Origin of the sequence: Roseovarius sp. EC-HK134 (genome assembly GCF_902498815.1) — a bacterium.
GTDB lineage: Bacteria > Pseudomonadota > Alphaproteobacteria > Rhodobacterales > Rhodobacteraceae > Roseovarius > Roseovarius mucosus_A.
Genome location: NZ_LR701544.1, coordinates 2,824,735 through 3,743,120, shown reverse-complemented (window position 1 = coordinate 3,743,120; position 918,386 = coordinate 2,824,735). Strand labels below are relative to the sequence as shown.

At 60.9% G+C, this 918,386-nt stretch carries 846 protein-coding genes, 15 tRNA genes, 1 other RNA gene, 10 pseudogenes and 3 riboswitches (2 of these 875 only partly in view); of the genes and pseudogenes, 443 read left to right on the top strand and 429 right to left on the bottom strand.

The window, feature by feature from the left end; all coding sequences use genetic code 11:
- Both GC127_RS21895 and GC127_RS21890 read left to right on the top strand, forming a co-directional pair.
- A protein-coding gene (locus tag GC127_RS21895; RefSeq protein WP_151979563.1) for a malate synthase G crosses the window boundary here: on the top strand, positions 1-1,089 show its 3' portion. It extends 1,038 nt beyond the left edge of the window; 1,089 of the gene's 2,127 nt are visible here — the last part of the coding sequence; its start codon lies off the left edge, out of view; the stop codon is at positions 1,087-1,089.
- 12 nt (positions 1,090-1,101) lie between these two features.
- Positions 1,102-1,524 carry a heme-binding protein gene (locus GC127_RS21890; RefSeq protein ID WP_151979562.1) on the top strand — a complete coding sequence of 141 codons (423 nt, stop codon included), beginning with the start codon at positions 1,102-1,104 and terminating at the stop codon, positions 1,522-1,524.
- On the opposite strand, the gene GC127_RS21885 is transcribed toward GC127_RS21890, so the two are convergent.
- The 8 genes from GC127_RS21885 to miaA all read right to left on the bottom strand — a co-directional run bounded on the left by GC127_RS21885 (position 1,521) and on the right by miaA (position 9,688).
- Complete coding sequence (locus tag GC127_RS21885; protein ID WP_081506618.1) at positions 1,521-1,970, bottom strand: CoxG family protein; 450 nt, start codon at positions 1,968-1,970, stop codon at positions 1,521-1,523. The genes GC127_RS21890 and GC127_RS21885 overlap by 4 nt on opposite strands.
- Before the next feature lie 29 nt (positions 1,971-1,999).
- Positions 2,000-2,767: an XdhC family protein gene (locus tag GC127_RS21880; protein WP_151979561.1), complete on the bottom strand. Its 768-nt coding sequence runs from the start codon at positions 2,765-2,767 to the stop codon at positions 2,000-2,002.
- Positions 2,764-3,945 carry a VWA domain-containing protein gene (locus GC127_RS21875; RefSeq protein WP_151979560.1) on the bottom strand — a complete coding sequence of 394 codons (1,182 nt, stop codon included), beginning with the start codon at positions 3,943-3,945 and terminating at the stop codon, positions 2,764-2,766. The genes GC127_RS21880 and GC127_RS21875 overlap by 4 nt, the downstream gene beginning before the upstream one ends.
- Positions 3,942-4,820, bottom strand: a complete 879-nt coding sequence (locus tag GC127_RS21870) for a MoxR family ATPase (RefSeq protein WP_151979559.1) — start codon at positions 4,818-4,820, stop codon at positions 3,942-3,944. Before GC127_RS21870 ends, GC127_RS21875 begins: the two co-directional genes overlap by 4 nt.
- A gap of 67 nt (positions 4,821-4,887) precedes the next feature.
- A complete protein-coding gene (locus tag GC127_RS21865; protein ID WP_008280464.1) occupies positions 4,888-7,305 on the bottom strand; it encodes an aerobic carbon-monoxide dehydrogenase large subunit in 2,418 nt (805 codons plus the stop codon).
- Positions 7,302-7,796 carry a (2Fe-2S)-binding protein gene (locus GC127_RS21860; RefSeq protein WP_008280463.1) on the bottom strand — a complete coding sequence of 165 codons (495 nt, stop codon included), beginning with the start codon at positions 7,794-7,796 and terminating at the stop codon, positions 7,302-7,304. Before GC127_RS21860 ends, GC127_RS21865 begins: the two co-directional genes overlap by 4 nt.
- A 12-nt stretch (positions 7,797-7,808) precedes the next feature.
- Positions 7,809-8,663 carry a xanthine dehydrogenase family protein subunit M gene (locus GC127_RS21855; protein ID WP_008280462.1) on the bottom strand — a complete coding sequence of 285 codons (855 nt, stop codon included), beginning with the start codon at positions 8,661-8,663 and terminating at the stop codon, positions 7,809-7,811.
- Positions 8,664-8,800: 137 nt separating this feature from the next.
- Entirely contained in the window at positions 8,801-9,688 is an 888-nt protein-coding gene (gene miaA, locus GC127_RS21850; RefSeq protein WP_151979558.1) for a tRNA (adenosine(37)-N6)-dimethylallyltransferase MiaA, read from the bottom strand.
- Between the two features lie 141 nt (positions 9,689-9,829).
- Between miaA and pyrH the strand changes: the two genes are divergently transcribed.
- From pyrH to GC127_RS21810, 8 genes are all read left to right on the top strand, one after another.
- Positions 9,830-10,555: a UMP kinase gene (gene pyrH / locus GC127_RS21845; protein WP_198133578.1), complete on the top strand. Its 726-nt coding sequence runs from the start codon at positions 9,830-9,832 to the stop codon at positions 10,553-10,555.
- 48 nt (positions 10,556-10,603) lie between these two features.
- The gene (gene frr / locus GC127_RS21840) at positions 10,604-11,167 is read left to right on the top strand and encodes a ribosome recycling factor (RefSeq protein WP_008280458.1); all 564 of its coding nucleotides are present in this window, start codon (positions 10,604-10,606) and stop codon (positions 11,165-11,167) included.
- On the top strand, positions 11,167-11,910 hold the full coding sequence (locus tag GC127_RS21835) for an isoprenyl transferase (RefSeq protein ID WP_081506612.1): 744 nt from the start codon (positions 11,167-11,169) through the stop codon (positions 11,908-11,910). The genes frr and GC127_RS21835 overlap by 1 nt, the downstream gene beginning before the upstream one ends.
- Positions 11,907-12,686 carry a phosphatidate cytidylyltransferase gene (locus tag GC127_RS21830; RefSeq protein WP_151979557.1) on the top strand — a complete coding sequence of 260 codons (780 nt, stop codon included), beginning with the start codon at positions 11,907-11,909 and terminating at the stop codon, positions 12,684-12,686. The genes GC127_RS21835 and GC127_RS21830 overlap by 4 nt, the downstream gene beginning before the upstream one ends.
- Positions 12,683-13,861 carry a 1-deoxy-D-xylulose-5-phosphate reductoisomerase gene (gene dxr, locus GC127_RS21825; protein ID WP_008280455.1) on the top strand — a complete coding sequence of 393 codons (1,179 nt, stop codon included), beginning with the start codon at positions 12,683-12,685 and terminating at the stop codon, positions 13,859-13,861. The genes GC127_RS21830 and dxr overlap by 4 nt, the downstream gene beginning before the upstream one ends.
- A gap of 3 nt (positions 13,862-13,864) precedes the next feature.
- Entirely contained in the window at positions 13,865-15,214 is a 1,350-nt protein-coding gene (gene rseP, locus GC127_RS21820; RefSeq protein WP_008280454.1) for an RIP metalloprotease RseP, read from the top strand.
- An 18-nt stretch (positions 15,215-15,232) separates the two neighbouring features.
- On the top strand, positions 15,233-15,703 hold the full coding sequence (locus GC127_RS21815; RefSeq protein ID WP_151979556.1) for an OsmC family protein: 471 nt from the start codon (positions 15,233-15,235) through the stop codon (positions 15,701-15,703).
- 50 nt (positions 15,704-15,753) lie between these two features.
- Positions 15,754-15,954: riboswitch (cobalamin riboswitch) on the top strand.
- 101 nt (positions 15,955-16,055) lie between these two features.
- On the top strand, positions 16,056-16,325 hold the full coding sequence (locus tag GC127_RS21810; RefSeq protein WP_157667265.1) for a hypothetical protein: 270 nt from the start codon (positions 16,056-16,058) through the stop codon (positions 16,323-16,325).
- 285 nt (positions 16,326-16,610) lie between these two features.
- On the opposite strand, the gene GC127_RS21805 is transcribed toward GC127_RS21810, so the two are convergent.
- Positions 16,611-16,838, bottom strand: coding sequence for a DUF1127 domain-containing protein (locus GC127_RS21805; RefSeq protein WP_008280451.1), 228 nt, complete (start codon positions 16,836-16,838; stop codon positions 16,611-16,613).
- Positions 16,839-17,086: 248 nt separating this feature from the next.
- Between GC127_RS21805 and GC127_RS21800 the strand changes: the two genes are divergently transcribed.
- A complete protein-coding gene (locus GC127_RS21800; RefSeq protein WP_151979555.1) occupies positions 17,087-18,142 on the top strand; it encodes an Mrp/NBP35 family ATP-binding protein in 1,056 nt (351 codons plus the stop codon).
- Positions 18,143-18,188: 46 nt separating this feature from the next.
- Here the strand turns inward: GC127_RS21800 and GC127_RS21795 are convergent, their stop codons facing one another.
- The 7 genes from GC127_RS21795 to GC127_RS21765 form a co-directional block, all read right to left on the bottom strand.
- Positions 18,189-18,698 (bottom strand): peptidoglycan-binding domain-containing protein, encoded by a 510-nt coding sequence (locus GC127_RS21795; RefSeq protein WP_081506608.1) that lies wholly within the window; start codon positions 18,696-18,698, stop codon positions 18,189-18,191.
- Between the two features lie 35 nt (positions 18,699-18,733).
- Complete coding sequence (locus GC127_RS21790; protein WP_008280447.1) at positions 18,734-19,108, bottom strand: OB-fold nucleic acid binding domain-containing protein; 375 nt, start codon at positions 19,106-19,108, stop codon at positions 18,734-18,736.
- Positions 19,109-19,187: 79 nt separating this feature from the next.
- Positions 19,188-19,262 (bottom strand) — tRNA-Glu (locus GC127_RS21785).
- Between the two features lie 124 nt (positions 19,263-19,386).
- On the bottom strand, positions 19,387-21,135 hold the full coding sequence (gene recJ, locus GC127_RS21780; RefSeq protein ID WP_151978957.1) for a single-stranded-DNA-specific exonuclease RecJ: 1,749 nt from the start codon (positions 21,133-21,135) through the stop codon (positions 19,387-19,389).
- Positions 21,136-21,230: 95 nt separating this feature from the next.
- Positions 21,231-22,196: a class II fructose-bisphosphatase gene (gene glpX / locus GC127_RS21775; protein WP_008280445.1), complete on the bottom strand. Its 966-nt coding sequence runs from the start codon at positions 22,194-22,196 to the stop codon at positions 21,231-21,233.
- A gap of 79 nt (positions 22,197-22,275) precedes the next feature.
- Complete coding sequence (locus tag GC127_RS21770) at positions 22,276-23,562, bottom strand: homoserine dehydrogenase (RefSeq protein ID WP_151978958.1); 1,287 nt, start codon at positions 23,560-23,562, stop codon at positions 22,276-22,278.
- 96 nt (positions 23,563-23,658) lie between these two features.
- The gene (locus tag GC127_RS21765) at positions 23,659-23,964 is read right to left on the bottom strand and encodes a hypothetical protein (RefSeq protein WP_008280443.1); all 306 of its coding nucleotides are present in this window, start codon (positions 23,962-23,964) and stop codon (positions 23,659-23,661) included.
- A 108-nt stretch (positions 23,965-24,072) separates the two neighbouring features.
- On the opposite strand from GC127_RS21765, the gene GC127_RS21760 reads away from it, so the two are divergent.
- Entirely contained in the window at positions 24,073-24,660 is a 588-nt protein-coding gene (locus GC127_RS21760; RefSeq protein ID WP_151978959.1) for a TetR family transcriptional regulator, read from the top strand.
- A gap of 142 nt (positions 24,661-24,802) precedes the next feature.
- On the opposite strand, the gene GC127_RS21755 is transcribed toward GC127_RS21760, so the two are convergent.
- Entirely contained in the window at positions 24,803-25,705 is a 903-nt protein-coding gene (locus GC127_RS21755) for a pirin family protein (protein WP_151978960.1), read from the bottom strand.
- A 155-nt stretch (positions 25,706-25,860) separates the two neighbouring features.
- Between GC127_RS21755 and GC127_RS21750 the strand changes: the two genes are divergently transcribed.
- Positions 25,861-26,340 carry a hypothetical protein gene (locus tag GC127_RS21750; RefSeq protein WP_008280440.1) on the top strand — a complete coding sequence of 160 codons (480 nt, stop codon included), beginning with the start codon at positions 25,861-25,863 and terminating at the stop codon, positions 26,338-26,340.
- On the opposite strand, the gene GC127_RS21745 is transcribed toward GC127_RS21750, so the two are convergent.
- The 3 genes from GC127_RS21745 to GC127_RS21735 are packed head-to-tail and all read right to left on the bottom strand — an operon-like array spanning position 26,337 to position 29,256.
- The gene (locus tag GC127_RS21745) at positions 26,337-26,924 is read right to left on the bottom strand and encodes a TadE/TadG family type IV pilus assembly protein (RefSeq protein WP_008280439.1); all 588 of its coding nucleotides are present in this window, start codon (positions 26,922-26,924) and stop codon (positions 26,337-26,339) included. The two genes, GC127_RS21750 and GC127_RS21745, sit on opposite strands and share 4 nt — an antisense overlap.
- Positions 26,924-27,460 (bottom strand): TadE/TadG family type IV pilus assembly protein, encoded by a 537-nt coding sequence (locus tag GC127_RS21740; protein ID WP_008280437.1) that lies wholly within the window; start codon positions 27,458-27,460, stop codon positions 26,924-26,926. Before GC127_RS21740 ends, GC127_RS21745 begins: the two co-directional genes overlap by 1 nt.
- Positions 27,457-29,256, bottom strand: coding sequence for a Tad domain-containing protein (locus tag GC127_RS21735; protein WP_151978961.1), 1,800 nt, complete (start codon positions 29,254-29,256; stop codon positions 27,457-27,459). Before GC127_RS21735 ends, GC127_RS21740 begins: the two co-directional genes overlap by 4 nt.
- 315 nt (positions 29,257-29,571) lie before the next feature.
- Between GC127_RS21735 and GC127_RS21730 the strand changes: the two genes are divergently transcribed.
- The 11 genes from GC127_RS21730 to GC127_RS21680 all read left to right on the top strand — a co-directional run bounded on the left by GC127_RS21730 (position 29,572) and on the right by GC127_RS21680 (position 43,358).
- Positions 29,572-31,002, top strand: a complete 1,431-nt coding sequence (locus GC127_RS21730) for a Glu/Leu/Phe/Val dehydrogenase (protein WP_008280435.1) — start codon at positions 29,572-29,574, stop codon at positions 31,000-31,002.
- A gap of 132 nt (positions 31,003-31,134) precedes the next feature.
- Entirely contained in the window at positions 31,135-32,388 is a 1,254-nt protein-coding gene (locus GC127_RS21725; protein ID WP_008280434.1) for a sarcosine oxidase subunit beta family protein, read from the top strand.
- Between the two features lie 57 nt (positions 32,389-32,445).
- Positions 32,446-32,703, top strand: coding sequence for a sarcosine oxidase subunit delta (locus GC127_RS21720; RefSeq protein ID WP_151978962.1), 258 nt, complete (start codon positions 32,446-32,448; stop codon positions 32,701-32,703).
- Entirely contained in the window at positions 32,700-35,630 is a 2,931-nt protein-coding gene (locus GC127_RS21715; protein ID WP_151978963.1) for a sarcosine oxidase subunit alpha family protein, read from the top strand. The genes GC127_RS21720 and GC127_RS21715 overlap by 4 nt, the downstream gene beginning before the upstream one ends.
- Positions 35,623-36,180 carry a sarcosine oxidase subunit gamma gene (locus tag GC127_RS21710; protein WP_151978964.1) on the top strand — a complete coding sequence of 186 codons (558 nt, stop codon included), beginning with the start codon at positions 35,623-35,625 and terminating at the stop codon, positions 36,178-36,180. Before GC127_RS21715 ends, GC127_RS21710 begins: the two co-directional genes overlap by 8 nt.
- 60 nt (positions 36,181-36,240) lie before the next feature.
- A complete protein-coding gene (locus GC127_RS21705; protein WP_008280430.1) occupies positions 36,241-36,528 on the top strand; it encodes a hypothetical protein in 288 nt (95 codons plus the stop codon).
- Positions 36,529-36,575: 47 nt separating this feature from the next.
- Complete coding sequence (gene dnaG / locus GC127_RS21700) at positions 36,576-38,525, top strand: DNA primase (protein WP_151978965.1); 1,950 nt, start codon at positions 36,576-36,578, stop codon at positions 38,523-38,525.
- A 118-nt stretch (positions 38,526-38,643) separates the two neighbouring features.
- Positions 38,644-40,629 carry an RNA polymerase sigma factor RpoD gene (gene rpoD, locus GC127_RS21695; RefSeq protein WP_008280428.1) on the top strand — a complete coding sequence of 662 codons (1,986 nt, stop codon included), beginning with the start codon at positions 38,644-38,646 and terminating at the stop codon, positions 40,627-40,629.
- An 85-nt stretch (positions 40,630-40,714) separates the two neighbouring features.
- Positions 40,715-40,993: an HlyU family transcriptional regulator gene (locus GC127_RS21690; RefSeq protein ID WP_151978966.1), complete on the top strand. Its 279-nt coding sequence runs from the start codon at positions 40,715-40,717 to the stop codon at positions 40,991-40,993.
- Between the two features lie 337 nt (positions 40,994-41,330).
- Positions 41,331-42,560: a beta-ketoacyl-ACP synthase I gene (fabB, locus tag GC127_RS21685; protein WP_008280426.1), complete on the top strand. Its 1,230-nt coding sequence runs from the start codon at positions 41,331-41,333 to the stop codon at positions 42,558-42,560.
- A 6-nt stretch (positions 42,561-42,566) separates the two neighbouring features.
- Positions 42,567-43,358, top strand: coding sequence for an enoyl-ACP reductase (locus GC127_RS21680; protein WP_151978967.1), 792 nt, complete (start codon positions 42,567-42,569; stop codon positions 43,356-43,358).
- Between the two features lie 41 nt (positions 43,359-43,399).
- Here the strand turns inward: GC127_RS21680 and GC127_RS21675 are convergent, their stop codons facing one another.
- Entirely contained in the window at positions 43,400-44,191 is a 792-nt protein-coding gene (locus tag GC127_RS21675; protein ID WP_151978968.1) for a calcium-binding protein, read from the bottom strand.
- A 164-nt stretch (positions 44,192-44,355) separates the two neighbouring features.
- On the opposite strand from GC127_RS21675, the gene GC127_RS21670 reads away from it, so the two are divergent.
- Positions 44,356-44,667 carry a hypothetical protein gene (locus tag GC127_RS21670; protein WP_008280423.1) on the top strand — a complete coding sequence of 104 codons (312 nt, stop codon included), beginning with the start codon at positions 44,356-44,358 and terminating at the stop codon, positions 44,665-44,667.
- Positions 44,668-44,732: 65 nt separating this feature from the next.
- Here GC127_RS21670 and GC127_RS21665 read toward each other — a convergent pair whose 3' ends face one another.
- Positions 44,733-45,608, bottom strand: a complete 876-nt coding sequence (locus GC127_RS21665) for a glycosyltransferase family 2 protein (RefSeq protein ID WP_008280422.1) — start codon at positions 45,606-45,608, stop codon at positions 44,733-44,735.
- Between the two features lie 114 nt (positions 45,609-45,722).
- On the opposite strand from GC127_RS21665, the gene miaB reads away from it, so the two are divergent.
- The 9 genes from miaB (at position 45,723) to GC127_RS21620 (ending at position 54,238) form a co-directional block, all read left to right on the top strand.
- Complete coding sequence (gene miaB, locus GC127_RS21660; protein WP_151978969.1) at positions 45,723-47,045, top strand: tRNA (N6-isopentenyl adenosine(37)-C2)-methylthiotransferase MiaB; 1,323 nt, start codon at positions 45,723-45,725, stop codon at positions 47,043-47,045.
- Between the two features lie 262 nt (positions 47,046-47,307).
- Positions 47,308-47,808, top strand: coding sequence for an OmpA family protein (locus tag GC127_RS21655; RefSeq protein WP_232279185.1), 501 nt, complete (start codon positions 47,308-47,310; stop codon positions 47,806-47,808).
- A gap of 12 nt (positions 47,809-47,820) precedes the next feature.
- A complete protein-coding gene (locus GC127_RS21650; RefSeq protein WP_037297429.1) occupies positions 47,821-48,126 on the top strand; it encodes a hypothetical protein in 306 nt (101 codons plus the stop codon).
- 226 nt (positions 48,127-48,352) lie between these two features.
- A complete protein-coding gene (locus tag GC127_RS21645; protein WP_254700246.1) occupies positions 48,353-49,285 on the top strand; it encodes a PhoH family protein in 933 nt (310 codons plus the stop codon).
- 6 nt (positions 49,286-49,291) lie between these two features.
- Positions 49,292-49,780: an rRNA maturation RNase YbeY gene (gene ybeY, locus GC127_RS21640; RefSeq protein WP_151978971.1), complete on the top strand. Its 489-nt coding sequence runs from the start codon at positions 49,292-49,294 to the stop codon at positions 49,778-49,780.
- 41 nt (positions 49,781-49,821) lie between these two features.
- Positions 49,822-50,709, top strand: a complete 888-nt coding sequence (locus GC127_RS21635; RefSeq protein ID WP_008280415.1) for a hemolysin family protein — start codon at positions 49,822-49,824, stop codon at positions 50,707-50,709.
- Positions 50,702-52,222: an apolipoprotein N-acyltransferase gene (gene lnt / locus GC127_RS21630; protein ID WP_151978972.1), complete on the top strand. Its 1,521-nt coding sequence runs from the start codon at positions 50,702-50,704 to the stop codon at positions 52,220-52,222. The genes GC127_RS21635 and lnt overlap by 8 nt, the downstream gene beginning before the upstream one ends.
- 38 nt (positions 52,223-52,260) lie before the next feature.
- A riboswitch (SAM-SAH riboswitch) is annotated at positions 52,261-52,308 on the top strand.
- A gap of 5 nt (positions 52,309-52,313) precedes the next feature.
- On the top strand, positions 52,314-53,480 hold the full coding sequence (gene metK / locus GC127_RS21625) for a methionine adenosyltransferase (RefSeq protein ID WP_008280413.1): 1,167 nt from the start codon (positions 52,314-52,316) through the stop codon (positions 53,478-53,480).
- Between the two features lie 44 nt (positions 53,481-53,524).
- Positions 53,525-54,238: a tRNA (guanosine(46)-N(7))-methyltransferase TrmB gene (locus GC127_RS21620; protein WP_151978973.1), complete on the top strand. Its 714-nt coding sequence runs from the start codon at positions 53,525-53,527 to the stop codon at positions 54,236-54,238.
- Between the two features lie 36 nt (positions 54,239-54,274).
- Here the strand turns inward: GC127_RS21620 and argE are convergent, their stop codons facing one another.
- Positions 54,275-55,438: an acetylornithine deacetylase gene (gene argE / locus GC127_RS21615; RefSeq protein WP_151978974.1), complete on the bottom strand. Its 1,164-nt coding sequence runs from the start codon at positions 55,436-55,438 to the stop codon at positions 54,275-54,277.
- Between the two features lie 315 nt (positions 55,439-55,753).
- Between argE and GC127_RS22940 the strand changes: the two genes are divergently transcribed.
- From GC127_RS22940 to GC127_RS21575, 5 genes are all read left to right on the top strand, one after another.
- The gene (locus tag GC127_RS22940; protein ID WP_199861957.1) at positions 55,754-60,112 is read left to right on the top strand and encodes an Ig-like domain-containing protein; all 4,359 of its coding nucleotides are present in this window, start codon (positions 55,754-55,756) and stop codon (positions 60,110-60,112) included.
- 117 nt (positions 60,113-60,229) lie between these two features.
- A complete protein-coding gene (locus GC127_RS21595; RefSeq protein ID WP_087148896.1) occupies positions 60,230-61,495 on the top strand; it encodes a TolC family protein in 1,266 nt (421 codons plus the stop codon).
- On the top strand, positions 61,492-63,708 hold the full coding sequence (locus GC127_RS21590; RefSeq protein WP_151978975.1) for an ATP-binding cassette domain-containing protein: 2,217 nt from the start codon (positions 61,492-61,494) through the stop codon (positions 63,706-63,708). The genes GC127_RS21595 and GC127_RS21590 overlap by 4 nt, the downstream gene beginning before the upstream one ends.
- Position 63,709: 1 nt before the next feature.
- Positions 63,710-64,909, top strand: coding sequence for an HlyD family type I secretion periplasmic adaptor subunit (locus GC127_RS21585; protein WP_008280407.1), 1,200 nt, complete (start codon positions 63,710-63,712; stop codon positions 64,907-64,909).
- 1,218 nt (positions 64,910-66,127) lie between these two features.
- Positions 66,128-68,191 carry an AAA family ATPase gene (locus GC127_RS21575; RefSeq protein ID WP_199861303.1) on the top strand — a complete coding sequence of 688 codons (2,064 nt, stop codon included), beginning with the start codon at positions 66,128-66,130 and terminating at the stop codon, positions 68,189-68,191.
- Positions 68,192-69,280: 1,089 nt separating this feature from the next.
- Here GC127_RS21575 and GC127_RS21570 read toward each other — a convergent pair.
- The 5 genes from GC127_RS21570 to GC127_RS21550 all read right to left on the bottom strand — a co-directional run bounded on the left by GC127_RS21570 (position 69,281) and on the right by GC127_RS21550 (position 76,084).
- Positions 69,281-70,006 (bottom strand): hypothetical protein, encoded by a 726-nt coding sequence (locus GC127_RS21570; protein ID WP_151979551.1) that lies wholly within the window; start codon positions 70,004-70,006, stop codon positions 69,281-69,283.
- A gap of 144 nt (positions 70,007-70,150) precedes the next feature.
- Positions 70,151-71,275 (bottom strand): glycosyltransferase, encoded by a 1,125-nt coding sequence (locus GC127_RS21565; RefSeq protein ID WP_151979550.1) that lies wholly within the window; start codon positions 71,273-71,275, stop codon positions 70,151-70,153.
- Positions 71,276-71,523: 248 nt separating this feature from the next.
- Positions 71,524-72,762, bottom strand: a complete 1,239-nt coding sequence (locus tag GC127_RS21560) for an FAD-binding oxidoreductase (protein ID WP_151979549.1) — start codon at positions 72,760-72,762, stop codon at positions 71,524-71,526.
- 3 nt (positions 72,763-72,765) lie between these two features.
- Positions 72,766-74,970 (bottom strand): TRAP transporter fused permease subunit, encoded by a 2,205-nt coding sequence (locus GC127_RS21555; RefSeq protein WP_217522649.1) that lies wholly within the window; start codon positions 74,968-74,970, stop codon positions 72,766-72,768.
- A gap of 103 nt (positions 74,971-75,073) precedes the next feature.
- Entirely contained in the window at positions 75,074-76,084 is a 1,011-nt protein-coding gene (locus tag GC127_RS21550) for a TAXI family TRAP transporter solute-binding subunit (protein ID WP_037298807.1), read from the bottom strand.
- A 127-nt stretch (positions 76,085-76,211) separates the two neighbouring features.
- Between GC127_RS21550 and GC127_RS21545 the strand changes: the two genes are divergently transcribed.
- Positions 76,212-77,168 carry a LysR family transcriptional regulator gene (locus tag GC127_RS21545; protein ID WP_037298811.1) on the top strand — a complete coding sequence of 319 codons (957 nt, stop codon included), beginning with the start codon at positions 76,212-76,214 and terminating at the stop codon, positions 77,166-77,168.
- 219 nt (positions 77,169-77,387) lie between these two features.
- On the opposite strand, the gene GC127_RS21540 is transcribed toward GC127_RS21545, so the two are convergent.
- Positions 77,388-79,937, bottom strand: a complete 2,550-nt coding sequence (locus GC127_RS21540; protein ID WP_254700219.1) for a calcium-binding protein — start codon at positions 79,935-79,937, stop codon at positions 77,388-77,390.
- A 398-nt stretch (positions 79,938-80,335) separates the two neighbouring features.
- Positions 80,336-81,490: an alpha/beta hydrolase gene (locus GC127_RS21535; protein WP_151979547.1), complete on the bottom strand. Its 1,155-nt coding sequence runs from the start codon at positions 81,488-81,490 to the stop codon at positions 80,336-80,338.
- A 230-nt stretch (positions 81,491-81,720) separates the two neighbouring features.
- On the opposite strand from GC127_RS21535, the gene GC127_RS21530 reads away from it, so the two are divergent.
- The 3 genes from GC127_RS21530 (at position 81,721) to GC127_RS21520 (ending at position 86,647) form a co-directional block, all read left to right on the top strand.
- Entirely contained in the window at positions 81,721-82,242 is a 522-nt protein-coding gene (locus GC127_RS21530) for a helix-turn-helix domain-containing protein (RefSeq protein ID WP_254700218.1), read from the top strand.
- A gap of 251 nt (positions 82,243-82,493) precedes the next feature.
- Positions 82,494-83,591 (top strand): efflux RND transporter periplasmic adaptor subunit, encoded by a 1,098-nt coding sequence (locus GC127_RS21525; RefSeq protein ID WP_008283015.1) that lies wholly within the window; start codon positions 82,494-82,496, stop codon positions 83,589-83,591.
- Positions 83,588-86,647, top strand: a complete 3,060-nt coding sequence (locus tag GC127_RS21520; protein ID WP_151979545.1) for an efflux RND transporter permease subunit — start codon at positions 83,588-83,590, stop codon at positions 86,645-86,647. The genes GC127_RS21525 and GC127_RS21520 overlap by 4 nt, the downstream gene beginning before the upstream one ends.
- On the opposite strand, the gene GC127_RS21515 is transcribed toward GC127_RS21520, so the two are convergent.
- From GC127_RS21515 to GC127_RS21485, 7 genes are all read right to left on the bottom strand, one after another.
- On the bottom strand, positions 86,626-87,045 hold the full coding sequence (locus GC127_RS21515; protein ID WP_081506310.1) for an ion channel: 420 nt from the start codon (positions 87,043-87,045) through the stop codon (positions 86,626-86,628). The two genes, GC127_RS21520 and GC127_RS21515, sit on opposite strands and share 22 nt — an antisense overlap.
- A 178-nt stretch (positions 87,046-87,223) precedes the next feature.
- Complete coding sequence (locus GC127_RS21510; protein WP_151979544.1) at positions 87,224-88,822, bottom strand: GMC family oxidoreductase; 1,599 nt, start codon at positions 88,820-88,822, stop codon at positions 87,224-87,226.
- A gap of 111 nt (positions 88,823-88,933) precedes the next feature.
- Positions 88,934-89,932, bottom strand: a complete 999-nt coding sequence (locus tag GC127_RS21505; RefSeq protein WP_037298817.1) for a branched-chain amino acid ABC transporter permease — start codon at positions 89,930-89,932, stop codon at positions 88,934-88,936.
- A 1-nt stretch (position 89,933) separates the two neighbouring features.
- Entirely contained in the window at positions 89,934-90,821 is an 888-nt protein-coding gene (locus tag GC127_RS21500; RefSeq protein ID WP_008283020.1) for a branched-chain amino acid ABC transporter permease, read from the bottom strand.
- Position 90,822: 1 nt separating this feature from the next.
- A complete protein-coding gene (locus GC127_RS21495) occupies positions 90,823-91,527 on the bottom strand; it encodes an ABC transporter ATP-binding protein (RefSeq protein WP_008283022.1) in 705 nt (234 codons plus the stop codon).
- A complete protein-coding gene (locus GC127_RS21490; protein ID WP_008283023.1) occupies positions 91,524-92,303 on the bottom strand; it encodes an ABC transporter ATP-binding protein in 780 nt (259 codons plus the stop codon). Before GC127_RS21490 ends, GC127_RS21495 begins: the two co-directional genes overlap by 4 nt.
- A gap of 14 nt (positions 92,304-92,317) precedes the next feature.
- The gene (locus tag GC127_RS21485) at positions 92,318-93,520 is read right to left on the bottom strand and encodes an ABC transporter substrate-binding protein (protein ID WP_008283024.1); all 1,203 of its coding nucleotides are present in this window, start codon (positions 93,518-93,520) and stop codon (positions 92,318-92,320) included.
- Positions 93,521-93,721: 201 nt separating this feature from the next.
- On the opposite strand from GC127_RS21485, the gene GC127_RS21480 reads away from it, so the two are divergent.
- Positions 93,722-94,630 (top strand): LysR family transcriptional regulator, encoded by a 909-nt coding sequence (locus GC127_RS21480; protein ID WP_151979543.1) that lies wholly within the window; start codon positions 93,722-93,724, stop codon positions 94,628-94,630.
- A 158-nt stretch (positions 94,631-94,788) separates the two neighbouring features.
- Here GC127_RS21480 and GC127_RS21475 read toward each other — a convergent pair whose 3' ends face one another.
- From GC127_RS21475 to GC127_RS21450, 6 genes and pseudogenes are all read right to left on the bottom strand, one after another.
- The gene (locus GC127_RS21475) at positions 94,789-99,999 is read right to left on the bottom strand and encodes a calcium-binding protein (RefSeq protein WP_151979542.1); all 5,211 of its coding nucleotides are present in this window, start codon (positions 99,997-99,999) and stop codon (positions 94,789-94,791) included.
- 557 nt (positions 100,000-100,556) lie between these two features.
- Entirely contained in the window at positions 100,557-100,868 is a 312-nt protein-coding gene (locus GC127_RS21470; RefSeq protein WP_151979541.1) for a hypothetical protein, read from the bottom strand.
- A gap of 424 nt (positions 100,869-101,292) precedes the next feature.
- A pseudogene (locus GC127_RS21465) lies at positions 101,293-101,502 on the bottom strand (transposase domain-containing protein); the annotation flags it as partial.
- A gap of 411 nt (positions 101,503-101,913) precedes the next feature.
- Positions 101,914-104,124, bottom strand: a complete 2,211-nt coding sequence (locus tag GC127_RS21460) for an AAA family ATPase (RefSeq protein WP_151979540.1) — start codon at positions 104,122-104,124, stop codon at positions 101,914-101,916.
- On the bottom strand, positions 104,121-104,696 hold the full coding sequence (locus GC127_RS21455) for a hypothetical protein (protein WP_151979539.1): 576 nt from the start codon (positions 104,694-104,696) through the stop codon (positions 104,121-104,123). Before GC127_RS21455 ends, GC127_RS21460 begins: the two co-directional genes overlap by 4 nt.
- Positions 104,697-104,781: 85 nt before the next feature.
- On the bottom strand, positions 104,782-105,276 hold the full coding sequence (locus GC127_RS21450; protein WP_151979538.1) for a hypothetical protein: 495 nt from the start codon (positions 105,274-105,276) through the stop codon (positions 104,782-104,784).
- Positions 105,277-105,379: 103 nt separating this feature from the next.
- Between GC127_RS21450 and GC127_RS21445 the strand changes: the two genes are divergently transcribed.
- Complete coding sequence (locus GC127_RS21445; RefSeq protein WP_368074232.1) at positions 105,380-105,574, top strand: ribbon-helix-helix protein, CopG family; 195 nt, start codon at positions 105,380-105,382, stop codon at positions 105,572-105,574.
- Between the two features lie 303 nt (positions 105,575-105,877).
- Here GC127_RS21445 and GC127_RS21440 read toward each other — a convergent pair whose 3' ends face one another.
- Complete coding sequence (locus GC127_RS21440; protein WP_151979536.1) at positions 105,878-107,266, bottom strand: site-specific integrase; 1,389 nt, start codon at positions 107,264-107,266, stop codon at positions 105,878-105,880.
- A gap of 258 nt (positions 107,267-107,524) precedes the next feature.
- A complete protein-coding gene (locus tag GC127_RS21435; RefSeq protein ID WP_151979535.1) occupies positions 107,525-107,977 on the bottom strand; it encodes a hypothetical protein in 453 nt (150 codons plus the stop codon).
- A 28-nt stretch (positions 107,978-108,005) separates the two neighbouring features.
- Between GC127_RS21435 and GC127_RS22935 the strand changes: the two genes are divergently transcribed.
- From GC127_RS22935 to istB, 3 genes are all read left to right on the top strand, one after another.
- Positions 108,006-108,416: a DDE-type integrase/transposase/recombinase gene (locus GC127_RS22935; RefSeq protein WP_199861302.1), complete on the top strand. Its 411-nt coding sequence runs from the start codon at positions 108,006-108,008 to the stop codon at positions 108,414-108,416.
- Between the two features lie 9 nt (positions 108,417-108,425).
- Positions 108,426-109,049 carry a transposase gene (locus GC127_RS21430; RefSeq protein WP_199861301.1) on the top strand — a complete coding sequence of 208 codons (624 nt, stop codon included), beginning with the start codon at positions 108,426-108,428 and terminating at the stop codon, positions 109,047-109,049.
- A gap of 101 nt (positions 109,050-109,150) precedes the next feature.
- A complete protein-coding gene (gene istB, locus GC127_RS21425) occupies positions 109,151-109,888 on the top strand; it encodes an IS21-like element helper ATPase IstB (RefSeq protein ID WP_368074238.1) in 738 nt (245 codons plus the stop codon).
- 173 nt (positions 109,889-110,061) lie between these two features.
- On the opposite strand, the gene GC127_RS21420 is transcribed toward istB, so the two are convergent.
- Positions 110,062-110,813 (bottom strand): IS5 family transposase gene (locus GC127_RS21420; protein ID WP_199861300.1). Its coding sequence is split into 2 segments (ribosomal slippage): positions 110,062-110,483 and positions 110,483-110,813, totalling 753 coding nucleotides; the frame shifts between segments, so codons are not numbered across the junction.
- A gap of 85 nt (positions 110,814-110,898) precedes the next feature.
- Between GC127_RS21420 and GC127_RS23375 the strand changes: the two genes are divergently transcribed.
- Together GC127_RS23375 and GC127_RS21410 are read left to right on the top strand one after the other, a co-directional pair.
- Complete coding sequence (locus tag GC127_RS23375; RefSeq protein WP_151979534.1) at positions 110,899-111,099, top strand: transposase; 201 nt, start codon at positions 110,899-110,901, stop codon at positions 111,097-111,099.
- An 11-nt stretch (positions 111,100-111,110) separates the two neighbouring features.
- Positions 111,111-111,284 (top strand): annotated as a pseudogene (locus tag GC127_RS21410) (transposase); the annotation flags it as partial.
- Position 111,285: 1 nt separating this feature from the next.
- Here GC127_RS21410 and crtD read toward each other — a convergent pair.
- A partial coding sequence (gene crtD / locus GC127_RS23370; RefSeq protein ID WP_151992582.1) for a 1-hydroxycarotenoid 3,4-desaturase CrtD occupies positions 111,286-112,712 on the bottom strand: 1,427 nt, incomplete at its 3' end.
- A 93-nt stretch (positions 112,713-112,805) separates the two neighbouring features.
- On the opposite strand from crtD, the gene GC127_RS21400 reads away from it, so the two are divergent.
- The 14 genes from GC127_RS21400 (at position 112,806) to dxs (GC127_RS21340) (ending at position 125,784) form a co-directional block, all read left to right on the top strand.
- On the top strand, positions 112,806-113,675 hold the full coding sequence (locus GC127_RS21400) for a polyprenyl synthetase family protein (protein ID WP_081506585.1): 870 nt from the start codon (positions 112,806-112,808) through the stop codon (positions 113,673-113,675).
- A gap of 1 nt (position 113,676) precedes the next feature.
- Positions 113,677-114,810, top strand: a complete 1,134-nt coding sequence (locus GC127_RS21395) for a methyltransferase (RefSeq protein ID WP_151979533.1) — start codon at positions 113,677-113,679, stop codon at positions 114,808-114,810.
- A 114-nt stretch (positions 114,811-114,924) separates the two neighbouring features.
- Complete coding sequence (gene bchC, locus GC127_RS21390) at positions 114,925-115,866, top strand: chlorophyll synthesis pathway protein BchC (RefSeq protein ID WP_037297512.1); 942 nt, start codon at positions 114,925-114,927, stop codon at positions 115,864-115,866.
- A complete protein-coding gene (locus tag GC127_RS21385) occupies positions 115,863-116,867 on the top strand; it encodes a chlorophyllide a reductase iron protein subunit X (protein ID WP_008280392.1) in 1,005 nt (334 codons plus the stop codon). Before bchC ends, GC127_RS21385 begins: the two co-directional genes overlap by 4 nt.
- The gene (locus tag GC127_RS22930; RefSeq protein ID WP_157132400.1) at positions 116,854-117,018 is read left to right on the top strand and encodes a hypothetical protein; all 165 of its coding nucleotides are present in this window, start codon (positions 116,854-116,856) and stop codon (positions 117,016-117,018) included. The genes GC127_RS21385 and GC127_RS22930 overlap by 14 nt, the downstream gene beginning before the upstream one ends.
- Positions 117,015-118,565, top strand: a complete 1,551-nt coding sequence (gene bchY, locus GC127_RS21380; RefSeq protein ID WP_151979532.1) for a chlorophyllide a reductase subunit Y — start codon at positions 117,015-117,017, stop codon at positions 118,563-118,565. The genes GC127_RS22930 and bchY overlap by 4 nt, the downstream gene beginning before the upstream one ends.
- A complete protein-coding gene (gene bchZ, locus GC127_RS21375) occupies positions 118,565-120,040 on the top strand; it encodes a chlorophyllide a reductase subunit Z (protein WP_151979531.1) in 1,476 nt (491 codons plus the stop codon). Before bchY ends, bchZ begins: the two co-directional genes overlap by 1 nt.
- A 4-nt stretch (positions 120,041-120,044) precedes the next feature.
- On the top strand, positions 120,045-120,272 hold the full coding sequence (gene pufQ / locus GC127_RS21370; RefSeq protein WP_008280387.1) for a cytochrome PufQ: 228 nt from the start codon (positions 120,045-120,047) through the stop codon (positions 120,270-120,272).
- A 124-nt stretch (positions 120,273-120,396) separates the two neighbouring features.
- The gene (gene pufB, locus GC127_RS21365; RefSeq protein ID WP_008280386.1) at positions 120,397-120,546 is read left to right on the top strand and encodes a light-harvesting antenna LH1, beta subunit; all 150 of its coding nucleotides are present in this window, start codon (positions 120,397-120,399) and stop codon (positions 120,544-120,546) included.
- 15 nt (positions 120,547-120,561) lie between these two features.
- Positions 120,562-120,723 (top strand): light-harvesting antenna LH1, alpha subunit, encoded by a 162-nt coding sequence (gene pufA / locus GC127_RS21360; protein ID WP_008280385.1) that lies wholly within the window; start codon positions 120,562-120,564, stop codon positions 120,721-120,723.
- A gap of 113 nt (positions 120,724-120,836) precedes the next feature.
- Positions 120,837-121,676: a photosynthetic reaction center subunit L gene (gene pufL / locus GC127_RS21355; protein WP_008280384.1), complete on the top strand. Its 840-nt coding sequence runs from the start codon at positions 120,837-120,839 to the stop codon at positions 121,674-121,676.
- A gap of 3 nt (positions 121,677-121,679) precedes the next feature.
- Positions 121,680-122,669, top strand: a complete 990-nt coding sequence (gene pufM / locus GC127_RS21350) for a photosynthetic reaction center subunit M (protein WP_008280383.1) — start codon at positions 121,680-121,682, stop codon at positions 122,667-122,669.
- Between the two features lie 3 nt (positions 122,670-122,672).
- Positions 122,673-123,767, top strand: a complete 1,095-nt coding sequence (pufC, locus tag GC127_RS21345; protein ID WP_008280382.1) for a photosynthetic reaction center cytochrome PufC — start codon at positions 122,673-122,675, stop codon at positions 123,765-123,767.
- Between the two features lie 88 nt (positions 123,768-123,855).
- On the top strand, positions 123,856-125,784 hold the full coding sequence (dxs, locus tag GC127_RS21340) for a 1-deoxy-D-xylulose-5-phosphate synthase (RefSeq protein WP_151979530.1): 1,929 nt from the start codon (positions 123,856-123,858) through the stop codon (positions 125,782-125,784).
- Between the two features lie 2 nt (positions 125,785-125,786).
- Here the strand turns inward: dxs (GC127_RS21340) and GC127_RS21335 are convergent, their stop codons facing one another.
- The 15 genes from GC127_RS21335 to bchF all read right to left on the bottom strand — a co-directional run bounded on the left by GC127_RS21335 (position 125,787) and on the right by bchF (position 141,817).
- Positions 125,787-126,233 carry a cytochrome c family protein gene (locus GC127_RS21335; protein WP_008280380.1) on the bottom strand — a complete coding sequence of 149 codons (447 nt, stop codon included), beginning with the start codon at positions 126,231-126,233 and terminating at the stop codon, positions 125,787-125,789.
- A gap of 127 nt (positions 126,234-126,360) precedes the next feature.
- Positions 126,361-127,575, bottom strand: a complete 1,215-nt coding sequence (gene hemA / locus GC127_RS21330; protein ID WP_008280379.1) for a 5-aminolevulinate synthase — start codon at positions 127,573-127,575, stop codon at positions 126,361-126,363.
- Positions 127,565-128,377 (bottom strand): putative photosynthetic complex assembly protein PuhE, encoded by an 813-nt coding sequence (gene puhE / locus GC127_RS21325; protein WP_008280378.1) that lies wholly within the window; start codon positions 128,375-128,377, stop codon positions 127,565-127,567. The genes hemA (GC127_RS21330) and puhE overlap by 11 nt, the downstream gene beginning before the upstream one ends.
- 63 nt (positions 128,378-128,440) lie before the next feature.
- Positions 128,441-129,565, bottom strand: a complete 1,125-nt coding sequence (gene acsF, locus GC127_RS21320) for a magnesium-protoporphyrin IX monomethyl ester (oxidative) cyclase (RefSeq protein WP_008280377.1) — start codon at positions 129,563-129,565, stop codon at positions 128,441-128,443.
- Entirely contained in the window at positions 129,562-129,858 is a 297-nt protein-coding gene (locus GC127_RS21315) for a hypothetical protein (protein ID WP_008280376.1), read from the bottom strand. The genes acsF and GC127_RS21315 overlap by 4 nt, the downstream gene beginning before the upstream one ends.
- A 15-nt stretch (positions 129,859-129,873) precedes the next feature.
- Positions 129,874-130,341, bottom strand: a complete 468-nt coding sequence (gene puhC / locus GC127_RS21310) for a photosynthetic complex assembly protein PuhC (RefSeq protein WP_008280375.1) — start codon at positions 130,339-130,341, stop codon at positions 129,874-129,876.
- Positions 130,342-130,356: 15 nt separating this feature from the next.
- Positions 130,357-130,989, bottom strand: a complete 633-nt coding sequence (puhB, locus tag GC127_RS21305; protein ID WP_008280374.1) for a photosynthetic complex putative assembly protein PuhB — start codon at positions 130,987-130,989, stop codon at positions 130,357-130,359.
- Between the two features lie 15 nt (positions 130,990-131,004).
- Positions 131,005-131,778: a photosynthetic reaction center subunit H gene (gene puhA, locus GC127_RS21300; protein ID WP_008280373.1), complete on the bottom strand. Its 774-nt coding sequence runs from the start codon at positions 131,776-131,778 to the stop codon at positions 131,005-131,007.
- Between the two features lie 27 nt (positions 131,779-131,805).
- Positions 131,806-133,248, bottom strand: coding sequence for a PucC family protein (locus GC127_RS21295; RefSeq protein WP_151979529.1), 1,443 nt, complete (start codon positions 133,246-133,248; stop codon positions 131,806-131,808).
- Positions 133,245-133,967, bottom strand: coding sequence for a magnesium protoporphyrin IX methyltransferase (gene bchM, locus GC127_RS21290; RefSeq protein WP_151979528.1), 723 nt, complete (start codon positions 133,965-133,967; stop codon positions 133,245-133,247). The genes GC127_RS21295 and bchM overlap by 4 nt, the downstream gene beginning before the upstream one ends.
- Entirely contained in the window at positions 133,967-134,863 is an 897-nt protein-coding gene (gene bchL / locus GC127_RS21285; RefSeq protein ID WP_037297426.1) for a ferredoxin:protochlorophyllide reductase (ATP-dependent) iron-sulfur ATP-binding protein, read from the bottom strand. The genes bchM and bchL overlap by 1 nt, the downstream gene beginning before the upstream one ends.
- Positions 134,864-134,975: 112 nt before the next feature.
- On the bottom strand, positions 134,976-138,533 hold the full coding sequence (locus GC127_RS21280; protein WP_151979527.1) for a magnesium chelatase subunit H: 3,558 nt from the start codon (positions 138,531-138,533) through the stop codon (positions 134,976-134,978).
- Positions 138,523-140,055 carry a ferredoxin:protochlorophyllide reductase (ATP-dependent) subunit B gene (gene bchB / locus GC127_RS21275; RefSeq protein WP_151979526.1) on the bottom strand — a complete coding sequence of 511 codons (1,533 nt, stop codon included), beginning with the start codon at positions 140,053-140,055 and terminating at the stop codon, positions 138,523-138,525. The genes GC127_RS21280 and bchB overlap by 11 nt, the downstream gene beginning before the upstream one ends.
- Positions 140,052-141,332: a ferredoxin:protochlorophyllide reductase (ATP-dependent) subunit N gene (locus GC127_RS21270; protein ID WP_008280367.1), complete on the bottom strand. Its 1,281-nt coding sequence runs from the start codon at positions 141,330-141,332 to the stop codon at positions 140,052-140,054. The genes bchB and GC127_RS21270 overlap by 4 nt, the downstream gene beginning before the upstream one ends.
- A complete protein-coding gene (gene bchF, locus GC127_RS21265; RefSeq protein ID WP_151979525.1) occupies positions 141,329-141,817 on the bottom strand; it encodes a 2-vinyl bacteriochlorophyllide hydratase in 489 nt (162 codons plus the stop codon). The genes GC127_RS21270 and bchF overlap by 4 nt, the downstream gene beginning before the upstream one ends.
- A 397-nt stretch (positions 141,818-142,214) precedes the next feature.
- On the opposite strand from bchF, the gene GC127_RS21260 reads away from it, so the two are divergent.
- From GC127_RS21260 to idi, 6 genes are all read left to right on the top strand, one after another.
- On the top strand, positions 142,215-143,009 hold the full coding sequence (locus GC127_RS21260; RefSeq protein WP_232279176.1) for a B12-binding domain-containing protein: 795 nt from the start codon (positions 142,215-142,217) through the stop codon (positions 143,007-143,009).
- A 36-nt stretch (positions 143,010-143,045) separates the two neighbouring features.
- Positions 143,046-144,476, top strand: coding sequence for a transcriptional regulator PpsR (gene ppsR / locus GC127_RS21255; protein WP_237183535.1), 1,431 nt, complete (start codon positions 143,046-143,048; stop codon positions 144,474-144,476).
- Between the two features lie 68 nt (positions 144,477-144,544).
- Positions 144,545-145,456: a chlorophyll synthase ChlG gene (chlG, locus tag GC127_RS21250; RefSeq protein ID WP_151979524.1), complete on the top strand. Its 912-nt coding sequence runs from the start codon at positions 144,545-144,547 to the stop codon at positions 145,454-145,456.
- Entirely contained in the window at positions 145,453-146,745 is a 1,293-nt protein-coding gene (locus GC127_RS21245) for a BCD family MFS transporter (RefSeq protein ID WP_008280362.1), read from the top strand. Before chlG ends, GC127_RS21245 begins: the two co-directional genes overlap by 4 nt.
- A 2-nt stretch (positions 146,746-146,747) precedes the next feature.
- A complete protein-coding gene (locus GC127_RS21240) occupies positions 146,748-147,926 on the top strand; it encodes a geranylgeranyl diphosphate reductase (protein ID WP_237183534.1) in 1,179 nt (392 codons plus the stop codon).
- Positions 147,923-148,438, top strand: coding sequence for an isopentenyl-diphosphate Delta-isomerase (idi, locus tag GC127_RS21235; protein WP_008280360.1), 516 nt, complete (start codon positions 147,923-147,925; stop codon positions 148,436-148,438). Before GC127_RS21240 ends, idi begins: the two co-directional genes overlap by 4 nt.
- Positions 148,439-148,450: 12 nt before the next feature.
- Here the strand turns inward: idi and GC127_RS21230 are convergent, their stop codons facing one another.
- On the bottom strand, positions 148,451-148,783 hold the full coding sequence (locus GC127_RS21230) for an AzlD domain-containing protein (protein WP_008280359.1): 333 nt from the start codon (positions 148,781-148,783) through the stop codon (positions 148,451-148,453).
- Positions 148,780-149,502, bottom strand: coding sequence for an AzlC family ABC transporter permease (locus GC127_RS21225; RefSeq protein ID WP_008280358.1), 723 nt, complete (start codon positions 149,500-149,502; stop codon positions 148,780-148,782). The genes GC127_RS21230 and GC127_RS21225 overlap by 4 nt, the downstream gene beginning before the upstream one ends.
- Positions 149,503-149,560: 58 nt before the next feature.
- Between GC127_RS21225 and GC127_RS21220 the strand changes: the two genes are divergently transcribed.
- The 4 genes and pseudogenes from GC127_RS21220 (at position 149,561) to glp (ending at position 153,651) form a co-directional block, all read left to right on the top strand.
- Positions 149,561-150,451, top strand: a complete 891-nt coding sequence (locus GC127_RS21220; protein WP_151979523.1) for a formate dehydrogenase accessory sulfurtransferase FdhD — start codon at positions 149,561-149,563, stop codon at positions 150,449-150,451.
- Positions 150,448-151,083 (top strand): molybdenum cofactor guanylyltransferase MobA, encoded by a 636-nt coding sequence (gene mobA, locus GC127_RS21215; protein ID WP_151979522.1) that lies wholly within the window; start codon positions 150,448-150,450, stop codon positions 151,081-151,083. The genes GC127_RS21220 and mobA overlap by 4 nt, the downstream gene beginning before the upstream one ends.
- Complete coding sequence (gene mobB, locus GC127_RS21210; protein ID WP_151979521.1) at positions 151,080-151,571, top strand: molybdopterin-guanine dinucleotide biosynthesis protein B; 492 nt, start codon at positions 151,080-151,082, stop codon at positions 151,569-151,571. Before mobA ends, mobB begins: the two co-directional genes overlap by 4 nt.
- Positions 151,568-153,651 (top strand): annotated as a pseudogene (gene glp, locus GC127_RS21205) (gephyrin-like molybdotransferase Glp). Before mobB ends, glp begins: the two are co-directional and overlap by 4 nt.
- A 7-nt stretch (positions 153,652-153,658) precedes the next feature.
- Here the strand turns inward: glp and GC127_RS21200 are convergent.
- The gene (locus GC127_RS21200) at positions 153,659-154,642 is read right to left on the bottom strand and encodes an SIS domain-containing protein (RefSeq protein ID WP_008280353.1); all 984 of its coding nucleotides are present in this window, start codon (positions 154,640-154,642) and stop codon (positions 153,659-153,661) included.
- Between the two features lie 157 nt (positions 154,643-154,799).
- Between GC127_RS21200 and GC127_RS21195 the strand changes: the two genes are divergently transcribed.
- On the top strand, positions 154,800-156,023 hold the full coding sequence (locus GC127_RS21195; protein WP_151979910.1) for an MFS transporter: 1,224 nt from the start codon (positions 154,800-154,802) through the stop codon (positions 156,021-156,023).
- Between the two features lie 8 nt (positions 156,024-156,031).
- On the opposite strand, the gene GC127_RS21190 is transcribed toward GC127_RS21195, so the two are convergent.
- The 3 genes from GC127_RS21190 to GC127_RS21180 form a co-directional block, all read right to left on the bottom strand.
- Positions 156,032-157,402 (bottom strand): glutamate--cysteine ligase, encoded by a 1,371-nt coding sequence (locus GC127_RS21190; protein ID WP_008280351.1) that lies wholly within the window; start codon positions 157,400-157,402, stop codon positions 156,032-156,034.
- A 63-nt stretch (positions 157,403-157,465) separates the two neighbouring features.
- Positions 157,466-157,993, bottom strand: coding sequence for a hypothetical protein (locus tag GC127_RS21185; RefSeq protein ID WP_008280350.1), 528 nt, complete (start codon positions 157,991-157,993; stop codon positions 157,466-157,468).
- Complete coding sequence (locus GC127_RS21180; protein WP_151979520.1) at positions 157,990-158,721, bottom strand: 16S rRNA (uracil(1498)-N(3))-methyltransferase; 732 nt, start codon at positions 158,719-158,721, stop codon at positions 157,990-157,992. Before GC127_RS21180 ends, GC127_RS21185 begins: the two co-directional genes overlap by 4 nt.
- 11 nt (positions 158,722-158,732) lie before the next feature.
- Between GC127_RS21180 and ubiA the strand changes: the two genes are divergently transcribed.
- From ubiA to GC127_RS21165, 3 genes are all read left to right on the top strand, one after another.
- Entirely contained in the window at positions 158,733-159,698 is a 966-nt protein-coding gene (gene ubiA, locus GC127_RS21175) for a 4-hydroxybenzoate octaprenyltransferase (protein ID WP_151979519.1), read from the top strand.
- A 62-nt stretch (positions 159,699-159,760) separates the two neighbouring features.
- Positions 159,761-161,668: an OmpA family protein gene (locus GC127_RS21170; RefSeq protein WP_081506567.1), complete on the top strand. Its 1,908-nt coding sequence runs from the start codon at positions 159,761-159,763 to the stop codon at positions 161,666-161,668.
- Complete coding sequence (locus GC127_RS21165; protein ID WP_008280346.1) at positions 161,665-162,000, top strand: hypothetical protein; 336 nt, start codon at positions 161,665-161,667, stop codon at positions 161,998-162,000. The genes GC127_RS21170 and GC127_RS21165 overlap by 4 nt, the downstream gene beginning before the upstream one ends.
- Positions 162,001-162,127: 127 nt before the next feature.
- Here GC127_RS21165 and GC127_RS21160 read toward each other — a convergent pair whose 3' ends face one another.
- The 7 genes from GC127_RS21160 to GC127_RS21125 all read right to left on the bottom strand — a co-directional run bounded on the left by GC127_RS21160 (position 162,128) and on the right by GC127_RS21125 (position 167,484).
- A complete protein-coding gene (locus GC127_RS21160; protein ID WP_151979518.1) occupies positions 162,128-162,604 on the bottom strand; it encodes a copper chaperone PCu(A)C in 477 nt (158 codons plus the stop codon).
- Between the two features lie 43 nt (positions 162,605-162,647).
- The gene (locus tag GC127_RS21155) at positions 162,648-162,995 is read right to left on the bottom strand and encodes a hypothetical protein (protein ID WP_151979517.1); all 348 of its coding nucleotides are present in this window, start codon (positions 162,993-162,995) and stop codon (positions 162,648-162,650) included.
- Positions 162,996-163,097: 102 nt separating this feature from the next.
- The gene (gene rpmB / locus GC127_RS21150; protein ID WP_008280343.1) at positions 163,098-163,388 is read right to left on the bottom strand and encodes a 50S ribosomal protein L28; all 291 of its coding nucleotides are present in this window, start codon (positions 163,386-163,388) and stop codon (positions 163,098-163,100) included.
- A gap of 1,035 nt (positions 163,389-164,423) precedes the next feature.
- Positions 164,424-164,990, bottom strand: coding sequence for a recombinase family protein (locus GC127_RS21145; protein ID WP_151979516.1), 567 nt, complete (start codon positions 164,988-164,990; stop codon positions 164,424-164,426).
- Between the two features lie 119 nt (positions 164,991-165,109).
- A complete protein-coding gene (locus GC127_RS21140) occupies positions 165,110-165,655 on the bottom strand; it encodes a hypothetical protein (RefSeq protein WP_151979515.1) in 546 nt (181 codons plus the stop codon).
- Between the two features lie 104 nt (positions 165,656-165,759).
- On the bottom strand, positions 165,760-166,236 hold the full coding sequence (locus GC127_RS21135) for a hypothetical protein (protein WP_151979514.1): 477 nt from the start codon (positions 166,234-166,236) through the stop codon (positions 165,760-165,762).
- Positions 166,237-166,845: 609 nt separating this feature from the next.
- Positions 166,846-167,484: a hypothetical protein gene (locus GC127_RS21125; RefSeq protein WP_151979512.1), complete on the bottom strand. Its 639-nt coding sequence runs from the start codon at positions 167,482-167,484 to the stop codon at positions 166,846-166,848.
- 196 nt (positions 167,485-167,680) lie between these two features.
- Between GC127_RS21125 and GC127_RS21120 the strand changes: the two are divergent.
- A pseudogene (locus GC127_RS21120) lies at positions 167,681-167,868 on the top strand (IS3 family transposase); the annotation flags it as partial.
- A 546-nt stretch (positions 167,869-168,414) separates the two neighbouring features.
- Here GC127_RS21120 and GC127_RS21115 read toward each other — a convergent pair.
- Positions 168,415-168,490 (bottom strand) — tRNA-Ala (locus GC127_RS21115).
- A gap of 84 nt (positions 168,491-168,574) precedes the next feature.
- Positions 168,575-168,901, bottom strand: coding sequence for a TIGR02300 family protein (locus GC127_RS21110; protein ID WP_008280342.1), 327 nt, complete (start codon positions 168,899-168,901; stop codon positions 168,575-168,577).
- 113 nt (positions 168,902-169,014) lie between these two features.
- Here GC127_RS21110 and GC127_RS21105 point away from each other — a divergent pair, with 113 nt between their 5' ends.
- Positions 169,015-169,707, top strand: a complete 693-nt coding sequence (locus GC127_RS21105; RefSeq protein ID WP_151979511.1) for a M48 family metallopeptidase — start codon at positions 169,015-169,017, stop codon at positions 169,705-169,707.
- Positions 169,708-169,737: 30 nt separating this feature from the next.
- Positions 169,738-170,385 (top strand): GntR family transcriptional regulator, encoded by a 648-nt coding sequence (locus GC127_RS21100; RefSeq protein ID WP_008280340.1) that lies wholly within the window; start codon positions 169,738-169,740, stop codon positions 170,383-170,385.
- A 4-nt stretch (positions 170,386-170,389) separates the two neighbouring features.
- On the opposite strand, the gene cbiB is transcribed toward GC127_RS21100, so the two are convergent.
- Genes cbiB through GC127_RS21085 form a run of 3 tightly spaced genes read right to left on the bottom strand, consistent with a single transcriptional unit; the run spans position 170,390 to position 172,616 of the window.
- Complete coding sequence (gene cbiB, locus GC127_RS21095) at positions 170,390-171,271, bottom strand: adenosylcobinamide-phosphate synthase CbiB (protein WP_254700259.1); 882 nt, start codon at positions 171,269-171,271, stop codon at positions 170,390-170,392.
- Positions 171,272-171,285: 14 nt separating this feature from the next.
- Positions 171,286-172,230, bottom strand: coding sequence for a threonine-phosphate decarboxylase CobD (cobD, locus tag GC127_RS21090; protein WP_151979509.1), 945 nt, complete (start codon positions 172,228-172,230; stop codon positions 171,286-171,288).
- A gap of 5 nt (positions 172,231-172,235) precedes the next feature.
- On the bottom strand, positions 172,236-172,616 hold the full coding sequence (locus GC127_RS21085) for a DUF1636 domain-containing protein (protein WP_199861298.1): 381 nt from the start codon (positions 172,614-172,616) through the stop codon (positions 172,236-172,238).
- Between the two features lie 234 nt (positions 172,617-172,850).
- Between GC127_RS21085 and gpmI the strand changes: the two genes are divergently transcribed.
- From gpmI to GC127_RS21070, 3 genes are read left to right on the top strand one after another with little or no spacing between them, the layout of a single operon-like run.
- On the top strand, positions 172,851-174,365 hold the full coding sequence (gene gpmI / locus GC127_RS21080; protein WP_151992570.1) for a 2,3-bisphosphoglycerate-independent phosphoglycerate mutase: 1,515 nt from the start codon (positions 172,851-172,853) through the stop codon (positions 174,363-174,365).
- Positions 174,362-175,501, top strand: coding sequence for a murein hydrolase activator EnvC (locus tag GC127_RS21075; protein ID WP_008282591.1), 1,140 nt, complete (start codon positions 174,362-174,364; stop codon positions 175,499-175,501). Before gpmI ends, GC127_RS21075 begins: the two co-directional genes overlap by 4 nt.
- Before the next feature lie 3 nt (positions 175,502-175,504).
- The gene (locus GC127_RS21070) at positions 175,505-176,845 is read left to right on the top strand and encodes a S41 family peptidase (RefSeq protein ID WP_008282590.1); all 1,341 of its coding nucleotides are present in this window, start codon (positions 175,505-175,507) and stop codon (positions 176,843-176,845) included.
- Positions 176,846-177,117: 272 nt separating this feature from the next.
- Here the strand turns inward: GC127_RS21070 and GC127_RS21065 are convergent, their stop codons facing one another.
- From GC127_RS21065 to GC127_RS21045, 5 genes are all read right to left on the bottom strand, one after another.
- Positions 177,118-177,732 carry a hypothetical protein gene (locus GC127_RS21065; RefSeq protein WP_151979507.1) on the bottom strand — a complete coding sequence of 205 codons (615 nt, stop codon included), beginning with the start codon at positions 177,730-177,732 and terminating at the stop codon, positions 177,118-177,120.
- 34 nt (positions 177,733-177,766) lie between these two features.
- The gene (locus GC127_RS21060) at positions 177,767-177,901 is read right to left on the bottom strand and encodes an aa3-type cytochrome c oxidase subunit IV (protein ID WP_008282588.1); all 135 of its coding nucleotides are present in this window, start codon (positions 177,899-177,901) and stop codon (positions 177,767-177,769) included.
- Between the two features lie 90 nt (positions 177,902-177,991).
- Positions 177,992-178,444 (bottom strand): hypothetical protein, encoded by a 453-nt coding sequence (locus GC127_RS21055; protein WP_008282587.1) that lies wholly within the window; start codon positions 178,442-178,444, stop codon positions 177,992-177,994.
- Positions 178,445-178,458: 14 nt separating this feature from the next.
- The gene (locus tag GC127_RS21050) at positions 178,459-179,502 is read right to left on the bottom strand and encodes an MBL fold metallo-hydrolase (RefSeq protein WP_151979506.1); all 1,044 of its coding nucleotides are present in this window, start codon (positions 179,500-179,502) and stop codon (positions 178,459-178,461) included.
- On the bottom strand, positions 179,502-181,220 hold the full coding sequence (locus GC127_RS21045) for an acyl-CoA dehydrogenase (protein ID WP_151979505.1): 1,719 nt from the start codon (positions 181,218-181,220) through the stop codon (positions 179,502-179,504). Before GC127_RS21045 ends, GC127_RS21050 begins: the two co-directional genes overlap by 1 nt.
- 137 nt (positions 181,221-181,357) lie before the next feature.
- Here GC127_RS21045 and GC127_RS21040 point away from each other — a divergent pair, with 137 nt between their 5' ends.
- A complete protein-coding gene (locus tag GC127_RS21040; protein ID WP_151979504.1) occupies positions 181,358-182,305 on the top strand; it encodes an L-threonylcarbamoyladenylate synthase in 948 nt (315 codons plus the stop codon).
- Between the two features lie 19 nt (positions 182,306-182,324).
- Here the strand turns inward: GC127_RS21040 and GC127_RS21035 are convergent, their stop codons facing one another.
- Positions 182,325-182,651: a DUF1330 domain-containing protein gene (locus GC127_RS21035; protein ID WP_008282583.1), complete on the bottom strand. Its 327-nt coding sequence runs from the start codon at positions 182,649-182,651 to the stop codon at positions 182,325-182,327.
- Between the two features lie 211 nt (positions 182,652-182,862).
- On the opposite strand from GC127_RS21035, the gene GC127_RS21030 reads away from it, so the two are divergent.
- The 4 genes from GC127_RS21030 (at position 182,863) to GC127_RS21015 (ending at position 185,222) form a co-directional block, all read left to right on the top strand.
- Positions 182,863-182,937 (top strand) — tRNA-Gly (locus GC127_RS21030).
- 122 nt (positions 182,938-183,059) lie between these two features.
- A complete protein-coding gene (gene hisB / locus GC127_RS21025; protein ID WP_151979503.1) occupies positions 183,060-183,647 on the top strand; it encodes an imidazoleglycerol-phosphate dehydratase HisB in 588 nt (195 codons plus the stop codon).
- Between the two features lie 3 nt (positions 183,648-183,650).
- Positions 183,651-184,289 (top strand): imidazole glycerol phosphate synthase subunit HisH, encoded by a 639-nt coding sequence (gene hisH, locus GC127_RS21020; RefSeq protein WP_151979502.1) that lies wholly within the window; start codon positions 183,651-183,653, stop codon positions 184,287-184,289.
- Positions 184,290-185,222 (top strand): glutaminase, encoded by a 933-nt coding sequence (locus tag GC127_RS21015; RefSeq protein ID WP_151979501.1) that lies wholly within the window; start codon positions 184,290-184,292, stop codon positions 185,220-185,222. It begins immediately after the preceding gene.
- Between the two features lie 46 nt (positions 185,223-185,268).
- Here the strand turns inward: GC127_RS21015 and GC127_RS21010 are convergent, their stop codons facing one another.
- Positions 185,269-185,658, bottom strand: a complete 390-nt coding sequence (locus GC127_RS21010; protein ID WP_008282579.1) for a DUF2147 domain-containing protein — start codon at positions 185,656-185,658, stop codon at positions 185,269-185,271.
- A gap of 136 nt (positions 185,659-185,794) precedes the next feature.
- Here GC127_RS21010 and hisA point away from each other — a divergent pair, with 136 nt between their 5' ends.
- Complete coding sequence (hisA, locus tag GC127_RS21005; RefSeq protein ID WP_081506552.1) at positions 185,795-186,517, top strand: 1-(5-phosphoribosyl)-5-[(5-phosphoribosylamino)methylideneamino]imidazole-4-carboxamide isomerase; 723 nt, start codon at positions 185,795-185,797, stop codon at positions 186,515-186,517.
- 19 nt (positions 186,518-186,536) lie between these two features.
- Here hisA and GC127_RS21000 read toward each other — a convergent pair whose 3' ends face one another.
- On the bottom strand, positions 186,537-186,989 hold the full coding sequence (locus tag GC127_RS21000) for a DUF302 domain-containing protein (RefSeq protein ID WP_151979500.1): 453 nt from the start codon (positions 186,987-186,989) through the stop codon (positions 186,537-186,539).
- Positions 186,990-187,091: 102 nt separating this feature from the next.
- On the opposite strand from GC127_RS21000, the gene hisF reads away from it, so the two are divergent.
- From hisF to GC127_RS20985, 3 genes are read left to right on the top strand one after another with little or no spacing between them, the layout of a single operon-like run.
- The gene (gene hisF / locus GC127_RS20995; protein ID WP_151979499.1) at positions 187,092-187,856 is read left to right on the top strand and encodes an imidazole glycerol phosphate synthase subunit HisF; all 765 of its coding nucleotides are present in this window, start codon (positions 187,092-187,094) and stop codon (positions 187,854-187,856) included.
- The gene (locus GC127_RS20990) at positions 187,853-188,167 is read left to right on the top strand and encodes a phosphoribosyl-ATP diphosphatase (protein WP_151979498.1); all 315 of its coding nucleotides are present in this window, start codon (positions 187,853-187,855) and stop codon (positions 188,165-188,167) included. Before hisF ends, GC127_RS20990 begins: the two co-directional genes overlap by 4 nt.
- Positions 188,168-188,170: 3 nt before the next feature.
- Entirely contained in the window at positions 188,171-188,461 is a 291-nt protein-coding gene (locus tag GC127_RS20985) for a Dabb family protein (protein ID WP_008282574.1), read from the top strand.
- A gap of 72 nt (positions 188,462-188,533) precedes the next feature.
- Here the strand turns inward: GC127_RS20985 and GC127_RS20980 are convergent, their stop codons facing one another.
- The 8 genes from GC127_RS20980 to GC127_RS20945 all read right to left on the bottom strand — a co-directional run bounded on the left by GC127_RS20980 (position 188,534) and on the right by GC127_RS20945 (position 197,693).
- Positions 188,534-190,105 (bottom strand): GMC family oxidoreductase, encoded by a 1,572-nt coding sequence (locus tag GC127_RS20980; protein WP_008282573.1) that lies wholly within the window; start codon positions 190,103-190,105, stop codon positions 188,534-188,536.
- Positions 190,106-190,132: 27 nt separating this feature from the next.
- The gene (locus tag GC127_RS20975; RefSeq protein WP_081506547.1) at positions 190,133-190,657 is read right to left on the bottom strand and encodes a Twin-arginine translocation pathway signal; all 525 of its coding nucleotides are present in this window, start codon (positions 190,655-190,657) and stop codon (positions 190,133-190,135) included.
- Positions 190,658-190,713: 56 nt separating this feature from the next.
- Entirely contained in the window at positions 190,714-191,109 is a 396-nt protein-coding gene (locus GC127_RS20970; protein WP_008282571.1) for a VOC family protein, read from the bottom strand.
- 89 nt (positions 191,110-191,198) lie between these two features.
- A complete protein-coding gene (locus GC127_RS20965) occupies positions 191,199-191,492 on the bottom strand; it encodes a ribbon-helix-helix domain-containing protein (protein ID WP_199861333.1) in 294 nt (97 codons plus the stop codon).
- Between the two features lie 142 nt (positions 191,493-191,634).
- The gene (locus GC127_RS20960; RefSeq protein WP_008282569.1) at positions 191,635-192,024 is read right to left on the bottom strand and encodes an MAPEG family protein; all 390 of its coding nucleotides are present in this window, start codon (positions 192,022-192,024) and stop codon (positions 191,635-191,637) included.
- 15 nt (positions 192,025-192,039) lie between these two features.
- The gene (locus GC127_RS20955) at positions 192,040-192,840 is read right to left on the bottom strand and encodes a phosphodiesterase (protein ID WP_081506545.1); all 801 of its coding nucleotides are present in this window, start codon (positions 192,838-192,840) and stop codon (positions 192,040-192,042) included.
- A 120-nt stretch (positions 192,841-192,960) separates the two neighbouring features.
- Positions 192,961-196,401: a pyruvate carboxylase gene (pyc, locus tag GC127_RS20950; RefSeq protein WP_081508545.1), complete on the bottom strand. Its 3,441-nt coding sequence runs from the start codon at positions 196,399-196,401 to the stop codon at positions 192,961-192,963.
- A 152-nt stretch (positions 196,402-196,553) separates the two neighbouring features.
- Positions 196,554-197,693, bottom strand: coding sequence for an alpha-hydroxy acid oxidase (locus GC127_RS20945; RefSeq protein ID WP_254700215.1), 1,140 nt, complete (start codon positions 197,691-197,693; stop codon positions 196,554-196,556).
- A gap of 109 nt (positions 197,694-197,802) precedes the next feature.
- Here GC127_RS20945 and GC127_RS20940 point away from each other — a divergent pair, with 109 nt between their 5' ends.
- Complete coding sequence (locus tag GC127_RS20940; RefSeq protein WP_151979495.1) at positions 197,803-200,142, top strand: ATP-dependent helicase; 2,340 nt, start codon at positions 197,803-197,805, stop codon at positions 200,140-200,142.
- 99 nt (positions 200,143-200,241) lie between these two features.
- Here GC127_RS20940 and GC127_RS20935 read toward each other — a convergent pair whose 3' ends face one another.
- The 5 genes from GC127_RS20935 to GC127_RS20915 are packed head-to-tail and all read right to left on the bottom strand — an operon-like array spanning position 200,242 to position 203,996.
- The gene (locus GC127_RS20935; protein WP_151979494.1) at positions 200,242-201,384 is read right to left on the bottom strand and encodes a saccharopine dehydrogenase family protein; all 1,143 of its coding nucleotides are present in this window, start codon (positions 201,382-201,384) and stop codon (positions 200,242-200,244) included.
- A 13-nt stretch (positions 201,385-201,397) separates the two neighbouring features.
- Positions 201,398-201,646 carry a SemiSWEET family sugar transporter gene (locus GC127_RS20930; RefSeq protein ID WP_081506541.1) on the bottom strand — a complete coding sequence of 83 codons (249 nt, stop codon included), beginning with the start codon at positions 201,644-201,646 and terminating at the stop codon, positions 201,398-201,400.
- Entirely contained in the window at positions 201,647-202,702 is a 1,056-nt protein-coding gene (locus tag GC127_RS20925; protein WP_151979493.1) for a saccharopine dehydrogenase, read from the bottom strand. It abuts the gene before it with no gap.
- 9 nt (positions 202,703-202,711) lie between these two features.
- Positions 202,712-203,326, bottom strand: coding sequence for a glutathione S-transferase family protein (locus GC127_RS20920; protein WP_151979492.1), 615 nt, complete (start codon positions 203,324-203,326; stop codon positions 202,712-202,714).
- 19 nt (positions 203,327-203,345) lie between these two features.
- Entirely contained in the window at positions 203,346-203,996 is a 651-nt protein-coding gene (locus tag GC127_RS20915) for a histidine phosphatase family protein (protein WP_081506539.1), read from the bottom strand.
- Positions 203,997-204,228: 232 nt separating this feature from the next.
- On the opposite strand from GC127_RS20915, the gene fdhF (GC127_RS20910) reads away from it, so the two are divergent.
- The 6 genes from fdhF (GC127_RS20910) (at position 204,229) to xrtE (ending at position 211,841) form a co-directional block, all read left to right on the top strand.
- Positions 204,229-207,003 carry a formate dehydrogenase subunit alpha gene (fdhF, locus tag GC127_RS20910; RefSeq protein WP_151979491.1) on the top strand — a complete coding sequence of 925 codons (2,775 nt, stop codon included), beginning with the start codon at positions 204,229-204,231 and terminating at the stop codon, positions 207,001-207,003.
- A 104-nt stretch (positions 207,004-207,107) separates the two neighbouring features.
- The gene (locus GC127_RS20905) at positions 207,108-208,157 is read left to right on the top strand and encodes a cobalt-precorrin-5B (C(1))-methyltransferase (protein WP_081506538.1); all 1,050 of its coding nucleotides are present in this window, start codon (positions 207,108-207,110) and stop codon (positions 208,155-208,157) included.
- A complete protein-coding gene (locus GC127_RS20900) occupies positions 208,154-208,882 on the top strand; it encodes a cobalt-precorrin-6A reductase (RefSeq protein WP_151979490.1) in 729 nt (242 codons plus the stop codon). The genes GC127_RS20905 and GC127_RS20900 overlap by 4 nt, the downstream gene beginning before the upstream one ends.
- Positions 208,879-209,508, top strand: a complete 630-nt coding sequence (locus GC127_RS20895; RefSeq protein WP_008282553.1) for a DNA-3-methyladenine glycosylase — start codon at positions 208,879-208,881, stop codon at positions 209,506-209,508. Before GC127_RS20900 ends, GC127_RS20895 begins: the two co-directional genes overlap by 4 nt.
- Positions 209,505-210,170 (top strand): alpha/beta hydrolase, encoded by a 666-nt coding sequence (locus GC127_RS20890; protein ID WP_008282552.1) that lies wholly within the window; start codon positions 209,505-209,507, stop codon positions 210,168-210,170. Before GC127_RS20895 ends, GC127_RS20890 begins: the two co-directional genes overlap by 4 nt.
- 66 nt (positions 210,171-210,236) lie before the next feature.
- On the top strand, positions 210,237-211,841 hold the full coding sequence (gene xrtE / locus GC127_RS20885) for an exosortase E/protease, VPEID-CTERM system (RefSeq protein WP_151979489.1): 1,605 nt from the start codon (positions 210,237-210,239) through the stop codon (positions 211,839-211,841).
- Positions 211,842-211,850: 9 nt separating this feature from the next.
- Here the strand turns inward: xrtE and GC127_RS20880 are convergent, their stop codons facing one another.
- The 3 genes from GC127_RS20880 to GC127_RS20870 form a co-directional block, all read right to left on the bottom strand.
- A complete protein-coding gene (locus GC127_RS20880) occupies positions 211,851-212,024 on the bottom strand; it encodes a VPEID-CTERM sorting domain-containing protein (RefSeq protein ID WP_232279244.1) in 174 nt (57 codons plus the stop codon).
- A gap of 208 nt (positions 212,025-212,232) precedes the next feature.
- Positions 212,233-216,006, bottom strand: a complete 3,774-nt coding sequence (locus GC127_RS20875; RefSeq protein WP_151979488.1) for an efflux RND transporter permease subunit — start codon at positions 216,004-216,006, stop codon at positions 212,233-212,235.
- Positions 216,003-217,220 (bottom strand): efflux RND transporter periplasmic adaptor subunit, encoded by a 1,218-nt coding sequence (locus GC127_RS20870; RefSeq protein ID WP_008282549.1) that lies wholly within the window; start codon positions 217,218-217,220, stop codon positions 216,003-216,005. Before GC127_RS20870 ends, GC127_RS20875 begins: the two co-directional genes overlap by 4 nt.
- Before the next feature lie 221 nt (positions 217,221-217,441).
- On the opposite strand from GC127_RS20870, the gene GC127_RS20865 reads away from it, so the two are divergent.
- From GC127_RS20865 to GC127_RS20835, 7 genes are all read left to right on the top strand, one after another.
- Positions 217,442-218,131 carry a hypothetical protein gene (locus GC127_RS20865; protein WP_008282548.1) on the top strand — a complete coding sequence of 230 codons (690 nt, stop codon included), beginning with the start codon at positions 217,442-217,444 and terminating at the stop codon, positions 218,129-218,131.
- Between the two features lie 73 nt (positions 218,132-218,204).
- Positions 218,205-219,533: a PQQ-like beta-propeller repeat protein gene (locus tag GC127_RS20860; RefSeq protein ID WP_008282547.1), complete on the top strand. Its 1,329-nt coding sequence runs from the start codon at positions 218,205-218,207 to the stop codon at positions 219,531-219,533.
- 49 nt (positions 219,534-219,582) lie between these two features.
- Positions 219,583-221,049: a ribosome biogenesis GTPase Der gene (der, locus tag GC127_RS20855; protein ID WP_151979487.1), complete on the top strand. Its 1,467-nt coding sequence runs from the start codon at positions 219,583-219,585 to the stop codon at positions 221,047-221,049.
- Between the two features lie 109 nt (positions 221,050-221,158).
- The gene (locus GC127_RS20850) at positions 221,159-222,172 is read left to right on the top strand and encodes a fatty acid desaturase (RefSeq protein ID WP_254700214.1); all 1,014 of its coding nucleotides are present in this window, start codon (positions 221,159-221,161) and stop codon (positions 222,170-222,172) included.
- Positions 222,173-222,467: 295 nt separating this feature from the next.
- A complete protein-coding gene (locus GC127_RS20845; RefSeq protein ID WP_081506530.1) occupies positions 222,468-222,911 on the top strand; it encodes an Rrf2 family transcriptional regulator in 444 nt (147 codons plus the stop codon).
- A gap of 2 nt (positions 222,912-222,913) precedes the next feature.
- The gene (locus GC127_RS20840; protein ID WP_037298539.1) at positions 222,914-223,801 is read left to right on the top strand and encodes an NAD(P)/FAD-dependent oxidoreductase; all 888 of its coding nucleotides are present in this window, start codon (positions 222,914-222,916) and stop codon (positions 223,799-223,801) included.
- 25 nt (positions 223,802-223,826) lie between these two features.
- A complete protein-coding gene (locus tag GC127_RS20835; RefSeq protein ID WP_199861297.1) occupies positions 223,827-224,543 on the top strand; it encodes a glutathione S-transferase family protein in 717 nt (238 codons plus the stop codon).
- 417 nt (positions 224,544-224,960) lie between these two features.
- Here the strand turns inward: GC127_RS20835 and serS are convergent, their stop codons facing one another.
- Positions 224,961-226,253: a serine--tRNA ligase gene (gene serS / locus GC127_RS20830; RefSeq protein WP_008282541.1), complete on the bottom strand. Its 1,293-nt coding sequence runs from the start codon at positions 226,251-226,253 to the stop codon at positions 224,961-224,963.
- 160 nt (positions 226,254-226,413) lie between these two features.
- Here serS and yajC point away from each other — a divergent pair, with 160 nt between their 5' ends.
- From yajC to GC127_RS20785, 9 genes are read left to right on the top strand one after another with little or no spacing between them, the layout of a single operon-like run.
- Positions 226,414-226,695, top strand: a complete 282-nt coding sequence (yajC, locus tag GC127_RS20825) for a preprotein translocase subunit YajC (RefSeq protein WP_008282540.1) — start codon at positions 226,414-226,416, stop codon at positions 226,693-226,695.
- 41 nt (positions 226,696-226,736) lie between these two features.
- Positions 226,737-229,373 (top strand): protein translocase subunit SecD, encoded by a 2,637-nt coding sequence (gene secD / locus GC127_RS20820; RefSeq protein ID WP_151979485.1) that lies wholly within the window; start codon positions 226,737-226,739, stop codon positions 229,371-229,373.
- A complete protein-coding gene (locus GC127_RS20815; RefSeq protein ID WP_008282538.1) occupies positions 229,366-230,127 on the top strand; it encodes a sulfite exporter TauE/SafE family protein in 762 nt (253 codons plus the stop codon). The genes secD and GC127_RS20815 overlap by 8 nt, the downstream gene beginning before the upstream one ends.
- A 3-nt stretch (positions 230,128-230,130) precedes the next feature.
- Positions 230,131-230,484, top strand: coding sequence for an Mth938-like domain-containing protein (locus tag GC127_RS20810; protein ID WP_008282537.1), 354 nt, complete (start codon positions 230,131-230,133; stop codon positions 230,482-230,484).
- A gap of 56 nt (positions 230,485-230,540) precedes the next feature.
- On the top strand, positions 230,541-231,158 hold the full coding sequence (ccmA, locus tag GC127_RS20805; protein ID WP_151979484.1) for a heme ABC exporter ATP-binding protein CcmA: 618 nt from the start codon (positions 230,541-230,543) through the stop codon (positions 231,156-231,158).
- On the top strand, positions 231,155-231,811 hold the full coding sequence (gene ccmB / locus GC127_RS20800) for a heme exporter protein CcmB (RefSeq protein ID WP_008282535.1): 657 nt from the start codon (positions 231,155-231,157) through the stop codon (positions 231,809-231,811). Before ccmA ends, ccmB begins: the two co-directional genes overlap by 4 nt.
- A gap of 16 nt (positions 231,812-231,827) precedes the next feature.
- Positions 231,828-232,568, top strand: a complete 741-nt coding sequence (locus GC127_RS20795) for a heme ABC transporter permease (protein ID WP_151979483.1) — start codon at positions 231,828-231,830, stop codon at positions 232,566-232,568.
- Positions 232,565-232,723, top strand: a complete 159-nt coding sequence (gene ccmD, locus GC127_RS20790; RefSeq protein WP_151979482.1) for a heme exporter protein CcmD — start codon at positions 232,565-232,567, stop codon at positions 232,721-232,723. Before GC127_RS20795 ends, ccmD begins: the two co-directional genes overlap by 4 nt.
- A complete protein-coding gene (locus GC127_RS20785; RefSeq protein WP_081506522.1) occupies positions 232,716-233,249 on the top strand; it encodes a DsbE family thiol:disulfide interchange protein in 534 nt (177 codons plus the stop codon). Before ccmD ends, GC127_RS20785 begins: the two co-directional genes overlap by 8 nt.
- Before the next feature lie 78 nt (positions 233,250-233,327).
- On the opposite strand, the gene GC127_RS22925 is transcribed toward GC127_RS20785, so the two are convergent.
- On the bottom strand, positions 233,328-233,465 hold the full coding sequence (locus GC127_RS22925) for a hypothetical protein (protein WP_008282531.1): 138 nt from the start codon (positions 233,463-233,465) through the stop codon (positions 233,328-233,330).
- Positions 233,466-233,667: 202 nt separating this feature from the next.
- Positions 233,668-236,418, bottom strand: a complete 2,751-nt coding sequence (acnA, locus tag GC127_RS20780) for an aconitate hydratase AcnA (RefSeq protein ID WP_037298535.1) — start codon at positions 236,416-236,418, stop codon at positions 233,668-233,670.
- Between the two features lie 245 nt (positions 236,419-236,663).
- Here acnA and GC127_RS20775 point away from each other — a divergent pair, with 245 nt between their 5' ends.
- Entirely contained in the window at positions 236,664-237,368 is a 705-nt protein-coding gene (locus GC127_RS20775) for a thioredoxin family protein (RefSeq protein ID WP_199861296.1), read from the top strand.
- 82 nt (positions 237,369-237,450) lie between these two features.
- Here GC127_RS20775 and moaA read toward each other — a convergent pair whose 3' ends face one another.
- Positions 237,451-238,458, bottom strand: coding sequence for a GTP 3',8-cyclase MoaA (gene moaA / locus GC127_RS20770; RefSeq protein WP_151979481.1), 1,008 nt, complete (start codon positions 238,456-238,458; stop codon positions 237,451-237,453).
- 85 nt (positions 238,459-238,543) lie between these two features.
- Between moaA and GC127_RS20765 the strand changes: the two genes are divergently transcribed.
- The 3 genes from GC127_RS20765 (at position 238,544) to GC127_RS20755 (ending at position 241,015) form a co-directional block, all read left to right on the top strand.
- Complete coding sequence (locus GC127_RS20765; RefSeq protein WP_151979480.1) at positions 238,544-238,984, top strand: hypothetical protein; 441 nt, start codon at positions 238,544-238,546, stop codon at positions 238,982-238,984.
- 75 nt (positions 238,985-239,059) lie between these two features.
- On the top strand, positions 239,060-239,725 hold the full coding sequence (locus tag GC127_RS20760) for an HAD-IA family hydrolase (RefSeq protein ID WP_081506518.1): 666 nt from the start codon (positions 239,060-239,062) through the stop codon (positions 239,723-239,725).
- Between the two features lie 90 nt (positions 239,726-239,815).
- Complete coding sequence (locus tag GC127_RS20755; RefSeq protein WP_151979479.1) at positions 239,816-241,015, top strand: DegT/DnrJ/EryC1/StrS aminotransferase family protein; 1,200 nt, start codon at positions 239,816-239,818, stop codon at positions 241,013-241,015.
- A gap of 205 nt (positions 241,016-241,220) precedes the next feature.
- Here GC127_RS20755 and GC127_RS20750 read toward each other — a convergent pair whose 3' ends face one another.
- Positions 241,221-242,609 carry a M20/M25/M40 family metallo-hydrolase gene (locus GC127_RS20750; protein ID WP_151979478.1) on the bottom strand — a complete coding sequence of 463 codons (1,389 nt, stop codon included), beginning with the start codon at positions 242,607-242,609 and terminating at the stop codon, positions 241,221-241,223.
- A gap of 231 nt (positions 242,610-242,840) precedes the next feature.
- Between GC127_RS20750 and hemA (GC127_RS20745) the strand changes: the two genes are divergently transcribed.
- From hemA (GC127_RS20745) to GC127_RS20705, 9 genes and pseudogenes are all read left to right on the top strand, one after another.
- Positions 242,841-244,070: a 5-aminolevulinate synthase gene (hemA, locus tag GC127_RS20745; protein ID WP_081506515.1), complete on the top strand. Its 1,230-nt coding sequence runs from the start codon at positions 242,841-242,843 to the stop codon at positions 244,068-244,070.
- A gap of 114 nt (positions 244,071-244,184) precedes the next feature.
- Positions 244,185-245,423, top strand: a complete 1,239-nt coding sequence (locus GC127_RS20740) for a helix-turn-helix domain-containing protein (protein ID WP_008282521.1) — start codon at positions 244,185-244,187, stop codon at positions 245,421-245,423.
- 78 nt (positions 245,424-245,501) lie between these two features.
- On the top strand, positions 245,502-246,629 hold the full coding sequence (ispG, locus tag GC127_RS20735) for a flavodoxin-dependent (E)-4-hydroxy-3-methylbut-2-enyl-diphosphate synthase (protein ID WP_151979477.1): 1,128 nt from the start codon (positions 245,502-245,504) through the stop codon (positions 246,627-246,629).
- A gap of 90 nt (positions 246,630-246,719) precedes the next feature.
- Complete coding sequence (gene eno / locus GC127_RS20730) at positions 246,720-247,994, top strand: phosphopyruvate hydratase (protein ID WP_151979476.1); 1,275 nt, start codon at positions 246,720-246,722, stop codon at positions 247,992-247,994.
- A gap of 124 nt (positions 247,995-248,118) precedes the next feature.
- On the top strand, positions 248,119-249,432 hold the full coding sequence (locus GC127_RS20725; RefSeq protein WP_151979475.1) for a sensor histidine kinase: 1,314 nt from the start codon (positions 248,119-248,121) through the stop codon (positions 249,430-249,432).
- Positions 249,429-250,421, top strand: coding sequence for a HupU protein (locus tag GC127_RS20720; protein ID WP_151979474.1), 993 nt, complete (start codon positions 249,429-249,431; stop codon positions 250,419-250,421). The genes GC127_RS20725 and GC127_RS20720 overlap by 4 nt, the downstream gene beginning before the upstream one ends.
- Positions 250,418-251,848, top strand: a complete 1,431-nt coding sequence (locus tag GC127_RS20715) for a nickel-dependent hydrogenase large subunit (RefSeq protein ID WP_151979473.1) — start codon at positions 250,418-250,420, stop codon at positions 251,846-251,848. Before GC127_RS20720 ends, GC127_RS20715 begins: the two co-directional genes overlap by 4 nt.
- Before the next feature lie 81 nt (positions 251,849-251,929).
- Positions 251,930-252,529: pseudogene (locus GC127_RS20710) on the top strand (acylphosphatase); the annotation flags it as partial.
- Between the two features lie 49 nt (positions 252,530-252,578).
- A complete protein-coding gene (locus GC127_RS20705) occupies positions 252,579-252,770 on the top strand; it encodes a hypothetical protein (protein ID WP_151979470.1) in 192 nt (63 codons plus the stop codon).
- Positions 252,771-253,136: 366 nt separating this feature from the next.
- On the opposite strand, the gene GC127_RS20700 is transcribed toward GC127_RS20705, so the two are convergent.
- Together GC127_RS20700 and GC127_RS20695 are read right to left on the bottom strand one after the other, a co-directional pair.
- Positions 253,137-255,590, bottom strand: coding sequence for an SIR2 family protein (locus tag GC127_RS20700; RefSeq protein ID WP_151979469.1), 2,454 nt, complete (start codon positions 255,588-255,590; stop codon positions 253,137-253,139).
- 336 nt (positions 255,591-255,926) lie between these two features.
- Entirely contained in the window at positions 255,927-256,337 is a 411-nt protein-coding gene (locus GC127_RS20695) for a response regulator transcription factor (protein WP_199861295.1), read from the bottom strand.
- A 317-nt stretch (positions 256,338-256,654) separates the two neighbouring features.
- Between GC127_RS20695 and GC127_RS20690 the strand changes: the two genes are divergently transcribed.
- The 3 genes from GC127_RS20690 to GC127_RS20680 all read left to right on the top strand — a co-directional run bounded on the left by GC127_RS20690 (position 256,655) and on the right by GC127_RS20680 (position 259,438).
- The gene (locus GC127_RS20690) at positions 256,655-257,251 is read left to right on the top strand and encodes a hypothetical protein (protein ID WP_151979468.1); all 597 of its coding nucleotides are present in this window, start codon (positions 256,655-256,657) and stop codon (positions 257,249-257,251) included.
- 129 nt (positions 257,252-257,380) lie between these two features.
- Positions 257,381-257,950, top strand: a complete 570-nt coding sequence (locus GC127_RS20685) for a hypothetical protein (protein ID WP_151979467.1) — start codon at positions 257,381-257,383, stop codon at positions 257,948-257,950.
- A gap of 114 nt (positions 257,951-258,064) precedes the next feature.
- Positions 258,065-259,438, top strand: coding sequence for a hypothetical protein (locus GC127_RS20680; RefSeq protein WP_151979466.1), 1,374 nt, complete (start codon positions 258,065-258,067; stop codon positions 259,436-259,438).
- 72 nt (positions 259,439-259,510) lie between these two features.
- On the opposite strand, the gene GC127_RS20675 is transcribed toward GC127_RS20680, so the two are convergent.
- Positions 259,511-260,968 carry a hypothetical protein gene (locus GC127_RS20675; RefSeq protein WP_151979465.1) on the bottom strand — a complete coding sequence of 486 codons (1,458 nt, stop codon included), beginning with the start codon at positions 260,966-260,968 and terminating at the stop codon, positions 259,511-259,513.
- Positions 260,953-261,267 carry a hypothetical protein gene (locus GC127_RS20670; protein WP_151979464.1) on the bottom strand — a complete coding sequence of 105 codons (315 nt, stop codon included), beginning with the start codon at positions 261,265-261,267 and terminating at the stop codon, positions 260,953-260,955. The genes GC127_RS20675 and GC127_RS20670 overlap by 16 nt, the downstream gene beginning before the upstream one ends.
- A gap of 533 nt (positions 261,268-261,800) precedes the next feature.
- Between GC127_RS20670 and GC127_RS20665 the strand changes: the two genes are divergently transcribed.
- The 3 genes from GC127_RS20665 (at position 261,801) to GC127_RS20655 (ending at position 263,677) form a co-directional block, all read left to right on the top strand.
- Positions 261,801-262,196, top strand: coding sequence for a transposase (locus GC127_RS20665; protein ID WP_151979463.1), 396 nt, complete (start codon positions 261,801-261,803; stop codon positions 262,194-262,196).
- Complete coding sequence (gene tnpB / locus GC127_RS20660) at positions 262,193-262,540, top strand: IS66 family insertion sequence element accessory protein TnpB (protein ID WP_071675879.1); 348 nt, start codon at positions 262,193-262,195, stop codon at positions 262,538-262,540. The genes GC127_RS20665 and tnpB (GC127_RS20660) overlap by 4 nt, the downstream gene beginning before the upstream one ends.
- 141 nt (positions 262,541-262,681) lie before the next feature.
- Positions 262,682-263,677 carry an IS66 family transposase gene (locus tag GC127_RS20655; protein ID WP_254700213.1) on the top strand — a complete coding sequence of 332 codons (996 nt, stop codon included), beginning with the start codon at positions 262,682-262,684 and terminating at the stop codon, positions 263,675-263,677.
- On the opposite strand, the pseudogene GC127_RS20650 reads toward GC127_RS20655, so the two are convergent.
- The 3 genes and pseudogenes from GC127_RS20650 to GC127_RS20640 form a co-directional block, all read right to left on the bottom strand.
- Positions 263,604-265,241, bottom strand: a pseudogene (locus GC127_RS20650) (IS66 family transposase). The gene GC127_RS20655 and the pseudogene GC127_RS20650 overlap by 74 nt on opposite strands.
- 62 nt (positions 265,242-265,303) lie before the next feature.
- Positions 265,304-265,651, bottom strand: a complete 348-nt coding sequence (gene tnpB / locus GC127_RS20645; protein WP_151979462.1) for an IS66 family insertion sequence element accessory protein TnpB — start codon at positions 265,649-265,651, stop codon at positions 265,304-265,306.
- On the bottom strand, positions 265,648-266,028 hold the full coding sequence (locus GC127_RS20640) for a transposase (RefSeq protein WP_151979461.1): 381 nt from the start codon (positions 266,026-266,028) through the stop codon (positions 265,648-265,650). Before GC127_RS20640 ends, tnpB (GC127_RS20645) begins: the two co-directional genes overlap by 4 nt.
- 101 nt (positions 266,029-266,129) lie before the next feature.
- On the opposite strand from GC127_RS20640, the pseudogene GC127_RS20635 reads away from it, so the two are divergent.
- Positions 266,130-266,702, top strand: a pseudogene (locus GC127_RS20635) (IS66 family transposase); the annotation flags it as partial.
- A gap of 125 nt (positions 266,703-266,827) precedes the next feature.
- On the opposite strand, the gene GC127_RS20630 reads toward GC127_RS20635, so the two are convergent.
- From GC127_RS20630 to GC127_RS20610, 5 genes are read right to left on the bottom strand one after another with little or no spacing between them, the layout of a single operon-like run.
- A complete protein-coding gene (locus GC127_RS20630; RefSeq protein WP_151979460.1) occupies positions 266,828-268,300 on the bottom strand; it encodes a class I SAM-dependent DNA methyltransferase in 1,473 nt (490 codons plus the stop codon).
- Positions 268,297-270,141, bottom strand: a complete 1,845-nt coding sequence (locus GC127_RS20625; RefSeq protein WP_151979459.1) for a DUF262 domain-containing protein — start codon at positions 270,139-270,141, stop codon at positions 268,297-268,299. Before GC127_RS20625 ends, GC127_RS20630 begins: the two co-directional genes overlap by 4 nt.
- The gene (locus tag GC127_RS20620; protein ID WP_151979458.1) at positions 270,138-270,596 is read right to left on the bottom strand and encodes a hypothetical protein; all 459 of its coding nucleotides are present in this window, start codon (positions 270,594-270,596) and stop codon (positions 270,138-270,140) included. The genes GC127_RS20625 and GC127_RS20620 overlap by 4 nt, the downstream gene beginning before the upstream one ends.
- The gene (locus GC127_RS20615) at positions 270,589-272,097 is read right to left on the bottom strand and encodes a restriction endonuclease subunit S (RefSeq protein ID WP_199861294.1); all 1,509 of its coding nucleotides are present in this window, start codon (positions 272,095-272,097) and stop codon (positions 270,589-270,591) included. The genes GC127_RS20620 and GC127_RS20615 overlap by 8 nt, the downstream gene beginning before the upstream one ends.
- 11 nt (positions 272,098-272,108) lie before the next feature.
- Entirely contained in the window at positions 272,109-274,859 is a 2,751-nt protein-coding gene (locus GC127_RS20610; protein WP_151979456.1) for a DEAD/DEAH box helicase family protein, read from the bottom strand.
- A 415-nt stretch (positions 274,860-275,274) separates the two neighbouring features.
- On the opposite strand from GC127_RS20610, the gene GC127_RS20605 reads away from it, so the two are divergent.
- The 5 genes from GC127_RS20605 to GC127_RS20585 all read left to right on the top strand — a co-directional run bounded on the left by GC127_RS20605 (position 275,275) and on the right by GC127_RS20585 (position 285,866).
- Positions 275,275-278,448, top strand: coding sequence for an AAA domain-containing protein (locus GC127_RS20605; protein ID WP_151979455.1), 3,174 nt, complete (start codon positions 275,275-275,277; stop codon positions 278,446-278,448).
- Positions 278,420-279,979, top strand: coding sequence for a hypothetical protein (locus tag GC127_RS20600; RefSeq protein ID WP_151979454.1), 1,560 nt, complete (start codon positions 278,420-278,422; stop codon positions 279,977-279,979). The genes GC127_RS20605 and GC127_RS20600 overlap by 29 nt, the downstream gene beginning before the upstream one ends.
- Positions 279,980-279,985: 6 nt before the next feature.
- A complete protein-coding gene (locus GC127_RS20595) occupies positions 279,986-282,007 on the top strand; it encodes a chromosome segregation ATPase-like protein (RefSeq protein WP_151979453.1) in 2,022 nt (673 codons plus the stop codon).
- Between the two features lie 158 nt (positions 282,008-282,165).
- Positions 282,166-283,512, top strand: coding sequence for a hypothetical protein (locus tag GC127_RS20590; protein ID WP_254700212.1), 1,347 nt, complete (start codon positions 282,166-282,168; stop codon positions 283,510-283,512).
- The gene (locus GC127_RS20585) at positions 283,509-285,866 is read left to right on the top strand and encodes a hypothetical protein (RefSeq protein ID WP_151979451.1); all 2,358 of its coding nucleotides are present in this window, start codon (positions 283,509-283,511) and stop codon (positions 285,864-285,866) included. Before GC127_RS20590 ends, GC127_RS20585 begins: the two co-directional genes overlap by 4 nt.
- Positions 285,867-285,889: 23 nt before the next feature.
- Here GC127_RS20585 and GC127_RS20580 read toward each other — a convergent pair whose 3' ends face one another.
- From GC127_RS20580 to GC127_RS20550, 8 genes are all read right to left on the bottom strand, one after another.
- Complete coding sequence (locus tag GC127_RS20580) at positions 285,890-286,564, bottom strand: RES family NAD+ phosphorylase (protein ID WP_151979450.1); 675 nt, start codon at positions 286,562-286,564, stop codon at positions 285,890-285,892.
- The gene (locus GC127_RS20575; RefSeq protein WP_151979449.1) at positions 286,561-287,076 is read right to left on the bottom strand and encodes an antitoxin Xre/MbcA/ParS toxin-binding domain-containing protein; all 516 of its coding nucleotides are present in this window, start codon (positions 287,074-287,076) and stop codon (positions 286,561-286,563) included. Before GC127_RS20575 ends, GC127_RS20580 begins: the two co-directional genes overlap by 4 nt.
- Positions 287,077-287,159: 83 nt before the next feature.
- Positions 287,160-287,294: a hypothetical protein gene (locus GC127_RS23290; RefSeq protein ID WP_302848611.1), complete on the bottom strand. Its 135-nt coding sequence runs from the start codon at positions 287,292-287,294 to the stop codon at positions 287,160-287,162.
- A 422-nt stretch (positions 287,295-287,716) separates the two neighbouring features.
- Positions 287,717-289,009: a tyrosine-type recombinase/integrase gene (locus GC127_RS20570; RefSeq protein WP_151979448.1), complete on the bottom strand. Its 1,293-nt coding sequence runs from the start codon at positions 289,007-289,009 to the stop codon at positions 287,717-287,719.
- A 150-nt stretch (positions 289,010-289,159) separates the two neighbouring features.
- Positions 289,160-289,236 (bottom strand) — tRNA-Arg (locus tag GC127_RS20565).
- A gap of 56 nt (positions 289,237-289,292) precedes the next feature.
- Positions 289,293-290,684, bottom strand: coding sequence for a HAMP domain-containing sensor histidine kinase (locus GC127_RS20560; RefSeq protein WP_151979447.1), 1,392 nt, complete (start codon positions 290,682-290,684; stop codon positions 289,293-289,295).
- A gap of 27 nt (positions 290,685-290,711) precedes the next feature.
- Complete coding sequence (locus tag GC127_RS20555; RefSeq protein ID WP_151979446.1) at positions 290,712-292,130, bottom strand: NAD(P)/FAD-dependent oxidoreductase; 1,419 nt, start codon at positions 292,128-292,130, stop codon at positions 290,712-290,714.
- A gap of 2 nt (positions 292,131-292,132) precedes the next feature.
- Positions 292,133-292,873, bottom strand: a complete 741-nt coding sequence (locus GC127_RS20550) for a TVP38/TMEM64 family protein (RefSeq protein WP_081506197.1) — start codon at positions 292,871-292,873, stop codon at positions 292,133-292,135.
- A 294-nt stretch (positions 292,874-293,167) separates the two neighbouring features.
- Between GC127_RS20550 and rpmH the strand changes: the two genes are divergently transcribed.
- The 6 genes from rpmH to GC127_RS20520 all read left to right on the top strand — a co-directional run bounded on the left by rpmH (position 293,168) and on the right by GC127_RS20520 (position 299,137).
- Positions 293,168-293,302: a 50S ribosomal protein L34 gene (gene rpmH / locus GC127_RS20545; protein ID WP_008281032.1), complete on the top strand. Its 135-nt coding sequence runs from the start codon at positions 293,168-293,170 to the stop codon at positions 293,300-293,302.
- 23 nt (positions 293,303-293,325) lie between these two features.
- A complete protein-coding gene (rnpA, locus tag GC127_RS20540; protein WP_151979445.1) occupies positions 293,326-293,766 on the top strand; it encodes a ribonuclease P protein component in 441 nt (146 codons plus the stop codon).
- Positions 293,763-294,011: a membrane protein insertion efficiency factor YidD gene (gene yidD, locus GC127_RS20535; protein ID WP_008281030.1), complete on the top strand. Its 249-nt coding sequence runs from the start codon at positions 293,763-293,765 to the stop codon at positions 294,009-294,011. Before rnpA ends, yidD begins: the two co-directional genes overlap by 4 nt.
- A gap of 78 nt (positions 294,012-294,089) precedes the next feature.
- Complete coding sequence (gene guaB / locus GC127_RS20530; RefSeq protein ID WP_008281029.1) at positions 294,090-295,538, top strand: IMP dehydrogenase; 1,449 nt, start codon at positions 294,090-294,092, stop codon at positions 295,536-295,538.
- A 39-nt stretch (positions 295,539-295,577) separates the two neighbouring features.
- Positions 295,578-296,729 (top strand): RsmB/NOP family class I SAM-dependent RNA methyltransferase, encoded by a 1,152-nt coding sequence (locus GC127_RS20525; protein WP_151979444.1) that lies wholly within the window; start codon positions 295,578-295,580, stop codon positions 296,727-296,729.
- A 173-nt stretch (positions 296,730-296,902) separates the two neighbouring features.
- On the top strand, positions 296,903-299,137 hold the full coding sequence (locus GC127_RS20520) for an ATP-binding protein (RefSeq protein ID WP_254700257.1): 2,235 nt from the start codon (positions 296,903-296,905) through the stop codon (positions 299,135-299,137).
- Positions 299,138-299,164: 27 nt separating this feature from the next.
- Here the strand turns inward: GC127_RS20520 and GC127_RS20515 are convergent, their stop codons facing one another.
- Positions 299,165-299,818: a gamma-glutamyl kinase gene (locus tag GC127_RS20515; RefSeq protein ID WP_151992569.1), complete on the bottom strand. Its 654-nt coding sequence runs from the start codon at positions 299,816-299,818 to the stop codon at positions 299,165-299,167.
- A gap of 191 nt (positions 299,819-300,009) precedes the next feature.
- Between GC127_RS20515 and recA the strand changes: the two genes are divergently transcribed.
- The 5 genes from recA to GC127_RS20490 all read left to right on the top strand — a co-directional run bounded on the left by recA (position 300,010) and on the right by GC127_RS20490 (position 305,101).
- Positions 300,010-301,083, top strand: coding sequence for a recombinase RecA (gene recA / locus GC127_RS20510; RefSeq protein WP_008281025.1), 1,074 nt, complete (start codon positions 300,010-300,012; stop codon positions 301,081-301,083).
- Between the two features lie 137 nt (positions 301,084-301,220).
- Complete coding sequence (alaS, locus tag GC127_RS20505) at positions 301,221-303,896, top strand: alanine--tRNA ligase (RefSeq protein ID WP_151979443.1); 2,676 nt, start codon at positions 301,221-301,223, stop codon at positions 303,894-303,896.
- Positions 303,897-303,905: 9 nt separating this feature from the next.
- Positions 303,906-304,190, top strand: coding sequence for a DUF1330 domain-containing protein (locus GC127_RS20500; RefSeq protein ID WP_008281023.1), 285 nt, complete (start codon positions 303,906-303,908; stop codon positions 304,188-304,190).
- Between the two features lie 24 nt (positions 304,191-304,214).
- The gene (locus tag GC127_RS20495) at positions 304,215-304,502 is read left to right on the top strand and encodes a DUF1330 domain-containing protein (RefSeq protein WP_081506190.1); all 288 of its coding nucleotides are present in this window, start codon (positions 304,215-304,217) and stop codon (positions 304,500-304,502) included.
- A 53-nt stretch (positions 304,503-304,555) separates the two neighbouring features.
- Complete coding sequence (locus GC127_RS20490) at positions 304,556-305,101, top strand: histidine phosphatase family protein (RefSeq protein WP_151979442.1); 546 nt, start codon at positions 304,556-304,558, stop codon at positions 305,099-305,101.
- Positions 305,102-305,137: 36 nt separating this feature from the next.
- On the opposite strand, the gene typA is transcribed toward GC127_RS20490, so the two are convergent.
- From typA to GC127_RS20480, 3 genes are all read right to left on the bottom strand, one after another.
- A complete protein-coding gene (typA, locus tag GC127_RS20485) occupies positions 305,138-306,958 on the bottom strand; it encodes a translational GTPase TypA (protein ID WP_008281019.1) in 1,821 nt (606 codons plus the stop codon).
- Between the two features lie 86 nt (positions 306,959-307,044).
- On the bottom strand, positions 307,045-307,209 hold the full coding sequence (locus GC127_RS22920; protein WP_199861956.1) for a hypothetical protein: 165 nt from the start codon (positions 307,207-307,209) through the stop codon (positions 307,045-307,047).
- 66 nt (positions 307,210-307,275) lie between these two features.
- A complete protein-coding gene (locus GC127_RS20480) occupies positions 307,276-307,791 on the bottom strand; it encodes a single-stranded DNA-binding protein (RefSeq protein WP_151979441.1) in 516 nt (171 codons plus the stop codon).
- Positions 307,792-307,983: 192 nt separating this feature from the next.
- On the opposite strand from GC127_RS20480, the gene GC127_RS20475 reads away from it, so the two are divergent.
- Complete coding sequence (locus tag GC127_RS20475) at positions 307,984-308,574, top strand: lytic transglycosylase domain-containing protein (protein WP_151979440.1); 591 nt, start codon at positions 307,984-307,986, stop codon at positions 308,572-308,574.
- 12 nt (positions 308,575-308,586) lie between these two features.
- On the opposite strand, the gene GC127_RS20470 is transcribed toward GC127_RS20475, so the two are convergent.
- Positions 308,587-310,248, bottom strand: a complete 1,662-nt coding sequence (locus GC127_RS20470) for an ABC transporter substrate-binding protein (RefSeq protein ID WP_037297647.1) — start codon at positions 310,246-310,248, stop codon at positions 308,587-308,589.
- A gap of 93 nt (positions 310,249-310,341) precedes the next feature.
- Positions 310,342-311,148: an AraC family transcriptional regulator gene (locus GC127_RS20465; RefSeq protein ID WP_151979439.1), complete on the bottom strand. Its 807-nt coding sequence runs from the start codon at positions 311,146-311,148 to the stop codon at positions 310,342-310,344.
- Positions 311,149-311,354: 206 nt separating this feature from the next.
- Here GC127_RS20465 and GC127_RS20460 point away from each other — a divergent pair, with 206 nt between their 5' ends.
- From GC127_RS20460 to GC127_RS20445, 4 genes are read left to right on the top strand one after another with little or no spacing between them, the layout of a single operon-like run.
- A complete protein-coding gene (locus GC127_RS20460) occupies positions 311,355-312,518 on the top strand; it encodes an isovaleryl-CoA dehydrogenase (RefSeq protein ID WP_008281014.1) in 1,164 nt (387 codons plus the stop codon).
- Entirely contained in the window at positions 312,515-312,991 is a 477-nt protein-coding gene (locus GC127_RS20455) for a lysozyme inhibitor LprI family protein (RefSeq protein ID WP_151979438.1), read from the top strand. Before GC127_RS20460 ends, GC127_RS20455 begins: the two co-directional genes overlap by 4 nt.
- Before the next feature lie 4 nt (positions 312,992-312,995).
- Complete coding sequence (locus tag GC127_RS20450) at positions 312,996-313,286, top strand: hypothetical protein (protein WP_008281012.1); 291 nt, start codon at positions 312,996-312,998, stop codon at positions 313,284-313,286.
- 5 nt (positions 313,287-313,291) lie between these two features.
- A complete protein-coding gene (locus GC127_RS20445; RefSeq protein ID WP_151979894.1) occupies positions 313,292-314,860 on the top strand; it encodes an AMP-binding protein in 1,569 nt (522 codons plus the stop codon).
- A 71-nt stretch (positions 314,861-314,931) separates the two neighbouring features.
- Here GC127_RS20445 and GC127_RS20440 read toward each other — a convergent pair whose 3' ends face one another.
- Complete coding sequence (locus GC127_RS20440) at positions 314,932-315,543, bottom strand: OmpW family protein (RefSeq protein WP_008281010.1); 612 nt, start codon at positions 315,541-315,543, stop codon at positions 314,932-314,934.
- A gap of 137 nt (positions 315,544-315,680) precedes the next feature.
- Between GC127_RS20440 and GC127_RS20435 the strand changes: the two genes are divergently transcribed.
- From GC127_RS20435 to nuoN, 30 genes are all read left to right on the top strand, one after another.
- Positions 315,681-317,285, top strand: coding sequence for a carboxyl transferase domain-containing protein (locus GC127_RS20435; RefSeq protein ID WP_151979437.1), 1,605 nt, complete (start codon positions 315,681-315,683; stop codon positions 317,283-317,285).
- Positions 317,286-317,293: 8 nt separating this feature from the next.
- Entirely contained in the window at positions 317,294-317,890 is a 597-nt protein-coding gene (locus GC127_RS20430) for a thermonuclease family protein (RefSeq protein ID WP_151979436.1), read from the top strand.
- A gap of 69 nt (positions 317,891-317,959) precedes the next feature.
- Positions 317,960-319,900 (top strand): biotin carboxylase N-terminal domain-containing protein, encoded by a 1,941-nt coding sequence (locus tag GC127_RS20425; protein ID WP_151979435.1) that lies wholly within the window; start codon positions 317,960-317,962, stop codon positions 319,898-319,900.
- On the top strand, positions 319,897-320,556 hold the full coding sequence (locus GC127_RS20420) for a glutathione S-transferase family protein (RefSeq protein ID WP_151979434.1): 660 nt from the start codon (positions 319,897-319,899) through the stop codon (positions 320,554-320,556). The genes GC127_RS20425 and GC127_RS20420 overlap by 4 nt, the downstream gene beginning before the upstream one ends.
- Positions 320,556-321,422, top strand: coding sequence for a hydroxymethylglutaryl-CoA lyase (locus tag GC127_RS20415; RefSeq protein ID WP_151979892.1), 867 nt, complete (start codon positions 320,556-320,558; stop codon positions 321,420-321,422). Before GC127_RS20420 ends, GC127_RS20415 begins: the two co-directional genes overlap by 1 nt.
- A gap of 13 nt (positions 321,423-321,435) precedes the next feature.
- Positions 321,436-322,218, top strand: a complete 783-nt coding sequence (locus GC127_RS20410) for a crotonase/enoyl-CoA hydratase family protein (protein WP_151979433.1) — start codon at positions 321,436-321,438, stop codon at positions 322,216-322,218.
- 220 nt (positions 322,219-322,438) lie between these two features.
- Positions 322,439-322,804: an NADH-quinone oxidoreductase subunit A gene (locus GC127_RS20405; protein ID WP_037297635.1), complete on the top strand. Its 366-nt coding sequence runs from the start codon at positions 322,439-322,441 to the stop codon at positions 322,802-322,804.
- Positions 322,795-323,328, top strand: coding sequence for an NADH-quinone oxidoreductase subunit B family protein (locus GC127_RS20400; RefSeq protein ID WP_008281002.1), 534 nt, complete (start codon positions 322,795-322,797; stop codon positions 323,326-323,328). Before GC127_RS20405 ends, GC127_RS20400 begins: the two co-directional genes overlap by 10 nt.
- A complete protein-coding gene (locus GC127_RS20395; RefSeq protein ID WP_008281001.1) occupies positions 323,325-323,927 on the top strand; it encodes an NADH-quinone oxidoreductase subunit C in 603 nt (200 codons plus the stop codon). The genes GC127_RS20400 and GC127_RS20395 overlap by 4 nt, the downstream gene beginning before the upstream one ends.
- Positions 323,927-325,147 (top strand): NADH-quinone oxidoreductase subunit D, encoded by a 1,221-nt coding sequence (locus tag GC127_RS20390; protein WP_008281000.1) that lies wholly within the window; start codon positions 323,927-323,929, stop codon positions 325,145-325,147. Before GC127_RS20395 ends, GC127_RS20390 begins: the two co-directional genes overlap by 1 nt.
- Complete coding sequence (locus GC127_RS20385; protein ID WP_008280999.1) at positions 325,147-325,509, top strand: hypothetical protein; 363 nt, start codon at positions 325,147-325,149, stop codon at positions 325,507-325,509. The genes GC127_RS20390 and GC127_RS20385 overlap by 1 nt, the downstream gene beginning before the upstream one ends.
- Positions 325,506-325,739, top strand: coding sequence for a hypothetical protein (locus GC127_RS20380; protein ID WP_151979432.1), 234 nt, complete (start codon positions 325,506-325,508; stop codon positions 325,737-325,739). Before GC127_RS20385 ends, GC127_RS20380 begins: the two co-directional genes overlap by 4 nt.
- On the top strand, positions 325,736-326,017 hold the full coding sequence (locus tag GC127_RS20375) for a hypothetical protein (protein ID WP_008280997.1): 282 nt from the start codon (positions 325,736-325,738) through the stop codon (positions 326,015-326,017). The genes GC127_RS20380 and GC127_RS20375 overlap by 4 nt, the downstream gene beginning before the upstream one ends.
- A gap of 2 nt (positions 326,018-326,019) precedes the next feature.
- A complete protein-coding gene (locus GC127_RS20370; RefSeq protein WP_151979431.1) occupies positions 326,020-327,210 on the top strand; it encodes an NADH-quinone oxidoreductase subunit E in 1,191 nt (396 codons plus the stop codon).
- A 35-nt stretch (positions 327,211-327,245) separates the two neighbouring features.
- Entirely contained in the window at positions 327,246-327,929 is a 684-nt protein-coding gene (locus tag GC127_RS20365) for an NADH:ubiquinone oxidoreductase (RefSeq protein ID WP_151979430.1), read from the top strand.
- Entirely contained in the window at positions 327,926-328,165 is a 240-nt protein-coding gene (locus GC127_RS20360) for a DUF5337 domain-containing protein (protein WP_008280994.1), read from the top strand. Before GC127_RS20365 ends, GC127_RS20360 begins: the two co-directional genes overlap by 4 nt.
- A gap of 4 nt (positions 328,166-328,169) precedes the next feature.
- A complete protein-coding gene (gene nuoF, locus GC127_RS20355) occupies positions 328,170-329,465 on the top strand; it encodes an NADH-quinone oxidoreductase subunit NuoF (protein ID WP_008280993.1) in 1,296 nt (431 codons plus the stop codon).
- A complete protein-coding gene (locus GC127_RS20350; RefSeq protein ID WP_008280992.1) occupies positions 329,462-329,815 on the top strand; it encodes a hypothetical protein in 354 nt (117 codons plus the stop codon). Before nuoF ends, GC127_RS20350 begins: the two co-directional genes overlap by 4 nt.
- Positions 329,816-329,939: 124 nt before the next feature.
- A complete protein-coding gene (locus GC127_RS20345) occupies positions 329,940-330,350 on the top strand; it encodes a DUF5333 domain-containing protein (RefSeq protein ID WP_254700211.1) in 411 nt (136 codons plus the stop codon).
- Positions 330,351-330,356: 6 nt separating this feature from the next.
- Positions 330,357-332,345 carry an NADH-quinone oxidoreductase subunit NuoG gene (gene nuoG, locus GC127_RS20340; RefSeq protein WP_151979429.1) on the top strand — a complete coding sequence of 663 codons (1,989 nt, stop codon included), beginning with the start codon at positions 330,357-330,359 and terminating at the stop codon, positions 332,343-332,345.
- Positions 332,346-332,347: 2 nt separating this feature from the next.
- Positions 332,348-332,731 (top strand): hypothetical protein, encoded by a 384-nt coding sequence (locus tag GC127_RS20335; RefSeq protein ID WP_008280989.1) that lies wholly within the window; start codon positions 332,348-332,350, stop codon positions 332,729-332,731.
- A gap of 7 nt (positions 332,732-332,738) precedes the next feature.
- Complete coding sequence (nuoH, locus tag GC127_RS20330) at positions 332,739-333,776, top strand: NADH-quinone oxidoreductase subunit NuoH (RefSeq protein ID WP_008280988.1); 1,038 nt, start codon at positions 332,739-332,741, stop codon at positions 333,774-333,776.
- Between the two features lie 3 nt (positions 333,777-333,779).
- Entirely contained in the window at positions 333,780-334,274 is a 495-nt protein-coding gene (nuoI, locus tag GC127_RS20325; RefSeq protein ID WP_008280987.1) for an NADH-quinone oxidoreductase subunit NuoI, read from the top strand.
- Positions 334,271-334,684, top strand: a complete 414-nt coding sequence (locus GC127_RS20320; RefSeq protein WP_008280986.1) for a carboxymuconolactone decarboxylase family protein — start codon at positions 334,271-334,273, stop codon at positions 334,682-334,684. Before nuoI ends, GC127_RS20320 begins: the two co-directional genes overlap by 4 nt.
- Positions 334,681-335,289: an NADH-quinone oxidoreductase subunit J gene (locus GC127_RS20315; RefSeq protein ID WP_008280985.1), complete on the top strand. Its 609-nt coding sequence runs from the start codon at positions 334,681-334,683 to the stop codon at positions 335,287-335,289. The genes GC127_RS20320 and GC127_RS20315 overlap by 4 nt, the downstream gene beginning before the upstream one ends.
- A complete protein-coding gene (locus GC127_RS23285; RefSeq protein ID WP_008280984.1) occupies positions 335,289-335,423 on the top strand; it encodes a hypothetical protein in 135 nt (44 codons plus the stop codon). The genes GC127_RS20315 and GC127_RS23285 overlap by 1 nt, the downstream gene beginning before the upstream one ends.
- Positions 335,424-335,427: 4 nt before the next feature.
- Positions 335,428-335,733 (top strand): NADH-quinone oxidoreductase subunit NuoK, encoded by a 306-nt coding sequence (gene nuoK / locus GC127_RS20310; RefSeq protein WP_008280983.1) that lies wholly within the window; start codon positions 335,428-335,430, stop codon positions 335,731-335,733.
- Between the two features lie 4 nt (positions 335,734-335,737).
- A complete protein-coding gene (gene nuoL, locus GC127_RS20305) occupies positions 335,738-337,822 on the top strand; it encodes an NADH-quinone oxidoreductase subunit L (protein ID WP_151979428.1) in 2,085 nt (694 codons plus the stop codon).
- A complete protein-coding gene (locus tag GC127_RS20300) occupies positions 337,822-339,369 on the top strand; it encodes an NADH-quinone oxidoreductase subunit M (protein ID WP_037297629.1) in 1,548 nt (515 codons plus the stop codon). The genes nuoL and GC127_RS20300 overlap by 1 nt, the downstream gene beginning before the upstream one ends.
- Positions 339,370-339,386: 17 nt before the next feature.
- Positions 339,387-340,820: an NADH-quinone oxidoreductase subunit NuoN gene (gene nuoN / locus GC127_RS20295; protein WP_008280980.1), complete on the top strand. Its 1,434-nt coding sequence runs from the start codon at positions 339,387-339,389 to the stop codon at positions 340,818-340,820.
- 56 nt (positions 340,821-340,876) lie between these two features.
- Here the strand turns inward: nuoN and GC127_RS20290 are convergent, their stop codons facing one another.
- From GC127_RS20290 to GC127_RS20280, 3 genes are read right to left on the bottom strand one after another with little or no spacing between them, the layout of a single operon-like run.
- Positions 340,877-341,389 (bottom strand): hypothetical protein, encoded by a 513-nt coding sequence (locus GC127_RS20290; RefSeq protein ID WP_151979427.1) that lies wholly within the window; start codon positions 341,387-341,389, stop codon positions 340,877-340,879.
- A 2-nt stretch (positions 341,390-341,391) separates the two neighbouring features.
- A complete protein-coding gene (locus GC127_RS20285) occupies positions 341,392-342,156 on the bottom strand; it encodes a DsbA family protein (RefSeq protein ID WP_151979426.1) in 765 nt (254 codons plus the stop codon).
- Positions 342,153-343,475: a M48 family metalloprotease gene (locus tag GC127_RS20280; RefSeq protein WP_008280977.1), complete on the bottom strand. Its 1,323-nt coding sequence runs from the start codon at positions 343,473-343,475 to the stop codon at positions 342,153-342,155. The genes GC127_RS20285 and GC127_RS20280 overlap by 4 nt, the downstream gene beginning before the upstream one ends.
- A gap of 62 nt (positions 343,476-343,537) precedes the next feature.
- Here GC127_RS20280 and GC127_RS20275 point away from each other — a divergent pair, with 62 nt between their 5' ends.
- The 5 genes from GC127_RS20275 to fabZ all read left to right on the top strand — a co-directional run bounded on the left by GC127_RS20275 (position 343,538) and on the right by fabZ (position 348,523).
- Positions 343,538-344,704 (top strand): pyridoxal phosphate-dependent aminotransferase, encoded by a 1,167-nt coding sequence (locus GC127_RS20275; protein WP_151979425.1) that lies wholly within the window; start codon positions 343,538-343,540, stop codon positions 344,702-344,704.
- A gap of 115 nt (positions 344,705-344,819) precedes the next feature.
- Positions 344,820-344,945 carry a hypothetical protein gene (locus GC127_RS23280; protein ID WP_257788536.1) on the top strand — a complete coding sequence of 42 codons (126 nt, stop codon included), beginning with the start codon at positions 344,820-344,822 and terminating at the stop codon, positions 344,943-344,945.
- A gap of 94 nt (positions 344,946-345,039) precedes the next feature.
- On the top strand, positions 345,040-347,376 hold the full coding sequence (bamA, locus tag GC127_RS20270) for an outer membrane protein assembly factor BamA (RefSeq protein WP_008280974.1): 2,337 nt from the start codon (positions 345,040-345,042) through the stop codon (positions 347,374-347,376).
- A gap of 2 nt (positions 347,377-347,378) precedes the next feature.
- Entirely contained in the window at positions 347,379-347,984 is a 606-nt protein-coding gene (locus tag GC127_RS20265) for an OmpH family outer membrane protein (RefSeq protein WP_151979424.1), read from the top strand.
- A gap of 74 nt (positions 347,985-348,058) precedes the next feature.
- Positions 348,059-348,523, top strand: a complete 465-nt coding sequence (gene fabZ / locus GC127_RS20260; RefSeq protein ID WP_008280972.1) for a 3-hydroxyacyl-ACP dehydratase FabZ — start codon at positions 348,059-348,061, stop codon at positions 348,521-348,523.
- A 9-nt stretch (positions 348,524-348,532) separates the two neighbouring features.
- On the opposite strand, the gene GC127_RS20255 is transcribed toward fabZ, so the two are convergent.
- Complete coding sequence (locus GC127_RS20255) at positions 348,533-349,006, bottom strand: DUF2059 domain-containing protein (RefSeq protein WP_151979423.1); 474 nt, start codon at positions 349,004-349,006, stop codon at positions 348,533-348,535.
- A 158-nt stretch (positions 349,007-349,164) separates the two neighbouring features.
- Here GC127_RS20255 and GC127_RS20250 point away from each other — a divergent pair, with 158 nt between their 5' ends.
- A complete protein-coding gene (locus tag GC127_RS20250) occupies positions 349,165-350,250 on the top strand; it encodes an ABC transporter ATP-binding protein (protein ID WP_008280969.1) in 1,086 nt (361 codons plus the stop codon).
- 10 nt (positions 350,251-350,260) lie between these two features.
- Here the strand turns inward: GC127_RS20250 and GC127_RS20245 are convergent, their stop codons facing one another.
- Together GC127_RS20245 and secG are read right to left on the bottom strand one after the other, a co-directional pair.
- Entirely contained in the window at positions 350,261-351,904 is a 1,644-nt protein-coding gene (locus tag GC127_RS20245; RefSeq protein WP_081506167.1) for a CTP synthase, read from the bottom strand.
- A 169-nt stretch (positions 351,905-352,073) separates the two neighbouring features.
- On the bottom strand, positions 352,074-352,436 hold the full coding sequence (gene secG, locus GC127_RS20240; RefSeq protein WP_008280967.1) for a preprotein translocase subunit SecG: 363 nt from the start codon (positions 352,434-352,436) through the stop codon (positions 352,074-352,076).
- 203 nt (positions 352,437-352,639) lie between these two features.
- Here secG and GC127_RS20235 point away from each other — a divergent pair, with 203 nt between their 5' ends.
- Entirely contained in the window at positions 352,640-353,935 is a 1,296-nt protein-coding gene (locus GC127_RS20235; protein ID WP_008280966.1) for an adenylosuccinate synthase, read from the top strand.
- A gap of 9 nt (positions 353,936-353,944) precedes the next feature.
- A complete protein-coding gene (locus GC127_RS20230) occupies positions 353,945-354,169 on the top strand; it encodes a DUF2842 domain-containing protein (RefSeq protein WP_008280965.1) in 225 nt (74 codons plus the stop codon).
- A 72-nt stretch (positions 354,170-354,241) separates the two neighbouring features.
- On the opposite strand, the gene GC127_RS20225 is transcribed toward GC127_RS20230, so the two are convergent.
- Positions 354,242-356,650: an FAD-dependent oxidoreductase gene (locus tag GC127_RS20225; RefSeq protein ID WP_151979422.1), complete on the bottom strand. Its 2,409-nt coding sequence runs from the start codon at positions 356,648-356,650 to the stop codon at positions 354,242-354,244.
- Between the two features lie 253 nt (positions 356,651-356,903).
- On the opposite strand from GC127_RS20225, the gene GC127_RS20220 reads away from it, so the two are divergent.
- Positions 356,904-357,272: a hypothetical protein gene (locus GC127_RS20220; RefSeq protein ID WP_008280963.1), complete on the top strand. Its 369-nt coding sequence runs from the start codon at positions 356,904-356,906 to the stop codon at positions 357,270-357,272.
- 184 nt (positions 357,273-357,456) lie between these two features.
- Positions 357,457-359,883, top strand: a complete 2,427-nt coding sequence (locus tag GC127_RS20215; RefSeq protein ID WP_151979421.1) for an FAD-dependent oxidoreductase — start codon at positions 357,457-357,459, stop codon at positions 359,881-359,883.
- 4 nt (positions 359,884-359,887) lie between these two features.
- Here GC127_RS20215 and GC127_RS20210 read toward each other — a convergent pair whose 3' ends face one another.
- Both GC127_RS20210 and GC127_RS20205 read right to left on the bottom strand, forming a co-directional pair.
- Positions 359,888-360,151 carry a hypothetical protein gene (locus GC127_RS20210; protein WP_081506164.1) on the bottom strand — a complete coding sequence of 88 codons (264 nt, stop codon included), beginning with the start codon at positions 360,149-360,151 and terminating at the stop codon, positions 359,888-359,890.
- A 10-nt stretch (positions 360,152-360,161) separates the two neighbouring features.
- Complete coding sequence (locus GC127_RS20205; RefSeq protein ID WP_008280960.1) at positions 360,162-360,815, bottom strand: alpha/beta hydrolase; 654 nt, start codon at positions 360,813-360,815, stop codon at positions 360,162-360,164.
- 158 nt (positions 360,816-360,973) lie between these two features.
- Between GC127_RS20205 and GC127_RS20200 the strand changes: the two genes are divergently transcribed.
- From GC127_RS20200 to GC127_RS20150, 11 genes are all read left to right on the top strand, one after another.
- A complete protein-coding gene (locus tag GC127_RS20200; RefSeq protein WP_008280959.1) occupies positions 360,974-361,435 on the top strand; it encodes an Rrf2 family transcriptional regulator in 462 nt (153 codons plus the stop codon).
- 65 nt (positions 361,436-361,500) lie between these two features.
- Positions 361,501-362,544 carry a cysteine desulfurase family protein gene (locus GC127_RS20195; RefSeq protein WP_151979420.1) on the top strand — a complete coding sequence of 348 codons (1,044 nt, stop codon included), beginning with the start codon at positions 361,501-361,503 and terminating at the stop codon, positions 362,542-362,544.
- A gap of 17 nt (positions 362,545-362,561) precedes the next feature.
- Complete coding sequence (sufB, locus tag GC127_RS20190; protein ID WP_008280957.1) at positions 362,562-364,085, top strand: Fe-S cluster assembly protein SufB; 1,524 nt, start codon at positions 362,562-362,564, stop codon at positions 364,083-364,085.
- A gap of 23 nt (positions 364,086-364,108) precedes the next feature.
- Entirely contained in the window at positions 364,109-364,423 is a 315-nt protein-coding gene (locus GC127_RS20185; protein ID WP_037297626.1) for a heavy metal-binding domain-containing protein, read from the top strand.
- A 1-nt stretch (position 364,424) separates the two neighbouring features.
- Positions 364,425-365,030, top strand: coding sequence for a hypothetical protein (locus GC127_RS20180; RefSeq protein WP_151979419.1), 606 nt, complete (start codon positions 364,425-364,427; stop codon positions 365,028-365,030).
- A gap of 32 nt (positions 365,031-365,062) precedes the next feature.
- Positions 365,063-365,818, top strand: a complete 756-nt coding sequence (gene sufC, locus GC127_RS20175) for a Fe-S cluster assembly ATPase SufC (RefSeq protein WP_008280954.1) — start codon at positions 365,063-365,065, stop codon at positions 365,816-365,818.
- Positions 365,818-367,107, top strand: a complete 1,290-nt coding sequence (gene sufD / locus GC127_RS20170; RefSeq protein WP_151979418.1) for a Fe-S cluster assembly protein SufD — start codon at positions 365,818-365,820, stop codon at positions 367,105-367,107. The genes sufC and sufD overlap by 1 nt, the downstream gene beginning before the upstream one ends.
- On the top strand, positions 367,107-367,592 hold the full coding sequence (locus GC127_RS20165) for a hypothetical protein (protein WP_008280952.1): 486 nt from the start codon (positions 367,107-367,109) through the stop codon (positions 367,590-367,592). The genes sufD and GC127_RS20165 overlap by 1 nt, the downstream gene beginning before the upstream one ends.
- A complete protein-coding gene (locus GC127_RS20160; protein ID WP_254700208.1) occupies positions 367,589-368,185 on the top strand; it encodes a Yip1 family protein in 597 nt (198 codons plus the stop codon). The genes GC127_RS20165 and GC127_RS20160 overlap by 4 nt, the downstream gene beginning before the upstream one ends.
- A 1-nt stretch (position 368,186) precedes the next feature.
- Positions 368,187-369,407 (top strand): cysteine desulfurase, encoded by a 1,221-nt coding sequence (locus GC127_RS20155; RefSeq protein WP_151979416.1) that lies wholly within the window; start codon positions 368,187-368,189, stop codon positions 369,405-369,407.
- A 48-nt stretch (positions 369,408-369,455) separates the two neighbouring features.
- Positions 369,456-369,532 (top strand) — tRNA-Arg (locus GC127_RS20150).
- On the opposite strand, the gene hpt is transcribed toward GC127_RS20150, so the two are convergent.
- Positions 369,533-370,081: a hypoxanthine phosphoribosyltransferase gene (gene hpt / locus GC127_RS20145; protein ID WP_081506160.1), complete on the bottom strand. Its 549-nt coding sequence runs from the start codon at positions 370,079-370,081 to the stop codon at positions 369,533-369,535.
- A 71-nt stretch (positions 370,082-370,152) separates the two neighbouring features.
- On the opposite strand from hpt, the gene GC127_RS20140 reads away from it, so the two are divergent.
- The gene (locus tag GC127_RS20140) at positions 370,153-370,605 is read left to right on the top strand and encodes a type II toxin-antitoxin system RatA family toxin (protein ID WP_151979415.1); all 453 of its coding nucleotides are present in this window, start codon (positions 370,153-370,155) and stop codon (positions 370,603-370,605) included.
- A gap of 15 nt (positions 370,606-370,620) precedes the next feature.
- On the opposite strand, the gene GC127_RS20135 is transcribed toward GC127_RS20140, so the two are convergent.
- From GC127_RS20135 to GC127_RS20125, 3 genes are read right to left on the bottom strand one after another with little or no spacing between them, the layout of a single operon-like run.
- Entirely contained in the window at positions 370,621-371,091 is a 471-nt protein-coding gene (locus tag GC127_RS20135; RefSeq protein ID WP_151979414.1) for a CinA family protein, read from the bottom strand.
- Positions 371,088-371,585 (bottom strand): phosphatidylglycerophosphatase A, encoded by a 498-nt coding sequence (locus GC127_RS20130; RefSeq protein ID WP_151979413.1) that lies wholly within the window; start codon positions 371,583-371,585, stop codon positions 371,088-371,090. Before GC127_RS20130 ends, GC127_RS20135 begins: the two co-directional genes overlap by 4 nt.
- Entirely contained in the window at positions 371,576-372,718 is a 1,143-nt protein-coding gene (locus GC127_RS20125) for a bifunctional 2-C-methyl-D-erythritol 4-phosphate cytidylyltransferase/2-C-methyl-D-erythritol 2,4-cyclodiphosphate synthase (RefSeq protein ID WP_151979412.1), read from the bottom strand. Before GC127_RS20125 ends, GC127_RS20130 begins: the two co-directional genes overlap by 10 nt.
- A gap of 161 nt (positions 372,719-372,879) precedes the next feature.
- Here GC127_RS20125 and dusB point away from each other — a divergent pair, with 161 nt between their 5' ends.
- The 8 genes from dusB to GC127_RS22915 all read left to right on the top strand — a co-directional run bounded on the left by dusB (position 372,880) and on the right by GC127_RS22915 (position 382,556).
- Positions 372,880-373,881 (top strand): tRNA dihydrouridine synthase DusB, encoded by a 1,002-nt coding sequence (gene dusB, locus GC127_RS20120; protein WP_151979411.1) that lies wholly within the window; start codon positions 372,880-372,882, stop codon positions 373,879-373,881.
- Complete coding sequence (locus tag GC127_RS20115; protein ID WP_008280943.1) at positions 373,878-374,951, top strand: nitrogen regulation protein NR(II); 1,074 nt, start codon at positions 373,878-373,880, stop codon at positions 374,949-374,951. The genes dusB and GC127_RS20115 overlap by 4 nt, the downstream gene beginning before the upstream one ends.
- Before the next feature lie 2 nt (positions 374,952-374,953).
- Complete coding sequence (locus GC127_RS20110) at positions 374,954-376,315, top strand: response regulator (RefSeq protein ID WP_008280942.1); 1,362 nt, start codon at positions 374,954-374,956, stop codon at positions 376,313-376,315.
- A 151-nt stretch (positions 376,316-376,466) separates the two neighbouring features.
- Positions 376,467-378,683 (top strand): PAS domain-containing sensor histidine kinase, encoded by a 2,217-nt coding sequence (locus GC127_RS20105; protein ID WP_199861291.1) that lies wholly within the window; start codon positions 376,467-376,469, stop codon positions 378,681-378,683.
- 7 nt (positions 378,684-378,690) lie between these two features.
- Positions 378,691-380,100, top strand: a complete 1,410-nt coding sequence (locus GC127_RS20100) for a sigma-54 dependent transcriptional regulator (RefSeq protein ID WP_008280940.1) — start codon at positions 378,691-378,693, stop codon at positions 380,098-380,100.
- A gap of 195 nt (positions 380,101-380,295) precedes the next feature.
- Entirely contained in the window at positions 380,296-381,237 is a 942-nt protein-coding gene (locus tag GC127_RS20095; protein ID WP_037297623.1) for a sulfurtransferase, read from the top strand.
- Between the two features lie 48 nt (positions 381,238-381,285).
- Entirely contained in the window at positions 381,286-382,389 is a 1,104-nt protein-coding gene (locus GC127_RS20090) for a YeeE/YedE family protein (protein WP_081506152.1), read from the top strand.
- Positions 382,386-382,556, top strand: a complete 171-nt coding sequence (locus tag GC127_RS22915; protein ID WP_008280937.1) for a hypothetical protein — start codon at positions 382,386-382,388, stop codon at positions 382,554-382,556. The genes GC127_RS20090 and GC127_RS22915 overlap by 4 nt, the downstream gene beginning before the upstream one ends.
- A 12-nt stretch (positions 382,557-382,568) precedes the next feature.
- On the opposite strand, the gene GC127_RS20085 is transcribed toward GC127_RS22915, so the two are convergent.
- The 4 genes from GC127_RS20085 to GC127_RS20070 form a co-directional block, all read right to left on the bottom strand.
- Entirely contained in the window at positions 382,569-383,762 is a 1,194-nt protein-coding gene (locus GC127_RS20085; RefSeq protein ID WP_368372781.1) for a peptidoglycan DD-metalloendopeptidase family protein, read from the bottom strand.
- A gap of 113 nt (positions 383,763-383,875) precedes the next feature.
- Positions 383,876-384,535, bottom strand: a complete 660-nt coding sequence (locus GC127_RS20080; RefSeq protein WP_081506150.1) for a protein-L-isoaspartate(D-aspartate) O-methyltransferase — start codon at positions 384,533-384,535, stop codon at positions 383,876-383,878.
- Positions 384,532-385,314 carry a 5'/3'-nucleotidase SurE gene (gene surE / locus GC127_RS20075; RefSeq protein WP_008280934.1) on the bottom strand — a complete coding sequence of 261 codons (783 nt, stop codon included), beginning with the start codon at positions 385,312-385,314 and terminating at the stop codon, positions 384,532-384,534. The genes GC127_RS20080 and surE overlap by 4 nt, the downstream gene beginning before the upstream one ends.
- Before the next feature lie 73 nt (positions 385,315-385,387).
- Positions 385,388-386,041, bottom strand: coding sequence for an SDR family oxidoreductase (locus GC127_RS20070; protein ID WP_008280933.1), 654 nt, complete (start codon positions 386,039-386,041; stop codon positions 385,388-385,390).
- A gap of 107 nt (positions 386,042-386,148) precedes the next feature.
- Between GC127_RS20070 and GC127_RS20065 the strand changes: the two genes are divergently transcribed.
- Complete coding sequence (locus GC127_RS20065) at positions 386,149-386,718, top strand: biotin transporter BioY (protein WP_008280932.1); 570 nt, start codon at positions 386,149-386,151, stop codon at positions 386,716-386,718.
- A 77-nt stretch (positions 386,719-386,795) separates the two neighbouring features.
- Here GC127_RS20065 and GC127_RS20060 read toward each other — a convergent pair whose 3' ends face one another.
- The 12 genes from GC127_RS20060 to GC127_RS20005 form a co-directional block, all read right to left on the bottom strand.
- On the bottom strand, positions 386,796-387,056 hold the full coding sequence (locus GC127_RS20060) for a hypothetical protein (protein WP_008280931.1): 261 nt from the start codon (positions 387,054-387,056) through the stop codon (positions 386,796-386,798).
- A gap of 155 nt (positions 387,057-387,211) precedes the next feature.
- Positions 387,212-388,666, bottom strand: a complete 1,455-nt coding sequence (gene purF, locus GC127_RS20055; RefSeq protein WP_037297727.1) for an amidophosphoribosyltransferase — start codon at positions 388,664-388,666, stop codon at positions 387,212-387,214.
- A gap of 123 nt (positions 388,667-388,789) precedes the next feature.
- Complete coding sequence (locus GC127_RS20050) at positions 388,790-389,239, bottom strand: DMT family transporter (protein ID WP_008280929.1); 450 nt, start codon at positions 389,237-389,239, stop codon at positions 388,790-388,792.
- A 3-nt stretch (positions 389,240-389,242) separates the two neighbouring features.
- A complete protein-coding gene (locus GC127_RS20045) occupies positions 389,243-389,803 on the bottom strand; it encodes a CvpA family protein (RefSeq protein ID WP_008280928.1) in 561 nt (186 codons plus the stop codon).
- 26 nt (positions 389,804-389,829) lie between these two features.
- Complete coding sequence (radA, locus tag GC127_RS20040) at positions 389,830-391,194, bottom strand: DNA repair protein RadA (protein WP_008280927.1); 1,365 nt, start codon at positions 391,192-391,194, stop codon at positions 389,830-389,832.
- 55 nt (positions 391,195-391,249) lie between these two features.
- Positions 391,250-392,014, bottom strand: coding sequence for a DNA repair protein (locus tag GC127_RS20035; protein ID WP_199861282.1), 765 nt, complete (start codon positions 392,012-392,014; stop codon positions 391,250-391,252).
- A 135-nt stretch (positions 392,015-392,149) separates the two neighbouring features.
- Entirely contained in the window at positions 392,150-392,611 is a 462-nt protein-coding gene (locus GC127_RS20030) for a paraquat-inducible protein A (RefSeq protein WP_199861281.1), read from the bottom strand.
- A complete protein-coding gene (locus tag GC127_RS20025) occupies positions 392,608-393,354 on the bottom strand; it encodes an ABC transporter ATP-binding protein (RefSeq protein WP_008280924.1) in 747 nt (248 codons plus the stop codon). Before GC127_RS20025 ends, GC127_RS20030 begins: the two co-directional genes overlap by 4 nt.
- Positions 393,351-394,136 carry an ABC transporter permease gene (locus GC127_RS20020; protein ID WP_081506143.1) on the bottom strand — a complete coding sequence of 262 codons (786 nt, stop codon included), beginning with the start codon at positions 394,134-394,136 and terminating at the stop codon, positions 393,351-393,353. The genes GC127_RS20025 and GC127_RS20020 overlap by 4 nt, the downstream gene beginning before the upstream one ends.
- A complete protein-coding gene (gene alr, locus GC127_RS20015; RefSeq protein ID WP_151979314.1) occupies positions 394,133-395,170 on the bottom strand; it encodes an alanine racemase in 1,038 nt (345 codons plus the stop codon). The genes GC127_RS20020 and alr overlap by 4 nt, the downstream gene beginning before the upstream one ends.
- Before the next feature lie 132 nt (positions 395,171-395,302).
- Positions 395,303-395,416 (bottom strand): entericidin EcnA/B family protein, encoded by a 114-nt coding sequence (locus GC127_RS20010; RefSeq protein WP_112303172.1) that lies wholly within the window; start codon positions 395,414-395,416, stop codon positions 395,303-395,305.
- A gap of 44 nt (positions 395,417-395,460) precedes the next feature.
- Positions 395,461-397,284: an extracellular solute-binding protein gene (locus GC127_RS20005; protein WP_151979313.1), complete on the bottom strand. Its 1,824-nt coding sequence runs from the start codon at positions 397,282-397,284 to the stop codon at positions 395,461-395,463.
- A gap of 282 nt (positions 397,285-397,566) precedes the next feature.
- Here GC127_RS20005 and GC127_RS20000 point away from each other — a divergent pair, with 282 nt between their 5' ends.
- A complete protein-coding gene (locus GC127_RS20000; protein ID WP_037297722.1) occupies positions 397,567-398,340 on the top strand; it encodes a 3-hydroxybutyrate dehydrogenase in 774 nt (257 codons plus the stop codon).
- 129 nt (positions 398,341-398,469) lie between these two features.
- Here GC127_RS20000 and GC127_RS19995 read toward each other — a convergent pair whose 3' ends face one another.
- Positions 398,470-399,165: a DUF502 domain-containing protein gene (locus GC127_RS19995; RefSeq protein ID WP_008280918.1), complete on the bottom strand. Its 696-nt coding sequence runs from the start codon at positions 399,163-399,165 to the stop codon at positions 398,470-398,472.
- 257 nt (positions 399,166-399,422) lie between these two features.
- Between GC127_RS19995 and rpsB the strand changes: the two genes are divergently transcribed.
- Both rpsB and tsf read left to right on the top strand, forming a co-directional pair.
- Entirely contained in the window at positions 399,423-400,187 is a 765-nt protein-coding gene (gene rpsB, locus GC127_RS19990) for a 30S ribosomal protein S2 (protein WP_037297615.1), read from the top strand.
- Positions 400,188-400,264: 77 nt separating this feature from the next.
- Entirely contained in the window at positions 400,265-401,137 is an 873-nt protein-coding gene (gene tsf / locus GC127_RS19985; protein WP_151979312.1) for a translation elongation factor Ts, read from the top strand.
- Between the two features lie 379 nt (positions 401,138-401,516).
- Here tsf and GC127_RS19980 read toward each other — a convergent pair whose 3' ends face one another.
- From GC127_RS19980 to GC127_RS19960, 5 genes are all read right to left on the bottom strand, one after another.
- Positions 401,517-402,272, bottom strand: a complete 756-nt coding sequence (locus GC127_RS19980) for a LuxR family transcriptional regulator (protein ID WP_008280915.1) — start codon at positions 402,270-402,272, stop codon at positions 401,517-401,519.
- Positions 402,269-402,712, bottom strand: coding sequence for a type II 3-dehydroquinate dehydratase (gene aroQ, locus GC127_RS19975; protein ID WP_081506139.1), 444 nt, complete (start codon positions 402,710-402,712; stop codon positions 402,269-402,271). Before aroQ ends, GC127_RS19980 begins: the two co-directional genes overlap by 4 nt.
- Before the next feature lie 249 nt (positions 402,713-402,961).
- Positions 402,962-404,368, bottom strand: coding sequence for an MATE family efflux transporter (locus tag GC127_RS19970; protein WP_151979311.1), 1,407 nt, complete (start codon positions 404,366-404,368; stop codon positions 402,962-402,964).
- A 91-nt stretch (positions 404,369-404,459) separates the two neighbouring features.
- A complete protein-coding gene (locus tag GC127_RS19965) occupies positions 404,460-405,719 on the bottom strand; it encodes an FAD-binding oxidoreductase (RefSeq protein WP_151979310.1) in 1,260 nt (419 codons plus the stop codon).
- A gap of 3 nt (positions 405,720-405,722) precedes the next feature.
- Entirely contained in the window at positions 405,723-406,946 is a 1,224-nt protein-coding gene (locus GC127_RS19960; RefSeq protein WP_151979309.1) for an acyl-CoA dehydrogenase, read from the bottom strand.
- 103 nt (positions 406,947-407,049) lie between these two features.
- On the opposite strand from GC127_RS19960, the gene GC127_RS19955 reads away from it, so the two are divergent.
- Positions 407,050-407,961: a LysR substrate-binding domain-containing protein gene (locus GC127_RS19955; RefSeq protein WP_151979308.1), complete on the top strand. Its 912-nt coding sequence runs from the start codon at positions 407,050-407,052 to the stop codon at positions 407,959-407,961.
- 6 nt (positions 407,962-407,967) lie between these two features.
- Here the strand turns inward: GC127_RS19955 and phoB are convergent, their stop codons facing one another.
- The 10 genes from phoB to GC127_RS19905 form a co-directional block, all read right to left on the bottom strand.
- Positions 407,968-408,657 carry a phosphate regulon transcriptional regulator PhoB gene (gene phoB, locus GC127_RS19950; protein WP_008280909.1) on the bottom strand — a complete coding sequence of 230 codons (690 nt, stop codon included), beginning with the start codon at positions 408,655-408,657 and terminating at the stop codon, positions 407,968-407,970.
- 15 nt (positions 408,658-408,672) lie between these two features.
- Positions 408,673-409,401: a phosphate signaling complex protein PhoU gene (gene phoU, locus GC127_RS19945; protein ID WP_008280908.1), complete on the bottom strand. Its 729-nt coding sequence runs from the start codon at positions 409,399-409,401 to the stop codon at positions 408,673-408,675.
- 10 nt (positions 409,402-409,411) lie between these two features.
- A complete protein-coding gene (gene pstB, locus GC127_RS19940; protein WP_008280907.1) occupies positions 409,412-410,212 on the bottom strand; it encodes a phosphate ABC transporter ATP-binding protein PstB in 801 nt (266 codons plus the stop codon).
- Positions 410,213-410,228: 16 nt separating this feature from the next.
- On the bottom strand, positions 410,229-411,581 hold the full coding sequence (pstA, locus tag GC127_RS19935; RefSeq protein ID WP_151979307.1) for a phosphate ABC transporter permease PstA: 1,353 nt from the start codon (positions 411,579-411,581) through the stop codon (positions 410,229-410,231).
- Positions 411,578-413,038 carry a phosphate ABC transporter permease subunit PstC gene (gene pstC, locus GC127_RS19930; RefSeq protein ID WP_151979306.1) on the bottom strand — a complete coding sequence of 487 codons (1,461 nt, stop codon included), beginning with the start codon at positions 413,036-413,038 and terminating at the stop codon, positions 411,578-411,580. The genes pstA and pstC overlap by 4 nt, the downstream gene beginning before the upstream one ends.
- Positions 413,039-413,098: 60 nt before the next feature.
- A complete protein-coding gene (locus GC127_RS19925; protein WP_151979305.1) occupies positions 413,099-414,136 on the bottom strand; it encodes a substrate-binding domain-containing protein in 1,038 nt (345 codons plus the stop codon).
- A 165-nt stretch (positions 414,137-414,301) separates the two neighbouring features.
- On the bottom strand, positions 414,302-415,348 hold the full coding sequence (locus GC127_RS19920; protein ID WP_151979304.1) for an ATP-binding protein: 1,047 nt from the start codon (positions 415,346-415,348) through the stop codon (positions 414,302-414,304).
- Between the two features lie 6 nt (positions 415,349-415,354).
- Positions 415,355-415,876: a gamma carbonic anhydrase family protein gene (locus tag GC127_RS19915; protein ID WP_151979303.1), complete on the bottom strand. Its 522-nt coding sequence runs from the start codon at positions 415,874-415,876 to the stop codon at positions 415,355-415,357.
- On the bottom strand, positions 415,873-416,514 hold the full coding sequence (gene gmk / locus GC127_RS19910) for a guanylate kinase (protein ID WP_008280900.1): 642 nt from the start codon (positions 416,512-416,514) through the stop codon (positions 415,873-415,875). Before gmk ends, GC127_RS19915 begins: the two co-directional genes overlap by 4 nt.
- 60 nt (positions 416,515-416,574) lie before the next feature.
- Positions 416,575-417,465 (bottom strand): YicC/YloC family endoribonuclease, encoded by an 891-nt coding sequence (locus tag GC127_RS19905; RefSeq protein ID WP_151979302.1) that lies wholly within the window; start codon positions 417,463-417,465, stop codon positions 416,575-416,577.
- Between the two features lie 253 nt (positions 417,466-417,718).
- Here GC127_RS19905 and GC127_RS19900 point away from each other — a divergent pair, with 253 nt between their 5' ends.
- Entirely contained in the window at positions 417,719-418,369 is a 651-nt protein-coding gene (locus tag GC127_RS19900; RefSeq protein ID WP_151979301.1) for a PAS domain-containing protein, read from the top strand.
- A gap of 60 nt (positions 418,370-418,429) precedes the next feature.
- Here the strand turns inward: GC127_RS19900 and GC127_RS19895 are convergent, their stop codons facing one another.
- Positions 418,430-419,800 carry a class II 3-deoxy-7-phosphoheptulonate synthase gene (locus GC127_RS19895; protein ID WP_008280896.1) on the bottom strand — a complete coding sequence of 457 codons (1,371 nt, stop codon included), beginning with the start codon at positions 419,798-419,800 and terminating at the stop codon, positions 418,430-418,432.
- A gap of 174 nt (positions 419,801-419,974) precedes the next feature.
- Between GC127_RS19895 and GC127_RS19890 the strand changes: the two genes are divergently transcribed.
- Positions 419,975-420,976, top strand: a complete 1,002-nt coding sequence (locus GC127_RS19890) for a GlxA family transcriptional regulator (RefSeq protein ID WP_037297719.1) — start codon at positions 419,975-419,977, stop codon at positions 420,974-420,976.
- Positions 420,977-421,038: 62 nt separating this feature from the next.
- Here the strand turns inward: GC127_RS19890 and GC127_RS19885 are convergent, their stop codons facing one another.
- The 4 genes from GC127_RS19885 to GC127_RS19870 are packed head-to-tail and all read right to left on the bottom strand — an operon-like array spanning position 421,039 to position 425,232.
- Positions 421,039-422,127, bottom strand: a complete 1,089-nt coding sequence (locus GC127_RS19885) for a PQQ-dependent sugar dehydrogenase (protein ID WP_151979300.1) — start codon at positions 422,125-422,127, stop codon at positions 421,039-421,041.
- A 32-nt stretch (positions 422,128-422,159) separates the two neighbouring features.
- Positions 422,160-424,088, bottom strand: a complete 1,929-nt coding sequence (gene dxs, locus GC127_RS19880; RefSeq protein WP_151979299.1) for a 1-deoxy-D-xylulose-5-phosphate synthase — start codon at positions 424,086-424,088, stop codon at positions 422,160-422,162.
- Between the two features lie 32 nt (positions 424,089-424,120).
- Positions 424,121-424,984 (bottom strand): polyprenyl synthetase family protein, encoded by an 864-nt coding sequence (locus tag GC127_RS19875; RefSeq protein ID WP_151979298.1) that lies wholly within the window; start codon positions 424,982-424,984, stop codon positions 424,121-424,123.
- A 5-nt stretch (positions 424,985-424,989) separates the two neighbouring features.
- Positions 424,990-425,232, bottom strand: a complete 243-nt coding sequence (locus GC127_RS19870) for an exodeoxyribonuclease VII small subunit (protein ID WP_008280891.1) — start codon at positions 425,230-425,232, stop codon at positions 424,990-424,992.
- A gap of 102 nt (positions 425,233-425,334) precedes the next feature.
- Here GC127_RS19870 and GC127_RS19865 point away from each other — a divergent pair, with 102 nt between their 5' ends.
- On the top strand, positions 425,335-426,291 hold the full coding sequence (locus GC127_RS19865) for a phosphotransferase (RefSeq protein WP_151979297.1): 957 nt from the start codon (positions 425,335-425,337) through the stop codon (positions 426,289-426,291).
- A 12-nt stretch (positions 426,292-426,303) separates the two neighbouring features.
- Here GC127_RS19865 and GC127_RS19860 read toward each other — a convergent pair whose 3' ends face one another.
- Genes GC127_RS19860 through GC127_RS19850 form a run of 3 tightly spaced genes read right to left on the bottom strand, consistent with a single transcriptional unit; the run spans position 426,304 to position 427,991 of the window.
- A complete protein-coding gene (locus GC127_RS19860; protein WP_008280889.1) occupies positions 426,304-426,903 on the bottom strand; it encodes a pyridoxamine 5'-phosphate oxidase family protein in 600 nt (199 codons plus the stop codon).
- Between the two features lie 15 nt (positions 426,904-426,918).
- On the bottom strand, positions 426,919-427,392 hold the full coding sequence (locus GC127_RS19855) for a nuclear transport factor 2 family protein (RefSeq protein WP_081506126.1): 474 nt from the start codon (positions 427,390-427,392) through the stop codon (positions 426,919-426,921).
- Positions 427,389-427,991: a carboxymuconolactone decarboxylase family protein gene (locus tag GC127_RS19850; RefSeq protein ID WP_151979296.1), complete on the bottom strand. Its 603-nt coding sequence runs from the start codon at positions 427,989-427,991 to the stop codon at positions 427,389-427,391. Before GC127_RS19850 ends, GC127_RS19855 begins: the two co-directional genes overlap by 4 nt.
- A gap of 125 nt (positions 427,992-428,116) precedes the next feature.
- Here GC127_RS19850 and GC127_RS19845 point away from each other — a divergent pair, with 125 nt between their 5' ends.
- Positions 428,117-429,046: a LysR family transcriptional regulator gene (locus tag GC127_RS19845; protein ID WP_008280886.1), complete on the top strand. Its 930-nt coding sequence runs from the start codon at positions 428,117-428,119 to the stop codon at positions 429,044-429,046.
- Between the two features lie 3 nt (positions 429,047-429,049).
- On the opposite strand, the gene GC127_RS23275 is transcribed toward GC127_RS19845, so the two are convergent.
- Together GC127_RS23275 and GC127_RS23270 are read right to left on the bottom strand one after the other, a co-directional pair.
- On the bottom strand, positions 429,050-430,780 hold the full coding sequence (locus GC127_RS23275; protein WP_151979295.1) for a calcium-binding protein: 1,731 nt from the start codon (positions 430,778-430,780) through the stop codon (positions 429,050-429,052).
- Between the two features lie 149 nt (positions 430,781-430,929).
- Positions 430,930-433,842 (bottom strand): calcium-binding protein, encoded by a 2,913-nt coding sequence (locus GC127_RS23270; RefSeq protein ID WP_302848610.1) that lies wholly within the window; start codon positions 433,840-433,842, stop codon positions 430,930-430,932.
- 547 nt (positions 433,843-434,389) lie between these two features.
- Between GC127_RS23270 and GC127_RS19830 the strand changes: the two genes are divergently transcribed.
- The 7 genes from GC127_RS19830 to GC127_RS19800 all read left to right on the top strand — a co-directional run bounded on the left by GC127_RS19830 (position 434,390) and on the right by GC127_RS19800 (position 442,447).
- Positions 434,390-435,067, top strand: a complete 678-nt coding sequence (locus GC127_RS19830; protein ID WP_008280883.1) for a class I SAM-dependent methyltransferase — start codon at positions 434,390-434,392, stop codon at positions 435,065-435,067.
- Between the two features lie 47 nt (positions 435,068-435,114).
- Positions 435,115-437,064 carry an acyltransferase family protein gene (locus GC127_RS19825; RefSeq protein WP_151979294.1) on the top strand — a complete coding sequence of 650 codons (1,950 nt, stop codon included), beginning with the start codon at positions 435,115-435,117 and terminating at the stop codon, positions 437,062-437,064.
- 102 nt (positions 437,065-437,166) lie between these two features.
- Positions 437,167-438,150 (top strand): sulfotransferase domain-containing protein, encoded by a 984-nt coding sequence (locus tag GC127_RS19820; protein ID WP_151979293.1) that lies wholly within the window; start codon positions 437,167-437,169, stop codon positions 438,148-438,150.
- Entirely contained in the window at positions 438,147-439,298 is a 1,152-nt protein-coding gene (locus GC127_RS19815; RefSeq protein ID WP_151979292.1) for a mitochondrial fission ELM1 family protein, read from the top strand. The genes GC127_RS19820 and GC127_RS19815 overlap by 4 nt, the downstream gene beginning before the upstream one ends.
- Position 439,299: 1 nt before the next feature.
- Positions 439,300-440,286 (top strand): diacylglycerol kinase family protein, encoded by a 987-nt coding sequence (locus tag GC127_RS19810; protein ID WP_254700179.1) that lies wholly within the window; start codon positions 439,300-439,302, stop codon positions 440,284-440,286.
- Positions 440,287-440,360: 74 nt separating this feature from the next.
- The gene (locus GC127_RS19805; protein ID WP_151979291.1) at positions 440,361-441,308 is read left to right on the top strand and encodes a hypothetical protein; all 948 of its coding nucleotides are present in this window, start codon (positions 440,361-440,363) and stop codon (positions 441,306-441,308) included.
- Between the two features lie 188 nt (positions 441,309-441,496).
- On the top strand, positions 441,497-442,447 hold the full coding sequence (locus GC127_RS19800) for a hypothetical protein (RefSeq protein ID WP_008280877.1): 951 nt from the start codon (positions 441,497-441,499) through the stop codon (positions 442,445-442,447).
- A 12-nt stretch (positions 442,448-442,459) separates the two neighbouring features.
- Here the strand turns inward: GC127_RS19800 and GC127_RS19795 are convergent, their stop codons facing one another.
- A complete protein-coding gene (locus tag GC127_RS19795; RefSeq protein ID WP_254700177.1) occupies positions 442,460-443,557 on the bottom strand; it encodes a mitochondrial fission ELM1 family protein in 1,098 nt (365 codons plus the stop codon).
- A gap of 137 nt (positions 443,558-443,694) precedes the next feature.
- Between GC127_RS19795 and GC127_RS19790 the strand changes: the two genes are divergently transcribed.
- A complete protein-coding gene (locus GC127_RS19790; protein WP_254700175.1) occupies positions 443,695-444,624 on the top strand; it encodes a sulfotransferase domain-containing protein in 930 nt (309 codons plus the stop codon).
- 68 nt (positions 444,625-444,692) lie between these two features.
- On the opposite strand, the gene GC127_RS19785 is transcribed toward GC127_RS19790, so the two are convergent.
- Together GC127_RS19785 and GC127_RS19780 are read right to left on the bottom strand one after the other, a co-directional pair.
- Entirely contained in the window at positions 444,693-445,490 is a 798-nt protein-coding gene (locus GC127_RS19785; protein ID WP_151979289.1) for a nucleotidyltransferase family protein, read from the bottom strand.
- 41 nt (positions 445,491-445,531) lie between these two features.
- Positions 445,532-446,683, bottom strand: coding sequence for a GNAT family N-acetyltransferase (locus tag GC127_RS19780; protein ID WP_151979288.1), 1,152 nt, complete (start codon positions 446,681-446,683; stop codon positions 445,532-445,534).
- Between the two features lie 163 nt (positions 446,684-446,846).
- On the opposite strand from GC127_RS19780, the gene GC127_RS19775 reads away from it, so the two are divergent.
- Genes GC127_RS19775 through GC127_RS19760 form a run of 4 tightly spaced genes read left to right on the top strand, consistent with a single transcriptional unit; the run spans position 446,847 to position 450,608 of the window.
- On the top strand, positions 446,847-447,815 hold the full coding sequence (locus tag GC127_RS19775) for a lysophospholipid acyltransferase family protein (protein ID WP_008280872.1): 969 nt from the start codon (positions 446,847-446,849) through the stop codon (positions 447,813-447,815).
- A gap of 26 nt (positions 447,816-447,841) precedes the next feature.
- Complete coding sequence (locus GC127_RS19770; RefSeq protein WP_008280871.1) at positions 447,842-448,489, top strand: sterol desaturase family protein; 648 nt, start codon at positions 447,842-447,844, stop codon at positions 448,487-448,489.
- Between the two features lie 45 nt (positions 448,490-448,534).
- Positions 448,535-449,488 (top strand): lysophospholipid acyltransferase family protein, encoded by a 954-nt coding sequence (locus GC127_RS19765; RefSeq protein WP_151979287.1) that lies wholly within the window; start codon positions 448,535-448,537, stop codon positions 449,486-449,488.
- Entirely contained in the window at positions 449,481-450,608 is a 1,128-nt protein-coding gene (locus GC127_RS19760; RefSeq protein ID WP_151979286.1) for a mitochondrial fission ELM1 family protein, read from the top strand. The genes GC127_RS19765 and GC127_RS19760 overlap by 8 nt, the downstream gene beginning before the upstream one ends.
- Here GC127_RS19760 and GC127_RS19755 read toward each other — a convergent pair.
- From GC127_RS19755 to GC127_RS19730, 6 genes are all read right to left on the bottom strand, one after another.
- Positions 450,605-452,320, bottom strand: coding sequence for an ABC transporter ATP-binding protein (locus tag GC127_RS19755; protein WP_151979285.1), 1,716 nt, complete (start codon positions 452,318-452,320; stop codon positions 450,605-450,607). The two genes, GC127_RS19760 and GC127_RS19755, sit on opposite strands and share 4 nt — an antisense overlap.
- A gap of 108 nt (positions 452,321-452,428) precedes the next feature.
- Positions 452,429-453,388 (bottom strand): metallophosphoesterase, encoded by a 960-nt coding sequence (locus GC127_RS19750; RefSeq protein WP_151979284.1) that lies wholly within the window; start codon positions 453,386-453,388, stop codon positions 452,429-452,431.
- Between the two features lie 54 nt (positions 453,389-453,442).
- Positions 453,443-454,657: an aminotransferase class I/II-fold pyridoxal phosphate-dependent enzyme gene (locus GC127_RS19745; RefSeq protein ID WP_151979283.1), complete on the bottom strand. Its 1,215-nt coding sequence runs from the start codon at positions 454,655-454,657 to the stop codon at positions 453,443-453,445.
- Positions 454,654-454,920: an acyl carrier protein gene (locus GC127_RS19740; RefSeq protein ID WP_008280864.1), complete on the bottom strand. Its 267-nt coding sequence runs from the start codon at positions 454,918-454,920 to the stop codon at positions 454,654-454,656. The genes GC127_RS19745 and GC127_RS19740 overlap by 4 nt, the downstream gene beginning before the upstream one ends.
- Entirely contained in the window at positions 454,910-455,869 is a 960-nt protein-coding gene (locus tag GC127_RS19735) for an NAD(P)-dependent oxidoreductase (RefSeq protein ID WP_151979282.1), read from the bottom strand. The genes GC127_RS19740 and GC127_RS19735 overlap by 11 nt, the downstream gene beginning before the upstream one ends.
- Positions 455,866-457,671, bottom strand: a complete 1,806-nt coding sequence (locus GC127_RS19730) for a fatty acyl-AMP ligase (RefSeq protein ID WP_008280862.1) — start codon at positions 457,669-457,671, stop codon at positions 455,866-455,868. Before GC127_RS19730 ends, GC127_RS19735 begins: the two co-directional genes overlap by 4 nt.
- 853 nt (positions 457,672-458,524) lie before the next feature.
- Here GC127_RS19730 and GC127_RS19725 point away from each other — a divergent pair.
- Positions 458,525-459,220, top strand: coding sequence for an SGNH/GDSL hydrolase family protein (locus GC127_RS19725; protein ID WP_254700174.1), 696 nt, complete (start codon positions 458,525-458,527; stop codon positions 459,218-459,220).
- Positions 459,221-459,449: 229 nt separating this feature from the next.
- Here GC127_RS19725 and GC127_RS19720 read toward each other — a convergent pair whose 3' ends face one another.
- A complete protein-coding gene (locus GC127_RS19720; protein WP_081506106.1) occupies positions 459,450-459,782 on the bottom strand; it encodes an arsenate reductase family protein in 333 nt (110 codons plus the stop codon).
- Positions 459,783-459,928: 146 nt separating this feature from the next.
- Here GC127_RS19720 and rsgA point away from each other — a divergent pair, with 146 nt between their 5' ends.
- Positions 459,929-460,999: a ribosome small subunit-dependent GTPase A gene (rsgA, locus tag GC127_RS19715; RefSeq protein ID WP_008280859.1), complete on the top strand. Its 1,071-nt coding sequence runs from the start codon at positions 459,929-459,931 to the stop codon at positions 460,997-460,999.
- 157 nt (positions 461,000-461,156) lie between these two features.
- Positions 461,157-462,290: pseudogene (locus tag GC127_RS19710) on the top strand (benzoate/H(+) symporter BenE family transporter); the annotation flags it as partial.
- Here the strand turns inward: GC127_RS19710 and GC127_RS23265 are convergent.
- Positions 462,174-462,503 carry an Lrp/AsnC family transcriptional regulator gene (locus GC127_RS23265; protein ID WP_302848609.1) on the bottom strand — a complete coding sequence of 110 codons (330 nt, stop codon included), beginning with the start codon at positions 462,501-462,503 and terminating at the stop codon, positions 462,174-462,176. The pseudogene GC127_RS19710 and the gene GC127_RS23265 sit on opposite strands and share 117 nt — an antisense overlap.
- A gap of 170 nt (positions 462,504-462,673) precedes the next feature.
- Here GC127_RS23265 and GC127_RS19700 point away from each other — a divergent pair, with 170 nt between their 5' ends.
- A complete protein-coding gene (locus GC127_RS19700) occupies positions 462,674-463,141 on the top strand; it encodes an Rrf2 family transcriptional regulator (RefSeq protein WP_151979854.1) in 468 nt (155 codons plus the stop codon).
- Between the two features lie 85 nt (positions 463,142-463,226).
- Positions 463,227-463,593 (top strand): annotated as a pseudogene (locus tag GC127_RS23165) (substrate-binding domain-containing protein); the annotation flags it as partial.
- Between the two features lie 61 nt (positions 463,594-463,654).
- Here GC127_RS23165 and GC127_RS23365 read toward each other — a convergent pair.
- Positions 463,655-464,497, bottom strand: coding sequence for an SLC13 family permease (locus tag GC127_RS23365; protein ID WP_368074237.1), 843 nt, complete (start codon positions 464,495-464,497; stop codon positions 463,655-463,657).
- Between the two features lie 117 nt (positions 464,498-464,614).
- Positions 464,615-465,430: pseudogene (locus tag GC127_RS23360) on the bottom strand (SLC13 family permease); the annotation flags it as partial.
- Between the two features lie 133 nt (positions 465,431-465,563).
- Here GC127_RS23360 and murJ point away from each other — a divergent pair.
- The 3 genes from murJ to GC127_RS19675 all read left to right on the top strand — a co-directional run bounded on the left by murJ (position 465,564) and on the right by GC127_RS19675 (position 469,587).
- Positions 465,564-467,072 carry a murein biosynthesis integral membrane protein MurJ gene (gene murJ, locus GC127_RS19685; protein ID WP_151979280.1) on the top strand — a complete coding sequence of 503 codons (1,509 nt, stop codon included), beginning with the start codon at positions 465,564-465,566 and terminating at the stop codon, positions 467,070-467,072.
- Between the two features lie 259 nt (positions 467,073-467,331).
- Positions 467,332-467,655: a multidrug efflux SMR transporter gene (locus tag GC127_RS19680; RefSeq protein WP_008280854.1), complete on the top strand. Its 324-nt coding sequence runs from the start codon at positions 467,332-467,334 to the stop codon at positions 467,653-467,655.
- Positions 467,656-467,931: 276 nt separating this feature from the next.
- Positions 467,932-469,587 carry a calcium-binding protein gene (locus GC127_RS19675; protein WP_254700169.1) on the top strand — a complete coding sequence of 552 codons (1,656 nt, stop codon included), beginning with the start codon at positions 467,932-467,934 and terminating at the stop codon, positions 469,585-469,587.
- A 328-nt stretch (positions 469,588-469,915) separates the two neighbouring features.
- On the opposite strand, the gene GC127_RS19670 is transcribed toward GC127_RS19675, so the two are convergent.
- Both GC127_RS19670 and GC127_RS19665 read right to left on the bottom strand, forming a co-directional pair.
- Complete coding sequence (locus tag GC127_RS19670; protein WP_151979279.1) at positions 469,916-470,275, bottom strand: MGMT family protein; 360 nt, start codon at positions 470,273-470,275, stop codon at positions 469,916-469,918.
- Positions 470,276-470,297: 22 nt separating this feature from the next.
- Positions 470,298-470,726 carry an SRPBCC family protein gene (locus tag GC127_RS19665; RefSeq protein ID WP_151979278.1) on the bottom strand — a complete coding sequence of 143 codons (429 nt, stop codon included), beginning with the start codon at positions 470,724-470,726 and terminating at the stop codon, positions 470,298-470,300.
- A 342-nt stretch (positions 470,727-471,068) separates the two neighbouring features.
- On the opposite strand from GC127_RS19665, the gene GC127_RS19660 reads away from it, so the two are divergent.
- Positions 471,069-471,284, top strand: a complete 216-nt coding sequence (locus tag GC127_RS19660; RefSeq protein WP_151979277.1) for a hypothetical protein — start codon at positions 471,069-471,071, stop codon at positions 471,282-471,284.
- 120 nt (positions 471,285-471,404) lie between these two features.
- Positions 471,405-471,788: a MarR family winged helix-turn-helix transcriptional regulator gene (locus GC127_RS19655; protein WP_302848617.1), complete on the top strand. Its 384-nt coding sequence runs from the start codon at positions 471,405-471,407 to the stop codon at positions 471,786-471,788.
- 69 nt (positions 471,789-471,857) lie between these two features.
- Here GC127_RS19655 and GC127_RS19650 read toward each other — a convergent pair.
- Positions 471,858-471,947 (bottom strand) — tRNA-Ser (locus GC127_RS19650).
- Between the two features lie 201 nt (positions 471,948-472,148).
- Here GC127_RS19650 and GC127_RS19645 point away from each other — a divergent pair.
- From GC127_RS19645 to GC127_RS19630, 4 genes are all read left to right on the top strand, one after another.
- Complete coding sequence (locus GC127_RS19645) at positions 472,149-473,759, top strand: GMC family oxidoreductase (protein WP_151979850.1); 1,611 nt, start codon at positions 472,149-472,151, stop codon at positions 473,757-473,759.
- Positions 473,760-473,888: 129 nt separating this feature from the next.
- Positions 473,889-475,013 (top strand): AI-2E family transporter, encoded by a 1,125-nt coding sequence (locus tag GC127_RS19640; RefSeq protein ID WP_232279191.1) that lies wholly within the window; start codon positions 473,889-473,891, stop codon positions 475,011-475,013.
- A gap of 130 nt (positions 475,014-475,143) precedes the next feature.
- Positions 475,144-476,439 carry a histidinol dehydrogenase gene (hisD, locus tag GC127_RS19635; RefSeq protein WP_151979275.1) on the top strand — a complete coding sequence of 432 codons (1,296 nt, stop codon included), beginning with the start codon at positions 475,144-475,146 and terminating at the stop codon, positions 476,437-476,439.
- A 9-nt stretch (positions 476,440-476,448) separates the two neighbouring features.
- On the top strand, positions 476,449-477,129 hold the full coding sequence (locus GC127_RS19630) for an aspartate/glutamate racemase family protein (protein ID WP_151979274.1): 681 nt from the start codon (positions 476,449-476,451) through the stop codon (positions 477,127-477,129).
- A 6-nt stretch (positions 477,130-477,135) separates the two neighbouring features.
- Here the strand turns inward: GC127_RS19630 and GC127_RS19625 are convergent, their stop codons facing one another.
- From GC127_RS19625 to GC127_RS19585, 9 genes are all read right to left on the bottom strand, one after another.
- Complete coding sequence (locus GC127_RS19625) at positions 477,136-477,855, bottom strand: alanyl-tRNA editing protein (RefSeq protein ID WP_151979273.1); 720 nt, start codon at positions 477,853-477,855, stop codon at positions 477,136-477,138.
- Positions 477,852-480,263, bottom strand: coding sequence for a DUF3772 domain-containing protein (locus GC127_RS19620; protein ID WP_008280842.1), 2,412 nt, complete (start codon positions 480,261-480,263; stop codon positions 477,852-477,854). The genes GC127_RS19625 and GC127_RS19620 overlap by 4 nt, the downstream gene beginning before the upstream one ends.
- Positions 480,264-480,268: 5 nt before the next feature.
- Positions 480,269-481,300, bottom strand: a complete 1,032-nt coding sequence (locus tag GC127_RS19615) for a cysteine synthase A (RefSeq protein WP_151979272.1) — start codon at positions 481,298-481,300, stop codon at positions 480,269-480,271.
- 58 nt (positions 481,301-481,358) lie between these two features.
- Positions 481,359-482,480 carry an NUDIX domain-containing protein gene (locus tag GC127_RS19610; protein ID WP_151979271.1) on the bottom strand — a complete coding sequence of 374 codons (1,122 nt, stop codon included), beginning with the start codon at positions 482,478-482,480 and terminating at the stop codon, positions 481,359-481,361.
- Positions 482,456-482,914 carry a TrgA family protein gene (locus tag GC127_RS19605; RefSeq protein WP_008280839.1) on the bottom strand — a complete coding sequence of 153 codons (459 nt, stop codon included), beginning with the start codon at positions 482,912-482,914 and terminating at the stop codon, positions 482,456-482,458. Before GC127_RS19605 ends, GC127_RS19610 begins: the two co-directional genes overlap by 25 nt.
- Positions 482,915-484,123 carry a cyclopropane-fatty-acyl-phospholipid synthase family protein gene (locus GC127_RS19600; protein WP_151979848.1) on the bottom strand — a complete coding sequence of 403 codons (1,209 nt, stop codon included), beginning with the start codon at positions 484,121-484,123 and terminating at the stop codon, positions 482,915-482,917. It abuts the gene before it with no gap.
- Positions 484,124-484,189: 66 nt separating this feature from the next.
- Positions 484,190-485,611, bottom strand: a complete 1,422-nt coding sequence (locus GC127_RS19595) for a deoxyribodipyrimidine photo-lyase (protein ID WP_151979270.1) — start codon at positions 485,609-485,611, stop codon at positions 484,190-484,192.
- Between the two features lie 48 nt (positions 485,612-485,659).
- Positions 485,660-486,880, bottom strand: coding sequence for an aminotransferase class V-fold PLP-dependent enzyme (locus GC127_RS19590; protein WP_151979269.1), 1,221 nt, complete (start codon positions 486,878-486,880; stop codon positions 485,660-485,662).
- 95 nt (positions 486,881-486,975) lie between these two features.
- Complete coding sequence (locus GC127_RS19585) at positions 486,976-488,685, bottom strand: BCCT family transporter (protein ID WP_151979268.1); 1,710 nt, start codon at positions 488,683-488,685, stop codon at positions 486,976-486,978.
- A 505-nt stretch (positions 488,686-489,190) separates the two neighbouring features.
- On the opposite strand from GC127_RS19585, the gene GC127_RS19580 reads away from it, so the two are divergent.
- Positions 489,191-491,026, top strand: coding sequence for a BCCT family transporter (locus GC127_RS19580; protein WP_151979267.1), 1,836 nt, complete (start codon positions 489,191-489,193; stop codon positions 491,024-491,026).
- A 48-nt stretch (positions 491,027-491,074) separates the two neighbouring features.
- On the opposite strand, the gene GC127_RS19575 is transcribed toward GC127_RS19580, so the two are convergent.
- The 9 genes from GC127_RS19575 to GC127_RS19535 form a co-directional block, all read right to left on the bottom strand.
- Positions 491,075-491,311 carry a ribbon-helix-helix domain-containing protein gene (locus GC127_RS19575; RefSeq protein WP_151979266.1) on the bottom strand — a complete coding sequence of 79 codons (237 nt, stop codon included), beginning with the start codon at positions 491,309-491,311 and terminating at the stop codon, positions 491,075-491,077.
- Positions 491,312-491,393: 82 nt separating this feature from the next.
- Positions 491,394-491,576 carry a DUF4169 family protein gene (locus GC127_RS19570; protein ID WP_008280831.1) on the bottom strand — a complete coding sequence of 61 codons (183 nt, stop codon included), beginning with the start codon at positions 491,574-491,576 and terminating at the stop codon, positions 491,394-491,396.
- Complete coding sequence (gene fumC / locus GC127_RS19565) at positions 491,573-492,964, bottom strand: class II fumarate hydratase (RefSeq protein WP_008280830.1); 1,392 nt, start codon at positions 492,962-492,964, stop codon at positions 491,573-491,575. Before fumC ends, GC127_RS19570 begins: the two co-directional genes overlap by 4 nt.
- A gap of 107 nt (positions 492,965-493,071) precedes the next feature.
- A complete protein-coding gene (locus GC127_RS19560) occupies positions 493,072-493,527 on the bottom strand; it encodes an SspB family protein (protein ID WP_037297595.1) in 456 nt (151 codons plus the stop codon).
- Between the two features lie 74 nt (positions 493,528-493,601).
- Positions 493,602-494,855: a chromate efflux transporter gene (gene chrA / locus GC127_RS19555; protein ID WP_151979265.1), complete on the bottom strand. Its 1,254-nt coding sequence runs from the start codon at positions 494,853-494,855 to the stop codon at positions 493,602-493,604.
- An 87-nt stretch (positions 494,856-494,942) separates the two neighbouring features.
- Positions 494,943-495,295, bottom strand: a transfer-messenger RNA (tmRNA) gene (gene ssrA, locus GC127_RS19550).
- Between the two features lie 6 nt (positions 495,296-495,301).
- A complete protein-coding gene (locus tag GC127_RS19545; protein WP_151979264.1) occupies positions 495,302-496,663 on the bottom strand; it encodes a cytochrome P450 in 1,362 nt (453 codons plus the stop codon).
- Positions 496,660-497,862: a hypothetical protein gene (locus GC127_RS19540; RefSeq protein ID WP_151979263.1), complete on the bottom strand. Its 1,203-nt coding sequence runs from the start codon at positions 497,860-497,862 to the stop codon at positions 496,660-496,662. Before GC127_RS19540 ends, GC127_RS19545 begins: the two co-directional genes overlap by 4 nt.
- A 54-nt stretch (positions 497,863-497,916) precedes the next feature.
- Positions 497,917-498,669, bottom strand: a complete 753-nt coding sequence (locus tag GC127_RS19535; protein ID WP_151979846.1) for a cytochrome c biogenesis CcdA family protein — start codon at positions 498,667-498,669, stop codon at positions 497,917-497,919.
- A 93-nt stretch (positions 498,670-498,762) separates the two neighbouring features.
- Here GC127_RS19535 and GC127_RS19530 point away from each other — a divergent pair, with 93 nt between their 5' ends.
- Positions 498,763-498,993 (top strand): sulfurtransferase TusA family protein, encoded by a 231-nt coding sequence (locus GC127_RS19530; protein WP_081506085.1) that lies wholly within the window; start codon positions 498,763-498,765, stop codon positions 498,991-498,993.
- Positions 498,994-499,177: 184 nt separating this feature from the next.
- Here GC127_RS19530 and GC127_RS19525 read toward each other — a convergent pair whose 3' ends face one another.
- The 6 genes from GC127_RS19525 to purC form a co-directional block, all read right to left on the bottom strand.
- Positions 499,178-501,925, bottom strand: a complete 2,748-nt coding sequence (locus tag GC127_RS19525; protein ID WP_151979262.1) for a ribonuclease E/G — start codon at positions 501,923-501,925, stop codon at positions 499,178-499,180.
- A 403-nt stretch (positions 501,926-502,328) separates the two neighbouring features.
- Positions 502,329-503,663, bottom strand: a complete 1,335-nt coding sequence (locus tag GC127_RS19520) for a sigma-54 dependent transcriptional regulator (protein ID WP_037297593.1) — start codon at positions 503,661-503,663, stop codon at positions 502,329-502,331.
- A 6-nt stretch (positions 503,664-503,669) separates the two neighbouring features.
- The gene (locus GC127_RS19515; protein WP_198133587.1) at positions 503,670-505,394 is read right to left on the bottom strand and encodes an ATP-binding protein; all 1,725 of its coding nucleotides are present in this window, start codon (positions 505,392-505,394) and stop codon (positions 503,670-503,672) included.
- 81 nt (positions 505,395-505,475) lie between these two features.
- Complete coding sequence (gene purQ / locus GC127_RS19510; protein ID WP_151979261.1) at positions 505,476-506,144, bottom strand: phosphoribosylformylglycinamidine synthase subunit PurQ; 669 nt, start codon at positions 506,142-506,144, stop codon at positions 505,476-505,478.
- Positions 506,144-506,383, bottom strand: a complete 240-nt coding sequence (gene purS / locus GC127_RS19505; protein ID WP_151979260.1) for a phosphoribosylformylglycinamidine synthase subunit PurS — start codon at positions 506,381-506,383, stop codon at positions 506,144-506,146. Before purS ends, purQ begins: the two co-directional genes overlap by 1 nt.
- An 11-nt stretch (positions 506,384-506,394) precedes the next feature.
- On the bottom strand, positions 506,395-507,156 hold the full coding sequence (gene purC / locus GC127_RS19500) for a phosphoribosylaminoimidazolesuccinocarboxamide synthase (RefSeq protein WP_008280817.1): 762 nt from the start codon (positions 507,154-507,156) through the stop codon (positions 506,395-506,397).
- A gap of 162 nt (positions 507,157-507,318) precedes the next feature.
- Here purC and GC127_RS19495 point away from each other — a divergent pair, with 162 nt between their 5' ends.
- The 3 genes from GC127_RS19495 (at position 507,319) to GC127_RS19485 (ending at position 509,073) form a co-directional block, all read left to right on the top strand.
- Positions 507,319-507,633, top strand: a complete 315-nt coding sequence (locus tag GC127_RS19495; RefSeq protein ID WP_008280815.1) for a DUF1476 domain-containing protein — start codon at positions 507,319-507,321, stop codon at positions 507,631-507,633.
- A gap of 166 nt (positions 507,634-507,799) precedes the next feature.
- Positions 507,800-508,810, top strand: coding sequence for a betaine--homocysteine S-methyltransferase (bmt, locus tag GC127_RS19490; protein ID WP_081506081.1), 1,011 nt, complete (start codon positions 507,800-507,802; stop codon positions 508,808-508,810).
- A 17-nt stretch (positions 508,811-508,827) separates the two neighbouring features.
- Complete coding sequence (locus GC127_RS19485; RefSeq protein WP_151979844.1) at positions 508,828-509,073, top strand: methionine synthase; 246 nt, start codon at positions 508,828-508,830, stop codon at positions 509,071-509,073.
- On the opposite strand, the gene GC127_RS19480 is transcribed toward GC127_RS19485, so the two are convergent.
- A complete protein-coding gene (locus GC127_RS19480) occupies positions 509,055-510,152 on the bottom strand; it encodes a PA0069 family radical SAM protein (protein ID WP_151979259.1) in 1,098 nt (365 codons plus the stop codon). The two genes, GC127_RS19485 and GC127_RS19480, sit on opposite strands and share 19 nt — an antisense overlap.
- Before the next feature lie 191 nt (positions 510,153-510,343).
- Here GC127_RS19480 and GC127_RS19475 point away from each other — a divergent pair, with 191 nt between their 5' ends.
- Positions 510,344-511,048, top strand: coding sequence for a corrinoid protein (locus GC127_RS19475; protein ID WP_008280810.1), 705 nt, complete (start codon positions 510,344-510,346; stop codon positions 511,046-511,048).
- 64 nt (positions 511,049-511,112) lie between these two features.
- Positions 511,113-511,754 (top strand): DUF1638 domain-containing protein, encoded by a 642-nt coding sequence (locus tag GC127_RS19470; protein ID WP_151979258.1) that lies wholly within the window; start codon positions 511,113-511,115, stop codon positions 511,752-511,754.
- 64 nt (positions 511,755-511,818) lie between these two features.
- On the opposite strand, the gene GC127_RS19465 is transcribed toward GC127_RS19470, so the two are convergent.
- Positions 511,819-512,229, bottom strand: a complete 411-nt coding sequence (locus GC127_RS19465; RefSeq protein WP_151979257.1) for a SufE family protein — start codon at positions 512,227-512,229, stop codon at positions 511,819-511,821.
- Positions 512,230-512,355: 126 nt separating this feature from the next.
- On the opposite strand from GC127_RS19465, the gene GC127_RS19460 reads away from it, so the two are divergent.
- On the top strand, positions 512,356-512,874 hold the full coding sequence (locus GC127_RS19460; RefSeq protein WP_037297690.1) for a hypothetical protein: 519 nt from the start codon (positions 512,356-512,358) through the stop codon (positions 512,872-512,874).
- 41 nt (positions 512,875-512,915) lie between these two features.
- Here GC127_RS19460 and rnd read toward each other — a convergent pair whose 3' ends face one another.
- The 3 genes from rnd to purM all read right to left on the bottom strand — a co-directional run bounded on the left by rnd (position 512,916) and on the right by purM (position 515,786).
- Complete coding sequence (rnd, locus tag GC127_RS19455; protein ID WP_151979256.1) at positions 512,916-514,058, bottom strand: ribonuclease D; 1,143 nt, start codon at positions 514,056-514,058, stop codon at positions 512,916-512,918.
- A gap of 91 nt (positions 514,059-514,149) precedes the next feature.
- Positions 514,150-514,743 carry a phosphoribosylglycinamide formyltransferase gene (gene purN, locus GC127_RS19450; protein ID WP_151979255.1) on the bottom strand — a complete coding sequence of 198 codons (594 nt, stop codon included), beginning with the start codon at positions 514,741-514,743 and terminating at the stop codon, positions 514,150-514,152.
- On the bottom strand, positions 514,740-515,786 hold the full coding sequence (gene purM / locus GC127_RS19445) for a phosphoribosylformylglycinamidine cyclo-ligase (protein WP_151979254.1): 1,047 nt from the start codon (positions 515,784-515,786) through the stop codon (positions 514,740-514,742). The genes purN and purM overlap by 4 nt, the downstream gene beginning before the upstream one ends.
- A gap of 112 nt (positions 515,787-515,898) precedes the next feature.
- On the opposite strand from purM, the gene GC127_RS19440 reads away from it, so the two are divergent.
- A tRNA-Ile gene (locus tag GC127_RS19440) sits at positions 515,899-515,975 on the top strand.
- Positions 515,976-515,994: 19 nt separating this feature from the next.
- Positions 515,995-516,333: a TfoX/Sxy family protein gene (locus tag GC127_RS19435; protein WP_081506073.1), complete on the top strand. Its 339-nt coding sequence runs from the start codon at positions 515,995-515,997 to the stop codon at positions 516,331-516,333.
- Positions 516,334-516,450: 117 nt separating this feature from the next.
- Here GC127_RS19435 and GC127_RS19430 read toward each other — a convergent pair whose 3' ends face one another.
- Entirely contained in the window at positions 516,451-517,449 is a 999-nt protein-coding gene (locus GC127_RS19430) for a GlxA family transcriptional regulator (RefSeq protein ID WP_008280802.1), read from the bottom strand.
- Between the two features lie 146 nt (positions 517,450-517,595).
- On the opposite strand from GC127_RS19430, the gene GC127_RS19425 reads away from it, so the two are divergent.
- The gene (locus GC127_RS19425) at positions 517,596-518,243 is read left to right on the top strand and encodes a helix-turn-helix domain-containing protein (protein WP_008280801.1); all 648 of its coding nucleotides are present in this window, start codon (positions 517,596-517,598) and stop codon (positions 518,241-518,243) included.
- 125 nt (positions 518,244-518,368) lie between these two features.
- Here GC127_RS19425 and GC127_RS19420 read toward each other — a convergent pair whose 3' ends face one another.
- Genes GC127_RS19420 through GC127_RS19405 form a run of 4 tightly spaced genes read right to left on the bottom strand, consistent with a single transcriptional unit; the run spans position 518,369 to position 522,242 of the window.
- A complete protein-coding gene (locus GC127_RS19420; RefSeq protein WP_008280800.1) occupies positions 518,369-519,436 on the bottom strand; it encodes a DUF3445 domain-containing protein in 1,068 nt (355 codons plus the stop codon).
- Between the two features lie 13 nt (positions 519,437-519,449).
- Positions 519,450-520,436 carry a PDR/VanB family oxidoreductase gene (locus GC127_RS19415; protein ID WP_008280799.1) on the bottom strand — a complete coding sequence of 329 codons (987 nt, stop codon included), beginning with the start codon at positions 520,434-520,436 and terminating at the stop codon, positions 519,450-519,452.
- A complete protein-coding gene (gene dmmA, locus GC127_RS19410; protein WP_151979253.1) occupies positions 520,433-521,041 on the bottom strand; it encodes a dimethylamine monooxygenase subunit DmmA in 609 nt (202 codons plus the stop codon). The genes GC127_RS19415 and dmmA overlap by 4 nt, the downstream gene beginning before the upstream one ends.
- A 55-nt stretch (positions 521,042-521,096) precedes the next feature.
- Positions 521,097-522,242: an aminomethyltransferase family protein gene (locus GC127_RS19405; protein ID WP_008280797.1), complete on the bottom strand. Its 1,146-nt coding sequence runs from the start codon at positions 522,240-522,242 to the stop codon at positions 521,097-521,099.
- 248 nt (positions 522,243-522,490) lie between these two features.
- Here GC127_RS19405 and GC127_RS19400 point away from each other — a divergent pair, with 248 nt between their 5' ends.
- The 6 genes from GC127_RS19400 (at position 522,491) to glnT (ending at position 528,572) form a co-directional block, all read left to right on the top strand.
- A complete protein-coding gene (locus tag GC127_RS19400; RefSeq protein ID WP_008280796.1) occupies positions 522,491-523,864 on the top strand; it encodes an ammonium transporter in 1,374 nt (457 codons plus the stop codon).
- Between the two features lie 11 nt (positions 523,865-523,875).
- The gene (locus GC127_RS19395) at positions 523,876-524,091 is read left to right on the top strand and encodes a hypothetical protein (RefSeq protein ID WP_151979252.1); all 216 of its coding nucleotides are present in this window, start codon (positions 523,876-523,878) and stop codon (positions 524,089-524,091) included.
- Positions 524,092-524,239: 148 nt separating this feature from the next.
- Entirely contained in the window at positions 524,240-525,136 is an 897-nt protein-coding gene (locus GC127_RS19390; RefSeq protein ID WP_008280794.1) for a glutamine amidotransferase family protein, read from the top strand.
- 1 nt (position 525,137) lies between these two features.
- On the top strand, positions 525,138-525,815 hold the full coding sequence (locus GC127_RS19385) for a protein GlxC (RefSeq protein WP_081506069.1): 678 nt from the start codon (positions 525,138-525,140) through the stop codon (positions 525,813-525,815).
- A gap of 11 nt (positions 525,816-525,826) precedes the next feature.
- Positions 525,827-527,170, top strand: coding sequence for an FMN-binding glutamate synthase family protein (locus GC127_RS19380; protein ID WP_008280792.1), 1,344 nt, complete (start codon positions 525,827-525,829; stop codon positions 527,168-527,170).
- A gap of 73 nt (positions 527,171-527,243) precedes the next feature.
- A complete protein-coding gene (gene glnT, locus GC127_RS19375; protein ID WP_151979251.1) occupies positions 527,244-528,572 on the top strand; it encodes a type III glutamate--ammonia ligase in 1,329 nt (442 codons plus the stop codon).
- Between the two features lie 299 nt (positions 528,573-528,871).
- Here glnT and GC127_RS19370 read toward each other — a convergent pair whose 3' ends face one another.
- Both GC127_RS19370 and tdm read right to left on the bottom strand, forming a co-directional pair.
- Positions 528,872-529,312, bottom strand: a complete 441-nt coding sequence (locus GC127_RS19370) for a cyanoglobin (protein ID WP_151979250.1) — start codon at positions 529,310-529,312, stop codon at positions 528,872-528,874.
- A gap of 45 nt (positions 529,313-529,357) precedes the next feature.
- Positions 529,358-531,727, bottom strand: a complete 2,370-nt coding sequence (tdm, locus tag GC127_RS19365; RefSeq protein WP_151979249.1) for a trimethylamine-oxide aldolase Tdm — start codon at positions 531,725-531,727, stop codon at positions 529,358-529,360.
- Positions 531,728-531,872: 145 nt separating this feature from the next.
- On the opposite strand from tdm, the gene GC127_RS19360 reads away from it, so the two are divergent.
- Complete coding sequence (locus GC127_RS19360) at positions 531,873-532,724, top strand: DMT family transporter (RefSeq protein ID WP_008280788.1); 852 nt, start codon at positions 531,873-531,875, stop codon at positions 532,722-532,724.
- Between the two features lie 37 nt (positions 532,725-532,761).
- Here the strand turns inward: GC127_RS19360 and GC127_RS19355 are convergent, their stop codons facing one another.
- The 6 genes from GC127_RS19355 to GC127_RS19330 form a co-directional block, all read right to left on the bottom strand.
- The gene (locus tag GC127_RS19355) at positions 532,762-533,373 is read right to left on the bottom strand and encodes a tetratricopeptide repeat protein (RefSeq protein WP_254700167.1); all 612 of its coding nucleotides are present in this window, start codon (positions 533,371-533,373) and stop codon (positions 532,762-532,764) included.
- Positions 533,324-534,031, bottom strand: coding sequence for an ABC transporter ATP-binding protein (locus GC127_RS19350; RefSeq protein WP_008280786.1), 708 nt, complete (start codon positions 534,029-534,031; stop codon positions 533,324-533,326). The genes GC127_RS19355 and GC127_RS19350 overlap by 50 nt, the downstream gene beginning before the upstream one ends.
- The gene (locus tag GC127_RS19345) at positions 534,021-534,788 is read right to left on the bottom strand and encodes an ABC transporter ATP-binding protein (RefSeq protein ID WP_151979248.1); all 768 of its coding nucleotides are present in this window, start codon (positions 534,786-534,788) and stop codon (positions 534,021-534,023) included. Before GC127_RS19345 ends, GC127_RS19350 begins: the two co-directional genes overlap by 11 nt.
- Complete coding sequence (locus tag GC127_RS19340; protein ID WP_232279187.1) at positions 534,785-535,762, bottom strand: branched-chain amino acid ABC transporter permease; 978 nt, start codon at positions 535,760-535,762, stop codon at positions 534,785-534,787. The genes GC127_RS19345 and GC127_RS19340 overlap by 4 nt, the downstream gene beginning before the upstream one ends.
- Positions 535,755-536,624: a branched-chain amino acid ABC transporter permease gene (locus GC127_RS19335; RefSeq protein WP_008280783.1), complete on the bottom strand. Its 870-nt coding sequence runs from the start codon at positions 536,622-536,624 to the stop codon at positions 535,755-535,757. Before GC127_RS19335 ends, GC127_RS19340 begins: the two co-directional genes overlap by 8 nt.
- 68 nt (positions 536,625-536,692) lie before the next feature.
- Positions 536,693-537,982 (bottom strand): ABC transporter substrate-binding protein, encoded by a 1,290-nt coding sequence (locus tag GC127_RS19330; RefSeq protein ID WP_008280782.1) that lies wholly within the window; start codon positions 537,980-537,982, stop codon positions 536,693-536,695.
- 399 nt (positions 537,983-538,381) lie between these two features.
- Here GC127_RS19330 and GC127_RS19325 point away from each other — a divergent pair, with 399 nt between their 5' ends.
- Positions 538,382-539,104, top strand: coding sequence for a FadR/GntR family transcriptional regulator (locus GC127_RS19325; protein ID WP_008280781.1), 723 nt, complete (start codon positions 538,382-538,384; stop codon positions 539,102-539,104).
- A gap of 21 nt (positions 539,105-539,125) precedes the next feature.
- On the opposite strand, the gene GC127_RS19320 is transcribed toward GC127_RS19325, so the two are convergent.
- Positions 539,126-540,427, bottom strand: coding sequence for an ABC transporter substrate-binding protein (locus GC127_RS19320; protein ID WP_151979247.1), 1,302 nt, complete (start codon positions 540,425-540,427; stop codon positions 539,126-539,128).
- 162 nt (positions 540,428-540,589) lie between these two features.
- Between GC127_RS19320 and GC127_RS19315 the strand changes: the two genes are divergently transcribed.
- Both GC127_RS19315 and mnmH read left to right on the top strand, forming a co-directional pair.
- Positions 540,590-541,927, top strand: a complete 1,338-nt coding sequence (locus GC127_RS19315) for an NAD(P)/FAD-dependent oxidoreductase (RefSeq protein WP_151979246.1) — start codon at positions 540,590-540,592, stop codon at positions 541,925-541,927.
- Positions 541,928-542,061: 134 nt separating this feature from the next.
- Positions 542,062-543,096, top strand: coding sequence for a tRNA 2-selenouridine(34) synthase MnmH (mnmH, locus tag GC127_RS19310; RefSeq protein WP_151979245.1), 1,035 nt, complete (start codon positions 542,062-542,064; stop codon positions 543,094-543,096).
- Positions 543,097-543,348: 252 nt separating this feature from the next.
- Here mnmH and selD read toward each other — a convergent pair whose 3' ends face one another.
- The 5 genes from selD to GC127_RS19285 all read right to left on the bottom strand — a co-directional run bounded on the left by selD (position 543,349) and on the right by GC127_RS19285 (position 549,424).
- A complete protein-coding gene (selD, locus tag GC127_RS19305) occupies positions 543,349-545,520 on the bottom strand; it encodes a selenide, water dikinase SelD (RefSeq protein WP_151979244.1) in 2,172 nt (723 codons plus the stop codon).
- A 73-nt stretch (positions 545,521-545,593) separates the two neighbouring features.
- A complete protein-coding gene (locus GC127_RS19300) occupies positions 545,594-545,839 on the bottom strand; it encodes a MoaD/ThiS family protein (RefSeq protein ID WP_008280776.1) in 246 nt (81 codons plus the stop codon).
- Positions 545,839-548,085: a xanthine dehydrogenase family protein molybdopterin-binding subunit gene (locus GC127_RS19295; protein WP_151979243.1), complete on the bottom strand. Its 2,247-nt coding sequence runs from the start codon at positions 548,083-548,085 to the stop codon at positions 545,839-545,841. The genes GC127_RS19300 and GC127_RS19295 overlap by 1 nt, the downstream gene beginning before the upstream one ends.
- Positions 548,085-548,564, bottom strand: a complete 480-nt coding sequence (locus GC127_RS19290; RefSeq protein WP_008280774.1) for a (2Fe-2S)-binding protein — start codon at positions 548,562-548,564, stop codon at positions 548,085-548,087. Before GC127_RS19290 ends, GC127_RS19295 begins: the two co-directional genes overlap by 1 nt.
- A complete protein-coding gene (locus GC127_RS19285; RefSeq protein WP_151979242.1) occupies positions 548,561-549,424 on the bottom strand; it encodes a xanthine dehydrogenase family protein subunit M in 864 nt (287 codons plus the stop codon). Before GC127_RS19285 ends, GC127_RS19290 begins: the two co-directional genes overlap by 4 nt.
- 255 nt (positions 549,425-549,679) lie before the next feature.
- Between GC127_RS19285 and GC127_RS19280 the strand changes: the two genes are divergently transcribed.
- Positions 549,680-549,877 carry a hypothetical protein gene (locus GC127_RS19280; RefSeq protein WP_008280772.1) on the top strand — a complete coding sequence of 66 codons (198 nt, stop codon included), beginning with the start codon at positions 549,680-549,682 and terminating at the stop codon, positions 549,875-549,877.
- 4 nt (positions 549,878-549,881) lie between these two features.
- Here GC127_RS19280 and GC127_RS19275 read toward each other — a convergent pair whose 3' ends face one another.
- The 3 genes from GC127_RS19275 to GC127_RS19265 are packed head-to-tail and all read right to left on the bottom strand — an operon-like array spanning position 549,882 to position 552,180.
- Positions 549,882-550,598 carry an RlmE family RNA methyltransferase gene (locus GC127_RS19275; RefSeq protein WP_008280771.1) on the bottom strand — a complete coding sequence of 239 codons (717 nt, stop codon included), beginning with the start codon at positions 550,596-550,598 and terminating at the stop codon, positions 549,882-549,884.
- 10 nt (positions 550,599-550,608) lie between these two features.
- Positions 550,609-551,067 (bottom strand): phage tail protein, encoded by a 459-nt coding sequence (locus tag GC127_RS19270; protein ID WP_151979241.1) that lies wholly within the window; start codon positions 551,065-551,067, stop codon positions 550,609-550,611.
- Positions 551,068-552,180 carry a Ppx/GppA phosphatase family protein gene (locus tag GC127_RS19265; protein WP_008280769.1) on the bottom strand — a complete coding sequence of 371 codons (1,113 nt, stop codon included), beginning with the start codon at positions 552,178-552,180 and terminating at the stop codon, positions 551,068-551,070.
- Positions 552,181-552,416: 236 nt separating this feature from the next.
- Between GC127_RS19265 and GC127_RS19260 the strand changes: the two genes are divergently transcribed.
- From GC127_RS19260 to GC127_RS19240, 5 genes are all read left to right on the top strand, one after another.
- Positions 552,417-552,713, top strand: a complete 297-nt coding sequence (locus tag GC127_RS19260) for a virulence factor (protein WP_008280768.1) — start codon at positions 552,417-552,419, stop codon at positions 552,711-552,713.
- 30 nt (positions 552,714-552,743) lie between these two features.
- Complete coding sequence (locus tag GC127_RS19255; RefSeq protein ID WP_081508498.1) at positions 552,744-553,670, top strand: 5,10-methylenetetrahydrofolate reductase; 927 nt, start codon at positions 552,744-552,746, stop codon at positions 553,668-553,670.
- A 9-nt stretch (positions 553,671-553,679) separates the two neighbouring features.
- On the top strand, positions 553,680-554,741 hold the full coding sequence (locus GC127_RS19250; RefSeq protein WP_151979240.1) for a dihydropteroate synthase: 1,062 nt from the start codon (positions 553,680-553,682) through the stop codon (positions 554,739-554,741).
- The gene (locus tag GC127_RS19245) at positions 554,704-555,561 is read left to right on the top strand and encodes a GIY-YIG nuclease family protein (protein ID WP_151992567.1); all 858 of its coding nucleotides are present in this window, start codon (positions 554,704-554,706) and stop codon (positions 555,559-555,561) included. The genes GC127_RS19250 and GC127_RS19245 overlap by 38 nt, the downstream gene beginning before the upstream one ends.
- An 83-nt stretch (positions 555,562-555,644) precedes the next feature.
- Positions 555,645-557,708 carry an AAA family ATPase gene (locus GC127_RS19240; protein WP_199861290.1) on the top strand — a complete coding sequence of 688 codons (2,064 nt, stop codon included), beginning with the start codon at positions 555,645-555,647 and terminating at the stop codon, positions 557,706-557,708.
- Between the two features lie 690 nt (positions 557,709-558,398).
- Here GC127_RS19240 and GC127_RS19235 read toward each other — a convergent pair.
- The 3 genes from GC127_RS19235 to GC127_RS19220 all read right to left on the bottom strand — a co-directional run bounded on the left by GC127_RS19235 (position 558,399) and on the right by GC127_RS19220 (position 563,338).
- Positions 558,399-561,581, bottom strand: coding sequence for a Hint domain-containing protein (locus tag GC127_RS19235; protein WP_254700206.1), 3,183 nt, complete (start codon positions 561,579-561,581; stop codon positions 558,399-558,401).
- 728 nt (positions 561,582-562,309) lie between these two features.
- A tRNA-Thr gene (locus tag GC127_RS19225) sits at positions 562,310-562,385 on the bottom strand.
- A 53-nt stretch (positions 562,386-562,438) separates the two neighbouring features.
- Positions 562,439-563,338: a hypothetical protein gene (locus GC127_RS19220; RefSeq protein WP_081506204.1), complete on the bottom strand. Its 900-nt coding sequence runs from the start codon at positions 563,336-563,338 to the stop codon at positions 562,439-562,441.
- A gap of 112 nt (positions 563,339-563,450) precedes the next feature.
- On the opposite strand from GC127_RS19220, the gene GC127_RS19215 reads away from it, so the two are divergent.
- The 4 genes from GC127_RS19215 (at position 563,451) to GC127_RS19200 (ending at position 568,116) form a co-directional block, all read left to right on the top strand.
- Positions 563,451-563,912, top strand: a complete 462-nt coding sequence (locus GC127_RS19215) for a (2Fe-2S)-binding protein (RefSeq protein WP_151979407.1) — start codon at positions 563,451-563,453, stop codon at positions 563,910-563,912.
- 3 nt (positions 563,913-563,915) lie between these two features.
- Complete coding sequence (locus GC127_RS19210; protein ID WP_151979406.1) at positions 563,916-566,156, top strand: xanthine dehydrogenase family protein molybdopterin-binding subunit; 2,241 nt, start codon at positions 563,916-563,918, stop codon at positions 566,154-566,156.
- 43 nt (positions 566,157-566,199) lie between these two features.
- Positions 566,200-567,252: an AbrB family transcriptional regulator gene (locus GC127_RS19205; RefSeq protein ID WP_151979405.1), complete on the top strand. Its 1,053-nt coding sequence runs from the start codon at positions 566,200-566,202 to the stop codon at positions 567,250-567,252.
- Between the two features lie 108 nt (positions 567,253-567,360).
- Positions 567,361-568,116 (top strand): SDR family NAD(P)-dependent oxidoreductase, encoded by a 756-nt coding sequence (locus tag GC127_RS19200; RefSeq protein ID WP_151992566.1) that lies wholly within the window; start codon positions 567,361-567,363, stop codon positions 568,114-568,116.
- Positions 568,117-568,119: 3 nt separating this feature from the next.
- Here the strand turns inward: GC127_RS19200 and GC127_RS19195 are convergent, their stop codons facing one another.
- The 3 genes from GC127_RS19195 to GC127_RS19185 all read right to left on the bottom strand — a co-directional run bounded on the left by GC127_RS19195 (position 568,120) and on the right by GC127_RS19185 (position 571,253).
- A complete protein-coding gene (locus GC127_RS19195) occupies positions 568,120-569,937 on the bottom strand; it encodes an ABC-F family ATP-binding cassette domain-containing protein (protein ID WP_151979404.1) in 1,818 nt (605 codons plus the stop codon).
- Positions 569,938-569,978: 41 nt separating this feature from the next.
- The gene (locus GC127_RS19190; protein WP_151979403.1) at positions 569,979-570,716 is read right to left on the bottom strand and encodes a GNAT family N-acetyltransferase; all 738 of its coding nucleotides are present in this window, start codon (positions 570,714-570,716) and stop codon (positions 569,979-569,981) included.
- Positions 570,717-570,794: 78 nt separating this feature from the next.
- Positions 570,795-571,253, bottom strand: coding sequence for an outer membrane protein assembly factor BamE (locus GC127_RS19185; protein WP_081506209.1), 459 nt, complete (start codon positions 571,251-571,253; stop codon positions 570,795-570,797).
- Between the two features lie 88 nt (positions 571,254-571,341).
- On the opposite strand from GC127_RS19185, the gene GC127_RS19180 reads away from it, so the two are divergent.
- The 8 genes from GC127_RS19180 to GC127_RS19145 all read left to right on the top strand — a co-directional run bounded on the left by GC127_RS19180 (position 571,342) and on the right by GC127_RS19145 (position 576,982).
- Positions 571,342-571,905, top strand: coding sequence for a DUF177 domain-containing protein (locus GC127_RS19180; protein WP_151979402.1), 564 nt, complete (start codon positions 571,342-571,344; stop codon positions 571,903-571,905).
- A 159-nt stretch (positions 571,906-572,064) separates the two neighbouring features.
- Complete coding sequence (gene rpmF, locus GC127_RS19175) at positions 572,065-572,271, top strand: 50S ribosomal protein L32 (RefSeq protein ID WP_008281050.1); 207 nt, start codon at positions 572,065-572,067, stop codon at positions 572,269-572,271.
- A gap of 23 nt (positions 572,272-572,294) precedes the next feature.
- A complete protein-coding gene (gene plsX, locus GC127_RS19170; RefSeq protein ID WP_008281051.1) occupies positions 572,295-573,401 on the top strand; it encodes a phosphate acyltransferase PlsX in 1,107 nt (368 codons plus the stop codon).
- Positions 573,398-574,372: a beta-ketoacyl-ACP synthase III gene (locus GC127_RS19165; protein ID WP_008281052.1), complete on the top strand. Its 975-nt coding sequence runs from the start codon at positions 573,398-573,400 to the stop codon at positions 574,370-574,372. The genes plsX and GC127_RS19165 overlap by 4 nt, the downstream gene beginning before the upstream one ends.
- A 111-nt stretch (positions 574,373-574,483) precedes the next feature.
- Positions 574,484-574,786 (top strand): integration host factor subunit alpha, encoded by a 303-nt coding sequence (gene ihfA / locus GC127_RS19160; protein WP_008281053.1) that lies wholly within the window; start codon positions 574,484-574,486, stop codon positions 574,784-574,786.
- Positions 574,787-574,800: 14 nt separating this feature from the next.
- The gene (locus tag GC127_RS19155; protein WP_151979401.1) at positions 574,801-575,685 is read left to right on the top strand and encodes a MerR family transcriptional regulator; all 885 of its coding nucleotides are present in this window, start codon (positions 574,801-574,803) and stop codon (positions 575,683-575,685) included.
- Positions 575,686-575,752: 67 nt separating this feature from the next.
- A tRNA-Pro gene (locus GC127_RS19150) sits at positions 575,753-575,829 on the top strand.
- A 79-nt stretch (positions 575,830-575,908) separates the two neighbouring features.
- The gene (locus GC127_RS19145) at positions 575,909-576,982 is read left to right on the top strand and encodes a 2'-deoxycytidine 5'-triphosphate deaminase (RefSeq protein WP_151979400.1); all 1,074 of its coding nucleotides are present in this window, start codon (positions 575,909-575,911) and stop codon (positions 576,980-576,982) included.
- A gap of 4 nt (positions 576,983-576,986) precedes the next feature.
- On the opposite strand, the gene GC127_RS22910 is transcribed toward GC127_RS19145, so the two are convergent.
- Together GC127_RS22910 and GC127_RS19140 are read right to left on the bottom strand one after the other, a co-directional pair.
- Positions 576,987-577,163, bottom strand: coding sequence for a hypothetical protein (locus GC127_RS22910; protein WP_008281056.1), 177 nt, complete (start codon positions 577,161-577,163; stop codon positions 576,987-576,989).
- 237 nt (positions 577,164-577,400) lie between these two features.
- Positions 577,401-577,688 (bottom strand): acyl carrier protein, encoded by a 288-nt coding sequence (locus tag GC127_RS19140; protein ID WP_151979399.1) that lies wholly within the window; start codon positions 577,686-577,688, stop codon positions 577,401-577,403.
- 70 nt (positions 577,689-577,758) lie between these two features.
- Between GC127_RS19140 and GC127_RS19135 the strand changes: the two genes are divergently transcribed.
- Positions 577,759-578,538 (top strand): class I SAM-dependent methyltransferase, encoded by a 780-nt coding sequence (locus tag GC127_RS19135; protein ID WP_199861289.1) that lies wholly within the window; start codon positions 577,759-577,761, stop codon positions 578,536-578,538.
- On the opposite strand, the gene GC127_RS19130 is transcribed toward GC127_RS19135, so the two are convergent.
- Genes GC127_RS19130 through GC127_RS19120 form a run of 3 tightly spaced genes read right to left on the bottom strand, consistent with a single transcriptional unit; the run spans position 578,533 to position 583,926 of the window.
- Positions 578,533-580,029, bottom strand: a complete 1,497-nt coding sequence (locus GC127_RS19130; protein ID WP_199861288.1) for a class I adenylate-forming enzyme family protein — start codon at positions 580,027-580,029, stop codon at positions 578,533-578,535. The two genes, GC127_RS19135 and GC127_RS19130, sit on opposite strands and share 6 nt — an antisense overlap.
- A gap of 4 nt (positions 580,030-580,033) precedes the next feature.
- A complete protein-coding gene (locus GC127_RS19125) occupies positions 580,034-581,875 on the bottom strand; it encodes a polyketide synthase (RefSeq protein WP_151979396.1) in 1,842 nt (613 codons plus the stop codon).
- Positions 581,872-583,926 carry an AMP-binding protein gene (locus tag GC127_RS19120; protein ID WP_151979395.1) on the bottom strand — a complete coding sequence of 685 codons (2,055 nt, stop codon included), beginning with the start codon at positions 583,924-583,926 and terminating at the stop codon, positions 581,872-581,874. The genes GC127_RS19125 and GC127_RS19120 overlap by 4 nt, the downstream gene beginning before the upstream one ends.
- 104 nt (positions 583,927-584,030) lie before the next feature.
- On the opposite strand from GC127_RS19120, the gene GC127_RS19115 reads away from it, so the two are divergent.
- Positions 584,031-585,047 (top strand): hypothetical protein, encoded by a 1,017-nt coding sequence (locus GC127_RS19115; RefSeq protein ID WP_151979394.1) that lies wholly within the window; start codon positions 584,031-584,033, stop codon positions 585,045-585,047.
- Positions 585,048-585,084: 37 nt separating this feature from the next.
- Here the strand turns inward: GC127_RS19115 and GC127_RS19110 are convergent, their stop codons facing one another.
- The 8 genes from GC127_RS19110 to GC127_RS19075 form a co-directional block, all read right to left on the bottom strand.
- Complete coding sequence (locus GC127_RS19110) at positions 585,085-587,454, bottom strand: class I SAM-dependent methyltransferase (protein WP_254700202.1); 2,370 nt, start codon at positions 587,452-587,454, stop codon at positions 585,085-585,087.
- A 403-nt stretch (positions 587,455-587,857) separates the two neighbouring features.
- Positions 587,858-588,514, bottom strand: a complete 657-nt coding sequence (gene scpB / locus GC127_RS19105; RefSeq protein ID WP_081506218.1) for an SMC-Scp complex subunit ScpB — start codon at positions 588,512-588,514, stop codon at positions 587,858-587,860.
- 4 nt (positions 588,515-588,518) lie between these two features.
- Positions 588,519-589,307, bottom strand: coding sequence for a ScpA family protein (locus tag GC127_RS19100; RefSeq protein WP_081506219.1), 789 nt, complete (start codon positions 589,305-589,307; stop codon positions 588,519-588,521).
- A complete protein-coding gene (gene nagZ / locus GC127_RS19095; RefSeq protein WP_254700200.1) occupies positions 589,300-590,328 on the bottom strand; it encodes a beta-N-acetylhexosaminidase in 1,029 nt (342 codons plus the stop codon). Before nagZ ends, GC127_RS19100 begins: the two co-directional genes overlap by 8 nt.
- Positions 590,304-591,233 carry an SPOR domain-containing protein gene (locus GC127_RS19090; protein WP_151979393.1) on the bottom strand — a complete coding sequence of 310 codons (930 nt, stop codon included), beginning with the start codon at positions 591,231-591,233 and terminating at the stop codon, positions 590,304-590,306. The genes nagZ and GC127_RS19090 overlap by 25 nt, the downstream gene beginning before the upstream one ends.
- A 72-nt stretch (positions 591,234-591,305) precedes the next feature.
- On the bottom strand, positions 591,306-593,051 hold the full coding sequence (argS, locus tag GC127_RS19085) for an arginine--tRNA ligase (protein WP_008281070.1): 1,746 nt from the start codon (positions 593,049-593,051) through the stop codon (positions 591,306-591,308).
- Between the two features lie 51 nt (positions 593,052-593,102).
- On the bottom strand, positions 593,103-593,744 hold the full coding sequence (locus GC127_RS19080; protein ID WP_008281071.1) for a hypothetical protein: 642 nt from the start codon (positions 593,742-593,744) through the stop codon (positions 593,103-593,105).
- Between the two features lie 101 nt (positions 593,745-593,845).
- Positions 593,846-595,096, bottom strand: coding sequence for a deoxyguanosinetriphosphate triphosphohydrolase (locus GC127_RS19075; protein WP_151979392.1), 1,251 nt, complete (start codon positions 595,094-595,096; stop codon positions 593,846-593,848).
- 80 nt (positions 595,097-595,176) lie between these two features.
- On the opposite strand from GC127_RS19075, the gene GC127_RS19070 reads away from it, so the two are divergent.
- The 4 genes from GC127_RS19070 (at position 595,177) to GC127_RS19055 (ending at position 597,066) form a co-directional block, all read left to right on the top strand.
- Positions 595,177-595,500: an iron-sulfur cluster assembly accessory protein gene (locus GC127_RS19070; protein ID WP_008281073.1), complete on the top strand. Its 324-nt coding sequence runs from the start codon at positions 595,177-595,179 to the stop codon at positions 595,498-595,500.
- Between the two features lie 63 nt (positions 595,501-595,563).
- Complete coding sequence (gene xth / locus GC127_RS19065) at positions 595,564-596,346, top strand: exodeoxyribonuclease III (protein ID WP_151979391.1); 783 nt, start codon at positions 595,564-595,566, stop codon at positions 596,344-596,346.
- A gap of 111 nt (positions 596,347-596,457) precedes the next feature.
- Positions 596,458-596,661, top strand: a complete 204-nt coding sequence (locus tag GC127_RS19060) for a DUF2892 domain-containing protein (protein ID WP_151979390.1) — start codon at positions 596,458-596,460, stop codon at positions 596,659-596,661.
- Between the two features lie 87 nt (positions 596,662-596,748).
- Positions 596,749-597,066 (top strand): excinuclease ABC subunit A, encoded by a 318-nt coding sequence (locus GC127_RS19055; RefSeq protein ID WP_151979389.1) that lies wholly within the window; start codon positions 596,749-596,751, stop codon positions 597,064-597,066.
- A gap of 18 nt (positions 597,067-597,084) precedes the next feature.
- On the opposite strand, the gene GC127_RS19050 is transcribed toward GC127_RS19055, so the two are convergent.
- Together GC127_RS19050 and uvrA are read right to left on the bottom strand one after the other, a co-directional pair.
- Positions 597,085-598,083 carry a DUF4105 domain-containing protein gene (locus GC127_RS19050; protein ID WP_151979388.1) on the bottom strand — a complete coding sequence of 333 codons (999 nt, stop codon included), beginning with the start codon at positions 598,081-598,083 and terminating at the stop codon, positions 597,085-597,087.
- A 2-nt stretch (positions 598,084-598,085) separates the two neighbouring features.
- A complete protein-coding gene (uvrA, locus tag GC127_RS19045) occupies positions 598,086-600,944 on the bottom strand; it encodes an excinuclease ABC subunit UvrA (protein WP_151979387.1) in 2,859 nt (952 codons plus the stop codon).
- A 218-nt stretch (positions 600,945-601,162) separates the two neighbouring features.
- Here uvrA and GC127_RS19040 point away from each other — a divergent pair, with 218 nt between their 5' ends.
- Together GC127_RS19040 and GC127_RS19035 are read left to right on the top strand one after the other, a co-directional pair.
- Positions 601,163-601,531 carry a DUF6152 family protein gene (locus GC127_RS19040; RefSeq protein WP_008281079.1) on the top strand — a complete coding sequence of 123 codons (369 nt, stop codon included), beginning with the start codon at positions 601,163-601,165 and terminating at the stop codon, positions 601,529-601,531.
- Positions 601,531-601,962 carry a hypothetical protein gene (locus GC127_RS19035; protein WP_151979386.1) on the top strand — a complete coding sequence of 144 codons (432 nt, stop codon included), beginning with the start codon at positions 601,531-601,533 and terminating at the stop codon, positions 601,960-601,962. The genes GC127_RS19040 and GC127_RS19035 overlap by 1 nt, the downstream gene beginning before the upstream one ends.
- Before the next feature lie 26 nt (positions 601,963-601,988).
- Here GC127_RS19035 and GC127_RS19030 read toward each other — a convergent pair whose 3' ends face one another.
- The 7 genes from GC127_RS19030 to GC127_RS19000 all read right to left on the bottom strand — a co-directional run bounded on the left by GC127_RS19030 (position 601,989) and on the right by GC127_RS19000 (position 609,681).
- Complete coding sequence (locus tag GC127_RS19030; protein ID WP_151979385.1) at positions 601,989-602,828, bottom strand: ATP-binding protein; 840 nt, start codon at positions 602,826-602,828, stop codon at positions 601,989-601,991.
- Positions 602,829-603,758 carry a twin-arginine translocase subunit TatC gene (locus GC127_RS19025; RefSeq protein WP_081506229.1) on the bottom strand — a complete coding sequence of 310 codons (930 nt, stop codon included), beginning with the start codon at positions 603,756-603,758 and terminating at the stop codon, positions 602,829-602,831.
- Complete coding sequence (gene tatB, locus GC127_RS19020) at positions 603,755-604,237, bottom strand: Sec-independent protein translocase protein TatB (protein ID WP_151979384.1); 483 nt, start codon at positions 604,235-604,237, stop codon at positions 603,755-603,757. The genes GC127_RS19025 and tatB overlap by 4 nt, the downstream gene beginning before the upstream one ends.
- A gap of 7 nt (positions 604,238-604,244) precedes the next feature.
- Positions 604,245-604,469, bottom strand: a complete 225-nt coding sequence (locus tag GC127_RS19015) for a twin-arginine translocase TatA/TatE family subunit (protein ID WP_151979383.1) — start codon at positions 604,467-604,469, stop codon at positions 604,245-604,247.
- Positions 604,470-604,630: 161 nt separating this feature from the next.
- Positions 604,631-605,758, bottom strand: a complete 1,128-nt coding sequence (gene prfB, locus GC127_RS19010) for a peptide chain release factor 2 (RefSeq protein ID WP_081506231.1) — start codon at positions 605,756-605,758, stop codon at positions 604,631-604,633.
- 70 nt (positions 605,759-605,828) lie between these two features.
- The gene (locus GC127_RS19005; protein ID WP_037297660.1) at positions 605,829-608,333 is read right to left on the bottom strand and encodes a penicillin-binding protein 1A; all 2,505 of its coding nucleotides are present in this window, start codon (positions 608,331-608,333) and stop codon (positions 605,829-605,831) included.
- A 112-nt stretch (positions 608,334-608,445) separates the two neighbouring features.
- Positions 608,446-609,681 carry an N-acetylmuramoyl-L-alanine amidase gene (locus GC127_RS19000; protein WP_151979382.1) on the bottom strand — a complete coding sequence of 412 codons (1,236 nt, stop codon included), beginning with the start codon at positions 609,679-609,681 and terminating at the stop codon, positions 608,446-608,448.
- A gap of 148 nt (positions 609,682-609,829) precedes the next feature.
- Here GC127_RS19000 and GC127_RS18995 point away from each other — a divergent pair, with 148 nt between their 5' ends.
- Complete coding sequence (locus tag GC127_RS18995) at positions 609,830-610,837, top strand: GlxA family transcriptional regulator (RefSeq protein ID WP_008281088.1); 1,008 nt, start codon at positions 609,830-609,832, stop codon at positions 610,835-610,837.
- On the opposite strand, the gene GC127_RS18990 is transcribed toward GC127_RS18995, so the two are convergent.
- The 5 genes from GC127_RS18990 to GC127_RS18970 all read right to left on the bottom strand — a co-directional run bounded on the left by GC127_RS18990 (position 610,834) and on the right by GC127_RS18970 (position 614,946).
- Positions 610,834-611,886, bottom strand: coding sequence for a glycosyltransferase family 4 protein (locus tag GC127_RS18990; protein ID WP_151979381.1), 1,053 nt, complete (start codon positions 611,884-611,886; stop codon positions 610,834-610,836). The genes GC127_RS18995 and GC127_RS18990 overlap by 4 nt on opposite strands.
- Positions 611,876-612,841: a zinc-binding alcohol dehydrogenase gene (locus tag GC127_RS18985; protein ID WP_254700198.1), complete on the bottom strand. Its 966-nt coding sequence runs from the start codon at positions 612,839-612,841 to the stop codon at positions 611,876-611,878. The genes GC127_RS18990 and GC127_RS18985 overlap by 11 nt, the downstream gene beginning before the upstream one ends.
- A 5-nt stretch (positions 612,842-612,846) precedes the next feature.
- Complete coding sequence (locus GC127_RS18980) at positions 612,847-613,665, bottom strand: RibD family protein (protein ID WP_008281091.1); 819 nt, start codon at positions 613,663-613,665, stop codon at positions 612,847-612,849.
- A 110-nt stretch (positions 613,666-613,775) separates the two neighbouring features.
- On the bottom strand, positions 613,776-614,549 hold the full coding sequence (locus GC127_RS18975; protein ID WP_151979379.1) for a class I SAM-dependent methyltransferase: 774 nt from the start codon (positions 614,547-614,549) through the stop codon (positions 613,776-613,778).
- A gap of 1 nt (position 614,550) precedes the next feature.
- Positions 614,551-614,946 (bottom strand): 6-carboxytetrahydropterin synthase, encoded by a 396-nt coding sequence (locus GC127_RS18970; RefSeq protein ID WP_008281093.1) that lies wholly within the window; start codon positions 614,944-614,946, stop codon positions 614,551-614,553.
- Positions 614,947-615,110: 164 nt separating this feature from the next.
- On the opposite strand from GC127_RS18970, the gene mdoH reads away from it, so the two are divergent.
- The 6 genes from mdoH (at position 615,111) to GC127_RS18940 (ending at position 622,688) form a co-directional block, all read left to right on the top strand.
- The gene (gene mdoH / locus GC127_RS18965) at positions 615,111-616,901 is read left to right on the top strand and encodes a glucans biosynthesis glucosyltransferase MdoH (RefSeq protein ID WP_237183512.1); all 1,791 of its coding nucleotides are present in this window, start codon (positions 615,111-615,113) and stop codon (positions 616,899-616,901) included.
- Between the two features lie 15 nt (positions 616,902-616,916).
- On the top strand, positions 616,917-617,519 hold the full coding sequence (locus tag GC127_RS18960; RefSeq protein WP_008281095.1) for a YceI family protein: 603 nt from the start codon (positions 616,917-616,919) through the stop codon (positions 617,517-617,519).
- A gap of 113 nt (positions 617,520-617,632) precedes the next feature.
- A complete protein-coding gene (locus GC127_RS18955) occupies positions 617,633-618,883 on the top strand; it encodes a sarcosine oxidase subunit beta family protein (protein WP_008281096.1) in 1,251 nt (416 codons plus the stop codon).
- A gap of 13 nt (positions 618,884-618,896) precedes the next feature.
- A complete protein-coding gene (locus GC127_RS18950; RefSeq protein WP_008281097.1) occupies positions 618,897-619,184 on the top strand; it encodes a sarcosine oxidase subunit delta in 288 nt (95 codons plus the stop codon).
- Positions 619,181-622,135, top strand: coding sequence for a sarcosine oxidase subunit alpha family protein (locus tag GC127_RS18945; RefSeq protein WP_151979378.1), 2,955 nt, complete (start codon positions 619,181-619,183; stop codon positions 622,133-622,135). Before GC127_RS18950 ends, GC127_RS18945 begins: the two co-directional genes overlap by 4 nt.
- The gene (locus GC127_RS18940) at positions 622,128-622,688 is read left to right on the top strand and encodes a sarcosine oxidase subunit gamma (protein ID WP_151979377.1); all 561 of its coding nucleotides are present in this window, start codon (positions 622,128-622,130) and stop codon (positions 622,686-622,688) included. Before GC127_RS18945 ends, GC127_RS18940 begins: the two co-directional genes overlap by 8 nt.
- Positions 622,689-622,877: 189 nt before the next feature.
- Here the strand turns inward: GC127_RS18940 and GC127_RS18935 are convergent, their stop codons facing one another.
- The 3 genes from GC127_RS18935 to GC127_RS18925 are packed head-to-tail and all read right to left on the bottom strand — an operon-like array spanning position 622,878 to position 625,869.
- Positions 622,878-624,020: a PLP-dependent aspartate aminotransferase family protein gene (locus GC127_RS18935; protein ID WP_151979376.1), complete on the bottom strand. Its 1,143-nt coding sequence runs from the start codon at positions 624,018-624,020 to the stop codon at positions 622,878-622,880.
- The gene (locus tag GC127_RS18930; protein WP_081506241.1) at positions 624,017-624,769 is read right to left on the bottom strand and encodes an aspartate/glutamate racemase family protein; all 753 of its coding nucleotides are present in this window, start codon (positions 624,767-624,769) and stop codon (positions 624,017-624,019) included. Before GC127_RS18930 ends, GC127_RS18935 begins: the two co-directional genes overlap by 4 nt.
- The gene (locus GC127_RS18925) at positions 624,769-625,869 is read right to left on the bottom strand and encodes an anhydro-N-acetylmuramic acid kinase (protein ID WP_151979375.1); all 1,101 of its coding nucleotides are present in this window, start codon (positions 625,867-625,869) and stop codon (positions 624,769-624,771) included. The genes GC127_RS18930 and GC127_RS18925 overlap by 1 nt, the downstream gene beginning before the upstream one ends.
- 63 nt (positions 625,870-625,932) lie before the next feature.
- On the opposite strand from GC127_RS18925, the gene tyrS reads away from it, so the two are divergent.
- Entirely contained in the window at positions 625,933-627,186 is a 1,254-nt protein-coding gene (gene tyrS, locus GC127_RS18920; RefSeq protein ID WP_151979374.1) for a tyrosine--tRNA ligase, read from the top strand.
- Positions 627,187-627,247: 61 nt separating this feature from the next.
- Here the strand turns inward: tyrS and aroB are convergent, their stop codons facing one another.
- Both aroB and GC127_RS18910 read right to left on the bottom strand, forming a co-directional pair.
- On the bottom strand, positions 627,248-628,366 hold the full coding sequence (aroB, locus tag GC127_RS18915; RefSeq protein ID WP_151979373.1) for a 3-dehydroquinate synthase: 1,119 nt from the start codon (positions 628,364-628,366) through the stop codon (positions 627,248-627,250).
- Positions 628,363-628,944, bottom strand: a complete 582-nt coding sequence (locus tag GC127_RS18910) for a shikimate kinase (RefSeq protein WP_151979372.1) — start codon at positions 628,942-628,944, stop codon at positions 628,363-628,365. The genes aroB and GC127_RS18910 overlap by 4 nt, the downstream gene beginning before the upstream one ends.
- A gap of 90 nt (positions 628,945-629,034) precedes the next feature.
- Here GC127_RS18910 and GC127_RS22905 point away from each other — a divergent pair, with 90 nt between their 5' ends.
- The 3 genes from GC127_RS22905 to GC127_RS18900 are packed head-to-tail and all read left to right on the top strand — an operon-like array spanning position 629,035 to position 631,671.
- Complete coding sequence (locus GC127_RS22905; protein ID WP_008281106.1) at positions 629,035-629,184, top strand: hypothetical protein; 150 nt, start codon at positions 629,035-629,037, stop codon at positions 629,182-629,184.
- Positions 629,171-630,703 carry a hypothetical protein gene (locus GC127_RS18905; protein ID WP_254700196.1) on the top strand — a complete coding sequence of 511 codons (1,533 nt, stop codon included), beginning with the start codon at positions 629,171-629,173 and terminating at the stop codon, positions 630,701-630,703. Before GC127_RS22905 ends, GC127_RS18905 begins: the two co-directional genes overlap by 14 nt.
- Positions 630,700-631,671, top strand: a complete 972-nt coding sequence (locus GC127_RS18900) for a site-specific tyrosine recombinase XerD (protein ID WP_151979371.1) — start codon at positions 630,700-630,702, stop codon at positions 631,669-631,671. Before GC127_RS18905 ends, GC127_RS18900 begins: the two co-directional genes overlap by 4 nt.
- Here the strand turns inward: GC127_RS18900 and GC127_RS18895 are convergent.
- A complete protein-coding gene (locus GC127_RS18895; protein WP_199861287.1) occupies positions 631,608-632,423 on the bottom strand; it encodes a metallophosphoesterase in 816 nt (271 codons plus the stop codon). The genes GC127_RS18900 and GC127_RS18895 overlap by 64 nt on opposite strands.
- Positions 632,424-632,493: 70 nt before the next feature.
- Here GC127_RS18895 and GC127_RS18890 point away from each other — a divergent pair, with 70 nt between their 5' ends.
- On the top strand, positions 632,494-633,801 hold the full coding sequence (locus GC127_RS18890; RefSeq protein WP_008281110.1) for an HlyC/CorC family transporter: 1,308 nt from the start codon (positions 632,494-632,496) through the stop codon (positions 633,799-633,801).
- Between the two features lie 9 nt (positions 633,802-633,810).
- Here GC127_RS18890 and GC127_RS18885 read toward each other — a convergent pair whose 3' ends face one another.
- Positions 633,811-634,386 (bottom strand): hypothetical protein, encoded by a 576-nt coding sequence (locus tag GC127_RS18885; RefSeq protein WP_254700194.1) that lies wholly within the window; start codon positions 634,384-634,386, stop codon positions 633,811-633,813.
- A 144-nt stretch (positions 634,387-634,530) separates the two neighbouring features.
- Here GC127_RS18885 and GC127_RS18880 point away from each other — a divergent pair, with 144 nt between their 5' ends.
- From GC127_RS18880 to GC127_RS18845, 8 genes are all read left to right on the top strand, one after another.
- On the top strand, positions 634,531-634,968 hold the full coding sequence (locus tag GC127_RS18880; RefSeq protein ID WP_008281113.1) for a TerB family tellurite resistance protein: 438 nt from the start codon (positions 634,531-634,533) through the stop codon (positions 634,966-634,968).
- 42 nt (positions 634,969-635,010) lie between these two features.
- Entirely contained in the window at positions 635,011-635,451 is a 441-nt protein-coding gene (locus tag GC127_RS18875; RefSeq protein WP_151979876.1) for a TerB family tellurite resistance protein, read from the top strand.
- A complete protein-coding gene (locus tag GC127_RS18870; RefSeq protein ID WP_199861286.1) occupies positions 635,448-636,203 on the top strand; it encodes a phosphate/phosphite/phosphonate ABC transporter substrate-binding protein in 756 nt (251 codons plus the stop codon). Before GC127_RS18875 ends, GC127_RS18870 begins: the two co-directional genes overlap by 4 nt.
- 123 nt (positions 636,204-636,326) lie before the next feature.
- Positions 636,327-637,103: an ABC transporter ATP-binding protein gene (locus tag GC127_RS18865; protein WP_008281116.1), complete on the top strand. Its 777-nt coding sequence runs from the start codon at positions 636,327-636,329 to the stop codon at positions 637,101-637,103.
- Between the two features lie 30 nt (positions 637,104-637,133).
- Positions 637,134-637,847 carry a transporter substrate-binding domain-containing protein gene (locus GC127_RS18860; RefSeq protein WP_081506249.1) on the top strand — a complete coding sequence of 238 codons (714 nt, stop codon included), beginning with the start codon at positions 637,134-637,136 and terminating at the stop codon, positions 637,845-637,847.
- Positions 637,848-637,905: 58 nt separating this feature from the next.
- Positions 637,906-638,787, top strand: a complete 882-nt coding sequence (locus GC127_RS18855) for an ABC transporter permease (protein ID WP_081506250.1) — start codon at positions 637,906-637,908, stop codon at positions 638,785-638,787.
- Positions 638,784-639,590 carry an ABC transporter permease gene (locus tag GC127_RS18850; protein ID WP_008281120.1) on the top strand — a complete coding sequence of 269 codons (807 nt, stop codon included), beginning with the start codon at positions 638,784-638,786 and terminating at the stop codon, positions 639,588-639,590. Before GC127_RS18855 ends, GC127_RS18850 begins: the two co-directional genes overlap by 4 nt.
- Positions 639,590-640,177: an NTP transferase domain-containing protein gene (locus GC127_RS18845; RefSeq protein ID WP_151979369.1), complete on the top strand. Its 588-nt coding sequence runs from the start codon at positions 639,590-639,592 to the stop codon at positions 640,175-640,177. Before GC127_RS18850 ends, GC127_RS18845 begins: the two co-directional genes overlap by 1 nt.
- On the opposite strand, the gene GC127_RS18840 is transcribed toward GC127_RS18845, so the two are convergent.
- The 4 genes from GC127_RS18840 to GC127_RS18825 are packed head-to-tail and all read right to left on the bottom strand — an operon-like array spanning position 640,174 to position 645,688.
- A complete protein-coding gene (locus tag GC127_RS18840) occupies positions 640,174-642,831 on the bottom strand; it encodes a DUF2339 domain-containing protein (protein WP_151979368.1) in 2,658 nt (885 codons plus the stop codon). The genes GC127_RS18845 and GC127_RS18840 overlap by 4 nt on opposite strands.
- Positions 642,832-642,834: 3 nt before the next feature.
- A complete protein-coding gene (locus GC127_RS18835) occupies positions 642,835-643,836 on the bottom strand; it encodes a YcjF family protein (RefSeq protein WP_151979367.1) in 1,002 nt (333 codons plus the stop codon).
- Complete coding sequence (locus GC127_RS18830) at positions 643,833-644,279, bottom strand: GNAT family N-acetyltransferase (RefSeq protein ID WP_008281124.1); 447 nt, start codon at positions 644,277-644,279, stop codon at positions 643,833-643,835. The genes GC127_RS18835 and GC127_RS18830 overlap by 4 nt, the downstream gene beginning before the upstream one ends.
- Positions 644,276-645,688 (bottom strand): YcjX family protein, encoded by a 1,413-nt coding sequence (locus GC127_RS18825; protein ID WP_008281125.1) that lies wholly within the window; start codon positions 645,686-645,688, stop codon positions 644,276-644,278. The genes GC127_RS18830 and GC127_RS18825 overlap by 4 nt, the downstream gene beginning before the upstream one ends.
- 198 nt (positions 645,689-645,886) lie before the next feature.
- Between GC127_RS18825 and GC127_RS18820 the strand changes: the two genes are divergently transcribed.
- On the top strand, positions 645,887-646,507 hold the full coding sequence (locus tag GC127_RS18820; RefSeq protein WP_151979366.1) for a thiamine phosphate synthase: 621 nt from the start codon (positions 645,887-645,889) through the stop codon (positions 646,505-646,507).
- 9 nt (positions 646,508-646,516) lie between these two features.
- Here the strand turns inward: GC127_RS18820 and GC127_RS18815 are convergent, their stop codons facing one another.
- The 3 genes from GC127_RS18815 to GC127_RS18805 form a co-directional block, all read right to left on the bottom strand.
- On the bottom strand, positions 646,517-647,326 hold the full coding sequence (locus tag GC127_RS18815) for a lysophospholipid acyltransferase family protein (RefSeq protein WP_151979872.1): 810 nt from the start codon (positions 647,324-647,326) through the stop codon (positions 646,517-646,519).
- Positions 647,327-647,346: 20 nt separating this feature from the next.
- Positions 647,347-648,114 carry a GNAT family N-acetyltransferase gene (locus tag GC127_RS18810; protein ID WP_081506256.1) on the bottom strand — a complete coding sequence of 256 codons (768 nt, stop codon included), beginning with the start codon at positions 648,112-648,114 and terminating at the stop codon, positions 647,347-647,349.
- Between the two features lie 108 nt (positions 648,115-648,222).
- The gene (locus GC127_RS18805; RefSeq protein ID WP_040651557.1) at positions 648,223-648,405 is read right to left on the bottom strand and encodes a DUF3553 domain-containing protein; all 183 of its coding nucleotides are present in this window, start codon (positions 648,403-648,405) and stop codon (positions 648,223-648,225) included.
- A 26-nt stretch (positions 648,406-648,431) separates the two neighbouring features.
- Here GC127_RS18805 and GC127_RS18800 point away from each other — a divergent pair, with 26 nt between their 5' ends.
- Positions 648,432-649,031, top strand: coding sequence for a histidine phosphotransferase family protein (locus GC127_RS18800; protein WP_151979365.1), 600 nt, complete (start codon positions 648,432-648,434; stop codon positions 649,029-649,031).
- Here GC127_RS18800 and GC127_RS18795 read toward each other — a convergent pair.
- The 8 genes from GC127_RS18795 to GC127_RS18760 form a co-directional block, all read right to left on the bottom strand.
- Positions 649,021-650,286, bottom strand: a complete 1,266-nt coding sequence (locus tag GC127_RS18795) for a glutamate-5-semialdehyde dehydrogenase (protein ID WP_151979364.1) — start codon at positions 650,284-650,286, stop codon at positions 649,021-649,023. The two genes, GC127_RS18800 and GC127_RS18795, sit on opposite strands and share 11 nt — an antisense overlap.
- Positions 650,287-650,304: 18 nt before the next feature.
- On the bottom strand, positions 650,305-651,411 hold the full coding sequence (gene proB / locus GC127_RS18790) for a glutamate 5-kinase (protein WP_151979363.1): 1,107 nt from the start codon (positions 651,409-651,411) through the stop codon (positions 650,305-650,307).
- Positions 651,399-652,442, bottom strand: a complete 1,044-nt coding sequence (gene obgE, locus GC127_RS18785) for a GTPase ObgE (protein WP_151979362.1) — start codon at positions 652,440-652,442, stop codon at positions 651,399-651,401. Before obgE ends, proB begins: the two co-directional genes overlap by 13 nt.
- A gap of 35 nt (positions 652,443-652,477) precedes the next feature.
- Entirely contained in the window at positions 652,478-653,017 is a 540-nt protein-coding gene (locus GC127_RS18780) for a GNAT family N-acetyltransferase (RefSeq protein WP_008281134.1), read from the bottom strand.
- Between the two features lie 185 nt (positions 653,018-653,202).
- A complete protein-coding gene (rpmA, locus tag GC127_RS18775; protein WP_008281135.1) occupies positions 653,203-653,472 on the bottom strand; it encodes a 50S ribosomal protein L27 in 270 nt (89 codons plus the stop codon).
- An 11-nt stretch (positions 653,473-653,483) separates the two neighbouring features.
- Positions 653,484-654,098 carry a 50S ribosomal protein L21 gene (locus GC127_RS18770; RefSeq protein WP_151979361.1) on the bottom strand — a complete coding sequence of 205 codons (615 nt, stop codon included), beginning with the start codon at positions 654,096-654,098 and terminating at the stop codon, positions 653,484-653,486.
- A gap of 199 nt (positions 654,099-654,297) precedes the next feature.
- Positions 654,298-655,104 (bottom strand): hypothetical protein, encoded by an 807-nt coding sequence (locus tag GC127_RS18765; protein WP_037297677.1) that lies wholly within the window; start codon positions 655,102-655,104, stop codon positions 654,298-654,300.
- A 2-nt stretch (positions 655,105-655,106) separates the two neighbouring features.
- Positions 655,107-655,952, bottom strand: coding sequence for a DUF2059 domain-containing protein (locus GC127_RS18760; RefSeq protein ID WP_151979360.1), 846 nt, complete (start codon positions 655,950-655,952; stop codon positions 655,107-655,109).
- Positions 655,953-656,085: 133 nt separating this feature from the next.
- On the opposite strand from GC127_RS18760, the gene GC127_RS18755 reads away from it, so the two are divergent.
- The 3 genes from GC127_RS18755 (at position 656,086) to GC127_RS18745 (ending at position 661,722) form a co-directional block, all read left to right on the top strand.
- A tRNA-Ser gene (locus GC127_RS18755) sits at positions 656,086-656,175 on the top strand.
- A gap of 183 nt (positions 656,176-656,358) precedes the next feature.
- On the top strand, positions 656,359-657,294 hold the full coding sequence (locus GC127_RS18750) for a hypothetical protein (protein ID WP_151979359.1): 936 nt from the start codon (positions 656,359-656,361) through the stop codon (positions 657,292-657,294).
- Positions 657,295-657,450: 156 nt separating this feature from the next.
- Positions 657,451-661,722 carry a choice-of-anchor I family protein gene (locus GC127_RS18745; RefSeq protein WP_151979358.1) on the top strand — a complete coding sequence of 1,424 codons (4,272 nt, stop codon included), beginning with the start codon at positions 657,451-657,453 and terminating at the stop codon, positions 661,720-661,722.
- A 141-nt stretch (positions 661,723-661,863) separates the two neighbouring features.
- Here GC127_RS18745 and lon read toward each other — a convergent pair whose 3' ends face one another.
- The 4 genes from lon to tgt form a co-directional block, all read right to left on the bottom strand.
- Positions 661,864-664,275 carry an endopeptidase La gene (gene lon / locus GC127_RS18740; RefSeq protein ID WP_151979357.1) on the bottom strand — a complete coding sequence of 804 codons (2,412 nt, stop codon included), beginning with the start codon at positions 664,273-664,275 and terminating at the stop codon, positions 661,864-661,866.
- Between the two features lie 186 nt (positions 664,276-664,461).
- Positions 664,462-665,703: a PAS domain-containing protein gene (locus GC127_RS18735; protein WP_151979356.1), complete on the bottom strand. Its 1,242-nt coding sequence runs from the start codon at positions 665,701-665,703 to the stop codon at positions 664,462-664,464.
- 225 nt (positions 665,704-665,928) lie between these two features.
- Positions 665,929-667,005 (bottom strand): alkene reductase, encoded by a 1,077-nt coding sequence (locus GC127_RS18730; protein ID WP_151979355.1) that lies wholly within the window; start codon positions 667,003-667,005, stop codon positions 665,929-665,931.
- A 141-nt stretch (positions 667,006-667,146) separates the two neighbouring features.
- The gene (gene tgt, locus GC127_RS18725) at positions 667,147-668,271 is read right to left on the bottom strand and encodes a tRNA guanosine(34) transglycosylase Tgt (RefSeq protein WP_151979354.1); all 1,125 of its coding nucleotides are present in this window, start codon (positions 668,269-668,271) and stop codon (positions 667,147-667,149) included.
- 99 nt (positions 668,272-668,370) lie between these two features.
- Between tgt and GC127_RS18720 the strand changes: the two genes are divergently transcribed.
- The 6 genes from GC127_RS18720 (at position 668,371) to tpiA (ending at position 672,662) form a co-directional block, all read left to right on the top strand.
- Positions 668,371-669,261 (top strand): SPFH domain-containing protein, encoded by an 891-nt coding sequence (locus tag GC127_RS18720; RefSeq protein ID WP_151979353.1) that lies wholly within the window; start codon positions 668,371-668,373, stop codon positions 669,259-669,261.
- Positions 669,261-669,536: a hypothetical protein gene (locus GC127_RS18715; protein ID WP_008281147.1), complete on the top strand. Its 276-nt coding sequence runs from the start codon at positions 669,261-669,263 to the stop codon at positions 669,534-669,536. Before GC127_RS18720 ends, GC127_RS18715 begins: the two co-directional genes overlap by 1 nt.
- A gap of 94 nt (positions 669,537-669,630) precedes the next feature.
- Entirely contained in the window at positions 669,631-671,040 is a 1,410-nt protein-coding gene (gene rimK, locus GC127_RS18710; protein ID WP_081506273.1) for a 30S ribosomal protein S6--L-glutamate ligase, read from the top strand.
- Between the two features lie 87 nt (positions 671,041-671,127).
- Positions 671,128-671,490: an SUF system Fe-S cluster assembly protein gene (locus GC127_RS18705; protein WP_008281149.1), complete on the top strand. Its 363-nt coding sequence runs from the start codon at positions 671,128-671,130 to the stop codon at positions 671,488-671,490.
- A 29-nt stretch (positions 671,491-671,519) separates the two neighbouring features.
- Positions 671,520-671,870 (top strand): iron-sulfur cluster assembly accessory protein, encoded by a 351-nt coding sequence (locus GC127_RS18700; protein WP_008281150.1) that lies wholly within the window; start codon positions 671,520-671,522, stop codon positions 671,868-671,870.
- A 42-nt stretch (positions 671,871-671,912) separates the two neighbouring features.
- The gene (tpiA, locus tag GC127_RS18695; RefSeq protein ID WP_151979352.1) at positions 671,913-672,662 is read left to right on the top strand and encodes a triose-phosphate isomerase; all 750 of its coding nucleotides are present in this window, start codon (positions 671,913-671,915) and stop codon (positions 672,660-672,662) included.
- Between the two features lie 75 nt (positions 672,663-672,737).
- On the opposite strand, the gene GC127_RS18690 is transcribed toward tpiA, so the two are convergent.
- Entirely contained in the window at positions 672,738-673,199 is a 462-nt protein-coding gene (locus GC127_RS18690) for an Lrp/AsnC family transcriptional regulator (protein ID WP_037297758.1), read from the bottom strand.
- 146 nt (positions 673,200-673,345) lie between these two features.
- Here GC127_RS18690 and cysG point away from each other — a divergent pair, with 146 nt between their 5' ends.
- The 6 genes from cysG (at position 673,346) to GC127_RS18660 (ending at position 678,804) form a co-directional block, all read left to right on the top strand.
- Entirely contained in the window at positions 673,346-674,740 is a 1,395-nt protein-coding gene (gene cysG, locus GC127_RS18685) for a siroheme synthase CysG (RefSeq protein ID WP_151979351.1), read from the top strand.
- A 1-nt stretch (position 674,741) separates the two neighbouring features.
- Positions 674,742-675,053, top strand: a complete 312-nt coding sequence (locus GC127_RS18680; protein WP_008281154.1) for a DUF2849 domain-containing protein — start codon at positions 674,742-674,744, stop codon at positions 675,051-675,053.
- Between the two features lie 32 nt (positions 675,054-675,085).
- Positions 675,086-676,756 carry a nitrite/sulfite reductase gene (locus tag GC127_RS18675; RefSeq protein WP_151979350.1) on the top strand — a complete coding sequence of 557 codons (1,671 nt, stop codon included), beginning with the start codon at positions 675,086-675,088 and terminating at the stop codon, positions 676,754-676,756.
- The gene (locus tag GC127_RS18670; protein WP_008281156.1) at positions 676,743-677,477 is read left to right on the top strand and encodes a phosphoadenylyl-sulfate reductase; all 735 of its coding nucleotides are present in this window, start codon (positions 676,743-676,745) and stop codon (positions 677,475-677,477) included. The genes GC127_RS18675 and GC127_RS18670 overlap by 14 nt, the downstream gene beginning before the upstream one ends.
- Complete coding sequence (locus GC127_RS18665) at positions 677,474-677,881, top strand: DUF934 domain-containing protein (protein WP_151979349.1); 408 nt, start codon at positions 677,474-677,476, stop codon at positions 677,879-677,881. Before GC127_RS18670 ends, GC127_RS18665 begins: the two co-directional genes overlap by 4 nt.
- 71 nt (positions 677,882-677,952) lie before the next feature.
- Positions 677,953-678,804 carry a ferredoxin--NADP reductase gene (locus GC127_RS18660; protein ID WP_081506280.1) on the top strand — a complete coding sequence of 284 codons (852 nt, stop codon included), beginning with the start codon at positions 677,953-677,955 and terminating at the stop codon, positions 678,802-678,804.
- A 73-nt stretch (positions 678,805-678,877) separates the two neighbouring features.
- On the opposite strand, the gene GC127_RS18655 is transcribed toward GC127_RS18660, so the two are convergent.
- Positions 678,878-679,684 (bottom strand): translation initiation factor 3, encoded by an 807-nt coding sequence (locus tag GC127_RS18655; RefSeq protein ID WP_254700189.1) that lies wholly within the window; start codon positions 679,682-679,684, stop codon positions 678,878-678,880.
- A 213-nt stretch (positions 679,685-679,897) separates the two neighbouring features.
- Between GC127_RS18655 and infC the strand changes: the two genes are divergently transcribed.
- From infC to GC127_RS18640, 3 genes are all read left to right on the top strand, one after another.
- Complete coding sequence (gene infC / locus GC127_RS18650) at positions 679,898-680,443, top strand: translation initiation factor IF-3 (RefSeq protein ID WP_037297761.1); 546 nt, start codon at positions 679,898-679,900, stop codon at positions 680,441-680,443.
- 118 nt (positions 680,444-680,561) lie between these two features.
- Positions 680,562-680,876 carry a hypothetical protein gene (locus GC127_RS18645; protein ID WP_008281161.1) on the top strand — a complete coding sequence of 105 codons (315 nt, stop codon included), beginning with the start codon at positions 680,562-680,564 and terminating at the stop codon, positions 680,874-680,876.
- Between the two features lie 137 nt (positions 680,877-681,013).
- Entirely contained in the window at positions 681,014-681,637 is a 624-nt protein-coding gene (locus GC127_RS18640) for a J domain-containing protein (RefSeq protein ID WP_008281162.1), read from the top strand.
- A 33-nt stretch (positions 681,638-681,670) separates the two neighbouring features.
- On the opposite strand, the gene GC127_RS18635 is transcribed toward GC127_RS18640, so the two are convergent.
- A complete protein-coding gene (locus GC127_RS18635; protein WP_008281163.1) occupies positions 681,671-682,843 on the bottom strand; it encodes an FAD-dependent monooxygenase in 1,173 nt (390 codons plus the stop codon).
- An 82-nt stretch (positions 682,844-682,925) separates the two neighbouring features.
- Positions 682,926-683,381 (bottom strand): RNA polymerase-binding protein DksA, encoded by a 456-nt coding sequence (gene dksA / locus GC127_RS18630; protein ID WP_232279198.1) that lies wholly within the window; start codon positions 683,379-683,381, stop codon positions 682,926-682,928.
- A gap of 158 nt (positions 683,382-683,539) precedes the next feature.
- On the opposite strand from dksA, the gene GC127_RS18625 reads away from it, so the two are divergent.
- From GC127_RS18625 to GC127_RS18615, 4 genes are all read left to right on the top strand, one after another.
- Complete coding sequence (locus GC127_RS18625; RefSeq protein ID WP_008281165.1) at positions 683,540-684,379, top strand: MoxR family ATPase; 840 nt, start codon at positions 683,540-683,542, stop codon at positions 684,377-684,379.
- A gap of 278 nt (positions 684,380-684,657) precedes the next feature.
- Positions 684,658-686,031, top strand: coding sequence for a DUF2927 domain-containing protein (locus tag GC127_RS18620; RefSeq protein WP_008281166.1), 1,374 nt, complete (start codon positions 684,658-684,660; stop codon positions 686,029-686,031).
- A 3-nt stretch (positions 686,032-686,034) separates the two neighbouring features.
- Positions 686,035-686,202, top strand: a complete 168-nt coding sequence (locus GC127_RS22900; RefSeq protein WP_008281167.1) for a hypothetical protein — start codon at positions 686,035-686,037, stop codon at positions 686,200-686,202.
- Between the two features lie 6 nt (positions 686,203-686,208).
- Positions 686,209-687,393, top strand: coding sequence for a VWA domain-containing protein (locus tag GC127_RS18615; RefSeq protein ID WP_151979346.1), 1,185 nt, complete (start codon positions 686,209-686,211; stop codon positions 687,391-687,393).
- Here GC127_RS18615 and GC127_RS18610 read toward each other — a convergent pair.
- The 8 genes from GC127_RS18610 to GC127_RS18575 form a co-directional block, all read right to left on the bottom strand.
- Positions 687,390-688,646 carry a PqqD family peptide modification chaperone gene (locus GC127_RS18610; protein WP_151979345.1) on the bottom strand — a complete coding sequence of 419 codons (1,257 nt, stop codon included), beginning with the start codon at positions 688,644-688,646 and terminating at the stop codon, positions 687,390-687,392. The genes GC127_RS18615 and GC127_RS18610 overlap by 4 nt on opposite strands.
- A 1-nt stretch (position 688,647) precedes the next feature.
- Positions 688,648-688,986 carry a hypothetical protein gene (locus tag GC127_RS18605; protein ID WP_151979344.1) on the bottom strand — a complete coding sequence of 113 codons (339 nt, stop codon included), beginning with the start codon at positions 688,984-688,986 and terminating at the stop codon, positions 688,648-688,650.
- A 194-nt stretch (positions 688,987-689,180) separates the two neighbouring features.
- Complete coding sequence (locus tag GC127_RS22895) at positions 689,181-689,489, bottom strand: hypothetical protein (RefSeq protein WP_199861285.1); 309 nt, start codon at positions 689,487-689,489, stop codon at positions 689,181-689,183.
- 106 nt (positions 689,490-689,595) lie between these two features.
- Entirely contained in the window at positions 689,596-690,141 is a 546-nt protein-coding gene (locus GC127_RS18595) for an RSP_2648 family PIN domain-containing protein (RefSeq protein ID WP_151979342.1), read from the bottom strand.
- Positions 690,138-691,334, bottom strand: coding sequence for an RSP_2647 family RNA methyltransferase (locus tag GC127_RS18590; protein WP_151979341.1), 1,197 nt, complete (start codon positions 691,332-691,334; stop codon positions 690,138-690,140). The genes GC127_RS18595 and GC127_RS18590 overlap by 4 nt, the downstream gene beginning before the upstream one ends.
- A gap of 43 nt (positions 691,335-691,377) precedes the next feature.
- Positions 691,378-692,007, bottom strand: a complete 630-nt coding sequence (locus GC127_RS18585) for a DUF6778 family protein (RefSeq protein ID WP_254700187.1) — start codon at positions 692,005-692,007, stop codon at positions 691,378-691,380.
- Between the two features lie 136 nt (positions 692,008-692,143).
- Positions 692,144-692,428 (bottom strand): hypothetical protein, encoded by a 285-nt coding sequence (locus GC127_RS18580; RefSeq protein WP_008282986.1) that lies wholly within the window; start codon positions 692,426-692,428, stop codon positions 692,144-692,146.
- A 3-nt stretch (positions 692,429-692,431) separates the two neighbouring features.
- Positions 692,432-695,218, bottom strand: a complete 2,787-nt coding sequence (locus GC127_RS18575; protein WP_151979339.1) for a glutamine-synthetase adenylyltransferase — start codon at positions 695,216-695,218, stop codon at positions 692,432-692,434.
- A 78-nt stretch (positions 695,219-695,296) separates the two neighbouring features.
- On the opposite strand from GC127_RS18575, the gene GC127_RS18570 reads away from it, so the two are divergent.
- From GC127_RS18570 to GC127_RS18560, 3 genes are all read left to right on the top strand, one after another.
- A complete protein-coding gene (locus GC127_RS18570; protein WP_151979338.1) occupies positions 695,297-695,764 on the top strand; it encodes a YbaK/EbsC family protein in 468 nt (155 codons plus the stop codon).
- Positions 695,765-695,827: 63 nt separating this feature from the next.
- Positions 695,828-696,277: an RDD family protein gene (locus tag GC127_RS18565; RefSeq protein ID WP_151979337.1), complete on the top strand. Its 450-nt coding sequence runs from the start codon at positions 695,828-695,830 to the stop codon at positions 696,275-696,277.
- Positions 696,278-696,352: 75 nt separating this feature from the next.
- A complete protein-coding gene (locus GC127_RS18560; protein ID WP_008282990.1) occupies positions 696,353-697,183 on the top strand; it encodes an arginyltransferase in 831 nt (276 codons plus the stop codon).
- 69 nt (positions 697,184-697,252) lie between these two features.
- Here GC127_RS18560 and GC127_RS18555 read toward each other — a convergent pair whose 3' ends face one another.
- Positions 697,253-698,065, bottom strand: coding sequence for a protein-disulfide reductase DsbD domain-containing protein (locus GC127_RS18555; RefSeq protein ID WP_037298843.1), 813 nt, complete (start codon positions 698,063-698,065; stop codon positions 697,253-697,255).
- 156 nt (positions 698,066-698,221) lie between these two features.
- Between GC127_RS18555 and GC127_RS18550 the strand changes: the two genes are divergently transcribed.
- The 6 genes from GC127_RS18550 (at position 698,222) to GC127_RS18525 (ending at position 703,761) form a co-directional block, all read left to right on the top strand.
- Complete coding sequence (locus GC127_RS18550) at positions 698,222-698,776, top strand: YqgE/AlgH family protein (protein WP_151979870.1); 555 nt, start codon at positions 698,222-698,224, stop codon at positions 698,774-698,776.
- 236 nt (positions 698,777-699,012) lie between these two features.
- Positions 699,013-699,516, top strand: a complete 504-nt coding sequence (locus GC127_RS18545; RefSeq protein WP_081506294.1) for a flavin reductase family protein — start codon at positions 699,013-699,015, stop codon at positions 699,514-699,516.
- 100 nt (positions 699,517-699,616) lie between these two features.
- A complete protein-coding gene (locus GC127_RS18540) occupies positions 699,617-700,489 on the top strand; it encodes a TIGR01459 family HAD-type hydrolase (protein ID WP_151979336.1) in 873 nt (290 codons plus the stop codon).
- Between the two features lie 100 nt (positions 700,490-700,589).
- Positions 700,590-701,033, top strand: coding sequence for a MaoC family dehydratase (locus GC127_RS18535; RefSeq protein ID WP_008282995.1), 444 nt, complete (start codon positions 700,590-700,592; stop codon positions 701,031-701,033).
- Positions 701,034-701,074: 41 nt separating this feature from the next.
- Positions 701,075-702,043: a glycosyltransferase family 2 protein gene (locus tag GC127_RS18530; protein WP_151979335.1), complete on the top strand. Its 969-nt coding sequence runs from the start codon at positions 701,075-701,077 to the stop codon at positions 702,041-702,043.
- Positions 702,044-702,240: 197 nt separating this feature from the next.
- Entirely contained in the window at positions 702,241-703,761 is a 1,521-nt protein-coding gene (locus tag GC127_RS18525; RefSeq protein ID WP_151979334.1) for a DEAD/DEAH box helicase, read from the top strand.
- 51 nt (positions 703,762-703,812) lie between these two features.
- Here the strand turns inward: GC127_RS18525 and GC127_RS18520 are convergent, their stop codons facing one another.
- Positions 703,813-705,099, bottom strand: a complete 1,287-nt coding sequence (locus tag GC127_RS18520) for an ATP-binding protein (protein ID WP_008282998.1) — start codon at positions 705,097-705,099, stop codon at positions 703,813-703,815.
- 39 nt (positions 705,100-705,138) lie between these two features.
- On the opposite strand from GC127_RS18520, the gene GC127_RS18515 reads away from it, so the two are divergent.
- The 3 genes from GC127_RS18515 to GC127_RS18505 all read left to right on the top strand — a co-directional run bounded on the left by GC127_RS18515 (position 705,139) and on the right by GC127_RS18505 (position 708,177).
- Positions 705,139-706,071 carry an MBL fold metallo-hydrolase gene (locus tag GC127_RS18515; RefSeq protein ID WP_151979333.1) on the top strand — a complete coding sequence of 311 codons (933 nt, stop codon included), beginning with the start codon at positions 705,139-705,141 and terminating at the stop codon, positions 706,069-706,071.
- A gap of 58 nt (positions 706,072-706,129) precedes the next feature.
- Positions 706,130-706,204: transfer RNA gene (locus GC127_RS18510), tRNA-Asn, on the top strand.
- A 122-nt stretch (positions 706,205-706,326) separates the two neighbouring features.
- Positions 706,327-708,177, top strand: coding sequence for a site-specific integrase (locus tag GC127_RS18505; RefSeq protein ID WP_151979332.1), 1,851 nt, complete (start codon positions 706,327-706,329; stop codon positions 708,175-708,177).
- Between the two features lie 341 nt (positions 708,178-708,518).
- On the opposite strand, the gene GC127_RS18500 is transcribed toward GC127_RS18505, so the two are convergent.
- The 6 genes from GC127_RS18500 to GC127_RS18475 all read right to left on the bottom strand — a co-directional run bounded on the left by GC127_RS18500 (position 708,519) and on the right by GC127_RS18475 (position 717,140).
- Positions 708,519-710,102 carry an AAA family ATPase gene (locus tag GC127_RS18500; protein WP_217524495.1) on the bottom strand — a complete coding sequence of 528 codons (1,584 nt, stop codon included), beginning with the start codon at positions 710,100-710,102 and terminating at the stop codon, positions 708,519-708,521.
- Between the two features lie 493 nt (positions 710,103-710,595).
- The gene (locus GC127_RS18495; RefSeq protein ID WP_254700185.1) at positions 710,596-711,747 is read right to left on the bottom strand and encodes a GIY-YIG nuclease family protein; all 1,152 of its coding nucleotides are present in this window, start codon (positions 711,745-711,747) and stop codon (positions 710,596-710,598) included.
- 25 nt (positions 711,748-711,772) lie between these two features.
- Positions 711,773-713,818, bottom strand: a complete 2,046-nt coding sequence (locus GC127_RS18490) for a DEAD/DEAH box helicase (RefSeq protein WP_151979329.1) — start codon at positions 713,816-713,818, stop codon at positions 711,773-711,775.
- Positions 713,818-714,117 carry a CcdB family protein gene (locus GC127_RS18485; protein WP_151979328.1) on the bottom strand — a complete coding sequence of 100 codons (300 nt, stop codon included), beginning with the start codon at positions 714,115-714,117 and terminating at the stop codon, positions 713,818-713,820. The genes GC127_RS18490 and GC127_RS18485 overlap by 1 nt, the downstream gene beginning before the upstream one ends.
- Entirely contained in the window at positions 714,117-714,338 is a 222-nt protein-coding gene (locus tag GC127_RS18480) for a type II toxin-antitoxin system CcdA family antitoxin (protein ID WP_254700181.1), read from the bottom strand. The genes GC127_RS18485 and GC127_RS18480 overlap by 1 nt, the downstream gene beginning before the upstream one ends.
- 60 nt (positions 714,339-714,398) lie before the next feature.
- Positions 714,399-717,140 carry a DNA methyltransferase gene (locus GC127_RS18475; protein WP_151979326.1) on the bottom strand — a complete coding sequence of 914 codons (2,742 nt, stop codon included), beginning with the start codon at positions 717,138-717,140 and terminating at the stop codon, positions 714,399-714,401.
- A 477-nt stretch (positions 717,141-717,617) separates the two neighbouring features.
- Between GC127_RS18475 and GC127_RS18470 the strand changes: the two genes are divergently transcribed.
- The 4 genes from GC127_RS18470 to GC127_RS18450 all read left to right on the top strand — a co-directional run bounded on the left by GC127_RS18470 (position 717,618) and on the right by GC127_RS18450 (position 721,763).
- Positions 717,618-717,941, top strand: a complete 324-nt coding sequence (locus GC127_RS18470) for a hypothetical protein (RefSeq protein WP_151979325.1) — start codon at positions 717,618-717,620, stop codon at positions 717,939-717,941.
- A gap of 3 nt (positions 717,942-717,944) precedes the next feature.
- Entirely contained in the window at positions 717,945-719,465 is a 1,521-nt protein-coding gene (locus GC127_RS18465; RefSeq protein WP_151979324.1) for a hypothetical protein, read from the top strand.
- Between the two features lie 737 nt (positions 719,466-720,202).
- A complete protein-coding gene (locus GC127_RS18455) occupies positions 720,203-720,436 on the top strand; it encodes a hypothetical protein (RefSeq protein ID WP_199861283.1) in 234 nt (77 codons plus the stop codon).
- Positions 720,417-721,763 carry a reverse transcriptase domain-containing protein gene (locus GC127_RS18450; protein WP_151979321.1) on the top strand — a complete coding sequence of 449 codons (1,347 nt, stop codon included), beginning with the start codon at positions 720,417-720,419 and terminating at the stop codon, positions 721,761-721,763. The genes GC127_RS18455 and GC127_RS18450 overlap by 20 nt, the downstream gene beginning before the upstream one ends.
- A 375-nt stretch (positions 721,764-722,138) precedes the next feature.
- Here the strand turns inward: GC127_RS18450 and GC127_RS18445 are convergent, their stop codons facing one another.
- From GC127_RS18445 to GC127_RS18430, 4 genes are all read right to left on the bottom strand, one after another.
- Positions 722,139-722,954: a hypothetical protein gene (locus tag GC127_RS18445; RefSeq protein WP_151979320.1), complete on the bottom strand. Its 816-nt coding sequence runs from the start codon at positions 722,952-722,954 to the stop codon at positions 722,139-722,141.
- A gap of 95 nt (positions 722,955-723,049) precedes the next feature.
- Positions 723,050-723,634 carry a hypothetical protein gene (locus GC127_RS18440; protein ID WP_151979319.1) on the bottom strand — a complete coding sequence of 195 codons (585 nt, stop codon included), beginning with the start codon at positions 723,632-723,634 and terminating at the stop codon, positions 723,050-723,052.
- A gap of 153 nt (positions 723,635-723,787) precedes the next feature.
- Entirely contained in the window at positions 723,788-724,099 is a 312-nt protein-coding gene (locus GC127_RS18435) for a hypothetical protein (protein WP_151979318.1), read from the bottom strand.
- A 38-nt stretch (positions 724,100-724,137) separates the two neighbouring features.
- On the bottom strand, positions 724,138-724,479 hold the full coding sequence (locus GC127_RS18430) for a hypothetical protein (RefSeq protein WP_151979317.1): 342 nt from the start codon (positions 724,477-724,479) through the stop codon (positions 724,138-724,140).
- A 314-nt stretch (positions 724,480-724,793) separates the two neighbouring features.
- Here GC127_RS18430 and GC127_RS18425 point away from each other — a divergent pair, with 314 nt between their 5' ends.
- Positions 724,794-725,210, top strand: coding sequence for a response regulator transcription factor (locus GC127_RS18425; protein WP_151979316.1), 417 nt, complete (start codon positions 724,794-724,796; stop codon positions 725,208-725,210).
- A 424-nt stretch (positions 725,211-725,634) separates the two neighbouring features.
- On the opposite strand, the gene GC127_RS18420 is transcribed toward GC127_RS18425, so the two are convergent.
- From GC127_RS18420 to GC127_RS18380, 9 genes are all read right to left on the bottom strand, one after another.
- Complete coding sequence (locus GC127_RS18420; protein ID WP_151979315.1) at positions 725,635-726,768, bottom strand: hypothetical protein; 1,134 nt, start codon at positions 726,766-726,768, stop codon at positions 725,635-725,637.
- Between the two features lie 733 nt (positions 726,769-727,501).
- Entirely contained in the window at positions 727,502-728,989 is a 1,488-nt protein-coding gene (locus tag GC127_RS18415) for a hypothetical protein (protein WP_151979239.1), read from the bottom strand.
- 311 nt (positions 728,990-729,300) lie between these two features.
- Complete coding sequence (locus GC127_RS18410; RefSeq protein ID WP_151979238.1) at positions 729,301-730,584, bottom strand: MSMEG_0569 family flavin-dependent oxidoreductase; 1,284 nt, start codon at positions 730,582-730,584, stop codon at positions 729,301-729,303.
- On the bottom strand, positions 730,566-730,844 hold the full coding sequence (locus GC127_RS18405) for an MSMEG_0570 family nitrogen starvation response protein (RefSeq protein WP_081506053.1): 279 nt from the start codon (positions 730,842-730,844) through the stop codon (positions 730,566-730,568). The genes GC127_RS18410 and GC127_RS18405 overlap by 19 nt, the downstream gene beginning before the upstream one ends.
- Positions 730,837-731,811: a sll0787 family AIR synthase-like protein gene (locus GC127_RS18400; protein WP_151979237.1), complete on the bottom strand. Its 975-nt coding sequence runs from the start codon at positions 731,809-731,811 to the stop codon at positions 730,837-730,839. The genes GC127_RS18405 and GC127_RS18400 overlap by 8 nt, the downstream gene beginning before the upstream one ends.
- A complete protein-coding gene (locus GC127_RS18395) occupies positions 731,808-732,353 on the bottom strand; it encodes an MSMEG_0567/Sll0786 family nitrogen starvation N-acetyltransferase (protein ID WP_081506051.1) in 546 nt (181 codons plus the stop codon). Before GC127_RS18395 ends, GC127_RS18400 begins: the two co-directional genes overlap by 4 nt.
- Entirely contained in the window at positions 732,350-733,471 is a 1,122-nt protein-coding gene (locus GC127_RS18390; protein ID WP_151979236.1) for an MSMEG_0568 family radical SAM protein, read from the bottom strand. The genes GC127_RS18395 and GC127_RS18390 overlap by 4 nt, the downstream gene beginning before the upstream one ends.
- A gap of 1 nt (position 733,472) precedes the next feature.
- The gene (locus GC127_RS18385) at positions 733,473-734,438 is read right to left on the bottom strand and encodes a Nit6803 family nitrilase (RefSeq protein WP_151979235.1); all 966 of its coding nucleotides are present in this window, start codon (positions 734,436-734,438) and stop codon (positions 733,473-733,475) included.
- 54 nt (positions 734,439-734,492) lie between these two features.
- Positions 734,493-734,975 carry an MSMEG_0572/Sll0783 family nitrogen starvation response protein gene (locus tag GC127_RS18380; protein ID WP_081508496.1) on the bottom strand — a complete coding sequence of 161 codons (483 nt, stop codon included), beginning with the start codon at positions 734,973-734,975 and terminating at the stop codon, positions 734,493-734,495.
- A 249-nt stretch (positions 734,976-735,224) separates the two neighbouring features.
- Between GC127_RS18380 and GC127_RS18375 the strand changes: the two genes are divergently transcribed.
- On the top strand, positions 735,225-736,586 hold the full coding sequence (locus tag GC127_RS18375) for a PLP-dependent aminotransferase family protein (RefSeq protein ID WP_151979234.1): 1,362 nt from the start codon (positions 735,225-735,227) through the stop codon (positions 736,584-736,586).
- Positions 736,587-736,878: 292 nt separating this feature from the next.
- Here the strand turns inward: GC127_RS18375 and GC127_RS18370 are convergent, their stop codons facing one another.
- Together GC127_RS18370 and GC127_RS18365 are read right to left on the bottom strand one after the other, a co-directional pair.
- On the bottom strand, positions 736,879-737,301 hold the full coding sequence (locus GC127_RS18370; protein ID WP_081508494.1) for a hypothetical protein: 423 nt from the start codon (positions 737,299-737,301) through the stop codon (positions 736,879-736,881).
- The gene (locus GC127_RS18365; protein ID WP_151979233.1) at positions 737,302-737,784 is read right to left on the bottom strand and encodes a hypothetical protein; all 483 of its coding nucleotides are present in this window, start codon (positions 737,782-737,784) and stop codon (positions 737,302-737,304) included. It lies immediately after the preceding gene.
- 497 nt (positions 737,785-738,281) lie between these two features.
- Here GC127_RS18365 and GC127_RS18355 point away from each other — a divergent pair, with 497 nt between their 5' ends.
- The 3 genes from GC127_RS18355 to GC127_RS18345 all read left to right on the top strand — a co-directional run bounded on the left by GC127_RS18355 (position 738,282) and on the right by GC127_RS18345 (position 741,874).
- On the top strand, positions 738,282-739,256 hold the full coding sequence (locus GC127_RS18355) for a helix-turn-helix transcriptional regulator (protein WP_081508492.1): 975 nt from the start codon (positions 738,282-738,284) through the stop codon (positions 739,254-739,256).
- Positions 739,257-739,374: 118 nt separating this feature from the next.
- Positions 739,375-740,358 (top strand): MBL fold metallo-hydrolase, encoded by a 984-nt coding sequence (locus GC127_RS18350; protein WP_081508491.1) that lies wholly within the window; start codon positions 739,375-739,377, stop codon positions 740,356-740,358.
- A gap of 736 nt (positions 740,359-741,094) precedes the next feature.
- On the top strand, positions 741,095-741,874 hold the full coding sequence (locus tag GC127_RS18345; protein ID WP_151979232.1) for a class I SAM-dependent methyltransferase: 780 nt from the start codon (positions 741,095-741,097) through the stop codon (positions 741,872-741,874).
- Positions 741,875-742,228: 354 nt separating this feature from the next.
- Here GC127_RS18345 and GC127_RS18340 read toward each other — a convergent pair whose 3' ends face one another.
- Positions 742,229-742,837 carry a response regulator transcription factor gene (locus tag GC127_RS18340; RefSeq protein ID WP_008282245.1) on the bottom strand — a complete coding sequence of 203 codons (609 nt, stop codon included), beginning with the start codon at positions 742,835-742,837 and terminating at the stop codon, positions 742,229-742,231.
- A gap of 438 nt (positions 742,838-743,275) precedes the next feature.
- Here GC127_RS18340 and GC127_RS18335 point away from each other — a divergent pair, with 438 nt between their 5' ends.
- The 6 genes from GC127_RS18335 (at position 743,276) to GC127_RS18310 (ending at position 757,473) form a co-directional block, all read left to right on the top strand.
- Complete coding sequence (locus GC127_RS18335; RefSeq protein ID WP_254700165.1) at positions 743,276-745,792, top strand: ATP-binding protein; 2,517 nt, start codon at positions 743,276-743,278, stop codon at positions 745,790-745,792.
- A gap of 114 nt (positions 745,793-745,906) precedes the next feature.
- Positions 745,907-747,019, top strand: coding sequence for an efflux RND transporter periplasmic adaptor subunit (locus GC127_RS18330; RefSeq protein ID WP_254700163.1), 1,113 nt, complete (start codon positions 745,907-745,909; stop codon positions 747,017-747,019).
- Positions 747,016-750,114, top strand: coding sequence for an efflux RND transporter permease subunit (locus tag GC127_RS18325; RefSeq protein ID WP_151979230.1), 3,099 nt, complete (start codon positions 747,016-747,018; stop codon positions 750,112-750,114). Before GC127_RS18330 ends, GC127_RS18325 begins: the two co-directional genes overlap by 4 nt.
- A 106-nt stretch (positions 750,115-750,220) precedes the next feature.
- Complete coding sequence (locus GC127_RS18320) at positions 750,221-752,029, top strand: autotransporter assembly complex family protein (RefSeq protein ID WP_151979229.1); 1,809 nt, start codon at positions 750,221-750,223, stop codon at positions 752,027-752,029.
- Positions 752,029-755,769, top strand: a complete 3,741-nt coding sequence (locus tag GC127_RS18315; protein ID WP_151979228.1) for a translocation/assembly module TamB domain-containing protein — start codon at positions 752,029-752,031, stop codon at positions 755,767-755,769. Before GC127_RS18320 ends, GC127_RS18315 begins: the two co-directional genes overlap by 1 nt.
- Before the next feature lie 111 nt (positions 755,770-755,880).
- Positions 755,881-757,473 (top strand): FMN-binding glutamate synthase family protein, encoded by a 1,593-nt coding sequence (locus GC127_RS18310; RefSeq protein ID WP_151979227.1) that lies wholly within the window; start codon positions 755,881-755,883, stop codon positions 757,471-757,473.
- Positions 757,474-757,525: 52 nt separating this feature from the next.
- Here the strand turns inward: GC127_RS18310 and GC127_RS18305 are convergent.
- Positions 757,526-757,611, bottom strand: a tRNA-Leu gene (locus tag GC127_RS18305).
- A 144-nt stretch (positions 757,612-757,755) separates the two neighbouring features.
- Between GC127_RS18305 and GC127_RS18300 the strand changes: the two genes are divergently transcribed.
- Together GC127_RS18300 and GC127_RS18295 are read left to right on the top strand one after the other, a co-directional pair.
- Positions 757,756-758,334: a YqaA family protein gene (locus GC127_RS18300; protein ID WP_151979226.1), complete on the top strand. Its 579-nt coding sequence runs from the start codon at positions 757,756-757,758 to the stop codon at positions 758,332-758,334.
- Positions 758,334-758,798 carry a disulfide bond formation protein B gene (locus tag GC127_RS18295; RefSeq protein WP_151979225.1) on the top strand — a complete coding sequence of 155 codons (465 nt, stop codon included), beginning with the start codon at positions 758,334-758,336 and terminating at the stop codon, positions 758,796-758,798. Before GC127_RS18300 ends, GC127_RS18295 begins: the two co-directional genes overlap by 1 nt.
- 8 nt (positions 758,799-758,806) lie before the next feature.
- Here the strand turns inward: GC127_RS18295 and GC127_RS18290 are convergent, their stop codons facing one another.
- Positions 758,807-759,235 carry an Lrp/AsnC family transcriptional regulator gene (locus GC127_RS18290; RefSeq protein ID WP_037269691.1) on the bottom strand — a complete coding sequence of 143 codons (429 nt, stop codon included), beginning with the start codon at positions 759,233-759,235 and terminating at the stop codon, positions 758,807-758,809.
- Positions 759,236-759,353: 118 nt separating this feature from the next.
- Between GC127_RS18290 and rocF the strand changes: the two genes are divergently transcribed.
- A complete protein-coding gene (rocF, locus tag GC127_RS18285; protein WP_151979224.1) occupies positions 759,354-760,283 on the top strand; it encodes an arginase in 930 nt (309 codons plus the stop codon).
- Positions 760,284-760,293: 10 nt separating this feature from the next.
- Positions 760,294-761,346 carry an ornithine cyclodeaminase gene (locus tag GC127_RS18280; RefSeq protein ID WP_151979223.1) on the top strand — a complete coding sequence of 351 codons (1,053 nt, stop codon included), beginning with the start codon at positions 760,294-760,296 and terminating at the stop codon, positions 761,344-761,346.
- A gap of 10 nt (positions 761,347-761,356) precedes the next feature.
- On the opposite strand, the gene GC127_RS18275 is transcribed toward GC127_RS18280, so the two are convergent.
- On the bottom strand, positions 761,357-762,916 hold the full coding sequence (locus GC127_RS18275) for a helicase HerA-like domain-containing protein (RefSeq protein WP_151979222.1): 1,560 nt from the start codon (positions 762,914-762,916) through the stop codon (positions 761,357-761,359).
- Between the two features lie 416 nt (positions 762,917-763,332).
- Here GC127_RS18275 and GC127_RS18270 point away from each other — a divergent pair, with 416 nt between their 5' ends.
- A complete protein-coding gene (locus tag GC127_RS18270) occupies positions 763,333-763,956 on the top strand; it encodes an invasion associated locus B family protein (RefSeq protein WP_037298327.1) in 624 nt (207 codons plus the stop codon).
- A 59-nt stretch (positions 763,957-764,015) separates the two neighbouring features.
- On the opposite strand, the gene GC127_RS18265 is transcribed toward GC127_RS18270, so the two are convergent.
- The 3 genes from GC127_RS18265 to GC127_RS18255 form a co-directional block, all read right to left on the bottom strand.
- Positions 764,016-765,227 carry a beta-ketoacyl synthase gene (locus GC127_RS18265; RefSeq protein WP_008282231.1) on the bottom strand — a complete coding sequence of 404 codons (1,212 nt, stop codon included), beginning with the start codon at positions 765,225-765,227 and terminating at the stop codon, positions 764,016-764,018.
- A complete protein-coding gene (locus GC127_RS18260) occupies positions 765,224-765,484 on the bottom strand; it encodes an acyl carrier protein (RefSeq protein WP_037298430.1) in 261 nt (86 codons plus the stop codon). The genes GC127_RS18265 and GC127_RS18260 overlap by 4 nt, the downstream gene beginning before the upstream one ends.
- Positions 765,485-765,703: 219 nt before the next feature.
- Positions 765,704-767,272, bottom strand: a complete 1,569-nt coding sequence (locus GC127_RS18255) for a murein L,D-transpeptidase (protein WP_151979840.1) — start codon at positions 767,270-767,272, stop codon at positions 765,704-765,706.
- Positions 767,273-767,653: 381 nt separating this feature from the next.
- Here GC127_RS18255 and GC127_RS18250 point away from each other — a divergent pair, with 381 nt between their 5' ends.
- Positions 767,654-768,223, top strand: coding sequence for a DUF882 domain-containing protein (locus GC127_RS18250; RefSeq protein WP_008282228.1), 570 nt, complete (start codon positions 767,654-767,656; stop codon positions 768,221-768,223).
- 95 nt (positions 768,224-768,318) lie between these two features.
- On the opposite strand, the gene lipA is transcribed toward GC127_RS18250, so the two are convergent.
- From lipA to GC127_RS18235, 3 genes are all read right to left on the bottom strand, one after another.
- The gene (gene lipA / locus GC127_RS18245; protein ID WP_008282227.1) at positions 768,319-769,263 is read right to left on the bottom strand and encodes a lipoyl synthase; all 945 of its coding nucleotides are present in this window, start codon (positions 769,261-769,263) and stop codon (positions 768,319-768,321) included.
- Between the two features lie 122 nt (positions 769,264-769,385).
- Positions 769,386-770,384: a hydrogen peroxide-inducible genes activator gene (locus GC127_RS18240; RefSeq protein ID WP_254700161.1), complete on the bottom strand. Its 999-nt coding sequence runs from the start codon at positions 770,382-770,384 to the stop codon at positions 769,386-769,388.
- A gap of 72 nt (positions 770,385-770,456) precedes the next feature.
- Positions 770,457-771,572 (bottom strand): DUF6456 domain-containing protein, encoded by a 1,116-nt coding sequence (locus GC127_RS18235; protein ID WP_199861279.1) that lies wholly within the window; start codon positions 771,570-771,572, stop codon positions 770,457-770,459.
- Positions 771,573-771,810: 238 nt separating this feature from the next.
- Here GC127_RS18235 and GC127_RS18230 point away from each other — a divergent pair, with 238 nt between their 5' ends.
- Entirely contained in the window at positions 771,811-772,104 is a 294-nt protein-coding gene (locus GC127_RS18230; RefSeq protein ID WP_037298324.1) for a DUF6477 family protein, read from the top strand.
- Between the two features lie 62 nt (positions 772,105-772,166).
- Here the strand turns inward: GC127_RS18230 and GC127_RS18225 are convergent, their stop codons facing one another.
- Positions 772,167-773,714 (bottom strand): trimethylamine methyltransferase family protein, encoded by a 1,548-nt coding sequence (locus GC127_RS18225; protein ID WP_008282223.1) that lies wholly within the window; start codon positions 773,712-773,714, stop codon positions 772,167-772,169.
- Positions 773,715-774,058: 344 nt separating this feature from the next.
- Between GC127_RS18225 and GC127_RS18220 the strand changes: the two genes are divergently transcribed.
- From GC127_RS18220 to GC127_RS18170, 11 genes are all read left to right on the top strand, one after another.
- Positions 774,059-775,276, top strand: a complete 1,218-nt coding sequence (locus GC127_RS18220; protein ID WP_217524494.1) for an OmpP1/FadL family transporter — start codon at positions 774,059-774,061, stop codon at positions 775,274-775,276.
- Between the two features lie 52 nt (positions 775,277-775,328).
- Positions 775,329-776,897, top strand: coding sequence for a glutamine-hydrolyzing GMP synthase (gene guaA, locus GC127_RS18215; protein ID WP_151979219.1), 1,569 nt, complete (start codon positions 775,329-775,331; stop codon positions 776,895-776,897).
- On the top strand, positions 776,894-777,160 hold the full coding sequence (locus GC127_RS18210; protein WP_151979218.1) for a putative quinol monooxygenase: 267 nt from the start codon (positions 776,894-776,896) through the stop codon (positions 777,158-777,160). Before guaA ends, GC127_RS18210 begins: the two co-directional genes overlap by 4 nt.
- Positions 777,157-778,044 (top strand): DMT family transporter, encoded by an 888-nt coding sequence (locus GC127_RS18205; RefSeq protein ID WP_081508475.1) that lies wholly within the window; start codon positions 777,157-777,159, stop codon positions 778,042-778,044. The genes GC127_RS18210 and GC127_RS18205 overlap by 4 nt, the downstream gene beginning before the upstream one ends.
- A gap of 137 nt (positions 778,045-778,181) precedes the next feature.
- Positions 778,182-779,300 carry an OmpP1/FadL family transporter gene (locus tag GC127_RS18200; RefSeq protein WP_008282218.1) on the top strand — a complete coding sequence of 373 codons (1,119 nt, stop codon included), beginning with the start codon at positions 778,182-778,184 and terminating at the stop codon, positions 779,298-779,300.
- A 113-nt stretch (positions 779,301-779,413) separates the two neighbouring features.
- Complete coding sequence (locus tag GC127_RS18195) at positions 779,414-780,286, top strand: ATPase (protein ID WP_151979217.1); 873 nt, start codon at positions 779,414-779,416, stop codon at positions 780,284-780,286.
- 27 nt (positions 780,287-780,313) lie between these two features.
- A complete protein-coding gene (gene metA, locus GC127_RS18190; protein ID WP_008282216.1) occupies positions 780,314-781,237 on the top strand; it encodes a homoserine O-succinyltransferase in 924 nt (307 codons plus the stop codon).
- Positions 781,221-782,189, top strand: coding sequence for an alpha/beta fold hydrolase (locus GC127_RS18185; protein ID WP_151979216.1), 969 nt, complete (start codon positions 781,221-781,223; stop codon positions 782,187-782,189). Before metA ends, GC127_RS18185 begins: the two co-directional genes overlap by 17 nt.
- A 36-nt stretch (positions 782,190-782,225) precedes the next feature.
- Positions 782,226-783,095, top strand: coding sequence for a polyphosphate kinase 2 (gene ppk2, locus GC127_RS18180; RefSeq protein ID WP_081508472.1), 870 nt, complete (start codon positions 782,226-782,228; stop codon positions 783,093-783,095).
- Positions 783,088-783,711: a TetR/AcrR family transcriptional regulator gene (locus tag GC127_RS18175; protein WP_008282213.1), complete on the top strand. Its 624-nt coding sequence runs from the start codon at positions 783,088-783,090 to the stop codon at positions 783,709-783,711. Before ppk2 ends, GC127_RS18175 begins: the two co-directional genes overlap by 8 nt.
- A 91-nt stretch (positions 783,712-783,802) precedes the next feature.
- The gene (locus tag GC127_RS18170; RefSeq protein ID WP_151979215.1) at positions 783,803-784,180 is read left to right on the top strand and encodes a DUF2852 domain-containing protein; all 378 of its coding nucleotides are present in this window, start codon (positions 783,803-783,805) and stop codon (positions 784,178-784,180) included.
- Positions 784,181-784,246: 66 nt separating this feature from the next.
- On the opposite strand, the gene rpsI is transcribed toward GC127_RS18170, so the two are convergent.
- The 3 genes from rpsI to GC127_RS18155 all read right to left on the bottom strand — a co-directional run bounded on the left by rpsI (position 784,247) and on the right by GC127_RS18155 (position 785,868).
- Positions 784,247-784,738: a 30S ribosomal protein S9 gene (rpsI, locus tag GC127_RS18165; RefSeq protein ID WP_008282211.1), complete on the bottom strand. Its 492-nt coding sequence runs from the start codon at positions 784,736-784,738 to the stop codon at positions 784,247-784,249.
- Positions 784,738-785,202: a 50S ribosomal protein L13 gene (gene rplM, locus GC127_RS18160; protein ID WP_008282210.1), complete on the bottom strand. Its 465-nt coding sequence runs from the start codon at positions 785,200-785,202 to the stop codon at positions 784,738-784,740. Before rplM ends, rpsI begins: the two co-directional genes overlap by 1 nt.
- Positions 785,203-785,448: 246 nt before the next feature.
- Entirely contained in the window at positions 785,449-785,868 is a 420-nt protein-coding gene (locus GC127_RS18155) for a PaaI family thioesterase (RefSeq protein WP_151979214.1), read from the bottom strand.
- Positions 785,869-785,926: 58 nt separating this feature from the next.
- On the opposite strand from GC127_RS18155, the gene GC127_RS18150 reads away from it, so the two are divergent.
- From GC127_RS18150 to gluQRS, 3 genes are read left to right on the top strand one after another with little or no spacing between them, the layout of a single operon-like run.
- Positions 785,927-786,712, top strand: a complete 786-nt coding sequence (locus tag GC127_RS18150; protein ID WP_151979213.1) for an enoyl-CoA hydratase — start codon at positions 785,927-785,929, stop codon at positions 786,710-786,712.
- A gap of 42 nt (positions 786,713-786,754) precedes the next feature.
- Complete coding sequence (trmFO, locus tag GC127_RS18145; protein ID WP_151979212.1) at positions 786,755-788,131, top strand: methylenetetrahydrofolate--tRNA-(uracil(54)-C(5))-methyltransferase (FADH(2)-oxidizing) TrmFO; 1,377 nt, start codon at positions 786,755-786,757, stop codon at positions 788,129-788,131.
- A gap of 12 nt (positions 788,132-788,143) precedes the next feature.
- A complete protein-coding gene (gluQRS, locus tag GC127_RS18140) occupies positions 788,144-788,977 on the top strand; it encodes a tRNA glutamyl-Q(34) synthetase GluQRS (RefSeq protein WP_151979211.1) in 834 nt (277 codons plus the stop codon).
- A 22-nt stretch (positions 788,978-788,999) separates the two neighbouring features.
- Here gluQRS and hisI read toward each other — a convergent pair whose 3' ends face one another.
- Positions 789,000-789,368, bottom strand: coding sequence for a phosphoribosyl-AMP cyclohydrolase (hisI, locus tag GC127_RS18135; RefSeq protein WP_151979210.1), 369 nt, complete (start codon positions 789,366-789,368; stop codon positions 789,000-789,002).
- Positions 789,369-789,435: 67 nt separating this feature from the next.
- Between hisI and GC127_RS18130 the strand changes: the two genes are divergently transcribed.
- Both GC127_RS18130 and GC127_RS18125 read left to right on the top strand, forming a co-directional pair.
- Positions 789,436-789,891 carry an iron-sulfur cluster assembly scaffold protein gene (locus GC127_RS18130; RefSeq protein WP_151979209.1) on the top strand — a complete coding sequence of 152 codons (456 nt, stop codon included), beginning with the start codon at positions 789,436-789,438 and terminating at the stop codon, positions 789,889-789,891.
- 98 nt (positions 789,892-789,989) lie between these two features.
- Positions 789,990-791,207 carry a methyl-accepting chemotaxis protein gene (locus GC127_RS18125; RefSeq protein WP_151979208.1) on the top strand — a complete coding sequence of 406 codons (1,218 nt, stop codon included), beginning with the start codon at positions 789,990-789,992 and terminating at the stop codon, positions 791,205-791,207.
- Between the two features lie 190 nt (positions 791,208-791,397).
- On the opposite strand, the gene GC127_RS23260 is transcribed toward GC127_RS18125, so the two are convergent.
- From GC127_RS23260 to GC127_RS18105, 5 genes are all read right to left on the bottom strand, one after another.
- Positions 791,398-791,520, bottom strand: coding sequence for a hypothetical protein (locus GC127_RS23260; RefSeq protein ID WP_008282202.1), 123 nt, complete (start codon positions 791,518-791,520; stop codon positions 791,398-791,400).
- Between the two features lie 97 nt (positions 791,521-791,617).
- Positions 791,618-793,708 (bottom strand): ATP-dependent DNA helicase RecG, encoded by a 2,091-nt coding sequence (gene recG, locus GC127_RS18120; RefSeq protein WP_151979207.1) that lies wholly within the window; start codon positions 793,706-793,708, stop codon positions 791,618-791,620.
- Entirely contained in the window at positions 793,705-795,825 is a 2,121-nt protein-coding gene (gene ligA, locus GC127_RS18115) for an NAD-dependent DNA ligase LigA (RefSeq protein WP_151979836.1), read from the bottom strand. Before ligA ends, recG begins: the two co-directional genes overlap by 4 nt.
- A 103-nt stretch (positions 795,826-795,928) precedes the next feature.
- The gene (gene ctrA / locus GC127_RS18110) at positions 795,929-796,645 is read right to left on the bottom strand and encodes a response regulator transcription factor CtrA (protein ID WP_008282199.1); all 717 of its coding nucleotides are present in this window, start codon (positions 796,643-796,645) and stop codon (positions 795,929-795,931) included.
- A gap of 101 nt (positions 796,646-796,746) precedes the next feature.
- Positions 796,747-797,019 carry a DUF1153 domain-containing protein gene (locus GC127_RS18105; protein ID WP_081508463.1) on the bottom strand — a complete coding sequence of 91 codons (273 nt, stop codon included), beginning with the start codon at positions 797,017-797,019 and terminating at the stop codon, positions 796,747-796,749.
- Positions 797,020-797,142: 123 nt separating this feature from the next.
- Between GC127_RS18105 and mnmA the strand changes: the two genes are divergently transcribed.
- Positions 797,143-798,294 (top strand): tRNA 2-thiouridine(34) synthase MnmA, encoded by a 1,152-nt coding sequence (gene mnmA, locus GC127_RS18100; RefSeq protein ID WP_008282197.1) that lies wholly within the window; start codon positions 797,143-797,145, stop codon positions 798,292-798,294.
- A gap of 18 nt (positions 798,295-798,312) precedes the next feature.
- Here mnmA and ychF read toward each other — a convergent pair whose 3' ends face one another.
- The gene (gene ychF, locus GC127_RS18095) at positions 798,313-799,410 is read right to left on the bottom strand and encodes a redox-regulated ATPase YchF (protein WP_008282196.1); all 1,098 of its coding nucleotides are present in this window, start codon (positions 799,408-799,410) and stop codon (positions 798,313-798,315) included.
- 126 nt (positions 799,411-799,536) lie between these two features.
- Between ychF and trpA the strand changes: the two genes are divergently transcribed.
- The 7 genes from trpA (at position 799,537) to GC127_RS18060 (ending at position 806,117) form a co-directional block, all read left to right on the top strand.
- Positions 799,537-800,328: a tryptophan synthase subunit alpha gene (gene trpA, locus GC127_RS18090; protein WP_151979206.1), complete on the top strand. Its 792-nt coding sequence runs from the start codon at positions 799,537-799,539 to the stop codon at positions 800,326-800,328.
- 107 nt (positions 800,329-800,435) lie between these two features.
- Positions 800,436-800,897: a hypothetical protein gene (locus GC127_RS18085; RefSeq protein ID WP_151979205.1), complete on the top strand. Its 462-nt coding sequence runs from the start codon at positions 800,436-800,438 to the stop codon at positions 800,895-800,897.
- 10 nt (positions 800,898-800,907) lie between these two features.
- Complete coding sequence (locus GC127_RS18080) at positions 800,908-802,167, top strand: DNA-packaging protein (protein ID WP_081508462.1); 1,260 nt, start codon at positions 800,908-800,910, stop codon at positions 802,165-802,167.
- A 552-nt stretch (positions 802,168-802,719) separates the two neighbouring features.
- On the top strand, positions 802,720-803,397 hold the full coding sequence (locus GC127_RS18075) for an orotate phosphoribosyltransferase (protein ID WP_151979204.1): 678 nt from the start codon (positions 802,720-802,722) through the stop codon (positions 803,395-803,397).
- Positions 803,398-803,646: 249 nt separating this feature from the next.
- The gene (locus GC127_RS18070) at positions 803,647-805,134 is read left to right on the top strand and encodes a replicative DNA helicase (protein ID WP_008282191.1); all 1,488 of its coding nucleotides are present in this window, start codon (positions 803,647-803,649) and stop codon (positions 805,132-805,134) included.
- 87 nt (positions 805,135-805,221) lie between these two features.
- Positions 805,222-805,998 carry a tRNA pseudouridine(38-40) synthase TruA gene (truA, locus tag GC127_RS18065; protein ID WP_151979203.1) on the top strand — a complete coding sequence of 259 codons (777 nt, stop codon included), beginning with the start codon at positions 805,222-805,224 and terminating at the stop codon, positions 805,996-805,998.
- 42 nt (positions 805,999-806,040) lie between these two features.
- Positions 806,041-806,117, top strand: a tRNA-Arg gene (locus tag GC127_RS18060).
- 100 nt (positions 806,118-806,217) lie between these two features.
- On the opposite strand, the gene GC127_RS18055 is transcribed toward GC127_RS18060, so the two are convergent.
- Complete coding sequence (locus GC127_RS18055) at positions 806,218-807,231, bottom strand: Hint domain-containing protein (protein WP_151979202.1); 1,014 nt, start codon at positions 807,229-807,231, stop codon at positions 806,218-806,220.
- A 194-nt stretch (positions 807,232-807,425) separates the two neighbouring features.
- On the opposite strand from GC127_RS18055, the gene GC127_RS18050 reads away from it, so the two are divergent.
- On the top strand, positions 807,426-808,205 hold the full coding sequence (locus tag GC127_RS18050) for an SDR family oxidoreductase (protein ID WP_151979834.1): 780 nt from the start codon (positions 807,426-807,428) through the stop codon (positions 808,203-808,205).
- Positions 808,206-808,307: 102 nt separating this feature from the next.
- On the top strand, positions 808,308-809,675 hold the full coding sequence (locus tag GC127_RS18045; RefSeq protein WP_081508458.1) for a sodium:proline symporter: 1,368 nt from the start codon (positions 808,308-808,310) through the stop codon (positions 809,673-809,675).
- 78 nt (positions 809,676-809,753) lie between these two features.
- On the opposite strand, the gene efp is transcribed toward GC127_RS18045, so the two are convergent.
- The gene (gene efp, locus GC127_RS18040; protein WP_008282186.1) at positions 809,754-810,317 is read right to left on the bottom strand and encodes an elongation factor P; all 564 of its coding nucleotides are present in this window, start codon (positions 810,315-810,317) and stop codon (positions 809,754-809,756) included.
- A 217-nt stretch (positions 810,318-810,534) separates the two neighbouring features.
- Between efp and GC127_RS18035 the strand changes: the two genes are divergently transcribed.
- On the top strand, positions 810,535-810,855 hold the full coding sequence (locus GC127_RS18035; RefSeq protein ID WP_037271076.1) for a DUF6280 family protein: 321 nt from the start codon (positions 810,535-810,537) through the stop codon (positions 810,853-810,855).
- 149 nt (positions 810,856-811,004) lie between these two features.
- Positions 811,005-812,471: a cobyric acid synthase gene (locus GC127_RS18030; RefSeq protein WP_151979201.1), complete on the top strand. Its 1,467-nt coding sequence runs from the start codon at positions 811,005-811,007 to the stop codon at positions 812,469-812,471.
- Here the strand turns inward: GC127_RS18030 and GC127_RS18025 are convergent.
- The 3 genes from GC127_RS18025 to GC127_RS18015 form a co-directional block, all read right to left on the bottom strand.
- Positions 812,456-813,277 (bottom strand): hypothetical protein, encoded by an 822-nt coding sequence (locus tag GC127_RS18025; RefSeq protein WP_151979200.1) that lies wholly within the window; start codon positions 813,275-813,277, stop codon positions 812,456-812,458. The genes GC127_RS18030 and GC127_RS18025 overlap by 16 nt on opposite strands.
- Positions 813,278-813,349: 72 nt before the next feature.
- Positions 813,350-814,756 (bottom strand): TolC family outer membrane protein, encoded by a 1,407-nt coding sequence (locus GC127_RS18020; RefSeq protein WP_151979199.1) that lies wholly within the window; start codon positions 814,754-814,756, stop codon positions 813,350-813,352.
- Between the two features lie 35 nt (positions 814,757-814,791).
- The gene (locus GC127_RS18015; protein ID WP_008282181.1) at positions 814,792-815,445 is read right to left on the bottom strand and encodes a protein-L-isoaspartate O-methyltransferase; all 654 of its coding nucleotides are present in this window, start codon (positions 815,443-815,445) and stop codon (positions 814,792-814,794) included.
- Positions 815,446-815,629: 184 nt separating this feature from the next.
- Between GC127_RS18015 and GC127_RS18010 the strand changes: the two genes are divergently transcribed.
- The 5 genes from GC127_RS18010 (at position 815,630) to GC127_RS17995 (ending at position 819,933) form a co-directional block, all read left to right on the top strand.
- Positions 815,630-815,703 (top strand) — tRNA-Cys (locus tag GC127_RS18010).
- Between the two features lie 817 nt (positions 815,704-816,520).
- Positions 816,521-816,694 (top strand): hypothetical protein, encoded by a 174-nt coding sequence (locus GC127_RS22890; protein ID WP_199861278.1) that lies wholly within the window; start codon positions 816,521-816,523, stop codon positions 816,692-816,694.
- Positions 816,681-817,688 (top strand): tyrosine-type recombinase/integrase, encoded by a 1,008-nt coding sequence (locus GC127_RS18005; protein WP_151979198.1) that lies wholly within the window; start codon positions 816,681-816,683, stop codon positions 817,686-817,688. Before GC127_RS22890 ends, GC127_RS18005 begins: the two co-directional genes overlap by 14 nt.
- Before the next feature lie 291 nt (positions 817,689-817,979).
- The gene (locus GC127_RS18000; protein WP_151979197.1) at positions 817,980-819,272 is read left to right on the top strand and encodes an AAA family ATPase; all 1,293 of its coding nucleotides are present in this window, start codon (positions 817,980-817,982) and stop codon (positions 819,270-819,272) included.
- A gap of 1 nt (position 819,273) precedes the next feature.
- On the top strand, positions 819,274-819,933 hold the full coding sequence (locus GC127_RS17995; RefSeq protein WP_151979196.1) for a hypothetical protein: 660 nt from the start codon (positions 819,274-819,276) through the stop codon (positions 819,931-819,933).
- Between the two features lie 1,400 nt (positions 819,934-821,333).
- Here the strand turns inward: GC127_RS17995 and GC127_RS17990 are convergent.
- The 7 genes from GC127_RS17990 to GC127_RS17960 all read right to left on the bottom strand — a co-directional run bounded on the left by GC127_RS17990 (position 821,334) and on the right by GC127_RS17960 (position 830,608).
- On the bottom strand, positions 821,334-821,540 hold the full coding sequence (locus tag GC127_RS17990) for a formate dehydrogenase subunit delta (protein ID WP_008282178.1): 207 nt from the start codon (positions 821,538-821,540) through the stop codon (positions 821,334-821,336).
- Positions 821,530-822,351 (bottom strand): formate dehydrogenase accessory sulfurtransferase FdhD, encoded by an 822-nt coding sequence (gene fdhD, locus GC127_RS17985; RefSeq protein WP_151979195.1) that lies wholly within the window; start codon positions 822,349-822,351, stop codon positions 821,530-821,532. Before fdhD ends, GC127_RS17990 begins: the two co-directional genes overlap by 11 nt.
- A gap of 5 nt (positions 822,352-822,356) precedes the next feature.
- The gene (gene fdhF / locus GC127_RS17980) at positions 822,357-825,251 is read right to left on the bottom strand and encodes a formate dehydrogenase subunit alpha (protein WP_151979194.1); all 2,895 of its coding nucleotides are present in this window, start codon (positions 825,249-825,251) and stop codon (positions 822,357-822,359) included.
- The gene (locus GC127_RS17975) at positions 825,248-826,756 is read right to left on the bottom strand and encodes an NADH-quinone oxidoreductase subunit NuoF (RefSeq protein ID WP_151979193.1); all 1,509 of its coding nucleotides are present in this window, start codon (positions 826,754-826,756) and stop codon (positions 825,248-825,250) included. The genes fdhF (GC127_RS17980) and GC127_RS17975 overlap by 4 nt, the downstream gene beginning before the upstream one ends.
- Positions 826,753-827,217, bottom strand: coding sequence for a formate dehydrogenase subunit gamma (locus tag GC127_RS17970; RefSeq protein WP_008282174.1), 465 nt, complete (start codon positions 827,215-827,217; stop codon positions 826,753-826,755). The genes GC127_RS17975 and GC127_RS17970 overlap by 4 nt, the downstream gene beginning before the upstream one ends.
- A 91-nt stretch (positions 827,218-827,308) precedes the next feature.
- On the bottom strand, positions 827,309-828,196 hold the full coding sequence (locus GC127_RS17965; RefSeq protein ID WP_151979192.1) for a LysR family transcriptional regulator: 888 nt from the start codon (positions 828,194-828,196) through the stop codon (positions 827,309-827,311).
- Positions 828,197-828,412: 216 nt separating this feature from the next.
- A complete protein-coding gene (locus tag GC127_RS17960) occupies positions 828,413-830,608 on the bottom strand; it encodes a VWD domain-containing protein (protein WP_151979191.1) in 2,196 nt (731 codons plus the stop codon).
- 570 nt (positions 830,609-831,178) lie between these two features.
- Between GC127_RS17960 and GC127_RS17955 the strand changes: the two genes are divergently transcribed.
- Both GC127_RS17955 and GC127_RS17950 read left to right on the top strand, forming a co-directional pair.
- Entirely contained in the window at positions 831,179-832,405 is a 1,227-nt protein-coding gene (locus tag GC127_RS17955; protein ID WP_151979190.1) for an acetyl-CoA carboxylase biotin carboxylase subunit family protein, read from the top strand.
- 141 nt (positions 832,406-832,546) lie between these two features.
- Positions 832,547-834,568 (top strand): hypothetical protein, encoded by a 2,022-nt coding sequence (locus GC127_RS17950; RefSeq protein ID WP_151979189.1) that lies wholly within the window; start codon positions 832,547-832,549, stop codon positions 834,566-834,568.
- A gap of 426 nt (positions 834,569-834,994) precedes the next feature.
- Here GC127_RS17950 and GC127_RS17945 read toward each other — a convergent pair whose 3' ends face one another.
- The 9 genes from GC127_RS17945 to GC127_RS17905 form a co-directional block, all read right to left on the bottom strand.
- A complete protein-coding gene (locus tag GC127_RS17945) occupies positions 834,995-837,499 on the bottom strand; it encodes a calcium-binding protein (protein ID WP_151979188.1) in 2,505 nt (834 codons plus the stop codon).
- 836 nt (positions 837,500-838,335) lie between these two features.
- Entirely contained in the window at positions 838,336-839,628 is a 1,293-nt protein-coding gene (locus tag GC127_RS17940; protein ID WP_151979187.1) for an aspartate ammonia-lyase, read from the bottom strand.
- Positions 839,625-840,452 carry an asparaginase gene (locus GC127_RS17935; protein ID WP_151979186.1) on the bottom strand — a complete coding sequence of 276 codons (828 nt, stop codon included), beginning with the start codon at positions 840,450-840,452 and terminating at the stop codon, positions 839,625-839,627. Before GC127_RS17935 ends, GC127_RS17940 begins: the two co-directional genes overlap by 4 nt.
- Positions 840,452-841,156 carry an ABC transporter ATP-binding protein gene (locus GC127_RS17930; RefSeq protein WP_151979185.1) on the bottom strand — a complete coding sequence of 235 codons (705 nt, stop codon included), beginning with the start codon at positions 841,154-841,156 and terminating at the stop codon, positions 840,452-840,454. The genes GC127_RS17935 and GC127_RS17930 overlap by 1 nt, the downstream gene beginning before the upstream one ends.
- Positions 841,149-841,916 (bottom strand): ABC transporter ATP-binding protein, encoded by a 768-nt coding sequence (locus GC127_RS17925; protein ID WP_151979184.1) that lies wholly within the window; start codon positions 841,914-841,916, stop codon positions 841,149-841,151. Before GC127_RS17925 ends, GC127_RS17930 begins: the two co-directional genes overlap by 8 nt.
- On the bottom strand, positions 841,913-843,103 hold the full coding sequence (locus GC127_RS17920; RefSeq protein ID WP_151979183.1) for a branched-chain amino acid ABC transporter permease: 1,191 nt from the start codon (positions 843,101-843,103) through the stop codon (positions 841,913-841,915). The genes GC127_RS17925 and GC127_RS17920 overlap by 4 nt, the downstream gene beginning before the upstream one ends.
- Positions 843,100-844,338, bottom strand: coding sequence for a branched-chain amino acid ABC transporter permease (locus GC127_RS17915; protein WP_008282155.1), 1,239 nt, complete (start codon positions 844,336-844,338; stop codon positions 843,100-843,102). The genes GC127_RS17920 and GC127_RS17915 overlap by 4 nt, the downstream gene beginning before the upstream one ends.
- Before the next feature lie 13 nt (positions 844,339-844,351).
- The gene (locus GC127_RS17910; protein ID WP_151979182.1) at positions 844,352-845,590 is read right to left on the bottom strand and encodes an ABC transporter substrate-binding protein; all 1,239 of its coding nucleotides are present in this window, start codon (positions 845,588-845,590) and stop codon (positions 844,352-844,354) included.
- Positions 845,591-845,613: 23 nt separating this feature from the next.
- On the bottom strand, positions 845,614-846,351 hold the full coding sequence (locus GC127_RS17905; protein ID WP_008282153.1) for an aspartate/glutamate racemase family protein: 738 nt from the start codon (positions 846,349-846,351) through the stop codon (positions 845,614-845,616).
- 132 nt (positions 846,352-846,483) lie between these two features.
- Between GC127_RS17905 and GC127_RS17900 the strand changes: the two genes are divergently transcribed.
- The gene (locus GC127_RS17900; protein WP_037298396.1) at positions 846,484-847,296 is read left to right on the top strand and encodes a helix-turn-helix transcriptional regulator; all 813 of its coding nucleotides are present in this window, start codon (positions 846,484-846,486) and stop codon (positions 847,294-847,296) included.
- Between the two features lie 399 nt (positions 847,297-847,695).
- Complete coding sequence (locus GC127_RS17895) at positions 847,696-849,768, top strand: methyl-accepting chemotaxis protein (protein WP_151979181.1); 2,073 nt, start codon at positions 847,696-847,698, stop codon at positions 849,766-849,768.
- A 309-nt stretch (positions 849,769-850,077) separates the two neighbouring features.
- Here the strand turns inward: GC127_RS17895 and GC127_RS23155 are convergent, their stop codons facing one another.
- Positions 850,078-850,251, bottom strand: coding sequence for a helix-turn-helix transcriptional regulator (locus GC127_RS23155; RefSeq protein WP_257788538.1), 174 nt, complete (start codon positions 850,249-850,251; stop codon positions 850,078-850,080).
- 290 nt (positions 850,252-850,541) lie between these two features.
- Between GC127_RS23155 and GC127_RS17885 the strand changes: the two genes are divergently transcribed.
- From GC127_RS17885 to GC127_RS17875, 3 genes are all read left to right on the top strand, one after another.
- On the top strand, positions 850,542-850,997 hold the full coding sequence (locus GC127_RS17885) for a (2Fe-2S)-binding protein (RefSeq protein WP_151979179.1): 456 nt from the start codon (positions 850,542-850,544) through the stop codon (positions 850,995-850,997).
- On the top strand, positions 850,997-853,057 hold the full coding sequence (locus tag GC127_RS17880; RefSeq protein ID WP_151979178.1) for a xanthine dehydrogenase family protein molybdopterin-binding subunit: 2,061 nt from the start codon (positions 850,997-850,999) through the stop codon (positions 853,055-853,057). Before GC127_RS17885 ends, GC127_RS17880 begins: the two co-directional genes overlap by 1 nt.
- Before the next feature lie 130 nt (positions 853,058-853,187).
- On the top strand, positions 853,188-854,108 hold the full coding sequence (locus GC127_RS17875) for a helix-turn-helix transcriptional regulator (protein ID WP_151979177.1): 921 nt from the start codon (positions 853,188-853,190) through the stop codon (positions 854,106-854,108).
- A gap of 226 nt (positions 854,109-854,334) precedes the next feature.
- Here GC127_RS17875 and GC127_RS17870 read toward each other — a convergent pair whose 3' ends face one another.
- Complete coding sequence (locus GC127_RS17870) at positions 854,335-854,529, bottom strand: hypothetical protein (protein ID WP_151979176.1); 195 nt, start codon at positions 854,527-854,529, stop codon at positions 854,335-854,337.
- A gap of 190 nt (positions 854,530-854,719) precedes the next feature.
- Complete coding sequence (locus GC127_RS17865; protein ID WP_151979175.1) at positions 854,720-855,802, bottom strand: alpha/beta hydrolase; 1,083 nt, start codon at positions 855,800-855,802, stop codon at positions 854,720-854,722.
- A 327-nt stretch (positions 855,803-856,129) separates the two neighbouring features.
- Here GC127_RS17865 and GC127_RS17860 point away from each other — a divergent pair, with 327 nt between their 5' ends.
- Positions 856,130-857,806, top strand: coding sequence for an alpha/beta-hydrolase family protein (locus GC127_RS17860; RefSeq protein ID WP_151979174.1), 1,677 nt, complete (start codon positions 856,130-856,132; stop codon positions 857,804-857,806).
- A gap of 99 nt (positions 857,807-857,905) precedes the next feature.
- Here GC127_RS17860 and GC127_RS17855 read toward each other — a convergent pair whose 3' ends face one another.
- Positions 857,906-859,258: a HAMP domain-containing sensor histidine kinase gene (locus GC127_RS17855; protein WP_151979173.1), complete on the bottom strand. Its 1,353-nt coding sequence runs from the start codon at positions 859,256-859,258 to the stop codon at positions 857,906-857,908.
- Positions 859,255-859,926 carry a response regulator transcription factor gene (locus GC127_RS17850; protein ID WP_151979172.1) on the bottom strand — a complete coding sequence of 224 codons (672 nt, stop codon included), beginning with the start codon at positions 859,924-859,926 and terminating at the stop codon, positions 859,255-859,257. The genes GC127_RS17855 and GC127_RS17850 overlap by 4 nt, the downstream gene beginning before the upstream one ends.
- A 136-nt stretch (positions 859,927-860,062) precedes the next feature.
- On the opposite strand from GC127_RS17850, the gene GC127_RS17845 reads away from it, so the two are divergent.
- Positions 860,063-861,214, top strand: a complete 1,152-nt coding sequence (locus GC127_RS17845) for a Do family serine endopeptidase (protein ID WP_151979171.1) — start codon at positions 860,063-860,065, stop codon at positions 861,212-861,214.
- 91 nt (positions 861,215-861,305) lie between these two features.
- Here the strand turns inward: GC127_RS17845 and GC127_RS17840 are convergent, their stop codons facing one another.
- From GC127_RS17840 to GC127_RS17830, 3 genes are all read right to left on the bottom strand, one after another.
- Complete coding sequence (locus tag GC127_RS17840; protein WP_151979170.1) at positions 861,306-862,112, bottom strand: transporter; 807 nt, start codon at positions 862,110-862,112, stop codon at positions 861,306-861,308.
- A gap of 144 nt (positions 862,113-862,256) precedes the next feature.
- Positions 862,257-864,356, bottom strand: a complete 2,100-nt coding sequence (locus GC127_RS17835; RefSeq protein WP_151979169.1) for an alkyl/aryl-sulfatase — start codon at positions 864,354-864,356, stop codon at positions 862,257-862,259.
- Between the two features lie 31 nt (positions 864,357-864,387).
- Positions 864,388-865,134, bottom strand: a complete 747-nt coding sequence (locus tag GC127_RS17830) for a hypothetical protein (protein ID WP_151979168.1) — start codon at positions 865,132-865,134, stop codon at positions 864,388-864,390.
- 181 nt (positions 865,135-865,315) lie between these two features.
- Here GC127_RS17830 and GC127_RS17825 point away from each other — a divergent pair, with 181 nt between their 5' ends.
- Both GC127_RS17825 and GC127_RS17820 read left to right on the top strand, forming a co-directional pair.
- Positions 865,316-865,999 carry a Crp/Fnr family transcriptional regulator gene (locus GC127_RS17825; RefSeq protein WP_151979167.1) on the top strand — a complete coding sequence of 228 codons (684 nt, stop codon included), beginning with the start codon at positions 865,316-865,318 and terminating at the stop codon, positions 865,997-865,999.
- 47 nt (positions 866,000-866,046) lie between these two features.
- Complete coding sequence (locus GC127_RS17820) at positions 866,047-866,499, top strand: hypothetical protein (RefSeq protein WP_151979166.1); 453 nt, start codon at positions 866,047-866,049, stop codon at positions 866,497-866,499.
- A 100-nt stretch (positions 866,500-866,599) separates the two neighbouring features.
- On the opposite strand, the gene GC127_RS17815 is transcribed toward GC127_RS17820, so the two are convergent.
- The 4 genes from GC127_RS17815 to GC127_RS17800 all read right to left on the bottom strand — a co-directional run bounded on the left by GC127_RS17815 (position 866,600) and on the right by GC127_RS17800 (position 871,316).
- Positions 866,600-866,689, bottom strand: a tRNA-Ser gene (locus GC127_RS17815).
- 175 nt (positions 866,690-866,864) lie between these two features.
- Positions 866,865-869,222 (bottom strand): TRAP transporter large permease subunit, encoded by a 2,358-nt coding sequence (locus GC127_RS17810; RefSeq protein WP_151979165.1) that lies wholly within the window; start codon positions 869,220-869,222, stop codon positions 866,865-866,867.
- Positions 869,223-869,236: 14 nt separating this feature from the next.
- Positions 869,237-870,127: a TRAP transporter small permease subunit gene (locus GC127_RS17805; RefSeq protein WP_151979164.1), complete on the bottom strand. Its 891-nt coding sequence runs from the start codon at positions 870,125-870,127 to the stop codon at positions 869,237-869,239.
- Positions 870,128-870,230: 103 nt separating this feature from the next.
- A complete protein-coding gene (locus GC127_RS17800) occupies positions 870,231-871,316 on the bottom strand; it encodes a TRAP transporter substrate-binding protein (protein ID WP_008282133.1) in 1,086 nt (361 codons plus the stop codon).
- 245 nt (positions 871,317-871,561) lie between these two features.
- On the opposite strand from GC127_RS17800, the gene GC127_RS17795 reads away from it, so the two are divergent.
- The 7 genes from GC127_RS17795 (at position 871,562) to GC127_RS17765 (ending at position 879,233) form a co-directional block, all read left to right on the top strand.
- The gene (locus GC127_RS17795) at positions 871,562-872,824 is read left to right on the top strand and encodes a SulP family inorganic anion transporter (RefSeq protein ID WP_151979163.1); all 1,263 of its coding nucleotides are present in this window, start codon (positions 871,562-871,564) and stop codon (positions 872,822-872,824) included.
- 47 nt (positions 872,825-872,871) lie between these two features.
- Complete coding sequence (locus GC127_RS17790) at positions 872,872-874,299, top strand: cache domain-containing protein (protein ID WP_151979162.1); 1,428 nt, start codon at positions 872,872-872,874, stop codon at positions 874,297-874,299.
- Positions 874,296-874,943, top strand: coding sequence for a response regulator transcription factor (locus GC127_RS17785; RefSeq protein WP_081508408.1), 648 nt, complete (start codon positions 874,296-874,298; stop codon positions 874,941-874,943). The genes GC127_RS17790 and GC127_RS17785 overlap by 4 nt, the downstream gene beginning before the upstream one ends.
- A 408-nt stretch (positions 874,944-875,351) precedes the next feature.
- Positions 875,352-877,106, top strand: coding sequence for an acetolactate synthase 3 large subunit (locus tag GC127_RS17780; RefSeq protein WP_008282129.1), 1,755 nt, complete (start codon positions 875,352-875,354; stop codon positions 877,104-877,106).
- 85 nt (positions 877,107-877,191) lie between these two features.
- Positions 877,192-877,752, top strand: a complete 561-nt coding sequence (gene ilvN / locus GC127_RS17775; RefSeq protein ID WP_008282128.1) for an acetolactate synthase small subunit — start codon at positions 877,192-877,194, stop codon at positions 877,750-877,752.
- 114 nt (positions 877,753-877,866) lie between these two features.
- Positions 877,867-879,024 (top strand): aromatic ring-hydroxylating dioxygenase subunit alpha, encoded by a 1,158-nt coding sequence (locus GC127_RS17770; RefSeq protein ID WP_151979161.1) that lies wholly within the window; start codon positions 877,867-877,869, stop codon positions 879,022-879,024.
- The gene (locus tag GC127_RS17765) at positions 879,021-879,233 is read left to right on the top strand and encodes a hypothetical protein (protein ID WP_008282126.1); all 213 of its coding nucleotides are present in this window, start codon (positions 879,021-879,023) and stop codon (positions 879,231-879,233) included. Before GC127_RS17770 ends, GC127_RS17765 begins: the two co-directional genes overlap by 4 nt.
- A 25-nt stretch (positions 879,234-879,258) precedes the next feature.
- On the opposite strand, the gene GC127_RS17760 is transcribed toward GC127_RS17765, so the two are convergent.
- The 4 genes from GC127_RS17760 to GC127_RS17745 all read right to left on the bottom strand — a co-directional run bounded on the left by GC127_RS17760 (position 879,259) and on the right by GC127_RS17745 (position 883,226).
- Positions 879,259-880,068: a DUF2189 domain-containing protein gene (locus tag GC127_RS17760; RefSeq protein ID WP_151979160.1), complete on the bottom strand. Its 810-nt coding sequence runs from the start codon at positions 880,066-880,068 to the stop codon at positions 879,259-879,261.
- Positions 880,069-880,165: 97 nt separating this feature from the next.
- A complete protein-coding gene (locus GC127_RS17755) occupies positions 880,166-880,627 on the bottom strand; it encodes a TspO/MBR family protein (protein WP_008282124.1) in 462 nt (153 codons plus the stop codon).
- Positions 880,624-881,673: a 15-cis-phytoene synthase gene (crtB, locus tag GC127_RS17750; protein ID WP_151979159.1), complete on the bottom strand. Its 1,050-nt coding sequence runs from the start codon at positions 881,671-881,673 to the stop codon at positions 880,624-880,626. The genes GC127_RS17755 and crtB overlap by 4 nt, the downstream gene beginning before the upstream one ends.
- Entirely contained in the window at positions 881,670-883,226 is a 1,557-nt protein-coding gene (locus tag GC127_RS17745) for a phytoene desaturase (protein ID WP_151979158.1), read from the bottom strand. The genes crtB and GC127_RS17745 overlap by 4 nt, the downstream gene beginning before the upstream one ends.
- A gap of 70 nt (positions 883,227-883,296) precedes the next feature.
- On the opposite strand from GC127_RS17745, the gene crtA reads away from it, so the two are divergent.
- Genes crtA through bchO form a run of 4 tightly spaced genes read left to right on the top strand, consistent with a single transcriptional unit; the run spans position 883,297 to position 887,575 of the window.
- Positions 883,297-884,043 (top strand): spheroidene monooxygenase, encoded by a 747-nt coding sequence (gene crtA / locus GC127_RS17740; RefSeq protein WP_008282121.1) that lies wholly within the window; start codon positions 883,297-883,299, stop codon positions 884,041-884,043.
- Positions 884,040-885,044, top strand: coding sequence for a magnesium chelatase ATPase subunit I (gene bchI / locus GC127_RS17735; RefSeq protein WP_151979157.1), 1,005 nt, complete (start codon positions 884,040-884,042; stop codon positions 885,042-885,044). The genes crtA and bchI overlap by 4 nt, the downstream gene beginning before the upstream one ends.
- Positions 885,041-886,699 (top strand): magnesium chelatase subunit D, encoded by a 1,659-nt coding sequence (locus GC127_RS17730; protein WP_151979156.1) that lies wholly within the window; start codon positions 885,041-885,043, stop codon positions 886,697-886,699. Before bchI ends, GC127_RS17730 begins: the two co-directional genes overlap by 4 nt.
- A gap of 3 nt (positions 886,700-886,702) precedes the next feature.
- A complete protein-coding gene (gene bchO, locus GC127_RS17725) occupies positions 886,703-887,575 on the top strand; it encodes an alpha/beta fold hydrolase BchO (protein WP_151979155.1) in 873 nt (290 codons plus the stop codon).
- A 106-nt stretch (positions 887,576-887,681) separates the two neighbouring features.
- Here the strand turns inward: bchO and GC127_RS17720 are convergent, their stop codons facing one another.
- Both GC127_RS17720 and GC127_RS17715 read right to left on the bottom strand, forming a co-directional pair.
- Positions 887,682-888,692, bottom strand: coding sequence for a GGDEF domain-containing protein (locus GC127_RS17720; protein WP_151979154.1), 1,011 nt, complete (start codon positions 888,690-888,692; stop codon positions 887,682-887,684).
- Positions 888,689-889,291, bottom strand: coding sequence for a heme NO-binding domain-containing protein (locus tag GC127_RS17715; RefSeq protein ID WP_151979153.1), 603 nt, complete (start codon positions 889,289-889,291; stop codon positions 888,689-888,691). The genes GC127_RS17720 and GC127_RS17715 overlap by 4 nt, the downstream gene beginning before the upstream one ends.
- A gap of 127 nt (positions 889,292-889,418) precedes the next feature.
- Positions 889,419-889,518, top strand: a riboswitch (TPP riboswitch).
- Between the two features lie 45 nt (positions 889,519-889,563).
- On the opposite strand from GC127_RS17715, the gene GC127_RS17710 reads away from it, so the two are divergent.
- The 4 genes from GC127_RS17710 (at position 889,564) to GC127_RS17695 (ending at position 893,223) form a co-directional block, all read left to right on the top strand.
- Complete coding sequence (locus tag GC127_RS17710) at positions 889,564-890,289, top strand: ABC transporter ATP-binding protein (protein WP_151979152.1); 726 nt, start codon at positions 889,564-889,566, stop codon at positions 890,287-890,289.
- A 12-nt stretch (positions 890,290-890,301) separates the two neighbouring features.
- Positions 890,302-890,958: a TenA family protein gene (locus GC127_RS17705; RefSeq protein ID WP_008282113.1), complete on the top strand. Its 657-nt coding sequence runs from the start codon at positions 890,302-890,304 to the stop codon at positions 890,956-890,958.
- On the top strand, positions 890,955-891,698 hold the full coding sequence (locus GC127_RS17700; RefSeq protein ID WP_151979151.1) for an ABC transporter permease: 744 nt from the start codon (positions 890,955-890,957) through the stop codon (positions 891,696-891,698). Before GC127_RS17705 ends, GC127_RS17700 begins: the two co-directional genes overlap by 4 nt.
- 826 nt (positions 891,699-892,524) lie before the next feature.
- A complete protein-coding gene (locus tag GC127_RS17695; RefSeq protein ID WP_151979150.1) occupies positions 892,525-893,223 on the top strand; it encodes an NYN domain-containing protein in 699 nt (232 codons plus the stop codon).
- A gap of 211 nt (positions 893,224-893,434) precedes the next feature.
- Here GC127_RS17695 and GC127_RS17690 read toward each other — a convergent pair whose 3' ends face one another.
- The 4 genes from GC127_RS17690 to GC127_RS17675 all read right to left on the bottom strand — a co-directional run bounded on the left by GC127_RS17690 (position 893,435) and on the right by GC127_RS17675 (position 896,949).
- Positions 893,435-894,997, bottom strand: a complete 1,563-nt coding sequence (locus tag GC127_RS17690; protein WP_151979149.1) for a trimethylamine methyltransferase family protein — start codon at positions 894,995-894,997, stop codon at positions 893,435-893,437.
- 100 nt (positions 894,998-895,097) lie between these two features.
- A complete protein-coding gene (locus GC127_RS17685) occupies positions 895,098-895,985 on the bottom strand; it encodes a DMT family transporter (protein ID WP_151979148.1) in 888 nt (295 codons plus the stop codon).
- Complete coding sequence (locus GC127_RS17680) at positions 895,982-896,674, bottom strand: HAD family hydrolase (RefSeq protein WP_151979147.1); 693 nt, start codon at positions 896,672-896,674, stop codon at positions 895,982-895,984. Before GC127_RS17680 ends, GC127_RS17685 begins: the two co-directional genes overlap by 4 nt.
- Complete coding sequence (locus GC127_RS17675; protein WP_087148889.1) at positions 896,671-896,949, bottom strand: DUF3572 domain-containing protein; 279 nt, start codon at positions 896,947-896,949, stop codon at positions 896,671-896,673. The genes GC127_RS17680 and GC127_RS17675 overlap by 4 nt, the downstream gene beginning before the upstream one ends.
- Before the next feature lie 92 nt (positions 896,950-897,041).
- On the opposite strand from GC127_RS17675, the gene GC127_RS17670 reads away from it, so the two are divergent.
- Positions 897,042-898,433: a diguanylate cyclase gene (locus GC127_RS17670; protein ID WP_254700158.1), complete on the top strand. Its 1,392-nt coding sequence runs from the start codon at positions 897,042-897,044 to the stop codon at positions 898,431-898,433.
- Here GC127_RS17670 and GC127_RS17665 read toward each other — a convergent pair whose 3' ends face one another.
- Positions 898,434-899,348 (bottom strand): AraC family transcriptional regulator, encoded by a 915-nt coding sequence (locus GC127_RS17665; RefSeq protein WP_008282104.1) that lies wholly within the window; start codon positions 899,346-899,348, stop codon positions 898,434-898,436.
- Positions 899,349-899,478: 130 nt separating this feature from the next.
- Between GC127_RS17665 and GC127_RS17660 the strand changes: the two genes are divergently transcribed.
- Together GC127_RS17660 and GC127_RS17655 are read left to right on the top strand one after the other, a co-directional pair.
- Complete coding sequence (locus GC127_RS17660; protein ID WP_008282103.1) at positions 899,479-900,291, top strand: cysteine hydrolase; 813 nt, start codon at positions 899,479-899,481, stop codon at positions 900,289-900,291.
- Between the two features lie 138 nt (positions 900,292-900,429).
- Positions 900,430-901,305 carry an S-methyl-5'-thioadenosine phosphorylase gene (locus tag GC127_RS17655; RefSeq protein ID WP_008282102.1) on the top strand — a complete coding sequence of 292 codons (876 nt, stop codon included), beginning with the start codon at positions 900,430-900,432 and terminating at the stop codon, positions 901,303-901,305.
- Positions 901,306-901,315: 10 nt separating this feature from the next.
- Here GC127_RS17655 and GC127_RS22885 read toward each other — a convergent pair whose 3' ends face one another.
- Complete coding sequence (locus tag GC127_RS22885; protein WP_199861277.1) at positions 901,316-901,465, bottom strand: hypothetical protein; 150 nt, start codon at positions 901,463-901,465, stop codon at positions 901,316-901,318.
- An 86-nt stretch (positions 901,466-901,551) separates the two neighbouring features.
- Here GC127_RS22885 and GC127_RS17650 point away from each other — a divergent pair, with 86 nt between their 5' ends.
- Entirely contained in the window at positions 901,552-902,091 is a 540-nt protein-coding gene (locus tag GC127_RS17650) for an adenine phosphoribosyltransferase (RefSeq protein ID WP_008282101.1), read from the top strand.
- 31 nt (positions 902,092-902,122) lie between these two features.
- On the opposite strand, the gene GC127_RS17645 is transcribed toward GC127_RS17650, so the two are convergent.
- The 6 genes from GC127_RS17645 to ruvC all read right to left on the bottom strand — a co-directional run bounded on the left by GC127_RS17645 (position 902,123) and on the right by ruvC (position 907,269).
- Complete coding sequence (locus tag GC127_RS17645) at positions 902,123-903,145, bottom strand: transporter substrate-binding domain-containing protein (protein ID WP_151979145.1); 1,023 nt, start codon at positions 903,143-903,145, stop codon at positions 902,123-902,125.
- Between the two features lie 4 nt (positions 903,146-903,149).
- Positions 903,150-904,232, bottom strand: coding sequence for a transporter substrate-binding domain-containing protein (locus GC127_RS17640; RefSeq protein ID WP_151979144.1), 1,083 nt, complete (start codon positions 904,230-904,232; stop codon positions 903,150-903,152).
- Between the two features lie 87 nt (positions 904,233-904,319).
- Positions 904,320-904,991 carry a hypothetical protein gene (locus tag GC127_RS17635; protein ID WP_199861276.1) on the bottom strand — a complete coding sequence of 224 codons (672 nt, stop codon included), beginning with the start codon at positions 904,989-904,991 and terminating at the stop codon, positions 904,320-904,322.
- Positions 904,992-905,071: 80 nt separating this feature from the next.
- Complete coding sequence (gene ruvB, locus GC127_RS17630) at positions 905,072-906,100, bottom strand: Holliday junction branch migration DNA helicase RuvB (protein ID WP_081508385.1); 1,029 nt, start codon at positions 906,098-906,100, stop codon at positions 905,072-905,074.
- Positions 906,101-906,103: 3 nt separating this feature from the next.
- Positions 906,104-906,766, bottom strand: a complete 663-nt coding sequence (gene ruvA / locus GC127_RS17625) for a Holliday junction branch migration protein RuvA (protein WP_008282095.1) — start codon at positions 906,764-906,766, stop codon at positions 906,104-906,106.
- Positions 906,763-907,269, bottom strand: coding sequence for a crossover junction endodeoxyribonuclease RuvC (ruvC, locus tag GC127_RS17620; RefSeq protein ID WP_151979142.1), 507 nt, complete (start codon positions 907,267-907,269; stop codon positions 906,763-906,765). Before ruvC ends, ruvA begins: the two co-directional genes overlap by 4 nt.
- 310 nt (positions 907,270-907,579) lie before the next feature.
- Between ruvC and GC127_RS17615 the strand changes: the two genes are divergently transcribed.
- Positions 907,580-907,777 (top strand): DUF1127 domain-containing protein, encoded by a 198-nt coding sequence (locus GC127_RS17615; RefSeq protein WP_008282093.1) that lies wholly within the window; start codon positions 907,580-907,582, stop codon positions 907,775-907,777.
- Between the two features lie 77 nt (positions 907,778-907,854).
- Here the strand turns inward: GC127_RS17615 and GC127_RS17610 are convergent, their stop codons facing one another.
- The 4 genes from GC127_RS17610 to GC127_RS17595 form a co-directional block, all read right to left on the bottom strand.
- Positions 907,855-908,199, bottom strand: coding sequence for a hypothetical protein (locus GC127_RS17610; protein ID WP_037298290.1), 345 nt, complete (start codon positions 908,197-908,199; stop codon positions 907,855-907,857).
- 108 nt (positions 908,200-908,307) lie between these two features.
- Positions 908,308-909,180 (bottom strand): 50S ribosomal protein L11 methyltransferase, encoded by an 873-nt coding sequence (locus GC127_RS17605; RefSeq protein WP_151979141.1) that lies wholly within the window; start codon positions 909,178-909,180, stop codon positions 908,308-908,310.
- A 26-nt stretch (positions 909,181-909,206) separates the two neighbouring features.
- Positions 909,207-910,439 carry an MFS transporter gene (locus tag GC127_RS17600; RefSeq protein ID WP_037298287.1) on the bottom strand — a complete coding sequence of 411 codons (1,233 nt, stop codon included), beginning with the start codon at positions 910,437-910,439 and terminating at the stop codon, positions 909,207-909,209.
- 56 nt (positions 910,440-910,495) lie between these two features.
- Positions 910,496-912,697 (bottom strand): primosomal protein N', encoded by a 2,202-nt coding sequence (locus tag GC127_RS17595; RefSeq protein ID WP_151979140.1) that lies wholly within the window; start codon positions 912,695-912,697, stop codon positions 910,496-910,498.
- A gap of 94 nt (positions 912,698-912,791) precedes the next feature.
- On the opposite strand from GC127_RS17595, the gene fsa reads away from it, so the two are divergent.
- Both fsa and GC127_RS17585 read left to right on the top strand, forming a co-directional pair.
- Complete coding sequence (fsa, locus tag GC127_RS17590) at positions 912,792-913,445, top strand: fructose-6-phosphate aldolase (protein ID WP_081508381.1); 654 nt, start codon at positions 912,792-912,794, stop codon at positions 913,443-913,445.
- 167 nt (positions 913,446-913,612) lie between these two features.
- Positions 913,613-914,083, top strand: coding sequence for a copper chaperone PCu(A)C (locus tag GC127_RS17585; protein ID WP_151979139.1), 471 nt, complete (start codon positions 913,613-913,615; stop codon positions 914,081-914,083).
- Between the two features lie 648 nt (positions 914,084-914,731).
- Here the strand turns inward: GC127_RS17585 and GC127_RS17580 are convergent.
- Positions 914,732-918,386, bottom strand: partial view of a vitamin B12-dependent ribonucleotide reductase gene (locus GC127_RS17580; protein ID WP_151979138.1) — the 3' portion only. The gene runs 26 nt beyond the window's last position; the window shows 3,655 of its 3,681 coding nt (coding positions 27-3,681); its start codon lies off the right edge, out of view; its stop codon occupies positions 914,732-914,734.

Below are 918,386 nucleotides of genomic sequence, written 5' to 3'. Positions count from 1 at the left end.
ACGCCTGAGGTGATGCTGGATGCCGCCGTGACGGTTGCGGCGGCGATGCATGATCTGGCGCGCGGTGCAGAGGGCAATTCGCGGGCTGGATCGGTTTACGTCGTTATCCCCAAGCTGCATGGGCCGGAGGAATGCGCCTTTGTCGATACGCTCTATGGGCGGGTCGAAGAGGTGCTGGGCCTGCCGCAAAATACCGTCAAGCTGGGCGTGATGGATGAGGAGCGGCGGACCTCGGCGAACCTTATGGCCTGTATCAAGGCGGTCAAGGATCGCTGTGTGTTCATCAACACCGGGTTCCTTGATCGGACCGGCGACGAGATTCACACCTCGATGCAGGCGGGGCCGGTCATTCCCAAGGGCGAGATGCAAAAGGCCATCTGGCTTGCGGCCTATGAGGCCGGGAATGTCGATGCGGGCCTTGCAGCCGGCATGACCGGGCGCGGACAGATCGGCAAGGGCATGTGGGCCAAGCCCGATGCGATGGCCGATATGCTGGAGGTCAAGATCGGGCATCCCAAGGCTGGGGCGAATACGGCCTGGGTGCCGTCGCCCACGGCGGCGACGCTGCATGCCACGCATTACCATCAGGTGGATGTGGCCGGGCTGCAAGCGGCGCTCAAGGGCCGGGATCGCGCGGCGCGGGCTGATCTGCTGACACCGCCGCTGATGGTGGGGCGCAACCTATCGGGCGAAGAAGTGCGGCGCGAGCTGGACAATTCCTGTCAGTCGATTCTGGGCTATGTCGTGCGCTGGGTCGATCAGGGGATCGGCTGTTCCAAGGTGCCGGACATCAACGATGTGGCGCTGATGGAGGATCGCGCGACTTTGCGGATTTCGTCGCAATATCTGGCCAATTGGCTGATCCACGGGATATGCACGGCGGAAGAGATTGACGCCTCGTTGCGGCGTATGGCACCCAAGGTGGATGCGCAGAACGCGCAAGACCCGGCCTATCGCCCGATGGCCCCTGATTTCGATGGGGCGGCGTTCAAGGCGGCGCGGGATCTGATTTTTGAAGGGGCCAAGCAGCCCTCGGGCTATACAGAGCCGCTGTTGCATGCGGCGCGGCGCGGGGTCAAAGCGGCATAGGGGGAACGGTTTATGCTGACGGTAAAAAGGCTCGATCTGGCGGATGCCGGGGTGCTCTTGGCGGGTGCGCGCGCCAAGGCGGCGGAGATTGGCGTGCCGATGTGCATCGCCATCACCGACGAGGGCGGCAATCTGGTGGCGTTTGAGCGGATGGACGGGGGCAAGGTTACGTCGATCACCATTGCGATCGACAAGGCCTTTACCGCCGCCGGAGCCAAGAAAGCGACGCATGAGTATGGCGAGCTGAGCCAACCCGGCAAGCCCGCCTATGGCATCGCGGCGGCCATTGGCGGGCGGTTGATGGTGGTGGGCGGCGGCCTGCCCGTGGTTGTGGAGGGCGATGTTGTGGGCGGCATCGGCGTAAGTTCGGGCACGCCGATGCAGGACCGCGAGGTTGCGGAGGCTGGTATCGCGGCGTTTCTGGCGGGGCTCTAAACCTCTGCCGGGGCGACCACCTCTTGAAAATTGGTGAAAAACTGAGCGGCGAGCTTTTTCGCCGTGCTTTGAATGAGGCGGCTGCCCAATTGCGCGAGCTTGCCGCCGATGTCGGCGCGGGCATTATAGCGCAGGGTGGTGACGCCGTTTTCTTCGGTCAGCGTCACATCCGCGCCGCCCTTGGCATGGCCCGCAGCGCCGCCATTGCCTTGGCCCGTCAATGAAAACGCATCTGGCGCACCCGAGGTGTCGAGCGTGACCGTGCCGGTAAAGCGTGCCTTGACCGGGCCGATCTTGAGCACGACGCGGGCCTCTAATTCGGTATCGGAATGTTTGATCAGTTCCTCGCATCCCGGAATGCTCTGGCGCAGAATCTCGGGATCGTTCAGCGCGGCATAGACGCGGGATTTGGGCGCATTGAGCGTGATTTCATCGGCGAGGTCCATGGGGGTCTCCTTGATATTTATGGGGAATGTCAGGTCTGGCGCTGGCCCTGGCGGCGGTGCTGGACGATCTGGGCCAGAATTGAGAGCGCGATTTCCTCGGGGGTTACAGCGTTGATCGCAAGGCCCGCCGGGGAATGGACGCGCGCCAGCGTCTCTGGCGTGGCATCGAGCCGCGCGGCGAGGGTTGTGAATTTGCGGCGGCTGGCGACAAAGCCGATATAGTCGGCGTCAGAGGCCAGTGCCGTGCGCAGGGCGTCGAGATCGCCGGCCCCTTGGGTGGCGATGACCACCATCCGCGCATGGTTGGCGGCGGGCAGGGGGCCAGAATCGGGCTGGGTATCGGGTGTGGTGATGTCAAACCCGAAGGGCTGCGCGAGGGTGGCGAGGGCAAGCGCCACAGGCGAGGCACCAAGGATCACAAGTTCGGGGCGAGGCAGGACCGGTTCCACGAAAATCTCCATCGCGCCCTTGCTGGGACAGCCGTTGCGGGCGATGTCGCGGCCCTGATGGTGTTCGCCGGGGGTCAGGCCCTGCGCGGTCAGGTCTTCGTCAGGCTGAATGGAAATGAGGCGCGGCGTGCCTTCGGCGAGGGCGCTTTGGGCGGCGCGGGCCACCGCACCCCGCACGCAGCCGCCACCAATCCAGCCCTCTGATATGGTGCCATCGGCGAGGATCAGCGCCCGTGCGCCGGGTTTGGCGGCAGTGGCCCCCACGGTGCGGATGACCGTGGCAATGGCATAGGGGGTGCGGGCGGCGTTCAGGCGGTGGGTGGCGGTGTTGAGCGTGTCAGAGATCATGTCAGGCGCTCCAGCTGCGGGCCGAGGGCCGCCAGATCGTTCAGCGTCGTGGCGGCGGCAAAGAGATCGAGATGCGGCAGGGCGGCGGCCATGGCGGCGGTGACGGGTGCGTAATCTGCCCAACCTTTCAATGGGTTGAGCCAGATAATCCGCCCACCTCGTTTGCGCAGGCGGATGAGGGCCTCGGTCAGGGCTGCGGGCGCGTCAGTGTCATAGCCGTCCGACAGGATCACCACGACCGTGCGGGAATTGACGCCGTGCCGCGCGGGGCCACGGGCGAAATCTGCCAGCGATGCGCCAATCTTGGACCCGCCGCCAAAGCCATCGGCCAGAAGCGACAGGCGGTTGAGGGCGCGCAGTGGGTCAGGATCGCGCAGCGCGTCCGAAATGCGCACAAGGCGGGTATGAAAGAGCCAGGCATCCGTGGCGTCATCGGCGCGAACAAGGCCGGTGAGAAAGGCCAAAAACACCCGCGCATAGATCGTCATCGAGCCGGAGACATCGCAGAGGGCGACGATCCGCATCTGACGATCCGGGCGTTTCTTGCGCGGGAGTGTCAGGGGTTCGCCCCCGGTGGCAAGGCTGGCGCGGATGAGGCGGCGAAAGTGGATCTTATCGCCCCGATGGGCGGCCCGGCGGCGGCGGGACCGGCGGTAGGCGAGGGATTGCGCAAGGCGGCGGGCGATGGATTCAGCCTCGGCAATATCCTGCGGGCTGACCAGTTTGCGCATGTCGTGATGCATCAGGCTGGCGGTGCGGCTGGCGATGAGCGTGCCGGTGCCGTCGCCATGGGCCGCACCCCTGCCATCGTCGGGGGCGTGGATTTGCCCGCGCGCGGTGCTGTTTTCGCCGCTGGCATCGCGGCTGTTGCGGCTATTGGCATTGCCGCTGCGCTCTGACGGGGCGAATTTCTCGCGCACGCGGCCTGCGTTCAGCCAATAGCTGTCAAAGAGCGCGTCGAACTGGGCCACCTCATCGGCGGTGCTGGCGCAGACTGATTTGAGGGCGCGGCGGGTCTCGTCGGGGTTGGCCGCGTTGATATGGCTGAGGGCTGTAAGGGCTGTTTGTGTCTCGCCCACGCCCAACCGCAGGCCATTGGCGCGCAGATGGGCGATGAAGCCCGCGATACGTGCGGATGGCCCCGGATCGCGGGCGGCAAAGCGGGTGACGCGGCTCATGCGGCTTGCCCTGCGAGGCGTTGCGCCACTTCTGTGGTGATATTGGCGCGGTCCGCTTGGGTCTTGAGCAGGGTCGCAAGCGCGGCTTGCAAGATCACCGGATCATGGGTCAGATCGTTGATGCCAAGGCCCGCAAGAGCCGCGGCGAAATCGAGGGTTTCGGCGATGCCGGGAGTTTTCTCAAGGTCCTCGCGGCGGAGGGCCTGCACGAAGCTGACGATCTGGCGGGTGAGGTGCTGGTCGATCTGCGGACAGCGGCTTTGCAATATTGCAAGCTCTGCGGTGCGGTCCGGGTAGTCGACATGGGCATAAATGCAGCGCCTGCGCAGCGCATCCGAAAGGTCACGGGTGCCATTGGCGGTGAGGATCACCATCGGGCGCGCGGTGGCGGTGAGCGTGCCCATTTCGGGGATGGTGATCTGGAACTCGGACAGGATTTCAAGAAGATAGGCCTCGAATTCCTCGTCGGCGCGGTCGATCTCGTCGATCAGCAGGACCGGCGATTCTGCCTGCCGGATGGCCTGCAACAGGGGCCGCTCCAAGAGGTAATCATCAGAGAAAATCCGCGCTTCCACGCCTGCGCCGGTCTCGCCGCCCTCTGAGGCGGCGCGGATGGCGAGGAGTTGGCGGGGGTAGTTCCATTCATAGATGGCTTGGGCGGCGTCGAGCCCTTCGTAGCATTGCAGGCGGATCAGGCGCGCGGATTTCATCGCGGCCAGCACGCGCGCCACCTCAGTCTTGCCGACGCCTGCAGCCCCTTCCAGCAGGAGGGGCCGCTCCAGTGACAGGGCGATATGCAGCGCCATGGCCAAATCGTCACCTGCGATATAGCCATGATCTGTCATGCCCTGTTGCAGATCGCGCCAGCCTTGCATGCAGTCTCCCTGTTTCTTTTTGGTGCAAATACTCCGGGGGTCCGGGGGCTGGCCCCCGGTCCCGTCCTTAGCCATGCAGCCCGAGGTCATGGGCTGCGCGCCAGATGCGCCAATGATCATGCGGCATATGGCTTTGACGCAGGCCAAAGGGGCGCAGCGCATCATGCACGGCGTTTGAAAAGGCCGGAACACCGCCGACATTCGGGCTTTCACCCACGCCCTTGGCCCCGATGGGGTGGTGTGGCGAGGGGGTTTCCGTATGATCTGTGGTGTAATGCGGCGTTTCCCACGCGGTGGGGATAAAGAAATCCATCAGCGTGCCGGTTTTGACATTGCCCATCTCGTCATAGGCAATTTCCTGTCCCATGGCGATGGCGAGCGCCTCTGTCAGGCCGCCATGCACTTGGCCTTCGATCACCATCGGGTTGATGCGGGTGCCGCAATCGTCGAGCGCGTAGAACTGGCGGATTTGTGTTTCGCCGGTGTCGACGTCAATTTCCATCACGCAGATATAGGCCCCGAAGGGATAGGTCATGTTGGGCGGATCGTAGTAGCTGACCGCTTCGAGCCCCGGCTCGACGCCGGGAATGGCCTGATGATAAGCGGCATAGGCAATCTCGGCCATGGTCTTGAACCGTTCCGGCGCGCCTTTGACGGCGAAGCGGTCGATGTCGAATTCGACGTCATCGTCATGGACCTCTAGCAGATAGGCCGCGATCATCTGCGCCTTGGCGCGGATTTTGCGACCGGCGAGCGCGGTGGCGGCCCCTGCCACGGGGGTAGAGCGGCTGCCATAGGTGCCAAGGCCGTAGGGCGCGGTGTCGGTGTCGCCTTCTTCCACGGTGATCTTATCGGCCGGAATACCGATTTCGGTGGCGAGGATCTGGGCAAAGGTGGTGGCGTGGCCTTGACCCTGAGAGATGGTGCCAAGACGGGCGATGGCCGATCCGGTGGGGTGGATGCGGATTTCGCAGCTGTCGAACATGCCCATCCCAAGGATGTCGCAATTCTTGACCGGGCCGGCCCCCACGATTTCGGTGAAATGCGTCAGACCAATGCCGATCAGTTTGCGGGTTTCGCCGCGTTTGAAGGCCTCGATGCGTTCGGCCTGTTCGGCGCGCAGCCCGGCGTAATCCACAGCCTCGAGCGCCTTGTCCCAGGCGGTGTGGTAATCGCCGCTGTCATATTCCCAGCCAAGCGCTGAGTGATAGGGGAATTGGTCGGCGCGGATGAAGTTGATGCGGCGGAGTTCTGCCGCGTCCATGCCGAGTTCAATGGCCAGTATTTCGATCATGCGCTCGATGAAATAGGCGGCCTCGGTCACGCGGAAGGAGCAGCGATAGGCCACGCCGCCCGGAGCCTTGTTGGTATAGACGCCATCGACGCCCACGTAGGCCACGGGGATGTCATAGCTGCCTGTGCAGATATGAAAGAATCCGGCCGGGAATTTGGTGGGATCGGCGCAGGCGTCGAACGCGCCGTGATCGGCGGTGACATGGCACCAGAGGCCGGTGATCTTGCCCTCTTTGGTGGCCGCGATCTTGCCCTTCATCCAGTAGTCGCGGGCGAAGGCGGTGGCCATCAGGTTTTCCATCCGATCCTCGACCCATTTCACCGGCAGGCCGGTGACGATGGTGGCGACGATCGAGCAGACATAGCCGGGATAAACGCCCACCTTGTTGCCAAAGCCGCCGCCGATGTCGGGCGACACCACGCGGATGTTGTGTTCGTCGATGCCCGACAGCAAGGAGGCCACGGTGCGCACCACATGCGGGGCCTGAAAGGTTCCATAGAGCGTGAGCTTGCCATTCACCTTGTCCATGGAGGCGACGCAGCCGCAGGTTTCCAGTGGGCAGGGGTGGGTGCGGTGGTAATAGATCATTTCCTCGGCCACCACATCGGCGGAGGCTATCACCTCTTCGGTGGTGGATTTATCGCCCTGTTCCCACAGGAAAATATGGTTGGGGTGGCGGCGGGGGCCGTGGGCACCATCGGCACCGGGGACGAGATCCTCGCGCAGCACTGTGTCGGAGTTGAGCGCCTCGAACGGGTCGGTGATGACGGGGAGTTCTTCATACTCGACGTCGACCAGTTCCACAGCGTCGGCGGCAACGTAACGGTCGCGGGCGACGACAAAGGCCACTTCTTGTCCTTGAAAGAGCACCTTGCCATCGGCCAGCACCATCTGTTTGTCGCCCGCAAGGGTGGGCATCCAATGCAGGCCGAGCGGCTCGAGATCCTTGGCCGTCAGCACAGCCACCACGCCGTCAAGCGCCATGGCGGCGGAGGTGTCGATGGATTTCACGCGGGCATGGGCATAGGGCGAGCGCACGAAATCGCCAAAGAGCATGCCGGGCATCTTGATGTCATCGACATAATTGCCCTTGCCTTGGGTAAATCGCGCATCTTCGACGCGCTTGCGGGCGCAGCCGATGCCCTTGAGCTTGGCGGTGCGGTCGTCGCGGTCTGGCGTCAGATCGTTCATTCTGCGGCCTCCTTGGAGGAATTGAGTGTGGCAGCGGCGGCGAGCACCGATTTGACGATGTTTTGATAGCCGGTGCAGCGGCAGAGATTACCCGCCATGCCAAAGCGCACCTCTTCTTCGGTGGGGTCGGGGTTTTCCTTAAGCAGTTGTGCCGCGCGGGTGATCATACCCGGCGTGCAAAAGCCGCATTGCAACCCGTGATGCTCGCGAAACGCCTCTTGCAGTGGGTGGAGCGCATCGGGGCTTCCGAGCCCTTCGATGGTGGTGATGCTGGCCCCGTCTGCCTGAGCGGCAAAGACGGTGCAGGATTTGATCGACCGGTCGCCCATAATCACGGTGCAGGCGCCGCAATGCGAGGTTTCGCAGCCGATATGCGGGCCTGTGATATTGAGGCGTTCGCGCAGGACATGGATCAAAAGCTCGCGTGGTTCTGCCAGCAATTCATGGCGGGTGCCGTTCACGGTGAGGGTGATCTGCATTTTCTTGGACATGGGTGCGTTTCCTCAGGCGCGCGACCAAGCGCGGGCGATGGCGCGGGCAAGGATGATGCCTGCCGCGTGGCGTTTGAATTCGACCGGTCCGCGATTGTCCTCTGACGGGTCGATGGCGGTTTGCATCGCGGTGATTGCGGCGATGACGGCATCTTCGCCGCAGGCGGTGCCGATGAGGGCATTGCCTGCTGCCTCGGCCCAGATGGGCGTATCGGAGAGGTTGGTCATGGCGATGGACGCGGCGGTGCAGTGATCGCCCGAGCGGGTGAGGATCACGGCGGCGGCGGCGGTGGCGTAATCGCCGATCTTGCGTTTCTGTTTCTCATAGGCCTGCCCGCCGGTGGGCGCGTCAAAGCTGACTGCGGTGAGGATTTCGTCATCCTCGCGGGCGGTGAGATAGGCGCTCTCGTAAAATTCCCGTGCGGGGATGGTGCGGCTACCCTCGGGGCCGGTGACGTGGAATGTGGCGTTCAGGCATTGCATCAGGCCGGGCATGTCGTTGCCGGGATCGCCATTTGCGACGTTGCCGCCGACCGTGCCCATGGCGCGCACCTGCGGATCAGCAATCTGAAGCGCCGCCTCGCGCAGGATGGGCGCGTGGGTGGTCAGACCGGCATGAGCGATGATTTCGGCCTGCGTGACCATGGCCCCAAGGGTGATGCGGCTGCCATCCATGGTGATCCCGCGCAGCGCGTCGATGGCTTGCAAGTCGATGAGGTGCGGCACCTCGGCCATGCGCAGCTTCATCATCGGGATGAGGCTGTGACCGCCTGCGATAACACGGGCCTCGTCGCCGTGTTGTTGCAAGAGGGCGAGCGCGGCGGGCAGATCACCGGGGCGGTGATACTCGAATGCGGCTGGAATCATGTGGTCTCCTCCCAAAGACGGGGCCGGGCGGCCTTGGGCGGAATTGGAGAGGGCAGGGGCGATTTGTCGCCTCACAAGTCCTGAAAATCGTGGTTCGCTGCACGAAATGCGAAATGCTTGCACGAAATGCGAGCGTTTCAGGCGGTGAGCGTTTCGGCCTCTATCGGCTGCCATGCCCGCATCCGTGCGCGGAACCATGTGCGCTGGCGTTTGGCATATTGGCGGGTGGCGATGGTGGCGGCTTCGCGCGCCTGATCGAGCGTCATTTCGCCGCGTAAATGCGCGATGAGTTCGGGCGCGCCGATGGCCTTCATCGAGGGTAGGGCAGGGTTCCAGAGGGGCAGATTGGCGCGCACCTCGTCCAGCGCCCCGGCGGCGAGCATGGCGTCAAAGCGGCGGGCGATGCGGGCATTTAACCAATCCTTGTTGGCGGTGATCAAAAGCGGGGTGCAGGCGGTGAGTGGCAGAAGGGGCGGCGGCGTGTCATCCTGCCATGCGGCCAGTCCGTGACCTGTGGCGCGCTGCACCTCCCACGCGCGCTGGACGCGCATGGGATTGCGGGTGTCGATGCGCGCAAGGGTCGTGGGATCAAGGGCGGCAAGGAGTGTGGAAAGCCCGTGTGTGGCCATGAGGTGATCGGCCTCGGCGCGTAATGCGGGTGGGGTTGGGGGAATCTCGGCCAGACCTTCGGTCAACGCGCTGAAATAGAGGCCGGTACCGCCGATGATGATCGCGCGTGCCGGCGTCTGGAGGATTGCTGCCACCTCGCGCAGCCAATGGCCGGTGGAATAGTCGGCCTGCGCGCCGATATGCCCGTATAGGCGGTGGGGAACGGTTGCTGTGTCCTCGGCGCTGGGTCTTGCGCTGAGAATGCGCCAGTTTTCATAGACTTGTAGGGCGTCGGCGTTGACGATGACGCCGCCTTGGGTGCGCGCGATGTGCATCGCGAGCGCCGATTTGCCGCTGGCGGTGGGGCCAGCGATCAAGACGGGGCGGTCAGGGTGGATCTCAACGGGCAGGCTCATAGGCTCCGGTTAGCGCCAATCGCGCGGTTTGGCGAGGCGGTTTGCCGCCTTTTCCCCGCGAAACGGGGTGATCAGCGATTGCACATGGGCGGCATTTGCGACATTTTGCGCGAGATTGACACGACCGAACGGAGAATGCCGATGACCACCCCGGAGAGAGCCAAATTCACCCGTGTGATGCTCAAGATTTCCGGGGAGGCGCTGATGGGGGATCTGGGCTATGGGTTGCATCCCCCAACGGTTGAGCGGATCGCGCGCGAGGTCAAGATTGTGCATGATCTGGGGGTTGAGATCTGCATGGTGATTGGCGGCGGTAACATTTTTCGCGGCTTGCAAGGCAGCGCTCAGGGGATGGAGCGCACGACGGCGGATTACATGGGCATGCTGGCCACTGTGATGAACGCGCTGGCCATGCAGAGCGCGCTGGAGAAAATGGGCGTGTTTTGCCGGGTGATCAGCGCCATTCGCATGGATGAGGTGGCAGAGCCCTATATCCGTCGCCGTGCCGTGCGGCATCTGGAGAAAAAGCGCGTGTGCATTTTTGCCGCTGGAACCGGCAACCCCTATTTCACCACCGATACGGCGGCAACGCTGCGGGCCAATGAAATGGCCTGTGAGGCGATCTTTAAGGGGACCAAGGTGGATGGGGTCTATGACAAGGACCCGATCAAATATCCGGATGCCAAGCGGTTCGAGCGTGTGACCTATGACGAGGTGCTGGCGCAGCATCTGGGGGTGATGGATGCCTCGGCGATTGCGCTGGCGCGGGACAATAACTTGCCGATTATCGTCTTCTCGCTTGACGAACCGGGCGGGTTCAAGGGCATTCTGGCCGGTGAGGGCACCTATACAACCGTGCACGGTTGAGGCAAAACAAGGCTTAGACGCAAGAGCCGCAAGAAGGACCAAGACAATATGGCGGATGATATCGAAATCGACACAGGTGATCTGGAGCGCCGGATGGAGGGTGCGATTGGCGCGCTCAAAACCGAGTTTGCCTCGTTGCGCACCGGTCGCGCCTCGGCCTCGATGCTGGAGCCGATCATGGTCGATGCCTATGGCCAGAAAACCCCGATCAATCAGGTGGGCACGGTCAACGTGCCCGAACCGCGCATGGTGACGGTCAATGTTTGGGACAAGGGCCTTGTCGGTAAGGTGGAAAAAGCCATTCGCGAGAGTGGTTTGGGCATCAATCCGCAGCTTAACGGCACCATTATCATGCTGCCGATTCCTGAGCTGAACGAACAGCGCCGCAAAGAGCTGACCAAAGTGGCGGCGCAATATGCCGAGCATGCCCGGGTTGCTGTGCGCAATGTGCGCCGCGACGGGATGGATCAGATCAAGAAGGCCAAAGGCGATGGCATGTCGGAGGATGATCAGAAATTCTGGGAATCCGAGGTGCAATCTCTGACCGACCGTTTCATCAAGCATGTCGATGAATTGCTGGAGGGTAAGCAAGCGGAGATCATGCAGGTCTGATGGCAAAAAGCGCGCCCATGGCAGGAATATCCGCGCCGGCCGAGGGGCCGCGCCATGTGGCGATCATTATGGATGGCAACGGGCGTTGGGCGCAAAAGCGTGGGCGGCCGCGTCTCTTTGGTCATCATGCCGGTGCACGCCGGGTGCGCGAGATCGTGCAATCCTGCCCCGGTTTGGGCGTCAAGTATCTGACGATATTTGCCTTTTCCACCGAGAACTGGAAACGGACCCAGACCGAGGTGGCGGGGCTGATGAGCCTCTTTCGTCGCTATATCATGAAGGAAATGCAGGAATTCGTGCGCGAGAATGTGCAGGTGCGTTTCATCGGCGACCGGCCCCGGCTGGATGCCAAGCTGCGCGGGCTGATGGATGAGGCCGAGGCGATGACCGCGCATTGCACGGGCACCAACCTGACCATCGCGCTGAATTACGGGGGGCGCGATGAGGTGTCGCGCGCCACCAAGCGGTTGGCGATTGATGTGGCCGAAGGGCGGTTGCGCCCCGAGGATGTCGACGAGGAAACCTTGCCCCGCTACTTGGATACCTGCGTGCTGCCTGATCCTGATCTGGTGATCCGGACCAGCGGCGAGGCGCGGATTTCCAATTTCCTGCTGTGGCAATCGGCCTATGCGGAATATGAATTCATCGACACGCTCTGGCCAGATTTCACGCCGGATGTGTTCGCCCGGTTGCTGGCGCAATATGGCGCGCGGGATCGCCGCTTTGGGGCTGTGCCTGCATGAGCGGGGCGGCGCGCTGGGCGGACCTGTGGCCGCGCCTTGTGTCGGGTATCTTGCTGATCGTTGTGGGCGCAATTGAAATCTGGTTGGGCGGTCTGCCCTTTGCCGCGCTGGTCTGTGTGCTGGCGGGCGCGATGATCTGGGAAGCGGCGCGCATGTTCGCGGCCCCTGACGCGCTGCGCTCGGGCGTGCTGGCGGCTGTGGCGGTGGCACTGGCGCTGTGGTTGCCGGGGATCATGGTGTTGCCGATCCTTTTGGCTGCGGTCGTGGTTGCCGCAAGTTCGGTCGAGCGCGAGCGCGGGCCGTTCTTTGCGCTTGCGATTTGGGCCCTGTTGGGGTGCTACGCCATGGGCACGCTGCGCGCCGAGGCGGGGCTGATCTGGGTGTTATGGCTGGTGGCGGTGGTGGTCATCTCTGACGTTGCGGGCTATTTTGCCGGGCGCATGCTGGGTGGGCCCAAGTTCTGGCCGCGCATCAGCCCCAAGAAAACATGGTCAGGCACGATGGCGGGCTGGGTTGGTGCGGCGCTGATCGGGGCGATATTCGCCGCGCCGACCGGGGCGGGGCTTGCGCTGGTGCCGCTGTCGGTGCTGGTGGGGTTTGCCGGGCAGATGGGCGATATTGCAGAAAGTGCGGTCAAGCGGTTGCGCGGGATCAAGGACAGTTCCAACCTTATTCCCGGTCACGGCGGCGTGCTGGACCGGTTTGATGCGATGCTGGGCGCGGCGTTGGTCGTGGTGATCATGTGGGCGCTGGGCCTCTTGCCGGGGGTGGCATGAAACGAATTTCCATTTTAGGGGCGACCGGCTCTGTCGGGCAGAACACGATTGACCTGATCCGGCGCGCGCCGGGGGCCTATCAGGTGGTGGCGCTGACGGGGGGGCATCACATCGACAAGCTGGCGCGCGATGCCATAGACCTCGGGGCCGAGGTGGCGGTGACGGCGCATGACGATCTGCTGGTGTCGCTGCGCGAGGCGCTCAAGGGGAGCAAGGTTGAGGCGGCGGCGGGCAAGGCGGCGTTGAATGAGGCGGCCAGCCGACCGGCGCAATGGGTGATGTCGGCCATCGTGGGGGCCGCAGGGCTGGCGCCCGGTTTGGCGGCGCTGGAGCAGGGCGCGACGCTGGCCTTGGCCAACAAGGAATCGCTGGTGACGGCGGGGGCGCTGATGATGCGCACCGCGCGTGCCAACCGTGCCAATATTCTGCCCGTGGATAGCGAACATTCCGCGATATTTCAGGCGCTTGTGGGTGAGGATGCGGCCGCTGTCAGCCGGGTGATCATCACCGCTTCGGGCGGGGCCTTTCGCGATTGGCCGCTGGAGCGGCTGGCGGGGGCCACCGTGGCTGAGGCGTCGAGCCATCCCAATTGGGCCATGGGGCAGAGGATCACCATTGATTCCGCCTCGATGTTCAACAAGGCGATGGAGATGATCGAGGCGCGCGAGTTTTTTGGCTTTGCCCCCGATCAGATTGAGGTGCTCATTCATCCGCAATCGCTGGTGCATGCGTTGGTGGGGTTCTGCGATGGTGCGCTTATGGCGCATGTCGGGCCGCCGGATATGCGCCATGCCATTGGCTATGCGCTGAACTGGCCGCAGCGACAGGCGCTGCCGGTGGAGGCGCTGGATTTGGCGGCGATTGGCATGCTGGAATTTCGCCCGCCGGACCCTGAGCGCTATCCCGCGCTGCGGCTGGCGCGCGAGGTGATGCAGGCGCGGGGCCTTTCGGGGGCGGTGTTCAATGCGGCCAAGGAGCGGGCGCTGGATCACTTTATCGCGGGGCGGATCAGCTTTACCGATATGAACATCGTGGTTGAGGAGGTTTTGACCGCCTTGCAGGATGCGCCAGAGGCGCGGAATTCCGAGATGACCCTTGATGTGGTGGCGCATATGGACCATCTGGCTAGGAAGCAGGCCGATCTGGTCGTCTCTCAGCGAAGAACCCAAGGATAAAGCGTGGAAATTCTGACCTCTCTGCCGCAATTCGGCAATCTGTTCCTGACCCTGTTGGCCTTTGTTGTGGCGTTGTCCGTGATCGTGGCGGTGCATGAATATGGCCATTACATCGTTGGGCGCTGGTCAGGGATCAAGGCCGAAGTCTTCTCTTTGGGGTTTGGTCCGGTGCTGTTTTCGCGGATGGATCGGCATGGGACGCGCTGGCAGATCGCGGCTTTGCCCTTTGGCGGGTTCGTCAAGTTTCTGGGTGATGCCGATGCGGCGAGCGGCAAGGACGGCGCGGCGATGGCGGCGCTGCCGCCTGAACGGCTGCGCCAGACGATGCATGGTGCCCCACTTTGGGCGCGCACGGCGACCGTGGCGGCGGGGCCGGTGTTCAATTTCATTCTGTCGATCATCATTTTCAGCGCTGTGATGATGACCGGGGGCAAGACCGCCGACCCGCTGACCGTGGGCGCATTGAAGCCGCTGCCGGTTGAGGGGATCACGCTAGAGCCGGGCGACCGGGTGCTGAGCGTCGAGGGTATGCCCCTGCCTGATGTTGCGGCGGGCGAGGTCTATGATGATATGATCGACGCGCTGCCGCGCGAGGCGCTGTTGCGCTACACGGTTGAGCGCGCAGGACGCGAGATCGAGGCGATGGGCCCGCAGCTTATGCCGCCGTTGATCAGCGGGCTGGCACCGCAATCTGCGGCCTTTGCGGCGGATTTGGAAGCGGGTGATGTGATTACGGCGATCAATGGCACGCCGATTGTGGCCTTTGAAGAGCTGAAGGTAGTGGTCGAGGGGTCTAATGGGGCACCGCTGGCGCTGACGGTGTGGCGCGAGGGCGACGAAAGCCACGAGGTCACGATTACCCCGCGCCGAGTGGACGAACCGCAGCCTGAGGGCGGGTTTCGCACCGAATGGCGAATCGGGATCGCGGGCGGCATGGCGTTTGAGCCTGCGACCGAGCGGCTTGGGCTGATTGAGGCGGTGGGGGATGCGGTCGGCCAGACCGGCGACATCATCCAAAGTTCGCTGTCGGGCCTTTATCACATGATCACCGGGGCGATCAGCAGTTGCAACATGTCCGGGCCGATTGGCATCGCACAGGTTTCGGGGGCGATGGCCAGCCAAGGCGCGGAAAGCTTCATCTGGTTCATTGCGGTGCTGTCAACGGCGGTTGGTCTGCTTAATCTCTTTCCGGTGCCGGTGCTGGATGGCGGGCATCTGGTGTTTTACGCTTATGAGGCCGTTTCGGGCCGCCCGCCGAGCGAGCGGGCGTTGCGGGTGCTGATGACTGTTGGTCTGACGCTCATCTTGTCGCTGATGCTGTTCGCCCTCTTCAACGATATTTTCTGCCCCTAAGGCGCGGGAGGGGTCAAGGTGACGGAGCATGATTATACTGCCCGCGTCGTCTGGACCGGCAACCGGGGCGATGGGACGCGGCATTACAAGGGCTATGACCGGACCTGGAATGTCGAGACGCCGGGCAAGCCCGTGATCCACTGCTCGAACGACCCGCTGCTTGGCGGCAATCCCGGCCTGCATAATCCCGAGGATATGCTGATTGCCGCGCTCAGTGCCTGTCACATGCTGTGGTTTTTGCATCTGGCGAGCGATGCGGGCATTGCCGTGCAAGCCTATGAGGATGATCCGCTGGCGGTGGGTGAGACGGATAGCGCCGGGGCCAGCCGGTTTCTGCGCGCCACCCTGCGGCCCCGGATTGCGGTGCCGGCGGGAACCGATCTTGGGCGGGTTGATGCGTTGCATGGGCAGGTGCATGCGTACTGCTTTATTGCGCGGTCGGTGAATTTTCCTGTGAGCTACGCGGCGCGGTATCGCGTTCTGGCGTGAGCGGCGCGGGCGGCGTCGGTTTCAGACTTGCAGATCGGGGGCCTGCGCGGCTAGGTTAAACCAGTCAGGGTGCCGCCCTTTGGGGCGGAGAATTGGGAAGCCGGTGTAACTCCGGCGCTGCCCCCGCAACGGTAAGGGAGGGCATTTCGGCGATAGGCCACTGGGCAATTTGTCCGGGAAGGTGCCGAGATGCGAGGGCCATTTGGCCTGCCGCCCAAGCCCGGAAACCAGCCTTGGCGGATCGTCGAATCGCGGGGTGCGGTGCGGGCGTGCGCGCCTAATATCTGTCGTGCCATGGCCCCTGCTGCTCTCGCCCCATCCGACCCGGGGTGCGGTCGGGGAGAAGAGCAGAGTGAGTTTCCTAAGAATCATGAATGGGCTGGAGCGTGATCCGGCCATCGGACGTCAGGCCGAGCAAGTGGCGCGGATCGGGTTTTTGACCTGGGCGTGTTCGGTTGAAGGGCCCGTCACGGCGCAAGTGGCGCGGGCGGCGTTGGACTGCCCCGAAGCGGTGGCGGCAGAAAGCGACGCGGCGCGGGCCTTTGTCGGGATCTTGCAAGAGGCGAGCCGGGCGTATCTGGCAGGCACGATGCGGCGCGGGCGCGCGCGCGTGCAGCACTAAGCTTTGCCGTGCGGCTACCGGAGGGCTGAGCCGCGCGGGGCGTTTCGTGCGACTAGTGAAAAGTTTGCCCTGTCTTGCATCCGCGCAATAAAAAACGGCGGCACCAGGGAGGAGGAGGGGTGCCGCCGTTTCCTATACGTCCGGCCCAGGGAGGAGGAGAGGGCCATTCGCAAAACGAAGGGACTTGTTCAGTCCCGATTTGACGGCCCCGAGCATCAGGGAGGAGGAAAGATGCCCGTGACCGTAACAGATACCCCAGGGAGGAGGAGGGGGGTATCTGATCCTTTAGTACGACCGGTGGCCGTAAACTGTTTCATGCGCAACGCGGCGGATTTCGCTACGGTGCAGGCCCAGATCGGCGAGGTCATGCGCGCTCAGTTGCGACAGCTCATTGACCGTGCGGCGATAGGTGCGATAATTCACAAAGCGCTGCATTGCAGCATAGACAGCCGCGCTCAGGTCTTCGCCGAGGACGGCGGTGGCGGAGCGGCTGGTGTTAAGCGTCGTCGGCATTTTCGGGTCCTTGCGGATTTGATTGTATTCAGGTTCGGCGGGGTTCGTTTCGCCATTTGTTGAGAGTAAGATACGCCTTTGCTGCGCGTGCACAATACCCCTGATAAGCAATGCTGCTATGCAGCAAATGCATAAGCTAAAAGTGACCTAAGGTTAAGCAAATGCGGCATTTTTTAGGCGTTATGTGAAGACTTGCTGCTGTCGCCGTGATGGTGGCTGAGGACCAACCCAGGACCAAAGGACCGAAGATGAACGATTTTCGCAGCGAACTTGAAGCGCGGTTGCGGCATTTGGAATTGCCGGATGGCGGTGATCTCATCTCCCGAGACATGGTACGGGCACTGACCGAGGAAGCCGGTGAGGTGCGCTTTGTCATCGAGGCCCCAAGCCCCGAGATGGCGCGGATGATGGAACCCCTGCGCGCCGCCGCCGAGCGCGCGGCCCTGAGCCTGCCGGGAATCGTCCGGGCGCGGGTCGTGCTGACGGCGCAGGCGGCCCCGCCTGTGCTCAAGCTGGGGCAGCATCCCAAGGGCGGCAATGTCTCTATTAGGCCCGAGGGCATTGGCGCGTTGCTGGCGGTGGCAAGCGGCAAGGGTGGCGTGGGCAAATCGACCGTGGCGGCCAATCTGGCGGTAGCGCTGGCGCGACAGGGGCGGCGCGTGGGCCTGCTTGATGCCGATATTCATGGGCCAAGTCAGCCCCGCATGATGGGGCTGAGCGCGCGCCCCGCAAGCCCTGATGGCACGCGGATTACGCCGCTTGAGGCGCATGGCGTCAAAGTGATGTCGATCGGGCTGATGCTTGATCCGGCCAAGGCGGTGATCTGGCGGGGGCCGATGTTGATGGGGGCCTTGCAGCAGATGTTGGCGCAGGTTGATTGGGGCGATCTGGATGCGCTCATCGTCGATCTGCCGCCGGGCACGGGCGATGTGCAACTGACACTCAGCCAACGCGCGCGCCCTGATGGGGCGATCATCGTCTCGACACCACAGGATGTGGCGCTCCTTGATGCGCGCAAGGCGATGGATATGTTCCGCACGCTCGAGGTGCCGATATTGGGCATGATCGAGAATATGTCGTTCTTTACCTGCCCCGACTGCGGGCATGAGGCGCATGTCTTTGGTCATGGCGGGGTGAAGCACGAGGCGGAGGGGCTTGGCCTGCCGCTCTTGGCGGCTTTGCCGATTGATCTTGAGACGCGGCTCGCGGGGGATGCGGGATGCCCGGTGGCTGCGGGCGACAGCCCGGCGGCGCGGGCCTATGCCGAGCTTGCGCTCCGTCTGATCCGGGAGGGGCATGGGTGAGGGTCAATGCCGCAAGCGTGACCCCAATGCCAAAGGCGGAGCAGGATCAGTCGCTGATTGGCGTGGCCACCAACCCAAGGCGGCGGGCGCTGTCGAGCGAGAGCGTATCGCTCTCAAGGCCCAATGGCGCTTGATAGCGGGCGATGGCGGCGCGGGTGCGGGCGTCAAACCGCGCGGTGATCTGCCCGGTGTAGAGGCCGCGCGCCGCAAGGGCGCGCTGCACCGAGGCAATGAACTCGGGCGTCAAGAGATCGGCGCAGGGGGTTTCATACCAGGTCGTGACCCGTTCGCGCAGAATCGCCTGACGGGTCACGGTCGCATAGGCGGCGGGGCGCAGGGTCTGGCCGGATGCATCGGTTTCCGCCGGGGTAAGCTGCACCTGTTCGGTGACAGTTTCGATCACGGCGGGGGTGTCTTTTTTGCCCCAGCAGGTGCCCGGGGGCGCGCCCGGTGGCGCTTCGGCCCCGACGTTGGAGCGCTCTGGCCCAGAGGGCACGGGCTGACACGCGGCGAGGGCGAGGGCCAGCGCAAGGCAGAACAGGCGGGGCAGCAGCATGGGCGGGCGTCTCGCGGGCGATGATCGAGACGAGCCTAGCCTGTTTGATCCGGCGGGGAAAGCGGGGTTTCGGGATCGGCCAGAAGGTCAAGCAGCGCCGAGATATCCTCGATCTCTTCGGCGACGAGATGGGTCACGCCGGATTGCCGCTCGACGCGCCCGGTCACACGCAGCATGCGCCCGGCGATCACCGCACGGCGAAATCGGTCAAACACCTTGCGCCAGATCACGACATTGATGGTGCCGGTCTCATCCTCGAGCGTGACAAAGACCACGCCGCGCGCGGTGCCGGGGCGCTGACGCACCAGAACCAGCCCCGCAACCGTGACGCGCCGCCCCGGTGCCACCTCGGGGAGGGCCGCAGCGATCAGGGCAGAAGGGGGGCGGGGAATGGGGCGCGACGGGGGCATAAGGTCTTTCGGGTGGGAAGATCTCTGACAAGAGCGCACTGCGATGACGCATCACGACTTTAACAATTATCAGGAAAAGTGGCAGCCCGTAGGGGAGTCGAACCCCTCTTTTCAGGTTGAAAACCTGACGTCCTAACCGATAGACGAACGGGCCATGCCTTGGCGTGTCGCGTAACTAGGCAAAAGCGGCGGGGGGTGCAAGAGGGATTTTGCAAAAACTTTGCGCCCCATTCAGAAATTTATCCGCCGAGGGCCGGAACGGTCAGGCCTCGCGCGCCTCAGGCTGGGGCGGCGTCCTCCAGGCGCAGTTGCACGGTTTGCCGACCGCCCCAACTGTTGAGATCGAGCCGCCCGGCGAGGTGGAATCGCGCGCCGCCATGGTTCAGGAGCGCAGGCCCCAACGGGCCGTCAAGCGCCCCAAATGCGATGGCGTCAAGGCTTGCCCCCATGCCATCCCCGAAGCGCAACTTGAGATGTGCGCCGCTCAGCGCCTTGGCAAAGGTGATCTGGCAGTCGGGAAAGACATAACGGGGGCCGGGCGCGCCTGCGCCAAAGGGGCCTGCGGCCTCGATCTGTTCGATAAGCTCGACCGTTGCGGCACCGGGCATCAAGAGACCGTCGAGCCGCAGATCGGCGGCACCGCCCACGCCTGCGCCCTGTTTGGCGAGCAACTCTGAAAGACGCGCCATGGCCGCCTCTAGCCGCTCACGCGCGACGGTGAGACCCGCCGCCATCTTGTGCCCGCCGCCTTTGATCAAGAGGCCCTCGCTGGCCAGCCGCTGAATGGCGGCCCCCAGATCAACGCCCGAGACCGAGCGACCCGAGCCTTTGCCCTCGTCGCCGTCCAGCCCGATCACGATGGCGGGGCGGTTGGCGCGTTCCTTGAGGCGGCTGGCGACGATGCCCACGACACCGGGATGCCAACCCTCGCCTGCGGCCCAGACAAGGGGCGCATCCAGGCCTCGCGCCTCGGCTTGGGCGAGGGCGGCATCGCGCACCTGCGCCTCGACCTCGCGGCGTTCGGTGTTGAGCTGGTCAAGACGTTCGGCCATGGCGCGCGCCTCGGCGGGATTGTCACAGGCCAGAAGGCGCGCGCCCAAGTCCGCCTTGCCGATCCGCCCGCCTGCGTTGACGCGCGGCCCAAGCAGAAAGCCTAGGTGATAGGCATTGGGAGCGGTGTCCATCCGCGCCACATCTGCCAGCGCCACCAGACCGGGACGCGCGCGCGCAGCCATAACGCGCAGCCCTTGGCGCACAAAGGCGCGGTTGACGCCAATCAGAGGCGCTACATCGGCCACGGTGGCCAGCGCCACCAGATCGAGCATCGCCATCAGGTCCGGCCCTTGGGTGCCGCTGTCGCGCAATTGTCGCCCGGCCTCGACCAGCATCAGGAACACGACACTGGCGGCGCAAAGATGCGCCAGATCACCGCTCTCGTCCTGACGGTTGGGATTGACCACGGCATGGGCGGGCGGCAGGGTTTCCCCGCCCAAGTGGTGATCGAGCACCACCACATCCGCGCCTGTCGCTGCGGCAATCGCCTCATGGCTGAGGGTGCCGCAATCGACGCAGACAATAAGATCGTGGCGCGCGGCCAGATCGGACATGGCGGGCACGTTGGGCCCATATCCCTCGTCTATCCGGTCGGGGATATAGAGCGTGGGGCTGGGCGCGCGCATCTGGCGCAGCCAGTCGATCAGCAGAGCGGCAGAGGTGCCACCATCGACATCGTAATCGGCGAAGATGGCGATGCGTTCCCCGCCACGCAGCGCCTTGAGAAACCGCGCGGCGGCCTGTTCCATGTCGCGCAACGCGTGCGGGTCAGGCAGAAGATCCCGCAGGGTCGGGGCGAGATAGGCCTCGGCTGCGTCCTCTGGCACGCCAAGGCGCGCCAATGTCTGACACAGGGGGCGGGGCAGGGCGGTGGCCTGTGCCATGGCCTCGGCCAGTCGGTCGGCCTCGACGCCCGGACCGACCCATCGGCGACTTGTCAACGAGCTCTCAACTCCGAGAAAGGCCGATTGCATGCGCGCCTCCTCTTCCTCATCTGGCCCAAAATACCTCGGGGGAGTCCCGGACTTGGTCCGGGACGGGGGCAGCGCCCCCTTCCCCTGTGCCGCGCTTAGTCCCGCTTGCTGCGATAGGTCATGCGCCGCACGGATCCCGTGCGCGAGCGCATCAGCAGGGTTTCCGTTTCGACATAGCCGGGGCGGCGTTTGACGCCTGACAGGATCGAGCCGTCGGTGACGCCGGTGGCGGCAAATATCACGTCTGATGTCACCATCTCGTCGCGCGAATAGATGCGGTCGAAATCGGTGATCCCGGCCTTGGCGGCGCGGGCGCGTTCATCTTCGTTGCGGAACACAAGGCGTCCCCACATCTGCCCGCCCATGCATTTGAGCGCAGAGGCCGCGAGCACGCCCTCGGGTGCGCCGCCGGTGCCCATATACATATCAATGCCGGTGCGGTCAGCCTCGGCGCAATGGATCACGCCTGCGACATCGCCATCGGGGATCAGAAACACGGCAGCGCCGGTGCTGCGCAATTCGTCGATCATTTCCTGATGGCGGGGCCGTTCCAGCACGCAAACAGTGATTTCGGAGGGGCGGCAGCCACGCGCGGCGGCCAGCGCCTCGACGCGCTCCCGCGGGCTCATGGCGAGGGAGACGACATTCTCAGGATATCCCGGCCCGATGGCCAGCTTGTCCATATAGGTGTCGGGCGCATGCAGAAGCGTGCCGCGCGGGGCCATGGCGATGACGGTCAGGGCATTGGGCATGGCCTTGGCGGTCAGGGTGGTGCCTTCGAGCGGATCAAGGGCGATATCGACGCCGGGGCCGTCGCCGGTGCCCACTTCTTCGCCGATGAAAAGCATCGGGGCCTCGTCGCGCTCGCCCTCGCCGATGACCACGACACCCTTGATGGCAAGGATGTTGAGCTGTTCGCGCATGGCGTTCACGGCGGCCTGATCGGCGGCCTTTTCATCGCCGCGTCCGATCAGGTCGGCGCAGGCGAGGGCGGCCTGTTCGGCCACGCGCGCGAGGCCGAGCGAAAGCATGCGATCGTTGAAAGCGGTATCGGAGGTCATGGGATGGTCCTTGTAAATCAGGTCAAATCAGCATTAGCGCCGCGCGCTCTGGCGCACAAGTCTGGCGGGCGGGGCTATGTCAGACGGTTTCGATGCGCAGTGCGACCGGCTCTCCGTGGAGAACATCAAGACGGCTGATGCCGGTCAGGGCCGTGTCGAGCGCGTCGCGCGTCGTCTTGTGGGTGACGATCAGCACGGGCGCTGTGGTGGCATCGTGGCGATACTGGCGCATTCTGTCGATGGAAATACCGGCCTCGCCCAGAAGGGTCGCAACCTTGGCCAAGGCGCCCGGCTTGTCGATCAGCGACATGCGCATGTAATAGGGGGCGGGGGTGGCGCTGGTCGCGGTCTGGCACCGCGCAAGGCTGGCGGCGGGTTGGCCAAAGGTGGGCAGGCGGGCGCCGCGCGCGATGTCCATCACATCGCCCATCACCGCGCTCGCCGTGGGGCCCATGCCTGCACCGGGACCGCGCAGCACGATCTGCTCGACATTGTCGCCTTCCAGCACAACCATATTGGTGCCGCCTTCAAGCTGTCCAAGCGGGCTGGTATCGGGCACAAGGCAGGGCGACATGCGCTGTTCAAGGCCGCGCCCTGTCATCTGGGCCACGCCCAGCAGTTTGATGCGATAGCCCATATCGGCGGCGTGGCGGATATCCTCGATGGTGATCTTTTCGATCCCCTCCAGCGTGACACCGTCGAAATTCACCTGACAGCCAAAGGCGATGGACGCGAGCAGCGCCAGCTTGTGACCGGCGTCGATGCCGCCCACGTCGAGTGTCGGGTCGGCCTCGAGATAGCCCAGTTTGGCGGCCTCGTCGAAGACTTGGGCATAGGGCAGGCCTGCCGATTGCATGCGGGTCAGGATATAGTTGCAGGTGCCGTTCATCACGCCCATGACGCGGGTGATGTCATTGCCTGCCAGACCTTCGGTCAGCGCTTTGATGACAGGGATGCCACCGGCGACAGCCGCCTCGAACCGGATCACGCGGCCTGCTGCCTCTGCGGCCACTGCCAGTGCCTGACCGTGGAGGGCGAGCATGGCCTTGTTGGCGGTTACGATATCCTTGCCAGCAGCAATCGCCGCCTCGGTTGCGGCCTTGGCCGGGCCGTCAGAGCCGCCCATCAGTTCGACAAACACATCCACATCGGCACGTTTGGCCAAAGCGACGGGATCGTCTTCCCATGCGTAATCGCTAAGGGTGACGCCACGATCCTTGTCCCTTGTGCGGGCTGAGACAGCGGTGATCACCACGGGGCGGCCTGCGCGGGCGGCCAAAAGATTGGCCTTTTGCCGGATGATCCGCACGACACCCGTGCCAACCGTGCCCAATCCGGCGATGCCAAGGCGCAGGGGTGTGTTCATGGGGTTCTCCGATTGTCACTGTTCAGGGATTTTGCCGCGATGTAGCGGGTTCGGTGGTCCCTTGCAACGCGGCTTGCAGGGGATGGACGTTGGTTTTCACTCGCGCACGCCGGTTTGCAGGCGCTCTTGCGTGCCGGGATCGACCACGCCCCCCTTGAGCCGCGCCGCACGGGCGCGCAACCCGGCGCTGCGCTGATCGAGATTGTCGGCGGTGTCGGGCGTGATCTGAGGTGTGGTTGCCTTGGCGCGGATGTTTTCGGCCGGGATCAGATCGGGATAGGCCGCATCCCGTGTACGTTTATCTACAGAGCGGTCGAGCGGCAGGATATCGCTGCATCCCGTCACGAGGCCGGTGATCAGGATCAAAAGGGGCAAGCGCAGAGCCATGAGGGCCGGTGTCATCGGGGCCGGTGTCCTTTGTGCCGGAGGGTGTGCTTGTCTTGCCATTCTTTGGGGGCAAAGGGCAAGCCGGGCTTTGATTTGAACGCGTGTTCAGTTAAACCCGATGTCATGGCACGAACCCAAGGCTCTCATTCCGATATTACAGGCCCGCGTGTGCGCGAGGCGGCGTTGCGGCTTTTTGCGCGGCATGGCTATGCGGCGGTCTCGATGCGGCAGATCGCAGCGGCGGTGGGGGTGCAGGCGGGCGCGCTCTATAATTACACGCCCGACAAGCAGACGCTGCTGTTTGATCTGATGCGCGGGCATATGGAAGAGTTGCTGGCCGCTTGGGATCGTGCGGAGCCTCAGGGCGATGCGATGGCGGCGCTGGAGGCGTTCACGCGATTTCACATTCGTTTCAACACCAGCCGGGCGGATGCGGTCTTTGTGTCCTATATGGAATTGCGCAACCTTGAGCCTGCGAATTTTGCGGCGATCGAGGGGCTGCGGCGGGATTATGAGACGCGGCTTGAAGCGGTGTTGCGGCAAGGGGCGGAGGCGGGCACGATGGTTGTTGCCGAGCCACGGATCGCCAGCATGGCGTTGATTGCGATGCTGACCGGGGTCAACACCTGGTATCGCGCGCAGGGGCGTCTGTCGCTGGCAGAGGTGGAGGCGGTTTATTGGGATATGGTGCGGCGGTCGGTGGAAGGGTGAGGGGCAAAATTGGCCTCCGGGTGCCTTTTGCGAGAGATGAGCAGAGAGAGGACGTTTGCCCTAAACGTGGAGCCGCGCGGATGTTGGTTGATGCCCAGCAACAGGCCAGTCGCGCTCTTAAGTCCCTGCCTGCCCCGCTGCTTCACTTGATGAAACTGCCCTCTCGCAATTCGCGCATGGCTTGACGCAACTCGTCCTTGGTGTTCATCACGATCGGGCCGTGCCACGCGACCGGTTCTTGGATCGGGGCACCGGAAATGAGCAGGAACCGCACGCCTTTTTCGCCTGCCTGCACTGTCACGCTATCGCCGCTGCCAAAACGGATCAACGTACGGTCGCCAGAGAAGTCGCGGATGTGGATCTCTTGACCGGCAACTTCCTTTTCCAGCAAGACTCCGGTGGGTTTTGAGGCATCGGCAAAGGCACCGGCCCCCTCGAACACATAGGCAAAGCTGCGCCGGTACGTGTCGACCGGAAAGGTCTTTTTCACTCCTGCAGGGACCGAGATATCGAGGTATTGCGGATCGGCGGCGATGCCGTCCACAGGGCCGCGCCGCCCCCAGAACTCCCCCACGATCACGCGCACACGCGTGCCGTCATCGTCGATGATCTCGGGGATGTCCGCCGATTGCACGTCTTGGTAGCGGGGGGCGGTCATCTTTTGTGCGGCGGGCAGGTTGGCCCAGAGTTGGAAGCCGTGCATCTGACCCTGCGCGTTGCCGCGTGGCATTTCCTGATGCAGGATGCCCGATCCGGCAGTCATCCATTGCACGTCGCCTGCGCCCAAGCTGCCCTGATTGCCCAAGCTGTCACCATGCGCGACCTCGCCTGCAAGGACGTAGGTGATCGTTTCGATGCCGCGATGCGGATGCCAGGGAAAGCCCGCCGTATAGCGTGCGGGATCGTCATTGCGGAAGTCGTCGAACAAAAGGAACGGGTCAAGTTCGGTTGGGTCCTGAAAGCCGAACGCGCGGTGAAGGTCTACGCCCGCCCCCTCTCGTGTGGGAATGGCCTGACGTTGTTCCAAAACAGGTCTTATGGACATGGTAAATCTCCTTTGAGACAGCATATAGGCAGCGTAGGCGCTGGTGAAATGGTGCTGTCTGTTCATGGCTGAACGGCGCCTGTGCGTTTTGCGCGGTGCCCCTCTCGCCATGGGGGACGATCCGGGGTAAAGGCAGGCGCAAAGGGAGAGATCGCATGCAGGATGAAGAGGTTTTGGCGGCATTAGGGGCGTCGGCGGGGCGGCGGATTCTGGGTGTCGGTTCGGTTGCGGGCCTGGGGCTGACGCTGCTTTATCTGGCACTTGTCCAATCCCCGAGCCTTGGCTGGCAGGTGTTCATGGTCGGGTTCGGAGGCACGTGCGTTTTTCTGGCCGAGCGGATGTGGCGGGCGACGGCGCAATGGCTGGTGCTGACGCGCGACGGATTGCGCGACAACACGGGCCGGATGATCGCGCCAGCGGCACAGATTAGATCGGTGGATCGGGGCGTGTTTGCGTTCAAGCCGTCAAACGGCTTTCGCATCCTGCTGACGGAAAAAGCCCCGGCTGTCTGGCAACCGGGGCTTTGGTGGCGTGTTGGGCGCAGTGTTGGCGTGGGCGGAGTAACCGCTGGCACGCCAGCCAAGTACATGGCCGAGCAGATTCAAGAGTTGATCACCCGGCAGTCGCAGGATTAAGCGGCGGTACAGACACCCTCGAAGCACAGTTGCGACGCAAAGCGCAGCGGCACGAACATCCGTGTTTTGATATTGGTGCCATCGGTGAACCCGGTGGAGAAGACCGGGTCATAATCCGAGGAGGTCTCGACCAAGATGATTTCCTGGCCATTCAGCATTTGCGGCAGCGTCGCATGGGCGTTGCGCACATCATCCGCGCTCAGAGGGTTGAGATCGCCCGAGCCGCGCACTTCGGACCAGCGCAGTTCGAACTCGTCAATGTTGTTGGTGGCGTCGACGTGGTAGCGAACCACGGTGACACGCACCTGATTGTTTCCGTCATCATTGGTCATGATGTCGAACAGGACTTTGACGTTGTCGATATAGGCCTCGTTCACCTCAGAGGTTTCGCGCGAGAGCATGTCGGCAACTGTGTAGGTCGCCTTTTCTCGGACGCTCTGATAGCGGAACATGTCGAAATATTCGTAGCTGAAGGTGAGCCCCATGAACAGGAAGGGGAACATCACGACCGTTTCCATGGCGGCGGTTCCGGTTTCTTGTTTCCAAAACCGGCGCAGCAGTTTGAGAGCAGGGCGCAGGGTCATCAGATTGGCTCCTGAACAAAGGCAGTCGTGGCGACGAGGGACGCTTGGCTGTCGCCGTCTGGGACAAGGCGGCTGCCGAGCATCCCCGCAGGGAACAGCGGCCGGAACTTGAGGCAGGCGCGCAAGAGCATGAGCGCGTTTTGCTGGCCGGGCACGAATTCGCGCACCGGCTTGGCGGGCTCTGCCTGATCCGTGCAATCGGCCTCTGCATCTAGCCCATTGAAGTTGCGGATATCTGCGGGGCGCATTTCCAGGCGCAGGTTGTTTTCGCAATCGTTGATCATGATCGCGTTGGTGCAGATGATCTGTTTGATGTCATCATGCTGCGGTGCCGTTCCGGTGCCTAGGCGCACCTCGCGCACCGCCATATCCAGCCCGCGCTCGAGCAAGGTGGCGCGCATGGTCACAAACCCCATTTCGATCGAAAAGATCATGATGCCGATGAAGAACGGGGCCACCAGAACGAATTCGAGCGAAGCGGTGCCGGTATCGTCCTGCCGGAAACGGCGTAGGAAGTTTTTGAACACGCGGGTCATTGGGTCAACCTCAACTGTTTCACATTCGCCGCGATGGCGCTGAAGGCACTGGCAATATTGACGGTTGTCGCATTGTAGTGATGATTGACCGACGAGGCGCATTTCTTGATCTTGTCGGCCCCCGTTGGCTGATTGCCCATCTCAAAGGCGATGGTATAGATCACGATACCTTCGGATTTGGCCTCGCGGCAGATGTCGTCGAGACGTTCATCTTTCTTCGAGCGGTTAATCGTGTTGCTTAGGAAGTTGTTCCACGGTCCCCAGTTGCCAGTCGTGTTGCCATAAAAGCGCGGCGACATGAGGCCCCAAGCGGTTTCCCAGCTCAGACGCTCGCTGGAAATGAAGCCGGGCAGGGTGTTTGAGTTGTAGTTGTTAAAGGTGGACCACGTTACGGAACCGCCATCGGTGACGTTGAACATGCGGCTGTCCGAGGGGCGGCGCAGGAAATAAGCCACCTGTTCCTCGCCTGTCGGCTCATAGATGCATGTATAGCCGCTGTAGCTGCAGTATTGCTGATACTCTGACCCATACCAACGGCGATTGTCATAGTTCCGCTGGAGGTAAAGGAACTGCATTTGCTCGTACGTCAGCTTGAACAGGTCCGAGTTCGCCCCGCGATAGGTGTTGCTGAAGCTATATGAATTGTCATTCGCCCCGTCGCCCATGAGCACGATCACCTTGAGCGTTTCGCTTTCGTTGAAGACGGCGGGCATATCGCTGAGCGCGGGTTCAACCAAGGAATAGGTCAGGATGGTGCCGTCATCCTGAGGCACCTGGATCGGTTGCTGGAGGCTTGTGACAACGGGCTGGAAGGCCGGGTCCAGCAAAGCTGCGGCCCATTTCACGCCTTCGTCGTTCGAGGTACTGCCGCCCGCCTGTAGCCCATTGATCTTGTCGTGCAGCGCTGTTTTGGTGGTGGCGTAGGGCAGGATGTTGAAATAATCCTGCGTATAGCACGTCTGGTTATAGGTATCGAGGAAGTCGCCCAGTGGTGTTGTCGTGAGATCGCCAAAGGTTACGCCCTCGCGGGAGGTATAGATCAGCTGATTATAGGCTGTGTTCGGATCAATCGTGGTGTCGGTGAAATGCGAGTCATTCAACTCTAGGCACGATGAATACTTGTGAGTTTCGTTGACGGTCAGCGCCTCGTAGATTTCCTTGGACGGGGTCACGCCCCAGCTGAACGGGACCACTGAGATCACCGCATCATTCGGTTCTGTGCTGTCGAGAATGGAGTCGACAAATTCGATGGCGGCGGGTTTCAATGCGTCGATACGAGCGCCAATCATGGAGCCCGAGACGTCGAGCGCCATGGCGATTTCCAGCTTGGGGATCGTCACCTCTGCGGTAGAGTTGCCCGCTGAGGTCAGCGTGTCCACCCCGGCAAGGCGCATCAGGTAGGTGTCAAGCGTTTGGGTCGCCCGTGCCGTAACCTTGGACGAGTTGAGACGAATGTCGATATCGCCGGCTTCCTGCGCCGCGAGATAGTCGGACTGACCTGATTTGGCGAAGTAATCCTCGATCACGGCCCTGGCCGTGGCGTTGTTGACCGCTGTGGCCCCAGCCAGAACGGCCCGATCCAGCGTAGCCTGAAGGCTGGCGCGCGCCATTTCCTGACGCATCATATCAATGCCGATACCGCCCATGACGAGGAACATAACGAAAATCGCAAATGCGAGTACCGTTACGGTGCCCTCTTCATCCTTGGCGAACCGTTCCGCATATTCTGCTGCGCGCGTCGTCTCGCGCAAGTTCGACCGTGCCCCCCGACCCGACGTCTTGCCATTCCAAAGCATGTAAACACCTCATTGTGACGGAGCATTTCCCCAACCCCGCACTGCACCATCTGGCTTTATCCTTATTCTCTATGGCTGAATTGTGGCGGGTTTCGGACGAAAATGCAGAAGTTAATCAATCAAAATCAACAATGTAAAAGCTGGCGCTCGATTGTATGACCTTTGGCGACAAACACCCAAGTTGGCCCGAATCCGCCAAGGGGCGCGCTGGCGGCGGGTAGACAAACGGCTTTCATCGGGTAGCATACGACTGCACCGGGGCTGCGCGCTACTTGGGCCAGTCGACAGAGCCGGGCTGCAACAGGGAGAGGACGAATGAACGCCAGCAAGGAACCGAGCTTTCGCGAAAGTGTGGATCTGATGTTCAATCGCGCGGTGGCGCTGATGGATCTGCCGCCGGGGCTCGAGGAAAAGATCCGCGTTTGCAATGCCACATATACCGTGCGCTTTGGCGTGCGTTTGCGCGGACAAATCCACACCTTTACCGGCTATCGCAGCGTTCATTCCGAACATATGGAACCGGTCAAGGGCGGTATCCGCTATGCCATGGGCGTCAATCAGGACGAGGTCGAGGCGTTGGCTGCGCTGATGACCTATAAATGCGCGCTGGTAGAGGCCCCGTTTGGCGGCTCCAAAGGGGGATTGCGGCTTGATCCGCGCCAGTGGGAAGAGCATGAGTTGGAGTTGATCACCCGGCGCTTTGCCTATGAGCTGATCAAGCGCGACCTGATCAACCCGGCGCAAAACGTGCCTGCCCCCGACATGGGCACGGGCGAACGCGAGATGGCATGGATCGCGGATCAATATAAGCGCATGAATACCACGGACATCAATTACCGCGCCTGCGTGACCGGCAAGCCGATCAATGCGGGCGGGATTCAGGGCCGGGTCGAGGCGACGGGGCGGGGTGTGCAATATGCGCTGCACGAATTCTTTCGTCATCCCGAGGATATCGCGGCGGCGAAGCTGTCGGGCACGCTGGATGGCAAGCGGGTGGTCGTGCAGGGGCTTGGCAACGTGGGCTATCACGCGGCCAAGTTTCTGAGCGAAGAGGATGGTTGTCTGATCACCGGGATCATCGAGCGTGATGGTGCTTTGGTTGATGCGAAGGGGCTGAATGTCGAAGCGGTGCGCAACTGGATCGCGCGGCATGGCGGTGTCGAGGGCTATCCCGAGGGGCAATTTGTCAAGGAGGGTGCCAAGGTTCTGGAACAGGCCTGTGACATTCTGATCCCCGCAGCGATGGAAGGGGTGATCAACCTGAGCAATGCCGCACAGATCAAGGCATCCCTGATCATCGAGGCGGCGAATGGGCCGATCACGGCGGGGGCCGATGACATCCTGCGCCAGAAAGGCACGGTCATTATTCCGGATATGTACGCCAATGCAGGCGGTGTCACGGTGTCTTATTTCGAATGGGTCAAGAACCTGAGCCATATCCGCTTTGGCCGGATCGGGCGGCGACAGGAGGAAGCGCGGCATCAATTGCTGGTGACGGAATTGCAGCGGCTCAACCGGGGGCTGGGGGATGCTTGGGAAATGTCGCCCGATTTCAAGCAGAAATACCTCAAGGGTGCGGGCGAGTTGGAACTGGTGCGCTCGGGTCTCGATGACACGATGCGCACCGCGTATCAGTCGATGCGCGAGGTCTGGCACAGTCGTCAGGACGTGACGGACCTGCGCACGGCGGCCTATCTCGTGTCCATCGCCAAGGTCGCGGCGAGCTATCGCGCGATGGGGCTCTGACACGCTCGGGTCGCGCATGGGCCTGAAAATGGCGGGAAAGATGGCAGAGCTTCGGCTCTGCCATTGCTATTGATGGGTGAAGTTGGTTCAGTCGCGCCAGATTGGCGCAGAAAATGGCGCAAGGGGAGTGGCATGCGGTTTTCCGGCCTGCGGGTTTTGAAGGAAGGGCTGACCGGCAACAAGGGCTGGCAGGCGCATTGGCGCGATGCGACGCCCAAACCCGCGTATGACGTGGTGATCATCGGCGGCGGGGGGCATGGTCTGGCGACCGCCTATTATCTGGCCAAGCGGCATGGCATCACCAATGTGGCGGTGCTGGAAAAGGGCTATCTGGGCGGCGGCAGCGTGGGGCGCAACACCACCATCGTGCGCGCCAATTATTTCCTGCCGGGCAATTCGGAGTTCTACAGCCATTCCCTCAAGCTGTGGGAGGGTCTGGAAGAGGACCTGAATTACAACGTGATGCACAGCCAGCGCGGGCAGATCGTGCTGTTTCACTCGGACGGGCAGCGCGACGCCATTGCCCGGCGCGGCAATGCGATGATCAATCAGGGCGATGATGCCGAATTGCTGAGCGTGGCGCAGCTGAAACGCATGGTGCCGTATCTCGATTATGATCAGGCGCGGTTTCCGATCCATGGCGGCCTGTTGCAGCGGCGCGCAGGCACGGCACGGCATGATGCGGTGGCTTGGGGCTATGCACGGGGGGCCAGCACGCGGGGCGTGGACCTTATCCAGAATTGTGAAGTGACAGGCATCGACATCGAGAATGGTCAGGTGCGCGGCGTGCAGACGACACGCGGGGCTATTCGTGCCAAGAAGCTGGCGATTGTGGTGGCTGGACGATCCAGCCAAGTGGCGGCAATGGCGGGGATGCGCCTGCCCATCGAGAGCCATGTTCTTCAGGCCTTTGTCACAGAAGGGCTAAAGCCCTGCATCGACCATGTCATCAGCTTTGGCATGGGACATTTCTATATCAGCCAATCCGACAAGGGGGGGCTGGTCTTTGGCGGGGATCTGGACATGTATGCCTCTTACGCCGCGCGGGGCAATCTGCCGATTGTCGAGCATGTGATGGAGGCGGGCATGACCTTGATGCCGATGATCGGCAATGCAAGCCTGCTGCGCAGTTGGGGCGGGATCATGGATATGTCGCCCGATGGTTCACCCATCATTGATCACGCGGGGATCGAGGGGCTCTATCTCAATTGTGGGTGGTGCTATGGCGGGTTCAAGGCGGTTCCCGGTTCGGGGGATGCGATGGCGCATCTTATCGCAACCGACCGCCCACATCCGGCGGCTACCGGATTCAGGCTGGACCGGTTCCGCACGGGCCGGGGGCTGATGGACGAAGAAGGCACCGGGGCGCAGCACAACCTGCATTGAGCAGCGCAGAGAGGGCGAAATCTTGAGTATTCTTGGAACGATGAAAGCGCGCGCGAAATGAGGCTGGGCTGTCCAATCTGTGGCGAGCGGGATCGTCGCGAATTCTATTATCAAGGTGCCGCGCTCGTGCGCCCCGAGGATGAAGTCTGGAGCCCGGAGTGGGACGATTACATTCACAACCGCGACAATCCGGCGGGTGTGACGCGCGATCTGTGGCAGCATGAGCAGGGGTGCGGGGCCTGGCTGATCGTGACGCGCGACACGGTTTCGCATGCGGTGCTTGGCGTGGCGTTAGCGGCGGAGTTGGGCGCATGAGGATCGAGGACAAGGGCCTGATCGACCGCACGCGCCGGGTGCAATTTCAATTCGACGGGCACCGCTATGAAGGGTTCGCGGGGGATACGTTGGCCTCGGCGCTTTTGGCCAACGGGGTGCGGATGGTGGCGCGGTCCTTCAAGTATCACCGCCCGCGCGGGGTGATGACTGCTGGCAGCGAAGAACCCAATGCTCTTGTGACAGTTGGGCGGGGGGCGGCACAAAGGCCCAATTTGCGGGCGACCACGGTCGAGTTGCATGAGGGTCTAGAAGCGCGCAGCCAGAACCGTTGGCCGACGCTGGGGCTGGATGTGCTGGCCGCCAACGATCTTTTTGCGCCGTTCCTTGGGGCGGGGTTCTATTACAAGACATTCATGTGGCCGCGTGCGTTTTGGGAGCGGGTTTATGAGCCTGTGATCCGCCGTGCGGCGGGGCTTGGCGCGTTGTCGGGGGATGCGGCAGAAGACAGTTATGAGCGCGCCTACGCCCATTGTGACGTTCTGGTGATCGGCGGCGGTCCTGCGGGCCTGATGGCGGCGCGGGCTGCGGCAGAGGCGGGGGCGGATGTGATCCTTGCCGAAGAGGACACGCGGCTTGGTGGGCGTCTCTTGGCCGAGACGGAAGAGGTTGACGGGCTGCCCGCTGTGGATTGGGTAGAAGAGATCGCGGCAGAGCTTGCGGCCATGCCCAATGTGCGGATCATGACGCGTACGGCGGTCACCGGCGTGTATGATGGCGGCACCTATGGTGCGCTTGAGCGATTGGCGCCTGATCTGGCCACGCGGCCCCATGCGCCCAAGGGGTGTTTTTGGCGGATCGTGGCGCGGCGCGCGGTGTTGGCGGCGGGCGCATTGGAACGGGCCATTGCCTTTCCCAACAATGACCGGCCCGGTGTGATGATGGCAGGGGCGGTGCGCGCCTACGTCAACCGCTGGGGCGTGGCACCGGGCCAGAGCACTGTGGTCTTTGGCAACAATGACAGCGCGCATCGCACCGTCTCTGATTTGCAGGCGGCGGGGGTGCATGTGGCGGCATTGATCGACGCGCGGCCCTATGCGCGCTCTGCTCTGGACGTGCCGTTTTATCCCGGCGCGCAGGTCTGTGGCACGAGCGGGCGGCGTGGGCTTGAGGCGGTGACGATTTCCACGCAGCGGGGTGAGGACCGGATCGCTGCGGATTGTCTTGCGATTTCGGGCGGGTGGAACCCGACGGTGCATCTGGCCTGTCACATGGGCGCGCGGCCCGAGTGGGACGCGGCCCGACAGGCGTTTATGCCGCCTGCGAATGCCGTGCCGGGGCTGTGTGCGGCGGGGGCGGCAGCGGGGGCGTTTTCCACCCGCGCCTGTCTGGAGAGCGGATTGGCTGAGGGGGCGCGCGCCGCGCAGGATCTTGGATACAGCTTGCCGGATCTGGCCGCACCCATGGCGGGTGACGCGGCCTATGACATCTTTCCGCTCTGGCATGTGCCGGGAAAGGGGCGTGCCTGGCTTGATTTCCAGAATGATGTGACGGTCAAGGATGTGGTGCAGGCGGCGGCCGAAAATTTCCGCTCGGTCGAGCATATGAAGCGCTACACGACGCAGGGTATGGCCCCCGATCAGGGCAAAAACTCGAATGTGGCGGCTCTGGCGGTGCTGGCCGAGGCGACGGGGCGCGGTATTGCCGAGACTGGCACCACCACCTTTCGTCCGCCCTATGTGCCGGTTCCGATCGCGGCCTTGGGGGCAGGGGGGAAGGGCAAAGGCTTTGCCCCCGAACGGCGCACCACCTCGCATGCCGAAAGCGTGGCGCGCAATGCGCCGATGATAGAGGCGGGGCTCTGGTATCGGCCCAGCTATTTCCCGCAGAAAGGCGAGAATACCTGGCGGCAGTCCTGCGACCGCGAAGTGGCGATGGTGCGCAGCGCGGTCGGGATCTGCGATGTGTCCACCCTAGGCAAGATCGACGTGCAAGGCGCTGATGCGGCACGGTTTCTTGATTTCGTCTATACCAACATGTTCTCGACGCTGAAGGTGGGCCGTGTGCGTTATGGTCTCATGCTGCGCGAGGATGGGCATGTGATGGACGACGGCACCTGCGCGCGCATGGCAGAGACCCATTTCGTGATGACCACCACGACGGCTGCGGCGGGGCAGGTGATGCGGCATCTGGAATTCGTCTCGCAGGTGTTGCGGCCTGACTGGGATGTGCGCCTTGTTTCCGTGACAGAGCAATGGGCGCAATTCGCGGTGGCCGGGCCAAAATCGCGCGCTCTGCTGAATGGCATGCTGGACGCGCCGATTGACGAGGCGGGGTTTCCCTATATGGCCTGTGGGACGGCGCGGATTGGTGGGGTCGCGGCGCGGCTGTTTCGGATCTCGTTCTCGGGGGAGCATGCCTATGAAATCGCGGTGCCTGCGCGTTATGGGGCGGCGCTCTTTGCGGCCTTGGTGGCGCGCGCCGAAGAGATGGGCGGCGGGGCTTACGGGCTGGAGGCGCTTAATGTGTTGCGGATCGAGAAGGGGTTCATCACCCATGCCGAAATCCATGGCCGCGTCACCGCCTATGACATCGGGATGCAGGGGATGATCAGCGCCAAGAAGGATTTCATCGGCAAGGCGGCGGCCGCACGCCCCGGTCTGGTCACGGCTGACCGAGAGCGGATGGTGGGGTTGAAGCCGGTGGGCGCGGTCAAGGAATTGCTGGCCGGTGCGCATATTTTTGACGAGGGCGCCGAAGCGGTTCGCGCGCAGGATCAGGGCTATGTCACGAGCGCGTGCTATTCGCCCACGTTGGGGCATGTGATCGGCATCGGGTTTCTGCAGCGCGGACCAGAGCGGATGGGCGACCGGGTGCGCGTGGTGGACCATTTGCGCAAGTCCGAGACGATCTGCGAAGTGACGCCCCTCGTGGCGTTTGATCCAGAAGGAGGGCGGTTGCGTGGCTGACTTCAAGGTTCAGACCCCCTGCGCGGGGCTTTTGCCGGTGTCGGTGGGCGATCTGAGCCTGACCGAGATGGGGCCGGTGCGGATGACGTCGCTGGCACCCTTCCGGGGCTGCGTGGCGGCGCTGTCTGCGGCGATGCAGGCGGCGCATGGTGTTGCTTGGCCGGAACCGGGGCGTCTGACAGGGGATACGCAGGCGCGCGCCCTGTGGTTTGGGCGCGACATGGCGCTTTTGATCGGTCCGGAGCCTGAGGCCGGGTTGGCGGCGCATGCGGCGCTGACGGATCAGTCGGATGGCTGGGCGGTCGTGCAGTTGGAGGGGCGGCGGGCGGCCGAGGTTCTGGCGCGGCTCTGCCCGCTTGATCTGCGCGATGCGGTCTTTGCGCCGGGCCATACCGCGCGCACGGATGTGGCGCATATGGCCGGGTCGATTAGCCGGTTGGGGCCACAGCTTTGGCAGATTATGGTGTTCCGCTCGATGGCGGCGACACTGGTGCATGAGGCGGAAATCGCCATGCGCCGGGTCGCGGCGCGACAAAATTCCCCCATCTGAGGCGCTGACAGGGCCGAGAAACTGGCTTATGAGAGCGGGGTCTGAAAGAGAGGATCGCCAATGCGCCTGATGCTGAGTGCCGCCCTAAGCCTGATGCCTGCCATGGCCATGGCCGAAAACCCGATCTGTGCGCCCACGGGTGAAATCGTGGCGAGCGCCGTTGACGCGCGCAAAGCGGGTGAGGATGCCCCCGCTACGATCACCACGATCACAGCCGAAATGACGGGTGATATGGCCGTCTATGCGCCTGCGGTGCAGCCTTTGGTCGATTGGGTCTATTCGCTGGACGAAGCGCAATTGGCCGAGGATGTGGCGGGCAGCTATGTCACGCAATGCGAGGCACAGTAACGTCTCTGACCTCTGGACTCTGAGCGGCGCGCGCCCAATATAGGGGCATGAGCCTGCCCCCCGGATTTTTAGACGAGTTGCAAAACCGCCTGTCGCTCTCCCATGTGGTTGGGCGCAAAGTGACGTGGGACAATCGCAAGTCAAATCCCGGCAAGGGCGATATGTGGGCACCTTGCCCGTTCCACCAAGAAAAAACTGCGTCTTTTCATGTGGATGACCGCAAGGGGTTTTACTATTGCTTTGGCTGTCACGCCAAGGGTGATGCGATTGCCTTTGTCCGTGAGACCGAGAATGTCGATTTCATGGAAGCGGTGAAAATCCTTGCGGCAGAGGCGGGCATGCCGATGCCCGAGCGCGATCCGCAGGCGCAGGCCAAGGCGGATCGGCGCGGGCAGTTGATCGAGGTGATGGAGCAGGCGGTCAAATTTTTTGGCCTGCACCTGCGCAGCGGGGCCGGGGCGGCGGCGCGTGACTATCTCAAGGGTCGCAAGCTGGCTGAGGCGACGCAGGCGCAATTCGACATAGGCTTTGCGCCCGATGGCTGGCAGGGGCTGTGGGAGCATCTGACGGGCAAGGGCGTGCCGCCCGACTTGATCCTTGCCTGCGGTCTGGCCAAGGACAGCCAGAAGGGTGGCAAGCCCTATGACACGTTTCGCAACCGGATCATGTTTCCCATTCGCGATGCGCGCGGGCGCTGCATCGCCTTTGGCGGGCGGGCAATGGACCCAGATGACCCGGCCAAGTATCTGAATTCGCCGGAAACCGAGCTTTTTGACAAATCTCATACGCTCTACAATCACGGGCCTGCGCGGGAGGCATCGGGCAAGGGCCAAACGCTGATCGTGGCCGAGGGCTATATGGATGTGATCGCCCTTGTGGCGGCGGGATTTGGTGCGGCGGTGGCCCCCTTGGGCACGGCTGTGACCGAGCATCAGTTGCAGCTTATGTGGCGGATCAGCCCAGAGCCGGTGATTGCTCTTGATGGCGATACGGCGGGGCTGCGCGCGGCCTACCGGGTGATTGATCTGGCGCTTCCGCTGTTGGAGGCGGGCAAATCGCTGCGTTTTGCGTTGATGCCCGAGGGCAAAGACCCGGACGATCTCTTGCGGTCCGAGGGGGCTGGCGCGGTGCAGGGGCGGATTGATGCGGCGCTGCCGATGGTGCAGCTTTTGTGGCAGCGCGAGACCAAAGGGCGCGATTATGACAGCCCCGAGCGTAGGGCGGCGCTCGACAAGGTGCTGCGTGAAAAGATCATGTTGATTCGCGACCCGTCGATTCGCAGCCATTACGGGCAGGCGATCAAGGACCTGCGGTGGCAGTTGTTCAATCCGCGCCGGAGCACCGGTTTTACGCCCCGTGCCCGTGGCGGCAAATGGCCACCGCCGGAACCGGCGCGGGCGGCGACCAAATCCTCGCTCTTGGTGGCTGCGGGCGGGGATGGCACGGTGCATCTGCGCGAGGCGGTGGTTCTGGCGACGCTCATCTCTTGCCCGTCCGTGGCTGCGCGGTTCGAGGCAGGTCTTGAAAGGCTTGAGTGTCGAGACCCTGATTTGGCCCGGCTGCGGGACCTGATCCTGCGCCATGCGGTAAGCGGTGCCGAGGGCTTGCGCGCCCGGATTGAAGCCGAGATCGGATCGGCCCCCCTTGAAAAGCTGATGACTTTGCCCCATGTCGCGCTCATCCCGCCGGTGCGGCGCCCCGGAGATGAGGAGCTTGCCATCCTGACCCTGACCGAAGAATTTGCCAAACTGACGGCCCAACGTGGCTGGATGGCAGAGCTGTCCGAGGCGACCGAGGACATTGAGGGGCTTGTGGACGAGTCACTGACGTATCGTCTGGGGCAGGCTGCTGAGGCGCGAAATCGTGCTGTGCGCAGCCAGCAAGAGGACCGGGCGGAATATGATTTGGGCGAAAATGGCGCGCGGATCAAACGAGATGAGAAACAACAGTTCGACGCCTTGCTCGACAAGATAACCTTTTCTAAACCGGGACGATGATTGTTTTCGTAAGGAAGCGCCGAATAAATCAGGGTAGACGGGTGTGCGAATCAACAGAACACGCTATTGATTCGGGTCAACCGAATCACCCGCCCCGCCCATAGCCGAGGAGTCATTCATGGCCGCCAAAGATACCGACGACGATAAGCCAGAGGAAGCCGAAGCCGAGGTTTCGCTCGACATGAGCCAGGCGGCGGTCAAGCGGATGATCGCGGAGGCGCGGGAAAAGGGCTTTATCACCTATGACCAGCTGAATGAGGTTTTGCCCCCGGATCAGGTGTCGTCGGAACAGATCGAAGACGTGATGTCGATGCTCTCGGAAATGGGGATCAACATCATCGAGGCCGAGGATGCGGAAGAGGAAGAGGGGCGTTCGACCGCCGTTGCCGAGATCGGGCGACGGGGCGAGATCACCCTAGGCTCGGGCAAGGAAGAAAAGCTCGACCGTACAGATGACCCGGTGCGGATGTATCTGCGCGAGATGGGATCTGTCGAGCTTTTGAGCCGCGAGGGCGAGATTGCCATCGCCAAGCGGATCGAAGCCGGGCGCAACACAATGATCGCAGGTCTCTGCGAAAGCCCGCTGACCTTTCAGGCGATTACCATCTGGCGCGACGAACTTTTGGGTGAAGACATCCTGTTGCGCGATGTGATCGACCTTGAGGCCACGTTTGGCACGCAATTGGGCGACGAAGACGCCGAGCCGGTGGTGGGGGCTGCCAATGTGACCAGCGCCCCCGGCGGTATGGGGCGTGATGACAGCGAGCCTGATCTGGATGCCGATGGCAATCCGATCCATTCTGACGACGATGACGAGGACGACGAACAGGCCAATATGAGCCTTGCGGCGATGGAAGCTGCGCTCAAGCCGCGCGTTCTGGATACGCTGGACCGGATCGCGGCGGATTATGCCAAGCTGAGCGAGATGCAGGATAGCCGGATTTCGGCCACGCTGAACGAGGATGGATCGTTCAGCCGCGAGCAGGAAGCCACCTATCAGACCCTGCGCAGTGAGATTGTCGAGCTGGTCAATGAGCTGCATCTGCACAACAACCGGATCGAGGCGCTGATTGATCAGCTTTACGGCATCAACCGCCGGATCATGCAGATCGACAGTGCCATGGTCAAACTGGCCGATCAGGCGCGTATCAACCGTTCTGAATTCATTGAAGAATATCGCGGTCGCGAGCTTGATCCCAACTGGTTGGACGATATGGCCCGCAAGGCCGGGCGCGGCTGGCAGATGTTCATTGAGCGCAGCCCTGAAAAGGTGGCGGAACTGCGCGCCGACATGGCGCAGGTGGGGCAGTATGTAGGTTTGGACATTTCCGAATTCCGCCGCATCGTGCAGCAAGTGCAGAAGGGCGAGAAAGAGGCGCGCCAAGCCAAGAAGGAAATGGTCGAAGCCAACCTGCGTCTGGTGATTTCGATTGCCAAGAAATACACCAACCGTGGCCTGCAATTCCTTGATCTTATTCAGGAAGGCAATATTGGCCTGATGAAGGCGGTGGATAAGTTCGAGTATCGCCGGGGCTATAAATTCAGCACCTATGCGACCTGGTGGATCCGTCAGGCGATCACCCGCTCGATCGCGGATCAGGCGCGCACCATCCGGATTCCGGTGCATATGATCGAGACGATCAACAAGCTGGTGCGCACGGGTCGTCAGATGCTGCATGAGATTGGCCGCGAACCAACGCCCGAGGAACTGGCCGAAAAGCTGCAAATGCCGCTGGAAAAGGTCCGCAAGGTGATGAAAATCGCCAAGGAGCCGATTTCGCTCGAGACGCCGATTGGCGACGAGGAAGACAGCCAGCTTGGTGATTTCATTGAGGATAAAAACGTTATTCTTCCGTTGGATAGCGCTATTCAGGACAACCTCAAGGAAACCACGACACGGGTTCTGTCATCGCTCACACCGCGCGAAGAGCGGGTGTTGCGGATGCGGTTTGGTATCGGCATGAACACCGATCATACGCTGGAAGAGGTGGGGCAACAGTTCTCTGTCACCCGCGAACGTATCCGGCAGATCGAAGCCAAAGCGCTGCGCAAGCTGAAGCACCCGAGCCGGAGCCGCAAGCTGCGGAGTTTTCTGGATCAATGAGCTGGGTAAAAGACCACGTTTGAAAACAGGGGGTTATGGGGTGCGCAATGAATGCGCACCCTACGGTGCATAATCTGGAGGCCGTATGTCGATCCTGTCGCGATTGTTTGGGGGCAAGGCCAAGGCCGAACCCGAAGAGCAGGTGGAAATCTACAAGGATTTCCGTATCTTCCCCGCGCCACAGGCGGCAGATGGGGGATACCGCGTGGCGGCGCGGATTGAAAAGGACATCGCGGGCGAGGTGAAGGTTCACCAGCTTTTACGGGCCGATACCATTGCCAGCCTTGATGAGGCGCGGGCGTTTTGCGTGCGCAAGGCCAAGCAGGTTATCGACGAGCAGGGCGAGGCAGTTTTCCGCAAATAGGCGAATGCGCTGAATATGCGAGGCCCCGGATCAGGCTCGGATCAGGCCCTGTGCGGGCATCTGGCGCGTGTAATCTCTGTAAGGTTTGTCAGGGGATTTTGTAAGGTCGCGGCCTCGTGCTGCGTCATGTGCGATGCGCGGGCGGGCGGTTGTCGGAGGCTTAACCTTTGCGGGTGTGCGGGGCGTTAACCTATGAAGCCCGCGCTTGCATATCTGGCCGGGCTTCTGCGCAAAGGGTGACCAGTGCGCGCGGTGTTGCGCGGATCGTCCCGCTAACCGCTTGCCCCTCAAGTCACGCTGTCTTACAGAGGCTGTAACAAAGCAGAGGGAGGCACCCATGCGTCGTGTCGTCGTCACAGGTCTGGGGATCGTCTCCAGCATTGGCAACAACGCCCAAGAGGTTCTGGCATCGCTCCGAGAGGGGCGCTCGGGCATCACCGCGAATGAGGCTATGGCCGAGCATGGCTTTCGCAGCCGGGTGGCTGGGGCGATCAAGCTCGATGTGACCGAGCATGTGGACAAGCGCGCGTTGCGGTTCATGGGGGGCGGGGCGGCCTATGCGCATATCGCCATGGCGCAGGCCATTGCGGATGCGGGGCTTGAGGAAAAAGACGTGATCAACCCGCGCACCGGGGTTGTTGCGGGATCGGGCGGGCCATCGACCAGTGCCATGCTGGCGGCGCATCAGGTGGCGTTGGACACCGGATCGACCAAGCGGATCGGGCCGTTTGCTGTGCCCAAGACCATGTGTTCGACGATTTCGGCCAATCTGGCCACATCCTACAAGATCAAGGGTCTGAACTATTCGATCACCTCGGCCTGTTCCACAAGCCTGCATTGTATCGGCCATGCTGCAGAGCAGATCATGTTCGGCAAGCAGGATGTGATGTTTGCAGGTGGTGGAGAGGAATTGGATTGGTCGCTGTCGTGCCTCTTTGATGCGATGGGCGCGATGTCGTCCAAGTACAATGACACGCCCGAGACTGCGAGCCGGGCCTTTGACGTGGGGCGCGACGGGTTCGTGATCTCGGCGGGGGGCGGTATTGTCGTCCTGGAAGAGTTGGAGCGGGCGAAGGCGCGCGGGGCCAAGATCTATGCCGAAGTGACGGGCTATGGCGCGACGTCGGATGGGGCCGATATGGTGGCACCGTCGGGCGAGGGCGGCGAGCGCGCGATGCGGTTGGCGGTGGCGACACTGCCTGAGGGACGCCGCGTGAGCTATATCAACGCGCATGGCACCTCGACGCCTGTCGGCGATGTGGGCGAGGTTGAGGCGGTGCGCCGGGTCTTTGGGCAGGGCAGCACCCCGCCGATCAGTTCCACCAAGTCGATGACAGGGCATTCCCAAGGGGCCACCGGCGCGCAAGAGGCGATTTACTGCCTTTTGATGCTGGAAAACGATTTCATTGCCCCGTCGATCAATGTTGAGACGCTCGATCCGGCCCTTGATCCGGCCGAGATTGCCACGGTGCGGGTGGACAAGGCCGGACTGGATACGGTGATGACGAATTCCTTTGGTTTTGGCGGCACCAATGGCTCGATGTTGCTGAGCAAATTTCACGGGTGAGATGAGATGACGATTGCGATGCAGGGCAAGCGCGGCCTGATCATGGGGGTGGCCAATGACCGCTCTATCGCTTGGGGCATTGCACGGGCGATGCATGCGGCGGGGGCGGAGCTGGCCTTTTCCTATCAGGGCGAGAATTTCGCCAAGCGGGTGGAGCCCTTGGCGGCGAGCGTTGGCTCTGACCTGCTGCTCGATGTCGATGTGACCGATGATGCCTCGCTTGATGCGGCCTTTGGGGCGCTGGCGGGGCGGTGGCCGACGATTGATTTCGTGGTGCATGCGGTGGCTTATTCCGACAAGTCGGAATTGACCGGGCGGTTCCTGAACACCAGCCGCGCCAATTTCAAGCATTCGCTGGAAATCTCGGCCTATTCTCTTATCGAGGTGGCGCGGCGCGCCTATCCGATGATGAAGGACAACGGCGGCTGTCTGCTGACCCTGACCTATCAAGGGTCGAACAAGGTTGTGCCGAATTACAACGTGATGGGCGTGGCCAAGGCGGCGCTGGAATCGGCGACGCGCTATTTGGCGAATGATCTGGGGCCGGATGGTATCCGCGTCAACGCGATCAGCCCCGGCCCGATGAAGACGCTGGCGGGGGCCGCGATTGGCGGCGCGCGCAAGACGTTTCGCCACACCGAGCTGAATGCGCCGATGCGCGCCAATGCGACGCTCGAGGCTATTGGTGGCACAGCGGTTTATCTGGCGTCCGATGCGGGGGCCTGCACCAGCGGTGAGGTCATCCATGTCGATGGCGGCTATCACGTGCTGGGGATGCCGCAGGCCGAGAACCTTTGATCGGGGGCACGCCCCCGCCGGTGGCGGGAGCGCGCAAGACGTCACAGGATGAAATCATCCGAGTCGAGCTGTGACAGGCTGAAATTGCGCAGGGTGAGTTCATGCGCGCCGAAGTCGAGCACGACATCGCTGCCCGAGATGCGGGCGGCGCTGAGCACATCATCGAAATCGTTGAGGCCGCTGATGCCGCTGAGGTCGATCTGATCATCGCCGGGCTCAAAATCGGTGATGACATCGCGCCCGAATTTGAAGACGAAAGTATCGGCCCCCACGCCGCCGGTCATCAGGTCATTGCCGTGGCCACCGTCGATGAAATCATTGCCCTCGCCACCCGAGAGCACGTCACGGCCACCGCCGCCACGCATCACATCATTGCCTTCGCCGCCAAATAGGCGATCCGCGCCGGCCCCGGCGTTCATCACATCGTCGCCGGAACCGCCGTGCATCACGTCATTTCCGGTGCCACCGTTCATGGTGTCATTGCCTTCGCCGCCGAACATCCGGTCATTGCCGGTGCCGCCATCGAGGCGGTCGTTGCCCTCGCCTGCATCGAGCGTGTCGTCGCCATCCCCACCAAAGAGCCTGTCATCGCCGCTTTCATCGGTGAGGCGGTCATTGCCGAGGCCGCCCAAAAGCGTGTCTTCGCCCTTGCCGCCCGCGATGGTGTCATTGCCTGCACCACCGTCGAGGCGGTCGCCGTCGTCATTGCCATTGATGGCGTCATTGCCCCCGCCGCCAAAGATCGTATCGTTGCCGTCAAGGCCGGTGATTTGATCCGCAAAGGCGGTGCCGACCAAGCGGTCGGCGCTGTCGGTTCCTGTCAGTCGAGCCATGGTGCTGGTCCTTTTTCAAGCGCCGCTCATGGGCGCGGTTGCGTTCTTATTCCCGGATCGCAGTGATCCGGGATGTCAGGTGAACGCTGGGCTGCGGGGTTTATTCCCGGGTCTGGCCGAATTCTTGCCACAGTCTTGCCATGTGGATTTGGAAGGTAGCGGGCATGACACATATCCGCCATTTTGCCGATCCCGCCGAAAGCAAAACCGCCGCCCGTGCGCGCCGCGCGCGGCGCTGGACATGGGTGGCAGGGGTCTCCTTGGGGGTTTGTGGGCTGTTGGCGATATGGCAAGAGCGGGCGCTGGCACCGGGGGTGCATGACGGGATGCAGCGTCTGGTGGCGCAGGCGCAGGGCGTTATGGACGGCAACGAGGCCGTTCGTGCCCTGCTGGCCGGTGTAGATGGCGGCGTGGACGTGGCCAAGGATGCCGGGCTTGCGCCGCTCACCGCGCTGTTGCTGAGGGCGACGGAGTAAAGCGCTCTGGCGCATCGTTGAATGACCAGAACGCTTTGACTAGGTGCGTTCGCTTTCAGCCGTGCTTAGAACCATTGTCCCGGTTCCATCAGCCCCAGATCGAGCAATTGCCGCGAATGCCACTCGAACGGGATGGAGTTGCGCCATTTGAAGCTGTGGATGTCAAAGGTCGAGCCGGGGTTGCGCTTGAGCGCCTTGGCGGTACGAAAGGACACGATGGCGCTGGTAAGGTTGTGGTGCCACGGGCAGGCGTAGGTGTTGTATTCCTCGTCCGAGAAGGTGTGATCCTCGCGCAAGCTTAGTTCCGGTTTGGCGCGGAAAATCGCGATGCGGTCGATCTTGCGGCGTTTGGCGGGGATGTGTTCCTCGTAGCGCCACCGCAGGCCGCCGTAGAAATCAAGCTGCCGTTCTCTGGGGTGGTTGTGGTTCTCGGGGTCGGGACGGGCGAGGGCGTAATAGCCGGATTTGTCCATATGCGCGGCCTCAAGGGACACGGCATCGGGATAGCGATCCAGATCGCCGGCGTAGAGGTCGATCACATAGGTCAGCATCGCATCGCGGCGTTCTTCGGTGTGAAAGGCCAGCATTTCACCCACGGTGCGGGTCTCGCAGAAGGGGTAGAACAGGTATTCGGCGTTGTAGCAGTAATACATCCAAAGGCCGGGGGCGGCGGCGATGACCGCATTCACGGCCTCGGTCAGGGTATCGCCGGAGGACAGATCATGGCGAATCCGGCTGAGGCCGGGCGCCTCGGCCACGTCGCGGGCCAAGGCGAAATTGTCGGGGGCAAAGAGCAGCACGGCGGCAAAGCCGGTGTCGAGATGGTGACGCAAGGTGGAGTTGAGTTCGCTTTCATCCTCGGCAAAGACCATGGCGATGGGCCCCTTGGCCAGCGCCTTGCCGGGGTTGGCGAGAAAGGTCTTGAGATCGGGGGCGGTCATGCGCGGCTTTACCCTTGGTTTTGGATGCAGAATCCGCCAAACGCAGAGGCATTGCAAGTGCCCTCTCCCCTGATGTAGTCAGACATCTTGAACCCAAGGGCGGAGGCCGGGCGCATGGCGGATGTGAAAAAGCTCTATATCAAGACCTACGGCTGTCAGATGAATGTCTATGACAGCGAGCGTATGGCCGAGGCCATGGGCGGGTCTGGGTATGTCGAGACGCAAGATCCGGCTGAAGCCGATATGATCCTGCTCAACACCTGTCATATCCGCGAGAAGGCGGCGGAAAAGGTCTATTCCGAACTGGGGCGGATGAAGCAACTCAAGCTGGACAAGCCCGATTTGAAGATCGGGGTAACGGGCTGCGTCGCACAGGCCGAGGGTGAAGAGATCATGCGCCGTCAGCCGCTGGTCGATCTGGTGGTGGGGCCGCAGAGCTATCACCGTCTGCCCGAGATGGAGGCACGGGTGCGCGCGGGGGAAAAGGCGCTCGATACCGAGTTTCCGATTGAGGATAAGTTTGACACGTTGCGGCACCGGCCAAAGGCGCGGCGCGGGCCAACAGCGTTTTTGACGGTGCAGGAAGGTTGCGACAAGTTCTGCGCGTTTTGCGTGGTGCCGTATACGCGCGGGGCCGAGGTAAGCCGCCCGGCGAGCCGCGTGCTGGAGGAGGCGCGCGACCTGGTCGAGCGCGGCGTGCGCGAGATCACGCTTTTGGGTCAGAACGTCAATGCCTACCACGGGGCCGGTGAGGGGGGCGATTGGGGCCTTGCGCGGCTTGTCTGGGCCTTGAGCGAGATTGACGGGCTGGAGCGTATCCGATTCACGACAAGCCATCCCAATGACATGGATGATGATCTGATTGCCGCGCATGGGGAGTGCGCGAAGCTGATGCCCTATCTGCATTTGCCGGTACAATCCGGGTCTGACCGTATCCTTAAGCGGATGAACCGCAGCCATACCGCCGACAGCTATCTGCGGCTGATCGAGCGCATCCGCGCGGCGCGGCCGGATATCCTGTTATCGGGGGATTTCATCGTCGGGTTTCCCGAGGAAACGGATGCCGATTTTCAGGCGACGATGGAGTTGATCGAGGCGGTCAACTATGGGTCTGCGTTTTCGTTCAAATATTCCACCCGTCCCGGCACGCCCGCTGCCGAGCGTCCGCAGGTGCCCGAAGAGGTCAAGACCGAGAGGCTCTATCGTTTGCAAGAGCTCATCACCCGTCAGCAGCGCGCCGCACAAGATGCGATGGTCGGGCGCAGGGTTGGGGTGCTCTTTGAAAAGGCGGGGCGGATGCCGGGGCAAATGGTGGGCAAGTCGGATCATTTGCATGCGGTGCATGTCACGGGGGATGTCGCGATTGGCGATCTGCGTCAGGTCGAGATCATCGAGAGCGGCCCCAATTCATTGGCCGGGCGTTTGCTGTCCTCTTGATTCTTAGGCGATTTTCGTATGCTTTGGGTGAATTGTGGCCAGAGCGTGGCATTGTTTCCTTAAGGGACACAATATGTGGTGAAATTTGCTTCACTTTAAGCGAAGACTTGATACTATTTGACATGATTAAGTGGTTGGGGGCCTTTCTTTCGGCTTCTATCCGGGGGGCAATAAAAGGACTGGGGTCGTGACGAAAAGGATTTCGAATACGCTTCACGCGGTCATGCGGGGGGCGAGTGCCATTGCTCTTGGTGTCGCGGTGATGGCGAGTGGCGCATCCGCGCAGCAACAGCGGACTGTCGTCGGTGAACGGTATATTCCAACTATCTGGGTGGATCCCGATGGGTGCGAACATTGGGTGATGGATGACGGGGCTGAGGGCTATATGAGCCCGCATGTGACGCGCCAAGGTATTCCGGTGTGTCGCGAGGTCAATCTCTGCGGCGTTGTCAACACCGACCAGCTTTTTGCAACGGACAGCGCGCGTATCCACGCCTCTGGGCAGCAGCGCCTGCGAGAGTTTTTCCAGCAGGCCGGGGCGGTGTCCTATACCATCGTTGGCCATACCGACAGCCGCGCATCGGATGAGTACAACATGGACCTGTCGCTGCGGCGGGCGAATTCTGTTGCTGCGGTTGCCCGCAGCAGCGGCGCAAGCATCGCGGATGTCCGCGGCTATGGCGAGCGGGTGCCCAAGGCGTCGAACAACACCGCCGAGGGCATGGCGCAGAATCGCCGTGTCGAAATCCTGTGCTGGCGCTGAGGGGGCTGTGCAATGAAAACCTATAAATTAGCACTCGCCCTGCCTATCGTCGGGATGTTGGCTGCCTGTGACGCGGGGCCGGACAAGACGGTGGACCGCAATATCTTTGACCGGGGGCATCTGAGCCAGATGCAGGCCGGCATTTGGGTTGATCCCAACGGCTGTGACCATTGGATCATCGACGATGGCGTCGAGGGGTATCTGTCGCAGCGTTTGGACAAGTTCGGCAAGCCGGTCTGTTCGGGTGTCGCCCCGCCGACCGTGGCGACGGGCAATTTCAAAGGTGGCTCGACAAGCCTGATCGGCGATCCGATTTGATCGGGCTTGCCCCATATTCTGAACCAATGTGCGGGCCCGGTGTGGCCCGCATTTTTTTCGCCGGTTTTCACGGAATCGTGGCTGGCTGCTTGCGCAGGCGGCGGCATCTTGGCACTGTAAAGGGGAACCTCTGACCCCGTGGGAGATATGCTTGGGTAACAACGCGCCGCCCCCCGCCGCCGATCTGGGCACTTTGCAAGAGTCCGTGATCGAATTCCCCGACAACATGCTGCTGATTGACCTCTGCGGCGAATATGATCGAAACCTAGCCGAAATCGAGCGTAAGCTGGCGGTGCAGATTGTCCGGCGCGGCAATCACTTGTCGGTTTTGGGCGAGGATGGCCCGGTGCGTGAAGCCTCGGGCGTGTTGCAGGCGCTGTATTCCCGGCTGGAGAGTGGGCGTGCGGTTGAGAGCGGCGATGTGGACCGCGAATTGCGCATGGGCGGATCGGAGGTCGAGACGGGCGCACATTCGGGTGATCAGCTTGAGATGTTCAAAAGCGGCCCGGTCGAGATCAAGACCCGCAAGAAATATGTGGAGCCGCGCACCGAGGCGCAGAAATCTTATGTGCGGTCGTTGTTTGCGCATGAGCTGGCGTTTGGCATCGGGCCTGCGGGCACCGGCAAGACCTATCTTGCGGTGGCTGTGGGGGTCAATATGTTCATCGAGGGGCATGTGGACCGCATCATCCTGAGCCGCCCGGCGGTCGAGGCGGGTGAAAAGCTGGGTTATTTGCCAGGGGATATGAAGGACAAGGTCGATCCCTATATGCAGCCGCTTTATGATGCGCTGAACGATTTTCTGCCCGCCAAGCAGGTGCAAAAGCTGATCGAAGAGAAAAAGATCGAGATTGCGCCCTTGGCGTTCATGCGCGGGCGCACGCTTTCGAATGCCTTTGTGGTGCTGGATGAGGCGCAGAATGCGACCTCGATGCAGATGAAGATGTTCTTGACGCGCTTGGGCGAAGGCAGCCGGATGGTGATCACTGGCGACCGCACGCAGATCGACCTGCCGCGCGGTGTTCCCTCGGGGCTTGCCGATGCAGAGCGGCTGTTGACGCGGATTCCGCAGATCAGTTTCAATTACTTCACGTCCAAGGATGTGGTGCGGCATCCGCTGGTGGCCGCGATCATCGAGGCCTATGAGGCGGAAGGTTAAGACGCCATGCTGTGCGATGTGGTGATCGAGGACGACCGCTGGCAGGCGGCGGCGCTGGAGGATTTGGCCGAACGCGCCGCAAGAGCCACGCTGGAGCATCTGGCGATGGACCCCGAGGATTGGGAAATCAGCATTCTGGCCTGTGATGATGCGCGGATTGCAGTGCTGAACGAGGATTTCCGCGACAAGCCGCAGCCGACCAATGTGCTGAGTTGGCCCAGCGAAGAGAGGGCGGCGGAGGTGCCGGGGGTACGCCCTGCGCCCCCCATGCCTAGCCCCGATCCGGAGCTGGGGGATATTGCGATTGCCTGGGACACCTGTGTGCGTGAGGCGGCAGAGGGCGAAAAACCGCTGGCGGACCATGTGACGCATCTGATCGTTCATGCGGTGTTACATATACTAGGCTATGATCACGTGCGTGACCAAGATGCCACTCTCATGGAAACAACTGAAGTGGAGATACTTGGCAAACTTGGGGTCAGTGACCCATATTAACCGTGCTGGGGCCCTGTGCCCCGTCACCTGGAAAGAGATGGATGGGCGAGAGTATCGACGGATCGTCTATGGCAGCGCAGAGCGCGCAGCCTGACGATGACAAGGAAACAGAGGAATCAGGCGGGTTTTTTCGCCGGATCCTTGGGGTTTTTTCCACGACTGATGAGGCCGAAGCGGCTGAGGATGAGCATCCGGCGCAAGCCAACGGCGTGCCGGGCATGGGCAATCTGCGGCACATGGCGGTTGAAGATGTGGCCATTCCAAAGGCCGATATCGTGTCGGTGCCCAATTCGATTTCCAAAGAAGACCTTGTGCATGTGTTTCGTGACAGCGGCATGTCGCGTCTTCCGGTCTATGAGGGAACCTTGGATTCGCCCATCGGCATGCTGCATCTCAAGGATTTTGCGCTGAAGCATGGGTTCAACGGCGAGACTGAGGAATTCAAGCTCGAGGATATGCTGCGCCCTCTGCTTTTTGTGCCGCCGTCAATGCCGATTGGTGTGCTTTTGCAGAAAATGCAGGCCGAGCGGCGGCATATGGCGCTGGTGATCGACGAATATGGCGGGGTGGACGGACTTGTGACCATCGAGGACCTGATCGAACAGGTGGTGGGCGAGATCGAGGATGAGCACGACATCGACGAAGATCATTACTGGACGCAGGAAAAACCCGGCTGCTACGTGGCCCTTGCCAAGACCCCGCTTGAGGATTTCGAGGCCGAGATTGGGATATCTCTGACCGAGGCGGACGAAGTCGATGAGGAAGAAATCGACACGCTGGGTGGTTTGGTCTTTATGTTGCTGGGCCGGGTGCCGGTGCGTGGCGAGGTGATCGAGCATCCCGCCGGGCCGGTGATCGAGGTGATGGAGGCCGACCCGCGGCGCATCAAACGCGTGCGCGTGCGTCTGCCCGAGGCAAAGAATGCCTGAAACAGGCCGGGCCGCGGCCCTGATTGATCGGGTTGCGGGCCTGTCATGGCGCGGGCGTGTTCTGGTGTTGGGGGCGCTGGGGGCCGTGGCCGCTTTGGGGCAGGCGCCGGTCGGGGCATGGCCGCTGAGCATTCTGGCCTTTGCGCTGCTTTATGGGGTGTTTTTGCGCGCTGCGGGTGGACGGCAGGCGGCATGGATCGGCTGGGCCTTTGGCACCGGCTATTTTCTTGTTTCGCTCAATTGGATCATCGAGCCGTTTTTGGTCGATGTGGCGCGGCATGGCTGGATGGCCCCTTTTGCCCTGTTGGGATTATCCGGGGGGCTTGCGCTGTTTGCGGCGGCGGCCCTTGGGCTTGGGCGTTCCTTGGGCGGCGGTGCCTTGGGGTTTGTCGGGGGTCTTGGGCTGGTCGAACTGGCGCGGGGATATGTGCTGACGGGGTTTCCTTGGGCGCAGCCGGGGCATGTGTTGATCGACACGCCACTTTTGCATTGGGCCTCGTACCTTGGATCGCTTGGGTTGACGGCGCTGGTGCTGCTGGCGGCGGTGGCCTTGTGGATGGCACTGACGGGCGCGCGGGCAGGATTTGCTGCCTTGGGGGCCATGGCGCTTTTGTGGCCTCTCGGAGCGATGCTGACGCCTGACGCGGGGGCCGGGCCAGAGGCCGCGATAGTGCGGTTGATCCAGCCCAACGCGCCGCAGCATGAGAAATGGGACCCTGAAAAGATCCAAGGCTTCTTTGACCGCCAGTTGGCGTTTTCGGCGGCGGGCGAGGGGCGGCCCGATCTGATCGTGTGGCCGGAAACGGCGGTGCCGGTGATGCTCGAGAATGCCGCGCGCACACTCGAGGTGATCTCGGACGCGGCGGGGGGCGTGCCGGTGGTGGTTGGCCTGCAACGCCGCGAGGAGCTGCGTCTTTTCAACACGCTGGCGCTGGTTGAGGCCGGGGGCAGTGTGGCGGCGGTTTATGACAAGCATCATCTGGTGCCGTTTGGCGAATACATGCCCTATGGGGATGTCTTGGCGCAGTGGGGTATTCACGGGATGGCCTCTAAGGACGGGCAGGGGTTCTCGTCTGGTCCGGGGGCACAGGTGATCGAGATGGGCGCGCTGGGGCGCGCGCTGCCGCTGATCTGCTACGAGGGGGTTTTCGCGCAGGATTTGCGGGCGGCACCAGGGCGGGCAGATTTCATCCTGCTCATCACCAATGACGCGTGGTTTGGCAAGTTTTCTGGCCCCTATCAGCATCTTGCGCAGGCGCGGTTGCGCAGTGCGGAATTTGGCCTGCCGATGATCCGGGTGGCCAATACCGGCGTTTCGGCAATGATCGACGCAGCCGGGCGGGTGATTGAGTCTTTGCCCTTGGGCGAGGCGGGGTGGCGCGATGCGGCGCTGCCGCCACCTTTGCCGCCCACGGTTTATGCGCGGCTGGGCGATGCGCCGATGCTGGCAATTTTCCTTGTTTTGCTGGGGCTGTCGCGGTTGGATCACAGGCGCAGGGCCGCGCGCATATAGGCATTGACGCAGGTTCTAGAGGGGCGTAACCACACGCTAATCCCCCACAACGGCTTCCTGGCGTGGCGGTGACATCAAATGGAGCAACTTCATGTCAAGACAGAATTACCTTTTCACTTCCGAATCCGTTTCGGAGGGGCATCCGGATAAAGTGTGTGACCGGATTTCCGACGCTATTCTTGATGCATTTCTGACCGAAGAAGCCAATGCGCGGGTCGCCTGTGAGACCTTTGCCACGACCAATTGCGTGGTTGTGGGCGGTGAGGTCGGGCTGAGTGATCAGTCGCGGCTCAAGGATTTCATGGGCCGGATTGACGGGATCGTGCGCGATTGCGTGCGCGACATCGGCTATGAGCAGGATGCGTTTCATTGGAATACGCTGAAATTGCAGAACCTGCTGCATCCGCAATCGGCGCATATCGCGCAGGGTGTGGACCGGGACGGGGCCGGGGATCAGGGCATCATGTTTGGCTATGCCGTGGATGAAACACCGGAATTCATGCCGGCACCGATCCTTTATTCGCATGCGATCCTCAAGCGGTTGGCGGAGGTGCGGAAATCCGGTGCCGAGCCGACGCTCGGGCCGGATGCCAAATCGCAGCTGACGTTGCGCTATGAGGGGGGTCGCCCGGTGGCGGTGACGCAACTGGTGCTTTCGACGCAGCATGCGGATGAGAGCCAGACCAGCGATGACATCCGCGCGATTGTAGAGCCCTATATCCGTGAGGTTCTGCCCGCAGGTTGGCTGAGCGATGAGACCGAGTGGCATGTGAACCCCACCGGCACCTTTGTGATCGGCGGGCCGGATGGGGATGCGGGCCTGACGGGGCGCAAGATCATTGTGGATACCTATGGTGGCGCGGCCCCGCATGGTGGTGGTGCGTTTTCGGGCAAAGATCCGACCAAGGTGGACCGTTCGGCAGCCTATGCCGCGCGCTATCTGGCCAAGAACGTGGTCGCGGCCGGTCTGGCGCAGCGCTGCACGCTGCAACTGAGCTATGCCATTGGTGTGGCCAAGCCGCTGTCGATCTATGTCGATACGCATGGCACCGGCCAAGTGCATGAAAGTGCCATTGAAAAGGCCGTGGCACAGTGCATGGACCTGACGCCGCGCGGTATTCGTGAGCATCTGTCGCTGACACGGCCGATTTATGCGCGCACCGCAGCCTATGGCCATTTCGGGCGTGCGCCCGAGGCCGATGGCGGCTTTAGCTGGGAGCGGACCGATCTGGTTGACGCTCTGAAAAAAGCTGTTTGATCAGAGGGCTGGCGCGTGATCTTCACGCGCCAGTTTAAGTTTGCATGAGCCAAGACAGACATCCGACAGGCGCGCCTTGGCGCAATTTTTATGGCCGCTTCAAGGGTAAGACCCTGCGGCCAAGCCAAGAGACCTATCTGGACGAAGATCTAGCGAAATTGTCACCGGGTGCCGTCGATTGGGATGTGAACCCCGAGCGGCAAGAAATTGATTTGCCGTCGCTTTTCGGCGACCGCGAGATCTGGCTTGAGATCGGGTTTGGCGGCGGCGAGCATATGGTGCATCAGGCCGCGCAAAATCCGCAGGTCGGGATCATCGGCTGTGAGCCGTTCATCAACGGTGTGGCGATGCTCTTGGGGAAAATCCGGGCGGCAGAGACACAGAATGTCGCGGTATATCCCGGCGATGTCCGCAATATGTTTGATGTTTTGCCCGAGGCGTCGGTGTCACGGGCGTTTTTGCTTTATCCTGATCCCTGGCCCAAGGCGCGCCACCACAGGCGGCGCTTTGTGACGCAAGAACATCTGGAACCGCTGGCCAAGGTGTTGAAAAAGGGTGCGATTTTCCGTTTGGCCACGGATATTCCCGATTATGTGCGCCAGACCCTAGAGGAGGTGCCGCGCGCGGGCTTTGAGTGGCTGGCAGAGGGGCCTGCGGATTGGCGCAATCCTTGGGGGGATTGGATTTCGACGCGCTACGAGCAAAAGGCGCTGCGCGAAGGGCGCGTGCCGCATTACCTGACGTTTCGGCGGGTGTAAGCGCGGCGGCGCGCCGCGCAGATCAACGAGCGCCCCTCAGCGCCCAAGCCGATCGCCCAAGCGCCCCAACATGTCGAGACATTGCTGGAGTTGGTCGAGCGAGAGGTATTCGTCGGGCTTGTGCGCCTGATCAATCGAGCCGGGGCCGCAGACGACCGCCGACATGCCATAGCTTTGGAACAGCCCCGCCTCGGTGCCGAAGGGCACGAGATCTGCGCCATTGGCGCCGGTGAGTTCCATCATGATGTCGCGGGCTTCGTTCAGATCGGTGGGTTCGAGCCCGTCCACCTCGCCGATGATTTCGGTGACGACGCTGGCATCGGGGCAAATCTCGCGCATGCGGGGCAGCAGCATTTCTTCGCAATAGCGGCGCAGGTCCTCTTTGACGAAATTGGCATCGGCGGCCTGAACGGGGCGCATCTCCCATTCAATGGTGGCGTTGGAGGCGATGACGTTATGCGCCACGCCGCCCTTGAGCGAGCCGGTGTTGATTGTGGTCCAAGGCGGATCGAAGCGGCTGTCTTTGGGGGCGCGGGCGCGCAGCGCCTCTTTGAGTTCCAGAAGGCGGTTGACGTAGCGCACCGCGTATTCCACCGCGTTCACGCCCCGGTCCGGGGCAGAGCCGTGCCCGGCCAAACCGCAGAAATGGGTGGTGTATTCATAGCAGCCCTTGTGCCCTTCGATAACGCGCATCATCGTGGGTTCGCCGATGATGGCCACGCCGGGGCGCAGGTTGCGGGCACGCAGGCTTTCGACCAAGGCCTGCGCACCGAAACAGCCGACTTCCTCGTCATAGGTGAAGGCAAAGTGAATGGGACGGTCGCGCACCCGCCCTGCGAAATAGGGGGCCATGGCGGTGGCCGCCGCGATAAAGCCCTTCATGTCGCAGGTGCCGCGCCCATAGAGCCGTCCCTCGTGTTCGGTCAGTTCGAACGGGTCCGAGGCCCAATCCTGTTCGGCCACCGGCACCACATCGGAATGGCCTGACAGCACGATGCCGCCGTCCACTTCTGGCCCGATGGTGGCAAAGAGATTGGCCTTGTGGCCGATATCGTCGTGAAAGATGTCGACGCGCGCGCCTGCGGATTCGAGGCGGTGCCCGAGATAGGCGATCATGTCGAGATTGCTGAGTTCGGAGATCGTGGGAAACGCGATCAACTCGCGCAGGAGGCCAACGGTATCGGAAAGCTGAGTGGTCACGGGGAAGGGTCCTGTGATGGCAAAATGAACAACTGCCCGACAGTGTGGATCGCCGCGCGGCCCGTCAACCCCCCGTCTTGGAGCAGCCTGCGCTATGTCCGGTTTGATTGTGTTGTGGGGTATCTGATCGTCTCAGCCGTGTGGTGGAGCGTGCCCAAAGAGACTCAGTCTGTCCATATCTATGGAAAAGCGGCGTATTTTGGGGGGGCGGGATCAAAAACATCTAGCGATTGCGGCGGAAAAAAGATAATTAAGACACAATAAAACAAATCGGCACACCAAAGTGCCGAACCCTGAGGTCAGAGTGGTGGTGTTATGAAAGCGATTGATTTTGTCGCTCGCACAGATGCGGGCAATTCGCAGCGTGGGTCAATTCCGGGGCAAGATGGCGTAAGCATCATTCCGGCGGGCAACGGACAAGAAATTTCTCTTAATCTTCGGCAAATGGACATTCAGGGTTATGCCCGCGATGGCTCTAACCTTGTGATCAACCTGTCAGATGGCAGGGTGGTTGTGCTGGAGGGATATTATTCCGCAACCGGGGCGCCTGTGAGCCGGCTGTTCATCAGCGCCGACGGTTATCTCAATGAGGTGACGCTGAGCGAGGGCGGCGATGGGCCGGTCTATGCACAGTATGGCCCGACCGAAAATTGGGCCAAATGGAGCCCGGATGAAGAGCTGATCTTTTTGGGCGGCAACGAGGTGACGGGGCCGGTCGAGGATGACGAAGTGTCAATGCTGGGGGCGGCCTTTTTGGGGGGCGGCGGTCTCTTGGGGTTGGGCGGCGTCGGGGCTGCGGGGGCCGCAGCGGCGGTTGTCGCCGGTAGCGGTGGCGGCGATGGTGGCGGTGGCCGCGGTCGGATCGAGCCCACGGTCAATGAGGATGGCACGATCACGATTGGCGGGGATCAGGATGATCCCAAGATCACAATCACCGGCGATGCCGAACCGGGATCCGAGGTGGATGTGACCATCGGCGATCAGACGGTCACCACTGAGGCTGACGAAGACGGGAAATGGGAGGTCGTGTTCGAAGACGAGACCTTCCCCGAAGATGGCGAGCATGATGTGGTTGTCGTCGTCACAGAGCCTGACGGCACCGAGACCACGCTAGAAGGGCCGGTGGTGGTGATCGACACCACGCCGCCCGAGGTGGTGATCGAGGATGGTGTGGTGTCGACCGACGATATCGTCAATGCCGACGACTATGAGGACGGCATCGAGATCACCGGCAGCGGAGAACCGGGGGCCGAGATTTCCGTTGTGATCGAGGGCGTCACCGAAACCACGGTCATCGGTGAGGATGGTCAGTGGGAAGTGGTGTTTGATCCTGCTGATATTCCCGGTGGCGAGCGCGAGGTGGCGGTGGTGATCACCGCGACGGATGCGTTTGGCAATTCCACCGTGGTCACGGATGTTGTGGCCATTGATACGGTGCCGCATCCGATTGTGATCAACGCGTCTGAGGTTGGGGGCGATGGTGTTGTCAATCTGGTGGAAGAGGGGGCCGGTGTGGCAATCACCGGCAGTTCGACGCCGGGGGCCACTGTCACGGTGACGGTCGAGGGTGTGTCCCGCGATGTGCTCGTGGGCGAAGATGGCACCTGGCGAGCAGAATTTGATCCGGGCACCTTGCCCGGTGGGCAATATGAGACTGTGGTGACGGCAACCACTGTTGATGCGGCGGGCAATGCCAGCAGCACCACAGGGACATTCCGCGTTGACACTGAAGTGCGCGATTTCGGCATGACCGGTGCGCCCGGTGGGGCCGATGGTGTGATCAACGCCGCTGAGCAGGGCGATGGCTTTACGATGAGCGGCACGGTCGAGCCGGGCTCGACGGTGCGCCTGACCTTTGGCACGGCGGTGGTGGATGCCGTGGTGGCGGCGGATGGCCGCTGGACCGCGACATTCACCGGCGCGCAGATTGCGGGCGGCACTTATACCGGTGATATCGTGGCGGTTGCCACGGATGCCGCAGGCAATGTCAGCGAGTTGCGCCAAGCGGTGAGTGTGGATACCGAGGCCAATGATCTGAGCCTTGCGACCGATGGGGTCGGGGGCGACGGCACGGTGAACCTTGTCGAAACGGGCGGGCAGGTGGCGATCACCGGCACTGCCACGCCGGGGGCGACAGTGACCGTCACATTCGCAGGCGTGACACAGGATGTGGTTGCCAATGCGTCGGGCGCTTGGGTGGCCACTGTCGCGGGCAGCGCGCTGGCGGCGGGAACCTATGACGCCCCGGTCACGGCCGTATCCGTCGATGCAGCGGGCAATCGCGCCGATGTAAGCGGTTCGGTGCGTGTTGACACCGAAGTGCGCGATTTCGGCATGACCGGTGCGCCCGGTGGGGCCGATGGTGTGATCAACGCCGCTGAGCAGGGCGATGGCTTTACGATGAGCGGCACGGTCGAGCCGGGCTCGACGGTGCGCCTGACCTTTGGCACGGCGGTGGTGGATGCCGTGGTGGCGGCGGATGGCCGCTGGACCGCGACATTCACCGGCGCGCAGATTGCGGGCGGCACTTATACCGGTGATATCGTGGCGGTTGCCACGGATGCCGCAGGCAATGTCAGCGAGTTGCGCCAAGCGGTGAGTGTGGATACCGAGGCCAATGATCTGAGCCTTGCGACCGATGGGGTCGGGGGCGACGGCACGGTGAACCTTGTCGAAACGGGCGGGCAGGTGGCGATCACCGGCACTGCCACGCCGGGGGCGACAGTGACCGTCACATTCGCAGGCGTGACACAGGATGTGGTTGCCAATGCGTCGGGCGCTTGGGTGGCCACTGTCGCGGGCAGCGCGCTGGCGGCGGGAACCTATGACGCCCCGGTCACGGCCGTATCCGTCGATGCAGCGGGCAATCGCGCCGATGTAAGCGGTTCGGTGCGTGTTGACACCGAAGTGCGCGATTTCGGCATGACCGGTGCGCCCGGTGGGGCCGATGGTGTGATCAACGCCGCTGAGCAGGGCGATGGCTTTACGATGAGCGGCACGGTCGAGCCGGGCTCGACGGTGCGCCTGACCTTTGGCACGGCGGTGGTGGATGCCGTGGTGGCGGCGGATGGCCGCTGGACCGCGACATTCACCGGCGCGCAGATTGCGGGCGGCACCTATACTGGTGACATCGTGGCTGTGGCCACGGATGCCGCAGGCAATGTCAGCGAGTTGCGCCAAGCGGTGAGTGTGGATACCGAGGCCGGTCTTTTGACGCTGAACGCGGGGGCGATTGGTGGCGACGGCGTGATCAATGGGGCCGAGGCGGATGCTGGCGTGCTGGTCACCGGCACGGCTGATGCCGGGGCAACCGTTATTGTCAGCCTCGACGGGGTTGAGCACACGGTGCAGGCCGATGGCGCAGGTCGTTGGCAGAGCCGCTATGAAAGCGCCGAGATCACGCGTGGCACGCATGTGCCCGAGGTGAGCGCGCGCACGGTCGATGCGGCAGGCAATCCGACCGAAGTCGAGGCGACGGTGCGGGTGGATACGCAGGTCGACAACCTTAGCCTCAGCGATCTGAACCTTGCGATTGGGGCCGATGGGCGCGATGTCATCAATAATGACATTGCGACGGGTGGTTTCAACGTCACCGGCACGATCGAGCCGGGCAGCCGGGTATTTGTCACCATCGACGGGGTGCAGCACGAGGCGCAGGTGGCGGCCAATGGAAATTGGGTGGCACGCTTTGGCCCCAATGAGATTGCACCCGGCGAGCGCGACGTTGCGTTGCGGGTCGATGTGACCGATCCGGCGGGCAATATCGCGTTCCTCACCGATACGGTGCGGGTCGATACCTTGGTCAATGAGCTGAGCCAGGATGGGCCGGTCACGCCAGACAACATCATCAACATCTCTGAGGCGGCAGCAGGTGTCACCCTGACCGGGCAGGTGGAGCCGGGATCAAGCGCCGAGGTGCGGGTTTTTGGCCGGACCTATCAGGCGGTGGTCGATGCGGCAGGCAACTGGTCTGTGAGCTTGCCCACTGCGGATATTCCCCGGCAGGATGGTCAAGCCCCGATGGTGGTTTTTGCGACCGATGGGGCAGGCAATACGCATCAGATCACGAGCAGCCTGACGCTGGATATGGTCGCGCCCGAGACGCCGGGGATCGTGGGCTATTTCCGGCAGGGCGACGGCTATCGCAATGCCACGGTGGAAACGAGCGCGGACGATGTGAGCATTCATCAGGTCGATGCGGGCGGCAATGTGCGCGAATTGGCACTGGGTGAGCAGGCCAACCAATTCACCGGCGAGACGGATTACTTCTTTCTCAACGGGGCAGGCCAGTTGGCACCGGTATCGGATGGCTCGCAATTGGTGGTGACCAGCACAGATGCCGGGGGCAATACCGCAAGCACCTATGTTGTGCTGGATGAGACCAGCACATCGGTTGTGAACATCGCCAATCCCAATCTTAGCGCCTTTGACATCGAGACGATTGATCTGCGGTTTGGCGATCAGGCGCAATTGAGCCTGACCGAAGCACAGGTTCTGGCGCTTTCGGGCAATAGCGATACGGTTCTGGTTCAGGGGGGCGCGGATGACCGCGTGACGCTGACCGGGGCCGAGGCCGCAGGCCGCACACAGATCGACGGTCAGACCTATGACATCTACACGCTGGGCAATGATGCCACGGTCGTGGTGGATGAGGATATCCAGATCGTCACCTGATGCCGGACAGGGACGCGCGCCCGTGCCGGGGTGCGCGTCTCCAAAGACAAGGCCGGAACGGTCGGAGGACTATGTATGGGGACTGTAACGAGGGGTTTTTTGCTTGCGGGGGTCTGTTTGGCGCTTGCAGGGTGTTGGCGCGACGACGGTAGCGATGCCGAAGTGTCACGCGCCGCCGCAGGGCCAGACCTTCGCCCGGATGAGGTGGCGCGGGCCAAAGAGGCCGCAGGTTCCGAGATCATCCGCGATTTGCAGGCGCGCCGATCGGTTTTGGCACCGGGCAGCAGTTTTGATCAGGTGGCTGGATCGGTTTTGGCCGCCTATAGCCGCAGTGCCGAAGCGGATTTGCTGAGTGCGCGGTTGCGCGCCGAGGCGGCATCCAAGAACTGGTTGCCGCGCGTTGGGCCCAATATCAGCCTGACCAGTCTGAGCGATCTGGTCAGCCAGTTGATCGTTGAACAGGTGTTGTTCGACAACGGCCGCAAAAAGGCGGAGCGCGACTTTGCCAAGGCGGATGTCGAGGTGGCCGCCGTGACGCTGGCCGAGGATGTGAACGGGCGCGTGTTCGAGGCGCTCTCGCTCTATCTGGATGCGGCGCAGGCGCGTGAGCGGTTGGTGCTGGAACGGCGCACGCTGGAGGATATGAGCCATTTTGAATGGATCATGTCGGAGCGGGTCAAGGGCGGCGTATCGGATATGTCTGACCTCAATATCCTGCGCTCGCGTCTGGCGGAAATCCGCGAGGTGATGGCTGGGCAGCAAGAGGCCGAAGCCACGGCGCTGGCAGAATTGAACGCCATGGCGGCGCGGCCCCTTGGGGGGGTGACGGGCCTGTCGGAGGTGCCGGTTGACGCGGGGTCTGTGCAATCCTTGGACGTTCTGCGCGCCATGGCCGAGGCCGAACGCGACACCGCTGAGGCGGTGATGGCGCGGGCGGGTTTCTTGCCCGGATTGACGGCGGGGGGCACGGTTGGCAATGGCGACACGAGTTTTGGGCTGAACCTGCGGTCTGAACAATTGCTGGGTTTGGGCACCGGGGCGCAATTGAAGGCGGTGGACGCCGATAAAGAAGCCGCCAAGCGCCGCCGCGCGCAGGCGGATGAGGATAGCAACCGGGTTGTGCAGCGGCTGGAGGGGCAGTTGAGCGCCCTGTCGCGGCAGGTGGGCGAGGCAAGCACGCTGCGCGATACCGCCAAGGCCAATCTTGATCTTTTCCAAGCGCAATACGATGCCGGGCAGCGTGATGTCATGGATGTGGTTGGTGTCTATGAGACCTTTGCCCAGCGGCAAGCGCGCGCGCTGGCCCTGAAATACGAGCTGGCGCTGGCGCGGCTGGAACTGGCGCGGCATTTGGGCGTGCTGGCGGAGGGGAGCCGGATTTGACCAAGGCCCCCGTCGCCCTGACGATCACGACCGGCGCGCGCGGGGGTGAGGCAAGTGGCCCACAACCTGCGCCAGCGCGGTTTGGTGAGCGGGCTGTGGCGCGGGCGAAACTGGGGGTGGCCTATGCCGCGCTTTTGGGTATCGAAGCGGTCGAGCGCGATATTCTGGAGGCGATGATCGCCAGCAAGGCGGGGGGTGGCCCTACTGACCAGCCGCAACCGCGCGCCCTGGCCGATGGGTTGGAGGCGGCGGGGCTGATGGCGCGGGTCGAGCCGGTGGCGCATCCGCATCCCGATCAATGGCCGGCGCTGGCGCAGATGACGAGCGGGCAATTCGTGCTGGTGCTGTCACAGGCGGGCAGCGTGTTGACGATCCACGACACCACCTGCGCCGATCAGCGCGCCGAGGTGCCGCTGGCCGAGTTCGAGCCGTTCTTTACCGGCCTTGTGGTGCGGGCCGAGGCCCCGGTGCAAAGCCTGAGCCGCGCGCATGATGCGCCCGAGGCCGCGCCGCATTGGTTTTGGAGCCAGTTTGCCGGGTTCCGGCGGCATATCGCGGAGGTGGCGCTTGGCTCTTTCGTGGCCAATATTCTGGCGGTGGCGGTCGCGCTTTTTGCGCTTCAGGTTTACGACCGGGTGATCCCGCATCAATCCGAGGCGACGCTGTGGGTATTGGCGGCGGGGGCGGGTCTTGCGCTGGTGATGGAAGCCGCGCTGAAAATTGCGCGGGCGCAGTTGATGGACGGGGCCGGGCGGCAGATCGAACTCAATGTGCAGCGAATTCTGATGGACCGTATTCTTGGGATGCGGTCCGAGATTGCGAGCAAGAGCCCGTCGCAGATATTCTCGGCGATGCGGGAATTCGGATCGGTGCGTGAATTCTTTACCGCCTCGACCATTGGCACGCTGACGGATTTGCCGTTCATCGTGGTGTTTCTGGCGCTGGTGGCGTCGATTGCGGGCAATGTGGTTTGGGTCTTGATTCTGGGCGGGGTGATCATGGTTCTGCCCGGTTTCCTGCTGCAACGCCGGATGATGCGGCTGACGCAAGAGATGCAGGGGGCGAGCGCACGGGGGGCGCGGCTGTTGCATGAGGCGATATTCGAGTTGGATACGCTCAAGACGCAGCGGGCCGAGGACCGGTTTCGCCGGATTTGGGGCGAGTTGACGGCGCTTCAGGCGATCAAGTCGAGCGAGCAGCGGCGGCTGGGATCGGTGCTGAGTTTCTGGGCGCAGGCGGTGCAGCAGGCGACCTATATCGTGGCGGTGATCCTTGGCTCTTATCTGGTGTTCGCGGGCGAATTCACTGTGGGTTCGATCATCGCCGTGGGGATTTTGACCAGCCGCACACTGGGGCCGCTGACGCAGCTTTCGAGCACGCTGGCACGCTGGGGAAATGTGAAATCGGCGCTGGTGGGGTTGGATGCGATTGCGCTGGCGGATCAGGACGAGGGCGAGGGGCGCAGCTATTTGCGGCGCACGGCGTTGACCGGTGCCTATGAGCTGCGCGAGGTGCAGTTTGCCTATGACGCAGGCGGAGCGCCGGTGCTGGATATTCCGGGGTTGATCATTCAACCCGGTCAGGTGGTGGCGGTGCTGGGCACCAACGGGTCTGGAAAATCGACCTTTCTCAAGCTCTTGTCTGGGCTTTATGCCCCAAGCCGGGGGCGATTGATGCTGGATGGCACCGATATGGGGCAGATCGCGCCGCGCGATTTGCGGCGGATGATCGGCTATCTGGGACAGGATGTGCGGCTGTTCACCGGCAGCCTGCGCGAGAACCTGAACCTGACCTTGCTGGAGCGCGATGACGCGCGGCTGATGCAGGCGCTGGATTTTGCCGGTTTGGGGCCCTTTGTGCGCGGGCATCCCAAGGGACTGGACCTAGAGATACTGGACGGCGGTCAAGGGCTGAGCCAAGGGCAGCGGCAGAGCATTGGCTGGGCGCGGCTATGGTTGCAGGACCCGGCGGTGTGCCTGTTGGACGAGCCGACGGCGGCGCTGGATCAGACGCTGGAGCGCACGCTGGTCAGCCGGTTGGAGACATGGCTGAAGGGGCGCACGGCGGTGATCGCGACGCACCGGATGCCGATCCTGAGCCTGACAAGCCGGACACTTATTCTGCAAGCCGGGCGGATGGCGGTGGACGGGCCGCGCGATCAGGTGCTGGCGCATCTGGCGCAGGCGGCAGGCACCGGGCCGGGAGGGGCATGAGATGAGTGACGTTGGCGCGCGCAGCACGGCCAGCATTCTGGCGGAATTGAACGGGCGCTTGCGGGGGCCGAGCCTGATGGTTTGGCTTTGTGCGGCGAGCGTGTGGATTTTCATCCTCTGGGCGGCGTTTGCGTGGATCGACGAGATCGTGCGCGCGCCGGGCGAGTTTATTTCCACCTCGCGGCCGCAGATCATCCAGAATCTTGAAGGGGGTATTCTGGCGGAATTGCTGGTGCAGGAGGGGGATGTGGTGGCGCGCGGCGATGTTCTGGCGCGGCTGCACGATACGCGGTTCAATTCCGAAGTGGCGGATCTCCAGGACCAGATCGCGGGGCTTGAGGTGCGGCAACTGCGGCTTGAGGCGGAATTGGCGGGGCAGTTCGATTTTACGGTGCCCGACGGGCTGGCGGGGCAGGCGGGGGAAATGGTCGCCTCGGAGCGCGCGCTGTTGAAGGCGCGGCAAGAGGATTTCGTCAAGCGCAGCGAAGGGGCCAAGCGCGTGATGCAGCAATCCGCCGAGGAAAAGCGGTTGTTGGAAGGATTGCTGGAGAAAAAGATCGTGGCGCTGATTGAGGTTACGCGCGCCCGCAAGGCGCATGCGGATTCCGAGAAACGCTATGATGAGATCATCACCCAAGCCGAGTTGGAGCGGGCAGAGGCCTATTCCGAGACCCTCAAGGAATTGGCGACGCTGCGCCAGAATTTGCGGGCCAGTCAGGATCAGTTGAACCGGACGGTGCTGCTGAGCCCATTGCGCGGGGTGGTCAACAATCTGAGCGTGACGACGATTGGCGGTGTGGTGCGCCCCGGCGAAGAGATTCTGGAGATCATCCCGCTGGATGAAGAGATGTTTGTTGAGGCGCGGGTCGAGCCACGCAATATCGCCAATATCCGGCGCGGGCAGGAGGCGACGATCAAACTGACCGCCTATGACTATACGATTTATGGCACCCTAAAGGGCCGGGTGGATTTCATTTCAGCCGATACGTTCAAGGATGAGCGGGCGCGTGAGGCGGATGGTGATCCGCATTACAAAGTATCGCTGCGGGTGGATATGAGCGCGCTAACACCCCGTCAGGCGGGGATAGAGATCAGACCGGGTATGCAGGCCGAGGTGGAGTTGCACACCGGCGAAAAGACCGTGCTGCAGTACTTGCTGAAACCGCTCTACAAGAGCCAACAGGCGCTGCGCGAGCCGTAAGGCACGTTGCGTCTGATCGGGGTCATATCGCCCCGGTCCCCGAGCCGTGGCCACGACGTTACCTCGGAGAGGTCCCGGGGCAAGCCCGGGACGGGGGTGGTTTTGATGGGGCGCAACACGCTATAGAGGCAGGGCAATGGGCATGAAAAAGGCGGCTGTGGCACGGGGCCACGCCGCCTTTTTGGTTCTGTGCCTGGCTTAGCCTTCGGCGGGCTCGNCAATTTCTGGCACGCCCATTCCCATTTATCCAGGGCAACTGATGCCCCATTGGATCTCTTCTGCCAAAGCGAAGGGGTATGACATCGTAGCCCGCGTGATCGACCGTTTTCACCTCGCGCTGCGTTGTCGCCTTTGTGGCGCTGTAATCAAGGTCAGGCTGTTCACGCTCATGTCGGCGCAACCGCTGTGCCCCACCTGCGTGCAGACCGGTTGGATTTCAACGGCAGAGGCTGCGGGCCTGACATATCTTGGCCGCTGCCCTGAGGATCGGCACTATGCATTCTACGAAGCGCCTTGCGGGCACCAGCTCCGCCGGCAGATCGAAATCCTTGAACGTGTTGCGACAGGCGAAACCGGCGTCCGGTGCGACATTTGCCATAAAGAAAATGAACAAGATGAAGCGACGGCACAGGGTTGGCGGCTCATCGGCCGCGATCCCGACGGCAACGCAAATTACCGGAGCTACCAACACGGTGCCTGCGGGCATGTCCAGCGCATCGCGCGGGTAAACATGCAATCGGGCCGGGTCGGTTGCGGGGGCTGTGGAGAGAAATGGACCGCCGCCCCGAGTCACCTGTATGCGATGCAGTTCGTCATGCCGAACAGTCGTAGGCTGGTTAAAGTGGGCTATTCGAACAACCCCGCGAGCCGCCTTTATCATCAGCTTTCCCGCGATCCGAACATGCCCCGCAAACTCCTCAGGACGATTCCCGTCGCGTCGGGCCAGATGGCTATCACGTTGGAAAAGGCGCTGCACCGCAAACTGCGCGACGAGCATCCCGACGCTGTCGTCGATCCGGACGTCTACCACGGCCTGATCAAAGTGCAGTCGGAAATCTACGACGCCGCCCTGACTGCAAAAATTCTGGCTGAACTTGAAGCGATTGCCAGCCGCATTGCCCCGCCCGCCTCATAACCCGCGAAGAACAGCCATCACGTTTCTCCGGCCGAATACGGTCGGAAATCACCATTCACATATTCTATATGGAGGGCGCGATTATGCCCCTGAACACAGCACAAAAACCCGATTGGTCGACCTACGCCGACACGCTGATCACGCGTCTGCGCAAGGTCCACGGCGTCCATTTTCAGAGCGAGAAAGACGATCCGTCAGAACTGGATATTCTTTTTCAAAAATTCGAAGGGCCCGAACCGGCTGAGACGTTTTCAGATCGTGCTGACCTTCCCTCTCGCTACGTGCCTGCGCGGCAACTGCTGTCTGTCATCCGCCTCGCAGCGACGTTCGGTTCACCGGACGTCGAGTGTGCGGCGTATCACTGCGGCGCGATCACCGTCATCACTGGCATCGCTGTCGAGGATTTGGTGACCTTCAAAAACGTAACCAAAGATGTGTTCCCCTCGCATTGGGAAATCATTGCCCCCGAGGTGACCGACGGCGAGATCACAATGAGTTCCAGAGCTCGTGTCAGACGAATGGTGCGGGACAGTCTCGACAAAATGGAGCCAGTGCTCATCCTTCAGGCGGAGGGCCTCTTTTTGCCAAAGGCCTTGCTGATGACCACCCACACGCTCTTTCAGTTGGTCCCGGCGACTCATGACGTGATGATGACGTTCCTGGAAAATGGTCATCTCGCCGAACAAGTTGCCGGTGCGGGAAACCTTCGTGCCGCCTTGCCATCAGAGGCCAACCTTCAAACGCTCAGCACGATCGAAATCTGCGCCGCTCTACGCACGCCAGTATTGCATCAAGCCGTCGAACGCTTGGGGCAGATGGCACATCACGACGTCCATACGTCAGGGCCTCGTCTTGAGGACATGCGCGGCGACAGCACGGCTCTCACCGCTGCCAGGCGTATCGTCGCCGATCTGAAAGACTGGAAAAAAGGCAAGGCACAGTGGCACGAGATCAGCCGCTCCCTCCTGCTCTACGGCGCACCCGGCACAGGAAAAACATGGCTCGCCCGCGCGATGGCAAACAGCGCTGGCCTTAGTCTCGTGACGGGGACCTTTGGAGAGTGGCAAGCGGCAGGCCATCTGGGCGACATGCTGCGTGAGATGCGTGCGACATTTGCCAACGCGCGGCGCAAGGCTCCATGCGTGCTTGTGATCGACGAGATTGATGCGGTCGGATCACGCGATGCCCTTGATCGGCATTCCAGCAACTACCGCACTCAAGTGATCACAACCTTTCTTACCGAGCTGGACCAGATCGCCCGACAGGAAGGTGTGATCATCGTCGGCACGTGCAACTACATCGAAAGGATCGACCCCGCTGTCATTCGCGCCGGTCGGATGGACATCAAGATCGAAGTCCTTCCCCCTGATGCCGACGCCATTCTCGAGATCCTCCGTTTCCATCTGTCAGAGGATATCGCGGACCATGATCTGCGCCGCCTGTCACGCCGCGCTGTTGGCAAGACGGCTGCCGACATCGATGCCGCGATCCGTGCCGCGCGTTCCGACGCGAGGCACGCGCGCAGTATGTTGTCCCTTGGCATGCTTGAGACATATATGGATCTTGATCCGCGCCATGAAAACCGAAACCGGACCTGGCGGATCGCTGTTCATGAAGCGGGACATGCCGTGGTCGCCCGAGCGCTTCAAATCGGTGAAGTCAAGCGGATCATGATCACTGACCTCGGGGGTCGGATCGACTGCCTGATGCACACGAGTGAAAGCCGCTTATCTGACATCGAGGCCCAGATCGCCTACTCTATGGCAGGGCGCGCGGCCGAACGCCTGATCCTCGGTGAAATCTCCGCTGGCGCAGGCGGCCCCGCCTATTCCGACCTCGCACTTGCTACGCGGGCGGCCCTCAACATCGAAACCACCTACGGCATGGGCTTGCAGGGGCCGGTCTGGCACGAGAACCCCGACGCCGTCCATCTCACAACGCCCGCCATCCGAGACCGGGTCCTGCAGCGGATCACTCAAGCTGAAAGTCGCGCAGGGAAAATCCTTCAAGAGAATGCCCATTTTCTCGAGACATTGGCGCGCCATCTCGTCGAACACAGATCACTCAAGGCGGAAGCAATCAATCGCCTCCTCGATGGCGTTAACGCCCATAGCACGGCGCACCCACGCCAAGATATTTCTGCCTAAACCGACCCAAAACCTACCTCTATCCCGCCTACTCCACCGCCACCTTCCCTTCCACGAAAGCACAGAACTCTCACCCAACACCCACCCATATATATCTTAAAAGGACCCGCGGGGGCGCAGCCCCCGCATCCCGGAGGCGTGAAGACGCCGCCGTCAAGCGAAATTGCAAAATTTTGCCCTCACCGGCTGCCGCTTTCGGCAGGCCTCAATAACCGTCGATCTTGACAAACCTACCCGAATTCCACGAGCTGAAACCTTGCCCCACCTCCCCTTGCCAAGTCTCAAATAGTGGGGCAGAGTGCGGCATCACACTGTGGCATCGCCCGCAGACACGCTGAAGTTTAAGTCAATATTTACAATGACTTAAACACACAGATAAATGGCTCCGTTCCCTACCGCCGGAGCCAAAAATCCCCAAGAAAGCAACAACTTAGCTTAACCCGCTTCAAGCGGCCTTGGTGGATTTTGTTCAGGGGTAACGTATGGAGTAACGCGCTGCGGCGGGTTAATTCGGCTAGGAATCGCGTTGCGAATTTGACACTGTCCCTGCCAAGCTGCATCAGCACGAAAGGCCCGACGCCATGACCTATTCGACAGAGCTTAGGATTTGGATTGATGAGGTAATCGAATCCCTTGGCTATATCAAGCCAGAAGCCGCCTCTAAGATTGTGAAGCTGATAGAGTGCAACGAAAATCAGCACCCTAAACAAATATCCACTTCCTACAGGAAGGGTGACACGCAGCTTTCAAGAGAAGAAAAGAAAGCCTTAGGCTTACGTGCCAATGCACTTATGTCGAAAGAAGCTCTGAACGATTTAAGCGACAATGGCCTTACGATGCAGCTTGCTGCACATGAACAAACTATCCTCCGCGCCGAATTGGCATGGAGTCGTGCCAAGAGCATCGCCTCTGGCAAAGATGTGGGGTTGCGCAAATGGAAATGCCTAGCTCCTTTCCCCACAGAATGTCGGGGCTGCAAGCGTCTTGATGGTAAGATTGTGTCCGCTACTGAAGCCGTGCCCACAGGGCCGCGTGATTGCTATCGTGAGGAATGCGCCATTACTTATGCGCCTCAGGTCAATAAAGATTTCATGATACAAGCATCGCCCTTTCTAACAGCGCCTCGTAGACCATGCGAACTCCAGGCTCCATTGACTGCGCCATCCTTTCGTCCTCATCGCTTGTGCGCAGGCTCTGTTCGTAAAAAGGTGTCTCTGTCGGGGCATCCGTCGAGACACCGAAGCTATCGGCAATATAATCCACCGCCTTGTTATAAACATCGGCAGGCCAGTCAAAACTGACCAGCCGGATGTCATGGGCCGTGATATGCTGCAGCAGTCGAAGGTTATATTTCATCCACAAATCAATGGGGGCGATAACGGGGAGTAGGTTGGGGCCACGGCGCTGAAGTGAGCGAACCACGGCAAAGGGGTGACGAAAGGTGGCGACATAGTGCATATCGGGCACCGCCTCCTGCCAGAAAGACAATGTGAAAACGGTGCGTGGATCCTTGAATCCCCAAACCGGACGGCCGGCAAGGGATGCAATATGTGCGTCCCGACGCGCCCGAAGCTCATCGTTCCATCGCATCTCTTCGGGTGGATTGTCCCAAGTGCCGCCATTCAGCTTCAGAAGGTCATTGTTGATTTGCATGATCTCGGGGTTTTCCTTGTTGCCCCGTAGATTGAACTTGGCAAAATTGATCACATCACCAAGAAACAGACCGCGTTCCTCCAGACATCCAGCCAGACAGCTCGTTCCGCTCCGATGCATCCCAAGGATGCAAACAGTCTTTGCCGCGTAGGTATTTGCCATCTAAAGCCGCCCTGCTGTGCCGAAGAACCATCGCTGACGTTGGTCCGATTTGGTATGTAGTTAAATTCGTCAAGCCGGTCGATATCGTCTCTCTGCTCTTTGACACTAAAATGGTTACCCTGAAACACAGCTTGCAGAACAGGATCATCTGGTCAAATCGCATATGAGTGCAAAAAAGCTGTCCATCGTGTGCGAAAAAGAGGCTGGCTCGCGTGCCTCTGCCAGACGGTTTTGAATATCTAAATCCATGGTTACACTTTGAACAATGGCCGCGATGTCCTCGCATGGCTGGTCTTCGGCCATATGTGCGCCAAGCCCAAGCGCCGCAATTCGTCGGGCGTTTTCCAGCTGATCCCCGATAAATCCGGGGGCCACGATCATTGGAACGCCGTTTTGCAAACAGTGCCAGATCGTGCCGACACCACCCAAAAACAGAATCGACGATAGACCCGGCATTACCGTGTTGAATTCAATCCACTGGTGCAATTCGATATCCTTGCCACGACTGACCGAGTGGAAATGCGCGTGAAGGTCAGGATGATTGCCTAAAAAAAGGCTTACACCGTCGCCTTCGGGTATGCGTGCGATCAGCGCCTCTGTGAGGCGTAACAGATGTTCTGTGCAACCCTGATTTCCGAAGGACACCCCGATACGGCGGACATTGGGTGCGAGCGCGGGCGAGGTATGGTTGTGGATGCTAATGCTCGCCGGATCGTTCACATGCGCGTAGAACCGCATCGGCAGAAACTGCACGTTCAGATACGGTGATCGGAGCCATCCACTGTCCAGCCCGCCCTTCTGCCAGCCAAGCTCGTCCTTCAAGCGCTCACCAAGATCATGATACTCCTGAACCGGCTCCGGCCAAGGGTGAATGTTGAGGTGCCCTTGGGCCGGGTCTGGGAAGAAACGCCAATACCCACCCGGCGTTCCCATCGCCGCATAAGGCAGATCAAGCTTAGCGACAGCAAGTCCAGCTCCTACAAGCAGGCGGTCGATAAAGACCATGTCAGGCCGATGCTGCGCAATGCGCTCCATAACGCGCCGCAAACTTGCGACCCTACCGTCATGTCCTGCTGGGTTTTTCACTATATCGTCGATATGCGGCATGGGCATTAGGTGCAGCAGGTTCAGATCGCCCGCTTGCTCCACGTGGCAGCCATGTCCGCGTAACCGCGCGACTTGATCCCCATATGTGATCCACACGCTGCTGTGTCCTGCAGCCTCAATCTTCTGGCTAAGGCGCAAGAACCCCAGACCGCCGAAATCCATGTGCCCATAGGCGCTTGACACAAGAAACAGGACTTTGATGCCGTTACTCCCAAAGCTTCTTTAAGGCTGCACAACCTAAGCGTTTAGACTAGACCGCGATTGCGTATAATATCGCGAATGCAACCATCCGTAAAAAGTTATTTTCTCACAAATCATTCTACCATAGAGTGATTTAAACTATCCCCATGTTACTCTCGCAACTCGCAGAAGGCGTGAGGTGGCTATTCGCTGAGCTGAACAATACGGACCTAGAGAAACCGATCCATTTTGAGGGCATCAAGCGGGGCATTTGCGGGGCATCCTGATATGATATCCGCCAAAACTTCGCCGGTTTTGGGGGCCATCATCAGCCCATAATGGCTGTGGCCGAAAGCCGCAAAGAGACCATCCTGCCCCCGCACCGCGCCCAATGCGGGCAAGCTGTCGGGAAACGAAGGTCTGCGGCCCATCCAGAAGGACCCTTGCGCAGTGCTCAAATCAGGGCACATCGCCTTGGCTTGACGTGTCAGAATAGCTTGTTTCCGGGGATCAGGTGGCGCGTCAATGGACGCAAACTCTGCGGTACCAGCCAAACGCAATCCGCCAAGCATGGAACTGGCGACGGCCTTGCCATCGACATCCATCACCGAGTGATTGAGAGTGACACCGGGGGCAGCAAATTCCACATGATACCCGCGCTCGGCCACCAGAGGCAGGTTGATCCCAAGGGCCCGCAGCAAGTCTGCTGACCAAACCCCCGCAGCCAGGACAACGCGCGGTGCTGTGAAATTTTGGCCTTTGGCGAAAATCGTCCAGCTGCCATTTTGATGCGACAGACGGATCACTTCAGCTTGAACCACCTCTATCCCAAGCCCCCGCGCCTTCGCGGTCAGGACCTGACCAAGCTGACCGGGTGCGCGGGCACGCGCCTGACCTTTGATCACCACCGCAGCTTTGAAGTCAGACGAAAGTCCGGGCTCCAGCGTCCGCAATTCCCTTGGACCGATCAGGGCCAGATCCCCGCCCTTTTCCACACGGATGCGATAATCAAGGTTCTTCAGACTGGCTTTGTCCGCAGTGCGGAAAGCGTGGATGTAATAGCTCTCAGCAAGCAAATCCTCATGGCCGGTTCCGGCAAGAAGACGGCGATACAGGTCCACGGATGGACCGCACAGATACTCCATACAATCGGACGCGGCACGCGCCTTTTCCTCTGTTGCGTGTCGTAAGAAGCGCAGCCCCCAAGGGATCATACGCGGCCAAAAGCGGGGACGCACCGAAAGTGGGCTATCTCGGTCCAATAGCAATCCAGGCAGGGTCTTCCATATCCCTGGCATGGATTGCGGGATAATGGACCACGGTGAGATAACACCGGCATTCCCAAAAGAGGTTTCTTGTCCGGGTATGCCTCTGTCAATCAGGCGTACCGAAAAACCACGTTCACAAAGGGAAATCGCCGTGCAAATCCCGACAATACCGGCACCGATGATGGTTACATGACCGTCCATACCTCAGACCGCCGCAGGTGTTGAACGCCGTTTGAAAAGCTGGCTCAAGATGGCTGGAGCCGCAATCAAAGCGGCAATCAAATCGGCCTGCAGCGAGGGTGCAATGAACACTATGCCCGACACCGCCAGCAATACTCTCATGAAGGCACCCATCGGGGCCTTCCAGTATCCAACAACCGCCATTGAAAGCGCCAGAACCCCCAAAATGCAGCTCGTGGCGGTATAGGTGAACTCCCATAAATCAAATCCCGTTGAGGAAACGATAAGCAGGACAGGCGCGTACACAAAGGCCATTGGCGCGACGACTTTGCCCAAGCCCAAGGTAAAGGCTGACACACCTGTCCGGAAAGGATTGGAGTTGGCGATGGCCGCCGCCGCATAGGCCGAAGTACAAACGGGGGGCGTAATTTCCGATACGACACCATAGTAGAGCACAAACATATGGCTGGCGATCGGAGGCACGCCAAGCTGTGCCAGAGCAGGCTGAGCCACCGACGCAAGCATGATGTAAAGCGCTGTCGTCGGAACGCCTGCCCCCATCAAGATGCAAGAAATCGCGATGAACACCAGTGACAGGAACAATTGCAGATCTGGGGTTGAGATCATTTCCCAACCGCCAAAGGTGAACATATCATTCAAGCTCATGGCCATCGAACCCGCGCCTTGGGTCACCATAAAGCCCATGCGAAACCCAATACCCGTGGTATTGATGACACCGACGACAATGCCCACAGCCGCCGAGGCCGCCCCGACAGCCAGGGCATATTTTACACCCACTTCTAGCGACTCTGCCATTTGAGGCAGCCGAATACGCGCTTGCGGGTTCAAGGTGGCAACAACCGCACCGATCACAAGCAGCAGGGCCATTTGCCCCTCAAATCCTTGGCCCATCCATTTCCACAAAACAAAGGCAATGAAGGCCGCAGGATAGATCAAAGTGGTCGGTTCACGTAACCGCGCCATGCCCGCGATCACTGCCAGAGAGATGCCGCAAAACGCGGACATGTAAGGCGTGTAGCCAGAGAAAAGCACAACCAGCAGGCCGATCAAAGGAATGATATTCGCCCAGCCTTCCCGCCATACGGCCGCGAATTGGGGCAGGCTGTCCTTTGCCATGCCCTTCAAACCAAGTTTCAAGGCCATCAGATGCACCACAGCGAACACACCGACGTAATGCAATACCGCCGGGACAATCGCTGCAATCACGATTGTGGTGTAGGGTAGCTGTAGAAACTCTGCCATGATGAAGGCTGCGGCCCCCATGATCGGCGGCGTAATCTGACCACCCGCCGAAGCAGCGGCCTCAACGCCACCTGCAAAATGTCCGGGGTAGCCCAGCCGTTTCATATTCGGAATGGTAAGGGCCCCCGTCGACACCGTGTTCGCAACGGAAGAGCCGGAGATTGTCCCGAAAAATGCTGAGGATACGACCGACACCTTTGCCGGACCACCGACATAGCGCCCGGCAAGAATGGTTGCATTGTCTATGAATAATTGCCCCAAACCGGTGCGCTGCGCGATGACGCCAAACAGGACAAAGTGAAATACAATTGTTGAAACGACCCAAAGGGTGACACCGAAAATACCCTCTTGTGGGAAATACATCGACGAGACGAAAGTTTTGAAATTCACGCCGGGATGCTGCAACAAACCGGGAAAATAGGTCCCGAAAAGCGCGTAGGAAATGAATACGCAGATGATGAGCGGCAAAACCCAACCTAGGGTCCGCCGTGCAATATCCAAAACCAACAGGATTATAATGACACCAAAAAATACGTCATACCCGTTGGGATTACCCATTCGGAAGGTTTGTTCCTCGATGCCAAGCGCCGGAATGCCGCGCCACGCCAGGCCCACATACAGCGATGACGCCACGCCCAATGCCATGAAGACCAGATCATAAAGGGGAATATTCCCCAGCCGAAGGCGACTGACTTTCATTGCAAAGGCGCTGTCACTCTTAAAAATTGGAAAGAGCGCGTAGGTGAGAATGAATAATCCCGAAAGATGCCAGCCCATGTGCCAATGATCGGCCGGAAGACCAAACCCCGCAGTCACAAAGTGATAAAGCGCAAAGACCAGTGCCACCGCGCGCAAGACCATGCCAACGTTCGGGCCTACTGCGCGCGTCGCAGCGCCTTCGTCATACTTCCGTTCTATCTCGGCCAACTGCTCTGGGGTCAGCTTGGCCAGTTCTTCGGCGCTCAGGTCATTGCTGCTGTTGGTCACGGGCCTGCCTTGTCATTCATGAAAAGAGGTTGCGATGCCCCCTGGGGGCATCGCTTGGAATGTTTCCTAGAATGAAGACGGCTTATTTGAGCAGCCCTGCTTCGCGATAAAAGCGCTCTGCTCCGGGATGCAGCGGCACCCCAAGGCTATCCACCCCGTTCAACGCCGTTTCCGGCCGGATCAGCTTGCCTTTCGCGTGCCCATTGTCGAGCAAGTTGCGGGTATTGTCATTCCAGAGCGCCTTGGTGATCCCGTAAACAAGATCGTCCGAAAGATCCGAGGAGACAACAAGATATGCCGAAACCGCAGGGGTCATCGTATCGTTATCAATACCCTCATATACGCCACCGGGAATCTTTGAGGGAATGTAGGCAGGCACCACATCGTTGATTTTCTGCATTTCTTCGTCGCTGAAGGAATACAGCGTCATGCCCTTGGTCGAGGCAAGCTGAACCATCGCCGCCACAGGCCAACCCGCCGCATAAAAGAAGGCGTCCAATTGCCCATCCGCCAGACGTTCAGCAGATTGCGAATTGTTCAACTCGGCCTCTTCCATGTTGTCGCGGTTCACACCCCATTCTTCGAGCATTTTCAGAACAGCCACTTGGGTGCCAGACCCCGCCTGCGCAATGCCAACCCTTTTGCCTGCCAGATCACCCAACCCGTCCAAGGTTGCCCCGGCGGGCATCACGAGATGCAGGTCTTCTGGAAAGAGGTTGGCGACAAGTCGCAGCTTGTCATGCTTTTTGCCCTCAAATGTGCCAACACCAAGGTACATCTCACGCGTCACGTCGGCAGCAGCAAGGCCGGCTTCCAATTCGCCGTTCTGCACAGCCGCGTTGTTAAAAACTGAGGCGGTTGTAGATTGTGCAATCGCAATCAGTCCGGGAACGCCGCACTGTCCCCCCTCTTCGCAGGGTCGAGATCCGGGAGGAGAGGATATCCCATTGGCGATCGTTCCGCCAATCGGGAAATAAGTTCCGCCTGCACCGCCGGTTCCAATGCGAAAAAAAGTTGGGCTTTGGGCCATTGCCGTGCCGGCCATCAACGCCGTTGCCAAAGCTGCCACTGCCATTTTCTTCATCAATGCCATTCTAAACTCCCCGTTTTTATTGGCTTTACCTCCGCGATGCGAAGGCTTGTCGTGGTCGCGAGCTTAATGGTAGCGTTGATAAAGACAAATTTGTTATAACTCTAAAAAACAAGGAAAAACTTATATAGTGAAGCTCCAGCAACTCTCTGTTTTTCGTGAAGTCATGGCTACCGGCTCCGTCTCGCAGGCGGCGAGGCGTTTGGGGCGCACGCAGCCTGCGATCAGCCTTTCCTTGCGAGAGCTCGAAGCGTCGCTCGGTATCACTCTTTTTGAACGTGAGGGGCGCCGCCTTATCCCGGTGCCAGAGGCCTATTACCTGTTGGCAGAGGCGGATGAAGTGCTAGACCGACTGTCTACAGTGTCTCGCACCATGAAAAGCCTCGGGGATGCCGCGAGCGGCAATCTTAAGGTTGCCGCGATGCCCGGACCATCCAGTTATCTTTTCCCCGGATATATCAGTCGGGTTCTCGGCGATTTCAGGGATATCAAGCTGACATTGACGATGCGAAGTTCGCAACAGATCCTCGAGTTGGTGGCCACCCAAAGCATTGATTTCGGCTTTGCGGATCTGGATTTTCAGCTTGAAAAGCGCAAAGGTCTTTTGACGGCAGAAACCTTTTCTGCACGCTGCTTCTGCGCCTTGCCTCAGGCGCATCCCTTGGCTCAAAAAGCCGCGCTATCTTGGGAAGATTTGCATGATCAACCGATGGGCGGCTTGCACAGCGCGCATTGGCTTCAAAAACGTATTCACATGGCATTTCAGGGGCATGGCGCACGGTACAATCAAATCATCGAAAGCCAATTTTTCATCCCGCTTTTGCAATTTGTGTCCCAAGGGCAATGCTGCGCCATCGTCGATCCGATGACCGTGGCCAGCGAACAGCAATCAAGGCTGAACGGGGATGCGTTGGTATTTCGTCCGCTCGCTCAAGACCTTCGATATGATTGCGCTATTTTTGTCCCCAGATTGCGCCCGATGTCGCAGTTGGCAAGACGGGTAAAAGACGGATGGAAGGCCGAGGTGCTGCGCCTGATGACGGTGCTTGGCGCAGATCCGATGACGGATATTTACTCTAATGAGTGAACACGAGGTCGGAGCCGCGGCGCACCTCCTCGAGTCGTCCGAGGATGCCTTGCGACTGCGGATATCAGCCTAGGCCAAGGCGAGTGATCTGGTTCCACATAGAACCGAGATGATCTTAACACCACATCCATTTGTTTTCCGGCACCAAGGTGCGCTTTCCCGAAGACAGAATGTGTTGGGCCCCCCGCAGATGGCGAGGGGCCCTGCCCCATGTCCGGCTCAGCCGAAGATGAAGTCACCACCATCCAGCGTTGTCGCCTCTACATCGACCAGTATAATCGTGTGATCCAGATAGCTGACCTGTGTCGCACCAGAACCGTCAAAGGTTGTCGCAGCAATGCTCAGACTCTCAAAGCCGCCGATCACTCCACGCAGATCCAGCAGATCACCCGCAGTGTCGAAATCCGAGATCACATCAACCTCTCCGGCATTGAAGCTGTTGAAGACAAAGACATCCGCCCCGTCCCCGCCTTGCATCTGATCGTCCCCGTTGCCGCCATTGATGGTATCGTTACCCTCACCCCCAAGAAGCGTGTCGCGACCATTGCCGCCAGCAACAAAGTCATCGCCGACACCGCCATCCACCATGTCGTTGCCAAAACCGCCACCCATTTGATCGTTACCAGCGCCACCGCTCATGACGTCCATTCCGGTGCCGCCCCCCATCAGGTCGTCGCCATCGCCACCGCTCAGCGTATCTGCTCCTTGGCTGCCGCCCATACTGTCGTTTCCAGCCCCGCCCGTCAGAACATCGTCACCGCCACCGCCATTGACGAGATCATTCCCGTCGCCGCCATCTGCGGTGTCGTCACCAAGGCCTGCGCCAATGACATCGTCGCCCGCATCGCCAGACAGCTGGTCATTTCCAAGCCCCCCACCGATCCGATCATCCCCGTCGCCGCCCATGGCCACGTCATCACCATTCCCTGAGGAAATGATGTCATCGCCGCCATTGCCAGAGAGCACATCATTGCCGTCACCTCCAACGATGCTGTCCGCGCCGCCGCCGCCGCCAATGTCATCGTTCCCTGCCTCACCAGCTAGGAAATCATTGCCACCCGCACCACGCAGAATATCGTCACCCTCACCGCCAAAGGCCATATCCCCCATGACGCCGGTCGAGATATTGCTCAGACCCTCGTCACCGTCAGACCAACTGCCTGTGTGAATCTCGTCATTGCCCGCGCCGCCAAAGATCGTATCCGATCCGTCGGCACCTGCATCAAACACGCCCCCTGTGGCGGTCGAAACGCGGCTATCGTCATCGCCGGTGATGATGTCATCCCCCGCGCCACCTTCGATCAAGTCATCACCCGCACCGCCAGCGTAGCCATTGTCGTATTCCGACAAGGGAAGCGCCCCCGAAGCCCCAAAGCTGGCGGCATTGAACGGGTCTTCATCATCGCCCGGCCCAGCCCTCAGCGTGTCATTGCCCGTGCCGCCATCAAGCACATCTGCACCTGCATTGCCGAACAGCACATCATCGCCCGCACCGCCTGTGATGCTATCTGCACCGCCGCCACCACCGACATCGTCATTACCAGCATCGCCGTTGAGGATATCGTCGCCACCCGCACCGCGCAGGATGTCATCGCCGTCCCCGCCGTGGGCCACATCACCCATGAAGCCGGTCGAAATATTGCTCAGACCATCATCGCCATCCGACCAGCTTCCGGTGTGAATCTCGTCATTGCCCGCGCCGCCAAAGATCGTATCCGATCCGTCGGCACCCGCATCAAACACGCCCCCTGTGACGGTCGAAACACGGCTATCGTCATCGCCGGTGATGATGTCATCCCCCGCGCCCCCGATAATCAGGTCGTCTCCGTCACCTCCGGCATAGCCGTTGTCGTATTCCGTGCGCGGCAATGCACCCGAGGCCCCAGCATCAGCGCCATTCGGGATATTGGCATCGCTGCCTGCCATGATCACGTCATCCCCTTGGCCGCCGTCAATATCGTCACTGCCACCGTTGCCTGTCAGGGTGTCTTTGCCGCCAAGTCCGATGAGCACGTCATCGCCTGCCCCGCCGTTGATGACATCGTCGCCTTCCGTGCCTGCCACCGTCTCGCCCGCATCGCCCAACGCTAGGGTAACACCGCCCATCGCACGCTGATCGTCAAGAAGCGACAACGCTTGTTCCAGCGTGATCTCCTCGATCTCACCCGCCGCCGCAGGCAGAATAGGAACAAAACCATCCTGAAGGCCATTTACCTCGCCCGGTGTCCCTGCCCCAATGCCATTTGGCACCGACACCCCATGCAGAACGATTTCCCGCGAGGTTAGTGGAAGAATATCCGCGCCCACGTAATCATTCATTGTGACAGGGCTAAAGAAATTTGCGGGATCGTTCAGGTCAAAGGCCCGAATATAGGTGAAAGAACCATCCGCATTGGTCATGGGAGCAGCGCCGTCTTCGGTCAGAGTCAAGAGCACGTCGCCATATTGGCTTACCCCTTCCAGCACTTCCACCAATCCATCCCGGTCAGTATCACTGTTGATGTCCGGGGTTTGTGAGTTTGCAGGATTTCCCTCCAGATCAAAAAGACCGTGAATATGCTGCGGAACAGGTTGGTTCGGCTCCATGCCCTCTACGGTGATGGAGACGTTCAGATATTGTTCGCCGGTGCCTTCAGGCGCGCCAATCGCAAGGATCGCTGTTCCACTGACACCCGAGCCGTTGAGAGCAATGAAATCTACCGTATAGGTAGACTCAGCGCCCCGCAGAAAGGTTTCAAAAGAGGAATAGTTCGTCGCTAGATGTGCCATGGTTTGACCTCCCGTTTGCATGCATCACAGAGCAGTCACGGGGCACCGCCGCCCAAAGTTTCAGAAACGGCAGAAAAAACTTAAGGTCGCGTGCTTTTAAAGATGGATCAGGCTACCTTGGCGAAACCGGATCGCGCCCGCGTTTGGAAAAGAAGCCAACCTTAACAAGTATAGAGACGACAATCGTCACTGACCGTACCAGTGCCGCTTCTTTACCACCACCGCTGCAAAAATGGGCCCATCCCCGGCCCTCACACCCATCACTTGCCGCAAAGAATTGCTGTTGCGCATATCAAGGGGCGGCTTGCAGTTTTTGATCATTCTGACAGTCGCGCGGCAAACAAGTGGCAGATGGTCCAAGATTTCCGCGACCACGCAAATCGAACAACCCTTTGTTGTCAGTTGCCTGCGCGTTCCACCAATGCGACAGGCGCAAGCATGATCGCTGTGGCCTCTTGGGCCAGCAGCATTGTCCCCGGAAGAAGCCCCGCCCGCCCAGAGGGATCTGTCTCAAGGTTACGTCGCACGGCTTCGGTTTGCTTGAGAAAGCTGATAACTGAGGGCGATGTCAGCGCAGCAAGATGGTTCGAAGCCGCGTCTTGGGCGGACGACAGGTTGATGACTGTCACATTCAACCCGGCCACCTCCTCTACGCCCGTTATGTTTCCAAGACGTCTGGGCACGCCCGTCAACCGTGCGGACAGTCGCAAGGCGGGATCGTTCTGCGAGGTGAAAATGACAAACGGATCAGGCAAGTCACCGATGGCCTCTGCCTGAGCGCGAAACACCGACGGGGCAATGTCTGGCGAGAGCAGGACCACCGCAGACATCCGCGACAACATTGCCTCGTCCTTGCGGATCGCCATTTGGCGCAGCACCTCCATCGTCAACTGGGCTCCCATCGAATGCGCGACAAGGACAATGTCGCGTGCGCCCGCACGCCCAAGATCCTCGAGCATCTGTTCAAGCCCGTCCCGCGCAATTAGAACTGCATCCCGATCTGCGGCATAGCCCAGAGGCGCCCCCCGCGACGGCCAAGCATAGTGAACGGTCAACGCGTCGATATCAAAGTCGCGGATCATCTGCGCAGTTCGAAATACCCCATCCCCCAAGGTATTGTTGAACCCATGAATAGTGACCACCACTTCCTTGTCTGTGATCCGGTCCGACGCCAAGGCGCGCGCGACCTCCTCGCGGAATGCAGCCCGACCAGAGAAAGAGGCCACCTCGCGCGTCAAAAAATGCCTGTCAGGGTCCGGGTGCATACCCGGCAGCATCACAATCCCGGGCCTGCGCGTTTTTGGAACGCTGACGTCCACCCTTGCATAGGTCAGAGGCCCCGCAAACTTGGACGACCATCCCCCTGCCGCCTCTTGCGCGCGGGTGGTGCCGACATAGACCGGAACGATGATCTCTCCCGTCAGAGCGGCGGCATCGGGAACCATATCCGCACGCGGCGCGCATCCGGCAAGCCAGATCAAGACCACCCCGAAGCAAAGCCAGCGGTCCATCTTGTGGGCCTGAAAGATGGTAATGGCTGTGCGTGTGGGCATAAGGGCACTCTTCTTCCGACGACACCCAAAGGCCCTGACGGAACACACCTTTGGTTGAGGATTGACTTCGCAAGCTTCAGCCAGAAGGGTTATAGCAGGACCGAGACCACCGATAGCGGCGTCCTGCTCAAAACGAGCATGTCCTCAGGGGCAATGACAGAACCGAAGCGATTTTTTAGACCTTTGTAGCGTGGGAGCCGACAAAGCCGATGTCAGGAAAAGCGTTCACCATGGGCACATCGCCCGAACCCAAAGGCACAATCGGGGCGGCCACGGCAAAATCCAGACGCGCAACCGAGATACGTGATGTTTTCGCCGAGAATTACCTCGACTACCAGTATCGCTTTGTCGAGTTTTTCGTCGAACATCTAGAAGACGTTAGCCGCGCCTTTCGTGGGGACCTACAGCAGATGCTTATTCTGGCCATCATCGGTCAGGTCACGCTCAGGGCGGTCCGCGATGCGGGTATTCGCGACCAAGACCCGTCCCTGTCAAACCTCGAGCGGCCGGGCATCAGCGCGTCCCGTATCGCGGATGTGACAGCCATTCCCCGCCAGACCGTACGCCGCAAACTTGAACTTCTGCGGCAAAAGGGATGGATCACGCAGTTGCCAAACAACAGTTGGACAATGTGCAACCGGGACGGGATATCCGGGGCAAGGGTAGATCTGAATGAGGTGGATCAGCGCGCGATTGACCGGGTCGCGCGCCTCTTCACCGACCTTGAGGCGCTGGTGAATACGTGCCGCTGACGGGCACATTCCTGATGACCAGATGTTGAGGGAATAGAGCCGCGATGCGCCCGGGGTGGCTGACCATTTCGAGCGCCTCATCGCTTGCTCTAAATTCAAAGGGCACATAGCATTTTTGACACTGTCCCAAACGCGAGCGCCTGCAATGCCTTCCAGAGCCTCTTATTCCGCCACGCGCGCTTTCCGCGATGGGCCTTGCCGGTGCAAGGCTTGCGCCCTTTCCACTTTGGCCCCGTGACGGAGACCCGGCAATGAGCCTCCGCCTGATGGTTTTCTTGGCCGCTTTCTCGTTGACGACCTGCGACGATGATGAAGGCCCAGCAGACCCCAAGCCGCCACGCGCTGTCCGCACCATGATCGTCGCCCAAGGGGGCGAGGACGCGTATCGCACCCTACCCGGCGTGCTGACCGCAGCCGAGACGATGCGCCTTGCCTTTCCCGTGGCGGGTAGGTTGATCGACGTGCCGCTGCGCGCGGGCGATCGGATGACCCAAGGAGAAGCGGTCGCCCGCCTTGATCCCGCCGACATCGAGCGGGAAATCACGGCTGCTGAGGCAAAACTGGCGGCAGCGCTTGCGCGCCTTGATGCCACGGACGCCGAATTTCAGCGACAGCGCACGCTCTTTGAGCGCGGCCTTGTCGCACGCGCCGGGTTTGAACGCATCTCAGCGGATCTTTCCGCCGCCTTGGCCGACCGCCGTGTGGCAGAGACAGACCTTGCCGCCGCGCGCGACCGGCTGGACCGCATCACGCTGCGCGCCCCACGCGAGGGCGTGGTGACGGCCCTGCTGGCCAATCGGTTCGAGGAGCTTGCAGCGGGCCAGCCTGTCTATGAGGTTGCCGTGACGGCGGCGCTTCAGGCCGAGGTGCTCGCCCCCGAGGCGCTCTTGGCCGTGATTGCGCCGGGAACGCCGGTCGCAGTGCGGCTACCCGCTTTCCCCGACCAAAGCTTTGCCGCCGAAGTGACAGAAATCGCCGCTGACGCAGAGGCGGGTGTCGCTTACCGCGTCAAGGCGCGACTGGCTGATCCGCCCGAAGGCGCAAAGACCGGGTTTTCGGCGGCCGTCTCATTCACGCTGCCGCGCGCTGCCGGTGCCATCGACATACCCTTGTCCGCACTGATCTTTGCAGACACGCGATCCGAACCGACAGCGGGCGACAGCGCAACCGTCTACGTCTTTGACGAGGCCACCGGCACCGTGCGGGCGCGCCAAGTGCGCATCGACGGGGTGGTCGGCACTGACCTGCTGGTGACAGAGGGGCTATCGCCCGGCGAACACGTCGTGACCGCCGGAGTTGCTCTTTTGAGCGATGGTGAACCCGTGCGCCTCTGGAGCCTGCCGGAATGACAGGCTTGACCCGCGCCGCGCTGGATCGCTGGCGGCTGGTGCTTGCGGTGACGCTGGTGCTGGTTGTGACCGGGGTGATGACCTATTTCACCCATCCCAGCCAAGAAGACCCAGAAATCACCATTCGCACCGCGGTGGTGACGGCCCGCTTTCCCGGTATGTCAGCAGAGCGCGTCGAACAGGTTTTGGTCAAACCGATCGAAGAGGCCGCGCGCCAGATTGCCGAGGTCGACACCATCGAGAGTGCCGCACAGACCGGCTTTGCGACCGTCAAGGTCGAGCTGCGATCTGAGGTGACGCTGGTCAAGCCGGTCTGGACCACGCTGCGCAACCGGATGGACGATCTCGCCCCCTCTTTGCCAGAGGGGACGGTGGGCCCACTGGTCAATGATGACTATGGGCGCGTGGCCGTGACCACGCTCGCGCTGCATGGTGCGGATTTCTCTGCAGCTGAATTACGCGCAACGGCCCGCTGGCTGCGTGATCGTCTGGCGACGGTGCCCCTGATTGGGCGCATTGACCTTTACGGCGTGCAGGACGAGCGGATCTGGATCGAGTTCGACCGCGCCCGTCTCGATCAGGCCGGACTAACGGTTGAGCGAATGCTCGATGCTGTAGCAGATCAGAACCTCATCCTTTCGGCGGGCGCGCTTCAGACCGAGGCAGGGTTTCGCTATGCGCTGAGCACCGATGGGGCCTTTGAGGATTGGCGCGCCATTGGTGACGTGCCAGTGCCTCTGCCTTCAGGCGGCACCACAGTCTTGCGCGACCTTGCGCAGATTTCGCGCGGCTATATCGAGCCGGTGCGCAATCCGGTGTTCTTCAACGGCAATCCGGCGGTGACGCTTGGGGTCTCGATGGTGGAAGGTGGCGCAATCCAAACCTTCGGTGCGGGCCTTGATGCCGCGCTCACAGACCTGCGCAGCGCCCTGCCCCTTGGCCTTTCCCTGGATCTTGTGACCCATCAGCCGCCCATTGTGGCGGCCTCTGTTGCCGATGCAACTGAGAACCTGTTGCAAACCATCGCCACTGTGATGGCGGTGGTGATCCTCTTTCTGGGGATGCGCGCCGGGCTGATCGTCGGGGCAATCGTGCCGCTCAGTATCGTGCTGGCGCTGGTGGGCATGGCGCTTTGGGGTATTCCGCTGCACCGCATTTCGATTGCGGCGGTGATCATCGCGCTTGGCCTTTTGGTGGATAACGGCGTGGTCATGGCCGAGGATATAAAACGGCGCATCGACGGCGGCACCACACCGCGCGACGCCGCGCTCGAGGCCAGCCGCACGCTCGCGATTCCGCTTTTGACCTCGTCATTGACCACGATCCTTGCCTTTCTTCCTTTGATGCTGGCCAGCGACGCGACGGGCGAATTCCTGCGCGCCTTGGCACAAGTGCTGGCACTGACATTGATGGCAAGCTGGCTTTTGTCGGTGACGGTCACGCCCCTTTTATGCGTGCGCTTTTTGCGATCCACGCAGGGCCCAACAGAAACGGCGCCGGGTCGCGGTGCGCGGCTTTATCAGGCGGCGCTGCGCCGGGCCTTGGGGGCGCGGGCACTTGTGCTTCTTGCCACGCTTTTCGCCTTTGCCGTGGCGCTTGCGGCGCTAGGCCGTGTGCCCACCGGCCTTTTGCCCCCCTCGGAGCGGGCACAATTCGTGCTGAGCCTTGAATTGCCCGCTGGCATCTCCGAAGACGAAACCGCGCGTGTCGCACGCCGTCTCGCAGGCTTTCTTGGCGACACCACCGCCAACCCCGAAATCGTTGGCAATGTGGTCTATGTGGGGGCCGGCGGACCACGCTTCTTTCTCGCGCTCTCCCCCCTAGACCCTGCGCCACATATTGCCTTTGCCGTTGTGAACCTTGCTGATGCCACGTCCGTGTCTGTCGTGCGTGAACGTGTCGAGAACTGGATGGCCGCCAATCTACCCGAAGCGCGTGGCTGGACAGAGCTGCTATTCCTTGGAAAAACACCGCCCGGAACGGTCGAAATACGCCTTATCGGCGGCGATGCCGACGCCTTGTTCTCGACGGGTCGGGTGGTCGAGGGGGTCTTTCGCGACATGGACGGCACGCGGCAGATCCGTGGTGACTGGGCCAATCCCGTTCTGCAACTGACGGTCCTGATCGACGAGGCGCGTGCCCGGCGCGCGGGCGTCGCACCATCGGCCGTTGCCCGCACCCTTGCGGCGCGTTTTGACGGGGCGCATGTGACGGATTACCGCGAAGGCGACCGTGTAATTCCAGTGGTGATCCGCGCCGAACAAGAGGCGCGCAACAGTCTGGATGCGCTCGCCGATGTGACGGTGTTGTCAGGGGATGGCTTGGCGGTGCCCCTCATGCAGATCGCCGACTACGGCGGAGAGTTGCAGCCTTGGGTGATCCGACGTGTGCAACAAGAGCGCGCCCTGACCATCTCGGCCCTGCGCCCCGGCCTATCCGCCGCAGAGTTGCTCGCCGAGGTCGCGCCAAGGCTTGAGGCGCTGGACCTGCCACAGGGCATCCGCTGGGAGCCCGATGGCGAAGTCGTCGCAAAGGCGGACGCCAATGCCGCGCTTTTTGCGACACTGCCACAGTGCCTGCTGGGCATCGTTTTATTGTTGATCTGGCAGTTCGACAGCTTCCGCCGCCCGGCGATCATCTTTGCCACGATTCCGCTCGTGCTGGTGGGGGTGGCCCCCGGCATGTTGCTGATGAAGGGAACCTTGGATTTCAATGCGCTTCTTGGCGTGCTGTCACTTGCGGGGATCATCATCAATAACGGCATTGTCCTGATCGAGCGCATAGATGCCGAGCGGGCCCACAATGATGACCTTGGGCAAGCATTGGTCACGGCCTGTGCGGCGCGCCTGCGCCCTATCGTGATGACAACGCTCACCACCATCCTCGGACTGCTGCCGCTGCATCTCTTTGGTGGGGAACTATGGCGCGGCATGACCATCGTGATGATGTTCGGTCTGGGCGTGGGCACGCTCTTGACCCTTTTTGTCGTGCCTTGCCTCTATGCAACGATCTTTGCCGACCAGCGACGCAGTCGTCACCGGCCTGCGGTGCCATAGACCCGCTGGACCGCAACAAAGATCATTGCCGTCGTCCAACCAACGATAATCGTGCCATTGGTCGCCGCAAAGGCACCAAGCAATCGCCAATCCGGTCCCAGAACCATATCGCCATAGCCAAGCGTGGTGAATGTGACGGTTGTGAAATAAAGCGCCTCTTCGACACCGCCAAGAGCGCCCAATCCGATCAGCAACATGGCCCAGAACCAGCACTGCGCGCAGATGGACAGAAAGAACCACATCACAACAGAGATCACGGCCAAGGCCTTGGTCACGGCTCTCTTTGGCATACCCGACGCCCTGCGCCCGAACCGCGCCGCCACCACCATAAACCCTGCATGAATGGCGACAGTGACCGAAATCGCCAACATTCCAATCGCAAGTTGGGGCAAGATCATGCTTGGGTCCAGATACTATGGCAGTCGCAGACTGTGCCCCGCCGTGTCACAGGTTAGGGAGCACAGATTGCTTATGCGGCCCGCATCATAGGGCGGTCAATGCCCTTCTGGTCACAAGGCCTTAGCGCGCCAAAGCTGCCTTGAGCGTGGCGCGGCTGGCGTCCCACCCTTTGTGATGTCAGGCGCGGGCATCCTCGAGAATCATCTGTGCTGCCTTTTCGGCGATCATCACGGTCGGCGAATTTGTATTGCCAGAGGTGATGGTGGGCATGATCGACGCGTCGGCGATGCGCAGGCGCCTGAGCTGTTTCAGCCGCAGGCGTGGATCGACCACCGCCGCCTCATCCGCCCCCATCCGGCAGGTGCCGACCGGGTGAAAGATCGTGGTGCCGATCTCACCTGCGGCGCGGATTAGGTCATCGCGGCTCTGATACGTGGGGCCAGGCCGATATTCCTCGGGGTGATACTGCGCGAAGGCGGGTTGCGCGACAATCCTGCGCGTCAATTGGATGGCGCGGGCCGCGACATCGCGGTCTGCCTCTGCAGACAGGTAGTTTGGGCGAATGGAGGGGGAAGCACGGAAATCAGGGCCGGTCACATGCACACTGCCTCGGCTCTCGGGGCGCAGGTTGCAGACGCTGGCCGTCATCGCGGGAAAGGGGTGTACCGGATCGCCGAACTTATCAAGGCTGACGGGCTGCACATGGTATTGCAGGTCTGGCGTTTCTTTTTCCGGACCTGATCGGGTAAAGATACCCAATTGGCTGGGAGCCATCGACATTGGCCCCGAGCGGGACAGAAGATACTCCAACCCGATCCCCAGCTTGCCGCGCAGGCTGCTGGCCTTTTCATTCAAGGTCGGCACTCCGTGAACCTTGTAGACAAGACGCAATTGCAGATGGTCCTGCAGATTACCCCCCACCTGCGGCACCTCGACCACGGGCGCGATACCTGCGTTCTGCAGCACCGCACCATCACCGATGCCCGACAGCTCCAACAAGGCCGGAGAGCCGATAGCGCCCGCGCATAGCACGGTTTCGCGGGCGGCGTGGGCGGTGATGCGGCGGCCCTCGTGGTGATAGACCACGCCCTTGACCTCGCCCTCTGCAATGATCAGCCGTTCAGCCTGTGCGCCGGTTAAAATATGCAGGTTCTTGCGCGCCTTGGCCGGGCGTAGAAAGGCCTTGGACGTGTTCCAGCGAATGCCAGCCCGTTGATTGACCTCGAAATAGCCGCCGCCCTCATTATCGCCGGAATTGAAATCGTCGGTACGCGGGATGCCCGCCTGTTCGGCCGCCTCAAGGAAACTATCCAGCACCTGCCAACGCACGCGGGTCTTTTCTACCCGCCATTCGCCCCCTGCCCCGTGCAAATCGCTGTCACCTGCGTGATGATCCTCGGCGCAGCGAAAAAGCGGCAGCACATCGTCCCATCCCCAGCCGGTGCAGCCCATCTGCGCCCATTGGTCATAGTCGCGCGCCTGACCGCGCATGTAGATCATGCCGTTGATCGAAGAGCAGCCCCCCAACACTTTGCCGCGCGGATAGAGCAGCGAGCGGCCATTCAACCCCGGTTCTGGCTGAGTGCGAAACCGCCAGTCGGTGCGGGGATTGTCGATACAATAGAGGTATCCGACCGGGATGTGAATCCAGTGGTAATTGTCGCTCCCTCCTGCCTCGAGCAAGAGCACACGGGTTGCCGGGTCTGCCGATAGCCGGTTGGCAAGCACGCAGCCCGCACTGCCCGCCCCGATCACGATGTAATCATATTGATCCATACGCCTACTCCATTCCCTGCCGCATGACGACACGAGTCACCGAACCGGACATGACCGGTCGTTCTTAGATCAGAAATGGGCCGGGCTGTTCAACGCAGCCCGGCCAATGGGTCAGTTTTCAGGATTGAATCCCAGACGCCGCCCCAGACGCGAGGCGTAGAATTCACCCACAAGACCCCGGCGGAACAGCAGCACGCAGACCATGAACACGACGCCCGTGATGATCGTCACCGGAAAGTCAGAGGTGGCGAGATAGTTCTGCAAGGTGACGACAATGCCCGCGCCAAAGATCGGCCCGATCAGCGTGCCGATGCCGCCCAGCAAGGTCATCAGGATGACTTCGCCCGACATTTGCCATGTGACATCCGTCAGCGTGGCGAATTGAAACACCAGCGCCTTGATCCCACCCGCAAGGCCGGTTAATGCCGCTGACATCACAAAGGCCGCCAGTTTGTAACGCGCCACCGAATAGCCAAGCGAGGTTGCGCGGCTCTCATTCTCGCGGATCGACTTGAGGATCATGCCAAACGGTGAATTGACGATCCGCCAGATGATCAACATGCCCAAGAGGAACACACCCAACACAAAGTAATACATGTTGGTGGCCTCTGAGAGGTCGATGAAGCCAAACAGCACTCCGCGTGGTACGGATTGGATACCGTCCTCACCCTTGGTAAAGCCCGCCTGCAAGCAGAAGAAAAAGAACATCTGACTGAGGGCAAGCGTGATCATCGCGAAATAGATACCCTGACGGCGAATGGCGATGGCACCCATAATCAGCCCCAGAACCGCAGCCCCCACAACGCCCAAAAGGATGCCAAACTCTGGCGACCAGCCCCATTCCTTGACCGCATGGGCGGTGAAATACGCAGCCCCGCCGAAAAACGCGGAATGCCCAAAGCTGAGCAGCCCGGTGTAGCCCAAGAGCAGGTTGAAGGCGGCTGCGAAGAGAGCGAAACACAGGAGTTTCATCACGAAGATCGGGTAGAGATAAAACGGAGCCACCAGCAGAAAGGCCAAGGCAATCAAAAGCAGCACGATCCGCACCGTCCCCGCATTGGGCAAGGTGGCAATGGTTTCGCTTGCAACGGGTTCAGATTTGCCTGCCATGTCACGCATCCTTTCCGAACAGACCTGCGGGACGCAGGATAAGGACAATCGCCATGATGACGAAAACCACGATGTTTGAAGCCTCGGGGTAAAAGACCTTGGTCAAGCCCTCAGCGATGCCCAGCATATAGCCCGTCACAATTGCGCCCAGGATGGACCCCATACCGCCCACAACCACGACCGCAAAGACGATGATGATGATGTTGGATCCCATCAGCGGGCTGACCTGATAGATGGGCGCCGCCAGAACCCCGGCAAAAGCTGCAAGGCTCGCGCCCAGACCATAGGTGAAGGTCAGCAACAGCGGCACATTGACCCCAAAGCTCTGAACAAGCGTCGGATTCTCTGTCGCGGCCCTCAGGTAAGAGCCGAGTTTTGTCTTTTCTATCAAAAGCCAGACAGCGATACAGACGATCAGCGAGGCGACAACGACCCAGCCGCGATAGATCGGCAGGAACATGAACCCGAGGTTCACGCCACCCGAAAGGGCCGCCGGGGTTGCATAGGGCTGGCCCGCAGCCCCATAGAAATAGCGGAACGTGCCTTCGATCGTCAGGGCAAGGCCAAACGTAAAGAGCAGGCCATAAAGGTGATCCAGCTTGTAAAGGCGCGACAGCATCGTACGCTCGACCAGAGCCCCCAACAGGCCCACGATCACGGGGGCAAGGATCAGCGCCGACCAATAGCCCAGACCAAGCCAGAGCGACAGCAGATAGGCCGCAAAGGCACCCAGCATATATTGCGCCCCATGGGCAAAGTTGATCACCCGCAAGAGACCAAAGATCACCGCAAGGCCCAGGCTGAGCAGCGCGTAGAACGAGCCATTGATGAGCCCAACCAGAAGCTGCCCAAAGAGGGCGGCTGTGGGCACTCCGAATATCGTTATCATCTCACACTCCCAGAGCTTGGTTCAGGTCTTCACGACGCGCCTCAAGGTCGCCCACCGGGAATTCCATCGCCATCTGTCCGTGATCCATCAGGTAAAAACGGTCCGCGACCCGGCTGGCAAAGCGAAAATTCTGCTCGACCAGCACAACCGTCATACCCCGGCTCTTGAGTTCGGTCAGCACCTCGCCAATGGCGTCGATGATGACCGGGGCAAGGCCCTCTGTCGGCTCGTCCAAAAGCAGACAGCGCGCGCCGGTGCGCAGGATCCGGGCCATTGCCAACATCTGCTGTTCGCCACCCGAGAGTTTGGTGCCGGGGCTGTTGCGCCGCTCTTTGAGATTGGGGAAGAGGCGAAAGATCTCCTCGACCGACATGCCACCTTCGGCCACCTTTGGCGGTAGCATAAGGTTTTCCTCGACGTTCAGCGTCGCGAATATCCCACGTTCTTCGGGGACAAATCCCAATCCGGTATGCGCTGTGCGATGCAGGGGCATGGTCATCAGATCCTGCCCGGCAAACCGCATTTGGCCCGTGCGCTTGCGCAAGATACCCATGATGGTGCGCAGCGTCGTGGTCTTGCCCATGCCATTGCGGCCGAGAATACAGATGGTCTCGCCTTCGTTCACATGCAGGTTGACGCCATGCAGAATATGGCTTTCGCCATACCACGCATGCAGGTCCGTGACCTTCAAAAGCGGTTCGCTCATGCCTCGCTCCCCATATACGCGCTGCGCACGACCGGGTCTTTCGAGACGCTATCGTAATCGCCCTCAGCGATGATTTCGCCCCGTTGCAGCACGGTGACATGGTGGCAAATGTCGGCCACAACCGACAGGTTATGTTCAACCATCAGCACGGCGCGGTGTTGCGCGACATCGCGTATGATATTCGCCACAAGCTTCACATCCTCGCGCCCCATCCCCGCCATCGGCTCGTCCAGCAACAGGACTTCGGGGTCAAGGGCCAGCGTGGTTGCGATTTCCAGCACACGTTTGCGGCCATAAGACAGATCAGACGCGCGGGTATCGCGGTATTCGCGTAGCCCCAGATCATCAATCAAAACATCCGCCCGCGCATTCAGACGGTCCAGTGCCGACATCGGCAGCCAGAATTGGGTTGCCAGATTATTGGGCCGTTGCAGCGCAACGCGCACGTTTTCCAGCACCGTCAGATGCGGGAACACGGCGGAAATCTGAAAAGACCGGACAAGGCCCATCCGGGCGACACGGTCAGGCTTCATTTTCGTTATATCCGCCCCAAGCAAGGTGATCTTGCCCCGGGTGGGTTGCAGGAACTTGGTCAGCAGGTTGAACACCGTCGTCTTGCCCGCGCCATTCGGGCCGATCAGCGCGTGGATGCGCGCGTGCTGCACGTCAAGATCGACGTTGTTCACAGCGGTGAAACCCGAGAAGTCCTTACCAAGACCGCGGGCGGAAAGTACCACCCGCGGTTGGTCCTGCTTGCTCACAGGATGTGCGGTCATCAGCCTGCGATGCCTTACTGCGTCACGAGCGGGCAACCGCTCTCGGCAGGTTTGATATAGGCCACATCGCCGGGGATCGTGGAGAGGACGTTATAGTAATCCCACGGCTCGGTGATCTGATCGGGCGCTTTGACTTCCATCAGGTAGACGTCCTTGATCATGCGACCGTTCGCAGCGACAACACCGTTCTCAGCGAAAAGGTCCTGCACGGGCAGTTCTTTCAGCTTGGCGGCGACCGCTTCGGTCTCATCCGTACCGGCAGCTTCAATCGCCTTGAGATACGATGTCACGGCCGAATAGGTCGCGGCATGGATCATATTGGGCATCGCCTGCGTGCGCTCAAGGAAACGCTTGCCGAATTCGCGCGAAGCGTCGGTGCGGTTCCAGTAGAAGCTCTCGGTCAGGGTCAGGCCCTGTGCTGCCTCTGCACCCAGACCATTCACCTCGGACAGCGTGAACAACAGCGCCGCGAGACGCTGGCCCCCTTGCACGATCCCGAATTCAGCAGCTTGCTTGATGGCGTTCTGCGTATCGGCCCCGGCATTCGCCAGACCGATCACCTTGGCACCAGAAGCCTGCGCCTGAAGCAGGAAGGACGAGAAATCTGTAGACGCCAGCGGGTGGCGGACTGCGCCGACAACTTCACCGCCGTTCGCCTTGACGAAATTGCCGGTGTTCTCTTCCAGCGAATAGCCAAAGGCATAGTCAGCAGTCAGGAAATACCAGGTATCGCCGCCCTGCTCGACCAGTGCGCCGCCGGTCCCCACAGCCAGAGCGTGGGTGTCATAAGCCCAATGAAAGCCGTAAGGCGAACACTGAGCGCCGGTCAGTTCGGTGGTGGCAGCGCCAGTTGTGATGGTGATCTTGTTGGCCTCTTTCGAGAGCGCCTGAACAGCAAGAGCGACCGAAGAGGTGGTCAGCTCCATGATGCTGTCGACCTGCTCGGTGTCATACCACTGACGCGCGATGTTCGAGGCGATATCGGCCTTGTTCTGGTGGTCGGCGGTGGTCACTTCGACCGGCGCGCCCAAAACGGTGCCACCAAAATCCTCGACCGCCATCAGGGCGGCTTCATAGGAATAGCGGCCGCCAAAGTTCGCATAGACGCCGGACTGATCGTTCAGGATGCCGATCTTGACCTTGTCGTCGCTGACCTGTGCCAGTGCAGGCGCGGCCAAAAGGCCGATGGCCGCCACGGATGTAAGCAGTTTACGCATGAGTATCCTCCCAAACCAACCTTCGGCTGCAACTCCCGTTCAACGGGCGCCCAAAGGTTGTGTCATCATTTCAATTCTAGTCCCCGACCGCCTCCCCAGACGCATCGGTGCCCTAGTGATACAGGTTTTAAAGTTTGACACAACAGTTCACTTTTATCTAATTTCATACACTATCTGTACGAAAATGAACAGGCTGGCGGTATGGCGCATCTGACATGGGATGATCTGCAGTTCTTTTTGGCAGTCGCGCGCGAAGGTCAGCTCTCGCGCGCAGCGCGGCAATTGCAAACCAGCCATGTGACCGTTTCCCGCCGGATAGACCGGCTAGAGGCGGGTCTTGACCTGCGCCTCTTTGAACGAAATCCACGCGGTTATGAACTGACCAGCAATGGGCGGCGGCTGGTTGAAACCGCCGAGCGCATGGAGGAAGAAGCAGAGCGTCTTTTGCTGGATCTTACCGGAGACATCAGCGCGCAGCGGGGCCTGCTGCGTGTGGCCATGCCCGAAGGCTTCGCCAGCTTCTTCAGCGAAAGCCTGCTGCCGGGGTTCATGGACAAATTTCCCAACATCGCGCTAGAGCTGATCACACTTCCGCAGGTCATGTCCCTGTCGCGCCGCGAGGCTGATCTGTCGGTCACACTGGATCCGACAAAGGCGTCACCCTACCATTCCGAAAAGATCGTGGACTACGCGCTCAGGGTCTATGGCACCCGCCAGTATTTGGGCGACCACATCCCGATCACCGCGCCCGATCATCTGCTCGACCATCCCTTTGCCGGATATATCGAGGATATGATCTTTGCCCGCGGTCTCGATTATCTGGGGGATGTCCACCCCAAGATCAGGCCAGTGTTCAAAAGCTCTTCGATCTTCAATCAACTGGCGGCTGTGCGGGCGGGTCTCTGCCTCTGCGTGCTGCCCTGCTATATCGCGCGGCATTATGACGATCTGGTGCCAGTCCTGCCGTCAGAGATCACCATCCTGCGCAGCTATTGGCTGACCTGTCACCGGGATGTGCGCGCCATGCTGCGCGAGCGTGCGGTGATGGAGTTCATCAAGACGCATATGCAAATCCATCGCGATCATCTTATGCCATGGCCGGTAGTTTAACCGGGATTAGCCAAGCGAAACAATCAGATGCCCTCGGAGGCGCATAGCGTCGCGTGACCTGCCCATATCCAAGACGTCACGCCACGCGCGAGGTTGAGCCTTGCATCAAGCGCAAAGAACTTGCTTGTGAATGTCTGGGCCAATCCGCTTTTCAGCGCTCAGATAAAGGTGAAATCATCCACGGTAAGCTGCGCGGCGGTGATCCCCTCGACGAGGATCGTGTTGCCATTCACCGTCATCTGCGCGCCCGCGGCTGAATTGACGATATTCATCGCCACCACGAACCCGGCAAGCCCATTGCCACCGTTGTTGATATTCTCGACGCCAGTATCAGGATCAAAGCGGCGGATCAGGAAGCTGTCGATCCCATTTTCGAAATCTGTGATGACATCCGCCTCGCCGTCGAAGAAGGACGAAAAGACGAACTGATCTGCGCCGGTTCCGCCGGTGATCACGTCATTTCCTGCACCTGCGTTGATCGTGTCATTGCCCGCGCCGCCGTTGATGGTGTCGTTACGGCCGCCACCAGCAAGGAAATCATTGCCCTCGCCGCCAAGGATACTGTCATCACCTTCACCGCCGCCGACGCGGTCATCCCCCGCACCGGCATCAATTGTGTCGCGCCCGGTTCCGCCGCCGATGTCATCCGCGCCGTTGCCTGCGTCAATCAGGTCGTTGCCGAAACTGCCCGACATGCTGTCATTGCCATCGCCGCCGGACAGGGTGTCATTTCCTGCGCCACCAGCCACCACGTCATTGCCAGTGCCACCGGACACGGAGTCGTCTCCGAACCCGGCCCCGATGATGTCATCGCCTTCACCGCCGCGAAGCGTATCATTGCCCAGCCCACCGCCCATACTGTCATCACCGGGGCCGCCGCTTACGTCGTCGTCACCATCCGCACCGGCGAGCGTGTCATTGCCCTCACCCCCCGACAGAGTGTCGTTTCCATCTTCGCCAAAGACGCCGTCATTTCCGCCAAGTCCACTGATCGCGTCGTTGCCGCCCTGTGCGCTCAACGTATCGTCACCAGAGCTGCCGATGATCGTATCGTCACCCACTGTTCCTGTCTCTAGCCGTCCGGCGGGCGGTAAGGTTAACACTTGCGCAAGGGTGAGCGTGCCATCCGAAAAGCGGAACTGCTCGATGCCATCGACCGTGTCCCGGCCTTCGGACGAGACAAGCGACAAAGACGTGCCCTCTTGAGATATCCTGACCTCGGTTGAGGCGATTGTGAACACCGCCACATCAAAGCCCGCGCCCCCAATAAGGCGGTCATTGCCAAGGCCGCCCTCCAACGTATCATCACCCGCCCCTGCGCTCAGCGTATCATCGCCCTCTCCACCGCTCAGCACGTCGTTCCCGGCTAAACCTGAAAGGCTGTCACGCCCGGCCCCACCCAAGATTTGATCGCCTTCGGATGTGCCCGAAACGGTGTCGTTCCCATCCCCGCCGATCACGCGTTCAAACCCCGCAAAACTGCCCGATGTGGCAACCGCAACGTCCACCAAGGCGATCTGAAACGCCGCAAAGCTGCTGTCTTGCAGCGTGGGCAAGACCCTGCTCAGGTCATCGGCGCTATTGGCTTGGCTCGGGTTGGCCTCGAACACGTCCAAAGGCGTCAGGGCGACACCACCAAAGATACGGGCCTCGGTGCCATCGCTCTCGGCGATGCCATCGCCATTCGGGTCTAGCTCTACCCAACGTGGGGCGCGGTCAATCAGCGTGCCGCTATAGATACCGGTGGCGAGGTTCAGGTTGATCGCGCCGGATGATGTGCCAAAGTCCAGCGTGTCAAAGCCAGAACCCCCATCAAGGGTCTTGCTGCCAAGTCCAACGACGACCGTATCATCCCCTGCCCCTGCAACGACGGTATCATCCCCAGCACCCGTGATGAGAATATCGTCACCACCTCCGCCCTCAAGGCTGTCATGGCCCGCACCGCCCGACAGCATGTTGTTCAGCGCATTGCCGATCAGACGGTCATCCGCGCCGGTGCCGATCACATTCTCTATGGAAATCAAAACATCAGTGCCAAAGGCACCTGTTGCGCTGCCGGTTTCCAGATTGACCGTCACAGCCCCGAAACTATCCGCAATAATCGCGCCGTCCAGACCGCCGGGACGGGCCCATGTGTAAGACGCGGTGTCATTGCCTGCGCCCCCGTCAAGACGGTCATTCCCGGGACCGCCATGCAGCAAATCCTCGTCAGCGCCACCTTCGAGCGTGTCATTGCCCGCACCGCCATAAAGCTTGTCCCGGCCCTCTGCCCCGCGCAACGTGTCATTGCCGCCACGCCCGAGGATCTGCTCGGATCGGCTGCTGCCGTCTATCAGGTCGTTGAACTCTGTCGCGATGACCACCTCGAAGTTTTCCAAGGTCATATCGACCTGTTCCGAGTTGTTGACCACCAGACCATTGAACGAAACAACCGTGCCCGCTGCAAGATTGGCAACGATCCGCGAGTTGAAATTCACATCGAAGGCAATCGTGTCATAGCCCGTGCCACCGTCAGCAGTGCCGCGAAACCGCTCGATCCGGACCACATCGTTATCCGCGCCCATGATCGCCGCATTGTCCCTACCGGCGTCGTCAAACACGGCAAAGTCATCCCCCGCACCACCCCGGAAAATACCGCCACCACCAGTGTTGAAATTGCCAATGTCATTGCCAAGCCCGGCATGCACATCGGCAAAGCCATTTTGCCCGTCGAACCGATCGTTCCCGTCTTGCAAGAAGAAGAACGCCGTCGCACTGCCACCCGGGGCATAGATGGCGTGGTCGTCGAAATTACCGAGCGAGATTTCCTCAACCTCTCTGGGGCGCAGGGAAAAGAAAACATCCCCAGCATTGCGCAGGTCTTCGCCTTGAACGGTGGTTTTATGGGCCCGCAGGGTAAGGGAAATCGCGCTTTCCACGCGGTAGAACCAACGCGCATCACCAACACCATCAAGTTGCAAGCGGTCAAAACCACTGCCCCCCTTGACCTGAAGTGCCGTCGATCCGCCCTCAACCTCTTCGATCAGGATGAGGTCATCGCCTTCTCCGCCGTCGATGTTTTCCGTGCCCCCTGTGTGGATCACGTCATCGCCGCCCGCACCATGCAACAGACGGGCGGTCGGCGCGCCAAAGAGCGTATCGGCAAGATCCGACCCCATGAACCCTTCGACACCGTCAGTCGTATCCGTGGTGACCAGATTTCCCGCCAGGTCAAACCGGCTGATGCGACCGGTGCCCGCATCAATCCGCACCGGGCCGCTGGCCTCAATCCCATCCATGTAGCTGAGAAGTTGTTGAAGGATCGACGGATCATCAGTCTGATCATTGATATCGAAACGGATCGTATTCGACGAGCTGGTGTAGGACACCACGTCAAAGCCGTCGCCGCCTATATAGTGATCGCTGATCCCAGCCTGTGCCGCGCTGCCCGAAATCATCACATCGGTATTGCCTGCGCCAGCATTGATCACATCCGCACCGCGCCCACCGATGATGTAATCATCCTCGCCGCCAGCGTCGATCGTGTCATTGCCGTCCAGACCCGTGATCACGTCGATCCCATCGCCTGTGTAGATCACGTTTGCCCCATCGGTGCCGCGGATCTTGTGATCCTGATCCGGAGAGGCAATGACATTTTCCACCGAACTCAGCGTGTCCTGCCCCTGCCCAAACGAAGTCCCCGCAATAAGATCGACTGTCAGTCTGGAATTGGCCCCTCTGAGCACCTGAAACGTATCTGTGCCCGCGCCGCCATTGGCTTGGTCGTCGCCACGCCCCGGCACCAGCACATCGTCGCCCGAACCGCCGTTGAGCTGATCGTTCAGGGTCGAGCCAAAGATCCGATCATTGCCACCAAGGCCATTCGCCACATGAAATCCGTTTACCGGGGTTCCCGATGAATTGAGAAACAGAAGATCATCCTCGGCAAACCCATTTCGGTCACCATTCAGGACCGAACCACCGATGAGCGCATTATTAAGGTCGGCCCCGCTAAAGGAGATATCCGTAAACACCACGTGGTCGCCATCCTGAAGGGCGACAAGAACGTCGATGCCGGTGTTGACCGCAGTTTGCGGTGCAAGATGGCTTACGATGATATCGCCGGTATCGGGATCGCGGGCCAATTCATACTCGGTGAAACTTGCCCCGAAATAGAACAGATCGTTGCCCGCGCCCCCATCAAGCAGGTCAGAGCCAGCCCCGGCGATAAGCACGTCATTGCCGCCGCCGCCCAAGATCGTATCGCTTCCGTCGAGACCATCAAGGATGTCATCGCCGCTGTCTCCGGCGAGCAGGTTCGCAACATCATTGCCCCAGCCGGTTGGCCCCTGATCGGCATTCCCCACGACGCCACCAAAAAAGGCATCCTCGACCGTATCCAACAAGGGGATCGTGCCCAGCCCGTCAACGATGTATTCCAGCAGGAAATCCTGAAGAGGCTGGATCAGTTGTTCGAAGGCATCCAACAGGTTGATCGAGGGAATAAGCGCATCAATCGCCGCTTCGGTGGCTTCGAGGATGCTGTCGAGGTTCAGGGTTTCGATGACGAAATCAATGATCGGATTGACGATCAGCCCAACCAGAAAATCGACCGCGTTCAACAGCGGTTGAATGGGGGCGAGAAGGGTCTCGGCGGCGCTGAGAGGGGCCTTGAGGAAATCAAACACCTTTCCGATTTCTTCAAGATCGACAAGCTCGCCAAGAATGCTTTCAAAATCAATGTCCACCAAGACAGCAAGAAACGCGTCCACCTCGGCCTTGACGTTGGTGTAGAGGGTCTGGACACCTTGGATCAGGTCGTTCCGCGCGGCCATTTGTGCTTCGACTGCCGCGTTCAATGCCGTGAAATTACCGCTCCAGCCTTCGGAGCCACGGGTGGCCGCGTCGAGCGCGTCTGAAAAGCTTCCCGTCGCGGCAGAGGCGATTTCAAGTTGCCGCACGCGCAGGGTCAGCAAATCTGCCACGATGCTGAACGTGACCGCAGCACCTGTCAGCCCGGTCTCGATCGTCTCGACAAACTGGCCATCCGCTTCGGTCTCTGGGGTTGCAGTATTATCCTTGCCGCTGATTTGGTCAAATTTGTCGTCGACCCTGTCAACCACCGGTTCGATGCGATTCAGCACTGTTTTGAGGGCCGTCACCGGCGTTTTGAGCGGAGAAACGAACCCGGCGACGGTCAAAAGATTGTTCACCGTGAAAAGGGAATCGTCGATATTCTCTGCGGTCTTATCCGCAGTCTTGTATTTCGTGACGCCAAACTGGGCTGCGGATATCAGCGTGCCAATGCGGAACGTCACATCCTGAAGCGCTTGTAATCTTAGGATTGTCTGATCCGTACGCGCCTTATAGGCGTCAAGTTCCAAGCCCATGAAAACGATCCTTTTGTCTCAGAGCCGAGAGAAATTCATCCCGGCAGAAACTGATATCATTGAAGAAAGGCGCAGATAATAATGACTAAGAATAGCATTTTGCACCCTTTCGGGCAAGCAAACCCCTCAGGGATGCGGTCTGCTGATCGGAAATGGTCAGGGAGGCCGGCGTGGGGTGCCGTCGGTGCCTTGCCGCTCTGATTGTTGCCTCGAACCGAATTCATGTGACGTCCTTGCGACTAAGTGTCTGGACAGCTACGGCATAAATGTCGTGGCAACATGTCAACGGCAGAGCAAAAGTGGGCCAAAGGGCAGCGGAAAATGTTGCCACTTTTGGGCGTGCGAAATTGCGGCATAAGCGTGCGCCACCATCCGGGCGACCGCTCTTATCACAGAGCTGGTGGTTGCCCGGATGCTTTGGCCTGTCAGGGCCAATCTGTGCTAATTGAGGTTTGGTTTTGGGCGTTGCCTGACGCGCTTTGATTTGCCTAGGTGTCCGGTCAAAAAAGAGGCCAGTTCACCAAGGCGGTATCTTGTGCTATTCATAAATTTATAAATCAGGCGATTTCAAGTTGATCATAGAAATATTCTTCAATCACTGAATATTTTGCATGGCGCTCGAGCCATTCAACAACCTGGTTGCATGACATTGGGGTGAGTTTGCTACTTCCCTCTTTATTTCCATCGCCCAAATCAATCCCATAGTGTGATAGCGGTCCACCCTCGCCCGCTGTGAACCAAGCACCATTCTGGGAGCGATAAAGAACTTCGTGGTACCAAGAAATATTATTTTGTGAAGAATGACGAACGAAGGTGATTGCGTTTGACATTTCCGTGTCGTATATTTTCCTATTGAAAATAATTTTCATTACTGCCTTCCTCTTTAAGATTTATGTTATGTATTAAGCGTACAAAGGTTTAACTAATGTTAAATTTATACCATTTTCTAAGTAAGTTAATGAAATTAATCTTCTTTACGCAGACAGGGTCAGGGCATTAACCGCCGGAACTATTGGTAGAGTGGCGTCGCGCTAAGCCCCGATTGGGGTCATTCGTTCTTTCAGATGCCATTACCCGTCGACAGGTTCGATAATCCTGCTGTCATGGAGTTAACGGTCGATAAGCGCCGTGGTTATCTCAGCGCCCCCAAACGGCCGTGGGCTGCGCTAACATTCCTGCCTCTCCACTTCACGGAAACGTATATTCGATGGCTAAGGGTGAAGATCACCGACGCGGACTGCCGGACCGTCAAACAAAACGCCGTTCACGTAAGCGTCCGGTTGAGCTGCGGTTTCAGGCCTTTACGGGCTGCCAGTTCCACGGCATGAGTTCGTCGATGCGATTGATCTTGTGATCAGGCAGACGCTGGAGGACCCATGTGAGCCGTGCTTCGGGGTCGACGTCGTTCATCTTGGCGGTCTCGATAAGCGTGTAGGCGATGGCGGCTGCCTTTCCGCCGCCGATTGACCCCATGAACAGATAATTCTTCCTTCCAAGTGCAAGAGGCGGAACTCTATGCCTCTTGGGAGAATTGGGGCGGAAAATACGCCTTGATCGCTCCAACTTAGGGGCCGCCCAAGCAGGAGGCGGCCCCGTTCTTTAGCTGCTATTCGGCGATCCGCAAAATCATTTGCAAGACGAAGGCCTTCGAAAGCCTGGGATGATCCGGAACGCCTCCAGGACGCGGGGCTCCTTCCCGACCGACGAGATCGCAGCCAAGTCAATCTACTTCGCCATCCGCAACTGCGAAAAGGATAACCGAAGTGTCCGGGAATAGTTTGCAACGCGCAACCAGTCCGCCTTGAAGTTGAGCGCGCGCTTCAACGCTTGAGTGTCTGCAATTTAGGGGCCGGGCAGAATAAGTTCATGATACTTCCTTGCCTATGCGCAGCGCTTTCACCTTAAAGACATTCGTTAAGAGCCTTGCGAAGCATGGAAATAGTTGAAAAGCTCGACATCACGCGTGGTCATGTCCCTGACGCGTAGGAGATGCTTTGCTAACGTGATAAGCTGTGCCTTGTGCTCTTTCATCAGAGCAAGAGCGTTTCGTTCAGCTTCCATCAGATGCTGTTCTGCACGCCGTCTCACATACCCGGGTACGCTCCAGATATTTGTTGCAGCTTCTCCGTCCCAAAGCAGGCCTGTTTCCCCAAAGCCCCATTGCCGTTCTATGAACATTGCGACAGAAGTAGCTTTCGCCAAATCACTTTTCTCACCACTACCAGCGCCCGAGCTCGGTGCCCCAAGCACACATATTTCTGCCGCCCTCCCCGCCAAGAGGACGACCAATCGTTCTCGAGCTTTACAGGGCGTCAGGAAGCTAAACGGTTCGTGCTCAACTTTTCCCCCCTCGCCGGTCAGACACACACGTTTTGGCAAGGACCACCCAAGCTGCGTCATAGCAACCACATGTCCGGCCTCGTGTATTGCTGCCCGACGTAGAGTATCGGTGTCTGGCTTTGGCGAAACCCGATCTGTCGCAGCCTCAAGATGGTCTTGGTTGATTGGAATGCCATTCGCCCGCGCACGCCCCAAAGCATCACGAACAACCGCTTCCGCAACAGCGCCCGATTTACCTAAAAGCTGATCAGCTATCGTACACAGATCCAGCCCCCCAGCGTTGGTACTGCCAATCTTTGTCGTCAAAATTGCCTCGAGTCCCTTCTTGTCAGGGGGCGGCACATGCAATTTAAGATCGAACCGACCGCTGCGGATCACGGCAGAATCGACAGCTTCCAACGAATTTGTCGCCCCGAGCAGGACCAGCCCCTCAACATCCTTCGCTCGGTTGATCTGTTCGAGCAAGCCATTGACGACACCGCGCATATAGCCCCCGTTATAATCCCGCGTGTCTCGTTGGGTGAAGCTGTCCAACTCGTCGATGAATAACACTGCTGGCGCAGCCTCTTTCGCCGCAGCAAAGACTCCGTCCAAGGCGCGCAGCATATCGCCCTGATGGCCGTACTTTTGGCAGTCCGCGTAAGACGTGGAGATAATTGGGATACCAGCAGAGCCCGCAAAGGCGTTCGCAAGCGTTGTTTTGCCAGTCCCGGGTGGGCCATAAAATACTGCGCTGGATGTCACCTCATACCATGCAAGTTTTCCCTCACGCCATGCGTTAAGATCATTGAGAAGTCGGTTCAGATCCGTTCGAACCTCGCCTACGCCATGCACCGCATCGAGGGTCAGGTCTGGCTGCCCTTGCGTCATTTTCCGGGCGATTTCAGCGAGCCGATCTGCGACTTTCAACGTTGTTGATGCCGCAAAGGCTGCATCAATCTGCGCCGGTGTCATCCGTTTCAGAAGATGTTCAGACGGCAGACGTTTGCGAATTTCACTCTCCGCAAGCAGACCAGTTGTACTGTGGGTCAACCGCAGAGTCTCGATCACTATATCCGATGTGGGGCCCCGCCAGTCGACCCGGCGCTTAACGAGTGCGCGCGTTGCAGCAGACAGTTGAGTTTCCGCCGTCGTTACGAGCAAAACAGAGGCCCCCAAGGACATGCTGCGTTCGATCTTTGCGTCCAAAGGGCTAAGCTTTTGCCACGCGGATTTACCTGCTGTCCCTGCATCCGTGCCGACAGCGATACTTTCGAGCTGTGCCGTGTCGCCAGACGGCAGGAGACCGCGCCAATGTGTAGTGACGTTTGGTAGGATCTGTTCCATCACGTGGAGGAACGCCAGGGAATGACAGCAAAAGTGCGTGATTTGCCCCGGGCAGAAAAGAGCTTGGAGATCATCCTCGCTGTCAACGATTTGCGCCATGCCAAAAGCCGAGACGATGAGTGACGGCGGTGGGTTGCCGCTGCGCCATGAACGACCTTCATCCGAGGATGACCGGGCCCAAGGATCGACGCCATCCCGTATAGAGGCCGCGATTTCGGCGGCCCCCATACTGTCGGCCATCGGCGGTCGCGGCCCAACTTCTGACATCTGACGGGAAGGTGATGGCGCATCAATCACGACGCCTTCATCGAAATCCGGGGCGTCTGGCTCGTCATAGTCCTGACGGATTTCGATGGTCCAGTTCCAGATCGCGTCGAAGAGACGGCGGACCGTGGCGCTGGCGAGCGCAGCAGCAAAATCACGCGCACTAGGTGTCTTGAAGATTGGTTGTGAGCTCATCGGCAACCTCCTCCGCCCAACATCGGCGAAAGGCTGGAACCGGGGACTTTCCCCCCTGCAAAGCCCAGATCATCAATCGCCTGCTCAAGACTAGCGCACGGGTCTGCGCGCAAAGTTTCAATTTCGGAGATTGCAATCCTCTGCGACCCCTGCCGGTCCGCAGAGAACTTAACTGCGTTTTCGGACAATGCGACCAGCGCCACGAGATCGAAGTCGCTTTCCTGATAGCGTTTAACCCCCGCTGGGGAACGGTGGTAGCCTTTGGTCAAACTATAGTGAAAGTATCCGTCACGGGCCCGACAGCACGTCTTGATCTGCAGCCGCAAGTCTGCGGCTGGATGATAGACGATTCGATCTGCTGGCAGCATTTCAGGCAACTGCGATGTGTAGATACCAAAGCGCAATAAAATACTGTCGACCAGATACTCACCTGCGAGGCCAAACCATTTTGCGTTTCGGGTCATAGTGTCCCGCGACAGGTTCGGGAAATCGCGAATATCGTTGGTGTGGGTGCTGTCGATTTGAGACGCGCACAGCGTTTCAAATCCACTCAGAAGTGGTTGTTTACTCATGCTTTATTCCTTTGTGAGTTATGAGTTGAGCCAGCCGGCGCAGGCGCGCCGACAGGGGAAATGACGTTTCTGAAAATTCTGAAAATCAGGCTGCGAGCGGCAAGTGACGCGTCGACTTATTGTCGCCAGAACGAGCAGACGCATGCTCCAGCATTTGCTCAATACCGAGACGCCCTTCATCTGCGAGGTCAAGCACTGCCGGTGAAATGTCCTGCTGTGCTCGCATCACCCACCGCACTGCATGAGACCGCGCAGCCGCGAGTACCTTCATGCACTCTGCAGTGACGGCACATGACATGAGGACAGCCATACGATGCAGCAGCTTTTCATTTGCAGAGCGCGGTTTAAGGGCTGCGATCACATCGGCCTGAAGTGCGACCAGTTTCCAGGCCGCGTCGACTTCTGCACAATACGGCTGGTGGCAAATCATATGCCAACCTGCATTTGCAGCGAGTTCTTCTTCTTCAAGCGCGAGCAGCACCCGAAGCATCAGTTCGCAAAAGTGATCGAACAAATTGTCTTCTTGTTTTGCTGCGGCTTTCGCCGTCAGCGTGTGAGTGGTAGTAAAATTATTAGACATGATGATCTCCTTCATAGATCTTTGTGTTTAGAGCGAGGTAAGAGCGGCAACTCTTGTCTCGCTTGATATATTATGATATTATTTAATATATGTCAACGGGAAAATGGATATACTTGAAATGACACAACGTGGACGCCCCAAAACCGATTCTTCGGCAATTTTGGTTCGCCTAAATGGAAGTATGCTTGAAGCAATTGATGCAGAATGTGAAAAGCGTGCTGACCGGCCTTCAAGGCCTGAAATGATCCGCCGAATCCTTGCCGATTGGCTTGAGCAGAAGTCGCAATCCCAAAGATAGAAACGTTGCACCAATTGTTGAAACCAAGGGCAACATGTATTTGGAGCGAATGTTTCCCCTTGCCTGAATATTCGCGTGACTCCCAAGGGCTTGGAAACCAGATACTGCCCCTTGGCCCTTCGCGGATCATCTGTCCGCCCGCTTAGCGGTGACAACATGCCTTTGTCTGTCCTGCATCTGCGCTCTCCCGCTCGCACGTTAGCGGTCCGCAAGCCGATAGGTGCAATGTCAGCACAGCAGTGGCGGATCAATTTCTCCGTTGAACTTGCGCGATGACACCAGGTCTGAAGTCCCCCATTCGCCTTATGCCGGGCGCAGCCTTTCAGGCGCGCCCGGATGACCGTGTTCTGGTCTGCGCACCGGATTGAATGCTGACACCTGCACGATTTGCACTGCCCGGCTGCCCGCGAGACCGCGAGACGTGTTCACATTGCCGTAGTTGGATTGCGTACGCGTGCTTTGATGGCCGAGGGCGATCGCTATTTCCTCTTTGCTCCACCCAGCTCCCCCAGATCGCAGATCAGAAGAAAGCGCATGTCGAAATACGTAGGGCGATAATCGGTGTTGCAGTCGCGGAAACGCTACGCGGCCAAGCCTCTCCATCAGCTTCCCAAGCCTGTTCGTCACGCGACGCTGCCGCTCAGTCGGCATAAGCGCAATGCCCATCTGGCTGCGAACCGGCGCAGCCAAACTTATCAGCATTTGACCATCGCAGTGATGTGAGACATGCGCAAAGAGCCAGTGGGCTTCCGGGGTTTGACAGCAAACTTCGATCCTGCGCAGACCTTGCCCTTTTCCATGTCCCCCGGCATCCGCCTCGCCGAGTTTCGCGCCGGAAATCTCAAACCCAAGGTGGTCCAGACCCTCGCGCTCAAACGCCCGGATAACAACGCCCAGGTCATCGGCAAGCTCGGACGGGCGGCATCCCGTCAGCATAAGCACTGCAATGGCAGCACGTGCGTTATCATCTATATATCGGTCTGGCAGTACCGCCCTCGCCCACAGGTGACTGCGCCAGTCGTACCCCGGGCTCTCCTTGGCGCGGCGTCGTTGATGTTGATTGAGCGAGTAAAGCGTTTTTTTCTTTGAGTTTTCTGCTCGAGACGAATTAATTCGCGGGTTGGCAGAAACGTGTCGGACTGCTTTATGCTCAGGATCTGGCGGCACTTGAATCAAGAACTCGACAGCGCGCTCGAACGTCTTAAGCTCAGTAAACGAAAATAACTGAGTGGCGGAATTGATCTGAGACCACGTTTCTTCATCAAGATGACGAACAAGCTCCCCGTGAGCCTCAGTGTAGGTGGTCTTCGCGAGTATGTGCCACCAATACACTGGGGCCAGTTCGAGAACTCTTTGGGCGGCTAACCGCACGAGTGCTGAGCGATAACTTTGACGACTGTTTGCGCCGACCCAGCCGCCATGCTCGGTCCAAGATAGATACGCCCGAAAAGGATCTCGCGAGGGATGCTTGCGCGCTAAAGCTGCCGCCCGCTGCTCATATTTTTGCCAGCTGCCTGACCGATAAAGATCTGCAATTGAATACTTTATGCTAGAATGCAGGGCCAACTGATAGGCCGCGATACTCTTATTAAAGAAATCGTTTTCAAGCCATTTGTTATCAGATGCCGCTTGCAAGTCTGTGAATGGGTCGTCCTTCTTTGGTTTGAAAACATTGGCTTCAAAATATGTCATTTTAGAAATCTCCTTCTTTTTAAAAATTTGTATTCAGATACCGTTTGCGCCCAGCGGGTTCGAAATTGAACATCCCATAGGCCTCCGTAGTGTTCCCCCACTCCGTCGCGGGGAGGATGGTTAAGCCAAGCCTTTGAGCAGTCTTGAATTTGACCTGTCATGCGACCGCCAAAGATGGCGGCGCAGTAATGAAAGCCCAGAACCCAGTCGCAAAAATGTAAAAAGCAGTAACAGATTTGTTGAACCATCCTTGCACCTTTAACCAACAATTGAACCGTCACTTCGGACCAATTCGAGGTGACAGAAATAAATCTTACGCTCCCCAGTTGCGGTTGCCGGAAACACATTGATAACCAAGCGGTCGGATTGCAGCTCGACGATCCCTTGGAACCTGTCGCGAGTTTCGGGGATAGTGATCAAATCAAACGTCCGCTTCTCGAGCTTCAACGACAGACCCTGCAGCAGTCCAACGCGGCGGATATTGCCAGCCCTGTCGCGGGAACTCCATAACTTGACAAAAAGACTCCGCTGAAAGCCGTCCAACTTTAACTCTGCAAGCCAGGCAGGTCTGTCGCGGTCCTTGATTCTCTCAAACACGCCCGCGTAATGAGATTTTCGAAGTCCCGCGAGGGCGTAGTCCGTGAACTGCGTTTCAACCCTAGAGCGGTATACTTGTCGTTGCCTAAGTGCAAAATTCCTATGTTCGTTCATAATGCTCGCCTTTTAATAAAAGTTATTTATGGCTGGAGCCTTATGGAAAAATAAAAATTCGCGTAATTTTGCGTTTCAGCGCTTCTTTCCCGATCTCAGCGGGGCGCGCCTGCTGCGCGAGGTGCGCCCGCCCAGGCAGGTGCAGTTCGAGCGCCAGTTCGAAACCCCGCCGGGCCAGCAGGCCCAGGTCGATTTTGCCGAGTTCACAGTTGAGTTCACCGATAAGCCCGGGATCGTCCGCAAGGTCTGGCTGTTCTCGACGGTACTCGGGCAAAGCCGCTGGCTCTGGGGGCAGTTTTGCCCGAACCAGACGCTGGAAACAGTAATGCGCAGCCACATCGCCGCGTTCGATGTGATGGGCGGGGCCTGCACCGAGATCCTGTATGACCGCATGAAGACGGCGGTCATCGGCGAAGATGCGGCGTGTGTCGTGACCTAAAATGAATCGTTGGTCGCGCTACTGGCCCACTACGGGTCTGCTCCACGGGCATGCCAGCGGTATCGGGCTAAAATAAAAGGCAAAGTCGAGCGTCCGTTCCGCTACGTGCGGCAGGACTTCTTTCTTGGACATAGCTTCCACGATCTCGATGATCTGAATGCCCAGTTCGAAGAGTGGCGCACGACCATTGCCAACCCGCGTGTCCATGCCACGACGCAGCGGATCGTGGATGCACACTTTGCCGAGGAAAGGCCGCACCTTTTGACCCTACCAGCGCGGCCATATGAGGCCGTTCTGACCGTGGACCTGCGCATCAGTAAAGATTGGATGGTCGCCGTCAGCGGCAACCACTACAGTGTGCCCGACACAACACGACGGCGTATCGTCGAGGTGCAGAACCATCCGGCTGAGGTTCGGATCTTCGAGGATGGCAATCTGATTGCCATCCATCCGGTGCTTGAGGGCAAAAACCAGCGTCGGGTTAATCCCAGCCATCGCAAGCCCACCCCGTCCGCACGCAGGGCTGTCCAGCTTCCGTCATCGCCAGCCGATGCGCTGGTGGCCCGGCGCCCGATGGCATTCTATGACGCTGTCGGACGCCGCCTGGCCAGTGCTTCGGAGGCGCGCTCATGATCTCGGTCACAGAACGGATCCGCCAGAGCTTTGTCAGGCTGCACATGGCCCGGGCCATGGAAACACTCGATCAGACCCTCAGCCGCTTGGAGAAGGGCTAGATCAGTGCGATCGAAGCAATCGACGAGCTGCTGGCCGAGGAACTCAGCCTCCGAGAGGGGCGCAGGATCGGTGTCGCGCTACGCACTGCACGCCTGATGCCGATAAAGACCCTCGAAAGCTTCGACTTCTCCTTCCAGCCCTCGCTGGATCGCCACCGCATCATGGCGCTGGCGCAGCTTGAGTTCATCAGGCGCGCCGAAGTGCTGCACTTCCTCGGCCCGCCCGGGACCGGGAAAAGTCATCTGGCCACGGCCATTGGGGTTGCGGCGGTGAAAGCCGGCCGGAGCGTCTACCGCTGCACTTTGGCCGACATGATCGAGGCCCTGACCAAGGCTGAACGCGTGGGACGTCTTGCCGAGAAGATCCGGTTCTACGCCCGCGAATCGCTGCTCATCGTCGATGAAATCGGCTATCTGCCCATCACGCCTGGCGGAGCCAACCTGTTCTTCCAACTCGTCAACGCCCGTTATGAAAATGGCGCAATGATCCTCACCTCAAACCGCGGCTTTGCAGAATGGGGTGAGATCTTCGGCGATCCGGTCGTCGCCACCGCACTGCTCGACCGGCTCCTGCACCACACCGTGATCATCCAAATCGAGGGCGCCAGCTACTGGCTACGCAGCCATGCTGACCTCATCCCCGAGCATGTCCGCACTAACGCACCCATCACCCCGCCACCGCTGCCAAAGCGGCACGGGCGACCGCCCAAAACCAAAAACGGAGTCGCAGATCACTGAAACCGGGTGATCACCGGACCCGTGAAAGTGGGGAATTTCACTTCGGCACTTCTGGGGATTTTTGTAAGCGGCAAGGCGACCCCGTGGGTTAATGGCCGTTCCGTTTTGGGGTAAGCGTTTGGCGATGGTCTGATCGCCGAGGTTTCATGTCTACGACTAGGGGCTGTTGACGTTCATCTGAGTTGAATGATTGATGCGGCTAGTGCAATGAACGCCTTGAAGCTCTGGTCGGTCTTGCATGAGCGCATGGCGATGCCTCTGTTTTCCTTGAGGTTTCCGAAATGGTTTTCGATCAGATGCCGCCATTTGTAGGTTTCCTTGTCGAACTCGGCAGGAAAGCGGCGGTTGGATTTCGGCGGGATGACTGGTGTAATACTCTGTTCGGACAGCGCGGTTCGGAGCCAATCGGCATCGAAGGCGCGATCTGCTAGCAGGTGATCTGCGGCGAGCGTGTCGATCAGCTCCGGCACGCCGCGCAGGTCATGCGCTTGACCCGGCAACAGGCGGAAGTCGACAAGGTTGCCAAGCGCGTCGGTCAGGGCAACGATCTTCGTCGTCATGCCACCGCGCGAGGGTCCTATGGCCTGGCTCTGAGTCCCCCTTTTGCGCCCTGGCCGGAGCGGTGGACCTTGACGATGGAACCGTCGATCATCGCGTATTCGAAGTCGGCGTCCGCAGCCAATGTTCTGAACATGTTGTAGAAAGCATCAGCTTTCACCCACCGCCGGAAACGCTTGAAGACCGAATTCCACTTCCCGAACTCGACGGGCAGTTCCCGCCATTGCGCGCCGGTTCGCACAATCCACAACACAGCCTCCATGAACAGATGTGGATCGCGTCCGGTTTGGCCGGGATCTGTGGCCTTGCCAAGGCAGAAAGGTTCGATGATCGCCCATTGGGCGTCGGTCAAAACATGACGGGTCAAGGCTGCTCTCCTCTGTTTGCAACCTTGAATCAGAACTCAAAACAAATAGGAATCCTGAACGTCAACAGCCCCTAGTTCTACGCCTATGCCTGCGACTGGTAGCTTACAGTTGATTGAAGCAGTTGCAGAGCATTTCGACGGTGCGCCGATTGGTAAGCGACGGCGGTGGTCTGACGCGTTCAAGGAGAGAGTCGTCGCCGCGGCGCTGGAGCCCGGGGTGAATGTGTCACCTCTTGCCCGCAGTCTGAATCGCCCCGAGTTTGTCGGAGACCGTCAACTTAAGTAAGGATGATGGTTATGACAAAAAGCAAAATGGCAAATCGCTACTCGCCAGAGGTCCGCGCACGTGCGGTCCGGATGGTTTTTGAGCATCAAGGCTCTTATGAAACGCAGGCGGGCGCGATTGCGGCCATTGCACCCAAGATTGGCTGTATTCCTCAAACCTTGCGCGAATGGGTCAAGCAGTCCGAGNGGATGGGCCCCGCCCCCCGCGAGGTAGAGCCCCCGGATCGGCGTGCGCGCCGTGGGCCGTTTCAGGCCCGCCGTCATGCCGTGCGGGCTCTGCCCGTAGAGCGATCCGAGAGAGGCGGGAAACATCCGGTCGAAGCGCGCCGGTGTCGTCAGCGCTCCCTCGCCCGGCAAGGGACTGAAGCGCAGGCCAAAACCCGCGAGGGTCTGAAAGGTCCGGGTGTGACATGAGGCGAAATCCTCGGCTGTTTGGGTGAGGCCATCGAGTGGTGGCGCGTTGAGAATGATCTCGAACCGCTCGCGGTGGGGCGGGTGTTCCGAGAGGCCACGATCCTGTGCGCAGATATAGATCGTAGGGTCGCGCGGGCAGCGCCCGGCGTTCAAATCATCGAATTCGCTGCGGGCATCCGTGGCGAAGAACACGTTGTGATGTGCCAGATCAAGGCCCGAGGGCGTGGCGGCAAAGGCCCAGACCTGCGCCGACAGGCTGCGCGGCAGTTTCAGCGTTTGGGACGCAACCGAGGTTGTGGCGGGCCCAAGAGCACCAAGGGCAAGGGCGCGCGGATCGCCGTTGAACACGATGTAATCCGCCGCAAGTCGCGTGCCATCGCCAAGGGTAACACCGCGGACCTGTGCGCCCTCGGTCTCGATCCGCGCGACATGAGCGCCGTAGTGAAAATCTGCGCCATGGGCGCGGGCCAGCGCCTCGAGGCTTTGCGCAAGGCGGTGCATGCCGCCCCGCACCACCCAAACGCCAGCGGCCTCGGCCTGCCAGATGAGCGACAGCAGGGCGGGGGATTGGTAGGGCGAGCCGCCGACATAGGTGGCATAGCGGCCAAAGAGCTGTCTCAGGCGGGGATCATCGAACTGGCGCGCAAGGCTTTGTGCCAGGGTTGAGAGCGGGGACATGGCGTGAAGCAGGGCCGGTTGTCGGGCGACAGTTGCCGCGAGGGCCAGTGCAGAGGGTGCTGCCGCCTGCATCATCGGTGCGTCGAAGGCGGAAAAGAGGCGACGGGCACGGGCGCAAAACTGTGTGAACTGCCGGGCGGCTTTGTTGCCCGCGAAATCATGGATCGCGGCGCGGCTGCGGGTTTCGTCGGCGAAAAGGTCTAGGCGGCTGCCATCAGGCCAGAAATGCCGGGCGAGGACGTCTTGGCGTACGAGGTCAATGTGATCCTCAAGACGCGCGCCGACACTTGCAAAGAGCGCGTCGAACACCGCCCGCATCGTCAGAACGGTGGGTCCGGCATCGACGGGCCCCGCATCCGAGGGTAGGGCACGCATTTTGCCGCCGGGGCCTGCGTGGCGTTCCAGCACGGTGACGGCAAGCCCCGCATGCGCAAGGCGCAGCGCCGCAGCCAGCCCCGCGATCCCGGCGCCGACAATCACAACCCTGTCGCGCGTTTTCAGAGGGGGCGTGTCTGATTTCATAACGCGATTGTTGACTCGCGCGAGCAATGTGTCCAGTATGATTTACACATGGTGTGTCAGAATAATGATACATCCCTCGAAAAAGGAGCGGCCATGCCCATTGAGACCCGCATTGAAGCGGCCATAGCGCAGGCGATTGCGCGGGGGCAGGCGGGGCAGACCCCGGCCCGATTGGCGGATGCCCTCGATTATTCCACCAGCCCCGGCGGCGCGCGCATACGTCCGACGATTCTCATGTCTGTGGCGCTGGCCTGCGGCGATGATCGTCCCGAATTGAGCGATGCCGCCGCTGCCGCGCTGGAAATCATGCATTGTGCAAGCCTTGTGCATGACGATTTGCCCTGTTTCGATGATGCCGATTTGCGGCGCGGCAAGCCTTCGGTGCATCGCGCCTATTCCGAACCGCTGGCGGTGCTGGCGGGTGATGCGCTTATCATCATGTCGTTTGAAATTCTTGCCCGAGTGGCAGAGTGCGATGCGGCACGTGCCAATGCGCTGATTCTGGCGCTGGCGCGGCGCAGTGGCATGCCAAACGGCATTTGTGCCGGGCAGGGCTGGGAGAGTGAGCCGACCGTTGATCTGGAGGCCTATCACCGTTCCAAGACAGGCGCGCTCTTTATTGCCGCCACGCAGATGGGGGCCATCGCGGCGGGGCACGAGCCAGAGCCGTGGTATGAGCTGGGCGCGCGCATTGGCGCCGCGTTTCAGGTGGCGGATGATCTGCGTGACGCGCTTTTGGATGCCGAAACCTTGGGCAAGCCGGTGGGGCAGGATGATCTGCACGGGCGGCCCAATGCCGTATCGGAATTGGGTGTGGCCGGGGCTGTGACGCGGCTAAAGGATATTCTGGCAGGGGCGATTTCGTCGATTCCGTCCTGTCCCGGCGAGGCGCGGCTGGCCAAGATGGTGCAGATGCAGGCCGAGCGCATTATCTCGGTGCTGCCTGCGCGCATGCGGGCCTGACATGACCGTGGCGGGCGATTTGCCCGAGCGCCGAGAGCGGCGGCGCGGTGGTTGGGTGACACGGCTGATCGCCAATCCGCGCTTTCAGCAGTGGGCCAGCGGCTTTCCCCTGACGCGCGGCATTGCGCGGCGCGACGGGGCCGAGATTTTCGATATTGTCCAAGGCTTCGTGCAATCGCAGGTGCTCTCAGCGATCGTTGAGCTGGATCTATTGCATCATCTGGCCGACGGGCCGGAGGCACCAACTGTCCTTGCTCGACGGGCCGGCATGGCCGAAGACCGCATGGCGATTCTGCTTCAGGCGGGTGCTGCCTTGGAGCTTTTCAAGCGGCGGCGCGACGGGCGTTTTGCGCTGGCTCGCAAGGGCGCGGCGATTCTCGGGGTGCCGGGGCTGGAGGCGATGATTCGTCACCACAGCGCCTTTTACGCCGATATGGCCGATCCTGTGGCGCTGTTGCGTGGGCAGGGCGACACGGAATTGGCGCGGTTCTGGCCCTATGTGTTTGGCGCAGCGGCCGAGATGGAGCCAGAGGTCGCGCGGCGCTATTCCGATCTTATGGCGCAGTCTCAGGGGCTTGTGGCGCAGGATGTGCTGCGGATGGTGCCCTTTCGCGAGAGCAGGCATCTGCTGGATATTGGTGGCGGGAGCGGCGCGTTTCTGGCTGCGGTTGCCGCCCGCTATCCCGATCTGCGGCTCAGTCTTTTTGATCTGCCAGAGGTTATTCCTGCGGCGCAGGGGCGATTGACACAGGCTGGTCTAACTGGGCGGTTGACACTTTTTCCAGGCTCTTTTCGCAGTGATCCGTTGCCTGAGGGTGCTGATACCATCTCGCTCATCCGGGTTCTTTATGACCATGACGACGCCACGGTGACGGCGCTTTTGGCCAAGGTGCATGCTGCCTTGCCCCCCGGTGGGCGGCTGATTGTGGCAGAACCGATGGCCGGTGGTGCCAGCCCCGAGCGGGCGGGCGACGTCTATTTTGCCTTTTATACCATGGCGATGGGCACTGGGCGCGCGCGCTCTGCTGCGCGTATTGCCGAGCTGTGCCGCGCGGCGGGGTTTGCGGACATTCGCATCCCGCGCAGCCCGCGCCCCTTCGTCACCAGTGCTTTGAGCTGTGTAAAGAACGGCTGACGAAAATAATTCTGACAGTGTAAAGAAGAGTTGACACTTTAGCCTGTCCCGTTACACTTACAGGCAAGGGGAATCCAAAATCTGACAGTGTCAGACAACGGACAGGAGGCCACCATCGAAACCCGCGCCGTTCATCTCAGAGGACCAGAAGACCTCTCGGTTGATAGCCTGACGCTCAAAGCGCCGGGGGCCGGAGATCTGGTGGTTGACGTGACCCATTCGGGCATTTCCACCGGCACGGAAAAACTGTTCTGGTCCGGTCAGATGCCGCCGTTTCCCGGTATGGGCTATCCGCTGGTGCCCGGTTACGAGGCCGCCGGTGAGGTGGTCGAGGCCGCACCCGGCACCGGTTATAAGCCCGGCGATCATGTGTTTGTGCCCGGTGCTGATTGCTACGAGGGGGCCTTTGGTCTCTTTGGTGGTGCCTCTGCGCGGCTTGTGACCAAGGCGTCGCGGGTGTGCCGAATCGATGCGGGTTTCGGGGCCGAGGGCGCGCTTTTGGCGCTGGCGGCGACGGCGCGGCATGCGATGGCAGGGCTGGACAAGGCAGTGCCGGACCTCATCGTTGGGCACGGCGTTCTGGGGCGCTTGTTGGCGCGGTTGACCATTGCGGCGGGCGCACCTGCGCCGACCGTCTGGGAAACGCAGGCGGGGCGCAGCACCGGGGCGCAGGGCTATTCGGTGATCCATCCCGATACGGACACGCGCCGCGACTACCGCGCGATTTACGATGCCTCGGGCGATCCCGCGATCCTGAATACGCTGATCGGGCGTCTGGCCAAGGGTGGCGAGGTGGTGCTGGCGGGGTTCTATCCCCAGGCGCTCAGCTTTGCCTTTCCCATGGCGTTCATGAAGGAAGCGCGGCTGCGCGTTGCGGCGGAATGGGTCCATGACGACCTGACCGCGACCCGCGCGCTCGTCGAATCGGGTGTGCTTAGCCTGAGTGGGCTGATCACACATCAGGCATCGGCAAATGCCGCGCCGCAGGCCTATCGGACCGCGTTCAGCGATCCCGATTGCCTGAAAATGATACTCAACTGGAAGGACGCGGCATGAAGGACGAAGTACCGAATCTCAAGGATTTCGACCAGCGGCTGCGCGACGAGGCGCATGAAGAGCCCACCCTCGAAATTCCGCAAGGCGAACCCAAGTCCAAGACGCAGATCATCGCGATTTACGGCAAGGGCGGCATCGGCAAATCCTTTACCCTGGCCAATCTGAGCCACATGATGGCCGAGATGGGCAAGCGCGTGTTGCTGATCGGGTGCGATCCGAAATCCGATACCACCAGCCTGCTTTTTGGCGGCAAAGCTTGCCCCACGATCATCGAGACTTCGACCCGCAAGAATCTGGCGGGCGAGCCGGTCAAGATCGGCGATGTTTGTTTCAAGCGCGGCGGCGTGTTCGCGATGGAATTGGGCGGACCAGAAGTGGGCCGGGGCTGTGGCGGACGCGGGATCATTCACGGGTTTGAGCTTCTCGAAAAGCTCGGATTCCATGACTGGGATTTCGACTATGTCTTGTTGGATTTCCTTGGTGACGTGGTGTGTGGCGGGTTTGGTTTGCCGATTGCGCGGGACATGGCGCAAAAGGTCATTCTGGTGGCGTCAAACGATCTGCAGTCACTTTATGTGGCGAACAATGTCTGCTCGGCGGTGGAATACTTCCGCAAATTGGGCGGCAATGTTGGTGTGGCCGGGCTGGTTATCAACAAGGATGACCACTCTGGCGAGGCACAAGCCTTTGCCAAATCGGTGAATATCCCGGTGCTGGCCGCGATCCCGCAGGATGACGATCTGCGCAAGAAATCCGCGAATTATCAAATCGTTGGCACGGCGGCGAGCCAGTGGGGCGATCTATTTGCCGAGCTGGCCGATGCGGTCTCTGTTGCGCCGCCGGTGCGACCCAATCCGCTGGATCAGGACGGGCTTTTGGCGCTGTTCGACAGCAAGGACACGGGCGGCGACTATGTGCTGGAACCGGCGACAGATGAGGATATGCGCGGCAAATATGCAGCGCCCAAAGCCTCTTTGGAGGTGGTTTATGACGATGCGTGAGGAACCCCGCCGCGAGACATTGGCCGAGGTGCAGCGCCTTTTGGCGCGCGCGCGCCCCGATCAATTGCGCCGCCTCTTGGCCGATATTCAGGCCGTTCAGCAGATGACCAACCGGGATGAGCACGCATCCCCCCAAAGGCGGGTGTCATGAGCGATGAAGTCACATATGACGGGGCCGCAGAGGCCCGCGTGATCACCGGCACCGCCGTTGAGACCGCGCCTGACCTGGCGGGTGGCTGCCATTCCGGGGCAGAGATGGAAAAGGCTGCGCGTCTGGCGGGGCAATCGGATTTGCTGGATCAATACGCCCGCGATTATCCCAAAGGGCCGCATGACCAGCCGCAGAGCATGTGCCCGGCCTTTGGCAGCTTGCGCGTGGGCCTGCGGATGAAGCGGGTGGCGACGGTGCTGTCTGGCTCGGCCTGCTGCGTCTATGGTCTGACTTTCGTGTCGCATTTCTACGGCGCGCGCCGCTCGGTGGGCTATGTACCGTTCAATTCCGAGACACTTGTCACGGGCAAGCTATTCGAAGACATCCGCGAGAGCGTGCATGAAATGGCTGATCCGGAGCGGTTCGATGCCATTGTCGTGACCAACCTCTGTGTGCCGACGGCAAGCGGCGTGCCGCTGCGCCTGTTGCCCAGTGAAATCAACGGTGTGCGGATTGTGGGCATTGATGTGCCCGGGTTCGGTATCCCGACCCATGCCGAGGCCAAGGATGTGTTGGCGGGGGCGATGCTGAATTACGCCCGCAAAGAAGTGATGGCGGGGCCGGTTGCGGCCCCTGCGGGTGGCAAGTCTGACCGCCCGACCGTGACATTGCTGGGCGAGATGTTTCCGGCAGACCCGATGATGATCGGCGCGATGCTGGCGCCCATGGGCCTTGCCGCCGGGCCGGTCGTGCCCTGCCGCGAATGGCGCGAGCTTTATGCCGCGCTGGATTGCGGCGCGGTGGCGGCGATCCATCCGTTCTATACCGCTGCAATCCGCGAATTCGAGGCCGCAGGCCGCCCCATCGTGGGTTCGGCACCGGTGGGCCATGATGGCACCGCCGCATGGTTGGCCGGTATTGGCGATGCCTTTGGTCTCTCGTCAGAGAAGGTTGCGGCGGCGCAGAACGCCTTTTTGCCCGCGATCAAAGGGGCTCTGGCCAATGCGCCGATCAAGGGCACGATCACCCTTTCGGGTTATGAAGGCAGCGAATTGCTGGTGGCGCGGTTGTTGATCGAAAGCGGAGCGCATGTGCCTTATGTCGGCACGGCCTGCCCCAAAACACCGTGGTCGGCGGCGGATGCCGAATGGCTGGTGTCCAAGGGCGTCAAGGTCAAATTCCGCGCCTCGCTGGAAGATGACTGCGCGGCGATGGAAGCGGTTCAGCCTGATTTGGCGATTGGCACAACGCCCGTTGTGCAAAAGGCCAAGGCCAAGGGCATTCCGTCGCTTTATTTCACCAATCTTATCTCGGCGCGGCCCTTGATGGGCCCGGCGGGGGCGGGAAGCCTGGCCGAGGTGGTCAATGCCGCCATGGGCAACAAGGCCCGTATGGACAGCATGCGCGAGTTCTTTGCCGGGGTGGGCGAAGGCGACACCGCCGGTATCTGGGAAGGCAGCCCAAATCTGCGCCCCGATTTCCGCGCGCAGCATCAGAAAAAGCTCGATAAGCAGGCGCGTGCCGCCAAAGCGCAGGAGATGATCTGATGCTTATTCAGGATCATGATCGCGCGGGCGGGTATTGGGGGGCGGTCTATGCCTTCTGCGCCGTCAAGGGATTGCAAGTGGTGATCGACGGCCCCGTGGGCTGCGAGAACCTGCCGGTGACCTCTGTGCTGCATTACACCGACGCGCTGCCGCCGCATGAGTTGCCCATCGTGGTGACGGGCTTGGGCGAAGGCGAGATGGGGTCTGGCACCGAAGAGGCGATGAAGCGCGCCTGGGGCACGCTTGATCCGGCGCTGCCTGCGGTGGTTGTGACCGGCTCGATCGCCGAGATGATCGGCGGCGGTGTGACGCCGCAAGGCACGAATATTCAACGCTTTTTGCCGCGCACCATTGACGAGGATCAATGGCAGTCGGCGGATCGGGCGATGACGTGGATTTTCACCGAATTCGGCATGACCAAGGGGCGGATGCCCCCCGAAAAGCCGCGTGAGGAGGGGGCAGCCCCCCGCGTCAATATCCTTGGGCCGATGTATGGCACGTTCAACATGCCCTCGGACCTGCACGAAATCCGGCGTCTGGTCGAGGGGATCGGGGCCGAGGTGAATATGGTGATGCCCTTGGGCGCGCATCTGGCCGAGATGCGCAATCTGGTCAACGCCGACGTCAATGTCGTTATGTATCGCGAGTTTGGCCGGGGTTTGGCCGAGGTTCTGGGCAAGCCCTATCTGCAAGCGCCCATTGGCGTAGAGAGCACGACGCTGTTCCTGCGCAAGCTGGGCGAGATGCTGGGGCTTGACCCGGAACCATTCATCGAACGTGAGAAACATTCGACGCTAAAGCCGGTCTGGGATCTATGGCGCTCTGTGACGCAGGATTTCTTTGCCACCGCGAATTTCGGGATCGTGGCGAACGAGACCTATGCCCGCGGTATCCGGCTTTATCTTGAGGGCGATCTTGGCCTGCCCTGCGCCTTTGCGGTGGCGCGCTGTGCGGGCAAGAAGACCAACAACGAGGAAGTGCGCAGTCTGGTTCATACCAAGCGGCCGCTTATCCTGATGGGGTCGATCAACGAGAAGATCTATCTGGCCGAGACGCGCGCCGGATTTGGCCCGCAGCCGGTATTCCTGCCCATGAGCTTTCCGGGGGCGGCCATCCGGCGCGCCACAGGAACGCCAGTGATGGGCTATGCCGGGGCAACGTGGCTTTTGCAGGAAGTGTGCAACGGGCTTTTTGATGCGCTCTTTCACATCCTGCCGTTGGCCACCGAAATGGATGCTGTGCAGGCTACGCCCACACCGCTGCGCCGGGATTTCCCATGGGATGCCGATGCCGCCCGCGAGTTGGAGCGGATCGTGGCCGAACATCCGGTACTGACGCGGATTTCCGCAGCCAAGACATTGCGCGATGCCGCCGAGGACGCGGCGTTGCGGCAGGGCGACGAACGGGTCGTGTTGCAAACCGTTCAAGCGATTTCCCCCCGTATGACCGGGGTTCCAGTTCGAGAGGAGGACTGAGACGATGACTGACATGACATCAAACCCGCCCCGAGTGCGCAGCCGTCAGGCGCGCCGCCGTGGTCTGGAGTTTCAGCTCTATTTTGCTCTGATTTTTGCGTTGGCGCTGCCCTTCGCCACTCTGCGCTGGATGCGCGAAGTGGTGCAGTATCGCACGCTTGATCTGCGCGGACCCTTGGCGCGTGCCTGGGCCGAGGCGGATCGCACAACGCCACTGATTTTCTCGGCCTGATAGGCCGAGATCACGAGCTGCCTGCTCCATGATGGGGCGGACAGAACCCTGCGGGGCCATGCAGGCCCCGAAGGACCCGGTCGCGGGGCACGCGACGTCAGCATAACGTTCCGGAGGAAAGTTCATGGCTGATAAATCTGACCTGTCGTTCACAGGTCTCACCGACGAGCAGGCCCAGGAGCTGCATTCTGTGTACATGAGTGGCCTTTGGCTGTTCACGGCACTTGCAGTGGTTGCACACATTGCAACCTTCATCTGGTTCCCGTGGTTTTAAGGATAGGGGATAGACATGGCAAAGTTCTACAAGATCTGGCTCATTTTCGACCCCCGCCGCGTTTTCGTGGCGCAGGGCGCGTTCCTGTTCCTTCTGGCCGCGATGATCCATCTCGTGCTGCTCAGCACCGACGGTTTCAACTGGTTTGAAATCGCCGCTGCCAAGTATGGTCAGTGATTTCACTGTCCCAATGATCGCTGCGGGCGGGGCCAACGCCGCCCGCGGCTACCTAACGAAACGAAACGGCTGAGCGGGCACCCGCGACGGCCGGACAACGCGGGGACCACGAGATGGCTTTGCTCAGTTTTGAAAGAAAGTACCGTGTCCGCGGAGGAACGCTGATTGGCGGCGATCTGTTCGATTTTTGGGTCGGGCCCTTCTATGTCGGCTTCTTCGGGGTCACGACCGCATTTTTCGCAGCCCTTGGCACGATCCTGATTTTCTGGGGAGCGTCGCAACAGGGGACGTTCAACCCATGGCTCATCAACATCGCGCCACCTGACCTGAGCTACGGTCTTGGTCTGGCACCGCTGATGGAGGGAGGGTTGTGGCAAATCATCACCTTCTGCGCCACCGGGGCCTTTATCAGCTGGGCGCTGCGCGAGGTGGAAATCTGTCGCAAACTGGGGATGGGCTATCATGTGCCCTTTGCCTTTAGTTTCGCGATCCTGGCCTATGTGACGCTGGTGATCTTTCGCCCGCTTCTGATGGGGGCCTGGGGGCACGGGTTTCCATATGGGATCTTCAGTCACCTCGATTGGGTCTCGAATACCGGATATGCCTATCTGCACTTCCACTACAATCCGGCGCATATGCTGGCGGTGACGCTGTTCTTTACCACCACCTTTGCTCTGGCGCTGCATGGCGGCCTGATCCTGTCGGCGGCCAACCCCGAGAAGGGCGAAGAGATGAAGACGCCCGATCACGAGGACACCTTCTTTCGCGACTTCATTGGCTATTCTGTCGGCACGCTGGGCATCCACCGCGTTGGCTTTCTTCTGGCGATCAATGCGGTCTTCTTTTCGGCGGTCTGTATCATCATTTCCGGCCCGGTCTGGACCAAAGGCTGGCCCGAGTGGTGGAACTGGTGGCTCGACCTGCCGATCTGGCCCTCTCAGGTAGGGATGTGAACCATGATTGAATATCAGAACATTTTCACCCAAGTTCAGGTGCAGGGCACGCCCGAGATGGGCATGGACGACACCGGCGGGCGGCTGACGGCCGAACGCGCCGGCAAGCCCTTCTTCTCGACCCTCGTCGGTTGGCTTGGCAACGCGCAGATCGGGCCGATCAACCTCGGCATGCTGGGTGTGGTCAGCCTGATCAGCGGCTTCATGTGGTTCTTTATCGTCGGCCTCAATATGCTGGCGCAGGTGGGCTGGTCTTTGCCCGAGTTTCTGCGCCAACTCTTCTGGCTGGCGCTGGAGCCGCCGGGGCCGGAGCATGGGCTGTCGATGCCGCCGCTCAATGATGGCGGTTGGTATATCATCAGCTCGTTCTTTCTGCTGGTGGCGGTCTGTGCCTGGTGGTTGCGCACCTATCAACTGGCCGCAAGCCACAAGATGGGCAAACATGTCGCCTGGGCCTTTGCCTCTGCCATCTGGCTCTTTCTGGTGCTGGGCCTCTTCCGGCCGATCCTGATGGGGTCTTGGTCCGAGGCGGTGCCTTACGGTATCTTCCCGCACCTTGACTGGACCACGGCGTTCTCGATCCGCTACGGCAACCTCTACTACAACCCGTTCCACTGTCTCTCGATCGTGTTCCTCTATGGCTCGGTGCTGCTGTTTGCGATGCACGGGGCGACCATTCTGGCTGTGACCCGCTTTGGTGGCGACCGGGAGTTGGAACAGATCGTTGATCGCGGCACGGCGTCTGAGCGTGCCGCCCTCTTCTGGCGCTGGACCATGGGGTTCAACGCGACGATGGAGGGGATTCACCGCTGGGCCTGGTGGTTTGCGGTTCTCACCCCGATCACGGGTGGTATCGGCATCCTGCTGACCGGCACGGTCGTGGACAACTGGTTCATCTGGGCACAAGAGCACAACTTTGCGCCGATGTACGACGGGTCTTATGGCTACGAGGCTTATGGCTCTTACGAGGCCTTTATCGGAAAAGGAGAGTAAGCCATGTTTCCCAAATGGTTTGACAAATGGAACCGTGACAATCCGACCAATATCTTTGGTCCGGCGGTGGCCATCGGCACAGTGGGCGGCGCGGTCTTTGTGGCAGCTCTCTTGGTGACATGGGGCCAGCCCTATGCCACCGAGAGTATGCAGACCGGCCCACGCGGCACGGGCATGTCGGTGCCCGAGTTCAAGGTGGATCTGGCCAAGCCCGATCCCTCGATCGAGAGCTTCCTTGCCTCAACCTCGGCACCCGTTGTGCCACAAGGGGGCGAGCAGACCGCCGGTGAGGCCCGTGAGAACGTGCCGCCGGGGTTGGAAAACCTCACGGTTGAGAACTATGACCGCTTGCTGACCGCGATGCGTGTCTGGACCGGAATTCCCGATCTTTTCGAGAGCCCGGACAATTACCAGACCTCTGTGGGCCATGTCATGATCGGCATGACCCAGAACCTCAACGAGGAATGGTCCGGTCACGTCAACGCCAACAAGGAGGTGGGTGTGACCTGTTACACCTGTCACCGTGGTCAGCCGGTGCCCTCGGACATCTGGTACAAGATCAGCCCGGTCAATGAGGCCGTCGAGGGTTGGTCGGCCAATCAGAACCGGGTGACCGTGCAGTCGCAATACACCTCGTTGCCCTCGGACGCGCTGGAGAAATACCTGCTCGATGGCGAGAGCATCAAGGTGCATGATCTTGAATCCCGTGTGGCGGGTGTGCCGGGCACGGATGATTATCCGGGTATCCAGCAGGCCGAGCGGACCTATTCGCTGATGAATTATGTCAGCAATTCGCTTGGGGTGAACTGTGTGTTCTGCCACAATTCCCGCGCCTTCTATGACGGGGCGCAGGTCACACCGCAGTGGGGCACGGAAATCCTCGGGATCGAAATGGTGTTGGAGTTGAACAACACCTATCTCGTGCCGCTTGAGGGCCTCTTGCCCGAAAACCGGCTGGGACCTGTCTATGCTGACGCGCCCAAGGCCGCCTGCAAGACCTGTCACAAGGGATACCAGCAGCCTCTGCAAGGCACCAATGTGATCGGCGACTGGCCCGAGCTTGCCACGACAAGCGGCGAGCCGGATTACAGCAACTGACAAAGCACGGGGGCGCTATGATGCGCCCCCGTTGCCCTTTGCCGCCCCTCGCGCGGGTGGCATCAGCGCCACCGGGGAGGAGGCCGCCATGACCCACACCAGACCCAACACACCGCTTCTGGACCGTATCGCCGGGCCATCGGATTTGCGCCAGATGCCGGACCGGCAATTGGCCGCCCTTGCCGATGAATTGCGCGCCGAGGTGATTTCCGCCGTGTCGGAAACCGGCGGGCATCTGGGATCATCCCTGGGCGTGGTCGAATTGACAGTGGCCATTCACGCGGTGTTCAGCACGCCGATGGACAAGCTGATCTGGGACGTGGGCCATCAATGCTATCCCCACAAGATTTTGACCGGCCGCCGCGACCGTATCCGCACGCTGCGGCAAAAGGATGGGCTGTCGGGGTTCACCAAGCGCAGCGAGTCGATCTACGATCCGTTTGGCGCGGCGCATTCCTCGACCTCGATCAGTGCCGCGCTTGGCTTTGCTGTCGGGCGCGACATGGGGCAGGCGACGGGCGATGCGATTGCCGTGATTGGTGACGGATCAATCAGCGCCGGCATGGCCTATGAGGCGCTCAACAACGCTGGGGCCGAGGGCCGGCGGTTGTTTGTCATTCTCAACGACAACGAAATGAGTATCGCGCCGCCGGTTGGGGCGATGTCGTCCTATCTCAGCCGCATGTATGCCAGCGAGCCTCTGGCGCGTATGGCGTCTCTCGCCGAAGGGTTCGAGGCGGCGCTGCCGACGCCGTTGCGGGAAAGCGCCAAGCGCGCGCGGCAATTGGTGACGGGGCTTACGGGCTCTGGCACGCTGTTTGAAGAGCTGGGATTTCAATATGTCGGGCCGATTGATGGCCATGACATGGGGCAGCTTCTCTCGGTGCTGCGCGCTGCGCGCACGCGGGCGACGGGGCCGGTTCTGATCCATGTCTGCACCGTCAAGGGCAAGGGCTATGCCCCGGCTGAGGGGGCGGCGGACAAGGGCCACGGCGTGTCGAAATTTGACCCGGCCACCGGCGCTCAGGCGAAATCGAAACCCGGTGCGCCGTCCTACACGGGTGTATTCGGACAAGCGCTGGTCGATGAAGCGGCGCGCGATGATCGCATCGTTGCCGTGACCGCCGCGATGCCTGATGGCACCGGCCTGACCAAAATGGCCGAGCGGTTTCCGGCGCGGGTGTTCGATGTGGGCATTGCCGAGCAACACGCTGTGACCTTTGCCGCCGGGATGGCAGCAAGCGGATTGAAGCCGTTTTGCACGATCTACTCCACCTTCCTGCAACGCGCCTATGATCAGGTTGTGCATGATGTGGCGCTGCAAGGGCTGCCGGTGCGGTTTGCCATTGACCGCGCGGGGCTGGTGGGGGCCGATGGTGCCACCCATGCGGGCGCGTTCGACATCGGGTATCTGGGCAATCTGCCGGGCATGACCCTGATGGCGGCGGCCGATGAAGCGGAACTGGTCCATATGGTCGCCACTGCTGCCGCGCATGATGCAGGGCCGATTGCCTTTCGCTATCCGCGTGGATCCGGCACGGGCGTTGCGCTGCCAGAACGGGGCAAGCCGCTGGCCATTGGCAAGGGCCGCGTCATCGAGGAGGGCACCGATGTGGCGATCCTCAGCTTTGGCGCGCATCTTTTTGAATGTCAGGTCGCGGCCGATATGGTGGCGGATGACGGGATCACCGTGACCGTGGCCGATGCCCGCTTTGCCAAACCGCTCGACACAGACCTCTTGATGCAGCTTGTCAGTCATCACCGTGCGCTCATCACGGTGGAACAGGGGGCGATGGGGGGCTTTGGCAGCATGGTTCTGCACGAGTTGGCGCGGCGTGGCGCGTTTGACAAGGGGCTGATCCTGCGCACGCTCTGCTTGCCGGATCGGTTCATAGATCAGGCGGACCCTGCGGATATGTATGCCGATGCGGGCCTGTCGGCCACGGATATCGCCCATTCGATCCGGGCCGCTGTGGCAGGGCGGGCCGAAGTGGTGCCATTGCGGCAGGTGCGCTGAATCTACGGCGCAGGCGGGCGCGTGACAGTCTGAAGATAGGCCCAGACATCCTGTGCCATTTGCACATCGCGCAATTGATAGGCCATCTTGCCGCGTGCCTGCGGATCATCAAGGTAGGTGCGCAAAAATGCCGTGGCATCGCGGATGTAGCCCACGAAGCCCTCTTCGTTCCAGCGTAGGCCGGATGTACCCGCCGCCACCATCGAGCGGGAATAGTTGAAGCCCGGCACGCTGCCCGCGTGCCGCCCGATCACGCCATAGAGATTGGGGCCGGTGCGCCCACCGCGCACCACCGGCGTTTCTGTCTCGTCGATGATTGAATGGCAGGCCCGGCAATCCTTGAAAAGCGCCTCGCCCCGCTGTGCATCGGCGGCGAGCGTCGCGGTGCCAAGTCCCGACAGCCCAGGAATCAAAAGCCCAAGAATCAAAATCGCGCAAAGGTTGCGCATGCTGAGACCTCCTCGCCTCCGCTTTCCCGTTATTAGGTGGGCGGTCTTGAGGTCAGGTCAATCAGCGGGGCGGGCAGATCACGCGGTTGTCACACCGCGTGCGCTATGCGTTTGACGGCCAGAAATATCACGCCACGGCATGCGCGAGGGCGCATTGCTTCCAGAGCACGGTCAGGGCCCGCACGAGGTGGTCGAGATCGGCGTCGGTATGCAGCGGGCCGGGGGTAAAGCGCAGGCGTTCGGTTCCCTTGGGCACTGTGGGATAGTTGATGGGCTGCACATAGATGCCATAGTCGCGCATCAGGATGTCAGCCAGCATCCGGCATTTGACCGGGTCTTTGATCATCACCGGGATGATATGGCTGTCATTGTCCAGATGCGGAATGCCCACCCGGTCCAGCAAGCTGCGCAACCGCGCCACTTGCGCGCGCTGCGCCTGCCGCTCTGTTTGCGATTCCTTGAGGTGGCGGATGCTGGCCGTCGCCGCCGCAGCCACTGCCGGGGGCAGGGCCGTGGTAAAGATAAAGCCGCTGGCGAAAGAGCGGATAAAGTCGCACATCGCGGCAGAGCCGGTGACATAGCCGCCCATGCAGCCATAGGCCTTGCCCAGTGTGCCCTCGATCAGGGTGATCCGATGCGCAAGGCCGCGTTCCTCGGACACGCCACCACCGCGCGGGCCGTAGAGGCCGACGGCATGCACCTCGTCAAGATAGGTCATCGCGCCATGTTTCTCGGCCACTTCGACGATTTCTTCCATCGGGCTGATGTCACCATCCATGGAATAGACGCTCTCGAAGGCGACGATCTTGGGCGCATTGGCGGGCAGGGCGGCCAGTTTGCGATCCAGATCCTCGGGGTCGTTATGCCGCCAGATCACCTTTTTGGCGCGGCTGTGGCGGATGCCTTCGATCATGCTGGCGTGGTTCAGCTCGTCCGACAGGATCACCGCATCGGGCAGGCGCGCGCCAAGGGTCGAGAGTGCGGCCCAGTTCGAGACATAGCCAGAGGTGAACAGCAGCGCCGCCTCTTTGCCATGCAGATCGGCCAATTCGCGCTCCAGCACCAGATGGTGATGGGCTGTGCCCGAGATGTTGCGCGTGCCGCCCGCGCCGGTGCCGCAGGCGTCGATCGCGTCTTTCATCGCTTGGCGGACCACGGGATGCTGTCCCATGCCGAGATAGTCGTTGGAACACCAGACCGTGACCTCTTCGGGCGCATCTGCATCATGGCTCTTGGCCTTGGGAAAGGCGCCGCATTGCCGCTCCAGCTCTGCGAAAATGCGGTAATTGCCTTCCTTTTTCAGCGCGTCGAGTTGCGCCGTGAACATGGCATCAAAATCCATGATGTCCCTCCGGTCTTGATTTTTCAGGTGTGGGTTTGGGCGCGGGCAGCATCCAGCGCCAGAGTTTCGCATCCGGCAATGGCAGCACCATCAACCAGTGTTCGAGAAGGGCCAGCGCCGTGATCGCCGCCAGCAGGGCAAAGCCAACGGCTGTCTCGGGTGTGGGCGCAGACCACAGCCGCTCGAGCCAGCAGGCCACGGCAAAGCTAAGCGCCGAGACCGTGAGCGGAAAGAACCAGCCCACGGGGGCCATGCGGAAATGGCTGGCCAGATGCGCCAGTTGCGCAGGCAGAAATTCGGTATTGATCTTGGGCACGCCGAAATAGAGGTTCAGCTTGGCGCTGATCCGGGCGAAATAGAGGATGCTGAAGGTCCAGAGACCAACGGTGTTGACCGCATCGGTGGCATAGAGCCAAAGCAGGATCAGCACGCCCGTCAGCAGCATTTCGTGATAGGCGACCGTGCCCCAGGCGCGGATGAACCGCTCCCACCCGACGATATGCGCGGGGCAGGGGCGCTGGTTGGGTCCGGTGATCGCCCCGGTGAGAAAGCTGAGCTCGATCCAACCCCAGATCGCCAATGCCGCGAGGAATGCCCCACAGGCCGCGCCGGTGCCGGTTTGCCCCAAGGTCGTCTCGTAGCCCCAGATACCCAGTGCCAGTACGGGCAGCGCCATCAGCACCGCCCGCCGCCGTGCCGCAGCCCCCCGCCGTTCGCAGAGCCGCACGACAATGAGGATCGCCCCGGTGGCGAACCACCAGAGAAAAACCGCCATCAGCGCTGCGATCCAGGGGCTTGTCACGACTGTCCTTTCATCTGGCTTTAAATACCTCGGGGGGCATGGGGGGCTGGCCCCCCACTTGGGTCAATAGGCCGGTTCCATCCGGGTCGAAGCGGGCAAGGCGTGCTTTTTCGCCGGAATGGTGTAGAGCCCGACAAAGGCCGCCGCCGCGCGCATCTGTGCGCCTAGCGACCGCAAGCGCCCGCTCAGGCCGCCCTGCGTGCGGGCCACTGCCAGATCGGCATTGGCCTTTTGCAGCTTCACCAACCCGGTTTGCCAGCGCGGATGCTCGATATCGAGGGTGATCGGGAAGATCTGTTTGCTGATATCGGATGTCTTGGTGAAGACCTCATGCGCATACCAATCGGGATCAACGCCAAGCGCGTTATGAAACGCGGGCCGCTGATGGTCGCGCACATACATGGTGGCATAAACAGCCGTCAGGAAGAACTTGATCCACAGCACATTCTTGCCGGAGGTCAGTTTGGGGTCGGTCTTCATCAGAAGCGCAAAGGCCTCGCCATGGCTGAACTCGTCGTTGCACCATTCCTGAAACCATTTGAAAATCGGATGAAAGCGGTGTTCGGGATGCGCCTCGAGATGGCGAAAGATCGTGATATAGCGGGCATAGCCGATCTTTTCGCTCAGATAGGTGGCGTAATAGATGAACTTGGGCCGGAAATAGGTGTATTTCTTTTGCTGGGTCAGGAACCCGAGGTTCACCGCCACGCCCGCTTCGCGCAGCGCGTCGTTGATGAAGCCGGCATGCCGGGCCTCGTCGCGCGCCATGAGTTGAAAGAGCTGGGTGATGTCCTTGTTGTTGCCGCGCCGCTTCATCTCTTTGTAGAGCACGCAGCCCGAGAATTCGGCGGTGCAGCTTGAGACCAGAAAGTCGATGAATTCTTTCTTGAGCTTCGGCTCCATCCCGTCCCAATCGACATGGTCCCAATCTTCGTTTTTCTTGAAGTGGCCCTTGTTGGGGTCGGCCTCCATCTGATCAATCAGTTTGTCCCAGTCTTCGCGCACCGAAGAGACGTCGACCGCGTCAAGCTCATCGAAATCGGTGGTGTAAAAGCGCGGCGTGAGCAGGGTGTTCTGCATTGCCAGCTCTGTGGCGGCCTTGCTGTCGAACTTGGCATTCGCCTCTTGAATGGCCAGACCCTCTTCGACGGTGGTGGCGTCGGCGGAATGTTTGACGGCGATATTCATAGCGTCACCTCGTCGGAAAAGGAGAATTCACAGAGTTCCATCACTTCGAAATCGCCGGTCCAGCGGGTCCAGAGACGTTCGAGGGCGCTGGCGCGGATGATGGTGGCCTCGCGATCCTCACTCACGACCATGCCGTAGGGGGCCATGATTTCGGGGCCATGCACCTTGACGCTGTCGCCGGGATAGACGGTGGTGCCGTTGTTGAAACGCACATGCGCGTGCAAGCTATCGAAACAGTGGCTGATTTCGACCGTGCAGGGGGCGCGTTCAACTTCGCGTGTCAGAAGTCCCATTGTGGTGATCCTTTCCTAGCGGGTCAAAAGTTTGGTGAAAGCCATCGAATTGGTCTGGCCAAAGCCCATCAGATCGGCACCCCATCCGGTCGAGGGGTCGTAGACCGAGAGGCGGCCATCCTTGCGGGCGATGATGGTGACAGGGCCGGTGAGGGGCACGCCATGCTTGGCGCGCTCGCGGTCGAGAACGCGCGATACGCCGGCGATAAAGCCGCCCTCTTCGGGCGAGAGCGTGGCGATCAGTGCGCCATTGGCATCGAGAACCTTGGCGGCACCGCTCATATCGCCGCTGAGGAACACATGGCGCTCCAGCACGATTTCGCTGTCCGGCGGGGTGGCGACCAGCGGAGCATCGGTGAGGCGCGCATAAGTGACCAGCGCCAGCACCGCCAGCACCAGACCCAGCATCGCGCGGATCATCACGCGCGGCACAAGTTCGCGATCTGCTGGGGCCTTGTAACGGGGGGCGCTTGTATCGGTCATCTTATCCGCTCCTGTTCATTCTGCCGCGAGGGCGTGCTGCGGGGCGCTGCGGGCGATTTTGGGTGTGGCAACGCGGGTCTCTGCCGCCTCGGCCAGAAGATGCGCGACCTTGGCCGCCTCTGGGATGCAGCGCAGCGCAGGTTGGGTGCGGCGCATGACCCAAGGGCGCACATGCGGCCAGCACACGAGGTAGCTGAGGCGCGTGTCGCCCATGAGGTCAAGCACGATGGTGCCGGTTCCGCCCTTGGTCAGTTTGAGATCGGCGCGCCCGACTTGCGTATAGGGCAGGTTGAGCGTGACTGTGAGCGCCGCGCCGATGCGCATGGCCACGCGGCGGTTGGTGATCGTGTAGACAGTGGCGCGGGCCTGAATATAGCCGACCAGCATCAGCATAAGGCAGACCACGATCCCCATGATCACCAGCGGCAGGGCGGCCGCGATGGCTGTGACAAGTGGCATCTGGTCCATCATGGTGATGAACCGCCAGACCGCGAGCACGACGAAATAGCCTGCCACCCATGGCAGGCTGAGCGCCTCGACGCTCAACCGCCACCAATCGGGCGCTCCCTGCCAGAGGATACGCTCGCCCTCGGGCGGGGTTTCGGGCAGGCCCCTTACGGGTTCAACGGCAAAATCGTCGTGGCTCATGGTCTTGGCTCCTTCTTATCCCAGCAGTGGCTCTTGCCGCGCGGTGCTGGCATAGAGTGTGCCGCCGCCGTAATAGCCGCTGATCTTGTCTTCCTCGAGCAGGGTGACCTGTCGCGGTGAGGCATGTTGCGGAACGCCTGCGAAATGCGGGCCAAAGATCGAGCGGACGTTGACGCGGTCCGACTTGATCCGGGCAAAGGTGATCGGCACCAAACGCTTGCCCTCGCCATGCGGTGCGGCCAGCTCGATTTCCAGGTAACGGACCAGTTGCTCGGGCTCGTCGATCCACATGTCGCTGATCTTGCCGACGATCTCGCCATCACCGGCCATCACCGGCAGGCCACGCGGATCACGCCCTGCGGCCACCACGAAATGCTCGGTTGCGGCCATCGGCACGATTTTGGGATGGCCGTGGCCGTCCAGTTCCGGCACATCGCGGCGCGGTGCCCAAGAGGCGGGACCAACCCCATCAACCATCGGATTGCCGGTGGGCGCAAAGGGGAAGCCATTGCCAGCCGCGGTCTTTTCCAGCGCCAGATCGGTACGCTCGGGGTTTTGACCCGAGGGTACAGTCAATTCACCCCGGCCATGCGGCAGCTTGAAGGTCTTGTCGCTTGGCAGCGGAAACAGGCCCTGATTGGCCGACAGCTTGCCATCGTCATCCTCAAGCGGATAGCCCTCGCGCATGTTTTCGCGCTGAATGTAGAAAATCAGCAGGGCAAAGAATCCGTAAAACAGCCAGAGTGAGAGGCTTGCGAGATCAAAATTTCCAAAGAACGGCTCGGTCATATCAGACTCCTTTCGAGCGATCGCAGGTCATGTGGGGAAATCGGCCAGCCCGATGCGGCCGCCCCCGGAGTGAGTTGTGCTGCCGGCCTGTTTGAACCGCACCAGCGGGCCAAGGACGGCAAGGGTAATGAACAAAAGGGCAATTTCCCCGTGATAGACGATGGAATAGCCAGTGGCGGGCGTGCTGAGCGCCTCGCCCATCTGACCAGAAAGGGCGAGATGATTGACCACGTCGCGCACGCCGCCGCCGATGGCAATCGAGAGACCCGCCGCGGTGGCCTGTGCGGCCCCCCAAGCCCCAAGCGCCAGGCCATGCCCGGCAACGCCGCCTGCGGCCAGCGCCATGGCCGCCGTAAGCGTCGAGACTGCGAAAAGCCCGCCGCCAAGGCCAATCAGGCCAGCCCCGGCGAAAAACAGGGCAGGCGCCTGCATCGGCGCCGCAAAGATCACGGTTGAAAACGCGACGATCCCGACCAAAAGGCCCGTACCCGCCATCCGGTAGGCATTTGCCCCCCGCAAGAGCGCGCGGCCCGCAAGACCAAAGCCCAAGAGTGCGCCAATCGCCCAGACCGAGGTGAGCATCGTGGTGGAGGAGACCGACAGCCCCAGAACTTCGCCGCCATAGGGTTCGAGCAGCACGTCCTGCATGTTAAAGGCCATGGTGCCAAGGAACACGACCGCCAGCAGCCGCCCCGCTGTGCCCCCCGCCATAAGATCCGCCCAAGCAGCGCGGAATTCGGGGCGCGGGGCCTCGCGCTCTTCCCGGCTCATGGGATTGAGTTTTTCCTGTTTCCAGAGTGCCACAAGGTTGAGCAGGATGCCTGCCAAGGCCGCCCCCTGCACCACGCGCACCAGTGTGAAAGGTGCGAAATCCCGCAAGAGCCAGCCGATCACAATGGCCGAAATCGCCATGCCCAACAGGAACATGACGTAGAGCAGCGCCACGACGCGGGGCCGCGTTTCATCGGTTGCGCGGTCGCTGGCCAAGGCCAGACCGGCGGTCTGGGTCATATGCAGGCCAAGGCCGGTCATCAGGAACGCCAGCGCCGCCAGCACCTCGCCTGCCCATGTCGGCCCCACCTCTTGTTGGCCCGACAGAACCAAAAGCGCGAAGGGCATGACGGCAAGGCCGCCCATCTGCCAGAGCGAGCCGAACCAGAGATAGGGGATACGCTTCCACCCCAAGGCGGAGCGGTGTGTGTCTGACCGGAATCCCATCAGGGCCCGGAACGGCGCGATCAGCACCGGCAGGGCGATCATCGCCGCAACCACAAGGGCCGGCACGGAGAGTTCCACGATCATCACCCGGTTGAGGGTGCCCAACAGAAGCACCGTCGCCATCCCCACCGACACCTGAAAGAGCGACAGGCGCAACAGTTGCCCAAGTGGCAGACCCTCGCTTGCCGCATCGGCAAAGGGCAGCCAGCGCGTGGTCAACGCCATCAGGGGGGAGGGGCGGCGCGTGCTCATCTGTGAACCTCCATCGCCTGAGAGATGTAAAAGCCTGAGGTCACGCGGGTCAGCGGACGCAGGGTGGCGGTGCTGCCGGCATAGCGCAGCGCCCGTTGTAGCCGTTTGGCGGAATGGGGCACCATGCTGGGCGAGCGGTCGGCGCGCGGGAAAAGTTTGCCCATGCGCCACATCGCCATCAAAAGCGGCGTGCGCGGCGCTACGGTAAAGACCACCGTTGCGGTGGTGCGCGCGGCCAGCGCATCAAGCGCGCGCGCGAGGTCGGATTCGGTGTAGTAAATCAGGCTGTCCATCGCCATGACGTGATCAAACCGGCCAAGGGCAGGATCGAGCATGTCGCCTGCGTGAAAGCTGACCAGCGGTGCGAGCGCCTCTGGCAAGCGCCGCCGCGCCACGTCGATGAGGGCGGGGGAAATATCCACCGCCATCACCTCGGCCCCGCGCGCGGCCAACTCTGCTGTCATTTGTCCGGCACCACAGCCCGCATCGAGCACGCGCAGCCCGCGCATGTCTTGCGGCAGGCGCGCCAGCATCTGCGCGCGCATCCGGTCACGGCCCACGCGGACGGTCTGGCGGATCTTTGACACCGGCGCATCACTCGTCAGCCGTTCCCAGACCTGGGTCGCGGTACGGTCGAAATAGGTTTCGACCCGGTCGCGCGTCTGCGCCCAGTCATCTTGTGGGGTCCCAAGGGCCGGAGGTGCGCTGAAGTCTCGCATCAATCGAACCCTAGCAATTCAAAGATGTCCCGGTCTTCCATCGGCGCGGGGGCCAGCGGATCGGTGCCATTCCAAAGATGTTGTGCGAGCCCGGTGTAGATATCGCGGACCATCTGCACCTCTTCATCCAGCTCCATTTCGAACAGTGTCTTTTTCTTGAGGCGCGAGCGGCGGATGGCGTCGATATCGGGCATATGGGCAATCCGGTTAAAGCCCACCACGTCGCAATAGCGATCCACCTCATCGGTGTCCTTGGATCTGTTGGCGACGCAGCCCGCCAGCCGCACCTTGTAATTGGCGGATTTGGCCTGCACGGCCGCGATGATCCGGTTCATCGCATAGATGCTGTCGAAATCATTGGCGGTGACGATCAGCGCCCGGTCGGCATGTTGCAGCGGGGCGGCAAAGCCACCGCAGACCACATCCCCCAGCACGTCAAAGATCACCACATCGGCATCATCAAGCATGTGATGCTGCTTCAGAAGTTTGACCGTCTGGCCGACCACATAGCCACCACAGCCGGTGCCCGCAGGCGGGCCGCCAGCCTCGACGCATTTCACGCCGCCCCAGCCCACAGTCACGAAATCCTCGGGGCGCAATTCTTCGGCGTGGAAATCCACGCTTTTGAGAATGTCGATCACCGTGGGCTGCAACTGGCCTGTCAGGGTAAAGGTGCTGTCATGCTTGGGGTCACAGCCAATTTGCAACACCCGTTTGCCCATGGCGGCAAAGGCCGCCGAAAGGTTGGACGAGGTGGTCGATTTGCCGATCCCGCCTTTGCCATAGACCGAAAAGACCTTGGCGCCTTCGATTTTCATATCGGCGTCCTGATGCACTTGCACCGATCCCTCGCCGTCCTGTCCCCTCAAGTTGGGAATGTCGTCGCGCGGGCTCATATGGTCCTCCAATCGGCTTGCGCCGTGATGTTGTGTTTCATCGGTCCCGAAATACTCCGGGGGTGTGGGGGCAGGCCCCCACTCTGACACTGGTCATAGTCACAAACAGTCGTCATTCTGCGGCCACCCCTTCCATCCGGTCTTCCATCGCTGCGGCGGCTGATTGCAGCGCGGCGAGGGTTGCGGCGTCGGTCTGCCAATAGGCGCGGTCATGTGCCTCGAGCAGGCGGTTCGCCATCCGCGAGGAGGCCACCGGGTTGAGATCGCTCAACCGCTTGCGCATCACCTCATCCAGAACAAAGGTTTCGGAAATCCGCTGATAGATCCACGGCTCTACCTGTCCGGTGGTGGCGGACCAGCCCATCGTATTGGTGACATGCGCCTCGATCTGGCGCACACCCTCGGCCCCGTGGCGCAAAAGGCCCTCGTGGAATTTCGGATTGAGCGAGCGGGCGCGGGTTTCCAGTGCGACCTGATCGGCGAGCGTGCGCACGGTGCCGGTGCCGCGTGTGGTATCAGAGATGTAGATCGCCGCCTCTTTGCCACCGCGCGCGCGGCGCACGGCACGGGAAATCCCGCCCAGCGTGTCAAAGTAATGGTCGACCGTGGTGACACCCAGTTCGACTGACTCGAGGTTTTGATAGGCCACTTCGACCCGCTCCAGCGCCGCTTGCAACAGCGCGCCTTGCGCCTGTGCCTTGCCGTTGACGCCATACGCAAAGCCTTTGCGCGCCTGATAGGCATCGGCCAGCTCGTCTTCGTCGTCAAAGGCAGAGCTATCGACCAGTTGATTGACATTGGAGCCATAGGCGCCTTCGGCATTCGAGAAGACACGCAGCGCCGCCGTTTCCAGATCGCAGCCGGTCTTGGCCATCTGTGCGCGGGCATGGGCGCGGATATAGTTCATCTCGTCGGGTTCATCGGCCCCGGCCGCCACCAGCGCCGCCTCGGCCAGCATCCGCACCTGAAGCGGCAGCAGATCGCGGAAAATGCCAGAGAGTGTCATCATCACGTCGATGCGCGGGCGGCCCAGCACGTCAAGCGGGATGAGGTCTGCGCCCGAGAGGCGGCCAAAAGAGTCAAACCGCGGCTTGGCCCCCATCAGCGCCAAGGCTTGGGCCATGGGCGCGCCATCGGCCTTGATATTGTCTGATCCCCAGAGCACCAGCGCGATGGAGCGTGGCAGGCTCTTGTGCGTTTCCAGCAGACGTGCCGCTTGACGCGCGCCATCGCGGCAGGCGAATTCGGTCGGCATGCGGAAGGGATCGAAGGCGTGGATATTGCGACCCGTGGGCAGGATATCCGCCGAGCGGATCAGGTCGCCGCCGGGGACGGGCGGGGTAAAGTGCCCGCCAAGCGCCCGCAAGAGCGCCGCAATTTCGGTTTCCTGCTGCAAGAGCGCATCGACCCGCGCCCGTGTTTCGGCATCAGTGCCGTCCATGATCGCAAGATACCCGGCGCGCGCTTCGGCGCTCATGGGGCGGCCCAGCACGTGCAGGCCTTCGGGGATCAACGCGTCTTCGGTTTCGAGCAGTTTGAGCCAGAGCGTGTCGGGCTCGCGCCCGCCCATGTCGACGGTAACGGCTTGTTCGGCGATGAGGGCGCGCAATTCCTCGCGCTCGGGCGCGTCGCCCGCCATTTCACGCCAGCGCTTGAGGCTGTCCTTGAGTTCCGCAAGACCCTTGTAAAGGCCAGAGGTCGCCAGCGGCGGGGTCAGATGTGTGACGGTCACGGCCCCGGAGCGGCGCTTGGCAAGGCTGGCCTCAGACGGGTTGTTAGACGGGTAGAGGTAGACATTGGGCATGTCGCCAATCAGGCGGTCCGGCCAGCAGGCAGCGCCCGGTCCGGCCTGTTTGCCCGGCATGAATTCCAGCGCGCCATGCATGCCAAAATGCAAGAGAACATCGGCGTTAAAGCGGTTCTTGAGCCAGAGGTAGAATTGCGCGAAAGCATGTGTCGGGGCAAAGCCATGCTCGAACAGCAGGCGCATCGGGTCGCCCTCATAGCCAAAGGCCGGTTGCAGCCCGACAAAGACATTGCCGAATTCCGCCCCAAGGATGAACACCCCACGCCCGTCCGATTGCACCTTGCCGGGGGCAGCGCCCCATTGCGCCTCGATCTCGCGGAGCCAGGGTGTGCCGGCCACGATATCGTCGGCGCTGACATGGGCCGCGATATTGGCCTCTTGTCCATATTGGCGGGCGCTGCCCTCTAATACGGCACGGCGCAGCTCTTCGACCGTTGCGGGCGGGGTCAGGTCATAGCCGCGCGCGGCCATGGCGTGCAGCATGTTGTGCAGCGATTGAAAGACATCGAGATAGGCCGCCGTGCCTGCCGCACCGGCATTGGGCGGAAACCCAAAGAGCACGATGCCCACGCGGCGCGTTGCCACCTCTTGCCGGCGCAGATGCGCCAGCCGCGCGACCCGCGCCGCCAGAACCTCGATCCGTTCGGGGCAGGGGGCCATCGCCTTGGCCCCGTCACCGGTGCAGCGGCGCGCGCAGCCGTCGCAGGCCGTATCGCCATGGCGCCCGGCAAAGACAGTGGGATTTGTGGCACCGTCGATTTCGGGCAGGGCCACCAGCATCGTCGTCTCAATCGGGCCCAATCCGCCCGCCGATCCGGCCCATTGTGCAAGGGTCTGAAATTCGAGCGGATGGGCCGCGACATAAGGAACATCCAGACGGCTGAGCACATCAACCGCCGCGGCGCTATCATTATACGCGGGGCCGCCCACAAGGCTGAACCCGGTCAGAGACACAAGCGTATCGACACGCCCCTCGAAGAACCGTTCGACCGCCGGGCGGCCATCGAGACCCGAGGCAAAGGCCGGGATCACCTTGAGGCCGCGCGCCTCGAACGCGCGGATCACGGCGTCATAATGGGCGTGATCGCCCGACAGAACATAGCTGCGCATGACCAAGAGGCCGACAGTGCCGGTGGTTTCTTGCGGTGCGGGCAGGCGGGCGAGGTCGGTCGTGATCCGCTCTGGCAGGTCAGGATGGTAAAGGCCCACTTCGGGGTAATCCTGCGGGGCCGGGGCGCGGAGTGCGCGCCAACGTGCCTCGTGACCATAGCGCGACATCAGGAACCGCAGCATCGCTTCGATATTGTCGTCTGATGTTCCCAGCCAATATTGCATGACCAGAAACCACGCGCGCAGGTCCTGCGCCTTGCCGGGGATGTATTTCAGGATGCGCGGCAAGCGCCGCAGCATCTTCATCTTTTTCTCGCCCGATTCTGCCGACGGCTTGTCTGTGCCGCGCAGCCGCTTGATCAGCTTGCGTGCGCCGGTTTCGGGGGCGGCCATATCGAGCGTGCCCATGCGGGTCAGTTTCACGATCTGGGCATCGGCAATGATGCCGATCATTGCGTCACAGTGATCGCGCCGCGCCTGAAGGTCGGGCAGGATTGCCCGGATGTGATCTTCGAGAAACAGCAGGCTGATGAGGATCAGGTCGCCGCGCGCGATATCGGCACGGGCTGCCTCGAGTGCTGTGGGGTTTTCGCCCCATTCGGCAGCGGCATGCACCTTGAGCGTGAGGCCGGGGAATTCGGCCGCCATCCGTTCGGCCACGCGGGCGCATGCACCCGCCGCATGGGCATCCAGCGTCAGGATCACGACGCGGTAGGGGGCCGTTGCGGCCGGGGGGATCACGTCATCGCGCATAATGGGCCTTTGCCTCGTAAAGCGTGTCGATGCCGATTTCGTTCAGCCCCTTTTGCGAGGCGAAAATCTCGGTGTTGCGCCGGGCCTTGCCGCGCACGAAGAAGGGGATCTTCTTGAGTTCGCGTTCGGCGTCGGCCAGCCAGACCACCACGTCGGATGTTTTGGCAGGTGTGTCTGTCGGGGCCGGGGTCTCTGCCGGGGCTTTGGCTGTGTGCTGTCCGCCATGATGGCTGGCACCGGCGGCATCGTGGAACTCGAAATCGTCGCGGAACATATGCAAAAGATGCTCTTCCAGCCCCATCACCAGCGGATGCACCCAGGTATCAAAGATCACATTTGCGCCTTCGATCCCCATCTGGGGGGAATAGCGCGCCGGGAAATCCTGAACATGGACGGGGGCCGAGATCACGGCGCAGGGAATGCCCAACCGCTTGCCGATCATCCGCTCCATCTGGGTGCCGAGGATCATCTCGGGGGCGGCGGCCTCGATCGCGGCCTCAACCTCAAGATAGTCGTCCGTGATCAGCGCGGTCAGACCGTATTCTTTGGCCAGCGCGCGAATGGGCCGCGCCATTTCGCGGTTGTAGCAGCCAAGGCCCACCACCTCGAAACCCATTTCGTCGCGGGCGATGCGGGCGGCGGCGGCGGCATGGGTGCCATCGCCAAAGATGAACACGCGCTTGCCCGTAAGATAGGTGCTGTCGACGCTGGCCGAATACCAAGGCAGGCGCAAACGCTCTTCATCCATTGCCTGAGGAACATTGGCCAAGACGCTGACTTCGCGAATGAAATCGCGGGTGGCGCCAACGCCGATGGGAACGGTTTTGGTAAAGGGCAGGCCCAGTTCCCGCTCCATCCAGCGGCAGGCGCTCTCGCCCGTCTCTGGGTACATCAGCACGTTGAAATGCGCGGCCCCCAGCCGGGCGATGTCAGACGGCGTGGCCCCATAGGGCGCACAAACATTCACCGAAATGCCCATATCGGCCAGCATGCCGGTCAGTTCGGTGATGTCATCCCGGTGCCGAAATCCAAGGGCGGTCGGGCCGATCAGATTACAGCTGACCTGCGCGGTTTTCTCCACCGGCTTGGCCAAGGCGCGGGTGATCTGGAAAAAGGTTTCATCTGCGCCGAAGTTTTCCTTGCGCTGATAGCTGGGCAGTTCCAGCGCGATGACCGGGACGGGCAGGCCCATCATCTCGGCCATGCCGCCGGGATCGTCCTGAATCAATTCTGCGGTGCAGGACGCGCCGACAATCATCGCCTCGGGCTTGAACCGGTCATAGGCTGCCTGACAGGCGGTCTTGAAGAGATTGGCAGTATCGGCCCCAAGGTCGCGCGCCTGAAAGGTGGTGTAGGTGACGGGCGGGCGGTGATTGCGCCGCTCGATCATGGTAAAAAGCAGGTCGGCATAGGTATCGCCCTGCGGTGCGTGGAGCACGTAATGCAGCCCCTTCATCGCGGTGGCGACACGCATCGCGCCGACATGCGGCGGGCCTTCATAGGTCCAGAGGGTGAGCTTCATGATGCCGCCCCCAGTTTTAGGGCCGCACGGCGGCGCATCGGGCGCGAGAAGAGCCCCGCCAGATCGCCCGCCTGTTCGTAGAAATGCACCGGGGTAAAGACCAGTTCGATGGCCCATTTGGTGGCGAGCCCCTCGGCCTCGAGCGGGTTGGCAAGGCCCAGACCGCAGACGGTCAAATCGGGCTGTGCCGCGCGGCAGCGGTCAAGTTGCCGTTCCACATCCTGCCCTTCGGTCAGTTGCGGACCTGCCTCGAGCAGATCGAGATCGGGGCCGAGGATGTTCTTGTGCAGGAAGGGCGTGCCCACTTCGATGGCGCGCATGCCACATTCGCGGGTCAGGAACCGGGCCAGTGGGATTTCCAGCTGGCTGTCGGGAAAGAAGAAAATCGACTTGCCGCTCAGGCTCTCGGCGGCCTGGGCCACGGCGCGGGTTGCGCGGGCGCGGGGGGCGGCGGTGACACGCTCGAATGTGGCGTCATCGACGCCAAACTCATTGGCCACGGCGCGCAACCAGCCGGTCGTGCCCTCAGCGCCAAAGGGGAAAGGGGCGGGCAGGTGCCGCGCGCCACGCCGCTCTAATGCAGCCAGCGTATCGCCAAGGAACGGTTGCAACAGGGCAAAAACAGTGTTCGGCCCCACGCTAAGCGGATCATCCGCCCGGCGCGCGGGCAGGATTGCCACATCGGTGATCCCCATCTGTGCCAGCAGATCACGGGCCTGATCCTCGACCACATCGGGCAGGGCACCCACCAGCATCAACTGGCGTGCGTCGGTTTCGGGCAGGGAAGGCACCATGGAGGCCAGGCAGGCATCCTCGCCTTGGGTAAAGGTGGTCTCGATGCCTGAGCCGGAATAGTTGAGCACGCGCACATGTGGGGCGTGCTGCACGCTCAGCTTTTCGGCGGCGCGGGCGAGATCCAGCTTGATCACCTCGGAGGGGCAAGAGCCGACGAGGAAAAGTTGGCGAATGTCGGGACGCCGCGCGATGAGGCGGCCAACCTCGCGCTCAAGTTCGACCTGAGCATCGGCGAGACCGGCAAGATCGGTCTCTTCCAGAATGGCGGTGCCGAAACGTGGCTCGGCAAAGATCATCACGCCGGCGGCGGATTGCAGCAGATGCGCGCAGGTGCGCGAGCCGACCACCAGAAAAAAGGCATCCTGCATTTTGCGATGCAGCCAGATGATGCCGGTCAGACCACAAAACACCTCGTGCTGACCGCGTTCACGCAAAACAGGGGCTTCGCGACAGCCAGTGCTTGGGGGGGTGTCAAAGCTCATGCTGCCTCTCCTGCTTGAAGGCGCGCCATGCGCAGTTTCCACAGGAATTGTCCGGCGTTGATGACATAAGCCGCATAGGCCGCCAGTGCGAGACCCATCAGCGCGTGAGGGGGCAGGGCATGGGTCCAGAGCGCCCAGAGATAGGCGGTGTGTAGGGCGATGACGCCAAAGCTGAACACATCTTCCCAGAAGAACGCAGGCGCAAAGAGGTATTGGCCGAACACGACCTTTTCCCAGACGGCGCCCGTGACCATGATGAGATAAAGAACGCCGGTCTTGATTACGATTGACCAGGTGGCCGCGGCGAAACCGTCACCCGTGATGAGGTAACGCAGCACAAGGCCGAGCGAGATGAGAAAGACAAGAAATTGCACGGGTGCGAGAATGCCCTGCACAAGCGTCCAGACCGTGGCATCGCGGCGCGCGCGCTCTGCGGCGGTGTAGAGCGCTCCGGTCGCTTGTTGATGATGCGCCTGTCGCGCCATATCCCCTCCGGTCCCGTGTCTCTGGCCTGTCCTGATGCTACGACCTGAGGGCTAAATGTGTCAATTATAATTTACACTTTTGGGCGCGGTTAACTTGTAATGAAATCTGGACGCGTGTCGTGCGGCGGCTTTGCGGCGCGGCTTCAGCGGCTTTTTTAGGCGGTTGATCGCCCATTCTGCGTGTGGTTTGCCTAATTTTACCCCGATACGCATGGATTCCGCGCGCGGGGCAGATTTGTTGCCTTGGTCTGTCAGGATAATTTGACATTTGACCTCTGCGCCCGCACACTAGGTATACGGAGCAGAAAACGCGCCGCCCTTTTGTCCCGTGCGCGATTCGCAGTATAGTGAAACGCAGAGGATCGCGGGATAGTAGGGTCGCCTGGGAGGGCAACGCATGAGGGAACCCGACGACAGCGGGTCTGGTCCGCAAGCATCAGGAATACGGTTTCTTGTCGAATCCGCCTTGCGAAAGGTGGCGCTCGACAAGCAGGGCGGAGATATTCCCAAGAGCCGCGGTGAGTGGATTGCACGGCTGTGCGCCGCGCTTACGGACGAATCCGAAGCGGCGCATCAGCGGGTCATCGCCTCGATGGTGGCCAATGGGATTTCCTCAAACGAGATCTATCAGACTTATGTTCCCGACGCCGCGCGCTTTCTTGGAGAGATGTGGGTGCAGGACAAGGCAAGCTTTGTCGATGTAACGGTGGGGGCGGCCCGGCTTCAGGCGCTGTTCCGGTCGCGGGACGCGGCCGATCTGGGCGGCTGGATGGATCGCAGTATTCCGCTTGGTCAGTCGGTGTTGATGATTGTGCCAACCTTTGAGGATCACTCGATTGGCGCTTTTGTCGCGGCGGATCAGTTCCGCCGACATGGTATTTGGGTCCACATGGCCATCGGGCTGGAGGTTGAGGAGCTGAAACATCTGCTTGGGTCTGGCAGGTTCGCCATGGCCGGTATCACGGCGGGAAGTCTGAAAACGCTTGAACAATTGACGGAATTGATAGATTACCTACGTTCTAATTTGGACAGCTGTCCGCCCATCGTTATCGGAGGGCGGTTGGTGGACAAGCCGAGAGAAGTGGAAAAGCGGACTGGCGCGGATTTTGCAGTACGGACAGCACGAGAAGCAATTGAGCTGTGCGGTCTTGCATCCGTGGTTGATCCGTTATCAATCGACGCGAATACGTAATCCGCGCGCCCTGCGCGCGAGAGTTGGGATAGCAGCGTGACGAAGCAGAACAGGACGTCTGAGCGGCCCCTAACGGGTGGATTGCCCGGATCATCGAGCGTTGATCGCTTGATCGAGCAAGCCTCTGACATCGCGGTCATGCTTGACGACAAATCTCTTGTGGTCGCCATATCGGTTAGCCCGGACCTGCCTGAATTGGGCAGTCTGGAGCATTGGGTTGGGCGGGATTTCCGCAATTTCCTCACGGTTGAAAGCCGCACCAAGTTTGATGCCCGTCTGTTAGAGATGCGGGCTGATCCTGATGCCCTGCCGCGCCCGCTGGAGATGAATCACCGAGACAATGCCAATTGGGAATTCCCGGTGCGCTACACGTTGCACCGTGATCCGGACAGTGGTGGCGTTCTCTTGCTGGGGCGCGATATGCAGCCGCTGGCGGAAATTCAGCAGCGTCTGGTGCGCGAGCAGATGGCGCGCGAGCGGGAGCTGGAAAAGTTTCGCGGCATTGAGACCTGTTACCGGGTGGTGCTTGAGGCGTCCGAGACGCCGCTGGTTCTGGTCGAGCCGGATCAGGGGCGCATTCGTGACATCAATTCCGCCGGGGCGCTGTTGCTTGGGTCCAAGCGGGATGTGCTTGCGGGCAATGCTTTTGCGCAGGCCTTTGAAGGGCAGCGGCGGGGCGGGTTCATGGATCAGTTGCGCGCTGCGGCGGCCTCGGATGAAATCACCGGGGTAGAGGCTGTGGCGCGGCGCAATGGGCGGCTGGTGCAGCTGAGCCCGGATTTCTTTCGCGCCTCGGGCGAGGTGCTGATGCTGTGCCGCATGGCACCGGTCGAGGATGAAGAGGCGGCGCGCCCTGAATCGGCGCAATCGCTGACGGCGCTCTTTGAAGCGGCGAGCGATGCAATCGTGCTGCTGGATGCCAATGGTTTGGTTCGGGATGCGAACGAGGGCTTTTTGGTGCTGTCCGATGCCGCGCAATTGCGGGATGTGCAGGGCCGTTCGATGGCGGATTTCCTGTCGCGGGGCAGTGTCGATCTCAAGCTTATTCTGGATAACACCCGCAAAACCGGCCGGATGCGCAGCTATGCCGCACAGGTCCAGAGCATCGTTGGCACGCGCACGTCCGTGGATATTTCCGCCGCGCGCCTGCGTGGGCGCAATGCCGATCTGGGTGTTGGCCTGATCATTCGCGATACCAGCCCCCGCGATCTGCCCAATGTCGAAGAAGCCTCGGCCGTGGTCAGCGAAGAAGCGATGCGCAATGTGATGGACCTTGTCGGGACAGCCTCGCTCAAGGAATTGGTATCTGCCACCTCGGACGTGGTCGAAAAGATGTGCATCGAAACCGCTGTGCGCCTGACCAACAACAACCGGGTCGCAGCCGCCGAAATGCTGGGCCTGTCTCGGCAGAGCCTCTATGTCAAGCTGCGCAAGTTCGGGTTGATCAACGCACAGGATGATGAATAGGCCGATTTGCGCGCCTGCATTCGAGAATCCTCTTCCCTCTCGATGGATTGTATAGTTTAATTGACACTATGAGTGTCACAGAGTCCTTACACATCGTGCGCCGCCTGCCAGAGCCTCGGGCCCTGCTGACCTTGATCAAGCCGATCACATGGTTTCCGCCCATTTGGGCCTACCTGTGCGGTGTGATCTCTTCGGGCGTTTCTCCTTTGAATAACTGGGGTCTGGTGATCCTGGGCATGGTGCTGGCGGGGCCGGTTGTCTGTGGCATGAGCCAAGCGGCGAATGACTGGTGTGACCGGCATGTGGACGCGATCAACGAACCGCATCGCCCGATTCCCTCTGGCCGGGTGCCGGGGCGTTGGGGGCTGTGGGTGGCGCTGGCGATGTCGGCGCTGGCGCTGGGGATGGGGGCGTTCCTCGGGCCTTGGGGCTTTGGCGCGACGGTGTTTGGCGTGCTTGCGGCTTGGGCCTATTCGGCAGAGCCGGTGCGCCTCAAGCGGTCGGGTATCTGGGGGCCGGGCCTTGTCGGGCTGTGCTATGAGGGGCTGCCGTGGTTCACGGGCGCGGCGGTGTTGGCCGCAGGCGCGCCCAGCGGGCCGGTTATCGTGATTGCTGCGCTCTATGCCATTGGCGCGCATGGCATCATGACACTCAATGATTTCAAGGCATTGGAGGGCGACCGCCAGACGGGCGTCAATTCCTTGCCCGTCACACTTGGCCCGGAACGGGCGGCGCGCGTGGCCTGTATCGTGATGGCCCTGCCGCAACTGGCGGTGATCGGCCTTTTGCTGGCCTGGGGCCGCCCGTGGCATGCTGCCGCAATCGCCGTGCTTTTGCTTGGCCAGTTTTGGGCAATGCGTATTCTTCTCTCTGATCCCAAGGGCCGTGCGCCTTGGTATAACGGGACAGGCGTCATGGCCTATGTCACCGGTATGATGATCGCGGCCTTTGCCCTGCGCATGATCGGAGGCGCGCCATGACGCTGAGTTGGTTGCAGATTTTCCGCATGGGTCTGGTGCAGATGTGCCTTGGCGCGGTGGTGGTGCTGACCACCTCGACGCTCAACCGCCTGATGGTGGTTGAACTGGCGCTGCCTGCGGTGCTGCCGGGTCTTTTGGTGGCGCTGCATTACGGCATTCAGATCACGCGGCCCAATTGGGGGTATCTCTCGGATACGAGCGGGCATCGCACCCGCTGGATCATCGGGGGAATGGCGGTCCTGGCCTCGGGTGGGTATCTCGCGGCGCTTGCCGTGGTGATCATGGAAAGCCAATTCGGCCTTGGTCTGGGCCTGTCTATTCTTGCCTATGCCCTTATCGGGTTGGGTGTCGGTGCGTCGGGCACCTCGCTTTTGGCGCTTTTGGCCACGGCCACAGCCCCGCGGCGGCGGGCGGCGGCGGCCACGATCACCTGGCTGATGATGATCGGCGGCATCGCCGTAACCGCAACCACGGTGGGTGCCTTTCTCGACCCCTATACCCCGGCCTTGTTGCTGGAAATCGTGGGCGTTGTGGCACTGGGCGCGGTGGTGCTGACAGCGCTTGCCATTCACGGCATCGAGGCGCGCGTTGGGGCGCAGCCTGCCCGTGCTGATGCGCCGCTGCGGTTTCGTGAAGGTTTGGCCGAAATCTGGGCCGAGCGCGAGGCGCGGCTTTTTACGATTTTCGTCTTCCTGTCGATGACAGCTTATTTCATGCAGGAACTCATCTTGGAACCCTATGCCGGGTTGGTGTTTCATTTCACCCCCGGCCAATCCACGCAGCTCAGCGGTGCGCAGAATGGCGGGGTGTTCCTTGGCATGCTGACCGTCGGGGTTGCCGCCACGGGGCTTCGGCTTGGTTCGATCCGGCATTGGGTGGTGGGGGGCTGTTTGGGTTCGGCTTCGGCGCTTGCAGCGATTGCGCTGCTCGGGGCCTCGGGCGCGGCGGCGGCATTCGTCCCGATCGTCGTCGTGCTCGGGTTCTTCAACGGCATGTTCGCGGTGGGCGCGATTGGCGCGATGATGGCGCTGGCGGGGCAGGGGCGCGAGGCGCGCGAAGGCACGCGGATGGGTCTCTGGGGCGCGGCACAAGCGATGGCCGCAGGTTTCGGTGGGCTGATGGGCGCGGCCTCGGTCGATGTGATGCGCCTATTGTCTGATACGGATGCTACGGCGTTCGGCACGGTCTTTTTCTTTGAGGCCGGACTTTTCGTGCTCTCGGCGCTGATGGCGCTCAGGGTGATTGATCATGGCCGCGACCGCGGCGCGACGCTTGTTCCGGGGGAATGACCATGTTTGACGTAGTTGTAATCGGGGGCGGTCCGTCTGGGGCCACTGCAGCCGAGGATCTGGCCCGCTCGGGTTATAAGGTGGCGCTTTTGGACCGTGCCGGGCGGATCAAGCCCTGCGGCGGGGCGATCCCGCCGCGCCTGATTGCCGATTTCAACCTGCCTGACGCGCAGATCGTGGCCAAGATCACCACCGCGCGCATGATCTCGCCCACCGGGCGGCACGTGGATATTCCGATTGAAAACGGCTTTGTCGGCATGGTGGATCGCGAGCATTTCGACGAGTTCCTGCGTGTTCGTGCGGCACAGGCCGGGGCTGTGCGCGCCACGGGCACCTATCTGCGGATTGATCGCAGCGGGCCGACACCGGCGGTGATCTACCGCGACAAGGTTACGGGTAACGCACGCAGCCTACCCACGCGGCTGATCATCGGGGCCGATGGCGCGCGCTCCAGCGTGGCGCGGGACGAGGTGCCGGGGGCCGAGCGCATCCCCTATGTCATCGCCTATCACGAGATTATCGAGGCCCCGGAGGCCACCGCCGCCTATGATCCCAAGCGCTGTGATGTGATCTATGACGGGGCGATTTCGCCGGATTTCTACGGCTGGGTTTTTCCGCATGGCAAATCCGCGAGCGTTGGCATGGGCAGCATGATCAAGGATGTCGATTTGAAACAGGCCACCGCCGATTTGCGCGCGGCCTCTGGCCTTACGGACTGTCCGACAATCCGCCGCGAGGGCGCGCCGATTCCGCTCAAGCCGTTGGATTGCTGGGATAATGGCCGCGATGTGGTCTTGGCGGGCGATGCGGCGGGCGTGGTTGCGCCGTCTTCGGGTGAGGGGATTTACTATGCCATGGTCGGCGGTCGGGTGGCCGCGACGGCGGCGAGTGCTTGCCTTGCCTCGGGGCGGGTGCGCGATCTCAAACTTGCGCGACAGCTTTTCATGCGCGAGCATAAAACGGTGTTCCGGGTTCTGGCGTCGATGCAAAATGCCTATTATAGGTCCGACGAGCGGCGCGAGCGCTTTGTCTCGCTCTGCCATGACATCGACGTGCAGCGGCTGACATTCGAGGCCTATATGAACAAGAAACTGGTCAAGGCGCGACCCATGGCACATCTCAAGATCGGGTTGAAGAACCTCGCCCATCTGACGCGGCTGGTGTCCGCGACCCGAACATGACAGCGCTCATCCCGACATGGATCGGCGGTGATCTGGTTGCCGTGGACAAGCTCGAGGCGCATCAGCGCGGCTTGCGGCACAAGGCGGTGTCGGTCTTTGTCATGGCGGGTGAGGATCTTTTGATTCAGCGCCGCGCGCTTGGCAAATATCATACGCCCGGTCTGTGGGCCAATACCTGCTGCACCCATCCGCATTGGGGCGAAGATCCGCTGGCCTGCGCGCATCGCAGGCTGTCCGAGGAGTTGGGCATCACCGGCCTCTCGCTCACCCATCGTGATCAGGTCGAATACCGCGCCGATGTGGGCGGTGGTCTGACCGAGCATGAGGTGGTGGATATGTTCATGTGCCGCCTGCCTGCGCGCTGTGCGCTTGCCCCGAACCCGGATGAGGTGATGGAGACGCGCTGGATCTCGCTGAATGCGTTGAACGCCGCGATCCGCATGCATCCCACGCGCTATACGCCATGGTTGCGGATTTACATGGCAGAGCATGCGGCGCAGATTTTCGCCTGAGGGCGTTCGCCTTTACATCTGCCCCATCAGGGCAAGCCCGCCATAAAGCGTGACCGCGCCCAAGAGAATCGCCACGATCACGTTGCGCAGCAGATAGCCCGCGATCAGCGTCACCAGCGCCGCCGCCATGCGCGGGGCATCAAGCGTGCCACCCGTCGCCGCAGGCCAGACCACCAAGGGCGCCACCAGCCCCGGCAGAACCGCGACGGCGGTATAGCGCAGATGCCGGAGCAGCCACGCGGGCAGGGGCCGGTCGCCGATCAGCCCGGTAAAGACAAAGCGCAGCCCAAAGCTGCCCAGACCCAAAAGCACGATCACGATCCAGAGGCTAGTTTTGTCGATCATGGCAACCGCGCCTCCTTGCGCCGCTCAAGCATCAGCTCGACTTGCGCGCCGGTCATCATGCCCGCAACGCCGGCGACCAGAAGCCCGAGGTTATAGGGCAGGAACGCAAAGACCAGCGCCAGTGTGACGGATACAAAGGCAGCCGCAAGATGCGCCGGCGTGCGCAGCATTGGCGCGATCATCGCCAGAAAGGTGATCGGCAGCGCAAAATCAAGCGCCAGCCCCTCGGGGATCGAGGTGCCAACCAGCGCCCCCACCAGCGTGAAGATATACCAAAGCGGGCAAATCGGCGTGACAACGCCAAAGAAATACGCGAGCCTTTGGGGAATTGACCAACCGGGGTTTTTTTCAAAGGCGACGATGGCGCAGGTATAGCTTTGATCGACGGTGAAATAGGCGGCCAGCGCCCGCTGCCCCAAACTTGCCCCGCCGATATAGGGCGTGAGAGAGGCCGAATACATCGCCATCCGCAAATTGACCGCCAGTGCAGAAATGAGCGCAATCGCGGTGGGCGCGCCATCACTGAGCAGTTGCAACGCGGTGAATTGCGCCGCACCTGCGATCACCAGAACCGAAAAGCTGAGCGTTTCAAACACGTTCAATCCAGCCTCGGTCGCGACCACGCCAAAGAGCAACGAGAAGGGCACGATCACGAGAATGAAGGGCGCACCGTCGCGCACGCCTTGCCAATAGGTCGAATTGGTGGTTTGCCTATGCACCGCTTGCCCCCTAAGTTGCCCCCGTGCCCTGACACCGCCTATCCAATGCCAGAAGGAGATGCAATTGGCCACGACCGAGGACCTCCTGTCTTATCTCATCGCGCCCGATCCTGCCGCCCCGCGCCTTACGCGCGCGGTCGAGGGGATGGATCACGAGGGCAACCGCACGCAGATTTCGGTGGTCGAGGAGCGCCCCTTGACGATTTTCCTCAATGCGCAGGAAATCGTGACTGCCATGACGATTGGCGATTACCCTGAATATCTGGCGCTTGGGTTCCTGCGCAATCAAGGGATGCTGGGGCCGCAAGAGACGGTCTTGGGCGTGGATTACGACGAAGAGTTGGACACCGTCGTCGTGCGCACTGACGGCCAGACCAGTTACGAGGAAAAGCTCAAGAAAAAGACCCGCACCAGCGGCTGTGCCGTGGGCACGGTCTTTGGCGATATGATGGAGGGGCTCGAGGGCGTGACCCTGCCTGCCGTGACGGTCAAGACCTCGGATCTTTATGCCTTGGCCAGTGTGATCAACCGCACCCCCTCGCTTTACCTTGAGGCGGGGGCGATTCACGGCACCGTGCTTTGCCAAGGCAACCGCCCGCTGGTCTATATGGAGGATGTGGGCCGCCACAACGCCGTGGACAAGATCGCGGGCTGGATGCTGAGCGAGGGTGTCGAGGCGGGCGATAAACTGCTTTACACCACCGGGCGTTTGACCTCGGAAATGGTGATCAAGACCGCGATGATGGGCATTCCGGTGCTGGCCTCTCGCTCTGGCTTTACCGCGTGGGGCGTGGAAATCGCGCGCCAGGTGGGGCTGACGCTGATAGGCCGGATGCGCGGCAAGCGCTTTGTCTGTCTTGCGGGGGATGACCGCCTGTTGCGGGATGCGGACCCCGAAAGCGTGGGCGATGAGGAGAAAAAACACCGCCGCAAAGGGGCCGACGAATGACCGAGCCCCTTGGTGTCATCCTTGCCGGCGGGCAAGCCACGCGCATGGGCGGCGGCGACAAGGGGCTGTTGGCCCTTGATGATCGCCCGATCCTTGCGCATGTGATCGACCGTCTGGCCCCACAGGTGGGGGCGATGGCGCTGAATGCAAATGGCGAGCCCGCCCGCTTTGCGGCCTTTGGCCTGCCGGTGCTGCCCGATCCCATCCCCGGTTTCGCCGGGCCGCTGGTGGGCGTTCTGGCTGGTCTTGATTGGGCTGCGGGGCAGGGGGCCGACATAATCGTCACTGTCGCCGCCGATACGCCGTTTTTCCCGACCGATCTTGTGGCGCATCTGACAGGCGTGGCAGAGGGCATGACCCATCCCCTCGTTCTTGCCGCCACCCCGCGTGGTGACACCGAGACCAAATCCATGAGCGGCAGCGGTTTGATCCGCCATCCGACCTTTGGCCTCTGGCCGACGGCGCTGCGGCATGATCTGCGCGCGGCCCTGTTGGACGGGCTGCGCAAGGTGGTGCTCTGGACCGACAAACATGACGGGCGCGAGGCGGTATTTGACGACGCGCTCGATCCCTTTTTCAACGTCAATACGCCCGGGGATCTGGACGCGGCACGCAGGAGACTATCAGCATGAGGATTTATGGCGTCACCGGCTGGAAGAACGCGGGCAAGACCGGGCTGATGGAGCGGCTGGTGGCCGAGATCACGGGGCGCGGCTATACGGTTTCCACTGTGAAACACGCGCATCATACCTTTGACGTGGACCAACCGGGCAAGGACAGTCACCGCCACCGCGTGGCGGGCGCGACCGAGGTGCTCTTGGCCTCGCGTAACCGCTTTGCCCTGATGCATGAACTGCGCGAAGAGGGCGAACCGACGCTGGAAGCGCTTTTGCAGAAACTATCCCCCGTCGATCTGGTGTTGGTCGAGGGCTACAAGCGTGATCGCCATCCCAAGGTCGAGGCGTTTCGCGCCGAAACCGGCAATCCGCTGATTGCCACCGATGATCCCACCATCCGCGCCGTGGCGAGCGATACGGCGTTGACGATCGACCGGCCTCTGTTCGACCTTAACGACACCAAGGCAATTGCCGATTTCATCTTGGCGGAGGTGGCGTTGTGAACCGGTTTGACACGTTTGCGATGCTGGATTGGTCGGGCGGCAACGACACCGGGCCGCGCCCGTGTCGCGATGCGATCTGGCTGGGGGTGACACGCGACGGGGTGGATGAGGCCCCGATGTATCTGCGCAACCGGGCCGAGGCCGAGGCGGCGCTAATGGCCCTGATTGCGGCAGAGCTTGCGGCGGGGCGCAGGCTGCTCATCGGGGTGGATTTTCCCTTTGGCTTTCCGGCGGGGTTTGCCCGAGGTTTGACTGGCTGCGACAATCCCTTTGCCGTCTGGGACTGGCTGGAAACGGTGATTGAGGATGCACCGGGCGGCAATAACCGCTTTGATGTGGCGGGCGAGATCAACGGGCGCTTTCCCGGCGTGGGGCCATTCTGGTTCAACGGGTTGAAGCGCGAGATTGACGGGTTGCCGCGCAAGGATACGCGCGCAGGCCATGGCATGGCTGAGAAGCGCGCGGCTGAGGCGCGGGCACCGGGGGCCTTCACCGCGCGGGGGCCGTGGGTGGGCAGGTTCTGACCGGGCTGCCGGTGCTTAACCGGCTCAGACGCAGGTTTTACGGGCAAGTGTCTGTCTGGCCGTTCGAGGTGTTGGACAAGCCCGTGGCGCTGGTCGAAATCTGGCCGGGGCTGATCAATGCCGCTGTCAAACCCTTGGGCGAGATCCGGGATGCGCATCAGGTTCGGCTGATGGCGCGCGCATTGGCGCGTTTGCCTCAGGACCAACTGGCCGAAATGCTTGCTGTAGATGCGCCCGAAGAAGGCTGGATTCTGGGTTTGGGATATGAGGCGGCGTTGATTGCCGCATGTGACGACGTGCTCAAGCCGCCACCCCTGCGCAATGATTGTTTTGCACTGCCTGCGGGCGTGGATTGGACGCCGGTCGATGACGCATTGGCGCTTTTGCGAGATCGGCTGCGTCCCGTGGTGGGCCAGACCCGCGCGCCGCTCGCTCAGGCCTTGGGTCGCGTTCTGGCCGCACCCGTCACCGCGCTGCGCGCCAACCCGCCCGAGGCGAATACCGCCGTGGATGGCTATGGCTTTGCCCATGCCAGCCTGACCGCTGGCGATCAAACGCTGCCGCTGGTTGAGGGGCGCGCCGCCGCTGGTGTGCCCTATCCCGACAGCGTGCCCCCCGGCCATGCGGTGCGCGTGCTGACGGGGGCTGCGCTGCCTGAGGGCGTTGATACCGTGATCCTGCAAGAGGATGTGACCTTGGGCGCGGGGCGTATCGCGTTTCGTGCGGGGCTAAAGCCCGGTGCCAATACACGCCGCGCGGGCGAGGATGTGGCGGCAGATGCGCCGGTACTTGCGCCGGGCCGTGTGATTACCCCTGCCGATCTGGCGCTTTGCGCCGCTGTTGGCGTGGCGGATCTGCCAGTGCATGAACAGCTGCGCGTCGCGGTCATCTCCACTGGCGATGAACTGGTAGAGGCCGGTCATCCCGCCCGACCCGGCCAGATCTATGATGCGAACCGTCCTATGCTTTTGGGCCTTGTAGGGCAGATGGGCTATGCTCCGCTTGATCTGGGGCGTATTGCCGATGACCGCGCAGCGCTTCGCGCCGCGTTGGATCGTGCGGCGGAAGATTCGGATGCCATTCTCACCTCTGGCGGCGCGTCGTCGGGGGATGAGGATCACGTATCGGCCTTGTTGAATGAGGCGGGGGCCATGGCCGAATGGCGTATCGCCCTGAAACCGGGGCGGCCCTTGGCGCTTGGCCTCTGGCGCGGTGTGCCGGTCTTTGGCCTGCCGGGCAATCCGGTGGCGGCCCTTGTCTGTGCGCTGATCTTTGCGCGGCCTGCGTTGCGGCTCTTGTCCGGGGCGGGCTGGTCGCTGCCGCAGGGATTTCACGTGCCTGCCGGTTTTGAGAAGCGCAAGAAACCGGGCCGCCGTGAATATCTGCGCGCGCGGATCCGCGAGGGGCGGGCAGAGGTTTTCGCCTCGGAAGGCTCGGGGCGGATCAGTGGCCTAAGCTGGGCCGAAGGTCTGGTGGAATTGCCTGACGGTGCGGTGACCATTCAGCCGGGTGATCCGGTGCGCTATATCCCCTATGCGAGCTTTCTGAGCGCCTGATCCGGGATCAGGCGACCCCGGCGCGCAGGATGTCATGGATATGCACGAGGCCGCGCAATTGCCCGCTCTCATCCACGGCAAAGAGCGCGCTGATCTTGTGGGTGTTCATCACGCCCAAAGCCTCGGACAAGAGCGCCTCGGGCAGGATGCTGCGGGGGTTGCGGGTGGCTACCTCTCCGGCAGTGCGTGCCATGAGGTCCGACAGGTTGCGGCGCAAATCGCCATCGGTGATCACCGCCATTAGCCGACCTTCTTCGACCACAGCCGCCACGCCAAAGCCCTTGGCCGTCATCTCGATCAAGGTTTCGCCCATCGGGGTCTCGGCGCTGACCACGGGCAGCGCCGCGCCGCTGTGCATGACCGAAGAGACGCGCAAAAGCTGTGCGCCCAGCGTGCCGCCGGGGTGAAAGGCCAGAAAGTTCTCGCGCTCAAAGCCCCGTAGCCGCATCATCGCCACAGCCAGAGCATCGCCCAAGGCCAGCGTGCAGGTGGTGCTGGTGGTGGGGGCCATGCCGATGGCGCAGGCCTCGGGGGCATTGGGCAGGGTCAGACGGAAATCGGCCTGTTGTCCAAGGGTGCTGTCCGGCTTCTTGGTTATGGCGATGAGAGGGATCGCAAAGCGGCGGCTATGGGCAATGATATCGGCCAGTTCCCGGGTTTCGCCAGAGTTCGAGATCAGGATCAGCGCATCTTCCCGTGTGATCATGCCCAGATCGCCATGGCTTGCCTCGCCCGGATGAACATATTGCGCCGGCGTGCCGGTGCTGGCCATGGTTGCCGCGATCTTGGCGGCGATATGGCCAGATTTCCCCATGCCCGAGACGATGACCCGACCCTTGACCTCAAGAAGGCGCGTCACCACTGCATCGAAGTCGATGGGCAGGTCCGCGTGGAGGGCGCTGAGAGCCTCGGCCTCGATCCGGATGACGTCGCGGGCAATCTCGGTCGGGGTTTCGATCTGGGTCCCGGTTTGGGTCTTGGCGGTCGACATGGGCTGAGCCCTCCTTTTTGCGGCAAGTGTTAGCCTGTCGCGCGCGCCGGGCCAAGCACGGGATAGAGATTGCAGCAAAATGCCGCCCCATCACAACCCGTTGAAGGCCGCTCTTTTCCATCTGGTCAGTCTCTGCGCGCCGTCCTATCGTCGCGCCATGAACGCCGATACCGCCCTTCTCGACAGCCGCTATGCCTGGACACGCCTTGGCGTGTCTTTGGCCATTGCCATGATCGGCAATGCCGGTATGTGGTCCATCATCGTGGTCATGCCCGCCATGCAGGCCGAGTTTGGCGTCGACCGCGCGGCGGCCTCTATGCCCTATACGCTGACCATGGTGGGGTTTGCGCTGGGCAACCTTGGTATCGGGCGGGTGGTGGACCGTTTTGGTGTCACGGCGGCGCTGATCGGGTCAGCGCTTCTGATCTCCACTGCGACGGCCCTGGCTGCGATGAGCCCCACGGTTTTGTTGCTCTCGACGCTTCAATTCATGATCGGTTTCGGATCTGCCGCCAGTTTCGGGCCGCTGATTGCTGATGTCTCGCTCTGGTTTCTAAAGCGGCGCGGGATTGCTGTGGCGATCACCGCCAGCGGTAATTACCTGTCAGGGGCAATTTGGCCGGTGATCCTTGCCGGTATTCTGGCAGAGCAGGGGTGGCGGGCGGTCTATATGGTGCTGGCGGTCGTCACGGTGGCAGGGGTGATCCCACTTGCGCTGTTGTTGCGACGCCGGGTGCCTTTGGCGGCGCGCGCCCATGCTGACAGCCTGTCTTCGGCCCGTGCTGGGGCGACGGGGCTGTCGCCGCGCACTCTGGCCTTGCTTCTGGGCCTTGCCGGGGTGGGCTGCTGCGTGGCGATGTCGATGCCGCAGGTCCATATCGTAAGCTATTGCGTTGATCTGGGTTATGGCCCTGCCGTGGGGTCACAGATGCTGTCGCTCATGCTTTTGGGCGGGGTTGCATCGCGTCTGGTCTCAGGCCTGCTTGCGGATCGGTTGGGGGGCGTGCGCACGCTTTTGATCGGTTCGGCGCTGCAATGTCTGGCGCTTTTCCTCTACCTGCCCTCGGGCGGGCTGACCTCGCTTTATGTCGTCAGCCTTGTCTTTGGCTTGGCGCAGGGCGGCATTGTGCCCAGCTATGCGGTGATCGTGCGAGAGTATATGCCCAGTGCCGAGGCTGGGCGGCGCGTGGGATTTGTGATGATGGCAACCATCGCCGGCATGGCGATTGGCGGCTGGATGTCGGGCTGGATTTATGACCTGACCGGCAGCTATCACATGGCGTTTCTGAACGGCATTGCTTGGAATTTCCTCAACATCGGGATCATGGTTCTGATCCTGATGCGCACCCGGACCAGAACGGGCAACCCGCTGCCGGCCTGAACAGGCGGTTAATAGCTGTAGTCAGCGTAAATCCGGCTGAGATCACCCGCCCAATCGCTATTATACCGGTCCAGCAATTCATCCGCCGGGGCCTTGCCGGTCTCGACGCTTTCGCGCAGCGCATTGAGGAAATGCGTCTCGTCGGGGATCATGCCGCCGCCGCCCGACCGCGCGCGCGCCTTAAGGCCCGCCTCAGAGATGTTGAGAACCTCGCGGGCCAGTTCGTGCATGTGGATGTCGCCCACCCGCGCCTGAAGCCCGTCCACACTGGCCGCCACCCGCAGCGCATCGCGCGTCTCGGCATCCCAGCCCTTGCAGACGTCCCATGCCGCATCAAGTGCGGATTGGTCATACATCAACCCCACCCAGAAGGCAGGCAGCGCACAGAGCCTGCGCCACGGGCCACCATCGGCCCCGCGCATCTCCATGAATTTCTTGATCCGCGCCTCGGGGAAGGTGGTGGTCAGGTGATCCGCCCAATCGCTCAGCGTTGGTTTCTCGCCGGGCAGGGCAGGAAGTTCACCGCGCAGGAAATCGCGGAACGACTGCCCCAGAGCGTCGATATACTTGCCGTCGCGATAGACGAAATACATCGGCACATCGAGCGCGTAATCGGCATAGGCCTCAAACCCGAAACCCTCTTCGAACACAAAGGGCAACATGCCGGTGCGCGCGGGATCAAGATCGCGCCAGACGCGGGCGCGCCAGCTTTTGTGCCCATTGGGCTTGCCCTCGAAAAACGGCGAATTGGCGAAAAGGGCTGTTGCCACCGGCTGCAAGGCCAGCGCCACGCGCAGTTTCTGCACCATGTCGGGTTCTGAGGAGAAATCGAGATTGACCTGCACGGTGCAGGTGCGGCGCATCATGGTGCGCCCCATGGTGCCGACTTTCTGCATATAGCTGTCCATCAGCTTGTAGCGGCCCTTGGGCATGAGCGGCATATCGTCATGCATCCAGATCGGGGCAGCACCCAGGCCGATAAAGCCCACGCCCACCTTGTCGGCGATGTCTTTGACCTCGCGCAGGTGGTCGTTCACTTCGTCGCAGGTTTGGTGAATGGTCTCAATCGGCGCACCCGAAAGCTCTAATTGACCGCCCGGCTCGAGGCTGACATTCGCCCCGTCCTTTTCCAAGCCGATGAGCTTGCCGCCCTCTTCCACGGGCGACCAGCCATGCACATCGCGCAGCCCTTCAAGCACCGCCAATACGCTGCGCGGCCCCTCGTAGGGAATGGGGCGCAGCGTGTCCTTGCAATAGCCGAACTTTTCATGCTCGGTGCCAATGCGCCAATCTTGCTTGGGTTTGCAACCACTTGCCAGATATTCTGCAAGTTGCTCATGGCGTTCGATCGGCCCGCCGCCGGATTGTGGGATAGACATATTCGGGCCTCCTGATCAGGGCATTGTCTCGGGCGACACAGTTGGCGGCAAACACACGGACTGTCAATGCAGCCTAAGGTGCGAGACCGCGCTTTGCGGGTTCTGCCAAATCACGGTTGGGTGATCGGGTAGGCGGCGCATCTGCGCCAGCATATGTTCGGTGCGCAGGCCGGGCAGGGCGGCGAAGGCGTCAAAGAGCGCTTCGGCCCCTTCGGCGTTGAGCGGGATATGCAGCGCGGGCGCGCCATCTATGCTTAGCACCCAATGTGGCGGCTTGCCTGTGGGATCGAGCGTGAGCGCGTCAAGATCGCGAATGGCCACCACGCCCCCCGTCAGAGGCCCGAAATAGGCGACTTGCCCCTCGTCCACTTGCACCACGCCGGGGCCGCCCGCGCCTGCGCGAAATCGCGCGCGTTGCAGCCCCATCACCAGTACTGCCCCGGCAAGGATCAAAAGCGCGTAGCCCAGCCATTGCAAAAGGCCATAGCTGCCGATCCCCCACCAGAGCCCAAGTGCCGCCAACCCGACACCGCTGAGCACTTCGCGCCAGCGCCAGAGAGCAGCGCGCGCTTGCGGGCGAATAAAGCTCATGTCCAATCCCCCAAAGCGCGTTGCCAGAGCGTCATTGCCGCCACCGCCGCCGTATCGGCGCGCAGGATGCGAGGCCCAAGGCTGACGGCATGCGCCTGCGGCAGCGCCGCGAGGCGCGCGCGCTCGGCCTCTGAAAACCCGCCCTCGGGGCCGATCAGGATGGCCCAAGGCGCGCCGCGCGGCAAATCACCGGCAAGCGTTGCCGCGTGGCCCGCCAGCCCCTCATCGCAAAACATCAACTGCCGGTCCTTGGGCCAGTCCGCAAGCACCCGGTCAAGGCGGTGCAGATCGCCGACTTCGGGCACAAAGGTGCCGCCGCATTGCTCGGCGGCCTCGACGGCATGGGCCTGAAGGCGGTCCTGTCGGATGCGTTCGGCATTGGTGAACTCGGTCTGAACTGGGATGATCCGCGCTGCCCCCATCTCGGCGGCTTTCTCGACGATGAAATCGGTCCGCGCCTTTTTGATCGGGGCGAACAAGAGCCAAAGATCCGGCGGATCGTGCTGCGGGGCTGTCTGCTCTGCCACCTGCAACACCCCGCCGCGCTTGCCTGCCTCGATCACGTCGGCGCGCCATTCGCCGTGCCGCCCGTCAAAGAGCAGCACAGCATCACCGACGCCTTGTCGCATCACCCCAAAGAGGTAATGGGCCTGTGGTTGCGTCAGAGGAATGGTTTGCCCTTCCCCCAACGGGTGCTCTACATAAAGCCTGATCTTCGCTGCTTTCATGGGGCCAACATATGACCGCAAAGAACCAGACGCCAGAGGCCACGGGACAGGTGGCCGATGCCTATGCGGGCAATTGGGTGGACCGATTGGCCCCTGCGGCGACGCGCCCCTATTTGCGGCTGAGCCGAGCAGATCGACCGATTGGCACATGGCTATTGCTTTTGCCCTGCTGGTGGGGGCTGACGCTGGCGATGCTGTCAGATGGGCAGGCGGGGTGGCATGATCTGTGGATCTTCATCGGCTGTGGTCTTGGTGCCTTTCTTATGCGCGGGGCGGGCTGCACCTGGAATGACATCACCGACCGGCATATCGACGGCTCTGTCGCGCGCACGGCCTCGCGGCCTATTCCTTCGGGGCAGGTCACGGTGCGCGGCGCGCTGATCTGGATGGCGGTGCAGGCGCTGATTGCATTCGGGATTCTGCTGACGTTCAACACCGCCGCAATCGTGCTTGGCATACTCTCGCTCTTGCCCGTCGCCGTCTATCCCTTTGCCAAGCGGTTCACCTGGTGGCCGCAGGTCTTTCTGGGTCTTGCCTTTAACTGGGGCGCGCTTTTGGCCTGGACGGCCCATAGCGGACGCCTCGAGATACCTGCTGTGATCCTTTATCTCGCGGGTATCGCCTGGACGCTCTTTTATGACACGATCTATGCCCATCAGGACGCCGAGGATGACGCCCTTATCGGGGTGAAATCCACGGCGCGGCTCTTTGGCGACAATTCCCCGCGCTGGCTGCGGTGGTTTTTGGTGGCGACTGTCTCTTTGATGGCGTTGGCGGTTATTCTTGCGGTGCCGGACGCCCGGATGACGGCGCTTCTTGTGGCGCTCTGCGGACCGTGGATGATGGGCTGGCATATGCAAGGCCAGATGCGCCGCTTGCGGTTGGACGATACCGCGCGCTTGCTTCACCTTTTCCGGTCCAATCGCGATGCAGGTCTCTTGCCTGTGCCGTTTTTCGCCGTCGCTTGTCTGCTGTGATTGAACTCATGCCGCCGCACGCCTAAAGACGTGGGCAGCACTCATAAATTGGCTATTGCCCGATGCGTTTATCATCTGCCTTTACGATCGCCGGAACCTTTGTCGGGGCAGCGGTGCTTGCGGTTGTTGCCGCAGGCTTTGCTGTGAGCGCCATCGAAGACAGCTCTCGGCGGGCGGTGCGTGACACGTTGGACCGGGTTGGATTGGTCTGGGCCGATGTCGATACGGACGGGCTGCAACTCTTTCTGGCGGGCACCGCGCCCTCTGAGGCGTTGCGGTTCAAGGCGCTGTCGCTGGCGGGCACGGTGGTTGATGCAGCGCGGGTGATCGACCAGATGTTGGTGCAGGATGCGGCCGATATCGCGCCGCCGCGCTTTGCCATCGAAATCCTGCGCAACGATAGCGGCATTTCCTTGATCGGGCTGGTACCTGCCGCCACGGACCGAGATAAGCTTTTGGCGGATATCGCGTCTGTGACCGATGACGTCCCGGTGGCCGACCTACTTGATTCCGCAGATTACCCGTATCCAGAGACATGGCCCGCAGCGCTGCGTTATGCGGTGCGGTCGCTGGGAAAATTGCCGCGCGCCAAGATTTCGGTGAGCGCGGACAGGGTCGAGATCAAGGCCATGGTTGACAGCACAGAGGCACAGCGCCGGATCGAGACGGATCTGGCGCGCACGGCCCCGGACGATGTGCGCCTGGCGCTCGCAATCTCGGCACCGCGGCCAGTGATCACGCCGTTTACCCTGCGGTTCGTCATCGACGAAACAGGCGCGCGATTCGACTCCTGCTCTGCGGATACCGAAGAGGCGCGCGATGGTATTTTGCGCGCTGCGGGCAAGGCTGGCATCCAGACCAAGGCCGACTGTGTGGTCGGGATGGGTGTGCCCTCGCCCCAATGGTCGCGGGCGGCAGAACTGGCCATCGCGGCGGTCGCGGACCTTGGCGGCGGGACGGTTACGTTTTCGGATGCCGATGTAGCGCTTTTGGCGCCCGAAGGCACGGCGCAGAGCCTCTTTGACGATGTGGCGGGCAAACTTGAGGCCGATCTGCCCGAGGTTTTTGCCCTTACTGCCACGTTGCCGCCGCCGCCCGATGCCGCGCAGCCCGCAGCGCCAGAGTTTGTGGCCACTCTGTCGCCCGAAGGTCAGGTTCTGATTCGGGGCCGGGTGGGCAGCGAGACCAGCCGCGAGACGGTGCGTAGTTTTGCCAAGGCGCGGTTTTCGTCAGATTCGGTGCATCTGACGGCGCGGGTCGCCGAGGGTTTGCCGCGTGATTGGCCGATCCGCGTTCTGACCGGGCTTGAAGCCTTGTCCTATCTGTCGAACGGTGTCGTAACCGTCACGCCCGATAATATAGGCGTTAAGGGAAATACGGGCCGCAAGACTGCCAGTGCGGAAATCGCGCAGTTTCTTGCGGAAAAGCTGGGCGAGGCAGAACAATACTCTATCGACGTGACGTATAAAGAGGCCCTCGATCCTGTGGCCGGGCTTCCGACGCCAGAGGAATGCGAGGCGCAAATCGCTGGGATCCAAGCAGAGCGCAAGATCAACTTTGAGCCGGGATCGGCCAAGATTGATGCCCAAGGGGCGGCCATCATGGATGACATTGCCGATGTGCTGAAAAAATGCGGCGAGGTTCGGATGGAAATCGGCGGCCATACCGATAGCCAGGGTGGCGAGGATATGAACGCGCAACTCAGCCTCTCGCGTGCGCGCGCGGTTCTGGACGAATTGCGAATGCGCCGCGTGCTGACATCGAGCATTGACGCCAAGGGCTATGGCGAGAGCGTGCCCATCGCTGATAACGAGACCGAAGAGGGCCGCGAGACCAACCGCCGTATCGAATTTCGCCTGATCCGCCCCGAGCCACTGCCAGATGAGCAAACAGCGCTTGAAAGCCTTGAAGAACCGGGGGAAGAAGGTGCAGAGGCAGAAGAGACCACGCAGGATACGCCAACCGAATGAATAGAACCGAATTCATCATCGCAACCGCCATCGTTCTTTTCGTGGCGTTCTGCATGGGCTGGTTCGCCAATTGGCTGGTACATCGCTTTATCCGCGTGCCGGGATCGGATGTCGGGGAACTGGAGCGGTTGGCGCAAGAACTGCACGAGGCCGAAGAAACCCGCGATCAGGCGATCACCTATCTGCAACAGCGTGAGGCGGAGTTGACCAATCAGATCAGCCAGACCGAGGCAGAACTGGCCGCCACCATGGACGGTCTGCGCGAGGCGCGCTATGAGGCTGAACAACTGCGCGCGCATCTTGAAAAGATGGCTGGTCGCGCCGTCGGCTGATACTTTAGCGACGTTCGGCAGGGCCGCATCAAGCGAAAAAAGTGTTTCGGCGTTCCAATGAACAACCGAAACACTTTGAAGGCGATCAGAAATTTGCGTTGCGATGCCTTACGAGGGCCTAAACCGGTTAGTGTTTGGTCCCGTGCGCTTTGCCGTGGCCCTCTTCTGGTTTGCGCGCCAGATCGACGGGCACGTCGACCACGATCTCGCCGGATTTCTCGAACAGCAGCGTTATCGGTATGATCTTGCCTTGCTCAAAGCTCTCGGTGAGGCCCATCAGCATTACATGCGCGCCGCCGCGTTCCAACACCAGCGTCTGACCTGCTGTGATGGCAAACCCTTCTTCGACATGCACCATCTTCATCACGCCGCTCTCTTCGATGTGGGTGTGCAACTCGACCCGTTGCGCGGCGGGCGAGACCGCGCCGATCAGGCGGTCATCAGTATCGCCGATATTCTCGATCAGCATGAAGGCCGCGCCGGTCTTGGCCGTTGGGCTGGCGCTGCGGGCGTAGGTGTCAAGCACTTGGATTTCTTGGGCCAGTGCGGGCACGGCAAGGATGGTTGTGGCGAAGGCCGCCAGAAGGGTGGATTTGAAGGACATGGGTCGCTCCTTGAATGTCTGAGTTACGGTCTGAAATTGGCTGTCAGACCGCCACAGGCGGTGCCCGTGCGACATTCGGGGGCAAGCTGCGCATCGCAGCATGGCGTTCCACTGTAATCGTGCTGATCCGCCGCTCTGACGCCAGCCACAGGCCAAGGGCCAGGGGCGTGTCCAGCACAACGGCAAAACCGGGCAAGCAATCAGGGCAGAGGTGGGGCGTTGCAAGGGGCTGCCCCTCTGCGTCCACTGCGACTGTGATCGGCCCTGTGCCGGTGCAGAGCACGATCTGGCCTACGGGCTGTGCCATGCCGCGTGCCACGGCAAGGCTCTGGCTTGTAAGGGCCAGAACAAGGCAGAGGGCCAAGGCCAGGATCGGGTGCAGTGGTCTCATCGGCCAGAGGTATAGGCCTGCGCGCCCGGCATGGGCAAGCGACAAAAAAGCACAGCCCCGCCGGTTGGGCAGGGCTGTTCGCGAAACAGTTTACGCTTTGGTTCAGGCGGTTGCGGCCTGCGCCTTGGCAATCTCTTTCTTGACCTTCAGCGCGGAGGCCGACAGCTCGTCGTCCTTGGCCTTGGCAAGAAACGCATCCAGACCACCGCGATGGTCGACGCTGCGCAGGGCATGCGCCGAGATCCGCAGCTTGATGCCGCGATTCAGGGTCTCGGATTGCAGGGTCACGTCGTTGAGGTTCGGCAGATACCGACGACGTGTCTTGTTGTTGGCGTGGCTGGAGTTATTGCCAACCATCGGGCCTTTTCCGGTCAGTTCACAGCGGCGCGACATGAGATCATCCTCGTTCTTGCTGAGGGCGCGTGCTGGCCCTTCTTAACACAAACGGGCACCACCACAGGCAGCGCCCCGAATTCCGTTTGGCGTCTTTAGGCTCAAAGCACAGGCGCGTCAAGGGATTCTCGGGCCGAATTTGCCGCAATCAGGAAGCTTCCCCTAACGTTCTGGGTCTCGAGCCTGTGGTCGCCGTTGGCGAGGCTGTCCGGCCCAAAACCGAGACGGCGACTGCAAGGTCGGTCTTTTGGTCGAAGGCGGTCAACTATCAGTGTATGACGGGGAATTGGTGGAGCCTAGGGGGAGCCCGGACGAGTTCCTAAGTTGTTGATAAAGAACACTATTGAAGTGTGATGGTTTGTCTTGTGCCACACTATAGCGTCACACTCTAGCTAACTGCAACCTTTGTTCTCACGTGGTTAGCTATATCCCTAAAATAATTATTATAAATCAATATCTTAAATAGATGCAACCCGGGCTGACCCATAACAGATTGAGCATTGAGTTATGTAATCAACTAATCCAACCATTATATAACACAGTTATATCAGTCAGTTATATAACCTAGATACTAATTCGGGTTATAGATCAGTATATAATCAGAATATTATGTAGATATATCAATCAGCTATATAAGTATAATAGCCCTGCACCCTTATCCGAGCTTACTCTGATGTAATATAACCCTCGGTGAAAACAGATGCGGCACTCGCCACATTTGACCTGTCTATAGTATGAAGGGTTAAAGGGCGAACGGAGCCGGGTGTGATTTTTCTATCTATAGGATGGAGGGGTAGGTGCTAACCGGCTCGTAGGATTGCAGTCATCTCTTGCTAAGAGGCTTGGGCTGGGGCCACGTCAAGCATCGTCGGGGCAAACGATCCTGAATAAACCGGGCCGCAAAAGCAAATAGATGCGCCCCCATTCTATCGAATAGCCCCGGAGCCGCCTGCTAAGTGGCCTTCCTTTGTCGCCGCGCCCGGATGGTCGCCCAAGCGATGCAACGGGACTATATGGCCGAAAAACTCAGGTGCCTCAGGCGGCGCTCTCCGTGTCTCCAAGGATGCGGTAAACGGATGCACGGCCAATCCCCAATTCCGCAGCGATCTTCGATGCTCCGACGCCTTCCTGATGAAGCCGCAACACTTCCTCAGACTTCGCCCGCGCTGTCGGCTTGCGCCCTTTGTACTTCCCAGCAGCCTTAGCCTTCGCAATACCCTCACGTTGACGCTCTAGCATGATCTCGCGCTCGAATGCGGCAACGCTACCCAGCACGGTCAGCATTAACTTCCCTGTCGGAGTGTTTGTATCAATGCCCATGCCCAAAATACGTAGGCTGGCGCCTTTACCCTTTATCTCTTCAAGCACGTCCAATAGGTGAGGCACTGACCTTGCAAGCCGATCTAGTTTCGTGACCACAAGGGTGTCACCGTCTCTGACATACTCAACCGCCTCAGCGAGCTTTGCTCGTGCCGCTACATCGACGGAAGATACCTGCTCCTCGAACACTTTCTCACAGCCAGCGGCCTTCAAGTCACGTAGTTGCCCTTCTAACCCGGCAGTCTGGTCTAGGGTCGAGGTTCGCGCATATCCGATAAGCATAACAACACTCCTGTCTCATACGAGTTTAAGACACAGGGAGGCAATTTGTCTCAAAAGTCAAGAGTTACTTGTGTGAGACGATGTGTTGGGCGGTTAGTGCTGTCTCATAAGGGCAAGGTCTAATGAGATCGCATGACCAAACCCGCAAGTCTGCGCTTATAGATACAAAGAAAGTCTTCAGCTTGCGCTGGCGTCAACTTTCGCATTTCAAGTGGGAAGGCATCCAATGGTTGCTTTGTGCCCCGGACACCTAGGTGCCGTGCTCCCTCTTTTGCACCAGCATGCAGGTAAACATACTTGGGCTCTAGGTCTAAGTAACCTTCTGAAATCCTCAGTGCCGTGTCGTAAGCAAGCAATGGCCCTGCACCCTTGATGCGGTCGCAATGTCGAACAATGAGGTCGTGCAGTTCATCAAACTCACGAACGACGACCATCGTATCGGAGACGGCTAGAAGGGAGCGTGTGAGTTGAGCTAAGATGCTTGATGGAATTCGATACTGATGCGGATGCCGTTTTCCGCACACTCCTGTTGAACCGCATGCAATCTTGATGCTGTCGTCGATGGTGTGCATGTCGGAAAACTCAAAATCTATGCAATCCTCGTCACCTGAAAAGCAGGTCTGAGGATCGCTTAAGAACTCATCTACCAAGTCTGCCAGTCCCATTTCTCAACCTCACACGCCACCTGCCCATCACGTTAGGCAAGTCAGGGCGATAAGTCAGCCACGGTTGTGCATGTAACACCAGCCCGGCGCAGTTCAGATCATTGCTATTCGACTGCCTGCTCCGCTTCGCTTTGCACATCTGGAGACAAGACCACTTGCCCGTGATCCGCTTCCTCAGTCAGCAGTGTCACTTCATCGCAAAAGATGCTCTCAATCAATCCGTCATCGGGAATATGAAAGTCGGGAAAGTACTTCTTCGCGCCGTTAGTCGCCCATTTTTGGAGCATGACGCCATGACTTTTGTCATGGGCCGAACCATCCTTGTTAATGGCTGCGATGTTCGTGCCCTTAACTCGAAAATGAAGATGATCCTGAGTGTCCGGGATATGCGCTTTATGGTGCAGGATAGCCCGGCCTTTGCCCAATTCAACGTAAGGCTTCGACTCGTTCAACAGAAGACGGACTACAACCTCAGCCACTCGATCCGTGATCTCGAAGTGGTAAAAAACGGTATAGGTGCTCTTCCCCTCCGCCACATATTTCCTGAAAGGCTTGATGCGCTTGCCTCTTCCACTGGTCATTCTGTCTTCTCCTCAACCTCCGCCAAGTTCTTCGTTTCAACTCAGACCGTTCTCACCTGCTTGGAAGACATTCCGAAGGGGCCTATGGGGGAGATCGGGTCGCGGGACACAGTATATACCCCCTTGAAAAAATGTGCCGTAGTTCTCGGACAGTCATCCGCGGTAAATCCGTAGGCTGGTCTGCTAGTCTGCATCATCTCCGGCACTCTTAACCCAACTTGCGATACTGTCATGAAGCATCCACGCAGACGGTGCACTCAAGGTGCACTCCGAGGAGCCGCCAGCAGTGAACATGCTCCAGTCATCGTCCTCAGACATTGCCCATACGCCAATAACTTCGCCGTCCAACCGCACGACATCGCCCTCATTTGCTCCGTTGTGGTATCCGGTCATAACGATCCCGTGCCGAACTTGCCCGCCTCGATCTATGAGTTCACACACAGCCTGAAACTGATCAGAGATGCTATGTACATCAGGACCAACGAACTCACCGCTGACGAACGCCCGGTACTTAAGGGTGCCCGAAAACTGAGCGTCATCGCGGCTTGATACCTCACAGGATAGTTCGCCGTATACTAGCGTGTCGGTATGCATTGATCGAAGGCCAAGCTATCCAAGGGTTTCATTGATCCGCTTGAACAGTGCCTCAAAGGCGTCCAGCGTTTCATCGGAGAGGGCGGCAACGCGCTTCGCTCGCTCGCGAAGAAGGACCTCAGCCGGGGCGTTGTGGTCATAGCGGTCCACGCCCTCTTTGCGGGCGATCTGCCGCACAATGGGGTCGGTGCCCTTGAGGTCCGCTGCCCTGATCTTCTTGCCGAAGGCAGCGTTGTAGAGTGCCAGGTAGTCATCTTTGGCGAACAGGTCCTCAATGTCGGCCATCTTTCGGTCGGCAACCTTGCCAACGGTGATGATCCGTTTCCTCCCCAGAAATCCAGCCTTGGAGAGAGCGGTCAGCTTCTGGTGGCCCTCTTTTCGAGAGTCCACCACAACTGTCACGTCAAGGTGGTTGCCCAAGAGCGCGACAAATGCCGGGATCACGTCCGCTCCGCCCAGCGGCATGATTGACCAGCGCTTGTCGAGTCCCTCGCGCCCGTCCTCTATCAGCCGCTCTGAGATGGTCTGCATGAAGAGGAAGTCGGACGGCCCCTCTACCACGAGGTTGTCCTTTGCGATGAACAGGTGCTGGGCAATGTCATAGCCCAGAGCAGCCTGCAGCGGGAACAGCGTGTCGCTGTCGGTCGTCAGCACGTCAGAGGTGGTGACGGAGCCTGTCTCGCGACCCCGGTCCTCAACGAGGCGCGCGCGCTCAAGGTGGTCTGAATCGCCCCGAGTTTGTCGGAGACCGTCAACTTAAGTAAGGATGATGGTTATGACAAAAAGCAAAATGGCAAATCGCTACTCGCCAGAGGTCCGCGCACGTGCGGTCCGGATGGTTTTTGAGCANTTTACAAAACCGAACTTGTCCATCGCCAAGGCCCGTGGCGTAACATGCAGGATCTGGAAATGGCCACCCTCGGATGGGTCGATTGGTTCAACCACAGACGCCTGCTTGGCCCCATCGGAAACATCCCGCCAGCGGAGGCTGAGGAGAACTTCTATGCACAGCGCGACGTGCTCGATATGGTCGCGTGAAATGAAGCTATAGGTCTCCGGTGAAACCGGGACGATTCACAGTACTCGTGACGTGATAGCCCGGTGGCTTCAAAGAACCGGCCAAGCTCTTGTTCGGCGTGATCGCGCCCTAAGAGTTGCCAGAACTCGCTATTTGCCTGTTCGAGCATGCTAATGGTATTCACAACCTGTTCGCGTTCTGCTGGCGTTTGCGGCCCAAGAGACGCACGGCGTGCTCTCGCCTCGGCAAGTTGTTTGCTGAAGTAGTCAATGACTGCTGCCCGGAGTGTTGCGTGGTCCATGCGTACTTCTTGTAGTTGTTGCTTCAACACGAACCCGCAACTTGCGAGGTGTCGGGCCAACATGCCAGCCTCATGTGGGCATCGCGTCTTTAAAGACAGCCGAAAGGTCTTTCGGGTGGCATGATGGCCATATGGTGGCAGTGGCCAGCGGAAATAGAATATACCGTGTCGTGATTTGCTTAGATACGCATGTAGCTTCATTCTGTGTCACACCTGTGTGTTACACCACTCTAATGTTCAGCTATCATATTGAACTATAAGGAATTGGTGGAGCCTAGGGGGATCGAACCCCTGACCTCTTGCATGCCATGCAAGCGCTCTCCCAGCTGAGCTAAGGCCCCAATTCCATGGCCGCATTGGGCCGTGCGCCGCTCTCTAAGCAAAGCGGCGGGCGGGATCAAGTGGAAAATCCCGCCCTCCGATCATTAAAGATCGTTGTCGTCCGAGGCCACGTCGGCGATGTCGTCGAGCGACACATCCTCGTCCTCGTCATCCTCGAGCAGATCATCATCCAGCTCGACATCAACGTCATCATCATCCAGCAGATCCGCATCATCATCAAGGATGCTCCCTGCCTTCAGTTTCTTCGTTTCCGCATCTTCAGCGTCCGGAGCCATCGAGCGCGATTTGTGCGACGACAGTTCCACCACCTCGCCGGTGTAGGGACTGACGATCGGGTTCTTGTTCAGGTCGTAAAAGCGTTTGCCGGTTGTCGGGCAGATACGCTTGACGCCCCATTCTTCCTTGGGCATGGGTGATCCCCTTTGAATCTCTGGTCTTGTCGACGATCCGCGTCCCCTGCCATAACATTGAATGGCTGTCAAAGCCTTTGACGGTGACACCCGGACCCCGAGCAGGAGCGCATATGGGCCATCACACGCTGACGGGCAACCCCCCGGTTGCCCTGACTTTGCGCCACAGTGCGCGCGCGCGGCGCATTTCGCTGCGTGTGTCGGGGCTGGACGGGCGTGTGACCCTGACGATTCCGCGCGGTGTAAGCGAGGCAGAGGCTTTGGCCTTTGCCCGGTCGCGGGCTGATTGGCTGCGCGGTCATCTGGAGGGGCGACCGGGGCAGATGGCTGTGGGCATTGGCTGCGATCTTCCGGTTGAGGGCGAGATACTGCGAATCGTGCTGGGCAGTGGGCGGCGTGTTCAGCGCGCGCCGGGGCAACTTTGTGTGCCGGGGCCAGAAGAAAGCGCTGCGGCGCGTCTGGAAGGGTGGCTCAAAGCGCGGGCGCGGGATCGGCTGGCGGCGGCCTCGGATCATTACGCGGGCCTTTTGGGGCGGCGCTATACCCGGCTGACCCTGCGCGACACGCGGTCGCGGTGGGGGTCTTGTTCGGCCTCGGGGGCGCTGAGCTATTCTTGGCGGCTGATCCTCGCGCCGCCCGCTGTGTTGGATTATGTGGCGGCGCATGAGGTCGCGCATCTGGCGCAGATGAACCATTCGCCCGCGTTCTGGGCCGAAGTGGCGCGGCTGATGCCCGAGTATGAAACGCGGCGCGCCTGGCTTCGACGCGAAGGCGGGGCGTTGCACCGGTATCGTTTCGGCAATTGACCTAAGCGCAGTTTGTGATCACATGGGCGCATGCTTTTGCCGCCACGCCCCGATCCGTCTCCGTCTGCGCATGACCGCGTCTATCGCGGTCTGCGGTCGCGCATCATGCATGGCGAGATTGCTCCGGGGCAGGCACTGACCCTGCGGGGAATTGGCGCAGAGTTCGGCGTGTCGATGACGCCTGCGCGTGAGGCCGTGCGCCGTCTTTCGGCCGAGGGTGCGCTGACCATGTCCAGCTCTGGCCGCGTGTCTACGCCGGAACTCAACAGCGAACGGATCGAAGAGCTGGCGGCGCTGCGTGCGCTGATCGAGGTGGAACTGGCCAGTCGCGCGCTGCCGCGGGCGCATATCGCGCTGATTGACCGTCTCCAGAGCATCAACGCCCGCGTGTCTGAGGATATCGCCCGACAGGACGCGGTGGCCTATATCCGACGCAATCTGGAATTTCACCGCACGCTCTATCTGCGCGCCCAAGCGCCAGCCATGTTGGCGATGGCGGAAACCGTTTGGCTTCAGCTTGGTCCGACCATGCGGGCCCTCTATGGCCGCCTGCGGCGCAAAGACCCGCCGCATTATCACCGGTTGATCATCGCGGCCCTCAAGGCAGGGGATGAGCCGAGCCTGCGTCTCGCGGTGCGCTCGGATGTCACCCAAGGTCTGAAGATGCTGATCGGCTAAGGCGTCAGATCAGAAGCGTAGAGACCGCCACCAAAGCCAGAGCCGCGCCCCACGCCCGCCAGAGCGCGCCGCAGGCGGCTTCAATCTCTGCCGCGCCGATGTCACGTTGCCCGGTCGCGTTCACATAGGGAAACTCTTGGCGCGTGCCGTGGTAAGAGCGGGGGCCGGACAGGGCCACGCCCAAGGCCCGCGCCATCGCGGCCTCGGGCCATCCGGCATTGGGCGAGCGGTGTTGGCGCGCTTCGCGCGCGACCTGATCCCATTGCCACCAGAGCCCGTGAGTGGCGAGGATCAGCGCGGCCGTCAGGCGTGCGGGTGCCAGATTGAGCAGGTCGTCGAATCGCGCCGCCGCCCAGCCAAAGGCCTCATGTCGCGGTGTGCGATAGCCGATCATGCTGTCGGCGGTATTTGTGATCTTGTAGAGCATGAGCCCCGGCAGCCCCCCGATCAGCAACCAGAAGGCAGGTGCGATGACCCCGTCGCTGAGGTTTTCAGCGGCTGATTCGATGGCCCCGCGCGCCACATCCGAGGGCTGCATCGCCGCCGTGTCGCGCCCCACGATCTGTGCCACCGCGTGCCGCCCGTCGCCCAAAGAAATACGCAAGCCCCGCGCCACGGCTGCCACGTGATCCACAAGCGAGCGTTGCGCCAAAAGGATCGCGGCAACGATGACCTCGACCACAGGGCCAAGTTGCGCCAAGGCCCATCCGAGCCCTAGGGCCAAGACCCCGAGCCCGGTCATGGCCGCAATACCCCGCGCCCGCCGCGCCACGCCGCGGTTGAGCACCCGGTCGCACCAGCCCACCGCACGCCCCATCAGAACCGCCGGATGCGGCAGCCGATCCCAGAGCCAACGTGGTTCGCCCAAGGCTGCATCGAGCAGCATTGCCCATACAAGGATCACAGTGCCGCCTCGAGCCGTGCCCAGCCATCCGGCCCCGGCAGGCCCAGACGGATCAGATCCTCTGCATAGGGAAACACCCGGATGAGGATGCGGTGTTTCGCCAACCGCTCGTGCCACGCCTGCGCAGAGTTGACCCGGTATAGCCGGAACAGCGCACAGCCGCCGACCGCCTCGGCCCCGGCGCGCCACATCAGCGCGTCGAGGTGCGCGGCCTCTTCATTCAGGCGCACCCGCGTTTCGCGCGCCCAGTCGGGATCGTTGAGTGCCCTTGCCCCGATTTCCAGTGCCGGGCCAGAGATCGGCCATGGCCCAAGCATGTCGGCCAACTGATCCACCTCGGCGCGTGCGCCGATGGCGAAGCCAAGCCGCAGCCCCGCCAGACCCCAAAACTTGCCGAAGCTCTTGAGCACGATTGTGCCCGGTGTCGTCGCATGGCGCACCAGCGTGCGATCCGGGGCCACGTCGCAGAAACTCTCGTCGATCACCTTCAGGGGAGCGGTCAGATCTTGCGCCCCGTAGAACTGTCCCGTGGGATTGTTGGGATGCACGATCACCCGCGCGTCGATGGGCGCATCGGTTGTGCGGGTGTCGATCACCTGCCAGCCATGGGCGCGGAAACTCGCGGCATGTTCGTTATAGGTCGGGCCGGGGATATGCACCGAACCGGGCGCGCGCAGCCCCGGCAGGCGCGCGATCAGAGCAGAGGCACCGGGCGCGGCCAGCACCGCCGCCCCATCGGGCACCTGCCAAAATACCCGTGCGGCCGTGGTCAGCGCCTCTTGCGCGGCGCGGTCGGGCAGGGCGGTCCAAGCCTCGGGGGATGTGATCTCGACCGGGTAGGGCAGGGGGTTGATCCCTGTCGACAGGTCAAGCCAATCGGCCCGCGCCCCGCCATAGTCTGCCCGCGCCGCGTCAAGGCCGCCGCCATGATCCCGGTGCATGGTCCTCAGACCTCTGGTTCGGTGGGCAGAGGAGGGTGTCGGGTTACGAAATGCCCCTTTACCCCCTGCGGCCATTGTTTGTAGGGCACTTGACCTGTCGCGCTCTCGGCATGCAGCGCGGCATAAGCGACAATCGCTTCGGCGGCGTCACTTTCGGGGGTGAAATCGCCCAAGGTATAGGCCAGCTTGCCCGCGCTCTGAATGGCGACGTTACAGCCCTTGCCGCAGCCCATGAGACAGGCCACCCGGCGCGTGCGGACGTTGGGATGGCCTTCTGCCGCGCGCTCGACGAGGGCGGCAAGATCTTCGCCATGCGGGCGGCTGTGCGTGGCGGCGTCCCAATCCTCGCGTTTGCAGGTGTCGCAGATGGTGATCCAGGTTGTCATTTTGTGCCTTTCCTTGTCCGCTGGCCCGTTCAAGCGGAATTCCGCTGCCTTCGCAAGCATCCTGAGGGGGCCGCCTGCGTGACGTTGGACCGTCGCGCTCTGATAGAGCGCGGCACGAAGACGAACCGCGCGAGGCGCGACAGGTTTCCGCCGGATTGCGGCGCGACTGCAAAGCACCTTCACCCTGCGGTCCCGACAGGCTAGAAGGCGGCAACACGAAGGTCAGGAGAAAGCATGCCGAAACCCGTCGTCCTGTGCATCCTTGATGGTTGGGGGCTGAGCGACAGCCCCCATGCCAATGCGCCGCATCTGGCGCAGACGCCTGTTTTCGACCGGTTGATGGCCACGTGCCCCCATGCCACATTGATCACCCATGGCCCGGATGTGGGCCTGCCGCGCGGGCAGATGGGCAATTCCGAGGTGGGTCACACCAATATCGGCGCGGGGCGCGTTGTGGCGATGGATCTGGGCCAGATCGACCTGTCCATTGACGATGGATCCTTCTTTTCAAACACCGCCTTGCAGGGCTTTATTGCCAAGATGAAGGCGAGTGGCGGGCGCGCACATCTTCTGGGGCTGATGTCAGATGGCGGGGTGCATGGGCATCTCAATCACATCGCGGCGGCGGCGCGTGCCCTGACCGAAGCGGGCGTGCCGGTTCTGCTTCATGCCCTGACCGACGGGCGGGACGTGGCCCCGAAATCGGCGCGGGTGCAGTTGGAGGCCTTGCGCGACTTGATGCCGCCGGAGGTGCGTATCGCCACCGTCACGGGGCGCTACTTTGCCATGGACCGTGACAACCGTTGGTCGCGCGTTCAAGAAGCCTATGAGGCGATTGTTTCAGGGCGCGGCCTGCGCTGCCCCGATCCGCGGATGGCAATCACCAATGCCTATGCGCGGTCCGAGACCGACGAATTCATCACCGCGACGGTGATTGGCGATTACGCCGGCGCGCGAGATGGCGATGGTCTCTTTTGTCTCAACTTTCGCGCTGACCGCTCTCGCGAAATCCTGCAAGCTGTTGCCGATCCGGCCTTTGCCGCATTCGAGCGGGGAGAGTGTCCGCAGTGGGCGGCGCTGCTTGGGATGGTGGAATATTCCGAGGCGCATACTGCGTGGTTCGATACAGTTTTTCCCTCGCGCGACATCGTCAACACTCTTGCTGAATGGGTGGCGCAACACGGGCTTTGCCAGTTTCATCTGGCCGAGACCGAGAAGTATCCGCATGTGACCTTTTTCCTGAACGGGGGCAAAGAGCAACCGGAGCCGGGCGAGGATCGTTACATGGCCCCCTCGCCCAATGTCGCGACGTATGATCTCAAGCCCGAGATGTCCGCCGACGAGGTGACGACCCGGCTGGTCGCGGCGATCCGAGGGCGCTATGATCTGATCGTGGTGAACTACGCCAATCCCGATATGGTCGGCCATACCGGCGATCTCAAGGCGGCTATGGCAGCCTGCGAGGCTGTGGACCGAGGGCTTGGCAAAGTTGTCGCGGCGCTGGCAGAAGTGGGCGGCACGATGATTGTCACGGCGGATCACGGCAATTGCGAAGTGATGGTCGATCCTGAAACCGGCGGGCCGCATACCGCCCACACGCTCAACCCCGTTCCAGTGATCTTGTTGGGTGGGCCAGAGGGGGCGGGCCTGCGTGCGGGGGGGCGGTTGGCGGATCTCGCACCGACGGTGTTGCAGCTGATGGGGCTGCAACAACCGGTGGAAATGACCGGGGAGACCCTGCTGACATGAGGTTTTTGCCCACCTGTTGCGCTGTATTTCTGCTCTGTGGCACGCTTTCGCCCGCTTTGGCGCAGGACCCTGCGGCTGCAGCACGGGCGGCCAGTGAACAGCTCAGCCTAGCCGCCGAGGCCCTGGCTGAGGCAGAGGGCGCACAGAACCGGGTCAAGGCCCTGACCCAAGTGATTTCGGCCTATGAGGATGGGCTTGAGGCGATGCGCGACGGGCTGCGCCGGGCATCACTGCGCGAACAGTCACTTGGGGCCGAATTGCAGGCGCGCGAGGCCGAGATTGCGCAGTTGCTGGGCGTGCTCTCGGGCATGGGCAGTGCGCCGGTGCCGGTGCTGCTGATGCATCCATCGGGGCCGGTTGGCACGGCGCGGGCGGGTATGATCCTGTCCGAGGTTGCACCGGCGCTGGATGCGCGCGCGCTCGAACTGCGCGACAAGGTGCAGGAGTTGAGCGTGCTGCGTGTGCTTCAGCAAAGTGCGGCAGACAAGCTGCAAGAGGGGCTGGAAGGCGTGCAAGAGGCGCGCACCGCGCTCAGCACCGCCATGGCCGAGCGCACAGACCTGCCGCGCCGCTTCACCGAGGACCCGGTCAGGACCGCGTTGCTGATCGCCTCGACCGAGACGCTGGAGGGGTTCGCCAGTGGTCTCAGCGAGATTGCGGTAGATGAGGCACCCGGTAGCCTACCTGATATCACGGCGCGCAAAGGCGCGCTGCCGCTGCCTGCCGAAGGGGTGATCCTGCGCCGCGCGGGCGAGGCGGACGCCGCCGGGATTGCACGCCCCGGCATTCTATTGGCCACGCGCCCGCGCGCCCTTGTCACTTCGCCCAGTGCCGCGACCGTGCGCTATCGCGGTCCTTTGCTTGACTACGGAAATGTGATCATTCTGGAACCACAGGCGGGGATTTTGCTGGTGTTTGCGGGCCTTGATGTTGTTTATGGTCAGGCAGGGCAGGTCCTGCCGGGCGGTAGCCCAGTGGGGCTTATGGGGGGTGCGGGCACCGAAGGTGATCTGCTACTTGCCGCCAATGTGCAGGATACGGGTGCCAGACGCACGCAGACGCTCTATATTGAGGTGCGGCAAGACAATTCTCCAGTGGACCCGCTCACGTGGTTCAAGACCGATAAGGATGGTTGAGACATGAAAAAATTCCTGATGGCTGCCTCTGCCGGCATTTTGACCGGCGCCGTGGTAACGACACAGGTGGCCGCCCCGCTGTTGGCGCAGGAGGCCGAGACGACCAATAACGTCTACGAACAGCTTGATCTGTTTGGAGATATTTTTGAACGCATCCGCGCGCAATATGTCGAAGAGGTTGAAACCAAGGAGCTTATCGAGGCGGCGATCAACGGCATGTTGACCTCGCTTGATCCGCATTCCAGCTATCTCTCGCCCGATGATGCCGAGAACATGCAGGTGCAGACGCGTGGCGAATTCGGCGGTTTGGGGATCGAGGTCACGCAAGAGGATGGCTTCGTCAAGGTGGTCTCGCCCATGGATGGCACCCCGGCGGATCAGGCGGGTATCGAGGCGGGCGATTTTATCACCCATGTCGATGGGGCCAGCGTTTTGGGTCTGACGCTTGACGAGGCGGTGGATCTGATGCGCGGGCCGGTAGGTAGCGAGATCCTTATCACCGTGGTGCGCGAGGGGTCTCCGGAACCGTTTGACGTCTCGATCATCCGCGACACGATCAAACTGACGGCGGTGCGCGCGCGTGCCGAACAAGATGCGGTTGTTCTGCGCGTGACCACATTCAACGATCAAACCTATGCCAATCTTGCAAGTGGCCTTGCCGAAAAGATCGAGGAATTGGGTGGCGAAGATGAGGTGAGCGGCATCATCCTTGATCTGCGCAACAATCCGGGCGGCCTGCTTACGCAGGCGATCAAAGTTTCGGATGCGTTTCTGGACAAGGGCGAGATCGTAAGCACAAGAGGCCGCAACCCGCAGGACGGCGAGCGCTTTAATGCCACGCCCGGCGACCTGGCCAATGGCAAGCCGATCGTGGTTTTGATCAATGGCGGTTCTGCGAGCGCTTCAGAAATCGTGGCAGGTGCGTTGCAGGATCATCACCGGGCTATCGTTGTGGGCACCAAGAGCTTTGGCAAAGGCTCGGTGCAGACGGTCATGCCGCTGAGGGGGAACGGCGCAATGCGCTTGACCACGTCGCGGTATTACACGCCATCGGGCCGCTCTATTCAGGCGCTTGGTGTGAGCCCTGACATTCTTGTCGAGCAGCCGCCGCGCGCGCCGCAGACCGAGGAGGAAGAGACCACGAATCGTCCCGACCGCTCTGAGGCCGATCTTCGTGGACGACTGAACAATGACAGCTTGACCGAGGATGAGATCAAGCAGATCGAAGAAGATCGGGCACGGGCCGAACTGGCGGCCAAGCTGCGCGAAGATGATTATCAACTGGCCTATGCCATTGATATCCTGCGCGGTCTCTCGGTTATGGCTGGGGGCCAGCCGGAATAACCCCCTCGCTCAATTCCACGAAATCAAAGCCCCGTCCGCCCTGTGGGGGCGTGGTTTTCTGTTTGGGGGGGCGGCGGCTCTGCATCTGGCAGGGGGATAGTGCTGTCTTTTGCCCCAATCCCCACGGGCGGCGTTGCCACGAGATGGTGCCGAGAGCGCCACATCTCAGGCAAGCGGATTTGGCCCTACGACCACTCGTGCGAAGATCATCTAGCACACTTCAAGACGCATCGCATGGCGCGAGACGACTCAGGCCAAGTCTTTTGTTCGGATCACTGTGCCTTGGCGCGCTGCGGGTCCCAAGCGGCGAGGACATTGGAATTGTCGTCGCTGTCGTATTCGTACAGCGTCTGCTCGGTCACGCCGGGGATTTGGCCAAAGGCCTCGGCGGTTTTGCGCGGATACCAAGAGGTGGGAATCTGGCCGGGAAAAAGCTCTGCCAGAATGCGCGACGTGGCGAACGAGCATTGTGCCTGCGGCACCGGTCCGTTGGCCTTTACCAGTTGCAGCGCGCGTTCGGCCAATTCCGGCGAGACGTCGAGTTGCTGTATCTGCACCCGAAAGGTCTCGCGCGCATGGTAGCGGGTATAGACATCCTCGACCTGTGGATTGATCCCAAAGAGAACATCATTGCGCTCGGGTAGGTGCTTGGCCTTGTTGAAGGATCCCGCAGGATCAAAAATCACCCGCTGCGATCCGTTGACCATCAGCGAGGTATGCGCGCCAGAACCGTTACTATTGTTGATCATCGTATAAAGGGTCAGGCGCGGCGGGCCATCATGGCGATAGGCGGCGCGCGCCACCTCTTCATCCGGTGCCCAGACCGATTCCGCCGAACATCCCGCCAGCGTGAGAGAGGCGGCAAGCGCCAGAACCAATGACCGCATTACATACCCTCAGCGCGGGAGCCGAACCGCAAGATCAGCCGTTGACCGCAGCGATAAAGAGCAACAGGACGATGCAGGCGATGGCGACATATGTCACCCATTTGATGAACCCATCAAAGGTCTTTTCCTGAACGTCGATATTCATTTCACCATGCTTGTGCTCGGCCATGTTCTGCGTGTCCCTTGCTGACTTCCGTTCAAATTCCGCCGTTGGATAGCCCATTTGGCTGGGCCTGTCACCACCCAAGCTGTCGCGGTCTCAGGCTTTGTTAAGGTCTTGGGCGAGGCGGAATCCGATCCGGTTCGGCTCTGCTGTCTCGACCTGTTTCGGAAGGGCGCGCAGCATCACGCTAAGCTGTCCGACATGCTGGATCAGTTGCGTGCGCATACCCATCTGATCCTGTCCGTAAAACGTCAGGATGTCTGGCTCGAAATAGCCCATGCCTTCGATGCGGATCACGCCGCTATCGCTCCCGGCAAAGCCCATGGCCACCTCATGCGCCTCATCAAGTGTTTTCTCAAAGTTCTGGATATAGAGAATCAGGCGTTCATAGGCCCATTGCGCCGCGCTCTTGGTCTGGCCTGCGCCATTGGTCAGAGAGTTAGCGGCTGTTTCGATACAGGGCTGGTTCGGGTCGGAATGCACCTCATGCGCGCGGGGCATGGCGTCGGCCTCAACGGCGTCGGCGGTGGTGTGGATGGTCTGTTCCATGGGGCGGCCCCTTGTCAGAGATCCTTGATTTGCCAGAGCCACGCCTCGTCGGCGCGTCGCCAGCGGGTTACCTCACCAGCGTGCAGCAAGTGGTTGAGATGCGCAATGGCCTCGACCAGCGCCAGACCATAGGTGCCCCGGTCGATCTGGCGCTTGAAGAGCAGGGGGAAACACTCGGCGGCGGTGTGCGGCGTGCTGAGAAAATCGCGCAGCCGGTCGAGTGCGCCATGGTGATTGTCCCGCAATTGCCGCATGCGAAACGGCAGGCCGGTAAAGGGCAGTTTATGTCCGGGCAAGACGAGGTGATCGTCATGGGCATGGGCCGCCAGACGGTCGCAGGCTGCCAGCCAGTCGGCCAGCGGATCGGCCTCTGGCTCGGTCGGATAAACGCCGATATTGGGGCTGATACCGGGCAGGATTTGATCCCCGGCCAGAACCAGATTGCCGGTCCGCGACCACAGCGTGACATGTTCAGGGGCATGCCCCCCGCCCATCCGCACATCCCAATCATAGCCGCCTGCGCGGATCACACCCCCCTCTTGGATACGGGTATAGCCCACCGGGATGGGGGCGCAGATGTCTGAGAAATTATAGGGGCGCTCGGCCTTGCGGGCCTCGTATACGTCAGGGTCCATCCCGCCCGCCCGTGAAAAGGCGAGGGCCTGCGGCGTTGGGCTGTCCTCGACATCAAGGATCAGCATGCGCGCCATCAGCCAACTCGTGCGCGAGGCCCAAAGCTCTGCGCCGAAACGCTCCATCAACCAGCCCGCCATGCCGATATGGTCGGGATGATGATGGGTCAGGATCACGCGGCGCACCGGGCGGCCTTGGAGCGGACCGGCGAGCATATCCTCCCAAAGGGCCACGCTGCGCTTGGAATGAATGCCGGTGTCAACGATGGTCCAGCTTTCGCCCTCATCCAGCGCGTAGATATTGACGTGATCCAACACCATCGGCAACGGCAGGCGCAGCCAAAGGACACCGGGCGCCACTTCGGTCGCAGACCCACTTGGGGGGGGCGTGTCCCAGGGCGTAGCTATGACCGTTCCCCCATGCATCAGGCTGCGAAATCCTCGGGCGTGAGGGCGTAAAGATCGGTTGCTCCTTGGGTGGCATGGGCCAAGAGACCGGCGTGTTCCGGCAATAGCCGCGTGATATAGAAACGCGCCAGACGCGTGCGCGGGCCGTCGCCCGCTTCGGTCAAGGCGGCCTTGAGGTGGAAATGCCCGCCCAAGACCCTTGCAAAGCCGCGCAGGAACGGGGCCGCCCCGGCAAATCGCTGGTTCAGGTCTTGGTGACCAAGCATCCAGTCCACTGCCTCGCGCAGGCTCTCTGCGGCCTGCCAGACGGGTTCTGCCAGTTCGGGCAGGCTGGCGCGGGCGGCCTCGGCCTGTGCCTCGATCTCGTCGAGCAGGGCATAGGCCGCCTCGCCGCCATCCATCAGCTTGCGCGCCGCGAGGTCCATCGCCTGAATACCGTTGGTGCCCTCGTAGATCGCGGTGACGCGCACATCGCGGGAATATTGCGCGGCACCGGTTTCTTCGATGAAGCCCATGCCGCCATGCACCTGCACCCCCATTTCGGCAACTGCAATGCCGGTATCGGTGCCAAATGCCTTGGCAATCGGGGTAAGAAACGCTGCGCGTGCCGCCCAATGGGGCTTGTCTGTGGCGGTCTGCATGTCGATGGCCTGCGCGCAGGCAAGGGCAATGGCACGGGCGGCAAAAATGTCGGCCTTCATCGTGGCCAGCATCCGGCGCACATCGGCATGCTCGATAATGCTGCCCGACCCACCTTGAACCGGCGTGCGACCCTGTTTGCGATCCATCGCATAGGCGAGCGCGTGTTGATAGGCACCTTCGGCAACGCCGATGCCCTGACCACCCACCCCAAGTCGGGCGTTGTTCATCATGGTGAACATGGCGCGCATGCCGTCATGCGCTTCGCCCACCAACCATCCGATCGCGCCGTCATATTGCATCACCGCCGTCGGGCTGCCGTGCAGGCCCATCTTGTGCTCAAGGCTGACCACCTTGAGGCTGTTTTGCTTGCCCGGAGCGCCGTTTTCGTCTGGAATGAACTTGGGCACCAGAAAAAGGCTGATGCCTTTGGTTCCCGGCACGCCATCGGGCAGACGCGCAAGCACGAGGTGGCAGACGTTTTCGGTAAAGTCGTTGTCGCCCCACGAGATGTAAATCTTTTGCCCAGTCACGGCATAGGTGCCGTCGCCTATCGGTTCGGCCTTGGAGCGGAGCGCACCCACATCCGATCCGGCCTGCGGTTCGGTCAGGTTCATGGTTCCCGCCCACGCGCCGCTGACCAGCTTGGGCAGGTAGGTGGCCTTGAGATGGTCGGAGGCGTGATGTTCCAGCGCCTCGATCTGGCCTTGGGTCATCAGCGGGTTGAGTTGCAGCGAGAGGCAGGCAGAAGACATCATCTCGTTTACGGCGGTCGTCACCGTCAACGGCAGGCCCATGCCGCCATGATCGGGATGCGCGCTGATCGACACCCAGCCGCCATCGGCAATCGCGCGGTAGCCATCGGCGTAGCCGGGCGAGGTGCGCACCACCCCATTCTCCAGCTTGGCAGGATGCAGATCACCACTGCGTTGCAGGGGATAGAGCACTTCTTCGCACAGGCGCGCAGCCTCAGAGAGAATCGCGGCGGTCATGTCGGGCGTTGCTTCGGCGAAACGGTCGGTGTCGACGACATGGGAGAGACCAACAATGTGATCGAACAGAAAGCGATACTCATCAACCGGGGCGCGATAGGGCATGTTCCGTTTTCCTTTTCATCTCGTCGGCGTCGCTTGGCATCCGTCACGAAGGCCTGTAGTGATCCGGCCTTGATTGTCAGATTAGCCTAAGGTTCGGCGGCGGCAACCGAAACGCGGCGTCAGGTCAGGGGACGTATATGCCAAATGCAACCGAAATATTGCAAGCGGACCTCGCCGGATTTGCGACGGCCTCTGCGATTTGGTCTGCCGGTGGGCTTGTCGCCTTTCCGACCGAGACGGTCTATGGGTTGGGTGCCGATGCGCGCGACGATAGGGCTGTGGCGCGGATATTCGAGGCCAAGGGGCGCCCCCGGTTCAATCCGCTGATCGTGCATGTCGAAAGTGACGATGCGGCCCGGCGCTATGTCACTTGGTCGGATGCGGCGGAAATCCTTGCTTCGGCCTTCTGGCCCGGTCCGTTGACCCTTGTATTGCCGCTGCGCGCCGATGCCGGCCTTTCGCCTCTTGTGACGGCAGAGCTGCCGACATTGGCGATTCGCGTGCCTGAGCATCCCGTCGCGCGTGGCCTGCTGAGCACGTTCGGCGGTCCGGTCGCGGCACCCTCGGCCAATCCTTCGGGGCGGATCAGCCCGACCACGGCCGCGCATGTGCTGGCGGGGTTGTCTGGGCGGATCGAAGGGGTGATTGAGGGCGGTGCCTGTGCCGTTGGCGTGGAATCGACCATTGTGGGTCTTGCAGGCGAACCCTGCCTGTTGCGGCCCGGTGGCGTGCCGGTCGAGGCGATCGAGGCCGCGTTGGGTATGCCCTTGGCACGTCACGTTGCGGGTGATCCGCTGGTCGCACCGGGACAGCTGCAATCGCATTACGCGCCCGGTGCGCCGGTGCGCCTCAATGCCCAAGATCGGCGGGCGGGCGAGCTTTTACTTGGGTTTGGTGCGGTGGACGCCGACATGAACCTCTCGCCCTCGGGTGATCTGATCGAGGCGGCGGCCAATCTTTTTGGGCATCTTCACGCGCTTGATGCCCGAGACGCGCCGATTGCGGTTTCTCCGATTCCAGAGGTGGGACTGGGGCGCGCCATCAATGACCGCTTGCGCCGTGCGGCGGCCCCGCGCGGCGCGTGATCTCTAACGTGAGGTCAGATCAGCCCTTGGGCAGATAGGGAATCGAGCCTGCGGCATCGGTATCGTCGATCACCCAGAAATGCCCTTCGCTGCCCGCTTGCCGGGCCTTCGCCAGTGGTGCGTAATCGGGATCATGCGCAAAGGCGCGAGCGGCCTCAGCCGAGGGGAACGCGATCAGGGCGATCAGCGTGGTGTCTGGTGCCGCGCCTTCCAGCGTCTCGATATTGGCACTGCGTGACAGATAGCGCCCGCCATGTTTGGCAGCGATATCATGGGTGAGGGCCGCGTAGTCAGGGACCCAGGCGTCATCGGTGATTTTGACCTGCGCGATAAGATAGGCTGGCATGTGCTTTCTCCTGATGTGACGGGCCACCATCCCCCACGGCCCAAATGCCCGCAAACCCTAACACGCCCGGCGCGGGGGCAGGGCGTTTTGACGCTCCTACTTAGGTCGCAGCCGCGCCGGGCGGAGGCCATTGTAAAATTTTTCCGGGTGCCGCGAATTTTCCTCTTGCAGCCGCGCGCCAGAGTTTATAGATCACGCCTCACCCAAGGATGCGGGCGTAGCTCAGGGGTAGAGCATAACCTTGCCAAGGTTAGGGTCGGGCGTTCGAATCGCCTCGCCCGCTCCAAATTTCCTTAAAATTAAAGAAATTTGGAGCGATCCGCCGGGGGGATCGGGACAATCCGCGCTTGAGGCTTGGCCTGCGCCACGGGGCGCAGTATAGAGCCACCAAAGCTTGACGGAGGCCCCATGCGCAGCGCCACACTCACCCGGAAAACGGCCGAGACCGACATCAGCGTCGAGATCAATCTCGACGGCAGCGGTCGTTATGACAATCAGACCGGCGTGGGGTTCTTTGATCACATGCTGGATCAACTCGCGCGGCATTCGCTGGTCGACATGACCGTGCGATGTGCAGGCGATCTGCATATCGACGATCACCACACGGTCGAGGATGTGGGCATCGCCCTTGGACAGGCGCTGAGCCAAGCGCTTGGGGACAAGCGTGGCATCCGGCGCTACGGGGCCTGTCTCTTGCCGATGGATGATGCGCTCGTGCGGGCTGCGCTTGATTTGTCGGGGCGGCCCTATCTGGTATGGAACATGAACCTGCCCACGGCCAAAATCGGCACCTTCGACACTGAATTGGTGCGCGAATTCTTTCAGGCGCTCAGCACCCATGGCGGGATTACCCTGCATGTCGATGCGCTGCACGGGATCAACAGTCACCATATGGCCGAGGCGGCGTTCAAGGCGGTGGCCCGTGCCCTGCGCGAAGCGGTCGAGACCGACCCACGCAAGGCGGATGCGATTCCCTCGACCAAGGGCAGCCTGTAACCCATGACCACCGTCATTGTTGACTACGAGAGCGGCAATCTGCACTCGGCCCAAAAGGCGTTCGAGCGTATGGCGCAAGAGACAGGGGCCGGGGCCGTGATCGTGACCTCTGACCCTGATGTGATCCGCGCGGCGACGCGGATCGTGCTGCCGGGGGATGGGGCCTTTCCGGCCTGTCGGCGCGCGCTCTATGACCATCGCGGCGTGTTCGAGGCCATTGAAGAGGCGGTGATCACCCATGCGCGCCCCTTTATGGGGATTTGCATCGGTATGCAGATGCTGGCCACGCGCGGGCTTGAATATGAGGAAACCGCCGGCTTCGACTGGATCCGCGGAACGGTTGAGGCAATCGCCCCCTCAGACCCGGCGCTGAAGGTGCCGCATATGGGCTGGAATGATCTGGTCATCGACAACCCGCATCCGATTTTTGACGGGATCAGCACCGGCGATCATGCCTATTTCGTGCATTCCTATCAGTTCCGGGTCGAGGACCCCGCGCATTTGCTGGCGCATGTCGACTATGCCGGGGCCATCACGGCCGTGGTCGGGCGCGATACGATTGTGGGCACGCAGTTTCACCCAGAGAAAAGCCAGCGAACCGGCCTGCGCATGATTGCGAACTTCCTGCGCTGGAAACCTTGAATGGCGCAGGCATTGCCCCCGCTGCAACCGCTTCTGGACGAGATCACCGAAGTTGCCCGCGCCTTTGAGAACCGGGGCAAGGTGGCGGATTACATCCCGGAGTTGGCAGGCGTCGATCCAGACCAATTCGGCATCGCCATTGCGCGCCCCGGTCAGCCGACGGTGATGGCGGGCGATGCGCAGGTGCCATTTTCGATTCAGTCCGTGTCCAAGGTATTCATGCTGGCCTTGGCACTTGGCAAGCTGGGTGACCGGCTTTGGTCGCGCGTCGGGCGCGAGCCGTCGGGGCATTCGTTTGACTCGATGCTGCTTTTGGAGTTGGAAAAGGGTTATCCGCGCAATCCGTTCATCAACGCAGGCGCAATTGTGACCACCGATGCGGTGCTGCAAGGGGCAACCCCGCGCGAGACCCTTGGCGCGCTTTTGCGGTTCATTCGCGCGGCGGCGGGGGATGAGGCGATCCATATCAACGAGCGCGTCGCACGTTCTGAAATCGCCACGGGCCACCGCAATTTTGCCCTCGCGCATTACCTTCTGTCGCATGGCAATCTGAAAAATCCGCCAGAGTTGACACTTGGCACGTATTTCCATCAATGCGCGGTCGAGATGACTTGCGCGCAATTGGCCAATGCCGGACTTTTTCTGGTGGGCGGGGCAGGGGCACCACGGTTGGTGTCACAGGCCCGAATCCGCCGTATCAACGCGCTGATGATGACCTGCGGCCACTATGACGGATCGGGCGACTACGCCTTCCGCGCGGGGCTGCCGGGCAAGAGCGGGGTGGGGGGCGGTATTCTGTCCGTGGTGCCGGGTGTCGCGGCGATTGCGGTCTGGTCGCCGGGCCTTAATCACTATGGCAATTCCAAGCTGGGCACCGAGGCGATGGAGCAGCTGGCCGCACGCACGGGATGGTCGGTATTCGGGCCGACATGATCGGGACAGATGCGCCGCATCTGCCCCAAGTCGGGCCTTGTGGCCGTTACTTGACCTTTTGCCAGGTGCCGCCATCGCGGCAGATGCCCAGAACGCAGCCGCTGACCGAGAGCGTATCCCCCGAGAGTTGTAGCTTGGAATTATAGGTCTTGTCACGGTCGGGCGAATAGACCTTGCCCTTGTATTCCCCGCCGCCGGTGGGGGCCGTTTCGGAAATGATCTTGCGGCCGATATTCTTGCTCTGCATTTCCTTGCCGGCTTCATCGAAGGATTTGACCAGCGTGCCGCAGAGTTTTGCGCCGCAAGGGGCGACCTCGATCAGGCCAGAATGGCCGTTGTCATCCTTGGCGGTGCGCCATGTGCCCAAGAGCGGCTCTGCCATCGCCATTCCGGCACCCAACGTGAATACCGCTGTCATCATCACGAGTTTACGCATGTCTGATCCTCCCTGACATCCGCGAAAACCCTGTGCCACGGCTGCGGGACAAATCAAGTCTGACGTCGGGTCGCGTTGCATTTCCCGCCTGTGCATGCCAAATCGCACGAACATTACAGATGAAAGGCCCGGCGCAATGATCCTCTACCCTGCTATCGATCTCAAGGACGGCAAGGCCGTGCGTCTTTTGCGGGGCGATATGGGCGCTGCCACGGTGTTCAACGAAGATCCGGCGGCACAGGCGTTGGAATTTGTCGCGGCGGGCTGCGAGTGGCTGCATCTCGTGGACCTCAACGGCGCTTTTGCCGGGGTTCCGGTCAATGCGGCCCCGGTTGAGGCGATTCTTGCGCGGTGCAAGGTCCCTGCACAACTGGGCGGCGGAATTCGCGATATGGCCACCATCGAAGCCTGGCTCGACAAGGGGTTGGCGCGGGTCATTCTGGGGACTGTGGCGGTAGAGAACCCCACCCTCGTGCGCGAAGCGGCGCGCGCCTTTCCGGGGCATGTGGCGGTCGGCATCGACGCGCGGAATGGCCGGGTGGCAACCAAGGGATGGGCCACAGAGACCGATGTTGACGCAACAGATTTGGCGAAATCCTTTGAGGATGCCGGGGTGTCTGCACTCATTTACACGGACATCAACCGTGATGGGGCCATGCAGGGGCCCAATATCGAGGCGACAGCGGCCTTGGCCCGGGCGGTCAATATTCCGGTGATTGCTTCGGGGGGGGTGTCGTCGCTGGATGATCTGATCGCCTTGCGCGATTGCGGCGTTGCGCTTGATGGGGCGATTTCGGGCCGCGCGCTTTATGATGGGGCGCTCGACCTTGGGGCGGCCTTGGCCACGCTCAGGGGCTGAGCGCAGCCAGAGCGGTTGCCTACTGCCCTGCCGCTGCAGCCGTCAGCTTGCCAAGCGCGCCGGTCATCATCTTGATATACGCGGCGTCATCGTTGATGGTCGTGTCATCGAACGTATCCTCGGGGTCATGATAGGCGAGCCATGTCTCGCCTGCGGCGTTTTGATAAACCAGCACTTTCAGCGGCAGGAAAAGCCCTGCTACCGGGTCATCCTGCATCGCCGCCGTGCCCATTTTCGGGTTGCCGAAGATCAAGAGCTGAGAGGGATCAAGCGCGAGGTCCACAGAGGCCGCGCCCGCTGCGTGATCGACCCGGGCAAAGACCGTGGCCCCGGCCCCCGTTACAGCAGCCTCAAGCCGGTCCATGGTGGTGGCAACATCGCTGGTGGATTTCACCTTGATGATATCATCGTTACTGGCAAGGGCGGGCAGGGCGGTCAGGGTCATCGCGGCGGCGACAAGAAAACGCTTCATGGTAAACTCCTTCAATTGCAACGCTAATATGGGTCTTATCCTCTGGCATGTTAACTGATTTGCCCATAAACAACGGCGTGAAATTCCTGTAACAGCGGTAATATGCTCAAGACCCGTATCATCCCCTGTCTCGATGTCGCCGATGGCCGTGTGGTCAAGGGCGTAAACTTTGTCGATTTGCGGGATGCGGGCGACCCGGTCGATGCGGCGCGCGCCTATGATGCGGCGGGGGCGGATGAGCTGTGTTTCCTCGATATCCACGCCACGCATGAGAATCGCGGCACCATGTTCGACGTGGTGCGTCGCACCGCCGAGGCCTGTTATATCCCGCTGACCGTCGGCGGTGGTGTTCGGAGCGCGCAGGATGTGCGCGCGCTTTTGCTGGCGGGGGCGGACAAGGTCAGCTTCAATTCCGCCGCAGTGGCCGATCCTGATGTTGTGGCGCGCGCCGCCGATCAGTTTGGCAGCCAGTGCATTGTAGTGGCCATCGACGCCAAGACCGTAAGCCCCGGCAAATGGGAGATTTTCACCCATGGCGGGCGCAAACCTACAGGCATTGACGCTGTGGAATTTGCCCGTCTTGTCGCGGCCAAAGGGGCAGGGGAAATCTTGCTGACCTCAATGGACCGCGATGGCACGCGCGCCGGGTTCAACCTGCCGCTCACGCGGGCGATTGCCGATGCGGTGGATATTCCCGTGATCGCAAGTGGCGGTGTGGGCACGCTTGATCATCTGGTAGAGGGCGTCACAGAGGGGCATGCCTCGGCGGTGCTTGCCGCCTCGATCTTTCACTTCGGCACCTACACGATTGCCGAGGCCAAGGCACATATGGCTGCCGCAGGCATTCCCATGAGGCTGGCGGCATGACCCTCGACGATCTCGCCTGTATCATCGCCGCGCGCGCTGCCGCCGATCCCGAAAGCAGTTGGACCGCCAAACTCTTGGCCAAAGGCCCGGAAAAATGCGCCGAGAAATTCGGCGAAGAGGCCATTGAGGCGATCATTGAAGCGGTCAAAGGCGACCGCGCGCGTCTGACCTCTGAGGCGGCGGATGTGCTCTTTCACTTGCTGGTGATGCTGCAATCGCGCGACGTCGCCCTATCTGATGTCATGGCTGAACTTGCCCGTCGTCAGGGCACCTCTGGCCTTGCAGAAAAAGCCTCCCGCTCGAAAGACTGAGACATGATCCGCCATATTGTATTCTTTTCCGCCACCAACCCGGACGATATCGACCGTATTCGCACAGGCCTGATGATGCTGGCGCAGATACCGCATTCGTCGCATTTCGAAGTGGGGCGCAATCTTCAAAGCGATGTGATCGCGGGCGCTCAGGTGGATCTGGTGGTCTATGCAGAATTCGCGGATGAGGCGGCCCTTGCCGCGTATAAGGCCGATCCGATCTATGCCGATTGTATCGCCCTTGTCCGCCCCCTGCGCGAGTTGCGCATTGCTGCGGATTTCAAATCAGACTAACGGCCAAACTGGCCCATATCCCCCGGCACACTCGGGGAGAGTTGAGGTGCCGGGGGAGGGACGGGGCGTCCTTTAAAGGTTGCCGCGTGACATCTCACCTGCGATGTGATCCGCCTGCCGGATGGCCAATGCCACGATCGTCAGCGTCGGATTTTCTGCCGCGCCAGTGGTGAATTGCGAGCCATCCGAGACGAAGAGGTTGGGAATGTCATGGGTTTGACCCCATTTGTTCACCACCCCGTCGCGTGGATTTTCCGACATGCGGTTGGTCCCAAGATTATGGGTCGAGGGGTAAGGCGGCGTCGGGAAGGTGCGGGTGGCCCCGACCGCCTCATAGACCGCAGCACCTTGTTTGTAGGCGTGGTTGCGCATTGCGATGTCATTGGGGTGATCGGAGAAATGCACGTTTGCCACCGGCAAGCCCCATTGATCCTTGACGTCATGGTTGAGGGTGACGCGGTTGGTTTCCTGCGGCATATCCTCGCCGACGATCCACATCCCCGCCATGTTCTCGTATGCGTCGAGGGCGGTGGTGAATTCGCGGCCCCAAGATCCCGGATCGAGGAACGCTGCCATGAAGGGCAAGCCTAGGGCCAGCGTTTCCAGCTCGTAGCCACCGACGAAGCCACGCGAAGGATCGTGGCGCGATTCGTCCTGAATGATGCCTGCCATGGTCGTGCCGCGCCACATCTTCACCGGCTTGTCGAACACGCCGTAGACCGATCCTGTCATGTGGCGCATGTAGTTGCGCCCCACCTGACCCGAGGAATTGGCCAGCCCATCGGGGAACATCGACGAGGCGGAATTCAAGAGCAGGCGCGGAGATTCGAACGAGTTGCCTGCGACGCAAACGGCACGCGCCTTTTGCATCTGAAGATTGCCCGCTTCGTCGAAATACTCGACACCCGTCACCTTGCCGCTGTCATCATGCAGGATGCGCGCGACATGCGCCTTCGAGCGCACCTCGAGATTGCCAGTGGCCTCGCCGCGCGGAATATCGGTATAGGCTGCGGACCATTTCGCACCCCATTTGCAGCCCTGAAAGCAAAACCCTGTCTGCTGGCAGGCCATGCGCCCGTCATATTCCTCAGAGTTGATGGCCATGCGGCCGGTGTGCACTTCCTTATAGCCAAGCGCCTTGGCGCCTGCCTCGAACACTTTGTAGTTATTGTTGCCGGGCAGTCCGGCCAGATTGTTGGTTTGGGTCACGCCCAGCTTTTTTTCGGCCAGATCATACCAAGGTTCCATTTCGGCCCCGTCGATGGGCCAGTCGAGCAGGTTTGCCCCTTGCACCGGTCCGTAATTGGTCTTGGCCTTCCATTCATGGTCCTGAAAGCGGATCGAAGCCCCGGCCCAATGGGTCGTGGTGCCGCCAACGGCCTTGACGATCCAAGCGGGCAGGCCGGAAAAATCCTTGGCCACGCGCCAGTCGCCCGACGTCGTGCGGGGGTCAAGCCATGCCAGTTGGCCGAAACTTTCCCATTCGTCGTTGATGTAATCCTCGGGCAGATAGCGCCCGCCCGCCTCAAGCGCCACAACGGACACGCCGCGTTGCGCCAGTTCGTTGGACAGCACACCGCCGCCCGCGCCAGTGCCGATGACGACGATCACAGAGTCGTCGTTAAAATCAAAAGGTGCAGCCATAGTCTTTCCTCCCTAGATGGCTATGGCCTAAAGCCAGTTGATGTCGTCAAAGCCGCGGTTGATGTAACCGCCTTGGCTGAAGGACTCGCCCTCATAGCCAAAGAGCGGCCAAACCGCCTTTTGATTATACAAGCCTGTCACCAGCCCTCCCCGGATCTGTTGAAAGAACGCGCTGTCCTCAACGCTGCGCAGAATGTCGACGCGGTCGCGCTCCCAGCCGATGCTCAGGTAATCGGCGTGGCCTTTGCCCTGTGCCACCGCGTTGAGGCCCGCGATGCCAGCCTCAATGGCGTCGGCGGCCTCGGCCGTGTCATAGCCTTTGACCGCGATGGCATAGTATTCATCGGCGAGATGGTCATGCGGGTAGATATCGCGTGCCATCTGGATGAGGGTCGCCATTGTCTCGGGCTTGAGCGCCTGTGTTTCGAGTGCCCAGGCCGCGTCTGTGCTGGCGACAAAGCCAGCGCCCACGACAAAGCTTGCGCCCGCCGCGATCGAGCGCGACAGCAATTCGCGCCGGTTAAGCCCCTTGCGGGGTTTGGTCTCAGTCATTGGTTCTCCTCCCATATGATGAATGCGCGCGCCCCCGTGAGGACGCGCGCTTGTTGTCATTTGAAACGCCCGCCGCGTTCCAAAACTTCAATTTCATAGCCGTCAGGATCGGCGACAAAGAAGAACTTGCCCACAAGTTTTCCGTCGGGGGCGAATTCCACCATCTTGCGGGGGTTGAGCCCCTCGGCCTCGAAACGTGCATGCTCTGCGGCGAGGTCCTCGACCAGAACAGCCAGATGGCCATAGCCATCGCCGCGGTCATAGGGCTCTGTTCGGCCTTTGTTGATGGTCAGTTCCACCTCGAATGGGCTTTCGTCATTCGACATGTAGACGAGGGTGAATTTCTCGAAATCCAGCCGGTCGGCAACACTTAGGCCAAAGGCCCGGGAATAGAAATCGACCGACCGCGCCTCGTCGAGAACGCGAATCATGCTGTGAATGGCTTTGGCCATCATGCCCTCCGAATACTGTATTTGGTCTGGAAAAGTTACCAAAGCAGGGGGAGGGTAGGTAGTATGGGGATACTACGCCGAATTTTGTCTTATTCAGCCGCCATCTGCCGCGCTTCGCCTTCCAGCGGGTTCTCGCGGTGGACGAGGCAAGTGCAGCGCAGGAGCGAGGTGAAATTCGCAGGTTCACCGTGCAGTTCCAGCACTTCGGAATGCAATTTCGAGACAAATCCGGGCGTCGTCAGGCCTTCGCTTTCGGCGATTTCATCTAGGATGCCCCAGAAGGATTTTTCCAAGCGGATGCTTGTGCTTTGTCCATTCAGGCGCATGCGGCGCGTTATCAGGGCATAACGGTCGGGGTCTTGTCCGGCAAAAATTCGGCACATCATCAGGTCCTCCCTCATCCGGGTCGCTGCAGGGACGCTCGCGGCGCGGATCTCAGTACGTTTTAGAATGATGGACGATTTTTACCAGCAGGGGAAGCCTTCTGCGCCGCCCCAGCCCGCAGAGCTGATCGTCTGGATAGTGTCAGAGCAGCGCGTGGCCGATATTGGCCAGCGCGCTCAGGATCAGCATGGCAAAGGTCAGCACCATTCCGGCGCTGCGCATCGGCATGATTTCCGGTGTGCGGCCAAAGCCAGCAGCATGCAGAAGCCGCCCCAAGAGAAGCATCAGCCCCAGAACATGCACGACCCACCCCGGCGCGCCCTGAACCTCGGTCAGGGCCAAAAGGATCAGGCCGAGCGGCGCGTATTCCGCGCAATTTGCCTGCACCCGGATACGGCGGACCAACAATTCCTTGCCGCCATCGCCGATGGAAACATTTGTTTTGAACCGTGCGGTGATCACTAACACGCTGAGCAGCACAAAAAGCAGGCCGATAAGGCCCGCGTAGAGAGAGGTGATTGTAAGGGTCATTCGGATACCGTTCGGTCAGGAATAAGTTGCGGACAGGGTGGCGGGCAGGGTGAAATCCTCGGTGTGCACGATGACGCCCGTCTCGGTCAGCAGCAAGAGGCCATAGGCGCCCGGCTCGTCAATCGAGAGGCTCGTATCTTGGGCGTCAAGGCTCATGGGCATCTGGTGGCAGGGGCTCTTGAGGATGGCGGTGGGGATGCCGCCTGCCGACCCCTGCACTGTGCGGTGAATGTGGCCTGACATGATTTGTACCACGTTGTCCGCCGCCGAAAGGCGCGCAATCAACTCGTCGCGGTTGCGTAGGCCGATGGCATCCATCCCGGCAAAGCCCGTGTCGATGGGCGGGTGATGGGTGAAGACGATGACCGGGCGCGGGCCCGCCTCGTTTAAACGCTGGTCCAACCAGTCAAGCCGCGCGGGGCAGAGCCAGCCCGAGTGCAGGTCTGGCGCCGCTTCATCCAACGTGTCGAGACAGATCAGCCGATATGCACCGATGTCGGCGGTGTGCTGGATATGCCCGCTGTCCATCTGCGTTGTCTCGGGAAAGGCGGTTAGAAAAGCGGCGCGGCGGTCGTGATTGCCCAGCATCAGGCTGACGGGCAGGGGGCAGTCGGCCAATGCCTCGCGCAGGCGGGCGTATTCCTCGGGCGCGGCGCGGTGGGTCAGATCACCGCATAGCACGATGCGGGCGGCATCCGGGTGTCGCGTCAACGCATGCGCAAGCCCTTGGGTGAAACGCGCAAAGGGATCAAGGCCGATGATCGTCTGGCCCTGAGCGACGATATGAACATCGGTGAAAACGAGGATCTTGTGCATGGCGCGGCCTGTCATTTGGCTATGCCGCGCAGCATGGCCGAAATGATTGCGGTGCAAAAGGGCTATCTGTTTTGGGTATAGCCGTCACCCTCGGGACAAGCCCGAGGGTGACGGGGCGCTTCACTCCAATTCGACCAGCAGATCCTTGGCGTCGATCTGGCTGCCGGGCTGGACATGCACCGCCTTGACGGTCGCATCGCGTTCCGCATGCAGGCCGGTTTCCATCTTCATCGCCTCGATGGTCAACAAAAGGTCGCCTGCCTTGATCTTTTGCCCGGCCTTGACCGCAACTGTCGCAACAGCACCCGGCATCGGCGCGCCGATGTGGTTGGCGTTGCCCAGTTCTGCCTTGGGTCGGGCTGCGACCGTGCTCTTGATCCGCCGGTCGGGCACGCGCACCGTGCGCGGCTGGCCGTTCAGTTCAAAGAACACGCGCGCCTCGCCATCCTCTTGCGTTTCGCTTACCGCGACCAGCCGGATTTCCAGCGTCTTGCCGGGGTCGATTTCGGCGGTGATTTCCTCGCCTGTCTCCATCCCGTAAAAGAAGGTGCGCGTAGGCAGGGTACGGACGGGGCCGAATTGCGCGTGACGTTCCATGTAATCGGCGAAAACCTTGGGATACATCAGGCTGCCCATCAGATCCTCGTTGTCGATTTTTTTGCCAAAACGCTCTGTCAGTTCGGCAAACCGCGCGTCCAGATCTTCGGGCGGCAAGAGCGTGCCGGGGCGCACGGTGATCGGCTCTTCGCCCTTGAGCACCTTTTTGACGATCGCGGGGGGAAAGCCGCCGGGTGCCTGCCCCACATAGCCCTTCATCAGTGTGATGACCGAGTCGGGAAAGCTGACCTCGGTCGCGGGGTCGAGCACATCTTCGCAGGTCAGGCCCTGGCTCACCATCATCAACGCCAGATCGCCCACTGTCTTGGCAATCGGCGTCACCTTGATCACATCGCCGAACATCTGGTTCACATCGGCATAGGTGCGCGCGATGTCATGCCAGCGGTCTTCCATCCCCATCGAGCGCGCCTGCGCCTTGAGGTTGGTGAACTGTCCGCCGGGCATTTCGTGAAGATAGACCTCAGAGGTGGGCGATTGCATCCCGCTTTCAAACGCAGCGTAGTGGTTGCGCACCGATTCCCAGTAGTTCGAGATTTGCCGGATCGCCCCAATGTCGAGCCCGGTGTCGCGCGGCGTGTGGCGCAGCGCCTCGACAACGGTGCCGATCGTGGCTTGGCTGGTATTGCCAGAGAGCGAATCCATAGCACAATCGACCGCATCGACGCCCGCCTCTGAGGCCGCCAGAATGGTGGCTCCGGCAATGCCTGCTGTGTCATGGGTATGGAAATGCAGCGGCAACCCAACCTCTTCTTTGAGCGCCTTGAAAAGCACGCTCGCCGTGGCCGGTTTCATCAATCCGCCCATATCCTTGATACACAGGATATGCGTTCCCGCCTCTTTCAACTCTTTGGCCATCGAGAGGTAGTATTTGAGGTCATATTTGGAGCGTGCCGGATCGAGCATATCGCCCGTGTAGCAGATCGCCGCCTCCAGCACCTTGCCCGAGTCGAGCACGGCGTCCATGGAGACGCGCATATTCTCGGCCCAGTTCAGCGGGTCGAACACGCGGAAAATATCAACGCCGCTTTCGGCCGCCTGTTTGACAAAGGCCGCGACCACATTGTCGGGATAGTTGGTATAGCCTACCCCGTTCGAGCCGCGCAGCAGCATCTGCGTCAGCAGGTTGGGCATTCTTGCGCGAATGTCGCGCAAGCGCTGCCATGGGCATTCGTCAAGGAACCGGTAGGCCACGTCAAACGTCGCACCGCCCCAGCACTCGACCGAAAACAACCCCGGTAGATCGTGGGCGTAATTGGGCGCAATGCCGATCATGTCGATCGACCGCATGCGCGTAGCCAAAAGCGATTGATGGCTGTCGCGCATCGTGGTGTCGGTGATCAACAGCTGCTTTTGCGCGGCCATCCAATCCGCCACGGCCTGCGCGCCCTCGCGTTCAAGGATCTGCTTTGGCCCATCCTTGATCTCGGAGTTGGCGGGGCGCGGCGCGCGTGGCAGTTTGAGATCTGCAGGGGGGCGCGTGCGCCCCTCGACCTCGGGATGCCCGTTGACCGTGATGTCGGCGATATAGCTTAGAACGCGCGTACCACGATCCCGCCGCTTGGCGAATTTGAACAGTTCTGGCGTCGTGTCGATGAATTTGGTCGTATAGGTATTGTTGAGGAAGGTCGGGTGCTTGAGCAGGTTCTCGACAAAGGCAATGTTGGTGCTGACACCGCGAATACGGAATTCGCGCAGGGCGCGGTCCATCCGGGCAATCGCCTGTTCGGGGGTAGGTGCCCAAGCCGTGACCTTGGTCAGAAGGCTGTCATAATAGCGTGTGATCACACCCCCCGCATAGGCGGTGCCACCATCCAGACGAATGCCCATGCCGGTGGCCGAGCGATAGGCCGTGATCCGGCCATAATCGGGGATAAAGTTGTTGAGCGGATCTTCGGTGGTGATCCGGGTCTGGAGCGCGTGGCCATGCAGGGTGATGTCATACTGGCTGGCCTTGCCGGTGGCCTCCATCAGGCTCTTGCCCTCGGCAATCTTGATCTGCGCCTGCACGATGTCGATGCCGGTCACGGCCTCGGTCACGGTATGTTCGACCTGAACGCGCGGATTGACCTCGATGAAATAGAATTTGCCGGTGTCCATATCCATCAGGAATTCGACAGTGCCCGCGCATTCGTAATTCACATGCTTGCAAATCTTGTAGCCAAGCTGACAGATTTCCTCGCGCTGTGTCTCGGACAGGTAGGGGGCGGGGGCGCGTTCCACCACCTTTTGATTGCGGCGCTGCACCGAACAGTCCCGCTCGAACAAGTGGTACATATTGCCGTGCTTGTCGCCCAGGATCTGCACCTCGACATGGCGCGCGCGCAGGATCATCTTCTCGAGATAGCCCTCGCCATTGCCAAAGGCCGCCTCGGCCTCGCGCCGCCCTTCACGAACCTTATCCTCAAGCTCGCTTTCATCCTCGATTGGTCGCATGCCGCGCCCGCCGCCGCCCCAAGACGCCTTGAGCATCAAGGGATAGCCAATTGCCTTGGCCTCTTTGCGGATGGCCTTGATGTCGTCGCCCAGCACTTCGGTTGCCGGGATCACGGGAACGCCTGCCTCCATGGCCACACGGCGCGCGCTTGCCTTGTCGCCAAGGGCGCGCATGGTTTCCGCGCGCGGACCGATAAACGTGATGCCCGCCGCGTCGCAGGCATCAACAAAGGCCGGGTTTTCGGACAAGAGGCCGTAACCGGGGTGGATGGCATCCGCGCCCGATAGCTTGGCCACGCGGATGATCTCTTCGATGGACAGATAGGCCTGAACTGGCCCCATACCCTCGCCGATGCGATACGCCTCATCCGCCTTGAACCGGTGAAGCCCGAGCTTGTCCTCTTCTGCAAAGACAGCGACGGTTTTCTTGCCCATTTCATTGGCGGCCCGCATGATGCGGATGGCGATTTCGCCCCGGTTGGCGATGAGAATTTTCTTGAAGTCGGCCATGCCTGTCCCCCGGTTTATCAGTTCTGGCGGCGCGGCATTCCATGCCGCATTGCAGCGCTGCATCCTTGTAAGATTTGTGAAAGGTTTGTGCAATCCGGCAAACTGGGTATTCCCCGGCAAGGGAAATTTCCTGTCCCGACGGGTGGTCCACCCTACCCGTTAGGGATCAGGCGCGACCGTACGTCCCAAAGCGTGCGTGTGCCCAACTGGCCCATATTGGCGCGCAAATCCTCGGCCAGAATATCCGCCAGATGCGCCGGGCCACTCTCTCCAAGCGCGCCAAGCGCATAGTGCCAGCCGCGCCCCATCATCACGAAATCCGCGCCAAGGGCGATGGCACGCAGCACATCAAGCCCGCCCTCGATGCCACCATCCATGATCACCGGCAGGGTGGTTGCCGCGCGCACCTCTGGCAGGGCCTCGATGGTGGCGGGGGCGGCGTCGAACTGACGGCCTGCGTGGTTCGAAATCCAGATTGCGTCTGCGCCCTCTTTCTCAAGCATCGCAGCATCATCCCCGCGCAGCACACCTTTGACCACGAAAGGACCGTCCCATGCGTCGCGCAGCCATCGCAGATAATCCCAGTCGGGCGAGGTGCGCAGCAAGTAACCGGCGTGTTTGTTCGAGGGCAGGCCCTTGGTCTGGCCTGCGTAATCGTCAATCAGACGCATGCGCGGCATGCCCAGCCGCGCGGTGCCAAGCGCCCAAGCCGGGCAGCGGGCAACCTGCGCCATCAGGCGTGGGGTCAGCTTGGGCGGCTGTGTCAGGCCCGAGCGCACTTGCCGCTCGCGGCGGCTGCCCACGGGCACATCGACGGTCAGCACCAGCACCGTGAACCCGGCATTGCGGGCGCGGTTGAGCATGTCGGTGCGAATGCCGGTATCGCGCGGCGGATACATCTGGAACCAGCCATTGCCGTTCAGATGTGGCCCGATGTCCTCTGGTTTTTGGCTGGCCACAGTCGACAGGCCATAGGGAATGCCCACCTGCGTGGCCGCCCGCGCCAAGAGACGCTCGGCATCGGGCCAGATGAGGCCCGACATGCCCACGGGCGCGATGCCCACCGGCAAAGCGTGGGTCTGTCCCAAGAGGGTGGCCGAGATATCGGGTGTGAACTCACCATGCAGGATCGACGGGCTGAGCCGCACCTGATCGAGCATCAGGCGATTGCGCCCCTTGGTCGCCTCGGTCCCTGTGGCACTGTCAAGGTATTCCCAGACGAAATGCGGAATGCGCCGCGCGGCTCGGGCGCGCAGATCAGACAGGGCGGGATAGGTTGCATGCAGGTTCATGGCGCGCATTTGCGCGGGTTTTCAGGGGCTTGTCCAGAGGCCAGATGGGGGCGGAACAATCCCCGAACATCTCTTTATCTCTCGGCGCCTCCGCGCTATTGTCGGGGGCATGAACAGATTTGACGAATCCGACGCCTTTGAGGGGGCCAGCCTCTCGGCCCGTGCCATGGCGGCGCGGCCCGCGCCCTATCTTGATGATCTCAACGCCGAACAGCGCCGCGCGGCGGAAACGCTGGATGGTCCGGTGCTGATGCTGGCGGGCGCGGGCACGGGCAAGACCAAGGCGCTGACCACGCGCATCGTGCATCTGATGAACACCGGGCGCGCGGGGCCCGGCGATATCTTGGCTGTGACCTTTACCAACAAGGCCGCGCGCGAGATGAAAGAGCGTGTGGGCCGCCTTTTGGGTCAGCCGGCAGAGGGGATGCCGTGGCTGGGCACCTTTCATTCGATCTGCGTCAAACTTTTGCGTCGGCATGCCGAACTGGTTGATCTGAAATCGAATTTCACCATTCTTGATGCCGACGATCAACTGCGCCTACTCAAACAACTGGTGCAGGCGTCTGGCATCGACGACAAACGCTGGCCCGCGCGGATGCTGGCGGGAATCATCGACCAGTGGAAAAACCGCGCTTGGACGCCTGACAATCTGCCCGCGTCAGAGGGCAGCGCCTATGATGGCAAGGGTCCGGCGCTCTACCATCAGTATCAAGCGCGACTGAAGGAATTGAATGCGGTCGATTTTGGCGATCTGCTGCTGCATGTTGTGACAATATTCCAGCGCCACGATGACGTGCTCAGGCAATACCAACGCTGGTTCCGCTATATCCTCGTGGACGAGTATCAGGATACCAACGTCGCGCAATATCTCTGGCTGCGGCTTTTGGCGGGGGGGCACAAGAACATCTGCTGCGTGGGCGATGACGATCAGTCGATCTATGGCTGGCGCGGGGCCGAAGTGGGCAATATCCTGCGGTTCGAAAAGGATTTTCCCGGCGCGGCGGTGATCCGGCTTGAACAGAATTACCGCTCGACGCCGCATATTCTCGCCGCTGCTTCTGGTGTGATCGCGGGAAATCGCGACCGGCTTGGCAAAGAGTTGTGGACCGAGGCTGAAGAGGGAGAAAAGCTCCGCCTGATCGGCCATTGGGATGGCGAGGAAGAGGCGCGCTGGATTGGCGAAGAAATCGACGCGATGCAACGCGGCACGCGGGGCATGCGGCCCTATTCGCTTGACGCAATGGCAATCCTCGTGCGGGCCAGCCACCAGATGCGCGCCTTCGAGGATCGGTTTCTGACCATCGGTCTGCCCTACCGCGTGATCGGCGGCCCGCGCTTTTACGAGCGTTTGGAAATTCGCGATGCCATGGCCTATTTCCGCCTTGTGGTCTCGCCTGCGGATGATTTGGCCTTTGAGCGGATCGTCAACACGCCCAAGCGCGGGTTGGGTGACAAGGCGCAGCAGAAAATCCAGATGACCGCGCGCCAGCATGGTGTGCCGTTGGTCGAAGGCGCGCGCCTTTTGCTTGACGACAAGGGGATCACCGGCAAGGCGGCAGGCGAGCTGCGCCTTTTGATCGACGGGCTTGGCCGTTGGGGCCGGATGGTAGGCGATGCCGATATCAGCCATGTCGAACTGGCGGAGATGATCCTCGACGAGAGCGGCTATACTGGCATGTGGCAAAACGACAAGACGCCCGAGGCACCGGGGCGGCTTGAAAACCTCAAGGAACTGGTCAAGGCCCTCGAAGGGTTCGAGAACCTGCAAGGGTTTTTGGAACACGTGAGCCTCATCATGGATAATGAGGCGGGTGAAGAGGGCGAGAAGGTCACGCTGATGACCTTGCACGCGGCCAAAGGGCTCGAGTTTCCGGCCGTGTTCCTGCCGGGATGGGAGGATGGGCTTTTCCCCTCGCAACGCTCGATGGACGAAAGCGGCGTGCGGGGATTGGAAGAGGAGCGGCGGCTGGCCTATGTCGGCATCACCCGTGCCGAAGAGGTCTGTACGATTTCATTCGCGGGCAATCGCCGGGTCTATGGCCAGTGGCAGAGCCAGATGCCATCACGCTTCATTGATGAATTGCCTGAGGCTCATGTTGATGTGCTGACCCCTCCGGGCCTTTATGGCGGGGGCTATGGGGCGGCGGCCAGTTCAGGCATCGAGAGCCGCGCCGCCGAAGCCAATGTCTACAATAGCCCCGGTTGGCGACGGCTTCAGGCGCGGGGCGCGGAGCGGCCCCTGAGCCAACCCAGTGAAGCGCGCCACGGCGTGATCGACCTGCAGGCGATGAGCGCGCACACAGTGGGCGAGCGCGTCTTTCATCAAAAGTTTGGCTATGGCGCAATCATCGCCATCGAGGGCGACAAGCTCGAAATCGCGTTCGAGAAGGCGGGCACCAAAAAGGTTGTTGCCCGTTTCATCACGGGCGCGGATGACGTTCCGTTCTAGCCGGAGGATCGCGGCGTATTTGAGTATTTTTGCCAAGAAGAAACCTGGCTTGGCTTCTTCTTGGTGCAAATACTCCTGTACGACCTAGCGCCGAAACGCCTAGCTGAGGTGATCGACGACCGTCAGATGTTGCGCCAATTGGTTGACCTCGCCCAAGTAGCGCGCAACCAGTTTCGGATCATGCGGGGCTGCGCTGACGCCTGCCGCAATCTCGCGCGTCAGCACCGAGTCGACCGCCAGAGAAACCGGGATTGACACCAGCCGCGCCATCGCCGTGCCGCGCGCGTCGCCCCAGGCATCCATCACATAGATCTTGTGCCAGACGGGTTTCCCGGCGTTTTCGGCCCTGAGATCCACGCAGAGCACAACTCGATCCGGCTCGCCCTCCTCATAGGCGTTCTCTTGCCAGAACTGATCCGACATCTCTTTGAGGCGGCTATCGCCTGCGGTGCCTTCCAAGGTCTCGATTTCCGCAAAAATAGGCTTCCATGCCTCTGACCAGCCATTGAGCCGCAGCGTGCCACGCACGAAATCCTTGATCCGCCAGTCTGGATCAAAGCGGTAATCCGCGATGAAGGGGATCGAGTCCCGGTTGGGGTAAACCTCAAAGGTTTCGGGGGTCGGCAAGGGGGCGTCATAGCTGGAAATGGCATCCCAAGGCCGCGCCACCCGAAGTTCCGAGAAATTCCGGATTGACCGCGAGGGCGAGCGAAGCGCCTTGAGCACGCCCAAGGGCGACCAACTGAATTTGTAGCGGAACGGGTTGGGCTGTTTTGGCACGCCGCCGCAATAGGAGGTAAAGCTGAGATCATTGCCCGCGTCATAGGCCTTGGAGGCGCGATAGTCGGCCACCAGATGATGCGCCATGAGGTGGTCGATGCCGGGGTCGAGACCGATTTCGTTGACAAAGCACAGCCCCTTGTCGCGCGCAGCCTGATCGAGGGCGCGCATCTCTGGTGCGATGTAAGAGGATGAAACGAAATGCGCGCCCCTCTCAAGGCAAAGTTCGGCCAGGGGCACGTGCCAGTCGCCCGGCAGCATTGACACCACAACGTCACCGGGATTGAGCACCTTGGCCAATGCGTCCATGTCAAATGCGTGGATCGTGTCGGTGAGATCGCCGACCATTGCCCGCGCCTTGTCGGTCGAGCGGTTCCACACCGTCACATCACGCCCTGCCTCGATCAGCCGCCGTAGGCCGGGGATGGCCGATAGGCCGGTGCCGCACCAGTGGATTGTCATGTCGTTCTCTCCTTCATTTAAAGCGGAGTTTTGCCGCGACGATGCTGAGCATCGCGACCACGGCGCAGATATTCGCAAGGATGAGCGGCCAGTCGCCGATCATCACCCCATAGACCAGCCAGAGGGAAACGGTGGTCAAAAACAGCAGGTTCGAGGGCAGCGACAGGCCGGATGTGTCGCGCGTGGCCCAAGCCTTGACCGCTTGTGGAATCCAGCAGATCGTGCCCAGAAAGGCGGCCAGATATCCGACATAGGGGGCCATTCAGAGCGCTTTCATATGGGTGTGAAAGGTCTCTGCCGCGCGCCCCCAGACGCCTTGATCTGGCGTGTCGAGCGTCAGCAGGGAGGTTAGCAACTGTCCCGCATAGTCCTGAGAGGATTCCACCGGCAAGAGCGAGGGCAGGTTGTCTATGGCCATGACATCGAGCGGCGGAACATCGTGCACGCGCAGTACGGGCGCGGCCCAAGTGGTTGCCGCATCATAGACTGGCACCGGGTTATAGTCACTGTCAGGGTCGCAGGCGACATCGCCGATTACGGTCAGGTGGCGCGGCGCGGCCAAGGCGGATTTAGGCACGAAAACCGGCGTGCCGGGGCGGGCAAAGATGCAGTTGAGGAAGATGTCATGCGTTAGGATTTCGGGAAACGGCCCACCCGATGCGGTCTCGGCCATGTCCCAACGGGTGACGGGCACATCCATCGCTTCGCAGAGATCCGCCGCCCCTGTGCCCACGCGGCCCAAGGCCCCGATGACAATGGCGCGGGGGCGTGTGGCACCCGAAGCCTCAAGCCGCGCGCCAAGATCGGCCAAAAGTGCGTCGCGCCCCGGATAGGTATCGACGGTCGGGCAGAGGCCACCGCCCTGTTGTGTCGCCCATGCCATGAGCGATACCGCTGCCCCCGCATAGCCCGCCCAATAGCCAAACGCCGCGACGCGGCGGCCGGTCACATCGACCAGATACTCCAGATCGTAAAGCGTGCCGCCCCCAGCCTGAAACCGCTGCAAGAGTCGCCGTCCGGCATGTTGCCCCTTGAAGGCATGGCCGAACATGATGTGGCGATGCGGCAGGGGGGTGCCATCCTCGGGCAACTCCTTGAGGCCAAAGATGATTGCGTCCTGCGGTGCCGAGGGCCATGCGTTTTCCGGGGCGATTTCGCAGCCGGCGGCGCGGTAGCCGTCGATTGGGATGGCGCGGTTTTGGCTTTCTTCCACTGTGACGTGGATGCCTTTGGCGATCAGTTGCGCCGCGCCCTCGGGCGTCAGCCCCACGCGTTCCTCATTGGGCCGCTGTTCGGCCCTTACCCACAGATGTGTCATCTCAGCCTCTCAGATCATGTTATCCGCGATCACCCGTTCTACAGATGGGCGCGCGCGCATTGCCTGCACGAAGGCTGCGATTTTGGGGAACTTGGCCACATCCACCCCGTCGCCTTCCAGCCAGTTGCAGGCGACAAAGAGATAGGCATCGGCGAGAGAGAGTGTTTCTCCCAGCACAAAGGGGCCGGTCAGGATATGATTTTCGACGTAATCAGCGCTGTCGGTCATGGTCTGTACCGATTTGGCCTTCATGTCGTCGAAAGAGCTTTGCTGATCGGCCCACCGGTGCCCGCGCATTTTGTGTGCGTGGTTCACATGCATGGTGGAGGCGATGTAATACATGGCCTCGCGCATTTTGGCAGCCTTCAAGGGGTCTGTGGGGCGCAAACCTGCTTGGGGTGTGGTGTCCGCAATGAAATCGAGGATTGCACCGGTTTCGGTCAGGATACTGGTGTTGGTAACGAGAGTCGGGACACGCCCCTTGGGATTGATCGCAAGATATGCGGCGCTGGTTTGTTCCCCCGCCCGGAAATCAAGGCGCATCGGTTCAAAATCCAGACCCGCCTCGTGCAGCGCGATGGCCACCGCAATCGAGATGGTGCCTTTGGCATAGTATAACTTCATGGCGCGGTTCCTCTTGCTGTCAGATAAAGGTGCGGGCATGCGCCCGATCGGGAGTGTCGAGATGCGGCGTTGCGTTGAACGTGCCCAGCATCAGCATGTCATGCACATGCTCCAGCCGGTGGAGCGAGCTGTTCCTCACTTGCAACATGACTTTGGCCATGCCCGGAATATCCAGCCCGAGCACATGCCGCATGACCATGCCGATCACGCCGCCTGAGGTTACGATCAGAACACGCCCATGCTGCTGGCAGATGTCGTCGATCAAGCCGGTGATCCGGTTGGTAAAATGAGCAAAGGTTTCAGGTACATCCTCCAGATCGCCGCGCGCCCAGTGTTCGATCACCTGAGGCAGGTAGCGGGCGAATTCGGTGGCGTCCGCAGGGGCCGGAATGCCGTGCTGTGCCTCGATGGCGCGGGCGAGGGCGAAATAGCTTAACTCGTCAAGACGCGGGTCTTGTTCGGTGATCTGATAGCCCATGGCGCGGGCGGTGCCGATCTGACGGTTGAGCGTTCCGGTGATCACATGGTCAAAATGCGGATTCGTCCGCTCCAGATGTGCGCCCAGCCATTCGGCCTGCTGCACGCCCAGAGGCGATAGCCGGTCATAGCCTGCCTCATCGGTCGCATGGCTGTTGGCCTGCCCGTGCCGCACCAGAATAAGCTCTGCCAAGGTTTCCCTCCCCCGAATTCCGCGCGACGTTAGCGCCGGTTGCGGCGGGGTTAAAGGGAGCGCGTGAAATATTCCATCCCATCGCTGACAGGCGTGACGGTGCTGTCGATTTAAGACCTCTGCCGTGGCTCTTTGCCATTCGTGGCGCAAATGTGGGGTGAGGTGTCGGGATTGACGGCCTCTGGCATGCTGCTGCATGCTTTAAAAAGTCCCAAAGCAGGGAGGCACGCTGATGACCGACAAGATCACACTCGTATTGGATGGCCGCGAGGTCGAGGTAGAGGCTGGTCAGACGATCTGGGAAGTCGCCAATGGTCGTGGTCTGAAAATTCCGCACCTCTGCCACAAGCCTGCCCCAGGCTATCGCCCCGATGGCAATTGCCGCGCCTGTATGGTCGAGGTCCAAGGTGAGCGTACGCTTGTCGCCTCGTGCATCCGCGAGGCCAAGGCGGGCATGGTTGTGACAACCAACTCCGCCCGTGCAGAATCGGCGCGCAAATTGGTTGTTGAGATGCTCTTGGCCGATCAGCCCGAGCAGGCGCAGTCGCATGACCGCTCAAGCCACCTCTGGGATATGGCCGAAGCCAATGGCGTGACCCATAGCCGCTTTCCCAAACTGGAGCGCGACCGCATTCCGCTGCTCGATGACAGCCACATCGCGATGCGCGTCAATCTCGACGCCTGTATTCAATGTGGTCTCTGCGTGCGGGCGTGCCGCGAGGTTCAGGTGAATGACGTGATTGGCATGGCCGGGCGTGGGCATGACGCCTACCCGGTGTTCGATCTTGCGGATCCGATGGGCGATTCGACCTGTGTGGCCTGCGGCGAATGCGTGCAGGCCTGCCCGACCGGGGCCCTGATGCCTGCAACCGTGCTCGATGACGTACAGCAGGGCGACAGCGCCGATTTCGATGAAGAGGTCAAGAGCATCTGCCCGTTCTGTGGCGTGGGGTGTCAGGTTTCGCTCAAGGTCAAGAATGGCAAGGTCAAATATGTTGAGGGCATCAACGGGCCTGCCAACGAGGGGCGTCTGTGCGTCAAGGGGCGGTTCGGCTTTGACTATATCCACCATCCGCATCGCCTGACCAAGCCGCTCATCCGCCGCGATGATGCGCCGGCAAAGGGGCTGAATGTCGATCCCGGTAATTGGCAGGAAGTGTTCCGTGAAGCATCTTGGGACGAGGCGCTTGATCTTGCAGCAGGCGCACTCAAGGGGCTGAAGGACACCCATGGCGGCACCAGTGTTGCAGGATTTGGCAGCGCGAAATGCACCAATGAAGAAGCCTATCTCTTCCAGAAATTCATCCGTCAGGGATTTGGTCACAACAATGTGGATCACTGCACGCGGCTCTGCCATGCGTCGTCTGTGGCGGCGCTGATCGAGAATGTCGGCTCTGGTGCCGTGACGGCGACCTTCAACCAGATTGAAAACGCCGATGTGGCGATTATCATCGGGGCCAACCCGCTTGAAAACCACCCTGTCGCCGCGACCTATTTCAAGCAGTTCACCAAGCGTGGTGGCAAGCTGATAGTGATGGACCCGCGCGGGCAGGGGATGAAGCGTTTTGCCACGCATATGTTGCAATTCCGTCCCGGCGCAGATGTCTCGATGTTGAATGCGATCATGCATGTGATTGTCGAAGAGGGGCTCTACGACCAGCAATACATCGCGGCCTTCACCGAGAACTGGGAAGCCGAGAAAAAGCACCTGTCACAATTCCCGCCCGAAAAGATGGAGGGTATTTGCGGTGTTCCCGCCGAGACCCTGCGCGCTGTGGCGCGGGATTTCGCCACGGCCAAGGCCGGTATGATCTTTTGGGGGATGGGCGTCAGCCAGCATATCCACGGCACTGACAATTCGCGCTGCCTGATTTCTCTGGCCTTGATGTGCGGTCATGTGGGCCGTCCGGGCACAGGGTTGCATCCGCTGCGCGGCCAGAACAACGTGCAAGGCGCGTCTGACGCGGGCCTCGTGCCGATGTTCCTTCCAGACTATCAGACGGTGACAGATGACGGCGTGCGCCGCGCCTTTACCGAAGTCTGGCAATCGGGGGACTTCTCGAACCAGAAGGGCCTGACCGTGACCGAGATCATGGACGCGGTTCATGACGACAAGATCAAAGGCATGTATATCCTGGGCGAAAACCCGGCGATGTCTGATCCTGATGTCGAACACGCCCGCGATGCTTTGGCCAAGCTCGAGCATCTGGTGGTGCAGGACATTTTTATCACGGAAACAGCCAACTATGCCGATGTGATCCTACCCGCGAGCGCGTTCTACGAGAAATCGGGGACCGTGACCAATACCAACCGTCAGGTGCAGATGGGCCGACCCGCCGTTACCCCACCAGGCGAGGCGCGCGAGGATTGGGCGATCACCGTTGAGCTGGCTAATCGGATCGGGCTTGACTGGTCTTACGACAGCCCGGCAGATGTCTTCGCCGAGATGAAGGTCAACATGCGCTCGCTCGACAATATCACCTGGGAGCGGTTGGAGCGCGAAGGCGCTGTGACCTATCCTTGCAAAGGGCCTGATCAGCCGGGTGAGTCGGTCGTGTTCGGCGACGGTTTCCCGCGGCCTGAGGGACGCGCGAAATTCACCCCGGCGGCAATCATTCCGCCCGACGATGTGCCCGATGCCGAGTATCCGATGATCCTGACAACGGGGCGGCAGCTTGAGCATTGGCACACAGGGTCGATGACCCGCCGCGCCAGCGTGCTTGATGCGGTAGAGCCGGAGGCCAATTGTTCGATGCATCCTGCGACCCTGCGCAAGCTGGGCGTAGAGCCGGGCGGCATGGTGCGGCTGAGCACCAAGCGTGGTTCAATCCGGATCATGGCGCGGGCAGATCGCGCAGTGGCCCCTGATATGGTGTTCCTGCCCTTTGCCTATGTCGAAGCGGCGGCGAACATCCTGACCAATCCGGCGGTTGATCCCTATGGCAAGATCCCAGAGTTCAAATTCTCGGCAGTCAAGGTCGAGGCAGCGAATATCGCGGCAGAGTGAGGCCGCGTGCGCGCCCCGCAGGTTTTGCGGGGCGCGCACAGGGTCCGACCGTTAGATTTGGCATTTGGCCTCTGGCTGTGGCGCGCCTATAGTCCTGACTGGATATGACCCGCAAACCCGATACCCCCCTGCGCCGTGGCTGGACCACGGGCGCTTGCGCAACCGCCGCGACACGGGCGGCGCTCAGCCTGCTATGGGGCGAAGGGGCCGTGCCGCGTGTCTGCATCACCTTGCCAAGGGGTGAGACGCCAGAATTCGCCATTGCCCATCATGCCAGCGGCGAGGGGTGGGCCGAGGCTGGGGTGATCAAGGACGCGGGCGATGACCCGGATGTCACACATGGGGCGATGATCATCGCGCGGGTGGCCCGCTCAGAAGGGGGCGTGGTGTTTCGCGCAGGCGAGGGCGTGGGGCGTGTCACCATGCCGGGGCTGCCCATCCCGCCGGGTGAGCCTGCGATCAACCCCGTGCCACGTCAGATGATGCGAGAGACCGTGGAAGACATGGCCGAGCGGCTCTCTGAAAGCCCGGATATCGAAATCACGGTGTCGGTACCTGGGGGGGCTGCGCTTGCGCAAAAGACTTGGAACTCGAGGCTGGGCATAAAAGGCGGGTTGTCGATTCTGGGCACAACAGGGATCGTGCGCCCGTTTTCCTGCGCCGCTTGGATCGCCTCGATCCATCGCGGCATTGACGTGGCGCGCGAGGCGGGGCTGGATCATGTGGCAGGCTGCACCGGCGCCACGAGCGAGCAGGTGGTGCAGAGCCTTTATGACCTTCCGGATCACGCGATGTTGGATATGGGGGACTTTGCGGGTGGGATGCTCAAATATCTCGCCCGGCATCCGCTGCCGCGCCTGACGGTGGGGGGCGGTATCGGCAAGATGATCAAGCTGGCGCAGGGCGCGCGCGATTTGCATTCAGGCCGCAGCCAAGTGGATTTCGCAGGCCTCGCCGAGGCGCTTGCCATACCGGATCTGAAATACATGAACACGGCGTTGCAAGCCTATGACGTTGCTGGGGAAGTCTTGGCAGAATGGGTGGCACAGGAAAGCCGGTTGAAGGTGCTGTCAATGCTGCCCGAAGGCGTTGCGGTTGATACGGTTGTGATCGACAGGGCCGGTGTGGTGCTGGCACGGGCGGGGGCGGCATGACGCTCTTGCTGCTGGCGGGCACGGGAGAGGCGCAGCAGGTGGCACGACTTTTGGTTGCCGAGGGGCGTCCTGCCATTGCCTCGCTTGCCGGGGCCACGCGCGCGCCGCGCGCCATGGGCCTGCCCACGCGAATAGGTGGGTTTGGCGGCGAGGACGGCTTTTTGCGCTACCTCACCGAGGCCGGGATCACCGCAGTTCTTGATGCAACGCATCCTTTTGCCAGCCGGATATCCGAGCGCACGGCACGGCTCTGCGCTGACAAGGCCGTATCATATTGCCAGCTTTTGCGGCCGGAATGGGTGCCCGGGGCCGGTGACCGCTGGACCATTATCGCCGCAGAGGAAGAGGCGGTGGAGCATATTCCCGAGGGGGCGACGGTTTTCCTTGCCACCGGGCGGCAGGGCGTGACACGCTTTGCCAATCTCGACGGGCGGCGGCTGATTTGCCGCGTGGTCGATCCACCCGAGGCACCCTTTCCGATGGCAAATGGCACCTATCTTGTTGGCCGCCCACCGTTTTCCGTGGCGGAGGAGATCGCGCTTTTCACCCGGCTAGGTATCGATTGGCTGGTGGTCAAGAATGCGGGGGGGGCCGCGTCCGAGAGCAAGCTGGCGGCTGCGCGGGCGCTGAACCTGCCCGTGGCGATGATCGCGCGACCGCCACAGCCAAAGGCCCCGCGCGTGGCGACGGTGGCGGCGGCAATGGAGTGGGTGCGCAACATATGACGGGCCGGATCATCGAGTGCGACGCGGACGTTCAAGAAGGGGCAGCGCATTTGGCCGCCCTCTGCCCCCGCCTGCATCATGCCTATGCGCTGACGGGGCCGCTGCCGTTGCGGCGGAACCCGGACGGATTTGCGCGGCTACTCAGTGCGATTGTCAGCCAACAGGTCAGCGTTGCTTCGGCCAATGCGATTTGGTCAAGACTGGAACAGGCCGGCTTCACCGAACCTCAGCGCATCGTCGCGGTCACGGATGACGATCTGCGTGCCGTAGGCCTCAGCCGCCAAAAGGCGCGCTATGCCCGCGCGCTTGCCGAGGCAGGGATCGATTATGCCGCCTTGCGCAGCGCTCCGACGTCTGAGGTGATTGCCACGCTTACGCAAGTGTCTGGTATCGGTGTCTGGACGGCGGAAATCTATGCGATGTTCAGCTTGGGGCGTGCAGACGTGTTTGCGCCCGGTGATCTGGCCTTGCAAGAGGCGGTGCGCCTGCTCTACGACCTGCCCGAAAGGCCCAAGGAACGGGCGCTGCGGCAAATGGCCGAGGACTGGTCGCCATGGCGCGCCGTTGCGGCGCGACTTTTGTGGGCCTATTACCGGGTGGCCAAGGACAGGGAAGGGATCAGATGACACGGGTATTGCAAGCAGGCCGCAAGGCGCCTCTTTCGGGTGAGACACGTTCGGCTGTCGTCTTTCTGCATGGATACGGGGCCAATGGCGCGGATTTGCTGGGGCTGGCAGACCCGTTGGCGGAACACTTGCCAGATACGCTCTTTGTCGCGCCCGACGCGCCGGAGAGCATTCCGGGGATGCCCTTTGGTCTGCAATGGTTTCCTATCCCGTGGATCGACGGATCAAGCGAGGAAGAAGCGCACCGGGGCTTGATGACGGCCTCGGCGGATTTGAATGCCTTTCTTGATGCGCTGATGGTGGATGAGGATCTTTTGCCTGAACAGGTGGTGCTCTTTGGCTTTTCCCAAGGGTCAATGATGGCGTTGCATGTGGCACCCCGGCGCGAAGAAGCACTGGCTGGCGTCGTGGCCTTTTCCGGGCGGCTTCTTTCGCCGGACTTGTTGGAAGATGAGACGCAGAGCCGCCCTCCCGTTCTGCTGGTGCATGGCGATGCCGATGAGGTGGTGACGGTACAGTCGCTGCCGCAGGCGGCGGAGGCCTTGCAGGGGGCAGGCTGGCAGGATGTCTATGCCCATATCATGAAGGGTACAGGCCACGGAATTGCCCCTGACGGGCTGTCAGTGGCCCTGGCCTTTATGCGCGACAAACTTGGCCTCTAACGGTTTTCCACAAATCGCCTCAGGCTTGCCATATTGCGGCGGCGCTCTTGAGTTAGCGCAAGACGGATGAGTGAGGACACTGGCAAACTTATCCCGCATGGGCGGGCTCTATCCCTTGGCGGACTGTTTGTCGCCGAGATGGTGGTTCTCGTGCTTGGGTATCAGGTGTTGAGCGACCTAGAATGTCGCGCCACCGGGATCGAAGCTGCCTGTCGCGGATTGCGGTTTGTGGCGCTTTGGTTGCTTTGTGCGGGGTCGTTGGTTGGGATATACCTCTGGGCGCGCCCCGTAGCGCGCGCCGATTTTGGCATGGCGGCAAGCCGTGCGCCGGGCGGGTTAAGATGGGCCGTGATACATGGCCTTGGCATTCTGGCCATGCTCGCGCCGCTGATCGTGATCGCGCCTGAGGCGCTCAGCGCAGAATTTCAGTCTGTTTTCCCTCTGGCGGCCTTGGGCGCGCTGATGGCGGCCTTGGGTGGTCTGCTGTGGCTGATGCGGCCCGCAGCATGGTTGAGTTGGTTACAGGGGCGCAGTCTGTCCCTTTTGGCGATGGTGGTTTTTGCCGCCGCTCTTCCGGGGGCTGTGGTTTTGGCGGGGCCACTCTGGAGCGTGCAGGCTGTCACGGATGTGACATTCATTGCGGTCTTTCTCTTGTTGCGCCTCTTTGTCGAGGAGGTGGTCGTTGATCCCGCGACCTATGTGATCGGCACGCCAGAGTTTCAGGTTATGGTGGCCGATAGTTGTTCGGGGATCGAAGGGCTGGTGTTGATCACCGCCTTTCTTGCCCTTTACGGGGTGCTTTTCCGTGACGAATTGCGCTTGCGCCGCTTTGGCCTCGTGATTTGGCCCCTTGCGCTGTTGGTAAGCTGGCTGTTCAACGCGGTGCGGATCACGGGGTTGATCCTGATCGGTGTGCATGTCTCGCCGGAACTGGCGGTCAACGGGTTTCACAGCTTTGCCGGTTGGTTGATGTTCACAGCCCTGTCGATCGGCGTTTTGGTTGTTGTCGGGCGCAGTGGCTATGCGCTTCAGGCGGTGGTGGTGCCACAGGTGCGCAGCGTGGCCCCGCTGGCTCAGGATGATGTGGCTGGCCGCATCCTGCCCTTTATCGTCTTTGCCTTGTCGGGATTGATCGCACAGGCCTTTTGGAGCGAACCTGCCCTCGCTTATCCGGTGCAGGCCGGCATGATGCTGGCTGCGCTTTGGTGGGTGCGCGCCACTTTGTGGCAGCATTTAGCTTGGCCCTCGATGCTCTCGGTGGTCGCAGGCATCGCGGTTGGGGTGGTTTGGATCGCAACCGCGCCCGCGTCAGAGCCACCCTCTGACGCGCTCATGTCGCTTGGGGCCGGCGCTTTTGCCCTTTGGGCCAGCGTGCGCATCCTTGGCACCGTGGCGCTTGTGCCGGTGATCGAAGAGCTATTTTTTCGGGGTTATGTCCAAGCACGTCTGGACCGGGGCACTGTTTCAAGCCAGATCATCGCGATTGGTGTTTCTGCCGGCCTTTTCGCGCTTGTCCATGGCCGATGGATCGAAGCGGGGCTGGCTGGTGTTGTCTTTTCTCTGGTTTACATGCGCAATGGGCGGCTGGCTGATGCCATGGCCGCCCATGCTGTTGCCAATGCTGTTATCGCAGCCGTCGCCCTTTGGAGGGGGGATTGGGCGCTGATCTGACGGTAGAGGTCAGTTCCGCGCGCGACGGCGTTTGATTTCCCAAGCAAGGACAAGGGCCGCGAGAACCACTGCGATGGCCAATGTGCCACTTGCAGCGTCCATTTCCGGTACGGAGGACGTCGATGTCGAGCCACCGCTCGACGTGGTTCCACCATACCAGCCACTCCAGAACCAATCAAACATCAGTCGTCTCCGTATTACCATGCGTTCAAATTCTGACCTTAGATATGCCAGATTTCGGACACATTTCAAGCTTCGTGCCGGTCGAGTCCTATATTTGGAAACGAACCGGGTCTACAGGGCGCTTTGTTTCCGGATTATAGGCTGAGATGCTGAAACATCGGGCAATCTTCCTGCGGGATACAGGGGCGAACTCACATCTTCAACAGAATCACTCTGCCGCGCGTAGAGGCGAATCTTGGCCTATGGAATCCGGTGTTTTTGTACTTTTTTCAGCAGGTTGGGTTGGGTTTGCTGGCACGGTTTGATTTTCGTCGGGCCAGACAATTTCAGCGTGTGCGAGGCGGTTTGCGGTGTGGGCGAGGGCCCAATCCTGAGCGGCGCGGCTGGAGCGACCCATCGAAAGCTTGGCCAAGAGGCGCGCGCCCCAGAGCGCGTAGGTGCCCAGCCACACCCGCAACGCCAACATCGCGGGGGTAAAGACCAGCGTTAGCACGGTTGCGATTCCGAGGCCGAAAACCACGGCGGTGGCAAGCTGCTTCCACCACAAAGCTGTTGGACTATCAAAGGCATAGCCACCATTCACAAAGTCAAGGCTTAGCCCGAACATCATCGGCGCGAGGCCCGCCATGGTGGTGATCGTGGTCAAAAGAACGGGCCGGATGCGATCCTGCGCGGTGCGGGTGATGGCCTCGATCTGGGGCATGTAGCGGGCGTATTCCTGATAAGTATCAATCAAAACAATGTTGTTGTTCACCACGATCCCCGCGAGGGCCACGATGCCGGTGCCTGTCATGATGATCGAAAACGGCTGATCCATCACCAGCATCCCGATCAGCACGCCGGTTGTTGAAAGCACGACCGCCAAAAGCACGAGCACTGCGTTGTAAACACTGTTGAATTGCGCCAAGAGGATGATGAACATCAGGCCAAGCGCCCCGGCGAAGGCCTTTTGCAGGAACGCGCCGGATTCGGCCTCATCCTCGGCGTCGCCGGTCCATTCATAGCTGATTCCGGGGGGCAGAACGCCGGAATCGAGCCACTCAGTCAGGAGCGCGATGCGCTCGTTTGCGGTGATGGGCACCTTACGATCTGTAACATCTGTGGCCGATTCCTTACGAAATAACCCGTCCTCAACTGCCGCCTTGATGTCGAAAAAGCGGGTCTGATCGACACGGTCGATCTGGGCCAGCTGTTTGACCGGTTTGCGGCTGACGAAATTCGAAAGTGGAACCAGCCCGTCATCGGTGCGCACCTTGAGGCTGTCGAGGGTTGAGAGCACGCGGTCTTGGTCGGGCAGGCGGACGCGGATCTCGATTTCTTCGTCGCTGCTGTCCACGCGCATCGTGTCGAGCAGGATACCGCGTGTCACAAGCTGCACCATCGCCCCAACGGTTGCCACGTCGGCGCCAAAACGCCCGGCCTTTTCGACATCAACGTCGATCTGCCAATCAATGCCGGGCAGCGGCAAGGTATCTTCGATCTGGCGCAGGCCTTCGGTTTCGTCGAATTTCTGTCGCGCCACTTCGGTAAAGGCGATGAGATCGTCCCAATTGTCACTTTTGAGGCGCAGGTGCACCGGCTTGGCCGAAGCGGGGCCACGGGATTGGGCAAGAACCTCAAACTTGATGCCGGGAATTTGCTCCAGTTCGGCGCTCAGTTCCGCAATCACCGCATCGCCGTCAAAGTCTGCCGCCACCACGTCGCGCGATACGGCAAGGTTGATCAGGGGAATGGTGAACCATGTCTCGTGCGTCTGGGGGCGATCCTCCCAGGCGATGGTTTCGAATTGTATCTGACCGATCGTGTCGCGTGGGGGCTGTGCGCCACCGGTGTTGGTATCAAGCCCGCCATCCCCGGCAAAGGCAAAGGCGGTCTGGATGCCCGGATGGGCGCGGATGATATCCTCGACCTGCTGGACCAACTGATCCTTTTGATCAATCGAGAGATTGCCGCGCCCGCGCACATAAACGATGCCTTGCTCGGGTTCGCTATCGACAAAGAATTCGGTGCCATTGTTGTTGTTGATGTAGAACATGAGCACAGAGCCCACGAGCACAAAAATCGCGCCAAAGGCCACCAGAGGCATCACCGGATTGCCCGCGATGGCGTGGATCACCCAGCCAAAGGCCGAGCGGTGATAGCCGCCCCGGACCCGTTCGCGGCGCGGGGGCAGCCAGCGTTGCCGCGCGACGTGCAGGAGTTTGCCAAAACGGCGCGGAATGGCCAAAAGCGCCAGAAGCGTGGCGACCACCCCCGACAGCCCTACCGCCGCAAGAAGTGACACGCCAAGCAAGAGGCCAAAGACCGTGGTCAACACGGGTATGACTGAGCCAAGGATTTGCGTGCCGTCCATGGCTGAAAATTGCGCGCGCACTTCGTTCAGCAGGGTGGGGGCCAATTGGCCGGCCAGAAGCGCCGCACCGATTGCCAGCGGCAAGAGCAGCACATGCCAGAGCCAGAAACCGCCCGCAATCTGATCGGTGCGGGCGTTGAACCAGCGTTCCAGCCGCCCGGTCACGCCGCCCAGCACTGGCAAATAGACGAGCGCCACCAAGAGCGATGCAGAGAGCACGAAAATCAGTGTAACGGGCAGCATGCCCATGAATTGCCCCGGAATACCGGGCCAGAAGAGCATCGGCAGAAAAGCACAGAGCGTGGTCGCGGTTGAACTGACCACGGGCCAGAACATCCGCTTGGCGGCCCCCACATAGGCGTGCATAGGGCCTTCGCCATCGGCAATCCGCTTGTCTGCATATTCCACCACGACGATGGCACCATCCACAAGCATGCCAACCGCGAGGATGAGACCGAACATCACGATATTCGAGACCGCGACGCCCATGACGGCGAGAAGGGCAAAGCAGAGCAGAAAGGAGGTTGGTATCGCAAAGCCCACCAGCAGTGCAGGACGGATGCCCAAGGCCGCCAGCGTGACGATCATAACCAAGGCAATGGCGGTCAGAACCGAGCCCTCAAGCTGGCTGACCATCGAGGCGACCGTGCTGGATTGGTCGTTGGAGGTGCCAACGCTGACTGCGACCTGTAAATCCTCGGGCCATGTCTTTTCCGCCTCGGCGACGGCGGCGCGCACGAGGTCTGCGGTCTCGATGATGTTGAAACCTTTGCGCTTGACCACTTGGAGCGCGACGGTGGTCTCGCCATTGAACCGCGCGGTGCCTAGCCGATCCTCGAAGGTGAGGTTTATGGTGGCCAGATCGCCAAGCCGCACGATGCGGTCGCCATTGGTCTTGACCGGAAGGTTGTAGAAATCGCTGGTGTCTTCGAAGGACGAGGGGATTTTGACCGCGAAAGTGCCTTGGCTTGTGTCGACTTCACCGGCTGCGATCAATTGGTTGTTGTTCTGCACCACGTTGATCAGATCCAGCGCCGTGACGTTATATGCCTCAAGGCGGAGCGGGTCTATGATAACCTCGAGCATCTCTTCGCGATTGCCCGCGATCCCAGCCTCGAGCACGGGTTCCAGCCCTTCGAGCGTGTCTTGCAGGTCATTGGCAAGGCGCGACATTGTGCGTTCCGGCACCGGGCCGGAGAGGTTGACGATGATGATCGGGAATTCGCTGAAATTTACTTCGTTGAGGGTGTATTTTTCAGCGCCGTCGGGGAAATCGGCCTCGGCGGTGTCCATCGCGTCGCGCACATCGGCGAGGGTCTTGGTCTTGTCCCAGCCGAATTCGAATTCGAGCGCCACGCCGCCATAGTTTTCAGCAGCGGTGCCGGTCATTTTCTTCAGACCGTCCAGATCGCTCAGCTCGGTCTCCATCACTTTGACGAGCAGTTTTTCGCTATCCTCGGCGGAGATGCCGGGGAAGGGGACCGAGATGAAGAGGGCGGGCACCTCGATGTCAGGCTCGCCCTCTTTGGGCAGGCCGACATAGGCCAGCGTGCCTGCAAGGACCGAGAGCACGATGAAGGCCAAAACCATCCGGGCGCGGGTGGCGGCCCAATCGACGATTCCGGTCATTGGCCCAACTCCTGAAACACCGGGTCAACGGGCACGCCATCGGTCACAAAATCCTGTCCGATCACGATCACATCGGCGCTATCTGGCAGTCCGGTGAGCCAGACACCGGAGGGTGTATCGCGCAAGAGCTCGACCGGGACGAATTGGGCAAGGCTTTCGGGGTTGACGATGCGCAGGCCCAAGGCCCCCTCGTCATCAAGAGTGAGCGCGGATTGCGGCAGGAGATGCGCGCGTTTGCCTGCGGCACCGATCAGGATTTCGGCGGTTTCCCCGTCGCGCAGCGAGAGGTCCGGGTTGGGCACGGTCACTTCAACGCGAAAGGTGCGGGTGACGTCATCGGCGGAGCGGGCAACGAAGGTCACGCGCCCCTCGACCCTGCGGCCTGAGGCCATGCGAATTGTCGCAGGGGCATTCATTTCCACGCGGGCCACCTGCAATTCCGAAACAAAGCCGACCATGGTGATCGGGTCGAGTTGCAGCACCGTGGCGCAGAGCGCGCCGGGTTGCAGGAGGCTGCCGATTTCGGCGGTGTCGGTGTCGAGCACGCCGTCGAAGGGCGCGACGATGGCGAGGCGGGCGATCTCGGTTTCGGCGGCGGCGACGGCGGCGCGGGCGGATTCGATCCCGGCGCGCGCGGCCTCGAGGCCAGAGGTGGCCGACTGCACCGCTGCTTGCGCCGAGCTGACCGCGGCACGTGTGGCGGCGACGCGGGTTTGTGAGGCAAAGCCGCTTTCGACAAGGTTTTCGGCGGCGTTGGCATTGATTTCAGCCTCTTCGAGTTGGGCGCGGGCCTCGTTGGCGCGGGCCTCGGCCTCGGGGATGCGGGTTTGGGATTCGCTCAGCCGGGCTTGGGCTTCGGCCAGAGCGGCGTTGCGCGCGGCGGGATCGAGGCGGCAAAGAATATCGCCTTGGGTCACCATATGCCCTTTGCGCAGCGGGTCGTTGATGACAAGGCCCGAGGTTTCGGCGCGCAATTCGACGATGCGGTCAGCCTCGGATCTGCCGCGCACCACGACGGCGCTGTCGACCTCACGCGCTTGTGAGCGCAGGGCCACGACGCGCATGATCTGCGTCGTTTGGGGGGCGGTTTCTGGTGATGTGGTTTCGGTTTGCGGCTGAGTGGCGGGGGCTGGAAGAAATCTGTCATGCTCAAAGACAAGAACATAGACAAGGACAGAGACCACGAGGGCGATGAGAACAGGAAGCAACCGCATTTATCTACCTTCGGGCCATGAGGCGTGGCGTTGGGCCGGGCTTGGGCCTGCCTTGCGGGACATGCCCTTGACGCAACATCATTGGCTTACGCTAAACCAACCGGTTCAGATTAATCTTTTCCAATGCCTGCTGCAAGCACGCCCTTGCGTCGCGGGCGCGGTGCCCCTTGGCAGGGGCAGGGCTTCGGGGTAAGAGGGGCGAAATTCAAAGGGGGCGCGGCGTGAGCAACACCGACACTTTCATCGATGAAGTCACTGAAGAGGTGCGCCGCGACAGGCTATTCGCGTTGATGCGCCGATATGGCTGGATCGCGGTTCTGGCGATCCTGATGTTGGTGGGCGGTGCCGCGTGGAACGAATGGCGCAAGGCGCAGGATCAGGCCGCCGCCCAAGCGTTGGGCGATGCGGTGCTTGCGGCCCTGGCGACCGAAGACCGCAGCGCCCGCGCCGCAGCACTGGATGCAATCGAGGCGCCGGGGGCCCAAGCGGGATCGGTGATTGCCTTGCTCGCGGCGGCGGAAGAAGCGGCGGACACTCCCGAGGCAGCGGCGGCGCGGTTGCTGGCGCTTGCAGACAGGTCGGATGTGGATGCCGTCTATCGCAATATTGCAACGCTCAAGGCGGTGATGCTTCCGGGTTCGGGGCTGGATGCCGAGGCACGACGCGGGCGCTTGAACGGATTGGCGTTGAGCGGCGGGGTTTTGCGCCTCTTGGCCGAGGAACAATTGGCGCTGATTGATCTGGAAACGGGCAACCGGGATGCGGCTTTGGAGCGTCTTGGCGCGATTGCCAGCGATGCGGAGGCGACGATGGGCTTGCGTAGGCGCGTGACACAAGTGATTGTGGCCTTGGGCGAAGATATGCCCGACCTGCCGGAGCCTGTCACAGGGGCCGAGTCGCTAGGTGAATGACAGGGGCCGCTTCGGGCCACAGGCTCATGCGGGCCGGCAGGACGGCAAAAGGCGAAGAGTGAGGGCAAGAGCAGTGAAACCGAACGGATTGATCCTTGGGCTGATTGCAGTCCTTGCGCTGACGGCCTGCACCAAGAAGACACAGATTCTGAGCGGTGAGCGCGAGGGAATTCGCGAGGTTCTCCAGAGCGAGACTGCGCGCGCTCAGGCAAGTGTGACACCAACAAATCAAGTTCTGCCCGTTTCGCTGCCAGCGGCGACAGTTAATGCGGACTGGCGCCAGCGCATCGGAACGCCTGCAACGCGCACGGCCCATCCTGCGCTGTCGCGTGCACCGCAACTGGCGTGGTCGGTCAATATCGGCGCAGGTGACGGGCGGCGGGTGCGGATCACCGCTGACCCGGTAGTGGCCGAAGGGCGTATCTTTACACTGGATGCCGAGGCGACGGTGGCGGCTGTCTCGACCACGGGGCAATTGCTCTGGACGCGCGACCTTACGCCGGCCAATGACAGGTCGGACAATGCCAGCGGTGGCGGCTTGGCCTATGGCGATGGCAAGCTCTTTGTCTCGTCCGGGTTTGGCCTGCTCACGGCGGTTGACCCTGCGACAGGCGGCGTGATCTGGCAACAGGCGTTGGGATCGCCCGGCACCGGCACACCGGCGGTGTTTGACGGGCTGGTCTATGTGGTTGCGGGCGATGATGTGGCCTGGGCGATTGAGACGGATACCGGGCGGATTGCCTGGCAGTTGAGCGGCACGCCGGATATTCACAACGTCTTGGGCGGACCTGCCCCGGCCATCACCGACAAATACGTGGTCTTTGCCTTTGGTGCAGGGGAATTGCAGGGCGCATTCCGCCGAGGTGGTCTGCGCCTCTGGGATGCGCAGGTTGCGGGCGAGCGTTTGGGCGTAGCGAGTGCGCGGGTGGATGACATCACCGGCGATCCGGTGGTCGTCGGTGACCGCCTCTATACCGGCAGCCATTCGGGGCGCACCGTTGCGCTAAGCCTTGGCAGCGGCAACCGCCTCTGGACTGCCGAAGAAGGCCCGCTTAACCCTGTTTGGCCCGCCGGGGACTCGCTGTTCATGGTCACGGATCGCAACGAATTGGTGCGGCTTGCCACCGAGGACGGGACGCGCATCTGGGGGCATGAATTGCCGCTCTTTGCGGATCGCAAGCCCAAGCGGCAGGCGGAAATCGTGGGCCATTTTGGCCCCATTCTGGCCGGTGGTCAGCTGATCCTGGCTTCGGGCGACGGGCAATTGCGGTTCTTTGATCCGGCCTCGGGGCAGATGACGGGCGCGCGGGATTTGCCCGGTGGTGCCACGTCCAACCCGGTGGTTGCGGGCAATACGCTTTATGTCGTGTCGAAAAAGGGTCAATTGCTGGCTTTCCGTTGATCGTGCGATCCTGTATCAGGGCGACTTGATCCGTATCGGAGCCTGAGACATGACCTTTTCCGTAGCCATCGTGGGCCGTCCCAATGTTGGCAAATCGACGCTCTTCAACCGTCTGGTGGGCAAGCGCCTTGCGTTGGTTGACAACCAGCCCGGCGTTACCCGAGACCTGCGCGAAGGGGCCGCGCGATTGGGCGATCTGCGCTTTACGGTGATCGACACCGCAGGTCTGGAAGATGCCACCGACGAGAGCCTTCAGGGCCGGATGCGCAAGCTGACAGAGCGCGCAGTCGACATGGCGGATATTTGCCTCTTTGTGATCGACGCGCGCACCGGGGTCACGCCCACCGACGAAAGCCTTGCCGAGATTCTCCGCAAGCGTTCGGCGCATGTGATCCTTGCCGCCAACAAGGCCGAAGGATCGGCGGCGGATGCGGGCGTGATCGAGGCCTGGGGGCTGGGTCTGGGCGAGCCTATTCGCATGTCGGCAGAGCATGGCGAGGGGTTGAACGACCTCTATTCCCAGCTGATGCCACTGGCTGATGCCTTTGAGGCGCGCGCGGCGGCGGAAGCGCCAGAGGTGGATGTCTCGCTCGACGAGGATATCGAGGACGACGAGGATGTCAGCTATCGCAAGCCGACCGAGGCCCGTCCGATGCAGGTGGCGGTGGTGGGGCGGCCCAACGCCGGAAAATCGACCCTGATCAACAAGATCCTTGGGGAAGAGCGGCTCTTGACCGGGCCTGAGGCCGGGATCACGCGCGATGCGATCTCGCTGCGGATCGACTGGGACGGGATTCCGGTGCGGATTTTCGACACGGCAGGCATGCGCAAGAAGGCCAAGGTGCAGGACAAGTTGGAAAAGCTGTCGGTGTCGGACGGGCTGCGGGCGGTGAAATTTGCCGAAGTGGTGGTGGTTCTGCTTGATGCGGCGATTCCTTTTGAACAACAGGATTTGCGGATCGCCGATCTGGCTGAGCGCGAAGGGCGCGCGGTGGTCGTGGCGATCAACAAATGGGACATGGAGCCCGACAAGAGCGACAAGATCAGAGAGCTGCGCGAGGCGTTCGAGCGGCTTTTGCCGCAATTGCGCGGCGCGCCTCTGGTCACCGTCTCGGCCAAGACTGGCAAGGGGCTGGACCGCCTGCGTGATGCGGTGGCCAAGGCGCATGAGGTCTGGAACCGGCGCGTGACCACGGCGCAACTGAACCGTTGGCTGATCGGCATGTTGGAGCAGCACCCGCCGCCCGCGCCGGGCGGTCGTCGGGTCAAACTGCGCTACATGACGCAGGCCAAGACGCGGCCACCGGGATTCGTGGTGATGTGCAGCCATCCCGACAAATTGCCCGAGAGCTATTCGCGCTATCTGGTGAATGGGTTGCGGGCAGATTTTGACATGCCTGGCACGCCTATCCGCCTTTATTTCCGCAGTCAGGCGGATCGCAACCCCTACAAGAGCAAGAAAAAGGCCGGGCCGTCGAGCCTGCGCAAGCATTTGACGGGGCGATCAAGCGACTGAGCCGGGCAGGGGCGTGCAAATTCCTGTGCAGCCCCTCTTGCATTCGTGCGGGGCGAGGTCAAATCTCTGAGGCCAAAGAGTGTTACCCCTCTGTGGAATGGAGGCTGACATGACCGAGACCCCCGATCAGGCGGCGCTGCGCGCCTTTCTCAGACCCTATACCACCAAGAGCGATGGTCGCGGCGCGCTGTCGTTTGCGGGCACTCTTGTGGTCTATGGCGGCGCGCTGATCCTGGGTGTGGCCTTGGCAGAGGCGGGGCAGTGGGCTGGCGCGGTGGCGATGGTTGGCGTGCTCGCCTTTGCTTCGGTGCGGCTTTACGTGTTGCAGCACGATTGCGGGCATGCCGCGCTTTTTCGGCGCAAAGGGCTGAATGATGTGGTGGGCTATGCCCTGTCGGTGTTTTCGCTGACGCCATACCGGGTCATGCAATACAATCACAACCAGCATCACGCCTATCTGGGCAATCTCGATCACCGCGAGACGACCGAGGTTTATACCATGACGCTGGCGGAATGGCAGGCGGCACCATGGCACAGACGGCTGTGGTATCGGCTCTATCGCAATCCGGTGGTGATGCTGTCCTTGGGTGGGATATATGCCTATTTCATCGCCTATCGCTGGCCGCGCAATACGCGGGTGGTGGGCGTGTGGGGTGTGATTGCCCACAACCTGATGCTGGCGGGTTATCTGGCGCTGATCTGGGCCATGCTGGGGGGCGTGGGCCTAGCGGTCTGGGGCGTGAGCGCGGTGCTGGCGGGGGTGATCGGGGTGTTTCTGGTCTATCTCCAGCACAATTTCGAAGAGACCTATTGGGATCGCAAACCATCGCTCGATTTCCGCAAGGCGACGCTTGTGGGGTCAAGCTCGCTTGATCTGGGGTGGCTGTGGGATCTGGGGACGGGCAATATCGCCTATCACGATCTGCATCACTACAACCCCGGCATCCCGTCCTATAACCTGCGGCGCTGTCAGAGGGCGTTGCCGGAGGCGTTGCGCGCCCATGACGTGATCCGCTGGCCCGAGGCGATCCGCAGTTTCCGGTTGAAGCTCTGGGATGAGGCGGCGGGGCGGTTGGTGCCGTTTCCGAAGGCTGAGACGACGCGCATGGTGGCGGCGGAGTAGGGGGAGTTGGCAGGTTGTTTGACTTTCACGTTATACCGTTGGGCTAAAACCGTAATCGGACATTCTTGCTGTGTGTGGGCGAAGGTTTGGAAAGAGCCCGTCGTGTCGATATTCTGCTAAGCAGCGAATGGCGGCTCTCGGCAGTCCTTCCGAAAGGTTCGGTAACTGGCGGGTCTGAAAGGGATTAGGGGGGCGGCTATGGAAGCGGTCGCTGGTTCATTGGTGAAAAGAGGCATTCTTGGAATGATCGCCCTTTAACTTGACACACTGCACGAATCGTAACATATATTGTTACATGAAAAGAGATAGCCGCCTTTCCTCCGTCCTTCACGCGCTTCTGCACATGGCAGAGCACGAAGGGCCCATGACTTCGGAAGCCATCTCGCAGTGCATGGGCACCAATCCTGTTGTCGTCCGGCGCACCATGGCATTTCTGCGTGAAGCAGGGATCGTTTCGTCCGCTCGGGGCCACGCTGGGGGATGGCGCATCACCGCCGATCTTGAGGTCGTGACCTTGCACCAGTTGCACAAGGCACTTGGAGAACCAGCCATTTTCGCGATTGGCAATCGGACAGAGAACCCCTTCTGCCTGGTGGAGCAGTCGGTCAACGCCGCACTGGAACACACGTTTGAAGAAGCCGAAGCGTTGCTGCTTGAGCGTTTCGCTCATGTCACACTTGCCGATCTGGCTGCCGACTTCAAACGTCGCCACGCGGAAACGCTTAAACAGAAAGAATGAAAATGCAGGATGTTATCTTAGTCGGGGGTGGCTATGCAGGAATGGCAGCCGCCCTGCAGCTTCTGCGTGCGCGCAGGTCAGTGCTGATCATCGACGCCGGGATGCGACGCAACCGGTCAGCCAGCCACTCCTATGGCTTTCTGGGACAGGATGGTGTCGATCCGGCCGAACTGGCCGGCATTGCCCGAACCCAGCTCGAGGCGTATCCGACCCTGACCTGGAAAGAGGGCGAGGTTGCCAGCGCTGCTGGAGAGAACGACGCGTTCCAAGTGACCCTCACCACTGGCGAGCGCTTCGAAACGCGTCGCCTGCTGTTCGCCACCGGTGTGACGGATGGACTGCCCTCGGTGCCTGGACTGGCAGAGCGGTGGGGGCGTTCGGTGTTTCACTGCCCCTATTGCCATGGCTACGAGCTGGATCAGGGCCATATCGGCGTGATTGCAACCGGGCCCATGTCCGTGCATCAGGCGCAGTTGCTGACGGAGTGGGGCAAGGTCACATTCCTGACCAACGCCCTGATGCCACTCGACGATGAAACCCGTACCGATCTTCATCGCCGCGGTGCTACCATGGAGGAAACGCCAATCGATCGGATCGAGGGCAAGGCCGAAGTTTTTCTGACCGACGGTCGCCGCGTGGACTTTGCCGGTTTGTTCACGGCGCCCATCTGTTCGCCGGCCAGTGCGGTGGCCGAAACCATGGGCTGCGCCTTGATAGAAACGCCCATGGGGTCTCAGCTGCGGACGTCCGATGAGAAAGAGACATCTATCTGTGGCGTATTTGCGTGCGGTGATGTCGCACGCGCCCCGCACTCGGTGTCGCTTGCCGTGGCCGATGGCGCAACTGCCGGCGCACAAATTCACAGATCACTTGTTTGGCCCTCGCGCTGAGATCAAACTATTGGAAGGAACCTCCATGAAGCTTTACGAACTGAACTGGGCGCTCTTCCCACGTCGCATCGGAATCTACCTCTCCGAAAAAGGGATCACCGATATAGCCCGGATTGCCTTTGATGCGATGGACCCGGAAAGTCTCGGCCGCCTGAGGGCAGTGAGTTCGTTCGGAACAGTGCCAGTGTTGCAAACCGAAGATGGTCACAAGATCCGATCTTCGATCGCAATCTTGGAATATCTGGAGGATCGGTATCCGCAGCCGAACATGATCGGGTGGTCACCCGCCGCGCAGGCCCGAACGCGGGAAGCAATGAGCATCGCAGATGAGGCAGCGCTTCAGCTTGGGGTATGGGCCCATAAGGGCAGTCCGGTCTTCGCCGGCATGGAGGAGCAGCATCCAGCTACAGCGCGTTTTGCAGCGGCGGCCTATCTGAAGCAGCTGGAACGCCTCGATCTCGTACTGACTGAAAATCAAGGACCCTTCCTAACTGGCTCTGAGAACACCATTGCAGACTGTATCGCGATGGCGACCCTGCAATTTGCAGCGGACGTCTACGGTGTTCACTTGCCCGAGAGGCTCGAAAAACTGCGCGCTTGGTACGAGTTCTTCCGGCAAAGACCAAGTGCCATTTGCCCCCCTTACCCAAAGGGTTTTCTAGCGGTTGCTCATGGTCTTCCGGATCATGGTTTCGATTGGTCACTCGATGATGTTGGGTGGAATGCTGCTCTGGTGGGCTGATTCTGATCCGGTATGGAGACCGCTGCTTCGAGATAGTCGTTAGAGGCCAAGTTGGGTGGTTTCGTCGCCACCTTTGCCAGACGTGTCAAGAACGATGGCTGCTTGGTATGCTCCTGAAGCAGTCATCAGCGAAGCGGCAGCGAAAGCTCTCTTTGTCCGCTCTGTAGACTTTCGTGCGCTCGGGCTCGAAGGTCGGGCCTTGGTTGGACGGGCTTGGCCTTTGGCTAAAGAGTGACTGACCGCTCGACGTTTGCCCCCGCGAGGTGTCAAAGGTGAGCGGGAAGCCCTGCGTAGGGCAGGTTGCGCCCGATTGAAACCGCACCCGTCCCGGACTTGATCCGGGACCTCGCCCAAGCGGGAGGGGGAGGCCGCGGGTCAGGCCCGGGGCGATGTGAACGCGATCAGAGGTAAGCTGCTTTACCCAAGACTCCCATCGGCGTTGAGGATCGTCTTGCCGCGCAGGTAGGGGTGGAGCGCGTCGGGGATGCGGACGGAGCCGTCGGCCTGCTGGCCGTTTTCCAGCACCGCGATCAGGCAGCGGCCCACGGCGAGGCCCGAGCCGTTGAGCGTGTGCAGGAATTCGGGTTTGCCGCCGCCTTGTGGTTTGAAGCGGGCGTTCATGCGGCGCGCTTGAAAGTCGCCGCAGACCGAGACGGACGAGATTTCGCGGTAGGTGTTCTGCCCCGGTAGCCAAACCTCGATGTCATGGGTGCGGCGCGCGCCGAAGCCCATGTCGCCGGTGCAGAGCACGATGGTGCGATACGGCAGGCCAAGCCGTTCAAGGATACTTTGAGCGCAGGCGGTCATCCGGTCCAACTCGGCGCGGCTTTCGTCGGGGTGGGTGATCGAGACCATTTCGACCTTTTCGAACTGGTGCTGGCGCAGCATGCCGGCGGTGTCGCGCCCCGCGCTGCCGGCCTCGGAGCGGAAGCATTGGGTGTGGGCCACGTAGCGGCGCGGCAGGGTGGCGGCATCGACCGTCTCGCCATGCACGATATTGGTCAGCGTCACCTCGGCGGTAGGAACGAGCCACCAGCCATTGGTGGTCTCATAGCTGTCTTCGCCGAATTTCGGCAATTGCCCGGTGCCCAGCATCATTTCGGGGCGCACCAGAACGGGCGTCCAGGTTTCTTGGAGGCCATTTTCCTCGATATGGGTGTCGAGCATGAATTGGGCCAAGGCGCGGTGCAGGCGGGCGATGCTGCCCGACAGGACGACAAAGCGCGCGCCAGAGAGTTTCGCAGCTGTCTCAAAATCCATGCCCGGTTGCACGCCGGTGATGTCGTAATGCTCTTTCGGGGTGAAATCGAAACTTGCGGGCGTCCCCCAACGGCGCAACTCGACATTGCCGCTCTCGTCCGTGCCATCGGGCACATCGTCAAAGGGCAGGTTGGGCAGGGCCATCAGGAGGTCGGTGAGCTGGGTATCAAGCGCCTTGGCCTCGGCCTGCATGGCGGCCATTTCTTCCTTTTTGGCCGAGACCAGAGTGCGCAGACGTTCGAATTCTGCCTCGTCACCGCGCCCTTTGGCGGCGCCTGCCTCTTTGCTCGCGCGGTTCTGGTCGGCCTGTGCGCTCTCGGCCGCGTGGATGCGGGTGCGACGCGCCTCGTCGAGGGCCAGAATCTGGGGCGAGACCGGAGCCAGACCCCGCCGTGCGAGGGCGGCGTCAAAGGCATCGGGGGTCTCGCGGATGGCGCGGATATCGTGCATGGCGCTGGTCCTCAAAGCTGTCGGTGAATCGCTTGGGCGGCGTTATGCACCAGAAACCGGGCTTGCGCCATGCTTTCGCGCCTTGCAAATACCCGGCCCCGCGCCTAGGTTCCCCGGCAATTCGCGGCCCGCTGTCCGCGTCACAAAAAGAGGATACCCGATGGAAGCCTTTAGCCAGTTCATCCCGCTCATTCTGATCTTTGCGATCATGTATTTCCTGTTGATCCGCCCGCAACAGAAGAAGCTCAAAGAGCATAAGGCCATGATTGGTGCGCTGCGCCGGGGCGATCAGGTGGTGACGCAAGGCGGCCTGATCGGCAAGGTTTCCAAGGTCAAGGATGACAGCGAGATCGAGGTGGAACTTGCTGAGGGCATCAAGGTGCGTGTGGTGCGCGCCACCATCGCACAGGTTCTGTCCAAGACTGAGCCTGCCGAGGGCTAAGCCCCCGCTCCCCTGCGAAAAACCTCTGAAAGGGCAGGAACATGCTGCAAATCGACCTGTGGAAACGCCTCTGTATCTGGGGGACGGTGGCCCTTGGTCTGATGCTCGCCCTGCCCAATGGGTTTTACGGAAAGGTCGAGCGGCACAATGACGCCGTCGTCGCCGTTGAGGCGGGGGCTGATCCGGCGTCGGTGGCCGATGATCTGGCGCTTTGGCCCGATTGGATGCCCTCAAGCCTTGTCAATCTGGGGCTTGATCTGCGCGGGGGCGCGCATCTTTTGGCCGAGGTCAAGGTCGAAGATGTCTATCAGGCGCGGGTTGAGGGGATGTGGCCCGAGGTGCGCGATCTGTTGCGTGAAGAGCGTGACAGCGTGGGGCCCATCCGGCTGCAGCAGACCGATGCGCCCGAGTTGCGGGTGCGCCTTGTCGAGCGGCCCGAAATGGCCACAGAGGCCGCGGCGCTGGTGCGTGGGCTGGCGCGGCCCGTGACCGATGTGCTGACTGGCGTGGGTGGTAGCGATATCGAGGTGACAACGGACGGTGCGGATATCATCATCCGGCTGAGCGAGGCCGAGCAGCGCGCGACCGATGATCGCACCGTGCGGCAATCGCTGGAAATCATTCGCCGTCGGATCGACGAGGTGGGCACGCGCGAGCCGACCATCCAGCGCCAGGGCGCTGACCGCATCCTGATTCAGGTGCCGGGGATTGGCAGCGCAGCCGAGTTGAAGGCGCTGATCGGGACCACGGCCCAACTGACCTTCCAGCCGGTGATCAGCCGTGCCGCGAGCGCTGATGCGCCCGCGGGCGCAGGTAACGAGGTGCTGCCGTCACTGGACGAGGCGGGCGTTTACTACATTCTGGAGCGCGCGCCCGTTGTGACGGGCGAGGAATTGGTCGATGCACAGCCAGATTTCGACCAGAACGGTCGCCCGGCGGTGTCGTTCCGGTTCAATCCCACGGGTGCCCGCAAATTCGGCGATTACACGGCTGAGAATATCGGCAATCCCTTTGCCATCGTGCTTGATGGCGAGGTGATCAGCGCGCCGGTGATCCAAAGCCATATTGCCGGCGGGTCGGGCATCATCACCGGCAACTTTAATGTTGAGGACAGCACGCAACTGGCCGTGCTGTTGCGGGCTGGTGCGCTTCCGGCGGGGCTTGAGTTTCTGGAAGAGCGGACGGTCGGGCCGGAGCTTGGGGCCGATAGTATCGAGGCGGGCAAGCTGGCCTGTCTCGTGGCCTTTGCGCTTGTGCTCGTTTACATGATCGTGAGTTACGGCATTTTCGGCATCTTTGCGAATATTGCGCTGATTGTGAACGTTGGTCTGATTTTCGGCTTGCTCAGCCTAATCGGGTCTACGCTGACCTTGCCGGGGATCGCCGGGATCGTGCTGACCATCGGGATGGCGGTGGACGCCAATGTGCTGGTGTTTGAGCGTATCCGAGAAGAGATGAAATCGGCCAAGGGCGCGGCGCGGGCCATTGAATTGGGCTATGAGAAGGCGATGAGCGCGATTGTCGACGCCAACATCACCACCTTCATGACGGCGCTGATCCTCTATGTCATGGGGTCTGGTCCGGTGCGTGGCTTTGCCATAACGCTGGGGCTGGGGATTGTGACTTCGGTCTTTACCGCTCTGTTTGTGACGCGATTGATCACAGTGATGTGGTTTGAGCGCAAGCGGCCAAAAACGGTGTTGGTCGGGCGCGGTTTCCGGCTCGTGCCGGAAATCACCTCTTGGGATTTCTTTAGCCGGTGGAAGCTGTGGTTGGGCATTTCCGGGGTGATGATCCTTGTGGCGTTTGGCTCTTTTGCCGTGCAAGGGCTGAATTTCGGGATTGATTTCAAGGGTGGCACCACGATCCGGACGCTCAGCGCAGAACCTGTTGATATCGGGGCCTATCGCGCCGCGACTAGTGATATGGGGTTGGGTGATGTCAGCATCACAGAGGTGTTCGATCCAACCTTTGGCCCGGAAGAGAACGTGGCAATGCTCCGGATTCAGGCGCAGGACGAGACCGAGAGTGTCACCCCCGAAACGATCGCGGCGGTCGAAGCGGCCTTGCAGCAGGCTGTGCCGGATATACAGTTCACATCCGTGGAGAGCGTTGGCCCCAAAGTATCGGGCGAGTTGATCAAGACGGCGGTGCTTGCCGTCGCACTCGCCATCGGGGCGGTGCTGGTTTACATCTGGATGCGGTTCGAGTGGCAATTCGCGGTCGGGGCGGTGATTGCGCTGGTGCATGACGTGGCGCTAACCATCGGTGTGTTTTCGGAACTGCAAATCCAATTCGATCTCGCGATCATTGCGGCCCTTCTGACGCTTGTCGGCTATTCGCTTAACGATACGGTGGTGGTGTTTGACCGGGTCCGCGAGAACCTGCGCAAATACAAGCAAAGGCCGCTGCGAGAGGTGCTGAACCTGTCAATCAACGAGACGCTGAGCCGCACGATGGTAACGTCACTGACCACGTTGCTGGCGCTTTTGGCCTTGTATGTCTTGGGGGGTGACGTGATCCGGGGCTTTGTCTTTGCCATGATCTGGGGCGTGATTGTCGGCACCTATTCGTCAATCTTTGTGGCCAGTACGGTGCTGATGTGGCTGGGTATCAAACGCGACTGGTCTAAGCCGGATGCCAATGCGGGCACGCAATTCGCCAATATAGATGCCTGAGGCATTCAGCGCGGTCTGGGCGACGCCCGGCCTGGTCTGGCTATTGCTGGCGATTGGGCTGGCAGGGATCGTGCGGGGCTTTACCGGCTTTGGAACGGCGTTGATTTTCGTGCCCGTGGCGGGGATTTTTCTGCGGCCAGAGATCATCGTCGGGGTGATCACGCTGACGGGAATTGCCAGCACTTCGGCACTGTTGCCGCGCGCGTGGTCGCAGGCGGACCGGCGCGAAGTGGGTATCTTGGCGCTTGCGGCGCTTGTGACCGTGCCGATTGGTCTGTGGCTGATGGGGCGGCTTGACCCAGTCAGCATCCGGTGGGTGGTGGCCGCTGTGGGCGCAATCACATTGGCGGCGCTGATCACCGGGTGGCGGTTCTCGGGGCAGGTGGGCCGCCCCATGCTGGTCGCGATTGGGGCTGTGGCCGGCGTGATTGGAGGGCTGACAGGGTTGACCGGCCCGGTGGTGATCCTGTTCTATCTCGCGGGGCAGTCGGCGGCGCAATCAGTGCGCGCGAATACGATCCTGTTTCTGGCTGCGCTGGATGTGGTGATCGTGGCCAACCTCCTTTTACGCGGGGCGATCAATGGGCAGATTTTCCTTTTGGCGCTGCTACTTGCGGTGCCGTATTTCATTACCTCATTGATTGGGCAATCGCTCTTTGACCCGCGTCACGAGCGGCTTTATCGTTGGGCGGCTTATGCAGTGATCGGTCTTGCGGTGGTGAGCGGGCTGCCGATCTGGGGCAAGGAGGGGTAAGCCATGCGCATGACGGAAATCAGTTTTAGCGGGGCGACGCCGATTGATGGCTATGGGCCGGGATTCTTTCGGGTTGCCGGACAGGTTATGGAGGGCGCGATCCTTGTCACACCGACTGGGGCGCGCACCTGGGGCGGTTATGAAGACACCGCGGCACTGATGGCGCTTGCGACGGAGGTCGATGTGGTCTTTATCGGCACTGGCGCAGAGATATCGCATATTCCCAAAGGGTTGAGAGATGATCTTGAGGCGGTGGGGTTGGGTGTTGAGACCATGAATTCGCCCGCTGCTTGCCGGACCTATAACGTGCTTTTGTCCGAAGGGCGCCGGGTGGCCGTTGCGTTGCAACCGGTGTGACGATCCGCGCGCTGATGGTGCTTTTCCAAGGTCTCGCATTGGGTTAAGCACAGCGCATGATGATGCAAGTCTCTGATCTGACCATCGCGCGTGGCGGGATACCCGTGCTGGAAGGGGTGCGTTTCACGCTATCCCCCGGTCAGGCGCTTGTGGTGCGCGGGCCGAATGGCATCGGCAAGACCACGCTCTTGCGGACGATCGCGGGCTTGCAGCCGCCGGTTTCAGGCCGGATCGACGTGCCCCCCGAAAGCCTTGTCTATGCCGGGCATGCCGATGGGATCAAGGCCACTCTGACGGTTACAGAGAACCTGAAGTTTTGGGCGGAAGCCTTTGGTCGCAAAGACTATTCCCAGGCTATTGAGGCCTTCAGGCTGACCGCGCTCTCGGCCCGGCTGGCGGGGGCGCTATCGGCTGGCCAGAAGCGGCGCTTGGGGTTGGCGCGGCTTTTGGTGACAGGGCGGGCGATCTGGGTGCTGGATGAGCCGACCGTGTCATTGGATACTGAGGCGGTGGCGATGTTTGCCCATGCCGTGCGCGGGCATCTGGCGACGGGGGGCATGGCGCTTATGGCGACGCATATCGACATTGGGTTGAGTGAGGCGCAGGTGCTTGATGTCGGAAAATACAAAGCCAAGCCGTTGATGGATAATGATTTTGACGGGGCATTTCTGTGATCGCTCTCCTGTTACGTGATATTCGGCTGGCGATGCGTGCCGGTGGTGGCTTTGGTCTGGGGTTGTCATTTTTCCTGATTGTCGTGGTTCTGGTGCCCTTTGGGGTGGGGCCGCAAAGCGCGCTGCTGACGGTGATTGCCCCCGGTATCCTGTGGCTGGGTGCGTTGCTGGCGTGTTTGCTGTCGCTGGATCGCATTCTGGCGCTGGATTGGGAGGATGGCAGTCTTGACCTTCTGGCCACCTCGCCCTTGCCGATGGAGGGGATTGTGAGCGTCAAGGCGCTGGCGCATTGGCTAACCACGGGCCTGCCTTTGGTGGCGGCGGCACCGGTGCTGGGGCTGCTGCTCAATCTCTCAGAGTCGGGCTATAAGTGGTTGATAGTATCACTTTTATTGGGAACACCTGCGCTTAGCGTCATTGGCACTTTTGGGGCGGCGCTGACGGTCGGGCTTAAGCGTGGGGGGCTATTGCTGAGCCTGCTTGTGCTGCCGCTTTATGTACCTACATTGATTTTCGGCGCAGAGGTGGCGCGACGTGGCGCAGAGGGGTTTGACGTGACCACGCCGCTGTTGATGTTGGCGGGGATTACCTGCGGCACCATCGCACTTTTGCCTTTCGCCTCGGCTGCGGTATTGAGGGTGAACCTACGTTGATGACACAGGACATGCGATGAACCTGAACGCACTCTGGGAATATGCCAATCCCAAGAAATTCATCCAGACCACCGACCGGTTCTTGCCGTGGTTCGCGGGGCTGGCGGCGGTGACGTTGGTGGGGGGGCTGATCTGGGGCTTTTTCTTTACGCCCGAGGACTACCGCCAAGGATCGACGGTGAAAATCATTTATTTACATGTGCCTAGCGCGCTGATGGCGATCAATGCCTGGCTGATGATGCTGATCACATCGCTCATTTGGATCGTGCGGCGGCATCATGTGAGCGCGCTGGCGGCACGGGCAGCGGCACCTGTGGGAATGGTGATGACCGTGATCGCACTGGTGACTGGGGCCATCTGGGGACAACCGATGTGGGGCACCTGGTGGGCCTGGGACCCGAGGCTAACCAGCTTTCTTATCCTTTTTCTGTTTTATCTCGGATACATAGCCCTGTGGGAAGCCATCGAGAATGACGATACGGCAGCGGATCTGACCAGCATTTTATGCCTTGTCGGATCGGTCTTCGCGTTGCTCAGCCGCTATGCGGTAAATTTCTGGAACCAAGGCTTGCATCAGGGTGCCTCGCTCAGCCTCGATAAGGAAGAGAATGTGGCGGATGTATTCTGGTATCCGCTGCTGGTCTGCATGGCGGGATTTGTGTTTCTTTTCATAGCTTTGGTTTTGATGCGCACGCGCACCGAGATCCGCGCGCGGCGGATGCGGGCGCTTTTGGCGCGCGAGAGGATGGGGGCATGATGCCGGATCTGGGGAAATATGCGGAGGCGGTTTTATCGTCTTACGCGGTGACGATTGCGCTTATCGCGGTTTTGATCGTGCTCAGCGTTCGGCGGTCTAATCGTGTGAAGAAAGAGCTACAAGAAGTTGAAATTAAGGTGAAATCCAATGGCTAAGCTTTCTCCGATGATGGTCTTGCCGCTGGTTATCTTTGCCGGGTTTGCCGGGCTGGCCTTTGTTGGGTTGCAACGGGATAACCCCAATGAGCTGCCTTCGGCACTGGCTGGTAAGCCGGCGCCGGTGGTGGCAGTGACACCGCTTGGCGATGGAAAAACATTTGATGACAGTGACTTGCGCGATGGAACTGTGACGCTTGTAAACTATTGGGCGAGCTGGTGTGCGCCCTGTCGCGTGGAGCATCCCAATCTGGAGAAGCTGGCCAAGGATGGCATCACGATCTATGGGGTGAATTACAAAGATAAGGCTGATAACGCCTTGAATTTCCTGAAAGAACTTGGAAACCCCTATGCCGCGATGGGCGCGGATGCGACGGGGCGGATGGCGCTTGACTGGGGGGTTTACGGCGTGCCTGAAACCTATGTGATTGATGGCAAAGGCAATATCGTGCTGCGCTTTGCCGGGCCGATCACCGAGCGGGTGATGCAGAGCACGATCCTTCCTGCGATCGAGGCCGCGCGCTAGGCGCTATTGGCCCCGGGGCGCGCGACCTTACATTTTGTAAGGTTTGTAAGCTGATTTTGTAAGGTCTGGCTGCGCGCGTCATTTCGGGGCTGCGCAATCCTGCGTGGTCGCGTGCTGCGGGCAGGTGGGCTTTGCTGGGTTGTCGCCATAGGCACCGTAAACGGCGAGCAAGCTGATCAGCCCGGCCTGGGCGAGGATGAGTGCGGTGGTGCGCATGATTTACCCTTTCTCAATCTTCTGCCCTCAAGATTGGCGCTTGGCGATCACGAAAAAAGGGGAATCACCGCAGAATGACAGCAGGAGCAGCGCATCGGCGGCGAATGGCCGGAAATTGGGCAAGGGTGGCGGAACCCTGCGCAAGATACGAAAAAGGCGGCCCGGATGAGGGGCCGCCCTGTTGATGAAGCCGCGGGGTTTGTCAGGCCGCGGATTTGGCGAGGTTGCGCAGCACGTAATGCAGCACGCCGCCGTGTTCGATATATTCGATCTCGATCGCGGTATCGATCCGGCATTTGAGCGTGATCACCTTGGTCGTGCCATCGGCATAGGTGATGGTGCAGGGCACCTCGGCCAGTGGTTTGATCGTATCAAGACCCGAGATGGCCACGGTTTCTGCGCCGGTGAGGCCCAGCGTCTTGCGCGTGTCGTCGCCTGTGAACTCGAACGGGATCACGCCCATTCCGACGAGGTTGGAGCGGTGGATACGCTCAAAACTCTCGGCGATCACCGCCTTGACGCCCAGAAGCGCCGTGCCCTTGGCCGCCCAGTCGCGCGAAGAGCCCGCGCCATATTGCTCGCCGCCAAAGATCACAAGCGGCGTGCCCGCGTCCTGATAGGCCATGGAGGCGTCAAAGATCGAGGTCTGCGCGCCGTCCGGTCCCTGGGTATAGCCGCCCTCAACCCCATCGAGCATCTCGTTGCGGATGCGGATATTGGCGAAGGTGCCGCGCATCATCACCTCGTGGTTGCCGCGCCGCGAGCCGTAGGAGTTGAACTCGCGCACGGGCACCTGACGCTCTGTCAGGTATTTGCCAGCGGGCGTGGTTTCCTTGAAGGAGCCTGCGGGAGAGATGTGATCGGTTGTGACCATATCCCCCAGGAGCGCCAGAACGCGCGCGCCGGAGATGTTGGAGATGGTGCCCGGTTCCTTGGCCATGCCTTTGAAATAGGGCGGGTTTTGCACATAGGTCGATTGCGCGGGCCAATCATAGGTCTCGCCTTCGGAGGTTTCGACCGATTGCCACATCTCGTCGCCTTTGAAGACATCGGCATATTTCGACAAGAACGCCTCGCGCGTTACTGTGCGCTCGACCAGTTCGGCAATCTCTTTTTGGCTGGGCCAGATGTCCTTGAGGTAGACCGGGTTGCCATCCTTGTCGGTGCCCAAGGGCTCGGTTGTGAGGTCGATATTCATATCACCCGCGATGGCATAGGCCACGACGAGCGGCGGGGAGGCGAGGTAATTGGCGCGCACATCGGGGGAAATGCGCCCCTCGAAGTTGCGGTTGCCCGAAAGGACGGAGGTGGCCATCAAGTCGCCCTCGGCGATGGCCTCGGAGATTTCCTTTTGCAGTGGGCCCGAGTTGCCGATGCAGGTGGTGCAGCCATAGCCCACGAGGTTGAAGCCCACGGCATCGAGATCCTCTTGCAGCCCTGCGGCCTCGAGATAGGCGGAGACCACCTGCGAGCCGGGGGCGAGCGAGGTTTTGACCCATGGCTTGCGGTTGAGGCCAAGCGCGCGCGCCTTGCGGGCGACAAGGCCCGCGCCGATCATCACGTAAGGGTTGGAGGTATTGGTGCAGGAGGTGATCGAGGCGATCACGACCGAGCCATCCCGGATGCTATAGTCTTCGCCCTTGACCTTGACCGATTTGCGCGGGTCGGCGGCGACAGCGGTGGCCGGTCCCTCAGCGGCCATGTCGGCGGCGGCGGGGCTGGCATCCTTGCCGCGGTATTGCGACACGACGTCAAGGAAGGAGGTGGCGGATTTGTCGAGGGTGACGTAATCCTGCGGGCGTTTCGGGCCCGAGATGGCGGGCACGATGGTGCCCATGTCGAGATGCAGCGTGTCGGTATAGACCGGTGCGTAATCGGAGCCGCGCCAGAAGCCGTTTTGCTTGGCATAGGCCTCGACCAATTGCACGCGGGCCTCATCGCGGCCGGTGTTGCGCAGGTAGCGAAGCGTCTCGTCGTCAATCGGGAAGAAGCCGCAGGTGGCACCGTATTCGGGGGCCATATTGGCGATGGTGGCGCGATCCGCCAGCGGCAGGTGATCGAGACCGGCACCGTAGAATTCGACGAATTTGCCGACCACGCCTTTTTTGCGGAGGAGTTCCACGACTTTGAGCACGAGATCAGTGCCGGTCGTGCCCTCGACCATTCGGCCTGTGAGTTCAAAACCCACGACTTCGGGGATGAGCATGGAAATCGGTTGACCGAGCATCGCGGCCTCGGCCTCGATCCCGCCGACGCCCCAGCCCAGCACGGCCATGCCGTTGACCATGGTGGTGTGGCTGTCGGTGCCTACCAGCGTATCGGGATAGGCCACAGTCTCGCCGTTCTGGTCGGTGTCGGTCCAGACGGTTTGGGCGAGGTATTCGAGGTTGACCTGGTGGCAGATGCCAGTGCCCGGCGGCACGACACGGAAATTGTTAAAGGCGCCCTGGCCCCATTTCAGGAACTGGTAGCGCTCCATGTTGCGCTCATATTCGCGGTCCACGTTCATCTGGAAGGCGCGGGGATTGCCGAATTCGTCGATCATCACCGAGTGGTCGATGACGAGATCGACGGGATTGAGCGGGTTGATCTGTTGGGCGTCGCCGCCCAAGGCCACGATCCCGTCGCGCATGGCGGCAAGATCCACCACCGCCGGAACGCCGGTGAAATCCTGCATCAACACGCGCGCCGGGCGGTAGGCCAGTTCGCGGTTGGCGGTGCCGCCATTGGCCGCCCATTCTGAAAAGGCGCGAATATCGTCAAGCGAGACGGTTTTGCCATCCTCGAAGCGCAGCATGTTTTCCAGCACCACCTTGAGGGCAGCGGGAAGGCGCGAGAAATCGCCAAGACCGGCCTCTTCGGCGGCGGCGATCGAGTAATAGGCGACCGACTGGTCGCCGATGGTGAGGGTCTTGCGGGTCTTGGCGCTGTCTTGTCCGACGCTGATGGGCATGGGCCGTCCTTTCATGGTCGAGGCTGGATCACTTGCTTTTGCTTCTGACCGATTTGAAACGTCCGATCAAGAGGGGCGCGAGAATATTTGTATACTATTGCACACAATTGATCAATATTTCAGGAAATCACTTTGGACTCTCGAAACCTTGATTGGTTATTGCGATCCACGAGGCCTAGGTTCCATTGGGCGCGGATGTGGTATGATCCGCGGGCAAACAAGCACACCGAGTGGGAAGACACGATATGCGACACGTGGCGGCGAGCGTATTGGGGGGGATTTTATCCCTGTGGGCGGTGCAGGCAAGTGCCGGTGACCATCCTGTTGTGGTAGAGCTTTTCACGTCGCAGGGCTGTTCCTCTTGCCCGCCTGCGGATGCCTATTTTCTTGACCTTGTGACGCGCGATGATGTGATCGCTCTGTCGCTGCATGTCGATTACTGGGATTACATCGGCTGGGAGGACAGTTTTGGCAGTCCTCATAACAGCAACCGGCAGCGTGGGTATGCGCAGGCGAGCGGCCGCACGATGGTGTATACGCCGCAAATGATCATCAACGGGGCGGATCACGTGGTGGGCACGCGGTTCGGGGATGTTGAGGCCCTGATCGCGCAGCACCGCGCGCGGGAGCAAAGCGGCATCGCCGTCGAGGTGGTGCGGGACGCAGGCAAGGTGCGGATCAAGGCGCGGGCCGAGCCTGCGCGCAGGACGCCATTGATGGTGCAACTGGTGCGTTATGTTCCCGAGCAAACGGTGAAGATTGCCCGTGGCGAGAATGCTGGCAAGACCATCACCTATGCCAATATCGTCACGGATATAACGCAGGTTGCGGTCTGGGACAGTCGCAAGCCGCTTGATCTGGATGTGGCTTTGGCGCGCGAGGATAAGGCGATTGTGCTGTTGCAATATGTCGATTTCGGCACGATCGAGGCCGTGGCCTATTTGCACTGAGGGCACTGTTTTTCAAGCAGGCCAGTGATTTCGCGTATTTTTGGAAGGATGACAGCCGCGGGCGGGCGTGACGCGCGCAGGCTTAGCCGCCTGTATGGCTCATGTGGCGCGAGACGCGGCCATCGACGGTCTGGCGCGAGTAGTCGAAATCGTGGCCTTTGGGTTTGCGCGTGATGGCGGCGCGAATGGCGTCTTCGAGCATAGCGTCATGGCCGGGGTTGTTGCGCAGGGGGGCGCGCAGGTCTGCCATATCCTCTTGGCCGAGGCACATGTAGAGCTCGCCGGTGCAGGTGAGGCGCACGCGGTTGCAGCTTTCGCAGAAGTTATGGGTGAGCGGCGTGATGAAGCCGATTCTCTGGCCTGTTTCCTCGAGTCGCACGTAGCGGGCGGGGCCGCCGCTGCGCTCGGTCAATTCGGTGAGGGTGAAGCGGTCGCGCAGGCGGGCGCGCAGATCGGAGAGTTTCCAATACTGGCCCAAGCGGTCCTCGTTGCCGATATCGCCCATTGGCATGACCTCGATAAAGGTGAGGTCCATGTCGCGCGATGCGCACCATTCGGTAAGGGTAAACAACTCGTCTTCGTTGAACCCTTTGAGGGCCACAGTGTTGATCTTGACGCGCAGCCCGGCGTTTTGGGCGGCGTCGATGCCTTTGATCACCTGCGCCAAGCGGCCCCAACGGGTGATATCGGCGAATTTCTGATCATCGAGCGTATCGAGCGAGATGTTCACCCGGCGCACGCCGGCCGCATAGAGATCGGCGGCGAAGCGTTCCATCTGGCTGCCGTTGGTGGTGAGGGTCAGTTCCTTGAGGGTGCCGTCCTCTAAATGCCGGGTCATGGCGTCGAAAAACGTCATGATGCCTTTGCGCACCAGCGGTTCGCCGCCGGTAATGCGCAGTTTTTCGACGCCCATGCGGATGAAGGTCGAACAGAGGCGGTCGAGTTCCTCGAGCGTGAGCAATTCGCGCTTGGGCAGGAAGGTCATGTTTTCGGACATGCAATAGACGCAGCGGAAATCGCAGCGGTCTGTCACGGAGACACGCAGGTAAGAGATGGCGCGCTGGAACGGGTCTATCAGAGGTGCTGTCATGGCGTAAATCTAGGCGGGGGGGCGCGGCGGGGCAAGGGACAAGTTGGCCGTTGAAGGGGCAAGTTTCGGGGGGTAGGGTGGACAAATGAGATATTTGATCATGATCTTGGGTGTTGTGGGCGTGGCGGGCTGTGCGCAGGTGGAGCGGGTGTTCGCGCCGCGCGCAGAGCCCGCGCCCGAGGTGGTGGCACCGATGACACCGGACGATTTGGACGTGACAACGCCCGCCGAGCGCAAGGCGGCGCGCGTCGAGGCTGCCACGGCACGGGCCGGGGCGCTGGGACCCACTGTGGCGTCGCTTGGATCACCGGCTGAGCCGGGGCTTTGGCTGAAGACGCCGCTTGTGGATGCGCCCGCGCGGGGGCGGGTGGATTATGCCGTGACCGGGCAGTCGGTGGCGGTCGACCTTATTCCGCTCGACGCGGTGCCGGGGTCGGGCAGCCGATTGTCGCTGGCGGGGTTTCGGGCCGTTGGAGCACCCCTGACGGCGTTGCCGGAACTGCAGGTTTACCGGCTGGCAGACTAGGGCTGCGCGTCTTTTCCTTTGTGTTTCGGGCAGGGGCGCTCTATCCGCTGGCGAGAGGCGGCAAGAGGGCAGGGCATGCGCACGGTGGTTTTCGATCTGGATGGGACGCTGGCGGATACCAGCGGCGATTTGCTGGCGGCGGCAAATGCCTGTTTTCGCGATATGGGCGCGGGCGATCTTTTGCGGGCGGACACCGATTCGGGCGTTGCGCTGCGCGGCGGGCGGGCGATGCTGCGGCTGGGGATGGAGCGGCTGGGCCGCGCCGAGGATGAGGCCACGATTGACCGGTATTACCCGGTGCTGCTGGAGGCCTATGCCGAGGCGATTGATGTGCATACGGTGCTATATCCCGGCGCGATGGAGGCTGTGGCGCAGTTGAGCGAAGACGGCTACCGCGTGGCCATTTGCACGAACAAGCCGGAACGTCTGGCGCGAATTCTGTTGGAGCGGTTGGGCGTGCTTGGAGCGTTTCAGGCGTTGACCGGGGCGGATACGCTGGCGGTGCGCAAGCCCGATCCGGAACATCTGCGCGAGACCGTGCGGCGGGCGGGCGGTGATCCGGTTCGTGCGCTGATGGTGGGCGATACGGTGACGGATCACGATACGGCGCGGGCGGCGGGCGTGCCGTCGGTGCTTGTGGGGTTTGGCCCCGGTGGGGGCACGGTGGCGGCCTTGAAGCCTGAGGCGGTGATCGGGCATTATGACGAATTGCCGGGCGTGGTGCGGCGTCTTATCGGCTGAGCCGCAGGGCGGTTTCGGGTTTTCTGAAGGAAGGGGGGGCTGGCCTGCAAAACCATTGACGCAAGGCCAGACGCGCCCCAAAACAAGAGCATGACAGAGAGATTCACAGGCAATTTCACGCAACAGGAGCCGATCCCCGAAGAGGGGATCGCGGCGGCGCTCGATGTGCTGCGCTCGGGCCGGTTGCATCGGTATAACCTCGTGGGCGAGGAGGCGGGGGCGGTGGCCTCTCTCGAGCGGGAATTCGCGGAGTATACGGGGGCGCGCTATGCGCTGGCGGTGACGTCAGGCGGCTATGCGATGGCCACGGCGCTGCGGGCCTTGGGTGTGGGGCCGGGGGATAAGGTGCTGACCAATGCCTTTACGCTTGCGCCTGTGCCCGGTTCGATTGCCAGCGTGGGGGCGGTGCCGGTGTTCGTGGGTGTCACCGAGGCGTTGACGATTGATCTGGAGGATCTGGCGGCCAAGGTGGATCAGGCAAAGGTCCTGATGCTGAGCCATATGCGCGGGCATCTGGCGGATATGGATGCGCTGATGGCGATTTGTGACGCTGCCGGGGTGACGGTGGTCGAGGATTGCGCGCATACGATGGGGGCGGCGTGGCGCGGTATCCCTTCGGGGCGTTGGGGCAAGATCGGATGCTATTCCACCCAGACCTACAAGCATATGAATTCCGGCGAGGGCGGGTTTCTGATCACCGATGACGAGATGGTGATGGCGCGGGCGGTGATGCTGTCGGGGTCTTACATGCTCTATGGGCGGCATGGCACGGTGCCGCCGGCAGAGGTGTTCGAGCAGGTCAAATATGACACGCCCAATGTGTCGGGGCGGATGGATCATCTGCGCGCGGCCATTTTGCGGCCGCAGTTGCGGGCGCTGGATGCGCAATGTGAAAAATGGAACGCGCGGTACCGCGTTGTCGAGGAGGGATTGCGCGGCACGCCGGGGTTGACGGTGGTCGAGCGCGCCGAGGCAGAGCGCTATGTGGGATCGTCCATTCAGTTCCTGTTGCTGGACTGGGACGGGAGCCGGATTGCGGATGTGTTGAAGCGGTGTCTGGCGCGCGGGGTCGAGCTTAAGTGGTTTGGCGGGGCGGAGCCGGTGGGCTTTACCAGCCGCTATGACAGTTGGCGCTATGCGCCGTCATCGCCGATGCCTGCGAGCGACCGGATCTTGCGCGGGATTGTCGATATGCGGCTGCCGCTGACCTTTAGCCTAGAGGATTGCGCGCAGATTGCGCGGATCATCCGGGCAGAGGTGGGCGCGGTGTATCAGGCGCAGGGCGTTTAGGGGGCGTTGCCTGCGCATTGACGGGCCGCGGTGCGGCGATCCAACGGCAGTTTCGAGGCGCTTTATCGTGCCGAATCCGTAAAACACCACCGCATAGTGCATGTTGCGGCCAAATCGCCGTGCCGGGGGGCGGCCCGGCGATGCGCGGCGGCGCAAAGCGCCTTGATTCCGCGCATTCTTGCGTGAGGCCAACGCCTCCTTCTTGTCACCTGGCCAGCGCGTCGAGCACCCGTGCCCAGCTTCGGATGCCTTTGTGAAAGCTCTGGACGTTGTATTTTTCGTTGGGGGAGTGAATGGCGTCATCTTCCTGGGCAAAGCCGATGAGCATGGCGTCAAGGCCGAGCACCTCTTTGAAAAAGCCCGCGATGGGGATCGAGCCGCCCATGCCGGTAAAGACCGCTTCGCGCGCCCATTCGTCTGAAAGGGCCTGACGGGCGGCTTCGAACTCGGGGCGGCTGATGTTCATCACGGCCGCGGGCGAGCCGTCGAGATCCTGATTCCAGGTGATCTTGGCATCGGGCGAGAGGCGATCTTCGACATGTTTGCGGACCTTTTGGCGCAGGCTGTCGGGATCCATATCGCCGACAAGGCGGCAGGTCAGTTTGCAATGCGCCTCGGACGGGATCACGGTTTTTGTGCCGGCACCCTGATAGCCCCCCCAAAGCCCGTTGATTTCCAGCGTGGGCCGCGCCCATTGCTGGACAAGGGCGGAATAGCCCGCCTCGCCATGGGCACGGGTCATGCCAACGGAAGAGAGATATTCGTGTTCGTCAAAACCGCAGCTTTCCCATTGGCGCAGCAGGTCTGCGGGCACCTCATGGACGCCCTCGTAGAAGCCTTCGACGGCGACGCGACCCGTGTCATCGTGGAAAGACGCGATAAGGCGCGAGATTTCGCGCAAGGGGTTGAGGGCAGGACCGCCGTAGTGACCGGAATGCAGGTCGATTCGCGGGCCGGTGATGGTGAATTCATCCTTGAGCATGCCGCGCAGTTGCGAGGCGATGGAGGGCACGCCGGGGGCGACCATGGAGGTGTCGCAGATCAGTGCCAAGTCGGCGGAAAGCTCTGCGGCATTGTCGCGCATGAAGGGGATGAGCGAGGGCGAGCCTGATTCCTCTTCGCCCTCGAAAAAGAAGGTGATGCGGCAGGGGAGCGCGCCGGTCACGTCCTTGTAGGCGCGGCAAGCCTCGACAAAGGTCATCAATTGGCCCTTGTCGTCGGAGGCGCCGCGTGCGCGGATCACTTTGCCATGCGGCGTGTCCTGAAGTTCGGGGGCGAAGGGATCAGTGTGCCAGAGTGCCAAGGGATCAACCGGCTGTACGTCGTAATGCCCGTAAAAAAGCAGGTGCGGCCCAGAGCCATCCGCAGGCCCGTCAATATGGCCCACGACCATGGGGCGGCCCGGTGTGGCACGTTTTTCTGCTTTCACTCCAAGGCTTTGCAGGTCTGACACAAGCCAATCTGCGGCGGCTTCGCAATCGCCCGCATAGGCCTGATCGGTCGAGATGGAGGGGATTCGCAAGAGCCCGGTCAGCCGGTCGAGAGCGGCGGGCAATTGGTCGTCGATGCGGGAGAGAACGGCGGAAAGCGACATGGCGGGCCTTTGGGTTTGAGTATGATTGAGAATGAGGGTATCAGGCCGCGTGGCACTGTCCAGTCACTTGACCCAAGTCAAAGTGGGGGGCAGCGTCAATTTGTAACCTGTTGCGTGAGGGGAATGTATTTTATATCCATTCCAAATATTGAATAGGTGGCCCGGTTCGCCGCCCAAGACCCGAAGGACGGCTGGCCCCGTTTGCCGGTGACGATCAGGAAGGAAACGCCAGTGGATTACGAAGCCAAGCTGGATCAGGCGATCGACCGTTTGCATCAGGAAGGTCGCTATCGCACCTTTATCGACATCGAGCGGACGAAGGGCAATTTTCCCCATGCGGTGTGGCGCAAGCCCGATGGGGCCGAGCAGCCGATCACTGTGTGGTGTGGCAACGATTATCTGGGCATGGGTCAGCATCCGGTTGTCCTTGCGGCGATGCATGAGGCGATTGACGCCACGGGCGCAGGATCTGGCGGGACGCGCAATATTTCCGGCACGACGGTCTATCACAAGCGGCTTGAGGCGGAATTGGCCGATCTGCATGGCAAGGAAGCGGCGCTGCTTTTTACCTCTGCCTATATCGCCAATGACGCGACGCTGAGCACGCTGCCCAAGCTCTTTCCGGGGCTGATCATTTATTCCGATGCGCTGAATCATGCCAGCATGATCGAAGGCGTGCGCCGCAATGGCGGGGCCAAACGGATCTTCCGGCACAATGACGTGGCACATCTGCGCGAGCTGATGGCGGCGGATGATCCCGCCGCACCCAAGCTGATTGCCTTTGAGAGCGTCTATTCGATGGACGGCGATTTTGGCCCGATTGAAGCGATTTGCGATCTTGCGGATGAGTTTGGCGCGCTGACCTATATCGATGAGGTGCATGCGGTGGGCATGTATGGCGCGCGCGGGGCGGGGATTTGCGAGCGGGACCGGCTGATGCATCGGCTGGATATCATCAATGGCACCTTGGCCAAGGCCTATGGGGTGATGGGCGGCTATATCGCGGCAAGCGCCAAGATGTGCGACGCGGTTCGGTCCTATGCGCCGGGCTTCATTTTCTCGACCTCACTGGCGCCGGCATTGGCGGCGGGGGCCAGTGCCTCGGTTGCATTTCTGAAGACGGCCGAGGGCGCGGCGCTGCGGGCGCAGCATCAGACTCAGGCGAAAATCCTCAAGACGCGGCTCAAGGCGATGGGCCTGCCGATGATCGATCATGGCAGCCATATCGTGCCGGTGATCGTGGGCGATCCGGTGCATACCAAGAAATTGAGCGACATGCTGCTTGAAGGCTATGGCATTTATGTGCAGCCGATCAATTTCCCGACCGTGCCGCGCGGCACCGAACGGCTGAGGTTCACACCCTCGCCGGTGCATGGCCCCAAAGAGATGGATGCGCTGGTGCGCGCCATGGATGAGCTCTGGAGCCATTGTGCGCTGAATCGCGCCGAATTGGCGGGCTAACCTCTCTGCACGTGCATTATACCTTGCCTTGTGTTACGGTCTGAGAAAGAAAAGTTCAGAGCTCGAATCGGGACATTTGGGCAGCTGGGCAAGACACTCGAGAGGCAGGGGCGCATGATCGGGCGGCGATTTTCGCGGAAGGCCGAAGTAGAAGAGGTTGAAGCCCGAGGCTTTGACGCTTTTGAATTGCGCCTTGGCGATTTGATGCGCGGCGAGCGCGCGACGCTTGGAAAATCCCTGCTGGATGTGGAACGTGAGCTGCGGATCAAGGCCAATTACGTGGCCGCGATTGAAAATTGCGATCCGTCTGCCTTTGACACCCCCGGTTTCATTCCCGGCTATGTCCGGTCCTATGCGCGCTATCTGGGTATGGACCCAGATCAGGCGTTCAAGGTGTTTTGCGACGAATCCGGGTTTTCGATTGCCCATGGGATGTCGGCAGAGGCGTCTTCGATCCGCAAGGCTGGCCCTGTCAAGCAGCGCAAGGCGGCGCTGCAAGATCCGTTGGTGTCGCCCAATACGCCATTCCTGCCTGCCTCTGAGAGTTTCCTGTCGCGGATCGAGCCGGGGGCGATTGGATCGGCGCTGGTGCTGGTCGTGCTGATCGGGGCGATTGGGTATGGCGGGTGGAGCGTATTGCGGCAGGTGCAGCAGGTGCAGCTTGCGCCGGTAGAGAATACGCCGGTAGTCTTGGCCGATCTTGACCCGTTGAGCGGGGCTGCGGTGATTGCCGATGATCTGCCTCAGGGCGAGGAGGCCGCGTCGGGCGTGTTTCAGCCGCCGCGCGATGAACGGTTGAGCCGGCTGTACCGGCCCAAGGCGCTGGATGTGCCGGTTATGGTGGCGCGGGATGCGCCGATTTCCACGCTTGATCCGCGCGAAGTGGGCACGCTGAGCCCGGTCGCCCCAGAGGCGGATCGCGACAGTGGCATTGCGCTGGCCCTGCGCGAGGCACAAGACTTTGACGCGCCCGGCCCGAACCGGCCGCAGGTGGTGGCCGGAAATTTGGCAGAGGTGCAGGTGGTTGCGGTGCGCCCGGCCTGGGTGCGGGTGCGTGCCGCCGATGGCAGCGTGATCTTTGAGGGTATTCTGAACGCGGGTGATACCTACCCGGTGCCTGCGACGGAAGAGCCGCCGACGCTGCGTGTGGGCGAATCGGGCGCGATTTATTTCGCCGTGAACGGGCAGCACTATGGGCCTGCGGGCACACGAGGGGCGGTCACTTCGGGGTTGGCGCTGACGGCAGAGGGGCTGACCGGGCGCTATGCCTTGGCCGATATCACAGCAGATCAGGATTTGATGCGGTATGTGGCCGAGGCGCAGATCGCGCCTGAGGCTGTTCCGCAGCAATAAGCGACACGCGATTGCCCCTGACCCCGGCACGGTTTATCGTGTGGGAAAGTCACCTTTAGACGAACGGGGCCCGACGCGATGTCGCTCAATCATATCCGCCCGTGGCGCAATATCTACCGCCGCAAATCCCGTCAGATCATGGTGGGCAATGTCCCTGTTGGGGGCGATGCGCCGATCACCGTGCAGACGATGACCAACACCCTGACCACCGATGTGGCAGGCACGGTGGCACAGGTGCAGGCGGCCGCCGATGCGGGGGCGGATATTGTCCGGGTCTCGGTGCCGGATGAGGCATCGGCGAAGGCGCTGAAAGATATCGTGCGCGAAAGCCCGGTGCCCATCGTTGCGGACATTCATTTCCATTACAAACGCGGGATTGAGGCAGCCGAGGCGGGGGCCGCGTGCCTGCGGATCAATCCGGGCAATATTGGCGATGCGCGCCGCGTGCGCGAGGTGATCGCGGCAGCACGGGATCATGGCTGTTCGATGCGGATTGGCGTGAATGCCGGGTCGCTGGAAAAGCACCTTTTGGACAAATATGGCGAGCCGTGCCCCGATGCGATGGTCGAGAGCGGGTTGGAGCATATCCGTATTCTGCAAGACAATGATTTCCACGAGTTCAAGATCAGTGTGAAAGCGTCGGATGTGTTCATGGCCGCCGCCGCCTATCAGCAACTGGCCGAGGCCACGGACGCGCCCATTCACCTTGGCATCACCGAGGCGGGCGGCCTCATGTCGGGCACGATCAAGAGCGCGATTGGTCTGGGCAACCTGTTGTGGATGGGGATCGGCGATACGATCCGGGTTTCCCTGTCGGCTGATCCGGTGGAAGAGGTCAAAGTTGGCTATGAAATCCTGAAATCGCTGGGGCTGCGGCATCGCGGGGTCAATATCATCTCTTGCCCGTCCTGCGCGCGGCAGGGGTTTGACGTGATCAAGACGGTCGAGGCGCTGGAAAAGCGGCTGGAGCATATCAAGACGCCGATGAGCCTGAGCATCATCGGTTGCGTGGTCAATGGCCCCGGTGAGGCGCTGATGACCGATGTCGGTTTTACCGGCGGCGGGGCGGGCAATGGCATGGTCTATCTGGCGGGCAAGCAGAGCCACCGGATGGACAATGCCCAGATGATCGACCACATCGTCGAACAGGTCGAGCGACGGGCCGCCGAGATTGACGCAGAGACAGCGGCGCAGGCGGCGGAGTAGGGGCGGGGTTTGCGGCTCTGCTGCGTTTGCAAAGCGTGGAAAACTTGCTAAGGCAGGCGCGAGCCAATTCCAGCAAAGGATTCCCCGCCCATGAGCAGTATCATCGACATTCACGCCCGCGAAATTCTGGACAGCCGGGGCAATCCGACGGTTGAGGTCGATGTGACGCTTGAGGATGGCACCATGGGCCGCGCGGCGGTGCCCTCGGGGGCGTCGACAGGCGCGCATGAGGCGGTCGAGCGGCGCGATGGTGACAAGGCCCGCTATATGGGCAAGGGCGTGCTGGAGGCCGTGGCCGCCGTCAATGGTGAGATCGCCGAGGCGCTGGCGGGTATGGATGCAACCGAGCAGGTTTCGCTCGATATGGCGATGATCGAGTTGGATGGCACGCCCAACAAGGCGCGTCTGGGGGCCAATGCGATTCTGGGCGTGAGCCTTGCCTGTGCCAAGGCGGCGGCGGATTTTTCCGGCCAACCCCTCTATCGCTATGTGGGGGGCACCTCGGCGCGGGTGCTGCCGGTGCCTATGATGAATATCATCAACGGCGGTGAGCATGCCGACAATCCGATCGACATTCAGGAATTCATGATCCTGCCGGTGGCGGCGGAGAATATCCGCGATGCCGTGCGCATGGGTTCTGAGGTGTTCCACACGCTGAAGAAAGAGCTGTCGGCGGCGGGTCTGGCGACGGGTGTGGGCGATGAGGGCGGCTTTGCGCCCAACCTGTCCTCGACGCGCGATGCGCTGGATTTCATTCTCAAGTCGATTGAGAAGGCGGGTTACCGCCCCGGTGAGGAGATTTACCTTGGTCTCGATTGCGCCGCGACGGAATACTACAAAGGTGGCAAATATGAAATTTCTGGCGAGGGTTTGAGCCTGAGCAGCGCTGAAAATGTTGCATATCTGCAAGCGCTGGTGGCGGATTACCCGATCATTTCCATCGAAGACGGCATGGCCGAGGACGATTGGGAGGGCTGGCGCGCGCTGACCGAGGCGCTGGGCGACAAGGTGCAGCTGGTGGGCGATGATCTTTTTGTCACCAATCCCGCACGTCTGGCCATGGGGATCGAGCGCGGGTGCGGCAATTCGATGCTGGTCAAGGTGAACCAGATCGGCACGCTGACCGAGACGCTGCAAGCGGTCGATATGGCGCATCGCGCGCGCATGACCAATGTGATGTCGCACCGCTCGGGCGAAACCGAGGATGCCACCATCGCCGATCTGGCTGTGGCCACCAATTGCGGGCAGATCAAGACTGGCAGTCTGGCGCGGTCGGACCGGCTGGCGAAATACAACCAGTTGATCCGGATTGAGGAAATGCTGGGCGAGACGGCGATTTATGCGGGGCGTTCGATCCTGCAATAAGCGCGCGCGGGGGGGCGGATTGTAAAATTCCGTTCCCCTCTGCGTGGCGCTTTTGTTTTTCCCGGATTGGTTTTAGGCTTGGTCAAGGCGCGCTGAGGCGTCTTGGCCCGGAGGCTGGTCTGGCATGGGAATCGATGATCTGCGCAAGGATTTGGGCGACCAGACCTGGGTTGATGTCTTGCGCGCCATGGACCGGACCTATGCGGAGCTGGTGGATTATCAGGAGCAGTTGGAGAGCCGCAATGCGGAACTGACCAATCTGCGGCATTTCCTGTCCTCGATCATGGTGTCGATCAGTGATTATCTGGTGGTGGCTGACAAGCATGGCGCGATTGCCGATGCCAGCGCGTCATTTTGCAACCTTGTGGGGATCGAGGTGGCCGATCTGGTGGGGCGGCCCTTGCGCGACTTTGTGGCCGAGGCCGACACCGGGGGATTGAGTGCTGCGGTGGCCGAAACGGTCGCCCTGCGCCGCACCCATACCCAGAGCGCGGATCTGATCACGCCCGATGGTTTGGAGCCGGTGGAATTCAGCATCGCACCGCAGCTTGACCGCCGCCGCAAAAGCACCGGCGTTGTGCTGACTGGGCGGCCACTGGGGGCGCTGAAGCGGGCCTATGCAGAGCTTGAGCGCAGCCATGAGGCGCTGAAACAGACCCAAGGTCAGTTGGTGCGCAATGAAAAGATGGCCTCTCTGGGGCGGTTGCTGGCTGGCGTGGCGCATGAGCTGAACAACCCGATCAGTTTCGTCTATGCCAATACGCATACGCTGGAGAAGTACCTGTCGCAGTTCGAGACCTATTTCGAGCGGGTTCAGGCGGGGGCGAGCCGCGAGGAATTGGTGGCGCTGCGCGAGGCGTTGAAGCTGGATCGCAATCTCAAGAACCTTGCGCATGTGGTGCAGGGCGCGCGCGACGGGGCCGAACGGGTCCGCGATATTGTCGAGGATTTGCGCCGGCTGTCGGCGGATGGGGCGGGCGAAATGACCGATTTCGATCTGCTCGAGACAGCGCGCATCGCCGTCAACTGGATTGAGCGCGGCAGCAAATCCGATCTGCGGATCAGCTATGAGGGGCAGGCGCCCTGCATGGTGCGGGGGCGACCGGGGCATATCCAGCAGGTGTTGATGAACCTCGTGCAAAATGCGGTGGATGCGATGGAAGGCATGGAGGCACCCGCGCTGCGGCTTGACCTGCGTGACGAGGGCGCGCGCGCGGTGCTCGAGATATCCGACACGGGGCCGGGGATTGCGGCGGCGGATGCGCAGGCGATTTTCGATCCGTTCTATACCACCAAGGAGGTGGGCAAGGGCACGGGGCTTGGCCTGTCAATCTCGCATAAGATTGTCGAGGAACATGGCGGCACGTTGGAACTGGTCGAGCGGGCCGGGCCGGGGGCCTGTTTCCGCCTGAGCCTGCCACGGGGAGGGGCGGCATGAATATTCTTTGGCTGCAATCGGGGGGCTGTGGCGGCTGCACCATGTCGCTTCTCTGTGCCGAGGATCCCAATGTGCTGGCTTTGCTGGCGGGGGCGGGATTGGAATTTCTGTGGCATCCGACACTGAGCGAGGCCACCGGCGCGCCGGTGCGGCGCATGTTGGAGGATATTCGCGAGGAGCGTCAAACGCTCGATATTCTCTGTGTTGAGGGGTCTATTCTGCGGGGGCCGAATGGCACCGGGCGGTTTCATATGCTGGCAGGCACCGGGCGGTCGATGCTGGACTGGCTGCGGGATCTGGCACCGCGCGCGGGGCATGTGGTGGCGGTGGGCACCTGTGCCACCTATGGCGGCGTCACCTCGGCGGGTGAGAATCCCGCCGATGCGGTGGGCGTGCAATATGACGGGGCGCATGTGGGCGGCGCGCTGGCGGCGGAGTTTCGGTCACGCTCGGGCCTGCCGGTGATCAATGTGGCGGGCTGCCCCACCCATCCGGATTGGGTGACAGAGACGCTTTTGATGCTGGCAGCGGGCGAGATGCGGGCAGAGATGCTTGATGGTTATGGGCGGCCGCGTTTCTATGCGGATCACCTTGTGCATCATGCCTGTCCCAAGAATGAGTTTTATGAATACAAGGCCAGTGCGACGCATCTGTCGGAAATGGGCTGCATGATGGAGCATCTGGGCTGTGTCGGCACGCAGGCGGTGGGGGATTGCAATATTCGCGGCTGGAATGGAAAGGGCAGTTGCACGCGGGCGGGCTATCCGTGCATCAACTGCACCGCGCCGGAATTCGAGGAGCCGGGCCACGGCTTTGCCGAGACGCCGAAATTCGCAGGGATTCCGGTGGGCCTGCCGTCTGACATGCCAAAAGCCTGGTTCATGGCACTGGCGAGCCTGTCGAAGGCTGCGACCCCGCCGCGCATCGCGCGCAATGCGGTGGCCGACCGGATCACCGTGCCCCCCAGCCTCAAGAAACCCAAGCCATGAGCGACACGCAGCTTTTGGTTGGCCCGTTCAACCGGGTCGAGGGGGATCTGGAAATCCGGCTGGATGTGGCGGAGGGCCGGGTGCGGTCTGCGCAGGTGAATTCGCCGATGTTTCGCGGGTTCGAGCGGATGCTGTTGGGCAAGGGGGCAATGGATGCGCTGACCATCACGCCGCGCATTTGCGGGATCTGTTCCATCAGCCAATCGGCGGCGGCGGCACGGGCCTTGGCGCAGGCGGCGGGCGTGGTGCCGGCCCCTGAGGGCGAGAAGGTGGCGGCGCTTTTGCATATGGTCGAGAACCAGGCCGATCACATGACGCATTTCAACCTGTTCTTCATGCCCGATTTCGCGCGCAGCGTTTATGCGGGGCGGCGTTGGCATGCCCGCACCGTGGCGCGGTTCACGGCGATGCAAGGCTCGGCGCTGCATGGGGCGCTGGAGGCGCGGGCGCGGCTTTTGCATATCGTGGGCCTTTTGGGGGGCAAGTGGCCGCATACGCTGGCCATTCAGCCTGGAGGGGTCACGCGCGCGCCCTCCTTGCGCGACAAGCTGCGGATGCAGGCCAGTTTGCGGGCCTTTCGCGCCTATCTGGAAGCCGAGATGTTCGGCGCGCCGCTGGAGGCGTTCATCGCCTTGGAGAGTGTCGCTGCGCTGGAGGCGTGGGACACTGGGGATGTGGCGCTTTTCTTGGAGATTGCCGCCGACCTAGATTTGGCGGGGATGGGGCAGGGATCTGGGCGCTATCTGTCTTATGGCGCCTATCCGAGTGGTGAAGGGCCGGTTTTTGCGCGCGGTGTTTGGGCTGGGGGCGCGCTTGGGGTTCTGGAGACCGCGCAGATCACCGAGGACCTGAGCCATGCCTGGATGCTGGGTGAGGCGGTGCATCCGGAGGCGGGGCAGACTGTGCCCGACGAGGCGATGCGCGATCCCGGCTATAGCTGGTGCAAGGCCCCGCGACTGGGGGGCTTGGGCTATGAGACCGGCGCGCTGGCGCGGCAAGTGGTGGATGGGCATCCTTTGGCGCGGGCCATGGCGAGCGAGGGCGGGGTGCGGGCGCGGATCATCGGGCGGCTGTTGGAGATTGCGCGCACGCAGGTGGGGATGGAGGAGAGGCTGGCCGGGATTGATCCTGCATCAAGGTTCATGGCCGACTGGGCCCCGCCGCGTGACGGGGTGGGGGAAGGTTTGGTAGAGGCGGCGCGCGGCGCGCTGGGCCATTGGTGCCGGATTGAAAAGGGGCGCATTGCATCTTGGCAGATCATCGCGCCGACCACATGGAATTTCAGCCCGCGCGATGCGGGCGGCGTGCCGGGGCCGCTTGAGGCGGCACTGGTCGGCGCAGAGGTGCAGCCGGGCGAGGAGACGCCGATTGCCGTGCAGCATATTGTGCGCAGTTTTGATCCCTGCATGGTTTGCACGGTGCATTGAGCGGGGCGTGGGGGCGCTGCCCCCGTCGCGCCGATGGCGCGACCCCCCCGAGGTATTTGAGGCCAGATGAAAGGCCGGGCTATGGATGAAGGCTGGCGTATCCGGGTGCGGGGGCAGGTGCAGGGTGTGGGATTTCGCCCCTATATCTGGCAGTTGGCGCGGCAAATGGGGCTGCGTGGCCGCGTGTTCAACGATCCTGAGGGGGTGTTGATCGAGGCGGCGGGCGAAGGTCTGACGGCATTCGTGGCGGCTATTCCCGCGCGCGCGCCGGTTTTGGCGCGGGTCGATGCGGTTTTGCACGAGGTGGCGGTGTTCGATCTGCCCGACGGGTTCGAGATTGCGCCAAGCCGGGGCGTGGGGGCCGAAACGCGGGTGACCCCCGATGCGGCGACGTGTCCCGACTGTGTGGCGGAGGTTTTCGCGCCGGGACGCAGGCAGGGCTATGCCTTTACCAATTGCACCCATTGCGGGCCGCGTTTCACCCTATTGCAGGGGCTGCCCTATGATCGGGCGCGCACCACGATGGCGGCGTTTCCGATGTGCGACGCCTGTCGCGCCGAATATGAAGACCCCGCCGACCGGCGGTTTCATGCGCAGCCCGTAGCCTGTCCTGAATGTGGCCCGAGGGTTTGGCTGGAGCCGGGGGGTGGCGATGCCGTTGCGGGGGCGGTGGCCTGTGTCNATGTAATGTTGTAATCAAATAGTCAAGCAGATTTGAGGATGATTCGACATGCCTGAGCAAAAAAAGAAGATCGGTCGCCCGAAGACGGACACCAAGCCCGTGATGATCCGAATGGAACCCGAGATGATCAGTGAGATTGATGCTTATCGACGAACGTTAGATGATGTCCCGACCCGCCCGGAGGCGATGCGGCGGATATTGGCGGATTTTCTGGAAGCATGGAGAGACGGCAGAGATTGAAACCTGGCGGTTCTGGCATACCATGCGAGATGATAGGGGGAAAATTTGGCAGGGACACCGCCCAAAACCTCCGCAAACTGGTGCAAGACCTTTCTCATTCTAGCGCCGCAGAAAACGCGAAAGAGCCTTACAAGAAAGGTGCTCCCCGCGAATTCAGAACAGCTATTTATGCGCTTGCAAACGTTTGTTTTTCAAAAAATTTGGCGGGATGCGGGCCCTCGTTAAATCTGGCGCGAGGGTCCGCTTTTTGGAGGGGCTGGTTGTGGTCGGCCTTCAAGGCGAGCCAGTCCGAGACAGACGATCAGATCGCCGTGAGGCGGGCTTCAGTCACAGATGAATAAAATCCCATCACAGCTCACTTTCACCCTATGATGATCGTGCGCCAATATTGTCGAGCGCAGATTGGGCTTTGTCCCTTTGATATCCAGAAGGAAGCATGCCGATCCGTGTGCTGGCATAGATTGAGAGCTTCTCCAGCCACGTATCGATCACTCGCTTTTGCCCGTCATCCAAGTGATGACCCACCACGCCATAGTTTCGCACGATTTCCGCAAGAGTCTCGAACGGATAGTGCTGCGGGTCGTTCTGGCGCAGGATCTTGTCAGTAAGTTCGATAGCCTCTTTGAAATCCCTGAAAAGGTCGACCCCGGCGCGGTTGTTTTTTTCCGCCCGCAACATCAGAAACTTCGCACGCCGGTCGTTGAGTTGGCGCCGGTCGAAAGTCTTACTTGTGCGGCGTTCGAATTCCTTGGCTTCTCCATAGCCCTGTTCGAGAAGCTTCTCGGCGACGAGAAGGTCGCTGGCCGCGCATTTGGCCATGTGCCATTGTAGCCAAAAAAGCGGCATTCGCCTGATTTGCTGTTCCTGCTTGTTATGTTCGAAGAACCGGTCGATTTCATCCTGGTCGGTTACGACATCGGAGAGGATTGAAAACCGCATCATCTGATTGAACATGCGCTGTTCGAACGAGTTGCGATAGGTCGCCGCAAGATTCCTTAACAAAGGGACTATAGCTTCGACGATTTCATCATCTTTGAAAAGGTTTTGCAGGATGTTCTGGGCCCCGATCGAGGGGACAGTTTGGATGAACTCACCGGTCCGGCGCACGAGACGGAAGGTGTCATTTCCGGCCCGCGCATTCAGGTTGTCGATGATGGCGCCATAATCGGTCTCCATCGCATTGCTGAGAAAGGAGACCGGTGCATTCTCACCTATATGAGTGACATAGAGCGCGATGATGATCGCTTGGCGTTCAGTCTGGCTAAGTGATAGCTTGTTGAATTCTTCTCGATACCGACTGGCAACGTAATCTGACCGGAGCAACCTCATGAGGAAATGCGGCAAGCTTGCTTGGCAGGTGCTCTGAATGAAACGCAGCCGCGTGGCGGTATCAAGCGCGTGAAAATCACGCCACCCGGCGATTTGATCGGCGAGGTCGCTCAGGGCTTGCGCCTCGTTCTCGTCAAGACGGGCGAGGGGCATTTTCCGAAAACTTCCGAAGCCTTCGAGCGTTGCGAGGCCATTAGGGTTGGCATCGGTCGCCACGGCCCGGCTGGTGAAGATCAAGACGCCTTCCTGCCCATCAAACTGACGGGCGATGCTGGCAAGCCGTTCTGCTGGCAGATCAAAGCAGTTCTCGATGATCAGTGTGGCGTTCGGCGCATGGTGCAGAATGTCTGCGACCTCGTTCAGCACGGTTTCATAAGCTTGGCGCATTTGGTAGACAGGTCTTGCCCCCGACAGGCGATAGGCAAGATCGGCTGTAAGCAGAGTCTTGCCATCGCAGGGGTATCCCTCAAGAAGCACGATGCGGCCACCACCTGCGATGGCAGCCAGAGTTTCCTGTATGACGCTGCGCTGTATATGGTAGTCGGATACATCGTTGGACGCATCCCGCGCGAGTTGAGAGGGTTCGACCTTGCCGTAAAGAAACAGGTCTTCGATTTGAGCTTGCGTAGGAACGGTAGTCGCGGGGTCTGGAGGTGTGTATTTCGCGAAACTGGCGAGGCGCGGCTCTTTCAGCGCATCCTTGGCCAGAAGTTCCCTTAAAGTGGTGGCAAACCCAGCCCGGCCGGTGAATAGAGGCGTGCCAAGCCGATTTTGTGCCGCAGTGACATCGGGATCGGCTTGAGCGGTCGGGCGGTTGATGAAGAAGGCCTTTTCACGCAAGCCGGTCAGGTCGTTGATTGCTTGGTTGAGGTGGAAATCACCGGCATTAAACCCGACGAAGACCACAATCTGAGCCTGATCGATGTCGCGCCGAAAGCGGCTGAGCCACCTTTTTACGAAGGTAAGCTTTGAGTAGCTTTCGGCGCCAAGCACGCAGCTTTCACGTATGTTATGGATGTCCCATTTCTGCACATAGCCGTGCAGATGGATGATCGGGAGATTTGGTATGGCCGTTCCGGGATCGTCGGTGTTGTTGAGAGCCTCGGTCGGCTTATTCGTTGCCTGCGCCGCAATTTCGAGCGCATTGTCGTAATTTGTCGTGTAGACCGCTTGCCAAGGATAGCGTAACAGATCGGCCATGTCAGAAGTTACATTGGAAACGGTGAAACGATCTTTCAGGAGTTTCATCATGCCGTTGTCGGCAATCTTGTCCCACAAGGCATCGGCAGCGTTTTTAAGATCCCTGTATGGCGGCTCCTGCCTGAGTTCGGTATTGAATAGATTGAGGAGCTGTGCGCCCGTGCCGAGCGTTTCATCCGGCTTGAAATTCAGACAATCCGCAGAAAATCCGGCACCGCAAAATAGGATGCCACCGCCGTTGCGGGCCAGGTTTAAACGCCTTTGGAATTTCTCATGTGAATCGGTCGGCATGGATATGGACTCCTAAGTTGTATTTAATTTCGGACAAGTCGTGTCAGATTTTCACTGCGTTCCCTCGGATGTATCATTCTTTTTACATGTCTAGGAGCCACTTTCGACGCACCATTCAGCTTGCTGCGGCAAGCATTAATGACAGATTTAGTAACGCTACGCTGCTGAGTTATGGGGCTTGTTGAAAAAACGGCTTGGCTCTGGTTGTGTGGGAAAAGGTGGCCTTCGTTTTCAGCTGAACAACTGTGCAGCATCCTGACCGCATTTGTTTGTGATTGTCCAACTAGGCCCCTTGATACTCATCTCAGTGGTGCGGAGGCCGGTCGTCACGTGTCGTCAGATCCGGAAAAGCCCGGAACTGATGCAAACGGCAACGGCATGGATCTTGGATTTTACACCGAGACGTGAACATGCGCGGCGCACATAGAACGCGACTGTTGCTTCTGAAAGCCCGAGGAGTTTCGCTGTTTCCCATGTCGTTTTCCCTTGGGCGGCCCATCGAAGAACCTCGAGTTCGCGGGGAGCGAGATATAGCGCGGCCGGTTCCTGTCCTTCTTCAACCTGTTCGACTTGACGGTCCTGTTTTCCAGGGGGAGTGCCATCATCGGGACCGGCCATGTGGTGCCGGACAGGCGCTGTTGCGCAAGGTATGAATGACCAGCTGACAGAAGGTTTGGTATTTGTTCTCGTGTGGCGCCCATAGGCGCTTGGTGTGGCGGTATCTGTAAATCTGAAATCGTAAAACATCACGGCACCCCTTACTTGATGAAGAGGCCCCGGCTCAGCAGCCGGGTGTTGGAAACCTCGCACACGGCACGAGGCGCCGCCACCTTTGGGCAGAGCCTTGGACATACGTGACGGCCACCCGGCCAAGAGAACTTGACCGGCTCGTGTGTTGCGGAGTTTCCACGCCCCGAAGCACGGATTTTGCCGTGCTCTGGTTTCAATATCGCACGCGGCTGAGGAGGACGCAAACGCGATACCTCTTTTTGAAGGTATTTTCGGTCGGGCAAGGTGATGAAATATCGACGTTATTCAAAACGACATTCGCATGAGGTTCCGACATGAAATTCTATTCCGCTTTTTTATGCGCGGTGTCGGGGCTTGGCTTCGCCGCATCAGTGCTTCCCGCGTCTGCCGAACCCGCGACCTGTGTGCTTGAGGTCGGGGGGCAATCCTACATAGACGGACCTTGCTCTTTCGAGCGCCTGTCCAGTGACGACGGTAGCTTCAAGATCATGGACACCGCGGGCGACTATTTTGCCTATGTGTATGTTGAGGGCGGTGGGGCGACCGCGCACTGGAACGAGTTTGCCGGTGTGAACCGTGCCCACACGCCGCTCGGCGCGCTGCGGCGCGACGGGGCCTGTTGGACCAGTGACAGCGCGCGCATCTGTGCCATGGCGGCAGAACAGAGTGCCGATGTTTCGCCGATGGGCTCATGGGATTGCGAGATCATGGGGTTCACGCTGGATGATCGAACATACAAGAATTCCTCCGCTCCGGCTGCGGCTGTCCAAGGCATCGAACGGATTGCGGATGATGCATTCGGGGTCACGCTGGAAGATGGATATCGTTTCGCCCTTTTCGATGTGACGGCGGACCGGCTGGTCTGGCATTCACCGGCCAGCGGCGACACTTTTGAGTGCCGTCGGGAATAGATGGTTGCCGAAATCCAGGCCGTTCGGTTCCTCCGAGATGTCCCGATAATCCCAATTGCAGGTCTGACCGGTGGCGTGTTCCTGCGCGGCTGAGAAGCTTGAAATCCCTTTGCCAGTGGAGTTCCGCGTATGAAGAAAGCAACATTTACCCAAGGCTACGATCTCATTCCCGACGGCGACCAGTCGGTCGTTAGCTTTAGCGGCGATGGGGTGTCATGGGCCGCATATGTTGTCCTTCCGATCGTTTTGATCTGGCCCTCAATGCTTTTCTTTTCCCCTTTTTGGTTCATCCCGTTGGTGCTGATATCGGGGATTGGGTATCTGATTTACCTGACGTTCCAGCGCCAGACATTCACGCTGACGAAAGACGGTATCGTGAAGGGCGGAACCGAATATGACCGCGACAAGATTTCGGAGATACTGATCGATAACCCCTTGGACAGCGCGATCTCGGTCACCGGAAGCCCCTCAATGATTGTCGGCGGCACCGGCGTGGCGGGCGCTTCGATGGCGGCAATGGGCGTGATGGCGAATGCGACGACCTCGGCCGCTCTGGGTGCCAGCATGGCAATTTCCCGATCCTCGGCAAAACGCCGCTTCCGTGTCCGGATCCGATATGGGGCAAAGCTGATCACATTGGCTCGCAACCTCAAGCAAGACCGCGCCATCGCGATTTTTGACCTGCTGACAAAGGAATAAATCACGCGCGGCGTGGTGGTGCAGGAAACTTCTCGAAAATCCAAATGGCAAGGAAGGCACCGCGAACGCGGCGATTGCCGCCCTATTTCAATTTCCCGATGAGAGGATCGATCTATGAACAAGACATTCACACTGGCATTGGGGCTTGGCCTCGCCTTTTGGTCACCCGCGATGGCCGAGACTTACCTGAATCCCGACAGGCCCTGGTGGGGCACGTTCTTTCAGGCCGTCGACGGCGTGACGCCTGATTATGAGTCGCTTGCAAGACGAGACCCCGCCTATCTTTCTGCGGACGAGTTTGATCGAGCAGCGGTGCTTCAGGAGGTGATTGCCCGCTTGCAGGGAGAACAGGCGGATATCGACGTCGCAAATGCAGTGGTCACCATTTCGATCCGCGCGAATCTGGGCGATTATAGCGTCGAGAAAAGCGGATTTCCCGTGAGCATCTTCTCGCAGAACATGCACATGAAGTATGACTTCAATCAGTTGTTCTTTCGGAATTGGTCAGATTTCAACATTTTTCCGGCAACGACCGAGGAAGGCCGGGCGCTTCGCGAGCGGATCGGGCAGCAGGCAGTGGCGGCGGAAGTGACCATGTCCAACTTCCAGAAATCGACAACGCGGCCAAATGCCTACGACGGTTTTGTCACAAAGGTTGCCTATTTCGCCCAAGACGGCCTCCCACTCGCCGAATTTACCGCGACTGAAGATGCCCCGCTCTCCGATGAGGTTTCTGCGGATCTTGTGACAGCTGCACGTGCGCGGATAATCGAGGCTTCAGGTATACCCGCTTTGGGGACGTCGTGGATTGAGGCAAAGGACTTGTTGTCTGAGGCCTATCCATATGTCGCCAGCGATGATTTCGCCTATACTGCGAGGGGCAAGATGGTCGCCTATCGCTATGACGCCGGACAGGTTGTGACGGATGAGGCCCACATTGCTGATCGCCCGTTCCGTGTCTTCCTCCAGCAGGTCGACGGCCCCTGGAGGACAACCTCGGGATTCAGCAGTGATTCCGTGATGGCCGGCATGAACAGCGCGTATTCCGTTGATATCAAGGGCACCGGGCCGGGGCTTGCCTGCTATACACCTGAGACCCACGATCGCTGTGCCGTGCTCGAATTCTCGCCGTCGGATGGTGGCCATGTTCTGACCCGTGCCTATGGCATAATCGAGATGGAGCGCACGAATTCAGCTCAAGCGGCGGTCGAGGCTTTCATCGGTAGCGACGCAGCTGAGGCCTTGGACGGCTTCTCCGCGAAACTCGGATATGATCCTAAAGAGGTGAAACAAGGCATCGCTGTCCAGTTTGGCGGAAATGGCGGAGTCGAGGCGTATGCGGCGGGGGCAGGGGCAACGAAAGATGTCACCCCGTTCTACGACCCGCTCGAAAATACCAGGGGCGTGAATGCGATCAACCGAGAGATCGCGATCTTTGCAGTCGAGGGTGCCGAGGCACGGATGCCGATCATCTTCGTCCTTCAGTAGTTGCGTGTGTCACGAGTATCGCCCCGCCGACCTTCTGTCCGGCGGGGCATTTTTACGTTCGTGAACAAACCCCTAGAATTCGGGAGTGAAGCCCACGTCTTCTTCCGCGTCCTTTTCCTTTTCCTTTTCCCAGTCATTGTCCGGTGACACCACGACGGCCATATAAGCCGCCTCGAATTTCCGGGCTTCCTCTCCATCTTGCGTGATCTTGGTGGCCTGCTGGTCAATGACGACGCCACTGCGGTCCGCAAATTTGACCGCGACCCTCATAGATTTCGCCAGAAATTTCACGCGCCAGCCAGGTTTCCGTTCTGCCGCGACCCTGCAGACACGGCCAAGTAGCATCCCGACGGTCAATCCAGAGGCAGATTCAATAACTTGAGGATCCGGTCGAGCTTCACATTTTGCTTCTGCTGGTTCTCGTGCGTGATCCGCATTTCTTCCGTGATCTGTTTCTCCGTGCTTTCCATCTGGGCGGACAGCTTGGTCAGTTCCACCTGATACTGTGCCTGACGATCCGACAGGTCTTTCAGCAAGTTGGCGATCAGCTCGCCCAGCGATTCCCGTTGGTTGTCCGGTCGATCCAAAAGATCCAGCAGGGCGTGCAGAGCGAGGACGTGCCGGTCCATCGTATTTATCTGATCCCGAATGATCTGCAGGTTCGCAGGAAGTTCGAGGGGCGTCTTGTCTGTTGATGATGTTGGCAACGATCGTCTCCATGATTGGGGTTTTGAAAATTTGAAGCAATTGGTCGAGGTCGATACGGTCGCGCAGACGGCGAAGCTTGTCTGTGAACTGAAGGCGCTTTTGCAAGTGGCGCGGTTCCCAGGCCTTTCCGAGTAGGCCGCCGAAAATCGCACCTTCTGAATTGGTGAACTTGAATGCCGGGACGTCGTGCCGGTTGGCCACCATCTCAACCTGAAAACCGCCGGCCTGTGTTGCCAGTGCGTCATTCAAATCGGATAGCGTTGCGGGCTGTCGTTCACGGAAGATGTTCTGCAGATCACAATGCAGTGCCGCATGGTTGGCTTCCTGCAATCGGCGCTTTGGGGTAATAGGATCAAGTCGGGGTGGGGCCGTTTCGTCAAAATACTCAGGCGCAGGCAAGCCCAGCATTTCGCAAAGATACCGGTGGGCATCCTCTGCCTTTTTCTCTGATCCGGACACGTTCACAAGACGACCCGCGAAATCCCGGAGGACGATGGCCGTGTGAACATGGTCGCAATCGGTATCCCGATGCCTTTTTGAAAACCAGGGCGTCATCTCCGGATCAAGACCGATGACCTTCATGCCAGCCTTGATAATTTTAAGCCACGTGCTGCGTGTTACCCTGACGCTCTTGGGCAGAGACAAGGTCATATGCAAAACCGGCTCAGGCCGCGGATCGTCAACCATGAGCGCACGGAAACGTTGAAATAGATCGCGGCTTCCGAAGTTCGGGATCGTTCCGCCAATGGGTTCGGCATCCGCCTTGTTGATGTAGCGGTTCAGCTTGTCAGGATCGCCGTGCCAGTTCAGATATGGGCGCACGAGGTCATCTCCCGCAATTCTTGCGTGACCGCATCGCACGTCGCCATGATCTTCTTGATGACCTTCTTTTCTGCGGGCCCTGTCAGACGACGTTTGCGAAAGTTGTCTTCCTCCGCCTCGCACAGCACCTCATTGCATAGAAGTGACAGCTGACCGATACGAAGGGCGATTTCGGACAAATGCACTGGTGCGCCCAGCAGTGCGCAATCGCGCAAATAGGACGCTCGCGTGTTGTATCGCGCCAGTTCAGATTTGAGTTCGATCGTGGTCTTCTCGGTGTCGGACACCTTGAACTTCATGTCTTCTGTTCTTTTCGCCATTGGCTTTCTCCGCCCAAAGTGACGGTGAACTTCTTGCGCGTAGGATCAGCCTGATTATTGTTTCGTTTGTCCCGAACATCGCCTTGCTGAGCGTTTTCCCGTGTGCTTAACTTCCACCTTGATGCCTCTGACATAAGGAAAATGAAACGTATGTCATCGGGCGATATTGGAGTATCGCGGGGGACAGGTCGCTATTCTGTGGATAACCTCTGAGTCTTGACCTCCAGTCCGAGAGTCAGGGTCATCTCTGGAAGTTTCTGGCATTCCTGTCCGAGTGGGGCGGCAGATAGCAGTTACTTTTTACCAACTACCCTCAAATTGTCTTGCCGCGACAAGAACCTAAAGCGGGGGCCCGTTTTTTCAGTTTTTTGATTTTCGGAGTGACCGATTACGGGAAAATTAAAATGCGTTGGGCTTGCCTGAAACGTAAGCGTCCGGTGTCCCCGCTCTGACGGAGTGATGGAGTGCCTGCTAGATGTCCACCATCGATAGTGGACATCTTGAGGTTGGTTATGGCGGGCAAGAAGGGCCAGAAGAAGCGGGTTTGGTCGGACGAGGAGAAGCGCACGATTTGCGCTCAGGCGCGGGTTTCCGGGGTCTCGGTTGCGCAGGTTGCTCGGCGCTACGCAATGAACACCAACCTGATCCACAAGTGGCTCCGCGATCCTCGGTTTGTATCCGAGGAGCACGTTGCGGATTTGTCGGTGCCTGAGGATGCAACGTTTCTTCCAATCGAGATTGCGGGCATAGCCCCCGCTCCAACGGCACCCATTGCGCCCACCCCTTCGACAGGTTCCGTCACCGCGCAGCGCGTGGACATCACGTTGTCGGATGGTCGGCGGATATTGGTGGAGGGTCCGACTGCGCTGTCAGCGATCGTGGCGATGGTCTCGGGACTGGCGCGATGATCCCGGTGCCGAGCAACACGCGGGTATGGCTGGCGGCCGGCGTCACGGACATGCGACGCGGTTTCAATACGCTGGCGGCACAGGCCGAACAGGTTTTGGCCGAGGATCCATATTCGGGCCACATGTTCGTCTTCCGTGGTCGCCGGGGTGACCTTTTGAAGATCATCTGGTGGGATAGCCAAGGGGCCTGCCTGTTTACAAAGCGCTTGGAACGGGGCCGGTTTGTCTGGCCTGCTGCCAAGGAAGGCAAGATCAGCCTGAGCCCATCACAACTATCGATGCTACTGGAAGGGATCGACTGGCGGACCCCACAAAAAACCTGGCGACCGCTGGTCGCCGGGTGACATGAATCATCAATAAAACATGGGATTTAGCGCAGTTTTGCGTTCCCTCTTAAGAGGCGATCCGGTATAAATTATGCCATGCTGGAGGCCTTCAAATCCCTGCCCGAAGACCCTGATGAGCTGCGCTCTGTCAGCGCGCAAATGCTGCAGCATATCCAGTCCCAAGCCTATCAGATCGAGAAGCTGAAGGCCGAACTTCATGGCCATCGCAAGGCGCGCTTCGGGGCGAAGTCAGAGGCGATGGATCAGCTGGCGCTGGATCTGTCGGAAGACGATGAGATCGCGCAGGCCGCAAAGGATCAACACACCGGGCAGCCACCCAGTGACGATGAGGCCCCAAACAACAAACGCCAGCACAGCCGCAAGCCGCTGCCAGATCATCTGGATCGGGAAGATGAGGTCCTGTCGCCGGGCGAGGCATGCCACGACTGCGGCGGCGCCCTGCGCCAGGTGGGCGAGGACGTGACCGAAGAGCTCGATTACATCCCGGGGCACTTCGTGGTGCGCCGGTTCATCCGCCCCCGCATGGCCTGCACCTGCTGTGAAGCCTTCGCCCAGGCCCCGCTGCCGTCCCGCCTGATCGAGCGCGGACGGCCCGGTCCCGGCCTCGTGGCGCACATGCTGGTTGGCAAATATTGTGATCACCTGCCGCTTGAGCGGCAATCCAGGATCTACGCCCGTGAAGGGGTGGACTTGCACCGCTCCACGCTGAGCGATTGGGTCGGGCGCACAACCGCCTTGCTGGAGCCTCTGGGCGAGCATATTGGCAAACTGGTCCGGGCGGGACCCGCCCTGTTTGCGGACGACACCCCCGTAAAACTGCAGGTGCGCGCCAACACAACGAAGACCAAAACGGCCCGGCTCTGGAGTTATGTCCGGGACGAACGCCCGTGGTGCGGGGCAGCACCCCCCTGCGCCTGGTATCAGTTCAGCGTCGATCGGAAGGGCGAGCACCCCGCCAACCATCTTGCAGGCTATACCGGCACGGTCCATGCCGATGGCTTCGCCGGGTTCAATGGCCTGTTCGGCAAAGGCAAAGTAAGCGCCCCGTTGATACCGCAGGTTATGCGGCTTGACTGTCCGTCACAGATACCAGTGGTGCCCAATGCCAGGGCAGCAGTTCATCCAGCCGGTTGATCTTGTGATCATGGATGCGGTCGAGGATGTCAGCGAGATATGCCAGCGGGTCGAGGCCGTTAAGTTTAGCGGTCTCGATGATGGTCATGGCGCGGGACAGGGTTTCCGCACCGGTGTCGGCCCCTGCAAATAACCAATTTTTCCGTCCGATTCCAATCGGGCGCAGGGCGCGCTCGGCGGGGTTGTTGTCGATGGCCACGCGACCGTCGGTCAGGAACAGGCTGAAGGCCTCCTGCCGACTGAGGCCATAGCGGAAGGCTTTGGCCACATCGCTTTTGCCTGGAATGCGCAGGAGCTGCTGTTCGGACCAGGCAAAGAAGGCCTCGACCTTTGGTCGGCTCAGCTTTTGCCGCGCCGCATGGCGGAGGTCAGCAGACTGGCCGTTGATGTCGCGCTCGATGTCGTAGAGCTTGCCGATCCGGTCGAGCGCCTCGCGGGCGATCTCGGACTTGGTCGAGGTCCAGAAGTCATGGAAGTCGCGCCGCAGGTGGGCCCAACAGGCGGCCTCGCGCAAACGCGGCTAGCCATCGGGGTCAGGCTTATAAAGCTTGGCATAGCCCTTGTAGCCGTCCGCTTGGAGGATGCCACGGGCGTTGGCCAGATGGCTGAGGACATGCTCTTCCTTCCAGTCTGGCGCGAACCGGTAGACGGCACCCGGTGGCGATGCCCCCACCCAAGGGCGTTGATCGCGCACATAGGCCCAGATCCGGCCTTGTTTGACCCCGCGGCCAAGCCCCTTGTCGCGCAATGACCGGTCCAGCACCCGGATCGGCGTGTCATCTGCGTGCAACAAGTCGCTGGCCATGATGTCCGCCTCGATCCGTTCGATCAGTGGCGACAGGGTCTTCATGGCACGGCCACACCAACCGACAAGCGTGCTTTCGGGGATGTCGGCCCCCATACGCGCGAAGATCTCGTGCTGGCGATACAAAGGCAGGTGATCGTCAAATTTGGAGACCAGCACATGGGCCAGCAGGTTCGGCCCCGCCATGCTGCCCGGGATCGGACGACTGGGGGCCGACTCCTGCACCATCCGTTCGCAGCGGCGGCAGGATTTCTTGATCCGGGCGATCTGGATCACCTTCATTTGGGCGGCGATCATGTCCAGCAATTCGCTGACATCCTCGCCTACCACGCGCAGGTCGCCGCCGCAGTCAGGGCAGCATGTGCCGGGGTCCAGTTCACGCCGCTCGCGCGGGGTCGTATCCGAGACACGTGGGCGGCGGCGCAAAGCGGGTGCATCGGCAGCTTCCGGTGACGGTTCATCCCGCCCTTCGTCGATGGGCGCATCATCTTCCTCAGCCACCGCTACCAGCAGGTCTTCGAGTGCCAGTTCCAACTGCTCGATCTCGCGTTCGATCTTCTCCGAGGACTTGCCGAAGGCCAGTTTCTGGAGTTTGGCGATCCGCAAACGCAGCGCCTGAACCAGTTGGTCATGCACCCGCAACGCGGCCGATATCTTGACATTCTCAGCCTCGATCCGGGCATTTTCCGCCTGCAAAACTGCGATCATGGCCCTCAATTCGGCGGGATCATCAGGCAGATTTTCGACAATAATTGACATGCAACTGACTACCAAAAGTCAGGCCAAAGCACCATATAAATAACGCTAATGGGCGCGCAAAATCATCCGACACGCGCAGGCGGAACGCCCCAATCGGGACGCCGCCAATCGATCCCTTCCCACAGCATCGCAAGCTGCGCAGAGGTCAGCCGTATCGACCCATTCGCAGCACTCGGCCAAGGAAAGCGTCCGCGCTCAAGCACCTTGTAGTAGAGGCAAAACCCCTGGCCATCCCAATAGAGCAACTTGATCCGGTCCCCCCGGCGCCCACGGAATGCAAACACTGCGCCACTGGCGGGCTTCTGATGCAGGACGTCTTGCGCCAATGCCGCCAGCCCCGCGATCCCCTTGCGCATGTCCGTGACACCGCAGGCCAGATACACACGCACGCCAGTCCCAGGCCCGATCATGCGGCGTCCACCACGCGGATCAGGGAGGTCAGCGCTGCCGGGTCCACAGTGCTGTAAAAGTGCAAACTACGCCCACCCCGCAGGCGCAATTCAACCGCGGTCGCTGGAAGCGCCTCAGCAGCCGGTGGCTGCGCCACCGGCACTCCAGACGTCACTGGCATGTCCAACGGAAAGAAAAGCGCCCCGGTATCAGGCGACCACAGACCCTTCTTCTTCAGCTCATGCCGCCATTTGTAGATCTGCTGCCGCGTCACCTCATGGCGTTGCGCAACCTGCGTCACTGTCGCCCCGCCAATCCCAACCGACAGGACAATCTCGAGCTTGTCCTCATCACGCCAAAGTCGCCGCCGCTCAATCCCCAGAATTTCGCCCCGCATCGCTGATCCCCCATAAGACACGTCGCAAGCGACGTCGCTAAACACGTGTCTTAGAGCAGGACGCAAAGGTCAGGCAGGCGGTGCCAATGGCGCGGTTACAAGGCAAAGCCGATGAGCAAGCCTGCATCGTCCATGTGCGCCGCAAGTTCGCCGACGAGGTCGAGCGCACTGGCTCACCCATTGCCCAACAGGCGATCAAACAGATTGCGCAGCTTTACGCTGTGGAGAAGGAGGCACGGGGGAAATCCCCCGAAGAGCGCGTGGCCCTGCGGCAGGCCAAGGCCAAGCCCGTCTTCGACGCGTTGGAACTCTGGCTGCAGGCACAGCTGCGCAAGATCTCTGGCAAAACCAAACTGGCACAAGCCATCCGCTATGCCCTGAACCGCATGCCCAAGGCGCGCGGCTATCTCAGCGACGGGCATCTCGAGCTGGACAACAATACCTGCGAGCGGTCGATCAGACCTATTGCCCTTGGCCGCAAGAATTACCTGTTCATGGGGTCAATCGGGGGCGGAAAAGCGGCCGCCATCGCCTACACGCTCATCGAGACCGCCAAGATGAACGGCGTCGACCCCGAAGCGTGGCTCACATGGGTCCTCCAGCGCCTGCCTGATCACAAGATCAATCGCATCGACGAACTCATGCCCTGGAACTGGCAGGCCGAAAACGCCTGACAACGCGGCTCAACCGGACGCTTACCCTGAAACTCTGGCACGTTCAGAACGTTCCGCCGCCCGGATACAGATACGGATGGGCATCTTTTGTGCGTTCTCGAAAAACTCGGGAAATTGCCGCGGAATTAAACCCGATTTGCCGCGGAAAACTGTTCAATGGCGGCTTCAAGGTTTTCCATTATTTCTGACATCAGGACCTCTGGTTCAGGCAGGTTGTCGAGGTCGGTCATGGTTGCGTCCTTGAGCCAGAACAGGTCAAGGCTGGCCTTGTCACGCTCCAACAGCTCTTCGCGAGAGAACGCGCGCCAGCGTCCGTCGGGGGTCTCGTCGCTCCAGGTCGCTGTGCGCAGGTGCCGGTTCTCGGGATTGTAGCACCGGACGAAATCGTCAAGATGCGCATGGGTGAGCGGCTTTTGTTTCAGGGTATGGTGAATATTCGTGCGATAGTCATAGAACCAGACCTCAGCGGTCTGCGGATCGGGGCTGGCGGGGCGGTTGTCGAAAAAGATCACGTTCGCCTTGACGCCTTGGGCATAGAAAATTCCGGTCGGCAGCCGCAGGATCGTGTGCAGGTCGGTGTTCTGCAAAAGCTTGCGCCGGATCACCTCACCGGCGCCGCCTTCGAACAATACGTTGTCCGGCACGACCACCCCCGCGCGGCCCGTCGTCTTGAGCATGGCGCGAATGTGCTGGACGAAATTCAACTGTTTGTTCGAGGTCGTCGCCCAGAAATCCTGTCGGTTATAGGTCAGGTCCTCGGTCTCTTGCGCGCCTTCGGCATTGGTAAAGCTCATGGAACTTTTCTTGCCGAAGGGCGGGTTCGCCAGCACGATGTCGACGCCTCGTGACGGGGCCGAGATCAGCGCGTCGGCGGGCGACACAAGGCTGTCGCCGGTCATCTCGCCGATGCCATGCAAAAACATGTTCATCAGGCACAGGCGGCGCGTGCCCGCCACGATCTCGTTGCCAAAGAACGTCTGGTGCTTGAGAAAGGCTTTCTGATCCTTGTCGAGCGCATAGTGATCGGGATCGGTCAGATAGTCATTGGCGGCCAGAAAGAACCCGCCGGTGCCGCAGGCCGGATCGGCGATGGTCTGACCGGGGGCGGGGCGCATGCAGTCCACCATCGCACTGATCAGGGCGCGCGGGGTGAAATACTGGCCAGCGCCCGATTTCGTGTCCTCGGCATTCCGCTCCAGCAGGCCCTCGTAAATGTCACCTTTCACATCGGACCCGAGCTGCACCCATTTCGTGCTGTCCACCATGTCGATCAGCCGGAAGAGCTTGGCCGGATCGGTGATCTTGTTCTGGGATTTGGTAAAGATCTGCCCGAGCATCCCGCGCTGTTCGCCCAGCTTGCGCAGCAGGGCGACATAATGCGCCTCAAGGTCGGCCCCGCGCCGCGTGGTCAGCGAGGTCCAGTCGAACCCTTCCGGTATCCCGATATCACGATCATAGGGGGGCCGCGCGTATTCATCGGCCATCTTGAGGAAGATCAGATAGGTCAGCTGTTCCAGATAGTCGCCATATCCCACCCCGTCATCGCGCAGGGTGGTGCAGAAACTCCAGACCTTGGAGACGATGGGGGCGGTGCTCATGCTTCAACCTCGTAACTCGCGCCGGATTGATCTCGTTGGGCTGACTTGCCCATGACGCTTTCAACAATCTCGATCAGCTTGGCCTTACGGCCCTTGTAGAACGCATCGAAGTCATCGGCGCGAAGCATTTCGACCGGAATATAGTGACTGAGCAGGATAGCGTTCATCTCATCATCGGACAGTGAAACCTGCTTATGGTTTTGCAGGTCACTCAGATACGTCGACGGCGCCTTGCGACCGATCATCCTGTTGGCCTTGTATGAGATCGGCGTCTTGTTGACGATCGAGTTGTAGACGTTTTCCTTTATCTCTTGATCTTCGCACCAGGCGCGGGGAAAAATGTGGTGGATGTCGAGTGCTATATCTTCGTGATCCAGTTCCTGTATCGACGCTTTCCAAAAGAAATCATGCGCGCCCTGGCGCAGGACGAGCACGTTCAGCCCCTTGTAGGCTGCGCTGTTCCTGGACCTAAGGGTATCCAAACGGCTTTCCTGAAACGCGGCCTCGCCAATCGTGCGGGGCAAACCGTTCAGATTTTCGTATTCGTCATCGGCGTCATCACTCGTGATCCACGGCATCAGTTCTTCGAAATCGTTCGCAATGCGCGTCTCGACGGCACCGCCATACAGTTCACCCAGAACACCGCACCAGAACCACCTGGACAAACGGTCATAGACCCTCGGTTCCAACCAGCGTTCCTGGATCTGGGACATTACGGCTGCGAGGGGCACCAGCTGCGTGCGATACGGTAGCTCACGACCGCTAAAGAAGCATTGTTTGCGCATAAATTTTGCGACAAGCAAAAAGCCTTCTTCGACCTCTGGGGCCCATTTCTGGTAGTCGTCCAGCGTCAACGAAAGGACGGTTGCACGTTTTGCACTGACGGCGGACACGGCTTTCCCCTTCTTCCCGGCGGCGATGTCCACCTTGCGCATGGCCGAGCTTTTTAGGATTGAGATCGCTTGCAGGAAATCGGCGGCCGCAATGCCTTTCAGGATCGGCTCCTTGCTCAGACGCGACAAACGGCCTGTCACACCCCGCTGTTTGCTGCCGAACCAATCATCCCGAAGGTTGAAGCCATCAGCGGCGAACGTCGCGGTGACCAGTTCGAACACGGAGAGGGGAACGCCGCCAGTATTTACTTTTTCAAATACCAGGCAAACCGCTTCTTTCGACGTGGCCTTGCCCAATGTAATCGCGGGCAACTGGTAGCTTCGGAATGCCGTCAGGACCTTTTTGCGAAATGCCATGAAGTCGCTGAACTTCTCGGGCGCATGTTCGTGGAGAGCTTCCTCCCAGGAGTCTGAACTGAGTATTTCCGAACACGGGAAATGAAAATTCTTCACCTCAAGCTCGGTCGTCGAGAGGTCGAGGTCGATGTCACGGTCAAAGTTGCTTTTCTTCTTCTTGTCAGCCGGAACAGAGATGAACGCCTCTTCCAGACGGTCGTCTTCAAGCGCGGTCGCGATGTCAATGTAGTAGTGGCGGCTGATCGCCTTGCCTTTTTCGTTGAACGTCTGCACAGGTTTGTTCAGTGCCAGAACCTGCGTCAACGACGTCAGGCGCTGCTGTCCGTCGAGGATGAGGCGTTCGGGTTCCGGCACCTTGTCTTTGAAGGTCACGTTCTCGACGGGGCGGACCTGAAACCGCACCTCGCCGCCCGTGTCCAGCATCATGACTGCGCCCACGGGAAAGGACCGCGCGATACTAATCAGCAGGGATTTGACATGCTCGTCGTCCCAGACCCAGCCGCGCTGGAAATCCGGCAGCTGGATGACGCCCGACGTGATATCGGCCAGAACCTGCGGCAGGGGGAGTTTCGTGCTGTCAAATGTGCTCATGCTTGGTCCTCGGGTTTAACAATTGCGTCACTGTCACGCTCGAGTTCCCAGAACTCGACATCGTGGGGAATCATATGGGCCTGTGTGCGGCGAAAGTAGTCCAAAAGGCTCTCCGAATAGCCTGCACGAAGACTTCGCTCGACAAAGAAAATCTTCCTGTAGTCTGGGGGTGCCATATGGAAATAGAACATGGCTTCGGCCCAGTTTTTCATTTTGGCACTGGGGATATTGCCCCCGGACGTCCATGTTTGTGATTTGCATTCGACAATGATGCGCGGTGTGTCCGATCCGAGGTCAAAGGCGTGGTCTTTTTTCAGGTTTCCTAAGCCGCAGGGAACCTTGTGGTTGAGTTCCAGCGTAAGCCCATGTGCCGCCAGAATTCTCATGGCCCGCAATTCAAAGTCCCGTCCGACCTGGGTGTTGCTATTCGCGCCGCCGCGTTGAAAATTATTCATGCGCCACGTTCTGCTTTCTGGCCCTTGGGGCCTGTGCCCGCTCCGCCCTGATGCGGGCGAGGTGGGTGGCGGCGGGTTCATCCGTGGGGTCTTGGGGGACAAGCTTGCCGGCGAAGGCCTGTTTCAGGATGGATTGGCGCAGGGCATCGGCGCGGGTGAGGGTGGCGTCGATCTCGGCTTCCATCTTGTCGGCGGCGTCGAGGCGGGCGTCGAGGATGCGGGTGATTTCGGCTTGTTCGGCACGATCAAAGGGAAATGAAACGCGAACTGATCTCACTTTTCCATGATTCAAGGAAATCCCACTTTCTGAGATCCCCGCTTTCAAAGCGTCTATTTCCCTAAGAGTATCTGGCGAATTCAGCGCATACTCAAGCAATGGCGGATAAATCAGATGATCATCACAACGAAACCGATAGACAGTGTCGCAGAGCATTATTCGAGCGCGCGTCTTGCGGACGAGGCACACTACACCTGTGCGAACTCGTGGCCCTTTTCTTGTCATCAAGAAGTCGCCTGCTTGAATTTCGATTTCGGGCCTTGGCTTTAGATTTTTTGGAAGTCGCTTAAGCGCCGTATCGCTGTATTTTCGATGTTGCACTGCTGTTGTCTTGACGATGGTCCAATCTTCGGGGCCTATCGAGTCGTTGCCATTGCACTTCGGGCTCCAACCTTGGTTCATTTCGCTGATCAATACATCGAGGGGAAATTTTCCCCAGTTCCTTGCGTCAACTTCGCCATTCTCGAAACGAATTTCCGGCGCCCGCTTCGGCTTCGTGGGCTTCTTGCCTTTCTCGCCGCCGTCGCGCCATTCGGTGAGGGCGGTTTGCCAGTCCTCAAAGGCGGCTTTGTAGCGGGTGTCGCGTTCGTGTTGGATGCGGGCCAGCAGGGTTTTGGGGTCGTCGAGGCTGTCTGCGTTCTGCGCGCGCCAGTCGGCGGTCAGGCGGCCTTCAAAGGCGGATTTGAGCAGGGATTGGCGGTAAAGCGCCAGCGTGGCCTTGGCCGCGCGCAGGCTCTCGCCCCCCTTGTCGATCCTCTCGAACATCGCCTCGATCTTTTCAACGATGCGGCGTTGTTCGTTGAGAGGGGGAATAAGTAATTCGTAGTTCCCGAACTGATCGAAACTGACGCGAGGACGGTCGCCCTCGTTTAAGTGGTTCGCAAAATTAACGAAGTCTCTCGAATTGAGACGATAACGCAAGAAAGAAGCGTCAACCAATTCATTACCGCCAAAAACGATAAACTCAGCCGATGCTAGGCCATCAAATTTGGGCTGAGCGACTTTGTTCAAATACGGCCGGAGACGCCCATACAAAACATCATGTTTGTAAAAGCGGGCAGCGCTGCTTTTCATTTCCGATGCTGGCACCGAGCCAATGATGCGCATCGTGTGCGGTTCAACGTGGTCCATGCCGATGAACTTTAGGTCTGAATGGTCAGAAGGGGCTGCTTTTTCGCCTCTTGGCTGAATGAATTCAGAAAAAGGGCCTTTCACCCAACCCATTGGTAATTCCGTCATGCCGAAAGCGCCTCATTCATCTCGGTCATCACGGTCTCCATCTGATCGCCGAACAATTCATACATCTGCCCCATGCCGCCCTTGCCGTCAAAGGGGGCCATGTCCAGATCGTCGCGTTCGATGATGAAGGACGTGGCAAGGTGGTCGCGGATCATCCGCAGCCAGTCCATCTGTGCCTCGGTGAATTTCTCACCCTTGCCCGCGTGGCGGTTAAGCACCCAGTTCTGAAAGTTGCGGCGCACGCGGTCTGAATGGCGGGTCAGCGTGGCATCCAGCCCGGTCACCCGCCGCACAAGTGCCACCAGCGCCGTCAGATCGCTGGCCGGGTTGTCGCCCTTATACTGGTCCAGATGTGCATAGGCGCGCCAGACGGTCAGGGGCGCAAGGCGCGGGCGGTCGGCGGTGAGCCGCGCCAGCAGGTCCTTGACCATGGCATAGCTCACATCGGCCCGGCGCGCGGGTGTGTTGAAATAGATCGTGAGGGCGGCGACGCGATCACGGTTTTCGTGCAAGTATTCGGCGAACTCCGACGTGATCTTGGCCGCGTTCTCGGCCACATCGCCCGCGAAATCGGCATTGAGCAGCGTGTCCTTGCTGTCATGGTCGATGGTCTGGTCATAGTCGCGGCGGATGGTGTCGATCATGTTGATGAGCGTGCCGGTGAAGAGGGTCGAGACCTGCTTGATCCGCGCCTCCTGTGCGGTGTTCATTGCGGCGTCGTCAGGTTCGGGGTGGCCAGCGGCGCGTGCATCGGCCTCAACCTTGTCGGGGTCGATCGCGTCGAACAGATCACGCACGAGGTTGGACAGCGGTTGGCCGGCCTCGGCCGCGATCCTGTCCTTGTCGGCAGCGTTAAGTTTGGTGTCAAGCCGTGACAGGCGCGAGGCCAGCGAGCTTACGGTTTCCGCCGAGCGGTCACCCATCAGCAGGCCCATGGCCAGATCCTTGAACGGGATCGACGGTTTGCTGTCGAGCGGCTGGCTGGCGGTTTTGAGGGATTTGGTGACGCCCACGGCATCGACGATGACATAATGCGTCTTGGCCTGCGCCGACGGCGTCACCTTTTTCAGCGCATCGGCAGAGACGACACGGGTGCCGCGGCCCTTCATCTGTTCGAAATAGTTTTTCGATTTTACATCGCGCATGAAGATCAGGCATTCGAGGGCCTTCACGTCGGTGCCGGTGGCGATCATGTCCACCGTGACGGCGATGCGCGGGTAATATTCGTTGCGAAACGCAGTGAGGGTCGATTTCGGATTCTTCGCACCATTGGTGATCTTGCGGCAGAATTCGTTGCCTGTCCCGAATTCGGTGCGCACCATCTGGATGATGTCGTCAGCATGGCTGTCGGTCTTGGCGAAGATCAGAGTTTTCGGGACCTCCTTGCGCCCCGGAAAGATGGTGGGCCAGGCATCGCGGTAGGTCGCGATCACGGTGCGGATCTGATCGGGGGCGACGATGGAGCGGTCGAGCTGGCTGGCGGCATATGTCAGATCGTCGTCCTGCGTTTCCCATCGGCGGGCGCGGGTCTGGCGTTCGCGCTTTTCGACCAGTTGCCGGGCCTTCACGCTGCCGCCGCCCTTGGACATCTCGGTTTCGATCAGGAATACCTCATTGCCCACGTTCACCTTGTCGGCGACGGCATTCTCATGGGTGTATTCGCTGACCACGTTCTGTTGGAAAAACCCATATGTGCGGGCGTCCGGCGTGGCGGTCAGGCCGATGAGGAAGGCGTCGAAATACTCAATCACCTGACGCCACAGGTTGTAGATCGACCGGTGACATTCGTCGATCACGACAACATCGAACGTCTCGGGCGGGAGTTTGGGATTGTAGATTACGGGCAGGGGCTTTTTGCGCTGCCACTTTTGCTCCTCCGGATGATCCTCTTCGGCGGCCTCATCCAACGGCTCGCCCTTGAGCGTGGCATACATGCGCTGGATCGTGGAGATGACGACCTGCGTATCACCGGCCATGGAAGGTGAGGTCAGGCGCTGGACATTGTAAAGCTCGGTGAACTTGCGGTTGTCGTCATTGGGCAGGTAGGCCATGAACTCGCCCTCGGCCTGCTCGCCAAGGTTCTTGGTGTCGACCAGGAACAGGATCCGCCGCGCGCCTGCGTGTTTCAACAGGCGGTAAATCTGCGTGATCGCGGTGAAGGTCTTGCCCGAGCCGGTCGCCATCTGGACAAGCGCTCGGGGCTTGCCCATCTGGAGCGAGTTTTCCAGCTTGGTGATAGCCTTGATTTGGCAGTCGCGCAGGCCATCCGTGTTGAGATCGGGCAGGTTTTGCAGGCCAGCCCGCAGGGACAGCGGCGCGTTCACCCATGCCTTGAGGGTCTCGGGGCGGTGAAACGTGAACACCTCGCGCGAACGCGGAGCGGGATCGCGCCCGTCAGTGAACCGGGTGACGACAGATGTGCTTTCATAGACGAAGGGCAGGGGTTCGTTGTTGTTCACCCATTTCAGTCGGGCCGCGGCATATCCGGACGATTGTTCCTCGACCGTGGTCAGCCGCTCGCCCCAACTATCCGGTTTGGCCTCGACAACACCAACGGCGCGCCCATCGACAAAGAGAACGTAGTCAGCGGGTCCGGTATCCGTCGGGTATTCCCGCACTGCGACGCCGAGGGCCGCGTTGGGGTTCAGAGTCGCCTTGTCCTGCACCTGCCAGCCAGCGGCGATCAAGCGTTTGTCAATCTGATCGCGGGCGATCTGTTCTGGGTTCTGGTTGACAGGTTGGGACACGGGCACACAAAGTTATTTCGTTCGTGTCACCATGGCCTTACCAGACGCCAAGTGCAATCATGGAGAAGCGGTGCTTGTTGATGCCGGACAACTGGCAGGTCATCGCATTCACAGCTCTCGCAGGGCTTGTGTCCGCGAGTTCGGTTCGCCATACAGGTTGCGAAAAGGGGAGAGTGGTTTTCGTGTTCGTGGGGGAATAGGGGTTTCCGTTGGTGATCGCCAGTTTGGTGCGGAAATCCGGCTTTCGAGCGTGCCAATGTAAAATTGTTCATCATCCGGGGGCGTTCCTTTGAAGCCAATAAGAACAAATTGCCCATCTTCGATCATGGGGTTAAATTCGGAAATGCATTTAATACTGTGCGACAGTTGTTGGCTGCCAAATTGGAATAATCAGCTTAAGCATCAGGTTTAATTCGTGTCGTTGGTTTTGAAGATGGTGCGGGCTTTTCCGCGTGGTAGAACCACCGAAGAATTGCTCGTGCTCGTTGGCGCTGGGTTTTCACATGACAGACGCCTCGCTGCCATCGCCGAACTGGACCAGCTTCTGCACGATGGTCTCGTCGAAAAAGGACACGACGGGCGTTGGCGATCTAAACGCGAATCTCTCGTTGAACATGGGCGGAGCGCCGGGGGAGCGCAGCCAGTAAGAGGCATCACTTCTGAGGATATTATTCACGCAGCCGCTGCAACTTTCATCTTGGAACCGCTTGCGAGCGAGCAATTTGATGCGGATGATATTGGAGACGAACATCTCGATCCGCAAGCGCTCCTCAGATACTGGCGCTCTGCACTGCGTGCCGACCCACGTGGTGCGACGACACAAGTGCTTGATACGCATGGGATCGAGTGGTCGCTCATATCTGGACGAGGTCCTGTCAGTCCTGGAGAGAGCGGTTGCCTGCGGATTTCAATTGATCTGGCTACGATTGCCCCAGCTTTCCAAGAGGCCCTCATTCGCCGAGAAGGGAACGAGAACGCGCTCGCGATCGGCTGGCCAATGGCGGTGAATAGACGTGGGGGAGTGCCCATCTTTCAGCCGGTCGGTATGTTCGCCGCAGCGTGGAAGCGGGAGGGTGAAACTCTCGTCCTTACGGTGGATGCGGATGATGTCCTTGTTAATCCGGACTGGGTGAAAAGTGCGGCACGTGCAAGCGGATGGAATCGAGACGACCTCGCTGACCTGTTCTCGGTGGACGATGGTCTTGGACTTCGCGCGGATGACTTCGTTGAGAAAATCAGGGTTGCCGTTGCGAGCCAGATCCGTGGTCGCGTGGTAGGTGAAGACCTTGCATCTCAGCTCGATGGCTCTGCTCAAGGCATCTACGACAGCGCAGCGATTTTTCTGCCAACAGACTCTTCCTTTACGGCCGGGGCTGCGCGGGATCTTGACGCGATTGCGGCCTGGCCCCAGGAGAGGATCGCACGCACCGCACTTGCTGCCGTGCTCGGCATTGATAGTGCAAACAGTGCGGATCCTGTCGCGGCTATTGATGCGGTGCCATTGAACAAAGAGCAACTGCGGGCCGTCCGGGGCGCTTGTGAAGCGCCGCTCACGGTGGTCACTGGCCCACCCGGAACCGGGAAGAGCCAAGCGATCGTTTCAATGGCGGCCTCAATCCTTGCGGCGGGCGGCAGCGTGCTGGTTGCTTCTAAGAACCATCAGGCTCTGGACGCGGTGGAAGATCGCCTTGGTTCTCTCGCACCCGAGGTCCCGTTCTCGGTGCGCACCCTCAATCCCAGTGATGAGACGGACACGGGTTTCTCTGACGCGCTCAAGAAGCTTTTGGAGAATGAGAGCGGTTCGCGTCGTGCGTCCGTGGATGAATTCGCCTTGGGGCAGTTGGTCGAGGCAGCTTGGCGACGGAAAGACGCAGTTGATAACCATGACCGGATTGCCGAACTCCAATGCGAAATATCAGACGTCCTCGAGCGGATCGATGTTCGTGAGGCCCATGGCCGTGAGGCGAGCGCGGAAAGTCTGTCTCCAGTGGGTTCCCCAGGCATTCTGAAGCGTTTTCTTTCGTGGTTGCGGTCTATTTTCTCCCGCAGCGCCTCGCGAAGGGCGTTGCCGGTCTCGGCGGTCCCAGACCGTCGTGGCATGAGCCTTGCGGACCTTCGCGAGACCTTGGTGGCCCTACGTGCGACGAGAGAAAAGCTTGGCGATCCCGACGATCCAATCGAGATGGGCGAGCGGATTCGTGAGGCCACGGGGCGGCTCCTGCCCGCGATCTTGTCGGCCCGCACCCATTTGCCGGAAGATGAGCGGCGCGAAATATCGGAAATCTACGACGATTGGACGTTCGAAGGTGGCAAGAAACACCCTCCATCTGATTTGTCGAAGGCTTTGATGTCCTATCGGCCTCTATGGCTCGCGTCGATCTTGGGAACTCCTCGGCGCATTCCTCTCGACGACGGTTTGTTCGACCTCGTGATCTTTGACGAGGCGAGCCAGTGCGATATCGCCACGGCGATCCCGCTCTTCGCTCGCGCGAAACGGGCCGTGGTGGTTGGGGACGACCGGCAGTTGTCTTTCATCCCGCAACTCGGCCAGGCGCAGGACCGAAATCTCATGCAGGCCCAGGGCCTACCAGTTGCCAAAATGGGGCGCTTCGCGCAAAGCCGCCGGTCTCTGTTCGACTTCGCGTCGCGCGTCCCGGACGCTCAAAGGATCACGCTGCGCCATCAATACAGATCGGCCGGGCCAATTGTCGATTATATCAGTGAGAATTTTTACGGGGGCCAACTGCAAACCTCTTATGATCCGCGAGGGCTCGTGGTGCCGAAAGGTGCCAAAGCCGGGATTGCATGGGAGGATGTCACCGCGCCAGCGGTGCCACAGGCAGGAAATGTGAACCCGGCCGAAGTCTCCGCCATCGTGCGGCATCTGCGAAAGCTCCTCGTTGACGATGAATATGGTGGCAGCATCGGCGTGATCACCCCCTTCCGTGCGCAGGTTTTGGCCATTGAGAACGCGATTGCGACGGCGATCGAGGCACCAAAGCGGGTGGCTTGTGATTTGAAGGTTGGAACGGTCGACGGGTTTCAAGGCCAAGAACGTGATCTGATCTTGTTTTCCCCCTGCGTCGGGCCGCGCAGTCCGCAGTCTGGATTGACCTTCTTTCAGCGGGATACCCGCCGCCTGAATGTTGCCATTTCACGAGCGCGTGCCGTCGCAATGGTTTTCGGCGATTTAAACTTCGCGCGCTCTGGGCAGTCCAAGCCGTTGCGGCGACTGGCGGCAATGGCGACCGAACCACGCGGAAAGATTGGGGAAGGGGTTTTCGATAGTGACTGGGAGCGGAAGGTCTACCACGCCCTGAAAGCGCGGGGTCTGGATCCGCACCCACAACACGAGATCGCAGGCCGCCGCCTCGATTTCGCGCTTTTTGGCACGAACGGGGTCAAGCTTGATCTCGAGGTGGACGGGCGAAAATGGCACGAGAGCCCAGATGGCCGACGAAAAACGTCGGACCTCTGGCGTGATCATCAATTGAAGTCCCTCGGCTGGCGCGTGCGCCGGTTCTGGGTGGACGAACTTTCGAGAGATATGGAGAAATGCCTTGACCGAGTCGAACAAGACTTATCGTAAGTCGACCAGAAATACTTCGATCGCTTTGGGCCTCGGTGGCGCAGCGATCCTCGCGTCAGGTTTTCTTGTTCTGCAAGTCAACTCTCTAGACCGCAGATACGGACGTATTGAAGAGAACTTGGGCTACTACACGCAGGAATTGCAATCAGCGCAGCAACAGCTCGAAAGCGCCAGAACGCAATCGCGTGAATTGTCCGACCGCAATCAGAACTTGATGGCAGAGGTCGCAAGCGCGGAGAGTAGTCGCCAGAGCGCGGTCCAGCGTGAGTCTGACGCCGAGAAAAGGCTAGCGGCGAGGCAGGTGGAGCTGACATCGGTGCAGGAACGTTTGGCCGAGGCACAACAAACCATCTCCGAAGCCCAGCGGCTCGAAATTGAGAACATGCAAGCGTTGACGCGAAGGAATGATCTCGAAACTGAGGTGGCTAGCCTCGAAGGCGACGTGCGAGGCCTCGAGGAACAGAAGCAGAATTTGGCTGCTCAGACGGCAAAGGCCGAAACAGACATCGAGCGCCTCGAAGGCAAGCGTGACGAGTTGCAGCGCGAAGTGGACAGTCTCGCGCCAGAAGTCGAAAATCTTAAGGCTCAGGAACGGCGTGTCGAGCAACTTCGGGGCGTTGAATCGCGTCTTGAAGATAGCATTGGCGAACTCACAGCCAAAGAGGGTGATGCACAGAACAAACTGACGGCTTTGACCGAGCAGATCCAGGCGGACACCCAAAGGCTGAGCGAAAGTCGGAAAGAACTGACTGTGGCCAAAACACGTCTTGATGAACTCACATCCGATCTCGAAGGACTGCAAGAACGCAAATCTGAACAGGAAGCCAACATAGAAGGTGCTCAGGTGCGCCTTTCTCAATTGCAGAATGAGGCTGATATCGCACGGGATGCATTGGCCGCGATCCAAGAACGGCGCACCAAGGCCGAGGAAGCGTTGAAGCTTGCCGAAGAGCAGTTTTCGGCAGTTGATGCCCCGCTCAAGAGGCACGAGAGGCTGATCGTATTGGCAGAAGAAGAGTTGGCCGGGCTCAACCAACAGCGCGCAGAATTCAATAGCTTGAGGGCCGAAGTCGGTCGACTCCAAGAACAAAAGTTGGAATTGGAAAAAGCCTTGCCGGACCTCGAAGAGAGGGCTGAAGCGGCTCGTGCTGCATTGGCGTCGGCACAAGCGGATGCGATGGCAGAGCAGCAGCGTGTTGCGAAACTCACTGGGCGGGCTTCCAGCTTGGAGACAGACATTGAGCGTCTGCAGCCACGCCGCGATGCCTTAGAAGTTGCAACTAAGGCCGCGCGGGCAGAGGTCGAAGCAGCTGAAGAAACCCTGAAAAACCTGCGCGCTGATCAGGGTCAGATTGATGCAAGCGTGCAAGCACGAAATGCTGAGCTGTCACGTTTGAATGAGCGGCTTTCCGAAGGGCAAAAGCGACTGGCTGACCTGCAAGAGGAAATTGTTGCGGCAGAGGCAGCTGTATCCTCTGAAGCGGGGCCCGCTGAAGTGCCACAACAGAACGAAGACGGACAAGTGAGGTGATCGATAATGCTAACCGATAATACGATACTCGTGCTCGCCATTGCAGGTGTCCTCATATTGCTCGCCGTGGTTCAACTTTCTCTTGCTGCGCGCCATGACCGCGCGGTGACGGCCGCTGGCCCCATCGAAGAACTCGCTGTCTATGAGAAGCGCCTCGAGGAAAAACAGCGGCTTATGGATGATCTCGAAGACGAACTGGAAAAGCGGCGCCAAGCCATGTCTGTGGTAGCGGATATTCAAGCCGAGGTGGATGGATTGCGGCGCCAGAAGGAGGAACTTCTCGCAGAATGGGAGAGCTTGCGGGAGCGGCGGGACGAAGTCGCGGCGGTGCGGCAAGAGACGGAGGCGGCCGTTATAGAACGCCAGCAACTCGAATCCGAGATCGCTCCGCTGCGAGCGGAATATCTCGCGGTCAAGGAAAGGCTGGAAAGGGCAGAAGAGCTTTTGGCGCGTATTGACGCCCTGAAAAGAGAATATGAAGAAATTTCCGGCCAGGTTGACGACCTTCGTGACAAAAAGCGGGAACTTGAGGAGGCGGAAGAAAGAGTTTCACGCCTTGAGGCGCGCGCTAAAGACCTAGAGACAGACAACGCTCGACTGGAGGGGCGGAAATCCTCTCACGAAACCGAACTCGGTGAGTTGAACGCCCGAGTCGCATCTGAACGTGAGGTTTTGGCACAGACGCAGACTGAACTCGGGCGTATCGGTGCGGAGGTCGCAGCACAGGCGCTGGACGTGCGTCGTATAGCAGGCGAAATCGAAACCCTCAATGAAACGCGCAGCACCCTCGACGCGAGATTGGCGTATCTGAAAGCCGAGATCGCGCGCAATGAGGGTCGTTCTGTCGATGGTGAAACCGGCGAAGCCGATCCGCTGCGCGAACTCAAGGAAACGCCCCCGGTCATTACGGCGATGAGATCCTGGGATCCTGCGCCTCTTCAAAACGAGGCGGACGCGATCAAACGGGTGGAGCGTCGGCTTCGCGCGGAGGGTCTAGATTACCCCGCGCGGACGCTTCGCGCCTTCCATACCGCGATGAAGGTCAACGAGACCACGCAGATGGCCGTGCTCGCCGGTATTTCTGGCACCGGGAAAAGCCAGTTGCCACGGCAATACGCCGCGGGCATGGGGATCGGCTTCCTTCAGGTGCCAGTTCAGCCGCGTTGGGACAGCCCACAGGACCTCATGGGGTTCTATAACTACATCGAAGGCAAGTTCCGACCCACGGATATGGCGCGCGCTCTTTGGGCCATGGACGAGCTGAATAACAAAAAGGACGCGGAAGAGGATCGTATGATGATGATCCTACTGGACGAGATGAACCTCGCCCGGGTCGAATACTACTTTTCGGATTTCTTGAGCCGTTTGGAAAGTCGGCCACGCCCAAGCGACGTCGGCGATGAAAATAAACGCAAAGATGCCCAGATAGAGCTCGAAATTCCGAACATGGAGCACGCGCCGCGGATATTCCCAGGCTACAACCTTCTGTTCGCTGGCACGATGAACGAGGACGAAAGCACACAGTCGCTGTCCGACAAAGTCGTCGATCGCGCAAATATCCTTCGTTTCGCAGCCCCGAAGAAGATTATGGGCGGTCAGGCTAATGGTGAAGCTGAACCCACCAAGGCACTGTCGAGAAAAACATGGAACAGGTGGATCTGCTCGAGCGCCTCGGTTGAAGGGGATGCGCGGGTTACTGGCCGGGTCGAGGAAATGCTCGACCTGATGCGAGACTTCAAGCGTCCCTTTGGTCATCGCTTGGGACGAGCGATCATGGCCTATGCTGCGAATTATCCAGAGGTCGAAGGCGGTCGCGGCGTCGACGATGCCTTGGCCGACCAGGTCGAGATGCGCCTCCTGCCCAAGCTACGTGGCGTCGAAGTCGATATGGCGGGCCCGCAATTCTCCAAACTGAAAACCTTCGTTGAACGCGACCTTGGCGATGATGCTCTGGCCCAGGCGATCGACGATTCCATTACGCTTGCCGAGGCCACAGGACAGTTTGTCTGGAGTGGGGTGACGCGCTGATGCGGTTTATAACGCGCCCATGGTCATCGCGGTCCCTGCCGGAAGGTAGGGCGTTCGGGCCAAGGGATTGCTTGCTTGGTGAATTACACGGGAAGGCCCCGCGCGGCCTCGAATATACAACGCTCCTGAGTGGCATGGTGAGAGACACGGCCACAGGTTTGGCTCTCATTCCCTATCCGAAGCGCGATCATGCTTTTGCCCCTGAGCGCAAGGGGTTCCCGGTGCGGCCGCGTTCCGGGCATGACCCGGTGACCGAAGCCGAACACGAGGGGGCCGCAGCCCTTCAGCACATGAACGAAGTTCTTGCCCGGATCCAAGAGCTCGAGGAGGCGCTTGAAGACCCTAGCAACACCTGGGGTCGTTTGCGCGAGGCATGGCGGCGCGCTGAGGATGAAGCCGACCCCAAGATGGCCGAAATCGTCCGGCAGGCACGGCAAATGCAGCCCGTGCTTCGTGATTTGGAAAAGCGGGTGCGACGGGTGTTGCGCAGGCAACGGGAGCTTACCCCGCTCGACCGCGTCCAAGAAATGGATCGCGCTTCGATGGTCTGGCTCAGCCGACAACCCGGCCGGAACATTTCGGAGCGGGCAGGGGCATCTCAGCGGATCCTCGCGACTGTGCGACGCGAAAATTTCGACACGTTGGAAAACCGCGTTCTTCATGCATATGCGCGTCTGGCCACCGATGCGGCTCGGGAATGGATCCGGGAACACCCACGCGCCAAGTCCAGCGCTCGCTACGCACAGGTCGATGGTTTCCGGAAATCCTGCCGAACCTTAGCGAGAACGCTTGCAGATCTTGGGGTAATGATCGCGCCTGCCGGTATCACCCCCAACTACGTTCTGATGCAGGACCGCAGCTACCGAGAGGTCCACACGAGCTGGCTCAGGCTATTGTTACGGCGTAAGATCGAAGATGATCTGTGGGCGTGGCAGGCTGAAACCTGGACAGATTTTGCAGTTCTTGCGATCATTCTCGCCATTGATGAATTGGAGGAAGCAGAGCTGGTTGCCCAGTCTCCGATATCCTGGAATGCCGAGGCCGTCGGGGCGCGCTGGTTTGACCAGGATAGACCTATCGCGGTCTTTTGGCTCCGCGACACGAACCGGATCATAGAAGTCCAGGCGCGCCCAGAAAAACCGGGAGCGTTGTTGAGCGTCGCCCGCGCTCATGTAGCGCTTCGGATATCTGACCCGGCCCGAACGGATTTGCCTCGGCGTGTCGCGGTTTGGACGCCCCATGCGATGCGTCGAATCGATCTTGAGGATTGCGCCAAAGAGGCGGCTGCGCTTCTCCACCAGATGCAATCTCTTGCCCAGACCGAGGTGCTTCGGCACGGATTGATAATGACGCCCGCACGCGGTCAAGCGGGCGCAATCAGCGCTACCCAAGGACGGGTGACGGCAAAAGCCATAGCGCTTGGTCCTGCCGGGGATGATCTTGCAAAGGGATTCAACGCTGTTCGTGACTTCGTGCGGAGCGAAATTTACGAGGCCACGAAATGACGGCCAGAAAACTTTGTGGCTTTGACGTAAACGGTTGGCGCGATTTTGTTGCCAAGAACTGGCGCTCTGTGCCGGGCGAAGAAGAGGAGGTCGGTCCCGTTGAAATTGTGCCGAGCGGCCCCCTTACGTCGGTTGTCAACGTTGGAGATGGTGAAAGGACCCGATGGATTGGCGGCGCTCAGGCTGACACCGCCCCTCATGGTCTTGGCGGCGGTTGGGGTGATGTTGGGAAAGTGTGTCGTCGTGTCTCGGTTCGCACGCTCTTGGAAATGAAGGACGATGACGTAACCAAGCTGTCCTCCTGCTTTACCGGATCGGCACAAGGAGCCTCCTACAACATCTTGTCTATCGACGAAGGACCCGACGGGTCCGAGACCGCGCAGGAACATCTGCTCGAAGCGCTCTCTGTTGGTAAGTATCGGAACGGGGCGCTCGTTTGGCGCCCTGTTCTCGCTGCACTCTATGCGATTGAGCATGGTCTTGTGTTGGAGGGACAGCGTGTAGGCGTTATTTGCCAAGATCGGCGGGGCCTTGCAATTCAGCAACTCCTGATCAGGAGTGCAGGCGGCGTTCTGGCGCCTGAACGGCGCGAGGCCGCGAAGCATGCGCCAAGTGATATCGGATACGAAAGTCTAGTGCGTGCCGCGCGCTATGCTGCAATTGGTCCGGATGGCCTCAATTCAAGGACTGCCCACCGCGCCATCGCGCGTTCGGTCGGAAAGGCAGCGCTTGGCATTGAGTGTCCATCCGAGATGCTACGGGTTCAAAATGGCGATTGGGAGACTCTCGACCTCAGCGGATACCACGCCGCAGCGTCAGTGGTCGCTTTTAAAGAAGGCCTCGATCTGCGTGGCTGCGACGTGGTGCTTTTCGAGACCTTAACCGAAGGAAGGCTTAAAGACCGTATTGTCACAAACATTGAGAGCAAATCTCCAGTGGCATTAACAGCCCTACCTGCGCAAGCTGTGGCACTGGGTGCATTGTTCGCCGCGCATCGGGCCGGGGATGGAGCGCCGATATTCTTCGACTTTCTGCCAAGGTTGTCCACGATCGTCTATGGACCTGACGGTGCGGCGAATTTCGACCTCATTCGGCCCGAGGAAACGCTGGAGGCCGGGCGCACATATCGTAGCCCCGAGCCCGCCTCTCTTGCCATTCCGGCGGGGCAAAAGAATATCTCGGTGTATTTGCGCAAAGAAGCCGCGCCACCACCGCGAAAGGCGACGGTGGCGATCGGAACGCCATTGACGAAACAGGCGGCCGTGTCGCTCTGGGTCGAACAAAAACCGGCGGCAGGCCGGGCGAGAATTCTGCTGGAAGCGCAGAGTTTGGGACGGAACTTCACGGTTGAATGGGACGATGCGCACGAAGATACGCGATCTTGGGACGAGATTATTGAAAGCCTGAAAATAAACTTTTCAATTCCGCAGCGCTTGGTTCTTCCATGTGGCATGTCCCCGTGGGAAGACAGCGCGCGGTCAGACGGGATGCTCAGCCTGCTCCAGACAGAACCTCTCCATCAAAATCCTGATTGGGATACGCTCGCGGTTAAGTTGGCGCAGCGACCATTTGGTCGATACTGCATTTCCAGCGATGGACATTTACCTGCGGAGGTGAGTCAGGGGGATATAGAGCGCCTCGACATCCTGACGAAAAAAGCTTTGGAGGTCACACGCAGCCGTTTGGTAGGCGGAACGGGCCCGGGGACTGAAGACAACGCGGCCCTCAAGTTTCTGACCTGGCAATTCCGGCGATGCCCACCAGAGGTGGCATCATGGCTGATGGATTGTATCGAGAAGTCCGAACGTTCCCATCCATTCGTGCGCCATCAGGCGAGCTGGATACTTGTCTACCAGGGGCTGGGACGGATTGTGCAGGGCGATGATACCGAACGACGGGTCATGGAAATGCTCCTGTCGTCCGACATTGAGAGCTGGGTGTGGAACAGGCAAAGTGCGTGCATGGCGTTTCTGTTGTCTCGATCGGACACGGCGCCAACTCTGTTGTCTCGTGTAGATGTGGAAAGATTGGCGGGCCGTGCGATAGCAGATTTCCGGCGTAACATCGGTGAAGAATACACCATGTTCAACTACGCGCCGTTCTTACTTGCGGGGCTGCTGAGGTGGCGTATCGAGAATCCAACGGCCTTGGTGTCTGGGGTTGATCCGCTGGCGGCTGATTTCTTGGCGGTTATCGAGGAAGTAGAAGCGGATTTGGTTAACCGGCGCAGGCCGAGTGTCAACCTCCAGAGGCGACGTGACAAGATTCTGCCGATACTACACGATCTCAAAGCAGAATTGCTCGGCGAGGGGACAAACCCGGATCTTCTTTTGGACATCTACGGCGCGGGCTGAGGGTGAAAGACTGACATCACTGATCAGGAAAGTCGACGCACGACGACGCGCCCCGTTCGGGGGACTTCGAGCCTGAAATGGTCCGCCTGTATCACATTCAGGACGAGGGACGGTCGGAAGCAGACCCAGTTCTCATGGCCCGGGTGACGCACGCTTTCATAATGAATTCCGGCACGCGTATTTTCCTCTCGAACACGCCGTCCGAAGGCTTGGGCCACTGGATAGCTCGCATCGTCGGGATCATGATATTCGGGGTGCGCGCCAAAGATGTCGACATAGTCGTTCGCGAGGTCTGCCCGGTATTGCCGGTAGCTCTCGGATTTCTGCGTCAATGCGCTGAGCACGATCTCTTTGCGCAACCCGTTAGCCACCTCGAGCAGCGCGGTGTTGAGGTGGGTGGACCCATACCATGCCCCGAGACTTGCATCTGAAAACCGCAGCCCCCCGGGGGATCCATGCAGAAACGCCGCCATGACCACGCTGGCATTCGGGCGTCCAAACACCCACTCTGCACGGGGCAGGCGCGCGAGCCGAGGAGCTACCAGCCGATCGTTAGTCCAGCCTTCCAGCTCCATCACGGCATCCAGATCATCGGCGGTGGTGACCGCATCAAAGGCCGGGATTGGTGGAAATCGCGAAGGAATGAGGCGTGTGGTGCCTGCAGGAGCGGACACCACATCGTAATCGGTAATCCTCATGCAAAGACAAGGTCGTCTTCGGTGACAGCCTCGAAGCTGCCTTCCGGCGCGCCAAAGCCTGTGCTGCCGCCGCGCCAGGCATCGAGGTAACGGCGCACGGACATGAGCCCGTCGTGCCCGCCTTCGAGCATGTAGACCATAGGCGCGGCACCCGCGAAGAGCGTGCCCCGATGCGGTCCTTTCAGCCAGACCAGCGCTTGGTTCTCATCCTCGAACAGAATGGTCAACGCCTTGTAGATCCCGAGTATGGCTGAAATCCGCAGCAGCGTATCGAGTGGCAAGCTCAGGGGTTGGTGCTCGCGCGCCTTCTTCATCCACTGATGATAAGTTGATCGACCCGGATCCCCGAGGATAGCGATGCGTTCCGCCTCGCTCAGATCAAAGCGATCTGCAATTTCGCGAAAGGTCCTCAGACCTGGAGCGCTTGTCCGCTCGCGGTCCTCTCTGGAGATGGTGCGAAACTGCATGCCATCAGTCGAAGCCGACGCATTTGGAAAATTGGCAATCTGCATCGCTGGCCTCCTTTGTCTATTTGCAGACTTATAGTCTATATGTGGACAAGTCAATAGCAGAGAGACCTTTCATCCTGCGCGTGTCATTTTTTCCAGTTTCTTTGTTTCAGAGCAGGATGGAAAATACGGATTTTTGATCTTTTTAATTTTTCTTTTTTGCGGTTATCCCTTTGCCTCGTTTTCAAAGCAGAGTTTGCACCATAGGTTTTCCAACCCATTGGTTATCCACATTATTCGAACTCGCCCGCCGTTTTTCCCGCTCTTCTTGCCAGTCCAAGAGGCCCCCATGCTTTATAGTGATCACAGCACTGCCGGACAGAGTTCCGGCCCCTATCAGATCATTGTAACCCGCCTGATCCAGCCTCAGGACGGACAGGAGAGCTCGGCCGATGGCACGGGACCGGAAGAGACATGCGCAGGACGGGGAGGTGCCGACGGCACCGCCCGTTGCAGCCTCTTCCATTGCAGTTGCAAGTGTATCGCGCATTGAAGCCGCGATGTCCAAGATCGCGCGCGCTCTTCCGGCAAATCCTTCTGTTGGCTTGATCTGGGCACGGTTAGAGGACATGCACCAGCAAGCCACCACACGGCGGCACGAAGAGACAGAAGCCCAGGCCAGCGCCCGAGCATGGTTGGCGGCTCAGAACGAGATATCGGCCAACAAAGCGGCCGTATCAGCAAGCGACAAACCCGCTCCATAGCGCTCTCGGTTAATGTCGTGTCCCATTAGATCGGCTTTGACGCGCTCGGGAAAGTTCGCCTTCAACATGCGGTCCTCAAAAGCGTGACGCAGGCTGTAAACGACGTGATCGTCGGACTCCATAAGCCCGTTATTGCGTAGGAATTTGAGTTGTATTGCTGAAAGCGACGACGGTGTCTCACGGTAACGGGGAAAGCCGTTGGGAAATTCTCGCGCGGCCTCGAGTGCGACACCGACCAGCGGAATATCCCGGATCGCTCTTTTCGTCTTTACGATGCGGCCATCCGCCCGGATCTGGATGTGAGGGACATTTGCGTTCAACGCCATTCTAACTGGCGTGAGGGTTGCAACTTCCGACGGGCGCGCCCCGGTGTTGATACAGATCAGCAAGATCGCCTTGGCTTCCGGGTTGAGGCCGTCCAACACACCCGCAGCCAGGATGCGGTTCTTGATCCATTCCGAAGAAAACGGCGGTGGTGACACCGCATCAACTTTAGTCAACCGCCAGTTCCGCTTCGGAATCGGCGGGATAAAATCCAGACCCAAGGCATCAATCACCGTATGAAGCACGTTCGTCAACTTGTCGAAATCTTTGTTCGCGGTGTTGCTCGACCTGTCTTCCAGATCGATTTTTTCAACCCAGAACGAGCGAAATGACAAGAAGTCTTCACGCCGGATGGCCGTTAACGCCCCATCACCATTAACCGCAATCCATCGATTGAGTGCCCGTTTGAACGGATTCTCCCACTTCCTGATTTGATCACGGGATTTTCCCAAGCGTCGATCTGCCGTCAGCTTGTAAAATTCAGACCACAGTTCCGACATTAGCAGCGGTGGTGCTTCGGCAGTTCCCATCAAAGCGACGGTCTCATCTGCATCGACCTGATTATCTGTCACACTGATAGCTTCGATGCGATCAAGCAAAGCGTCGTCCGGCAGGGTTGCGACCTGTGTGACCGGCAGATAATTGAAGCCCCGTCCCTTTGCCACTTTTCGAACAGCCTCGAAAGCCGCGCGCGCGTCAGATGCGCGACCATCCAGCTTAGCCTGCCAATGTTCTAGCTGTGCCTCCCAAACATGAGGCGCCTTCTGCCAAGCCTGCCTGTGCGAGTCTGTCTCAAGCGAAATTGAGATTATTCGCTTACGCGCCTCAACCTGCTCATATCTCTTTGGAATGCGCCTCACGAGATACCATGTCTCGCCTCGCAAAGTCAGCTTTAGGGCTTTAGGCATGGCAGGCTCCTATACTCAAGAGCGGCCACTATATCCCTGCGTCATGCAAATTGACATGCAAATTGTCATGCAGGTCTGGCGTGTAAACGCCACCAATCACTAGATTATCGCTTCATAACAAGTGGTTAGGGAGTGGTAATTTTTTGTGTATGGCGGACCGAGGAGGATTCGAACCCCCGACCCCTTGATTCGTAGTCAAGTACTCTATCCAGCTGAGCTATCGGTCCGTGAGGGCAGCAATTAGACTCTGACGTCGGGCAATGCAAGGGCGTTTTGGAAGAAATTATGACGTCGCGCCGAAATTTCCCTTGGGCAGGGTGATACAGAAGGCGGTGCCCGTGGCGTCGCTGCGTTCGAGAATGAGCGTGCCGCCATGGCCGCGCACCAGTTCTGCGGCGATGGTCAGGCCAAGGCCGCTGCCGCCCTTGGTGGTGCCGCCCTGAAAGGGTTTGAAGAGATGTTCGCGCGCCCGTCGGGGCAGGCCTGGGCCGGTGTCCGCAACGCGGATCATCCATTCGGCGGCATCCTCATCGGCCATCACGCTGATCTCGCCGGGGCGGCCACTATTGACGATGGCTTGGCGGGCGTTGCGCACGAGGTTGCCGATGATGCGATAGAGCTGTTCGGCATCGGCCAGCACGACGAGGTCGCCGGGAACATCTTCGGCAAAGCTGACATCGGCATCGCCTGCGGCGAGACGCTCGCTGTCGATCACATCGGCCACGACATCCGCGAGATAGAGGCGGGCAAAGACGGGCCCCGGCTCTTCGGCCTTGCCATAGGCCAGCGTGGCTTCGCACAGATGCACGGCGCGGGTGAGGGCGTTGATGAGTTTGGGGGCGAGGCGTTTGACGGTGGGATCTTCGCTGGTTTCGATCCGGTCGGTGAAAAGCTGGGCGGAGGTGAGGATATTGCGCAGGTCATGATTAACCTTGGCCACGGCCCCGCCCAGCTGGGCGAGATGCTCTTTTTGCTTGAGGGCGCCGGTGAGTTGGGTTTGCAGAGATTGCAGGGTTTCCTCGGCCTCGCGCAGTTCCTTGACGCGGGCGGTGGGGCGCAGCACGCGGCGCACATCCTCGGGGGCGGCGGCATAGGTCTGCATGGCGGCAACCACGCGCTTGATCGGTTTGACTAGGGTCACGCGCACGGCGAGAAAGAGCAGCACAGCCGTGAAGATGGAAATCACCAGCGAAAGCCAGAGGATGCGCAGCCCGTAGTCGATCATCGCTGCGCGCAAGCCGGAGGAATCGAGCGTGATCTCGATCAACATCCCGCCCATGCGCACCGGCTCGCCGATGACACGGATGATCTGGCGCTCGGGTGTGACAAGCCGCATCATGGCATCGCGGATCAGGGTAATGGCGGGGGCGTCGCGCAGGTCGAAGGTTTGCGCCACGGGTTCGGGCACGGGGGAGGACAGGATCAACTGGCGGGCATCATCGCGCAGCAGCACGACGTTGAACACCTCGGCGTTGCGCAAGAGTTCTTCTTGCAGGTCAGGCGTCACCTCTTCATCGGCCAAAAGCACCAGCGAGGCGATTTGGGACCGTTCCAGCCGGGTCAGCAGGTAATCTTCGCGAAAGCGGGCGATGGAGGGGACAAAGATCAAAATCTCGGCCAGCATCACGAAAATGGCCGTCAGGATCAGGAAGCGCCCGGAAAGCGAATTCAGCAAAATGTCCCCTCCCGAGGATGGCTGCGATCAGGGTAGCCAGCGTTGCACAAAGCCAACGATACGCTTGACGCCTGCGCTGTCAAACAGGCGGGGCGAGAAATAGGCCCCGGCGGCGCGTTTGTTGATTTCGCCCATGGTGGGGTAGGGGGCAACCATATTGGCCACGTGTTTCATCTTGAGCCCGTTGGCGAGGACGAGCGCCCAGAGATTGATGAGTTCGCCCGCTTGCGCGCCCGCGATAGAGACACCGACGGGGCGGCCGCGCACCACCATGACCTTGATCAGACCGGCGGTTTTGCGGTCTGCAATGGCGCGGTCGTTGTGGGAATAATGGAAGCGGACGACTTCGAGATTGCCGCCGTGTTCCTGCCGCGCCTGAGCCTCGGTTAGCCCGACTTGGGCCAGTTCGGGATCGGTATAGGTGGCCCAAGGAATGTGATCGGTGCGATTTTTCGCGGGCAGGCCCAAGAGCGCCTGACGGATGATGAGGCCCGCGTGATAGCCCGCAACATGGGTGAATTGCAGCCCGCCCGCGACATCGCCAATGGCATAGACGCGGCGGTTGGTGGTGCGCATGGATGCATCGACCTTGATGCCGCGTTTGGTGGTTTCGATGCCTGCGGCGTCGAGATTGAGGCGATCTGTGTTGGACTTGCGGCCCACGGCCATGAGCAGGTGAGAGCCTTTGAAAATGCGCCCGTCTTTGGCCTCGATCTCGATGGCGCCCGCCTGTCCGCGAATTTCGGCGGCCAAGGCCCCTTCTTCGATCTCGATGCCCTCGGCGCGGAATTGGTCGATCACCACGGCGGCCATTTCGGGATCGTCATTGCCGAGCACCTTGGCCCCCTCGATCACCGTCACGGCGCAGCCCAAGCGGCGGTGCGCCTGCGCCATTTCCATGCCGATCGGGCCGCCGCCCACAACGAGCAGATGGTCGGGGCGTTCGCGCAGATCAAAGAGGGTTTCGTTGGTTTCATAAGGCACAGTGTCGAGCCCCGGAATGGGCGGGACAAAGGGGGATGAGCCGGTTGCAATGACGATGCGGCGGGCGGTGATGATGTGTTCGCCAGCCTTGACCTCGGTCGGTGAGAGGAATTCGCCGTAGTCACGGATCACGCGCACGCCCAAGCCTTCGAAACGCTCTTGGCTGTCGACGGGTTCGATCTGGGCGATGATATCTGCGACATGGTCCTTGGCGGCAGCGTAATCCACCTTGGGGCTTTGATCCGCGATGCCGAATTGGGCGGCGTGCGATTGGGCATAGGCCGCTTTGCCGCTGGCGATCAGCGCCTTGGAGGGCACGCAGCCAAAGTTGAGGCAGTCGCCGCCCATCTTGTGCCCTTCGAGCAGGATCACGCTTGCGCCCATTTGCACGGCGCCAGCGGCCAGCGACAGGCCGCCGGAGCCGGCCCCGATGACCAGAAGATCGGTCTTCAATCGTGTCATGTTCAGATTTCCTTTTTGCCACGCAGGGCCTTGAGGATCATCGGCATGGCGGCAAGCGCGCTGAGGCCCAGAATAGGCCCGATGATTTGGGGTTCCCAGAGCAGGGAAAGATCTGGGGTTCCACCCCGGTCAAACACCTCGCCCAAGCCCACGCCAATCCAAGTAAAGACGACGGCACCGGGAATGATGCCCAACACGGTGGTGAAGGCGAAGTTGAAAAAGCGCACGCCGACCAGAGCGGGCAAGAGATTGGCCACGAAAAACGGCACGGCTGGAACGAGGCGCATGAGAAAGAGCACGCTGATCTCGTTCTCATGCAGCCCTTCCTTGAGCCGCTTGAGCGTGCCATCGGAGGTTTCGAGCTTGGCGGCGAGGGTTTGGCCCAGCCCGGCGCGGGCCGCAAGAAAGATGGCGAAGGCCCCGAGTGAGGCGGCGATTACGTTAAAGCCCGTGCCCAGCACGAGGCCGAAGAGAAAGCCGCCCGTGACCGAAGCCACCGCCGCGCCGGGAAGCGAAAAGGCCACGATCACGAAATAGATTGCGATGAAGGCGAGCGCCATCAGGGTGATATTCGCGTCGCGATAGGCCAAGAGCGCCTCGCGGTTGTCGCGCAGCGTATCGAATGTGAGATAATCGCGGAGCGTGATGAACCCGACCACCGCTACGATCAGAATGATCGCCAGCGGCAGATGCCGTGCGACGGAGGGCTTTGCCCGTTTGCTGTTGCCTGTACTGTGATCCATGATCGCTATCGTCTCGCTTTGGGTTGGGCCTCTGACATCTAGTTGCATGCTGTGGGTGCCCTGCGCCAGTGGCCTCACGCGGGGGTGATCATGGGTGATGGGATGACGCGGTGTTGGGCCTGTGTTATGCAGAGTTTGTAACATTCATTGGCCCGGTTGGAGCATGTTTTTGTTGCAAATCTCTGGCCCGGGGTTTGACACGGGAAAATGGGCGCTCTATAGGACGGGCTTCGGATAGATATGATCGTTGCGCGATTCCTCAGACGCGTGGCCCAATAAGTCGGAGACGGAGCGATGAAACGCACCTTTCAACCCTCGAACCTCGTTCGCAAGCATCGCCACGGTTTCCGTGCGCGTATGGCAACCAAAGCTGGCCGCAAGATTCTGAATGCGCGCCGTGCACGGGGCCGCAAGTCGCTCTGCGCATAAGCGCGCGCGATAGTGAGACGAAAATGACACCGCCGGAGGCCCCCCGCAGTGATGCAGGGATAACGCCACCGGCGGTTTCGTCATGTTCACCGCGAGCCACTGAGCCGCAAGGCCATGTGCCGGAAAAATGGACAGTGCTGCGCAAGCGCGCTGATTTTCTGGCGGCGGCGCGGGCGCGGCGGCAGGGCACCGGATCAATGCTGGTGCAGGGGCGTGACCGGCGCGATGGTGATACGGCAATCCGGGTTGGGTTTACCTGTTCCAAGAAGGTTGGCAATGCCGTGGCGCGCAACCGTGCCAAGCGGCGGCTGCGCGCCTTGGCGCGCGAGCTTTTGCCCGCTCAGGGCCTGCCGGGATGGGACTATGTGCTGATCGGCAAGGCGGAAGAGACCGACGCGCGCCCCTATGAGGCGCTTAAGCGTGATCTGGCTTATGCGCTGCGCAAGCTGTCGGGGGGGGCATGAGCCCGCTTGCGCATGTGCTGGCGCTGCCTATTCGGGCCTATCGGCTGATCCTGAGCCCTTGGGTGGGCTGGCATTGCCGCTATCATCCGACGTGCAGCCAGTATGCGCTGGACGCGCTGGAAAAGCATGGCGCGTTGCGCGGGGGGCTGTTGGCGGGCTGGCGTATCCTGCGGTGCAACCCCTGGGGACAATGTGGCCATGACCCGGTGCCCGAGCCGCGCAAGAGGCGGGACGCTGCGGAATAAAAGGACGAATCGCCCTTTTACCTCATGCCTATCCATGCAATAGGGAAGCGCCAAACGAGCTGTCCATGGAGATATGCGATGGAGATTCGCGAGGCCCTCACCTTTGATGATGTTCTGCTGGTGCCGGCGGCATCGAGTGTGCTGCCCAACACGGCGGATACACGGACGCGCGTGACGCAATCCATCACGCTGAACATTCCACTTTTAAGCTCGGCCATGGATACCGTGACCGAGGCGCGCATGGCGATTTCCATGGCGCAATCGGGTGGCATGGGGGTGATCCATCGCAACCTGACCATCGAGGAACAGGCGCGCGAAGTGCGCCGCGTCAAGCGGTTCGAGAGCGGGATCGTCTATAATCCCATCACGCTCAGCCCTGATCAGACGCTGGCCGATGCCAAGGCGCTGCAGGACCGCTATAACGTCACCGGTTTTCCGGTGGTGGATGAGACCGGGCGCGTGGTGGGGATTGTGACCAATCGCGACATGCGCTTTGCCGAGGATGACCGCACTCCGGTGCGGGTGATGATGACGAGCAATGATCTGGCGATCCTGCAAGAGCCTGCGGATCGCGACGAGGCCAAGAGCCTGATGAAGGCGCGGCGGATCGAGAAACTGCTGGTGACAGACAAGGCGGGCAAGTTGACCGGCCTTTTGACGCTGCGTGACACAGAGCAAGCGGTGCTTAATCCGACGGCCTGCAAGGATGATCTGGGTCGGTTGCGGGTGGCGGCGGCGTCAACCGTCGGCGATGCCGGGTTCGAGCGGTCGCAGGCGTTGATTGATGCGGGCGTCGATATGGTGGTGATCGACACCGCGCATGGCCATTCCGAAGGCGTGGCGCGCGCCGTCGAGCGGATCAAGGCGCTGTCCAATGCCGTTCAGGTGGTGGCGGGCAATGTCGCCACAGCCGAGGCCACGCGCGCCCTGATCGGGGCCGGGGCTGATGCCGTCAAGGTGGGGATTGGCCCTGGCAGCATCTGCACCACGCGGATGGTGGCGGGTGTGGGCGTGCCACAGCTGACCGCTGTGATGGACAGCGCGCGCGCCGCAGGTGACGTGCCGGTGATCGCCGATGGCGGGATCAAGTTTTCGGGTGATTTCGCCAAGGCGATTGCGGCGGGTGCGTCTTGTGCCATGGTGGGCAGCATGCTGGCGGGCACCGATGAAAGCCCCGGTGAGGTCATTCTATATCAAGGGCGGTCGTTCAAGGCCTATCGCGGTATGGGGAGCCTTGGGGCCATGGCGCGCGGTTCGGCGGATCGCTATTTTCAAAAGGATGCCGCCAGTGACAAGCTGGTGCCCGAGGGTGTCGAGGGCCAGGTGCCCTACAAAGGCGCTGCGGGAAGCGTGATCCATCAGCTTGTGGGGGGGCTGCGGGCCGCGATGGGCTATACCGGCTGTGCCACGGTCGAAGAGATGCGCCATAACTGCCAATTCGTGCGGATCACCGGTGCGGGTCTCAAGGAAAGCCATGTGCATGATGTGCAGATCACCCGTGAGAGCCCGAACTATCGAATTGGCTAGGGTTTTCATTGTGTTGTGCGGTGTTCTTGAGGTGAAGCGGTGACGCCCGGCGCGCGCGTCGCCGCAGCCATCGAGGTTTTGGAGCGTATTCGCGGGGGCGAGCCTGCGGAAAAGGCGCTGACCAATTGGACGCGGACGGCGCGCTATGCTGGCTCCAAAGATCGCGCGGCGTTGCGCGACCATGTGTTTTCGGTGCTGCGCTGTTGGCGGTCTTGTGCTGCGTGGGGCGGCGGTGAGGATGGCCGCGCCCTCATGCTGGGCAGTTTGCGCCTGCAAGGGATTGATGCAGATACGATTTTCACAGGAGAGGGGCATGCGCCCGCGCCGCTGACGGAGGTTGAGCGCGTGTTGGCTGTGCCGGATGCGACGGCGGTGCGTGACTTGCCCGACTGGCTCTGGGAGCGGTTTGAGGCGTCTTTGGGGGCCAATGCAGAGGCTGCTGTTGAGGCTCTGCGCGTGCGGGCCCCGATCATGCTCCGGGTGAATGCAAGGCGTGCCACGCGCGCGGCGGCGCAGGCGCGGCTGGCCAGTGAGGGGATCGTGGCACAGCCGGTAGAAATTGCCAGACATGCGCTGCAAGTGATTGACGGCGAGAGGAAAATTACAACATCGCAGTGCTATGCCGAGGGCTGGGTCGAGCTTCAGGATGGCAGCAGTCAGGCGGCGATGGAGGCGCTTGAGCTGCCGGACGGGGCGCGGGTTCTGGATTATTGCGCAGGTGGCGGTGGGAAGGTGCTGGCCTTGGCCGCGCGCGTGACTGGCGCGTTCTTTGCCCATGATGTGGCCCCGCAACGGATGCGCGACCTGCCGGTTCGGGAGGCGCGAGCCGGGGTTGATGTGGGCCTTCTTACGCAGCCCGAGGGGGAATTTGACCTTGTTTTGTGCGATGCGCCCTGTTCGGGCAGCGGCACTTGGCGGCGCACCCCCGAGGCGAAATGGGCGTTGACACCGGAGCGGTTGGAAGAGTTGACGCGGCTGCAGCTGCGTATTCTGTCAGAGGCCGCGCCGTTGGTCGCCCCGGCCGGACGATTGGTCTATGCGACATGCTCTGTCTTAAAAGAAGAAAATCAAGACGTTATAGCGCGTTTTGCAAGTGAAAATCCCGAGTGGACGGTGCGCGAAATGCAGTACTGGCCGATTTCGGAAACGGGTGACGGGTTTTTTCTCTCTCAATTAGAGAGAGTATGTTAACAATCCATCAACCTTGACGGGTGGATTTGGCCACCGTTAAGTCTCGCTTAACTGTTCGTCCGTAAAACGGTGCAGGAATCGTGAAGCGAGGGCACGGCGTGGCGTTCATCCCGCAGGCAGGAGGACAATTTCAGCAAGCGGCGCTGCGGCTTGGGCCGCGTGCCGGTCTGTTGATGCTGGCGGCGGCGCTTTTTGCGGTTACGGCCTTCTTTGTGCCACCGGGTCAGGGGCAACGGCTTTTGGTGTTGGTCGCGGCGACGCTTGGCGGTGTCGCGCTCTGGGTTATGGTCATCACGAGGGGGATCAACCGGCGGTCCAAGGGAGGGCGGCAGGCGGTGGCGCATCTGGCACAAGACATGCTGGAGGCGGATCCGGTGCCGCTGGTTTTGACCGGGGGCGCGGGCCATCTGATCCATGCCAATGCCGCCGCGCGGCGCCTGTTGGCGGCGGATCGTGCAACGTCGCTTGTGGGTGCGCTGCGCGAAGTTCTGGCCAATCCCGAACCTATCCTGTTTCGGATGGAGGCGCGCGCGCTGGCCAAAGGGGCGGCGGTTGAGGATTTGGTGACGCGGGGCGGGCATCTGCGTATCGGTGTGCATCGGAGCGGCGACGAGCATTTCCTATGGCGGATCGAAAAATCTACTGAAAATGTGCCGCGCGAGGCCGAGGCGCAGGCCCTGCCGATGCTTACATTGGGCCGTCGCGACGCGGTTCTCTTTATGAATGCGGCGGCGCGGGATCTGGTGGGCGAGCGGGTACGGACGCTGGACCGGCTGTGCGTCACGCCGCCGCTGCGCCCCGGTGCGGTCAATGACATCGCGACCCCGGATGGCCCCATGCCCTGCCTTGTGGTGGTGCGCGAGGGGATGGCGGGGCGGCGTGAGATGTTTCTTTTGCCGGGGGTCGAGGGGGGCGCACGCGCGCCGGATGGCTGGGCGTTTTTCGATGCGCTGCCGGTCCCTCTGTTGAAGGTGTCGGCACGGGGGCTGATCCAGCTGTCAAACCGGCCTGCCCGCGAATTGCTGGGTGTTGAAAGCGTGACAGCCTTGAGTTTGGGAGATACGCTTGAGGGTCTGGGCCGGTCGATCACGGATTGGCTTGGGGATGCGGCGGCGGGGCGTGGCACGGTGCATGCCGAGTTTCTGCGCGTACGCCGCCAGGATCGCGAGGTTTTCGTGCAGGTCACGCTGAACCGTACAATGGAGGGGGACGAGCCGGTTTTGATCGCGGTGCTGAGCGATGCCACCGAACTCAAGACATTGGAGGCGCAATTTGTCCAAAGCCAGAAAATGCAGGCCATTGGGCAGCTTGCAGGAGGGGTTGCGCATGATTTCAACAACCTTTTGACGGCGATTTCAGGGCATTGCGACCTCTTGCTCTTGCGCCACGATCAGGGTGATCCCGACTACGGTGATCTCATGCAGATCAACCAGAATGCCAATCGCGCGGCGGCGCTGGTCAGCCAATTGCTGGCCTATTCGCGAAAACAGACGTTGCGCCCCGAGGTGATTGACCTGCGCGACACGCTTGCAGATCTCACGCATTTGCTAAACCGGCTGGTGGGAGAGAAGATTTCGCTCTCGCTCAGCCACGATCCAACGCTGGCCGCAATTCGTGCCGACAAGCGGCAGCTGGAACAGGTGCTGATGAACCTTGTGGTGAACTCGCGCGACGCCATGCCCGCGGGTGGGGAAATTCGGATTGTTACCCATAACCTGACCTTGACCGAGGCACTGTGTCGGGATCGGGCCGTGGTCCAGCCGGGGCGGTATGTTTCGGTGCAGGTGATCGATGCAGGAGCGGGGATCGCACCGGACAAATTGCAAAAAGTGTTCGAGCCCTTCTTTACCACCAAGCGCACGGGTGAGGGCACGGGCCTTGGCCTCTCGACGGCCTATGGCATTGTAAAACAGACTGGCGGTTTCATCTTTGTGGATAGTACTCTGGGCGAGGGCACCTGTTTTCAGTTGCTGTTTCCGGCCTATTTGGGCGAGCCGCAGAGCGTGCGCGAGGTGCCCCGCCTGGCGGTATCGGAAACGCGCGGCTGTGGCGTTGTACTGCTGGTGGAAGACGAGGCCCCTGTGCGCGCCTTTGCCAGCCGGGCGCTGCAATTGCGCGGCTTTACCGTGCTCGAGGCTGAATCGGCGGAAGATGCTCTGGAAATCCTCGAGGATCCGGATCTTCAGGTTGATGTGTTTGTGACCGATGTGGTCATGCCGGGGATCGACGGGCCCGGCTGGGTGCGGCGGGCGCTGACGACACGCCCTGCGGCACGGGTGGTGTTCATGTCGGGCTATGCCGAAGAGACCTTTGGCGACCGGCAGGCATGCATTCCGCAATCGGTTTTCCTGCCCAAGCCCTTTTCGCTCAATGAATTGACAGAGACGGTGCAGCGCCAGTTGAGGTAAGGGCAAGGCTTGCGAGGGCGCGGGCGATCAGGTCTGCGCGTCTGGCTCGGGCTTTGCTCGGGCGGGTTGGGGCGTATAGGCACCGCCTGCGCTGATCCCGGACCAGAGCGTGAAATCCTCGGCATATTTGCGCCGCAACCGGGTCTCGATCCGGGGCGAGAGGCTGAGGGGCAGGGCGGGGGAGCGGTTGAGCGGGGCAGGGTCGACCGCCACGCCAAGCCGGGCCGCGAGAAAGCTGCGCAACCCCGGCTGATCCTCGTAACGGAAAAGATGGGTAACCTGGGCCCCGTTGCGTTGGGGCTCTAGAAACTTGGCCTGACTGCCGACCCGGGCGTAAGCTGGTGGCTCGCCGGTGCAATAGGCGCTCACGAAATCATCAAAGCTGAGCCCTTGGGTGCTGTTGGCGTGGCCGGCAAGTTCCGGGCGCTGGCGGTAGCGATACCAACTCCCAAGCCAGTCGCGCGGTTCACGCATCACCGCAACGATATCAAACGGGCCGTCAAAGAAGCGCTCGATCATCGGTCGAAAGAATCGGTTGTAGCGAAACACTGGCGCATGTTTGAGCTCGGGCGGGGCCGAGACGGCAATCGCGGCCTGGGGGGCGAGGGCGGTCTCATAGGCGGTGCTGCCGGTCTTGGGGACCGACAAGAGCACCAGCCGCGCCTTGGAAAACACCAGCATTTGCGCCTCTCGCAGGGAAATTTCATCGGTTTCGGCTTGTGTAAACTACTTGTTAATCTTGCGCGCCGAAAGTGGGGGCATCAGAATTTTCTTGAAATGTTCACATTTTGTCCGCATAGAGATGAGAACAAGAGGTGAACGCAGGCAATGATTGCCGCCCGTGACAGGGTGTGGAATAAGGGACCGAACAAATGGCAACGGCAGATCTTCTCTCGATGGATAACAAGCGGAACGCGGACAAGCAAAAGGCGCTCGACAGCGCGCTGGCGCAGATCGAACGGCAGTTCGGTAAAGGCTCGATCATGAAGCTGGGCGGCGACAACGCCGTCAAGGATATCGAGGCCACGTCGACCGGCTCGCTCGGGCTCGACATCGCTCTGGGTATTGGCGGAATTCCAAAAGGCCGGATCGTTGAGATTTATGGCCCCGAAAGCTCTGGCAAGACCACGCTGACACTGCATTGCGTGGCCGAAGAACAAAAGAAGGGCGGGGTTTGCGCCTTTGTCGATGCTGAACACGCGCTCGACCCGGTCTATGCGCGGAAGCTGGGTGTTGATCTGGATGAACTGCTGATCTCGCAGCCCGATACTGGCGAACAGGCGCTCGAGATTGTCGATACGCTGGTGCGTTCGGGCGCAGTGAGCATGATCGTGGTCGATTCCGTCGCCGCCCTTACGCCCAAGTCGGAGCTTGAGGGGGAAATGGGTGATAGCAGCGTGGGCGTGCATGCTCGCCTGATGAGCCAAGCAATGCGCAAATTGACCGGCTCGATCAGCCGCACGAATTGCACGGTGATTTTCATCAATCAGATTCGCATGAAAATCGGTGTCATGTTTGGCAGCCCCGAGACCACGACTGGTGGGAATGCCCTGAAATTCTACAGTTCCGTGCGCCTCGATATTCGGCGCATCGGCTCGATCAAGGATCGGGACGAGGTGGTTGGCAACACAACCCGCGTCAAAGTGGTCAAGAACAAGGTGGCGCCCCCCTTCAAGCAGGTGGAATTCGACATCATGTTTGGGGAAGGGATCAGCAAGACTGGCGAGTTGATCGACATTGGCGTCAAGGCGGGCGTGGTCGAGAAATCCGGCAGTTGGTATAGCTATGGCGACCAGCGAATTGGACAGGGGCGCGAAAACACCAAGGGGTTTCTGCGCGACAATCCGGCCATGGCGATTGAGATCGAGGACAAGATTCGCGCCTCGCATGGGCTTGATTTTCACATGACCGAAAGCTCTGATGACGGCGATGTAATGGAGGCTTGAGGGCCGCTGAGGCGGAACTTGACCGACAGTAAGAGGCCCGTGCGCTGCGCGGGCCTTTTTCTTGCGGTGGACATGCCCGGACGGCCCCGTTAAATCAGCGGAACGCAGGCCCACACACGCCCCGGAAAGAGATGCCCATGCCCACGCTGAATGAAATCCGTTCCACCTTTCTGAGCTTTTTCGAGCGTAACGATCACCGCGTTGTCGACAGTTCACCGCTTGTGCCGCGCAATGATCCGACGCTGATGTTTACCAATTCCGGCATGGTGCAGTTCAAGAACTGTTTTACCGGGGTGGAGCATCGCGATTATGTGCGGGCGACCACCAGCCAGAAATGCGTGCGCGCGGGCGGCAAGCATAACGATCTGGATAATGTGGGCTATACGGCGCGGCATCACACGTTTTTCGAGATGCTGGGCAATTTCAGTTTCGGCGATTATTTCAAGGAACAAGCGATCCCCTATGCTTGGGATCTTTTGACCAAGGATTTTGGGATCGACAAATCCAAGCTTTTGGTCACGGTCTATCACACTGATGATGAGGCAGCGAATATCTGGAAGAAATACGCAGGCCTCAGCGATGACCGGATCATCCGGATAAAGACGGATGATAATTTCTGGTCGATGGGATCGACGGGCCCCTGCGGTCCTTGCACCGAGATTTTCTATGATCATGGCGACAGCATCTGGGGCGGCCCTCCGGGCAGTGCCGAGGAGGATGGCGACCGGTTCATCGAGATCTGGAACCTTGTCTTTATGCAGAATGAGCGGTTCGAGGATGGCTCGATGCGCGCGCTTGACATGCAGTCGATTGACACAGGCATGGGCCTTGAGCGGATTGGCGCGCTATTGCAGGGCAAGCATGACAATTACGACACGGATTTGATGCGCAGCCTGATTGAGGCGAGCGCGCATGCGACGAGCCAGGATCCGGATGGTCCGGGGCGGGTGCATCACCGGGTGATCGCGGATCACTTGCGGTCGACGTCGTTTTTGATGGCCGATGGCGTGATGCCGTCCAACGAGGGGCGCGGCTATGTGCTGCGCCGGATCATGCGGCGGGCGATGCGGCATGCGCATATGCTGGGGGCGAAGGACCCGGTAATGCACCGTTTGGTGCCTGCCTTGGTGGCGCAGATGGGGCAGGCCTTTCCGGAACTGGGCCGCGCACAGGCGATGATCGAAGAGACACTGAAGCTGGAAGAAACGCGGTTCAAGCAGACGTTGGAGCGCGGCTTGCGGCTGCTGGATGACGAGTTGAGCGATCTGGCCGAGGGCGCGGCCCTGCCGGGGGCGACGGCGTTCAAGCTTTATGATACCTATGGTTTCCCGCTTGACCTGACGCAGGATGCGCTGCGTGAAAAAGGGCGTGACGTGGATACCGCCGGGTTTGACGCGGCAATGGCCGAGCAAAAGGCCAAGGCGCGCGCGGCTTGGGCGGGTACGGGCGAGGCGGCGGATCAAGCGGTCTGGTTCGATATTGCCGAGGAAAAAGGCACGACGGATTTTCTGGGGTATGACACGGAGCGGGCCGAGGGGCAGATCGTGGCCTTGGTGCGTGACGGGGGCCGGGTCAGCGCGGCAACCATGGGCGAGAGCGTTCAGATCGTGCTGAACCAGACGCCGTTTTATGCGGAATCGGGGGGTCAGGTGGGCGATAGCGGCCTGCTCAAGACCGAAACAGGCCAGGTGCGTGTGGCCGACACGAAGAAGGTGGCGGGCGTTTTCGTGCATATCGCCGTGGTCGAAACCGGCGAGATCAAGGCGGGGCAGGCGGCACAGTTGGAGGTGTCGCATACCCGCCGCAGCGCGATCCGGGCCAACCATTCGGCGACGCATCTCTTGCATGAGGCGCTGCGCGGCGCGCTTGGCGAGCATGTGGCACAGCGTGGCTCGCTGAATGCGGAGGACCGGCTGCGGTTCGATTTCAGCCATGCCAAGGCGCTGAGTGCTGCGGAGTTGGAGCGGGTCGAGCGCGAGGTTAATGACTATATCCGCCAGAACGCGCCGGTTGAGACGCGGATCATGGCCCCCGATGACGCGCGTGCGCTTGGCGCACAGGCGCTTTTTGGTGAAAAATACGGCGATGAGGTGCGCGTCGTGTCTATGGGGCAGGCCGAGGGATCGGGCAAGGGCGCTGATGGTCGGACCTATTCGATCGAGCTGTGTGGCGGCACGCATGTGCGGCGTACGGGGGATATCGGTGTTTTCGTGGCGCTTGCGGAGTCGGCGTCGAGTGCTGGCGTGCGCCGGATCGAGGCGCTGACCGGTGCGGCGGCGTTCGATTATCTGAGCGGGCAGGCGGCGCGTTTGGGACAGGTGGCCTCGGACCTGAAGGCGCGGCCCGAGGATGTGGCGGAGCGCGTCAAAGTGCTGATGGAGGAGCGCCGCGCATTGGCCAATGAGGTGGCGCAGCTGCGCCGCGAATTGGCGATGTCAGGCGGGGCCGGGCAGGGAGGCGGCGCTGAGGCGCGCGAGGTGGGCGGTGTCAAGCTCATCGCGCAGGTGCTAACGGGCGTGCAGGGCAAGGATCTGCCGCCGCTTATCGACGAGCATAAGGCGCGGCTTGGCTCTGGTGCGGTCTTGCTTATTGCCGATACCGGCGGCAAGGTGGCTGTAGCGGCGGGTGTGACCGAGGATCTGACCGACAGGATATCGGCGGTGGAGATGGTGCGCGCGGCGGTGGCCGAACTGGGCGGCAAGGGCGGCGGTGGCCGTGCGGATATGGCGCAGGGCGGCGGTACGAGCATGGACGGGGCGGAGGCCGCGATTGCGGCGGCCACCGGGGTTATCGAGGGGGTCATGACCTCCTAGGGAGGATGGATGAGCGCCTATATCATTGCCCGGATCACGGTTACGAATCCGCTGGATTATCAATCCTATGCCAGTCAAACCGTGGCGACAGCCGAAAAGTTCGGCGGGCGGTTTCTGGTCAAGGGGGGCGCGCAGCAGGTGCTGGAGGGCAATTGCCCCGACCGGCATGTGATCATCGAATTCCCCGACCGGGCAAGGGCACTGGAGTGGTATGGCTCTGACGCCTATCGCCGCATTTTGCCACTGGCGCTGAACAGCAGTGAGCGTGATATCGTCCTTGTGGACGGTATCTAACTGAAACTACAGGAGAGTTCTACAATGCCTGCCCTCTGGATTGCCCATGTGACCGTGACCGACACCGAGGCCTATGGCCGGTATGCCGCCCTTGCCGGGCCTGCGATTGCCAAGCATGGCGGCGTGTTTATCGCGCGCGGCGGGCGGTTCGTGCAGTTGGAGGGCAAGGAGCGGCCGCGCAATGTGGTGGCGCGGTTCCCGAGCGTTGAGGATGCCGAGGCGTGTTACCACAGTCCGGAGTATCAAGCGGCGCTTGATCATGCGCGCGGGGCCTCTGAGCGGGAGTTGGTGATCGTCGAGATCACTGAATAGGCTGGACCGGCTGCCGCGTGGCCCTAGCTTTTGCGTCAAAGCAGGAGTGGGCGATGCGGTTTTTACTGACATTTTGGATGATCGTGGCGGGCAGTTTGGCCGGGGCTGCGGATCTGTCTGCACTCAAGGCACCGGGGGTGGTGGCGTTGATGCGGCATGCTTTGGCACCGGGAACGGGTGATCCGGCAGCGTTTCGGCTCAGAGACTGCGCAACGCAACGCAATCTGGATGCGCGGGGGCGGGCGCAGGCGCAAGAGACCGGAGCAGCCTTGCGGGCGGCGGGGGTGACATTTGATCACGTCTGGTCCAGCCGCTGGTGCCGCGCGCTCGACACAGCGGCGTTGATGGAGATGGGCACGGTGGTGGAACAACCGCCGCTCGATTCCTTTTACGCGGGGCAGGGTGACCCCGAGGGGCAGACCAAGGCGACGTTGGAGATGATCGAAACATTGCCCGAGGCGGCGCGGGTGCTGATCGTGACCCATCAGGTCAATATCACGGCGCTGACCGGCCTTGGTGTCGGATCGGGCGAGATTATCGTGACGCGGCGGGGGGCCAAGGGGCTGATCCCCGTCGGGCGTTATATGATCGCGCCTTGAAACAAAGTCCCCGGCGCGGGGCCGGGGACAATCGTTTTAGTCTTTCTTGGACATGCGCTTGCGCTCATGCGGATCGAGATAGCGTTTGCGCAGACGGATCGACTGCGGTGTCACCTCGACCAATTCGTCATCGTCGATATAGGCGATGGCCTCTTCCAGGCTCATGGTGATGGGCGTGGTCAGGCGTACGGCCTCATCGGTGCCCGAGGCGCGCACGTTGGTCAGCTTTTTGCCTTTGAGGGGGTTCACCTCGAGATCGTTGTCGCGGCTGTGCTCGCCGATGATCATGCCGGTATAGACCTTGGCCTGTGCGCCAAGGAACATGCGGCCACGCTCTTCGAGGTTCCAGAGGGCGTAGGCAACCGCCTCGCCATTCTCCATCGAAATGAGAACGCCCGCGCGGCGACCGGGGATCGGGCCGCGATGGGGGGCCCAAGAGTTGAACACACGGTTGAGCACGCCTGTACCGCGCGTGTCGGTCAGGAATTCGCCATGATAGCCGATGAGGCCGCGCGACGGCACATGGGCGATGATGCGCGTCTTGCCGGCACCCGAGGGCTTCATCTCGACCAGATCGCCACGACGCGGGCCGGTGATTTTCTCGATCACGGCGCCGGTGTATTCGTCGTCCACGTCAATCGTTACTTCTTCGATCGGTTCCAGACGTTCGCCCTTGTCACCTTCGCGCATCAGAACCTGCGGGCGCGAAATGCTGAGTTCAAAGCCTTCGCGGCGCATATTCTCGATCAGAACGCCCATCTGCAATTCGCCGCGCCCGGCCACCTCAAAGGCGTCACCGCCGGGGGTGTCGGTGACTTTGATGGCGACGTTTGATTCGGCCTCTTTCATCAGGCGTTCGCGGATCACCCGGCTTTGGACTTTTTTGCCTTCGCGCCCGGCGAGGGGGCTGTCGTTGATGCCGAAGGTCACGGTGATGGTGGGCGGATCAATCGGCTGTGCTTCGATCGGCTCTTCGACGGCGAGGGCGCAGATCGTATCGGCCACAGTTGCCTTGGACATGCCCGCGAGGCTGACGATATCGCCGGCTGTCGCCTCGTCGATGTCTTGGCTGGAAAGGCCGCGGAACGCTTGAATGCGGGTCACGCGGAACTGTTCGATTTTCTGGCCGATGCGGCTCAGGGCTTGGACGGTCTGGCCCACCTTGAGGCGGCCTGATTCGACGCGGCCCGTCAGCAGACGACCAACGAAGGGGTCGGCACCAAGCGTGGTGGCCAACATGCGGAAATCTTCGTCGATATGGGCGAGTTGTTTCGGCGCGGGCACGTGGTTGACGATCAGGTCAAAGAGCGCCGAAAGATCCTTGCGCGGGCCTTCAAGATCGTGATCGGCCCAACCGGCGCGGCCCGAGGCATACATATGCGGGAAATCGAGCTGATCGTCATTGGCATCGAGCGAAGCGAAAAGATCGAAACATTCGTTGAGCGCGCGGTCAGGCTCTGCATCGGGTTTGTCGACCTTGTTGAGCACGACAATGGGGCGCAGCCCGAGGCGCAGTGCCTTGGAGGTTACGAATTTCGTTTGCGGCATCGGGCCTTCGGCGGCATCGACAAGCAAAACGACACCATCGACCATGGACAGGATCCGCTCTACCTCGCCACCGAAATCGGCGTGGCCGGGGGTGTCGACGATGTTGATGCGGGTCTTTTTATAAAGAACGCTGGTGGGTTTGGCGAAGATGGTGATGCCGCGCTCGCGTTCCAGATCATTGCTGTCCATGGCGCGTTCATCGACGGCCTGATTGGCGCGAAAGGCACCGGATTGTTTCAGCAATTGGTCGACGAGCGTGGTCTTGCCGTGGTCGACGTGGGCGATGATGGCGATATTGCGCAGATCCATGGGGTGTAGCTGTCCTGACATTGTTCGCCTGCGCCCTATACGCCGCGACGCGGAAAGACCAGAGGCAAAGCATCCCTCGGGCCGGATCATGCCGCGTGGTTGTGTCGCTTTGGGAACAGGAGGGTGACACGGGGCAAGGCCAGCATACTCGGACCAAGGCGCTGTGCCAAGGCACCGTTGCCCAGTTTGAGGCGGGCAAGGCGGGGGGATTGCGCGGTGTCGGCGGGGCCGGGGCGGGTGCCGGGGATCACAGATGTGCCGGTTCCTGCGCCCAATCAGAGCGCAGGAACCGGCGAGGGCGCGTTAAAGGCAGCGCATCAGAACGGGATTTCGTCATCCATATCGCGCGCGGGGCGCGACCCACCGCCGCTTGATGCGGGGGCCGGGGAAGAGCCGTAGTCGCCGCCATAATCGCCGCCGTAGCCCTGATCCTGACCGCCGCCATAGCTGCCGCCGCCGCCACCACTGGCCCCGCCTTCGCCACGCCCATCAAGCATGACGAGGGTTGCATCAAAGCCTTGCAGCACGATTTCGGTGCTGTACTTGTCCTGACCGGACTGATCCTGCCATTTGCGGGTTTGCAGCTTGCCCTCCAAATAAACCTTGGAGCCTTTGCGCAGATACTGCTCGGCCACGCGCACCAACCCTTCGGAGAAGATGGCGACGGTGTGCCATTCGGTGCGCTCGCGGCGTTCGCCGCTGTTGCGATCCTTCCACGTTTCGGAGGTGGCGATGCGCAGGTTGCACACCTTGCCGCCGTTCTGAAAGGTCCGGACCTCGGGGTCGCGGCCCAGATTGCCGATGAGAATTACCTTGTTAACAGAGCCGGACATCGCGCCCTCCTTGAATCATGCCATGGTTCGCGTCTGACGGTTACACCACCGCATCGGCGTGAAGGAAAGGTTAAAATTGTCGGTAAATACGACGAAAGCTGCTGATCCGGGGCCAAGGGGCAAAAGAAGTCTCGAATTTTCGAAATTATTGCATATAGTGCGGCCAAAGTGGTGGATGAGGGCAGGACAGTAATGCGGTGGATCGCAAGCGCGCTTGTGGCCTTTGGGCTGATTTTTCCGGGTGTGTCAGAGGCGGATGTTCTCTCGAGCAAGAGCCGGGTCAGCCTGTTCAAATCTCAGACCAAGGTTCTCGATAACCGCGCGCGCCAGCAATACAACAATTCTGTGCGGCTTCAGCCAGAGCGGGTCAAGACGCCGACGATGTGGGATGATCTGTCCCCGACGTTCCGGGGGGCCTATCGCGGGCCATATCTTGATTTGGCCAAGCAGGCGGCGCGGCGGTATCAGGTGCCTGAGGATTTGTTTTTGCGGTTGGTGCAGCAGGAATCCGGCTGGCGGGCGGATGCACGCTCGCACAAGGGGGCGATTGGGCTTGCGCAGCTGATGCCTGATACGGCGCGCATTCTAGGTGTCAATCCACATGATCCGCGTGAAAACTTAGAAGGTGGCGCACGCTATCTAGCGGAGCAGTACCGCACGTTTGGGTCGTGGCGCCTGGCGCTTGCGGCCTATAACGCGGGGCCGGGGGCGGTGTCGAAATACGGCGGGGTGCCACCGTTTAAAGAGACGCGCAATTACGTCAAGGTGATCTTGGGCAGCTGATCCTGTGCGCAGTCAGGCGGCAAAACCGATCCGGTAGAGGTGAATCTCGTTGGCGGGATGTTTTTCGGCATTCACCACTTGGCCGTTGTGATGGTTGAAAAGCGCGCGCCAATAGGGCTGAATGATCACGCCCTCGTCGCGCAGGATGGTCTGTAGCTGTTCCATCACCGTGCGGCGGCGGTCGGCATCGCTCAGGCGGTTGGCCTCATCGAGCAGGGCATCGAATTTCTCATCCGCAAAGCCGCTTTCGTTCCAGGCGGCGTTAGAGCGATAGGCAAGGCTGAGCACCTGCACATCAAGCGGACGGTGGTTCCACTGTGTTGCGGAAAACGGAAATTCGCGCCAATTGGACCAAAATTCCGGGCCGGGCAGGATGCGGCGGCGCACGGTAAGGCCAGCGTCACGCAATTGCGCTGCGACCGCGTCGCCGGTGTTGCGCTGCCATTCGTCATCGACGGTGACAAGCTCGTGCTCAAAGCCCAAAAGCCCTGCCGCCTCGATGGTCGCGCGGGCCTGCGCGGGGTCATAGGGGGCTGGGCCGATATCGGCATAGGCGGGATGAATCGGGCTGACATGGTGATTGGCCGCTACCGTGCCGCGCCCGCCATAGCCCAGTTCAAGACAAATTTCGTTATCGACAGCGAGCGCCATGGCGCGGCGAATGTCGCGGTTGAGATAGGGGTTGGTGCCAACCATGCGCGCAGATTGTGAGGCGCGGATCACGGTTGTGGCGGCGGTTTCGGTGCGGGTGCTGGCCCAGCCAATCCCGTCCATCGCATCAATGAAATCGCCGACTGTTTCATAGAGAAGGTCAATCTCTCCGCGTTCCGCAGCGCCAAGCCAAGCCGAAGGGTTAAGGCCAAGGTCCACGAACTCTACCCGGTCAAGATAGGGCCCGCCAAACACTTCGGTGCCCCACCAGCGATGCTCGGGATGGCGTTCGAGAATGCACCGTTCGCCGGGAATAAGGCTGACGGGGCGGAACGGGCCGGTGCCGATGCCATTGAGGAACGGATCACCGCCGTCATAGCTTTCGTGCACAAGGGCGGCGGGATAATCGGCCATATTGGCGATGACCGAGATATCAGGTTGCGAGAGGCTGAGCACAAGGGTCAGATCATCAAGCACGGTGATGGCATCCTTGCGCGCCTGACCGGTATCGGGGTCGATCAGCCCTGCAAAGCGGCCAGCCATTGAATTGCGCTCGGCCGTGGTGTCGCACCAGCGGGCGATATTTCGGGCAACATCCCGCGCTGTAAAGGGATCGCCGTTGTTCCATGTCACATTGGCGCGCAGGTGCAGCAAATAGCGGGTGGCGTCCTCATTCACCTGCCAATTGTCGAGCAGCATGCCGGTAAAGGTGCCGTCGCTTTGGTATTCGACAAGATATTCCAGAAACCCGCGCGTTTGGTTGCCCAGTTCGCTCCAGTCATAGCTGCGCGGATCGCTCAGGGGCTTTACATTCTGCTGGATACGCAGGGTGCCGCCCTGAGCGATGGCGGGCTTTGCGTGCAAAGGTTGGCTGAGACCACCCAGCGCATAGGCTGCACCGGCGCTAAGACCCAAGGCCGTGGCGCGCGTCAGGAATTCGCGCCGCTGCATCCTGCCTGCGCGCAGGGCCTGCGCATCGCAAAGGGTGGCGGAGTGCGGAACGGGGGGGATTTGGCGCGGCATCAGGGGCTTTCGGTCTATGCGAGGCAGTCTGTTCTGCTTCATTAGATAATGCGCGTGCTCAAAGCGCAACCCGCTGCACGATATCGTGCACGCTCAGTGTGCTGCAGCCATTGGTTTGCGCGTGGTCGCGGCCTGACGCAGCGCCGATGGGCTAACGCCCGTGTGTTGCAGGATGAAGCGCGAGAAATAGGCGGCGCTGCCAAAGCCCAAGCTGGCAGCAATCTGGCCAATGGGCAGCTCGCCCGCTTCGAGCATGTCGCGGGCGGCGTGCAGGCTGCGTTCTGTCAGCAGGTCAGCGGCGGTCAGGCCTGAGGCCTGTTTGCACACGCGCGTCAGATGGGTTGGCGTGACGCCCAGCGCGCGCGCATAGACCGCCATGGCACGCCCGCTGGTGAAATCGCGGGCCACAAGGGCCGCATAGGCCTGCATGAGCCGGGTGCTGGAATTGGGCCGCTCTTGCGGTCCTTGGGCAATCATGGCGCGACGCAGCCAGACGGTCAGCATCCGCGCCTGTGCGTTAAGCGCCTCGTCCATGAACTCGCGGCGGGCGGATTGCTCGCGCTGCATCGCCTCGAGAATGGCGGTGAGTTCATTTTGGCTGGTAACATCGCGGATGCGCAGATGTTGCGCGTGATCCGGCATCAAGATGGGGCCGCCCGCAGGCAGGATGCAGACCAGACCAAAGCCGGTCTTGCCCAGATCGAGGGAAAACATCGACCCTGCGGGAATGGCCAGCGCATTATGCACGCCGATACCGCGCCGCACCCCATCGACAATGGCGATTCCCTGCCCACGGGTGATCCAGATGAGCGCGTGATCGGGGCATGTGTGCTGCAGCGTGAGGTGCCAATCGGTGCCCCGCGCCCATTGCGCCACGGTCTTGATCTCGGCATGTGGCATTCTGCGTGACCTCAAAAGTCGGGTTTTGGCAAGTATTGCACGTCAAATATGGCAAGTCAGGGGACAAAGTCTGAAAAATCTAAATAATGGGCCTGTTTCGGCGGTGCTATGCCCAAAGCCTGAGCAGGCTTGTGATTGACGGGTGACAGCATCTGTGTATAAAATGAACAAGTGTTCAATAAATCCGTTTCGAGGGAGGAAGCGCGATGTTCAATGCGGTCATGCAGTTTGATCTGGGCGAGGATGTGAACGCCCTGCGTGAGATGGTGCATCGCTGGGCGCAGGAGCGGGTCAAGCCGATGGCGGCTGAGGTGGACCGCAGCAACGCCTTTCCCAATGCGCTCTGGCAAGAGATGGGGGATCTGGGCCTTCTTGGGATCACCGTGCCCGAGGAATACGGCGGGGCTGGGATGAGCTATCTTGCGCATGTGATCGCGGTTGAGGAAATCGCGCGGGCCTCTGCCTCTGTTTCGCTGAGCTATGGCGCGCATTCCAACCTCTGTGTGAACCAGATCAAGCTGAACGGCACAGAAGCGCAGAAGCGGAAATATCTGCCCGGTCTGGTAAGTGGTGCGCATGTGGGCGCGCTGGCCATGTCGGAGGCGGGTGCGGGCAGCGACGTGGTGAGCATGAAGCTGCGCGCCGAAAAGCGCAATGATCGCTATGTTCTGAATGGCACGAAATACTGGATCACCAATGGGCCGGATGCCGATACCCTGGTGGTCTATGCCAAGACTGATCCAGAGGCGGGCAGCAAGGGGATTACCGCCTTTCTGATTGAGAAGACGATGACCGGGTTCAGCACATCGCCGCATTTCGACAAGCTGGGGATGCGGGGCAGCAATACGGCCGAGTTGATCTTTGACGATGTGGAGGTGCCGTTCGAGAATGTGCTGGGCGAAGAGGGGCGCGGCGTGCGCGTGCTCATGTCGGGCCTTGATTATGAGCGGGTCGTCTTGGCGGGGATCGGGACGGGCATCATGGCGGCCTGTCTGGACGAGATCATGCCCTATCTGGCGGAGCGCAAGCAGTTTGGCCAGCCGATCGGGAATTTTCAGCTCATGCAGGGCAAGATTGCGGATATGTACACGGCGATGAATTCGGCGCGCGCCTATGTCTATGAGGTGGCCAAGGCCTGTGACCGGGGCGATGTGACCCGGCAGGATGCGGCGGCCTGTTGTCTTTATGCCAGTGAGCAGGCGATGGTGCAGGCGCATCAGGCGGTTCAGGCGATGGGCGGGGCGGGGTTTTTGGCCGATGCGCCGGTGGCGCGCCTGTTCCGGGATGCCAAGCTGATGGAGATCGGGGCGGGCACGTCGGAGATCCGGCGCATGTTGGTGGGCCGCGAGTTGATGGGAGCGATGGCATGAGAGCGATCATCTTCGCCGCATTGATGCTGCCGGTTCCTGCCATGGCGCAGGACCTTATTTTTGATATCGCGCCGGTGGCGGCCTGTTTGCAATCGGGTGGTGGCGAGGAGTGCGTAGGCATCGCCGCAGAGGCTTGTATCAACGCTACTCCCGGCGGCTATTCCACTGTGGGCATGGGCGCCTGCACGGAGTACGAGCGGGCCGCTTGGGATGGCTGGCTGAATGAGTTGTATCAGGCGCTGTCCACGAAATTTGAGGCGCAGGATGCCGAAGCCCCACCCTATGCCCCAAAGCAGGCCGAGGCCTTGCGCGAGATGCAGCGGGCGTGGATCGGGTTTCGCGATGCGAAATGCAGCTATGTCGCGTCGCAATGGGGGGGCGGCACGGGGGCGGGACCGGCCTCGGTCAGTTGTCATCTACATGAGACCGCGCGCCAGATGCTCTATCTGCAATCGAGCCAATTGGGGGAATGATCCCATGCCGCGCCGTCTGTTCTTTGTGCCGGTGCTGGCGCTGATTGCGGCGGTGGCTGGCATCGGGCTTTTGCTCGGGGGGCGGGCGGTGTTGACGACCGAGACCGCGGTGATCGAGCGGGTCGCAGCCCGGTATCTGGAAGAGGCGGGGCAAGGGGCGTTGCGCAGCGATTGCGCGGCGCGCCCGGCAACCAGCGCCGATCTGTGGTTGGTGGTGGTGTGCGGTCGCTATGAATATTTCGTCGATGCCTATGGGCGGGTGGCGCATGTGAATGTGGCGGAGGTCACATCATGAGCGGGATGCGCCCTTTGCTGCGGTCTGCGCCCTATGCGCAGCTTTGTGATGGGTTTCGGTGGAGCATCCCGACGCGTCTGAACATGGCGGCGCAGGTCTGTGACAGTTGGGCCGAGGCAGAGCCTGCGCGTGTGGCGATCATTGATCTGTCGGGCGAGGGGCCGCGTGATGTGACGTATGGCGCGCTGCGCATCATGGCGGATGGGCTGGCGCATATTTTGGTGGCGCGCGGAGTGCAGCGCGGCGACCGGGTGGGCGTGCTGCGCAGTCAAGGCGGGTGGTGTGCGGCGGCGCATATTGCGATCTGGAAGATTGGCGCGATTTCGATCCCGCTCTTCAAGCTCTTCAAGGAGGATGCGCTGGTCAGCCGGGTGGGCGATGCGGGGGCAAAGGTGGTTGTGACCGATGTCGAAGGTGCCGCGATGCTGCGCGCCTTGCCGGGGGTAACACCGCTTATACCAGAGCATGAGGCACTGCCTGAGGGACGATTCGCAACCGTGGACACGGGGGCCGAAGAGCCCGCCGTGCTGATCTATACCAGCGGCACCACGGGCAGCCCCAAGGGTGCGCTGCATGCGCACCGCGTGCTGACCGGGCATTTGCCCGGCGTCGAGATGAGCCATGATTTTCTGGGTCAACCCGGCGATTGTCTTTGGACGCCTGCGGATTGGGCGTGGATCGGCGGGCTGTTTGATGTGCTGATGCCGGGCTTGGCGATTGGCGTGCCGGTGGTGGCGGCGCGGATGGCCAAGTTCTCGCCTGAAGACTGCGCGAGCATCATATCGCAAGGCTCTGTTAAAAATGTGTTTTTTCCGCCCACTGCGCTGCGGATGCTCAGGGCTGCCGAGGCGCGCATCGCGGGCCTGCGCAGTGTTGCCAGCGGCGGCGAGCCGCTCGGGGCAGAAATGCTGGAGTGGGGGCGCCGCGCCTTTGGCGTGACCATCAACGAATTTTACGGCCAGACCGAATGCAATATGGTGGGCACGTCTTGTGCGGCGCTCTATCCGGCAGTGCCGGGCAGTCTGGGGCGCGCGGTGCCGGGGCATGATGTGGCGGTGATTGATGCCAACGGCTGCGTCACAGAGGGCGAGGGCGAGATTGCGGTGCGGCGTGGTTCCGCCTCGATGATGCTGGAGTATTGGCAAAGACCGCGTGAGACAGCAGAGAAATTCCGTGGGGATTGGTTGCTGACCGGCGACCGAGGGGTGATCGAGGGCGGGCATATCCGCTTTGTGGGCCGCGAGGACGATGTGATCACGAGTGCGGGCTATCGGATCGGACCTGCGGAGATCGAAGATTGCCTGCTGACCCATCCGGCTGTGGCGACCGTGGGCGTGGTTGGCAAGCCCTGTGCCCTGCGCACCGAAATTGTCAAAGCCTATGTGGTCTTGAAACCCGGTCACGCACCGTCCGAGGCGCTGACGCGGGCGCTACAGGATCACGTCAAAGGGCGGTTGGCGGGCTATTCCTATCCGCGCGAGATTGCCTTTCTCGCCGCGCTGCCCATGACCGTGACCGGCAAGGTCATCCGCAAGGACCTGAAGGCGCGGGCCGTGGCGGAGGGGCAGACGTGATGCGCGTTGACCATGAAAAAAGGGCTGGCGTATGTGCCAGCCCTCAGTGTCCGATCCAATTTGGGAGGGGATCAGAATTTCATCACATAGGCGACGTTGAAGACCCACGGGTCGATCTTGACCTTGCCGATCTGCGCGCCGCCAACTTTGACGTCGGTTTCGATGTCGATGTAGCGCACATCAAGACGCACAGCGGATTTCTCGCTGATGGCGTAATCGGCACCTGCGTGCAGCGCGAGACCCCAAGAGTCGTCGAGGTCAAGCGAGACACCCGCCAGCGGACCTTTGCCTTTTTCATCGAAGAAGTAGGTGTAGTTGACGCCGACGCCGACGAAGGGGGTGAAGGCGCTGGAATTGGTGAAGTGGTATTGCAGCGAGAGGGTCGGCGGCAGGTGCTTGACCTCGCCAACCTGACCGGCACCGGCGAGGTCGACGTCATGCTCGAAGGGCAGCGAGGCCAAAAGCTCGATGCCAACATTCTTGGCAATGAAGTATTCCACCGTGATCGTCGGGCTGAGCGCGCCATCGGCGCTCACGCGGCCCACGGCAGTTGTCGTGGCGCTATCGGGTTCGATCCAGCCAAGACCGAGGCCGAGCAGGAAGTCGCCCTTTTCCTGGGCGAAGGCCGGAACTGCCGCAGAGGCAAGCAGAGCCGAAAGGGTGAGGGCGGTAAAATGTTTCATGGTCTGTCCACTCTTGTTCTTACAAGGGGCGGTATGCGCGCATTCGACTCGGAAAACTTTGATATGGGTCAAGTAGGCCCTTGGCCGCGAGGGCGCGGTATATTTGCAACAATCGTGCCAAGGCAGGGAGAGGCTCTATGCGTTTGACATCATCGGTTCTGACGGGGTCTGAGGCGTTCAAGGCCAATCGGGCCGGGCATCTGGAGGCGTTGCGCGTGGTGCGCGAGGCTGCCGAGTGGGCGGCGGCGGGGGGCGGTGCGCAGGCCCGCGAGCGGCATTTGTCACGCGGCAAGATGCTGCCCCGCGACCGGGTGGCGGGATTGCTTGATCCCGGCAGCCCGTTTCTAGAGGTGGGGGCCACGGCGGCGCATGGGCTTTATGAGGGCGCGGCACCCTGTGCGGGCGTGATTGCCGGCGTCGGGCGGGTCATGGGGCGCGAGGTGATGGTGGTGTGCAATGACGCCACTGTGAAGGGCGGCACCTATTATCCCATGACGGTCAAGAAGCACCTGCGCGCGCAGGAGATCGCCGAGGAATGCCATCTACCTTGCGTCTATCTGGTGGATAGTGGCGGTGCCAACCTGCCCAATCAGGATGAGGTTTTCCCGGACCGCGACCATTTCGGGCGGATTTTCTACAATCAGGCGCGGATGAGTGCCAAGGGGATCGCACAAATCGCGGTGGTGATGGGCAGTTGCACCGCCGGTGGTGCCTATGTGCCTGCGATGTCGGATGTCACCATCATCGTGCGCGATCAGGGCACGATCTTTTTGGCTGGACCGCCTTTGGTCAAGGCGGCAACCGGCGAGGTTGTCACCGCCGAGGATCTGGGCGGCGGTGATGTGCATACGCGCCTTTCGGGGGTGGCGGATTATCTGGCCGAGGATGATGGGCATGCGTTGGCATTGGCGCGGCAGGCGGTTGGATCGTTGGGCAAAGCGAATGCGCCGACCCTGCGTTGGGAGGCATCCGAAGAACCGGCCTATGACCCCGAGGACTTGCTGGGCGTCGTGCCTGCTGATCTGCGCACACCCTATGACATCCGCGAGGTGATCGCGCGCGTCGTCGATGGCTCGCGTCTGGATGAGTTCAAGGCGCGGTTCGGCGAGACGCTGGTCACGGGCTTTGCCCATATCAAGGGTTGTCCAGTGGGGATCATAGCCAATAATGGCGTCTTGTTCTCAGAGGCTGCCCAAAAGGGTGCGCATTTCGTAGAATTGTGCAGCCAGCGGCGTATACCCCTGATCTTTTTGCAAAATATCACCGGTTTCATGGTGGGACGCAAATATGAGAACGAGGGCATTGCGCGTCACGGGGCCAAGATGGTGACGGCTGTGGCGACGACCTCTGTGCCCAAGATCACCATGGTGGTGGGCGGCAGTTTTGGCGCGGGCAATTACGGCATGGCGGGGCGCGCCTATCAGCCACGCTTCATGTGGTCTTGGCCGAATTCCCGCATTTCGGTGATGGGCGGCGAGCAGGCGGCGGGGGTGCTGGCCACGGTCAAGCGGGACGCCATCGAGCGCAAGGGGGGCACGTGGTCGGCCGAGGACGAGGCCGAGTTCAAGCGCCCCACGGTCGAGATGTTCGAGCGGCAGGCGCATCCGCTTTATGCGTCGGCGCGGCTTTGGGATGATGGGATCGTGGACCCACGCAAAAGCCGCGATGTGCTGGCGCTGTCCTTGCGCGCGGCGCTCAACGCCCCGGTGGAAGAAACGCGCTTTGGCGTGTTTCGGATGTGAGGGGGCGTATGCGAAAAGGCAAGATCACCCGCCTTTACAAGGGCCCGCGCCGAGATCCAAAATGGGACGTTGGAACGCCGCCGAACCCGCGCGACCGCTCGCCGTTGCGCCCTGCGCGGTGTAGGTTGCGCGATCGGCTGCTTGATCCCGCGCTTTACAGGCGCGGTGTGATGGTGGCTGCAGCGGTCGCCTTGGTCATCCTGCCGCTTGGGGCGGATGCTGTTGCGACGGTGCGGATCGGTTTGATCGGGCTCACCGGGGCGCAGAGCACTGGGTGTCGTCTGGTGAGTGTGACCGATGGAGACACACTGCGCCTCTATTGCCCAAACAGAGGGTTGATCCAAGCGCGCTTGACCGGGCTCGACACGCCTGAGTTCTTTTCGCCAAAATGTGCGGCCGAGTTCAAGAACGCGCTTCGGGCGAAATGGGCGTTGCGATGGATGCTGATGACATCCAGAGATTTGAAATTTGTCCGCGAAGGGACCGATCATTATGGTCGCGCCTTGGTTTTTGCTTCGGCGGACGGGGTGCCAGTGGCACGCGCCATGATCTCGCGCGGATTGGCGCGACCCTATGATGGCGAGGCGCGGCTGGGATGGTGCTGAGAGGGATCAAAATGAGGCAAGCCGTGGAAATTGAGTATTTGAAGACCGATGAATGCGGGGGCGCGTGCCATGTTTGAACGTATCTTGATCGCGAACCGGGGAGAGATTGCCTGTCGGATCATGCGCACGGCGCGGGCGATGGGCGTCGAGGTGGTGGCGGTCTATTCCGACGCGGACCGGGATGCGGCGCATGTCGCGCTGGCGGACCGCGCGGTATGGATCGGCGGCGCGGCCCCGGCGGAGAGTTATTTGCGCGGTGAGGCACTCATTGCGGCGGCGCTGGAAGCTGGGGCTGAGGCCATTCATCCGGGCTATGGGTTTCTGAGTGAGAACCCCGATTTCGTCGAGGCGGTCGCGGCGGCGGGGCTGGTCTTTATCGGGCCGTCGGCGCGGGCCATTCGGGCGATGGGCCTCAAGGATGCCGCGAAAGTGTTGATGGAGCAGGCGGGCGTGCCGGTGGTGCCGGGCTATCACGGGGCCAATCAGGACCCTGAGCATCTGGCCGGGGCGGCGGAAACTATCGGCTATCCGGTGCTGATCAAGGCCGTGGCGGGCGGCGGCGGCAAGGGCATGCGTCTGGTCGAGCAACCCGAGCACTTTGCCGATGCTCTGGAAAGTGCGCAGGGCGAGGCGCGCACGGCCTTTGGCAATGCAGCCGTGCTGATCGAGAAATACATCCAGAAGCCCCGGCATATCGAGGTGCAGGTGTTTGGCGATGGCAGCCGCGCGGTGCATCTTTTTGAGCGGGACTGCTCGCTGCAACGGCGGCATCAGAAGGTGATCGAAGAGGCCCCCGCGCCGGGCATGACCGAGGCGATGCGCGCGGCGATGGGACAGGCGGCAGTGCGCGCGGCAGAGGCGATTGGCTATAGTGGGGCGGGCACGGTCGAGTTTATCGTCGATGGGTCTGACGGGCTGCGCGCCGACCGGTTCTGGTTCATGGAGATGAACACCCGCTTGCAGGTCGAGCATCCGGTTACCGAGGCGATCACCGGCGTCGATCTGGTCGAATGGCAATTGCGGGTGGCGGCCGGTGAGGGGCTGCCCGCGCAGCAAGAGGAACTGACGATCAACGGCCATGCCTTTGAGGCACGGCTTTATGCCGAGGATGTACCGAAGGGGTTTTTGCCCGCGACGGGGCGGCTCTCGCATCTGGAGTTTCCGGCGCTGGCCCGCGCCGATAGTGGCGTGCGAGCGGGCGATGAGATCAGCCCTTGGTATGATCCGATGATCGCCAAAGTGATCACCCATGGCCCGACGCGCGCTGTGGCGCTGCGGCGTCTATCCGCAGCACTGGAAGGCACAGAAGTGGCTGGCACGGTCACGAACCTTGGGTTTCTGGGGGCCTTGGCGCGGCATGCGGGCTTTGCCGGTGGGCAGGTTGATACCGGGCTGATCGCGCGCGATATCGAGACATTGGTGGTGGTGCCTGAGGCGGGGCCGCAGCATGTGGCCTTGGCCGCACTGGCGGGGCTGGGGCTGCTGGAGGGCGCGTCGTCTGATGCGGGCTTTGTTCTATGGGCCTCGCTGGAGCGTGAGGTGCGATTGATCCATGGCGGTGCAGAGATCGTGGTGCGGGTCGCCACGCAGGGCGCTGCGGCGCATGATCTGCAGGTGGCTGACGTGCGGGTCGAGGCGCGGCATCTGGGCGGCAGTTGGCGGCTCGATGGTCAGCCTGCGCCGTCAGTGGCGGTCGATGGCCACCGGATCACGGTATTCGCACGCTATGGGCTGGTCTTTGATCTGGTTGATCCCTTGGCGCGGGAGGGGGCCGCCGGGGGTGATGCCACGTTGATCGAGGCCCCGATGCCGGGGCTGGTCAAGGCGGTCTATGCCACGCCGGGGCAGGCGGTGGTGAAGGGCGACCGGCTGGCGGTGCTGGAGGCGATGAAGATGGAACACAGCCTTTTGGCCGCGCGCGATGGTGTGGTGGCCGAGGTGCTGGTTGCGCCCGGGGATCAAGTCAGCGCCGGGGCGGCGTTGGTGCGGCTGGAGGAGGAGGGCGCATGATCCGGCTTCATCATGTGCCGCTGGCGCGGTCGCTGCGGGTCATGTGGCTTTTGGAGGAGCTGGGGCTGGACTATCAGGTCGCGTATTATTCGATCCGCGACGGCTCTATGCGCAGCGCGGAGTTTCTGGCGCTGTCGCCTGCCGGTCGCGTGCCGGTGCTGGAGCATCAGGGCGCGGTCTGGTTCGAAAGTGGCGCGATTGTGCAGCTTTTGTGCGAGACCTATCCAGAGGCTGGCTTGATGCCTGCGCCGGGGAGTGCGGAGCGGGCGCGGTGTCTGGAGATTTTCGGCTATGCCGAAACGGTGGGGTGTCTTTTGGAAAACCTTAATCTCAATCAGGTCTTTTTGCGCCCGCCCGCGCAGCCCGCGCCGGTGGTGGTCAAGCTGCTGAATGCCCGCCTGCGCGCCAGCCTTGCGGCGATGGAGGCGCGGATGGAGGGGGAGTATCTGTTGCCTTCCGGCTTTTCGGCGGCGGATGTGATGTTTGCCTATGGGTTTGAATTGGCGCGATATTACGTTGATCTGGACGCTTATCCGCGCCTTATGGCCTATTGGGCACGATTGCGCGCGCGGCCTGCCTATGTGCGGGCCAAGGCGCGGGACGGGGTGCAGGATCTCTATACCCAAGAGTTTTATCCGGTGCCGGAGGGGGCATGATGGGCGCGCGTGTCGAGATTTTCGAGGTTGGTCCGCGAGACGGGTTGCAGAATGAGGCGCGGCACATTCCAACGCGAGACAAGATCGCGCTGGTGGATTGTCTGAGCGACGCGGGCTTTGCGCGGATCGAAGTGGCAAGTTTCGTCAGCCCCAAATGGGTGCCGCAGATGGCGGATTCGGGCGAGGTGCTGCGCGGTATTCGGCGCGCGCCGGGGGTGCGCTATGCAGCGCTTGCACCGAATATGCGCGGGCTTCACGATGCGCTCGAGGCGGGGGCAGATGAGGTGGCGATCTTTGGTTCTGCGTCAGAGGGGTTCTCGCGTGCTAATATCAACGCCACGATTGACGAGAGCCTTGCACGGTTCGCGCCGGTGATGGCGGCGGCGGGGGCCGAAGGGCTGCGGGTGCGGGGCTATGTGTCTTGTGTGGTCGAGTGCCCCTATGACGGGCCGGTGGTCCCTTCCGAAGTGGCGCGAGTGGCCGAGGCGCTGTGGGCGATGGGGTGTTACGAGATCAGCCTTGGCGACACCATCGGGCGCGGCAGCCCCGAGGCGGTTGCCGCGATGCTGGCGGCGGTTGCCGAGGTGGTGCCGGTGGAGCGTTTGGCGGGGCATTTCCACGATACGTCGGGCCGTGCCCTTGAGAATATCGAGGTGGCCTTGGCGCAGGGGGTGCGGGTGTTCGATGCGGCTGTGGGCGGTCTTGGGGGGTGTCCCTATGCGCCGGGGGCGGCGGGAAATGTGGCCACTGAAGCCGTTCATGCGCGGCTTGCGGCGCTTGGGTATGAGACTGGGCTGGATGCGGGCGTGTTGGCGCGGGCGGCAGATATGGCGCGGGCGATGCGCGGTGCGGGGCAAGACTCGTGACAAGGGGATGGCGATGAGCGAGACGATCAGCATCGAGAGAGACGCGCGGGGGGTGGCAACCCTTACGCTGGCGCGGGAAGACAAGCATAATGCCATGTCGGCGCAGATGATTGCGGAATTGCATGAGGCCGCCGAAGCACTGGGTGCGGATGACGGCGTGCGGGTTGTTGTTCTGGCGGCGCGCGGCAAGACATTTTGCGCGGGGGGCGATCTGGGCTGGATGCGCGATCAGTTCGACGCCGAACCCGTGCAGCGCGGGCGTGAGGCCGCCAAGCTGGCGCAGATGCTGCGCGCGCTCGATTCGATGCCCAAGCCATTGATTGGCCGGGTGCAGGGGAATGCCTTTGGCGGCGGTATCGGCCTGATGAGCGTTTGCGATGTGGCGATTGGGGCGGATCACGCGCTGATGGCGCTGGCCGAGACGCGTCTTGGGCTGATCCCGGCCACGATTGGCCCTTATGTGGTGGCGCGGATGGGGGCGGCCCGCGCGCGGCGCGTTTTCATGTCTGGCCGCCGGTTCGATGCCGCCGAGGCGGTGCAGCTTGGCCTATTGGCGCGGGCGGTGCCCGAGGCGGATCTAGAGGCCGCTGTTGAGGCGGAAGTTGCGCCCTATCTTGACTGCGCGCCGGGTGCTGTTGGGCAGGCCAAGGCGTTGGTGCGCGCGCTTGGTCCGCGCATTGACGAGGATACGATTGCCATGACGATCAGCGCGCTGACGGACTGCTGGGAAGGGGCGGAGGCGCGCGAAGGCATCGGGGCTTTTTTCGAGCGACGCAAACCGCACTGGCAGGGCTGAGTCGCGCGGATTTGCCGCGTTCCGGCATGTGAAAACGCTGCTCTGCGGGGTTTTCTGGGCTTATTCGGCATACCGTCGCATGCAAAACGCGAAAATCCGGCGTTTGGGGGGGGCAAACCTGCGCGCGCTCGGTTGACCCCTGACCGGGGCGGGTTTAAACCCGGCGTAGTCATGCAGCCATCTTGATGCGCCGATCCATGCGCATGAAAGGAGCCACCTCGTGGAAGAGATGCTGAGGGAATACCTTCCCATCCTCGTTTTCCTGGCCGTTGCCATTGGATTGGGCCTTGTTCTGATCCTCGCCGCCGTTGTTCTGGCCGTGCGCAACCCCGATCCCGAAAAGGTCAGCGCGTATGAATGCGGCTTTAACGCCTTTGACGATGCGCGGATGAAGTTCGACGTGCGATTCTACCTCGTGTCGATCCTGTTCATCATTTTCGACCTCGAAATTGCGCTGCTGTTTCCATGGGCTGTCGCGTTTCAGGATCTGAGCATGACGGCGTTCTGGTCGATGATGGTATTTCTGGCCGTGCTGACCGCCGGGTTTGCCTATGAATGGCGCAAAGGAGCGATGGAATGGCAGTGATGACGGGTGCCCATACCGCAGGGCCGGATCGCGAGGTTGCAACGCAAGCGCTGAATGCCGAGTTGCAGGACAAAGGGTTTTTGCTGACCTCGACCGAGGATATCATCAATTGGGCGCGCACCGGGTCGTTGCACTGGATGACCTTTGGTCTGGCCTGCTGCGCGGTCGAGATGATGCACACCGCCATGCCCCGCTATGACGTTGAGCGCTTTGGCTTTGCGCCGCGCGCCAGCCCACGTCAATCGGATGTGATGATCGTGGCGGGAACGCTGACCAACAAGATGGCCCCGGCGCTGCGCAAGGTCTATGACCAGATGCCCGAGCCGCGGTATGTGATCTCGATGGGTTCCTGTGCCAATGGCGGCGGCTATTACCACTACAGCTATAGCGTTGTGCGCGGCTGCGACCGCATCGTGCCGGTTGATATCTATGTGCCGGGTTGCCCGCCGACCGCCGAGGCGCTGGTTTACGGTATCCTGCAATTGCAACGCAAGATTCGCCGCACGGGGACAATTGTCAGATGAGCGCAACACTCAAGGAACTTGGCGGCTATATCGAGCATAAGCGCGGCGATTGTGTGCTGGGCTGGGATGTCGCCTTTGGCGAATTGACGGTGGATGTGGCGCTGAACCATATTGATGGGTTGGCGGAGTTTCTGAAAACCGACCAGAACTGTGCCTTTTCCACGCTGGTGGATATTACGGCGGTGGATTACCCCGACCGGGCCAAGCGGTTCGATGTCGTCTATCATTTCCTCAGCATGTATCAGAACCACCGCATCCGTCTGCGCGTGGCTGTGCGTGATGAAGATATGGTACCCTCGATCACCGAGGCCTATCCGGCGGCCAACTGGTTCGAGCGCGAAGTGTTTGATATGTTTGGGATCCTCTTTTCTGGCCACCCGGATTTGCGGCGTATCCTGACCGATTACGGGTTTCGCGGGCATCCGCTGCGCAAGGATTTCCCGACCACGGGCTATACCGAAGTGCGCTATGACGAGGTGCAAAAGCGCGTGGTTTATGAGCCTGTGAGCCTGGTGCAGGAATACCGGCAGTTCGATTTCATGAGCCCGTGGGAGGGTGCCGAATACATCCTGCCCGGTGATGAGAAGGGGGCGAAGTGATGGACGGCAGCAAAGGTTTCGATGACGCCCTGACCGGCGAGCAGAAGATCCGCAATTTCAACATCAACTTTGGCCCGCAACACCCTGCAGCACATGGCGTTTTGCGTCTGGTGTTGGAGCTGGACGGCGAGTTGGTGGAGCGCTGTGATCCGCATATCGGCCTGCTGCATCGCGGCACCGAGAAGCTGATGGAGAGCCGCACCTATCTGCAAAACCTGCCTTATTTTGACCGGCTGGATTATGTGGCGCCGATGAATCAGGAACATGCCTGGTGTCTGGCCATCGAAAAGCTGACCGGGGTCGAGGTGCCGCGCCGGGCGAGCCTTATTCGGGTGCTGTATTGCGAGATTGGGCGGGTTCTTAATCACCTGTTGAACGTCACCACGCAGGCGATGGACGTGGGCGCGCTGACGCCGCCGCTCTGGGGCTTTGAAGAGCGCGAAAAGCTGATGGTGTTCTATGAGCGGGCCTGCGGCGCGCGTTTGCACGCGGCCTATTTCCGCCCCGGTGGTGTGCATCAGGATCTGCCGCCGGCGTTGATCGACGATATCGAGACCTGGGCCAATGAATTCCCCCGAGTGCTGGATGATATCGACGGGCTTTTGACCGAAAACCGCATCTTCAAGCAACGCAATGCTGATATTGGCATTATCAGCCAGCAAGAGGCGCTTGATTGGGGCTTTAGCGGTGTGATGGTGCGCGGGTCTGGCATGGCGTGGGATTTGCGCCGCGCGCAGCCCTATGAGTGCTATGACGAGTTCGATTTCCTCATTCCGGTGGGCAAGAATGGCGACTGCTATGATCGCTATCTGTGCCGGATGGAAGAAATGCGCCAATCCCTGCGGATCATCCATCAGGCGATTGCCAAATTGCGCGCGCCCGAGGGGCAGGGCGATATTCTGGCGCGGGGCAAGATCACCCCGCCTGCGCGCGCTGAGATGAAGCGCTCGATGGAAGCGCTTATTCACCACTTCAAGCTCTATACCGAAGGCTTCCGCGTGCCTGAGGGCGAGGTTTATGCCGCTGTCGAGGCCCCCAAGGGTGAGTTTGGCGTGTATCTGGTCGCGGATGGCACCAACCGCCCCTACCGCGCCAAGCTGCGCGCGCCGGGCTTCTTGCATTTGCAGGCGATGGACCATGTCGCCAAAGGGCATCAACTGGCCGATGTGGCGGCGATCATCGGGACGATGGACGTCGTCTTTGGGGAGATCGACCGGTAATGAGCTGGGCGAGCCTTGCCATAGCGCTTTCGGGCGCGGGAGTGCTGGTGACGGGGGCGTTGGCGGCCCTGTTCCTGCGCGACCCGGTGGCAGGCATGGTGGCAACAAGCCATCGCGCCGAGCAACTGCCGCAGGTGATGGCCAATCGCTATGTGGCAATGCTGGTGCTGGCGGTCGGGGCGACTGTCTACGGGGATTTAAAGGTGATCGCGCTTCTTTTCGCGGCGTTCGCCTATATGGCGTTTCATGATTCCTGGATCTACGCCCGTGCGGGGCAGGCGGTGAGCAAACACATCGGCGCGGGAATCGCAGCTTTGATCGTGTTCGGTGTAACGGTTTTGGCGATTGGGCAGGGGTCATGAGCGGTTTTGATACGCTGACGGTTTGCGCGCCGGTCGCTGATTTCGCGGGTGCGCGTGGCGCGCGCGCCGGTCACCTATCGCCCTCTCAGCCCAGCAAGAGGGTACCAGAGGCCGGGTTGGCCGACACGGGGCTGCATCTGGTCATCGGCAGGATTTTCCAAGAGGGGGAGGTGGTGACGAACACCTACGATACCTCCGCCTCGCTTTCACAAGAGGTGTGTGCCCTATGATCATGGTGCGTCTTGCGGCACTGGCCGCGTTTGGAGTTCTGGCCGGATGTGCCCTGCCGCCAGAGGGTGTGGGCGCAGAGGGTATTGCCCGTTATGATGCGGCCGCAAAATCCTTGGGGTGCCGCCTTGTGACCGAGCCAGACTATCTGGCTGCTGAAATCCAGACCGGGTTGGAGCGGCAGCAACTGCTTGACATCACCGCCTATAAACTGTCCTCGGGCGGAGCCGTTCGGCTGCCTGATGGGGGCGTGAAACTGACTACAGGAGCCTGTGCCTGAGAATGCTACGTCGTCTCTATCATCAACAGCCCGAGAGTTTTGCCTTTAGCCCCGCCAATCAGGCCTGGGCCGAAGGGCAGATCAGCAAATATCCCGAGGGTCGTCAGGCCAGCGCGATCATCCCGCTTTTGTGGCGCGCGCAGGAGCAGGAGGGCTGGCTGAGCCGTCCGGCAATCGAGCATGTGGCTGACATGCTGGCGATGGATTACATCCGCGCCCTTGAGGTGGCGACGTTCTATTTCATGTTCCAGTTGCAGCCTGTGGGCAGCGTGGCACATTTCCAGATTTGCGGCACCACCACCTGTATGATCTGCGGTGCCGAGGATCTGATTGCCGTATGCAAAGACAAGATCGCGGCCAAGGCGTTTGATCTGTCGGCGGATGGCAAGTTTTCCTGGGAAGAGGTGGAATGCCTTGGGGCCTGTGCCAATGCGCCTATGGCCCAGATCGGCAAGGATTATTACGAGGATCTGACCGCCGCGCGCTTTGCCGAGATTATCGACGAATTGGCGGCAGGCAAGGTGCCTGTGCCGGGGCCGCAGAATGGCCGCTATGCCGCCGAGCCGAAATCGGGGCTGACCAGCCTCAAGGATTTTGACAGTGGCCGCGCACAGTATAATGCCAGCGTGCAAGCGGCGGTTGATATTGGCGATACGGTCAAGCGGATTGATGGGACTGAGGTGCCGCTGTTGACACCCTGGCGTGACAAGGGCGCGATGCACAAGCCCGCGCCATCAGCCGTCAAGCAGAATGCAGAGCCTGTGGCCATTGTGACCAAGGTTTCCCCTGCCACGCCTGCGGATGCAACCGGAGCCACAAAGGCCGAGGCACAGGCCACACCGACGGCGAAGCCAGCGGTTGAACCGGCGGCAAAGCCCGTGAAGGCCGGGGCCGAGCCCACGCCGGGCAAAAAGCCCAAAGTGCTGAGCGCACCCCGCAAGAGTGGCGCGGATAATCTGAAGATGATCAAAGGTGTCGGTCCCAAGCTGGAGCAGCTTTTGCACAGCATGGGTTTTTACCACTTTGACCAGATCGCAAAATGGACGGAGGAAGAGATCAGTTGGGTCGATCAGAACCTTGAGGGTTTCAAGGGGCGGGTCAGCCGGGACAACTGGGTTGAGCAGGCAAGATTGTTGGCTGACGGCAAGGAGACGGAGTTCTCTGCCCGGGCCAAGAAAGGTGGCGTCTACTGAATACGCCTGGCTGAACACAACAGGGGGTAACTGTCATGTCTGATACGTCGAAACTGAGCACTTGCCAGATCATAAGCTGGGGCCTCGCGCTCTTGTCTGGGGTTCTGGTGATCTGGTCCACATCCGGAGCGGTTGGGTTCTTTGCCGCGCTTTTGTTGGGGCTGGCCTTTGCGGTGTTCTTTGGTCTGGTCATCACCGGTCTGGTCTGCACCGGCTATAACGCTGGGGATCGCGGGATCGAGGTGCGGGATGTCGAGGCGACGTTGCGGGATATGACGGGGATTACCGGCTACAAGGCGCCGGATGTCGAGGAGGAGGCCCCAACACCTGCCGCCTCTCCGGTGGCCTCTCCGGCGCAATCGGCGTCTGTGAGTGTGGCGGCGGCACCGGTTGAGGTGGAAGCAGAGGCAGAGACAGAGGCAGAGGGCACGAAGCCTGCGGCGCTTGCGGCCCCGCGTGATGGTACGGCGGATGATCTCAAGCAGATCAAGGGCGTAGGGCCCAAACTTGAAGTGCTGTGTCACGAACTGGGCTTTTATCACTTTGACCAGATCGCGGGCTGGTCGGCAGCAGAGGTTGCGTGGGTCGATCAGAACCTTAAAGGGTTCAAGGGCCGGGTCAGCCGGGACAATTGGGTCGAACAGGCCAAGATTCTCGCCGCAGGAGGCGAGACAGAGTTTTCCAATCGCGTCGCACATGGCGGCGTTTACGAGGAATGATGCAAGCGATGCGCGGGCAAGACAGAGACAGGCAAATGGCACGCAAGGGCCGCACCGTGGGTGTGGTGATTGCGGCGACCATGCTGATCTGGATGGCGGCGCAATGGCTGGGCGCGCAGATGGGATGGCCGATCCGGTTCGTCTTTCTGTTCGATCTGGCCGCCATCGCCGCCTTTATCTGGGCGTTGGTGGTGACTTATCAAATCTGGCGCTTGCGCCGGGATAATCAGGGGTAGCGGAATGCTCAAGGACCAGGACCGTATCTTTACCAATCTCTACGGGATGCACGATCGCAGCCTCAAGGGGGCCTTGGCGCGTGGGCATTGGGATGGCACGGCCAAGATATTGCAGAACGGGCGTGATTGGATCGTGAACCAGATGAAGGCCAGCGGGCTGCGCGGGCGCGGCGGCGCGGGCTTTCCCACGGGCCTGAAATGGTCGTTCATGCCCAAGGAAAGCGACGGGCGGCCATCCTATCTGGTGGTGAATGCGGATGAATCCGAGCCTGGCACCTGCAAAGACCGCGAGATCATGCGCCATGATCCCCATACGCTGATCGAAGGCTGTTTGATCGCGTCCTTCGCGATGAATGCGCATGCCTGCTATATCTATATTCGCGGCGAATATATCCGCGAGAAAGAGGCGCTCCAGACCGCGATTGACGAGGCTTATGCCGCCGGTCTGGTGGGCAAGAACGCCTGCAAATCCGGCTGGGATTTCGACATCTACCTGCATCATGGCGCGGGCGCCTATATCTGTGGCGAGGAAACGGCCCTGCTTGAAAGCCTTGAGGGCAAGAAGGGCATGCCCCGGATGAAGCCGCCGTTCCCGGCAGGGGCTGGTCTTTATGGCTGTCCGACGACGGTGAACAATGTGGAATCGATTGCGGTGGTGCCCACCATTTTGCGGCGCGGGCCAGAGTGGTTTTCAGGCTTTGGCCGACCCAACAATTCAGGCACCAAGCTTTTTGCGATTTCGGGACATGTGAATAACCCCTGCGTGGTTGAAGAGGCCATGTCGATCACGTTCGAGGAATTGATCGAGAAACATTGCGGCGGCATTCGCGGCGGTTGGGACAACCTCAAGGCTGTTATTCCCGGCGGGTCGTCTGTGCCCTGTATTCGCGGCGAATTCATGCGCGAGGCGATCATGGATTTTGATTACCTGCGCGAGCAGCGGTCGGGCCTTGGCACCGCAGCGGTGATCGTGATGGATAAATCAACCGACATGATCAAGGCGATCTGGCGGCTCTCGAAATTCTACAAGCATGAAAGCTGTGGACAGTGCACGCCCTGCCGGGAGGGCACCGGCTGGATGATGCGGGTTATGGATCGACTGGTTCGGGGCGAGGCGGAGGTCGAGGAAATCGACATGCTGCTTGACGTGACCAAGCAGGTTGAGGGCCACACAATCTGCGCGCTAGGCGATGCGGCGGCGTGGCCCATTCAGGGCCTTATCCGCAACTTCCGCGACGAGATCGAAGACCGGATCAAGGCCAAACGTACCGGTCGCGTCAGCGCAGTGGCGGCGGAATGAGCGTGCTGCAGAAATACCGCCGGGGCGGGCTGTTTGTGATCGCGTTGGCTATGCTTGTCGGCTGTGCCCAGCGCGAAGAGCGTGTGCTGTTCAACGGCAACTATTACCCCGGCAAGGCGCGGGCCGAAAAGGAAGACCGACGCAATTTCACCGCCTTTGTGCGGCGGGCCGGTCGTGGGGTCGAAGGCGCACAGCAAGCGGCGCTTTATGAGGCGACGCGCTATTGTCTGGATAATTTCGGCACGTCCGAGATTGAATGGGTTGGCGTTCCTGCGGGTGCAGAAGGGCCTGTCTATGCGCGTTCCGGGGATACGGTATCGGTGAGGGGACGCTGTATCATATGGTCATAAACCGTTTCATATCAGGGGTTTGCCACGCTTGCTATTGCATAGCAGGCGGCATCGGACCCATCTGCGATGCAGATGGGCGTGCCGTGATGGCCTGCGCCTGCACTGATATGAAAGGAATGATCTGATGCGTATGATCCTGTCTTTTGTCCTAAGCCTTGGTCTGGGTGTTTCGAGCGGCGTGGCCGCTGTGCGTGCCGGATCGCTGGCGCAAGAGGCCGATATCAATCAGGGCCTGTTTTACATGGCGGTCGCCGATGAAATCCGCAAACGCTGTGGTGACATCTCGCCACGGGTTATGACCGCGATTTCTTATATGCGCGCGCTCAAAGCCGAGGCGCAGTCGCGCGGCTACACCGAGGCCGAGATTGACGCCTATATCTCGGACAAAGCCGAGAAGAGAAAGATACGCGGGCGCAGTGACGACTATATCCGGTCGATGGGGGCGATGCCCAATGACGGCCCGAGTCTGTGCGACCTTGGCCGAGCAGAAATCGCGAAACAGAGCCCGATCGGCAAGTTTCTGAAAGCAAAGTGAGATACCATGGCTGACCTACGCAAGATCATCATCGACGATCAAGAGATCGAGGTCGAGGGCGCAATGACCCTCATTCAGGCTTGTGAACAGGCCGGGGTCGAAGTGCCGCGTTTTTGCTATCACGAGCGTCTGTCGATTGCTGGGAATTGCCGGATGTGTCTGGTCGAGGTCGTGGGCGGGCCGCCGAAACCGGCCGCAAGCTGTGCCATGCAGGTCAAGGATCTGCGGCCCGGCCCGGATGGCACGCCGCCGGTAGTCAAGACCAACAGCCCCATGGTCAAGAAGGCCCGCGAGGGGGTGATGGAGTTTCTGCTGATCAACCACCCGCTGGATTGCCCGATCTGCGATCAGGGCGGCGAGTGCGACTTGCAGGATCAGGCCATGGCCTATGGCGTTGATTTCAGCCGCTACCGCGAGCCCAAGCGGGCGAGCGAGGATCTTGATCTTGGCCCGCTGGTCGAGACCCATATGACGCGCTGCATCTCTTGCACGCGCTGTGTGCGTTTCACCTCTGAGGTGGCCGGCATTATGCAGATGGGCCAGACCGGGCGCGGTGAAGATGCCGAGATCACCAGCTATCTGGGTCAAACGCTCGATAGCAATTTGCAGGGCAATATCATCGACCTGTGTCCGGTGGGGGCGCTTGTAAGCAAGCCTTATGCCTTTACCGCGCGCCCGTGGGAATTGACCAAGACCGAGACCATCGACGTGATGGACGCGCTTGGCAGCAATATCCGCGTTGATTGCAAGGGGCGCGAGGTGATGCGCATCCTGCCGCGCAATCATGACGGCGTGAACGAGGAATGGATTTCCGACAAGACACGGTTTGTCTGGGACGGGTTGCGGCGTCAGCGCCTGGACCGGCCCTATATCCGGGAGAATGGCAAGCTGCGGGTGGCCACATGGGCTGAGGCCTTGGCCAAGGTGGCAGGTGCCATCAAGGGGGCCAAGAAATTGGCCGGTTTGGTGGGCGATCTTGTGCCGGTCGAGGCGGCCTTTGCGCTCAAGGCGTTGATCGAGGGGCAGAGTGGCCATGTGGAATGCCGCACGGACACTGCCCGTCTGCCCGCAGGCAATCGCAGCGGCTATGTTGGGAATGTCCGTATCGAGGATCTTGATACGGCCAAGAATGTGGTGCTGATTGGCACCGATCCTCGGGTTGAAGCGCCGGTGCTGAATGCGCGTTTGCGCAAGGCGTGGATCAAGGGGGCCAATATCACGCTGGTTGGCCCCAAGGTTGATCTTACCTATGACTACACCCATGCGGGCACGGATCGTGCCGCGCTTGGCGGGCTGAGCGTGCCTGAGGATACGATTGTCATCGTCGGCATGGGCGCGCTGCGCGAGGCCGATGGCGCGGCGGTGCTGGCTGCGGCTATGGCGCTGTCTGGCCGGATGCTGGTGCTGCATACTGCGGCCGGGCGTGTTGGTGCGATGGATGTGGGCGCTGTGACCGAGGGTGGGCTAGAGGCCGCAATCGACGGGGCCGATGTGATCTATAACCTTGGGGCGGATGAGGTTGATATCGCGGCGGGGCCGTTGGTGATCTATCAGGGCAGCCATGGTGATCGCGGCGCGCATCGCGCCGATGTGATCCTGCCGGGCGCTGCCTATACCGAGGAGCAGGGGCTGTTCGTCAATACCGAAGGTCGCCCGCAATTGGCGTTGCGCGCCGGTTTTGCCCCCGGTGACGCCAAGGAAAACTGGGCCATTCTTCGGGCGCTGAGTGGCGAATTGGGCGCGGTTCTGCCCTATGACAGCATCGCGCAGTTGCGTCAGGCGCTGGTCAAGGCGGTGCCACATCTCAAGAAGGTGGATCAGGTGCCCGCGAATGACTGGCAACCTCTGGAAACAGCCGCGCTTGGCAAGGCTGATTTCCGACTCGCGATTGCGGATTTCTATCTGACCAACCCGATTGCCCGCGCGAGCGAGCTGATGGCGGAATTGAGTGCCAATGCCAAGGCGCGTGGCACGCAACCGATGGCGGCAGAGTGAGGATGGTCATGGCCCTCATATCGCCTGTGGCGCTTGGGCTGGCGGGCTGCGCAGAGAGTGCATCCCCTGTGCCCTTTGCGCCTGACTATCAGGGGATCGAGACGCGGCTCTTGGATGGGGATCTGGTGAATTTCCACGTGTCCATGCGTGGCGCTCGCGATCCACTGGACGTGGAACGCTATGCCGAATGCGCCGCTGCGCAATATGCGTTGATCCGGGGTTACGGCTTTGCGCGCCACCTGCGCACAAGCGTCTCGGAAGAGGCTGGCATCTGGCAGGGCGATGCGGTTTATACGATCTCGGCGGCGCTGCCCCGAGGACTACTGACAATCGACGCCGAAGTCGTCGCCGCCAATTGTGCGGAAAACGGAATACCGATGGTGTGAGGACCTGATGGCTGAATTCTTTACAACCCCGCTGGGAACCTTCGTGATCATCCTGGCACAATGCCTTGCGGTGGTGGGCTTTGTCATGGTCTCGCTCTTGTTCCTTGTCTATGGCGACCGCAAGATCTGGGCCGCCGTGCAGATGCGCCGGGGTCCGAACGTCGTGGGCACCTGGGGCCTGTTGCAGACGGTGGCGGATGCGCTGAAATACGTGGTCAAAGAGGTCGTGGTTCCGGCGGGGGCTGACAAGGCCGTGTTCATGCTGGCCCCTATGACGAGTTTCGTTCTGGCGGTGTTGGCTTGGGCCGTTATTCCGATGAACGAAGGCTGGGTGCTGTCGGATATCAACGTGGCGGTGCTCTTTGTTTTCGCGGTGTCCTCGCTTGAGGTTTATGGCGTGATCATGGGGGGCTGGGCGTCAAACTCCAAATACCCATTCCTCGGCTCTTTGCGCTCTGCTGCGCAGATGATTTCCTATGAGGTGTCGCTGGGCTTGATCATCATTGGTGTGATCATTTCGACCGGATCGCTCAACTTCAGTGCCATCGTGGGCGCGCAGGATACGGCCTATGGGTTCTTTGGCTGGTATTGGCTGCCGCATTTGCCGATGGTGTTCCTGTTCTTTATCAGCGCATTGGCCGAGACCAACCGCCCGCCGTTCGACCTGCCTGAGGCGGAATCCGAGTTGGTGGCTGGCTATCAGGTGGAATATTCCTCGACGCCGTTCCTTTTGTTCATGGCGGGGGAATATATCGCGATTTTCCTGATGTGCGCGTTGATGAGCCTGCTGTTTTTCGGCGGCTGGCTGTCGCCCATTCCGGGCCTGCCGGATGGCGTGCTGTGGATGATTGGCAAGATGGCGTTTTTCTTCTTCCTCTTCGCCATGGTCAAGGCGATCACGCCGCGCTACCGCTACGATCAGCTTATGCGGATCGGTTGGAAAGTGTTCCTGCCCATGTCCTTGGGCTGGGTGGTGATCGTGGCGTTTCTTGCGAAATTCGAAGTGCTGGGCGGTTTTTGGGCCCGCTGGGCGATTGGAGGCTGATCCATGACCAAGATAGATTACGGCCGTGCGGCGGGGTATTTCCTGCTCTCCGACTTCTTCAAAGGGTTCAAGCTGGGGCTGAAATACTTCTTCGCGCCCAAGGCCACGCTCAACTATCCGCATGAAAAGGGGCCGCTGTCGCCGCGCTTTCGCGGAGAGCATGCGTTGCGCCGCTATCCCAATGGGGAAGAGCGCTGTATCGCGTGCAAGCTGTGCGAGGCCATTTGCCCCGCACAGGCCATCACCATTGATGCAGAGCCGCGCGACGACGGCAGCCGCCGGACCACGCGCTATGACATCGACATGACGAAATGCATCTATTGCGGCTTCTGCCAAGAGGCCTGCCCGGTTGATGCTATCGTCGAAGGGCCGAATTTCGAGTTTGCCACCGAGACCCGCGAAGAGTTGTTCTATGACAAGGCGCGGCTCTTGGCGAACGGCGACCGTTGGGAGGCCGAGATTGCCCGCAACCTAGAGATGGATGCACCCTACCGATGAGCGATCCCAGCAACCCCTTCGAGATGATGATGCGTCAGGCTCAGGAAATGGCCAAGGCGCTCAATCCGGCGCTTGAATCCTTTTCGCCCAAAGGGTTCGAAACGCTGTGGCCAACCATGCCCAAGGATTTCATGGAAATGAGCTTTGGCAAGGGGTTGAACAAGGAGGGGCTGGATGCCAAGACGCGCCTGCTCTTGACCCTTGCCGGGCTGACGATGCTGGGGGCGCAGAGTGACACGCAAATCCGCATGACCGTGCGCCATGCGCTGGAGGCCGGGGCAACCCGTGACGAGATTGCCGAGACCATTGCGCAGATGGCGATGTTCGCCGGCATCCCCTCGATGACGCGCGCCATGGATTTCGCCCGCGAGGTCATGGACCAGGGCGATAAAGAAGGAAAAGACAAATGACGTTTGCGGCCATGGCCTTTTATCTCTTTGCGGTGTCGCTGCTGACCGGCGGGTTGATGACCGTGATCAGCCGCAACCCGGTGCATTCGGTGCTCTGGCTGATCCTGTCGTTCATCAGCGCTGCGGGGCTTTTCGTGCTTTTGGGGGCAGAGTTCGTGGCGATGCTGCTCATTATCGTCTACGTGGGCGCGGTCGCGGTGCTGTTCTTGTTCGTGGTGATGATGCTTGACGTCGATTTCGCCGAGTTGAAGGCGGAAATGGCGAAATACATGCCCTTGGCACTGCTGATCGGGGTGATCCTGCTCATGCAATTCGGGCTGGCGTTCGGCAATTGGGAAATGGCGGATGGGGCCGAGGCGGCGCGCCGCGCGGTGACACCCGAAGGGGTTGAGAATACCGCCGCTTTGGGCCTCTTGCTCTATGATACCTATTTCATCCTGTTCCAGCTTTCGGGTCTGATCCTGTTGGTGGCGATGATCGGGGCGATTGTGCTTACGCTGCGGCATCGCACGGATGTCAAACGGCAGGATGTGCTGGCGCAGATGTACCGTGATCCGGCCAAAGCCATGGAACTGCGGGATGTGAAACCGGGGCAGGGGCTGTAATGGCGGATCTGCTGCATCACGCGGTGTCAGCCCTCGGGCTGGCGGGGTTGGCCGCGATCTGGAGTGTAAAGATGGTGCTGGGATTTTTCATCCTGCGCATCATGAAAAGAAGAAGATTGAGGGTCAGAGGGTGAAACGATGATCGGACTTGAACATTATCTGACGGTGGCGGCAGCGCTGTTCGTCATCGGTATCTTTGGCCTTTTCCTGAACCGCAAGAATGTCATCATCCTGTTGATGTCTATCGAACTTATGCTGCTTTCGGTGAATATCAACCTTGTGGCGTTTTCGTCGCATCTGGGCGATATGGTGGGGCAGGTGTTCACGCTTTTCGTGTTGACCGTTGCCGCCGCAGAGGCCGCGATTGGCCTTGCGATCCTCGTTTGTTTCTTCCGCAATCGCGGCACGATTGCTGTCGAAGATGCCAATGTGATGAAAGGCTGAAGCCATGGAAACCATTCTCCTCTTCGCGCCTCTCGTGGGCGCGCTCCTTGCGGGTTTTGGCTGGCGCATCCTGGGTGACAAGGGCGCACAATGGCTGACGACGGGCCTGCTGTTTCTGTCCTGTATCCTGAGCTGGATCGTGTTTCTGGGGCATGACGGGGTCATGCATCAGGTACATCTGCTTGATTGGGTGCAATCGGGCACGCTGGATACGGCTTGGGCCATTCGGATGGACCGGCTGACCGCGATCATGTTGATCGTGATTACCACCGTCTCGGCGCTCGTGCATCTGTACTCCATGGGCTACATGGCGCATGACGAGAATTTCCGCGAGAACGAGAGCTATCGGCCCCGCTTTTTTGCGTATCTGTCGTTCTTTACATTCGCGATGCTGATGCTGGTCACGTCGGACAACCTGCTTCAGATGTTCTTTGGCTGGGAGGGTGTGGGCGTTGCCTCTTACCTGCTCATCGGCTTTTACTTTCGCAAGCCGAGCGCCAATGCCGCGGCGATCAAGGCGTTTGTGGTCAACCGGGTAGGTGATTTCGGCTTTGCCCTTGGGATCATGGCGATTTACTTTCTGACGGACTCGATCAAGTTCGATGATATCTTTGCCGCAGCGCCCATGCTGGCAGAGACGCAATTGACGTTCCTGTGGACAGAGTGGAATGCGGCCAATCTGATTGCCGTGTTGCTGTTCATCGGTGCAATGGGTAAATCGGCGCAGCTGTTCCTGCACACCTGGTTGCCGGACGCGATGGAAGGCCCGACCCCGGTGTCGGCCCTTATTCACGCGGCGACAATGGTGACGGCGGGGGTGTTCCTTGTGTGCCGCATGTCGCCGCTGATGGAATACGCGCCGGAAGCGATGACCTTTGTCGTCTTCCTTGGGGCCACCACCGCGTTTTTCGCGGCAACCGTGGGTCTGGTGCAGAATGACATCAAGCGCGTGATTGCGTATTCGACCTGCTCTCAGCTTGGATATATGTTTGTGGCGGCTGGTCTGGGCGTCTATTCGGTGGCGATGTTCCACCTTTTCACGCATGCGTTCTTCAAGGCGATGCTGTTCCTTGGGGCGGGGTCCGTGATCCACGGGATGCATCACGAACAGGACATGCGCAACTATGGCGGTCTGCGCAAGAAGTTGCCCTATACGTTCTGGGCGATGATGATCGGCACGCTGGCCATTACCGGCGTGGGTATTCCCCTGACACATATCGGCTTTGCCGGGTTCCTCAGCAAGGATGCGGTGATCGAGAGCGCGTGGGCGGGCACGGACGGCGGCTATGCGTTCTGGATGCTGGTGATCGCGGCGCTGTTCACGTCATTCTATAGCTGGCGTCTGATGTTCCTGACGTTCTTTGGCGAGGCGCGGGGCGACAAGCACACACATGAGCACGCCCATGAAAGCCCGATGGTCATGCTGGTGCCCCTCGGGGTGCTGGCGCTTGGCGCGGTCTTTGCCGGGATGATCTGGTTTAACAGTTTCTTTGGCAGCCATGAGAGTGTGAACAAGTTCTTTGGCATCCCGGCGCATCATGCTGAGGCGTCTGAGGGGCATGGCACAGAGGGTGCTGCGGATCACGCGGACGAAACGGCAGAGGCGCATGCCCCGGCCATAGGTCAGGGTGAGGCACCACAGGGGGCCATCTTCATGCATCCCGACAATACCGTGATGGATGACGCGCACCATGCCCCGAAATGGGTCAAGGTCAGCCCCTTTGTTGCGATGCTGACCGGGTTCCTGATGGCAGTTTGGTTCTATATCTGGGATCCGGCGATGCCACGCCGTGTCGCCGAGACAAATCGCCCGCTCTACCTCTTTCTGCTCAACAAGTGGTATTTCGACGAGATCTTTGATTTTCTCTTCGTGCGGCCCTCTAAGGCGCTTGGCCATCTGTTGTGGAAGCGCGGCGATGGCGATGTGATCGACGGGTCGATCAATGGCGTGGCAATGGGGATCATCCCATGGTTCACCCGCCTCGCCGGTCGGGCGCAATCCGGCTACATCTTTACCTATGCCTTTGCCATGGTGATCGGGATCGCGGTTCTGGTGACGTGGATGACGATCTTCGGGGGAGCCAACTGATGGACAACCTGCTTTCCATTGTGACCTTCATCCCGGCGGTCGCGGCGGCCATTCTTGCGGTGTTCCTGCGTGGTTCGGATGAGGCGGCACAGCGCAATGCCAAATGGGTGGCGTTGATTGCCACCACGCTGACATTTGTCGTGTCGCTGTTTATCCTGTTTGATTTCGACGCCTCCAATACCGGGTTTCAGTTCGTTGAAGAGCGCGAGTGGCTTTTGGGCCTGAAATACAAAATGGGCGTGGACGGGATCAGTGTTCTGTTCGTGATGCTGACAACCTTCATGATGCCTCTGACTATCGCGGCGTCCTGGGGTGTGACCACGCGCGTCAAGGAATACATGATCGCCTTCTTGCTTTTGGAAACGCTCATGCTGGGCGTGTTCATGGCGCTGGATCTGGTGCTCTTTTACCTCTTCTTTGAGGCGGGGCTGATCCCGATGTTCCTGATCATCGGGATCTGGGGCGGCAAGGAACGGATTTACGCCTCGTTCAAGTTCTTCCTCTACACCTTCCTTGGCTCTGTGCTGATGTTGGTGGCGATGGTGGCGATGTTCTCGGATGCGGGCACCACGGATATCGCGGCCTTGCTCAAGCATGAATTCGAGAGCGAGACATTCTCGATCCTCGGAGTTCAGGTGATTGGCGGGATGCAGACGCTGATGTTCCTGGCGTTCTTTGCCAGCTTTGCGGTCAAGATGCCGATGTGGCCGGTGCATACCTGGTTGCCGGATGCCCACGTGCAGGCGCCGACAGCCGGGTCGGTTGTGCTGGCGGCCATCCTCTTGAAGATGGGCGGCTATGGGTTCTTGCGCTTTAGCCTACCGATGTTCCCGATCGGGTCGGAGGTTCTGACGCCACTGGTGCTGTGGATGAGTGCCATTGCCATTGTCTATACCTCGCTGGTGGCGCTGGCGCAGTCCGATATGAAAAAGCTGATCGCCTATTCGTCGGTGGCGCATATGGGTTACGTGACTATGGGGATTTTCGCGGCCAATCAGCAGGGCGTGGATGGGGCGATTTTCCAGATGCTGAGCCACGGCTTTATCTCGGGCGCGCTCTTTCTTTGCGTCGGCGTGATTTATGACCGGATGCACACGCGCGAGATTGACGCCTATGGCGGTCTGGTGAACCGGATGCCGGCGTATGCGCTGATCTTCATGTTCTTCACCATGGCGAATGTGGGCCTGCCGGGCACCTCTGGCTTTGTGGGTGAATTCTTGACGCTTGTGGGTGTGTTTCAGGTCAATACTTGGGTTGCGGCGGTGGCCACATCGGGTGTGATCCTGTCGGCGGCCTATGCGCTCTGGCTTTATCGCCGGGTGGTGATGGGCGACCTGATCAAGGAGAGCCTGCGCACGATCACCGATATGACCAAACGCGAGCGGGCAATTTTTGCGCCGCTGGTGGTGATGACGCTGTTGCTTGGGGTCTATCCCCGGCTTGTGACCGATATCACCGGCCCCTCGGTTGAGGCGCTGATTTCCAACGTTGAGACGGCACAGGCGATGGCGCAGACCACGACGCAACTTGCCGAAACCTCGCATTGAACCGGAGGCCCTGAGACATGCAGGCTGATCTAACCATAATCCTGCCCGAGATCGTGCTCTCGGTCTATGCGATCTTGGCGCTGTTGGGCGTGGCCTATACCGGGCAAGACCGCATGGCGGGCATGTTGGTCTGGGTGACGGCGGGGCTGTTTGCCTTGTTGGCGATCTGGATCGGTGCGTCGGGCGAGGGCACTCGTACGGCCTTTGGCGGAATGTTCAACGACGATGGCTTTGCGCGCTTTGCCAAGGTTACGATCCTGTTGTCGGCAGCGGCGGTGCTGGTGCTGGGGCAGGATTACATGCAGCGGCGCGGTATCCTGCGGTTTGAGTATCCGCTCTTGGTGGCGCTTGCTGTGGTTGGCATGATGGTCATGGTCAGCGCGGGCGATCTTATGGCGCTTTATATGGGCCTCGAATTGCAATCCCTGTCGCTTTATGTCGTGGCGTCGCTGCGTCGGGACAGCGCCAAATCAACCGAAGCGGGCCTTAAGTATTTCGTTTTGGGCGCGTTGTCGTCGGGTCTCTTGCTCTATGGCGCGTCGCTGACCTATGGCTATGCGGGCACGACGCTGTTTTCCGGGATCATTGCGGCGGCTGAAGGTCAGGCGCCCGTGGGCCTTTTGATAGGTCTGGTGTTCGTCATCTCGGGTCTTGCGTTCAAGATTTCGGCGGTTCCGTTCCATATGTGGACCCCGGATGTCTATGAGGGCGCGCCGACACCCATTACCGCATTCTTCGCCACCGCCCCCAAGATGGCGGCAATGGGGCTATTTGCCCGTGTGGTCCATGATGCGTTCGGCGGTGTGGTCGCGGATTGGCAGCAGGTGCTGGCGCTTCTGGCACTGCTGTCGATGTTCCTTGGGGCCTTTGCGGCGATTGGCCAGACCGATATCAAGCGTCTGATGGCCTATTCGTCGATTGCACATATGGGCTATGCGCTGATGGGTCTGGCGGCAGGCACGGTCTTTGGCGTGCAGGCGATGCTGATCTATATGGCGATTTATGTCACGATGAATGTCGGCACCTTTGCCTTTATCCTTTCGATGGAGCGGGATGGGCAGCCGGTGACGGATATTCGCAGCCTTGCCATGTATTCGCGTGCAGAGCCGGGCCGGGCGCTTGCCATGCTGATCCTGTTGTTCAGCCTTGCCGGTGTGCCACCGCTCTTGGGTTTTTTCGGCAAGCTCTACGTGCTGCGCGCCGCCTATGAGGGCGGGTTGGCGTGGTTGGCGATTGCAGGTGTTATCGCCTCGGTGATTGGTGCCTTTTACTATCTGCGGATCGTGTTCTACATGTATTTTGGCGAAGAGGGCGCGGGGCTGCAAACCGGCCGTTCGGCGGTGCAATGGCTGTTCCTGATGGGATCAGCGGCGGTGATGCTGCTTGGTATCGTCAATATGTTCGGGATTGAGGCCATGGCACAGGCAGCGGCAGCGACGCTGGTCAACTAAGCTGTATCTGCCTTGCAAGAGACAGAAGGCGCGCCCCGGTGGCGCGCCTTTCCTGTTTATGGGGTGAGGTATTTTTCTAGCACGATAGCGGGCATGGCCCCGCGCAGCAGCATATCCGGCAGGACATAAGAGGGTGCCATATCAAGACCGAGTTCGGTGGCAAGGGCCGTGTCGTTGGCCATATCGAACGTGTTGATGCGCAGGCCAAGCCGGTCTGAAAGCGCTCGCAACTCGGCCTCGGCGCTGGCGCAATCGGCGCAATCCGCCTGCGTAAAGAACGCAAGTGCGGCGGTGGCACCCTTGGGGCCGAAACCGGGCAGTCCGGGTGCAAAGAGGCGCGGGGCAGCGCGTTTGAGCAGGTTCAGATCGCGCGCGGACTCGTCGCCATAAAGATCGGCGGCCGTCAGCGGAATGGGCTCTCGTAAAGGGGCAAGCAGCGAGGGTGTTTCGATCAAGACGTCACGGATCGCTGCGCCCAAGAGGGGGCGCGACTGATCCGGAAGGTCCTGCGCCCATGCAGGTCCAGCGGCCCCAAGAACAAGGGCCGCCCAAAGGGAACGTCGCAGCATGGTTATTGCGCGCGAATCTCATCGGCAATGCGCTGCATGGCGTCCTGTGGCAGATACCCACGCAGCATCTGATCGCCCATCACGAAAGAGGGCGTGCCGCTGATCTGCATCCGCTGGCCAAGGGCGTGATTGGCGGCGATCACTTGGGTCACCGCGTCACTGTTCATTTCGGCGATGATCGCCGGAGCATCAAGACCGAGTGAATCGGCCAGACGGGTAAAGCCCGTTTCGCTCATGCTGCCCGAATATGCCATCAGGGCGTCATGCACAGATGCATAGGCCTCATCACCTGCGACCTGACGCGTGGCAATGGCAAAGCGCGAGGCCATAACCGATTCTTCACCCAAGATCGGGAATTCCTTGATGATAAAGCGGATGTTGCCATCAGCGGCCAACAGACCCTTCACGTCTTCATGGGCGCGGCGGCAATAGCTGCAGCGATAGTCCATGAATTCCACAAGGGTCAGATCGCCGTCCAGATTGCCGCCGACCCAAGAGTTGGGATCATTGAACAGCGCCTCGGCATTGACCTTGACCAGATCGCTATCGGCCTCGGCCTGACCTTTGGCCTCGCGCTGTTCCAGCACGGCGACTGCTTCCATGATCACTTCGGGGTTTGCCAGCAGGTAGTCGCGAATTTCAGCGCGCAAAAGCGTGCGGTCTGCGTCGCTTAGGCTCTCAAGGTCGAGAGCTGCGGCAGGCTGTGCGAAGGCAAAGCAGAGGCCAAGGCTGGCGGCGGATAGGATCATACGTGGCATCAGGATCATTTTCTCCGTTTTTCTTCGGCTTCTGCAGCGAACAGTACATCCTGTGCTCTTTGCCATGCGGCGGAACCACGGGGCAAGAGGTTGGAGGCGCGTTCGGCGTGTATCTTAGCATCTTTGAGCCGCCCTGCGATGGCATATCGTTCAGCGGTCAGCACTGAGGCCATGCCATTGTTGCCCAGCTTGGCGTTGGCCTGCGCCAGATCACGAAGGATGCGGATATCACGGCCATCGCGGCTTCGTGCGGTTTCGAGGAATTGCACGGCTTTTTGCGTCTGATTGTCGGCCAAGAGGGCGCGCCCATAAGAGCCAAGGATAAGCGCATTGTTGGGGGCAAGGTTGGCCGCGCGGGCATAGGCGGCAACGGCGGGCTTGATCTGGCGGCTTTCCATGAGGATCTGACCGCGCAATTCGTGCAAATAGGGATCGTTGGGCCGCAGGGCCACAGCCCCGTCAATCGCGGCCAGCGCGCGGCGCAAATCTGCCTGCCGGTGATAGGCGATGGCCTGGCGCATCAGCTTGATGTCAGGATAGCCAAATTCCCCGGCGCGGGTCAGGGTCCATTTGGGAGAGCGTTGAAAGGCGGAAAGTTTGCTTTTGGCCCGGGCGAACCAATAGGTCGCCTCGGGATCGGGGGCGACGGTGCGGCCCTGTGCTTCGGCCAATTGGGTGATCCGGCGGAACCGGTCGCGCGACAAGGGGTGGGTGCGGGCATAGGCATCCTGTCGGTTCACCGAGAGCGCCTCTTGCCCGTTAAAGAGCTCCATCACCTGGACCGCCCCGCGCAGGTCAATTCCTGCGGCCATGAGAAAGCGCATGCCGCTGGCATCAGCGGCGTTTTCTTCGGCGCGGGTGTGGGAAAAGAAGCTGCGTAGTGCCGCGCCCTGAAGCCCGGCAGCGGCCCCTACTGCAAACTCTCCGCTGCCCGCCGCGGCCCCAGCAACCGCCGCAAGGGCCGTTCCGAGCGCTGCTGCTGTGCGGGCGTTGCGGGCATTGATCGGGCGGCGCATCAGGTGGCCATTGGCGATATGCGCGGCCTCATGCGCGATCACAGATTGCAGCATGGCCGGTGTATCCATCCGAAGGATCAAGCCGGAATGGATAAAGATGCTGTCAGCATCAATGACAAACGCATTCATGCTCGAATCGTCAATCACGAGGATATCCACCCGCGCGGGGCTAAGCCCCGCCGCCTGAAGCACTGGCGCGGCCAGCGCGCGCAAAGCCTGTTCGATGTCTGGGTCGCGCAAGAGCGTGACGGCACGCGCCGGCAGCGCCAGCGACAGGAGAAGCGAGAGAAGGGCAAGACGGAGAAGCAGCATTGACCTTGGCGGCCTTTTCCAGTGAGACGGGTCACATGTGGGGTCAGTCTAGGAGAAAACCAATGCGGAACTCAACCCGGAGCCAAATTGATCCCTTCATCGTGATGGATGTGATGGAGGCCGCCCGCCGCGCCGAAGCTGCGGGACGTGACATTATCCACATGGAAGTGGGGCAACCCGGCACATCCGCGCCAGAGGGTGCGCGCGCGGCGTTGGCCCGAACCATGGCGACAGAGCCCATGGGCTATACCGTGGCGCTTGGCCTGCCAGCGCTTCGGGCACGGATCGCGCAGCTTTATGGCGATTGGTATAATCTCGATTTGAACCCAGAACGTGTGGTGATTACGCCCGGTTCGTCCGGGGCCTTCATTCTGGCCTTTACAGCGCTTTTTGACGCGGGCGACCGTGTTGGGATCGGCGCGCCGGGCTATCCCAGCTATCGCCAGATCCTGCGCGCGCTTGATCTTGTGCCGGTGGATATCGAGACGGCGGCGGAAAACCGCCTGCAGCCGGTGCCGAGCGATTTGCATGGACAGGATTTGCAGGGGCTCTTGGTTGCCAGCCCGGCGAATCCTTCGGGTACGATGCTGGATCGCGCGGCGCTTGGCGGGTTGATTGCGGCGGCAGAGGGGCAGGGCGCGGCATTTATAAGTGACGAGATTTATCACGGCATCGAGTATGAGCGTCGTGCGGTCTCAGCGCTGGAAATCACTGACGATTGTTATGTGATCAATTCTTTCTCAAAGTATTTTTCGATGACGGGCTGGCGGATTGGCTGGATGGTGGTGCCCGAAGATCATGTGCGCGTCATCGAACGGCTGGCGCAGAACCTCTTTATCTGTCCGCCCCATGTCAGTCAGGTGGCGGCCCTTGCGGCGATGGACTGTTCTGAGGAGTTGGAGGCCAATATGGCCGTTTACCGGCGCAACCGCGCGCTGATGCTGGAGGGGCTGCCCAAGGCAGGGTTTGACCGTATCGCGCCGCCCGATGGCGCGTTTTACGTCTATGCCGATGTCAGCCACCTGACCCAAGACAGCCGTGCCTTTGCTGCCGAGATTCTGGAACACGCGGGGGTTGCGGTCACGCCGGGGCTTGATTTTGATCCCTTGCGCGGGGCGGAAACGCTGCGGTTTTCCTATGCCCGTGCCACGGCGGATATCGAGGAAGGTTTGACGCGGCTTCGACAGTTCATGGTCAGCCGGGGCATGGCAAGGGCGCAAGATATCTAAGGGCGGACCTTGTAAGGGCCGCTTGTCAGAAATTTGCCACATTCTGGGCATGTTGTTGCCGAACGGCTGTGTCACTTTCGTGCCGACTCTGAAACTTTCGATACCGGGGCATGACATGCAACAGATCAGAAATGGCTATCGCGGGGCACGCGTGCTTTTGCATGTGAACGCGGATTTCCTGCTCTATGTGGCGACCCTTGGGGCGGCACTCTTGGCGGCGGCCTATATCGGCACCCTATGAGCCCTGAGGTTGCGCGGCCCGCACTCGCATTTTGACAAGGCCAGACAGACGGGTTACTGACATCCTCAATGGGATGTCTGACTGGGTTTGAGCAATGAATAATCGCGACGTGGATCGGCCAAAGGGCCGCAACCTTTTTCTTGCGGCGCGGATAGGCGCAGGTGGCATCTTCGCGCTCTTCTTTGTTGTTTTTCTGCTTGGAACGGGCCAGCGGGCCGATGCGCAATCCTATCGCTTTTCTTCTGTGGCGATTGAAGGAAACCAACGGATCGAAACCGGAACGATTCTGTCCTATGCGGGCATTGCGCGCAACGAGACGGTCTCGGCGGGGCAGTTGAACGACGCTTACCAAAAAATCCTTGGATCGGGTCTTTTTGAAGATGTGGAGCTGGTGCCGCAGGGCAGCAATCTTTTGATCCGCGTGGTCGAGTTTCCGACGATCAACCAGATCGCCTTTGAGGGCAACGACAAGATCAAGGATGAAGACCTTGCCGGGTTCATCCAGAGCAAATCGCGTCAGGTGTTCAGCCCGACACAGGCCGAGCGGGACGCTGGCGTTATCTCTGAGGCCTATAGCCAGAACGGCCGCATCGCTGCGCGGGTGACACCCAAAGTGATCCGCCGGAGCGACAATCGCGTCGATCTGGTGTTTGAAATCTTTGAAGGGCGCAAGATCGAGGTTCAGCGCATCGGTTTTGTTGGCAACAAGGCCTTTTCCGATACGCGCCTGCGTCGTGTGGTTGAAAGCAAGCAGACAGGCCTTCTGCGCGCCCTGATCGAACGGGACACATTCGTCGAGGACCGCGTTAATTTTGATCGGCAGGTTCTGAGCGATTTCTACAATTCGCGCGGGTTTGTCGATTTTCGCGTCACCGGCACCAATGCCGAGCTTGCGCGCGAGCGGGATGCCTATTTCGTTACCTTCAACATTCAAGAAGGCCAACAGTTCCGGTTTGGGGAAATCACCACCGTTAGCGAAATTAACGGTGTCGAGGCCGAAATCTATGGCGACACACTCAAGATCAAACCCGGAGTGGTCTATTCACCGACGCTGGTCGAAAGCTCCATCGCCCGGATGGAGCGTTTGGCGCTCAAGAATGGTGTCGATTTCATGCGCGTCGAGCCACGGATCACGCGCAACGACCGGGATTTGACGCTGGATGTTGAATTTGTGATCCAACGCGGTCCGCGCGTATTTGTCGAGCGGATCGACATTGAAGGCAACACCACCACGCTTGACCGCGTGATCCGGCGCCAATTCGATCAGGCCGAGGGTGATCCCTTTAACCCGCGCTCGATCCAACAGGCTGCGGACCGTATCCGGGCTTTGGGCTATTTCGAGGACGTCGACGTGAACGCCCGCGAGGGATCACGCCCCGATCAGGTTGTGATCGAAACAGATGTCGAGGAAACCACAACCGGCACCGTTTCGGTCGGGGCGAGTTTCTCGACAAACTCGGGTCTTGGCGTTTCGCTTGGCTTTTCCGAGCGCAATTTCATCGGGCGCGGTCAGCAACTGACGGCTCAGATTCTCGCGACGGCTGACAACATTAACTACAACTTGGGGTTTGTTGAACCGGCCTTTCTTGGACGGGACGTGGCGCTTGGTCTCGATTTCTCTTTCCGGGAAACCGAAAGCGACAACAGTCTTTTTGATACGGCAATCGGGACGTTCCGGCCCAGTCTGACGTTTCCGACTGGCGAGAACACACGCCTGAATGTCTATTACAATACCAGCTACGAGGATATGACCGACTATCAGGGCACGTCCGGCATTCTTCAGAACGAGATCGCGCAAGGCGGGCTATGGACCAGTTCCGTGGGCTATAATTTCAGCTTTGACACGCGGGCCGGTGGACTAAACCCGAATGCCGGTGTGCTTTTGTCCTTTGGCCAGGAATTCGCTGGACTTGGTGGGGATAACGATTTCATCAAAACCACGGCGCGGCTTGTGGGACAGACCACGGTCTTGAACGAGGATGTGACGCTTCGCGCAATCCTTGAAGGGGGCGCGCTCAACTTCTCTGGAAGCAGGGATAGCCGGTTCCTCAATCGTTTTGGGTCTCAGGTCATTCGCGGGTTTGAGCCGAACGGCATGGGGCCGATCGAAGGCAACGAGCTTTTGGGCGGTGATTTTTTCGCAGCCCTCAAGTTTGAAGCAGAGTTCCCACTTGGTCTGCCGGATGAATATGGCATCACGGGCGGTGCCTTTTACGATATCGGCTCGATCTGGGGTATTGGAAACCGGGGATCGGTTGCGCCGGGCAATACACTGTCGTCGACAGGGTTCAAGGCGCGCCACGTGATTGGTGTTTCCTTGTTCTGGTCGTCGCCCTTTGGTCCGATCCGGATGAATTTTTCCAAGGCCCTCGAAAAGGAACCGGGCGATATCGAGCAGACCTTTGATCTGACCGTTCGCACGGAATTCTGATCATGCGTGCGGCGCTTGCCCGGTTGGGCCTGTGCCTTGGGGTCACTCTTGGCGCGGCCTTTCCTCTCTATGCGCAGCAGATCGGCGTCATCCAGAGCGATGTTTTGGTGATCGACCCCGAGCGCATGCTGCTCGAGTCCGAATATGGCAAGCGTTTGCAACAAGACATTCAGGCCGAGCGGGACCGGCTGATCGCGTATAATGAAACGATCGCGCAGGAGCTGGAAGCGGAAGAGCAGAGGCTGACCGCGCTGCGCGCGACCACGGCACCCAATGCGTTCCGGGACATGGCCGATGCATTTGACCAAAGGGTCGAAGAGCTGCGTCTTGAGAGCGAGCGGCGCTCTCGGGAGTTGGAACGGCGGCGCGAATTGATCCCGATTCAGTTCATGCGGGTCGTGCAGCCGGTGCTGTCGGACCTGCTGACCGAGGCCAATGCAATGGTGATGATTGATGCGCGCGCGGTGTTGTTGCACAGCGGCGCAGCAGATGTCACGGACTTGGCAGTGCTGCGGATCAATGAACAGATCGGTGTTGGGCCGCTGGCTCCAGACGCGGCGGTGCCCAGCGATCAGACGCCAAGCCAACCCGACCCGACGAACGATTAGGTAACGCAAGTCATCTTGCCCATAGTCCTGCGGATTGCTACGCACGCGGGGCACGGCACGTGAAAGGACAACCCATGACTGAGTCCCTCAAATCCGCAGATATTCATCTGATTCAGCGGATCATCCCGCATCGTTATCCGTTCTTGCTGGTGGATAAGGTGGTCGACATTGACGGTTATCAATCGGCGCGTGGGATCAAGAACGTGACCATGAACGAGCCGCATTTCCAAGGGCATTTTCCCGGCAAGCCGATCATGCCCGGCGTCACCATCATCGAGGCCATGGCGCAGACGGCTGCCGTAATGGTGGGCACCGCGCTTGAGATGCAGGATCGCAATATGCTGGTCTATTTCATGGCCATCGACAGCGCCAAGTTTCGCCGCATGGTGGTGCCGGGCGATGTGCTTGAAATGAAGCTGCACACGACGCGGGGCAAGCCGGGGGGCAAGGTCTGGAAATTCTCGGGGATTGCAGAGGTTGAGGGTGAACTCGCCGCAGAGGCCGAGTTCACTGCTATGATGGACCTGCCCAAAGCCTGAAGCGCAGAGTTATTGAGGCGTGGTGATCGCTTCGATCTTGGGCATGATATCTGGCATTGCGTCTTGAAGCGTGGCTGAAATCATCGGCTGCTGAATTTGTGCCAATTGCGGCATCTTGCGCATGACTGCGCCGCCGTGCTCGGAGGTGTAGAAATCACGCAGGGCGGTCAACTCCTCTAATGTCATGAGGTCGGCCATGACCTCATCTTGCTTGCGCATCACATCGGTCAGGGGCTGTGTCAGGTGATCGAGAAAAAGTTTGTCGATCTCGGCAAGCTGCTCTTCTGACAGTCTCTGACCGTTGGCCGCCATTTGCTGGATCATAGGCTGCCAGAGGCGGCGAATAAATTCCGCGATGTCCGCGTCGGTCACGGTGGCGTCGATATAGTCCTTGGCAATAGCGACACGGGTGGCGCGCTCATCCTGTGCATGCGCAGGTATGGCAAGGCAAAGCGCAACCAAAGCGCCGGTCAAAATCCGCATGGGGAGCAACTCCTGAGGGTGAAAGATCGTTGTAACCAAACAGCTCTGTGCCGGGCTGTCAACGGACGGCCGCCATATGGCTTGCACAGGTGGCGAGGGGTTGATATTTCCAGCGGACAAAACCCGATAGAATTGATCGGATAGACCAAGAGGCCCCGGTGCAGACCCCAATTCCCCGGCTGGAAATCAAGAACCTGATGCGCCGCTACGACGGCCGGCATGTGGTCAATAACGTCTCCTTGCGGGTGATGCCGGGGCATGTGACCTGCCTGCTGGGGCCGTCTGGGTGTGGCAAATCGACGACGCTGCGGATGATCGCAGGGGTCGAGATGCAGGATTCGGGCGAGATTTGGGTGGATGGCTCGCTGGTCTGTGACACGGTCTATCGCGTGCCCCCCGAGCGGCGTCATATCGGTCTGATGTTTCAGGATTTCGCGCTGTTCCCCCATCTGAGCGTGGCGCGGAATGTTGGCTTTGGCCTGAGCGGGGATAAGGCCGCCAAGCAACGTCGCATCGAGGAATTGCTCGATCGGGTTGGTCTTTCGCGATATCTTAACGCCTATCCCCATGAACTTTCCGGGGGCGAGCAGCAGCGCGTTGCCCTTGCGCGGGCGTTGGCACCCCGCCCCGGTATCATGCTGATGGACGAGCCTTTTTCCGGTCTTGATAACCGCCTGCGCGACGGTATCCGCGACGAGACGCTGGAAATTCTGCGCGAGCAGGATACGGCGGTGCTATTGGTGACGCATGAGCCCGAAGAGGCGATGCGCATGGCTGATGAGATTGCGCTGATGCGCGACGGGCGGATCGTGCAGCAGGGCGCGCCCTATAACGTCTACAACGCCCCTGTGGATCGCAGCGCCATGGCGTTCTTCTCAGAGGTCAATGTGATCCGGGGGCGGGTGCGCGGCTCGCTGGTTGATACCCCGTTTGGTCAGTTTCTCTCGCCCGGGGCCTATGAGGGCAGCGAAGTCGAGATTGTGATCCGGCCACAGCACATCAAGATCGACTTTGACCGGCACGGGCGCGGTCCCAATCCAACCCCACAGGATGGCACGCCCGCGCGCGGTGTGGTCGAGCGCGCGCGCTTCATGGGGTCCGAGAGCCTGGTCGAGTTTCGCATGGATCACGACGGGTCACTGCTCAAGGCCACCGTGCCCAACGTGTTCCTGCCCAGACCGGGCAAGGCGCTCTGGCTGATGATCCGGCGCGACCGCTGTTTCCTTTTTCCCGTTAAGGGCTGAGGCGCGCGTCTTAGACCAGACGCGAGGTTGCAAGCGCCGCGCGCACGAAATCTGCAAAGAGCGGATGCGGCGCGAATGGCTTGGATTTCAGTTCGGGGTGATATTGCACGCCGATGAACCACGGGTGATCCGACCATTCCACAATCTCGGGCAGGCGGCCATCGGGCGACATCCCCGAAAACGTCAGGCCGCAGCCCTCGAGCTTCTCGCGATACTTGGTGTCCACCTCATAGCGGTGGCGGTGACGCTCATCAATCGCGGTGGTGCCATAGATCGCCGCAACCCGCGTGCCGTCCTTGAGCACGGCATCATAGGCCCCAAGACGCATGGTGCCGCCCTTGTCATCGCTGACCTTGCGCTGAACCTTCTCGTTGCCCTGCACCCATTCCTTGAGGTGGTAGACGACCGGCTCGAACCGGCGCTTGCCAGCCTCATGATCGAATTCTTCTGATCCGGCGTCCTTCATGCCGGCCACATTGCGCGCGGCCTCAATCACCGCCATCTGCATGCCAAGGCAAATGCCAAGATAGGGGATTTTGCGGGTGCGGGCGAATTCTGCTGCCTTGATCTTGCCCTCGGTGCCACGTTCGCCAAAGCCGCCGGGCACAAGGATGGCGTGAAACCCCTCAAGGTGGGCGGCGGGGTCTTCCCGCTCGAAAATCTCGGCATCGACCCATTCCACGTTGACCTTGACCCGGTTGGCCATGCCACCATGGATCAGCGCCTCTTTGATCGACTTATAGGCATCCTCTAGCTGCACATATTTGCCGACGATGGCGATATTGACCGCCCCGTCGGTGTTTTGGATGCGGTCCACCACATCAAGCCAGACTGTCAGGTCGGGTTTGGGGGCGGGGCTGATTTGAAACACATCGAGCACGGCCTGATCCAGCCCTTCGCGGTGATATGCCAGCGGGGCCTCATAAATGGATTTGAGATCATAGGCCGCGACGACATGTTCTTTGCGGACATTGCAAAAGAGCGCGATCTTTTCGCGTTCCTTGTCCGGGATCGGCTGTTCCGAGCGACAGACAAGGATATCAGGCGCGATGCCGATGCTCTGCAATTCCTTGACGCTGTGTTGCGTCGGTTTGGTCTTTAGCTCGCCACTGGCGGCAAGATAGGGCAGGAGGGTTAGATGCATGAAAATGCACTGTCCGCGCGGGCGGTCATGGCTGAACTGGCGGATCGCCTCGAAGAAGGGCAACCCCTCGATATCGCCGACAGTACCGCCGATCTCGCAGAGCATGAAATCAACCTCATCCTCACCAATGCTCAGGAAGTCTTTGATTTCATTGGTGACATGCGGCACCACCTGAATGGTTTTGCCGAGGTAATCGCCGCGGCGTTCCTTTTCCAGCACATTGGAGTAGATGCGCCCGGAACTGACCGAGTCAGAAATCCGTGCTGGCACGCCGGTGAACCGTTCGTAATGGCCGAGATCAAGATCGGTTTCGGCACCATCATCGGTCACGAAGACTTCGCCATGCTCAAAAGGCGACATCGTGCCGGGATCGACATTGAGATAGGGATCAAGTTTGCGGAGCCGTACTGAGAACCCGCGCGCTTGCAACAGCGCCCCAAGTGCGGCCGAAGCAAGCCCTTTGCCGAGCGAAGACACAACGCCGCCGGTGATGAAAATATATCGTGCCATGCGCTGAGGCCCCCGTGATCTCGTGTTTTTTATGGTCGGTCAAAAAACCCAGAGGTGGCCCAAAAGACCACCCTGCCACGGGATTTAACCTCTACAGGATTCGCGAGGATTACGCAAGCCAACCGCTAGATGATGTTGCGTAATCCCGTCGTGCCCTCAAAGAATTGTGTCAGTCCGCTGTCGGTGTCAAAGGTGCCGTATCGCCTGCAGGCGGTGGCATCAATGCGTCAACATCGGGAAGCGCGGGCGTAGTCGTCTCTGCTGCGGGCGGCTGATCGGTCAGACGGTCCAGAACCGAGACCCCAGCGGCATTTTGCGCCGCGATGATGGTCAGCGTGATCGAGGTCACGATGAATGCCGCCGCGAGAATCCATGTCATCTTGCCCAGGGCCGTGGCCGCCGCGCGGCCTGTCATGGCCCCGCCACCACCGCCACCCATGCCAAGCCCGCCGCCCTCGGAGCGTTGCAGCAGCACCACGCCGATAAGGGCGAGCGCAAGAAGAAGATGGACGGTCAGAACGACATTTTCCATGGATCAGGGGGCCTGTGCTTATGTCTCGATCTGCCGCTATCTATGCAATTCCGCGCCCGCCCGCAACCCGGCAATCGGCTCTGGCGTGCCAAATCGGGGAATGTAACGGCGTCTCGGGGGGCTGTGGTGAATTAGATGTTTCACCCGGCGCATCCCCCCGTTATACCAGCGCGCGGTTTGGACCAAATGCCGAGGGGTAAATCATGGCAAATGTCGTCGTCGTCGGGGCCCAGTGGGGGGACGAGGGAAAAGGCAAGATCGTCGATTGGCTGAGTGAACGCGCCGATGTGATCGCGCGCTTTCAGGGTGGCCATAATGCGGGCCATACTCTTGTGATCGACGGCAAGGTCTACAAGCTCAACGCGCTGCCCTCTGGCGTGGTGCGGGGCGGCAAGCTGAGCGTCATCGGCAATGGCGTGGTGCTGGACCCTTGGCATCTGGTCAAAGAGATCGCCTCGATCCGCGAGCAGGGCGTGACGATCACACCCGAGACGTTGATGATCGCCGAAAACACCCCGCTCATTCTGCCGATTCACGGTGAATTGGACCGCGCCCGCGAAGAAGCGGCCAGCAAAGGCACCAAGATCGGCACCACAGGGCGCGGCATTGGGCCTGCCTATGAGGACAAGGTGGGGCGTCGTTCGGTCCGGGTGGCGGATCTCGCGGATGAGGCCACGTTGATCGCGCGCGTCGACCGCGCGCTTCAGCATCACGATCCGTTGCGGCGCGGTCTTGGCATCGCCCCGGTTGATCGTGAGGCCCTGATTGCTCAGCTGAAAGACATCGCGGCGCAGATCCTGCCCTATGCCGCTCCGGTCTGGAAGGTGCTGAATGAACAGCGCCGCGCGGGCAAGCGGATCCTGTTCGAAGGCGCGCAGGGCGCCCTTCTGGATATTGATTTTGGCACCTACCCGTTTGTGACCTCTTCCAATGTGATCGCCGGTCAGGCGGCCACCGGCGTTGGTCTTGGGCCGGGGGCGATTGACTATGTGTTGGGCATCGTTAAGGCCTATACCACGCGCGTGGGCGAGGGGCCGTTTCCAACCGAATTGCACGATGCGGATGGTCAACGCCTTGGCGAGCGCGGGCATGAGTTTGGTACGGTGACGGGGCGCAAGCGGCGCTGCGGCTGGTTTGATGCCTGTCTCGTGCGGCAAACCTGCGTGACCTCTGGCGTCACTGGCATCGCACTCACGAAACTTGATGTGCTTGATGGGTTCGAGACGCTGAAAATCTGCGTGGGCTATGATCTGGACGGCACGCGGTTGGATTATCTGCCGACCGCTGCCGATCAACAGGCGCGGTGCACGCCGATCTATGAAGAGCTGCCGGGTTGGTCGCAATCGACCGAGGGCGCGCGCAGTTGGGCCGATCTGCCCGCCGAGGCCATCAAATATGTGCGCCGCGTCGAAGAGTTGATCGACTGTCCCGTCGCCCTACTATCTACCTCACCCGAGCGCGAGGATACGATCCTCGTGACAGACCCTTTCGCAGATTGAGGAGGACCGATGCCGCTCAGTTACAAGGCCCGGAAACGCTGGTCATTGGTGGTGTTGCTGGTGGGCTTGCCTGCCTATGTGGTGGCGGCAGTGACCCTTGTGAACTGGATGGATCGGCCCTCGATCTGGGTGGAATTGCTGATTTACGTGGGGTTGGGATTCCTTTGGATCGTGCCGCTCAAGCGCGTGTTCCTTGGGGTGGGGCAACCTGACCCGGACGCGTCAAAAGATTAACTTAGCCGTTCATATCCCTGAAAATACGTAAAAAACCGGCGCTTGCCCATGAGCATGCGCCGGTTTTCTGTTTCAGCCGCGCATCCGCGCCCCGTCCACGTCAAAGAGTGTCTCGGTGAGGATCGTTGCCGCCCGCTTGTGGCCCAAGATTTCGATCTCGGCCTGCAGCCCCGCCTCGGCCAGATCTGCGGGGATCAGGGCGAGCGCGATGGATTTGCCCGCATGGTGCGAATAGCCGCCCGAGGTACAAAAGCCACGCACCTCGCCGTCGATCCAGACCGGTTCGTATCCGTTGACATCGGCGTCCAGCGCTTCGACCTCAAACGCCACCAGTTTACGCGCCGCACCTGTCGCACGCTCCGCCTCGGCCGCCGCGCGACCAAAGAAATCGGTGTTCTTGGTAAAGCTGATGAACCGGTCCATCCCGGTCTCGCCGGGCGTGTAGTCTGGCGAAAACTCGTTGAGCCAAGAGCCAAAGAACCGATCCAGCCGCAGTGACATCATCGCCCGCATCCCAAAGGGCTGCATCCCGTGCTTTTGCCCCGTCGACCAAAGCACATCCCAGAGCGCGCGTTGTGCCATCGGATCACAGAAAATCTCATAACCCAGATCACCGGTATAGCTGACACGCTGCACAAGGCAGTCAACCATCCCCACGGTGGCGCGGCGCACATCCATAAAGCGCATCTCGCCCAGCGGGTCACGGGTGCAGGCCATGAGCACCTCGCGCGCTTTTGGCCCGGCGATTTGAAATCCGTTAAGCCGGTCGGAAATATTCTCAACACGCACGCCTGTCGCCTCGTTCTGCGCGAACCAGCGCATATGGACAGCTTGCGCGCCATAAGAGGCGGTGAGTTGAAAGGTCGTGTCATTGAGACAGGAGACCGTGAAATCGCCCCAGAGCCGCCCCTTGGGCGAGAGCATCGGCGTGAGCGAGAGCCGCCCCGGCTTGGGAATGCGCCCGGCCATGATCCGGTCGAGCCAATCGCGGGCACTTGGCCCGGTGACAAGGTATTTGCCGAAATTATGCACCTCATTGATGCCCACGGCCTCGCGGACGGCTTTGACTTCGCGCGCGGTTGCATCCCATGCGTTGGAGCGGCGGAACGAGGGCGTCTCATAGCGCGGTTCGTCGGCTTTGGCAAAGTAGTTGACCACCTCCAAACCATATTGTGCGCCCCAGACTGCGCCCATACCGTCGAAGACCTCGTACATCGGTGTTTGGCGGAAAGGGCGTGCGGCGGGCAGTTCTTCGTTCGGGTAGCTGACGCTGAACCGTTTCTGATAGTTTTCAATCACTTTCGGGCGGGTGTAGCCCGGTGTGATCCAGTCACCAAAGCGCGCCACATCCATCGCCGTCACGTCGCGTTCGCATTCGCCGTGGATCATCCATTGCGCCAGCATGAGGCCGACGCCACCGCCCTGAGAAAAGCCCGCCATCACGCCGCAGGCCGACCAATAGCCGCGCAGTCCGGGAATGGGGCCGACCAGCGGGTTGCCATCGGGGGCAAAGGTAAAGGGGCCATGAATGACCGATTTGACGCCCGCGTCTTCCAGAACGGGAAAACGACGATAGGCGAATTCGATGCTGGCTTCGATCTTGTCGAGGTTGTCGGGCAAGAGCTCGTGGCCGAAATCCCACGGCGTGCCGTCAACCGCCCATGGCCTGCAAGGCTGTTCATAAAAGCCGATACACAGCCCGCGACCCTCTTGGCGCAGATAGCTTTCGCCGGCGGGGTCCATGACATGCGGATGTTCGGTTTCGCGGTTGTAGATGTCGGGAATTTCGTCGGTGACGATGTATTGATGTTCCATCGGATGCAGCGGCAGGTAGACGCCCGCCATTGCCCCTACCTCGCGCGCCCAGAGGCCGCCCGCGTTGACCACATGCTCGGTGTGGATGGTGCCCTTGTCGGTTATAACGTCCCAAGTGCCATCGGCGCGCTGTTTGGTTTCACGCACCATGCAATGCGTCTCGATGCTGGCCCCGCCCATGCGCGCAGCCTTTGCATAGGCATGGGTGGTGCCAGACGGGTCAAGATGCCCGTCCAGTGGATCGTAGAGACCGCCGATGATCCCCTCGATATTGGTCACCGGCGCGATCTTGGCGATTTCTTCGGGTGTTACGATATGGGTGTCGAGGCCCATGTAGCGGTGTTTGGCCCGCTCGGCCAAAAGCATGTCAAAGCGGTCCCGGTTGTCGGCAAGCGTCACACCGCCAACATGATGCAGCCCGCAGGACATGCCGGTGATCTCTTCAAGCTCCTTATAAAGGCGGATGGTATAGCCCTGAAGGGCCGCCATATTGGTATCACCGTTCAGCGTATGAAACCCGCCCGCAGCGTGCCAGGTAGAGCCGGAGGTTAATTCCGAACGCTCCAACAGCATGACATCTGACCAGCCCAGCTTGGTCAGGTGATAGAGCACGGAACAGCCGACGACACCGCCGCCAATCACGACCACACGGGTGCTGGTCTTCATTTTATAACTCCCTGAGATTTTGCCAGAGCCTGCCAGTGGCGCTGGAAAGATCATGTCTGTTAGCGACAGATTATGCCGTATTTGCCTAGGGCTTTGCGCGGTATGGCACAGAATCCACCAGAGATTGCTTTAACAAATCTTGCCAAAATACAATCATAGGGAGAATCATTGAAAAGATTATCCCTTTAAAGTATTAGTTAATTGCTCGCGTTATTGTGCGGGTAACATCAATTTAACCTAGGAGGCCTTTGAAATGGCACAAGATTTTTATGAATTTGATCAAAGCGCAGTTGATGCCGCCCTTGACGTCGCCCGCCGCAGGCATGAGGGCCATACCGCAGCCAAGAATCTGACCGCACAGTCCGCTCTTCCGGCGGGTGGCGGGCATGTTGCGGTCGCGGCTCAGTGCATCTCTGTCAGCGTGTCAAACCATCAAGTCTGTATCAACCTTCCACTCGGGCTTGGCAAACATTGCCTGCCTCTGCCCGTATCCATCCCCGATGGCACTGCTGCCGAAGCGTGTTTGGACATTTGCACCAAGTTCGGCATCCCGACCGGCGTCAAAGTGTCGGTCAAGGTTGCCGGAAGCACGGTGATCAGCGAGACCTTTGGCATTTGCTGAGGTAACGCAGCTCTGACTCTTCTGACCGATTTATTTGGTGTGCGGCCTGTCCCTGCGGGGGCAGGCCAATCTTTTGCTCATTGGCGCTGACTTGCATCACAGCGACAGAATATGTCGGGGATCGGCAATCGAATTGCGGTCCACCGCTTCAGGATATGGGCAGAAAATTCCAAAGGGACCCCCCATGAAAACCCATGCACAGGCTGTCGTGATCGGCGGCGGCGTTATCGGATGCTCGATTCTCTACCACCTGACCAAGCTTGGGTGGACCGATGTTGTCCTTTTGGAGCGCAATGAATTGACCAGCGGAAGCACATGGCATGCCGCTGCGAATATCCACGGGCTGCACGACAGTGCCAATATCAGCCGGCTGCAACATTACACGATGAACCTCTATAACGAGTTGGAGGCAGAGACCGGACAAAGCTGTGGCGTGTTCCAGCCCGGCAGTCTCTATCTGGCACAGACCGAGAATCGCGAGCATCAGTTGCGCCTGCAAGCTGCCAAGGCCAAGCTTTACGGCATGAATTTTCATGAAATTGGCCGGGACGAGGCAGAACGCCTGCATCCGCTGGTGAATTTCGACGGTATTCGCTGCATCATGTATGAGCCCGATGGCGGCAATGTCGATCCGTCTGGCGTGACCAATGCCTATGCGGTGGGCGCACGGCAGCGCGGTGCGGAAATCCACCGCTTCACCCCGGTTACGGCGACAGTGCAGCAGGCGGATGGGTCTTGGATCGTCGAGACGCCCAAGGGCAACATCCATACGCCTTGGGTGATCAACGCGGCAGGGCTTTGGGGGCGCGAGGTGGCCAAGCTGGCGGGGATCGAGCTGCCTTTGCAACCCACCGAACATCAGTATTTCGTCACCGAAATGATCGCCGAGATTGCGGGCCTGGATCGGCGTTTGCCGTCGGTGGCGGATCGCGACGGGGAATATTACCTGCGCCAAGAGGGCAAGGGCCTGCTGATCGGGGCCTATGAGCGCGATATGCGGTTCTGGGCCGAGGACGGCACGCCCCTTGATTTCGCGCATGACCTATTTCCCGATGATCTGGAGCGGATTGAAGAAAACATGCTGCGCGCGATAGACCGTGTGCCTGTGGTGGGCACGGCGGGGATCAAGCGGGTAATCAACGGCCCGATGATCTGGTCGCCCGACAGCAACGTGATTCTGGGGCCTGTGCCCGAGCTTAAGGGGTATTTCTGTTGTAATGGCATCATCCCCGGCTTTAGCCAGTCGGCGGGCATGGGCTGGATGGTCGCCGAATGGCTGATCAACGGCGAAATGAAATATGATATGTTTGCGTGGGACGTCGCGCGGTTTGGTCTCTGGGCCAATAATCGCGAATTCGTAAAGGCCAAGGTTCGCGATCAATACGCGCATCGCTTTTCGATCCATTTTCCGAATGAAGAGCGCAGCGCGGGGAGGCCTTTGCGGACACGGCCCGTCTATCAGATGCAAAAAGACATGGGTGCGGTGTTTGGCCTGAACTATGGCTGGGAGCATCCGCTGTGGTTCTCTGACGCGCCCGGCACGACTGACACCAACGGGTTTACCCGCCAGAATTGGTGGGGGCCGGTGGGTGAGGAATGCAAGATGCTGCGCGCGCGGGCCGGTATCATCGACATCTCGAATTTTGCCAAGTACCGGGTCAAGGGGCCGGGGGCAGAGGAGTGGCTGAACGCGGTCTTTGCGAACCGGATGCCCAAGGCGGTGGGACGGTCGTGCCTGACGCCGCTGATTGGCGTGCGGGGCGGCATCGCGGGCGATGCCACCGTAACGCGGCTGGCCGAAGACGAGTTCTGGGTGATCTCATCGGGCATGGCCGAGCGTTATCACAAGCGGTTCTTTGATGCCGTGCCGTTGCCGGAAGGGACCACTTTCGAGAGCCTGACCGATACAGTCTGTGGGTTCAACGTGGCCGGGCCTAAATCGCGCGAGATGCTGCAACGGCTGACCAATGCCTCGTTGGCGACAGAAGATTTCCCCTTTATGCGCTCGGCGCGGATTGAACTGGCTGGGGTCGATTGCGTTGCGATCCGTGTCAGTTTCACCGGCGATCTTGGCTGGGAATTGCACTGTCCCGCCGAGGATCAGGCGCAGCTTTACGCCGCCTTGTTGGCAGCGGGCCGCGAGATTGGGGCCGGGCCTGTGGGCAGCCGGGCGCTGATGAGCCTGCGCATCGAGAAGGGGTATGGATCGTGGAGCCGCGAATATAGCCCAGAATATTGGCCGCAAGAGGCGGGGCTTGCCGCGCTGTGCAAGATGGACAAGGATTTTCTCAATAAATCCGCGCTTGAGGCGGTGATCGGCCAAGAACCCCGTGAGCGGCTGGTGATCTTGCATCTGGAGGAGGTGGATGTAAGCGCATCCAATGCCGATGCCACGGGTGGCGAGCCGATTTTCAAGGATGGTTTGGGCGTAGGGCGCGTGTCTTCGGGGGCTTATGGCTATTCCGTCGGCATGAGTTTGGCGCTTGGCTATGTCAAGGGCGGGGCGATGCCGGGCGATGCGGTGGAAGTGATGGTGCTGGGTCGCCCGCACCGCGCGCATATTCTGCACGCGGCACCGTTCGACCCAGAGGGCGCACGCCTGCGCTCCTGAGGCTTCAGGCGTCGCCGCTGTCGTTTTTAGCGCCAGCGGCGGCCTCTTTTGCGGCCTTCATGCGTTTGAGCTTGTCCACGAGATAGGCCCGCGCCTTGATATTGGCGCGGCGCACACGCACAGCGGTCAAGAACGCCTCTTCGGCGGTTTGTGAGGTGGCCCCGAGGATTTTTTGCACATCGGTGATAATCATCTCATCGCCGGTCGCCTCGACCGCCTTGATCACGTCGCGGGCCAATTCGTCGGCCAAATCCTCGGTCACGCCCATGGGGTGCTCCTTAGCGTGTATTCTCGGTCAGGCGCCGTTTGACATAGGTGCTGACCGATCCGATCATCGTGTCCATATGCGGCTCTTTGAAGAAGTGATCCGCACCCTCGACCTCTTGATGGGTGATGGTGATGCCATGCTGTTCATGCAGCTTGTTCACCAAAGACTTGGTATCCGCAGGCGGGGCCACCCGATCATGGCTGCCGTTGATGATCAGGCCAGAGGCGGGGCAGGGTGCCAGAAAGCTGAAATCATACATATTGGCGGGGGGCGACACAGAGATGAAGCCGGTGATCTCGGGCCGCCGCATCAGAAGCTGCATGCCGATCCAAGCGCCAAAGGAAAAGCCTGCGACCCAGCAATGTTTGGAATTGTTGTTCATGGATTGCAGGTAATCAAGCGCCGAGGCTGCATCGGACAATTCACCGATGCCTTGATCGTATTCGCCTTGGCTGCGACCCACCCCGCGGAAGTTAAAGCGCAGCACGGTAAAGCCCATGTTGTAAAAGGCGTAGTGCAGGTTATACACGACCTTGTTGTTCATGGTCCCGCCGAATTGCGGATGCGGATGCAACACGATCGCGATGGGCGCGTCTTTTTCCTTTTGCGGGTGGTAGCGGCCTTCGAGCCGGCCTTCGGGGCCGGGAAAGATAACCTCGGGCATGGGTTCCCTGTGTCCTCTTCATGGGTGAGTGCGATAATCTTGACGACTTCGCTCGGGCACCTTAGAAATGTTCTAAATTGTGATCCGGGCCAGGATGGCTCAGAGCGAGATAAGCCTTGTGTCGCGCAAGGTCAATCTGTTCGCGTGGGGGGACGCCAATGAAACTGAGCACAAAAGGGCGCTATGCGATGGTTGCACTGGTCGATATCGCCTTGCAGCCGGCGGGATCGGTGGTGACTCTTGGCGATATTTCGAGGCGGCAGGATATTTCGCTGCCGTATCTGGAGCAGCTTTTCGTCAAATTGCGGCGGGCAGATCTGGTGAAATCGGTGCGCGGGCCCGGTGGGGGCTATCGTCTGATGCGCCCGGCGTCGGAAATCCGGGTCACGGATATTCTGGCGGCAGTGGATGAGACGATTGATGCGCTGCACAAGGGCGCGGGTGCCTCGGGGGCCGCGAGCGGATCGCGGGCGCAGTCGATGACCAACCGTTTGTGGGAGGGGCTGAGTGCGCATGTCTATGTGTTCTTGCACCAAACGCGGCTGAGCGATGTGGCGGGCAATTCGTTGGCACCCTGTCCGGCGGTGCCGCATCTCTTTGCCGTGGTGGATGACGAGTGATCAGGCCTTTCTAAGGGCTGTGCTGTCGCAGATCCTGCGTATTTCACTTGGAAGAACGGACAATCATGCAGAGAGTCTATCTCGATTATAACGCAACCGCCCCGCTGCGCGTTGAAGCGCGCGAGGCCATGCTGGACGCGATGGATCTGATCGGCAACCCCTCGAGCGTGCATGCCGAGGGGCGCGCCGCCAAAGGGCTGATCGAGCGGGCGCGGGCGCAAGTGGCGACGGCGCTTGGCGCGGATGGGGCTGATGTGATTTTCACCTCTGGGGCGACCGAAGCGGCGGCGCTCGCCTGTATTGGGCGACACCTCCATGGTGCTGCGGTCGAGCATGACGCGCTGACGTCTTGGATCACGCCCGATTTGCCGGCTGATGCCGACGGGCGGGTTGCGGTTGCGGATCCGGCGCAGGCTGTCTTGCAACTGGCCAATTCCGAAACCGGCGTGGTGCAAGCGCTGCCCAATGGGCTGGCCGTCAGCGATATGACCCAGGCCTTTGGCAAGCTGCCGCTGGCCTTTAACTGGTCCGGTGTCGAGATGGCGTTGATTTCGGCGCATAAACTTGGCGGACCGAAAGGGGTAGGGGCGCTGGTGATCAAGCGCGGCACCGATCTTGCGGCGCAGATCCGAGGGGGTGGGCAGGAAATGGGCCGCCGTGCGGGCACCGAGAATGTGGTTGGAATCGCCGGATTCGGGGCTGCGGCAGAGGCGGCCGGGCATGATTTGGCCGAGGGTATTTGGGACCCCATCGAAAAACTTAGAAACATTCTAGAAAATACCATTGCAGAGTTTTCAAATGAGACTATTTTTGTCGGGAAAGCTGCGCCGCGATTGCCGAACACCAGTTGTTTCATCACGCCCGGATGGAAGGGCGAAACACAGGTGATGGCGATGGACCTTGCCGGGTTTGCGATCTCTGCCGGGAGTGCGTGCTCCAGTGGCAAGGTCAAATCCAGTCGGGTGCTGCGCGCGATGGGGTTTGACGAGGCCATGGCGGGAAGCGCTATCCGCGTATCGCTGGGGCCGCAGACGACCGAGGACGACATTTTACGCTTTGCCGAGAGTTGGCTGAAGCGCTTGCAAAAACATCGTGGCCGTTTGGCCTGAGACGTAAGGAGAGGGGAATGGCTGCTGTGGACAAGGTTCAGGTCAAAGACGGGGTAGACCAGGAAACCGTCGATGCGGTCCGTCAAGTCGGCGAGGCGTATAAATACGGCTGGAATACCGATATTGAGATGGATTACGCGCCGCTTGGCCTGAATGAGGACATCGTGCGGCTGATCTCTTCCAAGAATGAAGAGCCGGAATGGATGACCGAGTGGCGGCTTGAAGCCTATCGCCGCTGGCTGACCAAGACCGAGCCCGAGTGGGCGATGGTCGATTACCCCAAGATCGATTTTCAGGCGCAGTATTACTATGCGCGCCCCAAGTCGATGGAGGTCAAGCCCAAGTCACTGGACGAGGTCGATCCCAAGCTGCTGGCAACCTATGAAAAGCTTGGTATTCCGCTCAAGGAGCAGTTGATCCTTGCCGGGGTTGAGGGGGCAGAGGATGCGCCCGCCGAAGGCCGTAAAGTGGCGGTCGATGCGGTGTTTGATTCGGTGTCCGTGGGCACCACCTTTCAAAAGGAACTGCGCCAGGCCGGGGTGATCTTTTGCTCCATCTCCGAGGCGATCCGCGAGCATCCTGAACTGGTCAAGAAATACCTCGGCTCTGTCGTGCCGGTCAGTGACAATTTCTATGCCACGCTGAATTCGGCTGTCTTTTCAGACGGGTCTTTTGTCTATGTGCCGCCCGGCGTGCGCTGCCCGATGGAATTGAGCACCTATTTCCGGATCAATGCCGAAAACACCGGCCAATTCGAGCGGACGTTGATCATCGCCGACAAGGGATCCTATGTCAGCTATCTTGAAGGCTGCACCGCGCCCAAGCGTGACACCAGCCAGTTGCATGCCGCTGTGGTCGAGATCATCATCGAGGAAGACGCCGAGGTGAAATATTCCACGGTGCAGAACTGGTATCCGGGCGATGAGAACGGCAAGGGTGGCATCTACAACTTTGTCACCAAGCGCGCCGATTGCCGGGGCGACCGGGCCAAGGTGATGTGGACGCAGGTGGAAACCGGCTCTGCCGTCACTTGGAAATACCCGTCCTGCATCCTGCGCGGCGATGACAGCCAAGGCGAGTTTTATTCCATCGCCATCGCCAACAACTACCAGCAGGCCGATACCGGCACCAAGATGATCCATCTGGGCAAGAATACCCGGTCACGCATCGTGTCCAAGGGGATCAGCGCGGGCCATGCACAGAACACCTATCGTGGGTTGGTCAGCATGCACCCCAAAGCCAAGAACAGCCGCAATTACACGCAATGCGACAGCTTGCTCATTGGTGACAAATGCGGCGCGCATACCGTGCCCTATATAGAGGTCAAGAACAACTCGAGCCGGGTCGAGCATGAGGCCACCACCTCCAAGGTGGATGACGATCAGATGTTCTATTGCCGCGCCCGTGGCATGGACGAGGAAGAGGCGGTGGCGCTTGTCGTCAACGGATTCTGCCGCGACGTGTTGCAGGCGCTGCCGATGGAGTTCGCCATGGAAGCGCAGCAGTTGGTGGCGATTTCATTGGAAGGGTCGGTGGGCTAACGTCCACCCTCGGGGAAAGTGCGATGATTGTAACCACAACTCCGAGTGTAGAAGGCCGCAAGATCGTGGATTATCGCGGCATCGTCGTGGGTGAGGCAATCATGGGGGCCAATATCGTGCGCGATTTCTTTGCGCAGATCACCGATGTGGTCGGAGGTCGGTCTGACTCTTATGAAAGCAAGCTGCGCGAAGCGCGTGAAGTCGCGTTAAGCGAGTTGGAAGAGCGCGCAGCAGAGCTTGGGGCCGATGCCGTGGTTGGGGTCGATCTCGATTACGAGGTGGTGGGCGATTCGATGCTCATGGTCTCGGCCAGCGGCACAGCGGTCGTACTGGACTGATATGGTTGGGTCAGACACCATAGACAGGCCGGTTCTTACCCTGCCCGATGCCGAAGCGGCGCACCTGCGCGAGGTGTATGCGCGAGCGGGGGTGATCCTTGAATATGGGTCTGGCGGTTCGACCGTTGTTGCCGCCGAGATGCAGGGCAAGCGGGTCTTTTCGGTCGAAAGCGATCAGGCCTGGGCCGAAATGATGCGTGGTTGGTTTGCACAAAATCCACCCGTGGCAGGCACAGAGGTGGACGTGATCTGGTCTGATGTCGGACCGACGAAGGATTGGGGATTCCCGCGCGATGCGAGTGGTTGGAAGACCTATGCGCAATATCCGCTCAAGATCTGGGATATGGCAGGTTTCGCGCAACCGGATGTGGTGTTGGTGGACGGGCGGTTTCGCACCGGCTGTGCCCTGGCGGCGGCGCTGCGCACTGAGCGACCTGTCACGGTTCTGTTCGACGATTACGCCCCGCGCAAGCATTACCACCGGATCGAGGATTTCATCGGCGCGCCCCGGCGGATGATCGGGCGGATGGCAGAATTCGAGGTGACCCCGCAGGATGTGAACCCTGCGCACCTCTTGACGATCATAGAGATGATGACGCGGCCCTGATGCCGCCAAGATATATAGAAGGATCATGGAAAATGTTGGAAATCAATAACCTGCACGTCGATCTTGAAGAAGAAGACAAGACCATTCTCAAAGGGGTCAACCTGAGTGTCGAGGCCGGCACCGTGCATGCGATCATGGGGCCCAACGGCTCTGGCAAGTCGACGTTGTCCTATGTGCTTTCGGGGCGCGACGGCTATAAGGTGACGGATGGCAGTGCCACTCTGGCTGGTGTTGATCTGCTCGACATGGACCCAGAAGAGCGCGCGGCGGCGGGGCTGTTTCTGGCGTTTCAATACCCGGTCGAAATTCCGGGCGTGGGTAACATGACCTTTCTGCGTACCGCCGTAAACGCGCAGCGCAAGGCGCGCGGCGAAGAGGAAATGAGTGCGGCAGAGTTCCTTAAGGTCGTCCGGGAAAAAGCGAAGACGCTCCAGATTGACGCCGATATGCTGAAGCGTCCGGTCAATGTGGGTTTCTCCGGGGGTGAGAAAAAGCGCAACGAAATCCTCCAGATGGCGATGCTGGAGCCCAAGATGTGCATTCTCGACGAGACCGATTCGGGCTTGGATGTGGACGCAATGAAACTGGTTTCGGACGGGGTGAATGCGCTGCGCGATGCGGGCCGCGCCTTTCTGGTGATCACGCATTACCAGCGGTTGCTTGACCATATCAAACCGGATGTCGTGCATATCATGTATGACGGGCGCATCATCAAGACCGGCGGGCCTGAACTTGCTCTCGAAGTCGAGCAGAACGGCTATGCCGATATTCTGGCGGAGGTGGCGTGATGGCGCAGCCGCAAGCAAAGCAAACCGCGCTTGAGGCGCGGCTGGAGGCCATGACATTGCCCAAAGGCGGGCTTTGGGCGACGGGCGCGCGAGAGGCGGCGCTGACGCGCTTGCAGGCTATGGGCCTGCCGGATCGGCGCGATGAATACTGGAAATTCACCCGCCCCGACACCCTGGTGCAAGCCGAGGCCCAGCATGCGGCGCTGTTTCTCAATGACGACGAGCCGGATAGCTTTGCAGCGGTTGATCGGCTCAAGCTGGTTTTCGTCGATGGCGTGTTCGATGCCGAGGCCAGCGATGATCCGACACTGGAAGGGGTGCGTATCGACCGGCTGAGCATGGCCGCGAAGAGCGATATCCATTGGGTGCGCGATCTCTACGGCGTGCTCGAAGAACGCGGGCAAACGCCTGTGGTGCGTCCGCTCGCCGCTCTGAACACCGCCTATGCCTCGGACGGGGTTCTGATCCATGTGACGGGCCGCCCGAGCAAGCCTATCAATCTGGTTTATGTCCATAAATCAGAGGTTTCTGATGCGATCCTGCATCATGTGATCAAGCTTGACCCCGAGGCCGAAGTTACCATTCTCGAGAATGGCCCCGCCGCCGCGCGGTTCAACAAGGTGATGGAAGTTGACGTCGGCGACGGCGCACGGTTTCACCATATCCGCACGCAGGGGCGTGATCACGAACGGCGCGCCGCGACCCATGTCTTTGCCCGGTTGGGAGCGGAGAGCCTCTTTAAATCCTTCACCCTGACGGCCAATGGGGTGATGACACGCAATGAATGTGTGATTGAGCTGTTGGGCGATGATGCGGTGGCGCATGTGGCAGGGGCCGCCATGGGTGATGGGGATTTCCATCAGGATGACACGGTCTTCGTGACCCATGATGCGCAGCGCTGCGAGAGCCGACAGGTGTTCAAAAAAGTGCTGCGCAACGGGGCGACGGGCGTGTTTCAAGGTAAGATCCTGGTGAAGCCCGGCGCACAAAAGACGGATGGCTATCAGATCAGCCAAGCGCTCTTGTTGGATGAGGACAGCCAGTTCCTGGCGAAGCCGGAACTGGAAATCTATGCCGATGACGTGGCCTGTTCGCATGGCTCGACCTCGGGGGCGATTGACGAGGATGCGCTCTATTACCTGCGGGCGCGGGGCATTCCGCGGCCGATCGCAACCGATCTGCTGACGCTCTCGTTTCTGGCCGAAGCCGTTGAGGAAATCGAGGATGAGGGCCTGCGCGAGGATATCAACAGCCAGCTTGCCGCTTGGCTGGAGCGCAGGCGCCGCTGATGCCGGTCACGACCGATCTTGTGGCCACCTATCGCGGTCCGCGCCGGGTGGTGCGGCGCTTGTTGGCCATGGGCCCGCGTGAAGACCGCGCGCTGGTGATGTTGATTGCGGCCTGTGTGGTGGTGTTTGTCGCGCAATGGCCACGCCTTGCGCGAGAGGCGCATTTGACGGGCCAAGAGCTTAATCCGCTGCTGGGGGCCTCGCTCTTAGCCTGGATTTTTATTGCGCCGTTGATCCTCTATGCACTGGCACTTATGAGCCATGGCATTGCACGGGTGTTGCGTGGCAAAGGAACCGCCTTTGGCGCGCGGATTGCCCTCTTCTGGGCGTTTCTGGCCGCTAGTCCGTTGATCTTGTTACATGGTCTTGTCGCTGGATTCGTTGGGCCTGGGCTAGAATTGCAGGGGGTGGGCCTTTTGTGGTTGCTGGTTTTCCTGTGGTTCTGGGTGTCGGGCTTGATCGAGGCAGAATGGGGCGGGGCATGACGCAGGCAGAGTTCAAGGCGCTGTTGCTGGAAACCTTGTTTCGCCCGCGAGAGGCGGCACGGGCGCTGATCGGGTTTGGCCTGCCGCAGCAGATACTGTGGATGGCACTGGCGCTGATGTCGGTGCTCAATGCGATCGTGTATTCTGTGTCATTGCGCCTTGCGCCGCCGATGGACCCGAGCGCGCCAACGCTGATGCCGCCGGCGTTTCATTCGCCGCTGCTTTTCACCCTGTTCTTGTTGGGGGCGCTTGTCATCACGGTCTATGCGCTCTTTTGGGTCGGCGGCATGCTGGGGGGCAAGGCGGCAGTGCAGGATGTTCTGGTGCTGATTTGCTGGTTGCAGGTCCTGCGCCTTATCCTGCAAGCGGCGGTTGCCGTGCTTGTTCTGGCCTTGCCAACGGTGGCAGCCCTGTTGATCTTTGTGTCGTCGGTCTGGGGGATTTATATCCTGACAGGATTCGTAGATACGGCGCACCGCTATGACAACATGCTGAAATCATTTGGAATTATCATCCTGTCCATTGCCGCAATGGCGGTCGGACTAAGCATTCTGCTAAACCTTGTCGGCGTGGCCGCAATGGGAGGGGCATAAGATGTTCGATGTCGAGAAAATTCGTGCCGATTTCCCAATCCTTGCACGAGAAGTGAACGGTAAACCCTTGGTTTATTTGGATAATGGGGCATCCGCACAAAAGCCGCAGGTGGTGATCGACGCAGTCACTCGGGCGTATTCGATGGAATATGCCAATGTGCATCGCGGGTTACATTACCTAAGCAACCTCGCCACCGAGAAATACGAGGCGGTGCGCGGGATCGTTGCGCGGTTTCTGGGGGTGGCCGATGAGGATCAGATCATCTTCAACTCTGGCACCACCGAGGGCATCAATATGGTCGCCTATGGCTGGGCGATGCCACGCATGGAGGCCGGTGACGAGATTATCCTGAGCATCATGGAGCATCACGCCAACATCGTGCCGTGGCACTTTCTGCGCGAGCGTCAGGGCGTCGCGCTGAAATGGGTGGATGTGGATGCGCGCGGTTCTCTTGACCCGCAAAAGGTGATTGATGCGATCACGCCCAAGACGAAACTGATTGCAATAACACATCTTTCCAATGTGTTGGGGACCAAAGTTGATGTGAAGGCGATCTGCGATGCCGCCCGGGCGCGCGGTGTGCCGGTGCTGGTTGATGGCTCTCAAGCGGCGGTGCATATGCCGCTCAACCTTGATGAAATGGGGTGTGATTTTTACGCAATCACTGGGCACAAGCTCTATGGGCCGTCAGGATCAGGGGCGATTTTCGTCCGAAAAGAGCGGATGGCCGAAATGCGCCCGTTCATGGGCGGCGGCGATATGATCCGCGAGGTGACGCGCGACGGGGTGACCTATAATGATCCGCCAATGAAGTTTGAGGCGGGCACGCCGGGCATCGTCCAAACGATTGGCCTAGGGGTCGCCTTGGAGTATATGATGGGCATTGGCATGGGGGCGATCAGCGCCCATGAGGATGATCTGAGCCACTATGCGCAAGAACGTTTGGCGGGGCTCAACTGGATCAATGTGCAAGGCACGGCACCGGATAAGGCGGCGATTTTCTCCTTTACCATGCAAGGTGCTGCGCATGCCCACGACATCTCGACCATTCTCGACAAAAAGGGCGTGGCGGTGCGGGCCGGGCAGCATTGCACCGGGCCGCTGATGGAGCATCTGGGGGTAAGTGCCACCTGCCGCGCGTCTTTTGCCATGTATAACACGCGCGAAGAAGTGGATGTGTTGGTCGAAGCTCTTGAGCTGGCGCATGAGCTTTTCGGCTGATTTTACGATTGCGGGGCCGGTCTGGCCCCGCTATACCACCGCAAAAGTGGACCCATAGCTCAGCTGGATAGAGCGCTGCCCTCCGAAGGCAGAGGCCAGAGGTTCGAATCCTCTTGGGTCCGCCATTAACGCTCCTCAGTGACAAATCTCACCTTGCCGATATAGGGCAGGTTACGATTGCGTTGGGCATAGTCGATGCCATAGCCCACGACAAACTCATCGGGGATCTCGAACCCGATCCAGTCGGCCCGAATATCCGCCTCGCGGCGCGAGGGTTTGTCGAGAAGGGCGATGGTTCGGAGCTTATGCGGCCTTCGGCTCTGGAGGAGGTGCAGCACGTGAAAAAGTGTATGACCTGTGTCCACGATATCTTCGACAACGAGCACGTCGCGCCCTTCAATATCGCCACGCAAGTCCTTGAGAATACGCACTTCTCGACTGCTTTCCATGGCGTTTCCATAAGAAGAGGTCTCAACAAAATCAACCTCGACCGGCAGGTCAAGCTCGCGCACGAGATCGGCGATAAAGATGAAAGAGCCGCGCAAGAGGCCCACCACCACCAATTTTTGGGTGCCTGCAAATTCGGCCTCGATCTCATGCGAAAGCGCCTCGATTCGCGCGGCTATGCTCTTGGCCGAGATCATTTTATCGATAACATAGGCGTGCTGCGGCATGTGACCCCCTTGAACATCCCTGGACAGTCTAGGAAAAAGCGACGCACTGTCACGCGGAAACCGGGGGGCGCATGCCAACACATTCAGAAACACGTGTTCTACGCTACACGGCTGAGCAGATGTATACGCTTGTCGCTGATGTGGCCAGCTACCCGCAATTCCTGCCGTGGACGGCGGCAGCGCGGGTGCGATCCTTGCGCCCGCAAGACGATGGGTCTGAAATCATGGAGGCGGATCTTGTGATTAGTTTCAAGGTGTTCCGTGAACGCTTTGGCAGTCGCGTTGTGCTCTGGCCCGAGATGCGGCGGATTGAGACCGAATATCTGGAGGGGCCATTTCACCACATGCGCTCGAACTGGGCGTTTCGCGATGTCGAAGGCGGGTGCGAGGTCAGCTTTGATGTGGATTTTGCGTTCAAAAACAGATTGTTGCAATCGGCAGCGGATCTGTTTTTCTACGAGGCGATGAAGCGGATTGTGCGGGCCTTTGAGCAGCGGGCACAAGAGCTGTATGGCGCGACATGAGCTATGGACGACAAGTTATTCATTTAAAGCGATAAAAAGCATTTTCAAAGCGTGGTCGCGCGCGTTTTCACGAACGGCGCTGCGGCCCAGAGGGCCAAACTCAACCGTTTCCGTTTTGGTCGGGTGGCCCGCCATCGCGAGGCCAAAGCAAACGCGACCTTCGGGTTTGTGCTCGGACCCGCCGGGGCCTGCGATGCCGGTGATGGATACGGCGAGATGGGCTGTGCTATGGCTGAGGGCCCCTTGCGCCATTTCCTGTGCCACCTGCTCTGAGACTGCGCCATAGGTGGCGAGCGTGTGCTCTGACACGCCTAGCATCTCGATTTTCGAGGTATTTGAATAGGTTACAAAGCCACGTTCAACCACAACTGAGGAGCCAGGAACATCGGTCAAGGCGGCGGCCACCATGCCGCCTGTGCAGCTTTCTGCGGTGGCGATCATGAGGCCGCGCGCACTGGCGAGTGTTAGAATTTCGTTTGTGATCATAGGCCTAGAACCCCGTGATAGAATCCTGCGGCCAGCAGCACACAGAGGGCTGCGGCAAGGCCGGCGAGGATATCATCAAGCATGACGCCAAGTGCGTCATTGCGGCGGTCAGCCCAGCCGATGGGGCCGAGTTTGGTAATGTCGAAGAACCGAAAGGCGACGAAGGAAAAAACAAAGCCTGGCCATAGGCTTAGGAGGTCAGCCCCGGCATGAGACGCCCCAATCGACACTGGCAAAAAGGCAAGCCATTGGCCGGCCACCTCGTCGATCACGATCTCTGACGGGTCGTGGTTATCTTTTCCTTTTGTTTCCACATGTGTAGCCCACCATCCTAAAGCGAAGGCGAGTACAATTCCCACGAGGAGGAGGGCGGGACCACCGGCCAGATGTAGCACCCATGCCACAGGCAGAGCCGCAAGAGACCCCCAAGTGCCCGGAGCTGGGCGCAGGTGGCCCACGTAAAAAAACGTGCAAATCAAATGGGTTAGGCGCATGTCTTGACCAATGTGACAACGGCCTGAGCGGCAATGCCTTCCTCTCGTCCGGTGAAGCCAAGGCGTTCGGAGGTGGTGGCTTTGACAGAAATCCGGTCCGGCGCAATGCCGGTGATCTCGGACAAAGCGGCCTGCATGGCGGGGGCATGGGGCGTTATCTTGGGCCGTTCACAGATTAGAGTGACATCTATATTATTGATTTTAAATCCTAACTCGGATGCCAATGCAACGGCATGACGCAAAAAGATGTGGCTTTCGGCCCCTTTCCATTGGGGATCGCTGGGGGGGAAGTGACGGCCAATGTCGCCCTGCGCCAAACCACCATATATTGCGTCTGCAAGAGCGTGAAGCCCTACATCTGCATCGGAATGGCCTTGCAGACCGCGATCATGCGGGACGGCCACACCGCAGAGCATGCAATGGTCGCCAGGGCCGAAGCGATGCACATCAAAACCTGAGCCGACACGTATATCCATCTGATTTCCAAGTATTTTCTCGGCACGCGCAAAGTCGTGCGGGTGGGTGATCTTGAGATTATCCTCATCGCCGTCGAGGATGGCAACCTTTATGCCTGCGGCGCGGGCCACGGCAACATCATCGGCGGCGTCGCCGTCATGCGCCTGATGAGCGGCAAGGATAGTTTTGAAATCAAAGGCTTGTGGCGTTTGGGCGCGGTAGAGGCCGGTGCGGTCGCGGGTGCCGGTTACCTGGCCTTCGGCCCCAGTCCAGAGCGCATCTGTGACGGGCAATGCCGGGGCCAGTGCGGGCAAGTCGGTGTTGGCGATTTTGTAAGCTATGTAAGCTATGTAAGCTGATTTTGTACAACAGCGCGCGACATCGTGGATAAGCACGTGATCGGGCGGGTCGCTTGCCAGCGCTTCGAGCCCATTTCGGACCGAAGAGGACCGGGTTGCACCGCCGGTTGTGACCGTGATCCGGGGATTAGGGGCGAGCTGACCGAGGTCGTCGGGATGGAGCACGACCAAAATGCGGTCGATGCCGTCGGCACCCAAAAAGGCGTCGAGCGTCCAGTCGATTACGCGGCGGCCCAGAAGGGGCTGCCATTGCTTGGGGCAGTCCCCGCCTGCGCGGGTGCCACGACCGGCGGCGACGATGAGGGCGGCGGTTGTCATGCCTCTTGATTAGGGCGGGTTTTATCCAAGCGCAATGGCTGAGCATCTGCCTATTTATTAGGCGTTACGTCGCGCTGCGACTGTTATTTGGGCCTGTGATCATTGTTTGACACAGGGTTCACGGGTAGAACCGAGGTTATGCACAAGGATTAGGCAGGGACATGCTCAGGATCGCGGACAAGGCTTTGGCGACACCGGTTCTTTTGGCGCCAATGGCGGGAATCACGGACCTGCCGTTTCGCAACGTGGTGGCGAGCTTTGGCGCGGGGCTTGTGGTAAGTGAAATGGTCGCCAGCCAAGAGATGGTGCAGGCCAAACCCTCGGCACGCGGCAAGGCGGAATTGGGCCTCGGGGCCGAAAGCACGGCGGTGCAACTGGCGGGCTGCGATGCGCAGTGGATGGCAGAGGCGGCGCGCGTCGTTGCGGATCAAGGCGCGCGGATCATCGACATCAACATGGGGTGCCCAGCGAAGAAGGTGGTGAGTGGCAGCGGATCTGGCGCATCGGGCTCGGCCTTGATGCGGGATCCGGATCATGCGCTGCGGCTGATTGAGGCGGTTGTTGGCGCAGTTGATGTGCCGGTGACGTTGAAAATGCGCCTAGGCTGGGATCACGATTGCCTGAACGCGCCGGAATTGGCGCGGCGGGCAGAGGCGGCGGGCGTGGCGATGGTTACGGTGCATGGGCGCACGCGCTGTCAGTTTTACACGGGAGCCGCCGATTGGGCGGCAATTTCGGACATTGTTGCGGCTGTTAACATTCCAGTCATCGCCAACGGCGATATTGTCGACACTGCCACGGCACGCAAGGCGGTGGCACAGTCGGGGGCGGCAGGTGTGATGATTGGCCGGGGCGCGCGTGGGCGGCCTTGGGTCTTGGCAGAGGTGGCGGCGGCGATGGGGCAGGGCACGGCCCCCTTGGTGCCGCAGGGGGCGGCCTTGGCCGATCTTGTGGCGGGGCATTACGAGGCGATGCTCGGCTTTTACGGGGGTGATCTGGGCCTGCGCGTCGCGCGTAAGCATCTGGGTTGGTATATGGATGCGGCGGGCACGGGTGATCGTCTGCGGCGGGCGGTGTTGACGGCGCGCACGCCCGCTGTGGTGCTGGAGCACTTGCCCGAAGCGATGGAGGCGCGGGCAATGGACGCGCGGGCAGCAGCATGAGCGGGGAGGATGCGATCTGGACCTCGCTGCCGGTGCCGGCGATCCTGCTTGATCCGCAGGACCGCATCGCGGGGATCAACCCGGCGGCGGAGGGGTTCATGATGTCGTCGTCACGGGCGCTGATGGGGCAGCCGGTGTGGGACAAGCTGGCGGTTAACGCGCCGCTGGAAGAGGCGTTCGAGCGGGCGCGGGCGAATGATGCCCCGCTCTTTGTCAATGATGTCGATGTGGGCACGGGCGAGCGCGCGCCGATGCAGTGTAATTTACAGGTGGCACCGCTGACGGGCTGTCCGGGGCATATGATCATGCTGATCAGTCCGCGCGAGTTGGCCGGGCGCATGGTGCAGAACAGCAATGTGAAATCGGCGGCGAAATCGGCGATCGGCATGGCGGAAATGCTGGCGCATGAAATCAAGAACCCGCTGGCGGGCATTACGGGTGCGGCGCAGCTTTTGTCGATGACTTTGGGGCCAGAGGATCTGGAACTGACCGATCTGATCGTGAGCGAGAGCCGCCGGATCGTGAGCCTGTTGGAGCGGGTCGAGCAGTTTGGCAATATCAGCGCGCCGGATATGCGGCCGGTCAATGTGCATGATGTGCTCGACCGTGCGCGGCGCTCTGCCATGCTGGGCTTTGCCGCGCATATGGCGCTGATCGAGGATTACGATCCATCGCTGCCTCTGGCGCTTGGCGATAGTGATCAATTGCTGCAGGTGGTGCTGAACCTCTTGAAGAACGCGGCAGAGGCGGCGCGGGGCAGACCCGGCACGATCCGCCTGCATACCTATTATGAACAGTCGCTCAGGGTGCGGCGGGGCGAAGGGCAGGGCAAGGCGCTCCCCCTTCAGATCGAGATCATCGACGATGGCCCCGGTCTGCCGCCAGAGATTGCCGATCAGGTGTTCGATCCCTTTGTTTCGGGGCGCGAGAATGGCACGGGGTTGGGCTTGGCCTTGGCGGCCAAGATCATTTCGGACCATGACGGCTGGATTTCGGTCAATTCCGTGCCGGGACGCACGGTGTTTCGGATTTCGTTGCAACGGGCAGCGGACGCAACCAAGGAGGCTTGAGGATGGATGGCACGGTACTGGTCGCCGATGACGACCGCACGATCCGCACGGTTCTGACGCAGGCGCTGACACGGGCGGGGTGCCGGGTGCATGCCACCTCGAGCCTGACCACGCTGATGCGGTGGGTGGGCGAGGGCAAGGGCGATGTTGTCATCTCGGATGTGATGATGCCCGATGGCAACGGCCTTGAGATGCTGCCCAAGATCGCGCAGGACCGGCCCGGTTTGCCGGTGATCGTGATTTCGGCGCAGAACACGATCATGACAGCGATCAAGGCGGCAGAGGCGGAGGCCTATGATTATCTGCCCAAGCCCTTTGACCTGCCGGACCTGATGAAGCGCACGGCGCGCGCGCTTGAAAGCCGGGCACGGCGGCCCATTCGCGAAGTCGAGGTGGAGCGGCCCGAGGAATTGCCGCTGATCGGGCGGACCACTGCGATGCAGGCGCTTTACCGGGTGGTGGCGCGGATCATGAATACCGATCTGCCGGTGATGATCTGTGGCGAGTCGGGCACGGGGAAATCGCTGATTGCCAAGGCGATCCATGATTTCTCAGACCGTCGCACGTTGCCTTTTGTCACGGTCACACCGGGGGATTTGCGCGAGCTGGATGGGCCGTCACGGATCATGGCGCGGGTCAAGGGGGGCACGATTGTGCTCGACGAGGTGACGGATCTGCCGCTTGAGGCGCAGGGCCGGGTGGTGCGGATGATGGATGCGCCGGGCGATCATGTGCCGCGGTTCATGGCCACAAGCCGGGTGCCGCCGGGGCAGGCGCTGGAAGAGGGGACCTTGCGCGAGGATCTTTATTATCGGCTGAGCGGGGCGGTGATCGACGTACCAAGTTTGCGGGCACGGGTTGAGGATATTCCGCTGTTGGCAGAGCATTTTCTGGCGCGCGACGAGCGGGATGGACAACCCGCGCGGCATCTGTCGGAACAGGCGGCCGAGCTGATGCGCGCCTATAGCTGGCCGGGCAATGTGCGGCAGTTGGAGAATGCCGTGCGGCGAATCGGGTTGACCGCGATGGCAGAGGAAATCAGCCGGACCGAGGTTGAGGCGGTGCTGGGCAATCAGCCGCGCGCCGAGCCGGTGATGCGCGAGGGGCGGGGCGAAAGCCTGACCGCGTCGGTTGCGGGGCATTTGCGGCGGTATTTCGATCTGCATGGCGATGCCTTGCCGCCTCCGGGGCTATATACTCGCGTTTTACGGGAAATTGAGCTGCCTTTGATCGAGATTGCCTTGGATGCTACGGCGGGCAATCAGGCGAAATGCGCCGATCTGCTTGGCATCAACCGCAATACGTTGCGCAAGAAGATCACCGATTTGGATATTAACGTGACACGCCGCCGCAAGTTGATGTAAAACTGCAACAGGGCTGTTGCTGAACGGGGGCTTGTGCCCTCTGACAGCCCATATGTTGCGGGGAAGCAGATGCAGCCCCACGAGGGAATGGGGGGTGTGCGTGGCAACGCAGACACGCGGGTTCAGGGGCAGACGGTTGTCGTGGGAGGGTGTGAGCCGCCTACGCAGGTTGCAGCGTCTTCAGAATGGGGCGACGCTGAGCCTTGTGCTGTTGGGTCCTGTGCTGGCGCTTGCGACCTATCTTATGATGGGGCCGCTTGATCAGGGGGCCACGTCGAACGGGCTGCGGCTGGTTCTGCTCTGCGACATGATCTATGTGTTGATGGTGGCCGGGCTGGTCATGCAGCGCGTGGCGCGGATGGTGGCGGCGCGGCGCAGTCGCTCGGCGGGATCACGGCTGCACCTGCGGTTGACGGGGGTGTTTGCGCTGATGGCGCTGTTGCCCACGATTACCGTGGCGGTCTTTGCGACATTGTCGGTGAATATGGGCCTAGAGGCTTGGTTTTCCGAACGTGTGGGCCGGGTGGTGGACAGTTCCGTTGCGGCGGCGCAGGCCTATGAAGAGGAACATCGCCGCGATCTGGAGACGGATATTCGCGTGCTGGCGCGGGTGATCAATGCCACCAAACGCGCCGCCGTATTCATGACGGATGGGGATATTCGACAAGTTCTGTCTTCGGGGCAGCGCGAGATTCAGCGGGGGCTGCGCGAGGCCTTTGTGATTGATGGCACGGGCGAGATCCGGGCCCGTGGTGAGCGGTCGTATCTGTTTGACTATGAGCGCCCGACGGCGGCGCAGATTGCCGAGGCGCAGGCCGAGGGCGTGGTGGTGATCCGGGATTGGGAGAATAACGAGTTTCGCGCGCTGATGCCGCTTGAGGCGTTGCCCGACCGGCTGCTTTACGTGAGCCGCACGGTGGATGGGGCCATTTTGAACCTGCTGGATGAGACCAAGGAAACCGCGAATTTCTACAAGCAGCGCGAGAGTGAGCGGGGGCGGGTTCTGTTTGAATTCGGGCTGCTCTATCTGGGGTTTGCCGTGATCCTGATTCTTGCGGCGATCTGGCTGGGCATGTGGTTTGCCGAGCGGCTGTCACAACCGGTTGGGCGGCTGACCTCTGCGGCGCAGCGTGTGGGCGAGGGGGATCTGGATACGCAGGTGCGCGAAGAGGAGGGCGACGACGAAATTGCGCAACTCAGCACCTATTTCAACCAGATGACGCGGCAATTGAAGGGGCAGCGTGAGGCGCTCTTGACCAATACGCAGCAGATCGAGCGACGGCGGCGGCTGTTTGACTCGGTGCTTGGGTCTGTGTCATCGGGCGTTGTGGGATTGGATGCGGAGGGGCGCGTGACCTTTGTCAACCGCGCTGCCGAGCGGTTGCTGGATTGGTCCGAGGATCAGCAATCGCTGGCGCTGAATGCGGTGGTGCCGGAATTTGGTGCGCTGTTTGATCGGCTGCGCACGGTGCCGGGCGGATTTGTGCAAGAAGAAATCAAGGTGATGCGCGCCACGCGGCAGGAAAATTTGCTGGTGCGGATGTCGACCCGGATCAGCGAGGCGGGCACGCGCGAGGGCTATGTGGTGGCGTTTGACGATGTGACCGATCTTGTGAGCGCGCAGCGCATGGCCGCATGGGGGGATGTGGCGCGCCGGATTGCGCATGAAATCAAGAACCCGCTGACGCCCATTCAATTGAGCGCTGAGCGGATCAAGCGCAAGTTTGCCAAGCAGTTGCCGCCCGAAGAGGCGCAGAGCCTGGAGCAATTGACCGATGTGGTGGTGCGCCAGACCAATGATCTGCGCCGGATTGTTGACGAGTTTTCCAAGTTTGCGCGGATGCCAGAGCCGGTGACGCAGCAGGAGAGCCTGAGTCAGGTGTTGCGCGAGGTCGTGCTATTGCAAGAGACTGGGCAGCCGGGGGTTGTGTTCGACCTGCGGTTGGATACGGCACCGCTTAGGGCAGATATTGACGCGGCGATGATCGGGCAGGCCCTAACAAATTTGGTGAAGAACGCCGGGGAAGCGATTGAAACGCTTCAAGAAAAAGGAGCGCCAGACGGGCATCGCCCAACGATTCGGATCGAGAGCGGAATCGAGGAAGACCGCGCCGTGATCCGCATTTCTGACAATGGGATCGGGTTGCCGCAGGACCGCGCGCGGCTGTTCGAGCCCTATGTGACGACGCGCGACAAGGGCACGGGACTTGGCCTGCCCATCGTGAAGAAGATCATCGAAGAGCATGGCGGAACGTTGGTGCTAGTCGATGCCGAACCGTTCGAGGCGGGGGCACATGCAGGGGCGATGGCCGTGGTCAGCCTGCCGTTGGTTGTGCAAGACACTGTAGAGGCCAAATTGGCTGTTTGAGGGACCGATGAGTGATATTCTGATTGTCGATGACGAGCGTGATATTCGAGAGTTGATCTCGGATATTCTGGAGGATGAAGGCTATGCCACCCGTCGGGCGGGCAATTCTGACGAGGCGATGGCAGCGATTGCCGCAGAACAGCCGGGCCTCTTGATCCTCGATATCTGGCTCAAGGATAGCCATATGGACGGGATCGATATCCTCAAAACGGTCAAACGCGAATATCCGGATGTGCCGGTGGTGATTATCTCGGGCCATGGCAATATCGAAATCGCCGTCGCGGCGATCAAGCAGGGCGCCTATGACTTTATCGAAAAACCGTTCAACATTGATCAGTTGATGGTGGTGATCCGGCGCGGCATGGAAACCAGCCGGTTGCGGCGGGAAAATCAGGCGTTGAAGCGGCGGGAAACGGCACCGTCGGAGATGTTGGGCGAGGCTTCGGCGTTTCGGGCGCTGATGGGGCAATTGGACAAGGTGACGAAATCCAACGGCCGCGTCATGCTGTCGGGCCCTGCGGGGGCCGGCAAGGAATTGGCGGCGCGCTATATTCATGCCAATTCGGCGCGCGCTTCGGCACCGTTTGTCACGGTTGGCTGTGCCTCGATCGCGCCGGAGCGGATGGAAGAGGTGCTCTTTGGTCGCGAATCTGACGAGAGTGGCGTGGTGCCGGGCCTGTTGGAAGAGGCCAATGGCGGGGTGATCTATTTTGACGAGGTTGCGGATATGCCGATGGGCACGCAATCCAAGATTTTGCGGGTATTGGTGGATCAGACGTTTTTGCGGGTGGGGGGCAGCAGCAAGATTCAGGTGGATTTGCGGGTGATCTCTTCGACCAGCCGGGATCTGGAAGCGGAGATTGCCGCCGAGCGATTCCGGCGGGAGCTGTTTCATCGGCTGAATGTCGTGCCGATTGCGGTGCCGAGCCTCGAAGAGCGGCGCGAGGATATTCCGGCGCTGGCTGAGCATTTCATTGCCATGTTCCACAAGACCCAAGGGCTCGCGCTGCGGTCCCTGAGCGAGGAGGCGGCGGCGCTGTTGCAGACGATGCGCTGGCCGGGGAATGTGCGGCAGTTGCGCAATGTGATCGAGCGGGTGTTGATCTTGGGCGAAGGCAGCGGGCCGATTGCGGCGCGCGAATTGCCCAGCGAGAGCAGCGGGCCGGTTGACGAGGGGCGTGTGGTGTTGTCGGGGGCGATTGCCACCATGGCCCTGCGTGAGGCGCGCGAAGCGTTCGAACGGGAATATCTGCTGACACAGATCAACCGCTTTGGCGGCAATATCAGCCGCACGGCGGAGTTTGTGGGCATGGAGCGCAGCGCCTTGCATCGCAAGCTGAAATCCTTGGGCATTGTGACCGGGGCCAAGGGTTCGGGGCGCGGGGACGAGAGTGAGGATTTTGAGGCATTCGGATAGAATGATCTGGGCGTTACGTATGAATTGGAAAAATATTCGTATTTGAGCGGCGTTGTAGTATCTTGATGGGATGACATCCCGCTGACCGGACGATGCGTCTTATTCGCGCGCGCGGCTGCGAAATAGGGGCGGATGTCTTGTTGTTACGCTATGCCGGGCCTAGGTACGGCGTCAGAACATCAAGGGGAGATCACCATGTTTGACAGCTTTAGAAAACTGGGACTGGCGGCGGCGCTGGCTGTAGCACCGCTCACCGCGATGGCGCAATTGGGGCCGCTCACTAACCCGGAGGAGGTGACGCAGGCGCAGGCCACACAAGAGGCGATCGTGCTCGATATTCGCCCCGGTGACGCCTATGAGGCCGGGCATATTCCGGGGGCGATCCCGGCACCTTATGGGCTGTTTCGCGGACCGGCCGACAATCCCGGACAAATCGTGCCCGAAGACAAGATGACCGAAGTTCTGCGCAGTCTGGGTGTGACGGCGGGACGGCCCATTGTGGTTGTGCATCAGGGTAGCGATCAGACCGATTTTGGCGCGGCAGCGCGGGTCTATTGGTCGCTCAAGTCGAGTGGGCTGACGGATCTGGCTATTCTCAACGGTGGTATGAACGCCTGGGAACAGGCGGGCAAACCGACCGCGACGGGTGCAGCAGGGGCAATCACCCCAAGCGATATAACTGTGACCTATGATCCGACCTGGACCGCCACGCGCGAGGATGTGAAGGCGATCATCGACGGCAAGGACAGCGCCGAATTGATCGACGCGCGCCCCGAAGCGTTCTGGAAGGGGGAAACCAAACATGCCGCGGCCACCCAACCGGGCACCTTGCCGCAATCGCGGTATTTCACGCATGACCGTTGGTTCGGGAATGATGAGCCGTCGCTGATCAAGCCGGACCTGATCCGCGAGTTGGCAACGAAAAACGGGTTTGAGGCGGGGGACCGGCTGGTTTCCTTCTGCAACACCGGGCATTGGGCCGCGACCAACTGGTTCGCCCTGAGCGAAGTGGCGGGCATTGAAGGGGTGCGGATGTATCCCGAATCTATGGTCGGCTGGTCGAATGCGGGCTATGACATGGCCAATGTGCCGGGGCTGTTCCAGAATCTGCTGAACAAGATCACCGGCAAATACTGAAATAACACCTGATAGGAGCCCCGCGTGAGCCAAGCCGCTTCTGCCGCGATGTCGTCCTCACCCGGCGCTCTGTCGCGCCTTTTGGCTCTGGCCGCTGTGGCGGCGGTGGTTCTGGCGGTGGCCCTGTTCGCAGGGCCCCGCTATGGTCTTTTGCTGCTGATCGGGCTTGGCTTTGGTCTGGCGCTTGAAGGGTTTCGCTTTGGCTTTACCGGGCCATGGCGGCGGATGATCCTTGAGCGGGATGCCTCGGGGTTATTGGCACAGCTTATTTGCATTGCCCTTGTGGCGAGCGTTGCCTTTCCGCTTTTGGCGGCGAATGGGGCAGAGCTGAAGGGTGCGCATGCGCCGATTGGTGTGGCGATGATCGGCGGTGCCTTTGTGTTCGGCGCGGCGATGCAGATCGTTCTGGGCTGTGGATCGGGCACGCTGGTCAATGCCGGGAGCGGCAATGCCATCGGCGCGGTGGCGCTGCCATTCTTTGCCATTGGCAGTTTTGCAGGCGCGTATCACCTGACTTGGTGGACCAATCTGGGCAGTCTACCGGTCGTAGCGCTGTCGGGCGGGCAGGGGTTGGCGATCACGCTGGTGGGTCTGGGCGCAGTCGCGGCCCTTGCCCTGATGGTGGGCAAGCCCGGCTCTTATCGCCTGCCTGCGCGGTATTGGGGGGCAATTCTGGCGCTCGCGGGGTTGGCGATCCTGCATCTGGTGGTGGCGGGGCAACCTTGGGGCGTGGTTTACGGCTTGGGTCTCTGGGTGGCCAAGGTGGTGGTGGCCGTGGGGGGCGATCTGTCGGGATCGGCGTTCTGGTCGGCACCGGGCAATCAGGGGCAGGTGGCGGCAAGTGTGCTTACGGATGTGACCTCGCTCACCGATTTCGGATTGATCGGGGGGGCGGCGCTGATGGCGTGGTGGCGGGCCGGTCTCGCCTCGCCGGTGGGTGTTCTGCCTGCGCGGGCCTGGGCTGCGGTGATCATCGCGGGGCTGGTGCTGGGCTATAGTTCGCGGCTGGCGTTTGGCTGCAACATCGGCGCGTTTTTCAGCGGTATCGGCACCGGATCGGCGCATGGCTGGGTGTGGTTCATCGCGGCCTTTGCCGGGTCTTGGGTGGGCGTGCGGTTGCGGCCCTCTTTGGGGCTGGAGGCGCGCAAATGATCCGGGCGCATGTGACAGGTGCCGTGCTGGTGCTGATCGTCGCGATTGTGGCGTTTGATGCCGGGACGGCAGAGCCGCTCAATCCCTATACCGCGCCGCCGATGCTGGCGCTTGGCTCTGGCATGGCGGCGGCGGGGGCGCATTGCGCCGCACCGCCGCCGAAATAACCCGCGAGACAGTTAGCCCCCGAGAAAGCCCATCGGATCGACGCTGTCGAACCCGTCGCGCACCTCGAAATGCAGGGCTGGGGTGCCGGTGCGACGGATCTCGGCCAGCTTTTGGCCGCGTGTCACGCTATCGCCTTTCTTGACGGTCAGGCCTTCGACATTGGAATAGACGGTCAAGAGTGAGCCTGCATGTTTGACCACGATGATCGGGATGCCGTTGGTATCCTCAGTGATGGCGGCGACGGTGCCCGCATCAGCGGCCACGACCGGCGCGCCCGGAGCGGCGGAGATGTCGATGCCATCATTGCGGCCCTTGGCATATTCACGGATGATATCGCCCTTGACCGGGAAGGTCATGCGCGCGCTCGTGGTCTTGGTTTCGGTCTTGCCCAGATCGGGGGCGGCGATTTTCTCGACCGGCGCGGCCTTGGGGGTTGTGACCTCGTCGGGCAGCGGTTTGGAGGCGCTCGGCGGGGTCGGGGTGGGCGTGCCTGCGCCGGGGGGCGTGACGGCGACCACATCCGCCTCGTCAAAGGGTTCGGTTTTCTCGCCCGGAAGCGCCACCGGGATCAGCAGGAATTGCCCCTCGCGCACCGCGAAATCCGGGCCTAGCCCGTTCCAATCGGCCAAGCTGCGGATCGAGACATTGTAGAGCCGGGCGATGGAAAAGGCGGTTTCGCCGCGCTCGACCTTGTGGCGCACGGGTTCTGCGCCGACCTGCGCCGGGGCTGTGGCGGTGCCGGGCGTTGCGGGGGGCAAGGCGGTGGCGGTCACAGTCTGGGAATCCGCGCGGCGGATCGCACCATCGGCGATGCTGCCGATGTCGACGCCCGAGGGCGATTGGATCGGGCCGCCCAAGGGTTCGGCGACGCGGCCGGGCAGGGCGATGATTTCGCCTTTGCGCAGGGGATCGCCGGTCTGCACGCCGTTGAAGCGGGCAATCTCTCCGGGGTCGGCCCCGATGCGGCGGGCAAGGCTGCCGACGGTATCGCCACGCTCGGCCACGGCGACCTGATAGCCGGGGTAAGAGATGATGCCGCGCGCATCCGGTTGTGGGCGCGGGGCGGTGGCATTACGTGCCGCCTCGGCGGTGCTGGGGGCATTGCCAAAAGCGCCGCGCATGTCGAGATCCAGCGGCTTGTCACAGGCCGCCAGAGCGAAGGCCATTGTCGCCAGAAGCGGTGCGGAGCGGGAAAATTTACGCATCTCGATCATCCTCTTGAGTGGTCCCTTGTTGGCCGGGGCCTTGGGTTTACTGTTACTTTACGACGCCGTGGGTCACCGTATTCAGTTGTCATTGTGTTCAGTTGTCACCGTGTTCACCCATCGCGCCCCAGCCCCTCGACCAGAGGGACAAAGCGCACGGGGCGCAATTCGTCATAGTCAAACCCGGATTCGTGCCGGGTTACGCGGATCAGCCGCTGCACGGCATCGGACTGGCCCACGGGCACAACCATGATACCCCCGATCTTGAGCTGGGCCAATAGGGGGCCGGGCGGGTCTTCGGCGGCAGCCGTAACGATTATTCGGTCAAAGGGGGCCTGATCGGGCAAGCCAAAGCTGCCATCGGCGGTAAGCGCGGTGATATTTGTCAGATCGAGGGCGCGAAAAATCTCGGATGCCTCTGTGACCAGACGTTTGTGACGGTCCACGGTATAGACACGGCGGGCCAACTGGCTGAGGATCGCGGCCTGATAGCCCGATCCGGTGCCCACTTCGAGCACCTTGTCGCGGTTCGTGACCTTGAGGGCCTGCGTCATCAGCCCCACCACTGAAGGTTGGCTGATGGTTTGGCCACAGGCGATGGGCAGCGGCATATCCTCATAGGCGCGCTCTGCGAAGTATCCCCGGATAAAGGGGCCACGGTCGATCTGCTCCATCGCGGTCAGAACCCGCGCATCGGTCACGCCCTTGGAGCGCAGGGCAAAGAGAAACTGCATCTTGCGTTCGGCGCTGCTGTGATCCTCGTCGTCGGTCATTCGATCGCCTTGAGCGCCTCCAGCGCGTCATGGGCGGTAAGATCCGCGCGCATCGGGGTGACGGATATATAGCCTTGCAGGTTCACATCGGCATCTGATCCGGGGCTGGTAGGCTCGTTCTGGGGCGCGCCCGTGACCCAGAGAAAGCGCCGACCGGATGGGGCGACATGCGGTTCGACGCCAAAGCCCATGTCCCGGCGGAACCCTTGGTGTGCGGCGCGGATGCCCTTGACCCCGGAGGCAGGAAAGGGCGGAAAGTTGATGTTGTAGAAGATGCCGTAATCGTCACGTGTCCAGACGCCCTTATCCAGCAGGCGTTTTAGCGTGGGCAGGCCGTGCACGCGCGCCGCCTCGAATGTGTCGTCAAGATCGCGATTGGCGGGGCCGTAATATTGGCTGAGGGCCACGGCGGGCACGCCTTGCAACGCGGCCTCCATCGCGGCACCGACGGTGCCAGAATAGACGGCGTTTTCTGCGGCGTTGTTGCCGCGATTGACGCCCGAGAGCACGAGATCGGGGCGAGCGTCCTTCATCACGTCATGCAGACCTGCGAGAACGCAATCAGCGGGGCTGCCTTCGGCGGCGTAGCGACGCTCTGCCATTTTCGAGATCATCATCGGGCGCGTATAAGAGATGCAATGCCCGACGCCCGATTGTTCAAAGGCGGGGGCCACTGTCCAGACTTCGCCATCTGGACCGGCGAGCGCGTTGGCGATTTCGTCAAGGACAGCCAGACCGGGGGCGTTGATGCCGTCGTCATTGGTGATGAGAATACGCATGTGCCTGCCCTTTGTTTTTGTCTGGTCTCTGTCTAACGGGCGCGGGCGCGGGCGGCAAGCATGGGACGCCGGATCAGGACAAGGCCGCCATCAGGCGCGCCGCCTCGTCCCGCGGAGAGGCGAGACCCTCGCGGTCTTCACCGGGGTGAAAGCGGGCGCGGGTGGCGGTTGGCATGGGGGCCGGTGCCAAGATATGCACGCGCGGGCCGGTTTTGGCGGTCTCGGCTTGCCAAGAGCGCGCGAGCGCGATTTGTGAGGCTTTTGTTGCGCCATAGGCGCCATAGAATTTTTCGCCTGCGCGGGGATCGTCAAAAAACACAGCCTGGCCGTCTGTGCCCAGAAGCGGCGCGATGAAAGGGATCAGGATGCCGGTGGCGGTGACGTTGCAGGCCACGGATTTGGCCCAATCCCCCTCAGAGAGATGCGCGACCGGGGTCAAGGGGGCGGCATGCACCGCCGCGTGAACCCATGTTGCAACAGCGCCCCAGCGGTCGTGGATCGAGCGGCACAGCTGCGCCATGGCCCCGGTATTGGTGATGTCCATCGGGGCCAGCGTCGCCTGACCGCCTGCGGCCTGAATGCGGTCATCCAGTTCCTCAAGCGCGCCAGTGGTGCGGGCGACCGCGACGACGTGATGGGTTTTGGCCAAGGCTTCGGCCATGGCGGCCCCAAGGCCGCGCGAGGCGCCGGTGACAAGGGCGATCGGGAGGGGTGTGCTTGTGTCCATATAAGGGAAATCCCACCAGTTGCGGGGCAATTCAAGGGCAATCGCTTGACTTTCTCGCGCATGCAGCGAAAAAGTCGTGCCAGAGACATAACAGAGGGACGCGAACCATGCGCGATACAGTTTTGACCAAGGCCGTGATCGGTCACGACACAGTGCTCCGGAAGGTGGGGCTGGTTCTAGGCGGCTCTTTCCTGATTGCTGTGGCGGCACAGATCAGTGTGCCGTTCTATCCGGTGCCGCTCACACTTCAGACGCTGGCGATCCTGATGGTCGGGTTGACCTTTGGCTCGCGTCTGGGTGCGCTGACGCTGCTGGCCTATCTGGCTGAGGGCGCGATGGGCCTGCCGGTGTTTGCAGGTGGCTTGAACGGTGTGGCGTTGATGGGGCCGACCGCCGGTTTCCTTTTTGGGTTTGTCGCCATGGCCTATCTGGCCGGTCTTGCGGTCGAGCGTGGTCTGGCGCGCGGCGTCGTATCCACGGCGCTCTGTGGCATGGGCATTTCGGCGCTGCTTTATATTCCGGGGCTTGCATGGCCTGCGGCGATGCTGGGCAAGAGCGCGGATGCGCTGTGGTCGGGGTGGATGGCACCCTTCCTGCTGGGCGATGCGGTCAAGGCTGTGATCGCGGCGATGATCGTGACCGGGGCAACCGTGCTGATCCGCGCTCGCAAGGGCTGAGCCGCGCGCCAAGCGTAAGACGTCAAAGAAACGCCGCCTCTGTAAAAGGGGCGGCGTTTTTCTTTGGGTGCATAGGATCAGGAGGCGGGCAGACTGAGGCGTTCGCTTCGGCCTGCGCGGGCGAGGATCACGACCCCTTCGCCAATGGCGGCGACGGTCGCGCTGCCAAGGTCTGTGCCGACCTCGACGGTGTGGACCGCGCCCTTTACGCGCAACAGCGCACGGGCATGGGACGGGCCGTGCAATGTGCCCAGCAGAACAAGCCCGGCATCGGGCAGAGCGCCGCGCAGGGTTGCGGCCTCTAATGTGGCGAGAGGAGTTTCTGTTTGATCTGTCACCCTGTGCCTCTTTCGTAAGATGCTTTGGGGGCATCTAGACAGGGCAGGGGGCAGGGAGAAGGGGGGCCTGCGCGCATCGGCAAGGATTTGCCGCAACGCAGCATTTCAGGCGCAATTATCCGCTCAGCCGGGTTTCAGGGCTGAGCGGAGCGGTGTTATTCGGCGGCTTTCAGCGCGAAGCCTTTTTCGATCATGTCGGAGGGGGCCACCGGGTATTCGCCCGAGAAGCAGGCATCGCAATATTGCGGGCATTTGGCATTACGCCCGCCGGCTTCGCCCACGGCGCGATAGAGACCGTCGAGCGAGATGAACTTGAGGCTGTCCACCTGCAAGTGATCGCGCATCTCATCCTCGGACATGGTGGCGGCGAGCAGTTTTTCCCGCTGCGGTGTGTCGACCCCGTAAAAGCACGGCCAAGCCGTGGGGGGCGACGCGATCCGGAAATGCACCTCGGCGGCACCGGCATCAAGGATCATCTCTTTGATCTTGCGGCTGGTGGTGCCGCGCACCACGCTGTCATCCACGAGGATGACGCGCTTGCCCTCGATCAGGGCGCGGTTGACGTTGAGTTTGAGGCGCACGCCCATGTTGCGGATCTGTTCGGTGGGTTCGATAAACGTCCGGCCCATGTACTGGTTTCGGATGATCCCCATTGCAAAGGGAATGCCCGATTCGTGGCTATAGCCGATGGCTGCAGGCGTGCCGCTATCGGGGACGGGGCAGACCAGATCGGCATCAACCGGGGCTTCACGCGCCAGTTCCACCCCGATCTGATGGCGGGTTTCATAGACTGAGCGGCCACCGATGATGGAATCGGGGCGCGAGAAATAGACATGCTCGAAGATACAGAAGCGCGAGGATTGGCGGCGGAAGGGAAAATGGCTTTCGACGCCGCTTTTGGCGGAAATCACCACCATTTCGCCGGGCTCGATCTCGCGTACAAAGGTGGCACCGATGATGTCGAGCGCGCAGGTTTCCGAGCTGAGCACCCAGCCTTCGCCCAATTGACCCAAGACCAGCGGGCGCACGCCCAAGGGATCGCGCACGCCGATCAGTTTGGAGCGGGTCATGGCGACCACGGAAAACGCCCCCTCGACCCGGCGCAGCGCATCTTCCATCCGTTCGGGGATGTTGCGTTGCAGCGAGCGGGCCATAAGGTGAATGATACATTCCGTGTCCGAACCGGACTGAAAGATCGAGCCGCGCTCGATCAGTTCCTTGCGCAGCGCGATGGCGTTGGTGATGTTGCCATTATGGGCAATCGCCGCCCCGCCCATGGAAAACTCGCCAAAGAAGGGCTGCACATCGCGGATGGCGGCCCCTTTGGCCCCGGCGGTGGAATAGCGCACATGGCCGATAGCCAGCGGGCCGGGCAGGGTTTCCATCAGCGATTGGCTGGTGAAGTTGTCGCGCACATAGCCAAAGCGGCGCACGGAATTGAAACCTTGGTCGGGGCAATGGCTGACAATGCCGCCAGCCTCTTGGCCACGATGTTGCAGGGCATGCAGGCCGAGGGCTACGAAATTGGCCGCGTCGGTCAGACCGATCACGCCAAATATTCCGCATTCCTCCTTCAGCTTGTCATCGTCGAAGGGGTGGGCGGGGGGCATATGTTTGGGCAAAGCGGGCAGCTCCGAATCCATGGATATCGCTTGGGCGTGTCATACGCGCTCAGGCGACGCATGTCACGAAACTATCACAGATAACGTGGGGATGCGATGGGGGCCGCCGCGTCAGAACCGGGAAAGAATAACGCCGGTTCCCACCAATAGGGCGGCGGTGAGCCGTGTCCAGGAGAGATCGCGCGCCGCGATGCCAAAGGCACCGATGTAATCGAGCACCATGGACCCAACCATTTGGCCAAGAATGAGCGCTGCCGTGGTGGTGAGCACGCCCAGAACCGGCACGCTCCAGAGGGAGGCCCAGACAAAGAAGGCCCCAAGCAGGCCCCCCAGCAAAAGCCAGCGTGGCGCTAGGGCCGCGCGGCCAAAAGCGGCGCTATCCCCCGAGAGCGCCACCAAGAGCACCAGTGCCACAAAGCCCACGCCAAAGGAGACAGCCGCCGCCGCGACCGAGCTTTCGATGCTGCGTCCGAGGGCCGAATTGAGCGGAGCCTGAATGGCCACGGCAAGCCCGGCCACGGCCATGAAGAAAAGGGCGAGAACGGGGCTCTGCGGGAGCATGGGTTACTGCGGTGCCTCGCATTTGGCGATCAGCTGTTCGTATTGCCGGGTGATCCAGCCCAAGGCCTCATCGGGGTTGCGGTCTTCGATCTTGCCGGTCAGTTGCGAGAAGACACGGGCCGAGCGGCTATCGTCGATGATCTGGATGGATTGCGAGGATATCACCGTCTGATAGACGAAATAGGCGATGGCAATCAGCAGTACGCCGCGCGCCACGCCAAAGACAAAGCCAAGCCCCTGATCCAAACCGCCCAGAACCGAGCGTTGCACCAGCGACGAAAAGAGCGGTGTGATCAGAGAGGCAATGATCAGCCCCACGGCAAAGACCACCGCGAAGGCCCCGATCATCGAAAGTTCGCAGCTATCGGCGATGAATTCGCCGATCACGGGGATTTCCTTGACCAGCGGTTCCACCTGCGGGGCGAAGATAAAGGCGAGAATGCCCGCCACAACCCAGCCTGCGATGGCCAGAGATTCGCGCACAAAGCCGCGCGAATAGGCGAGCAGTGCCGAGAGCACGATGAACAGCGCTACGACGCCGTCGATGATGGTGAAACCTTCCATATGCCTCTTCCTGTCTCGATAGACGCCTAACCCGCGCCGAAAATGTCACCCACGAATGTGGTCAGATCGCCCATATGGGTGAGTTTGAGACCACTGTCGCCCGTCGTCTTGCCACCCGACGGGGTAATCGCGGCTGTGAAACCAAGTTTTTGCGCTTCTTTCAACCTGTTTTCGGTCTGACCCACCGGGCGCAGCGCGCCAGAGAGGCTGATTTCGCCGAAAACTACGGTTTCTGCGGGGAGGGCGGTATCCTCACGCGCGCTCAAAAGAGCGGCGGCAACGGCCAAATCGGCGGCGGGTTCGCTGATCTTGAGGCCGCCGGCGACGTTGAGATAGACATCAAGCCCGGCAAAGGGGATGCCGCAGCGCGCCTCGAGCACGGCGAGAATCATCGCAAGCCGCGCGCCGTCCCATCCCACAACCGCGCGGCGCGGTTGGGCATGGGGGGTGGGGGCAACAAGCGCCTGCATCTCGACAAGCAGGGGGCGCGTGCCCTCGATGCCGGAAAACACGACCGAGCCGGGGGTGGGCGCGCCGCGCCCCGAGAGAAAGAGGGCAGAGGGGTTGGCCACCTCGGCCAGCCCTGCGCCCGTCATCTCGAACACGCCAATTTCATCAGCGGGGCCAAAGCGGTTCTTGACGGACCGCAGGATACGGAATTGATGGCCGCGCTCGCCCTCGAAATAGAGCACGCAATCGACCATGTGTTCGACCACACGGGGCCCAGCGATCTGGCCGTCCTTGGTGACATGGCCGACAAGGATCACGGAGGTGCCAAAGCGTTTGGCAAAGCTGGTCAGTTCATGGGCTGCGGCGCGCACCTGGCTGACGCTGCCGGGGGCGGCCTCGACCGTGTCGGACCAGACGGTCTGGATCGAGTCGATGATCACGAGATCCGGCTTTTCGGATTCCATCGTGGTCAAGATGTCGCGCAGCGATGTGGCGGCGGCAAGTTTGACAGGGGCCTCGCCCAAGCCCAAGCGCTGCGCCCGCATGCGGACCTGGGCGCTGGCCTCTTCGCCGGAGATGTAGAAGGTTTTGAGGCCCGCGCCCGCAAAGCGCGCGGCGGCCTGCAACAGGAGCGTGGATTTGCCGATGCCGGGATCGCCGCCCACCAGAATGGCACTGGAGGGTACAAGGCCGCCGCCCAAAACGCGGTCCAATTCGCCGATGCCAGAGAGGGTGCGGGGCGGCGGCGCCTCTTCGGTTGAAAGGTCGGTGAGGATGAGGGGCGTGCCGCGTTTGCCGCCCAAGGTTTTGCCCTTGGGGCCGGTCGAAAGCGGCGCTTCCTCGATAATGCTGTTCCATTCGCCGCAGGCGTCGCAACGCCCCGACCAGCGGTTGTGAACCGCGCCGCAGGCCGTGCAGGTGAAGGTGCCGGGTTTTGCCATACCCGCCTGATGCCCCAAGCGGCGGGCGCGGTCAAATGCGAAACCTCAGAGTTGGTTATTCGGCGGCCTTTTGGGTGATGTCGATCACGGTGCCGTCATGGCGCAACATATCCTCAAGCCCCAGTTCTGGCAGCACGTCGCGCAGGTCGTCGCGCAGGCGTTGCAATTGGCTTGCGGCGACGCTTTCCTCTAACTCGACCTCGTGGGACCAGTGTTTGAGTTCGCGGGTGATCTGCTTGGCCTGATCGAGCCGGGCATTGAAGGCCTCGACCTCTTGCTGGCGCTGCGTGAGGAAGTTTCGGGCGCGGGCGATGCGGTCGTCGGAATAGACTTGCGCCAATTCCCGGCTGATATGGGACATTTGCGCCGCGACCTCTAAAAGGTCCGGTTCCAGCGTGCCCAGATCAGGGTGGTCACGCAAGTAGGCGAGGCGTTCGCGCACCGCGTCGAATTCGGACGAGAGGCGGAATAGACCGGCGCGATCCGCCGCATGGGCCGCGTGATAGGCGCGGGCCACGTCCTGCATGCCGATGTTGAACCGCCGGTGCGAGGTTTCCAGCGCCATGATGCGGGCATTGGCAGGCAGAAAGACGCAGAGCAGCGCCGCCAGAACAGTCAGGCCGATCTGGGTGATCTGGCCAGCGTTATCGTAAAGCGTGCCGCCAAAGGCGACGCTGAACTGGAGCCAAGGCAAAGCCCCGATGCTGGCGGCGATGGTCGCGGCGCTGAGACAAAGAGCGCAGAGCAGAAAGGTGATAAAGGCCAGACGTTGCAAAATGGAATGGGTTAAGAGTGCAGCAGATTTCAAAGTGGCGGTCATGACTTCCCCCTGAAAGATCATATCCAATATCGGCAAGTTTACGCCGATTGCCCAAAAGGCATAGCGTTAAATCCATCACCCCGGAGTCAAGTTTAGCGGAGTGTGGCGTGACTGCCCCGCAATTGTTGCGTGAAATCAGACAGTATCCGGCGAGTTGGGGGGATTGTGGCGGTGCCTGAGGCTGATCGCGAGAGAGGCGAGGATGCAGGCGGTAAAGAGGTAGAGACCCCAGGCCACCTCGACCCGCGCGAGGCCGACACCTTTGACCACGATGATGTAGAGCGCGATGAGGAAAATATCGGCCATGGCGAGTTTGCCCAAGAGATGCAGCGCGGGTAGGGCGCGCGGCGAGAGAAGACCAAAATCGAGAAGGGCCAAGCCGATGGTCTTGAGATAGGGGGCGAAGAGGGCAAAGACCGTGACCAGAAGGGCCAAGTAGACATCGCTCTGCCAGAGCGCTTGCAGGCCGGAGATGATGCTGATTTCGGAGAGACCAAAGAGCGGCAGGTCAATCCCTGCGCGCAAGAGGGGCGCGAACCACGCGAGGGGGAAAAGCGCAAGAAGTGCAAGATTCCCGTATCGCAGGGCTGCGTTCACCGCACCGCCTCGATCGGTCCCTCGGCGCGGCCGTGGATGAACTGGTCAAGGTAGGGATCGCCGGAATGGTCCATCTCGGACACCGGGCCGGTCCATTTGATCACGCCGTCATGCAGCATGGCGACATTGTCGGCGATGGCGCGCACGGAGGTCATATCGTGGGTGATGGTCATGGCGGTAGCGCCCATTTCGGTGACGATTTCGCGGATCAGATCGTTGATCACGCCCGCCATGATGGGATCGAGGCCGGTGGTGGGCTCGTCAAAGAAGATGATTTCGGGTTCGGCGGCGATGGCGCGGGCGAGGCCCACACGCTTTTGCATGCCACCCGAAAGCTCGGCGGGGAATTTATCGGCGACGTCGGGTTTTAGGCCGACGCGGCGCAATTTCTCGATGGCGATTTCGCGGGCCTCGGACAGGGGCCGTTTGAGGGAGCCGCGCAGCAAACGGAAGGCGACGTTTTGCCAGACGGGCAGCGAGTCAAAGAGCGCGCCGCCCTGAAAGAGCATGCCGAAGCGGGCAAGAAAAGCGTCGCGGTCGCCCTTGGTCACGTCTTGGCCGTCGAGGGTGATGGTGCCGCTGTCGGGGCGGATGAGGCCGAGAATACATTTCAGCGCCACGGATTTGCCGGTGCCTGAGCCGCCGATGATGACAAGCGAGGTGGCAGAGGGAATAGTCAGATCAACGCCGCGCAGGACGCGGTTGGAACCAAAGGCTTTGTGGACGTTGTGAAGCTCTATCATGACGCGAAAAACAGTTCTGTCAGGAGGTAGTTGGAGGCGAGGATCAGCACGCTTGCTGCCACAACCGCCGATTTGGTGGCGCGGCCCACGCCCTGCGCGCCGCGGCCAGAGTTCATGCCATAGTAGCAGCCCATCAGCGCCACGATAAAGCCGAAGGCTGCGCCCTTGATCAGGCCCGAGACCACATCCCATGTTTCGAGAAAATCAATCGTGTTGTGCAGATAAGTGGCGGCGGAGAAATCGAGCCGCCCCACGCCCACGAGAAACCCGCCCATGATGCCCAGCACGTCGCCCACGCCCACAAGAACCGGAACGGCCAGCGTCGCGGCTAGAACGCGGGGCAGGGTGAGGTATTTCATCGGGTTGGTCGAAAGGGTGGTGAGCGCGTCGATCTGCTCTGTCACCTTCATCGTGCCAATCTCGGCGGCGATGGAGGAGGCGACGCGCGCCGCCACCATGAGGCCGCCCAGAACGGGGCCAAGTTCGCGGGTGAGGCCGATGGCGACAATCGAGGGCACCACGGTTTCAGCGTTGAAGCGCGCGCCTCCCGCGTAGATCTGAAGCGCCAGCGCGCCGCCGGTAAAGAGCGCGGTCATGCCCACCACCGGCAGCGAGAGCCAGCCGATCTGCACCAGCGCATGCAGGAATTCGCGAAAGTAGAAGGGTGGGCGCGCCAATTGGCTGATCGTATCGGCCGCAAAGAGCGCGATGCGCCCAATGGCGGCCAGACCTGCCAGCACGGTGCGGCCAATAGAGGCCAGAAAACCAAGAATAAAACTCATCCGCCGATATAGCGCCGCGTATAGCGCGCCCCCAGTGAGGTCAGGATTTCATAACCGATCGTGCCTGCGTTATCGGCCAGTGTGTCGATGGTCTGATGTGGCCCGAGAAGTTGCAGGCTGGCGGGATCGTGGCCGAGATCGGTGATGTCGACGCAGATCAGGTCCATGGAGATGCGGCCCGCGATGGGGCAGGGGGTGTCATCCGCCCAAAGGCTGGTCTTTGGCCCCATGGCGCGCAGGATGCCATCGGCATAGCCTGCCGCCACGGTGGCGATGCGGGTGGGGCGGGTGGCGGTGAAGCTGTTGGCATAGCCCACCGTTTCGCCGGGCAAAAGATCGCGGCACTGGATCACGGGGATCTCGAGAGTGACAACGGGGTGTGCTGCGTCGAACGGACGCCCGCCATAAACGCCGATGCCGGGACGGGCGAGATCAAAATGATAGGCTGCATCAAGCAGAATGCCGCCGGTATTGGCAAAGCTGCGCGGCACGTCGAGCCCATCTGTCATCTCGCGGAAGGTGGCAAGCTGTTGCGGATTCATGGCGTGATCGGGTTCATCGGCGCAGGCGAGGTGCGACATGATGAGGGTTGGATTTTGCGCGAGCGCAATCTGGCGCAGGGCGGCCCATTCGGCAGGCTCCATGCCCAGACGGTTCATGCCGCTATCAAGCTGGATGCCAAACGGGTGCCCCGGCAAAGCCTCTGCATGGCGGATCATCTGATCGAGGGAATTGATCATCGGAATGAGCTTATGCGCGCGGAGCATCTCGGCATCGCCGGGCATATGGCCGGAAAACACATAGATTGCTGGGACCGCGCCCAGCGTCTCGCGCAAGGGTGCCCCCTCTTCGGCGACGGCGACGAAGAAATGCCGCGCGCCGGCGCGCGCGAGGGTTGGGGCCACGCGGGCGGCGCCAAGGCCATAGGCGTCAGCCTTGACCACGGCAGCGGTTTCGCTGGTGTTCATAGCATCCAGCGCGCGCCAATTGGCCACGATGGCGTCTAGGTCGATGGTCAGGGTTGCGGTGCTCATGGGGCGGGTTTTGACAGGATGGGCGGGGGCGTCAAGGGGAAAGGCATGGACACCTCCGGATCACAGGAAAACCGGCCCGCACCCAAGAGGGAGCAGGCGATAAAACGCTTGGGGAAAGGCGCGCCGAGTGGATCAGAACCAGCTCTGAACGCCGCGTGCCGCCCCGGATATATCCCGTCCTACACCATCAATCGTGGCGCATCCGGCCAGCGACGCGAGAAGGGCGAGCGCAATCAGTTTTCGCATGGGTTTGCCTGTCATTTGCCTGTGTCTGCTGCGATTTTTTATTATTAGTCTTGTAACCACCATACCTCGGGGAGGAATCCAATGCCATCCCCATAGATCGGCAGCCGTTCCGAAGGGTATGTCAACTGTGACTTATGCGCAATACGACCCACGCTATATTGATGGATCGGGATCACGTAACGCCCTGCTGTCAGCACCCGGTCAAGCGCGCGGGTGGCGGCGACAAACTCGGTGCGGTCACGTGCCGTCAGCATGGCGCGGATCATCGCCTCGGCGGCGGGGGATTTCATGCCCATCAGGTTACGGCTGCCGGGTTGGTCGGCATACTCGGCCCCCCAATAGAAGGTCTGTTCATTGCCGGGGCTGAGCGAGAGCGAGCGGCGCATCATCGTGAGGTCAAAATCAAACTGGGCCTCACGCTCGGCATATTGCGCCTTATCGGTCATCTCGAGCTTGAGGGTGATGCCCAGCCGTTCAAGCGCGCGGGCGTAGATATCCATCATGGCGCTGGCCTGTGCCATAAGACCATCCTGTTGCAACAGCACGGTGAGGGTAAGCGGTTGGCCCGCTGCGTTGACAAGCTGCCCCCCCTCGACCCGCCAGCCCGCCTCTTGCAGGAGGTCGGCGGCGCGGCGCAGATTGCCACGGTTGCGCGCGGTGCCATCGCCGACCGGCAGACTGTACCCCTCTAGCGTGCCGGGCGGGAGCGTATCGGCGAAAGGGTCCAGCAGGGCGCGCACGCGGCCCGTCGCGGGGCCATGATCCATGCCGAGTTCAGAGCCCGAGAAATAAGAGGTGATGCGCGGCTGTCGCCCGCCAGTGAGGGTGTCGTTGATATATTCGAAGTTGAAGGCGGTGATCAGCGCCTCGCGCACGCGCCAATCATCCAGCGGCGCACGGCGGGTGTTCATCACAAAACCGGTCATGCCCGAAGGTTTGCCATGGGGAATTTCGCTTAAGGTAATGTCGCCGCGCTGAACGGCGGGGAAATCATATTGGCTGGCCCAGGCCTCGGCGTTGAATTCGCGCACATAGCTGACCAGCCCCGCCTTGAACGCCTCTTTCAGCACGGTGTCATCGCCGTAGAATTCGATGCGGATTTCGTCGAAATTATGGGTGCCGCGCCGCAGGGGTAGGGCGCGGCCCCAATAGTCTGGGTTGCGCTTCAGGGTGACGTGGCGATTGACCTCGTAATCGCTGACCACATAGGGGCCGGTGCCGAGGGGGATGTCCTCGATCCCGGCTTCTGTGATGTCGCGCCCCTGCCATTGCGATTTTTGCAGGATCGGGCGCAGGCCGGCCAGAAGCGCCAATTCGCGATCCTCTTCGGAGAAGGTCAGGCGCACAGAGCGCGGGCCGGTTTGCGCGATGCTGGCGACCTTGGTCCAGAAACCGCGATAGCGCGGGTGGCCTGCGGTGCCCAAAGTCTCGTAGGACCAGATCACATCCTCGATGGTCACGGGCGCGCCATCCGAGAATCGGGCCTCGGGGCGCAGAGTGAATTCGACCCATGTGCGGTCTTCATCCGTCTCGACCGATTCGGCCAAAAGGCCATAAAGTGTGAAGGGCTCATCCCAAGAGCGGCCCATCAGCGTCTCATGGGTGAGGTCAGCCAATTGCCAAGGCGGGGTGCCGCGCAGGATGAAGGGGTTGAGCGAATCAAAGCCGCCGACATTGCCGGTGACGACCCGGCCACCCTTGGGCGCGTCGGGGTTGGCATAGGGCAGGGACACAAAATCAGGTGGCAGCGCCGGGGCCCCATACATAGCTATGCCATGCGCGGGGGCGGCAAGCCCCGGACCACACGCCCAGACCAAGAGCATCGCGGTCAGTCCGGCCCGGATATGGCGGAATAAATCTGATCTCATTTCAGCGACAATCCCTTGATGCCCTTGTTTCCTTGGGTCGGACCCTAAAGAGGGATTCAAGGCTTTTCAAACTTTTAGCTTGGACTGCGGCGCAGGATTGCTTATAAAGGGGGCACTGCTCGATAGGTTTCTTGCCTGTATGAAACCTGCCTCAATAACTTAACGCCCGCTTCGTGCGGGCGTTTTTTTTGCGCCTGTCTGGCAGGCAGTATGGCTATTCCCCGTGCAATTTGCAGATGCAGCATATATGCTGCGCACGCAATGTTTATTGGGAGAAACCGCATGACTGTTAAAGGCAAGACCGCCGTCATTACCGGCTCGAATTCCGGCATCGGACTTGGCATCGCCGAAGAACTGGCCCGGGCCGGGGTCAATGTGGTGCTCAACTCTTTTACCGATTCGGAAGAGGATCATGCGCTGGCCGCAAGAATCGCCAAGGAGACGGGTGTTGAGGTGCGCTATATTCAGGCGGATATGTCCAAGGGCGATCAATGCCGGGCGCTGATCGAAAAGGCGGGGCGTTGCGATATTCTGGTCAACAACGCCGGTATTCAGCATGTCGCGCCGATTGACGCGTTTCCGAGCGAGAAATGGGACGCGATCATCGCGATCAATCTGAATTCCGCGTTTCACACCACGGCCGCTGCGCTGCCGATGATGCGCAAGGCGGGGTGGGGTCGGGTTATCAATATCGCAAGTGCCCATGGTCTGACCGCGAGCCCCTATAAATCTGCCTATGTGGCGGCCAAACATGGCATCGTGGGCCTGACCAAGGTTACGGCGCTGGAAACCGCGAAAGAGCCGATCACCGCCAATGCGATCTGTCCGGGCTATGTGCTGACCCCGCTGGTCGAGGCGCAGATCCCCGATACGATGGAGAAATACGGTATGGGGCGGGAAGAGGTGATCGAGAAGGTCATGTTGGAGCGGCAACCGTCCAAGGAATTCGCCACGACCGAACAGTTGGGCGGCACGGCGCTGTTTCTATGCTCGGATGCGGCGGCGCAGATCACCGGCACCACAATCAGTGTTGATGGGGGATGGACCGCGCTCTGAGAGGAGAGGCCGGGGGCGCGGCCCCCGGACCCCCGAGGTATTTCGGGCCAGATGAAACAAAGTCTGGCGCTCTGTTGCATGACAGGGCCGCATGAGATGGCGCGCGGGATGTCTGGGGCAAATGCCCCCCTAATCCTCTGATTTTTTGCGCATTTCCTCGGATTTCTTCTGATCCGGATAGACCAGACCGGCGGAAATCACCAGTTTGGCGGCGTCTTCGATGCTCATATCCAGTTCGATCACATCCTCGCGCGGGAAATAGAGCAGAAAGCCTGAGGTGGGGTTGGGCGTGGTCGGGACGAAGACACTGAGCACCGCGCCGTCGGTCCGGGCCTTTTGGTTGATCTCGCCGCGCGCCTCGGTCGAGATAAAGCCGATGGCCCAGATCCCCTTGCGCGGATATTCGACCAAGCAGGCCTTTTCGAAGCTGCGTTCGGATTGGGCAAAGACCGTTTCGGCAATCTGTTTGACGCCTGAATAGATCGAGCGCACCACCGGCATACGGTTGACAAGAGATTCCGCGAAGAGGATCAGGGACCGCCCGATCAGCCCCTTGGCCACCCAGCCCACAAGCACGGTGAAGATCAGAAAGATGATCACCCCGACGCCGCGCAGGTTGATGCCGATATATTGTTCGGGCTGATACTGTGCGGGGATGAGCGGCAGGACAAACCCATCGACCCAGCCGATCAATGTCCACATCAACCAGACGGTCAGGCCCACAGGGGCAATGACCACAAGCCCGGTGAGAAAGGACGCGCGCAGGCCGCCGAAGCGTTTTGGTTTGCGCGGCGGAGGGGGCAGATCGTCAAAGGGAGTGTTCATCACGGTTCCATCCTGCGGATCACGCGGATATCTAGGCACAATGGACCCCGCTCACAATGGGGCATCGGGCCCTGTTGGCGACGTCGCTCAAAATACCTGAGCGGGGCTTGTATAGGGGCCAGAGGGCAGGTATACGCGCGCCACTGTAACCCGCAGGCATGGGCGGGCTGTTGGGGGAGACATCCCCAACCGTCCACCGGTTGAAGCATCCGCTTCTCTTCCCGTGCCGAGGCGAAAACCGGAAAAGGAACTTTGTAATGGCTCTTCCCGAGTTCACGATGCGTCAGTTGTTGGAAGCTGGCGTTCACTTTGGTCACCAGACGCAGCGTTGGAATCCCCGCATGGGCGAATTCATTTATGGCGCGCGCAATGGCATCCATATCATGGACCTCACCCAGACCGTGCCGCTGCTTGATGCCGCGCTGCATGCCATCCGTGAGACCGTGGCCAAGAACGGCCGCATCCTGTTTGTCGGCACCAAGCGTCAGGCCGCACAGCCGATCGCCGAAGCCGCAGAGAAATGCGCCCAGTATTACATGAACCACCGTTGGTTGGGTGGCACGCTGACCAACTGGCAGACCGTGTCCAAGTCGATCCAGCGTCTGAAGCAGATCGACGAGATGATGGAGCATGGGGCAGAGGGCCTGACCAAGAAAGAGCGTCTGGGCATCGAGCGCGACCAGATCAAGCTTCAGGCAAGCCTGGGCGGGATCCGTGAAATGGGCGGCGTGCCGGACATGCTGTTCGTGATCGACGTCAAGAAAGAGGCGCTTGCCGTGGCCGAAGCCAACAAGCTGGGCATCCCGGTTGTGGGCATCGTGGACACCAATTGCTCGCCTGCGGGCATTGATTACATCATCCCCGGCAACGATGACGCCGCACGTGCCATTGCGCTTTATTGCGATCTGGTCAGCCGTGCCGCGCTTGACGGTATGTCGGCACAGTTGGGTGCTGCGGGCGTTGACATGGGCGCGTTGGAAAACCTGCCGGTCGAAGAAGCGCTGGCCGAAGCCGAGAGCTGAGGCACCGTCATCAAACTGACATGGGGGCAGGGGTATTCCCGCCCCCAATCCCGAGACCGAATTTGAGGAGAGCCGAGATGGCGATCACTGCTGCAATGGTAAAAGAACTGCGCGAGAGCACAGGCGCAGGCATGATGGACGCAAAGAAAGCGTTGACTGAGACAGATGGCGATATGGAAGCGGCGGTTGACTGGCTGCGCACCAAGGGTCTGGCCAAGGCCGCCAAGAAATCCGGACGCACCGCTGCCGAGGGTCTGGTCGCGGTCAAGGTTGCGAATGGCGTTGGTGTCGCGGTTGAGATCAATTCCGAAACCGATTTCGTCGCCAAGAACGCCGATTTCCAGGGCATGGTTGCCTCGATCGCGGAGGCTGCCGTTGGCGTGGCTGACGTGGAAGCGCTGAAGGCTGCGACCGTGAACGGTAAGGCTGTTGCCGATCTCGTGACCGACAAGATCGCCACCATTGGCGAGAACATGGCGCTGCGCCGCATGGCCCGCGTTGAGGGTGACGGCGTGGTGGCCTATGTCCACAATGCCGCCGCTGAGGGCATGGGCAAGATTGGCGTTCTCGTGGCGTTCAAGGGCGATGAGAGCTTTGCCCGTCAGGTGGCCATGCATGTTGCCGCGACCAACCCCGCCGCGTTGAACGAGGCGGTTCTGGACCCGGCGATTGTTGAAAAAGAGCGTCAGGTGCAGATCGACATCGCGCGCGAATCCGGCAAGCCGGACGCGGTGATCGAAAAGATGATCGTGGGCCGGATGGCCAAGTTCATGGCCGAAGTCACGTTGATGGGTCAGGCGTTTGTGATGAACCCCGATCTGACGGTCGAGGCTGCGGCCAAGGAAGCCGGCACCGAGATCTCCGCATTCGTGCGGTTGGAAGTCGGCGAAGGCATCGAGAAGAAAGAAGAGGACTTTGCCGCAGAGGTGGCCAAGGTCGCTCAGGGCTGATCCGCCCGACTGATCACCCAGACAGGGCGTCCCGGTGGGGCGCCCTTTTTTATTGTCTGCAACTTCGGGCCTGAGGCCTAAATGAAAAAAAACGGTGCCTTCCTTGCGGAGGGCACCGTTTCTTGACCGGCGCGTCTATTGGGGATGAAACACCGATCAGGTAGCGCCGACCGTCAGTCCCGATAAATAAGAACCAACGGCCGACATCCGGATTAGCCGGAGTGAGAAACACCGCCTGTCAATTGATCAAACGATCCTGCCCACATTTGTTCCCAGGCAAAATAGCCACCACTCACGGAACGATCTGATCATGCTACGTAACGTCAACTTGCGAAAGTAAGGAAATCCATACCATCGCTTACAGGCTTCATTTTATTGACTATTTTTCAATAAAAAAGATCTGGTTCTGGAAGGCCGCCTTGAGCACCGCCTGTGCCGTGGTTTCAACAGACAGCGCCTGTCGCGCGAGGCGCAGGTGCTTTTCAACGGTGGCCGGGGTCAGGCCCATGATGGTGGCGGTGTCTTGGATCGTCTTGCCGTCGCCAACCCAGCCCAACACTTGGCGCTGTCGTAGGGTCAGGGCGCGGCCCGGTGCGCAATAGGGCAGCGAGAGAATGCGCAGATGTGCGACATTGTTGAGGGCAAGGATCTGCTCGCCGCACCGTTCCCAGAGGTCGTCCACCTCTGACTGAGTGACGCCCTTTCGCGCCGTGAGGGCAATCGCGCCTTTGGTGCGTGGGCTGAACGATTTGAAACTGATGGAATAGCCTGCCGTCACACCATGGGCATGGTTGAACTCGACGACCCGGCGTTCCTGGGGGGTGAGGGTGCCGCTGTCGGTCATATGGCGCAGCACAGACCAAGAGCAGGCACCTTCATTTTCAAGCGCCCAACGCACCATGGGCGCGTTGAAATAGAGCCCTTCGCCCACAAAGACATTCGTGTAGCAGGGATCGTGATTTGTCAGCATCAGGAAATCGTCGGGATCGCCGAGCGATGTTGCGGTGCGATACCGTGTGTAGCCATAGATCAGCCGGTCAAAGCCATACTCTGCCATGAACTGGGTATGATGATCCCACAGTTCTTCAATCGTGGCGGCATTGAGCAGGGTGTTGACCCTCGCGGCTTCGATCATCCGGCGCGCTCCAGATGGCCGAGCATCGCATCAAGCGCCAGAACATAGCCCTGCGCGCCAAAGCCGCAGATCACCCCAACGGCGACGCGGGCAATGTAGGACTGATGGCGAAACGCCTCGCGCGCATGCACATTCGACAGATGCAGTTCGATGGTCGGAATGGCGACCGAACTGATAGCATCCATCAGCGCCACAGAGGTATGGGTATAGGCACCGGCGTTCAGAATGATGCCGTCATAGGTGCCACGTGCCGCGTGAATCTGATCGAGCAGCGCGCCTTCGTGATTGCTCTGGAAAAAGGCAAGAGTGACGCCGCGCCGACGGGCGGCATCCTGACACATGGTTTCGATATCAGCGAGGGTTGTGTGCCCGTAAACCTCGGGCTGCCGTGTGCCCAAAAGATTAAGATTGGGTCCGTTCAGAAAGAGAAGTGCGGTCATGGTAAAACTCCTGCAATCTTCTCTTAAACCGCGAATCCGTTCCGAGTCGAGGCCTGCGTGGTCGTACCGCGCGCATCTGCAGGGTGATGTGTATTCTGATCACTGTTGCTGCAAGGAGTCTCACATCAAGAGTAAGGTGTAAGATGTTGGTTTTAAGTGTTTTACGGCGAGCGTTGTATGCTGTGACGCGGTTTTCGTGATCTACATTAATTACATAATACTGATTATGCGAAATAAGGGTATAGACCTTCAGGACCGGCTGCACCGGTTCATCACCACCTGCATGCGTTGGTCGGGGCATGAGAAATGCCCCAACAAAGGATCCTTACACGGTGCTTCGATCACGCGCAGGCTGAGCCATGTGGCGACACCGGCAAAGACCACCCCACCAAGCGCCTGACCCAAAAGAACCCCCGGCGCGCCCCAGATCATCCCGAAGGCCACCGCAAAGGGCCAAATCCCCAGCGTGTTGCGCGCCCAGTTGATCCATGTCGAATAGCCAGGATGGCCAAGGTTGTTGAACGAGGCATTGGCAATGAAGATCGCCCCGTTGAAAAAGGACGCAAGCGCCAGCGGGCCTAGGTAGAGGTAGAGCAAGCTGCGCATCTGTCCTGTGGCGTCAAAAAGATCAGCAATCGGCCCGCGAAGCACAAAGAGCAGCGCCGACATCGTGAGAACGTAGAGAGCCAGAAACTTGAGCCCGTCAAAGAAGGTCTCTTGCACCCGGTCCAGCCGCCCTGCCCCAAAATTCTGGCCAAAAATCGGCCCAATGGCCCCAGAGAGCGCCAGAACCACCGAAAAAACAACGGGCACCAGCCGATTGATCACCGCCATGCCGGCCACAGCATCTGCGCCATATTTGGCCATTTCCCGCGTCACGATCGCGGCACCGACGGGGGTTGCGACGGTTGCCAGCATCGCGGGCGCGGCAATCTTGATCGCGCCGCCGCAATCGCGCGCCACGCAGGCGAAATGTGGTTTGGCAAAGGCCTGATAGCGCGAGATGGCATAGCCCAAGGCCAATGCCATGGTCGCGATACGCGCAAAAACCGTTGCCACTGCAGCCCCTTCGAGACCCATGTTGAGGCTGAAGATCAGGATGGGATCAAGCACAAGGTTAACGCCAGCTCCCAAGAGCGCGGGATACATCGCCCCGCGTGCATCGCCATAGGCACGCAACACCGCCACGGCAACCATCGAGAGGCCCGAAACAAAGGTAGAGGGCAGAATGATCCACAGATAGGTCGCCGCCATGTCGCGCATCGCGCCGTCTGCGCCCACCAATCCGAGGATTTCATTGATAAAAGGCAAGGCCAAAAGGGGCACAAGCAGACCCACCGCCACAGCAAATACCGCCGTTGCGCTGGCTGCTTCGCGCGCGGCGGCGCGATCCTTGCGCCCTTCAGCCTGTGCAACAAGCGCCCCTGCGGCGATGGAGAGGCCGATGTTGATGGCGCTTGCAAAGAACATGATCGTGCTGGCATAGCCCGCGGCGGCCGCCAATTCCTCGCGGCCGAGCATGGCAATGAACAAAATATCAATAAGATCAACGGCAAAGATAGCCATCAAGCCGATGCTTGAGGTGAAGGACATCACCGAGATATGCCGAAAAAGATTGCCTTGGGTAAAGCTGCCGCCGGTATCGGTGAGGGCCATGTTCCGCTCCTGTTAACTTACCGGTGACCACATATACCCTAAGCAAAGGGGTGCAATTGGCACGCGTTCAACACTTAGTGTGCAAATCTGCTCAGCCGCGGGCCGCCACCGCATGAACCAGCCGCGCGCCGGTCTCGTAATAGAGCGATTTGAGGGTGACGAACTGCTCTGCATGGCTTTCGACCACGGGAACAGGAAGGCCGCTGTGATCGCCAGACAAGAGCGCCAGCGCGGCGGCACGGCCAAAGACGGTGCCGGGGCCGATGCCCCGCCCGGAATAGCCAAAGATCGCCAGAGCGCCCGGCCCCATGCGCTGAATCCGGGGCAAATGGTCGTGGGTCATGGCGATGCGACCGGCCCATGCGTGTTGAATTTCCACACCAGACAGACGCGGGAAAAGCTGTGTCAGCTTGCGCCGCGCCCAATTGGCATGAACGGTCACATCCCCCCCCATGCCCCCCAGTATAACGCGCCCTGCCCCGTCGCGGCGCACGGACGTCATCACGAGGCCCGTATCCCAGCAGCCCTCGCCACCCGCCAGAATATCGCCCGCCAGATTGTCGCCGATGGGGGCTGTCGCCAGCTGGAAATACTCGACTATCGGCACATCGGGGCGCGAGACATGGGTGACGGGGCGGTGATAGGCATTGGTGGCGATCAGCAGATGCCGCGCCCGGAGTTTGCCGCCGGGGGTGGTGATGATCCACTGGCCGCTGCGATGTTCGGCGGCGGTGACAGGGGTTTGCTCGCAGATCAAGGCGCCTGCGTCATGGGCGGCGCGGGCCAAGCCGCGCGCATAGGAAAGCGGCTGAATCGTGCCCGCGCGCGCATCGTGCAATGCGCCATAAAACCTGTCCGTGCCCGTGCGTTGCGCGGTGGTATTCATGTCAATCAGGCGCACGGGCGCGCCGCGTGCGGCCAATTGCGCGTGGCGCGATTGCAGGTCTGCCATCGCCTTGGGCGCGTGGGCCAGATGCAGGGTGCCGTTGCGGGTGGCCTCGCAGGCGATGCCATGCTGTGCGATCAGGTCAAAGACCAGCGATGGGGCCTCGGCGAGAACCGCGTTAAGATGTTCGCCCGGCCCTGGCCCGAGGATTGTGCACACATCGTCAGGCGGCAGCCAAAGCCCGGCGTTGACAAGGCCCACGTTGCGGCCAGAGCCGCCCTCGCCCACGGTTTCGGCCTCGAGCACGGCGACATCAGCCCCCTGCCCGGCTGCATGCAGCGCCGCCGACAGGCCCGTAAACCCCGCGCCGATGATGGCCAGATCCACCATGCGTTCACCGCGCAGGGGCTGTGCGGTGAAGGTTTCAGCGGCACTTGCGCGCCAGAGGTTGCCAAGGCCCGGCATGGATCAAAAGAAGGCCTGAAGCCCGGTCTGTGCCCGGCCAAGGATCAGGGCATGCACATCATGCGTGCCCTCGTAGGTGTTGACCGTTTCAAGGTTGACCATGTGGCGGATGACCTGAAACTCTTCGGAAATGCCGTTGCCGCCGTGCATATCGCGGGCGTGACGGGCTATTTCGAGCGCCTTGCCGCAATTGTTGCGCTTGATCATCGAGATCATTTCGGGGGCGGCATTGGCCTCGTCCATCAGGCGACCGACGCGCAGCGCCGCTTGCAGGCCGAGGGTGATTTCGGTTTGCATATTGGCCAGTTTCAACTGAAAAAGCTGGGTTTGCGCCAAGGGGCGGTTGAACTGCTTGCGATCCAGCCCGTATTGCCGAGAGGCGTGCCAGCAGAATTCGGCGGACCCCATAACGCCCCATGCGATGCCATAGCGGGCGCGGTTGAGACATCCAAAGGGGCCTTTAAGCCCTTGAACATTCGGCAAAAGCGCGGATTCCGGCACCTCGACGTTATCCATCACGATCTCGCCGGTGACAGAGGCGCGCAAGGAGAGTTTGCCGCCCACTTTGGGCGCGCTGAGACCCTTCATGCCCTTTTCGAGGATGAAGCCACGGATTTTGCCGTCATGCGCCTCGGATTTGGCCCAGACAACAAAGACATCCGCGATGGGGCTGTTGGAAATCCACATCTTGCTGCCGGTCAGGCGATAGCCGCCCGTTGTGCGCACGGCGCGGGTTTTCATGCCGGCAGGATCGCTGCCTGCATCGGGCTCTGTCAGGCCGAAGCAGCCGATCAGATCACCACTGGCCAGACCGGGCAGATATTTGCGCCGCTGTTCCTCGGAGCCATAGGCATAGATCGGATACATCACGAGCGAGGATTGCACGCTCATCATCGACCGATAGCCCGAGTCCACCCGCTCGATTTCACGGGCGACAAGGCCATAGGTGACATAGTTGGCACCCAGCCCGCCGTATTCCTCGGGGATGGTGGCGCCCAAGAGGCCCATTTGGCCCATTTCCTTGAAGATATCGGGGTCAACGCGCTCTTCGCGGTAGGCGGCGATGACGTGCGGTTGCAAAACTTCCTGCGCAAAGGTGCGGGCGCTTGCCGCGATCATACGCTCTTCTTCGGAGAGTTGATCATTGAGGCGAAAGGGATCGGCCCAATCAAAACTGTTGAGATCTGGGGCATCCTTGGCGCGCAGGGTTGGAGTATTGGCGTTCATGGCGGGCTCCTGTCACTTAATTTGCGAGTTGGGCACAGGTTACACTGGCAAAACGCCGATGAATAACGATAAATTCACATGGACATATGAGTAAACCGCAAGAATGACCCTGCCCCGCCGCTTTCTTCCGTCGATTGCCTCGTTGCGTGCGCTAGAGGCGCTGGACCGTTTGGGCAGCGCCACAGCGGCGGCGGCGGAACTGTCGCAAACGCAAAGTGCGGTCAGCAGGCAATTGAAAACATTGGAGGATCAACTTGGCGTGGGGCTGGTCGTGCGGCAAGGGCGTGGCATTCACCTGACGCCGGAAGCTGCCGATTATGCCGATAAAATTCGAGGCGCGCTGCAACAGATTGCGCAAGCGTCGCTCAAGCTGACGACGGACCCGGCGGGCGGGAGTCTGAGCCTTGCGATTCTGCCGACATTCGGGATGCGCTGGCTGGTGCCGCGATTGGCCGAGTTTGCGCGGCTTTATCCCGAGGTGACGATCAACCTGTCAACACGGCTGAAGCCGTTTAACTTTGTCACGGAACCCTTTGATGCGGCCCTACATTTTGGCAAGCACGATTGGCTGGGCACCGAAGCGCTCCGGCTGCGGACCGAGCGTGTGGTGGCGGTGGCAACGCCAGAATTTTTGGCAGCGCATGCGCCAATCGAACGCGCGGCAGACCTGATGCGCCTGCCGCTCTTGCAGATTGAGACGCGCCCCGGTGCCTGGCCTGCGTGGTTCGAAGCGCAGGGCGTGACCGGGGCCAAGGTGAGCGGCACCATCTATGACCAATTTTCAACCATCACGCAGGCGGCGTTGCATGGATTGGGGGTCGCTCTTTTGCCGGATTATCTGGCAGAGCAGGATCTGGCGACGGGCCGATTTAGATCAGCTTGGGGGGACAAGACGCTGATTTCCGGGGCTTACTATCTTGTTTGGCCCGTCCAAAATGCGCGCGATCCGGCGCTCTGCAAGTTCCGCGATTGGCTGGCGGGACAGGCCGAGGATGAAGACCTGCTGCCGCGCTGACGGGGATCAGCCCAAGGCATAGCCCGCGCCGCGCACGGTGCGCAGCGGATCATCGCCGCCGTGCTGGCACAGCGCCTTGCGCAGCCGCCCGATATGGACATCGACGGTGCGGGTGTCGACATAGATGTCACGGCCCCAGACGCGATCAAGAAGTTGCTCGCGCGACCAGACGCGGCCCGGTTTTTCCATGAAGGTCGACAGCAGGCGAAATTCCGTAGGGCCGAGTTTCAGCGGCTTTTCACAGCGGGTCACACGGTGGGTTTCGGCATCAAGCACGATATCGAGATATTCCAGCCGTTCGCCCACGGTGGCAGGGCGGGTGCGGCGCAGTTGGGCGCGGACACGCGCCATCAGTTCGACCAGCGAATAGGGTTTGATCACATAGTCGTCGGCCCCGGTTTCCAATCCGCGCACGCGGTCCACCTCTTCGGAGCGGGCCGAGAGCATGATGATCGGGATGCCGCGCGTTTCCGAGCGGGTCTTGAGCTGGCGACAGACCTCGATGCCCGACACATTCGGCATCATCCAATCCAGAACGATGATGTCGGGGGGCATTTCCGCCACCATCAACAGCGCCTCTTCACCATTGCTGGCGGTCAGAACATGAAAGCCGTCGGCCTGGAGATTATAGCCCAACACTTCGCGCTGTGCCGGTTCATCCTCGACCAAGAGGACGGTGGGTTGATCAGCAGACATCGGCGGCTCCTCGTGTTAGTGGCTGCCCTTGGGCGCAAGGCTGGGGTCAACCGAGGTCGTATCGCTTTTGGGGCGCGGATCATCGGGGAACTGGCCCGAGACAAGGTAGATCACCTGTTCGGCGATAGAGGTGACAAGATCGCCCATGCGTTCGGTGTTCTTGGCGATGAAATGCAGATGCATGCAGGGCGTGATGTTGCGCGGATCTTCCATCATGAAGGTCAGGAATTCGCGGAAGATCGCGTTATACATCTGATCGACATCGAGGTCGCGGCGGATCACCTCATGGGCGAGGTCCATGTCGCGCTGGATATAAGCGTCGAGCACGTCTTTCAGCATTTCTTCGACCTCGCGGGCCATGCGGCGCAGGGCCGAGGGCGAGCCGTTGACAGCCGCCATCTGGCTGAGGACCGAGGTGCGTTTTGCCATGTTCTTGGCATAGTCACCGATGCGTTCAAGGCTGGCGGAAATCTTGATCACGGTCAAAACAACCCGCAGATCGCGCGCGGCGGGCGACCGCAGCGCCAGCACGCGGGCGGCCTCTTCGTTGATCTGCTCTTCGAGCGCGTCAATTGCCTTGTCGCGGCCGCGCACCTCTTCGGCCAGTTCGTCATCGCGGGTTTCAAGCGAGCGAGCGGCGTCGGAGATTGCGCGTTCGACCATACCGCCCATCTTCATGATATGGGCCTGAATGGTCTCGAGGTCGCGGTCGAAGGATGAGACGATGTGCTGATGGTCAGACATGGAGCGTTCCTTAGCCAATGCGCCCGGTGATGTAGCTTTCGGTGCGCTCATCCTTGGGGTTGGTGAAAATCTGGCCGGTATCGCCGAATTCGACGAGATGACCGAGGTGGAAGAAGGCCGTTTTCTGGCTGACGCGCGCGGCCTGCTGCATCGAGTGGGTGACGATCACCACAGAAAACTCTTGCCGCAATTCGTCGATCAATTCCTCGACCTGCGCCGTGGCGATGGGATCAAGCGCCGAGCAGGGTTCATCCATCAACAGAACCTCGGGCGAGGTGGCGACGGCACGGGCGATGCACAGACGCTGTTGCTGGCCGCCCGAAAGGCCGGTGCCGGGCTGATCGAGCCGGTCCTTGGCCTCGTTCCAGAGAGCGGCGCGGCGCAGGGATTTTTCGACAATTTCGTCGAGATCTGCCTTGGTGCGGGCAAGCCCGTGGATACGCGGGCCATACGCCACGTTGTCATAGATCGACTTGGGGAACGGGTTGGGTTTCTGAAACACCATGCCCACCTTGGCGCGCAATTGCACTGGATCGACCTTTTTGTCGTAGATGTCTTCGCCGTCGATGCGGATGTCCCCCTCGACGCGGCAGATGTCGATTGTGTCGTTCATCCGGTTGATGCAGCGCAGGAATGTGGACTTGCCACAGCCCGACGGGCCGATAAAGGCGGTCACAGTCTTGTCCAGGATATCGACATCCACGTCCTTGATGGCATGCGTCGCGCCATAATATACCTGCACCTTGCGCGCGGCGATCTTGATATCGTTATTGGTCACTGTCGTCTCCGCGAATTTTGGGGCGTCATACATGGGTCTATACCTTTGTTTACCAGCGGCGTTCAAACCGTCTGCGCAGCAGGATGGCGGCGATGTTCATGATCACGAGGAAGACGAGCAACACGATGATGGCCCCGGATGCGCGTTCCACAAAGGCCGGGTCGCCACGCTGCGTCCAGTTATAGACCTGCACGGGCAGTGCTGCGGCGGGGTCAAAGAAGCCTTCAGGCGGGCCTGCGGGATATTCGCGCACAAAGGCAACCATACCGATCAGCAGCAGGGGTGCTGTTTCGCCAAGCGCCTGCGCCAGACCGATGATCGCGCCGGTAAGGATGCCGGGCATGGCCAAGGGCAGGACATGGTGAAAGATCGCCTGCATCTTGGACGCGCCCACACCGAGGGCTGCATCGCGGATCGAGGGCGGCACCGATTTCAGCGCCGCACGGGTGGCGATGATGATTGTGGGCAGGGTCATCAGCGTGAGCACGAGACCGCCCACGATGGGGGCCGATTGCGGCAGGCCCACCATATTGATGAAGATCGCCAGACCCAGGATACCGAATACGATGGAGGGCACGGCGGCGAGGTTCGAGATATTCACCTCGATCAGGTCGGTCCAGCGGTTCTTGGGCGCGAATTCCTCAAGATAGATCGAGGCCGCGACACCCAAGGGCAGCGACAGAACCAGCACAATCAGCATCATATAGGCCGAGCCGATGATCGCCACGCCCAGACCGGCGGCCTCGGGGCGGGTGTCAGAGGCATCGGGCGCGGTGAAGAAGGCCCAGTTGAATTTGGTCGTAAGGATGCCTGCGTCTTTGAGCTGTTGGGCAAGCTGCAATTGCTCGGGCGAGACATTGCGGTCGAGTGCCGCGCTTTCCATGGTCACGCGGCCTTTGAAGAAGCCGTCGATGCGGCCTGCGGCCAGCAGATCGAAGGGCACGGTTTCGCCGATCTTGTCCGGGTTAGCCAAAACAAAGTCGCGCAAGGTGGCGGGGGCCTCTTTAGAGATCAACTCGCCGGCAGCCTTGGCATTCGCGACATCCGAGGCGACACCGGTCCGCTCGATCGCGGCGACCATTGCCGCCTCGATCAGCGGGGTATAGCCGAAGGTCGAGACTTTGGCGATGTCGTCGCGATTGCGGTTGCCGTTTTTGTCAAGTTTTGCGGGGTCTAGATAGACCTCAAGCTCGACATAGGTCTGCTGAAAAGACGACAGGCCACTGGCAAGGATCGAGGCCAGCAAGCCCACCAAGGAAAGAACACCGATGGTGACGGCGACAAGCCCCATCATGCGGAACCGCGCCTCTTTGGCATTGCGTTGCTTGGTGCGGGCATCCTGCGTCAGCAAAGACCCTTTGCGCGGTGCCGGAACAGCGTCTGAGGCGGTGAAATCGGTCATTCGTACTGCTCCCGGTATTTGCGCACGATCACAAGGGCGATGACGTTCAGCCCAAGCGTGAAGACAAAAAGCGTAAGGCCGAGGGCGAAGGCGACCAGCGTTTCAGGGCTGGCGAATTCGGTATCGCCGGTCAACTGGCTTACGATCTTGACGGTGATGGTTGTCATGGCCTCGAACGGGTTGAGGCCAAGTTTGGCGGCGGCCCCTGCCCCCATGACCACGATCATGGTCTCGCCGATAGCGCGGGAGGCGGCCAAGAGGATGGCCCCGACCACACCGGGCAATGCGGCGGGCAGGATCACCTGCTTGATGGTTTCGGACTTGGTAGCGCCAAGGCCATAAGAGCCATCGCGCATGGATTGCGGAACGGCGTTGATGATGTCATCCGAGAGCGACGACACGAAGGGGATGAGCATGATCCCCATGACCAGACCGGCCGTGAGCACCGAAGAGGACGAGGTGCCAAGGCCCAGTGGCGAGGCGATATAATCGCGCAGGAACGGGCCCACGGTAATCAGCGCAAAGAGGCCATAGACGATGGTCGGGATACCGGCGAGAACCTCGATGGCCGGTTTGGCAAAGGCGCGCAGCGGTTTGCTGGCATATTCCGCCAGATAGATCGCAATCATCAATCCCAGAGGCACCGCCACCAGCAGTGCCAGAAAACTGACATAGAGCGTGCCCCACAAGAGCGGCAGGATGCCCAGATCAGACCCGCCGCGGAATTGCGGGTTCCACACGGTCGAAAAGAAGAAATCGCGCGCCGGATACATTTTGAAAAAATTGATGGTCTCAAAGAGCAGCGATGCGACAATACCCGCAGTGGTGAGGATCGCCACAAGCGAGGCACCGATCAAAAGCGCCAGCACAAAGGTTTCAGAGGCGTTGCGCGCCCGTTGATCGGGATGCACCCGCGACCAAGACCACGCCAGCAGGCCAAGCGACAGCCCCAGCACCGCTAGGGTCATCAGAAAGTTCCCGGCATTCTGCGATTTGCGCAGCTCCTTGGCCGCCTCGAACACGGGCACCGGCACATCCGAGCCAAGCGCCACGCCGACAGTGCCAAGCCGGTTGCGAATGTCGGTGAAATCCGCGCGCATTGCGCCCAGATCGTCCTCGGACATCTCGCCTGCGGCCATCAGGTCATCAAGCCCGCCCGCAATCCGGCGGACATCGGCCATGACAAGGCTCTTGGCGCCGCCTTCGGGGATCACACTGTCGGGGATCATGCCCGCGACGCGCCCCTCAATCATCAGGGGCTGCAAAAAGAGCCACGCGAGCATCAGCAATAGCGCCGGGACTGCCGTATAGAGCGCGACCGCCTGACCATAATAGTTCGGCAGCGAGTGCAGTTTCTTGCCCGTGGTCTTGGAGGTTGCATAGGCGCGCGCGCGCCCCAAGAAAAAGCCCAGCCCACACAGGCCGAGCACGATCAGGGTGATATAGCCGGTACTCATCTGCTCTCCGCCAAAAAGGGAGGGATGGCGCGGATGCGCCACCCCTCAGAGGTCTTGGTCTTAGTTCAACACGCCCATGGGCACGCGGTTGGCAACCATTTCCTGCGTCTTGGCAAGCTCGGGGTCGGACACGAGGCCATAGGCCGAGAGCGGGCCATCGGGGCCTGAGATTTCGTCGGACACGAAGAACTCGATATATTCCTGCATGCCGGGGATCACATCGAGATGCGCGTTCTTGACGTAGAAGAACAGCGGACGCGACACCGGATATTCACCCGAAGCGATCGATTCGACCGAGGGAACAACGCCGCCCATGGTGGCAACCTGAAGTTTGTCGGTGTTGTTCTGGTAGAACGAGAGGCCAAAGACGCCGATACCGTTCTTGTTGGCATCCACACGGGCCAGCGTTTCGGTATAGTCGCCGTCGATGTCGATGGACACGCCATCGGTGCGCAGCGCCATACATGCCTTTTCAGCGGCTTTCTCGTCGCCGCCATTGGCCGCGAGGTGCAGATCATAGGTGCCGTTTTCTTCGCAACCGGCGATGATCACCTTTTCGTCGAACACTTCGCGGGTGCCGTGCTTGGTGCCGGGCACGAAGGCGAGGATTTCGTCGCCGGGCAGATCGACGCGAACATCGGACCATACCTTGTTGGTGTTGTCGGCCAGAGCGCCATCCTTGGACACCTGAGCCGCCAGAGCCGCGTGCCAATCGGCCGGGGTAAAGGCATAGGCCGGGCCGTTAATGTCAGAGGCAAACACGATGCCGTCATAACCGATGCGGACTTCCATGATCTCGGTCACGCCGTTCTGGGCGCAGAGGTCGATGTCGGATTGTTTGATGCGCGAAGAGGAGTTGGCGATGTCGATGGTGTTTTCACCCACGCCTTCGCACAACTTCTTGCGGCCAGCGCCCGAACCACCGGATTCCACGACCGGGGTTGGGAAATCAAAGTTTTCGCCAAACGCTTCGGCGACGATGGCGGCATAGGGCAGCACGGTCGAGGAGCCAGCGATCTGGATGTTGTCACGGGCCGCAGCAGTGCCAGCGGCGAGGGCCGTCAGGGCCAGGGCGGAAACGGTGGATTTGAACAGCATGAGTTGCTCCTGAGTTCGGTTTCACGGGACGCCCAGGCAGGGGCGACCTCGGGATCACCACTAGGTGAGAACCACAACGCTTTTGTTACACTTATGTAACGGTTTTATGACACGCGGAGAAGTTGGTGGTTCTGGGCGATTTTTTCGCGGTCGAGGCGGGCGTGCTCAGGCCTCTTGGCGATCCCATTGCGGCAGAATCACTGAAAATTCGGCACCCTCCCCAAGGGTCGAGGAGATTCGCAGCCGTCCACGGTGGCGATTGACGATATGTTTGACGATGGCGAGGCCAAGGCCCGTGCCCCCCATCTCGCGCGAGCGGTGGGTGTCGACGCGGTAGAAACGCTCGGTCAGCCGGGGAATATGCAGCGGCTCGATTCCGGGCCCCTGATCACGCACCCGCGCCAGAATGGCCGGCGCACGCAGGGTGGCATCGCGCGCAATACGTTCCAGCGTGATGGTGATATGGTTGCCCGTACCGCCATATTTGATCGCGTTTTCAATCAGGTTGGTAAAGACCTGCTGCAACTGGTCATCATTGCCGCGCACGATCATGCCGTCGGGCGCCTCAAAGGTAATCTCGCAGGCGCGATCACGCGCCAAGGGGCGCAAGGCATGCAGAACCGAGCCGATCACCTGACCCAAGTTGACCTCTTCGCGCGGGCGCACGCGCTCTTCGCTCTCTACCCGGCTGAGGGACAGAAGATCGCGCACTAGGCGCTCCATCCGGGCCGCTTCGGATTGCATGATCCCCAGGAACCGGTCGATGGCCGCCTGATCATGGCGCGCAGGCCCTTGCAGGGTCTCGATGAACCCCATGAGCGCGGTGAGCGGCGTGCGCAGTTCATGGCTGACATTGGCCACGAAATCGCGCCGCATCTGGGCGGCATGTTCGCGCTCGGTCAGGTCCTCGAAACACACAAGCGTGCCGCGCGCATCCAGCGTTTCGACATAGCCCACATGCACCTGAAAGCTGCTGTCACGCCCCGCCTCAGAGGTTTGATAGGTGATCTTGCGCGGCTGTCGGTCGCGCAGGCTGGCCTCTATTGCCTCGAGCACATCGGGCTGTCGGAGCGCGGTCAAGAGATGTCGCCCCTCAAGCCCCTGCCCCAAATGGTCACGCGCGCCTTGGTTGGCGGCGATGATGCGATCATCCGGCCCCACCAGAATGGCCGCCAGCGGAATACCTGCCAGAACCGTGGCCAGACCCTGCATCGCCTGTCAGAGCGCCACAAGCCCGGTGCGATACCGGCGCATATTCTGTTGGTAATGCAACGCTGTGGCGCGCAGCGTGGCAATCGCCGCCTCATCGAGACTGCGCACCACTCGGCCCGGCGCGCCCATCACAAGGCTGCCTTCGGGAATTTCTTTGCCTTCGGTGATCAAGGCCCCTGCGCCGATCAGGCTGTTGCGCCCGATGCGCGCACCATTGAGCACCGTGGCCCCCATGCCGATCAGCACGTTTTCTTCCAAAATACAGCCATGCAGCATCGCCTTGTGCCCGATGGTGCAGCCCGGCCCGATGACGAGCGGATAGCCCATATCGGTGTGCATCACGCAGTTTTCCTGCACATTGCTGCCCGCGCCCACGCGGATTTCCTCGTTATCACCGCGCAGGGTGCAGCCGAACCAGACCGAGGCCAAATCCTCGATCACCACTTTGCCAATCAGATTGGCATCGGGGGCGATCCAGCTGTCTTCGGCAATCTGCGGCGCGTGGCCGTCGAGCGTATAGATCGTCATTGCATCTCCTCGAATTCAGTTTGCAGCGCGCGCACATGTGCGGTTAGCCCCGGTTGCTGACTGCGGCGCAGGCGCGTGGCCTCGATGATCGTTTTGAGCCGCGCCTCGGTGGCGTCCAGATCTTCATTGACCAGCACGAAATCATAGCCGTCCCAATGGCTGATTTCGTCCCAGCTTTTCTCCATCCGCTTGGCGATAACATCGGGCGCATCCTGTCCGCGTGTTTCCAGCCTGCGGTGCAATTCGCGGATCGAGGGCGGCAAAAGAAAGATCGAGAGCGTATGCGCGCCCAAGGCCGAGTTACGGATTTGCTGCGCGCCCTGCCAATCAATATCAAACAGCACGTCACGCCCTGCGTCGATGGCGGCCTGAACCGGGCCCCTTGGGCTGCCGTAGAAATTGCCAAACACATGCGCATGTTCCAGCATGTCGCCGGCGGCCACATCCTGCTTGAACTGCGGCTGCGACATGAAGTGATAATCTTGCCCGTCCACCTCTCCGGGGCGCGGCGCGCGGGTCGTGGCCGAAACCGAAAAGGCAATCGTCGGGTCCCAGTCACGCAATCGCCGTGATAGCGTGGACTTGCCCGCGCCGGACGGCGAGGAAAGAATGATCAAGAGGCCCCTGCGGTTGCTCATGCTGTCCCTTGTCCTTCTTCTTGGTGCAAATACTCAAATCCTGCGCGGGCCGCGCGTGCCTCATTCGACATTTTGCACCTGTTCGCGCATCTGGTCGATCACCGTCTTGAGGCTGAGCCCGATCTCGGTCAGGCCGCTATGCTGCGCCTTGGAGCAGAGCGTATTGGCCTCTCGGTTGAACTCTTGGCTGAGAAAGTCGATCTTGCGTCCCACGGGCGCGCCGGACTCAAGCAGGGTGCGGGCGGCCTGCACATGGGCGCGCAGGCGGTCCAATTCTTCGGTCACGTCGAGCTTGACCGCGAGCAGTGCCAATTCCTGTGCCAGACGTGCGGGATCGAGATCGGTGGCGCTGTCCCGCAGGCGGGCCAAAGCTGTTTGGTGCGCGCGGGCGATGTCGGCGCTGCGTTGGGCAAGCAGATCTTGGGCCGCTTGCGTCAGGCGGGCGATCTCATCCAGTTGCGCGTGCAAAATCTGCGCCAGAGCCGCCCCTTCGGCGGCGCGCATGGCAAGAAAATCGGTGAGCAGCGGTTCGAAATCCGCAAGAAGGGCGGCGCAGAGCGCGGTGCTGTCACTCTCGCCGGTGCCAGCTTCGAGCACGCCGCGCAGCGTCAGGATGTCGGCGGCGGTTGCCGGGGCGAGCGACAGGCCAGAGGACATGGCGCGATCCTCGACGAGGGCCATGGCGCGCAGCACATCCTCGAGCCGGTCCGGGTTGACCGTCACTTGGCCGCTGGCATCCGCACTGTTGAGCCGCAGGGTGAGCGAGACATTGCCCCGCGCCAGCACCTGCCCCAGCCGCGCCCGGAGCGCGGGGTCCAATCCTTCGATCCAGTCGGGCACGCGCAGGCGCAGGTCGAGCCCTTTGCCATTCACGCTGCGCAAGTCCCATGTCCAGTCATGGCCCGGAATGGCCCCTTTGGCAGTGGCGAAAGCGGTCATCGACTGGATCATCGGCGGTCGTCCTTGGGGCTTGCGGCGTTGCCCCGTCCTAGTGCGTGACCCGGCGGCTGGCAAGTCCCCGGTGGCCTGCCCCACCGCCCCGAGAGGTTAACCAATCCCCGCGATTTTTAGATAAATTCCCAAAAACTTGTGGCAGTCTTGGTCCAACGTGCGGTGCCTCAGGCGCTGCGCAAGGTTCATCAGGCAGGCTGTCGTTGCAGGGCTTGATCGGCAGGGTGCAAGGCAGGGTGCAAAGGAGTGGGTCATGCAGGATGACAGAACCAGCTCGTGTTTTCCGGGGGTCACAGCCGTTGACCGGCTGCATGCCGCCGACTTGCAGGCGCTTCACAGCTATTGGGCGGGGCTTTGCGAGGGGGCCGAGGTGCCGCGCCGCTCAGACATCAACCCGCGCCATATTGGCGGGCTGCTGTCCAATGCCTTTATCGTCGAGCGCATCGCACCGGGGGTGACGCGGCTGCGGGTGGCGGGGCTGCATCTTAATGCGTTGATGGGGATGGAAGTGCGCGGCATGCCATTGTCGAGCTTGATCACGCCTGCGGCGCGCGAAACCTTTGCGCTGGCGCTGGTGGATCTTTTCGAGCGGCCTGCGCGATTGGACATAGACCTGCACGCCAAGGCGGGATTGGGACGGCCCGAGATGACGGGGCGTCTTTTGCTCTGGCCGTTGCGCAGTGATCTTGGGGATGTGTCGCGGGCGCTTGGCTGTTTGGTCACGCAGGGCGACATCGGCCGTGCCTCGCGCCGGTTCGAGATGACATCGGTTCGGGTGCTGCCCTTGGACGACTCAGCGGCACCGGCGGCAAAGCCGAATGAAGCCTTACACGGAGGTCTGCGCGGTGAATGGCCGGTGCGCGGTGCGGCGCGCAGGCGTGCGCATCTGCGGGTGGTCAAGTAAGCCGCGCGGAGGCACCAACCGCAACAGGGCCTTGCGCCCCGTTGCGGTCAGGCAGTTGCGTTATCCTGCTTCGGCCTGACGGCGATCATGGCGCAGGGATTTCAGTTCTTCCGCCACGAGGAAGGCCAGTTCGAGCGATTGGCTGGCATTGAGGCGCGGATCGCAGGCGGTGTGATAGCGCGCCGACAGGTTTTCTTCGGAGAGCGCCCGCATGCCGCCGGTGCATTCGGTCACATCCTGCCCGGTCATCTCGAAATGCACGCCGCCGGGGATGGTGCCCTCGGCCTTGTGGATGCCAAAGAATTCCTGAACCTCGCGCAGGACCAATTCAAACGGCCGGGTTTTATAGCCGGTCGCGGATTTGATCGTATTGCCATGCATCGGATCACAGACCCAGAGCACCGATGCCCCCTCTTCCTGCACCGTGCGGATCAGGCGCGGCAGGTTTTCCGCCACCTTGCCCGCACCAAAGCGCGCGATCAGTGTCAGACGCCCGGCCTCATTGCTGGGGTTGAGCGTGGCCAAGAGCCGCTTGAGATCGTCCGAGGTCATCGACGGGCCGCATTTGAGGCCAATGGGATTCTGCACGCCACGCAGGAATTCGACATGCGCACCATCCGGCTGCCGGGTGCGGTCGCCAATCCACAGCATGTGGCCAGAGCCCGCCAGCCATTTCCCAGAGGTGGAGTCGAGCCGGCACAGCGCCTCTTCATATTCCAGCAAGAGGCTTTCATGCGAGGTGTAGAAATCCACGGTCTTGAGCGTATGGGCATTGTCGCTGTCCACACCCGCCGCTTTCATAAAGTCGAGCGCGTCCGAGATGTGATTGGCCATTTCGCGGTATTTCGCGGCTTTCTCGCTTTCGGTGAAGCCCAGCGTCCAGGCATGGACCTGATGCACATCGGCATAGCCACCGGTTGAAAAAGCACGCAACAGGTTCAGCGTGGCCGCAGCCTGCGTATAGGCCTGCAACATCTTGTCCGGATTGGGAATGCGCGCCTCGGGGGTGAAGGCCAGTTCGTTGATGATATCGCCCCGGTAGCTGGGCAATTCCACGCCCTCGATCACCTCGGTCGGGGCCGAGCGCGGCTTGGCGAATTGCCCCGCCATGCGGCCCACTTTGACCACTGGCACCTTGGCCCCATAGGTCAGCACCATCGCCATTTGCAGCATCACCTTGAAGGTGTCGCGGATCGCATCAGCCGAGAATTGATCAAAGGCCTCGGCGCAATCGCCGCCCTGAAGCAAGAACGCTTCGCCGCGCGCAGCAGCGCCGAGCGCACGTTTGAGCCGGCGCGCCTCACCGGCGAAAACCAGCGGCGGATACTGCCTGAGACGGGCCTCGACATTGGCCAGTGCGGCGGCATCGAGATAATCAGGCATCTGCACCCGCGGTTTCGCGCGCCAGCCCGTTTTCTGCCATTCCGTCATCGTCCTTACTCCGCATTGAACGTAATCTGAGACCCGTGCTTAGCAAAGCGGCGGGCAAGAGGCCATATGAAACGCACAAGAATGCGTCGCAAATCGACCATGGCTCTCTTGTCAATCGCGACAGATTCGTGACAGACCGCTATAGAGGCCGTTGTGCCGGGGAATCGAGTGATGATGACGTCAGAGGCTACGAAGATCGCGGTGAAAGCGCCGAAGGAGCCCAAACGCTTTGTGTTTGTGTTGCTGGACAGATTCACCCTGCTCAGCTTTGCCTCGGCCATCGAATGTCTGCGCATCGCCAATCGTATGGCCGAAGAAGAGCTGTATAGCTGGGTTTTGACAGGTGATTCCGAGGATGTGATCACCTGCTCTGCCGGGGTGCGGTTCAATCTCGACTTTGCCCTCTCCGATTTGAACCGCGAGGATGTGGTTCTGGTTTGCGGCGGCATGGATGTGCAAAAGGCCGCAACCAAGCGCATGTTGAACTGGCTGCGCCGTGAGGCGCGCAAGGGGCTGCGCATGGGGGGGCTGTGCACCGCGTCCTATGTTCTGGCACGCGCAGGGCTTTTGGATGGCAAGCGCGCGACGATCCATTGGGAAAACCATGACAGTTTTCTCGAAGAATTCGAGGATGTCACCCTGACGAAATCGGTCTTCGTGATTGATGGCAACCGGATGAGCACGGCGGGCGGTACGTCGTCGATTGACCTCATGCTCAATATCATCGCGGATGATCATGGCGAGAAGCTGGCCAATGCCGTGGCGGATCAGCAGATCTATAGCTCGATCCGCACCGATCAGGACACGCAGCGTCTGAGCGTTCCGACACGCATCGGCGTTCGGCATCCCAAGCTGAGCCAAGTCATTCAGATGATGGAAACCAATATCGAAGAGCCGATCAGCCCTGCGACATTGGCACGCGATGTGGGCATGTCGACCAGGCAGTTGGAACGTCTGTTTCGCCGGTATCTCAGCCGCAGCCCCAAGCGGTATTACATGGAACTGCGCCTGCAAAAGGCGCGCAACCTGTTGATGCAGACCGATATGACCGTGATCAACGTGGCGCTGGCCTGCGGATTTGCCTCGCCCTCGCATTTCTCAAAGTGCTACCGGGCGCATTACAACACGACGCCCTACCGCGAACGCGGCGCACATAGCTCGCGCCTGTCTGTTTGAGGGTGCGGCCAGGCTGGGGGCGCTGCCCCCAGACCCCCGAGGTATTTCAAGCCAGATGAAGATCAGCCTGGGCTGAGACGGTAGGCGGCACCCTGCCCGACGCTGAGAAACCAGATTGACCCATCGGGGGCCACTCGGATGTCGCGCACGCGCTGGGTTTCGCGGGACTTGAGGCGCTCCACCTCTGTAAGCGGCGTGCCATCGAGGCGCGAGATCATGTCGAATTTGAGGGATCCGACAAAGATGTCGCCGCGCCATTCCGGAAACATATCGCCCTGATAGATCATCATGCCAGAGGGCGCGATGGAGGGATCCCAAAAATGCGCGGGCTGTTCCATGCCGGATTTCTGCGTGCCCTCGCCGATTTTCAGCCCTGAATAGTGGCGACCATAGGAAATCACCGGCCAGCCGAAATTCGCGCCTTTGGCGATGCTGTTCACCTCATCGCCGCCGCGCGCGCCATGTTCCACCACCCAGAGATTGCCCTCGGCATCAAGCGCCGCGCCTTGCGGGTTGCGATGGCCATAGGACCAGATTTCAGGTTGCGCCCCGGCGGTATGAGTGAACGGGTTGTCCGAAGGGATGGCGCCATCGCGGGCGATCCGGACGACCGCGCCGTTTTGCCGTGCCAGATCTTGGGCCGAACTGTCATCGCCCCGGTCGCCGATGGTGGCGTAGAGCATCCCATCGCGCCCCTCGACCAGACGCGAGCCGAAGTGCCGCCCGCCAGAGGAGCCGGGTTCCAACTCGAATATCACGGTCCAATCGGTGAGGCGATCCGCGCCGGGGGCAAGGCGGGCATGGGCGATGGCGGTGCCTGCCCCGCCCGGTTGCGGTTTGGAATAGGTGAAGTAAAGCTGACGGCTCTGCGCGAAATCGCGGGGAATGAGGAGGTCGAGCAAGCCACCCTGCCCGCGTGTGGCAACATCCGGTAGGCCGGTGATGGCACGGCCTTGACCGTTTACGACATGCAGAAGGCGGCCACCTTTTTCGGTGATGAGCAGGCTGTCATCCGGCAGAAAGCCAATGGCCCAAGGATCGTTGAGCTGGTCAACCATTTTGGTGACGGTCAGTTTGCCCGCGCTGCTATCGAGCGCGTGGGCCGGGGTTATGGCGAAACAGGCCGCCAGAACGAGAGGGATAAGGCGCATCGCTTTCTCCTTTTCCCATCCAGATAGGTATGTCAGGCGCGTTTTCCAGCCAGTTGCGCGATGCCCAGCACGTCAAGCACCCGCGCTTCGATATCGGCGGCGTTCAGACGCGCGACGGCATACATATCCTCGGCGCTGGCCTGATCTATGAACGTGTCCGGCAGGACCATGGAGCGGAATTTGAAGCCGCGATCAAAGACCTGAGCTTCGGCCAAGAAGTGACTGACATGGCTTGCAAATCCACCAATCGCGCCCTCTTCGACGGTGATCATCGCCTCGTGGTTCTGGACGAGATCGAGGATGAGCGCCTCGTCCAGCGGCTTGGCAAAGCGGGCATCGGCGATGGTGGGCGTAATTCCGCGCGCACGCAGGGATTCGGAGGCTTTGAGCACCTCTGAGAGGCGCGTGCCAAAGGACAGGATCGCCACGCGCGCGCCCGTCTGGATGATACGCCCCTTGCCAATTTCCAGCGGTTCGCCGCGTTCGGGCATGGTGACGCCCATCCCCTCGCCGCGTGGATAGCGGAACGCAATCGGGCCCTCATCATGGGCGGCGGCAGTGGCGACCATATGGACAAGCTCGGCCTCATCGGCGGCGGCCATGACCACAAAACCGGGCAGATTGGCGAGAAAGGCGGTGTCGAAGGCCCCCGCGTGGGTGGCGCCGTCTGCGCCCACAAGCCCCGCACGGTCGATGGCAAACCGCACCGGCAGGCGCTGAATCGCCACATCATGCACGACCTGATCGTAACCGCGTTGCAAAAAGGTGGAATAGAGCGCGCAAAAGGGTTTGAGCCCCCCCGCCGCCAGACCGGCCGAAAAGGTGACGGCATGCTGTTCCGCGATGCCCACATCAAAGAGCCGTGAGGGGTAGCGTTCGGCAAAGAGGTTGAGGCCGGTGCCATCGGGCATGGCGGCGGTCACGGCGCAGATCTTGTCATCCTGTGCGGCATGGGCCAGCAGCGCCTTGGCGAAGACGCCGGTATAGCTGGGGGCGTTCGAGGGCGATTTGCGCTGTTCGCCGGTCAGCACGTCGAATTTGGCGGTCGCATGGCCGCCATCGCGGGCGCGCTCGGCAGGGCCATAGCCCTTGCCCTTCTTGGTCAGCACATGAATAAGGATCGGGCCGGTGGCGCGCGCCTTGACGGTGCGCAGAACCGGCAAGAGTTGGTGCAGGTCATGGCCGTCGATGGGGCCGACATAGCTGAACCCCAGTTCCTCGAACAATGTACCGCCCACGGCCAGCCCCTTGAGCATGTCCTTGGCGCGGCGCGCGCCCTCTTGAAAGGGAGGCGGCAACAAGGAAATGGCACCTTTGGCGGCGGCCTTGAAATCCTGAAACGGGGCCTCGGCATAAAGCCGCGAGAGATAGGACGAGAGCGCGCCCACTGGCGGGGCAATCGACATCTCGTTGTCGTTGAGGATAACAATCAGGCGTTTCTTCAGGTGGCCTGCGTTGTTCATCGCCTCAAAGGCCATGCCAGCCGACATCGCCCCGTCGCCGATGATGGCGATGGCATCGCCAAGGCCTGAGGGGCAGTTGCCGCCAAGGTCCCGCGCCACGGCAAAGCCAAGTGCGGCGCTGATCGAGGTAGAGCTATGGGCCGCGCCAAACGGGTCGTAGGGCGATTCCGAGCGTTTGGTAAAGCCCGACAGCCCGTCCTTTTGCCGCAAGGTGCGGATGCGGTCGCGGCGGCCCGTCAGGATCTTGTGGGGGTAGCACTGATGCGACACGTCCCAGATGATCTTGTCGCGCGGCGCGTCAAACACGTGATGCAGGGCGACAGTCAGCTCCACCACGCCCAGACCGGCCCCCAGATGCCCGCCGGTTTCCGACACGGCGGAAATGGTTTCCGAGCGCAGTTCATGCGCCAGTTGCACCAATTGGCTATCGGAAAACCGTTTGAGATCGGCGGGGCTGGCGACCTGATCAAGCAGCGGTGTTTGCGGGCGGTCGGACATCATGCCCCTCCGTGGGGTAAATTCAGCAAAGTCTAGCTTTGGCGCGAGATAACGAAACGGGCAAGGTCGCGCAAGCGTTCGCCCCGTTCCCCGTAACAAGATAGTGCGTCGCAAGCGGCGTCAACAAGGGATGCGGCGCGGGCGCGCGCCCCGTCCAACCCCAGCAGTGAAACAAAGGTGGCTTTGCCTGCGGCGGCATCCTTGCCCACAGCCTTGCCTGCGGCGGCGGCATCGCCGGTCACGTCGATCACATCGTCCTGTATTTGGAACGCAAGACCAAGCGCGCGGGCATAGGTGCTTAGCGGGGTCATATCGGCATGGGCCATGCACGCGCCTGCGGTGGCGGACCACAGGATGAGCGCGCCGGTCTTGCCGGCTTGCAACGTCGTGATCTCATCCAAGTTGAGCGGCGATGTGGCGGTTTCGGCGGCAATGTCGAGCGCTTGGCCCAGAACCATCCCCTGCCCTCCGGCCGCGCGAGCAAGGCTAAGTGTCAGACCAGCGCGCACCTCAGCCGGGCCACAATCGGGATGCGCCACCAATTCGAACGCCAGCGATTGCAGCGCGTCGCCCACAAGAATCGCGGTCGCCTCGTCCCATTTGATATGGACGGTGGGTTGACCCCGGCGCAGGTCGTCATTGTCCATGGCGGGCAGATCGTCATGCACGAGGCTATAGGCGTGCAAGGCCTCAATGGCCGTGGCGGGCCAAATCGCGGCTGTCTCAGGCACATCGTGCAGCCGCGCGCTTTCCATCACCAAAAAGCCTCGGATGCGCTTGCCGCCCTGCGTGGCATAGCGCATGCCCTCGGCAACGGGGCCGGTGCCAAAGGGGGCAAGAACGCGGGAAAGATGCGCCTGAATGGTTTCAGCCTCGGCGGCAAGTCGCGCCTGCATCTGGATCAGAGACCTGTCACCGGGGTCGTGCCGGTGGGCTGGCCATCGGCGTCGAGCGTAATGGCGGCGACTTTTTCTTCGGCCTCTTTCAGTTTTTCTTCGCAGCGTTTCTTGAGCTTGGCGCCGCGCTCATAAAGCGTGATCGACTCGTCCAGCGCCACATCGCCCCGTTCCAGCCGCCCAACAACCTGCTCCAGCTCTTTCATCGCCTGTTCAAAGGTCATCTCGGAGGGGGGCGTATCGGTCATCGGCTGGTCCTCGTGCTGGGCATTTCAGCACCTAGCATAGGGTGCTGTGGCGGGGGGTGCAATTCGGTTGACGCTTCATTGCGGCTGAGGGACAGTTGGCCCATGTCAGAGCCTGTCCTCCCCCTGCCCGACCTTGATGCGTTGGCCCGTTTGGATGCCCGCCTGCGGGCATTGGTGACGGCGCATCCGGACCTTGCAGGCTTGGACATCTCGGAGGTGCTGCGCATCGTACCGGGCAAGCGCGCGGTTCTGGCCGGGCGTCTTGATGGGCGCGCGGTGGTGGCGCGGTTGGTTGAAGAACGCGGTGCCGAGGCCTTGGCCAAGGAATGGGCTGAGTTGCAGCGCATCTGGCCGCATATGCAGAGCGGGCGTTACCGTGTCGCCGAACCTATTTGCTACCTGCCGGATGCGCGGCTTTTGGTGATGGAACGCGCGCCCGGTGAGGCGCTGTTGGAGCATCTCTGGCAGGCGGATGTGGGCAGCCGCGCGCAACATCTGCGCCCCGCTGCCGAATGGTTGCGGGACTATGTCGAGATCAGCGAGGGGTGGAAGCCGGGCAATGCCAAGGGCTGGCTCGCGCGGGCCGCGCGGGCCGCTGCCACGCAACCGTTCGGGCGATTACGCCGCATCGAGAGTGGAATTCTCGCGCATCTGACAGAGATGGCGACCGCGCTGGACGGGGCTGAATGGCGCGTCGCGATCAGCCATGGTGATTTTCATCCCAACAACCTTATTCTGGGAGAGGATCGCCTGACAGGGATCGACACCGGCGGCTCTGGCCGGTTGCCCGTGTGCAAGGATATCGCCCGCTTTCTGGTGCATATGGGGCGACGTGGCATGATCCCGTCGGGGCGGCGGTATCTGGGGGTTGATGCCGAGGGGCTAGAGGTTTTTGCCGAGGTCTTCGCGCTGACCGAGATCGAGCGCAACCTTTGGCTGCCGTTCTTTATCGGCATCGAGGCGCTTATTCGGGTCGAGACCCGCGCGCTCAAACACAGTCGGATCAAGCGCGCGGAAGAGATGTATGGCCTCTTGCTGGATGACCTTGCCGCGCTGTGAGCGCGCTCAGGTCTAGAGGCCAAGCGCCGCCTCAAGCGTTGCGATCCGCGACAAGAGCGGGGCTGTCACGCCGTCGATCTGCTCCATGCTGAAGCGTGGTGTAATGTGCTGGGGGCAGTTCCAGTCAAACCCTTCGACGGTGATCAAGAACCCGCGCTCGATGCGGGCGCGGTAATCGGGCAGGTCCAGCCGCGCCAGTGTTGCCGTATCTTCAAGCCCCACAGCCCGCGCGCGCCCAAGAATCTTGAGCCGGCGGCGGTTTGGATAGTCCATCAAAAACAGCGACACGCGGTCATCAGTGCTGAGGTTGCCAAGGCTGATATACTGGCGATTGCCGCGAAAATCGGCAAAGCCAAGGGTGCGATCGTCCAGCACGCGAAGAAATCCCATAGGCCCGCCGCGATGCTGGATATAGGGCCAGCCGGTTTCGGTGACCGTGGCCATATAGACAGAGTCGCGGGCCGCGATGAACTCGGCTTCGACCTCGCTCAAATAGAGGTTCACCGGACCGTCCGCAGCCTGCATCCGGGCATAGGAGGCGCGGCTGCCCTGCTCCTCTTGCAGCCGTGTCACCGTTGGGGTGAAGGCGATATTCGCAAAATGATGGGGCATGACATCCTCTGGGGGTTATAGGCCAAGATCGGAAAGGCCGGGGTGATCAGCGGGGCGCGGCCCTTGTGGCCAGTGGAACTTGCGCTCAGACTCTTTGATCGGCTGGTCATTGATGCTGGCAAAGCGCAGGCGCATGAGGCCCTTTTCGTCAAATTCCCAGTTTTCGTTGCCATGGCTGCGATACCAATTGCCGGCATCATCGCGCCATTCATAGGCAAAGCGCACGGCGATACGGTTCTCGGCAAAGGCCCAAAGTTCCTTGATCAACCGATACTCCAACTCGCGGGCCCATTTGCGGGTAAGAAAGGCCGTGATTTCCTCGCGGCCAACTGGAAATTCGGCGCGGTTGCGCCAACGGCTATCGGGCGTATAGGCCAGCGCCACGCGCGCGGGGTCGCGCCCGTTCCAGCCGTCTTCGGCCATGCGCACTTTTTGGGTTGCGGTCTCGTGGGTAAAGGGAGGAAGCGGGGGACGAGCGTCTTGGGTCATTGGCTATCCTTGGTTGGGGGCACAGCGCTGGGCGGCGCTGTGCCGATCTGTGCTAAAGCGGCGGTGTTCAACGTGACTTTGGGAAAGTCGATCTCGACCTGTGTGGCCTTGCCCAGAATATTGGTAAAGATATTCATGGCAACATGGGTAATGATTTCGACGATCTCGGCGTCGGAATGACCAGCGGCGCGCAGGGCGGCAAACTCTGCTTGGCTCACTTCGCCTGCATGTTCGACCAGCGTACGGGCAAAGGTCAGCGCCGCCTCGGCCTTGGCATCGGCGGAACGGCCCGCGCGGTTCGCAAGGATTTCGTCACTGTCCAGCCCCACCTTGCGGCCAATCGCGGTATGGGCAGACACGCAATACTGGCAGCCGTTCTGTTCGGCCACCGCAAGCGCGATACGTTCGCGCGTCAATGGGTCAAGCGCCCCTGCCCCGGCAATGCCATGCAGCCCAAGGAACGCCTGAAGCGCCGCAGGGCTATTGGCCAAAACGCGGATGAAATTGGGCACCATACCAAGCGCCGATTGCACGGCATCCAGCAGCGCCTTGGCCTCGCCTGTGGCGGTTTTCGGGTCGATAACAGGAATACGGGCCATGTCTTTTGTCCTTATATTGAGAGCGCGCAGGCAATGTGCCGCGCTTGGGCATAAGGTGGGGCAGAATGGTATTTGAAAGAATAGATGAAATGTGGAATGCTTTATTCCGTTGAAAGGAATAATTGATGAACCGTTTGCACGAGATTGAGGTGTTCATCGCTGTGGCAGAGGCGGGCAGCTTTGCGGGTGCGGCCCGGCGCCTGCACCTGTCGCCGCCTGCGGTGACGCGGGCGATTGCCGCGCTTGAGGATCGGTTGGGCGCGCGCGTCTTTCAGCGAACCACGCGCAGTCTGACCATCACCGATGTCGGCGAGCGGTTCTTGGGTGCCGCGCGGCGCGTGCTTGGTGATCTTGACACCGCAGAGCGTGAGGCGATGGGAGAGACGACCGCGCCGCAGGGGCATTTGACGGTCACCGCGTCGGTGACGTTTGGCCGTTCCGCCCTTGGGCCGATGGTTGGCAGCTTTTTGGTGGCGCATCCGCGTGTGTCGGTCTCGGTGCTCTTGCTCGACCGGGTGGTCAATCTGGTCGAGGAAGGCGTGGATCTGGCCATTCGCATCGGAGAGTTGCCCGAGTCGCGGCTGATTGCCAAACGGTTGGGTACGGTGCATCGCATTCTGGTGGCAAGCCCCGAGTATCTGGCGCAACACGGCACGCCCGCTGCCCCTGCGGACCTGCGCCACCATGCGGTGATCGCCTTTACCGGGCTGATGCCCAACCGCGAGTGGCGGCATCGCAGCGGGCAGCGCAGTGCCAGCGTGGCACTTGCCCCGCGTCTGGAAATCAACGACGCGGTGGCCGCCATCGACGCGGCAATATTGGGTCAGGGCATCACGCCCACCCTGTCCTATATGGTGGCAGGCCACATTCGGGCGGGGCGTCTGGTGCCGGTGTTACAGGCCCATACTCTGCCGCCGCAACCCGTTAATCTCGTGTATCCCGAGGCGCGGCTGATGGCCCCCAAGCTGCGCGCCTTTCTGGATTTCGCCGGTCCCCGTCTCAAATCTGCGCTTGCGGATCTGGCCGAAGGTGTGGCCGTGCCAAAGGCGCTCTGACGATCACAGGAACTGGAAATCGTCCGCCGTCAGTTGCGCGGCGGTGACCCCCTCAACGAGGATGGTGTTGCCATTCACCGTCATCTGCGCGCCGCCCGCCCAATCGACGATATTCATCGCTGCCAGAAAGCCCGCCAGACCGTTGCCACCGTTGTTGATGTTCTCAACGCCGGTATCGGGATCGAAGCGGCGGATCAGGAAGCTGTCTGAACCATCCTCGAAATCGGTGATGATATCGGCCTCGCCGTCAAAGAAGGACGAAAAGACGAACAAATCGGCATCCGCACCGCCAGTGATCGTGTCATTTCCAGCGCCCGCGTTGATCGTGTCACTGCCTGCGCCGCCGTCGATCAGATCGTTACGGCCGCCACCAGCGAGAAAGTCGTTGCCGTCACCGCCCGAGATACTGTCATCGCCTTCGCCACCGCCCACGCGATCATCCCCTGCGCCTGCGTCAATCGTATCGCGCCCGGTGCCGCCACCGATATCATCCGCGCCCCCGTTGCCAAAAATCAGGTCGTTGCCAAAGCTGCCCGACACGCTGTCATTGCCATCGCCGCCGGACAGGGTGTCACTATCGGCACCACCTGCAACCACGTCATTGCCCGCGCCGCCCGTGATGCTATCCGCGCCAAAGCCGCCGCCGATGATATCGTCACCACTGCCGCCGTCGATAGTGTCATCGCCCTGACCCCCGCCGATATTGTCGTTGCCAGCACCGCCGGAAATCAGGTCATTGCCATCCGAGCCGGAAATGGAATCGTTGCCGCCGTTGCCTTCGAGCGTGTCGTTGCCGGGCCCGCCCGCGAGCCCGTCACGGCCCTGTTCCCCGATCAGGGTATCGTTGTCATCAGTGCCAATCAGGGTATCACCCCCCTCTGCCGCCACAAGAAACACGCCCGGACGCCCGACGATTTCCTCGATCAGGTCGCTCACCAGAACGGTTTGCCCCGCAAATTCGACCTGCTCGATGTTGATCAGATCATCCACGCCTTCAGAGGGCGAGGCGAGGCGCAAGCCGGTCTCAGTCAGAGTGATCTGAAACTCGCTCGGCGAGCCAATGTTATAAGTGGCCGTATCGAAACCTTCGCCGCCGTCCAGCAGGTCATCGCCCTCGCCGCCGTTTAGCACGTCATTGCCGTCAAGCCCCAGCAAGGTATCCTGCCCTTCGTCGCCTGTGAGAAGGTCTTGACCGTTGGTGCCAATCACAAGCTCGTCGTCAGACAGCTCTGACACCGTTGTGTTCGCGAAGGCACTGAGCGCAATGGGTTGATTTGGGGCGAATGGCCCTTGGGTCACAGGGTTGCCGCCACGGATGGAGGAGACAAATTGCCTGAAAGACTCGAGATCATTGGGTTGCGGAACAGAGGAGGTGCCTAACTGGAAGAAATAATTGTCATTGGTCCGGACATTAAAAAACGACAGCATGACAGCAGAGCCGGATGTAGCTGTAAGCACCCCTAAAGACGCCAGACCAATCGCGTTATCATCCAGTCTGAGGTCAATGCCATCAAGGCGCGCGATCTGAAACTCGCTGAGGTTGTTGATGATGACGTCTGGAATCTCTCCGGCGGTGGCGGGCTCTGCCAAGCGATAAGAGAATTGATCGGCTGGCACGGAGAGTTCCAGCGACACCGTTCGGAAATTCCCAGCCAGGACCGAGAGTGTGCCATTCGGGAGTACAAAGATGCCATCAATACGCGCCGCGAAACCGTTAATCGTAAAAAGATTCATGACCTCACCCACCAACGCTTTACGCGTTCGGTAAAACCGAATGCCGCCAGTTTCAAGCTATGAAATCTATGCCCTTGCGTGGGCCAATGTTGTTGATACCAAAAGAGCGCCCTTGGGCGCTCTGATGCAGTGGCTTAGCGCGAGAACCATTAAAGAAACTGGAAATCCTCAAGCGTCAGCTGTGCGGCGGTGATGCCTTCGACAAGGATCGTGTTGCCATTGACGTTCATCTCTGCGCCCGCTGCGGTGTCGGTGATGCTCAGCGCCGCAAGGAAGCCGACAAGACCATTGCCGCCGTTGGTGATATTCTCAACCCCGGTGTCGGGATCAAACCGGCGGATGAAAAAGCTGTCCAAGCCATCTTCGAAATCGGTGATCACATCCACCTCGCCATCGAAAAAGGACGAGAACACGAATTGATCCGCGCCGGCACCGCCGCTCATGCGATCACTGCCCGAGCCGCCGTTGATCGTGTCATCGCCAGTGCCGCCGATGATCGTGTCATCGCGACCGCCCCCGGCGAGAAAATCGTTGCCGTCTTCGCCAAGGATGCTGTCATTGCCCTCGCCGCCGCCCACGCTGTCATCGCCTGCGCCTGCGTTGATGGTGTCCTGACCGGTGCCGCCGCCGATGTCATCCGCGCCATCATTGCCAAAGATCAGATCACTGCCAAAGCTGCCCGATATGCTGTCATTGCCTGCGCCGCCCGAGAGCGTGTCATTGTCCGCCCCCCCTGCGACCACGTCATTGCCGTCGCCGCCCAAGATGCTATCCGCCCCAAAGCCGCCGCCAATAATGTCATCGCCCTCGCCGCCGTTGATGGTGTCATTGCCCGGACCACCGCCGATATCATCGTTTCCGGGGCCACCCAGTATGAAATCATTGCCATCAGAGGCGGAAATCCTGTCATTGCCTGCGCCGCCATCGAGACTGTCATTGCCCAAGCCCCCCGAAATTATATCATCGCCGTCGCCGCCGATCAGAGTATCGTCCGAGTCTGTGCCGAACAGCATTTCGCCCGCGTCACCCGCCATTACGAAATCGCCCGGAAACCCTAGCATCGCGACGCGCACCTCAGCCACAGACACCGTCTGATCCGCGAATTCCATCCATTCGACATCTGTCAGGTCGTCAATCCCAAGCGCAGAGACAACGCGCAGCCCACCGGGCGTCAGGCTGAACGCCACCGTATCAAAGGTGACACCTTCAAACACGGCCACGTCGTCCCCGATACCGCCAAGCATCAGGTCATCGCCCAAGCCGCCGATGAGGCGGTCATCGCCAGCCCCGCCATTGAGCGTGTCATCGCCTGCGCCGCCATTGAGAATGAACCGTGGCCCTTTGACATTGGTATGATGATCCTCTTCGCCCGGCATATCGCCAAGGCTGAGCGGGTCATCACCCACGGTGACAGTCACGGTCCGGCTCGCCTGTCCGGGTTTGGCCGCGACACCATCGGTGACCGCCTCAAGATGCAGATAGACCAGGGACCAAGCCTGCATGGTCACAAGAAAGGATTCCAGATCCTCGGCGGAAATCAGATCGACAAACTCAGTTTCCAGCACGACCTGTGCGGCTTCTTCGTCCTGTCCCCCGGCCCCGCCATCCCATAGCTCGCTATAGGACACGCGATAGAGCGTCGCGGAGGGATCGAGCACGGCGCTGAAATCAAGTGTCTTGTCTGTGGCTGTGCCGCTTAGATCGGCCAGGATGAAGAACGACTCTGGGCCGTTCTCGAACCCGTGGATCGTGATGTTATCCGCTTCGAGAAAATCCAGAACCGGGGTCATTCCAACGGCTTTGTGCAAGAGGGAATACGATTCTCCTGCGATGGTGAGATGCCCGCGACAGGTGCAGACCAGCGTGACGGAGCGGCTGTTGTTGAAGAGCGAGGGCCAGTAATGCGCGGTGGTCACGTCATGCGTTACCATCTCGTAGAACATGGCGACATCAAGGATTGCGTGTTGCAGGCCGCGATTGTTTGCCTCGTTCACGTCGCCTGTGCGGCTTACGTTCCACTCGGTGATGTAGTAATCGAGTTCCGGCAAGGCCGCGCTGCGGTTGCCTAGATTCATCCGCCAGAACTCAAGCTGGGTAAAGCCGAATTGTTCCTGCGTATCGACGGCCCCCAAACCACCATCGAGGTAATAGTGCTCGCTGACAGCGTCGATTGCATTGGCTGCATCTGACACGTCGATCGAGAAAATTCCGCCATTTGCGGCCTGCACCAACATCGACTCTTGCGCGAAAGCCGAAAGGATCGTGGTGTTCTGGGTTCTGGCGTTCCCTTGCGAGGGCACGGCAACCTGCGTGAGCTGTGAGAGCGGCGGCACGCCCGCATCACCAATCTGACTTGGCTGATACACAAACCGTGTGAGGGGATCGACATACAGCACGCCGCCGCCATTTGGCGAATAGACGCCCGCAGCACTGAGGGTTTGCACCACGATGTCAGGTTGCTTTGCGCGAACAAGGTCTAGATCGAACAACGTTGTCTCGACCGTTTGGGCCACGGCAGCGGCCAAACTGCCGTATTCATGCGCGGTCATACGCCCCGAGCCCCAGAATTCATTGCCAATCTCAAAGGCGTCGATCCGCACACCTGCCGCCGCCGCACTTTGCACCGCCATCGTGACGAAATCGGCCACATCCTGAAGATAGCTCGCGGACACAAGCCGGCCGCCATAGGTGCCCGCCAACAGCGCCTCGCCGGCGGTTTGTGTGAAGCCCACCGAGGTGGGAATAACAAAGGTTGTGCTGGTGCCAAGCGTGGCGGTGAAATCGAGAAAGTCGGAAAAGGCGATCAGATCAAGCGCGCCGCTATTCTCGAACGATCCCACCGTGCGCTCGTGGCTGCCACCTGCAATGTCGGAAATGTCAAAATGGCTTTCGGTGATCGAGCCACCGGGGAACCGCAAATTGGTGATATTCGCCTCTGTGAACCGGTCGATCACCTTGTCCCGCAAGGAAATATTGGTGGTGATCGTGAGGTTGGTGCCGAACATTTCGGGCGTGACCGTGGTGCCCGAATTCCGGTCCGTTTGATCTACAACTCGTATCATTCAATCATCCTAAACGGTCTAAAACACCGGATTACCAATGACACACAACAATGAATACAACCGGTAGTTTATATTTCTCTTGTCGGGAACCTATCCTTATGGGGTGGGTCCTCAACAAGTGCTGCAAAAATCGTTCCAAATGTGCGGGGTGGATCAGCCTTTAAGGGACATTTATTATGTATCTTTTACTTCCAGTGAGGGCTCTCGGCGGCGCAATTCAGCGCATAAAGACGCAGCGTTTCCAGAACGTGGAAGGCGTGGAGAGTTCCAACAGGTGTCAAGCGGCATGCAAGCCTTTGATTTCCCGCAGATTTAATCACAGCCACTCGCGCAGCTGATGGTTTTCTTAAGGTTTATTCCTGACATATGAATTAGGCCGAATGATCGAGAAGCGTAGAAAAACCAGACGAAACTTTGCAAAAAAACACGCGGCCCCGCTACTTTTGCCCCCCCCGCGACAATTTTAATGTCGAAACGTCGCGCCTTAGCGATTAAGAGGGCGTCAAAATCTCGACGAACCCTCCTTTTGCAAGAACGGACAGACAGCATGACCTCTTACGGACGCGGCAACCCCAGCCCCGAGTATCTCGACATGGTCGCCATGTATGAGAGGCTGCACGAAGAGGGCGAAGCGGCGGCTGGAAAATCCGGCACCCAGACCTTTCCCGGTAAAATGTTGATCCGCCACGCGCCCGGTATCAAAGAGATGATCGACCGAACCGGCGCGGCGGATATTCTGGATTACGGCGCGGGCAAGGCTGTTGGATATGACCTGCGCGATGTGGCGCTGACCAAAGAGCTAACGGTGCCCAGCATTCAGGACTATTGGGGCGTGACCGATATCCGCTGCTATGACCCGGGTCATGAACCGTTCAAGGAATTGCCCGACCGGCAGTATGATGGGGTGATCTGCACCGATGTGCTGGAACATATCACCACGCCCGATGTGCCGTGGATCGTCGAAGAAATGTTTGGCTATGCGCGCAAGTTTCTTTACGCCAATGTCGCCTGCTATCCGGCGGTCAAGGTACTGCCTAATGGGCAGAATGTGCATTGCACGGTCAAATCCCCCGAATGGTGGGCCGGTTTGTTTCACGGGATCGCCATGCGGCACACGGATGTCTCTTACCGGCTGATCACCTCGACCGCGACGGGGCGCAAGAAGAAGTTCGGCTTCGCCAAGAACCGCAAGAAAGAATACCAGACCGTCGAGCGGATGGCCTGATCCTCGCCAGTGACTGAAAATCCCGACGTGTGCCGAGTGCGTTCATCATGAAGTATCGCCCCGAAATCGACGGTTTGCGTGCGATAGCGATCTTGCCGGTCGTATTTTATCACGCGGGCGTTACGTGGTTTCCCGGCGGGTTTGTCGGCGTCGATGTGTTCTTTGTGATCTCCGGCTATCTGATCACGTCGATTATCCTGAGCGAGCGTGCCGCGGGCAACTTTACGCTCACCGGATTTTATGGCCGCCGTATTCGGCGCATTTTTCCGGCGCTTTTTGTGATGATGGCGGTCAGCTATCCCATTGCCTGGGCGCTGCTGGACCCTTCGGCGATGGCCGAATTTTCCGGCAGTATCGCCGCCTCAACCGTGTTTTTCGCCAATGTCTATTTCCTTGAGGTCAGCGGCTATTTTGCGACGGCGGCAGAGTTCAAACCGCTTTTGCATAATTGGAGCCTGTCGGTCGAGGAACAGTTCTACCTGATCTTCCCCATGGCGGTGCTGCTCACATGGCGGGCGGGGGCAAAATGGCAGGTCCGCATTTTCATGGCCGTGGCGCTCCTCAGTCTTGCGCTGGCGCAATGGCAGATTGCGCGGGGCAATGAAGCGCGCGCCTTTTTCCTGCTTTATGCTCGGCTGTGGGAATTGTTGGTGGGCGTTCTGATTGCCTATTGGCTGACCACGCCGCAGGGGGCCGCCCTGCGCGATGGCGGGCGGTTTCGGCATGGCGCGCTGTTGGGTCTGGCGCTCATTCTCTGGGCTGTGTTCACCTATGACACCGAAACCGCGTTTCCGGGGCTTGCCGCGCTCTTGCCCTGTGTGGGCGCGGCATTGGTCATCGCCTTTGCCAAAGGGCAGAGCCTGACCGGGCAGGTTTTGGGCTGGCGTCCGGTCGTCTTTGTCGGGCTGGTCAGCTATTCGCTCTATCTTTGGCATGTGCCAGCGCTGGTGTTCACACGCATCGGCACCGGGCGAGAAGACCTGTGGCTCATGCTGGCCGCCTGCGCGCTGGCCTTTGCGCTGGCCTGCCTGAGTTGGCGCTATGTCGAGCGACCGTTCCGGCGCATGCACGCGCTGCCGCCCCTGCGCCTTTTTGGCACTGCGGCTGCCTGTATGGTGGTTCTGGGCGGTCTGGGCCTTTTGGGGCAGGAAACCGACGGATTTCGCGCGCATTACCTTGAGCACCGGCTCGATCCCGTCACCCGCGCCAATTACGAGAGGTATAGCCCGACCGCGACCCGCTCGCGCGTGGCCGATGACGGCTGCCGGTTCCGCGATGAAGAGCTGACAGAGGAGTTTGGCACGCGGTTGCAAGACTGCGCCGCGCGGCATGGGCCGGGGGTATTTATCCTTGGGGATTCTCATGCCGAGAATGTTTACAACGCCCTGCGCAGCACTGAGCGGTTTCCGTTTTTGGTTGGTCTGACGCGTGGCGGCTGTCGCCCCTATCAATACAAGGCCAAATGCTCTTACGAGGCGGCGATCCCCTTTTTGACCACCTATCGCGACGCGGTGGCGCAGGTGGTCTTTCACGTCTCAGGCTCGCATTACATCCTTGACCACCGCAACGAGGGCGACAGTGATGCAGCCTTTGAGCCGGGCACCGAGGGACGGATTGCCGAAGAGAATGTGACCCTGACCTCGGCCTATCTGGCAAAGCTGCCCGAGGGGCTGGATGTGGTCTGGCTTGGCCCCTTTGCCGAGGCACGGGTGGACCTGAGCAATCCCGGAAATTACAGCACCGAGCGGCTACAGTTCAATCCCGTGGCCTTGGCGCATTTCGACCGGCTTGAAGCGCGGCTCAAATCCGAGGCCGAGGGGCAGACTGCGTATCGTTACCTGTCGTTGCTTGACGCGCTCGATTTCGGGCCTGACGCGCTGTTACAGGGCGATTGCCTGACCTTTTGGGATGTGGATCACTTTAGTCCCTGTGGCGAGCGCCTGTTCGGCCCCACCATCGCGGATCTGGTTCTGAGCAAGGCTCCGCTGACGCAGTGATGCTTTTGATATGGCAAATCGGACGTAGAATGGGTATGCGACCCCCAAAACCGGTCATGGTGGCACATCCCCCCGCGACACCGGCAGAAAAGGCCCAAGACCATGCGTGACACCCTCCGCCTTCTCCGTGCCTCCTTTCCCGAGGCCAGCAAGGTTGTCTGGCGCAAGGCCAGCCGCCGCCTGCTCAAGCTCAAGATGGACATGACAGGCGCAGATCAAGACGAGCGTATCCGCGCCGAACGCCACATGCGCGGGCGCGAGCAATTCGCCAGCCTGCAACGCGCCGATGCGGTGGTTGTATCCTTTGGCAAAAGTGGGCGCACATGGCTGAGGGTGATGATTTCGCGGCTCTATCAACAGGTTTATGACCTGCCCGAGGATATTTTGATCGGGTTCGACAATTTTCACAACATGGACCGGCGCGCGCCGCGTCTGTTCTTTACCCATGACAATTACATCGGTGATTTCACCGGAAACACCGACAACAAGGCGGATTTCTACGACAAGAAGGTTCTGTTGATGATGCGCGACCCGCGCGATGTGGCGGTGTCGCAATTCTTTCAATGGCGCTATCGGATGCCGTCGGAGAAAAAGGCGCTGAATGAATACCCGGCCCATGACGATGAAACGCCGATCTATGATTTCGTCCTGCATGAGGGCGGCGGCCTGCCAAAGATCATCGACTTTATGAACCTTTGGGCGCGGGAAATGGACAAGATGCGCGCGCTCTGCCTCATTCGGTATGAGGATATGCGCGCCAATCCCCACACGGTTCTGACCGAGGTGGCGCAGTTTCTGGACATTCCCGCCGATGCCGCCGCCATCCAAGAGGCGGTGGATTATGCCTCGTTCGAGAATATGAAAAAGAAAGAGGCTGACAGCAGTTTCCGCCTGAGTGGCGCGCGCGTGGCCCCCGGCGATAAAAGCAACCCCGACAGCTACAAGACGCGGCGCGCCAAGGTGGGCGGGTATCGCGACTATTTCGACGATGCTCAAGTGGCAGTGATCGACGCGCTGGTCGAGGCACGGCTTGATCCGGTTTATCGCTATGCGGCCACGGCAAATGCGGACAAACCGGCGGAATGAGCCAGCCTGACGCGATGCCCCGCATCTGGCGGGTTCTGGGGGACAAGCGCGGCGACAATGCGCAAGTCGAGATTGTCGCCGAAGCGCTGGCGCGGGAACGCGGCTGGGTGTCGGAACTGCGGCACCTCGAAATGCTGCCGAAATTCGTGGTGGGCAAACCGCGCGTCGGCCCCACGCTTTATCACATTGACCAGAGCCTGAGCGATCCGATCGAGCCGCCTTGGCCAGATGTGATCCTGACGCGTGGGCGGCGTCCGGCCAATGTGGCGCTCTGGATCAAGAAGCAATCGGGCGGGCGCACGCGGATCGTGCTGGTGGGCAAGCCTGCGGGCTGGTTCTCGCATCAGATGGCGCAGTTTGACCTGATCGTGACCAGTGCCGAAACCCTGCCCGCGCCCTTTGAGAACGTGATGCAGATCGACCTGCCTTTGATGAAGATCAGCCCCGAGCGGCTGGAGGCGGGGCGCAAGGCGTGGCAAGAGCGCTTGGGCGCTTTACCCCGGCCACTGGTGGTGTTTCTCATCGGTGGGCCGACCAGCCCCTTTATCTATAACGCAGAGATGGAGGCGCGGCTGCGCGCACGGATGGCACAGGTGCTGTCCGAGGGCGGCACGCCCTATATCGTCGGGTCGCGCCGCACACCCGCAGGGTTTCTTGACCGCGTAACTGCTGGGCTACCTCAGGGCGTGCAGCGCTTTGACTGGACCCAACCCGACAGTGAAAACCCCTATACCGGCCTTTTGGCGCTGGCGGACCGCTTTGTTGTGACCGGCGACAGTATTTCTATGCTGGTCGAGGTGGCGCGGCTTGGAAAGGCGCTGGAAATCGTGCCCCTACCCTTTGGTCCCTTGGGCAAGCTTGACGATGCCCGCAGGCGCGCGGCGGCGTGGATGTTTCAGGCGCGCCGCAATGCAGGGCCTGCCGAGCGGCTGCGCCTCGCACTGGCGCGTGGGCTTTATCATTTGCGGATGCTGCAACAAACCCGGCACTTCCCCCGGTTTCACCAGATCCTGATTGATCGCGGGCTGGCCAAATGGATGGGCGAGGGTCAGGATGCCAGAATGGGCGACCGCCCTGCCCTGTCGGCCACCGATGCCGATGTGGCGCGTATCCTTGCGCGGATTGATCCGCTCTTGTTGGGGCGCTGACATGAGCACGACCCGCATATGCATGATCAGCAACCCCACCAGCGGCAATAACCGCAAATGGCAGGCGCATATCGAGGCGCGGCTCGCGGCCTATCCGCAGGTTGCCCATCACGTAACCCGCTCGCCCCAAGAGGCCGAAGCGCTGGTGCCGCAACTGGCCGCCTCACGGCCCGATGTGGTGGTAATCAATGGCGGCGACGGCACGATTGCCGCCGCTCTGGGCATGATCCTAACCCATTGGCCGCGGGAGAGCCTGCCGCTGATCGTGCTTTTGCCCGGCGGCACCGCCAATATGACGGCGGGGGATATTGGCACCGCCTCTTCGCATCGGCGGGCGTTGAAGCGGTTTTTTCGCTGGCTTGATCGCGGCGCGCCCCTTTCGGGGGATATTCGCGCGCGCCATATCATGCGGGTAACAGGCGCTGCGGATGGCCATATCCGGCACGGCATGTTTCTGGGCACCGGGGCGATCATGCAGGCCACGCGCTTTGCCCATAAGACCGTGCATTCGCGCGGGCTGGGCGGCGAGATCAGCCTTGGCATCATCTTGATCCGCTCGGTCTGGGGTCTTATCCGCCAAGACCCGAGATTCTATCAGCCGACCCATGTGGCGTTGCGGGTTGAGGATGGCGCGCCCACGCCTGTGACCCGCGACGCAGCCCCGATGCTGATCCTTGTGGCCAGCACGCTGGGGCGGCTGTTTCTGGGTATCCGGCCCTTCTGGGCCAAGCAAAAGGCCCCTATTGGCCTGACCGCAATCCGGGGCGGTGCAGCGCGGTTTGCCCGCGCCTTTCCCTCGGTGCTGCGCGGGCATCCCAACCGGCATGTCACCGCAGAAAATGGCTATGAAAGCTTTCGTGGTGCGCGGATCGAATTGCGCTTTGACGGCGAATTGAACCTTGATGGCGAGCTGTTTGCCACAGCCGGGGGCGATGTGCCGCTGGTGATCGGCGCAGAAGGGCCCATCCGGTTCCTGCGCCCGAAATAGGCGCGGGCAGTTGGCGCGCGCCTCAAGCGCGTATAGAACGGCGGGCACCACCCGATGCAAGGCAGCACAGATCCATGACCGGCGCGCAGTATCCCACCCCGGACGGCCCGACCTTAGACAGCTCTGCGGAATTGCGCGCGCTGATGACGGCGTTGACCGCACGCTTTGGCGATGGGTTGCAGGCGGTGATCCTGTATGGATCGTGCCTGCGCAGCGCCAATCTGCTGGATGGGCTGGTGGATTTCTACGTGCTGGTCGAGAGCACGCCCAAGGCCGAACCCCGCCTCTGGCTGCGGCTGGGCGGTCGGCTCTTGCCGCCCAATGTCTATTACTTGGAGGCGCCTCTGGGCTCCGACACGGTGCGCTGCAAATATGCGGTCCTCAGTCTGCGGCAGTTTGAACGCGGCACCGGCCCCGGCTGGTTTCAATCCTATCTCTGGGGGCGGTTTGCACAGCCGGTCAAACCAATCTGGTGTCAATCACAGGATGTGGAAACGCGCCTTCACGCCGCATTTTTGCGCGCGGGCGAAACGCTCTTGCGCCGCGCCCTGCCCGCCTTGCCACCCGAGGGATCGGTCGAGGCGCTCTGGCAAGGCGCGCTGGCGCTGAGCTATGCCACGGAATTGCGTGCCGAAAAGCAGGGCCGCGCGGCAGAGTTGGCGGGGCATGGGCGGAGCTTCTTCACGGCGATGACGCAGGCGCTCTTGCCGCGTATGGCGGATGTCTTGCAGCTTGAGCAAGGGGCGGAGGGCGCGCCGAGGTATCGCAGCAACGTATCGCCCCGCGCACGCCGCCTTGCACCCATCCTCTGGGCGCTGCGCCGGGTGCAGGGCAAGGCGCTGTCGGTGGCGCGGCTCATCAAGGGGCTGTTCACCTTTGAAGGCGGCCTTGATTACCTTGCGTGGAAACTCTCGCGCCATTCCGGCCAAGTGGTCGAAATCCCCGACAAGGTGCGCCGCCGCCCCCTGATCCATATCTGGGGCTTTATGCGGCAGCTTTATCGACGGGGTGTGTTCCGCTAACGCTGGCGCGATGGGCGAGAACCCGCGTATCGCGATCAGGTTCAGTTACAAACGTGTAAGATTGGGGCTATTCTCTGATCCAGATCAATACATGACAGTTTTAATTGTGTTTCTGGACATGGCGTCTCTGCAAATTCTGCTGTATAGAGCCGCTCAGAACAAAAAACCGAGGTTGCGGATCACTCATCATGAAACACGCTGTATTCATCCAGACGAACCACAAGCAGATTGTCGGCGCCATCGTCGCGGAACACGCGCTGCGTCGCTACTCCACCAACAATGACAAATTCGAGGTGCATATCGTCAACAGCCGCGATTACCCCTTCTTCCTTGCCCGTGAAGGTCAGGAATATATGCGCGACGGCGTTAAGCGGGTTTGGTTGAACGAGGATCTGCAATCCTTTACCCCCACCCGCTTTATGCCGCCCGAGTTGATGGGCTATGAGGGCCGCGCCGTGGTCATCGACCCCGACGTATTCGCCTGCGCCGATATCTGGGAACTGCTGAACCGCGACATGAAGGGCAAAGCCGTGATGGCGCGTATGCGTTCGGGCACCAAGGGCCTGATCGACAAGGCCTATGCCAGCTCTGTGATGCTGCTCGATTGCGCAAAGCTAAAGCATTGGAAGGTTGAGGAACAGTTCAACGCCATGTTCGATGGCGACCACGACTATTCCCGCTGGATCGGTCTGCGCAACGAGGACCCCACCACGCTGGAGTTCATCGAAAACGAGTGGAACGATTTCGACAAGTTCACCACCGACACCAAAATGCTGCACACCACCCGCCGCAAAACCCAGCCATGGAAAACCGGCCTGCCGGTGGATTGGCGCCCCGCAGAGCGGTTCCGCCTGTTCCCGCCAGCCGCATGGGTGCTGCGTCTGCGCCGCAAGATTTTTGGCGAATACGGCCTGATGGGCAACTACAAAGAGCATCCCGACAAGAACCAAGAGAATTTCTTTTGGGGTCTGGTCAAGGAATGCGTCGAGCAAGGCAAGCTGACGGAAGAGTTCCTGCGTCAGGAGATGAAAGACAACCACGTGCGCCACGATGCGTTGGACGTGATCGCGCGCGTGCCCAGCCTGCCGCCCGCACCGGCGCATCCGCTGAGCACCGGCAATCTGGCCAAGGCCGCCTAAGCGCTTAGGCGTTCAAAACAGCGCGCGGATACGTTCCGCCGCAACATGCGCTCCGACCGATGGGTCGGGGCGCATTTTCTTTGCCCAAGTCTCGCCTGTGGCTATCAACTCTGGCGCGTCCTCTAACCAGCGGGCCTGCCCCGCCTCCACCAGTGCCTTTTGGATGCGCGACACATCGCGGCGCATCCGGCGCGGGGCAAATCGCATGGCAAGCGCGTGGCTCAGCGGTTTTGGACGCAAGTTATGCGCATGCGACCACCAAGACCCCGGCGCATCACCCGGATCAAAGATATAGAGCGGGCGACCAAGGCTTGCGGCCTCAGCCAGCATCGACATGCTCTCGCCGGTCACCACAAAGCGATCCGCAAGGCCGAGATAGGCCGAATAGGGATTGGGCGCGGCCTTGTCGCGATTGTGCCACCAATAGCACTGGGCCGGCACATCAAGGGCGGCGCTGATCGCCTCGGCCACGGCGGGCGGGGTGCGGGGGCTGCCGCTGACCAATGCGGTGCCACCGGTCTGGCGGATCAGGCGATTCACCCCTTGTGCCAAAAGCCGCCCCTTGTCTGGGGTAAAGACAAACGGCCCACTGTCCCCGCCAATCAGCACGGTCGTATAGGGGCGTGGCATATGGGCCAGTGCCGTGGTTGCCGCCGTCGCGGCTTGATCCACGCCAGCACGGGTGAATTGGTGCAAAGGCAGAGGATTGATCAGGACCGTGGGACCGGGCGTCAGGAAATACTGCGGCGTGCTGACGATCAGATCATAGCTCTCAACCGGTGCCCAAGGACGGCCCAGATGCACCAGCTTTGTGCGCCCCCCCGATTGCCGCTTGATCCAACGCGCCACCGGCTCGTTGCGGCGGCCAGCGCTGATCACCAGATCGGGCCAAGGCGCGGTCAGTGGGCTGGATGCATGTTGGTCGATCCCCAAGAGCGTGACCCGCAACAGGAGATGCGGAACAAGTTCCCAACCACGCGCGAGGATCAACTTTTCCTCCATCGGCCAGCCAAGCGCATGGGCCAAGGCCAAGACCTGCGTGTTATCGCCCGCTTTGCGCCCCAAGAGACACCAGACCTTTGGCTCTTGCGATGTGGTGCTGGGCTGCACAGGCCTCTCCCTTGTTGTTGCGCGATGGCGCGGAATCACGCCGGATGCGACACGGGTCAAAATTACCCATACAAAGACCGAGCGATACCCTCTATGAGGACCGCAAGAAACCCCGATCCCTGACCAGAATGCCCAACATGACCAATTTATCCTATCGCGAGATCCGGGACGTGGCCGCGCGTCACCTCATTCTCTCTGCCCTGTTCTTTTTGCCCAAGGGCCAGAAAATCGCGCTGGAACGCCGCCTGCGCGGGCGTCAGGAGAATGCCAAGCTGCAAGAGGCCGATTGGGCGCTGGTGTCTTGGGGAAAAAGTGGGCGCACTTGGTTTCGCGTGATGCTGTCGCGGTTCTATCAGCTGCATTACGGGCTTGAGACCGAGTATATGCTGGAATTCGACAATTTCCACGCTCTGAACCCAGCCGCGCCCAAGGTTTTGTTTAGCCACAACAATTACATCCGCGACCATTTCAACCATGGTGACGATCTGGATCAGTATCGCGGCAAGAAGCTGGTGCTCTTGGTGCGCGATCCACGCGATGTGGCGGTCTCGCAATATTTCCAGTGGAGCTATCGCATGCGCCCCCGCAAGAAGGCCCTGAACGCCTATCCCGCCCATGGCAGCGAGGTGGCGATCTATGACTTTGTGCGCAATCCTGATTGCGGCATCCCGCGCATTGTCGCGGCGTTCAATGCCTGGGCGCGGTCCTTGCCCAGCTTGGGCGAGGATGTGTTGGTGGTGCGCTACGAGGATTTACGCCGTGACCCGGCCGAGGTGCTGCGGCAGGTCGTCAGCTTTACCGGCGTTGATCCTGACCCGGCGCATATCGAGGCGGCCAAAGACTATGCTGCCTATGAAAACATGAAAAAGCGTGAGGCGTCGAATGAGGGCATGCGCGGCAGCGGTCAGCGCGTCAAGCCGGGGGATGAGAGCAACCCCGACTCGTTTAAGGTGCGGCGCGGCAAGGTTGGCGGCTATCGCGATTATTTCACGCCCGAAGAGGTAGAGGTGGTCGATGCGCTGGTTGAGGACAAGCTGGACCCGGTGTTTGGGTATAACGAGGTGTGAGAGGGTAGACCCCTCGCGATGAGCCGCGCGGGACGGTTGGGGCCAACGCCTGAACTATAAAATCACCCCTACGCCCCGCCGCGCCCCTCGGCGCTATATTGCTGCACCAGCACGTAATCCGACACGGAATCCACATCGACCGAGGCATGGGCATAGGGCAGGATGACCACACCGATGCGCACGCCCACCCGACGTGACAGGCGCGCAAGTGCGCGATCCAGCGTGAGCCAGCCCATGCGATAGCTCAAGAGCGACCACAGCCCCAAAAGCCGGATCACCACCAGCGGCTTTTTGCGGTCTTTCTCGACCTGCCGCCAGAAATCCGCCACCCGGCGCCCGTCCTCGGTCAGAAAGCCAAAGAGATTGCAGCCGCAATAACCGCCATCGCGGAACCGCAAGACGGTCTTTTTCAATTCAGGGTAGGTCGCGCGCACCAAATCATAGGGGGCCAGACCAATCACCACGTCGCAGCCACTCTTTGCTGCGCCCCCGCAGAAATGATCAACGATTTCACCGGTCAAAAGCGGATGATCGGCAGTGGTGATCATGACCGGCTGACTGCCGGGAAAGCGGCTGAGCATCTGATGCGCGCTGGTGCTGGGGGATGGGCCAGAGGCAACCCAAGCGACCTCTTTGCGTGCCACCAATCCCGCCAGCCCGGCATCGCTTTGAACACAGGCCTCGGTCGGGCCGCTAAGATGGATCGTGCCAATCGACTGCGCAGAGCGCAGCGCGTCAATCACGCGGCGGATCATCGGCGTGCCGCCGATATCGAGCAACGCCTTGCACGCCACACCGGTTTCGTCGCGCAGGGCGTCGCGGTCATCCCGTTCGCCCGCAAGGATTACGGAAGCAAAATCTGTCACGGTCTCACTTTCTCAGTGCCTTGGTCTGGCCTTCGGTCGCGCTACAGGGGTTTCTGATAGACGCGATAGCGCTTGTAGATCGTGCTGCCGATGGCCTCGATGATATGCCGCATGCCATGATTATCCTCGAGTATCCAGCCCATCTCGACCGAAGTGACGTTTCGTTGCTGCATCGCCTTGCGCACCGCGTCGATCACCAAAAACGCCAACGTCGGCCCAAGGCGGGAATTCTGGTATTCCTTGCGCACCCCCATAAGAGCCACGCGCGCGCTTTTCGGTCCACGTACCTTGAGCCGCCACAAGAGCTTGGCCCAGCCAAAGGGCAAAAGCCGCCCGCGCAGATCGCCGATCAGCTCGTTGAGATTGGGAAAGGCGGTGATAAAGGCCACGGGGCGTCCGTCAATCTCGGCGAACTGGATGTAATCGTCCGACAGAAGGAACGACAGAACCTTGGCGGTTTCGGCGAATTCTTCGCGCGTAAAGGGCACAAAGCCCCAATTGTCCGACCAGGCATCGTTGAAGATATCGCGCATCGCCTCGTAATCCGCCGCCTTGCCCTTGCTGTTGAGGGGGCGGATGGTGACGGTGCGGCTGGCACGTTGGGCCAGTTTCGTCATCACCTCGGGGGCGACGAAATCGGGGCGCACCTTGTAGGTCAGGAGGTCCTTGATCGTGGCAAAACCGCGATCCTCGATCTGTCTTTGATAATAGGGCCGCGCGTGGCCCATCATCACGAAGGGCGGATCGTCGAAATTCTCAACCAAAAGGCCAAGATCCTCATTGATCGAGAGGTTGTAGGGCCCGCGCAGATGGGCCGCGCCCCTATCGCGCAGCCACGCCTCGGCCGCGCCAAAAAGCGCATCGAACACGGCGCCGTCATCCACCGCCTCAAGCATCCCGAAATAGCCGATCTTGCCCCCCTCTTCGGCCTCGGGTTGAAGCGTATCAAGCTGCGCCGTGATGCGGCCCACGGGCACGCCGTCGCGGTAGGCCACCCAACGGGCAACCTCGCAATGGGCAAAGAGCGGCGCATTCTCGAACACGCGCTGCTTTTGCTCAAAGATCAGTGGGGCCACCCAAGCCGGATCATCGGCATAGATCCGCTCTGGCAAGTGCAGGAAATCCCGGACCGCCGCGCCATTTACGGCCTCGACCAGCCGAATGTGAGCGCCCTCAGGCTGTGTTGGCGACATCTTGGGCCTTTCTTGCGATGATGCGGGCAAGGCGGCGCGCAGCCCTGCGTGGCGCGCATGCCAGAGCGGCGGAACCAACCATGGAAACTGCTTGCAATTCCGGCACCTTGCCTCAATTAACGGTACAAGTATCCACACTGCATCAGAAGAAGTCGAGTCCTCCTTGGCCAAATTCATTCTCGCCAATGCCCATCGCGACAAGCTGTTCAATAACCGCGTTGCGCGCAATGTGCTGTGGTTCATCGACTATGTGGTCTTGGCCTCGGTCATGTCGCTTTTCCGTTTGATGCCCGTGACATGGGCCTCTGCGCTTGGGGCGCGTCTGGGGCAGATGTTTGGCAGGATCTTTGGCCGGCGCAACCAGCATGTGCGCGCCAATCTTACAATGTCCCTGCCTGACAGGTCGCCGGCTGAGATCGACAATCTGGCCAATCAGGTCTGGGCCAATGCTGGCGCGGTGCTGGGCGAATATCCAAATCTGGCCAAGCTCTGCAATCCAAAGCGCGACACTCTGGAAATCGAAGTGCTTGAGCAGATTCCCGCCTATTCTGATCCGACCAAACCGGCGGTTTTCGTGTCGGCGCATCTGGCAAACTGGGAAATGATGGCCACCGCCATCGCGCGTTTGGGTGTGCGCCCCTGCGCCATGTACGCCCCGCTGACAAACCCGTGGCTTGACCGCACGATGCTGCAATATCGGGGCATGCTGGGCTGCGAATTGGTGTCGCGCAACGAGGGTTTGCGCGCCTTTGTTGATGCGCTGAAGTCCGGGCGGTCGCCAATCATGCTGACGGATCGGCGCGTCGAGGGCGGCAAACCGATTCCGTTTTTCGATGAAGACAAGGAATCCTCGCTCTTGCCCGCGCGTCTGGCGTTGCGGTTTGGCGTGCCTTTGGTTCCCGTGCAGGCCGAACGGCTGCCCGGTGCGCGCTTTCGGGTGCGGTTCTATCCGCCCTTGGTGCCCAGTGACCCCACGATGGACCGCGACAATCAGACCGTTGACCTTGCCCGTCAGATCAACGAAAAGTTCGAGCAATGGATAACGGCAAAGCCCGGAGATTGGCTTTGCACGAGCAAAATCTGGCCGTCTTCTATTCTTCGGGCTAAAACCGACATATATGAAGACGCATAAGTCGGCGCAGATCAGGAGTGCCCAAAATGACAAGTCATCAACCCAGTCGCACGCATCGCGTCGACGAGTCGGTTCGCCTGTTCGAGAACCCGCTTCTTGAAAAGTTGAGCCATGTGCATCCCATCGTGCCCTTGCTGGTCTGGGGTCCGGTGGCCATCTGGTTGATTGCGCGCGCTGTTATGGTGCATGGCATCGGCTGGGGCGGCATGGCGATGATCGGGGTTGCGGGCCTTGTTACATGGACGCTGGCGGAATACCTGCTGCATCGCTACCTCTTTCACTTTGAGCCCAAGACCGACATGGGCCGCCGATTCATCTATCTTTTTCATGGCGTGCACCACGATACGCCACAGGATAAGACGCGCCTGCTGATGCCGCCCGCGGGCGCGCTGCCAATCATCGCCGTGCTCTATCTGATGTTCTACACGGTTCTGCCCTACCCCTGGGCCGAGCCGTTCACTGGGTTCTTCATCATCGGCTATCTGGTCTATGACTATATCCACTATGCCACGCACCATTTCCCGATGCGGCACCCGGCGCTGAAATTCCTTAAGCATTACCATATGCGGCACCACTTTTCGGATGATGCCGGGCGCTACGGTGTCAGCTCGCCGCTGTGGGATCTGATTTTTCGCACCTACCCGACCAAGCCGGAACGGTCCGACCGCACCTAGGCGCGGGTCTTATCCGCGCCACAAGTCCGGGAACGGATATCCGCCATGGCAAAATTTTTCCTCACGCCCAAGGGGCTGATCGCACGGTTTCCGTGGGTTCAGACCCCGGCTTGGATGGTTGAGGCGGGCGTGTTCTATCTGATGCTCGGGTTTGCGCGGCTGCTGCCATTTTCTGTGGCTTCGGGGGTTTTTGCACGCGCACTGGGATGGCTGGGCTATCGCAACGCGCAAAAGCGCCGCACGGTCGGGCGCAATCTTTCGCATGTGCTGCCCGAGGCGAGTGACACCACACGCGACGCGGTGATGCGCGATATTTTCCGGTCTACCGGACGTGCGGCTGCGGAACTTTTCCTGCTCGAACGGCTTTGGCAGAACCGCACGCGGCACCTGGAGTTTTTCGTTCATCCCGAGGCAGAGGAAATCATCGCGCGCAAAGAGGCGATTGTCTTTGCTACCGCCCATGTCAGCGCTTGGCAGCTCTGCAACCTGATTGGGCGCGAGCGAGAGTTGACGATTTCGGTGATCTATACGCCCGAGCCAAACCCGTGGCTGCACGGTTTTTTTCTTTCGCTGCGTCGGGCGTTCGGTGGTCCCTTGGTGCCAAGTGCGGGGGGCGCGCGGGAACTTTTGCATGAGTTGGCAGCCGGTCGGTCGGTTGGTGCCGCCTTTGACACCCGCGTTGATCAAGGCGAGATGGTGCCCTTTTTCGGCACGCCCACGCCCACCAGCACCCTGCCTGCCTTGTTGGCACAGCGCGGCTATCCGCTGGTGCCGATACGCGCCGTGCGCCTGCCCAACGCCCGCTTTCGGATCGAGGTTCTGGCCCCCCTTGCCCCAGCCGATCCCGATCTGCCGCGCAAAGAGCGTATCCTTGACATGACACATCGTCTGAACCTGATTTTTGAAGATTGGATCAGGGACTATCCCGGCGAATGGATCTGCATGAAACGTCGTTGGTTCAAGACCCGCGATAGCGCCCCAAAGGCCCCGGATGCCTGAGGCCAACGTGACCCCACGCGTCTGGGTGCTGGATGCCTACCGCTCTGGCGAGAAAACCCAAGTGCGCGCGCTGGCACAGGGGCTGGGCTGGCCTTATGAGATCAAAACCCTGCGCTATCGCAAAAAGGAAATCCGCACCACGCTGTTTCGTGGCCGCGATTTGCGGGGGGTAGACCTGCCCGCCTCTGATCCGCTGAGCGCCCCTTGGCCCGATCTGGTGATTTCCATGGGCATGCGCAACGAGCCTGTCGCGCGCTGGATCAAGGATCAATCGGGCGGGCGCACGCGGCTGGTGTTTTTGGGGCGGCTCTGGGCCGATCCTGCACATTTCGATCTGGTTATCACCACGCCACAATACCGCGTGCCTGACCGGCCCAATGTGTTGCGCAACGCCCTGCCCCTGCATCCGCTGACGCCCGAACGGCTGGAGGTGGCGCGCGCGCACTGGGCCCCCAAATTGGCGCATCTGCCCCGGCCTTATCTTACGCTGAATATCGGCGGCCCGAGCGGCCCCTATGCGTTTGGCGCGCGCGCCTCTGCGCGGCTCTTGCGCGATACGATGGCGCTTGCAAAGACGCGGGGCGGATCGCTTCTTATCAGTTCCAGCGCCCGCACGCCGCCTGAGGCCATCGCTGCCTTTGCCGCGCAAACCGATGTGCCGATGCAGCTTTATCGTTTTCGGCCCAATGACCCGGAAAACCCCTATCTTGGGTTTCTGGCCATGGCGGATGAGATCATTGTCACCGCCGACAGTATCTCGATGTTGTCTGAGGCCTATGCGACGGGCAAGCCCGTGCATATGTTCGATCTGGGCGCGGGCACGCTGAGCATGCGGCACGATGCGCTGGTGGCGATCGGAGAGCGTGCGCAGGCACGCGCGCTCGCGCGACACGATCCTGACCGCCCTGATCTTAGCCTTGGTGCACTGGCCTACCGCGCCTTGATGCGTTGGGGCTGGAAGCATCTGTCGCGCGACATCAGCCAGATGCACCTGCGGCTTGCGCGCTCGGGCCGCATGACATGGCTGGGAGAGCCTGTGCGCCCCGCCTCAGACACGCCCCCTCCCAGTGACATGGCGCGTGCGCTGGACCGGATCAACGCCTTGATGGGTCGTAGCTAAGCCTCGTCCGATGCGACCTTTTGCGCCGCCGCAGGCTCTAGCCGGTGGACGACATCGGCGGCATCCGACAGGCTGCTGTTATGTGTGATGGCAAGAATTGTAAGCTGTTCACGCAGGCCGCGCAGCGTTTCGATGATGGCGGCCTCGCTTTCGGGGTCAAGCGCGCTGGTCGCCTCGTCGAGGATCAGAAGTTGCGGCGCGTTGATCAGCGCGCGGGCAATGGCGACCCGCTGACGCTGGCCCCCAGAAAGCCGCCCGCCGCGCTCGCCCACGAGGGTGTGGATACCTTCGGGTAGATCCTGCACGAAATCCCAGGCTCCGGCCTGTTTCAACGCCGCCTCTACCCGAGCCTCGGAAATCTGCGGATCCCCCAAGGATACGTTGTGCAAGACGCTGTCATGCAGCAGCACCGTTTCCTGCGGCACATATCCCACCATGCGACGCCACGCCTTGAGGTCGATTTCCTCGAACGGGCGGTCATCAATCGTGATCTGGCCCGTGTCCGGCCGCAACAGACCGATCACCAGATCAATGATCGTGGTTTTGCCCGACCCCGAGGGGCCGACCAGTGTCGTCATCTGATGCGCGGGAATATCAAGATCAAAGCCGGAGAGCACCGTGTTGCCGTCATAGGAAAACGCGATATCGCGCAGGGCGATCCCCTTGGTCAGCGCCGGGGTGGCATGGCCGCCCAGATGCTCTTGTTCTTCTTCGGCGCGGCGATTGGTGTCGATCAGCGACCAATAGGCGCTCTCGCTCTGCATCATTTTCTGATATTGCTTCTGAACCTTGCCCAGAAAATTATATCCGCGCCCCAGCGTCACCGCCAGCATCAGCACAATGGCGAAATCCATCGAAAGAATGCCGAGCGCCAGATAGACACCAAAGGCGATGACCATGATGAACATCAGATCCTGGCCAGAGTTGAGCGCAGCACTGGCCAGAACCTGACGGCGCAGCGCCTTGTTGAGACGGTTGGTCTCGTGCTTGAGCAGCTCATCCGCCAGATGTTCGCGGGCCATCGCCTTGAGCGGTTTTACCGATTGCAGCGTATCGGTCAGATGCGACATCAGCGAGACCATAAGATCGGTTTGTTTCTGGCCGGCCTTGCGGGTGATCCGCACCAGAAAATGCGACAGGCCGATGATGACGATGCCGCCGATCAGGCTGAGCAAGGTTGCTTTCCACGAAATCACCACCGCAACCGAGGTATAGACCAGCGCCTGAATGAAAAAGGTCAGCGCCGTTGCGCCATTCATATAGGCATCCGCCGCGCGCTGCGCCTCGGTGGCCAGCGTATTGGCCAGCTTGCCCGCCGGTTGATGCAGGAAGAAATGCCAGCGGCTACGCATCATGTTGCGCAAGATCTGCAGGCGGAGATCGGTCGCAACGCGGGCAGCGGTATAGCCCACCTGCCGTTGCGCGATCAAAAGCAGCACCGCCTTGAACGTGGCCGCCACCACGATCAGGGTCAGCAGCGCCCCGAGTGTCACGGGAATTCCAGCCCATGCGAGCACATCAAGCACCATCTGTTCCATCTGCCCCGGCGGCTCTGCCATCGTGCCGGATGGATCGGTGTTGAGCACGATCTTGAGCATCGGCAACATGGCGGACAGGCCCAAGCCTTCGGCCAGACCCGAAAAGAACAGCGCCAGCACCATGAGGAAACTGGCCATCGGATAGGCGCGGAACAGGTTCAGCATCAGGCGCATGGAAGGTCTTTCATGGTCTTGCAGGACAGTTTGCGCCTCTGGTGCGCCGGTCTCTTGTCTTGGCGGCTGCGCCCTTGGCGCGTGCCGCATTTGGTTTCAGCGGTGTCATCACGGCGCGCATGCTGCATGGGCGCGCGCCAGTGTCAACCGGGTGCAGCGCCCGGTCGCCATCTCTTGCTCACGTGTCGCGTGCCGTGCCGTAACGTCAATCTCCCAGCCCGCGGCGGTGGGCCGGATATGATAGAGGTGATAGGCGGCCGCCTCGGGATAAAGCGATGAGGCCGACGGCACGCCAATAACCGGGGCTGGCCCATCGCGGGTTTCAAGTGTCTGGTGATGGTGGCGGTGGCTATGGCCATGCAGCACCAATTCCACGCCTTCCGCCTGCAGCACGGCACGAAACGCCGCCGCGTCGCGCAGGGCCTTGCGCGCCGATACCGTGCCATCGAGCGGCGGGTGATGGATCATCAGCACCCGGCAGAGGCCCGCATCACGCGCCTTGCGCAACTTAGGTGCCAGCCGCGCCAATTGCGCCGGACCGACCGCGCCGCTGGCAAAGGCCGGCGGGGTGGCCACAGCACTTGAAACGCCGATCAGGGCCAGCATCCCCCGCCGCCGCATATATGGAAAGGCGTCGGACACATCCGCCGTTACGGGTGCAGCATCGCCCTGCCAATAGGGCAGCCACTGCGCCGCCCCCACATCCCATGCGCCCCGAATGAGGGCCTCGTGGTTACCAGGGATGACCATGACGCGCTCCGGCCCTCCTAGGTTTTCAAGCCAGCGACGCGCGGCGCGATACTCGCTTTCCAGACCAAGATTGGTCAGATCCCCCGTGACCGCGATCTGGTCAGGGGCATGGTCGCGCATATCGGCGATCAACATCGCGAGGATTTCTGGCCGGTGGAAATGGCGGCGCTTGCGGTGCCATGACAAAAGGCTCAGCGCCCGCTTGTTCAGCACGCTATGCCACGGCACCGGCCCCGTCAGCGGCAGATGCGGGTCCGACAGATGCGCCAGCGTGATGCCAGCGCCTGTCTCTGGGTCGGATCGCCCCTGCCCTGTCATGTCTCAGATGTCCGCCCACGGTTGGGCGTGCCGGGCATGACCCGGCCCGCCGATTTACTGCGCCGCCGTGCTCTGGGCGGTGCGGGTGGCCGCCTCGGGTGCCACGGTCTTGAATGCGGCGATGATGGTGTCAATCTGGTCAAAGCTATGGGCCGCACTTAGGCTGCACCGCAAAAGCGCTGCCCCTTCGGGCGCGGCGGGCGGCAGCACGAGGTTGACATAGACACCATGCTCCATCAGCGCATTCCAGATCCGCGCGCCCTCTTCACGTGAGGGTACCCGCACTGCGATGACCGGGGAAACGGGCGCGGCCAATTCATAGCCTGCCGCACTCAGCCCGTCGTGCAGACGGGTGGCATTGGCCCAAAGATTGGCCTTCAGTTCGGGCCGCGTGCGTACTGCCTCTAGGGCTGCGGCGGCGGCACCGATGCTGGCCGGGCTGGGCGAGGCGGTAAAGATATAGGGCCGACTGCCATAGCGCAGCAATTGCAATTCAGGATGACGGCTTACGCAGAAGCCGCCCAGCGAGGCGAGGCTTTTGGAGAAGGTACCGGTGATGAAATCCACCTGATCGAGAATGCCCGCCTCTTCGCAGAGGCCCAAACCGCGTTCGCCGTAGACGCCAAAGGAATGCGCCTCATCGACCATGAACCACGCACCATATTCCTTGGCGATGGCGCAGAGTTCCGCCAGCGGGGCAGTATCGCCCAACATGCTGTAGAGCCCTTCGGCGATCACCAGCGCGCCTTTGGCCTCGTCCCCCAGACGCCGCAAACGCTTGCGTAGATCCTCTGGATCATTGTGGCGGAAGGCAAGGAAATCGGCCCCGCTGATGCGGCACCCGTCATAGATGCAGGCGTGGCTATGGCTATCCAGCACGACCTTGTCACCGGGGCGCAGGATGCCCATCAAGAGGCCCAGATTGGTCTGATAGCCGGTCGAGAACACCATCGCCGAGGGCACGCCGTAAAAATCTGCAAAGGCACGCTCTAGTGCCGCATGGCAGGCAAAGCTGCCATTGGCCATGCGCGAGCCGGTGGTGCCGCTGCCCTGCTCATGCAGCGCGGCGCTTGCGGCCTCTAGCACTGCCGGATCAAAGGTCAGCCCGAGATAGTTGTTCGTTCCGACAAGGATTGTCGGACGGTTGCCAATCATCGCCTCGGTAGAGGACAGGATGCGCTCCATCACAATCCGGGTCGGGTCGGCCTCTTCGGCACCCAAAGCGTCACGCAGATGCGCCAGTTCGGCAAAACGGTCTGAAATGCTCATGATTTTTTCTCCACAAGCAGTTTGATTTGATCGGCGAGGTTCTGCACCGTATCGACATTGGCCATCATGTTGAGCGGAAAGCTGACGTCAAAGGTGTCCTCAACCTCCATCAGCAATTCCATCATATTGACGGAATCAAGGTTCATATCGGCCACAAGGCTGGTGTCCGCAGACAATGCGCCGGATTTCACCGGGAATTTCGACAGGCGCTCGAACAGCACGTCGAGGATTTCCTGTTCAAGGTCTTGGGTGTCATGTGACATTGGTGATGCCCCTATCAGATTTCAACGGCGTCCCGCGCAAGATCGAGGATAGCCCGTTCTCCAGAGAAATCAGCGGCAGCCATCCGGTGTCGCGGCTGATTTCGGTGTTGTCGCACACCCAGTCAGGGTGGCGCAGTTCGTTGACCTTGCCGGGTGTCAGCATCGGACTGTACCCCAAAAGCCGCGAGGCCAACAGATTGCCCGTGGCCACCGCTCGCAACAGGCCGCCCGGAAGTTTCACGCGCCAGCCGCGCCCGCGCCCCGCAACCTCTTCGACAATGGTCGCGATCTCGTCCCAGCTGTAGCCCGCCCCGTGCCCGTCGTCGAGTTCATAGGTAGCCTCTGCCGCGCTGTCCAGAAGTTTGACAATCGCGCGCGCAAGGTCATCGACATGCAAGAGCGAGGCCCGCGCACCGGCCACACCCGGCAGTGGCACGATGCCCCGCGCCATCGTCTGAAAGAGCGGCACAAGTTCGCGGTCCTCGGGCCCGTAGATCGCAGGCGGGCGCAATATGGCCGATGTGAACCCCGCACCAATGGCCACCTTGGCCAGCCGCTCTTCGCCCGCGCGCTTGCTTGCGGCATAGGGCGAGAGATGCGGCGCACGCGCCGCGAGCGAGGAAATCAGGATCACGCGGCGTACGCCAGATGCCTGCGCGGCCTCTGCCACATGGGTCACACCATCGGCATTGACCCCCAGAAAGTCCGCCAGATCGCGTCCGCGCACCTGCCCCGCCACATGAACGACGGCCTCTGCGCCCGCCATCAGCTTGGCAAGTGCGGCCTTGTCCGACAGGCCGCCCGTCACGGTTTCCAGCAAAGGATGGGTGATCCCAAGCCCCTGACGGTGCACAAGCGCCCGAACAGGGCGTTCGGCGTCCAGCAATTGTCCGATCAGGGCGCGCCCGACAAAGCCGGAGGCGCCCGTGACGGCCACCGGGCCGGTCATGCGATGTAACGGACCTGCGGCATCGCCTCGTCCATGGGCAGGCTATTGGCCGGTTCCGGCTGATGCTGCATCTTGGCCGCCTGACGCCGCCCGAGATAATCGAGCCGCGCCCGCGCCCGCGCCAGCTTGCCCGAGGAGGTGCGGGGCAAGGTGCGGGTCGGCACCAGTTCGACCACAACATCAATCCCGAATTCCGAGCGCACCAGCGACGCGATGGTCTTGACCAGACGCGCACGCTTGATCTCGTCGCGCTCGCGGCATTGCACCACCAGAACGGCGGTTTCCTGTTGATCCACATCCGAAGGCACCGAGAAAGCGGCAGCATCGGTATAGTTGACGCCCGGTTGCGTCTTGGCCAGATATTCCAGATCCTCGGGCCAGATGTTGCGCCCGTGGATGATGATCATATCCTTGCGCCGTCCGGTAACAAAGAGCCGCCCATTGGCCAGATAGCCGATGTCGCCGGTATCAAGCCAGCCATCTTCGCTCAGGCATTCGCGGGTGATCGCCTCTTCCTGAAAATAGTGGCTCATCACGCTGGGGCCACGCAGGTGGATCACACCAGCCTGACGCTCGGGCAGATCGTTGCCATGCTCATCGCGGATCGCAATCTCGAACGTGGGCAGCAACGCGCCACAATCGACATAGCGCGCGACGCGGCGTTTGGATTTCTGCGCCTCTTCCGGGTCGAGCGGCGTGGCGATGCTGTCTTCCTGCATCTGTTCGGCATCGACATAGTCAATCTGCAACTCTTCATCGAGCCCGGCAAAGCTGATGCCCAGCGAACATTCGGCCATGCCATAGCAGGGCAAGAATGCGGTGGATTTGAACCCCGAGGGGGCCAGCGCCTCGGCAAAGCGCTTAAGCGGTTCGGGATTGATCATCTCTGCACCCACGCAAGCGACGCGCAGCGCGCTCAGATCCCATTGCTCGGCATCGCTTGGGCGCACCCGCATCGCGGCAAGGTCATAGCCAAAGGGCGGGCCAGAAGTGATCGTGGTGCGGTTGCCGGACATCATTTCCAGCCATTTGCGCGGCCGCATCGCAAAGTCCTGCGTGCCAAGGAAATCGACCGAGCGTTGGGTCGCCATCGGCATCATGATAAAGGCAACCAAGCCCATATCATGATAGAACGGCAGCCAAGATCCAAAGCGGTCCTGCTCGGTCATCTTGAGGCCATGGGTCGCCATATCGTTGATATTGGCCAGCACCGTGGTGTGGTCGATAACTACGCCGCGCGGAAACCGCGTGCTTCCAGAGGTATACTGGAGATAGGCGATGCTGTCCGGGGCCACTGTTGGCAATGTCGCGGTCGAGGGCGTCAGACGATCAAAATCCTCGGGCGTGCCGACAAAGCTCAGTGTCAGGCCCGTTGTCGCCTCTTCCAGAAAGCTCATCCATTCAACAGGGGCCATGGCCACTGCCGCGCCGCAATTCTCGATCAAGCCGCGCAGTTGCGCGACATAGCCTGCATGGCCCCCGATATGCATCGTGGCCGGCAGTGGCACGGGCACCAGCCCGGCATATTGACAGGCCCAGAAGAAGCGCACGAAATGCGGCGAGGTTTCGGCCACAAGGCCCACCCGCGCGCCCGGCTCAAGGCCCAGTCCCAAAAGACGCCGCGCGAGATCGACAACCTCGACCTGCAAATCGGCATAGGTGGAGGTTGCATAAAGCTCGCCGCGCGCGTTGTAGAAATTGACACCCGTGTCGCCCTTGGCGGCATAGTCGAGCGCCTCGATCAACGTCGTGAAGTCGCCGCGCCGCAACGCGAGACTGTGCGAACTGCCTGTCGCCTGCATCCCAATTTTCCTTGTTTCGCTTCCGACTCTGGTCGGTTTGCCCTCTGTCATACCAAGTATATGGCATTTGAGGGTCTGATGGCACAAGCTGGCGTTTCAGGTCAAGGACTTGGCCCGCGGCCAAGGCACCCTCCGAGACATCACTTGGCACAGTCTGCAATGCCAGCGCGCAGCCCGTTCCCGCCCCCTTTACCCAAATCAAACGCCCGGGTTGCGGCATAGTGCAGAGCGGCGTTAGAACAGAGCCCCTATTGTTACGCCTCCACCCGGCAAGCCGATGCAGATCATCAGCTTTTGATAGGTAGCCCTCTACCCTCGCGCGCGTGAGCGATTGATGAATTTTGGGCAGGAAACCTTGAGTGACATTCATATTTTATCTGTTAAATACTTATACATATCATTCTTTCTTAAACTCGGGGAATTCAGCAGCGCGCCACACGAAGATGCGCCAGAATAGTCCAGTCAAACCGCAGCGGCCCGTTAGATTTGGACCGCCAACCTGGGGCGACTTGACTGATCAGGCGCCGCGCATCGCCCCTCAGTGACTTCGCGGGTTGCGTTATGGAAATCCTATGCGCTACATGAGGACGGCTGAGCCAAGAACCCGGCCAAAAATGCCGACAGAGACAATCGGCAACATGTTGCCCCGATTGTCACATTTGGTTTCCAAGTCGTAACATCTTCACAAGATGCAGGAAAAGGCAGCCCCAAACGCGCCTTTGTCGCCCTTGCCACCGAGGGGCGCATCCGGCACCTCAGGCCCCAGACCGACATGTTGCACGATGGGAATTGAGGTGGGCTGTGACCCTAAAGCGGCGGGACAAGCCGTGCTGATCACCCTAGAATTCACCGGATGCGGTCGACCTGGCTTGAGCATGGGCCTGCGTGGCTTACTTCACCTGTCATGAAATACGTGATCGTTGTGGCCTTAAGCCTTCTTGCCGCCTGTGGACGCGGCATTCCAGAGACCGCGCGCATCGTTGTGGCGGGGGATTCTGTTATGGCGTGGAATCGATCCGCCGGGGCCTCGGTTGCAGATGGTCTGCAAGCACGTCTCGGAGAGCCGGTCGGCGATGTGTCACTTTCACTGGCACAGGTCGCGGGTGGGTGGAGTGCCTGGAATATTCCAACCCAGCTTGAAGGATTGAGGGCCGAATGGGTGGTGCTGAACGGCGGGGCCAACGATCTGAGCACGGGCTGCACCTGCTCAAGCTGCGGGGCTGTGCTGGATCGGCTGATCTCCGACGATGGCGAACGGGGTGCCATCCCAGACCTCGTGGCCAACTTGCGGGCGCGGGGATCACAGGTGATCTGGGCAGATTACTATACTGCGCCACGCTATGCAGGCACCACATGTGAAGCGCCCTATCAGGTTCTGGAGCAAAGACTGGGACGAATGGCGCATGCTGACGCGGGCGTGACGCTGGTAGACTTGGATGACGTGTTTCTTCCTGACGACCGTTCACTTTTTGCCGCGGATCGGCTTCATCCGTCACAGAAAGGATCGGCGCGTATTGCAGGGCAAATCGCTCCGCTATTGGCGAGGTAAGCGTTGCGCAGGGCAAAAGGTGCTGGATTTCATTTGCCAAGGTGACATGCGCGAGCGGCTATCATCTCTGCGCGGTGGTCGGCGACATTTGAGAGTCAGAGCGTTCCGCTGACCCCTCTTGGCCTGGGTGCCAGTCAATCGGTCTTGACCCGATGCTAGGCACGAACGGGCTTTGCCGCGGCGTGGCGCTTCGGTCTGGTCAGTCGCGGTAATAGCTCAGCTTGAGAAATCAGCGGCCTTCAAGCACCGCGTTCTGCACGGTCTCGTCCCAACCCAAGTAAAACGTGTCCCCGTCCTGAATCACCGGGCGCGCCATGACCTTGGGCTGCGCTGCGATCTGTGCCTCGGCCTCTGAATTCTTCAGCCAATCACTAAGCGCGCGGTAATCATTCGATTTGCGATCCACGAGCCGATCCCCGAACTCTACGATCAGCGCCGCTAATTCCGCCTCGCTCAATGGTTCGGCTCGGATATCACGAAAAGAAACATCCAGCCCTTCCGCCTCCAATGCTTTGCGGGCCTTCTGACAGAGTGCGCAAGTCTGCAAGCCGTAGATCATCATGTCGCAAACTCCCTTGGTCTCGATCGTGCACCCTTGTCCAACGCCGCGCCAAAGGCAACCATCTGAACGGTTGCTTGCGCTGGCCGACAGCTGCGTTCGACCGGATGTTTCGCAATGTCATATCTGCGCTTAACCGAAGGATATGCTTGCAACAACGCCATTCCGCCGCCATTCATGCGGATGTGAGCATTTCATCAGACCAGCCCTCAATTTCATTGGCCGCGCTCGGCTGGTTTACGTTCTTTTCCGAGCAGGTAGAGGATGGCGAGGCAGAGCTTGCCCCCATGCGTATTGCGACTGTTCACCGGGACCGGGTCACAGCAATCTCCGAACGTGGCCCAGTGCGGCTGGAGCTTTCCGCGCAGTCGCTTACGACGGATTTTGCCGTGGGCGACTGGGTTTTGGTGAACCCCGAGACCCGCTTGCTGATGCGGCGGCTGGATAGGCGGATGCTGTTACAGCGAAAAACCGAAGGCGGCCGGCCCACACAACTGATTGCTGCGAATGTCGACACGTTGCTGATCGTCACATCCTGCAACGATGATTTCAATCTGGCGCGCCTGGAGCGCTATCTCGCGCTTGCGAACGAGGCTGGGGCGACCCCGGTGATTGTCTTGACAAAGATCGATCAGACGGCAGATGCCGCCCCTTACCTGCAGCAGGCCAAAACGCTTCAACAAGGGTTGGAGGTGGTCCTGTTGAACGCAACCGGGCCAGAGGCCGCCCTGACCTTGGCACCTTGGTGCGGCCCCGGACAGACCGTTGCGCTTGTCGGATCGTCTGGGGTGGGCAAATCGACCTTGCTCAATACATTGTCAAACAAATCATCCGAGGACGCACAGCCGACAGGCCCTATTCGCGAGGCCGACGCCAAAGGGCGTCACACAACAACGTCGCGGTCACTTCATGCAATTGCCGGTGGCGGCTGGGTGATTGATACGCCCGGGATGCGCACACTGCATGTCCGCGATGCTGCGGCCGGTCTCAACACGCTGTTCGCGGAAATTGTCGAGCTTGCCGCTCGGTGTCGTTTTCGAGATTGCACCCATGATCACGAACCCGGTTGCGCCGTTCAAAGCGCGGCAGCCGACGGCACACTCGATCCGGCGCGCCTTGCCCGATGGCGCAAGCTGACGCAGGAAAACCTAACCAATACCCCCGTCCAGTCCGGCCCCCGTGGCAACAAGATCACGAAACCCCAAGGCAAACGACGCTGACGCGACCCGCCCTAAAAGTCGGGTGTAGCATGCCCGAAGAATAGAAAGCCCTGCGAACAAAGCTGCCGACGCGCCTGCGTTTTTGCATGACCGCACTGGTAGAAACTGCCGCGTTCGATAATGGTGTTGAAAACCCGAACTAAGGTGGTTCCAGTCCATGTTTCGCGATCTTTCAGTATCAGCATTTTCAATGGGGGTCCTTGCAGCTTTCGTTGGATACTCGGCCTCATTCGCCATTGTGTTGGCCGGATTGACGGCGATGGGGGCCACGGCGGCGCAGGCGACCACAGGGCTATTTTTTGCGACCGTTGGGATGGGCATTTGCAGCATCTGGCTGCCTGTCGTGACGCGAATTCCCGCTGCGGTGGCCTGGTCCACGCCCGGAGCGGCGTTTCTGGCAGCAACGGTCACCTTGCCCGGTGGTTTTGGTGAGGCTGTCGGCGCGATGATTTTTGCAGCCGGGTTGATTGTGTTGACCGGCTTCTTTCCAACCCTTGGCCGGGTCGTCGCCGCCATCCCGAAACCCATCGCCAACGGATTGCTGGCGGGCGTCCTGCTCAAACTGTGTTTTGCCCCCGCGATTGCGCTTGGGAGCATTCCTCTTTTGGTTCTGCCTGTGCTCGTGGCGTGGCTGGTGGGTTTGACATGGAACAGGCTGGCCGCAATGCCGTTTGCTGTGCTTGCGTTTCTTGCCGTTCTTTACTTCAGCGTCGAGACTTCAACAGACGCTCTGCAGGCCGACACAACATGGCTTCCTGCCTTTACACCGACCATCCCTATTTTCACGGTGCAATCGTTCTTTTCCATCGCTCTGCCCCTTTATCTGGTGACAATGGCAGGGCAAAACATCCCCGGCTTTGCGGTCTTGGAGCTGAACGGCTATCGGGTGGAACGCCAACCCCTGATCCGGAAAACCGGCATCGTCAGCCTCGCGTTTGCCCCGTTCGGGTCAATTCCCGTCAATATGTCGGCGATCACGGCCGCGATGATGGCTGGTGAGGATGCTGGCCGCGATCCGGCAAAGCGCTATTGGGCCGCGATCACATCGGGCGTCGTCTATGTGGTGCTGGCATTTGCGGCAGCGGTAGTAACGTCATTGGCCAGCCTTGCGCCGCTCGCCCTTATCACCGCGGTGGCTGGGCTTGCGCTTGTTCCCGCTTTGGTTGGGTCGATGTCAGCGGCATTCAGTGACCGCACCCAATTGGAAGCCCCCGCGCTGACGTTTTTGATAGCAGCGAGCGGCATGACGCTTTTTGGCATCAGCGGGGCGTTCTGGGGCGTTGTCGTTGGGGCGCTTATCTGGTTGGCAAAGGCGTTCGCGCATCGATCCATCGACCCGTAACCCTTCTGCGTCACGGATCACGCCAGCCCCCTCATGCTTCTCTATGCGTTTCCAACAAGGCGATTGTGACAGCCCGATCTGCTCGGCGATACGGGCGACTGGCACGGTCGCATCCCGATGCAAAATGTCGAGGATTTTCAGGCCTATCCGGTCGAATGTCATCGCGCCTCCTTTCGGCCCAAGATGGCCGCATCAAATGTTTCGGTGCGAGCAGGCCCCAATTTTTCTTAATGTCGATCCTCCTTATCGTGTTTTGTATTCACGCTCGCTTGTGCTTAAAACTTGATAATCTTGACCTTGTTAGTCGCCGTTTTGAAAGCCATATTCAGCCGATGATCACTCATAAGACCAAATATGCGCTCAAGGCACTCATGGTGCTTGCCGACGAGAAGGCTGGTGAAGGCGTGGCCCTGCGCATCGAAGATATTGCGGCTCGCTCGGGTGCGCCCAAGCGCTTTCTCGAGCATATCTTGCTGGATCTCAAGCGCGCCGGTCTGATCGGCAGTCGCCGAGGTCGCAATGGCGGATACGAGATGATCAAAGAGCCGAGGCGGGTATCGCTTGCCGAGGTTCTGCGTCTGATCGATGGGCCAATGGCCCCCCTGCCCTGCCTGTCGCGCAAAGCTTACCAGCGCTGCGAAGATTGCACGGATGAACAGACCTGCCGGGTGCGCGCCGTCTTCGGCGGGTTTTACGCCACCTACATCCTGATGATCGAATCGCTCACTGTCGCTGATCTTCAGAAGGATGCACGGCCCTTGGAAAGCTTTGGGCTTTCCGAACCCGCCACCAGAGAATGAACTTCTAAAGTCACGACAAAAAGAGCGTGAGTCTTCCTTTGCAACTCACGATTAGCTCTGTCGTATTTGGGTGTCAGGCGGCGCTGGTGGCGCAGACGCCCAAGCACGCGCCGTGATCGACGGGCTCAAGGCGACAGTGGTCACAGTGGTGCTTTCGGCTGACATTGATGCGATTTCCGAGCGCACGGGCCTCTTCCCGGCGGACTGACACTCGCGCTTGCCGCAGAATTCCTCGCCCTAGACGTCCACCATCGTCTTTCTTGTGCGCGACGGGAACCCTAAGGGCATCGAAGACCGGAACGACCTTGTCGTCGACGGCGTATAGGTCATCCCCCCAACCCCTCAAGACCTCCGGTGGCGCGCGCTGGACTGTCCTCTCCGCTTGGCCCTATGCCGAGCAGAGCGGGCTTGATCCAGCAGAGTGCGTCGGCGCGCTCTATCGCAATGTGCCGTATCGAGCAGGTCGGCAATCCCGCCACTGACTTCGCGCGTGATTTCACGGCCGCCTGATACTTAGAACGGAAAGAAGATCGGGATGATCAGCACCGCGACCACGGCGAAAATGATGTTGAGCGGCAGGCCCACCTTGATGAAGTCGTTGAATTTATAGCCCCCGGCACCATAAACAAAGGTGTTGGTCTGGTAGCCGATAGGTGTCGCGAAGCTGGCCGAGGCCGCGAACATCACCGCCATGATGAAGGGGCGCGGGTCAAAGCCCAACTCGATGGCCAAGGCAATGACGATCGGGCCAATCAGCACAGCGACCGCGTTGTTCGAGACCATCTCGGTCAGCGCGCTGGTCAAGACATAGACGGCGGCGAGGATGGCGAGCGGGCCAATCCCGCCCACGGCACCCACCACCGCCTCGACGATCACGCGGGCGGTGCCGGTTTCCTCCATCCCCATCGACAGGCCAAGCATCCCGAAGATCAGGAACAGGATACGCCAGTCGATGGCGTCAAAGGCTTCCTCGGGATCGACGCAGCGGGTCATCATCACCACCACCGCCCCGATCACTGCGAGACCGGCGATGGGCATGACGTCGAAGGCCGCAAGCCCCATCACGGCAAGGATCGTCGCAATGGCAATGGGTGCCTTGGAGCGTCGCTGCGGGCGTTCGGTCGGGGTTGACAGGTTGACGATGCCGCCATCCTCCATCATCCGTTGAAGCCCCTCAGGGGGACCTTCCAGCAGCAGCGTGTCAGCGAATTGCAGGCGCAGATCCTGCAATTCCTCGCTAATATTCTGTTCCTGCCGATGCACGGCCATCAGGTAGACGCCGTATTTGCGGCGCAGCTTCAAATCCTTGATCGGCCGCCCGCGCAGGTGCGAGTTCGGGCCGACGCTTGCCTCCATCGTGATGGTCTGGTCGGCGGTGACGGGTTCCACATCGTGGTCGTCCCTGTCCCGGAACGCGATCTGTCCGTCTTCCTTAAGCCCGAGAATCTCACCCGTTCCGGTTTTCAGAACCAGCCGATCACCAACCTCGAGCACGAGGTCGTTCATCGTGCGGCGCATCGAAACTTCTCCGCGAACGACATCGAGGATGCGCGTCTCGGCGGTGTTGAAGGGCAAATCAGACAGCCGCCGCCCCACGTATTTCGATCCGTTGGGGATCAACAGTCGGGCCAGAAAGCGGCGCTTGCCCTCTTGCCCCAGCAACCCAGAAAGCGACGCACGGTCGGGCAGCAGAAAGCGGCCGGCAAAGATCATATAGGCCATGCCCACCCCGGCGAATATCAGACCGGGCAGCGTCATCTCGAACATCGTGATCGAGGGTTGGCCCGCCTCCTGCGCGACGCCGCTCATAAGTATGTTGGTCGAGGTGCCCACCAGCGTCAGCGTGCCACCAAAGATCGCCGCAAAGGACAAGGGGATCAGCATACGCGAGGGGGCCACGCCCACCGAGGCCGCGACCGAGATCATGATCGGCGTCAGCAGGATCACGACAGGCGTGTTGTTCATAAAGGCCGAGGCCCCCATGGTGCCGAACATCATCAAGAGCATCGCTCGCAGGAACTATCCCCGCGCCTGTTGTTTCAGCAGATCACCCACGATGGTCAGCACGCCAGTGCGTTCAAGCGCTGCGGAAATGATGAACATCATCGCAATGGTGATCGGCGCTGACGAGCTGAACACCGTCAGAAAGTCTCGTGTTTCGATGATTCCCGTGGCCAGCAATGCCGCCGACGCCGCCAAAGCGGTGACCTCGGGCGGGTATACCTCCTTGACAAAGCTCAGGAAAACCACGGCGACAAGCGCAAGAACAAAGATCTGGTCGAGACTCATGGGCTATACTCTCGAAGGCGATGGCATTTTCCAACAATAAACGATAAAGTAACTCGTGTTTTCAATTGCAATCTGCCGAAACTCCCCGAAATCACCGGGAAAAAGCGATGGCTCCAGAGGATCGCCCTACCCCATGCTGCGCAAGCTTGGCACCGTCTCGGGTCTGACATTGGTCAGCCGTCTTCTTGGCTTCCTGCGCGACGTGGTGTTGGCCGCAACGTTGGGTGCAGGGCCGGTGGCAGATGCCTTTATGCTGGCCTTTCGCCTGCCAAACCATTTTCGCGCCCTTCTGGCCGAAGGTGCGTTCAACGCCGCCTTCCTGCCGACATGGGCCGCAGCCGATGCAAGCGGTCGCGACAGCGCGCGCCTTGGGGCAGAGGTTTTGGGTTGGCTCATGCTCGCCAATCTTGTGCTATTGTCGTTGGCGCTTGGGGCGACCGGCTGGATGCTGGCGGTGCTGGCGCCCGGCCTATCGCCTGCCGACGAGACTTGGCCGCTGGTCGTCACGCTCACGCGGATCACCTTTCCTTACCTGCTCTGCATGTCAATGGTCGCCTTCCTCGCGGCCCTCTTGAATGGGCGCGATCACTTTGCCGCGCCAGCGGCAGCGCCGATCCTTCTCAACCTGTGCATGATCGGCGCATTGCTTATGGCCCAACACTTTCCAAGCACCGCCCATGCCGCCGCCTGGGGCGTCATGGTGTCGGGCGTGGCGCAGGTGATCCTATTGGCCGGTGCCGCAGGGCGCGCGGGCCTGCCCCTGCCGCGCCCCCGGCTGGGCCTGTCGCCCGATACCCGGCTGGTGTTTCGCCGCCTTGGGCCCGCGATCCTCACCTCGGGCGCGCTGCAGGTGGCGATCTTTGCTGACACGATCATCGCCACCTTCCTGCCCGCCGGATCGCTCTCGCATCTTTACTATGCCGACCGGCTCTACCAGCTGCCCATCGGCCTGATCGGTGTTGCACTCGGCACCGTCATCCTGCCCGATATCGGGCGTCGCGCGGGCCTAGGAGACGAGATGGGCATGCGCGCCGTGCTCGACCGGGCGCTTCTGATCTGCTTGGCCGTGGGCGTGCCCGTCGCGGTGATGATGGCGACACTGGGCGATTGGGTTTTGCGCATTCTGTTCGTCCGGGGCGCGTTCGATCTGGCCGCAGCCGAGGCGTCAGCGGCCATCCTCGCGGCTTATGCTCTTGGTCTGGTGCCCGCGCTCGCGTTGCGCTCGCTCGTCGCTGGGTTCCATGGACGCGGGGATACAAGAACACCACTGCGGCTGCTTGTTGCAGCAACTGTGGTCAATATCGCACTCAAGATCGCGCTCACCCCGTGGCTGGGCGCAGCCGGGCTTGCCGTAGCAACATCGGCTGGGATCGCGCTCTACGCGGTGCTCTTGTTCCAGACTGGCCGCGCCCGAGGTTTCCTCAGAGGCCCATCCGCTGGATCGAGCGCGATCCTGATCGCATCCGGTGCGGTATCGGCGCTGGCAATCTGGTGGTGGCGGGATGCCATCCTCGACGCTTTGGTCGCAGTGGGACCGGCAGGCGGGTTGCTCACAGCGTTCCTTGTCGTGGTGTCCCTCTCCGGCGCATTTCACGGGGCTGCGACCTTCGTCGCACTGAAGGTTGGCCGCACCCGACCATAGCATCAAGCGCGATGCGCTAGCCTACGCCTCACGCTCCTTTTCTACTCGATGACCGGGGGGGGCGTCGCCCTCACGAGGACGGCAAGCTGCCTTTTGACAGTGGCAGGCATAAGGCCCGCTCTGTCGGTCACTAAAATGTCGTCTCAATCCGCACATTGACCACCGCTTGCTTCACTAGTACCTTTGATCGCGCGCGGGACGACCCGTGCCTGACGCATCCATTTCGGGACGACCCGACCTTAACATGAAGGGGTCTCCTTTGGCTTGGATCTATCTTGTTCTCGCTGGCCTGCTTGAAATCATTTGGGCTTTTTCCATGAAGAAATCCATGGGGTTCACGTTGCTGATACCCAGTGCGATCACCATTGGAACCATGATCGCAAGCTTCGCCTTGCTCGCCGTCGCGATGCGGTCGCTCCCGCTCAGCACCGCCTATACTGTTTGGACTGGGATTGGCGCTATTGGCGCTTTCACGGTGGGTGTCTTGGTCCTGGGAGAGTCCGCGTCACCGACGCGACTGATTGCGGCGGCTTTGATCGTTTCAGGCATTGTGCTGATGAAGATCTCGAGCTCGACTGCCTAGCAAACGTCGCTTTAGAACCCGCACTCCGCCGGTCAGCCTCAGGTCTCATTGGCTAGTCCAGTGGCAATCCGATCAGGGATCTGCCGCTGAACGTGATGTTGGTCATCCGACATCGCTTTCAACGCCCGCGGCGGACCTCCGATCTAGACTCGATGTGCCCAAGGGTCTTGACCCGTGCGCAAAGTGACGCCAGCATTACACATACACCCTTATGATTTTAGAATTTTGGTTCAATATTCTGTAGTTAACCCACAAAGCCTTCTTGGGAGCGCCTATATGACAACCTATTTTATCGTCCTCCGTGAGCTTGGGATAAACGAAAGCGACGATCTCAGCGGTGCGAATATCGCTCTACCGGACAGCTTTGATGCGACTGTTGACGCGCTGATTGACGGCTTTGGTGCCGTGCCGTTCCGGGTCGCTGCGGAAACTTTGCCCACAGTTTTGGCTGCACGAAACGGCATTGACGGCGTTCTTGTCCCAGAGGAGTTGTTACTGGGCGTCGATCCCATTGATTTTTCCCAACTCAGCGTGGCGACATTCCGAGTTGACGACAGATTCTTCTCAGGCGATGGCGCCTTTGTCTTGATCCCCAGCGAGCTGCCGGTCCCTCCAAACACCGAGACGGGCGAGCCAAACACGAATGAAGAAACTCCAATAGACTCCGAGGGTGGCACCAGCACACGGACCTATCTGCTTTCCCGCGACGGAGCCCTAAGCGACACGAGCGCTATTGCAGGCTTGAAGATTGCCGTAGAGGCGGACGTCGATGACAGTGTCATGACACGCCTCTCCAACCTCGGCGCGATCCCCATCCGCATCGCGGTTGCGGAACATTACCAAGCCCTACAGACCGGCGTGGTTGATGCTGTCGTGCTGACGGAAAGCCGTCTGCTTGGTGACATCGGCACAAGCTTGCTCGCTGACTTCGATTTGGACGTGTATTTGGTTGACGACAGTTTCTTTACGGGAATTTTGGCAGGCTCCGTCGCCACAACCGAACTGCCCGTCAACGGAGGCCCGGATACGGGCGGACCAGATGAGCCCAATTCACCTCCACCGGACAGGCTCTTAGAGGGATCAGGTGGCAACGACACACTCCGTGGGGGTGAGGGAAACGACACGATTGCCGGGGGCGATGGCGATGACAGCATCGAGGCCGGTGGCGGCAACGATAATATTTCCGCTTCGGATGGGAATGACTTTGTAGATGCCGGCGCGGGCAATGACAGTGTCGGCGGTGGTCTGGGCAATGACACGATCTTTGGCACTACTGGGGATGATGTCATGGGTGCCGGTTTTGGCGACGATGTCGTATCGGGAGGCCTTGGCAATGACGTTGTGGCTGGCGGTGCTGGCAACGATACGCTGGAGGGCGGCGACGGCAATGACAGCATCTCTGGCAGCTTTGGCAATGATCTTATCAGCGGCGGAGACGGGGCTGACGACATAGGGGGCGGCACCGGACGTGACACGATTGACGCCGGAGCAGGGAATGACCGCGTCGGAGGCGGCGAGGGAGATGACAGCATTCAGGGCGGTGCTGGCAACGACTTTCTTGCAGGCGGCGGCCGCAACGACACCATCGACGGGGGCAGCGGCGCTGACACGATCAACGGGGGCGCTGGCAATGACCGCATGACAGGGGGTGCGGGTGCCGATCAATTCGTATTCAGCGCCTTCAACGAGGGCGAGACAGATGTCATCACTGATTTCCAAGATGGGATCGACCGTCTTTTCATCCGGATCATCAATCCCGACACTGGTGAGACGAACATCACCAACGGCAACGCGGGGCTTTCTGGCTTTGTGGCGGCCTTGGGCATTCTCGACACAGCAGCCGGTGCGCAACTCAACGTGAACGGCCATGGCGTGCTGATTGAAGGGATGGCAGCAGCGGATCTCACTGTGGATGATTTCCAGTTCTTATGAAGCGCGAAACGCAGGCCGTTCAATCCCTCAATTTTGGATAGGGGTTTGGATCGGGGGCAAAAATCGCTCTTTTTAACAAGGCATCGGGTCACGTAAAGCTGCGGACCGCGTCTTTACCGGTGATGAGACGTAGTTGGATTTCAGAGGTATCTGCGTCCAAGCCTCCTCGCGTAAGGGCGAGTACTTGGCTCGAGCCGCATAACCCTAGAATACAACGCAAATCCAGCCACCTTCGGATCGGGAGAAGATTTTTTCAGGGTCAAGTGGCGGAGCGGGAGGGGCGTGAATCCCACCTTCTTCGCCCTCATTGGGAAGGCATCCTGTCGGCCTAGGCGGGCTCATCGTCTTCAAGATCGGCCCAGAACGTCGATAGGTGGGTATCCGGCGGCTGCCAGCACGTGACGGACGCCATGTCGAGCCGGGAGCCGTCGACAAACCGCACCCCCTCTGCCTGAAGTAGGCCGATCTGGCGTATCGTGCGCGGGCGTCCCATCTGCGCCTTCGTGAACGCGCCGCCTCTCGGGATTACCCTGTGCCACGGCAACAACTCGGCTTCATCATCGCCAAGCCGCGGCAGGATATGCGCCACGTGGCGAGCAGGCAGGTTCAGCGCCTCGGCCAGCGTCGCGACCTCCACCACCGAACCGACGGGGATTTCGCCCAAATATCTCAGAAGTGCACGCCTCATGTTGGCGTAGGCGACGGACCTCTCAGGCAAGGTTGAGCCGCGCCCGAGCGCCCTCGATAAACCGCGCTGTCTGGGCCGGAAGTCCGGCCGCGTGCCTGCGACCGACGAGACGGCCCCAGACCGGTGCAAGAGGCCCCGTGATCTCGATATCGACGCGGATCCTGGTCCCGAGCCCGTCCGGGATCAGCGTGTGGCGGGTGCGCATGACCGCAAGCGGCATTCGGCAGACATCGGCGTAACGCGACGGCGCTTCGAATTCGCCGATAACGAAGTTCAGTCTCGGGCCGCCTTTCGGTTTGAGGACGAAGGTCACTCCGGGGCCCGGCTCTTCATCGATCTTCAGACACTCGATATTCCGGTCCACCTCGGGCCAGCGGGCGACATCCGCGAGAACGGGCCAGAGATCTTCGCACCTCAGGGGCGTGTCTTCCTCGTAACGGTAGTGCCACATTGCGTCCTCGTAAAACCTGATTTATCTTGATGATCAAGATTTATGGCCACTATCGAGCCTGTCAAGAGTGGGAGAGAGCTTTCACTCACAAGCTGGCGCAGAACGGGAGCATGACATGAAGATTGAAAACTTACCCCGCGCTTTAGGCGTGTCCTATCCACAATCCTTCTGGTTTTATGGCTGATCGCCGTGGCCGTCTTATGGGTGCGCAGCAGCCCGAACGATCCTCTCTAACCTTGGACATGGTGGCTTCTGACCGTCTATGTCATCGGCGTGCTGGCCGCTCTCGTTCACGCCAATCATCGACCGTCGGTCACCCTCGACATCGGGCGACCTGGGCACATGACACTCACCGTGGCGACGCTGTTCCGGCGGCGGACGCGGCGGATCAGACCGGATGATGTCATGGGCATTGCCGTTTCCGAGAGGGAAGATCAGGACGGTGATCCCTACTTCCGCGCCATTGTGTCATTCATGGATGACAGGCAGTGTGTCGTCGCAGACGGGCATCACCGGAACGTGATCGACAGAACCGCCGCAATGGTGAGCGACGCCTAGCGAGCGACCCGAGACGTTAGCTCGGGGTGAGCAACAAGAGAAAGGCCAGCCTTGACAGAACATTCACACCGCGGACGGTCAGACGAACTCCTCGCTGCCACGCGACGTCTCTACGAAGCCGTGTATCGCTTTGACTCTTGGGCGGCGTCCGAGCTGGGACTGCATGTCACCGACCTTCGCTGCGTGAACGCGCTGGAAAACGGGCCGCTCACGGCAGGTGAGATCGGCGGGCGCCTTGCGCTGACCAGCGGATCGGTGACAGCGTTGATAAACCGCCTTGTGCGTGCGGGGTTCGTGGAACGTATCGAAGATGCCCACGATCGCCGCCGCGCCAAAATCGCACTGACGTCAAAGTTCCGTGCCAATGCGGACCGCGTCTATTCCTGCCTCGGCCGCGCGATCAGCGCCGAATTCGCGCAATGCAGCCCTGCCGAGAGCCTCGCTGCAATCAATACGATCGAAAAGCTGGAAGCGGGTTTTTCGGAAACGTTGCACCGAGATTGAACGCATCAAAGCGAGGGATCCCACACACCCCCAAGACACGCCCCTGTTTCGATTTGGGTCGCGATTGTGTGGCGGAGCGGGAGGGATTCGAACCCTCGAGACGGTTCCCCGCCTACACACTTTCCAGGCGTGCGCCTTCGACCACTCGGCCACCGCTCCATCGGGCGGGTTCTAGCCGCAGGGGGACGGGGTTTGCAAGGGGGAGAATGCATGCCAGGGCGGGAAAAGAGCAAAGCGCTTGACATCGACCTGCCACAAGGTTCTGTCGGAAAACTGTCAGGCTTGGCGTTTTCCGGCATTCCGGGGCGGGGGCAGATTTGTAACGCTGGCGCGCGAGCAAAAGGCAAAGGCAGGCGAAACGTGACAGACCACGACTATATCATCGTCGGCGCAGGCTCGGCGGGGTCGGTACTGGCCGACCGGCTGAGTGCCAATGGGCGGCACCGTGTGTTGATTCTTGAGGCCGGGGGACGTGGGCGCAGCCCTTGGATCGCCCTGCCCCTGGGCTATGGCAAAACCTTTTTTGACGAGCGTCTGAACTGGAAATACGAGGCCGAACCGGAAGAGGCACTCGATGGGCGGCGCGGTTACTGGCCACGCGGCAAGACGGTGGGCGGATCGGGGGCGATCAACGCGATGGTCTATGCTCGCGGCCTGCCCCACGATTTCGACGATTGGGAGGCGGCGGGTGCCACCGGCTGGGGCTGGAGCACCGTTCGTGCCACCTATGACGCCCTAGAGACGCAGGTCTCGGCCGATGGCACGCGGCGCGGCAGCGGACCGATCACGGTGCAGGATGTCTCGGACCAGATCCACCCGGTCAACCGGCATTACTTTGCCGCGCTCGATGAATTGGGTTTGCCGCGCACTGACGATCTCAACGACCCGAGTGGCGAAGGCGGCACCGTTTACCGCATCAACACTGCGGGCGGATTGCGCAACTCTTCGGCGCGCGCCTGTCTCAAACCCGCGCTGAAACGCCCGAATGTGACGTTGGTCACAGGGGCCTTGGTGGACCGCCTCGAATTTGACGGCAGCCGGGCGGTCGCCGTTCATTACCGTCGCGGCGGGCAAAGCCACGTTGCGCGCGCGGGGCGCGAGATCATCCTGAGTGCGGGTGCCGTTACCTCGCCGCGCCTTTTGCAGCTCTCGGGCATCGGCCCGGCGGAGATGTTGCGCCAGCATGGCATCACGCCATTGCGCGATTGCACCCATGTGGGCGGCAATCTTCAGGATCATCTTGGAATCAACTATTATTTCCGCGCCACCGAACCGACGCTCAACAACGATCTTGCCCCCTTCATGGGCAAGGTGCGCGCGGCGCTGCGTTTTGCCCTGACGCGGCGCGGGCCCCTGTCGCTCTCGGTCAATCAATGTGGCGGCTATTTCCGCTCAAAGCCGGGGCAGAACCATCCCGATCAACAGCTCTATTTCAACCCTGTCACCTATACGACCACGCCTGCGGGCACCCGCTCGGTCGTGCGCCCCGATCCGTTTCCGGGGTTCATCATCTCGTTCCAGCCCTCGCGCCCAACCAGCCGAGGCCGCATCGACATCAGCGGCCCCAACCCCGAGGCGCCGCCCCTCATTCAACCCAATTCGCTCGCGACCGAAGAAGACCGCGCGCAGGTGATTGCGGGGGGCCGCCTGTGTCAGCGCATCATGTCCACGGCAGCACTGACCGCCTTGGTCGAAAGTGCCATGTATCAGGATCTGCGGACCATGGACGATGCCACCATTCTGGACGATTTCCGCAAACGCTGCGGCACCGTGTTTCACCCGGTCGGAACCTGCCGCATGGGACGCGATCCGGCGCATTCCGTGGTCGACCCACAGCTGCGGGTGCATGGGGTCACGGGGTTGCGGGTGGTCGATGCCTCGGTGTTTCCCAATGTCACGTCAGGCAACACCAACGCGCCCACCATGATGCTGGCTTGGCGCGCCGCGGATCTGATCCTTGGGGAGGTCTGAGACCCGCTACAAATCAAGGCAGGCGGCGGAAACACCTGATTTTATAGGCGAAAGGCCACGTTCTGCGATTGTCAGCCGACGCGATATTCCCGATACTGCATCCTATCCAAATCAGAAGCAGGCCAGACGGTGACACCAAGAGACCAAGACACGCGCCCTACCGGCCAGAGCACGCCAGAGTTGCAGCGCATCCGCACCGTGGCGCAGATCATCATCGCCTTTGCGGTGGTGCTGTTTCTCTTGGTGCAGGCGCGGTTCTTGCTGATTTCTCTGGCCACGGCGATCATTTTGTTCAGCCTTACTTCGGATGCCATCACCTCGATCGCGCGGGTGCGCCTTGGGCCGGTGCGCGTGCCCAACTGGTTGGCCAGCATCGTAGCGCTCTTGCTGATTTCGGCGGCGTTGCTCAGCCTCTCGGCGGTTATCCTGTCGCAGATCAACACGGTGTTGTCGACCACGCTGGCCTATACCGACCGCGCGCCACAGGCGATATCCGCCATGGTCGCCTGGCTCGGGCCTGATGCCGAAGAGGCGGTATTCAATGCGGTCTCGACCCTTGATGTGGCGGGCTATCTGCGCGCCTTGGCCGGTCAGGCCGGGGGGATCATGCAGGGCACGGTGCTGGTGATCCTTTTTGTTGGCTTTCTTTTTGCCGAGCGGATTTGGTTCACAACCAAACTCGAAAGCCTCTTTGGCGATGCCAAAAAGGCCGAACGGGTGGGCCGCATCATCAGCTCTATCATCCACCGGGTAAATTACTACCTGCTGGTCAAAACGCTGGTCAGTGTCGTGACAGGCCTCATGGTTTATGGCGTGGCGCAGTTTTTCGCACTCGATCTTGCCGGGGCATTGGGGATCCTGACGTTCGTGCTCAATTATATCCCTTCCATCGGCTCGATTGTGGCCACGGTGCTGGTGGCACTGGTGGCCTATGTGCAACTGGCGGATGGCACCACGGCGCTGGTGATTTTCCTGATCGTGGGGATCATTCAGTTTATCAACGGCAATATCATTGACCCGATGCTGATGGGCCGCGCGCTGCGCGTCTCCTCTTTTGGCATCATCATCAGCCTTGCGTTCTGGGCGGCGGTCTGGGGAATACCGGGGATGTTTCTGGCCGTGCCGATCATGGTGGCGCTGATGATCGTCTGCAGCCATGTGCCGGGTTTCCGCGCCATCGCGGTCTTGCTGTCGCGGGAAGGCCTGCCCGAAACCGATCAGGATCTTGACGCGCCCAAGCGCAGGCGGGGCTGATCGGCACGGGCCATTTTCGGAAATCCCGAAACCGGCTTTCAGCCGCTGGAAAAAGCCGATCCTTACATCGGCAAATCCCTTGCCGTTGGCCGCAACGCCCCCCATTCCTTGGGTCAAAGGAGTTGCCACCATGCCGATCACCCCGCTCAAGACCGCCCCCGGAGAGCCACCGCACACCGCCCATGACGTGGCCGATACCGTCCAGATCATGCTGGCCCGGTTGCGCACGGGCGGCGCACAGGTGGCGCTGGAATATGCACGGCAGCTTGATGGCTGGCAGGGTGGCATCACCGTGACCCACGCCGAGGTTGCCGCCGCCGTATCCCGTGTGCCCGCATCGCTCAAGGCGGATATCCAATGGGCGCATGACAATATCTCGCGCTTTGCCGCCGCACAGCGCGCCACGGCACAGGATATGGAGATTGAATTGCGCCCCGGCCTGCGCGCCGGGCAACGTCAGATACCCCTTGGGGCGGCGGGCTGTTACGTGCCCGGCGGGCGCTATAGCCATATCGCTTCGGCACTGATGACCATCGCCACCGCGCGCGAGGCGGGCGTGGCTGACATCACCGCCGTCTCGCCCCCCTGCGGCGATCAGGGCATTCCCGATGCCATGCTCTATGCGATGGATCTGGCAGGGGCCACGCGCATCCTGACCATTGGCGGGGTGCAGGGGGTTGCGGCCATGGCCTTTGGCCTCTTTGGCGCACCGCCTGCCGATATTCTGGTCGGACCCGGCAATGCCTATGTCGCCGAGGCCAAGCGCCAACTCTTTGGTCCCATCGGCATTGATATGTTCGCAGGCCCGACCGACAGCCTCATTCTTGCCGATGACACGGCCGATCCCGAAACCGTCGCCGCCGATCTGGTTGGACAGGCGGAGCATGGGGCGAATTCGCCGGTCTGGCTCGCGACCACGCATCGGCCATTGGCCGAGGCCGTGATGCTTCGTGCCCCGGCCCTTATCGCCAGCCTGCCAGAGCCGAACCGCGCCGCCGCCACCGCCGCTTGGCGCGATCTGGCCGAGGTGGTGCTGTGCGATACGCCCGAGGACATGGCGCAATATGCCGATGCCAAAGCGCCCGAACATCTGCATGTACAGGCGCGCGATCTGCCGTGGTGGCGCACGCGCTTGCAGGCCTATGGCTCGCTCTTTCTTGGGGAAAACACGACCGTTGCCTTTGGCGACAAGGCGGCAGGCCCCAACCATGTCTTGCCCACCTCTGGGGCTGCGCGCTATACCGGGGGCCTATCGGTGCACAAGTTCCTGAAAACCGTCACCTGGCAAGAGGTGGACGACCGCGCGCTGCCTGATCTTGCGCGCGTGACCGCCAGCCTCAGCCGCGCCGAACGGATGGAGGGGCATGCCCGCAGCGCAGACATCCGCACAGGTCCGATTGACCGCGCGGCAACATCGACAGGATAAGACCGCCAGATGAGAACCGTGGGCATTCTGGGGGGCATGGGCCCCGAAGCAACCGTGCTTTTGATGCAAAAACTGCTGGCCGCTGTGCCCGCGCGCGACGATAGCGATCATATTCCGCTCATCGTGCATCAGAATTCGCAGGTGCCCAGCCGTATCAAGGCGCTGATCGAGGGCACCGGCGAAGACCCCGGCCCGGTTTTGGCCCGCATGGCCTGCGATCTGCAGGCAGCGGGGGCAGAGGCGTTGGCGATGCCCTGCAACACGGCGCATCACTACGCGCCCGCCGTTGTGGCCGCCACGCCCCTGCCCTTTCTCAACATGCTGGATCTGACAGCCCAGTCGCTCGCCCGCCAAGGCGCGCGACGGGTCGGGATGCTGGCCTCACCCGCAACCCGGCTGGCGAATGTTTTTGCCGCGCCCTTCGCCGCCCATGGGCTGACCCCGGTGTTCCTGCCCGATGACAGTGGAATTCTCGCGATCATCCGCGCGGTCAAGGCGGGGGAACCACTGGCAACCCTCAAGCCACAGCTCGCCCAAGAGGCCGAGGCGCTCTTGGCCCATGGGGCCGATCACCTGTTGGTGGCGTGTACGGAACTGTCCTTGATGACAGATGCCCTGCCCGCAACGGCCCCACATACCGACAGCCTCGATTGCCTCACCGAAGCCATCGCAGACTTTGCAAAGGGCTGAACGCGCTCAATCTTCCAAGTGAAGATAAACCCGGCGGTTGTGGCGGCCTTTCTTTTCGACCTTGCCAAGGCGAAGCCGCCCGATCTCGCCCGTGCGTGCCACATGTGTGCCGCCGCAGGGCTGCAGATCGACCTGATCCGTCCCCTGCCCGATCCGCACCAAACGCACCCGGCCAGACCCCATGGGTGGCGCCACCGACATGGTCTTGACCAGCCCCGGATTGGCGCGCAGCGCGTCATCGGTGATCCACTCTTCGGTCACGGGCAAATCCTGATCCACCAGCTGATTAAGGTAGTCTTCCAGCGTCTCGCGGTCTTCTGGCGCTTCGGGCATGTCGAAATCAAGGCGGCTGCGCGTCTCGGCAACGGCCCCGCCCGAGACCGGCAGCGGGATCACCACCGACAAAAGATGCAGCGCTGTATGCATCCGCATCAGACGATGCCGCCGGGGCCAGTCAATCGCTTGCCGCAGGGCCGTGCCGATGGGCGGCAAGGCCATAGGTTCTGCCATCACCAGCGCGATCCGGTCCCCCTCGGCCTTGACGGCCGTGGCAATGGGCAGGCTGCGCCCTTGGCACATAAGCCGCCCGCTATCGCCCGGTTGTCCGCCCCCCATGGGATAAAACAGCGTCTGGTCCAGCACGATCCCACCCTCTGGGGTATGCGCCACAACGACGCCGGCCGCCTCGGTTTGATAGGCGTCCAGCCGAAAAAGGGGTGTCGTCATCGCCCGTCACCGTCTCCCTCGCCCTCAACATCGCCCTCTGTCAGGGCGGCGGGGCTTTGGCTCGTCTTGGGTTTGACCGGGGCCTTGGGCTCTTTTGCCTCTGCAGTGGCGTTGCGGAACCATACATCCTGTTGCGGAAAGGGAATTTCGATGCCTTCTTCAGCAAAGCGGCGGGCAATCTCGTGGTTCATGTCTGATTTCACACTGGCCACCCAGTTGACATCGCGCAGGATCGCCCGGATCTCGAAATCAAGCGAACTTGCGCCGAAATTCTGGAACAGCACCGTCGGCGGTGGCTGCATCAGCACCATTGGATGTGCCTCGGCCACGTCGCGCAGGATCTTTTCCACCCGGCGCGTGTCTGTGCCATAGGCCACCCCCACCGGCACAATCACCCGGCCCACGGTATTGCCGCGCGTATAATTCGTGACCGTGCCACTGACGAAATCGGCATTCGGCACGATCACATCCGTGCGGTCAAAGGTCTCGATCCGGGTTGAACGCACCGAGATCGACCGCACATAGCCATGCTGCCCGCCGACCTCGATCCAGTCGCCTTCGGAAATCGGCCGCTCAATCAAAAGGATGATGCCGGATACAAAGTTGGACACGATGTTTTGCAAACCAAACCCGATGCCCACCGACAGCGCACCCGCAACGATGGCCAGTGAACTCAGGTCAATCCCCGCCGCCGTGATCGACACCAACGCCGCAAGGAAAATCCCGACATAGCCCACGCCTGACACGATGGCATTACGCCCGCCCATATCGAGCTTGGTTTTTGGCAGGATGGCATTCTTGAGCGTGCCCTGAATGAGCCGGGTCAGCAGATAGCCAAGGGTAAAGACCACCGCGAGGATCAGAAAGCCCGTAGGCGATAGCGTGATCCCGCCAAAACTGACCCCTTGGGTGAAACTTAGCCACGCCTCTTGCAATTGTGCAGGCCGCGCGCCCCAGATCAGGGCAAAGACCGGCACCGACCCGAGCACGAGGAAAAAGCCCAAAAGCACCGGAAAGAGCGAGTCATCAATGCTCTGCGCGTTGCCACGCAGCATGATATAGACCTCGGACAGCACCCGTTGGACCAGCAGCAGCGCCGCGATCATCATCAACGACAAGAGAGCAGGCAACATCATCGCCTCGGCGGCGGACATATAGCCAATCGCGGACAAAAGCGGCGCAAGCAGCGCCAGCGCCCAGAGCGCACGCGCGAGAATACGCACCAGCTTGCTGCGGAACGTAAGCTCTGTCTCGGGCTCGTTCGCCGCCGCTTTGCTGTGCCGCATCAAGAGCCGCGCAAGCCGCAGCAACAGCAGCGACGCCAGCACCATCAACGGAAAGATCATGACATTGCGGGCCGCTTCGGACCAATCAAACCCATCGGCGAGGTCCTGCACATAGGCAAACCCCGCAACCACCAATCCAAGAGAGCCGCCACTAAGCCGCCCGGTGGCGCGCTCGGACGGGCCAAGCGTGAGCAAGGGCAACTGCCGATCATCGCGGGGAAAGACCCGTAGCGACAACCAACGCGCCAGCAGAAGGATAAAGGCCGCCGCGGGCAGCGACTCGAGCACAAGGTTTCCCTTGGACCCCAAAATCCCGGTCAGAACACCCGCCACAACAATGGAAATCACCCCAAGATAGGGCAACAACCATTCGCCAAACGAAATTGCAAAGGCCGCAAGACGGCGTCCGGCGGTCGGTGTGTCGCCCAAAACGCGCGCCGCCAGACGCATTGTCCAAACCCGGCCCCGCGTCATCAGCAAAAGGCCGATAAGACCCAGAGCAATCACCCCCGGCAAGTTGCCCTGAAAGCGCGTGCGCCGAAAGCTGCTTTGCCAATTGGTCGCCGTCTCGGCCCGGACGGTATCCACCGCGCGGTACAGTTCCTTGACCGCTGTCGGCCAATGCAGCGGATTGACCGGCGATGGCCCAAGCCGCAACAGCGCTTGGGTCTGCCGGTCGCGGATCGCCCCATCAATATTCGTGACCAGCCCATCGGCGCGGCTGCGCGCCAGATCGGCCAGCTTCACCGGTGCCTCTAACCGGGCCAGACGCCGGTTAAGTTCCGCACGCTGCGCTGCGATGTCCTCGGCTTCTTCGCCGGTCTCGGGCACGGGCCCCAAGGCGGCGATTTGATCGCGCACAGTTCGGATCGCAGTGGAATTCAAGCCCTGCATTTCAACAAACTGTTGCCGCCAACCGTTGATCTGGGCGCGCATGTTTTCCAGTTGCCCGGTGGAGGCCTCGCCGTTGGCAAGCATCTCGTCGGCATCGGCCGCAAGTTCCTCCCACGTCACATAATCGACCGCGTCAGGCGTATGCTGCCCCTGCGCAAGCGCGGTATCGGGCACAGCAACTGCCGCGCCCAACGCCAGACAGAGGACTAGGCAAAGCAGCCGCAGCATTCTTGTCACCCCGCGAAAACCCCCGGAATCGAGCGCGGAGCCTGATCCAGCCAATCTGGCGTCGGCAGGTTGTTGGCGCGCAGGAATTCGGGATTGAAAAGTTTGGACTGATAGCGCGTTCCGTAATCGCACAGGATCGTCACGATGGTATGGCCCGGCCCCATGTCGCGGGCCATCTGCATAGCGCCAGCGATATTCACACCGGTCGAGGCCCCCATGCACAGCCCCTCATGCTGAAGCAGGTCAAAGACAATCGGCAACGCTTCGGCATCGGGCACCTGACAGGCGAAATCTGGCGTGAAGCCTTCAAGATTGGCCGTGATGCGCACCTGCCCGATCCCCTCGGCAATCGACGAGCCTTCGCTCTCCAACTCGCCTTTGGTATACCAAGAAAAAAGCTTTGCGCCCATCGGATCGGCAATACCCACCTTGACGCCCTTGGGTTGCAGCGCCATGCCGACCCCGGCCAAGGTGCCACCCGACCCCACCGCGCAGATAAAGCCATCAACCTTGCCGCCGGTTTGCTCCCAAATCTCGGGTCCGGTTGTTTCGATATGCGCCTGACGGTTGGCCACATTGTCGAACTGATTGGCCCAGATCACACCGTTAGGTTCGGTTTTCGCAAGCTCGGCGGCCAATCTCTCCGAGTATCGGACAAAATTGTTCGGATTTGAATAGGGCGCTGCGGGAACTTGAACCAAATCGGCACCGGCCAGACGCAGCATATCCTTCTTTTCTTGGCTCTGGGTCTCGGGGATGACGATCACCGTCTTGAACCCGAGAGAGGCCCCGACCAGCGCAAGACCGATGCCGGTATTGCCTGCCGTCCCCTCGACAATCGTACCGCCGGGTTTCAAATCACCGCGCGCGATGGCGTCGCGAATGATAAAGAGCGCGGCACGATCCTTGACCGATTGACCGGGGTTGAGAAACTCGCATTTGCCCAAGATGTCACAGCCAGTTTCCTCACTGGCGCGGCGCAAACGAATGAGCGGGGTATTCCCGACAGCGGCAGCCAAATCCTGTGCAATGCGCATCTTTCATGCTCCTGTAGGCAAAGTGTTCCCTTGGGTTTAGGCGCTTGGAGAACGGAACTCAAGCGGATGCACGCAGCCGTGCGCGTTCACGCTCAAGCCATAGAAGGCAGAGGATGAGCGGCCCATTATTGGCCTCTCCACTCTGCACAAGCGCCATTGCCTGCGCGAAATCAACCACATGCGTGCGAATATCCTCATGCTCTGTGGCGAGGCCGCCGCGCCCCTGTTCCAGATCGGGCAGGTCGCAAATCCCCAGAAAGAGGTGAAAGAATTCGGTCGAATATCCCGGCGTGCAATAGTGCTGGGAAATCTTCTCGAGCGCGCGCAGCGTCAGCCCCGCCTCTTCCAGACATTCGCGGTGCGCGGCGTGTTCGGGGCTCTCGCCGCCGTCAATCCGCCCGGCGACCGGCTCTAGCATCCATGGGCGCGGATCGCCGCGCCCATAGGGCCCCATGCGGAACTGCTCTACCAAAAGCACCCGGTCGCGCACCGGATCATAGGGCAGCACAAGGGCGGCATCCGTGGCGACAAACACTTCACGCCGCAAGGTATCGCTTGGCGTGCCATCAAAACGGGGATGCCGCAACGTATAGGCGCGGCCAATGAAAAACCCCGCATGGGTGATCTCGCAGGCGATCTCTTGCACGGTCGCAGCCTCGGTCGCACTGCGCACATCGGCGGGCGCAGGCGTCTGCGCCGCCACCCGGCCCGATGCGCGCGACAAGATCATGGGCAGGCCCGCGCATAGGTCTTGCGCGGCAATACGGCCCCTCAAGCTGAGTATCTCTTGAACTGCATAGCGCAGGATCGGCGCGGCGCGGCGCGACCAGTCTTGGGCATCCCAGTCCATGGGACCGGGCCGACCGGGAAAGACACGCGCAGCGACGGGGCGGCCGTCTTGACTGACGGTAATGACATCCGAACGCCCCAAGCCAAGCGCCTCGGCGATGAAGGTCACCAACTCCACTGTGTGGGGCTCTGACACCAACCACCCGTCTACGGCCCCTAGCCCCCGGCGCAGTCCCGCCAAAGGCAGGGGCGCGTCATCACAGCAAATCTGCACGCCCTCGGCGCGCGCCTCAGCCGCAACAAGGCCCGGCAAGGCTGCCTGCAAAACGGTGATGTCAGCCAAGGGACCGTAAAGAAAAACCGGTGTCACGACCACCGATGCGAGACCCATTCCGAAACGAGGCCCACCACGATCCCGCCGGTGACCAGCGCGCCGATCAATGGCCCGTTGATCATCGTCATGCCATAGTCAACCATCAAGTCGAACATCGCGGTCAGGCCCTTGATCACCCCGTCATAGCGGTTATCAAGCGCACGTTTGAGCATCTCATTCAGGCTCTGAAGAAAGAGCGCCCAAAACACCAGTGCGGCGACCCCGGTCAATCCGGCGCTGAACCCTTCGGCATAGCCATAACCCAGCCGCCTGCCCGTCACGCGCCAGCCGCAAATCGCGCCAAGCACAACATTGACCACGTTGAACCAGCCGAAATTGGTGTCTTCTGGCATAAGCGGGCGAAAGAGCTCTGATCCAAACCATCCCACAATGCTAAGTCCAATCGCCGCGACCAGCCGCGCGGCGGTGGGCATTTGATCTGTAACGGGCATCTATCCAGGCCTTGCGATGGTGATCTGCGTCACATCGCAACTACCCCCTTTGAAGGCCCCCGCGCAAGAGGTGAGATAGAAATTCCACATCCGGCGGAACCGGTCGTCAAAGCCCATATCGGCGATTTCGTCCCACTTGTCGTTGAACGCCTGATGCCAGCGGCGCAGGGTTTGGCTATAGCTTTCGCCAAATTCGATAGACCGCGCAACACTCAGCCCCGCGCGCTCGATCTCGGCGCGCAACGCGGTGGGGCTGGGCAGCATACCGCCCGGAAAGATGTATTTCTGGATGAAATCCACATCGGTACGATAGCTTTCCCACCGCCGGTCCTCGACTGTGATGATCTGCAGCGTGGCCAGCGCACCGGGATTAAGCCGCTCGCGCAGACTGTTGAAAAACACCGGCCAATAGCGCTCGCCTACGGCCTCGAACATCTCGATGCTGGCGATGCCATCATAAGTGCCGCGCTCGTCGCGGTAATCCTGCAACTTGAGCGTGACCCGATCAGACAGCCCGGCGCGCGCAATCCGGTCCTGCGCATATTTCAACTGTTCCGCGCTGATCGTGAGGCCCGTCACGCGCAACCCCCGCTCTTTGGCGGCGTATTCGGCAAAGCCCCCCCAACCACAGCCGATTTCCAGCACGTGATCGCCGGGCTTCACCCCCATCTGATCCACCATGCTGGCATATTTGGCGATCTGTGCCTGTTCCAGACTGTTCTGACCGGGCTGAAAGATAGCACTGGAATAGGTCATCGTTTCGTCCAGCCAGAGGCTGTAGAACTCATTGCCCAGATCATAGTGGTAGCTGATGTTGCGCTTGGCTTGGGTCTTGGAATTCCGTTTGAACCAAAAGCGGATGCGCTCGTAAATCTGCGCCAGCCTTTGACCGGGATAGCCGTTGTAAATACCGTCATTGTCGTCGTTGAGAAGGTCCATAAAGGATTGAAGGTCCGGCGTGGACCAGTCCCCATCCAGATACGCCTCGCAAAAACCCAGATAGCCCTCGCGCACCAGCCGTGCAAACACCTCGGTGTCGTGGATTTCCAGCACCGCGACCGGGCCGGGGCGCGGCCCTTCGGCGCGGAACACACGGCCATCGGGCAGGCGAATATCAAGCCGTCCGGCGTCGATATTGCGCGCCACGCCAAAGCAACGGCTGAAATAGCGCGGCAGGCCCGTCTGGCCGGTGGTGTCGATCAGGATCATACGTTCGGTCCCTTTTTCCTTTTGCGGCGCGTCAATCGCCGATCTTGCGGTCAGTATGGTCATGTTTCAAAACTCCCGCGCTTCATAGGCGTTGAGCGCTCTTTGCCGCCCCTGTGACAAATCAACAATCCGCCCCGGATAGAGCATCGACGGATCAAGCCGCCAGGCGCGCGGCACCGCCTTGAAATAATCCAAGGCCGTGGCGGGTGGGGTGCGCTGCCCCTCAGCGATCCAGCGCCGGGTATAGGCCCCGCCACGGTCGAACTTGTCCAACTGTGTCTCGGGATTGAACACCCGGAAATACGGCGCCGCGTCGGGCCCACAGCCCGCCGCCCATTGCCAGCCCATCGCATTGGAGGCCGGATCCCAATCGGTCAGACATTCGGCGAACCAGTCTAGACCAATCTTCCAATGGGTCATCAGATGCTTGGTGAGGTATGAGGCCACGATCATGCGCGCGCGGTTGTGCATCTTGCCGGTCACATACATCTCGCGCATGGCGGCATCGACAAAGGGTTCGCCGGTGCGGCCCTGTTTCCACGCGATGACCTCGGGATGATCCGCATCGGTGGACCATGGAAAGGCATCCCAATCGGCCCGCCAATTGCCGCTCAGAATATGCGGCGTGTGATACATGAGGTGATAGGCAAATTCGCGCCAGACCAGTTCCTTGAGCCATGTCTCTGCGCCTTTGGCCCCGCCATGCAAGGCCCGCTGCCCCGCATGCCAGCACTGGCGCGGCGAGATTTCCCCATAGGTCAGGTTTTCCGACAGCGCAGAAGTTGCATCGACCGCCGGAAAATTCCGGGCGTCCTGATACTCTGCAATCGCCCCATCGGCAAAGGCGTGCAATCGCTCCATCGCCGCGGCCTCACCCGCGCGCTGATAGGGCAAGCACACGTCGGCCCCCCGATACATGGCGACCCCCATCTGCCAATCATCCAGACTGTCAGAGGCGGGCCAAACCTTGGGGGCCGGGATCTGCGCGGACGCTGTCAGCGGCACCGCCACGTCGCGATCCTTCACCGCGCGCCACATAGGGCTGTAAACCCGGTAAAACCCGCCGGTCTTGGTCTCAACCGTCCAAGGCTCGAACATCACATGGCCCGGGTGGCTCTGTGCGTCCACCCCTGCCTCACGCAGCGCGGATTTCACCGCCTTGTCGCGCGCGATAGACTGCGGATCATAAAGCCGCGACCAGTGCACCGCCCCTGCCCCGGTTTCAGCCACCACCGCACGCAGCACATCCAGCGCCGCGCCCCGGCGCAGGATCAAGCGGCTGCCGCACTCCGCCAGATCACGCGCAAGCGACGCCAGCGACAGGCCCAGACGCCATTTTGGTGCAGCGCCCAGAGCTTCGACGCTCTCATCATGGATGAAAACAGGAATAACCGCGCCGCCGCCTGCAAGCGCCGCACAGAGTGCCGGGTGATCGGCCAGACGCAAATCGCGCCGTAGCCATACGATTGATGGTGCTATATCCGTCATCCCCTGCCCCGGTCTTTGGTTGCAATACGGGCCGGGGACGCGGGCGGATCAAAGAATATCATCAAGGGCGGTTAAGAGTTTGTCGACCTCGGCGCGGGTCGTGTAATGCACAAAACTCAGACGCAACACGCCGCGCTCTGGGTCAACGCCCATCGCCGTCAGGGGCCGCACCGCGTAGAAATCGCCGCCTCCCGCCATGATCCCATGCTGCGCCAGTTGCGCCGCCGCCTCGGCCCCCGGCCGATTTAGCGCAACAGCCACGGTCGGCGCTTTTTGTTCAGCCTCGACCGGGCCGATCAGCTGCGCAGAATTGCGATCCTTGAGGAAATCCAAGAGCGGCTGCAAAAGTGCTGTTTCATGCCCGCGCATCAGGTCATGCACCCCGACCGCCCGCGTCACGGCATCGCCCGTGATCCCGTGATGCGTCGCCAGATCGTCGATATAATCCGCCATACCGGCGCTTGCCGCGACCTGTGCATGATCCGGGCCCGCTGGCGTGAACCGTTTATAGAGCGTGCCCGCATTGAAATAATGCGCCTGATTGGGCAAGAGATTGCCCAATTCCCGCCGGATCACCATGATCCCCTGATGCGGCCCATAGGTTTTATAGGCCGAAAAAAGGTAAATATCCGGCCCCATTCCCCCCACATCCGGCAGGCCATGCGGCGCATAGCTAACCCCATCGACACAGACAAAGGCCCCGGCGGCATGCGCCAGCGCCGTAATCTCGACCACCGGGTTGATCGCCCCCACAACGTTGGAGCAATGCGGAAAACACACCAGCCGTACCCGGTCATCCAGCAGATTTTCAAGATCGGCCGGATCAAGCAAACCGCTCTCGGGGTTGATTTTCCACTCGCGCACTTCGAATCCTGCGTCCGCCAACCGCCGCCACGGCCCGGAATTGGCCTCGTGATCCTGATTGGTGACTATGATCGCATCGCCCGGTTCCATCCACTGCCGGAATGCCTGCGCCAGAACATAGGTGTTCTGCGTGGTCGAGGGGCCAAAGCTCAGCTCATCCGTGGCCACCCCCATCATCGCCGCCAGTCGCGCCCGCGCCTCGTCCATCTCGGCCCCGGCCAATTGGCTCGCCTCATAGGGCGCGTAGGGCTGCACCTTGCGTTGCCGATAATACCGCTCCAGCCGCGCAATCACAGGAGCGCAGGTATAAGAGCCACCGGCATTCTCAAAAAACGCTTGTCCCTCAAGGCTTGGCTCGGCAAAGGCCGGAAATTGCGCACGTACGAAATCTGTATCGAGTGTCATCACTGTCCCCATTGTCCCTTTTTGCGGCCACAAAACAGCAAAGCACCCCGGCGCGCAAGCGCCGGAGGGCCTTGGACCGCATGACCATGGGTCGCTCAGAGGATCTTTCGCTCGCTCTGCAAGCCGCGAAAGATCGCCCAGCACATCACCAACAGCACCAATGTAAACGGCAGGCCGGTCGAAATCACCGCCGATTGCAGCGCTGTCAGGCCCCCGCCGATCAAGAGAACAATCGCGACGGCCCCCTCAAAGATGCACCAGAACACCCGCTGCGGCACGGGCGCGTCAACCTTGCCGCCCGCCGTGATCGTGTCGATCACAAGACTGCCAGAATCCGATGAGGTGACAAAGAACACCACCACAAGAACAATCCCGATGGTCGAGGTGATCGTCGCCAACGGCAAAGGATCAAGCATCTGGAAGAGTTTAAGCTCCAGAGGGGCATTTTGTGCCGCCTCATAGCCCCCGGCAATCACCTGATTAAGCGCGGTGCCGCCAAAAACACTCATCCACAGGACACAGACCAGCGACGGAATGAGCAATACGCAGATCACGAATTCCCGCACCGTGCGGCCCCGGCTGACACGCGCAATGAACATGCCCACAAAGGGCGACCAGCTGATCCACCACGCCCAATAGAACGCCGTCCAACCCTGCATGAAATTGGTGTCTTCGCGCCCAAAGGGATTGGACAGCGCGACAAGGTTTTGCAGATAGGCCCAAAGGCTGTCGAAAAAGAACGTCAGCAGGAAAATCGGGCCACCCACAAAGAACACGAACAGCAGCAACAGCGCCGCCAAGCCCATGTTGATCTCGGACAGCACCTTGACCCCGCCATCAAGGCCACGCACCACCGAGACTAGGGCAATCGCCGTGATGCCTGAAATCAGCAAGACCAAAAGAAGGCTCGAATTTTCAACGCCGCTTTCTTCGGTATTGCCATAGGAAATTCCCAGGAATGCGCGCGTGCCCTCTGCCGCGTCGCCCGACCCATAGAGAAAGGTCAGCCCCGACGCAGCCTGTTCTGCCCCAAAGCCCAGCGAGGTGGCCAGACCAAAGAGCGTGGCAAAGACTGCCAGCGTGTCGATCACATGGCCCCACCAGCCCCAGACCCGTTCGCCCAGGATCGGATAAAAGGCCGAGCGCAGCGTGAGCGGCAGACCCTTGTTATAGCTGAAAAGCGCCAGTGCCAGCGCCACCACCGCGTAAATCGCCCAAGGATGCAGACCCCAGTGAAAAATGGTGGCCGCCATGCCAAGGCGTGATGCCGCTTCGGGATCACCGCCAGCCGCCCCAAGCGGGGCCCAATCGCTGCGCGCACCGTCCTCCATCGCCGTGCCACCCAAGGCGCTGGAAAAATGGCTCATCGGCTCTGACACGCCAAAGAACATCAGGCCAATGCCCATTCCGGCCGCAAAAAGCATCGCGAACCAGCCCAGATAGCTGTAATCCGGCGTCGCCTCATCCCCGCCCAGCCGCACGCGACCATAGGGGCTGACGATCAGGAAAAGGCAAAAGATCACGAAGACATTGGCGGCACTCAAGAAGAACCAGTCAAACCCTTGGGTAACTGACGCAAACAGCCAGTCAAACACCGATGCCGCATGACCGGGCAGCGCCAGCGCGTAGAACACAAAGATCACGATGCTAAGGCCCGAGATAAAAAAGACCGGGTTATGAATATCGAGACCAAAAGGCCCCACCTGTGGTTGCACATTGTCCTGCCCGATCTCGTACACTGTCTCGATCAGGTCCGACTGCCCTTCGGGCGCGGGTATGCCTTGATTGGTTGTTTCGTCGGCCATCTGGCCCCCTTTGCTTGTTTTTCTGCTGCCCGTTGCGCCCGTCGCAGCGGACAAAGGCGACGCACCAGTGCGGCACGTGGCAGCGTTTTGAGGTCTCGCGCACGAGGAAAGCAGACACGCTGTCCGCAGGCGCACCGGGCCTTGCATGCCCGGATCGTCACAACCTTTTAGCAAGAAACCGCCCAAAACTGCAACCCGGCGGCACGGAAACGTCACGTTTGCGACCTTCACCATGTCGCCAAACGACAATCACAAAGGGATTCGCGCGCCCTGTTTTCATGGAAAGCCGATTTCAGTTTCGTTGCGCAGCGGATCAATCCGGTTGAACCCCGCGCACAGATGGCCGCAATTCCACACCCCAATGGTCGTAATTTGCGCACGGAGCGCCGGATTACCCGCTCGTTACACGGGCCTCGGCGTGGGAAAATGACGGGATGGGGCAACAGGCCGATTTCAGAGCCACACAAGGACCCCGTTCAATCGCAATGGATCAGGGACGTCACAGATGAGTATAAAACCCCCTTTCACAGATCTCGAGATAAAAACCGCCCCACAGGGGTTCTACGAGGGCTATAGCTTGCCCATCGCGCTGATTTCCAAAACCTCGATGGCGCTCTTGGTGATCTGGGCGCTGGTCTGGCCGCTCAATGCCAATGCCACGCTGTCGAGCCTCAACTGGTCGCTCCTCGAAGGGTTCAACACCTTCTATATTCTCGCCACCGGCATGTTTGCCTTTTTCCTCTTCATCGTGGCGCTCTTGCCCGCGACAGGCAGGCGCATGATGGGGCGCGTGGGCGAAAAACCCGAGTTTTCAAACTTCTCTTGGTTCTCGATGATGTTCGGCGCGGGTCTTGGTGTGGGTCTCATGGTGTTCGCCACGGCGGAACCGCTGGGCCTCTGGGGCTCGAACCCCGAGACTGTGACCGGGGCCGTCATCGGCAACACGGCAGAGGGCGTGACCCCGGCCTATCGCTATACCTTTGCGCATTACGGCTTTCACGCCTGGGCCATCTATGTGGTGACAGGGCTCAGCCTTGCCTATTACGCCTATACGCGGGACATGCCGCTGACCATCCGCTCGGCGCTGACCCCGTTGCTGGGGCGTGCCGCCAACGGCATTTTGGGTGATCTTGTCGACATTCTGGGCGTCGTGGCCACCATTCTCGGCGTGTCCGTCACCATCGGCTTTGGCGTGTCGCAATTTGTCGATGGCGTTTATGCGGTCAGTGGCATGGAATGGCTGATGAACACCACGGGCGAGGCCCCAAAACCCACCACCGCAGGCCTCATCGCCGCCCTGCTTGCGATCATGGGCCTGTCGATCCTATCAGCGGTCTCGGGCGTGGGACGCGGCATCAAATATCTCTCGAACCTCAACCTCGTGTTGTCGGTGGTTCTGTTGCTGGTCTTTATCGTCTTTGGCTCTTTCGCCTTTGCCATGACCAAATACGCAACCGCCCTTGCCGATTACATCCTGCACTTCACCTCGCTGTCGTTCAACGCCTATGGGCCGCTCTCGTCCGAGGCTTTTGCCGCCGCGCTTCCCACCGAAGCGGCCCCGCTTGCCGCCGACCTTTACGGCGGCGCAACGAACGCATGGGGCAGTTTTGATGGCTTTGTCGGCGGTCTGAGCGGTGCCGCCGCTGAGCTGCCCGAGGCGACCAAAATTGCCGCCTACGAGGCCGGTGCCCAAGGTCGCCTGTTTGGCTGGCAGGCGGGCTGGACAACCTTCTACTGGGCGTGGTGGATCGCGTTTTCGCCCTTCGTCGGACTGTTCCTTGCGCGCATCTCGAAGGGGCGCACCGTGCGGGAGTTCATTCTTGGCTGTGTGATTGCCCCGGCGCTTGTGTGCTTTGCCTGGATGACCATCCTCGGCGCGACGGCGATTGATCTTGAGCTTAGCGGTGTGGCGCAAGGGGCCATCATCGGTGCCTCCAACACCAACAAACTCTTTGTCACATTGGGTTTCATGATTGATGGCGGCTTGCTTACGGCTGTGACGATCATGTGCGTGGTGCTGGTGCTGACCTTCCTCGTCACCTCGGCAGACTCGGGCATCCTCGTGATGAACACGATCATGTCAGGGGGTCAGGCGGAAACCGGCATCAAACACCGGATCATCTGGGGAATCATCCTTACGCTGGTGATCGGCGCGCTGATCATCGCGGGCAATTCGGGGGCCTCTGCCGACCCGTTCGAGGCGCTGAAGAACGCCATGATCATCGGCGCGCTGCCCTTTGCCATGGTGATGGTGTTGATGGTGGTGGCGTTGACCAAGGCGCTCTACCGCGACCATCTGCGCGACAAGCACGGGCTTTTGGCCGAACAACCGGCGGAATAATCCCACCGCAGAACCTGAGCGACATGACGCCGCGCCCCTCGCGCGGCGTCAGCCGTTCAACAAGGCCCGATCCCGGTAATACGCCAGAACATAGAGCCGGATCGCCGTTGCCAACCCGGTCTCGATCCCGCGACCCGCATCAATTTCGGCAGCCAAAACGTTGAGAGCCATGGATTTTTCCTCGGCAATTTCACGAAAGGCCTGCCAGAACTCATCCTCAAGAGACACGCTGGTGCGATGCCCACGCAGGGTAAGCGAGCGTTTGACCGGGCGCGCGCCCGTCATAGGTCAGACAGGGGGGCGCTGCCCCCGTCCTGGATGAGATCCAGGACTCCCCCGAGGTATTTTGGGCCAGATGAAGCCAAACTCAGTCCTCGTCCCGGCGATGCTGGTCAAGCGTGGCGCGCGCCTTTTCGGTCTGCGCCTGCTCCAGCGCCTTTTGCGCCTTGGTCCGGCCAAAGCGCGCGGCATTCTCATCTGCGCGGGCCTTGTCCTTGGCCCGCGCCTTTTGCTTGCGCACCCGGTTCAGATTGACCGGGGCATCGCTCATTTCGGGCCGATCATGTCTTCGGGGCGCACCACGCGATCAAAGGTCTCGCCATCGACAAAGCCAAGCGCAATCGCCTCTTCGCGCAACGTCGTGCCGTTCTTATGCGCGGTCTTGGCAACCTTGGTGGCATTGTCATAGCCGATGGTGGGGGCCAAGGCCGTCACCAGCATCAGGCTTTCCTGCATCAGCTTTTCGATACGCGGGCCATTGGCCTCGATCCCGTTGAGCATCCGCTCTGTGAAGCTATCGGCGGCATCGCCCAAAAGCTGCATGGATTGCAACAGGTTATAGGCCATCATCGGATTATAGACGTTCAACTCGAAATGCCCCTGAGAGCCTGCGAACTTGATCGCGGCATCATTGCCCATGACATGGGCGGCCACCTGCGTCAGCGCCTCGGCCTGTGTCGGGTTGACCTTGCCCGGCATGATCGAGCTGCCCGGCTCGTTCTCGGGCAGGATCAATTCGCCCAGGCCCGACCGCGGACCCGACCCCAGAAACCGGATGTCATTGGCAATCTTGTAGCAAGACCCGGCCACCGTGGCGAGCGCGCCCGACATGAACACCATCGCATCATGCGCCGCCAACGCCTCGAATTTGTTGGGGGCCGTGACAAACGGCAGGCCGGTGATCTCGGCCATTTGCGCCGCGACGGTCGTATCCCAGCCCTTCGCGGTGTTCAGACCGGTGCCCACAGCGGTGCCGCCCTGTGCCAGCTCATAGATACCGGGCAAACACAGATTGACCCGCGCGATGCCCTGCCGCACCTGATGCGCATAGCCCGAGAATTCCTGCCCCAGTGTCAGCGGCGTGGCGTCCTGTGTATGGGTGCGGCCGATCTTGATGATGTCCTTGAACTCTTCCGACTTGGCCTCAAGCCCGGCCAAAAGCTTGGCCAATCCCGGCAAAAGCACATCGCGCGCCGTCATGGCAGCGGCAATATGCATGGCGGTGGGAAAGGTGTCGTTGGATGATTGTCCCATGTTCACATGGTCATTTGGATGCACCGGATCTTTGGAGCCGATGACACCGCCCAAGATTTCAATCGCGCGGTTGGCGATGACCTCATTGGCATTCATGTTGGATTGCGTGCCTGATCCGGTCTGCCAGACCACCAGCGGGAAATTGTCGTCGAATTTGCCTGCGATGACTTCTCCCGCCGCTTGGATGATGGCATCGGCGCGGCGCGCATCCAGCGCACCGCTGGCCTTGTTCGCCTGTGCGCAGGCCTGTTTGATCACGCCAAGTGCGCGCACGATGGCCACGGGCTGTTTTTCCCAGCCAATCGGGAAATTCATGATCGAGCGCTGCGTCTGCGCGCCCCAATATTTGTCATTCGGCACCTCAAGGGGGCCAAAGCTATCGGTTTCGGTGCGGGTGGCGGTCATGGCAAAGCCTTTCGTGACGGGTTTGCCCCGTTCATACCGCAGTTCTGCAAAAGATCAATGCTGTATACGACGGGATACAAAGACCGCAGGCCGCGACAAAGCGCGCGTTACTTGCGGAAACTGTCGAGCCGCACCACCTCGGCCTTGCCGGGGCTGGGATCGTCATCGGGTGGGTCGGTATCATCCAACTCGTCGATATCGTCATCCACTTCCTGCGTCTCAAAGCGCAGGCCGAATTCAACCGAAGGATCAACAAAGGTCTGGATCGAATCATAGGGCACATACAGCCGCTCGGGCGCGTCGCCAAAATTCAGCGTCACGCCAAACCCATCGTTCGTAACCTTGAGGTCATCATACCAATGCTGCATCACCACCGTCATTTCTGAGGGGTAGCGCTGTTTCAACCAATCGGCGAGCTTGGCCTCGGGGTGTTTGGTGTCAAACGTGATGAAGAAATGATGCGCCCCGGGCAAACCTTCGGCCTGCACCTTGCTCAGCACCTCTTGGATGAGGCCGCGCATGGCACGATGCATAAGATTTCCGTAGTCGATTGAACGAGACATGTTTGACCCTTGGGGAATTGCTGCATGCCAGCATAGGGGATTCGAAACAAAACAAAAGACCCGCAATGCGCGCCTCAGATCAAAACATGAGCCAGCCCCGCCAGCGCCGCCATAAGCGCCAGAACCGGCACCATTGGCAGGCGAAGACCCAGCAATAAACCGCCCGCAACCGCCACATAGACCGCATCGCGCAGCGAAAAACTGCTGATTTCGGGCTGGGGGCCAAAGGCACCCATCGCCACCTGCCCGAACAGCACATGCAGCGCGAACCACACCGAAAGGTTGAGGATGACCCCCACCACAGCCGCCGATATCCCGGCCAAAGCCCCCTTGAGACGGGGCCGCGCAAGGATCTGTTCGATATAGGGGGCCCCGGTGAAGATCCACAAAAAGCAGGGAATGAACGTCACCCAAAGCGTAAGGCAGGCCGCCAGCACCGCTATGCCCACTCCGCCCTGCGCATAGCCCGCCAAAAGGCCCACAAACTCGGTCACAAGGATCAATGGCCCCGGCGTGGTCTCGGCAAGCCCAAGCGCGTCGATCATCTCGGCCGTGGTCAACCAGCCCTTGGTCGCCACCACGGTTTCGGTCATATAGGCCAGCACCGCATAGGCCCCGCCAAAGGTTACCACCGCCAATTTACTGAAGAAAAGCGCCAGATCAGTCAGAAACGTGGCCCCCGTGCCCCAGACCAGCAGCACCGGCGCGGCCCAGAGCGCACCCCATATGAGCGCGGTCGCCACGGTCTGAGAGAGCGCCACAGGCACAGGGGCGACCATGCTCGCATCCACCGCCACACCGCGATGCGACCACGCGCCCCAGAGCGCTGCCGCCGCGATGATCAACGGAAAGGGAACCGACAAAAAGAACATCGCGACAAAGCCCAAGCCCGCCAGAACCCAGCTGTCCCAGCCCTTGAGAGCGCGCCGCGCCAACTTGAGCAAGGCTTGCAGCACGATCACCACCACCGCCGCCTTGATGCCCAAAAACACCGCCTGCACCAGCGGCAGATCGCCATAGGTGGCATAGCCCAGACCAAGCACGAGGATCACCGCCGCACCCGGCAGCACAAAGAGAAGCCCGGCAATCAACCCGCCCAGCACCCCACGCAGCCGCCAACCGGCATAGGTGCAAAGCTGCATCGCCTCTGGCCCCGGCAAGAGCATGCAAAACGACAATGCGCCCAGAAATTGCTGTTCGGTCAGCCAGCCGCGCCGCTCTACCAGTTCGTCATGCATCATCGAGATTTGCGCCGCCGGCCCACCAAAGCTCAAAAGACCAATGCGGGCAAAGCTGCGAAAGATCAGGGCAAGGGGCGGCGCGCTCATATGTCTTTGTCGCGCGCCACGCGACGACACGCAAGACATAGTTTTATGACGCCAGTTCCGCGCCTTATGGATCATTTTTAAAGTGAAAGTGCAGGCTTCTGTTGCCAGGTGCCTGCGAACCCCGCCTTACGCGGCTAAGCGCAAGGGCTTAAGTTTCGGTTTGGTTACTGCTTACGCAGCAACGGCCACCGGAGCACGGTTGTCATTTGCAACTGTACGTTTCGGACCGATAACGGTGGTACCTCACCGGGACAAAGCATAACCCCTTTAGACGTTCGTCGATCCTATTTCGACCCCATGATCCCCAAATGAAGGATGTTTGGTGGAGTCGCCGGGTACCGCCCCCGGGTCCGATCCGCTTATTACGAGCGCGTTTATGTCCATAGTCCGCTTGCGCGAACACCCCATACATAGGCGCTCTGAGGCGGCTTGCAAAGGGGTGCCGGTCACCTTGGCGAAAGTTTAAGCCAGATCCCGTCACGCCCCCGCACCGTCAGATGCGCCACCGGCACCGGTGGGCGCTCGGCCACCGGGCGAAGGCGATAGGCCCGAACCAGCATGGCCAACAGCAAAGGCCCCTCAATCATCGCAAACCCCGCCCCGGTGCAAACCCGCTGCCCGGCGGAAAACGGGATGAACGCCTCGCGCAGACAGGTCTTACCATTCTCGGTGCCATAGCGCGCCGGATCGAACCCATCGGGATTATCCCAAAGCCGTTCGTGCCGATGCAGATGCCAGGGGCTGATCACCACCTGCGCGCCACGTGGAATATCACGGTTACGGAACCTTTCGGGGCAGGCCGTCTCGCGAACCATCATCGGCACCGGCGGATAGAGGCGCAGCGTCTCGCGAAACACATCGCGGGTAACACGCAACCGCGCCATATCGGAAAACTCTGGCGCACGGGGGCCAAAAACCGCCTCTGCCTCTTCGGCCACCCGCTCTTGCCACTCGGGATAAAGCGCCAGAAGATACAGCGCCCAAGCCAGCGCCGACGCGCTCGTCTCATGCCCCGCGAGGAAAAAGATCGCCACCTGATCAACCATCTCTTCGGTGTCAAACCGCGCGCCGGTTTCCGGATCGGCAGTGGTCATGATCTTGGTCGCCAGATCGTCGGGCGCGGTGCCCGCCGCAATCTCGGCCTGCCGCCGGGCGGTCAATTCTGTGATCAGCCCCCGGATGGCCCGCGCCGTCACCCGCGTCTGACGGCGATGAAATCTTGGAAACCAACCGGGCAAGGGCACAAAGGCGGCAAGGTTCAGCACGGGTTGCATGCGCTGATGCGCCTTGAAGGCGTCAAACACCTGCGCGGCGGTGCGATCCTCGATGGGCAGCGAGAACAGCGTGCGAAAGATGACATCGGCGGCGGCATGGCTGGTGTGGCCCTCAATATCAAACCCTCTGCCATCGGCCAGCGGGGCCAGCCGCGCAACTGCCCCCTGCCCGGCTGTGACCATCGCGGCAAAGGTATCGCGCAACCGCCCGCCTTCGAATGCGGGATCAATGATGCGCCTCTGCCGCTTCCATGTCTCGCCATTGGTGACAAAGACCGATTGCCCCAGCAGGGGCCGCAATCCTTCGGACACGCGGGCGGATTTCGGGAAATCATCGGGGCGTTGTTTCAGCACCAGATCAACCAGGCCTGTGTCATTGCAAAGGTAAGAGCGAAAGAACGGCGTGCGAAATTCAGCCATCCACGCGCGATAAAGCCGCGCAGGCTGTGCCGACAGAATATCGGCCCGAAAGAGGCGCAGATACCGCCAGAGCGACACATGGTCCGGGCGCGCGGGCGGCTTGGGCGGGATCATGGGGCGAGGCTCGTGTACCGCGAGGTGGCACGCTCGATCCGGCTTTTTGAGGGCGGTCTGTCACGAAACCGCGCGGCCAGTGTCAATGGCCCTGCCGTGACGCGGAAATAGTCAAAGTCACCGGGCCGATCAAAGGCGCAAAGATATTGAAAATGCAGCCGGAAAAACCGCCACCGCAAGGCGCGCCACCGCTCGGCGCTCAGCGTTTGGGTGAACGCCGCCGAAATCACCAGCGGCCAGCGTTTGTCCTTTGGGGCCACGCCCGACACCGCCACCGGATCGCAAAGCGCAAAAGCGCAGCCATCGCCGGGTGCCGTGACATCCACCCAAGTCACCTCGTCCCGCGCGCTCAGATAGGCCAAATCGGCCCGTAGCCGGTACGCGCGCGGCAGAAAGGACACCATCGGCACCACCTGCCCAAGGCTCAGGAACGACAGCGCCGGGCCGTGCTTGGGCACCTGCCCACCCCGGATCAGATCGGCCAGAATCGACACCCCCAGATGCGCGCCCGAGGAATGGCCAACCACCAGCACCTCATCACAATCTCCCTGCAAGGCCTGCGCGATCTCGGCGGTGAATTCCGCCATCCGCGCCTCCAATTCAGGCGGATTGGCCCCCAGATACCGCGCCGAATAGGCGTAATCATGCATCAGGTAATAGGCAAAAAACCGGCCATCCAGACGCCGGAACCATTCAAGAATGAACGGCACAACACCAAGCCCGCCCCACGCCGCCCACGGATGCCAAAGCGCCAGCTCGCGGCCCAATCCCCACGCCACCATGAACGCTATGCCAAGCTGCACCAACAGAAATCCAACCGGATAAAGCGCCGCAATCACCGGACCCTTGCGCAACCGCATAAGCCGAAACAGCGCGCCCGTGCCGATATAGATCGCCGCCGTGCGGATCAGCTGCACATAGGTGGCCAAAATCCCCTGATCCATGCTGCCTTTGACGATATCGGACCAGACCAGCACTTCAACCGCGCTCTCAACCTCGGCCCCCTCAATCTGCGCAGAGACATTCCAGCCAAATCGCGCCTGAGCTTTGGCTTGCAAGACATTGATTTCATATCCGGAAATAACAGCCTGCTCAGCGCTTTCCTTGCGGTAAAGCTCGCGGTATCGGCGCGGTGGAATCGGGTCATAGCCCGGAATATAAAACACGCGCCTGCGGCGCACTTGGGGCTCGCTGCTCATGTCCAACCTCATGTTGCAGCAAACCTAGCGCGGAAATCGGGCAAGCGTAAGGCGTTATCCAAGCACCGCTAGGGCGGGGAAAGTTTCGAGCAACCAAAAGGAAAACGCCGAAAAGCCGCCGGTGAGCATCAAAAGACCAATGGTCCAAAGCAAAAGCCCCATCACCCGCTCAATCTGCTCCATATGGCGTTTCATCCAGCCCATCAGCCCCTGCAGACGCGGCAAGAAGGCAGCAACCAGCAGGAACGGCACACCAAGGCCAATGGCATAAATCGCCAAGAGCATCGTGCCCCGCGCAACCGACCCTTCTGACGCCGCCAAAGACAGGATCGCCCCCAGTTGCGGACCGATGCAAGGCGTCCAGCCAAAGGCAAAGGCCAGCCCCAGAATATAGGCCCCAAAGGACGATCCGCCTCGGTCGCCCGCATCCAGCCGCGCCTCGCGGTCAAGGAATTTGATCCGATAGACGCCCACGAAATGCGCGCCGAAAATCATCACAAGAATGCCTGCTACCGTATTGAAATATCTCTGATATTGCAGAAACACCGTGCCAATGGCAGAGGCGGTGAACCCCAAAAAGATAAAGACCGTCGAGAGGCCCAATACAAAGAACAGCGCCGGCACAACGGCCCGCGCCCGGCTCTGCCCGCTCTCAGAGAGATCATTCAGGCTGACCCCGCTCATATAGGCCAGATAGGGCGGAACGATCGGCAGAACGCAAGGGCTGAGAAACGAGATGATTCCAGCGGCCAAGGCCACGAACATTGCGGGCAAAAGCGCTGCGTCTATGATTTCGATTCCGAACATGCGCCAGACATAGCCCGCACTGCGACCCGCGTCACCCGACATTCTGTCACAACCTTGTGGACAGGCTGTAACAAGCCCGCTATCTCACGCCTCATGACACCCGATGATACGCTCGACGCCTGCGGCCTATTGTGCCCCCTGCCCGTTCTCAAGCTGCGCAAGCGCTTGAAATCCATGGGTATCGGCGCGGTGATCGCGATGCAGGCGGATGATCCCGCAGCCGTGATCGACGTGCCGCATTTCTGCGCCGAATCCGGGCATGATCTGATTTCCGCGACCGATGCGAATGGCGTGCAGACCTACGTGATCCGCAAGACGCGCTAAGGCGTTCCGCGACCGCTGGAACACACACATCCCGGGCTTGCCCCGGGACCTCGCAGCAGCTGCGTCACGTCCCTGGCTCTGGGCAGGGGCGATGGGAAACCGATCAGACGCGACGCGCTCCTGCCATACAACGAAAAATGCCGCACCCGAGGGCGCGGCATCCTTGATTTTCGTTTTCTTCCGCTCAGCCCAAAGACCACCAGCCGCGGCGCTTTGGCTTTGGCTCTTCCTGCGGTGCCGGGGTTTCGGCCACAGGTTCAGGCGCTTGCGCGGGCTCAGGCGCTTCTGCCTCTGCAACCGGCTCCGGTGCCACCTCTGCAACCGGCTCTGGTGTCACCTCTGCAACCGGCTCAGGGGCCACCTCAGCAACCGGCGCTGGTGTTGCCTCTGTTGGCAGCACTGCCGCCTCTGACGCTGCAGTCACGCTGCTCTCATCTGCAACCGCCGCCGTGGCCTCGGGCTCTTTCTTCTTGCGCGGCGTTGGGGTGCGTTTGGGCTTCGCTGCCGCCTTGGCCTTGGGGGCCTCCTCGTCAGAGACTGCCTCCGCTGCGCTTGCGGGCTCTTTCTTCTTGCGCGGTGCGCGGGTGCGCTTGGGCTTCGGCTGCTCCTCAGCGACCACAGGCGCCTCGGCCTCTGCCGTCACCTCAGCCGGGGCCTCAACCGGGGCCTCTGGCTCAGCAACAACCGCAGGTACAGCGCTGTCTTGCTCTTCGCTCCCCTCGGACGCCTCAGCGTCATCGTCCTCCCGATCTTCATCGGTGCCTTCGCCATTGCGCTCTGCACCGTTGCCATTCTTGGGCTTGCGGCGGCGGCTACGGCGGCGACGGCTCTTTTTGGGCTTGTCGCCCCCATCGCCCCCGGTGGTCGGCGCGCTCTTGGCGTCGTCGCCCGCTTCGGCTTCGACCTCCTCGTCGATCTCGTCCTCGACCTCGTCGTCGATGTCATCCATCAGCGCCGATGTGCCGGACACGAATTGCGCCATCGGCACTTCGGGCACGTTCCGGGTCGCTGTTTTGAACTTTTCCATCGTGAAATCGGGGCTGACCAAACGCGGATCACCCTCGATCCGCACCGACAGGCCATAGCGCCCTTCGATTTGCGCCACGTGATCGCGTTTCTGGTTCATCAGATAGTTGGCGATGCCCACCGGGCATTTCACCAGCACCTCACGCGAGCGGCGGCGCACGCCCTCTTCCTCGATCTGACGCAGGATCGACAGCGCAAGGCTGTCATCCGACCGGATAAGCCCGGTGCCATGGCAGGCCGGGCATGGCTGCGTCGTTGCCTCGATCATGCCGGGGCGCAGACGCTGGCGCGACATTTCCAACAGGCCAAAGCCCGAAATGCGGCCCACCTGAATACGCGCCCGGTCGGTCTTGAGCTTGTCCTTGAGCCGCTTTTCCACCGAAGCGTTGTTGCGGCGCTCGTCCATGTCGATAAAGTCGATCACGATCAAGCCAGCCAGATCGCGCAGGCGCAATTGACGCGCCACCTCTTCGGCGGCCTCAAGGTTGGTTTTGAGCGCGGTTTCCTCGATCGAGCCTTCCTTGGTGGCACGGCCAGAGTTGACGTCGATAGCAACCAACGCCTCGGTCACACCGATCACGATATAGCCGCCGGATTTGAGCTGCACCGTGGGGTTGAACATGCCCGACAGATAGCTTTCCACCTGAAAGCGGGCAAAGAGCGGCTGCTGATCGACGTAATGCTTCACGTTCTTGGCATGGGACGGCATGATCATCTTCATGAAGTCCTTGGCGATGCGATAGCCGCGCTCGCCCTCGACCAGCACTTCATCAATCTCGCGATTATAAAGATCGCGGATCGAACGCTTGATCAGATCGCCCTCTTCATAGATTTTCGCCGGCGCCATAGAGCGCAGGGTCAACTCGCGGATCTGTTCCCACAAACGCTGCAGATATTCGTAATCGCGCTTGATTTCGGCCTTGGTGCGCTTCGCCCCGGCGGTGCGCACGATCAGACCCGCGCCGCGCGGCACGTCGATCTCGGTGGCGATTTCCTTGAGCTTCTTGCGGTCTACAGCATTGGTGATCTTGCGGCTGATGCCACCGCCACGCGCGGTGTTGGGCATAAGCACGCAGTAGCGACCTGCAAGGCTGAGATAGGTGGTCAGCGCCGCCCCCTTGTTGCCGCGCTCTTCCTTGACGACCTGCACCAGCATGATCTGGCGGACCTTGACGACCTCTTGGATCTTGTAGCGCCGCGCACGGGGCTTGCGCACCGGGCGGATATCTTCGCTGTCATCCTCTTCGGCGACGGATTCGATCTCGTCATCCTGAGCGGCATGATCGCGGGTGTCGGTCTCGGGCTCATCCTCGCCCGCCTCGTCGGCACCGTTATCCTCGGGCTCTTCCACCGGGGTCTCGGCCACGCGCTCCATCGGCGATGTGGCCTCGGGCACTTCGGCGGTTGCGGCGGTCTCGTCCTCAAGGTCGATGGTTTCCATCCCCGAGATTTCAGAGGTGGCCACCGCATCGTCAGTTTGCGTCTTTTCGGCGCGTGTGCGCGAGCGGGACCGTGACCGCGAGCGGCTATTGCGCCCTTCGCTGCGTCCGTCACTGCGCCCCTCGCCACCGCTGCTGCGACGCGGACGATCTTCGTCCTCGTCGTTTTGCGCGTTGGCCAGCGCCTCTTCCTCGGCCATCAGGGCCTCGCGGTCGGCGACCGGGATCTGATAGTAATCGGGATGTATCTCCGAGAACGCCAGAAACCCATGCCGGTTTCCGCCGTAATCTACAAAGGCCGCCTGAAGCGAGGGTTCAACCCGCGTCACCTTGGCCAGATAGATATTGCCAGCTATCTGGCGTTTATTTTCAGACTCAAAGTCGAATTCCTCGACCTTGTTTCCGTCGACCACCACAACCCGAGTTTCCTCGGCGTGGGTGGCATCAATGAGCATTTTCGTAGCCATGTTTTCCGTTTGCATCGCGGCGCGGCCGCCTGCCCCGGTAGGGCGGCGCGTTGCGGCAGATGTCTGATAAGGGCGATGGCGGACGCGCAGCCAAGGGTGCCGGTATCGGCCCCTGCACTGACAAAGTGATGTCTCGCGCGCTTCATCGCGGTTCTTCTTCTCCGGCCCCTCGCGGAGCCAATTCAGGGCCTGTCCACCGTTTTCAAGGGTCAGGCTTGTATGTGGCCCCCGTGAACGGGACCCAATCGGTCTGCTCAATCATGTCGGACTGATCCGGACGGAGGACTGAAACAGCGAATCTCTCGAGGTTTCGGGGCGGATTACGCCCGTCACCATAGTGTCACAGTAAAGCGACCCCTATGCCAATGACAATGGACAAAATGAAAAGCAGCGCGTGCCGCCCTCAAAGATAGTCGGACCGTTGCAAATTATACTTGGCCATTTTCTCGTTCAATGTCCGACGCGGAAGGCAAAGTTCGTCCATCACCGCCGCGATGCTGCCTTTGTGGCGGCGCATCGTGTTGTCGATCAGCATCCGCTCGAACGCTTCGACATATTCCTTGAGCGGCTTGCCCTCGGTGGTCATCACCGGCTGCATGTCCTGATGGTCCGACATCAGCAACGATGTGATCGTGCCCGACCCCCGCCGGGCCTGCAACACCGCGCGCTCGGCCACATTGAAGAGCTGACGCACATTGCCGGGCCAAGGCGCCTGCAAAAGCTGTGTGGCCTCCTGCGCGCTGACCTGCGGCGCGTCACAGCCGTAATCTTCTGAAAACTGCTCGGCAAAGCGGGTGAAGAGCGTCAGAATATCCTCGCCCCGCTGACGCAGCGGCGGCACGGTGATCCGCAGGCTGGCCAGACGGTAAAACAGGTCAGAGCGCAGCGCATCCTCACAGGTATGCCCCTCGTCCTGCATGTTCGAAATGGCCACCACACGGGTCTCGGGCGGCGTGCCCTCGGCGTTGATATGGGTCAGCAATTTGGCCTGCGCCGCTTCGCTCAGCGCCTCGATATCTTCCAGCACCAGGGTGCCGCCGCGTGCCTCTTCAAAGGCGGGCAGGCGCGCATCCTCGGGCTGCACCGGGCCAAACAGGCGCTTGATCAGCCCCTCGTCATCAAAGGCAGCACAGGCCACCGACACAAACTTGCGCCCCGCGCGCGCCCCCACCGCATGCAGCGCATGCGCCACCAGCGTCTTGCCGGTGCCGGTCTCGCCCTCGATCAGAACATGGCCATCGGCCTGCCCCAGATCGAGAATATCCTCGCGCAACCGCTCCATAGCATTGCTGGTGCCGATCAGCTTTTTCATCAGCTGGCCCCCATCCGACAGGTCCTTGCGCAGCGCACGCGCGTCCAGCGTCATGCGCCGGGCGTTGGTGGCCTTCTTCGCCAGCTCAGTCATACGGTCCGGGTTGAACGGTTTTTCCAGAAAATCAAAGGCGCCGATCCGCATCGCCTCGACCGCCATGGGCACATCGCCATGTCCCGTGATCATGATCACCGGAAGCGAACTATCGGCCCCCATCAGCTTTTTGAGAAACTGCATCCCGTCCATACCGGGCATCCGCACGTCGGTCACGACGATACCGGGATAATCCGGCCCCAGCGATTTCAGCGCATCCTCCGCCGAGGCAAAGGCCTCGGTGTCATAGCCCGACAGGGCCAACCACTGACTGATCGACTGGCGCATGTCTTTTTCATCATCGACGATGGCGATTTTCATGGCTGCTGGCATTTTACATCACTCCGCTGCACGGGTCTCTTCGGCCAATATGGGAAGCTGCATCTCGAATACAGCCCCCCCGTCGGGCGCATTGCGCGCCACCAGACGTCCGCCAAGGTCGTTGACGATCCCCGAGGAAATGGCAAGCCCCAGCCCCACCCCGTCGCCTGGCTGTTTGGTGGTGTAAAAGGGCTCAAAGAGGTTCTTGAAATCCCCGATCCCCTCACCGTTGTCACGCACCGTCAGCACCGCCGTTTCCCCCGCCGCCAAGAGAATGTCGATGATGGCATCGGGCACGGTATTGGTGGCATCAATGGCATTGCGCAACAGGTTGACGATCACCTGTTCCACACGCACCCGGTCGCCCATGATCATCACCGGCTGATCGGGCAAAGTGCGGGTGATGGTGATCTTGCGCTGACGCAATTGCGGCTCCATCATCGACAGCGCCGAGGCCACCGCATCCGCCATGTTTACAGGGGAAAACTGCGTGCCTGACTGGCGGGCATAGGACTTGAGCTGCTTGGTGATCGCCCCCATCCGCTCGATCAGATCGTCGATCCTCTGAAACGCCGAGATCGCCTCGTCGGGCCGGTTGCGCGACAGCAAAAGCCGCGCCCCCGCAAGGTAGGTTTTCATTGCCGCAAGCGGTTGGTTCAACTCGTGACTGACCGCCGCCGACATCTCGCCCAGAACCGCCAATTTCGAGCTTTGCTGAATGGTCTGTTCGGCCTGTGCGAGGTTCTCTTGCGCGCGTCTACGCTCGGCGATTTCCCGCTGGAGGCGGGCATTCAATGCGCGAAGCTCTGCCGATTCCCGCTGAAACAGCGCCATCCGAAGCGCCGCCTTGCGATTGAGAAAGTAAAACGCAAGCGCCAGAAGAATCGCGAATCCCATGATCTCGAGCGCAAGATAGCCGTTCACCTTGTCACGCACCGCCGTGTAAGTAGTGAACCCGGCGATCCGCCAGCCGCGAAAGGCCACGCGCCCCTCGACCCGCATCACCGCCTCGCCGCGCACATAGGCATCCGCCGGCAGCGCCGTCCAATCCGAGGTCGCCTGAATGGCGCGCTGGATGGCGCTGTTGACCGGCTCGCGGCGCAGCGCCTCGGCCTCTGTCAAGCCACGCCAACGCGGTTCGGTGGCCAGAATGATCCGCCCCTCGGTATCCGTGACCATGACCGCATCGGAAATCCCGGCCCAGGCGCGCTCGTATTTGCGCAAGTCTACTTCGACAACGATCACCCCCAAGGTGCCGTTCTGCGTCTCGATCCGGCGCGAGTAGTAAAAGTTGAATTGCCCCGTTTCCTGCCGCAAAACATGGAAAATCGTATCGCGCGAGCGCATCGCATCCACGAAATAGGCGGCGGCCTTGTGACTCTCGCCCAGACGCGCCCGCTCTGTCGTCGCAACCGCCCGCCCGTCCCTGTCGAGCAGCGTCAAGTTCGCCGCACCGATTTCTTCCAGAAATGAAATCAGTCGCTGTGTGGATTGCGCATAGTCTTGTGTGTTGAGCGCCGCAATCAGCGCCGGGTCCCGCGCCAAGAGCTGCGGCACAATCGCATTCTGGCGCAATTCCGACAGCAGGTTACCCGAATACAGCACCAGCCGCAGCTCTGCGCGGTTGCGCGTGTTCTCGGTAAAGCGATCCGTCAAAAGGCGGTTGGTGGTCAGAACCACCGCCACCGCCACCACAAAAAGGCAAAACAGCACCGCACGCGCGCGCCATGAAATGGTGCGCATCCGGTGCCGTGCGGTCGAAGTGGCAGCTTTGCTCATGCGATCAGACTATGCCGCGCCGCGCCGCTTCTCAAGCGCAAGCGCTCAGGCGCGTTCCAGCGCCCCCATCAGCCCGCTAAAGAGCGCGGCCCCATCGGTGCCGCCCTGCAACGGCTCGGCCATCCGCTCGGGATGCGGCATCATGCCCAGAACCCGGCGATTCTCGGACAGGATGCCCGCAATATCGCGCGCGGAACCATTGGGATTGTCCGTATAAGTAAAGGCCACACGGTCTTCGCCCTCAAGCCGGTCAAGTGTTGCGGAATCAGCGAAATAATTGCCGTCGTGATGCGCAATCGGCACGGTGATGGTGCGGCCCGCCTCATAGCCATGGCTAAAGACGCTATCAGCCGTCGCCACCCGCAGGCCCACCGGCTTGCAGACATATTTCAGACCCGCATTGCGCAGCAAGGCACCCGGCAAAATCCCCGTCTCGGTCAGGATCTGAAAGCCGTTGCAGACACCCAGCACATAGCCGCCCTTGTCCGCATGCGCGATAACTGACCGGCAGATCGGCGAATTCGCGGCAATCGCGCCGCAGCGCAGGTAATCGCCATAGGAAAACCCACCCGGCACGCCCACCACATCGACACCCTGCGGCAGGTCCGTATCCTTGTGCCAGACCATCGACACCCGCGCGCCCGCGCGCTCGAATGCAACGGCCAGATCGCGGTCGCAGTTAGAGCCGGGAAAGACGATGACGGCGGCATGCATCAGGCCAACTCCACCGAATAGCTTTCGATCACGGTATTCGCGAGCAGCTTTTCGCACATCTCGGTGACGGTGGCCTTGGCCTTGGCCGCGTCGGTCTCTGCCAGATCCAGCTCGATCACTTTGCCTTGCCGCACCGCTTCGACACAGTCAAAGCCCATCGACCCCAAGGCATGGCGCACCGCCTCGCCCTGCGGATCAAGAACGCCGGATTTCAGCATGACATGCACGCGCGCTTTCATGGGATACCTCTTTAGTTGATCAGTTTTGGCCGCGCCATCGGCGTGCTGCCTTTGGGCATGACACCCAGACGGGTCGCCACCTCGGTATAGGCATCCGTCAGACTGCCCAGATCGCGGCGGAAGACATCCTTGTCAAGCTTGCGGCCTGACGCGATATCCCACAACCGGCAACTGTCGGGGCTGATTTCATCGGCCACGATCAGCCGCTGGAAATCGCCATCATAGACGCGGCCGATCTCGATCTTGAAATCAATCAGCTTGATGCCAACGCCATACATCACGCCCGCCATGAAATCGTTGACGCGCAGCGCGAGGCTGAGGATATCGTCCATATCCTGCTGGCTGGCCCAACCAAAGGCGGCAATATGTTCCTCGGTGACCAGCGGATCGCCCAGCTTGTCATCCTTGAGGCAATATTCCACGATGGGGCGCGGCAATTGCGTGCCTTCCTCGATCCCCAGACGCTTGGCCATGGTGCCCGCCGCATAGTTGCGCACGATCACTTCCAGAGGAATGATCTCGACCGCACGAACCAGTTGTTCGCGCATATTCAGCCGCTTGATGAAATGCGTCGGCACGCCGATGGTGTTGAGCCCGGTCATGAAATATTCGGACAGCATGTTGTTCAGCACGCCCTTGCCCTCGATCACGGCCTTCTTTTCGGCGTTAAAGGCGGTGGCGTCATCCTTGAAATACTGGATGATCGTGCCCGGCTCTGGGCCCTCATAGAGGGTCTTGGCCTTGCCTTCATAAATCTTCTTGCGCCGCGCCATGGGAACTCCATCGTTGAGGGTGGGGGGCGTGAGTCCCCTCATGCCGATGCGCTCTCATAGTGCATGGGCCAACACGTCGCAAGATGGCGTTGGCCCCTTGCCCTTTTGCGTGCCAGATTGCATATCGGAAGCAACGGCAACGCATGCAAGGGGACCGGCCCAATGACCACCTTTGACGATCGCGAAAGCGCATTCGAAAACAAATTCGCCCATGACGAGGAAATGGCCTTTCGCGCCGTGGCCCGCCGCAACAAGCTTCTCGGCCTCTGGGCTGCAGAGCTGATGGGCAAAACCGGCGATGACGCCAACACCTACGCCCTCGAAGTGGTCAAGGCCGACTTTGAAGAGGCCGGCCATGAAGATGTGGTGCGCAAGGTCGCATCGGATCTTGGTGACATCGCCGATGCCGACACCATCCGCGCCAAGATGGATGAGCTGCTCAAGATCGCCAAAGGCCAACTGGCCAAAGAGGCCTGAGCCTGCTCATTCGACGAAATCAGGGGCGCGTCACATCATGGCGCGCCCTTCACGTCTTGGTCAGGCAATACAAACGCGCCTCACCATTTACATGAAATTTATGCATTTGCGCGCTTGCCTGATTTAATGGCACATCTGCGTGCTCACGGATTACGGGACAGCCCAAATGACAAACGCCCTCACCAAGATGCTCGCCACTCGCGATTGGATTCTCGCTGACGGGGCCACCGGCACCAATCTTTTCAACATGGGTCTGCAATCGGGCGATGCGCCCGAAATGTGGAATGACCAGCATCCCGACCGGATCAAGCGCCTTTATACCGAGGCCGTGGATGCGGGCAGCGACCTGTTTCTCACCAATTCCTTTGGCGGCAACGCGGCGCGTCTGAAACTGCATGGCGCACAGGGCCGTGCCCGCGAGCTGTCGCGCATCTCTGCCGAGATTGGCCGCGACGTGGCCGACCGATACGACCGCCCGGTGATCGTTGCGGGCTCTGTTGGCCCCACCGGCGAAATCATGGCCCCGATGGGGGCGCTCACCCATGAACTGGCAGTCGAGATTTTCCACGAACAGGCCGAAGGCCTCAAGGAAGGCGGGGCCGATGTGCTCTGGCTCGAAACCATTTCCGCCCCCGAAGAATACAAGGCCGCCGCCGAGGCGTTCAAACTCGCCGATATGCCGTGGTGCGGCACCATGAGCTTTGACACCGCCGGGCGCACGATGATGGGCGTCACCTCGTCCGACATGGCCACCATGGTGGAAAAACTGGGCAACCCCCCGATGGCCTATGGGGCCAATTGCGGTGTCGGTGCCTCGGATTTGTTGCGCACCATTCTCGGCTTTGTCGCCCAAGGATCTGAGCGACCCATTATTGCCAAAGGCAATGCCGGCATCCCGAAATATCATGACGGTCACATCCACTACGATGGCACGCCCGAACTGATGGCCGAATACGCCGTGCTGGCCCGCGACTCCGGTGCCACGATCATTGGCGGCTGCTGCGGCACCATGCCCGAACACCTCTCGAAAATGCGCGCCGCGCTGGAGAACCGCCCACGCGGTGCCCGCCCCACACTGGAAGAGATCACCGAGGCGCTTGGCGGCTTCTCATCGGGCGGGGATGGCACCGGTGACGATACCGCAGCCCCCCGCCGCCCGCGCCGCAGGCGCGGCTGATCGGCATGTCAGGGAAGATGATGCGCCGCATCTTCCTTGCCGCCGCCCTGCTGGCCCTTGTGGCATGGATCGCGGGCTATATCTGGATCTCCGGCCTTGCCTGCGCATTTGGCAGCCCAAATGGCCGATGTGTGTTTCCAATGCCCTGGGATATGCGCGGCGAAGATCTGATGATCCTCGTGCTTTTCCCCGCAGCCTTGGTCGCAACACTGCTCGTGCTTGCCCGGATCAGTGGACGCCGCTCTCAAAACAGCGATAACTGATCCCCCCGCGCCAGCGGCACCTCGAACAGGTCCGTGCGCAACACCGCCTGCGCCTGATCCAGCCCCAGCCGACGCGCCGCCAAATCAAACCGGCGCGCGATCATGCGGGCATGCACCCCCTCGCCTCGCATCCGCCGGTGCCACTCGGCGCTATACTCCTGCCCGCCATGCATCTCGCGCAGCCGGTTCATCACCTTGCGCGCCCGGTCGGGATACTGCGCCGCCAGCCACTCCTGAAACAGAGGCGACACCTCGCGCGGCAGCCGCAGCATGATCCAGCTTGCGGCCCCTGCCCCGGCCTCGCGCCCGGCCGCCAAAATCGCCTCGATCTCCGGATCGGTCAGCCCCGGAACAACTGGCGACACCATCAACCGCACCGGAACCCCCACCTCGGACAACCGCCGGATGATCTCCAATCGCCGCACCGGACTAGGCGCGCGCGGCTCCAACCGCCGCGCCAGCACCTCATCAAGGGTGGTGATAGAAATGCCCACCCGCGCCAGCCCACGCGCCGCCATATCCCCCAGAATATCCAAATCCCGCTCTATCAGCGCCCCTTTGGTGATAACCGCCACCGGATGATTAAAGCGCTGCAACACTTCCAGACAGGCGCGGGTGATGCCAAACTCTGCCTCAATCGGTTGATAGGGATCGGTATTGGTGCCAATCGCCATCGGTGCGATCTTATAGCTGCGCGCCCGCAACTCTGCCTCTAGCCGTGCGGGGGCCTCGGGCCGCGCGATCAACCGTGTCTCGAAATCAAGCCCCGGCGACAGGCCCAGATAGGCATGGCTCGGGCGCGCAAAACAGTAAATGCAGCCATGTTCACAGCCACGATACGGATTGATCGACCGATCAAACGGCAGATCGGGCGAGCGATTATAGGTGATCACCCGGCGCGGTCGCTCTGTCGTCACCTGCGTGCGCAACACACGCGCCGCCTCCCCGGGGTCCTCAGCCTCATAGGCAACGCCATAGGCCTCGAACCGGCCCGCGGCGTTGCTCAACGCGCCCCGCGCCCGCACGCGCAGATCATTGGGAAGGGTTTGCTCTGGTTTCATGCCCCCAAAATGGAACATAACGCGAACACTTGCAAGAAACCGATAATCATCATGCTGATAATTCAGTCACATCCCGCGCGATTTCAAGCTATACGTCGGTTGCGGCGCGGGCAGCGTCGCAATTCGGAAAGTGGCCGCGCCGCAAATTGACGAAAGCTGCGTCCAGTCAACCCAGATGCGCGCGCGCAGAGAACTCAAGGATTCCCCCAATGTCCGACCAAGACGACGACATCATCCTCGCCGACCTCGACGATGACGAGCTTGTCCAACAGATGTTCGACGACCTCTACGACGGCCTCAAGGAAGAGATCGAAGAGAGCGTGCACATCCTCTTGGATCGCGGCTGGGCCCCCTACCGCGTGCTGACCGAGGCACTCGTCGGTGGCATGACCATCGTCGGCAAGGATTTCCGCGATGGTATCCTCTTTGTCCCCGAAGTGCTGCTCGCGGCCAATGCGATGAAGGGCGGCATGGCCATCCTCAAGCCGCTCCTGGCCGAAACCGGCGCACCGCGCGTGGGCAAAATGGTGATCGGCACCGTCAAGGGCGACATCCACGACATCGGCAAGAACCTTGTCGGCATGATGATGGAAGGGGCCGGTTTCGAAGTGGTCGATCTCGGCATCAACAACGCGGTCGAAAAATACCTCGACGCGCTGGAAACCGAACAGCCGGACATCCTCGGCATGTCGGCCCTGCTGACCACCACCATGCCCTATATGAAGGTCGTGATCGACACGCTGGTCGAACAGGGCAAACGCGATGACTATATCGTGCTGGTCGGTGGCGCACCGCTCAACGAAGAATTTGGCAAGGCCATCGGTGCCGATGCCTACTGCCGCGATGCCGCTGTGGCCGTGGAAACCGCCAAGGATTTCATGGCGCGCAAACACAACCGGCTGGCCGCGAGCTGAGCATCCAAAACGCTCCAACACGGCCCGCCCCTGCGCGGGCCGTTTGCATTTGAGGGAACCGGCCATGGATCTGACCGACGATCATCTCACCACCCAAGGGCTAGAGGCCGAAGGTCGCGGTCGCCTTCTCCTGATCGCCTGCGGGGCCCTCGCGCATGAAATTCTCGCCCTCAAACGTCACAACGGGTGGGATCACATGGATTTACAATGCCTTCCCGCCAAACTGCATCTCTACCCGGAAAAGATCACCGAAGAGGTGGAAAAGGCCGTGATCGCCCAACGCGCCAAATATGACCGCATTTTCGTGGTCTATGCCGATTGCGGCACGGGCGGGCTCTTGCAGGCGAAATGCGCCGACCTTGGCGTTGAAATGGTGGCTGGCCCACATTGCTATGCGTTCTACGAAGGGTTGGACCGCTTTGCCGCGCATGAGGATGAAATCAGCGCCTTTTACCTCACCGATTTTCTGGTGCGGCAGTTCGATGCATTCGTCTGGAAACCGATGGGCCTTGACCGTCACCCGCAGCTGCGCGACATGATTTTTGGCAATTACACCAAACTGGTCTATCAGGCACAAACCGATGACCCCGCCCTGCGCGCCAAGGCGCAAGACTGCGCCGACCGCCTGGGTCTTGCCTATGAATACCGTTTCACCGGCTATGGCGATCTTAAAGCATCACTTGAGAAACAGGCCGCAACGCATTGATTTGCAATTCATCTGGCTGAAAATACCTCGGGGGCTTGGGGGCAGCGCCCCCAAACCTCGCCTCTCACGCGGCCTCTGACGCCACCAGCCTGATCCGCTCGATCATCGCGCGCACCCCGTTTGAACGTTGGGCGGACAGATGTGCATCCAGTCCCAGCCGGGCCAATTCGGCCGGGGCATCGACACGCTCGACCTCCGCCACCGGCACGCCGTTGTAAAGCGTGCGCAGCACCGCAATCAGGCCGCGCACGATCATCGCATCGCTATCGCCATCAAAGCTGAAAACGCCCGCTTCGATTCTGGGATGCAACCAAACCTGACTGGCACAGCCCTCCACCTTGGTCGAAGGCACCTTGAGCGCCGCCTCCAGCGGCTCCATCGCCCGGCCCCGGTCGATCACATAGCGATAGCGATCCTCCCAATCGTCGAGAAACTCGAAATCCTCAACAATCTCTTCAAAGGCGGCAGTGGCCATGACACTCTCCTAGCAGTCTATCTCAGACCTAGGGCCGGGCCGGAAAAAGGTCCAGACCCCGCTTGCACCTTTTCAAGCCAGAGAGGATAGGATAGTCGGAAGGAAAAGATGACAGGGGCGCATGGCATGCAACGGCGGGTCTTTCTATCATTGGTGGCAATGTCGGCTTTGGCGGGCTGTGGCGGATATCGCCGCTCTCGCGCAAATCCGCGCAATTGGTTCGGGCGCAGCACGCCGCGCCGCCGCACTGCCGAACCCGCGCCCGCCAATACCAATCCCCTCATCCCCGAGCGCGAAGACACGATCTTTCGTCGCCGCCGGGACAAAGTCTATGAAGGCACGCCGGTGGATCAGGTCACACGTATGGTGATCGAGCGCACCAGCGACGGTGGTATCGTCCGGGTCGAAGGCGTGGCCCTGCGCCAAGGTGCGTTTGACGTGCGCCTCGTGTCCGACACCGAAAATGAGCCGGTGAACGGCGTGCTGGAATTGCGCCTCATGGCCATTCAACCCGAGGATCAGCCGCAAGGCTCTGAACGTGCCCGCACGGTGCTGGCCGGGGTGTTCCTGTCAAATCAGGCGCTCGAGCGCGCCAATGAGATTCGCGTCATCGGCGCGCGCAACGAGCAGGTCAGCCGCCGCTGAGGGCAGAGGGCACGGCCCCTGCCGCGCGCGCCCCGCAGTGCTCAGAGATCCACAGTCTCTACGCCACTGCCCTTGACCGCCAAGGCCACCTCGCCCTTGCACAGGCGCAGCGCGTCCGCACCAAACACATCCAGCCGCCAGCCACGCAGCGCGGGCAGATCGCGCATCCCCGCCGCAATGGCGTCAAGGTCACTGGCACTGGCAATCAGCTTGGCCGCCACGCCATAACTCTCGCTCTTGGCCTTGAGCAGCACCCGCAACAGATCCGCCAGCGCCGGGTTGACCTGCGCGCGATCTTCCAAGGCCTCGGCGCGCGGCATCCGCTCTGCCGGGCATTCCAGCCCCGCCTTGACCGCTGCAAGAATTCCATCGGCAATGTCGCCCTTGCGCGCCTCGCGCAGCAAATCCTGATGCGTCACAGGCTTGGTTGACGCCAGTTCGACCAATGCATCATCCTTGTAGACCCGGCTGCGCGGCACGTCATGCGATTGCGCGTATTCTTCGCGAAACCGCGCCAATTCGCGCAGAATGGCCAGAAACTTGGGCGAGGTGTTGCGCGTCTTGACCCGCTGCCAAGCATCGGCAGGGTCGGTGCGATAGGTGGCGGGATCCGTCAGCACGCTCAGCTCTTCGGCCACCCATTTGTCGCGCCCGGAACTTGCCAGCTTCTTCGCAAGATATTCGTAAATGACCCGCAGATGCGTTACATCCGCCAGCGCATAGACCTTTTGCGCCTCGGTCAGCGGTCGGCGCGACCAATCGGTGAACCGAGAGCTTTTGTCGACCGTCTGCTTGGCAATCCGCTTGACCAGCGTTTCATAGCCCACTTGCTCGCCAAACCCGCACACCATGGCCGCCACCTGCGTGTCAAACAACGGATCAGGAATCACCCCGGCATCAACGTGGAAAATTTCCAGATCCTGCCGCGCGGCATGGAACACCTTGACCACCGATGTGTCGCGAAACAGCTCGTAAAGCGGCTCCATCGACATCTCGGCACCGTCAATCGGATCAACCAGAACGGCAGTGTCGTCATCCGCACCCGGCACAGCCATTTGCAAGAGGCAGAGCTTGGAATAATACGTGCGCTCACGCAGAAACTCGGTATCGAGCGTCACATAGGGGTGTTTGCGCGCCATGGCGCAAAAGGCCGCCAGATCGTCAGTCGTGGTAATGGTTTTCATATGGGGTGATCTTTGCTCTTGTCTTGAATGCCCGGTTCTGTCCCCCGGCCCCAAGCTATAGAGAAGAACGCCAGAAATGCAACCGCTGCGCTCAGGGCAGATAGAGAGGCGCGCGATTGCCTTGGGCAAAGCGCCGCAGCACCGCAGGGTAAAGGATATGTTCCTGCACCAGCACCCTTTCCGCCAACGTGTCGGGCGTATCCGTTGCCAGCACCGGCACCCGCGCCTGCCCCAGAATGGGCCCCTCGTCCAATTCCGCTGTCACCTCATGCACGGTGCAACCCGCCTCCTGCTCGCCCGCCTCCAGCGCGCGGGCATGGGTGTGCAGCCCGCGGTACTTTGGCAAAAGCGAGGGGTGAATATTGATCATCCGCCCCTGCCAAGGTGTCACGAACCCCGCCGTAAGCACGCGCATGAACCCTGCCAGACAAATGATGTCGATGGTATAGGGCCGCAGCCGCGCGTCAATCTCCGCCTCAAACGCGGCGCGGTCACCGCCATGGGGCCGGTGATCCACAACCTCGGTCGCGATGCCCTGCGCCTTAGCCCAGGCAATACCGCCTGCATCCGCCCGGTTCGACAGCACCAGCGCAGGCCGCGCCGGATGCTCGCCTGTCATGCTCGTGACCAGGGCGCGCATGTTCGACCCGCCGCCCGAGAGAAAGATCGCGACGCGTTTGCTCACAAAAGACGGCCCCGATACGTCACACCCTTGCCGGGCACAACCTGCCCCAAACGGTGAACCGTCTCGCCTGCCTCGCGCAGCGCCCCCTCAATCGCCTCGGCCTCGTCCGCCGCAACCACGACAATCATGCCAATGCCGGAATTGAACGTCTTCAGCAGTTCTGCCTCGGCCATATTGCCCGTCTCCGCCAACCAGCGAAACACCCCCGGAAGCTGCCATGCGCCAAGGTCAATTTCGGCCCCCAGCCCCTCTGGCAACACCCGCGGCAGATTCTCTGTCAGACCACCGCCCGTGATATGCGCAAGACCGTGGATCCCGCCCGCCTGCAGCGCCGCCAGAACGGGGCGCACATAAAGCCGCGTGGGCGTCAGCAGAACCTCTCCCAGACTGCCCTCGGCCCAAGGACAGGCATCCGTCCAGCCCAGCCCCGACATCTCGACAATCCGGCGCACCAACGAATAGCCGTTGGAATGCACCCCGTCCGAGGCGAGCCCCAAAAGAACATCACCCTCCGCCACATGCGCCGGCAGTTCCGTGCCCCGCTCCATCGCACCCACGGCAAAACCCGCCAGATCGAAATCGCCCTTGGGATACATGCCCGGCATCTCTGCGGTCTCGCCGCCGATCAAGGCACAGCCAGAGCCTTCGCAGCCCCGCGCAATGCCCTCGATGATGCGCGTCGCCTGCTCCAGCTCCAGCTTGCCGGTGGCGAAATAATCAAGAAAAAACAGCGGCTCGGCACCCTGACAAATCAGGTCATTGACGCACATCGCCACCAGATCGACCCCCACGCCATCGACATGGCCCGTGTCAATCGCAATCCGAAGCTTGGTGCCCACCCCATCGGTCGCGGCCACCAGCACCGGATCAGAGAACCCGGCAGCCTTGAGATCAAAAAGCCCGCCAAAGCCACCAAGCCCCGACATGACGCCCGCCCTGTTGGTCCGCTTGGCCGCAGGCTTGATCCGTTCCACAAGCGCATTGCCCGCGTCGATATCGACGCCCGCATCGGCATAGGTGATCCCGTTCTGTCGCTCGGTCATGGCCTCAAGTCCCCATCGCTAGAATGCGCCACCCGTTAGCCGATTGGCCGCCGCTGCGCAATCTCAAAGCCTTGACCCTGCCGCGCCTCCAGCTTACCAGTTGCCTCAGGTCGGGCCTGTAGCTCAATTGGTTAGAGCAGAGCGCTCATAACGCTTTGGTTGGGGGTTCGAGTCCCTCCGGGCCTACCAGTTCAACGGATTGCCACCGATGCCCGCTCCTGTCTCGTCCATCCGCAATCTCGGCCCCGCCTCGGACGCAGGCTATGCCCGCGCGGGTATCCATGACGCCGACAGCCTGCGCGCCATGGGGGCTGATGCCGCCTATGAGGCGCTTTTGCGCAACGGCACGTCCCCGCATTTCATCGGCTACTATGCCCTTGTGATGGGCCTGCAGGGCAGACCGTGGAACGATTGCCAAGGGTCCGAAAAAATCGCGCTGCGCGCACGGTTTGACGCCATCAAGGCGCGGGTTTCCGGTGCCGGTGACGCGCCCGACAGCGCCATCGAGGCGATTCTGAACCAGATCGGCACGGGATTGCGCCGCTAGGCCACATTGCATCTGCTCGGGATCATATCGCCCCGGCGCCTCTTCCCCATCTCGGCGAGGTCCCGGGCCAAGCCCGGGACAGGTGTGGTTGAGATGGGGCGCACCGCGCCTTGGCCCTCAGACCGAGGGCACCGGCAGATTGCCTTTGACCCGCGTCAGGTTGATCCGCTGCCGATCCTCGCGCGGTGAAATGCCAAAGGCATCCCGGTAATGCCGCACCAACACCTTGGAACTGGCATAGCCCACGGCCTCTGCGATCTGCGCCATCGTGTCGTTGGAATACATCACGATCTGCCGCGCCGCCTTCATCCGCATGGCGCGGAAATAATTGGTCGGATTCTGGCCTGTCGCGCGCTTGAAACTGCGCTCCAGATGCCGAGGGGTGATGCCCAGATCTTCGGCCACCTCCGCCATCGACAGCGGGGCCGCCATATGCTGCGCCATCAGATCAATCGCCCGCGCCACCATCGGCGGCAGATCGGTGGCCCGCGCCCCCTCGCCCAGCACCGGCACCATTTGCTGCACGCCCGCCTTGCGCATCATCGGATGCTGGAACCAACAGGCCACTTCGGTGGCAATGCCCGCCCCTAGCGCTGTGTCGACCATATGCAGCGCCAGATCAAACGCCGCCGCCGCGCCTGAGGCGGTGACACAGCGTGGCGTGATCTCGATCACCTGATCCGAGGCCGGAACGCCGGGAAACTCGGCCAGAAAGGCCGCCTCATAGCACCAATGCACCGATAGCGCGACATCCGCCACCGCCCCGCTGCGCAAAAGCGGGAAGACACCACCACTGATCGCCCCCAGCACCGTGCCATGCCGCGCCATGCGTCGCAGATGCGCCGCAGAGCGTGCATCGGCAAACCGGCTGGTGGGGGCCGACAGCAGCAGCAGGTAATCGCAATCATCGGTCTCGGACAGCCGCCGACCGGGCTCAAACCCGATGCCAGCGCTCGACATGACGCGCTCCGCGCCTTCAGCCACCAAATCCCAGGCAAATGTGCGATGTCCCGAGATTTCATTGGCCGCGCGCAACGGCTCGATCACCGAGGTCAGGCATGACATCGGAAAGCCCGGAAAGATCAGGAACCCTATTCGGATCACGCGCTGTGTCATCTCGGTCGGCCTTTTGCCCTTAGCGCTTTTGCCTCTACGTAACATTTTCCACTTGGGAAAAAATTATGCAATATGGTGAAGAGCATAAGGTAAAATAGACATTCTGGCATTTTCGATCCGCCCGGCCTAAATCTGAGAGGAAAACAATGAGCATCATGGAACCCGCGAAATTGGTCAAACTGACTCAGGACCCTCATAAGCTGCGCGACGAGCGTGAAAAAGTGCTTGAGGTTGCCATCGGCCGCGAGGTGCGCGCCTATCGCAAGAAACAGAACATCACCGTGGCCGAGCTTTCGAACATGACCGAACTTTCCATCGGCATGCTCTCCAAGATCGAGAACGGCAACACCTCGCCCTCGCTGACCACGCTGCAAACACTGGCCCATGCGCTTTCGGTGCCGCTGACCGCGTTTTTCAAGGAATACGAAGAACGCCGCGAGGCGGTGCATACCAAGGCGGGCCAAGGCGTCGAGATCGAGCGCGCCGGCACCCGCGCCGGCCATCAATACAATCTCTTGGGTCACATCGGATCGAACAGCAGCGGCGTTATGGTCGAGCCCTATCTGATCGAACTCAACTCCGAATCCGACACGTTCAAGACCTTTCAGCATGAGGGGATCGAGATGATCTACATGCTCGACGGCGAAGTCGGCTATCGCCATGGCAACGAGACCTATCACCTTACCCCCGGCGATACCCTGTTTTTTGATGCCGACGCCCCGCACGGGCCGGACCAGTTGATCCGTTTCCCGATCCGGTATCTGTCAATCATCAGCTATCCCCAGAAAAGCTGAGGCTTGAGGGAACGGTTGCTTGCCTTAACCGCAAACAATGAGGTGCGCGGTTCGCTAGGCCGCGGAACAGCCCGGCGATCCGCGCAGGGAATTGGGGCACCCTTGGCAACAGCCACCGCACCCCCTCACTTTTGTAACGGCGGCTCTGTCTCCAGATCTGGCCAGATACCGGGGCTGGTGGGCAGGCCATCGTCATACTGGCTCAGATACTCGATCATCATCGGGCGATTGGCGATGAACCCCTTATAGGTCGCCAGTTCCTCGGGCAGATCGCGCACCACACGGTGCAACCGGCGGCCCCATTTCGGCACGCTGACAACATCCTGAAACGCAATCAGATAGCACCGGATCGGAAACAGCAGCGCATTGGACCGCGGCAGCCGGAAAAACGTCTGCAACTCCACCCGCAAATGCTGTTTCGCGCCGATGTTCTCGGGCGTCAGCGTGGTCTTTTGCACACCCCATTTGTGGTAGTTCTCGGGGCTGGTATCCAAGAGCGGATTAACCGTCATCGTCCAGTTCAGCCGCCGCGCGGGCGCGCCTTGCTGCACATTAAGCAGGAATTTCAGCGCGCGCTGGAAAATCCCCATCTCATGCGCCAAGGGCACCGGCGCGTGCCATTCAAAGAAATTCATGCCGATATCGAAATCAAGCGACCAATCCGCCTGTGTCGTGACCATCCCGGCATCCATCCACAGCATCTCGTCGCGCTGATCGAGTACCGCGAAATCGCCCTGCGTCTGGCGGGTGATATATTCCAATGGGCCGCAGGGCAGCGTGGTTGGGTCAAGAAAGGTGAAACTGTGGTCGATCCCCATCGGTTTGTTGATCCAGCGCCAGCGGTTGCCATCGCGGTGCAGTTCAAAGAGGTCGGGGTAATCCTCGGCCTTGCAGGTCATGATAAGCTCGAGCACGTCCCACCCGGCCAGCGTCATATGCGGCAAAGATTGACAGCGCAGCGGATCATCGGCCAGCACCAGCGCCCGGTCGCGCATCTCTGACAGGTAATGCTCGTCGACATCGAACCGCTTTTCATAGACCGAGCCCGCAGGCCCGCCGCGATGCTGCTCCATATTGACCGAATACATATAGCTGTCTTCGTGGAACGGGAACGGGAACCGCTTGATCGCCCAAGCCGAATTGCGGAACGAATAATCGTCGCGGAAGGTCTCGTTATTGAACTGAATGGTCATCTCGCGTGGCTCCTTATCGGTCCAGAACCAGCGTCTTGCCGATGAAACGGCTGACGCAGGGCATGATTTTCTTGCCGCTGGCATGATCGGCCTCGTCCAGCCAGTGATCGCGGTGCACGATTTCGCCGTCCACCTCGACCACATCGGTCTCGCATTGGCCGCAGGCCCCGCCGCGACAGAGGAACGGCGCATCAACCCCGGCCCGCTCGATCGCCTCGAGCAGGCTTTCGTGCTCGCCCACCTGAATCACCAGATCGGATTTGCACAGCCGCACTTCAAACGGCGCACCAGGTTGCGGCGCAAGGAATTCCTCGGAATGCACCGCCTCTTCGGGCCAGCCAAGGGCAGCGGCACGGGTCTTGACCCAAGTGATCATCCCCTTGGGACCACAGACATAAATATGCGTGCCCAAAGGTTGCCCGCTCAAGAGATCATCGAGCGGAATCGCCTGCTCCTGATCGTCGTAATAGACATGCGCCTTGTTGGGATACTTGCCCCGCAGCTCATCGGCATAAGTGCCAAGTGCGGCACTCCGGCAGGCATAATGCAATTCCCAATTGCCATTCGATTGCTCCAACTGCGCGATCATCGCCATAAAGGGAGTGATCCCGATGCCACCGGCAAAGAACACATGCTTGCGCGCCCGCAAATCCAGCGGGAAAAGGTTGACCGGATAGGTGATGGTCATCGCATCACCCGGTTTGACATGGCGATGCATATAGAGCGAGCCACCCCGCCCCTCGTCATCGCGCCGCACCGAAATGGCATAAAGGGAACGATCACCGGGATCAGACATCAGCGAATAGGGGTTAAGCCGCGTGCGCCCCTCGTCGTGCATTTCCACGACCGTATGGGCGCCCGCCGAAAATGGCGGAAACTCTGCCCCGTCCGGGCGGCGAAATTCAAACCGCGTCACCAGCTCATTCACCGGCACCACAGCGGCGACAACCACCTCGATCTTTTCAGCCCCGGCGCGGGCCTTTTGGGGGGCGGCGCTCATGAATAAATCTCCTTCGCAGGGGGGATATTGCCGGGGTCTTCGGCATCGATGCACACGCCCTGAAAGGCCGCCAACCGGCGCGAATAGTGATCGCGCACAAAGAGGTTGAGGCCGCAATGCGAACACACAAAGGGATCGGTGGTCACATCCTCGGTGATCCCCTTGCAATGCACACATTGCATGCGCCGTGCGGTGGAGCCGCGATGCTCGGTCTGAATGGCGCTATGCGGAATACCCGCCGTCACCGCCTCATTCATCGCCTGCCCCATCAGCCCTTCTGTCCCCGCAAGATAGACCTGCAAGCCCATATGCGCATCCGACAACACCCGCCGCAGCCGCGGCACCGAAGCGGCATAGCTTGGCCCGACATAAAGCTGCGCCGGACCGGCCGCGCGCAGCTTCTCCACATAGGTCTCGCCCGTGCCCTTGGGGATATAAAGGACATGCGTCTTGGCCATCAGCCCCGCATCCTGCGCGGCCAGATCCAACAGCGCCTCAGCCCCCTCGGCATCGGCGATCATCAGATGCGCCTTGCCCGGTCGCGGGGCCAATGTGCCATAGACCGGGCGGCTGGCGATACTCTCCGGAAACTGGAATTTCGACATCTTCGCGTCTGCTCCCTTTCGCGTCATTAGAGCCAAAGGCCCGTGGGCCAAGGGGTTACCCCTTGGCCGCGCGGATCAGCTTGTCCTTGTCATAGAACGGCATCTCTTCGGCTACGCAACCGACCTCGGTGCCATCCGCATAGCGCACGCTCATCTTGGTGCCCGGCACAGCGCAGTCAACCGGCATCCGCGCGATCCCCACGTTATACCCGTTGAGGTTTGAATTCAGACCAAAGGTCACCACACCGACAACCTCGCCATCCTTCAACAGCGGCGCGCCCATATCCGCCGCGCGCTTGCCCTCAAGCCGCACGCCGTAGATTTTGAAACGCTCTTTTCCCTTCAGCGCATAGTGGTTTTCCGAGCCGCGGAACCCGGTCTTGCCCGGCGAGACGGTGAAATCAAGCCCCAGCTCCCACAGCGTATCGCCGCACAGATCGTCCTTGAACGGGAAGGTCTCGGAATTGTCACCCGGATAGAACAGCAGGTAGCTTTCCGTGCGCAAGAGATCGAGGGTCGAGAATTGCACCGGCACGATGCCCATGTCCTTGCCCTCTTCCAGAATCCGATCCCAAATCTGGATCGCATGCCGGCCCTGACAGAAAATCTCATAGCCGCGCTCGCCGGTATATCCGGTGCGCGAGATCATTACCGGCAGATCAAACAGCTTGGTTTGCAGAATGCCGAAATAGGCCAGATTGCGAATGCCCGGCACGTGCTTTTCAAGGAAATCCACCGCGACCGGCCCTTGCAGCGACATATCGTGCAGGTCGTCATCAAACAGCATGGCGACATTCTTGCCATAGGCGGCCATCGCCAGCGTTTCGTGGCCAGTGCCGGTGCCATGCACCACCATCCAATGATTGACCGACAGGCGGTAAATCACGCAGTCGTCGATGAACTTGCCCGCATCATTCAGCATGCACGCATAAACCGCACGCCCCGGCATGATCTTGTCGACATTGCGCGTGGTGGCACGGTCGATCACGGCGGCGGCATGCGGCCCGACGATGTGCACTTTCTTGAGGCCCGACACATCCATCAGCCCCGCCTTGGTGCGGACTGCCAGATAATCCGCCTCGGCGCGCTCATCCGTGTGGTCATAGAACCATGCGGTGCCCATGCCATTCCAGTCGGTCAGCTCGCCACCGATCTCAGTATGACGCGGTGCGAGCGCAGATGTTCTGTAGATAATGGCCATGTCAGCCTCCCTGTCGGTGTTGTGTTTGGCGATATTCAGACGCAGATCGCAGCAAAAATCAATACTTTCATGCAGATTATTTTCCTGACGGGAATATATTTTTGCTGTATGCGCAAATAACGGTGGTCACGCCAAGTGAGCGAGGCTTCGATTCAAACTGGTTGACAGAGCGAGAAATCTTTGTCTCCCTTAGAAGAAAAAGTTTTCACCACCAATAAAACAACAAACTGCACAACAGGGAGAGTGCGATGAACGGCAACCTTGATGCGTTGACGACCATCTTCACCGAATTTTACTATTGGGTGACGGTCGTTTTCATGTTTCTGATCCACGTTGGGTTTTGCATGTATGAGGTGGGCGCCAGCCGCCGCCGCAACCACATGCATACGCTGATGAAAAACGTGATGGTGATTCCCCTCGTTACCGTGACCTTCTTCTTTTTCGGCTGGTGGATTTATTGGGCCTTCCCGATGTTCCCCTTCTTTGGCGGCCTGAATCATGAAATGGCGAGTGCCAATTTGCCATGGTCACCGAACATGGCCACCAACCTTGACGACCGGATCACCGGTGTGTTCTGGGCGGCCTTCCTGCTGTTTTCCTGGACCGCCGCTTCGATCGTGTCCGGCTCGGTGATCGAGCGGATTCGCTCCTCGGCGCTCTGGGTGCATGCGGTGCTGATCGGCTCGGTCTGGTGGATCATCGACGCGGCCTGGGGCTGGCACTATGACGGCTGGATGGTCAAATATCTGGGCTACCATGACGCCTACGCGTCTGGCGTGATCCATGCCATCGCGGGCGGCTATGCTCTGGGTGTGATCATGGTGCTGGGTCCACGGATCGGCAAATTCGCAGCCGACGGCACCCCGCGGGATATCCCGCCGCATAACCCTTGGATGCTGACCATCGGGATTTTCCTGATCTATACCGGCTTCTGGGGCTTTTATGCCGCCTGCAACGTGCCGCTCATCTCGCCCGAAGTCATTGGCGGCCAGATCACCGGCACCACCTGGACAGCCACAAATATCTACCTCGCGCCCACCTCGCTGTCGGCCATCACCTTCAACTTCCTGATGTCGCTCTCGGGCGGTCTGATGGCGGCCTACGTGGTGTCAAAGGGCGATGCCTTCTGGACGTTTTCGGGCGGTCTTGCCGGAATCATTACGGCCTCGGCAGGTAATGACCTCTATCATCCGGTTCAGGCCATGCTGGTCGGCGCGGTCGGTGTCGTGATCGTCTACAAACTGCACTTCTGGGTCGAGCGCCGCTTCAAGCTTGACGATGCTGTGGGCGCTGTTGCCGTGCACGGGTATTCCGGCGTGGTCGGCCTGATCATCGCGGGCTTCCTGCTCTGGGGCGCACCCTCCTCTCCGTTTGAGGGCTACGCGACAATCAACCCGCTAGGTCAGACCCTTGGTGCGGTGATCATGTTCTTCTGTCTGGGCTTCCTGCCCGCCTTCATCGTGGCCAAGATGCAGGCCGCCGCTGGCGTGCTGCGCATCCCGGTCGAAGTCGAATTGCAGGGTCTCGATTACGCAGAACACCACGCCTATGAGGATGCCATTGTTCAGGTCATCGAGGCCGACAAGGCCTATCTCAACACCAAACCAACCCCCGCAGAATAAGGATAAGGCACATGTCTACAATCGGATACGAATCCTGGGCAGTTGATCTTGCCGAAGTTGGGCCCATCTACCCCTTCCAAGGGTATGAAATCCCGATGGTCGTGGCGGGTGTGATCTTCTGGCTCGCATGGCACCGCATTCAATTTGTCCGCGAAGGCGAACATCTGGACCAAGCGCGCAAGATGGGCGATCCTGAAAAGATCCGCAAACATCTCGAACGCTACTGATCCTGCTCTGATTTGCGCGGGCGATAGCCGCCCGCGCAAATACTTACAGGAAACTTTTATTCATTTGAGTTGCAGTCACCGGAGCCCGATGTTAGCCTCGGACTGAAGGGCCCCACGGGGCAGAATCACTAAAGTGGAGCAAACGCGAATGTGCGGGATTGTCGGACTTTTCCTGAAAGACAAAGCACTTGAACCCCAGCTTGGCAGCATGCTGACGGATATGTTGATCACCATGACGGACCGTGGCCCCGACAGTGCCGGGATCGCCATCTATGGTGCGCCCCAGGCGGGCCATGCCAAACTGACCATCCAGTCGGATACCGCTGCCCGCGATTTCGACGGTCTGGCAGAACGCCTGTCGTCCGAATTGGGCGCGCCGGTCACCCTGACCCGCAAGGATACCCATGCGGTGCTGGATTTCCCCGCCGACAAGGCCGCCGACACCCGCGCAGCGCTCGAGCGCCTCGTGCCCGGTGTGCGCGTCATGTCCGCAGGCGAAAGCATCGAGATTTACAAAGAGGTGGGCCTGCCCAAAGACGTGGCCGCCCGCTTTGAGATTTCCGCAATGAGCGGCACCCATGGAATCGGCCATACCCGCATGGCCACCGAGTCGGCTGTGACCACGATGGGCGCGCATCCCTTCAACACCGGGGCTGATCAATGCCTTGTGCACAACGGGTCGCTCTCCAACCACAACTCCCTGCGCCGCAAACTGCTGCGTGAAGGCGTGCGGATCGAGACCCAGAACGACACCGAGGTTGCCGCCGCCTATCTCACATGGAAAATGCGCGAAGGCGCAACGCTGGGCGAAGCGCTGGAAAGCTCGCTGGTCGATCTCGATGGCTTTTTCACCTTCGTGGTCGGCACCGAGGATGGGTTTGGCGTGGTCCGCGATCCCATCGCCTGCAAGCCCGCCGTCATGGCCGAGACCGATCAATACGTGGCCTTCGGCAGCGAATATCGCGCCCTCGTCAACCTGCCGGGCATCGAACAGGCCCGCGTCTGGGAACCCGAGCCCGCAACCGTCTATTTCTGGAAGCACTGACATGCAGACATTTGACCTAGCAGCCGATGGGCTGCGCAGCCTCAATGCCACCCTTCAGGCCCAGGCCAATGAAACCAACCAAACCGGTTGGGATATCATCAATCCGCGCGGCAGCCATGCCATCGCCGTCGGGCTCGACGCCCCTATCGAGGTGCATGTCATGGGCTCGACCGGCTACTATTGTGCCGGCATGAACAAACAGGCGACCGTGCATGTGCATGGCTCTGCCGGTCCGGGTGTTGCCGAAAACATGATGAGCGGCACCGTGATCGTCGAGGGCGACGCCAGCCAATATGCCGGGGCCACCGGCAATGGCGGCACGCTTGTCATCAAGGGCAATGCCTCGTCGCGCTGCGGTATCTCGATGAAGGGTATCGACATCATCGTGCATGGCAACATCGGCCATATGTCCGCCTTCATGGCGCAATCCGGCAATCTCGTGGTCTGCGGCGATGCGGGCGACGCGCTTGGCGACAGCCTCTATGAGGCGCGGTTGTTCGTGCGCGGTTCCGTGAAATCGCTGGGTGCGGACTGTATCGAGAAAGAGATGCGCCCCGAACATCTCGAACTTCTTGCCGAGTTGCTGGAACGTGGCGGCTGTGACGCCAAACCAGAAGAGTTCAAGCGCTACGGCTCGGCTCGCCAGCTTTATAACTTCAAACCTGACAACGCATACTGAGGGCTCAGACCATGAAAGACGAGACCCACGGCGCTCCGCGCACCCAGCCGATCCAATCGGCAACCTTCACGCAGTCGATCAACGCCGAAATCCGGCGTGCGGCGGCCACCGGCATCTATGACATTCGCGGCGGCGGTGCCAAGCGCAAGGTGCCGCATTTCGATGACCTGCTCTTCTTGGGCGCGTCCATCTCGCGCTACCCGCTCGAAGGCTACCGCGAGCGCTGCGATACCTCGGTGACCCTTGGCACCCGCTTTGCCAAAAACCCCATTCATCTCGACATCCCGGTCACCATCGCGGGCATGAGCTTTGGCGCGCTCTCTGGCCCCGCCAAAGAGGCGCTTGGCCGTGGGGCCACGCTGGCAGGCACCTCGACCACCACCGGCGACGGCGGCATGACACCCGAAGAGCGCGGCCATTCCAAGAAACTGGTCTATCAATATCTGCCCTCGCGCTATGGCATGAACCCTGACGACCTGCGCCGCGCCGATGCAATCGAAGTGGTGGTGGGCCAAGGGGCCAAACCCGGCGGCGGCGGCATGCTCTTGGGTCAGAAAATCTCGGACCGCGTCGCGCAGATGCGCAACCTCCCCAAGGGGATCGACCAGCGCTCGGCTTGCCGTCACCCCGACTGGACCGGCCCCGACGATCTGGAAATCAAACTGCTGGAACTGCGTGAAATCACCGGCTGGCGGGTGCCGATCTATATCAAGGTCGGCGGTGCACGCCCCTATTTCGACACCACGCTCGCGGTCAAGGCGGGGGCCGATGTGGTCGTGCTCGACGGGATGCAAGGCGGCACAGCGGCCACGCAGGACGTGTTCATCGAACATGTGGGCCAGCCCATCCTCGCCTGTATCCGCGAAGCGGTGCGCGCGCTCCAAGATCTCGGCATGCACCGCGAAGTGCAGTTGATCGTATCTGGCGGCATCCGCACCGGGGCCGATGTGGCCAAATGCATGGCGCTTGGCGCGGATGCGGTGGCCATCGGCACGGCGGCCCTGATCGCGCTTGGCGACAATGACCCCAAGTGGGAGTCCGAGTATAACAAGCTGGGCACCACCGCAGGTGCCTATGACGACTGGCACGAAGGCAAAGACCCCGCAGGCATCACCACCCAAGACCCCGAGTTGATGAAGCGTTTCGACCCCATCGAAGGGGGCCGCCGCCTCAACAACTATCTCAAGGTGATGACGCTCGAGGCGCAGACCATCGCGCGCGCCTGCGGCAAAAGCCACCTGCACAATCTCGAACCAGAGGATCTGTGCGCCGTGACGATGGAGGCCGCCGCCATGGCAAAGGTGCCGCTCGCCGGCACCGATTGGTGGCCCGGCAAACCCGGCACCAGCTTCTGATCCTCCGCCAGGCGTGGCCCCACGGGCCACGCCCGCCAACATCCGATAACACATGACAACAGGGACCGAAAAAATGACCAGTGATCTGGCGAAATTTGCCAAGGACAAGGGCGTAAAATACTTCATGATTTCCTACACCGATCTGTTCGGTGGACAGCGCGCCAAGCTGGTGCCGGCAGAGGCGATTGCCGACATGCAAGAGGACGGTGCCGGTTTTGCAGGCTTTGCCACCTGGCTTGATCTGACGCCCGCGCATCCCGACATGCTGGCCGTGCCAGACCCCGCGTCGGTCATCCAACTGCCGTGGCAACGCGATGTGGCATGGGTCGCCGCCAATTGCGTCATGGACGGCAAAGACCTGCCCCAAGCGCCGCGCAACGTGCTGCGCCGCCTCATTGCCGAGGCCGAAGCCGAAGGCATGCATGTCAAAACCGGCATCGAGGCCGAATTCTTCCTCCTGACCCCCGAGGGCGATCAGATCAGCGATCCCTTCGATACCAGCGGCAAGCCCTGCTATGACCAGCAGGCGGTGATGCGGCGCTATGACGTGGTGCGCGAGATTTGCGATTACATGCTGGAACTGGGCTGGGAACCCTACCAGAACGACCACGAAGATGCGAATGGCCAGTTCGAGATGAACTGGAAATATGATGACGCGCTGGACACAGCCGACAAACATTCCTTCTTCAAATTCATGACCAAATCCGTCGCGGAAAAGCACGGCTTCCGCGCCACCTTCATGCCCAAACCCATCGAAGGCATGACCGGTAATGGCTGTCACGCGCATATCTCGGTTTGGGATGGCCCCGGCAAACAGGCCAAGACCAACGTCTTTGCAGGCAAAGGCGAAGGCCAGACCGGCGAAGTCGGCCTGTCAGAGCGCGGCAAGCATTTCCTGGGCGGCATCATGAAACATGCCAGCGCGCTTGCGGCGATCACCAACCCGACCGTCAACAGCTACAAGCGGATCAACGCGCCCCGCACCATTTCAGGTGCCACATGGGCCCCCAACTCGGTCACATGGACCGGCAACAACCGCACCCATATGGTGCGCGTCCCCGGCCCCGGCCGGTTCGAGCTGCGCCTGCCCGATGGCGCGGTCAATCCCTATCTTCTGCAGGCCGTGATCATCGCGGCGGGCCTCTCGGGCATCCGCTCCAAGGCTGATCCCGGCAAGCGTCACGATATTGATATGTATGCCGACGGTCACAAGGTGCGCGGCGCGCCCAAACTGCCGCTCAACATGCTTGACGCGCTGCGCGAATATGACAAAGACAAAGAGCTCAAAGCGACCATGGGCGAAGATTTCTCCGCCGCCTATCTCAAGCTGAAGCGCCAGGAATGGAATTCCTTTGTCAGCCATTTCACCAAATGGGAACGCGACAACACGCTTGATATCTGAGGGCGTGACACACCAGATAACAGGCCCGCGCAAGAGATTGCGCGGGCCATTTTTGTTTGAGTTGCGCGCGCGAACTACGCAATTGGGTTTTACACGTGCTGTGTGTTCCCGCGCGGAACAAGGCGCGGAACGCGCCGCCGCGCGGATCGCTGGGCCGTCCCGCGGCCTAGCGATTTTGAGACGAAACACCATACTGTCACGTTAGACAGACGTTGCTGGGATTAAGTGCCAGTTTACGCCGTTGCTTCGCTAGTCCCCGGCCCAGCGACCGCGCGGCTCACAACTTAGCCACGCGCCCCTCACGCCCCCGACACCGGGCACCCCTGCCCCAGGTGACCAGCCTCTTCCCGCCAATCCGGCACTGTGTTGATCAGCATATGTGCCGCACGGTGCAAGACCGCGCGAAATCGCTCGACCACCGGCCCTTCCATACCCTCAGCGCGCAACGCCGCGTCGAATGTCTCCAGCCACATGGTCACATCCGCCTGCCGGATCGGCACATGCGCGTGAATCTCGCGCAGGTCCATATGCCCGAACCGCTCGCGATAATACGCGCGTCCCCCCAGAAACCCCGACAGGAATTCAAACTGCGTCTGGCGCGTATGCTCCAACCCATGCCCGCGAAAATGCAAGCGGTGCAGCGCATGCACCGCAGGGTCCTGCTCCATCCGGTCGTAGAACGTCCGGACCAGATCCCGCAGCCGCGCTTCGCCGCCAATATCGTCAAGGGCTGTGCTCATGGTCCCCACTCTCGCAACCCTGCACGCCGCCTGCCTTGACCGAAATCAAGAGCGCGGTTTGGTCTTTTGCGGATCGTAATGGGCAAAGGGCACCACCTGCGCGGGCAAACGTTTCTGCTGCCCGTCAAGCTTGCCGATCTCAACGGCTGTGCCCACCGCATGATGCGCCACATCAAGCCGCGCCAAGGCGATATTCTTGCCCAAAAGCGGCGAGCGCATCGAGGATGTCACCTCACCAATCTGCGCCCGACCGATATGAACACAATCGCCATGGCCCACCGCCACATTGCTGTCGATGTCGAGGCCCACCAATACCCGCGCCGGATGTTCCTTGCGCCGAATAAGCGCCTCGCGCCCGATGAAATCATCCGGTTTTGATTTCAACGGCACGGTAAACCCGATGCCCGCCTCGAACGGATCGGTCTGATCGCTGAAATCATAGCCCGCAAAGATCAGCCCCGCCTCGATCCGCACCATATCCAACGCTTGCAGGCCCATGGGCGTCAGCCCGTGATCCTTGCCCGCCGCCCAGACCGCATCAAAGACCTCGACCGCATGTTTGGGGTGACAGAAAATCTCATAGCCCAACTCGCCCGTATAGCCGGTGCGCGACACCACCACAGGCACGCCGTCGTGATCGCCAATGCGCGCGGGCGCGAAGCGGAACCAGCCCAGCTCTTCAAACTTGGGCTGATGCGGCGCGGTCCAGATCACCTTTTTCAAAAGATCGCGGCTCTCCGGCCCCTGCACGGCGATATTGTGCTGCATATCGGTGGACGAGCGCACCAGCACCTTCAGCCCCAGTTCCTGCGCCTTTTCGCGCAACCATTCGCCACCATAATCACTGCCGCCAATCCAGCGGAAATTGTCCTGCCCCAAACGGAACACCGTGCCGTCGTCGATCATGCCCCCATGCGGATAGCACATCGCGGTATAGACCACTCCGCCCACCGGCAGTTTCTTGATATCGCGGGTAAAGACATACTGACACAGCGCCTCGCTATCCGGCCCGGTGATCTCGAACTTGCGCAGCGCGCTCAGGTCCAGCACCACGGATTTCTGGCGGCAGGCGTGATATTCCTCGATCGGTCCGGCGCTCGACATGGCACTAGCCAGCCAGAAACCGTTATACTCGATGAAATTCTCGGTGAACCGCGCGAAACACGGGTGAAATCCTGTCTGTTTGGTCATTTTTGGCTCCGCGTCGGGGGTGGGCCGATAGGCCACCGATCTTTGAAAGGTTTCCTTGCCGCTATAGGTGCGCACATGGATATCCGTGGGATTCCAGCCATTTGCGGCGGTGGTGTCATCCGGACAGGCCGAACTCACACACACGAGATCCGTCAAGGCGCGAAGCAGCACATAGTCCCCCGGTCGCGTCCAGGGCTCATCGGTATACAGCACCCCATGCGCGTCAATGCCGGTGTTGAAGAAGAAATTGATCGCCATCCAGCCCGCGCGCCCCGTCACCCCATGCGGGGCCAAAGCGCCGTTGAAATTATCCGAACAATTCACATGCCCCGGATAGCCGATATCGTCGTAATATTTCGCCGCACAGGCCAGCGCAAAGGCATCATGCCGCCCGACCGTGTCCTGCACCACCTCGACCAGCGGCAACATATCCTGATCATAGTATTTCGCATGCAGCCCCGGCATTGGATAGGCATGGCCCATCAGCGTGCGGGTCGTGGTGACATCCAGCGCATGCTCGATGCCCTTGTCCAGCTTGCGCGCGGCAAAACACTGGAAATCGGTGCATTGCCGCCCGTCCACATCAAGGATCTGGATATAATCCCCGGCTTTGACGAAATAGGCCTCAGCCGTGGCCGAATGCACCCGCAAATCCGTCACCGGATCGGCCAGCGGATCGGGCAATTCAAAGCGCGCAGCGGATTTCAGCTTGGCGCGCGTGACCCAAACCGTGAGCGGCGTCGCGGTATCCTGTGCTGCGAAATCCATGATCCCGCCGGGGGCCGCGATCACCGCCACCCCGTCGCGCTGCACGGTGAATTCCGCCGCATCCTCGGCCGGGCTCATGCTGTTAAACACATCCACCGTCCGCACCCGCGCCAGATCCATGCCGCGCGCCTCAAGGCCCATGCGCAAACCGCGCAATGATGTCTCGGACCCAGCAAGCAAGGCCTTCAGCCCGGCCGCATCGCCCGTGCCCGCCTCGCCCAGAATACCGGGATCCACCGTTCCATCCGGCCCCGCCGCCACGATCTCACAGCGTTGCCCGCCTTCGGTATTCACCACCCGCAGGCGATCCCCCGCTTCGATCCGGATTAGGATTGCACCCGCGCCGTCGACCACATAGCGTTCCGTCCCAGGAGGCAACGCAAACACCCGCGGCTCGACAATCACACTTGGCCGGGGCGGCCCCGCCTGAACCTCGGGATAGCTCGTTTCCAACACCTCGGACCTCCTTTTTCCCTGCAAGCTATTTGCATAAGCGGAATATTTATTTAACAATAAGAATATCGCAAGCCAGCCTTGCCAGCAACATGAAACCCGAACCAGAGCCAGAATTGTCAGCCCTCGACAAAGGACCAGACCTAAAATGACTGCGTTGATCTTGGGGCTTGTCGCAGCCCTCGCTTGGGGCACCCATGATGTTTGCGTGCGTTATGTCAGCCAAAACAATGGCATTTTCGCGCCGCTCGTCTGGGTTCTGGCCTTCGGCCTTATCATCGTGACACCGATCAGCGCCTATGCTGGGCTGCACGCGCCCGAGGGGGGCGACATCGGCTTGGCGGTTTTGGCTGGTCTTTGCTTTGGCGTTGGCGGCACCGCGCTCTACCGCGCCTTTTCTATCGGCCCGGTGCGGCTGGTGGCGCCGGTGATCGGGGCCTATCCGATTCTCTCGGTGGGCTGGGCCAGCCTCAATGGCGCGCCCACGACAGCGCTCGAATGGATCATGGTCGGCCTCATCATCTGCGGCGTGGCCTACATCGCCCAGAGCGATGCCGGTCACGACCATGCCGAGGCCCCAAGCCCCCTGCCCGCCATCGCCTGGTCGCTGCTGGCCGCCGTGGGCTTTGCCCTGACCTTCGCCATCGGGCACAAGGCCACGGCGACGGGCGGCGAATTGCTGCTCTTGGCCCCGACCCGCGCCGCCGCCCTTGTGGTGGTGTTGGGCTTTGCGCTCGCGCTGCGTGCGCCTCTCGCCCTCACCCGCCGCCACACGCCGCTGCTTATCTTGATGGGCACACTCGACGCGCTGGCCATCGGCTGCGTGATTGGCGCAGGTCAGACCGCGCGGCCCGAATTCGCCGCCATCGGCGCCTCGACCTTTGGCGTGATCACGGTGCTCTTTGCGGCCATCTTCCTGCGCGAACGCCTGCGCGGCTCGCAATGGCTGGCGGTGCTGGGCGTCTTTACCGCCATTGGCGTGCTTGGCGGCGGGCACTGACCCGCCGCTTTCCTCGGTCTTCACAGATGCAAAAACCTCAGCCCTCGGCGATCAACAACGCGGCGGCCAGAAATTTGCGCCCGTCATCGAACACCGGCGGCTTTTCCCCCCGCCACCGCGCAGAGATGGGCCGCTCGGGCCGCGCGCCCGCCAGCAACTGCCGCAACGCCTGATCACTGTCCGCGGCAATCGCGCGATAGCGCTTGCGCATATTGTCGTGGAACGTATCGCGGTGCAGCGCCTCCATCCGCAGATGAAACAAGGACGAGCGGCTGCGCGGCTTGAACACCAGTCCACCCGCCACCTCAGGCGCAGTCCGCCACAGGGTCAGCGCCCGCTTTTGCAACTGCTCCGCCCGCGCGCCCTGCCCGGCATCCCGCGCCAGTACCGCAAGATTGGCAAGGCTTGTCGCCCACCGCAAATCCCGCGCACCGAAAAACAGCCGCGCCACCCATCCGGCCCGCCGCAGCATCCGGGCTGCCCCCAAACGGTCGCCCGCCTGATAACAGGCACAGCCCGCCTCGGTCAGACGTTCCCAGACCAGATCAGCCCGCGACCAGCCCGCCGCCCGCGCCACCTGCATTTCGGCGTCGCCGCGCTCAAAGCCCCAGGTACGCGGCGCGAACATGTTCATTTCCACGAAGCTCATGGGCAGGCCCCTCCATTGCGGTGTTTCCGGTTTCCAACACATAGGCATGATGCGCCAGTTCCAACGCCAGTTCGGCATTCTGCTCCACCAGCACCACCGACAGCCCCTGCGCGTTGATCTCTTCGATGATCCGCGCGATTTCTTCGACGATCACCGGGGCCAGCCCCATCGACGGCTCATCCATCAGCAACAAACGCGGCTTTGACATCAGCGCGCGGCCAATTGCCAGCATCTGCTGCTCGCCCCCCGACATGGTCTGCGCCCGCTGCACCCGCCGTTCCCGCAGGCGCGGGAAACGGTCATAGACCTGCTCCAGATCGCGCTCGATCTCGGGCTTGTCGCGCCGCAGAAACGCGCCGGTGCGCAGATTTTCCTCAACCGTCATATCCTTGAAGATACGCCGCCCTTCGGGCACATGCGCGATGCCATGCGCCACCACCTTATGCGCGGGCAGATGATCAATGCGCGTCCCCTCAAACAGGATTTCCCCCGCCACAATCGGGATCATCCCCGACATGGCGCGCAGCGTCGTGGTCTTGCCCGCGCCATTGCCACCGATGATGGTCACGATCTTGCCCTCGGGCACGGCAATGGAAATATCGCGGATCGCGTTGATCTTGCCATAGTTGACGGCGATCTTGCGCATCTCAAGCAACATGGCGCGCGCCTCCCAGATAGGCCTCGATCACCGCCGGATGATGCCGGATATCCGCCGGCCCCCCTTCGGCCAGAAACTTGCCGAAACTCATGCAGGTGATGGTATCACACAGCCCCATGATCGCCTGCATGTCATGCTCCACCAAAAGGATCGTGATCCCATCCGCCTTGAGGCGGCGCATCAGCTCCATCATCTGCCGCGTCTCTTCAGGGTTCATGCCGGTGAATGGCTCATCCAGCAGCATCACATCGGGATGGCTGGCATAGGCCACCGCCAGCCCCAAAGCGCGCTGATGCCCATGCGACAGATCCCCGGCCCGCTCCTCGGCCAGATCGCCCAAACCAAAGAACTCAAGCGCTTCGCGCGCCCGCGCCTCTGCCCCACGCCGATCCTCGCGGTCCCAGCCGATGATCGCGGCAAAGATATTGGGCCGGAACGGCATATGCGTGCCCACCAGCGCGTTTTCCAACACCGTCAACTCGGCAAAAAGCGTCGAGTGCTGGAATGTCCGCACCACACCGCGCCGCGCCACCTCATGCATCGCTAGGCCGGAAATATCCTCGCCCCTGAGCAGGATTTGACCAGACGTCGGCGTATAGAACCCCGAGATCATGTTGAACGTGGTGGTTTTGCCCGCGCCATTAGGCCCGATCAGCCCATGGATACTGCCATGCGCCACTTTGAACGACAGCCCATCCACCGCCATCAACCCGCCAAAGCGCATGGTCAGGCCGCGCATTTCTAGAAAATCGGTCATGCTGCGGCCTTTCTATCGGGTTTCGCCGTGGCTTTGCGCGGCAGGATTTTCTGAACAATGCTCTCCAACCCATTGGGAAGAAACAGGATCGACAGGATCATGATGGCCCCGTAAAACAGCGGCCGCGCCTGTTCGAACCCCATCCCCCGCAGCACGACCTCATTGATCACCGTCAGCAGGACACAGCCCAGAATGGGGCCGTAAAACGTTGTCGTCCCCCCCACGATGGCCCAGGTCAGCACAAACACCATCACTTCGATGTCAAAGGAATTGGGGTTCACCGTGCCCACGTAATGCGCCTGAAGCGCCCCCGCGATCCCGGCAAAGCCCGAGGCGATGGCAAAGGCCAGCGTGCGATAGGCCCGAAGATTCACCCCCGACGCCTGCGCCAGCTTGTCCTGCCAATGCACCGCGTGAAAGGTCAGGCCCACGGGTGATTTCTCGATCCGCCACAGCACCCAGAGGCAGACAGCAACAATCGTCCCGGCAAAGTAGTAATAAGACACCGGCTCGAAGAAATCGAAACTGTAAAACCCAAGCGAGAAATCCGGCATCGGATCAATCCCCGAAATGCCACGCGCGCCCCCGAAGGGTTCGCGAAACCGCTTCCAGATCAGGCGGATGATCTCGCCCGCCGCGAAGGACCCGATCAGGAAATAAAACCCCTTCATCCGGAACAGCGGAAAGGACAAGAGCACCGCCAAAAGCGCCGCCGTAACCCCGCCCAGGATCATGCCCACCGGCACCGGCACGCCCAGGTTCTTGGTCATGAGAGCCGAGGCATAGGCCCCCACCCCCATGATCACCACATGCCCCAGCGACCATTCTCCAGTCAGCGTGAGCAACCGGTAGGACATGACCAAGAGGATATTGATCACCAGAAAGACAAGAATTTCCTGTTGCGAGAAACTCAGGCCATGCGGCAGCGCGATCAGCGCGGCAGCACCCAAAAGGAACATCACCGGCTTAAGCACGATCCGCACTCCCGAATAGGCCCGTAGGCTTGACGATCAGCACCACCAGCATAAGCGACAGACCCACGATATCGGCTACCACCCCATCCGAGAATGTGGTGACGAACGTATGGACAAAGGCATAGACCACCGAGGCGATGATTGCCCCCTCCAGCGACCCGACCCCGCCCACGATGATGACGATAAAGGCCGTGACAATCACCGAATGGCCCATATGCGGGTTGACCGAAACCAGCGGCGCCGTCAGCGCGCCCGCCACCCCCGCCAGCGCCGCGCCGATGAACATGGCGATGCGCGCGGTTTGCGTGATCGAAATCCCCTGCAACGCCGCCGCCTCCGGATCTTGTGCCGAGGCGCGCAGCGCCCAGCCAAACCGCGTCCGCTTTAGGAAATACCACAGCGCGCTCAACAAAACGACCGCCGCCACGATCACATAGATGCGCGCCACCGGTAGCCCCACCTTGTCAGAGATGCGCCAGACCTCTTGTGTCACGGGCGGAATATGCTCCATCCGCACGCCAAACCCCATCACCGCCAGCGATTGCAGGATCATCAGAAACCCGATCGAGGCCACCAGACCGCCCAGCGGATTGCCCTTGAGCGGTCGAAACAGCCCGCGCTCCATCACAAGCCCCAGCATGCCCACAAAGATCATGCCAATGGGCACAGCCACAAAGAACGGCAGGTGCATGTCAGCATAAAGCGCCACCACCGCATAGGCCCCGGCCATGAACAACTCGCCATGGGCGAAATTGATCACGCCCATGACGCCAAAGATCAGCACAAGGCCAACGGCCACCAAAGAAATATAGCTTGCTGCATAGACGGCGTTCAGGCCGGTCTGCGCCAGGAGTTCCATCATCGGAATGCTCGAATTTTAGAGAGGAAGGATAACAGCGCCCGCGTGCCGGGCGCTGTCCTGAACGTGCATCAGCCGCGCTGATCCCACATCTGGCCATAGGCCTGCATATGCTTGATCAAAAGATCGCCATGGCGGCTATACCAGTCGGGGATCGAGCGGAATTCCTTGATCACGGCCTTGCCGTTTTCAATCGCCACCACCGGCCAATCGCCGACCAGCGCATTGTCGATACCAAAAAGCTCGGTGCCCCACCATTCCGCCTCGCCAAAGGCGTGGTTGCCGGGGCCGTCTTTCATTGCCGCCAGCACCGCCTCGGGATCGGCAGAGCCTGCCTTTTCCGCCGCGACCTTCCACAGATCCATGATCGAGGCATATTCCCAGCTTACCGCGCCCCACTGACCGGGATGCCGCTTGTTGTATTCGGCATAAAATCCGTTGGGGTCCTGGAAATTTACGCTCTCGGCATTCAGCGCCGGATCGTCAAAATCGGGGAACTGGAAAATGAACCCTTCCATGAATTCCTTGGATGTCTTGGCGATCATTTGGTCATAGAAATCCGCCGTACAGCTGATGATCTGACCCTTGAAATTCTGCTGGAACAGTTGCTCTGCGATGGGGTGCACATAATCCGAATAGCACGTATCGAGACAGATGATATCGGGGTTCTTGGCCATCAACCGCGTCACCACCGGTGCAAAATCCGTGGTGGCCGGATCAAACAGCAACGGCTCATCCAGCATCTCGATCCCTGCCGCCTCAAAGGCCGCAAGATAGGTGGCCACCGACGGCAGGCCAAGCGCGTCATCCTGCGCGCACATCACCGCCGTCTTCAATTCCGGCTTGTTCTGCGCCAGCCACTCGACACCCGTCACATTATAGATGGGATGCACCTCGGCCGGGGCCAACAGTGTCTTGGTATCGGGCGACAGATCCGACGGCAGCAACGTCGAAAAGAGCATCCCCGTGCGCTCTGCCACCGGCTGCACACCGGGCCAAGGATCGCCGCCCAGCATCATGATAAAGCTCACGCCATCCTCACGGATCAGCTTGGTTGCCCCGGTGCGCGCCTTGGCGGGATCGTATTCCTCGTCATAGGCCACAAATTCAACCGGATGCGCCCCATCCGCCAGCGTGATCCCGCCCGCGGCATTGACCCGCTCGGCCCAGATCATGCAGCCATCAAGGCCCGGCTTGCCCCAGGCCGCCACAGCCCCCGTCAAAGGGGCCAGAAACCCGATCTTGATCGGTTCACCCGCCGCCAGCGCCACCTTCGGCAGGCCAAGCGCGGCAGTCGCCGCTGCGGAGGTTTTCAGAAAGGTCCGACGTGTGAACCCCTTAGAGATATATTTGGAAAGCATGCGTTCCTCCAACTGTTGGCACCGCGCGATATCGCGCAGCAGAGCGAAGCCAAGGACGACCTGTTTTGGTTCATTACCAATCCCAGAGACTATACCAGTTTCCGAAATTGGTTTCGGCTCACCAGCAAAGGCTAGCAAAGCGATTTGAAACTCACAAGAAAATTTGTTTCTTAGAGTTATAATTTACCCCACCTATCCCGCCAAATCTCTCATATTGCTCAGAATTTTAACTGGGTCGTTTTAGAGGCATCCGACCAATCTGCGCCCGCAGCCCGCAAAACTGGTCCGGAAGGGGATCGAAATTGGTTCCATGCCGCTGACCTGCGGCTTGTGCAGGGAACCGGTTCCGCCTAGATTTGCTGCAAACGGCCCCCGCGCCACACGAAGGACCCCGCTACGATGGCCAACCAGAGCACCACAGCCCAGCTTGTCACCAGCCATTCGGTCGGGGCCACCGTGCAGGTGGTGATCGACAGCCTCTTTGCCCGCATCAAATCCGAGGAATATCCCGAGGGCGCGCGCCTGCCGTCAGAACGTACGCTCTCGTCCGAATTGGGCGTGGCCCGCAACACCGTGCGCGATGCGCTCGATGTGCTTGAGGCGCGCAACATCATCCGCCGCCGTGCCGGATCGGGCAGCTTTGTCACGTACAAAAGCGAACTCACCCGCACCCCCAGCCGCAGCGCGCTTGCCGAAAATACCAGCCCGCTTGATCACCTTGTCGTGCGCGGCATTCTAGAGCCCGAGATGATCCGCCTCGCGGTCATCAACATGACGCCGCGCGACATCATGGAGCTCGACGACATCCTCACCCGAATGGAGGCGATCAGCACCGACGCCGCCGAATTCGTCGCCTGCGAAGAGGATTTCTATCGCAAAATCGCGGCGGGCACCGGCAATCCCCTGCTTGCCTCCTGCTATGATCTGGCGATCGAGGCCTGTTTGCAAACGCATCGCTCCACCATGATGCGGCGGCATCTCACGCCCAAACGCATCGAGGATTACCAGAAACGCTATAACGCGCTTTTCAACGCGATTTCTTCGCGCGATGTGGAAACCGCCGTAGAATACATCAAGCTGCACCTGATCGAGGAACAAAAAACCCTGCTGCAAGAGGACTAAGCGCAGGACGGCGCAGCCGCCTCAGCTCACCACCAGCCGCGCCTCAAGACAGGCCTTGCCCGCCCCCTGCCCGTGCCGCTGATGCCAAAGCTGGCCAAGGGCCGCCATTTCCGCCCGCAACAGCGGCTCATGCCGCGCCAGCCAATCGGGGATTGACCCGAAACCAACGATCCGCGCCTTGCCGCGTTGGATTTGCACCACCGGCCAATCGCCAATCAGCGTATGATCAAGGCCAAACATATCCTGCCCCCACCATTGCGCCGGGCCAAAGGCGTGGTTGACCTCGCCCAATTGCCGCATCGCCGCCAGAACCGAGACTGAATTGACCGTTCCCGCCCGCTCGACCGCCGATTGCCAGATATCAAGGATCGCGGCATATTCCCAACTCACCGCCGTCCAACTGCCCGGAAACCGCGCGTTGTATTCGTCATAAAACGCCTGCGGCTGGTTAAAGAAAAACGCCTTTTCCGCCAGCGCCGGATCGTCGAAATCGGGAAACTGGAACAGGAATCCTTCCATGAACTCGGGCGAGGTAAGCGCGATCAACTGCTCATAGCAATCCGCCGTACAGCTCAGGATTTGGCCCGCATAGCCCTGATGATAGGCATATTCCGTCATCGCATGCACCATCGGCGTATAGCTTGTACACCAGCACAGCATATCGGGTGCCGCCGCCAGCATCGGGGCCACCACCGCAGGGGCCGATGCCGTGCCCGGATCATACCGAATTTCCTCGATGATCTCGATGCCCACCGCCTTGAACGCCGCGCGATAGGCGGCCAGCGCCGGCAGGCCCAACGCATCGGTCTGCGCACAGAGCGCCACGGTCTTGATCTCGGGTCGGTTCTTGGCAATCCATTCCACCGCCGTCACCGTATAGATCGGCAGCGATTCGCCCGGCGCAATCAGATAGGGCGTGTCCGGCGACAGATCACTGGTCAGCAAGGACGAGGTCAGCACCTTCTGCCCCATCAGGTAATCGCGCACCTCCGTGAACGAATCGCCCCCCAGCATCATTACCAGCGCCGCATCATGTTCCTGCACCAGATGCCGCGCCCCGGTCAGCGCATCCGCCCCGTCATATCCGCAATCATAGGATTCGAGCCGCACCGGGAATCGCCGCCCCCCCATCAGCACGCCCCCCGCCCGGTTGAGCCAATCCACCCACAACCGACAGCCCTGCAATCCCGGCAGGCCCCACGATTCGACCGGACCACTCAAGGGGGCCAGAAAGCCGATGGTCAGCGTCTTGCGCATGCCCACCGAAAACCGGGGCAACGCGCTCTGAATGGCCAGACGTTGTGCAAAACTCGAATTTGACATGAGCAATTTCTAGCAGGTTCCCGGCATTGCGCCAGCGGTTCATGGGAAAATATTATTCTTGGAAAGAAAAATTATTGACAAGCCCGCCCCCACAACTTCAATCTGGCATGAACCAAAGGCACCAATACCTGAATATTGGTCCATACCAGCTTGGAGGGCAACATGACCAAAAAACGAATTGCAATCATCGGCGCAGGACCATCGGGCCTGGCCCAATTGCGGGCCTTCCAATCCGCCGCCGCCAAAGGCGCAGAGATCCCCGAAATCGTGTGCTTTGAAAAGCAGGATAACTGGGGCGGCCTCTGGAACTACACCTGGCGCACCGGCCTTGATCAATATGGCGAGCCGGTTCATGGCTCGATGTATCGCTACCTGTGGTCGAACGGCCCCAAAGAAGGCCTTGAATTCGCTGACTATTCCTTTGAGGAACATTTCGGCAAGCAAATCGCCTCTTACCCGCCCCGCGCCGTGCTCTTTGATTATATCGAAGGCCGCGTGCTCAAGGCCGGTGTGCGCGACCTCATCCGCTTTTCCACCGCCGTCCGCTGGGTCGAGAAGGACGGCGAGAAATTCAACGTCACCGTTTGCCATCTCCCCGAGGATCGCACCTATACCGAAACCTTCGATCACGTGATCGTCTGTTCGGGCCATTTCAGCACGCCCAACGTGCCCTATTTCCCCGGCTTCGAGAATTTCAAAGGCCGCGTGCTGCACGCCCACGACTTCCGCGATGCGCTGGAATTCAAGGACAAGGACATCCTCATCGTCGGCACCAGCTATTCCGCCGAAGACATCGGCTCGCAATGCTGGAAATACGGCTGCAAATCCGTGACCGTCAGCCACCGCACCGCCCCCATGGGCTTCAAATGGCCGGACAACTGGCAAGAGGTGCCGCTCCTGCAAAAGGTCGAGGGCAACACCGCCTATTTCAAGGATGGCACCACCAAGGATGTGGATGCCGTGATCCTCTGCACCGGCTACAAACACCATTTCCCCTTCCTGCCCGACGATCTGCGCCTCAAGACCGCCAACCGCCTTGCCACCGCCGATCTTTACAAGGGCGTGGCCTTTGTGCGCGAACCTGCGCTCTTTTACCTCGGCATGCAGGACCAGTGGTTCACCTTCAACATGTTCGACGCGCAGGCATGGTGGGTGCGTGACGCCATCATGGGCCGCATCGCCATTCCCGACCAAGCGACAATGGAGGCGGACGTTGCCGACCGTGTCGCCCGCGAGGACGCCGGACAGGATGACTATGACGCGATCTGGTATCAGGGCGATTACGTCAAGGAACTGATCGACGAAACCGATTATCCCAGCTTTGACGTCGAAGGTGCCTGTCAGGCCTTCAAGGAATGGAAGGGCCACAAGAAGAAAGACATCATGGGCTTCCGCAACAATTCCTATAAATCGGTCATCACCGGCACCATGGCGCCCCTGCACCACACGCCGTGGAAAGACGCGCTCGACGACAGCCTCGAAGTTTACCTCCAGAACTGAGTTTCCCTACCTGAGGTGGGCGGCCCTGCGCTGCCCACCCTTTTTTTGCCTCTGCATGGGGGCTTGATCTTGGCCGCGCGTCGGCGCATGCACAGGGCTATGTTGCATCCCTGCCCTCAGCCCGATTTTCCTTGATGCCGATAGCCCTCGACAGTCTTGCGGCGCTCGCCGCCCTGCCCTTTGACGAGGTGATCGATGTCCGGTCCCCAGCCGAATATGCCGAGGATCACATCCCCGGCGCGCTGAACCTGCCGGTGCTCTCGAACGAGGAACGCGCCCGCGTGGGCACCATCTATGTGCAACAGGATCGCTTTCTCGCCCGCAAAATCGGTGCGGCCCTCGTCTCGCGCAATGCCGCAGCCCATCTTGAGGGCCCGCTTGCGGATCGTCATGGCGGCTGGCGTCCGCTGGTCTATTGCTGGCGTGGCGGGCAGCGCTCTGGGTCCTTCACCGTCATCCTGCAACAGATCGGCTGGCAGGCCGAAACCGTCAAAGGCGGCTATCAATCCTACCGCCGCCTTGTCGCCCGCGCCCTTTATGAAGAGCCGTTTGCCGCCCCCGTCCGCCTGATTGACGGCGGCACCGGCACCGGCAAGACCCATCTCTTGAGCCATCTCGCTGCCCTTGGCGCGCAAGTGATCGACCTTGAGGATCTCGCCGCGCATCGTGGCTCGGTCTTTGGCCCCGTCGCGGGCGGGCAACCCTCGCAAAAGTCATTCGAAAGCGCGCTTGCCGCCTGCATGGCCCGGCTTGATCCCAACCGCCCGGTCTATATCGAGGCCGAAAGCAGCCGCATCGGGCGCATCACCCTGCCCCCCATGCTGGCCCGCGCCATGCGCAGCGCCCCCGTGATCCGGATCAATGTGCCGCTTGCCGCCCGCGTGTCCAATATCTGCACTGATTACACAGACCTTATCGCCGATCCCAACCGGCTTGACGCGATCCTCTCTCGGCTGGTGCAATATCACGGTCATGCGCAAGTGGACCAATGGCGCGCCCTTGCCGCCACGGGCGATTTTCCCACCCTCGTGGCGCAACTGATCGAGACCCATTACGACCCGCGCTACATCCGCAAACCCCGCCCTGAAGGCATCACGCCACTCGAACTGCCCGATCTGTCAGAGGCAACGCTACAAGCGGCAGCAAAGGGCTTGATCCAGAGCGGGTAGGCTTGGGTTTACTGTTGACCACTAAGCCGGGCGGGTCGCTGGGCCAGGGACTAGCGAAGCAACATCCGCGGCTGCCACTTTATGCGTGCCAAGTCCGTGTGACCTCTCAGCGAGGCACTCCCTCTCAAAATCGCTAGGCCGCCACGCCAAAGGCGTGCCGGGATAAAGCGGCGCACCTTCGGTGCGACGGACGGCCCAGCGATCCGCGCGGCGGGCTTCGCCCTTGATTCCGCGCGGGGGAACCCGCGACCCTCACCCCTTCACCACAATCCCCACCGGCCCTGCCACAACCCGCCCGATCACCGCCGCCACATGCCCCGCAGCACGCAACCGCGCCACTGACTCCTCTGCCTCTCCACCATCGACCGCCGCCAGCATCCCGCCCGCCGTCTGCGGATCATGCAGCAACGCCACCCGCGCGCCCGCGCCGCCCGTCACCGGTGCCGCCGCCACATTCGCCGCCCAGATGGTCGACCGCACGCCCACCGCCGCCAACGCCTCGGCCCCATCGTAAACCGGCACCGCCGCCAGATCGACCTCGGCCGCAACACCCGAGGCCCGGCACATGGCCATCAAATGCCCCGCCAGACCAAAGCCGGTTACATCCGTCATCGCATGTGCCCCCGACAGTATCTCCGCCGCCGCCCCCTGCGGCACCTGCAAAGCCGCGAGCAGCGCCGCAATATCGCGCCCATCCGCCAGCCCACGCATCTCAGCCGCCAGCAGCACGCCCGACCCGATGGGCCGCGTCAGGATCAGCGCATCGCCCACCCGCGCCCCCGCCACCGTGATCGCGTCGCGCTCGAGCAGCCCCGTGACCGTAAACCCGATGCTGGCCTCCGCCCCCAAGGTGGAATGCCCGCCCACAATCTCGGCACCGCTTGCGCGCAGCGCCTCCCCCGCCTGCGCCATGATCTCGGCCATGGTGCGCGCCTGCAAACCTTCCGACATGCGCGGCACAGTCACAGAAACCAGCGCCGCCTGCGGCTTTGCCCCCATCGCCCAGACATCACCCAAGGCATGCAGCGCCGCAATCCGCGCCATCACCCCCAGATCCTCGGTAAATCCCCGCAGATGATCCGTGGTCAACACTTGCCGCACGCCGCCAACCATGATCACCGCCGCATCATCCCCCGGCCCGGTCACGATATCCGCCCGCGCCGGGGGCTGTTCCTGCGCCAAGACTGCGGACAACACCCCCGGGGCCACCTTGGCCCCGCACCCCCCACACAGCGGCTCTGGCCCCAGATCGCCCAAGGCCCGCACAGCCGGGGCCTCTGCCGCGCCCATCACCGGCAAATCGCCGAATTGCACCATGAATTTGCGGTCGATCCGATCCTTCAACCGCCAGAGCAACCGCCCGCCAAAGGCCATCCCCATCTTTTCCGCCAGGGCCGATTTTTCGCCCAAGGAAATCAGCTTGAGGTAATCGCGCTGCGGATGAAAGGCCCGCGTTGTCCCCCCGCTCAACACCGCGCGCAGATTGTCGCGCAGCACCGGGGCCGCGCGCACGGCATATACCCCGGCCTTGGGGCGCGGCGCATGGGTCAGATGCGCGCAATCTCCGGCGGCAAATATCGCCTCTTGCCCCTCAACCCGCAAATCCGACCCCACGCGCAAAAACCCATCCGCCGTCACCGGCAATCCGGTCTTTGCCAGCCAGCCATGCGCCCGCGCCCCCGCCGCCCCGGCCACAAACCCCGCCGCAATCTCTGTGTCATCGCCCAAGGTCACGCCCACGCCCGTAACCTGCGCCACGTCACCGCCCGTCACAATCCGCACGCCCGCCGCTACGCAGGCGCGCGTCAGACGCGGGCGAATGACCGGTGCCCCCGGCGCAATCTCTGCTGACCGCTCGATCAGCGTCACCTCGGCGCGCCCGGCAACGCCCTTCAACCGATAAGCCATCGCCATCGCCAATTCGATCCCGGCAATCCCGCCGCCAATCACCGCCGCTTGCGGCGCGGCCCCATCGGCCACCCGGCGCAAAAACTCCTCCCACGCCCCGGCAAAGGGGCCAAGCGGCTTGGCCGCGACACCATGCTCAGCGAACCCCGGCACCTGTGGCATGCCCGAATGAATGCCCACATCGACCGAGGCCACGTCAAACCCGATCTCGCCCCGCCCCGCGACCGTCACCCGGCCCGCGCCCGCATCAATTCCTGTCACGGCACCCACGATCAGCCGCGCGCCCGCAAAGCGCGCCAGCCGCACCAGATCAATCTCCAGCTCCTCGCGCCGGTAATGCCCTGCCACCAATCCCGGCAACATGCCCGTGTAGGGCGCCACCGGATTGGGGTCGATCACCGTCAGCCGCGCCCCCGGCAGCTGGTCCATTCCCCACATCCGCAGCACCAGCGCATGCGCATGCCCCCCCCCGATCAGAACCAGATCGCGGGTCAGGGGAACAGAGGCAGGCATCATGGGACATTCTCCGGTTTTCGGCTACCGGGATAAGCCAAGCCGCAGCACAGGAAAAGCGGCGAATGCGCGCGCCTCAGCCGCCCTTAAGCCGCTTGAGCAACACAACTTCGCTATCGGGCTTAATCGGCGTGAACCAACTGTCGTTATAGACGCGCCCGTCGATCGACACTGACACGCCGCGCTCCAACTCTGCGCGCAGGCCGGGGAATGTCTCGCCCAACCCGTCAAGCAGTTCGCGCAAGGTGGCGGCCTCTACCGCCACCTCGCGTTGGCCTTCCGCGCTCTCGGCCAAAGACCCCCAGAGCACGACCTTGACCATCAGCCCTTTGCCGCCTGAATCGCCGCCAACACCCGCGGCGGCGACATCGGCAGCTGCGTCATCCGCACCCCCGCCGCCGCCGAGACCGCATTGGCCACCGCCGCAAGCGGCGGCACAATCGGCGTTTCGCCCACACCGCGCACGCCGTAGGGATGGCCGGGGTTGGGGATTTCCAAAATCACCGTGTCGATCATCGGCAGGTCAGAGGCCACGGGAATGCGGTAATCAAGGAAGCCTGCGTTTTGCAGAATCCCATCCTCGCCATAGATATATTCCTCGTTCAGTGCCCAGCCGATGCCCTGCACGGCACCGCCCTGAAACTGTCCTTCAACATAGGCCGGATGCACCGCGCGGCCCGCATCCTGAAACACCGTGTAGCGCAGGATTTTGGTGGCTCCGGTATCGGGATCAACCTCGACATCCACCATATGCGTGCCAAAACTCACGCCCGCGCCCTCGGCTGTCACCTCATGGTGCCCGGCAATCGGCCCGCCGGTATTGCTGGCCACGGCGGCAATCTCCTTGATGGTCATGGGGGGGAATTTACCGGCATTGGGGCCGGCCGGGCGCGCAGCCCCGTCTTCCCATTCGACCGCCTCTTCGTCGATACCCCATATCATCGCGGCACGTTTGCACATCTCGCGCTTGGCGGCACGCGCCGCCTCAATGGTGGCCAGACCCACGGCAAAGGTCACACGGCTGCCGTCCGTCACCTCGTTCTGGCCCAGCGATCCGGTATCGGCAATCACCGTGCGCACCTGATCATAGGGAATGCCCAGTTCTTCGGCGGCCATCATCGTCATCGAGGCGCGCGAGCCGCCAATGTCGGGATTGCCCTCCGACACCGTCACCGTTCCATCCGGCGTTACATTCAGGCTCACACAGGTATCGCCACCAAAGTTGAACCAGAACCCGCAAGCCACACCGCGCCCTTGGTTTTCGCCCAAGGGGGCTGTCCAATGCGGATGCGTATGGGCCGCCTCCAAGGTCGCCATCAGGCCAATCGCCGGATAGGTCGGGCCGTAAGAGGCGCGCGTGCCCTCTTTCGCCCCGTTCATCAACCGCACCGCCAGCGGATCAAGGTCAAAACCCTTGGCCAATTCGTCAATCGCGCTTTCCACCGCAAAGGCCGCCATTGGCGCGCCGGGGGCGCGATAGGCGGCCGCCTTGGGCCGGTTCGTGACCACGTCCCAGCCAACGGTTTTGACATTTTCCAGATCATAAGGCGCAAAGGCCGACATCGAGCCCATATCCACCGGCGACCCCGGATAGGCCCCGCCCTGATAGCGCAATTCGGCAAAACCAGCGGTGATCCGGCCATCTTTCTTCATGCCGATGCGCACATCAATCGAGGTAGACGAGGTCGGCCCCGTGGCGCGCAGCACCTCAGACCGGCTCATCACCATCTTGACCGGGCGGCCCGATTTCTTGGCCAGCATCAACGCGACCGGCTCAAGGAAAACCACCGTCTTGCCACCAAAACCGCCGCCGATTTCGCTGGCCGTCACCCGCAATTGCCCCTGCTCCATCCCAAGGATCGCGGCACAGACATTGCGCACCATGTAATGCCCTTGTGTGCAGACCCAAAGATCGGCCTGCCCATCCGCGCTCATCGTCGCCAGACAGGCATGCGGCTCGATATAGCCCTGATGCGTGGCCCCGGTGCGATAGGTCCGCTCGACCACGCGGTCAGCCTTGGCCAAACCGGCCTCGATATCGCCATGTCCGAACTCAACCCGCGAGATGACATTGCCCGAATATCCCTCGGGCACCGTTTCCTGCTGCGCGCCCTCATGCAGCACCGGCGCGCCGGGCTTCATCGCCGCGTCCACATCCGTCACATGCGGCAGAACCTCATACTCCACCTCGATAAGCTTGAGCGCCTTTCGCGCCACCGCCGCGGAATTGGCGGCAATCGCGGCCACCGCGTGCCCATCATAAAGCGCCTTGTCGCCCGCCATGCAATTGTCAATCACATCGGCCACGTGGTCTGGCACATCACCGAAATCGGCGCGCGTCACCACCGCCTTGACTCCCGGAAGCGCCTCGGCCTTGCTCGTGTCAATCCGCAGAATGCGCGCATGGGCATGCGGGCTGCGCAGAACGCGCCCCGTCAACATCCCCGGTGCCACCATATCCGCGCCAAAGCGCGCCCGCCCGGTGACCTTGTCGATGCCGTCAGGCCGGTTGGGCCGCGTGCCCACAACCTTGAAATCCTTGGTTTTCTTGGTGTCATCCAAAGCCATTACGACGCCCTCCGCATGTCCGCCGCCGTTTCCATCACAGCGCGGATGATCTTGTCATAGCCGGTGCAGCGGCACAGATTGCCCGCCAGCCAATAGCGCACTTCTTCCTCAGACGGGTCCGGGTTGCGCTCCAGCAGCGATTTCGCCGCAACAAGGATGCCCGGCGTACAGATGCCACATTGCAGCGCTGCCATCTCGATGAACTTCTTTTGCAACGGGTGCAGCACCTCGCCCGCTGCCATACCCTCGATCGTGGTGATCTCGCAGCCCTCGGCCTCGGCCCCCAGCATCAGGCACGAACACACAAGCCGCCCATCCACCGTCACCGAACAGGCGCCGCAATCACCAGTGCCACAGCCCTCTTTGGTGCCCGTCAGGCCCAGTTCGTCGCGCAGCACATCCAGCAGCGTCGCCTCTGCATCACAGAGAAACTCGGTCTCGTCGCCATTGACCTTTGTCGTCACATGTATCCGGCTCATACCTTGTCTCCTTTCGCGCGCGTCTCGGCGATCACCGCCGCCCGTCGGGCCAGAACCCCCGCCACATGGCGGCGAAACTCAACCGTGCCGCGCTTGTCCTCTATCGGGGTGGCCGCCTCGGAACAGGCCGCCGCCAAATCTGTCAGCGCCGCCTCATCAAGCGCCCGGCCCATGATGGCCTCTGCCGCCGCGTCAACCAGCATCACCTTGGGGCCAACCGCCCCCAAGGCCACTCGCGCGGCAGACACTTTGTCCGCGTCATCGAAACTCAGCGACACGCCACAGCCCACCACTGCGATATCCATCTCGGTGCGCGGGATGAACCGCAGATAGGCATCACCCGACCGCGCGCCGCACGCAGGCAGAAAGACCGAGGCGATGAATTCGCCCGCCGCCAGCGTCGTCTTGCCCGGTGACTTGGGAATATCAATCACCGCCACGTCACGCGGGCCCTTGGGGCCCACAACCCGCACAACGGCCCCCGCTGCCACCATAGCTGGCACCGAATCCGCCGCAGGCGAGGCGTTGCAGAGATTGCCCGCCAAAGTGGCCCGCCCCTGCACTTGGGTCGAGCCGATAAGCCCCGCCGCCTCGACCACACCGGGCCAATCCGCGACCAGCCCCGCATGCTCGCCCATCTCGGCCCCTGAAACAGCCGCGCCAATGCGCCAGCCGCCCGCTTCAGCCGTGATCGCCTTCATGCCCGCAATGCGCTTGATGTCGACCACCAGTTCCGGCTCGACCATCTCAGAGCGCAGCTTGACCAATAGGTCCGTGCCCCCCGCCAGCACATATGCCCCCTGCTCCGCCGCGAGCAGCCGCACTGCGGCCTCGACATCCTGAGGTGCCTCATAACGCATTTCGGCCATCCTTTCCTGTTCACTCTTGATCAGATCCCAATCAGACCTCGGCCTGACTCGATCCCATTTGCCTCGACTATCCCGCAACTCGCGCCCAGACGCAAACCGCTTGCCGACCTTTGAGCACCGGCGCGCGCCACATCGGCCTTGATCGAAAAGCGCCTTATCAACGCACAATTCCCGCGCTAAAATCGCCGTAATCCTTTTGCAATCTTATCGCCGTTACAGAGTACACGCATTCACAAGAGGTTATTCATGTCCGATACCGATAAGCGCCCCAAGCTCGACCGCGCCCGCCATGCGCTTTTGTTCGAACTGATCCGGCAACGCGGCATGGCACATTCTGTCTCGCACAGACACATCAGCCAGCCGGAAACCGATCCCTCCGACCTGCACCTCTTTGTTCAGGCCGCCAGCCGCTCCATCGCCCCCGAAGACGGGAAAACCCACTGACCGCTCAGCCGCGAAACCCTGTGGCCACCACGAATTTCTCGGAACTGTCCGCACGGGACGCGGGCGGCTTGACATTGGCCACCTTGTCGAACCGCTTTTTCAGCAGCGTCTGCAACTCGCCCTCGGCCCCACCTGCCAGCACCTTGGAGACGAACGTGCCACCCACCTCCAGCACGTCAAAGGCCAGATAGGCCGCCGCCTCACACAGCGCGATGATGCGCAAATGGTCCGTCTGCTTGTGACCAGAGCTTGAGGCCGCCATGTCCGACATCACCACATCGGCCTTGCCCCCCAGCCAGTCCTTGACCTGCTGATCGGCATCATCCGCCATGAAATCCAGCTGATGGATCTCGCAGCCCATGATCGGCTCGACCTCTTGCAGGTCAACCCCGACAATGCGCCCAATCGCCTTGCCCTGTTTCTCGCCAAGCGCATTGACACGCGGCACCGCCACCTGACACCAGCCCCCCGGCGCACAGCCCAGATCAAGCACCCGCGCGCCCGGCACCAGAAACCGGAACTTGTCGTCCAATTCCATGATTTTGAACGCCGCGCGTCCGCGATAGCCCTCAACCTGCGCGCGCTTCACATAGGGATCGTTCAATTGCCGCTGCAACCAACGCGTCGACGACGATGTACGCCCGCGCGCGGTCTTGACCTTGACCGTCAGATCACGCTGGCCCCGCCCCGAGGTGTTTTTCCCATCCGGTGTCTTGGCCATCTAGCCTGCCTCACACATTTTCAATTGTCAGTCCTTCATGGGCGATCTCAATCGATTCAATCGCCACCTCATTGCCCTTGGCCTTCGGATCGGCGGCTGTCAGCTTGACCGGAAAGGCGTTTTTGACCCGCCAGATCATCGTCGGCGCACCGCTTTGATCCAGCAAGGCGATCGTCATATCTTTGCGCTTGATCACGTTCATATTGATCTCGGCGAACCAGTCAAAGATCGAGTTATCCTTGATAAGGATTCCCTTTTTCATGGTGATATTGCTCGGTTTTAGTATACCCGGCATTTTTACCTGCGAAAACACGGGCGAATTGCCCGCGCGATAGTCAATCCTCTGATTGTCCGGATCCAGCCCAGAGACCTCTTGGAAATTCAGCTCCGCGGTATCCCATGTCACCCGGAAATAAAACTTCGGCAAAGGCCAGATGTTTTGCGATTGCGCCGATCCGTCATCCCCCATCTATCCGTCCCTTTCCGTCAACACGCCATCCGCCGCCATCTGGGCATACAGCATGCCTTCACGCAGGCCCCGGTCTGCCACGCTCAACCGATCCGTAGGCCAGCACCGCAGCAGCGCCTGCAAAATCGCCGCCCCCGACATGATCAGCGCTTGGCGGTCCTGACCGATACGCGGATCACGCCGCCGCCCCGCAGGCCCAAGCGCCAGATAGGACCGGATCACCCGATCAATCTCGTCGCTGGTCATGGTCAAGCCATCCACCTTGTTCCGGTCATAGCGCTTGAGGCCCAGATGACTGGCCGCAACGGTCGTCACTGTGCCAGAGGTGCCGACAATCTGAAACCCGTCCCGCGATTGCTCGTCCTTATAGGGGGCGAATTCGGCAAGGTTCTCTTCAAAGAACCAACTCATCAACGCAAACCGCGCCGCGTCATCCTCGACATCGCGAAATTGATCGCGCAACGTCGCCACGCCAAGCGGAACACTGATCCAATCCACGACCCGCGCCGCTGGCAGGCCAACGGGGCTGGCGTGAAACCCCAGATGCATGCGCATGATCGCGCGCCGCCGCTCGGAATGCGGCACCGCCGTCAGGTCGATCCACACCAGTTCCGTGGACCCGCCGCCAATATCCACCACCAGCAATTGATCGGTGCGTTGATTGACCAGCGGCGCACAAGAGACGACCGCCAATTGCGCCTCTTCTTGCGGCGCGATGATATCCAGCCTCAGCCCCGTTTCGCGCTCCACGCGCTGCATGAAATCGGCCCCGTTGCTGGCGCGCCTGCAGGCTTCTGTTGCAACCAGCCGCATCCGCGTCACCCCGTGACGCTTCAACTTTTGCTTGCAAACCCGGAGCGCCTGAATCGTCCGGTAAATCGACGCCCGCGACAAGCGGCCAGAGCCTTCCAGCCCTGCGCCCAACTGCACCGATTTCGAAAAGCTGTCCACGACTTTGAACTGATGACCCTCAGGTTGGGCAATCAGCATGCGGCAACTGTTTGTTCCCAGATCAAGTGCCGCATAGAGCGGCCCCCGATCCGGACGGGTCAGTGCGGGGCTCTCAACCGTGTTCGGGACCGCGCCCGCACTTTCGGGACGCTTGGGCGTCATCGCAACACGCCCTCCATTTCAAGTTATCCCCAAACTAGTCCGAAGCGCAGGCGCACGCAAGCGTTGCGAGGGGTCATGATGATGATGAGTATTTTTCGCAATTGCCCCCATGGCCCCTCTGGCGACGCGCCGCTACTGTGCGCAGGTCGCATGACGCGCCCGTTCTGTCGAAATCCGACCCTGCGCAACGTCGCACCTGCATTACGTAGGGACCACGAAGGAAAAAGGAATCAGCCATGGTTGACGTCACCATCGTTTACTGGCGGGACATCCCCGCTCAGGTCATCGTCGGCAAAGGCCGTCGCGGCAGCAAGGTTCAGCTGCCCGAACGGTTTGAGCAGGCCATCGACCGTGCAGCGATGAAATGCGGCGCAGCAGGCACCGATGCCTATCTCGCTGAATGGCGCAAGGCTGATCCCTATCCCATCGAAGGCGAACCCGACGCCGTCGCCCAATCCGAGGCGGCCCGGATCGACGCAGAATTCGATCAGGAGCGTATCAAGGCCCTGATCGCGAATGATGGCTGGGCGTGAATGCGCTCTGGAACTCTATGGGAGGCCGCGATGGCTCTGTTCAATTTCAAGAAGCGTGAGAAGTTCACCCCCGCCAATGGTCAGCTCGAGGCTTTCCTTGAGGGCTATTCCATCGAGGTGATGCCGCGCACCGCCGAAAAGGTCGAGAATTTCCGCGACCTTCTGCCCGCAGGCACCCGCGTCTACATCGCCCATATCGAAGGCACCCCGATCGAGGATATGGTCGCCACCGCCAAGCGTCTGGCCACCGATGGCTATCCCGTGATGCCGCACTTCCCGGCCCGCATCATCAAGGACCGCGCCACCCTCGCCGATTGGATCGCCCGCTACCAAGGCGAGGCAGGCGTCGACCAAGCACTCCTGCTCGCCGGTGGCGTCACCACCCCGCATGGCGATTTCGACAGCTCCATGCAGCTGATGGAATCCGGTGAATTCGACCGCGCAGGCTTCAAGCGCCTGCATGTCGCTGGCCACCCCGAAGGCAACAAAGATATCGACCCCGACGGCAGCATGAAGAATGTCGAGGATGCCCTTCGCTGGAAACAGAAATTCTCGGAAACCACCGACGCCAAAATGGCGCTCGCCACCCAATTCGCCTTCGAGGCCAAGCCGATCATCGCATGGGCCGACAACCTCAAGGCCGCGGGCATCGACCTTCCCATCCATATCGGCATCGCTGGCCCCGCCAAGCTGCAAACCCTGATCAAATTCGCCATCGCCTGCGGTGTCGGCCCCTCGCTCAAGGTTCTGCAGAAACGCGCCATGGATGTCTCGAAACTGCTCCTGCCCTATGAGCCGACCGAGGTTTTGACCGAACTCGCCGCCCACAAGGCCGCCAACCCCGATTTCAACATCGAGCATGTGCATTTCTTCCCGCTTGGCGGGATCAAGGCCAATGCCGAATGGGCCATCGACAACGGCGGGGCCTCCGCCACGCCCGCCAACCAGCAAGGATAAGACCAAACCATGACCCGCACCATCGTCGAGAGCAAAACCAAAACCGCCGTCATCGGCTTTGACGAGCCCTTCTGCGTCATTGGCGAACGCATCAACCCCACGGGCCGCAAGAAACTCGCCGCCGAACTTGAGGCGGGCGATTTCTCCACCGTCGAATCCGATGCGCAGGCTCAGGCCGCCGCCGGGGCCACCGTGCTCGATATCAACGCAGGTGTGGTCTACAACTCCAACCCCAACCCCAACGAGACCGAACCGCCCCTCATGACCAAGATGATCGAGCTGGTTCAGGGCCTCGTTGACCTGCCCCTCTGCATCGACTCATCCGTGCCCGCCGCCCTCGAGGCCGGTCTAATGGCCGCCCATGGCCGGCCGCTCCTCAATTCGGTGACAGGCGAAGAAGACCGTCTCGAATACGTCCTGCCGCTGGTCAAGAAATACAATGTGCCGGTCGTGGCCATCTCGAACGACGACACCGGCATTTCCGAAGACCCCGATGTGCGCTTTGCCGTCGCCAAGAAAATCGTCGAACGGGCCGCCGATTTCGGCATTCCCGCCTATGACATCGTCGTCGATCCGCTGGTGATGCCCGTGGGCGCAATGGCCACGGCGGGCCGTCAGGTCTTTACCCTTGTGCGCCGCCTGCGCGAGGAATTGGGCGTCAACACCACCTGTGGCGCGTCGAACATCTCCTTTGGCCTGCCCAACCGCCACGGCATCAACAACGCCTTTCTGCCCATGGCGATGCAGTCGGGCATGACCTCTGCGATCATGAACCCGATTGCCCTGCCGGTAAAACAATCCGAGATCGAGGCGAAAAAGGCCGAAGTCGCCGCCTCTGGCCTGATCCTCCCCGATGACATGGATGACGAGACCTTCTGCCAACTCTTCGGTCTCGGCTCCACCAAGGCGCGTCCGGGCAAGGAAATGGAGGCGATCATGGCCGCCAACTTCCTGATGAACGCTGATCCGCATGGCGGCAACTGGATCAAGTTCAACAAAGCCCCCCCCAAACCCGGCGAAGAAGTCCGCGCCGGTGGCCGCGCCGGAAGCCGCAGCCGCCGCCGGGGCTAACCCCGACCGTTTTCACCTCGCGCTGCGTTGTCGCCTTTGTGGCGCTGTAATCAAGGTCAGGCTGTTCACGCTCATGTCGGCGCAACCGCTGTGCCCCACCTGCGTGCAGACCGGTTGGATTTCAACGGCAAGGGCTGCGGGCCTGACATTTCTCGGTCGCTGCGCCGATGACCAGCACTATGCATTTTACGAAGCGCCTTGCGGGCACCAACTCCGCCGACAGTTTGAGATCGTTGAACGTGTTGCGACAGGCGAAACCGGCGTCCGGTGCGACATTTGCCATAAAGAAAATGAACAAGATGAAGCGACGGCACAGGGTTGGCGGCTCATCGGCCCAGATCCTGACGGCAATGCAAATTACCGCAGATACCAACACATCGACTGCGAACATGTCCAGCGCATCGCGCGGGTGAACATGCAATCGGGCCGGGTCGGTTGCGGTGGCTGTGGAGAGAAATGGACCGCCGCCCCGAGCCACCTCTATGCGATGCATTTCGTCCTGCCGAACAGCCGCGAACTCGTGAAGGTCGGATATTCGAACAATCCTGAAAGCCGCCTTTATCATCAGCTTTCCCGCGATCCGAACATGCCCCGCAAACTCCTCAGGACGATTCCCGTCGCGTCGGGCCAGATGGCTATCACGTTGGAAAAGGCGCTCCACCGTAAACTGCGCGACGAGCATCCCGACGCTGTCGTCGATCCGGACGTCTACCACGGCCTGATCAAAGTGCAGTCAGAGGTCTACGACGCCGCCCTGACTGCAAAAATTCTGGCTGAACTGGACGCGATTGCCAGCCGCATTGCCCCGCCCGCCTCATAACCCGCAAAGAACAGCCATCACGTGTCTCCGACCGAATACGGTCGGAAATCACCATTCACATATTCTATATGGAGGGCGCGATTATGCCCATGAACACAGCACAAAAACCCGATTGGTCGACTTACGCCGACACACTGATCACGCGTCTGCGCAAGGTCCACGGCGTCCATTTTCCGGACGAGAAAGACGATCCGTCAGAACTGGATATTCTTTTTCAAAAATTTGAGGGGCCCGAACCGGTCGAAAAGTTTTCAGATAGTGCTGACCTTCCGTCCCGTTACGTTCCCGCGCGCCAGTTGCTGTCCGTCATCCGCCTCGCGGCCACCATTGGGTCGCCGGATGCTGAGAGTGCCGCGTATCATTGCGGGGCCATCACCGTCATCAGCGGTATCGCTGTTGAGGATCTGGTGACGTTCACGAACACGATCAAGGATGTGTTTCCTTCGCACTGGGAAATCATCGCCCCCGACGTGACCGACGGGGAGATCGCAATGAGCTCAAAAACTCATGTAATGCGAATGGTGAGGGATAATCTGGACAAGATTAAGCCGCTGCTCATCCTCCAGGCGGACGGCCTCTTACTGCCAAAGGCCTTGCTGATGACCACCCACACGCTCTGTCAGTTGGTCCCGGCGACTCATGACGTGATGATGACGTTCCTGGAAAATGGTCATCTCGCCGAACAAGTTGCCGGTGCCGGAAACCTTCGTGCCGCCTTGCCATCAGAGGCCGACCTTCAAACGCTCAGCACGATCGAAATCTGCGCCGCTCTACGCACGCCAGTATTGCATCAAGCCGTCGAACGCTTGGGACAGATGGCCCATCACGACGTCCATACGTCTGGACCGCGTCTTGAGGACATGCGCGGCGACAGCACGGCTCTCACCGCTGCCAGGCGTATCGTCACTGACCTTCAGGACTGGAAAGCTGGCAAGGCCCGGTGGCATGAGATCAGCCGCTCCCTCCTGCTTTACGGCGCACCTGGCACAGGAAAAACATGGCTCGCCCGCGCGATGGCAAACAGCGCGGGACTCAATCTCGTGACCGGAACCTTTGGAGAATGGCAAGCCGCAGGCCATCTGGGCGACATGCTGCGCGAGATGCGAGCGGCCTTTGCCGAAGCGCGGCGCAAGGCTCCATGCGTGTTGGTGATCGACGAGATCGATGCCGTTGGATCACGCGATGCACTTGATCGTCATTCCAGTAACTATCGCACCCAAGTGATCACAACCTTCCTTACCGAGCTTGACCAGATCGCCCGACAGGAAGGTGTGATCGTCGTAGGAACCTGCAACCACATCGAGAGGATCGATCCCGCAGTTCTCCGCGCCGGTCGGATGGACATCAAGATCGAAGTCCTTCCCCCTGATGCCGACGCCATTCTCGAGATCCTCCGTTTCCATCTGTCAGAGGATATCGCAGACCATGATCTGCGCCGCCTGTCACGCCGCGCTGTTGGCAAGACGGCTGCCGACATCGATGCCGCGATCCGTGCCGCGCGTTCCGACGCGAGACACGCGCGCAGTATGTTGTCCCTTGGCATGCTTGAGACGTATATGGATCTTGATCCGCGCCATGAAAACCGAAACCGGACCTGGCGGATCGCTGTTCATGAAGCGGGACATGCCGTGGTCGCCCGAGCGCTTCAAATCGGTGAAATCAAGCGTATCATGATCACTGACCTAGGCGGTCGGATCGACTGCCTGATGCACACGAGTGAAAGCCGCTTATCTGACATCGAGGCCCAGATCGCCTACTCTATGGCAGGGCGCGCGGCCGAACGCCTGATCCTCGGTGAAATCTCCGCCGGCGCAGGCGGCCCCGCTCATTCGGACCTCGCACTCGCAACGCGGGCGGCCCTCAACATCGAAACCACCTTTGGCTTAGGCTTGCAGGGGCCGGTCTGGCACGAGAACCCCGACGCCGTCCATCTCACAACGCCCGCCATCAGGGACCGGGTCCTGCAGCGGATCACTCAAGCTGAAAGTCGCGCAGGGAAAATCCTTCTAGAGAATGCACATTATCTCGAGACATTGGCGCGCCATCTCGTCGAAAACAGATCACTCAAGGCCGAGGCAATCAATCGCCTCCTCGATGGCGTTAACGCCCATAGCACGGCGCACCCACACCAAGATATTTCTGCCTAAACCGACCCAAAACCTACCACTATCCCGCCACCTCCACCGCCACCTTCCCTTCCACGAAAGCACAGAACTCTCAGCCCACACCCACCCATATATATCTTAAAAGGACCCGCGGGGGCGCAGCCCCCGCATCCCGGAGGCGTGAAGACGCCGCCGTCAGGCGAAATTGCAAAATTTTGCCCTCACCGGCTGCCGCTTTCGGCAGCCCTCAATAACCGTCGATCTTGACAGACCTACCCGAACTTCAAGAGCCGCAACCTTGCCCCACATCCACTTCCCACTCTCACAACAAACAGTCGCCACAAATATCTCTACACCCCTCGTTGACCGACAATTGATGAGTTTCTGCATGACAACTTGCATGACAATTTGCATGACCGAAAAACATTAAATTGTTTAAAAACATCATGTTATTTGACACCATCAATGCAAAAGAATCCTCCTCGGTCCGCCATTTATCCCCTTGATCCAGCTGAAATTCTTCTAACAATCTGATCTGCCCTCTGGCCCAGAAATCTGGGTCGTGTGCCTCGGCGTGTCGCTGCAAGATGCGGTGCTTTGCCGCCCCTCTGCGCACAAAACACCCCTCACGCCCCTGCCCCAGCCGCCCCTCGCAAACCACCCATCAAAAACGAAACAATCCCGGCTCTTAACCGGGATTGTCCACGTTTTGATAACAATCAGGCCCGCCGTTCAGCGCACCAGCAATTGCGCCTCATGCCGCTTGAGCGAGCGCCGCGCCGCCTGATAGGCTTCGATCCCCTCGACTGCGCGCAACTCCGGGAAGAGGTCATAGATCTCGTCCCGCTGTGCCGCGCCCATGCCGTCCAGAACCTGCTCACCGGGTTGGAAACTCTCGGTCCAGGTGCCGTTCGACAGAACCACCTCATGCTGATCGCACATAAAGTGGATATAGGTGGCTGCGCGTGTCTCGACTTGGCTCACACCCTCGATCCCGATCAGGTGCTTGGCCGCGGCCAACACCTCACGCTCTTCGAAATAAAGCGCGGCACGATCCGAATTGAGCAGGATGCGGTGCTGCGGGCTCAAAAGCATGTCCCGCTCCGGCAAACCATGCCCCAGCGAACCAGCACGGATCAGGATTGGGCGCAGATGCGGCGAGCGCGCCAATTCGTCCCCGCTCAGCCCCCGCTGACCGATCCAACGGATCTCTTGCAGACCGTTGTCGCGGGTGATCACCTTGTCTCCAACCTTCAACTCTTCCACCAGCTTTTCGCCACGCGGCGTGGCAATCGCCGTGCCGGGGGTAAAGCAAGGAATAAGGTTCTCGATCTCGCCAAACACCAAAGATCCGGTAACCGTCCCATCACGATCCTGGAAGTTGACCGTGCCCGAGGTCGAATCGCCGTCCGGGTCCGTTGTCTGCCCGACAATCTCGAACCGACCCAGACCGCGCAGGTCGAGCGTGTCAAAATCGTCGCCGCCGGTGCCACCATCAATTGTGTCACCCGCGCCAACATCAACGAACACATCGCGGTCATCAAGGCCAACAAGACGATCCGCACCCAAACCACCGCTGATCGTATCATTGCCGGCACCGCCGGTGATCGTGTCATCCCCCTGACCACCAATCAAAGAGTCGTTGCCGTCAGCGCCCACGATGAAATCGTTGTCAATGCCACCGTCGATCACATCATCCCCGGCACCGCCGAGAATTGTGTCATCATCGTCCTGACCAAAGATCGTGTCATTGCCATCGCCGCCGTCGATCAAGTCCCGGCCATTGCCCGGCTCCGGATCGGTCGCATCAGGAATATTGATCGAGTCGGGAAAGCCTTCCTCAAGCCCGCCAAAGATCACATCGTCCCCGGCACCGCCGTTGATCGTGTCAGACCCTTCGCCACCGATCAGCGTGTCATTGCCGTCATCGCCGTCGATCACATCAGCATCAATGCCACCGTCGATCAAATCCGCCCCGGCCCCGCCGGAAATCGTATCCGCATCGTCGCCGGTGGTGATCACATCGTCGCCATCACCGCCAAACACCAGATCGCGGTCATTCTCGGGATCAAGATCGGCCGGCACCGTGGTGCCGAAACCAAGATCAGGCAAAGGCAACGTCGACGTAGAGGTGCCGGAATCAATGGTGTCATTGCCCGCGCCGCCGTCAATCGTATCAGAGCCATCCTCGCCAAAGATCAGATCAGCCCCGTCAGCCCCGTCAACCTGATCATCGCCAACCCCGGCAAAGACCACGTCATCCCCGGCACCCGCCCGGATGCTGTCATCATTCGGCGCAGCCCCCGGCAAAAGCGCGTCATCGTTGTCAACGAAATCGCCGTCCGGATCGCCTGCATAGCCCAGATCAATCAGATCGTCTCCGGCAGTGCCATCCACAATCCCGTCACGGGTGGGCGGCGGCGGCGGCGGGGCGATGCCCACCGTGACTGTCACGGTGGCCGTATCGGTGCCACCATTGCCATCCGAAATCGTGTAATCAAACGTATCCGTGCCGCTGAACCCGGCGTTCGGCGTATAGGTCACGGTGCCGTCGCCATTGACCGTGGTGGTGCCATTGGCCCCATCCGTGGCTCCTGTCACCGACAGCGGGTCGAAATCCGCATCGGTATCATTGGCCAGAACCGGAATCGTAACCTCTGTTTCAAATCCTGTCGTGACACCGTCGTCATTGACAGCATCCGGCACGGTATTGTCGGGCCGGATCAGGTTTTCGATCTCGGCAAAGGTCATGTCGCCGGTCACAGCCCCATCGCTGCCCAGAAATTCGACCCGACCAGAGGTCGAATTGCCATCCGGATCAACCGTCTCATCCACCACGCGCAGGGGGCCCGCACCGCGCAGATCAAGCGTGTCATTGTCCACGCCCGTGCTACCGCCATCCACCACATCGCCTGCCGTGCCGCCGATGATCAAGTCTTCGTCAGCCCCGCCAGAGATATTGTCCGCACCGGCACCGCCCGACAGAACGTCGTTCCCGGCCTCACCCAAGAGCGTATCGTCACCCTCGCCGCCAACCAGCGTATCGTCGCCCGGCAATCCGGCATCGACCACGCCCCCCGTCAGCCCGAAATACACATCCGTGACATTCAGACCATCCGATGTGCCATCGGCATCAGAATACCGGATCACAAGCTGCGATACCGGTCCTGCAATCGACACCGTAAGACTATGCGCCGGGCCGTCATCGGTGCCCGACCCCGCACCCATCGCTTGCTCCGCGCTCAGCACCGTCACGGCCGAGCCCCCGACAAGGGTCACGGGGATCAGGTTATCCGCCGCGTCAAAGGCAAAGATCTGCACATTCTCTGTGCCATCAAGGTCATTGATATTGAACGAAACATTCGAAACTTCGGACGAGAATTCAAGCTTGAGATCGGTCGATCCCGGCGCTGCCAGATCCGCCGACAGCGAACTGCCCCCATCAGCCACAGTGCCATCCGTGACAACCCCTGTCACATTCTGCGGATTGTCAGCAAAGGTGGTATCATCGGTCACGGTGCTGGTCAGCACCGAAAAGGTCACATCGACAGAGCCGGTATTCTGCGTAAACGCTGTGATTGGATCGCCCGCATCGATCGGATCGGCACCATTGGGATCGGGCGCCTCGCTCCACTGGAACACTTCCCGCGCACCCGCCGTCGCATCGGGCGTATCGCCCACCAACAGGTCATTGCCCGCGCCGCCCTCGACCGAGTCGCTTCCCGATCCGGCAAATACCGTATCGTTACCAGCACCAGCCAGAATGGTGTCATCGCCGCCAAATCCGTCCACGACGTCATCGTTCGACCCGTCGGGCGCATCATTTGCATCAATCCGATCCCCCTCGGGATCGCCCGTGTAGGCAATATCAATTCTATTTCCGGAATTGTCGCCGTCGACTCTGTTAATTGCCATGTTCCATCTCCCGTGCCTCACCGACACATGCTTGCGACCCTGTTCAAAACGCCTGCATCGATCCCGATTCAACGGAACAAGAGCGACCGGCACAGAACCAAAGGGAAGGAATGCCCAACGGCATTACACAACGGGACGAAACAGCCCAAAACTTCCAATAACTGCGATCATTAAAGAGTCGGGGATTGCGGCAGCTTTCCACGAAACATCGCGTTGGTTTTGTGCGGTCGCCCCCGCGACCTACAGACATGACCCCCCAGATGGGCTGTCCAGACATTATCCTTTTGAATAGTCTGGCCCAAGTGGAATCTGGCGCAAACGTGCCGAAAATACGCCTCTTAGGTTAATTTTGGCCTTGTTATCGCCACAAATCCCCCTCCGAAGACACGCCAACTGTTTCTGTCTCTGGGCAGGGATTCATCAAAAATTACGCGAAATTAAAGCAAAACGCTCGGATTTCAGCACGACTCACACGCATAGCGTGTGTTTGTTTCGGATCCCATGACATATCCGCGCAAACACGGGCTTCAGGGCGCCTCTGTGTTTAAAAAAAGGCAGAGCGGAAAATTCGGCAACAATGCACCACACAAAACGTCTCTGTTGCCAGATTGGAAACACGACTCTCCAAAGATAGCCGCGAATCTCTGAATAGCTGTGGATAACATCCCCGGCCACACATCCGCATGACCGGACTAAGCCTGCCGCCGTGTTGATCACATTTTGGGAAATGGTGCCCCCACACGGACTCGAACCGCGGACCTACTGATTACAAATCAGTTGCTCTACCAGCTGAGCTATAGGGGCTTGCGCGCCTGATTAGCCAAGCCTTTCCACCTCTGCAAGCAGAAATCGCGTGCTCAGGGCGTGATAACTTGAACGCCCTGCATGCGTTGGATCGTATACAGGTCCTCATCATAGAGTTCCGTCAGTTTCGCCACCAGCGCATCGGTCCAGCCCGGCGCATCCAATTCTTCTTCGATCGCCGCCTCATCGGCGAACTTGTCAAGAAAGGCCGCCACCACCCGCCTCTTCTGCACCTCGGTCAGGCCGGGATGCGACGCCAGATAGCCGCGAAACCGCTCACGCCCCGCCGGGGTCATGATCTCTTCGATCAGGCTGAATTCCCCTTCAAATGCGACCGTCGGATCAATGCCCGCCATTTCCCGCACAACCTGGCTCCAGATCAGTGGCGTATCTTCGTTGCACCACACCGTCACTGGAATATCCGGATGATGCCGCAGCACCCGCGTGATCAACTCGGACCAGCGCAGATGCGCAGCATCATGGCCCCGCAACAGCGCCTCGACCGTGTCAAAGTCGGTCTCTTTCAGAAGAGGCGGCAGGAACGTCGCCGGATTGACCACCCCGATAAACAGTTCCAGATGATCATCCGGAAACAACTGCCGAAACAGGTTCAACCGATGTTCGGCCGCGCCGTACAATACGCCCCCATTCACCGCCATCTTGGGCGTGCCGAAAAACCCCGGATTGGACAGGACCAGCCGATCCACAGCCCCCTCGTTGCTGATCGCATCCACCAAAACATCACGCGCATCCGGGGCAAGCCCCGAGTCCTGCGCGTGGTGCAATACATCGCGTACCAAACGGCGATAGCGCTGCGGATCGGGAACATTGGTTCCGTGACGCGCCAGCATTTCGCGATTGGCGGACAGGCAGTTGATCAGCCTGTCCTCGTCAGTGTGATGGGCGCCTGCGTGAATGACAACCTGCATCCGTTTTCCGGTCTCTTGGATCATTGCCCCTCACTATACGGTCTTTGCGCCCGAGTGAAACAGCAATTGCCATGCCATCTGGACAACTGAACCGATCAGTTTATCCTTGACCCTATCCCTGTCACAAAGGCCACCCATGCAACTCACCGTCAACGGCACCGCACATTCTCTTGAGGATCTCGAACCCGAAATGCCGCTCCTGTGGGCGCTGCGCGATGTTCTGGGCCTCACCGGGCCGAAATATGGCTGCGGCATCGCCCAATGCGGTGCCTGCACCGTCCATATCGACGGCGTGGCCACCCGCTCTTGTCAGGTGGCGGTGGGCGATGTCTGGGGGCCTGTGACCACGATCGAGGGGCTGGGCACCCCCAACGCGCCGCATCCCGTGCAGGCCGCGTGGATCGCGCATCAGGTGGCGCAATGCGGCTATTGCCAGTCCGGCCAGATCATGCAGGCCGCAAGCCTCCTGAGTGAAACCCCCGATCCCACCGATACCGAGATTGACGACGCACTCTCCGGCAATCTCTGCCGCTGCGGCACCTATCCGCGCATCCGCGAGGCGGTCAAAACCGCCGCGCGCACGCTTAAGGGGGCATGACTCATGGGGCGCGCCAAAACCATCGCCCGCCGCACATTCCTGATCGGCTCCGCCGCGATTGCGGGTGGCGTGGCCTTCGGTGTCTGGCGGTACAAGACGCCCTATGCCAATCCGCTCTTGACCGATTTGCCCGAGGGGGCGGCGGCCCTCACCCCCTATGTGCTGATCACCTCGGACGCGATCACCCTCATCACCCCCCGCGCCGACAAGGGGCAAGGCGCGGTGTCCCTCCAGGCGGCCCTGATCGCCGAAGAACTCGATCTGGATCTGGACCAAATCAAAACCGATCCCGGCCCCCCCAGCCCCGCCTATTACAACACCGCCCTGTCGGGCGATGCCGTGCCGTTCCGCGCCACCGACGATAGCTGGCTTGCCGAAACCGTGCGCGGCCTTGCCGACGCGCCGATGAAATTTCTGGGCATGCAGATCACCGGCGGGTCCACCACCGTGCCCGATAGTTACGACAAACTGCGCCACGCCGGGGCCGTCGCGCGCGAAACGCTCAAAGCCACCGCCGCGCGGCTGCATAACATCTCCGTAACCGATTTACGCACCGACCGTGGCGCGGTGATCCTGCCCGATGGCACCGGTCTCAGCTACCAAAGCCTTGCCGCCGAGGCCGCAAACACCGATCCCGTAACCGATGTCACCCTGCGCGCGCCCTCCGAATGGCGCCTGATCGGCCAACCGATGCAACGGATCGACATCGTCGCCAAATCCACCGGCACGCAAAGCTACGGCATCGACGTCACCCTCCCAGACATGGCCCATGCCGCGTTGCGCCTCAACCCTGCCATGGGCGGCGCACGCCTTAGCCATGATGCCACCCCCGCCCTCGCAATGCGCGGCGTGATCAAGGTCGTGGCCCTGCCCCAAGGCGTCGCCGTCATCGCCGACAACACTTGGCGGGCAATGCAGGCGGTCGCCGCAATCCCGGTCGAATGGGGCCCCGCCCCCATCCCGCCCGAGATGGACGCCCATTGGCAGGCCCTCTCCGACAGCTTCACCCCCGACCGCCAAGACAGCCAATTCCGCGACGCGGGCGATGTGGAAACCGCCCTCTCAGAGGGCCCCGATATTGAGGTCGAATACCGCGCGCCCTACCTCGCCCACGCCCCGCTCGAACCGCTCAACGCCACCGTGCTCTACACACCCGAGCGGGTCGATATCTGGACCGGCACCCAAGTGCCGCGCTTTGTACAAAATAACGTAGCAAAGCTTACAAACCTTACGCCTGACGCAATCCACGTTCACGCCCTGATGATCGGCGGCAGCTTTGGCCACCGCCTCGAAGACGAGGTGACGCGCCACGCCACCCGCATCGCCATGGAACTGCCCGGAAGGCCCGTGAAACTCACCTATTCCCGTGAAGAGGATATGACCCACGACTTCACCCGCCAGATCGCCATGGCGCGGGGGCGCGGGCGCGTCGCCAATGGTCAGGTCGCGGCCTATGATCTGGGCATCGCCATGCCCTCAGTTCTCGCCTCGCAAATGGGCCGCCAAGGCATCCCCGCCCCAGGTCCAGACCTGCAAATCGTCGCCGGAGCATGGGATCAACCCTTTGATATTCCTCACTACCGTGTCACCGGATACCGTGCGCCCGAATTGGCCCCAATCTCGTCTTGGCGCTCGGTCGGGGCCTCGTCCAACGGGTTTTTTCACGACAGCCTGCTTGACGAATTGATCCACGCCGCCGGGGCCGATCCCTTGGCCGAGCGCCTGCGCCTCTGCAATCACGCCCCTTCCCGGCAGGTGCTCGAGGCGGTGGGCGAGATGTCGAACTGGGGCAGCCCGCTTGCCCCCGGTCAAGGGCGTGGCGTGGCCTTCTGCCTCTCCTTCGGTGTGCCCTGCGCGCAAGTCGTCGAGGTCACAAACACCGAAAACGGCCTGCGCCTCGACCACGTCTTCGTCGCCGCCGATGTGGGCCGCATCCTAGATCCCATCAACTTCGAAGGGCTGGTCAAAGGCGGTGTGCTCTTTGGTCTGGGCCATGCGATGCACGGTCAGATCACCTATGCCGGTGGCGCAGCAGAGCAGATGAATTTCGATACATTTCAATCTCTTCGCCTCAATCAATGCCCTGAAATCACCGTGCGCGGGCTGGAAAACGGCCCCAAGATCAAGGGCATCGGCGAGCCACCCGTGCCCCCCGCAGCCCCCGCGCTGGCCAATGCGATCTTTGCCGCCACGGGGCAACGCCTGCGTGAAATGCCCTTTGAGAAATTCGTCAAATTCCTCTGACCGCCCCTTGCCCCCGCCCGCGCCCGGTGCTTGAAGAGGCGCCATGCCGATCCACGCAACCACTCTCCTCCTGCTGACCTGCTCTGCTCTTTCGGGCTTTGTGGGCCAGGCCATTGGCCTGCCGCTGCCCTTCCTGTTGGGTCCGTTGGCGATCTCTGCCCTGATCGCCACCGCCCTGCCCGAACGCTTGCCCTCTGGCTACCGCTTTCCCCAAAAACTGCGCCTGATGTTCATCGCCATCATCGGCTTGATGATCGGTGCCCAAGTCACACCCGCCCTCTTCACCGAGGCCCATCACTACGCGCTAACCTTCGGTGCTGTCACACTTTTCGTCGTTCTGGCCCATACCATGGGCTATACGATCTTTCGGCATCTCGGCGGCTATGACCCCACCACCGCCTTTTACGCCAGCACCCCCGGCGGGCTTTATGAAAGCATCGAAATGGGCGAGGCAGCAGGTGCCGACGTGACCCGCCTGATGATGCAGCAATTCCTGCGCATCATCGTGGTGGTGACGGCCCTGCCCCTTGGCCTCTCGCTCTGGCTTGGGGCCCCTGTGGGCAGCTCGGCGGGCATGACCATGGCCCGCCCGGATGTGCCCTGGTCCGACCTGCCGTTGATCGTGCTGGCGGGGCTGGGGGGATTGGGTCTGGGCCATCTGCTGCGCCTGCCAGCGGGGCAGATGACCGGGCCGATGGCCCTTGCCGCAGCCCTGTCGCTTAGCGGCTGGCTCAGCTTTGACATCCCCCAATGGCTTGTAAATATGGCACAAATCGTTCTTGGAACAGCGCTGGGCATGCGCTTTACCGGGCTCAGCCGTGGCCTCTTGCTGCGCGGAACGGCGCTGGCCTTGGCGGCGGTCGGGTCCATGTTGGCCTTGGGTGTGGTGCTGGCCGTTACGCTGCATGAGATGACAGGCGAGGCGGTCGATGTGCTCCTCATCACGCTTGCCCCCGGCGGTGTCACCGAAATGGCACTGGTGGCGCTCAGCCTTCAGGCAAATCCGGCTTTCGTGACGATCCACCATATCTACCGCATCGTGCTGACCGTGCTGACGCTGGGGGTCATCACCCGCCTGCGACAGCGCAAAAGGTAAGCGACGGAGTCGAGTATTTGTACCAAGAAGAGGCCCAACACAGTCTTTGACAGGACAGGTCGCAGGCAGTATTTGAACATATGTTCATTTAAAACAAACGAGGGCACCATGCGCATAGAGGATACAGCCGCGATCATCACCGGTGGGGCCTCGGGGTTGGGCGAGGCGACCGCGCGGCATTTCCGCACCATGGGCGCTCAGGTGACGCTGCTCGACCGCGATGCAGAGCGTGGCGCGGCCATCGCCGCCGACATTGGCGCATATTTCGTCAAAACCGATGTGACAAATGAGGCATCAGTCGCCGCCGCCATCGCAGCAGCCACATCCGCCATGGGACGGATCACCGCCGCAATCAATTGCGCAGGCATCGCCACCGGCGCCAAGGTGCTGGGCCGCGATGGCCCCCACCCGCTCGATCTCTTTCGTCGCACGCTCGACATCAACCTTGTGGGCTCGTTCAACGTGGCCCGGCTGGCCGCGGCGCAAATGGCGCTGAACACGCCCGACGCAGACGGCGCGCGCGGCGTGATCATCAACACCGCCTCCATCGCCGCCTTTGACGGGCAAAAGGGCCAGGCCGCCTATGCCGCCTCCAAGGGGGGGATTGTTGGCCTCTCGCTGCCCATGGCGCGCGATCTGGCGCGCGAAGGCATCCGTGTTATGGCCATTGCCCCCGGCACCTTTGCGACGCCAATGCTGCGCGGATTGCCACAAGAGGTGCAGGACAGTCTGGCGGCTGAGGTGACATTTCCCAAACGCCTGGGTGATCCGGCAGAATATGCCCGGCTTGCCGCCTTCATCATCGACTGCGGCTATCTCAACGGCGAGGTGATCCGCCTCGATGGCGCGCTGCGGATGCAGTAACGCTCAGCCCTCTGCGCGCTCCGCCAAGGCCAGCCATTCCTCTTCCGCCTCGGCCAGGGCGCTCTGACGGGCGGTCAGCGCCTCGGTGGCTTTCTTGAACTTGACCGGCTCGCGGGTAAAAAGCGCGGCATCCGAAAGCAGATCTTCGAGCTTGCCAATCTCGGCGGCAAGCCGTGCCATCACGGCGGGCAGCTCCTCCAATCGGTGCTTTTCCGTAAAGCTGAGCCGCGTGACAGCGGCCTTGGATTGCTTCAACTCCGGTGCCTTAGTGTCTGTTTTATTTGCCTTTTTATCCGCCTCCATGGCGGCATCCGCGCCCCGCTGCGCGCGGTAATCCGACCAGCCCCCGGCATAGGTGGTGGCCCGGCCATCCCCCTCCATCGCGATGGTCGTGGTTGCCACACGGTCGAGAAAATCACGGTCATGGCTGACCAAAAGGACGGTGCCGTCGAAATCATCCAGCAACTCTTGCAAGAGGTCCAGCGTCTCGATGTCGAGATCGTTGGTCGGCTCGTCCAAGACCAACAGATTGCTTTCGCGCGCCATCAACTTAGCCAGCAAAAGCCGGGCCTTCTCTCCCCCGGACAACGACTTGACCGGCGCACGCGCCTGCCGCTCGTCAAACAGGAAATCCTTGAGATAGGCCACCACATGCCGGGGCTGCCCGCGCACCAGCACCTGATCCGCCTGCCCAGAGACGCGCATATCGGCATCCCCCGTCAGGCTCTCCCAGAGGGTCATCTCGGGGTCAAGCTGCGCTCGTGCCTGATCGAAGACCGCCGGCACCAGATTTGTGCCATGGGTCACGGCACCGCTGTCGGGCTCGATCTCTTTGAGCAGCATCTTGAGCAATGTCGTCTTGCCCACCCCATTGGGGCCGACAAAGGCCACGCGATCCCCACGCAGAATCTTGATGCTGAACTTCTGCAAGATGAGCTTATCACCGTAAGCCTTTGAAATATCGACCGCCTCGATCACCTTGCGGCCCGACGTTGGCCCCGAATCAAACGCCATGGCCGCCGTGCCCTGCCGCCGGATCTGGCTGCTACGCTCGGCGCGCAATTCGGCCAAGGCGCGCACCCGACCCTGATTGCGCTTGCGCCGCGCACTGATGCCTTCGACCGCCCACCGCGCCTCGGACTTGATCTTGCGATCCAGCTTGTGGCGCTGCTGATCCTCATCATCCCAAACCTTGTCGCGCCAAGCCTCGAAATTCTCGAAACCTTTTTCCTGTCGCCGCGTCATTCCCCTGTCAATCCAGAGGGTTGCGCGCGTCAGTTCACGCAAAAACGCACGGTCATGGCTGATCAGAACAAAGCCCTTGCGCGTCTCGCGCAGCTCATTTTCCAACCAGGCAATCGCCTCGATATCAAGATGGTTGGTCGGCTCGTCGAGCAGCATCAGATCCGGGGCCTCGGCCATCAGCTTGGCCAAGGCCGCGCGCCGCCGCTCGCCCCCCGACGCCGTGCTGACCGGGCGCGCAGGATCAAATTTCAGCCCCTCACCCGCCATCTCCACGCGGTAGGCCTCAGCCGGGTCCAACAGGCTTGCGGCATAGTCGCCGAGCGTGGTGAACCCGACCATATCGGGCTCTTGTTCCATATAGCCCACACTGATCCCCGGCGTCACAACCCGAAGCCCGCGATCCGGCTCGACCAGACCGGCCATCACCTTCATCAGCGTCGATTTTCCCGACCCGTTGCGCCCCACAAGCGCCACCCGGTCGCCGGGTTGCACCACTAGCGAGAGGTCATGAAACACAGGCTCACCCCCAAAGGTAAGCGAAATGTCGGTGAGCTGTAAAAGAGGTGCGCGTGCCATGGGCGCGGGCTATCCTGCCGCCTCGCCAGCGTCAAGAGACCTCAACCGGCAAGCGCGCGCAGCAGCCGCTTGCGCGTGGCCGGAATGGCCCCGATCTCGACACCGGTGAACACATGCAAGGTGTTCAGATGCCGGTCGATCACCGCATGATCGCTGACCCATCCGCCCATCATCAAATAGGTGCGCAAGAGCGGCGGCATATGCCGCATCGCCAGCTTCAGGTCGGGTTTGTGTCGCCGCAACCGCTCTGCAAAGCGGAACACGGCCGGGGCCTTGACCTGCGGCCACCAGCGTCGCGGCGCAAGATGCCGTTCACGCAACATGGCAAAGGCATCCAGATAGGTCTCGGTCTTGGTGCCATGAAAGGAGGAGCAGCCAAACAGCATCTCAACGCCATTGTCATCGACAAACCGCGTCATAGCGGCCCAAGCCACCCGCAAGATATCGGGGTCAAGCTGCCCCGGTGCGATACAGAACCGCCCCATCTCGGCCATTTTGCCTTCGAATTCCGCAAGCGCTGACAAGTCATAGAATTGCGCCGAATAGCTCCGCGCAATCTCGGCCCCGCCATTCAGCATCAGCATCCGAAAGCAACACACCAACGCACCGCTGCCCGTCTCTTCAATCAGAACATGCGTGCAAATGTCATCGAAACGGTCGCAATCCAGCCCATCGGCCTCGCCCAGAAAGGCCCGCGCCCGCAACCGTTGTGCAGCAACCCGATCCTCGGGCGTGGTGCCGATCCGTGCCTGATACCGCTGATTGCCAAGCCCTGCCATGCCGCGACCTCGTCTGCGCTGAGCGACCCTAGTCCCGGTCGCTCTAGCACGCAAGCTGTGACAGCGGCATGACCTGGCCTAGTTGCCGAACCCTTCGACAGGGTTGATATTGCCGATATTGCTCAGGAGCTGACGCAAGAAGCCGTTGCTGACCACCGAAGAATCGGTCACGCGCCGCGCAAGTGGGACAACCTGACCATCTTCAAGCCCGAATTCCTCGATATTGGCGATCGTGTCATTGTCATTGAAGGAAATCGCCAGAACGCGGCGCTCCACCACCTGTGGGCGGAACATGCCATATTCCCGCACCCGGCTGCGCACATAATAATAATTGCCATCCGCCAGCACCCCCGAGAGCGATGGCGGCCCGATCACATCATCCACAGTGGCGCGGCTATCCACGCCCACCACGAGGTTTTGCAGATCTTCTTCGGGTGGAACATAACCGTGATTGCGATAGGTGGCAGCGCAGCCCGTGACGACCATCAGACAGCACAGCGCCAAGGCGCTGATCACTCGGTTTCGGATCGCTGTCATTTCTGCCCTCTTGTATCGGCCTGCTTCGGCTTTTATCCCGTTTACAGCAAGGTGATGCAATGGTTCAAGAAAGGAAGCGAGGGTAAAGATGTCACAACACCCGCAAAACACCCGAGCGATTCGCGTGGCCGACCTTTCGGCGCGCCGTCCCGTGACCTTCGATATCGCCCCCGACGCCGCAGAGATGGCCCGCATCGCAAGCGATCTTGGGGTGCTGGCTCTGCGCAAGCTGCGCCTGCGCGGCACGCTTACGGCGGAGGGGCGCGCCGACTGGCTCTTGCAGGCCGATCTGGGTGCCACCGTCTCGCAGCCCTGTGTCGTCACGCTTGAACCTGTGCAGACCCGCATCGACGAGTCGGTGATGCGCCGCTTTTCCCCCGACGCGCGGCTTGACGCCCAGGATCCGGGCGCCGAGATCGAGATGCCCGAGGATGACACACTCGAACCGCTGGGCACGGAAATCGACCTTGCGCGCGTGATGATCGAGGCGCTGAGCCTCGCCCTGCCCCCCTATCCCCGCAAGGATGGGGCCGAACTCGGCCAACTGACCGTGGCCGAAGAGGGCGTGACCCCGATGCAGGATGAGGAAACCAAACCATTCGCCGCCCTTTCGGGCCTGCGCGACAAGCTGGGCAAGCCCGACACGGAATGATCCCGCCGCACGCCAAGAATCGCTTGCCCCGGCATTAAATCTCTGTATTTTCCCGCTCTCACCGGAATTTGGGGTTGAACCGGCGGCTCGTAACATACTAAGAGCCGCGAACACCCGTGAAACAGGGCCAGATCGGCCCACAGGAATTGAGGTTGCGACATGGCCGTCCAACAGAACAAAGTATCGAAATCGCGCCGCAACAATCGCCGCGCCCATGACGCGCTGGTTGCAGGCAACCCGAACGAGTGCACCAACTGCGGCGAACTGAAGCGCCCGCATCATGTGTGCTCGGCGTGTGGACACTATGCCGACCGTGAGGTCGTGGCATTGGTGGAAGAAATCGACCTGGAAGACGACGCGGCCTGAACCCGCAATAGGCGATTTGCTGCATGACCGCTCGCAGGGACCATTCCAAGGCGGGTGCAGGACGCACCATCATCTCGATTGACGCCATGGGCGGGGATCAGGGGCCGGCAACGGTTGTTGCCGGCATTGCCTATTCTGCGTCCAAAAACCCCGATATCGGCTTTATCGTTCACGGCCCGAAAGAAGAGCTTGAGCGTCTGATAGCCAAGCGTCGCGGCTTGGCCGAACGGTGCGAAATCCGGCACGCCCCCGAAGTCGTCACCATGAACGACAAGCCGTCGCATGTGGTGCGCCACGGGCGTGACACCTCTATGTGGTCCGCGCTCGAATCGGTGCGCATGGGCGAGGCAACCGTATGTGTGTCTTGCGGCAATACCGGCGCGCTCATGCTCATGTCTGTGCTGCGCCTGCGCAAACTGCCGGGCATCTACCGCCCGGCCATTGCCGTGATGTGGCCCTCGAAAAATCCGCAAAAGCATAACATCATGCTCGACGGTGGCGCGGATATCCGCGCCGATGCCAAGGACCTCATGCAATACGCCCTGATGGGTGCGTCTTATGCCCGCAACGGCTTTGGGCTCGAGCGCCCGCGCATCGGCTTGCTCAATGTCGGCACCGAAGAGCACAAGGGCCGCGCCGAGTTGAAAGAGGCCTATGATCTTATCGCCGCCAATGCCCGGATTGCGGATTTCGATTTCGTGGGCTTCGTCGAAGGCCGCGACCTGCCCGGCACCAAATGCGATGTGATCGTCACCGACGGCTTTACCGGCAACGTCGCTCTGAAGACCGGCGAAGGCATCGCCAAACTGATCGCCGACTTGCTGCGCGAGGCCTTTGCCTATTCCTTTCTCTCGCGGCTGGCCTCGGTGCTGGCCTATACCTCGCTTGCGCGCCTGAAAAAGCGGATCGACCCGCGCCGCGCCAATGGCGGGGTCTTCCTCGGGCTGAACGGCACCGTGGTCAAATCGCATGGTGCCGCCGATTCCATGGGCGTCTCCTCGGCGATCAAGCTGGCGTTCGAGCTGGCCCAATCCGGCTTTTCTGAACGGCTGGCGGCGCGGGTTGCCTCCGCCGCCCTGCTCGATCAGGATGCCCACCCAGAGCCCCAACCAGAGGCCGAATCTGAATGACACTGCGCGCCGTCGTCCAAGGCATCGGACATTATCTGCCTGAACGTATCGTTCCCAACGCGGAATTCGAAGCAACCCTCGACACGTCGGATGAGTGGATTCGCACGCGCTCTGGCATAGAACGCCGCCATTTCGCGGCCAAGGATCAACCCACCTCGGATCTTGCCGTGCGCGCCGCCCGCGCCGCGCTCGAACATGCGGGCCTCACGCCCGATGACATCGACGGTATCGTCGTGGCCACCTCTACCCCGGATCTGACCTTTCCCTCGGTCGCAACCATGGTGCAAAGCGAATTGGGCATGACCCGCGGCTTCGGCTTTGACGTGCAGGCCGTCTGCGCAGGCTTTATCTACGCGCTCACCACCGCCAACGCCCTCCTCCTCTCGGGTCAGGCGCAGCGCGTGCTGGTGATCGGCGCAGAAACCTTCAGCCGCATCATGGACTGGACAGACCGCTCCACCTGCGTGCTGTTCGGCGATGGCGCAGGGGCTTTGGTGCTGGGCCTCGAAGAGGGGGCTGGTACATCCGAGGATCGCGGCATCCTCTCTGCCGATCTGAATTCCGACGGGCGCTACCGCGACATGCTCTATGTCGATGGCGGCGTGTCCACCACCGGCGAGGCGGGCAAATTGCGCATGCAAGGGAACCCGCTCTTTCGTCAAGCGGTGGAAAAACTGGCCTCAACAGCCGAAACAGCCCTGGCAAAAATCGGCCTCAGCGGTTCAGACGTGGATTGGATCGTCCCGCATCAGGCCAATATCCGCATCATCCAGGGCACGGCCAAAAAACTGGGCCTGCCGATGGAGCGGGTGATCGTCACCGTGCAGGATCATGGCAATACCTCCGCCGCCTCCATCCCCCTCGCGCTCTCGGTTGGCGTGGCCTCGGGCAAGATCAAACGCGGCGATCTCCTCCTTGCCGAGGCGATTGGCGGCGGTCTGGCGTGGGGCGCGGTGGCCCTGCGCTGGTAAAACGTCGGAAAATGGGCGAAAACACGCGGGTGAACGGCTACCGCTAAGTGGTTGAGATTGACTCGTAAAATTCTTCGCCGCAAAGTAACCGAAAAAAATCGCGGGGATGTGATGACTGACAAGACATTGACACGGATGGATTTGAGCGAGGCCATCTTTCGCGAGGTGGGGCTATCGCGCAATGATGCGGCCCAACTGGTCGAAAGCGTTCTGGGCCATATGTCCGACGCGCTGGTGCGCGGCGAGCAGGTTAAAATTTCGTCTTTCGGCACCTTCTCGGTGCGTGACAAGACAGCGCGCGTGGGCCGCAACCCCAAGACTGGCGAAGAAGTGCCGATCAACCCGCGCCGTGTGCTGACCTTTAGGCCCTCTCACCTCATGAAAGACCGCGTCGCCGACGGCACCAAAAGCTAAGGATATCGCCGCCCATGGGCAAAGCCGCCGACGCCTTTCGAACCATCAGCGAAGTCGCGGATTGGCTTGAAGTCCCGGCGCATGTTCTGCGCTTTTGGGAGAGCAAGTTCACGCAGATCAAGCCGGTCAAACGCGCAGGTGGGCGCCGATACTATCGCCCCGCGGATATGGCCTTGCTTGGGGGCATCAAGGTTTTGCTGCACGATCAAGGCATGACCATCAAGGGCGCGCAGAAATACCTGCGCGAGAATGGCATCCAACAAGTGTCCGATATGTCGCCGCCCTTGGATGAAGAGGCCCAAGGCGCGCTCAGCGGCATTGCGCTTGATGTGCCCTCTGTTCCCGCCCGCCCCGCCGATGTGCTGGCCTTTACCCGCCCCGACGGGGCCGATGACCCCGCCGCTGACCCAGAGGACACGGCTGAGGTCGCAGTAGAGCCTGAGGCACTGGAGGACGGCGCGTATGCGGCAGACGCAGAGGCCCCGCTTTCGCCGCAGACCAAGGCACCGGCGCCCAAAGAAGACTTGGACGCGCCTGCCTTACCGCCAATAGCAGACCAGACGCCTCACGAGGCGGCATCCGCCGCGCCAGAACTGTCCGAAACAGCCCCCTCTTTTCACACAGCGCCGGAACCCGAACCCGAGGGCGACACCGCAGCGGGCGCAGAGGATGAAACTCCGCCCTTGGAACCGGACGCGTCCCCTACGCAAACCGCGCCGCATCCACGCGCGTCCTCTGATCTGCCCGCCGATCCGTCTGATGATGTGGCTGCCGCTCCGGGTTTGCTCACGGCCCTCAGCGCCCTGCCCCGTCCCGTATCGCCGCAATTGGCCGCACGTCTGGCCCCGCTGGTCGCGGCCCTCCAGACCCATGCAGCCTCTGGCACAAAAGACCGCTAAATCCCTGCCCGATTTCGGGATTTACCTCTTGCCCCTGCGGTCAAAATCGCTATGAACGGCCCATCGTCGGGCTATAGCGCAGCCTGGTAGCGCGTCCGTCTGGGGGACGGAAGGTCGCAGGTTCAAGTCCTGCTAGCCCGACCATAATTACCGACGATCCTGCCCGCCTCGGCCCCTCGGGCACCCTGACCAAATCGCGGGGCGCAACGAGAGGGGGGCAGAGATGACCGGGGTTCTTTCCAGCCAACAAATCCGCGCCATGATCGAAACGGGCACCCTGTCGGGCACGCCCGCGATCCTGCCCGAACAGGTCCAGCCCGCCAGCCTCGATCTCCGCTTGGGTCAGGTGGCCTACCGCGTGCGCGCCTCTTTTCTGACCGGGGCCGGGCGCACGGTCACGGACCGTCTCGCAGAGTTCGAGATGCACCGCATCGACCTCAAGGCCGGGGCCGTGCTGGAAAAAGGCTGCGTCTATGTCGTGCCGCTGATGGAATCGCTTGCCCTGCCCATGGGCGTGCAGGCTGTGGCCAACGCCAAATCTTCGACCGGGCGACTCGATCTGCTGACGCGCTTGATCACGGATGGTGGTGTGGAATTTGACCGCGTGACGCCCGGCTATGCTGGCCCTCTCTATGCCGAGATTTGCCCACGCTCCTTTTCCGTTCTGGTCCGCCCCGGCATGCGCCTCAATCAAATCCGCTTTCGCGCCGGTCAGGCGGTGCTTTCGGATGATGCCCTGCGCGCACTCCACGCACAAACGCCGCTGGTGGATGGCACCGCGATGATCGACGACGGGCTTGGCTTTTCCGTCGATCTGCGCCCTGTCTCGGGCACGCTGGTGGGCTACCGCGCCAAGCCGCATACCGGCGTGATCGACCTTGACCGCATCGGCCACTACGATCCCGCCGCCTATTGGGAAGAGGTGCATTCCGAGAACGGCCAGATCATCCTTGATCCCGGCGCGTTCTATATCCTTGTCAGTCGAGAAGCCGTGCATATCCCGCCCGAATGCGCCGCCGAAATGGCCCCTTACGTGGCCATGGTGGGCGAATTCCGGGTGCATTACGCAGGCTTTTTTGATCCAGGCTTTGGCCATGCCGCCGCTGGCGGCACCGGATCACGCGGCGTGCTTGAGGTCCGCTGCCACGAGGCCCCCTTTGTTCTGGAACATGGCCAGATCGTCGGGCGGCTGGTCTATGAAAACATGGATCAGGTGCCCGACCATTTGTATGGCGCGGGCATTGCCTCGAACTACCAAGGCCAAGGATTGAAACTGTCCAAGCATTTCAAGGCGTAACGCCTCAGAAGCGCCCCATCTTGCGACCGATCTTCATCGCCTGCCGCCCCCGCTGCACGGTCTTGCGGGCCGCCGCGTCATCGCCGCCGCTCATGCGTTTGCTCACCGCATTCATGCCACTGCGCGTCACCCGTTGCAGGATCATCCGCACCACCATGTTGATCATCTGATTGGCGTTCATCGCGCCACTCCTCTTGCTGCCTCTGGCATCAACATAATGCCTAAACGTGCCGATTTGAGGGCAAGTCAGAATTAATCCGCAACTTTCGTATAATTTTTGCCCAATTATACCCCCGCCAGAGGCTCCGGCAATGCCCGGGCACCTGATGTCCGGATGACAGGCAACCGCAGCGGCGGCAGAATCAAGGACTGCTGCCATTCACAGGGCTCGCCCCCACCGCACCATCATCACGCCTCTTCAGGCGGCGACGGACCGCTCGTCCAAGCGCTTGGCCAGATGTTGGGAAAAGGCGGTGACGCTTGGGTGGTCGAACACTTGATCTGGGTTCACTTCGATCTCGAACTCTTCTTCCATCATGCCGCACATGATGGTGATCTCGACCGAATCCAAACCGTAAGTGTCAAACCGATCATCCACCGGAAACGGGTCTTGCGCCACATCGATCACAGAACTGATGTAACTTGCCATCCAAGTTTCGATGCTCTTTGCGTCGGCACGTGCCGGCTGCTGCGTTTCAGAGGGCATGATCGACCTTTCAGAGCTGGAATGCGATTGTGTATTGCCTGCACAGCAGTATTCAACAAAAACTAATGCTATGCAATCACACCCAGCAGATCAAGACGCGAACGAAAGCCTCCGGTTGTCAGAGCAAGCCTATGACACCGCCATTTTCCATCCACGGTTCCGGCAGTTCTATGGTGAGAGCGACCTCTACAACTTTGGCTTTTGGCATGACTCAGATGGGCAGCGGATCGACCATCCCGGCGAAGCGGCCCGCGAATTGGTCCGCCGCCACATCGCACAAGATCCCAACCGCGCGCGGGCACGCCGCGTGCTTGATGTGGGGTGCGGGCTGGGGGCCTGCACGGCGCAGATCGCATCGGCCTATCCGCAGGCAGACGTGATCGGGATCAATTATTCCAGCGCGCAGATTGACCATGCAAGCCGCCTTTACGCAGGCCCGCGCATCTCCTTCCAACGGATGCGCGCCGAAAGCATCGCCTTTCAGGATGAGACCTTCGACTGCATTCATGCTATCGAGACCGCCATGCATTTCCGCACACGCCAGCAATTCCTTGAAGAGGCGCGTCGGCTCTTGCGTCCCCGTGGGCGGTTGATCCTTACCGATGTCCTTGTTGATAAGCCAACGAGCTTTGTGCCCCACGAGAATGTTCTTCCCACGGTCGGGGCCTACCGCTCGGCTCTCGAAGCCGCAGGTCTGATGCCCGTGACAGTCGAGGATATTCACGCAGACACCACCCTACCCTTTGTCAGGATGCTGAAACGCAACGCGATGGCCGCCTATGCGCGCGGGCTTGAGCGGTCCATCAAAGGATACGTGATTGCCGTCGCCGAAAGACCGGATGAGTCATAAGGTGCCGTGCTCGCAGGCCTTGCGAAGAAGATCGCGCCGAAGCTTGCCCATGGCGTTTCGGGGCAAGGTCGACACCACATAGACACGCTTGGGGATTTTGGTTGCGGGCAATTTGCCGATCAATTCCGCGCGGATGGCGGCAGGTGTCAGGGTTGTGCCCGCCGCCGAGACAACCGCGGCCATGACAGCCTGGCCTGCGTGCGGATGCGGAACGCCAAACACGCAGACATCAACGACCCCGTTGATCGCGACAAGCGCAGCCTCGACTTCGGAGGGCTGGATGTTCAGGCCTGCGTAGATAATGAGGTCATCAGCACGCCCCGTGATATGCAGAAAGCCGTCCGTGTCGACCCATCCGACATCACCGGTACGAAAAAAGTCGTCAGGCGCGGTTTTGCGCGCCGTTTCCGCCCGGTCATCGAGATAGCTGGGCAGTGCGAGAGGGCCGCGGGCCTCTACCTCTCCGATCTCTTGCGGAGGCGCGGTTTCATGCGACACAAGGGACCTAATGCGCAGGCTCCACCCCGGAAGAGGCAGACCGACCGATCCGGCCCGGTTTCGTGCGGGGCTGTTGGCAGTCATAATCAGCGTCTCTGTCATCCCGTAACGTTCGAGCAACGGCAGCCCCAGCCTGTCTTCGACCTGTTCCCGGACTTCTGGAAGGATCGGAGCCGAGCCGCAGATAGCGAGCCTCAGCTGTCGGGCCGCGCCCGCCGTGAACTGCGGATGCTGAAGCAACTGCCCATAGTAAAAGGGCACGCCCATAAAGCAGGTGACCCGAGGCAACCACGCGACAGCATCGCCCGGATCAAAGCGGGGCCGCCAAACCACGGTGCCACCTGCCAGCAGGATCGGCATGGGGGCAACGATCAGGCCGTGAGCATGCGTCGTTGGCAAGACATGCAGCAGGCGATCGGACGCGTCGATGTCCCAGATGATCCTCAGCGCATCCGTGTTGGCGAACAAGGCACCGTGACTGTGGATCACGGCCTTGGGCCTTCCGGTGCTGCCAGAGGTAAACAGGATGATGGCACCAGCCTCGTCATCCACGGAAAATCTGTCCGGGTCGGTATGGTCCGTCGCGTGGAGGGGATCGTGCGGCCTTGCGGGATCAGCGTCAAGACATCGGGACACCGCCGCAGGTCCGCTCTCCGTCCGCGCGCGCCATCCGTCCTCGCGCTCCCCGATCAGCAGAACAGGCGCGGTTCGGGAAATCTGGTCCGCCACAACCTCTGCGGGGCTATCCGGGTTCAGCGGTAGAACTACAAGCCCCGCCCGCAGAGCCCCAAGCAGCACGACGATCTGCGCCAGCGATTTCTGCATGGCAAGGCAAACCCGGTCACCGGGTTCAAGACCTTGGGCAAGGAACGCCGAGGCCGCGCGTCCCGTCGCCGCGTCCAATTCACCATAGGTAAGGGTGACCACTCCGTCGTCAAAAGCAATGGCATCCGCGTTGGCCCAGCCTGCCTTAAGTCGCTGATAAAAGGTCAATGTCTCATCCCCTAGGTGCTCGGGCCGGTCGTACTGCGTCGAACCAGTGCCGCTGTCGGTCAAAAGGATAGCCCGGCAGGTCCGTCCCATCCGCGGCTGACGGGCTGATCGCATCCAGGCAAAGCGTGGCGCCGGCAAGGTGCAGGGCAAGGACCGCGTCTTCCATCGTCTCGGGACGGGTGCCCGGATCGGGCACCGCCGCCTGCGACAAGCCAAGAGCGTAGCCGGGCCAGACCTGCTGCAAGACCCGATGCAGATCAGCCCGGTCTGAGGGGATATTGAGCGCAATCTCTGCCGCCGGTGCGACGGGCCCCGGAGAGGGCGACGCGAGACTGCGCGTGAGGGCCTCCTGCGCCTCCTCCTGCGATGCCGCGACAAATCCCGCGCGGTGGCTCAGTCCGACCCATCGGCGCCGCGTTGCCAAGGCGATCTTTCCCAGATCGGCCCCCGGCGCGCGGAGCGTCTCCAGCAGTTGGCTTGTGCGCGTTCTCAGACTGTCGGGCGATGCGGCGGACAGCAGGAAAAGATGACGACCACCGGCAGGCAACGCCTGATGGAGTGACATGTCGGCATTGGACACAAGGATATGCGCATTCAGACCGCTCATGCCAAAGGAACTGACCCCCATCACCCGGCGGGGACCGGGCCAGACCCTCTGATCCCGCACAATCTCGAATGGCACCTCGTCCCAGTTGATCCGTGGCGACGGCGTCGCAAAGCAGGGCTGCCTTGGAATGAATCCGTCGCGGACCATCAAGATGGCCTTGATCAGACCGGCCACCCCAGCCGCAGCCTCTAGATGGCCGAGCGTCGCCTTTACCGATCCCACGACAACCTTTGCGTCAACCCGATCACCAAAGACGTCTGCCAATGCCGATATCTCAATCGTGTCACCCAATACGGTGGCAGATCCATGTGCCTCGATGGCCCCGATATCGGTGGGCTTTAGTCCGGCCGCCTCCACCGCTTGCAGAATGACGCGCGCCTGCGCCCGGCGCGAGGGCGCGCTCAGCCCGTTGCTGCGGCCATCCTGTCCCATCGCCCAGCCGGGCAAGACGGCATGGATGCGGTCGCCAGCCGCCAACGCGCATGACAGCCGTTTCAGAACCAGCACGCCACAGCCCTCACTGCGGACAAAGCCTGATGCGGTCGCGTCGAAACTGCGGGTTTCACCCTTGGCCGACAACACACTCATCCCGGAAAGTGCCCGAAAGGGCTCAACCGACAAAAGAGCATTCACGCCGCCCGCAAGCGCAACATCACAATGACCAAGGCGCAGATTGTCCCCCGCCAGCGCGACGGCGGCGGCCCCCGACGAACAGGCAGTATCGATGGTCAGGCTTGGCCCTGTCAGACCCAAGCAATAGCTGATACGCCCCGAAATCGCGGCATTCTGCGCGCCATTCGCACAATGGGGGTTTCCAGCACCGGATATGCCCGCTTGGGCCATCCGGAGCGCATAGTCAGACGACCCAGCCCCCATGAAGACGCCGATGGGCGCATCCTCAAGGCAAGCCGGCGAAAACCCGGCATCCTCAAGCGCGTGCCAGCTCGTTTCCAGAGCAAGCCGTTGCTGCGGGTCGATCAGCGGGGCTTCGTTCGCCGAGATCCGAAACGGACGCCGGTCGAAGAACGCGATATCATCCAGAGTACCGGCCCGCGTGACGGGAAAACCTTCGCGCAGGGACAGGTCTTCGGACAGTCCCCACAAGGCCCATCGGTCGGGCGGAATGTCGCGAATGCCTGTCTGCCCCGAGCGGAGCAGCCGGTTCAGCTCTGCGGGTCCGTCCACTCCGGGGAACCTGCACGCAAGACCAATAACAGCGATCGGTTCGTCCGGCCTCATGACGAACCTTGCGCGAGCGCAAGCGCCAAGCCCGACGGGGTGGGAATTTCGAAAAGCAGTTCGGGCTGAATGTCGCGCCCAACCGCCTGTTCCAAATCCACCACAATTTCCGTGATCATCAAGGAATCCATGCCTTGGTCCGCCCAGGGCAGATGGGGATCAACGTCTTGCGGCGCGCAATTGACCGCTGCGGCAACCCAATCGGTCAGAAAACGCAGATATGCGCCCGGCCCCGCGCTCTTCTGCGCGATAGCCCCGGCAAGGGTCCGGGTCGCCTCGATCTGTGCGCCGCGCGCTCTGAGCGGTCCCGGCTCCCAATCGAGCACCAGCAGCCCGCTCTCGGTCTCCAGCCTTGCGTGCGTGTCGCGGCGCCGGAGCTTGCCACTCGAGGTCCACATCAATGTTCCGGGCCGCGCCAGACGCACGCGCGCCACATCAACCCCCGACCCTGCCATGAGATCACGCCAGATCCGTTCGGCTACACCGGTGCCGCCATCCGCCCCTAGCCGGCCCTGCGCGATCTCAACAACCAGATCGACATTTCCTGCGTCCCGCTGATAGGCCGCGATCCGGCCGGGCCGGATGGCTGGATCTGCGCCGGTGATCAAAAGTTCCAGGTCAGCCGCGTGCAGGGTCCGTCCCCGCCAGAGCACGATGTCCTTGATGCGCCCCGTCACATACAATTCATCGTTCAAAAGAAATCCTAAATCCCCGCTGCGCAGATATGGTCCGTCGCCATTCGCGGTGAACTGCCCGAATGTCGAAACGCTTTCCTCGGGTCGGTCATGATACCCAGAGCCGACGCTTTCCCCTGCAATCCAGATTTCGCCGATGCGGTCAGAGCGGCAGGGAACGCCAGTTTCCGGCTCGACAATCCGGACCCCGCCGGTCGTGCGAACCGGGCCGGAAGAAACAAGACAGCGCCCCGTTCCCGCCACCAGTGGCACAACCCTGCCCGCTTCAAGCGCCTCCGGATCGAACCAGTGGGTCGTGGCCCCGCCGCCACGTGCAGCACCCGAAACCAAGAGCGTCGCCTCGGCCAGTCCATAACACGGCAGAAAGCACTGAGGATCAAAACCCACAGGCTTGAACACGTCGGCAAAGCGGGCAAGGGTTTCGGGCTGGACAGGTTCCGCCCCGTTCAACGCGACACGCCAGCTTGAGAGATCAAGAGATTTTAGGCGGTCAGCAGGAATGCCGCGCACGCAGAGGTCAAAGGCGAAATTCGGTGCAACGGAAACCGTGCCGCGCCATTTGCTGATTGTATCAAGCCAGAGATAGGGACGCCGTATGAAGCTTTCGGGCGCGAGAACATAAGTCGGATCGCCACGCCAGAGATTGAAGAGCAGCCCGCCCATAAGCCCCATATCATGTTCGGGCGGCAGCCATGTGACCACGCGCTCCTCGCTCTCACTTCGCAGACAGAGGTCTATCGCACACATCTGGGCATAGAGCGCGCCTTGCGTCACCACTACCCCCCGCGGATGCCCTGTCGAGCCGGATGTATACTGAATGATGGCCACATCCTCGGGCACAATCCTGTCAGGAATTACCGATGCCGCACGGTCGACGGTGTCGAGCGCAATGATCGGCGGCAAGGCCGCGATGCCGATCCCGTCCTCGGCAAGTGTTTTGGCGATGGCAGGCGACGTCAGCAGAACCGCACAGTCAGCCTCTGCCAAAATAGCGCCCGCCCGCGTTCTTTTCGTCTCATTGGTCGGCACCGCGACCGGCACCGCAGCACAGCCCGCAAAGAAGGCCCCGAACAGGGCTATCACAAAACCCGGTCCATGCTCAAAGATCAACGCCACGCGCGCGCCATGGCTACAGCCTGCTGCGGTCAAGACCCCCGCGACATGTGACGCACGTGCAACCAGATCCTCGAAACTCAGCACATCCGGTGGTCCGGCCGGGTTGTGAAAGAAATAGCACGCCTTATCTGGCCGTGCCGCTGCATGCGCCAGCACCCTGCCCGGCACAGTTTGGCTTGCCAGTGCCGCTGCGGCACCTTCAGCACGCGCCACGCATTGTTCGAAAAGCGATTGCGTCATGGCGCAACCTCAGGTCTGATCAAGGGCGGGGGTATCGTCAGCGCCTCGGTCATGGTTTGGCCGCCGCGCAAGGTGTGTCCCAACATCGCTGCAAGGGGACCTAAATGCCAACCCGCCGTCTCTTGATCATCGGCTTCTCTAACGTGGCCACAAGATCCGGCTTCTCCGATCCCACCATCGACCGGCTTCGTGCCGAGACACCAGACGTTACCGTGCTTCGGGTCGGGCTGGGCGCCCAACAGCCGCATGTGATCCCACCCTACCTGCGCCTTGCCGCCGCAAAGCTCGGGCCATTCAGCCACGTTCTGTTCGAGGTAAACGCGTCGGCCTTTGCCCTGCATCCCCTGACGACCCCGGCGCGCGGGCGCGAACTGCTTCTCGACATGGCACTTGTGGCTCAGGATATCGGGGCCGACCCGGCCTTTTTTCTTCACCACCGCCGTTGGACATCGCCGGTTCATCACGATTTCAACGCCCAAACCCGCGAATTCTGCAAGGAGTTTCGCATCCCATTGTTGGACATGGCCGAAGGATGGCTTGCCGAGGTTGGGGCCGATGTCGTGGCGGGCCTCCTGCGCGATGATGTCCACACGACCTACGAAGGTGGTGAGGTCATGGCAGACCGCGTCACCCCGTTCCTGAAACGCTGCCTCGATCAGGCTGCTTGGTTCCATGCCGTTTCCTTGCCCAAACCGTTCTGGCGCCGCGGTCTCCTCGACACAGATGCAATTCTGCACGACCACCCGATGGAGCGTCATGACTGCATGGATTTGCCCCTCCACTACATGCGTCTCGAAAACACGGGCGCGGTCCTGCGATTTGGGCAAGAGTATCATGCCCAGGCTCTCGTCCACCTGTTCCACCGGGCTGGCGGGCACATCAACCTGCGCCTCGACCCATCGGGCCATAGTCTGCAAGTCTCCACCGTCGATCCTTTCAGCTACGCACCCAGAATCGGAACCGTCGCCTTCGATTTCTACCGCGGCCTCCACCTGCGTGAGATAACGATATCCCCCACCGTGGAAGCCCCCGAAATCAAACTGCTCAAGGGCGAACCAGAGCGGCCCTTGCGCAGCTACATCGGCCCGCTTCTCACGCTCGAGCCTGCGACCCCGTCCTGACGCCCCCCCCATGGCTATTACCCGATGGTCGCCCGGCCTACCTCTCACGGTGCAAGATCCAAGACTGCCGCAAATCCTCGATATCAAACCCATGATCCTGCGCGAATGCCTTGATGCTGTGTTGCACGACAAATGCACCTGCCTGGTCCTGCCACAGCCAGTTATCGCCGCACAACACGGCGTCGGGAAAGAGGTCATGCGCCACATCAAGCTCGTCGCGGTTCTTGAAGCCGTCAAGGTAGATCAGCTCAATAGGGATGTCGCGCCGCCGCAAGTCGTGCAACGCCTCTGGAGAGGCACAGCCCACCGGAACAAAGCGATCCTTGAACAAGCGTAGAGCGTTCAGGGCAACGGCGAAATTGCCGTACTTTCGCAGCAGGCGGGCGATGCGCGTGACCTCAGCGTCGGACAGATGATTGGCATGGGGTGCCACCCCTTCGACAAAGCTGGCCCAATCTCCATCCCACGGGTCTATCCCAATGACCGTCAGATCAGGCTTTGCCTTGAGCCAATGCAGCAAAGCCCCCCCAAGGAAACACCCCACCTCTGCCATCAATCGGATGTCCCGGTTCAGGATCTGTCGCAAGATGATCTCGCGACCGCCATCACCGTCCGCGTCGCGCGCAAGGTGAAACGGTGCGTGTTCATCCCATGGAAACTCCGGCCAGGGATTATCCCTCTGCAAGGCGTCGAGGCCCAGGATGACGCGCGATCCCGTTGGGGCGTTCGCGGCAAGATCGGCCTCTTGCGTCTTGGGCTTTGCGCCCTGCGGCCCGCTCGCAGCATTTGGGGCCAGCGACCGCCCCACATCAGACGGCGGTGCCGCGTCCACCTGCGTAGTCAGCATCTCTGCCGGAGGTCTGGCACCCTTGCGATAGTGAAAGATGCTGTGACCCGACACGCCTTGCCAAGCAACCGTCGGAATAACGGCGCGGCGCAGATCGTCGCGCGCGAACAACTCGACAGGCACGATCAGATGCTGTCCCGGCCCCCATACTTTGGTCAGAAGCGCCTGTAGATCCACCGCCCCGAAAATACGCATATGGTCTTCTTGACCAAAGCGCGTCAGTCGATCGACCGGGCGAAGATCTGGCGACAGATCCTCTAGCGTGTGTTCGCCGCGGACTGGAACCGACAGGAAATGCAACCCGTCGGGTGCAAGAATGCGGTCAAGGTCCTGCAGCACGCCATCAACTGAGCAAGGCAGATGTTCCAGAACATGACTATGCACGATCAGGTCATAACTTGCATCCGGGATGCCGGCCAGATCGACGCACAGATCAAGCTTTCGAACCGTGAGAAACTTGCTCTTGTAGCGCTCCGCATCAAGATCCGCACCATGATAGGCATCCCCTGAAAGCTCGACAAATTTTCGGGCCAGTCCCAACTCCGGCGCAAGATGAAGGATGCGTTTGCCTTTCTCGAAAGCGCCCAGTCGATCAAGCACCATCCACATAAGCCGGTTGCGCTCCACCCCCCGACAGGATGAACACCGCGCATGGGAGCGACCGTTGAAATCCTCGAACTCGGTCCCGTGACAGATCGGGCAACAAAGATCCTCGTCAACCGTCCGGATCGTCGTGGGGGCACCCTGAACGGATTTCACCTCGGCCACAGGTTTGTCCGCACCAGAGAGCGAGGACACCGGGCGCCGTCTGCCCGCCGATGCAATCTTGCGCAGGATGAATGTGGCGTTGGTGTTGAGAGGTTCGACAGGACCGCCGCGGCGCGTGATGGTCAGCCTGCCCCCAAGCGAGCGGATCATGTCCGCAAGATCGGCCCCGTAATCCGTATAGACCAAGCATTTCGTCCCGTCGCCAGCGTTGTGGTAGCGCTCCGGCTTCAGGTGAACCTCCGTCCCCTCCTCTACCCGAACCCTCGGCTCGGTCCGGTCAGGAAAGGGATAGTCATTCGGAATGGTAAAGACGTGAATCCCGCCGGGCCGAAGAACGCGCAGGGTTTCGGCAAATGCGCTTTCGACATCAGGAAGATGCTCCATCACATCGCTCGTGATGATGAGATCAAAGCTGTCCTCGTCAAAGGTCAGCTTGGTCAGGTCCTCGTTACGCACGCCATCAGGTGCTAGTGCCCCAATCGCAAGGTCGGGTCGAAAATAGGATCTTGTATAGTGCGGCAGCGTGTTAAAACGCGCAACGAAAGGTCCCCGCAAGGCTGGCTCATAGACGGCGACATTGGACAGAAAGCCTCGTGCCACCAATTCGTCAATCGACAAAGCCTGCCCGCGTCCGAATTCATCAAGGATAACGGCCGCCTGGTCACGCCAGCGCATCGTGAAACGACAATTTGGGCAGGGATAGGACTCGCGCAAAGAGCGGTGATCGCCACGTCGAAATACGCCCACATGGCCGCAAATCGCGCACAGACCCTGAAATTCATTCTCCGGCACGAATATATTTCTCCTTTTAGACTGGGTAGATGGCCGAAAAACCCAACCGGACGCCTGCACGCAGCTCGATAGTTGAGACCGGCACTTGCCTTGTCAATTGTATTCATCCGGAAAGCGCCGTCTTTTGGGCTGAGGATTTTTGCCCCGGATCTGACACCCTCTCCGGCCATCGGTATAGACTCAAAGTCGAGATCTTACATCTCACCGATAAAGGCCACCATCAGCACTGGACAGATGCCGCGCAGGTTCGGATTGCAAAAGAAGAATGTAGCCGCCGCAGGCCTGCAACCAAGACGGCCCGCACGCTTAGGGTACTCTGGCGGAAGACTGGCGATCCCTCTTATCCATGGCCGACGCCCTTCAATCGCCGCCGCAATCGCGCCGACGGCACGGATCTGCCGCGTCAGTCCTCGAAGAGCTCGTTTTGTCCCGGCGCACTCTCGTCCTCGTCCTCTTCGCTGCCCATCTGCGGCATGGTCCCCGGCGGCGGGCGATTGTCCAACAGGCCCGCAGCCCGCAACTCCTTGAGCCCCGGCAGATCCCGCGCGCTCTCTAGCCCGAAATGATCCAGAAACTCTTGCGTCACCACAAAGGTCACAGGCCGCCCGGGCGTCATCTTGCGACGCCCGAACCGGATCCACTCCATCTCCAGCAATTGATCCACCGTGCCCCGGCTGACCGCCACGCCGCGAATCTCCTCGATTTCGGCACGCGTCACCGGCTGGTGATAGGCGATGATCGCCAATGTCTCGATCGCAGCCCGGCTCAGCTTGCGGGTCTCAACCGTCTCGCGGCTCATCAAATAGCCAAGGTCCGGCGCAGTGCGGATGGCCCAGGCATCGCCCACCTTGACCACACGCACGCCGCGCCCCTCATAGCGTTTGCGCAGATGCACCAGCGCTTCGGCAGGATCGCTGCCATGCGGCATCCGCTCGGCCATGTCGCGGGTGGTCAGCGGCTCGGTGCTCGCAAACAGCATCGCCTCAATCATCCGCTCCTGCTCGCCAATGGGCGGCGCTTGAAACAGGCTTTTTTCTTTTTCTTCAGGTGCTTCCGACATACTCTTAATCCTTGCGCCGCAGCTCGATAGCGGCGAAAACCTCCGCTTGCCGCACCTCTGCCCGCCCTTCCTTGACCAGTTCCAGCGCCGCCGCAAAGGTCGAGGCCGTGGCCGATCGCCGCCGCCCCGGATCGGTGGTGAACCCCTCTGGCAAATAGCTCAGGATATCGGTCCAGGTGCCTGCATAGCCGATCAAACCCCGCATCCGCTCCAACGCCTGCTCCATGGTAAAGATCGCATCGCGATCCATCACAAAGGGGCGGAATTCGTCGCGCGTCCTGATCCGGGCATAGCCCTGCATGAGGTCAAGCAGCGTCGCCGTATAGGTCACACGCCGCAGGCGCGCCACGTCCTCTGGCACCCCGCGTGCAAAGAAATCGCGCCCCAGCCGGTCTCGTCCCATCAGACGCGCCGCGCAATCGCGCATCGCCTGCAAGCGCTCCAACTGAAACGCCAGATGCGCCGCCAACTCCTCGCCCGAGGGTCCGTCTTCGCTCGGGTCTGGCGGCAACAACAGCCGCGATTTGAGAAAGGCAAGCCACGCCGCCATCACCAGATAATCCGCCGCCAGTTCCAGCCGCAGCGCCTTGGCGCGTTCCACAAAGGCCAGATATTGCCGCGCGAGTTCCAGCACCGAAATCTTGCGCAGGTCCACCTTTTGCGTCCGGCTCAGCGTCAGCAAAAGGTCAAGCGGCCCCTCGAACCCATCGACATCGACAATCAGCGCCTCAGCGGCCAACCGCTCGGCGACATTGACCGGCCCCTCATCCCTGTCGAAATCGTCCTCACTCATGCGCACACCCGCCCGTCAGCGCATCAAGCTGTGCCGATAGGGCGGAAATGTCAATCTCTTGGGGGGTCTTGCGCCATGTCAACGCCCGGTCGGCACGGATTTGCGCAGGCTCGGTCATCTCGCCAGCTGCCTCTGCCACCGCCTGCCGTTCCGCCAGCGTCCCGTTGCAATGCAGGATCACATCGCACCCGGCCTGCAAGGCCGCCCGCGACAGGTCCGGCAAGGTGCCACGCAACGCTTTCATGGAAATGTCATCAGTCATAATCAGCCCGTCAAAGCCGATTTCGTCCCGGATCACCTGCATCATAGATGCGGATAGGGTCGCAGGCGCGGCATCAATCGCACTATAGACCAGATGCGCCGTCATCCCCAAAGGCAGGTCGTTCAGCGCTCTAAAAGGCGCAAAATCAGTATCTTGCAGATCACTCTTCAGCGCCGTGACCACCGGCAGATCATGGTGGCTATCCGCCTCGGCGCGGCCATGTCCGGGGATATGCTTGACCACGGGCAATACGCCCCCGTCTAGCAATCCATTCGCCACCGCACGGCCCAGATGCGCCACCGTATCGGGATCAACGCCATAGCAGCGATTGCTCAGGAACGGATGCGTCGCAGGCCCCGCCACATCCACCAACGGCGCGCAATTGCTGTCGATGCCAAGCGCGTGCAACTCTGCCGCAATCAGACGATAGCGCAGATACATCGCCTCAGCCGCGCGGCTGCCCGCCGCCTCTGCCTGATCCAACGGCGCAGGCCACTCGCGCCATAGCGGCGCGCGCAATCGCTGCACGCGCCCTCCCTCCTGATCAATCGTGACCATCGCGTCATGCCCTGCGGCCTCACGCATCTCTGCCACAAGGGCGCGCACCTGATCCGGGCTGTCGATATTGCGCGCAAAGAGGATAAACCCAAACGGGCGCGTGTCGCGAAACAGCGCCTTTTCCTCTGTCGTCAGCCGCAGACCCTCCGCATCGAGGATCGTCGCCCCAAACCGCGTCACCGCGTGACCACCGGGATGCACTCGGCGCGCTCCGCGACCAGTGCCGAACAGAACCGCCGCGCATCCCCCAGATCGGCAAAGCCCATGGCCCGCAACCGGTAGAATGTGCGCCCGCCACTTTCAGCGCGCTGAATAACCCGTTGTTTTCCATCAAGGAAATCACCGAACCGCCCCGCCAGACGGTCCCATTCCGCGCGCGCCACCTCGGCCGAGTCAAACGCGCCAAGCTGCGCCAACCGCGTGCCAAGTGGGATCGTTTCCGCATCCACCTCATCCGAGGGCGCAGATCGCGCCGCCGCCACCGCAAGGGCGACTGCTTCGGACACCGAGGTAAGCGATGCAGGGCGCGCACGCGGGCGCACGACCGCTTGCGCAACGGCAACGTCTTCCACGTCAGGGGTCTCGACCGCCTCCGGGCCCGTCACCTCTTCCTCCAGCGGGGCTATCGGCGCGGCCCCCGCCGCAATCTGATCCGCAAGCGCAAGGATTGAGGCGTTTTGCACCTCCTCCGGCACAGCTTGTGGCGCAGGCTCTGTGACTTCCGCACGCGGAGTGGCCTCTGCGACCTCCGCCGTCGGGGTCAGCGGGGCCACATCCTCCAACGACAATTCAAGCGGCGGAGGGGCCAGAACCAACCGATCTGCCGGGGCCGCTGCCGTGCCTTCGGCGGCCACGGCATTAACCGACAGCCCTTGATTGGCCGCAGCATCGCCACCGGGATCGGCAGGCGCCTCGCGCATTGGCCCTTCGGCCGCGCGCACCACCGGCACGCCTGACACATCGCGCAGGACCATCTTGGTGCCCCACATCCCAACGCCCGCGATCAGCGCAAGCGAGAGTGCCGCGCCGGTCAGATTGGTCAGCCTGACAATGAGCTTTGCGCGCTCAGGCCCCGGTTCGGGCCGTGCATAGTGCATATCTGCCATGTCGCCTCTTGCTCTCCGGCGATACATGGTCGCCGGGGATGTACTGTTCTGCCTCATCCCCGGCTTGGTGCGTTAACGCATCTCTTCCGCCGGAGTTACGCCCAGAATACCAAGGCCTGCGGAAATAACAACGGTTACAGCACGCGCAAGGGCGATTTTCGCCTGTGATGTGGCCACATCGCCCTCTTGGATGAAACGCAGCGACGCATCGTCATTGCCCCGGTTCCACAAGGCATGCAAATCAGACGCCAGATCATAGAGATAGAATGCCACGCGATGCGGCTCATTGCTGCGCCCGGCAATCTCGACCAAGCGTGGCCATTCCGCGATCTTGCGCGCCACCGCCAGCTCTGCCTCATGGGTCAACCCGCTGAGGTCCGCTTGCGCCAATGTGGCATCCTCCACCGCAATTCCGGCTTCTGCGGCCTTGCGCAGCACCGAATTCACCCGCGCATTGGCATATTGCACGTAGAACACCGGGTTATCCTTGGATTGCTCCAAAACCTTGTCGAAATCGAAATCCAAAGGCGCATCGTTCTTGCGCGTCAGCATCACAAAGCGGGTCACATCCGCGCCCACCTGATCAACCACATCGCGCAGCGTCACAAAGGTGCCCGCGCGCTTCGACATCTTGAACGGCTCGCCGTTCTTATACAGCTTCACCAGTTGGCACAGCTTGATATCCACCGGCACCCGGCCATTCGACAGCGCCGACACCGCCGCCTTCATCCGCTTGACATAGCCGCCATGATCCGCGCCAAAGACGTCGATCAAAAGGTCAAACCCCCGGCTGATCTTGTCATAATGATAGGCGATATCAGGCGCGAAATAGGTCCAGCCACCGTCCGACTTCATGATCGGGCGGTCCACATCATCGCCATGTTCGGTGGATTTGAACAGCGTCTGCTCGCGCGGCTCCCAATCCTCGGGCATTTTGCCCTTGGGCGGCTCCAGCACACCGCGATAGATCAAGCCCTTGCTGCGCAAATCCTCGATCGCCGCCTCGATCAACCCGGTGCCATAAAGCGACTTTTCCGAATAGAACACGTCCATCTCAACGCCAAGCGCCGCAAGATCCTCGCGGATCAGCGCCATCATCTTGTCCGTGGCGAAATCGCGGATCGGCTCTAGCCAAACCTCCTCGGGCTGCCCAACATAGGCATCGCCCACTTGCACCTTCAGCGCCTCACCCACCTCGATCAGGTAATCACCCGGATAGGTGCCATCGGCAAAGGCCACCGCCTGCCCATGCGCCTCAAGATACCGCAGATAAACCGACCGGGCCAGCACATCGACCTGCGCACCGCCATCATTGATGTAATATTCGCGCGTGACCTCATAGCCCACATAATCCAACAGCCGCGCCAGAGCATCGCCAAACACCGCGCCCCGCGTATGGCCCACATGCAGTGGCCCCGTCGGATTGGCGCTGACATATTCCACATTCACCCGCTTGCCCGCCCCAAGGGTCGAGCGACCATAGCCCGTGCCCTCGGTCAGCGCCGCACGCGCCACCCGCTGCCACACCGCAGGGACCAGCCGCAGGTTAAGAAACCCCGGCCCCGCCACCTCGGCGCTCTCGACACGGCCATCCTCGGCCAGCCGTGCCGCCAAAGCATCGGCAATCTCGCGCGGCTTGAGGCCCGCAGGCTTGGCCAGCACCATCGCCGCATTGGTTGCCATATCGCCATGCGCCGCATCGCGCGGCGGCTCGACCGTCACACTGGTCATATCCAGCCCCGCGGGCAACTGGCCGCCTGCCTGCATTGCCGCCAGCGTTTCCAGCACGAGGTCGCGCATATCGGTAAAAAGGTTCATAAAAGCTATCCTTGCTGCCTTGGCTCGGGTTATCCAACGGCGCGCGGCGCGTCAATCACAAGCGGCGCAAACCGTCACGCAAGACGACTGCACCCCGCCCTCACCCCCAGGTGCAAAGCCCAGAAATATAGCAGGCTCCAACACCACCGACAGCGCAGCCGTCGTGCCCCGTCGCGGCCCCTCGGCCCGCATCAAACGCAGCGTGTGCACCGGCTGCGCACCACCTGCCTCTTGCACCAGATAGCCGCCCAAATGATCCAGACCCAGACGGCACGCCCGTTCCGCCGCCCCAGCCCCCGCGCAGGGGACTGCGTTGACAATCAAGCTCCGGCCCTGCCCCGCCTGCAAACCGGGTCGCAGCGCGCGGCTCAACCCGGCAATGCCCATCGTCACCGCCCCCAAGCGCGCCGCCATGCGCAAAGGTTGCAAATGGATCAGCAAATCAATCGGTGTCTGCCCCCAAAGCGCCCCCAACCGCGCGCAGACCGACGGGCGCAGCACATCCAGCGCCAGCGTCTCGATGCGCCCCGGAACCAACCGCGCCAGTGCCTGACACCGCCGATCTTCCCGGTCAATCACGATCACCTGCGCCCCGGCCCGCGCCAACCCCTGCGCGAGCACAACACCCGCCGCACAGCCCGCCGCAGCGATCAGCACGGTCTTGCCCGCAACATGCTCCGCGAAACCCACCATCACCAAAGCGCCCCAAATACCACGAGATGGTTAGCATCGGGCCGCACAGCACACAACGCAGGCTGCACGCAGAAGCGTATAAACTTTTTCGTTATAAGAGCTTAGACACCGTTATCGGAGAAATCACGCGCGCCTTCACCCGTTAGGCTTGCATATTCCTGCAGGGCAAACCGATCCGTCATGCCTGCGATATAGTCACTAACCAGCCGCGCCAGCGCGGTCTCATCCGCCGCCTGCGCCACGTCGCGGCGCCATTCCTCGGGCAGGTGATCCGGCGCGTTCAGATAATGGGGAAACAGCGTGCTCACCACCCCATGCACCCTCAGACGCATGTCGTTGACCTCGGGCGCGCGATACATACGCGCAAAAAGAAACGCCCGGATTTGCTTTAAATCCCCCCAAAGCGCATCCGAGAACCGGATCACCGGACGCCCCAGATGCCGCACCTCCGCCACCGAAGCCGGCGCGGCGTCCTCCAACAGATACCGTGACCGCGTGATCACATCCCCCACCATCACCCCAAACACGCGGCGCAGCGCCTCATGCCTGCGGCGTTTGCGGTCAAGTCCGGGATAGAGCCGGTCCACCTCGGCGTAACAATCGCCCACAATGGGCAAGCCTGCGATTTCGTCATCGTCAAACAACCGCGCGCGCAACCCGTCATGCAGATCGTGATTGTTATAGGCAATATCATCAGACAAGGCCGCCACCTGCGCTTCGGCACTGGCATGCGTGTGCAATTCCAGATCATGCCGCGCATTGTAATCCGCCAAGGCATAGGGCAACGACCCCGTCACATGGTCATCACTCCTGAGGGGCGTCACAGGCCCATCGCCCCGGAGGAGCGTCACGGGTCCATCGCCCCGGAGGGGCGTCACAGGGCCATTATGCTTGGCCAACCCCTCCAGCGTCTCCCATGTCAGGTTCAGCCCGTCGAACTCGGCGTAATGCCGCTCCAGCGACGTCACGATCCGTACCGCCTGCGCGTTGTGGTCAAACCCGCCATAGGGCGCCATCAAGGCATCCAGCGTGTCCTCACCCGCATGGGCAAAGGGCGGATGCCCCAGATCATGCGCCAGCGCCACCGCCTCGGTCAGCTCGCCATTCAGCCCAAGCGCACCCGCAATCGTGCGCGCCACCTGCGCCACCTCGATGGAATGGGTCAGCCGTGTGCGGAAATAATCCCCCTCATGCGCCACAAACACCTGCGTCTTGTGCTTGAGCCGCCGAAACGCGCTGGAATGGATGATGCGATCCCGGTCGCGCTGAAAGGGCGAGCGAAACGCGCTTTCCTCTTCCGCAACACGCCGCCCACGCACCTGCGCGGGATCAGAGGCATAGGGGGCCGTCATCGCTGCTTATCCTTGTCGCCAGAGGTCAGGCCCCATATATTGCACCTGACAGCAAACGTGAACCAGTCAGGAGCATTCCGATGCAATTGCCGCCCAAGGTGACCCCCCGCGCCTTTGCCCGCCTCGCCGAAATCGGTGCTGGCGATCAGGGTCAAGCCCTGCGCGTCGCCGTCGAGGGCGGCGGCTGCTCTGGCTTTCAATACGAAATCAAACTCGACGAGCCCGCCCAAGACGATCTGATTCTCGAAGGCGACGGGCAAAAGGTCGTGGTTGATTCCACCTCCCTGCCGTTTCTTGCCGGGGCCACGATTGATTTCTCCGAGGAATTGATTGGCGCGCGCTTTATCATCGACAACCCCAACGCCTCCTCGTCCTGCGGCTGCGGTACGTCGTTTTCGATGTGACCGCTTGTCACCTCCGCCCCCCTGCGCGATAGAGAATGCCAGAGGACAAAAGGGGGCCGCGCCATGAAAATCGCCACGTTCAATATCAACGGCATCAAAGCCCGGATTGACGCCCTGCCCGCTTGGCTTGACGAGGCGTCCCCCGATGTGGCCCTTCTGCAAGAGATCAAATCCGTCGATGACGGCTTCCCGCGCGAGATTTTCGAAGAGCGCGGCTATAACGTCGAAACCTATGGGCAAAAGGGCTTTAACGGCGTGGCGATCCTCTCGAAGCGCCCGCTCGAGGATGTCACGCGCGGTCTGCCCGGCGACGACACAGACGAACAGGCCCGCTGGATCGAGGCAACAGTTGTCGGCGATCACCGCGCGTTGCGCCTCTGCGGTCTCTACCTACCCAATGGCAATCCCGCACCGGGGCCGAAATACGACTATAAACTCGCATGGATGGACCGCCTGCACGCCCGCGCCCGCGACCTTCTGGCCAGCGAAGAACCGGTGCTGATGGGCGGCGACTACAACATCATCCCGCAGGATGAGGATGCCGCCCGCCCCGACGCATGGCGCGAGGATGCTCTGGCCCGCCCCGAAAGCCGCGCCGCCTTTCGCCGCATCCTCAACCTCGGCTTTACCGAGGCGTTTCGCGCGCAGGTGCAGGGGCCGGGGCATTACACCTTCTGGGATTATCAGGCCGGCGCTTGGAACAAGAACGACGGCATTCGAATCGACCACTTCCTGCTCAGCCCGCAGGCAGCAGACCTGATGACCGATTGCGGCATCGACAAGGATATACGTGGCCGCGACAAACCCTCGGATCACGTCCCGCTCTGGGTTGAACTCAACGCCTGAGCCACCAATCTATCCCCCCCTCTGTGACCAGATCACAGACGCTGCCCCCACCCGCATGCGACTATGGCGCATCAACCGGGCCTCCGCGCCCCTCAATCCATAGGTGATCCCATGCTCAAGAAAAATGTTGGCTCTATCGACCGCGCCCTGCGCATCCTCTTTGGCCTCGCGCTGCTGGCGGGTTTCGCGCTGAACCGCGAGGGCGCCTATAGCTGGCTCTATCTGATCGGGATCATCCCGCTGGTGACAGGTCTCATGTCCTCCTGCCCGCTCTATTCGATCCTCGGCATCTCGACCTGCCCGCTCAAGAAATAACGGCAAGGTTTCGCCCAAGGTGCACGCCCCGTCTTGGCATCGGGCGTGACACGGCCCATGTCTGTCGTACACACGAAAGGACAGGCCATGAAACACACGTTGATCCTGTTGATGTTGGGTATCACCTTTGGCGGGGCCCCGGCCTTTGCGGGCAACGGCCATTGCCCGCCGGGACTGGCCAAGAAACACAACGGCTGTCAGCCCCCCGGTCAGGCGAAGAAGCAAGGATATTACCGCATCGGCGACCGCATCAACGAGGATTACATCATTCTGCGTAATCCCGGTCGCTACGGTCTGGACCGGAACGAGACCTACTACCGCGTTGGCGATCAGATTTACCGCGTGAACCGCGAAACACGCGAAATTCTCGACCTGATCGGCGCTGCGGCGGCGGTTCTGAACTGACCGTTTCGCGACAAGGCGCTAGTCGCGCCACCCCTGCCGCAGCAGCCGCGAATACTCCTGACTGCTCAGCCCGTCAACCGGGCTGGGCGGCAAGACGGCGCGCGCTTTCAGCTCTGCCAAGGGCACCGTCCCTGCCCCCGGCAAAACCCCCAGATCATAAAGATATCCGGGCAACCGCCCCGACAAGATGACCCGCAGGTCAAACACCAGACCCTCCGCAATGCCGCGCACCAACCGATAGGGCATTGTCGTGCAATTGGTCCAAAGCGTGTGATACCAACGCGGTTCCTCGGCCAAGGCGTTGCCATAGTCCAGAAACGCCCGAAACAACGCCGCGCGCTGCCCAGCACCCATCGCCACCGGATAGAGCGACACCGACTCGCCTCGCGCATCGGTGCGAAGATGCACGATGTCGCGCTCGTCGGCGGCAATCAACACCAGCTCATACCGCTTGAAAAAACCGCCAATGGCCGAAAATTCTTCGCCCACTTCCCTGCGGATCTCGCCGGAAAAGACGATATGCCGCCCATCGGCAAACCCGAAACTGACCAGCGTATGCGCAATCTCCGGACTATCCCAGACCGACATGATCATATCAACAGAGGTGATCTGCTCGGGCTGAACCTCCAGATCATACCAGCGCTCAACCGCCTCGGTCGGGCTTGACCGGCGAAAATCCCGGATGTTGCGCACCAGAACCGCGCCTTCGCGCGCCGGCTCTGCGGTGACGCCGCGCGCCACTTCCGCCATCCAATCCCGGTCCTGTCGCGGCGCAATCCCGCCCCACCACAGCGCCCAGACCGCCAAAACCACGGCACTCAGCCCCAAGGCCCGGCGCAAACGCCCCCGCAACAGCATCCGCACAAGCGCAAGCCAGACGAACACTCCCACCAGATAGAGCAGATAAACCCAAGGTGCCGCGATCTGGAAATGCAGGCTTAGCCCAATCCAGACCGCAAGCCCCAAAAGCCAAGCGATCCCCAAGCCGCGTCCACAGATCGCCGCAGCGCGCCGCATCCCTATTCCGCAGCCACGCGCCGCGCCGCCAATATCTCCTTGAGATAGCGCCCGGTATGGCTGCGGGGCTCTTCGGCCACTTCTTCCGGCGTGCCCACTGCCACAATCTCGCCGCCGCCATCGCCGCCCTCGGGGCCAATGTCGATAATATGATCAGCCGTCTTGATCACATCAAGGTTATGCTCGATCACAATGACCGAATTGCCCTGATCGACCAATTCATGCAGCACTTCCAACAGCTTGTTCACATCCTCGAAATGCAGCCCCGTCGTCGGCTCGTCAAGGATGTAGAGCGTGCGACCCGTGGACCGCTTGGCCAGCTCTTTCGACAGCTTCACCCGCTGCGCCTCGCCCCCCGAAAGGGTCGTCGCCTGCTGGCCCACCTTGATATAGCCAAGCCCCACCCGCATCAGCGCATCCATCTTTTCACGGATGCTCGGCACCGCCTTGAAAAACTCCTGCGCCTCTTCCACCGTCATATCAAGAACGTCCGCTATACTCTTGCCCTTAAAGCGGATTTCCAGCGTCTCGCGGTTATAGCGCGCACCCTTGCAGGTCTCGCATTCCACATAGACATCCGGCAGGAAATGCATCTCGATCTTGATCAGACCATCACCCTGACAGGCCTCGCAGCGCCCGCCCTTAACGTTAAAGCTGAAACGCCCCGGCTTATAGCCGCGCGCCTTGGCCTCTGGCAGACCGGCGAACCAATCGCGGATCGGTGTAAACGCCCCCGTGTAGGTTGCGGGGTTCGAACGCGGCGTGCGCCCAATGGGCCGCTGATCAATGTCGATCACCTTGTCGAGATGCTCAAGGCCTTTGATGGTCTCACAGGGCGCGGGCGTCTGCCGCGCGCCATTGAGGCGCATCGAGGCGGTCTTGAACAGCGTCTCAATCGTCAGCGTGGATTTTCCCCCACCCGACACGCCCGACACACAAACAAACTGCCCCAGCGGAAAGGTCGCCGTCACCTCCTTGAGGTTGTTGCCCGTCGCCTTGACCACCGTCAGCTTCTTCTTGTTGCCCTTGCGCCGTACCTCGGGCACCGCAATCTCGCGCGCGCCAGACAGGTATTGCCCGGTCAGCGACGCAGGATCAGCCGCCACCGCGTCAGGTGTGCCATGGCTCACCACCCGGCCGCCATGCACCCCGGCACCGGGGCCAATGTCAAACACGTAGTCAGCGGTGCGAATGGCCTCTTCGTCATGCTCGACCACGATCACCGTATTGCCCTGATCCCGCAGATTGCGCAGGGTTTCCAACAGTCGCCCATTGTCGCGCTGATGCAGGCCAATCGACGGCTCATCCAGCACATAAAGCACGCCCGTCAACCCGCTGCCGATCTGGCTGGCCAGCCGAATGCGCTGGCTTTCCCCACCCGACAGCGTGCCCGCATTGCGGCTCAGCGTCAGATAATCCAGCCCCACGTTGTTGAGAAACCCCAACCGCTCGCGGATTTCTTTAAGAATGGCGCGCGCAATCTCGTTTTTCTGCTTGCCCAAATGATCCGGCACCGTGCGGCACCACTCCAGCGCCTCGCGGATCGACATCTGCACCACTTGGCCCACATGCAGGCCCGCAATCCGCACCGCCAGCGCCTCGGCCCGCAGGCGATAGCCACCGCAGGCCCCGCAAGGGCGGTTGTTCTGATAGCGTTCGAATTCCTCGCGCACCCAGCTTGAATCGGTCTCTCGATAGCGGCGTTCCATATTGGGAATAACGCCCTCGAACACCCGGCTCACCTGATAGACACGCCCGCCCTCATCATAGCGAAATCCGATTTCTTCCTCACCAGACCCGTGCAAGAACACCTGCTTCACATGCGGGGGCAGGTCTTTCCACGGGCTGTTGCGATCAAATTCGTAATGTTTGGCAATGGAATTGATGGTCTGCGTGAAATAGGGGCTCTTGCCCTTGCGCCAGGGTGCAATCGCCCCATCCGCCAGCTTCAGCGCCTCATCCGGCACCACCAACCGCTCGTCAAAGAACAGCTCCGCCCCCAACCCGTCACACTCGGGACAGGCCCCAAAGGGCGCGTTGAACGAAAAAAGCCGTGGCTCGATTTCCGGAATGGTAAAGCCACTGACCGGACAGGCGAATTTCTCGGAAAAGATCATCCGCTCCGGGTCACCCTCCTTGGGTGCGGTTTCCAGCACGGCAATGCCATCCGCCAAATCAAGCGCCGTGCGGAAACTATCCGCAAGCCGGGTCTGCAACCCGTCTTTGACCACCAGCCGGTCCACCACAACATCAATGTCATGGCGGAATTTCTTGTCGAGCGTGGGCGGTTCATCCAATTCGTAAAACTGCCCGTCGACCTTAACCCGCTGAAACCCGGATTTGCGCAGTTCCAGAAATTCCTTGCGATACTCGCCCTTGCGGTCGCGCACGATGGGGGCCAGCAGATAGGCGCGCGTGCCCTCCTCCATCGCCATCACCCGGTCCACCATATCCTGAACCTGTTGCGCCTCGATGGGCAGGCCGGTGGCGGGCGAATAGGGCGTGCCGACGCGGGCAAAGAGCAGCCGGAGATAGTCGTAAATCTCCGTCACCGTGCCCACGGTCGAACGGGGATTCTTGCTTGTCGTCTTTTGCTCAATCGAAATCGCCGGGCTCAGACCGCTGATATGATCCACATCCGGCTTTTCCATCATGTCGAGGAACTGCCGCGCATAGGCGCTCAAGCTCTCGACATAGCGTCGCTGCCCCTCGGCATAGATCGTGTCAAAGGCGAGGCTGGATTTGCCAGAGCCCGACAGCCCGGTGATCACCACCAGCTGATCGCGTGGAATATCCACGTCGATATTCTTGAGGTTATGCTCGCGCGCCCCGCGCACCTCGATATATTTCAGATCGGCCATTCTGACCCCCCGGATCACCATTCCCCACACATAGGCGAGAGCCGCGCCGCTTCCAAGGTAATTTTGTGAACAGAGCGCGAACATGCAACAATCGCCCTGCCCGTCCTCGGCACATCGCCGCCCGTACAGAACCGCGCCGCAAGATGGTCAGGCAAAATTCATTTGACCTGGCCCTGCCGCGCCCCCACCTACTTGGCACAGCACGAAAGGAGACCGCTATGACCCTGACACGCCGTTTCATCGCGCTTGGCCTACCCGCGCTCCTCTTTGCCCGGCCCGCCATCGCCCATCACGGCTGGCGCTGGACCGACGATGGGCGGTTCGAATTGCGGGGCCTCATCACCGAGGCACGCTTGGGCAATCCGCATGGCGTCTTGACCATCGACGCAGAGGGCGAGATCTGGAAGGCCGAGGTCGGCCAGCCGTGGCGCAACGAACGCGCCGGTCTGACTGACGCCATGCTTGCCCCCGGCACGGACATAAAGATCATTGGCAAACGCGCCGCTGATCCCAAGGAGCGTCTGGTCAAGGCCGAGGCGATCGAGCTTTCAGGCGCGCTCTTTGAGCTGTACCCCGAACGCCTTTGATGGATTGGGCGGCAACGCTTGAGGCCCAGCCCTTCGCTCAGGCCCTGCGGGCCTCGCGCTGGACATATCCGCTGGTGAATGCGGGTCATATCCTTGGTCTGGCCCTGTTGATCGGGGCCGTCGTGCCCATGGATGTCCGGCTCTTGCGCGGCGATCTGCGCGCGATCAGGATGCTGCGCGTCTATGCGATTGGCGGACTCTGTCTCGCGCTTGCCTGCGGCAGCCTGCTTTTTGCGGCGCAAGCGTCGGACTATGTGGCAAATAGCTGGTTCCGCTGGAAAATCGCGCTTTTGGTCGTGGCTCTGGTGAACGCGGCCTTGCATCTGCATCCGCTGGCCCTGTCACGCCCCCGCCAATGCGCGGCGGCCATACTGTCGCTTTGCCTGTGGATCGCCGTCCTGCTCTGCGGTCGGATGATCGCCTATTCCTGAGGCGCAGCAGGCACGGCATCCCGCCCCTAAGCGACGCTGACGCCCCGCCGCCCCGCCAAATCGGTGAAATACTGCCACGCCACCCGGCCCGACCGCGCCCCGCGCGTGGCCTGCCATTCAATCGCCTCAGCGCGCAGCGTGTCTTCGTCAATCTCGACACCGTAGGCAACGCAATAGCCCCGGATCATCGCCAGATACTGATCCTGATCGCAGGCATGAAACCCAAGCCAAAGCCCGAACCGATCCGACAAAGATACCTTTTCCTCGACCGCCTCAGACGGGTTGATCGCCGATGACCGCTCATTCTCGATCATGTCGCGGGGCATCAGATGCCGACGGTTTGACGTGGCATAGAACACCACATTGTCTGGCCGCCCCTCGATCCCGCCATCCAGAACCGCCTTGAGCGATTTGTAATGCTGATCGTCATGGGAAAAACTGAGGTCATCACAAAACAGCAAGAACCGGGTTTGCGCGCCGCGCAAGAGGTTCAGCAACCGGCTGACCGACGGCAAGTCTTCGCGCTGCAATTCCACGATCTTGAGCGGCAGGCCCTCTGCCCGCACCGCTGCATGCACCGCTTTCACAAGGCTGGATTTTCCCATGCCCCGCGCGCCCCACAAGAGGGCGTTATTGGCGGGCAGCCCCCGCGCGAATTGCAGCGTGTTTTGCAACAGCGTATCGCGCGACCGATCCACCCCCACCAAAAGACCCATATCGACCCGGCTCACGTGGCGCACCGGCTCCAACCGATCCGGGCTGACATGCCAGACAAAGGCATCCGCAGTATCGAAATCAGGGGCCGAAAGCGGTGCCGGGGCCATCCGCTCCAGCGCGGCGGCGATACGGTCCAACGGATCACTCATTCAATTCTTGCCTTTTTCCTCGGACGCGTCGGCCTCAGCGGCATCCGCCGCCTCTTCCTCATCAAACCACAGCCCCTGCGCACGCAATTCCGCCTCACGCTTTTTCTCAACCCACGTCACCAGTTGGATTGAAATCTCGTACAGGCCGTAAACCACCACGAAAAGGATCAGTTGCGTCACCACATCAGGCGGCGTCACCAGCGCGGCCAGAACAAGGATACCGATCACGGCATATTTGCGCACCGATTTCAGACCAATCGCACTCACCAGCCCCGCTTTCCCCATCAGCGTCAGCAAGACCGGCAATTGAAAGCAAAGCCCAAAGGCGATGATGAATTTCAGCGTGATATCAAGGCTTTCGTTGACCTTACCAAAAAAGGTGATGCGAATGCCCGTAGCCTCAGGGGCCGCCGCCGCCCCCGGCACCACCTCTGGCCCAACCAACCCGGTCATCAGATCGGCAATGATCGAGGGCACATCGGCAAAGCCAAGAAAGAACGCCATCGCAAGAGGCGTCACCACCAAATGCGCAAAGGATGCCCCCAACAGGAACATCATCGGCGACGCGATCATGAACGGCAAAAACGCGTTCTTTTCCTGCTTATAAAGCCCCGGTGCCACAAAGCGCCACATCTGGAACCCGATCACCGGAAAAGCCAGCGCAAAGCCGAACACCATCGAAATGCGGAACAACGTAAAGAGATATTCCTGCGGGCTGGTATATTGCATCGTGGGCGACGGGTCGCCCAACTCGCGCAATGTCGCCTCGATCGGCTCTAGCAGGAATTGCAAAATCGGCTCGGCCACGGCAAAGGCCAAACAGATCCCGATGATAAAGGCGATCACCGACCGGATCAGCCGGGTGCGCAGCTCGGCCAGATGCTCGATCAGCGGCGCACTGCTGTCCTCGATCTCGTCGCGCGGGGTCATGCCTCGTCCTCTGGCTTGGACGTCTTCCCTTTCGGCGCAGCCTTGGGCTTCGCGGCGGCCTTGGGCTTGGACGCCACCTTTTCCGGTGCGACCTCAGCCTCGGCTTTCGCAGCCTTGCGCGCCTCTGCCATCTCAGCGGTGGCAGCGCGGCCCTTTTCGGCCGAGGCCTGCTGTTCGGGGCTCAGTGTGGGCTTGGTCACATCGTTCAGATCGCGCGTGACGCTGTCCGTCGTCTTGCGCACCTCATCCATCGCGGTCTTCATCGGGTTTGCCGCGGATTTAAAGGTTTTTTGAATGTCACCAACGCCGGATTGATCGGCGGCATCATTCATCGCGCGGCTAAATTCGCGGGCCATGCCTTTGGCCTTGCCCACAAAATTCCCCACAGCCCGAAACATTCCCGGCAGGTCCTTGGGGCCCACCACGATCAAGGCCACGATGCCGATAAGCAAAAGCTCCGTCCAGCCAAGATCGAACATTTAAGGATCAGACCTTGTCTTTGTCTTCGGTCGGGGTCACGTCGCGCGCGGTCACAGCAGACTCTTTGCTGGTGTCATCCAGTTCCTTGGTGCCCTCGGCCACGCCCTTTTTGAAAGAGGTGATACCCTTGCCCACTTCACCCATGAGCGACGAAATCTTGCCGCGCCCAAAAAGCACCAGCACCACCACCGCGATCAGAAGAAGCCCCGGAAGGCCAATATTGTTCAGCATTTCAATTTCTCCCTTTCTCGGGGGTCGGTTGTCGTCCCCGGGAATTTCAGCTTCGTATCTAATGGGTCATCCCGGCGGATAAAAGCGGCAAAGCAGCGATGCCCCCCGGATTCCCTACTTATTTGCCCGGACCATACCCTACGCAGGCCGACCCGCATGGGTCAATCACCCCCCTGCGCCTCGGCCCGGCTCTTGCCGCTCACATTCATCGCCAGCGTGGCGGCCATGAATTCATCCAGATCACCATCCAGCACACCTTTGGTGTCCGATGTTTCAACACCGGTGCGCAGATCCTTGACCATCTGATAGGGCTGCAACACATACGACCGGATCTGATTGCCCCAGCCCGCATCGCCCTTGGCATCATGGGCTTCGTTGATGGCCGCGTTGCGCCGGTCCAATTCCAACTGGTAAAGCCGCGATTTCAGCGCCTTCATGGCGATGTCGCGGTTCTGATGCTGCGATTTCTGGCTGCTCGTCACAACAATGCCCGTGGGCATATGCGTGATCCGCACCGCCGAGTCGGTGGTGTTCACGTGCTGCCCACCCGCACCAGACGAACGATAGGTGTCGATGCGAATATCAGACGGGTTCACCTCGATCTCGATATTGTCATCCACCACCGGGTAAACCCAGACCGACGAAAACGACGTGTGCCGCTTAGCCGCCGAATCAAACGGCGAAATCCGCACCAGACGATGCACGCCCGATTCGGATTTCAGCCACCCATAGGCATTGTGACCGCTGATTTTATAGGCAGCGGATTTGATCCCCGCCTCATCACCCGCCGATTCCGATTGCAGTTCAACCGTATAGCCGCGCTTTTCCGCCCAGCGAACATACATCCGCGCCAGCATCGACGCCCAGTCGCAGCTCTCGGTGCCACCAGCGCCTGCGTTGATCTCCAGAAACGTATCGTTGGAATCCGCCTCACCATCCAGCAGCGCCTCCAACTCCTTGGCGGCGGCCACCTTGGCCAGCGCCTTGATCGCGGCCTCGGCCTCGCCCACGACCTCGGCGTCACTTTCAGCCTCGCCCAGCTCGATCAGCCCAAGATTATCCTCTAGCTCGTTCTTGATGCTGTCATGGGTCTCCAGCGCATCCACCAGCGCCTGCCGCTCGCGCATCAGTGTCTGCGCCCGCGCGGGATCATCCCAAAGCGTGGGATCTTCGACACGCGCGTTGAATTCCTCCAGCCGGTGGCGGGCCGTCTCCCACCCCAGCCGCTGCCGCAAGAGCTCCAACGACTTTTCGATCTCAGCCACGAGGTTCTGGGTTTCTGCGCGCATCGGAATGTCCTTGTCTGGTCAGGTGCGGGTGATAGCGCAGCGCGCCGGGCCGGGCAAGAGAGCCCGAAGCCTAGTAAAGCCCGCCCGAACTCATAGACCCGAAACTGGCCTTGCCCCCCACCCGCGCCTTCTCGCCGGTCGAGGTCGTAACCTCCTGAACCTGCTCGCGTTCGCCCGCACTGAACAGCTCAAGGTCATTGCCCATGGCAAAGCCCCCGTCATAGGCCACGCCAAACACCGGCTCTTCGCCGTCGCGGAAATATTCGGCCACCACATTGTCGCCCTCGGCAGTATCCGGCAGCCGCGCACCGGTGAACCGGTCGATCTTGATGAAATGCCCGCCGGGGGGCACTTCGAACGGACCACCGCCATATTTCTTCACAGCCTCGACCATGAAATCCTGAAACACCGGCCCGCACAGCGACGAGCCATAGGCCGACCGTCCAAGACCCCGAGGCTGGTCATGGCCAATGTAACAGCCCGCCGCGATATTGCTGGTAAAGCCCACGAACCACACATCGCGCGCGTCATTGGTGGTGCCGGTTTTGCCCGCGACCGGCACCGGCAGGTTGATGGCCCCCGACGCCGTGCCGCGATCCACCACCCCTTTGAGCATCGAGGTCAACTGATAGGCCGTGACCGCATTCATCACCCGCTCCCGATCCGACACGATGCGCGGGCCGCGATCCGCAGGGATTCCGGCATCACCGCAATCGACGCAATCGCGCTGATCATGGCGATAGACGGTCTTGCCATAGCGGTCCTGCACGCGGTCAACCAGCGTTGGGCGCACCCGCTCGCCGCCATTGGCAAACATCGCATAGGCCGCAACCATATTATAAAGCGTGGTCTCTTCGGACCCCAGCGAATTGGCCAGAAACCGGCCCATGTTTTCATAAACGCCAAACCGCTCGGCATAATCCGCGACCACATCCATGCCCACCTCTTGCGCCAGACGGATGGTCATAAGGTTCCGCGATTGTTCGATTCCGGTGCGCAGCGGCGTGGGGCCGTAAAACTTGTTCGACGAATTCCGTGGTCTCCACAGACCCTGCGGCGTGTTGATCTCGATTGGCGCGTCGATCACGATGGTGGCGGGTGAATAGCCGCTGTCCAGCGCGGCCGCATACACAAACGGCTTGAACGACGATCCCGGCTGCCGCAACGCCTGCGTCGTGCGGTTAAAGACCGAGGCCTGATAGGAAAACCCGCCCTGCATGGAAATCACGCGGCCCGTGTTCACATCCATTGCGACAAAGCCGCCCTGCACCTCAGGCACCTGCCGCAACGACCAATTCACAAAGGTCCCCTCCTGGGTCACGGCGCGCACATGCACCACATCGCCCAGATCAAAGGTCGCCTCGAAATCGCCGGGCAACCATTTGATATCGCTGCGCGGCACCTCCTGCACGCCGTCGACGCCCTCAATGCCCACCTGCATTGCCTGATCGCCGATGCCCAGCACTACCGCCGGATGCCAGACCCCATCCAGATCCACATCCCGGGCCACGCTGACGCTTGCCAGCGCCGCTCGCCAAGCGGCCTCATCCCCCAACGCCTCGGCGGGCAGGCTCTCGCCCGTGCCGCGCCACCGTCCTTGCCCCCGGTCATAATTTTCCAACTGCCGCCGCAACGCCCGCGCGGCATGAACCTGCAATTCGGGATCAATGGTCGCGCGCACAGACAAACCGCCGCTAAAAAATTCGCCCTCACCGAAATCAAGGCTCAGCTGCCGTCGGATTTCATCGGTGAAATAATCACGCGGCGGCAATTCGGCGCTGAACGGCGGAAAATCCCCATTCTGCACAGAGCGCAGCGGTGCGGCCCGCTCCTCCTCATAGGCGGCCTGCGTCAGATACCCGTTCTCCCACATCTCGCGCAGCACGAAATTGCGCCGTTCCAGCAACCGCTCTTTCTCGCGCACCGGATGATAATCACTCGGGGCTTTCGGCATCGCGGCGATGGTGGCGGCCTCATGCGGCGCAAGGTCCGTGAGGGTCTTGTTGAAATAGGTCTGTGCCGCGGCAGTCACGCCATAGCTGTTCTGACCCAGAAAAATCTCGTTGAGATAGAGTTCAAGGATATCATCCTTGCTCAGAGTTTCCTCAATCCGCGTGGCAAGGATAATCTCCTTGATCTTGCGCTCCATCTGCCGGTCGCCGGATAGCAGGAAGTTCTTCATCACCTGCTGCGTGATGGTCGAGGCACCGCGTACATTGCGCCCCCGCGACTTCACCGCATCCACGATAGCCGAGGCGATACCCACGGCGTCATAGCCGCCATGGGTATAGAAATTCTTGTCCTCCGCGCTGATGAACGCCTGCTTTACCAGATCAGGAATATCCTCAGCGGGCGTGAACAACCGCCGCTCGCGCGCGAATTCGTCGATGATCCGCCCCTCGCCCGAATAAATCCGGCTGATGGTCGGCGGCGTGTAATTGGCAAGGCTCTCATGGCTCGGCAAATCCTGACCATAGATATGCAGCACGGCACCAATGCTCAGGCCGATCACCACCACAACCAGCGTGATCAAACTGAACACAGTCCCAAAAAGGCTGAGAATCGCACGTATCACAAGGGCCCCCGCATGCTTGCTGCGCCGGGTATAGGCCTAGTGGGCCTCAGGGTCAAAAGGGAATGGGCCAAGCGTCGCGTCACTGTCCGCCGGGTATCGCCGCGCGCGCCCCTCATTGCCGCACCAATCCCGCGCGCGCCGCATCGGCGTCGCGCCAGGCAGTCAGCGCCGCGCGCAGCGCTGCGGCGATCCGGGCCCGCCCTTCCTCATCGCGCAACCGCGCCAGATCACGCGGGCTCGACAGAAACCCCAATTCGATCAAAACAGATGGAATATCAGGGGCTTTCAGCACCGAAAACCCTGCCTCCCGCAGGGGGCGCGACAACAGCGGCAGCTCATGCGCGGCAAAGCTCTCGATCAAGGCTTGGGCCAGATGCGCGGTGCGCGGCTGCGTCTCGACCCGCGCCAGATCCATCAGCACATCTGCCACCACATCATCCTTACCGCTCAGGTCCACACCCGCCAGCATATCGGCACGATTGTGCCGTTCGGCAAGCGCCGCACTGGCCTTGTCCGAGGCGCTCTCGGACAGGGTATAGACCGACAGCCCCCGCGCCTGCGCCCCCGACAGCGCATCCGCGTGCAGCGACAAGAACACATCCGCCCCGGCCCAATGCGCGAGGGCAACCCGCCGCTCAAGGCTCACGAATTCGTCACGCTCGCGCGTCAACACCACCTCAAATCCGCCAGCGCGCAGCAATTCATCGCGCAATTCCTGCGCAAACTGCAGCATCAGCGCCTTTTCGGTCAGCTCTCCCTCCTGTGCTCCGGGATCAATGCCGCCATGGCCCGGATCAAGGACCACCACCAACGGCCCCTCGCCCGGCACCCCCACAGGCACCGCCGCCAGCGCATCCTTTGGATCGGGCAGGTCCCAGCCGGGCAACGCAGGCGTGCCCGCAGTGGCGGCAAACCGCTCGGCATCCGCCGTCCCAAGGGCAACCTTCAACGTCGCCCGCCCGCTCACGCGGTCAATCTCCAACCCCGCCTGCTCCAGCGGATAAGGCGCGTCCAGATCGGCCACCATGCGCGACCAGCCCGGCCGAATCTGTCCCAGCCGCAAGCCTTTGACGCGCGCGCCAGCGATCAGATCCTCAGCCCCGATGCCCTGCCAATCCACCTCTTGAAAATCAAGCACCAGACGCGGCGGCGCATCAAGCGTATAGACGCGATAGGGCACTCCCTGCGACAGGCTCAAGGTCACCTCCACCCCGCGGCGGCTGTCCGTAATGCTGCTGGTTTCCGCCTCCAGCCGCGCCAAACCGCTAAACACACTCTCCTGCGCCCGCACAGCCGCGCCGCCCATCACCAGCGCAAGCGCTAGCCCTATGCCAATGATCCTGCTCATACGCCGTTTCCCGGTTCGTTTTCCCGCGCAGAATACACGAGCACCGCCCCGCGCAACAGCCCCGATGTCCCACCTGTAACAAGCGCTTGATCCTGCCGCGCATTCAATCAAGGTTTTTATCCCGCACGTTCCAGTCTATAGAATCGCCATGACCAACCAGACGCCACGCCCCGTTGTCACCCATGAGGACCCAAAGGTTCTCTTTGAAATCTTTGTGCAGCGAAAATTCTGCGATCTCGAACTTGCGTCGGTCATCCACACCCTGCAAACCGCCAATATGGTGCATGGCTCCGCGCATTTTGGTTGGCGGATCATCTCGGACCGACCGGGGCTCGTTCAGGGTAACGGCGTTTGCCTCGTGCGCGCAGAGCCGGTGATCCCCGATCACTGCATGGCCGATTTCCTGATTGTCATCGCATCGAAAACCGCCGATCCCGCCGTCTGGATGGCCCGCATCCGCAGCATGCGGCGGCTCGGGCGCTCGGTGATCCTCTTGGCGGATGCCTCCACCACCTTCATCGCCCGCACTCAGATCGAGACGGGCGCGGTCACCACCCATTGGGCCGATGCCGTGGTGCTGCGCGAGACCCAAGATCAACCGCGCCTCACGGAAAACTTGTCAGAATTTTCCAACGGCATCATCACGGCCGCGGGACGCGGCGCCACAGCAGAGCTTGTCATCGGCCTTCTGGCCCGTGATCTGCCCGTATCCGACATCACCGAGATTGGCCGCCACCTGCTCTTGCCGGAAATCCGCACCAGCTCCAGCACACAGCCCTTCGCCCCCGAAGCGTTTCACAAATTCTACGACAAGGCCGTGTCAGATGCGCTCGCCATCATGGAGGACAATCTGACCGATCCACTCTCCATCGCGGAAATCGCCGATGAGGTGGACACTTCGCAACGCTGTCTCGAGCGCCGCTTTCGCGCGGTGTTTGAAACCTCACCGGGGCATTATTACAAGCAATTGCGCGTGCGCCGCGCCCATCACCTGATCCAGAGCACGAAATTGCCGCTGATCGACATCGCCACCGCCACCGGCTTCGGCTCGACCGGCACACTCGCCACCGCCTTCAAGAAATTCTACGGTGTCACGCCCTCGGATATGCGCGGCAAACACCGCGAACGCGTGCTCGACTACTCTGCCGATGTCTAAGGGCGGTTGAGCGCCGCCGCCACAACCTCTGCCGCCGCCGCCCAATCGCCCAAACCCTGCGCCGCCTTCCGCGCCGCGCAGGCACAGCCCGCCCGCAACGCAGGCTCACTCAGCATCCGCCGCAGCGCCTCTGCAAAGGCCGCGTCATCCTCGGGGCGCACCAAAATTCCCGCACCGGCGGCAACGGTATCTGGCACCGCCCCCGCCTGCGTGCTCACGATCGGCAAGCCGTGGCCCATCGCCTCGTCAAACACGATGCCATAACCTTCATAGCGCGTCGCCAGTGCAAAAACCGTCGCCCGCCCATAAAGCGCGTCCAGATCCGATTGCGATACCTCCCCAGCAATCTCGACCCGCTCCGCCAGCCCCAAGACATCGCGCAGCCCCCGCAACTCTGCGACCGTCTCGGGCTCATGCAAGCGCCCGACAATCACCGCCCGCCAGTCCAGATCGGCAATCCGCGCCAAGGCCCGCAACAGCACATCATGCCCCTTGCGCCGCGCGAGCAATCCCACCGACAGGATCAGTGGCGGCACATCGGGCATAGCGTTGGCACGCGGTGCCACAAACCCCGGTCGCGCCACGCTGATCCGCTCTGGGGCCACGCCATAGGCCTCGCGCAAAAGGCCTGCGATATGCCCGCTCGTCACCACGATATGCCGCGCCCGGCCCAGATTGGCCCGCTCGCGCGCCGCCATATCCGCAGCCTGCGCCGCACTCAACCCCGGCTCCAGCGCCAGCGGATGATGCACCAGCGCCACCATGGGTGCCGCCAACCGCGCCACCCCCTCAGGATCCAGCGCACCATACGCCAGCCCATCCACCAAGGCCGGGCAATCACGCGGCAACGCCGAAAGCTGCGCCAAGGCATCCGCCATATCCCGCGCATCGGGATGCGGAAAACTATCGCCCAGCCGCAGATGCCGCAGCCTGAGACCCCGCGCAACCAGCGCCTCTCCCAACCGCCGATCATAAAGATAGCCGCCCGTCGTCAACCCCGGATCACCCGGCACGGCAAAGGCGATGTCGCGCCCCTCCTCAGTCGCCATAGCGCACCCGATGGCACAGCGTCCCCGCCGCCGCCAAGATCCCCGCATAGGCGCGCGGCAGATCATCAAACCGCGTTTCCCCCGAAATCAACGTATCCAGCACCGGATCGGCCAGCAGGCGCAGCGCAACCTCTATCCGCCGCCGGTAATCCCACCGCGCCGCATGGCTCGCCGGAATTCGCCCCACCTGCGACGAGACAACCTGCAACCGCCGCTGATGAAATGCCCCGCCAAGCGCCACGGGAATATCGCCACTGCCATACCAACTGGCCTCAACCACCCGCGCCTCAATCCCGGCAAGGCGGATCGCTGTGGCCAATCCCGCCGCGCTGGCTGTGGCATGGATCACCACATCCGCGCGGTCCTCCGCCTGCTCCGGTGCCACAAAGCCACAGCCAAACGCCTCAGCCAAAGGCCCCCGCGCCGCGTCGCGATCAATCAAGGTCACCTCTGTGCCCGGCACCCGCGCTGCAAGATATCCAACCAACGCCCCAACCGTGCCCGCACCCACAACCGCCACCCGGTCCCCGGCAGCGATCTGCGCATCCCACAAGATATTGAGCGCGGTTTCCATATTGGCCGCAAGCACCGCACGCCCCGGCGGCACGCCCTCGGGCACCGGCACCGCCATCGGTGCAGGACAGGCAAACCGCGTCTGATGCGGATGCAGCACGAACACCACCTGCCCCGCCGCGGCCCCGGCGGTCACGCGCCCCACGGCGCAGTACCCATATTTGACAGGATAGGGAAAATCTCCCTCCTGAAAGGGCGCGCGCATCGTGCCATGCTCGCTCTCGGGCACCCGGCCGTCCAAGACCAGCCGCTCGGTCCCCCGGCTGATGCCGGTGTATAGCGTTTCGATCACAACCTCATCCGCGCCGGGCGCAACCGTGACAGGCCGCACCTCCACCTGCCCCGGTGCCACAATCCAGAGCGCGCGCGCGCCCTCAGACACGCCGCTCACCCCAGCCGCACAGCGGGTTGGCGCGCATGGGGCCAGACCTCTGCCGCCACCCGCGCGCCCATGACGCAATCAAAAAGCACATCCGTGCCCAACCCATAAACCTGCGTTTCCGGCCGCCGCGCCTGCGCCAACCGTGCCACAGGCCGCGTCGTCAATCCTTGCGGTCCCGCCCCGATCAAGAGCGGCGCCACCGCCACATGCAGCCGCGCCAGCAAATCTGCCTCGATGAATCGCGCAATAGTGATCGCCCCACCTTCAACCATCAAATGATGCAGGCCCACCTTGCGCAGGGCGCTTACAATGGCGGGGGGTGAAATCCAGTCACTCCGCGGCAATTGAATGACCTCGACACCGGCGGGACGGGGCTTGTCCACCTCCTGAATGACGATGCGCCGCGTGCCATCCTCTGCGAATAGCCGCGCGTCATTGGGCAGCCGCCCCGAGGGATCAATCACCACCCGCGCCGGGTTTTGTCCCGACACAAGCCGCACCGTCAGGCGCGGGTTGTCATGCAACGCCGTCTTGACCCCCACGATCACCGCATCCACCAGCGCCCGCATCCGGTGCAGATGCGCCAACCCATCCGGCCCCGACACATCCGCCGCGTCCCCCGTGACCGTGGCCACCCGACCATCCAGTGATTGTCCGATCTGTGCCACGACCTGCGGCGTGCCGGGCGCGGCCATCATCGAGCCATAGAGCGCCATCGCCGCACGCTCGCCCGGTGCCCAGTCTCCACAGCATAAACACGCCTGCCCCGCGCGCGCAGCCAAAATATGCTCCCAGACCTTGGGGGTGACATCAGCACTTTGCATCCGGGTCTCCGTTTTGCATTACGTCTCGGCGTTTCGCCATGGTTGAACACGCGCCACTCGGGCGCGCCTTTATCGTGTGCATATCAGAGATAGACGGCTTTTCAAAAATGTCATGCCCGCTGAACCAGCGCCGGCGGCAGTGCCAAAAGGTCAATATGGCCGATTTCGGCCCAACCATCGGCAAGAACTTGCGCGCGCCGCCCATGCCATGCCTCGGCCCCGGCGAATTCCGCCTCGCCTGCCGCCTGCGCAATGCCCGCCAGCAAAAGACGCTGCATTTCCGCATCTTGCGGCCCCAGCCGCCACGGGCTCGGTGCATAATGCACCTCATAGCCAAGCGCCTCAAAGACCGCCGCCATCACCTTTGCCGCCTCAGGCCCAAGCGCCGGACCAAAGCCCTTGTCGCCCCTCTGGTGGGCGTTGAAACGCATCGTCACGATCGCGTCATCAGGGTCTTCGGGATGCCAGCGCATCACCCCGTCATAGCTCAGCGCCGCATAAAGCGCAGTGCCAGCCCCCGCCAACCGTGCTGCAAATCGCTCGACCCACGCCCGCGACACCAGATCAAACAGCGCCGACGCGGTCACCAAACCCACGCCCTCAAGCGGCAGATCCTCCACCCTGGCCAGATCCCCCTGATGGATCACCGCCTCAGGATGCCAGGCTGCGGCCCGCGCCAACAAATCCGCGTCATGATCAAACAGCCGCCAGCCCGCGCCCGTCGCCCGCTCTCCGGCAAAGGCGCGCAGGGTCGATCCCGTGCCGCACCCCAGATCAAGCACCGCCCCATCGGCCAGCGCCACCGCCCGAGCCAACAGCGCCGCATCCCGCGCCGCCCTGTCCGCCGGTTCCCGCAGCGCCAGCCATTCGGGGGCAAACCCCATCTCAGATATCCGCCTCGTACCAGCCGCGCGCCATATGGCTTTCATGCAGCTTCACCCGGATGCGCCGCAACCGCCCCGCATCGCCCAACCCCTCGGACCGGGCAATGTCACGCAGGCCGGTCCAGATGTGATGACACAAAAATTCGGTGGTGGTGAACTTGCCTTTGAATTCTGGCTTGTCATCCAGATTGCCATAGCGCAACGGGGCCAACACCCGCGCCAGAGCGTCAGAGGCAAGGCCAATGTCCACAACCAGCCCGTGCGCATCAATATCTTCGGTGTAAAACGCGGCATCGACCACGAAGGTCGCACCATGCACCCCCTGCGCAGGGCCGAACACTGGATTGGGCAGGGAATGGGCGATCATGATGTGATCGCGAACTTCGACGGCAAACATGGAACTTTCCTTCTTTGAATGGCAGCCGAGACCTAACACGCACCTTGATTGCGTCAAGCCTCAGCACCAAATCGGCGAAACACCGCGCGCACCCGAGAAATTCATTGGACCTGCCGACGCGCCGCCATAACTGTGTGCAGCGAAACCGCATCGAGAGAGTGACCGTGACAGAGTTGACCCCAAGCCGCCCGACCTCCCCCGACGTGACGCCGCTCGCGCCGCGCCTGCGCCGCGCGCCCGCGCTCGCCACCCGCCGCCGCCTCGTGCTGGCGCTCAATGTGGTGACGGTCGCGGCGCTCTTTTCCGCGATGCTCGCACTCTTTCTGCCGCTAGGCATCACTTGGGCGGAAGGCGCGATGCTCACCGCCTTCCTGCTCACGCTTCCCTGGCTCTCAATCGGCCTCTGGAACAGCATTCTTGGCCTGCTGCTTGATTTGCGCCACGGTGCGGGGGCCGCTGCCCATGTCACCCCGGCCCTGTCGCGCATTCGCGGGGATGAGGCCATCACCGCCCGCGTCGCCGTCGTCATGCCCCTGCGCAACGAAGACCCGGACGCCTCCATCGCCCGCCTGCGGCGTCTGGAAGAGGAAATCGCCTGTAGCCCCTATGCGGGGCGCTTCTCCTACCACGTGCTCAGCGATACCGATGACGCCCATGTCGCGCTCAAGGAAGAGGCGCGCATCGCGCAATGGCGCAGCGCACGGCCCACAGCCGCGATCCACTACCGCCGCCGCACCGACAATACCGGCTACAAGGCGGGCAACATCGCCGAGTTCCTGCACAGCCCCGAAGGTGCCAGCGATCTTTTCCTGCCGCTCGACGCCGATAGCGAAATGGGCGCCGATACGGTCTTTCGGCTGATCCGCGTCATGCAGGTCAGCCCTGAAATCGGCATGTTGCAAAGCCTTGTCACCGGCCTGCCCGCGCGCAGCCTCTTTACCCGCGCCTTCCAGTTCGGCATGCGCCACGGCATGCGCTCTTACACGCTTGGCTCTGCTTGGTGGCAGGGCGATTGCGGCCCCAACTGGGGCCATAACATCGTGATCCGCACCACCCCCTTCCGCGAACAATGTATGCTGCCGGTCCTCAAGGGGCGCGGGCCGCTTTCCGGCGCGATCCTCAGCCACGATCAGGTCGAGGCGGTGCTCATGCGCCGCGCGGGCTATGAGGTGCGCGTTCTGGCCGAAGAATCCGAAAGCTATGAGGAAAATCCGCCCAGCCTCGTGGATTTCATCCGCCGCGAACTCCGCTGGATGAATGGCAACATGCAATACTTCAAACTGCTCTCGATGCCCGGCCTGAAACCTGTGAGCCGCCTTCAACTGGGGCTGGCTATCCTCATGTATATCAGCGCCCCGGCATGGATTGCCTTTATTCTGATCGGTGCCGCCCTCGCAGGCACAGCAGACCAGATCAACGCCATTCCCGCCGCCGCCGGTCTGACACTCTTTGCCGTGCTTATGACGCTCAGCCTCAGCCCGAAACTCATGGGGCTTGCACAGGTGCTCTGCTCTTCCGCGCGCTCTGCGGCCTATGGTGGGCGCGCGCGTGTCCTTTTGGGCGGCCTCGCAGAGATTGTGTTTTCCATGCTCACCTCGCCTGTGGTGGCTGTGGCGCTCACACAATTCGCCATCGGGCTCGTGTTTGGCCAGCGCATCGGTTGGAGCGCGCAACAACGCAGCCGCGACCGGCTCGAATGGCATGAGGCCGCGCGCGTACTCTGGCCGCAAACCCTGCTTGGCGGCGCGCTTTGCCTGTGGTTCTGGATTCAGGCCCCTTGGGCGCTGATCTTTGGCGCGCCGGTGCTGCTGGCGCTTCTCCTCTCGATTCCGGTGGCGGTGCTGTCGACCCTGCCCCGCCCCAGCCGCTGGTCGCAGGCCACCGGCCTGTTTGACATTCCCGAAGATCGCCGCCCCGCGCTGCAATCCGCCCCCCTCCACGCCAACACCGCCTGACATGGGAGAGACCGCATGACCGCTTTCAGACTGACCGCTTTTGGCACCACACTTTGCACCACCCTCGCGCTTGGCTTGGCACATCCCGCTCAGGCCGCCCCCGCCACATGGACAATCGACCCCGAACATACAGTGGTGGCCTTCACCATCATGCACGCAGGCTATGCCAAGGTCTTGGGCCGCTTTTCCGACATCGAGGGCAGCTTTGTCTACGACCCCGAGACGCAGGAACTGGGCGAGGTGACCGCCCGCATCGGTGCCGCAAGCGTCAACACAGACCACGAAAAGCGGGACGAACACGTCCGTTCGCCTGATTTTCTGGATGCGGGCGGCCATCCGATGATCACCTTCACCGCCACCGACAGCACGCCCACCTCTGAAACAACCGGCACCGTAACGGGCGATCTGACCATTCGCGGCGTGACCCAGCCCGTGACCCTCGACGTGACCCTGAACAAACGCGCCGTCTACCCCTGCTGCCACGGCAAAGAGACGCTTGGCATCTCCGCCACTGCCGAAATCCTGCGCAGCGATTTCGGCAGCACCTATGCCCTGCCCGAGTTCGTGGGCGATGCTGTCGGGATCATCCTCGAATTCGAAGCGATCCGCGCCGACTAGGCATCGTGCGCAATCATTTTGTCACAGAGTCCGATTTGTGACCTGCTTTGACCGAATTCGATATACCATAGCGGCCCTTTTTGCCCGAAATTGGGGCAAAGGAGTCGGATACAATGCGCTATTCAGGATTCAAGGTCATCAAAGAGGCCCTCACCGGCCACCGGGGCTGGGGCCCCGCTTGGCGTGATGCCGCGCCGCAGGCGTCCTATGATTACGTCATCATAGGCGGCGGCGGGCATGGGCTGGCGACGGCCTATTATCTGGCCAAGGAATTCAAGCAGGCGCGCATCGCCGTGCTGGAAAAGGGCTGGATCGGCGGCGGCAACGTGGGCCGCAACACCACCATCATCCGCTCCAACTATCTGCTCGACGGGAATGAACCCTTCTATGAATTCTCGCTCAAGCTCTGGGAGGGGCTGGAGCAAGACCTGAACTACAACGCTATGGTCAGTCAGCGTGGCATCCTGAACCTCATTCACACCGACGCACAGCGCGACGCCTTCATTCGGCGCGGCAATGCGATGATGCTGAACGGCGCCGATGCCGACCTGCTCAGCACCGCGCAGATCGTCGCGCGCTACCCTTTCCTCAACGTGAATGACGCCCGCTTCCCGATCAAAGGCGGCTTGGCGCAGCATCGCGGCGGCACCGTGCGCCATGATGCGGTGGCTTGGGGCTATGCCCGCGCCGCCGATCAGCGCGGCGTGGACATCATCCAGAATTGCGAAGTCACGGGTTTCCGCATCGAGAACGGCACATGCCTTGGCGTTGAAACCTCGCGCGGCTTCATCGGCGCCAAAAAGGTCGGCGCTTGCGTCGCCGGCTCGTCCTCGCGCCTCATGTCGCATGCGGGCATGCGCCTGCCGATTGAAAGCCATGTGTTGCAGGCCTTTGTGTCAGAGGGCCTCAAACCCGTGCTGCCCGGCGTCATCACCTTTGGCGCAGGCCATTTCTATTGCAGCCAATCCGACAAGGGCGGGCTTGTGTTCGGCGGCGACATCGACGGCTACAATTCCTACGCCCAACGCGGCAACCTGCCCGTGGTCGAGGATGTCTGCGAAGGCGGCATGGCGATCTTTCCGATGATCGGGCGCGCACGGCTCCTGCGCATGTGGGGCGGCATCATGGACATGAGCATGGACGGCTCGCCCATCATCGACCACACCCATATTAAGGGGCTCTATTTCAATGGCGGCTGGTGCTATGGCGGGTTCAAGGCCACGCCCGCCTCGGGCTTTGTCTATGCCCATTTGCTCGCCACCGACACGCCCCATCCCACCGCCACCGCCTATCGCTTCGATCGCTTCGCCAAAGGGCTGATGATCGACGAAAAAGGCATGGGCAACCAGCCCAACCTGCATTGAGGGAGACCGCGCCATGCTGATCAATCACCCCCTCCTCGGCCCCCGCGACGCCAGCGAATTCGTCTACAAAGGCGACGCCGCCCTTATCAACCGCCCCGACCCGGACGCACCCGATGCGCTGGCGCAGTTCATCGACTACGGCTATCTGCGCGACAATCCCGCCGGGGCACATCGCGAACTGTGGTTTCACGAACAGGGCGACCGCTCTTGGCTGGTCGTCACCCGCAACACGCTCACCCATGAAATCACCGCTGTGGAACTGGCCCGCGACGTGGCCCGCCGCGAGGGACGCTCCAAATGACCCAAGTAAATCGCCTCAAGGGCGGGCTGATCGACCAGAGCCGCGCCATCTCTTTCCGCTTCGATGACAAATGGATGAAGGGCCACCCCGGCGATACGCTTGCCTCGGCACTTCTGGCCAATGGCGTGCGCCTGATGGGCCGCTCGTTCAAATACCACCGCCCGCGCGGCCCGCTCTCGGCTGGCTCGGAAGAGCCGAACGCGATCGTGGAACTGCGCGACGGCGCGCGGCGCGAGCCCAATACCCGCGCCACCACCGCAGAACTGTTCGACGGCCTGACCGCGCAATCGCAAAACCGTTGGCCCTCGCTCGCCTTCGATGCGCTCTCGATCAATGACCGCCTCTCCAGCTTCTTTGCCGCGGGGTTTTATTACAAAACCTTCATGTGGCCCGCGGCCTTCTGGGAAAAACTCTACGAACCGATCATCCGCCGCGCCGCCGGTCTCGGATCACTCAGCCTGCAAGCCGACCCTGACAGCTACGACAAGGGCTATCTGCATTGCGACCTGCTCATCATCGGCGCAGGCCCCGCAGGCTTGGCCGCCGCCCTCACGGCGGGCGAATCCGGTCTCAACGTCATCCTCGCGGATGAAGATTCCCTGCCCGGTGGCCGCCTCAATGCCGAAACCTTTGCCATGGGCCAGCAGCCCGGCCATGACTGGGCGGCAGAAACCGCCGAACGGCTGGCCGCCCTGCCCAATGTGCGCCTGATGACCCGCACTACAGTACTCGGGGCCTTCGATCACGGCATCTACGGTGCGCTGGAACGGGTCAGCGATCACCTGCCCGTCCCGCCCGAGGGCAAGCCGCGCCAGATCCTCTGGCGCATCTATTCCACCCGCGCCATTCTCGCCGCCGGGGCCACCGAACGCCCCATCGTCTTCGAGAATAACGACCGCCCCGGCATCATGATGGCAGGCGCGCTGCGCGCCTATGCCAACCGCTGGGCCACCACCCCGGCGCAAGAGATCGCCGTCTTCACCAATAATGACGACGGCCATCGCACCGCGCGGGATCTTCTGGCCAAGGGCGTCACCGTCACCGCAGTGATCGACACCCGCCCCGATGCGCCCAAAGGCACCGGCTATGAGGTCATCGCGGGCGGCACCATCACCAATACCTCAGGCCGCCTTGGCCTGACCAAGGTCGAGGTGACGGACGCGCGCGGCACTCGTCGCAGCGTGACCTGTGGTGCGCTTGGCGTCTCTGGCGGCTGGAACCCCAACGTCAGCCTCACCTGCCATCAGCGTGGCCGCCCCACATGGAACGCGGATATTCACGCCTTCGTGCCCGGCGGCACCCTGCCTCAGGGCATGGTGGTTGCGGGCGCGGCCAACGGCCTCTTCTCGACTCATGCCGCCCTGACCTCGGGGGCCGATATCGCCGCCCAGATTGCGGCCGACCTTGGCCACACCGCCACGCGCCCCGATCTGCCGCAGGCCGAGGATACACCGCTGGCGATCACCCCCTTCTGGCATGTGCAGGGGGCCAAGCGCGCCTGGGTCGATCAACAAAACGACGTGACCGCCAAGGATATCAAACTGGCGCATCAGGAAAACTTCACCTCCGTCGAACATCTCAAGCGCTATACCACGCTTGGCATGGCCACCGATCAGGGCAAGACCTCGAACACCGCAGGCATGGCGATCATGGCCGAGGTGGCGGGCAAATCCATCCCCGAGGTGGGCACCACCATGTTCCGCCCGCCCTATACGCCCACCGCCATCGGCGCCTTTGCCGGGCGCGCACGCGGCAAGGATTTCCGCCCCACCCGCAAGACCCCCAGCCATTTCTGGGCCGAGGAACAGGGTGCTGTCTTTGTCGAGGTCGGCATGTGGCTGCGCGCCCAATGGTTCCCGCGCGCCGGCGAAACCCATTGGCGGCAAAGCGTCGACCGCGAGGTGCTGCAAACCCGCGCTTCCGTTGGCATCTGCGATGTGACGACCTTGGGCAAGATCGACGTGCAGGGGGCCGATGCCGCCGCCTTCCTCAACAAGATCTATTGCAACGCCTTCGCCAAACTGCCCGTCGGGCGCGTCCGCTATGGCCTCATGCTGCGCGAGGACGGGATTGCCATGGATGACGGCACCGCCGCGCGTCTGGCCGAGGATCACTTCGTGGTGACAACCACCACCGCCAACGCGGTCACGGTCTATCGCCACATGGAATTCGTGCGCCAATGCCTCTGCCCCGACATGGATGTGCAACTCATCTCCACGACCGAGGCTTGGGCGCAGTTCTCCGTCGCTGGCCCCAATGCCCGCAAACTGCTGCAAAAGGTGGTGGACCCGGAATTCGACCTCTCGAACGATGGCTTCCCCTTCATGGCCTGCGGCGAGATCACCGTTTGCGGTGGCCTGCCCGCGCGCCTCTTCCGCATCTCCTTTTCGGGCGAATTGGCATATGAAATCGCCGTGCCCACGCGCTACGGCGATGCCATGATCCGTCGGTTGATGGAGGCAGGGCGCGAGTTTGACGTGGTGGCCTATGGCACCGAAGCACTCGGCGTCATGCGCATCGAAAAGGGCCACGCGGCTGGCAACGAACTCAATGGCACCACCACCGCCCTCAATCTCGGGATGGGCAAGATGGTCTCGGCCAACAAGGATTCCATCGGGGCCGTGCTCTCGCGCCGCGACGGTCTCAATGCACCGGACGCGCTGCGCCTTGTCGGCCTGCGCCCGGTAGACCGCTCCAAACCCGTGCCCGCAGGCGCGCATCTGATGACCAAGGGCAGCCCGGTCGATGCCGCTCATGATCAGGGCTATGTGACCTCCGCCTGCTACTCGCCCAATCTCGGGCATTCCATCGCGCTGGCCTTCCTTAAATCCGGCGATACCCGCATGGGCGAAACTCTGCGCCTTGTGTCCCCCCTGACCGGCGTCGAACATGACGTCGAAGTCGTCAGCGCCCATTTCGTCGATCCAGAAGGAGAGCGCCTCCGTGCATGATCTCATCGCCATCACCCCGCTCGGGGCGACCCGTCCCCGTATCGACAACCACGGCCCCGTGACCCTGACCGAAGTCACCGACCGCGCCTTGGCCTCTGTCGCCGCCCGCCTTGGGCATGAGGCACAGACAAGCGCGCTCATAGCCGCGCTGATCGGCACCCAGGCCCCCGGCCCGGCCCGCATGGGCGGTGCCACACTCACCGCCTTTTGGATGGGACCGGATCAATGGATGCTGTCAGCCCCGGTTGAAACCCACGAGGATTTGGCCAAGCAGGTCAAGGCGCAGGCCAAAGGGGCCGCAAGCGTCACGGACCAAACCGGCGCATGGTGCCGCTTTGACCTCAGCGGCGATGGGCTGGCCGAAGTGCTGGAACGCCTCACCAACGCCAATACCCGCGCATTTACGGGCGGCGAGGCACAGCGTGCCGCGGTCGAGCATATGGGCTGCTTCCTCTTGTGCCACAGCCCGCGCCATATTTCAGTGATCGGCCCCCGCTCCTCGGCGGGCTCCCTGCATCACGCGCTCCTGACCGCAATCCGCTCGGCGCATTAACCCCGTCCCGGGCTCGACCCGGGACCTCTTGCCACTCTGCACCAACTCGTCCGGGGCTCGACCCGGCACCTCATAAACGAGATGTAAGAGGCCCCGGCTCAAGGCCGGGGCCTGTCCTCCTTAGGGGCCGTCCCGGGCCTGATCCGGGACCTCACTCAACCCCCTCAAACAACCCCAGAAAAACCCAGCCTACCCCTCCAACGCCTGCGCCAGATCAGCCATCAGGTCGCCCGCATCCTCGATCCCCACGGAAAACCGCAACAACCCCTCGGGAATGCCGGTATGCGGCTCGATCGTGTGGCGATGCTCCACCAGGCTCTCGACCCCGCCCAGCGATGTGGCGCGCTGGAACAGCTGCAACCGCCCCGCCACCTCCAGCGCCCGCTCCCGCCCGCCCACCACCACGGCGGACAGCAAATAGCCATAGCCGCCACACATCTGCCGCGTGGCAATTGCATGGCCCGCATGGCTGGCCAATCCGGGGTAAAACACCGTCTCAACCTTCGGATGCTCCTCAAGATACCGCGCCACCGCCAGCGCATTCTCACACATCCGCTCCATCCTGAGCGGCAGCGTCCGCATGCCGCGCATGAGCAGCCAGGCCTCGAACGGCCCCATCACCGCGCCCGCATCATGCCGGTCTGTCGCGATCTCATGCCACATCGGATTGCCCGGCTCGCGGCACGACAGCACCCCCGCCAACACATCCGAATGCCCGTTGAGCGCCTTGGTGCCCGAATGCATGACAATATCCGCGCCCAGATCCAGCGCCCGCGTCAGCACCGGCGTCGCCGCTGTGCCGTCAACCACCAACAGCGCCCCCGCCTTATGCGCCATGCCCGCCGCCGTGGCGATCTCAACCGTTTTCAGCCACGGGTTCGACGGCGTCTCGATCCAGACCATATCCGCCGAGGATCGGCATGCCGCCGCCAGCGCCGCCGGGTCCGCCGCGTCAATCTCATCAAGCAGGATGGCGCGCCGCACACAATAGGCCCGCACCCACTTCAACGTGCCCCAGTAAATGCCATTCTGCATCACCACCCGCGCGCCACTGGGCAATGCCCGAAACACCGCCGCCACCGCCGCCATACCACTCGGGAACAGAAGCGTCGCCGCCGCACCCTCGAGTTGCCGGATCACCTCTTCCGCCTGCCGCACCGTATCATTCTGATCGCGCCCATAGATATTGTCGGGGCGCAGCAAGGCATAATCGGCCCCCCGCGTATAGGTCGTGGCCAACGAAATTCCCGGCACCACGCCCGCCGTGGCACTGTCTTTGGCCCCCGCTGCCTGCGCGGCGATTGTTGCGGGTTTCAGCGGTTCATTCTTCATGCGTCGATCTTTCCATAGTCCATCGTGAATAACCGCCCCGGCCCCCATCCCAGTGCCCCAGCCCCGGCCCGCCGCAGCATATCCCAAAAAAGCGCCTGATTCGAGGTCACGACCGGCAGGCCCAATTCCGCCTCAACCGCGTCAATCACCCCAAAGGTGCGTAAATTGGTGCAACTGGCAAAAACCGCCTCAACCCCCGGCACGCGCCCTGCCTCCAGCATCGCACGCCGCGTGCTTGTTTCAGCAATCCGCGCGACGGTCCAATCCTCTTTCTGACCGAAACTAACCGAATGGATCACCTCGATCCCCGCCGCGCCAAGCGCCGCCGCCATCGGCCCGCTGACTTCGCGCACATAGGGCGTCACCATGGCGATCCGCCGCACCTGCAACCGATGCAAGGCCGCGATCACCGCACTCAGCGGGTTCGTCACCGGCACGCCCGGGTGCGCCAGATTGATCAACCGCGCCACCTCGTCCGATCCGATGATCGTCGCCCCCGACGTGCAGGCATAGGCCACCGCCCGCAAATCGCGTGGCAAGAGCGCCGCCGTGCGCGTCATCTCGGGCGCCATGCTGGCCAGATCCTCAGGCGTCACATCGGCCTTGGCCGGAATACGCGCATGCATCAGGTTCACATCGCGCCCCGCCAGCACCATCCGCGCCTCATATTCCACCGTCTCATCCGTGCTGAGCATGATCATGCCCAGCCGAAGCCCCGCCCCCGCGCCCTCATCCAGATCGTACTGCATCACACCCCCTCCACCCGGCTGATTGTTCCACCCGAAACAGCGGCCCGCACCCCCGTGGTGCTGGCACAAGAGGTCGGCAACCCCCGCGCCACCCGCACCGCCAGATAGGCAAAGGCCTGCGCCTCCAGCATATCGCCATCCAGCCCCACCGCCTCGACCGGCTCAACCGGGCAATCAAGGGCGGCACGCAGCATCTGCATCATCACGCGATTATGCCGCCCGCCCCCCGTCACCAGCAATCGCACCGGCGGGCGCGGGCAATGCTCCATGCCGCGCAACACCGCCGCCGCCGCCATTCCGGTCAATGTCGCCACCGCATCGGCATCGCCCAACTCTCCCACCAATCCGATCATGTCGGCGAATGTGTCCCGGTCCAGTGACTTGGGCGGCATGCGCAGAAAATAAGGCTCGTCCAGAAACAGCTCCAACGCCCCCTGCGCCACTTCCCCCTGACGCGCCAAGGCGCCATCACGGTCAAACGCCTCGCCCCGCCGCGCCAGCATCAGATCGTTGATCGGCGCATTGGCAGGCCCGGTGTCAAACGCCAGCACTGCCCCCGCCTCTTCAGGCCGCGCGAAACTTGGATCAACCCAAGTGATATTGCCCACCCCGCCAAGGTTCAGAAACGCCAGCGGCTCCGTCGCCCCGATCCATTTGGCACAGGCGAAATGGAAAAACGGGGCCAGCGGCGCGCCTTCACCGCCCAGCCGAACATCCGCGCTGCGAAAATCCCAGACCACCGGCAGGCCCAGCCCCTCGGCCAAACGCGCCCCATCCCCCAGCTGATGCGTGCCCCGCCCGCGCGGCTCATGCGCCAAGGTCTGCCCGTGAAACCCCACCAGCGCCGCGCCGTCAAACCGGCTCAAAACCTCCAGATGCGCGCGCTCAACCAGCGCTTGCGCCTCCGCCAAATCTTCGCCCGGCCACTTGCCCAACGCCGCCGCCAACACCGCTTGCTCCTCGGCGGAATAGGCACGATAAGCGCTTGGACCAAAGGCATAAATTGCCGCGCCATCAGTCTCGACCATGGCCGCATCCACCCCATCCAAAGAGGTGCCCGACATCGCCCCCAACGCCCAGAGGCGCTCCGCCTTCAACATGGCCTTTTCCTTTGCCCACCGACTGCATATACATGCCGCGCAAACCAAGCCGGGACAAGCATTATGACCTATCGCCCCAAATCCGAATTCCTGAACGTGATGATGTCGCGCGGCTATCTCGCCGACTGCACCGATTATCAGGGTCTGGACGAGGCATTGAGTGCTGGAACCGTCACCGCCTATATCGGCTACGACGCCACGGCGAAATCTTTGCATGTTGGGCACCTGCTCAACATCATGATGCTGCGCTGGCTGCAAAAGACCGGGCACCGCCCGATCACGCTCATGGGCGGCGGCACCACCAAGGTAGGCGATCCCTCGTTCCGCTCGGATGAACGCCCGCTGCTCTCACCCGCGCAAATCGACGACAATATCGCTGGCATGAACCGCGTCTTCGCCCGCTACCTTGCCTACGGCGAGGGGCCGCAGGACGCCATGATGCTCAACAACGCCGAATGGCTCGACGGTCTCAACTACCTCGAATTCCTGCGTGACATCGGGCGGCATTTCTCCGTGAACCGGATGCTGTCCTTTGAATCGGTGAAATCGCGCCTCGACCGCGAGCAATCGCTGTCCTTCCTCGAATTCAACTACATGATCCTGCAAGCCTATGATTTCCTTGAACTGAACCGTCGCCACGGCTGTGTGCTGCAAATGGGCGGCTCGGATCAATGGGGCAATATCATCAACGGCATCGACCTCACCCGCCGCGTCATCGACCACGAGGTATTCGGCCTCACGTCGCCGCTGCTCACCACCTCGGATGGGCGCAAGATGGGCAAATCGGCGGGCGGCGCGGTCTGGCTGTCGGGCGATATGCTCAGCCCCTATGAATTCTGGCAATTCTGGCGCAACACCACCGACGCCGACACCGGGCGCTTCCTCAAACTCTACACCGAATTGCCGGTTGAAGAATGTGACCGCCTTGGCGCTTTGGAAGGCTCCGACATCAACGCCGCCAAGATCATTCTCGCCAACGCCGTCACAACCCTCCTGCATGGGCCCGAGGCGGCGGCGGCGGCCGAGGCCACCGCGCGCGAGGTGTTCGAACATGGCGGCGTGGGTGATGACCTCCCCACCGTCGAGGTGACAGCGGATGAACTGGCCGCAGGGATTTCCATCGTGCAACTCATCGTGCGCGCCGGTCTTGCCAAATCCGGCAAAGAGGCCAAGCGCCTGATCACTGAAAACGGCGCGCGTCTGGATGACGAACCGTTAACCGACGCGGGCCTGATGATTGACGCCGCAGCCCTGACATCGCCGATCAAGCTGTCGGCGGGAAAGAAACGTCACGCCCTCGTCAAGCTGTCAGACTAAGCGGCTAACGGCAACAGCGGACCTTACAAAATCAGCTTACGATTTGTAAGGTCCGTAAGGGTCACCCTCGCCCGCGCAGCGCCTCGCGCAGCACGTCGCGCACAACATCCGGCGGCACGTCCGAGGTGATGAACGCCTCACCAATCCCGCGCGCAAGGATGAACCGCAGCTTGCCATCAACAACCTTTTTATCCTGCCCCATAAGCGCAATCAGCCCATCGGCATCTGGCAAATCTCCTGCAATATCAGAAAGATCAACCTTCATCTTCATGTCGCGCAGATGCGCCCGCACTCGGCTTGGGTCTTCCTGCGAACACAAGCCAAGCCGCGCCGACACCTCGAACGCAAGTGCGCAACCAATCGCAACCCCCTCCCCATGCAAGAGCCGCGACCCATCATACTGTGTGGCAGACTCTAAGGCATGACAAAATGTATGACCCAGATTAAGCAAGGCCCTGTCACCTTGCTCGGTCTCATCGCGCGTCACAATCTCGGCCTTCATCTCAACCGACCGCGTCACAAGATAAAGTCGCGCTGCCCTATCACCCGCTGCGGCACGTGAAGCATTGCCTTCAAGCCACTGAAAGAATTCACTATCTCCAAGCAATCCGTATTTGGCCACCTCGCCATAACCGGCCAGATAATCGCGTTCCGTCAGCGTTCCCAACACCTCGATATCCGCCAGAACAAGGCTTGGTTGGTGAAACGCTCCGATCAGGTTCTTGCCATGCGGCGCGTTGATCCCCGTCTTGCCCCCCACAGAGCTGTCGACCTGCGCCAGCAAACTCGTCGGAACCTGAACAAAGCGTACGCCCCGCCGCAGCACCGCCGCCGCGAACCCGACCAGATCACCAATCACGCCACCGCCAAAGGCAATCACCACGTCATTGCGCTCAACCTTTTCCTCCAGCAACCATTCGACAACCCGCTCGAAATGCGGCCAGGATTTGGTCGCCTCCCCCGCCGGCAGGGTCAGGGAAACTGAAGAAATACCATTCTTTTCCAAACCCTTGCAAAGCGTTGCTAAGTGCAGAGGCCCCACCGTCTCATCGGTCACAATCGCCACACGCGGACGCCGCAACAGGGGGGCAATCAGCGCCCCGGATTGCCCCAACAGACCCGGCCCGATGTGAATATCATACTCCCGTCCCGGCAGGCCCACATGCACGATTTCGGTCATTCCACCCACTCCAATACGTCCTTGCGCGCGCTCAGCGCGTTAAGAACTTGCTCGGCCATTGCCTCGACACTGTACTCCGACCGCGCCCGCACCCGGATCTCTGCCAACTCATAGATCGGCACACGGGCATTATAGATATCCGCAAGCGTCTCATATGGATGAGCTGTGCGCAGTAAGGGCCTGGTATTCTTTCCTTTTACCCGTGACCACAAAAGCGGAAGATCCGCATCGAGCCAGACCGAAACCCCCTTGCGCGCCACAAGATCCCGGTTGCGCTCCGCCAAAAACGCGCCCCCGCCCGTGGACAGGATCGCACGCGGCCCATCGAGCAAACGGTCGATCACCTCGGTCTCCCGCGCCCGAAAGAACGTCTCGCCATCCCTTTGAAATATCTCGGAAATCGCCATACTCGCGGCCTTCTCGATCTCGGCATCCGAATCGAGAAACGGCACGCCAATCCGGGCCGCCAGCGCCTTGCCCACCGCCGTCTTGCCCGCCCCCATCATGCCCACCAGCACAACCGTCTTGCCCAATGTCCAGTGCCCTTTGCCCGACACTTTCGGCGCTCCCTTGCCCATTCACAAAGTTTTTCATTCAATGACGTGATCTTGCGCAAAAGGCCAGTTATAACTTGGGAAAAAGAACGGGCAATTCAGGCAGGGGATAACATGCTGCGATTGATCAAGTGGCTGATTTATCTGGCTATTCTAGGCTTCATTGCCTTAGTGGCCTATGCCTATATCGGGCCATTCTTTGGCGCGGATTTCTCACCTGACCAGACCGAGATTCGGCAGGACATCATTCTTGAGACGGATTAGCACGGTAGTTTTCCTTGGATTGACCACGACGGGTGCCGCCCTCGCGCAGCAACCGCTTTCTGCGATTGAGTGGTTGGATGAGGCCAGCACCGCAGCCGTCACGACCGTACCGCGCCCCTCATTCTCGGAACCGCCCTCCGCGAATACCGTCACCGTACCAAACGTGACCGTCACCGCGCTGGACGCACCGCGTGCGGATGCTGTCGGCCTACTGCCCAGCACCACCACAGGCTTGCCAGTAACCCTTTGGGAAAAAAGCACAACTTCAACGCTTTTGCGTGCCCTGTCACATCTAGAATCCGAACCCTTACCTGCCATTCAGGCGCTCTATTACACCCTGCTGCTGGCCGAGGCGAATGCGCCTCTTGATGCCGGATCAGATGCCGCATTCCTGCAAGCACGCCTCAAGGCGCTGCGCAGCTTTGGCGCGATAGAACCCGCACAGGCCATGGCAGAGCGGGCCGGACCCATGACAAAATCACTTTTTGATCAATGGTTTGACCTCTCTCTTCTGCTCGGACAAGAGGACCCCGCCTGCGCCATGCTCAGCCGCAAGCCGCGTCTGACGTCGGATATCGGCGCGCGTATCTACTGCGCCGCCCGCAGTGGCGACTGGAACACCGCCGCGCTCACCTATCACAGCGCGACGGCCCTCGGCACACTCTCCGAAACCGATGCCACCCTTCTGGCACTCTACCTTGATCCCGAATTGATCGAGGAAACCGAACCGCCGGAACCACCCCAATCCCTTACAGCGCTGCAATTTCGCCTGTTTGAGGCTATCGGCACCGCCCTGCCAACCCATAATCTGCCGCGCGCCTTCGCCATGGCTGATTTGCGCGGCAATTCCGGCTGGAAGGCCGAAATCGAGGCGGCAGAACGTCTAGCGCGCACAGGTGCCGTGCCTGCCTCGCGCCTTTTGGGCCTTTATACAGATCGCCGCCCGGCTGCCTCAGGCGGCGTCTGGGATCGGGTTGCGGCAATTCAAGCGCTTGATCAGGCGCTAAGCGAAGGGGCATCACAAGACCTTGTCGAAGCCTTGCCAAGAGCCTGGCGCGCCGCGCGCGACCAACGGCTAGAGGTGATCTTTGCCGAGCTTTTTGCAGAGCGCCTTGATACTGCAGAAATCCCGCAAAAAATCGCCTCGCAAGTCTTTGAAATCATGCTTTTATCAGAGCAGTATGAAACTGCATCTGCGCGGCTTTCCTCGCCCTCGTCGGATCAACAGTTCCTGATTGATACCGCCCGTGGTGCCCCATCGGCCGAAGCGGCGCGCACCTCACTCCAAAGTGCGATCGCCGCAGGATTCGCCAACAGCGCCCCGCCGGCAGATCATCAGGCGCTGATCGACGCCGGACGACTGGGCGAGGCGATTCTGGCCGCTGCGCGACAGATCGGCCATGGCGACAGGGCGCGCGATGCGCTGCCTGGGGCAATTGCCACGCTGCGCACCTTGGGGCTAGAGGACACCGCCCGCCGCGCGGCTTTACAATTGCTGCTGTTGGACCCACGCGGGTGACCGAGGCTACGCGCTGGATTGATCTCTTTCTCGAGGCGCAGGCCGCCGAGCTTGGAGCCGCTAAAAACACGCTGCTCGCCTATGCACGGGATCTCAAAGACTTTTCCGAATGGGTTGAAAATCAAGGGCTTGCGCTGCAATCTCTCACTCAGCCTGACATTGATCGCTATCTTGTCTTCTGCGATGAACAGGGCCTCGCGCGGGCAACGCGGGCGCGCAGGCTCTCGGCGATTCGTCAGCTTTACCGCTTTGCTTTTGATGAGCGGTTGCGCGCGGATAACCCCGCCATTCGCATCAAAGGGCCGGGTAAGGCACAGCGCCTGCCTAAGACCCTCAGCGAAGAAGAGGTCAGCCGCTTGCTCGACATGGCCCCCGCTCATGGGCGCACAGCGTCGGAGCGCAGCCGCAACGCCTGCCTTGTGGCGCTGCTCTATGCCACGGGCATGCGCGTCAGCGAGCTGGTGTCCTTGCCGCTTGGTGCCGCGCGAGGCGATCCACGCATGATTTTGGTGCGCGGCAAAGGCGGCAAGGAACGCATGGTGCCACTCTCGCCGCCCGCGCGCGCAGCCCTCAGCGACTGGCTTGCGATTCGCGATGCCGAAGAGAGCGCCCGCCGCGCCAAAGGCGTGCAATCCTCCCCCTATCTCTTCGCCTCAGGGGGTGCCTCTGGGCATCTCACGCGCCATAGATTTTATAACCTTATCAAAGAAATATCTGTCAAAGCTCATGTTGATCCCGACAAGGTCACGCCGCATACCCTGCGCCATGCCTTTGCCACGCATCTTTTGGCCAACGGTGCCGATTTGCGCGTGATCCAGACGCTTCTTGGTCATGCCGATGTCGCCACGACCGAGATTTATACCCATGTGCTTGAAGCCCGCCTTCAGGCGCTTGTGCAAGAGCATCACCCGTTGGCACAGGCCGCCCGGCGCAAGACCGGGGGCAAAACCTCCTCGGATGGCCAATAGCCAGATGTAAGGGCCGTATCATAGCCCTGCACCAGCCCCGCCGCCCGCATCGCAGCCTGCGCGCCCAGATAATCATAGGCGAGACGATGAAAGGTCACGTGCGCGTCCAGTACGGCAAATCCGGTCTCGACTCGTCCATCATGGGGCGGCATGCCGATTGCCCCCGCATTAATCCAGTCCACCGCGCCGATACGTCGCTGAAACATCACCCCGGAATGGCCTGAGAAAACATAATCAATATGGCCTGCAACCTTTTGAATATGTGATATTTCCTCAAGAAAAACTGCCTCATCCGACACTGGCCAGACGAATCGGCTGACATCCGTCAGACCGCCATGGATCACGGCCGCGCGTCGACCAGCATGGGTGAACAGGATGAGATCTGGCAGCGTCTCCATCCAGCCCCGATCCGCAGCCCCAATGAATCGGTCGGCGTGGCGATACCACCCCGCCGACAAAAGATCGCATTGCGTGCCCGCGCCAAAGCCACAGCCGCAGTCCAGTTCATTGCGCGCCAACTGCCGCTCACAATTGCCCGCAAGCACAGGACACTCCGCCGCACGAATAAGGGCCACCGTTTCGGCAGGGTTCGCACAATAGGCCACGACATCGCCCGTACAAATCCGGCGCTCCGGGGGAAAGTGATGTGCATCTGCCCATGCCAGAAACGCCTGCGTCGCCTGCAAATTAGAATAGGGCCCTCCGAAAATCAGCACAGGGCCAAACAACTCTCCTAAATCCATGATCCGCATGGCCCATGCTCCCTTGAATGCAGGGGACGGACACCCCATAACCCAATAAATTAAAAGGGACTGCAAAGAGATGGAAGCCGCGTCAAGCGCAACCGACCTGACATTTTGGATCACCTGCGGTGCGATCGTCACCCTGCTGGTCATGTCTGCCTATTTCTCGGGCAGCGAAACTGCGCTTACTGCCGCCTCCCGCGGGAAACTTCGGGCGCAGGCGGAAAAGGGCTCGCGCGGGGCGGAAACGGCGCTGCGGATCACCGAGGATAACGAGCGGCTCATCGGCTCGGTTCTGCTTGGCAACAACATGGTGAACATTCTGGCCGCGTCGCTGGCCACAGCGCTCTTTACCCGCCTCTTTGGCGAGAGCGGTGTTGCCCTTGCCACGCTGGTGATGACCCTTCTCGTGCTGGTCTTTGCCGAAGTCCTGCCCAAGACCTATGCCATCACCAATGCCGAGGCCGCCGCTGCGCGCACCGCGCCCATCATCGTCTGGGTGATCAAGATCTTTTCCCCGATCGTCACCGCCGTGCGTTGGTTCGTGCGCCGGGTTCTGGCGCTTTTTGGCGTGCAAACCGATCCTGACAGCCACATTCTGGCCGTGCGCGAGGAAATCGCAGGTGCGCTATACCTTGGGCAATCCGAAGGGGTGGTGGAAAAGGAAGACCGCGACCGTATCCTTGGCGCGCTCGACCTCGGAGAACGTGCCGTCGAGGAAATCATGCTGCATCGCTCGCGGATCGAGATGATCGACGCCGAAGCAGAGCCTGACGCGATTCTCGATCAATGCCTCAAGAGCAACCACACCCGCTTACCGCTTTATCGCGACGACCCTGACAACATCATCGGCGTGGTGCACGCCAAGGATCTGTTGCGCGCCATGCACAAACTGGTGACAGAATCGCAGGATGGCGCGGCGGCGCTCAAGAATTTCGACGTATGCAGTATCGCGCGCAAACCCTATTTCGTGCCTGAAACCACAACGCTCGACGACCAGATGCGCCAATTCCTGCGGATGCGCAGCCATTTCGCCATGGTGGTTGATGAATATGGCACGCTTCAGGGTCTGATCACGCTCGAGGATATTCTGGAAGAAATCGTCGGCGAGATCACCGATGAATTCGACCCGGATGCCGAACATCCCGTGCGCCGGACCGAAGACAATCAGTTTCTCGTCGATGGGGCGATGACCATCCGCGACCTCAACCGCGCCAACGACTGGAACCTCCCCGACGAGGCCGCCAATACCGTCGCAGGGCTTGTGATCCATGAGGCGCAGATGATCCCCAAGGTGGATCAGGTCTTTATCTTTCACGGCTTCCGGTTTCAGGTCATGGCCCGCAAGGACAACCGCATCACGCGATTGAAAGTGCGCAAGCTTTGAGGGCGCGTGTCACAAACGGTCTTTGTATTTCAGAACGTCGCGATCCACCCCCAGCCCGATGAGCGGGCTCAGCAAATCGCGCCAGAGGCTCGGGCGCGGCTTGTTCAGCGGGGCCTGATCGCGCGGCAAGCGCAGATCATCCTGTAGCATCGGTTCCAGAATACGCTCATCCAGCATCCATCGCCCCCGCCGCCCTTCGTCGCGGTCCGCCTGCTGGTAGCTCAGCCACTTCGAGAGCCGGTGCTGGCAACACGGGAGTTTACCGGGATAAATCAGGTAAAATCCACTGTTGACCCGCAAACAGATATTATCCAGCACCCGTGCCACGCCACGATATGGCTCTGGCACATGTGGCTTTGGCATGTAATTGAACCGCCCCGGATCGCCGTTGAAAAAAACGGAAAGCGCTGTGCACAGATCAATACCACGTTGCGCCATGGCCCAGCCCAAGACAGGCTCAGGCGCAAGCGCCCAGTCATAGTCGATGAGCGCCTGATGAAACGACTCTGGCGCTAGGCCACGCAAATACTCGATTTGCTCGGCAACAGGGCTTGCGGACCAATCAAACGGACTGGCTTGCGGCATCATCGGCTCCGTAACTATCGCGAAAAAACAATGCGCTATCTCTGCGCGCCGAAAGTGCGCTTTCTGCGGAACAACTGTGACGCCATTTGGGCAGCCCATAAAAATTTGCTTGGGGCGCGCTGCTTTGGCGCGTAAACTTTGGGTATGTTGAATCGCCTTCTACACAGCTTCTCTGCGTCAAAACCCGGCCCCCTGCCAGAGCCGGATGAGAAACTTGCCTTGGCCGCTTTGATGGTGCGTGTCGCGAAATCCGATCACCATTACGAATTGGCCGAAATCAAGCGGATAGATCGTCTGTTGGCGCGCATTTATGGGCTTGGCCCGGTTGAGGCGGCCAAGATGCGCGCAGTCTCGGAACGGATTGAGCACGCCGCCCCCGATACGGATCGCTTTGGCCACATCATCCGCGAGACCGTCAGCCTCGAGGCTCGCCTTGGTGCGCTCGAGGCGCTGTGGGAAGTGGTGCTGTCCGACGGCGCAAGCCAGCCAGAAGAGTTGCAGGTGATAGACGCCGCGCGAGAGGCGATGGGCCTGAGCCATGCCGATAGTGACGCCGCCCGCGCCTTGGCCGAGGCGCAGTAATTCCCCATTGGCGCGTCGCGGTTGGCACCCTATACCTATGGCATGTTCGCAGATTTCCTCAAACGGCTGATCCAACCAGCCCCCGAGCCCCTGACCGGCGGTGATGCCCGTCTGGCGCTCTGTGCCCTCCTCGTGCGCGTTGCGCGCACCGATGGAGATTATTCCGCCTCCGAGATCATCCGCATCACGCGCATCATCTCTGCCCGCTACGACCTGCCTCAGTCAGAGGCCGAAGCCCTGCGCCAAGAGGCCGAAACGCTTGAGAGCGAAGCCCCCGACACCGTGCGCTTCACGCGCGCCATCAAGGACGCGGTGCCGCATGAGGATCGCCTTGGTGTGATCGAAGCGCTCTGGCAAGTGGCCTTGGCCGATGGGGTGCGCGAGGCCGATGAGGACGCGCTCTTGCGTCTGGTGGCCAGCCTCTTGGGCATCACCGATCAGGAAAGCGCGCGCGCCCGTCAGCGCGTCATGGGCGGCACGTGATCGTCAGCCTACCCATGTATGACCGCCCCGAGACGGCGGCGTGCAACGATGCCCTCTGGAACGCCATGCGCGCAGCCTTGGGCGACGGGCCAGAGACCCTCACCCGGGACGGTAATCTCTGGGATCACTGGCGTAGCCCTGATCTGCTCTTGTCGCAAACCTGCGGCTATCCCTACCGTGCGCGGCTGCACGGGCATGTAACGCTGGTGGCCAGTCCCGTGCTTGACCTGCCAAGCTGCCCACCGGGATATTACCATAGCGTATTTGTCGCGCGTGCAGATGATCCACGCACCCATCCCGAGGCGTTCGCCACCGCGCGTCTGGCCTATAACGACGGTCTGTCGCAATCGGGTTGGGCCGCGCCACAGAACTGGGCCGCCGCGCGTGGATTTTCCTTTACCACGCCCGTCCACACCGGCGCGCATCGCGCCTCGGCCATGGCCGTGGCCGAAGGGCGCGCCGATATTGCCGCGCTCGATGTGCTGAGTTGGCACCTGATGCAGGCACATGATCCCTTCACGACGGGGTTGCGCGTGTTGGCCCATACCGATCCTACCCCGGCGCTGCCCTACATTACCGCGCTCGGGCGCGATGCAGACGCACTGCGCGACGCCCTTGAGGCAGCAATCATGGCGCTGCCTGCGGCGGCGCGCGCAACCCTTGGGTTAAAGGGCGTGACCTATATTGCCGCCGAGGATTATTTGGCCCCGCCCAATCCTGCGCCGCCCCCGCCACTCACGCCTCCGAATTGAGCTGACGGCGCGTCAAATCGCACAAACCACCCCCCAATCGCCCGTTTTGCAAGTTGCATCGACCCATTTTTTCGGCCCTATTGTCATAAAGCCGTCAAAACCGCACCAACACGGAAGCACCCCTTGTCAGACACGCCCCCGGTTATCGAGATACGCAACCTGCACAAGGCTTATGGCGCGCTTGAGGTGATCAAGGGGGTCGATATTGCCGCCCATCGCGGCGATGTTGTGTCGCTCATTGGGTCTTCGGGCTCTGGTAAATCGACCATCCTGCGCTGCGCCAACCTGCTTGAAGATAGCCAACAGGGCGACATCCTCTTCAAGGGCGAGCCGGTTCAGTGGAAGGGCGCAGGCTTGGCGCGCCACCCCGCTGACCCCAAACAAGTGCTGCGCATCCGCACCAATCTCAGCATGGTGTTTCAGCAATTCAATCTCTGGGCGCATCTCACGATCCTGCAGAATGTGATGGAGGCACCCGTTACGGTCTTGGGCCGGGATCGGCACGAGGTTGAGGCCGCCGCGCGCAAATATCTCGACAAGGTGGGTATTGGCGACAAATGCGATGTTTACCCGGCGCAATTGTCCGGCGGTCAACAACAACGCGCAGCGATCGCCCGTGCCCTGTGCATGGAGCCGGAGGCGCTCTTGTTTGACGAACCCACCTCCGCGCTTGACCCAGAGCTGGAGCAAGAGGTGATCCGCGTCATCAAGGATCTGGCCAATGAGGGCCGCACCATGATGATCGTCACCCATGATATGAAGATGGCCGCTGATGTCAGCGACCATGTCGTGTTCCTGCACCAAGGGCTGATCGAAGAACAGGGTCCGCCCGACACCCTCTTTGGCGCGCCGAAATCGACGCGCCTGCAACAATTCCTCAGTTCCACCACTGGCGGCTGAGGCAAGACCACCACTCAAAGGGAGAAAACCATGAAGAAACTACTACTCACCACCGCCGCACTGGCCCTCTCGGCTGGATTTGCCATGGCCGACACCGTTCGGCTGGGCACCGAAGGCGCCTACCCTCCGTATAACTTCATCAACGACAAAGGCGAAGTTGACGGGTTCGAGCGCGAGTTGGGCGATGAGCTGTGCAAGCGCGCCGAACTGACCTGCGAATGGGTCACGAATGACTGGGACAGCATTATTCCCAACCTTGTGTCGGGCAACTATGACGTGATCATCGCGGGCATGTCGATTACCGAGGAACGCGATCAGGTCATCGACTTTACCCAGAACTACACCCTGCCCGATCCCTCGGCCTATCTTGCCCCGTCGGCGGATGTCGATGTGAAATCCGGCGTCATCGCGGCCCAGTCGGGCACCATTCAGGCGTCCTACGTGGCCAGCAGCGGTGCCACGCTGGTGGAATATGCCACGCCCGAAGAATCCATCGCCGCCGTGCGCAATGGCGAAGCAGATGCCGTGCTGGCTGACCGCGCCTTCCTTTTGCCCGTGGCGGAAGAGGATGCAGGGCTCGAACTGCTTGAAGAGATGGTGATGATCGGCGGCGGCATCGGCCTTGGCCTGCGCGAAAGCGACACCGAACTCAAAGGCAAGCTCGACGCCGCCATCCAATCCATGAAGGACGACGGCAGCCTGAACGCGCTCATCGAGAAATGGGAAATCGGCCTGACCTTCTGAGGTTGACCGACCGGCGGGGTCCGATGCGGCCCCGCCCCCTCCAACAAGGCTGAATGCGATGTTTGCCTTTTGCTCCGATCCGGCCAATCTCGACGGGCTTGCGTGGCTGAGCTGTTATCTCACCACGTCCAAACACCTGCAACTCTACTATGCGGTGGGCACTGTGCTGTTGCTGCTGGCGATTACGGCACCTGCGGCCCTCGCCTTTGGCTTTGGCGGGGCCATGGCCGCGCGGGCACATATCGCCCCGGTCCGCTGGCTCGGCAAAGCCTATATCGCAATCGTGCGCGGCGTGCCCGACATCGCGTTTTTCCTCTTTTTTGTCATCGCTCTTGACCAAGCGTTTGAATGGGCGCGGCATCAAATCCTCTGCCCTGATTGGGATCAACCGATCCGTCAAGGCAATGATTTCGTGGTCTGTCAGGCCGCCAAACTGCCGCTCGGTTCTGCCCCACAATGGGTGCATGAAACCTACGGCTTCACCCTTGCAGTGCTGACCTTTGCCATCGTCTTTGGTGCTTTTGCCGCCAACGTGCTCTTTGGCGCGATGCGTGCCGTGCCGCGCGCCCAGATGGAAACCGCAGAGGCTTATGGCATGACCCGGCGTCAGGCGTTTTGGCGGATCATGGTGCCGCAGATGTGGGTTTACGCCCTGCCCGGCCTTGGCAATCTCTGGATGGTGCTGATCAAAGCCACGCCGTTGCTCTTTCTCTTGGGGGTCGAGGATATCGTCTATTGGGCGCGCGAACTCGGTGCCACCGCCAACCCGCGCTTTACGGAATACCCGCATGGCGACTGGCGGATGTGGTATTTTCTCGGGCTGATGGTGTTTTACCTTGGCTTTACCCGCATCTCCGAAGTGGTGCTGGAACGCCTGATGCAGCGCCTCACTCTGGGGCAAGCCACCACCGGCGGTGAAGCGCAAAGGAAAGCGGCATGAGCTGCCTTGAGACCATTCAAGCCTACGGACTGCGCGCCATTGGTATTGGGGAACGCCTTCTGCCACAAAGCGATTTCACCCTATGCCAGCAATTCACCCTCATCGGTTCTGGCCTGATCTGGAATGTCTATTTCGGGTTCTTCGCGCTCATCAGCGGCTTCATCCTTGCCACTGCCGTGGCCCTTGGCAAAGGCTCTCGCAACCGCGTGATCCGCAAGCTGTCGGAATGGTTCATCTTTGTCTTTCGCGGATCGCCGCTCTTTATCCAGTTCTTCTTTGCCTATTTCTTCTTTCTATCGCTCAAATCCGTCTCACCCTTCTTTGACATTCTGACCTCGGCGTGGCTCGGGGCGCTGATCGTGCTTTTCCTCAACACCGCAGCCTATTCCGGCGAGATTTTCTATGGCGCGCTCCGCTCCATTCCCAAGGGCGATGTCGAGGCGGCGGATGCCTACGGGTTTTCCGGCTGGCCCCGCTTTCGCCGGATCATCTGGCCCACCATGCTGCGGCTCGCATGGCCCGCCTATACGAATGAGGCGATCTTTCTCTTTCACGCCACCACGCTGGTGTTCTTTTCGGGCTTTCCGGTCTGGCAACAGCGCGGCGATGCGCTGTACTACGCCAAGTATTTTGCCGACAAGACCTTTAACCCCTTCGTGCCCTACCCCATTCTTGCCGGCTATTTCATCTTGCTCACGCTGGTTGTGATCGGTGTCTTTGGCCTGATCAATCGCCGGCTCAACCGCCATCTGCCGCAGGAGTACCGCCGCAAGCTCAGCCTGCGGATGAACCTGATCCGCTGATGGGGGCTGTGGCGATTCTCGTGCCCGCGGCCGGGGCATCTTCGCGGATGCGGGGGACGGACAAGCTCTTGGAAATGGTGCGTGGCCAACCGCTTCTGCGGGACCGCGTGACGCTTGCGCTTGGCACCGGATGCGACGTGGCCGTCACCCTGCCACCAGAGGGGCTTGCACGCCGCACGGCGTTAAAGGGTTTAGATGCCACTCTCCTGCCTGTGCCTGATGCCGCAACCGGCATGTCCGCCTCATTGCGCGCCGGGGCGACATGGGCAATGGCCGAAGGGGTCACAGCCCTTATGGTCTTGCTCCCCGACCTGCCGGACCTGACCGCTGATGACATGAAGATCATGCTGCAAGTCAACGATTATGAACATATCTTTCGGGCATGCGATGCGGATGGCACCCCCGGCCATCCGGTTATTCTGCCCGCGCGCCTTCTGCCAGACTTAGCCCAGATCACCGGCGACACTGGCGCGCGCGACCTCTTGCGCGCGCATCCCGTAACGCCCGTTCCCTTGCCCCGTCAGCATGCCACAACCGACCTTGACACACCCGAGGCTTGGGCGGCATGGCGCGCCGCTCAGGGCTAAACTGCCCCGCGCCCCATATGCTCGGCAATCCGCCGGTTGAGCCACGCCAGCCCCGCCAGAGACAGGCCAAGCCCAAGGAACGAGGCCACCCGCACCAGCCCCGCCAATCCTGCCATGTCGACCAGAAACACCTTGGCCACGGTCAACGCGACCCCAGCCATCGCCACCCGGCGCAGCGTCTCGGACCGTCGCAGCAATGCAAGCACCAAAAGCAGCACCGAGACCAGAATGAGCGCGACCGTGTAGCTGTAAAGCTCACCATCGCTAACCCCCGGCACGCTCAAATCATCCCCCTGCCAAAGCCGCCGTATTTCAAGCCCGAGATACCACGCGCCATAGCCCGCGCCCGCCACGACAAAGACCTGCCGCAGCAAACGTGGCAGATGATCCAGCTTCCACGCGGCCAAGGCAAAAACCAAGGCAACGGGCAAATAGGCGGCGGCCAATGTATCAAGGATCAGCGGCCCGCTCACGAACTCCTTGCGCCAGAGTACCGACACAAGCGGATTGGTCAACAGCGCCTGCGCCACCAGCGTCACGAGCGCCACCGCGCCCATAGCCGCCGCCAGAGCCAGCCGCAGCCATCGCACCGCGCGCCCGCCCGCGCGCAAACGCCAGAGTTGTACCATGGCAGAGGCCAGCCACACCACCGCCGTCAGGCCCAGACCCGCATGGCCCATCGCCCCCGGCCCCCCCAGCCAACGCTGCAAAAGCACGCTGAGGACGATCGCCGTGATGCTCCAAACAGCGCTTTCGATCACCACCCGCGTCGTGCCACCGGCCCGCGCCGCCATGACAAACCATGCCGCCCCGAGCAATATCAGCGGCCCCAGATGCGACAGCAACACATCCCCCAAGCCCGCCTCGCGCACCGCCCAAGAGAGACCGGGATCAATCACCAAACGGTAGCCGATCACCGCAACGCCCAGCTGCGCCACCCCGCCCAAAAGCGGCAGATTGAACCGCCGATCAATCAGCGCCGTCGCCAGCACCATCACCCCAAGCGCCAGCGTCAACGCCGCCTGGCTCAGCATCACAAAAAGGGCCAGCGTGATGAGCACCAGCGCTGCCCCAGCGAATACCGCTGCCACCAACCGGGCCTCAGATCCCCGTGCCCGCACCGCGAACACCACCATGAGCCCCGCCAGGGCCATCACCTGCAAAGCCCAACCATAGGCACCGATCACCATGGCCGGGGTCCAAAGCAGTTCAAGGATCAGCGCCAGCCCCGGCGCCATCACCGCCGCCCCAAGGCTCCACAGAATTACCGGCACCGTCCCCGCCGCATATCGGGCGCGAAAGGCAAAAACGACCGAGGCCACCGCCCCGCCCGCCAGAATGACACTCGCCGCCATGGGCATCGGGGATTCGGGCAAGCGCTCGATCCCGGCCATGAACCCCGACCAGACTGGCCCCTTCCCAAACCCTTCGAGCGTCACCAGCACCAGCGCCGCCAAAGCCGGAACCAGTGGCACATCTTCCAGCGCCTCAGCCCGCCGCGTGCCAAGGGTCAATGCCGCCAGCAATCCCGCAAGCAGGCTCAGTGCGCCCCAGACCACCAGCGCCTCGCGCGCGTCACGCGCCAGCATCAGCGCAGCAAGGCTTGCCAATACCACCACGGCCCAGACCAGCCGCACCGGAAAATCAGGATATGCGCCCCCAGCCATGACGCGTCGCAGCAGCGAATTTCCCGCGTGCTGGGGTATCATCCGCGCCTCGGGCACCAGCAGCGTCAAAACAACCAGCCCGGCCCAGAACGCCAGATACAGCAGCGCTCCAGCCTCCCCCAGATATAGCAGCGTTGCACCGCCCATGCTGACCATCAATGCCAAGACTGAAATCCATGCCCAACGGCGCGCGGCATCCACCGCCAGCCCGACGGCCGCAAGCAGCGCGTAGAAGCCGTAAAACACCCCCGGCGTATCAGACTGTCCGCCCACCAGGAACGGTGCCACACCTGCGCCGATCAAGCCGAGCGCCGTCAACACCGGCCCATGGAACCAGCCAAGTACAACCGCCCCGGCCCCAACACCTACCAGCCCCGCCAAGGCCATGCCCGGCCCGATCAGATCATACAGGCCCCGCGCCGCCAAAACGCCTGCAAAAAGCGCGATCACCCCCGCCCCCGACAGAACCGAGGGCAGGCCCGTGACCGCGCCCGCCGCTTCATCGCCATAGCGTCGCCGCAGCCGCTCGCCCGCTGCAATTAGCGCGGCGCCAAGCGCCAGCGCGCCCATTACCCGCCAAAACGGCGTAAGCACCCCTTGCTCGACGCCGTATTGCACCATGAAGACGCCCGCCAAGGCCAGCGAGACACCCGCAACGGCCAAGGCCCAATTGGCCCTCAGCCACGCCATAAGCGCCCCAAGCCGGTCCGCCCGCAGCACAAAGGCGCGCGGCGGTGTGTCCGTCGGCTCGGTCTGAGGCGCAACAACAGATGCGCTTGCCCAGGGTCCGGCCCGGTCCTCGACCACAGGCGCACCCACAGTCTCTGTCACAACTTCTGTCACAACTTCTGGCGTCGTTTGTCCCAACCCCGCCTCAAGCCGCGCCACCCGCGCCTTGAGCCGCGCATGCGACACCAAGAGATAGGGCACCCCGATCACGAGGAGCGCCAGTATCCCAAGCCCGATGACAACTGCCAGCGCGTCCATGGATCACCCCTGCCCAAACAGGCCAGTCAGTGCCCGACGCACGACACCTGTCACCGAGGGCCTGCGCCCGCGCTGAAACGGCAATGGGCGACACACCTCGATCGCGGCCACGCCCACCCGCGCCGTCAGTGCACCATTGACCACGCCTTCGCCAAACCGTCGCGACACCTTTGACAGCACGCCGCCCCCAGCCACACTGCTGATCAGGTCATCCCCCACCGCCACAGCCCCGGTCGCCAAAAGATGCGCCATCACCGCACGGGCCAAGCGCCAACTGCCAAGAAACCCCGCCCGTCCGCCATATATCTCGGCCACTGCCCGGATCATGCGCAGATTAGAGACAAGCGCCCCCACCACATCGGCCAAGGCCAGCGGCACCAAAGCCGTAATCATTGCCACCTGCCGCGCCGCACTCTCGACCTCGCGCAGCGCGAGCGCATCGAGAGGGGCCAGAACCTCGGCCTCCGCCAGCCCCAACAGCGCCTCGGCGTCGAACTGATCCGCCTGCTGCTCTGCAAGCCGCTCAAGCCCCCAAGCCGCCTCGGGGCGCGCGGCGTAAAGCGCGCGCAGCCGCGCCACGACCGCTCGCGCCGCCTCCAGATTGCCTCCGGTCAGCGCCGCAGCAGCCTCGCGCCGCAGGGTATCGAGCCGCCCCAACCGGGCAAATCCTGCCATCTCGCGCAGCCCGATCATCGCTGCCACCAGCAAAAGGCCCACGCCCATCGCCGCGACGCCATAGCCCAGTACCGGCACCCGAGCGATCAATCCAACTGCGAAATCCCATGCCGCCACCGATACGGCGGCGCCCATCAGCCCAAGCGCCAAACCCCAAAACAGCCGACCCAGCCAAGACGGCCCCGCCGCACCGCGCGTGATCACCGCCCGCATCGCCCGCCCGTCTGGCCGCTCAACCAGATCGGGCACAGGCGGCGCGCGGTCCGGTCCCTCGGCAGCACGCTCCTCCATCTCAATCAATACCGGGCCCTTGGCCTTATCAACGCTCACGCGCTCACTCCCTCGCCACGCCAGACCATCAGGATATCCGGCAGCCCTTCATCATTTCCCAGACCCGCACTGCGCGCCGCCTCGACGAATCCTTGGCGCGCATAGAATGCTCGGGCGGCGGCATTGGCCTCGACCACCCAAAGGCGCAGCACGCCCGCTTCGGCCTTGGCTTCGGCCAAAAGTGCCCGGCCAAACCCCTGCCCACGCAGCACCGGATGGACATAGAGCGCGTGCAGGATATCGCCGTCGCGCACCAGAAATCCGGCGACGCGGCCCTGCTCGCGGATCACGCGCACCCATCCCCAACGGATGACCCGTGCCAGCGCGCGAAGATCGTCCCAGTGACTGCGCACCCTTGGCAACCATGGCGTGGCACGCGTAAACGCCCAAAGGATCATGGCAAGACGCGGCAAATGCCAAAGCCGCCCACGCGCCGTCTTCATAGCTTGTCCCCCAACAGGAACTGCGCCGCCCGGTCCAGCCGAATATGCGGCGGGCCCTCGCCGGGGCGCAGGTTGAGCGGAGCAGGCGCAAACCGCATCACCTGATAGTCCCGCCCCAACCACTCCTTGGCCCCCGCCCGTGCCGGGGCCAAGAGTTGTCCCGGATCATCCGGCAGATCGCCTGCATAAAACGCCGCCTGCCGCCCGGTCTCGAGCAGCCGTCCACGGACACAGTCGAGCATCTCGCCATTGTGGCTTACCCGTTCCTCGACCGTGGCGCGCAATGCGGCCAAGGCCATTGCCTGCGTCGTGGCCCCGGCAAACTCGGCCCGGTCCCGCGCCTCACGCAAGAGGGCCGCCATGATCCCCGTCAGTCGCCCATGCTGCGCATGATGCAGGTGATCCGCCTTGGTCGCGGCAAAGAGAATGCGCTCTACGCGCCGCCCCAAGAACAACTGTGTCAGGAACGCATTGCGGCCCGGCCGGAACGCGCTCAGGATATCCGCCATCGCCCGGCGCATATCCTCGACCGCCTGCGGCCCCTTGTGGATGGCATCAAGCGCATCCACCAAAACCACCTGCCGATCGATCTTGGCAAAGTGATCGCGAAAAAACGGCTTTACGACCTCACGCTTGTAGGCGTCATAGCGCCGTGCCATCTCGGCGCGCAGGCTGCCCCGGCCCGCCTTGCCCTCAGGCAGGGGCGCGAAGGTGACCACCGGCGATCCCGCAAGATCCCCCGGCAAAATGAATCGCCCTGGCGTGCAATCATAGAAACCAGCGGCACGCGCCGCATGCAAATAAGCAGTAAAACCAGCGGCCAAAGCCTGCGCCAATGGCTCATCAAGCGGTGCCGCCGTATCCACCTCTGTCACCTGTGCGAGATAGGCAGCCGCCTCGCTGCGCGCCCCGATCCGCGCCAGCACCTCGGCGGCCCATTCCTCATAGCTTTTGTCCAACAAAGCCAGATCCAGCAGCCACTCGCCGGGATAATCCACGATATCAAGATGGATCACACGTGGCCCCGTGACCCCCGACAAAAGCCCCGCAGGCCGCACGCGCAGCGACAGCCGAAGCTCGGACACGGTGCGCGTGCTCTCGGGCCAATGCGGTTCCGGGCCGGTCAGCGCGGCCAAATGCGACTCATAGTCAAAACGCGGCAAGGTCACATCGGGCTGCGGCTGCAGATAGGCCGCCAGAATTCGCCCCTCGCCCTGCGCCAAAAGGCCGGGCATCCGCCCCCGGTCCATCAGATTGGCGATGAGAGAGGTGATGAACACCGTCTTGCCAGCGCGCGCAAGGCCCGTCACACCGACGCGGATCACCGGCTCGAACAATGCCTGCCCGACCCGGTCGCCCAAGCCTTCGATGCTGCGCACCACCCCGTCTGCCAAACCTGCAATCGCCAAGAACTGCCCCTTTTTCTCGTGCGCTCAAGATAGAGACCCGCCAGAGGGGTTGCTAGGGGCAATTGCGCCCGGGCGTTCCCCGCAGCCCTGAACCAGAGTGAGACGGTTTGCATCTGACCCAAGAGGAAGCCCGACCTGCCCAATGGTCAAAGCCGCTTTTCCACGGTATAGGGGCAAAAATCCATCAGGAGCGCCCCAATGGCCGAGACCGAGCAGCCACAGATTTACCTCATCACCCCACCCGAATTCGAGCTGAGCGTCTTTCCCGACACATTGGCCCGCGTGCTCGACAGTCATCCCGTAGCCTGCGTGCGTTTGGCCCTTGCCAGCCGTGACGAGGATCGCATCGCGCGTGCGGCCGATGCCTGTCGTGAGGTGACACATGCCCGTGACGTGGCCTTGGTCATCGAGAGCCACTTGATGCTGGTCGAGCGGCATGGGTTGGACGGTGTGCATCTTCCCGATGCCGGACGCTCGGTGCGCGCCGCGCGCAAGGAATTGGGCGAGGATGCGATTGTCGGCTGTTTCTGCGGCACATCCCGCCATGACGGTATGAACGCAGGCGAGGCAGGCGCTGATTACATCAGCTTTGGTCCCGTGGGGGCCACCCCGCTAGACGACGGCGCGCGGGTTGATATGGATGTGTTCGACTGGTGGTCCAAGGTGATCGAACTGCCGGTCGTGGCCGAAGGCGCGCTTGATCTGGCGTTGGTGGCGCAACTGACGCCTATGGCGGATTTTCTGGCCTTTGGCGAAGAAATCTGGCGCGAAGAGGACCCGGTTGCCGCCCTTGGCCGCTTCATCGCCGCGATGGGCTGAACCTCGTCCCTATTGCCCCCGGCGCGCCTCTGGCATGCCGCTGCGCACCTGCGCCTCGGCCCAAGCGGCCAGCGCCTTGCGGTCCGCAAAGGAATCGACACGCGCCGGGGCGTGATAGACCACACGCACCCGGCCCTGAGGCCGCACCGCCAAAACACGCAAAAGATGCGTGCCAAAATCCATATCGCCCCACCAGCCATAAAAACGGGCATCTTGACCCACGGGGGCCTGATAGATCACCGAAACCGGCTGAACGTGGATTGAATGCTCTAGCCGTTTGCTAAAGAACGCCTGAAAGAGCGTTGATTTAAAAGGGATAACGCGCATCCCATCGGTAGAGCTTCCCTCTGGAAAAAACAAAAGCTTGTGGCCCACCAACAGGCGCTCTTCAAAAATCTCGGTCTGCGCCTTGGCTTCTTTCGGATCGCGGGTGATGAACACCGTGCCCACCAGCCGCGCCAAATGCCCGATGCCGGGCCAACCCGCCACCTCGGATTTTGACACGAAATACACCCGCTTACAGGCATTGAGCGCGAAGATATCCAGCCAAGAGACGTGGTTGGCCACCACCGCACCGGGCACATGCATCGGCGTGCCCACCACCTCATGCCGCATGCCCAGCACGCGAAACACCGCCCAACACACCCATTGCGTCACATACGGCGTCCACGGACGGTGCACGCCGTACAAGGGCCGCTCGATCAGCCGCAACGCGACCGCGATGACCACGCCCAGCAGAATCACCAGCGCCATACCCAGCCCCCGCAGGCCCACGCGCAACCACCCGCCGGGTGTCAGCGTGAACTCAGGGGGCGGCACCTCGGACTGCCACCTGAACTTCAAGATGTAATACTCTGTTGATAAATGTTTTTCTGCTTTTCACTTAGACGGTCTGTATCGAGAATCAGGCAGACATCGGTCGTATTGAACTGATGGTCCACAAAAGCGCCATCGCCAACATAGCCCCCCAATCGCAGATAGGCCTTGATCAGCGCAGGCACTTGGCGCATCGCCGCGCGCCGATCTAGATCGCGCGCGGCAATCAGGTCCATGCGCTGAAAATGTCCTTCCCGCGCCCGCACACGCAGGGTTTCTGGCGCCAGATGTCGCTGATGTAGAAAGCTTAGTGACGGGGCCAGATGCGCGATATCTGTGCCATGAAAACTGGCCACACCGAACAGGATCTCGATGCCATGATCCGTCACATAGCGGCCCAGACCGTTCCAGAGATGATACATGCCCGGTCCCCCGCGATAAGATTTCGCCAGGCAGGACCGCCCCAATTCCATCAGCCGCCGACCACTGGTCTTGAGCGCGCTCAGATCGTATTCGTCTTCGGAATAAAATTGGCCTGCGCGCGCGGCCTGATCGTCACGCAACAGGCGGTAAACGCCGACAACGGCAGCATTATTCGCATCGTCCAACAACAACAGGTGGTCAAAGAACGGATCAAAGCGGTCGCGTTCCAACCGCGCCGCGTGATCGACCAGCGGCCCATCACCGCCCAATTCCTCGACAAAGACCTCGTAGCGCAAGCGTTGAGCCGCGCGCAATTCCTCGGGCGTATCGGCCAGCTTCACACGGAACTTGGGGGCGCTTGCGATCATCGGCCTTGTCTCTGGGGTCTGCGCCGCCTTTTAGGCAAGAGCGCCACCAAGTGCAACGATACCACTGGTCGCAAGGTTCGGCGGTTGTTAACCTTTTGCTAACCTCGATCAGGGATCAAGAAGAGGTATCAGTTCCACGCGATTGCCATCAATCACCACTTTACCCTCTTCGCGAAAGTTAACCGTGATCCGTCCGCCAATGTTGGATTGCACCTGCCCCGTTCCCCAATCCGGCCTCTGCGGATGCAGCACCAGCATTCCTGGCTCAAGTATCGAATTCATATCCGTCATGCTGCATCCCGTCCCGGAGTCATCTCATGCCCCAACATACCCATGCTCTTGGCGCTTTGATAGCCTCGCGCATCTGCCATGACCTCGTCAGCCCACTGGGGGCGATTGGCAATGGGCTAGAGTTGATGGGCCTGTCCGGCACTATGGAAGGGCCGGAAATGGCGCTAATCGCGGCTTCGGCAGCGCAGGCCTTGGCGCGGGTGCGGCTCTTTCGGCTGGCCTTTGGTCAGGCTGAGGAAGATCACGTCACGCGGGCCGAGGAACTGCGCGACATTCTTGGCACCCTGCACGCGGGGGGGCGCATCACGCTTACCCTTCAGATCACCGCTCCGCTGCCACGCCCGATGGCGCAAATCCTGCTGCTTGGCTTGCTGTGCGTGGAACAGGCCCTGCCGCAGGGCGGGCAACTCGCCGTCAGCCAAACGCCTGAAGGATGGCAGATCGTGGCCACTGCGGCCCGTCTTGCCCCGGATGTGGATCTTTGGCGCGCGCTCTGCGCAGAGGGGCCTTGGCCCCGGCCTACCCCCGCGCAGGTGCATTTCCAGCTCTTGCATCACTGCCTCGCGGCGCAGGGCGCAACCCTTCAGCGCCAACTTACTGACACAGAGTTTCGCGTCACGCTCTGACGGTCCCATCCCCCTCAACCAGATATTTGAAACTGGTCAGTTGCGCCGCCCCCACCGGGCCGCGCGCATGCATCTTGCCGGTAGCGATGCCAATTTCCGCGCCCATGCCAAATTCGCCCCCATCGGCAAATTGCGTCGAGGCGTTGCGCATCAGAATCGCACTGTCCAGCCGGGCAAAGAACCTCTCCGCCGCCGCATCAGCTTCGGTCACGATGCATTCGGTATGGTTCGACCCGTGGCGACGGATATGCGCGATGGCATCATCAATGTTTTCAACAACTTTGACGGCGATGATACTGTCTAGGTATTCGCGGCCCCAATCCTCATCCGTGGCCGGCACAGTTCCCGCAATCCCCTGCAACGCCGCATCGGCGCGCACCTCGACCCCGGCCTCGATCAGCGCGCGGATCACATCCTGGCCGATGGTGTCGACAATATCGCGATGAATAAGCAGACATTCCGCCGCCCCGCAGATCCCGGTGCGCCGGGTCTTGGCATTGAGCACAACCCGAAGCGCCTTGGCCGCATCCGCCGCCGCATCGAGATAAACATGCACGATCCCCTCAAGATGGGCAAAGACCGGCACCCGCGCTTCACGCTGCACAAGGCCCACAAGGCCCTTGCCGCCGCGCGGAATGATCACGTCAATCGTGTCGGTCATGGTCAACATTGCCTCAACCGCGGCGCGGTCCCGCGTCGGCACAAGCTGAATCGCATCCTCTGGCAGGCCCGCCGCGCGCAATCCCGCGACCAGACAGGCATGGATCGCACCCGAGGATTGAAAGCTTTCTGACCCGCCACGCAAGATCACCGCATTGCCGGATTTCACGCAGAGGGCACCGGCATCCGCCGTCACATTCGGGCGGCTTTCATAGATCACGCCGACCACCCCCAATGGCGTGCGCACCCGGCGGATATGCAGGCCCGTGGGCCGGTCCCATTCCGCCAGAACCTCGCCCACCGGATCCTCCTGCGCCGCAACCGCACGCAACCCGTCGACAATACCCTGAATACGCGCCTCATCGAGCGCCAGCCGGTCCATCATCGCATCAGACAGCCCCTTGTCACGACCATAGTCCAGATCGCGGGCATTGGCGGCCAGGATCTCACCCCGCCCGGCCCAGACCGCCTCTGCCGCCGCCTCTAACGCTGCGCGCTTGCTCGCGGCATCGGCAATGGCCAAATCCGCAGATGCCGCACGCGCCCGCGCCCCGATTTCGGCCATCAGCGCCGCAATCTCTGTCTGGTCTTTCATAGTCCGCCCTCCGGGCTATCAGAATGCCATATCGTCACGATGCATCAAAGGCCCCCGCGCCGGATACCCCAGCACCGCCTCGATCTGATCCGAACGCAGCCGCTTGATCCGCTCCGCATCCGCCGCATCATAGCGCGTAAGCCCTTGGCCAAGCACGCGCCCCGCCGCATCGGCCACCTCAACCGGATCGCCCCGGCCAAACCGGCCCGAGACCTCTGTCACACCGGCGGCAAGCAGGCTGCTACCCGCAGTAAGAGCGCGCGCAGCGCCCTCATCAACGATGACCCGCCCCTTGGGCTTCATCGCGGCAATCCACGCCTTGCGCTTTTGCTGCGGATCGCCTTGCGCCAGAAACCATGTCGCGGCGGCCCCCTCATTTAGCGCGCGCACCGGATGCAGCACATCGCCTTGCGTGATCGCCATCACGCAGCCCCCCGCCGTGGCAGTCTTGGCCGCCAAAAGCTTGGTCTTCATGCCACCCTTGCTCAGGCCCGATACGGCGTCACCCGCCATCGCCTCGATTTCGGGCGTGATCAGGGCCACGGTGTCAAACCGGCGCGCGGTCGGGTCCTGCGCAGGGTTGGCGGTATAGAACCCGTCCACATCGCTAAGCAGGATCAACTGATCCGCGCCTGCCGTCACCGCAACCTGCGCCGCCAGCCGATCATTATCGCCATAGCGGATTTCATCCGTGGCCACGGTGTCATTCTCATTCACGATGGGCACAGCCCCCAACCGCAAAAGCTGTTCTAGAGTGGCGCGGGAATTGAGATAGCGCCGCCGGTCGGTGCTATCCTCGAGCGTCACCAAGACCTGCGCCGCCGTCAGCCCATGCGCGGCCAAGGCAGCATCATAGGCCCCCGCCAGCCGGATTTGCCCTACGGCGGCGGCTGCCTGCGACTGCTCCAGCGTCAGCACACTTTGCGGCAGGTTCAACACCCGACGCCCAAGCGCGATAGACCCAGACGAGACAAGGATCACATCTGTGCCGCGCTGCCGCAACCAGACAACATCCTCGATCAGCGCGCCCAGCCATTCGGCCCGCAAGGCCCCACTGACCCGGTCCACCAACAGGGCCGAGCCGATCTTGATCACCAGTCGTTTTGCGTCAGTTACGGTTGCCACGGTGCGTCTTCTTCGTCCTCGTCACTCACCTTGTGGCGCAGGCGGTCCGCGTCGATACGCTCGCGCAGCGCGCGCAGCACCTCCGTCACGCCTTCACCGGACACGCCAGACATGAGCATCACCGGCGTGCCGCAGGCGGCCTCCAGCTCTTCGCGCAGAAACGCGCGCTCTTCATCATCCAAGGTGTCAATCTTGTTCAACACCGTCACACGCGGCTTATCCGCCAAACCCCCACCATAGGCCTCAAGTTCGGTGATGATGGTCTGATAATCGCCCACGAGATCGCCTGAACTGCCATCGACCAGATGCAGCAGCACCGCACACCGCTCGACATGGCCCAGAAAAAGATCACCAAGTCCGCGCCCCTCAGACGCGCCTTCGATCAGCCCCGGAATATCGGCCACCACGAATTCCACATTATCCACGCCCACAACCCCCAGATTGGGATGCAGCGTGGTAAAGGGATAATCGGCAATCTTGGGGCGCGCGTTCGACGTGGCGGCAAGAAATGTCGATTTTCCCGCATTGGGCAAACCCAAAAGCCCGACATCGGCAATCAGTTTGAGCCGCAACCAGATCGTGCGCTCGATCCCCTCTTGCCCGGGATTGGCGCGGCGCGGGGCCTGATTGGTCGAGGTCTTGAAATGCAGATTGCCCCAGCCCCCGTTGCCGCCCTGGGCCAAAAGCACGCGCTGCCCGATTTCGGTCATGTCGGCCAGGACTGTTTCCATGTCCTCATCAAGGATTTCCGTGCCCACCGGCACGCGCAAAACAATGTCATCCCCGCTCGCGCCGGTGCGCTGGCGCCCCATGCCCGGCGTGCCGCTTCTGGCAAAAAAGTGCTGCTGATAGCGAAAATCAATCAGCGTATTCAGCCCATCCACAGCCTCTGCCCAGACCGAGCCGCCATTGCCGCCGTCGCCGCCATCCGGCCCGCCGAATTCAATGAACTTTTCGCGGCGAAAGCTGACGCTGCCCGCGCCGCCGCCACCAGAGCGGATATAGACCTTTGCGAGATCGAGAAATTTCATAGTCTGTCCTTATCGCAAAGGCCCAGTGCGGGGCCTCAGATCATCTTTTTACTATAGGTCCAAGTCAGAACCTTGGCCCCACGCGCGACACTGAACGCTTCGGCATCTCCAAGATACTGAAACCCGCAATTCGTCAAGACCCGTGCCGAGGCCGCATTGTCCTGAAACACCGAGGCAAAGATCGTGCGCGCCCGGTGCGGATTGGCCGTCAAGAGCGCCTCAACCGCCGCCGAGGCCACCCCTGTATTCCAATAGGCCGGAGCCACCCAATAGGCGATTTCGGACTGTCCGTCATCCACCCGTTCAAGGCTGATGAGGCCCATCACCTCAGAGCCGCCCGCCTTGGTGCCGTCGATAGCCCAGATATCCTCGGACCGGTCCTCGGCCTGTGCCCGGGTGATCAACGCCTCCGTGGCTCCCGGTGGCAGGGGATGCGGGATGCTTCGGGTAAAGCGCGCCACGCGCTCATCCCCGGCATTCATCCCGATCAACCCCGCATCCGACACCCGCAAAGGGCGCAGATCGAACCGTTCCGCCGGCATCACCGGTTGGTTGACAATCGTTTCGTATTTCATGCGCCTGCTCCTCCGATCAGCGCCAAAGTCATGGCAAGAGATGGCCCCTCCCCGCCAAAGCACAACGGCACGCTCGCGCAATTGTGCAGTGTCGTCACCCCGCGAACACGCTCCCCAGCCCGCAAAAGCGAAAAGGGACCGGCGGTCTCGCCGATCCCCTCTAGTCTAAAAACCCTAAGGACGGCTTATTCAGCGGCCTCCGCCACTGGCAGAACCGAAACAAAGGTGCGGCCCTTGAGGCCCTTGTGGAACTTCACAGCGCCTTCCGCGACGGCAAACAGCGTGTGATCCTTGCCTTCGCCCACGTTCAGACCCGGCCAGAACTTGTTGCCGCGCTGACGCACGAGGATATTGCCGGAAATAACGGCTTCGCCACCGTATTTCTTGACGCCAAGGCGACGACCATCAGAGTCGCGCCCGTTACGGGATGAACCGCCTGCTTTTTTATGTGCCATTTGGTCTCTCCTTAGCCTTTAGCCAACTCTTTGGCCTGTTCGATCCAGCCTTCACGCTCGATCCGGCCCTTGAACGACAGTTTTTCGTCCATGGCAGCCACATCTGCTTCGGTCCATGCCGCCACTTGGGCAAAGGTGGTTACACCCGCTTCAAGCAGCTTCTTCTCAAGTGCGGGGCCAACGCCCGACAACCGCTTGAGATCATCGCCACCCGCTGCCGGCTTGGCGCTGGATTTCTTGGCGGGCTTCGCTTCGACCACAGTCGCAACCGAGCCGGAACCGACAGCCGCTTTGACGCCTGTTGCGTCTGCACCGCTGGCCAGAATCTCGGTGACACGCAGCAGCGTCAGCTTCTGACGATGGCCACGGGTGCGCTGCGAGCCGTGCTTACGGCGACGTTTGACAAAGTTGATAACCTTGTCACCCTTGATTTGATCAACGACCTCGGCCTGAACGGCCGCACCGACCACAAAGGGCGCACCGATGACGGGGGCATCGCCACCGAGCATCAGGATATCGTTGAACTGAACTTTTTCACCAGCATCAGCTGCAAGTTTCTCAACACGAAGAATGTCGCCCGACGACACCTTGTATTGCTTGCCACCGGTCTTGAGGACCGCAAACATGGGCTCTTCCTTTTCTCTCCGCGCTCTGTGGTCCCCGGCTGAACCGGGCGTTTTCGGCCCTCAGGCCACCTCGAACTGCGCCCCTATAGGGGTGTATATCAAAGACAAACCCGGCAAGATCATCCCGCCGGGTTGCGCGCTAATGCCAAACTCCATCGTCAGAGTCAAGGCCCAGCCGGGCAAAACCACGCCAAATCCCTCATAAATCCTCGCCTTGCATCGTCAAAGCGGTGGCCAACCCAAGTTGATAGGACAACTCTTCATACATCGCATCAAAGGCCACGAACAGCGCATGATTCAACTGCTGGCCCTCGGCACTGCGGTAAAGGGCAATATAGGCCTCAAGCACCTCTTGCGGCAACGGCTGATAGGCCATGGTCAGATAGGCCTGCAACCAATCGCGGGTCTCCTCGCGCATCTCAGGCTCCTGCGCCCAGATTTCCGCCAGCATTTCCTGTTCGCTCAGATCAAGACCGCCGCCATCAGCCAGCCCTCGATAAAATCCAAGATTGGCATTCAGTGCCCCCGCGACATTGCGCTCGATCAGATCGCTATCCGCAATAAGGGTCGCCACATGGCGCACAATCGGCGCATCCGCCGCCGCCAACTCGGCATAGCGCGCCTCTGCCGCAGCCTCTGTGCCGTCATCCAACAGCGCCCGACGCCCGGCAATTTCCAAGGCGACAACCTCAGCACCCTGCCCTTCGAAAAACCCAAGCAAAGCGCCGGTGTCGGCGCCGTCCATCGCCTGTGCGAACCGGCTTTGCACCTGCGCCAGCATCCGATCCGCATCATAGACACGGCCCACCACCCGATCCCAACGGGCCCGCTCGACCGCGCTCAACATTTCGTCGCCCACATCGCCACCATAGCGCAGCCCTTCGGCCCGCATGATCGCCACGGTTTCTTCAAAGTGCAGCGCGGCCATCAGCCGATCAACCTCGCCCGCGCGCAGCGGCAGCGCCGCCAGCAGCAGCGCCGCACAGGCAAACAGAACCGCCCGCACCCTCACAACTCCTGCGCCGGGGTCAGCCCCCGCATCCGCGCCGCCAAAACCTCGAACCGGTTGGCCATGATCTCATATTGTACGGCATTCATAAGCTCATAAACCCGCGCCATGATCGGATGCTCGAGCGCCGCAACATAGGCGCGCAGATCCTCAATAGGCAGGCTCTGATAGGTATAGGCCGCACTGGCCAGCGCCGAGGCGCGCAGGCTCTCGCGCAATTCGTCTTCATCCTCCGCCAAAAGCGCCCGCAGCATGGTTTCGTCGATCTCGCTCTCCAACACCCCCGCGTAAGAGGCCGCAAGCAAGAACCGCACCTGAATTTCCTGCACCGCACGCACCCCGGTGCCCGCACTGTCCACCGCCGCATTCATCGCGCGCAGCACCTCGACACGCTCAGGCGGCATCGCGGCCAACAGCGCCTCGCCTTCAGCCCGCTTGGCGTCGTCATCCTCATGCAGATGCGCGGCATTCTCGACCAAAACCAGACGCTGCCCCAAATCCGAGGCATAGAATTCGGCCGCATGGCCCAACATCTCGTCATCCATCGCCTCTTCGAGGATGCTCAACCCCATCTCACGCATCCGTGCGGTCTCAAACACTTCATCGGCCAGCGTGCTCCAGCCCTGCCCGAAATCACTGGCCGAAAGCCCCAGCATCGCCGGCGCGCCCGAGGCCGAGAGCGCGATACTGTCCAGCGCCACGCCAAAGCCCGTCACCTCCAGAAACGCCTCCAGCCGCGCCCGATCCGCCGCACGCAGAGGCCCTGCGATCAACGCCACCATCACCACCGCCAGAACCGTCAAAACGACGCCGCGCGCCGTTGACCGCAAGCGAACCTCGCTCATGACACGTCATCCTTTCCAGATCGCTTCGCTCAGACCTTAGCCCAACCTAGGCAAATTATCCCGCGAAACAATGCAAATCCCCCTTGCCCCCCCCGCCAAAGGCAAATAAACGCTTGCTCCACCAGACCCCCGCGGAGAGGTGCCGGAGTGGTCGAACGGGGCGGTCTCGAAAACCGTTGTGGGGGCAACCCCACCCAGGGTTCGAATCCCTGTCTCTCCGCCACTATCCCCTTAAGTCATTTACCTACTTAAAATCTTTTGGGCGGGCTGTGTGTTTGCTGGCATCTCTCCTCATTGTGGTGTCTCCTAAAATCCGCGAGACTGCTGCGCTAAGAGGTTATGCAGTTGCAACGATCAGTGCCGCCGAGGTGAGGCCTGAGAAGGCCAAGCACAGAGACAAAACGCCATGCCACTCGTTACGGATTTCGAGACTATCCTGCCGAAGAACCGCCTGTCCTTCACGGCGGCTGGGCCCGTGCTGGTTGTGTCCTTTGACAATGCCGTCGCGGCGCAGCGCAGGGCACCGAACAGGCGGGCTTGGGGGCATGGGTTCTTTTTGCAAGAGGGGCATTCCGTTCTGGGTGTCATGGCGGATGACACCGATTGGTTCAGATGCCCTGCCCTGCACGCCAGCCTGCTGGCGCTGCGCGACCAGGGTTTTTTCCAAAACTTCGCGCAGGTCGTCATGACCGGCACCTCTATGGGCGGCTTTGGTGCGGCGGCCTTTTCGTCATTGGCCCCCGGCTGCCGCGTGATCAGCTATACCCCACAAAGCACCCTGCATGCCGATCTGGTGCCTTGGGAAACCAACCACGGCAAAGGACGTCGGCAACGCTGGGATGGTCTCTTCAACGATGCCGCCGTCGAATCGCGTCAGGCCGCCGAGGTCTATCTGTTCTATGATCCGTTCCACAGCGAAGATCGCCGTCATGCCGCGCGCTTTACCGGGGAAAATGTCCGGCACCTGCGCAGCCCTTTGCTTGGGCACGGCCTGCCCGAAGCCTTTGACGCCATGGGTCTTTTGAAGGAGGTGTTCCGCAAGGCCAGCACCGGCACGCTGGACAACGCCTGGTTCTATTCCGAGATGCGCGCCCGCAAGACGCTGCCCAAATATCACAAGGAAATGCTGCAGGCCCTCGCGCGGCATCGCCACCTCAAAACCGGTGCCGCCGTCGCGCGCCGCGCCTTTGAGACATTCGCCGACCCCTTCTTTGCAGAGCGCGAAGCGCTGTTCACAGCCGCCACGGGAAACATCCTGCAAGCGATGAACCAAGTGGACAGGCTCGCTCGGGCGCAACGCCTGCGCAATCGCGCGCGCGCAGAGACACCAGAACGCGACTAAGCGCAAACCACGCGCCACATCTGTCAGACGGACCACCACGCACCCCGCCCCGCGAACCCGCGCCGTTTACGCAGACGTTACAAATCTCTCAAACCCACGTCACAAACCGCCTCTATCGGTCCCCGGTATCATGTCTCAATCTGGGTGGACCCTCCTATGGCCTATACGCTCCAACTTCTGCATGCCAATGATCTTGAGGGTGGCGTTGCCGCTCTGGACAACGCGCCAAATTTTGCCGCGATCGTCGACACGCTCGAAGATACATTCGAGAACACGATCCTGCTTTCTGCCGGAGACAATTACATTCCCGGCCCATTCTTTTCGACCGCAGCGGATTTCTCGATGGGGGCCACCCTGACCGCCGCTTATGAACGCTTTTACACAGAGATTCTGGGCCTTGATCTGACCGGCGTGACGCTCGACATCGACGAAGGCCCGGGCCGCGTCGACATCACCATCATGAATGTGCTCGGCTTTGACGCCTCGGCAGTCGGCAATCACGAATTCGACCCCGGCACCAATGCCTTTGCCGGCATCATCAATGCCTCTGGCGGCAATGGCGAGATCAACTGGGTCGGTGCCCTCTTCCCCTATCTTTCCGCCAACATCGACTTTTCCGGCGACAACAGCCTTGGCCGCCTCTTTACCGACGAGATCCTGACCTCGGATATCTTCGCGGAATCGTTGGCGGATCTGGCGGCGCGCAATATCGGCCCGGCCATCGCCCCCGCCACTCTGATCGAAGAAGGCGGCGAGTTGATCGGCGTGGTGGGGGCCACCACCCAGATCATCGAGACGATTTCCTCGACCGGCGGCACCAATGAGATCACCGGCGGGGCCAACAATATGGCCGCCCTCGCCGCCGTCATTCAGCCGCAGATCGACGCGTTGATCGCGGCGGGGGCCAACAAGATCATCCTCACCTCGCATCTTCAGCAGATTTCGCTGGAAAAGGAACTGGCAGGGCTGCTTGACGGGGTAGACATCATCATCGCGGGCGGCTCCAACACGCTTCAGGCCGATGCCAATGACCGGCTGCGCGATGGCGATGCAGCGGCCGAAGCCTATCCTTTCCTGACCGTGGATACGAATGGCAATCCCGTGGCGATCGTCTCGACCGATGGCGAATACAGCTACCTTGGCCGCCTCGTGGTCGAATTCGACGACAACGGCGTTCTTGTGGCCGATTCCATCAACACCGCCGTCTCGGGCACTTTCGCAACCGATGCTCAGGGCGTTCTCGACGTGACCGGTGCCGCCACTTTGACAGAAGCGCTCGACGCCTCCGCCAAGGCCAGCATCGTGCAGGATCTGACCGATGCGGTGCAGGTCATTGTAGACGAGGCCGACGCCATCGCCTTTGGCAACCATGACGTGTTCCTTGACGGACGCCGCGAAACCGTGCGCACCGAGGAAAGCAACCTTGGCAACCTGACTGCCGATGCCAACCTCTCGGCGGCGCGGGGTGCCGATACCACCGTCAACGTCTCGTTCAAGAACGGTGGCGGCATCCGCGCCGAAATCGGCTCGGCCACCAATACCGGCACTGATGCAGGCGACGGCGTGCTGTCGCAGCTCGACCTGCAAAACTCGCTGCGGTTCAACAACGGTCTGGCCGTCGCCACCGTGACCAAAGAAGGCTTTCTCATGCTGCTCGAGCATGGCGTGGCCGACACCGATACCGACGCAGGCAACACCCCCGGTCGTTTCTTTCAGATCGGCGGTTTCCGCGTCAGCTTTGATGAGGCAGGCACCGCCCAGCAACTCGTGACCGATGCGAATGGCGATTACGTGGTCGATCCGGCTACCGACCGCCCGCAAGTGGCCGTCGCGGGCGACCGGATCAAGACGGTGGCCTTGATTGATCCCGAAACCGGCGATGACATCGTGATCTTTCGCGATGGCGCCTTTACGGCTGAGGCCCCCGAGACGATCCGCATGGTCACGCTCGATTTCCTCATGCAGAGCAATGGCGACGGCTATCCGTTTCAGGAACTGATCTCGGATGTGCAATTCCTGACGCCTGAAGGCGGCATCACATCCGACACAGAGGCGGATCGCCTTGGCGAACAGCAGGCCTTGGGCGATTTCATGTCCGAGACTTTCCCCGACGAAGACACCGCCTTTGCCAATGCCGAAACCGATGCGGCCAACGACCTGCGCATTGTTCAATTGGCGCGCAATGGCGGGATTGACCGCATTCTGCTGGACGAAAACACCCCAACGCTTGAGGTGTCCATCGCTGCCAACCTGCTCAGCGGCGAGACCGAGCTTTTCACCGGCGGCTCCGAAGTGGTCTCGGTGGACGCAGGCCGCGCCTATGTCACCAACGGCGCACAAAACCGGGTTGACGTATTCGATGCCGCCACCGGCGAGAAGCTCTTTGAATTCGATTTAGGTCAGGTTCAGGGTTTTGACGGCGTGCAATCGGTCGCTGCCAAAAACGGCCTTGTCGCCGCGGCCATTTCGGTCACACCGGCCGAGGCCAATGGCGTGGTTGCGATCTTTGATCTCGAAGGCACCCTGCTCAACACCATTGAGGTCGGCAATCTGCCCGACATGCTGACCTTCACCCCCGATGGCACGCGCATCCTTGTGGCCAATGAGGGCGAACCGCTCGACGGCACCGATCCGCTCGGGTCTGTGTCCATCATCGACCTCAGCGGCGGCGCGGCCAATGCCACCGCCGTCACGCTCGATTTCTCGGCCTTCGACGGCCAAGAGGACACACTGCGCGAGGCCGGCGTTCTGATCCAACCGGGCAACTCCGCCTCGCAGGATCTGGAGCCGGAGTATATCACCGTGCTGCCCGATGGCGTCACCGCATGGGTCAGCCTGCAAGAGGCCAATGCCTACGCGGTCATCGACCTCACGACCAACACCGTGACCGACATCCGCAGCTTCGGCCTCGTGGATCGTTCGCTTCAGGGCAACGAGATCGACGCCTCCAACCGCGACAACGCAATCAACCTGCAAACCTATGACAACCTCTTCGGCATGCGCCAGCCCGACGCGATCACCTCAATCGAAATCGGCGGCGAAACCTATATCTTCACCGCCAACGAAGGCGACGCCCGCGATGCGACCGAGGCCCGGATTGGCAGCCTTGATCTTGATCCGACGGCCTTTCCAAATGCCGATATCCTGCAACTGAACGAAAACCTTGGCCGCCTCAACGTGCGCACCGATCTGGGCGACACCGACGGCGATGGCGATTACGATCAGCTGTTCCACTACGGCGCGCGCTCCTTCACCGTCTATAATGCGGCGGGCGAGATCGTCTTTGACAGCGGGTCGCAGTTTTCGCAGCTTATCGCCGAAATCCGGCCCGAGCTCTTCAATCACGACGAAGGCGAGTTCGACAACCGTTCAGACGACAAAGGGGTTGAGCCCGAGGCCATCGCCGTGGGTGTTGTCGAAGGCAAACCCTATGTCTTCATCGGGCTTGAGCGCGACAGCGGCATTATGGTGTTCGACATCTCCGACCCCGCAAACCCGGTGTTCGACAGCTATATCGACAGCGAGGCCAACGGCAACATCAGCCCCGAAACCATCGCTTTCATCCCCGCAGACCAGAGCGCGACAGGATTTGCCCAGATCGCCATCGCCTATGAGGGCGACGGCAACACCGCAATCTACAACCTCGACAACCTCGGCGTGGACAGTTCCCCGACCGGGCGCAGTGATGGCGACGATACGCTGGTGGGCACCGACGGTGACGATGGTTTTGGCGCAGGCGCGGGCGACGACCTCGTGAACGGCGGCGCAGGTAATGACAACCTCGGCGGTGGCTTTGGCAACGATACGGTGAACGGCGGAGCTGGCAACGACACTATCGGGGCTGGCTTGGGTGACGACATCGTCAACGGCGGTGCTGGCAACGATGTGGCCAATGGCGGCGCAGGCAACGATCTGGTGCGGGGCGAGGACGGCAATGACCGCCTCGGTGGCGGTCAAGGCGCCGACACGGTCGAGGGTGGCACCGGCGATGACTTCATCGGCGGCGGCGCAGGCACTGACCTGCTTGATGGGGGCGAAGGCAACGACAGCCTCGGCGGCGGCTTGGGCGACGACACCGTTCTGGGTGGCGCAGGCGATGACTTTGTCGCAGGCGGCGGGCGCGATGACGTGCTGGATGGCGGCACGGGCAACGACACGCTCAACGGCGGTTCGGGCAATGACCTGATGACCGGCGGCGAGGGTGTGGATACCTTCGTCTTCAACACGCTGACCAGCGGCGAGGCCGACATCATCACCGATTTCGATGCCAGCACCGAAACCGTGATCCTGCGCAGCGTGGCCAATTTCGACACGCTCGACATCACCGATACGGTCGCCGGTGCGGTTGTGACGGTCGACGGCCAGACCATCACCTTCGAAGCGGTTCTCGCGGCGGACCTCACCGCAGATAATTTCCTCTTCGGATAAATACTGGTCCAGGCAAAAATTTCACCGGCCCCGTTCAACAGCGGGGCCGGTTTCATTTTGGGACATATACCAAATGGAAAACGCCCCAAGCGATGAGCTAGGGGCGTTTTGTCATGTCAGATCGGAAAGGGCCTGCGCAGCTTAGTGCGCCACGGCCCCCCGGCCCTCTTCGCCGGATTTCAGCGCGGCCTCGGCAGCGGCGGCCTCTTCGGCCTCTTCGTCCCATTCCACAGGCTCCGGTGCCCGCACCAGCGCCAGTTTCAGGACGTCACGCACGTGATCGACGGGGATAATATCCAGCCCCTCTTTCACATTGTCCGGGATCTCGGCCAGATCCTTTTCGTTCTCACGCGGAATGAGCACCGTCTTGATCCCGCCCCGCAACGCCGCCAGCAGCTTTTCCTTCAGGCCACCAATAGGCAGCGCATTGCCGCGCAGCGTGACCTCGCCAGTCATGGCGATATCCTTGCGAATGGGAATGCCGGTCAGCACCGATACGATGGAGGTCACCATCGCAAGGCCAGCCGAGGGGCCATCCTTGGGCGTCGCGCCTTCGGGAACATGGACGTGAATATCCCATTTCTCGAACTTGGGCGGCTTGATCCCCAAATCAGGTGCCACAGAGCGGACATAGCTTGAGGCAGCGTCAATCGACTCTTTCATGACATCGCCCAGCTTGCCGGTGGTCTTCATCCGGCCCTTGCCCGGCAGGCGCAGCGCTTCGATATTCAGCAACTCACCGCCCACAGAAGTATAGGCCAGCCCGGTGACAACACCCACCTGATCGCTCTCTTCGGCCAGACCGAACTTGTATTTGCGCACCCCAAGGAAATCATCAAGATTTTCAGGCGTGATCTTGATCGCCTTGTCCGTCCCCTTGATGATCCGCGTCACCGCCTTGCGCGCCAGCTTGGCAATCTCACGCTCAAGGTTCCGAACCCCGGCTTCGCGGGTGTAATAGCGGATCACATCGGTCAGTGCCGCATCGGTCAGCGCAAATTCACCCTTCTTGAGGCCGTTGTTCTTGACCTGCTTGTCGACCAGATGTTGCTTGGCAATCTCGCGCTTTTCATCCTCAGTATAGCCCGCCAGCGGAATGATCTCCATCCGGTCGAGCAGAGGCCCCGGCATGTTATAGCTATTGGCCGTGGTCAGGAACATCACGTTCGAAAGGTCGTATTCCACCTCAAGATAGTGATCGACAAAGGTCGAGTTCTGCTCGGGATCAAGCACCTCAAGCATCGCCGACGCCGGATCACCCCGGAAATCCTGCCCCATCTTGTCGATCTCATCGAGCAGGATCAGCGGATTGGTGGTCTTGGCCTTTTTCAACGCCTGAATGATCTTGCCGGGCATCGACCCGATATAGGTCCGGCGATGGCCACGGATCTCGGACTCGTCGCGCACCCCACCCAGAGAAATCCGGATGAACTCGCGCCCCGTCGCCCGCGCCACGGATTTACCAAGGCTGGTCTTACCCACACCCGGCGGGCCGACAAGGCACATGATCGGGCCCTTCAGCTTTTGGCTGCGTTGCTGCACCGCGAGATATTCGACGATCCGCTCTTTGACCTTGTCCAGACCATAGTGATCGGCATCAAGGATATCCTGCGCCTTGTGCAGGTCCTTTTTGGTGCGGCTTTTGACACCCCATGGAATGCTCAGCATCCAGTCGAGATAGTTGCGCACCACAGTCGCCTCAGCGCTCATCGGGCTCATGCTTTTGAGCTTTTTCAGCTCGGCTTCGGCCTTTTCTGCGGCTTCCTTGCTCAGCTTGGTCTTGGCGATGCGCTCTTCCAGCTCGGCAATCTCGCCCGCGCCATCCTCGCCATCCCCCAATTCCTTCTGAATGGCCTTCATTTGCTCATTCAGATAATACTCGCGCTGCGTGCGCTCCATCTGGGATTTGACGCGCGTTTTGATCTTCTTCTCGACCTGAAGAACGCTCATTTCGCCCTGCATGAGGCCGTAAACCTTCTCCAGACGTTCGCTCACGCTCAACGTCTCAAGCAGTTCCTGCTTGCGGCCCACATCCAGCCCCAGATGACCCGCTACCAGATCCGCCAACTTGGCCGGCTCTTCGGACTCGGTGACAGCGGCCATCGCCTCGTCGGGGATGTTCTTTTTCACCTTGGCATAACGCGCGAATTCATCCCCGACCGTGCGCAACAGCGCCGCGATCGTGGTCGCATCGCCGGGAATTTCGCTCAGATACTCGGCCTTGGCCTCGAAGAATTCGGAATTGGCCAGATACTCGGTGATCCGCACCCGCGCCACGCCCTCGACCAGCACCTTGACGGTGCCATCGGGCAGCTTGAGCAGTTGCAGCACATTGGCCAGCACGCCCACGCGGTAAATGCCGGACTCGGCGGGATCGTCATCGGCGGGATCAATCTGGCTCGACAGCAGGATCTGCTTGTCATCGGCCATGACCTCTTCCAGGGCGCGCACAGATTTCTCGCGCCCCACAAAGAGCGGCACGATCATATGCGGGAACACCACGATATCCCGCAGCGGCAGGACCGGATAAGAGGCGTTAAGGGTGTCTTGCATGCTCGTATTCCTGTTTTTAGCAAGAGGGCACCGGCCCCGCGCGGCGGCAACCACGGCCCTCTCCGTTACGTTAGTCCTAACTTGGGGCGCACCCCGTCAGGTTTCAACAGATTCGGCAAACATTGCCCTCAGATCAGACCGGGCACAAGGGCGCATCATAGCCTAGGCCCCGCTTTGCATGGTGTCTCAGGCCGCCAGACTGCGGTCGCGCATCAGCGACGTCACCGCGTCCTGCACCCGCTCCAGCGCGGCACTCACCTCGTCATGAAAGCGGTCCAACTGCCCCAAGATGGATTGCAGCCCCGACAAGCGCTCGCGCAGAATACCCGCCTCGACACGCAGCACGACCCGCACCATCGCCAACCCCGTGACCATGCGCCGGATCATCTCGGCATCCGCCGACAACTGCCGGACTGCGCGATAGCCGTCCTGCATGGCGCGATCCGCCTCGATCCGATACCGATCCCGCAGGCCCGCGACCACCTCCATCTCGGCGGTCGCACCCAGATGGTTTTCGCGCTCCGCTTCTTGGGTAAAGAACGTCACCATTTCCTCCATAAGATCGGCCACGGCAATCATGAACACCGATTTTGCTTCGTCGGCCACATCCCAAGTCCCCTGATCGTCGCGCAGGGTCTGGATCACGCGCGGATGATTGCGAATATCGCGCATCATCATTTCGTAATTCTTGGCAATCTCGTTGATCGGCCCTCTGTCAGACTTGAGCTTGCAGGCTTGGATCTTCATATTGGTGGTGATCAGCTCAGCCTCTTTGAGATTAACGCAAAGCACCCGTAATTCCTGCTCAATCTCGCGCTTGACATCAAAAAGATGACCAGACGCAGCCAAGGCAGGCGTGACCGCGCGTTTCCGCGCTCCCTCGCGTGACGCATGTTCGCGGCGCAATGCCTCGATCTGAAACACGCCATAATTGGCAAAGCCCGCGTCAATCAAATCGGCCTCAATGGCCGCTGCACTTTGCTCAGGCGTCAGACTGCGCTCGCGCTCGCGGCCCAAGGCGCGGGCATATACCTCTTTCACAGTCGTGAAGAGCGCACTCGTCGGCTTCAACCGCACCGACAAATAGCCGCCATCAACCGGCGAAACCACGGCGAACACCCAATAGAACCGCCCATCCTTGGCCCGGTTCTTGACATAGGCCCCAACCGAATGGCCACGTTTCAACCCTTCCCACATCAACCAGAACACACCTTTGGGCATGTCGGGATGCCGCACCAGCTTGTGCGGCGCGCAGACCAGTTCCTCGGCACTGTAGCCCCCGACACGGGCAAACACGGGGTTGAACGCCCGGATCACCCCGCGCGTGTCGGTGCGGGAAAAGAACAGCTCATCTGCTCGAAAAGGAACCTCTTGGTCGACAAGTGTTTTGTCGGCCCTTGGGCCAGACCGTGCGGCGTCGGCGTGCATATCCACCTCGTGCAGTATGTTTCATGGTCAGAAGGGTCAGACAACACCGCCTGCGTCTTTGGCTAAACGGTCATGCTTTATACAACTTTAGGGTCAGACCGGCACAAATCGTCCTGCGCTGTCCAAGTCCCTTATCCCTCGTCACCTGCTGCGATCCTGCACGTATCGCGCCATCTTTGCGCGCAGCCCGACAGGCCGCGCGCAAAATATCATGTCAGACGATCCTTAAACGGTCTCAAGCGTCGGATAATCGGTATAGCCCTCTGCCCCGCCGCCATAATACGTCGCCTGATCACCCTCATTCAGCGGCGCATTCAGCTCTAGCCGCTCGGCCAGATCGGGATTGGCGATATAGGGCCGCCCGAAGGCCACCAGATCAACCTTGCCCGTCGCCACCCGCGTCAGCGCCAGATCGCGGTCATAGCCATTATTGGCCATGTAAACCCCGGTCCATTTGGCCCGCAGCGCGTCAAACGCGCCGTCACGTGCGCCACCCGTGCTGCCCTCGATCAGGTGCAGATAGGCCAGACCCCGCCGGTTAAGCTGCTCGACCACCCAGCCAAAGCTGGTATCAGGATCGCTGTCCATCGCGTCATTGAACCCGGACCACGGCGAAAGGCGAATACCGATTTCCCCCGGTGCCCAGACGGTTTCCAGCCCGTCCAATACCTCAAACAGCAACCGCGCCCGATTGCCCACCGATCCGCCATAGGCATCTTCGCGGGTGTTCGGCCCGTCCTTCAGGAACTGATCCAGCAAATAGCCATTGGCGGCATGCAATTCGATCCCGTCAAACCCGGCCTCCTTGGCGGCCTTGGCGGCATGGACATAATCCGCTACCAGCCGCGGCATCTCATCTGCGCGCAGGGCGCGCGGCGTCGATGTGTCCTCGAACCCGGCAGTAGTGACGGTCTGTGCCTTGGCCGCCACCGCCACCGGCGCAACCGGGGCCTGCGCATCGGGCTGCAGCGACGTATGGCTGATCCGCCCCACATGCCAGAGCTGAATGACGATCTTGCCCCCCTTGGCATGCACCGCCTCTGTCACCTTTTTCCACGCGGCAACCTGCCCGGGGCTGTAAATGCCCGGCGTGCCGACATAGCCCTTGCCCTCGGGGCTGATCTGCGCGGCCTCGGTGATGATTAACCCGGCCCCGGCGCGCTGCGCATAATGTTCCACATGCAGCGCACCAACCTCGCCCGTGTCATTATCGGCGCGGTTGCGTGTCAGCGGGGCCATGACAACCCGGTTGGACAGATCAAGATCACCAGCTTTGGTGCCGGAAAACAGTTTGTGGCTCATGGGGAATGCTCCTTGTGCATGCGATTTACGCTTGCACTCAACCTATGCCCCCGCTGCCGCCACACAAGTCCGCCAGCTGCGCCCTATCCCACAGGCCTTGCCGCACCACCGCACAGAACCCGGCCATTGACAGGCGCGCGCTTAGAGCGGGTCGATATCGCCCTCTGCGCGGCCTGCGTGAAACGCGGCCTCCCACGCTTCAAACTGCCCCTCGGCAATCGCTGCGCGCATCTCTGACATGATCTGTTGGAAATAATGCAGGTTGTGCCATGTCAGCAGCATCGAGCTGATAATCTCCTGCGACCGGAACACATGATGCAGATAGGCGCGGGAATAATTCCGACAGGCCGGACAGGTGCAGGCCTCATCCAATGGCCTCGGATCATCCTGATGCCGCGCGTTCTTGATATTGACCACACCATGCCGGGTAAACACCTGCCCGGTGCGCCCCGACCGGCTGGGCAGCACACAATCCATCATGTCGATGCCACGCTTCACGGCCCCCACGATGTCATCGGGCTTGCCCACCCCCATGAGGTAGCGCGGGCGATCCTCCGGCAAAAAGCCCGGCGCATAGTCAAGCACGCCAAACATCGCCTCTTGCCCCTCCCCCACGGCCAGACCGCCCACGGCATAGCCGTCAAAACCAATGGCTTTCAGGGCCTCGGCACTCTCTTCGCGCAACTCGGGCGTAACACCCCCCTGCATGATCCCGAAGAGCGCATGACCGGGCCGGTCGCCAAACGCCTCTTTCGAGCGCGCCGCCCACCGCATGCTCAGCCGCATACTCTCGGCCACCGCCTTATCGGTCGCGGGCAAGGCGGGGCATTCGTCAAAACACATCACGATGTCAGACCCCAGCAACCGCTGGATTTCCATCGAACGCTCGGGCGTCAGCTCATGCTTGGACCCGTCGATATGGCTCTTGAAGGTCACACCCTGCTCGGTCAGCTTGCGCAACCCTGCAAGGCTCATCACCTGAAATCCGCCCGAATCCGTCAGGATCGGCCGCTCCCAGTTCATGAACCGATGCAACCCGCCCAAGCGATCAATCCGCTCAGCCCCCGGCCGCAGCATCAGGTGATAGGTATTGCCCAAGAGGATATCCGCCCCCGTAGCGCGCACGCTTTCGGGCATCATCGCCTTGACCGTGGCCGCCGTGCCCACCGGCATGAAGGCTGGCGTGCGGATGTCACCACGCGGCGTGCGGATCACCCCTGCCCGCGCCGCGCCGTCCTGTGCCAGTTTCTCGAACCCGAACCGCATGCCGTCAATTCCTATCGCTTTAGCCCTTTTGCCCTCCTTTAAAGCGGTTTACCCTGCCTTGTAAAATGCCGTCTTGGCCGCCCCAGTGTGAGAGTTCCCATGACCGAAGACATGATCCTGAACCTGATTTCCACAAATGTCGTCTGGCTCCTGATTGCGCTTTTGGGGATCATCATAATCTTCCGCGGGGTCAAGATCGTGCCCCAGTCAGAGCAATATGTCGTCGAACGCTTTGGCAAACTGCACAAGGTGCTTGGCCCCGGCATCAACCTGATCGTGCCCTTTCTCGATGTGGTGCGGCACAAGATTTCGATCCTTGAGCGGCAATTGCCCAACGCAAGCCAGGATGCCATCACCCGCGACAACGTGCTTTTGCAGGTCGAAACCTCGGTGTTCTACCGCATCCTCTACCCGGAAAAGACCGTCTACCGCATCCGCGAGGTGGATGGCGCGATTGCCACCACCGTGGCCGGCATCGTGCGCGCCGAAATCGGCAAGATGGACCTAGACGAGGTGCAATCCAACCGCACTCAACTGATCACCACGATCAAATCGCTGGTTGAAAACGCCGTCGATGACTGGGGCATCGAAGTGACCCGCGCCGAAATTCTCGATGTCAATCTTGATCAGGCCACCCGCGCCGCGATGCTGCAACAGCTCAACGCCGAACGCGCCCGCCGCGCGCAGGTGACCGAGGCCGAGGGGCATAAACGTGCCGTCGAACTTCAGGCCGATGCCGAACTTTACGCCGCCGAACAGGCCGCCAAGGCCCGCCGCATCGAGGCCGACGCCGAGGCCTATGCCACCGGCGTGGTCGCCGCCGCCATCGCCGCCAATGGGCTGGAGGCCGCGCAATATCAAGTGGCGCTGAAACAGGTCGAGGCGCTCAACACCCTTGGCAACAGCCCCTCGTCCAACACCATTCTCGTGCCCGCCCACGCGCTCGAGGCGTTTGGCAATGCCTTCAACATGCTCAAGGGACGCAGCTGATGGAAACGGTCCTGTGGCATCTCTGGTGGGTCTGGCTTGCGGCAGCCCTTGGGCTGGCCATCCTCGAAATCCTCGTGCCCGGTTTCATCTTTCTGGGCTTCGCCATTGGGGCTGCCCTCGTGGCGCTGCTGGTGCTCTTGCCGCTTAATCTTGGCCTCACGGCGCTTCTCGCCCTCTTTACGCTTCTCTCCTTGGCCGCCTGGGTAATCCTGCGGCGGCTCTTTCGCGCTCCCGATGACCAAAGCCGCGTGATCCGCGAAGATATCAACAAGTAACCTGCCCCCCCATTCCTTGCATCCTCAGGTCCATCCCAAGTAGAGAGGCGGCACGCGCGCCCCCGCCGCGACTCAACGCAACAGGACACGCCCGATGACCGATACCCCCGACAGCCCCCAGCCTCTCCAGTTCGGCTGGGAGGAATGGGTCAGCCTGCCTGATCTTGGCGTCCCCGCGATCAAGGCCAAGGTCGACACCGGCGCGCGCACCTCGGCGCTGCATGCCTTTGACATCGAAACCTTCGGTCCCGCCTCGCGCCCCAAGGTGCGCTTTACCGTGCATCCGATTCCCGGCCGTGATGATCTGATCATCCCCTGCTCCGCCCCGATCATCGACCGGCGCGATGTGACCTCGTCGAATGGCGAGCGGGAATTGCGCTATGTGATCGCCTCCAAGCTCTCGGTCGGCGGCGATACATGGCCGATTGAGATCACGTTGACCAATCGCTCCAGCATGACAAGCCGCATGCTCTTGGGCCGTCAGGCGCTCAAGGATCATATTTCCATCGTCGCCACAGACCGCTTTCTGCAACCCGAACTCAGCTATGATGTCTATCACACCGCCCGCGTCCGCACCGCACAGCCGAAACGCGCCCTGCGCATCGCCGTGCTCAGCCGCGAGGATAATTATTCCACCCGCCGCATCGTCGAGGAAGGCGAGGCGCGCGGTCACACCGTCGAGGTGATCGACACCACCCGCTGTTACATGGCGATCAACGCGCTCGCCCCCGAAGTGCATTACGATGGCAAACGCCTGCCCCGCTATGACGCGGTGATCCCGCGGATCGGCGCGTCCATCACCGCCTACGGGGCCGCCGTGATCCGCCAGTTCGAAACCATTGGCACCTTTTGCGTCAATCCCTCGGCGGGCATCATTTCCAGCCGCGATAAACTCTACGCCCATCAACTGATGGCGCGCGCACAGGTGGGCATGCCCAACACCGCCTTCGCCGCCTCGCCCAAGGACACCGGCAATCTCATGGGCCTTGTCGGCACAGCCCCCCTGATCGTCAAACTGCTCGAATCAACCCAAGGCAAAGGCGTGGTTCTGGCCGAGACCAAAAAGGCCGCCGAGTCGGTGATCGACGCCTTTCGCGGGCTCAAGGCCAATTTTCTCGTACAGGATTTCGTCAAGGAAGCGGCGGGCGAAGACATCCGCTGCCTTGTTGTCGGCGGCAAGGTCGTGGCCTCGATGAAACGCACCGGGGCAGAGGGCGATTTCCGCTCCAACCTGCACCGTGGCGGCACCGCCAAGACCATCCGCATCACCAAGGCCGAGCGCGATACCGCCATCCGCGCCGCCCGTGTGTTTGATCTCAACATGGCGGGCGTAGACCTTTTGCGCTCCGACAGCGGCCCCAAAGTGCTCGAGGTCAACTCCTCCCCCGGCTTTGAGGGGATCGAAGGGGCCAGCGGCAAAAACATCACCGGCGCGCTTTACGAAATGATCGAGACCCGCGTGCGCCCGGTCCCGGTACGTCGACGCAAATCTGGCACGGACTAAGCTGCGTGGTGCCCGCTGACGTCCCCCTCTGGACGCGGGCCTCGATAAACCCTATATGTTTGCTCAGGATAACCGCAGGATACGATCATGATGAACAGTTCAGAGCCGCTCGAAGGCGCCCCCCTGATCGCGCCCTCCAGCACCGATCACCCGCTCTTCGAACAGGTGGTCGAGGCCTGCCGCACCGTTTATGACCCGGAAATTCCGGTCAATATCTACGATCTTGGCCTCATCTATACTATTGATATAGATGCCGAAAACACGGTCTCGATCACCATGACCCTGACGGCCCCCGGCTGTCCCGTGGCAGGCGAAATGCCCGGTTGGGTGGCCGACGCGATCGAACCCTTGGCAGGTATCAAACAGGTGGATGTAAACCTCGTTTGGGAACCGCCCTGGGGTATGGATATGATGAGCGATGAAGCCCGCCTTGAACTCGGGTTCATGTAACGAAATCAATCGACTGGAAGGCTGACCTCATGTTTGGCATACCCGGAAAACCGCCCGTCTCCATAACCCCGGCCGCCGTGACCCAGATCACCCGCCTGATGCAGCGCGACGGTCATCAAGGGCTGCGGATCGGGGTAAAAAAGGGCGGCTGTGCCGGTATGGAATACACCATGGACTACGTGACCGAGATTGATCCCCATGACGAGGTGATCGAACAGGACGGGGCGCGCGTTCTCATTGCCCCTATGGCCCAGATGTTCCTCTTCGGCACCGAGATTGACTACAAGACATCGCTCCTTGAATCCGGCTTTGTCTTCAACAATCCCAACGTGACAGAGGCCTGTGGCTGCGGCGAGTCGATCAAATTCGCCAATATGTGAGCTTCGCCTCACAAGTCTTTGTAATAAATGGACAGTGCACGTATGAGACGCAAGCTTGCCGCCGGCAATTGGAAGATGAACGGCATCAATGCTAGCCTGACGGAATTGCAAGCTCTCATCGCCGCCCATCCCACACCCCAAGTTGACATCCTGATCTGCCCACCCGCCACTCTCATTGTGCAGGCCGCAGGGCTCAGTGCCGACAGCCCCCTGATGATCGGCGCACAAGACTGCCACGCCGCCGCCTCCGGCGCGCATACCGGCGATGTTTCCGCACCGATGCTGGCCGATGCCGGGGCCGTAGCGGTCATCTTGGGCCATTCCGAACGCCGTCAGGATCATGCCGAGTCGAGCGCCCTTGTCGCCGCCAAGGCCACCGCCGCCCATGCCGCCCATCTCACGGCACTCATCTGCGTCGGCGAATCCTTGGCCGAACGTGAGGCGGCACAAACTCTCGATGTCATCGCCGAGCACCTGCGCCACTCCCTGCCCGACAGCGCGACTGCGGCCAATACCGTCATCGCCTATGAACCGATCTGGGCCATCGGCACCGGCCTCACCCCCAGCCCTGCACAAATCTCCGAGGTGCATCGCTTCCTGCGCGCAGAACTTACCGCGCGCTTTGGGGCAGAAGCCGCCCAAGGCATCCGCCTGCTCTATGGCGGCTCCGTTAAGCCCGCCAACGCCCCCGAGATTTTCGCACTGGCCGATGTCGATGGCGCGCTTGTGGGCGGCGCAAGCCTGACCACTGCCGAGTTTTCGCCGATCATCACCGCGCTTGAACAGGCCTGATCCCGCTTCTTTTTGGCAAAAATACTCCGGGGGTGGCCGCCGCAGGCGGCCGGGGGCAGCGCCCCCATTCCCCGCTCAGAGCGGCAGCATCGTGGTTGATTTGATCTCTTCCATCGACAAGAGCGCTGTCACATTATGCACCTTCACCTCTGAAATCAGCGCTTGATAAAACACGTCATACGCCCGCGCATTGGCCACCCGAACCTTGAGGATATAGTCGATATCCCCCGCCAGCCGGTGCGCCTCCTGCACTTCGGGCCGCGCCTTCAGCGCCCTGAGGAATGCCGCCTGCCAACCCGCGTCATGCTCTGACGTGCGGATCAGCACGAAAAAACACGCCTCGAACCCCAGCGACTCAGGATCCAGCAAATAGGTCTGCTGCCGGATCACCCCAGCCTCACGCATTTTGCGAATCCGGTTCCAGACGGGCGTCTTGGAACTGCCGACGTTCTTGGCGATATCATCCAGCGACTGCCCGCCATCCTCCTGCAGCTGCACGAGGATTTTCCGATCCAGATCATCGAGACGAACAGCCATTCCAAATTCTTCCTTTTGCCGAAACATTCCAACTGACCTGCGCTGCAATTGGAACAAACTTCCTTATTCCGCCCAGCATATGGCGCTTAACCGGGAATATTTCCTATATTAACCGCAGAGTCAAACCGTTCCCCGAGGCCCGCCCGATGAAACATTTCCCGATCTTTGTCGCCGTCGAGGGACGTCGTATCGTGCTTTCCGGTGGCGGCGAGGCCGCTCTGGCGAAACTGCGCCTCCTGCTCAAGACCGAGGCGCATGTGACCGTCTTCGCGCCCGAACCTGCGCCCGAAATCGTGCAATGGGCCGCCGCAGGCCGCCTGCGCCTGCAGCAGCGCGCCATGCAGCCCGGTGATGCCCTTTGCGCTGTCCTGTTCTATGCCGCCGATGAGGATACCGCCGAGGATGCCCGCACATCGGCCATCGCGCGGGCGGACGGGGCACTCGTCAATATCGTGGACAACCTCGAGGATAGCCAATTCATCACCCCCGCCATCGTCGATCGCGATCCGGTGACCGTGGCGATTGGCACAGAAGGTGCCGCACCGGTGCTGGCCCGCGCCATCAAGGCCGATCTCGAGGCGCGCCTGCCCGCCACGCTTGGCCCTCTTGCCCGGTTGGGCAAGGCCTTTCGCAAGGCTGCCGATGTGCTGCCCATGGGCCGCCGCCGCCGCGAGTTCTGGGCCGATTACTATTTCAACGCAGGCCCCCGCGCGATGGATCAGGGCGGCGAAGAGCAGGTCAAAACCACGCTCCACGCAATCCTTGATCAGCACCTGAACGCGCAAGAGCGTGACGGCCACGTCGCCTTTGTCGGGGCCGGTCCCGGCGATCCGGATCTTCTGACCCTTAAGGCGCGCAAGGCGCTCGATACCGCCGATGTGGTGATCCACGACCGTCTGGTAACGCCCGCCATCCTCGAACTCGCCCGCCGCGAGGCAATCTTGATTGACGCCGGGAAAGAGGGCTTTGGGGCCTCCATGTCACAAGACGCGATCAACGCCCTTATCGTCGAACATGCCGCCACTGGCGCGCAAGTGGTGCGCCTCAAGGGTGGCGATCCCACCGTCTTTGGTCGCTTGGACGAGGAAATTGAGGCCGTGACCGCCGCTGGCATCGCGTGGCATGTGGTGCCCGGCATCACCGCCGCCTCCGCCTCGGTCGCCAGCATCGGTCAAAGCCTCACGCAACGTGGCCGCAACGCCTCGGTGCGGTTTCTCACCGGCCATGACATGAAGGGCTTTGCCGATCACGATTGGTCCGCGCTCGCCCGTCCGGGCGAGGTGGCCGCGATCTACATGGGCAAGAAATCTGCCCGCTTCATCCAAGGCCGCCTGATCATGCACGGGGCCGACCGCGCCACGCCCGTGACTGTAATCGAGAATGCCAGCCGCCCCGATCAACGCATCCTTGCCACAACGCTGGATCGCTTGCCCACGGATCTCGCAGAGGCCGCGATCACCGGCCCCGCCCTCACCTTTCTCGGTCTCACGCCCCGCGCGGCAGAGGCCCAAATTGCCCAATCCCAACAGGAGCTTGCCTGACATGGCCCAAGAATTCACCCCCAAGGTCGTCACCGCCAACGCCCTGATCGAGGGCGATGTCGTCTATCTCACCGCCGCCGACACATGGGCGCGCGATCTGGCTCAGGCCGAGGTGCTGACCGACGAGGCCGATGCCGACTATCGTTTGCTGCAAGCACAAGCACGCGCAGGCGAAATCGTCGGGGCCTATCTCGCCGATGTCAAACATGGCCCGAACGGCCCCGAACCCACCCATTTCCGCGAGGATTTCCGCCGCAAGGGCCCCTCGAACCTCTTTCACGGCAAGCAATCCGAAGGACTGTCCCGGGCTTGACCCGGGACCTCCCAAGGTAAGGAACCCAGAAAATGTATCAATACAACGACTTCGACACCGCTTTTATCGCAGAGCGTAACCGCCAATTCCGCGCGCAGGTGGACCGCCGCGTTGCCGGCAACCTGACCGAGGATGAATTTCGCCCCCTGCGCCTGATGAACGGGCTCTACCTGCAACTGCACGCCTATATGCTGCGCGTGGCGATCCCCTATGGCTCGCTTGATCCGGCCAAGCTGCGCCAACTGGCCTATCTGGCAGAGCGGTGGGACAAGGGCTATGGCCATTTCACCACCCGCACCAACATTCAATATAACTGGCCAAAGCTCAGCGATATCCCCGATATGCTCGATGCTCTGGCAGAGGTGGGGATGCACGCCATCCAAACCTCTGGCAACACCATCCGTAACGTGACCTCCGACCATTTCGCAGGCGCCGCTGCGGATGAAATCGAAGATCCGCGCCCGGTGGCCGAACTTGTCCGGCAATGGTCCACCGACCATCCTGAATTCCAATTCCTGCCGCGCAAGTTCAAGATTGCCGTCATCGCCTCTGACAGCGACCGCGCCGTGATGAAGAGCCATGACATCGGCCTCAAGATCGTCGAGCGTGATGGCGCGCGCGGCTTTGAGGTCTGGGTTGGTGGTGGCATGGGCCGCACGCCGATGGTGGCCAAACTGCTGCGCGATTTCCTGCCGCGCGCAGATTTGCTGCCCTATCTGGAATCGGTGCTGGCGACCTACAACCGCATCGGACGGCGTGACAACAAATACAAGGCGCGTATCAAGATCACCGTGCACGAGAACGGCCTTGATGAGATCCGCGCCCTGGTCGAGGAGGAATTCCCCCGCCGCCGCGCCGCCTTCTCTGGCGTCGATCAGGACTGGCTGGCGCGGATCAACGCGGCCTTTGTCACGCCCACCCTCTCAGAACGGGATGCCGCCCCCTATTACGCCGCCCGCGATGCCGATCCGGTGTTCCGCGCCTGGGCCGATACCAATGTGACAGCGCACAAACACGCCGATCACGGCATCGTCACCATTAGCCTCAAGGCGCATGGGCAAACACCGGGCGACGCCTCCGCCGACCAAATGCGTCTCGTTGCCGATCTGGCGGAAAAATACGGCCATAACGACATCCGCGCCACCCACGCGCAGAACCTTGTTCTGCCGCATGTGGCCTTGGCCGACATTCCCGCAGTGCATGCGGCCCTGAAAGCTGTCGGGCTGGCGACGGCGAACATCGGCCTTGCCTCGGATATCATCGCCTGCCCTGGCATGGATTATTGCGCGCTGGCAACCGCCCGCTCGATCCCCGTGGCCCAAGGCATCGCCACCCGCCTCGAAGAGCTCAAGATCGAGCATGAGGTGGGCCACCTTCAGATCAAGATCTCGGGCTGCATCAACGCCTGCGGGCATCACCATGTGGGCCATATCGGCATTCTTGGCCTCGACCGTGCGGGCGTTGAAAACTACCAGATCACCCTTGGCGGCGATGCGTCGGAAAACACGGCCATCGGCACCCGCACCGGGCCGGGCTTTGCCTATGACGAAATTGTGCCCGCCATCGAGCGTCTGATCTTTGCCTATCTCGACCTGCGCGAAGGACCGGAAGAGACCTTCCTCGAGGCCTATAATCGTCTCGGGATGGCCCCCTTCAAATCCGCGCTCTACGATGCAGAGGCCCGCGCCCATGCCGCAGAGTGACCTGACCACACGGGTTCACGCGCTCAACGACCGATACCGCCATCATTCGGCGGTGTCGGTGCTCGAGCATGCGTTGCGCGATCCACAAGCGGGCAAGCTGGCGCTTGTCTCAAGCTTTGGCGCGGAATCCGTCGTGCTCTTGCACATGGTCTCGGTCACCCGTCGCGACACGCCGGTGATTTTCATCGACACCGAAATGCTCTTTGCCGAAACGCTTGTCTATCAACAGGAATTGGCAGAGCGGCTTAACCTCAGTGGCCTGCGCATCATTCGCGCGGACGCGGGCGATCTGAGAGCCCAAGACCCCGATGCGACCCTTCATCAACGCGATACCAATGCCTGCTGCGCCCTGCGCAAATCCGCGCCGCTGCAACGCGCGCTCACAGGCTTTGATGGCTGGATCACCGGGCGCAAACGCTATCAATCCGGCACCCGTGCCGCGCTCGATTTCTTCGAGGTCGAGGACGAGACCGGGCGCATCAAGGTCAATCCACTTGCCCATTGGGCACCCGAAGATATCCGCACCTATATGGACGAAAACCGCCTGCCCCGGCATCCGCTGGTCGCGCGCGGCTATCCGTCCATCGGCTGCATGCCCTGCACAACACCCGTTGCACCGGGCGAAGATCCCCGATCCGGCCGCTGGCGCGATCAGGACAAAACCGAATGTGGCATCCATTTTGTCAACGGCAAGATGGTGCGAAAAGGAGTATCCGCATGACTGTCATCATCACCGACCGGGGCTTTGCGCCCGACGACTGGACCGCCCCGATCACACCCCTGGCCGAGGCGGGTGCCGAGACGACAGCGCTCGATCTGCCCAATGACGCCAACCCCGCTACGCTCGCCGGGCGGCTCGAGGGTATCACCTTCATTCGCGTCGATTTCCCCGCGGCTGCTGACGGGCGCGGCTATTCCATCGCGCGTCAACTGCGGCTCATGGGCTATACCGGGCGCTTGCGCGCGCGCGGCCATGTCATCGCCGATCAATACGCCATGGCGCGGCGGTCGGGTTTCGACGAGGTCGAGATTTCCGATACCCTCGCCTCCCGTCAGCCCGAGGCAGATTGGCTTTTTCGCGCGGATTGGCAGGCGCATGACTATCAGGCGCGGCTGCGCGGCTGATTAGCCCTTTCACCTGACCTGAATCAAAGATTAGAAAAGGATGTCGGTTTAAACGACCGGCAGATGACACCATGAACGAGATGACCGCCGTGACCCAAGCGACCGCGAAAGCGCCCAAAACCCTTGCGATCCCCGATGCGCAGATCGTGACAGAGGTGAAACACTGGACCGACCGGCTGTTTTCGTTCCGCGTGACGCGGCCCGCCAGCTTGCGCTTTCGCTCGGGCGAATTCGTGATGATCGGCCTCATGCAAACGGATGAGAAAACCGGCAAGGAAAAACCGCTCCTGCGCGCCTATTCCATCGCCTCGCCCTCTTGGGATGACGAGCTGGAATTCTACTCGATCAAGGTGCAGGACGGCCCGCTCACCTCGCGCCTCCAGCACATCGAAGTGGGCGATGAAATCATCCTTCGCCCCAAACCCGTGGGCACGCTGGTGCATGACGCGCTCTTGCCCGGCAAGCGGATCTGGTTCTTTGCCACCGGCACCGGCTTTGCGCCTTTTGCCTCGCTTCTGCGCGACCCGCAGACCTATAGCGATTATGACGAGGTCATCATCACCCACACCTGCCGCGAAGTGGGCGAATTGCAATATGGCGCGGATCTGATCGAGAGCATTCGCAACGACGAAATGCTGGCCGAACTGATCGGCGAAGGCTTTGCCGACAAGCTGCGCTATTATCCCACCACCACGCGCGAGGAGAGCCCCAAGATGGGCCGGATCACCGACCTCATGCGCTCGGGCGAGGTCTTTGCTGATCTGGGTGTGGCCCCGCTCAGCCCAGAGACCGACCGCGCCATGGTCTGCGGCAACCTGGCCTTCAACCTCGAGATCAAGGACATGCTCGAGGGCTACGGGCTGCGCGAGGGGGCCAACTCCGACCCCAAGGAATATGTCGTGGAAAAAGCGTTCCTCGACTAAACCCAAACGTCAAACATAAAAAACCCGCGCAGGGCCAACACCTTGCGCGGGCTTCTTCATGTAATATCATTGCTCAGTAGCCGAGCGCCGCACGCGCCGCTTCAAGGGCCGCTTTGAGCAGTTCAGGATTGTCCTGCGCCGCCTTAACGCCTTCCAGCAGCATCGTCTTTTGCAACGCACCGACGTCAGAGCCTTCAATCAGCGTCTGAACCGTGGCCAGGTCAAAACCCTCAACCGTCAGCGCCTCCGGGGCCACTTCTGCCGCCGTCGCAGGCTGATCAACCGCTGCCGAAACCGCATCCGCTGCGGCCTCGGTGGCCGTATCCTGCGCGCCCTCAACCGCCTCTGTGGCCGTCTCCTGTGCTGCGTCCGCGGCCTCAGTCGCGGTCTCGGTTGCAGCCGTGGCTGCGTCGGTCGCGGTGTCCGCGGCCTCGGTGGCCGTGTCCTGCGCGCCCTCAACCGCCTCTGCGGCAGTCTCCTGCGCTGCGTCCGCTGCCTCGGTCGCAGTCTCGGTCGTGGCGTCTACTGCGGTTCCTGCGGCCTCGGATGCCTCGGTCGCGGTCTCTGTCACAGCCTCTGTCGCGCTCTCAACCGCCTCTGCTGCGGCATCGCCTGCGGCGGCTGCCGTATCGCTCACAGCCTCAACGGCTGTCTCAGCAGCCTCTTGCGTGGCCTCGACCGCCTCGGCTGCGGTGTCCGCCACGGCCTCTGCCGCGTCACCAACTGCCGTTGCCGCATCTTCCAACGCGGCCGGCGCTTCGACTTCGGTCTCGGTCGGGCTCACGCTCTCGACAACCTCTTCCACGGACTTGCCGGAAAAGAGCAGATAGCCCCCCCCCAGCACAACCGCCGCCACGAGAATCCAAATCAGGTTTTTCATAACCATCTCCCCAAAACTGTCTGGCCCGCACGCTTGTCGCGCGGTCCTTTGCTAACTCCCTCCCAAATGTAGACACAAAAGGAAAGGCGCAAGGGGGAATTGACCGGCTTTCGGCTCAGATCAGCCTATTTGCAGCTTGAAAGCGCGGCGCACCGCGTTTACCTTGCAGCGTCAAATTCAACCGACCCGAACAACAATCGAAGGAACAAAGCCATAGCCCGCAGACCCCACAACGCGCCCCCTACGCGCGAAACCGGCCCCCGTATCAATGACCGCATTCGCTGTGATGAAATTCGCCTGATCGGCGCAGATGGCGAAAACGTCGGGCTCATAACCCCACAACGTGCGCTTGAAATGGCCGAAGAGGCAGGACTTGATTTGGTCGAAATCTCGCCAAGCGCCACGCCGCCGGTCTGCAAGATCATGGATTTCGGGAAATACAAGTATGAGCAGCAAAAGCGTGAGGCCGAGGCCCGCAAGAAGCAGCACATCATCGAGATCAAGGAAATCAAGTTCCGCCCCGGCACTGACACGCATGACTATGACGTCAAGATGCGCAGCGTCGTGAAATTCCTGCAAGGCGGCGACAAGGTAAAGATCACCTTGCGCTTCCGTGGTCGCGAAATGGCGCATCAGGACTTGGGCCGCCAACTTCTTGAACGCATCGCCGATGACATCAAAGAGGTAGGCCGGGTCGAGAACATGCCCAAGATGGAAGGTCGCCAGATGATCATGGTGATCGGACCGGGCCCCAAGTAACCCTGCCCGCCTTAACCAAATGCACAGCCCCGGACCCATCGTCCGGGGCTTCGTGTTTCGCTTGCGCCCCCAGACCAGTCGCGTAAGGTATGGCGCCTGCATCAATCCGGAGCTGCAAATGCCCCTTTTCGAATACAAGGTCCTGCCCGCGCCCACCCGTGGCCGCAAGGCCCCCGGCGTCAAAACCCCCGAGGCGCGCTTTGCCTTGGGCGTCGAGGATCTGCTCAATGATATGGCGCGCGCCGGTTGGGAATATCTGCGAACAGACATTCTCCCCAGCGAAGAGCGGCAAGGCCTGACCTCGACCCACACCGTTTATCGCTCGGTTGCGGTCTTTCGCCGCGAGGTGGTGATCCCCGGCACGGCACAGACCGCCGCGCCGGATACAGCCAGCATCCCCCCACGTGCCCCGGATGTGATTGAGACGGATTGACCACCGCCTGACCCTGCGCACGGGCTCTCTGTCAAGCCCCGAATGCGCGCCCCGACCCGGAATATTTTGCCCGCCGCCCCTTCAATTCCGCGCGTTTTGGCATACACTCTCGTCTCCGACTCGCAAAGGTAAGCCCCATGTCCAAATCAGATCCCTTCGGTTTCGATATGTCCGTCTCCTCGGCCAAGAAGAAGAATCCGCGCGGTCGGCGGGGCATGTCCGGCGCTTCCGAAACCTCGACCCGCGTCTGCGATCACGAGGGCTGCGAAGAGGCGGGCAAATATCGCGCGCCCAAGGCGCCCGATGTGCTCGACGATTATTTCTGGTTCTGCCAGCAGCATGTGCGCGACTATAACCTCAAGTGGAACTTCTTTGACGGCACCACCGAGGCCGAGTTGAACGCGCAGATGTCCAAGGACAAGGTGTGGGAGCGTGAAACCCGCCGCATCACCGATCCCGAGGCGCGCGCTTGGGCACGCCTGGGCATCGAGGACCCGCATCAGGTGCTGGGCGTCAACGCCACCCAGAACCCCGGCAAGAAAAAAGGCGGCACCCGCAAACTGCCCCCCACCGAACGCCGCGCCATCGAGATCCTCGAGGCCGAGGATACCTGGACCAAGGCCGAATTGCGCAAAGCGTATAAATCGCTGATCAAGGTGCTGCACCCGGATATCAACGGCGGCGACCGTAGCCAGGAGGAACAGTTGCAACAGGTGGTCTGGGCGTGGGAACAGATCAAGGAAAGCCGCAACTTCAAATAGGCGGGCAGAGTGGCGTTGCCTGAGCGTACGCCCCTACCCCGCCTTGCGCGTCACGTCATGGCCATAAAGCCAGTCAAACTGCCGCAACATGCGCTCGGGCGCGAATGCCCCGCCGGCCCGTAACGCCGTATGCGCCGCCCAACGGAGCGGCGGAAAACTCAGGTGGTATTTCCACGCATTGCGATTGGCCGCCTCAACCACCCGCCGCACCCGTGCGTCGCGCCGCCCCTGATAGGCCGCCAGCCCCTCGGCAAGCCCCTCCGCAGCACTCAGAGCATCGACCAGCACCCAGGCATCCTCCAGCGCCATCGACGCCCCCTGCGCCATAAAGGGCAAGGTCGGGTGCGCGGCATCCCCCAACAGCGCCAGCCCGTCCCGCTGCCAGACCTGCGCCACCGGATGCCGGAACAGCCCCCACAGATGCACCTCCTCGACCGCCGACAGCATCGCCTGCACCTCTGGCCCGAAATCGCCAAAGGCCGCGCGCAGCGCCATCGGATCATCCTTCTGGCTCCAGCTTTCCTCGGTCCAGGCGGCGCGCTCTTGTACCGCCACCAGATTAAGCAGCGTGCCCCCCCGCAACGGATAGCTCACCACATGGCGCATCGGCCCCATATGCACCTGCGCCTCAGGGCCGCGCCCCAAAAGATTGGGCACCACCGCCCGCCATGCCACTTGCCGGGTAAAGAACGGCGCCAGCGTGCCATTCAGCGCGCGCCGCACCACCGAATGCAGCCCGTCCGCCCCGATCACCAGATCCGCATCAAACCGCGAGTCATTGGCCATCCGCACGCAGGGGCGCTCGCCGCCCTCGACCGCGCTGACCTTTTGCATCAGCCGCACCTTGACCCCGACCTCGCGTGCGCCCTCGGCCAACACGTCGATCAGGTCTGCACGGTGGATGAAATGATAATTTCGATCCTGTAATCCCGCCAGATCCAGCCGCAGCACTTCGCCCCGCTGATAATCGCGCAGACTGACAGCTTGCGCCTGCATCGACCGCGCCACAAGCGGCACATCCAGCCCAAGCGCGCGCAGCACGGCAAACCCATTGGGGCTGATCTGCAATCCAGCCCCCACTTCGGAAATCTCGGGCGCTTGCTCCAACAGGGTCACATCCGCCCCGCGCAGGCACAGCGCGCGCGCGACGGCCAGCCCGCCAATTCCGGCCCCAATGACCGCGATGTTCAGCCCATCCAGTGTCATGGCACCTCTCTTGATACGAAACGCGCCGGGAGGAAAGTCCCGGCGCGCTCTGTCGTTTAAATTTCGCTGTTGGGCCGTGAGCTCAATCGTCGCGATGCACCTTTTCGCGCCGCTCATGGCGCTCCTGCGCCTCCAGCGTCATGGTGGCGATGGGCCGCGCGTCCAGCCGCTTGAGGCTGATCGGCTCGCCGGTCATCTCGCAATAGCCAAATTCGCCATCCTCGATCCGCCGCAACGCGGCGTCGATCTTGCCCACCAGCTTGCGCTGACGGTCGCGGGTGCGCAATTCCAGCGCACGATCCGTTTCTTCGCTGGCTCGGTCAGCCACATCCGGAATGGCCCGAGTGCCATCCTGCAATCCTTCGATTGTCTCCCTGCTGCCCTCCAGCAACTCCAGCCGCCAGGCAATCAGCTTGCGCCGAAAATACTCCAGCTGCCGGTCATTCATGAACGGCTCATCTTCCGCTGGCTGGTAATCTTCGGGCAGAAATACTTCCGCTTTCATCTCGATCCCCTCATCAAGGCCAGTGTCTGGCATAATGAACTCCTCAGACAGTCGGCGCCCCATGGGCGGTGATCTACACGCCACATTCAGGATTGTCACTAGCCAATCACGCGCCATTGATGTGAATTGTCTAACCGTCTAGGTTGCCACCGAATACAGCGCCGCTGACCTCTGACAGGATTGAAAAACCGATGAAATTCCAAGGCACCGAGGCCTATGTCGCCACCGAAGACCTGACCGTCGCCGTCAACGCCGCCGTGACATTGGAACGCCCCCTGCTGGTCAAGGGCGAACCCGGCACAGGCAAGACCGAATTGGCCCGGCAGGTGGCAGGTGCGCTTGGCCTGCGGCTGATCGAGTGGAATATCAAATCCACCACCAAAGCCCAACAGGGCCTTTATGAATACGACGCCGTCAGCCGCCTGCGCGACAGCCAGTTGGGCGAGGCGCGGGTGCATGATGTGGCCAATTACATCAAACGCGGCAAACTCTGGGAGGCCTTCGCCTCTGACGAAAAGGTCGTGCTGCTCATCGACGAGATCGACAAGGCCGATATCGAGTTTCCCAATGACTTGCTGCAAGAACTCGACCGCATGGAATTCCATGTCTACGAGACAGGCGAGACCATCCGCGCCCGCCACCGCCCCGTCATCATCATCACCTCGAACAATGAAAAAGAACTGCCCGACGCCTTTCTGCGCCGCTGCTTCTTTCACTACATCCGCTTTCCCGACCCCGAAACCCTGCGGCGCATCGTCGAGGTGCACCATCCCGGCATCAAGGACGCGCTCCTGTCGACCGCCCTCACCCAGTTTTTCGAGATCCGCGATCAGCCGGGCCTCAAGAAAAAACCCTCGACCTCCGAAGTTTTGGATTGGCTCAAACTGATCCTGGCCGAGGATCTGACCCCCGAGGATCTGCGCCGCGACGGGGCAGATGCCCTGCCCAAACTGCACGGCGCGCTTCTCAAGAACGAGCAGGATGTGCATCTCTTTGAGCGTCTCGCCTTCATGGCACGCCGCCAGAGATAAAAGTTTCAAGGGATATGCCCTTGTTTTAGAATGCTATTCAACCATGGCATGCGCCCTGTTCCGTGCTAAGATGCAGTTGCCACAATTTTGCCGCAAATGCTCCTTACGCGGGACAGGATGAAAATGAATTCTACCCCCGACCCGGCAAAGGCCGTGGCAGGGATACGCTGCGCAAGGCCGATGGGTCTTGCACGCCCCTTGCCCGCCCCCGTCGGCGACTGGGCCCGCGCCACGGCGGCTGCGGGCTCCTTGGTTTCGATTTAGGTTACGGGGGTCTTATGCGTCGTGTCATTCTACCGATCTGCCTGCTGCTAGGGGCCTGTGTGCCCGGCACCTATAGCTATCACGAACCGGCCACCCGCGCCGCGATGCCGGAAGAGGCCGGGATGCCACCAATGAAGGCGTTTTCCGCCCCCCGCCCCCTGCCCCCGCAACGCTCCAACCGCGATATTCAGCGCGACATCCTCGATCTTGGATTTCAGCTTGAATCGGGCCGCATGCTGCAACATTTCTCGCGCTTTGAGGGGCCAATCACCGTGCGCGTGACCGGCGAACCTCCGATCACCCTCATTTCAGACCTCAACCGCCTGATGCACCGCCTGCAAACCGAGGCAGGGATCAACATCAGCCGCGTCTCCGAAGGCCCCGCCAATATCACCATCGAGGCCGTCAGCCGCGACGCAATCCAGCGCAGCCTGCCCAAGGCCGCCTGTTTCGTTGTGCCCAATATCTCGCGCCTGTCGCAATACCGCGCCGCCCGCAATTCCCGCGCCACGGATTGGAGCCAGCTGCGCCAACGCGAGAGAATCGCCATCTTCGTTCCCAATGACACCAGCCCGCAAGAGGTGCGCGATTGCCTGCACGAGGAACTCGCGCAGGCCCTTGGCCCCCTCAACGATCTTTACCGCCTTTCGGACAGCGTCTTTAACGATGACAACGTCCATGCCGTGCTGACCGGATTTGACATGCTGGTGCTCAAGGTGTTTTACGCCCCCGAATTGCGCGCCGGCATGACCCGCCGCGAAGTCGAGGAACGTCTACCCGCGATCCTGTCACGCCTCAATCCCGCCGGGGATGGGTTGGCCCCGCGCTTTGCCGGATCCACCCCCCGCGCTTGGATCGACGCCATCCAGACGGCTCTTGGGCCGGGCGCGCGCCCGCTGGAACGCCGCGCCGCCGCAACAGATGCGGTGCGCATCGCGCAGGCGGTCGGCTGGAACGATCACCGCCGCGCCTTCAGCCATTTCGCGCTCGGCCGGATCACCCAAGCCTCCGATCCCGATTTTGCACAGGAACAATTTGTCCTTGCCGAACGCTTCTACGAGGCGAACCCGGGCACAGACCTGCACCGCGCTTTTGCCGCCGCCCAACTGGCCGCCTATGCCATCGCCCAAGGGCGCGGCGAGGATGCGCTGATGCTGATCGGCCCACATCTGGCCACGGCTGAGCGCGCCGAAAACGCGGCCCTCTTGGCCACGCTGATGATGCTGCGCGCCGAGGCGCTCGATCTCTCGGGCCGCGTCTCAGAGGCGCAGGCCGTCAGGCTGGACAGTCTGGGCTGGGCGCGTTACGGGTATGGCGCGGATTGGGCCGTGCGTGCCAAACTGCGCGAAGTTGGCGCGCTCAGCCCGCTCAAAGGACCGAACGGGTAAGGCATGATCGTAATCATCGGGGCACTACTGGGCGCGCTCACCGGCGCGTTCATGGCACGGCGGCGCAAGGGCAAGCTGGCGGATATTCTGCAATACGCCTTTGTATATGCCCTTATTTTCGCCCTTCTGGGTCTCTTCGCGACGCTGATCATCCACCGCAGCGCGCTCTGATCCGCGATGTTCCGGCCGTTCTTTGAGAACCTCAGACGCGCGGGCCTGCCGGTTTCCCTGCGCGAATACTTGACCTTTCTCGAGGCGATGGGGCGCGGCCTTGTCACCTATGACGTCGACGGCTTCTACTACCTCGCCCGCACCGCGATGGTCAAAGACGAGCGTCATATCGACCGCTTCGATCAGGCCTTTTCCGCCAGCTTTTCCGGGTTAGAGGCCATCAGCACCCAAGACGTGCTTGATGCCGTCGACCTGCCCGCCGAATGGCTGCAAAAACTGGCCGAAAAGCATCTGACACCCCAAGAGCGCGCCGAAATCGAGGCGCTTGGCGGCTTTGACAAGCTGATGGAAACGCTGCGCGAGCGCCTCAAGGAACAGCAGGGTCGCCATCAGGGCGGCTCGAAATGGATCGGCACCGCTGGCACATCGCCCTTCGGGGCCTATGGCTACAATCCCGAGGGTGTGCGCATTGGTCAGGATGAAAGCCGCCACCGACGCGCGGTCAAGGTCTGGGATAAACGCGAATTCCGCAATCTCGACGACTCGGTCGAACTGGGCACGCGCAACATCAAGGTCGCGCTGAAGCGCCTGCGCAAATGGGCACGCGACGGGGCCGCCGAAGAACTTGATCTTGACGGCACCATCCGCGCCACCGCCGAACATGGCTATCTCGATGTGCAAACCCGGCCAGAGCGGCGCAATGCGGTCAAAGTGCTGCTCTTTCTCGATGTCGGCGGCTCGATGGACCCGCATATCAAGGTGGTCGAGGAACTCTTCAGCGCCGCCCGCGCCGAATTCAAACATCTTGAGTATTACTACTTCCACAATTGCCTCTATGAAGGCGTGTGGCGCGACAATGCCCGCCGCTGGAATGCCCAGATCCCAACCCAAGAGGTGCTGCGCACCTATGGGCCGGATTACAAATGCATCTTCGTCGGCGATGCCAGCATGTCGCCCTATGAAATCGCCTATCCCGGCGGCGCCAATGAACACTGGAACGCCGAAGCCGGACAGGTCTGGCTCTCTCGCGCGCGCAGCCAATGGCCGCATCACCTCTGGATCAACCCGGTGCCACAGGGCGAATGGGGCTATACCCAGTCCATCGCCATGATCCGCGAGATTTTCGAGGACCGCATGGTGCCCATGACCCTCGCCGGGCTCGATCAAGGCATGCGGGCACTGCTGCGTTAACCCTCTGCGCGCACCAGCCCGCGCGCGCACATTTGCCCCAGAAGGTCCGACAGGTCGTCGGCAATCATCGTTTGGGGCGTGCCCACAAAGACCTCTGCCAGCGTTTCGGCAATGTCATGGCCATAGCACGGCTCCTCCAACAGCGCCCAAACCGCCCCGGCTACGGGATTGAGGCGAAAGAAATTGCGCCCCGCCATCTGCCACAAAAACACATCCTGCCCGATCTCGCGCGCGCTGACCTCTTCGGCGCGGCAAAACACCTGCGCCAGATCGGCTGGCACGGTCTCCGCCTCGACCGGATCAGGTGGCAGCATCGGGCCAATCTGCACGCCGCTCCCCGGCAATTGTGGCGCAGCACAGAGATCGCGCACCACCTGCACCGCCTCCTCCAGATCGCTATAGACCAGCGTCGCGCAGAAAAGCTGCGCACCAAGCGCCGCAAGCCGATCATAATGCGCCTCGGTCTCGCCGGGATCGGCGATATTCTGGCGGATCATATGGGCCACCGCATCCGCAACCCGCATCCGGTGCAGCCGCGCCGGACCAGAGGCTTCGCGCCGCAGCACGATCAACCCCGCCAAAGGGGCCTGCGTACCCAGCGGGGCCTGCCCGTCACACCGCACATAGCCATAGCGCCGGTCCTGCACCGTCAGATGATCCGCAACATAGGCGCGAAACCCATCCGAAACCCCCTCAGGCAAGGGCAGGCGCAGGCGCGGCTGAACCCCAAGCGCCACGCCCTGCCCGTCTGGGTTCACCGGCAACACATCGTCGCAATAAAGCCGCACCCCCGGCTCTGCCGCCAGCCGCGTGACCAGCGTCGTCTTGCCCGCTCGATATGGCCCGGTAAAGGCCAAGAGATGCCCCCCCACCTCGACCGCGCCACAATGCAGCCCGATCATTTCAGGGCGCGCATCGCAATAGCTTTGCACCAGGTCGGCCACCACGCCACAGGTCGCCCCAGCCAGCCCCAGATCGGTCAACGGCGCGCGCGACCACCACGACTGATAGCTATAGCGCCCGCTGTCCTCTGCTGTGACCCGCGTCACCGGCACGGCCTCAGAGGGCGCTCCCGGCAGGCTCCGACAGCCCCAGCCCGGCATTACCTCTGACAACACCCCGGCCACCGCCTCGGCGCGGCTTAGCACCACCTCCTGCGGCACGGTGTCGAACCGCAACAGGCATTCTGCGGAGTCAGACGCCGCGCGCAGCCGGGCCGCAAACTGTCTTACCGGATGCAACATGGCGCGCATGTCACCGCAGCCTGTTCAAATCGTTCAAGGTGCCGATGATGCCATCGACCACCTGACCCGTACTTACATAGCCTTGCCTGCCACGGCCCGACGGCCCCGACCCATAGGACCCCCGGCTTGATCCGCGCCCGTAATAATACCCGCTGCGGGAATAGCCCCCACCCGAACCGCGCGATCCCCGTGATCCCCGCGACCCGCGTGATCCGCGCCCGCTGGCCTCAGAGGCATGTGCCGCCCCCAGATGCACCATCACCGGGGCCACATAGGCCAGCCCGCTCGCCAGCCCCAACCGCATCAGCAAGCGCCGCCGCGTCACATGTGTCTCGTCCTTATGTGCCATATCATTCATCCTGTGCTTGTTTCATCAGATGGGCAGAGCCACCCAAAAGGGGATCCTGTCGCAAAACCTAATCTGGCTGGACAGAAAATCCCGATTTGCGCTCTGATGCGCAGGCTTTCGCCGACCCTGCCCAACGCTTTGCGCGGTGAGTGCGGGCGATCAGGGCACCGCTGCGCCACGATCGCCCGTTGGTCCTAGCGTCCCGAAGGACCAGAACTGCGGTTGGATCCGCGCCCCGAAGGACCCGAGCCGCGCGCATTGCCAGCCCCACCGCCCGAGCCGCCGGGGCCGGACCCACCACCGCCGCCCGAGCCACCGGGGCCAGACCCGCCGCCACCCGAGCCGCCGCCGCCGTCACCGCCGCCACCATCACCGCCTGCGCCCGACGCATGCGCCGCCCCCAGATGCATCATCACCGGGGCCACATAGGCAAGCCCGCTCGCCAGCCCCAAACGGGCCAGCACGCGCCGCCGCGTCAGCATTGTATCCTTGTCCTGTGTCATGGTTCTCTCCTCTTGTGATCCACACCCCGGCAACGGGGCGGACAAGAGAGAAACGTCGCGGCGCAAGGATTATTCCAACCACGCCGGAAAAAAATGCAAAGGCCCGTCAGTCAGCCCCAAGCGCCTTGGCCAGACGCGGCAACTTGGCCTTTTTCAAAAGCGGGCGCATGTCCCAGTCGCGCTCCGACAGCGCCCGCGCCTTGTCCAGCACCGTTTCGGCCACCGCCGCCACCAGGCCCGGTTGCGCCTGCCAGATACCGTGCAAAAACCCATCCGGATCAGCCCGCCAAACCCCTTCTTCGGCCAGCGTTTGGCGTGGAAAATCGCGGGCATTCAGCGTGAGGATCCCATCCGCAGAGCCAGCAATCGTCGCTGCCAGCACATGGCGATCCGCCGGATCAGGCAACCAAAGCCGCGCCTCTAGCGACGGTGGATAGGTCACGCACGCCCGCGGCCAGCGCGCGGTCATCATCGCCGCCTCGCCCGCCGCCTGCGCCTCGGCCCCCGGTCCCAGCTTGACCACCGCGCGCAGCCATTCGCCAAGGATACGCTCAGACCAAAGCGGCTCAAACGCGCCGCCCGCCGCGACCCCCAGGATCATTTCCCGCATCACCGTGGGATAGATCACGCAGGTGTCGAGCAAGACTTTCATAACCGATAGAACAGCGCCTTGAGGTAGCCAGACTCTGCCAGATTGGCATGCAGCGGATGATCCGGCCCGGCAAAGCCGGTATGGATCAACGGCCCCACCCGCCCCGCGCGCCCAATGCCGCGCGTGCAGGCAGCGCGAAACTTGCTCAAATCCGCCGCATGCGAACAGGAACAAAGCGCCAGATAGCCGCCCGGTGCCACCAAAGGTGCCGCAAGCCGCGCCACCCGCTCATAGGCGCGCAGCCCCTTTTCCATCGCCTGTTTGCTCGGCGCAAAGGCCGGCGGATCACAGATGACCACATCAAATTGCGCGCCCTCTGCCGCCAACGCCTCCATCACGTCGAACGCATCGCCGCGCCGCGTCTCGAACCGCTCGGCCAGACCCATGCGCGCCGCACCTTGTGTTGCAAGGCCCAGCGCAGGCTCTGACCCATCGACCGCTAGCGCATACTCTGCCCCCGCGGCCAGAGCGGCCAATGAGAACCCGCCCACATGGCTGAACATATCCAGCACCCGCGCGCCCTTTGCCAGACGCGCCGCAAAGGCGTGATTGGGGCGTTGATCATAGAAAAGCCCGGTCTTCTGACCGCCCAAGAGATCGGCCATATAAATGGCCCCGTTCATCGGCACCGGCACCGGCCCTTCAGGTGCCACACCCGCCAGAACAGCGCTCTGATCATCAAGCCCCTCCAGCCCCCGCGCCCGGCCCCCGGCGTTCTTGAGCACGGTGCCCACGCCTGTCACCTCTTGCACGGCGGCCACCAGATCGCCCAGCATCGCCTCGGCCCAGGCTGCGTTGGGCTGGATCACGGCAATATCGTCAAAGCGGTCGATGACAACGCCGGGCAACCGATCGGCCTCGGCATGTACCAAACGGTAATAGGGCGCGTCATGCATCCGCGCGCGCATCTCATAGGCGCGGGTCAGACGCGCCACCAGCCACGCGCGATCAATGGCCACGCTGACATCGCGTTCCATCATCCGCGCCATGATCTTTGACGCCATATTGACCGCGACAAGGCCCAGAGGCGCGCGGTCCGCATCCTCCAAAAGTGCGATAGTGCCCGCGCTCAGCGCCTTGGTGCGCCGGTCGGTCACGATTTCATTATCGAATACCCAAGGCGCACCATGACGGATGGCGCGCGGCTCGACATTCGGGCGAAGGCGGATCACAGGATAAGGGGGCGGTGTCATACCGCCCCCTTACGCCGATTGTAGCCCATGGAAAAGATCAGATTTACTCGGTCACGCTCAAGGCCGCGACCAGATCGGTCTCAGCGCGCGGCGGCAGACCCAATTCGCCTCGGATCACTTTGGCCAGATGATCGGTGATCCGCACCTTTTGGGTGATCCCGCGCTGCTCTGCGGCCACCGCTGCCTGTCCCCCATAGGCCTTGAAACTGGCTTTGACAGGTTTCGTCGGACCATAAGGTGCACCCGTCTCGGGGTTGCGCAGGGTGATGGTGAAATGGATCGAATGCATGCCGCCGATGGTATAGCGCGCCTTTTCACTCAGCGCATGGAACCGGGTGACTTGGACATCAAGCACCGCAGGCATGCCGCCCGGCACACCGTCGCCCACACCGCGCGCCAGCGCCGTCTCAACGATGGACTTGACCTGCGCATGGCGATCCCCCGGCCTATCCTCGCGCCAGACGATATCGCCCATGGGATAATAGCTGTTAGCCTCCGAGACCTTGAGGGATTTGGGCACAGTCACCCGAATTTGCTGGACATCCAGTGGCACAGCGGCTGCCCGCAGGGCTGGGGTTTCCAGCGGGGCGTTGCGGGTTGCCGTCTCGACGCTCGCACAGGCCGACAGCGTCAATCCCAGCATCGCCACCGTAATGATTCTCAAATAGCTCATGTCTTCCTCCATGGGCTGTGTCCCTTGTCGCAACCTATGGATGACGCCGGATTAGGGCGCATTTGAGACAAACTCGGTGTATTACGGTGTCATTCACCACCCAAGCGGGAACTCAACCCATGCGAAACACGCAGGGTTATGACTGGTCCCCTGTGTCGCGGGGTCGGGATCGCCATCCCCCCCGCCTGCGCGCCGGGGCAGCGCTAACCATGCCCTCGCGCAAAACCCGCGTCATCGGATGATCAGGATTATCACCACCATATCGCGCGACCATTTCAGTAATGGCACCCGGCACCTCCTGCCCCACTGGCAGCGACAACGCCCAGTCAAGGAACACCGACCGACATTCCGGCTCGGTAATGCCCTCGATGCGGTAGGATTCGGTGATCAGCCCCTTGGGGTCCATGGGATCACGTGCCATGGCTCAGCGCCCCTTGGGCAGACGCACGAGCGCCGCACCCATCACCTCGGACGCCTCTCGGCTCAGTGTTTCCAGCCGCTCTTGCAACATCGCCAACCCCTCCTGCCCGGTCTCACGCAACAAAAACGCGGCACCACCTTCGCCCATACGCTCAGGCTCCAGCGGCTTGTCGCTGATCAGCCGCGCCACCATCTGCACCCGCCAGCAAAGCGCATAAGCCGCGTTCAGCGCTGCGCTATCCCCGTCACTCAGCCACCCGATTGCGACACCACCCACAAAGCCAGAGACAACATCGCGCGCCGCCTGCCCCGCCAAAAGGTTGCCCGCCTGCGCCATCAACTCCAACTCCAAGAGCCGCCCCGCCCCCAGCTTGGCATCCCATGGCCCGGCAGGTGCCTTGGCGCTCGCCACCCGCGCCCGCATTTCGGCCACCGCCTCCAGCACCGCCTCGGGCGCACCCTTTTCCCTGATCAACCGCTCGCGGAACGCCTCCACGTCCTGCGCCAAACCCGGCTCGCCCGTGATCACCCGCGCCCGCGTCAGCGCCAGATGCTCCCAGGTCCAGGCCTCCTCCTGCTGATAGCTCTGGAAACTTGGCCAGCTTGTCGCCACCGGCCCCTGATTGCCCGAGGGGCGCAACCGCATGTCCACCTCATAAAGCCGCCCCTCGGCCATCGGCGCGGTCAACGCCGTGATCATCGCCTGTGTGAGGCGCGCATAATAGGGCCGTGCGGCCAAGGGCCTGCGCCCATCCGAGCTTTCGGCCTCGCCCGCATCATAGATCACAATGAGGTCAAGATCAGACCCGGCATTCAGCCGCCCGGCCCCCAGCGATCCCATCCCCAGCACCACCGCACCCCGTCCCGGCGGCGTCCCATGCTTTTCGGCAAATTGCGCCAGAACCATTGGCCAGACGCCCGCAATCGCCGCGCCCGCCAGATCGGCATATTGCGCCGCCGCACGGTCGGCCCCGGTCAACCCCCGCAGATGATGCACCCCGATCCGGAAATGCCATTCCTTGCGCCAACGTCGCGCCGCATCCAGCGCCCGCTCATAATCAGACTCCGCCGCGAGCCGCGCCGCAAGCTCTGCCTCCAGCGCCGCCCGCCCCGGCCAATCGGCAAAGAAATCGCCCGCGATCACCGCATCAAACACGCCCGCATTGCGCGACAGATGCGCCGCCAGCGCAGGGGCCGTGCCAACAATATCCACCAGCAGGTCAATCAACTGCGGATTGGCCTCGAACAGCGAAAACACCTGCACCCCGGCAGGCAAACCCGCCAGAAACCCATCAAACGCCACAAGCGCCTCATTGGGATGCGCCGTGCGCGCCAGCCGCCCCAGAATATCCGGCTTCAACCGCTTGAAAATCTGCACCGCCCGATCCGAGCGTAACGCCGGGTAACTCGGCCAACGCGCGATCACATCGCCATTCAGCGCCTCAGCCGCCTCAGGTGTCTCCGGCGCTTCCTCGGGCCGGAAAAATCCTTCGATCAGATCATGCACCTCGGTCAGCCGTGCTTTGATCTCGGCGCGCAACTCGGCCGTGTCACGCCCCATAAAGGCGGCCAGCCGATCAAACTCCTCTGCCGAATTGGGCAACAAATGCGTCTGCGCATCGCGCAGCATCTGCACCCGATGTTCTACCTCGCGGTGAAACCGGTAATGCCCGGTCAGCGTCTCGGCTGCCGCCTGCGGCACCCAGCCTTTCTCGGCCAGCCGCGCCAGCCCCGCAACCGTGCCCCGCACCCGCAGGTCAGCATCCCGCCCACCCGCGATCAACTGACGGGTCTGGGTGAAAAACTCGATCTCGCGAATCCCACCCCGGCCCAGCTTCATGTTGTGCCCTTCAAGACACAGCGCACCCCCCAGCCCCTTATGCTCGCGAATGGCCAGACGCATGTTATGCGCATCCTCGATCGCGGCAAAATCCAGATGCTTGCGCCAGACAAAGGGCTTGAGCGTGCGCAAAAACCGCTCCCCCGCCGCGATATCCCCGGAACAGGGCCGCGCCTTGATATAGGCCGCACGCTCCCATGTGCGCCCAAGGCTTTCGTAATAGGCCTCTGCCGCTGCCATCGCCATGCAGACCGGGGTAACCCCCGAATCCGGGCGCAGCCGAAGATCGGTGCGAAACACATAGCCCTCGGCGGTGCGGTCATTCAGCATCGCCGACATCTTGCGCGTGGCCCGCACATAGGCGGCGCGCGCCTCGTGAAAATCCTCGCGCGCCAGCCGCGTCTCATCAAAAAGGCAGATAAGGTCAATGTCAGAGCTGTAGTTCAGCTCATGCGCCCCCATCTTGCCCATGGCCAGCACCACCATGCCCGCGCCGGTGGCCACATCCGCCTCGGTCATACCGGGCAGCTTGCCGCGTTTGATCTCTGCCGCCAGCGCCGCCTTCAGCGCCAGATCGCAGGCCAGATCGGCATAGTCCGTCAGATGCCCCGTCACCTCCTCCAGCGGCCAAACGCCCCCCAGATCAGCAAGCCCGGTGATCAGCGCCACCCGCCGCTTGCCCTCGCGCAAGCCAGAGGCCAGACGCTCCGCCGGGGCCTCCTTCAACGCCGCAAAAAGCGCGACCAGCGCCGCCTCAGGATCGTCAAACGCCCCCTCCAGCCACGCGGCCTCTTGCAAGATCAGCGATTTCAGAAACGGGCTGCACCCTGCCGCCCCCGCCACCAGATCCGATAGCTTGGGGTCAAGACCGGGCAAGGCGTCACGCGCCTCCTCCCCCTCGGCAGGATCAAAGGGGCGTGGCAGGCGGGTGAGGCGATCAAGAAAATTCATGACCCGAGTGATACAACCCGCGCAAGGCTGGTCAATGCCCCACGCGCCTGAAATACTGTGAAAAAACCGGAGAAGATCATGAGCAAGAGCCTCAGACGCGTGACCGAGGCCCTGCAATTGGCAGGGCATGACATCACCCCCCAAGAGATCGGCGATGCCACAACGGCGCAAATGGCGGCTGATCTGATCGGCTGCTCCATCGGGCAAATCGCCAAATCCATCATGTTTCGCGGCGAGACGAGCGGCGCGGCGCTCCTTTTTGTCACCTCGGGGGCCAACCGCGTCTGCGATCACCGCGCCTCTACCCTTGCAGGCGAACCTCTGGGCAAGGCCGATGCCGCCCTCATCCGCGCGCAGACCGGCTTTGCCATTGGCGGCGTGGCGCCTTTGGGCCATCTCACCCCGCCGCGCGCCTTCTTTGACCCGCATCTTTTGACCTTCCCCATGGTCTGGGCCGCCGCCGGCACGCCCCGGCATCTCTTCGGCATTGACCCCGCACAGCTTTTGCAGATTTCCGGCGCCACGGTCGAGGATTTCACCGCCTGAACCCTTGCAATGCCCCGGCGCACCCCCAACCTTGAGGGCGCAACAAGGAAACTGATTGACCCCATGACCGAGACAAGCTGGCACCTGCCCAATCCCGACACCCAGCCAGAGTTTTACGCCGATGTGCCGCTCAAGCGGCTTTTGGCCTTCCTCGTCGACACGGTCGTGATCATCGGGATCAGCCTCTTGATCGTGCCGTTCACCGCCTTTACCGGGATTTTCTTCTTTCCCCTGCTCGCGGCAGTGGTGGGCTTTGCCTACCGGGTCGTAACCCTCGCGCGCGGCTCGGCCACATGGGGCATGCGCCTGACAGCCATCGAATTCCGCGATGCCAAGGGCGCGCGCTTTGACCTGTCGCAGGCTGTCTTGCACACGCTTGGCTTCACGGTTTCTTTGAGCATCCCGATCCTACAGGTCATTTCCATCGTGCTCATGCTCACCGGCGAGCGGGCGCAGGGCCTCACCGACAGGGTGATGGGATGCGTCGCGATCAACCGCCGCGCGGCCATGTAACGCCCCCATGACAAGCCTCTTGGCGGGGCGCTTTATCGTTGTTATCGTGCCGCTTAGACAGATAACGGATCAACCATGCGGCATACTCTTCCCATCGCGCCCCAGTTCTACGTGACGGCGCCACAGCCCTGCCCCTACCTTCCGGGCCGGATGGAGCGTAAGCTTTTTACCGCGCTTCAGGGCGAAGGCGCGCAGCGTTTGAATGACGGTCTGTCGAAACAGGGCTTTCGCCGCTCGCAAAACGTGCTCTATCGCCCCTCCTGCGCCGATTGTGCCGCGTGCCTCTCGGCGCGGATCAACGTGGCAGAGTTCACAGCCTCCAAAGGTCAACGCCGCACTTTGCGCCGGAACGCGGCCCTCAAGCGCCGCGCCACCTCGCCTTGGGCCACCGAAGAACAATACAGCCTTTTCCGCCGCTATCTCGAAAGCCGCCACGCCACCGGCGGCATGGCCGATATGGATACGTTCGAATTCGCCGCCATGGTCGAGGAAACCCCTATACGCACCCGCGTTGTGGAATATACCGAGGCCGAAACCGGCGCGCTGACCGCCGTCTGCCTCACCGATATTCTCGATGATGGCGTGAGCATGGTCTATTCCTTCTACGACCCCGAGCGCAGCAGCGAATCGCTAGGCACCTATGTGATCCTCGATCACGTCGCCATCGCGCGCGAAAATGGGCTTCCCTATGTCTACTTGGGCTATTGGGTGCCCGGCAGCCCCAAAATGGGGTACAAGGCCGCCTTCTCGGGTCTTGAAGTCTATGTCGGCAACCGCTGGCAGAAAATGCGTGATCCCGAGGAATTCCGCGCGCAGGCGCATCCTCTCGTCAACGATCCGATTTCCGAACAGGTCGCCAATATCTCATTGCCTGATGGCCGCCCGCTGCGCGCCCGGTCTGTCTAGGGGAAAAACCAAAAACGGGCCTGTGCCGTCCAGCACCCTTGGCCCGGTCAATAGCCCCTCAAACCCCCCTTAGCCCGCCGGACAGCCGCGAATATCAACCGCATCGCCGCTGCTCAGGATCGTGAGCCGCAGCCCGCTGCGGTCAAGCATGAAGCCGCGCCCCTCCGCATGGAAAATCTCGGCTTCAGCGCGCAAACGGTTGCCCTGCCGCACGCTCTTGGATTGTGCGACCCAAAGCGCAGGATTGGCAGTCTCGACCACCATCATCTCCTGCGCGCCCATCGCCGCCACATCGACCTCTGCCACCAGATGCACGCCACCGCCCTCTATGGGCGACACCTTGCACACCACCCGCCCCACACCGGCCTCTGCCTGCGTATAGGGCCGCGCGGCCAAGGCAGCGGCAATCTGCGGATCAGGCCGCCGCGCATCGCTATCCAAGCCCTGCGCCACCGTCAAAGACACCGGCACGCAGATATCACTGCACACGCCGATCTCCATATCCACACTCAAGGTGATCGGCTGTCCGGCACGTTCCGGCGTCAAACGCAGCGGCAACACCAACACATGCTCATACCCGATGGTGCGCATGCCATTGGTCACGGTCTGTTTGGGTGTCGGCCATTCAATCTCGACCCGCGCCAGATTGCGCGACCCGCGCCAATCGAACCGCGGTGGAATCCCCGCCTCACCGGGCGCGCGCCAATACGTTTTCCACCCCTCGGCCAGGTCGAATTTCAGCGCAGCCACATGGCTGCCATCGGCCGTTTGCCAGCCGTTCACGATGCTGACCGCGACCATATCCTCCTGCGCCCGCGCCCCCGAATGGGGCACCAGCACCGAAAGAACCGTCAGAAAAACGATGCGCCAAACCTGTATCATGCCGCTGACATGGGCCATTCCGCGCCGATTGCCAACTCACAATCCGGCGAGAATTCTTGCCAAAGGATGAAGAGATGGCTTGCACCCCCGGCCCGCTCGCCCCATTTTCATGGGTAACAAGCACAGGGACCGCCCGTGACCCGAACCAGTCAAGATATGGATCTGACAGGCAAATTGCTCATCGCCATGCCCGGCATGGGCGATCCGCGCTTTGCGCATTCGGTCGTGCTGCTCTGCGCCCATTCGCCCGATGGGGCCATGGGGCTGATCATCAACAAACCAACCAGCGATCTTCGCCTGCGCGACTTGCTTGAACAACTCTCGATTGCGCCAACCGGCCAAACCCGCAATCTGCCAGTGCATTTCGGCGGCCCGGTCGAACACGGGCGCGGATTCGTTCTGCATGATCGGGGCTATCAATCCACTCTCACATCGCTTGAGGTGAATGAGGATTTCGCAATGACCGCCACGCTCGACATTCTCGAGGATCTGGCCCGCGGCACCGGCCCGGATCGCGCCCTGCTGGCGCTTGGCTATGCCGGTTGGGGGCCGGGTCAACTCGAATCAGAACTTGCGGAAAACGGCTGGCTCACCTGTGATGCTGATATGGAACTGGTGTTCGACACCCCAAATCGCGCCAAATGGGAGGCCGCGCTCACCCGTCTTGGCATCTCACCCCTGATGCTCTCATCGGATGCTGGCCGCGCCTGACCTTGGGGCTTTGCCACTGCCCAAGCGCCCCCGCGCTCCTCTCTCAAAACCAAGGGCGGATCAACCGGCCCCCTGACACCGCAGGCCCGGCCCGAATGGTTTTTTCGGGTCTGAGGCCCAAACGGTTTGAAAGCCCACAGAACCACACTACCTACGGTCCCGGCACGGGATTTCCTTTACCCCGCCACATTTCAGGGCTACCCAATGGGTCCGCCCCCGATACAGGAGCACCACCCGTGACCTCAGACACCCTCAGCGTAGACCGCGACGCCTTCTTGGCCGCCATGCGGCAGGTCGCGGCCACTGTGACGGTTGTCACCACCGACGGGGTCTCAGGCCGCGCCGGGGCCACGGTGAGCGCCTTTTCCTCGCTCTCCGCTGATCCGCCCTCGGTGCTCATCTGCCTGCGCACCGACAGCCGCATCGCGCGCGCGGTGATAGAAAATGGCGCCTTCTGCGTCAATGTGCTGCCCGAGGATGCCGTCGAGGTGGCGCGCGCCTTTGCCGGTTCCTCACCGGAAAATCCCGCCGCGCGCTTTGACGGGCTCACGATCACCCCCCGCCCCGAAGGCCCAGTGCTGCCGCGCGCAACCGCCTTTTCCTGCCTGCTCACAGACCGGATCACCCATGGCAGCCATGCCATCTGCATCGGCACCGTCACAGCCCTCACCAATGCTGGGCAAAAACCGCTGACCTATCTCAGTGGCGATTACCACATAGTACGCCCGCACGGGCACTGAACACCCCCCGCGTCTTCTTGGTCAAAATACTCAATTCCACCGCTGGCCAAACAGCGGCCCCCCTGCCATATCTGCGCCCACCCCGGAACAGGAGCCGCCCATGACCCGCATCATCACCGCCCTCAGCGATATTTCCGACAAATATGACGCGCTCTTTGTCGATCTCTGGGGCTGTGTGCATGATGGCGTGCGCGCCCTGCCCAATGCGGTCGCAGCACTTCAGGCCTACCGCGCGGGCGGCGGCACCGTGGTGCTTGTCACAAACTCGCCCCGCGCGCGGGGCGGCGTGGAAAAACAACTCGACGGCTTTGGCGTGCCCCGCGACGCGTGGGATAGCATCGCCACCTCCGGCGACAGCGCGCGCGCCGCCATGTTTCAGGGCGTGGTGGGCGAAAAGGTCTGGTTCATCGGCCAGCCGTTCGATGACCGCTTCTTTGACCCGCTCCACCTGATTGAAAACCCCGTGCCCATCGCCCGTGTCCCTCTGGAAGAGGCCGAAGGCATCGTCTGCATCGGCCCCTTTGATCCTTTGGCCGATCCGGCCGACCTGCGCCCACAGTTTCTTTATGCCAAGCAAAAGGGGCTCAAACTGCTCTGCGCCAATCCCGATATCGTGGTGGATCGCGGCGAGGTGCGGGAATGGTGCGCAGGCGCTCTTGCCCGCCTCTATACCGAAATGGGGGGGACAAGCCTCTATTTTGGCAAACCGCATCCCCCCATCTACGACCTTGCCCGCCGCAGGCTCTTGGCGCTTGGCCGCGATGTCGAAAATGGTCGCATTCTGGCCATCGGCGACGGGGTGCATACCGATATCGACGGGGCCATGGGCGAGGATATCGATTCCCTCTTTATTTCCGGCGGCTTGGCCGCGACTGAGACCAAAACGTCGCACCAGCCCGATGAGGCCGCGCTAACCACTTATCTTTCCAAGGAAAACTCCGCACCCACCTATACGATCGGATTTTTGCGCTAAGAGAAAGCGCTTGATTTTTCTGCATCCGCAAAGTAATAAAATTCCAACATGGGCCAAAATGCAGCCCAATAATTGCGCACCAAACCTACTGGAGGGGCGAATGTTGGACAATATGCCACGCGGCACGATCTGTATCGAAGACATCGAGATGGGCATGACCCGCCATCTGCGCAAAGTCGTAACCGACCGCGATATCGAACTCTTCGCCGAGGTCTCGACCGACCGCAATCCGGTGCATCTCGATGACGATTATGCGCAAGACACCATCTTTGAGGGGCGCATCGCCCATGGCATGCTCACCGCCGGCCTCATCTCTGCTGTGATTGGCGAGCAATTGCCGGGGCATGGCACCGTCTACATGGGCCAGACCCTGAAATTCCTCGCCCCCGTGCGCCCCGGCGACATGGTCCATGCAGAGGTCGAGGTGATCGGCATCGACCACGGCAAGCGCCGCGTGCAACTCGACTGCCGTTGTCTGGTGAATGGCAAAAAGGTGTTGATCGGCGAAGCCACGGTTCTGGCCCCCTCGCGCAAGTTCGACTGACAGCTCTTGCGCGCACTGCGGCCTGACCGCATTCTGCGCCCATGAACGCAGCACCCAACTGGGGCGTGGTCGCCACGATCAAGGCCCCCACCCGCGACATCCTCACGTTTGCCGCCCATCATCTCGATCTGGGCGCTCACCGGGTTCATATCTATCTCGACGCCCCCGACCCGCAGGCCGAAGCCGCCCTGCGCGCCCATCCAAAATGCCGTGTCATCCTTTGTGACGACGACTATTGGAACCGTCGGTCACGCAAGGGACGCCCCGACAAACACCAACCGCGCCAAAGCCTCAATGCCACCCACTGCCTTAACAAACGTCCACAGGTCGATTGGCTGGCACATATCGACGTGGATGAGTTTCTCTGGTCCGAAACCCCCATCGCCGACCGTCTCGCGCGCGTCGCCCCGGACCGCCTAAGCGCCCGTGTTCGCCCCATCGAGGCATTGGACCCCGGACCTTACAAAATCGAGGCCGAACCTTACAGAGCTTACAAATCCTGCGCCCTCTCACAGGTTGACCGCCGCGCCCAGACCAACGCCATTTATCCCACCTACGGCCCCTATCTCAACGGCGGTTTCCTCAGCCACGTTGCAGGCAAGGTCTTTGTGCGGACCGGGCAACCAGATATCAGCCTCCGCATACATAATGCATTTAGAAACAAAGTGATGGACGACGAAGCTGAGGAGTTACATGAACTTCGCCTCTGTCACCATCATGCCGCCACCTGGGATCACTGGCTCGCCGCCTACCGCTATCGCCTCAGCCTGGGTTCCTACCGCGCCGAATTAAAGCCAGCCCCCCACTCCGACGGCTATGCCTTTAATATGCATGAATTTTTTCACATGCTTGAGGAAGACGGAGGGGAACCCGCCCTGCGCCACTTCTTCTCCGAGGTCTGCACCGCCACCCCAGACTTGCAAAAACGCCTTGCGTCTTACGGCCACCTTCATCACATCAATCTCGACCTTGACGCAAAGCGCGCCCGCCACTTTCCGGAACATAGCTAAGTGTTTCCAATTACTGCATAATCCCTCTCCGCACCCCTTGGATTGTTGCGCGGATTATGCGGTGCATTGACGCTGGTGACGTTCTCAGGTAAGTGCAGCGCAGCGGGGCATCCATGTGGAGAACCACAGGCCCATGAGGGGCCCGAACCCGCATCAGTCGTACGGGCCATGATTGCGTCCGTAAACCACGGATACACATGACAAAATTTTCCGATCTGAACCTGAATCCCAAGGTGTTAAAGGCCATCGAAGAGGCCGGTTACGAAACGCCCACACCCATTCAGGCCGAAGCCATCCCTCACGCGCTCGTCGGCCGCGACGTTCTCGGCATCGCCCAAACCGGCACCGGCAAAACCGCCAGCTTCACCTTGCCCATGCTCTCGCTTTTGTCACGTGGACGCGCCCGCGCCCGCATGCCACGCAGCTTGGTCCTGTGCCCCACGCGCGAACTCGCAGCCCAAGTGGCCGAGAATTTTGATACATATTCCAAACACTTAAAGCTTACAAAGGCGCTGCTCATCGGCGGCGTCAGCTTCAAGGAACAGGACAAGCTGATCGACAAGGGCGTTGATGTTCTCATCGCAACGCCAGGTCGTCTGCTCGACCATTTCGAACGCGGCAAGCTCTTGCTGACCGGCGTTCAGATCATGGTCGTGGACGAGGCTGATCGCATGCTCGACATGGGCTTTATTCCTGATATTGAACGGATTTTCAGCCTTACCCCCTTCACCCGTCAGACGCTTTTCTTCTCTGCCACCATGGCACCCGAGATTGAGCGCATCACCAATACCTTCCTGTCCAACCCCGCTCGGGTCGAGGTTGCCCGTCAGGCCACCGCCTCCGAGACGATCGAGCAAGGCGTGGTGATGTTCAAACCGTCCCGCCGTGAGAATGCCGATAGCGAAAAACGCAAGTTGCTGCGCGCACTGATTGACCGCGAAGGTGCTGCCTGTAGCAATGCCATCATTTTTTGCAATCGCAAGATTGATGTAGATGTGGTCGCTAAGTCTTTGATAAAATACGGGTATGATGCGGCACCCATTCACGGTGACTTGGACCAAAGCCAGCGCACGCGCACACTCGACGGCTTTCGCGCAGGCACGCTGCGCTTTCTGATCGCCTCTGACGTGGCCGCCCGTGGACTTGACGTGCCAGCGGTCAGCCATGTGTTTAACTTTGACGTGCCCAGCCATGCAGAAGATTACGTTCACCGCATTGGGCGCACCGGCCGGGCCGGGCGCAGCGGCAAGGCGCTGATGATCTGCAACCCGCGCGACGAAAAGAACCTTGCCGGGGTTGAATCCCTGATTCAAAAGGAAATTCCCCGGGTCGAAAGCCCCGTGACCTTCACCCCTCCGACCACAGAAACCGAACCGCCGCAGGGCAGCGAGGAGCGCCCCGCCAAACCGCGCCGCGCACGCAATGTCAGCCGCGGAAAGCCCGAAGAGCGTCCCGCCGCCAGCCACAAGGCCCCGGAAACCGTTTCCGAACAGGCAGTTGAGGCGACCCCACCGCAGGAACGCCCACAGGAACGCCGCCCCGAGCGGACGCCCGAACCCCGGCAGGACCGCAATCGCGACCGCAATGACGATAACGCCCCGCGCCACAGAGAGGGCCGCGGGCGTCAGGATCACGGTGGCGGGCCGCGTGTCATGGGTCTTGGGGATCATCTGCCCAGCTTCATCGCGCTCAGCTTTGATGAGAGGCGCACCGGGTAACCCGTTACTTTCGAAGCATTTTATCAAAAATCATTGCGCGCTGAGATGAGATCATCGCGCAATGACAATATCCGCGCACAGGCCACCTAGCCGCGCGCTCTCTCCCAATCGTAGTGTGCCACCATGCGCCCGCGCCACATCTAGCACGATGGACAAGCCCAAGCCGACCCCCATGCCGCGATTCTGGTTTCGCGCAGGTTCCAGCCGGGTGAATGGCTTGATTGCATCGTCCCTGCTGTCAGGCGGAATGCCAGGCCCGTCATCCTCAACCCTGATTCTCAATGATTTTTCGGTCATGACCACCGAAACCTCAGCCCGCGAGCCATAGCGCACCGCGTTGTTGATCAGGTTCTCGACCGCACGGCGAATATTCTCCGCCCGCAAAGCCACCGTGCCCACGCCCCGTGCCTCCACCAAAGTCACGTCATTCTGTGCACGTTGGGCATCTTCGACAATCTGTGTCACAAGCGCAATCGGATCGACCGGTTCCGGCTCGCCCTCATGCGCCCCGCGCGCAAAGGCCAGAAACCCTTCCAGCAAACGCTCCATATCGCGCACGTCGCGCAGCATGGGGGCCGCCTCTTCATCCTCCAGCATCGCAAGGCTCAATCTCAGCCGGGTCAGCGGCGTTCTCAGGTCATGGCTCACGCCCGAGAGCATCAGCGTGCGCTGCTCAATCTGCCGTTCAAGCCGCGCTCGCATGTCGAGAAAGGCATTGCCCGCAGCCCGCACCTCTAGGGCACCAGAGGCCCGATAGGGCACATGCCGCCCGCGCCCAAAGGCCTCTGCCGCCTCAGCCAGCCGGGTAATCGGCTTGAGCTGTTTGCGCATGTAGACATACGAGACAACGGTCATGAGGATGCCATAGAACGCCAGATTGAGCAGCACTTGATAGGGCCGCCGCGCGGACACCCGGCGCCGGTCAAACACAAGCTCGACCACCCCACCATCCCTATGAAAATAAAGCATAACAAACTGATTATCGGTCAGTGAAACACGCTCGAGATCCTCGAAATAGCCACGTAATTCGCGAATAACCACGCTTCCAGAAAGGTCGAACCAATCATAGTCATCGGCCTCTGGCATCTCGGATGCGGGCACCCGCCGCCGCTCGATTTCCAGCATTTCTGACACCGGGCTGCCTTCGGGTTCATCAAGCACCAAGCGCACCTCGCGCGCCACCGTCTTAACCATTTGCTGCGTGACATCGTCAAACAGCCTCTGGGCAAACACGAGCGACACCACCAAGAGCAGCGTGATCACCGGCAAAAGCAGGATCAACACGGCCCGTGCATAGAGACTTCGCGGAAGATAGGGTTTGAGCCAACGCAACGACATGGCTAAACCTAGCCGCGCGCGCAGCCATAAGGAAGAGCCATGCAAGCCGACCAAGGAAAAAGCCCCCCTGTAGGCATGGCCGAGGATGTCGGACAGGCGATCCGTCGCATTCTTGCGCCCAACCCCTCGCCCATGACGTTTTGGGGGACCAACACCTATCTTGTGGGCACGCGCCGCCTTGCGGTGATCGACCCGGGCCCCGACACCCCTGCCCATCTCGCAGCGATCCTTGCGGCCTTGGGTCCGGGCCAGAGCGTGAGCCATATTCTTGTCACGCATGCGCATCTGGATCATTCCCCTCTTGCCGCGCGCCTCTCGGCTGAAACCGGCGCACCGGTGCTGGCCTATGGCGATGCCACCGCCGGGCGCAGCGCCGTGATGCAGAGCCTCGCCGAAAGCGGGCTTATGGGCGGTGGTGAGGGCGTGGATACGGAGTTTGCCCCCGATCTGGTGCTCTGCGACGGGGAACGGATCATGGGGGATAACTGGCAGATCACCGCGCATTGGACACCGGGGCATTTCGGCAATCACATGAGCTTTGAGATCGCAGACAGCGTGCTGTCCGGCGATCTGGTGATGGGCTGGGCCAGCTCTCTGGTTTCGCCACCAGACGGCGATCTGACAGATTTTCTGCGGTCTTGCGCGCGTCTTGGCGCGCTGAAGGCGCGGCGTTTTCTGCCCGGCCACGGGGCAGTGATCGAACATCCCAAAGCCCGCGTCGACTGGCTCGTCGCGCATCGCAAAGCGCGCGAGGCGGCAATCCTCGATTCCCTCACGCGGGCACCGCTGACCCCCACCGAGATTACCAGCCACGTCTATGCCGACACCCCACAAAGCCTTCTCGCCGCGGCCCGCCGCAACGTGCTCGCGCATCTCATCGACCTGATGCAGAAATCCCAAGTCGCGCCAGTCGGCGAACTACAGGCAGACGCAAAATTCGCACGCCTCCAAACCACCTGCACCTCGTCCTAAATTTTTGTCACAAAGCCTCTGGACCTCCCCGAATCCGGTTGCTATACGGCCCTAGTGTTCCGGCGTAGCTCAGCGGTAGAGCAGTTGACTGTTAATCAATTGGTCGTAGGTTCGATCCCTACCGCCGGAGCCATTTAAACTGTAAGTGGCTAAAAACACTCACGTTTTCCCTATATGGGTGCGTGGGTGTTACATCGGGGTGTTACATCCCGACGAAGCCACCTTCGTGTCTGTTCAACCGAACGGACCTACGACATGCAGTCACTTCCCCACCTGATGAAACGCGGCAACGTCTATCAATGGCGCCGACGGTCGCGCCGACAATCCACAGGAATCGTCGATATCAAGCTCTCTCTGGGGACGACTGATCTGCGCACAGCGCTTATATTGTCCCGCAAGATGAGTGCGGAGAGCGATATCGTTATGGAAAAGTTGGTGGATCGTCAGATCACGGCGGTCGAGGCACGTAAGTGGTTGGCCAATGTGGTCCACCTTGAGCGTGCCAAGATCGAAAGGCTCCAGATGATGCGCCGTTTCGATACCAAAGACCCCGCGGATGATCTGCGCCACGATGAGGCCGTTCGATCTGTCTGGCAGCACATCGCAAAATCCGGGTTGCACGCGAAACTTCCCGAAGACGTTCCCGAACGCGACCTTCGCAAGACGAACCTTGAAATGATCCGCGCCGATCTGACTGGCGACGTCCGCGCACGGATCGTGGCACGGGATTTCCGGGAATTGACTGGACGCGAAGATGTTTCCGCTATGGAAATCGTAACGCTGATGAATCTGATGATCGAAGGCAAGGCTGCCGCCTGGAATCGTTGTGACGAAGCGCTTGCGCCCATGGGCATCATTGCTGACGAAATGTGTCAGGATGATCCCGGCCTCATGGGCGCACTGACGGATGATCCGCCCACGCCTGTATCCATTGAAGCATGTCCTGCGCCTGCGGCCATATCATTTGTTCAACCAGATCAACCCGTAAATCCTCCGGCCCTCCCCGCTCCTGTGAGCCATATTCATGCGGATGAACCAACCCTGGACCCGACGATCTCGGCCATCGTCCAGCGCATGAACGAGATCAAGCGCGCGGAAAACATCGAGGAAAAGACACTCCGCCAATACGAAAGTTTTGCCAATTTGTTCACATGCTTGACCGGCATCAGCGACATCAGAACGCTGCGACAGCATCAAGTGAAGGCCTTTCGCGCAGATCTCAGCAGAATGCCGAAAAGTTGGGGGAAGAGCCCAAATGACCGCAACGCAACACGCGATCAGATCATGAAGCGCGCCCAAGCTCTGCCAGCCGACAAGGTTGGACTGTCTGTCGGGACGATCAACCGTCATCTGGAACATTTGGGACAGATCGTAGAATGGGCATTGGACGAGGGATTTTCGCTCGATCCGCGTCTGAAGCCGACCAAAGCACGGCTTTCCGACCCTGTTCGAGATCGTGACAAGAAGCCTGCATTTACCGAAGAGCAACTCTTGAAGTTATTCAAGAGCCCCGTCTGGCAAGGCTCTGAATCAGAACACTTTCAGACCCGACCCGGCCCCACTGTTTATGAAAACGGGATCTACTGGTGCCCCTTGATCGGAGCATACACGGGCGCACGACGTGAAGAGATCGCCGGATTGGGCGTTGCCGACATCATAACTGTCGACGGCATCACCTGCTTTTCGATCGAGGACTCGGAAATCCGGCGGATCAAGAACATATCTTCAAAGCGTATTGTTCCGGTCCATTCGCGGTTGGTCCAGTTGGGTTTTCTTGGCTACGTAAAAAGACAGGCATCCCAAGGACATACAGACATCTTCCCAAGCCTGCGGGAGCCTACCAGCGGCGCACACGGCAGGAAACTCGGTCGTCGTATGCGTCAGATCGTAGATGACGTCTTCGGTCCATCTGGTGCGAGGCTGTCATTCCAAAGCCTTCGCCACTACGTTCAGAATGTGATGGAAGACGAATTGGGCATCAGCGACAAAGTGGTGCGCGACATCGTCGGGCACGAGGGCAAAGATGTTCATGAAAAGACCTATAGCAAGCACGCGCCCACCGAACGGCTTCGGGAGGCGATCAACGCGCTACCGGTGGTTTTTTGAGGCCGATACTAGTGTTCTGCACCTGACGCAAGTTTCCCAGATTGCCTCTGGAGCCCATCCGCCTTTCGGCGAAGGTGCGACCGGCAGCCAAGCGCAGGGAGCTGACGGTGCAAAACTGGAAGCTATGGTGCCCTTCAAGACACACCTGGCCCAAATCTGCCTTTCGGGATGCCAATATTCTGCACTGCAGCTGTCACAAAAGCGGCCGCTTGTGGTGTTCAAAGCAAACTCTGACGGCCACCGCGGTCCGCAGTGTTATGGGTAATCAGACACTCGTAGCGATTTCTTAGCTCGGCCGATCGGCTGAGGAGTGCTGTTGCGCCCTCGAATAAGCCATCCTTCTAGATTGAGGATATTGCACGCCATAGACCACCCAAAAGCGCGCGGGCTGCATCCAGTGCGTTAGCATTTTCTCGCAGTAGATGGCGAACAGCCAGCTCATATTGATCACGTCCGCGAAACCCGAGAGCGCCTGCGATCCGGTTCGGTGCTGCAGACCGTTTGATCCGGTAGCGCTGAACAAGCGTGATTAGGTCATTCTGCTCCTTTGCCTGAACAAGCAAGGCACGTTCTTTATCCATTAGCTCTACGACGTTCCAGCTCGGTGGAGCCGCAGTCAACGCGAGGATGTCTTTGGCGGTGGGTAGCGCCGCCATTATTTTCTCTCGTATTTGGTGCTCCACTGCTTGCGCGCACATATCGTCGGGGTTTGCAGTGAAGGCTTCCAATGCAGCCTCTTGTGCATCACTGATCATTTTATTGGTGTCGCCACCTCCAAAAGCGGCTGATCTTTGCGCCATCAAGTGGATCATATCTGGATGGTAGTAAATTGACTCAACGGCGTTTACGCTTAAGAGGTATACGCCTTCCTCGGAAAAGGCTGTCATGGCATCTGAGCTTCGTCCATCCCGGTCAATGAGACCGAATGCTTCGATCCAATGCTCTCCTCTGGCGGCTCGAACTCCACGAACAGCCTCAATAACGTGTCGACAGCTTCCCTTTGCAACCACGCTCACATCAGGCAGCAACGCGCGATACAAGTCGTGATCAAGGCTTCGAGCGCTATCACCTTCAACAAACACAATCACACGCCGGGCACCTAGAACATCGACGCGCAACTCATCTGGCAGCGTCCCGCCGGATGACAGCAAGTCGAAGTCCCACGCTTCCAGATCAGTTTGCGGAGTAGCTTGGCGGTAATCTCGCAGGAGCAAAGCCCTTGCTCCCGGATGGTCGGCCGCCAGGTCGATATCGTGTGTAGACACAACAATCGCACAGTCAGGGCGCTCAGCAAAAAGATCACGAAGCAGCGGAGCAGAGATCGAGCGATGGAGGTGACGTTCAGGTTCATCAATTAAAATTATAGATTGCGGCTCAGCAGTTAGAACGGTCGCTGCAATTAGCAAGGCTGCACGTTGTCCATCGGATAGTTGTGCTGCATCAAAGGGAGCACCTCCTCGCCGGCGGGCACGCACGCCATCGCTGAACCGACCTTCGATCTCAACGCCGAGGTTTGCGTCGCGCAGGATGCGGTTCAATGTGATAATCGGCGTTTCCTCGCCCCCCTTTTCTCTTGCCTGTTCGATATCGTTCCCGCGCACAAGATCAGCAACGCGGGCATTTGCATCTGCTTCCCTTGCAACGAGGTCGAAAAGGTATTCGAGGATTCGTTGCCCAGATGTGTGATCGACATAGCGCGCTTCTTCTTGCGCTTCTTGATGGGCTTTGTGGTCATTGCGTTTGGTGCGCTGTGCCGGGGTAATTGCGATTTGTCCGGTGCTGAACCAAATTTGGCGGTATGCTGGAACACGGACGACACTTGCGCTTCCACGCTCACGGTAAAGCTTTTGCATCAAAGAGGATTTGCCGGTGCCATTGCCGCCAAGCACAAAGGCGCGATCCCCAGTAGCCAGCGAGAGCCTCAAGGGATCAACATTCTTCGGCCCGAATGCAGAAAGCGTAACTGTGAGGAGAGGCCGCCGGACAGGGTCCGAAGATGCCTGGCTGGCCGCGTTTTCATCGTTAGTCAATGTATCATACCCTTTCTGCGCCACCGGGTCCGAGGCAACGCTTGCGCTAATCAGTGATTAGAAATCGATTACGTGCGCGCCTCAACCCTAATCGCAGAAATCCAACTAGCTTCCTTTCGAAAGCTGTAGATTGGTCATGGAATGTCCGCTTCCGCAGTGAAGCCCAAGTGCGATTGCAAGCCCTCGAACGTCCGCTCCCCGCCCTCCTTGTCGATGGACCCATCTATGCTGCAACCTGCATCTGGGTCTGCTCCGGACTGGCTGCCGTCATCTGACATTTCCAGTCGGAATACATGCCTACTTAGCTCTGCCTTCACATAGGCATCTCATTTGCACCATAAAAATGCTACCGGGAGCGACAGCCGCAGGGGCGAGATGAGGACCTATCTCAGCATTTTACGAGCGCAGCGCTTTCCGGGTCGTAGGCATAATCCTTGATCGAGCCATCCTTGATGCGCTCGACCGCTTCATCAACCACAAAAATTGGCACGAGGAACCATTCCTTCGCCGACACGGGTCGGCCGAACCTGTCGGGGATTTTGATTTCTATCTGCGCGGGCGCGAATATCTTGTGCAGCAACGCTTCCAGTTTCACGCGGTTGACGTTGAAGAGCTTGTATTCACGGAGGATTTCGACAGGAGCCATCAAAAACGTCGGCTGGAGTTGGGCGCCCGCGATACGTTTACGGACATCCAGATTGGTGACACCTATCTTGTGAACCAGTGCGCGGTGCTGTTCGACATAGGGGTGATCAGATTTGCTTCCCAGCACATAGATGATCCCGCTCGCCTCGTCGTTGTCGCTCGGTTCATCAAGAAATAGCGGCCCCGCAACGGGCTCTGTGATCCGCCGTCCGTTTTCATCGGCGTTCAGGGCCCGCTGGAGCGAACGCATCAGCATGTTGCTCTGGGTGCCATTGTCAAAAATCACCCGCAGACGCGCGTCGGTGCGTCCTTGGGCATTTGTTTCCACCTCCCCCATCTCGGCGACATAGGCCTTTTGGCCCTGCACAATAAAAAATCGCCCAGGTGCAATTTCAGATTTCGTCTCAAATGGCCGCGCAACACGAATGCCCGCGTCAATTTCGGACTGAATTTCTTCGAAGAGCGGCTTGAACTCAACAAAATCTGGGCAAACGTCCCTCTGTGCAACATCCTCCGCGGCATTCTTTTCGGCAGCCGTGCGAACGAACCGCAACTGGGTCAACTCACTCTCGACAGGGGCCAATCCGAGTTCAGCCAATAGGGCCGCATCATCCAGATCATCCAAGTCTTTTTCCGGCGCAGGGTTCGCGCGGTCAAGCAGGCCAGAAGTATCAAGCGGTGCCAAAACCGTGCGGCATTCTCCTGAACCGCGCAATTGATCAAGGCGAACAGCATAAAGCCGCTCGAAAATATCACCGCCCTCATCATGGCGGGGAAGACGGCCATGGGCCTCGACGAAGCGCTGAATCTCCTCGAACCCCGCGATGATCCGCTCCTCGCGGGGTGTGCGGCTCAACGTTCTCTTGTGTTCGACCTCGACCCCAAGCTCAGCCAAGAGCGCATCATCTTCATCCGTAAACTTAGCCATCCATCGCCTCTGCTTTCATGCGGCGAAGAAACTCCACACCTTCTGCCATGCGTTTTTCCCATGGGTCCGCCGCCGTCAACGAGGGCAACCGTCCACGCTCGTTGCGAAAAATAACAGCGCGCTTTGCGAGATCACGGGCATCCTCAGGCGACATTTTCAGCTTCTTGGCCCCGATGATCGCGGCCACTTCCTTCAGGCTGGCTTCACTCATTGTCTTGGCAAGGATCGAATAGGCCTCGCTGAACGGATTGATCCGGTCGATCAGGTCGATATCAAGATCACGCACGTCCATCGCAAAGCGCCGCACCCCATCCACAAAGGCGGTGTTAGCGCCCTCCGTCGTCTCGCCCCCGTTCAAAATGGCGGCCTTCGCCTGTTGGGTAAAGTTCAGGGCGGCCACCGCATGCTGGCGCACCGCTTCTTGGTCCTCCAGGGGCAGTTCTGGGTATTTCGCGCGCACGATCGCCCCCATCTTGACCTGGGTGAGTTCCTCAGGGACCAACTCTTCGTCGAACAACCCGCGTTCAACGGTCGTTTTGTCCTGCACGAACGCGGTGATGACCTCGTTGATGTCCTGCTGACAGATCCGTTTGGCCTCCGCTGTCGCAGGCTGCGCCAAACCTGCGATTTCGATCTGGAACGTGCCGCGCGTCTCGTTGAAACCGACATTGGCTTTGCCCGGTTGATAGCCGCCTTCCCCGTAATCAAACCCCTCTTGTGCGGTATTGGTCGGGGCCTTCAGCTTGAATTCGAACCGCGGCGTCAGCACCTGTTCCATGACCAGTGACGCTGCAATCGCCTTGAGCGTATCGTTTACCGCCTCACGCACGGCCTCATCAGAGGCATCCGGCTCTGCGATCAGGTTGGTGAAGCGCGCCCGCTCCTTACCCGCCGCGTCCCGCGTCGCGCGCCCGATGATCTGCACCACCTCCGTCAGGCTGGCGCGATACCCGACCGTCAGCGCGTGTTCGCACCAGATCCAGTCGAACCCCTCCTTGGCCATCCCCAAGGCGATGATGATGTCGACGTGGTCGCGGTTGTTCTTCTGCGCGGGGTCTTTTAGCGCGGCCGAGACCTTGTCGCGCTTGGCAGGCTCGTCATCGACAAGATCCGCGATCTTGATCACCCGACCATCCGGCAGCGTCACCAGTTGAAAGCCCGTTACCGGGTCAGCGCCGGTCCATTCGCCAAGGGTGTCAAGGATATGCTCGACCTCCTTGTGCTTGTCCTTGGTGCTTTCGCGCGAGTTCACATTGGGGATATGCACAATCGTCTTCTCGGTTGGATCCAGCACCTTGAGGATGTCATCGGCATAGGAGCCTGAGTAAAAGAAATACCCGATATCAAGATATTTCAGATACTTATACCCGTTGAGCTGCTCGTAATAGGTATAGGTGACAGGCTCGAACCTGGCCTCGTCCTCGGGCGACAGAACGGCCTCGGAATCGCCGCGGAAATACGACCCGGTCATCGCCACAATATGTGCCTTGTCCCGCGCAATCAACTGTCCCAGATGGTTTCCCAGCTTGTTGTCGGGGTTCATCGAGACATGATGGAATTCGTCAATCGCGATCAACCGGTCATCAAACGCCTCGATCCCGAACCGCTCCACCGCAAAGCGAAAGGTCGCATGGGTGCAGACCAGAACCCGGTCTTCACTGGCCAGAAACTTGCCCACCGCGCCGACCTTGCCATCATCGCCCCCCGGTGCATTACACAGGTTCCAGCGCGGCACGACCGTCCAATCAGCCCAGAATCCGAAGTCGCTGAGCCTCTCGTCGGCAAAGCTTGACCCGATGGATCTTTCCGGCACCACCACCAGCGCCTGTTTAAGTCCCTGATTGTGAAGCTTATCAAGCGCGATGAACATCAGCGCGCGTGATTTTCCGCTCGCGGGTGGCGATTTGATCAGCAGGTATTGCTCGCCCCGCTTTTCATAGGCGCGCTCTTGCATGACCCGCATGCCAAGCTCGTTCGACGAGGTCGATGTGCCATTACGCGCATACGTGACGGCGACGGTGGGAACCTTAGCCATCATCAAAACCCGTGAAACAACATGTCGAGCGCGGATGTGACCGCGTCGAAGTTTTCGGACAAATCCCCCACGGGGGCCTTCAGAATGCCGACCGGGACGGCGGCGATGTATTGCGTCATCATCAGGTAGGGCGCGCCGTCGATCTGGAACACCGGGTTCAACCGGCTGGCGGCGATGGGGGCATTGCCTTGCGGCAAGAGCGGCACCACCGTGCGCACGTTCAGCCCTTCCAGCAGGTCGTTCTGCACATCCAGCATATAGCCATCGCCCGTAGGGTTCGGGAACACGTCATATTGTGCCATCAGAACTGCCGGTAGCGTTCAAGCGGCAGCCCGTGCTTTTCCACCCACTCGTTCGAGCTTTGGATCGCGGCACGGTTTTCTTCCAGCCAGGCGGCGGCCTTCTGTTTGCGCACGGCCTCGCGCAGGCTGGCCTCGAACGTGGCCGACAGGTTGATGTTCAGGCTGCGCGCCTCGTCCAGCAGGGCGGGGTCGATGGTCAGGTTTGTGGCGCGTTTGGTCATGGGTGCCTCCTGTGGGCCGATCATGCGCATTCATAGCACACATCCGGGCTATGGCAAAGGTCAGGCGCTCACCTTGGTCGTCATCCGCGTATACATCTCGAACAGTTTTTCCAGCCGTTCGGTGTCGTTGCGGAAGCGGCGGCCGATGTAGATGCGTTCCAGAACCTCGTCGTTGTGGTCGTGTGCCGCGCGAAGGTTGGCGGGCATTTTTTCGGGGTCGTAGAGGTCGGCGATCGTGGCGGGGAAATGCGCCTCGCGGGCCAGAAGGATGCCTTCGGCCGCCGCTGTCAGGTCGGCGCGGTTCTTTTCGGTCAGTTTCGGGACGGGGAAGGTGTTCCAGCCGAGGGTGTTGGAATAGCGGTATCGGGTTTCCAGCTTTCCGCAAACCGTGGCGATCCAGACCAGATGCAGGCGAGAGGCGATCAGCGCCATGTTCCAGAGCGGGGCGTCGTAGAGGGCGAAGGCACTGTCATTGATAATAAAACGCTCGGTGAGCATTCCAATTGGCAAAAATGGGCGATTCTCGGACGTATGCCGTGGCACTATAAACGACCAATTTATTGCTTTTTCGGTGTCACGGAACTGGTGCGCTCTTGAAGCCATACTCCTTGCGCCTGCGTCCTTGCTGGCCAGTCTGTTTTTCCGGTTGGCCTCTATTCGGCTTGAAAAGAATACATCTTCGCTTGCATCCTGAAGGTCATTGTCCTCAATCCAGATGCAAAACCGGTTTGTGCCATTTATGAAATCATGGCTGCCTGCAACGGGTCTGACAATTCGCTCAGCAAGTGAACGTGACGATGTTGGAATATCCTGTTGTTCAACAAATAGATTTCCACCATCTACAGGCTTGTTACCGTAGGTCATCATATTAAGCGCTGAGATAGGGCTTCTGCTGCCTGTTACTTCAACCTTGGGCGCGGCCACCAAATAAGCATTGATGTTATCCGCTTCCTTCACGACTGACCCACCATCATCAGCCAGTGAGAACAGCTTGCGCACTGGTCCGGCGTGATTAGAAATCGCCACAATCGCCACGGTCACACCCGCATTATGACTGGCAAGGTTCGCCCATTTGAAACTCGTATGCGCAAAGGCAATCTCGTGCCCTGTCTGGAAGATCAGCGGCCAGAGGATCGGCACCTGTTGCCCCTGACAGATCGAATTGGTCGACACAAAGGCCGAAACGGTCGGCGTGTGCAGCCCGTAATCGGCGGCCTTCATGAACCAGCCCGCGACATAATCCAGCGACTTCCAGCTTTTCGTGCGCCCGCCAAAAATGCGCTGCAAATCCTCTTTCTGTTCCGTGCTTTGCCACGTTGACCCCAGATAAGGCGGGTTGCCGCAGATATAGGTCTCGCCCCCTTCATTCGCGAAGTCGATCTGCGCCTGATCCTCTGGCTTCATGAACAGGTCATCGGCCTGAAACTTCACCCCCGTCCCCGTGGGCGGGCAGACCGACAGCCAGTCCAGCCGCAGGGCGTTGCCGCAGGTGATCCAGTTCTGCGCGTCCAGCGGCAGGAAATCGCGCAGCGCCTCTTTCTGGCCGCGATAGGTCACGTCGCACTGGTATTCCGCGATGATCAGCGCCAGCCGCGCGATCTCGGCCGAGAAATCGCGCAATTCGATCCCGCGATAGTTGGTCAGGGGAATGTCGGTGCGCCGCTGCGGCTCTCCCCGGCGCTTGTTGATCTCATGTTCCAGCCCACGCATTTCCTTGTAGGCGATGACAAGGAAATTGCCCGACCCGCAGGCGGGATCGAACACGCGAATCCTGGCCATGCGCGCCCGCAGATTGGCCAGCTTGCGCGCGTTGTCGCCCGCCGCCTCCAGTTCCGTGCGCAGATCATCTAGGAAGAGCGGGTTCAGCACCTTCAGGATGTTCGGCACCGAGGTGTAGTGCATGCCCAGGACCGAGCGTTCCTCTTCATCCGCGACGGCCTGGATCATCGAGCCAAAGATGTCGGGGTTGATCTGCGTCCAGTCGAGGCTGCCGATATGGCTGAGATACCGCTGCGCGATCCTGGAAAAGCGCGGCACATCGGTGCTGCCCGAAAACAGCCCGCCGTTCACATAGGGAAAGGTGTCGGCCCAACGGGGCAGCCTGGCCTCGGCACGTTTCGGAATGGCCGTGTTCATCGCGCGGAAAATCTCGCCGATGACCTGATGCGTGTTCGACCCGTCACGGTTCGCCATCTGGTCGATGGTGGCGGTGAACAGGTTGTCGCTGACGAAGATGTCGGTGTCTTCGGCGAAGAAGCAAAAGATCAGCCGCGCCATGAAGTGGTTCATGTCGTGGCGTTTCTCGGCGCTGCCCCAGTCGGGGTTGTCCTTGATCAGTTCGACATAGAGCCGGTTGAGACGGCTGGTCGCGCGGATATCAAAGGCGCTTTCGCGGATCTGCTTGACGGTGGAGATGCCGGCGAGCGGCAGGAAGAAGCCGAAGTGATCGGGGAAATCGGTGTAGCGACAGGCGATGGTTTCGCCGGTGGTCAGATCCTCGGCCTCAAGGTCGATGCCATCGGTGGCAAGGATGAACTTTGCCTTGGCGCGCGTGGTGGCGGGGCTGTCGCGCAACGCGGCAAGCGTTGCCGCGATGTCGCCCGGCGCGCAGGTTTTCAGGTGGATGTTGTTGGTCTGCAGGACGCCGCCGATGTCGGACTTGTTCGACGCGCCGGTACGCAGGCGCTTGATGGTGGTGTCCTTGTTGCCGAAGGCCATGAGGAAGGCATAGGGGAATTCGGCCGCGTCAAACGGTTGTTCGGCGAGTTCGGAAATAGCCTGTTCGATCTCCACCGGGTTCATAGTCACGCTCCACCAAATGCTGTGCATCATGGCTAAACGCTGGCGGCGGTGGTGGCAACGCCAAGCGCACTCGCGCCCGTGGAATTCCCGTTGGCCGGCCTTCGCGAAAACTGTGAAACCGTAAAATAGGCCCCCTCGCCCTTTAGGTTCTGAAGATCAGAATATCAACAATCCCGAATTTCGAACAACTGTAGACAAACAGGCGCAATCGCAAATCGTTTTACCAAGGAACCAGTGGAAATGACGAGGGCGGAAAGTCTGGCATTTCAGATCGGCTCGAGGCGGGTCAGGAGGTTATCCACATAAAAGCAACTCGACAGCAGGATACGTGGCGATCTTGGGGGTGTATGGCCGCAGAATTCCCTTAAGTGCTGAACTAAGAAAACCGCGTGACTATTACAAGCCTGACATTCTCTGTTTTCGGCTGCCCAGTTCAATCACGTGGGCGATCCAGAACTCGAGGTGAGGAAGACCACCATGGCGACGAAAAGCAAAATCGAAACACAAACGCTGAAGATCAAAGTCCCTGTCGACACGCTGGCACGGATCGACGCCGCCCGTATCGCAGCCCGCTACAGGACACGCACGGACTACATGATCGACAGCGCCTTGTGGGGTGCCCCTGTTCATCTGAGCGAGATCGCGCAGCACATCGGCGAACTCGGCCAGATCTGCAATTCAGTTCTGATGGACGACGAGGACAGCCCCGAACATGCCCGACTGGAGGGCGACGAGGCGAAGAAGGCAGTCCGGAAAATCATCAAAACCTGCGACGCCATATCGGCTGCATTGAGGAGGTGATATATGCGCCCCTATCTTGAATGGCACGGTGATTTGGATGTGGTGTTCAACTACATCATGAGGCCCGGCTCTGAGCCCCTCGGCGGCACGATCCCCAATCTTGGAAATCGCGATCTGAAGAAGCGGCTGAGCGATCTGTCCTCCTCAATTCCGGCCCCCAAGCCATTTCTTCACATGACCCTCTCATTGCCGGCAGGATATCGCGCAACCCGGAAGGTATGGCTTCGCCTCGTCAAAGCCGCGCTTCGCGCATTGGGCATGGACCCAAACGCAATGCCTTGGTTTGCCGCCCGACACAGTGATAGCACTTGCGATCACATCCATTGCGTGACGGCCCTGCAGGAATTCTCAGGCCGCAACATCGTGGTCACGGGAAATCGCGAAAAGAGTGAAGACATCCATCGAGAGTTGTGCCGGATGACGGGTTTGCCGCAGCCTGCCTATTTTGACCCCAATGCCGGTCCGCGCCTTTTGCCGATCACGCCCTCCCGCAACCTGACAAACGAGGACAAGAAACAGCTGCATGCCGACCTCCAGCACGTCTTTCTGAACCACCAACCTGGAAATCTCGAAGAACTGAACCTCCATCTCGCGAAGCGTCCAGGCGGCTTTCAGGGCATGGTTGCAGACACCGGCCATGGGACCACGTCGATCCTCTGGCAGAACCAAAGATCGGAATTCTTTTCTGGCGAACTCGGCGATGCATGGGCGCCGCGTTTCGTCTCAGCCCGCATGCGTTTCAGTCAAGCGCTGCGTGCCCTCCGCCATGACCTCGATCTTGGCAACCTTGCCGCCCTTTTCAACACCCCATCCATGGAGAAAACCCTTGCCGAAACAATCCGCATCATCCGTGCCTGTGGAACTCCCCGAAGTGACGGAAATCATCCTGAACCAGCTTTTGCAGACCGATCAGAATGTGACATCCCTGCACCCGCTGCTGGACCTATTGTCCCGCCCAGCGGACCAGAAGGAAACCTTGGGGGAACGGCTGGAGCAACTGCTGAACGACTTGATCAAAACGCTGAGCAACTTTCAAACGGAACTGGCGACCATGAGCGCCACGCAAGAGCGACTGACGAAGGCGATCGAAACATCGGAGAAACAGTCCAAAGAGCGGCTGACTTAGTTGGGGACAAAGCTGACCGAAATGATCGTCTCGGGATTCAGGCAGATCGAGGAACATTAGGCACGGATGGAGAGGAAGCTCGCCCGGATGCTGACGATGTTGCTACTGCCACTCAACTGACCTTCGCCTCACTCTTGGCTCGCGTCGATATCGCCGCGGCAAATTGTGCGGCAGGCTGGCGGATTAAGGCAATGCGCGGTCACCGCGGAGTTGCCATTGTGTTCGCGGATCAAAGCGCGGCGAAAGTAGGCCCTGCGATAGTGAACATAGCAATCGACGGGGCAGAAGTCAGGCTTTTCGAAGCTGCCTACCAGGCCCAGATCATGATGCCACAACTTGCGGATCCAGACGAAGAAATCGAAATCGAGTCGGATCAGGACGATGGGCCCGGTTTCTGACCGGGTGCGTAATCGCATTTGCACTGGAGTTAAGCATCGGGAATTCTGGGGGAATGCGCAATGTGCCATCAGTGACGAAGGTCAGCAATGCGGGAATTCTGCCGTTCACATCATCCGCCCGCAAACCCTTCGTCGTTGGAGTCGTTGCAATAGCACCGACTTGTAGAGCGGTGACCTGCCGTCCACTGCGCTAACCACTAACGGCAGCAATGCGCAAATAGCGGCCTTTGCGAAGCCGGGAACCTTAGTCGCCCTTCAAGACACGCTCGGTCTATACCGATCATATCTGCTAGGCGCCGCAAAAGGCGGGTTCAAGCTCTTATATGTCGAACCAGTTCGTCATTATTTGCCAGAAAGCATATAGACGCTATTGAATGACCGGCGTTGCATCACCACAATGTGTGTTATGTCCATGGTCGCCATGGCGTCCGACGTGAAGCTGGACCTGTCCATGCGGATCGTGCGCCACGGAGACCTCGCCAAGGTGGCGGTTGCCGCTGAGGTGTCTGTCGTCGCGGCAATGCCGTGCGCAGAGGATGGGCTGAGCCTGACCGTTGGCTTTGAAGCTGTGAATGCTCCGTCTTCTGACGGCCTCCAAGCAGCAGATAAGCATTCAAAGCGGCGGGCGTGGCCGGGGCGAAACGCGCTTGACACTGCGAAAAACCTGCTAACGTGGAAGGTGACGAAATGTGTAAACTTGCCCCGAAAAACCGGCTCGCCAGAGCTGGCTTACCGGCTTGCGCGGTATTTTGATCGTGCTCGCCGCAGCGTCCATGGTCGCCATGGCGTCCGACGTGAAGCTGGACCTGTCCATGCGGATCGTGCGCCACGGAGACCTCGCCAAGGTGGCGGTTGCCGCTGAGGTGTCTGTCGTCGCGGCAATGCCGTGCGCAGAGGATGGGTGTCCGTCAACGGTCGGGATTGTATGTGCGGAGGACCCGAGCGAAGAATATGGCGAAGACACTATTTGACGAAGTTAGAAGCGAACAAAATATCTTTTCGGCTTGGCGGCACGTGAAGCGCAGCGCTTTAACCTCCGGCAACGCCGATATTCGTGGCAAGGCCTCCGAGTTCGAGCATGCTCACCAGCGCCACCTTAAGCGTATTATCGGTCAACTACGCACGGGCAAGCTCTCCTTTGATCCTGTCGAGGGCGTCTTGAAGGACAAGCGCAAGCGTCTCGCAGCTGGTAAAGACCCACGTCCCATCGCAATATCGACAATACAGAACAGGGTCGTGCAGCGGGCAATCCTGCAGGTTCTACAGCCACGGCAGGCGCGCAACCTACGCGACCCGGACACTCGGTATGAGGCTGTTCGCGACGACAGGCTGGGACGCATCAACGACGTCAACCGAAGCGAATATGGCGTTGGAGGGTTGATCTATCCGCATGGCGGCGTTCGCCCCGCCATCGAGAAAATCATTACCGCGATGGACGATGGCGCGAAATTTTACTTCCAGTCCGACATTCAGGCCTTCTTCACCAAGATTCCGACAGACAAGGTGGTCGACTTCGTTAGAAGAGAAACTGGTGACGAAGCATTCGTTGGACTGTTCGCCACGGCTCTCGAAGTTCATCTGAGGAATGAGGACGAGCTTGTTGGCTATACGCACCTGTTCCCTAAGGGCGGAGTTGGCGTGGCCCAAGGGTCTTCGCTTTCAGCATTCGCGGGAAACGTGCTGCTTTACGAAATGGATCAGAAGCTAAACACTATGGGCGTGACGGCTGTGAGATACATCGACGATATTCTCATGGTAAGTGCAGACTTGGCTTCCATCGACGTTGCCAAGGCCTATGCGGAAAAAACGCTTACCAACTTTGGTTTCGGCCTCTATACGCCCGCAGACGGCGCGGAGAAAGCTGCCCAAGGGGAGTGCAGCAAGTCCATCAATTTCCTTGGCTGCACGCTTCAGCCGAAGAGATGTGTCCCCAGCAAGAAGTCCATCGAAAACATGAGGGATGGTGTCCAAGAGGCGCTTTCATCTTCGAAGGCTGCGATTAAGGCAGCGCTTGCGAAGGGCACCCTCCTCAATCCCAAGCATTCACAAAGCGCCACTTTAGATTCTTTAGGTAAGCGCATATATGGCTGGCAAAAATCCTTCGCCTTCTGCAATCAACGTCAACCCTTTGAGCACCTCGACGACTACGTTGCTAAACAGGTAGCGGACTACCATGCCATGGTAAGTCGGCTGCTTGGGAAGACCGATCATCGGGTAAAGGCGATGATACTTGGCGTCCCTTCGACAGCAGATATGTTCGACAACGCCCGGGAAAAAACCACGAAAAAAGAAGATTGAGCTTGCTGCCGTTTCGTTATTTCTCGCGCTCACTGCCATTAGTCCGTCGCACCGCGACCGTCCGCTTCCCGCCCTCCTGGTCGATGGACCCATCTATGCTGCAACCTGCATCTGGGTCTGCCCCGGGCTGCGGAGCGGTCATGCGCTGAGCTATCCATGAAGGGCAGTTGTGGGCCGATCGCGTTGTTGCGACGGCAAAAGGCCATTCCATCCTGCTGGATGCCTGAATGTCGGTGATGGCTCGAAGCCGCCATTGGAAATTTCTTTTCTGTTAGCGAACACGGCCTGGCGGGCGCGGTTCAACATATCTTAACTGAACAAGCCGGAATGTTGCGATCCCGAAAATGGATCGCAACTATAGAGCGTTCAGGCGCCTTAAAGATCCAGTTTCGATGGGGCGTCAGCACCTGTCCCGGCAATCGCGGCGTTGATCTGCTTGGCTGCCTCGATCCGGTCAGTGTCGCGCAGGGCATAATCCACAAGGGTAAACCGGATAAGTGTGTGGGACATCTGCTGCTTAAAGGCTACCTCATAGATCACCGAACAGCCGGTTACGACCGTCGAGGGGTCAATGATCTGAAACTGGGCCGGACCACCGCAGTTTTCCGGCATTGCGGTGATCTCGCCTGCGGCGATTTTTGTGCCATCAACACCGTGGATCCAAATGGCGCGATCAAAGCCGAGGTCCTTGTCGATCAAGGTCGGCTCACCGAACTCGTCGATCACTTGCTTGCGCAGGGCCTCAAGGCTTGGCGCTTCAGGCAAAGGGATGCCGAGGCTGCGTGAGACGGACACCGCGACATTACCCGTAGCGGCGGTCGATAATGACCCCTGCATGAATTCATACTTCACCTTGTCTTGGTAGGTATACGGGTTGTCATAGCCGTGGGTCTGAAACCCGTATTTGACATTCAGCCCGAGTTTTGTGCCACCACTCGTCACTGTCATCACACCTTCTTGCGGGTAAAGCGGAATACCCCTCGCAGTGGCAGTAGCGGCGATCTCTTCATAGCTTGCACCCGGGGCCAGATCGAGAATCCGATATGGATGGTCAATGGTGATCGTGGCCGGATCGACTGCCAGTGTCAGGTCGAACGAAAAGGCCGGGGACGCCGCAAGAATGGCCGCTACGACCATCGGTAGGCGACGCAGGTTGAATTTCAGATTCGTTGCCGAAAATCTTGGGGTCATGCACGAGGTCCTTAAAAAATTGGTTGCCGAATGGGATGCGGATGGGGCGTGGCTTGGCACGTGCTACGTTAAGCACCGCGATGAGGGAACGATAATCATTGGCCTGTGACGAGGCGGAAAATGGAGACCGCGCGGTCGTATTTCAGGTTCCGGGCGAGGGTGACCACCTTGGCTCCATAGCGAATCCTGACCCGATACCGCCGTTTGGCCGACGATGCCGCGAGGGCGACTGACGCCCCGGCGAGGGCTGACGTGGTGGCATTCGCGAGGGTTCCGATGGCTGCCACCGACGCCCCTGCAACGCCGGTGCCACCGATGATGAAACCCGGCTGTCCGACGTAGGACACGGACTTATCCATGGGATTGTCGATCAGGACTTCGGATACGCGCGCCAGATCATAATCGACGCCATCTTTGATGATCGATGCTGGCGTGAAGGTGAAGCCTTGCGTTTGAAAAACTTTGTAGACCACGAAAGCAAGCACGCCGAACAGGCAAATCGGGATGAACCACAAGAATGCCGGAAGAACGGACAACAGCACCAATAAAATGATCAACGTCGAAACAGGCAAGACAAAATAGGCAGCCCACGACAGACCATCGCCCTTGAACTTGATGTGCCGCTTTTCGCCCTCATTGGTGACCGTATATCCAAGATCGTATCCCGCCTGTTTAACCATCTGCTACTCCTGTGAATTATTATTCGCCGCGCACATAGGTGCGGGCCGCAGCACCCTTTCGGGTGCATGTGTTGGTGGTGATTTTGGCCGCTTCGGCGAGGAGTCAGGCGGATCAGACCTCAGCCAGACAAGCGCCCGACCATGGGCCTGCCGTCAATCGTTCAGCCGTTTGCATTCGAAGGTATCGCCACTCGCGGGTGAGTGCCAGATCAGGGAGTCAGCCGTAACGTCAAACATGGCAAATCTGTATCCGTCTGTCATCTCTGCGCCCCAGGCATCGTCAGCAATTTTCTCGACACTCTTGACGTTAATCTTTTGGCCGCTCACGACATACGTCGATCCATCGAGGCTAAAATGCATGATTTCGCAGTCCCATTTTCCAAATACGGGCACGTTTGTTTCGGCCATAGCGCCTGAGGCACATGCAAGGGCAACGATACAGGCAGCGGAAAATTTCAATCTCATTTCTAGGGCCCTCTTGAGCGAATGGTTCTGAAAAACAATTACCAAGCGCAGAGCTTGGCGTTGGCGTTGGTCCAACAGGCGCCATCCCGGGTAAGCTTTCCCAAAGGATCATGGGCACGGTTTTCCCCGAGAATACCGTTCCAATGTGCCGATGCCTTTCCACCGCCTTCGACATAGACATAAGCAAAATGCTTGCCGCTTTCGCCGGTGATCTGAAAACTGCCATCGCCGCTCCCCAACGGGGCGAAATCGCATGGGCCATCGATGTAGGTCTTACCCTCGACCTGCAGGAGACATTTCGCCGGGCGCGCCTGCGCGGGTAGTGCCGCGAACAGCACTACAAAGCTTGCGAAAATTGAAAGTGATGGCTTGTTTTTCATAACTGAATCCAATGGTTAACAGGTTCGCGGCAACGTTAGAGAAACGTCGCACAACTTTCGCGAGACAGAAATACCCTAAAAAGGTGGTAGCCATTGCGCCAACTCGTCCGGCATGCCAAGTTGTCGTCGCGGATGGCAAATTCTGTCCGTGGGGCGTGGAATCCCCTTTGATGCGTAGCTCGGTCGTTTAGCGGCCGGGTGACCATTGCGTATGTCCAAGCGAAAGCCAAAGGCAATGGTGCCTCGGGCTACGCACGAGGATTCCAACATCCGGCTTTGACCGGGCCGCCTCTAGAGTGTGTGGAGGCGAGTATATGTTTATCAATTTTCAGTTCTGTCCGCGGCCCACCCGCGCGAACGGTGATCATCCTCTAAACGGCGCGCATGCCGAACTTGTAAGCGGCCATGCGTCAAAACTTGGCTGGCGCACTGCTTCGGATGTGCGTTTCAGCCAATCAATCAAGACAGACGCAGCGCTAGACTTGACGCCTTTCGAGGCTACCGAGACTGCATATCAAGCTCGGTTGCCTTTGCCTTCCCTCTCTCCTCGCGAGAAGGAAGTGCTGGTATGGGCAGGCCGTGGAAAATCAGCATGGGAAACCGCGCGGCTGCTTGATCTTTCAGAGTCGACCGTCAAAACCTATATCCGCAACGCCTGCGGACGCCTTGGGGTAAAGAACAAAACCCACGCGGTCGCCATCTGCCTCACGCATGGCCTGTTTCGGATCTGACCACCAAAGACGGCCTGATCGCTCCATTCTTCACGGTTTGTAGGACGTGTCGCGCTCCAGAAACTCTGCCATGACCCTGCGGATTACTTCCGGACGCGTAGGCAAGTCTTCTTGCGTCCGGCGATACTCATCAATGGCTGCGATCATCGCGGGCTAAATCCGGATCATCACCGGTTCTGAGCCGGTCGGCGGGCGGCCCATTTTCTTTTCCGAGTGGACACGCTTGTTCTCAGGAAGCTGCTCGATCTTCAGATTACATCATTATGACTCGAACAAACCACGGCAAGAGCGGTAACTCGCGCCCGAGCCCTAACCAAGCCATACTTTCTAGGACCCAACATGGTGATTGCGAAAGCCGTATTGGCACGGTTCGCTGAACTGGCCCGAAAATAAGACACGCGGACAGGTTAGACGAACGGTCATGTCAATGTGCGGGTCCAGCACCGAACCGAGAGAGCAGTCTGCGGAAATTGGCGTCGCTGTCGTCTCCCTTCCACCGGTTGGCGAACCAGCACACGACCTGAATATTCCCCTTTTCGTAACCGAGGTCGCTGTCGATCCGGTCCGGCGACGCCTTCATATCGGAATCCGCGATGGCAGGTGGCAGGTCGAGAGGCAGGCCTGTTAAAGCACAGAGCCCTTTCTGCGCGTGAATGAGTTCGGCCACATGAGCTTCGAGCTCTTGGCGGCCCATCGAAGTCGACTTTGGCTTAACGCGTCGCTCCACAATCTGGCCGTTGGCGCCCGATACGGTGGAGAGAATGTTGCCCGCAATTTCGTAGGCTGCCATCTCTGCGGGACCATAGCTGGAAATTGGTCCATTCTTTGATGTTCCTTCGGCCCGGTTACCTCTCGACCAACTTCCAAGCACCCAGAGGAAAGAATGTGCATCGATCAATCGTAGCCTGGGATCATCTAAGGCCTCCTCCAGCATAGGGCGAAGTCCGTGAACGATCCGCAGGAATCCCGCATAATTCTCCCAGCTGCATTTCTGGACCAGTGGGTAGTCGATCCCAAGTTCAGTTAATCCGGCTTGCAGCCCTCTGGGACGCAACGGCGTGAACCTGTCAATATTTTTGAGAAAGAAGAAATACCCGATCAAGGGATAGTTGCGGCCGAAAAGGTCGACGGCTACAGAAAAGAGGTTCGCATCGGCAGCTGTATTGGCCTCGGCATAGAGGGCGAGAAAGAAGCCTTCCATCTCCGCGGTGCGACGTTCGCCGAGAGCTTTCTCGAGGGGAAATTGTGCGCGTGTGTCGGGACCATTGCGATCATCTATCGTCAGCAAATTGTTGCCTGGAACGGTAATGGCCTGCACCATCGCGGTAAGGATCTTCCCGCTTCCAACGTCGCTTGACGTCCAACTTTCGCTGCCCATGCGCCGCCTCGCGATCGCGTGATTCCGGGCCTTGTAGCCCTCTTCCCCATCAAGCACGCCCTGCCGAAAAGAGACGAAGTTCCGCCCGCCGACTTCGTTGACCGCCACGATTTCACGGAAAAGTTCAAGCGCATCCGCGAGGATGGCGTGGGACACTGGAGGTTCTGGATTATCGATCATGGAGACCCAGCCAAATGTGGATTTCGTGGAATATGCCGTGCAGCGCCGTTTTGCGCAATGCCTACGATCAGGAAGGCCAGTTCGACGAAGTCAGCCAACTCAGTTTTCAGACACCTTGGTAAGAAATAGAGTATCGGCACTGTAGTTCACGCGACCGCAGCTCAATCCTGAACGCTGTTTCCGCCGACCTCATCATCTCGCATGGCATGCGAAAACCGCCAGCGTTCAATCGATGTCCTCTCTCCATGCTTCCAGAAAATCCGCCAATATCCGCCGCATCGCCTCCGGGCGGGTCGGGACATCATCTAACGTTCGTCGATAAGCATCAATCTCACTGATCATCTCGGGTTCCATTCGGATCATCACTCCCCGCCCCGGGCTCGACCCGGGGCCTCTCTCCCCCCCAATCACCAAAGCGCGGAATCAAGGTGCCGCAGGCACCGCCGCGCAGCGCCCGTCCGCCCCGTCGCACCAAAGGTGCGCCGCTTCACCTCGGCACGCCTCTGGCGTGACGGGCGGGCGCTTTTGCAACGCCTCAGTTCCTTGAAAACGCGGGGGTATTTGGCAGACATAAACTGCCAGCCAACACCGCAGCAGCGCCCCCCCGGCGGACAGGTGCTGTGCGGCTTGGGGTTGCGCGCAAATGTAGTTTCTGACTATTGATTGATGCTCAGAAGCTTTTGAAGCACTAAAGCCCCATTATCGCGCGACTTCGGTGTTCGATATTAAGTCGTTATTCTTCTTCGTTGATGTCGTCTTGCTGTGAAAACGCCTTGCCCTGCTTAATTCGCAGCCCGTCACGGTACAGCATGGGAATCTTGTGATTAGCACCGAACTCCTCGAGAAAGCCAACGTCTACCAATGATTGTACGATAGTCGCGTAATTTTCCAAATTACCAATAGTGTCTTTGAGGGTGGCAGGATTGTGCTCTGACTTGCCATCCCGAAAGTTCTCGATGATCGGAATTAGCTCATCTGCTTCTGCTAGAAGTGTATCTTGCACCCTTTGTTCAGACAATTGAGTGAATGCTCTTTTTACCGACTCAGCTTCAATTATCGGCCCTCGGCCCGGCTCAATTTGCCTAGATTCCCGATGCTCTCTTCTGAGTTGAGAGTCTTTAGCCTTATTAAGTAAATCAATAAGGTTTCTAGGAGGCCTATTGTTGTTTCCATCACGGATTCGGCTCATAATCCAGCGTTCCGTTGATGGCTTGCGATCCCCTACATCAATCTGGTTAGGGAACAGTACTGACAGAACCCTCCCCTCATCTGCGCCTTGGCCAATAAAATCAATTAATTCGTCATCTTGAAGTAGCCGACGGGTGATCATGCTCCAAAGATCCTCGTCGTCCCAGACAATTTCGATCCTTCTTGAATTAATATGTGTAAGGTTAACGAAACCACCTTTGATAAGTCTTCGAAACAAATCCTTTCGCAGAAATAGCTTGAGCCGTATACTTTGAAAGCTGGTTAGATCAAGATAACATCTTAGTAGAGCACGAAGCGCTGGAACCTCAATTTTTGGGCTCCCAGCGAAAGCCTCATCTAGGCGATCGAACAGAACCCAAATCCCAAGGTCTACTGACGCAACGGCATCATTCAGTACTTTAAGATATTCACCATTGTATATTATTGAGCCTTTTTCCTTCTCAGAGCCAAATTCAACCCTTGGGGTGACTACAGGCATGCCAGATTCTGTTAAAGTAAATTGAGTTTCAAAAGCCTTCGGCGTCATCATTCTTTGAATAATGCCGTACAGCCTTCCGAAAATCGTCTCCGGAGAAACGTCCGTTGCAGCCAAATCAAGGTGCGTGAGTGTATCATAAAGATGACTAATTTCGGGATTATAATCCTTAGAGTAAATATCGATGATCCAATTTCCAAGTAAAGAAAATATGTAAGCCTTCCAAAAGGTTCGATATTGATCTTCGGTGAGTTCTGGGCCTGAAAGTAATCTTTGGAAAACCGGATCGCCATGCGGGTTAAAAGCGTCGACTATTTCAATGTCTTCCAACTGCGGGTAGGCCCGATAGTTACGTTTTAGAATTCTGTATATCGCCGTTTTACCTGTTCCCTTATCACCCGAAATGATGTCGCCAGTGTCAGAAATGACAGAGCGAAATGTCTCCGTTTCTATGAAATACTTTTCAAGCTCATTATCAAATTCAGCAACGGAAGCGCCAAGATTTACTTTGCGGAGAATTTCACGTGCATTTGCCATAATCGCTCAACCTCTAATGGAACTTCTAACATGTCGACGATTTTTCTTGTCTGCGCAAATAGATTAGCACAAGTCCCTAATATTAAATCTAGAGTGTATTTCTCTGCACCCCCCAAACCTTACAAACCCCCCTCACAAACCTTGCACGCCCCCCACACGACAGCCCCATATCCCGGGCGATCATCGCCGCATGGGTGCGATTTTTGGCGCTGACCCGCCCCCAAAGGTGCGCCGCAGCCCTTTCGCAGGTCTCTGGCGCGAAGCCCTCTGCGCGGTGCCTGTCCGAAATTAAGACAGGCCCAATTGCGTATTCACCCTCCGACCTGACGGCGTCGTTGGGACATGGGATAGTGTCGCACGATTGACTGCACAACATGGGCGGCGTCCTCTGCCACGCCGAGGAACCGACCGGACCCCCACGTGTGCAACCAGCCAAGACCCAGAAAATAAACGCCTTTCTCAGTGCAGACGCCGCGCTGATGCACGGGCCGGCCGCGCGAGTCGAGGCAATCGACCTTCAACCAATCATAATTCGGGCGGAACCCGATGCACCAAAGAACCGAGGTGATGCCCTCCGCCACAGCGTCGATCTGCGTGATCTCGGCCTTGGGGCGCCACACCTTTTCAAAAGGCGGCTCTACCGGTGCCTCAATACCCTCACGCGCGATAAAGTCGTCGATCATGGTTCGGATCCCGACATAGCTTTTGTCGGCGGCATCAAGATTATCTGCAAGATCGGGGAGAAAGCGAATGGTCGCCCCGTCCATATCCGCGACCGACCCGTACATCTGCAGCCCATCCAGCGCAAAGCGGCGCAGGTCGATCTCGTGACCGCCATCGCGACCGGACATATAGTGGTTGGTTTTCGCCTCGGTGCCCTTCGGGTCGGGTTGCTGGTCGATGGTGATGTCGTAATAGCCCATCTGATGCAACCAGTCCGTCGCATCCTTGCCGCGATACCAGCGCGGGCTGCGGGGCGCCGGCCCCACCGCAAGGCGCACGTCGCGGCCCGCGATGATCATATCCTCCATCATCTGGACACCTGATTGCCCTGTCCCTACAACAAGACAGGTGCCATCAGGAATGTCCGAGGGGCGTCGATAGAATTTTGAGTGAATTTGACGGATCGAGGGATCGAGCCTGTCCGCAAAGGGCGGCGTTATGGGCAGATCATACCCACCGGATGCGATGATGACATGATCCGCCGTCCACAGCCCCTGATCGGTGTCCACTTCAAAGATGTCGTCAATTTTTTCCACGCGCTCGACCGTCACCCCTTCGCGTAGCGGGGCCTCAAAGCTGTTGCAGAACCCTTCAACATATTCAACGATCTCATCCTTGAGCATAAAGCCCTCGGGATCGTCGCCTTGATACGGAAAATCAGGCAGTTTGCATTGCCAGTTGGGCGTCACAAGGCAAAAGCTGTCCCACCGGTCCTCTTTCCATGCGTGAAAGCGTTTGTACCGCTCCAGAACGACGTGATCGATCCCAGCCTGGCACAGGTAGTAGGATGCCGACATGCCCGCTTGGCCAGCCCCGACGATCAAGACAGCGACATGGGTGCGGGCGTGCGGTATCAGCGTATGGACAGGCATGTGACAATCTCCTGAGGATCAAAGCGGGACACGGCAGCGGCGATTTTGGCGGCCTGCGCGTCAGCGGATGAACAGCGAAACCCGAACTTGGCTTCGACCCGCTGCGCAGCAAGCTCAAGCGCCACTCGGCTCCGCTCGTGAAATTCGGCCACCTTGTAGCTTTCGCGCGCCGTCAGATGGTCGTGGATGACAGTGGACGGGGAATAGCAATCTTCCTCTACCCCATCAGGCCAGCGGATGCGGAAAATGGCTTCAGGCATAGGCAATTTCCTTTGCGGGCGGCAGGCCAAGATAGGGCTGCGCGGCGTGGTCCCAGATGGGGTGCTCGTCAACGCCGTCCGACAGGCTCAGGACTGAACCTGCGGTAACCGCGCCGATAACCTCGGCCCCAATGCCCCGCGCGTGAAAGCGTGACAGAACCGCGTCAACATTTGCAGGCGTGGCCGTCAGCAGAAAGCCAAAGCTGGGAAAGGCGGTCATCCAGCGGGTCAGATCACCATCGGGCGGCGTGATCTTGGCAGGGTCGATGCTGATCCCGACGCCCGAGCATTCCGCCAGCATCAACGCCGTGCCCGCGATCCCACCCTGACTGATGTCCTTTCCAGCCGTGACAAGACCAGACTCGGCCAGGAGCGGCAGAATTTCCATATCGCCGCGCAAACGGTCGTGCGGCGCGTCGAGAAAGGCGGGGAAGTTGCTAGTCTTCCCCGCATATCCACCGCGCCGGTCGGCGCATGCAATCACCACGTCGCCGGGGCCTGCGTCAAAACTGGTGATCAACGCGCGCGCCCGGCCCCAGATTGCAGCGGCAAGCTGTGGCTGCTCGGTGCGCAGGTTGGTGTGGCCGCCGACAATCGGAATGCCATAAGCCGCCGACGCCTCCTTCATCCCGCGCAAGATTTCAGCCGCTGTTGCTGCATCGGGGGCCCAAAGCGCGTTGGTCACCGCAATAGGCCGACCGCCCATCGCGAGGATGTCGGACATGTTGACCATCACCGCGCACCATCCTGCAAACCAAGGGGCGCTTGCGACGAAATCGTTCATGAACCCTTCTGTCGCCATCAACTGCCAGCCGTCACCATCCGCGATGGCTGCAGCATCGTCGCCGGGGCGACCAAAGCTGTCTTGGGTCAAACCAAGGGCCGCACAGGCCACGTCGATGTCACGCTTGCCCGTTACATTCGGGTTCGTGGCAAGACTTGCGGCAAGAGCGGCGATGTCTGTCATCCCGTGGTCTTTCGGGTCAGGGCCATCCACCCGCGAGCCGGGTCCTCAATGGCGGGATATTTGCTCAGATCGGCCCGCATCTTCATATGCGGATGCCCGTGCAGGTCCCGCTGACCCAGCGATGTCCAGTTGAGTTTCTCGAACAGCGGAACGTTTTGCATCTGCACAAAGGCCAAGAAAAGCTTGCACCCGCGACCATGCGCCGTGCCAACAGCCAACCTGATCAGCTCTGCGCCAAGACGCCCGACACGGCGGTATTCGGGGGCCACAGCCAACCGCGAGCCCCACCAGACGTCTTTGTCGGCCTCGTGAATGCGAACCGTGCCCACAACCTCATCCGCTTCCGAGGCCATTGTCGACACGGCAACCAGAGGCAGGGCGTGGCGGTCGATCTCATCGCGGTCGTGATCTGCGAAAATGCCCTGTTCCGTGACGAATGTCCGGTGCCGCAACGACGCCGCCGCCCCGATTTCCCAAGGCGCTGTCGCCTGCCTGATCAAGAACTCGGGGGTCACAAAGGCTGCGGGGCGCTCGATGATCATGACGAGGCCTCCTGCAAGGCGGGCCGCTTGAACTTTTCAAAGGCCGACAGCGCCGAACAGGCCCCGCAGCGCCCACAACCGGCCTTTATATCCTCAGCCCGCATGCCCCGATCGACGATCATCTGCGACAATGGCCCCAGAATTCTGTGCATAAAGGCCGAGCTGGGCGCCGGGTGGCTTTCCAGCGGTGTGCCAGAGACAGGCACAAAGGGCACAACAAACGGATATACCCCAATGGCGGTCAGGCGTTCACACATCGACAGGATGGCCTCTTCGGTATCCCCCAACCCTGCAAGGATATAGGTCGACACCTGCCCCCAGCCGAAAACCTCGACCGCTGCGCCGAAACTGTCGAAATACTTTTCAAGCGACACCTGCGTCTTGCCGGGCATGATCTGCTGACGCAACTCCGGGGTGACGACCTCAAGATGCATGCCAAGGCTGTCAATCCCGGCCTCTTTCATCCTTCGGTGCCACGCGTCATCCTCTGGCGGTTCGCACTGCGCCTGTAGCGGCAGATCAACAGCGGCGCGGATCGCCTCGGCGCTCTCTACCAGCACCTTGGCCCCACGATCCTTGCCCGCAGGCGTGCCGGTCGTCATGACCATGTGTTTGACCCCGTCCAGTTGCACGGCGGCGCGGGCAACCTCGGCCAATTGGGCAGGGGTCTTATGCGCAATCGTGCGCCCGGCGGCGAGGCTTTGGCCAATCGCGCAGAACTTGCAGGTCTTCTTGCGGCTTTCATAGCGAATACAGGTTTGCAGGACGGTGGTGGCCAGAACATCCTTGGCGTGCAACTGCGCAATATGTCCGTAGGGCACGCCATCGGCCGTGGACAGATCCAGAAACTTGGCCCGCTTCGGGAATTCCACATCCGCAAAAAAGGCACCGTCCTTCATCACGCGGGACCGGCCGTTCGCATCCGGCGCTTCGACCAGATAGGGCGAGTCAAAGGCGCTTGCCGTATGAACCGGGATCATCACGGTCATGCCGCTGATCGTTACGGCCTTATGGTCCGTCGGCCCGGCACCGCCCCGGCGGCTGTCCGCCCCAGCCTTGGGATCGACAAGGCGCATGCCGCGCGTTTGCAGGTCGTTGATGATATCTCCGGTTTGCATGTCAGTCCTCCAAGGGGATCGGCTGAAATTGCGCGCCTGTGCCTGTCGTGTGGCGGGCCGGCGTCAGGTCGGTGTTGTGATTTAAGGACAGCAGTTCGGGCCGGGCGTAATGCCCCACCGAATCCATCATCCGCTTGCGCTTGGTCACAAGCCCGAGGTCAAGATCACCGTATAGGATGCCTTCGCCTTCGGTCAGCGGGGGCACGACATGGCGACCCTCCGGCGTGATGATGCAGGTCATGCAACCATCGCGCAGCGCCTTTTGCAGGGCAGGATCGGGTGTCACGCTGTCAATCTGTTCATCGGTCAGCCAGCCGGTTGCGTTCACAACAAAGCAGCCCGATTCCAGCGCATGGTGGCGCATGCTGACTTCGATCTGCTCGCCAAAGACGGGCCCAACCAGCGATCCGGGGAATTGCGCAACGTGTATTTCCTCGTGCTGGGTCATCAGGGCATAGCGGGCCAGCGGATTGTAATGCTCCCAACAGGCCAATGCGCCCACGCGTCCCACACGGGTCTCCACAACCTTCAGGCCCGCGCCATCACCCTGCCCCCACACCATACGTTCGTGATAGGTGGGCGTGATCTTGCGCCGCTTGAGAAGCAGCGTGCCATTCGCATCAAAAATGAGCTGCGCATTATAAAGCGATCCGTGGTCCCGCTCGTTCACGCCAAGCACGACAACCACGCCGTGATGCGCACAGCGCTCCGCGACACGTCGCGTGTCGTCAGACGGGACGGTTACAGCCTGCTCATACAAATGCAGGTGCGGCTTGCCCTGTTGGCACGGCGGCAGAACAAAGGAAAAATATGGGTAAAACGGGACAAAGGTCTCGGGGAACACGATCAGATCGGCCCCGTTTCCCGCAGCCTCGTCAATCGCGTCAAGCACGCGGGCCATTGTTTTCTCACGGCTGGTCAGATCGGGGGCGATCTGGACTGCAGCCGCCTTCACGCTGCGGGACATGTGATCCCTCCAAAACAAAAGGGCCGAGGCAATCATTGCCTCGGCGCTGTTGGCTTACACGGTCCAGGTGTCGACGATGACCGCATTGTCGCGCACATGCAAAAGCTTCAGGTCGAGAACGTCCTGAGGTGCTATCGGAATGATGCCGGGCAGCAGCGATGGCTCGCCATGGCCATAAAGCGCCTGCAACGCAAAGCGGCAGGCATAGACCTTGCTGCCCTCGGCCATGAACTTCTTGAGGTTGTCCGCAAAGTTCTGGTGGCCCGGAAAGGCCGCGTCGCCCAGCGTCGGAAAGCCGCGCTGAAGACCCAGCGTGACACCCGGACCATAAAGCAGAATTGATGTCTCGAACCCCTTGCGCGCCAGACGGATCGCATTGAGCATATTCACCAACCCGATAGACCCTTCAAAGGCAACGGTGTGAAACGTAACCAGCGCCTTCTGGCCCGGTTCGGCTTTGACGTCCTCAAATACCTTTTCTTCATAGTCGACGAAAAAGTCGCCGTCCTTGTGCTTCTCTTGCGTGACTGCTGGCATGTGTTCGCTCCCTTGGATGTCAGGCCACTGCGGGCCAATTGATGTTGAGCAACCATGGAAGCGCCGCGATCATACATTCAATTATCAATTCAATTATGCATACAATTTTTTTCCTCATCGCAGAATTTCTGCTATTTTTGAGCAGTTCAGCATAGAAAACGGCCGCCTGACTAACGCATTTCCACGATTGTACGGCTCAATACATACAATCCACTTCAATGCATGCGCGCACGGCGCTAAGGTTTTTCCATGACAGACTGGACACCGATTCTCCGCCCCGGAGGCCTGCCGCGCTATATCCAACTGGCCGACGCAATCGGCACAGCCATTGCCAATGGCACGCTGCACGACGGGGCACGCTTGCCCCCGCAACGCATGCTGGCCAAGCGCCTCGGCATAGATTTCACGACGGTCTCGCGCGGCTATGCAGAGGCGCGGCATCGCAGGCTGGTCTATAGCCATGTCGGTCGCGGCACCTTCGTCATCGGCAAGACGCTCGTCGATCCGCAGCGGGAACAGCGCCGCGCCGCCGATATGGATCTGACCATGAATTTGCCGCCAGAAACCGAAGACCCGGTGCTGCTGGCGCGAATGCAAGCAGGCATGCAGACCGTCACTGCCAATCTAATCGACTTGTTGCGATACCAATCCTCAACCGGCGGCCAGATCGACAAAGAAGCCGCGTCAAACTGGTTGTCGCTGCGCGGACTGGTGCCGTCACTCGACCGGATCGCCGTCACGCCCGGCGCTCATCCCACGATCGTCGCGATTCTGATGAGTTTGGCCAAACCCGGAGATTGCGTGCTCTGCGAAGACATTACCTATCCCGGCATCCGCACCATCTGCGCGCGGCTCGGATTGCGCCTTATCGGTCTGCCCGGCGATGCCGAAGGCATTGATCCTGATGCGCTCGATACGGCCATTCGGAACCATCGGCCCAAAGCGCTCTATCTCAATCCGACGCTCAACAATCCGACGACGCGCACCATCTCTCTCGCGCGGCGTCAGTCTATCGCGGATGTGCTCCTCGCCCATCGTTTGCAGCTGATCGAAGACGACGCCTATGGCTTCATTCCGCCCCAGCCCCCCGCACCGCTGGCAAGCTTTGCGCCGGATCTCGTCTGGCATATCGGCGGGCTCGCCAAATGCATCGGGGCCGGTCTGCGGCTGGCCTATACGGTCGCACCGTCCAGCCATGCCGCCCGCGAACTGGCCCATCAGATCAAGATCATCTCTGTCATGCCCTCCCCCTTGATGATGGCCCTTGTGACCCGGTGGATTTTGGACGGCACCGCAGATGGCATCAGACGTTTCATCCGCGACGAGAGCCAGAAACGCCAAGCCATCGCAGCCGAGGTCCTCGCAGGCTACCAATTCGAAGCGGCACCAAACGCCTTCAACGTGTGGCTGCACCTGCCCCAAGGCGTCACGCGCGCCGACATCATCGGACGCATGGCCGGCACCGGGGTCGGCCTCATGCCCTCAGACGCGTTTACCGTGTCCGGAGTACCCTCCGAAGCGATACGGGTCTGTCTGGGGGGGCAAATCAAGCAAAGCCAACTCCGGGATGCCATGGGCCTGTTGGCCTACCTCATGTCGAGCCAAACCTGAAACGCCTCCCTCTCACGCCTAGCCCCTCCATCGCAATGCCGCGCCAACGCACCACCCGTCCGTTCCGCCCGGCTCACATCCACTTTTCAGCCAACCGCGCCAGCGCAACCGGTTCCAAAACGTTCATAAAACCCCACGGCCATCTCCCGCGACAGGCTTTGAGAGCCACGCGCCCAACCCTCAACCCGTCACTCCTCTGCCAATCAGGACTGCCCGCTGAATGACGCCAGCCATAATCTATGCGGCTCGCTTCTGATCTCCGTTCTTCCACAACTAAATGAGCCGCCGCTCATTACTGCGGCTGGCCCAGATCCAGCGCAATCAAATGCGCCACATGGTCCGGCCCACATGACAGCTTCTGTGCGACCTTGCTTTCAGGCGTCACCACCCGCCAGAATGGCACAACCTCTTCGATCCGTTTACCCTCTTCAAGGTCGCGCAAGCTTACCTCTGCGACCACGCGAAGATATATGGCTGTTGTCACTGGGCACATCGACTGCGCCCCTGCTTTGCGGGCCAACTCGTTGCGAAGCCGTGCAATCGTCCGCGTTTCGCCCTTGGGGATCTTTGCGAGATACGTGGCAACATCACCCGGTGACGAGATTAGCATCGTCGTCCCAGCCTTCACCCCTGCAAAATCGCTGTGGAGCATGACAATATGCGGCGGCTTTGCAGCGCCAAACCGTTTGCGCCAATCTGTCGGCTTCTTTGCCATCTACTGTTCCTCAACTCGGGCTTTCAACTTGGCCAAATACGTGGTCGCGAACTCCGTCGGATCAAACAACAAACGAGCCATAATCCGCCCCAAAGGAGAGGGAACAGTCACACGTTCGACCACTGCGATGCGTGTGCCCCCTGAAACCGGTTCCAAAAGCGCCTGCCACTCACCGGAGTAGCCAGCATCCGACGTGAAGCGCAACGATATCCGATCCGCGGACATGTCGTCGGCAACAAAGTCGATCCGCTCCCCGCGCGATGTCATCTCGAACCATCCCGTCTCTGTCCGTGTGACAGTGCCCAAATCGCGCCATTCTGGTTGTGTCTCCACATCTGCAATCACCGCAAGCACCAGATCAGGCGGCGCCGCAATGGTTGTTTCCGCGCGACCTTCGCGCGTTGCCGGCAAGAGCCACCCAATCAAGAGGATCAGGACCACGAGCAGTGCCACTGCGACAAGAGACAAGATCAAGATTCGCATATACGTGCCTCCAAATCGTTTCCCTTGAGTATATCGACCCGTGCGAACGCTCAGAAGTATCTCAATATTTCTTTATTTCTTTCAGATGGTTACACTGCTTCTTAGCTTCCACAGGTCGCAACCATCGTCTTCATGACGCAAGAAACAGCGAACCCGGCGGGTTACTCCGCCGGGCCCTTGGGGAGACCCCGATCCTCAGAACGGGATCACCTCCTCGCGGTCGGCCAGCTCGGGATTTTCACTCTCGGCCGACTTCGGGCGGCTTCAGGCAAGTCGACCTTCTCAGCGATGATCTCGCGGCCGTAGCGGTCGTTCCCCATGCGGGAGGTCCATCCAGCTCGCAGTGGATGCGCCCCTTGAAGCACGTGATGCGATGCCAACCGGGCGTCAAGTTTCCACTTGCAAACTGCTCATTACCTTTGAAGGGTTAGGGAACACTAACTTTTGGCGTTTCATGATGACCGACTGCGGCCAGAGATTTAGGATGCCTGTTATAAATGGAACAAGACGTAACAAGGAGCGAACCGACAGTTTCCGCTGAAACCCTCGCCAAGTGGCAGTTTTTGGTTGATCAGATTTCTAAGATTGCAGACGTTCCAGCAACGCTGATCATGCACACGCGCGAACAACAGCACAGTGTTTTTGTAAAAAGCGCAGGCAATATCAACCCCTATCTTAAGGGGCAATCCTTCCAACTTCACGACAAGTTGTACTGTTCTGGCGTGTTCCAACGAGACGGTGAACTCTGCGTCGAAGACGCCACGCAAGACCCGCATTGGCATGACAATCCTGACATGGAGTTCGGGATGAGCTTTTATGTCGGGTTGCCGCTTAAATGGCCGGATGGTTCGAATTTCGGCACCATCTGCATGCTGGACCGGTTCACAAATCAGCGTGCGTTGCAGTTTCGCGAGGGGTTGCGGCACTTTTGTCAGATTATCGAGGACGACTTGGCCATGCTTGAGGAAATCGAGCGGCGGAAACGGGCAGAGGCGCGTTTGCAGAAAGAACTGGACTTGCGTGAAGACCTTGTTGAAGCACGAACAAAAGACCTGGAGGAGGCCAACACTGCGTTGCGCGTGCTTTTGAAAGGTGTCGAACGATCCAAAACAGAAATCGAGGAGCGTGTCGCGCAGCAGATCAAAGGGTTGGTCTTGCCGCATGTTTCGCGGTTGCGGCAGTTGAATGCAGATGACGAGCGCGCGCGCTCATATCTCGACACCCTCGAAGCGAATCTCAAAAACATCACGTCGGCATTTTCGGGAAAGTTGGCTGTGGCTTTGGAGAGGTTGACGCCAACGGAATCAGAGATTGCTCAATTGGTCGCACAAGGGCGCAGCACAAAAGAAATCGCAAAGACCCTGTCCCGCGGCACCAGCACAATTGATTTCCATCGCAACAACATCCGACAGAAACTTGGCCTGACCCATGGTCGCAGAAACCTCCAGAAATATCTGGAGAATTTGAAATAGTATGGGGAAACCCCCAATATTGAACCCACAGTATTCTAGCACCCTGACCAGCCCACCGTGCCCTATCCTCGAACCATCCGCGCAACGGGCGGTGGATCACAACAGGGAAATCAAAACGATGGACAAGAAAGATCTCAAGCCAATCACAATGAACGGGCAAAAAGACGATCTGGCCCCCGGCCTGTCACGACGGTCCTTTTTCATGGCTGCCGGTGCGGCTGGCGTAGGCAGCGCGGCGAGCCTGCTGACGTCGACCTCTGCTCAGGCTCAATCGACGGACTGGACCCAGCCGGGCAACAACAACCACGTCATTGAGCTTCAAAGCGCGACAAGTTTTCCCGACGGTGCGGTCGGCATCGAATACTTTGGCCACTGCGCATTCAAGATCACGTCACCGGGCGGTGCGACCGTGGTGGTTGATCCGTGGCGGGACGATCCATCGGGCGCTTGGGGTTTGTGGTTCAAGTACAAGTTTCCCGAAACGGTGACTGATATCACGCTCTCCACGCATACGCACTTTGATCATGACGCTATCGACCGGCCGGTTTCGACCATGGTGCTTGACCGTATGGTCGGCACGTTTGAATTCGCTGACCTTAAGATCACCGGCTTTGCGGACAAACACGTTTGCAAGGCCCCCGGCTACTACGACTGGACCAATGCCCTTGCGGAATTCGGCGCCGAAGCCTGTGCGCCCAACAATGTCAGCCACATGGATATGGTTGTGTACGTGATCGAAACAGGGGGCATTCGCACGTTGATCTGGGGCGATAACCGTGCAGATCCCGGTCCTGGTTTTTGGGAGGCCATCGGCCGGGTTGATGTATTGACGATACCGGTGGATGGCTCAGAGCATATCCTGTCTTACGAGCAGGCGAATGCAATTGTTGACCGCCTCAAGCCCAAGGTTATCGTACCGACCCACTACCTGAACGAAACCTCCACTTACACCCTGTCCACACTGCGCCATGCGGATGATTGGGTGAAAGACCAAAAAAGCTTCAAGCTGCTCGACAGCGCCAATCTCTCGCTGAACGCAGCCGAGGTTGCTGCAATGGATCGTGAGTTCATGTACTTTGGCAGCAACGTCTCAACTGCATAAACTGGCCAAAGCATGTCACAGTGCGAACCTTGGAAGCTAAGCGTTCAAGGTTCGCTCATACCACTAAGACCTGAGCGCAGACATCCAATCACGTGCTCTAAAGCGCCGCGATGTCCCGCTCTGCGGAGAGCGGTCACCTCAACCGCAGAGGCCTGCAGTGCCGCGCCTTCCCGCGGCCTTCAACGCTGCGATGAAGCGTAGAAGAGCGGCCATTCGTGTAAAGGGCGGCAATGTCGATGGTTCACAAGCGGCAAAGAAGAACCTGCGCGCGCGAGCAGGCCTCACATCGGTCGACCACTCGCGTCGCGCGTCACCCCCGGCCATCACCCTGCAGTTGGCCGAAGTGGTAGTCATAGCTCCGAGGTTCAGGGCTATTCTTACCGCCATTCAACCATCGTGAGTGTCGCCACCATGCGCGTGACTGGCAAATTGGCGAAAGTCCAAGCAACGCGGCAAGACAGCCCTGTCCGCCACGTTGCGAAACTTGCCGGCTGACAAAGGTGGTGGGCAGTCGCAGTACAATCAACGCACATTCAAACACCGTGGCGACTGCTCTAGGGACTGAGAGCGCAATACACTTGATGTGGCAGCAATATAAGACAAAAATGACACTAAGCAGCAAGTCACTTGAGCAAAGTCGGGTCGGTTGTGAAGCAATGAGTCTGAAGCCTACGGGAGCAATTTAATGTCGATATCGGATCAGCTGATCACCCAACGCCGCGCAGAACCTGCAAAAATGCGCGAAGAAATGCGCCAAGTATTGACCGAAAAGGAACAACAGACGCTAGGGATCAATATGGGTGCCGGGTCCGACCATCCCCGTGCTTGGGTCGGCCCCCCGTTTATTTACGATCTGCTGGGGGCGATGCAGTTCCAGCTGCTGATCGATCTGGGCATGCGCGAAAACCATAAGTTTCTGGATGTAGGTTGCGGCAGCCTGCGGTTGGGCCGTCTGGCGATTAACTACCTGCTTGAAAACCGGTATTTTGGTCTGGAACCCAACGTCGACATTCTGAACCGCGGATGCGAGATGCACTTTGGCGCGGATATCGAGAAATCGCAGGTCATCGCAAAGAAAAAGGCGACTTTCGCCCATAACACAGACTTTGATTTTTCGCTGACAGGTGGGCCGGTGGATTTCGTTTTTGCGCAATCCATCGCGTCGCACACTGGACCAGCCATGACCGTGAAACTGCTCAAGGCGATTGCCGACGTGTCACACGACGATACCGTCAGCATGGTGACCTATATCCGCTGCGGAATGCCTTCCAAGTCGAATACCAAAGAAGGCTGGTTCTATCCCGAATGCGTGACCTATACTGATCAGGCGTTTGGCGCCTTCGCACGGCAGGCTGGGCTGCACGCCTATCGCACGGTATGGCCCGCGACAAATATCCGCGAGGACGGTCTGGTCACCACACAGCACCCGACGATCCTAACGAAACGGCCGTGGAAACCACGCCTAAACCAACGCATGACCGCGTCGCTGTTTGAGGGCATCCAAAAAATCAACTGACCAAAGCCCCCGCCCCACAAGGTGTGGAACATCCGGGTTAGCGAGTTTTCCAGAGACCCGCGCGTTGATCATGGTTACTGGGCGTCATTCGCAGACCACGCAACTGCGTCTTCGAACAGCTTCGATCAAACTTACCTAGCGCTCGGTTGTGTGGATCTGAAAAGCCACTTAACTCAAATCGACGGAACATACGAACGCGTGCACAAACGACCGCGCCTCACCCCTCACGAAAATCCGCCCCGAGGTTTCACCCATTCCGGGCCCCGATCTCAAACAGGTCGGAACCACCGGCCAACGGCCCCCCAGACCTTACAAAACCCACGTACAGACCTTACCGACCTTACACGCGAACTCTTATGTCAGCCCCATGTCTCGGGCGATCATGGCCGCGTGGGTGCGGTTTTTGGCGCCGAGTTTGCGGGACAGAGTTTTGAGGTGCAGCTTGACTGTAACCTCTTGAATATCAAGGTCTCTTGCGATTTCCTTGTTGGATTTTCCGTGCAGGATGCCGACCAACACATCGGTCTCTCTGGGCGTCAGGCGCACCGGCCCCTCCGCCTCCGACTCTCCGGTTTCCAGAAAATCTAGCGGTGTGTAGGTTTCACCCAACAACATATGGTGTACCGCGGCCACCAAAGACTGCGGATCAAGCGTCTTGGGCAAGAACCCCGCCGCCCCCGATCTCAGCGCCCTGCGCCCAATCTCCGCCGTCGCCGTCCCCGACAAAATCGCCACCGGACATTTCGCCCGCGCTTTCATCACCCCAAGGCCTGTCAGGGAATCCATACCCGGCATCATAAGGTCGAGCAGAACCAATTGAAAAGGCCCGTTTTTTTCTTGAACATCCAGCGCCGCCCCAAGGCTTTCGGCGACATGCACCTCAAACCCACCCTGCGCGCGCAGGTAGGCGGCGATCATTTCCCGGACCAGATCATGGTCGTCGGCCAACAAGAGCTTGGTCATCGGCGCGTCCTTCCTTCTGCCACCTCAAAATTCCTTTTTTTCTCATTTTTCAACACGTAAGCAAGCTGCCGAACCATGACAATCCTTTGATAACCCTAAGCGGGTATGTCCCGCCTACCCTATAACCGGCAAGTTCCGTGCCAAGCCGTCAACTCCCCTATCTTTAGGGATAGGGGGGTGGTCAAACGGTGGAAAAGAAGCAAATACCAAAGATGGTATAAGAATGTGGCCTGTCCTGATGACCCCGCGTGACAAGGAACTCCTCCGGTTGATATACTCTACACACGCAAAAGCTGAAGATCACTCGGAAACTGTCTCAGCCGCGCCGCGCCGAAGGATCAGATCCACCCAAACTACCTTTTGTCCAAGTATTCCAGTGTAAGGCCCGACATGCACGTCCCCTCCTCCCGCAGGTTCCCCCGTCTGAACAGACTGCTTGTGATCCTGCTGGGCCTGTTTGCAGCGGGGTGCATGCTGGCTGCGGTGCTGTTGACAAGCCGCGTCTATGTGCAACTGGACGAGTATCGAAGCGCCAGCCAAGACAACCTGCATTGGACCACCTCACGGCTGGAGGTAGACCAGCTTAAATTCCTCGCCTCTCTCTATGCGCTCACCGGACCCGAAGAAAATCTGGTCGACCAAGTGCGCCGCCAGTTCGATATCCTCTACAGCCGCGCAACCGCCCTCCGGGATGGCCGCGTATACCGCGAGGTGCTGGAACTGGATATTGCACATGCAGACCTTGATCGCGTGTCCGAACTCTTGGCCAGTATGGTGCCTATCATTGACGGTGATCCGGGCGATATCTTCAAGGAACGGGCACGGCTGATCCAGCTTGGAAGCCGGATGGCAGATCCGATCCGCAACATTGCTGCGCGGGGTCTTGCGGCGGATGCGCAGCGCTCGGATTCCGAACGCGCGGCGCTGACCGCCAAAATCCTGAGCCTTGCCGTTCTGATCTTGATGATGCTGGCCGCGCTGTCCTCTCTCTTGCTTTTGGTGTGGCGCGTCTACCGCAGCTACCGTATGCAGGCAGAGCAAAACATAAGCAAATCCAATAGACTAACAACCATTCTTAACACGTCACAGGATGCCGTGCTTGTGGTTGGGGTCGACGGCTGGATCGAAGACACGAATGCGCGTGCGGATGATCTTTTGGCGCTGACGGATCGGCTGACGGCACGCATAGACTTGGGCGACGTGCTGTTCTGCAAGGGAGAAGATGGGACGTTGAAGCCCCTTTCCGGTAAACTCTTGCGTGACACCTGCGCCAGTGGCCCGTCGCGGCGCGAGGACGTGATCGTACGCAATCTGGAAGGGCGTGAATTTGCGGCGGAACTTTCGGCTGATCTCGCGCGACAGGGTGAGGGCGATATCTGCATCCTCTTCATCCGGGACATCTCGGAACGTCTGGCTGCCGAGGCTGAAATAGATCGCTCCCGCGAACAGGCCCTAGCGGGAGAGCGGGCCAAGGCGCGGTTTCTGGCCATGATCAGCCACGAAATGCGCACGCCACTGAACGGCATCCTGGGCGCGCTAGAGCTCTTGGGGGATACCGGGCTTACCCCGGAACAAGAGAAATTCACCCGCATCATGCGCTCCTCGGGCCAGCTCTTGCTGACGCAGATCACCGATGCGCTCGACCTGACACAGGCCGCCGCGCGTCAAATCGTGTTGCGCCCCGCCGCCTTTGACCTCGACCAACTTTTGGCAGAGCTGACGGAAACCCAACAAGGTCCAGCGCAGGCACGCGGCAACAGCCTGCGTCTGCTGGCCCCCCAAGACGGCTTCGGGCGTGTCACCGGGGACAGAGCGCGGATTTATCAGGTTCTACTCAACCTTGTCTCGAATGCGATCAAGTTCACGCGGGATGGGGAAATCACCCTCGACGTGAGCCGCCTGTCATCCAAAGACACCGAACCAGACATGATCGAGTTTCAGGTGATTGACACGGGCATCGGCATAAGCGCCGACAATCTACCAAATGTGTTTGAAGATTTCATGCGGGTTCAGGACACAACAGGCGACCGACCCGAGGGGACGGGGCTGGGTCTTGGCATCGCGCGCCAACTCGTCAAGCTGATGAAAGGCACCATTGGCGTTGAGAGCGAACTTGGCGAAGGCAGCCTTTTTTGGGTCCGCCTGCCGCTGCCCGCCGCATCGGCCGTCGTAGGCCCCAAACCCAAGGCGATCGTTGCCCCTGCCCCCGTTTCCGCCCCCCTGCGCGCGCTCGACGTTCTGGTGGTCGAGGATAATGCCACCAATCGCGTTGTGCTGGAAGGCATGCTGACAGGCGATGGCCACAAGGTGCATCTGGCCTGCGATGGGATCGAAGGTGTGGATTGCGCCCAAATAAGGCGTTTTGACCTGATTTTGATGGATATCAGCATGCCACGCATGGACGGGCGTGAAGCGACGCTCCACATCCGCGCAAGTCAGGGGCCGAATGCGCGCACGCCCATCGTGGCGCTCACAGCCCATGTGCGCGCAGAGGATCGCGGCGACCTCAAGAATATGGGCTTTGACCGGGTCGAGACCAAACCCCTGCGCCGCGAGGCGCTGCGCGCGCTGCTGATGCAGATTGGATCAGCCCCTTCGGCCCCCGTGGACCAACCCTGCCATGTTGACCCGAGTTACATGGAACAACTGCGCGCCGCCTTGCCGCAAGACCGCATCGACCGCCTCTTGGTAGAATTTGAAGCCGAAGGCGAGGCCATTCTGGACGGTCTGAACCGCGATGCTCCGCTAAGCGGAACGGATCTTGCGGATCGCATCCACAAGCTGGCGGGCACGGCGGCGGCGACGGGCGGGCTTGCCTTGCAGGCCCTTCTGGGGCGCGCGGAATCCGCCCTGCGCGGCGGCGATACAGCCGAGGCGCAGACAGCCATTCTGGCCCTGCCCGACCTCTTGCAAGAGACGCTCCGCCAACTGAACGGCCACAATCGCGCGGGCTGAAACGCGCACAATGAATTGCCTTTTTGCGGACTTACTATACGTTTGCACCAAGTCAGCCCGCGCCCACAACCCACGCGCGCCTTGGTGCCCTCTGAAAACGGATTGCCGCATACAATGCAGATATGGAAACAACTGCTTTTGCTCTGCCTCATAGTCGGCACAGCGTATGGTGGCTATTACGGCTATCAGACTTATCTCGTGAGCGCGCCCGAAGCAGCTGCCGAGGCGCAGGCTGAGCGCCCTGTAACGGTTGAGATCGCTCTTGCAGAAGAGCGCACGCTTCAACAGACAATCGAAGCGGTCGGCACAACCCGCGCATTGCAATCCATCGACATCGTCCCCGAGGCGGACGGGCGGCTGACCAGCCTCAGGATCACGCCTGGCACGCGGGTGGAACAGGGCGATGTGCTGGCACGGCTTGACGATACGATCCAGCGTGCCGACCTGAGCGAGGCCGAGGCTGTGCTGGTTGAACAGCGGCAAACCGTTGAACGCACGCGCCAATTGCGCCAAACCGCCGCCGTGTCGCAGGCCACCGAAGAAGAGGCCGTGGCGCGTCTGGCCGAAGCCGAGGCCGAAGTAGAGCGCGCACGCCGCAGGCTTGAGGATCGCACCATCACCGCGCCCTTCGGGGGCGTGGTGGGGCTTACCAACTATGACGTTGGTGCGCGCGTGATCGAAGGTCAGGTGCTTACCCGGCTGGATGACCTAAGCGAGGTCGAGGTGGAATTCTCGCTGCCTGAAACGGTGTTTTCCCAAGTGCGCCCCGGCCAGACCCTGATCGCCCGCAGCGCGGCCTTTGCAGACCGGATTTTTGAGGGCACGCTGGATGTGGTGGACAGCCGGATTGATCCGGTCGGGCGCGCCTTTCGAACCCGCGGGCGGATACCGAACACCGATGGCACGCTAGCCTCGGGTATGTTTCTGGCGCTGACATTGGTGCTCTCTGAAAGCGCGCATGTCACCGTTCCCGAAGAGGCGCTGATCTTTCAAGCCGCCGAAACCTACGTCTTTGTCGTCGCTGACGGCAAAGCCAATCGCCGCATCGTGACCTCTGGTCAGCGCAAGGATGGGCAAGTTGCCATCCTGTCGGGGCTTGAGGCGGGCGAAGAGGTGATCATTCGCGGGCTGCAGCGGGTGCGTGACGGGAGCGTGGTCAAAGTTCTGGGGGCAGACGCGGACGCGACGGCGAAAACGGACCTTGCCAAGCCGGAGAGCGCGACGTGACCCTCTCGGACATCTCGATCAGACGTCCTGTTCTGGCCGCCGTGGCAAGCCTTTTGATCGTGATCTTTGGTGTGGCGGCTTTGCGCTCTATCCCCGTGCGCGAATTGCCCGACGTGGACAATGCCGTCGTGACCGTGACCACCACCTATCGCGGTGCCGCCCCCGAAGTGATCGACACCGATATTACCGAGACGGTCGAGGGGGCCATTGCCTCGATCTCGGGCATTCGAACCATCAGTTCCGAAAGCCGACAGGGACGAAGCCGCGTCACTATCGAATTTGAAACCAGTGTTGATATTGACGTGGCCGCCAATGACGTGCGCGATGCCGTAGGCCGTGTGCGCGGCGACCTGCCGGAAGAGGCCGACGAACCGCAGGTGGTCAAGAGCGATGCCGATGCCGATCCCGTGATGCGCGTCGCCGTCACCTCGGACCGCATGACAACAGCCGAAATCACGGATTATATCGACCGGTTCGTGGTGGATCGGTTTTCAACCCTCGACGGGGTGGCCAATGTTGATGTGATCGGTGCGCAGCCCTTTGCGGTGCGGATCTGGATTGACCGCCGCGCGCTCGCCGCGCGGAACCTCACCGTCTCGGATGTCGAGGCGGCGCTCTTGCGCAACAACCTTGAACTGCCCGCAGGCGAGGTGGAATCGATCAACCGGCAAATGACCGTGCGACTGAACAGCCGGTTGCGCAGCATCGAGGATTTCCGCGACATCGTGATCGACCGCGTGGCAGGCTATCCGGTTCGGTTGGGCGATGTGGCGCGGGTCGTGCCGGGGGTGGCGGACGATTCCACAATTGTGCGCACCAATGGCACAGAGGCGGTCGGCATGTGGATCTTGCGGCAGAGCCAGTCCAACACGCTGGAAATTTCCAATGCCGTGCGCGCCGAGATCAAGACGCTGGAACCGAACCTGCCGGAAGGCATGAAGATCATCGTCGGCTCTGACGATGCGCTCTTTGTCGGGGCGTCGATCCGCGAGGTGGTGATCGCGCTCTTTATTTCTCTAGCACTTGTCGTCGCGGTGATCCTGCTTTTCCTGCGCAGTATCCGCGCCACACTTGTTCCTTTCATCACAATTCCTGTGTCGTTGATCGGCAGTTTCCTTTTGATCGGCATGTGGGGCTTTTCGCTCAACACGCTGACATTGCTTGCGCTTTTGCTGGCGATTGGCCTGGTGGTGGACGATGCGATTGTGGTGTTGGAAAACATCCAACGCCGGATCGAGGATGGGGAATCTCCGCTCGTGGCCAGCGTGCATGGCGCGCGCCAAGTGACCTTTGCGGTCATTGCCACCTCCATCACGTTGATTGCAGTTTTTGTACCGCTGTCGTTCATGCCCGGTCAGGTGGGCCGACTTTTTGTGGAGTTTGGCTGGGTCATGGCCGGCACGGTCGCCATCTCGACCTTTGTCGCCCTTTCCGCCTGCCCTGCGCTTGCCTCCAAGGTGCTGAGCGCCCGCAAACTGCGCGCCAATGCCCCATCCGGCCCACGCCCGCCCTCATGGATTCAGCGCGCCTATCGCGCACTCCTGACCCGCGCGATTGGCATGCCACTGGTGATCCTGCCCGTGACACTCGCCATCACCGCAGGAGCAGCACTTTTCTACGTGGACCTGCCCCGCGAGCTTGCGCCGCGCGAAGATCGCGGCGTTGGGTTTGTGCCACTTACCGCGCCTCAGGGATCGACCGTCGCGCATTCCGACATGGCTGCCCGACAGGTCGAGGCCATCCTTGATCCGCTGGTGCAATCGGGTGAGGTCGAAACAGTGTTCAGCTTTACCGGCTGGGGGGGGCGTTCGTGGCGCTCTTTCGTCGTGTTCCGCCTTGCGCCATGGGAAGAGCGGGACCGCCCGGTATCAGAGATTGTCAGCGAAATCGCACCGCAGATGGGGCAAGTCACCATCGCGCGCGGCTTTCCCGTAACCCCAGCGGGTCTTGGACTGCGCGGCAGTTCCACGCCCGTGCAGGTGGTGATCGGCGGGCCTGACTTTGAGAGTGTCAAGGAATGGGCCATAACCCTTCTAGAGCGTGCCGAAGAGGTTGAGGGGCTCGTCAATCCCGAGATCAATTTTGAACAGAACCTGCCGCAGCTTGACATCGAAATAGACCGTGCGCGCGCCGATGATCTGGGCATCTCTGCTGATGTGATCGCGGCCACGCTGCAAACCATGCTCGCGTCGCGCGAGGTCACGACCTTTGTCAGCCAGGGCCGCGAATATCCCGTGCTGGTTCAGGCCGAGGATGCGGACCGCCGCTCGCCCACGGATATCGAAAACATCTTTCTGCGGGCGGGCGACGGGGAAACGCTGGTGCCGCTTGGCGCGCTCGTGACCCTGAACGAGAATGCCGCAACCCCGTCGCTACGCCGCTTTGACCGGCTGCCGTCCATTCAACTCTCGGGCGCGCTTGCCCCGGATGCAGAATTGGGCGACGTTCTGGAACAACTCCAAGAGATCGCCGCCGACATCCTGCCGCCCGAGGCCAAGCTGGGCTATGATGGTCAATCGCGCACCTATATCGACACCTCCGCCGGGGTGGGTGTGGTGTTTCTGCTGGCGCTGCTGATCGTCTATCTCGTGCTTGCCGCGCAATTCGAGAGTTTCGTGCATCCGCTTGTCATCATGCTAACCGTGCCGATAGGGGTCGCCGGGGCGATTTACGCCATGGCGGCGGGGGGATTGTCGCTGAATGTCTACAGCCAGATCGGCATTATTCTACTGATCGGGCTCATCTCAAAAAACGGTATCCTGATCGTCGAATTTGCCAACCAGTTACGTGACGAAGGCTATGCCGTGCGTGACGCGGTGATCGAGGCCTCGGTCCTGCGCCTGCGTCCGATCATGATGACTGCCGTCTCGACCGTACTGGGCGCGGTGCCGCTTGTCACCGCCTCTGGCGCGGGCGCCGAGAGCCGGATCGCTGTGGGCACTGTGATCATCGCAGGGCTGGCCATGGCCACGGCGCTCATGCTCTTTGTCACACCCATCCTGTATGACTTGATGGCGCGGTTCACCCGCCCGCGCGGAGCAATTGAGAAAACGCTCGACGCAGCGCTCGGCAAAAGCGGCCAGCCCGCTGAGTAAGCTCTTGCCGATGACAGCGCCTGACCCCGCTTTTGTAGCCCCACAAGGGTGGCATTCCCGTGATCGGGATGGCATAAAAGACCAGCAGTCTGGGAGGGTCGTCGCGGTGTTGAAATCCAGTGTCAGGGTCGCCTCGCTTGCCGCGCTGTGCCTCTGGATTCTGCCCGATCTGGCGCAGGCGGCTGAGGTCCGGCTGACCGCGCCTGACGCGGGGGATGGGTTTGCAGACCGTTTGCGCAGCGCCTCGCTCACGATCACCACTGCCGCCCAACAAGAGGCCACCGCACAAGACCTATTGGCTGCGGCCCAATCGGATTACGGGCGTCTGATCGGTGTGCTTTATGCCGAGGGGTTTTATGGCGGCGTGATCCGCATCCTCGTGGATGGCCAAGAGGCCGCCAGCATCCCGCCCCTGCGCGCGCCAAGTGACATCAGACAGATTGACATCACCGTCGAGCGCAACGCGCCTTTCGTCTTTTCAACCGCGCGCGTCGCGCCGCTTGCCCCAAAAACCAAGCTGCCGCCTGAATTTGTCACCGGCAACCGGGCCAAGGGCGATCTTATCGGCGATGCGACACGCAGCAGCATCGCCGCATGGCGCACCACCGGACACGCCAAGGCGCTTGTGTCAGAGCAAACCATTATTGCCGATCACGCGGCCTCGACCTTGTCCGCTGACATCCAGCTTGATCCCGGACCGCGTCTGCACTTTGGAGAACTGTTGCTGGCCGAAGAAAGCCGCGAAAGCCGTGTGCGCCCGGACCGTATCCGCGACATTGCGGGCCTGCCGACGGGCCGCAAATTCTCGCCCGAAGAATTGGACAACGCCGCCACCCGCCTGCGCCGCAGCGGTGCCTTTCGCTCGGTTGTGATGATCGAGGCAGACAGGCCCAATCCCGATGGCAGCCTTGATATCACGGCCCGCGTCACCGATGCCCCGCCGCGGCGTCTTGGCTTTGGCGCGGAACTGGCCTCGCTCGAAGGGCTGACACTTTCGGGCTTTTGGCTGCATCGCAACCTCTTTGGCGGTGCCGAGCGACTGCGGCTTGATGCCATGATCGGTGGTATCGGCGGGGATTCAGGGGGCGAGGATTATCGCCTTGGCGCGCGTTATGACCGGCCCGCAACCTTTCACCCCGACACCGGGCTGTTTCTTGAGGCGCGGATCGAGGGAAATGACGAGCCGGATTATACGGAATCAAAGGTCGAAGTCGGCGGTGGCTTTACTCGGGTATTCTCGGACGAACTGCGCGGCGAGGCGGGCATTGCCTATCGCTATTCCGACATCGACGACGATCTTGGACGGCGCGAATTGCAGCATCTGCTGTTTCCGGCCAGCCTGACGTGGGACAAACGCGATGATGCGCTCAACGCAACCTCGGGTCTTTTCCTTGAGGTCTCGCTCACGCCCTTTATCGGCCTCGACCAAAGATCGGGAGACGGCGCGCGCATATTTGCAGATGCCCGGCACTACCGTAGCTTTGGCGCGGGCGACCGTTACACCCTTGCAGGGCGCGCGCAGATCGGATCGGTCGCGGGCCCCTCAATCGGCGAAATCCCGGCAGACATGCTGTTTTATTCCGGGGGGGCAGGCACTGTGCGCGGACAGGATTATCAATCTCTGGGCGTGGATATCGCCCCCGGCGTGCGCGTGGGCGGGCGTGCCTTTGTCGGCTTCTCGGGCGAATTCCGCGCCAGCGTCACAGACAAGATCCAAGGCGTGGCCTTTGTCGACACGGGCTTTGTCGGTCAGGATGCGCTTGGCACAGGACGCGGAGATTGGCACAGCGGTGCCGGGATCGGTGCCCGCTACTTCACCCCCGTGGGCCCGATCCGCGTGGATATCGCCACACCCTTGGGTGACAGGGCCGGGGAAGACCTCGAACTTTACATCGGTATTGGGCAGGCATTCTGATGGCCCGGCTGGTCCTATTCCTGTCGTTGCTGCTGGGGGCGCTTGCAACGCCACTCTTGGCGCAAACCGCAGATGAGGATCGCGGCTATCTGCAAGCCTTGCTTGAAGATAACCTCTCTGGTGCTGGACGCGAGGTGCGGATCACCGGCTTTGCCGGGGCGCTCTCGTCACAGGCGACTATCGCAGAACTGACCATCGCTGATCGCGACGGCATCTGGCTCACGCTGCGCGATGTAACGCTCGATTGGACGCGCACGGCGCTTTTGCGGGGCCGGGTCGAAGTCAATCGCCTGACCGCGCGAGAAATCACGGTGGCGCGTGCGCCAATTGCCGAAGAACCGCTTTCGCCAGACATGGCAGAGGCCACGCCCTTTCGCCTGCCAGAGCTGCCAGTCTCAGTCAACATCGGCGAGATCAGCGCCGAGACGCTTACTCTTGGCGCCACGCTTTTGGGTGAGGAAATCGCTCTTCGCCTGCTTGGGCGGCTGTCACTGGGAAGTGGTGAAGGGGCGGCAGAGATCGAGGTGACCCGCCTTGACGGGCGCGGTGCCGTATCGCTGAACGCAAGTTTTGTGAATGCGACCCAGGTTCTCGCCCTTGATCTGTCACTTCAAGAGGACGCGGGCGGCATCGCCGCCACTTTGCTGCAACTGCCAGATCGGCCCGCTCTTTCGCTCGGGATCAGCGGTACGGCCCCCTTGAACGACTATACGGCCGACATTCGCCTTACCTCGGACGGCACCCCCCGCCTGACCGGAGAGGTTACGATCCGCGACGCGGAGGCCGAGGGGGTCACGGCAAAAACCTTTGGCGCGACGATCTCGGGCGATCTCACACCGCTTTTTGCTGCTGACTACCGCCCCTTCTTTGGGACAGAAAGCGCGCTCAAACTGACCGGCACGCGCCAGCCAAACGGGGCCTTGGACATCGCGGATTTCACACTTTCGGCGGCACAGGTCACGCTGTCGGGCGCGTTGTCGCTCGATGCGGCGGGGTGGCCTCAGCGATTTAGGCTGACCGGCGAATTGGGCGATGGTGACAGCCGCGTGCGTTTGCCCATCAGCGACCCCGCAATCCACATTCGTGGCGCTACGATTGACGCTGCCTTTGATGCCGCGCGCGGCGATCGTTGGCGCGCACGGTTGGGCCTGACCGGGTTCGAGCGCCCTGATATCGGCCTTGCCACGGCCACGCTCTCGGGGCGTGGGGCGTTAGAACGCACCGCACCGCGCGGTGTGACGGCGCTTGTTGAATTTGACCTTGCCGGGCTGCGCGTTGACGATCCGGCGCTGGCTGAGGCCGTCGGAACAGAACTGTCCGGCCTTGCCTCGCTCGATTTCACCGAAGATCGCCCACTTGTCTTGAGGGCCCTACGGCTTGTGTCCGGCGCTGCGCAGCTTTCGGGCAATGGACGGATCGCGGCCTTGGCCGAAGGGTTTCCTGTCTCTGGCACCGCAACGCTGGAGGCACCCAACCTCGCACGCTTTGCCGCGCTCTCCGGGCAGAGCATTGCAGGGGCAGCCAAGGCGACCATCGCAGGCTCTGGCAGCCTGCTTGGGGGCGACTTCGACATCACACTCGATGCGGAAACGGATCAACTTGCGGTCGGCATTGCCCAGGTTGATCCCCTGATCGCAAGCGCGGGCACGCTCTCGATGGCTGCACGCCGCGATACCACCGGCATCGCGCTCGACCGCCTTCAGATCGAAAATGACGTGATCCGCGCCACAGCTTCGGGGCGCCTCAGCGGCGAGAGCGGCGCGCTCAGCCTTGCGGCGCGGTTGACCGATCTGGCACTTTCAGATCCGCGCCTGTCCGGTCCGGCAGAAATCAGCAGCAACGTGGCCTGGCAAACCGGGGGCGATGTGACCCTGACGGGACTGGATGCAGCGCTCATGGGAAGCCGCCTGCGCGCCAATGCAACCCTCTCGCCCGAAGTCGAGGGCCTGCCCCTGAGCGGGGAACTCCGGGCAGAGATCAGCGATCTGGCACGGTTCAGCGCCCTGGCGGGCCTTCCCCTGCGCGGTGCCCTTGACCTGACACTTGACGGCAAAGCCAAGGATCGTGGACAGGATGTAGAGATCAGCGCCACGCTCGATGGGCGCAATCTTGGAACCGGGATCGCCGATCTCGACAAGCTCATCGCCGGACAACTCTCTCTCAGGGCAGACGGTGCGCGCCGCCTTGACGGGATCGAGATTGGTACGCTCCGGCTTGAGACGCCACAACTCGCGCTCTCCGCAGGGTCGCCCAACCCGGATGCTCCCGTAGATTTCAACATACGTCTGGCCAATTTGGGCATGTTCGCCCCTGATTTCGCGGGCCCCGTGACCGCAACGGGCCGCGCCACCCTGTCGGGCGCTCTTGCTGAACGGGTGGCCGTGACGCTTTCAGCCGAGGGTCCGGGGGGCACCACGGCACAGGTCTCGGGCGACATCGTGGATCACGGCGCGCGCCTTGATCTTAGTGCCAGTGGCGCGCTGCCGTTGGCGCTTGCCAACAGCTATATCCGACCAAACGCAATTCAGGGAACGGCGCGCTACGACCTGCGGATCAACGGTGCCCCCGCCCTGCCCGCCGTCTCGGGCACGATCAGCACCTCTGACACACGCATTGCCCTGCCCGCAACCGGCCTCACGGTCGAAACCCTGAGCGGCACGGCAACGCTCGGTCAAAGCCGCGTTCAGACAGATTTCACCGCGCAGATGCGCGATGGCGGACAGATACGGGTGACCGGGCCGGTTGGCCTGACCCCCGGCTTCACAGGCGATCTGTCGGTGGGGCTTGATGGCCTCGTGCTGAGCGACCAGTTGATCTATACCACGACGGTGAACGGCAACATTGGCGTCAACGGCCCGTTGACAGGCGGCGCGCGGATCAGCGGGGCGCTGACACTTGAGGAAACCAATATCCGCATCCCCTCGGGCTTGGGCGCGGCATCGGTCTCGTTGCCAGATCTTCAGCATCGCAACGAACCCGCCGCAGTGCGCACCACCCGAGAGCGCGCAGGCCTGATCCAGACCGAAACAGCCGGGCGCGCGCGGCCCTACGCGCTCAACCTGTCGATCAATGCCCCCAACCGGATATTCGTTCGTGGGCGCGGGCTTGATGCCGAACTGGGCGGCAGCCTGCGCCTTGCCGGAACCACCGATGCCGTTGCCCCGGACGGGTTTTTTGAATTGATCCGGGGACGGATCGACATTCTGGGTCAAAGGCTTACCATGACCGAAGGCCGCATCACGATGCAGGGCTCTCTTGATCCCTACCTGCGCTTTGTGGCCACCACCGATGCGGGCGACGTCGCTGTGCAAGTGATCGTAGAAGGCGTGGCAAGCGCCCCCGAAGTGCGCTTTGCCTCTGACCCTGATCTTCCGCAAGAAGAGGTGGTCTCTCGGCTTATCTTTGGGCGCGGCTTGGATAATATCTCTGCCTTTCAGGCCGCGCAAATGGCCTCGGCGGTGGCGACGCTGTCCGGCAATAGCAACGGCGATGTGGTTGGTAAGCTGCGGGGTGCCATCGGCCTTTCGGATCTCGACGTCACACAAACAGAGGATGGCGGCACCGAGGTGAGTGCCGGTGCCTATATCTCGGATAAGGTCTATACCGAAGTCACAGCCGACAGCGAAGGCAAGCAACGCATCAATCTGAACTTTGATCTTAGCGACAGTGTCACGCTCAAGGGCGGGGCCTCTAACGATGGCTCCTCTGGGGTTGGCGTGTTTTTTGAACGCGATTATTGAGGGAATCGCGAAAACTTTTACAGGTTGCTCAGAATTCGGGCATAAAAGACTGACCTAACGCTCTGCTGCTTGGAATGATTTGTGCAGGAACAGAGCAAAAGGGAGGATCGCATGCGTTATATTCCATGGTTGATCAGTATTCTGCTCGTGCCCATTGGTGGGGCGATTGCCATTTGGTTGCCATTCTGGGGCGGGATGCTGGCAGGGCTTGCGGGCTTGGCCGCAACCATCGGGCTCTACGATGTTTACCAGAGCAAGCGTGCAGTTCTCAAAAACTATCCGCTCTCTGCCCGTCTGCGATTTCTCTTTGAACATTTCCGCCCCGAGATACGGCAATACTTCCTCGAAAGTGATCATGACGAGACCCCCTTTTCGCGCGAACAGCGCGCGCTTGTCTATCGCAGGTCCAAGGGAATCGAGGGCTTGCGCCCCTTTGGCACGTTGCGCAATGTCAATGCCGTCGGGCATGAGTGGATCAATCACTCCATGTCGCCAAGCCACCTGGGTGACATCGCATTTCGCCAGCCCATCGGTGGCCCGGACTGCACACAGCCCTACGACAGTTCTGCGCTCAACATTTCGGGCATGTCCTATGGCGCGCTGTCGCCAACGGCGATTGAGGCGCTGAACTGGGGCGCAAAACTGGGCGGCTTTGCCCATACCACCGGCGAAGGCTCGATCTCGCGGTTTCATCGCAAACACGGCGGCGATCTGATCTGGCAGATCGGATCAGGCTATTTTGGCTGCCGCACCGCCACAGGCGCGTTTGACCCAGAGATGTTCGTCACCAATGCCTCTGACCCTCAGGTCAAGATGATTGAGATAAAGCTCAGCCAAGGGGCCAAGCCCGGACACGGCGGCATCCTGCCCGGTGCAAAGGTGACAGAGGCGATTGCAGAGGCGCGCGGCGTTCTGGTGGGTCAGGATTGCATCAGCCCTGCCGCCCATTCTGAATTTTCCTCGCCCGACGGCCTTTGCCGCTTTATCGCCCGTCTGCGGCATCTCTCGGGCGGGAAACCTGTGGGGCTCAAACTCTGCGTGGGTCACCCGTGGGAGGTGTTCGCCATGGTCAAAGCCTTTCATGAAACCGGCATCACGCCAGATTTCATCACCATCGACGGGGCCGAAGGCGGCACCGGCGCGGCCCCGGTGGAATTCGCCGATCACAAAGGTGCCCCCATCCGCGAGGGGCTCATGCTTGTGCATAACAGCCTCGTTGGCATGGGGCTGCGCGACCGCGTTCGCCTGATTGCCTCGGGCAAGATTATCAGCGCCTTCGATATGTGCCGCATGTTCGCCCTTGGTGCCGATGGCTGCAATATCGCGCGCGGTTTCATGTTCGCGGTTGGCTGCATTCAGGCGCAAGTCTGTCACTCGGGCAAATGCCCAACTGGCGTCACCTCGCAGGATCCCGGCCGTTACCGCGCGATCGTGGTTGCGGAAAAGCATCTGCGCGTGGCCAGTTATCACCGCAACACGCTCTTCGCCCTCAAGGAAGCGGTGGAATCCTCTGGCCTTCAGCGACCACAGGAATTCACGCCACATCACCTGATGATCCGCGTCAACAGCCGCGAAGTGCGTTCCGCCGCAAGCCAGTATCTCTGGCTTGAACCCGGCGAATTGCTCGGCGGTCATGTCAGCCATCCCGCCTTTGCCAAATACTGGGATCACGCCCGCCCAGACACATTCGCCTTCGCCCCCTGACCAAGGACCGCGAACAACCGGGATAAGCCGGTTCTGATCAGAGGAAAACAAATGGTGCCCAAGGTGGGATTCGAACCCACACACCCGTAAAGGCGGCGGATTTTGAATCCGCTGCGTCTACCGTTCCGCCACTTGGGCACTGTTCTTTCTCTAGCCAAGCACGCGACTGACGTCCAGTGCCGAAACGGCGTATTGTGGCGGAATTTGTATGTGGCCGCGCTCGAGACTTGACCCCGGCCACCGGGCGTGGTGTCTCGCGTCAGGCAACGTAAGAGACCCGCAATGATCCGCGCCCTTTATGACTGGACGATCCGAATGGCCGACCATCGCCATGCGCTTTGGGTTCTGGCCGCGGTGTCCTTTGTCGAAAGCTCGGTGTTTCCGATTCCCCCAGATGTCTTGATGATCCCGATGATCCTCGCGCGGCCTTCGCGGGCGTGGTTGATCGCGCTTGTGGCGCTTGTATCTTCGGTTCTCGGTGGGTTGCTGGGCTATGCCATTGGGGCCTTTGCGTTTCAGGAAATTGGCCAACCCATCCTCGCAGCCCTTGGCAAGGGCGACGCAATGACCGAATTCAGCACAAGGTTCAACGATTTCGGGTTCTGGGCGGTGCTGACCGCTGGCATCACGCCCTTTCCCTACAAGGTCATCACCATCATGTCGGGCTGGACGGCCATGCCGCTGGGGGTGTTCATCGCCAGCTCGATTCTGGCGCGCGGCATCCGGTTCTTTCTTGTTGCGGCATTGCTCTGGAAATACGGGCCCCCGGTGCGCGATTTCATCGAACGCCGTCTCGGGCTTGTAACCATCGTCTTCGTAGTTCTGCTTTTTGGCGGCTTTTACGCAACGAGGTTCTTTTGATGCAACTGAGCCAGAAACATCTCATCCTCCTTGCGGCGGGCGGTTCTGCCGCGCTGATGCTGGGGGCGCTCGGGTTTCAGCACTTGGGCGGCATGGCCCCCTGCAAGCTCTGCATCTGGCAGCGTTGGCCACATGTAATCGCGATAGCCTTTGGCGTTGCTGCGCTCGTCGCCCTGCCCCGCCTGCTCTGCCTCGGGGGTCTTTTGGCTGCGCTCACCACGGCCGGTATCGGCGGATATCACACCGGGGTCGAGCGTGGCTGGTGGCAAGGTCCGACCAGTTGCTCGTCGTCCGGCACAGATGGGATCAGCGCCGACGCCCTCTTTGAACAGATCATGGCGGCCCCCCTTGTGCGCTGCGACCAGGTGCCATGGGAGATGCTGGGCCTGTCGATGGCCAGTTGGAACATGCTGGCCTCTCTCGGCCTTGCCACACTCTGGCTTATGGCATTGCGCAAGCGCTGAACCATTGCTTAGGCCCCCGATTTCCACGTGTTGAGCAACAGGCTCGTCTCGGATTGCGCTATCCCCTCGAACCGCCGGATCTGCGCCAGCACCTTGTCCAGCTCTTCAAGCGTTTCGGTCCCAATCTCGACAATCACATCCCACCGGCCATTGGTGGTATGGGTCGCGCGCACGGCGCTCAGACCGTTGAGTTGGCGCAAGATCCGATCTGTGCCGCGCCCTTCAATCCCCAGCATCATGAGGCCCCGCACCGGATCACGGGCCGCGTCCCCGCGCAACACCACGGTAAAGCCAACAATCGCGCCACTTGCCCGCAACCGCTCAATCCGCGCCCGCACCGTGGTGCGCGACATCCCAAGCCCAATCGCCAGATCTGACAGAGAGGCGCGCGCGTCATGCCGTAGCATGGAAATCAACCTCTGATCGGCATCGTCCATTTCGCAGCTTCCTTGATCCAATTTGCACAAATACTACCCTATTTGCGCAAAATAGCCGCTTCATTTCAACTCAATTCGGCGGCATCCTGATCCCAAAGCGCAAACGTGAGAGCCTCTGATGACCCCACAAACCATCCTTCTGATCGGTGCCCCGGTTGATAGCGGCAAGGACAGGCGCGGCTGTCTGATGGGCCCTGATGCCTATCGCACCGCCGGGCTGGCCGAGGCGCTTGGCGATCTTGGGCATGGCTTGCGCGACCTTGGCAATCTCTGCCCTGCCCCGGCGACGGTCGATCCCGCCCTGCCCGCGCATCTGCACGCGCCTGCCGAAACGGCGGGTTGGACGGCAACCTTGATGCAGGCCGCAGAGGAAGCCATGCAAGAGGGGCTGCCGATCTTTTTGGGGGGCGACCACAGCCTTTCGCTTGGGTCCGTTGCGGGCTTGGCCAATCATGCCGCTGCCATGGGGCGCCCGCAATTCGTGCTCTGGCTGGACGCCCATAGCGATTTTCACACACCGCAAACCACTGCGTCGGGCAATCTGCACGGCACGCCGCTCGGCTATGTCACGGGCCGCGCCGGATTTCACGGCTTTCCAGAGGTTGCCAATCCGGTGCCCGAAGAAAACATCTGCATTCTCGGCCTGCGGTCCGTAGACCGTGCGGAACGCGAGGCGCTGCAATCTAGCCGCATCCGCTATCACGATATGCGCGTGATCGACGAACAGGGGATTTCCCGCCCTCTTGCCGCCTTTCTGGATCGCGTAGCCGCTGCGGGTGGCGCGCTGCATGTCAGCCTTGATGTCGATTTCATCGACCCGCTCTTTGCCCCCGCCGTGGGCACGACCGTGCCCGGCGGCGTCACGATCCGCGAGGCGCATCTGACGATGGAAATGATCTGCGACAGTGGTCTTATGACCTCGCTCGATCTGGTGGAACTGAACCCTTTTCTAGATGAACGCGGGCGCACCGCGCAGGTGATGGTCGATCTCGCGGCCTCTGCCCTTGGCCGCCGCGTGTTTGATCGCCCCACCCAGGCCTATAGCTGAGGACCCAAAGATGACGCTTGCCCCCTCCCACAAGGCGCTGGTGCCTTTTGTCTCTGTCGATAACATGATGAAACTGGTGCATCACATCGGGATCGAGCCGATGTTGCGCGGGCTGGCCGACTATATCGAATCCGATTTCCGCCGGTGGGAGCTGTTCGACAAGACCCCGCGCATCGCCAGCCATTCCGAGGAAGGCGTGATCGAGCTCATGCCCACTTCGGATGGCGAGGTGTATGGCTTCAAATATGTCAACGGCCACCCTAAGAATACCCGTGAGGGGTTGCAAACCGTCACCGCCTTTGGCCTCTTGGCGAATGTGGGGAACGGCTATCCTGTGCTCTTGTCCGAAATGACCGTGCTCACGGCGCTGCGCACGGCGGCCACCTCGGCGATGGTGGCCAAGTATCTTGCCCCCAAAGGCGCACACACGATGGCGATGATCGGCAATGGCGCGCAATCAGAGTTTCAAACGCTGGCGATGAAGGCGATTTGTGGCCTCAAATCCGTGCGCCTTTACGACCTTGACCCCGCCGCAACCGCCAAGGCCGCGCGCAATTTGCGCGGTCTGGGGCTGGAGGTGGTCAGTTGCTCCACCCCCGAGGAAAGCATGGAAGGCGCGCAGATCATCACCACCTGCACAGCCGACAAGCAATATGCGACGATCCTGAGCGACAACATGGTTGGGGCCGGCGTGCATATCAACGCCATCGGTGGCGATTGCCCGGGCAAGACAGAGCTGGCACCCGGCGTGCTTCAGCGCTCGACCATCTTTGTAGAATATCCCGAGCAAACCCGGATTGAGGGCGAAATACAGCAACTTTCGCCCGATCACCCCGTGACCGAGATGTGGCAGGTGATCAACGGCACCGCCAAGGGGCGCAGCCACGCTGATGAGATCACGCTTTTTGACAGCGTGGGCTTTGCCATCGAGGATTTTTCGGCCCTTCGCTATGTTCGCGACCATATCGCGGGCACCGACCTTTTCCTTGATCTCGACCTATTGGCCGACCCGGACGATCCCCGCGACTTGTTCGGGATGCTGCAACGTGCGAGCACCCCATAACCGCCACCGTTTAACGCCCTTTAAACAGCCCGCCCAAGATGCCACGCACGATGCGGCGACCCGTGGTGCCGGTCAATTCCTTCATCACGGCTGAGGCAAGCGCGTCGCCAAAGCCTTCGGGTTCACGCGCGCGGCGGCTCTGCCCCGAGGTGGCCCCACCTGAATACCGCCGTGCCGCTTTGAATTCGCGGGCGCGCTCGGATTCGGCCTCTTCGGCGGCGGCCTCTGCGGCACTCTTGGCCTCGGCGTCTTCGGCCTCTTTCGCCGCAGCGGCGGCGCGGGCGGCCAGAATCTCATGAGCGGACTGCCGATCAATCGCCGTCTCGTATTTCCCCGCAACGGGCGAGCCTGCGATGACCGCGCGCCGCGTGGCCGCATCGCAAGGGCCAAGCTGTGTTGCGGGCGGGCGTACAAGCGTGCGTTCAACCACCCCCGGCACACCTTTGTTTTGCAGCATCGACGTCACCGCCTCGCCCACGCCCACATCCCGGATCGCCTCTACCGTGTCAAAGCGCGGATTGGGGCGATAGGTCTCGGCGGCGCGGCTCAGCGCCTTTTGATCCCGCGCGGTAAAGGCGCGCAGCGCGTGTTGAAACCGATTGCCAAGCTGGCCCAGAATATCCTCGGGCACGTCATCCGGGTTCTGGGTGATGAAATAAACACCAACCCCCTTGGACCGGATCAGGCGCGCCACCTGCTCGACCTTGTCGACCAGAGCCTTGGGCGCATCCTCAAACAGCAAATGCGCCTCGTCAAAGAAGAACACCAGCTTGGGTTTATCAACATCGCCCACTTCGGGGAGTGTCTCAAAGAGCTCGCTCAAAAGCCACAAGAGGAAGGTCGCATAGAGGCGTGGCGAATTGATCAGCCGGTCGGCGGCAAGGATGTTGACATAGCCACGCCCCTCGGGCGTGACGCGCATCAAATCCTCTAGCGCCAAGGCTGGCTCGCCAAAGAAATGCGCCCCCCCCTGATTTTCCAGCACCAAGAGCGCGCGTTGAATGGCCCCGACCGAGGATACGCCCACATTGCCATAGCGCAGCGACAGATCGGCGCTGTTCTGGCCCACCCATGTCAGCAGCGCTTGCAGATCCTTGAGGTCGAGTAGCGGCAGCCCCTCTTCATCCGACACGCGAAACGCGATGTTGAGAACGCCCTCTTGTGCATCCGAAAGCCCCATCAGCCGCGACAACAAGAGCGGCCCCATCTCGGCCAGCGTGGTGCGCACCGGGTGCCCTTGCTCGCCAAAGAGATCCCAAAAAATCACCGGAAAAGTATCATAGCGAAAGGCGTCAAAGCCAATTTTCTGGGCACGCTCGGTGAAGGGTCCGTGCAGCTTGTTTTCGGGGCTGCCTGCGACGGCCATGCCCGATACATCGCCCTTGATGTCCGACAGGATCACAGGCACGCCCGCATCCGAGAACCCCTCGGCCAATACTTGCAACGTCACCGTCTTGCCGGTGCCTGTGGCCCCCGCGACAAGACCATGCCGATTGCCGTATTTGAGCAAGAGTTCCTGAGGCTCGGAATAATCCGCACCGCCGCCGCCCACGAAAATCGAAGTCTGCACCCCAACACCCCCTATCCAGAAAAGGTCACGGGCTGACCATACTTAATTAACCCTTTCATGCCAGTCTGAATTCATGCCCGGAACCGATTGTCCTCTGGTTGCGGGTGACTTCCTCCCTGTCAGACTGGCCGCGCCCCTCGGGTGCGGCCTTTTTTCGCGATTTTGCGACCTTCCCTGTTGACGGGTGCGCGCATCTGTCCTAGCGTCCGTTTCAATAACTAAGTCGGCCAGTCCGACGGGGAGAAACGTAGGAAGAGGCCGAGAGGCCTCTTTCTTTTTTGCTGACCTCATAATCACAGCGTATTACAAGATGGCGTAAAGCTGCTGGCGACGCGACATTGCGACGTATTTCATCCTGACTCTCCCGGCACACCATGCTAAAGCGCGGCGGAAACATAGACCGATATGGGGAAATGATGCCTAGACTCCTTACAAGCCTTTCGATTGTGGCGCTTCTCGCAATGGGCGGAGCCCTCAGCGCACAAGAAGCAACACAGCCGGCCCCCGAAGCCCCGGTAGAGGCCGCAGAACCGGACGCCGAGACCCCGGCGATCGGTCTCGACACCGGACGCCCTGTGCAAGAGGATCCGTCCTATATCAAATCCACCCATGACGATTGGCAGATCAAATGCTTTCGCACCGGGGTGGAAGGGCAAGAAGACCTCTGCCAGATGTATCAGCTGATGACCGAGAGCGCCGGGAATCCGGTGGCGGAATTCACCATTTACCGTCTGCCCGAAGGTGGTCCGGTGATCGCAGGCGCCACGATTGCTGCCCCTCTGGGCACGCTTTTGACCGAAGAAATCAAGCTCTCGGTCGATGGCGCCAATGCCAAGAGTTATGCCTATTCGTTCTGCACCATGGCGGGCTGTTTCGCGCGCATCGGTCTGACGCAACAGGACATCGACACGATGAAGCGCGGCGTGAAGGTGACGCTTGAAATTGTCCCGGCTCAGGCGCCGGATCAAAAGGTAAAGATTGACGCCTCGCTCAAGGGCTTTACCGCTGCGTTCGAAGAAGCCTCAATTCTTCAGCAGTAATTAAAGTATCACTCCTAATGCCAACGCCGCCCTATGGGGCGGCGTTTTGTGTTCCAACCTCAGGCAAAGCGCTTGAGCGCCAGCACAGCGTTGAGCCCACCAAAGGCAAAGGCATTGCTCAGCGCCACATTCACTCGCGCCTCGCGCGCCACGTTCGGCACCACGTCCAGTGCGCATTCCGGGTCCGGTTCCTCATAGCCGATTGTGGGCGCAATGATCCCGTCGCGCAGCGCCATGATACACGCCAAAAGCTCGACCGCGCCAGTTCCACCGATCAGATGCGCATGCATGGATTTCGTCGAGGAAATCATCAGACGATCCGCGTGATGCCCGAACACATCCGCCACCGCCGCACTCTCGGTCTTATCATTCGCCGCAGTGCCAGTGCCATGCGCGTTGATATAGCCCACCTCTTCGCGGTTGATCCGCGCATCATTGAGCGCGCCGGTGATGGCACGTGCGGCCCCCTGTTTGGAGGGCATGACAATGTCGGAGGCATCCGACGTCATGGCAAAGCCTGCGACCTCGGCCAAAATCTCGGCTCCGCGCCTTTTGGCATGCTCCATCTCTTCAAATACGAAAATCGCGGCCCCCTCGCCCTGAACCATACCGTTGCGATTGGCCGAGAATGGGCGGCAGGCATCCCGGCTCATGACGCGCAACCCCTCCCACGCCTTGACGCCGCCAAAACACAGCATCGATTCAGATCCCCCCGTGACCATCACCGGGGTAATGCCGCCATGCACCATCTGAAATGCCTGCGCCATCGCGTGATTGGACGACGCGCAAGCGGTCGAGACGGTAAAGGTCGGCCCCTTGAGATTGAATTCCATCGACAGATGCGAAGCAGCGGCGTTATTCATCAGCTTGGGCACGACAAAGGGATGCACCCGGTTCTTGCCCTCTTCGTAGACAGAGCGGTAATTCTCGTCGAGCGTGGTCATGCCCCCGCCTGAGTTGCCAAGAATCACGCCCGCCCGCGCGGCCAACTCGCCCGAAAACTCCAACCCGGCCTGCGCCATGGCCTGCCGCGCCGCGATCAGTGTGAATTGGGTAAACCTGTCATAGAGCGCCAGTTGCTGACGGTTGAACTGCGCCTCGGGATCGTAGTTCTTGACCTGGCCACCAATGCGAATCGACAAGCGCTCGACGTCCTGAAACTCCAGATCGGAAATGCCGCAACGCCCTTCGCGCATCGCCTCAAGCGTGCTGGGCACATCGGCCCCAAGCGCGTTGATCGTGCCCGCGCCAGTAATGACCACCCGTTTCACGATTGCGCGGCCACCAGCCGCTCGATGCCGGCGATGATCGAACGCACAGTGGAAATGTCGAAATCGCTCTCTGACGGGTTGTTGGCGTTGAAGGGCACGGAAATGTCAAACGCCTCTTCGATGGCAAAGATACTCTCGACCAATCCGAGACTGTCGATACCCAGGTCCTCGGGCGTGCTGTCGAGAGTGACATCCGCAGGTTCGAGCACGGCCTGTTCGGCGATGATGGCGATGACACGGTCCTGAATGGTGCTCATGGCAAGGTCTTTCATTCTGACGCCCGGGGGCCGGGCGGATGCTGGTCTTCTGCGTCGGTTTGGTAACAGTTTATTTAAGATCGGTCCCGCGCGCAGACAATCTTTTCAAGACAGCCGCGCAGTGTGCCGCACCTGAAACCCTGCGCTATCACAGGCAGGCGCATGGCAAAAGGCCCGCACCTCGCGGCACGGGCCCTGAACCGACGAAAAACTCAAATCTCAGCCCCGTGGCGTATCCAATGACACCCCGGCCTTTTCCAGCGCTTCCCAGATCCGCGCATCGCGCCCGTAGACATCGCCACGATACTGCGGACGCCCCTGTGCTTGGGTAAAGGCCGTGCGATAGATGATATGCACCGGCACATGCTGCTCCAGTTGCACATAGGTTTCGCGCCCTGTGCCCAGCACGGAATGAAAGAAGGCCTTGGGATCGCTTTCCTGCCGCCCCAAGAGCGCATAGGCGAAATCGAACGGTTGATGCAGGCGGATACAGCCATGGCTGAAATCGCGCTTCTCCAGATCGAACAGCGCTTTTTGCGGCGTGTCGTGCAGGTAGATATTGTACTTGTTGGGGAACATGAACTTGACCAGCCCAAGCGCGTTGCGCTCTGACGGTGGTTGCTTGATCGCAAAAGGGAAATTGCGCGCATTATACGCGCCGAAATTGACTGCCCCCCGGCTCACCTCGCGGCCATTGCGATTGTAAAGCTTGAGATGCGACGCCGCACCCGGATTGCGCTGCATCTGCGGCAGGTATTCGTTGACTGCGATTGAATAGGGCACATGCCACGTCGGATTGATGACCATATACTCCATCTCATCCGAGAATTCGGGGCTCCGGCGGTTCTGGTCATTCTTGCCAATCACGGCTCTGGTTGCAAAGGTCACCGCGTCATTGTCGAGAATACGCGCGCTGAAATCGGTCAGGTTAACAAGTATGTGGCGTTGTCCGCGCTCCTGGCTTAGCCAGCGCTCCCGCTCCATCGCGACAATCACCGATTTGAGCCGCTCTGTCGCAGGCGTATTCACCGCCGCAAGCGTCGTCGCCCCCGCAATGCCGTCGGTCTCAAGCCCGTGATCCCCTTGAAAGGCCTGAACCGCCTGTTGCAGCCTCATATCATAGGTCTGCGCCGCACTCCGATCCAGATAGCCCATTGCAATCAGCCGGTTACGCAGGGCGATGACAGCCGGGCCGCTGTCGCCGGGCCGCAGCTTTTCTGCAGAAACCGTAGCCCCCCATCCGCCTTCTGCGACCAACTGCTCTAGCCGCAGTTTTTGTTTGAGGAGGCGCGCGTATTCATTGCTTTGCGGCGCAAGGTTTCGCATCACACGGCTAGGTTCTTTTGCAAGAATCTCTTTCAAAAGCGCCCCAGATTCCTGCCGCACAACCTCACGCTTGATGTCACCAATAACCTTTGAGGGCACCAAAACCCCAGATTGCACATCATGCGCATAGCGCAGATAGGTGCGGCTGAGTGCGACCTCTACCTGCCCCAGATCGCGCTGTGACCGCGCGGCGGTCATCGACGCAATCAACCCGTCAAGATCATAACGCTCCGCAGGCAGGCCATGCACCCCGGCCCGCGCTAGCACCTGAACCAAGGCCTGACGGCGCGCGAGATGCTCGGCCCCCGCACCGGTCCAGACCGGACGATAGCTCTGATCCTGATAAAAGGCCGCAAGGTCACGATCCTCGGCTGCGGCCTCGGCCACCGCTTGCCGAAACGCCGCTTCTTGCGCCGCAGCTGGCATGATCCATGCAAACAGAACAAGTGCGGCGGTCAGCATGACCGGGACAATTCGGAGCAAATCGCGAGAGCGCGGGTGGCAAGACGCCAAAATCATTCTTTTACCTCTAAGTCACGGGGTCGCTTTGAGAAACTATATGCGGGATTTCCCATCGTTCTCAATTTTTTACTAAGGATTCCGTGTCAGTTTCGACGACAAGTGCATGACTGCGACGAAAATGCAGCGGCGGATGCGTATTCTAGCCACATCGAGAAAATTATGCGCGAAATCCCGCCGAAAGGACTTGAATATTGAACGACACAGCAAATCAGGGCTTGGTCATTGATTCCCGCTGTGCCATAAATTCCGCACATCTGGGGATGATTGAGAATGTTGCGGGACAGCAACAACAGGTAGGCTACGGGACAGGCGATTGAAACAATGACAGAAATCAGTTCAACTGGCATCTCGCGGCGTGGCGTATTGCTTGCGTTCGCGGCAACAGCTGTGGCAGCAGCCCCGACATTTTCCAATGCAGCTGGCTTTCTACGCGGTGCTGGCGATATCCGCCGCATTCGCCTTGTTTCGCCGCGCACCGGTGAACGGCTCGACACAATCTATTGGATCGAAGGCGATTACCTCAAGGAAGCCGTGCGCGAGATATCTTTGTTCATGCGTGATTGGCGTACCAATCAGGTGAAAAACATTGATATTCGCACCATCGACATCATGGCCGCCAGCCATAACCTGCTCGACGTATCCGAGCCCTACACGCTTTTGAGCGGCTATCGAAGCGCCCAGACCAACGCGATGCTGCGCAGCCGCTCCAATGGTGTTGCCCGCAATTCCCTTCACATGGTCGGCGAGGCCGCAGACCTGCGTCTTGGAAGCCGCTCTGTCAGCCAGATTTACCGTGCCGGCGTGGCCTGTGGCGGCGGTGGCGTTGGGCGCTATTCCGGCAGCAACTTCGTACATATGGATTGCGGCCCGGTGCGGACCTGGGGGCGTTAACCCTCAATCACTCACAGTACCAAGAAACCAAAAAACCGGCCCATTGGCCGGTTTTTCTGTGCATCATGACCTGTCAAAGCGCACCCAAGGCACGATCAGGCGAATTTTGCATTCCGTGCCGCCTGCAACCGCGCGAAATCATCGCCCGCATGATAGCTGGACCGCGTCAGCGGGCTGGCAGAGACCATCAAAAAGCCCTTGCCATAGGCCGCCTTTTCATAGGCTGCGAACTCATCAGGATGCACAAAACGATCAACCGCGTGATGTTTCGGCGTGGGTTGCAAGTATTGGCCAATAGTCAGGAAATCTATTCCGGCGGCGCGCATATCATCCATCACCTGATGCACGGCCTGCCGATCCTCGCCCAGGCCAACCATAATGCCCGATTTTGTGAACATCGTCGGATCAAGTTCCTTTACCCGCTGCAAAAGCCGCAGGGAATGGAAATACCGCGCGCCGGGGCGCACGGTGGGATAGAGTCCGGGCACAGTTTCAAGGTTATGATTGAACACATCCGGCTTGGCCGCCACCACGGTTTCCAGCGCACCATCCTCGCAATGCAGGAAATCCGGCGTCAAAATCTCGATCGTGGTTCCGGGTGCCCGGTGGCGAATGGCGCGAATGGTCTGCGCAAAATGCTCAGCCCCGCCATCCGACAGATCATCGCGATCCACGCTCGTCACAACCACATGCTTCAAGCCCAGCTTCGAAACGGCATCAGCCACGCGCCCCGGCTCGAACGCATCAAGGGTTTGCGGCTTGCCGGTGGCCACGTTGCAAAAGGTGCAGCCGCGCGTGCAAATCTCGCCCATGATCATCATGGTCGCGTGTCCCTGGCTCCAGCATTCGCCGGCATTCGGGCAACCCGCCTCTTCACAGACCGTCACCAGCTTGTGCTCGCGCATGATCCGATGGGTTTCGAAATAGGCCTTGCTCGTCGGGGCCTTGACCCGAATCCAGTCGGGTTTGCGTGGTTGGGCGTTATCGGGGCGATGCGCCTTTTCAGGATGACGTTGGTCCGGCAGTTTGAGATCGCGCACGAATTTTTCCCCGCGAATGATTTGGTAAGGCTTGGATAGTATAAATCATAGCGATGGAGAGTGCCAGTCACGCAGCGTTACATCCTGACGACTGCACCATGGGTAACGAGTGTCCATCGCGCTTAGTGAGTGTTCCTGTAAATGTCGACCTGCGCTGCGTGCGGCGCAGGTCGCATCGCGGCTGTGGGTTCCGGCACCTGCGCGCGCGCAAGAGCGATAAGCGCGGCACCGGCAGTTTCCAACACCTCGGCCAGTTTCTCGAACCACACCTCGTCTTGCGTGCTCTGACGACGCACCAGAACGATTTGGCGGGCGGGCTCTGGCGGGCTAAACCGGCGCAGGTTTATCCCCGGTGCCGCCCTCACTTCGGTCGCCGCCGCAATCTCGGGCATGAGGGTCAGGCCGAATCCCGCCGCCACCAGCCGCGACAGCGTGCCAAGCGAAGAGGCGCCCATATCAATCTGTGCGTGCCCACGCCCACGTCCGCAAACCTCAAGCGCTTGATCCGTCAGGCAATGCCCCTCTTCCAGCAACAACAGCGGGCTATGCACCAGCGAGGTCGGGCGCAGCGCCTCTGCCCCTTGCCCAAGCGCCGCCAACCGAACCGAGGTTCCCGCCAACAAGAACCGATCCTCGAACAGCAGTCGCTCGCGCAGCCCCTCAGCCCCGACCGGCCGCGCCAGTATCGCGGCGTCCAGTTGACCGCCTTGAATGTCGGCGATCAATTGGTCAGTCTTGGCCTCGCGCACTTGCACATCAAGCGAGATATCGCGGCTGCGCAGCGCCTCTAGCACGCCGGGTAGAATATAGGGCGCAATGGTTGGGATAATCCCAAGCGATAGCCGCCCCGCCAGCCCGCCTTGCCACCGCGCCGCCTCGCTCAGCGCCTGCATCTCGTCCAGAACCCGCAGGGCATGCGCCAGAATCAGGCGGCCAAACGGGGTCAGCACCACATCCCGCGCACGCCGCTCGACCAGCTTTTGGCCAAGCGTTGTCTCCATCTCTTTGATTTGAACAGAGAGCGCCGGTTGTGAAATATTGACCACCTCTGCCGCACGCCCGAAATTGCGCTGTTCGGCAAGCGCCTTGAAATAGCCAAGCTGTCGAAGGGTGATGTTCATATCCATAGCTTATGGGTCACCACCTCAATGACAAGCCTGAATTATAGCATGGCGGCTTTGCAGCCTGCGCGTTCAACCGATCAAGCTGCCCGCTTCTCCCAACCCCTCGTAATGCCGTTTGAGCCGTTGCAGGGCGATGCGTAACACGATCTTGCCCGACCGCGCCGACCAGCCCATTTTCTTCTCGGCGCGTTCCAGCCCCTCCATGTAACAACAGCAGCGCAGCACCACATCGCCCAAGCCCGGCCCAAGATCCCGTAACGCCGCCAAGACCCGCAGGCGTGCCGCCTCGGCGTCATACCCACGAGAGACCACGGGGCTGCCATGCTCATCGACATGACTGAGAAAATGGTCCCAGTTCTGCGCGACACGTGGGGCCATCTGGGCCAGTTCGAAATCCTCGCGCAGCCGTTCGCCCGCGCGCACAAGATCCGAGGTCAGAAACCGGCTGCCGTCCTTGTCACGTCGTCGGGCCAGAGCCACAAGGGGCGAGTCAACCAGACCGTAGCGCGCGCGTCGTCCGCTGGAAACTGGCGTGGGGCGGGATGCGACCTGCTCCGACAATAACGGCCCGTCCCTGAGACCGCTTGCCTGATTTTCGGCCTCAGCCAACATCAGGCTGAGCGCGTTGCGCCCTGTGGCGGTGATATGATACCGCGCGATGCGCCCCGGTCCGTCACAGGCCACCCATCCCTTGAGCGCCATAGCCTCGGCCACTTCGCGCTCGACGACCGCCGTGCGCAGGGTCTGGCCGCTACCGGTGTCACGCACCACCACCGCCTTGTCCATATCGGCAGAGACGGCCAACAGGGCCCCCGGCTCACAGAGGCGGCGCAAAACGCGCCGCGCCTCTGATTTCAAGCGGTTTTCCGTCAATTCAGGCGTCTGATTGTGTCGCGTGATGGTGTGGGATGTCATGGCAGCCTCCTTGGCAGGAGAACCGGAAATCTTGTCATGGTTAACCCTTTGTCCAAGCCGCCGCAGCGCCTCGTCCACCAAAAGATCATCGCGGCGGGTCTCATAGGCACGGATTTGGCGCATCACGGTCGAAGCGTGCCGCCCCGCGTGCCGCGCCAAGGCCCTGATCGGCGTGCCGGATTCGGTATGGGCCAGATAATGCAGCGCCGCCTCAGGCACCCAAGAGGGTACGTCATGCAAAATGGTCTTGAATGCATACCCCTCGTGCATCGCCCGTCCCCCAAATTTTCGGCCTTCCGGCACCAGATCGCAACCTGGCAACTTACCCACAGAGTTATCCACAACTTAAGAGTGCAAAGATTACCGGTTCGTTAATTGTTTCCAGAAATGCAACCTTCATTGACAAATCGTAAACAAATCCAAAGCCCTGCGCGCGGCGCAGCGCCTGAAAACGCAACAGCCACCGAACCTGTGCGACGAAGCATTTGCACGATCACAGGAGCCTCTTATGCACGATATTCTTGGAACTCTGCGGGCGTTACGCCGCCCCCCACTTTTGATCCGCGCGGCGCGGATTGGTCTGCAAGACTACCGCCGCGAGGTGCATTTGCGGCGGCTACTGCGCGATGGCCCCCTACCCCAGAGCCCTACCGCGCTTGTGCGCCTGCTTGAAACCGAGGCTGCCTTGGATCAGGAACGCCGCCTTGCGTCCACAGGTTACTCACCGGCCCGCCATGTCGAGGTATTGATCGCCATGATGGCAGAGGCACGGGACATAACCCCGTCATTGCTCGAGACCTGACACAAAAAAAAGCGCGCCGCAAGTCGGTGCGGCGCGCGTTCTTTAGGCAAGTCTCGATGATCTTAGCTAAAGGCATCCGGCATTTCAGCCTTGCGCTTGGCGACATAGGCGGCAAGTGCCTCGGCAATTTCCGGATCAAGCGGCGGCTGCTGATAATCCGCCAAAAGCTTGTGAACCCGCGCATTGGCCAGAACCATCGTGTCGCGCTCGCCCTCATCTGCCCACGTCTCGAACGGCTTGTAGTCGAACAGGTCAGAGCGCCAAAAGGCGGATTTGAAATTCGCCTGCGTATGCGCACAGCCAAGATAATGGCCACCCGGCCCAACCTCACGAATGGCGTCCATCGCCTGCGCCTCTTCATCCACCTGCACGCCGCGCGCCAAATGGTGAAGCGTGCCCAGCTGATCGGCATCCATGACGAATTTCTCAAAGGATGACACAAGACCGCCTTCAAGCCAGCCGCAAGAGTGCAACATAAAGTTAACCCCTGCCAGAAGCCCGACGTTCAGGCTATTTGCCGTCTCATACGCCGCCTGCGCATCCGGCAGTTTGGAACCGTTGAACGACCCGGAAGACCGGAACGGCAGCCCCATCCGCCGCGCCAACTGACCCGCCCCATAGGTGATATGTGCGGCCTCTGGAGTGCCAAAGGTCGGCGCGCCCGAGTTCATGTCGATCGAGGTAACGAAGGCCCCAAAGATCATCGGCGCGCCGGGGCGCACAAGCTGACTATAGGCAATGCCTGCCAGAACCTCGGCCAGAACCTGCGTCAGCGTACCCGCCACCGACACCGGTGCCATCGCACCGCCAACGATAAAGGGCGACAGGATACAGGCCTGATTGTTCGCGGCGTAGATTTCCAGCGACCCCATCATGACATCGTCAAACGTCATCGGCGAGTTCACGTTGATGAGCGATGTCATGACAGTGTTGTTCTGCACGAACTCCTCTCCAAAGAGGATGTTGCACATATCAACGCTGTCTTGCGCGCGGCTAGGCTCTGTCACCGATCCCATAAAGGGCTTGTCCGACAGGGTCATATGCGCCAGCAGCATATCAAGATGGCGCTTGTTCACCGGAATATCGGTGGGTTCACACACCGTGCCGCCGGAATGGTGCAACCATTTCGACATATAGCCCAGCTTCACGAATTTGCGGAAATCCTCCATCGTGGCATAGCGGCGGCCGCCTTCCATGTCGCGCACGAAGGGCGGGCCATAGACCGGTGCCAGAACGAGGGACTTGCCGCCGATTTCCACCGTGCGCTCGGGATTGCGGGCATGCTGGATGATCCGCGACGGGGCGGTGGCACAGAGTTGCCGCGCCAAACCGCGCGGAATGCGCACCCGCTCGCCCTGCACATCGGCCCCGGCCTGGCGCCAGCGTTCCAGCGCGGCTGGATTCTGGACAAAATTCACGCCCACCTCGGCCAGTACCGTTTCGGCATTGGCCTCGATGATTTCAAGCGCCTCTTCTGTCAGAACCTCGAAATTCGGAATGTTGCGCTCGATATAGCGCGCGGTCTCGATGCTGACGGCGGTGCGTTCGGCACGGCGTGCTGCCCCGCCGCCGCCACGGGACCGTCTGCTGCTCAGTGCTGCTTCTGACATGGATGCACCCTTCGTATATGGTCAATTGCAATAGCCAAGGCTCCCGCCACAGGGCAGGTCTGCTCTGGTCATACCTGTTTGTCGGCGTGTATCAGGCGAAGATTCCGGCGATTGAGGGGAAAAAGCGACACGCGCCCCTTGTTGATTTCAGGACTGGATAAAATGAATGACAAAATATATTCAAAAACCATAATGCTTTGATCTCGGCCTGATCTATTTACCATGATCAGCGTCAGTCTCTAAAAGCGCAGGACAAACTGACAGATCTGGGCTAACCGCACCGCAGTAAGAGGTATGTTACGATGAAGACGTGTTTGCGCCACTTGGCGAAACTATCTGCGCTGATGAGTGCACTCGCGCTGGCAAGCCCCGCCACAGCCACCAATGGCTATTTCTCCAATGGCTATGGTGGCCAGTCCAAGGGCATGGCGGGCGCAGGTGTTGCGGTGCCAACGGGTGTCCTCGGCATGGCGCAAAATCCGGCCACGGGCGTCAAGCTGGGCAATCAAGCGGGCCTTTGTCTAACCACCTTTGCCCCGAACCGCGACGTGGAAATCGCCCCCGGCGGGCCACTGACCCCCGGCACCCACAAAAGCCAGAATGACGTGTTCTTCATTCCCTGCGGCGGTGCCAACTGGAAACTCGATGGGCGCTCATCGCTTGGCGCCTTTGTCTTTGGCAATGGCGGCATGAATACCGAGTTTGACACCAATTTCTTTGCCGGGCTTGGCGCGGGCTCCGCCCCGGTCGGGGTCAATCTCGAACAGGCCTTCATAACGCTGAACTATGCCCGCAAGGTGAATGATCGCCTGACCTTGGGCGTATCTCCTATTCTTGCGGTGCAGCGGTTCAAGGCACAGGGGCTGCAAGCCTTCTCTGCCCTGTCGATCAGTCCCGGCGATGTCACCAACCGCGGGCACGATTGGTCCACCGGCTTTGGCGTAAACCTTGGCCTGCTGTATGAGGCCAATCCGGAATGGACCTTTGGCGCGGCCTATCGCAACGAAATCCAGATGTCCAAGTTCAGCCGCTACAAGGGCCTCTTTGCCGACGGCGAATTCGACGTGCCCGCAATGCTGACCCTTGGGGCGGCCTATACCCCCGCCGCTGCCCCCCAGTGGACACTCACGGGCGAGTATCAACGCATCTTCTACGGCAATGTGAAATCCATCGCCAATTCCAGCGCACCTCCGGGCGGCCCGCTGGGGGCGTCCAATGGCGTAGGATTCGGCTGGCAGGATGTCGATGTCTGGCGTCTGGCCGCCATCTGGCAGAAGTCTGACAAGCTGACGTTGCGCACCGGCGTTAGCTATTCGACCGAGTTCATCAAGAACGACGGCAACGTGGTGATCAACACCATCGCCCCCGGCACGCCCCAATGGCATCTCTCGGCGGGCGGCACCTATGAGATCAACGACCGCTGGGCCTTTACCTTTGCCTACACCCATGCCTTCTCCAACAGCTTTTCGGGGTCCAACCCGGCGCTTACCGGCGTGGCACAACCGGTGAAAATCCGCATGCATCAACACGAGATCGCAACCGGCATCAGCTATCGCTGGTAAGGCGCGCTGCTTTCTCTTGCGCCGGAGCGGGACGCCAATTACTAGGCGAGATATGAGCCAGATATCCCATGACCGCCTCCTGATCATCGACTTTGGCAGCCAGGTAACGCAGCTTATTGCGCGTCGCCTGCGCGAGCTGAATGTCTATTGTGAAATCCATCCCTACCAAAAGGTGACGGACGCATTCCTGCAAGAGATGGCGCCGCGCGCGATCATCTTTTCGGGTGGCCCCGATAGCGTGATGCGCGAGGGCAGCCCAAGGCCGCCTCAGGCCGCCTATGATCTGGGCGTGCCTATCTTGGGCATCTGCTATGGCCAGCAGGTCATGATGCAGGACTTGGGCGGTCGCGTCGAGGCGGGCGAACATGCCACCGCCGAATTCGGCCGCGCCTACGTGACGTCGACGGGTGTTGCAAGCGGCTTTGTCGATGGCTGGTTCGCCGGGGATTCGCGCGAACAGGTCTGGATGAGCCACGGCGATCATGTCTCTGAAATCGCACCTGGATTCGAGGTTCTGGGCACCTCATCCGGTGCGCCCTTTGCCATCACGGCAGACCGCGCCCGCAACTTCTACGCCGTGCAATTCCACCCCGAGGTGCATCACACGCCGAACGGGGCGCGGCTCTATGAGAATTTCATCCGGCAGGCGGGCTTCAAGGGCGACTGGACCATGGGCGCCTACCGTGAAGAGGCGATTGCCAAGATCCGCGCTCAAGTGGGCGACAAACAGGTGATTTGCGGCCTCTCGGGGGGTGTCGATTCCTCTGTCGCCGCCGTGCTGATCCATGAGGCCATTGGCGACCAACTGACGTGCGTCTTTGTCGATCATGGCCTCTTGCGTCAGGGCGAGGCCGACGAGGTCGTGGCCATGTTCCGCGACAATTACAACATCCCCCTCATTCATGCCGATGAGGCAGAGCTTTTTCTAGGTGAGCTTGAGGGCGTAAGTGACCCTGAAACAAAGAGAAAAGCCATTGGCCGCCTGTTCATCGACGTGTTCCAGAAATACGCGAGCCAGATTGAAGGGGCCGAGTTTCTCGCCCAAGGCACGCTCTACCCCGACGTGATCGAGAGCGTCAGCTTTTCGGGTGGCCCCTCTGTCACCATCAAGTCGCATCACAATGTCGGCGGCCTGCCCGAGAAAATGGGCCTCAAACTGGTCGAACCCCTGCGCGAACTCTTCAAGGACGAGGTGCGCGCTTTGGGGCGCGAACTGGGCCTTCCCCAGAGCTTTATCGGGCGTCATCCCTTTCCCGGCCCCGGTCTTGCCATCCGTTGCCCCGGCGAGATCACCCGCGAAAAACTCGAAATCCTGCGCAAGGCCGATGCCGTCTATATCGACCAGATTCGCCGCCACGGGCTCTATGATGACATCTGGCAGGCGTTCGTTGCCATCCTGCCGGTGCGAACAGTTGGGGTCATGGGCGATGGGCGGACCTATGATTTTGCCTGCGCCCTTCGCGCTGTCACAAGCGTCGATGGCATGACCGCCGATTACTATCCCTTTACCCACGAGTTTCTCGGTGAAACCGCGACGCGCATCATCAACGAGGTCAAAGGCATCAACCGCGTGACCTATGACATCACGTCGAAACCACCGGGAACGATCGAGTGGGAATGATTTCTCTCACTGGCCAAATGATTTGTCCCTCCGAAGACCTTGAGGTCACGCGCGCCGCCCTGACGGAACATATCCGCCTTAGCCGTGCCGAACCGGGCTGTCTGTCGTTTGACGTGACCGAAACCGCGCCCGGAGAATTCAGGGTGTCAGAGCGCTTTGTTGACCGTGCCGCCTTTGACGCGCATCAGACCCGGACGCGCGCCAGCGAATGGTGGCGTGTCACCTCGCATATGCCCCGTCACTTCGAGATCACCGAGGAATGAGTCTGGCGGCCCCCGCCCCGGCCCCACAGACCTTGCGCGCGGGGCTCTGGATGCTGGGCGCGGTCGCCTCTTTCTCATCTATGGCGGTAGCGGGGCGCGCGGTCAGCTTTGAACTCGATACGTTCGAGATCATGATGTATCGCAGCATTGTGGGCTTTATCCTTGTACTATGCGTGGCCCGCCTGACCGGCCAGATTGCCACCGTCACCACGCGCAGCCCCGGCACGCATCTTGTCCGCAACCTCTGCCATTTTACCGGCCAAAACCTGTGGTTCTATGCGATCACCGTCATTCCGCTGGCACAGGTCTTTGCCCTCGAATTCACGGCCCCACTCTGGGTTCTGATCCTGTCACCGCTGGTGTTGGGCGAGCGGTTGACAGGCACCCGCGCCCTCGCCGCCGTAATCGGCTTTGCCGGCATCCTCATCGTCGCGCGCCCCAGTCCCGAGACAATCAACCTGGGCACAATCGCTGCGGCGGCGGCCGCCATCGGCTTTGCCGGTTCAATCCTGATGACCAAGCGCCTGACACGTACGGAATCCCTCACTTGCATCCTCTTCTGGATGACACTGCTGCAAATCGGTTTTGGCCTGGCCTGCGCAGGGTATGATGGGGACATCGCCCTCCCCTCGCTCACCTCTGCTCCATGGCTCGTGCTGATCGGATGCGCGGGGCTTTTGGCCCATTTTTGCCTGACCACCGCGCTCTCGCTGGCCCCGGCCACCTTGGTCACTCCGGTTGATTTTTTACGACTGCCCGTAATCGCCATTGTCGGCCTTTTGGTTTATGGTGAGGCTGTTGACGTGTTTGTACTCGTGGGCGCGGCTGTGATCTTTGGTGCGAATTACCTGAATCTTTGGCGCGAAACGCGCAAAAGTGTATGAATTTACACTTTTTTCCTTAGAAAGTGTGTCCGCTGCGCCACCTGCCGCCACGTCGCAATTTGTGACGCCGCGTCAAAGATTGACCGGTTTCGGCGTAAAGGTAATGTGATCCAAATATTTCTGGAGGAGAGGGACACATGAAGAAAACTTGGCTCGCAGCGACCGTGATCGCCGCAACGGCATCGTCAGCCTTTGGTGGTGAAATCGAACGACGGGGCGACCCTTCGATGATCCTGTTCGAAAAAGGCAAGAACTATCTCGAGTTCTCGGCCGCAACCGTGGACCCATCCGTCTCGGGCGTTGCGCGCCCCGGTGTGCCCACGGCCCCCACTGGCAACATCCAGAACCGCTATCAATCCTTTGCAGGCGGCTACAAGCATGAACTGAATGATCGTGTGGCGCTCGCGTTTGTCATCGACGAACCGGTTGGCGCTTCGGTCAATTATCGCACGCCCCCGGCGGCCTTGGGTGGCGCGTTCTTTGGCGGATCAAGCGCCGAAGTCAGCTCTGTCGCGTTCACTGCCCTTGCAAAATACAAGGCAACTGATCGCTTCAGCATCTATGGTGGTCTGCGCTATGTCGGCCTGTCGGGCAATATCACGGTGATTTCGCCCGCCACCCTTGGCAGCGCGGTTCCTGCACCCAACTCACCCTATACGCTGGGCGTGAACAAGGATTTCCAAGTCGGCTACCTGTTGGGTGCCGCCTATGAAATCCCCGACATCGCCCTGCGCGTTGCCCTGACCTATGAGTCCAAAACAGAGCACGATTTCAAGGACAACACCGGCGCAGGTTTCAAAGTGGAAATCCCGCAGGCGTTCACCCTTCATGCCCAATCAGGTATTGCAAAAGACACCTTGCTCTTTGGCTCTGTGAAATGGCGGGAATGGTCGAAATTCGCCGTTCAGCCCGGCGACTTCTTCTCTGTCGCCACGGGTGTTCCGGTCAACGTTCCCATCGCCAGCGGCCCGAGCGACATCTGGACCTATGAGCTGGGCATCGGTCGCCGGTTCAACGAAAACTGGAGTGGCGCTGTCCTCCTTGGCTATGAAAAGGATGAAGGGGACGTCGTTGGCAACCTTTCGGGCAAAGACGGTTACTTCAGCTACGGTCTGGCCGCCACATACGAAACCGAGGCATGGGAAATCACCGCTGGTATCAAGTATTTCGATGTCGGCGACGCGAACTCGAACGTCACGGCCTTCTCTGGCAGCGATGCCATCGCCATCGGCACCAAGGTCGCCTTCCGCTTCTAAGCGGTCCTAGAACCAAAAATAAGGCCCCGCCCCTCACCCGGGCGGGGCTTTTGCATGATTGCATTTGACCCCGCGCCGCGCGCTTTGTACCAAACCCGCGAGAGGGAGCAGCGATGATCTACACTTCGGCACAAGACTGGCGCGAGGCCACACATAAACGGGTGCTGTTCTACGGCATGTCAGGCTTGGGCAAGACGCATGTGTCGAACACGCTGCGGGATGCCGGGAACTGGTTTCACTACTCGATAGATTACCGCATCGGCACGCGCTACATGGGCGAACTTATCGCCGACAATGCCAAGGCGTATGCAATGCAGGTGCCCTTCCTGCGTGACCTTCTGCTAAGCGACTCGATCTATATCGGCTCCAACATCACGTTTCACAACCTCACCCCGGTTTCGACCTATCTGGGCAAGCCGGGCAATCCCGCCAAAGGCGGGCTGCCGATCGAAGAATACCGCATCCGACAAGAACAGTTTCGGCAAGCCGAGATCCACGCGCTGATGGATACGGCCTATTTCATCCGCCGCGCAGACGCACTCTATGGATATCCGCATTTCATCTGCGACACCGGTGGGTCGATCTGTGAATGGGTAGACGGCGACGATCCCGAGGACACGATCCTAAAGGAACTTTCGGCACATTGTCTGCTGATCTATATTGAAGGCTCCGAGGCGCATACGGCTGAATTGATCCGCCGATTTGATCGCGCGCCCAAGCCGATGGCGTATCAGCCTGCCTTTCTCGATGCGGCATGGGCCGAATACCTAAAAGAAAACAACTGCGAAGAGGACGAAGTTGATCCAGACAGCTTTATCCGCTGGACCTATGCTCGCGCTCTTGCGCACCGTCAGCCCCGCTATGAGGCGATGGTAAAATGGGGCGTCAGCGTCACCGCCAATGAGGTGGCGACCGTCAAAACGGCACAGGAGTTTGAGGCGCTGATCGCCACCGCCCTTGAGCGCCGCGCCGCCACGCCTATCTAAGGCCCGACAGCCAAGGAACCCCACCTGATGCCCATCAAGATCCCAGCCGACCTGCCAGCCTATGACGTGCTTACGCGCGAAGGGGTGATGGTGGTGGACCCGGATCAAGCCGCGCGGCAGGATATCCGCCCCCTGCGCATCGGCCTTCTCAACCTCATGCCGAAAAAGATCCAGACCGAGAACCAGTTTGCCCGGCTGATCGGGGCAACCCCGTTGCAGATCGACTTTGACCTGATCCGCATGAGCGAACATCAGACCAAGAACACCGCCGCCGAACATATGGAGAGCTTTTACCGCCCCTTTGAAGAGGTCGCCGCCTCGGGTGACAAATACGATGGCCTCATCATCACCGGCGCGCCGATTGAGCATCTCGATTTCGACGCCGTGACCTATTGGGCAGAGTTGGCGCGCGTCTTTGACTGGACCCAAACCCATGTGCATTCGACCTTTGGGGTATGCTGGGGCGGGATGGCGATGATCAACCATTTCCACGGGGTGCAGAAACACATGCTGCCCGCCAAGGCCTTTGGCTGCTTTCGGCATCGCAACATGGTCCCCGCGTCACCCTATCTGCGCGGATTTTCCGATGATTGCGTGATCCCCGTCAGCCGCTGGACCGAGATGAAACGCGCCGAGATCGAGGCGGTCGAGGGGCTTACGATCCTTCTGGACAGCGATGATGTCGGACCCTGTCTGGTCGAGGATACCGCGCGTCGTGCGCTCTACATCTTCAACCATTTTGAATATGACAGCGACACGCTGAAACAGGAATATGACCGCGATATAGCCAACGGCACGCCGATCAATGTGCCCTGCAACTACTATCCCGGCGATGATCCGTCGCGCCCGCCGCAGAACCGCTGGCGCAGTCACGCGCATCTTCTTTATGGCAACTGGGTGAACCAGATCTATCAGACGACCCCGTTCGATATGAATGCCATTGGCTGTTAAATCCCTGATCCTTGTTGCGGTATGTCTGGTCGCTTTTTGGGGCTGGACCCAGCAACGTGCCCGCACCCACGAGGCGCGCGCCGAAGCCTCCTTTCCCCCAGAGGGCCAGATCATCGACGTGAGCGGCCACCGCGTGCATGCCGTCGTGATGGGCAATGGGCCTGATCTGGTGCTGATCCACGGGGCCTCGGGCAATACCCGCGATCTGACCTTTGAACTCGCCCCGCGATTGGCAGAGCGCTACCGTGTCATCGTGATTGATCGCCCCGGTCTGGGTTATACCGCCCGCATCAACCGCACCGGGGCCACGATCACCCAACAAGCGGCGCTGCTGCAAGAGGCGGCAGCCCAGCTTGGGGCCGACAAGCCTATCGTGCTCGGCCATAGCTATGGCGGCGCGGTAGCGCTTGCTTGGGCGGTGACGCGACCTGATCATATCGCAGCCCTCGTGGATGTGGCCGGTGCCGCCAAACCCTGGGATACCGGCCTCTCGACCTATTACCGCGTGCTCTCGCATCCGGTGCTTGGCCCGCTCGTGATCCCGCTGCTTACCGCCTTTGTCCATGACACCCGCGTCGAACAGGCGGTGCGGGAAATTTTCACGCCGCAAGAACCACCCGAAGGTTATCTCGAACATATTGGTGCCGGCCTCACGCTGCGCCGCCATTCTTTGCGGGCCAATGCCTTGCAGCGCGCCAATCTACTGGCCGAGATCGAGGCACTGCACACCCTTTACGGCACCATCACCGTGCCGGTCGAAATCGTACACGGCACGGCTGATACCACCGTGGGCGTCTCGATCCATTCCGAACCGCTGGCGGCCCAAATTCCCGGTGCCCATCTGGCCGTGCTCGACGGCGTCGGCCACATGCCCCACCACAGCGATCCAGAGGCGGTGATTGCAGCCATAGATCGCGCCGCTACCCGCGCCGGATTGCACCCCGTCGATTGAGCCGCCATACTGACGGAAACCATAGCGAGAGGCCCCATGGACCTGCCCTTTGACGGCGCGATCAGCGCCTTTTTCGAGACGGAAGCCCCCGAAGCCATCCGCAAGGAAATCCGCCGCGCCGATAAGGATGATATCTTGGGGGCCGATTTCCCCTATTCCGAAGGCCTGTCAAAAAAGACCTATGAGAAAGATATCGAAAAGCTGCAAATCGAACTGGTCAAGCTCCAGCATTGGGCCAAGGAAAGCGGTGCGCGCATCGCTATCGTCTTTGAGGGGCGCGATGCGGCGGGTAAAGGCGGCACGATCAAGCGGTTCCGCGAGTATCTGAATCCGCGCGGCGCGCGGGTTGTCGCGCTTAGCAAACCGTCGGATGTCGAGGCAACACAATGGTATTTCCAGCGCTATATCGACCATCTGCCCGCCGGGGGCGAGATCGTATTCTATGACCGCAGTTGGTATAACCGCGCGGTTGTGGAAAAAGTGTTCGGCTTTTGCACCGACGCGCAGCGCGAGCATTTCTTTGCCCAAGTCCCGGATTTCGAGCGGATGATCGTCGACGAGGGTATCCATCTCTTCAAAGTCTGGCTCAATGTTGGCCGTGCCGAGCAACTCCGCCGCTTTCTCGACCGCGAGCAAGATCCCCTCAAGCAATGGAAACTCAGCTGGATCGATGTCGAGGGTCTCAAGAAATGGGACAGTTACACCGCCGCCATCGCCGAAACTCTCACACGCAGCCATAGCGACCATGCGCCGTGGACTGTCGTGCGCTCGGACGACAAGCGGCGCGCGCGGATTGAAACCATCCGTCATGTCCTTAGCCAACTGGATTATGCCCGCAAGGATGCCCGCGCGGTGGGCAGCGCTGATCCGGGCATCGTCGGCGGCCCTGAAATTTGGCATGGGTAAGCAGGGCTATCACCACGGCAATTTGCGGCAGGCTCTGGTCGAGGCCACGCTGACCCTGATTGCCGAAAAGGGGCCGCAGGGCTTTACCATGGCCGAGGCCGCAAAATTGGCCGGTGTCTCGACCGCCGCGCCCTACCGGCATTTTTCAGGCCGCGAGGCACTGATTGCCGAGGCCGCGCGCCAAGGCTTTGAAATCTTTGTCACCCGGATGGAAGCCGCGTTCAATGACGCCCGCCCCAATCCGCTGACGGCGTTTATGGCAACGGGGCGCGCCTATCTGGCCTTTGCCCGCTCGAATGCCGGGCATTACGTGGCGATGTTCGAATCCGGCCTCTCGGTAAACTCCAACCCGGAATTGGCCGATGCCGCCGCGCGGGCCCAAGCGATCCTCACCCGCGCCGCCGCCGCCCTCTCGGCGCATTTGCCGCCTGACCGCCGCCCACCTGCGGCGATGTTCGCCGCCCATGTCTGGGCGATGAGCCATGGGGTGGTCGAACTTTACGCGCGTGGCACCCCCGGTGCCCGCGCCCCCTTTCCGCCCGAAGACCTGCTTGAATCCGGCATAAGCGTCTATCTGCGCGGTCTTGGCCTCATCCCGCCCGACAGCACCCCCTGACCCGAAAATTCAAAGCACACCTCTTGCGTGCGGCACTGGGCATCTTACATATGTAAATGTAAGTAACATTCACACACGACAAGGAGACGTCATGTCCGCCATTACCACCTGGCCCGCACAGGCCGAATCTTGGCTCGACCGCCAAGGCAAACCCGCTTGGATCATCGCCATGGTCTTGGGTCTTATCGTTTTTTGGCCCCTCGGGCTCGCCCTACTGGCCTATATGATCTGGAGCAATCGCATGACCGTACGCAGCCTTCCCTCTCGCTTTCACCGCCAAAACGCCACGCGCAGCACTGGCAATGCCGCCTTTGACGCCTACAAGGCCGACACGCTGCGCCGTCTCGAGGAAGAGCAGGAGCAATTCGAAGCCTTCCTGCAGCGCCTGCGCGACGCGCGCGACAAGGCCGAGTTCGACCAATTCATCGACGAACGCCGCAAACCCGCACAGGCGCAAACCACCGCCTGAGCCGTACCGCAAAACCAAAAAGGGCCGCCCTCTGGGCGGCCCTTTGACTGTGTAATCCGAAATGGATCAGCGCTTGGAGAACTGGAAGCTGCGGCGCGCCTTGCGCTTACCGTATTTCTTCCGCTCAACGACGCGGCTGTCACGGGTCAGGAACCCTGCAGCCTTGAGCGCGCCACGCAGGCTGGGATCGTAAAGCTGCAGCGCCTTCGACACGCCGTGCTTGACCGCACCGGCCTGACCCGACAGACCACCACCGGCGACTGTTGCCATCACATCAAACTGGCCTTCGGTGCCAGAAATCGTGAACGGCTGTTTCAGGATCATCTGAAGCACGGGACGCGCGAAATACTCGTTCATCGGCTTGCCATTGACCACGACCTTACCCGAACCGGGCTTGATCCAGACGCGGGCAACCGCATCCTTCCGCTTGCCGGTTGCATAAGAGCGACCAAGCGCATCACGCTCGGGCTCGCGCGGGGCTTTGATGGCCACGGCTGCAGCGCTGACACCGCCAGCGACGGCTTCGAGACCTTCGAGGGATTTGATTTCGTCAGCCATCAGTGAGCCACCCGCGTATTCTTGGAGTTCATGGATTTGACGTCCAACACCTCAGGGCTCTGCGCCTCATGAGGATGCTCGCCGCCAGCATAGACGCGCAGGTTGGTCATCTGCGTGCGGCTCAGGCGGTTGCCCGGCAGCATGCGCTTGACCGCCTGCATCACGACGCGCTCAGGGTATTTACCCTCGAGGATCTCGCCGGTGGTGCGCGATTTGATGCCGCCCGGATGGCCGGTGTGCCAGTAGTTGGGCTTGTTGCGCTTGTTGCCGGTCAGCTGCACCTTGTCGGCATTGATGACAATCACGTTGTCGCCCATGTCCATGTGGGGGGTAAAGCTGGCCTTGTGCTTGCCGCGCAGGCGCATGGCGATGATCGACGCAAGACGGCCCAGAACCACGCCTTCGGCGTCGATCAGGATCCATTTCTTGTCGATATCTGCCGGGGTAGCAGAGAATGTTTTCATTTCAGGCAGAACCTTGTGCTTGGTCTTTGGTCTTGATCAGTTTGGGCCACCCTACGGGCGGCTCTGATGCGATGGGCGGGTTATAATCAGTTCAATGCGAAGGTCAACTGCCATATGTTCAAAATAAGCAAGCTAAATCAGTGACTTAAAAAATAGGTATTATTTTACCCCAAATAATCCACCCCGTCACCGTTCTTGAAATACGCTTGGGGGGTCCGGGGAGTGAACAGCGCCCCGTCTAGGGCTTCATTTGGGGGGGATCGAATAGGTCAGGCTCGCGCGCGCCACCGGCGCGCTCATCCCTTCGGAATAGATCAGAACATCCCCCACCGCCAGCACCCGTCCCAGCTTGAGCAACCGACACTCCGCGATCAAATCCACCCCTGCCATGGGCTTGCGCATGAAATCAATGCTGCAATTTGTCGTCACGGCCAGCCCCTCAGGCCCGATCATCGCCAGAATGCCCAAGTAAACCGACACATCCGCAAGCGCAAAGATCGACGGACCAGACAGCGTGCCGCCGGGCCGCAAATGCCGCTCTCCCACCAAGAGCCGCGTGCGGATGTGCATCTCGCCCACCTCCTCGATAGCAAACTCCCCCGAGACTTGTGGAAACTCCCGGTCGAGAAAACTCATCAATTCCGCCGCCGTCATCTTGACGCTCATGCTTTGCCCCCCGCGCTGTTCCGCGCTAGAATGGCCATAACGCACAAGGGGTTACAAGATGGCAATTCTCGACCGCACCGACCAGGGCGCAATCGCGCGGCTTACTCTCAATTCGCCCGGCAATCTCAACGCGCTTTCGGATGCCATGCTGGCTGCGCTTCAGGCCGAGTTTGACAGGCTGGCACAGGATCGCCACATCCGCGTGATCACCCTCATGGGTGCCGGCAAAGCGTTTTGTGCCGGGCATGATCTCAAGGAAATGACCGCCGGACGACAGGCCGAAGATGGCGGGCGCGCCTATTTCGCCGATCTCTTTGCACGTTGCGCCCGGATGATGACCACTATCCTTACCCTGCCCCAACCGGTGATTGCCGCACCGCATGGCATCGCCACCGCGGCAGGCTGTCAATTGGTGGCAAGCTGCGACATGGCCGTGGCCGCGCATGGCACGCGCTTTGGCGTCAATGGCGTCAATATCGGCCTCTTCTGCTCTACCCCAATGGTGGCGCTCAGCCGCAACATCCCACGCAAACAGGCGTTCGAGATGCTGACCACCGGCCAGTTCATCGACACCGCCCGCGCCGCAGAGCTTGGCCTCATCAACCGCGCCGTGCCGCCCGAGGATCTGGAGTCTGAGACCATGGCCCTTGCCGAAACCGTCGCCAGCAAACTTGGCTCTGCCGTGCGCATCGGCAAACGCGCCTTTTACGACCAACTCGACATGGGGTTAGAGGCCGCCTATGCCCATACTGGCGCGGTGATGGTCGAAAATATGCTCGACCGCGACACCGCCGAAGGCATCGCCGCCTTCATCGACAAACGCGCCCCCGATTGGGATCAGTGACGCCCCTTTCCAAACACCCCTCAATGGCCTAAATCGCAGCCCATGGATAACGTATTACACATCATCGGCGGCGGCATGGCCGGGTCAGAGGCAGCATGGCAAGCCGCGAATATGGGCGTGCATGTGGTCATCCACGAAATGCGCCCAAGCGTCAAAACCTTTGCCCATCGCACGGGTGATCTGGCCGAAATGGTCTGTTCCAACTCGTTCCGTTCGGATGATGATGAACAAAACGCCGTGGGCCTCCTGCATTGGGAAATGCGCGCGGCGAATGGCCTGATCATGGCCATGGCCCACGAAAACCGCCTGCCTGCGGGCGGTGCCTTGGCGGTGGATCGCGATCGCTTTGCCCAATCGGTCACGGCGCGGCTGTTGGATCACCCGAATATCACCGTGCAAAATGATGAAATCACGCAACTTCCTGAAAGTGGCCATTGGATCATCGCCACCGGCCCGCTAACCTCTGAGGGGCTTGGACAGGCCATTGCCGCCGAGACCGGCACAGAGGCGCTCGCCTTTTTTGACGCCATCGCGCCGATTGTCTATCACGACAGCATCGACATGTCGCGCGCTTGGATGCAATCGCGCTATGACAAGGGCGAAACCGAGGCCGAGCGCACCGCCTACCTCAATTGCCCGATGGACCGCGATCAATACGAGGCGTTCATCGACGCGCTGCTGGCCGCCGACAAGACCGAATTTCACGAAGGCGAAGCAGAGTCATCCCCCAACCCCACCCCTTATTTCGACGGCTGCCTGCCTATCGAGGTCATGGCCGAACGCGGCCGCGAGACCCTGCGCCACGGCCCGATGAAGCCTGTGGGCCTGACCAACCCACATGCGCCGGATGTCAAACCGCATGCCGTGGTGCAACTGCGCCGCGACAATGCGCTTGGCACGCTCTACAATATCGTGGGCTTCCAGACCAAGATGAAATATGGCGCGCAAGCTACTGTTTTTAAAATGATTCCCGGCCTTGAAAACGCACAGTTTGCCCGCCTTGGCGGCATCCATCGCAATACGTTCCTCAATTCCCCTACGCTGCTTGATGCGCAGATGCGCCTGCGCTCGCGCCCGCATATCCGCTTTGCCGGGCAGATCACCGGGGTCGAGGGCTATGTCGAATCCGCCGCCATGGGCCTTTTGGCCGGGCGTCTGGCGGCAGCGGAAATCCTGGGCCAGAGCCTGCCCCCCGTGCCACAGGACAGTGCCATGGGCGCGCTTATCCATCACATCACCGGCGGGGCCGAGGCGAAAACCTTTCAGCCGATGAATGTCAATTTCGGGCTCTTTCGCCCGATTGATGGCTTCAAAGGCGGGCGGCGTGGGCGCATCGACCGCTACAAGGGCTATACCGACCGCGCCAAGGCAGCTTGGGGCGAATGGCTGGCGGCTCAAAACATGAGCATCGCCTCATAACGCATTGAATATATGTTCATAACGCGCTTCGCTCCTTCGCCAACCGGCCCGCTCCATCTGGGGCATGCCTATTCTGCGATGCTGGCCCATGACCGGGCGCAAGCTGAGGGCGGAACCTTTCTTCTGCGCATCGACGATCTGGATCACAGCCGCTGCCGCCCGGAATGGGAGGCGCAGATTTTTGATGATCTGGCATGGCTGGGTCTCGACTGGCCCCGCCCCGTGTTGCGCCAATCAACCCGCCTCTCCCGCTATCGCGCGGCCTTGAATATACTTTGGGATCAAGGGCTTTTGTACCACTGTTCCTGTAGCCGCGCCGATATTCGTGCCGCCGCCTCTGCCCCGCAAGAAGGCGCACCGCTCTTGGGGCCAGATGGCGTGATCTATCCCGGCACCTGCCGCCCCACAGTCCCGCAAAACGGGTCGATGCCCGAGGGTTGCGCGCTGCGCCTTGATATGGCCCGCGCCTGCGCAAGGCTCTCCAAACCACTCATCTATAGGGAAAAAGACGACCTCATCACCCCCCGTGACCTGCCCGAAACCGTCGGCGACGTGGTGCTGGCGCGCCGCGAGATGGGGGCCTCTTATCATCTGTCGGTTGTTGTGGACGATGCCGATCAGGGCATCACCCATGTCATTCGCGGCGAAGACCTGCAAGAGGCCACGCAAATCCATGTGCTCTTGCAACGCTTGCTTGGCCTGCCCACCCCGGCCTATCACCATCATGCGCTGATCCGCGATGACGCTGGCAAGCGGCTGGCCAAACGCGACGATGCGCGCGCCATCGCCACCTACCGCGCCCAAGGGGCGAGCCCACAAGACATCCGGGCCATGGTCGGGCTCTAGCCTTACAGCGTTCCGAAAATGCTCAATCCAATGGTGCCATAGGGGCCATGATCTCGGTCTCTTCCCCGGCACGCACCGCCGTGTAAAAGCACGACCGCCGGTTGGTGTGACAGGCAGGCCCATTCTGGCGTACCTGCACCAACAGGCAGTCACGGTCGCAATCGACACGCATCTCAACCAACTCTTGCACATGCCCCGAGGTTTCGCCCTTGATCCAGAACGCCTGCCGCGAGCGGCTCCAATAGGTCACACGGCCCGTGTCGAGCGTGCGCGCGATCGACTCGGCGTTCATCCAGGCCATCATCAGCACCTCGCCGGTCTCGGCCTCTTGGGCGATGGCGGGGATCAACCCGTTCGCGTCATACTTTAGTGTCGCCGGATCGAAGGGCATGGCGGATTTCCTTTTGCATCTGCGCGCTCCACGCCTATTTATGGGGCAACACACGAAAGGGAAAGCCATGAGCGGCGAAACCGACCTGATCAAGCTTTATTCAGCGCGCATTCTGGAACTGGCCGCGGACATCCCGCATCACGGGCGCTTGGCCAGCCCACAGGCCAGCGTCAAGCGGCGCGCACCGCTTTGTGGCTCGACCGTGACCGTCGATATTCGCTGCGAGGATGGCCGGATCACCGACTACGCCGCCGAGGTTAAGGCCTGTGCGCTTGGTCAGGCCGCCGCCAGTGTCGTGGGGCGCGCCATCATCGGTTGCGATCTGGCACAGGTGACAGCAGCGCGCGACGCGCTGCACGAGATGCTGAAATCCGACGGCCCCACACCGCCCGCGCCCTTTGACGGGCTCGAGGTGCTGCGCCCCGCGCGGGATTACAAGAACCGCCACGCCTCTATCCTGCTCACGATTGAGGCCGCGGTTGAGGCAATGGAAACCGTGCGCGCCCAAACGTCCTGCGCCTGACGGTGCTGTCGCGGCAAAGCGACAGCTTGTGAACAGGCCTCCCCTTACCTTCGGTAAATTGCGCGCTATCTCTCTCAGAGATAGCCGGGGACAGCGCCATGACAGGGCAGAAACTCGACCAGAATAGCCCGCTGATCGGGCGATTTGATCAGTCCTTTTTGATCCATATGATCCGTGACTTTTTCATCATCCTATTGATGGTGACGGTGCTGGAATTCGCGCTCAAGGCGGGGATGGTCTATTACAAATTCCGCGTGCATGGTGCCACTGATGCCACCGAGGCGGCTCAGGATCTCGCCGATGATGTGCGTTCCATCATGCGCAACGAAGGCGGGCCGGTCGCCGCGCGCACGGTCTATCCGATCCTTCAGGACAATTGGGACGGGCTTGGTTACCGCATCGCGATCATCCCCTCCGATGTCACGATCCGTTCCATTGAACAGGGGTTCGAGTTTACCCCCGAGGGCTTGCCGCGCGGCGATTGGCCCGACACCGCCCATGCAAGCGCCACCCTGCCCATCACCGCCGAGCCCTTTTGCCTTGCCTGTCACTCCGAAGCGCAGGTGGGGGATGTGCTGGGCGAGGTGACGGTGCGGCGGGATCTTGCGACGGATTTCGCACAATGGATCGAGGATATGCGCCTGACCGGCCTTTTGGCTCTGGCCAAAATCGTGCTGCATTCGGTGCTCTTGTTTCTGATCCTGCGCGCGCGGCTTGAGCCGCTTTTGGGTCTGCGCACGGTGGTCAGCAATCTTGCCCGCGCCTATGGCGGGCTGAACCACCGCGCCGAAATTCGCAGCGCCGATGAGTTTGGTGTGCTGGCACGCGATCTCAACCTCTTTCTAGACCGCATCACCCGGCTGATGGGCGAACTCGATGAGGTGCTGCAACGGGTGGTCACGGTCAATGATGACATCGTCACCATCCAAGCCGATCTTCGCGACCGGATCGACACCCTGACCGGACGCATCCGGCGACTGGAGCGCGCCGCGATGCTCAGCGCCAAGTCAGAGCCGCGCCTCTCGAAAGCGTGGTTTGATACGGCACGCCGCGCTGTCTCTGACCTGCGCAGCCAGACCCCCGAGGATGCCGGGGCCCTGATCGAGGATCTGCGCGCCGTCGTCGCCAATGCCGAGGCGCAGATTGCCGGAAGCGAGGCACTCTTTGCTGATCTGGGTGCTTTGGGCGATGAAAGCGAACGCCTGCGCCATGTCATGTCCGAGATGATCCGCCTTGAGGAGCGGATGAAGGGCATCGTCGACACCGGCAGCGTTCTGGTGCAGCGCCTGCGCCCCGGCCCTGTGCCCTCGGAATGAAAAAACCGCCGCACGCTCGGATGAGCGGCGGCGGCAGAGTTGAGCGGGTCACAGGCCCCGGACATTCGGGAGGATTGAGGCAAATCCCGAAAACCGGATGGGACAGGTGGTGTGGCGCATCCCCAAAGTTGGGACAGGAGGGATGCAGCCAGAGCCGGGGCAAACCCGCAGGCAGAAACTCAGGCAGAAATCAGAGAAAACCGGGCAGATAAAGCGCACCGACCAGCGTCACCATCAGCGCAAGCGCGCCAACCGCATCGCCGACAATCGTATCCTGCGCACGGGTCGCAGTCGTCTTGATCTGGTGCAACATCTGGGGGCTCCTTCTGAAAACCTCTGTGTTGCTACTTTGTTCTCATATCGCAAACACCAAGTAAAGAACTTTTTAAGAACATATGTGAACAAAAATTCTAACCCACGGAAATTAAACGAATTGCCTGATCCTGTTCCATCAACCACAAGAGCACGCGCGCCGCACGTCCCCGCTCTGACACAAGGTCCGGATCGTCGTGAAGCAGTTTGCGCGCATCCGATTGCGCCACTGCCATCAGCGCCGATTGCGATTCGAGATCGGCAATGCGAAATCGCGGCAGGCCAGATTGCGCCGTGCCGATCAGATCGCCCGCGCCGCGCATCTCCAGATCAACCTCGCTGATGCGAAACCCGTCCTCTGTGTCACGCATCGTGGTCAATCGTCGCTCGCCGCTCTCACTCAGCGGGGCCTGATACATCAAGAGACAGGTCGACGCCGCCTGCCCCCGTCCAACGCGCCCGCGCAACTGATGCAATTGCGCCAGCCCGAAACTCTCGGCGCGCTCGATCACCATGATCGAGGCATTGGGCACATCCACCCCAACCTCAATCACCGTGGTCGAGACCAGAACGCTTGTGTCGCCCCGTTGAAACGCGGCCATCGCGGCATCCTTGTCCTCGGGCGGCATCTGTCCGTGCACCAGCCCCACAACGCCCTCCCCAAGGGCTGCGCGCAACCGCTTGAACCGCTCCTCGGCGCTGCTCAGGTCTACCACCTCGCTTTCCTCGACCAATGGGCAAACCCAATAGGCCTGACGCCCCTCGGCCAAGGCGCGGCGCAGGTGATCGACCACCTCGTCAATCCGCCCCATACTGATCAGCGCCGTCTTGATTGGCTGGCGGCCGGGCGGCTTTTCATCCAGCACCGACACATCCATATCGCCATATTGCGCCAAGGCCAGTGAGCGCGGGATTGGAGTGGCGGTCATCACCAGCACATCGGCCTGTGCGCCCTTCTTGCCCAGCTCAAGACGTTGCCGCACACCAAAACGGTGTTGCTCATCGACAATGGCCAGCCGCAAATCGGAAAACTCCACATCCTTTTGAAACACCGCATGGGTGCCCACGAGGATCTGAATATCGCCCCGCGCAAGCGCCGCCAGCTTGGCGCGTCGCTCGGCACCCTTGTCGCGGCCCGTCAGAATTTCGAGCACCACGCCCGCACTCTCGGCCAAGGGGCGCAAGCCCTGCAAATGTTGCCGCGCGAGGATTTCGGTGGGGGCCATCATCACCCCCTGCCCGCCCGCCTCGACCGCGATGAGCAGCGCCTTGAACGCCACCAACGTCTTGCCCGCGCCCACATCGCCCTGAAGCAGCCGGTTCATCCGTTGTGGGGCGGCCATATCGGCGGCAATCTCGGCAATGGCCCGCGTTTGCGCCCCGGTCAGCGCATAGGGCAGCTCTGCCAATACCTTGGCCTGCAAGCGCCCGGTGCCAACCGTCGCGCGCCCCTTGGCGCGGCGCAGTTTTGAGCGGGCCAAGGCCAATGTCATCTGATGCGCCATCAACTCATCATAGGCCAAGCGCTCGCGTGCCGGATGCGCAGGCGAAAGATCCCGCGCCTCTTGCGGCCCATGGGCGGCACGCACCGCAGCGGCCCAATCGGGCCAGCCGGCCTGCGCCTTTTGCACCGGGTCGATCCATTCGGTAAGGTCTGGCAGGCGCATCAACGCCGAGTACACCCCTTTGGTCATCACCCGCTGCGTGACACCTGCGGTCAACGGATAGACCGGCTCAAAATCAGGGATGTCCGATGCTTCCTCAAGAGGCAGCATATGATCGGGATGCACGATTTGCGCGATTCCGTCGAAAAGCTCTGCCTTGCCCGACACGATCCGCCGCGCGCCGGTGGGCAGCATTTTGCGCAGATACTCATCGCGGGCATGAAAGAAGACGAGATGAAAGCTGGTGGCGGCATCCTCGACCACCACGCGATACGGCCCGCCTTTGCGCGAGGGCGGACGGTGCTGCCCCACAGTCACCTCGACCGTCACGATCCCGGGCATCTCTGCCCCCTGCACCGTGGCGCGGCGGCGGCGATCCACGCCGGAATGCGGCAGTGTCAGGATCAGGTCGCGCGGTCGCGTGATCTCAAGCGCAGAGAGGGCTTGCGCGGTCTTCGGCCCGATCCCCTCGAGCGTTTCCAGCCCGGCAAAAAGCGGAAATAGGATTTCCGGCCGCCCGCTCATGCGTCCCCGATCAGGGCCAGCCAACCATCCTCGTCAATGGTCTCGATCCCCAGTTCCTCTGCCTTCTTGGCCTTGGACCCGGCCCCGGGCCCTGCCACCAAAAGGTCGGTCTTGGCACTGACCGATCCCGCAACCTTGGCCCCCAGCCCTTCGGCCCGCGCCTTGGCCTCGGCCCGCGTCATCTTTTCGAGACTGCCGGTGAAGACGACGGTCTTACCCGCAACCGGGCTGCCATCGGTCTTGGGGCGCGCGGCCTCTTGCACGGTCAGATACTCGGTCAGCCGGTCAATGCTGCCGCGTTCATGCGGCTCTGCAAAGGCCCCGACAAGGGCGCGCGCCATGACCGTGCCCACCCCGTCGATCCCCAACAAACGCTCCCAATCCGGCCCTTCATAATCCTTGGCCCCGTCCATCGCCGCGATGAACTCATCCCAAGTGCCGTAATTGCGCGCAATCAGGGTACTGGCCTGCTCGCCCACATGCCGGATCCCAAGCGCAAAGAGCAACCGACCAAACGGGATTTCTCTTTTTTCTTCAATCGCTTCAAAGAGGTTTTTCGCGCTCTTTTCGCCCCAGCCCTCGCGGTTCTTCAACTGCTGCAGGCCAGAGCCATAGCGCTCTTGCAGGGTAAAGATATCTGCCGGTTCCTTGATCCAGCCATCGCGGTAAAATTGCTCTACCTGCTTGGCCCCCAGGCCTTCGATGTCAAAGGCGGCGCGGGATACGAAATGCTTGAGCTTTTCCACCGCCTGCGCCGGACAGATAAGACCGCCCACACAGCGCCGCACCGCATCGCCCTCTTCGCGCACCGCATCCGATCCGCATTCGGGACAAGTCGCGGGAAAGACATAGGGCGTGGCTCCCTCCGCCCGCTTGCTCAGGTCTACATCGGCCACTTTTGGGATCACATCGCCCGCGCGGTAAACCTGCACCCAGTCGCCTACGCGAATATCCTTGCCGCCGCGAATGACCTCGCCTTTGCTGTCACGCCCGGCGATGTAATCCTCATTATGCAGCGTGGCATTGCTGACCACCACGCCGCCCACCGTGACCGGCGTCAGCCGCGCAACGGGGCTTAGCGCGCCGGTGCGCCCAACCTGAATGTCGATCGCCTCCAGCCGTGTCCAGGCCAGTTCGGCGGGAAACTTATGCGCAATCGCCCAACGCGGCGTGGTCGAGCGAAAGCCAAGACGCGCCTGCAGGCCCAGATCATCGACCTTGTAGACCACGCCGTCGATGTCATAGCCCAAGGTCGCGCGCGCCTGTTCGATCCGCGCGTAATGCTCAAGCAGCGCCTCCACCCCATCACAGAGCACTGTCAGCGGGTTGGTTTGAAATCCGAACGCCTTCAACCGCGCAATCGCGCCCATCTGCGTCTCGGCCAAGGGCGCGTTTACCTCGCCCCAGCTATAGGCAAAGAACCGCAGCGGCCGCGCGGCCGTGATCTTGGCATCCAGCTGCCGCAACGATCCCGCCGCGGCATTGCGCGGATTGGCAAATTGTTTGTCCGATTTCTCGGCTTGCCGCGCGTTCAGCGCGGCGAAATCGGCATGGCTCATATAGACTTCGCCGCGCACTTCCAGAATTTCGGGCGCACCGGTCAAACTCTCGGGAATATCGGTGATGGTGCGGGCGTTGGCGGTGACATTCTCACCCACCTCGCCATCGCCGCGCGTCGCGGCCTGCACCAGCCTGCCCTGAACATATCGCAAGCTCAGGCTTAGCCCGTCAATCTTTGGCTCAGCGGTATAGGCCAGCGGCGCATCGTCCGGCAGGCCCAGATAGCGGCGAATACGGCTGTCGAACTCGGCTACATCCTCTGGCTCGAACGCATTGCCCAGGCTCAGCATGCGGATGCTGTGCGCCACCTTGGCAAAGCCATCCAGCGGCGCGGCGCCTACCTGATCCGATGCGCTGTCGTCGCGCTTGAGCGTAGGAAAGCGCGCCTCGATCGCCGCATTGCGCGCCTTGAGCGCGTCATAGGCCGCGTCGGTGATTTCGGGCGCATCCTCGGTGTGATAGGCCCGGTTTGCCGCCGCCAAGAGCGCCGCAAGCCGCCCCAATTCGGCCTGCGCCTCGCTTTCGGTCAGATCCTCAACGGCAAGTTTGTCGGTCATCGGCCCCTCGCTGATCCCGGATGCGGCGGCCATTCCCTGCCCGCCTCTCCCTGATCAGAGTGATAGTGCCCGACCCGCCCAGCGTCCAGAGCCTGTGCTACCCTCAGGCCCCAATGGCCAGAGGTCGCCCGCCCAGCGTCGCTTGCTCAGGATCCCGCAGCACATAGCCGCGCCCCCAGACCGTCTCGATGTAATTGACACCATCGGTGGCCTCGCAGAGTTTCTTGCGCAGCTTGCAGATAAACACGTCGATGATCTTGAGTTCCGGTTCATCCATGCCGCCGTAGAGGTGGTTCAGGAACATCTCTTTGGTCAGGGTTGTGCCTTTGCGCAGGCTCAACAGCTCCAGCATCTGGTATTCCTTGCCGGTCAGATGCACCGGCTTGCCGCCCGCATCCACCGTCTTGGCATCAAGGTTCACATTGATCTTGCCGGTGCGGATCACCGATTGCGAATGCCCCTTGGACCGCCGGATGATGGCGTGGATACGCGCCACCAACTCATCGCGGTGGAATGGCTTGGTCAGATAATCATCCGCCCCAAATCCGAACCCTTTGATCTTGCTTTCGGTGTCATCCGCCCCTGACAGGATCAGGATCGGCGTGGCAATGCGCGCCAGTCGCAATTGGCGCAACACCTCGTGCCCGTTCATATCCGGCAGGCCCAGATCCAGCAAGATAAGGTCGTAATCATAGAGCTTTGCCAGATCTATGCCCTCTTCCCCCAGATCGGTGGTGTAGACATTGAGATTGGCATGGGTGAGCATCAACTCGATGCTTTTCGAGGTTGTCGGATCATCCTCGACCAAAAGTACGCGCATTGGGGACTCCATGGATCATTGTTTTGATACCGATCACACTGCTCAAAAATGGTTAACTACCCGTTACCATTGTTTCAACATCTCAAATGCTCAACCTGCAGTTATCGATACGCCCCCAATGCCGTGACCTTGAGCGCACCCTCCCCATGCTTGGCCACCGCGGCAATCCAGCCGTCAAACTCCTCTTCGCTCAGCCCATAGGTTTCGAGCGCCTCACGCCGCGAGATCAGCCCATAGGCCACCCCGCGCACCACCGCCAACTTGCGCGATGCAACCCATCGCGCCGTATCGGCGGGCGGCAAATCCGCCCGGCTGAACACCGTTCCATCCGCCAAGGTAACAGCCCTTGGCCCTTCCACTTTCTTCAGATACATGACGCTCACCCCTTTGGTCTGATGCACCCAGAATGGCGCTTTCAGGCTTAATGCGGTGTGAAACCGGGTCTTGAGAGTGTTTAGGATTTTCCTATATTCTGAAACACCCGAGCGGAGGCCGCCATGGCATTGGACATAAATAAACCATTGAACTCCCTTGGGTTTCCGAAATCCCCGGCCGAAACCCGTGTGGTTGTCGCCATGTCGGGCGGCGTTGACAGCTCGGTTGTGGCCGCACATCTGGCCGCCGAGGGCTATGATGTGGTGGGCGTCACCCTGCAACTTTACGACCATGGCGCGGCTCTGGCCAAGAAGGGCGCGTGCTGTGCCGGGGTGGATATCCACGACGCCCGCCGCGTTGCCGAGGAAATGGGCTTTCCGCATTACGTGCTGGATTACGAGAACATCTTTCGCGATGCCGTGATAGACGAATTCGCTGATAGCTATCTTGCCGGAGCCACGCCCGTGCCCTGCATCCGCTGCAATGAACGGGTCAAGTTCAAGGACCTCTTGGAAACCGCCCGCGATCTTGAGGCGGATTGCATGGCGACCGGCCATTATATTCAGCGCAAGATGGGCGTGCAGGGGCCGGAATTGCACAGCGCCACTGATTCGGCGCGCGACCAGTCCTATTTTCTGTTCTCGACCACGCCCGAGCAGCTCGAATTCCTGCGCTTCCCGCTGGGGCATCTGCCCTCGAAACAGGCGACGCGTGAATTGGCCGCGCAATATGGCCTGCAAGTCGCGGACAAACCCGACAGTCAGGACATCTGCTTTGTCCCCAACGGCAATTACGCCAGCGTGATTGAAAAACTGCGCCCCGGTGCCGCAGAACCCGGTGAGATTGTCCATGCCGATGGCCGCATCCTTGGCACACATGAGGGCGTCATCCATTACACCATCGGTCAGCGTCGCGGCCTTGGCATCGGCGGGCTGGAAGAGCCGCTCTATGTCGTGCGCCTTGACGTCGACACGCGCCGCGTGATCGTCGGCCCCAAGGACATGCTCTCGACCCGCACGGTGCCCCTGCGCGAAATCAACTGGCTGGGTGATGCCCCCCTCACCTCTCAGGCGGAATGGCATATCTCGGTCAAGGTCCGCTCCACCCGCCCCCCGCGCGAGGCGGTGCTGCGCCCCATTTCCGCCACCGAGGCGACGGTTGAATTGCTGACACCAGAGGAAGGCGTCTCGCCCGGTCAGGCCTGCGTTTTCTATGAAACCACCGGCACCCGCGTGCTGGGCGGCGGCTGGATCTGGCGCGGCGCGACAGTTTGAGGCGTCAACTCGCCCCGCTCAGGTGTTGAAGAGAAAGTGCAAAACGTCGCCATCCTTGACCACATAGCTCTTGCCCTCAGACCGCATCTTGCCCGCGTCCTTGGCCTTTTGCTCGCCGCCAAGTGTCACGAAATCGTCATAGGCAATCGTCTCGGCTCGGATGAATCCGCGCTCGAAATCGCCGTGGATCACGCCCGCCGCCTTGGGGGCCGGCGTGCCTGCCGGAATGGTCCAGGCGCGCGCCTCTTTGGGCCCGACGGTGAAATACGTCTCAAGATGTAAGAGGCCATAGCCCGCCCGGATCAGCCGATCCAGCCCCGCCTCTTCCAGCCCCATCTCGGTTAGAAACATCTCCGCTTCTTCCGGCTCGAGCTTGGAGATTTCCTCTTCGATCTGCGCAGAAATCACGACTGAGGCCGCACCTTGCTCTGCGGCCATCTTTGCCACCGCCTCAGAATGGGTATTGCCGGTCGCGGCATTCCCCTCATCCACGTTGCAGACATAGAGCACCGGCTTGGCGGTCAAAAGTTGCAGCATTTTCCATGCTTTAATGTCTTCGGCATCCACCTCAACCGTGCGCGCTGGGCGTCCCTCTTCCAGCGCGGCCTGCGCTGCGGCCAAGAGCCGCTCGGCCTGTGCCGCCTCTTTATCGCCGCCCTTGAGCTTGCGTTGCAGGCCTGCGCGCCGCTTTTCAACCGACTCAAGATCAGACAGCATCAATTCGGTCTCGATCGTATCGGCATCCGCCACCGGATCAACGCGCCCCTCGACATGGGTCACATCGCCATCCTCAAAGCAGCGCAGCACATGCGCAATCGCATCCGTCTCGCGGATATTGGCCAGAAACTGATTGCCCAGCCCCTCGCCCTTGGACGCCCCTTTGACCAGCCCGGCAATGTCCACAAAGGTCATGCGCGTCGGGATGATCTGCTTGGATCCGGCAATCTGCGCCAATTTGTCCAGCCGCGCATCGGGCACGGCCACCTCGCCCACATTCGGCTCGATCGTGCAAAAAGGAAAGTTCGCCGCCTGCGCCGCAGCCGTGCGGGTGAGCGCATTAAAGAGCGTGGATTTGCCAACATTGGGCAGGCCCACGATTCCCATTTTAAAGCCCATCTCAGACCCTCCATGCGGTGAATTGCGCGCATCTACGGGTTTGCGCCCCCCAAGGTCAAGCCGGGCATTGATTTCCCGCGCGCTTTGCGCCAAACCCGCACGGACCCATTCGAAGGACAGACCAACATGACACGTATCGACGCCAAATTCGCAGAGTTGAAGGCCGCCGGTAAAAAGGCGTTCGTTTCCTACATCATGGCGGGCGATCCGGATTATGACACCTCGCTCGCGGTGATGCAGGGGCTGCCTGCTGCGGGGGTGGATATCATCGAATTGGGCGTGCCCTTTACCGATCCGATGGCGGATGGGCCGACCATCCAACTGGCCGGTCAGAGGGCGCTGGCGGCGGGCATGACGCTTGAAAAAACCCTGGCCATGGCGCGAGAGTTCCGTAAAGGCGATGACAGCACGCCCATCGTGCTCATGGGCTATTACAACCCGATCTACAATCGTGGCGTGGACAAGTTCCTGACCGATGCCACGGCCGCCGGGATCGACGGGCTGATCGTGGTTGATCTGCCTCCCGAAGAGGATGACGAACTCTGCATTCCGGCCAGCAAGGCGGGGATGAATTTCATCCGCCTCGCCACCCCCACCACCGATGACAAACGCCTGCCCAAGGTGCTCGAAAACACCTCTGGCTTTGTTTATTATGTCTCGATCACCGGCATCACCGGGGCAGCGGCGGCAGAGGCGGCGGATGTCGCCCCCGAGGTGGCACGCATCAAGGCTCAGACCGATCTACCGGTGATCGTGGGCTTTGGCATCCGCACGCCGGAAACTGCGCAGACGATTGCCAGCGTTGCCGATGGCTGCGTCGTAGGCTCGGCCATCGTGGGCGAGATTGCCAAGGGCAAAGCGGTCACAGAGGTTTTGGCCTTTGTGAAAGGTCTGGCCGACGGGGCGCACCGCGCCTGAGCGCCATGCCGAATAGTTAATAAAACGTAAATATAACGGATAGTTGCGGGTCGAAGCTATAGCGCTCTGACTTGACTCACCGCGCGGCCTCACGTATAGGTTGTGACATGCTGGACGAAATGGGCAACGGCCCCGGGGGAAACCCCGGAGGCCGTTTTTTCATGTCGAGCAGACAGAGGGGCCCACCGAAACACACCACTCATGAGGCAAGAGCACGCATGGTTTTGATCACCCCCGACGAGGGGCCCACCGGCCTGACCACCTCGATCAACGCGCTGGAACAGCAATTGGCCGACATGCGCGTCGATCTGGCAGAGATCTATCAACGGATCAGAGCCGGTGATCTGGATGAATTGAAAAACGCGACCAAGGCCACCGCGGAGATCCGGCAATGGCTCAAAATCGCTCTGGAAGCGGAGGCACAACTTGAACGACGCAGAAAAGAAGACCTTGGTATTGTCCATGGATACGCCCTCGATTTCGACGACGCCCGGCATCAGATCGGGTGCCGATTGGATCGTCTCAAACGGGCAAGCTGTCCGGGACGACTTTCTCGATGCCCTGAGTGACGGCGAGCTTATGGCCCTGCCCTATCTCTTCGAGTTCTGGGCGCTGCCACATCAACTGCCGCCCTCGGGCGATTGGCGGACATGGGTGATCATGGGCGGGCGCGGGGCGGGCAAGACGCGCGCTGGGGCAGAATGGGTGCGGTCCGAGGTCGAAGGCGCGCGCCCCATGGATACAGGCCGCTGCAAGCGGATCGCCCTTGTGGGCGAGACCATTGATCAGGTGCGCGAAGTGATGATCTTTGGCGAAAGCGGCATTCTCGCCTGTTCGCCCCCCGACCGCCGCCCCGAATGGCAGGCCACGCGCAAGCGGCTGATCTGGCCCAATGGCGCGGTGGCACAGGCCTTTTCGGCCCATGATCCCGAGGGCCTGCGCGGCCCGCAATTCGACGGGGCCTGGGTGGATGAGCTGGCCAAGTGGAAACGCGCGCGCGAAACCTGGGACATGCTGCAATTCGGCCTGCGGTTGGGCGAAGCGCCGCGCGTCTGCGTCACCACCACGCCGCGCAATGTGGGCGTGCTCAAGGATATTCTTGCCACCCCCAGCACTGTGACCAGCTCCGCCCCCACCGAGGCCAACCGCGCCCATCTCGCCGAGAGCTTCCTTGACGAGGTGCGCGCACGCTATGCAGGCACGCGGCTTGGGCGGCAGGAACTGGATGGCCTGCTGATTGACGAGGCCGAGGATGCGCTCTGGAGCCCCGCCATGCTAGAGGCCGCGCGCGTCGACACCTTGCCCGAATTTGACCGCGTGGTGGTGGCGGTTGATCCTCCGGTTTCGGGCCATGCCGCATCGGATGAATGCGGGATCATTGTGGTCGGGGCCATCACGCGCGGCCCGGTGCAGGACTGGCGCGCCTATGTTCTGGCCGATGCCAGCGTCAGCGCCGCCAGCCCCGCCCGCTGGGCCCGCGCCGTGATCCGCGCACGCGAGCTTTGGGGGGCAGAACGGGTGGTGGCCGAGGTCAATCAGGGCGGCGATCTGGTGGAACAGGTGATCCGGCAGGTCGACCCCCTCGTGCCCCTGCGCAAGGTCCACGCCAGCCGGGGCAAGGTGGCACGGGCAGAGCCGGTGGCAGCACTTTATGAACAGGGCCGGGTGCATCACGCGCGCGGGCTTGGCACGTTGGAGGATCAGATGTGCGCCATGACCGCGCGCGGCTATGAGGGCCGTGGCAGCCCCGACCGCGTCGATGCGTTGGTCTGGGCGCTCACCGATCTCATCGTGGAACCCGCCTCGAAATGGGTCCGCCCAAGGGTGCGCGGGGTCTAAAGCGCATCGTCGACGGGGGCCTAACGTCCCGGGCCTGCCCCGGGACATCGGCGCCGCCCCCCACGCGACGCCGGGCACGATAGCTTAACGCTGCCATGGGTCTTTTGATCCATGCGGGGGGCATGCAGGCTTAATTCAAGGATAAAGGCGCAAGGTACACGGCTCTGTGCACTGTTCAGACGTAGACGATATCGCTGACCCAAGACCGGTTCGGCATGTCTGGCGCAAAGACCCGGTTCACCTTGTCATCGGCTTGGGGTGCTGAATGGTCATAAGGCCCCGATTTCCAATAATCGACAGGAACCCAAAGATCCGGTAGCGCGGCCCTGACATTTTGTTTTTAAGGGCTTTCTTGGCATTGGCTGATTGGTAGATGCTAAATCCAAAGCATCAACCCAGTCTGAACCATCGGGCCAAGCGTAGATTCCAAAAGCAGACATAAAGAGACAGACAAACCCACATTCAGTTGAAAAATATAGCCCTTTTTCTTGACAATACCTCCTCTGGACGCCCAAGTCTCTTCCGCGTACCGCCCAACCCAAGGACCCTGCCATGATCCCCACCACCTACCCGCCCAAGGATGAGATCGCCCGTCTGACCGCCCGCATGCTGCTGGAAATCGGCGCAGTGCATTTCAACGCGGACACGCCCTTTACGCTGGCCTCGGGCCTGCCCTCACCCACCTATATCGACTGCCGCAAGTTGATCTCCTATCCGCGCATCCGCAGCACCCTTATGGATTTTCTCTCGATCACCGTGATGCGGGAAGCCGGGTTTGAGGCGTTCGACAATATCGCGGGCGGCGAAACCGCGGGTATTCCCTTTGCGGCCCTTGTCGCCGAGCGTATGGCCCTGCCCATGACCTATGTGCGCAAGAAACCGAAAGGCTATGGGCGCAACGCTCGCATCGAAGGGGCCATGACCGAGGGGCAGCGCGTGCTCTTGGTTGAGGATCTCACCACGGATGGCGGCTCAAAGCTCAGCTTTGTGGATGCCATCCGCGAAACCGGGGCCACCTGCGGCCATACGGCGGTGATCTTTTACTACGGCATTTTCCCCGAGACCGAGAAAACCCTTGGCGATCACAGCGTGGCCCTGCATCACCTCTGCACGTGGTGGGATGTGTTGGCCGAGGCGCGCACGCAAGCGATTTTCGAGACCGCTACCCTTGACGCGGTCGAAGATTTCTTGCGCGATCCCCGTAAGTGGCAGGCGGCACACAAGAAATAAATTTGTCCTCAGGGGATGGGGATAAACCACCTCTCGAATCGTAAAATGCTTCGATATGTGGTAGGCTAGGAAAATCCTAATACAGGATATGGGCGGCGCTTCTGTGGCGCGGCCCTATCCACCGACTTATCCCGCCAAATGCCCACAGGTTTATACAAGTGGCGAGCGCGCAAGGATTGGCCTAGAACTCTCGAACCAAGACTACCGACACGATACCGATAAAACACCGAACAAACGGGGACCGCAGGCATGAACGAGATCAGCGCTTTCAATCCGACTGGGGCAGAGATTCAATCCGCTGAAAGCGTGCCGCATTCGATCGAGGCTGAGCAGCAACTTCTCGGTGCGATCCTGACAAATAACGATGTCTATGACCGCATCGCCGCCATTATCGGCCCACAGCATTTCTACGACCCCGTCCATGCCCGTATTTTCGAAACCGCCGCCGCCCGCATCGCCAAGAATAACCTTGCCTCGCCCGTAACCTTGCGCGCGTTCCTCGAAAATGATGAGGGATTAAAAGAGCTTGGCGGGCCTGCGTATCTTGCCAAACTGGCCGGTGCCGCGATCTCGACCTTCGCCGTGCGCGACTATGCGCAGATGATCTATGATCTGGCGATCCGCCGCGCGCTTATTGCCTTGGGTCATGACATCGCCGGCAAGGCGGCCCGCGTCAATGTCGATAGCGAACCCAAGGATCAAATCGTCGAGGCCGAACAAAAGCTCTACCAATTGGCTGAGCAAGGTCAGTCCGAGAGCGGATTTCAAAGCTTTCTCAAGGCTGTAACAGACGCTGTTAATGTGGCCAACGCCGCCTATCAGCGCGAAGGCGGATTGGCAGGTATCTCAACCGGGCTGGTCGATCTTGATGGAAAACTGGGCGGGCTGCACAAATCCGACCTTCTGATCCTTGCGGGTCGCCCCTCGATGGGCAAAACCTCGCTCGCGACCAATATCGCCTTTAACGTAGCCAAGGCCTATCGCCGAGGCACGCTGCCCGATGGGTCAGAGGGGGCTGTGGATGGCGGCGTCGTGGGCTTCTTCTCGCTTGAAATGAGCGCCGAACAATTGGCCGGTCGGGTGCTGGCCGAAGCCTCGGAAATCTCTTCGCACAAGATCCGTCAGGGCGACATGGACGAAAGCGAGTTCCGCCGCTTTGTCGAAGCCGCCAAGACACTGGAATCCTGTCCGCTCTATATCGACGATACTGCCGCGATCCCGATTTCACAACTTGCCGCGCGCGCGCGACGGTTAAAGCGCACGCATGGTCTTGATCTCTTGATCGTCGACTACCTGCAACTTGTGCGCGGGTCCTCTGACAACCGGGTGCAGGAGATTGGCGAAATTTCCATGGGGCTCAAGGCAATAGCCAAGGAACTTAATATTCCCGTCGTGGCCCTTTCGCAGTTGTCGCGCCAAGTCGAAAGCCGCGAGGACAAGCGCCCGCAACTCTCGGACCTGCGCGAGTCCGGCTCGATCGAACAGGACGCCGATGTCGTGATGTTCGTGTTCCGCGAAGAGTATTACAAGGAACGCGAAAAGCCGGGCGATCACGAGATGGATAAGATGGCCGAATGGCAAGAGGCGATGTCGCGCCTGCATGGCAAGGCCGAAGTCATCATCGGCAAACAGCGCCACGGCCCCATCGGTACGGTTGAATTGAGCTTTGAGGCGCAGTTCACCCGCTTTGGCAATCTGGTCAAGCCCTGGCAACAAGGCGGAAACGCCGACTACTGAAACCTGCGATGGACGGGGGCGCTGCCCCCGAACCCCCGAGGTATTTCGGGCCAGATGAACCGCAATTGATAGCAAGACACGCCGACCATGCCCCGATATGCCCTCCGGATCGAATATGATGGCGCGCCTTTTGCCGGATGGCAGCGGCAGGTCGATCACCCCTCTGTGCAAGGTGCCGTCGAGGCGGCGCTGGCGCGGATTGAACCGGGGCCCCATACCATCGCCGCCGCCGGGCGCACGGATGCAGGCGTGCACGCGATTGCCCAGGTGGCGCATTGCGACCTGACACGGGAATGGGGCACGTTTCGCCTGTCAGAGGCGCTCAACTATCACCTCAAACCTTTGCCCGTGGCGATTACGGCCTGCGCGCGTGTCGCTGAAGACTGGCACGCAAGGTTTTCCGCAAACGAGCGGCGCTATCTTTTTCGCGTCATGTCCCGACGCGCCCCTGTTACGTTGGACCGAGGCCGGGTTTGGCATGTGCGCCCAAAGCTCGATATCGAGGCGATGCGCGCAGGCGCACAACATCTGATCGGGATGCATGATTTCACCACTTTCCGCTCGACCATTTGTCAGGCGGCAAGCCCAATCAAGACATTGGACGCCATTGAGATTTCAGAGCACGAGAGCGCCATGGGCCCCGAGATCCATTTCCGCCTGCGCGCCCGGTCGTTTCTGCACAATCAAGTCCGCAGTATCGTGGGCACGTTGGAGCGTGTGGGCGCGGGGTCTTGGCATCCCGATGAGGTGCGCGCCGCACTGAACGCACGCGACCGCGCCGCCTGTGGCCCGGTGTGCCCCCCTCATGGCCTCTATCTGGCTGGGGTCAGCTATGCGCAAGACCCGTTCGCCGCGCAAGATTAGGCTTTGATCTTGTGTCCTTGCCACGCTAAGACCCTGCCCAGCGGTCCCGTAGCTCAACCGGATAGAGCACCTGACTTCTAATCAGGATGTTGGGGGTTCGAGTCCTCCCGGGATCGCCAGATATTGTGAATCCGCTGTCTTATGTGCGCCGGCCACCTGTGTTTGTGCGCGATGCAGGCGATAACGCAAATCTGACTTGGCCTCTTGCCACGCCAGTAGTTAGCGCGTTGACGCCCGTTTCAGGATATCCGCCGCATTCGGGTGATTGAGCAGCGCTTGCCCCACCTCGAATTGCAGGTGGCTGGGGGCGTTCTGGCCTGCAATCTGTCGGCTCAGCGCCTCTTTGAGATCGGCGGGCAGTGCAGCAGAGGTGCGCGGATCGACCAGCAGGGTTTCGGCAGCAATCCCTTCGGCATAGATGATTTGATGCCGGTCAAAGAGCAGTTGAACGTAGTCTATGAAACCGCCGCTCTCGCGGCGCACGGTATCCCCGTTGACCAGATGCCGGGCGCGCACCAATACTTCGGCCCGGCCCGCACCAAGGGCATCCGAGCGCTGGTAAATAAAGAGCCGATGATCGGGGCTGACCAACAGGTCGTTTTCATTGTGCAACGCCCCAGCAGAAATCCGAATGGGGGCGAAATCCCCGACCGCTCGAACGGTCGAGTGCCCGACCCACCGAATTGGCCGCACCCCGTCATCGCGGGTAAGGACCATGTCGCCGCGCACCAAGGTTTCGACCGGGCGCTGTTCCCCCGTTGCCATGGTGATGTGGGTGCCCCGCGAGAACGACACGCACGCCACCTGAGCAAAGCGTTGCAGCACGTTCTCCGTGTCAATGCCCACCAGCGCATAGCCGGTCTTGGGCCGCATCTGCGCCAGCGGCATGGCAAAAACCTCTACCATGTTTCCGGCATCATCCACCTCGACCAGCACGATCATTTCGGTTGTGCGCCCGGTGCCCGACATCAACGTCAGGCAACAGTCGAGATGGATTTGCGCACCGGGTCGACCAACCTCGGAGCCGCGAGCGATTTTAAATGGTGCCCCCCCTGCCAGAGAAAGCGAGAGGCGAAGCTGCCGCGCTTGCGGCTGCAACTCATAGACATCGTCGAGGTCGAGCTCAGCCGCAAAAGACAGCGCATCCCCCATGTTCGCCCCGTTGACGACGCGAAAATCCAATCCCGTATACACGGGCAGGATGTGGTCGGACGGGGCAAGATCAGAGGTCATGGGTGCAGTTGGTCCTGATATGGCTGGGGTCACAATTCTCTATCGGGCAGCGTAGTTTAGAATTGTGGTATCATGGCGTCAATGTGATGGACATGCCCTCGTGGACGAGGCCCGTCACACGCCCACTTGCAAGCATCTGGCCATTCTTGCTGACAGCGTGTTAATTTCGCGTTGATTAAGCAGGAGAGTGGATGATGGATCTGGGGATCAAGGGGAAACGGGCGTTGGTCTGCGCCGCGTCCAAAGGCTTGGGATTGGGCTCTGCGCGCGCATTGGCCGAGGCAGGGGTCGATCTGGTGATCAACGCACGCGGCGGCGAGACGCTCGAGGCGGCTGCAACGGCCATTCGTGCGGATTTCGACGTTACCGTTCAGACGGTCGCGGCCGACATTACCTCAGAGGCCGGTCGCGCAGCAGTGCTTGCCGTGGCGCAAGACGTGGACATTCTCGTCAACAATGCCGGAGGACCGCCGCCGGGTCTGTGGTCTGATTGGGACCGCGAGGATTTTATCCGAGCACTCGACGCCAATATGCTGACCCCTATCGCGCTGATAAAGGCCTTGGTCCCCGGAATGATGGCGCGGGGCTGGGGCCGTGTGGTCAACATTACCTCGCAATCGGTCAAGGCGCCGATCCCGGCGCTAGGTCTTAGCAATTCGGCGCGCGCAGGCCTGACAGGCTATGTCGCGGGCACGTCACGGCAAGTGGCTGGCAGCGGCGTCACGATCAACAACCTGCTACCGGGTATCCATGCCACGGATCGCGCCACAGCACTGGATGAAGGCGTGGCCAAAGCACAAGGGATCAGCATGGAGGAGGCAAAGGCGCGCCGCTGTGCCAGCATTCCCGCTGGGCGCTATGGCACGGCGCAGGAATTTGGCGCGGCTTGTGCCTTTCTCTGTAGCCAGCATGCGGGTTTTATCGTGGGACAAAACATCCTGCTGGATGGCGGCGGCGTCAACGCAACGCTCTGATCGCGGGCATCACGAAAGCGGGATCAGGTTACATAAACTCTGGTGCTGGAACGCTCTGGTCATTAGCACTGGAGCAACCATTCCACGGAGGAAACACACGTCATGCAAGCATTGGCGATTATTGGCCTTTTTGGCCTCGTCATTCTGGGCAGCCTGTTCGTCGCACCGCGTCGCGCCACGATTGAAGGTTTTTTCAACGGCACCGGCACGGATGGCCGAGCGCCAGGTCTTTGGGTGCTGGTCCTAAGCCAGGTCACAACCTGGATTTTCGCTCGTTCTTTGATGAATTCGGCCATTCTGGGGTATTTCTTCGGGATTTGGGGCACGCTGGCCTATGCTGCTTACTACGGCTCTTTCCTGAGCGGCGGCTATATCGTAGGCCGATTGCGTGCAGGTGGCGCGGGCTCTGTGCAGGATTGGCTGGGCACACATTTTGGCGCAATGGGCAAGGCCTGCTACAACTTCGTCATTGCTCTGCGGCTCTTGTCCGAGGTTTTTGCCAATCTGCTCGTGGTGGGGCTGATCTTTGCCGCAGCCCTGCCTGAAATGGGCATCGCGCGCGACGCCTCTATCCTGATCGTCGCGGTGCTTGGGTTGGCCTATAGCGCTTGGGGCGGGCTAAGCGCGGCGCTGCGCACCGATGTGTTGCAGATGGTGGTATTCTTGGGCGTTTTCGCGGTTGCCTTTGTAGCGCTGGTGATCAGCCCCGGCTTTGACCTTGGGGCCGTGCTGACCGCGCCGGGCACTTCCGGTGCCTGGAGTGGCCAAGTTCTTTTGCTGGTGGCGCTGTTGCAGGTGTTCTCTTACCCCGCACATGACCCGGTGATGATGGATCGCGGCTTTATCGCCGATCCCGAGACAACGCGCCGCTCTTTCCTGCATGCCTTCTGGATCTCTACGCTCTGCATTATTGGCTTTGGCTTTTTCGGCATTCAGGCTGGATTGGTCGGGGCGGAATATGAGGGCGAGTTGATTGGCACTTGGGCCACGATGTTCCCGGCATGGCTTTTTGTGGCGTTGCTCGTGTCACTGCTTATTTCAGCTCTCAGCACGCTCGATTCCGCACTGGCCAGTGCCGCGCGGCTTGTGGTGGACGAGCTGAAACTGGGGCAGCGGTCGCTTGCGGGTGGGCGCATGGCAATGATCGCGTTCATGGTGGTTGGCACCGGTCTGACCCTATGGGGCAATCAGACGCTGTTCGACGCTGTGGCCATCAGCGGCACGGCCAGCATGTTTCTGACACCTATTCTGATCATTGGGCTGGTGATGGGGCGTCATATCGCACTCTGGTCCTATCTGGTGGCTTTTGGTGCGGCGATGTTCGGTGCCGTGCTCTACTTCGCGCGCGAAGCCGACTGGGCCGTTGCGCTACTGCCAGAGGCCCATAAATACGAGCAGCTGTTGGTCATCTGCGTGGGGGTGTTGATCGCTGGATTTGCCGCGGTGATGATGGGCGCTCGACGCAGCTGAGCCGGGCGTGTTCCAAAAGAACAGGGGGCAGGCCAACACCGGCCTGCCCCCTTTTTCGTTTTGAGTGCTCTTGCCCGTTCAGGCGCGCTCGGAATATTCCATCGTCTCGGTGTTGACGACGATATCCTCGTCAGGTCCAACAAAGGGCGGCACCATGACCTTGACCCCATTATCGAGGATCGCAGGCTTGAAGCTATTGGCCGCCGTCTGCCCCTTCACGACGGGCTCAGTCTCGACGATGCGGCAAATCACCTTTTGCGGCAGCGCGGCGTGCAGCGCCTCGCTCTCGTGGAATTCAACCGTGATGGTCATACCGTCCTGAAGAAACGGACGACGTTCCCCCAAAAGGTCAGCGGGCAATTCGATCTGCTCATAGGTCTCGGCATCCATGAACACCAGCTTGCCATTCTCTTCATAGAGAAACTGCTGATCCTTTTGCTCAAGGCGCACACGCTCGACCTTGTCGGCGCTGCGAAAGCGTTCGTTGAGTTTGGAGCCGTTGCGCAGGTTCTTCATTTCGACCTGAGCAAAGGCACCGCCCTTGCCGGGCTTTACGTGATCGACCTTCACCGCGGCCCAGAGGTGGCCATTATGCTCCAGCACATTACCGGGGCGAATTTCGTTTCCATTGATCTTGGGCATTGCGTTCAAACCGTGACAAAAGGTTGATGTGAGATTGATGCTTCCTATATCTGGAGGGATGTTGGGTGGCAAGACAACGAAATGTCGTTATGCATCGTGGCGAGGTATGCAAAATTCGCATAGAAGTTATGCAACTGTGCTCTATCCGAATCGCAAAAACTCCGCCATAAGGTCCGTCACGCCCAAAACGCAAGAGCAATAAGAACAAGGACGAATGATGAAGGATTTCGTTGACGGTACGGCTTTCAACGCCGAACAGGGCAACCGTGCTCGTAAACTCTTTGCGGCCGTTGTGCTGGCCGCTCTGGATGACGCCATTTCCGATGACAAGAAATATGGCAATGGCCCCGAGCAGATCGCCCGCTGGGCGCGGTCGCGTGATGGCCGCGAAGTATTGTCCTGCGCCGGGATCGACCCGAATGAGCGGGTTGTTGCCGGCCTGATGGATTTCGTATCCAAGGGCGTGCGCACCTCTGTGGCCCTCTCGCGTGAAGAAAGTGAACGCCGGAATGCTGCGGCGCAGGCCGAAGCCGCCTGAGCACTGCTGCCTGACCACGTATAAAAGCCCTGCCCCTGCGGCAGGGCTTTTGCGTTGCGGTCGGGAAAACAGGCCTTTGTGACGGAAACCGGCCTTTCCCCCTGCACTCTCAAACGGTATCAGCACAGAGCGGCAAAAGGGGCATCGCAATGACACGCGCGATCATGATTCAGGGGGCAGGCTCGAATGTGGGCAAGTCCATGCTCGTGGCAGGTATGGCGCGCGCCTATGCCCGACGTTGCCTGTCGGTGGCCCCGTTCAAGCCGCAAAACATGTCAAACAATGCCGCTGTCACCGTGGATGGCGGCGAAATCGGTCGCGCGCAGGCGCTTCAGGCGCTGGCCGCGTACCGCGCGCCACACACCGATATGAATCCCGTACTGCTCAAACCCGAGAGCGATATTGGCGCCCAAGTGATCGTGCAGGGCCGCCGCTTTGCCACGCTGCGCGCCCGCGACTATGCCCGGGCCAAACCGCAGTTGCTGGCCCCCACGCTTGAGAGTTTTCACCGCCTTGCCGCCACCGCAGATCTCGTGCTGGTCGAGGGGGCGGGCAGCCCCGCGGAAATCAACCTTCGCGCCGGAGACATCGCCAATATGGGCTTTGCCGAGGCCGCAGGCGTGCCCGTGATCCTTGTGGGTGATATCGACCGGGGTGGGGTCATCGCGCAGGTTGTCGGCACCCAAGCGGTGTTGCCGCCCCAAGATGCCGCCCGGATCAAGGCTTTTGCCATCAACAAGTTTCGTGGCGATGTCAGCCTCTTTGACGAGGGCTTGCGCGAAATTGTGACGCGCACAGGCTGGCCCTCTTTGGGCGTCGTGCCATGGTTTTCAGACGCATGGCGCCTTCCGGCTGAGGATGTGATGGATATCGCCTCGACCAAGGGCGGCGCTTTCAAGGTGGTCGTGCCGCGTCTTGGCCGGATTGCCAATTTCGACGATCTTGATCCCCTCAGCAGCGAACCGGGTGTGAGTGTGGAAATCATCGGGGCAGGCAGCCCCCTGCCCGGCGATGCCGATTTGGTGCTTATCCCCGGAAGCAAATCCACCATCGCCGATCTGGCACATTTCCGCGCCCAAGGTTGGGATATTGACCTTGCCGCCCACATCCGGCGCGGCGGGCATGTGCTGGGCATCTGTGGCGGCTATCAGATGCTGGGGCACCGGATCGAAGACCCGGACGGCATCGAGGGCCCTCCCGCCTCGGTGCCCGGCCTGGGGCATCTCGACGTCGTGACGGTGATGAAGCCGGAAAAGCGACTTGCCCTGACACAGGCCACCTATCTCGAAACTGGCGATGCCGTAGAAGGGTATGAAATCCATTTAGGTGAAACCATCGGCCCGGATTGCGCGCACGCATGGCTGCGTGTCGGGGATCGCCCTGAGGGGGCCGCTTCGGCCAGTGGCCGGGTGCGCGGCGCTTATCTGCACGGGCTCTTCGCGTCCGACGCGTTTCGTGCGGCGTTTCTGGCAGGGCTAGGTGCGCGATCAGACCTGAGCTATGGGGCAGATGTCGAGGCCACGCTCGACGCTCTCGCGGCGCATCTGGAAGCGTATATGGATTTAGATCTGCTCTTTTCGCTCAGTGCAGACATTCCAACTCAGTCGAAATCCTGACTGGTCAGCGCGCGGTGAATCTCGCGGCGCACAAGTTTGCGCACGTTGCGGGTGATCCGCTCGCCCAAGGCACCTTGCAATTCTTGCCGAACAATCTCGGCCACCAAATCACGCAGGGCCTCTTCATCCAGCACGGCGTCATCCATCAGCAGACCCTCGCCGCGATCCGCATCGGCATCCGGTGCCGGGCGCAAATCCGCCGCATCCGCATCCTGCCAATCCTGAACATGGCGTTCCGAGGCCAGATCGTCCGACTCATCCCAGTCGGGATCAACTGAGGGGGCCGTCTCGGCCTCGTCCAGCTCTGCCTCTTCGTCAATCTCTGGCTCATCCGTCTCGGACCAACTCAGCACCGATTCAGCGGCTCCCCCGGCGTAATCGTCGTCAGAGGCGCCATCCGGCTCCCACTGATCGTCGCGCCCGGCGATCATCGCTTCAAATTCTGCAGCCTGCGCGCTCAGTTCCGACGGAAGATCAGGCGTCTGATCGGGCTCACTGAACTCTGTCTCAATCCCCTCAGGCGCGCTTTCGTCCTGAATATCTGTCTCATGCTCAGAGAGATCCGTGCCTGTCCAAACGTTATGCGCATCCGGCTCTTCGGCATCCACAGCCTCGGCAGGCGGCTCTGCTACGGGTTCATCCACCCGCAAGGCCGGTGTCAGGACAAGCCGGTCCGCCGCCGGCATCCCTGCCTCGCGCGGCGCGGCCACGGTTGTGCTGAGGCGTTCGGCTTGGCCATTCGAGACCAGCCGCCTTATCGACGACAGGACATCCTCGATTTCCACATTGGTCACGGGGTCGGACATGCTCTTGTACCATTCTTGCCTATGCAGAGCTTACCGCTGCAGGCGGTGCCACACAACCGTTTCAAAAACTTTTCAGTTCTTTCCCAAAGCCCGCAACACCCGGTCGAGCTTCTGGCCCTGCGGACTGCTTTCGATCGGCGCATCTTTGACCAGTTCGTAATACGCGGCCGGATCATAGGTCTGCACCCCAAGGTTCAGATCCCGCGCCGTCAACTCGCCAATCGACGCCAGCACCGAATATGCAGCAATCACCACATCGGCATTGGCCGAGATCAGATTAGCCCGCGCATCAAGCAGGTCCTGTTCGGCATCCAAGACATCCAGCGTGGTACGAGCGCCCAGTGTCGCCTCTTCGCGGGTGCCGTCAAAGGCCACTTGGGCAGCACGCACCGCCTCGCGGCTGGCCGTGCGGCTGGCGCGGGCTGCGCGCAGATTGGCATAGGAATCGCCCACATCCTGCTTGACCTGAAGCCCCGCCAGATGCAGCAGCGCCAATTGCGCATCGCGCTGCGCCATAGCTTGGCGTTGCTGCGACGTGAGGCGGCCACCGCGATAAATCGGGCCGCGCATTTCGACGCCCAGACTGCCGGTGCGCGACATGTCTGACCCGTCGAGTTCTTCGGATGCCCCGACGCGCGCCGTCAGATTCAGGGTGGGCAACAGCGCTGCCTCAGCGGCGCTGATGTTCAACTCGGCGGCGGCAACATTGTGCTGCGCCTGCAAAAGATCCGGGTGACGCCGCAGCGCCGCGGCTTTGGCGGCATCGACATTCTCACCCAGTTGCGGCAATTCGCTCGGTGTCTGCAAACTGCCCGGATCACGTCCGATTGCCTCGCGGAACTCCTCGATTGCACGGGTAAGGTCGCCCTGCGCCGCAGCCAATCCGCTTTGCGCCAATGCCACAGCGGATTCCGCCTGCGCCACATCGGTGCGGGTCACCTCGCCTACCTCGAACCGGTCCTGCGCCGCGCGCAGTTCCTCGCGCAACAAACGCAGGTTGTTCTGCCGCAGGTCCACGAATTCTTGATTGCGGATCACGTTCATATAGGCCTGCACGCCCGTCAACAGCACGAATTGCTCAACACTGATCAGGGTCTGGCGCGTGGCCAACACGGTCTCTTTGGCGGATTCGGTCAGAAAATCGCTGCGGCCGAAATCATAGACCAGCAGGCTTCCGGTAATCCCAAGATTGAGCGATGTTGACGTGTTGTTACGATTGGCCCCTTGCGAACGCGTATCCGATGAATCGAGGGTGATCCCCGAAGTCCAATCGATGATTGGCCGAAGACTGGCCACCGCCTGCGCCACATTCTCATCAGCTGAGCGCAGCAAGGCGCGGTTCTGTTCCAGAAGGCCACTGTTGACATAGGCGCTCTTGAGCGCATCGGCGAGTGTTTCAGCCTTGGCTGTAACCGGCGCAAGGCCCAGAATTGCCAGCCCGAAAACACCGCCCAAGGTCCGCAACTTGTTCGTTCTCATGCGCTCGCCATCCCTCTTTTGCCGCGCCGCTCCCCTCACAGGGTAAAGGCCGCGTGCCGTTCAAATCCGCGCAGCACCGGCGCACCCGCATTAAATGCGTAGCGCCAATTGATCCGCCCGTCGATCTTGTAACCGATCCGCACCACCCCAAGCGCACCCTCCATGAAAAGGCAAGCCATGCGGCCCCCTTCCTTGAGTTGCGCCGCCAGAACCTCGGGCAGATGCTCGACCGCGCCCTGAACCGTTATTACGTCATAGGGCCCGTGTTCCGGCGCACCGTCGGCCAAAGGCCCCTCGTGCAGAACCACATTGTCAGCCCCCTGCTCAGACAGGGTGCGCTGCGCCTCAGCGACCACAGATGCCTTATCCTCGACCGCAACGACCGCTTCGGCCATGCGCGCGATCACAGCCGCAGAATATCCATAGCCCGAACCGATATCGAGCACGAGATCGTCATTCTCGATCTCAAGCGCGTCAAGCATCTTGGCCAATGTGCGCGGATCAAGCATCACCCGCCCTTCGCCCAGATCAAGGTTTTCGCCCATATAGGCCGCCTCGCGCAGGCCGGTGGGAACAAACGCCTCACGCGGGACCGACAGCATGGCGTCGATGATCGGAAATTTGGTCACATCGGACGGGCGAACTTGCGTGTCCACCATCATCGTGCGCCGCGCGGCATAGTCTGTCATGATCGAAGCTCTTACGTTCGGAATCCTATCGCTTGCGGTTTTCGCACAGAACCCGTTCGGCGGCAACGGCTATAGGTCCCAGAGGCGCGGGACAATTCGACCTTGCAAATTGACCCTGCTCAGCCTGCATTGCCCACTTGCACCACCCGGCCCGATCAGATATTTCATCCCAACCACACGGAATGGCGAGTTGGCGGAGTGGTGACGCAGCGGATTGCAAATCCGTGTACAGGAGTTCGATTCTCCTACTCGCCTCCATTTAAAATCAATCACTTAGATGATTTTTGATTAACGCGCTTAAGCGCGTCTAAACATTTGCCTAAACATTCTGTTTTTGTTCCGTTCTCAAATGCTCAATTACAAATCAGGGAAACAGCCTTCTTACTAGCTCGGAAATCAGCTGGTCATGGGTAGTCAGCACGCCTCCGCGTTCGCTCCGCGCGCGCTCCCAATCTAAGCAATTGCACGAGCTGAAACTGGCACCACGTCGCAAGCCGCTGGCGGCGGCTCTAACTTCGACGTTCAGAACCGCGCCAGAGGCGCTTGACTGACGGGGGTCTCCGCGCTTGCGCGGGGGTGTCAGTCAAATCGCTCTCCCAGCGTCACACAAACTCTCATCAGGCAATCGCCCAGGAACACGCACAGCTTGCGAGCATGTTCCTAGGCTATTGCCGTGCCGCGCCCCATCTTCCTTGGTGGGGCGCGGAGGGATATACATTCTTGATTATATATCCTTTTAGTGGTCCCAAAGCGAAACGCGAGTTGATGTAAAGGATTAGGCGTAGACCTTCAGGTCTACCGGGGTGGCTAAAAACACTAAAATTTGGTAACAAAATGTTTCAATTGTTACAGGTTGCTATATGCCTCTAGTGGTCCCAAGTCGTGATCACCGATTTGCTGCCCCTGCCCTTTCCATCATAGCTTGAACCTCAGAACAGTTTGCATGGGTTCCCCCATTCGTCCGGAACCGGCGCGCGAACTGAACGGGAAAGGTATCGGCTATGGGCTTTGACTGGATAATCGACTTGTTCATGCTCTCCGCGACAGCGCTGCGCGGCTCAAAGGGACTATGACCATGGCCCCCAACAAGCTTGAACAATCGGCTCTTAGCTTGCTCGCTGCCTTCGAGAATGCGGGCAAGTCTGTCAGCCGGGTCATCGTGGAAGGAAAAAAGATTGAGATTGTCCTTTCCACAGAGCATGATTCCGATGATTTCGACAGGATAGACATGCGCCATGGCAAAACGTGAGCTTCCCAAGCACGTCTACAGGCAAAGCAATGGAATTTACTTCCAGCGGCGCGGCTGGCCCTCGCAAAAGTTCCAAAGTGAATTTGGAACGGCGGAATTCTGGACCGAATACGCTGGCATCCTCTCGCAAAAAGACGCGCCCTGCAAAGTGGTCGCGCGCAATTTTGGCGCTTTGATCGACCACTATAGAAAGTCACCACGATACAAAAACCTCAAGCCGCGCACGGGTCTGGACTACGACAAATATCTCGATTTTTTCCGCGAGATTATGGGCGAGGCCAATCCCGCCAAGATGCAGCGCAAGGACGTGATCCGCCTCCGCGATGCCAACGCCGAGAAAGCCTATTTCGCCAACTATTCGCTCCGCGTGTTGCGTGTTCTCATGGAACATTGCGTTGACTTGGGCTGGCGGGAAACCAACCCAGCCCGAGGCGTGCCGGAAATCAAAACGGCCAAGACAGAGCGTGAGCCTTGGCCGCGCGAGCTTCTCGACGTCTACCGCGCACATTGCGCCCTCGGCACCAGAGAACGCCTTGTCATGGAACTGTGCGTTGGCACGGGCCAGCGGATCGGCGACGTTCTCACCATGCGCTGGTCGAACATCGAGAACGGTGCTGTCTGGGTCCGGCAAAGTAAAACCTCGAAAGAGCTCTGGGTGCCGATCCTGCCAGAGCTGCAAGCCGCGCTCGACGTCGCCAGCCGCCACTCGGTCTACATCCTCACAAACGAGCAAGGCACGAACCGCTGGTCCTACAGAGGCGCGTCAGCCGCCGTCAGGAAGGTCAGAGAGCAAATCGGGGCCGTGGCCTACGACATTCACAGTTGGCGCTACAACGCGGCCTGTGAACTGCTGGAAGCGGGCTGCGGTGACGACCTGATCGCGGCTGTGACTGGGCAAAGCCCCGCGATGGTCCAACACTATACAAAGAAAGTCCGTCAGCGCATCCGGGCCGTTCAGGCGCAGCAGATGCGGACAGAACGGCATCGGCCCTGAGAGGCGGGAAGTAACCGCCTAATATGGCAAAATAATTAAGACTGGCCCGCAATGCAATTGGGGTGGAAAAGGGAGAATTGCTGCGCGTCGCTCTAACATCAGCTATTCCGCCGAACAGTTGTTCTTTCCTTCACCTTTAGGCGAAGTTGTAGCCACACGAGGTGGCAAGCCAAAGTTTTACTCTGTGCGAATCTATTGATCTGCCGAGCGAATGAGCAATTAGCCAATGTCAGTTGCTTTGCTCCTTGTTAGGACATAGCTTTAAGAAATCAGGCTAAGAGCAGGACAAACATGCCAATAATTGAAGGTTTTAAAGCGAAGAATTTCAGATCTCTGCAGGACGTAACGCTTGGCCGCTTATGGAATAAAAGAGAAAATCTACCACTTACTCCGATGACGGCCGTCATCGGTAAAAACGGTGTAGGGAAAAGCACTCTGTTTGACGCTTTTGGGTTCTTGTCAGATTGTTTGAAACTTGGCGTGGAGGAAGCATGTGACGCACGTGGGCGAGGTGGGTTCTCAAGGCTTCGAACTCAAGGAAAACTTGGACCTATTGAGTTTGAGGTATACTATAAAGAAGATGGAAATGCTCGTCCGATAACCTATGAAGTCGCGATTGATTTAGACAAAACAGGACGTCCTTTTGTTTCCAAAGAACGGCTTCGTCAGAGACGAAAAGGTCAAAAAACTGGTAGACCTTTTTCTTTCCTAATCATGGAAAACGGATCTGGCGTCGCTTGGAAAGGCGATGAAGAAGGAGCACAATTCGAGGATAGCCCTACTGAATTGCCCATCTTTCAGCTGATTGAAAACATCCGAAGGGCAGCTACCGAAGAAGAGTCTAATGTGACTGAATTAGTTGAACTCGATGACAGCAGACGGTTGGGTATTGCGACCTTGGGATCATTGAAGCAACATCCGAGAATTGCCGCATTTCGCAGGTTCATAGAAGGATGGTATCTCAGTTACTTCACGCCAGACGCAGCAAGAAGTCTGCCTCTAGCAGGACCTCAGCGTCGTTTGAATATGCACGGCGATAATCTGGGGAACGTCGTACAGTATATGGAACGAGAACACCCTCGCCGATTTCAATCAATTCTCCAATCCATAGCGCAAAAGATTCCCGGAATTGAAAGGATTGACACCGAAAAAACTCCAGATGGTCGTCTACTTCTGAGATTCAATGATCGCGGCTTTGACGACCCTTTCTATGCACAACAAATGTCTGACGGGACACTCAAAGTCTTTGCTTACTTACTGTTGTTGGAAGATCCATCTCCTCCACCATTTCTCTGCATCGAGGAGCCCGAAAATGGATTGTACCATAAACTTTTAGAGAGCCTAGCAGGTGAGTTTCGAGCGCACGCGTCGACGCGCAAGAACGGTTCGCAGGTATTTGTCACTACCCACCAACCCTATTTGGTCGATGCCCTTGATCCCGAAGAAGTCTGGATTTTGCGAAAACGAGAGGACGGTTTTTCATATGTCCAGCGTGCCAGTGAAGTTAATGCGGTAAAGGAGCTGGTAAGTGAAGGGCTCCCGTTAGGCGGCTTGTGGTACAGCGACTATTTGGACGAAGAGTAATATGCATTACGAAATTCTTGTTGAGGATCAGTCTGGTAAAAGAGTACTGGAGGAGGTCGTCCCAAAGATACTGCCGGTCAACTGCACGTTCAGTATCTTTCATTACAAAGGGATTGGCCACATTCCAAAGGGTCTACAGCCAAGGCTAGACCCAAGTAAACGTGTTCTCTTAAACCAGTTGCCTCGCATACTTGCTGGCTACGGAAAGAAGTTTGCATCTTATCCCGATAACTATAGGGCGTGCGTAGTTGTCATATGTGATTTAGATAATCGCAATTTTAAGGACTTTCTTGCCGAGTTAAGTCAGATTCTTTTCCAGTGCAATCCGAGACCAATGGGTCGTTTTTGTCTTTGCATTGAAGAAGGGGAAGCATGGCTGTTGGGACACAGGGAAGCGGTAGAAGCCGCCTATCCTGATGCAAAGCAATTTGTATTAGACACTTATGTGCCAGACAGCATCTGCGGAACGTGGGAAGTTCTAGCTGACGCTGTGTATCAAGGCGGGTCAACCGCACTTCTGGCGAAGGGAAAGCCGGAAGTAGGTCGGATGAAGTCTATCTGGGCTGTAGATATCGCTCCACTCTTGGATGTGGAGGAAAATAAATCGCCGAGCTTTCAATATTTTGCAAGGTCTTTGCAAGAGCTCAAAAACGAGGGTTAAGGGCCCTTGCTTTGTCCGCCTATTGCACATGATCTTAGACGGACAAGTACGTGCCTTCACCAATACAACCGAAAGCAGTTGTTTGATCGCACAAGCTTGAACGACAGCTAAAGGCCGACCCCTCCCTCACTTATTGAAAACCAGCATATAACCGCGCTGTCTCGCTACCGCTTTCCAGTGTTTCTTGCACACGCCTTCCGGCTCTAAGTGCTTGTACTTTCCGCCGGAAAACTTGGGTCAGTCCAGCGCCATTCTCGACGCAACTCGCCCTGAAATTGCCAAGTTTTGCTTTTAACTTAAAGGCATGGCATTTCGCAACGGCAACTATTGGAGCATTATTCCCTTTCGGATACGGAGGCGCGCTCGTCGTATTTTTTCGCCGCGTATCTTAATACTCCTGCTGTTGGGAAGCACTTTGGTGCTAGGGACCTATTTCAAGCGCGATGAACACCCACAGCGCTGGTGGTCAGAAATCACTGGCGCTCCCCTTCAAGATACCTCTCAACGCAGCCTGCCGCGCGCGCTCCATGGTGGAAACGCCATACAGCTAGGCGGTCAAGCCATGGGAGGCCATGCGGCATCCGCTGGCGGTTCGTCTGGTGGTCGCGTGACCAATGTTCGCGACGGGGACACAATCGAAGTTGAAGGGCGCCCCATCCGCATTGCGACATTGGACTGTGCCGAAACAGGTAGTGTGGCGGGGGATGCCGCGACGCGCCGAATGCGCGCATTGGTGTCAGGTGAGCGCGTCATCTGCAGCCTCACAGGCGAGCAAAGCTATGATCGATGGATTGGCAATTGTCGGCTGGCGAATGGCAGAGACATCGCCGATGTAATGATTGGGGAAGGGCTTTGTCGGCGCTGGCGTTAGCGCGGCGTCCTTTCCACGCTCAACGCTCGACCACCAGAAAGAATCCCTTTCCTTTGAAAGGCGCAATTCTGAGCGCCACAAACCGTCTAAACATTCATGCTATGTTCCGCCAAAATCCGAGTGCCATCTAAACAAATAAGACAAATAAAACATAGAGATACCTAGTCTTGCAAATCCGTGTACAGGAGTTCGATTCTCCTACTCGCCTCCATTTAAAATCAAGCACAGATATGATTTACGACGAACGCGGCACCGCGTGTATGAACACCGTGTTTTTGTTCAGTTCGCAAATCTCTGTCGCAGATCAGGCAAACGGCTGTCTCGACATGCCTGAAATCAGCCCTGGCGGGTGGTCAGCATGCCTCGGTCTTTGCTCTGCCCACGCACCCGATCACCGCAATAGCCGGTCAAAATCGCGCCGCCGCTGGCGGTAGCGCGCCATTGGACGGTCAGGGCCACGTCAGACGCGCTTGACTGACGCGCGCGAATTTTGGCCCGGGCGTGAGGCCATTCCTCGCGTCTTCACTGCCTAATCGATCATCCTTGCGGCCTTGAGCGCGATATCATCGAGCCCCTCGCCGCCGGTGGCAACAAACTCGCGCAGTTGCTGGCGCATGCGCGGCTCCCAGAAATCCCGGATATGCGCAGCAACGCGGGCCGCTTGATCAGTGCCCGGCTGGGTTTTGAAAAACGTAGCGATCTGGTTGACCATATGGACCATTTTCTCAGGCGACATCGGGAACCTCATGGGGAATGCGATGGGGATGGGAATAGAGATCGAAGCCGCCGCCGCGTGCAAAGGCGGCAAGGGTAAGCCCTGCGCTCTCGGCTAACCGTAGCGCATGGGCCGTGGGCGCAGAGACCGCGACCAGCAGGCCGCAACCCGCGACCGCGCATTTCTGCACAAGTTCAACAGACAGGCGGCTGGTCATCACGATACCACCCTCTGCCGGGACGATGTCCGCCCGCCAGAGAGCGCCAATGAGTTTGTCGAGCGCATTGTGCCGCCCCACGTCCTCGCGCGCCATGACCACACCGGCACCGGGCAGGATAAACCCCGCAGCATGAGTAGCGCGGGTCAGATCATGAAGCGGCTGGCACGCACTCAGGGCATCGGTCGCGCGGGCAATCTCTTGCGCTGTAAACGCAGGAGAGACATGGGCCACCGACGGCACCGGGCGCACCGCCTGTTCAAGGCTGTCGATACCGCACAGCCCACAGCCCACCGGCCCGGCCATATAGCGCCGCCGCGCTGCAAGCGCCTCTTGCCGGTCTCCACGCAACCAGAACCGGGCCTCGATCCCGTTACAATGCTTGGCGATTTCAAAGCCTTCGATGTCCGCCTGAGTGGTCACGATCCCCTCGGTTACCGCAAAGCCATAGGCGAAATCGGCGATATCCGCTGGCGTCGCCATCATCACGGCTTGTGTCGTGCCATCGAATACAAAGGCCACCGGCACCTCATCGGGCAGAGCGCGGATGACGCGACGCGCCCCCTCGCCCTGCACCGAGAGGCCCGGACGGCTTTGGGTGGGAGAAAAGCCCATCGCCGTCACTCCGCCGCAGGCAGGATGCGCCGCGCCTGTGCGGCCTGCGCGGCGTAATCCTCTTGCCAATCACTTGGCCCGTTCGACAGGCTGACCTGAACCGCCGTCACCTTGTACTCCGGACAGTTGGTGGCCCAGTCCGAGTAATCGGTGGTTATGACATTGGCCTGCGTATCCGGATGGTGAAAGGTGGTGTAGACCACGCCGGGGCTGACGCGATCTGTCAGCATGGCCCGCAGGGTGGTTTCGCCTGCGCGACTGGCCAATCGCACCCAATCGCCCTCTTTCAAACCCCGCACCTCGGCATCATGCGGATGGATTTCCAAGAGATCCTCTTCGTGCCAGACCACATTCGCGGTGCGCCGTGTCTGCGCGCCGACGTTATACTGACTGAGGATGCGCCCGGTGGTCAGCAACAGCGGGAACCGTGGGCCGGTTTTCTCATCAGTCGCCACATATTCGGTGACGATGAACCGCCCCTTGCCGCGCATGAACCCATCCACATGCATCAGCGGCGTGCCCTCGGGATGTGCTTCGTTACAGGGCCATTGCACGCTGCCCTTTTCTTCTAGCAGGGCATAGTCGACCCCGGCAAAACTTGGCGTCGTTGCGGCGATTTCCTCCATGATCCGCGCCGGGTGGCTATACGTCCACCCTGCCCCCATGGCGTTTGCAAGCATCTGGGTAATTTCCCAATCCGCATAGCCGTTGAGTGGCGGGATCACCTTGCGCACGCGGTTGATGCGGCGCTCGGCATTGGTGAAGGTCCCGTCTTTCTCCAAGAAGGTCGAACCGGGCAGGAAGACATGCGCGTAATTGGCAGTCTCGTTGAGGAAGAGGTCATGCACGATGACACAGTCCATCGCAGCCAGACCCGCCGCCACATGCTTGGTGTCGGGGTCCGATTGCAGGATATCCTCGCCTTGGCAATACAGCCCCTTGAACGTCCCATCGACGGCAGCATCGAGCATGTTGGGAATGCGCAAACCCGGCTCGGCGTCAATCTCTACGCCCCAAGCCTCTTCAAAGACTGCGCGCACTTCTGGCCCTTTGACATGGCGATAGCCGGGCAATTCATGCGGGAAAGACCCCATGTCGCAAGAGCCCTGCACGTTGTTTTGCCCGCGCAACGGGTTCACGCCCACGCCGGGCCGCCCGATATTGCCAGTCAGCATCGCGAGGTTGGCAATGCCCATGACCGTGGTCGACCCTTGGGAATGTTCGGTTACGCCAAGACCATAGTAAATCGCCCCGTTCCCACCATGCGCGAAAAGCCGGGCCGCGGCGCGCAGTTCCGCCGGGTCGACCCCGGTCAACATCGCTGTCGCTTCTGGCGAATGGCGCGGGTTGCTGATGAATTCGGCGTAATGCTGAAATTCATCCCAATCACACCGCGCGCGGATGAAGTCCTCATCCATCAGCCCCTCGGTCACGATCACATGCGCAAGCGCGCTGACCACCGCCACATTGGTGCCGGGGCGAAGCGGCAGGTGATGCGCTGCCGAAATATGCGGTGATTTCACAAGGTCAATCCGGCGCGGGTCAATCACGATCAGCTTGGCACCAGCACGCAACCGCTTCTTAAGGCGGCTTGCAAAAACCGGGTGCCCATCGGTCGGATTGGCGCCGATCACCACCACCACATCGGTATGTTCGACAGAGTCGAAATCCTGCGTGCCGGCAGAGGTGCCAAACGTCTGGCCCAAGCCATATCCTGTAGGGGAATGACAAACGCGCGCGCAGGTGTCGGTGTTGTTGTTACCAAAGACTGCGCGCGCCAGTTTCTGCACCAGATAGGTTTCTTCGTTGGTGCAGCGGCTTGAGGTAATCACGCCGATAGATTTCTTGCCATATTGCGCCTGCAAGCTGCGCAGACGGGTGGCTGCAAAGCTGAGCGCCTCCTCCCAACTGACCTCTTGCCAGGGATCAGTGATCCGCTCGCGGATCATAGGCTTTAGGATGCGGTCGTTGTGATGGGCATACCCATAGGCGAATCGCCCTTTGACGCAGGAATGCCCGCGATTGGCCTTGCCGTGTTTATAGGGCACCATACGCACCAGCGTGTCGCCGTTCATCTCGGCCTTGAACGAACAGCCAACGCCGCAATAGGCACAGGTCGTGACAACCGAGCGATCAGGCGTGCCCAGTTCGATGATGGATTTCTCCTGCAAAGTCGCCGTCGGGCAGGCCTGCACGCAGGCCCCGCAACTCACGCAGTCAGAGGCGAGGAAATCATCATCCGCATTACCCGCCGATACGCGGCTGTCAAAGCCACGGCCCTGAATGGTCAGGGCAAATGTGCCCTGCACTTCTTCGCAAGCACGCACACAGCGGTTACAGACGATGCATTTGCTGGGGTCATAGCTGAAATACGGGTTACTGTCGTCCTTTGGCAACCATTCCGGATTGGCCTCGCCGCTCGTGTTCCGAGCCTCGAAATGGTTGACCATGCCGCCATCCTTGGGGGCCTCGTAGCGCACATCACGCAGACCGACCGCACCGGCCATATCCTGCAACTCGCAATCGCCATTGGCAGAGCAAGTCAGGCAATCGAGAGGGTGATCAGAGATATAGAGCTCCATCACCCCTTTGCGGATCTTGCGCACCTTTGACGATCCGGTATGCACCACCATGCCCGGCGTCACAGGCGTGGTGCAGGACGCAGGCGTGCCACGCCGCCCCTCGATTTCCACCACACAGAGGCGGCAAGAACCAAAAGCTTCAAGATTATCAGAGGCGCAGAGCTTGGGGATGGAAATCCCCGCCTCGGCCGCTGCGCGCAACACCGATGTGCCCTCGGGCACGGTTACGGCAACACCGTCGATCTCCAACGTCACCGGGGCTCCCACTTTGGCGGGCGTGCCCATGTCGCGGTCTTTGGGAATAATGAAATCTTTCATTCGGCGGCCTCCTGCTGGGTGGCGAAGTCATTCGGAAAATGCGTGAGTGCGGACATGACCGGAAAGGGCGTGAACCCGCCAAGCGCGCAAAGCGAGCCGTCTTTCATCGTCTCGCACAGATCGGTCAAAAGCGGGATCGCCGTTCCGTCACCCGCTGCGATGCGGTCGATGGTCTCTACGCCCCGCACGGCCCCAATCCGGCAAGGGGTGCATTTGCCGCAGCTTTCCACAGCGCAGAATTCCATCGCGAAGCGGGCCATTTGCAGCATGTCGGCGCTATCGTCGAACACAACCAGCCCGGCATGCCCCAAGAGGCCGCCCTTCGCGTCTAACTCTTCATAGCCAAGCGGGGCATCAAAATTGCTGACCGGGATATAGGCGCCAAGCGGCCCGCCCACCTGCACCGCCTTGACCGGACGGCCCGTCATGGTGCCCCCGCCCAAGTCATTGACCACCTCACCCAAGCTGATGCCAAAGGCGGTTTCGAATAGCCCCCCGCGCGCCACATTACCCGCGATTTGCAGGGTCACAGTGCCACGCGACCGGCCAAGCCCGAAATCGGCATAATGCTGCGCGCCTCTCTCGAAAATCACCGGAACAGTGGCCAGGCTGATGACATTGTTCACCACCGTGGGCCGCCCCAGGAACCCTTCAAGCGCGGGCAATGGCGGCTTGGCGCGCACCACGCCGCGCTTGCCTTCGAGCGAGTTCAACAGCGCGGTTTCCTCGCCACAGACATAGGCCCCGGCCCCAACGCGGATTTCCATGTCAAAGGCGTGGCCAGACCCCAGCACATCAGAACCAAGCACCCCTGCCCCGCGCGCAATCTCGACCGCACGGCACATCACCGCGATGGCATCGGGATATTCCGACCTCAGGTAGACATAGCCGCGTGTGGCCCCCACACCGATCCCCGCAATCGCCATGCCTTCGACAAGGCTGAACGGGTCTCCTTCCATGATCATCCGGTCGGCAAATGTGCCACTGTCACCTTCGTCGGCATTGCAGACGATGTATTTCTGCGGCGCTTGCGCCTCCTGCACCGTTTTCCATTTGATCCCGGTCGGAAAGCCCGCGCCGCCGCGTCCACGCAGGCCGGATTTTGTGACTTCGGCAACGATGTCATGGGCGTCCATCGCGATAGCCCGGCGCAGACCAACCAAGCCCCCATGGGCCGCGTAATCCTCCAGATCGAGCGGGTCGATCACCCCTGTGCGGGCAAAGGTCAGCCGCGTCTGACGTTTCATCCAGTCGAGGTGTTCGACCGGGCCAAGAGCTTTGGGGCTCGTCCCATCAAGAATACCTCCAACATCGCCGACTGTCGCCGGGCCATAGCCATGGCGCACGCCGTCAATCTCGATCTCCACAAGTGGCTCTAGCCAGATCATGCCGCGCGTGCCGGTGCGAATGATTTGCGCCTCAGGCGCTGCAGCGCGCAGCGCGGAGACCACGTCTTCGGCGCCAAGCGCCTTGGCGGCGCTATCCATCGGAACATAAATCTTCATGCGCCCGCCTCCGCCAAAAGGGCATCGATCCGGGCGGCATCCACCCGGCCCACAACGCGGTCATCCAGCATGGCCGCAGGTGCGCAGGCACACAGGCCAAGGCAATACACCGGCTCGACCGTGACTGCGCCATTGGCCGTGGTGCCATGCCACGCAAGCCCCAGTTTGGCCAAGGTCGCTTCGGCCAGCACAGCACCACCCACCGCCTGACAGGCCTCGGCGCGGCAGATTTTCAGCACATGCCGACCAGCGGGGTTGGCACGGAAATCGTGGTAGAAACTGATCACACCATGCAGCTCTGCGCGGCTGATGTTCAGCGCTTCGGCGATTGGGCGATGCGCCGCCTCGGGGATATATCCAAAGGCAGCCTGCATCGCATGCAGGATCGGCAAAAGCGGACCTTCCAGATCACGATGCGCGGCTAGGATCGAGGTGATGTCGTCGGGGGCGGGTGTGGTCATGGCTGGCCTCTTTCGATTGCTGATGCCAGTCAATCAGGTTTAACCATGCCAAATCAATATCGCTATACGGTGGCTTGATAGACATTGCCTATCAAGTATCCCCACCTAACCGCCGCGCCTCGCGCAATAGGCTTTCCAGAACGGGCGTATGCGGTTCGCGCCATGGCGCAACGAGACCAACCGAATGCGCCGGTTCCGAGCCGATCAATGGGATCAAGTCCACGTTTTTCCCGCTGGCATGGAAGCGTGCGGCATCCTCGGGCAAGACTGTCATCCAGCCGCCCGCCTCGACCGTTGCCATCAGGACAACTGTGGAATTCGACTCGATCCACGCCTCGGGTGTCACCTCGACCGCCGCGAAATTGCGGTTGATGATGCGGCGGTTCTGCATGTCGGGCGTCAGCAAACAGAGCGGCTCTCCCGCCAGCTCAGCCCAGCCCACATGCTCGCGCCCGGCAAAACGTGCGCCTTTGGCACAGACCAAAAGGTAACGCTCTTCATAGAGCGGTTCCATGCTGACCCGCCCCATCGGCTCGTTGTCGAGATAGGAAATGCCCGCGTCGATCTCGAGATTATCTAGCATCGACAGGATCTCGATCGAGGTACGCGACAGGATCGTGAACCGCACCTTGGGATGCTTGGCATTGAACCGATGACAGAGCCGCGCCGCCCATGTCAGCGCAGTGGGAATGGCCGCAATGCGCAATTGGCCGGACAAGCCATGCCGCTTGGCGCGCATCTCTTCGCGCAATTGTCGGGCGTCGCCAACGATCCGGCGCGCCCAGACCAGCGTGGCTTGCCCCTCTGGCGTCAGCCCACCATAGCGTGAGCCCCGAAAAATGAGCTGCACGCCCAATTGTTCCTCAAGCTGCTTGATCCCGGCTGAGAGCGACGGTTGTGTGATACCGATCCGAACCGCCGCACGGCCGAAATGCCCCTCTTGCGCGACCGCGATGAACATTTCCAGCTTGTCGATCATGATTGCCCCAGCGAATGAAATGCAGGAGATTCGATAGAAACCACAAATGGACACACACCCGCAAGCCTGCACTAGCGGCCTGTGATCCCTCCTGGCAGGAGCGTAGCCGGGGCTAAAGATGCGCATGGGAAGCACTGCGGCAACGTCATCAAAGTCGCGCCGCAGATTGCGTTCAGAAAAAACCCGCCAGCTTGGGCTGGCGGGTTTGTATAGTCGTCAAAGGAACGTGAAATCGTCCACGGTGAGTTGCGCGGCGGTGATGCCTTCGACGAGGATCGTGTTGCCATTCACCGTCATCTGCGCGCCGCCCGTCACGTCGACGATATTCATCGCCGTGACGAACCCCGCCAGACCATTGCCGCCGTTGTTGATGTTTTCAACGCCAGTATCGGGATCGAAACGGCGGATGAAGAAACTGTCCAAACCGTCCTCGAAATCGGTGATCACATCGGCCTCGCCGTCGAAGAAGGCGCTGAAGACGAACTGATCAGCCCCGGTTCCGCCGGTGATCACATCGTTGCCAGCGCCTGCATTGATTGTGTCATTGCCCGCGCCGCCGTCGATCGTGTCGTTACGCCCGCCGCCCGCGAGGAAGTCATTGCCGTCGCCGCCAAGGATGCTGTCGTCGCCTTCACCACCACCCACGCTGTCATTGCCCGCACCTGCGTCAATCGTGTCGCGCCCGGTGCCGCCGCCGATATCATCCGCACCCTCGCCACCGTCGATCAGGTCATTGCCAAAGCTGCCCGACATGCTGTCGTTGCCGTCGCCGCCTTCGAGCGTGTCGTCGCCCGCACCGCCTGCAACCACGTCATTGCCAGCCCCGCCGGTCACGGAGTCGTCTCCGAACCCGGCCCCGATGATGTCATCGCCCTCACCGCCATCAATGGTGTCATTGCCAAGGCCACCGCCGATGTTGTCGTTGCCAAGGCCGCCCGAAATTAGGTCATTGCCATCCGCCCCGGCGATCGAGTCATTGCCCGCCCCGCCGTCGAGAATGTCATTGCCAGACTGTCCGAACACACCGTCATCGCCGCCCTCACCGCGTAGCACGTCATCGCCCGAATTCCCGATCAAGGTATCCGCCAATTCTGTGCCGACGCTGGCCAGAGGCACATCCAGCGCTGAGGTCAGGAAACTTTCGTCATCGGTCAACGCGAAATCCAGCACGGCATTCTCGAAGGCTTCGCTGCCCTCTTGCAACCCCGCAGCCAGTGCCGCCTCGCGCGCAGTGGCAAGCACCTCCGGATCAAGCGTATCGAGCGAAACAATCGCGCCGGGGAAATCCGATTGGTAAAACCCATTCGGGCTCTCGCCGGACTCGTAAGAAAAAAGGCTATCCCCAAGACTGCTGATCCGCCAATCATCGCGATACGCGCCATAGAGCTCTGAGAAGACCAAAGGCCGCGCCAAGACGGTGCCATCGGCCCGCGCAATATCATTGTCCGGGTTGCCATCCCCATCCCCAAGCAGCCCCTCAAGCGATCCGAGCAGTTCGGCGTTCAGGCGCACATCAAGGTCAAGCCGCCCCTCTCGCACCCGCACGACAACCTGACTGTCGCCATTGCCGATCGCACCATCCGCGCCGGGATAAACAATGGTGTAAACATCGCCGCGCCGGTAAATGCGCCCCTCGCCCACATCAAGAGAGGACCCATCCGCAAGCGCCACAACCGCACCATTCACGTGCAACGGATCAGGATCTGCAGCGTCAATCATCACTGCCGTGCCGTCGAGATTGGTGGCAATGGCCTGATTGACGCTGACATTCGCGACCACCGGCACCATGCGCGCCTGTAAGGCAAAGCCCTGCGCATCGGTCGATTGCAACAGGACGAACTCACCTGCTGCCTGAAAATCGTAATCCACGCCATCCAAAGTCTTGAGATGCGGATCGCCAGAGACCCAAGCGGGGAAAGCATCGGTTGAGAACTGAGGCAAGAGATCCAAAAAGGCATCAATGATATCAGGATTGCCCGGCCCTGTGAAACCGAACGCATCCAGCAGCAAGGTTTCGGGCGGCACCCCCTCGAGCGCCGCACGGATCGCGTCAAAGCCAACAGTCAGCAGGCCAAAATCGCCTGCCGCGATGTCTTCCAGAACTCCAATGGACTGGTCGATCACCTGCTGTACGCTCAGCCCATCCGGCACATTATCTGGCGTCAGGATCGCCTCGAGTTGCGCGCGGATTGTCGGAATTGAGAACGCAAGAAAGCTGAAGTCGGTTGTGATCAAGCTCGCCTCGGCCGCGTCGATCAAGGCAAGGTAGTCTCCGACCGTGATGGCCTCGGGGTTGATGGTGAAGGCGTTGTTCAGATCCTGATCGCCGAGAAAGGTCAGTGCCGTTAGCAATTGTCCGTTCAGCGCTGTCAGATCGTCGACGCTGGTTATGTCAAATGTGTCGGGAAACATTCATAGCTCCATTTCAATACTTGGGCATTATTGCAAAATCTTGTTCAGAGAGGCCCATAAGAGGGCCAAGCCGAACATACACACTCCACCAATCAACCAGCGGGCGCTCGATACCATCCCATTCATGTCTGCCTTCACTGCAGGCATCCGGGAGGATGGCGTGAAACAACTCACAAAAGCGCCCGGTGAGATGCTGGTTGATCTTATGAGAAAATCTTAGTCTTCACGAAACCGTGAAATCAAGAGGCGCGTGTCCAAACCTGGTGTGAAAATTCCGCCACCTGCCTCCCGGGTGATGCCGGTCGCGCCGCCAACCCGCACCGGGGTGTTGACCCCGTATTAGCGGCGTGAGCGCGCGCTTGGCGTCACCTGCGCGCCGCTTCGTAATCCCGCGTATGCTGATGCTTCCGAAACGGCTATAATTTAGGGCTTTTATCCTAAAATCGCAAAATTCACGTGGCACGGAAAACCGGCAAGGATTTGTCTCATGTGCTTTGCAAATACCCGCGCGGGTTGTTTTTTTTGAGTTTTAGTGTAGGTAGACATCCTTCACACCAGCAAGGAGTTAGGATGACCGATAAAAATTCGGACAAAGGGTTTGTTGCAATTTTAGGTTGGAGCTTGCGTTGCATTGACGCGCTCGAAAAATTTGATCGTAGGTATGTAATCGTCGCTCCCGCTTGGGCTGAGTCCTATGCAGTCGAGCACGACATACCGTTTGTTTCCTGGGATTTTGAGCGGCTCAACGACCGTTCCTTCGAACTTGCCACGACACTGAAAGACATGGGGGTCGACGTGGCGATTCCCCTTTTCGAGGAAACGGTCGAGTGGGCGGGTGCTGTTAACTCTGTGTTGATGAAAAACGCGCGCTTGTTGGGTCAATCCATGTTGTTCCGCGATAAATCACTTATGAAACGCCGCGCGCAGTTGGGTGGCATCCGTGTTGGCATCTTTGAGGAAGCCATGGATCAGACGGATGTGATCCGCTTTCTCAGACGCGTGAACCAGACACTGCTGAAACTGGATGGCGACCCGAATGATCCGATCCATTTCAAGGCATTCGACAAGGCGGGGTGTCTGGGGCACCGCGTGATCCGCACTGCTGACGATGTGGCCTCCATCTCGGACGATGAATTTCCGGCGCTTCTGGAAAGCCATCTGGATGGCTGGGAATTCGCAGTCGAGGCGTGGATCAAGGATGGTAAGATCCAGTTCTTGAACATTTCAGAGTATGTCACCCTGGGCTATTCCGTTTTCGTCCCGGCAACCCCTGAATTGGAGCAGTGGCGCGGTCGTATCACGCAGGAAATCGAAAAACTAATTGACGTGTTCGATATTGATTTCGGTTTCATCCACCCGGAGTATTTCGTCACCTCTGACGGCACCATGTATTTCGGCGAAGTGGCCTATCGCCCGCCGGGCTTCAACGTGTTCGAACTGCTCGAACGCGCCTACGGGTTCAACGCGTATCAGGCGCTGGTTCTGGTGTTCGATCCCAAGACAACGCAGGACGAGCTTGATGCCTTCTTTCCGACCCCAGTCACGGATGCGACAGGCCATGCCGGGTGCTTTGGCGTCTATCCCCGCCGCCGCGTGGTCAGCAATCTTGAAATCCCCCCACAGACCGAGAGCCATCCCTATTTTGACTTTCACGAACTCAACCCGCCACATGCGCAAAAGGTAACCAAGCGAACGGCGTTCGGCACGCATTGGGGCCTTGTGTATTTTTATGGCGAGGATGCTGTCGAAATGCGTGACTTGCTAAAGGCGCAAGAAGAGTTGGATTACTATCTGTGACGATCGCTGCGGGCCCCGCCGATGGCTGTGGCCCCCATGATGTCGCGCATTTTCGTTGTTGACCCCTTGGGGTTGCCGCATCCTTGAAGTGACGGTTGGCAGCATAAACAGTGCCCCGGCCAATTGAATAAGGGCGACGCTATGGTCGAAGCCGATATGACAGCCCATTTGAACGCCGCTGGACAGCTTGCAACGCTTCTTGACCGGCTCGACCGGCAGATTTGTGGTATGCAAAGCGCGTCGCGTATTGGCAAGAACAACCATGCGCTGCGCGTGTTGGATGCGGCGCGCCCGGTTCTGCAGCATGAGGACGGATTGCCGGCCTTGCGCCAGCGGGCCGGCCTCATGGACGAGGCTGGGCTGTTCTCTGGCACGGATTGGGGACGTCCGGCGTACCTGCTGCCGAACCTTGTCAAACATACCCTGACACAGGCCAGCCAGCAGACGATCGCATTAGAAGCGATGAGCCTGCTACGCTTTCTTGTGGTTGCCAAAGGCGAACATGCGACGCCTGATCTGTCACCTGCGCAGGCCGAACAATTTCTTACGCAGGTTCTGTCGTTCAATCTCGACCGGCTGCTCGGACAGGGCCTGGACGAGGCGCAACGCCACGCGCAAAATGCGCTCACACCGGCTATTGACCGGCTGATGCGGTATCTGCTGCAAGAGGTTGGGACTGACGGTGTCTTGGATCACCTGACAGACGAGATCTGGCGCATCATGGCGCAGCGACCTTTGCAGGTTGATCACGTCAAGGCGATGATCCTGCAGATCGCAAGCGCCTTACAAACCGGAACCGCCCTCACCGCCGACGCCCATCGGGGGGCCGACAGATTGATCAGCGCCTTATTTGGTCCGACCGCCCTGAACCGAGAGGACCCGGGCATTCCAGCTTATATCGACAGACTGTCACGAGCGGACGAGCGTACGGTTCAGGAGGAGGTCTATGCCTTTGCCCGCGCCATGCACGACACGGGGTTGGTATCAGATTATCACGCCAGCTTTCTGCGTTGGGCAATTGAGGCCGATCAGACCAAGGTGCTCCCTGACGCCTTGGGCCTGTCGAGCACCGGGCTTGATGCCCTGCGCTGCTATGAGCCGCTGGTGCGCGCCTTGGTCGATGTCGCCATTCAGCCCGGCACAGCGCAGGCGGTCTATGGGCTGGCGCTTATGTTGGAACGGGGCATTCTGTATTCCCCTCCCGTTGCGCCGTCCCTGTGGCGCCTGTTGGAAACACCACTAACCGAAGAGTGCATCTGCGCTTTGGAGGCAACCTGCGGTACGGCGCTCCCTGCGCGAACGCATCTGATTGCAGGGCTCATCATGTTCTTGGGCCAACCCCTTGGTGTCGGTCAGGGAAACAATCCGACCTGCCAATCTGCCAGGGCCCTGTCGATGTGGGCGTTGAACGATCCGGATTACCTGCTCTGGCTGATCGCACAGGTGGCACGCAGGGACAGGCTGGTGCTGCATTTCGAGGGCGAACCACTCGACACCGCGACCCTACCGCCCGGCCTTGCGACGTCGGCGCTGCTGGATGCCGATCCCATCTCTGTCCTGCTGGTACCGCATCTGGACCGCGCCTATGCCGAAATGGGCCGCCGATGTCTCGGCCGCCCCGAAGACCCACATCGCTGGATCAATCCCGAACTGCACGGCTGGTGGGTTGGGCGCGAGTTTCACATAGCCGTCGATGTCGCCACAGGCGCATTGAAGCACTATGAGGATTTCCTGCGCCACTTTCACGCCTGTTACCACCCGCAATACAATGGCAACCAACCAGTCATTCACCCGCAACCTGCCGGGATCGCCGTGACAGACTCGGGCGCGACCTTTGTAGGCTGGCACGCGATCACACTAATCCGGGTAGGTCTGGACCCAACAGGGCAGATGCGCGTTTACTTCTTCAATCCCAACAATGACAGCGGACAAGATTGGGGCCACGGTCTCGTTGTCTCGACACAGGGCAGCGGAGAGCGGTTCGGCGAAGGTTCACTACCATTCGAGGATTTTGCCGCGCGGCTCTACTTGTTCCACGATGACGGGCTGACGCCCCGTCCAACAGTGCCGGTGCCGGACGATCAGATTGCGAGTATCGCAGCCAAAGGCCGGAAAAGCTGGGCCGCTGGCCGTGGCGATCTGTGTCCCACACCGCCCGAGTGAAGGGTCAGAAAGGCCCAAGTTTGCGCTGCGCGCTGGCTCGATGAAATCCCCCACGTTATTGCCCGCGCCAGCCTTAACCCCCCTGACGTTCGATGGAGTTGTCGAGGGAGTCGCGCTCGAACGAGCCATTCCTTGGCGTTGAAAGCGACCTGAACCTTGTTACGGACAAGAACGTCGTTGCTTGCGCGGTTGCCTTAAAAGGCGTGTTCTTTGAGGACCCGGAGATTTTGCAAAATCGCCAAGCCTAGCTTGGACCGATGGAACCGCAGTGAACCTATTGTGCTTTTCAGGTCCATCCAGTTCCAGTGGTTCGGCAGGTGACAAAGGCGATTTACCTCCCGCACGCAGGCGTATTAGCAGGCACGCGACCACATATAGGCGTGCATCTCGACATTCCCGCCAGCCGAAACCGGCGGGGTTTATCCATTACAGGAACTGAAAATCCTCCACGGTCAGTTGCGCCGCTGTGATGCCTTCGACGAGGATGGTGTTGCCATTCACCGTCATCTGCGCGCCGCCCGCCACGTCGACGATATTCATCGCCGCCACGAACCCGGCAAGCCCGTTACCGCCGTTGCTGATATTCTCAACGCCGGTATCGGGATCGAAACGGCGGATGAAGAAGCTGTCGATCCCATCTTCGAAATCGGTGATGACATCCGCCTCGCCGTCGAAGAAGGCGCTGAACACGAACTGATCCGCATCTGCACCCCCGGTCATCACGTCATTGCCCGCGCCGCCGTTGATCGTGTCATTACCCGTGCCGCCGTCGATGATGTCGTCCCGTCCACCACCGGCAAGAAAGTCATTGCCGTTGCCACCCGAGATAGTGTCATTGCCCTCGCCGCCGCCAACACGGTCATTGCCCGCACCGGCGTTGATGGCATCGCGCCCGGTGCCGCCGCCGATGTCATCCGCCCCTGAACCTGCGTCGATCAGATCGTTGCCAAAACTGCCGGACATGCTGTCATTTCCGGCACCACCCGAGAGCGTGTCGTTGCCTGCGCCGCCTGCAACTAAATCTCGGCCGTCGCCACCGACAATGGAATCATTCCCAAAACCACCACCGATAACGTCATCCCCATCGCCGCCGTCGATCGTGTCATTTCCCAGACCACCGCCGATACTGTCATTGCCAGCGCCGCCCGATACGAGGTCATCGCCGTCCGAGGCGGCAATCCGGTCATTGCCAGCCCCCCCGTCAAGCACATCGTTACCTTCGCTCCCGGCGATTGTGTCGTCGGTGTCACCGCCAGTAATCGTGTCACCACCCTCAGGCACCTCTGGTGATGAGTCAGAAAGTGTCGCCGCACGGGCAAAGTCGATTTCTCTTGAGTCGTCAGAAGTTGAAATCCAGCCGGTAGGATTAAAGTAGAAATCAACCAGCCGAATGCTGGATTGACCAAGAGTGCCGATCACAAGGTCATTCCCAAGCCGTTCCAGCAAATTTGTGTTGAAGTCAACGCTCATCCATGGAGCGAATTCCAGGATGCCGCCAGTATCAACAATGACCTTATCCCCAAAGCTGCGAGAGACATCCGATCCCTCAAATCCGCCGTTTCCAACGCTCAGTGAATAAGTATCAAGACCCGCCCCGCCATGGACAACGTCATCCCCAAGAAGAGGCAAGATATAGTCGTCTCCATCACCTCCATGGAGAGTGTCAGCACCATTGCCGCCAAAGAGGGTGTCATTGCCCGCGTCACCATGAAACAGGTTTGCGACGTCGGAGTAAATGTTTGCGCCCAGTGAGAAGTTGAAGAATGACCCTGCACCGATGTTGTCATCACCGGCCCCGCCGTGGATCGTATCCGCAGAGTCAAATCCACCTATCAACAGATCATTATCATTTCCGCCAAAGAACAGATTTGCACCGTTATTAAGCCCTTGGAATTGATCTTCGCCATCTCCGCCATGCGCTTCGAAAAAGGCGGCAAGACCGTCTGAAGGACTGGACCCGAAGATCGTGTCATTGCCTGCGCCCCCATCAACAAATCCAGAGACCTTTACGACAAAGGAGATACTGTCGTTGCCCTCGCCGCCGTCAACGGACACAATCGACGGCACTGTCAGGGCGAAGGGCAAGACACCGCTCGTCGCGTCGCCTCTCATGTCGATGATGTCATCGCCCCCGCCTGCGTTGATCATGACGCGCCGCGCGGCAAAACCTCCGCCGGCGTCACTAAGAGAATCGTCGAAATCCGTCAGAATAACTTCAACATCCTCATTTGAGAAAAGGCTACGCGTATCAACAAGCTGCGCGCCATAGGCATCGTTAAAGCCCGATGGATCTAGTCCGATCCAATCGGCAAAGGTCAGGCTGGTGGTCACATCGGGTGTATAGACGAGGCGGACAGTCCCCGCAGCCGGGTCGGGGCCGAAATTCTCTGCAACAATCCGTATGGCCGTGGCTAATGACGCGGGTTGCAACGCCTGCAAGCTCGCGAGATGTTCCGCGTTTGCCAGCGCCGCCGCTGAGACAGCAAATGCTGTCGCATCGTTAAAATCCGCAAACGGCGCTGAGGGCAGCGGCCCAAAACTCCGCTCAAGTGTCGGCAACCCTTCGAAGCGCAAGTAGCTCTGGCTGCTCAAACCAAAGAGCGTCAACTGTGCCTCTCCGGTGAAAAAATCTTCGGACGCGAAAAACTCAGGATCGTCGGCGTAGAAAATGGGGGAAAAAACATCCCCAGAACCAGACACTTGCTGTGAAAATGTTCCGAACGCATCGATGTTAAATCGGAAACTGCCGGTTCTTACTTCATCGAACTCCACGAAATGGTAGCTTAACACACCTGAAAGAGCGCCCAGAGGGTCCCAGAACTCGGCGGGCAGAAAAGTGCCATCAACGGTGCCAAACAAGTTACTTATGCTATAACCCGTGAACTGATTGATCCCGACAGAGGAGGAGGAATAGTCAAATAAATGCGTCATGATATTTCCTCTCGGGCATAAAATTCAAATTCCGGAGCGCCTTGGAAAGAGTTTAGATTTACAAATTCTCTGGTCAATCTTTGCCTGCTGAAGTCGGGCGAAAACAATGACCTGCCAGTGAAAAGCTTTGCCGCTCAGAAACGGTTCTTCAAAATGAGCAGCCTGATTTTGATCAACGCGGTGGGAGAATACCAAGACTGCTCCCCCCGCAGATGCCGCAAAATCGGCATCAAAAATGGTGGCTCGGGTGGTTAAAAGATGGCATCGCGCTTAGGCCGAATTATTCCTCCAGCTTTGATGGGGCTTCTTGCTTCCCTTGTAAGCCAAGCTCTTACTTAGGGCAGCAAAGCGCCTATTTTTCGCGCAATTGAGGACGTGAACGGTGGTGGCATTCATTCACGACACTCAAGAATATATCTAAAATGCAATCACATAAAAATGAAATGGCGGAGCCGATGTAGGCCAAAACCATAATCAACGGCAGTATAAATTATTAATAATCAATTGCTTATTAATTATCTATGGGGCTGCTTATGTAGTAAAAACAGTGCAGTATTTTCAAAGTAAGTTGGTTGCGGGAGGGCGCAACCGTCTTACCCTACCTGATCTTCGTTGTATGGTTTGGTCGACTGCGCAAAAGGCGGAACGCAGTCGTGCGCTTGAATCGCAATCTAACATTGGACGGCGGGAAGAGCGGCCCTTGACGCAGCAACAGTGAAAAGCCTTGAACCACGACCGCGATCATTTGGGATTTGCCGGGGCGGAGTGCAGGCTAGATATGCGCCATCGGAATTCTACGCTCATGCCTGAACGGCGCTCAATCAGCGTTAGCATTTCTAACGTAGCAGCAATTCCTTCGCCAATTCCGCTGCCCGCGCATAGCCGATCTCTGGAACCATTGCGGTCACGCGGGCCGTCGACCGGTCAAGATGGGCGCGGCAAGTTTCGGGGTTGGCTGTCAGTCCATCGACACAAAGCTGGGCCAGCGCCGTGGCACCCCGGGGAAGAAGTGTCAGCGCCGTGAGCAGGTTATAGGCGATGACCGGCTCAAAGGCATTGAGTTGCAACTGTCCGGCTTCGGCGGCCATTGTCACTGTAAGATCAGCCCCAATCACCTGAAAGGCGATCTGATTGACCATCTCGGGGATGACTGGGTTCACCTTGCCGGGCATGATCGAGGATCCCGGCTGCATCGCGGGCAAGCTGATCTCTCCCAGCCCACCTCGCGGGCCCGACGACAACAGCCGAAGGTCATTGGCGATCTTCGACAGCTTTGTCGCCGTGCGTTTCAAGAGCCCCGAGAAGAGAACGAAAGCGCCAGTGTCCCACGAGCTTTCGATCAAGTCCCGTGCGGAGGTCAGCGGCAGGCCCGTCAGCCGCGCCAATTCGGGAACCACCGCAGCGCGATAGGGGTCCGGCGCCAACAGGCCGGTGCCTATGGCCGTGCCGCCGAGATTGACCTCTGCGAACAGCCGAGGAATTTCGTCCAGCCGCTCGACATCTTCGCGCAGCGTGTTGGCAAAGGCGTTGAACTCTTGTCCAAGGGTCATTGGGACGGCATCCTGTAACTGGGTGCGGCCCAGCTTTTCGATCCCCGCAAATTCGGTGCCCTTGGCCGCGAACGCCGTTGCAAGACCGGTCAGCGCAGCTTGTAGGCCGACCGTCTCAGCCATCAACGCCAGCCTGATCGCTGTCGGATAAACGTCGTTGGTGGATTGGCACAGGTTCACATGGTCATTCGGGTGCAAGACATGATACGCGCCGCGCGGATACCCCAGGATTTCCAAAGCCCGGTTGGCCAGAACTTCGTTCATATTCATGTTCGATGACGTCCCGGCACCTCCCTGCAGGACATCGACGGGAAAATGCGCCACATGCGTGCCCCCGATCACCTCATCGGCGGCCTGCATGATGGCGCGGGCAAGCGCCGGGTCCAGCCGCCTCTGAGACCCGTTCACGGCTGCCGCAGCCCGCTTGACCTGTGCAAGCGCCCGGATCAGCGACGGGAAATGGCTGATGGGAATGCCGCTGGCGCGAAAGTTCTCGACTGCGCGCTGGGTTTGTGCGCCCCAGAGCGCGTGATCGGGGATATTGATACTCCCCAGCGAATCCTTGTCCTGCCGCATCATGCGCCTTTCGAATGGTAGAGCCAGAGCCGGACAAAGGCTGCCTCTGCAGTGTCCAGACCGCCATTCTGTACACCAGCCCCCCAAAGGGCGGCCCCTGCCGCATAGGCACCGGGGACAAGGCCCCCGGCCTCACAGACAGAAACGGCCCGTAAGGCACATCCACGTTGATGGGCTTCTGACAGCGCCCGATAAAGCGCCGGATCGGGCGGTGCGGTTCCCGCGCCAAAAACCCGCAGCACACAGCCGTCAAGTTCGGACAAGGCAGCTGCGACCATCGCTGCCGGAATGCCCGGCGTCAGGGTCAGGATGCCAATTCGGGCCGCGCTGAACCTGCGGGCTGGAGGCAGAGACAGGGGTACCTGCGGCACGGCGCGAAAGCTGTCGGCCCCATGGCTGTCATGTTTCACCAAGCCCGCAGCAGGGATCAAGCGGCCGGCAAAGGCCAACCAGACGCCGGGGCCGGGTTGTGCCGACAATGCCAAATCAAGGTTCGCTTCGGCATCGCCGCCGGTTCCCAGCGGAGCCATCGCACCACACAGGATGACCGGCGCATCCCGACCGGCCAGCGCTTGGGACAGCGCCGCGCCGGTATAGGCCATGGTGTCGGTGCCATGGGTCACGATGACCGGATCGTCAGCGGTCTCAATCAGGTCAAGCAGGCGGTTCCAGTCTGCCGCGCCAATGGCTGCGCTGTCGACCAGCGGATCAAGGACCGTGACCCGCGCCCGTTCGCCCACAGCCGCCTCGACCAACTTCATTGCGGGGACAAGGCCTTGCGGCGACGGCACCATGCCGATCGTGCCGCCAGTGTGTATCAAACGCATCAGCCCACCCAGAATGCTTTTTGCAGGTCGCCGAATTCGGATGGCGGGCCTTCGAATTTGTTGCGCCCCAGTTCGAGGACATAGACGTAATCGGCGATGCGCAGGGCGTGGCGGATTTCCTGATCGACAAGCAGGATACCCAGATCGTCGCGGTCGCGCAGATCGCGCAGCATTTGGTAAACCTCTTCGGCATAGGTCTTGGACAGGCCCGCGGTGGGTTCGTCGACCAAAAGCACCTTGGGATTGCCCATCAGGGTGCGGCCGATCTCGATCATGCGTTGCTGACCGCCCGAAAGCTGCCCCGACGGCTGGCGGCGCTTTTCCTTCAGCACCGGAAAGCGGCTGTATTGTTCGTCCAGCTTTTCCGCAATCCGGGCCTTGTCGCGGCGATAGGTCCATGCGCCCAAGAGCAGGTTTTCCTCGACCGTCATTTCGCGGAAGATGCCGGGGTGCTGCGGGATATAGGCAAGGCCAAGGTTGATCCGTTCATGCGTCGGCACGTCGATCAGCGGCTGACCATTCAGATGGATTGTGCCGCCATTGGGGCGCAGAAAGCCATAGATTGCCTTGAGCGAGGTGGATTTACCCACACCATTCGCGCCAAGGATGGTGACGATCTGGCCCGGCTTCACATCAAGGTTCAGCGATGACAGGATGTTGAGGTCGCGGTAATAGCCCACGTCCATATTGCGCACTTCAAGCATGGGTTGCCTCCTGCGTCAGCAGGCCGGTGCCCGACATGTCTTCCTCGACCCCCAGATAGGCGTCGATCACGGCGGGATCATTCTTGACGATGGCGGGTGGCCCATCGGCGATCAGGTCGCCGAAGTTCAGCACCAGCAAGCGACGGCAGAGGGTAAAGATCGATTCCATCTGGTGCGAGATCAGGATGATCGCCTTGCCCTCGCCATTCACCCGCTCGATCCATTTGTAGATCGTGGCCATCAGGCTGGGATGCACGCCTGCAAAGGGTTCGTCCAAGATGTAGACATCCGGGTTCAGCATCAGCAGGCGTCCCAGTTCCAGCAGCTTCTGCTGCCCGCCCGAAAGCGCGCGGCCATATTCGTTGCGCAGGTGGTCGATCGTCAGAAAGGCAAGGATTTCGTTGGCCTTTTCCTCCATCTCCTTGTGGTTTACCCGCGCATCCATGGCCATGGCGGGAACGTACAGATTTTCCAGCACGGTCATCCGCCGAAAGGCGCGCGTCACCTGAAAGGTACGCCCCAGCCCGGCGCGGGCGATTTCATAGGGGTGCAGCGGATCGATCCTTTTGCCGTTCAGGCGGATCGTGCCGCCGTCAGGCTTGATCGCGCCGTCCAGCACATTGGTCAGCGTCGTCTTGCCCGCACCGTTGGGGCCAATCAGGCCGACCAGTTCCGGCCCTTCGATGCGAAAGCTGACGCCTTTCAACACGCGATGGCTGCCGAATGTCTTGGTTATGTCTTTGACATCAAGGGTGATCATTTCGCCTCCTCCGCCGCGCGCCGCTTGGCGACGGTTTCCGCGCCCACACCGCGCCTTTCGATCCACATCAACGCCCCTTGGATCACGCCATTGCGCAAGAACCGCAGGGTCAGCATCAACAGCAGGCCAAAGAACACCAGCCGCCATGTCGTCATGTCGATTTCAACTCCCAAGATGGTAAAATCCGTTCGTAGAAACTCCAGCGCAAAAGAAATCAGGATCGCGCCGATGGCGGCGGCCACCACGTTCTCAAGCCCGCCGATAACCGCCATGGCGATGACCAGCGACATTTGCAAAAGGACGATGGTGTTTGGGGTGATGAGGCCAACATAATGCCCCTGCACCGCCCCCGCCGTGGCCGCGATGGCGGCGGTCAGAACAAAGACCGCGCGTTTCCATTTGACCGTATCGACGCCAAGCGCCTCGGCCGCATCTTCATCCTCGCGCAGCGAGCGCAGGAACAGCCCGATGCGCGACCGCGCGACCCATAAAAGCAGCGCAAGCGTCCCAAGGAACAGTGCCAGCATGACGTAATAGGCGGGCAGCTTGGCCGCGGGGCCATAGGTCGTGCCAAGGATAGTGATGCCATCGGGGAACAGCGGCGACATCGGCATGCCGGCCTGCCCACGGGTCAGCCAGATTTCCGCCGACAGGACCGCACGCAGGATTTCCGAAAGCCCCACGGTGAACAGCGCCAGATAGGCCGCCCGCAGGCGCAGCACCAACGTGCCTATCAACCAACCCGCCCCACCGCCGACGATGGCACCAAAGGCGATTTGCAGGATCAGGGGAAAGCGGCTGACGGTTGCGCCCTCGGGCCATGTCGCGCGGGCGGCGGTCAGGCAGGCCGCAGCATCGCCGGTGCCCGATGGGGGTAGAAAAACGATGTTGGTGCCCAGAAAGCCGAATTCCGTGCAGGTGCCCGTCGGCAGAGACGTCAGAAAGACGTAGTTGTCCAGAATGCCCGCGCCGTAAGCCCCCAGTGCCATGAAGGCGAGATGGGCAAAGGAAAACTGGCCGCCATAGCCCGCCAGCAAGGCCCAACTAGACGCAAGGACGGCGTAGTAAAAGGCCGTGATCCACAGATGCATCACGAAGTCATAATTGCCTGCGGAATAGACCAGCGGGAACAGCACCAGAAGGGCCGCCGCGACATATCCGGCAATTTTGGGGGCATGGGAAATCATGCTTTCCTCCCGAAAAGTCCCTGCGGGCGCAAAAGAAGGACAAGGGTCAGGATGATCATGCCATAGGCTGGCAGATAGGCCGCGGCCCGGGTCGGGTCAGGCACGCAGCCCGCGCCTGCCGCCTCGACCAGACCAAGGATCAACCCGCCGATAAAGGCTCCGGGCAAAGATCCAAGACCGCCCAGCACGATGATGACAAAGGCGCGCAACGCCGGGATGGCACCCGTTTGGGGCAGCCACGAGAACGCCTGCACCAGCACCGCACCCGCCAGCCCCGCCAGCATGCAACCCAACCCGAAGGCCAGCATGTTCATGCGCCCCGGATTGATGCCCGCGACCGCCGCCGCTTGCCTGTCCTGCGCGGTTGCCCGCAAGGCGCGGCCCGTCCAAGTGTTGTACAAGAACCAGATCAGCGCCAGCAGCATCACGACCGACAGGATCGCCGCCGTCAGGCGCGGAGTGGAAATCGAGATGGTGTCGAACAGCTCGATGTTGGAGCGGGTGGTTTCGATGATCGGCGCGCCTGCGGGCCATTCGCTGCGCGGCAGTTCGAAAAAGGGCGAGGCCTTGACAGGGTTTGCCCCCGAAAGCCCCTGCACCAGATATTGCAGGAAAAAGGCCAGACCGAATGTGACTAGGATCGCGTATTCATTCGGGCGCTCGACCTTTCCTGCATAGATCGGCGTGAAAAAGGCCCGCTCGAACGCCGCACCGATGCCAAAGGTGACCGCACAGGCCGCAATCACGGCGGCAATAGGTCCAAGGCCGGGTGCCCAGACTTCGGTCATGTAGTAGACCACCATGCCGCCGATCATGTAGAATTCGCCATGCGAAAAGCTGACGATGCCGATGATCGAAAAGATCAGCGCCAGACCCAGCGCCATCAGCCCATAGATCGTGCCCATGATCAGCCCGTTCACCAATTGCGAGGTGACAAAGGCCCCCGAGGTGAAACAGACATTATCGGGGTCAGCCGCCCGAAAGGCGAACAGAAACACCGCTACCACTGCGATCCATGGCAGAGCCTGCCACGCGCGGGTTAGTGTCGGGGTCCGCAGGTAAAGCGGGACAAGGCCGAAAGGCCCCGTCGCCGCCCCGACCGCCACGCCGACCGTGCGGGCGGCGGTCACATCCAGATCGCGGGCCAGATAGGCGCGGTGGATGACCGCCCCGCCGATTGCGCCCCAAAGGACCATCCAGAGAATGGCCAAGGAAAAGAACCCCGGATGGTCCATCTGCTCGCCCCTTTTACTGCTGCACAGAGGCAGGCCAGATCGGCTCGCCCGTCTTGTAGACTGGTGGGAAGACATTGGGCGCATCGGCGGCCAGTTGTCCCGGTGCTTGGTATTGAACCATGGTTACGGCCGGGTTCGGGAACTGATGCCAGAAATAGGCTGGAACTCCGGCAGTGGCGGGCGGGTTGGCCGAGTTGTAGGGGAAGGTAATCTCGCCCAGAACGCCCTGATAGGTTATGTTCTCTAGCGCGGTGACGATGGCGTCGCCCTCTGTGGACCCGGCAATCTTCATGGCCTCTGCAAGGATCATGATCGAGTCATACGCCTCCATCGCGTAGGACTCGGCTGCCGATTTGCCGGTCTTGGCGGTGTAGGCCGCGACAAAGGCATTGGTCTTGTCATTGTACAGTGCGCGCGGCAGACCAACGGCATTGACAAAGCACAGGTTGCCATCAGGCACGTTCTGCCAGAAGGCCCCGGATTCCAGCGCCGCCTGATCGCAGGTGGTGGGCAGATCCTGCGGGCCAATCCCGGCCTCGGCGGATTGTTGGGTAAAGTTGTAGCTTGCCTCGCCCGTCAAGAGCTGGATGATCATATCCGGGTCTTCGGCCTTGATTCGCTGGATGATCCCGGAAAAATCCTGCGTCCCGATATCGACGGTATAGACCGACGAGGCGATGCCCGCCTTGTCCAGCCCCGCTTTGGTCTGTTCCGACGCGGGCAGGCCGTAGTCGGTGTTTTCGGCCACCATCACCACTTTTTTCACCCCAGGCACCGTGGCGGCAAAGCTCGAGAAGATTGCGGCGACTTCGGATGACAAGGGCGCAATGCGGAAGATGTGTTTCAGTCCGGCGCCGGTGATCCCGTCGTTCCAGGTCTCGGCATAGACCACGGGAATGCCCGCAGCATCGGCCACTTCCATATTCGCAAGCCCGACAGACGAATGATAACCGCCGCCCACGGCGACAACCTGATCTTGGGCAATCAGGCGTTCCATCACGGCGCGACCACGTTCGGGCAACCCTTCGTCATCGGCCACGACAACCTGCACCTCACACCCCAGCACGCCCCCGGCTGCATTGATGTCGGCTTCGGCGATAGCCATGGCATCCCGCATCGCCTCGCCGCCAGTGACAGCACCAGGTGCCGACAAAGGAGCGGTGGCACCGATCTTGATTGGGCAGGCGGCCTGGGCGCTTGCGGCGCCCGCTGCAAGCGCAAGAGCGCTTGCCGTCAGAAGCAGTTTCTTCATACGTCGTTCTCCTGTTGAGCGGGTTAAATGACAGCGCAGTCCCTTCCCGCAAGGGAGCGCGCAACAAGCGCGTCAGCGACCAGATCGGTCACATCGACGAGCGTTTTCGAGGTTGAAACATCGGCGATCAGCGGCAGTTCGGTGCAGGCCAAAAGCAGGGTCTCGGCCTGCATCGCCTCGACAATCCGGGCAAAGCGCGGCCGCAGATCCGGATCGGCCGAGCCAAGCCGCTTCACGTCATGGATCAGATCCTGCAATACGGCGCGGTCGGCGGGCGTTTCGATCTCGACCAGCCCGGCAAGGTCTCGATAGGCCGACCATGCGCCCATTTCGGTCACAGGTGCCGCGCCCAAAAGGCCAATGCGACGAAGTCCAGAACTGGCAATCCAATCGGCGACCACGCCGGGGAAGCTGACGAATTCCGCGGGCAACCCAAGGCTGGCAATACGGGGGGCAAACCAGTTCAACGTGTTACAGGCGATTGCCCATGCGTCCGACTGCCCCGCGATGCGGGTGGCTGTGCTTTGCATCGCGTCCCAGACCGGGCCTTCATTGGCCGCAAGGTCCATCGACAGTCCAAGCTGTGGTTCGGACAACACAACCACGCGCGGCGCATCCAGATCGCCCCGGAAAGCAGGCCCCAGAGCGGCAGCGTTGCGACGCAGAATCTTGGCCCAAAGGTCAATTCCTGCTTCGGGGCCCGAGCCCGCGACAATCCCAATGGTGGCGCGACACGGCGCGACGCGGGCAGTTCTGTCCATGAATCACATCCCCGAGGGTTGGGGTCTGATGCCCCTTGATGCACAGACTGGGGTCAGGCCATGCCGCTTGACAATTTCGCAAATCGTTGCATTTTGGTGCATTGCGGTGCAGAAACAGGGCCAATTAGCATCATGTCCGACCTGTCTACAAATCTGCGCCTGCTGTGCAGCTATCGACCGTCCATCTCGACGGTGGCCCGGGATATCGGGTTGAACCGCAGTCAGCTTAATCGCTATCTGGCGGGAAGTTCCTCTCCACGCACCGCGCTTTTGCGGCGGATTTGCGATTACTTCGGTGTAGAGGAATATGAGATCCGGCTGCCACCGCCCGATTTTGCGGCCATCGTGAAGTTGCGCGGCCTGTCGTCGGACAACTTTTCACGCGTTTTGCGGATGCATTTCGACCGCATTCTTGCGCGCAATGACCCCCGCATCTTTCAGCTTTCGGGAAGCTTCTTCGAATATTACTGGTCGATGTCTACGCCGGGGATGGTCATTCGTTCGCTGGTGAGTTTTGCACCCGAGGGAGAGCATCTGTTCTACAGCCGTCTTGAGCGTATCGGCGACCCCAAGACCGTCGTCACCCGACATTTCCGCTATCAGGGCCTTGCCCTTATGACGGGCGACAGGGTGTTCATGAACGATTATGAAACCGGCGCTGGGATCGAGGTGACGCAGACCGTGCTCTACCCCGACTACAGCTTTCGCTGGCGGGTGCTGCACGGGGTGAAGGTCGGCGTCTCGGCCAATCGCGATCACGTGCCATGCGCCGTGCGCACGTATCTGGAGCGCACGCCGCCCCGCGCGAGCCTGATTGCCAACCTGCGCCGGGTCGGGCTCTTGGCCCCGGATGATCCTGATCTTCCTGGACATATTCTGCCGATGATCGACAACCGTACTTCGGGGCCCTTCGGGTTTCAGGCGCATAACCCCTCGGTCCCGTAGGTTGATCCGTCGCCTTTCCACTATCGGTGCCAAAGAGCGTGGACAAAGAAGTGCCGAAGGTTCATTTGGCCCAGGCCCGATCACTGATCAGTGCGGGAGGCCTGCAGGGCGCGCACCTCTCACGTCGAGCGGCTGGTATGAGGGAAGCCGAGAGAAACAAATCTCGGGTTCGAGCGGCAGCAACGGGCCGAGTGCGTTGATGCTGCGCCGTGAGCCGATGTGTCGATGGTCGACCTCAAAGTGTCAGCGGGCCATGCTGCACCACCGCATAGATGCTTTGAGCCCGAAGCGGGTAGTAGGAATGAGCCTAACAATCCTAACGGGTCAGTCGTTTGTGTCTGGCGGCCCGCGTCGATGGGCAAGATTCATTCTCACAATCAAGAAGGCAACCAATAAGAAATGCTCAGTCAGTTACGAGTACCCTTTATCGTCAAAGTCACAGCGGCATTGCTGATCGCAGGGCTGTTTCCGTTGTGGTTTGTTTCGACCAGTGATCTGGAACGCAGTTCGCGACAGGCTCACCTTTCAGCCGAGGCGCTTCTAACCTCTGCGTTGAATCTGAAGCGAAAGTCCGTTGAGAGCTATTTCGACGCGACAGTGCGCGCCATGCAAACCGTCGCCGCTTCCCCCGCTACGTTGGACGCCCTGCGTCGGTTGGACAACGCCGTAGAGCAGCTACATGCAGCCCCAACCGTAAACCTTGATAACGCAGCGATGCAGGCCCGTTTCGACGCGCAACGGGATGCTACCGAGGACGCCTCCGCGACGGCGGCACAAGTTTGGATCAACGACCTTGATGAACGGGCGCGCTTGTTGCAGCAGCTTTTCATTTTCGGCAATCCCGCAACGATTGGGAACAAACAAGCGTTGGCCAATCCCGGCGATGGAAGCCTTTACAGCACGCTGCACGCTCAATTCCATCCGGCGCTGAATGCGACTTTGGACAGGTATGGGTTTTACGACTTTTTCTTGATCGAGCCGGTAAACGGGCGCATTGTCTATTCCACGTTCAAGGAAACGGACTTCGGCACGTCACTCCGCAGCGGTCCCTATCGTGATACGGAATTCGCGAAATCTGTCGTCGAGATAATCGAAGGCAATACCGCCCGCGATTACACTTTCGTCGATTTCGCCCCCTATGCCCCGTCAAACGGTGCAGCAGCGGCATTCTTGTTGCTGCCAATCCGCGATGAAGGCGCTCTCGCAGGGGTGTTCGCGGCCCAATTGCCTTCGGATTTTGCCGATGATGTGCTGGGGCTGACAACGGGGCGCTATGGCAGTGAAGATGCCTATATCTTTTCCGGTGACATGGGGTTGCGGTCAATCCCGCTGCTAAGTCGGGAAGCCGAAGTTGGTATGCTTTTCGATACCCCTTTGGTTCGCAGTATCAATGCAAGTGGCGGGACAGACACAAGATTTTTCGAAGGCATCAGCCATCATGGCGATCCCGTCTTTGCAGCCAGCGCCCCCCTATCACTGTCCGGGCTAGACTGGCGCGTTGTGACCGAGATTTCAAAGGACGAGGTGCTCGCCGACGCAATCAAAGGCAGACAGGAAGCGCAACGTAACATGCTGATTTTGGCAGCTGTCATCTTTTTCGCTGGCCTCTTACTGGCGCGTTTGCTGATCCGGCCGATCCGCATGCTAGGCAGCGAAGTGCAGGGGCAAGCGAAACAGGTGGTCGAGGCGCTATCCCATGCCGCAGAACAGGCGCGCTCGGCTGCGGTCGCGATGGCGAGCACCGCCGAAGAAACATCCCGGCAGTCCAAAGCCGCCAAGGACAGCGCCTGTGAAACGGCTGCCTCGGTAGATGCCGTAGCACAGGCGTCCGAAGAGCTGTCATCCTCTGTTGCCGAGATTGTTCAGGGTATCGGCCGCACGGCCCAACTGGTTGACTCCGCGTCCGGGCAAGCAGACGCGGCGTCCCGGATCCTTGCAGAGTTGGAGCGTGTTGCCGGGCGCATTACGGGTATCGTGGGTCTGATCAAAGAGGTCACGAATAGAACAAATCTGCTTGCGCTGAATGCCGCTGTCGAGGCCGCACATGCTGGCGACGCTGGACGCGGGTTCGCCGTGGTCGCCGCAGAAATAAGGAGGCTGGCAGTGAACACCGCCGAGTCCACTGCGCAGATCGGCGAGGAAATCCAGAACGTCGTCGCCGCCGTGGCCAGCAATTCAACAGCGATACATTCGATCTCTGCTTCGATAAGCGAAGTTAACGCCCAAGCGGGAACCATCTCGGCTGCGGCACAGCAGCAAGGCACCGTCACCACCAGCATTGCATCGCGCATGTCCAGTACGGCCACGCGGATGAATGAGGTTGATAGCGGTATTTCAGAGGTTCAGAAAGCATCCCAGCTGGCATCAACTGCGGCGAACGAGGTCATGTCGCTGATGCAACATGTTGACGATGCGGCCTTGCGGATGACAGATACGATGTCGGAATTTGTCAGGCGCATCCGTAGCATCTGATGCGTCAAAGCTGTCGAGTTAATGGGGCACGACTGGATCCGAAAAATCGGGAGCAACGAGGCGGGCATGCGCTGAATCAGGGGATGCCCCATCGGCGCGCAGATGTCCCAAGCGGATACAGATGTTGCAGATGCTGTCTAACCTCGACCTCGCGATCTTCGACCGGTTTACCCACCAACGCATCCTTCTTTCGGTGGACGGCGAAAGCTATCAGCCGACCCCGCCTCTCACACAATATGCTTCACCAAGTCAGAGTGGCCCCTTTGGTGAACCCAGCTCAACAGGCTGACCGGCGGCCTAGGGCCGGCCTTACTCAGCCAGATCATCCAGACTTACGCCAAGCGCATTGGCCAAGGCCCGCAGGGTCGTGACCGAGCCCTGCTTACGACCGGTTTCGATCTCGGCCACGGTCACGCGGTTCACGCTCGCTTTTGCAGCCAGGGCGGCTTGTGTCATCCCGCGCAGGTCTCGGTAGACGCGCAAAGCGTTTTCGCCGTTCAACAGGCGGTTCGCGTAGTCCGCCGGGATCAGTCCATCCTCGCCCGCCGCAAGCGCGGCCTTGGCGCGGTCATAGGTCTGTAGGTCGGCCAGATCTTCAGCCGCGGCTCGCAGGCGGTCGTATTCTTCGCGTCGGGCGGGGAGCGGTCTTTCGATCTCCTCATGTGAGCGTCCGCTCTGTGCCTTGGCAAAGCTCTTGCAGTTTGGCGTGATCGTTCAAGACTGGTGTTCGTCCGCGCGTTAATTGCCGTTCAAACCATGAACGGGAGTTACTCATGCGCTTCACTCTGAACGGACTAGGTCAGGATATTCCGGCCGATTGGGCGGATGAGCCGCTGTTGGTCCTGTTGCGGGAACACATCGGACTGACGGGTGCGAAATTCGGCTGCGGAGTTGGCATTTGCGGGGCCTGCACGATCATCGTGGACGGTGCCGCCACGCGCGCCTGTATGATCCGCTCCGGCGAAATCGAGGGTCTGAACGTCCGCACGATTGAGGGGCTTTCCGACGGGGACAGCTTGCACCCGGTCCAGCAGGCCTGGTTGGACCTCGGAGTGCCGCAATGCGGCTATTGTCAGGCTGGTCAGATCATGGCGGCTGTGGCGCTGCTGGAGGAAACGCCTGACCCATCGGCAGATGACATTGATGCGGCGATGGACGGCAACCTGTGCAGATGCGGCACCTATCCGCGTATCCGTGCGGCGATTGCCCGCGCGGCGGAGCGTGTGTGATGCGGCGGCGTGCGTTTCTGGCGGCCTCGGCCGTGGGGCTTGTGGCCGCTATCGGTGCGACGGCGTGTTCGCGCATCCCGGTTATCCCCAAACGTCCTGATCCGGACGTCTCGACTGCCATAGGATGGATCGCGCATCGGGACGGGCATTTCACCCTGACCCTGCCGCGCGCCGAGATGGGACAGAACATCGCCACCGCACTGAAGCAGGTCGCCTGCACCGAGCTTGGGGCGGAGTGGGACCGGGTCGACGTGGTCCCGCATGCGACCGACATGCCGCGCGTCAAGGCGACGGTGGGCAGTGAATCGGTGATGCTGTTTGCCGAACCGTTGGCGCAGGCCTGTGCCGCCCTGCGCGATGCCCTGGCTGCCGGACAGGTTGCAGGACTGGTCCGTGTCAGGTCGCGTCCAGTCTCCGAGTTGCGCGCATTGCGCAGCGGTGGCCTGATCGGCGCCAGCCCCGAACTGGTCCAAGCGCGCGGGATCGTCACGGGCGAACCGCTTTATGCGGCCGATATCCGACTGCCGGGAATGCTTTATGGTCGGGTGCTGCGCGCCCCTGCGTCCGTCGAGTTGCACTCTGGCCCCCGGCGCTGGGATATCGATGCGGCGCGCGCGGTGCCTGGCTTTGTCGCGGTTGTCGAGGATTGCGGTCCGCCGATGGGCAAGGCTCAGGGGCTTGGCATTGTCGCCGCCCGACCCGGCGCGCTTGATGCAATTGCTGAAGTGTTGCAGGTGGAGTGGGATGTGGCGGGCCAACACCCCCACGCGGATATCGCGCGAGCCATTGACGTCGATGCCCGTCTTGGAGCGGGCGCACTCCCGCACAAGGTTCTGAACGGCGCGCCCGAGGCTGGCCCGTGGGATGTCGATCTGCGTCTTGATATCCCCATGGCAGCCCATGGCCCGATCGAGCCGCGCGGAGCCGTAGCATCATGGGAAGACGGGGCATTGCGGGTCTGGGCCGGTACGCAGGATGCCTTCTACATCCGAGATTTTCTGGCCGATGCCTTCGGGCTATCTGCCGGTGCAGTCACTGTCCAATCCTGCCGGATTGGCGGGGCCTTCGGCGGCAAGACGATTTGCACGGTTGAGGCAGAGGCGGCGGCACTCACACTTGCCGTGAGCAGCCCCATCAAGGTGCAGTGGACGCGCGCTCAGGAATATGCGCTCGGGTTCCACCGCCCGCCGTCTTCTCACCGGGTCAGGGCGCGCGTCGGCCAAGGCCGGATCACCGACTGGGACCATGCGCAGATGAGTTCTCATATCATGTTCACCGCCGCCGTCGTGCCATCCTGGATGCAGCGCGGCACCGACGTCTTTGCCGGCGATGGTGGCGTGGCGCGAGGTATGGCCGCGCCCTATGTGCTGGGCCGTGCCCGCGCAGCTTATGACATGGTGCGGCTGCCTGTGCATACCGGCCCATGGCGCGGGCTGGGTGCCGGGCCGAACGCGCTGGCTATTGAGAGTGCCATGGACGAGGCGGCACTGGCCGCAGGCGTCGATCACTTGGCGTTACGCCTTGCGCATGTTGCTGATCCGTTTTTGGCGGCATGTCTTGAGCGGGTGGGTAAAATCTCTAGTTGGGGCAAAACGCCTGCGTTCTCCGAGGGTCTGCGGGTAGGACGCGGTATCGCCTGCGGCACCTACAAGGAGACCAGCCATTCGGCGGCCGTTTCCGATGTGGCCGTCGATGCCCGTGGTCGGGTGCGGGTCACGCGAATGTGGTGCGTGCATGATTGCGGGCTGGTCATCAACCCTGATCAGGTCCGTGCGCAATGCGAAGGCAATCTAGTCTGGAGCCTTGCCATGGTGCTAACCGACGATCTGCCCACGGAAGACGGGCGCGTCACGGCCCAGACCTTTGCGGATGCCCCAATCCCGCGCATGACCGATACACCCACACTCACCGTTGATCTGATCCAAAGCGATCGCCCGCCACAAGGCGCAGGCGAAACCGTCATGGTGGCAGGCCCCGGCGCCATCTCCAATGCGATCCGCGCAGCCACCGGCCGACGCCTGGTCCGCCTTCCGGCGCGGGCCGGGGACCTCGCGTTATGATGGCATTCGGCTACAAAAGTGCCTTGGCCTTTCGTGTTTTGACCTGCCTCCGAAAGAGGGCACCGGACCTTAGTTCTTTTGAACATCCCCCTGTTTTGGACTACCCTCTGGCTGGAAAGGGGTAACGTGCATGGCCCAACGCATTGAAGGACAGGATTTCGCTTCGGCCGCCATGATGCGCCTGGTCGCAATGGGGCTTGCACGGCAGGGCATTTCCATTCCCGTGCCGACGTCCCCGACCGCGCATGTTTCGCTTGCGGACAAGCGTGCGGTCCTCGGCGCTGTCTTGGCATGCCATGGCCCGTTGGCCATCCTGTCCATTGCAGACGCCGCATGCGCCATGGCCCCCGAGCCGGTCGTCCAAGCCTTGACCAATGCAAGGGACATACCTGATCTCATGGAGCGCTGGCACAGGCTGGAGCGCTTCAGCCATGGGCGACACAGGGTCGAGATAGAGCAGCTTTCTCCGCACCGCTTTCGACTGACCCACCGCGCGCGTGACCATGGCCCTCCGCCATCCATGGCAGAAAGCTTGTTGGTGCTTGGGCTTCTTACAATCCTGACCGAGATGACCGGATCGACGGATGTGACGATGAAAACTGACGCGGGCGCGGTCTGGCGCAGCGAGGGTAAATGGCATGACCCGGGCACGTCACAAGGCGTCGGCAGTGTCGTTCTGACAGCGGCATCGGCAAGCAGAACGGTCGAAGTGCATGACAATAACCCGGAGACCGATCTGGTATCACGGTTGCGAGGCCGTCTTGTTGCAGACCCGGTGCGCCGCTGGACAGTGGCCAGTCTTGCGGCCGAAGCTGGCGCCGCGCCCCGCACCCTTCAGCGCCGCCTGACCGAAGGATCGGCTTCCTTTTCCCGCCTTGTGACCGATGCGCGGATCGAGGTCGCTGCAACCCACCTGTGCAAATCCAATGGCCCAGCACTTGCAGAGATCGCCTTCATCGCAGGCTTTGCCGATCAGGCCCATTTTGCTCGCACATTCAGCCGAACCGTAGGCACAACCCCGAGCAGCTATCGCGCAGACTTTGGCCAGTAGCAGATCTGAAACCCGCCATCTGCCTGAACGTATTACAAAGTTTCACCTGCAGAATGAGCCTTCAACATTTCTGACACTCAGGTCTCATTTGCTGATCGGCCGCTAAGGGCCGGTCTTGCTCTCAAGGCAAAGGCCGCGTTCCAACTTTGCAAACCCCGCTTTCTGCGCACTGCGGCCATTCGTGACCTTCGCAGCGAAAGTCTGCTATGGGTCGTTAGTCGACACATCAAGCACGCTCTGCGGTCTTTTCGGTCACCGCCGTCAAATAGCCCAGATAATGCACCATGAGCTTTCTTGTCAGCGGAGCAATCAGCCTGATGTCAAAGCGAAACACCCACGCCAAAAGGCGCGCCCAGAGGCTTTTCCACGACTGGCTCAAAAGGCTGGAAACAACCAGCTGCGCCGATTTGCGGGTGATCATGACGCCAATGTTGAATTTCGCGAGGAATTGATCCAGGGTCCTGAGCCACAGTGACCCGCTGGTTTCAACAATTCCGCCTCTTTTTCATGAGGTTATCATGTTTCAGAGGGGGCCGCGCCAAATGGAAAAGCGGGTCAATCCGACGCGAAAATCAACAATTTGCACATCGACTGAGCGCGTTGGCAGATCCTCAGCCGCCGGGGCTCTGTCGCAAAACCCGGATGGGGGACACGGTCAGGATCTGATCAATCAGAGGGGACGTATCCTCTCCAAAGCGACCTGCGCTGTTCAGTCCCGCCCCGATCAGTTGGACGACATCCGGCGAACCGGCAAATGCCGAATGGCTTCCGGAGCTAGAATCGTTGATGTCTGACAGGTCAATCACGGTCAGCCCGAATTCCTCAAGATCCCTGAGCGGGGCAGCCCCCACACGGGGCACACCACCGGCAAGGCGGGCAGAAACACGCAAAGCGGCGTCCCGCTCTGAGATTAGCAAAAAGATCGAGCGCCGGATTTCGGGGGATAACCGGTTGAGCTGTGCTCGGAACAGATCAATGTCGATATCGGGCGCGGCCAGAACGATGGTATTCAGATTTTTTCTACGGCCCAGCTCACCGCTTCGATCACGCTCCACAAGACCTTCCATGGTCAAGAGACTGCCCATGGAATGCGCGAAAACATCAACGCTATGCGCCTTGGTCTGTCCCAGAATCTCGGCTATTTCAGGCACCATATCCCGGGCGATCAGAGCGCTGTTGAGATCGTGAACATACCGGATCGTGCGTGCCGCAGATGCCCAGCTCAGCAAGACAGGCACGCCCTCAAAGTTGCTATCCTCGACAAACTGACCCAACCGCAACAGGGAATCTGTTGGCGTATTGTTGAACCCGTGGACAAAAAGCAGGATCGTCCGCTTGTCGGCGGGGCGGCTTGCAAGCTCGCGGTTGATCGCGTCAACAAAGGCAACATCACCGGCATAGGTCACCGGATCAACGGCCATGAACTCTGTTCGCGGGTCAGGCGGCAGGCGTCTTGGTCGCTTCAACTGGCCGATGGCATGGGTCGGAGGCACCAACACATCCACAGATGCAAGACCAAGTGTCCGCGCGCGGTTGGCCGACAAGAACGCTCCGGGTTCCTCGGACGGCGCGCGGCTGCTTGTGATAAAAATTCGGTGCCGCGTGCTCTCAGCCTCAACCGCCGGGCGGAGTGCCGGATTGTCGATGCCTATGATTTCAGGAGGACGGCTGCAGGCCGCTAGGATCAGTGTCATCAAGACACCGATAATCAAGGTGCAGCGACGGTACTGAAGGACAGGCGCAGGAACTGTGGATTCGTGTGCAAGACCCATGTCGCCCCCGCTAGGTTGGAAGTTTCCCAAGCACATTCGGTCAGGCTCCCTAAGTTGTCCAGACGAGGATTGACCCAACCGGGTTGATCCTTAGGGCGGCGTCGGGCCGTCGACCCTGTTTGCGCGGCGCGGATCAACGGTCCGGATGGTCCTGACCTTCGCATCACCATCAATCCGGGCATTTGGGCTGGATTGTCAGGTGGCCATGGTGCCATGTAATGCGGTAGACCGTCAGTCCGAGGTACAGGGATGCGCGACAAGGAAAATCGCCCCGATGGCGTGATTCAACTGCTGCCGAGACTGTTCGGGCCGCTCTCTCCTGCGGGCATTCTGGTTGGAGCCGTGCTCTTTGCCATGTCGCTCACGCCGTCGATGGTGCCGCGCGGCCCCGAGATACAGGGGGCACTTGGGGGTCTTGTCTTTGCGATTGGTTATGCGGCGGCATACGTTGTCAGGTCAGGCGTTTACTGGCTGGGTGTGCAACCGGCTTTCCGGCCATCGCGCGTGCAAATCTACGCGATCTATGCGCTCGCGCTGATGATCTGCGGCTTTGGCCTCTGGATGGGCGCAGAGTGGCAGAACTCTATCCGCGTAGTCTGGGGCCTGCCCGAACTCGACGGCTTTGCCACGACCTTTGTTGTCGCAATTGCCCTGGCCGTTGCCGCGCTACTAATTTTCGCGGGGCGACTTTTTGAGCTGCTCGCGGCCAAATGGTATCGTCGCACCGCGCGGTATCTGCCACCGCGTGTCGCGCGGGGGGTCGGGCTGCTCTTGGCGCTCGTGATCTTCTGGGCTGTGATCGACGGGATTGCCTTTCGCTTTGCCCTCAGGACGATCGACACCACGTCGCGGATCGCCGATCTGGTGATCCCGCCTGATCTTGCACCGCCGACGGACGCGGACACGCCGGGGAGTGCGGCCTCGCTGATCGCATGGGAGGATCTGGGGCGTTGGGGGCGCGGCTATGTGATCTCGGGCCCCGACCGCGCCGAGATCGCGGCGTTCTGGGAGGAACCGGCCCGCCAACCGATCCGGGTCTATGTCGGGCTCACCGCCTCGGGGACGGTTGAAGAGCGCGCGAAGCTCGCCTTTGACGAATTGGTGCGGGTGGGCGGATTCGAAAGGAAATACCTTGTCATCGCCACGCCCACCGGGTCCGGCTGGCTCGACCCCGGTGCGATGAATACGCTGGAGTATATCACGCGAGGGGACGTGGCCACGGTCGCGATCCAGTATTCCTACCTGTCCAGCCCGATGTCGGTGATCATCGACCCTGAGAACGGGCTCGCGGAATCCCGCGCACTCTTTGATCTGATCTATGGGCACTGGACCGCGCTGCCACCGGCAAGCCGCCCCCGCCTCTATCTGCACGGTCTGAGCCTTGGGGCTTTCCTGTCACAGGAAACCGTTCCCCTTCTGAATATGTTCGGGGATCCCTTTCACGGCGCTCTGTGGACCGGCTCTCCGTTCCTGAGCGACATGTGGCGGATGGTGCAGGACCGGCGCCATCCCGATAGCCCGGCATGGCGTCCGAAATTCGGAAACGGGTCTTTGATCCGCACCGCCAATCAGGATGGCGGGCTGGAGCGGTTTGAGGCTCCATGGGGACCGATCCGCCTTGTGTTCTTGCAATATGGCAGCGATCCCATCGTCTTTTTCGACTATTCTCTGGCTTGGCGGCGTCCCGACTGGCTCAGAGCGAACCGCGCGCCGGATCTGGGGCCGGACATGCGCTGGGTGCCTCTTGTCACGATGTTGCAGGTCGGTTTTGACATGGCGGTTGCGGTTGGAACGCTGGGCTATGGCCATGATTACGCCGCACGCCACTATATTCCCGCCTGGGCCGAAACGCTGGAGCCTGCAGGCTGGACCCCCGAAATCGAAGCGCGGCTCATCAACCACCTGAGGGATCTCACCCCGCGCTGAGGCAATTTCAGAAAAAGTTGATAGACTTTTTTGGGTTTGAAGTTTCGCCAATTTAAAGGGTTAAAGCGTGTTGGCGTTTCAGCGAAATGCCGAAAGGCTTTAGGCGGGAAAGCGGAGCCTGACCCGCAGACCCGGCCCCGCATCTTCGAGGGTCAGCGCCGCGTCATGCACCTGGGCGATGCCCGCCACCAGGCTCAGCCCCAGACCGTTTCCGGGGGTCCCGCGGCTGCGATCCAGCCGATAGAGACGGCGCAGCACCAGATCCCGCTCTGCCTCGGGAATGCCGGGGCCGTTATCCGTGACCGACAGATCGATATGGGTCTCTGCCTCTGATAGGGCAACGGTGATCGTGGTGCCTTGCGGGGTGTGGTGCATCGCATTCTCGATGAGATTGGCCAGAACCTGCCCCAAAAGGGTGCGGTCCCCCATCATCGGGCGCACGGGCGCATCCGGCAGGGCGCAGATCAGCATTTGCCCATTCTCGGCCGTTGCAGGATCGTAAACATCACAGAGCGTCTGGCACAGTTCTGACAGGTCCACCGGCGCAAACCGCCCTCGTGGCGAGCCGCTTTCGATCTGCGACAGTTGCAAGAGCGCGTGAAAGATCGCCACGATCCTGTCGAGTTCCGCCTGAGCCCGGCCCAGCATCTCCCGCGCCTCCTTGGTCAGATCCGGGCTCTGGCTCAGATCGTCCAGATGCACGGCGGCGCGCTGGATCGGGGTCTTGAGGTCATGGGCAATATCCGAGGACACCTGCCGCAGGCTCTCGACCGCATCCTCTTGCGCGCGGGCCATCTGATCGACCTTGGCGGCGATGCGCGCCAGATCGTCTGACCAGCCCGTGACATCCCCCACCCGCGCCTCTCGGTTTCCCGATGTCAGGTGATCCAGCGTTCCGCTGATGACCGCCACATGCCGTGCGCCGCGCCGCGCCAGCACCCACCCGCCCGACAGCGCCACAAGAACCGTCGGCAGCAGCGAGATACCCAGAATGTTGAGAAACGCATCCCGCAGCGCGTCGATATGCGCAAGGCTGCGCGCCACGGTCAACTGGCCACCCTGCAGCGATGTGGTCAGCGCCAGAAATCGCCCCTCAATCTCAGGATTGCCCGGAAGATAGGATATGATCCGATATCCATCCGCATCGCGTGCCACCAGCGCATTGCCATAATGCCGCCCGTTCGGGGCGAAATAGCTCAGCACGACCCGCTCAGGATCGGTGCTGCGTGCCTCGGCCTCGACCAGTGCGGCGAGGGCGGCGGCAGACGGGGCCGCGCGAAAACCCGCCATATCCTGCGTAAGATCGGCGCGGAGCGTCTGCTCGAAAGAGGACCGCGTGTAGAGGTAACTCGCCCAAAGCCCCAGCAGCGATACCAGCGCGAACAAGAGCACAAGCCCCGCCGCCAGCCGGATCGGCATGGAGCGCAGCAAAAAGGCGCGCCTCAAGGTCATGCGTCGATCCGGTAGCCGGCACCGCGCACCGTCTTGATAAGTTCGGTTGTAAAGGGTTTGTCAACCTTGGCCCGCAAGCGGCTGATATGGGTTTCGACCACATTGGTCATCGGATCGAACGAGATATCCCAGATCGCCTCGAGCAGCATCGTGCGTGTCTGCACGCGCCCCTTGCGGCGCATGAGATGTTCGAGAATGGCAAACTCACGTGGCAAAAGGTCAATCTCCTGCCCCTCTCGCGTCACCTTGCGGGCGATCAGATCCATTTCCAGAGGGCCTGCGCGCAACACGGTCTCTTGCTCCAGCGTATGCGGACGCCGCGCCAGCGCCGCAACCCGTGCCGATAACTCGCCAAAGGCAAAGGGTTTGACCAGATAATCATCCGCCCCCGCGTTCAAACCGTTGACACGTTCGTCGACGCTGCCAAGCGAGGTCAGGAAAAGAACCGGCGTGTGGTTGCCCGCGCAGCGCAGGGTCTTGACCAGTGTCAGCCCGTCGATTTCCGGCAGCATTCGGTCGATGATCAGAACGTCATAGGGTCCGCTCATTGCCTGAATCAACGCATCCCGCCCGTTGCTGACCAGATCGACGCTCTGCCCTTCCTCGCGCAGACCCCGCGCGATATAGGCCCCCGTCGTTGCATCGTCTTCGACCACAAGCAGCTTCATGTCATCCTCGTGATTTCCTTGGCCTGTGAACCGGCTATCCCCGTTGGAACCGATTTGCACCCGTTTTTGGAAGCGCCTGCCCTTCCTAAACTATTTGTATAGTTGGGCACATCCGGCTGTGAGACCCGCGCATCATATGGGCACCATCGCACGCAACACAACGGAGCTTTCAATGATGTCCTCCACACCTCTTTCCCGTCGCCTTGCAGGGTCCGCAGCCCTTGTCGCCGTCTTGGGCGCAACAGGCCTTTCTCTCGGCATCGCCAGCCCGGCACTGGCTGTCCCTGCGGGGGGATATGGCGATCTTGTCGCCGCCGTCTCGCCCGCAGTGGTCTATATCGAAGTCACCGCCAAGGCACAGCCGACCAACATGTCCGGCCAATTGCCCGAAGACCTGCCCGAAGAGCTGCGCCGTCAATTCGAGCGGATGATGCCCGAGGGTGAGATGCCAGCCCGTCAAGGTCTTGGATCGGGCTTCATCATTTCCGAAGACGGCAAGATCGTCACCAACAACCACGTGGTCGAAGGTGCCGAGACCGTGACCGTCAAATTGGCCGATGGCCGTGCATTCGACGCCACCGTTATCGGCAGCGACCCGCTGACTGATGTGGCCGTTCTTCAGCTTGACACAGAGGAACCCCTGCCCTTCGTGCGTTTCGGCAAGTCGGACGCGATGCGGGCCGGGGATGAGGTGGTTGCAGTTGGCAATCCCTACGGTCTGGGCGGCACGGTGACATCCGGCATCGTCTCGGCCCTGTCGCGCAACATCAATTCTGGCCCCTATGATGACTATATCCAGACCGATGCCGCCATCAACCGGGGCAATTCCGGCGGGCCGCTCTTTAACAACGCAGGCGAGGTGATCGGCATGAACACCGCCATCTTCTCTCCCGATGGTGGGTCGGTCGGCATTGGCTTTGCAGTCCCGTCGGACCTCGTGCAGCACATCGTGGCGGACCTGTCGGATGACGGCATGATCACCCGTGGCTGGCTGGGCGTGCAGATCAAGCCGATGCCCGAGGATATCGCGCAGGTGCTGGGTTATGACACCCCCAGAGGCGCTGTGATCGAGAATGTGACGCCCGACAGCCCCGCTGCCAAGGCGGGGCTCATGCAAGGCGACATCATCCTCAGCTTCAACGAGACCGCGATTGCCGAGTTGCGCGATCTGACCCGCGCCGTGGCGGCGACCGATCCCGAGGCCGTCGTGCCCGTCACCGTGCTGCACAAAGGCACGGAAAAGACCCTCGACGTGACGATTGGCACATTGGCTAATCCGAACGCCTGAGGAAAATCCGTGTCGGCGCATCCATGCGGCGCCGACACGGACAACCCACCCGACATATTGCGCAAACCCGCCCCTCCCGATCCGTGCCAACTCATTTTGGAAAGAGGAATGTCGCCCCAAAGCGTATCCCCCAACCATCGGGACCTGCGGCTGGGCTGTCGGCCCAATAGCGAACTCCGCCGAACAGGCTGACCGGCTTGCGCCCGATCCGCACCAGTTTTGAGGCAACCGCATTGACCGGAACCGCCCAGTCCTCGGTCTCCCAGTCATAGGCAGTCTCAGTCTGCAACGTGAAGGTCCAAGCATTCTCGGTGGTGTAAGACACGAAGGGCTGCACAAAGCTCCTGTTGATATCCGCGCGCGCGCCATCACCGGCAAAGGACCAAATGTGGTTGGCCAGCCCCCCCACTGTCCAGGGCCCGCGTTGAACCAGCACGACGCCAGTCGGCCCTGCCCCCCATTTCTCGGAACCGAGCAGATCATCGGTCGCAGTCGGAAAGAGCACGACAGACCCCAGCCCCCATATGACACCGCCCGCCGTGGGGGCCTTGGGCGAGAAGAAGAAACTCTGGAGAATGTCACCAAGGCCGCTCTGCGATCCTGATCCAGGCACTATATCGTCCTGACGGATAACCGGAACAATGGTCCGAGAAATCAGGTTCCAATTCTCGCCGATAGAAAAGGGAATAACCGGCTGGACGTTAAGCACCAGTCGCGATCCATCGCCATTTGGTCCGATGCCATCATCCTGATTGAACTGGAACGGCACACTGATCAACGAGGCGACCGGATTTGCCAGTTGCTGGGCAAGCTCTTCGGCGTCTTGGGCCAAGGCCTGCCCGCCCCATGGGCCAGCAAGCAAGAGGCTGAGGCCCACAGCGACAAGATGTCGGCGCATGGATCGTCTCCTTTTTGAGGTTGATCTGCTCCGGGGTGTCCTAAGGCGGATGCTGCGCCTCCGGCGTTCTGCCGTCGTCCCGGAATGCAAGGTCAAGCGAACAAGGGGGTGGCAAGCGATGATCCAGCGCTGACCACCAGAGGTTTACTCGGAAATGACAGCCCCGACCGTAGCCGCGTAGGGGTCTGTATCCGCCGCATCAGATTTTGCCTTGGTGCCGGGCATGATTTCGAACCTTGGATCAAAATCTACCATCAACGCCGCAAGCTGCCCGAGGATTGCCAGATCGCCCTCGGCCGTTGCCGTGCCATCGGCAAGCTGTTCTTCCAGTGGCTTGATCCCCGCCATCGTCACCTCCAGATCGGCACGGTTGATCGTCAGCGTCAGGTCCGCCGCCGGGTCCTGGAACCCCTGAATGTTGGTCAGCGTTGCGTTCCGCAACTCGACGATGAACTGCTCACCATTGTCCGGCGTCACAAGATTGATGCTGAATTCCAACCCCTCCGCCCTTTGGCTGTCCATCCGGATGCCAAGGAAGTTGAGAAAAAGCTCGGTCGACATGGCCCGAATGATATCCGGCCCGGTCGAGCTTGCGGTTGCGCCCTGAGGAATACCTGTCCGAAGCTCGTAGGCCGCCGCGAGGAAACTGTTGCGCAGCCCCGGATTCTCTTGCTGATAGCCAAGCTGTTCAAAGACGTCGGCAAGCAGGTCCTTGGCCTCGACATTGCCCGGCTCCGCCTGAACCAGCTTGTTCATGATCTCCGAGGCAAGCAGATAGTCGCCCGCGTCAAACAAGGCGCGCGAGCGCGCGATGATCCGCTCGGAACCGCCCATCATCTCGACATAAAGCGGAGCCGAGTCGGCGGGCGATAGCGGGATTAACGTTGCAGGGTTGCAATCCCAGAACCCGAGAAAGCGCTGTGCCACACCACGGGCGTTGTGTTCAGGAGAGCCGTGATAGCCCCGACAATGCCATTTCGCCTGAAGCCCCTTCGGCACCTCATAGACATTGTGGATCTGGTTGATGGTGACACCCTGATTGGCGTAATGAAGAACCTGGTTATTGGCGTTGGCGTAGAGATCGCGCTGGTCGCGGAGCACCTCCTGAATGCGCGCGTTGCCCCAACGTGGCCAGTGATGCGAGGCGAACATGACTTCGGCCTCTTGACCAAAGCGGAACAGCGCATCGGCGATATATTTCGACCAGTTGAGCGGATCGCGCACCGGAGCACCGCGCAGCGTGTAGATATTGTGCAGCGTCGCCGTCACGTTCTCGGCCATCCACAGCGCCTTCATCTCGGGGATATAGGTGTTCATCTCCCGAGGGGCTTCGGTGTTGGGCGTGTTCTGAAAGATCATCCGCAACCCGTCGATCTCGACCTCTTCGATGGGCTCGGTGATCGAGCGCGTGGGCGCGATCAACCCGGATGCCCCGGCAGGGACAACATGGCCAAGGCCCTGCGTTACAAACCCGTGCGGTGCCACCGGCAAAAGCAGGCCGTATTGGTAGAACAGCCGCCGGTTCATCGCATTCCCGGCATAGACGTTTTCCGAGATGGTAAAGTCCATAAAGCCGCCTGGAGCGATGATTTCGACCCGGCCCGAGGTTACGTCTTCATCGCTGACAATACCACGCACCCCACCAAAGTGATCCCCGTGCGTATGCGAATAAATCACCGCCTTGAGCGGCAGACCGTCGCCAACCTCGCGCTGGAACAACTCCCAAGACGCCCGCGCTGTCTCGGCCGCTGTCATGATGTCAAAGATGATCCAGCCCGTCTTGCCGCGCACGAAGGTAATATTGGCAAGATCGGGGCCACGGACCTGATAGATGCCCGGAATAACCTCATAGAGCCCATAGTTGTTGTTCAGCCGCGCAATCCGGAGAAGCGAGGGATGGATGCTGTCAAAGGTCTCTTGCGTCTCGTTGAATAGAAACCTCTCGTGATCCCAGGCGACGTTGCCCGCATCCGCCATAATCTTGAGGTCAGGCAGGGGGGCAAGGAAGCCGCGCGCCTGCTCTTCGAAATCCCGAGTATCCGAGAGCGGCAGATTTGCCACTGACGCCTCGAGCGCCCGGATGGTGTGAACGCTGGGTGCCTTGCCTTTGGGGTGGAAATGACCCGCAAGCGGTGGCGGCGCTTCCTGAGCCAAGGCTGGCCCCTCGGTGAATAGCGCACCGCTCAGCGCAAAAGCTGCGCCCGTAACTGGGATGGCTCCGATGAATTGGCGCCTTGTGGTCATTGTGCTCTCCTTATTGCGTTATCCTCAAGTGTCAGAACCGTGCGGTCAGACCGATCAGCGGCCCTCCGAGATCAATCTCGACGTCGCGTCCCTTGATCTCTCTGTCGATCGTCGTGTGGCGCCAACCGCCCTGCACCGACCAACGGTCGTTGATCTGGTAGCCCAGCATCCCAACGGCCTGCCAAGTGCGGTCGTCCCCGCCCCCCGAGCCGCCAAAGTCGGCCATGGCGGTGAGATACCAACGCGAGTTGAGGGCGACACGAATGCGCCCGCCCAGAACTGGGTCAATCCAAGTGTCACCCAAGTTGAACCTCTGCCCCGGCAGCGTGCCCGGTGCGAGCCTCACATCCAGATCGGCGCTCACAGCACGGAACCCGCCCATCAGATCGACCGACACCTGAGCGCTCTCCTTTAGCCGATAGGCCGCATAGCCGCTTGCCACCCGCAGTTCAGTTTCCACCGTCGCACGCGAAAAGAGAGCGCCGAACGGGGCATTCTGGCGCTCAGAGAGATCGGTATAAACAAGATCAGCGATCAGGCTCCAAGGCCCGCGCCGCGCCTCAAACACCCCCATAAAGGCGAAATCAGTTGCCGAGAGGACGTCGCCAACACCCGCATCGGCGTCAATCGTGCCAAAACCGGTCTCGATAGATGTAGAGGCCCCGGGCGTCCATACATACGGAGAGAGGGTGAATTCCCACGATGCTTCTTGCGCTGCCCCCACCGACGCCAGTGGCGAAACCGTCAACGCGGCAATGATGCACGTTTTCCAAGACATCCTCCACGCTCCCCAGTTGCGGTCAAAACGTGTCGCCTGCTCGTTTCCGATATGAAAGCTTTCCCCCTCGGCTGCAGACCCGTCTCGCCGCCCGAAAGCCCAATTGATATCTGTCAACGAAATTCAGACGTCATTCGTATTTAATGAATCATACCGACTTTATGGGGAGGGTTTGCGACGAATGAAGCAATCAGATGAAAAAGCCACCAGTCTGCTCTCCAGTTTGCCCACTGAGGGCTGGCTCCATGAGCAGCCATTGGCATTCCAGACCCGCATGGCGATGGCCGGTCGTTGGATGACGGTTCCGCGCGGCGGACTGATCTATACGATTGGTGATGCCCCGGACGCGCTCTTTGGTTTGGGCCAAGGCCTCCTTGATGTTTCGATTGCAATCGGGGGCGACGAGGAAGTGACCATCTATCGGGCAAAGCCCGGCTTCTGGATCGGCGACTCGGCGCTTTTGGCGGAGAAGAACCGGGGCGTGACCGTTTCGGCGGCTACGGATTGCCGCGTTTTCCGCATCCCGATCAACGCCGTGCGCCGCAACCTTGCCAACAATCCCGAAGATTGGCCATGCTTTTTCAGGCTCAGCCACAACAACACGATGCTTGCCCTGAGGGTCCACGCCGAGACGCTTTCTCTACCCCCGCGGGCCCGGTTCGCCCGGATGCTGCTGCGTCTGGCAAGTGACGATGGAACCGTCCGGGTGACACAAGAAGACCTCGGAAGAATGGCGGGCATGAGCCGTGCCGCCTTTCGCCGCGCTTTTGCAACGCTGATCGAGGTCGGCGCGGTGCGCACAGACTATGGCGGTCTGCGGATCGTTGACCACGCCGCCCTAGAACGCGCCGCCCAACCAGACTGAAATGCGTCAATACACCAGGCTCTCTCCTGGGTGCGAAGTTTGGCGGCATGGACGTGTCGGAGGCCAAGCGACTGAAGGCTCTTGAGGCCGAGAACACCAAGCTCAAGAAACTGCTGGCCGAGCAGCCGAAGAATGTATCAACGCTGAAGGGATGTCGGCAGCGGCGAGCCTGCGGTTTGGTTGGCATCAATCCGCGTGTCTATCGGCAACTGCCTACCCGATCAGAAGATGCTGACCTGCGGGGCTATCCCTGCATGGTGGTCGCTCACAAAGGGACCGAACGGACTTCCAACGCTATCCTGAAATGGCAGGAGAGCCGCAAGCTCGAGGGACCGCCAAAACCTGAACAAAGCTACCTCATGAACGAGGACTCTCAGCGGAGCAGGCCACATCCAAAGAATTTACGGGCTGATTGCTTAATACCGCGTGACGGTAAGCTAATTGTTCAGACACGCGAGTTGCAAAAGCTGATTGAGCAAAGCGGCTGGGCCTCGGACTAGTATCGGTCAGCCAAAAGCCGGTAAGCGCGTCTTCTATGTGGGGCTTTAAGGGGGGGTAGGATTCAAACAAATTGATTTTACCCAATAAAACTATGGGTAATGGCGGAGCCGATGGGATTCGAACCCACGAGACCCTTCCGGGCCTACTCCCTTAGCAGGGGAGCGCCTTCGACCACTCGGCCACAGCTCCGTTGACGCGTATAGCCGCCCCTGTAGGAGAGTTACAAGGCCAAATTTCGACTGTCTGTCCGATCCTTTGCGCATGCCCTGGAAAAGATAAAACCGCCCCTCGTAAGGGGCGGTCAGCTCTATGGGTCTCTGGTTCCAGAGTACCTTGGGCCCTCTTTACAGAGCGCGTGACACCCTCAATTCGCCATCAATGCCGGGACAATCGTGACAATCGACGGAAAGAACCACAAAATTCCAAGCGCCCCAACCTGTATCAGCACAAAGGGGATAACCCCGCGATAGATATGGCCCGTTGTGACCTCCTTTGGTGCCACGCCGCGCAGATAAAACAGCGCAAATCCAAAAGGCGGGGTCAGGAACGACGTCTGCAAATTGACCGCGATCATGATCGTCACCCATTTTGGATCAAACGTGCCGCCATAGATTACCGGCCCCACGATGGGGATGACGATATAGATGATCTCAAGGAAATCGAGCACAAAGCCCAGCACGAAGAGCACCAGCATCACGATCAGGAAAACCTTGAGCTCATTGTCAAAGCTCTTGAGGAATTCCTGAATGTAATGTTCACCGCCAAAGCTGATGACCACAAGGTTCAAGAGTTGCGAACCGATCAAGATGGTAAAGACCATGCTTGTGACCTTAGCCGTCTCGCGCACCACGGGCGTCAGCACACCGCCGGTGTAAAGCACCCAGCAGGCGAACAAGAGCCCGAACACCGCATAGAGATAGGCGGCATAGGCAAAGAAGAATGCCACCCAAGATTCAAAGCTCACTCCGCCCTGATTGATCCGGAGGTCAAAGTTGATGCCGATCAGGATCGACAGAACCACCGCCAAGGTGGCAAGGATGATGATCTTGGGCGACCGGTCCTGATCGCGCAGCTTGCGATAGGCCGCAAGCATGATGGCCCCGCCTGCCCCCAGCGCTGCCGCCGGGGTCGGGTTGGTGATCCCACCCAGGATCGAGCCCAGAACCGCCACGATCAACACCAAAGGCGGAAAGACAACGCGGATCAAATCGTTCTTGGCCATCCGCACCGCACCGTGGGCACAGCCGTAGCAGGCCATGGCCAATGGGAGGAGCAACAACAGCACGGTTACCCCCGCAGAGGTCGACGGGCGGATGAGCGCGATATCCACCAAAAGCCCAAGCAAGATACCAAGCGCCCCGATCAGGAGCGGAGCCGGATTGGCCGAAGGAGCGACGCCCCGTGCCACCGCCAGCGTCAGGGCCAGCATCACCATCAACGTGGCCACCCCTGTGCCGATGGGGGCGGCATCCACCTCTTTCTGTGCGCGCAGCGCGGCAATTTCTTCTGGAGTCAGTCGCACGCTTGCCGCCACCCCACCGGCGGCATCAATCGTCTGCTGCTCGGCCACCGCCGCATCCCATTTGGATTGCCCGTGCAATTCGATCATCGCCGCCTGACACTCGGGGCTTACATTGGTACGCAGCGACGCGGAACTGCCCTGATCGCTGAAACTGTCCACAATCAGGCTCTGACTGCCGACCACCCCCAATGTCGAGAACAGCATCACCCCGGCAATCAAGGCCACCGGAACACCCAGAAACCACGTGAACCCCTCACCGCGGGTAATCACCTCGCCGCGTGGGCCACTGGCGATCTGCACCGCCGGGGCCTTGGACGGGTTCACCAGCGCGTAGCCAAAAGCGTATAGCCCATAGAGCAAAGCCAACATGACACCCGGCAAGAGCGCCGCCTGAAAGAGCGTGCCAACCGAGACCACTGCCGGTTCGCCCAGATAGGTCAGCGCATCGGTGCAGCCCACGGCTTGCGCCCGGTTTTCCTGCGCCACGGAATAGAGATCCCCCGCCAGCGTGCCCAAAAGCACGATCACAATAGAGGGGGGGATAATCTGCCCCAGCGTCCCCGAGGCCGCGATAACCCCCGTCGCCAGTTGTGGGCTATAGCCCGCGCGCAGCATCGTGGGCAGGCTCAAAAGGCCCATGGTTACCACAGTTGCGCCCACAATCCCGGTCGACGCCGCAAGGAAGGTCCCCACCACCACGACCGATACCGCCAGACCGCCCGGCAGCGGGCCAAACACCCGCGACATCGTGGTCAAAAGATCGTTGGCGATCTTGGAGCGTTCCAGCGTGATGCCCATCATCACGAACATCAGCACTGCCAGCAGCGTCTCGATAGAGGCCCCTGCCAGAACCCGTTCGTTGATCCGGTTTACAAGGAACGATACGTTGCGATCCAGCGCAACTTCCCAGCCCTGCGGAAACACCGGCTGCGCAGCTCGCGGCAAATCCGGGTATCGGAACACCGAAATCGCATCGGGCCTCACACCGCTGGCCACGATGGCATTATAGGCTTCACTCGATGTGTCGATGGCCTGATGGATGAGCAGCCCTGCGCTGTCCAAACCGGCAATAATGCCAAACGCCACGACACCCGCACCCCCGATGGCAAAGGCCACGGGAAAGCCGGATAGAATGCCCCCAAAGAGGCATAGAAATACGATGATCAGCCCGATCTCGACCCCGTCAAGTCCGAATAGCATTGGTCCCTGCCCCTTTAATGTGTGCCTTCAAAGGCTTCTTCGCCCTGACCCAGCGTGTCGCGGTCGAGGTATTTGCCCAGACTGTCGGGGCCTTCCTTGAACTCCAGATAAGAGCGCCAGAAAAACGCCATCGCATGCAGGAACACCATCCCCGCAAAAAGCACCAGCAACACCTTGAAGAGGAAATAGCCGTTGAAACCGTTGGGGCTGAACCCGATGGTTTCAACATTCCAGCGCAGCGCGCGGGATTTCATCAAGAGCCGGTCCAGCGTCTCGCTGGCCGAAGGGTTGGGCACGATCAAATGCCGCCACATGAAGAACCAGCCATACATCCACGTCAACACCGCCATCGGCATCATGAAAATGAGACTGCCCACCATATCAATGATCTTTTTGGTGGTGTGACTGACCGGCGCATAGATCAGGTCAACCCGCACATGCCCGCCTTGGACAAAGGTGTAGGTGGCGCAGAGCGTCACGATCAGCGCGTTGTAAAGTTTGAGTTCTTCGGAATACCAACTGATGTCGAGTTGCAGCGGAATACCGATGCCAAACACCATATCCGGGCGCGCAAAGATGCGCTGGATAAACACGATTAGGATTTGCTGGATCACCATGATCAGCCCGGCCCAAGCGGCAAAGCGGCCAACCGTATTGGCCATCCCCTCTAGCCCGCGCACACAGCCCCATAGAAAAGCGTTCTTCCACATGCCCACGGCGGTAATCACAAGAAACACCGTGAATGCCACAAAGAAGAACTCGACCGAGCCACCGTAATAGACGACCCGCATGATCGCCTCTTTATCGGACCAATCCAGCCAGCTTGCGGGATGGCTGAGGGCATAGGCCAAATTGTAAAAGGCCATGCCGATATTCTGGAAAATCCAGAGAACTGCGTCCAGCATCCTGTCCCCCTGACACGCGGTGCTGCGGGCCCGCGTGGCCCGTTATCCGATTGTAACAGGCCCCGGCAACCGGGACCTGTCAATCAAACCAACCTGCCGGGACTTAGCCCAGAACGCGGTCGCGCTGCGCGGTATAGGCCCCGTCAGACTTGTTGATCCAAGCCGACGAAGACCTCATGGATGCCATGTAGCTGTCATAGACGCGCTTGTAGATCTCGTCGCCCATGTTTTCCTGATGCACGGCGTCAGACGCTTGGCCAAAGGCATCCCAGACGCTATCGGGGAACTCCAGCGTCTTGACGCCATTGGATTGCAGGCGTTGCAAGGCCGACGAATTGTTGGACAGGAACTGTGCCAGATTCCACTGATGCGCTTCGGCACAGCCGATCTCGATGATCTTCTGTTGGGCCGGGGTCAGGCTCTCGAACACTTCGCGGTTCATACCGATCGACAGGCCCGCGCCCGGCTCGTGGAACCCAGCGGTGTAATAGAACTTGGTGATCTCTTGGAACCCGGCCTTTTCATCGGCCCAGGGACCGATCCACTCGGTGCCGTCGATGGCACCCGAGGCCAGCGCCTGATAGACTTCGGCACCCGGAATGTTCTGCACGCTCGCCCCCAGTTTGCCCAGCGCAAGACCGCCCAGGCCGGGCATCCGGAACTTGAGACCGTTGAAATCCTCCGGCCCGTTGATCTCTTTCGAGAACCAGCCGCCTGCCTGCGCGCCGGTGTTGCCCGCAAGAAAGGATTTGAGACCAAAGATCTGACCCAGCTCGTCGTGAAGCGCGGCACCGCCGTCATGGTAGTACCAGTTCACCAATTCCTGCGCTGTCATGCCAAAGGGCACCGAGGTGAAGAAGCCATAAGCCGGGTGCTGACCAACGAAATAGTAATCGGCCCCGTGATACATGTCAGCCTGACCCGCGGTCACAGCGTCGAACACTTCGAACGCGCCCACCAGTTCACCGGCACCTTTCACGTCGATCACGATGCTGCCATCGGCCATGCCGTTGATATTGTCGGCGGCCCGCTGCGCGGCGTCAAACACGCCCGCAAGGCCCCTGCCCCATGTCGTGACCATGGTCAGATTGCGCGCACCCTGCGCATAAAGCGGCGCGGCCAGCGTCGAAGCCGCAACAGCAGCACCGCCACCCAAAGCGGTATTTTTCAGAAAAGAACGACGATCCATTTGGTTTCCTCCCCATTTTTATGACAGTGCCGCCACCTCTTTGGCAGCACCCGGACCCTGTGTAGTGGGCAGACCTTAGCGACGGGTTTTGCATCTGCAAATACCGACTACTGCGTAGAAACCGTGGCGAGTCTCAAACTTTCCGTGATGATTTCCGGGGTCACACACTGACTTTGCATGCAATTGTGCACGCTGCTCGCTCTTTGTGCTTGAAACCGGATCGGCGCGGGTGTTGAGATTCGCACATGACACCTAAGCTGTTCACCACCCTACCGGGCTATACCGGGGCCCTGTTCCGTGCGGACCTCTTCGCAGGGATCAGCGTGGCTATGGTGGCGCTGCCGCTCAGCATCGCCATTGCCATCGCGTCGGGCGCGGACCCGGCATCAGGGCTGACAACGGCGATCATCGCGGGCTTCCTTATTTCGGCCTTGGGGGGCAGCCGGGTTCAGATCGGCGGACCCACCGGTGCGTTTATCGTGGTGGTTTACGGCGTTATCGCAGAACACGGGCAGGACGGGCTTATCATCGCCACGCTGATGGCTGGCGTGATCCTTGTGGTCGCGGGTCGATTGCGCGCCGGCAGCCTTGTGCGTCACATCCCTGAGGCTGTGATCAACGGCTTTACCATCGGTATTGCCATCATCATTGCCACCAGCCAGATCAAGGATTTTCTGGGCCTCACCACAACAAGCCTTCCCGCCGAATTTCTTGAAAAGATCGAAACGCTCTGGCAGGCCCGCGACACGTTCAACCCACAAGCACTGGTGATCGGATTGGCAACCATGGTGCTGATCGTGGGGCTGCGTCGCGCAGCACCTCGGTATCCGGGGCTGATCGTGGCGGTCGGGCTGACCTCGACCGCAGTGGCGCTTTGGCATCTGCCAGTGGATACGCTTCTCTCTCGCTTTGGTCCGCTGCCCAATACGCCCAACCTGCCCGTGGTGCCAGACCTCAGCCTTTCGCGGATGATCGACCTTCTGCCATCCGCCCTTATCATCGCCTTTTTGGCGGGCGTGGAATCGCTTCTTTCCGCAGCCGTGGCCGACCGGATGATCGGAGACAAATCACAACCCAATGCCGAGGTCGTGGCCAATGGCGTGGCCAATATCGGCTCGGCGCTCTTTGGTGGGCTGCCTGCCACGGGCGCGATTGCCCGAACCGCCACCAATGTGCGCGCCGGTGGGCGCACGCCCGTTGCGGGCATGATCCATGCGCTCGTGATCTTGCTTGTGATGCTGCTTGCAGCGCCCTTGGCAGGGTATTTCGCCATGCCCGCCCTTGCCGGGCTCTTGATATTGATCGCATGGAATATGTCAGAGCCCCATAAATGGCGCGGTTACATGGCCGACCGTCCCTCGGACCGCGTGCTGCTTGTGCTGACGCTTGTGCTGACCGTTCTGGCGGACCTGACAGTTGCCATCGGGGTGGGCGTGGCCTTGGGGCTTGCGCTGCGCCTGCGCCGCGGCGATGTGCCCCCCGCCGATTGGCGCCCGCCCGAGCACTGATACACGAGAGGCTGGAAATGCGGCGCATTTGGCCCTATCGCTGATCCATGCAACGCCTCTTCGCCCGCATCCGGCTTAACTATGGCCAAAAGCTTTTTCTGATCGCCACCCTGCCGCTGATCCTGACGGCGCTGGCGATTTCTGTCGTCGTCACGCTTCAATCGCGTCAACTGGCAGAACGCGAGATCGAAACGCTTGAGGCGCAACTGATCGAGGCCAAGCGTGCGGAGCTCAAGAATTACCTCTCCATCGCCAGAACCGCCTTTGTGAACATCTACGGGCGCGCGGCCCCGAATGACGAAGCCGCGATGGAACAGGTCAGCCAGATCCTCGCGGGCATGCTCTATGGTCAGGACGGATACTTTTTTGTGTTCAACTATGACGGCACCAACCTTGTCAGTCCCCGCCGCACCGAACTTATCGGCCGCAACTGGACGGGGCTGGAGGATGAAGGCGGCCAGCCCATCACCGATGAGTTGATCCGGCTGGCGCGTACGGGCGGTGGCTATCACAGCTATGAATGGCCAAAACCCTCGACCGGCGAGCGCGCGCAGATGGTGACCTATGTCATCGGGCTCCAAGACTGGCGATGGGCGGTGGGCACGGGCGTTTTCATCGACGATGTGGTGGCCACTGTCACGGCCTCTCGCCAGATGGTCGAAGCGCGGGTAGAGCGCACCTTCTTCTATATCGGTGCCGCGATGCTGGCAGCGCTGTTGCTGGTCTTTGTCTCCGGTCTTTTTATCAACATCCGTGAACGTCGCCTTGCCGATGCCAAGCTCAAGAAACTGACACAGCGGGTGTTTGATGCCCAAGAAGAAGAGCGCCGCCGCGTTGCGCGCGAACTCCATGACGGTATCAGCCAAATTCTTGTTGGCGTGCGCTATGCGCTCGATACCGCCAAGCGGCGGCTGGCGGCAGGCGACGCCCGCGCCGCCGACACGCTGGAACGCGGTATCACCCATCTCTCTGGGGCCATTCAAGAGGTTCGCCGCATCAGCCGCGACCTACGCCCCGGTGTGCTGGATGATCTGGGCCTTGGCCCCGCCCTCAAAACCCTTGCCGAAGAGTTTGGCAAACGCACCGGCATCACGACCGAATTCAGCACCGTGGTTTTCCGCAACCGGCTTGATGACGAAGCCAAGATTGCGCTCTACCGTGTCGCTCAAGAGGCGTTCACTAATATCGAGCGACATTCCGGCGCTACCCGCGTGACCGTCGATGTGCGCGGCCATACACATGGCGCCACGCTGCGCATTGCAGATAATGGCTGCGGCCTCGACCGCGCCAAACCCTCGGGCACGCCCGGCGGCGGGCTTGGCCTGCGCAACATGCAGGAACGTGTCGAACAGTTGGACGGCACACTGACCGTGATCTCGGGGAAAACCGGAACGACCATCGAAGCCAATGTGCCCCTCACACACCTTCTGCCGCCACAAGAGCGGCCAAACCCCAAGGAAAAGGCCCGCGCATGAGCCCAAGACCGATCCGGATCGTAATCGTGGACGACCACCCAATGGTCGCCGAAGGCATCCAATCCATTCTCGAAAGCTATGAGGATGTCGAAATCCTCGCCACGCTGGGCAACGGTCAGGCCATCATCGACCGGGTCGAGAGCCTTGCGCCCGATGTGATCCTGCTTGACCTCAACATGCCGGGGCTGGGGGGGCTGACCACGACAGAAATCATCCTCGAGAAACGCCCCGAGACCCGCATCCTGATCCTGAGCATGCATGACAGCCCCGAGTATATTTCCTCAGCGCTCAGCCATGGCGCGGCGGGCTATGTGCTCAAGGATGTGCCCACGGATGAGATCAAACGCGCCATAGACGCTGTGATGACCGGGCAACGCTATCTGTGCACCGGGGCCAAAGGCTCGCTTGAGCCCTATGAAAACCCCGAGCGCGAACAGCTGACCAACCGCGAGCAGACGATCCTGCTGCAACTGGCCCAAGGCAAATCTAACAAAGATGTGGCACAAGCGCTCGATATTTCCGTGCGCACGGTCGAGACGCATCGCAAGAACATCAAGCGCAAACTTGGTATCGCCTCAACGGCGGGGCTGACCCGCTATGCGCTCGAACATGGCGTGTTGCAGGGCACCGGGGTGCGCCTTTGATCCCTGCGGCCAGATTGGGGGCCAGCCCCCAAACCCCCGAGGTATTTTAGGCCAGATGAAAGCCGCGCGCATGGCCCCAGCATCACGGGGCGATTCCCGAAAAATGCGGCCCTGACATGCACTCAAAACGGGAAACACACGTCCGCGCCCCTTTTTGCGCAACAAATGCAAAGATTTCATCCCGTTTTGCGACATTTTATCCACCAAATCGGCTTGACGCCCCCTGCCCCCGCACCTAATGTCCCGGCCACGCAGAACGGAGTCGCCCGCATGGACACACTCGTATTCATCGTAGGTAAGTGGCGCATGGGCCGGTAACGGACACCCTTCGGGTCCCCCATGCGCCCCCGGAAAACCGGGGGCTTTTTTATGCGACTTGAATTGACGTCATATACGGAGCACGAGCACATGACACGTCAGATGACCGGAGCGAAAATGGTGGTCCAAGCCCTCAAGGATCAGGGCGTGGATGTCGTATTCGGGTATCCCGGCGGTGCCGTACTACCCATTTACGACGAAATCTTTCAGCAAAATGACATTCGCCACATTCTGGTGCGTCACGAGCAGGCCGCAGTGCATGCCGCCGAAGGCTATGCGCGCTCGACCGGCAAACCGGGCGTGGTGCTTGTCACCTCTGGTCCGGGGGCAACCAACGCGGTGACAGGCCTGACTGATGCGTTGATGGATTCCATCCCGCTGGTGGTGCTGACCGGGCAGGTGCCAACCTTCATGATCGGCAATGATGCCTTTCAAGAGGCCGATACCGTCGGCATTACCCGCCCCTGCACCAAGCATAACTGGTTGGTAAGCGACACCGCCCGCTTGGCGGATACGCTGCATCAGGCGTTTCATGTTGCGACCACCGGCCGCCCCGGCCCGGTTCTGGTCGATATCCCGAAGGACGTCCAATTCGCCTCGGCCACCTATACGGCACCGCATCAGGCGCGCGTGTCGCATTACCAGCCGCGCGTAAAAGGCGACATCGAAGGCATCACCGATCTGGTCGCGGCCTTGGAAAAGGCCAAGCGCCCCGTGTTCTATACCGGTGGCGGTGTCATCAACTCTGGCCCAGAGGCCACGCGCCTTTTGCGCGAATTGGTCGAAGCGACCGGCATTCCCACCACATCCACCCTGATGGGTCTGGGGGCCTATCCTGCCAATGGCAAGAACTGGATCGGCATGCTGGGCATGCACGGGCTTTATGAGGCCAACATGACCATGCATGGCTGCGACCTCATGATCAACATTGGCGCGCGCTTTGACGACCGGATCACCGGCAGGCTCGATGCCTTTAGCCCGGATAGCATCAAGGCGCATATCGACATCGACCCCTCGTCGATCAACAAGGTGATCCGCGCCGATATTCCGATTGTCGGCGACATCGCCAATGTTCTGTCCGATGTGCTCGAGGTTTGGAAGGCGCGCGGTGCCAAGGTCAACCGTGAGGCAATCGCCAAATGGTGGGAGCGCATCAATGAGTGGAAAAAGGTGGACTGCCTCAAGTTCACCCAAAAGGGCAAGACCATCAAACCGCAATACGCGCTTGCCCGGCTCGAAGCGCTGACCAAAGATCACGACCGCTATATCTGCACCGAGGTGGGCCAGCATCAGATGTGGGCGGCGCAGTATCTCGGCTTTAACGATCCGAACCGCTGGATGACCTCTGGCGGGCTTGGCACCATGGGATACGGCTTTCCGGCCTCTATCGGCGTCCAGATCGCCCATCCCGAGGCGCTCGTGATCAATGTCGCGGGCGAGGCGTCTTGGCTGATGAACATGCAGGAAATGGGCACGGCGATGCAGTACCACCTGCCCGTCAAACAGTTCATCCTCAACAACGAGCGTTTGGGCATGGTCCGTCAATGGCAGGAATTGCTGCACGGAGAGCGCTACTCCTCAAGCTGGTCGGAATCCTTGCCCGATTTCGTAAAACTGGCCGAGGCCTTTGGGGCCAAGGGCATCCTGTGCAACGACCCTGCCGATCTTGATGACGCGATCATGGAAATGCTCAATTATGACGGGCCGGTGATTTTTGATTGCCTCGTGGAAAAGCATGAAAACTGCTTCCCGATGATCCCGTCCGGCGAGCCGCATAACAAGATGATTTTGGGTGAGGCCTCGACCAAGGACGCCATCAAAGAGGGCGGTGCCGTTCTGGTGTGATGGTGGGTTCACCCACCCTGCGCCCATCCCCTAGGGTGGGCGCCCCCCCAACAGCCGCCAAAGCCCGACAAGAAGGAACTGCATAATGTCCCCCCTGCAAATCAAAAAAGGCTCGTCCAAACACTCCGCCTATAACCTGCGCCCAACCTTTTCGGATGTGCAGGAAACCCATACTTTGGCGGTTCTGGTCGATAACGAACCCGGCGTTCTGGCCCGTGTCATCGGTCTTTTTTCCGGCCGAGGCTATAACATCGACAGCCTGACAGTGGCCGAGGTGGACCATACCGGCCACACGAGCCGCATAACCATCGTGACCACCGGCACGCCGCAGGTGATCGAACAGATCAAGGCGCAGCTTGGCCGCATCGTGCCCGTGCACAAGGTCAATGACCTTACCGTGGAAGGCCTCAGCGTCGAGCGCGAATTGGCGCTGCTCAAGGTCGAGGGCAGCGGCGACAAGCGCGTCGAGGCGCTGCGTCTGGCCGATATCTTCCGCGCCAATGCGGTGGACAGCACGCTCACCAGCTTTGTGTTTGAAATCACCGGCGCGCCTGAAAAAATCGACGCCTTCGCCGAGTTGATGCGTCCTCTGGGTCTGGTGGAAATGGCCCGCACCGGCGTGGCCGCCCTGCCGCGCGGTCTCTGACAGGGGCCACAATCGCAGGCTTGTCGCGGGATTGACGCGCCGCGTCGCAGATAGGCGCGTTCGGGGTTGGGGCTCTGGCAGAGTATGCGCCAGCCCCAACCCCGGAGACGCCAAATGCCCGCGCTGACTGATCTCACGAATGTCCGCACGCCCGTAGAGCAGGCCAACGGCCTGCCCAACGCCCATTACATCGACCCCGCCGTGTTTGAGGAAGAAAAGCATGCGCTTCTCTTCAGCCAATGGGCCGGGCTTGCCGTGGGGGCCGATGTGCCGGAACCGGGTGACGCCAAGCCGCTGGAATTTCTTGGCATGCCGCTCCTTCTTTTGCGCGACAAGGACGGTGAGGTCCGCGTTTTCCAGAACATCTGCCGCCATCGCGGCATGATCCTTGTCGAGGAACCACGCAAGATCGAGGGGGCCATCCGCTGCCCCTATCATTCGTGGTGCTATTCCACCAAGGGCGCATTGGTCTCTACCCCGCATGTCGGCGGACCGGGGCATAACACCCACGCCAGCATCAAGCGCGACGAGTTGGGCCTGACCGAGATTCGCAGCCATATCTGGCGCGATGTGGTCTGGATCAATGTCTCGGGCGATGCCCCCGCGTTCGAGGTGGCCATGGCCGATCTCATCGCCCGCTGGGGTGAATTCGATCTGCCGGTCTATCATGGCGGTGCTGACAGCCGCTTTACGCTTGAGGTGCAAACGAACTGGAAGCTCGCCGTCGAAAATTACTGTGAGAGCTATCACCTGCCTTGGGTCCATCCCGGTCTCAACAGCTATTCCCGGCTTGAAGATCATTACCACATCGAGAAACCGGGCGCGTATTCGGGTCAGGGCACCATGGTCTACCGCCAATTGACCAACGAGACCGGCCAGACCTTCCCTGATTTCGCCGAAGTGGGCGCGAAATGGAACGAACAGGCTGAATATGTCGCGGCCTACCCCAACGTTCTTTTGGGCGTGCACCGCGACCACGCCTTTGTCATCATACTAGAGCCGAAGGGCCCCGAGCGCACCGTCGAGCATATCCACCTCTATTACTCGGTTCCCAATGCCGATGGTGGGCTACGCCTGCGTAATACCCAGCTTTGGAAAACCGTGTTCGAAGAGGATATCTTTGTGGTTGAGGGCATGCAGCGCGGCCGCCACGCCCCCTATTTCGACGGAGGGCGTTTCTCTCCGGTGATGGATAGCCCCACGCATTGCTTTCACGATTGGGTCGCAGGCCGCGTCGAGGCACATCGCGCCATGGGCCGCGCGGCGGAATGACTGATCTCGACAGTGCGATGATCCGCGCCCATGCAACAGGCGACCGGGCAGCGCTGATCTCGCTCTATACGCAGGCGGCGGACCGGGCCAATACGCTTGATGCCGCCTGCTTTTTTCTCACCCATGCCTATATCTTCGCACTCGAAGCCGGGGCGCTCGAGGCCGCGCGTCTTCACGCCCGCCTTGTCGCCCATGGTCGCGAGGCATAGCGCGCCCACCCCGTTTCTTTATGGCTCAAATACTCCAGGGGGTCCGGGGGGCAGCGCCCCCCGCCTCGCAAATCAGCGTATAGAGATGCCATGTCGCATGGCCCAAGAGCGGCAGCGCAAAGAAAAGCCCCAGAAACGCAGGCAACATCGCCAGAAACGTCAGCCCCGCCACCAGCGCCGCCCAGACCAGCATTGGCAGTGGATTTTCGATCACCACCCGCAGGCTTGTCAGCATCGCGGTGACAAAATCAACCTCCCGGTCCAGCAACAGGGGCAGCGACACCACCGTCAGGCTATATAGCAACAGGGCAAAGACCGCGCCCACGCCTGTGCCCACCGCCAACATGCTCAGCCCCTCCGGCGTGAAATAGACCTCCAGCGAGCTTGAGACATTGGTCATGGTCGATAGCCCCAGGAACAGGGCGAAAATCATATGCGCCAGAAAGAACCAGAACAGGAACACCATGATGATGATGGCGCAGATCGAAGGCAATTGCCGCCGCCTCTGATGGGCGATGACGCCGAAAATCTCTGACGCCACCAGCGCCCGCCCCATGCTCAGCCGATGGCTCACCTCATAAAGCCCCACCGCCGCGAAAGGCCCCACCAAGGGAAAGCCCACGGCAGCGAAAATCAGCCAGTAACTCTTGCCCGTGGCCCATGTGATCCACGCGAGAATCAGCCCGATTCCCACATAAACCCCGGCAAAGATCACTGCAAAGCCCGGCGCGCGGCGCATATCCGCCCAGCCCCGGCGCAGCGCCTCTGCCAGCATGTCAAAACGGACATCGCCCATCTCCGGCACGCCCAGCGGCTTGACCTCGTTCTGCGGCATGGTGCGCTTCCTCCCTTTTCGGGGGAGCCTAGAGCAATTTCACGGCCAGAGGATAGGGCTTTTCTGTGCAGAGCCCGGTTGTGAATTGCAAAGCAGGTTACCGCGCCGCATCCGGGTTAAGCCGCAGCACCGCAAGATTGAGCATGCCCGCCACGCTGACCCATGTCAGATAGGGCACAAAGAGCAGCCCCGCGATCCAGTCCACCGACCAGAGCGCCACCAATGTGAGCGCCACCGAAGCCCAAAGCGCGCAGAGCACAATCAGCCCTAACCGCATCCGTTGCAGCCCGAAAAAGACCGGCGTCCAGAGCCCGTTCAGCGCGATTTGCAACGACCAGAGCGCCATAGCAATGCCGTTGTCGGGGCTTACCGCCACCCGCGCCCCCGCCGCCGCCATGCAGATATAAAGCGTGGTCCAAGCCACCGGAAACAACCAGTTGGGCGGCGTCCACCACGGCTTTTTCAGCCGGTCATACCAATCGCCCGGCGGAAACAGCCCGCCTGTCGAGCCTGCTGCGAAACAAGCCGCCAGAAAAATCCCGAAAATGAGCCATATCATGCGGTCTCTCTAACCCGCCCGACATCTCGGCTCAAGCCCGCTTCGCGCGCGACGTCCTGCGCTTTAAGACGCGCCAGCGCCTCATAGAGCGTATCGCTCCAATCGGCGGCGCGCGGTGCGTCCTGTGCCGCAGCACGCACCAGATATTCCGTCTCGGGCAGCGCCTTGGCATAGATCACGGGCGAGCCGGGCAGGATCACACTGCCCGCCGCCCGCAGCAGCGCCAGCATCAACCAGCCCAGTTTTTGCGTGCCATTGGTGCGCGCGCGGCGCGTGATACTGTCGTGGCCTGCGCCGCGCACCTGCGCGCCGATGCCCGCGTAGATATAGCGCGCGGCATAAATTCCGGGCCGCGCAGAAAGTGGCAGCACAGCAATCCCCGCCTCAGAGCGGGCATAAAGTGTGTCCGCCTCCATCAGCAGGCGGCGCACCATCCTTCGCACCTCGGCATCCGGGGCAGGTGCACGCAAGAAGGTCTCCGGCGTCATGCCAGCCTCAGACAGCCACTCGAGCGGCAGGTATAGCCGCCCTTCGCGCGCATCCTCGCCCACGTCTCGGGCGATATTGGTCAATTGCATCGCCACGCCCAGATCACAGGCCCGCGCCAGAGCATCGCGCTCGCGCATCCGCATGAGCACGCACATCATCGCCCCCACCGCAGAGGCGACCCGCGCCGAATAGGCCCGCAGCTCTGACAGGGTCTCGTAACGGCGCCCTTCGGCATCCCAAGCCAACCCTTCGAGCAGCGCTTCGGGCAAAGCACGTGGCATGTCAAACCCGTCTATGATCGCGGCAAAGGCACGATCAGCCGGCGCATTGCGGGGCCTGCCCGCATAGACCAAATCCAACCGTTCATGCAGCGACAGCACCGCCGCCGCCTTTTCGCGATTCTCATCCACCGCGTCATCCGCCAGACGGCAGAACGCGTAAAGCGCCAAGGCCGGATCACGCACCCGTCGCGGCAAGAGCTTGGAGGCGGCGTGAAAAGACCGCGACCCATGGCGGATCGCCTCGGTACAATGCGCCAGATCCTGCGGCGCGATCATGGCATCACCCCGACCGGCACCGCATCCGGCACCAGTTGCGCCAGAACTTCGGCGCTCGAAATCACCCCCGGCAATCCAGCACCGGGATGCGTGCCCGCGCCCACCAGAAAGAGGCCCCGCACCTCTTCGCTGACATTATGAGGCCTAAACCACGCGCTTTGCAGGATGCGTGGCTCGATAGAGAAGCCAGCGCCATGCGGGCTAAGATATCGGTCGCGGAATGTCTCGGGCGTGAACACCTCAGAGGCAGACAGATGCGCCCCAAGCCCCGGAAGCAACTGATCCTCCAGCACCTTTTGCACCTTTTGGCGATAGGGCTCGGCCTCGGCCGCCCAATCCACGGGGTTTGAATGGCCCAGATGCGGCACCGGGCTGAGCGCATAAAACGTATCGCCACCTTCGGGCGCCACACCCGGATCGGTCACAGAGGGGCGGTGCACATAAAGGCTCATGTCATCGGCCAGAACGCCGCGCCGAAAGATGTCGCGCACCAGCCCCTTGTATCGGGGACCGTTGAGAATGGTGTGATGGCCTGCATCGGGCCACATCTCCCGCGTGCCTGTCGTGCCGAAATACCAGACGAACAGGCTCATCGACCAGCGCGACCGCTTCAGTCGCGCCGTCGTCCAGCGCCGCTTTTTGTGATTGCGCAAAAGATGGTCATAGGTATGGCCCGCATCGGCGTTAGAGATCACGATATCGGCGCTGATCCCCTCGCCGCCACTCAGGCGCACCCCCGTGGCCCGGCCCTCTTTGATAACGATTTCATCAACCTCGGCCCCCTGCCGGATGACCCCGCCCTGTCCCTCGATCACGCCCACCATGGCGCGGGCGATCGCATCGACGCCACCGATGGCATAATGCACGCCAAAAGCCGCTTCGAGATGGCTCACAAGCGCATACATCGACGTTACGTTGAACGGATCACCTCCGATGAACAGCGGATGAAACGACAGCGCCATACGCAGGCGTTCGTCTTTCATCCGCCCCGCCGCATGGGCATAGACTGACCGATCCGCCCGCAACCATGCGAACTTTGGCAGGACCTTGATCAGATCGCCCAAGCGATGCATGGATCTGCGCCCCAGGTCCTCGAACCCGAACCAATACCGCGCCTCGCTATCCTTGACGAAGCGGTCATAGCCCGCCAGATCACCCGGCGAGAGCCGAGAGACCTCGGCGCGCATGGCATCGCGGTCCTGCCGCGCGGTAAAGGTGCTGCCATCCGGCCAGCGAATTTCATAGAACGGATCAAGGGCGCGCAGATCGACATCTGTGTCAAAATCCCGCCCACAGGCGGCCCAGAGTTCGCGAAAGAGTTGCGGCACGGTCACGATGGTCGGCCCAAGATCAAACCTGTGCCCGTCCTTGGTGATACTAGAGCCGCGCCCCCCGGGGCTATCCAGACGATCCAGAACCGTGACCCGGTATCCCTTGGCCCCAAGCCGCATGGCCGAGGCCAGACCGCCCAACCCTGCCCCAATGACCAGCGCATGCGGGGCATCGGCGCGTGTGGCCTGTTCAATCAGGCGCGGATCGACTCTTGTCAACATAGGTTTAGACTACAGGTGTCTAGTTTAATTGACAATCCTTTCTCGCACCTCTTTTCTTGGGGTCAAAACCATGTCAAACTTGCCTTACAGCCCCTCAAGGAGCGGTGCCATTCAAACCGTCAGCCTCAGCTTCTTTCGCTTTTCCCGCGGCATTGACCGGCTCTGGGCGCTGACGATGATGGGCGCTGCGCGCTTCATGCTGCCGGGCGTGCCGGGTATCGGCTTTTGGAAATTGCTGGGATCGGGCACGGGCGAGGGGTTCACCCCCATTCCCAACACCGGTGTCTATGCGATTCTCGCGGTCTGGCCCGATGCCGCCACAGCCCGAGCGCAGACCAAGGGCGCAGGCGTCTTTCGCCGCTATCTCGCGCGCGCCAGCGAAAGCTGGACGCTCTTTCTCTCCCCCACTTCGGTGCGCGGGCAATGGGCCGGTGATACGCCGTTCGAGATCACCACGCCCGTAGAGAAAGGCCCCCTTGCCGCGCTGACACGCGCCTCTGTGCGCCCGCGCAAGGCCTTGAAATTCTGGCGGCGCGTGCCCGATATCAGCGCCGTGATCGGTGCCGACCCCAACGTCGCCTTCAAGATCGGCGTAGGAGAGGTGCCTCTCCTGCATCAGGTGACATTCTCGATCTGGCCCGACAGCCAAAGCATGGCAGACTTCGCCCGCCGCGATGGCCCACATGCCCGCGCCATCGCCGCCGTGCGCGACGGCGATTGGTTTCGCGAAGAGCTTTATGCCCGGTTTCGCGTGATTGGCGAACGGGGTACATGGGGCGGGACGAGCCCACTCGAGCATATCAAGGAAGAACAATGACCGCAGCCTTTCCGTTTTCCGCCATCGTCGGTCAGGACGACATGAAACGCGCCATGATCCTTACGGCGATCGAGCCGGGGCTTGGCGGCGTGCTGGTCTTTGGTGACCGGGGCACCGGCAAATCCACGGCTGTGCGCGCTCTGGCCGCGCTCTTGCCGCCCATCCGCATGATTGACGGCAGCCCGATCAACGCCGAACGCCCCGAGGATACGCCCGACTGGTCCACCGCCCCCTTGGGCGAGATGGTCGAGCGTCCAACCCCGGTGGTCGATCTGCCCTTGGGCGTGACCGAGGATCGGGTGACCGGCGCGCTCGATATCGAGCGGGCGCTGACCTTGGGTGAAAAGGCCTTTCAACCCGGTCTTTTGGCCCGCGCCAATCGCGGCTATCTCTATATAGACGAGGTGAACCTGCTTGAGGATCACATCGTCGACCTGCTGCTCGACGTGGCCCAATCCGGCGAAAACGTGGTGGAGCGTGAGGGTCTCTCGATCCGCCATGCGGCGCGTTTTGTGCTTGTGGGCTCTGGCAATCCCGAAGAGGGCGAGTTGCGCCCACAGCTTCTGGATCGTTTCGGCCTTTCGGTCGAGGTGCGCTCGCCCCAGAACATCGAGGAGCGCATCGAGGTCATTCGCCGCCGCGACGCCTATGAACGCGACACCGAGGCCTTCATGGTGACATGGCAGGCCGAGGATGCCTTGATCCGCGACCGGATTCTGGCGGCGCGCAGCGCGCTGCGAACCGTTCAATCCCCCGACGAGGTCTTGCGCGACTGCGCGACGCTCTGCATCGCCATCGGCGCGGATGGGCTGCGCGGCGAGCTGACCCTGCTGCGCGCCGCGCGTGCGCTTGCGGCCTATGAGGGCGATGCCGCTTTGACCCGCGCACATCTTACCCAGGTCGCGCCGCTCGCGCTCAGCCACCGGCTACGCCGCGATCCATTGGACGAGGCGGGCAGCGCCACTCGCATTGCCCGCGCCATGGTCGAGGTCTGGGGATGACGCCCAGCCCCGCATGGGCGCGCGCCCTGCGGGCGCTCACCCTTTTGGCGATTGATCCTGAGGGGCTGCGCGGGCTGACGCTGCGCGCCCGTGCCGGTCCGGTACGGCAGGCGTTCGATACGGCGCTCGGGCGTTTGCCCGGCCCCGCCCGGCGCATCCACCCCGATCTTAGCGATACGCAGCTTTTTGGCGGCGCGGATATTGCCGCCACTCTCGCCGCCGGGCACCTGATCCACAGCGCTGGACTGGCCGATAACCCGGCGCGCCTGATCCTGACCATGGCCGAACGCACACCGCCCGCCCTTGCCGCCCGGCTGGCACAACTTCTGGATCAAAGCCCGGACCATACGCTCGTTCTGTTTGACGAGGGGATCGACGCCGAGGAAACCGCCCCGCAAACCCTCTGCGAACGGCTGGCGCTGCATGTGACACTCGACGACATCCGCCATGACGCGGCCCCTGCCCTCATGCCCGCCGCCGCCGATCTGGCAGAGGCCCGCGCGCGGCTTGGCGGCGTTACCCACACGCCCGAGGATATCGCCACGCTCACCGCGCTGGCCGCCAGTTTCGGCATCGACAGCCTGCGCGCGCCTTGGCTTGCCCTGCGCGCCGCCCGCGCGCTGGCCGCATCAGAGGCCCATCCACAGGTCACGCAGGATGATCTGCGCGAGGCAGCAGAGCTCGTCTATCCCGCGCGCGCCACGCAACTGCCGCAAGATCCAGAACCAGAACAACCCGACACACCGCCCGAACCCGAAGATCAAAGCCAAAGCGAAACACCCGACATCCCCGATGACTTGCTCATCGCTGCGGTGGCAGCCCTTTTGCCCCCCGCGCTGCTGGATCAACTGGCCCAACGCGGTGCCGCGCGGCGTGCGGCAGGCTCGGGTGCCGGTGCCCGGCGCAAGGCGCATCAACGCGGTCGGCCCCTACCTGCACGGCAAGGTGCACCGGATGGGCGCGGGCGCATTGATCTCATTGCGACGCTGCGCGCCGCAGCCCCGTGGCAGCCGCTGCGCCGCCGCACCCGCCCCGATGCACCGGGCGTGATCATCCATGCCGCTGACATCCACCTCAAGCGCTATGAGGATCGCGCCGACCGATTGGTGATCTTCGCCGTTGACGCCTCTGGCTCTTCGGCGCTGGCACGGCTGGCCGAGGCCAAGGGCGCGGTTGAGCTCTTGCTGGCCGAGGCCTATTCCCGGCGCGACCAAGTGGCGCTGATCGCGTTTCGCGGCATGGGGGCCGACCTCATTCTGCCACCCACCCGCGCGCTGGTGCAGGCCAAGCGGCGTCTGGGCAGCTTGCCCGGGGGTGGCGGCACGCCGCTTGCGGCGGCTCTTGGCGCGGCGCTCACCCTTGCTCGCCAGTCCGAGGCGCATGGGCTAAGCCCAACGCTTGCCCTGCTGACGGATGCCCGCGCCAACATTACGCTCGACGGGCGCGGTGACCGCGCCGAGGCGGCCAAAGACACCAGCACGATGGCGCGGCTCTGGCGCGCGCAGGGCCTGCCCGCCATCGTGATTGACATTTCCGCCCGTCCGGGGCCAGAGCCCGCCCATCTCGCGGCGGAAATGAACGCCCGCCACCTGCCCTTGCCGCGCGCCGATGCCCGGCGAATTTCGACGGCTGTCACCTCAGCCCTCGGGGTCTAGGCGATGGACTGGCAGCGCGATCTGGCGACTTGGCCGCTCAATGCCCAGTCGCGCCGCATTCACCATCCCCCCCACCAATGGCATCTGCAGGAAATGGGCAACGGTCCTCTTGCCCTTTTGCTGCACGGGGCGGGGGCCTCGACCCATAGTTGGCGCGATCTGATGCCGCTTTTGGCCCAGAGCCACCGCGTGATTGCGCTGGATCTTCCCGGTCAGGGGTTCTCGCGCGCGGGAAACCGGCGGCGTCTGGGCCTGCCCGGCATGGCCGGGGATATCGCGGCGCTTTGCCAGTCGGAGGGGTGGCACCCCGATCTGATCCTCGGTCATTCCGCAGGCGGGGCCATCGCGCTGGAACTCGCCACGCGGCTGAGGACGCCCACAGACCAGCCGCCCGATATTGCCTGCGTCAACGCGGCCCTTGGCCCGTTCGAGGGGGTGGCGGGCTGGCTCTTTCCGGTTCTCGCCAAGGTTCTGGCGCTCAATCCGCTGACGCCCACGCTCTTTACCCTTGGCACCGACAAACTCACCCGCGCCCGCCGCCTGATCGAGAGCACCGGATCGCGCCTCACGCCCGAGGGGCTGATGCTCTATGCGCGGCTGATCGGGGACCGTGCGCATGTCGATGGCACCTTGCAAATGATGGCACAATGGGATGTGGCCCCGCTCTTGAACCGGCTGGGCACGATCCCCAATCGCTGCCTCTTGATCACCGGCACCGTCGATCTGGCGGTGCCGCCCGAAATCTCTGCCCGCGCCGCCGCCCAGATGCCGCGGGCGCGCACGCTGTCTTTGGATGGCCTTGGCCATGTGGCCCAAGAAGAGGATGCCGCGCGCGTCCTGGCCGCAATCCTTGATCCGAGCAACTGGCCCGACTGATGCGCTTCGGGTTTACGGTGAAACACCGAAACGGCGTTGCTGTTTGATTTGGCGCGATGTCCTACAGGGAAAGCCTGTCAACTTTCTCTGAAACTGCGTTAAGCGCTCAGGCGATGCCATGCGCCGGGGCCGCGCGTGGCAATGGGCTTTCGTGAAACCGCGCACAGCCCCGACCCCGCCCCTTGGCCGCATAGAGCGCCAGATCGGCATCGGCCATCATCCGCACGGGTTCGGGGCTGTCATAGGCACAGCTAAGCGTGATGCCGATACTGCCGGAAATCCGACAGTGCTGCGCGCGATAGGGAACCGGCTCTTCCAGCCGGGCAATCATCCGAGCTGCCAAATCGCCCACGGGTGCCCGCTCTGTCATGCCAAGCAGCAGGATGACGAATTCATCGCCCCCCACCCGCGCGATCAAATCATCGCTGCGCACCTCGTCGCGCAGGCGCCGCGCCACCTCTTGCAGCACATGATCGCCCGCCGCATGGCCCAATGTGTCATTCACCTGTTTGAAAAAATCGAGATCGAGATGCAGCAGCGCGAAATCCTGCTCACTCTGCATCAACCGATCCAACACATGGTCAAGGGCGCGGCGGTTCCGCAGCCCCGTCAACATATCCGTAAACGCCTGCTCTTCCGCGGCAATGCGTGCGCCCTGCAAGCGCAGGTTCAGCTTGCGCGAGGCGTCCATCGCGGCGGATTTTGCCTCGATCAAATAGAGCATCTCGGTCGTCAGATCCGTCGCCGCAAAGTCAGCGCCGGTCAGGTCAAAGTCGCGCACCGCCTCGACCACGGAAATCCCGAACGAGAGATTCACCACCGCCCCGCCCCCCGGTAATGGCAAAAGCACGCCCTTGAGCGCCGTATGGGGGGGAGCACGCAAGCGCAGCCGAAGCCGCGCCCCGGCGCAGGCCAGAAGATCCGCCATATTCCCCGCCTGATGCGGGCGGCGCAGTTCGATCAGATCCAGAAACCGCATGCCCTGCAGCGCGCGCGCACCAAAGAGCTTGGCGAAGGTTGGCCCCGCCTGCACCAGATGGCCCTCGGCGTCCAGAACCGCATGCATCGGGCAAAGCCCCGCAAGCAGCGCCAAAAGCCCCCTGTCCTGAACAGTCATGCCGCGCTTTCCCCAAGCCCCAGAGCAAAGGCCCGCCCATGCGCGAACCCCTCATCCAACAAACGCACCTCAATGATCTCATAGTCCGCGCCATCCCCCTGATGCTCGACCAGCGCAAGCGCGCCATAGTCATCCGCCATGGCGCGCAAAAGCCCGACCACCACCGGGCCAAGCCGCAGATCATGCCCCTTGGGCAGCCCCACATGCAGAGCATAAACCCCCGCCCCCCGGTCTTGTAATTCCAGCGCAGGCAGCCCCAGATCGGCGACTGCAAGGCGCGCGCGCTCTGGCAGATCATCAAGAGAATGCAGAAACTCCACATAATCCACCCCCCCAAAGCGCAACAGACGGCGCAGCGCCTCGGTCGCGGGGTGCGAGACCAGATAGGTACCGATATCCTCAAGCAGATCGTCACGCCCGCGCGCCAATCGCGCGCCAACCGCGGTCAACACCTCTTCGGTGATGCGCGCCTCGTAGACCATCATCGCTTCAAACTCGGTAAAACCCAGGTTCAATCGTTGAATCGTGCCAATCCAGACATCGCGCCCATAGGTATCCCTGACAAATCGCTCAATCGCGCGGTTGACCAGCCCGTGCATGGCACCCTCCTCTCAGATGCCTGCATCCTGACAGCCAAGGGTTAAGGCCCCCTGAACATCTAAAATCTTCACTATATTGCAGCCCCTATCGCGCCCTTGTCATCGCAGAGCGCTGCGGCTACATCTGGGGCATCCGTTGGGGTGCCCCTTGGGGCTGAGAGGTCTTGCACCAACCCATCGAACCTGATCCGGCTCGCACCGGCGGAGGGAACGGAAACCGCGCAGCGGCGCGCCATCCCCCTGCCCGCGAGCCCTGTTTGAAGAGGCCGCGCATGACCGCCCCGCCCAGTCTGACCCTTGATGGCCACGCCCGGATTGGCGCTGTCCCGGTATTTGGCCCACTGCGGCTGACCTTGTCCGCCGGGCGTATCACCTGCCTGCTCGGCCCTTCGGGCGTGGGCAAAACCACGGTGCTGCGCCTGATCGCCGGGGTGGATGAGGTGACAGAGTTTACCGGCACGATCACAGCCTCTGATGGCGGGCCACTGTCAGGGCGCATGGCGCTGATGGCACAGGGCGACATGCTGATGCCGTGGCTCGATGTGCTGGGCAATGTAACGCTTGGGGCGCGGCTGCGCGGGATGCCGCGCGACGTGGCGCGCGCGCGCGAGATGCTGGCGCGGGTCGGTCTGGCCGACCATGCAGACAAGCGGCCTCATGCGCTCTCGGGGGGGCAGAAACAGCGCGTGGCACTGGCCCGCACGTTGATGGAGGACCGCCCCATCGTTTTGCTGGACGAGCCGTTTTCGGCCCTCGATGCCCGCACCCGCGCGCAGATGCAGGATCTTTCGGCCACACATCTGGCAGGACGCACAGTCCTGATGGTCACACATGACCCGGCTGAGGCCGCGCGCATGGGCCATGCCATCCACATCCTGACCGAAACCGGGCTAGAGGATGTGACCCCGCCCGCAGCCCCGGTGCCACGCGCCGTGGATGACCCCGAAACTCTCGCGGCGCAGGGCCGTCTTTTGGCCCGCCTGCGCGCCCCCGCCTGACAGGAGAAAAAGATGCGCCCCACCGAACACCTCAAATCCCTTGTGGCCACCGATTGGCAGGCCGCCACCCGGCATCCCTTCACCGATCAGCTTGCGGCGGGCACGTTGCCCAAGGCCCGCATGCTCGCCTATCTGCAACAGGATTACCTCTTTATCGAAGATTTCGTGCGGCTTCTGGCCTCTGCCATCGCCCATGCGCCCAGCCTGCCCGATGCGATCCCGGCGGCACAGTTTCTCGGGCTGATCTCGGGGCCGGAGAATACCTATTTCCTGCGCGCAATCGCGGCGCTTGGCGGAACAACAGAGCCACCTGCAACGCCCCATCCGATCACAGCCGAATTTCAGGCACTGATGCGCGCGGCGGCAAAATCAGGCAGCTATGCGCAGATGATTGCGGTCCTCAGCGTGGCCGAATGGACCTATCTGGATTGGGCCAGCCCGCATGCGAACCGCGCCGCAGACTTGCCTTTCTGGTTCGGGGAATGGATCACCCTGCACAGCGGGCCGGGGTTCGAGGGGGTTGTGACCTATCTGCGCGGTCAGCTTGATCAGGTCTGGCCCAGCCTCACCCCCGAGGATCAAGCCGCCGCGCAATCCGCCTTTGTTACGGCAACACGTCTCGAACGCGCCTTCTTTGACGCGGCCCTTGCCGGATACCCCGCCGCATGAGCCGCCTTGTCACCATCGCAAGTTCGACAGCCCTTGCACTCGTGCTTTGGCAGGCGCTGGTGACGCTCGCGGCGCTGCCGCCCTTCATTCTGCCCGGGCCGGGCCGCGTGGCGGAAACCCTCTGGGCCAGCCGCGCGCTGATTGCCCATCATGCCACCATAACGGCGGCAGAGGTATTGATCGGTCTGGCCTTGGGCGCGATCTTGGGCGGTCTTTCGGCGATTGGTCTGGCCTCTTCGCCCATGGCGCGCCGGCTTATCCGCCCGATCATGGTATTCTCCCAAGCGATCCCGGTCTTTGCCCTCGCGCCCATCCTCACGCTCTGGTTGGGCTATGGCCTCTGGTCCAAGGTCGCTATGGCGCTCCTCATCATCTATTTCCCGGTCACATCGGCCTTTTTTGACGCGCTGATGCGCACGCCGCCGCAGTGGCTCGACCTCGCGCGCGTCATGGGGGCGAACCGCGCGCGGCTCATGTGGCATATCCGCGTGCCCGCAGCCCTGCCGGGCTTTGCCTCGGGTCTGCGCCTCGCGGCCGTCTATGCCCCCATCGGGGCGATCATCGGCGAATGGGTGGGGGCCTCCAAGGGGCTGGGCTATCTCATGCTGCTGGCCAATGGCCGCGCCAAGATCGACCTCATGTTCGCGGCCCTCATCGTGCTGGCAGTGCTGACGCTTTGCCTGCACGCCGGGGTGGACCGTGGGTGTCAAAAGTGGCTGGATGGCAAGGCGGTGGGGTGAAGGCGGGGCTCTGCGTAGGGTGATGCAGTGTCAGTTTGGGGGTCGCTTTGCGCTCATTGCTTGCGGTTGGGAATAAGCTACGATGTGAGCCGAACTTGTGGATCTGGGATGCCGCTTGATGTCACGAACTCTGGGTCCGATACTTAACCCTATGGCACCAGAGGCCATGACCATAACGCTAAGTCGCAGAGCTTTTCTAAGTGAGTTGCTCAATGCCGCTTTGCTGTCGCTACCGCTACCGATGGTTAGCCTGGCTGGCGTCTATTTCTAATTTCACAACAGGGATGTTAACCTGATTGGCCTCGGTGTCAGCGTGGTTACCATTTCTGCACTGACGGGCGTTCCTTTGATTTTCTACGCGTCGCTTAGGCTAAACGCTGCGACCCTAGCAAGGGAGCGGGTATACTCAGGTGTACCAGGTCAACTGATACACAAGCCACTCGAAGGGCCGCTCCTGCTACGGCGCTCTATGGTGGCGGGCTCGGTCAAATCTCGCGCTCTTGCGATGTTCTCCGGGTGCATTGGTTTTGGCCTAGAGTTCCTGCTCATGTCGTACCTGACGGGCGGCGGCGGGTTCTTTGTTCTTTATGCTCTGACTGGCGCGATGCTCGCCGTTCAAGCGATAATAGCTGCAAAACTCATTCGGTGAACGGGAACTGCGTTCCGCCCATCGCGCGCCCAGAAAGCAATCCCAAACCCCATCTTCTTCTTGGTCCAAATACTCCTTCCCGCCTCTGGCCCCGCACTCACCCGCCAGACGTGTGCGCCATGAAAAAGATCGCCTCCTGCCCCAAATCCATCCGGATTGCCATCCTAGGCTTGGGCCATGAGCACCTTGCCCCCGACCCGCCTTACGCCTGCGCCGCGCCTCTCGGCCTTTGTCGATGCCGAGAATATTCCCGTGACGCACGCTCGGACCATCCTCGATCTGGCCCGCCGCTACGGTGACCCCGACCTGCTGCGCGCCTATGGCAATGTTGGTCTTCTGCCGGACTGGGACAAGCTGCCCGGCTTTCAGTTCATCCACTCCGGTTGCGGCAAGAATGCAACCGACATGCTGATCTGCGTGGACGCGATGGAGCGCGCGCTCTCGGATCAATGCGCAGCGGTGCTCTTGGTCAGTTCGGATCAGGATTTCACCCATCTTGCCACCCGTTTGCGCGGCTATGGGCTGACCGTGATTGGGGCCGGAGAGGCCAAGACATCCGAGCGGTTCCGCGCGGCCTGTTCCGTGTTTGAAGAGTTGGAAGGGTGTCGCGAGTCGGAGAATCCGACCATCTTTGATGAGACAGATGCGCGCATTTACAGGATTATAAAACGTGACAGCAAGCAAGGCAAAGGCGTCGCTGTAACCCATCTCTCAAATCAAATGAGAACCGAGCATCAATTCTGCATTTCGAAGCATCCGGATAAGACGTGGAAAAAATATCTCAGTAACCGCAAGGCTATTTACGATGTGACCCTCAATGATGGACTTAACATGGTCCGCTACAGGCCCGAAGCGTTCAGGCTCGCAACCGCCTGAACCAAGTCGGCTGTCATCAAGAAGGTTCACCACCTTTTATTCTGACCTGCCCTTTACCATAATCACCCCTGCGCGGAACAAGGCATGCCACGCGCCGCCGCGTCAATCGCTGGGCCGTCCGTCGCACCGAAGGTGCGCCGCTTTACATCGGCACGCCTTTTGCGTGACGGCCTAGCGACCGCACGGCCTTTCACTTGAGATTAACACCCCCTCAGAAATCCGTCGGCGCCCCACCCTCAGCCTTACGCCGCGCCACGAAATCTGCCAGTTCCTCGCGCACCGCGTCCTCCATCGGGGGGGCCTCGAACCCGGCGATGATGTCCTGAAACACCTGATGCGCGCGCGCCGGGGTCCAGACTGCACCTGCCGCCTCCCATGCCTCGTAATTGCGCCAATCACTCAGGAAGGGTTGATAGAACGCCGTCGTATAGCGGTCCTGCGTGTGCTGGATGCCAAAGAAATGCCCCTTGTCTCCCACCTCTCGGATCGCCTCGATTGCGATATCGTCAGGTCCGGTGGCGGTCAGCATCGGGTCCATATAGCGCTGAATTTGCTGCAAAATTTCGCAGTCCATGATGAATTTCTCAGGGCTTGCAATCAGCCCACCCTCGAGCCAACCGGCCGCATGATAGACCATATGCGCCCCCGCCTGCACCGCCGACCAGAGACTGTTTGACGTCTCCCACATCGCCTGCCCATCGGGCACATTGGCGGCGCAGACGCCAGAGGCACGCATCGGCAGCTTGTAGAACCGTGCCAATTGCCCGGTCATCTGTGTCGCGCGCATATATTCGGGCGTGCCAAAGGCAGGTGCCCCGGATTTCATGTCGACATTGCTGGTGAAGGTGCCAATCGCACAGGGCGCGCCGGGGCGGATAATCTGCGCGAGAACCACCGCGCAAAGCGCTTCTGCGATCGACTGCGCCACCGCCCCCGCCATCGTCACCGGCGCCATGGCCCCGGCCAAGGTGAATGGCGTCACCACCAGCCCTTGACCGCGCCGCGCCAGACGCATCCAGCCATCCAGCATCGGATAGTCATGCTTCAAAGGAGAGGTCGAGTTGATGTTGGTATACATCCGCGGGCTGGCCTCGAATTCCTCGTGGGTCAGCCCCCCCGCGATGCGCACCATTTCCATCACATCATCGACCCGCTCTGCGCCCAAGCTATAGGCGTGCATCGCCTTGTCGGTGAGCGTCAGCTTGTCATAGAGCACATCAAGATGCCGGACGCTGGCATGAATATCCTGCGGTTCCACCGGGTAGCCGCCTGCAAAGTGGATACAGTTGAAATACTGCGTCAGTTTCAACAGGTTCTGGCACATCTCTCGCGTGCCCGCGACCTTGCGCCCGATCTTCATATCCCAATAACTCGGCGGTGAAGACACATTGCCGAAATTCAGATGATGGCCGCCCATGGTAATCGTGCGGTCGGGATTGCGCGGCGTGATGGTCCAGCTTTCCGGGGCCCTGCCAATGATCTCCATGACGAAATCTCGGCCCATGCGGACACTCTCGCCATTGATCTTGCAGCCGCCAGAGGCGCGCAGGATTGCCACCGCTTCGGGGTTGAGAAACTCGATCCCGATCTCTTCGAGGATCCGCATCGCGCCATCGTGGATGGCCAGAACACCCGCATCCGTCAATGGCTCTGTCGGGCGGTCCCGGTTGATGGGCGGGTTCCACGGCATCTGTTCGATCACGGCACTGCCGCGCCGGGCAACCCCGCCTGCGCGCCCGCCACTGCGTGTCCTGCGTTTGAGATCTTCGGCCATCTGATGCCCCTCCGGTGCTCGTTTGAGCTAACGAAACACCGCTCAGGGCAGCCTCACATGCCGCTTAGCGACGTATCCTGTCGTTTTTGCTTTTCACGGATCACGATTGCAGCGCCATGCGCCGCCGTCCCGTCTGCCAGAGGTAAATCGCCAGGCTCACCACCACAATCGTACCGCCCAAAAGCATCATCGGTGTGGGCCCCTCACCCGTGCCCAGCCAGACCCAGAGCGGACCCATCACCGTTTCAAGCAAGAGCAACAGGCTCACATTCGAGGCATGGGTATAGCGCGACGCGAGCGAGAGCGAAAAGAACGACACCGGCAGGATCACAAGCCCACAAATCGCAATGGCCCACACTTCGCCCTGCATCATCGCGGCAGGTCCGGTCACGATCACGCCCGTGGCCCCCGCCAGAACCGCCCCCAACCCGATCACCAATAGGATCGGAACCTGCGGTTGCGCCCGCAGGATCACAAAGTTAAGCGCCAGCACCATCGCCACGCCCAATCCCGCAAGGGCCCCCCAAAGGGCGGCGCGGTCCAGCGTGACATCGCCGTGACCTCCGCCAAAGACCGCAAGCGCAATACCTCCCATCACAACGGCAATGGTGATCCATGTGGCCAAGCGCGTCGGCTCTCCGATGATCAGCCGGGCAAAAATCGCGGCAAAGACCGGCACCGTCGCCACGGCAAAGAGCACGACAGCAACCGGCGCATTGGCGATGCCAAGACTGAAAAGCGTTGCATTGGCATATTGGCACACAACGATACCAATCGCGTAACCACTGGCCAGAATGCTCAGGTCGCGCAGCCGGTGCTTGGAGGTCAGAGCCCAGAGGATCAGAAACACCAGCCCCATGAGCAACCCGCGCCAGCCGACCATCTGATAGCCGCCCATGCCCGACCACCGCATGAAAAGCGCATCCGGCGTCAGCATCAGCGCGCCGAACGTCGCCAGCGCCAGCCCAAACAGCGGGTGTTGCCTCATGCGGTCAGCCAAGCCGGGATATGCCCGATGTCGGGCAGGACGATATCAGCCAGCGGTTCAAGATCGCTGCAAGTGGCGGTGCCGGTCAGAACGCCCACGCATTGCATCCCCGCCGCACGCCCTGCCACAAGGTCATGTGTGCTGTCCCCCACCATGACCACACGAGCAGGCTCTAGCGCCATGGCGCGCGCAAAGGCCAAAAGCGGCCCTGGCGCGGGCTTGGCCCCATAGCCGGAATCAAACCCGGCGATAAAATCGAAATGCCCAAGCACACCGGCCGCCCCCAAGTGCGCGCGCGCGCCGTATTCCGTGTCATTGGTCATCACGCCCAGCCTTAACCCCCTCGCCGCAAGCCCTTCGAGATAGGGCGCGAGCGGCACCGCCGGGGCCAGAGGGGCCGAGCCTGAGGACATCATCAGATGTTCTTCTATTTCTTCTATGGCGCGGCCCGGCAAGGCCCGCCCAAGACATTCGGCCGCCTCACGGTTGGTGCCCGCGATGATCGGACTTGTGGGATGAAAGCGCCGCGCCACCAAATCATAATGCGCCTCATCCGCCATTCGCGCCATGACATCGGCTTTGCCCGCCGAGAGATCAGAAATCACCCCATGGGCCCAGACGCTCCAGGTGGCGTGGAAATCAAACAGCGTGCCGTCCTTGTCAAAGAGAATTCCGTCAGCCCTGCTCATGTCCAGCTCATCTGCGCCCCGCCCGGCAGCGCCGCGCGCGCCATCATCGGCGTTTCGTATTTCAACCCCTGCGCATCGCAGAAGCCTACGATCCATGCGTCATCCATCATCAGGAAATCCAGGACGGCCCCCAGAAATTCGGGTTCCGTGGCACGCGCGCGCACATCCTGTTCCGAGGCCCCCGTCGCCCCCAAGAACACTGGCAAAAGATCATCTTGCGTCGCAAGCCAGCCCAGCGCCTGCAAGGCAATCGTTTCGGCGGTTTCCTGCTGCATCGTGATCCCGGTTAATTTCTGGAAAGGTTTTCTTAACCTCTGCCATGGATAGTGAACCAATCGTAAAGGGCAAGAGCAAAGGCGTCGCGTCCATGTCAGGAAAAATTCTGATCGTCGACGATCTTGCAACCAACAGGATCGTGTTGAAGGTCAAATTATGCAGCGCACATTACGAGGTCGTGCAGGCGGCGTCGGCAAAAGAAGGTTTGCGCCTTGCTGCCGTCGAGCGGCCCGATCTCATTCTGGCCAATGCGCAGCTGCCTGATGCCACTGCGGCAGACTTCGTCAAATCCCTGCGCCGCTCGGATGAAACAAGGTCCACGCCGATCATGATTCTCCAGATGACGCACTGTCCGGCAGAACGTCGCCTAGCCCTCAGCGCCGGGGCGGATGACGTCCTGAGCAAGCCCGTGCCCGAAACGCTGCTTTTGGCCCGCCTGCGCAATCTGCTGCGTCAGCATCATGGTGAACAGGAACTCAGCCTGCAAATCGGCAGCACGCAGGCTTTGGGCTTTGCCGAGGCCCCTCCGGGCTTTGACGCGCCCGGTCGCATCGGCATCATCGCGCGTACCCGCGCCGGGGCCTTTGGCCTGCAAACTCTGCTCGCGCGCCATTCACCCCATGTGACGTCCGTTATCGACGCAGACCGCGCCCTTTCGTTCTCAGATGCCCCACAGCAGGCCGATGTCTATTTGCTGCAAATCACCGGTGCCGAGGCCGAAGAGGGCCTGCGCCTTCTGGCTGACCTCAAGGCCGCCCCGCGCAGCCGTGCCCGCCCGATCATCGCGCTTGTAGAGGCCGATGCCGCAGCCCTTGGCGTGACCCTGCTCGACATGGGCGCGGATGACGTGATCACAGGCCCTCCCGACGCACGAGAGCTGATTTTGCGCCTCTCCGCACAGCTGCGCCGCAAACGGCGCGGCGAACGACTGCGCAGAGCATTGCGCGACGGGCTGAATGCGGCCATGCTCGATCCGCTGACCGGAGCGCATAACCGACGCTTTGCCCTACCGTTCCTGCAAAAGCTGATCGAAACCAGTCAGCTTTCGGGCGAAAGCTTTGCCGTCATGTTGGCCGATCTCGATTTTTTCAAACAGGTCAACGATCGCCACGGACACGCGGCCGGTGACCGGGTGCTCTGCGAGGTCACGCACCATCTGCGCGCGCATTTGCGTGAAGGCGACATGCTTGCCCGGATCGGTGGCGAAGAGTTTTTGATCGTGACCCCGGCCACCAGCCGCAGGCGCGCCCAACGCACCGCCGACCGGCTCTGCGCCATGATCGCGCAGACTCCAATTCCGTTGGCCAGTGGCCTTGCCCCACTGCATGTGACCATCTCAATCGGTGTGACCATGGCAACACCTGCGCCCACCCGTCCGGCGGCAAGCGTCGGGCAATTGTTGGAAGAGGCGGATCGCGCGCTCTATGCGGCCAAGGCGCAGGGGCGCAACATGGTCACATTCTGCGCCCGCTCTGCCGCGTAGTCACCGCTCTTTCCCCAGCCGAAAGGCGCGCGGCGACTGCCCCCACGCCTCGACAAAGGCGCGGCTAAAGGCGCTGCGGCTGGCAAATCCCACCATCTGCGCCACCCGCTTGACCGGCACGCGCTGATCCACCAAGAGCTGCGCCGCGCGCGCCAACCGCAGCGCGCGTAGAAAACCCATCGGCCCCTGCCCATAGGCCGCCTGAAACCGTTCCGCAAAGCGCGACCGGCTCATTCCCGCAGCCTCAGCCAGACTTTCCAGAGCATGCGGCGCACCGGGATCGTCGAGCATGGCACAAAGCGCGCGCCAAAGCCCCGGATCAGCCAAGGCGCCCAGCCACATGACCCCCGGATCACCCGCCTCAAGCCGCCCTCGCAACATCTCGATCACACATTGCAAGAGCAACACTCGCACCATGGCCCGCCCGCCGGTGCGGTGCTGCATGACCTCACCCAACAGCGTCTCCATCGCCCGCGCGGCACCTGGTGTCGTGGTCAAATCCAGACTGAGCGGCGCGCGCATCAGGTCAATCAGCCCATGCGTGCCCCGCAATCCCAGATGCAGTCGTGCGCAAAGCACCACCATCGTGCCCTCGCCCTCGCCCCGCGCCACATGCTCTTCAAGATCAAGCCCGGCAGGCCTGCATTCAGGCACCATTGTTGCGCCGGCACCGGTGTGGCTCAGCGAGTGGCGCGCACAAGACGGCACCAGCACCAGACGCCCCGGGGCCAGCAGGATCGGCGCATGGCCTTGCAGGCTTAGATACCCCTCGCCACTCAGCACGTAATGCAAGGTCGCCCCCGGCACCCGCCCCAACCCAAGGCTACACACCCCCTCCAGCGCGCAAAGCGCAAAAGGCTCGGGCTGTATATCGAGCTCGCTCAGGATACGGTCATGGGTCTCTGTGATCTGCATAGTCGATAGACTGGCACGGCTGCGGTCGTATTGGCACAGAAATAATTGCTCACGCCCGAATTCGGGACGCAAAGGCACATAGCCCCTGTCAGACATTCTTTATTCAACACCCACTCAGGAGAGACAGACCATGTGCAACAATCATGACCACGACCACGAGCCGAAACTCACCCGCCGTCAGGCGCTGACCGGCACCGTGGCCATTGCCGCCGCTGCAACCGGCCTTGCCGCCACCGGCGCACAGGCGCAGGAAAACCCCTACGCGGAACCTGCAGAGCCCGCCCTTCCGCCCAGCGATATGAAAATTGACCTCTCCCGCGTCGCCCTTGTCGTTACCGATCCGCAGAACGATTTTCTCAGCCCCAATGGCGTAACCTGGGGTGTGGTCGGTGCCAGCGTCGAGCGCAACAACACCGTCGCCAATATCGAAAGCCTGTTCAAAGCGGCCAAGGCTGCGGGCATCACGGTCGCCGTGTCGCCGCATTACTACTATCCCGTCGATCACGGCTGGAAATTTGAGGGCGCATTGGAAAAGCTGATGCACAACATCGGCATGTTCGATCGCAAGGATCCCCTGTCACTGGAAGGCTTCGAAGGCTCCGGTGCCGATTTCCTCGATCTTTACAAACCCTATATCCATGACGGCAAGACCATCGTCAGCTCACCGCACAAGCTCTACGGGCCAGAGCATAATGACCTTGCCCTGCAACTGCGCAAACAGGGCATCGACCAAGTGATCCTCGCGGGCATGTCTGCCAATCTGTGCACCGAAGCCCATATGCGCGAACTGCTGGAACAGGGATTCGAGGTGGCCGTGATCAAGGACGCCACCGCCGCCGCGATGCTGCCCGAAGGCGACGGTTATCTCGCGGCGCTTATCAATTTCCGCTACATGGCCAACGCCGTCTGGACCACCGAAGAGGTCGTGGCGATGCTGGGCTGACGCCCGCCGCCACAGCGCCCGCCTGCCGAGGAGGACAGGCGGGCAGGCCCGCGCGGATCACGGACCGCGCGGGCATTTTCATTTGCCGCGAACCGTCGTAACCATGGCTGAAAGAGGCACCAAACAGGATAGCGGCACATGACACAGACCATGATCGGAGTGATCGGCGGCTCCGGGCTTTACGAGATCGACGGGTTGCAAGGGGCCGAATGGCGCGCAGTGGAAACCCCGTGGGGCGCGGCCTCTGATGCGATCCTGACCGGGACGCTTGATGGGGTGCCGATGGCCTTTCTGCCCCGCCATGGGCGTGGCCATGTGCATAGCCCCACCTCTGTTCCGTACCGCGCCAATATTGACGCGCTCAAACGGCTGGGTGTCACGGATGTCATCTCGGTCTCGGCCTGCGGCTCGTTCCGCGAAGATCTGGCACCGGGCGACTTTCTTGTCATAGATCAGTATATCGACCGCACCTTCGCGCGCGAGAAATCCTTTTTCGGCCCCGGCTGCGTGGCGCATGTCAGCGTCGCGCATCCCACCTGCCCCCGCCTCTCGGACGCCTGTGAAACCGCAGCACAGGACGCGGGCATCACCGTGCATCGGGGCGGCACCTATCTGGCGATGGAAGGCCCGCAATTCTCGACACTGGCCGAGTCAAACCTCTATCGCACTGTCTGGGGCTGCGATGTCATCGGCATGACCGGCATGCCCGAGGCCAAACTCGCCCGCGAGGCGGAACTGTGCTACGCCTCTGTCGCCATGATCACCGATTATGACAGCTGGCATCCGGATCATGGCGCGGTCGATATCACCGCCATCATCGCCACCCTTACCGGCAATGCCGACAAGGGGCGCGACATGGTCCGCCGCCTGCCCGCTCTCCTCGGCCCAGACCGTGCGCCTTGCCCGCATGGCTGCGACCGCGCACTCGACTTTGCCCTGATCACCGCCCCCGAGAAACGCGACCCCGCCGTTTTGGCGCGGCTCGATGCGGTTGCGGGTCGGGTGCTGGGCTGATCGCCAGCGTTCACCCCTTTACACGCAGGGTGTCACTCACGGGATGCCCGCGCGCGCCATGCCCGATAACGCGGGCATGGCCTATCGCATCGAGAAACTTATCAATCGTCACCATTACCCATTGGGCCTCACCCTCAGCGCCCTCGCGGATCAAGGCCATCGCGCTTTACCGGATCACGCACTCAGCCCTTGCATCTACGTACCACCCGCGCCACAACATGCGCCGCACATAGCCGGAGCCACCCCATGCCGCCCCTCAAGACCGTTCAGGATTACATCCGCACCATCGTCGATTTTCCGCATGACGGTATCCTCTTTCGCGATGTGACCACGCTCTTTGCTGATCCGCGCGGCTTTCGCATGGCCATCGACCAGATGCTGCACCCCTACGCAGGCCAGCCCATCGACAAGGTGGCAGGGCTCGAGGCGCGCGGCTTCATCCTTGGCGGTGCCATCGCGCATCAGCTCTCGGTCGGTTTTGTGCCGATCCGCAAAAAGGGCAAGCTGCCCGGCGCAGTCATCTCAGAGGAGTATCAGCTCGAATATGGCGAGGCGGTGGTTGAACTCCATGATGACGCCATCCAACCCGGCGAGCGCGTGCTTTTGGTCGATGACCTATTGGCCACCGGCGGAACGGCGGCGGCAGGCATTCGCCTCATCGAGCGTCTGGGCGGAATTATCACCGGGTGCGCCTTTGTCGTTGATCTGCCCGACTTGGGCGGCCACAAGCGGCTGACAGATATGGGCATGGACGTGCACACCCTCTGCGCCTTCGACGGGCTCTAACCCCAACCCGCCACGGGCCAAAGCGATCAGGCTACTTCAACGCTTCCCAAAAGAGGGCCAGATGCCGTTGCACAATCTCGCCGTAGCGCCCGCTCTCGCGCAGCTTGGCCAGCCCCGCATTGAGCCGGTAAAGATGCGTCGTGCCGCGCCAATGGGTTTTGGAAATCACCGCATAGAGCGCCTCACGCGATAGCGGCTGATCGACCGGCACCACCTGCCCGCGCAGCCCCATGGCAACGATCTTGGCCGCACCTTCAAAGACATCAAGACTGACGGCATCCACCGCGCCCGCCATCAACAGAGCAAAGCATTCCTCGGGGCTACCGGGCTGGGTCAGGCTGATCTTGCCGTCCGCCAACCAGCGCCGGTCGGCCCGGTCCAGATCATGGGTAAAGCGCCCCATCGGACGGCAGAGCCGCTTGCCCAGAATATCGGCATCCTCGCCATAGCGAAAATCGCTATCGGCGCGCCGGAACAACATGACCGGCAGGTCCATCAAGGCCTCGGAAAAGTGAAACTCTTTGCAGAGCGTCACCTCTGGCGTCAGGCCGCAGTCGGGCTTGATCCAAGGGAACCCCACATCATAACGTTTCTGCCCCAGCAGCGGCTCCAGATGCTGGCTGAGATCCGGGTCCCACACGATTTCATAAGGAACCGGCGAGGGGCTCAGTTCCAGCGCGGCATTGACCAGTTCCGTGATCATGCCGCCGCCGGGCCAATCCTGATCGGCAAAGGGCATATCCCCCCCGGCGGTGAGCAAAGTCAGCTCCGCCCCGCTTTGCCGCAGTGGCGTGGCATCTGGTACGGGATTTTCTGCCGGGCATGGAAGATAGAGGTCGCTCCCCGCAATCAGCGTTTGCCCCTGCCCCGCAAGCACGGACTGATTGGCGTAGTAAATCAGTGTCCATTGCTCGGCGTCGTCGTAATGCGTCTCGGCCACCTTAGCCAGCGTATCGCCCGGCTGCACCCGGTAGGTCACATCGCAGAGCGCGCGCGCAGCCTGCGGCAGCATCAGACCAATCCCCAGAATTGCGGCTGCGATCCCGCCCCGCATCACCTCAGAACCCCGCCCAAACGCGGCTCATATGCGCCTCGATGATGCTTTGATAGCGTCCGTCCGCGCGAATATCGGCCAGCCCCCGCTCGAACACCGCCAGAAATGCTGGCCCATCGGGATGCGACCGATGCACCACCATATGCATGCCCTCGATCGAAATCGGCTTACCTTCGGCCACGCCAACACGCTCGCCCAGACCCATGTCCTTGATCTTACCCCGTCCCAGAAACTCGTTAAGCACAACGCCGTCGACCTCGCCCTCGACCAAGAGCCGCAGGCAGTCGCCGGGCGATTGGGGCGTCTTCAACGTGATCACCCCGTTCTTGAGCCAGTTCCGACCGCGTTGATCCAACATGAAGGTGGGATAGCCCGCAGGCCGACACAGGGTCTTGCCCTGCATATCCGCGTCCGATTGAAAGGCCATTGGGCGCGACTTGTCGACAAAGAGCAGCATCAGCACTTCAAACATCGACCCAGAGTAGAGCAGATTGGCACAGCCATAACTCTCGGGGTCATTGGCGCATTCCGGTTTGAGCCATGGAAACCCGATATCCAACAGCGCATTGGACAAGAGCGGCTCTTGATGCGCCGCCCAGTCATCAACCCAATGGATGGCAAAACCCTGCGTCGGATTGGCCGACTGCATCGCCGCCTGCACCACCTCGGTCAGCATCCCACCATTCGGCGCAGCCCTGTCGGTGAAGGGCCAGAAATCGCCCCCAGTCAGGATATTGATCTTGCGCCGGGTGGCGGCATTGCCGGGGGCTACAACCAGCGGCGCAGCGGCGGCAAGCGGCAAAGCTGGCGCGGTCGTACCGCCCTCCAGACCCGTTGGCCTGCCGTCAATACAGCGCAGCCGCAACTGCATACCCGCCCGCAGGTTGTTGGGGTCTTCGCCGATCTGATCTATGTTGGCAGAGTGGATCGCGGTCCATTTGCCCGCATCCTGATAAAAACTGGCTGCAATCAGCGTCAGGCTATCGCCGCGTTGCACCACATAGCTGCCGCCACAGCCCTGCGCCTGAGAATGCCCGGCCAAAACCCCGGCCAGAAGCAACACCACCCCACCAATAGCGTTCCTCATTAAACATTCCCCCAGATACGGAGGCACTAAGGCCAATCCGGCAGATTCGGTCAAGACGTTTCCGTCCCGCCGCCGCGCTTTGCAAGCTCAATGCGCGCCGCTCTGCCCAATCCGGGCCGCCAGCCGCAGCGCTTGGCTTGGGTCTTGGCTGACCATGGGTAGGACAGGATCATAACTGGCCCGGATCAGCGCCCCAATCTCGGGCCGCAACACCACAGCGCCCCCCGGCAGGGCCGCCAGAGCCGAGCGATCCTGAAACGCGGCATCCGACCATAGCAGCACGCTCTGCACGATCTGGCTCAGCGCCAATGTCTCGGCGGGAACCGCACTCAGATGCGCGTCCATCCTCAGAAAGACGAAACAGGCCCGGATCGCGCCCCGCTCGTCAAAGCGAAAAATGCGGTATTGATTGGCCTCGGTCGCCTCCAGCTTGGCCACCAGCGGGCCAAGATCGGGGATCAGCCGGTCCAGCCCCGGCACCTCAGGCAATTCCCGCCAGTCGCGAAAGAAAAAGAGCATGAGGTTCGCCCCCAGTTCCGGGTCGGTCTCGGCCATTTGATGCCCCGCCAAGGCCACCACCGCCTCGACCGCGCCCTTGACCACGCTCAGCGTCGCGTCATCCGTGCCAAACACCACCGGCACAATGGGCCGCCCCCAGCGAGCAAATAGAAATTGCCCATCCGCACGCGTAAACAGCGCCGCGATCTCGTCAGGTGTCAGGGTGTCGGTCATGGGCAGGTCTCCGATTTTTGCGCCCATGTATCAAGCCAAGTTGCGTCTCGCAAATCCAGCATTCTTCTTGGTGAAAATACTCACCTTCAACGCCCGCCCCCGACGCGTCACTTGCCGAAAAGATCACTCTGCCCTTTCGGCCCAGGTGCCGCCAGCCCCAGATGCGCCCAGCCGCCTTGCGCCAGCATTCGTCCGCGCGGGGTGCGTTGGATCAGGCCCTGTTGCAAGAGAAACGGCTCGATCACCTCTTCCAGCGCATCGCGGCTCTCACTCAGTGCCGCACTGATGGTCTCGATTCCCACCGGCCCGCCCTGATAGGCCTCGGCAATCAGGCGCAGATAGCGCCGGTCGGCGCCATCCAGCCCCAGATGATCCACTCCCAGCCGGGTGAGCGAACTATCGGCCAGCGCGCGGCTGATCTTGCCGCCCCCTTCCACCACGGCAAAATCCACCACGCGGCGCAGCAAACGCCCAGCAATACGCGGAGTGCCGCGCGCGCGGCGGGCAATTTCGCGCGCGCCATCAGGATCGGTGGGAATGTTCAAGAGCTTTGCGTTGCGCGTCACGATCTCGTGCAGCTCGTCAATCTCGTAGAATTGCAACCGCGTCGGGATGCCGAACCGATCCCGCAAGGGCGTTGTCAGCAGGCCCAGCCGCGTCGTCGCGCCCACCAAGGTGAAGGGCTGCAATTCGATCCGCACGGTGCGCGCCGCTGGCCCCTCGCCGATCACCAGATCCAATTCGAAATCCTCCATCGCGGGATAGAGCACCTCTTCCACCGCTGGGTTAAGCCGGTGGATTTCGTCGATAAAGAGCACATCGTTGCGCTCCAGATTGGTCAGGATCGCCGCCAGATCCCCGGCCTTGGCCAGCACCGGGCCAGAGGTCATGCGAAACCCCACGCCCAACTCCCGCGCCATGATCTGCGCCAGCGTCGTCTTGCCCAGGCCGGGGGGGCCGTGAAACAGCGTGTGATCCATCGCATCGCCGCGCTGCCGCGCCGATTGGATGAACACCGCCAGATTGGCCCGCGCCTCGCGCTGCCCGATGAATTCCGACAGGGCCTGGGGCCGCAGGCTGCGGTCCTGATCCTCTGGCAAAGCTGCGCCGCGCAGGGTCGGGTCTGGCTCAGTCATGCTTTACCCTTTCGGTGCCAGACGCCGCAACGCGGCGCGGATCAACTCCGCTGTGGTGGCCTCGGGCGTCTCGCCTGCCACCTGCGCCACGGCACCCGCCGCCTCGCCGGGGGTATAGCCCAGATTGGTCAGCGCCGACAGCGCCTCGGCCTGTGCTCCGGGGCTGGGGGGCACCGGGGGTGTGGGCACAGATGCAGTCTCGATCACCTCGTCTGTGTCCGGCGCGGCGGGCATAGGGGCCGGGGCCGCGCCCATCGCCATCACCAGCGGGGCCTTGTCCTTCAACTCGTTGACAACGCGCTGCGCGGTCTTGGCCCCGATGCCCTTGGCCGCCGTTACGGAATTCCAATCCCCAATCGCAATCGCCCGGCCCACGCCATCCGGTCCAAGCGCCCCCAGAATAGCAAGCGAGGCCTTGGCCCCCACCCCCTGCACGCTCATCAACAGGCGGTGCCATTCCTTTTCCACCAGCGTGGGAAAGCCGAAAAGCTGCAAGAGGTCTTCGCGCACCAGCAAATCCGTATAGAGCGCGGCCATGCCGCCGACTGCAGGCAGCGCCGACAGCGTCCGCTCGGAACAATAGACCAGATAGCCGACCCCGCGCACGTCGATCAGCACATGATCGGTTCCGCGATAATCAATCCGTCCGGCGACACGCCCGATCATGCGCTGGCCCTCGCCACCGCCCGCGCCAGCATGTCTGAGGACCGCGCGTGATGCGCATGACAGATCGCAATCGCCAGCGCATCCGCCGCGTCCGGCCCGGCCAGCACAACGCCCGGCAATTGCACCTTGACCATATGCGCCACCTGTTCCTTGGCGGCATGGCCCACGCCCACCACCGTTTTCTTGACCGTGTTGGGCGAATACTCCCCCACCGTCAGCCCGTATTGCGCCGGCACGAGCAAGGCAATGCCCCGCGCCTGTCCCAGTTTCAGCGTCCCCGCCCCATCCTTGTTGACAAAGGTCTGCTCGACCGCCGCCGCCTGCGGATCAAACCGGTGCAGAATATCCGTGAGCTGCTCATAGAGCGACAAGAGCCGCGCCGCGAGATCAGGGCCGCTTGAATTACAGATGCCATTGGCCACATGGCTTAGCCTGCTGCCCGACACCTCAATCACGCCCCAACCGAGGTTGCGCAACCCCGGATCAATGCCCAATACCCGCATCTCACTGCCCTGCCCGTTCTGGTTTTTTTCAGCAATAGCACGAAACGAGAACAAGCACCAAGCAGAATGCGCGTTCATAAACTGCCCGTTTTGCCATCGCTGCGTTGCAGAAATGTCGCGTTTTGGGATGGCACGCATGTGCGGTGAAATATTAAACCCTTTAAAAACAATGTGGTTATACCTTGTTATACCCATGCATAAAACGCATAAGAACTATGCAATAAACTCGCCTTGCGAGAACGATAGGTGGGGATTACCTGCGGCTCAGAAACAGACATGCTCTGTCCCCTCATTCACTAGGAATAAAATCATGGCCGCTCTTGATAGCACCCGCTCACACGCTTCTCACGCCGGTTTCGGCGCAATCTTTGCCCGCGCCTTCTCGGTTCTTGCTGCATGGAACGAACGTCGCGCCACCCGCGCCGCCCTGTCGCGCCTCTCGGATCGCGAACTTGACGACATCGGCCTGAGCCGTGGCGACATTGATCTGGTGGCACGCCAGATCTGATCACTGTCTCAGATCACATGAAAAAGCCCGCGCCGGTATCAACCGCGCGGGTTTTTTTCTGTCCAGTTCGCCTGCGTTCAGCGCAGGATCGGCCGAATATAGGTCGAAAGCAGTTCACTGACCGGATCAGTCTGCATCACAACGGCGCCCGCCTGTTCCACAATGCTGCCTTGCGCCAATTGCGCCAGCCGATCACCATAGAGCGGCGCGCCCAAATGCGCGATGATCACCGCCTTGAAAAAGGTAAAACCAAGCGCGAGATAGAAAAGACCGCGAAGGGGAAGTCCGCTCTTGCGGCGCTTGGGGCGGAAAATGATCAGACCGTCTTTGCCGACTTTGCTGACATAGCCCTGCGCCAGTCGCGTGCGCTTGCGGCCAATCGCCTTAAGGCGCGAGTCGAACCCCTGAAATGCGTCACTCATATCGAGACATCCCATTATCACGACCCCCACCGCGATGAGGAAAAGCTAGGTCCAAATTGTGGCAAAACCAAGGCAACCGTGCGGGTCAGCCCCAATCCTGACGCATTTTTATAGACTTTTAGATAGGGTCAACGTGGTCCAGTCACCAATCTCTTCGCGATGCTCAAGACTGTTTCCAAGCGCGCAATAAACGTCGCGCACTTCATCCGCTTGCTCGTTCAAAATACCCGAGAGAATCACCTTACCCCCCGGCGTCAGCGCCGCCGTGATCCCCGGTGCCAGCAGGATTAACGGCCCTTTCAGGATATTGGCAAAAACCAGATCATAAGGTGCCGCAGCACTCAGGCGCGGATGCTCCAGCCCTTCGGCTTCGATACACTCCACCCGCCCCTCCAGCGCATTGGCCGTGACATTGGCGTTCGCCACTTCAACCGCCACCGCGTCGATATCGCTGGCCAGCATCACACCGGGCCAGATCCGTGCCGCCGCCATCGCGAGCACCGCCGTGCCGCATCCCAGATCGAGCACCGACCGCCCAACAAAGCCGGTATGCGCCAAACGATCCAGCGCCTTGAGACAGCCCTGCGTTGTGCCATGATGCCCGGTGCCAAAGGCCATCGCCGCCTCTATCAAAAGCGGCTCGCAATCCTGGGGCACCTTATCGGCATCATGGCTGCCATAGACAAAGAACCGCCCTGCCACGACGGGCGTTAAATCCCGGCGTACCTTGGCCACCCAATCCACCTCGGGCAGTTCGGAGATAACAAAGGGCTTGGCCCCGTGCATCTTGGCCAAAAGCGCCAGCGCCACCTCATCGGGGGCCGTCTCGAAATAGGCACCGATTTCCCAAAGGCCCGATCCATCCTCCATCTCGAACGAGCCAACTCCGGTTGGCTCCGGCTCCAGATGTTCCAACGCTTCGGTCAGCGCCTCGGCATTGGCGCGTCCGGGCAGGGTAGTGAGGGCGGTATAGGTCGGCATGCAGTTTCCTTTTCAGAGGATCGGGATCATTCGGCGGGGGCGGGCAGAAACCGGGCAAAGATCGTCTCATTGCCCGGCTCCGGATGGCGCGGGATCAACAGCGCAAGGCCAAAGGAAATTCCCGCCATACCCGCCGCCCCAAAAAACACTGCCGCAGGCGACACCAACCACAGATAGCCCAGTGCCGCAGGCAGAAACACCGCCGCAATATGGTTGATGGTAAAAGCCACGGCCGCGGTGGGCGCAATATCACCGGGATCGGCAATCTTCTGAAAATAGGTCTTGAGCGCCAGAGCCAGCGAAAACAGGATATGGTCGATCACATAGAGCGTCGCCGCCAGCACCACGCCCCAACCAAAGAAATAGATGCCACCATAGGCCAGAAACACAATCGCCAGCCCGGCATATTCAAACATCAGCGTGCGCCGCTCGCCAAAGTGAAACACGGCCTTGCCCATCAGCGGTGCAAAAATCATGTTGACCACAAGATTGATGAGAAAGAGTGCTGTCACCTCATGCACCTCAAAGCCGAATTTCTCGACCATCATGAAGCCCGCAAAGACGATGAAAATCTGCCGCCGCGCGCCCGCCATGAATTGCAACGCATAATAAAGCCAATAGCGCCGCCGCAGCACCATCTTTTTGAGTTGCGGATTGGGGGCCTCGAACCGGGGATAGGCCATCAGACAGAACACCGCGATCACCGCCGTAAATCCGCCCGAGACCATGTAAACGAAATTATAGCTCAGATCAAAGGCCTGCCACGTCAGCACAATAAGAACATAGGCCACCAGCGTCGCCGCCGATCCCCCCGCCATCAACCAGCCCAGCATCTGCGGCGCACGCAGCTTGTCCAGCCATTGCAATTGCAGAGATTGGTTCACCGTCTCGAAATAGTGAAACCCGATAGAGCTGAGCATGGTGATCGCAAGAATTCCACCGAGACTTGGGAAATGGGCGGTAATCGCGGTCGCCACCCCCAAAAGAAGCAACGACACCAGCGCGAGCACCTGCTCATGCATGAACATGATCAGCGCGATCACGCCAATCGCCAGAAATCCGGGGATTTCCCGCACCGTATGCAGCCAGCCGATATCAGAGCCGTTGAACCCGGCCACTTCGATCACGAAATTATTGAGCAGCGCCGACCACGTGGCAAAGGCCACCGGCATCGCGGCAGCCATCAGAAAGAGCAGCGTGACAGGCCTGCGCCAGAACGGCAGCTCTTGCGCTCTGCCCAAGGGAAACTGTGGTCTCATGGTTTTCCTTTACGCCCAAGACGCTGGCTTGGCGAGAGGCTGCGCCATGGTCCGCTTCAATAAAAACTCTGCGGATCAATATCGACCGTCAGGCGCATTTGCGCAGGCAACCGCACCTGCGCAATCCACTCGGACACCGCCGCCTGTATCGCCGCCCCCTTGGGGGCCTTGACCAACAGACGCACCCTGTGCCGCCCCCGGATACGGGCAATGGGTGCTGGTGCCGGGCCAAAGACCTGCGCCCCCACCGCCCGAATGGGCCCGTCACGCCGCGCCAGCGCCTCGCCCAGATCGAACACCGCCTGCATATCGGGGGAACTGAGGATAATCCCCGCCATGCGACCGTAGGGCGGCACCCCCGCCTGCCTGCGCCCCTCGGCCTCGGCGCGCCAAAATCCCTCTTCATCGCCGGCCAGAATGGCGCGAATGACCGGATGCTCGGGCTGAAACGTCTGCAAAAGCGCGCGCCCGGCCCGCTCTGCCCGGCCCGCACGCCCCGCCACCTGCCGCATCAACTGAAACGTCCGCTCGGCGGCGCGCAGGTCAGAGCCTTGCAGGCCCAAATCGGAATCAATCACCCCCACCAGCGTCAGCAGCGGAAAATTATGCCCTTTTGCAACCAGTTGCGTGCCGATGATGATGTCGGCCGCCCCTTGGGCAATCTCGACAATCTGCTCTTTCAAGGCCCGCGCAGAACCAAACAAATCCGACGACAGCACCGCAATCCGCGCCTGTGGGAATAGCGCTGCCGCCTCTTCTGCCAGCCGTTCCACCCCCGGACCGACCGCCGCCAGCTTGCCCGCGACACCACAGGCGGGGCAGGCCTCGGGCATGGCGGCACTCTCGCCACATTGGTGGCAGATCAGCCGCTTTTGGAACCGATGCTCGACCATCCGCGCATCGCAGTGATCGCATCCGATCTGATGCCCGCAGGCTCGGCAGATCGTCGTCGGCGCATAGCCGCGCCGGTTGAGGAACAAAAGCGCTTGCTCTCCTGCCGCTACCCGCGCATTGACCGCCGCCTGCAATGTGGGCGAAATCCAGCGGTTTGACGGCAGCGTTTCCGCCCGCATGTCGATCGCCGCCAATTCCGGCATCACCGCAACGCCGAACCGGGCATCCAGATCAAGCCGCTCATATTTCCCGGCCTCTGCATTGGCCCAGCTTTCAAGGCTTGGCGTGGCCGAGGCCAGAACCACCCGCGCCCCACACAGGCTTGCCCGCAAGACCGCCATATCGCGCGCATGATAAAGCGCGCCATCCTCTTGCTTGTAGGAGGTGTCGTGTTCCTCATCGACCACGATCAGCGCGAGGTTCTGAAACGGCAAGAACAGCGCCGAACGCGCGCCCACCACCATCTGTGCGCCCCCCTGCCCGACCATTTTCCACACCCGCCGCCGCTCGGTCATGGTGACGCCGGAATGCCATTCTGCCGGGCGCGTGCCAAACCGCACCTCGACCCGCGTCAGGAACTCTGCCGTCAACGCGATCTCGGGCAAGAGCACCAGCGCTTGCCCCCCTTGGCGCAGCGCCTCGGCCACCGCCTCGAGATAGACCTCCGTCTTGCCCGATCCGGTCACACCGCGCAAAAGCGTCGTGCCATAGCTGCCTGCCTGCAACCCCATGCGCAACCGCGCCGCCGCCGCCGCCTGATCCTCGGTCAGCGCCTTGGCGGGCAGGTCAGGATCAAGCGGGACAAAGGGCGTATCGCGCGGCGTGTCTTCTTCGAGCACAGCCCCTTGCGCCACCAACGCCTTGACGACCGAGGATGTCACCCCCGCCAGATCACTCACCTCTTTTAGCGTGAACCCAAGCCCGCCATGATCGCGCAGCACCTCCAGCACCCGCGCGCGGGCATCGGTCAGGCGCGCAGGCTCTGTGTCGCCCAGACGGTAAATCTTTTGCATCGAGGGCGGATCGCTCAGCCCCGGTGCGCGTGTGGCCAGCCGCAGCATCGCAGGCAGCGGCGTCAGCGTATACTCGCCCGCCCGGCGCAGAAACTCCTGCATCTCGACGCGCATCGGGGCCACATCGAGCACACGGCCAATGCCGCGCGCCTTCTTGAGGTCAAAGCCGCCACGCCCCGGCCCCCAGACCACGCCCAATACCCGGCGCGGGCCCAGCGGCACCTCGACAAAGGCCCCGGTCCTCACGCCCCCCTCAGGGGCCAGATAGTCTAGCGGCCCCTCCAAGGGCTGCGCGGTCAGCACGGCCACCAATGTGCCCTCGTCGTAAAAGTCGGGCGAGGCTTGGGTCAACGGGCGGCTCCTGTCGCATGAGGGGTTTCGGCTTGCGCCCCCATGAGGTAAACGCTTCGCCAAGCAAACCCAACCCGCCACAGAGGGCCCTCCCATGAAATTCTTTGTCGATACCGCCGAAACCGATCAAATCGCCGAACTCAATGACCTTGGCATGGTGGACGGCGTCACCACCAACCCGTCGCTCATTCTGAAATCCGGGCGCGACATTCTCGAAGTCACCAAAGAGATTGCCGAAATGGTCGATGGCCCGGTCAGCGCCGAAGTTGTGGCGCTCACCGCCGACGAGATGATTGCCGAGGGGCGCAAACTTGCGGCCATCGCAGGCAATATCGCCGTCAAGGTGCCGCTCACATGGGATGGCCTCAAGGCGTGCAAGGTGCTCTCGGGCGAGGGGCATATGGTCAATGTGACGCTCTGCTTTTCCGCCAATCAGGCGCTCTTGGCGGCCAAGGCGGGGGCCACGTTCATTTCCCCCTTCATCGGGCGGCTGGATGACATCAACCTCGACGGGATGGAATTGATCGCCGATATCCGCACGATCTATGACAACTACGGGTTCGAGACCCAGATCCTCGCGGCCTCGATCCGCACCGTCAATCACGCCTTTCAGGCCGCTCATATCGGCGCAGATGTGATGACAGCGCCCCCGTCCGTGATCAAGAAAATGGCAGAGCATCCGCTGACCGATCAGGGGCTCAAGACCTTTATGGCCGATTGGGAAAAGACCGGTCAGAAAATCCTCTAATCTCGCTTTCGTGGACAGAGGACAGGCGGATCAAGGGGGGCTCTCGAGCGCCCCTTTTTCTTGCGGGGATCAGCCGCATGGACGCCTCTCGCCGCCCGTCCTATACATCGGGGATCGTGGTCCACTAGGGCACGCCCCTGCCACCCGACAGACACATGAGGACAGTCATGAAACAGCTTGCCTTGGCCCTTTTGGCGACATTGTCGCTTTGCGGCGCGGCCCAAGCCCATAGCGTCAAGAAAGACGCGATCGAAATCATCCACCCCCATATCAACGAGCCCTTCGCCGGGGCCAGATCAGCGGCGGCCTATATGGCCATCAGCAATGAGGGCGAGACCGCGATTCGCCTGATTGGCATCGACACCGCCGCCGCCAAAGTAACCTCCCTGCACACCACCGAACATGGCAGCGACGGGGTGGCGCGGATGCAGCCGATTGCCGGGATCGACATCCCCGCAGGCGAAACCGTGGTGCTGGAGCCGGGTGGCATGCATGTGATGCTCATGGGCCTGACCGCCCCACTCAAAGAAGGTGATATGGTGCCCGCGACCTTCCTTTTCGAGCAGATGGGTCCGGTTGAGGTCGAATTCATGGTCGATCCGACCGATGGCGTGGATCATTCCAAGATGGGTCACTGACCCCCAAACAGGGCGCCTGCATGTTGCATCCGATCAAATTCACATCGCCCCGGCCCCAAGCCGGGGCCTCTGCTCTGCGTCGGAGAGGTCCCGGGTCAAGCCCGGGACGGTTTTTGATCGGGCGCGACACACGCTAGACAGAAAAAGAGGGGGCACTAGGCCCCCTCGAGTCTCGCGGATCGGGTGTCATTCACTGCCCGACTATGGTTGTTGCCTGCTTCCGATCCGCGTCCGGGGCGAGCGCACCCGCCCCTGAACTTCGAGTTGGGGCGAACGGATCCGCCCCAACAATTTACTTCGGTTTGTTCGGCCGCTGAGTTAGCGCCGACGCCGCTGCTGATTTGGCAGCAGGCGAGGACTTCGGATCGCGAAGCACTTTAGCGGCTGCAGAAGCCACTTTTGCGCTCGTCACCTCAGAGTTTTTGCTTCGAGCCACGCTCAAAACTCCTCTTTTCCACAGGACGCTTGGGGATAACCCATGTATTTCCTGTGGGTTAGCAGCGCGTCATTGATCACCGAACTCATACGTGTTTCACCTCACGCATCGGCCTGGTTAGACCGACTTGGTTAATCCCTCGCCCGCACTGTTTAAGCGGGGGATAAGCCGGGGCGCGGAGTTGCAGCTCCGCGCTCCAACCCTCAATCTCCTCAGCTACACCCGCTTGTCGCACCACAGGTGTTGCACTTCATGCAGGTCCCGTTGCGCACCAGCGTGTAGTTGCCGCAATCGCCGCAGGCCTCGCCTTCGTAGCCTTGAAGCCGCGCCTTGGTGCGGGCATCCATGCTGACCGAGCCAGAGGCGACCGCCGTTGTCGTGGTCATCGCCGCCGACACGGTGGCTGTTGCCGTCTCGGGGACCAGCGTGGCCAGCATGGTCATCGGGTCCATGCCATCGCCTGCGGCGCGGGCGAGGGTCTGACCGCCCTGAAACACCACCAACTCTTGCGGCAGACGCTTGCGCAGATAGCCCGTTGAACTGATCTGCTTGAGCACTTCCAGCGAACGGCTGGCCGCGGCCTCGCTCATCTCCGAGACATTGCGCACGCCTTCTTCCTCGCCGCGCCCCAGATCGTCAAACGACGCGCCCGAGGGTTTGACATGCGCCAGATCGGTGCGATCCAGATAGCTTACCGCCAATTCGCGGAAGATATAGTCAAGGATCGAGGTGGCGTTCTTGATGCTGTCATTGCCCTGCACCATGCCTGCTGGCTCGAACTTGGTGAAGGTGAAGGCATCGACGAATTCCTCCAGCGGCACACCGTATTGCAGACCAACCGACACGGCGATGGCAAAGTTGTTCATCATCGCCCGGAACCCTGCACCTTCTTTGTGCATGTCGATAAAGATTTCACCCAGCTTGCCATCTTCATATTCGCCGGTGCGCAAGTAAACCTTGTGACCGCCGACAATGGCCTTTTGCGTATAGCCCTTACGGCGCTCCGGCAGCTTCTCGCGGTGCGATTTCTGGATTTCCTTGATGATCACCTTTTCGACGATCTTCTCGGCCAGCACCTGCGCCTTTTGCTGCGGCGTGCCGGATTCGAGGATTTCGGCGGCCTCGTCATCATCCTCAACCAAACTTGCCGCAAGCGGCTGGCTCAGCTTCGATCCATCGCGATAAAGCGCATTCGCCTTGACACCCAAGGACCACGACAGCTCATAGGCTTTCTGACAATCCTCGATCGTGGCGTCATTGGCCATGTTGATGGTCTTGGAAATCGCCCCCGAGATAAACGACTGCGCCGCCGCCATCATGGTGATATGGCTCTCGACGCCAAGATAGCGCTTGCCCTTCTTGCCGCAGGGGTTGGCGCAGTCAAAGACGTGGTAATGATCCGCGTTGAGATAGGGCGCGCCCTCCAATGTCATCGTGCCGCACACATGGTCGTTGGCCAATTCGACATCGCGCTTGGAATAACCCAGATGCGCCAGAATATCGAACGTCGGATCGTTCAGCTTTTCCGTCGGGATGCCCAGAACATTGGTGCAGAACTCCGCGCCCAGCGTCCACTGGTTGAACACGAACCGGATGTCAAAGGCAGAGCCGAGCGCGGCATCCACCTTGGCCAATTCATTGGGACCAAAGCCGTGGCCAATCAACGACGTGTGGTTGATCCCCGGCGCATTGCCGATAGTGCCATGGCCCACCGCATAGCTTACGATTTCCTCGATCTGCGCCGGACCATAGCCCAGCTTTTCCAAGGCGGCAGGCACCGACTGGTTGATGATCTTGAAATAGCCACCGCCCGCCAGTTTCTTGAACTTGACCAGCGCGAAATCAGGCTCGATCCCGGTGGTATCGCAATCCATCACAAGACCGATGGTGCCCGTCGGCGCGATGACCGAAGTCTGCGCATTGCGGTAGCCGTGCTTTTCGCCCAGCTTCAGCGCCTCGTCCCAAGATGCCATCGCCAGATCAACGAGCCGCGCATCCGGGCAATTCTTGTGATCGAGCGGCACGGGTTTCACCGCCAGCCCTTCATACCCCTCGGTCGCGCCATAGGCGGCGTTGCGGTGGTTGCGGATCACGCGCAGCATATGCTTGCTGTTGCGCTTGTAGCCCGCAAAGGCCCCCAACTCTCCGGCCATCTCGGCACTTGTGGCATAGGCCACGCCGGTCATGATCGCGGTCAGCGCCCCACACAGCGCGCGGCCCTCGTCGCTGTCATAGCCAAAGCCCATGTTCATCAGCAAACCGCCGATGTTGGCATAGCCCAGACCCAGCGTGCGGAACTCATAGCTGAGTTGTGCGATTTCCTTGGACGGGAACTGCGCCATCGTCACCGAGATTTCCAGCGTCACGGTCCACAGGCGCGTGGCGTGCATATAGGCATCGGCATCAAACTTGCCGTCCCCAAAGAACTTCAACAGGTTCATCGACGCCAGGTTACAGGCGGTATCGTCGAGGAACATGTATTCCGAACAGGGGTTGGAGCCCCGGATTTCGCCATCCTCCGGGCAGGTGTGCCAGGCGTTGACGGTGTCGTGATACTGAATACCCGGATCAGCGCAGGCCCAGGCCGCGTGGCCCACATCTTCCCACAGATCGCGCGCCTTGATCGTCTTGGCAACGGACCCATCGGTGCGGTTGATCAGCGCCCAATCGGCATCATCCTTGACCGCCTTCAGAAACGCATCGGTGACGCGGATCGAATTGTTGGAATTCTGGCCCGACACGCTGGCATAGGCCTCTGAATCCCAATCTGTGTCATAGGTCGGGAATTCGATGCTCTCATAGCCTTGCCGTGCGTAATCCAGCACCCGCTTGACATAGGTCTCGGGGATTTGCACCTGCTTGGCGCCACGAATGGCCGCTTTCAGCTGCTCGTTCTTCTTGGGATCAACCGCATCCTCAGAGCTGCCATCCCAAGCGCGGATCGCGGCGAAAATCTGGTTGAGCTTCTGCTCGTGCATCTTGGACCCGGCCACGATGCTGGCAACCTTCTGCTCTTCCTTGACCTTCCAGTTGATGAATTCCTGAATATCGGGATGGTCGGCATCACAGATCACCATCTTGGCCGCGCGCCGCGTGGTGCCGCCCGATTTGATCGCCCCCGCCGCGCGGTCACCGATTTTCAAGAACCCCATAAGGCCAGACGACTTGCCACCACCCGACAGCTTTTCGCCCTCGGCGCGCAGGCTGCTGAAATTAGTGCCGGTGCCAGAGCCGTATTTGAACAGCCGCGCTTCACGCACCCAGAGGTCCATGATGCCGCCATCGCCCACCAGATCGTCTTTGACCGACTGGATAAAGCAGGCATGCGGCTGCGGATGCTCATAGGCCGAGGTGGATTTGGTCAGCTCGCCGGTTTGGAAATCAACGTAGTAGTGCCCTTGGCTCGGACCGTCGATACCATAGGCCCAATGCAGGCCGGTGTTGAACCACTGCGGGCTGTTGGGCGCAGCCATCTGGCGCGCCAGCATATAGCGCATCTCGTCGAAATAGGCGCGGGCATCGGCCTCTTTGGTGAAATAGCCACCCTTCCAGCCCCAATAGCACCAGGCACCCGCAAGCCGGTCAAATACCTGCTTGGCGCTGGTTTCGCCGCCAAAACCATCATTGTCCGCTGCCGGAACGGACCGCCACAGGAACTCGGGCACACCCTCTTCCTTGACCTTTTCGATGCGGTTCGGAATGCCCGCCTTGCGGAAATATTTTTGCGCGATCACGTCGCTTGCAACTTGGCTCCAGCCGCGGGGCACCTCGATGTCATCCAGCCGGAACACCGTTGTGCCATCCGGATTGCGGATTTCGGAACTCGTGGTCACGAACTCAAGCGCTGCATAGGCGTCTTGTCCGGCG

Excerpts from the sequence above, each read along its gene's own strand:
- GC127_RS21890 (WP_151979562.1), top strand. The coding sequence starts at position 1,102 with ATGCTGACGGTAAAAAGGCTCGATCTGGCGGATGCCGGGGTGCTCTTG.
- GC127_RS21885 (WP_081506618.1), bottom strand. The coding sequence starts at position 1,970 with ATGGACCTCGCCGATGAAATCACGCTCAATGCGCCCAAATCCCGCGTC.
- GC127_RS21880 (WP_151979561.1), bottom strand. The coding sequence starts at position 2,767 with ATGATCTCTGACACGCTCAACACCGCCACCCACCGCCTGAACGCCGCC.
- GC127_RS21875 (WP_151979560.1), bottom strand. The coding sequence starts at position 3,945 with ATGAGCCGCGTCACCCGCTTTGCCGCCCGCGATCCGGGGCCATCCGCA.
- GC127_RS21870 (WP_151979559.1), bottom strand. The coding sequence starts at position 4,820 with ATGCAAGGCTGGCGCGATCTGCAACAGGGCATGACAGATCATGGCTAT.
- GC127_RS21865 (WP_008280464.1), bottom strand. The coding sequence starts at position 7,305 with ATGAACGATCTGACGCCAGACCGCGACGACCGCACCGCCAAGCTCAAG.
- GC127_RS21860 (WP_008280463.1), bottom strand. The coding sequence starts at position 7,796 with ATGTCCAAGAAAATGCAGATCACCCTCACCGTGAACGGCACCCGCCAT.
- GC127_RS21855 (WP_008280462.1), bottom strand. The coding sequence starts at position 8,663 with ATGATTCCAGCCGCATTCGAGTATCACCGCCCCGGTGATCTGCCCGCC.
- miaA (WP_151979558.1), bottom strand. The coding sequence starts at position 9,688 with ATGAGCCTGCCCGTTGAGATCCACCCTGACCGCCCCGTCTTGATCGCT.
- pyrH (WP_198133578.1), top strand. The coding sequence starts at position 9,830 with ATGACCACCCCGGAGAGAGCCAAATTCACCCGTGTGATGCTCAAGATT.
- frr (WP_008280458.1), top strand. The coding sequence starts at position 10,604 with ATGGCGGATGATATCGAAATCGACACAGGTGATCTGGAGCGCCGGATG.
- GC127_RS21835 (WP_081506612.1), top strand. The coding sequence starts at position 11,167 with ATGGCAAAAAGCGCGCCCATGGCAGGAATATCCGCGCCGGCCGAGGGG.
- GC127_RS21830 (WP_151979557.1), top strand. The coding sequence starts at position 11,907 with ATGAGCGGGGCGGCGCGCTGGGCGGACCTGTGGCCGCGCCTTGTGTCG.
- dxr (WP_008280455.1), top strand. The coding sequence starts at position 12,683 with ATGAAACGAATTTCCATTTTAGGGGCGACCGGCTCTGTCGGGCAGAAC.
- GC127_RS21805 (WP_008280451.1), bottom strand. The coding sequence starts at position 16,838 with ATGCCGACGACGCTTAACACCAGCCGCTCCGCCACCGCCGTCCTCGGC.
- GC127_RS21800 (WP_151979555.1), top strand. The coding sequence starts at position 17,087 with ATGAACGATTTTCGCAGCGAACTTGAAGCGCGGTTGCGGCATTTGGAA.
- GC127_RS21795 (WP_081506608.1), bottom strand. The coding sequence starts at position 18,698 with ATGCTGCTGCCCCGCCTGTTCTGCCTTGCGCTGGCCCTCGCCCTCGCC.
- GC127_RS21790 (WP_008280447.1), bottom strand. The coding sequence starts at position 19,108 with ATGCCCCCGTCGCGCCCCATTCCCCGCCCCCCTTCTGCCCTGATCGCT.
- recJ (WP_151978957.1), bottom strand. The coding sequence starts at position 21,135 with ATGCAATCGGCCTTTCTCGGAGTTGAGAGCTCGTTGACAAGTCGCCGA.
- glpX (WP_008280445.1), bottom strand. The coding sequence starts at position 22,196 with ATGACCTCCGATACCGCTTTCAACGATCGCATGCTTTCGCTCGGCCTC.
- GC127_RS21770 (WP_151978958.1), bottom strand. The coding sequence starts at position 23,562 with ATGAACACACCCCTGCGCCTTGGCATCGCCGGATTGGGCACGGTTGGC.
- GC127_RS21765 (WP_008280443.1), bottom strand. The coding sequence starts at position 23,964 with ATGACACCGGCCCTCATGGCTCTGCGCTTGCCCCTTTTGATCCTGATC.
- GC127_RS21760 (WP_151978959.1), top strand. The coding sequence starts at position 24,073 with ATGGCACGAACCCAAGGCTCTCATTCCGATATTACAGGCCCGCGTGTG.
- GC127_RS21755 (WP_151978960.1), bottom strand. The coding sequence starts at position 25,705 with ATGTCCATAAGACCTGTTTTGGAACAACGTCAGGCCATTCCCACACGA.
- GC127_RS21750 (WP_008280440.1), top strand. The coding sequence starts at position 25,861 with ATGCAGGATGAAGAGGTTTTGGCGGCATTAGGGGCGTCGGCGGGGCGG.
- GC127_RS21745 (WP_008280439.1), bottom strand. The coding sequence starts at position 26,924 with ATGACCCTGCGCCCTGCTCTCAAACTGCTGCGCCGGTTTTGGAAACAA.
- GC127_RS21740 (WP_008280437.1), bottom strand. The coding sequence starts at position 27,460 with ATGACCCGCGTGTTCAAAAACTTCCTACGCCGTTTCCGGCAGGACGAT.
- GC127_RS21735 (WP_151978961.1), bottom strand. The coding sequence starts at position 29,256 with ATGCTTTGGAATGGCAAGACGTCGGGTCGGGGGGCACGGTCGAACTTG.
- GC127_RS21730 (WP_008280435.1), top strand. The coding sequence starts at position 29,572 with ATGAACGCCAGCAAGGAACCGAGCTTTCGCGAAAGTGTGGATCTGATG.
- GC127_RS21725 (WP_008280434.1), top strand. The coding sequence starts at position 31,135 with ATGCGGTTTTCCGGCCTGCGGGTTTTGAAGGAAGGGCTGACCGGCAAC.
- GC127_RS21720 (WP_151978962.1), top strand. The coding sequence starts at position 32,446 with ATGAGGCTGGGCTGTCCAATCTGTGGCGAGCGGGATCGTCGCGAATTC.
- GC127_RS21715 (WP_151978963.1), top strand. The coding sequence starts at position 32,700 with ATGAGGATCGAGGACAAGGGCCTGATCGACCGCACGCGCCGGGTGCAA.
- GC127_RS21705 (WP_008280430.1), top strand. The coding sequence starts at position 36,241 with ATGCGCCTGATGCTGAGTGCCGCCCTAAGCCTGATGCCTGCCATGGCC.
- dnaG (WP_151978965.1), top strand. The coding sequence starts at position 36,576 with ATGAGCCTGCCCCCCGGATTTTTAGACGAGTTGCAAAACCGCCTGTCG.
- rpoD (WP_008280428.1), top strand. The coding sequence starts at position 38,644 with ATGGCCGCCAAAGATACCGACGACGATAAGCCAGAGGAAGCCGAAGCC.
- GC127_RS21690 (WP_151978966.1), top strand. The coding sequence starts at position 40,715 with ATGTCGATCCTGTCGCGATTGTTTGGGGGCAAGGCCAAGGCCGAACCC.
- fabB (WP_008280426.1), top strand. The coding sequence starts at position 41,331 with ATGCGTCGTGTCGTCGTCACAGGTCTGGGGATCGTCTCCAGCATTGGC.
- GC127_RS21680 (WP_151978967.1), top strand. The coding sequence starts at position 42,567 with ATGACGATTGCGATGCAGGGCAAGCGCGGCCTGATCATGGGGGTGGCC.
- GC127_RS21675 (WP_151978968.1), bottom strand. The coding sequence starts at position 44,191 with ATGGCTCGACTGACAGGAACCGACAGCGCCGACCGCTTGGTCGGCACC.
- GC127_RS21670 (WP_008280423.1), top strand. The coding sequence starts at position 44,356 with ATGACACATATCCGCCATTTTGCCGATCCCGCCGAAAGCAAAACCGCC.
- GC127_RS21665 (WP_008280422.1), bottom strand. The coding sequence starts at position 45,608 with ATGACCGCCCCCGATCTCAAGACCTTTCTCGCCAACCCCGGCAAGGCG.
- miaB (WP_151978969.1), top strand. The coding sequence starts at position 45,723 with ATGGCGGATGTGAAAAAGCTCTATATCAAGACCTACGGCTGTCAGATG.
- GC127_RS21655 (WP_232279185.1), top strand. The coding sequence starts at position 47,308 with ATGGCGAGTGGCGCATCCGCGCAGCAACAGCGGACTGTCGTCGGTGAA.
- GC127_RS21650 (WP_037297429.1), top strand. The coding sequence starts at position 47,821 with ATGAAAACCTATAAATTAGCACTCGCCCTGCCTATCGTCGGGATGTTG.
- GC127_RS21645 (WP_254700246.1), top strand. The coding sequence starts at position 48,353 with ATGCTGCTGATTGACCTCTGCGGCGAATATGATCGAAACCTAGCCGAA.
- ybeY (WP_151978971.1), top strand. The coding sequence starts at position 49,292 with ATGCTGTGCGATGTGGTGATCGAGGACGACCGCTGGCAGGCGGCGGCG.
- GC127_RS21635 (WP_008280415.1), top strand. The coding sequence starts at position 49,822 with ATGGGCGAGAGTATCGACGGATCGTCTATGGCAGCGCAGAGCGCGCAG.
- lnt (WP_151978972.1), top strand. The coding sequence starts at position 50,702 with ATGCCTGAAACAGGCCGGGCCGCGGCCCTGATTGATCGGGTTGCGGGC.
- metK (WP_008280413.1), top strand. The coding sequence starts at position 52,314 with ATGTCAAGACAGAATTACCTTTTCACTTCCGAATCCGTTTCGGAGGGG.
- GC127_RS21620 (WP_151978973.1), top strand. The coding sequence starts at position 53,525 with ATGAGCCAAGACAGACATCCGACAGGCGCGCCTTGGCGCAATTTTTAT.
- GC127_RS22940 (WP_199861957.1), top strand. The coding sequence starts at position 55,754 with ATGAAAGCGATTGATTTTGTCGCTCGCACAGATGCGGGCAATTCGCAG.
- GC127_RS21585 (WP_008280407.1), top strand. The coding sequence starts at position 63,710 with ATGAGTGACGTTGGCGCGCGCAGCACGGCCAGCATTCTGGCGGAATTG.
- GC127_RS21575 (WP_199861303.1), top strand. The coding sequence starts at position 66,128 with ATGCCCCTGAACACAGCACAAAAACCCGATTGGTCGACCTACGCCGAC.
- GC127_RS21570 (WP_151979551.1), bottom strand. The coding sequence starts at position 70,006 with ATGGCAAATACCTACGCGGCAAAGACTGTTTGCATCCTTGGGATGCAT.
- GC127_RS21565 (WP_151979550.1), bottom strand. The coding sequence starts at position 71,275 with ATGGATTTCGGCGGTCTGGGGTTCTTGCGCCTTAGCCAGAAGATTGAG.
- GC127_RS21560 (WP_151979549.1), bottom strand. The coding sequence starts at position 72,762 with ATGGACGGTCATGTAACCATCATCGGTGCCGGTATTGTCGGGATTTGC.
- GC127_RS21550 (WP_037298807.1), bottom strand. The coding sequence starts at position 76,084 with ATGGCATTGATGAAGAAAATGGCAGTGGCAGCTTTGGCAACGGCGTTG.
- GC127_RS21540 (WP_254700219.1), bottom strand. The coding sequence starts at position 79,937 with ATGGCACATCTAGCGACGAACTATTCCTCTTTTGAAACCTTTCTGCGG.
- GC127_RS21535 (WP_151979547.1), bottom strand. The coding sequence starts at position 81,490 with ATGCCCACACGCACAGCCATTACCATCTTTCAGGCCCACAAGATGGAC.
- GC127_RS21530 (WP_254700218.1), top strand. The coding sequence starts at position 81,721 with ATGGGCACATCGCCCGAACCCAAAGGCACAATCGGGGCGGCCACGGCA.
- GC127_RS21525 (WP_008283015.1), top strand. The coding sequence starts at position 82,494 with ATGAGCCTCCGCCTGATGGTTTTCTTGGCCGCTTTCTCGTTGACGACC.
- GC127_RS21520 (WP_151979545.1), top strand. The coding sequence starts at position 83,588 with ATGACAGGCTTGACCCGCGCCGCGCTGGATCGCTGGCGGCTGGTGCTT.
- GC127_RS21515 (WP_081506310.1), bottom strand. The coding sequence starts at position 87,045 with ATGATCTTGCCCCAACTTGCGATTGGAATGTTGGCGATTTCGGTCACT.
- GC127_RS21510 (WP_151979544.1), bottom strand. The coding sequence starts at position 88,822 with ATGGATCAATATGATTACATCGTGATCGGGGCGGGCAGTGCGGGCTGC.
- GC127_RS21505 (WP_037298817.1), bottom strand. The coding sequence starts at position 89,932 with ATGGCAGGCAAATCTGAACCCGTTGCAAGCGAAACCATTGCCACCTTG.
- GC127_RS21500 (WP_008283020.1), bottom strand. The coding sequence starts at position 90,821 with ATGATAACGATATTCGGAGTGCCCACAGCCGCCCTCTTTGGGCAGCTT.
- GC127_RS21495 (WP_008283022.1), bottom strand. The coding sequence starts at position 91,527 with ATGAGCGAACCGCTTTTGAAGGTCACGGACCTGCATGCGTGGTATGGC.
- GC127_RS21490 (WP_008283023.1), bottom strand. The coding sequence starts at position 92,303 with ATGACCGCACATCCTGTGAGCAAGCAGGACCAACCGCGGGTGGTACTT.
- GC127_RS21485 (WP_008283024.1), bottom strand. The coding sequence starts at position 93,520 with ATGCGTAAACTGCTTACATCCGTGGCGGCCATCGGCCTTTTGGCCGCG.
- GC127_RS21480 (WP_151979543.1), top strand. The coding sequence starts at position 93,722 with ATGGCGCATCTGACATGGGATGATCTGCAGTTCTTTTTGGCAGTCGCG.
- GC127_RS21475 (WP_151979542.1), bottom strand. The coding sequence starts at position 99,999 with ATGGGCTTGGAACTTGACGCCTATAAGGCGCGTACGGATCAGACAATC.
- GC127_RS21470 (WP_151979541.1), bottom strand. The coding sequence starts at position 100,868 with ATGAAAATTATTTTCAATAGGAAAATATACGACACGGAAATGTCAAAC.
- GC127_RS21460 (WP_151979540.1), bottom strand. The coding sequence starts at position 104,124 with ATGAGCTCACAACCAATCTTCAAGACACCTAGTGCGCGTGATTTTGCT.
- GC127_RS21455 (WP_151979539.1), bottom strand. The coding sequence starts at position 104,696 with ATGAGTAAACAACCACTTCTGAGTGGATTTGAAACGCTGTGCGCGTCT.
- GC127_RS21450 (WP_151979538.1), bottom strand. The coding sequence starts at position 105,276 with ATGTCTAATAATTTTACTACCACTCACACGCTGACGGCGAAAGCCGCA.
- GC127_RS21445 (WP_368074232.1), top strand. The coding sequence starts at position 105,380 with ATGGATATACTTGAAATGACACAACGTGGACGCCCCAAAACCGATTCT.
- GC127_RS21440 (WP_151979536.1), bottom strand. The coding sequence starts at position 107,266 with ATGACATATTTTGAAGCCAATGTTTTCAAACCAAAGAAGGACGACCCA.
- GC127_RS21435 (WP_151979535.1), bottom strand. The coding sequence starts at position 107,977 with ATGAACGAACATAGGAATTTTGCACTTAGGCAACGACAAGTATACCGC.
- GC127_RS22935 (WP_199861302.1), top strand. The coding sequence starts at position 108,006 with ATGGCTGGAGCCTTATGGAAAAATAAAAATTCGCGTAATTTTGCGTTT.
- GC127_RS23375 (WP_151979534.1), top strand. The coding sequence starts at position 110,899 with ATGCCTGCGACTGGTAGCTTACAGTTGATTGAAGCAGTTGCAGAGCAT.
- GC127_RS21400 (WP_081506585.1), top strand. The coding sequence starts at position 112,806 with ATGCCCATTGAGACCCGCATTGAAGCGGCCATAGCGCAGGCGATTGCG.
- GC127_RS21395 (WP_151979533.1), top strand. The coding sequence starts at position 113,677 with ATGACCGTGGCGGGCGATTTGCCCGAGCGCCGAGAGCGGCGGCGCGGT.
- GC127_RS21385 (WP_008280392.1), top strand. The coding sequence starts at position 115,863 with ATGAAGGACGAAGTACCGAATCTCAAGGATTTCGACCAGCGGCTGCGC.
- GC127_RS22930 (WP_157132400.1), top strand. The coding sequence starts at position 116,854 with ATGACGATGCGTGAGGAACCCCGCCGCGAGACATTGGCCGAGGTGCAG.
- bchY (WP_151979532.1), top strand. The coding sequence starts at position 117,015 with ATGAGCGATGAAGTCACATATGACGGGGCCGCAGAGGCCCGCGTGATC.
- bchZ (WP_151979531.1), top strand. The coding sequence starts at position 118,565 with ATGCTTATTCAGGATCATGATCGCGCGGGCGGGTATTGGGGGGCGGTC.
- pufQ (WP_008280387.1), top strand. The coding sequence starts at position 120,045 with ATGACTGACATGACATCAAACCCGCCCCGAGTGCGCAGCCGTCAGGCG.
- pufB (WP_008280386.1), top strand. The coding sequence starts at position 120,397 with ATGGCTGATAAATCTGACCTGTCGTTCACAGGTCTCACCGACGAGCAG.
- pufA (WP_008280385.1), top strand. The coding sequence starts at position 120,562 with ATGGCAAAGTTCTACAAGATCTGGCTCATTTTCGACCCCCGCCGCGTT.
- pufL (WP_008280384.1), top strand. The coding sequence starts at position 120,837 with ATGGCTTTGCTCAGTTTTGAAAGAAAGTACCGTGTCCGCGGAGGAACG.
- pufM (WP_008280383.1), top strand. The coding sequence starts at position 121,680 with ATGATTGAATATCAGAACATTTTCACCCAAGTTCAGGTGCAGGGCACG.
- pufC (WP_008280382.1), top strand. The coding sequence starts at position 122,673 with ATGTTTCCCAAATGGTTTGACAAATGGAACCGTGACAATCCGACCAAT.
- dxs (WP_151979530.1), top strand. The coding sequence starts at position 123,856 with ATGACCCACACCAGACCCAACACACCGCTTCTGGACCGTATCGCCGGG.
- GC127_RS21335 (WP_008280380.1), bottom strand. The coding sequence starts at position 126,233 with ATGCGCAACCTTTGCGCGATTTTGATTCTTGGGCTTTTGATTCCTGGG.
- hemA (WP_008280379.1), bottom strand. The coding sequence starts at position 127,575 with ATGGATTTTGATGCCATGTTCACGGCGCAACTCGACGCGCTGAAAAAG.
- acsF (WP_008280377.1), bottom strand. The coding sequence starts at position 129,565 with ATGAATATCGCCGTCAAACATTCCGCCGACGCCACCACCGTCGAAGAG.
- GC127_RS21315 (WP_008280376.1), bottom strand. The coding sequence starts at position 129,858 with ATGGGACTTCTGACACGCGAAGTTGAACGCGCCCCCTGCACGGTCGAA.
- puhC (WP_008280375.1), bottom strand. The coding sequence starts at position 130,341 with ATGACCGATACAAGCGCCCCCCGTTACAAGGCCCCAGCAGATCGCGAA.
- puhB (WP_008280374.1), bottom strand. The coding sequence starts at position 130,989 with ATGAGCCACGACGATTTTGCCGTTGAACCCGTAAGGGGCCTGCCCGAA.
- puhA (WP_008280373.1), bottom strand. The coding sequence starts at position 131,778 with ATGACCGAGCCGTTCTTTGGAAATTTTGATCTCGCAAGCCTCTCACTC.
- GC127_RS21295 (WP_151979529.1), bottom strand. The coding sequence starts at position 133,248 with ATGAGCACGCGCCGCCCCTCCCCCCTGATGGCGTTGACCACGCGCTGG.
- bchM (WP_151979528.1), bottom strand. The coding sequence starts at position 133,967 with ATGCGAGACTTCAGCGCACCTCCGGCCCTTGGGACCCCACAAGATGAC.
- bchL (WP_037297426.1), bottom strand. The coding sequence starts at position 134,863 with ATGAGCCCGCGCGACGACATTCCCAACTTGAGGGGACAGGACGGCGAG.
- GC127_RS21280 (WP_151979527.1), bottom strand. The coding sequence starts at position 138,533 with ATGCGCGATGACGTGATCCCCCCGGCCGCAACGGCCCCCTACCGCGTC.
- bchB (WP_151979526.1), bottom strand. The coding sequence starts at position 140,055 with ATGAAGCTCACCCTCTGGACCTATGAAGGCCCGCCGCATGTCGGCGCG.
- GC127_RS21270 (WP_008280367.1), bottom strand. The coding sequence starts at position 141,332 with ATGAGCTTTGACACCCCCCCAAGCACTGGCTGTCGCGAAGCCCCTGTT.
- bchF (WP_151979525.1), bottom strand. The coding sequence starts at position 141,817 with ATGGCGCGACAGGCGCATCATCAACAAGCGACCGGAGCGCTCTACACC.
- GC127_RS21260 (WP_232279176.1), top strand. The coding sequence starts at position 142,215 with ATGAGGGAACCCGACGACAGCGGGTCTGGTCCGCAAGCATCAGGAATA.
- chlG (WP_151979524.1), top strand. The coding sequence starts at position 144,545 with ATGAGTGTCACAGAGTCCTTACACATCGTGCGCCGCCTGCCAGAGCCT.
- GC127_RS21245 (WP_008280362.1), top strand. The coding sequence starts at position 145,453 with ATGACGCTGAGTTGGTTGCAGATTTTCCGCATGGGTCTGGTGCAGATG.
- GC127_RS21240 (WP_237183534.1), top strand. The coding sequence starts at position 146,748 with ATGTTTGACGTAGTTGTAATCGGGGGCGGTCCGTCTGGGGCCACTGCA.
- idi (WP_008280360.1), top strand. The coding sequence starts at position 147,923 with ATGACAGCGCTCATCCCGACATGGATCGGCGGTGATCTGGTTGCCGTG.
- GC127_RS21230 (WP_008280359.1), bottom strand. The coding sequence starts at position 148,783 with ATGATCGACAAAACTAGCCTCTGGATCGTGATCGTGCTTTTGGGTCTG.
- GC127_RS21220 (WP_151979523.1), top strand. The coding sequence starts at position 149,561 with ATGCAATTGGCCACGACCGAGGACCTCCTGTCTTATCTCATCGCGCCC.
- mobA (WP_151979522.1), top strand. The coding sequence starts at position 150,448 with ATGACCGAGCCCCTTGGTGTCATCCTTGCCGGCGGGCAAGCCACGCGC.
- mobB (WP_151979521.1), top strand. The coding sequence starts at position 151,080 with ATGAGGATTTATGGCGTCACCGGCTGGAAGAACGCGGGCAAGACCGGG.
- GC127_RS21200 (WP_008280353.1), bottom strand. The coding sequence starts at position 154,642 with ATGTCGACCGCCAAGACCCAAACCGGGACCCAGATCGAAACCCCGACC.
- GC127_RS21195 (WP_151979910.1), top strand. The coding sequence starts at position 154,800 with ATGAACGCCGATACCGCCCTTCTCGACAGCCGCTATGCCTGGACACGC.
- GC127_RS21190 (WP_008280351.1), bottom strand. The coding sequence starts at position 157,402 with ATGTCTATCCCACAATCCGGCGGCGGGCCGATCGAACGCCATGAGCAA.
- GC127_RS21185 (WP_008280350.1), bottom strand. The coding sequence starts at position 157,993 with ATGAGCTTTATTCGCCCGCAAGCGCGCGCTGCTCTCTGGCGCTGGCGC.
- GC127_RS21180 (WP_151979520.1), bottom strand. The coding sequence starts at position 158,721 with ATGAAAGCAGCGAAGATCAGGCTTTATGTAGAGCACCCGTTGGGGGAA.
- ubiA (WP_151979519.1), top strand. The coding sequence starts at position 158,733 with ATGACCGCAAAGAACCAGACGCCAGAGGCCACGGGACAGGTGGCCGAT.
- GC127_RS21170 (WP_081506567.1), top strand. The coding sequence starts at position 159,761 with ATGCGTTTATCATCTGCCTTTACGATCGCCGGAACCTTTGTCGGGGCA.
- GC127_RS21165 (WP_008280346.1), top strand. The coding sequence starts at position 161,665 with ATGAATAGAACCGAATTCATCATCGCAACCGCCATCGTTCTTTTCGTG.
- GC127_RS21160 (WP_151979518.1), bottom strand. The coding sequence starts at position 162,604 with ATGTCCTTCAAATCCACCCTTCTGGCGGCCTTCGCCACAACCATCCTT.
- GC127_RS21155 (WP_151979517.1), bottom strand. The coding sequence starts at position 162,995 with ATGAGACCACTGCACCCGATCCTGGCCTTGGCCCTCTGCCTTGTTCTG.
- rpmB (WP_008280343.1), bottom strand. The coding sequence starts at position 163,388 with ATGTCGCGCCGCTGTGAACTGACCGGAAAAGGCCCGATGGTTGGCAAT.
- GC127_RS21145 (WP_151979516.1), bottom strand. The coding sequence starts at position 164,990 with ATGCTTATCGGATATGCGCGAACCTCGACCCTAGACCAGACTGCCGGG.
- GC127_RS21140 (WP_151979515.1), bottom strand. The coding sequence starts at position 165,655 with ATGGGACTGGCAGACTTGGTAGATGAGTTCTTAAGCGATCCTCAGACC.
- GC127_RS21135 (WP_151979514.1), bottom strand. The coding sequence starts at position 166,236 with ATGACCAGTGGAAGAGGCAAGCGCATCAAGCCTTTCAGGAAATATGTG.
- GC127_RS21110 (WP_008280342.1), bottom strand. The coding sequence starts at position 168,901 with ATGCCCAAGGAAGAATGGGGCGTCAAGCGTATCTGCCCGACAACCGGC.
- GC127_RS21105 (WP_151979511.1), top strand. The coding sequence starts at position 169,015 with ATGGGCCATCACACGCTGACGGGCAACCCCCCGGTTGCCCTGACTTTG.
- GC127_RS21100 (WP_008280340.1), top strand. The coding sequence starts at position 169,738 with ATGCTTTTGCCGCCACGCCCCGATCCGTCTCCGTCTGCGCATGACCGC.
- cbiB (WP_254700259.1), bottom strand. The coding sequence starts at position 171,271 with ATGCTGCTCGATGCAGCCTTGGGCGAACCACGTTGGCTCTGGGATCGG.
- cobD (WP_151979509.1), bottom strand. The coding sequence starts at position 172,230 with ATGCACCGGGATCATGGCGGCGGCCTTGACGCGGCGCGGGCAGACTAT.
- GC127_RS21085 (WP_199861298.1), bottom strand. The coding sequence starts at position 172,616 with ATGACAACCTGGATCACCATCTGCGACACCTGCAAACGCGAGGATTGG.
- gpmI (WP_151992570.1), top strand. The coding sequence starts at position 172,851 with ATGCCGAAACCCGTCGTCCTGTGCATCCTTGATGGTTGGGGGCTGAGC.
- GC127_RS21075 (WP_008282591.1), top strand. The coding sequence starts at position 174,362 with ATGAGGTTTTTGCCCACCTGTTGCGCTGTATTTCTGCTCTGTGGCACG.
- GC127_RS21070 (WP_008282590.1), top strand. The coding sequence starts at position 175,505 with ATGAAAAAATTCCTGATGGCTGCCTCTGCCGGCATTTTGACCGGCGCC.
- GC127_RS21065 (WP_151979507.1), bottom strand. The coding sequence starts at position 177,732 with ATGCGGTCATTGGTTCTGGCGCTTGCCGCCTCTCTCACGCTGGCGGGA.
- GC127_RS21060 (WP_008282588.1), bottom strand. The coding sequence starts at position 177,901 with ATGGCCGAGCACAAGCATGGTGAAATGAATATCGACGTTCAGGAAAAG.
- GC127_RS21055 (WP_008282587.1), bottom strand. The coding sequence starts at position 178,444 with ATGGAACAGACCATCCACACCACCGCCGACGCCGTTGAGGCCGACGCC.
- GC127_RS21050 (WP_151979506.1), bottom strand. The coding sequence starts at position 179,502 with ATGCATGGGGGAACGGTCATAGCTACGCCCTGGGACACGCCCCCCCCA.
- GC127_RS21045 (WP_151979505.1), bottom strand. The coding sequence starts at position 181,220 with ATGCCCTATCGCGCCCCGGTTGATGAGTATCGCTTTCTGTTCGATCAC.
- GC127_RS21040 (WP_151979504.1), top strand. The coding sequence starts at position 181,358 with ATGCCAAATGCAACCGAAATATTGCAAGCGGACCTCGCCGGATTTGCG.
- GC127_RS21035 (WP_008282583.1), bottom strand. The coding sequence starts at position 182,651 with ATGCCAGCCTATCTTATCGCGCAGGTCAAAATCACCGATGACGCCTGG.
- hisB (WP_151979503.1), top strand. The coding sequence starts at position 183,060 with ATGCGCAGCGCCACACTCACCCGGAAAACGGCCGAGACCGACATCAGC.
- hisH (WP_151979502.1), top strand. The coding sequence starts at position 183,651 with ATGACCACCGTCATTGTTGACTACGAGAGCGGCAATCTGCACTCGGCC.
- GC127_RS21015 (WP_151979501.1), top strand. The coding sequence starts at position 184,290 with ATGGCGCAGGCATTGCCCCCGCTGCAACCGCTTCTGGACGAGATCACC.
- GC127_RS21010 (WP_008282579.1), bottom strand. The coding sequence starts at position 185,658 with ATGCGTAAACTCGTGATGATGACAGCGGTATTCACGTTGGGTGCCGGA.
- hisA (WP_081506552.1), top strand. The coding sequence starts at position 185,795 with ATGATCCTCTACCCTGCTATCGATCTCAAGGACGGCAAGGCCGTGCGT.
- GC127_RS21000 (WP_151979500.1), bottom strand. The coding sequence starts at position 186,989 with ATGAAGCGTTTTCTTGTCGCCGCCGCGATGACCCTGACCGCCCTGCCC.
- hisF (WP_151979499.1), top strand. The coding sequence starts at position 187,092 with ATGCTCAAGACCCGTATCATCCCCTGTCTCGATGTCGCCGATGGCCGT.
- GC127_RS20990 (WP_151979498.1), top strand. The coding sequence starts at position 187,853 with ATGACCCTCGACGATCTCGCCTGTATCATCGCCGCGCGCGCTGCCGCC.
- GC127_RS20985 (WP_008282574.1), top strand. The coding sequence starts at position 188,171 with ATGATCCGCCATATTGTATTCTTTTCCGCCACCAACCCGGACGATATC.
- GC127_RS20980 (WP_008282573.1), bottom strand. The coding sequence starts at position 190,105 with ATGGCTGCACCTTTTGATTTTAACGACGACTCTGTGATCGTCGTCATC.
- GC127_RS20975 (WP_081506547.1), bottom strand. The coding sequence starts at position 190,657 with ATGACTGAGACCAAACCCCGCAAGGGGCTTAACCGGCGCGAATTGCTG.
- GC127_RS20970 (WP_008282571.1), bottom strand. The coding sequence starts at position 191,109 with ATGGCCAAAGCCATTCACAGCATGATTCGCGTTCTCGACGAGGCGCGG.
- GC127_RS20965 (WP_199861333.1), bottom strand. The coding sequence starts at position 191,492 with ATGTGCCGAATTTTTGCCGGACAAGACCCCGACCGTTATGCCCTGATA.
- GC127_RS20960 (WP_008282569.1), bottom strand. The coding sequence starts at position 192,024 with ATGACCCTTACAATCACCTCTCTCTACGCGGGCCTTATCGGCCTGCTT.
- GC127_RS20955 (WP_081506545.1), bottom strand. The coding sequence starts at position 192,840 with ATGCACAAGATCCTCGTTTTCACCGATGTTCATATCGTCGCTCAGGGC.
- pyc (WP_081508545.1), bottom strand. The coding sequence starts at position 196,401 with ATGGCCGACTTCAAGAAAATTCTCATCGCCAACCGGGGCGAAATCGCC.
- GC127_RS20945 (WP_254700215.1), bottom strand. The coding sequence starts at position 197,693 with ATGAACCTGCATGCAACCTATCCCGCCCTGTCTGATCTGCGCGCCCGA.
- GC127_RS20940 (WP_151979495.1), top strand. The coding sequence starts at position 197,803 with ATGAACAGATTTGACGAATCCGACGCCTTTGAGGGGGCCAGCCTCTCG.
- GC127_RS20935 (WP_151979494.1), bottom strand. The coding sequence starts at position 201,384 with ATGACAATCCACTGGTGCGGCACCGGCCTATCGGCCATCCCCGGCCTA.
- GC127_RS20930 (WP_081506541.1), bottom strand. The coding sequence starts at position 201,646 with ATGGCCCCCTATGTCGGATATCTGGCCGCCTTTCTGGGCACGATCTGC.
- GC127_RS20925 (WP_151979493.1), bottom strand. The coding sequence starts at position 202,702 with ATGACACATCTGTGGGTAAGGGCCGAACAGCGGCCCAATGAGGAACGC.
- GC127_RS20920 (WP_151979492.1), bottom strand. The coding sequence starts at position 203,326 with ATGAAGTTATACTATGCCAAAGGCACCATCTCGATTGCGGTGGCCATC.
- fdhF (WP_151979491.1), top strand. The coding sequence starts at position 204,229 with ATGACCGACAAGATCACACTCGTATTGGATGGCCGCGAGGTCGAGGTA.
- GC127_RS20905 (WP_081506538.1), top strand. The coding sequence starts at position 207,108 with ATGACCCGCAAACCCGATACCCCCCTGCGCCGTGGCTGGACCACGGGC.
- GC127_RS20900 (WP_151979490.1), top strand. The coding sequence starts at position 208,154 with ATGACGCTCTTGCTGCTGGCGGGCACGGGAGAGGCGCAGCAGGTGGCA.
- GC127_RS20895 (WP_008282553.1), top strand. The coding sequence starts at position 208,879 with ATGACGGGCCGGATCATCGAGTGCGACGCGGACGTTCAAGAAGGGGCA.
- GC127_RS20890 (WP_008282552.1), top strand. The coding sequence starts at position 209,505 with ATGACACGGGTATTGCAAGCAGGCCGCAAGGCGCCTCTTTCGGGTGAG.
- xrtE (WP_151979489.1), top strand. The coding sequence starts at position 210,237 with ATGAGTGAGGACACTGGCAAACTTATCCCGCATGGGCGGGCTCTATCC.
- GC127_RS20880 (WP_232279244.1), bottom strand. The coding sequence starts at position 212,024 with ATGTTTGATTGGTTCTGGAGTGGCTGGTATGGTGGAACCACGTCGAGC.
- GC127_RS20875 (WP_151979488.1), bottom strand. The coding sequence starts at position 216,006 with ATGACCGGAATCGTCGATTGGGCCGCCACCCGCGCCCGGATGGTTTTG.
- GC127_RS20870 (WP_008282549.1), bottom strand. The coding sequence starts at position 217,220 with ATGCGGTTGCTTCCTGTTCTCATCGCCCTCGTGGTCTCTGTCCTTGTC.
- der (WP_151979487.1), top strand. The coding sequence starts at position 219,583 with ATGACCTTTTCCGTAGCCATCGTGGGCCGTCCCAATGTTGGCAAATCG.
- GC127_RS20850 (WP_254700214.1), top strand. The coding sequence starts at position 221,159 with ATGACCGAGACCCCCGATCAGGCGGCGCTGCGCGCCTTTCTCAGACCC.
- GC127_RS20845 (WP_081506530.1), top strand. The coding sequence starts at position 222,468 with ATGAAAAGAGATAGCCGCCTTTCCTCCGTCCTTCACGCGCTTCTGCAC.
- GC127_RS20840 (WP_037298539.1), top strand. The coding sequence starts at position 222,914 with ATGCAGGATGTTATCTTAGTCGGGGGTGGCTATGCAGGAATGGCAGCC.
- GC127_RS20835 (WP_199861297.1), top strand. The coding sequence starts at position 223,827 with ATGAAGCTTTACGAACTGAACTGGGCGCTCTTCCCACGTCGCATCGGA.
- serS (WP_008282541.1), bottom strand. The coding sequence starts at position 226,253 with ATGCACGATATCCGCGCCATCCGCGAGACCCCCGATGCCTTTGACGCC.
- yajC (WP_008282540.1), top strand. The coding sequence starts at position 226,414 with ATGGAAGCCTTTAGCCAGTTCATCCCGCTCATTCTGATCTTTGCGATC.
- secD (WP_151979485.1), top strand. The coding sequence starts at position 226,737 with ATGCTGCAAATCGACCTGTGGAAACGCCTCTGTATCTGGGGGACGGTG.
- GC127_RS20815 (WP_008282538.1), top strand. The coding sequence starts at position 229,366 with ATGCCTGAGGCATTCAGCGCGGTCTGGGCGACGCCCGGCCTGGTCTGG.
- GC127_RS20810 (WP_008282537.1), top strand. The coding sequence starts at position 230,131 with ATGCGCATGACGGAAATCAGTTTTAGCGGGGCGACGCCGATTGATGGC.
- ccmA (WP_151979484.1), top strand. The coding sequence starts at position 230,541 with ATGATGATGCAAGTCTCTGATCTGACCATCGCGCGTGGCGGGATACCC.
- GC127_RS20795 (WP_151979483.1), top strand. The coding sequence starts at position 231,828 with ATGAACCTGAACGCACTCTGGGAATATGCCAATCCCAAGAAATTCATC.
- ccmD (WP_151979482.1), top strand. The coding sequence starts at position 232,565 with ATGATGCCGGATCTGGGGAAATATGCGGAGGCGGTTTTATCGTCTTAC.
- GC127_RS20785 (WP_081506522.1), top strand. The coding sequence starts at position 232,716 with ATGGCTAAGCTTTCTCCGATGATGGTCTTGCCGCTGGTTATCTTTGCC.
- GC127_RS22925 (WP_008282531.1), bottom strand. The coding sequence starts at position 233,465 with ATGCGCACCACCGCACTCATCCTCGCCCAGGCCGGGCTGATCAGCTTG.
- acnA (WP_037298535.1), bottom strand. The coding sequence starts at position 236,418 with ATGCCCATCAGCGTCGGACAAGACAGCGCCAAGACCCGCAAGACCCTC.
- GC127_RS20775 (WP_199861296.1), top strand. The coding sequence starts at position 236,664 with ATGCGACACGTGGCGGCGAGCGTATTGGGGGGGATTTTATCCCTGTGG.
- moaA (WP_151979481.1), bottom strand. The coding sequence starts at position 238,458 with ATGACAGCACCTCTGATAGACCCGTTCCAGCGCGCCATCTCTTACCTG.
- GC127_RS20765 (WP_151979480.1), top strand. The coding sequence starts at position 238,544 with ATGAGATATTTGATCATGATCTTGGGTGTTGTGGGCGTGGCGGGCTGT.
- GC127_RS20760 (WP_081506518.1), top strand. The coding sequence starts at position 239,060 with ATGCGCACGGTGGTTTTCGATCTGGATGGGACGCTGGCGGATACCAGC.
- GC127_RS20755 (WP_151979479.1), top strand. The coding sequence starts at position 239,816 with ATGACAGAGAGATTCACAGGCAATTTCACGCAACAGGAGCCGATCCCC.
- GC127_RS20750 (WP_151979478.1), bottom strand. The coding sequence starts at position 242,609 with ATGTCGCTTTCCGCCGTTCTCTCCCGCATCGACGACCAATTGCCCGCC.
- GC127_RS20740 (WP_008282521.1), top strand. The coding sequence starts at position 244,185 with ATGATCGGGCGGCGATTTTCGCGGAAGGCCGAAGTAGAAGAGGTTGAA.
- ispG (WP_151979477.1), top strand. The coding sequence starts at position 245,502 with ATGTCGCTCAATCATATCCGCCCGTGGCGCAATATCTACCGCCGCAAA.
- eno (WP_151979476.1), top strand. The coding sequence starts at position 246,720 with ATGAGCAGTATCATCGACATTCACGCCCGCGAAATTCTGGACAGCCGG.
- GC127_RS20725 (WP_151979475.1), top strand. The coding sequence starts at position 248,119 with ATGGGAATCGATGATCTGCGCAAGGATTTGGGCGACCAGACCTGGGTT.
- GC127_RS20720 (WP_151979474.1), top strand. The coding sequence starts at position 249,429 with ATGAATATTCTTTGGCTGCAATCGGGGGGCTGTGGCGGCTGCACCATG.
- GC127_RS20715 (WP_151979473.1), top strand. The coding sequence starts at position 250,418 with ATGAGCGACACGCAGCTTTTGGTTGGCCCGTTCAACCGGGTCGAGGGG.
- GC127_RS20705 (WP_151979470.1), top strand. The coding sequence starts at position 252,579 with ATGCCTGAGCAAAAAAAGAAGATCGGTCGCCCGAAGACGGACACCAAG.
- GC127_RS20700 (WP_151979469.1), bottom strand. The coding sequence starts at position 255,590 with ATGCCGACCGATTCACATGAGAAATTCCAAAGGCGTTTAAACCTGGCC.
- GC127_RS20695 (WP_199861295.1), bottom strand. The coding sequence starts at position 256,337 with ATGTTTTACGATTTCAGATTTACAGATACCGCCACACCAAGCGCCTAT.
- GC127_RS20690 (WP_151979468.1), top strand. The coding sequence starts at position 256,655 with ATGAAATTCTATTCCGCTTTTTTATGCGCGGTGTCGGGGCTTGGCTTC.
- GC127_RS20685 (WP_151979467.1), top strand. The coding sequence starts at position 257,381 with ATGAAGAAAGCAACATTTACCCAAGGCTACGATCTCATTCCCGACGGC.
- GC127_RS20680 (WP_151979466.1), top strand. The coding sequence starts at position 258,065 with ATGAACAAGACATTCACACTGGCATTGGGGCTTGGCCTCGCCTTTTGG.
- GC127_RS20670 (WP_151979464.1), bottom strand. The coding sequence starts at position 261,267 with ATGAAGTTCAAGGTGTCCGACACCGAGAAGACCACGATCGAACTCAAA.
- GC127_RS20665 (WP_151979463.1), top strand. The coding sequence starts at position 261,801 with ATGGCGGGCAAGAAGGGCCAGAAGAAGCGGGTTTGGTCGGACGAGGAG.
- tnpB (WP_071675879.1), top strand. The coding sequence starts at position 262,193 with ATGATCCCGGTGCCGAGCAACACGCGGGTATGGCTGGCGGCCGGCGTC.
- GC127_RS20655 (WP_254700213.1), top strand. The coding sequence starts at position 262,682 with ATGCTGCAGCATATCCAGTCCCAAGCCTATCAGATCGAGAAGCTGAAG.
- tnpB (WP_151979462.1), bottom strand. The coding sequence starts at position 265,651 with ATGATCGGGCCTGGGACTGGCGTGCGTGTGTATCTGGCCTGCGGTGTC.
- GC127_RS20640 (WP_151979461.1), bottom strand. The coding sequence starts at position 266,028 with ATGCGGGGCGAAATTCTGGGGATTGAGCGGCGGCGACTTTGGCGTGAT.
- GC127_RS20630 (WP_151979460.1), bottom strand. The coding sequence starts at position 268,300 with ATGAGCACCGCCCCCATCGTCTCCAAGGTCTGGAGTTTCTGCACCACC.
- GC127_RS20625 (WP_151979459.1), bottom strand. The coding sequence starts at position 270,141 with ATGAGCACATTTGACAGCACGAAACTCCCCCTGCCGCAGGTTCTGGCC.
- GC127_RS20620 (WP_151979458.1), bottom strand. The coding sequence starts at position 270,596 with ATGAATAATTTTCAACGCGGCGGCGCGAATAGCAACACCCAGGTCGGA.
- GC127_RS20615 (WP_199861294.1), bottom strand. The coding sequence starts at position 272,097 with ATGGGTTGGGTGAAAGGCCCTTTTTCTGAATTCATTCAGCCAAGAGGC.
- GC127_RS20595 (WP_151979453.1), top strand. The coding sequence starts at position 279,986 with ATGCTAACCGATAATACGATACTCGTGCTCGCCATTGCAGGTGTCCTC.
- GC127_RS20585 (WP_151979451.1), top strand. The coding sequence starts at position 283,509 with ATGACGGCCAGAAAACTTTGTGGCTTTGACGTAAACGGTTGGCGCGAT.
- GC127_RS20580 (WP_151979450.1), bottom strand. The coding sequence starts at position 286,564 with ATGAGGATTACCGATTACGATGTGGTGTCCGCTCCTGCAGGCACCACA.
- GC127_RS20575 (WP_151979449.1), bottom strand. The coding sequence starts at position 287,076 with ATGCAGATTGCCAATTTTCCAAATGCGTCGGCTTCGACTGATGGCATG.
- GC127_RS23290 (WP_302848611.1), bottom strand. The coding sequence starts at position 287,294 with ATGGGTTGGAAAACCTATGGTGCAAACTCTGCTTTGAAAACGAGGCAA.
- GC127_RS20570 (WP_151979448.1), bottom strand. The coding sequence starts at position 289,009 with ATGCCTAAAGCCCTAAAGCTGACTTTGCGAGGCGAGACATGGTATCTC.
- GC127_RS20555 (WP_151979446.1), bottom strand. The coding sequence starts at position 292,130 with ATGACACGATTGAAGACCGATCTTCTGGTCATCGGGGCCGGCTCCGGC.
- GC127_RS20550 (WP_081506197.1), bottom strand. The coding sequence starts at position 292,873 with ATGGATCACAGTACAGGCAACAGCAAACGGGCAAAGCCCTCCGTCGCA.
- rpmH (WP_008281032.1), top strand. The coding sequence starts at position 293,168 with ATGAAACGCACCTTTCAACCCTCGAACCTCGTTCGCAAGCATCGCCAC.
- rnpA (WP_151979445.1), top strand. The coding sequence starts at position 293,326 with ATGACACCGCCGGAGGCCCCCCGCAGTGATGCAGGGATAACGCCACCG.
- yidD (WP_008281030.1), top strand. The coding sequence starts at position 293,763 with ATGAGCCCGCTTGCGCATGTGCTGGCGCTGCCTATTCGGGCCTATCGG.
- guaB (WP_008281029.1), top strand. The coding sequence starts at position 294,090 with ATGGAGATTCGCGAGGCCCTCACCTTTGATGATGTTCTGCTGGTGCCG.
- GC127_RS20520 (WP_254700257.1), top strand. The coding sequence starts at position 296,903 with ATGCTGGCGGCGGCGCTTTTTGCGGTTACGGCCTTCTTTGTGCCACCG.
- GC127_RS20515 (WP_151992569.1), bottom strand. The coding sequence starts at position 299,818 with ATGCTGGTGTTTTCCAAGGCGCGGCTGGTGCTCTTGTCGGTCCCCAAG.
- recA (WP_008281025.1), top strand. The coding sequence starts at position 300,010 with ATGGCAACGGCAGATCTTCTCTCGATGGATAACAAGCGGAACGCGGAC.
- alaS (WP_151979443.1), top strand. The coding sequence starts at position 301,221 with ATGCCCACGCTGAATGAAATCCGTTCCACCTTTCTGAGCTTTTTCGAG.
- GC127_RS20500 (WP_008281023.1), top strand. The coding sequence starts at position 303,906 with ATGAGCGCCTATATCATTGCCCGGATCACGGTTACGAATCCGCTGGAT.
- GC127_RS20495 (WP_081506190.1), top strand. The coding sequence starts at position 304,215 with ATGCCTGCCCTCTGGATTGCCCATGTGACCGTGACCGACACCGAGGCC.
- GC127_RS20490 (WP_151979442.1), top strand. The coding sequence starts at position 304,556 with ATGCGGTTTTTACTGACATTTTGGATGATCGTGGCGGGCAGTTTGGCC.
- typA (WP_008281019.1), bottom strand. The coding sequence starts at position 306,958 with ATGGATCTGCGCAATATCGCCATCATCGCCCACGTCGACCACGGCAAG.
- GC127_RS20480 (WP_151979441.1), bottom strand. The coding sequence starts at position 307,791 with ATGTCCGGCTCTGTTAACAAGGTAATTCTCATCGGCAATCTGGGCCGC.
- GC127_RS20475 (WP_151979440.1), top strand. The coding sequence starts at position 307,984 with ATGCGGTGGATCGCAAGCGCGCTTGTGGCCTTTGGGCTGATTTTTCCG.
- GC127_RS20470 (WP_037297647.1), bottom strand. The coding sequence starts at position 310,248 with ATGCCGCGCCAAATCCCCCCCGTTCCGCACTCCGCCACCCTTTGCGAT.
- GC127_RS20465 (WP_151979439.1), bottom strand. The coding sequence starts at position 311,148 with ATGCCACATGCCGAGATCAAGACCGTGGCGCAATGGGCGCGGGGCACC.
- GC127_RS20460 (WP_008281014.1), top strand. The coding sequence starts at position 311,355 with ATGTTCAATGCGGTCATGCAGTTTGATCTGGGCGAGGATGTGAACGCC.
- GC127_RS20455 (WP_151979438.1), top strand. The coding sequence starts at position 312,515 with ATGAGAGCGATCATCTTCGCCGCATTGATGCTGCCGGTTCCTGCCATG.
- GC127_RS20450 (WP_008281012.1), top strand. The coding sequence starts at position 312,996 with ATGCCGCGCCGTCTGTTCTTTGTGCCGGTGCTGGCGCTGATTGCGGCG.
- GC127_RS20445 (WP_151979894.1), top strand. The coding sequence starts at position 313,292 with ATGCGCCCTTTGCTGCGGTCTGCGCCCTATGCGCAGCTTTGTGATGGG.
- GC127_RS20440 (WP_008281010.1), bottom strand. The coding sequence starts at position 315,543 with ATGAAACATTTTACCGCCCTCACCCTTTCGGCTCTGCTTGCCTCTGCG.
- GC127_RS20435 (WP_151979437.1), top strand. The coding sequence starts at position 315,681 with ATGCGTTTGACATCATCGGTTCTGACGGGGTCTGAGGCGTTCAAGGCC.
- GC127_RS20430 (WP_151979436.1), top strand. The coding sequence starts at position 317,294 with ATGCGAAAAGGCAAGATCACCCGCCTTTACAAGGGCCCGCGCCGAGAT.
- GC127_RS20425 (WP_151979435.1), top strand. The coding sequence starts at position 317,960 with ATGTTTGAACGTATCTTGATCGCGAACCGGGGAGAGATTGCCTGTCGG.
- GC127_RS20420 (WP_151979434.1), top strand. The coding sequence starts at position 319,897 with ATGATCCGGCTTCATCATGTGCCGCTGGCGCGGTCGCTGCGGGTCATG.
- GC127_RS20415 (WP_151979892.1), top strand. The coding sequence starts at position 320,556 with ATGGGCGCGCGTGTCGAGATTTTCGAGGTTGGTCCGCGAGACGGGTTG.
- GC127_RS20410 (WP_151979433.1), top strand. The coding sequence starts at position 321,436 with ATGAGCGAGACGATCAGCATCGAGAGAGACGCGCGGGGGGTGGCAACC.
- GC127_RS20400 (WP_008281002.1), top strand. The coding sequence starts at position 322,795 with ATGGCAGTGATGACGGGTGCCCATACCGCAGGGCCGGATCGCGAGGTT.
- GC127_RS20395 (WP_008281001.1), top strand. The coding sequence starts at position 323,325 with ATGAGCGCAACACTCAAGGAACTTGGCGGCTATATCGAGCATAAGCGC.
- GC127_RS20390 (WP_008281000.1), top strand. The coding sequence starts at position 323,927 with ATGGACGGCAGCAAAGGTTTCGATGACGCCCTGACCGGCGAGCAGAAG.
- GC127_RS20385 (WP_008280999.1), top strand. The coding sequence starts at position 325,147 with ATGAGCTGGGCGAGCCTTGCCATAGCGCTTTCGGGCGCGGGAGTGCTG.
- GC127_RS20380 (WP_151979432.1), top strand. The coding sequence starts at position 325,506 with ATGAGCGGTTTTGATACGCTGACGGTTTGCGCGCCGGTCGCTGATTTC.
- GC127_RS20375 (WP_008280997.1), top strand. The coding sequence starts at position 325,736 with ATGATCATGGTGCGTCTTGCGGCACTGGCCGCGTTTGGAGTTCTGGCC.
- GC127_RS20370 (WP_151979431.1), top strand. The coding sequence starts at position 326,020 with ATGCTACGTCGTCTCTATCATCAACAGCCCGAGAGTTTTGCCTTTAGC.
- GC127_RS20365 (WP_151979430.1), top strand. The coding sequence starts at position 327,246 with ATGTCTGATACGTCGAAACTGAGCACTTGCCAGATCATAAGCTGGGGC.
- GC127_RS20360 (WP_008280994.1), top strand. The coding sequence starts at position 327,926 with ATGATGCAAGCGATGCGCGGGCAAGACAGAGACAGGCAAATGGCACGC.
- nuoF (WP_008280993.1), top strand. The coding sequence starts at position 328,170 with ATGCTCAAGGACCAGGACCGTATCTTTACCAATCTCTACGGGATGCAC.
- GC127_RS20350 (WP_008280992.1), top strand. The coding sequence starts at position 329,462 with ATGAGCGTGCTGCAGAAATACCGCCGGGGCGGGCTGTTTGTGATCGCG.
- GC127_RS20345 (WP_254700211.1), top strand. The coding sequence starts at position 329,940 with ATGCGTATGATCCTGTCTTTTGTCCTAAGCCTTGGTCTGGGTGTTTCG.
- nuoG (WP_151979429.1), top strand. The coding sequence starts at position 330,357 with ATGGCTGACCTACGCAAGATCATCATCGACGATCAAGAGATCGAGGTC.
- GC127_RS20335 (WP_008280989.1), top strand. The coding sequence starts at position 332,348 with ATGGTCATGGCCCTCATATCGCCTGTGGCGCTTGGGCTGGCGGGCTGC.
- nuoH (WP_008280988.1), top strand. The coding sequence starts at position 332,739 with ATGGCTGAATTCTTTACAACCCCGCTGGGAACCTTCGTGATCATCCTG.
- nuoI (WP_008280987.1), top strand. The coding sequence starts at position 333,780 with ATGACCAAGATAGATTACGGCCGTGCGGCGGGGTATTTCCTGCTCTCC.
- GC127_RS20320 (WP_008280986.1), top strand. The coding sequence starts at position 334,271 with ATGAGCGATCCCAGCAACCCCTTCGAGATGATGATGCGTCAGGCTCAG.
- GC127_RS20315 (WP_008280985.1), top strand. The coding sequence starts at position 334,681 with ATGACGTTTGCGGCCATGGCCTTTTATCTCTTTGCGGTGTCGCTGCTG.
- GC127_RS23285 (WP_008280984.1), top strand. The coding sequence starts at position 335,289 with ATGGCGGATCTGCTGCATCACGCGGTGTCAGCCCTCGGGCTGGCGGGG.
- nuoK (WP_008280983.1), top strand. The coding sequence starts at position 335,428 with ATGATCGGACTTGAACATTATCTGACGGTGGCGGCAGCGCTGTTCGTC.
- nuoL (WP_151979428.1), top strand. The coding sequence starts at position 335,738 with ATGGAAACCATTCTCCTCTTCGCGCCTCTCGTGGGCGCGCTCCTTGCG.
- GC127_RS20300 (WP_037297629.1), top strand. The coding sequence starts at position 337,822 with ATGGACAACCTGCTTTCCATTGTGACCTTCATCCCGGCGGTCGCGGCG.
- nuoN (WP_008280980.1), top strand. The coding sequence starts at position 339,387 with ATGCAGGCTGATCTAACCATAATCCTGCCCGAGATCGTGCTCTCGGTC.
- GC127_RS20290 (WP_151979427.1), bottom strand. The coding sequence starts at position 341,389 with ATGCTGCGACGTTCCCTTTGGGCGGCCCTTGTTCTTGGGGCCGCTGGA.
- GC127_RS20285 (WP_151979426.1), bottom strand. The coding sequence starts at position 342,156 with ATGATCCTGATGCCACGTATGATCCTATCCGCCGCCAGCCTTGGCCTC.
- GC127_RS20280 (WP_008280977.1), bottom strand. The coding sequence starts at position 343,475 with ATGCTGCTTCTCCGTCTTGCCCTTCTCTCGCTTCTCCTGTCGCTGGCG.
- GC127_RS20275 (WP_151979425.1), top strand. The coding sequence starts at position 343,538 with ATGCGGAACTCAACCCGGAGCCAAATTGATCCCTTCATCGTGATGGAT.
- GC127_RS23280 (WP_257788536.1), top strand. The coding sequence starts at position 344,820 with ATGCAACAGATCAGAAATGGCTATCGCGGGGCACGCGTGCTTTTGCAT.
- bamA (WP_008280974.1), top strand. The coding sequence starts at position 345,040 with ATGAATAATCGCGACGTGGATCGGCCAAAGGGCCGCAACCTTTTTCTT.
- GC127_RS20265 (WP_151979424.1), top strand. The coding sequence starts at position 347,379 with ATGCGTGCGGCGCTTGCCCGGTTGGGCCTGTGCCTTGGGGTCACTCTT.
- fabZ (WP_008280972.1), top strand. The coding sequence starts at position 348,059 with ATGACTGAGTCCCTCAAATCCGCAGATATTCATCTGATTCAGCGGATC.
- GC127_RS20255 (WP_151979423.1), bottom strand. The coding sequence starts at position 349,006 with ATGCGGATTTTGACCGGCGCTTTGGTTGCGCTTTGCCTTGCCATACCT.
- GC127_RS20245 (WP_081506167.1), bottom strand. The coding sequence starts at position 351,904 with ATGGCACGATATATTTTCATCACCGGCGGCGTTGTGTCTTCGCTCGGC.
- secG (WP_008280967.1), bottom strand. The coding sequence starts at position 352,436 with ATGGAAAATGTCGTTCTGACCGTCCATCTTCTTCTTGCGCTCGCCCTT.
- GC127_RS20235 (WP_008280966.1), top strand. The coding sequence starts at position 352,640 with ATGGCAAATGTCGTCGTCGTCGGGGCCCAGTGGGGGGACGAGGGAAAA.
- GC127_RS20230 (WP_008280965.1), top strand. The coding sequence starts at position 353,945 with ATGCCGCTCAGTTACAAGGCCCGGAAACGCTGGTCATTGGTGGTGTTG.
- GC127_RS20225 (WP_151979422.1), bottom strand. The coding sequence starts at position 356,650 with ATGAAGACCAGCACCCGTGTGGTCGTGATTGGCGGCGGTGTCGTCGGC.
- GC127_RS20220 (WP_008280963.1), top strand. The coding sequence starts at position 356,904 with ATGGCACAAGATTTTTATGAATTTGATCAAAGCGCAGTTGATGCCGCC.
- GC127_RS20215 (WP_151979421.1), top strand. The coding sequence starts at position 357,457 with ATGAAAACCCATGCACAGGCTGTCGTGATCGGCGGCGGCGTTATCGGA.
- GC127_RS20210 (WP_081506164.1), bottom strand. The coding sequence starts at position 360,151 with ATGGGCGTGACCGAGGATTTGGCCGACGAATTGGCCCGCGACGTGATC.
- GC127_RS20205 (WP_008280960.1), bottom strand. The coding sequence starts at position 360,815 with ATGCCCGAGGTTATCTTTCCCGGCCCCGAAGGCCGGCTCGAAGGCCGC.
- GC127_RS20200 (WP_008280959.1), top strand. The coding sequence starts at position 360,974 with ATGAAACTGAGCACAAAAGGGCGCTATGCGATGGTTGCACTGGTCGAT.
- GC127_RS20195 (WP_151979420.1), top strand. The coding sequence starts at position 361,501 with ATGCAGAGAGTCTATCTCGATTATAACGCAACCGCCCCGCTGCGCGTT.
- sufB (WP_008280957.1), top strand. The coding sequence starts at position 362,562 with ATGGCTGCTGTGGACAAGGTTCAGGTCAAAGACGGGGTAGACCAGGAA.
- GC127_RS20185 (WP_037297626.1), top strand. The coding sequence starts at position 364,109 with ATGATTGTAACCACAACTCCGAGTGTAGAAGGCCGCAAGATCGTGGAT.
- GC127_RS20180 (WP_151979419.1), top strand. The coding sequence starts at position 364,425 with ATGGTTGGGTCAGACACCATAGACAGGCCGGTTCTTACCCTGCCCGAT.
- sufC (WP_008280954.1), top strand. The coding sequence starts at position 365,063 with ATGTTGGAAATCAATAACCTGCACGTCGATCTTGAAGAAGAAGACAAG.
- sufD (WP_151979418.1), top strand. The coding sequence starts at position 365,818 with ATGGCGCAGCCGCAAGCAAAGCAAACCGCGCTTGAGGCGCGGCTGGAG.
- GC127_RS20165 (WP_008280952.1), top strand. The coding sequence starts at position 367,107 with ATGCCGGTCACGACCGATCTTGTGGCCACCTATCGCGGTCCGCGCCGG.
- GC127_RS20160 (WP_254700208.1), top strand. The coding sequence starts at position 367,589 with ATGACGCAGGCAGAGTTCAAGGCGCTGTTGCTGGAAACCTTGTTTCGC.
- GC127_RS20155 (WP_151979416.1), top strand. The coding sequence starts at position 368,187 with ATGTTCGATGTCGAGAAAATTCGTGCCGATTTCCCAATCCTTGCACGA.
- hpt (WP_081506160.1), bottom strand. The coding sequence starts at position 370,081 with ATGCCGCAGCACGCCTATGTTATCGATAAAATGATCTCGGCCAAGAGC.
- GC127_RS20140 (WP_151979415.1), top strand. The coding sequence starts at position 370,153 with ATGCCAACACATTCAGAAACACGTGTTCTACGCTACACGGCTGAGCAG.
- GC127_RS20135 (WP_151979414.1), bottom strand. The coding sequence starts at position 371,091 with ATGATCACAAACGAAATTCTAACACTCGCCAGTGCGCGCGGCCTCATG.
- GC127_RS20130 (WP_151979413.1), bottom strand. The coding sequence starts at position 371,585 with ATGCGCCTAACCCATTTGATTTGCACGTTTTTTTACGTGGGCCACCTG.
- GC127_RS20125 (WP_151979412.1), bottom strand. The coding sequence starts at position 372,718 with ATGACAACCGCCGCCCTCATCGTCGCCGCCGGTCGTGGCACCCGCGCA.
- dusB (WP_151979411.1), top strand. The coding sequence starts at position 372,880 with ATGCTCAGGATCGCGGACAAGGCTTTGGCGACACCGGTTCTTTTGGCG.
- GC127_RS20115 (WP_008280943.1), top strand. The coding sequence starts at position 373,878 with ATGAGCGGGGAGGATGCGATCTGGACCTCGCTGCCGGTGCCGGCGATC.
- GC127_RS20110 (WP_008280942.1), top strand. The coding sequence starts at position 374,954 with ATGGATGGCACGGTACTGGTCGCCGATGACGACCGCACGATCCGCACG.
- GC127_RS20100 (WP_008280940.1), top strand. The coding sequence starts at position 378,691 with ATGAGTGATATTCTGATTGTCGATGACGAGCGTGATATTCGAGAGTTG.
- GC127_RS20095 (WP_037297623.1), top strand. The coding sequence starts at position 380,296 with ATGTTTGACAGCTTTAGAAAACTGGGACTGGCGGCGGCGCTGGCTGTA.
- GC127_RS20090 (WP_081506152.1), top strand. The coding sequence starts at position 381,286 with ATGTCGTCCTCACCCGGCGCTCTGTCGCGCCTTTTGGCTCTGGCCGCT.
- GC127_RS22915 (WP_008280937.1), top strand. The coding sequence starts at position 382,386 with ATGATCCGGGCGCATGTGACAGGTGCCGTGCTGGTGCTGATCGTCGCG.
- GC127_RS20085 (WP_368372781.1), bottom strand. The coding sequence starts at position 383,762 with ATGCGTAAATTTTCCCGCTCCGCACCGCTTCTGGCGACAATGGCCTTC.
- GC127_RS20080 (WP_081506150.1), bottom strand. The coding sequence starts at position 384,535 with ATGACCGACGACGAGGATCACAGCAGCGCCGAACGCAAGATGCAGTTT.
- surE (WP_008280934.1), bottom strand. The coding sequence starts at position 385,314 with ATGCGTATTCTCATCACCAATGACGACGGCATCAACGCCCCCGGTCTG.
- GC127_RS20070 (WP_008280933.1), bottom strand. The coding sequence starts at position 386,041 with ATGGACACAAGCACACCCCTCCCGATCGCCCTTGTCACCGGCGCCTCG.
- GC127_RS20065 (WP_008280932.1), top strand. The coding sequence starts at position 386,149 with ATGCGCGATACAGTTTTGACCAAGGCCGTGATCGGTCACGACACAGTG.
- purF (WP_037297727.1), bottom strand. The coding sequence starts at position 388,666 with ATGCCCCCCGCCCACCCCTTCGACGATGACAAGCTGAAGGAGGAATGC.
- GC127_RS20050 (WP_008280929.1), bottom strand. The coding sequence starts at position 389,239 with ATGCTCCCGCAGAGCCCCGTTCTCGCCCTTTTCTTCATGGCCGTGGCC.
- GC127_RS20045 (WP_008280928.1), bottom strand. The coding sequence starts at position 389,803 with ATGGAAGGTTTCACCATCATCGACGGCGTCGTAGCGCTGTTCATCGTG.
- radA (WP_008280927.1), bottom strand. The coding sequence starts at position 391,194 with ATGGCAAAACCCGGCACCTTCACCTGCACGGCCTGCGGCGCGGTTCAC.
- GC127_RS20035 (WP_199861282.1), bottom strand. The coding sequence starts at position 392,014 with ATGACCGCCACTTTGAAATCTGCTGCACTCTTAACCCATTCCATTTTG.
- GC127_RS20025 (WP_008280924.1), bottom strand. The coding sequence starts at position 393,354 with ATGATAGAGCTTCACAACGTCCACAAAGCCTTTGGTTCCAACCGCGTC.
- GC127_RS20020 (WP_081506143.1), bottom strand. The coding sequence starts at position 394,136 with ATGAGTTTTATTCTTGGTTTTCTGGCCTCTATTGGCCGCACCGTGCTG.
- alr (WP_151979314.1), bottom strand. The coding sequence starts at position 395,170 with ATGAGCACCGCAACCCTGACCATCGACCTAGACGCCATCGTGGCCAAT.
- GC127_RS20010 (WP_112303172.1), bottom strand. The coding sequence starts at position 395,416 with ATGCGAAAACTGATTGCGCTCGCCCTTCTCGCGTCGCTGGCCGGATGC.
- GC127_RS20005 (WP_151979313.1), bottom strand. The coding sequence starts at position 397,284 with ATGAGATCAGATTTATTCCGCCATATCCGGGCCGGACTGACCGCGATG.
- GC127_RS20000 (WP_037297722.1), top strand. The coding sequence starts at position 397,567 with ATGACTGTTAAAGGCAAGACCGCCGTCATTACCGGCTCGAATTCCGGC.
- GC127_RS19995 (WP_008280918.1), bottom strand. The coding sequence starts at position 399,165 with ATGAACACTCCCTTTGACGATCTGCCCCCTCCGCCGCGCAAACCAAAA.
- rpsB (WP_037297615.1), top strand. The coding sequence starts at position 399,423 with ATGGCTCTTCCCGAGTTCACGATGCGTCAGTTGTTGGAAGCTGGCGTT.
- tsf (WP_151979312.1), top strand. The coding sequence starts at position 400,265 with ATGGCGATCACTGCTGCAATGGTAAAAGAACTGCGCGAGAGCACAGGC.
- GC127_RS19980 (WP_008280915.1), bottom strand. The coding sequence starts at position 402,272 with ATGATCGAAGCCGCGAGGGTCAACACCCTGCTCAATGCCGCCACGATT.
- aroQ (WP_081506139.1), bottom strand. The coding sequence starts at position 402,712 with ATGACCGCACTTCTCTTTCTGAACGGACCCAATCTTAATCTTTTGGGC.
- GC127_RS19970 (WP_151979311.1), bottom strand. The coding sequence starts at position 404,368 with ATGGCCCTCACCGATACCGGCGGCAGCTTTACCCAAGGCAATCTTTTT.
- GC127_RS19965 (WP_151979310.1), bottom strand. The coding sequence starts at position 405,719 with ATGCCGGGCCTTGGCAACCTCTGGCGCGCAAGTGCCGCTGAAACCTTC.
- GC127_RS19960 (WP_151979309.1), bottom strand. The coding sequence starts at position 406,946 with ATGAACGCCAATACTCCAACCCTGCGCGCCAAGGATGCCCCAGATCTC.
- GC127_RS19955 (WP_151979308.1), top strand. The coding sequence starts at position 407,050 with ATGACCCTGCCCCGCCGCTTTCTTCCGTCGATTGCCTCGTTGCGTGCG.
- phoB (WP_008280909.1), bottom strand. The coding sequence starts at position 408,657 with ATGTCTGCTGATCAACCCACCGTCCTCTTGGTCGAGGATGAACCGGCA.
- phoU (WP_008280908.1), bottom strand. The coding sequence starts at position 409,401 with ATGTCTGACCATCAGCACATCGTCTCATCCTTCGACCGCGACCTCGAG.
- pstB (WP_008280907.1), bottom strand. The coding sequence starts at position 410,212 with ATGTATGACGCCCCAAAATTCGCGGAGACGACAGTGACCAATAACGAT.
- pstA (WP_151979307.1), bottom strand. The coding sequence starts at position 411,581 with ATGACCGATTTCACCGCCTCAGACGCTGTTCCGGCACCGCGCAAAGGG.
- pstC (WP_151979306.1), bottom strand. The coding sequence starts at position 413,038 with ATGAGTACCGGCTATATCACCCTGATCGTGCTCGGCCTGTGTGGGCTG.
- GC127_RS19925 (WP_151979305.1), bottom strand. The coding sequence starts at position 414,136 with ATGCTGTTCAAATCCACCGTTTCCGCCCTGGCCCTGACGGCCCTCGCC.
- GC127_RS19920 (WP_151979304.1), bottom strand. The coding sequence starts at position 415,348 with ATGCAGGGTCTGGCCACGGTTCTGGCAGGTATTCCGCTGGCGGCCATT.
- GC127_RS19915 (WP_151979303.1), bottom strand. The coding sequence starts at position 415,876 with ATGACGATCTATACGCTCGACGGCCACGCGCCGCAGATTGCCGAAGAC.
- gmk (WP_008280900.1), bottom strand. The coding sequence starts at position 416,514 with ATGAGCAACCGCAGGGGCCTCTTGATCATTCTTTCCTCGCCGTCCGGC.
- GC127_RS19905 (WP_151979302.1), bottom strand. The coding sequence starts at position 417,465 with ATGATCCAGTCGATGACCGCTTTCGCCACTGCCAAAGGGGCCATTCCG.
- GC127_RS19900 (WP_151979301.1), top strand. The coding sequence starts at position 417,719 with ATGCAGGATGACAGAACCAGCTCGTGTTTTCCGGGGGTCACAGCCGTT.
- GC127_RS19895 (WP_008280896.1), bottom strand. The coding sequence starts at position 419,800 with ATGACGGAATGGCAGAAAACGGGCTGGCGCGCGAAACCGCGGGTGCAG.
- GC127_RS19890 (WP_037297719.1), top strand. The coding sequence starts at position 419,975 with ATGACGTCAGAGGCTACGAAGATCGCGGTGAAAGCGCCGAAGGAGCCC.
- GC127_RS19885 (WP_151979300.1), bottom strand. The coding sequence starts at position 422,127 with ATGCGCCTTATCCCTCTCGTTCTGGCGGCCTGTTTCGCCATAACCCCG.
- dxs (WP_151979299.1), bottom strand. The coding sequence starts at position 424,088 with ATGTCCGACCGCCCGCAAACACCGCTGCTTGATCAGGTCGCCAGCCCC.
- GC127_RS19875 (WP_151979298.1), bottom strand. The coding sequence starts at position 424,984 with ATGCAGGCGCGACTTGCCGCCGAGGCTGAAACCATTCAGGCGCATCTT.
- GC127_RS19870 (WP_008280891.1), bottom strand. The coding sequence starts at position 425,232 with ATGACCGATACGCCCCCCTCCGAGATGACCTTTGAACAGGCGATGAAA.
- GC127_RS19865 (WP_151979297.1), top strand. The coding sequence starts at position 425,335 with ATGTCAGAGCCTGTCCTCCCCCTGCCCGACCTTGATGCGTTGGCCCGT.
- GC127_RS19860 (WP_008280889.1), bottom strand. The coding sequence starts at position 426,903 with ATGCCCCATCATTTTGCGAATATCGCCTTCACCCCAACGGTGACACGG.
- GC127_RS19855 (WP_081506126.1), bottom strand. The coding sequence starts at position 427,392 with ATGACCCAAGACGCTCGTCCCCCGCTTCCTCCCTTTACCCACGAGACC.
- GC127_RS19850 (WP_151979296.1), bottom strand. The coding sequence starts at position 427,991 with ATGGCCCGTATTCCTGTTATCGACCCGAAAACCGCCACAGGCGAGGCC.
- GC127_RS19845 (WP_008280886.1), top strand. The coding sequence starts at position 428,117 with ATGAACCGTTTGCACGAGATTGAGGTGTTCATCGCTGTGGCAGAGGCG.
- GC127_RS23275 (WP_151979295.1), bottom strand. The coding sequence starts at position 430,780 with ATGAATCTTTTTACGATTAACGGTTTCGCGGCGCGTATTGATGGCATC.
- GC127_RS23270 (WP_302848610.1), bottom strand. The coding sequence starts at position 433,842 with ATGATACGAGTTGTAGATCAAACGGACCGGAATTCGGGCACCACGGTC.
- GC127_RS19830 (WP_008280883.1), top strand. The coding sequence starts at position 434,390 with ATGACCTCTTACGGACGCGGCAACCCCAGCCCCGAGTATCTCGACATG.
- GC127_RS19825 (WP_151979294.1), top strand. The coding sequence starts at position 435,115 with ATGAAGTATCGCCCCGAAATCGACGGTTTGCGTGCGATAGCGATCTTG.
- GC127_RS19820 (WP_151979293.1), top strand. The coding sequence starts at position 437,167 with ATGCGTGACACCCTCCGCCTTCTCCGTGCCTCCTTTCCCGAGGCCAGC.
- GC127_RS19815 (WP_151979292.1), top strand. The coding sequence starts at position 438,147 with ATGAGCCAGCCTGACGCGATGCCCCGCATCTGGCGGGTTCTGGGGGAC.
- GC127_RS19810 (WP_254700179.1), top strand. The coding sequence starts at position 439,300 with ATGAGCACGACCCGCATATGCATGATCAGCAACCCCACCAGCGGCAAT.
- GC127_RS19805 (WP_151979291.1), top strand. The coding sequence starts at position 440,361 with ATGACCGGCGCGCAGTATCCCACCCCGGACGGCCCGACCTTAGACAGC.
- GC127_RS19800 (WP_008280877.1), top strand. The coding sequence starts at position 441,497 with ATGAAACACGCTGTATTCATCCAGACGAACCACAAGCAGATTGTCGGC.
- GC127_RS19790 (WP_254700175.1), top strand. The coding sequence starts at position 443,695 with ATGACCAATTTATCCTATCGCGAGATCCGGGACGTGGCCGCGCGTCAC.
- GC127_RS19780 (WP_151979288.1), bottom strand. The coding sequence starts at position 446,683 with ATGTCGCCAACACAGCCTGAGGGCGCTCACATTCGGCTGGTCGAGGCC.
- GC127_RS19770 (WP_008280871.1), top strand. The coding sequence starts at position 447,842 with ATGACAAGTCATCAACCCAGTCGCACGCATCGCGTCGACGAGTCGGTT.
- GC127_RS19765 (WP_151979287.1), top strand. The coding sequence starts at position 448,535 with ATGGCAAAATTTTTCCTCACGCCCAAGGGGCTGATCGCACGGTTTCCG.
- GC127_RS19760 (WP_151979286.1), top strand. The coding sequence starts at position 449,481 with ATGCCTGAGGCCAACGTGACCCCACGCGTCTGGGTGCTGGATGCCTAC.
- GC127_RS19755 (WP_151979285.1), bottom strand. The coding sequence starts at position 452,320 with ATGCGCCTGATGCTGAACCTGTTCCGCGCCTATCCGATGGCCAGTTTC.
- GC127_RS19750 (WP_151979284.1), bottom strand. The coding sequence starts at position 453,388 with ATGACAGGGCAGGGGCGATCCGACCCAGAGACAGGCGCTGGCATCACG.
- GC127_RS19745 (WP_151979283.1), bottom strand. The coding sequence starts at position 454,657 with ATGAGCATTTCAGACCGTTTTGCCGAACTGGCGCATCTGCGTGACGCT.
- GC127_RS19740 (WP_008280864.1), bottom strand. The coding sequence starts at position 454,920 with ATGTCACATGACACCCAAGACCTTGAACAGGAAATCCTCGACGTGCTG.
- GC127_RS19735 (WP_151979282.1), bottom strand. The coding sequence starts at position 455,869 with ATGACCGGCCCGGTGGCCGTCACGGGCGCCTCCGGCTTTGTCGGGCGC.
- GC127_RS19730 (WP_008280862.1), bottom strand. The coding sequence starts at position 457,671 with ATGCAGGCGACAGGCAGTTCGCACAGTCTCGCGTTGCGGCGCGGCGAC.
- GC127_RS19725 (WP_254700174.1), top strand. The coding sequence starts at position 458,525 with ATGCGGTCGACCTGGCTTGAGCATGGGCCTGCGTGGCTTACTTCACCT.
- GC127_RS19720 (WP_081506106.1), bottom strand. The coding sequence starts at position 459,782 with ATGATGATCTACGGCTTGCAGACTTGCGCACTCTGTCAGAAGGCCCGC.
- GC127_RS23265 (WP_302848609.1), bottom strand. The coding sequence starts at position 462,503 with ATGACATTCGACCGGATAGGCCTGAAAATCCTCGACATTTTGCATCGG.
- GC127_RS19700 (WP_151979854.1), top strand. The coding sequence starts at position 462,674 with ATGATCACTCATAAGACCAAATATGCGCTCAAGGCACTCATGGTGCTT.
- GC127_RS23365 (WP_368074237.1), bottom strand. The coding sequence starts at position 464,497 with ATGGAGGCAAGCGTCGGCCCGAACTCGCACCTGCGCGGGCGGCCGATC.
- murJ (WP_151979280.1), top strand. The coding sequence starts at position 465,564 with ATGCTGCGCAAGCTTGGCACCGTCTCGGGTCTGACATTGGTCAGCCGT.
- GC127_RS19675 (WP_254700169.1), top strand. The coding sequence starts at position 467,932 with ATGACAACCTATTTTATCGTCCTCCGTGAGCTTGGGATAAACGAAAGC.
- GC127_RS19670 (WP_151979279.1), bottom strand. The coding sequence starts at position 470,275 with ATGAGGCGTGCACTTCTGAGATATTTGGGCGAAATCCCCGTCGGTTCG.
- GC127_RS19665 (WP_151979278.1), bottom strand. The coding sequence starts at position 470,726 with ATGTGGCACTACCGTTACGAGGAAGACACGCCCCTGAGGTGCGAAGAT.
- GC127_RS19660 (WP_151979277.1), top strand. The coding sequence starts at position 471,069 with ATGACACTCACCGTGGCGACGCTGTTCCGGCGGCGGACGCGGCGGATC.
- hisD (WP_151979275.1), top strand. The coding sequence starts at position 475,144 with ATGCCGATCACCCCGCTCAAGACCGCCCCCGGAGAGCCACCGCACACC.
- GC127_RS19630 (WP_151979274.1), top strand. The coding sequence starts at position 476,449 with ATGAGAACCGTGGGCATTCTGGGGGGCATGGGCCCCGAAGCAACCGTG.
- GC127_RS19625 (WP_151979273.1), bottom strand. The coding sequence starts at position 477,855 with ATGACGACACCCCTTTTTCGGCTGGACGCCTATCAAACCGAGGCGGCC.
- GC127_RS19620 (WP_008280842.1), bottom strand. The coding sequence starts at position 480,263 with ATGCTGCGGCTGCTTTGCCTAGTCCTCTGTCTGGCGTTGGGCGCGGCA.
- GC127_RS19615 (WP_151979272.1), bottom strand. The coding sequence starts at position 481,300 with ATGCGCATTGCACAGGATTTGGCTGCCGCTGTCGGGAATACCCCGCTC.
- GC127_RS19610 (WP_151979271.1), bottom strand. The coding sequence starts at position 482,480 with ATGGGTCTCGCATCGGTGGTCGTGACACCGGTTTTTCTTTACGGTCCC.
- GC127_RS19605 (WP_008280839.1), bottom strand. The coding sequence starts at position 482,914 with ATGCCCGTTACAGATCAAATGCCCACCGCCGCGCGGCTGGTCGCGGCG.
- GC127_RS19600 (WP_151979848.1), bottom strand. The coding sequence starts at position 484,123 with ATGATCCTGATCGACACCACCGGCCAGACGGGCCTGCCGCGCTATTTC.
- GC127_RS19595 (WP_151979270.1), bottom strand. The coding sequence starts at position 485,611 with ATGACGGATATAGCACCATCAATCGTATGGCTACGGCGCGATTTGCGT.
- GC127_RS19590 (WP_151979269.1), bottom strand. The coding sequence starts at position 486,880 with ATGACACTCGATACAGATTTCGTACGTGCGCAATTTCCGGCCTTTGCC.
- GC127_RS19585 (WP_151979268.1), bottom strand. The coding sequence starts at position 488,685 with ATGGCCGACGAAACAACCAATCAAGGCATACCCGCGCCCGAAGGGCAG.
- GC127_RS19580 (WP_151979267.1), top strand. The coding sequence starts at position 489,191 with ATGAGTATAAAACCCCCTTTCACAGATCTCGAGATAAAAACCGCCCCA.
- GC127_RS19575 (WP_151979266.1), bottom strand. The coding sequence starts at position 491,311 with ATGACGGGCGCGCGCCCGGTCAAACGCTCGCTTACCCTGCGTGGGCAT.
- GC127_RS19570 (WP_008280831.1), bottom strand. The coding sequence starts at position 491,576 with ATGAGCGATGCCCCGGTCAATCTGAACCGGGTGCGCAAGCAAAAGGCG.
- fumC (WP_008280830.1), bottom strand. The coding sequence starts at position 492,964 with ATGACCGCCACCCGCACCGAAACCGATAGCTTTGGCCCCCTTGAGGTG.
- GC127_RS19560 (WP_037297595.1), bottom strand. The coding sequence starts at position 493,527 with ATGTCTCGTTCAATCGACTACGGAAATCTTATGCATCGTGCCATGCGC.
- chrA (WP_151979265.1), bottom strand. The coding sequence starts at position 494,855 with ATGAGCGCGCCGCCCCTTGCCCTGATCTTTCGCAGCTTTGCCCGCATT.
- GC127_RS19545 (WP_151979264.1), bottom strand. The coding sequence starts at position 496,663 with ATGATCCCGCCCAAGCCGCCCGCGCGCCCGGACCATGTGTCGCTCTGG.
- GC127_RS19540 (WP_151979263.1), bottom strand. The coding sequence starts at position 497,862 with ATGAGCAGCGAGCCCCAAGTGCGCCGCAGGCGCGTGTTTTATATTCCG.
- GC127_RS19535 (WP_151979846.1), bottom strand. The coding sequence starts at position 498,669 with ATGTTCGGAATCGAAATCATAGACGCAGCGCTTTTGCCCGCAATGTTC.
- GC127_RS19530 (WP_081506085.1), top strand. The coding sequence starts at position 498,763 with ATGACACCCGATGATACGCTCGACGCCTGCGGCCTATTGTGCCCCCTG.
- GC127_RS19525 (WP_151979262.1), bottom strand. The coding sequence starts at position 501,925 with ATGGCTACGAAAATGCTCATTGATGCCACCCACGCCGAGGAAACTCGG.
- GC127_RS19520 (WP_037297593.1), bottom strand. The coding sequence starts at position 503,663 with ATGCCAGCAGCCATGAAAATCGCCATCGTCGATGATGAAAAAGACATG.
- GC127_RS19515 (WP_198133587.1), bottom strand. The coding sequence starts at position 505,394 with ATGCGCACCATTTCATGGCGCGCGCGTGCGGTGCTGTTTTGCCTTTTT.
- purQ (WP_151979261.1), bottom strand. The coding sequence starts at position 506,144 with ATGCATGCCGCCGTCATCGTCTTTCCCGGCTCTAACTGCGACCGCGAT.
- purS (WP_151979260.1), bottom strand. The coding sequence starts at position 506,383 with ATGAAAGCGCGCGTGCATGTCATGCTGAAATCCGGCGTTCTTGATCCG.
- purC (WP_008280817.1), bottom strand. The coding sequence starts at position 507,156 with ATGGCGCGGCGCAAGAAGATTTATGAAGGCAAGGCCAAGACCCTCTAT.
- GC127_RS19495 (WP_008280815.1), top strand. The coding sequence starts at position 507,319 with ATGACCACCTTTGACGATCGCGAAAGCGCATTCGAAAACAAATTCGCC.
- bmt (WP_081506081.1), top strand. The coding sequence starts at position 507,800 with ATGACAAACGCCCTCACCAAGATGCTCGCCACTCGCGATTGGATTCTC.
- GC127_RS19485 (WP_151979844.1), top strand. The coding sequence starts at position 508,828 with ATGATGCGCCGCATCTTCCTTGCCGCCGCCCTGCTGGCCCTTGTGGCA.
- GC127_RS19480 (WP_151979259.1), bottom strand. The coding sequence starts at position 510,152 with ATGTTCCATTTTGGGGGCATGAAACCAGAGCAAACCCTTCCCAATGAT.
- GC127_RS19475 (WP_008280810.1), top strand. The coding sequence starts at position 510,344 with ATGTCCGACCAAGACGACGACATCATCCTCGCCGACCTCGACGATGAC.
- GC127_RS19470 (WP_151979258.1), top strand. The coding sequence starts at position 511,113 with ATGGATCTGACCGACGATCATCTCACCACCCAAGGGCTAGAGGCCGAA.
- GC127_RS19465 (WP_151979257.1), bottom strand. The coding sequence starts at position 512,229 with ATGGCCACTGCCGCCTTTGAAGAGATTGTTGAGGATTTCGAGTTTCTC.
- GC127_RS19460 (WP_037297690.1), top strand. The coding sequence starts at position 512,356 with ATGCAACGGCGGGTCTTTCTATCATTGGTGGCAATGTCGGCTTTGGCG.
- rnd (WP_151979256.1), bottom strand. The coding sequence starts at position 514,058 with ATGAAAACCATTACCACGACTGACGATCTGGCGGCCTTTTGCGCCATG.
- purM (WP_151979254.1), bottom strand. The coding sequence starts at position 515,786 with ATGACCGAGCGACAGAACGGGATCACCTATGCCGATGCGGGCGTCGAT.
- GC127_RS19435 (WP_081506073.1), top strand. The coding sequence starts at position 515,995 with ATGCCCGCTCCTGTCTCGTCCATCCGCAATCTCGGCCCCGCCTCGGAC.
- GC127_RS19430 (WP_008280802.1), bottom strand. The coding sequence starts at position 517,449 with ATGACACAGCGCGTGATCCGAATAGGGTTCCTGATCTTTCCGGGCTTT.
- GC127_RS19425 (WP_008280801.1), top strand. The coding sequence starts at position 517,596 with ATGAGCATCATGGAACCCGCGAAATTGGTCAAACTGACTCAGGACCCT.
- GC127_RS19420 (WP_008280800.1), bottom strand. The coding sequence starts at position 519,436 with ATGACCATTCAGTTCAATAACGAGACCTTCCGCGACGATTATTCGTTC.
- GC127_RS19415 (WP_008280799.1), bottom strand. The coding sequence starts at position 520,436 with ATGAGCGCCGCCCCCCAAAAGGCCCGCGCCGGGGCTGAAAAGATCGAG.
- dmmA (WP_151979253.1), bottom strand. The coding sequence starts at position 521,041 with ATGTCGAAATTCCAGTTTCCGGAGAGTATCGCCAGCCGCCCGGTCTAT.
- GC127_RS19405 (WP_008280797.1), bottom strand. The coding sequence starts at position 522,242 with ATGGCCATTATCTACAGAACATCTGCGCTCGCACCGCGTCATACTGAG.
- GC127_RS19400 (WP_008280796.1), top strand. The coding sequence starts at position 522,491 with ATGAACGGCAACCTTGATGCGTTGACGACCATCTTCACCGAATTTTAC.
- GC127_RS19395 (WP_151979252.1), top strand. The coding sequence starts at position 523,876 with ATGTCTACAATCGGATACGAATCCTGGGCAGTTGATCTTGCCGAAGTT.
- GC127_RS19390 (WP_008280794.1), top strand. The coding sequence starts at position 524,240 with ATGTGCGGGATTGTCGGACTTTTCCTGAAAGACAAAGCACTTGAACCC.
- GC127_RS19385 (WP_081506069.1), top strand. The coding sequence starts at position 525,138 with ATGCAGACATTTGACCTAGCAGCCGATGGGCTGCGCAGCCTCAATGCC.
- GC127_RS19380 (WP_008280792.1), top strand. The coding sequence starts at position 525,827 with ATGAAAGACGAGACCCACGGCGCTCCGCGCACCCAGCCGATCCAATCG.
- glnT (WP_151979251.1), top strand. The coding sequence starts at position 527,244 with ATGACCAGTGATCTGGCGAAATTTGCCAAGGACAAGGGCGTAAAATAC.
- GC127_RS19370 (WP_151979250.1), bottom strand. The coding sequence starts at position 529,312 with ATGAGCACAGCCCTTGACGATATTGGCGGCGAAGCGCGGCTGCGGGAT.
- GC127_RS19360 (WP_008280788.1), top strand. The coding sequence starts at position 531,873 with ATGACTGCGTTGATCTTGGGGCTTGTCGCAGCCCTCGCTTGGGGCACC.
- GC127_RS19355 (WP_254700167.1), bottom strand. The coding sequence starts at position 533,373 with ATGAGCTTCGTGGAAATGAACATGTTCGCGCCGCGTACCTGGGGCTTT.
- GC127_RS19350 (WP_008280786.1), bottom strand. The coding sequence starts at position 534,031 with ATGTTGCTTGAGATGCGCAAGATCGCCGTCAACTATGGCAAGATCAAC.
- GC127_RS19345 (WP_151979248.1), bottom strand. The coding sequence starts at position 534,788 with ATGACCGATTTTCTAGAAATGCGCGGCCTGACCATGCGCTTTGGCGGG.
- GC127_RS19335 (WP_008280783.1), bottom strand. The coding sequence starts at position 536,624 with ATGATGGAACTCCTGGCGCAGACCGGCCTGAACGCCGTCTATGCAGCA.
- GC127_RS19330 (WP_008280782.1), bottom strand. The coding sequence starts at position 537,982 with ATGCTTTCCAAATATATCTCTAAGGGGTTCACACGTCGGACCTTTCTG.
- GC127_RS19325 (WP_008280781.1), top strand. The coding sequence starts at position 538,382 with ATGGCCAACCAGAGCACCACAGCCCAGCTTGTCACCAGCCATTCGGTC.
- GC127_RS19320 (WP_151979247.1), bottom strand. The coding sequence starts at position 540,427 with ATGTCAAATTCGAGTTTTGCACAACGTCTGGCCATTCAGAGCGCGTTG.
- GC127_RS19315 (WP_151979246.1), top strand. The coding sequence starts at position 540,590 with ATGACCAAAAAACGAATTGCAATCATCGGCGCAGGACCATCGGGCCTG.
- mnmH (WP_151979245.1), top strand. The coding sequence starts at position 542,062 with ATGCCGATAGCCCTCGACAGTCTTGCGGCGCTCGCCGCCCTGCCCTTT.
- selD (WP_151979244.1), bottom strand. The coding sequence starts at position 545,520 with ATGATGCCTGCCTCTGTTCCCCTGACCCGCGATCTGGTTCTGATCGGG.
- GC127_RS19300 (WP_008280776.1), bottom strand. The coding sequence starts at position 545,839 with ATGGTCAAGGTCGTGCTCTGGGGGTCTTTGGCCGAGAGCGCGGAAGGC.
- GC127_RS19295 (WP_151979243.1), bottom strand. The coding sequence starts at position 548,085 with ATGGCTTTGGATGACACCAAGAAAACCAAGGATTTCAAGGTTGTGGGC.
- GC127_RS19290 (WP_008280774.1), bottom strand. The coding sequence starts at position 548,564 with ATGAGCCGGATACATGTGACGACAAAGGTCAATGGCGACGAGACCGAG.
- GC127_RS19285 (WP_151979242.1), bottom strand. The coding sequence starts at position 549,424 with ATGCGTTATGAGGCACCTCAGGATGTCGAGGCCGCAGTGCGGCTGCTC.
- GC127_RS19280 (WP_008280772.1), top strand. The coding sequence starts at position 549,680 with ATGTCCGATACCGATAAGCGCCCCAAGCTCGACCGCGCCCGCCATGCG.
- GC127_RS19275 (WP_008280771.1), bottom strand. The coding sequence starts at position 550,598 with ATGGCCAAGACACCGGATGGGAAAAACACCTCGGGGCGGGGCCAGCGT.
- GC127_RS19270 (WP_151979241.1), bottom strand. The coding sequence starts at position 551,067 with ATGGGGGATGACGGATCGGCGCAATCGCAAAACATCTGGCCTTTGCCG.
- GC127_RS19265 (WP_008280769.1), bottom strand. The coding sequence starts at position 552,180 with ATGACGCCCAAGCGTCCCGAAAGTGCGGGCGCGGTCCCGAACACGGTT.
- GC127_RS19260 (WP_008280768.1), top strand. The coding sequence starts at position 552,417 with ATGGTTGACGTCACCATCGTTTACTGGCGGGACATCCCCGCTCAGGTC.
- GC127_RS19255 (WP_081508498.1), top strand. The coding sequence starts at position 552,744 with ATGGCTCTGTTCAATTTCAAGAAGCGTGAGAAGTTCACCCCCGCCAAT.
- GC127_RS19250 (WP_151979240.1), top strand. The coding sequence starts at position 553,680 with ATGACCCGCACCATCGTCGAGAGCAAAACCAAAACCGCCGTCATCGGC.
- GC127_RS19240 (WP_199861290.1), top strand. The coding sequence starts at position 555,645 with ATGCCCATGAACACAGCACAAAAACCCGATTGGTCGACTTACGCCGAC.
- GC127_RS19235 (WP_254700206.1), bottom strand. The coding sequence starts at position 561,581 with ATGGCAATTAACAGAGTCGACGGCGACAATTCCGGAAATAGAATTGAT.
- GC127_RS19220 (WP_081506204.1), bottom strand. The coding sequence starts at position 563,338 with ATGATCCAAGAGACCGGAAAACGGATGCAGGTTGTCATTCACGCAGGC.
- GC127_RS19215 (WP_151979407.1), top strand. The coding sequence starts at position 563,451 with ATGCAACTCACCGTCAACGGCACCGCACATTCTCTTGAGGATCTCGAA.
- GC127_RS19210 (WP_151979406.1), top strand. The coding sequence starts at position 563,916 with ATGGGGCGCGCCAAAACCATCGCCCGCCGCACATTCCTGATCGGCTCC.
- GC127_RS19205 (WP_151979405.1), top strand. The coding sequence starts at position 566,200 with ATGCCGATCCACGCAACCACTCTCCTCCTGCTGACCTGCTCTGCTCTT.
- GC127_RS19200 (WP_151992566.1), top strand. The coding sequence starts at position 567,361 with ATGCGCATAGAGGATACAGCCGCGATCATCACCGGTGGGGCCTCGGGG.
- GC127_RS19195 (WP_151979404.1), bottom strand. The coding sequence starts at position 569,937 with ATGGCACGCGCACCTCTTTTACAGCTCACCGACATTTCGCTTACCTTT.
- GC127_RS19190 (WP_151979403.1), bottom strand. The coding sequence starts at position 570,716 with ATGGCAGGGCTTGGCAATCAGCGGTATCAGGCACGGATCGGCACCACG.
- GC127_RS19185 (WP_081506209.1), bottom strand. The coding sequence starts at position 571,253 with ATGACAGCGATCCGAAACCGAGTGATCAGCGCCTTGGCGCTGTGCTGT.
- GC127_RS19180 (WP_151979402.1), top strand. The coding sequence starts at position 571,342 with ATGTCACAACACCCGCAAAACACCCGAGCGATTCGCGTGGCCGACCTT.
- rpmF (WP_008281050.1), top strand. The coding sequence starts at position 572,065 with ATGGCCGTCCAACAGAACAAAGTATCGAAATCGCGCCGCAACAATCGC.
- plsX (WP_008281051.1), top strand. The coding sequence starts at position 572,295 with ATGACCGCTCGCAGGGACCATTCCAAGGCGGGTGCAGGACGCACCATC.
- GC127_RS19165 (WP_008281052.1), top strand. The coding sequence starts at position 573,398 with ATGACACTGCGCGCCGTCGTCCAAGGCATCGGACATTATCTGCCTGAA.
- ihfA (WP_008281053.1), top strand. The coding sequence starts at position 574,484 with ATGACTGACAAGACATTGACACGGATGGATTTGAGCGAGGCCATCTTT.
- GC127_RS19155 (WP_151979401.1), top strand. The coding sequence starts at position 574,801 with ATGGGCAAAGCCGCCGACGCCTTTCGAACCATCAGCGAAGTCGCGGAT.
- GC127_RS19145 (WP_151979400.1), top strand. The coding sequence starts at position 575,909 with ATGACCGGGGTTCTTTCCAGCCAACAAATCCGCGCCATGATCGAAACG.
- GC127_RS22910 (WP_008281056.1), bottom strand. The coding sequence starts at position 577,163 with ATGAACGCCAATCAGATGATCAACATGGTGGTGCGGATGATCCTGCAA.
- GC127_RS19140 (WP_151979399.1), bottom strand. The coding sequence starts at position 577,688 with ATGCCCTCTGAAACGCAGCAGCCGGCACGTGCCGACGCAAAGAGCATC.
- GC127_RS19135 (WP_199861289.1), top strand. The coding sequence starts at position 577,759 with ATGCAATCACACCCAGCAGATCAAGACGCGAACGAAAGCCTCCGGTTG.
- GC127_RS19125 (WP_151979396.1), bottom strand. The coding sequence starts at position 581,875 with ATGAGGCCGGACGAACCGATCGCTGTTATTGGTCTTGCGTGCAGGTTC.
- GC127_RS19120 (WP_151979395.1), bottom strand. The coding sequence starts at position 583,926 with ATGACGCAATCGCTTTTCGAACAATGCGTGGCGCGTGCTGAAGGTGCC.
- GC127_RS19115 (WP_151979394.1), top strand. The coding sequence starts at position 584,031 with ATGCCAACCCGCCGTCTCTTGATCATCGGCTTCTCTAACGTGGCCACA.
- scpB (WP_081506218.1), bottom strand. The coding sequence starts at position 588,514 with ATGTCGGAAGCACCTGAAGAAAAAGAAAAAAGCCTGTTTCAAGCGCCG.
- GC127_RS19100 (WP_081506219.1), bottom strand. The coding sequence starts at position 589,307 with ATGAGTGAGGACGATTTCGACAGGGATGAGGGGCCGGTCAATGTCGCC.
- GC127_RS19090 (WP_151979393.1), bottom strand. The coding sequence starts at position 591,233 with ATGGCAGATATGCACTATGCACGGCCCGAACCGGGGCCTGAGCGCGCA.
- argS (WP_008281070.1), bottom strand. The coding sequence starts at position 593,051 with ATGAACCTTTTTACCGATATGCGCGACCTCGTGCTGGAAACGCTGGCG.
- GC127_RS19080 (WP_008281071.1), bottom strand. The coding sequence starts at position 593,744 with ATGGTGGGTTTCGCGGAGCATGTTGCGGGCAAGACCGTGCTGATCGCT.
- GC127_RS19075 (WP_151979392.1), bottom strand. The coding sequence starts at position 595,096 with ATGACGGCCCCCTATGCCTCTGATCCCGCGCAGGTGCGTGGGCGGCGT.
- GC127_RS19070 (WP_008281073.1), top strand. The coding sequence starts at position 595,177 with ATGCAATTGCCGCCCAAGGTGACCCCCCGCGCCTTTGCCCGCCTCGCC.
- xth (WP_151979391.1), top strand. The coding sequence starts at position 595,564 with ATGAAAATCGCCACGTTCAATATCAACGGCATCAAAGCCCGGATTGAC.
- GC127_RS19060 (WP_151979390.1), top strand. The coding sequence starts at position 596,458 with ATGCTCAAGAAAAATGTTGGCTCTATCGACCGCGCCCTGCGCATCCTC.
- GC127_RS19055 (WP_151979389.1), top strand. The coding sequence starts at position 596,749 with ATGAAACACACGTTGATCCTGTTGATGTTGGGTATCACCTTTGGCGGG.
- GC127_RS19050 (WP_151979388.1), bottom strand. The coding sequence starts at position 598,083 with ATGCGGCGCGCTGCGGCGATCTGTGGACGCGGCTTGGGGATCGCTTGG.
- uvrA (WP_151979387.1), bottom strand. The coding sequence starts at position 600,944 with ATGGCCGATCTGAAATATATCGAGGTGCGCGGGGCGCGCGAGCATAAC.
- GC127_RS19040 (WP_008281079.1), top strand. The coding sequence starts at position 601,163 with ATGACCCTGACACGCCGTTTCATCGCGCTTGGCCTACCCGCGCTCCTC.
- GC127_RS19035 (WP_151979386.1), top strand. The coding sequence starts at position 601,531 with ATGGATTGGGCGGCAACGCTTGAGGCCCAGCCCTTCGCTCAGGCCCTG.
- GC127_RS19030 (WP_151979385.1), bottom strand. The coding sequence starts at position 602,828 with ATGAGTGATCCGTTGGACCGTATCGCCGCCGCGCTGGAGCGGATGGCC.
- GC127_RS19025 (WP_081506229.1), bottom strand. The coding sequence starts at position 603,758 with ATGACCCCGCGCGACGAGATCGAGGACAGCAGTGCGCCGCTGATCGAG.
- tatB (WP_151979384.1), bottom strand. The coding sequence starts at position 604,237 with ATGTTCGATCTTGGCTGGACGGAGCTTTTGCTTATCGGCATCGTGGCC.
- GC127_RS19015 (WP_151979383.1), bottom strand. The coding sequence starts at position 604,469 with ATGCTGAACAATATTGGCCTTCCGGGGCTTCTTCTGATCGCGGTGGTG.
- prfB (WP_081506231.1), bottom strand. The coding sequence starts at position 605,758 with ATGCGCGCAGAAACCCAGAACCTCGTGGCTGAGATCGAAAAGTCGTTG.
- GC127_RS19000 (WP_151979382.1), bottom strand. The coding sequence starts at position 609,681 with ATGAGCAGGATCATTGGCATAGGGCTAGCGCTTGCGCTGGTGATGGGC.
- GC127_RS18995 (WP_008281088.1), top strand. The coding sequence starts at position 609,830 with ATGACCAACCAGACGCCACGCCCCGTTGTCACCCATGAGGACCCAAAG.
- GC127_RS18990 (WP_151979381.1), bottom strand. The coding sequence starts at position 611,886 with ATGGCGACTGAGGAGGGGCGCGACATCGCCTTTGCCGTGCCGGGTGAT.
- GC127_RS18980 (WP_008281091.1), bottom strand. The coding sequence starts at position 613,665 with ATGCAAAGTGCTGATGTCACCCCCAAGGTCTGGGAGCATATTTTGGCT.
- GC127_RS18975 (WP_151979379.1), bottom strand. The coding sequence starts at position 614,549 with ATGGGGTTTGCCCCCGAATGGCTGGCGCTGCGGGAACCGGCGGACAGG.
- GC127_RS18970 (WP_008281093.1), bottom strand. The coding sequence starts at position 614,946 with ATGTTTGCCGTCGAAGTTCGCGATCACATCATGATCGCCCATTCCCTG.
- GC127_RS18960 (WP_008281095.1), top strand. The coding sequence starts at position 616,917 with ATGACCGCTTTCAGACTGACCGCTTTTGGCACCACACTTTGCACCACC.
- GC127_RS18955 (WP_008281096.1), top strand. The coding sequence starts at position 617,633 with ATGCGCTATTCAGGATTCAAGGTCATCAAAGAGGCCCTCACCGGCCAC.
- GC127_RS18950 (WP_008281097.1), top strand. The coding sequence starts at position 618,897 with ATGCTGATCAATCACCCCCTCCTCGGCCCCCGCGACGCCAGCGAATTC.
- GC127_RS18945 (WP_151979378.1), top strand. The coding sequence starts at position 619,181 with ATGACCCAAGTAAATCGCCTCAAGGGCGGGCTGATCGACCAGAGCCGC.
- GC127_RS18935 (WP_151979376.1), bottom strand. The coding sequence starts at position 624,020 with ATGAAGAATGAACCGCTGAAACCCGCAACAATCGCCGCGCAGGCAGCG.
- GC127_RS18930 (WP_081506241.1), bottom strand. The coding sequence starts at position 624,769 with ATGCAGTACGATCTGGATGAGGGCGCGGGGGCGGGGCTTCGGCTGGGC.
- GC127_RS18925 (WP_151979375.1), bottom strand. The coding sequence starts at position 625,869 with ATGTTGAAGGCGGAGCGCCTCTGGGCGTTGGGGGCGATGTCGGGCACC.
- tyrS (WP_151979374.1), top strand. The coding sequence starts at position 625,933 with ATGACCTATCGCCCCAAATCCGAATTCCTGAACGTGATGATGTCGCGC.
- aroB (WP_151979373.1), bottom strand. The coding sequence starts at position 628,366 with ATGACCGAAATCGTGCATGTGGGCCTGCCGGGACGGGAGTATGATATT.
- GC127_RS18910 (WP_151979372.1), bottom strand. The coding sequence starts at position 628,944 with ATGGGCAAGGGAGCGCCGAAAGTGTCGGGCAAAGGGCACTGGACATTG.
- GC127_RS22905 (WP_008281106.1), top strand. The coding sequence starts at position 629,035 with ATGCTGCGATTGATCAAGTGGCTGATTTATCTGGCTATTCTAGGCTTC.
- GC127_RS18895 (WP_199861287.1), bottom strand. The coding sequence starts at position 632,423 with ATGCGGATCATGGATTTAGGAGAGTTGTTTGGCCCTGTGCTGATTTTC.
- GC127_RS18890 (WP_008281110.1), top strand. The coding sequence starts at position 632,494 with ATGGAAGCCGCGTCAAGCGCAACCGACCTGACATTTTGGATCACCTGC.
- GC127_RS18885 (WP_254700194.1), bottom strand. The coding sequence starts at position 634,386 with ATGCCGCAAGCCAGTCCGTTTGATTGGTCCGCAAGCCCTGTTGCCGAG.
- GC127_RS18880 (WP_008281113.1), top strand. The coding sequence starts at position 634,531 with ATGTTGAATCGCCTTCTACACAGCTTCTCTGCGTCAAAACCCGGCCCC.
- GC127_RS18875 (WP_151979876.1), top strand. The coding sequence starts at position 635,011 with ATGTTCGCAGATTTCCTCAAACGGCTGATCCAACCAGCCCCCGAGCCC.
- GC127_RS18860 (WP_081506249.1), top strand. The coding sequence starts at position 637,134 with ATGAAGAAACTACTACTCACCACCGCCGCACTGGCCCTCTCGGCTGGA.
- GC127_RS18855 (WP_081506250.1), top strand. The coding sequence starts at position 637,906 with ATGTTTGCCTTTTGCTCCGATCCGGCCAATCTCGACGGGCTTGCGTGG.
- GC127_RS18850 (WP_008281120.1), top strand. The coding sequence starts at position 638,784 with ATGAGCTGCCTTGAGACCATTCAAGCCTACGGACTGCGCGCCATTGGT.
- GC127_RS18845 (WP_151979369.1), top strand. The coding sequence starts at position 639,590 with ATGGGGGCTGTGGCGATTCTCGTGCCCGCGGCCGGGGCATCTTCGCGG.
- GC127_RS18840 (WP_151979368.1), bottom strand. The coding sequence starts at position 642,831 with ATGGACGCGCTGGCAGTTGTCATCGGGCTTGGGATACTGGCGCTCCTC.
- GC127_RS18830 (WP_008281124.1), bottom strand. The coding sequence starts at position 644,279 with ATGAAGACGGCGCGTGGGCGGCTTTGGCATTTGCCGCGTCTTGCCATG.
- GC127_RS18820 (WP_151979366.1), top strand. The coding sequence starts at position 645,887 with ATGGCCGAGACCGAGCAGCCACAGATTTACCTCATCACCCCACCCGAA.
- GC127_RS18810 (WP_081506256.1), bottom strand. The coding sequence starts at position 648,114 with ATGATCGCAAGCGCCCCCAAGTTCCGTGTGAAGCTGGCCGATACGCCC.
- GC127_RS18805 (WP_040651557.1), bottom strand. The coding sequence starts at position 648,405 with ATGACGGATATGAATTCGATACTTGAGCCAGGAATGCTGGTGCTGCAT.
- GC127_RS18800 (WP_151979365.1), top strand. The coding sequence starts at position 648,432 with ATGCCCCAACATACCCATGCTCTTGGCGCTTTGATAGCCTCGCGCATC.
- GC127_RS18795 (WP_151979364.1), bottom strand. The coding sequence starts at position 650,286 with ATGAAAGACCAGACAGAGATTGCGGCGCTGATGGCCGAAATCGGGGCG.
- obgE (WP_151979362.1), bottom strand. The coding sequence starts at position 652,442 with ATGAAATTTCTCGATCTCGCAAAGGTCTATATCCGCTCTGGTGGCGGC.
- GC127_RS18780 (WP_008281134.1), bottom strand. The coding sequence starts at position 653,017 with ATGAAATACGAAACGATTGTCAACCAACCGGTGATGCCGGCGGAACGG.
- rpmA (WP_008281135.1), bottom strand. The coding sequence starts at position 653,472 with ATGGCACATAAAAAAGCAGGCGGTTCATCCCGTAACGGGCGCGACTCT.
- GC127_RS18770 (WP_151979361.1), bottom strand. The coding sequence starts at position 654,098 with ATGTTTGCGGTCCTCAAGACCGGTGGCAAGCAATACAAGGTGTCGTCG.
- GC127_RS18760 (WP_151979360.1), bottom strand. The coding sequence starts at position 655,952 with ATGAGCGAGGTTCGCTTGCGGTCAACGGCGCGCGGCGTCGTTTTGACG.
- GC127_RS18750 (WP_151979359.1), top strand. The coding sequence starts at position 656,359 with ATGCCACTCGTTACGGATTTCGAGACTATCCTGCCGAAGAACCGCCTG.
- GC127_RS18745 (WP_151979358.1), top strand. The coding sequence starts at position 657,451 with ATGGCCTATACGCTCCAACTTCTGCATGCCAATGATCTTGAGGGTGGC.
- lon (WP_151979357.1), bottom strand. The coding sequence starts at position 664,275 with ATGCAAGACACCCTTAACGCCTCTTATCCGGTCCTGCCGCTGCGGGAT.
- GC127_RS18735 (WP_151979356.1), bottom strand. The coding sequence starts at position 665,703 with ATGCACGCCGACGCCGCACGGTCTGGCCCAAGGGCCGACAAAACACTT.
- GC127_RS18730 (WP_151979355.1), bottom strand. The coding sequence starts at position 667,005 with ATGAGCCACAAACTGTTTTCCGGCACCAAAGCTGGTGATCTTGATCTG.
- tgt (WP_151979354.1), bottom strand. The coding sequence starts at position 668,271 with ATGCGGTTCGGGTTCGAGAAACTGGCACAGGACGGCGCGGCGCGGGCA.
- GC127_RS18720 (WP_151979353.1), top strand. The coding sequence starts at position 668,371 with ATGACCGAAGACATGATCCTGAACCTGATTTCCACAAATGTCGTCTGG.
- GC127_RS18715 (WP_008281147.1), top strand. The coding sequence starts at position 669,261 with ATGGAAACGGTCCTGTGGCATCTCTGGTGGGTCTGGCTTGCGGCAGCC.
- rimK (WP_081506273.1), top strand. The coding sequence starts at position 669,631 with ATGACCGATACCCCCGACAGCCCCCAGCCTCTCCAGTTCGGCTGGGAG.
- GC127_RS18705 (WP_008281149.1), top strand. The coding sequence starts at position 671,128 with ATGATGAACAGTTCAGAGCCGCTCGAAGGCGCCCCCCTGATCGCGCCC.
- GC127_RS18700 (WP_008281150.1), top strand. The coding sequence starts at position 671,520 with ATGTTTGGCATACCCGGAAAACCGCCCGTCTCCATAACCCCGGCCGCC.
- tpiA (WP_151979352.1), top strand. The coding sequence starts at position 671,913 with ATGAGACGCAAGCTTGCCGCCGGCAATTGGAAGATGAACGGCATCAAT.
- GC127_RS18690 (WP_037297758.1), bottom strand. The coding sequence starts at position 673,199 with ATGGCTGTTCGTCTCGATGATCTGGATCGGAAAATCCTCGTGCAGCTG.
- cysG (WP_151979351.1), top strand. The coding sequence starts at position 673,346 with ATGAAACATTTCCCGATCTTTGTCGCCGTCGAGGGACGTCGTATCGTG.
- GC127_RS18680 (WP_008281154.1), top strand. The coding sequence starts at position 674,742 with ATGGCCCAAGAATTCACCCCCAAGGTCGTCACCGCCAACGCCCTGATC.
- GC127_RS18675 (WP_151979350.1), top strand. The coding sequence starts at position 675,086 with ATGTATCAATACAACGACTTCGACACCGCTTTTATCGCAGAGCGTAAC.
- GC127_RS18670 (WP_008281156.1), top strand. The coding sequence starts at position 676,743 with ATGCCGCAGAGTGACCTGACCACACGGGTTCACGCGCTCAACGACCGA.
- GC127_RS18665 (WP_151979349.1), top strand. The coding sequence starts at position 677,474 with ATGACTGTCATCATCACCGACCGGGGCTTTGCGCCCGACGACTGGACC.
- GC127_RS18660 (WP_081506280.1), top strand. The coding sequence starts at position 677,953 with ATGAACGAGATGACCGCCGTGACCCAAGCGACCGCGAAAGCGCCCAAA.
- GC127_RS18655 (WP_254700189.1), bottom strand. The coding sequence starts at position 679,684 with ATGAAAAACCTGATTTGGATTCTCGTGGCGGCGGTTGTGCTGGGGGGG.
- GC127_RS18645 (WP_008281161.1), top strand. The coding sequence starts at position 680,562 with ATGCCCCTTTTCGAATACAAGGTCCTGCCCGCGCCCACCCGTGGCCGC.
- GC127_RS18640 (WP_008281162.1), top strand. The coding sequence starts at position 681,014 with ATGTCCAAATCAGATCCCTTCGGTTTCGATATGTCCGTCTCCTCGGCC.
- GC127_RS18635 (WP_008281163.1), bottom strand. The coding sequence starts at position 682,843 with ATGACACTGGATGGGCTGAACATCGCGGTCATTGGGGCCGGAATTGGC.
- dksA (WP_232279198.1), bottom strand. The coding sequence starts at position 683,381 with ATGCCAGACACTGGCCTTGATGAGGGGATCGAGATGAAAGCGGAAGTA.
- GC127_RS18625 (WP_008281165.1), top strand. The coding sequence starts at position 683,540 with ATGAAATTCCAAGGCACCGAGGCCTATGTCGCCACCGAAGACCTGACC.
- GC127_RS18620 (WP_008281166.1), top strand. The coding sequence starts at position 684,658 with ATGCGTCGTGTCATTCTACCGATCTGCCTGCTGCTAGGGGCCTGTGTG.
- GC127_RS22900 (WP_008281167.1), top strand. The coding sequence starts at position 686,035 with ATGATCGTAATCATCGGGGCACTACTGGGCGCGCTCACCGGCGCGTTC.
- GC127_RS18615 (WP_151979346.1), top strand. The coding sequence starts at position 686,209 with ATGTTCCGGCCGTTCTTTGAGAACCTCAGACGCGCGGGCCTGCCGGTT.
- GC127_RS18610 (WP_151979345.1), bottom strand. The coding sequence starts at position 688,646 with ATGCGCGCCATGTTGCATCCGGTAAGACAGTTTGCGGCCCGGCTGCGC.
- GC127_RS18605 (WP_151979344.1), bottom strand. The coding sequence starts at position 688,986 with ATGGCACATAAGGACGAGACACATGTGACGCGGCGGCGCTTGCTGATG.
- GC127_RS22895 (WP_199861285.1), bottom strand. The coding sequence starts at position 689,489 with ATGACACAGGACAAGGATACAATGCTGACGCGGCGGCGCGTGCTGGCC.
- GC127_RS18595 (WP_151979342.1), bottom strand. The coding sequence starts at position 690,141 with ATGAAAGTCTTGCTCGACACCTGCGTGATCTATCCCACGGTGATGCGG.
- GC127_RS18590 (WP_151979341.1), bottom strand. The coding sequence starts at position 691,334 with ATGACACCGCCCCCTTATCCTGTGATCCGCCTTCGCCCGAATGTCGAG.
- GC127_RS18585 (WP_254700187.1), bottom strand. The coding sequence starts at position 692,007 with ATGAGCTATTTGAGAATCATTACGGTGGCGATGCTGGGATTGACGCTG.
- GC127_RS18580 (WP_008282986.1), bottom strand. The coding sequence starts at position 692,428 with ATGGCACGTGATCCCATGGACCCCAAGGGGCTGATCACCGAATCCTAC.
- GC127_RS18575 (WP_151979339.1), bottom strand. The coding sequence starts at position 695,218 with ATGAATTTTCTTGATCGCCTCACCCGCCTGCCACGCCCCTTTGATCCT.
- GC127_RS18570 (WP_151979338.1), top strand. The coding sequence starts at position 695,297 with ATGAGCAAGAGCCTCAGACGCGTGACCGAGGCCCTGCAATTGGCAGGG.
- GC127_RS18565 (WP_151979337.1), top strand. The coding sequence starts at position 695,828 with ATGACCGAGACAAGCTGGCACCTGCCCAATCCCGACACCCAGCCAGAG.
- GC127_RS18560 (WP_008282990.1), top strand. The coding sequence starts at position 696,353 with ATGCGGCATACTCTTCCCATCGCGCCCCAGTTCTACGTGACGGCGCCA.
- GC127_RS18555 (WP_037298843.1), bottom strand. The coding sequence starts at position 698,065 with ATGATACAGGTTTGGCGCATCGTTTTTCTGACGGTTCTTTCGGTGCTG.
- GC127_RS18550 (WP_151979870.1), top strand. The coding sequence starts at position 698,222 with ATGGATCTGACAGGCAAATTGCTCATCGCCATGCCCGGCATGGGCGAT.
- GC127_RS18540 (WP_151979336.1), top strand. The coding sequence starts at position 699,617 with ATGACCCGCATCATCACCGCCCTCAGCGATATTTCCGACAAATATGAC.
- GC127_RS18535 (WP_008282995.1), top strand. The coding sequence starts at position 700,590 with ATGTTGGACAATATGCCACGCGGCACGATCTGTATCGAAGACATCGAG.
- GC127_RS18530 (WP_151979335.1), top strand. The coding sequence starts at position 701,075 with ATGAACGCAGCACCCAACTGGGGCGTGGTCGCCACGATCAAGGCCCCC.
- GC127_RS18525 (WP_151979334.1), top strand. The coding sequence starts at position 702,241 with ATGACAAAATTTTCCGATCTGAACCTGAATCCCAAGGTGTTAAAGGCC.
- GC127_RS18520 (WP_008282998.1), bottom strand. The coding sequence starts at position 705,099 with ATGTCGTTGCGTTGGCTCAAACCCTATCTTCCGCGAAGTCTCTATGCA.
- GC127_RS18515 (WP_151979333.1), top strand. The coding sequence starts at position 705,139 with ATGCAAGCCGACCAAGGAAAAAGCCCCCCTGTAGGCATGGCCGAGGAT.
- GC127_RS18505 (WP_151979332.1), top strand. The coding sequence starts at position 706,327 with ATGCAGTCACTTCCCCACCTGATGAAACGCGGCAACGTCTATCAATGG.
- GC127_RS18490 (WP_151979329.1), bottom strand. The coding sequence starts at position 713,818 with ATGATGGCTAAGGTTCCCACCGTCGCCGTCACGTATGCGCGTAATGGC.
- GC127_RS18485 (WP_151979328.1), bottom strand. The coding sequence starts at position 714,117 with ATGGCACAATATGACGTGTTCCCGAACCCTACGGGCGATGGCTATATG.
- GC127_RS18480 (WP_254700181.1), bottom strand. The coding sequence starts at position 714,338 with ATGACCAAACGCGCCACAAACCTGACCATCGACCCCGCCCTGCTGGAC.
- GC127_RS18475 (WP_151979326.1), bottom strand. The coding sequence starts at position 717,140 with ATGAACCCGGTGGAGATCGAACAGGCTATTTCCGAACTCGCCGAACAA.
- GC127_RS18470 (WP_151979325.1), top strand. The coding sequence starts at position 717,618 with ATGGCGACGAAAAGCAAAATCGAAACACAAACGCTGAAGATCAAAGTC.
- GC127_RS18465 (WP_151979324.1), top strand. The coding sequence starts at position 717,945 with ATGCGCCCCTATCTTGAATGGCACGGTGATTTGGATGTGGTGTTCAAC.
- GC127_RS18450 (WP_151979321.1), top strand. The coding sequence starts at position 720,417 with ATGGCGAAGACACTATTTGACGAAGTTAGAAGCGAACAAAATATCTTT.
- GC127_RS18445 (WP_151979320.1), bottom strand. The coding sequence starts at position 722,954 with ATGACCCCAAGATTTTCGGCAACGAATCTGAAATTCAACCTGCGTCGC.
- GC127_RS18440 (WP_151979319.1), bottom strand. The coding sequence starts at position 723,634 with ATGGTTAAACAGGCGGGATACGATCTTGGATATACGGTCACCAATGAG.
- GC127_RS18435 (WP_151979318.1), bottom strand. The coding sequence starts at position 724,099 with ATGAGATTGAAATTTTCCGCTGCCTGTATCGTTGCCCTTGCATGTGCC.
- GC127_RS18430 (WP_151979317.1), bottom strand. The coding sequence starts at position 724,479 with ATGAAAAACAAGCCATCACTTTCAATTTTCGCAAGCTTTGTAGTGCTG.
- GC127_RS18425 (WP_151979316.1), top strand. The coding sequence starts at position 724,794 with ATGTTTATCAATTTTCAGTTCTGTCCGCGGCCCACCCGCGCGAACGGT.
- GC127_RS18420 (WP_151979315.1), bottom strand. The coding sequence starts at position 726,768 with ATGATCGATAATCCAGAACCTCCAGTGTCCCACGCCATCCTCGCGGAT.
- GC127_RS18415 (WP_151979239.1), bottom strand. The coding sequence starts at position 728,989 with ATGGCAAATGCACGTGAAATTCTCCGCAAAGTAAATCTTGGCGCTTCC.
- GC127_RS18410 (WP_151979238.1), bottom strand. The coding sequence starts at position 730,584 with ATGCCTGTCCATACGCTGATACCGCACGCCCGCACCCATGTCGCTGTC.
- GC127_RS18405 (WP_081506053.1), bottom strand. The coding sequence starts at position 730,844 with ATGCCTGAAGCCATTTTCCGCATCCGCTGGCCTGATGGGGTAGAGGAA.
- GC127_RS18400 (WP_151979237.1), bottom strand. The coding sequence starts at position 731,811 with ATGACAGACATCGCCGCTCTTGCCGCAAGTCTTGCCACGAACCCGAAT.
- GC127_RS18395 (WP_081506051.1), bottom strand. The coding sequence starts at position 732,353 with ATGATCATCGAGCGCCCCGCAGCCTTTGTGACCCCCGAGTTCTTGATC.
- GC127_RS18390 (WP_151979236.1), bottom strand. The coding sequence starts at position 733,471 with ATGCAAACCGGAGATATCATCAACGACCTGCAAACGCGCGGCATGCGC.
- GC127_RS18385 (WP_151979235.1), bottom strand. The coding sequence starts at position 734,438 with ATGTCCCGCAGCGTGAAGGCGGCTGCAGTCCAGATCGCCCCCGATCTG.
- GC127_RS18380 (WP_081508496.1), bottom strand. The coding sequence starts at position 734,975 with ATGCCAGCAGTCACGCAAGAGAAGCACAAGGACGGCGACTTTTTCGTC.
- GC127_RS18375 (WP_151979234.1), top strand. The coding sequence starts at position 735,225 with ATGACAGACTGGACACCGATTCTCCGCCCCGGAGGCCTGCCGCGCTAT.
- GC127_RS18370 (WP_081508494.1), bottom strand. The coding sequence starts at position 737,301 with ATGGCAAAGAAGCCGACAGATTGGCGCAAACGGTTTGGCGCTGCAAAG.
- GC127_RS18365 (WP_151979233.1), bottom strand. The coding sequence starts at position 737,784 with ATGCGAATCTTGATCTTGTCTCTTGTCGCAGTGGCACTGCTCGTGGTC.
- GC127_RS18355 (WP_081508492.1), top strand. The coding sequence starts at position 738,282 with ATGGAACAAGACGTAACAAGGAGCGAACCGACAGTTTCCGCTGAAACC.
- GC127_RS18350 (WP_081508491.1), top strand. The coding sequence starts at position 739,375 with ATGGACAAGAAAGATCTCAAGCCAATCACAATGAACGGGCAAAAAGAC.
- GC127_RS18345 (WP_151979232.1), top strand. The coding sequence starts at position 741,095 with ATGCGCGAAGAAATGCGCCAAGTATTGACCGAAAAGGAACAACAGACG.
- GC127_RS18340 (WP_008282245.1), bottom strand. The coding sequence starts at position 742,837 with ATGACCAAGCTCTTGTTGGCCGACGACCATGATCTGGTCCGGGAAATG.
- GC127_RS18330 (WP_254700163.1), top strand. The coding sequence starts at position 745,907 with ATGCAGATATGGAAACAACTGCTTTTGCTCTGCCTCATAGTCGGCACA.
- GC127_RS18315 (WP_151979228.1), top strand. The coding sequence starts at position 752,029 with ATGGCCCGGCTGGTCCTATTCCTGTCGTTGCTGCTGGGGGCGCTTGCA.
- GC127_RS18310 (WP_151979227.1), top strand. The coding sequence starts at position 755,881 with ATGCGTTATATTCCATGGTTGATCAGTATTCTGCTCGTGCCCATTGGT.
- GC127_RS18300 (WP_151979226.1), top strand. The coding sequence starts at position 757,756 with ATGATCCGCGCCCTTTATGACTGGACGATCCGAATGGCCGACCATCGC.
- GC127_RS18295 (WP_151979225.1), top strand. The coding sequence starts at position 758,334 with ATGCAACTGAGCCAGAAACATCTCATCCTCCTTGCGGCGGGCGGTTCT.
- GC127_RS18290 (WP_037269691.1), bottom strand. The coding sequence starts at position 759,235 with ATGGACGATGCCGATCAGAGGTTGATTTCCATGCTACGGCATGACGCG.
- rocF (WP_151979224.1), top strand. The coding sequence starts at position 759,354 with ATGACCCCACAAACCATCCTTCTGATCGGTGCCCCGGTTGATAGCGGC.
- GC127_RS18280 (WP_151979223.1), top strand. The coding sequence starts at position 760,294 with ATGACGCTTGCCCCCTCCCACAAGGCGCTGGTGCCTTTTGTCTCTGTC.
- GC127_RS18270 (WP_037298327.1), top strand. The coding sequence starts at position 763,333 with ATGCCTAGACTCCTTACAAGCCTTTCGATTGTGGCGCTTCTCGCAATG.
- GC127_RS18260 (WP_037298430.1), bottom strand. The coding sequence starts at position 765,484 with ATGAGCACCATTCAGGACCGTGTCATCGCCATCATCGCCGAACAGGCC.
- GC127_RS18255 (WP_151979840.1), bottom strand. The coding sequence starts at position 767,272 with ATGCTGACCGCCGCACTTGTTCTGTTTGCATGGATCATGCCAGCTGCG.
- GC127_RS18250 (WP_008282228.1), top strand. The coding sequence starts at position 767,654 with ATGACAGAAATCAGTTCAACTGGCATCTCGCGGCGTGGCGTATTGCTT.
- GC127_RS18240 (WP_254700161.1), bottom strand. The coding sequence starts at position 770,384 with ATGAACATCACCCTTCGACAGCTTGGCTATTTCAAGGCGCTTGCCGAA.
- GC127_RS18235 (WP_199861279.1), bottom strand. The coding sequence starts at position 771,572 with ATGCACGAGGGGTATGCATTCAAGACCATTTTGCATGACGTACCCTCT.
- GC127_RS18230 (WP_037298324.1), top strand. The coding sequence starts at position 771,811 with ATGCACGATATTCTTGGAACTCTGCGGGCGTTACGCCGCCCCCCACTT.
- GC127_RS18225 (WP_008282223.1), bottom strand. The coding sequence starts at position 773,714 with ATGTCAGAAGCAGCACTGAGCAGCAGACGGTCCCGTGGCGGCGGCGGG.
- GC127_RS18220 (WP_217524494.1), top strand. The coding sequence starts at position 774,059 with ATGAGTGCACTCGCGCTGGCAAGCCCCGCCACAGCCACCAATGGCTAT.
- guaA (WP_151979219.1), top strand. The coding sequence starts at position 775,329 with ATGAGCCAGATATCCCATGACCGCCTCCTGATCATCGACTTTGGCAGC.
- GC127_RS18210 (WP_151979218.1), top strand. The coding sequence starts at position 776,894 with ATGATTTCTCTCACTGGCCAAATGATTTGTCCCTCCGAAGACCTTGAG.
- GC127_RS18205 (WP_081508475.1), top strand. The coding sequence starts at position 777,157 with ATGAGTCTGGCGGCCCCCGCCCCGGCCCCACAGACCTTGCGCGCGGGG.
- GC127_RS18200 (WP_008282218.1), top strand. The coding sequence starts at position 778,182 with ATGAAGAAAACTTGGCTCGCAGCGACCGTGATCGCCGCAACGGCATCG.
- GC127_RS18195 (WP_151979217.1), top strand. The coding sequence starts at position 779,414 with ATGATCTACACTTCGGCACAAGACTGGCGCGAGGCCACACATAAACGG.
- metA (WP_008282216.1), top strand. The coding sequence starts at position 780,314 with ATGCCCATCAAGATCCCAGCCGACCTGCCAGCCTATGACGTGCTTACG.
- GC127_RS18185 (WP_151979216.1), top strand. The coding sequence starts at position 781,221 with ATGCCATTGGCTGTTAAATCCCTGATCCTTGTTGCGGTATGTCTGGTC.
- ppk2 (WP_081508472.1), top strand. The coding sequence starts at position 782,226 with ATGGACCTGCCCTTTGACGGCGCGATCAGCGCCTTTTTCGAGACGGAA.
- GC127_RS18175 (WP_008282213.1), top strand. The coding sequence starts at position 783,088 with ATGGGTAAGCAGGGCTATCACCACGGCAATTTGCGGCAGGCTCTGGTC.
- GC127_RS18170 (WP_151979215.1), top strand. The coding sequence starts at position 783,803 with ATGTCCGCCATTACCACCTGGCCCGCACAGGCCGAATCTTGGCTCGAC.
- rpsI (WP_008282211.1), bottom strand. The coding sequence starts at position 784,738 with ATGGCTGACGAAATCAAATCCCTCGAAGGTCTCGAAGCCGTCGCTGGC.
- rplM (WP_008282210.1), bottom strand. The coding sequence starts at position 785,202 with ATGAAAACATTCTCTGCTACCCCGGCAGATATCGACAAGAAATGGATC.
- GC127_RS18155 (WP_151979214.1), bottom strand. The coding sequence starts at position 785,868 with ATGAGCGTCAAGATGACGGCGGCGGAATTGATGAGTTTTCTCGACCGG.
- GC127_RS18150 (WP_151979213.1), top strand. The coding sequence starts at position 785,927 with ATGGCAATTCTCGACCGCACCGACCAGGGCGCAATCGCGCGGCTTACT.
- trmFO (WP_151979212.1), top strand. The coding sequence starts at position 786,755 with ATGGATAACGTATTACACATCATCGGCGGCGGCATGGCCGGGTCAGAG.
- gluQRS (WP_151979211.1), top strand. The coding sequence starts at position 788,144 with ATGTTCATAACGCGCTTCGCTCCTTCGCCAACCGGCCCGCTCCATCTG.
- hisI (WP_151979210.1), bottom strand. The coding sequence starts at position 789,368 with ATGCCCTTCGATCCGGCGACACTAAAGTATGACGCGAACGGGTTGATC.
- GC127_RS18130 (WP_151979209.1), top strand. The coding sequence starts at position 789,436 with ATGAGCGGCGAAACCGACCTGATCAAGCTTTATTCAGCGCGCATTCTG.
- GC127_RS18125 (WP_151979208.1), top strand. The coding sequence starts at position 789,990 with ATGACAGGGCAGAAACTCGACCAGAATAGCCCGCTGATCGGGCGATTT.
- GC127_RS23260 (WP_008282202.1), bottom strand. The coding sequence starts at position 791,520 with ATGTTGCACCAGATCAAGACGACTGCGACCCGTGCGCAGGATACGATT.
- recG (WP_151979207.1), bottom strand. The coding sequence starts at position 793,708 with ATGAGCGGGCGGCCGGAAATCCTATTTCCGCTTTTTGCCGGGCTGGAA.
- ligA (WP_151979836.1), bottom strand. The coding sequence starts at position 795,825 with ATGACCGACAAACTTGCCGTTGAGGATCTGACCGAAAGCGAGGCGCAG.
- ctrA (WP_008282199.1), bottom strand. The coding sequence starts at position 796,645 with ATGCGCGTACTTTTGGTCGAGGATGATCCGACAACCTCGAAAAGCATC.
- GC127_RS18105 (WP_081508463.1), bottom strand. The coding sequence starts at position 797,019 with ATGTATCTGAAGAAAGTGGAAGGGCCAAGGGCTGTTACCTTGGCGGAT.
- mnmA (WP_008282197.1), top strand. The coding sequence starts at position 797,143 with ATGGCATTGGACATAAATAAACCATTGAACTCCCTTGGGTTTCCGAAA.
- ychF (WP_008282196.1), bottom strand. The coding sequence starts at position 799,410 with ATGGGCTTTAAAATGGGAATCGTGGGCCTGCCCAATGTTGGCAAATCC.
- trpA (WP_151979206.1), top strand. The coding sequence starts at position 799,537 with ATGACACGTATCGACGCCAAATTCGCAGAGTTGAAGGCCGCCGGTAAA.
- GC127_RS18085 (WP_151979205.1), top strand. The coding sequence starts at position 800,436 with ATGCTGGACGAAATGGGCAACGGCCCCGGGGGAAACCCCGGAGGCCGT.
- GC127_RS18080 (WP_081508462.1), top strand. The coding sequence starts at position 800,908 with ATGGCCCTGCCCTATCTCTTCGAGTTCTGGGCGCTGCCACATCAACTG.
- GC127_RS18075 (WP_151979204.1), top strand. The coding sequence starts at position 802,720 with ATGATCCCCACCACCTACCCGCCCAAGGATGAGATCGCCCGTCTGACC.
- GC127_RS18070 (WP_008282191.1), top strand. The coding sequence starts at position 803,647 with ATGAACGAGATCAGCGCTTTCAATCCGACTGGGGCAGAGATTCAATCC.
- truA (WP_151979203.1), top strand. The coding sequence starts at position 805,222 with ATGCCCCGATATGCCCTCCGGATCGAATATGATGGCGCGCCTTTTGCC.
- GC127_RS18055 (WP_151979202.1), bottom strand. The coding sequence starts at position 807,231 with ATGACCTCTGATCTTGCCCCGTCCGACCACATCCTGCCCGTGTATACG.
- GC127_RS18050 (WP_151979834.1), top strand. The coding sequence starts at position 807,426 with ATGGATCTGGGGATCAAGGGGAAACGGGCGTTGGTCTGCGCCGCGTCC.
- GC127_RS18045 (WP_081508458.1), top strand. The coding sequence starts at position 808,308 with ATGCAAGCATTGGCGATTATTGGCCTTTTTGGCCTCGTCATTCTGGGC.
- efp (WP_008282186.1), bottom strand. The coding sequence starts at position 810,317 with ATGCCCAAGATCAATGGAAACGAAATTCGCCCCGGTAATGTGCTGGAG.
- GC127_RS18035 (WP_037271076.1), top strand. The coding sequence starts at position 810,535 with ATGAAGGATTTCGTTGACGGTACGGCTTTCAACGCCGAACAGGGCAAC.
- GC127_RS18030 (WP_151979201.1), top strand. The coding sequence starts at position 811,005 with ATGACACGCGCGATCATGATTCAGGGGGCAGGCTCGAATGTGGGCAAG.
- GC127_RS18025 (WP_151979200.1), bottom strand. The coding sequence starts at position 813,277 with ATGTCCGACCCCGTGACCAATGTGGAAATCGAGGATGTCCTGTCGTCG.
- GC127_RS18020 (WP_151979199.1), bottom strand. The coding sequence starts at position 814,756 with ATGAGAACGAACAAGTTGCGGACCTTGGGCGGTGTTTTCGGGCTGGCA.
- GC127_RS18015 (WP_008282181.1), bottom strand. The coding sequence starts at position 815,445 with ATGACAGACTATGCCGCGCGGCGCACGATGATGGTGGACACGCAAGTT.
- GC127_RS22890 (WP_199861278.1), top strand. The coding sequence starts at position 816,521 with ATGGCCCCCAACAAGCTTGAACAATCGGCTCTTAGCTTGCTCGCTGCC.
- GC127_RS18005 (WP_151979198.1), top strand. The coding sequence starts at position 816,681 with ATGGCAAAACGTGAGCTTCCCAAGCACGTCTACAGGCAAAGCAATGGA.
- GC127_RS18000 (WP_151979197.1), top strand. The coding sequence starts at position 817,980 with ATGCCAATAATTGAAGGTTTTAAAGCGAAGAATTTCAGATCTCTGCAG.
- GC127_RS17995 (WP_151979196.1), top strand. The coding sequence starts at position 819,274 with ATGCATTACGAAATTCTTGTTGAGGATCAGTCTGGTAAAAGAGTACTG.
- GC127_RS17990 (WP_008282178.1), bottom strand. The coding sequence starts at position 821,540 with ATGTCGCCTGAGAAAATGGTCCATATGGTCAACCAGATCGCTACGTTT.
- fdhD (WP_151979195.1), bottom strand. The coding sequence starts at position 822,351 with ATGGGCTTTTCTCCCACCCAAAGCCGTCCGGGCCTCTCGGTGCAGGGC.
- fdhF (WP_151979194.1), bottom strand. The coding sequence starts at position 825,251 with ATGAAAGATTTCATTATTCCCAAAGACCGCGACATGGGCACGCCCGCC.
- GC127_RS17975 (WP_151979193.1), bottom strand. The coding sequence starts at position 826,756 with ATGAAGATTTATGTTCCGATGGATAGCGCCGCCAAGGCGCTTGGCGCC.
- GC127_RS17970 (WP_008282174.1), bottom strand. The coding sequence starts at position 827,217 with ATGACCACACCCGCCCCCGACGACATCACCTCGATCCTAGCCGCGCAT.
- GC127_RS17965 (WP_151979192.1), bottom strand. The coding sequence starts at position 828,196 with ATGATCGACAAGCTGGAAATGTTCATCGCGGTCGCGCAAGAGGGGCAT.
- GC127_RS17960 (WP_151979191.1), bottom strand. The coding sequence starts at position 830,608 with ATGTTTCCCGACACATTTGACATAACCAGCGTCGACGATCTGACAGCG.
- GC127_RS17955 (WP_151979190.1), top strand. The coding sequence starts at position 831,179 with ATGACCGATAAAAATTCGGACAAAGGGTTTGTTGCAATTTTAGGTTGG.
- GC127_RS17950 (WP_151979189.1), top strand. The coding sequence starts at position 832,547 with ATGGTCGAAGCCGATATGACAGCCCATTTGAACGCCGCTGGACAGCTT.
- GC127_RS17945 (WP_151979188.1), bottom strand. The coding sequence starts at position 837,499 with ATGACGCATTTATTTGACTATTCCTCCTCCTCTGTCGGGATCAATCAG.
- GC127_RS17940 (WP_151979187.1), bottom strand. The coding sequence starts at position 839,628 with ATGATGCGGCAGGACAAGGATTCGCTGGGGAGTATCAATATCCCCGAT.
- GC127_RS17935 (WP_151979186.1), bottom strand. The coding sequence starts at position 840,452 with ATGCGTTTGATACACACTGGCGGCACGATCGGCATGGTGCCGTCGCCG.
- GC127_RS17930 (WP_151979185.1), bottom strand. The coding sequence starts at position 841,156 with ATGCTTGAAGTGCGCAATATGGACGTGGGCTATTACCGCGACCTCAAC.
- GC127_RS17925 (WP_151979184.1), bottom strand. The coding sequence starts at position 841,916 with ATGATCACCCTTGATGTCAAAGACATAACCAAGACATTCGGCAGCCAT.
- GC127_RS17920 (WP_151979183.1), bottom strand. The coding sequence starts at position 843,103 with ATGATTTCCCATGCCCCCAAAATTGCCGGATATGTCGCGGCGGCCCTT.
- GC127_RS17915 (WP_008282155.1), bottom strand. The coding sequence starts at position 844,338 with ATGGACCATCCGGGGTTCTTTTCCTTGGCCATTCTCTGGATGGTCCTT.
- GC127_RS17910 (WP_151979182.1), bottom strand. The coding sequence starts at position 845,590 with ATGAAGAAACTGCTTCTGACGGCAAGCGCTCTTGCGCTTGCAGCGGGC.
- GC127_RS17905 (WP_008282153.1), bottom strand. The coding sequence starts at position 846,351 with ATGGACAGAACTGCCCGCGTCGCGCCGTGTCGCGCCACCATTGGGATT.
- GC127_RS17900 (WP_037298396.1), top strand. The coding sequence starts at position 846,484 with ATGTCCGACCTGTCTACAAATCTGCGCCTGCTGTGCAGCTATCGACCG.
- GC127_RS17895 (WP_151979181.1), top strand. The coding sequence starts at position 847,696 with ATGCTCAGTCAGTTACGAGTACCCTTTATCGTCAAAGTCACAGCGGCA.
- GC127_RS17885 (WP_151979179.1), top strand. The coding sequence starts at position 850,542 with ATGCGCTTCACTCTGAACGGACTAGGTCAGGATATTCCGGCCGATTGG.
- GC127_RS17880 (WP_151979178.1), top strand. The coding sequence starts at position 850,997 with ATGCGGCGGCGTGCGTTTCTGGCGGCCTCGGCCGTGGGGCTTGTGGCC.
- GC127_RS17875 (WP_151979177.1), top strand. The coding sequence starts at position 853,188 with ATGGCCCAACGCATTGAAGGACAGGATTTCGCTTCGGCCGCCATGATG.
- GC127_RS17870 (WP_151979176.1), bottom strand. The coding sequence starts at position 854,529 with ATGATCACCCGCAAATCGGCGCAGCTGGTTGTTTCCAGCCTTTTGAGC.
- GC127_RS17865 (WP_151979175.1), bottom strand. The coding sequence starts at position 855,802 with ATGACACTGATCCTAGCGGCCTGCAGCCGTCCTCCTGAAATCATAGGC.
- GC127_RS17860 (WP_151979174.1), top strand. The coding sequence starts at position 856,130 with ATGCGCGACAAGGAAAATCGCCCCGATGGCGTGATTCAACTGCTGCCG.
- GC127_RS17855 (WP_151979173.1), bottom strand. The coding sequence starts at position 859,258 with ATGACCTTGAGGCGCGCCTTTTTGCTGCGCTCCATGCCGATCCGGCTG.
- GC127_RS17850 (WP_151979172.1), bottom strand. The coding sequence starts at position 859,926 with ATGAAGCTGCTTGTGGTCGAAGACGATGCAACGACGGGGGCCTATATC.
- GC127_RS17845 (WP_151979171.1), top strand. The coding sequence starts at position 860,063 with ATGGGCACCATCGCACGCAACACAACGGAGCTTTCAATGATGTCCTCC.
- GC127_RS17840 (WP_151979170.1), bottom strand. The coding sequence starts at position 862,112 with ATGCGCCGACATCTTGTCGCTGTGGGCCTCAGCCTCTTGCTTGCTGGC.
- GC127_RS17835 (WP_151979169.1), bottom strand. The coding sequence starts at position 864,356 with ATGACCACAAGGCGCCAATTCATCGGAGCCATCCCAGTTACGGGCGCA.
- GC127_RS17830 (WP_151979168.1), bottom strand. The coding sequence starts at position 865,134 with ATGTCTTGGAAAACGTGCATCATTGCCGCGTTGACGGTTTCGCCACTG.
- GC127_RS17825 (WP_151979167.1), top strand. The coding sequence starts at position 865,316 with ATGAAGCAATCAGATGAAAAAGCCACCAGTCTGCTCTCCAGTTTGCCC.
- GC127_RS17820 (WP_151979166.1), top strand. The coding sequence starts at position 866,047 with ATGGACGTGTCGGAGGCCAAGCGACTGAAGGCTCTTGAGGCCGAGAAC.
- GC127_RS17810 (WP_151979165.1), bottom strand. The coding sequence starts at position 869,222 with ATGCTATTCGGACTTGACGGGGTCGAGATCGGGCTGATCATCGTATTT.
- GC127_RS17805 (WP_151979164.1), bottom strand. The coding sequence starts at position 870,127 with ATGCTGGACGCAGTTCTCTGGATTTTCCAGAATATCGGCATGGCCTTT.
- GC127_RS17800 (WP_008282133.1), bottom strand. The coding sequence starts at position 871,316 with ATGGATCGTCGTTCTTTTCTGAAAAATACCGCTTTGGGTGGCGGTGCT.
- GC127_RS17795 (WP_151979163.1), top strand. The coding sequence starts at position 871,562 with ATGACACCTAAGCTGTTCACCACCCTACCGGGCTATACCGGGGCCCTG.
- GC127_RS17790 (WP_151979162.1), top strand. The coding sequence starts at position 872,872 with ATGCAACGCCTCTTCGCCCGCATCCGGCTTAACTATGGCCAAAAGCTT.
- GC127_RS17785 (WP_081508408.1), top strand. The coding sequence starts at position 874,296 with ATGAGCCCAAGACCGATCCGGATCGTAATCGTGGACGACCACCCAATG.
- GC127_RS17780 (WP_008282129.1), top strand. The coding sequence starts at position 875,352 with ATGACACGTCAGATGACCGGAGCGAAAATGGTGGTCCAAGCCCTCAAG.
- ilvN (WP_008282128.1), top strand. The coding sequence starts at position 877,192 with ATGTCCCCCCTGCAAATCAAAAAAGGCTCGTCCAAACACTCCGCCTAT.
- GC127_RS17770 (WP_151979161.1), top strand. The coding sequence starts at position 877,867 with ATGCCCGCGCTGACTGATCTCACGAATGTCCGCACGCCCGTAGAGCAG.
- GC127_RS17765 (WP_008282126.1), top strand. The coding sequence starts at position 879,021 with ATGACTGATCTCGACAGTGCGATGATCCGCGCCCATGCAACAGGCGAC.
- GC127_RS17760 (WP_151979160.1), bottom strand. The coding sequence starts at position 880,068 with ATGCCGCAGAACGAGGTCAAGCCGCTGGGCGTGCCGGAGATGGGCGAT.
- GC127_RS17755 (WP_008282124.1), bottom strand. The coding sequence starts at position 880,627 with ATGATATGGCTCATTTTCGGGATTTTTCTGGCGGCTTGTTTCGCAGCA.
- crtB (WP_151979159.1), bottom strand. The coding sequence starts at position 881,673 with ATGATCGCGCCGCAGGATCTGGCGCATTGTACCGAGGCGATCCGCCAT.
- GC127_RS17745 (WP_151979158.1), bottom strand. The coding sequence starts at position 883,226 with ATGTTGACAAGAGTCGATCCGCGCCTGATTGAACAGGCCACACGCGCC.
- crtA (WP_008282121.1), top strand. The coding sequence starts at position 883,297 with ATGTCAAACTTGCCTTACAGCCCCTCAAGGAGCGGTGCCATTCAAACC.
- bchI (WP_151979157.1), top strand. The coding sequence starts at position 884,040 with ATGACCGCAGCCTTTCCGTTTTCCGCCATCGTCGGTCAGGACGACATG.
- GC127_RS17730 (WP_151979156.1), top strand. The coding sequence starts at position 885,041 with ATGACGCCCAGCCCCGCATGGGCGCGCGCCCTGCGGGCGCTCACCCTT.
- bchO (WP_151979155.1), top strand. The coding sequence starts at position 886,703 with ATGGACTGGCAGCGCGATCTGGCGACTTGGCCGCTCAATGCCCAGTCG.
- GC127_RS17720 (WP_151979154.1), bottom strand. The coding sequence starts at position 888,692 with ATGACTGTTCAGGACAGGGGGCTTTTGGCGCTGCTTGCGGGGCTTTGC.
- GC127_RS17715 (WP_151979153.1), bottom strand. The coding sequence starts at position 889,291 with ATGCACGGGCTGGTCAACCGCGCGATTGAGCGATTTGTCAGGGATACC.
- GC127_RS17710 (WP_151979152.1), top strand. The coding sequence starts at position 889,564 with ATGACCGCCCCGCCCAGTCTGACCCTTGATGGCCACGCCCGGATTGGC.
- GC127_RS17705 (WP_008282113.1), top strand. The coding sequence starts at position 890,302 with ATGCGCCCCACCGAACACCTCAAATCCCTTGTGGCCACCGATTGGCAG.
- GC127_RS17700 (WP_151979151.1), top strand. The coding sequence starts at position 890,955 with ATGAGCCGCCTTGTCACCATCGCAAGTTCGACAGCCCTTGCACTCGTG.
- GC127_RS17695 (WP_151979150.1), top strand. The coding sequence starts at position 892,525 with ATGAGCACCTTGCCCCCGACCCGCCTTACGCCTGCGCCGCGCCTCTCG.
- GC127_RS17690 (WP_151979149.1), bottom strand. The coding sequence starts at position 894,997 with ATGGCCGAAGATCTCAAACGCAGGACACGCAGTGGCGGGCGCGCAGGC.
- GC127_RS17685 (WP_151979148.1), bottom strand. The coding sequence starts at position 895,985 with ATGAGGCAACACCCGCTGTTTGGGCTGGCGCTGGCGACGTTCGGCGCG.
- GC127_RS17680 (WP_151979147.1), bottom strand. The coding sequence starts at position 896,674 with ATGAGCAGGGCTGACGGAATTCTCTTTGACAAGGACGGCACGCTGTTT.
- GC127_RS17675 (WP_087148889.1), bottom strand. The coding sequence starts at position 896,949 with ATGCAGCAGGAAACCGCCGAAACGATTGCCTTGCAGGCGCTGGGCTGG.
- GC127_RS17670 (WP_254700158.1), top strand. The coding sequence starts at position 897,042 with ATGTCAGGAAAAATTCTGATCGTCGACGATCTTGCAACCAACAGGATC.
- GC127_RS17665 (WP_008282104.1), bottom strand. The coding sequence starts at position 899,348 with ATGCAGATCACAGAGACCCATGACCGTATCCTGAGCGAGCTCGATATA.
- GC127_RS17660 (WP_008282103.1), top strand. The coding sequence starts at position 899,479 with ATGTGCAACAATCATGACCACGACCACGAGCCGAAACTCACCCGCCGT.
- GC127_RS17655 (WP_008282102.1), top strand. The coding sequence starts at position 900,430 with ATGACACAGACCATGATCGGAGTGATCGGCGGCTCCGGGCTTTACGAG.
- GC127_RS22885 (WP_199861277.1), bottom strand. The coding sequence starts at position 901,465 with ATGGCCTTGATCCGCGAGGGCGCTGAGGGTGAGGCCCAATGGGTAATG.
- GC127_RS17650 (WP_008282101.1), top strand. The coding sequence starts at position 901,552 with ATGCCGCCCCTCAAGACCGTTCAGGATTACATCCGCACCATCGTCGAT.
- GC127_RS17645 (WP_151979145.1), bottom strand. The coding sequence starts at position 903,145 with ATGCGGGGCGGGATCGCAGCCGCAATTCTGGGGATTGGTCTGATGCTG.
- GC127_RS17640 (WP_151979144.1), bottom strand. The coding sequence starts at position 904,232 with ATGAGGAACGCTATTGGTGGGGTGGTGTTGCTTCTGGCCGGGGTTTTG.
- GC127_RS17635 (WP_199861276.1), bottom strand. The coding sequence starts at position 904,991 with ATGGGCGCAAAAATCGGAGACCTGCCCATGACCGACACCCTGACACCT.
- ruvB (WP_081508385.1), bottom strand. The coding sequence starts at position 906,100 with ATGACTGAGCCAGACCCGACCCTGCGCGGCGCAGCTTTGCCAGAGGAT.
- ruvA (WP_008282095.1), bottom strand. The coding sequence starts at position 906,766 with ATGATCGGGCGTGTCGCCGGACGGATTGATTATCGCGGAACCGATCAT.
- ruvC (WP_151979142.1), bottom strand. The coding sequence starts at position 907,269 with ATGCGGGTATTGGGCATTGATCCGGGGTTGCGCAACCTCGGTTGGGGC.
- GC127_RS17615 (WP_008282093.1), top strand. The coding sequence starts at position 907,580 with ATGGCCGCTCTTGATAGCACCCGCTCACACGCTTCTCACGCCGGTTTC.
- GC127_RS17610 (WP_037298290.1), bottom strand. The coding sequence starts at position 908,199 with ATGAGTGACGCATTTCAGGGGTTCGACTCGCGCCTTAAGGCGATTGGC.
- GC127_RS17605 (WP_151979141.1), bottom strand. The coding sequence starts at position 909,180 with ATGCCGACCTATACCGCCCTCACTACCCTGCCCGGACGCGCCAATGCC.
- GC127_RS17600 (WP_037298287.1), bottom strand. The coding sequence starts at position 910,439 with ATGAGACCACAGTTTCCCTTGGGCAGAGCGCAAGAGCTGCCGTTCTGG.
- fsa (WP_081508381.1), top strand. The coding sequence starts at position 912,792 with ATGAAATTCTTTGTCGATACCGCCGAAACCGATCAAATCGCCGAACTC.
- GC127_RS17585 (WP_151979139.1), top strand. The coding sequence starts at position 913,613 with ATGAAACAGCTTGCCTTGGCCCTTTTGGCGACATTGTCGCTTTGCGGC.